The organism is Brevibacterium aurantiacum, from assembly GCF_003932995.1.
GTDB lineage: Bacteria > Actinomycetota > Actinomycetes > Actinomycetales > Brevibacteriaceae > Brevibacterium > Brevibacterium aurantiacum.
Genome location: NZ_CP025333.1, coordinates 1,038,090 through 1,960,835, shown reverse-complemented (window position 1 = coordinate 1,960,835; position 922,746 = coordinate 1,038,090). Strand labels below are relative to the sequence as shown.

At 62.4% G+C, this 922,746-nt stretch carries 856 protein-coding genes, 14 tRNA genes, 3 rRNA genes, 8 pseudogenes, 2 riboswitches and 3 other annotated features (1 of these 886 cut by a window edge); of the genes and pseudogenes, 327 read left to right on the top strand and 554 right to left on the bottom strand.

Annotation, left to right across the window (positions count from 1 at the left end; all coding sequences use genetic code 11):
- The first annotated feature begins 108 nt into the window (after positions 1-108).
- The 4 genes from CXR25_RS09095 (at position 109) to CXR25_RS09080 (ending at position 4,027) form a co-directional block, all read left to right on the top strand.
- Complete coding sequence (locus CXR25_RS09095) at positions 109-999, top strand: TetR family transcriptional regulator C-terminal domain-containing protein (protein WP_009884192.1); 891 nt, start codon at positions 109-111, stop codon at positions 997-999.
- Positions 996-1,907: a beta-keto acid cleavage family enzyme gene (locus CXR25_RS09090; RefSeq protein ID WP_009884191.1), complete on the top strand. Its 912-nt coding sequence runs from the start codon at positions 996-998 to the stop codon at positions 1,905-1,907. The genes CXR25_RS09095 and CXR25_RS09090 overlap by 4 nt, the downstream gene beginning before the upstream one ends.
- Positions 1,904-3,400 carry a 3-hydroxyacyl-CoA dehydrogenase NAD-binding domain-containing protein gene (locus CXR25_RS09085; RefSeq protein WP_069600077.1) on the top strand — a complete coding sequence of 499 codons (1,497 nt, stop codon included), beginning with the start codon at positions 1,904-1,906 and terminating at the stop codon, positions 3,398-3,400. Before CXR25_RS09090 ends, CXR25_RS09085 begins: the two co-directional genes overlap by 4 nt.
- A 75-nt stretch (positions 3,401-3,475) precedes the next feature.
- Positions 3,476-4,027, top strand: coding sequence for a YdeI/OmpD-associated family protein (locus CXR25_RS09080; protein ID WP_069600076.1), 552 nt, complete (start codon positions 3,476-3,478; stop codon positions 4,025-4,027).
- 19 nt (positions 4,028-4,046) lie between these two features.
- Here the strand turns inward: CXR25_RS09080 and CXR25_RS09075 are convergent, their stop codons facing one another.
- From CXR25_RS09075 to CXR25_RS09060, 4 genes are all read right to left on the bottom strand, one after another.
- A complete protein-coding gene (locus tag CXR25_RS09075; RefSeq protein ID WP_029417400.1) occupies positions 4,047-5,315 on the bottom strand; it encodes an MFS transporter in 1,269 nt (422 codons plus the stop codon).
- Entirely contained in the window at positions 5,312-6,676 is a 1,365-nt protein-coding gene (locus CXR25_RS09070) for a GH1 family beta-glucosidase (RefSeq protein WP_180959227.1), read from the bottom strand. Before CXR25_RS09070 ends, CXR25_RS09075 begins: the two co-directional genes overlap by 4 nt.
- 112 nt (positions 6,677-6,788) lie before the next feature.
- Entirely contained in the window at positions 6,789-7,136 is a 348-nt protein-coding gene (locus CXR25_RS09065) for a DoxX family protein (RefSeq protein ID WP_241212407.1), read from the bottom strand.
- A 73-nt stretch (positions 7,137-7,209) separates the two neighbouring features.
- Positions 7,210-7,282 (bottom strand) — tRNA-Ala (locus CXR25_RS09060).
- A gap of 132 nt (positions 7,283-7,414) precedes the next feature.
- On the opposite strand from CXR25_RS09060, the gene CXR25_RS09055 reads away from it, so the two are divergent.
- Together CXR25_RS09055 and CXR25_RS09050 are read left to right on the top strand one after the other, a co-directional pair.
- Positions 7,415-8,623, top strand: coding sequence for an NAD(P)/FAD-dependent oxidoreductase (locus tag CXR25_RS09055; protein ID WP_069600073.1), 1,209 nt, complete (start codon positions 7,415-7,417; stop codon positions 8,621-8,623).
- A 17-nt stretch (positions 8,624-8,640) separates the two neighbouring features.
- Positions 8,641-9,363, top strand: a complete 723-nt coding sequence (locus CXR25_RS09050) for an alpha-ketoglutarate-dependent dioxygenase AlkB family protein (protein WP_009884184.1) — start codon at positions 8,641-8,643, stop codon at positions 9,361-9,363.
- A 40-nt stretch (positions 9,364-9,403) separates the two neighbouring features.
- On the opposite strand, the gene CXR25_RS09045 is transcribed toward CXR25_RS09050, so the two are convergent.
- Genes CXR25_RS09045 through CXR25_RS09020 form a run of 6 tightly spaced genes read right to left on the bottom strand, consistent with a single transcriptional unit; the run spans position 9,404 to position 15,377 of the window.
- A complete protein-coding gene (locus tag CXR25_RS09045; protein ID WP_009884183.1) occupies positions 9,404-9,808 on the bottom strand; it encodes a cation:proton antiporter in 405 nt (134 codons plus the stop codon).
- Positions 9,808-10,068, bottom strand: coding sequence for a monovalent cation/H+ antiporter complex subunit F (locus CXR25_RS09040; protein ID WP_009884182.1), 261 nt, complete (start codon positions 10,066-10,068; stop codon positions 9,808-9,810). Before CXR25_RS09040 ends, CXR25_RS09045 begins: the two co-directional genes overlap by 1 nt.
- Positions 10,065-10,463, bottom strand: a complete 399-nt coding sequence (locus CXR25_RS09035; RefSeq protein WP_371860660.1) for a Na+/H+ antiporter subunit E — start codon at positions 10,461-10,463, stop codon at positions 10,065-10,067. The genes CXR25_RS09040 and CXR25_RS09035 overlap by 4 nt, the downstream gene beginning before the upstream one ends.
- Complete coding sequence (locus CXR25_RS09030; RefSeq protein WP_009884180.1) at positions 10,460-11,977, bottom strand: monovalent cation/H+ antiporter subunit D family protein; 1,518 nt, start codon at positions 11,975-11,977, stop codon at positions 10,460-10,462. Before CXR25_RS09030 ends, CXR25_RS09035 begins: the two co-directional genes overlap by 4 nt.
- Positions 11,974-12,306, bottom strand: a complete 333-nt coding sequence (locus CXR25_RS09025) for a sodium:proton antiporter (protein WP_009884179.1) — start codon at positions 12,304-12,306, stop codon at positions 11,974-11,976. The genes CXR25_RS09030 and CXR25_RS09025 overlap by 4 nt, the downstream gene beginning before the upstream one ends.
- Positions 12,303-15,377, bottom strand: coding sequence for a DUF4040 family protein (locus CXR25_RS09020; protein ID WP_125240526.1), 3,075 nt, complete (start codon positions 15,375-15,377; stop codon positions 12,303-12,305). Before CXR25_RS09020 ends, CXR25_RS09025 begins: the two co-directional genes overlap by 4 nt.
- Before the next feature lie 124 nt (positions 15,378-15,501).
- On the opposite strand from CXR25_RS09020, the gene CXR25_RS09015 reads away from it, so the two are divergent.
- Positions 15,502-16,632 (top strand): glycosyltransferase family 4 protein, encoded by a 1,131-nt coding sequence (locus CXR25_RS09015; RefSeq protein WP_101583659.1) that lies wholly within the window; start codon positions 15,502-15,504, stop codon positions 16,630-16,632.
- An 18-nt stretch (positions 16,633-16,650) separates the two neighbouring features.
- Here the strand turns inward: CXR25_RS09015 and CXR25_RS09010 are convergent, their stop codons facing one another.
- The 12 genes from CXR25_RS09010 to CXR25_RS08960 all read right to left on the bottom strand — a co-directional run bounded on the left by CXR25_RS09010 (position 16,651) and on the right by CXR25_RS08960 (position 26,762).
- Positions 16,651-17,247, bottom strand: a complete 597-nt coding sequence (locus CXR25_RS09010) for a histidine phosphatase family protein (protein ID WP_101583657.1) — start codon at positions 17,245-17,247, stop codon at positions 16,651-16,653.
- Positions 17,244-17,606, bottom strand: a complete 363-nt coding sequence (gene rsfS, locus CXR25_RS09005) for a ribosome silencing factor (protein ID WP_009884175.1) — start codon at positions 17,604-17,606, stop codon at positions 17,244-17,246. The genes CXR25_RS09010 and rsfS overlap by 4 nt, the downstream gene beginning before the upstream one ends.
- A 44-nt stretch (positions 17,607-17,650) precedes the next feature.
- Positions 17,651-19,054 (bottom strand): hypothetical protein, encoded by a 1,404-nt coding sequence (locus CXR25_RS09000; protein WP_096146469.1) that lies wholly within the window; start codon positions 19,052-19,054, stop codon positions 17,651-17,653.
- Positions 19,047-19,652: a nicotinate-nucleotide adenylyltransferase gene (nadD, locus tag CXR25_RS08995; RefSeq protein WP_035279184.1), complete on the bottom strand. Its 606-nt coding sequence runs from the start codon at positions 19,650-19,652 to the stop codon at positions 19,047-19,049. The genes CXR25_RS09000 and nadD overlap by 8 nt, the downstream gene beginning before the upstream one ends.
- A 1-nt stretch (position 19,653) precedes the next feature.
- Positions 19,654-19,818, bottom strand: a complete 165-nt coding sequence (locus CXR25_RS18640) for a hypothetical protein (protein WP_009884172.1) — start codon at positions 19,816-19,818, stop codon at positions 19,654-19,656.
- 151 nt (positions 19,819-19,969) lie between these two features.
- Entirely contained in the window at positions 19,970-21,259 is a 1,290-nt protein-coding gene (locus CXR25_RS08990) for a glutamate-5-semialdehyde dehydrogenase (RefSeq protein ID WP_096146468.1), read from the bottom strand.
- 3 nt (positions 21,260-21,262) lie between these two features.
- Positions 21,263-22,429, bottom strand: a complete 1,167-nt coding sequence (proB, locus tag CXR25_RS08985; protein WP_009884170.1) for a glutamate 5-kinase — start codon at positions 22,427-22,429, stop codon at positions 21,263-21,265.
- Positions 22,426-23,988, bottom strand: a complete 1,563-nt coding sequence (gene obgE, locus CXR25_RS08980) for a GTPase ObgE (protein WP_101638797.1) — start codon at positions 23,986-23,988, stop codon at positions 22,426-22,428. The genes proB and obgE overlap by 4 nt, the downstream gene beginning before the upstream one ends.
- A gap of 82 nt (positions 23,989-24,070) precedes the next feature.
- Positions 24,071-24,322, bottom strand: coding sequence for a 50S ribosomal protein L27 (gene rpmA, locus CXR25_RS08975; protein ID WP_009884168.1), 252 nt, complete (start codon positions 24,320-24,322; stop codon positions 24,071-24,073).
- Positions 24,323-24,335: 13 nt separating this feature from the next.
- Entirely contained in the window at positions 24,336-24,644 is a 309-nt protein-coding gene (gene rplU / locus CXR25_RS08970) for a 50S ribosomal protein L21 (protein ID WP_029417392.1), read from the bottom strand.
- A 175-nt stretch (positions 24,645-24,819) separates the two neighbouring features.
- Positions 24,820-25,134: a chorismate mutase gene (locus tag CXR25_RS08965; protein ID WP_009884166.1), complete on the bottom strand. Its 315-nt coding sequence runs from the start codon at positions 25,132-25,134 to the stop codon at positions 24,820-24,822.
- Between the two features lie 95 nt (positions 25,135-25,229).
- Positions 25,230-26,762 (bottom strand): alanine/glycine:cation symporter family protein, encoded by a 1,533-nt coding sequence (locus tag CXR25_RS08960; RefSeq protein WP_096158687.1) that lies wholly within the window; start codon positions 26,760-26,762, stop codon positions 25,230-25,232.
- Positions 26,763-26,904: 142 nt separating this feature from the next.
- Here CXR25_RS08960 and CXR25_RS08955 point away from each other — a divergent pair, with 142 nt between their 5' ends.
- A complete protein-coding gene (locus tag CXR25_RS08955) occupies positions 26,905-28,008 on the top strand; it encodes an SPFH domain-containing protein (protein WP_226823785.1) in 1,104 nt (367 codons plus the stop codon).
- A gap of 108 nt (positions 28,009-28,116) precedes the next feature.
- Here CXR25_RS08955 and CXR25_RS08950 read toward each other — a convergent pair whose 3' ends face one another.
- On the bottom strand, positions 28,117-31,224 hold the full coding sequence (locus tag CXR25_RS08950) for an Rne/Rng family ribonuclease (protein ID WP_241211595.1): 3,108 nt from the start codon (positions 31,222-31,224) through the stop codon (positions 28,117-28,119).
- Between the two features lie 346 nt (positions 31,225-31,570).
- On the opposite strand from CXR25_RS08950, the gene CXR25_RS08945 reads away from it, so the two are divergent.
- On the top strand, positions 31,571-32,221 hold the full coding sequence (locus tag CXR25_RS08945) for a vitamin K epoxide reductase family protein (RefSeq protein ID WP_009884162.1): 651 nt from the start codon (positions 31,571-31,573) through the stop codon (positions 32,219-32,221).
- A gap of 140 nt (positions 32,222-32,361) precedes the next feature.
- Here the strand turns inward: CXR25_RS08945 and ndk are convergent, their stop codons facing one another.
- The 6 genes from ndk to CXR25_RS08915 all read right to left on the bottom strand — a co-directional run bounded on the left by ndk (position 32,362) and on the right by CXR25_RS08915 (position 40,271).
- The gene (gene ndk, locus CXR25_RS08940) at positions 32,362-32,775 is read right to left on the bottom strand and encodes a nucleoside-diphosphate kinase (RefSeq protein ID WP_009884161.1); all 414 of its coding nucleotides are present in this window, start codon (positions 32,773-32,775) and stop codon (positions 32,362-32,364) included.
- 82 nt (positions 32,776-32,857) lie between these two features.
- On the bottom strand, positions 32,858-33,223 hold the full coding sequence (locus CXR25_RS08935; RefSeq protein WP_009884160.1) for a DUF4233 domain-containing protein: 366 nt from the start codon (positions 33,221-33,223) through the stop codon (positions 32,858-32,860).
- Between the two features lie 4 nt (positions 33,224-33,227).
- The gene (locus CXR25_RS08930; protein WP_101556373.1) at positions 33,228-34,616 is read right to left on the bottom strand and encodes a bifunctional folylpolyglutamate synthase/dihydrofolate synthase; all 1,389 of its coding nucleotides are present in this window, start codon (positions 34,614-34,616) and stop codon (positions 33,228-33,230) included.
- Entirely contained in the window at positions 34,613-37,879 is a 3,267-nt protein-coding gene (gene ileS / locus CXR25_RS08925) for an isoleucine--tRNA ligase (protein ID WP_009884158.1), read from the bottom strand. The genes CXR25_RS08930 and ileS overlap by 4 nt, the downstream gene beginning before the upstream one ends.
- Positions 37,880-38,214: 335 nt before the next feature.
- Positions 38,215-38,970: an SDR family oxidoreductase gene (locus CXR25_RS08920; RefSeq protein WP_009884157.1), complete on the bottom strand. Its 756-nt coding sequence runs from the start codon at positions 38,968-38,970 to the stop codon at positions 38,215-38,217.
- Positions 38,971-39,122: 152 nt separating this feature from the next.
- Positions 39,123-40,271 (bottom strand): acyltransferase, encoded by a 1,149-nt coding sequence (locus CXR25_RS08915; protein ID WP_096146463.1) that lies wholly within the window; start codon positions 40,269-40,271, stop codon positions 39,123-39,125.
- Positions 40,272-40,409: 138 nt separating this feature from the next.
- Between CXR25_RS08915 and valS the strand changes: the two genes are divergently transcribed.
- Positions 40,410-43,055, top strand: a complete 2,646-nt coding sequence (gene valS, locus CXR25_RS08910) for a valine--tRNA ligase (protein WP_009884155.1) — start codon at positions 40,410-40,412, stop codon at positions 43,053-43,055.
- Between the two features lie 124 nt (positions 43,056-43,179).
- Positions 43,180-43,869 (top strand): AIM24 family protein, encoded by a 690-nt coding sequence (locus tag CXR25_RS08905; RefSeq protein WP_009884154.1) that lies wholly within the window; start codon positions 43,180-43,182, stop codon positions 43,867-43,869.
- 117 nt (positions 43,870-43,986) lie between these two features.
- Here the strand turns inward: CXR25_RS08905 and CXR25_RS08900 are convergent, their stop codons facing one another.
- From CXR25_RS08900 to CXR25_RS08875, 6 genes are all read right to left on the bottom strand, one after another.
- Positions 43,987-45,276 carry an MFS transporter gene (locus tag CXR25_RS08900; RefSeq protein ID WP_009884153.1) on the bottom strand — a complete coding sequence of 430 codons (1,290 nt, stop codon included), beginning with the start codon at positions 45,274-45,276 and terminating at the stop codon, positions 43,987-43,989.
- Between the two features lie 13 nt (positions 45,277-45,289).
- Entirely contained in the window at positions 45,290-46,576 is a 1,287-nt protein-coding gene (gene clpX / locus CXR25_RS08895; RefSeq protein WP_069601336.1) for an ATP-dependent Clp protease ATP-binding subunit ClpX, read from the bottom strand.
- 253 nt (positions 46,577-46,829) lie between these two features.
- A complete protein-coding gene (locus tag CXR25_RS08890) occupies positions 46,830-47,471 on the bottom strand; it encodes an ATP-dependent Clp protease proteolytic subunit (protein ID WP_029417364.1) in 642 nt (213 codons plus the stop codon).
- Between the two features lie 26 nt (positions 47,472-47,497).
- A complete protein-coding gene (locus tag CXR25_RS08885) occupies positions 47,498-48,094 on the bottom strand; it encodes an ATP-dependent Clp protease proteolytic subunit (protein WP_009884093.1) in 597 nt (198 codons plus the stop codon).
- 270 nt (positions 48,095-48,364) lie between these two features.
- A complete protein-coding gene (gene tig / locus CXR25_RS08880) occupies positions 48,365-49,735 on the bottom strand; it encodes a trigger factor (protein WP_069600062.1) in 1,371 nt (456 codons plus the stop codon).
- 260 nt (positions 49,736-49,995) lie between these two features.
- Positions 49,996-51,363 carry a hypothetical protein gene (locus tag CXR25_RS08875; RefSeq protein WP_096146480.1) on the bottom strand — a complete coding sequence of 456 codons (1,368 nt, stop codon included), beginning with the start codon at positions 51,361-51,363 and terminating at the stop codon, positions 49,996-49,998.
- Positions 51,364-51,910: 547 nt separating this feature from the next.
- On the opposite strand from CXR25_RS08875, the gene CXR25_RS08870 reads away from it, so the two are divergent.
- Positions 51,911-52,288, top strand: coding sequence for a helix-turn-helix domain-containing protein (locus CXR25_RS08870; protein ID WP_164513811.1), 378 nt, complete (start codon positions 51,911-51,913; stop codon positions 52,286-52,288).
- 306 nt (positions 52,289-52,594) lie between these two features.
- On the opposite strand, the gene CXR25_RS08865 is transcribed toward CXR25_RS08870, so the two are convergent.
- Together CXR25_RS08865 and CXR25_RS08860 are read right to left on the bottom strand one after the other, a co-directional pair.
- Complete coding sequence (locus CXR25_RS08865) at positions 52,595-54,010, bottom strand: purine-cytosine permease family protein (RefSeq protein ID WP_205676980.1); 1,416 nt, start codon at positions 54,008-54,010, stop codon at positions 52,595-52,597.
- Between the two features lie 61 nt (positions 54,011-54,071).
- Entirely contained in the window at positions 54,072-54,947 is an 876-nt protein-coding gene (locus CXR25_RS08860) for a nitrilase-related carbon-nitrogen hydrolase (RefSeq protein ID WP_096160534.1), read from the bottom strand.
- Between the two features lie 168 nt (positions 54,948-55,115).
- On the opposite strand from CXR25_RS08860, the gene CXR25_RS08855 reads away from it, so the two are divergent.
- The gene (locus tag CXR25_RS08855) at positions 55,116-55,526 is read left to right on the top strand and encodes a winged helix-turn-helix transcriptional regulator (RefSeq protein WP_125240525.1); all 411 of its coding nucleotides are present in this window, start codon (positions 55,116-55,118) and stop codon (positions 55,524-55,526) included.
- 41 nt (positions 55,527-55,567) lie between these two features.
- Here CXR25_RS08855 and CXR25_RS08850 read toward each other — a convergent pair whose 3' ends face one another.
- The 6 genes from CXR25_RS08850 to CXR25_RS18635 all read right to left on the bottom strand — a co-directional run bounded on the left by CXR25_RS08850 (position 55,568) and on the right by CXR25_RS18635 (position 60,967).
- On the bottom strand, positions 55,568-56,842 hold the full coding sequence (locus CXR25_RS08850; RefSeq protein ID WP_009882371.1) for an IS256-like element ISBli2 family transposase: 1,275 nt from the start codon (positions 56,840-56,842) through the stop codon (positions 55,568-55,570).
- A 301-nt stretch (positions 56,843-57,143) separates the two neighbouring features.
- Positions 57,144-58,541, bottom strand: coding sequence for a hypothetical protein (locus tag CXR25_RS08845; protein WP_125178129.1), 1,398 nt, complete (start codon positions 58,539-58,541; stop codon positions 57,144-57,146).
- Positions 58,542-58,639: 98 nt separating this feature from the next.
- The gene (locus CXR25_RS08840) at positions 58,640-59,269 is read right to left on the bottom strand and encodes an ABC transporter ATP-binding protein (protein WP_101621248.1); all 630 of its coding nucleotides are present in this window, start codon (positions 59,267-59,269) and stop codon (positions 58,640-58,642) included.
- 120 nt (positions 59,270-59,389) lie between these two features.
- Positions 59,390-59,983: a CypD family RiPP peptide-cysteine decarboxylase gene (locus CXR25_RS08835; protein ID WP_114385253.1), complete on the bottom strand. Its 594-nt coding sequence runs from the start codon at positions 59,981-59,983 to the stop codon at positions 59,390-59,392.
- Positions 59,980-60,537 (bottom strand): DUF5819 family protein, encoded by a 558-nt coding sequence (locus CXR25_RS08830; RefSeq protein ID WP_114385254.1) that lies wholly within the window; start codon positions 60,535-60,537, stop codon positions 59,980-59,982. The genes CXR25_RS08835 and CXR25_RS08830 overlap by 4 nt, the downstream gene beginning before the upstream one ends.
- Positions 60,527-60,967 (bottom strand): hypothetical protein, encoded by a 441-nt coding sequence (locus tag CXR25_RS18635; protein ID WP_127362990.1) that lies wholly within the window; start codon positions 60,965-60,967, stop codon positions 60,527-60,529. The genes CXR25_RS08830 and CXR25_RS18635 overlap by 11 nt, the downstream gene beginning before the upstream one ends.
- On the opposite strand from CXR25_RS18635, the gene CXR25_RS19365 reads away from it, so the two are divergent.
- The 3 genes from CXR25_RS19365 (at position 60,960) to CXR25_RS08810 (ending at position 62,465) form a co-directional block, all read left to right on the top strand.
- Complete coding sequence (locus tag CXR25_RS19365; RefSeq protein ID WP_081448679.1) at positions 60,960-61,220, top strand: helix-turn-helix domain-containing protein; 261 nt, start codon at positions 60,960-60,962, stop codon at positions 61,218-61,220. The two genes, CXR25_RS18635 and CXR25_RS19365, sit on opposite strands and share 8 nt — an antisense overlap.
- A complete protein-coding gene (locus tag CXR25_RS08815; protein WP_009885501.1) occupies positions 61,217-61,549 on the top strand; it encodes a hypothetical protein in 333 nt (110 codons plus the stop codon). The genes CXR25_RS19365 and CXR25_RS08815 overlap by 4 nt, the downstream gene beginning before the upstream one ends.
- Before the next feature lie 568 nt (positions 61,550-62,117).
- Positions 62,118-62,465, top strand: a complete 348-nt coding sequence (locus tag CXR25_RS08810; protein ID WP_125178127.1) for a hypothetical protein — start codon at positions 62,118-62,120, stop codon at positions 62,463-62,465.
- Positions 62,466-62,602: 137 nt separating this feature from the next.
- On the opposite strand, the gene CXR25_RS08805 is transcribed toward CXR25_RS08810, so the two are convergent.
- Positions 62,603-62,905, bottom strand: coding sequence for a Clp protease N-terminal domain-containing protein (locus CXR25_RS08805; RefSeq protein WP_125178126.1), 303 nt, complete (start codon positions 62,903-62,905; stop codon positions 62,603-62,605).
- An 856-nt stretch (positions 62,906-63,761) separates the two neighbouring features.
- On the opposite strand from CXR25_RS08805, the gene CXR25_RS08800 reads away from it, so the two are divergent.
- From CXR25_RS08800 to CXR25_RS08785, 3 genes are all read left to right on the top strand, one after another.
- On the top strand, positions 63,762-64,319 hold the full coding sequence (locus CXR25_RS08800) for a hypothetical protein (protein ID WP_125178125.1): 558 nt from the start codon (positions 63,762-63,764) through the stop codon (positions 64,317-64,319).
- Between the two features lie 458 nt (positions 64,320-64,777).
- Positions 64,778-65,089: a transposase gene (locus CXR25_RS08790; RefSeq protein ID WP_009883477.1), complete on the top strand. Its 312-nt coding sequence runs from the start codon at positions 64,778-64,780 to the stop codon at positions 65,087-65,089.
- On the top strand, positions 65,014-66,009 hold the full coding sequence (locus CXR25_RS08785; RefSeq protein WP_125178124.1) for an IS3 family transposase: 996 nt from the start codon (positions 65,014-65,016) through the stop codon (positions 66,007-66,009). The genes CXR25_RS08790 and CXR25_RS08785 overlap by 76 nt, the downstream gene beginning before the upstream one ends.
- Positions 65,050-65,178, top strand: a sequence feature (AL1L pseudoknot). (Overlaps the previous gene by 129 nt.)
- Here the strand turns inward: CXR25_RS08785 and CXR25_RS08780 are convergent.
- The 3 genes from CXR25_RS08780 to CXR25_RS08770 form a co-directional block, all read right to left on the bottom strand.
- The gene (locus tag CXR25_RS08780; protein ID WP_241212406.1) at positions 65,929-67,173 is read right to left on the bottom strand and encodes a site-specific integrase; all 1,245 of its coding nucleotides are present in this window, start codon (positions 67,171-67,173) and stop codon (positions 65,929-65,931) included. The genes CXR25_RS08785 and CXR25_RS08780 overlap by 81 nt on opposite strands.
- A gap of 11 nt (positions 67,174-67,184) precedes the next feature.
- Complete coding sequence (locus CXR25_RS08775) at positions 67,185-67,433, bottom strand: hypothetical protein (RefSeq protein ID WP_114384728.1); 249 nt, start codon at positions 67,431-67,433, stop codon at positions 67,185-67,187.
- Between the two features lie 123 nt (positions 67,434-67,556).
- A tRNA-Gly gene (locus tag CXR25_RS08770) sits at positions 67,557-67,630 on the bottom strand.
- Positions 67,631-67,808: 178 nt separating this feature from the next.
- Between CXR25_RS08770 and CXR25_RS08765 the strand changes: the two genes are divergently transcribed.
- Both CXR25_RS08765 and CXR25_RS08760 read left to right on the top strand, forming a co-directional pair.
- A tRNA-Pro gene (locus CXR25_RS08765) sits at positions 67,809-67,882 on the top strand.
- A 244-nt stretch (positions 67,883-68,126) separates the two neighbouring features.
- Positions 68,127-69,275, top strand: coding sequence for a PQQ-dependent sugar dehydrogenase (locus CXR25_RS08760; protein WP_069601335.1), 1,149 nt, complete (start codon positions 68,127-68,129; stop codon positions 69,273-69,275).
- Between the two features lie 21 nt (positions 69,276-69,296).
- Here CXR25_RS08760 and CXR25_RS08755 read toward each other — a convergent pair whose 3' ends face one another.
- The 3 genes from CXR25_RS08755 to CXR25_RS08745 form a co-directional block, all read right to left on the bottom strand.
- Positions 69,297-70,409 carry an alcohol dehydrogenase catalytic domain-containing protein gene (locus CXR25_RS08755; protein ID WP_096146453.1) on the bottom strand — a complete coding sequence of 371 codons (1,113 nt, stop codon included), beginning with the start codon at positions 70,407-70,409 and terminating at the stop codon, positions 69,297-69,299.
- On the bottom strand, positions 70,406-70,879 hold the full coding sequence (locus CXR25_RS08750; RefSeq protein WP_069600059.1) for a ribose-5-phosphate isomerase: 474 nt from the start codon (positions 70,877-70,879) through the stop codon (positions 70,406-70,408). Before CXR25_RS08750 ends, CXR25_RS08755 begins: the two co-directional genes overlap by 4 nt.
- A gap of 82 nt (positions 70,880-70,961) precedes the next feature.
- Positions 70,962-71,567, bottom strand: coding sequence for a mycothiol-dependent nitroreductase Rv2466c family protein (locus CXR25_RS08745; RefSeq protein WP_069600058.1), 606 nt, complete (start codon positions 71,565-71,567; stop codon positions 70,962-70,964).
- A 104-nt stretch (positions 71,568-71,671) separates the two neighbouring features.
- Here CXR25_RS08745 and pepN point away from each other — a divergent pair, with 104 nt between their 5' ends.
- From pepN to CXR25_RS08730, 3 genes are read left to right on the top strand one after another with little or no spacing between them, the layout of a single operon-like run.
- Complete coding sequence (pepN, locus tag CXR25_RS08740) at positions 71,672-74,368, top strand: aminopeptidase N (protein WP_114384727.1); 2,697 nt, start codon at positions 71,672-71,674, stop codon at positions 74,366-74,368.
- 12 nt (positions 74,369-74,380) lie between these two features.
- Positions 74,381-75,499 carry a mechanosensitive ion channel family protein gene (locus CXR25_RS08735; protein ID WP_241212405.1) on the top strand — a complete coding sequence of 373 codons (1,119 nt, stop codon included), beginning with the start codon at positions 74,381-74,383 and terminating at the stop codon, positions 75,497-75,499.
- 2 nt (positions 75,500-75,501) lie between these two features.
- Positions 75,502-75,903: a globin gene (locus tag CXR25_RS08730; RefSeq protein WP_009884072.1), complete on the top strand. Its 402-nt coding sequence runs from the start codon at positions 75,502-75,504 to the stop codon at positions 75,901-75,903.
- 78 nt (positions 75,904-75,981) lie between these two features.
- Here CXR25_RS08730 and CXR25_RS08725 read toward each other — a convergent pair whose 3' ends face one another.
- Both CXR25_RS08725 and CXR25_RS08720 read right to left on the bottom strand, forming a co-directional pair.
- Positions 75,982-76,656 (bottom strand): DUF8185 domain-containing protein, encoded by a 675-nt coding sequence (locus CXR25_RS08725; RefSeq protein WP_114384726.1) that lies wholly within the window; start codon positions 76,654-76,656, stop codon positions 75,982-75,984.
- The gene (locus tag CXR25_RS08720; protein WP_338027639.1) at positions 76,653-77,123 is read right to left on the bottom strand and encodes an acyl-CoA thioesterase; all 471 of its coding nucleotides are present in this window, start codon (positions 77,121-77,123) and stop codon (positions 76,653-76,655) included. Before CXR25_RS08720 ends, CXR25_RS08725 begins: the two co-directional genes overlap by 4 nt.
- A gap of 166 nt (positions 77,124-77,289) precedes the next feature.
- Between CXR25_RS08720 and CXR25_RS08715 the strand changes: the two genes are divergently transcribed.
- Both CXR25_RS08715 and CXR25_RS08710 read left to right on the top strand, forming a co-directional pair.
- Positions 77,290-78,198, top strand: a complete 909-nt coding sequence (locus CXR25_RS08715; RefSeq protein WP_114384724.1) for an acyl-CoA thioesterase — start codon at positions 77,290-77,292, stop codon at positions 78,196-78,198.
- A complete protein-coding gene (locus CXR25_RS08710; RefSeq protein ID WP_233429487.1) occupies positions 78,195-78,452 on the top strand; it encodes a hypothetical protein in 258 nt (85 codons plus the stop codon). Before CXR25_RS08715 ends, CXR25_RS08710 begins: the two co-directional genes overlap by 4 nt.
- A 103-nt stretch (positions 78,453-78,555) precedes the next feature.
- Here the strand turns inward: CXR25_RS08710 and ettA are convergent, their stop codons facing one another.
- The 9 genes from ettA to CXR25_RS08665 all read right to left on the bottom strand — a co-directional run bounded on the left by ettA (position 78,556) and on the right by CXR25_RS08665 (position 87,542).
- Positions 78,556-80,238 (bottom strand): energy-dependent translational throttle protein EttA, encoded by a 1,683-nt coding sequence (ettA, locus tag CXR25_RS08705; protein ID WP_069600054.1) that lies wholly within the window; start codon positions 80,236-80,238, stop codon positions 78,556-78,558.
- A gap of 66 nt (positions 80,239-80,304) precedes the next feature.
- Positions 80,305-81,030, bottom strand: a complete 726-nt coding sequence (locus CXR25_RS08700) for a DUF6993 domain-containing protein (RefSeq protein ID WP_096158674.1) — start codon at positions 81,028-81,030, stop codon at positions 80,305-80,307.
- Between the two features lie 143 nt (positions 81,031-81,173).
- Positions 81,174-81,773, bottom strand: a complete 600-nt coding sequence (locus CXR25_RS08695) for a single-stranded DNA-binding protein (RefSeq protein ID WP_009884065.1) — start codon at positions 81,771-81,773, stop codon at positions 81,174-81,176.
- A 208-nt stretch (positions 81,774-81,981) separates the two neighbouring features.
- Positions 81,982-83,562, bottom strand: coding sequence for a GTPase (locus tag CXR25_RS08690; protein WP_009884064.1), 1,581 nt, complete (start codon positions 83,560-83,562; stop codon positions 81,982-81,984).
- Positions 83,559-85,256 (bottom strand): dynamin family protein, encoded by a 1,698-nt coding sequence (locus CXR25_RS08685; RefSeq protein WP_226833682.1) that lies wholly within the window; start codon positions 85,254-85,256, stop codon positions 83,559-83,561. The genes CXR25_RS08690 and CXR25_RS08685 overlap by 4 nt, the downstream gene beginning before the upstream one ends.
- A 118-nt stretch (positions 85,257-85,374) precedes the next feature.
- Positions 85,375-85,448 (bottom strand) — tRNA-Arg (locus tag CXR25_RS08680).
- A 141-nt stretch (positions 85,449-85,589) separates the two neighbouring features.
- A complete protein-coding gene (locus CXR25_RS08675) occupies positions 85,590-85,796 on the bottom strand; it encodes a hypothetical protein (protein WP_009884062.1) in 207 nt (68 codons plus the stop codon).
- Between the two features lie 185 nt (positions 85,797-85,981).
- The gene (locus CXR25_RS08670; protein ID WP_009884061.1) at positions 85,982-86,296 is read right to left on the bottom strand and encodes a thiamine-binding protein; all 315 of its coding nucleotides are present in this window, start codon (positions 86,294-86,296) and stop codon (positions 85,982-85,984) included.
- Positions 86,297-86,351: 55 nt separating this feature from the next.
- A complete protein-coding gene (locus tag CXR25_RS08665) occupies positions 86,352-87,542 on the bottom strand; it encodes an acetyl-CoA C-acetyltransferase (RefSeq protein WP_009884060.1) in 1,191 nt (396 codons plus the stop codon).
- 229 nt (positions 87,543-87,771) lie between these two features.
- Here CXR25_RS08665 and CXR25_RS08660 point away from each other — a divergent pair, with 229 nt between their 5' ends.
- Positions 87,772-89,358, top strand: coding sequence for a coiled-coil domain-containing protein (locus CXR25_RS08660; protein WP_096146448.1), 1,587 nt, complete (start codon positions 87,772-87,774; stop codon positions 89,356-89,358).
- Positions 89,359-89,462: 104 nt separating this feature from the next.
- Here CXR25_RS08660 and CXR25_RS08655 read toward each other — a convergent pair whose 3' ends face one another.
- Entirely contained in the window at positions 89,463-89,759 is a 297-nt protein-coding gene (locus CXR25_RS08655; protein ID WP_226823790.1) for a hypothetical protein, read from the bottom strand.
- 30 nt (positions 89,760-89,789) lie between these two features.
- Between CXR25_RS08655 and nucS the strand changes: the two genes are divergently transcribed.
- On the top strand, positions 89,790-90,485 hold the full coding sequence (gene nucS, locus CXR25_RS08650; RefSeq protein ID WP_009884058.1) for an endonuclease NucS: 696 nt from the start codon (positions 89,790-89,792) through the stop codon (positions 90,483-90,485).
- Positions 90,486-90,510: 25 nt separating this feature from the next.
- Here the strand turns inward: nucS and murA are convergent, their stop codons facing one another.
- The 25 genes from murA to CXR25_RS08525 form a co-directional block, all read right to left on the bottom strand.
- Positions 90,511-91,824, bottom strand: a complete 1,314-nt coding sequence (gene murA / locus CXR25_RS08645) for a UDP-N-acetylglucosamine 1-carboxyvinyltransferase (RefSeq protein WP_096146447.1) — start codon at positions 91,822-91,824, stop codon at positions 90,511-90,513.
- Entirely contained in the window at positions 91,824-92,291 is a 468-nt protein-coding gene (locus tag CXR25_RS08640; protein WP_096146479.1) for a DUF2550 domain-containing protein, read from the bottom strand. The genes murA and CXR25_RS08640 overlap by 1 nt, the downstream gene beginning before the upstream one ends.
- A gap of 22 nt (positions 92,292-92,313) precedes the next feature.
- Positions 92,314-92,574, bottom strand: coding sequence for a F0F1 ATP synthase subunit epsilon (locus CXR25_RS08635; RefSeq protein WP_096146446.1), 261 nt, complete (start codon positions 92,572-92,574; stop codon positions 92,314-92,316).
- A gap of 3 nt (positions 92,575-92,577) precedes the next feature.
- The gene (gene atpD, locus CXR25_RS08630; protein ID WP_096146445.1) at positions 92,578-94,026 is read right to left on the bottom strand and encodes a F0F1 ATP synthase subunit beta; all 1,449 of its coding nucleotides are present in this window, start codon (positions 94,024-94,026) and stop codon (positions 92,578-92,580) included.
- Between the two features lie 27 nt (positions 94,027-94,053).
- On the bottom strand, positions 94,054-94,986 hold the full coding sequence (locus CXR25_RS08625) for a F0F1 ATP synthase subunit gamma (protein ID WP_096146444.1): 933 nt from the start codon (positions 94,984-94,986) through the stop codon (positions 94,054-94,056).
- A 31-nt stretch (positions 94,987-95,017) separates the two neighbouring features.
- Positions 95,018-96,652, bottom strand: a complete 1,635-nt coding sequence (atpA, locus tag CXR25_RS08620; protein ID WP_096146443.1) for a F0F1 ATP synthase subunit alpha — start codon at positions 96,650-96,652, stop codon at positions 95,018-95,020.
- 84 nt (positions 96,653-96,736) lie between these two features.
- A complete protein-coding gene (locus CXR25_RS08615) occupies positions 96,737-97,543 on the bottom strand; it encodes a F0F1 ATP synthase subunit delta (RefSeq protein ID WP_096146478.1) in 807 nt (268 codons plus the stop codon).
- Positions 97,543-98,094 carry a F0F1 ATP synthase subunit B gene (locus CXR25_RS08610; protein WP_009884050.1) on the bottom strand — a complete coding sequence of 184 codons (552 nt, stop codon included), beginning with the start codon at positions 98,092-98,094 and terminating at the stop codon, positions 97,543-97,545. The genes CXR25_RS08615 and CXR25_RS08610 overlap by 1 nt, the downstream gene beginning before the upstream one ends.
- A 19-nt stretch (positions 98,095-98,113) precedes the next feature.
- Positions 98,114-98,338 (bottom strand): F0F1 ATP synthase subunit C, encoded by a 225-nt coding sequence (atpE, locus tag CXR25_RS08605; RefSeq protein ID WP_009884049.1) that lies wholly within the window; start codon positions 98,336-98,338, stop codon positions 98,114-98,116.
- An 81-nt stretch (positions 98,339-98,419) separates the two neighbouring features.
- The gene (gene atpB, locus CXR25_RS08600; protein WP_236850701.1) at positions 98,420-99,232 is read right to left on the bottom strand and encodes a F0F1 ATP synthase subunit A; all 813 of its coding nucleotides are present in this window, start codon (positions 99,230-99,232) and stop codon (positions 98,420-98,422) included.
- Between the two features lie 215 nt (positions 99,233-99,447).
- Complete coding sequence (locus CXR25_RS08595) at positions 99,448-99,894, bottom strand: Cg1360 family ATP-synthase-associated protein (RefSeq protein ID WP_101638804.1); 447 nt, start codon at positions 99,892-99,894, stop codon at positions 99,448-99,450.
- Entirely contained in the window at positions 99,891-101,000 is a 1,110-nt protein-coding gene (locus tag CXR25_RS08590) for an MraY family glycosyltransferase (RefSeq protein ID WP_009884046.1), read from the bottom strand. Before CXR25_RS08590 ends, CXR25_RS08595 begins: the two co-directional genes overlap by 4 nt.
- The gene (locus CXR25_RS08585; protein ID WP_009884045.1) at positions 101,001-101,651 is read right to left on the bottom strand and encodes an L-threonylcarbamoyladenylate synthase; all 651 of its coding nucleotides are present in this window, start codon (positions 101,649-101,651) and stop codon (positions 101,001-101,003) included.
- A 54-nt stretch (positions 101,652-101,705) separates the two neighbouring features.
- Complete coding sequence (gene prmC / locus CXR25_RS08580; RefSeq protein ID WP_009884044.1) at positions 101,706-102,593, bottom strand: peptide chain release factor N(5)-glutamine methyltransferase; 888 nt, start codon at positions 102,591-102,593, stop codon at positions 101,706-101,708.
- 34 nt (positions 102,594-102,627) lie between these two features.
- Positions 102,628-103,707, bottom strand: a complete 1,080-nt coding sequence (gene prfA, locus CXR25_RS08575) for a peptide chain release factor 1 (RefSeq protein ID WP_009884043.1) — start codon at positions 103,705-103,707, stop codon at positions 102,628-102,630.
- Position 103,708: 1 nt separating this feature from the next.
- Positions 103,709-105,793: a transcription termination factor Rho gene (gene rho, locus CXR25_RS08570; protein ID WP_125240523.1), complete on the bottom strand. Its 2,085-nt coding sequence runs from the start codon at positions 105,791-105,793 to the stop codon at positions 103,709-103,711.
- A 225-nt stretch (positions 105,794-106,018) separates the two neighbouring features.
- Complete coding sequence (thrB, locus tag CXR25_RS08565) at positions 106,019-106,921, bottom strand: homoserine kinase (RefSeq protein WP_009884041.1); 903 nt, start codon at positions 106,919-106,921, stop codon at positions 106,019-106,021.
- 2 nt (positions 106,922-106,923) lie between these two features.
- Entirely contained in the window at positions 106,924-108,012 is a 1,089-nt protein-coding gene (gene thrC / locus CXR25_RS08560) for a threonine synthase (protein WP_009884040.1), read from the bottom strand.
- 2 nt (positions 108,013-108,014) lie between these two features.
- Positions 108,015-109,322, bottom strand: a complete 1,308-nt coding sequence (locus CXR25_RS08555; protein ID WP_009884039.1) for a homoserine dehydrogenase — start codon at positions 109,320-109,322, stop codon at positions 108,015-108,017.
- 31 nt (positions 109,323-109,353) lie between these two features.
- On the bottom strand, positions 109,354-110,790 hold the full coding sequence (gene lysA / locus CXR25_RS08550; RefSeq protein ID WP_069600044.1) for a diaminopimelate decarboxylase: 1,437 nt from the start codon (positions 110,788-110,790) through the stop codon (positions 109,354-109,356).
- The gene (locus CXR25_RS08545; RefSeq protein ID WP_009884037.1) at positions 110,790-111,692 is read right to left on the bottom strand and encodes a DALR anticodon-binding domain-containing protein; all 903 of its coding nucleotides are present in this window, start codon (positions 111,690-111,692) and stop codon (positions 110,790-110,792) included. Before CXR25_RS08545 ends, lysA (CXR25_RS08550) begins: the two co-directional genes overlap by 1 nt.
- Positions 111,693-111,777: 85 nt before the next feature.
- The gene (locus CXR25_RS08540; protein WP_029417818.1) at positions 111,778-112,953 is read right to left on the bottom strand and encodes an MFS transporter; all 1,176 of its coding nucleotides are present in this window, start codon (positions 112,951-112,953) and stop codon (positions 111,778-111,780) included.
- 45 nt (positions 112,954-112,998) lie between these two features.
- Positions 112,999-115,548: an FtsX-like permease family protein gene (locus tag CXR25_RS08535; RefSeq protein WP_125240522.1), complete on the bottom strand. Its 2,550-nt coding sequence runs from the start codon at positions 115,546-115,548 to the stop codon at positions 112,999-113,001.
- The gene (locus CXR25_RS08530) at positions 115,545-116,300 is read right to left on the bottom strand and encodes an ABC transporter ATP-binding protein (RefSeq protein WP_164514376.1); all 756 of its coding nucleotides are present in this window, start codon (positions 116,298-116,300) and stop codon (positions 115,545-115,547) included. Before CXR25_RS08530 ends, CXR25_RS08535 begins: the two co-directional genes overlap by 4 nt.
- 263 nt (positions 116,301-116,563) lie before the next feature.
- Positions 116,564-117,814 (bottom strand): site-specific integrase, encoded by a 1,251-nt coding sequence (locus tag CXR25_RS08525; RefSeq protein WP_101598497.1) that lies wholly within the window; start codon positions 117,812-117,814, stop codon positions 116,564-116,566.
- A 313-nt stretch (positions 117,815-118,127) separates the two neighbouring features.
- On the opposite strand from CXR25_RS08525, the gene CXR25_RS08520 reads away from it, so the two are divergent.
- Together CXR25_RS08520 and CXR25_RS08515 are read left to right on the top strand one after the other, a co-directional pair.
- Positions 118,128-118,343 (top strand): helix-turn-helix transcriptional regulator, encoded by a 216-nt coding sequence (locus tag CXR25_RS08520; RefSeq protein ID WP_069600040.1) that lies wholly within the window; start codon positions 118,128-118,130, stop codon positions 118,341-118,343.
- 2 nt (positions 118,344-118,345) lie between these two features.
- Positions 118,346-120,196, top strand: coding sequence for a DNA primase family protein (locus CXR25_RS08515; protein ID WP_162619327.1), 1,851 nt, complete (start codon positions 118,346-118,348; stop codon positions 120,194-120,196).
- Between the two features lie 572 nt (positions 120,197-120,768).
- Here the strand turns inward: CXR25_RS08515 and CXR25_RS08510 are convergent.
- Positions 120,769-121,041, bottom strand: coding sequence for a helix-turn-helix domain-containing protein (locus CXR25_RS08510; protein ID WP_069600038.1), 273 nt, complete (start codon positions 121,039-121,041; stop codon positions 120,769-120,771).
- 64 nt (positions 121,042-121,105) lie between these two features.
- Here CXR25_RS08510 and CXR25_RS08505 point away from each other — a divergent pair, with 64 nt between their 5' ends.
- From CXR25_RS08505 to CXR25_RS08490, 4 genes are all read left to right on the top strand, one after another.
- A complete protein-coding gene (locus CXR25_RS08505) occupies positions 121,106-121,861 on the top strand; it encodes a hypothetical protein (protein WP_069600037.1) in 756 nt (251 codons plus the stop codon).
- Positions 121,862-122,046: 185 nt separating this feature from the next.
- Positions 122,047-122,544 carry a hypothetical protein gene (locus tag CXR25_RS08500; protein ID WP_069600036.1) on the top strand — a complete coding sequence of 166 codons (498 nt, stop codon included), beginning with the start codon at positions 122,047-122,049 and terminating at the stop codon, positions 122,542-122,544.
- A gap of 622 nt (positions 122,545-123,166) precedes the next feature.
- Positions 123,167-123,565, top strand: a complete 399-nt coding sequence (locus CXR25_RS08495; protein ID WP_125240521.1) for a hypothetical protein — start codon at positions 123,167-123,169, stop codon at positions 123,563-123,565.
- A gap of 6 nt (positions 123,566-123,571) precedes the next feature.
- The gene (locus tag CXR25_RS08490; protein ID WP_069600034.1) at positions 123,572-125,740 is read left to right on the top strand and encodes a prolipoprotein diacylglyceryl transferase; all 2,169 of its coding nucleotides are present in this window, start codon (positions 123,572-123,574) and stop codon (positions 125,738-125,740) included.
- Positions 125,741-125,748: 8 nt separating this feature from the next.
- Here the strand turns inward: CXR25_RS08490 and CXR25_RS08485 are convergent, their stop codons facing one another.
- Both CXR25_RS08485 and CXR25_RS08480 read right to left on the bottom strand, forming a co-directional pair.
- Positions 125,749-126,327, bottom strand: a complete 579-nt coding sequence (locus CXR25_RS08485) for a recombinase family protein (RefSeq protein ID WP_069600033.1) — start codon at positions 126,325-126,327, stop codon at positions 125,749-125,751.
- A gap of 416 nt (positions 126,328-126,743) precedes the next feature.
- Positions 126,744-127,529, bottom strand: coding sequence for a (S)-acetoin forming diacetyl reductase (locus tag CXR25_RS08480; RefSeq protein WP_069600032.1), 786 nt, complete (start codon positions 127,527-127,529; stop codon positions 126,744-126,746).
- Positions 127,530-127,970: 441 nt separating this feature from the next.
- Here CXR25_RS08480 and CXR25_RS08475 point away from each other — a divergent pair, with 441 nt between their 5' ends.
- Genes CXR25_RS08475 through CXR25_RS08465 form a run of 3 tightly spaced genes read left to right on the top strand, consistent with a single transcriptional unit; the run spans position 127,971 to position 130,764 of the window.
- Positions 127,971-128,570, top strand: a complete 600-nt coding sequence (locus tag CXR25_RS08475) for a recombinase family protein (protein ID WP_069601332.1) — start codon at positions 127,971-127,973, stop codon at positions 128,568-128,570.
- Between the two features lies 1 nt (position 128,571).
- Positions 128,572-129,957 (top strand): Mu transposase C-terminal domain-containing protein, encoded by a 1,386-nt coding sequence (locus tag CXR25_RS08470; RefSeq protein WP_125240520.1) that lies wholly within the window; start codon positions 128,572-128,574, stop codon positions 129,955-129,957.
- Complete coding sequence (locus CXR25_RS08465) at positions 129,958-130,764, top strand: AAA family ATPase (protein WP_069600031.1); 807 nt, start codon at positions 129,958-129,960, stop codon at positions 130,762-130,764.
- A gap of 103 nt (positions 130,765-130,867) precedes the next feature.
- Here CXR25_RS08465 and CXR25_RS08460 read toward each other — a convergent pair whose 3' ends face one another.
- The 3 genes from CXR25_RS08460 to CXR25_RS08450 all read right to left on the bottom strand — a co-directional run bounded on the left by CXR25_RS08460 (position 130,868) and on the right by CXR25_RS08450 (position 132,781).
- Entirely contained in the window at positions 130,868-131,722 is an 855-nt protein-coding gene (locus CXR25_RS08460; RefSeq protein ID WP_069600030.1) for a hypothetical protein, read from the bottom strand.
- A gap of 90 nt (positions 131,723-131,812) precedes the next feature.
- On the bottom strand, positions 131,813-132,151 hold the full coding sequence (locus tag CXR25_RS08455) for a hypothetical protein (RefSeq protein WP_069600029.1): 339 nt from the start codon (positions 132,149-132,151) through the stop codon (positions 131,813-131,815).
- 84 nt (positions 132,152-132,235) lie between these two features.
- Complete coding sequence (locus CXR25_RS08450; protein WP_069600028.1) at positions 132,236-132,781, bottom strand: antirestriction protein ArdA; 546 nt, start codon at positions 132,779-132,781, stop codon at positions 132,236-132,238.
- Between the two features lie 258 nt (positions 132,782-133,039).
- Between CXR25_RS08450 and CXR25_RS08445 the strand changes: the two genes are divergently transcribed.
- The 5 genes from CXR25_RS08445 to CXR25_RS08425 all read left to right on the top strand — a co-directional run bounded on the left by CXR25_RS08445 (position 133,040) and on the right by CXR25_RS08425 (position 139,190).
- Positions 133,040-133,993, top strand: a complete 954-nt coding sequence (locus CXR25_RS08445; RefSeq protein ID WP_125240519.1) for a DNA methyltransferase — start codon at positions 133,040-133,042, stop codon at positions 133,991-133,993.
- Positions 133,990-134,902 (top strand): IS5 family transposase gene (locus CXR25_RS08440; protein WP_236850497.1). Its coding sequence is split into 2 segments (ribosomal slippage): positions 133,990-134,361 and positions 134,363-134,902, totalling 912 coding nucleotides; the frame shifts between segments, so codons are not numbered across the junction. The genes CXR25_RS08445 and CXR25_RS08440 overlap by 4 nt, the downstream gene beginning before the upstream one ends.
- 294 nt (positions 134,903-135,196) lie before the next feature.
- Positions 135,197-136,114 carry a DNA methyltransferase gene (locus CXR25_RS08435; RefSeq protein WP_241212404.1) on the top strand — a complete coding sequence of 306 codons (918 nt, stop codon included), beginning with the start codon at positions 135,197-135,199 and terminating at the stop codon, positions 136,112-136,114.
- A complete protein-coding gene (locus CXR25_RS08430) occupies positions 136,114-138,672 on the top strand; it encodes a DEAD/DEAH box helicase (protein ID WP_096147180.1) in 2,559 nt (852 codons plus the stop codon). The genes CXR25_RS08435 and CXR25_RS08430 overlap by 1 nt, the downstream gene beginning before the upstream one ends.
- 17 nt (positions 138,673-138,689) lie before the next feature.
- Positions 138,690-139,190, top strand: coding sequence for a hypothetical protein (locus CXR25_RS08425; RefSeq protein WP_069600025.1), 501 nt, complete (start codon positions 138,690-138,692; stop codon positions 139,188-139,190).
- 322 nt (positions 139,191-139,512) lie between these two features.
- Here CXR25_RS08425 and CXR25_RS08420 read toward each other — a convergent pair whose 3' ends face one another.
- The 7 genes from CXR25_RS08420 to guaB1 form a co-directional block, all read right to left on the bottom strand.
- Positions 139,513-139,830, bottom strand: coding sequence for a hypothetical protein (locus CXR25_RS08420; RefSeq protein ID WP_101598850.1), 318 nt, complete (start codon positions 139,828-139,830; stop codon positions 139,513-139,515).
- A 141-nt stretch (positions 139,831-139,971) separates the two neighbouring features.
- Positions 139,972-140,361: a hypothetical protein gene (locus CXR25_RS08415; protein ID WP_096147168.1), complete on the bottom strand. Its 390-nt coding sequence runs from the start codon at positions 140,359-140,361 to the stop codon at positions 139,972-139,974.
- 140 nt (positions 140,362-140,501) lie between these two features.
- Positions 140,502-140,574, bottom strand: a tRNA-Arg gene (locus CXR25_RS08410).
- An 87-nt stretch (positions 140,575-140,661) separates the two neighbouring features.
- Positions 140,662-141,699 carry a M15 family metallopeptidase gene (locus CXR25_RS08405; protein ID WP_101638807.1) on the bottom strand — a complete coding sequence of 346 codons (1,038 nt, stop codon included), beginning with the start codon at positions 141,697-141,699 and terminating at the stop codon, positions 140,662-140,664.
- A 278-nt stretch (positions 141,700-141,977) separates the two neighbouring features.
- Positions 141,978-143,033 (bottom strand): hemolysin family protein, encoded by a 1,056-nt coding sequence (locus CXR25_RS08400; RefSeq protein ID WP_096147166.1) that lies wholly within the window; start codon positions 143,031-143,033, stop codon positions 141,978-141,980.
- Entirely contained in the window at positions 143,033-144,361 is a 1,329-nt protein-coding gene (locus tag CXR25_RS08395; RefSeq protein WP_096147165.1) for a hemolysin family protein, read from the bottom strand. Before CXR25_RS08395 ends, CXR25_RS08400 begins: the two co-directional genes overlap by 1 nt.
- A 131-nt stretch (positions 144,362-144,492) precedes the next feature.
- Positions 144,493-145,950 carry a GMP reductase gene (gene guaB1, locus CXR25_RS08390; RefSeq protein ID WP_009885378.1) on the bottom strand — a complete coding sequence of 486 codons (1,458 nt, stop codon included), beginning with the start codon at positions 145,948-145,950 and terminating at the stop codon, positions 144,493-144,495.
- Positions 145,951-146,051: 101 nt separating this feature from the next.
- Here guaB1 and CXR25_RS08385 point away from each other — a divergent pair, with 101 nt between their 5' ends.
- The 3 genes from CXR25_RS08385 (at position 146,052) to CXR25_RS19360 (ending at position 150,576) form a co-directional block, all read left to right on the top strand.
- Positions 146,052-149,813 carry a multifunctional oxoglutarate decarboxylase/oxoglutarate dehydrogenase thiamine pyrophosphate-binding subunit/dihydrolipoyllysine-residue succinyltransferase subunit gene (locus CXR25_RS08385; RefSeq protein WP_096147164.1) on the top strand — a complete coding sequence of 1,254 codons (3,762 nt, stop codon included), beginning with the start codon at positions 146,052-146,054 and terminating at the stop codon, positions 149,811-149,813.
- Positions 149,810-150,424, top strand: a complete 615-nt coding sequence (locus tag CXR25_RS08380) for a GDSL-type esterase/lipase family protein (protein WP_009885380.1) — start codon at positions 149,810-149,812, stop codon at positions 150,422-150,424. The genes CXR25_RS08385 and CXR25_RS08380 overlap by 4 nt, the downstream gene beginning before the upstream one ends.
- A 77-nt stretch (positions 150,425-150,501) precedes the next feature.
- Positions 150,502-150,576, top strand: a complete 75-nt coding sequence (locus CXR25_RS19360; protein ID WP_373270343.1) for a 50S ribosomal protein bL37 — start codon at positions 150,502-150,504, stop codon at positions 150,574-150,576.
- Between the two features lie 84 nt (positions 150,577-150,660).
- Here the strand turns inward: CXR25_RS19360 and rsrA are convergent, their stop codons facing one another.
- Together rsrA and CXR25_RS08370 are read right to left on the bottom strand one after the other, a co-directional pair.
- A complete protein-coding gene (gene rsrA, locus CXR25_RS08375; RefSeq protein ID WP_009885381.1) occupies positions 150,661-150,933 on the bottom strand; it encodes a mycothiol system anti-sigma-R factor in 273 nt (90 codons plus the stop codon).
- A complete protein-coding gene (locus CXR25_RS08370) occupies positions 150,930-151,568 on the bottom strand; it encodes a sigma-70 family RNA polymerase sigma factor (protein WP_371860661.1) in 639 nt (212 codons plus the stop codon). Before CXR25_RS08370 ends, rsrA begins: the two co-directional genes overlap by 4 nt.
- Before the next feature lie 168 nt (positions 151,569-151,736).
- Between CXR25_RS08370 and CXR25_RS08365 the strand changes: the two genes are divergently transcribed.
- The 5 genes from CXR25_RS08365 to CXR25_RS08345 are packed head-to-tail and all read left to right on the top strand — an operon-like array spanning position 151,737 to position 156,707.
- Complete coding sequence (locus CXR25_RS08365) at positions 151,737-152,234, top strand: DoxX family protein (protein WP_009885383.1); 498 nt, start codon at positions 151,737-151,739, stop codon at positions 152,232-152,234.
- The gene (gene aroA, locus CXR25_RS08360; protein ID WP_009885384.1) at positions 152,227-153,543 is read left to right on the top strand and encodes a 3-phosphoshikimate 1-carboxyvinyltransferase; all 1,317 of its coding nucleotides are present in this window, start codon (positions 152,227-152,229) and stop codon (positions 153,541-153,543) included. Before CXR25_RS08365 ends, aroA begins: the two co-directional genes overlap by 8 nt.
- A gap of 1 nt (position 153,544) precedes the next feature.
- Positions 153,545-154,576 carry a ribosome small subunit-dependent GTPase A gene (rsgA, locus tag CXR25_RS08355; RefSeq protein ID WP_096160657.1) on the top strand — a complete coding sequence of 344 codons (1,032 nt, stop codon included), beginning with the start codon at positions 153,545-153,547 and terminating at the stop codon, positions 154,574-154,576.
- Between the two features lie 9 nt (positions 154,577-154,585).
- Entirely contained in the window at positions 154,586-155,392 is an 807-nt protein-coding gene (hisN, locus tag CXR25_RS08350; RefSeq protein WP_009885386.1) for a histidinol-phosphatase, read from the top strand.
- Between the two features lie 43 nt (positions 155,393-155,435).
- Positions 155,436-156,707, top strand: coding sequence for an aminotransferase class I/II-fold pyridoxal phosphate-dependent enzyme (locus tag CXR25_RS08345; protein ID WP_125240517.1), 1,272 nt, complete (start codon positions 155,436-155,438; stop codon positions 156,705-156,707).
- 160 nt (positions 156,708-156,867) lie between these two features.
- Here CXR25_RS08345 and CXR25_RS08340 read toward each other — a convergent pair whose 3' ends face one another.
- The gene (locus CXR25_RS08340; RefSeq protein WP_009883916.1) at positions 156,868-157,416 is read right to left on the bottom strand and encodes a YceI family protein; all 549 of its coding nucleotides are present in this window, start codon (positions 157,414-157,416) and stop codon (positions 156,868-156,870) included.
- A 188-nt stretch (positions 157,417-157,604) separates the two neighbouring features.
- On the opposite strand from CXR25_RS08340, the gene CXR25_RS08335 reads away from it, so the two are divergent.
- The 3 genes from CXR25_RS08335 (at position 157,605) to CXR25_RS08325 (ending at position 159,127) form a co-directional block, all read left to right on the top strand.
- A tRNA-Met gene (locus CXR25_RS08335) sits at positions 157,605-157,678 on the top strand.
- 215 nt (positions 157,679-157,893) lie between these two features.
- Positions 157,894-157,967: transfer RNA gene (locus tag CXR25_RS08330), tRNA-Met, on the top strand.
- 134 nt (positions 157,968-158,101) lie between these two features.
- Complete coding sequence (locus tag CXR25_RS08325) at positions 158,102-159,127, top strand: ABC transporter substrate-binding protein (RefSeq protein WP_240516298.1); 1,026 nt, start codon at positions 158,102-158,104, stop codon at positions 159,125-159,127.
- 132 nt (positions 159,128-159,259) lie between these two features.
- Here the strand turns inward: CXR25_RS08325 and CXR25_RS08320 are convergent, their stop codons facing one another.
- On the bottom strand, positions 159,260-162,241 hold the full coding sequence (locus CXR25_RS08320; protein WP_241212415.1) for a UPF0182 family membrane protein: 2,982 nt from the start codon (positions 162,239-162,241) through the stop codon (positions 159,260-159,262).
- A gap of 32 nt (positions 162,242-162,273) precedes the next feature.
- Positions 162,274-163,413 (bottom strand): YlbL family protein, encoded by a 1,140-nt coding sequence (locus tag CXR25_RS08315; protein ID WP_009883919.1) that lies wholly within the window; start codon positions 163,411-163,413, stop codon positions 162,274-162,276.
- Positions 163,414-163,584: 171 nt separating this feature from the next.
- Between CXR25_RS08315 and CXR25_RS08310 the strand changes: the two genes are divergently transcribed.
- Positions 163,585-165,030 (top strand): zinc-dependent metalloprotease, encoded by a 1,446-nt coding sequence (locus tag CXR25_RS08310; protein ID WP_009883920.1) that lies wholly within the window; start codon positions 163,585-163,587, stop codon positions 165,028-165,030.
- Positions 165,031-165,600, top strand: a complete 570-nt coding sequence (locus tag CXR25_RS08305) for an NUDIX hydrolase (protein WP_069600014.1) — start codon at positions 165,031-165,033, stop codon at positions 165,598-165,600.
- Here the strand turns inward: CXR25_RS08305 and CXR25_RS08300 are convergent.
- On the bottom strand, positions 165,587-166,135 hold the full coding sequence (locus CXR25_RS08300) for a M48 metallopeptidase family protein (protein WP_009883922.1): 549 nt from the start codon (positions 166,133-166,135) through the stop codon (positions 165,587-165,589). The genes CXR25_RS08305 and CXR25_RS08300 overlap by 14 nt on opposite strands.
- Before the next feature lie 516 nt (positions 166,136-166,651).
- Between CXR25_RS08300 and CXR25_RS08295 the strand changes: the two genes are divergently transcribed.
- Complete coding sequence (locus CXR25_RS08295; protein WP_069600013.1) at positions 166,652-167,554, top strand: hypothetical protein; 903 nt, start codon at positions 166,652-166,654, stop codon at positions 167,552-167,554.
- On the opposite strand, the gene CXR25_RS08290 is transcribed toward CXR25_RS08295, so the two are convergent.
- Together CXR25_RS08290 and nudC are read right to left on the bottom strand one after the other, a co-directional pair.
- Positions 167,531-169,570, bottom strand: a complete 2,040-nt coding sequence (locus CXR25_RS08290) for a UvrD-helicase domain-containing protein (RefSeq protein ID WP_069600012.1) — start codon at positions 169,568-169,570, stop codon at positions 167,531-167,533. The two genes, CXR25_RS08295 and CXR25_RS08290, sit on opposite strands and share 24 nt — an antisense overlap.
- The gene (nudC, locus tag CXR25_RS08285; protein WP_069600011.1) at positions 169,567-170,544 is read right to left on the bottom strand and encodes an NAD(+) diphosphatase; all 978 of its coding nucleotides are present in this window, start codon (positions 170,542-170,544) and stop codon (positions 169,567-169,569) included. The genes CXR25_RS08290 and nudC overlap by 4 nt, the downstream gene beginning before the upstream one ends.
- A 105-nt stretch (positions 170,545-170,649) precedes the next feature.
- On the opposite strand from nudC, the gene CXR25_RS08280 reads away from it, so the two are divergent.
- Positions 170,650-171,708 carry a protein kinase family protein gene (locus tag CXR25_RS08280; protein ID WP_125240516.1) on the top strand — a complete coding sequence of 353 codons (1,059 nt, stop codon included), beginning with the start codon at positions 170,650-170,652 and terminating at the stop codon, positions 171,706-171,708.
- Positions 171,709-171,794: 86 nt separating this feature from the next.
- Here the strand turns inward: CXR25_RS08280 and CXR25_RS08275 are convergent, their stop codons facing one another.
- Together CXR25_RS08275 and CXR25_RS08270 are read right to left on the bottom strand one after the other, a co-directional pair.
- Positions 171,795-174,980: an ATP-dependent helicase gene (locus tag CXR25_RS08275; RefSeq protein ID WP_009881728.1), complete on the bottom strand. Its 3,186-nt coding sequence runs from the start codon at positions 174,978-174,980 to the stop codon at positions 171,795-171,797.
- Entirely contained in the window at positions 174,980-178,240 is a 3,261-nt protein-coding gene (locus tag CXR25_RS08270) for a PD-(D/E)XK nuclease family protein (protein ID WP_125240515.1), read from the bottom strand. Before CXR25_RS08270 ends, CXR25_RS08275 begins: the two co-directional genes overlap by 1 nt.
- 97 nt (positions 178,241-178,337) lie before the next feature.
- Between CXR25_RS08270 and CXR25_RS08265 the strand changes: the two genes are divergently transcribed.
- Together CXR25_RS08265 and CXR25_RS08260 are read left to right on the top strand one after the other, a co-directional pair.
- Positions 178,338-178,931: a TetR/AcrR family transcriptional regulator gene (locus CXR25_RS08265; RefSeq protein WP_029416568.1), complete on the top strand. Its 594-nt coding sequence runs from the start codon at positions 178,338-178,340 to the stop codon at positions 178,929-178,931.
- Between the two features lie 90 nt (positions 178,932-179,021).
- Positions 179,022-179,243 (top strand): DUF3107 domain-containing protein, encoded by a 222-nt coding sequence (locus CXR25_RS08260; RefSeq protein WP_096158658.1) that lies wholly within the window; start codon positions 179,022-179,024, stop codon positions 179,241-179,243.
- A gap of 126 nt (positions 179,244-179,369) precedes the next feature.
- Here the strand turns inward: CXR25_RS08260 and CXR25_RS08255 are convergent, their stop codons facing one another.
- The gene (locus CXR25_RS08255; RefSeq protein ID WP_009881724.1) at positions 179,370-180,002 is read right to left on the bottom strand and encodes a ferritin-like fold-containing protein; all 633 of its coding nucleotides are present in this window, start codon (positions 180,000-180,002) and stop codon (positions 179,370-179,372) included.
- Positions 180,003-180,063: 61 nt separating this feature from the next.
- Between CXR25_RS08255 and CXR25_RS08250 the strand changes: the two genes are divergently transcribed.
- On the top strand, positions 180,064-181,533 hold the full coding sequence (locus tag CXR25_RS08250; RefSeq protein ID WP_096146862.1) for a DEAD/DEAH box helicase: 1,470 nt from the start codon (positions 180,064-180,066) through the stop codon (positions 181,531-181,533).
- 260 nt (positions 181,534-181,793) lie between these two features.
- Here CXR25_RS08250 and CXR25_RS08245 read toward each other — a convergent pair whose 3' ends face one another.
- Positions 181,794-182,651 (bottom strand): PHP domain-containing protein, encoded by an 858-nt coding sequence (locus tag CXR25_RS08245; RefSeq protein ID WP_009881721.1) that lies wholly within the window; start codon positions 182,649-182,651, stop codon positions 181,794-181,796.
- 79 nt (positions 182,652-182,730) lie between these two features.
- On the opposite strand from CXR25_RS08245, the gene CXR25_RS08240 reads away from it, so the two are divergent.
- Positions 182,731-184,245, top strand: coding sequence for an aminopeptidase P family protein (locus CXR25_RS08240; RefSeq protein ID WP_009881720.1), 1,515 nt, complete (start codon positions 182,731-182,733; stop codon positions 184,243-184,245).
- Positions 184,242-185,318, top strand: coding sequence for a P1 family peptidase (locus tag CXR25_RS08235; protein ID WP_009881719.1), 1,077 nt, complete (start codon positions 184,242-184,244; stop codon positions 185,316-185,318). Before CXR25_RS08240 ends, CXR25_RS08235 begins: the two co-directional genes overlap by 4 nt.
- A 153-nt stretch (positions 185,319-185,471) precedes the next feature.
- On the opposite strand, the gene CXR25_RS08230 is transcribed toward CXR25_RS08235, so the two are convergent.
- A complete protein-coding gene (locus tag CXR25_RS08230) occupies positions 185,472-187,400 on the bottom strand; it encodes a calcineurin-like phosphoesterase family protein (RefSeq protein WP_125240514.1) in 1,929 nt (642 codons plus the stop codon).
- Positions 187,401-187,591: 191 nt separating this feature from the next.
- Between CXR25_RS08230 and CXR25_RS08225 the strand changes: the two genes are divergently transcribed.
- The 3 genes from CXR25_RS08225 to CXR25_RS08215 are packed head-to-tail and all read left to right on the top strand — an operon-like array spanning position 187,592 to position 190,570.
- Positions 187,592-188,866: a magnesium transporter MgtE N-terminal domain-containing protein gene (locus CXR25_RS08225; protein ID WP_009881717.1), complete on the top strand. Its 1,275-nt coding sequence runs from the start codon at positions 187,592-187,594 to the stop codon at positions 188,864-188,866.
- 2 nt (positions 188,867-188,868) lie between these two features.
- A complete protein-coding gene (locus CXR25_RS08220; protein WP_009881716.1) occupies positions 188,869-189,402 on the top strand; it encodes a DUF1003 domain-containing protein in 534 nt (177 codons plus the stop codon).
- 43 nt (positions 189,403-189,445) lie between these two features.
- Positions 189,446-190,570, top strand: coding sequence for an Mrp/NBP35 family ATP-binding protein (locus tag CXR25_RS08215; protein WP_009881715.1), 1,125 nt, complete (start codon positions 189,446-189,448; stop codon positions 190,568-190,570).
- Positions 190,571-190,617: 47 nt separating this feature from the next.
- Here CXR25_RS08215 and CXR25_RS08210 read toward each other — a convergent pair whose 3' ends face one another.
- A complete protein-coding gene (locus CXR25_RS08210; protein WP_069600005.1) occupies positions 190,618-191,091 on the bottom strand; it encodes a twin-arginine translocase TatA/TatE family subunit in 474 nt (157 codons plus the stop codon).
- A 66-nt stretch (positions 191,092-191,157) separates the two neighbouring features.
- On the opposite strand from CXR25_RS08210, the gene CXR25_RS08205 reads away from it, so the two are divergent.
- Positions 191,158-191,490 (top strand): MGMT family protein, encoded by a 333-nt coding sequence (locus CXR25_RS08205; protein WP_035278176.1) that lies wholly within the window; start codon positions 191,158-191,160, stop codon positions 191,488-191,490.
- A gap of 36 nt (positions 191,491-191,526) precedes the next feature.
- Positions 191,527-192,165 (top strand): O-methyltransferase, encoded by a 639-nt coding sequence (locus tag CXR25_RS08200; protein WP_009881712.1) that lies wholly within the window; start codon positions 191,527-191,529, stop codon positions 192,163-192,165.
- A gap of 163 nt (positions 192,166-192,328) precedes the next feature.
- Here CXR25_RS08200 and CXR25_RS08195 read toward each other — a convergent pair whose 3' ends face one another.
- The 5 genes from CXR25_RS08195 to dapE all read right to left on the bottom strand — a co-directional run bounded on the left by CXR25_RS08195 (position 192,329) and on the right by dapE (position 196,508).
- On the bottom strand, positions 192,329-192,499 hold the full coding sequence (locus tag CXR25_RS08195) for a DUF3117 domain-containing protein (protein WP_009881711.1): 171 nt from the start codon (positions 192,497-192,499) through the stop codon (positions 192,329-192,331).
- A gap of 131 nt (positions 192,500-192,630) precedes the next feature.
- The gene (locus tag CXR25_RS08190; RefSeq protein ID WP_096146860.1) at positions 192,631-193,866 is read right to left on the bottom strand and encodes a hypothetical protein; all 1,236 of its coding nucleotides are present in this window, start codon (positions 193,864-193,866) and stop codon (positions 192,631-192,633) included.
- Entirely contained in the window at positions 193,863-194,132 is a 270-nt protein-coding gene (locus tag CXR25_RS08185; protein WP_069600003.1) for a DivIVA domain-containing protein, read from the bottom strand. Before CXR25_RS08185 ends, CXR25_RS08190 begins: the two co-directional genes overlap by 4 nt.
- A gap of 31 nt (positions 194,133-194,163) precedes the next feature.
- Complete coding sequence (folP, locus tag CXR25_RS08180; protein ID WP_226833656.1) at positions 194,164-195,336, bottom strand: dihydropteroate synthase; 1,173 nt, start codon at positions 195,334-195,336, stop codon at positions 194,164-194,166.
- Positions 195,337-195,341: 5 nt separating this feature from the next.
- Positions 195,342-196,508, bottom strand: coding sequence for a succinyl-diaminopimelate desuccinylase (dapE, locus tag CXR25_RS08175; RefSeq protein ID WP_125240513.1), 1,167 nt, complete (start codon positions 196,506-196,508; stop codon positions 195,342-195,344).
- Between the two features lie 43 nt (positions 196,509-196,551).
- Between dapE and dapD the strand changes: the two genes are divergently transcribed.
- A complete protein-coding gene (gene dapD, locus CXR25_RS08170; protein WP_009881705.1) occupies positions 196,552-197,496 on the top strand; it encodes a 2,3,4,5-tetrahydropyridine-2,6-dicarboxylate N-succinyltransferase in 945 nt (314 codons plus the stop codon).
- A gap of 329 nt (positions 197,497-197,825) precedes the next feature.
- Here dapD and CXR25_RS08165 read toward each other — a convergent pair whose 3' ends face one another.
- From CXR25_RS08165 to fdxA (CXR25_RS08155), 3 genes are all read right to left on the bottom strand, one after another.
- The gene (locus tag CXR25_RS08165; protein WP_009881704.1) at positions 197,826-199,109 is read right to left on the bottom strand and encodes a citrate synthase; all 1,284 of its coding nucleotides are present in this window, start codon (positions 199,107-199,109) and stop codon (positions 197,826-197,828) included.
- A 205-nt stretch (positions 199,110-199,314) separates the two neighbouring features.
- Positions 199,315-200,451, bottom strand: coding sequence for a succinyldiaminopimelate transaminase (gene dapC / locus CXR25_RS08160; protein WP_125240512.1), 1,137 nt, complete (start codon positions 200,449-200,451; stop codon positions 199,315-199,317).
- A gap of 3 nt (positions 200,452-200,454) precedes the next feature.
- On the bottom strand, positions 200,455-200,778 hold the full coding sequence (fdxA, locus tag CXR25_RS08155; protein ID WP_009881702.1) for a ferredoxin: 324 nt from the start codon (positions 200,776-200,778) through the stop codon (positions 200,455-200,457).
- Positions 200,779-200,979: 201 nt separating this feature from the next.
- Here fdxA (CXR25_RS08155) and CXR25_RS08150 point away from each other — a divergent pair, with 201 nt between their 5' ends.
- On the top strand, positions 200,980-202,053 hold the full coding sequence (locus CXR25_RS08150; RefSeq protein ID WP_125240511.1) for a GNAT family N-acetyltransferase: 1,074 nt from the start codon (positions 200,980-200,982) through the stop codon (positions 202,051-202,053).
- A gap of 29 nt (positions 202,054-202,082) precedes the next feature.
- Here the strand turns inward: CXR25_RS08150 and CXR25_RS08145 are convergent, their stop codons facing one another.
- The 7 genes from CXR25_RS08145 to CXR25_RS08115 form a co-directional block, all read right to left on the bottom strand.
- Entirely contained in the window at positions 202,083-203,840 is a 1,758-nt protein-coding gene (locus tag CXR25_RS08145) for a VanW family protein (RefSeq protein ID WP_125240510.1), read from the bottom strand.
- A gap of 13 nt (positions 203,841-203,853) precedes the next feature.
- The gene (locus CXR25_RS08140; protein WP_226829485.1) at positions 203,854-205,206 is read right to left on the bottom strand and encodes a PIG-L family deacetylase; all 1,353 of its coding nucleotides are present in this window, start codon (positions 205,204-205,206) and stop codon (positions 203,854-203,856) included.
- 16 nt (positions 205,207-205,222) lie between these two features.
- Positions 205,223-207,133: a translational GTPase TypA gene (typA, locus tag CXR25_RS08135; protein WP_009881698.1), complete on the bottom strand. Its 1,911-nt coding sequence runs from the start codon at positions 207,131-207,133 to the stop codon at positions 205,223-205,225.
- A gap of 228 nt (positions 207,134-207,361) precedes the next feature.
- Entirely contained in the window at positions 207,362-209,302 is a 1,941-nt protein-coding gene (locus tag CXR25_RS08130) for an ABC transporter ATP-binding protein (protein ID WP_096167035.1), read from the bottom strand.
- Entirely contained in the window at positions 209,302-210,333 is a 1,032-nt protein-coding gene (locus CXR25_RS08125) for an ABC transporter permease (protein ID WP_096167036.1), read from the bottom strand. The genes CXR25_RS08130 and CXR25_RS08125 overlap by 1 nt, the downstream gene beginning before the upstream one ends.
- On the bottom strand, positions 210,330-211,874 hold the full coding sequence (locus tag CXR25_RS08120) for an ABC transporter permease (protein ID WP_096167039.1): 1,545 nt from the start codon (positions 211,872-211,874) through the stop codon (positions 210,330-210,332). Before CXR25_RS08120 ends, CXR25_RS08125 begins: the two co-directional genes overlap by 4 nt.
- A gap of 104 nt (positions 211,875-211,978) precedes the next feature.
- Positions 211,979-213,784: an ABC transporter family substrate-binding protein gene (locus tag CXR25_RS08115; protein WP_096167041.1), complete on the bottom strand. Its 1,806-nt coding sequence runs from the start codon at positions 213,782-213,784 to the stop codon at positions 211,979-211,981.
- 299 nt (positions 213,785-214,083) lie between these two features.
- On the opposite strand from CXR25_RS08115, the gene CXR25_RS08110 reads away from it, so the two are divergent.
- Complete coding sequence (locus CXR25_RS08110; RefSeq protein ID WP_069599993.1) at positions 214,084-214,623, top strand: hypothetical protein; 540 nt, start codon at positions 214,084-214,086, stop codon at positions 214,621-214,623.
- A gap of 17 nt (positions 214,624-214,640) precedes the next feature.
- On the opposite strand, the gene CXR25_RS08105 is transcribed toward CXR25_RS08110, so the two are convergent.
- The 5 genes from CXR25_RS08105 to CXR25_RS08085 form a co-directional block, all read right to left on the bottom strand.
- A complete protein-coding gene (locus tag CXR25_RS08105) occupies positions 214,641-215,297 on the bottom strand; it encodes an MBL fold metallo-hydrolase (RefSeq protein WP_125240509.1) in 657 nt (218 codons plus the stop codon).
- Between the two features lie 7 nt (positions 215,298-215,304).
- Positions 215,305-216,375, bottom strand: coding sequence for an NADH:flavin oxidoreductase/NADH oxidase (locus CXR25_RS08100; protein WP_096146852.1), 1,071 nt, complete (start codon positions 216,373-216,375; stop codon positions 215,305-215,307).
- 29 nt (positions 216,376-216,404) lie between these two features.
- Positions 216,405-218,024 (bottom strand): SLC13 family permease, encoded by a 1,620-nt coding sequence (locus CXR25_RS08095; RefSeq protein ID WP_096146851.1) that lies wholly within the window; start codon positions 218,022-218,024, stop codon positions 216,405-216,407.
- 42 nt (positions 218,025-218,066) lie between these two features.
- On the bottom strand, positions 218,067-218,834 hold the full coding sequence (locus CXR25_RS08090) for an alpha/beta fold hydrolase (protein ID WP_009885009.1): 768 nt from the start codon (positions 218,832-218,834) through the stop codon (positions 218,067-218,069).
- A 63-nt stretch (positions 218,835-218,897) separates the two neighbouring features.
- Positions 218,898-219,539, bottom strand: coding sequence for a thymidine kinase (locus CXR25_RS08085; RefSeq protein WP_009885010.1), 642 nt, complete (start codon positions 219,537-219,539; stop codon positions 218,898-218,900).
- A gap of 161 nt (positions 219,540-219,700) precedes the next feature.
- Here CXR25_RS08085 and CXR25_RS08080 point away from each other — a divergent pair, with 161 nt between their 5' ends.
- From CXR25_RS08080 to CXR25_RS08070, 3 genes are all read left to right on the top strand, one after another.
- Complete coding sequence (locus CXR25_RS08080; protein ID WP_009885011.1) at positions 219,701-221,929, top strand: NADP-dependent isocitrate dehydrogenase; 2,229 nt, start codon at positions 219,701-219,703, stop codon at positions 221,927-221,929.
- A gap of 101 nt (positions 221,930-222,030) precedes the next feature.
- Positions 222,031-222,519, top strand: a complete 489-nt coding sequence (locus CXR25_RS08075) for a LapA family protein (protein ID WP_114384710.1) — start codon at positions 222,031-222,033, stop codon at positions 222,517-222,519.
- 3 nt (positions 222,520-222,522) lie between these two features.
- Positions 222,523-223,167 (top strand): 4'-phosphopantetheinyl transferase family protein, encoded by a 645-nt coding sequence (locus tag CXR25_RS08070; RefSeq protein WP_009885013.1) that lies wholly within the window; start codon positions 222,523-222,525, stop codon positions 223,165-223,167.
- A 9-nt stretch (positions 223,168-223,176) separates the two neighbouring features.
- Here the strand turns inward: CXR25_RS08070 and CXR25_RS08065 are convergent, their stop codons facing one another.
- Positions 223,177-223,584, bottom strand: coding sequence for a hypothetical protein (locus tag CXR25_RS08065; RefSeq protein WP_009885014.1), 408 nt, complete (start codon positions 223,582-223,584; stop codon positions 223,177-223,179).
- A gap of 34 nt (positions 223,585-223,618) precedes the next feature.
- Positions 223,619-225,049 carry a MocR-like pyridoxine biosynthesis transcription factor PdxR gene (pdxR, locus tag CXR25_RS08060; RefSeq protein WP_114384709.1) on the bottom strand — a complete coding sequence of 477 codons (1,431 nt, stop codon included), beginning with the start codon at positions 225,047-225,049 and terminating at the stop codon, positions 223,619-223,621.
- A gap of 144 nt (positions 225,050-225,193) precedes the next feature.
- On the opposite strand from pdxR, the gene pdxS reads away from it, so the two are divergent.
- From pdxS to CXR25_RS08045, 3 genes are read left to right on the top strand one after another with little or no spacing between them, the layout of a single operon-like run.
- Positions 225,194-226,075, top strand: a complete 882-nt coding sequence (pdxS, locus tag CXR25_RS08055) for a pyridoxal 5'-phosphate synthase lyase subunit PdxS (RefSeq protein ID WP_009885016.1) — start codon at positions 225,194-225,196, stop codon at positions 226,073-226,075.
- Positions 226,072-226,653 (top strand): pyridoxal 5'-phosphate synthase glutaminase subunit PdxT, encoded by a 582-nt coding sequence (gene pdxT / locus CXR25_RS08050; protein WP_069599986.1) that lies wholly within the window; start codon positions 226,072-226,074, stop codon positions 226,651-226,653. The genes pdxS and pdxT overlap by 4 nt, the downstream gene beginning before the upstream one ends.
- A 10-nt stretch (positions 226,654-226,663) precedes the next feature.
- Positions 226,664-228,259, top strand: a complete 1,596-nt coding sequence (locus CXR25_RS08045) for a helicase HerA-like domain-containing protein (RefSeq protein ID WP_125240508.1) — start codon at positions 226,664-226,666, stop codon at positions 228,257-228,259.
- Here CXR25_RS08045 and CXR25_RS08040 read toward each other — a convergent pair.
- The 6 genes from CXR25_RS08040 to CXR25_RS08015 all read right to left on the bottom strand — a co-directional run bounded on the left by CXR25_RS08040 (position 228,256) and on the right by CXR25_RS08015 (position 233,308).
- Positions 228,256-229,206 (bottom strand): diacylglycerol/lipid kinase family protein, encoded by a 951-nt coding sequence (locus tag CXR25_RS08040; protein ID WP_241212414.1) that lies wholly within the window; start codon positions 229,204-229,206, stop codon positions 228,256-228,258. The genes CXR25_RS08045 and CXR25_RS08040 overlap by 4 nt on opposite strands.
- Positions 229,207-229,213: 7 nt before the next feature.
- Positions 229,214-230,296 carry a winged helix DNA-binding domain-containing protein gene (locus CXR25_RS08035; RefSeq protein WP_069599984.1) on the bottom strand — a complete coding sequence of 361 codons (1,083 nt, stop codon included), beginning with the start codon at positions 230,294-230,296 and terminating at the stop codon, positions 229,214-229,216.
- A 97-nt stretch (positions 230,297-230,393) separates the two neighbouring features.
- Positions 230,394-231,698 carry a carboxylesterase family protein gene (locus tag CXR25_RS08030; protein ID WP_069599983.1) on the bottom strand — a complete coding sequence of 435 codons (1,305 nt, stop codon included), beginning with the start codon at positions 231,696-231,698 and terminating at the stop codon, positions 230,394-230,396.
- Between the two features lie 13 nt (positions 231,699-231,711).
- Positions 231,712-232,221 (bottom strand): phosphoribosyltransferase, encoded by a 510-nt coding sequence (locus CXR25_RS08025; RefSeq protein WP_009885022.1) that lies wholly within the window; start codon positions 232,219-232,221, stop codon positions 231,712-231,714.
- Between the two features lie 59 nt (positions 232,222-232,280).
- Entirely contained in the window at positions 232,281-232,739 is a 459-nt protein-coding gene (locus CXR25_RS08020) for a DUF2087 domain-containing protein (RefSeq protein ID WP_069599982.1), read from the bottom strand.
- Between the two features lie 188 nt (positions 232,740-232,927).
- Positions 232,928-233,308: a YchJ family protein gene (locus CXR25_RS08015; RefSeq protein WP_226823797.1), complete on the bottom strand. Its 381-nt coding sequence runs from the start codon at positions 233,306-233,308 to the stop codon at positions 232,928-232,930.
- 55 nt (positions 233,309-233,363) lie between these two features.
- Between CXR25_RS08015 and CXR25_RS08010 the strand changes: the two genes are divergently transcribed.
- The 4 genes from CXR25_RS08010 (at position 233,364) to CXR25_RS07990 (ending at position 236,954) form a co-directional block, all read left to right on the top strand.
- Positions 233,364-233,942 (top strand): HhH-GPD-type base excision DNA repair protein, encoded by a 579-nt coding sequence (locus CXR25_RS08010; RefSeq protein WP_069599980.1) that lies wholly within the window; start codon positions 233,364-233,366, stop codon positions 233,940-233,942.
- Between the two features lie 134 nt (positions 233,943-234,076).
- The gene (locus CXR25_RS08005) at positions 234,077-234,718 is read left to right on the top strand and encodes a hypothetical protein (RefSeq protein WP_125240506.1); all 642 of its coding nucleotides are present in this window, start codon (positions 234,077-234,079) and stop codon (positions 234,716-234,718) included.
- Between the two features lie 284 nt (positions 234,719-235,002).
- Positions 235,003-235,587 (top strand): hypothetical protein, encoded by a 585-nt coding sequence (locus tag CXR25_RS07995; RefSeq protein WP_069599978.1) that lies wholly within the window; start codon positions 235,003-235,005, stop codon positions 235,585-235,587.
- Positions 235,588-235,715: 128 nt separating this feature from the next.
- On the top strand, positions 235,716-236,954 hold the full coding sequence (locus tag CXR25_RS07990; protein WP_069599977.1) for an oleate hydratase: 1,239 nt from the start codon (positions 235,716-235,718) through the stop codon (positions 236,952-236,954).
- Here the strand turns inward: CXR25_RS07990 and CXR25_RS07985 are convergent.
- Positions 236,924-237,592, bottom strand: coding sequence for a hypothetical protein (locus CXR25_RS07985; RefSeq protein ID WP_226823798.1), 669 nt, complete (start codon positions 237,590-237,592; stop codon positions 236,924-236,926). The two genes, CXR25_RS07990 and CXR25_RS07985, sit on opposite strands and share 31 nt — an antisense overlap.
- A 114-nt stretch (positions 237,593-237,706) precedes the next feature.
- Here CXR25_RS07985 and CXR25_RS07980 point away from each other — a divergent pair, with 114 nt between their 5' ends.
- Positions 237,707-238,423, top strand: a complete 717-nt coding sequence (locus tag CXR25_RS07980) for a PIG-L deacetylase family protein (RefSeq protein WP_125240505.1) — start codon at positions 237,707-237,709, stop codon at positions 238,421-238,423.
- Between the two features lie 38 nt (positions 238,424-238,461).
- On the opposite strand, the gene tpx is transcribed toward CXR25_RS07980, so the two are convergent.
- From tpx to CXR25_RS07945, 7 genes are all read right to left on the bottom strand, one after another.
- Positions 238,462-238,962, bottom strand: a complete 501-nt coding sequence (gene tpx / locus CXR25_RS07975; RefSeq protein WP_125240504.1) for a thiol peroxidase — start codon at positions 238,960-238,962, stop codon at positions 238,462-238,464.
- Positions 238,963-239,041: 79 nt separating this feature from the next.
- The gene (locus CXR25_RS07970) at positions 239,042-241,267 is read right to left on the bottom strand and encodes a bifunctional metallophosphatase/5'-nucleotidase (RefSeq protein ID WP_125240503.1); all 2,226 of its coding nucleotides are present in this window, start codon (positions 241,265-241,267) and stop codon (positions 239,042-239,044) included.
- Positions 241,268-241,367: 100 nt separating this feature from the next.
- On the bottom strand, positions 241,368-242,339 hold the full coding sequence (locus CXR25_RS07965; protein WP_096146842.1) for a DUF368 domain-containing protein: 972 nt from the start codon (positions 242,337-242,339) through the stop codon (positions 241,368-241,370).
- A 70-nt stretch (positions 242,340-242,409) separates the two neighbouring features.
- Positions 242,410-242,928, bottom strand: a complete 519-nt coding sequence (locus tag CXR25_RS07960) for a DinB family protein (protein ID WP_101583595.1) — start codon at positions 242,926-242,928, stop codon at positions 242,410-242,412.
- Entirely contained in the window at positions 242,925-243,317 is a 393-nt protein-coding gene (locus CXR25_RS07955; protein ID WP_096146840.1) for a VOC family protein, read from the bottom strand. The genes CXR25_RS07960 and CXR25_RS07955 overlap by 4 nt, the downstream gene beginning before the upstream one ends.
- A 91-nt stretch (positions 243,318-243,408) precedes the next feature.
- Complete coding sequence (locus CXR25_RS07950; RefSeq protein WP_125240502.1) at positions 243,409-244,242, bottom strand: thioesterase family protein; 834 nt, start codon at positions 244,240-244,242, stop codon at positions 243,409-243,411.
- A gap of 36 nt (positions 244,243-244,278) precedes the next feature.
- Complete coding sequence (locus CXR25_RS07945; RefSeq protein WP_241212403.1) at positions 244,279-244,503, bottom strand: hypothetical protein; 225 nt, start codon at positions 244,501-244,503, stop codon at positions 244,279-244,281.
- A gap of 39 nt (positions 244,504-244,542) precedes the next feature.
- On the opposite strand from CXR25_RS07945, the gene CXR25_RS07940 reads away from it, so the two are divergent.
- Entirely contained in the window at positions 244,543-245,088 is a 546-nt protein-coding gene (locus CXR25_RS07940; protein ID WP_096158635.1) for a GNAT family N-acetyltransferase, read from the top strand.
- A gap of 93 nt (positions 245,089-245,181) precedes the next feature.
- On the opposite strand, the gene CXR25_RS07935 is transcribed toward CXR25_RS07940, so the two are convergent.
- Positions 245,182-247,629, bottom strand: coding sequence for an LPXTG cell wall anchor domain-containing protein (locus CXR25_RS07935; protein ID WP_125240501.1), 2,448 nt, complete (start codon positions 247,627-247,629; stop codon positions 245,182-245,184).
- Positions 247,630-247,922: 293 nt separating this feature from the next.
- Here CXR25_RS07935 and CXR25_RS07930 point away from each other — a divergent pair, with 293 nt between their 5' ends.
- The 3 genes from CXR25_RS07930 to CXR25_RS07920 are packed head-to-tail and all read left to right on the top strand — an operon-like array spanning position 247,923 to position 249,817.
- Positions 247,923-248,339: an META domain-containing protein gene (locus tag CXR25_RS07930; protein ID WP_226823845.1), complete on the top strand. Its 417-nt coding sequence runs from the start codon at positions 247,923-247,925 to the stop codon at positions 248,337-248,339.
- Positions 248,336-248,656, top strand: a complete 321-nt coding sequence (locus CXR25_RS07925; protein WP_096158631.1) for an META domain-containing protein — start codon at positions 248,336-248,338, stop codon at positions 248,654-248,656. The genes CXR25_RS07930 and CXR25_RS07925 overlap by 4 nt, the downstream gene beginning before the upstream one ends.
- Entirely contained in the window at positions 248,657-249,817 is a 1,161-nt protein-coding gene (locus tag CXR25_RS07920) for a DUF808 domain-containing protein (RefSeq protein WP_206430650.1), read from the top strand.
- Between the two features lie 3 nt (positions 249,818-249,820).
- On the opposite strand, the gene CXR25_RS07915 is transcribed toward CXR25_RS07920, so the two are convergent.
- From CXR25_RS07915 to CXR25_RS07880, 8 genes are all read right to left on the bottom strand, one after another.
- Positions 249,821-250,648, bottom strand: a complete 828-nt coding sequence (locus tag CXR25_RS07915) for an ABC transporter substrate-binding protein (protein WP_125240500.1) — start codon at positions 250,646-250,648, stop codon at positions 249,821-249,823.
- Positions 250,649-250,801: 153 nt separating this feature from the next.
- Complete coding sequence (locus tag CXR25_RS07910; protein ID WP_241212402.1) at positions 250,802-251,707, bottom strand: ABC transporter ATP-binding protein; 906 nt, start codon at positions 251,705-251,707, stop codon at positions 250,802-250,804.
- Complete coding sequence (locus tag CXR25_RS07905) at positions 251,704-252,810, bottom strand: FecCD family ABC transporter permease (protein ID WP_125240499.1); 1,107 nt, start codon at positions 252,808-252,810, stop codon at positions 251,704-251,706. Before CXR25_RS07905 ends, CXR25_RS07910 begins: the two co-directional genes overlap by 4 nt.
- A complete protein-coding gene (locus CXR25_RS07900) occupies positions 252,807-253,874 on the bottom strand; it encodes an iron chelate uptake ABC transporter family permease subunit (protein ID WP_009883777.1) in 1,068 nt (355 codons plus the stop codon). Before CXR25_RS07900 ends, CXR25_RS07905 begins: the two co-directional genes overlap by 4 nt.
- An 85-nt stretch (positions 253,875-253,959) precedes the next feature.
- Positions 253,960-254,448 carry a SufE family protein gene (locus CXR25_RS07895; RefSeq protein ID WP_009883776.1) on the bottom strand — a complete coding sequence of 163 codons (489 nt, stop codon included), beginning with the start codon at positions 254,446-254,448 and terminating at the stop codon, positions 253,960-253,962.
- On the bottom strand, positions 254,448-255,356 hold the full coding sequence (locus CXR25_RS07890; RefSeq protein WP_009883775.1) for a sulfurtransferase: 909 nt from the start codon (positions 255,354-255,356) through the stop codon (positions 254,448-254,450). Before CXR25_RS07890 ends, CXR25_RS07895 begins: the two co-directional genes overlap by 1 nt.
- A gap of 150 nt (positions 255,357-255,506) precedes the next feature.
- Positions 255,507-256,295, bottom strand: coding sequence for an alpha/beta fold hydrolase (locus tag CXR25_RS07885; RefSeq protein WP_125187922.1), 789 nt, complete (start codon positions 256,293-256,295; stop codon positions 255,507-255,509).
- Positions 256,296-256,326: 31 nt separating this feature from the next.
- On the bottom strand, positions 256,327-256,818 hold the full coding sequence (locus tag CXR25_RS07880) for an SRPBCC domain-containing protein (protein ID WP_101556762.1): 492 nt from the start codon (positions 256,816-256,818) through the stop codon (positions 256,327-256,329).
- A gap of 61 nt (positions 256,819-256,879) precedes the next feature.
- Between CXR25_RS07880 and CXR25_RS07875 the strand changes: the two genes are divergently transcribed.
- On the top strand, positions 256,880-257,338 hold the full coding sequence (locus tag CXR25_RS07875; protein WP_009883772.1) for an NUDIX hydrolase: 459 nt from the start codon (positions 256,880-256,882) through the stop codon (positions 257,336-257,338).
- Between the two features lie 9 nt (positions 257,339-257,347).
- Here CXR25_RS07875 and CXR25_RS07870 read toward each other — a convergent pair whose 3' ends face one another.
- From CXR25_RS07870 to CXR25_RS07860, 3 genes are all read right to left on the bottom strand, one after another.
- Positions 257,348-258,304 (bottom strand): iron-siderophore ABC transporter substrate-binding protein, encoded by a 957-nt coding sequence (locus CXR25_RS07870; RefSeq protein ID WP_096167395.1) that lies wholly within the window; start codon positions 258,302-258,304, stop codon positions 257,348-257,350.
- A gap of 93 nt (positions 258,305-258,397) precedes the next feature.
- A complete protein-coding gene (locus CXR25_RS07865) occupies positions 258,398-259,873 on the bottom strand; it encodes an amino acid permease (protein WP_125187921.1) in 1,476 nt (491 codons plus the stop codon).
- A 61-nt stretch (positions 259,874-259,934) separates the two neighbouring features.
- Entirely contained in the window at positions 259,935-261,173 is a 1,239-nt protein-coding gene (locus CXR25_RS07860) for an alpha-hydroxy acid oxidase (RefSeq protein ID WP_125240498.1), read from the bottom strand.
- A 146-nt stretch (positions 261,174-261,319) separates the two neighbouring features.
- Between CXR25_RS07860 and CXR25_RS07855 the strand changes: the two genes are divergently transcribed.
- Positions 261,320-262,537 carry a Fic family protein gene (locus CXR25_RS07855; RefSeq protein ID WP_101638828.1) on the top strand — a complete coding sequence of 406 codons (1,218 nt, stop codon included), beginning with the start codon at positions 261,320-261,322 and terminating at the stop codon, positions 262,535-262,537.
- A 41-nt stretch (positions 262,538-262,578) separates the two neighbouring features.
- Here CXR25_RS07855 and CXR25_RS07850 read toward each other — a convergent pair whose 3' ends face one another.
- Together CXR25_RS07850 and CXR25_RS07845 are read right to left on the bottom strand one after the other, a co-directional pair.
- Positions 262,579-263,295 carry a response regulator gene (locus CXR25_RS07850; protein WP_125240497.1) on the bottom strand — a complete coding sequence of 239 codons (717 nt, stop codon included), beginning with the start codon at positions 263,293-263,295 and terminating at the stop codon, positions 262,579-262,581.
- Positions 263,288-264,436 (bottom strand): histidine kinase, encoded by a 1,149-nt coding sequence (locus tag CXR25_RS07845; protein ID WP_125240496.1) that lies wholly within the window; start codon positions 264,434-264,436, stop codon positions 263,288-263,290. The genes CXR25_RS07850 and CXR25_RS07845 overlap by 8 nt, the downstream gene beginning before the upstream one ends.
- A 153-nt stretch (positions 264,437-264,589) precedes the next feature.
- On the opposite strand from CXR25_RS07845, the gene CXR25_RS07840 reads away from it, so the two are divergent.
- Both CXR25_RS07840 and CXR25_RS07835 read left to right on the top strand, forming a co-directional pair.
- Positions 264,590-265,255: a DedA family protein gene (locus CXR25_RS07840; RefSeq protein WP_164513957.1), complete on the top strand. Its 666-nt coding sequence runs from the start codon at positions 264,590-264,592 to the stop codon at positions 265,253-265,255.
- Positions 265,256-265,263: 8 nt separating this feature from the next.
- Positions 265,264-265,914, top strand: a complete 651-nt coding sequence (locus CXR25_RS07835; RefSeq protein ID WP_125240494.1) for a histone deacetylase — start codon at positions 265,264-265,266, stop codon at positions 265,912-265,914.
- Here the strand turns inward: CXR25_RS07835 and CXR25_RS07830 are convergent.
- Together CXR25_RS07830 and thiE are read right to left on the bottom strand one after the other, a co-directional pair.
- Complete coding sequence (locus tag CXR25_RS07830) at positions 265,868-266,809, bottom strand: 2-dehydropantoate 2-reductase (RefSeq protein ID WP_009883763.1); 942 nt, start codon at positions 266,807-266,809, stop codon at positions 265,868-265,870. The genes CXR25_RS07835 and CXR25_RS07830 overlap by 47 nt on opposite strands.
- Before the next feature lie 36 nt (positions 266,810-266,845).
- Positions 266,846-267,514: a thiamine phosphate synthase gene (thiE, locus tag CXR25_RS07825; RefSeq protein WP_125240900.1), complete on the bottom strand. Its 669-nt coding sequence runs from the start codon at positions 267,512-267,514 to the stop codon at positions 266,846-266,848.
- 23 nt (positions 267,515-267,537) lie between these two features.
- A riboswitch (TPP riboswitch) is annotated at positions 267,538-267,641 on the top strand.
- Between thiE and thiO the strand changes: the two genes are divergently transcribed.
- The 4 genes from thiO to moeB all read left to right on the top strand — a co-directional run bounded on the left by thiO (position 267,632) and on the right by moeB (position 271,074).
- A complete protein-coding gene (thiO, locus tag CXR25_RS07820; RefSeq protein ID WP_125240493.1) occupies positions 267,632-268,813 on the top strand; it encodes a glycine oxidase ThiO in 1,182 nt (393 codons plus the stop codon). (Overlaps the previous riboswitch by 10 nt.)
- The gene (thiS, locus tag CXR25_RS07815; protein WP_009883760.1) at positions 268,810-269,058 is read left to right on the top strand and encodes a sulfur carrier protein ThiS; all 249 of its coding nucleotides are present in this window, start codon (positions 268,810-268,812) and stop codon (positions 269,056-269,058) included. The genes thiO and thiS overlap by 4 nt, the downstream gene beginning before the upstream one ends.
- 1 nt (position 269,059) lies before the next feature.
- Positions 269,060-269,827: a thiazole synthase gene (locus tag CXR25_RS07810; RefSeq protein ID WP_096146819.1), complete on the top strand. Its 768-nt coding sequence runs from the start codon at positions 269,060-269,062 to the stop codon at positions 269,825-269,827.
- Positions 269,824-271,074 (top strand): molybdopterin-synthase adenylyltransferase MoeB, encoded by a 1,251-nt coding sequence (gene moeB / locus CXR25_RS07805; RefSeq protein WP_125240492.1) that lies wholly within the window; start codon positions 269,824-269,826, stop codon positions 271,072-271,074. The genes CXR25_RS07810 and moeB overlap by 4 nt, the downstream gene beginning before the upstream one ends.
- Here the strand turns inward: moeB and CXR25_RS07800 are convergent.
- A complete protein-coding gene (locus CXR25_RS07800) occupies positions 271,012-271,515 on the bottom strand; it encodes an SRPBCC family protein (protein WP_125240491.1) in 504 nt (167 codons plus the stop codon). The two genes, moeB and CXR25_RS07800, sit on opposite strands and share 63 nt — an antisense overlap.
- Positions 271,516-271,585: 70 nt before the next feature.
- On the opposite strand from CXR25_RS07800, the gene CXR25_RS07795 reads away from it, so the two are divergent.
- Entirely contained in the window at positions 271,586-272,230 is a 645-nt protein-coding gene (locus tag CXR25_RS07795; protein WP_009883756.1) for a mismatch-specific DNA-glycosylase, read from the top strand.
- Between the two features lie 53 nt (positions 272,231-272,283).
- Here the strand turns inward: CXR25_RS07795 and CXR25_RS07790 are convergent, their stop codons facing one another.
- From CXR25_RS07790 to CXR25_RS07770, 5 genes are all read right to left on the bottom strand, one after another.
- The gene (locus CXR25_RS07790) at positions 272,284-272,892 is read right to left on the bottom strand and encodes a thymidine kinase (protein WP_009883755.1); all 609 of its coding nucleotides are present in this window, start codon (positions 272,890-272,892) and stop codon (positions 272,284-272,286) included.
- Positions 272,893-273,006: 114 nt separating this feature from the next.
- A complete protein-coding gene (locus CXR25_RS07785; RefSeq protein ID WP_069599951.1) occupies positions 273,007-273,678 on the bottom strand; it encodes a PepSY domain-containing protein in 672 nt (223 codons plus the stop codon).
- A 73-nt stretch (positions 273,679-273,751) separates the two neighbouring features.
- Positions 273,752-274,213 (bottom strand): VOC family protein, encoded by a 462-nt coding sequence (locus tag CXR25_RS07780; protein ID WP_069599950.1) that lies wholly within the window; start codon positions 274,211-274,213, stop codon positions 273,752-273,754.
- A gap of 53 nt (positions 274,214-274,266) precedes the next feature.
- The gene (locus CXR25_RS07775; RefSeq protein ID WP_164513956.1) at positions 274,267-274,827 is read right to left on the bottom strand and encodes a DinB family protein; all 561 of its coding nucleotides are present in this window, start codon (positions 274,825-274,827) and stop codon (positions 274,267-274,269) included.
- A 106-nt stretch (positions 274,828-274,933) separates the two neighbouring features.
- Positions 274,934-275,725 (bottom strand): hypothetical protein, encoded by a 792-nt coding sequence (locus tag CXR25_RS07770; protein ID WP_125240490.1) that lies wholly within the window; start codon positions 275,723-275,725, stop codon positions 274,934-274,936.
- Positions 275,726-275,877: 152 nt separating this feature from the next.
- Here CXR25_RS07770 and CXR25_RS07765 point away from each other — a divergent pair, with 152 nt between their 5' ends.
- The gene (locus CXR25_RS07765; protein WP_009883750.1) at positions 275,878-276,168 is read left to right on the top strand and encodes a YrhK family protein; all 291 of its coding nucleotides are present in this window, start codon (positions 275,878-275,880) and stop codon (positions 276,166-276,168) included.
- A gap of 21 nt (positions 276,169-276,189) precedes the next feature.
- Here CXR25_RS07765 and CXR25_RS07760 read toward each other — a convergent pair whose 3' ends face one another.
- The 5 genes from CXR25_RS07760 to CXR25_RS07740 are packed head-to-tail and all read right to left on the bottom strand — an operon-like array spanning position 276,190 to position 280,964.
- Positions 276,190-277,641, bottom strand: a complete 1,452-nt coding sequence (locus tag CXR25_RS07760) for an ATP-binding cassette domain-containing protein (RefSeq protein ID WP_125240489.1) — start codon at positions 277,639-277,641, stop codon at positions 276,190-276,192.
- A 4-nt stretch (positions 277,642-277,645) separates the two neighbouring features.
- Positions 277,646-278,461: an energy-coupling factor transporter transmembrane component T family protein gene (locus CXR25_RS07755; protein ID WP_125240488.1), complete on the bottom strand. Its 816-nt coding sequence runs from the start codon at positions 278,459-278,461 to the stop codon at positions 277,646-277,648.
- A complete protein-coding gene (locus tag CXR25_RS07750) occupies positions 278,462-279,325 on the bottom strand; it encodes a histidine kinase (RefSeq protein WP_096146814.1) in 864 nt (287 codons plus the stop codon). It abuts the gene before it with no gap.
- Positions 279,252-280,469 (bottom strand): nucleoside hydrolase, encoded by a 1,218-nt coding sequence (locus CXR25_RS07745; protein ID WP_125240487.1) that lies wholly within the window; start codon positions 280,467-280,469, stop codon positions 279,252-279,254. The genes CXR25_RS07750 and CXR25_RS07745 overlap by 74 nt, the downstream gene beginning before the upstream one ends.
- A gap of 36 nt (positions 280,470-280,505) precedes the next feature.
- Positions 280,506-280,964 (bottom strand): DUF2695 domain-containing protein, encoded by a 459-nt coding sequence (locus tag CXR25_RS07740; RefSeq protein WP_164513955.1) that lies wholly within the window; start codon positions 280,962-280,964, stop codon positions 280,506-280,508.
- A gap of 120 nt (positions 280,965-281,084) precedes the next feature.
- On the opposite strand from CXR25_RS07740, the gene CXR25_RS07735 reads away from it, so the two are divergent.
- On the top strand, positions 281,085-281,972 hold the full coding sequence (locus tag CXR25_RS07735; RefSeq protein WP_101583612.1) for a carbohydrate kinase family protein: 888 nt from the start codon (positions 281,085-281,087) through the stop codon (positions 281,970-281,972).
- Here CXR25_RS07735 and CXR25_RS07730 read toward each other — a convergent pair.
- The 3 genes from CXR25_RS07730 to CXR25_RS07720 form a co-directional block, all read right to left on the bottom strand.
- Complete coding sequence (locus CXR25_RS07730; RefSeq protein WP_101583614.1) at positions 281,901-282,395, bottom strand: SRPBCC domain-containing protein; 495 nt, start codon at positions 282,393-282,395, stop codon at positions 281,901-281,903. The genes CXR25_RS07735 and CXR25_RS07730 overlap by 72 nt on opposite strands.
- Positions 282,396-282,408: 13 nt before the next feature.
- Positions 282,409-282,741: a VOC family protein gene (locus CXR25_RS07725; RefSeq protein WP_125240485.1), complete on the bottom strand. Its 333-nt coding sequence runs from the start codon at positions 282,739-282,741 to the stop codon at positions 282,409-282,411.
- Between the two features lie 177 nt (positions 282,742-282,918).
- Positions 282,919-283,410, bottom strand: coding sequence for a winged helix-turn-helix transcriptional regulator (locus tag CXR25_RS07720; protein ID WP_101583630.1), 492 nt, complete (start codon positions 283,408-283,410; stop codon positions 282,919-282,921).
- 84 nt (positions 283,411-283,494) lie between these two features.
- Here CXR25_RS07720 and CXR25_RS07715 point away from each other — a divergent pair, with 84 nt between their 5' ends.
- On the top strand, positions 283,495-284,139 hold the full coding sequence (locus CXR25_RS07715) for a dihydrofolate reductase family protein (protein ID WP_069599941.1): 645 nt from the start codon (positions 283,495-283,497) through the stop codon (positions 284,137-284,139).
- Positions 284,140-284,226: 87 nt separating this feature from the next.
- Here the strand turns inward: CXR25_RS07715 and CXR25_RS07710 are convergent, their stop codons facing one another.
- Positions 284,227-284,913: an SDR family oxidoreductase gene (locus CXR25_RS07710; RefSeq protein WP_101583617.1), complete on the bottom strand. Its 687-nt coding sequence runs from the start codon at positions 284,911-284,913 to the stop codon at positions 284,227-284,229.
- 92 nt (positions 284,914-285,005) lie between these two features.
- On the opposite strand from CXR25_RS07710, the gene CXR25_RS07705 reads away from it, so the two are divergent.
- Entirely contained in the window at positions 285,006-285,584 is a 579-nt protein-coding gene (locus tag CXR25_RS07705) for a hypothetical protein (RefSeq protein WP_035278964.1), read from the top strand.
- Between the two features lie 85 nt (positions 285,585-285,669).
- Here CXR25_RS07705 and CXR25_RS07700 read toward each other — a convergent pair whose 3' ends face one another.
- Positions 285,670-286,179, bottom strand: a complete 510-nt coding sequence (locus tag CXR25_RS07700; RefSeq protein WP_096158607.1) for a hypothetical protein — start codon at positions 286,177-286,179, stop codon at positions 285,670-285,672.
- Positions 286,180-286,623: 444 nt separating this feature from the next.
- Between CXR25_RS07700 and CXR25_RS07695 the strand changes: the two genes are divergently transcribed.
- The 8 genes from CXR25_RS07695 to CXR25_RS07660 all read left to right on the top strand — a co-directional run bounded on the left by CXR25_RS07695 (position 286,624) and on the right by CXR25_RS07660 (position 293,086).
- Positions 286,624-287,196 carry a 1-acyl-sn-glycerol-3-phosphate acyltransferase gene (locus CXR25_RS07695; RefSeq protein WP_009883736.1) on the top strand — a complete coding sequence of 191 codons (573 nt, stop codon included), beginning with the start codon at positions 286,624-286,626 and terminating at the stop codon, positions 287,194-287,196.
- Between the two features lie 9 nt (positions 287,197-287,205).
- Positions 287,206-287,619 (top strand): PH domain-containing protein, encoded by a 414-nt coding sequence (locus CXR25_RS07690; RefSeq protein WP_069599938.1) that lies wholly within the window; start codon positions 287,206-287,208, stop codon positions 287,617-287,619.
- Positions 287,620-287,643: 24 nt separating this feature from the next.
- A complete protein-coding gene (gene arfB, locus CXR25_RS07685) occupies positions 287,644-288,084 on the top strand; it encodes an alternative ribosome rescue aminoacyl-tRNA hydrolase ArfB (protein ID WP_101583619.1) in 441 nt (146 codons plus the stop codon).
- A 48-nt stretch (positions 288,085-288,132) separates the two neighbouring features.
- On the top strand, positions 288,133-288,636 hold the full coding sequence (locus CXR25_RS07680; RefSeq protein WP_069599936.1) for a mycothiol transferase: 504 nt from the start codon (positions 288,133-288,135) through the stop codon (positions 288,634-288,636).
- Positions 288,637-288,742: 106 nt separating this feature from the next.
- The gene (locus CXR25_RS07675; protein WP_125240484.1) at positions 288,743-290,470 is read left to right on the top strand and encodes a carbon starvation CstA family protein; all 1,728 of its coding nucleotides are present in this window, start codon (positions 288,743-288,745) and stop codon (positions 290,468-290,470) included.
- A gap of 21 nt (positions 290,471-290,491) precedes the next feature.
- Positions 290,492-290,779 (top strand): cory-CC-star protein, encoded by a 288-nt coding sequence (locus CXR25_RS07670; RefSeq protein ID WP_009883731.1) that lies wholly within the window; start codon positions 290,492-290,494, stop codon positions 290,777-290,779.
- Positions 290,770-291,753, top strand: a complete 984-nt coding sequence (locus tag CXR25_RS07665; RefSeq protein ID WP_096146804.1) for an ArsA family ATPase — start codon at positions 290,770-290,772, stop codon at positions 291,751-291,753. Before CXR25_RS07670 ends, CXR25_RS07665 begins: the two co-directional genes overlap by 10 nt.
- Before the next feature lie 112 nt (positions 291,754-291,865).
- The gene (locus CXR25_RS07660; protein ID WP_101583620.1) at positions 291,866-293,086 is read left to right on the top strand and encodes a N(5)-(carboxyethyl)ornithine synthase; all 1,221 of its coding nucleotides are present in this window, start codon (positions 291,866-291,868) and stop codon (positions 293,084-293,086) included.
- Between the two features lie 25 nt (positions 293,087-293,111).
- On the opposite strand, the gene CXR25_RS07655 is transcribed toward CXR25_RS07660, so the two are convergent.
- Both CXR25_RS07655 and CXR25_RS07650 read right to left on the bottom strand, forming a co-directional pair.
- Positions 293,112-294,026, bottom strand: coding sequence for an alpha/beta hydrolase fold domain-containing protein (locus tag CXR25_RS07655; RefSeq protein WP_101583622.1), 915 nt, complete (start codon positions 294,024-294,026; stop codon positions 293,112-293,114).
- A gap of 16 nt (positions 294,027-294,042) precedes the next feature.
- Positions 294,043-294,882, bottom strand: a complete 840-nt coding sequence (locus CXR25_RS07650) for an alpha/beta fold hydrolase (RefSeq protein WP_096160942.1) — start codon at positions 294,880-294,882, stop codon at positions 294,043-294,045.
- A 276-nt stretch (positions 294,883-295,158) separates the two neighbouring features.
- Between CXR25_RS07650 and CXR25_RS07645 the strand changes: the two genes are divergently transcribed.
- Complete coding sequence (locus CXR25_RS07645; protein WP_096160941.1) at positions 295,159-296,046, top strand: bile acid:sodium symporter family protein; 888 nt, start codon at positions 295,159-295,161, stop codon at positions 296,044-296,046.
- On the opposite strand, the gene CXR25_RS07640 is transcribed toward CXR25_RS07645, so the two are convergent.
- Both CXR25_RS07640 and CXR25_RS07635 read right to left on the bottom strand, forming a co-directional pair.
- The gene (locus CXR25_RS07640) at positions 296,043-297,272 is read right to left on the bottom strand and encodes an alpha/beta hydrolase (RefSeq protein WP_096158604.1); all 1,230 of its coding nucleotides are present in this window, start codon (positions 297,270-297,272) and stop codon (positions 296,043-296,045) included. The two genes, CXR25_RS07645 and CXR25_RS07640, sit on opposite strands and share 4 nt — an antisense overlap.
- Before the next feature lie 156 nt (positions 297,273-297,428).
- Positions 297,429-298,370: a LysR family transcriptional regulator gene (locus CXR25_RS07635; RefSeq protein ID WP_029417202.1), complete on the bottom strand. Its 942-nt coding sequence runs from the start codon at positions 298,368-298,370 to the stop codon at positions 297,429-297,431.
- Positions 298,371-298,495: 125 nt separating this feature from the next.
- On the opposite strand from CXR25_RS07635, the gene CXR25_RS07630 reads away from it, so the two are divergent.
- The gene (locus CXR25_RS07630) at positions 298,496-299,488 is read left to right on the top strand and encodes a putative oxygenase MesX (protein WP_101583623.1); all 993 of its coding nucleotides are present in this window, start codon (positions 298,496-298,498) and stop codon (positions 299,486-299,488) included.
- A 17-nt stretch (positions 299,489-299,505) separates the two neighbouring features.
- Positions 299,506-300,546, top strand: coding sequence for a methionine synthase (locus tag CXR25_RS07625; protein ID WP_101583632.1), 1,041 nt, complete (start codon positions 299,506-299,508; stop codon positions 300,544-300,546).
- Positions 300,547-300,622: 76 nt separating this feature from the next.
- Here CXR25_RS07625 and CXR25_RS07620 read toward each other — a convergent pair whose 3' ends face one another.
- From CXR25_RS07620 to CXR25_RS07595, 5 genes are all read right to left on the bottom strand, one after another.
- The gene (locus tag CXR25_RS07620; protein ID WP_009883721.1) at positions 300,623-301,813 is read right to left on the bottom strand and encodes a PD-(D/E)XK nuclease family protein; all 1,191 of its coding nucleotides are present in this window, start codon (positions 301,811-301,813) and stop codon (positions 300,623-300,625) included.
- A gap of 33 nt (positions 301,814-301,846) precedes the next feature.
- Positions 301,847-302,146 carry a HigA family addiction module antitoxin gene (locus CXR25_RS07615; protein WP_009883720.1) on the bottom strand — a complete coding sequence of 100 codons (300 nt, stop codon included), beginning with the start codon at positions 302,144-302,146 and terminating at the stop codon, positions 301,847-301,849.
- A gap of 9 nt (positions 302,147-302,155) precedes the next feature.
- Entirely contained in the window at positions 302,156-302,437 is a 282-nt protein-coding gene (locus tag CXR25_RS07610; RefSeq protein ID WP_009883719.1) for a type II toxin-antitoxin system RelE/ParE family toxin, read from the bottom strand.
- 1,136 nt (positions 302,438-303,573) lie between these two features.
- Positions 303,574-303,939 (bottom strand): zinc ribbon domain-containing protein YjdM, encoded by a 366-nt coding sequence (locus CXR25_RS07600; RefSeq protein ID WP_069599925.1) that lies wholly within the window; start codon positions 303,937-303,939, stop codon positions 303,574-303,576.
- Between the two features lie 113 nt (positions 303,940-304,052).
- A complete protein-coding gene (locus CXR25_RS07595) occupies positions 304,053-305,252 on the bottom strand; it encodes an MFS transporter (RefSeq protein WP_125240483.1) in 1,200 nt (399 codons plus the stop codon).
- A gap of 533 nt (positions 305,253-305,785) precedes the next feature.
- Here CXR25_RS07595 and CXR25_RS07590 point away from each other — a divergent pair.
- A complete protein-coding gene (locus CXR25_RS07590) occupies positions 305,786-306,193 on the top strand; it encodes a VOC family protein (protein ID WP_125240482.1) in 408 nt (135 codons plus the stop codon).
- On the opposite strand, the gene CXR25_RS07585 is transcribed toward CXR25_RS07590, so the two are convergent.
- The 4 genes from CXR25_RS07585 to CXR25_RS07570 form a co-directional block, all read right to left on the bottom strand.
- The gene (locus CXR25_RS07585) at positions 306,181-307,287 is read right to left on the bottom strand and encodes a DNA alkylation repair protein (protein WP_101583139.1); all 1,107 of its coding nucleotides are present in this window, start codon (positions 307,285-307,287) and stop codon (positions 306,181-306,183) included. The two genes, CXR25_RS07590 and CXR25_RS07585, sit on opposite strands and share 13 nt — an antisense overlap.
- A gap of 200 nt (positions 307,288-307,487) precedes the next feature.
- A complete protein-coding gene (locus CXR25_RS07580) occupies positions 307,488-307,973 on the bottom strand; it encodes an NUDIX hydrolase (RefSeq protein ID WP_101583138.1) in 486 nt (161 codons plus the stop codon).
- Positions 307,970-308,290, bottom strand: coding sequence for a HigA family addiction module antitoxin (locus CXR25_RS07575; protein WP_101583136.1), 321 nt, complete (start codon positions 308,288-308,290; stop codon positions 307,970-307,972). The genes CXR25_RS07580 and CXR25_RS07575 overlap by 4 nt, the downstream gene beginning before the upstream one ends.
- Positions 308,265-308,546 (bottom strand): type II toxin-antitoxin system RelE/ParE family toxin, encoded by a 282-nt coding sequence (locus CXR25_RS07570; protein WP_101583135.1) that lies wholly within the window; start codon positions 308,544-308,546, stop codon positions 308,265-308,267. The genes CXR25_RS07575 and CXR25_RS07570 overlap by 26 nt, the downstream gene beginning before the upstream one ends.
- Positions 308,547-309,186: 640 nt before the next feature.
- Between CXR25_RS07570 and CXR25_RS19355 the strand changes: the two genes are divergently transcribed.
- Together CXR25_RS19355 and CXR25_RS07565 are read left to right on the top strand one after the other, a co-directional pair.
- Positions 309,187-309,546 carry a 4-fold beta flower protein gene (locus CXR25_RS19355; protein ID WP_371860655.1) on the top strand — a complete coding sequence of 120 codons (360 nt, stop codon included), beginning with the start codon at positions 309,187-309,189 and terminating at the stop codon, positions 309,544-309,546.
- An 837-nt stretch (positions 309,547-310,383) separates the two neighbouring features.
- The gene (locus CXR25_RS07565; protein WP_164513954.1) at positions 310,384-312,141 is read left to right on the top strand and encodes a DUF262 domain-containing protein; all 1,758 of its coding nucleotides are present in this window, start codon (positions 310,384-310,386) and stop codon (positions 312,139-312,141) included.
- Between the two features lie 180 nt (positions 312,142-312,321).
- Here the strand turns inward: CXR25_RS07565 and ychF are convergent, their stop codons facing one another.
- Positions 312,322-313,407: a redox-regulated ATPase YchF gene (gene ychF / locus CXR25_RS07560; protein WP_009883714.1), complete on the bottom strand. Its 1,086-nt coding sequence runs from the start codon at positions 313,405-313,407 to the stop codon at positions 312,322-312,324.
- 73 nt (positions 313,408-313,480) lie between these two features.
- Here ychF and CXR25_RS07555 point away from each other — a divergent pair, with 73 nt between their 5' ends.
- Entirely contained in the window at positions 313,481-314,665 is a 1,185-nt protein-coding gene (locus CXR25_RS07555) for a DNA recombination protein RmuC (RefSeq protein WP_009883713.1), read from the top strand.
- A gap of 12 nt (positions 314,666-314,677) precedes the next feature.
- On the opposite strand, the gene CXR25_RS07550 is transcribed toward CXR25_RS07555, so the two are convergent.
- Entirely contained in the window at positions 314,678-315,736 is a 1,059-nt protein-coding gene (locus CXR25_RS07550) for a 4-hydroxy-3-methylbut-2-enyl diphosphate reductase (protein WP_009883712.1), read from the bottom strand.
- A 167-nt stretch (positions 315,737-315,903) separates the two neighbouring features.
- Here CXR25_RS07550 and xseA point away from each other — a divergent pair, with 167 nt between their 5' ends.
- Positions 315,904-317,211, top strand: a complete 1,308-nt coding sequence (gene xseA, locus CXR25_RS07545; protein ID WP_009883711.1) for an exodeoxyribonuclease VII large subunit — start codon at positions 315,904-315,906, stop codon at positions 317,209-317,211.
- A 69-nt stretch (positions 317,212-317,280) separates the two neighbouring features.
- Positions 317,281-317,520, top strand: a complete 240-nt coding sequence (locus CXR25_RS07540; protein WP_009883710.1) for an exodeoxyribonuclease VII small subunit — start codon at positions 317,281-317,283, stop codon at positions 317,518-317,520.
- 3 nt (positions 317,521-317,523) lie between these two features.
- Here CXR25_RS07540 and CXR25_RS07535 read toward each other — a convergent pair whose 3' ends face one another.
- Positions 317,524-318,228 (bottom strand): DUF4245 domain-containing protein, encoded by a 705-nt coding sequence (locus CXR25_RS07535; protein WP_241212401.1) that lies wholly within the window; start codon positions 318,226-318,228, stop codon positions 317,524-317,526.
- A 74-nt stretch (positions 318,229-318,302) separates the two neighbouring features.
- Between CXR25_RS07535 and glpX the strand changes: the two genes are divergently transcribed.
- The 3 genes from glpX to CXR25_RS07520 all read left to right on the top strand — a co-directional run bounded on the left by glpX (position 318,303) and on the right by CXR25_RS07520 (position 321,616).
- Complete coding sequence (gene glpX / locus CXR25_RS07530; RefSeq protein ID WP_009883708.1) at positions 318,303-319,427, top strand: class II fructose-bisphosphatase; 1,125 nt, start codon at positions 318,303-318,305, stop codon at positions 319,425-319,427.
- A gap of 91 nt (positions 319,428-319,518) precedes the next feature.
- Complete coding sequence (locus CXR25_RS07525) at positions 319,519-320,145, top strand: carbonic anhydrase (RefSeq protein WP_009883707.1); 627 nt, start codon at positions 319,519-319,521, stop codon at positions 320,143-320,145.
- A gap of 67 nt (positions 320,146-320,212) precedes the next feature.
- Positions 320,213-321,616, top strand: coding sequence for a class II fumarate hydratase (locus tag CXR25_RS07520; RefSeq protein ID WP_009883706.1), 1,404 nt, complete (start codon positions 320,213-320,215; stop codon positions 321,614-321,616).
- A gap of 297 nt (positions 321,617-321,913) precedes the next feature.
- On the opposite strand, the gene CXR25_RS07515 is transcribed toward CXR25_RS07520, so the two are convergent.
- Positions 321,914-323,221 carry a PhoH family protein gene (locus tag CXR25_RS07515; protein WP_069599923.1) on the bottom strand — a complete coding sequence of 436 codons (1,308 nt, stop codon included), beginning with the start codon at positions 323,219-323,221 and terminating at the stop codon, positions 321,914-321,916.
- Positions 323,222-323,398: 177 nt separating this feature from the next.
- Positions 323,399-324,160, bottom strand: coding sequence for an isoprenyl transferase (locus CXR25_RS07510; RefSeq protein WP_009884666.1), 762 nt, complete (start codon positions 324,158-324,160; stop codon positions 323,399-323,401).
- 137 nt (positions 324,161-324,297) lie between these two features.
- Here CXR25_RS07510 and trhA point away from each other — a divergent pair, with 137 nt between their 5' ends.
- Complete coding sequence (gene trhA, locus CXR25_RS07505; protein ID WP_096158596.1) at positions 324,298-325,083, top strand: PAQR family membrane homeostasis protein TrhA; 786 nt, start codon at positions 324,298-324,300, stop codon at positions 325,081-325,083.
- A 55-nt stretch (positions 325,084-325,138) separates the two neighbouring features.
- On the opposite strand, the gene CXR25_RS07500 is transcribed toward trhA, so the two are convergent.
- Together CXR25_RS07500 and mca are read right to left on the bottom strand one after the other, a co-directional pair.
- On the bottom strand, positions 325,139-325,534 hold the full coding sequence (locus CXR25_RS07500; RefSeq protein WP_241212400.1) for a hypothetical protein: 396 nt from the start codon (positions 325,532-325,534) through the stop codon (positions 325,139-325,141).
- Positions 325,531-326,523, bottom strand: coding sequence for a mycothiol conjugate amidase Mca (mca, locus tag CXR25_RS07495; protein WP_069599920.1), 993 nt, complete (start codon positions 326,521-326,523; stop codon positions 325,531-325,533). The genes CXR25_RS07500 and mca overlap by 4 nt, the downstream gene beginning before the upstream one ends.
- A 124-nt stretch (positions 326,524-326,647) precedes the next feature.
- Between mca and CXR25_RS07490 the strand changes: the two genes are divergently transcribed.
- Together CXR25_RS07490 and greA are read left to right on the top strand one after the other, a co-directional pair.
- Positions 326,648-327,073: a DUF4307 domain-containing protein gene (locus CXR25_RS07490; RefSeq protein WP_226829480.1), complete on the top strand. Its 426-nt coding sequence runs from the start codon at positions 326,648-326,650 to the stop codon at positions 327,071-327,073.
- Between the two features lie 192 nt (positions 327,074-327,265).
- On the top strand, positions 327,266-327,760 hold the full coding sequence (gene greA / locus CXR25_RS07485; protein WP_069599918.1) for a transcription elongation factor GreA: 495 nt from the start codon (positions 327,266-327,268) through the stop codon (positions 327,758-327,760).
- A gap of 135 nt (positions 327,761-327,895) precedes the next feature.
- Here the strand turns inward: greA and CXR25_RS07480 are convergent, their stop codons facing one another.
- Positions 327,896-329,251, bottom strand: a complete 1,356-nt coding sequence (locus CXR25_RS07480; RefSeq protein ID WP_096158594.1) for an AI-2E family transporter — start codon at positions 329,249-329,251, stop codon at positions 327,896-327,898.
- Positions 329,252-329,316: 65 nt separating this feature from the next.
- Here CXR25_RS07480 and CXR25_RS07475 point away from each other — a divergent pair, with 65 nt between their 5' ends.
- The 3 genes from CXR25_RS07475 to CXR25_RS07465 all read left to right on the top strand — a co-directional run bounded on the left by CXR25_RS07475 (position 329,317) and on the right by CXR25_RS07465 (position 332,894).
- The gene (locus tag CXR25_RS07475; protein WP_241212399.1) at positions 329,317-330,297 is read left to right on the top strand and encodes an SGNH/GDSL hydrolase family protein; all 981 of its coding nucleotides are present in this window, start codon (positions 329,317-329,319) and stop codon (positions 330,295-330,297) included.
- Complete coding sequence (locus CXR25_RS07470) at positions 330,294-330,962, top strand: Maf family protein (protein WP_009884674.1); 669 nt, start codon at positions 330,294-330,296, stop codon at positions 330,960-330,962. Before CXR25_RS07475 ends, CXR25_RS07470 begins: the two co-directional genes overlap by 4 nt.
- Positions 330,963-331,085: 123 nt before the next feature.
- Entirely contained in the window at positions 331,086-332,894 is a 1,809-nt protein-coding gene (locus CXR25_RS07465) for an acetyl/propionyl/methylcrotonyl-CoA carboxylase subunit alpha (protein ID WP_009884675.1), read from the top strand.
- Positions 332,895-332,919: 25 nt separating this feature from the next.
- Here the strand turns inward: CXR25_RS07465 and CXR25_RS07460 are convergent, their stop codons facing one another.
- From CXR25_RS07460 to CXR25_RS07445, 4 genes are all read right to left on the bottom strand, one after another.
- Positions 332,920-334,209 carry an RNA polymerase sigma factor gene (locus CXR25_RS07460; RefSeq protein ID WP_069599915.1) on the bottom strand — a complete coding sequence of 430 codons (1,290 nt, stop codon included), beginning with the start codon at positions 334,207-334,209 and terminating at the stop codon, positions 332,920-332,922.
- The gene (locus tag CXR25_RS07455) at positions 334,209-334,550 is read right to left on the bottom strand and encodes a YciI family protein (protein WP_125240480.1); all 342 of its coding nucleotides are present in this window, start codon (positions 334,548-334,550) and stop codon (positions 334,209-334,211) included. Before CXR25_RS07455 ends, CXR25_RS07460 begins: the two co-directional genes overlap by 1 nt.
- Positions 334,551-334,669: 119 nt before the next feature.
- Positions 334,670-336,088 (bottom strand): NAD(P)H-quinone dehydrogenase, encoded by a 1,419-nt coding sequence (locus tag CXR25_RS07450; RefSeq protein ID WP_009884678.1) that lies wholly within the window; start codon positions 336,086-336,088, stop codon positions 334,670-334,672.
- A gap of 109 nt (positions 336,089-336,197) precedes the next feature.
- The gene (locus CXR25_RS07445; protein ID WP_009884679.1) at positions 336,198-336,752 is read right to left on the bottom strand and encodes a gamma carbonic anhydrase family protein; all 555 of its coding nucleotides are present in this window, start codon (positions 336,750-336,752) and stop codon (positions 336,198-336,200) included.
- Positions 336,753-337,140: 388 nt separating this feature from the next.
- On the opposite strand from CXR25_RS07445, the gene CXR25_RS07440 reads away from it, so the two are divergent.
- Positions 337,141-337,389 (top strand): WhiB family transcriptional regulator, encoded by a 249-nt coding sequence (locus CXR25_RS07440; RefSeq protein ID WP_009884680.1) that lies wholly within the window; start codon positions 337,141-337,143, stop codon positions 337,387-337,389.
- 274 nt (positions 337,390-337,663) lie between these two features.
- Here CXR25_RS07440 and CXR25_RS07435 read toward each other — a convergent pair whose 3' ends face one another.
- A complete protein-coding gene (locus CXR25_RS07435) occupies positions 337,664-339,178 on the bottom strand; it encodes a sensor histidine kinase (protein ID WP_009884681.1) in 1,515 nt (504 codons plus the stop codon).
- A gap of 138 nt (positions 339,179-339,316) precedes the next feature.
- Positions 339,317-344,206 (bottom strand): NAD-glutamate dehydrogenase, encoded by a 4,890-nt coding sequence (locus tag CXR25_RS07430; protein ID WP_125240479.1) that lies wholly within the window; start codon positions 344,204-344,206, stop codon positions 339,317-339,319.
- A gap of 139 nt (positions 344,207-344,345) precedes the next feature.
- Between CXR25_RS07430 and CXR25_RS07425 the strand changes: the two genes are divergently transcribed.
- Positions 344,346-344,810, top strand: coding sequence for a DUF2505 domain-containing protein (locus tag CXR25_RS07425; RefSeq protein WP_009884683.1), 465 nt, complete (start codon positions 344,346-344,348; stop codon positions 344,808-344,810).
- Between the two features lie 57 nt (positions 344,811-344,867).
- On the opposite strand, the gene CXR25_RS07420 is transcribed toward CXR25_RS07425, so the two are convergent.
- From CXR25_RS07420 to CXR25_RS07410, 3 genes are read right to left on the bottom strand one after another with little or no spacing between them, the layout of a single operon-like run.
- Positions 344,868-345,335 carry a DUF6912 family protein gene (locus CXR25_RS07420; protein ID WP_125240478.1) on the bottom strand — a complete coding sequence of 156 codons (468 nt, stop codon included), beginning with the start codon at positions 345,333-345,335 and terminating at the stop codon, positions 344,868-344,870.
- Between the two features lie 9 nt (positions 345,336-345,344).
- Complete coding sequence (locus tag CXR25_RS07415; RefSeq protein ID WP_069599910.1) at positions 345,345-346,565, bottom strand: CpaE/TadZ family protein; 1,221 nt, start codon at positions 346,563-346,565, stop codon at positions 345,345-345,347.
- Positions 346,562-347,212 (bottom strand): SAF domain-containing protein, encoded by a 651-nt coding sequence (locus tag CXR25_RS07410; protein WP_009884686.1) that lies wholly within the window; start codon positions 347,210-347,212, stop codon positions 346,562-346,564. The genes CXR25_RS07415 and CXR25_RS07410 overlap by 4 nt, the downstream gene beginning before the upstream one ends.
- A gap of 140 nt (positions 347,213-347,352) precedes the next feature.
- Between CXR25_RS07410 and CXR25_RS07405 the strand changes: the two genes are divergently transcribed.
- The gene (locus tag CXR25_RS07405; RefSeq protein WP_009884687.1) at positions 347,353-347,574 is read left to right on the top strand and encodes a helix-turn-helix domain-containing protein; all 222 of its coding nucleotides are present in this window, start codon (positions 347,353-347,355) and stop codon (positions 347,572-347,574) included.
- Between the two features lie 32 nt (positions 347,575-347,606).
- Here the strand turns inward: CXR25_RS07405 and CXR25_RS07400 are convergent, their stop codons facing one another.
- The gene (locus tag CXR25_RS07400) at positions 347,607-348,122 is read right to left on the bottom strand and encodes a hypothetical protein (protein ID WP_009884688.1); all 516 of its coding nucleotides are present in this window, start codon (positions 348,120-348,122) and stop codon (positions 347,607-347,609) included.
- Positions 348,123-348,270: 148 nt separating this feature from the next.
- Here CXR25_RS07400 and CXR25_RS07395 point away from each other — a divergent pair, with 148 nt between their 5' ends.
- Together CXR25_RS07395 and CXR25_RS07390 are read left to right on the top strand one after the other, a co-directional pair.
- A complete protein-coding gene (locus CXR25_RS07395) occupies positions 348,271-349,089 on the top strand; it encodes a LysM peptidoglycan-binding domain-containing protein (RefSeq protein ID WP_069599909.1) in 819 nt (272 codons plus the stop codon).
- Positions 349,086-349,553, top strand: a complete 468-nt coding sequence (locus tag CXR25_RS07390; protein ID WP_069599908.1) for an Rv3235 family protein — start codon at positions 349,086-349,088, stop codon at positions 349,551-349,553. The genes CXR25_RS07395 and CXR25_RS07390 overlap by 4 nt, the downstream gene beginning before the upstream one ends.
- A gap of 22 nt (positions 349,554-349,575) precedes the next feature.
- Here CXR25_RS07390 and secA read toward each other — a convergent pair whose 3' ends face one another.
- Together secA and CXR25_RS07380 are read right to left on the bottom strand one after the other, a co-directional pair.
- A complete protein-coding gene (gene secA, locus CXR25_RS07385) occupies positions 349,576-352,272 on the bottom strand; it encodes a preprotein translocase subunit SecA (protein ID WP_069599907.1) in 2,697 nt (898 codons plus the stop codon).
- Positions 352,273-352,326: 54 nt separating this feature from the next.
- Positions 352,327-353,571 (bottom strand): winged helix-turn-helix domain-containing protein, encoded by a 1,245-nt coding sequence (locus CXR25_RS07380; RefSeq protein WP_069601318.1) that lies wholly within the window; start codon positions 353,569-353,571, stop codon positions 352,327-352,329.
- 161 nt (positions 353,572-353,732) lie between these two features.
- Between CXR25_RS07380 and CXR25_RS07375 the strand changes: the two genes are divergently transcribed.
- The 4 genes from CXR25_RS07375 to CXR25_RS07360 all read left to right on the top strand — a co-directional run bounded on the left by CXR25_RS07375 (position 353,733) and on the right by CXR25_RS07360 (position 357,331).
- On the top strand, positions 353,733-354,311 hold the full coding sequence (locus CXR25_RS07375) for a hypothetical protein (protein ID WP_069599906.1): 579 nt from the start codon (positions 353,733-353,735) through the stop codon (positions 354,309-354,311).
- Between the two features lie 321 nt (positions 354,312-354,632).
- Positions 354,633-355,502, top strand: a complete 870-nt coding sequence (locus CXR25_RS07370; protein WP_164513953.1) for a sensor histidine kinase — start codon at positions 354,633-354,635, stop codon at positions 355,500-355,502.
- 37 nt (positions 355,503-355,539) lie between these two features.
- Positions 355,540-356,181: a response regulator gene (locus CXR25_RS07365; RefSeq protein ID WP_029417570.1), complete on the top strand. Its 642-nt coding sequence runs from the start codon at positions 355,540-355,542 to the stop codon at positions 356,179-356,181.
- 85 nt (positions 356,182-356,266) lie between these two features.
- Positions 356,267-357,331 carry a DUF418 domain-containing protein gene (locus tag CXR25_RS07360; RefSeq protein WP_114384676.1) on the top strand — a complete coding sequence of 355 codons (1,065 nt, stop codon included), beginning with the start codon at positions 356,267-356,269 and terminating at the stop codon, positions 357,329-357,331.
- 128 nt (positions 357,332-357,459) lie between these two features.
- Here CXR25_RS07360 and hpf read toward each other — a convergent pair whose 3' ends face one another.
- The 5 genes from hpf to mtrA all read right to left on the bottom strand — a co-directional run bounded on the left by hpf (position 357,460) and on the right by mtrA (position 363,401).
- A complete protein-coding gene (gene hpf, locus CXR25_RS07355; protein ID WP_069599903.1) occupies positions 357,460-358,119 on the bottom strand; it encodes a ribosome hibernation-promoting factor, HPF/YfiA family in 660 nt (219 codons plus the stop codon).
- A 66-nt stretch (positions 358,120-358,185) separates the two neighbouring features.
- Positions 358,186-358,908 carry a ComF family protein gene (locus tag CXR25_RS07350; RefSeq protein WP_125240477.1) on the bottom strand — a complete coding sequence of 241 codons (723 nt, stop codon included), beginning with the start codon at positions 358,906-358,908 and terminating at the stop codon, positions 358,186-358,188.
- A gap of 31 nt (positions 358,909-358,939) precedes the next feature.
- Positions 358,940-360,661, bottom strand: coding sequence for an LpqB family beta-propeller domain-containing protein (locus CXR25_RS07345; protein WP_096177432.1), 1,722 nt, complete (start codon positions 360,659-360,661; stop codon positions 358,940-358,942).
- Positions 360,658-362,724 carry an MtrAB system histidine kinase MtrB gene (gene mtrB / locus CXR25_RS07340; RefSeq protein ID WP_096177433.1) on the bottom strand — a complete coding sequence of 689 codons (2,067 nt, stop codon included), beginning with the start codon at positions 362,722-362,724 and terminating at the stop codon, positions 360,658-360,660. The genes CXR25_RS07345 and mtrB overlap by 4 nt, the downstream gene beginning before the upstream one ends.
- The gene (gene mtrA / locus CXR25_RS07335; RefSeq protein ID WP_009884702.1) at positions 362,721-363,401 is read right to left on the bottom strand and encodes an MtrAB system response regulator MtrA; all 681 of its coding nucleotides are present in this window, start codon (positions 363,399-363,401) and stop codon (positions 362,721-362,723) included. Before mtrA ends, mtrB begins: the two co-directional genes overlap by 4 nt.
- Before the next feature lie 135 nt (positions 363,402-363,536).
- On the opposite strand from mtrA, the gene CXR25_RS07330 reads away from it, so the two are divergent.
- The 5 genes from CXR25_RS07330 to CXR25_RS07310 are packed head-to-tail and all read left to right on the top strand — an operon-like array spanning position 363,537 to position 368,882.
- Entirely contained in the window at positions 363,537-364,589 is a 1,053-nt protein-coding gene (locus tag CXR25_RS07330) for a DUF7847 domain-containing protein (RefSeq protein WP_009884703.1), read from the top strand.
- Positions 364,586-365,242, top strand: coding sequence for a hypothetical protein (locus CXR25_RS07325; RefSeq protein WP_009884704.1), 657 nt, complete (start codon positions 364,586-364,588; stop codon positions 365,240-365,242). The genes CXR25_RS07330 and CXR25_RS07325 overlap by 4 nt, the downstream gene beginning before the upstream one ends.
- A complete protein-coding gene (locus tag CXR25_RS07320) occupies positions 365,239-366,504 on the top strand; it encodes a DUF4350 domain-containing protein (RefSeq protein WP_125240476.1) in 1,266 nt (421 codons plus the stop codon). Before CXR25_RS07325 ends, CXR25_RS07320 begins: the two co-directional genes overlap by 4 nt.
- On the top strand, positions 366,501-367,595 hold the full coding sequence (locus CXR25_RS07315) for an AAA family ATPase (protein ID WP_009884706.1): 1,095 nt from the start codon (positions 366,501-366,503) through the stop codon (positions 367,593-367,595). The genes CXR25_RS07320 and CXR25_RS07315 overlap by 4 nt, the downstream gene beginning before the upstream one ends.
- A complete protein-coding gene (locus CXR25_RS07310; protein ID WP_009884707.1) occupies positions 367,596-368,882 on the top strand; it encodes a DUF58 domain-containing protein in 1,287 nt (428 codons plus the stop codon).
- Between the two features lie 144 nt (positions 368,883-369,026).
- On the opposite strand, the gene CXR25_RS07305 is transcribed toward CXR25_RS07310, so the two are convergent.
- Both CXR25_RS07305 and CXR25_RS07300 read right to left on the bottom strand, forming a co-directional pair.
- Entirely contained in the window at positions 369,027-370,082 is a 1,056-nt protein-coding gene (locus tag CXR25_RS07305; protein ID WP_009884708.1) for an MFS transporter, read from the bottom strand.
- A 276-nt stretch (positions 370,083-370,358) separates the two neighbouring features.
- On the bottom strand, positions 370,359-371,357 hold the full coding sequence (locus CXR25_RS07300) for a stage II sporulation protein M (RefSeq protein WP_069599895.1): 999 nt from the start codon (positions 371,355-371,357) through the stop codon (positions 370,359-370,361).
- 93 nt (positions 371,358-371,450) lie between these two features.
- Between CXR25_RS07300 and CXR25_RS07295 the strand changes: the two genes are divergently transcribed.
- The gene (locus CXR25_RS07295) at positions 371,451-372,275 is read left to right on the top strand and encodes an RDD family protein (RefSeq protein ID WP_029417523.1); all 825 of its coding nucleotides are present in this window, start codon (positions 371,451-371,453) and stop codon (positions 372,273-372,275) included.
- 115 nt (positions 372,276-372,390) lie between these two features.
- Here the strand turns inward: CXR25_RS07295 and ahcY are convergent, their stop codons facing one another.
- From ahcY to CXR25_RS07280, 3 genes are read right to left on the bottom strand one after another with little or no spacing between them, the layout of a single operon-like run.
- Complete coding sequence (gene ahcY, locus CXR25_RS07290; protein ID WP_101598103.1) at positions 372,391-373,851, bottom strand: adenosylhomocysteinase; 1,461 nt, start codon at positions 373,849-373,851, stop codon at positions 372,391-372,393.
- Positions 373,852-373,896: 45 nt separating this feature from the next.
- Positions 373,897-375,372 (bottom strand): phosphohexomutase domain-containing protein, encoded by a 1,476-nt coding sequence (locus tag CXR25_RS07285; RefSeq protein ID WP_096160908.1) that lies wholly within the window; start codon positions 375,370-375,372, stop codon positions 373,897-373,899.
- A complete protein-coding gene (locus CXR25_RS07280; RefSeq protein WP_081448629.1) occupies positions 375,369-375,875 on the bottom strand; it encodes a DUF3499 domain-containing protein in 507 nt (168 codons plus the stop codon). The genes CXR25_RS07285 and CXR25_RS07280 overlap by 4 nt, the downstream gene beginning before the upstream one ends.
- On the opposite strand from CXR25_RS07280, the gene CXR25_RS07275 reads away from it, so the two are divergent.
- A complete protein-coding gene (locus tag CXR25_RS07275) occupies positions 375,874-376,233 on the top strand; it encodes a metallopeptidase family protein (protein ID WP_009884529.1) in 360 nt (119 codons plus the stop codon). The two genes, CXR25_RS07280 and CXR25_RS07275, sit on opposite strands and share 2 nt — an antisense overlap.
- Positions 376,234-376,253: 20 nt before the next feature.
- Here the strand turns inward: CXR25_RS07275 and CXR25_RS07270 are convergent, their stop codons facing one another.
- The 3 genes from CXR25_RS07270 to CXR25_RS19135 are packed head-to-tail and all read right to left on the bottom strand — an operon-like array spanning position 376,254 to position 381,318.
- Entirely contained in the window at positions 376,254-377,711 is a 1,458-nt protein-coding gene (locus tag CXR25_RS07270) for a DUF5719 family protein (protein ID WP_114384670.1), read from the bottom strand.
- Entirely contained in the window at positions 377,708-380,860 is a 3,153-nt protein-coding gene (locus CXR25_RS07265; RefSeq protein WP_114384669.1) for a glycosyltransferase, read from the bottom strand. The genes CXR25_RS07270 and CXR25_RS07265 overlap by 4 nt, the downstream gene beginning before the upstream one ends.
- Positions 380,857-381,318, bottom strand: coding sequence for a WhiB family transcriptional regulator (locus tag CXR25_RS19135; protein ID WP_271709906.1), 462 nt, complete (start codon positions 381,316-381,318; stop codon positions 380,857-380,859). The genes CXR25_RS07265 and CXR25_RS19135 overlap by 4 nt, the downstream gene beginning before the upstream one ends.
- A 479-nt stretch (positions 381,319-381,797) precedes the next feature.
- On the opposite strand from CXR25_RS19135, the gene CXR25_RS07255 reads away from it, so the two are divergent.
- Genes CXR25_RS07255 through CXR25_RS07240 form a run of 4 tightly spaced genes read left to right on the top strand, consistent with a single transcriptional unit; the run spans position 381,798 to position 385,138 of the window.
- The gene (locus CXR25_RS07255) at positions 381,798-382,925 is read left to right on the top strand and encodes a coenzyme F420-0:L-glutamate ligase (RefSeq protein ID WP_096146729.1); all 1,128 of its coding nucleotides are present in this window, start codon (positions 381,798-381,800) and stop codon (positions 382,923-382,925) included.
- A gap of 45 nt (positions 382,926-382,970) precedes the next feature.
- A complete protein-coding gene (locus CXR25_RS07250) occupies positions 382,971-383,705 on the top strand; it encodes a hypothetical protein (RefSeq protein ID WP_096146730.1) in 735 nt (244 codons plus the stop codon).
- Positions 383,693-384,463, top strand: a complete 771-nt coding sequence (locus CXR25_RS07245) for a CoA transferase subunit A (RefSeq protein ID WP_114384668.1) — start codon at positions 383,693-383,695, stop codon at positions 384,461-384,463. The genes CXR25_RS07250 and CXR25_RS07245 overlap by 13 nt, the downstream gene beginning before the upstream one ends.
- Positions 384,464-384,472: 9 nt before the next feature.
- A complete protein-coding gene (locus tag CXR25_RS07240) occupies positions 384,473-385,138 on the top strand; it encodes a CoA transferase subunit B (protein WP_114384667.1) in 666 nt (221 codons plus the stop codon).
- 502 nt (positions 385,139-385,640) lie between these two features.
- Here CXR25_RS07240 and manA read toward each other — a convergent pair.
- From manA to CXR25_RS07195, 9 genes are all read right to left on the bottom strand, one after another.
- Positions 385,641-386,954 (bottom strand): mannose-6-phosphate isomerase, class I, encoded by a 1,314-nt coding sequence (manA, locus tag CXR25_RS07235; RefSeq protein ID WP_009884538.1) that lies wholly within the window; start codon positions 386,952-386,954, stop codon positions 385,641-385,643.
- 359 nt (positions 386,955-387,313) lie between these two features.
- Positions 387,314-390,235: an NlpC/P60 family protein gene (locus CXR25_RS07230; protein ID WP_241212398.1), complete on the bottom strand. Its 2,922-nt coding sequence runs from the start codon at positions 390,233-390,235 to the stop codon at positions 387,314-387,316.
- A gap of 262 nt (positions 390,236-390,497) precedes the next feature.
- A complete protein-coding gene (locus CXR25_RS07225; protein ID WP_096160904.1) occupies positions 390,498-392,027 on the bottom strand; it encodes an LCP family protein in 1,530 nt (509 codons plus the stop codon).
- Positions 392,028-392,356: 329 nt separating this feature from the next.
- Positions 392,357-393,505, bottom strand: a complete 1,149-nt coding sequence (locus CXR25_RS07220; RefSeq protein ID WP_029417529.1) for an acyl-CoA dehydrogenase family protein — start codon at positions 393,503-393,505, stop codon at positions 392,357-392,359.
- Positions 393,506-393,542: 37 nt separating this feature from the next.
- Positions 393,543-394,097 carry a 5-(carboxyamino)imidazole ribonucleotide mutase gene (purE, locus tag CXR25_RS07215; protein ID WP_009884542.1) on the bottom strand — a complete coding sequence of 185 codons (555 nt, stop codon included), beginning with the start codon at positions 394,095-394,097 and terminating at the stop codon, positions 393,543-393,545.
- A gap of 1 nt (position 394,098) precedes the next feature.
- A complete protein-coding gene (locus tag CXR25_RS07210; protein ID WP_083248704.1) occupies positions 394,099-395,340 on the bottom strand; it encodes a 5-(carboxyamino)imidazole ribonucleotide synthase in 1,242 nt (413 codons plus the stop codon).
- Between the two features lie 121 nt (positions 395,341-395,461).
- Positions 395,462-396,781, bottom strand: coding sequence for a methyltransferase (locus CXR25_RS07205; RefSeq protein WP_338027637.1), 1,320 nt, complete (start codon positions 396,779-396,781; stop codon positions 395,462-395,464).
- A gap of 64 nt (positions 396,782-396,845) precedes the next feature.
- Entirely contained in the window at positions 396,846-398,009 is a 1,164-nt protein-coding gene (locus CXR25_RS07200; RefSeq protein ID WP_009884545.1) for an alkaline phosphatase family protein, read from the bottom strand.
- Positions 398,009-398,596: a DUF5998 family protein gene (locus tag CXR25_RS07195; protein ID WP_009884546.1), complete on the bottom strand. Its 588-nt coding sequence runs from the start codon at positions 398,594-398,596 to the stop codon at positions 398,009-398,011. Before CXR25_RS07195 ends, CXR25_RS07200 begins: the two co-directional genes overlap by 1 nt.
- Positions 398,597-398,718: 122 nt before the next feature.
- Here CXR25_RS07195 and CXR25_RS07190 point away from each other — a divergent pair, with 122 nt between their 5' ends.
- From CXR25_RS07190 to CXR25_RS07180, 3 genes are all read left to right on the top strand, one after another.
- Positions 398,719-401,391, top strand: a complete 2,673-nt coding sequence (locus CXR25_RS07190) for a bifunctional acetate--CoA ligase family protein/GNAT family N-acetyltransferase (protein ID WP_114384663.1) — start codon at positions 398,719-398,721, stop codon at positions 401,389-401,391.
- Positions 401,392-401,759: 368 nt separating this feature from the next.
- The gene (locus CXR25_RS07185) at positions 401,760-402,314 is read left to right on the top strand and encodes a TetR/AcrR family transcriptional regulator (RefSeq protein ID WP_009884548.1); all 555 of its coding nucleotides are present in this window, start codon (positions 401,760-401,762) and stop codon (positions 402,312-402,314) included.
- Between the two features lie 258 nt (positions 402,315-402,572).
- Complete coding sequence (locus CXR25_RS07180; protein ID WP_009884549.1) at positions 402,573-405,320, top strand: DNA gyrase/topoisomerase IV subunit A; 2,748 nt, start codon at positions 402,573-402,575, stop codon at positions 405,318-405,320.
- A 294-nt stretch (positions 405,321-405,614) separates the two neighbouring features.
- On the opposite strand, the gene CXR25_RS07175 is transcribed toward CXR25_RS07180, so the two are convergent.
- Together CXR25_RS07175 and CXR25_RS07170 are read right to left on the bottom strand one after the other, a co-directional pair.
- A complete protein-coding gene (locus CXR25_RS07175; protein WP_069599881.1) occupies positions 405,615-407,198 on the bottom strand; it encodes an adenylate/guanylate cyclase domain-containing protein in 1,584 nt (527 codons plus the stop codon).
- A complete protein-coding gene (locus tag CXR25_RS07170) occupies positions 407,195-408,169 on the bottom strand; it encodes a biotin--[acetyl-CoA-carboxylase] ligase (RefSeq protein WP_096158572.1) in 975 nt (324 codons plus the stop codon). Before CXR25_RS07170 ends, CXR25_RS07175 begins: the two co-directional genes overlap by 4 nt.
- 67 nt (positions 408,170-408,236) lie before the next feature.
- Between CXR25_RS07170 and CXR25_RS07165 the strand changes: the two genes are divergently transcribed.
- A complete protein-coding gene (locus tag CXR25_RS07165; RefSeq protein WP_069599879.1) occupies positions 408,237-409,817 on the top strand; it encodes an acyl-CoA carboxylase subunit beta in 1,581 nt (526 codons plus the stop codon).
- A complete protein-coding gene (locus CXR25_RS07160; protein WP_125240475.1) occupies positions 409,814-410,134 on the top strand; it encodes a hypothetical protein in 321 nt (106 codons plus the stop codon). Before CXR25_RS07165 ends, CXR25_RS07160 begins: the two co-directional genes overlap by 4 nt.
- A gap of 141 nt (positions 410,135-410,275) precedes the next feature.
- Here CXR25_RS07160 and CXR25_RS07155 read toward each other — a convergent pair whose 3' ends face one another.
- The 4 genes from CXR25_RS07155 to CXR25_RS07140 form a co-directional block, all read right to left on the bottom strand.
- Positions 410,276-412,069, bottom strand: coding sequence for an MDR family MFS transporter (locus CXR25_RS07155; protein ID WP_009884554.1), 1,794 nt, complete (start codon positions 412,067-412,069; stop codon positions 410,276-410,278).
- Positions 412,066-412,821, bottom strand: coding sequence for a TetR/AcrR family transcriptional regulator (locus CXR25_RS07150; RefSeq protein ID WP_009884555.1), 756 nt, complete (start codon positions 412,819-412,821; stop codon positions 412,066-412,068). The genes CXR25_RS07155 and CXR25_RS07150 overlap by 4 nt, the downstream gene beginning before the upstream one ends.
- Before the next feature lie 98 nt (positions 412,822-412,919).
- Entirely contained in the window at positions 412,920-413,717 is a 798-nt protein-coding gene (locus CXR25_RS07145) for a carbon-nitrogen hydrolase family protein (protein ID WP_009884556.1), read from the bottom strand.
- A 132-nt stretch (positions 413,718-413,849) separates the two neighbouring features.
- Complete coding sequence (locus CXR25_RS07140) at positions 413,850-415,046, bottom strand: MFS transporter (RefSeq protein ID WP_125240474.1); 1,197 nt, start codon at positions 415,044-415,046, stop codon at positions 413,850-413,852.
- 26 nt (positions 415,047-415,072) lie between these two features.
- Between CXR25_RS07140 and CXR25_RS07135 the strand changes: the two genes are divergently transcribed.
- The 3 genes from CXR25_RS07135 to CXR25_RS07125 are packed head-to-tail and all read left to right on the top strand — an operon-like array spanning position 415,073 to position 417,778.
- Positions 415,073-415,300, top strand: a complete 228-nt coding sequence (locus CXR25_RS07135) for a hypothetical protein (protein ID WP_096146740.1) — start codon at positions 415,073-415,075, stop codon at positions 415,298-415,300.
- A gap of 33 nt (positions 415,301-415,333) precedes the next feature.
- A complete protein-coding gene (locus CXR25_RS07130; protein WP_096160898.1) occupies positions 415,334-417,010 on the top strand; it encodes a DUF885 domain-containing protein in 1,677 nt (558 codons plus the stop codon).
- Positions 417,011-417,043: 33 nt separating this feature from the next.
- Positions 417,044-417,778, top strand: coding sequence for a GntR family transcriptional regulator (locus tag CXR25_RS07125; protein WP_096146742.1), 735 nt, complete (start codon positions 417,044-417,046; stop codon positions 417,776-417,778).
- Positions 417,779-417,796: 18 nt separating this feature from the next.
- Here the strand turns inward: CXR25_RS07125 and CXR25_RS07120 are convergent, their stop codons facing one another.
- The 7 genes from CXR25_RS07120 to CXR25_RS18975 all read right to left on the bottom strand — a co-directional run bounded on the left by CXR25_RS07120 (position 417,797) and on the right by CXR25_RS18975 (position 425,973).
- On the bottom strand, positions 417,797-418,522 hold the full coding sequence (locus CXR25_RS07120) for an aspartate/glutamate racemase family protein (protein ID WP_096146743.1): 726 nt from the start codon (positions 418,520-418,522) through the stop codon (positions 417,797-417,799).
- Positions 418,523-418,536: 14 nt separating this feature from the next.
- On the bottom strand, positions 418,537-420,054 hold the full coding sequence (locus tag CXR25_RS07115; RefSeq protein ID WP_125240473.1) for an NCS1 family nucleobase:cation symporter-1: 1,518 nt from the start codon (positions 420,052-420,054) through the stop codon (positions 418,537-418,539).
- Positions 420,055-420,285: 231 nt separating this feature from the next.
- Positions 420,286-421,839 carry an MFS transporter gene (locus CXR25_RS07110; protein WP_083248703.1) on the bottom strand — a complete coding sequence of 518 codons (1,554 nt, stop codon included), beginning with the start codon at positions 421,837-421,839 and terminating at the stop codon, positions 420,286-420,288.
- A gap of 88 nt (positions 421,840-421,927) precedes the next feature.
- Positions 421,928-423,193 (bottom strand): MFS transporter, encoded by a 1,266-nt coding sequence (locus CXR25_RS07105; RefSeq protein ID WP_096158570.1) that lies wholly within the window; start codon positions 423,191-423,193, stop codon positions 421,928-421,930.
- 137 nt (positions 423,194-423,330) lie between these two features.
- Positions 423,331-424,710: an LLM class flavin-dependent oxidoreductase gene (locus CXR25_RS07100; protein ID WP_009883054.1), complete on the bottom strand. Its 1,380-nt coding sequence runs from the start codon at positions 424,708-424,710 to the stop codon at positions 423,331-423,333.
- Between the two features lie 58 nt (positions 424,711-424,768).
- Positions 424,769-425,377 (bottom strand): MFS transporter, encoded by a 609-nt coding sequence (locus CXR25_RS18980; protein ID WP_240689177.1) that lies wholly within the window; start codon positions 425,375-425,377, stop codon positions 424,769-424,771.
- Positions 425,374-425,973, bottom strand: coding sequence for an MFS transporter (locus tag CXR25_RS18975; RefSeq protein ID WP_050773366.1), 600 nt, complete (start codon positions 425,971-425,973; stop codon positions 425,374-425,376). The genes CXR25_RS18980 and CXR25_RS18975 overlap by 4 nt, the downstream gene beginning before the upstream one ends.
- A 308-nt stretch (positions 425,974-426,281) precedes the next feature.
- Between CXR25_RS18975 and CXR25_RS07090 the strand changes: the two genes are divergently transcribed.
- The 3 genes from CXR25_RS07090 (at position 426,282) to CXR25_RS07080 (ending at position 428,802) form a co-directional block, all read left to right on the top strand.
- A complete protein-coding gene (locus tag CXR25_RS07090; protein WP_009883052.1) occupies positions 426,282-426,818 on the top strand; it encodes a flavin reductase family protein in 537 nt (178 codons plus the stop codon).
- Between the two features lie 63 nt (positions 426,819-426,881).
- Positions 426,882-428,012, top strand: coding sequence for an Rv2578c family radical SAM protein (locus tag CXR25_RS07085; protein WP_125240472.1), 1,131 nt, complete (start codon positions 426,882-426,884; stop codon positions 428,010-428,012).
- Between the two features lie 79 nt (positions 428,013-428,091).
- Positions 428,092-428,802 carry a DsbA family oxidoreductase gene (locus CXR25_RS07080; protein WP_069599867.1) on the top strand — a complete coding sequence of 237 codons (711 nt, stop codon included), beginning with the start codon at positions 428,092-428,094 and terminating at the stop codon, positions 428,800-428,802.
- Between the two features lie 39 nt (positions 428,803-428,841).
- Here CXR25_RS07080 and CXR25_RS07075 read toward each other — a convergent pair whose 3' ends face one another.
- Complete coding sequence (locus tag CXR25_RS07075) at positions 428,842-429,498, bottom strand: TetR/AcrR family transcriptional regulator (RefSeq protein ID WP_069599866.1); 657 nt, start codon at positions 429,496-429,498, stop codon at positions 428,842-428,844.
- 202 nt (positions 429,499-429,700) lie between these two features.
- Here CXR25_RS07075 and CXR25_RS07070 point away from each other — a divergent pair, with 202 nt between their 5' ends.
- Positions 429,701-432,199: an ABC transporter permease gene (locus CXR25_RS07070; RefSeq protein ID WP_125240471.1), complete on the top strand. Its 2,499-nt coding sequence runs from the start codon at positions 429,701-429,703 to the stop codon at positions 432,197-432,199.
- A gap of 203 nt (positions 432,200-432,402) precedes the next feature.
- Entirely contained in the window at positions 432,403-433,140 is a 738-nt protein-coding gene (locus CXR25_RS07065; protein WP_009883044.1) for an MgtC/SapB family protein, read from the top strand.
- A 63-nt stretch (positions 433,141-433,203) separates the two neighbouring features.
- Here CXR25_RS07065 and CXR25_RS07060 read toward each other — a convergent pair whose 3' ends face one another.
- The 3 genes from CXR25_RS07060 to CXR25_RS07050 all read right to left on the bottom strand — a co-directional run bounded on the left by CXR25_RS07060 (position 433,204) and on the right by CXR25_RS07050 (position 436,559).
- The gene (locus CXR25_RS07060) at positions 433,204-434,394 is read right to left on the bottom strand and encodes a M20 metallopeptidase family protein (RefSeq protein ID WP_009883043.1); all 1,191 of its coding nucleotides are present in this window, start codon (positions 434,392-434,394) and stop codon (positions 433,204-433,206) included.
- An 85-nt stretch (positions 434,395-434,479) separates the two neighbouring features.
- On the bottom strand, positions 434,480-435,802 hold the full coding sequence (locus tag CXR25_RS07055) for a metal-dependent hydrolase family protein (protein ID WP_009883042.1): 1,323 nt from the start codon (positions 435,800-435,802) through the stop codon (positions 434,480-434,482).
- A 187-nt stretch (positions 435,803-435,989) separates the two neighbouring features.
- Entirely contained in the window at positions 435,990-436,559 is a 570-nt protein-coding gene (locus CXR25_RS07050; RefSeq protein WP_050773370.1) for a TetR/AcrR family transcriptional regulator, read from the bottom strand.
- Between the two features lie 122 nt (positions 436,560-436,681).
- Here CXR25_RS07050 and CXR25_RS07045 point away from each other — a divergent pair, with 122 nt between their 5' ends.
- Both CXR25_RS07045 and CXR25_RS07040 read left to right on the top strand, forming a co-directional pair.
- Complete coding sequence (locus CXR25_RS07045) at positions 436,682-437,881, top strand: hypothetical protein (RefSeq protein ID WP_009883040.1); 1,200 nt, start codon at positions 436,682-436,684, stop codon at positions 437,879-437,881.
- A 121-nt stretch (positions 437,882-438,002) separates the two neighbouring features.
- A complete protein-coding gene (locus CXR25_RS07040; RefSeq protein ID WP_009883039.1) occupies positions 438,003-438,830 on the top strand; it encodes a hydrolase in 828 nt (275 codons plus the stop codon).
- Positions 438,831-438,965: 135 nt separating this feature from the next.
- Here CXR25_RS07040 and CXR25_RS07035 read toward each other — a convergent pair whose 3' ends face one another.
- The 4 genes from CXR25_RS07035 to CXR25_RS07020 all read right to left on the bottom strand — a co-directional run bounded on the left by CXR25_RS07035 (position 438,966) and on the right by CXR25_RS07020 (position 445,102).
- A complete protein-coding gene (locus tag CXR25_RS07035) occupies positions 438,966-439,979 on the bottom strand; it encodes a fatty acid desaturase family protein (RefSeq protein ID WP_226829476.1) in 1,014 nt (337 codons plus the stop codon).
- 224 nt (positions 439,980-440,203) lie between these two features.
- The gene (locus tag CXR25_RS07030; RefSeq protein ID WP_083248702.1) at positions 440,204-441,004 is read right to left on the bottom strand and encodes a response regulator transcription factor; all 801 of its coding nucleotides are present in this window, start codon (positions 441,002-441,004) and stop codon (positions 440,204-440,206) included.
- Positions 441,001-442,473, bottom strand: coding sequence for a sensor histidine kinase (locus CXR25_RS07025; protein ID WP_009883035.1), 1,473 nt, complete (start codon positions 442,471-442,473; stop codon positions 441,001-441,003). Before CXR25_RS07025 ends, CXR25_RS07030 begins: the two co-directional genes overlap by 4 nt.
- 277 nt (positions 442,474-442,750) lie before the next feature.
- Positions 442,751-445,102 carry an HNH endonuclease signature motif containing protein gene (locus CXR25_RS07020; RefSeq protein ID WP_009883034.1) on the bottom strand — a complete coding sequence of 784 codons (2,352 nt, stop codon included), beginning with the start codon at positions 445,100-445,102 and terminating at the stop codon, positions 442,751-442,753.
- A 459-nt stretch (positions 445,103-445,561) separates the two neighbouring features.
- On the opposite strand from CXR25_RS07020, the gene CXR25_RS07015 reads away from it, so the two are divergent.
- Positions 445,562-446,875: an SLC13 family permease gene (locus CXR25_RS07015; protein WP_069599861.1), complete on the top strand. Its 1,314-nt coding sequence runs from the start codon at positions 445,562-445,564 to the stop codon at positions 446,873-446,875.
- 118 nt (positions 446,876-446,993) lie between these two features.
- On the top strand, positions 446,994-448,265 hold the full coding sequence (locus CXR25_RS07010; RefSeq protein WP_009883032.1) for an ArgE/DapE family deacylase: 1,272 nt from the start codon (positions 446,994-446,996) through the stop codon (positions 448,263-448,265).
- Positions 448,266-448,324: 59 nt separating this feature from the next.
- On the opposite strand, the gene CXR25_RS07005 is transcribed toward CXR25_RS07010, so the two are convergent.
- The 3 genes from CXR25_RS07005 to CXR25_RS06995 are packed head-to-tail and all read right to left on the bottom strand — an operon-like array spanning position 448,325 to position 452,550.
- Entirely contained in the window at positions 448,325-449,830 is a 1,506-nt protein-coding gene (locus CXR25_RS07005; RefSeq protein ID WP_096158564.1) for an acetyl-CoA hydrolase/transferase family protein, read from the bottom strand.
- A 10-nt stretch (positions 449,831-449,840) separates the two neighbouring features.
- Positions 449,841-451,160: an amidohydrolase gene (locus CXR25_RS07000; RefSeq protein ID WP_009883029.1), complete on the bottom strand. Its 1,320-nt coding sequence runs from the start codon at positions 451,158-451,160 to the stop codon at positions 449,841-449,843.
- 31 nt (positions 451,161-451,191) lie between these two features.
- The gene (locus tag CXR25_RS06995) at positions 451,192-452,550 is read right to left on the bottom strand and encodes an MFS transporter (RefSeq protein WP_069599859.1); all 1,359 of its coding nucleotides are present in this window, start codon (positions 452,548-452,550) and stop codon (positions 451,192-451,194) included.
- A 129-nt stretch (positions 452,551-452,679) separates the two neighbouring features.
- Here CXR25_RS06995 and CXR25_RS06990 point away from each other — a divergent pair, with 129 nt between their 5' ends.
- From CXR25_RS06990 to ribA, 3 genes are all read left to right on the top strand, one after another.
- Positions 452,680-453,615 carry a LysR family transcriptional regulator gene (locus CXR25_RS06990; protein WP_009884906.1) on the top strand — a complete coding sequence of 312 codons (936 nt, stop codon included), beginning with the start codon at positions 452,680-452,682 and terminating at the stop codon, positions 453,613-453,615.
- A 116-nt stretch (positions 453,616-453,731) separates the two neighbouring features.
- Complete coding sequence (locus tag CXR25_RS06985) at positions 453,732-454,442, top strand: CDP-alcohol phosphatidyltransferase family protein (protein WP_009884907.1); 711 nt, start codon at positions 453,732-453,734, stop codon at positions 454,440-454,442.
- 101 nt (positions 454,443-454,543) lie between these two features.
- Positions 454,544-455,965 (top strand): GTP cyclohydrolase II RibA, encoded by a 1,422-nt coding sequence (gene ribA, locus CXR25_RS06980; RefSeq protein WP_009884908.1) that lies wholly within the window; start codon positions 454,544-454,546, stop codon positions 455,963-455,965.
- Here ribA and CXR25_RS06975 read toward each other — a convergent pair.
- The 6 genes from CXR25_RS06975 to CXR25_RS06945 form a co-directional block, all read right to left on the bottom strand.
- Positions 455,895-456,758 (bottom strand): lysylphosphatidylglycerol synthase domain-containing protein, encoded by an 864-nt coding sequence (locus CXR25_RS06975; protein WP_029417641.1) that lies wholly within the window; start codon positions 456,756-456,758, stop codon positions 455,895-455,897. The genes ribA and CXR25_RS06975 overlap by 71 nt on opposite strands.
- 5 nt (positions 456,759-456,763) lie before the next feature.
- Positions 456,764-457,759 carry a class I SAM-dependent methyltransferase gene (locus CXR25_RS06970; RefSeq protein WP_069599858.1) on the bottom strand — a complete coding sequence of 332 codons (996 nt, stop codon included), beginning with the start codon at positions 457,757-457,759 and terminating at the stop codon, positions 456,764-456,766.
- Positions 457,756-458,742 (bottom strand): glycosyltransferase family 4 protein, encoded by a 987-nt coding sequence (locus CXR25_RS06965; protein ID WP_009884911.1) that lies wholly within the window; start codon positions 458,740-458,742, stop codon positions 457,756-457,758. Before CXR25_RS06965 ends, CXR25_RS06970 begins: the two co-directional genes overlap by 4 nt.
- Positions 458,739-459,122 (bottom strand): 6-pyruvoyl trahydropterin synthase family protein, encoded by a 384-nt coding sequence (locus CXR25_RS06960; RefSeq protein ID WP_009884912.1) that lies wholly within the window; start codon positions 459,120-459,122, stop codon positions 458,739-458,741. Before CXR25_RS06960 ends, CXR25_RS06965 begins: the two co-directional genes overlap by 4 nt.
- Positions 459,123-460,139 carry a zinc-dependent alcohol dehydrogenase gene (locus CXR25_RS06955; protein WP_125240470.1) on the bottom strand — a complete coding sequence of 339 codons (1,017 nt, stop codon included), beginning with the start codon at positions 460,137-460,139 and terminating at the stop codon, positions 459,123-459,125.
- Between the two features lie 336 nt (positions 460,140-460,475).
- Positions 460,476-461,732, bottom strand: a complete 1,257-nt coding sequence (locus tag CXR25_RS06945; protein ID WP_009884914.1) for a phospholipase D-like domain-containing protein — start codon at positions 461,730-461,732, stop codon at positions 460,476-460,478.
- A 125-nt stretch (positions 461,733-461,857) separates the two neighbouring features.
- Between CXR25_RS06945 and CXR25_RS06940 the strand changes: the two genes are divergently transcribed.
- Positions 461,858-462,385, top strand: a complete 528-nt coding sequence (locus tag CXR25_RS06940) for a Dps family protein (RefSeq protein ID WP_009884915.1) — start codon at positions 461,858-461,860, stop codon at positions 462,383-462,385.
- 111 nt (positions 462,386-462,496) lie between these two features.
- Here the strand turns inward: CXR25_RS06940 and CXR25_RS06935 are convergent, their stop codons facing one another.
- Positions 462,497-463,126 carry an HD domain-containing protein gene (locus CXR25_RS06935; protein WP_009884916.1) on the bottom strand — a complete coding sequence of 210 codons (630 nt, stop codon included), beginning with the start codon at positions 463,124-463,126 and terminating at the stop codon, positions 462,497-462,499.
- A gap of 71 nt (positions 463,127-463,197) precedes the next feature.
- Entirely contained in the window at positions 463,198-463,659 is a 462-nt protein-coding gene (locus CXR25_RS06930) for a nuclear transport factor 2 family protein (RefSeq protein ID WP_009884917.1), read from the bottom strand.
- Positions 463,660-463,851: 192 nt separating this feature from the next.
- On the opposite strand from CXR25_RS06930, the gene CXR25_RS06925 reads away from it, so the two are divergent.
- Positions 463,852-464,178, top strand: coding sequence for a hypothetical protein (locus tag CXR25_RS06925; protein WP_009884918.1), 327 nt, complete (start codon positions 463,852-463,854; stop codon positions 464,176-464,178).
- Positions 464,175-464,282, top strand: a complete 108-nt coding sequence (locus CXR25_RS18965; RefSeq protein ID WP_226829475.1) for an Ltp family lipoprotein — start codon at positions 464,175-464,177, stop codon at positions 464,280-464,282. Before CXR25_RS06925 ends, CXR25_RS18965 begins: the two co-directional genes overlap by 4 nt.
- A gap of 97 nt (positions 464,283-464,379) precedes the next feature.
- Here CXR25_RS18965 and CXR25_RS18630 read toward each other — a convergent pair whose 3' ends face one another.
- Both CXR25_RS18630 and CXR25_RS06920 read right to left on the bottom strand, forming a co-directional pair.
- The gene (locus tag CXR25_RS18630; RefSeq protein ID WP_009884920.1) at positions 464,380-464,523 is read right to left on the bottom strand and encodes a GPGG-motif small membrane protein; all 144 of its coding nucleotides are present in this window, start codon (positions 464,521-464,523) and stop codon (positions 464,380-464,382) included.
- Between the two features lie 94 nt (positions 464,524-464,617).
- Entirely contained in the window at positions 464,618-465,667 is a 1,050-nt protein-coding gene (locus CXR25_RS06920; RefSeq protein WP_125178063.1) for a hypothetical protein, read from the bottom strand.
- 185 nt (positions 465,668-465,852) lie between these two features.
- Between CXR25_RS06920 and CXR25_RS06915 the strand changes: the two genes are divergently transcribed.
- The 5 genes from CXR25_RS06915 (at position 465,853) to CXR25_RS06895 (ending at position 471,319) form a co-directional block, all read left to right on the top strand.
- On the top strand, positions 465,853-466,593 hold the full coding sequence (locus CXR25_RS06915; RefSeq protein WP_009884922.1) for a DUF998 domain-containing protein: 741 nt from the start codon (positions 465,853-465,855) through the stop codon (positions 466,591-466,593).
- A 44-nt stretch (positions 466,594-466,637) separates the two neighbouring features.
- Positions 466,638-467,540 carry a macrolide 2'-phosphotransferase gene (locus CXR25_RS06910; RefSeq protein ID WP_096158560.1) on the top strand — a complete coding sequence of 301 codons (903 nt, stop codon included), beginning with the start codon at positions 466,638-466,640 and terminating at the stop codon, positions 467,538-467,540.
- 15 nt (positions 467,541-467,555) lie between these two features.
- The gene (locus tag CXR25_RS06905; RefSeq protein ID WP_096158559.1) at positions 467,556-469,010 is read left to right on the top strand and encodes a dihydrolipoyl dehydrogenase family protein; all 1,455 of its coding nucleotides are present in this window, start codon (positions 467,556-467,558) and stop codon (positions 469,008-469,010) included.
- 167 nt (positions 469,011-469,177) lie between these two features.
- Complete coding sequence (locus tag CXR25_RS06900; protein WP_096158558.1) at positions 469,178-470,458, top strand: ATP-binding protein; 1,281 nt, start codon at positions 469,178-469,180, stop codon at positions 470,456-470,458.
- A gap of 72 nt (positions 470,459-470,530) precedes the next feature.
- Positions 470,531-471,319 carry a fructosamine kinase family protein gene (locus CXR25_RS06895; RefSeq protein WP_096158557.1) on the top strand — a complete coding sequence of 263 codons (789 nt, stop codon included), beginning with the start codon at positions 470,531-470,533 and terminating at the stop codon, positions 471,317-471,319.
- A 51-nt stretch (positions 471,320-471,370) separates the two neighbouring features.
- Here CXR25_RS06895 and CXR25_RS06890 read toward each other — a convergent pair whose 3' ends face one another.
- Positions 471,371-472,078, bottom strand: coding sequence for an Ltp family lipoprotein (locus CXR25_RS06890; RefSeq protein WP_226829474.1), 708 nt, complete (start codon positions 472,076-472,078; stop codon positions 471,371-471,373).
- A gap of 75 nt (positions 472,079-472,153) precedes the next feature.
- Here CXR25_RS06890 and CXR25_RS06885 point away from each other — a divergent pair, with 75 nt between their 5' ends.
- Both CXR25_RS06885 and CXR25_RS06880 read left to right on the top strand, forming a co-directional pair.
- The gene (locus CXR25_RS06885) at positions 472,154-473,728 is read left to right on the top strand and encodes a sensor histidine kinase (RefSeq protein WP_241212397.1); all 1,575 of its coding nucleotides are present in this window, start codon (positions 472,154-472,156) and stop codon (positions 473,726-473,728) included.
- Positions 473,729-473,775: 47 nt separating this feature from the next.
- Entirely contained in the window at positions 473,776-474,471 is a 696-nt protein-coding gene (locus tag CXR25_RS06880; RefSeq protein ID WP_096167613.1) for a response regulator, read from the top strand.
- Positions 474,472-474,667: 196 nt separating this feature from the next.
- On the opposite strand, the gene CXR25_RS06875 is transcribed toward CXR25_RS06880, so the two are convergent.
- Positions 474,668-476,218, bottom strand: a complete 1,551-nt coding sequence (locus CXR25_RS06875) for a Na+/H+ antiporter NhaC family protein (protein WP_096177465.1) — start codon at positions 476,216-476,218, stop codon at positions 474,668-474,670.
- A 174-nt stretch (positions 476,219-476,392) separates the two neighbouring features.
- Positions 476,393-477,691: a diaminopimelate decarboxylase gene (lysA, locus tag CXR25_RS06870; RefSeq protein WP_241212396.1), complete on the bottom strand. Its 1,299-nt coding sequence runs from the start codon at positions 477,689-477,691 to the stop codon at positions 476,393-476,395.
- 170 nt (positions 477,692-477,861) lie between these two features.
- Here lysA (CXR25_RS06870) and CXR25_RS06865 point away from each other — a divergent pair, with 170 nt between their 5' ends.
- Complete coding sequence (locus CXR25_RS06865; RefSeq protein WP_164513950.1) at positions 477,862-479,409, top strand: PucR family transcriptional regulator; 1,548 nt, start codon at positions 477,862-477,864, stop codon at positions 479,407-479,409.
- 29 nt (positions 479,410-479,438) lie between these two features.
- Here CXR25_RS06865 and CXR25_RS06860 read toward each other — a convergent pair whose 3' ends face one another.
- Complete coding sequence (locus CXR25_RS06860) at positions 479,439-480,473, bottom strand: MFS transporter (protein WP_308298246.1); 1,035 nt, start codon at positions 480,471-480,473, stop codon at positions 479,439-479,441.
- Positions 480,474-480,803: 330 nt separating this feature from the next.
- Here CXR25_RS06860 and istA (CXR25_RS06855) point away from each other — a divergent pair, with 330 nt between their 5' ends.
- From istA (CXR25_RS06855) to CXR25_RS06825, 7 genes are all read left to right on the top strand, one after another.
- On the top strand, positions 480,804-482,354 hold the full coding sequence (istA, locus tag CXR25_RS06855; RefSeq protein WP_125240469.1) for an IS21 family transposase: 1,551 nt from the start codon (positions 480,804-480,806) through the stop codon (positions 482,352-482,354).
- A complete protein-coding gene (locus CXR25_RS06850) occupies positions 482,351-483,097 on the top strand; it encodes an ATP-binding protein (protein WP_125240468.1) in 747 nt (248 codons plus the stop codon). The genes istA (CXR25_RS06855) and CXR25_RS06850 overlap by 4 nt, the downstream gene beginning before the upstream one ends.
- 210 nt (positions 483,098-483,307) lie before the next feature.
- Positions 483,308-484,033, top strand: a complete 726-nt coding sequence (locus CXR25_RS06845) for an ABC transporter substrate-binding protein (RefSeq protein WP_125240467.1) — start codon at positions 483,308-483,310, stop codon at positions 484,031-484,033.
- A gap of 3 nt (positions 484,034-484,036) precedes the next feature.
- A complete protein-coding gene (locus CXR25_RS06840; RefSeq protein ID WP_096177469.1) occupies positions 484,037-484,870 on the top strand; it encodes an amino acid ABC transporter permease in 834 nt (277 codons plus the stop codon).
- Positions 484,870-485,661 (top strand): amino acid ABC transporter ATP-binding protein, encoded by a 792-nt coding sequence (locus tag CXR25_RS06835; protein WP_096177470.1) that lies wholly within the window; start codon positions 484,870-484,872, stop codon positions 485,659-485,661. The genes CXR25_RS06840 and CXR25_RS06835 overlap by 1 nt, the downstream gene beginning before the upstream one ends.
- A 6-nt stretch (positions 485,662-485,667) precedes the next feature.
- Positions 485,668-486,903 (top strand): NAD(P)/FAD-dependent oxidoreductase, encoded by a 1,236-nt coding sequence (locus CXR25_RS06830; RefSeq protein WP_096177471.1) that lies wholly within the window; start codon positions 485,668-485,670, stop codon positions 486,901-486,903.
- 34 nt (positions 486,904-486,937) lie between these two features.
- Complete coding sequence (locus CXR25_RS06825; protein ID WP_096177472.1) at positions 486,938-488,140, top strand: FAD-dependent oxidoreductase; 1,203 nt, start codon at positions 486,938-486,940, stop codon at positions 488,138-488,140.
- A 315-nt stretch (positions 488,141-488,455) separates the two neighbouring features.
- On the opposite strand, the gene CXR25_RS06820 is transcribed toward CXR25_RS06825, so the two are convergent.
- Both CXR25_RS06820 and CXR25_RS06815 read right to left on the bottom strand, forming a co-directional pair.
- Positions 488,456-488,686 carry a BRCT domain-containing protein gene (locus CXR25_RS06820; protein ID WP_096177473.1) on the bottom strand — a complete coding sequence of 77 codons (231 nt, stop codon included), beginning with the start codon at positions 488,684-488,686 and terminating at the stop codon, positions 488,456-488,458.
- Positions 488,687-489,046: 360 nt separating this feature from the next.
- Positions 489,047-489,943, bottom strand: coding sequence for a hypothetical protein (locus CXR25_RS06815; RefSeq protein ID WP_125240466.1), 897 nt, complete (start codon positions 489,941-489,943; stop codon positions 489,047-489,049).
- Between the two features lie 83 nt (positions 489,944-490,026).
- On the opposite strand from CXR25_RS06815, the gene CXR25_RS06810 reads away from it, so the two are divergent.
- Positions 490,027-491,814, top strand: a complete 1,788-nt coding sequence (locus CXR25_RS06810) for a hypothetical protein (protein WP_114385079.1) — start codon at positions 490,027-490,029, stop codon at positions 491,812-491,814.
- A 209-nt stretch (positions 491,815-492,023) separates the two neighbouring features.
- Here CXR25_RS06810 and CXR25_RS06805 read toward each other — a convergent pair whose 3' ends face one another.
- A complete protein-coding gene (locus CXR25_RS06805) occupies positions 492,024-492,983 on the bottom strand; it encodes a DUF4190 domain-containing protein (protein ID WP_226833507.1) in 960 nt (319 codons plus the stop codon).
- 177 nt (positions 492,984-493,160) lie between these two features.
- On the bottom strand, positions 493,161-493,976 hold the full coding sequence (locus CXR25_RS06800; protein WP_069599852.1) for a PaaX family transcriptional regulator: 816 nt from the start codon (positions 493,974-493,976) through the stop codon (positions 493,161-493,163).
- 187 nt (positions 493,977-494,163) lie between these two features.
- Between CXR25_RS06800 and CXR25_RS06795 the strand changes: the two genes are divergently transcribed.
- The 7 genes from CXR25_RS06795 (at position 494,164) to CXR25_RS06765 (ending at position 503,218) form a co-directional block, all read left to right on the top strand.
- Entirely contained in the window at positions 494,164-495,549 is a 1,386-nt protein-coding gene (locus tag CXR25_RS06795; protein WP_009885445.1) for an MFS transporter, read from the top strand.
- A complete protein-coding gene (locus CXR25_RS06790) occupies positions 495,546-497,159 on the top strand; it encodes an acyl-CoA synthetase (RefSeq protein ID WP_205676700.1) in 1,614 nt (537 codons plus the stop codon). Before CXR25_RS06795 ends, CXR25_RS06790 begins: the two co-directional genes overlap by 4 nt.
- Positions 497,156-497,980, top strand: coding sequence for a crotonase/enoyl-CoA hydratase family protein (locus tag CXR25_RS06785; protein ID WP_009884794.1), 825 nt, complete (start codon positions 497,156-497,158; stop codon positions 497,978-497,980). The genes CXR25_RS06790 and CXR25_RS06785 overlap by 4 nt, the downstream gene beginning before the upstream one ends.
- Before the next feature lie 11 nt (positions 497,981-497,991).
- A complete protein-coding gene (locus CXR25_RS06780; protein ID WP_125240465.1) occupies positions 497,992-500,034 on the top strand; it encodes an acetoacetate--CoA ligase in 2,043 nt (680 codons plus the stop codon).
- The gene (locus CXR25_RS06775; RefSeq protein WP_009884792.1) at positions 500,031-500,966 is read left to right on the top strand and encodes a 3-hydroxyacyl-CoA dehydrogenase NAD-binding domain-containing protein; all 936 of its coding nucleotides are present in this window, start codon (positions 500,031-500,033) and stop codon (positions 500,964-500,966) included. The genes CXR25_RS06780 and CXR25_RS06775 overlap by 4 nt, the downstream gene beginning before the upstream one ends.
- An 80-nt stretch (positions 500,967-501,046) precedes the next feature.
- Positions 501,047-501,931 (top strand): 4-hydroxyphenyl-beta-ketoacyl-CoA hydrolase, encoded by an 885-nt coding sequence (locus CXR25_RS06770; RefSeq protein WP_009884791.1) that lies wholly within the window; start codon positions 501,047-501,049, stop codon positions 501,929-501,931.
- A 297-nt stretch (positions 501,932-502,228) separates the two neighbouring features.
- Complete coding sequence (locus CXR25_RS06765; protein WP_114385078.1) at positions 502,229-503,218, top strand: universal stress protein; 990 nt, start codon at positions 502,229-502,231, stop codon at positions 503,216-503,218.
- A 191-nt stretch (positions 503,219-503,409) separates the two neighbouring features.
- Here the strand turns inward: CXR25_RS06765 and CXR25_RS06760 are convergent, their stop codons facing one another.
- On the bottom strand, positions 503,410-504,168 hold the full coding sequence (locus CXR25_RS06760; protein ID WP_096158545.1) for an SDR family NAD(P)-dependent oxidoreductase: 759 nt from the start codon (positions 504,166-504,168) through the stop codon (positions 503,410-503,412).
- A gap of 52 nt (positions 504,169-504,220) precedes the next feature.
- The gene (locus CXR25_RS06755) at positions 504,221-505,363 is read right to left on the bottom strand and encodes an acetamidase/formamidase family protein (RefSeq protein ID WP_009884787.1); all 1,143 of its coding nucleotides are present in this window, start codon (positions 505,361-505,363) and stop codon (positions 504,221-504,223) included.
- 187 nt (positions 505,364-505,550) lie between these two features.
- Here CXR25_RS06755 and CXR25_RS06750 point away from each other — a divergent pair, with 187 nt between their 5' ends.
- Positions 505,551-506,198 carry a phosphatase PAP2 family protein gene (locus CXR25_RS06750; RefSeq protein WP_226829742.1) on the top strand — a complete coding sequence of 216 codons (648 nt, stop codon included), beginning with the start codon at positions 505,551-505,553 and terminating at the stop codon, positions 506,196-506,198.
- Positions 506,199-506,215: 17 nt separating this feature from the next.
- Here the strand turns inward: CXR25_RS06750 and CXR25_RS06745 are convergent, their stop codons facing one another.
- From CXR25_RS06745 to CXR25_RS06735, 3 genes are all read right to left on the bottom strand, one after another.
- On the bottom strand, positions 506,216-506,818 hold the full coding sequence (locus CXR25_RS06745) for a PadR family transcriptional regulator (RefSeq protein WP_009884785.1): 603 nt from the start codon (positions 506,816-506,818) through the stop codon (positions 506,216-506,218).
- Positions 506,819-506,887: 69 nt separating this feature from the next.
- On the bottom strand, positions 506,888-508,291 hold the full coding sequence (gene ligM / locus CXR25_RS06740) for a vanillate/3-O-methylgallate O-demethylase (RefSeq protein WP_009884784.1): 1,404 nt from the start codon (positions 508,289-508,291) through the stop codon (positions 506,888-506,890).
- An 80-nt stretch (positions 508,292-508,371) separates the two neighbouring features.
- Positions 508,372-509,223: a methylenetetrahydrofolate reductase gene (locus CXR25_RS06735; RefSeq protein WP_009884783.1), complete on the bottom strand. Its 852-nt coding sequence runs from the start codon at positions 509,221-509,223 to the stop codon at positions 508,372-508,374.
- Positions 509,224-509,492: 269 nt separating this feature from the next.
- Between CXR25_RS06735 and CXR25_RS06730 the strand changes: the two genes are divergently transcribed.
- Positions 509,493-510,806, top strand: a complete 1,314-nt coding sequence (locus CXR25_RS06730) for an MFS transporter (RefSeq protein WP_206426732.1) — start codon at positions 509,493-509,495, stop codon at positions 510,804-510,806.
- 28 nt (positions 510,807-510,834) lie between these two features.
- Here CXR25_RS06730 and CXR25_RS06725 read toward each other — a convergent pair whose 3' ends face one another.
- The 3 genes from CXR25_RS06725 to CXR25_RS06715 form a co-directional block, all read right to left on the bottom strand.
- Entirely contained in the window at positions 510,835-511,341 is a 507-nt protein-coding gene (locus CXR25_RS06725) for a DUF3237 domain-containing protein (protein WP_009884781.1), read from the bottom strand.
- A 52-nt stretch (positions 511,342-511,393) separates the two neighbouring features.
- Entirely contained in the window at positions 511,394-512,266 is an 873-nt protein-coding gene (locus CXR25_RS06720; RefSeq protein WP_125178057.1) for a hypothetical protein, read from the bottom strand.
- A gap of 192 nt (positions 512,267-512,458) precedes the next feature.
- Positions 512,459-512,641 carry a hypothetical protein gene (locus tag CXR25_RS06715; protein ID WP_009884779.1) on the bottom strand — a complete coding sequence of 61 codons (183 nt, stop codon included), beginning with the start codon at positions 512,639-512,641 and terminating at the stop codon, positions 512,459-512,461.
- 216 nt (positions 512,642-512,857) lie between these two features.
- On the opposite strand from CXR25_RS06715, the gene CXR25_RS06710 reads away from it, so the two are divergent.
- A complete protein-coding gene (locus CXR25_RS06710) occupies positions 512,858-513,106 on the top strand; it encodes a hypothetical protein (RefSeq protein ID WP_009884778.1) in 249 nt (82 codons plus the stop codon).
- Between the two features lie 87 nt (positions 513,107-513,193).
- Here the strand turns inward: CXR25_RS06710 and thpD are convergent, their stop codons facing one another.
- The gene (gene thpD, locus CXR25_RS06705) at positions 513,194-514,102 is read right to left on the bottom strand and encodes an ectoine hydroxylase (protein WP_035279480.1); all 909 of its coding nucleotides are present in this window, start codon (positions 514,100-514,102) and stop codon (positions 513,194-513,196) included.
- Positions 514,103-514,355: 253 nt separating this feature from the next.
- Between thpD and CXR25_RS06700 the strand changes: the two genes are divergently transcribed.
- The 5 genes from CXR25_RS06700 (at position 514,356) to CXR25_RS06680 (ending at position 519,678) form a co-directional block, all read left to right on the top strand.
- Positions 514,356-515,702 (top strand): dicarboxylate/amino acid:cation symporter, encoded by a 1,347-nt coding sequence (locus CXR25_RS06700; RefSeq protein ID WP_206430649.1) that lies wholly within the window; start codon positions 514,356-514,358, stop codon positions 515,700-515,702.
- 257 nt (positions 515,703-515,959) lie between these two features.
- Positions 515,960-516,436, top strand: coding sequence for a hypothetical protein (locus CXR25_RS06695; protein ID WP_101556656.1), 477 nt, complete (start codon positions 515,960-515,962; stop codon positions 516,434-516,436).
- A 67-nt stretch (positions 516,437-516,503) separates the two neighbouring features.
- On the top strand, positions 516,504-517,529 hold the full coding sequence (locus tag CXR25_RS06690; protein WP_096159558.1) for a D-cysteine desulfhydrase family protein: 1,026 nt from the start codon (positions 516,504-516,506) through the stop codon (positions 517,527-517,529).
- A gap of 70 nt (positions 517,530-517,599) precedes the next feature.
- Entirely contained in the window at positions 517,600-518,067 is a 468-nt protein-coding gene (rraA, locus tag CXR25_RS06685) for a ribonuclease E activity regulator RraA (protein WP_096159559.1), read from the top strand.
- 549 nt (positions 518,068-518,616) lie between these two features.
- Positions 518,617-519,678 (top strand): 2,3-butanediol dehydrogenase, encoded by a 1,062-nt coding sequence (locus CXR25_RS06680; protein WP_096158537.1) that lies wholly within the window; start codon positions 518,617-518,619, stop codon positions 519,676-519,678.
- A 78-nt stretch (positions 519,679-519,756) separates the two neighbouring features.
- Here the strand turns inward: CXR25_RS06680 and CXR25_RS06675 are convergent, their stop codons facing one another.
- Entirely contained in the window at positions 519,757-520,254 is a 498-nt protein-coding gene (locus tag CXR25_RS06675; RefSeq protein ID WP_114385076.1) for a hypothetical protein, read from the bottom strand.
- Positions 520,255-520,435: 181 nt separating this feature from the next.
- Between CXR25_RS06675 and CXR25_RS06670 the strand changes: the two genes are divergently transcribed.
- Positions 520,436-520,666 carry a hypothetical protein gene (locus CXR25_RS06670; RefSeq protein ID WP_101556655.1) on the top strand — a complete coding sequence of 77 codons (231 nt, stop codon included), beginning with the start codon at positions 520,436-520,438 and terminating at the stop codon, positions 520,664-520,666.
- Between the two features lie 25 nt (positions 520,667-520,691).
- On the opposite strand, the gene CXR25_RS06665 is transcribed toward CXR25_RS06670, so the two are convergent.
- Positions 520,692-522,338, bottom strand: a complete 1,647-nt coding sequence (locus CXR25_RS06665; RefSeq protein WP_226833506.1) for an acetolactate synthase large subunit — start codon at positions 522,336-522,338, stop codon at positions 520,692-520,694.
- A 169-nt stretch (positions 522,339-522,507) separates the two neighbouring features.
- On the opposite strand from CXR25_RS06665, the gene CXR25_RS06660 reads away from it, so the two are divergent.
- Positions 522,508-523,461, top strand: a complete 954-nt coding sequence (locus CXR25_RS06660; protein WP_096161625.1) for a VOC family protein — start codon at positions 522,508-522,510, stop codon at positions 523,459-523,461.
- 149 nt (positions 523,462-523,610) lie between these two features.
- On the opposite strand, the gene CXR25_RS06655 is transcribed toward CXR25_RS06660, so the two are convergent.
- The gene (locus CXR25_RS06655; protein WP_101598131.1) at positions 523,611-525,752 is read right to left on the bottom strand and encodes a heavy metal translocating P-type ATPase; all 2,142 of its coding nucleotides are present in this window, start codon (positions 525,750-525,752) and stop codon (positions 523,611-523,613) included.
- Between the two features lie 221 nt (positions 525,753-525,973).
- Between CXR25_RS06655 and CXR25_RS06650 the strand changes: the two genes are divergently transcribed.
- The 4 genes from CXR25_RS06650 (at position 525,974) to CXR25_RS06635 (ending at position 530,710) form a co-directional block, all read left to right on the top strand.
- On the top strand, positions 525,974-527,485 hold the full coding sequence (locus tag CXR25_RS06650) for a GntP family permease (RefSeq protein ID WP_096160489.1): 1,512 nt from the start codon (positions 525,974-525,976) through the stop codon (positions 527,483-527,485).
- Positions 527,482-528,810 (top strand): four-carbon acid sugar kinase family protein, encoded by a 1,329-nt coding sequence (locus CXR25_RS06645; protein ID WP_125240464.1) that lies wholly within the window; start codon positions 527,482-527,484, stop codon positions 528,808-528,810. The genes CXR25_RS06650 and CXR25_RS06645 overlap by 4 nt, the downstream gene beginning before the upstream one ends.
- A 76-nt stretch (positions 528,811-528,886) precedes the next feature.
- Complete coding sequence (pdxA, locus tag CXR25_RS06640) at positions 528,887-529,930, top strand: 4-hydroxythreonine-4-phosphate dehydrogenase PdxA (RefSeq protein WP_181871749.1); 1,044 nt, start codon at positions 528,887-528,889, stop codon at positions 529,928-529,930.
- A 48-nt stretch (positions 529,931-529,978) separates the two neighbouring features.
- Entirely contained in the window at positions 529,979-530,710 is a 732-nt protein-coding gene (locus CXR25_RS06635; RefSeq protein ID WP_096160491.1) for a DeoR/GlpR family DNA-binding transcription regulator, read from the top strand.
- Between the two features lie 60 nt (positions 530,711-530,770).
- Here the strand turns inward: CXR25_RS06635 and CXR25_RS06630 are convergent, their stop codons facing one another.
- Positions 530,771-531,745 carry an NADP-dependent oxidoreductase gene (locus CXR25_RS06630; protein WP_206430648.1) on the bottom strand — a complete coding sequence of 325 codons (975 nt, stop codon included), beginning with the start codon at positions 531,743-531,745 and terminating at the stop codon, positions 530,771-530,773.
- 63 nt (positions 531,746-531,808) lie between these two features.
- Here CXR25_RS06630 and CXR25_RS06625 point away from each other — a divergent pair, with 63 nt between their 5' ends.
- Positions 531,809-532,558, top strand: a complete 750-nt coding sequence (locus CXR25_RS06625; protein ID WP_164513949.1) for an AraC family transcriptional regulator — start codon at positions 531,809-531,811, stop codon at positions 532,556-532,558.
- A gap of 448 nt (positions 532,559-533,006) precedes the next feature.
- Positions 533,007-534,392 (top strand): MFS transporter, encoded by a 1,386-nt coding sequence (locus tag CXR25_RS06620; RefSeq protein WP_114385073.1) that lies wholly within the window; start codon positions 533,007-533,009, stop codon positions 534,390-534,392.
- Between the two features lie 92 nt (positions 534,393-534,484).
- On the opposite strand, the gene CXR25_RS06615 is transcribed toward CXR25_RS06620, so the two are convergent.
- The 3 genes and pseudogenes from CXR25_RS06615 to CXR25_RS06610 all read right to left on the bottom strand — a co-directional run bounded on the left by CXR25_RS06615 (position 534,485) and on the right by CXR25_RS06610 (position 536,637).
- On the bottom strand, positions 534,485-535,165 hold the full coding sequence (locus tag CXR25_RS06615) for a LysR family substrate-binding domain-containing protein (RefSeq protein ID WP_241211368.1): 681 nt from the start codon (positions 535,163-535,165) through the stop codon (positions 534,485-534,487).
- A 105-nt stretch (positions 535,166-535,270) separates the two neighbouring features.
- Positions 535,271-535,366 (bottom strand): annotated as a pseudogene (locus tag CXR25_RS19350) (LysR family transcriptional regulator); the annotation flags it as partial.
- 155 nt (positions 535,367-535,521) lie between these two features.
- Positions 535,522-536,637 (bottom strand): TAXI family TRAP transporter solute-binding subunit, encoded by a 1,116-nt coding sequence (locus CXR25_RS06610; protein ID WP_125187874.1) that lies wholly within the window; start codon positions 536,635-536,637, stop codon positions 535,522-535,524.
- Between the two features lie 274 nt (positions 536,638-536,911).
- Here CXR25_RS06610 and CXR25_RS06605 point away from each other — a divergent pair, with 274 nt between their 5' ends.
- Positions 536,912-538,861: a TRAP transporter permease gene (locus CXR25_RS06605; RefSeq protein WP_114385071.1), complete on the top strand. Its 1,950-nt coding sequence runs from the start codon at positions 536,912-536,914 to the stop codon at positions 538,859-538,861.
- A gap of 25 nt (positions 538,862-538,886) precedes the next feature.
- Positions 538,887-540,503, top strand: coding sequence for a nuclease-related domain-containing DEAD/DEAH box helicase (locus tag CXR25_RS06600; protein WP_096158527.1), 1,617 nt, complete (start codon positions 538,887-538,889; stop codon positions 540,501-540,503).
- A 40-nt stretch (positions 540,504-540,543) separates the two neighbouring features.
- Here CXR25_RS06600 and CXR25_RS06595 read toward each other — a convergent pair whose 3' ends face one another.
- On the bottom strand, positions 540,544-541,515 hold the full coding sequence (locus CXR25_RS06595) for an NADPH:quinone oxidoreductase family protein (protein WP_096158526.1): 972 nt from the start codon (positions 541,513-541,515) through the stop codon (positions 540,544-540,546).
- A gap of 216 nt (positions 541,516-541,731) precedes the next feature.
- On the opposite strand from CXR25_RS06595, the gene CXR25_RS06590 reads away from it, so the two are divergent.
- From CXR25_RS06590 to CXR25_RS06575, 4 genes are read left to right on the top strand one after another with little or no spacing between them, the layout of a single operon-like run.
- A complete protein-coding gene (locus tag CXR25_RS06590) occupies positions 541,732-542,766 on the top strand; it encodes a phosphotransferase family protein (RefSeq protein WP_096160494.1) in 1,035 nt (344 codons plus the stop codon).
- The gene (locus CXR25_RS06585) at positions 542,763-543,590 is read left to right on the top strand and encodes an SDR family oxidoreductase (protein WP_125178049.1); all 828 of its coding nucleotides are present in this window, start codon (positions 542,763-542,765) and stop codon (positions 543,588-543,590) included. Before CXR25_RS06590 ends, CXR25_RS06585 begins: the two co-directional genes overlap by 4 nt.
- The gene (locus CXR25_RS06580) at positions 543,574-544,779 is read left to right on the top strand and encodes an acyl-CoA dehydrogenase family protein (protein ID WP_096158523.1); all 1,206 of its coding nucleotides are present in this window, start codon (positions 543,574-543,576) and stop codon (positions 544,777-544,779) included. Before CXR25_RS06585 ends, CXR25_RS06580 begins: the two co-directional genes overlap by 17 nt.
- 55 nt (positions 544,780-544,834) lie before the next feature.
- A complete protein-coding gene (locus CXR25_RS06575) occupies positions 544,835-546,565 on the top strand; it encodes a class I adenylate-forming enzyme family protein (protein ID WP_096177489.1) in 1,731 nt (576 codons plus the stop codon).
- A 25-nt stretch (positions 546,566-546,590) separates the two neighbouring features.
- On the opposite strand, the gene CXR25_RS06570 is transcribed toward CXR25_RS06575, so the two are convergent.
- Together CXR25_RS06570 and CXR25_RS06565 are read right to left on the bottom strand one after the other, a co-directional pair.
- On the bottom strand, positions 546,591-549,203 hold the full coding sequence (locus tag CXR25_RS06570) for an AAA family ATPase (RefSeq protein WP_096160497.1): 2,613 nt from the start codon (positions 549,201-549,203) through the stop codon (positions 546,591-546,593).
- On the bottom strand, positions 549,200-550,333 hold the full coding sequence (locus CXR25_RS06565) for a metallophosphoesterase family protein (RefSeq protein WP_096158520.1): 1,134 nt from the start codon (positions 550,331-550,333) through the stop codon (positions 549,200-549,202). Before CXR25_RS06565 ends, CXR25_RS06570 begins: the two co-directional genes overlap by 4 nt.
- A gap of 192 nt (positions 550,334-550,525) precedes the next feature.
- Between CXR25_RS06565 and CXR25_RS06560 the strand changes: the two genes are divergently transcribed.
- Genes CXR25_RS06560 through CXR25_RS06550 form a run of 3 tightly spaced genes read left to right on the top strand, consistent with a single transcriptional unit; the run spans position 550,526 to position 554,623 of the window.
- A complete protein-coding gene (locus CXR25_RS06560; protein ID WP_226829745.1) occupies positions 550,526-551,368 on the top strand; it encodes an ABC transporter ATP-binding protein in 843 nt (280 codons plus the stop codon).
- Between the two features lie 51 nt (positions 551,369-551,419).
- The gene (locus CXR25_RS06555) at positions 551,420-552,475 is read left to right on the top strand and encodes an ABC transporter substrate-binding protein (RefSeq protein ID WP_241212395.1); all 1,056 of its coding nucleotides are present in this window, start codon (positions 551,420-551,422) and stop codon (positions 552,473-552,475) included.
- A 3-nt stretch (positions 552,476-552,478) separates the two neighbouring features.
- Positions 552,479-554,623, top strand: coding sequence for an iron ABC transporter permease (locus tag CXR25_RS06550; protein WP_125178048.1), 2,145 nt, complete (start codon positions 552,479-552,481; stop codon positions 554,621-554,623).
- A gap of 60 nt (positions 554,624-554,683) precedes the next feature.
- On the opposite strand, the gene CXR25_RS06545 is transcribed toward CXR25_RS06550, so the two are convergent.
- Complete coding sequence (locus tag CXR25_RS06545) at positions 554,684-556,051, bottom strand: SLC13 family permease (RefSeq protein WP_125178047.1); 1,368 nt, start codon at positions 556,049-556,051, stop codon at positions 554,684-554,686.
- Positions 556,052-556,121: 70 nt separating this feature from the next.
- Positions 556,122-557,255: a PrpF domain-containing protein gene (locus tag CXR25_RS06540; RefSeq protein WP_164513801.1), complete on the bottom strand. Its 1,134-nt coding sequence runs from the start codon at positions 557,253-557,255 to the stop codon at positions 556,122-556,124.
- Positions 557,256-557,368: 113 nt separating this feature from the next.
- Here CXR25_RS06540 and CXR25_RS06535 point away from each other — a divergent pair, with 113 nt between their 5' ends.
- The 9 genes from CXR25_RS06535 to nhaC all read left to right on the top strand — a co-directional run bounded on the left by CXR25_RS06535 (position 557,369) and on the right by nhaC (position 566,863).
- Positions 557,369-558,289, top strand: coding sequence for a LysR family transcriptional regulator (locus tag CXR25_RS06535; protein WP_096158515.1), 921 nt, complete (start codon positions 557,369-557,371; stop codon positions 558,287-558,289).
- Positions 558,290-558,404: 115 nt separating this feature from the next.
- Positions 558,405-558,680, top strand: a complete 276-nt coding sequence (locus tag CXR25_RS06530; protein WP_096158514.1) for a malate:quinone oxidoreductase — start codon at positions 558,405-558,407, stop codon at positions 558,678-558,680.
- Positions 558,681-559,033: 353 nt separating this feature from the next.
- Positions 559,034-560,605: an ABC transporter substrate-binding protein gene (locus CXR25_RS06525; protein WP_125178045.1), complete on the top strand. Its 1,572-nt coding sequence runs from the start codon at positions 559,034-559,036 to the stop codon at positions 560,603-560,605.
- Positions 560,606-560,607: 2 nt separating this feature from the next.
- Complete coding sequence (locus tag CXR25_RS06520; protein ID WP_226824009.1) at positions 560,608-561,708, top strand: ABC transporter permease; 1,101 nt, start codon at positions 560,608-560,610, stop codon at positions 561,706-561,708.
- Positions 561,705-562,640 (top strand): ABC transporter permease, encoded by a 936-nt coding sequence (locus CXR25_RS06515; RefSeq protein ID WP_096177491.1) that lies wholly within the window; start codon positions 561,705-561,707, stop codon positions 562,638-562,640. Before CXR25_RS06520 ends, CXR25_RS06515 begins: the two co-directional genes overlap by 4 nt.
- Positions 562,637-563,428 (top strand): ABC transporter ATP-binding protein, encoded by a 792-nt coding sequence (locus tag CXR25_RS06510; protein ID WP_114385068.1) that lies wholly within the window; start codon positions 562,637-562,639, stop codon positions 563,426-563,428. The genes CXR25_RS06515 and CXR25_RS06510 overlap by 4 nt, the downstream gene beginning before the upstream one ends.
- Complete coding sequence (locus CXR25_RS06505) at positions 563,428-564,246, top strand: ABC transporter ATP-binding protein (protein WP_096167560.1); 819 nt, start codon at positions 563,428-563,430, stop codon at positions 564,244-564,246. Before CXR25_RS06510 ends, CXR25_RS06505 begins: the two co-directional genes overlap by 1 nt.
- A gap of 35 nt (positions 564,247-564,281) precedes the next feature.
- Complete coding sequence (gene iadA, locus CXR25_RS06500) at positions 564,282-565,424, top strand: beta-aspartyl-peptidase (protein ID WP_096161612.1); 1,143 nt, start codon at positions 564,282-564,284, stop codon at positions 565,422-565,424.
- Positions 565,421-566,863, top strand: coding sequence for a Na+/H+ antiporter NhaC (gene nhaC, locus CXR25_RS06495; RefSeq protein ID WP_096158508.1), 1,443 nt, complete (start codon positions 565,421-565,423; stop codon positions 566,861-566,863). The genes iadA and nhaC overlap by 4 nt, the downstream gene beginning before the upstream one ends.
- A 52-nt stretch (positions 566,864-566,915) precedes the next feature.
- Here nhaC and CXR25_RS06490 read toward each other — a convergent pair whose 3' ends face one another.
- On the bottom strand, positions 566,916-567,839 hold the full coding sequence (locus CXR25_RS06490; protein WP_069599834.1) for a helix-turn-helix domain-containing protein: 924 nt from the start codon (positions 567,837-567,839) through the stop codon (positions 566,916-566,918).
- An 18-nt stretch (positions 567,840-567,857) separates the two neighbouring features.
- On the opposite strand from CXR25_RS06490, the gene CXR25_RS06485 reads away from it, so the two are divergent.
- A complete protein-coding gene (locus tag CXR25_RS06485) occupies positions 567,858-568,268 on the top strand; it encodes a VOC family protein (protein WP_164513800.1) in 411 nt (136 codons plus the stop codon).
- A gap of 56 nt (positions 568,269-568,324) precedes the next feature.
- Here the strand turns inward: CXR25_RS06485 and CXR25_RS06480 are convergent, their stop codons facing one another.
- The 11 genes from CXR25_RS06480 to CXR25_RS06430 all read right to left on the bottom strand — a co-directional run bounded on the left by CXR25_RS06480 (position 568,325) and on the right by CXR25_RS06430 (position 580,414).
- Entirely contained in the window at positions 568,325-568,999 is a 675-nt protein-coding gene (locus CXR25_RS06480; RefSeq protein WP_096177496.1) for a hypothetical protein, read from the bottom strand.
- A complete protein-coding gene (locus CXR25_RS06475) occupies positions 568,992-570,530 on the bottom strand; it encodes a sodium/proline symporter (RefSeq protein WP_009885277.1) in 1,539 nt (512 codons plus the stop codon). The genes CXR25_RS06480 and CXR25_RS06475 overlap by 8 nt, the downstream gene beginning before the upstream one ends.
- The gene (locus CXR25_RS06470; RefSeq protein WP_009885278.1) at positions 570,527-570,730 is read right to left on the bottom strand and encodes a hypothetical protein; all 204 of its coding nucleotides are present in this window, start codon (positions 570,728-570,730) and stop codon (positions 570,527-570,529) included. Before CXR25_RS06470 ends, CXR25_RS06475 begins: the two co-directional genes overlap by 4 nt.
- A 207-nt stretch (positions 570,731-570,937) precedes the next feature.
- Entirely contained in the window at positions 570,938-572,530 is a 1,593-nt protein-coding gene (locus tag CXR25_RS06465) for a molybdopterin-dependent oxidoreductase (protein ID WP_096161611.1), read from the bottom strand.
- Between the two features lie 127 nt (positions 572,531-572,657).
- Positions 572,658-573,005 (bottom strand): hypothetical protein, encoded by a 348-nt coding sequence (locus tag CXR25_RS06460; protein ID WP_009885280.1) that lies wholly within the window; start codon positions 573,003-573,005, stop codon positions 572,658-572,660.
- Between the two features lie 71 nt (positions 573,006-573,076).
- Positions 573,077-573,472, bottom strand: coding sequence for an aldehyde dehydrogenase family protein (locus CXR25_RS06455; protein ID WP_009885281.1), 396 nt, complete (start codon positions 573,470-573,472; stop codon positions 573,077-573,079).
- Positions 573,465-574,367, bottom strand: coding sequence for a dihydrodipicolinate synthase family protein (locus CXR25_RS06450; protein WP_096158503.1), 903 nt, complete (start codon positions 574,365-574,367; stop codon positions 573,465-573,467). The genes CXR25_RS06455 and CXR25_RS06450 overlap by 8 nt, the downstream gene beginning before the upstream one ends.
- Positions 574,368-574,629: 262 nt before the next feature.
- Positions 574,630-575,424 (bottom strand): Bax inhibitor-1/YccA family protein, encoded by a 795-nt coding sequence (locus tag CXR25_RS06445; protein WP_069599829.1) that lies wholly within the window; start codon positions 575,422-575,424, stop codon positions 574,630-574,632.
- A gap of 235 nt (positions 575,425-575,659) precedes the next feature.
- Entirely contained in the window at positions 575,660-577,243 is a 1,584-nt protein-coding gene (locus CXR25_RS06440) for an AbgT family transporter (RefSeq protein WP_096161609.1), read from the bottom strand.
- A gap of 288 nt (positions 577,244-577,531) precedes the next feature.
- Positions 577,532-578,617, bottom strand: a complete 1,086-nt coding sequence (locus CXR25_RS06435; protein WP_029417319.1) for an inositol-3-phosphate synthase — start codon at positions 578,615-578,617, stop codon at positions 577,532-577,534.
- Positions 578,618-578,821: 204 nt separating this feature from the next.
- Positions 578,822-580,414 (bottom strand): peptide chain release factor 3, encoded by a 1,593-nt coding sequence (locus CXR25_RS06430; protein ID WP_009883977.1) that lies wholly within the window; start codon positions 580,412-580,414, stop codon positions 578,822-578,824.
- A gap of 201 nt (positions 580,415-580,615) precedes the next feature.
- Here CXR25_RS06430 and CXR25_RS06425 point away from each other — a divergent pair, with 201 nt between their 5' ends.
- The gene (locus tag CXR25_RS06425; RefSeq protein WP_114385067.1) at positions 580,616-580,990 is read left to right on the top strand and encodes a hypothetical protein; all 375 of its coding nucleotides are present in this window, start codon (positions 580,616-580,618) and stop codon (positions 580,988-580,990) included.
- 16 nt (positions 580,991-581,006) lie between these two features.
- On the opposite strand, the gene hrpA is transcribed toward CXR25_RS06425, so the two are convergent.
- The 3 genes from hrpA to CXR25_RS06410 form a co-directional block, all read right to left on the bottom strand.
- On the bottom strand, positions 581,007-585,308 hold the full coding sequence (gene hrpA / locus CXR25_RS06420) for an ATP-dependent RNA helicase HrpA (RefSeq protein ID WP_226824007.1): 4,302 nt from the start codon (positions 585,306-585,308) through the stop codon (positions 581,007-581,009).
- A gap of 77 nt (positions 585,309-585,385) precedes the next feature.
- Positions 585,386-585,973 carry a DinB family protein gene (locus CXR25_RS06415; protein ID WP_009883980.1) on the bottom strand — a complete coding sequence of 196 codons (588 nt, stop codon included), beginning with the start codon at positions 585,971-585,973 and terminating at the stop codon, positions 585,386-585,388.
- 85 nt (positions 585,974-586,058) lie between these two features.
- A complete protein-coding gene (locus tag CXR25_RS06410; RefSeq protein ID WP_096158499.1) occupies positions 586,059-587,384 on the bottom strand; it encodes an Nramp family divalent metal transporter in 1,326 nt (441 codons plus the stop codon).
- 132 nt (positions 587,385-587,516) lie between these two features.
- Between CXR25_RS06410 and CXR25_RS06405 the strand changes: the two genes are divergently transcribed.
- From CXR25_RS06405 to CXR25_RS06385, 5 genes are all read left to right on the top strand, one after another.
- Entirely contained in the window at positions 587,517-587,930 is a 414-nt protein-coding gene (locus CXR25_RS06405) for a YidH family protein (protein ID WP_009883982.1), read from the top strand.
- Positions 587,927-588,277, top strand: a complete 351-nt coding sequence (locus tag CXR25_RS06400) for a DUF202 domain-containing protein (RefSeq protein WP_069599824.1) — start codon at positions 587,927-587,929, stop codon at positions 588,275-588,277. The genes CXR25_RS06405 and CXR25_RS06400 overlap by 4 nt, the downstream gene beginning before the upstream one ends.
- A gap of 59 nt (positions 588,278-588,336) precedes the next feature.
- A complete protein-coding gene (locus CXR25_RS06395) occupies positions 588,337-588,654 on the top strand; it encodes a hypothetical protein (protein WP_035279090.1) in 318 nt (105 codons plus the stop codon).
- 28 nt (positions 588,655-588,682) lie between these two features.
- The gene (locus CXR25_RS06390) at positions 588,683-589,609 is read left to right on the top strand and encodes an AEC family transporter (protein WP_101556645.1); all 927 of its coding nucleotides are present in this window, start codon (positions 588,683-588,685) and stop codon (positions 589,607-589,609) included.
- An 85-nt stretch (positions 589,610-589,694) separates the two neighbouring features.
- Positions 589,695-590,744 carry a TIGR01906 family membrane protein gene (locus tag CXR25_RS06385; protein ID WP_101556644.1) on the top strand — a complete coding sequence of 350 codons (1,050 nt, stop codon included), beginning with the start codon at positions 589,695-589,697 and terminating at the stop codon, positions 590,742-590,744.
- 191 nt (positions 590,745-590,935) lie between these two features.
- On the opposite strand, the gene ppk2 is transcribed toward CXR25_RS06385, so the two are convergent.
- Complete coding sequence (ppk2, locus tag CXR25_RS06380) at positions 590,936-591,838, bottom strand: polyphosphate kinase 2 (RefSeq protein ID WP_009883987.1); 903 nt, start codon at positions 591,836-591,838, stop codon at positions 590,936-590,938.
- Positions 591,839-591,942: 104 nt separating this feature from the next.
- Positions 591,943-593,199, bottom strand: coding sequence for an MFS transporter (locus CXR25_RS06375; protein WP_114385065.1), 1,257 nt, complete (start codon positions 593,197-593,199; stop codon positions 591,943-591,945).
- A gap of 162 nt (positions 593,200-593,361) precedes the next feature.
- Here CXR25_RS06375 and CXR25_RS06370 point away from each other — a divergent pair.
- The 4 genes from CXR25_RS06370 (at position 593,362) to CXR25_RS06355 (ending at position 595,810) form a co-directional block, all read left to right on the top strand.
- Positions 593,362-593,435: transfer RNA gene (locus tag CXR25_RS06370), tRNA-Leu, on the top strand.
- Between the two features lie 75 nt (positions 593,436-593,510).
- Complete coding sequence (locus tag CXR25_RS06365; protein WP_009883989.1) at positions 593,511-594,080, top strand: dienelactone hydrolase family protein; 570 nt, start codon at positions 593,511-593,513, stop codon at positions 594,078-594,080.
- 66 nt (positions 594,081-594,146) lie between these two features.
- Positions 594,147-594,605 carry a hypothetical protein gene (locus CXR25_RS06360; RefSeq protein ID WP_009883990.1) on the top strand — a complete coding sequence of 153 codons (459 nt, stop codon included), beginning with the start codon at positions 594,147-594,149 and terminating at the stop codon, positions 594,603-594,605.
- Positions 594,606-594,712: 107 nt separating this feature from the next.
- Positions 594,713-595,810 carry a carcinine hydrolase/isopenicillin-N N-acyltransferase family protein gene (locus CXR25_RS06355; protein WP_096160511.1) on the top strand — a complete coding sequence of 366 codons (1,098 nt, stop codon included), beginning with the start codon at positions 594,713-594,715 and terminating at the stop codon, positions 595,808-595,810.
- Positions 595,811-595,822: 12 nt separating this feature from the next.
- Here the strand turns inward: CXR25_RS06355 and CXR25_RS06350 are convergent, their stop codons facing one another.
- Positions 595,823-596,191: a winged helix-turn-helix transcriptional regulator gene (locus CXR25_RS06350; protein WP_114385064.1), complete on the bottom strand. Its 369-nt coding sequence runs from the start codon at positions 596,189-596,191 to the stop codon at positions 595,823-595,825.
- Positions 596,192-596,271: 80 nt separating this feature from the next.
- Between CXR25_RS06350 and CXR25_RS06345 the strand changes: the two genes are divergently transcribed.
- Positions 596,272-596,877, top strand: coding sequence for an NAD(P)-dependent oxidoreductase (locus tag CXR25_RS06345; RefSeq protein WP_009883993.1), 606 nt, complete (start codon positions 596,272-596,274; stop codon positions 596,875-596,877).
- A 141-nt stretch (positions 596,878-597,018) separates the two neighbouring features.
- Here CXR25_RS06345 and CXR25_RS06340 read toward each other — a convergent pair whose 3' ends face one another.
- From CXR25_RS06340 to CXR25_RS06320, 5 genes are all read right to left on the bottom strand, one after another.
- Positions 597,019-598,392 carry an NAD(P)/FAD-dependent oxidoreductase gene (locus tag CXR25_RS06340; RefSeq protein WP_096158492.1) on the bottom strand — a complete coding sequence of 458 codons (1,374 nt, stop codon included), beginning with the start codon at positions 598,390-598,392 and terminating at the stop codon, positions 597,019-597,021.
- An 80-nt stretch (positions 598,393-598,472) separates the two neighbouring features.
- Positions 598,473-599,768 carry a S8 family peptidase gene (locus CXR25_RS06335; protein WP_096161597.1) on the bottom strand — a complete coding sequence of 432 codons (1,296 nt, stop codon included), beginning with the start codon at positions 599,766-599,768 and terminating at the stop codon, positions 598,473-598,475.
- Positions 599,765-600,712 carry a Ppx/GppA phosphatase family protein gene (locus CXR25_RS06330; protein ID WP_096167573.1) on the bottom strand — a complete coding sequence of 316 codons (948 nt, stop codon included), beginning with the start codon at positions 600,710-600,712 and terminating at the stop codon, positions 599,765-599,767. Before CXR25_RS06330 ends, CXR25_RS06335 begins: the two co-directional genes overlap by 4 nt.
- 8 nt (positions 600,713-600,720) lie before the next feature.
- Positions 600,721-601,251: a DUF501 domain-containing protein gene (locus CXR25_RS06325; protein ID WP_009883997.1), complete on the bottom strand. Its 531-nt coding sequence runs from the start codon at positions 601,249-601,251 to the stop codon at positions 600,721-600,723.
- Positions 601,251-601,742: an FtsB family cell division protein gene (locus CXR25_RS06320; protein ID WP_009883998.1), complete on the bottom strand. Its 492-nt coding sequence runs from the start codon at positions 601,740-601,742 to the stop codon at positions 601,251-601,253. The genes CXR25_RS06325 and CXR25_RS06320 overlap by 1 nt, the downstream gene beginning before the upstream one ends.
- A gap of 898 nt (positions 601,743-602,640) precedes the next feature.
- Between CXR25_RS06320 and CXR25_RS06315 the strand changes: the two genes are divergently transcribed.
- Complete coding sequence (locus CXR25_RS06315; protein WP_241212394.1) at positions 602,641-603,333, top strand: DUF559 domain-containing protein; 693 nt, start codon at positions 602,641-602,643, stop codon at positions 603,331-603,333.
- A gap of 318 nt (positions 603,334-603,651) precedes the next feature.
- Here CXR25_RS06315 and eno read toward each other — a convergent pair whose 3' ends face one another.
- From eno to mfd, 5 genes are all read right to left on the bottom strand, one after another.
- The gene (eno, locus tag CXR25_RS06310; RefSeq protein WP_009884000.1) at positions 603,652-604,932 is read right to left on the bottom strand and encodes a phosphopyruvate hydratase; all 1,281 of its coding nucleotides are present in this window, start codon (positions 604,930-604,932) and stop codon (positions 603,652-603,654) included.
- A gap of 88 nt (positions 604,933-605,020) precedes the next feature.
- Entirely contained in the window at positions 605,021-605,836 is an 816-nt protein-coding gene (locus tag CXR25_RS06305) for a tyrosine-protein phosphatase (protein WP_101583356.1), read from the bottom strand.
- Positions 605,833-606,315 (bottom strand): MazG nucleotide pyrophosphohydrolase domain-containing protein, encoded by a 483-nt coding sequence (locus tag CXR25_RS06300; protein WP_009884002.1) that lies wholly within the window; start codon positions 606,313-606,315, stop codon positions 605,833-605,835. Before CXR25_RS06300 ends, CXR25_RS06305 begins: the two co-directional genes overlap by 4 nt.
- 106 nt (positions 606,316-606,421) lie before the next feature.
- Entirely contained in the window at positions 606,422-606,616 is a 195-nt protein-coding gene (locus CXR25_RS06295; RefSeq protein ID WP_096161593.1) for a CsbD family protein, read from the bottom strand.
- Between the two features lie 145 nt (positions 606,617-606,761).
- Entirely contained in the window at positions 606,762-610,355 is a 3,594-nt protein-coding gene (gene mfd, locus CXR25_RS06290; RefSeq protein ID WP_114385063.1) for a transcription-repair coupling factor, read from the bottom strand.
- An 85-nt stretch (positions 610,356-610,440) separates the two neighbouring features.
- Between mfd and CXR25_RS06285 the strand changes: the two genes are divergently transcribed.
- Both CXR25_RS06285 and CXR25_RS06280 read left to right on the top strand, forming a co-directional pair.
- Positions 610,441-611,901 carry an arylsulfotransferase family protein gene (locus CXR25_RS06285; RefSeq protein ID WP_101556638.1) on the top strand — a complete coding sequence of 487 codons (1,461 nt, stop codon included), beginning with the start codon at positions 610,441-610,443 and terminating at the stop codon, positions 611,899-611,901.
- 106 nt (positions 611,902-612,007) lie between these two features.
- Complete coding sequence (locus CXR25_RS06280; protein WP_009884006.1) at positions 612,008-612,760, top strand: rhomboid family intramembrane serine protease; 753 nt, start codon at positions 612,008-612,010, stop codon at positions 612,758-612,760.
- A 9-nt stretch (positions 612,761-612,769) separates the two neighbouring features.
- On the opposite strand, the gene pth is transcribed toward CXR25_RS06280, so the two are convergent.
- The 6 genes from pth to CXR25_RS06250 form a co-directional block, all read right to left on the bottom strand.
- Positions 612,770-613,369: an aminoacyl-tRNA hydrolase gene (gene pth, locus CXR25_RS06275; RefSeq protein ID WP_096158485.1), complete on the bottom strand. Its 600-nt coding sequence runs from the start codon at positions 613,367-613,369 to the stop codon at positions 612,770-612,772.
- 190 nt (positions 613,370-613,559) lie between these two features.
- A complete protein-coding gene (locus CXR25_RS06270; RefSeq protein ID WP_009884008.1) occupies positions 613,560-614,201 on the bottom strand; it encodes a 50S ribosomal protein L25/general stress protein Ctc in 642 nt (213 codons plus the stop codon).
- 160 nt (positions 614,202-614,361) lie between these two features.
- On the bottom strand, positions 614,362-615,381 hold the full coding sequence (locus CXR25_RS06265) for an alpha/beta fold hydrolase (RefSeq protein ID WP_035279106.1): 1,020 nt from the start codon (positions 615,379-615,381) through the stop codon (positions 614,362-614,364).
- Between the two features lie 121 nt (positions 615,382-615,502).
- Positions 615,503-616,474 (bottom strand): ribose-phosphate diphosphokinase, encoded by a 972-nt coding sequence (locus CXR25_RS06260; RefSeq protein ID WP_009884010.1) that lies wholly within the window; start codon positions 616,472-616,474, stop codon positions 615,503-615,505.
- Positions 616,467-617,924 carry a bifunctional UDP-N-acetylglucosamine diphosphorylase/glucosamine-1-phosphate N-acetyltransferase GlmU gene (gene glmU, locus CXR25_RS06255; RefSeq protein ID WP_009884011.1) on the bottom strand — a complete coding sequence of 486 codons (1,458 nt, stop codon included), beginning with the start codon at positions 617,922-617,924 and terminating at the stop codon, positions 616,467-616,469. Before glmU ends, CXR25_RS06260 begins: the two co-directional genes overlap by 8 nt.
- Before the next feature lie 32 nt (positions 617,925-617,956).
- A tRNA-Gln gene (locus tag CXR25_RS06250) sits at positions 617,957-618,028 on the bottom strand.
- An 87-nt stretch (positions 618,029-618,115) separates the two neighbouring features.
- Here CXR25_RS06250 and CXR25_RS06245 point away from each other — a divergent pair.
- Together CXR25_RS06245 and CXR25_RS06240 are read left to right on the top strand one after the other, a co-directional pair.
- Entirely contained in the window at positions 618,116-618,508 is a 393-nt protein-coding gene (locus CXR25_RS06245) for a hypothetical protein (RefSeq protein WP_241212393.1), read from the top strand.
- A gap of 136 nt (positions 618,509-618,644) precedes the next feature.
- The gene (locus tag CXR25_RS06240; RefSeq protein WP_114385061.1) at positions 618,645-621,197 is read left to right on the top strand and encodes a UvrD-helicase domain-containing protein; all 2,553 of its coding nucleotides are present in this window, start codon (positions 618,645-618,647) and stop codon (positions 621,195-621,197) included.
- 79 nt (positions 621,198-621,276) lie between these two features.
- Here the strand turns inward: CXR25_RS06240 and CXR25_RS06235 are convergent, their stop codons facing one another.
- The 4 genes from CXR25_RS06235 to purN form a co-directional block, all read right to left on the bottom strand.
- Positions 621,277-621,459: an antitoxin gene (locus CXR25_RS06235; RefSeq protein ID WP_009884014.1), complete on the bottom strand. Its 183-nt coding sequence runs from the start codon at positions 621,457-621,459 to the stop codon at positions 621,277-621,279.
- 139 nt (positions 621,460-621,598) lie between these two features.
- Positions 621,599-621,937, bottom strand: a complete 339-nt coding sequence (locus tag CXR25_RS06230) for a hypothetical protein (protein ID WP_009884015.1) — start codon at positions 621,935-621,937, stop codon at positions 621,599-621,601.
- Positions 621,938-621,941: 4 nt separating this feature from the next.
- Positions 621,942-623,525 (bottom strand): bifunctional phosphoribosylaminoimidazolecarboxamide formyltransferase/IMP cyclohydrolase, encoded by a 1,584-nt coding sequence (gene purH / locus CXR25_RS06225; protein WP_114385060.1) that lies wholly within the window; start codon positions 623,523-623,525, stop codon positions 621,942-621,944.
- Between the two features lie 49 nt (positions 623,526-623,574).
- Positions 623,575-624,195: a phosphoribosylglycinamide formyltransferase gene (purN, locus tag CXR25_RS06220; protein WP_009884017.1), complete on the bottom strand. Its 621-nt coding sequence runs from the start codon at positions 624,193-624,195 to the stop codon at positions 623,575-623,577.
- A 105-nt stretch (positions 624,196-624,300) separates the two neighbouring features.
- Between purN and CXR25_RS06215 the strand changes: the two genes are divergently transcribed.
- Positions 624,301-624,747, top strand: coding sequence for a hypothetical protein (locus CXR25_RS06215; protein ID WP_009884018.1), 447 nt, complete (start codon positions 624,301-624,303; stop codon positions 624,745-624,747).
- 36 nt (positions 624,748-624,783) lie between these two features.
- Here the strand turns inward: CXR25_RS06215 and CXR25_RS06210 are convergent, their stop codons facing one another.
- Complete coding sequence (locus CXR25_RS06210; protein WP_009884019.1) at positions 624,784-626,064, bottom strand: cell division protein PerM; 1,281 nt, start codon at positions 626,062-626,064, stop codon at positions 624,784-624,786.
- 116 nt (positions 626,065-626,180) lie between these two features.
- On the opposite strand from CXR25_RS06210, the gene CXR25_RS06205 reads away from it, so the two are divergent.
- Complete coding sequence (locus CXR25_RS06205) at positions 626,181-627,884, top strand: hypothetical protein (RefSeq protein ID WP_096167578.1); 1,704 nt, start codon at positions 626,181-626,183, stop codon at positions 627,882-627,884.
- 119 nt (positions 627,885-628,003) lie between these two features.
- Here the strand turns inward: CXR25_RS06205 and CXR25_RS06200 are convergent, their stop codons facing one another.
- From CXR25_RS06200 to clpS, 10 genes are all read right to left on the bottom strand, one after another.
- On the bottom strand, positions 628,004-629,398 hold the full coding sequence (locus CXR25_RS06200) for an amidase (protein ID WP_101556635.1): 1,395 nt from the start codon (positions 629,396-629,398) through the stop codon (positions 628,004-628,006).
- A gap of 50 nt (positions 629,399-629,448) precedes the next feature.
- Positions 629,449-631,230 carry a dipeptide ABC transporter ATP-binding protein gene (locus CXR25_RS06195; RefSeq protein ID WP_114385059.1) on the bottom strand — a complete coding sequence of 594 codons (1,782 nt, stop codon included), beginning with the start codon at positions 631,228-631,230 and terminating at the stop codon, positions 629,449-629,451.
- Complete coding sequence (locus tag CXR25_RS06190) at positions 631,223-632,125, bottom strand: ABC transporter permease (protein ID WP_069599803.1); 903 nt, start codon at positions 632,123-632,125, stop codon at positions 631,223-631,225. The genes CXR25_RS06195 and CXR25_RS06190 overlap by 8 nt, the downstream gene beginning before the upstream one ends.
- Positions 632,122-633,069, bottom strand: coding sequence for an ABC transporter permease (locus tag CXR25_RS06185; RefSeq protein ID WP_069599802.1), 948 nt, complete (start codon positions 633,067-633,069; stop codon positions 632,122-632,124). The genes CXR25_RS06190 and CXR25_RS06185 overlap by 4 nt, the downstream gene beginning before the upstream one ends.
- A 13-nt stretch (positions 633,070-633,082) precedes the next feature.
- On the bottom strand, positions 633,083-634,585 hold the full coding sequence (locus CXR25_RS06180) for an ABC transporter substrate-binding protein (protein ID WP_114385058.1): 1,503 nt from the start codon (positions 634,583-634,585) through the stop codon (positions 633,083-633,085).
- Positions 634,586-634,767: 182 nt separating this feature from the next.
- Positions 634,768-635,373: an RdgB/HAM1 family non-canonical purine NTP pyrophosphatase gene (gene rdgB / locus CXR25_RS06175; RefSeq protein WP_096161583.1), complete on the bottom strand. Its 606-nt coding sequence runs from the start codon at positions 635,371-635,373 to the stop codon at positions 634,768-634,770.
- Positions 635,370-636,092: a ribonuclease PH gene (gene rph / locus CXR25_RS06170; protein WP_009884027.1), complete on the bottom strand. Its 723-nt coding sequence runs from the start codon at positions 636,090-636,092 to the stop codon at positions 635,370-635,372. Before rph ends, rdgB begins: the two co-directional genes overlap by 4 nt.
- Before the next feature lie 86 nt (positions 636,093-636,178).
- On the bottom strand, positions 636,179-637,000 hold the full coding sequence (locus CXR25_RS06165) for an MBL fold metallo-hydrolase (RefSeq protein WP_096158470.1): 822 nt from the start codon (positions 636,998-637,000) through the stop codon (positions 636,179-636,181).
- Positions 636,997-637,572: a DUF2017 family protein gene (locus tag CXR25_RS06160; protein WP_009884029.1), complete on the bottom strand. Its 576-nt coding sequence runs from the start codon at positions 637,570-637,572 to the stop codon at positions 636,997-636,999. Before CXR25_RS06160 ends, CXR25_RS06165 begins: the two co-directional genes overlap by 4 nt.
- A gap of 3 nt (positions 637,573-637,575) precedes the next feature.
- Positions 637,576-637,881 (bottom strand): ATP-dependent Clp protease adapter ClpS, encoded by a 306-nt coding sequence (gene clpS, locus CXR25_RS06155; RefSeq protein WP_069599797.1) that lies wholly within the window; start codon positions 637,879-637,881, stop codon positions 637,576-637,578.
- 52 nt (positions 637,882-637,933) lie between these two features.
- On the opposite strand from clpS, the gene CXR25_RS06150 reads away from it, so the two are divergent.
- Positions 637,934-639,253, top strand: coding sequence for a nicotinate phosphoribosyltransferase (locus CXR25_RS06150; RefSeq protein ID WP_009884031.1), 1,320 nt, complete (start codon positions 637,934-637,936; stop codon positions 639,251-639,253).
- A gap of 37 nt (positions 639,254-639,290) precedes the next feature.
- Here the strand turns inward: CXR25_RS06150 and CXR25_RS06145 are convergent, their stop codons facing one another.
- Together CXR25_RS06145 and CXR25_RS06140 are read right to left on the bottom strand one after the other, a co-directional pair.
- Positions 639,291-641,075, bottom strand: a complete 1,785-nt coding sequence (locus tag CXR25_RS06145; protein WP_069599796.1) for a DEAD/DEAH box helicase — start codon at positions 641,073-641,075, stop codon at positions 639,291-639,293.
- Positions 641,076-641,330: a DUF3039 domain-containing protein gene (locus CXR25_RS06140; RefSeq protein WP_009884033.1), complete on the bottom strand. Its 255-nt coding sequence runs from the start codon at positions 641,328-641,330 to the stop codon at positions 641,076-641,078. It abuts the gene before it with no gap.
- A gap of 31 nt (positions 641,331-641,361) precedes the next feature.
- Here CXR25_RS06140 and CXR25_RS06135 point away from each other — a divergent pair, with 31 nt between their 5' ends.
- A complete protein-coding gene (locus tag CXR25_RS06135) occupies positions 641,362-641,877 on the top strand; it encodes a flavin reductase family protein (protein WP_009884034.1) in 516 nt (171 codons plus the stop codon).
- A 118-nt stretch (positions 641,878-641,995) separates the two neighbouring features.
- Here CXR25_RS06135 and gdhA read toward each other — a convergent pair whose 3' ends face one another.
- Positions 641,996-643,342, bottom strand: coding sequence for an NADP-specific glutamate dehydrogenase (gdhA, locus tag CXR25_RS06130; RefSeq protein ID WP_101556632.1), 1,347 nt, complete (start codon positions 643,340-643,342; stop codon positions 641,996-641,998).
- A 140-nt stretch (positions 643,343-643,482) separates the two neighbouring features.
- Here gdhA and CXR25_RS06125 point away from each other — a divergent pair, with 140 nt between their 5' ends.
- Entirely contained in the window at positions 643,483-644,136 is a 654-nt protein-coding gene (locus CXR25_RS06125; protein WP_226833503.1) for a GNAT family N-acetyltransferase, read from the top strand.
- A 236-nt stretch (positions 644,137-644,372) separates the two neighbouring features.
- On the opposite strand, the gene rrf is transcribed toward CXR25_RS06125, so the two are convergent.
- The 4 genes from rrf to CXR25_RS06105 all read right to left on the bottom strand — a co-directional run bounded on the left by rrf (position 644,373) and on the right by CXR25_RS06105 (position 650,940).
- A 5S ribosomal RNA gene (gene rrf, locus CXR25_RS06120) occupies positions 644,373-644,491 on the bottom strand.
- Between the two features lie 157 nt (positions 644,492-644,648).
- Positions 644,649-647,763 (bottom strand): 23S ribosomal RNA (locus CXR25_RS06115).
- A 410-nt stretch (positions 647,764-648,173) separates the two neighbouring features.
- Positions 648,174-649,707: ribosomal RNA gene (locus tag CXR25_RS06110) — 16S ribosomal RNA — on the bottom strand.
- The 16S, 23S and 5S rRNA genes sit together here, the layout of an rRNA operon.
- Positions 649,708-650,265: 558 nt before the next feature.
- On the bottom strand, positions 650,266-650,940 hold the full coding sequence (locus CXR25_RS06105) for an SOS response-associated peptidase (protein ID WP_009884933.1): 675 nt from the start codon (positions 650,938-650,940) through the stop codon (positions 650,266-650,268).
- Positions 650,941-650,992: 52 nt separating this feature from the next.
- On the opposite strand from CXR25_RS06105, the gene CXR25_RS06100 reads away from it, so the two are divergent.
- The 5 genes from CXR25_RS06100 to CXR25_RS06080 all read left to right on the top strand — a co-directional run bounded on the left by CXR25_RS06100 (position 650,993) and on the right by CXR25_RS06080 (position 655,813).
- Positions 650,993-651,508 (top strand): MarR family winged helix-turn-helix transcriptional regulator, encoded by a 516-nt coding sequence (locus CXR25_RS06100; RefSeq protein WP_009884934.1) that lies wholly within the window; start codon positions 650,993-650,995, stop codon positions 651,506-651,508.
- Between the two features lie 147 nt (positions 651,509-651,655).
- Complete coding sequence (locus CXR25_RS06095; protein WP_009884935.1) at positions 651,656-652,822, top strand: acyl-CoA dehydrogenase family protein; 1,167 nt, start codon at positions 651,656-651,658, stop codon at positions 652,820-652,822.
- A gap of 1 nt (position 652,823) precedes the next feature.
- Positions 652,824-653,882, top strand: coding sequence for an enoyl-CoA hydratase/isomerase family protein (locus tag CXR25_RS06090; RefSeq protein ID WP_009884936.1), 1,059 nt, complete (start codon positions 652,824-652,826; stop codon positions 653,880-653,882).
- Positions 653,879-654,655, top strand: a complete 777-nt coding sequence (locus CXR25_RS06085) for an enoyl-CoA hydratase (RefSeq protein ID WP_009884937.1) — start codon at positions 653,879-653,881, stop codon at positions 654,653-654,655. The genes CXR25_RS06090 and CXR25_RS06085 overlap by 4 nt, the downstream gene beginning before the upstream one ends.
- 168 nt (positions 654,656-654,823) lie before the next feature.
- Positions 654,824-655,813 carry an NAD(P)H-dependent flavin oxidoreductase gene (locus CXR25_RS06080; RefSeq protein ID WP_069599791.1) on the top strand — a complete coding sequence of 330 codons (990 nt, stop codon included), beginning with the start codon at positions 654,824-654,826 and terminating at the stop codon, positions 655,811-655,813.
- A 14-nt stretch (positions 655,814-655,827) separates the two neighbouring features.
- On the opposite strand, the gene CXR25_RS06075 is transcribed toward CXR25_RS06080, so the two are convergent.
- From CXR25_RS06075 to CXR25_RS06065, 3 genes are all read right to left on the bottom strand, one after another.
- Positions 655,828-656,877, bottom strand: coding sequence for an App1 family protein (locus CXR25_RS06075; RefSeq protein WP_069599790.1), 1,050 nt, complete (start codon positions 656,875-656,877; stop codon positions 655,828-655,830).
- Positions 656,878-656,976: 99 nt separating this feature from the next.
- Complete coding sequence (gene trpS, locus CXR25_RS06070; RefSeq protein WP_069599789.1) at positions 656,977-657,975, bottom strand: tryptophan--tRNA ligase; 999 nt, start codon at positions 657,973-657,975, stop codon at positions 656,977-656,979.
- Positions 657,976-658,147: 172 nt separating this feature from the next.
- A complete protein-coding gene (locus CXR25_RS06065) occupies positions 658,148-658,960 on the bottom strand; it encodes an exodeoxyribonuclease III (RefSeq protein ID WP_050773437.1) in 813 nt (270 codons plus the stop codon).
- An 84-nt stretch (positions 658,961-659,044) separates the two neighbouring features.
- Here CXR25_RS06065 and CXR25_RS06060 point away from each other — a divergent pair, with 84 nt between their 5' ends.
- Entirely contained in the window at positions 659,045-659,533 is a 489-nt protein-coding gene (locus tag CXR25_RS06060; RefSeq protein WP_096158466.1) for a GNAT family N-acetyltransferase, read from the top strand.
- A 98-nt stretch (positions 659,534-659,631) separates the two neighbouring features.
- On the opposite strand, the gene CXR25_RS06055 is transcribed toward CXR25_RS06060, so the two are convergent.
- Together CXR25_RS06055 and glyA are read right to left on the bottom strand one after the other, a co-directional pair.
- Complete coding sequence (locus CXR25_RS06055) at positions 659,632-660,519, bottom strand: bifunctional methylenetetrahydrofolate dehydrogenase/methenyltetrahydrofolate cyclohydrolase (protein ID WP_096158465.1); 888 nt, start codon at positions 660,517-660,519, stop codon at positions 659,632-659,634.
- On the bottom strand, positions 660,519-661,793 hold the full coding sequence (gene glyA, locus CXR25_RS06050) for a serine hydroxymethyltransferase (protein WP_069599786.1): 1,275 nt from the start codon (positions 661,791-661,793) through the stop codon (positions 660,519-660,521). The genes CXR25_RS06055 and glyA overlap by 1 nt, the downstream gene beginning before the upstream one ends.
- A gap of 168 nt (positions 661,794-661,961) precedes the next feature.
- On the opposite strand from glyA, the gene purU reads away from it, so the two are divergent.
- The 7 genes from purU (at position 661,962) to putP (ending at position 668,940) form a co-directional block, all read left to right on the top strand.
- Complete coding sequence (gene purU, locus CXR25_RS06045) at positions 661,962-662,813, top strand: formyltetrahydrofolate deformylase (protein WP_096158464.1); 852 nt, start codon at positions 661,962-661,964, stop codon at positions 662,811-662,813.
- Positions 662,814-662,933: 120 nt separating this feature from the next.
- Positions 662,934-664,532 (top strand): phenylacetate--CoA ligase family protein, encoded by a 1,599-nt coding sequence (locus CXR25_RS06040; protein WP_096168125.1) that lies wholly within the window; start codon positions 662,934-662,936, stop codon positions 664,530-664,532.
- Between the two features lie 38 nt (positions 664,533-664,570).
- Positions 664,571-664,993, top strand: coding sequence for a hypothetical protein (locus CXR25_RS06035; RefSeq protein WP_069599783.1), 423 nt, complete (start codon positions 664,571-664,573; stop codon positions 664,991-664,993).
- Between the two features lie 13 nt (positions 664,994-665,006).
- Complete coding sequence (locus tag CXR25_RS06030; protein WP_114384607.1) at positions 665,007-666,068, top strand: hypothetical protein; 1,062 nt, start codon at positions 665,007-665,009, stop codon at positions 666,066-666,068.
- Positions 666,065-666,208, top strand: coding sequence for a hypothetical protein (locus tag CXR25_RS18625; RefSeq protein ID WP_164513948.1), 144 nt, complete (start codon positions 666,065-666,067; stop codon positions 666,206-666,208). The genes CXR25_RS06030 and CXR25_RS18625 overlap by 4 nt, the downstream gene beginning before the upstream one ends.
- Positions 666,205-667,356: a nitroreductase family protein gene (locus CXR25_RS06020; RefSeq protein WP_096178098.1), complete on the top strand. Its 1,152-nt coding sequence runs from the start codon at positions 666,205-666,207 to the stop codon at positions 667,354-667,356. Before CXR25_RS18625 ends, CXR25_RS06020 begins: the two co-directional genes overlap by 4 nt.
- A 63-nt stretch (positions 667,357-667,419) precedes the next feature.
- Positions 667,420-668,940, top strand: coding sequence for a sodium/proline symporter PutP (gene putP, locus CXR25_RS06015; protein WP_069599780.1), 1,521 nt, complete (start codon positions 667,420-667,422; stop codon positions 668,938-668,940).
- 283 nt (positions 668,941-669,223) lie between these two features.
- Here putP and rplQ read toward each other — a convergent pair whose 3' ends face one another.
- The 7 genes from rplQ to CXR25_RS05980 form a co-directional block, all read right to left on the bottom strand.
- Entirely contained in the window at positions 669,224-669,766 is a 543-nt protein-coding gene (gene rplQ, locus CXR25_RS06010; RefSeq protein WP_096158460.1) for a 50S ribosomal protein L17, read from the bottom strand.
- Between the two features lie 23 nt (positions 669,767-669,789).
- A complete protein-coding gene (locus CXR25_RS06005) occupies positions 669,790-670,788 on the bottom strand; it encodes a DNA-directed RNA polymerase subunit alpha (protein ID WP_009884957.1) in 999 nt (332 codons plus the stop codon).
- Between the two features lie 150 nt (positions 670,789-670,938).
- Complete coding sequence (gene rpsK, locus CXR25_RS06000) at positions 670,939-671,343, bottom strand: 30S ribosomal protein S11 (RefSeq protein WP_009884958.1); 405 nt, start codon at positions 671,341-671,343, stop codon at positions 670,939-670,941.
- 51 nt (positions 671,344-671,394) lie between these two features.
- Complete coding sequence (gene rpsM / locus CXR25_RS05995; RefSeq protein WP_009884959.1) at positions 671,395-671,763, bottom strand: 30S ribosomal protein S13; 369 nt, start codon at positions 671,761-671,763, stop codon at positions 671,395-671,397.
- Between the two features lie 189 nt (positions 671,764-671,952).
- Positions 671,953-672,066, bottom strand: a complete 114-nt coding sequence (gene rpmJ / locus CXR25_RS05990; protein WP_009884960.1) for a 50S ribosomal protein L36 — start codon at positions 672,064-672,066, stop codon at positions 671,953-671,955.
- A gap of 61 nt (positions 672,067-672,127) precedes the next feature.
- A complete protein-coding gene (gene infA, locus CXR25_RS05985) occupies positions 672,128-672,349 on the bottom strand; it encodes a translation initiation factor IF-1 (protein WP_009884961.1) in 222 nt (73 codons plus the stop codon).
- A gap of 274 nt (positions 672,350-672,623) precedes the next feature.
- Positions 672,624-673,847 (bottom strand): MFS transporter, encoded by a 1,224-nt coding sequence (locus CXR25_RS05980; RefSeq protein ID WP_069601307.1) that lies wholly within the window; start codon positions 673,845-673,847, stop codon positions 672,624-672,626.
- Between the two features lie 162 nt (positions 673,848-674,009).
- Here CXR25_RS05980 and CXR25_RS05975 point away from each other — a divergent pair, with 162 nt between their 5' ends.
- Positions 674,010-675,155, top strand: coding sequence for a MalY/PatB family protein (locus CXR25_RS05975; RefSeq protein ID WP_009884963.1), 1,146 nt, complete (start codon positions 674,010-674,012; stop codon positions 675,153-675,155).
- A gap of 30 nt (positions 675,156-675,185) precedes the next feature.
- Here the strand turns inward: CXR25_RS05975 and CXR25_RS05970 are convergent, their stop codons facing one another.
- Positions 675,186-676,070: a PaaX family transcriptional regulator gene (locus CXR25_RS05970; protein ID WP_096178110.1), complete on the bottom strand. Its 885-nt coding sequence runs from the start codon at positions 676,068-676,070 to the stop codon at positions 675,186-675,188.
- Between the two features lie 79 nt (positions 676,071-676,149).
- Between CXR25_RS05970 and CXR25_RS05965 the strand changes: the two genes are divergently transcribed.
- Positions 676,150-676,395 (top strand): hypothetical protein, encoded by a 246-nt coding sequence (locus CXR25_RS05965; RefSeq protein ID WP_009884965.1) that lies wholly within the window; start codon positions 676,150-676,152, stop codon positions 676,393-676,395.
- Positions 676,396-676,434: 39 nt separating this feature from the next.
- On the opposite strand, the gene map (CXR25_RS05960) is transcribed toward CXR25_RS05965, so the two are convergent.
- The 27 genes from map (CXR25_RS05960) to rpsL form a co-directional block, all read right to left on the bottom strand.
- The gene (gene map, locus CXR25_RS05960) at positions 676,435-677,271 is read right to left on the bottom strand and encodes a type I methionyl aminopeptidase (protein ID WP_009884966.1); all 837 of its coding nucleotides are present in this window, start codon (positions 677,269-677,271) and stop codon (positions 676,435-676,437) included.
- A complete protein-coding gene (locus CXR25_RS05955; RefSeq protein ID WP_096161018.1) occupies positions 677,268-677,834 on the bottom strand; it encodes an adenylate kinase in 567 nt (188 codons plus the stop codon). The genes map (CXR25_RS05960) and CXR25_RS05955 overlap by 4 nt, the downstream gene beginning before the upstream one ends.
- Before the next feature lie 43 nt (positions 677,835-677,877).
- The gene (secY, locus tag CXR25_RS05950; protein WP_009884968.1) at positions 677,878-679,179 is read right to left on the bottom strand and encodes a preprotein translocase subunit SecY; all 1,302 of its coding nucleotides are present in this window, start codon (positions 679,177-679,179) and stop codon (positions 677,878-677,880) included.
- A 281-nt stretch (positions 679,180-679,460) separates the two neighbouring features.
- The gene (gene rplO, locus CXR25_RS05945; RefSeq protein ID WP_009884969.1) at positions 679,461-679,913 is read right to left on the bottom strand and encodes a 50S ribosomal protein L15; all 453 of its coding nucleotides are present in this window, start codon (positions 679,911-679,913) and stop codon (positions 679,461-679,463) included.
- A 1-nt stretch (position 679,914) separates the two neighbouring features.
- Positions 679,915-680,097, bottom strand: coding sequence for a 50S ribosomal protein L30 (rpmD, locus tag CXR25_RS05940; protein ID WP_009884970.1), 183 nt, complete (start codon positions 680,095-680,097; stop codon positions 679,915-679,917).
- Entirely contained in the window at positions 680,097-680,789 is a 693-nt protein-coding gene (gene rpsE, locus CXR25_RS05935; protein ID WP_069599776.1) for a 30S ribosomal protein S5, read from the bottom strand. Before rpsE ends, rpmD begins: the two co-directional genes overlap by 1 nt.
- Positions 680,786-681,166, bottom strand: a complete 381-nt coding sequence (gene rplR, locus CXR25_RS05930) for a 50S ribosomal protein L18 (protein WP_009883554.1) — start codon at positions 681,164-681,166, stop codon at positions 680,786-680,788. The genes rpsE and rplR overlap by 4 nt, the downstream gene beginning before the upstream one ends.
- Positions 681,167-681,168: 2 nt before the next feature.
- Positions 681,169-681,705 carry a 50S ribosomal protein L6 gene (gene rplF / locus CXR25_RS05925; RefSeq protein WP_009883555.1) on the bottom strand — a complete coding sequence of 179 codons (537 nt, stop codon included), beginning with the start codon at positions 681,703-681,705 and terminating at the stop codon, positions 681,169-681,171.
- Between the two features lie 16 nt (positions 681,706-681,721).
- Positions 681,722-682,120 (bottom strand): 30S ribosomal protein S8, encoded by a 399-nt coding sequence (rpsH, locus tag CXR25_RS05920; RefSeq protein WP_009883556.1) that lies wholly within the window; start codon positions 682,118-682,120, stop codon positions 681,722-681,724.
- Positions 682,121-682,189: 69 nt separating this feature from the next.
- Positions 682,190-682,759: a 50S ribosomal protein L5 gene (rplE, locus tag CXR25_RS05915; RefSeq protein ID WP_009883557.1), complete on the bottom strand. Its 570-nt coding sequence runs from the start codon at positions 682,757-682,759 to the stop codon at positions 682,190-682,192.
- On the bottom strand, positions 682,759-683,127 hold the full coding sequence (gene rplX / locus CXR25_RS05910; protein ID WP_009883558.1) for a 50S ribosomal protein L24: 369 nt from the start codon (positions 683,125-683,127) through the stop codon (positions 682,759-682,761). Before rplX ends, rplE begins: the two co-directional genes overlap by 1 nt.
- Before the next feature lie 2 nt (positions 683,128-683,129).
- Positions 683,130-683,498 carry a 50S ribosomal protein L14 gene (gene rplN, locus CXR25_RS05905; RefSeq protein ID WP_009883559.1) on the bottom strand — a complete coding sequence of 123 codons (369 nt, stop codon included), beginning with the start codon at positions 683,496-683,498 and terminating at the stop codon, positions 683,130-683,132.
- 144 nt (positions 683,499-683,642) lie between these two features.
- Positions 683,643-683,930 (bottom strand): 30S ribosomal protein S17, encoded by a 288-nt coding sequence (gene rpsQ, locus CXR25_RS05900; protein ID WP_009883560.1) that lies wholly within the window; start codon positions 683,928-683,930, stop codon positions 683,643-683,645.
- Entirely contained in the window at positions 683,930-684,181 is a 252-nt protein-coding gene (gene rpmC / locus CXR25_RS05895; RefSeq protein ID WP_009883561.1) for a 50S ribosomal protein L29, read from the bottom strand. Before rpmC ends, rpsQ begins: the two co-directional genes overlap by 1 nt.
- A 2-nt stretch (positions 684,182-684,183) precedes the next feature.
- Positions 684,184-684,600 (bottom strand): 50S ribosomal protein L16, encoded by a 417-nt coding sequence (gene rplP, locus CXR25_RS05890; protein WP_009883562.1) that lies wholly within the window; start codon positions 684,598-684,600, stop codon positions 684,184-684,186.
- 3 nt (positions 684,601-684,603) lie between these two features.
- The gene (gene rpsC / locus CXR25_RS05885) at positions 684,604-685,425 is read right to left on the bottom strand and encodes a 30S ribosomal protein S3 (protein ID WP_009883563.1); all 822 of its coding nucleotides are present in this window, start codon (positions 685,423-685,425) and stop codon (positions 684,604-684,606) included.
- The gene (gene rplV / locus CXR25_RS05880; protein WP_009883564.1) at positions 685,425-685,811 is read right to left on the bottom strand and encodes a 50S ribosomal protein L22; all 387 of its coding nucleotides are present in this window, start codon (positions 685,809-685,811) and stop codon (positions 685,425-685,427) included. The genes rpsC and rplV overlap by 1 nt, the downstream gene beginning before the upstream one ends.
- A 42-nt stretch (positions 685,812-685,853) precedes the next feature.
- Positions 685,854-686,135 (bottom strand): 30S ribosomal protein S19, encoded by a 282-nt coding sequence (rpsS, locus tag CXR25_RS05875; protein WP_009883565.1) that lies wholly within the window; start codon positions 686,133-686,135, stop codon positions 685,854-685,856.
- Between the two features lie 15 nt (positions 686,136-686,150).
- Positions 686,151-686,987, bottom strand: a complete 837-nt coding sequence (gene rplB / locus CXR25_RS05870; protein WP_009883566.1) for a 50S ribosomal protein L2 — start codon at positions 686,985-686,987, stop codon at positions 686,151-686,153.
- Between the two features lie 30 nt (positions 686,988-687,017).
- Positions 687,018-687,317 carry a 50S ribosomal protein L23 gene (gene rplW / locus CXR25_RS05865; protein WP_009883567.1) on the bottom strand — a complete coding sequence of 100 codons (300 nt, stop codon included), beginning with the start codon at positions 687,315-687,317 and terminating at the stop codon, positions 687,018-687,020.
- Positions 687,314-687,967, bottom strand: coding sequence for a 50S ribosomal protein L4 (gene rplD / locus CXR25_RS05860; RefSeq protein ID WP_009883568.1), 654 nt, complete (start codon positions 687,965-687,967; stop codon positions 687,314-687,316). Before rplD ends, rplW begins: the two co-directional genes overlap by 4 nt.
- A gap of 5 nt (positions 687,968-687,972) precedes the next feature.
- Positions 687,973-688,647 carry a 50S ribosomal protein L3 gene (gene rplC / locus CXR25_RS05855; RefSeq protein WP_069599775.1) on the bottom strand — a complete coding sequence of 225 codons (675 nt, stop codon included), beginning with the start codon at positions 688,645-688,647 and terminating at the stop codon, positions 687,973-687,975.
- Positions 688,648-688,658: 11 nt separating this feature from the next.
- Positions 688,659-688,967, bottom strand: coding sequence for a 30S ribosomal protein S10 (rpsJ, locus tag CXR25_RS05850; RefSeq protein WP_009379191.1), 309 nt, complete (start codon positions 688,965-688,967; stop codon positions 688,659-688,661).
- A 499-nt stretch (positions 688,968-689,466) separates the two neighbouring features.
- Positions 689,467-690,660, bottom strand: a complete 1,194-nt coding sequence (gene tuf, locus CXR25_RS05845; protein ID WP_101639271.1) for an elongation factor Tu — start codon at positions 690,658-690,660, stop codon at positions 689,467-689,469.
- Between the two features lie 115 nt (positions 690,661-690,775).
- Entirely contained in the window at positions 690,776-692,881 is a 2,106-nt protein-coding gene (gene fusA, locus CXR25_RS05840) for an elongation factor G (protein ID WP_009883571.1), read from the bottom strand.
- A 96-nt stretch (positions 692,882-692,977) separates the two neighbouring features.
- Positions 692,978-693,448 carry a 30S ribosomal protein S7 gene (gene rpsG, locus CXR25_RS05835; RefSeq protein ID WP_009883572.1) on the bottom strand — a complete coding sequence of 157 codons (471 nt, stop codon included), beginning with the start codon at positions 693,446-693,448 and terminating at the stop codon, positions 692,978-692,980.
- The gene (gene rpsL, locus CXR25_RS05830) at positions 693,448-693,822 is read right to left on the bottom strand and encodes a 30S ribosomal protein S12 (RefSeq protein ID WP_069599774.1); all 375 of its coding nucleotides are present in this window, start codon (positions 693,820-693,822) and stop codon (positions 693,448-693,450) included. Before rpsL ends, rpsG begins: the two co-directional genes overlap by 1 nt.
- A gap of 467 nt (positions 693,823-694,289) precedes the next feature.
- On the opposite strand from rpsL, the gene CXR25_RS05825 reads away from it, so the two are divergent.
- Together CXR25_RS05825 and katG are read left to right on the top strand one after the other, a co-directional pair.
- The gene (locus tag CXR25_RS05825) at positions 694,290-694,778 is read left to right on the top strand and encodes a Fur family transcriptional regulator (protein WP_009883574.1); all 489 of its coding nucleotides are present in this window, start codon (positions 694,290-694,292) and stop codon (positions 694,776-694,778) included.
- Positions 694,779-694,857: 79 nt separating this feature from the next.
- Positions 694,858-697,062 carry a catalase/peroxidase HPI gene (gene katG, locus CXR25_RS05820; protein ID WP_009883575.1) on the top strand — a complete coding sequence of 735 codons (2,205 nt, stop codon included), beginning with the start codon at positions 694,858-694,860 and terminating at the stop codon, positions 697,060-697,062.
- A 112-nt stretch (positions 697,063-697,174) separates the two neighbouring features.
- Here katG and CXR25_RS05815 read toward each other — a convergent pair whose 3' ends face one another.
- From CXR25_RS05815 to CXR25_RS05795, 5 genes are all read right to left on the bottom strand, one after another.
- Complete coding sequence (locus CXR25_RS05815) at positions 697,175-697,798, bottom strand: hypothetical protein (protein WP_096161004.1); 624 nt, start codon at positions 697,796-697,798, stop codon at positions 697,175-697,177.
- A gap of 110 nt (positions 697,799-697,908) precedes the next feature.
- On the bottom strand, positions 697,909-699,471 hold the full coding sequence (locus tag CXR25_RS05810) for a sensor histidine kinase (protein ID WP_114384605.1): 1,563 nt from the start codon (positions 699,469-699,471) through the stop codon (positions 697,909-697,911).
- A complete protein-coding gene (locus tag CXR25_RS05805; RefSeq protein ID WP_009883578.1) occupies positions 699,468-700,196 on the bottom strand; it encodes a response regulator transcription factor in 729 nt (242 codons plus the stop codon). Before CXR25_RS05805 ends, CXR25_RS05810 begins: the two co-directional genes overlap by 4 nt.
- A gap of 16 nt (positions 700,197-700,212) precedes the next feature.
- Complete coding sequence (locus CXR25_RS05800) at positions 700,213-702,309, bottom strand: ArnT family glycosyltransferase (RefSeq protein ID WP_114384604.1); 2,097 nt, start codon at positions 702,307-702,309, stop codon at positions 700,213-700,215.
- Positions 702,302-703,546 carry a glycosyltransferase gene (locus tag CXR25_RS05795; protein WP_096161001.1) on the bottom strand — a complete coding sequence of 415 codons (1,245 nt, stop codon included), beginning with the start codon at positions 703,544-703,546 and terminating at the stop codon, positions 702,302-702,304. Before CXR25_RS05795 ends, CXR25_RS05800 begins: the two co-directional genes overlap by 8 nt.
- 139 nt (positions 703,547-703,685) lie before the next feature.
- Here CXR25_RS05795 and CXR25_RS05790 point away from each other — a divergent pair, with 139 nt between their 5' ends.
- Positions 703,686-704,372 carry a DUF1707 SHOCT-like domain-containing protein gene (locus CXR25_RS05790; RefSeq protein ID WP_009883581.1) on the top strand — a complete coding sequence of 229 codons (687 nt, stop codon included), beginning with the start codon at positions 703,686-703,688 and terminating at the stop codon, positions 704,370-704,372.
- On the top strand, positions 704,369-705,394 hold the full coding sequence (locus tag CXR25_RS05785; RefSeq protein ID WP_009883582.1) for a 6-phosphofructokinase: 1,026 nt from the start codon (positions 704,369-704,371) through the stop codon (positions 705,392-705,394). The genes CXR25_RS05790 and CXR25_RS05785 overlap by 4 nt, the downstream gene beginning before the upstream one ends.
- Before the next feature lie 124 nt (positions 705,395-705,518).
- Here the strand turns inward: CXR25_RS05785 and CXR25_RS05780 are convergent, their stop codons facing one another.
- The 3 genes from CXR25_RS05780 to CXR25_RS05770 all read right to left on the bottom strand — a co-directional run bounded on the left by CXR25_RS05780 (position 705,519) and on the right by CXR25_RS05770 (position 714,194).
- Positions 705,519-709,391, bottom strand: a complete 3,873-nt coding sequence (locus CXR25_RS05780; RefSeq protein WP_096158451.1) for a DNA-directed RNA polymerase subunit beta' — start codon at positions 709,389-709,391, stop codon at positions 705,519-705,521.
- Positions 709,392-709,459: 68 nt separating this feature from the next.
- Positions 709,460-712,939, bottom strand: a complete 3,480-nt coding sequence (gene rpoB / locus CXR25_RS05775; RefSeq protein ID WP_009883584.1) for a DNA-directed RNA polymerase subunit beta — start codon at positions 712,937-712,939, stop codon at positions 709,460-709,462.
- A gap of 196 nt (positions 712,940-713,135) precedes the next feature.
- On the bottom strand, positions 713,136-714,194 hold the full coding sequence (locus tag CXR25_RS05770; RefSeq protein ID WP_096146790.1) for a GNAT family N-acetyltransferase: 1,059 nt from the start codon (positions 714,192-714,194) through the stop codon (positions 713,136-713,138).
- Between the two features lie 24 nt (positions 714,195-714,218).
- Between CXR25_RS05770 and CXR25_RS05765 the strand changes: the two genes are divergently transcribed.
- Positions 714,219-715,031 (top strand): MBL fold metallo-hydrolase, encoded by an 813-nt coding sequence (locus tag CXR25_RS05765; RefSeq protein ID WP_114384603.1) that lies wholly within the window; start codon positions 714,219-714,221, stop codon positions 715,029-715,031.
- Here CXR25_RS05765 and CXR25_RS05760 read toward each other — a convergent pair.
- From CXR25_RS05760 to CXR25_RS05680, 17 genes are all read right to left on the bottom strand, one after another.
- Complete coding sequence (locus tag CXR25_RS05760; protein WP_096162997.1) at positions 715,003-716,160, bottom strand: hypothetical protein; 1,158 nt, start codon at positions 716,158-716,160, stop codon at positions 715,003-715,005. The two genes, CXR25_RS05765 and CXR25_RS05760, sit on opposite strands and share 29 nt — an antisense overlap.
- Complete coding sequence (locus CXR25_RS05755; RefSeq protein ID WP_125240460.1) at positions 716,157-716,945, bottom strand: hypothetical protein; 789 nt, start codon at positions 716,943-716,945, stop codon at positions 716,157-716,159. Before CXR25_RS05755 ends, CXR25_RS05760 begins: the two co-directional genes overlap by 4 nt.
- A complete protein-coding gene (locus tag CXR25_RS05750) occupies positions 716,942-718,171 on the bottom strand; it encodes a hypothetical protein (protein WP_241212392.1) in 1,230 nt (409 codons plus the stop codon). The genes CXR25_RS05755 and CXR25_RS05750 overlap by 4 nt, the downstream gene beginning before the upstream one ends.
- 172 nt (positions 718,172-718,343) lie before the next feature.
- Complete coding sequence (rplL, locus tag CXR25_RS05745; protein ID WP_009883590.1) at positions 718,344-718,724, bottom strand: 50S ribosomal protein L7/L12; 381 nt, start codon at positions 718,722-718,724, stop codon at positions 718,344-718,346.
- Positions 718,725-718,781: 57 nt separating this feature from the next.
- Entirely contained in the window at positions 718,782-719,315 is a 534-nt protein-coding gene (gene rplJ, locus CXR25_RS05740; RefSeq protein ID WP_009883591.1) for a 50S ribosomal protein L10, read from the bottom strand.
- Between the two features lie 405 nt (positions 719,316-719,720).
- Entirely contained in the window at positions 719,721-720,740 is a 1,020-nt protein-coding gene (adhP, locus tag CXR25_RS05735) for an alcohol dehydrogenase AdhP (RefSeq protein ID WP_009883592.1), read from the bottom strand.
- 85 nt (positions 720,741-720,825) lie between these two features.
- The gene (gene exaC / locus CXR25_RS05730; RefSeq protein WP_096158447.1) at positions 720,826-722,349 is read right to left on the bottom strand and encodes an acetaldehyde dehydrogenase ExaC; all 1,524 of its coding nucleotides are present in this window, start codon (positions 722,347-722,349) and stop codon (positions 720,826-720,828) included.
- A gap of 172 nt (positions 722,350-722,521) precedes the next feature.
- Positions 722,522-723,787, bottom strand: a complete 1,266-nt coding sequence (locus CXR25_RS05725) for a helix-turn-helix domain-containing protein (protein ID WP_101557440.1) — start codon at positions 723,785-723,787, stop codon at positions 722,522-722,524.
- A 178-nt stretch (positions 723,788-723,965) separates the two neighbouring features.
- The gene (gene rplA, locus CXR25_RS05720; protein ID WP_069599771.1) at positions 723,966-724,664 is read right to left on the bottom strand and encodes a 50S ribosomal protein L1; all 699 of its coding nucleotides are present in this window, start codon (positions 724,662-724,664) and stop codon (positions 723,966-723,968) included.
- Between the two features lie 64 nt (positions 724,665-724,728).
- Positions 724,729-725,166 (bottom strand): 50S ribosomal protein L11, encoded by a 438-nt coding sequence (rplK, locus tag CXR25_RS05715; RefSeq protein ID WP_069599770.1) that lies wholly within the window; start codon positions 725,164-725,166, stop codon positions 724,729-724,731.
- 207 nt (positions 725,167-725,373) lie between these two features.
- Positions 725,374-726,282 carry a transcription termination/antitermination protein NusG gene (nusG, locus tag CXR25_RS05710; RefSeq protein ID WP_114384601.1) on the bottom strand — a complete coding sequence of 303 codons (909 nt, stop codon included), beginning with the start codon at positions 726,280-726,282 and terminating at the stop codon, positions 725,374-725,376.
- A gap of 94 nt (positions 726,283-726,376) precedes the next feature.
- Positions 726,377-726,652: a preprotein translocase subunit SecE gene (gene secE, locus CXR25_RS05705; protein WP_009883598.1), complete on the bottom strand. Its 276-nt coding sequence runs from the start codon at positions 726,650-726,652 to the stop codon at positions 726,377-726,379.
- A gap of 98 nt (positions 726,653-726,750) precedes the next feature.
- Positions 726,751-726,823, bottom strand: a tRNA-Trp gene (locus tag CXR25_RS05700).
- A gap of 126 nt (positions 726,824-726,949) precedes the next feature.
- Positions 726,950-728,644, bottom strand: coding sequence for a metallophosphoesterase family protein (locus CXR25_RS05695; protein ID WP_226830370.1), 1,695 nt, complete (start codon positions 728,642-728,644; stop codon positions 726,950-726,952).
- Positions 728,641-729,720 (bottom strand): UDP-N-acetylmuramate dehydrogenase, encoded by a 1,080-nt coding sequence (locus CXR25_RS05690; RefSeq protein ID WP_069599768.1) that lies wholly within the window; start codon positions 729,718-729,720, stop codon positions 728,641-728,643. The genes CXR25_RS05695 and CXR25_RS05690 overlap by 4 nt, the downstream gene beginning before the upstream one ends.
- Complete coding sequence (locus CXR25_RS05685) at positions 729,717-730,160, bottom strand: MaoC family dehydratase (protein ID WP_096160994.1); 444 nt, start codon at positions 730,158-730,160, stop codon at positions 729,717-729,719. Before CXR25_RS05685 ends, CXR25_RS05690 begins: the two co-directional genes overlap by 4 nt.
- Entirely contained in the window at positions 730,157-730,606 is a 450-nt protein-coding gene (locus tag CXR25_RS05680; RefSeq protein WP_069599766.1) for an FAS1-like dehydratase domain-containing protein, read from the bottom strand. Before CXR25_RS05680 ends, CXR25_RS05685 begins: the two co-directional genes overlap by 4 nt.
- A gap of 282 nt (positions 730,607-730,888) precedes the next feature.
- On the opposite strand from CXR25_RS05680, the gene CXR25_RS05675 reads away from it, so the two are divergent.
- Both CXR25_RS05675 and CXR25_RS05670 read left to right on the top strand, forming a co-directional pair.
- On the top strand, positions 730,889-732,640 hold the full coding sequence (locus CXR25_RS05675) for a biotin carboxylase (protein WP_101639278.1): 1,752 nt from the start codon (positions 730,889-730,891) through the stop codon (positions 732,638-732,640).
- Between the two features lie 61 nt (positions 732,641-732,701).
- Complete coding sequence (locus CXR25_RS05670; RefSeq protein WP_096160992.1) at positions 732,702-733,913, top strand: serine hydrolase domain-containing protein; 1,212 nt, start codon at positions 732,702-732,704, stop codon at positions 733,911-733,913.
- A gap of 60 nt (positions 733,914-733,973) precedes the next feature.
- On the opposite strand, the gene CXR25_RS05665 is transcribed toward CXR25_RS05670, so the two are convergent.
- The 11 genes from CXR25_RS05665 to CXR25_RS05615 form a co-directional block, all read right to left on the bottom strand.
- Entirely contained in the window at positions 733,974-735,221 is a 1,248-nt protein-coding gene (locus CXR25_RS05665) for an MFS transporter (RefSeq protein ID WP_241212391.1), read from the bottom strand.
- Between the two features lie 21 nt (positions 735,222-735,242).
- Entirely contained in the window at positions 735,243-736,379 is a 1,137-nt protein-coding gene (locus tag CXR25_RS05660; RefSeq protein WP_164513947.1) for an NAD(P)/FAD-dependent oxidoreductase, read from the bottom strand.
- Between the two features lie 274 nt (positions 736,380-736,653).
- Entirely contained in the window at positions 736,654-738,063 is a 1,410-nt protein-coding gene (locus tag CXR25_RS05655; protein ID WP_069599762.1) for an FAD-dependent oxidoreductase, read from the bottom strand.
- A gap of 17 nt (positions 738,064-738,080) precedes the next feature.
- Entirely contained in the window at positions 738,081-738,407 is a 327-nt protein-coding gene (gene fdxA / locus CXR25_RS05650; RefSeq protein ID WP_069599761.1) for a ferredoxin, read from the bottom strand.
- A complete protein-coding gene (gene cobA, locus CXR25_RS05645) occupies positions 738,404-739,204 on the bottom strand; it encodes a uroporphyrinogen-III C-methyltransferase (protein ID WP_069599760.1) in 801 nt (266 codons plus the stop codon). Before cobA ends, fdxA (CXR25_RS05650) begins: the two co-directional genes overlap by 4 nt.
- Positions 739,201-740,547, bottom strand: coding sequence for a sulfate adenylyltransferase subunit 1 (locus CXR25_RS05640; RefSeq protein ID WP_009883610.1), 1,347 nt, complete (start codon positions 740,545-740,547; stop codon positions 739,201-739,203). Before CXR25_RS05640 ends, cobA begins: the two co-directional genes overlap by 4 nt.
- Positions 740,547-741,473 (bottom strand): sulfate adenylyltransferase subunit CysD, encoded by a 927-nt coding sequence (gene cysD / locus CXR25_RS05635; protein WP_165770330.1) that lies wholly within the window; start codon positions 741,471-741,473, stop codon positions 740,547-740,549. Before cysD ends, CXR25_RS05640 begins: the two co-directional genes overlap by 1 nt.
- Positions 741,470-742,243: a phosphoadenylyl-sulfate reductase gene (locus tag CXR25_RS05630; protein ID WP_009883612.1), complete on the bottom strand. Its 774-nt coding sequence runs from the start codon at positions 742,241-742,243 to the stop codon at positions 741,470-741,472. The genes cysD and CXR25_RS05630 overlap by 4 nt, the downstream gene beginning before the upstream one ends.
- Positions 742,240-743,964 carry a nitrite/sulfite reductase gene (locus CXR25_RS05625; protein WP_371860665.1) on the bottom strand — a complete coding sequence of 575 codons (1,725 nt, stop codon included), beginning with the start codon at positions 743,962-743,964 and terminating at the stop codon, positions 742,240-742,242. Before CXR25_RS05625 ends, CXR25_RS05630 begins: the two co-directional genes overlap by 4 nt.
- 154 nt (positions 743,965-744,118) lie before the next feature.
- Positions 744,119-744,862 carry a sirohydrochlorin chelatase gene (locus CXR25_RS05620; protein ID WP_096146797.1) on the bottom strand — a complete coding sequence of 248 codons (744 nt, stop codon included), beginning with the start codon at positions 744,860-744,862 and terminating at the stop codon, positions 744,119-744,121.
- Complete coding sequence (locus tag CXR25_RS05615; protein ID WP_114384608.1) at positions 744,863-745,690, bottom strand: aldo/keto reductase; 828 nt, start codon at positions 745,688-745,690, stop codon at positions 744,863-744,865. It abuts the gene before it with no gap.
- A 186-nt stretch (positions 745,691-745,876) separates the two neighbouring features.
- On the opposite strand from CXR25_RS05615, the gene CXR25_RS05610 reads away from it, so the two are divergent.
- Positions 745,877-746,455 (top strand): hypothetical protein, encoded by a 579-nt coding sequence (locus CXR25_RS05610; RefSeq protein ID WP_009883616.1) that lies wholly within the window; start codon positions 745,877-745,879, stop codon positions 746,453-746,455.
- Here CXR25_RS05610 and CXR25_RS05605 read toward each other — a convergent pair.
- On the bottom strand, positions 746,452-746,784 hold the full coding sequence (locus CXR25_RS05605) for a Sec-independent protein translocase subunit TatA/TatB (protein WP_009883617.1): 333 nt from the start codon (positions 746,782-746,784) through the stop codon (positions 746,452-746,454). The two genes, CXR25_RS05610 and CXR25_RS05605, sit on opposite strands and share 4 nt — an antisense overlap.
- Before the next feature lie 266 nt (positions 746,785-747,050).
- On the opposite strand from CXR25_RS05605, the gene CXR25_RS05595 reads away from it, so the two are divergent.
- The gene (locus tag CXR25_RS05595) at positions 747,051-748,442 is read left to right on the top strand and encodes an IS1380-like element ISBli4 family transposase (protein ID WP_125240459.1); all 1,392 of its coding nucleotides are present in this window, start codon (positions 747,051-747,053) and stop codon (positions 748,440-748,442) included.
- Between the two features lie 196 nt (positions 748,443-748,638).
- Here CXR25_RS05595 and CXR25_RS05590 read toward each other — a convergent pair whose 3' ends face one another.
- The 6 genes and pseudogenes from CXR25_RS05590 to CXR25_RS18955 form a co-directional block, all read right to left on the bottom strand.
- On the bottom strand, positions 748,639-749,913 hold the full coding sequence (locus CXR25_RS05590) for an IS256-like element ISBli2 family transposase (protein ID WP_009882371.1): 1,275 nt from the start codon (positions 749,911-749,913) through the stop codon (positions 748,639-748,641).
- A 328-nt stretch (positions 749,914-750,241) separates the two neighbouring features.
- A complete protein-coding gene (locus CXR25_RS05585; protein ID WP_069599737.1) occupies positions 750,242-750,559 on the bottom strand; it encodes a hypothetical protein in 318 nt (105 codons plus the stop codon).
- 98 nt (positions 750,560-750,657) lie between these two features.
- Positions 750,658-751,284 carry a maleylpyruvate isomerase family mycothiol-dependent enzyme gene (locus CXR25_RS05580; protein WP_009882337.1) on the bottom strand — a complete coding sequence of 209 codons (627 nt, stop codon included), beginning with the start codon at positions 751,282-751,284 and terminating at the stop codon, positions 750,658-750,660.
- A 71-nt stretch (positions 751,285-751,355) separates the two neighbouring features.
- Positions 751,356-751,934 (bottom strand): recombinase family protein, encoded by a 579-nt coding sequence (locus CXR25_RS05575; RefSeq protein WP_029416759.1) that lies wholly within the window; start codon positions 751,932-751,934, stop codon positions 751,356-751,358.
- A 183-nt stretch (positions 751,935-752,117) separates the two neighbouring features.
- Positions 752,118-753,502 (bottom strand): IS3 family transposase gene (locus tag CXR25_RS05570; protein WP_125240893.1). Its coding sequence is split into 2 segments (ribosomal slippage): positions 752,118-753,184 and positions 753,184-753,502, totalling 1,386 coding nucleotides; the frame shifts between segments, so codons are not numbered across the junction.
- 216 nt (positions 753,503-753,718) lie between these two features.
- Positions 753,719-754,039, bottom strand: a pseudogene (locus CXR25_RS18955) (IS3 family transposase); the annotation flags it as partial.
- 291 nt (positions 754,040-754,330) lie between these two features.
- Between CXR25_RS18955 and CXR25_RS05560 the strand changes: the two are divergent.
- The 3 genes from CXR25_RS05560 to CXR25_RS05550 all read left to right on the top strand — a co-directional run bounded on the left by CXR25_RS05560 (position 754,331) and on the right by CXR25_RS05550 (position 758,444).
- Positions 754,331-755,467: a YibE/F family protein gene (locus CXR25_RS05560; RefSeq protein ID WP_069599736.1), complete on the top strand. Its 1,137-nt coding sequence runs from the start codon at positions 754,331-754,333 to the stop codon at positions 755,465-755,467.
- Positions 755,468-756,141: 674 nt separating this feature from the next.
- Positions 756,142-757,683 carry a peptidoglycan recognition protein family protein gene (locus tag CXR25_RS05555; RefSeq protein ID WP_009882351.1) on the top strand — a complete coding sequence of 514 codons (1,542 nt, stop codon included), beginning with the start codon at positions 756,142-756,144 and terminating at the stop codon, positions 757,681-757,683.
- A 74-nt stretch (positions 757,684-757,757) separates the two neighbouring features.
- Complete coding sequence (locus CXR25_RS05550) at positions 757,758-758,444, top strand: metal-dependent transcriptional regulator (protein WP_029416765.1); 687 nt, start codon at positions 757,758-757,760, stop codon at positions 758,442-758,444.
- 18 nt (positions 758,445-758,462) lie between these two features.
- Here CXR25_RS05550 and CXR25_RS05545 read toward each other — a convergent pair whose 3' ends face one another.
- The 7 genes and pseudogenes from CXR25_RS05545 to CXR25_RS05515 form a co-directional block, all read right to left on the bottom strand.
- On the bottom strand, positions 758,463-759,077 hold the full coding sequence (locus CXR25_RS05545; protein WP_114385228.1) for a metal-dependent transcriptional regulator: 615 nt from the start codon (positions 759,075-759,077) through the stop codon (positions 758,463-758,465).
- A gap of 10 nt (positions 759,078-759,087) precedes the next feature.
- Positions 759,088-759,834, bottom strand: a complete 747-nt coding sequence (locus CXR25_RS05540) for an ATP-binding protein (RefSeq protein WP_125240458.1) — start codon at positions 759,832-759,834, stop codon at positions 759,088-759,090.
- Positions 759,831-761,380, bottom strand: a pseudogene (gene istA / locus CXR25_RS05535) (IS21 family transposase). Before istA (CXR25_RS05535) ends, CXR25_RS05540 begins: the two are co-directional and overlap by 4 nt.
- Positions 761,381-761,538: 158 nt before the next feature.
- Complete coding sequence (locus CXR25_RS19345; protein ID WP_420807964.1) at positions 761,539-761,628, bottom strand: hypothetical protein; 90 nt, start codon at positions 761,626-761,628, stop codon at positions 761,539-761,541.
- Between the two features lie 53 nt (positions 761,629-761,681).
- A complete protein-coding gene (locus tag CXR25_RS05525; RefSeq protein ID WP_009882354.1) occupies positions 761,682-762,575 on the bottom strand; it encodes a metal ABC transporter permease in 894 nt (297 codons plus the stop codon).
- A complete protein-coding gene (locus CXR25_RS05520) occupies positions 762,572-763,312 on the bottom strand; it encodes a metal ABC transporter ATP-binding protein (protein WP_009882356.1) in 741 nt (246 codons plus the stop codon). The genes CXR25_RS05525 and CXR25_RS05520 overlap by 4 nt, the downstream gene beginning before the upstream one ends.
- Positions 763,309-764,232 (bottom strand): metal ABC transporter substrate-binding protein, encoded by a 924-nt coding sequence (locus tag CXR25_RS05515; RefSeq protein ID WP_009882358.1) that lies wholly within the window; start codon positions 764,230-764,232, stop codon positions 763,309-763,311. Before CXR25_RS05515 ends, CXR25_RS05520 begins: the two co-directional genes overlap by 4 nt.
- A gap of 580 nt (positions 764,233-764,812) precedes the next feature.
- Here CXR25_RS05515 and nrdI point away from each other — a divergent pair.
- The 5 genes from nrdI (at position 764,813) to CXR25_RS05490 (ending at position 770,704) form a co-directional block, all read left to right on the top strand.
- Entirely contained in the window at positions 764,813-765,262 is a 450-nt protein-coding gene (nrdI, locus tag CXR25_RS05510; RefSeq protein ID WP_151505493.1) for a class Ib ribonucleoside-diphosphate reductase assembly flavoprotein NrdI, read from the top strand.
- Complete coding sequence (nrdE, locus tag CXR25_RS05505; protein ID WP_069599732.1) at positions 765,259-767,415, top strand: class 1b ribonucleoside-diphosphate reductase subunit alpha; 2,157 nt, start codon at positions 765,259-765,261, stop codon at positions 767,413-767,415. Before nrdI ends, nrdE begins: the two co-directional genes overlap by 4 nt.
- A 30-nt stretch (positions 767,416-767,445) precedes the next feature.
- The gene (gene nrdF, locus CXR25_RS05500; protein ID WP_083248685.1) at positions 767,446-768,471 is read left to right on the top strand and encodes a class 1b ribonucleoside-diphosphate reductase subunit beta; all 1,026 of its coding nucleotides are present in this window, start codon (positions 767,446-767,448) and stop codon (positions 768,469-768,471) included.
- A 43-nt stretch (positions 768,472-768,514) separates the two neighbouring features.
- Positions 768,515-769,087 carry an NADPH-dependent FMN reductase gene (locus tag CXR25_RS05495; protein WP_069599731.1) on the top strand — a complete coding sequence of 191 codons (573 nt, stop codon included), beginning with the start codon at positions 768,515-768,517 and terminating at the stop codon, positions 769,085-769,087.
- Between the two features lie 198 nt (positions 769,088-769,285).
- Positions 769,286-770,704 carry an alanine--tRNA ligase-related protein gene (locus CXR25_RS05490; RefSeq protein ID WP_205676751.1) on the top strand — a complete coding sequence of 473 codons (1,419 nt, stop codon included), beginning with the start codon at positions 769,286-769,288 and terminating at the stop codon, positions 770,702-770,704.
- Positions 770,705-770,777: 73 nt separating this feature from the next.
- On the opposite strand, the gene CXR25_RS19340 is transcribed toward CXR25_RS05490, so the two are convergent.
- Complete coding sequence (locus tag CXR25_RS19340; protein WP_096158426.1) at positions 770,778-771,254, bottom strand: integrase core domain-containing protein; 477 nt, start codon at positions 771,252-771,254, stop codon at positions 770,778-770,780.
- A gap of 163 nt (positions 771,255-771,417) precedes the next feature.
- Here CXR25_RS19340 and CXR25_RS18790 point away from each other — a divergent pair, with 163 nt between their 5' ends.
- The 3 genes from CXR25_RS18790 (at position 771,418) to CXR25_RS05470 (ending at position 773,962) form a co-directional block, all read left to right on the top strand.
- Positions 771,418-772,095, top strand: a complete 678-nt coding sequence (locus CXR25_RS18790) for an ATP-binding cassette domain-containing protein (RefSeq protein ID WP_308298045.1) — start codon at positions 771,418-771,420, stop codon at positions 772,093-772,095.
- Positions 772,096-772,109: 14 nt separating this feature from the next.
- A complete protein-coding gene (locus tag CXR25_RS05475; RefSeq protein ID WP_113717727.1) occupies positions 772,110-772,274 on the top strand; it encodes a helix-turn-helix domain-containing protein in 165 nt (54 codons plus the stop codon).
- 413 nt (positions 772,275-772,687) lie between these two features.
- Positions 772,688-773,962, top strand: a complete 1,275-nt coding sequence (locus tag CXR25_RS05470; protein ID WP_009882371.1) for an IS256-like element ISBli2 family transposase — start codon at positions 772,688-772,690, stop codon at positions 773,960-773,962.
- Positions 773,963-774,254: 292 nt separating this feature from the next.
- On the opposite strand, the gene CXR25_RS05465 is transcribed toward CXR25_RS05470, so the two are convergent.
- From CXR25_RS05465 to CXR25_RS05440, 6 genes and pseudogenes are all read right to left on the bottom strand, one after another.
- Positions 774,255-775,688, bottom strand: coding sequence for a PepSY-associated TM helix domain-containing protein (locus CXR25_RS05465; RefSeq protein WP_069599729.1), 1,434 nt, complete (start codon positions 775,686-775,688; stop codon positions 774,255-774,257).
- A gap of 22 nt (positions 775,689-775,710) precedes the next feature.
- Entirely contained in the window at positions 775,711-776,931 is a 1,221-nt protein-coding gene (locus CXR25_RS05460; protein WP_069599728.1) for a Dyp-type peroxidase, read from the bottom strand.
- Complete coding sequence (locus CXR25_RS05455) at positions 776,928-777,500, bottom strand: copper chaperone PCu(A)C (protein WP_180959285.1); 573 nt, start codon at positions 777,498-777,500, stop codon at positions 776,928-776,930. The genes CXR25_RS05460 and CXR25_RS05455 overlap by 4 nt, the downstream gene beginning before the upstream one ends.
- Positions 777,501-777,570: 70 nt before the next feature.
- Positions 777,571-778,125 (bottom strand): copper resistance CopC family protein, encoded by a 555-nt coding sequence (locus tag CXR25_RS05450; protein ID WP_083248683.1) that lies wholly within the window; start codon positions 778,123-778,125, stop codon positions 777,571-777,573.
- 250 nt (positions 778,126-778,375) lie between these two features.
- Positions 778,376-778,693, bottom strand: coding sequence for a hypothetical protein (locus tag CXR25_RS05445; RefSeq protein ID WP_125178027.1), 318 nt, complete (start codon positions 778,691-778,693; stop codon positions 778,376-778,378).
- Between the two features lie 471 nt (positions 778,694-779,164).
- Positions 779,165-779,545 (bottom strand): annotated as a pseudogene (locus CXR25_RS05440) (transposase); the annotation flags it as partial.
- 151 nt (positions 779,546-779,696) lie between these two features.
- On the opposite strand from CXR25_RS05440, the gene CXR25_RS05435 reads away from it, so the two are divergent.
- Entirely contained in the window at positions 779,697-781,088 is a 1,392-nt protein-coding gene (locus CXR25_RS05435) for an IS1380-like element ISBli4 family transposase (RefSeq protein WP_035279248.1), read from the top strand.
- A gap of 614 nt (positions 781,089-781,702) precedes the next feature.
- Here CXR25_RS05435 and CXR25_RS05425 read toward each other — a convergent pair.
- Positions 781,703-781,909 (bottom strand): hypothetical protein, encoded by a 207-nt coding sequence (locus CXR25_RS05425; protein ID WP_069599747.1) that lies wholly within the window; start codon positions 781,907-781,909, stop codon positions 781,703-781,705.
- 914 nt (positions 781,910-782,823) lie between these two features.
- On the opposite strand from CXR25_RS05425, the gene CXR25_RS05420 reads away from it, so the two are divergent.
- Together CXR25_RS05420 and CXR25_RS05415 are read left to right on the top strand one after the other, a co-directional pair.
- Positions 782,824-783,450 carry a hypothetical protein gene (locus CXR25_RS05420; protein WP_125187843.1) on the top strand — a complete coding sequence of 209 codons (627 nt, stop codon included), beginning with the start codon at positions 782,824-782,826 and terminating at the stop codon, positions 783,448-783,450.
- A 28-nt stretch (positions 783,451-783,478) separates the two neighbouring features.
- A complete protein-coding gene (locus CXR25_RS05415) occupies positions 783,479-783,907 on the top strand; it encodes a hypothetical protein (protein WP_009882346.1) in 429 nt (142 codons plus the stop codon).
- Between the two features lie 55 nt (positions 783,908-783,962).
- Here the strand turns inward: CXR25_RS05415 and CXR25_RS05410 are convergent, their stop codons facing one another.
- From CXR25_RS05410 to CXR25_RS05385, 7 genes and pseudogenes are all read right to left on the bottom strand, one after another.
- Positions 783,963-784,871 carry an IS3 family transposase gene (locus tag CXR25_RS05410; protein ID WP_241212412.1) on the bottom strand — a complete coding sequence of 303 codons (909 nt, stop codon included), beginning with the start codon at positions 784,869-784,871 and terminating at the stop codon, positions 783,963-783,965.
- Positions 784,794-784,922, bottom strand: a sequence feature (AL1L pseudoknot). Its footprint overlaps the gene before it by 78 nt.
- Positions 784,883-785,194, bottom strand: coding sequence for a transposase (locus CXR25_RS05405; protein ID WP_009883477.1), 312 nt, complete (start codon positions 785,192-785,194; stop codon positions 784,883-784,885). It overlaps the preceding feature by 40 nt.
- Before the next feature lie 31 nt (positions 785,195-785,225).
- A pseudogene (istA, locus tag CXR25_RS05400) lies at positions 785,226-785,900 on the bottom strand (IS21 family transposase); the annotation flags it as partial.
- A 338-nt stretch (positions 785,901-786,238) separates the two neighbouring features.
- Positions 786,239-786,415 carry a hypothetical protein gene (locus tag CXR25_RS18620; protein WP_162619321.1) on the bottom strand — a complete coding sequence of 59 codons (177 nt, stop codon included), beginning with the start codon at positions 786,413-786,415 and terminating at the stop codon, positions 786,239-786,241.
- 428 nt (positions 786,416-786,843) lie between these two features.
- Entirely contained in the window at positions 786,844-787,386 is a 543-nt protein-coding gene (locus tag CXR25_RS05395) for a hypothetical protein (RefSeq protein WP_009885516.1), read from the bottom strand.
- Positions 787,364-788,200: an SAR2788 family putative toxin gene (locus tag CXR25_RS05390; protein WP_096161386.1), complete on the bottom strand. Its 837-nt coding sequence runs from the start codon at positions 788,198-788,200 to the stop codon at positions 787,364-787,366. Before CXR25_RS05390 ends, CXR25_RS05395 begins: the two co-directional genes overlap by 23 nt.
- Positions 788,185-788,982, bottom strand: coding sequence for a S8 family serine peptidase (locus tag CXR25_RS05385; protein ID WP_162619320.1), 798 nt, complete (start codon positions 788,980-788,982; stop codon positions 788,185-788,187). Before CXR25_RS05385 ends, CXR25_RS05390 begins: the two co-directional genes overlap by 16 nt.
- Positions 788,983-789,358: 376 nt before the next feature.
- Between CXR25_RS05385 and CXR25_RS05380 the strand changes: the two genes are divergently transcribed.
- The 5 genes and pseudogenes from CXR25_RS05380 (at position 789,359) to CXR25_RS05365 (ending at position 792,256) form a co-directional block, all read left to right on the top strand.
- Positions 789,359-789,970, top strand: a complete 612-nt coding sequence (locus tag CXR25_RS05380; protein ID WP_069599738.1) for a recombinase family protein — start codon at positions 789,359-789,361, stop codon at positions 789,968-789,970.
- A 357-nt stretch (positions 789,971-790,327) separates the two neighbouring features.
- Positions 790,328-790,639, top strand: coding sequence for a transposase (locus CXR25_RS19335; RefSeq protein ID WP_029417909.1), 312 nt, complete (start codon positions 790,328-790,330; stop codon positions 790,637-790,639).
- Positions 790,600-790,728, top strand: a sequence feature (AL1L pseudoknot). (Overlaps the previous gene by 40 nt.)
- Complete coding sequence (locus CXR25_RS05375) at positions 790,636-791,559, top strand: IS3 family transposase (protein WP_009885551.1); 924 nt, start codon at positions 790,636-790,638, stop codon at positions 791,557-791,559. It overlaps the preceding feature by 93 nt. The genes CXR25_RS19335 and CXR25_RS05375 overlap by 4 nt, the downstream gene beginning before the upstream one ends.
- Positions 791,560-791,614: 55 nt before the next feature.
- Positions 791,615-791,884: pseudogene (locus tag CXR25_RS05370) on the top strand (hypothetical protein); the annotation flags it as partial.
- 12 nt (positions 791,885-791,896) lie between these two features.
- Positions 791,897-792,256, top strand: a complete 360-nt coding sequence (locus CXR25_RS05365) for a hypothetical protein (protein WP_125178022.1) — start codon at positions 791,897-791,899, stop codon at positions 792,254-792,256.
- Between the two features lie 705 nt (positions 792,257-792,961).
- On the opposite strand, the pseudogene CXR25_RS05355 reads toward CXR25_RS05365, so the two are convergent.
- The 8 genes and pseudogenes from CXR25_RS05355 to CXR25_RS05320 all read right to left on the bottom strand — a co-directional run.
- Positions 792,962-793,435: pseudogene (locus CXR25_RS05355) on the bottom strand (IS3 family transposase); the annotation flags it as partial.
- Positions 793,436-793,542: 107 nt separating this feature from the next.
- On the bottom strand, positions 793,543-794,976 hold the full coding sequence (gene ltrA, locus CXR25_RS05350) for a group II intron reverse transcriptase/maturase (RefSeq protein ID WP_009883329.1): 1,434 nt from the start codon (positions 794,974-794,976) through the stop codon (positions 793,543-793,545).
- Between the two features lie 545 nt (positions 794,977-795,521).
- On the bottom strand, positions 795,522-796,007 hold the full coding sequence (locus CXR25_RS18785) for a hypothetical protein (protein WP_206430647.1): 486 nt from the start codon (positions 796,005-796,007) through the stop codon (positions 795,522-795,524).
- Entirely contained in the window at positions 796,004-796,312 is a 309-nt protein-coding gene (locus CXR25_RS18780) for an IS3 family transposase (protein WP_069599411.1), read from the bottom strand. Before CXR25_RS18780 ends, CXR25_RS18785 begins: the two co-directional genes overlap by 4 nt.
- 39 nt (positions 796,313-796,351) lie before the next feature.
- Positions 796,352-796,555, bottom strand: coding sequence for a hypothetical protein (locus CXR25_RS05335; RefSeq protein ID WP_096168655.1), 204 nt, complete (start codon positions 796,553-796,555; stop codon positions 796,352-796,354).
- A gap of 11 nt (positions 796,556-796,566) precedes the next feature.
- Positions 796,567-797,049 (bottom strand): hypothetical protein, encoded by a 483-nt coding sequence (locus CXR25_RS05330; RefSeq protein WP_101598885.1) that lies wholly within the window; start codon positions 797,047-797,049, stop codon positions 796,567-796,569.
- 314 nt (positions 797,050-797,363) lie between these two features.
- Positions 797,364-798,224, bottom strand: a complete 861-nt coding sequence (locus tag CXR25_RS05325) for a hypothetical protein (protein ID WP_125178021.1) — start codon at positions 798,222-798,224, stop codon at positions 797,364-797,366.
- Positions 798,221-798,454: a helix-turn-helix domain-containing protein gene (locus tag CXR25_RS05320; protein ID WP_125178020.1), complete on the bottom strand. Its 234-nt coding sequence runs from the start codon at positions 798,452-798,454 to the stop codon at positions 798,221-798,223. The genes CXR25_RS05325 and CXR25_RS05320 overlap by 4 nt, the downstream gene beginning before the upstream one ends.
- A 111-nt stretch (positions 798,455-798,565) precedes the next feature.
- Here CXR25_RS05320 and CXR25_RS19330 point away from each other — a divergent pair, with 111 nt between their 5' ends.
- Entirely contained in the window at positions 798,566-798,895 is a 330-nt protein-coding gene (locus tag CXR25_RS19330; RefSeq protein WP_096168656.1) for a helix-turn-helix domain-containing protein, read from the top strand.
- On the opposite strand, the gene CXR25_RS05310 is transcribed toward CXR25_RS19330, so the two are convergent.
- The 3 genes from CXR25_RS05310 to CXR25_RS05300 all read right to left on the bottom strand — a co-directional run bounded on the left by CXR25_RS05310 (position 798,855) and on the right by CXR25_RS05300 (position 799,906).
- Positions 798,855-798,928 (bottom strand) — tRNA-Met (locus CXR25_RS05310). The two genes, CXR25_RS19330 and CXR25_RS05310, sit on opposite strands and share 41 nt — an antisense overlap.
- Positions 798,929-798,954: 26 nt before the next feature.
- Positions 798,955-799,027, bottom strand: a tRNA-Thr gene (locus CXR25_RS05305).
- 78 nt (positions 799,028-799,105) lie between these two features.
- Positions 799,106-799,906 (bottom strand): glycerophosphodiester phosphodiesterase, encoded by an 801-nt coding sequence (locus CXR25_RS05300; RefSeq protein ID WP_009882871.1) that lies wholly within the window; start codon positions 799,904-799,906, stop codon positions 799,106-799,108.
- 201 nt (positions 799,907-800,107) lie between these two features.
- On the opposite strand from CXR25_RS05300, the gene CXR25_RS05295 reads away from it, so the two are divergent.
- Together CXR25_RS05295 and CXR25_RS05290 are read left to right on the top strand one after the other, a co-directional pair.
- A complete protein-coding gene (locus CXR25_RS05295) occupies positions 800,108-801,280 on the top strand; it encodes a hypothetical protein (protein ID WP_009882873.1) in 1,173 nt (390 codons plus the stop codon).
- Positions 801,277-802,482 (top strand): M20 metallopeptidase family protein, encoded by a 1,206-nt coding sequence (locus CXR25_RS05290; protein ID WP_114384610.1) that lies wholly within the window; start codon positions 801,277-801,279, stop codon positions 802,480-802,482. Before CXR25_RS05295 ends, CXR25_RS05290 begins: the two co-directional genes overlap by 4 nt.
- Here CXR25_RS05290 and CXR25_RS05285 read toward each other — a convergent pair.
- The gene (locus tag CXR25_RS05285; protein WP_114384611.1) at positions 802,479-802,997 is read right to left on the bottom strand and encodes a DnaJ family domain-containing protein; all 519 of its coding nucleotides are present in this window, start codon (positions 802,995-802,997) and stop codon (positions 802,479-802,481) included. The genes CXR25_RS05290 and CXR25_RS05285 overlap by 4 nt on opposite strands.
- 125 nt (positions 802,998-803,122) lie before the next feature.
- A tRNA-Tyr gene (locus CXR25_RS05280) sits at positions 803,123-803,204 on the bottom strand.
- 145 nt (positions 803,205-803,349) lie between these two features.
- Here CXR25_RS05280 and CXR25_RS18615 point away from each other — a divergent pair.
- On the top strand, positions 803,350-803,841 hold the full coding sequence (locus CXR25_RS18615) for a YajQ family cyclic di-GMP-binding protein (protein WP_009882879.1): 492 nt from the start codon (positions 803,350-803,352) through the stop codon (positions 803,839-803,841).
- A gap of 154 nt (positions 803,842-803,995) precedes the next feature.
- Positions 803,996-805,360 (top strand): hypothetical protein, encoded by a 1,365-nt coding sequence (locus CXR25_RS18950; protein WP_114384612.1) that lies wholly within the window; start codon positions 803,996-803,998, stop codon positions 805,358-805,360.
- 177 nt (positions 805,361-805,537) lie between these two features.
- Here CXR25_RS18950 and CXR25_RS18945 read toward each other — a convergent pair.
- From CXR25_RS18945 to CXR25_RS05260, 3 genes and pseudogenes are all read right to left on the bottom strand, one after another.
- Positions 805,538-805,858: pseudogene (locus CXR25_RS18945) on the bottom strand (TetR/AcrR family transcriptional regulator); the annotation flags it as partial.
- Entirely contained in the window at positions 805,788-806,702 is a 915-nt protein-coding gene (locus tag CXR25_RS05265) for a GTP pyrophosphokinase (protein WP_009882882.1), read from the bottom strand. The pseudogene CXR25_RS18945 and the gene CXR25_RS05265, both read right to left, overlap by 71 nt.
- Positions 806,703-806,855: 153 nt before the next feature.
- A complete protein-coding gene (locus CXR25_RS05260) occupies positions 806,856-808,274 on the bottom strand; it encodes an FAD-dependent oxidoreductase (protein WP_009882884.1) in 1,419 nt (472 codons plus the stop codon).
- Between the two features lie 151 nt (positions 808,275-808,425).
- Between CXR25_RS05260 and rarD (CXR25_RS05255) the strand changes: the two genes are divergently transcribed.
- The 5 genes from rarD (CXR25_RS05255) to CXR25_RS05235 all read left to right on the top strand — a co-directional run bounded on the left by rarD (CXR25_RS05255) (position 808,426) and on the right by CXR25_RS05235 (position 812,479).
- Positions 808,426-809,346, top strand: coding sequence for an EamA family transporter RarD (gene rarD / locus CXR25_RS05255; protein WP_180959275.1), 921 nt, complete (start codon positions 808,426-808,428; stop codon positions 809,344-809,346).
- Positions 809,347-809,416: 70 nt separating this feature from the next.
- Positions 809,417-810,331 (top strand): EamA family transporter RarD, encoded by a 915-nt coding sequence (rarD, locus tag CXR25_RS05250; RefSeq protein ID WP_096158413.1) that lies wholly within the window; start codon positions 809,417-809,419, stop codon positions 810,329-810,331.
- An 88-nt stretch (positions 810,332-810,419) separates the two neighbouring features.
- Entirely contained in the window at positions 810,420-810,821 is a 402-nt protein-coding gene (locus tag CXR25_RS05245; protein ID WP_069599708.1) for a GntR family transcriptional regulator, read from the top strand.
- Between the two features lie 3 nt (positions 810,822-810,824).
- Entirely contained in the window at positions 810,825-811,739 is a 915-nt protein-coding gene (locus CXR25_RS05240) for an ABC transporter ATP-binding protein (protein WP_096162129.1), read from the top strand.
- Between the two features lie 80 nt (positions 811,740-811,819).
- Positions 811,820-812,479, top strand: coding sequence for a hypothetical protein (locus CXR25_RS05235; protein WP_226823992.1), 660 nt, complete (start codon positions 811,820-811,822; stop codon positions 812,477-812,479).
- Between the two features lie 27 nt (positions 812,480-812,506).
- Here CXR25_RS05235 and CXR25_RS05230 read toward each other — a convergent pair whose 3' ends face one another.
- The 4 genes from CXR25_RS05230 to CXR25_RS05215 are packed head-to-tail and all read right to left on the bottom strand — an operon-like array spanning position 812,507 to position 816,625.
- A complete protein-coding gene (locus CXR25_RS05230; protein WP_069599705.1) occupies positions 812,507-813,577 on the bottom strand; it encodes a permease in 1,071 nt (356 codons plus the stop codon).
- Positions 813,578-813,579: 2 nt separating this feature from the next.
- Positions 813,580-814,605 carry a polyprenyl synthetase family protein gene (locus CXR25_RS05225; RefSeq protein ID WP_371860640.1) on the bottom strand — a complete coding sequence of 342 codons (1,026 nt, stop codon included), beginning with the start codon at positions 814,603-814,605 and terminating at the stop codon, positions 813,580-813,582.
- A gap of 29 nt (positions 814,606-814,634) precedes the next feature.
- A complete protein-coding gene (locus CXR25_RS05220) occupies positions 814,635-815,936 on the bottom strand; it encodes a geranylgeranyl reductase family protein (RefSeq protein ID WP_009882892.1) in 1,302 nt (433 codons plus the stop codon).
- Complete coding sequence (locus CXR25_RS05215; protein ID WP_009882894.1) at positions 815,933-816,625, bottom strand: demethylmenaquinone methyltransferase; 693 nt, start codon at positions 816,623-816,625, stop codon at positions 815,933-815,935. Before CXR25_RS05215 ends, CXR25_RS05220 begins: the two co-directional genes overlap by 4 nt.
- Positions 816,626-816,773: 148 nt before the next feature.
- Between CXR25_RS05215 and CXR25_RS05210 the strand changes: the two genes are divergently transcribed.
- Positions 816,774-818,138 carry an isochorismate synthase gene (locus CXR25_RS05210; RefSeq protein ID WP_096178899.1) on the top strand — a complete coding sequence of 455 codons (1,365 nt, stop codon included), beginning with the start codon at positions 816,774-816,776 and terminating at the stop codon, positions 818,136-818,138.
- Positions 818,139-818,251: 113 nt separating this feature from the next.
- Positions 818,252-819,670 carry an HNH endonuclease gene (locus CXR25_RS05205; protein WP_101598222.1) on the top strand — a complete coding sequence of 473 codons (1,419 nt, stop codon included), beginning with the start codon at positions 818,252-818,254 and terminating at the stop codon, positions 819,668-819,670.
- Between the two features lie 172 nt (positions 819,671-819,842).
- On the opposite strand, the gene menD is transcribed toward CXR25_RS05205, so the two are convergent.
- Positions 819,843-821,777 (bottom strand): 2-succinyl-5-enolpyruvyl-6-hydroxy-3-cyclohexene-1-carboxylic-acid synthase, encoded by a 1,935-nt coding sequence (gene menD / locus CXR25_RS05200; RefSeq protein WP_226823991.1) that lies wholly within the window; start codon positions 821,775-821,777, stop codon positions 819,843-819,845.
- A gap of 59 nt (positions 821,778-821,836) precedes the next feature.
- Here menD and CXR25_RS05195 point away from each other — a divergent pair, with 59 nt between their 5' ends.
- Complete coding sequence (locus CXR25_RS05195) at positions 821,837-823,483, top strand: alpha/beta hydrolase (protein WP_114384615.1); 1,647 nt, start codon at positions 821,837-821,839, stop codon at positions 823,481-823,483.
- A 23-nt stretch (positions 823,484-823,506) separates the two neighbouring features.
- A complete protein-coding gene (locus CXR25_RS05190; protein WP_096158407.1) occupies positions 823,507-824,211 on the top strand; it encodes a hypothetical protein in 705 nt (234 codons plus the stop codon).
- On the opposite strand, the gene CXR25_RS05185 is transcribed toward CXR25_RS05190, so the two are convergent.
- Positions 824,195-825,277, bottom strand: coding sequence for an o-succinylbenzoate synthase (locus tag CXR25_RS05185; RefSeq protein WP_096158406.1), 1,083 nt, complete (start codon positions 825,275-825,277; stop codon positions 824,195-824,197). The genes CXR25_RS05190 and CXR25_RS05185 overlap by 17 nt on opposite strands.
- 44 nt (positions 825,278-825,321) lie before the next feature.
- Here CXR25_RS05185 and CXR25_RS05180 point away from each other — a divergent pair, with 44 nt between their 5' ends.
- From CXR25_RS05180 to CXR25_RS05170, 3 genes are read left to right on the top strand one after another with little or no spacing between them, the layout of a single operon-like run.
- Positions 825,322-826,239, top strand: a complete 918-nt coding sequence (locus CXR25_RS05180; RefSeq protein WP_069599701.1) for a 1,4-dihydroxy-2-naphthoyl-CoA synthase — start codon at positions 825,322-825,324, stop codon at positions 826,237-826,239.
- 17 nt (positions 826,240-826,256) lie between these two features.
- Positions 826,257-827,516 (top strand): AMP-binding protein, encoded by a 1,260-nt coding sequence (locus CXR25_RS05175; RefSeq protein WP_241211349.1) that lies wholly within the window; start codon positions 826,257-826,259, stop codon positions 827,514-827,516.
- A gap of 60 nt (positions 827,517-827,576) precedes the next feature.
- Positions 827,577-828,509: a 1,4-dihydroxy-2-naphthoate polyprenyltransferase gene (locus tag CXR25_RS05170; protein WP_009882905.1), complete on the top strand. Its 933-nt coding sequence runs from the start codon at positions 827,577-827,579 to the stop codon at positions 828,507-828,509.
- A 26-nt stretch (positions 828,510-828,535) separates the two neighbouring features.
- Here CXR25_RS05170 and CXR25_RS05165 read toward each other — a convergent pair whose 3' ends face one another.
- Positions 828,536-828,802, bottom strand: coding sequence for a DUF4229 domain-containing protein (locus CXR25_RS05165; protein ID WP_009882906.1), 267 nt, complete (start codon positions 828,800-828,802; stop codon positions 828,536-828,538).
- 84 nt (positions 828,803-828,886) lie between these two features.
- Here CXR25_RS05165 and CXR25_RS05160 point away from each other — a divergent pair, with 84 nt between their 5' ends.
- Positions 828,887-829,324, top strand: coding sequence for a PLD nuclease N-terminal domain-containing protein (locus CXR25_RS05160; RefSeq protein ID WP_009882908.1), 438 nt, complete (start codon positions 828,887-828,889; stop codon positions 829,322-829,324).
- Positions 829,325-829,758: 434 nt separating this feature from the next.
- Here CXR25_RS05160 and ccsB read toward each other — a convergent pair whose 3' ends face one another.
- The 14 genes from ccsB to CXR25_RS05090 all read right to left on the bottom strand — a co-directional run bounded on the left by ccsB (position 829,759) and on the right by CXR25_RS05090 (position 844,075).
- The gene (ccsB, locus tag CXR25_RS05155) at positions 829,759-830,766 is read right to left on the bottom strand and encodes a c-type cytochrome biogenesis protein CcsB (RefSeq protein ID WP_009882911.1); all 1,008 of its coding nucleotides are present in this window, start codon (positions 830,764-830,766) and stop codon (positions 829,759-829,761) included.
- 193 nt (positions 830,767-830,959) lie between these two features.
- Positions 830,960-832,603 carry a cytochrome c biogenesis protein ResB gene (gene resB, locus CXR25_RS05150; RefSeq protein WP_009882912.1) on the bottom strand — a complete coding sequence of 548 codons (1,644 nt, stop codon included), beginning with the start codon at positions 832,601-832,603 and terminating at the stop codon, positions 830,960-830,962.
- Positions 832,603-833,358 carry a cytochrome c biogenesis CcdA family protein gene (locus CXR25_RS05145; protein WP_029416945.1) on the bottom strand — a complete coding sequence of 252 codons (756 nt, stop codon included), beginning with the start codon at positions 833,356-833,358 and terminating at the stop codon, positions 832,603-832,605. The genes resB and CXR25_RS05145 overlap by 1 nt, the downstream gene beginning before the upstream one ends.
- A 5-nt stretch (positions 833,359-833,363) precedes the next feature.
- Positions 833,364-833,957 carry a TlpA family protein disulfide reductase gene (locus CXR25_RS05140; RefSeq protein WP_009882915.1) on the bottom strand — a complete coding sequence of 198 codons (594 nt, stop codon included), beginning with the start codon at positions 833,955-833,957 and terminating at the stop codon, positions 833,364-833,366.
- Entirely contained in the window at positions 833,954-834,595 is a 642-nt protein-coding gene (locus CXR25_RS05135) for a histidine phosphatase family protein (protein WP_009882917.1), read from the bottom strand. Before CXR25_RS05135 ends, CXR25_RS05140 begins: the two co-directional genes overlap by 4 nt.
- Positions 834,595-835,932 (bottom strand): glutamate-1-semialdehyde 2,1-aminomutase, encoded by a 1,338-nt coding sequence (gene hemL / locus CXR25_RS05130; protein WP_009882918.1) that lies wholly within the window; start codon positions 835,930-835,932, stop codon positions 834,595-834,597. The genes CXR25_RS05135 and hemL overlap by 1 nt, the downstream gene beginning before the upstream one ends.
- A 62-nt stretch (positions 835,933-835,994) precedes the next feature.
- On the bottom strand, positions 835,995-836,513 hold the full coding sequence (locus CXR25_RS05125) for a MarR family winged helix-turn-helix transcriptional regulator (protein ID WP_226833668.1): 519 nt from the start codon (positions 836,511-836,513) through the stop codon (positions 835,995-835,997).
- Complete coding sequence (hemB, locus tag CXR25_RS05120; RefSeq protein WP_101598218.1) at positions 836,510-837,514, bottom strand: porphobilinogen synthase; 1,005 nt, start codon at positions 837,512-837,514, stop codon at positions 836,510-836,512. Before hemB ends, CXR25_RS05125 begins: the two co-directional genes overlap by 4 nt.
- A gap of 1 nt (position 837,515) precedes the next feature.
- Positions 837,516-839,108 (bottom strand): bifunctional uroporphyrinogen-III C-methyltransferase/uroporphyrinogen-III synthase, encoded by a 1,593-nt coding sequence (locus CXR25_RS05115; RefSeq protein WP_009882921.1) that lies wholly within the window; start codon positions 839,106-839,108, stop codon positions 837,516-837,518.
- A complete protein-coding gene (gene hemA, locus CXR25_RS05110; RefSeq protein ID WP_009882922.1) occupies positions 839,105-841,582 on the bottom strand; it encodes a glutamyl-tRNA reductase in 2,478 nt (825 codons plus the stop codon). Before hemA ends, CXR25_RS05115 begins: the two co-directional genes overlap by 4 nt.
- Complete coding sequence (locus CXR25_RS05105) at positions 841,579-842,274, bottom strand: redox-sensing transcriptional repressor Rex (RefSeq protein ID WP_125187837.1); 696 nt, start codon at positions 842,272-842,274, stop codon at positions 841,579-841,581. Before CXR25_RS05105 ends, hemA begins: the two co-directional genes overlap by 4 nt.
- Before the next feature lie 27 nt (positions 842,275-842,301).
- Complete coding sequence (locus CXR25_RS05100) at positions 842,302-842,547, bottom strand: glutaredoxin family protein (RefSeq protein WP_009882925.1); 246 nt, start codon at positions 842,545-842,547, stop codon at positions 842,302-842,304.
- 73 nt (positions 842,548-842,620) lie between these two features.
- Positions 842,621-842,719 (bottom strand): 30S ribosomal protein bS22, encoded by a 99-nt coding sequence (locus tag CXR25_RS05095; protein ID WP_009882927.1) that lies wholly within the window; start codon positions 842,717-842,719, stop codon positions 842,621-842,623.
- A gap of 150 nt (positions 842,720-842,869) precedes the next feature.
- Positions 842,870-844,075, bottom strand: a complete 1,206-nt coding sequence (locus CXR25_RS05090; RefSeq protein ID WP_069599693.1) for an acetoin utilization protein AcuC — start codon at positions 844,073-844,075, stop codon at positions 842,870-842,872.
- 59 nt (positions 844,076-844,134) lie between these two features.
- Here CXR25_RS05090 and CXR25_RS05085 point away from each other — a divergent pair, with 59 nt between their 5' ends.
- Together CXR25_RS05085 and CXR25_RS05080 are read left to right on the top strand one after the other, a co-directional pair.
- Positions 844,135-845,544 carry a TrkH family potassium uptake protein gene (locus CXR25_RS05085; RefSeq protein WP_029416952.1) on the top strand — a complete coding sequence of 470 codons (1,410 nt, stop codon included), beginning with the start codon at positions 844,135-844,137 and terminating at the stop codon, positions 845,542-845,544.
- The gene (locus tag CXR25_RS05080) at positions 845,537-846,199 is read left to right on the top strand and encodes a potassium channel family protein (protein WP_009882930.1); all 663 of its coding nucleotides are present in this window, start codon (positions 845,537-845,539) and stop codon (positions 846,197-846,199) included. The genes CXR25_RS05085 and CXR25_RS05080 overlap by 8 nt, the downstream gene beginning before the upstream one ends.
- An 83-nt stretch (positions 846,200-846,282) precedes the next feature.
- On the opposite strand, the gene CXR25_RS05075 is transcribed toward CXR25_RS05080, so the two are convergent.
- The 4 genes from CXR25_RS05075 to CXR25_RS05060 form a co-directional block, all read right to left on the bottom strand.
- Positions 846,283-846,975, bottom strand: a complete 693-nt coding sequence (locus CXR25_RS05075; RefSeq protein ID WP_114384619.1) for a hypothetical protein — start codon at positions 846,973-846,975, stop codon at positions 846,283-846,285.
- 215 nt (positions 846,976-847,190) lie between these two features.
- Positions 847,191-847,261 (bottom strand) — tRNA-Gly (locus CXR25_RS05070).
- Between the two features lie 244 nt (positions 847,262-847,505).
- Positions 847,506-849,152, bottom strand: a complete 1,647-nt coding sequence (locus CXR25_RS05065) for a solute symporter family protein (protein ID WP_009882932.1) — start codon at positions 849,150-849,152, stop codon at positions 847,506-847,508.
- Positions 849,149-849,490: a DUF485 domain-containing protein gene (locus tag CXR25_RS05060; RefSeq protein ID WP_009882933.1), complete on the bottom strand. Its 342-nt coding sequence runs from the start codon at positions 849,488-849,490 to the stop codon at positions 849,149-849,151. The genes CXR25_RS05065 and CXR25_RS05060 overlap by 4 nt, the downstream gene beginning before the upstream one ends.
- Positions 849,491-849,601: 111 nt before the next feature.
- Between CXR25_RS05060 and CXR25_RS05055 the strand changes: the two genes are divergently transcribed.
- On the top strand, positions 849,602-850,483 hold the full coding sequence (locus CXR25_RS05055; RefSeq protein WP_125178014.1) for a helix-turn-helix transcriptional regulator: 882 nt from the start codon (positions 849,602-849,604) through the stop codon (positions 850,481-850,483).
- Between the two features lie 42 nt (positions 850,484-850,525).
- Here CXR25_RS05055 and proC read toward each other — a convergent pair whose 3' ends face one another.
- Positions 850,526-851,362, bottom strand: coding sequence for a pyrroline-5-carboxylate reductase (gene proC, locus CXR25_RS05050; protein ID WP_009882936.1), 837 nt, complete (start codon positions 851,360-851,362; stop codon positions 850,526-850,528).
- 50 nt (positions 851,363-851,412) lie between these two features.
- The gene (locus tag CXR25_RS05045) at positions 851,413-852,456 is read right to left on the bottom strand and encodes a sugar phosphate isomerase/epimerase family protein (RefSeq protein WP_096158400.1); all 1,044 of its coding nucleotides are present in this window, start codon (positions 852,454-852,456) and stop codon (positions 851,413-851,415) included.
- 74 nt (positions 852,457-852,530) lie between these two features.
- On the opposite strand from CXR25_RS05045, the gene CXR25_RS05040 reads away from it, so the two are divergent.
- Positions 852,531-853,094, top strand: a complete 564-nt coding sequence (locus tag CXR25_RS05040) for a GNAT family N-acetyltransferase (RefSeq protein WP_096158399.1) — start codon at positions 852,531-852,533, stop codon at positions 853,092-853,094.
- A 35-nt stretch (positions 853,095-853,129) separates the two neighbouring features.
- Here CXR25_RS05040 and glpK read toward each other — a convergent pair whose 3' ends face one another.
- The 9 genes from glpK to CXR25_RS04995 all read right to left on the bottom strand — a co-directional run bounded on the left by glpK (position 853,130) and on the right by CXR25_RS04995 (position 863,293).
- Positions 853,130-854,662 carry a glycerol kinase GlpK gene (gene glpK / locus CXR25_RS05035; RefSeq protein WP_125178013.1) on the bottom strand — a complete coding sequence of 511 codons (1,533 nt, stop codon included), beginning with the start codon at positions 854,660-854,662 and terminating at the stop codon, positions 853,130-853,132.
- Positions 854,663-854,738: 76 nt separating this feature from the next.
- The gene (locus CXR25_RS05030) at positions 854,739-855,461 is read right to left on the bottom strand and encodes an MIP/aquaporin family protein (protein WP_009882940.1); all 723 of its coding nucleotides are present in this window, start codon (positions 855,459-855,461) and stop codon (positions 854,739-854,741) included.
- 37 nt (positions 855,462-855,498) lie between these two features.
- Positions 855,499-857,220, bottom strand: a complete 1,722-nt coding sequence (locus CXR25_RS05025; RefSeq protein WP_009882941.1) for a glycerol-3-phosphate dehydrogenase/oxidase — start codon at positions 857,218-857,220, stop codon at positions 855,499-855,501.
- A gap of 164 nt (positions 857,221-857,384) precedes the next feature.
- A complete protein-coding gene (locus CXR25_RS05020; RefSeq protein ID WP_009882942.1) occupies positions 857,385-858,350 on the bottom strand; it encodes a Ppx/GppA phosphatase family protein in 966 nt (321 codons plus the stop codon).
- Between the two features lie 22 nt (positions 858,351-858,372).
- Positions 858,373-859,182, bottom strand: coding sequence for an enoyl-CoA hydratase/isomerase family protein (locus CXR25_RS05015; protein ID WP_009882943.1), 810 nt, complete (start codon positions 859,180-859,182; stop codon positions 858,373-858,375).
- 26 nt (positions 859,183-859,208) lie between these two features.
- Positions 859,209-860,330, bottom strand: coding sequence for a bifunctional 2-methylcitrate synthase/citrate synthase (locus CXR25_RS05010; protein ID WP_009882944.1), 1,122 nt, complete (start codon positions 860,328-860,330; stop codon positions 859,209-859,211).
- Complete coding sequence (prpB, locus tag CXR25_RS05005; RefSeq protein ID WP_009882945.1) at positions 860,327-861,232, bottom strand: methylisocitrate lyase; 906 nt, start codon at positions 861,230-861,232, stop codon at positions 860,327-860,329. Before prpB ends, CXR25_RS05010 begins: the two co-directional genes overlap by 4 nt.
- Positions 861,232-862,728, bottom strand: a complete 1,497-nt coding sequence (locus CXR25_RS05000; RefSeq protein ID WP_009882946.1) for an MmgE/PrpD family protein — start codon at positions 862,726-862,728, stop codon at positions 861,232-861,234. Before CXR25_RS05000 ends, prpB begins: the two co-directional genes overlap by 1 nt.
- A gap of 262 nt (positions 862,729-862,990) precedes the next feature.
- Positions 862,991-863,293, bottom strand: coding sequence for a putative quinol monooxygenase (locus CXR25_RS04995; RefSeq protein WP_083248918.1), 303 nt, complete (start codon positions 863,291-863,293; stop codon positions 862,991-862,993).
- Between the two features lie 84 nt (positions 863,294-863,377).
- Between CXR25_RS04995 and CXR25_RS04990 the strand changes: the two genes are divergently transcribed.
- Entirely contained in the window at positions 863,378-863,917 is a 540-nt protein-coding gene (locus tag CXR25_RS04990; RefSeq protein WP_009882948.1) for a DUF4916 domain-containing protein, read from the top strand.
- Between the two features lie 115 nt (positions 863,918-864,032).
- Complete coding sequence (locus CXR25_RS04985; RefSeq protein ID WP_009884290.1) at positions 864,033-864,941, top strand: universal stress protein; 909 nt, start codon at positions 864,033-864,035, stop codon at positions 864,939-864,941.
- Between the two features lie 40 nt (positions 864,942-864,981).
- On the opposite strand, the gene CXR25_RS04980 is transcribed toward CXR25_RS04985, so the two are convergent.
- The gene (locus CXR25_RS04980) at positions 864,982-866,904 is read right to left on the bottom strand and encodes a purple acid phosphatase family protein (protein ID WP_069599687.1); all 1,923 of its coding nucleotides are present in this window, start codon (positions 866,902-866,904) and stop codon (positions 864,982-864,984) included.
- A 140-nt stretch (positions 866,905-867,044) separates the two neighbouring features.
- A riboswitch (TPP riboswitch) is annotated at positions 867,045-867,153 on the top strand.
- 32 nt (positions 867,154-867,185) lie between these two features.
- Here CXR25_RS04980 and CXR25_RS04975 point away from each other — a divergent pair.
- Genes CXR25_RS04975 through CXR25_RS04965 form a run of 3 tightly spaced genes read left to right on the top strand, consistent with a single transcriptional unit; the run spans position 867,186 to position 870,161 of the window.
- Positions 867,186-867,806, top strand: coding sequence for an ECF transporter S component (locus CXR25_RS04975; protein WP_069599686.1), 621 nt, complete (start codon positions 867,186-867,188; stop codon positions 867,804-867,806).
- Complete coding sequence (locus tag CXR25_RS04970; protein ID WP_096158396.1) at positions 867,806-869,296, top strand: ABC transporter ATP-binding protein; 1,491 nt, start codon at positions 867,806-867,808, stop codon at positions 869,294-869,296. Before CXR25_RS04975 ends, CXR25_RS04970 begins: the two co-directional genes overlap by 1 nt.
- Positions 869,280-870,161, top strand: coding sequence for an energy-coupling factor transporter transmembrane component T family protein (locus tag CXR25_RS04965; protein WP_009884286.1), 882 nt, complete (start codon positions 869,280-869,282; stop codon positions 870,159-870,161). The genes CXR25_RS04970 and CXR25_RS04965 overlap by 17 nt, the downstream gene beginning before the upstream one ends.
- A 38-nt stretch (positions 870,162-870,199) precedes the next feature.
- On the opposite strand, the gene CXR25_RS04960 is transcribed toward CXR25_RS04965, so the two are convergent.
- The 5 genes from CXR25_RS04960 to CXR25_RS18610 all read right to left on the bottom strand — a co-directional run bounded on the left by CXR25_RS04960 (position 870,200) and on the right by CXR25_RS18610 (position 872,945).
- Entirely contained in the window at positions 870,200-870,745 is a 546-nt protein-coding gene (locus CXR25_RS04960) for a hypothetical protein (RefSeq protein WP_096158395.1), read from the bottom strand.
- Positions 870,746-870,818: 73 nt separating this feature from the next.
- The gene (locus CXR25_RS04955) at positions 870,819-871,139 is read right to left on the bottom strand and encodes a putative quinol monooxygenase (protein ID WP_096158394.1); all 321 of its coding nucleotides are present in this window, start codon (positions 871,137-871,139) and stop codon (positions 870,819-870,821) included.
- 63 nt (positions 871,140-871,202) lie between these two features.
- Positions 871,203-871,805: a class I SAM-dependent methyltransferase gene (locus CXR25_RS04950; protein ID WP_096158393.1), complete on the bottom strand. Its 603-nt coding sequence runs from the start codon at positions 871,803-871,805 to the stop codon at positions 871,203-871,205.
- Positions 871,802-872,692: a LysR family transcriptional regulator gene (locus tag CXR25_RS04945; RefSeq protein ID WP_009884282.1), complete on the bottom strand. Its 891-nt coding sequence runs from the start codon at positions 872,690-872,692 to the stop codon at positions 871,802-871,804. The genes CXR25_RS04950 and CXR25_RS04945 overlap by 4 nt, the downstream gene beginning before the upstream one ends.
- Before the next feature lie 61 nt (positions 872,693-872,753).
- Positions 872,754-872,945: a hypothetical protein gene (locus CXR25_RS18610; RefSeq protein WP_164513763.1), complete on the bottom strand. Its 192-nt coding sequence runs from the start codon at positions 872,943-872,945 to the stop codon at positions 872,754-872,756.
- Here CXR25_RS18610 and CXR25_RS04940 point away from each other — a divergent pair.
- The 3 genes from CXR25_RS04940 (at position 872,944) to CXR25_RS04930 (ending at position 875,974) form a co-directional block, all read left to right on the top strand.
- Positions 872,944-874,074, top strand: a complete 1,131-nt coding sequence (locus CXR25_RS04940) for an NAD(P)/FAD-dependent oxidoreductase (RefSeq protein WP_240516280.1) — start codon at positions 872,944-872,946, stop codon at positions 874,072-874,074. The genes CXR25_RS18610 and CXR25_RS04940 overlap by 2 nt on opposite strands.
- 104 nt (positions 874,075-874,178) lie before the next feature.
- Positions 874,179-875,717 (top strand): L-piperidine-6-carboxylate dehydrogenase, encoded by a 1,539-nt coding sequence (gene amaB, locus CXR25_RS04935; protein ID WP_125240456.1) that lies wholly within the window; start codon positions 874,179-874,181, stop codon positions 875,715-875,717.
- A 32-nt stretch (positions 875,718-875,749) separates the two neighbouring features.
- Positions 875,750-875,974: a PLD nuclease N-terminal domain-containing protein gene (locus CXR25_RS04930; RefSeq protein WP_009884279.1), complete on the top strand. Its 225-nt coding sequence runs from the start codon at positions 875,750-875,752 to the stop codon at positions 875,972-875,974.
- Here CXR25_RS04930 and CXR25_RS04925 read toward each other — a convergent pair whose 3' ends face one another.
- Positions 875,975-876,211 (bottom strand): hypothetical protein, encoded by a 237-nt coding sequence (locus tag CXR25_RS04925; RefSeq protein ID WP_009884278.1) that lies wholly within the window; start codon positions 876,209-876,211, stop codon positions 875,975-875,977.
- A gap of 150 nt (positions 876,212-876,361) precedes the next feature.
- On the opposite strand from CXR25_RS04925, the gene map (CXR25_RS04920) reads away from it, so the two are divergent.
- The 3 genes from map (CXR25_RS04920) (at position 876,362) to CXR25_RS04910 (ending at position 879,027) form a co-directional block, all read left to right on the top strand.
- Positions 876,362-877,129 (top strand): type I methionyl aminopeptidase, encoded by a 768-nt coding sequence (gene map / locus CXR25_RS04920; protein ID WP_009884277.1) that lies wholly within the window; start codon positions 876,362-876,364, stop codon positions 877,127-877,129.
- Between the two features lie 110 nt (positions 877,130-877,239).
- Positions 877,240-878,592 carry a DNA repair protein RadA gene (gene radA, locus CXR25_RS04915; protein WP_009884276.1) on the top strand — a complete coding sequence of 451 codons (1,353 nt, stop codon included), beginning with the start codon at positions 877,240-877,242 and terminating at the stop codon, positions 878,590-878,592.
- A 42-nt stretch (positions 878,593-878,634) separates the two neighbouring features.
- On the top strand, positions 878,635-879,027 hold the full coding sequence (locus tag CXR25_RS04910) for a VOC family protein (RefSeq protein ID WP_226823989.1): 393 nt from the start codon (positions 878,635-878,637) through the stop codon (positions 879,025-879,027).
- Between the two features lie 83 nt (positions 879,028-879,110).
- Here the strand turns inward: CXR25_RS04910 and CXR25_RS04905 are convergent, their stop codons facing one another.
- Entirely contained in the window at positions 879,111-879,887 is a 777-nt protein-coding gene (locus CXR25_RS04905) for a LytR C-terminal domain-containing protein (RefSeq protein ID WP_226823988.1), read from the bottom strand.
- A 36-nt stretch (positions 879,888-879,923) separates the two neighbouring features.
- Between CXR25_RS04905 and CXR25_RS04900 the strand changes: the two genes are divergently transcribed.
- A complete protein-coding gene (locus tag CXR25_RS04900) occupies positions 879,924-880,961 on the top strand; it encodes an HhH-GPD family protein (RefSeq protein WP_069599680.1) in 1,038 nt (345 codons plus the stop codon).
- A 70-nt stretch (positions 880,962-881,031) separates the two neighbouring features.
- Here CXR25_RS04900 and CXR25_RS04895 read toward each other — a convergent pair whose 3' ends face one another.
- The 15 genes from CXR25_RS04895 to CXR25_RS04825 all read right to left on the bottom strand — a co-directional run bounded on the left by CXR25_RS04895 (position 881,032) and on the right by CXR25_RS04825 (position 897,457).
- Positions 881,032-881,616 carry an amino-acid N-acetyltransferase gene (locus tag CXR25_RS04895; protein WP_009884272.1) on the bottom strand — a complete coding sequence of 195 codons (585 nt, stop codon included), beginning with the start codon at positions 881,614-881,616 and terminating at the stop codon, positions 881,032-881,034.
- 94 nt (positions 881,617-881,710) lie between these two features.
- Positions 881,711-884,263: an ATP-dependent Clp protease ATP-binding subunit gene (locus tag CXR25_RS04890; protein ID WP_009884271.1), complete on the bottom strand. Its 2,553-nt coding sequence runs from the start codon at positions 884,261-884,263 to the stop codon at positions 881,711-881,713.
- A 553-nt stretch (positions 884,264-884,816) separates the two neighbouring features.
- Positions 884,817-885,155, bottom strand: coding sequence for a histone-like nucleoid-structuring protein Lsr2 (locus CXR25_RS04885; RefSeq protein WP_029417415.1), 339 nt, complete (start codon positions 885,153-885,155; stop codon positions 884,817-884,819).
- Positions 885,121-885,366 carry a hypothetical protein gene (locus CXR25_RS04880; protein ID WP_101557271.1) on the bottom strand — a complete coding sequence of 82 codons (246 nt, stop codon included), beginning with the start codon at positions 885,364-885,366 and terminating at the stop codon, positions 885,121-885,123. Before CXR25_RS04880 ends, CXR25_RS04885 begins: the two co-directional genes overlap by 35 nt.
- Before the next feature lie 4 nt (positions 885,367-885,370).
- On the bottom strand, positions 885,371-886,930 hold the full coding sequence (gene lysS, locus CXR25_RS04875; RefSeq protein ID WP_009884269.1) for a lysine--tRNA ligase: 1,560 nt from the start codon (positions 886,928-886,930) through the stop codon (positions 885,371-885,373).
- Positions 886,931-887,047: 117 nt separating this feature from the next.
- On the bottom strand, positions 887,048-887,953 hold the full coding sequence (locus CXR25_RS04870) for a Rossmann-like and DUF2520 domain-containing protein (protein ID WP_083248673.1): 906 nt from the start codon (positions 887,951-887,953) through the stop codon (positions 887,048-887,050).
- A complete protein-coding gene (locus CXR25_RS04865; RefSeq protein WP_096146640.1) occupies positions 887,950-889,803 on the bottom strand; it encodes a PH domain-containing protein in 1,854 nt (617 codons plus the stop codon). Before CXR25_RS04865 ends, CXR25_RS04870 begins: the two co-directional genes overlap by 4 nt.
- 2 nt (positions 889,804-889,805) lie before the next feature.
- Positions 889,806-890,306: a PH domain-containing protein gene (locus CXR25_RS04860; RefSeq protein ID WP_009884266.1), complete on the bottom strand. Its 501-nt coding sequence runs from the start codon at positions 890,304-890,306 to the stop codon at positions 889,806-889,808.
- Complete coding sequence (locus CXR25_RS04855; protein ID WP_069599676.1) at positions 890,303-890,764, bottom strand: DUF3180 domain-containing protein; 462 nt, start codon at positions 890,762-890,764, stop codon at positions 890,303-890,305. The genes CXR25_RS04860 and CXR25_RS04855 overlap by 4 nt, the downstream gene beginning before the upstream one ends.
- A gap of 28 nt (positions 890,765-890,792) precedes the next feature.
- Positions 890,793-891,719: a 2-amino-4-hydroxy-6-hydroxymethyldihydropteridine diphosphokinase gene (gene folK / locus CXR25_RS04850; protein ID WP_096167103.1), complete on the bottom strand. Its 927-nt coding sequence runs from the start codon at positions 891,717-891,719 to the stop codon at positions 890,793-890,795.
- Complete coding sequence (gene folP, locus CXR25_RS04845; RefSeq protein WP_069599675.1) at positions 891,716-892,600, bottom strand: dihydropteroate synthase; 885 nt, start codon at positions 892,598-892,600, stop codon at positions 891,716-891,718. Before folP (CXR25_RS04845) ends, folK begins: the two co-directional genes overlap by 4 nt.
- Positions 892,601-892,609: 9 nt before the next feature.
- A complete protein-coding gene (gene folE, locus CXR25_RS04840; protein WP_009883403.1) occupies positions 892,610-893,233 on the bottom strand; it encodes a GTP cyclohydrolase I FolE in 624 nt (207 codons plus the stop codon).
- Entirely contained in the window at positions 893,233-895,407 is a 2,175-nt protein-coding gene (gene ftsH, locus CXR25_RS04835; protein ID WP_009883402.1) for an ATP-dependent zinc metalloprotease FtsH, read from the bottom strand. The genes folE and ftsH overlap by 1 nt, the downstream gene beginning before the upstream one ends.
- 167 nt (positions 895,408-895,574) lie before the next feature.
- Positions 895,575-896,126 (bottom strand): hypoxanthine phosphoribosyltransferase, encoded by a 552-nt coding sequence (hpt, locus tag CXR25_RS04830; RefSeq protein WP_009883401.1) that lies wholly within the window; start codon positions 896,124-896,126, stop codon positions 895,575-895,577.
- Positions 896,127-896,173: 47 nt separating this feature from the next.
- On the bottom strand, positions 896,174-897,457 hold the full coding sequence (locus tag CXR25_RS04825) for an MFS transporter (RefSeq protein ID WP_009883400.1): 1,284 nt from the start codon (positions 897,455-897,457) through the stop codon (positions 896,174-896,176).
- Positions 897,458-897,619: 162 nt separating this feature from the next.
- Between CXR25_RS04825 and CXR25_RS04820 the strand changes: the two genes are divergently transcribed.
- Entirely contained in the window at positions 897,620-898,855 is a 1,236-nt protein-coding gene (locus tag CXR25_RS04820; protein WP_226829761.1) for an amidohydrolase family protein, read from the top strand.
- 43 nt (positions 898,856-898,898) lie between these two features.
- On the opposite strand, the gene tilS is transcribed toward CXR25_RS04820, so the two are convergent.
- Genes tilS through dacB form a run of 3 tightly spaced genes read right to left on the bottom strand, consistent with a single transcriptional unit; the run spans position 898,899 to position 902,396 of the window.
- Positions 898,899-899,930 (bottom strand): tRNA lysidine(34) synthetase TilS, encoded by a 1,032-nt coding sequence (tilS, locus tag CXR25_RS04815; RefSeq protein WP_029417078.1) that lies wholly within the window; start codon positions 899,928-899,930, stop codon positions 898,899-898,901.
- On the bottom strand, positions 899,917-900,933 hold the full coding sequence (locus tag CXR25_RS04810; protein WP_096158953.1) for a zinc-dependent metalloprotease: 1,017 nt from the start codon (positions 900,931-900,933) through the stop codon (positions 899,917-899,919). Before CXR25_RS04810 ends, tilS begins: the two co-directional genes overlap by 14 nt.
- On the bottom strand, positions 900,930-902,396 hold the full coding sequence (gene dacB / locus CXR25_RS04805; RefSeq protein WP_096158390.1) for a D-alanyl-D-alanine carboxypeptidase/D-alanyl-D-alanine endopeptidase: 1,467 nt from the start codon (positions 902,394-902,396) through the stop codon (positions 900,930-900,932). Before dacB ends, CXR25_RS04810 begins: the two co-directional genes overlap by 4 nt.
- 112 nt (positions 902,397-902,508) lie before the next feature.
- On the opposite strand from dacB, the gene CXR25_RS04800 reads away from it, so the two are divergent.
- Positions 902,509-902,994, top strand: coding sequence for an inorganic diphosphatase (locus CXR25_RS04800; RefSeq protein WP_009883395.1), 486 nt, complete (start codon positions 902,509-902,511; stop codon positions 902,992-902,994).
- A gap of 178 nt (positions 902,995-903,172) precedes the next feature.
- Positions 903,173-903,817, top strand: coding sequence for a VOC family protein (locus tag CXR25_RS04795; RefSeq protein WP_009883394.1), 645 nt, complete (start codon positions 903,173-903,175; stop codon positions 903,815-903,817).
- Between the two features lie 283 nt (positions 903,818-904,100).
- On the opposite strand, the gene CXR25_RS04790 is transcribed toward CXR25_RS04795, so the two are convergent.
- From CXR25_RS04790 to CXR25_RS04735, 12 genes are all read right to left on the bottom strand, one after another.
- Entirely contained in the window at positions 904,101-906,641 is a 2,541-nt protein-coding gene (locus CXR25_RS04790; protein WP_069599672.1) for a PhoX family protein, read from the bottom strand.
- Between the two features lie 130 nt (positions 906,642-906,771).
- The gene (locus tag CXR25_RS04785; RefSeq protein ID WP_069601289.1) at positions 906,772-907,533 is read right to left on the bottom strand and encodes a CPBP family intramembrane glutamic endopeptidase; all 762 of its coding nucleotides are present in this window, start codon (positions 907,531-907,533) and stop codon (positions 906,772-906,774) included.
- 25 nt (positions 907,534-907,558) lie between these two features.
- Entirely contained in the window at positions 907,559-911,281 is a 3,723-nt protein-coding gene (locus CXR25_RS04780) for an efflux RND transporter permease subunit (protein WP_236850659.1), read from the bottom strand.
- A gap of 200 nt (positions 911,282-911,481) precedes the next feature.
- Entirely contained in the window at positions 911,482-912,777 is a 1,296-nt protein-coding gene (locus CXR25_RS04775) for an MFS transporter (protein ID WP_009883390.1), read from the bottom strand.
- Positions 912,774-913,592, bottom strand: a complete 819-nt coding sequence (locus CXR25_RS04770; protein ID WP_180959243.1) for a nitroreductase family protein — start codon at positions 913,590-913,592, stop codon at positions 912,774-912,776. Before CXR25_RS04770 ends, CXR25_RS04775 begins: the two co-directional genes overlap by 4 nt.
- Positions 913,593-914,123 carry a peptide-methionine (S)-S-oxide reductase MsrA gene (gene msrA, locus CXR25_RS04765; protein WP_009883388.1) on the bottom strand — a complete coding sequence of 177 codons (531 nt, stop codon included), beginning with the start codon at positions 914,121-914,123 and terminating at the stop codon, positions 913,593-913,595.
- Complete coding sequence (locus CXR25_RS04760; protein WP_125240455.1) at positions 914,116-915,306, bottom strand: hypothetical protein; 1,191 nt, start codon at positions 915,304-915,306, stop codon at positions 914,116-914,118. The genes msrA and CXR25_RS04760 overlap by 8 nt, the downstream gene beginning before the upstream one ends.
- 67 nt (positions 915,307-915,373) lie before the next feature.
- Positions 915,374-916,039 (bottom strand): peptide deformylase, encoded by a 666-nt coding sequence (locus CXR25_RS04755; protein WP_009883386.1) that lies wholly within the window; start codon positions 916,037-916,039, stop codon positions 915,374-915,376.
- Between the two features lie 22 nt (positions 916,040-916,061).
- Complete coding sequence (locus CXR25_RS04750) at positions 916,062-916,865, bottom strand: HpcH/HpaI aldolase/citrate lyase family protein (protein ID WP_125240454.1); 804 nt, start codon at positions 916,863-916,865, stop codon at positions 916,062-916,064.
- Positions 916,866-916,873: 8 nt separating this feature from the next.
- Positions 916,874-917,377 carry a MaoC family dehydratase gene (locus CXR25_RS04745; protein ID WP_009883384.1) on the bottom strand — a complete coding sequence of 168 codons (504 nt, stop codon included), beginning with the start codon at positions 917,375-917,377 and terminating at the stop codon, positions 916,874-916,876.
- Between the two features lie 159 nt (positions 917,378-917,536).
- Complete coding sequence (locus CXR25_RS04740; RefSeq protein ID WP_125240453.1) at positions 917,537-918,022, bottom strand: SRPBCC family protein; 486 nt, start codon at positions 918,020-918,022, stop codon at positions 917,537-917,539.
- Positions 918,023-918,045: 23 nt separating this feature from the next.
- On the bottom strand, positions 918,046-918,357 hold the full coding sequence (locus CXR25_RS04735; RefSeq protein ID WP_009883382.1) for an ArsR/SmtB family transcription factor: 312 nt from the start codon (positions 918,355-918,357) through the stop codon (positions 918,046-918,048).
- A 127-nt stretch (positions 918,358-918,484) separates the two neighbouring features.
- Here CXR25_RS04735 and CXR25_RS04730 point away from each other — a divergent pair, with 127 nt between their 5' ends.
- Positions 918,485-919,306 (top strand): HAD-IIA family hydrolase, encoded by an 822-nt coding sequence (locus CXR25_RS04730; protein WP_009883381.1) that lies wholly within the window; start codon positions 918,485-918,487, stop codon positions 919,304-919,306.
- 45 nt (positions 919,307-919,351) lie between these two features.
- Here the strand turns inward: CXR25_RS04730 and cls are convergent, their stop codons facing one another.
- From cls to CXR25_RS04715, 3 genes are all read right to left on the bottom strand, one after another.
- On the bottom strand, positions 919,352-920,830 hold the full coding sequence (cls, locus tag CXR25_RS04725) for a cardiolipin synthase (protein WP_069599669.1): 1,479 nt from the start codon (positions 920,828-920,830) through the stop codon (positions 919,352-919,354).
- Between the two features lie 144 nt (positions 920,831-920,974).
- Positions 920,975-922,147 carry an acyl-CoA dehydrogenase family protein gene (locus CXR25_RS04720; protein WP_009883379.1) on the bottom strand — a complete coding sequence of 391 codons (1,173 nt, stop codon included), beginning with the start codon at positions 922,145-922,147 and terminating at the stop codon, positions 920,975-920,977.
- A 75-nt stretch (positions 922,148-922,222) separates the two neighbouring features.
- Positions 922,223-922,746, bottom strand: the 3' portion of a protein-coding gene (locus CXR25_RS04715; protein WP_125178009.1) for an acetyl-CoA carboxylase biotin carboxylase subunit. The gene runs 1,567 nt beyond the window's last position; 524 of the gene's 2,091 nt are visible here — the last part of the coding sequence; its start codon lies beyond the right edge, outside the window; its stop codon occupies positions 922,223-922,225.

Here is a 922,746-nt window from a genome sequence, read left to right as displayed (position 1 = left end):
CCTTTAGGTCCGAATCTGGCGGTTCATGCTCAACGTCAACAATCGCAAGTTCTGATTACACATCAGCATTGCTTGCGATTTGCGCATGCAGACGATAGATTGGCGGCCATGACGGATCGCAAAGACGCCGACACCAGCGAAGGCGGGATCACTGCGCAGCGTGCCAAAGAGGCGCTGCGCGCCAGCGAACTGTCTCAGCGACATGTGGCCGCAAGCATCGGAATCGATGAGACCAAACTGTCGAAGTCCCTGTCTGGTCGGCGCAGATTCGGCACCGCAGAGCTCCTCGGTCTTGCCACCGCGACAGGAGTGACTGTCAGGTGGCTGCTCGGTGACGAATCACAGGTGTCCGCGACTCCCCTGCGATTCCAAACCGGTTCTGACCAGGCACCGACACCGCCCCCGGGCTCCTCACCGCGCAGGCTCATCGTCGAGACCGCATGGGACCTCTTCGCCCGCCACGGCTACGACACCGTACGGATCGTCGACATCGCCGAAGCCGCGGGAGTCTCGAACGCGAGCATCCACTACTACTTCAACGGCAAGTCCGATCTCTTCGACGCAGCACTCGACTACTCGGTCAAACTCGCCTTCGATCGACAGGTCGCCTGGCTCGGAGAGATTCCCAGCCCACATCGCCGGCTCGAACGCCTGCTCGAACTGCAGTCTCCCATCGGCCGCACCGCACGCAGCGAGTGGTCCATCTGGCTCCAGACTTGGGCCAGGCTCGGCCTTGAAGACCCCTACAGCTCTGACTATCCGGCGCATTACGAACGCTGGTCCCAGACCGTGCGCTCCACCATCGAAGCAGGTCAGTCAGAGGGTCTCTTCCGCCACGGTGACAGTACCGCCATGACCGATGAGCTGACATCGCTGATCGACGGACTCGGAGTCAAAGTACTCACCGGAATCATGGACCCCGCGACATTCCGGCGCCGTCTGTCCAGCTACCTCAAACGCGCAATCGTCAAACCCAACCCTGATGAGGAGTCATCATGAATCGCAAGGTCATTCTCACCTGCGCCGTCACCGGCGCCGGCGATACAGCGAACAAGAGCGAACACGTTCCAGTCACTCCGCAGGAGATCGCCGACGACGCGATCGCCGCAGCTCGGGCCGGAGCCTCTGTGGTGCACGTCCACGTCCGCGACCTCGACACCAAGCAGGGTTCCCGCGAGGTCGCCCACTACCGAGAGGTCGTCCGCCTCATCCGCGCCTCCGATGTCGACCCGGTCATCAACCTCACCGCAGGCATGGGCGGAGACCTCGTCGTCGACCCTCAGGATCCGACAACACAGATGCCGGGCACCGATCTCGTCAATGCCTTGGAGCGGCTCCCCCATGTCGAGGAGCTTCTGCCTGAGATCTGCACTCTCGACTGCGGTTCGCTGAATTTCGGCGACGGCTCCAACATCTACGTGTCCACGCCCGACATGCTGCGTGAAGGCTCGAAGAAGATCCAGACTCTGGGGGTCCGACCCGAGCTCGAGATCTTCGACACCGGCAACCTGTGGTTCGCCAATGTGCTCGTCGAAGAGGGTCTCATCGACCCGCCGCCGCTGTATCAGCTGTGCATGGGAGTGCCTTACGGCGCACCGGTCGATGCCGGACTGCTGACGGCGATGGTGAACATGCTCCCGACAGGTGCCCAATTCACGTCCTTCGCCATCGGTCGCAATCAGCTGCCGTGGGTGGCCCAATCCGTGCTCGCCGGAGGCCACGCTCGGGTCGGACTCGAGGACAATCTGTACCTGGCCAAAGGGGTCAAGGCCACCAATGCGTCACTGACCGAACGTGCCGTCGACATCATCGAGGGCCTGGGCGCCGACGTCGCCACACCTGACGAGGCTCGCCAGATCCTTGATCTGCGCGTGCAGACGCCGATGGTGACAGGACTCGACCTGTGAGCGCGGCGATCACTGCTCCGTCCTATCCTGACATCGAGTCGATCACCACGGTCACCTGCATCGGAGCCGGCACCATCGGCGGGGGCTGGGCAGCGTATTTCCTCGCTCAGGGCTTCACCGTCAAGGTCTGGGACCCGGCACCTGATGCGGCCGAGAAGCTGACTCGCCTGATCGACGCGGCATGGCCTGCCCTGGCCGAACTCGACATGGTCGCAGGTGCTGACAAGGACGCCTGGACGGTGCACACCGACCTCGCCGAGGCGGTCGCCGGAACCGGATTCGTCCAGGAGTCCGCCCCGGAGAACCTCGAACTCAAACGCAGCCTCCTTTCCAGCATCGATGCGGTGTGTGACGAACATGTGGTCATCGGCTCCTCCACCTCGGGCTACAGCATGACCGAGATGGCACTCGATGCCGAGCATCCCGAGCGCCTGGTTGTCGGGCATCCGTTCAATCCGCCGTACCTCATTCCGCTCGTCGAGGTCGTCGGTGGAGAGTCCACTGCCGTCGAGGCTGTCGACTGGGCGGCCGAGTTCTACACTCGCGTCGGGAAGTCCGTCATCAGAATGGACCACGAGGTCCCCGGCTTCATCGCCAACCGTCTTCAAGAGGCGCAATGGCGAGAGGCCCTGCACATGATCGACCAGGGTGAGGCGACGGTCGAGCAGATCGACCGTTCAATCACCGATGGTCCCGGTCTCCGCTGGCCCTTCCAGGGACCGATGCTGACCTTCCACCTGGCCGGCGGTGAGGGCGGGATGGCGCACATGCTCGACCACTTCGGTCCGTCGCTGAAGTCCCCTTGGACACGGCTCGAGGCCCCGGAGCTCACCCAGAAGCTGCGTGACGATGTCGTGGCCGGTTGTGATGTGGCTGCAGGAGACAGCACCATTCCCGACCTCATCGCCACCCGGGATGCGGGCATCATCGCGTTGCGCAGGCTCACCGCCGACCTAGAGTCCACGCGAGAGACCAAGGCCCGAACCACCTCGGCGACCAATGTCCCGGCAGGATCAGTGCACCCGGATACGGCTTCTCCTGGGAACAGCGAGCCGAGCGAGCTTGATGACTATCAGACCCAGGTCGTCGCTGAGTGGATCGACTACAACGGCCACATGTCCGAGGCCTTCTACGTCCTGGTCTTCGGCTTCGCCACCAACCAGGTCATGGACCAGATCGGCCTCGACCAGGCATACCGGGAGGCGCACTCCACCTCGCTCTACACCGTCGAATCCCACATCCGCTACCTCGACGAGGTCAGCCTCGGCCAGAAGCTGCAGGTCACGCCCACTCTCGTCGCGGCGGGGGCGAAGAAGCTGCACCTGGCCTACGAAATGCGAGTCGAGGGGAAACTCGTGGCCACTGAGGAGATCGTCGCCCTGCATGTGGACCAAGAATCGGGCACGACCGTCCCTTTCCCCACAGAGGTGAGTGAACGCATCGGGCAGATCCGATGTGCCTCGCCCGACTGGGTGGGCTCACAGCTGGGATGATCCGAACACAGGTGGCGCCACAACCGGTCAGGAATCAAGAAGTCACCTGCCGGGTGGGGCGCTATTCTGGTGACCATGAGCACGAAGACGAACACACCCACGGCCATCGAGTTCTCCGCAACGCTGGAGGTCATCAACGAGAGGACCATCCTGCGCCTGCCCGCCGAGGCCAGCGCGGAGCTGCCCTCCCGCGGGCAGGTTGCCGCTCAGGGGACGGCGGGCGGTGTGGACTTCACTACGGTGGTCGAGCCCGACGGCATGCGCGGACATTGGATCAATGTCACCAACGAGCTGTCTGCAGCGCTCAATGCCAAGGTGGACGATGAAGTGGATGTGTCGCTGACTCCTACAAAGGAATGGCCGGAGACCTCGATCCCCGATGACTTCGGGGCAGCCCTCGAAGACGCACCCGAACTCACCGAGGTCTGGGCGAGCCTGACGCCGATGGCGCGGTGGGAATGGGTGAGATGGATCCAGGCGACGAAGAACGCTGAGACTCGTGCCCGCCGCGTCGAGGTTGCGATCTCGAAGTTGGAGTCAGGGAAACGCCGTCCCTGCTGCTTCGATCTGGCGTCCTGCACCGATCCCGAGCTGGCGAAGAGCGGGAAGCTCCTCGGCATCTCCTGACGTCGCCCGGCGAGCAGCCTCAGCGCACCGGAAGGGTCTTCGGGCGTACCGTCAGCGTCATCACCGCACCGAGGATCGAGACACACGCGGCTGCGGCGAAGAGCAGCCAGAAACCTCCGACGAGGGCCACGAGTCCCGCTCCCAGCAGTGGCCCGACAAGCTGTCCGAGAGCGGCGGAATTGTTGACCATGCTCAGATCGCGTGCGTGGTCATCGGGATCGAGCAGCAGGTCGGTGGCGAAGGCCAGACTGACCGCCATGTACGCGCCGTAACCGGTGCCCATGACAGCAGCTGCGATAGCGGTGGTGAGGAATTCCGGGCTGATGAGGATGATGACACCAGAACAGGCCTGCACCAGCGCCGAGGCGATCGTCCAGAAGCGACGATTCCCGGAACGATCCGAGATGGTTCCCAGCACGATCGAGGAGATCACGACGAAGATCGTGTAGATGACGATCAGGACGAGCAGTTTGTCCTCGGCACTGTCTGCGGGGACTCCGATTCCGTAGATGAGGAAGAAGAGCAGCAGCGAGGTGCCGAAGGCGTTGCCCACGTTGACGACGAACCTCGAGACGAGCAGCCACTTGAAGTTGTGGTCGAGCAGCGAAGAGATCCGAGCCCGGGTGATCGGCTCCCGTCCCTCATGCAGGGCGAGGATCCTCGGGTGGTCCGGAGCGGGATCGGGCAGGAGGAACGCGGTGCCCACCCCGACGACGGTGATGATCGCAGCCAGGAGCGCATAGGAGGCACCGAGTCCAAGGCCCAGGAGCACGACCGCCCCGACGCCGACGACGATCCCGACAGCCTGGGCCGAGCTCGCCGATGCCGATGCCGTTCCCCGCTGTGAGTCCAGCTGGTCGGCGATGAGGGCCGTCAGCGCGGCAGAGGCGATGGCCACCGAGACTGAGACGACGACCCAGGCGGCTCCGACGAACAGCGGTCCCTGCGCCCACCCGGTGAGTAGGAGGCCGATGGCGGCCCCCAGCGATCCGCCGATGGCCCAGGGGCGGCGGCGTCCGAGACGCGAGCGTGTGCGGTCGGAGAGACTCCCTGCGATCGGGGCCGCGACGATGCCGGCGAGTCCGCCTGCGGAGAGCACGACTCCGGACCAGACGACTCCGTGGAGCCAGTGCCCGCTCTGCGTATCCAGCTGCAAAGGCAGGAGCAGCTGGATAGGAGTCAGCTGAACCGTCCAGATGGCCAGCCAGGCCAGAGTGAACCACACCATCCACAGGGGCCCGACCCTTTTTCCCGTTCGGTGGCCCGTTCCTGGTAGGTTCGCGCTCATGCCCGAACCGAAGCGATGAGGTCCCGGTACCACTGATATGAGGACTTCGGGGTTCGGTGCCCGGTGTTCATGTCCACATGAACGAGCCCGAAGCGCTGGGTGTATCCGTCCGCCCATTCGAAGTTGTCCAGCAGCGACCACACGGTGTAGCCGACGATGGCAACACCGGCCACGATCGCCTCGGCGACAGCCTCGAGATGTTCGTGTAGGTAGGCGATGCGCTCATCGTCTCTGATCGGTTCGGTGCCCACCTCGGGTTCGGGAAAGGACGCACCGTTTTCAGAGATCACGATGGGTGGCAGCTTGGACCCATAGCGTGTGCGCATATCGATGAGGAAGTCTCTGAGCGTATCCGGTCGGATCGGCCACAGCGGCCCGAATCCGGTGGTCGCAGCACCCGGGGTCGGAACCATCTCGAAGGGCAGTGGCCCTTCGCCGACTCCGCGCACCGTGGTCGGGTTGTAGTAGTTGAACCCGTACACATCGCAGGGTGTGGAGATGAGTTCCATGTCCCCGTCGCGGATCGGCATCTGGGCGCCGAGTGCTTCAAGATCCGGGTACTCCCCCAGCAGCAGCGGATCGGCGAAGAGACGGTTGTAGATGAGATCGAGGGTCGCCGCCGCTTCGTGGTCAGCCTCAGCATCCGTCTCGGGAAGGATGAGACTGTGGTTGATTGCCGGGGCCACCTGCTCGGCGCCGTGCTCACGCAGTATCGTCGTGGCAGTCCCGTGAGCCAGGAGTTGGTGATGGACCGTGGGCAGCGCGTCGAAGAGCATCGTGTGCCCCGGTGCGAGTTCTCCAAGTGCATAGCCCTGAAGCGAGGTCGAGGCCGGTTCGTTGATCGTGTACCAATGGCGGACACGATCGCCGAGGCGGTCCGCCACGGCATCGACATAGTCGCCGAAGCGATGAACAGTGTCCCTGTTCAACCAGCCGCCCGCTGCTTCAAGTGCAGTGGGCAGGTCCCAATGATAGAGAGTGGGTTCCGGTGTGACTCCGACACCCAGAAGCTCGTCGACGACGCGATCGTAATAGTCCAGGCCGGCTGTGTTGGGCTTCGTCCCAGCCATACCATCGGCGATGATACGGACCCAGGAGATGGAGAATCGGTAGCGGTCCACGCCGAGACCGGCCAGCAACGCTGCATCCTCAGCGCTGCGGTGATAGCTGTCGGGTCCCGGGTCTGCGGTGCTGGAGTCGATGACGTTGCCGGGCTCATCAACGAACTCATCCCAGATCGACCGCCCTCGGCCGTCCAGTGTTCGTGCGCCCTCGATCTGGAACGCGGAGGTGGCTGTTGAGAAGCGCAGACCGCTCAATGTCTGCAGTGCCCGTGGGGCAAACTCCGGTGTCCCTGCCATTCTCAGAATATGTCATGGAAGAGGCCCTGCCGCAAGACGGTGGCCAGGGTGAACACTGGAATCACGCGAATCTCAATCCCAAGTTCAGTTCTCCGTGTCAGAGGTGCGGATCTCAGCGCGAGACTTTGGTCCGATCCTTCGCGATGTTCCATGACATCCACACGAGCGGAACCTGCAGCGGCAGACGGGCGAGGGCGATCGCACGTCCACGAGGATTGTGCCAGTGCTTCTTCACCGTATAGATATTGGCAGGGTAGATCGCGACCATGAGTACAGCGGCTGCCATTCCGCCCAGTCGGCGTGTGGGTGGCAGCGCCAGGAGAGTCGCGCATCCGAGTTCGGCGACACCACTGGCGTAGGTGATGAAGCGTGGATCACCCAAACGGGGCGGAACAATCGAATCGAAAGTCTCGGGTCTGAAGAAGTGTGTGAGACCGGCAAGCCCGAGAATTCCGGTCATGGTCGCTGATTGTCGCCGCACTGCCTGTGGCTTCATCTCGCGATCACCTCTGCGCATATGCGAAACCATTCTGTGGAGCTTAGGGGAATCGAACCCCTGACCTTTTCATTGCGAACGAAACGCTCTACCAACTGAGCTAAAGCCCCTTCGTTCTTCACTTTACGCCGAAGGTCCCGTCGTGCACAAAACGGCGTCCTACCAGCGCAGGTCCGGCATCGGTTGACTCGCTGAGGCAGGCGGTACAAGGTGGAAGAAACCCCCTCGAGGAAGGACAGACAATGGCTCAGGAATTCGGAACCGTCATCATCGGTGCAGGAATCGGCGGCGGAACCGCAGTCGAGGCTCTTCGCGACGGTGGCTACACCGGGTCGATCGCTCTCATCGGCGCCGATCCGGCAGCCCCCTACTACCGTCCGGATCTGTCGAAGAATGTCATGCTCGAAGGCTCGGATCCTGCGGAGTCCGCGCTGCGTGGTGAGGACTGGTACCCCGCCCACGATGTTACGACGTTCTTCGGCACCACGGTCACAGGCCTGGATCCCCAGCAGCAGCGCCTCACCCTCGACAACGGCGAGAACCTGGTCTACGGACAGGTGATCCTGGCGACCGGTGCCACCCCGCGCACCCTGGATGTTCCGGGTGCCGATCTGGGCAATATCCATACCCTGCGCGATGCCGGTGATGCCGTGGCCATCCGCTCGCAGCTCAGTCGGGGCAGCAAGGTCGTCATCATCGGAGGCGGCTGGGTCGGCCTCGAAGTCGCTGCGGCTGCCCAGAATGCCGGCAGCGATGTCACCGTCGTCCTGCGTTCGACTCCCCCACTCAAGTCGGCCCTCGGGAAGGAGATCGGCGAGTACTTCGAAGAGCTGCACAAGGCCAACGGCATCAAGTTCGTCACCGAGGCTGAGACCAACGGGTTCTCGGGAACGAAGGCCGTCGAATCCGTCAAGACCAGTGCCGGTGACCTTCCTGCCGACCTGGTCGTCGTGGGAATCGGTGCAGATCCCACCATTGACCTTGCCGTATCTGCTGGTCTGGAGACCGATAACGGCGTCCTCGTCGATGAGCATATGCGCTCCAGCGATGCCAATATCCTGGCCATCGGTGACATCGCGGCGGCGCAGAACACGCTGCTCAACCAGCGTCTGCGCGTTGAGCACTGGGACAACGCGGTTCGTCAGGCCGAAGTCGCAGCAGCGACCATCACCGGTGGAGACAAGGAATACGACTGGGAACCCTACTTCTACACCGACCAGTACGATCTCGGCATGGAGTACGTCGGCCACGGCTCAAGTGACGATGACGTCGTCATCCGCGGCGACAAATCAAGCGGGGAGTTCATTGTCTTCTGGACTCGCGGCGGAGACGTCACCGCCGCAATGAACGTCAACATCTGGGATGTCGGTGACGAACTCCGGGCACTCATCGGCAAGAAGGTGTCCGCCGCACAGCTGCAGGATCAGTCGATCGAGCTCACAGACCTCTGAGTTCGAATCGTCCTGCCATGGAGTCACTCTTCGCCGACGAGGCCTTCGACCGCCGCCCCCGTGTCATCGCACCGGGGGCGGTGTGGGTACCGGGGTTCCTCGATGCCGCTGCTCAGACCTGGATCATCCGGCAGTACGCGAAGTGGCAGTCGGGACCGGTGCCGGCACATGCGACGTCGATCGCCGGGCATCCGATGAGTGTGAGAACCATCGGCCTCGGCTGGCACTGGCAGCCCGGCCGCTATGATCGGCACGCGCGTGACGTCAACGGCCAGCGCGTCCTGTCGTTCCCGGATTGGATGACTCGCCTGGGCCGCCGAGTCGTCTCCCACGCCGCCGAGGTGGTCGCCGATGATCCCGACTCCCCCGCTGATGCACCCAACCTGTGGGGATTTCTGCCCGAGGAATACAGTCCCGATGTGGCGCTCGTCAACTATTACGACGGTCAGGCGAAGATGGGAATGCACCAGGACAAGGACGAGCTCGATCCCGCTCCTGTCGTGTCACTGTCCCTCGGTGACACCTGCATCTTCCGGTTCGGCAACACCGACAACCGCAACAAGCCCTATGAGGACATTCGTCTGGCCTCCGGCGATGCCTTCGTCTTCGGAGGGCCCGCCCGCTTCGCTTTTCACGGGGTGACGAAGATCCTCGACGCTACCGCACCCGAGCACGGACGGCTGGATCACCTCGGCGGGGGCAGGATCAACATCACGATGCGCACCACCGGCAGGAACTAGCCTGTCGGGGTCCCGAACTCAACTGCCAGGACCCACCAGATCAGGCCCCAGCCCTCGGATGATCAGGATAGTCGGGGTCGTCGTCAACGATGCCTGCTGGTGGGCGGGCCAACCGATTCGGCGCTGTCTTGCGGTAGACGGGCTGCCCGGAGAGCACACTGGCTCGCGAAAGCGTGTTGCTGGCCACGGACGAGACGATGATCAGGCACAGCACGGCGATGAGGGCCATGAGCAGCGAGCCCCAGCTGAATCCCTCCGAATGAAGGTCATAGACGTAGGCGGCCGCGACGATCAACGGCATCCCCAGGCCCGTGGCCGGTGAGAACACGTTGATCCGGGACAAAGCGTCACGTACCCGGAACATCGCAATTGCGGAGAACAGCATGAGCAGGGAGCCAGTGATCCCGAGAATACCGACCAGAGTGGTTGCCACAGCATCATTCATCAACGCAACCCCCTCGTGAGGATCCGCGACAGTGCGATGGTGGCAAGAATGCCGACCATGGACGACAGGAAGATCGCGTCGAGGATGATCGAGGAGGAGACGAGAATTCCGAACATGGTGAGCATGCCGATGGCGGAGAAGTACATGAGATCGCTGACGATCGCGCGTGAACCTAGGTCCTTGGCGGTCAGCACGCGGACCAGGCCCACAATGACAGCCGCGGCGAGGATGATGATGCAGATGCTGACGACGATGGTCATGGGCTTCCTTCCTCGTGTTCGACCTCGGTGACGGTGCTTGCGGCAGTCGTTGGAGCCCGGCCTCGCGTCATCGCGAGCAGACGCGACTCCATGTCGTACAGGCCCTCCAATGCGGATTCCTCGGAATCTTCGAACAGGGCATGGACGAAGAGCACCGGCGGCTGTGTGGAGGTACCTGCGGCAATGGCCGTGACCAAGGTTCCGGGGGTGATCGTGATCGACGAGGCGAACATGGTTACCTCAAGGTCGGTGACGCACCTCAACGGGACCTCGACGATCATCGGCTGCGCGTACTGACCGGGCCGGAACAGTCGGGTGACGATGGTCGCCGACCCGGTCACGATGGCCCAGCCGATGTAGGCGAGATAGGCGATGCCGTGGACGAATCGCATCATGGCGTCGTCACCGCCTCGATGTAGGCGCTGTGGTCGAGCAGCCCAGCCGCGGCGCGGGCAGTGATCTCGAACAGCGGCTCGGGGTAGACGAAGATGGCCACGGACACTCCGATCATGATCGTACCCGGGACCAGCAGGCGTGCGGGAATCCGGACGCTGTTCGGAATGGGCTCGGCCGGGGCGCGGCCGGTCTCAGCCGAATCGGGGCGGTACGTCTGCATCGGCGGTCCCCAGAAGGTGTTGCGCCACATGCGCTGGAGAGTGAGCAGACTGATGACCGCTCCGATCACGATCGCCGCGACCAGCCACCAGCCCAGTGCATCTCCGCTGCCGGTGGCGGCCGTGATGAGTCCGACCTTTCCCCAGAGTCCGGAGGTCGGTGGGAGGCCGATAAGTGAGAACAGGCCGAGGACCATCAGGATCGTCGCCCACCTCTCTCTGCCGGCCAGCCCGGTCAGCTTTTTGAACGAGCCGCTGCCGTAGGTCTGTTCGACCGCTCCCATGATCAGCAGAAGGCCCGACATCGTGATCATGTGGTGGACCATGTAGAAGGCTCCTGCGCCCAACGCCGTCGAGGTCAGAAGCACAACACCAAGCAGAATATGTCCGACGCCGCTCGTCATCTGGAAGGCGAGGACATTGCGGACCCTGTTCTGCCCGATTCCGGACAGCGAACCGATGATGATGCTGGCCAAAGCGATGATGACGATGACGTTGACCCAGGCAGCAGGCTCGCCGTACATGGTGGTGTAGATCCGGTAGATCGCGTAGAGGGCGACCTTCGAGTGCAGACCTGAGAACAACGACATCATTCCGGCCGAGGTGTTCGGGTAGCTGCGCACCAGCCAACCGTGGAAGGGTGCGCCCCCGGCTTTGATGATCAGCGCGAAGAGGACGACGCCGATGGCCAGAGCCCCCTGCCCGGTCGGTGCCCCCATCTCGGCGAGGACCGCGATGTTCACGGTGCCCGTGGCTCCGTAGACGAAGCCGACACCGATGAGCAGGATCGTCGAGGTCAGGAGGTTGACCATGACATACATGCGACCCACGCCGAGGCGGCGCCAGGTTCCGGTGACCGCGATGAGTGCGTAGGCCGGCAGCACCATGACCTCGACGAAGACGAAGAAGTTGAAGAGGTCCCCTGTCAGCAGTGCACCGTAGACGCCGGTGAGCATCATCAGGATCAGGGCAGGGACGAAACGGTACTGGTCCTCACCCGTCGTGATCAGGAAGATGCAGCTCGCGATAGCGGTGGCGGACGTCAGTACCAGCATCAGAGCGGTGAATGTATCGGAAACGAACGGGATCGCCAACCCGGGGACGTAGCCGCCCACAGAGTGGGCAAGAACCGGCTCATGTTGGTGGACGAAGAGCAGCACGACGCCGAATATGCCGACGAAGCTCGGAGCCGCCAGCAGCAGGACGCGATCGACGGTGCGTGAGGTGATGAGCACGCTCAGGGCTGATGCCAACAATGGCACGCCGATGAGCAGGAGGAGGAGTGCCGGATTCATGATTCGCGCTCCTCCCCGGTCTCAGGGGCCCGTCTCTGATCATCGTCGTGGCCGAGAACAGCGAGTGCAAGCATGAAGATCGTCACCGCCAGGGTGATGACGATGGCGGTGAGAACGAAGGCCTGCGGCAACGGGTCGGCTGCCACGCTCTGGTCCCCACGATTGCTCAAGGGCTCGACGCGCCAGGCGCTGACCCCTGCGGAGAGCAGGATGAAGTTCGCAGCATGGGAGATGAGTGTCAGTCCGAAGACGCCTCGGACCATGGATCGCTGCATCATCAGATACACGCCGCCTGCGGTGAGCACACCGATCGTGAGGGCAAGGATCATTTCGCACCCTCCTGTGCATCTGTTGGTGGCTGATCCGGTTGAGTGTCGCTCGACCGCTCTATGGGCGCATCGCCGTGCAGGATATGCGTTGACGAGGCCTTGACCTTCGCATCGGGGTTGCCGGCCCTTGATCGACGTTCGTGAGTCGGACGTTCCCCTCTGATCGCGTCCATCGGTCCGCTCAGCTCTCCGTATATCAGTTCGTCGGCACGCTCGCGGGTCAGTTCCACGTCACGATGGATGATGCCATTGGTGAGAACATCGTCGCCAGCGGGCGTGGCCGCAGAGTCCGAGACGCCGAGGATGTTGAACGACAGCAGGATCAGTCCGACCACCGCCAGATATACCCCGAGGTCGAAGATCATCGATGTTGTGAAGTGCTGCCCGAGGAAGTAGCCGTGCATCGGCTCGAGGAACGAGCCGGCGAAGATGAGACCGATGAAACCGGTGGCCACCGCAGTGGCGACACCGAACCCGATCAGGTACAGCGGCGCCTTCGGCGGACCGATCGCTCGGTCCTTGGCCGTCGACATGTACAGCAGTCCGATGACCGCTGAACCGACCAGCGCCGCGATGAAGCCTCCGCCGGGTTCGTTGTGGCCGCGCCAGAAGATCACGAGTGAGGTGATCGCCAGCAGGGGGCCGAGGATCTTGATCGCGAGCTTAGGCGGTATCACGTTGGGCCAGGCCTCATGGACGGCTCGATAGGCGGTTGTGCCGCGGGGTCGGATGGAGACCCAGGCCTGCCGCGGGGGTTCGGGAATGTTCTCGGCGGGCGGGTCGATGAACTTGTCCTTGACCGTCGACATCACCGCAACGATCGCGATCCCGGCCATGCCGAGGACGGTGAGCTCTCCGAGTGTGTCCAGGGCACGGAACTCGACGAGAATGGTATTGACGATGTTGTGTCCGCCGCTGATGTCGGGGGCGTTCTCAATATAGAACTGGCCGAGGTCGGACCGTTCTCGGCGTCCATTCAGAGCCAGAGTCAGTACCGTCGCTGCGAGGCCGACGATGATCGCAAAGATCGCCCGTGTGGCCTGCAGACGCTTGGGATATCTCCAGAACGAACGCGGGAGCTTCTGCAGCACCAGCATGATGACGATGATCGTCATCGCCTCGACCAACAGCTGGGTAAGGGTGACGTCCGGGGCGCCGAGTGCCAGAATCTGCACGGTCGCCAGAATGCCGACTCCGGAGAGGGCCACGACCGTGGTCAGACGCGAATGCGAGGTGCAGACGACGAGGACGGCGATGGTGATAAGGACAAGGAGAACGATGTCGATGGGACGCCACAGACCTTCCTGCAGCGGAGGCAGCTCCGGATAGATGATCGGCACCGCGGTGAAGGCGAGCACGGCGAGACCGCCCAGCGACATTGCCAGGTAGGGACCGGAATTCATCGGCTTGACGAAGACGCCGAGGCTTCGGCCGGCCCTGCGCAGGGCCCAGGTGAGACCGTTGATGACGTCGGCTCCATCGAAGCCGAGGGTGGCGCGGTGGAAGAAGACGAACACGCGGGACCGATTGAGGATGATGATCACACCGATCGCGATGATCAGCAGTGAAGCGATGAGTTCGACGTTCACCCCGTGCCACAATGCCAGATGTACGGAACCCGTTGATTCGTACAGGGCAGCCCTGACCGCCTGGCTGATGGGGTTGTCGAAGACGAACAGTGCGAAACTCAGCGGAAGCGAGGCGAGGATCGGCACCGCGGCGGCAATAAGCATGACCGGAGAACCGTGACCCAGACGCGCTCGCTCCACAGGCTTGCCGTCGATGAACGCACCCCACACGGTCTTCGCGCAGTAGGCGAAAGTGAGCACCGAGGCACCGACGGCCACCAGCAGAGCCGCCCACCCGGTCCAGGCAGAACCGGGAGTATCGCCGAAGGCAGTGAACAGTGCCTCCTTCGACACGAACCCGAGCAGCGGCGGTATGCCCGACATGGAGGCACAGCCGACGATCATGACGATGAACGATGCCGGTGCCGCGCGCATCAGTTGTGGAATTCGGGTCAGTTCGCGGGTTCCGGCGAGGTGATCGACGACGCCGACCATCATGAACAGACCGGATTTGAAGAGGGCGTGGGCGATGACGTGCAACGTCGCGGCGGCGATCGCTGCCTCGGAGCCGATGCCGATCACCGCAGTGATGAGTCCCAGCTGAGAGACCGTGGAATAGGCCATCAGCTTCTTGACGTCGTATTGATTGAGGGCGAACCACCCGCCGATGCAGGCAGTGATCAGACCGGCGACGATGAGCAGAGTGTTCCACGCCGGCGTGGCATGGAATGCCGGGGTGAAACGCAACAGCAGGAAGATGCCGGCCTTGACCACGGCGGCCGCGTGCAGATACGCGGAGACCGGAGTAGCAGCGGCCATCGCATCGGGCAGCCACGAGTGGAACGGGAACTGAGCCGACTTGGTCATCGCTGCAACGGCGATGAGGACTGCGACCAAGCTCGTCACCGGCGATTGGGCTGACCAGACCGGCGAGCTCAGTGCCTCGTGAACGTTCGTGGTGCCGGTCACTGCGATGATCACACCGGTGGCCACCAGGAGGGACAATCCGCCGATGAAGGTGATGAACATGGTGCGCAGCGCCGGCGCTTGACCGGGCGAGCCGGACCTGGCGATGAGGAAGAACGAGGCCAGGGAGGTCAGCTCCCAGCAGACGAAGAGCACCAGAAGGTCGTTGCTGAGGACGAGCATGACCATCGAGAAGGTGAAGATCACCATCAGCCAGTAGAAGCTCGTGTTCCGTCCACGTTCCAGGTATCCGGTCGAATAGACGAAGACGACGGCCCCGATGATCAGCGCGATGTAGGTGAAGATGACGCCGATGCCGTCGGCGCGCAGCGCCAGGTCGACACCGAAGGTGGGAATCCACTGGTAGCTCACTTCCGGGGTGGACCCGGCCATCACCTCGGCGGCGGTGGGGGTGAACAGGCCTGCGATGCCCAGGTAGGCCGCGGCCAGGAGCCAACCACTGGCCCGGCCCAGCACACGCGTGATGAAGGGTGTGACAATGATGAGGGCGGCGAGAGCGACAACCGTTAGGATCATGGTCGAGACCTCAGGGCCCCGGACGCAGGTGATGCTTCCTTCACTCACTGACCCTTCGACAAAAAGAACGCAGACTCTGGCAGACGCAGACTTACAGATGATCAGACTATCGACTCGGAGTTCCATGAGCAAAAGCACAGGCCGCCCTCAGACGAGCGACACGATCCGCGTGTTCTTCGATGCTCGCTTCACCCGCACAACCCATCATGACGGCATCTCCCGTTATGGTTCATGCCTGCTTGAGGCCCTGCTCAACGCCGTTGCCGGAACTGACATCGAGGTTACTGCGATCATCAGTGACGAAGATCAGCTCGCTCTTCTGCCGAAATGCCGGTGGGTCAAGCTCAACTCCCCCACCTCCGCAAAGGAGGTCGTCATCGCCAAGAAGCTCAACGACCTCGGCGCCGACGTCGTCTTCTCCACCATGCAGGTCATGGGGTCCACGGGACGCCGCTACGGGCTCATTCTCACCGTCCACGACCTCATCTACTATTCGCATCCCCTGCCCCCGGCAGATCTCCCGGCAGCTGTGCGACTGCTGTGGCGGGCCTACCACCTCAGCTTTGCCCCGCAGCGACTGCTGCTGGGTCGCGCCGACGCGATCGCAGCGGTGAGCCAGACGACGAAGGGGCTCATCGCCGATCACCGCCTGTCGTCGAAGCCGGTGACCGTGGTCTCCAATGCCGCCGAGGTTGCTGTTGCCGGATCCAGGTCAGTGAACCGACACGATGCACGGTCTTTGGTCTACATGGGTACGTTCCTGCCGTATAAGAACGTCGAAACCCTCATCGGTTCGCTGCAGCACCTGCCGGGGTGGACCCTGCACATTGCCAGCCGCATCGACGGAAGGCGCGAGGCCGCGCTGCGAGCTCTCATCCCTGACCGGGCGAAGGTGATCTTCCACCGAGGTGTCAGCGATGAGGAATACGCTGCGCTGCTCGAGGGTGCGACCGCTCTGGTCACGGCGTCTCAGGAAGAGGGATTCGGACTCCCCGTCATCGAGGCGATGGCCCAGGGTGTGCCGGTGGCGATCTCGGACATTGCGATCTTCCACGAAATCGCCGGGGACGCCGCCGTATACTTCGACCCCGATGATGCCGGTGACGTGGCGGCTGGGATCGCTCGCCTCACCGATGCGAAGCTGTGGTCAGAACTCTCTGCTGCGGGCCAGAAGCAGGCAACGTCTTTCGACTGGAACTCATCGGCTCAGGCGCTGATAGGAATGATCCGCCAGGTGCACGCACTGCGACAGTAGGCCCGGTGGGCGCGCGTGTCAGGAAGGAACAGTGCCCCAGCTGCGCAGGATCCAGTTGGTTCCGGTGAACGCGAATTCCCCGTGTCCGCAGTTGCCGAGGACAGCCAGACGACCGGGCCCGTCCATGCCGAGCAGCAGTTCTGCAGCTGCCCGCAGGACCGCGCCGTGAGCGGCGATGACGATCGTCTGTGCTTGAGTTCCATTGACGATCTCGGTGATCGCCGAGGCGACGCGCTGGCCTGACTCGGATCGTGATTCCCCGCCGGGAGGGTTCATATCGGCTCCGCTGAGCCATTGTTCGAGTGCGTCGGGCCAGGTGGTGCTGAGTTCGTCGCGAGTGTGGCCTTCCCACTGGCCGAAGGCAGTCTCCCGCAGACGGTCATCGCGGGTCACCTGGATGTTCAGACGGGAAGCCAGTTCGTCGGCCGTGTCAGCGGCTCGTGACAGGTCTGAGGAGACGATGAGTTCAGGTGCCAGTTCGCTGAGGTAGCTCGCTGCCTGCGCTGCCTGTCTCCGGCCGAGGTCGTTGAGGGGGATGTCGGACTGCCCCTGGAACCGGCGTTCGACGTTGTAGTCCGTCTGGCCGTGGCGCCAGAAGATGACGGTCTTGGTCATCGAGCGTCGTCAGCGCCGGAATGTTCCGGCAGCTCCAGATCAATGACCGGGCAGTCCTTCCATAGACGTTCGAGCGCGTAGTATTCGCGCTGTTCGGGCGAGAAGACATGGACGACGATGTCGCCGAAGTCGAGCAGCACCCAATCACCGCTCCCCCGGCCTTCACGACGCAGGGGTGTGCGACCATAGGTCGTCTGCACAGCTTCTTCGACAGCGTCGACGATCGATCCGATCTGCCGATCGTTCTCCGCTGAGATGATGAGGAAGGCGTCAGTGATGTAGAGAGTGGCACTCACATCAAGAGCCACCTGATCGGTGCCGAGCTTGTCGTCCGCCGCACGTGCGGCGGTCCTCAGCATTTGGGTTGATTCAACGATCTCGCTCACAAGAGCCTTTCAGATGATTACAGCAACATGACCAGTGCAATGACGATGAGTGCGACTGCGAAGAGCGCAGCGACACCCAGCACTACATAGGGTACTTTGGATGGTTCTTCGCCAACAAGAATGCGACCGTCGTGACCGGTGACCTCGCTGGCGCGGATGCGCGTTCCCGGAGGATTCTCGGTCTCTTCGTCCTCATAGTCAGAGTTGGGCAGTGCCCAGGCCTCTGGCACGGTCTCCATCGGACGTGTTTCCGGATTGGCTGCCAGCGCGCGGGCGGCATCATCGGATGAGGTCGAAGACTCTTCCGCGGACTGTGCCTCGGGAACAGGGGCGAATCCGTTCGCGGTGCTTCCGGTGCCCGGCGTGCCAGGAGCCGAGGAATCGACTTTCGAGTCCCTCGTCTCGTTCGAGTCCCGTGCCTCATTCGAGTCCGAACGGTTCGTATTCGGCCCGCCGGATCCCGGGCGAGCATCGGTACTGGTGTCTGCGTCGTCGACTGCAGGAATCTGGGCCGAGGCAGCCGTGACGACTCGCACTCCCGAGCTGCTCGGCGGCTTCACGATGGGCATCCGTCGTGAACGGCTCGTCTCGCCGGTCTCTTCCTCGGTCTCATCGGTGAGCGCATCGGCGTCGACACGCTCATCGCGGTCCCCGTGTGCGGGCTGCTCGGGCGCCGCTGTCGCAGAGTCGGCTGTCTCAGCTGAAGCGATTTCGGCAGCGGGAACCTCGTGCTGCTTCGGCGCCGAGGTGGCTCCGGGGGCAGGTGTTCCTGCGATAGGTGTTGCCGTTGGCTCTTCGACGTCCAGTTGCTCAATCGGCTGGGACAGTGCGTCCTGTGGGTCATCGTCGAGAGCGGTGGGACGGGGGGCCGAATCGGCGGTGACGGGAGCTTCGAAGTCTCGTGCGGCGACTTCATCAGCCGATCCGCCGAATCCTGCCGCATCAACGGAATCGCTGTCGGTGACAGCTGCGCTGTCCGGACCCTCTGGGGAGGTCTCGTCCTCTGCTGTCTCCTCGGGCCCGGCGATGACCGGAATCGCGCCGGTGGAGACGTCGCCTTCCAGGGACAGCCCGTTGTCGCGCAGGTACTTCTTTCGCGCGGTGCGTGATTCGAAATGAGGCAGTGGGGCTCGTTGCGGGTCGAGGCGGTCCTCGGTGTCGACAGGAGCTTGTGATTCCTGCGGCTGGTCCGTGACCTCACCAGGCTCCGCTTCCGATCCGGTCGGCGTTGGCTCGGGCGTCGTCGTTCGCGGCTCCGGCGCCTGAGCGGGTGCGGGCGGCTGGTTCAGCAGTTCGGCCCGATTGGTCGGTGACGGTTCGCTCGGCTGCTCAGGTGTCTCTCGTGCTTCGAACGCCTGTTCTGCAGCCAGCCGCTCGGCTTCTCGCCTGGCGCGACGTGACGTGAACTGCTCCTCAGCCATTTTCACTCCTGTACAACTCGTATTTCGCGATGTACTGAACGACCCCATCCGGTACGAGATACCAGACAGGCGCCCCATCCATCACCCGTAGTCTGCAATCCGTGGAAGAGATCGACAGTGCAGGAATCTGCACCAAGCTCAATCGATCCACCGGAAGACCTTCACTGCGAAGTTCGTGTCCCGGTCGGCTCACTCCGACGAAGTGAGCCAAGGAAAACAGCTCATCTACATTCTTCCACGTCAGAATCTGAGCCAAAGCGTCCGCGCCGGTGATGAAGAACATCTCTGTGCCGGTTCCGTAGCTTCTGGCCAGGTCACGAAGCGTATCGATCGTGTAGGTCGGCCCCGGGCGATCGACGTCGGCCCGGGAGACGGTGAAGCGCGGGTTGGACGCGGTTGCGATGACTGTCATCAGATACCGATGTTCGGCGCTGGTGACCTCTTCGACGTCCTTCTGATACGGACGGCCGGTGGGCACGAAGACCACCTCGTCGAGATCGAAGGTCGACTGCACCTCGCTGGCGGCGACCAGGTGACCGTGGTGAATGGGGTCGAAGGTGCCGCCCATGACACCGACCCTGCGTGTTTGCTTTGCCATATCAGTGGCGGTTGGAGATGCCCTTCCACGACCGCGTCACTGCTGCCATCGAGAGGAAGATCGCGAGGGTGATGAGTCCGAAGAAGATCGGGTCCATCGGCAATTCGGTGTGGTGGGCTGCCTTCTCCGCGCCTTCGGCGACGGTGGTCAACAGTGCTGCATTCACGTGTTCTCTCCTTATCAGTGATGCTGACGCGGTGTGTCTGCGTCACAGTGCTTATGGCTTCAGTTTCTCATGAACTGTGAGACAAGTGAACATCGACATGAGGTTGAGCGTGATCGGAGTTCGCCGTCGGCGCTCTCTGACCTGGGCCGTGTCAGTTCCGGATCTGTCCATTGCCTATCATGACCCATTTCGTGGTCGTCAGCTGTTCGACGCCCATGGGTCCACGGGCATGGAGCTTCTGGGTTGAGATACCGACCTCGGCGCCGAAGCCGAGCTCTCCCCCATCGGTGAATCGTGTGGAGACGTTGACTCCGACCGCTGCGGCATCGATGGCTGTGACGAATGTCTCGGCGTTGTCGAGGTCCTTGGTCACGATCACCTCGGTATGGCCGGAGGAATAGGCGCGGATATGCTCGATGGCTTCGTCGATTCCCGACACGACCTTCACCGCGAGTTCGAGGTCCAGATATTCCTTCGCCCAGTCGCGTCGAGACACGCGCTTGACCTTCATCGTCTCTGGTGCCAGTGCCGCGACGGTGGTGTCGGCGTGCAGAACGACCCCGGCCTTGTCGAGTCGGTCGAGGATCTTGGGAAGGACGCGCTTGGCTGCCTTCTCATGAACCAGCAGAGTTTCCAACGAGTTGCAGACACTGGGTCGATGCGTCTTCGAGTTGACGACGAGGTCGACCGAGTTCTTCACCGTAGCGGATGAATCGATGAACATATGGACGTTCCCGATTCCGGTTTCGATGACCGGAACCAGCGATTCCTGCACCACAGTGTTGATGAGCTCGGCACCGCCTCGTGGAATGAGGAGGTCGACGTAGTCACGCGCGTTCATGAGCACTGTGGCGCCGTCGCGTCCGTATTGGTCGATTCCGTTGATCGAATCTGCGGGAAGACCTGCCGACTCCACGGCTTTGCGCAGCACAGAGACGATCTCAGTGTTGGTGTTCTGTGCGGCGGAGCCTCCGCGCAGCACAGTGGCGTTGCCGGCCTTGAGTGCCAGGATCGCGATGTCGACGGTGACGTTGGGGCGAGCTTCGTAGATCGCGCCGATCACGCCCATCGGCACACGGTTCTGGGTCAGACGGATGCCGTTGGGCAGGACCCTTCCGACCACGACGTTGCCCACGGGGTCGTCAAGATCGATGATCGTTCCGACCGATGTGGCGATGGCTTCGATGCGATCATGATCGAGTCGAAGTCGGTCGAGGAGACCGGCGTTCATCCCGTTGTCGATACCGGCGGCGATGTCGACTTCATTGGCTTTGACGATTCGGTCTGAATTCTCACTCAGAGCATCTGCGATCGCGCGCAGACCGGCGTCTTTCTCTGCCGTCGACGAGGTGGCCAAGTGAGCTGCGGCGCTCTTGGCGTTGCGGACGACTCTCGTCACACCCCGGACGGTCTTCGGGTGTATCTCGGATACAGCGGTCATGGACTATCTCCCCCCGCTCACGTGAGTGAGTACGAGATCATTGCGATGGATGACCTCTTTACGGTAATCATTTCCCAGTCGGGTGCCAAGTTCGTCCGTGGAGAAGCCGAACATCGCGGGCAGCTCATGGGCTGAGAAGTTGGTCATTCCACGGGCGATGACCGTGCCGTCGAGGCTTCTGATCTCGATGGGGTCACCCGCCTCGAAGTCACCGGTGACACCTGTGACTCCGGCAGCCAGCAGGGAGGTTCCTCTGGAGAGCACTGCCGATTCGGCGCCCTTGTCGATCGTCACCGAGCCGAAGGTGCGAGCCAGATGCCGCAGCCACAGCAGCCGGGTCCCGCGCCGTTTGTGCGTCACGGCGAACCAGGTGCCCACATGTTCACCGCCGAGCACTCCAGAGACCTTCTCCGCGGAGGTCAGTACTGCTGGGATCCCTGAGTCGGCCACCATCAGCGCGGCTTCGACCTTCGTCGCCATGCCCCCGGTTCCCGTGCCGGCCGATCCGGTTCCGCCGATGGCGATGTCCCCGAGGTCGGCGATGCTGGAGACGTGTTCGATGCGCACCGATTCAGGCAGATTCGGCGGCCCGGAGTACAGGGCGTCGACGTCGGACAGGAGCACGAGAGCATCGGCGTGTGAGAGATGTGCGACGAGAGCGGCAAGGCGATCATTGTCGCCGAAACGGATCTCTTCGGTCGCCACAGCGTCGTTCTCATTGACGATCGGCAAGGTCCCGAGCGCAAGCAGCTTGTCGATGGCGCGTTGGGCGTTCTTGTATCTGGTGCGACGGATCAGATCATCGGCGGAGAGCAGGACCTGTCCTGGGACCAGATCGTAGCGACCAAGAGCCCGAGTGTAGGCGGCCATCAGCAGACCTTGGCCGACTCCGGCCGCAGCCTGCTGTGTGGCCAGGTCACGTGGCCGTTTGTACAGCCCCATGGGTTCGAGTCCGGCGGCGATCGCACCGGAGGACACGAGGATGACCTCATGACCTGCGGCACGATGGGCACCGATGACATCGGTCAGTGCAATCAGCTTCGCCTCGTCCAAACCTCCGTCGAGGGTCGTCAGCGACGAGGAGCCGACCTTGATCACGATGCGCCGGGCCGTGGCGATATCCGTGCGCACCGGGTGGTTCTCAGTTACGGAGGACGAACTCTCGATCATTCCTGACCGGACTCCGCATCGGAGACGAACGCGCCCGAGCTTTCCCGGCTGCGGACAGCGCGCTCAGCAAGACGCTCCTGTTCCTGCTCGGCCCGGACTGCGGCCTTGGCATCCATGCGGTCGTGGAATGCCGCCTTGCGCTCCTTGCGTGTCGACCGTGTGTCGTCTTCCAAACGCAGGTCTGTACCGCGGCTGCCCAACAGCTCGGCACCGCCCACACTTGTCGGATCCCAGTCGAAGACGACACCGTCATCTCCGCCGATCACGATCGTGTCGCCGGGCTTGGCACCGGCCTTGAACAGAGATTCTTCGACGCCGAGACGATCGAGCCGGTCGGCGAGATAACCGACAGCCTCATCATTGGCGAAGTCTGTCTGGCGCACCCAGCGTTCGGGCTTGACTCCGCGGATCCGGAAGACAGGACCGTCGTCATCGCTTTCGGCCTGCACCTGGAATCCGCGGTCGTCGACTGCCCGAGGACGAATGACGACGCGCTGCGGCGTGGCTTCGAACTCTGCCCGACGCTCACGTTCAGCGGTGACGAGTTCTGCCATGGCGAATGAGAGTTCCCGCAGACCGGTGTGGCTGACGGCGGAGATCTCGAACACCCGATAGCCAGCGGCTTCGAGGTCCGGGCGGACGATATCGGCTAGGTCATGGCCATCGGGAATGTCGACCTTGTTGAGCGCCACCAGCTTCGGACGTTCGGACAGAGGCAGCAGCCCGCTTCCGTCGTCGAGGTCGACCGCGTAGGCGGCGAGTTCGGATTCGATGATCGTCAGGTCCGAGACTGGATCACGGCCCGGCTCCCACGTCGCCATGTCAACGACGTGGACCAAAGCGGCACAGCGTTCGACGTGGCGCAGGAACTCCAGGCCCAGCCCCTTGCCCTCCGACGCACCCGGGATGAGTCCCGGGACATCGGCGATCGTGTAGCGCACATCCCCGGCCTGGACCACGCCGAGGTTGGGCACGAGTGTCGTGAACGGGTAGTCCGCGATCTTCGGCTTGGCCTCAGACATAGCGGCGATGAGGCTGGATTTGCCGGCTGAGGGGTATCCGACGAGCGCGATGTCCGCAATCGTCTTCAGTTCCAGCACCAAGCTCAGTGCTTCGCCAGGTTCGCCCAACAGGGCGAAGCCCGGAGCCTTGCGCTTCGACGATGCCAGAGCCGCGTTGCCGAGTCCGCCGCGGCCACCTGCGGCAGCAACGTATTCGGTTCCGGGTTCGACGAGGTCAGCGATGATCTCGCCGTCCTGGCTCTTCACAACCGTGCCCTCTGGGACAGCGATGACGAGATCTCCCCCGTCAGCGCCATGACGCAGATCGCCCTTCCCGATTCCGCCGTCGTCTGCGGTCAGGTGCGGACGGTGGTGCAATGGCAGCAGCGTGGTGGTCTGGGTGTCGACGACGAATTTGACGTCACCGCCCTGACCTCCGTTGGCGCCGTCAGGTCCGCCAAGAGGTTTGAACTTCTCGCGCCTGATCGAGGCGCAGCCGTTGCCGCCGTCACCGGCGGAGAGATGGACTGTGACACGGTCTATGAACTCGGTGGCCATAATGTCCTTATATCAGATGAAGGGTGAGTCTCGAGACTCACCCTTCATGGACCCCTAACAGGGGAAAAACAGAACTAGTCGATCAAGCGCCGACGATGTTGACGATCTTACGACCGTTGCGTTTGCCGAATTCCACGGCTCCTGCGGACAGCGCGAAGAGCGTGTCGTCTCCGCCGCGTCCGACGTTGGCGCCTGGGTGGAACTTGGTTCCGCGCTGGCGAACGATGATCTCTCCGGCCTTGACAACCTGTCCACCGAAGCGCTTCACACCGAGGTACTGCGGGTTCGAGTCGCGACCGTTACGGGACGAGCTGACTCCCTTTTTGCTTGACATGTGAAGTCTCCTCTTACTTGATGTTCGTGATCTTCAGACGGGTGAGGTCCTGGCGGTGGCCCTGACGCTTCTTGTAACCGGTCTTGTTCTTGTACTTCTGAATGATGATCTTGGGACCGCGAAGCTCGTTGACGACCTCAGCGCTGACAGCGACCTTCGACAAGGCATCGACGTCGGTCGTGACAGTCTCACCGTCGACGAGGAGGACGGCGTCGAGCTCGACGCTCTCTCCGGCCTTCGCCTTCATTCGGTTAACTGTGATGATGTCGCCGACGCTGACCTTTTCCTGATGGCCACCGGCACGGACAATGGCATAGACCATGTCGAACCCTTTCTGTTCATACACAAACGAACGGCGGTTGATCCCTTGGCTCCCGAAGAAGGATTTCCCCGGGTGTCCCATTGAGAGGAATCACCAGCCGTGGTGCGCAGCACGCACCGACGGTCAAGTCTAATGGATTCGACCATCGTTGGGCAAACCGTACGTCGTGCCGAACTCAAGCCTCACGGGTCTCAGCGATCCGTTCGTGATGACGGATCACCTCGGCGACGATGAAGGTCAGGAACTTCTCTGCGAACTCCGGGTCCAGGTGCGCATCTTCGGCCAGCCTGCGGAGGTGGGCAACCTGCCTGCGCTCCCTCTCGGGATCTGCGGGAGGCAGACCGTGGTCAGCCTTCAGCTCGCCGACTCTCTCTGTGAGCTTGAACCTCTCAGCGAGCAGATGGATGAGCGCTGCGTCGATGTTGTCAATGCTTCCGCGCAGTTCCAACAGTCGCTCCTGGGCATGTGTCTTGTCGTTGATCTGATCCACGTGCTCCAGTCTAACGAGACTCGAAGCAATCCGCCGACGACGCACTGAGGCCGATCTCGCGCCTTCGCGGGATCGGCCTCAGGGGAGAACTGAACTCAGACCATCTCCTCCACAGGAACAGCGTCCTTGGTGTCGGGGTCCATGAGCGTACCGGCCTTGCGGTCGGCCAGGTACTTCTTCATTTCCTTCTTCACCACCGGCATCAGCATGTAGAGGCCAAGGATGTTGATGAAGGCACAGAGGAACAGTGCGGCATCCGCGAACTCCACAATCTTGCTGAAGCTGGCGATGCAGCCGATGACCACGAACACGCAGACGAGGACACGGAAAACTGTGACTGCCCCCTTCGACTTGCCGAAGAGGTAAGCCCAAGCACGCTCACCATAGTAGGCCCAGGTGATTAGCGTGGAGAAGGCAAAGAGCGCGACAGCGATCGCCAGCAGCACCGGATACCAGCCAGCCACTGTGGAAAAGGCGTCCGAGGCCAGGGCCACGCCGCCGATCTCACCCTGTCCAAGGTCGTTGGTGTACGAGGGCTGGTTGGCAACGATGATGGTCAGTGCGGTCATGGTACAGACGATCACGGTGTCCACGAAGGGTTCGAGAAGTGCTACGAAACCTTCCGAAATGGGCCGACGAGTCTTGACTGCCGAGTGTGCGATCGCGGCCGAACCGATGCCTGCTTCGTTGGAGAAGGCTGAACGCTGGAAACCGATGATCATGACGCCGACGATGCCGCCGGCAACTCCCTGCGGTGCGAACGCTCCGTCGAAGATCTGGCCGATGGCCGTTGGGATCTGGCCGAAGTTGATAGCCAGGACCAAGAGGCAGGAAAGAACGTAGAAGATGCCCATGGCGGGGACAAGCTTGTCAGTCACGTGGGCGATCGACCGGATTCCACCGAGGATCACGAGACCAACGAGGCCAGCGAAGATGATGCCGAAGATCAATGACGCCGCAGGGCCAGCGAGGAAGCCGTCTGCGCCGCCGGTAGCGGTGCGAACCTGAACGAAGGTCTGGTTGGCCTGGAACATTCCGCCGCCCACGACGCCGAAGATGAGTATGGAGACTGCGAAGATTCCGGTCAGCAGACCGGCGATGGGCTTGGAGAACTTGCGGAACGCGATTGGCAGGTATTTGAAGGGACCGCCGTAGACGACGCCGTTCTCGTCGATCTCTCGGTATTTGACACCGAGGGTGCACTCGACGAATTTCGTGCACATACCGAGAAGGCCGGCGATGATCATCCAGAAGGTAGCGCCGGGACCGCCGAGGGCGATAGCCACACCGACACCGGCGATGTTGCCGAGGCCGACGGTGCCGGAGAGCGCCGAGGCCAGTGCCTGGAAGTGGGTGATCTCGCCCGGGTCGTTCTTGGACGAATGTTTGCCACGGATGATTTCGAGCGAGAGCTTGAATCCCCGGGCTTGGATGAACCCGAAATAGATGGTGAAGATTAAAGCCGCGCCGATGAGCCATAGCACCACGAAGGGGAAGGAAATCGGTCCGAGCGTAATGGGAAAGAAGATGATGCCACCGAAGAAGGTGGCGATCGGATCGAACCAGGAGTTGATTGCATCATCAACCGGAGATTTGGGGGCATCTGCTGCCCATAACAAAGTGTTCATGGTGCAATAACCTGCCGTACCCCGAGGAAGGTATCAAGCACTATCGCACCGGTAGTGGATACAGTTATCCAACTGTTACCTACATCACACCTGATGGGCTGTTCTGAGATGCACGTCTCATTCTGTGTCCTAGACTGAAATCATGACTCAGAACCCCAATCAGCACAGATATCCCCCGGCCCAGCCACCAGGACCGCAGCAGAACCAGCAGCGTCCTGACCGCGGATCTCGACAGCATCCCGGCAATGGGCCCCATCAATCCCCTCCGGGCGGCCCGCAGGCGCCCCCGGGAGGACCTCCAGGCCGGGGCCGAGGACGTCCTGCACGAATTGCGTCAGCGGAGGGTGAACGTGTCAGGGAAAGCTCGGCCGGAGGCGTGTCGGGCTACTTCGCCATCGTAGGCGGCGTCATCCTGCTGATTCTGGCACTCCTGCTCGCGGTGTTCGGACTCATCATGACAGTGGCACAGGCGGCGCTCGGGGTCATCCTCATCGTGCTCGGTGTCGTCATGTTCATTGCCGCGATGTTCCTGTTCAAGGGATGCACGTCCGTGGCTCCTGGCAATGCTGTCGTCCTGCAGCTCTACGGCAAGTACGTCGGCACAGTGCGCCAATCGGGACTGCGCTTCGTCAACCCCTTCTATTCGAAGATCCAGGTCTCCACGCGCATCCGCAACCACGAGACGTCGACGCTCAAAGTCAATGACCTCGATGGCAATCCGATCGAAATCGGCGCAGTGGTCGTCTGGCAGGTCCAAGACACGGCTCAGGCACTGTTCGAAGTCGATGATTTCGAGGAGTTCGTCGCCATCCAGGCTGAGACCGCTGTACGTCACATCGCGAACTCCTATGCGTATGACTCCTCGGACCCGAACCGTATGTCCCTGCGCGACAATGCTGATGAGATCACGTCGAAACTCTCCAGCGAGGTCGCAGCGCGAGTCGCCGCCGCCGGTGTGACCATCATCGAATCGCGCATCACCCAGCTGGCCTACGCGGCCGAGATCGCCCGCGCCATGCTCCAACGCCAACAGGCGACAGCCGTCGTGGCAGCCCGCCAGCTCATCGTCGAAGGTGCTGTCGGCATGGTCGAGACCGCCATCGAGCAGATCGAAGGACGCGGCATCGTCACGCTCGGTCACCTCGAACGCAGCGATCTCGTATCGAACCTGATGATCGTCCTCTGCGGCGACCAGGCCGCGCAGCCGACGATCAGCACCACAAGAAATCAGGAATCCGGCAAATAAGACGTCCCTCCACCGATCCCGATGATCGGTGGAGGGACGTTTCTGTGCGGCCTGGTCGTCGCAGTCAGACTGCGACAGCCCTGGCGCTCAGCCCGTTGGAGCCGGTGCTCAGTCCTCGCCGATGATGACGAACGAGGTCGGCAACGACGGCTGCGCCGTCTCGCTCTTGGCCTCGGACTTAGCGGCAGGCTTGCGTCGAGGAGCGGCCTTGACCGGTTCAGCCTTGGCCACCTTGGTCGCCGAGTCGGCTCCGATCATCAGCGGCAGCTCGGCTGCGGGAACCTCAGGTTTCTTCGCCCGCGCAGGCTTGGCCTGTGCCGGCTGCTCCTGGGCAGGCTGCTCCGGCGCAGGCGTCTCGTCGACCGTTGTGTCCTGAGCCGACTGGTCCTGTGCGGAGTCGGACGAATCAGCGGACTTCGCCTGCGAGCGTCTCCTGTTGCTGCGGGTCCGGGAACGGCCCGATCCGCCGTTTCCGGCCGAATCGCTGGGCTCGTTGCCCTGCGAGTCCTTAGAGCTGTCGGTGTTCGCCGAGGAAGAAGCGTTATCAGACACCGACGCGTCTTGGGAGCTTCCGGCCTCCTTCGACTCGGCTTCGTCCTTCTTCAGTGTGGCCTTGGCGATGGCGGCAACGGCTGAGCGGGAGGCATCGTTGGCAACGGCATCCGACTGGCCGTCGGAGTCGTTGGACTTCGACGATGATTTGTTGTCGCCGCGCCGCTTACGATCACGCCTGCTGTTGCCACCGTCATTGTTTGAGGACCGGTTGCCATGGTGGGCCTTCGATCCGTCCTCTTCCGAGCCAGGCAGCAGCAGCCCCCGGCCTGAGAGGTCAGCACCAGCACTGACCAGGGACTCGGCGAGCCCCGTGCCGATGCGTTTACGGGTCATCTGCACGAGACCCAGCGAGGTCACCTCGGCGACCTGATGCTTGGTCCTGTCCCGGCCCAGGCATTCAACGAGACGACGCACGACGAGGTCCCGATTCGACTCGAGAACCATGTCGATGAAGTCGACGACGATGATGCCGCCGATGTCACGCAGGCGAACCTGACGGATGACCTCTTCGGCCGCTTCGAGGTTGTTACGGGTCACGGTCTCTTCGAGGTTTCCGCCCGAACCGGTGAATTTGCCGGTGTTGACGTCGATGACCGTCATCGCCTCTGTGCGGTCGATGACAAGGGAACCACCGGAGGGCAGGTTGACCGTGCGCTGGAGCGCCTTCTGAACCTGTTCCTCGACCCGGTAGTGGTCGAAGATGTCTTCGTCTTCGCTGTAGCGGTGGACACGATCAAGCAGGTCCGGCGCGACGGCCTCGACGTATTCGTGGATGGTGTTCCAGGCTCCGTCACCGTCGATGACGAGCGAGGAGAAGTCCTCGTTGAAGACATCGCGAATGATGCGCACGATCATGTCCGGCTCGCTGTAGAGGAGCTGGGGGGCGAGCACCTTCGTCGACTTCGACTTCTTCTCGATGGTCTCCCACCGTTTGGCCAGTCGTTCGACGTCTGTGCTGAGCTCCTTGTCGCTGGCGCCTTCGGCCGCGGTGCGCACGATGACTCCGTTCGAGTCACCGACGAGTTCCTTGAGCAGCTTCTTGAGGCGATTGCGCTCGACATCGGGCAGCTTCCGCGAGATGCCGGTCATCGAGTTCCCGGGAACGTAGACGAGGAAACGTCCGGGCAGAGAGATCTGGCTGGTCAGGCGGGCACCTTTGTGACCGATCGGGTCCTTGGTGACCTGGACGAGAACCGCGTCGCCGGGGCTGAGGGCGACTTCGATGCGACGGGCTTTGCCGTCCATGCCCAGGGCATCCCAGTTGACCTCACCGGCGTAGAGAACGGCGTTGCGGCCCTTGCCGATGTCGATGAATGCTGCTTCCATGCTCGGCAGGACGTTCTGGACCTTGCCCAGGTAGACATTGCCGATGAGGGAGGACTGCTGGCGGTTCTCCTTGAGGTAGTGTTCAACGGTGATCCCGTCCTCGACGACGACCAACTGGGTCTGCTCGCCGCTTTCGCGCACCAGCATCGTCCGGTCGACCGATTCACGACGGGCGAGGAATTCAGCCTCGGTGATGACGGGGCGACGGCGACCGGCCTCGCGGCCTTCCTTGCGGCGCTGCCGTTTGGCCTCCAGGCGCGTGGAGCCCTTCAGCGAAGTCACTTCATCGTTGTCGGTGCTGCGTGTACGTGAGCGACGACGGCGACGGCGACGCGAACCGTTGTCGTCGTCATCATCGTGATCGTCATCGGAGGAGTCGTTGGACTTCTCCGTGGGCTGCTTGGAGGACTCGTCATCGGAGCTCTTCGTCTCCGCGGACTTGTTCGAGTCTGCCTGCTGGCCCTTCTTGTCCGAACGGCTGCCGGACCGGGACTCATTGTTCTTCGTTCCCGAGGCGGAGTCGTCGTCGGAGGAACCCTCGGTTGAGGCTCCGGCAGAGCCCTCGGCGTCGGAATCGCTGCCGTTGTCATCGCGTCCTCGGGAGCGGCGGCCACGGCCACCGCGACGCCGGCGACGGCCGCCGGAATCATTCGAGTCATTGTCCTCGGAGTCGTCATTCTTCACACGGCTGGTGTCGTGGTCTGAAGAGTCGGAATAGTCCGAGTCGTCATAGTCGTCGTCGGAATCGTCGCCGGTGTCCTCCGCCTGAACGGGCTGAGCCAGTTCGGCCTTGGGCACCTGGAAGATCAGGCCGCCATCGTGAGGCACTGCAGGAGCGCTTCGCGGTGTCGGCGCGGGCGTAGGCTCGGCTGTCGGCGCGGCGAAGGGATTGCGAGGATCGAACGCCGGCGCAGGCGATTGGGCGTTTGCAGCGGTGTCATTCGAAGCGTCGTCGGCCTCCGAGGAATCGTTCGCTTCACTCCCCCGGACAGAACTCGCGGCCTCCGGTGAGTCTGCAGAGTCCTGTGAGTCTTCGTTGGAATCGCGGACGAACTGCTCGAAGACCAGTCCTCTGTTCGCCACGGCGTCACGTGCCTTCTTCGGTGCACTGCGTTTCGGCTCGGGGACGACATCGTCGCTGTCATCCGAGTCCTCATCGGGCTCTGGAAGACGCAGGGATTCTGCGGCCTCCGCGATGTGATCGAGCTTCTCCCTGATGCTCTCGTCGACATCTCCGTTCGCGGAGTCTGCCGTATTCACCGACTGCTGCAGGTTGGCGAGATCCGCGAGGATGCCCTCTGTTGCTTCGTTGCCGTCGTTTGACGCGTCATTCATTGTTACTCCCAGACCGAAGGCTCCGTCCACACCCCACGGATCTTCGGATCCTTGCATGGTCCAAATCGGACCGAAACTTGTGGATGGCACTTCCAGCTCGCGCTCAGCGCGTAGGCCTTCCATGCTGCCTCTTCTTGGTGTCGACCTGCGAGGTCGTACCCTCGACTCGGTGGAGGCACTTCTCCTGCTCGGTGTGAGAGCAGGTATCCGTTCGACCATTATGTCACAGATCAACCGAAGTGCTCCTGCTGTTGAGGATCTCCCCTGGTCCCCGTCACTGACGTATTGCGATCATTCACAGGTGTCTGCGTTTGCCGCTCGATGCCCGGGGAGGCATTCTTGGAGTGTGAATACCGCAGACACGCTTCCTGATGACGATATCGACGTAGTCCCGCAGACCCGATCCTGGGTGCTTCGGCCGGCCACCCTTGGCATCTTCCTCGTCGTCACCTCTGTCGTCGGCTTCCTGGCGTCCTTCGCCCTCGCTGTCGAGAAGTACGAGAAGTTGGAGAACCCGAATGCGGTACTCTCCTGCGATCTCAATCCGTTCTTCTCCTGCGGATCGGTCATGGAGTACCCCGAGAGCCAGCTCTTCGGCTTTCCCAATCAGCTGCTGGGAATCGCCGCTTTCATATTCCCGCTGCTGCTGGGCGTGTTGCTTCTTGCCGGAGCGAGGATCCCCGGATGGGTCATGGTCGGGCTCAACGTCGGCTTGGCTCTCGGCACCACTCTGGTGATGTTCCTGTTCTACATTTCGATCTATAAGATCGGCGTCGGCTGCCCGTGGTGCATGGTGGTGTGGACGATGACGATTCCGATGTTCGTCTCCGTCACGGCCCATAACGCCCTGGCCGGAAACTTCGGTGCCGGAATCGCTCGCAATCCGATCGCCAGAGTCCTGGCCAAGGAGAACATCGCGATCTTTGTGCTCTGGTTGCTCGTCATCGCAGCTTGCGTCGTCGTCCAGTTCTGGAATTTCTTCGCGACCCTGTTCTGACGGGGACCGCGCAGTCGGACGGAACAGCGCAGCAGGCAGTCCTACAGAGTGCTCGAGCGCCCTGTCGCAGATCCCTTTTTGAGAGGAACTGCGACAGGGCGCCCGTATTTATGTGCGCAGAACTGCTGCCTTGAGGGGAATCAGGCGGGGAACCAGATTCCGATCTCGCGTTCGGCGGACTCGACGGAGTCGGATCCGTGCACCAGGTTCTTCTGAACCTTCTCTCCCCAGTCGCGACCGAGATCGCCGCGAATCGTACCCGGGGCTGCTGCCGTGGGATCTGTCGCCCCTGCCAATGAGCGGAAGCCGGGGATGACTCCCTGGCCGGAGGCGATGATCGAGACGATCGGGCCCTCTGACATGAAGTCGACGAGAGGCTGGTAGAAGGGCTTGCCTTCGTGCTCTGCGTAGTGGGCGGAGAGTTCATCGGCTGTCGCGGTCCGCAGCGACAGAGCGTCGATGCGGTAGCCCTTGGCCTCGATCCGAGCGAGGATCTGACCGACGAGTCCTCGGGCGACACCATCGGGTTTGATGAGGATGAGAGTGCGTTCCATTCCAGTCCTTTTCGTTTGTGCGGTGATCGGCGGTCACAGTTTAACCGCCGTGAGTTTCATTCCTGTCAATCGCCGAGGCGGTTCAGGCTCGTTCGGCCACTTCCCTGTCGATCCTCGCCGACCAATATACCGACACCGCCCACATGGCGATGAAGATGGCAGCGACGAAGAACATCGAGGTGACGAGGAATCCTGAGGCCACGAGGAGGGCCTGGACGACCCAGCCCAGTGCCACACCCGGTCGTTTCTGGCCGATCTTGCGTGGAAGCAGCAGCACCGACACGATTGCCAGAACCGCAATCACGGAAGCGCCGAGGAGGAGCTGGCCCAACGTCAGGGATCCTGCAGCCTTCACTTCCAGCCCATAGGCGGTGAGCACCGCGAAGTAGACGACGAAGAGCTCACAGATGAGGATCGAACCGCAGAGAACGGGAAACTTCGATTTCACAGTCTCATTCTTCCTTTCCGAGCAGCAGGCGGGCCTCGGCAACGGTGTGCAGTGAGCCGGTGACGACGATCCCTGGGCTCGTCGCCCCGGAACTGTTCGCCAGGTCGATGGCCTTCATCAGGGCGGCGTTGAGGTCCGGCGTCTCGAGCACAGAGTCCTCATCCACCCATTCACGAGCGGCCTCGGCGAGTTCGTGGGCTCCCAGCGCTCGAGAGTCCAGCGCCTCACTGACGACGAACACATCAGCGCTGCGGTGGAGTTCCTCGAGCACGCCGAGGACATCCTTGTCAGCGAACATCGCCAGGACCATCACGGTGTAGTCGAAGTCAAAGGCCTCGGTGATGGTCTCGGCCAGCACATGGGCCGCGTCGGGGTTGTGCGCCCCGTCGACGACCACGGCCGGTCCCGTCCGGACGAGTTCGGCGCGGCCAGGAGACGTCACGTGGGACAGGCCCTCAGCAACGGTGTCGAGAACCAGTGGCTTATCCTCGTCGCTCAGGAAGGCCTCCGCCGCGACCAACGCGACGGCGGCATTGTGCGCCTGATGAATCCCATGCAGCGGCAGGAAGATGTCCGTGTAGACATCACGGATTCCCTGCACGGTGATGAGCTGCCCGTCGACTGCACGGGTGCGGTCCAGGAGCCGGAAGCTGCGTTCCTCGGTCAGCGCGAGAATCTGTCGACGCTCCACCTCGGCGTCCAAAGCCTCCTGGGCTTCGTCGGTCTGCGTGCCGATGACAGCCACCGGATTGGGCGCCGGAGACGGATCGAGGCTGCGGTTGAGGATTCCGGCCTTGGTGGTGGCGATCTCGGTGAGGGTGTCACCGAGGAACGCCTGATGGTCAAGTCCGATCTTCGTGAAGACGCACACCTCGGCATCGGCAACGTTCGTCGAATCCCATTCACCGCCCATACCGACCTCGGTCACGACGACGTCGACGGGGGCGTCTGCGAACACCGCAAAGGCCAGGATCGTCAGCGCTTCGAAGAACGTCAGTCGACCGCGCCCCTCAGCGAGGAGTTCAGCATCGACGAGGTCGAGCACCGGTGCGATCTCGTCATGGATGCGCACGAAGGTCTCAGCCGGCACGGGGCCTCCGTCCACAGAGATCCGCTCAGTCACCGAATGCAGGTGCGGACTGGTGAAACGGCCCACTCTCAGATCGTGGGCTGTCACGATCGCGTCGATCATCCGCGCGGTCGAGGTCTTGCCGTTGGTCCCGGTGACGGTGATGACCGGAGCCGCCTGATGGATATCGCCGAGGAGCTCACAGGCCCGACGGGTCGCGTCGAGACGAACCTCGATCTGGGTCTCACCTGCACGCGCCAGCAGCGACGCATACACCCGGACGAGCTGAGAGTCAGACTGCTCGGCGTCTTCGCCCGCACTCATGCCCGGCTCACGGCCAGTCGTGTTCCCGACGGCAGCTCTTCGGGGGTGAAAACCTGCTCGTGACCGTGGACAGCGGCGAAGTCGAGCGAGGTGGCCAGGGTTTCACCGGCGATGAGGTCCCGGTGAGTGGTCAGCGCGGCGGTCAGTTCGGCTTCTGCCTCGATGACGACCGTGATTCGATCCGAGATGTGCAGGTCCAACTGCTTCCGGATGCCCTGGATGGCGCGCACGGCGTCTCGGGCCACGCCTTCGGCTTCGAGCTCGGGGGTGACACGAGTGTCGAGGGCGAGGAAGCCGGAGTCGAGCGCTGCCAGTTCCATCCCTTCCGTGCCCGATTGGGCCACGGAGTCCAGGGTGTACTCGCCGTCGACCAGGTCGATTCCGCCGCTGGTGACCGTACCGTCGTCGGCAACAGACCAATCCCCGGTCTTCGAAGCCTTGATCACCTGCTGCACCTGCTTGCCCAGACGAGGTCCGGCGGCACGGGCGTTGATCACCAGGTTCTGCGACAGGGAGAATCCTGCCGCTTCGGCTTCGGCGACATCGAGGACCTCGACCTCGCGGACGTTGAGCTCATCGGAGATGATGTCGGTGAACTCGGTGCTCAGATCGGTGTCGTCCGCAACGGTGAGCTTGGCCAGCGGCAGACGCACCCGCAGCCTGTTGGCCTTGCGCACGGACGAGGCAGTCGAGCAGATGTCGCGGGTCAGGTCCATGGCGGAGACGAGTTCGTCATCGGCGGGGAACAGGTCGGCGTCCGGATAGTCGGTCAGGTGCACCGACCGTTCTCCGGTGAGTCCGCGGTAGATCTCTTCGACGGTGAACGGCAGCAGCGGGGCTGCAACCCGGCAGAATGCTTCCAGGCAGGTGTAGAAGACGTCGAAGGACTCGTGGGTGTCTTCGGTTCCGTCCCAGAAGCGGCGACGGGAACGACGCACGTACCAGTTCGTGAGCATGTCGAGGTAGCTGCGCACGAGATCGCAGGCGGCCCAGATGTCGAGGCCCTCCATGGCTTCGGCGAACTCAGCGATCAGGTCATGGGTCTTCGCCAGCAGGTACCGGTCAAGCACCTGGCTCGAGTCGTAGCGGGATTCCGCGCGGTAGCCGGCCTTTGCACCGTCGGCTCCGTCTGCCGTGTTGGAATAGGTGGCGAAGAACTGCCAGGTGTTCCATAGCGGGAGAACGACCTGGCGCACTCCGTCGCGGATGCCCTGCTCTGTCACGACGAGGTTGCCGCCGCGCAGGATGGACGAGGCCATGAGGAACCAGCGCATCGCGTCGGAGCCGTCACGGTCGAAGACCTCGTTGACGTCGGGGTAGTTGCGCAGGGACTTCGACATCTTCTGACCGTCGGAGCCCAAGACGATGCCGTGGGAGATGCAGTTCGTGAACGCCGGACGGTCGAAGATCGCGGTGGAGAGCACGTGCAGAAGATAGAACCATCCGCGCGTCTGACCGACGTACTCGACGATGAAGTCGGCGGGGAAATGGTTGTCGAACCATTCCGAGTTCTCGAACGGATAGTGAACCTGGGCGTAGCTCATGGAGCCCGAGTCGAACCAGACATCGAAGATCTCAGGGATGCGGCGCATCATCGACTGACCGGTCGGATCATCAGGGTTCGGTCGGACCAGGTCGTCAACCCAGGGGCGGTGAAGATCGACCTCTCCTTGGTCATTGATCGGCAGGCGACCGAAGTCGGCCTCGATCTCGGACAGGGAACCGTACACATCGGTGCGTGGATATGAGGGGTCATCGGAGGTCCACACGGGGATCGGTGAACCCCAGAAGCGGTTGCGGGAGATCGACCAGTCCCGAGCGTTCTCCAGCCATTTGCCGAACTGCCCGTGCTTGACGTTGTCGGGCACCCAGTTGATCTGCTCGTTGAGCTCGACCATACGGTCCTTGAACTCGGTCACCCGAACGAACCAGGAGGACACTGCGCGGTAGATCAGCGGATTGCGGCAGCGCCAGCAGTGCGGGTAGGAGTGCTCGTAGGATTCGTGACGGATCAGCAGAGCCGAACGGCCCGTCAGCGGACCTGTGGAGTTGCGCAGATCCTTGATGATCGCCTTGTTGGCCTCGAAGACCTGCTGGCCTGCGTAGTCGGCCACGGTGGAGTCGAAGCAGCCGGCGTCGTCGACTGGGCGTGCTGCGGTGATGCCGTAGGAGTCGGTGAGGTCCTTGTCCTCTTCACCGAAGGCAGGCGACTGGTGGACGATTCCCGTGCCTTCCTCGGTCGTGACGAAGTCGGCTTCGAGGATGGTGTGCATCCGCTCGCCGAACTCGTCCTGGCGACCTTCGAAGTAGGGGAAGGGTGGCTCGTAGGCACGTCCGAGCAGCTCACTGCCGGAGAATGTGCGCAGCACTTCGGGGTTCTCCCCCAGCTCGCGCGCATAGGCGCCGAGGCGAGCCTCGGCGAGGATCAGGGTCTTGCCCTGCAGCTCCTGTGCACCGTCCTCGCCGGCGACGACTGCGACCAACGGGATTTCGGGATTGACCGCGACCGCCTGGTTGGAAGGAACAGTCCACGGGGTCGTGGTCCAGATAAGGACCCACTCGTCGGAATCCTTGAGCTTGTAGCCGACGGTCACGGCCGGATCCTGGCGCGACTTGTAGACATCGTCGTCCATCCGCAGCTCGTGATTCGACAGCGGGGTCTGGTCCTTCCAGCAGTAGGGCAGAACCCGGTAGCCCTCGTAGACGAGGCCCTTGTCCCACAGCTGCTTGAACGCCCAGATCACACTTTCCATGTATTCGACGTTGAGCGTCTTGTAGTCGTTCTCGAAGTCAACCCACCGACCCTGGCGGGTGACGTACTCTTCCCATTCCTTCGTGTACTTCAGCACCGAAGAGCGGCAGGCATCGTTGAAGGCAGCCAAGCCCATGCCGCTGATCTCAGATTTGTCGGTGATGCCCAGCTGACGCTCGGCTTCGAGCTCTGCGGGGAGTCCGTGTGTATCCCACCCGAATCGGCGGTCGACCTTCTTCCCGCGCATCGTCTGGAAGCGGGGAACGACGTCCTTGACGTATCCGGTCAGCAGGTGGCCGTAGTGAGGCAGGCCGTTGGCGAAGGGAGGACCGTCATAGAAGACGAACTCGTTCGAGCCGTTCTCACCTGAATCACGCTGATCGATCGAGGCTTGGAACGTGTCGTCCTGTTTCCAGTACGAGAGTACGGCGTCTTCGATGGCGGGAAAGTCCGGCGAGGCACTGAGGCCGAAGGCCGAGGTCGATACCTTGGGATACAACGGTTGCGTCATGAGCGTCCTTTTGAGTCACTGCGGTCACTGTCACGAGGACGACATGTCTGCCGCGGTACCACCTCGCTTATCCGCCGTGAACGTCTGTCGGATGAGACAGACGATCGGAGGATCGCTCATAGCCGGAGTGATGACGGGTCCAACCGCCCGGTTCTACTGGGCGCCCCTCCCCTGCCGACATTGTCGGTCAGGGTCGAATACGCTGTTCTTCCGGATGCTCCCCGGTGATGGCCGGATCACTGCATCCTCAATCGTATACCTTGGCCGTGGGTGTCGACCACTCCACGTCCGCAGGCGCGCATCGGTCACCGCGCATGGGCCGCCGGCCTCCCTGCTCAGAGTCCTGTGTTGCGTGCGACTTTGTGCTGTGCGGCCTGTGCGATCGGTCTGATCACCATCAGATCGACGTTGAAGTGGTGCGGCCTGGTCAGCGAGTAGACGACGGCGTCTGCGACGTCTTCGGCGGTCAGTGGATTCTCCACCCCTTCGTAGACCTTGTCGGCCTTGTCCTGGCTGCCGCCGACTCGCTTCAGCGTGAACTCCTCGGTGGCGACCATTCCGGGAGCGATTTCGATGACGCGCACGGGTTCACCGGCGAGTTCGAGTCGCAGCGTCGCTGCGATGGAATGTGTCCCGTGCTTTGCGGCAACGTACCCGCCGCCGCCTTCGTAGGCCTGATGCCCGGCGGTCGAGGACATGACGACGATGTCTCCGCGCCCGGATTCGATCAGTGCGGGCAGGAAGGCCTTGACGACCCGGAGGACTCCGAGGACGTTGACGTCGAACATGTCACGCCACCCGTCGACCGAGGCCTCAGCGACCGTGTCGGTGCCGTACGCGGCGCCGGCATTGGCAACGAGGGAGTGCACCGGTCCCCCAGCCAGCACCTCGGCGGTGAGTGCGGCAACCGCATCGTCGTCGGTGAGGTCGGCAACGATATAGCTGGCGCCGGTCTCGTCGGCCAGTGCGCGCAGCTTCTCCTCCCGCCGGGCCACAGCGACGACGTCCCAGCCCTGTTCCCGCAGCTGACGAACCGTTGCGGCGCCGATTCCCGAACTCGCCCCTGTCACGACCGCTCTGAGTGTTTCCATCGCTGTGCTTCTCCGTCCTTCTGGTTGGTGCCCGGTGATCCTTTGGATCCAGCCGCCTCTGTGCGTGCTTCGACCGGGCGATGCCTTGTTCGCCGAGGTCGTGTCTTCAGTCTACGGAGTTCTGCGGCCGGACTGGCGCAGCACGGTGGCCTCTAGGCACTGGTGGTGTCGGTGTCTGTCTTCGGTGCCGACGTGGATTTCCTTGCCCGCGGCACCCGTGGGTTCGGCTTCGCGTGGGGATTGCGTGGACCACCTTCGCCGAACACGGCGCGGACTCCGGGGATCTTGACCGCCAGCCAGGTGATGGCAGCACAGATGATCGTGTAGACGATCGGCATCACGATCGCATGGAGAATGACACCGGGGACGGTCGTGGGCAGGCCCATCTCATTGCGCAATGGGTAGAGCAGGAGCGGGTGGAGCAGGAACACCCCGAAGGAGTACGGGTAGAACCAGTGCAGCAACCGGAAACCGGTGTTCATATGGTGGTGGAGCAGAAGGTAGGCCGCCAAGGAGGCGATGACGACGCCGGGTGAGAGATATTCGTAGGGGAAGATCCATGGTTTCTCCCCCGGGCCGAGTCCGGCCCAGACGATGGTCATCGCAATCGCTCCGGCCAGGGCCAGCCAGGCCAGAACGACCCCGCGAGGGGACAGCACCACGTCCCGCAGCACCCATCCGAGGATATAGAACCCGGCCATGGGCAGGAACCGGGTGGCGATATTGGCCTCGCCCACGTCGAAGACGATGCTCACCCACTGGTCGAGCATTCCAATGCCCAGGAAGATGAGCCCCGTACCCCATTGCAGTCGCCTGGAGCCGTGAACGCTGAGCAGTCGGAAGAACGGCGTCAGCAGCGTCAGACCAGCGAGGACGTAGAGGAAGTAGAGCTGCACGAACGGGGACCCGGTGAGGATGGCGATTCCCGGGTTCCAACCGTCATCGGTCGGGAGGAGATAGAAGCGGCGGAAGACGACGTAGACAGCGGTCCAGAACACGAGGGGAATCCCGATTCTCCAGACCCGTTTGCTGAGGAACTTTCGTGGCTTGTTGCCGCGTGCCGGGTCCAAGGCGAGTGCGCCGGAGATCATGATGAAGACGGGAACCGACCAGCGGGCCGCGGAGTCGAACCCGTTGGCCACCCACCAGTCTGGGCCCATGCCCGCATAGTTCTCTTCGACGACGGTCCCCAGCGAATGGATGGTCACGACTGCCACGATCGCGATCGCACGAGCAGGATTCATCCACGCGGTCGACGTGGGCGGCAGGTTCTCTGATCCGATTCTGTCCAAGGGCGCCATGCTCCAATAATCTCATTTTCAGCGACCGCCGCATCTCACGCCGCGTTCCGTGTGTGTCACACCCTTGAATCGCCGAAACCCGCTCGTACCCAGTCATCGGTTTGGCCCCAGGCCGCCCGGGTGAGAAAATCAACAACTATGAACACACCTGCCTTTTCGGACTCGACGCACGAGTCAGTGAACCTGCCGGATAAGCCGGCTCTCGAAGGACTTCGCGACAAATGGGATGCCGCGTGGAGCGACAACGAGGTCTATGCCTTCGACGTCGATACGGATCGTGAGCAGGTCTATTCGATCGATACTCCCCCGCCCACAGCGTCGGGCTCCCTGCACGTCGGGCACGTCTTCTCCTATACGCAGACCGACATCATCGCCCGGTATCAGCGCATGCAGGGAAAGAACGTGTTCTATCCCTTGGGCTGGGACGACAACGGTCTGCCGACAGAGCGCCGCGTCCAGAACTACTACGGGGTCACCTGCGAGCCCACTCAAAGCTACGATCCTGACTTCGCACCACCGGCAAAGCCTCCGAAGAACTCCCGTGACTTCGTCAAGGTCTCGCGCCAGAACTTCATCGAGCTCTGCGAGAAGCTGTCCGCTGAGGACGAGCACGTCTTCGAGGAACTCTTCCGCTCCACCGGCCTGTCCGTGGATTGGAAGTACACCTACCGAACCATTGACGACACCTCCCGCTCTGTCAGCCAGAAGGCTTTCCTCACCGATCTCGCCAACGGGCATGCCTACTCACAGGACGCCCCCACCATGTGGGACGTCACGTTCGGCACCGCTGTCGCGCAGGCCGAGCTCGAAGATCGAGAGAAGGACGGCGCCTACCACAAGGTGAACTTCTACCCCGAAGGTCCCGACGGTCTCGCGGACACCTCGGCGGATCCGATCATCATCCTCACATCCCGCCCGGAGCTCATCCCCGCAGTCGTGGCACTCGTTGCTCATCCTGAAGACGAGCGCTACACCGCATCCTTCGGCACCAGAGTCGTCTCACCGCTCTTCGGCGTCAGCGTCGAAGTCCGCGCCCATGAACTGGCGAAGTCGGACAAGGGCACGGGAATTGCCATGGTCTGCACCTTCGGCGACCTCACCGACGTCACCTGGTGGCGCGAGCTCAACCTGCCCACGCGTGCCGTCATCAACCGTGGTGGACGACTCAACCTCGAAGTTCCCGAGTGGATCACGGCATCGCCGAAGCCGGATGCTGTGGCAAATTACGAGAAGCTGGCGGGAAAGACGACCTTTACCGCTCGCAAGGACATCGCCGAGATGCTCGCCGAGTCGGGTGACCTCATCGGCGAAATCGAGGCCATCACTCACCCAGTGCCGTTCTACGAAAAGGGCGACAAGCCTCTCGAGGTTGTCACCTCTCGTCAGTGGTACATCCGCAACGGCGGTCGCTCGGCCGAGCTTCGCGATGCCCTCATCGCACGCGGACGCGAGATCGAGTGGCATCCGACGTTCATGCGCTCCCGGTACGAGAACTGGGTGGAGAACCTCAACGGAGACTGGCTCGTTTCGCGCCAACGCTACTTCGGCGTGCCCATCCCGCTGTGGTACCGCTTGGACTCGGACGGGGAACCTGACTACTCGGATCCGATCGTTCCCGAGTCCCTTCCCATCGATCCCATCGCCGAGGTGCCCGCCGGGTTCACAGCCGACCAACGAGATGTGCCCGGCGGGTTCACCGCCGACCCGGATGTGCTCGATACCTGGGCGACCTCGTCGTTGACCCCGCAGCTGCTGGGCGGCTGGAGCCGCGATGACGACTTCTTCTCCAAGGTCTTCCCCTTCGATCTGCGTCCACAGGGTCACGACATCATCCGCACCTGGCTGTTCTCCACCGTGGTCCGCGCGAACTCGCTCAATGACGCCGCACCGTGGAAGCATGCCGGCCTGTCAGGTTGGATCCTCGACCCGGATCGCAAGAAGATGTCGAAGTCGAAGGGCAATGTCGTTGTTCCCACCGACATCCTCGCCGAGACGAAGCCGGGATTCGGCCCCGATGCCGTCCGCTACTGGGCTGCCAGTGCCAAGCTCGGTTCCGACACCGCCTACGACGTCACGCAGATGCAGATCGGGCGGCGTCTGGCCATGAAGCTGCTCAATGCTTCGAAGTTCGCACTCGCACAGGGCGTGCACTCCGGTCTTGTCGGTCAGCTCGGCTCGGTGACCCACGATCTCGATCGGGCGCTGCTGAAGAAACTCGCCGAGGTGGTCGATGCCGCTTCGACGCACATGGCGGCCTACGACTACGCGCATGCACTTCGTGCCGCGGAGAGCTTCTTCTGGGAATTCACCGACGACTACGTCGAGCTCGTCAAAGACCGGTCCTACGGTGCCACCGGGGATGACGATCAGCTCTCTGCCCACGTCACGCTCGCGACTGCGCTCGATGTCCTGCTGCGTCTGTTCGCCCCCTTCATGCCCTTCGTGACCGAAGAGGTGTGGTCCTGGTGGCGGACCGGATCTGTGCACAGGTCACCCTGGCCAGGTGACGAGCAGCTCACACATCCCGAGTCCTCAGTGGACCCGGAACTGTTGGTCTCAGTCGCCTCGGTGCTCACCGAAATTCGGCGAGCGAAGACCGAGGCGAAGGTCTCCCAGAAGACGCAGGTCCGCAGCCTGACCATCCATGCCCCTGCAGCTATCGTCGCCGCCATCGGCAGCGCTCAAGGCGATCTGCAGGCTGCCGGACGCATCCAGGAGCTCGTCACTGAGGAGAAGGGCGAGGAGATCACGGTTGCCGCGATCGACTTCGTCGAACAGGACTGATCTGTCCCCCTGTGTTCCAAGATAAGAACAGGAACTTCCGGGCGTCTGCGGCTTCGGACGCATACGATGGACTCGACAACAGAAGTACTCACGATCTTCTTCATGGACGAAAGGCCCTTGCACAATGAGAAGCGAACTCTTTTCGAAGCGGAATGCGGAGATTCAGAACCAGGAACGCTGGACTCTGCAGTCGAACAAGATGCTGCGCACAGTGATCAACCCCAACGCCCCCATGATCGCCACGAAGGGTGCCATGGTCGCGTATCAGGGCGACGTCCGTTTCACCCACCAGGGATCGAAGTCTGTGGGTCAGTTCATGAAGAAGGCCGCCACCGGCGAGGGTGGGAATGTGATGAAGGTCGAAGGTCACGGTGAAGTCTTCTTCGCTCGTGAGGCCTCGAACATCTTCATGATGGCGCTCGAAGGTCAGCAGGATGCGCTGACCGTCAACACCTCGAATCTGCTGGCATTCGACGATGCTCTCAACTGGGAGATCAAACGAATCAAGGGCGGAATCGGTGCCATGGCCAGCGGTTCGGGACTGTTCAACCTCGAGCTCAACGGTGTGGGTACGGCCGCCATCTGCTGCAAGGGCGAGCCGATGGTCCTCGACTGCTCACAGCAGCCGACCTTCGTCGATCCGCAGGCTGCGGTGTGCTGGTCCTCGTCTTTGGCCCCACAGATCAAGACCGATGTCAGCGTCGGGACGTTCTTCGGTCGTGGTTCGGGTGAATCGGTTCAGCTTGCCTTCCACGGCCCAGGCTTCGTCGTCGTCCAGCCTGCTGAGAACGCCGTGTATACGGCTCAGGCCTAGTCAGACCAAGCCCGAGGCGCCCTGGGACGACAGGGAGCTTCGGATTGCACATATTACGACCCCGAGGTCGCCCGGTATTCACCGGGCTGCCTCGGGGTCGTTGTGTTGGAGAGTTCGTCAGGACACGGGTGTCCGTGAGTGATGGCCTCCTCCGCGCTCGACGCGATAGCGCCGAAACGTCGGGAAGATCAGTGCACAGGCGATGACGAGCACAATCACGAGGAGGCCGCCTCCGGAGGCTGCAATGGTTGTGGTCGTCAGCTCGGCGACGGTGCCGTGGAGGACATCGGCGATGCGGGGCCCGCCGGCGACAACGACGATGAACACGCCCTGCATTCGTCCGCGCATGTCATCGCTGGCAGCCTCCTGCAGCATCGTGGAGCGGAAGGCTGAGGAGATGATGTCGGCACCGCCGCCGATGGCCAGGCCGAACAGTGCGACGATGAGGGCCGCTGTCCAGAAGTGTGAGGCGAACTCGAGCGACAGACCGAATACAGACATGGCGGCGCCCCAGACGAGGATCGCTGTGATCACTGCCAGACCTTGGCGTTCGACACGGGAGACCCAACCGGAGAAGATGCCTGCCAGAGCACTGCCTGCCGCCAACGAGGCGAACAGGAGTGAGAAGACGATGCCGCCGGCGGGTGGACCGCCGAAGGTTTCCGTGGCGATCTGCGGGAACAGTGCTCTGGGCATACCGAAGACCATGGCGATGACGTCGACCAGCAGGGAGACCATGACGACCGTGTTCGTGCCTAAATAGCGGAAGCCGTCGATGACGCCCTTGAAACCGGAGCGAGTGTCGGGCTGCTTCAGCGGCACCAGAACAGGCAGACGCATCACCGCGTAGAGGGTGGTGGCCAGGAACAGCGCATCGATGAGGTAGAGCATCTGGTAGCCCACCACCGGGATCAGTGCTCCCCCGATGATCGGGCCCGCCACGGCGCCCAGTGTCATGACGGTCATATTGAGCGAATTGGCCGACGGCAGAAGATCCAGCGGAACAATGGTGGGCAGCAGCGCACCCTTCGCGGGCTGGTTGAGACCGAAGAAGGCCTGCTGCAGGGAGAACACGCTCAACAGCAGCCACACGTTGTCGACCTGCATGAGCGCGAGCACTGCCAACAGGGTGCTGGCGATGATCAGTCCCGCGGTGGAGACGATGAGCAGTCTGCGTCGGTCGATGACATCGGCGAGTGAACCGCCCCACAGTCCGAACACGATGAGCGGAACCAGGCCGAAGATGCCGCTGAGGCCGACGTACCCGGATGACCCGGTGATGTGATAGATCTGTGCGGGAATGGCCACGACAGTCATCTGGGCGCCGATGACGGTGACGATATTGGCCACCCAGAGGCGGCGGAAGTTGTCGTACCTTAAGGGCCGGGTATCAGCGAACAGCCGCATCTAGCGAGGGACGTCAGGCTGATTTTTTGGATGCCCGAGGCTGCTCGCGAGGAACCAGCGTGGGGGCTGCGTTCTTGTCCACGACTTCTCTGGTCACGACCACCTCGGCGATGTCCTCGCGTGAAGGAACATCGAACATGACGGGCTGCAGGACCTCTTCGAGGATGGACCGCAGGCCGCGTGCACCGGTTCCTCGCAGCAGGGCAAGGTCGGAGATGGCTTCGAGTGCGTCGGTCTCGAAGCGGAGTTCGACATTGTCGAACTCGAACATGCGCTGGTACTGCTTGACCAGAGCATTCTTAGGCTCTGTGAGGATCGAGATCAGTGCGGCGCGGTCAAGTGTGGAGACTGTGGCCAGCACCGGCAGACGTCCGATGAACTCGGGAATGAGTCCGAACTTCAGTAGATCCTCGGGCAGGATGTCGGCGTAGAGGTCCTCTTCGTCGTTCTTCGACTGCAGGAGCGCCCCGAACCCGATGCCGTGTTTGCCCTTGCGCCCGGCGACGATCTCTTCCATGCCTGCGAACGCTCCGGCGACGATGAACAGCACGTTCGTGGTGTCGATCTGGAGGAAGTCCTGATGGGGGTGTTTGCGCCCACCCTGCGGCGGAACTGATGCCTGGGTTCCCTCGAGAATCTTCAGCAGCGCCTGCTGAACGCCTTCACCGGAGACATCGCGAGTGATTGAGGGGTTCTCCGACTTACGGGCGATCTTGTCGATCTCGTCGATGTAGATGATGCCGTGTTCGGCCTTCTGGATATCAAAGTCCGCGGCCTGGATGAGTTTGAGCAGAATGTTCTCGACGTCTTCGCCGACGTAGCCGGCTTCGGTCAGTGCGGTCGCGTCTGCAACGGCGAACGGCACATCGAGCCGCTTGGCCAGCGACTGCGCCAGGTAGGTCTTACCGGATCCGGTGGGGCCGACGAGAAGAATGTTGGACTTCGCGATCTCGACCTCGGTGTCGTCTGAGCCCAGGGTCTTCGTGTCTTCTGCGCCCTGCAGAGAGCGGATGCGCTTGTAATGGTTGTAGACGGCGACGGAGAGAGCCTTCTTCGCGGGCTCCTGACCAACCACGTATTCCTGTAGGAAGTCGAAGATCTCGCGGGGTTTGGGCAGTTCGATCTCGGTGTGCTCGGCGGTGCCTTCGCTGAGCTCTTCTTCGATGATCTCGTTGCACAGCCCGATGCATTCATCGCAGATGTAAACGCCAGGTCCGGCAATGAGCTTCCGAACCTGTTTCTGCGATTTCCCACAGAAATTACATTTGAGCAGGTCTGCTCCGTCCGCACTGCGAGCCACTGTCACAACCTTCCGCCGGGGCACCTGACCCCAACTCTACCGCCCGTGTTTCCTGTACCTCAATAGCTTCCCATACGGGACTGACATGAGCGGCCAGGACCGTCATTCGGTGTGTCGGAGAGCCCGGACCCACCCAAACTGTCGAGAAGGCCCAAACTACTCGGCGCCACACCCTGTGGCAACTCCCGCCGCCACAGACTGCTTTGGGCCCGGACAGACGCCGCCTGTCCGGGCCCAAAGATGTTCGTGTGTCTCAGACTGCCTTGCGCGAGGTCAGCACCTGGTCGACGAGTCCGTAGTCCTTCGCCTGTTCGGCGGTGAGGAAGAGGTCACGTTCGATGTCGTTCGAGACCTGCTCCGGGGACTTGTTCGAGTGGTCGGACAATGTCGTCTCCAGCCACTGGCGCATCCGGAATACCTCTGCGGCCTGGATTTCGATGTCCGAGGCCTGTCCCTGTCCCTGGCCCTCCATAGCGGGCTGGTGGATGAGGACGCGGGCGTTGGGCAGAGCCAGACGCTTGCCGGGGGTGCCGGCGGCGAGAAGAACCGCGGCAGCTGAGGCTGCCTGACCGAGGCAGACGGTCTGGATCTCCGGCTTGATGTACTGCATCGTGTCGTAGATGGCCGTCATCGCAGTGAACGAGCCGCCTGGCGAGTTGATGTAGAGCGTGATGTCACGGTCCGGATCCTGCGATTCGAGGACCAGGAGCTGAGCCATCACATCGTCGGCGCTGGTGTCGTCGACCTGGACGCCCAGGAAGATGACACGATCATCGAACAGCTTCGTGTAGGGATCCTGGCGCTTGAAGCCGTAAGGAGTCCGCTCTTCGAACTGGGGCATGACATAACGGGACTGCGGCATGTTGCCAGCGGTGGACCCAGGCATAAAGTTCATTGAATTCATTCTTCCTTGACTCCCACTCAGTTGTCGGTGACGTCGGACGAACGGGTCACCATCTTGTCGATGAAGCCGTATTCGAGAGCTTCTTCGGCGGTGAACCAGTGGTCGCGGTCGTTGTCCTTGAGGATCTGCTCCAGGGTCTTGCCGGTCTGTTCGGCAGTCAGCTCTGCCATCTGCTTCTTCATGTGCAGAATGAGCTCGGCCTGGATCTTGATGTCGGTGGCGGTGCCTCCGATGCCGCCCAGCGGCTGGTGCATGAGGATGCGAGCGTGTGGCGTGGCATAGCGTTTGCCGGGTGCACCCGAGGACAGCAGGAACTGTCCCATGGATGCGGCCATTCCCATGGCCACGGTGGACACATCGGGCTTGATGTACTGCATGGTGTCGTAGATCGCCATTCCCGCGGTGACCGAACCACCCGGGGAGTTGATGTAGAGCGAGATGTCCGCATCAGGATCCTCTGCCGCCAGCAGCATCATCTGTGCACAGATGGCGTTGGCGTTGGAGTCACGCACCTCCGAGCCGAGCCAGATGATGCGCTCCTTGAGCAGACGGTTGAAGATGTGGTCATCGAGACCCATTGCCCCACCGGCGTCGAGGCCGACGGGCGCTGTCATTTCGTGTGCGCTCACGTTTCACTCCTGTTGGTCTTTGGTTGCTTTGATATGGACTCTAACTGCTCAACGGTCCGTTTTAGTCCGTCGAAGCACCTGTGTTCGCCATCAGCGTGATCGTGCATCGGATTCGGACTCATGGACCGTGAACCGCGGCGCCACGCAAGGGCCGACGTCGCTGTGGTGCCTGGGTGGAACTATGCAAAACGGTGGGCACGGAATAATTCCCGTACCCACCGTTGAAAGCTCAGTCACCGCCGAGGCGGTGCGACGTCACTTCTCGTCGTCGCCTTCGGCCACGACGGTCTCGTCTGAGTCCTCAGCCGTCTCGTCTGAGTCCTCGGCGCCCTCTGGTGCCTCTTCCTCAGGAGGAGTGGTGAACTCTTCCATGTCGACGACGTTGCCTTCGGTGTCCTTGACGACGGCACCGGCGAGGGCGGCGGCCAGGGCCTTGCGACGCGAGACCTCTCCGACCAGTGCGTTGACCTGCCCGGAGCTGTCGAGCATCTGCGCGAACTCGTTCGGGTTCATGCCGTACTGCTGTGAAGCGGAGATGAGGTATTCGATGAGCTCGGGCTGTGTCACCTCGACCTCTTCGGCCTCGGCGATCGCGTCGAGGATGAACTGAGTGCGCAGGTTGCGCTCGGTCTCCTCGGTGACCTCCTTGCGGTGCTCATCGTCGTCCACACGGCTCTCGGACTCGAGGTGGCGCTCGACCTCGTCGGTGACGACCTTCTCGGGAACCGGCACGTTGAGGGTCTCGATGAGAGATTCGAGGACCTTGTCGCGTGCCTGAGCACCCTGGTCGGTCTCCTTCTGCTTGGCAGCCTGCTCACGCAGGTCCGTGCGCAGCTCGTCGATCGTGTCGAACTCGCTGGCCAGCTGAGCGAAGTCATCATCGGCTTCCGGCAGTTCGCGAACCTTGACCGCGCTGAGCGTGATGGAGACTGTACCGGTCTCGCCGGCGTGCTCTCCACCAGCAAAGGTGGTCTCGAAGGTCGTGGTCTCGTCTGCCGACAGTCCGTCGAGTGCTTCGTCCATGCCATCGAGCATGGTTCCGGCACCGACCTGGTAGGAGATGTCGGAGGCGGTGTCGATCTCTTCGCCGTCGATGGTGGCGACGAGGTCGAGGGTCACGAAGTCGTCCTTGGCTGCTGGACGGTCAACGGAGCTCAGGGTCCCGAAACGGGTACGCAGCTGCTCGAGTTCGGCATCGACGTCGTCATCGGTGACCTCGATCGGGTCGACCTCGACGCTGATGGTGTCGTAGGCAGGCAGTTCGATCGCCGGGCGAACGTCAACCTCGACCGTGAAGGTCAGGTCGCCGTCTTCGGTGCCGTCGAGGCCGGGGACCTCTGAGATCTCAACCTCGGGCTGGCCCAGCGGCTTGAGATCGTTCTCTTCGACGGCTTCGCGGTAGAACCCGTCAAGACCGTTGTTGACGGCCTCCTGGATCACTGCAGGTCGACCAACGCGCTGATCGATGATTCGAGCAGGGACCTTGCCCTGGCGGAAGCCGGGGATGGTCACCTGGCCACCGATGGTCTTGTATGCCTCGTCGATGCTCGGCTTGAGTTCGGCGTATGGGACATCCACGCTGATCTTGACCCGCGTGGGGTCGAGTTGCTCGACGGAGCTCTTCACAGTGCGACCTTTCAATTTCGACAGTCATGCATATTCGGTCTTCTGGTGACCGGGAGGGAGCGAAAGTCCACGATGAGATCGCGCACGTCCGCAAGACGCAGTCACCCATATTACGCGAAACCTGGGAGAAAACACGAAACAGGCGGGCCACTGCCGGGCATGAGTTCGCGAGGAGCGCAATCCGCACCGACGGCGGCGGACCGCCGGACCCGTGCCTGCGCCACCGGGTCGGGCACACGCACTTCCACCGAAGGTCAGGATCACCGGGGATGGAGCTCGTCAAGGCCGATGATGACATTGGATGCCGTCCACGACAGAGGAGCCACCGACAGCGCAGCACCTTCTGCGCTCACCTTCTCAGGAAAGGAACCGGCCTGAGTGCGGTACTCACCCAACCAGTCGAGAATCCCTTCGGCCTGCACTCGGGCCCCTATACGGGCGAACCCGAGGCCCATGAGAGACGTTGACGGTGTCCAGCTCGTCTGGTCGAAGATCCACCCGTGGCCGGGTTTGATCCCACCAGCAGGTTGGCTCAGCCTGTCCCACACATGGTCAAGCGTCGATGCATCCAATCCCAGACCCGCACCCGCTGCCGGCAGGTAGGCCACCGCCGAATCGAGTCCCCCCGAGGTTGGGTAGCGCTGCAGTCCGTTGGCGATGAATGTGCGAGCAAACGTCGCCTCGTACGCCGCGCAGCTGTCGCCGAGAGCCTCGACTCCCCCATCGATGTGTGCCCACAGCCCATCGGTGTGCTCGGCGAGATCGACCAGCGCCTGCAGACCCAGCAGAGTGGGACCGGCCGTGCCCAGAGTGACTTGGGATTCGCTGACTTCCCAGTAGTCAGAGGACACCGGTGGCAGCGCGGTGCCGCGTTCGGTCCGGTGGAGCAGACGCGCGGAGGACCGTCGCAGCATCGGGGCCATGGCCTCGAGGTCCACGGTGCCTCCGGCAGCGCCTTCAGCGCGGGTCGACGAGGCATGAACCTCACTCACGCCCCAGAGAAGGAGACCCAGCGCATCGAATTGGGAGGGGCGCGCGTCCGGGGCCTCCCCCGAATCGGGAGTGAAACGCGCGGCGAACGATCCATCGGATGACTGCAGTGATTGCAGATGGAGGAGATGATTCCATGCCAGATCGATCAGGCCGACTCGGGCCAGCGCGACAGCGGCGAAGGCCGCGTCCCGTGGCCAGATATAGCGCCAAGGTTGGGCCCAGCTGGCCACTGTCGCAGGCAATGAGTCGGTGAGAACCCAGAGATCGAGCAGCGCCGAGGTGGCAAGATCGCGACGTTGTTCGGGCAGCCGCGATAGCCACGACGAGCACCGATCGAGGAATTCCCTCTGCCGCTGCTTCGGCCCCGGATCCTCGATTCCGGGCATGACACGGGAATCTGGCTGCAGTTCCAGTCCCGCTTCTGCCCCAACACCCTCCCGAGTGGTCCCCGATGTGAAGGCGACCGTGACCGAGCGAAGATGATCATTCCGGCCCACCTCGGCGAGGATGTCGGTTCCCGACGATGTCACGAAGCCGGCACCGAGCACGCCTGCACCGCTCAGGGCACCGGTGAGGAGCTGACGGCGACTCGGCCGGGACCGGAACGGTCGACGGCGCTGGGGATCGGATGTCATGTGGAAACGGACTTTCTGACGTGGGCTGCCTTCGGCTGTGAATGGAGCCGCCTCGGTCATCCGGCGTGGTGTCATGCAATGTCGTTCGGGCAGAGAGCCTGCGTGGGAACCCGGGCGCACACTTCCGGATCCTCCCGAATTCTACCTCTGTCCGAATGCACGGCACCATGGCAGGAATCGCACCGGGAGGAATGAGCGCAGAACCAAAAAATACCGGCCGGACCATATGGTCCGGCCGGTAAGCGGAGGGGATGACGGGAATCGAACCCGCTTGAAGCCTCTTTTGGCACCATATCGTTCGCTGGATTCTAGGGGTTTAACGATGTTGATGGGTTTGGAATAGCAGTTCGTTCAGCTCCATTGGCCGCATGATGCGGCCACCGTGCGGCACCCCCTTCGGGAGGGTCCCGAGTGAAGATTTTCAAAGAATTTGCGAACTTCTACGAACATGAGCCGAACTGCCGCACGTAGAGAGGGTATGAGCAATAGATCGCACACTTCAGTAGATGCACCCTCACTTGAGCCCACCCACTCTCCCCTGGCCGTCATGCATACCCAAGGGCAGGACATTTACGTTCCCAATGGAATGCCGTGTGTCTATACTCCCGAGCAGGCCGCGGCAATCTTGCAGTGCGGTGTTCACTTTCTTCGCGACGGAACTCGCAATGGTGAACTGCCGCATTTGCGCATCAATCGATCTGCCGTCCGATTCACCTCCGATGACATCAAAGAGATCATGTCGATGTTTGCTGTCAAGCCGATGCCACAGGACGAACCGGAGCAGACAACTCCAGAGACGATGGCCATCCCTGAAACGTATGAAGACGAAGACCTTTCCGAATACCCAGGTGGAAGTCTCAAAACCAGGCGGCGGATGAAGAAGCTCATCGACGAACGCAACGCTGAGCTCGCCGCTAAGAAATAGACGAACCCACAACAAAGGGCCTCGACACTGAAACAAGTCAGTGTCGAGGCCCTTTGTTGTAGATGGGAGAAGAACTCTACGGGCGTATGCCTAAAGCTTCTCGGGCCACGCGCGCAACGTGTTCGACCCGGCCATCAATTAAGCTGCCGCCTGGTTATTCGATCGGCTGACCGCATCCATCGCAGGTCGAACCATCTGACCCGGTGACGAAGCTGGGATGGATGCGATCACGGCTGCCGGGATTTCGCTCATGACTCCTTCTCATGACAGTAGTCGGCATACCGGCCAGCTTGGCTCATATAGTGGTCAGTGCGAGTCGTCGAGGCCGAATTCTTCCGCACTGCGTTTGATCGCTTGTTCTTCCTCCTGCTTCGAAGACTGGCCACGACTGAGAACGAAGTAAATTAGACCCGATACCAGCAGTCCAACGGCGAACGACATATCTGCACCATCGATTCGAGCGGCAATAGGGCCGGTAAAGAACGAGAGCGAAAAGAACGGGATCATTGCAATGAAGCCAGCCGCGTAAGCTGTGAGCCCCTTCCATGCCCAGCGCCCGTAGATACCGTCACCGTGCACGATATCCAAGAGTGCATATCGACCACGGCGAACCAGGTAGAAGTCAACAAGGTTGACGGCTGTCCAGGGGATGAGGAAGTACAGCATGAGCCCAACGAAGCTGTTGAAGCTGTCAAGATAGTCATCGGGAATTGCGAGAGCAATCACGAGGGTGACGATACCGACAAGGATCAACGACACGACTCTCAACCGTACCGTCGGCTTCATCGGTTTGAACCCATCGATTGCGCTTGCTCCGGTGAGCATCGCGCCATACGCATTGACCCCCATGATTGAGACCAACGCGACTGACGAGACGAGTACTGCAATCGTTCCGAAGCCAGGGAAGATCATGTCTCCGACGTCGCGGAGGGTGGAGATCGGATCGGCGTTCGGAATATAGGTCGCCAGCAATGCCCCGAGAGACATCAACCACACCGCCGACAAACCTGCACCAGCGTAGACGGAGCCGATCAGTTTCGGCGCCGATGACTTCGGTGGCAAGTACCGGGTGTAGTCGGAAACGTAGACGGAATAACTGATGTTGTATCCGGCTGAGAGTGAGAACTGGACGAGGAACCCAGATGCCGTCCAGCCAGCCGTGTTCACTGCTGCGTCAGCATCGATGGCCGCATTCGGGAAATGGATGAACGCGAAAACGGTGATCACGACGAACACCGCCATGAGGATATAGGTCATCCAGCGCTGAATCAGATGAAGCAGATCGTGGCCGATCACGGCGATGAGGATCGATGCGGCAATGATGACCGGGTACCAGAACCAAGTTGCCTCGGGGAAAATTCCGATTCCCTGGGTGACGAGAATTGTGTCGAAGACGAGGAATCCGACGTAGACGAAGACTGTCGCAATGAACGGCAGCAGCACTCCGCGGCTGCCAAATTGTGCGCGGGATTGGATCATCTGCGCCAGTCCCATCGTCGGCCCTTGGTTGGCATGGAACGCCATGAAGAAGGTTCCGAATCCGACCCCGAGCACGATCGCCAGGATGGAGAATCCCAGACTCAGCCCCATTGTGGGGCCAGTGAAGCCCACCACAAGAGTTGTCAAGACGAAGTTGCCGGCGAACCAGAACGGGCCTTGGTGCCAGACTTTTCCGTGGCGTTCTGCCAGGGGCACTACGTCGATCGATCTTGACTCAATCATCGAGTCGGGGTTGTCCGGGGATAGTTGTGATGACATCGTCGTCTCCTGTCGGCAGCGCGGTTCAGCGCTGGATTTGTTGGTTGTCTTTGCGAAGAGCTGCTTGGGTTAAATAGTCTGCAGGTGCGAAGTAAAGATCGGTCCGGCGATCAGCAAGGACATCGCTGAAGCAGGACAGCTTCTTGCTACGACTCTCGCTCAGATCGATGTCCGCAATTACGATCTGATTCAGGTTCTGGTCGAGATTGGCCATATCGATCGGCCATCCGTTCGCATCCACGATTACTGATGCAGACGTCCAGTCAATGCCGCGCTCAGCACCCGCGCGGTCGCACGCAGCGATGGCTACACGGTTCATTGAGGCCTGCGCCTGGGTCCGCACAACCTCACCCGGCCTCTCATTCGTGGGCCGCGGTACCCTCGGCCAGTTGACTGGAGCGCAGATCAGTTCCGCCCCGCCTAGTGCTGGAATTCGAATCCACTCTGGGAATTCAAGGTCGTAGCAGATGACGACGGCGATTCGACCGTGTTCCGTATCGATAACCGGGGGCGCGCCATCACCGGGGGTGAAGATAGTTCTCTCGGCGTCCCAGAGGTGGGCCTTGCGGTAGATTACCGGGTCCTGCCCCGGTACGAGCACGGCTGCACTGTTGTAGGGCCTTTCATGTTCGTTTGTCTCGCAGAAGCCAGCCACGATGACTGCGTTGCGCTCGTCGGCCGCCTGTTTCCAGCTGGACACGGCGTATCCGTCAATCTGTTCCGATGCCGCCTGAGCCTCGCCTGAATTGCTAAATGCGTAGCCGGAGCTGGTCAGTTCCGGGAACACGACGATTCGAGCACCCTCATCGACGGCCTTATGGAAATGGTCTTTGCTCTCGTCCACATTCGAACGAACCCGGCCTAGGTGTGGGGCGAATTGGCAGCATGCAATCTTCGTCATGCCAGCGATCGTAGTGTCCAGGACTACACTAAACTACCCGTTCACGAGCTTTGCTCATCTGATCATGCATGAATGTATGCTGAAATGAACATTTGGGTACTTAACATCGATCAGAGTCGACCGATTGTGCAAAACTGAAATTCTGGCGACTTCGACTTTGAGGGACTTATGGTGACGGAAAGCGTTTTTGCGAACTCACGCCAGATGGTGCTTCAGGCACTGCGTGATGATGGGCGAGCGAGCTTTGCCCAAATTGCCAAGAAGATCGGACTTGCGCGGCACCAAGTGGCGGCGATTGTTCAGGCAGCGGTCGCCGAAGACGTACTTCGCCTGACAGTATCGATTAGCCCGGACCTCCTGGGTCTTGAACGGTTCGCATATTTGCAGATCGCTGTCTCTGGCCCCGTACAGCCTGTTCGGGACGCACTCGTGTCGATGACGGAGTCAACATTTGTCGCCGACATCGCCGGTCACTATTCGATCGACGCTGAGGTGAGAGTGGGTCCAGATCCTCACCTACGACGAACCCTCGACGCCATTCTGCAAGGTCAAGTCCCTTTTCGTGGTGTTCTTCGGTAGTTCCTTTAACTTGGTATTAAGCAGCGGGGTCGGGCTACGAATCACGCGGTCAGCGGCATCACCACCCCGACCGGGTCGACCTCGGTCTGCCCATGCAACACCGTCACGAGTTTGCGCATCGAGATCTCCGACAAATAGCGTCTCTCACCGTACTGCCATTCCTCGTGCTGTTCCTGCAACACGGCCCCGATCAACCGAGTCACCGACTCCCGGTTCGGAAAGATCTGAACGACATCAGCACGGCGTTTGATCTCCCTGTTCAACCGCTCGATCGGGTTATTCGACCAGATCTTCTGCCAATGCTGCCTGGGCATGGACACGAACGCCGTCAAATCGACCTCGGCGGACTCGAGCATGTCGGCGATGTCGGGAAACGACGCCCGCAGACTCTCAGCGACTTGCTTGTACTGGGCAATGACGGCCTCGGCTGTGGTCTGGGCGAAGATCGTTGAGATCAACGCGTTGACCGGCTTCGAGTGCGCACTGCCAAGGCGCTGAGTGACGTTACGAGCGAAGTGGACTCGACACCGCTGCCACCCAGCACCGGGCAGGATCGCTTTGACCGCGGCCTTGATCCCCGAATGAGCATCAGAGATCACCAGCGCGACCCCTTCGGGATCAGTCTCGGTGCTCACCTTCAACCCCCGCTCACGCAGCCCACGCAGGACCTGTGTCCAGAAGTCCGTGGACTCGGCATCTCCGACACTCATGGTCAGGATCTCCCGCCTGCCCTGTGATGAGACACCCGTGACCACAGCCACGGCCTGAGACACGACACGACCCCGGTGGCGGACATCGACATAGGTGGCGTCGACGAAGAGGTAGGGAAACCACGTGTGATCGAGTCGACGGGCCAGGAACTCGGCCACTGCCTCGTCGATGTCGGCACAGATCCGCGACACCGTCGACCGAGAGATCCCGGACTCGTTGCCCAAAGCACGCACAAGGTCATCGACCTTCCTCGTCGAGACTCCGTCGATCCAGGCCTGGCAGATGACGGCGTAGAGGGCCTTATCGACCCGCCGACGGGGATTGAGCAGGGACGGGAAGAACGAGCCTTTCCGTAGCTTCGGGATCGCCAGGTCGACTTCTCCCGAGGGAGTTGCCAGGGTCTTCTTCCGCGACCCGTTACGGCGTGTTGAACGGTCTTCGCTGCGTTCGTAGCGGGCGGCACCGATCGTGGCGGTGGCTTCGGCTTCGATGAGGTCCTGGAGGCCAGCTTGGAGCATTTGCCTAAACACGTCGGAGTGGGCGAGGTCAGGGTCGGTCAGGACTTGGTTGATCAGGGTCGACACGGCAGAATTGGGGTCAGCCATCGTGGGATGCCTTTCGTGAGGTTCTTGGCGGAACTACTAGCGGGATCCCACGATGGTTCTTCACATTTTTGGGGGTGAAGTCCCTGGTGGGAATGCCACCACTCTATGGGACTCACCCTCTTCTGGCCGGAAAAGGTTCTCGAGATTCCAAGTGCCAAGGGTGACCATGCACCCCAGCATGACGCTCCGAAATGAATTGCGGACAAACATGCGTTGAGTTTTCCTCGCACGGGTCCACGGCGCATTGAAGTCACGATTTAAGGAGGCCAGCAACCATTCATGCGACGCTAGATCTGGGACATTAACCGCGATAGCGCCATCGACGCAAAATGAGGACCAAGGGAATGCCTGCGACTACGACCGTCAGAGCAGGAGCCGTCGGCAGCGCTGCCACAGCCATACCTGCAGCTATAGCTGTAAGTAAACCGTCGAGGGCCCACATCGCTCTCGTCAGCACCATCGGATCTCCCATCGGCGAAGGAACCGACGTGAGGAATTGGACCGGCATCGGACCTTTCAATGCGCTCATGAGTATGGAAGCAACTGTCAGGACTGACAAACCGACCGATGACACTAATACCTGAAGAATCGATCCGCTAGTCAGCTGCACACCGATCAGACCACCGATCGTGGTGACGACACCACTGACCACGATCGGAAAGATCGCATGAACACTAATGAGAAAACGATCACTGATACCGTACAGAGGAAGATCCGAGACCTGAGCAGCACCATGCCGAAGGCCATCGGCAAGGGGGCCTACGCCCATATAGCTCAACGCCCCGGCACCGAGTCCGAGTAGAGCAGCTAAAGGTCCCAGCGACGACCCCAACCCCACGAGCAAGCCGGCACCTAAGACGCACACAAGGCTGGTCAATAGTCGGATGGGACTTCTCGGTGACGCGTACAAATCACTTCTGGCGATGGTGATCCAGACGTGTCGCGACGGCCGCACCGCTTTCAGTCTCCGAAGCAACCGTGGAGGCTCCCGATAGATTGAGGAAGCCTGGCCAAACTCCATGATAAACACCTGCGCTTGTGCCTGCGCCAAGCGGATAGAGCGTTTGAGCAGATCATCAAATCGCTGAGTCTCAAGCATGCGAGGTAAGCAACATACTCCGGCCACAGCAAGCGCTGCCCAAGTTATCAACGCGGTGACCGTTCCTGGGCGACTGGACAAAATTTCGGCCGGCCATTCCTGCCACAGGCCAGGGACGAACAGAACACAACCGCCCACCACCAGTAATGCAATGGCGGACACAGCGGAAGCTCGCGGAAAAGTTTGGCTCGTGACCCAAAGACAAAAGACGACGGTGGCCGTGCAGATCCAAGACACCACGACCAGCGCCGCGTCCAGGGCAAAGATGATGTCAGTCGTCCACATACTGGCGGCGACCAGAATAGACGCCGCTGTCAACATCCCCAACACCCACGACGCCGCGATTAAAAGCGGACGCCGATACGTTAAGAGTCGAGGAATATCACTACCGGCCAGAGCATATGTGAGAAACGGGGGCAAGGTCGCGGGGCCCTGAAACCGGCCACCCCAAAGAGCTGTCACGCAAACAATCACAGCAACTGCGAACGCCGTTCGTTCTGCCACTGGTGAAGCGAGAACTGAACTGGCAGAAGGTGAAACCAGGAATAAGAATAAAAGGCGAATTATTGGTACTAGACAAATAACAGACAGCAGAATCACAGCGTAGATAATGAACCCCACGTCGCGCCGAGGTTCGGGGTGGTCGCTGTCAACCGTCCTGTTTCTCCAGATCGACATCGCCGCGGAGTACTGCGACCTCACGTCGTTACATCCAGACTGAGGACACGGTCTCCCAGGTCATCAGCCAGATGAGAGCTGTGCGTGGCCACCACAACGGTGACGCCATCGTTTCTCAGTGCCTGAAGAACATGAGACACAATACCCAAGCGCTCATCATCAAGTCGTTGCTCGGGTTCATCGACGATCAGAACGTCGAACGGTCGCGCAAGCACAAGACTCAATCCGAACAATTGGAGTTGTCCGGACGAAAGTTCATGAGGAAAACGCAAGGAGAGTTGTGATAGTCCGAGCTTGTCGAGGACGCTGGATGCAACATCGTCAGCATCTGCAGACCGCGGGAACCACGTGGTCGACACAAGTGCGACATGGTCGCGGACAGTGAGGTCCGAGGACATCGGGGGAAGGCCGATCATGGCAGCGACCGTGCGGCGAAAAGCTCGACTTCTCGTATCCGGCACGCTGCCATTGATCAAAACCTCACCATCTGTAGGAGGCAGGGCTCCTGCGAGTAAACGAAGCAACGTTGACTTACCAGAACCGTTGTGACCACGAATCACCAGAGCCTCTGCTTGTGATACTGAGACTGTGGTGGGTCTCAACAGAGGCACCTCGCCCGCAAACACACTGACGTTATTGAGTTCGATCATAAAGCGACTGTTCCACCATCCTGAATGTTTCGTTGTGACAAAATGTGTCCCACTGGGTACGAACCAACGTGCTGAAGCAAACCATGACTATGAAGATGTGCAAGTAGCCGGACGTTGACTTCATTCACCGCAGTCACCTTCACGTGTTGCGCTAATAAGCTCGTTTGCCATTTCAATGGCACCCGGGAGGTTGAATCCAGTCTCTTGAGAGTCGCGGTCCGTGGCCTTGGTCCCGACGACGGGCGGAGCGGTAGTCACATTCGGCCGTTCAAGTAAAATATTTCGCCAATGCTCGATGACAGAGTTGATCACGGGTAAAGCTTCGCACAGGATGATCGGCAGATGGGTGACCTGCATCATCATCAAAGCTGGCGAGTCGCTGCGTCCCTGTGCCAGTCGCATTACGGTATCTAAGCTGGCAGGGAAGACAACAATACAGTCTGAGTCTCCAGTGCGTCCTTGCCTCCAGTCTTCACTCTTAGCATCGTCCCACTCGTCTTCCCATACCTGTCCGTTGCACAGACCTACGATCGCGTCTTTCGTCACGAAACGCGAGGCACTTCGAGAGATTGAAGCGTTCACCACGACGTTTCTATTGATATGTCTGAACCAGTGAATCCACCAAGGAACGAGCGCGGCTCCGATCGAGCCTGTAATGTGCAGATGCACCTCAGCACCGTCGTAGACGCCATATTCTCCGACATCGGCTGTCATCCTGCCGCCCCCTCAGTATTGATGGCTAGCCACTGCGAGACGAGGATCGGTTGCATACGTTCGCTTTCGGGCGCCGATGGGACATAATTCATCAGTAGGTATTGAAATCGTGGACCAACAGAGTCTTTTATCAGCCCCCGGCAGGTATCTGCGACCAATTCATAGGGGAGACTTTTGAAGATCCAGTCGAGTCCCGCGTAATTGTCTCGCATCACTGTCAACTGTTGCATCGCGTCGAAGAGCGCTTTCGGGCCGCGACTTCGTGGATTGATGAGGACATTAAAAACACTGTGATGGACGGGTGGGGTGACATCTTTCCAATCGCTGACCAGTGTCCCTTCAGCGTCCCGAGTACGCACCAGAAGGTGTACGTTCTGGTTGCCCGGGTTGGGCGCGAAAAACCTCCAGCCTGGCACGGACCACCCACCCACGTAGGGACGCATATCCAGGTTGTAAGAATCTGGTGTATTTTGCAATGTTGTAGCTGCAATGTGGGCCCCGATGGCCCCGATCGCAGCGATGCCAAGCGCAGTGCTCACAATTTTAGATTCCACTGACGACTTCTCTCACGATGGCCGCGACATTCTTCGAATGTGACTGATAGCCGATGATCGACCGATGAGACGAATCCTCGACAAGTTCGTAAGGTGCAGAGAGCTTCTCCGCAAGAGCTCGTTGCTGGTCGGCGTTTTCTGCCGAAGCAATGACAATACGCGATGGTCCACTCACAATCGATTCAATCGCTCCCGTGATATCGGTGTCGAAGTACTCCCGAATTGCCCTGTAGATATTTTTCGGAGCGAACGCAAACTGTACAACCCCACTCTGCTCATCAGGGGCATAAGCAGATTGCCTCGCCACAGTGTGAGGAACAAAGTTGTATATTCCCGTCAGCGCAACAAACATCGATCCCGCATTGCCAGTGGCGAAGCTCGCCGCGCGGCCACCCGCCAGCGCATTATGGAGGCAATCAGCAATGGCCACTCGTGAGCGAATCCCCCGTAATGGGCTGACTATCCGTGAGCTGGCAGAACGTGCTGGTGTGGACCCACGCACGATTAAGAGGTGGACATCGGACCCTCGTGAGGTCTATCTAAGCCGCGCGGAACAGCGGCGATTGCGGATTCGTGAGCTGCGCGAGACAGGTCTGTCGATGCGTACGATCGCCAACGAGGTCGGTTGCTCCGTTGGCACCGTTCACAACGCTCTCAAAGACCAGCCCGAGGACGAATCATGAGCACCTACGGGCAGAAGAAAAAAGCGTGGGCCAGCGAGTGGGCGAAACTGCGGAAAGAGTACCTGTCGGGGAAGCTCATGGACGTTCTCGTTCTCCCCGTCAACGGCGGCACCTCTGTCCGATGGGAGTGCCCGGCCTGCGGCGAGACAGGCACTCCCGTCGCCTCGGAGAAGCTGGCGCTCACCGCTGGTCGTGGGCACATGAACATCCACGTCACGCCCGAGGATATCCAGGCACTCGAAGACATGAAGGTGCGGCGGATGCCGCCCGAACTGCTCTCGCCATTTCAACGGCGTCGACGCGACGAGCTCGAAGCCCACGACCAATGACGACAGCAGGATCGCCGCGACCGTCCTGGAGCGTGCAACAGGCTGCGCGTGAGTGCGGGGTCTCTCCGGCCACGATACGTCGCCGCCTCAAGGACGGGTCTCTGCCCAATGCGGTCCAGGGTGCCCGGGGCGCCTGGACGATTCCGGTCACTGATCTCATTGCGGCCGGTCTCAACCCTGGTCAACCGTCTCCACCTGACCATGGTCAAGGGGTAGTCACCGACCTTACTCACGCCGAGAATGACCATGGTCGTGACTATGGTCAAAGATCATCGTCGCAGGTGAAAGCCCTCCACGACCTTGAGCAAAAGTTACTCACTGAGCAACGTGAGGTTGAGCATCTGCGTACCCATGTGAGTACCCTGCAGAACAATCTTGATGACGTCCGTACGGCCATGCGGATGCTCGAAGCCGGGCCTCGAGACCGGGCTGACCGGTCAGGTTCAGACGTGACCGAGCACGTCGACCACAACGGTATGACCGTGGACAAGCCTGCCCGGTCAGAGTCGGCGGCCGGCGGTTCGTTCTTGCGCCGGCTGTTTCGTAGAAGCAAGTGATCGGAGGACTGTTGGACGAAGACCAGATGGTTCAGTTCTATGAACGCCGAAGGATCTATCCGGAGTGCCAGTCAGGCTGGTACCCGCTCATTCTCGATCTCGATAACAAGATTGGCAGCATCGAACCTGGATACAAAGTCGATCAGATCAAGGAGAAGTTCGGGGGCCTACGGTTCTACTACGACCAGATGAGCGTCAATGACGACAACCGAGAACGTGTGGACAAACTCGTCGATGCAGCCGAAGCGAAGGCCTACACGACCTGCGAGGTGTGTGGCGTCTCTGACTCGACTGTCACTACGAGCGGCCCTTCCTGGGTGAAGACTCTCTGCACAACCCACAGGGGGAAAATTAGGTGAGGCACGGCCCTGGTTAGCCGGGGGTCTTGACCTGAGGCACTCCGGTTCACGGCGTCATGACGAAGTGGTCGGGCTTGAGTCCCGAAGCGTTCGCCCACTCTGCGTTTTGATAGTGGCCGTGGTTTCTCGATTTCGCATTACTCACGTTCAACACTGACATTGATCGAATCGGAAGCTATCTCTGGCTTCGTTGAGGCAATCACCTTGCTCAGTTCGTCGCGCCATTCGCGAACGGTCTCGACAGGAACTACGCGATCAACCAGCGTCGGAGAATCGCCTTGGGCAATAAGAGCAAGCATGACATGCTCCACCCCGAGGTAGTCACCCGGTGACTCATTTGCTAGTTGTACGGCCTCTCGAATCGCGGCCTCTAAGCGTGGAGTTACCCACCCATCGATGCATAGACGACCAACTTGCAGTTCTCCACTTGGCAAGCTCATACGATTATGATCGCTCCATCCCAGCGGCCGCCGAAGCATATACCGTTCAACGGGTACCCGCCTCCATTTCTGCACGTGGCTTCAGTGACCGCAACATAGGGATCTAACGCAACAACTTCCTGCTGCTCATGCGATGGGGAAGCCGAAGCACTAGCCGGGGCAGCTACTCCCAAAACTCCCAGGGCCACGACCGCCACAGCCAGAACGAGATGCTTAGCGCCCATCAGTCGAGTGCTGTCACCTTTGAGCATTTCACTCTCCTATCCTCGTGCCTGGCCAGATCCAAAAGGCAAGGCTAATTGGGCGACTGAGCATACTCCTGCTCTCCGACCGTGACAAGGTTCCATCTGCCGGGGATCTTGACATGAGGCACTCCGCAGAAGTTTTTGGATCGGCACTCTCCAAGCTTATCGACAGTCTGCTCCACACCACCATCGACGAGCATGTCGCCGAGGCGGTATTGCGCGGAGGTTAGGGACTGGTACACGGATAGGTGACACCCGAGCTGGCTCACCGAAGCGAAGGCCTACACGACCTGCGAGGTGTGTGGCGTCTCCAACTCGACCGTCACTACCGCAGGGGACAGATACTCGGTGAAGACACTCTGCGCGGTCCACAGATAATGTCAGCTGATTCAACCCATCGTAATTACCAGTGAAGAAGAACGTCCTATCTCACGTTCCCGAAAAGCCTGACCTGGAACTTGATCGCATCGTAGCTAATATATGCATTTGCTGTAATCATTTATAACCGCCTGTTTTCCTTGTACAGCAAGCCTGGTAGCGTGATGTAAATTACATAGTTTATGCAGGTTTTTCAGCTAGAGGAGACAATCATGTTGGCTATACGACCAAGCATGAAAAGGACGGCCACTGCGGGGGTTGCTGCGATATCAGCAACCCTGCTGGTGACATTGAATCCAGGGATCGCGACAGGCAGCGAAGTAACGAGCACAGAGGCTTCCCAACAGTTCGCAACCAGCCAGTCCCGTGTCGAACTCGCGGGCGTCATCAGCGGAGAGGGACAGAACGATTCCGCTTCGTATACTCTCCCTTTAGAGGCCGGAGATAGACTCGTGGACTCGGGTAAGGGAGACACGATTGTCGACGAATCTGGAGAGACCAAGTTCGCAGTCTCAGCAGCCAGGGCGACAGATGCGAACGGGGAAAAGGTGCAAACTGAGTTCCAGATACACGATGGAACACTGGCGCAAACTATCAGTGAGGAAGAAGCAGGGGAAGTCGACTATCCGGTCTCCGTGGAAACACACGCACTGCCGTATTTCATCGTCAAATGTTTGGTTGGATTGGGTCTGAGCGCACCGGATATCGCCCGAATCGCGTCGATGGGCACCTGGGCTTCGATTGCCGGTGCGTTTGGTCGAGCTGCCGCTGCGTGTGTCTTCGGAAAGTAGGATACGTTGATGTTCAAAAATCCTTCTCAGTCTGATTTGGAGAATCAACTGAAAGATATAGACGAAGAACTGTCTTCCCATCCTTTTTCGAACACGCGAGTCGAAGAAGCTAACTCTTTAGTTGAATCGATGAAGGGAAAGGATAAAGAGGAAATCGACAGGACCCTGAAGGATCGAGATCTACCTGGTCTCGAAGAACTGGGGAAGGTCACGGCCACGGGAACTTACAGCTGGTGGAAGCTACATAGATCCCGAGCGAAAATATTGAAGAAACTAGAACATATTTAAATATCTTCACTTGCGAGCTGTCGAGCAGTCCCTGAGTACACGCCGGGGGAACTCGAACTTGTCGACAGTCCGCTTCACACCGCATGAGCATGTCACCGAGCCGGTACTGCGCAGAGTGAATCGCCCCGGGGATAATAGAGGCAGGGAGATTGGAAGAAGGAGATTCTCTCATGCCAGTGAAGTACACCGACGAGCTCAAGGCTCGTGCCGTCGAGCTCGTCATCCATGCTCAAGCGGATCCGAACACCGCAAACGGAGCGATTGCCCGTGTAGCCAAAGAGCTCGGGGTGAGCAAGGAAGCGCTGCGGGTGTGGGTGCGTAAGCACAAAGACTCGGGCACAGCGACGCCGGCGGACTCCGTTGATCTTGAGGCTGAGAACCGTAGGTTGCGGGCTGAGTTGGCTGAATCGAAACGGGCAAACGAGATTCTTCGCCGTGCCTCGGCTTTCTTCGCGGCGGAGCTCGACCGCCCATCAAAGTAATCGTCACCTTCATCGACGATCATCGCGACGAGTTCGGAGTCGAGCCAATCGTGCGCGCCCTGAAGAGGACGGCGGCACGGATTGCTGTGAGCTCGTATTACGCGTTCAAGAAGCGTCAGCCATCGGCTAGGGCCCGTCGGGATCAGGCGCTGATGGTGGTGATCCAGGACGTCTATGAGGCGAACTACTCCTGCTACGGGGTGCGGAAGATGTGGAAGGCGATCAACCGCGAGTACACCGATCGGTTCGGGCATGTTGCTCGGTGCACGGTGGAGCGGTTGATGCGCCAGTTGGGCATCGACGGGATCCGGCGGAAGCGGAAGCGTCCGAAGACGGCTTCGGCTAGGGCTGAGGAGTGTCCGGATGATCTTGTCGAGCGTGAGTTCGCAGGACCGGCACCCAATTGTCTATGGGTCGCTGACATCACCTATGTTCCGACGTCTGCTGGGTGGGTGTACACGACGTTCATCCTTGATGTGTTCCACCGGGAGATCGTCGGCTGGCAGGTGACGAACCATATGCGGGAGTCTCTGGCCAGGGACGCTCTGACGATGGCTCTGGCGGCGAAATATAGGGGAGGTGAAGATGTCTCCGGGCTTGTCCACCACAGCGACCGCGGCGTTCAATTCCGATCGATTCGCTACGGCGAGACCCTGGCGGAATCCGAGGTCGTGGCGTCGGTGGGGTCACGTGGAGACTCGTACGACAATGCCATGGCCGAGGCTCTGAACTCGGTCTACAAGGCAGAGTTGATTGACCGGAAGGTGTGGTCGGGGTTGATCGAGGTGATGGCGGAGACGTCGAAGTGGGTGGCCTGGTACAACCAGACACGGTTGCATTCAGCGATTGACTACCGCCCGCCGTTCGAGGTCCATTCGGAATGGATCAACCAGTCCGCGATTGAACCCGCGGCTGCTTAGGAAACCAAGAAAAGGAGCCTCTACGAAACCCGGTGCTTGACACAGGTGATGCCAAGCGATATCGGGCCGGTCAATGGCCAGTCGTGCCCGACGCATCACCCCGGACCGGGTAGACGCGGTGACGGGGTTGCCGTGGCCGGTGGTGAACATCAGCGCATCGGGGTCGGTGCCGGTGTGCTGGTCGAGGTGGTCGGCCAGGACCGGCAGGATCGAACGCGGCAGGTTCACGGTGCGTCGGCCAGCGGCGGACTTCGGCGGACCATAGGCGACGGGATCACCTGGAACTTCGACTAGCGTCCGCGATACTGTGACCGTCGCCGCCGATAGGTCGAGATCATCCCGGCGCAGGGCGAATGCTTCGCCGGGGCGCAGTCCCGACCAGGCGGCGATGAGCACGGCGGCACGGTAGCGGTCGGGCATCGCATCGGCCAGGGCCACCACTTGCCCGGCGGTCAGGGGTCGGCGTTCGGGGTGCGGGGCCGTGCCCGCCCCTTTGACGTGGACCGGGTTCGCGGTGATCAGACCATCGCGCATAGCTTGCATGAGCACGGTCCGCAGCAGTCGGTAAGCACCGGCAGCAGCGGTCCGGCCCGGGTACTCCCCCGCCGTGGTCGGCATCGTCGGGGCCGGTGAACCGGCGGCAGTCCATGCGTCGAGGACATCGGTGGGCAGCTTGCCGGTCGGGGCCACGTCGAATCCGTGGCTCACAGCCCAGGCCCGGGCCGGATGCGGGCCGCGTCGGGACGTGCCCGACTGATCGAGAGCAGCAACGCGGGTGCCGTCGAGCAGCGCGACATACCAGGTGCGGACGAATCCCGGGGTCAGGGCTTGGACGGTCACGGTCGAGATATCGACCGGAGTCGTCGTCCCGACCGGGCACAGAATCCACGAATCAGCGGTACGCCGGTACAGATCGAGGGTGCGCGGACGCAGCGTCGCCCGAGCATGGTCGAGGTAGTCGGCCAAGTACTGGCCGACGGTGATTGCCGACGGCTTCGCGATGACGGGGTTGTTGCCCAACACTTCGGCATGGACCCGCACGCGCACAGCTTCGGCCTCTTGCCGGGTGCCGAACGTGCCCGGCACTTTATGGCGGGTGCCGTCGGGAGCGGTATAGCGGACCCGGAACCGCCCCGACGGCAACCGGTCAATCGCCCCGAACACTGCCCGCGCCGTCACAACACACCCCCACAAACGTCGGTGCCGTCTTCGGGGGTGATGACCAGTGTGAGGAATGCCAGGGTGTCGGTGTCGGGCAGGTATCCGGCATCGAGTGCGTCGGTGACGGTTTCGAGCGCATAGGTGGTGCTGTCCGTGGCTTCGGGGAAGAGTGCGGCCAGAGATGGACCGTCGCCGGGAACGTAGGTGAATGAGCGACCGGTGTAGAGGTCGGTGACGTTGAACGCTGTGTGCGCGGTGGACATGGCGTGAACTTTCCGAACCCGGCCAGTCGAGTTAGGTCATTTTAGGTCACGCTGGGGTGATTGAGGGTGGTTGTTTCTTCCCCACAAATGACTGTGTCGCCGCTGTGACCAGCGGCGACACGGTGGAGGGGATGACGGGAATCGAACCCGCACCATCAGTTTGGAAGACTGAGGCTCTACCATTGAGCTACATCCCCGTGTTGCGTTAACGACTATAGTCGACATCCGCACCGGCCGCCAAATCGATTGAAGATGAGCTGGGTCACAGCGCTCGACGCGACCGTGACCGACAGCTGTGAGCTGCATCCCATTCACGCCATCAGGCCGAATCGATGTGCATCTGTCCCCCTGCCTGTGGTTAGATTGTCTTCGTCGCGGGATGTGGCGCAGCTTGGTAGCGCATCTGTTTTGGGAACAGAGGGTCGCAGGTTCAAATCCTGTCATCCCGACGATAGTGAAGCCGCTCGGACTCAAAGTCCGGGTGGCTTTCTTCGTATTCACGCCACGGACCTGCCTGGGAGACACCCCGGATCCGCCGGAAGACACCGTGGGCGCGTGTGGGAGACAATGGGAGAGCAGAGTCGCAGACTGCCGAGGCCGAAAGGTACGCCGCCCATGTCGATCCGAGACCACGACAGCAGTCCCCTGAGTTCGCGTCCTTCACCCCCAGCTCTACGGCGCACCAACCCGCAGGTGGGAACATCTCCGACGACGACTCATCATCGAAGCCGCGCTGCCGGGCTCATTCTGGCGCTGGTTCTCAGCGGCTGCAGCTCCGATCGTCCACCTGCCCCCTCGGCTACCTCGTCGTCGCCCACATCAGCTGCCGGCGACACGACCGGCGAGGAACGCGGGTCCACCGCAGACCCCGAGGAGGTGGCGACGAATCTTCAGGCTCCATGGTCGATCGCCTTCTACAAGGGCACGGCGTTGGTCAGTGAGAGAGACTCCGCTCGCATCCTCGAAGTCGACGACGAACGCCCAGCACAGCCCAGAGAGGTCACGACGGTCGCCGGCGTGTCCGCCTCTGGTGAGGGCGGGCTCTTGGGTCTGAGCGTGCGTGGGGACAGTCTCTTCGCGTACTTCACCGCCGAGTCGGACAACCGGATCCAACGGTTCCCCCTCAGGACAGGCTCGGACGGGGTTGAGCTCGGCTCACCGGAGACGATCGTCGACGGCATCGCGAAGGCCGGCTTCCATAATGGTGGGCGTCTGGCGTTCGGTCCCGACGGAATGCTCTATGCCACGGTCGGTGACGCAGGGAATCAGGACTCCGCGCAGGAACGCGAGTCGCTCTCAGGCTCGATCCTTCGGATGAAGCCCGACGGCACGGTGCCTGAGGACAATCCCTTCCCCGACTCACTCGTCTTCTCCTATGGGCACCGGAACCCTCAGGGGCTGGCCTGGGATGACGATGGCACGATGTATGCCAGCGAGTTCGGTCAGGACACATGGGATGAGCTCAACATCATCGAACCCGGCGGCAACTACGGCTGGCCGGAGGTCGAAGGAATCTCAGAGGATGGGGCCGACGGGGGTGATTTCATCGACCCGGTTCAGCAGTGGCGGCCCGATGAGGCCAGTCCGAGTGGAATCGCCATCAGTGATGACCGCCTGCTCATCGCCAATCTTCGCGGCCAGGTGCTGCGGACCGTGCCCCTCTCGGACCTCGCCGAGGCTGAGGTCGCCTATGCCGGCGAGTTCGGTCGACTGCGCGACGTGGTGTCCGGACCCGAAGGCGAGATCTGGTTACTGACGAACAATACCGACGGACGTGGGGATCCGGCCGCCGACGACGACCGGATCCTGCACATTCCCGCTGACTTCAGCACCGACGACTGAGGGCAGCTGTCACAATCGACTTCAGCGCTGGAAGTCGATGACCTGCCGCACGACAGTTCCCTCGGCGAGGGCGTCGAAGGCCGCGTTGAGGTCCTCGAGTCCGATCGTGTCCGAAACCAGCTCTTCGACCGGCAGCTTGCCCTGACGCCACAGATCCGCGTAGACGGGAATGTCACGACTGGGCACTGCGGAACCCAGATACGAACCGATGACGGTGCGTGCCTCGGCAGTGAGTGTGACAGGGGTGATGTGGGACTGCGCATCGGGGGCGGGCAGTCCCACTGTGACGGTCTTCCCACCCACAGCTGTTGCCGAGAACGCGGTTTCGAAGGCGCGGGCATGACCAACGCATTCGATGACGATCGGTGCCCGCCGCTCCCCCAGCTGCTCGGGCGTGTACACCTCGACCGCGCCCAGCTCCTTGGCTCGAACCAGTTTGTCCGGATTCGCATCGACGCCGATCACACCCGCAGTCTCAATCGACAGCGCCGTGATCAGAGCGGCCATGCCGACTCCGCCCAAACCGACGATCATGATCTCGTCCTCGGGTCCGGGAGATCCCGCGTTGAGGACCGCTCCACCGCCGGTGAGCACCGCGCAGCCGAGCACTGCCGCAATCGACGCGGGAACATCGGAGGCGACCGGAACGACGGAGGCGCGGTTGAGCACGGCATGGGAGGCGAAGACCGATGCACCGAGATGATGGAGCACCTCGGCGCCCGAATCGTCGTGGAGTCGGACCTTGTGTCCGTCGAATGGGAGCGTGCCGGCCCCATTCGTGGCGCTTCCCGGTGTGCACGGGAGTTTGCCGTCGGTGCGGCAGTTCGCACACTCGCCGCAGCGGGGCAGGAACACGGTCACGACCTGCTCACCGATCTCGAGGTCGGTGACGCCTTCGCCGAGTTCTTCGACGATGCCCGCGCCTTCGTGGCCGAGGAGCATCGGCAGGGGCCGTGGACGGTTGCCGTCGACGACGGACAGGTCGGAATGGCAGACGCCGGCAGCGCTCAGTCGGATGAGCACCTCACCGGGGCCGGGCCCATCGAGCTCGAGCTCCTCGATCGACATCGGCTCAGTTCTCGCATAGGGGCGGGCGGCCCCCATCTCGCGAAGCACCGCACCTCGGATCTTCACAGCGCCGAGGGACCTTCGGCCTCGTAGGCGTCCATGATCCGAATCCGACGCTCGTGGCGCTCTTCGCCGGAGAACGGTTCTGCCAAGAACGCGTCGACGATGGCGATGGACTCAGCCTCTGTGTGCTGCCTGGCCCCGACCGAGACGATCTGGGCATTGTTGTGCTCACGAGCGAGCTTGGCGATATCGGTGTTCCACGCGAGAGCCGTCCGCGCCCCCTTGACCTTGTTCGCTGCGATCTGCTCACCGTTGCCCGAACCGCCGATGACGACGCCGAGGGCCTCGACGCCTGCCGCCTGATCATCAACGACGGCCTGGGCCGCAGCGATGCAGAAGGCGGGATAGTCATCGAGTGCGTCGTATTCGTGGGCACCGTGGTCGACGACCTCGAAACCCGAATCGCCGAGGTGGGCTTTGAGGGTCTCTTTGAATTCGAATCCTGCGTGGTCCGTGCCGAGATGAACCTTCATATGGTCACTCCTTCGAGATGTCCCGGACGAGGTGCCGGGGAAAGACTGTGCGTGTGATGGTGCGGTGGTGTCTGAGGGTCAGTCAGTCGAAGACCGGGCCCTGGTTGCGGGTGCGTTTGAGCTCGAAGAACCCTGGAGTCGAGGCGACAGCGAGAACCCCGTCGAAGAGACGACCTGCGTCCTCACCCTTCGGAGCCGGTGTGACGACCGGGCCGAAGAAGGCGGTGCCGGCCACTCGGCAGATGGGTGTGCCCACATCGTCGCCGACGAGAGCCAGCGCTTCATCATGGGACTCCTGCAGCGCCGCATCGTAGTCATCGCGTTCGCCGTATTTCATCAGGTCAGCTGGCAGACCGACCTCATCCAACGCCTCGGCGACGGCCTTGTCGAAGTCCTTCTCTCCACCTGGGTGGATGCGGGTTCCGATCGCCGTGTATAGGGGCTCGGTGATCTCCTCGCCGTGTTCGGCGATGGCCGCGGTGACGATGCGCATGGGTGCCAGAGCACGATCCATGAGCGCTCGATAGTCGGCGGGGATGTCTTTGTCCCGGTTGAGGATGTTCAGGCTCATGACATGGAACTTCACATCGATGTCACGGACCTTGGCGACTTCCAGACCCCAGCGCGACGTCATCCACGCCCACGGGCAGGCCGTGTCGAACCACAGGTCAAGTGTCTCTCTGCTCATTTTCACTCCTCATTAGGCTGGGTGCGGGCAGCAGCGGACCACCCGCGATCTCCGAGGCCAATTTATCAAGCCTTGCCACCGAAGAAGAATGCGTCCATGAAAGAATGGCCAGGTACACCCGGACCCGAAGCGGAGGTCACCTCAAAGTGCCCCAATACAACCTCACCCGCGAGGAAGCTCGCAGACGTTCATCACTCGTCGACGTCTCGAGCTACGAGAACACCCTGATTCTCACGGGAGTGGGTGAGAGCTTCCGAGTTCGCTCCCGCATCCGCTTCACCGCAACGCCGGAGTCCACGACCTTCATCGATGCCATCACAGCCAGCGTCGAACGCATCCGGCTCAACGGACTCGATCTCGAGACCTCCGAGGTCCTCTCCCCCTCACGCATCACTCTGCCTGGCCTTGCCGCAGAGAACGAACTCACCATCGATGCGCACTTCTCCTACATGAACACCGGTGAGGGTCTGCACCGGTTCATCGATCCCATCGACGACGAGGTCTACCTCTACTCACAGTTCGAGGTCCCCGACGCCAGACGTGTCTTCCCCGTGTTCGAACAACCCGACCTCAAAGCGCCGTTCTCCTTCACGGTCGTCGCTCCATCCCGCTGGACGGTCGTCTCGAACTCCCCCACCCCGACTCCCGGCGATCCCAGTGAGGTCTTCACCGAACTCGACGAAGCTCCGGTCGACGACACTGCTGTGTGGCAGTTCGCGCCGACGACTCCGATCTCGTCCTACATCACAGCGATCGTGGCCGGCCCCTACCGTAGCGTGCATTCGGAACTGACCTCCTCCGACGGTTCCCCTGTACCCTTGGGGCTGTACTGCCGTGATTCCCTCTTCGAGCATCTCGACGCAGAGAACCTCTTCGGCATCACCCGCGCCGGCTTCGAATTCTACGAACGCGAATTCGGGGTGTCCTACCCGTTCGAGAAGTACGATCAGCTCTTCGTTCCCGAGTTCAATGCCGGTGCGATGGAGAACGCCGGTGCCGTGACGATCTTGGAGAACTACGTCTTCCGGTCCAGGCCCACCGAGGCCCTCGTCGAGCGCAGGACCGTGACAGTGCTCCACGAACTGGCACATATGTGGTTCGGGGACCTGGTCACCATGAAGTGGTGGAACGACCTGTGGCTCAATGAGTCCTTCGCCGAATTCATGTCCACACTGGCCACCGCTGAGGCCACCGAATACAGCGACGCGTGGACGACCTTCGCCACGATCGAGAAATCGTGGGCCTACCGCCAGGACCAGCTGCCGAGCACACACCCGATCGTCGCGAGCATCGAAGACCTCGCCGATGTCGAGGTCAACTTCGACGGCATCACCTACGCCAAGGGCGCCTCCGTGCTCAAACAGCTCGTCGCATGGGTCGGTCGGGAGGAGTTCTTCGCCGGTCTCAGGCGCTATTTCGACAAGCATGCGTGGTCGAACACAGAACTGCCGGACCTCCTCAGCGAACTTGAGGCCACCAGCGGTCGGGACCTGGCCTCCTGGTCGAAGCTGTGGCTCGAGGAATCCGGGGTCAACCTCATCGAAGCCGAAGTCGACACCGAGACGGACAACGACGCCGAGGTGGTCACCGAGCTTCGTGTGACCCAGAGACCGTGGATCATCGAGGGGCAGCCGGTGCCATCCCTGCGGCCCCACCGTCTGTCCATCGGATTCTATTCCGACAACGGGCAGGGACGCCTTGTCCGCACGCACAGCTTCCCACTCGACATCGATGCCGAGTCGACGACACTCGACGAGGCCCGCGGCCTGCCCAAGCCCGATGTGATCATCGTCAATGACGAGGACCTGACGTATGCGAAGGTGCGCTTCGATCATGAGAGCATGGACGTCGCCGCCGCCCGACTGGGCGACTTCGATGATTCTCTGACCCAGCTGCTCATCCTCGGCACACTCTGGGACGCCGTCCGCGACGGACAGCGCCCGGCACAGGACTACATCGCCACAGTCCTCGACGACTGTGCGGCAGTCACGCACTCCTCGGGTCTGCTCACTCAGATGCGTCAGCTCGAGACCGCGGTCGGGTCCTACCTGCCTCCGGAGTCACGTGCAGAGGCTCATACCGCTGTCGCCGATCGATTCGCAGAGCTTCTCGGGTCGGTACCCGGCGGCACCGATCAGGCGTTCCAGTTCCTGCGCGGCTTCATCAAGCACGCAACGACTCAGGAGCAGCTCGGACAGCTCCAGTCCTGGTTGGACGCGTCCGGGGACTTGGTCCACGGGATCACCATCGACACCGATCTCACCTGGGAGCTCATCATCGCTCTTGCGGCGCACGACGCGATCGATGATTCCGCGATCACGGCCATGACCAAGACCGATCCTTCGGCCACCGGAGCACGCCAGGCAGCGACGGCACGCAGCGCTCGCCCCACCTCGGCGGCGAAGTCGGAGGCCTTCACCCGCATCCTCGATGAGGCTGAGCTTCCGAATTCGGAACTGGCCGCTCTCGCTCTGGGATTCGCCTCCGGTCTGCAGACCGAGACGGGTGAGATCCTCACTTCACAAGCGCCCTTGTGTAACTTCTCCACAGAGTTCTTCCAACGAGTCTCCGGATGGTGGGAGACCCGCACCCTCGAAATGGCACAGACCATGACTCTGCGACTGTTCCCCCCGGTCAGCGAGCACACGGTCAAGGCCACCGAGGGCTGGCTGGCCGATCACCCTGCCGCGCCCAAGGGGCTCGTGCGCCTGATGCGTGAGAATCTTGCCGATGCCCAGCGGGCCCTGAATGCTCAGGAAGTGTCCAGCACTTCCAAGGGCGCATTGACCTTCGGTCGTTAGGCTCGTGGCATCATGACGTTCGATGCTTTGAATACCGACCTGTTGTCCGCACCCAAGATCGATTGGGACTTTCTCCTCGACGCTCCGTTGAGGATCCTCATCATCATCGTCATCGCCATCGTGCTCAACATGGTGATGCGGTACTTCATCCGACGCTTCTCCACTGCCGTGGCCAAAGGCACCGTCGGCAGTCAGAAGGCTGCGGAGAACGGCAAGTTCTCGGCCACGGTCATGGAATCGCAGCGGACGGGCATCGACCCGGCGACGATCCGCGAACGCCGTGCTCAGCGTGCGAAGACTGTCGGTCGGATGCTCTCGTCTGTGGCGACGATCCTCATCAGCGCCGTCGCAGTCCTCATGATCCTCGACCAGCTCAACTTCAACATCGCACCCATTCTGGCCTCGGCAGGTGTTGTCGGTGTGGCATTGGCCTTCGGCGCGCAGGAACTCGTCAGGGACTACCTCTCGGGATTCTTCATGGTCATCGAGGACCAGTACGGCATCGGCGACACCGTGGACCTGGGAGAAGCCGTCGGCGAGGTCGAGGACTTCGGCCTGCGCAAGACAGCAGTCCGTGATCTCACGGGAACACTGTGGCATGTGCGCAACGGCGAGATCATGCGAGTCGGCAACCTGTCGCAGGGCTGGGCGCGTGCCGTGCTCGAGATCCCAGTCAACTACTCCACTTCGATGGACACCTACCGTGAGATCACAGAGACGGTCACCGCTGAAATGGCCAAGGACTCGCAGGTGGCCTCCGCGATGCTCGAAGTCCCCGAAATCGCCGGTGTCCAGTCTCTGTCAGCCGAGTACAGGGTCATCAGGACGATGATCAAGACGAAGCCCAATCTGCAGTGGATGGTCGAACGTGCCTTCCGCGCGGAACTCACGAATGAGTTCGACAGGCGTGGGATCACCATCCCGATCATTCAGGAGACCGTCCTCAGGACGCTTCCTCGAGAGACTGACTCAACGGATTCGACCACGAGCAGCAACTCCGAGGACGAGCCTCGGCCCACCTACACGACACGGCAGACGACCGACAATGGACCCTCACCGCTGCCCGGCGATGACGAGATCCGGTCGACCACTGATGAATCCGGCACCGATGCCGCAGACGGAGAGAGCTGACCATGACTCAGACATCGAACGAGACCATCTTCGAAGCGGTCGGTGGCCATCCCACCTTCACCCGTCTTGTCGATGTCTTCTACGAGCATGTCGACCAAGACGAGGTGCTCATCGCCATGTACCCGGAGGGGCACGACCTCACTGGAGCCAAGCATCGGCTCCAGATGTTCTTAGAACAGTACTTCGGTGGGCCGACGACCTATCAGGAGGAACGGGGTCACCCGCGCCTGCGGATGCGCCATTTCCCCTTCCCTGTCGACTTCGATGCGCGTGACCGGTGGTTAGCCTCGATGCGGGCAGCTCTCGACGATGTGGCACTTGCGCCGCTCTACGACGAAATCTTCTGGGACTATTTCCAGCGTGCGGCCACGGCCATGGTCAACACCAACAGCAACCCGGTCTGAGCAGAACACTCCGCATCTCACATCTGCAGCCTTTATGTCTGCAGTCTTCATGACCTGAGGAGACCTGCTGTGCTGGGTCTACTTCGCTCGGGTCAGCAGATGACCGCCCGGTGTCGAGATCCGCAGCCAGCCGGACGTCTCGAAGACGTCATATTCCTCGGACTCCCCCGGCGAGGCGGTCCCCGTCTCGGGTACGAATCGCAGTGCATTCGCGGCGAACGCGAGCCCGCCGGGCAGCTCGGTGCCATCATGAGCAGCCATCGGCTTCGACCACACACGCGAACGCAGCGCCTTCACAGCATGTGATCCCGCGCCTTCGGGAGCTCCGCTGCTGATCTCTTCCACACCAGCCTCGGCGGTGGACCGAATCTCATTGCCGGAGATCCTGTCGCGAACAGCCCACTGTCCCCTCGGCGGGGCAATGCCGGTCCAGGACACCAGCACCGAGTTCGGGGGCACAGGCAGGCGTGTGGCATTTTCGGCGCGCGCGAACCGGTCCTTGAGGTTGGTCAGGGGAACCACCTCGTCGAGGCCGTCCATCTCCGGTCCGCTCAGGCGCAGCATTCGCATCGCGAGGACCAACGGTGTGGAGTCTCCGATGCCATGCGGATACAGGGACGCAACGGTGACGACGAGCACGGTCGATGACACATGCAAGCGCATAGCCCCGTCAGGGTCGAGCCGGTGTGCCAAGGAGGTGAACGCGGCCAGATCCTTCATCGCCAGCGGATCGGCGATCTCGAGTTCAGTCATCGGTTGCCACCCCGCATCGGTACGGCAGGTCGAATGACGTCTTCCATTGCTGCTGTCTCCTCCTGGGTCAGGCGACGCGGTCGGGAGGTCGTCCTGTCTACAAAGACGATGACCGTCTCTGCCAGCGTATAGCCGACCGAACCATCGGGTTCGGCGATGCTGTAACCGATCGTCACAGAGGCCGGTTTGACCTCGCTGATGACGAGATCGATGGCAATGGGACCTGCACGGTAGGGAATGGGACGACGATATTCGATCGCATGCGAGGCGACGAGCAGCTCGGTGGTCTCCGAAGCCTCGGCGAAGATCGACGGAATTGTGATCCCCGAAACTGTCTCGGCAATTCCCGATTGACCCGGAGTCGTGGGTGCATCGGTGCTGTGCGTCGGTGAGCCCAGAGCGCGGACGCGTGCCTCTTCGAGCAGACGCAGCTGGGTGACATTGTTGACGTGGCCATAGGCATCCATGTCTCCCCATCTCAGTTCCAACAGGACTCGTGTGAATTCGTTCAGATGGGGATTCGTGGTGCGGTTGTGCATATGTCCCATCATGCCACCTTCACCGCTGCAGTGACGGCCGCGATAGGATCGTGAACACACGCAAGAGATTCATTGTCGCAGGCTGGAGGCCCTTATGAGCGATGCAGAACCCACAGCGGCCGAGGCGAATGTCGACACGCTGCGCAAAGTGCTCGAACTCGAAAGTCTGAGCTTCACCTCGGCGTCTCGGGAGAGTGACTACTTCCTCGGACAGAATCAGTACAAACCCGATGGGCGCGTCTACGGCGGTCAGGTCGTGGCGCAATCTGTGGTGGCCGCTGCCGCGACCCTGCCAGATGATCGCCTCATCCACTCACTTCACGGCTACTTCCTGCGCGCTGGGGATGTCAGCGAGCCGATTGAGTTCGGTGTCGAACGACTGCGCGACGGGCGATCTTTCTCCGCTCGACGCGTCCACGCCTATCAGAAGGACGTCCCGATCCTGTCCCTGATCGCCTCCTTCCAGGTTGAGCAGGAGGGTCTCGAACACGCAGAGACCATGCCCATCGGGTTGCCTGGTCCACAGGATTGCCCAGAGCTGCGCGACATCCTGGCTGGGCAGGACACCCCTCAAGTGACCGAATGGCTGAATAAACGTCCCTTCGAGATCCGCCCGGTCGAGGCGTCCCTGTACCTCTCCTCCACCGATGATCGGCAGCGAGAGCAGCAGCATGTGTGGTTCCGTGCCAGTTCCGAGTTCGGCGATGATCCTGTGCTCAATGCCGCGGCCTTGGCCTATGCCAGCGACTTCAACCTGCTCGAGCCGGTACTGCGTCGACAGGGCCTGAGTTGGACGAGCCCCGGGCTCCGGGTGGCCAGCCTCGACCACGCGATGTGGTGGCATCGTCGGGTACGTGTCGATGAGTGGATGCTCTACGTCCAAGAGTCCCCCGCGGCCCAGGGCGGTCGCGGCCTCGGTTACGGGCGCATCTTCGCTCAGACCGGTGAGCTGTTGGCAACAGTGGCTCAAGAGGGCATGGTCCGTGTGAAGGCTCCGCAGTGAGCAAAGACACCGCGATGATCGAGATCCTCGGGACTATACTGTCTCGATTGGTCAATGTCGCACTTTTCATCATCATCACGATCCTTGCCCTGGTCTTCCTTCGCGAGAACGTGGAGATGAACCTTGCCCTGATTGCGCTCATAGCGATGATCATCGGAGTCGTCGGCACACTTGCCCTGCGGTATCTGTTCAAGCTCCTGCAGTGGATCGGCGGCTTGCTCTCTGACGGTCGACCGCCACCGCCAGCGGACTGAATCCACCATGCATTTGCTGATGCCCCGGTCGTTGACCGGGGCATCAGCAAATGCATGAGAACCCTGTGGGCTGCGGTGATTGTCCCCAGCCCACAGAATTCGTTCAGTCGCGAGTGAGGCGGCGGTGTGTCACGCGGTGAGGACGAGCAGCGTCTTCACCGAGTCGTTCGACCTTGTTCTCCTCATAGGACTCGAAGTTGCCTTCGAACCAGTACCACTTGGCGGGCTCTTCTTCTGTGCCTTCCCAGGCAAGGATGTGTGTCGCCACCCGGTCAAGGAACCAACGGTCGTGCGAGACGACTACGGCACAGCCGGGGAACTCGAGGAGCGCGTTTTCCAAGGAGCCGAGTGTTTCGACGTCGAGGTCGTTCGTCGGCTCGTCAAGCAGCAACAGGTTTCCGCCCTGTTTGAGCGTCAGCGCCAGGTTGAGACGGTTGCGCTCACCACCGGAGAGCACACCAGCCTTCTTCTGCTGGTCCGGGCCTTTGAAGCCGAACGCGGAGACATAGGCCCTCGAGGGCATCTCGACATTGCCCACCTGGATGAAGTCGAGTCCGTCGGAGACGACTTCCCACAGGTTCTTATTGGAGTCGATACCGCCGCGGGACTGATCGACATAAGACGTTTTGACGCTGTCGCCGATCTTGAGTTCGCCTCCGTCCAGCTCCTCGTGTCCGACGATGGTCTTGAACAGGGTCGACTTGCCCACACCGTTGGGCCCGATGACTCCGACGATGCCGTTTCGCGGCAACGAGAAGCTGAGACCGTCGATGAGCAGACGGTCGCCGTAGCCCTTCTGCAGGTTGGAAGCCTCGATGACGATGTCGCCGAGACGGGGGCCGGCGGGAATCTGGATCTCTTCGAAGTCGAGCTTCTTGGTCTTCTCGGCTTCTGCTGCCATCTCCTCGTAGCGAGCCAGACGTGCCTTCGACTTCGTCTGCTTGGCCTTCGGATTCGACCGGACCCATTCAAGCTCGTCTTTCAGGCGTTTGGACAGCTTCGCGTCCTTCTTGCCCTGGACCTGGAGGCGTTCCTGCTTCTTCTCAAGGTACGTCGAGTAGTTGCCTTCATACGGGTAGAGGTGTCCGCGGTCGATCTCGGCGATCCATTCGGCCACGTGATCAAGGAAGTACCTATCGTGAGTGATCGCGATGACAGCTCCTGGGTAGGAACGCAGATGCTGCTCAAGCCACAGCACGGACTCGGCATCCAGGTGGTTTGTAGGCTCATCGAGCAGAAGCAGATCCGGCTTCTCAAGCAGCAGCCTGCACAGCGCCACGCGACGGCGCTCGCCACCGGAGAGGACGCTGACTTCGGCGTCCGGCGGTGGGCAGCGCAGAGCATCCATCGCCTGTTCGAGCTGCGAGTCGAGATCCCAGGCATCCGCGGCATCGATAGCTTCTTGCAGCTTGCCCATCTCTTCCATCAGGGCATCGAAGTCGGCATCAGGGCTGGCCATCTCCTCGGAGATGGCGTTGAAGCGGTCCAGCTTTGCCTTGATCTCGCCGACGCCCTCTTGGACGTTGCCGAGGACGGTCTTGTCCTCGTTCAGGGGCGGCTCCTGCAGGAGAATGCCCACGGTGTACCCGGGGCTGAGCCGAGCCTCGCCATTGGACGGCTGCTCGAGCCCGGCCATGATCTTGAGGATCGTAGACTTACCGGCACCGTTGGGACCGACCATGCCGATCTTCGCGCCGGGGTAGAAGGACATCGACACGTCATCGAGGATGACTTTGTCGCCGTGCGCTTTACGCGCCTTGTGAAGGGTGTAAATGAATTCGGCCATAGTAACCTCAGGCTATCGGTTGTCCACGTTCAAGTGCCAATTGGTCCGGTAGCTGATCACCCTTGTTCAGCCGCCGCCGAGTGACGGAGCTTCACCTGACGAGGACCCTTCGGCGGACCCGCCCGTCGATGAGGAGCCCTCCTCCGACGACCCTTCTGACGACGTGGTCCCTTCGGATGAGCTTCCCGATGTACCGCCTTCGGACGATGCACCATCGGATGACGTGCCCTCCGACGTGTCATCGGACCCTTCATCGGGAGACGGACTCTCAGTGGGCCCGTCCGTGCCGTTGATGTCCTCGCCAGGCATGTGCCCGGCGCCGTTGGAATCGCCGTCCTTCTCACGCTTTTCGCCTGTGGGCGCCTTCACGCCCTTCGGACGTTCGACCTCTCCGAACAGGCATGCCCCGGTCGATTCGGTGGGCGGCATCAGCTCTGCGGTGGCCTTTCCCTTTCGTATCTCCCCGATCACGCACCCTTTGTCCGTTTTGACGCCGAACATCTTCGAGGGCACGTCATTGCCCAGCGGGGAGTCATCGATCGTAGCCTCAAGCTGCTCCGGATCGTAGCCGGCATCGATCATCGTTGTGAAGAATTTCTTCGTCGACGGAACCGTGTCTTCGTTGCCGGTCAGAGGTTTCAGTGCGGAAACGACCTTGTCGACCTCTGCAACCGGCTTCGCCGGGGTGCGAGCCGGAGTGGGCGACGAATCATCTCCGCCCAATCCCAGCAGCGAACAACCCGAGAGAGCCAAGGTCAGGGCTCCAAGACCTAGGAGGGGAACGAGACGCATCAACAACCTCAGCAGGTGGGAACGATTAACAGTCTCACCTTAGCCGATCACAGCCGCAAACGGCGTGCACTCCAAGGCGTTCGGCGCCCCATGTTCCCACGAAATCTCTGCGCTGAAGTTGGTCAACTCGATCTGCGGTGCCCTCAGAAGGGCGCCGCTGCCTTCACCGTCTCTCGTGCTATGGCGTCATCGCCGTTGTCGGACCCTCCCCCATCGTCGTCTCTCGCTCCGTCCTCATCGACTCCGTCCGTGTCCTCCAGCGAGTCGAGGGTCGATGTGTCGGAGGCTCCGGTCACACTGGGCGGAACTTCGCCGGCGAGGCTGTCCCACCCCGAATCGCCGCCTGCAGCCGTCTGCTGCTGACCTTCGGTTTGCCGATTCGGGTTACTGGACTTCTGATAGTTGGCGGTGCCGTAGCGAAGATCGGGACCGATGTGTTCTGCAACAACGGTGGGAGCGATTCCCCGCTTCTCATCAGTCGACCATTCCCGAATCTTCAGGGTCCCCTGTACGACGACGGACATACCTTGGTGCAGACTCATCGAGCAGTTGCTGGCCAGAGGCCCGTAGCAGTCGACGCTGAACCACGAGGTCGTGTCGGAGAGATACTCTCCGGTTCCTTTGTCGAGGCGCCAATGGTTGACGGCCAACCGAAAGGAGGCGCAGGCTCTGCCAGACGGCAGGGTGCGGCTCTGCGGATCGGCGGCCACTGTGCCGCTGAGGTTGATCGGGATGATGGACATCGTGTTGCCTCGCTTCTTGGAGTGTTTCGTAATGGCCCCTGCCCGATCACCCATCGGGGGCGATGCAGTGTGAATCGGTCCATCACGTCATTCACCAGTGAGCGCGGCAGACGATGTCGGCGTCCAGACATGAAAAATGCCCTGTGGACGATCGTTGATCGTCCACAGGGCATTGGCACACGAGTCTGAGCTCCTGTGCACAGAAGTATCAGCGCAACGTCTCGTATGCCCGGCGGTGCTCGTCGATGACGGTGTTGACCGGTTCCAGGTACGAACTCTGCGCAACGCTTCCGACTGCGTCGCGAAGCTTTCGGTCTACTTCGCCGGCAGCTTCATCAGCCCCCTTGCTGCGCGCGGACTTGGCGATGACCGATGTCACAACGGAACCGATGATTCCCACCACCAGCAGCCCGATCGTCACGAACCAGCTCCAGCCTGGCAGCGATCCGGGAGCGAAGATGGTGAGAAGCGCTGCAGCGATGACACCCAGGAGTCCCAGGATCGTGGCGATGAAGAAGATGATCTGCAGAACCCTGGCCAATGACCACCAGCCGGGCGTCCGAGGTTTGATATCCACAGCTGTCACGGCCGAGTCGAGGGTCTCAGACAGCTCTGTGGTGCTTGCCTTCTCTGCTTCCGCGACCGCGCTCTGCCATGGTCTGGGCAACGAGGACACGGATTCCGTGATGAGTTCGTGAGCCATCAGGCGTACCTGCGAGCTCTGCGCTCTGCTGGTGGCTGGCACCGATGCGCGGATGAGCTCTTCCCTGCCCTGACCGTGCTTGGCTCCCAGCGGGTCGGGTGCGTTCCTCTGCATCCACGCCAGGACTGGGTAACCCGTCTTGCGGTAGGCCCGACGGATATAGTCGTCATGGACGGTCTGGGCAACCGCCTCGACGCCGGCGGCATCGGACATGGTCTCCACCAGACGCGACGCTCCCGGACGTTCATCCGGCGGGACCACAGGCTCACCGAGTTCGTGCTGCATCCGTTTGGACATGGCCTGCATATCTGAGAGCAGCCGTTCAGAAGCCGCCTGTTTGGAATCGACCGTGTCGGCCAAGATCGACCTGACCTGTGGGATTCCGTCTCGTGTCACAGCCGAGGTCATGTGGACTTTGGTGTCGGTGAGTCCGTCTTCGACAAGCAGCTGCTGCAGATGATCGGCGGCAGCTTTCCGCTCTTCGTCGCTGAGCTTGTCGACCTGGTTGAGAACGACCACCATGTTCGAGCTGTTCTCGGCCAGCTTTGCCAAATACTCGGAGTGGAGCGAGAAGTCGGCGTACTTCTGTGGGTCAACGACCCAGAACACCACATCGACGAGCCCAACCAGACGATCGGACTCAACACGGTGCTTGACCGCGGTCGAATCATGGTCAGGCAGGTCAAGCAGAATCAGGCCGTGCAGCTTGCGCTGATCATCACCGTCGAGCGCTGATTCGCGCCAGGTCCTGCTGCGCTCGGGCACATGGAGCCAATTGAGGATGTCGTTGCCGCCTTCGCCCCACACACATGCAGTGGGACGGGAGGTGGTGGGCCGACGAACGCCGACCCGGGCGATGTCCAGTCCGGCAACGGCATTGAACAGAGAGGACTTTCCCGAACCGGTGGAGCCGGCGAAGGCCACGACGGTGAACTCCTCGCCCAGGCCGAGCCGATCCTCGGCACGGTTGAGCAGGTTCTGCGCGTCCGTACGAACTTCGGCGCTCAATTTGTCGGGTCCCAGGGACAGGGTCTGCCGAATTCCTTCGGCTCGACGCCTGATCTCGGACTGTGCAGGATCGTTCACAATGCCACCTCAAGTCGATCACCGGAGGCGCGCAGGGCGCCTGCTTGCCGCGCCGGTACCGCGGATAGTCGTAGTACGTTGTCAAAGGGAGCCCGGCAGCCGCCGACGATTCCTGCAGCTGTGGTCAGGAAACGATCCCGAATCGATCCGATGAGATTCACGGCTTCCTGCTCCCCGAAGATCGTGCCGGCCAGGCTGAGGGCGACGTTGGCGTCGTTGCGCGACGCCTGGTCGCCGGCGTTCGTGTACTTCGGATCCCAGAATGCCGCGTATTCGACGACGGCGCAGACTCCGCCGACACCGAAGGACAGAATTCTCGCCTTCGACTTCTTGCCCTGGCCGATCTCTCGAACCAGCGCGTTCACCTCATTCGACCATCCGCTGACGGCGGACTTGACGGAATCCTCAAGATCATTGGAACTGTGGCGCAGCTCGGGGTACGCATCGAGCAGGGCCGAGCCAGCCGAGTCCCGAACCCATGTGGTGCCGACCTCTTCGACGACGCCGATAGCCTGTTCCCGCAACGAAATGGCTGCGCTGCGCAGAATGGCAATGTGCAGCGGCGAGGCGGCATCGTGTTTGCCGGTGACTGCGGCGGAGATCCGGTCGCGCATGCGAGCCATCGTAGGCTCCAAACCGCGAAACAGCTGACCTGTTCCCACAAAGTCCTGCCATCTCGCATTGACCTCTCCGTGCAGCACGCGACCGTCGGAGAATACCTGCGCGAGCCCTTCGTCCGCGGATCTGAACGTCTGATCCAGGCTGGCCTGCAGCCGGTCGAACGTCGTCTCCTGGCTCTCTGCGAAGTCAGCCAAAGACTTCATCTGGGCCGGCATCGCACTGATGGAGCCGGTGAGGGTGCGCTGACGAATGCGGTCCTGCGAGCGTCCCTCGGAACTCACTTGGCTGATCCAGGAACGAATCGGATAGATCGCCGAGTGCGGAAGCAGGCCGTCCTCCAGTTCGAGCTCGGCCACAGCGAAGATCGGAGAGTTCGCCAGTCCCGCCTCGGACAGCAGACTGGAAAGATGGTGCCTGACCTCGCGGTTCGCCTGCGGCGGTACCCGGTCGAGCACGATCGCGACCGAGGTGTTGCGGACAGCGGCGTCCTTGAGCAGCGCCCAGGGCGCGGCGTCGGCATAGCGGTTGGCCGTGGTCACGAACATCCACAGGTCGGCACTCATCAGAATGCGGCGGGCCAACTCACGGTTCGACTCGGCGATGGAGTCGATATCCGGGCAGTCGAGCACAGCCGTGCCCGGCTCGACACCGTCATCGGGAATGAGCACGACCGAGGGGGTCTGCGTCGTCGGATCCGTGCTGCGCGGCAGATCAGAGAGAAAGGACTGCGATTCGAAGAATTTGGTGTCAGCAGGGTTGTGCACCACGATCGGGTTGCCCGTCGTCGGACGGCGAACCCCCGCGGGAGTCACCGTGCGTCCGACCAGGGAATTCACCAAGGTGGACTTGCCTGCGCCAGTTGACCCACCGACCGCGATCATGAAGGGCGTCTGCGTCCGATTGATGCGCGGGAGCAGATAGTCCGTCAGCTCCGAGGAGAGCTGTCGGTGCAGTTCGCGACCGTCGGCGAAGTCGTCGGTCTGCAGGGTGAAGCGGGTTTCTGAGACTCGCTTCGCGATATCGCTCAGCGCCCCTCCCACTGGTGGCGTCACGGCACTCTTACTGTCTGTCATCACGCATCCACTCTCTACGTTTTCCCAGCCGTGCACCAATTGCCACGCCGTAGCGCGCGGTAATTGGTCATTGCAGGGAAACGCCGGAAGGGCGAAAGGGCCGTCAGAGCACAAAAAGTACCCCCGGCGGGGCTCGAACCCGCGGCCTACCGCTTAGAAGGCGGTTGCTCTATCCAACTGAGCTACGGAGGCTCAAATATCCTAACCGATTCGTGATCCAGAACAGAAAGCGGCCCTCGTCAAAGCCTCGGAGACGAACTCCGAAACTTCGACAAGGGCCGTTGTCAGCAAGCTGCGTCGCCACTGTGAATCACGCGACGATCGGGCATTGCATCAGTACAGTCGAGCGGCACGCTCCAGTGACTTTCGCACGGTCACGAACGCAACCATCACAAGCCCGGTCAGAGCCAGGATGACGGCCACGGCTTCGATGGCGAAGGCAAAGTCAACGATGACCGGAAAGAAGCCGGCGGCCATGAAACCGAGCAGGGCAACCATCGTCAGTGCGGTGGCTGTAGTGAAATAGGTGGACCCGTTCATTGTTCATCTCCTTCTTTCTTAAGAAAAGAGTAGACCTGAATGAGACCTACGTCACTATGAATTCCCCGAAAATTTCCGCTGCGCCCAACTTACCGCTGGGTACTTCCCGCCCCACACCTCCTGGCTCCGGTGCGGCGATCCATGTGCTGCGACCGGCGAGCCTCGACGGTGACGCCGAGGGTCGATCAGTCGCCGCCGCGGGCGTCGAGGGCCTTTTCCAGACGTTCGAGCTTGCCATCGATCTCCCCCGTGTATCCCGGACGAATATCGGCCTTCAACACCAACGCCACGCGTGGACCGAATTCGCCGACGACGTCGGTGGCCTCCTTGACCACAGCGAACACCTCGTCCCAGTCGCCTTCGATCGTGGTGAACATCGAATCGGTTCGGTGCGGCAGCCCGGAACGTCGGACCACCTCCACAGCAGCGGCTACCGCGTCATGGACCGACGCGTCTGTGTTGTCACCGCCGCTGGGAGCGACGGAGAATGCGACGAGCATCATGCTCTCCTCTTGGATCGTGACCCGTTGTACTCAGGGTCAAATGCGGTTGGGATCAGTTCTGGGCGGGCACAGTGATGATCAGCGAGTCTCCCTGTCCTCCGCCACCGCACAGCGCGGCGACACCGGTTCCGCCACCTCGGCGCTGGAGTTCAAGGGCCAGGGTCAGCACGATGCGTGCCCCGGACGCTCCGATCGGGTGGCCGAGTGCCACTGCGCCACCATTGACGTTGACCCTGTCCGGGTCAACGCCCAGGTCCTTCGAACTGGCCAGGCCCACCGCGGCGAAGGCCTCGTTGATCTCGTAGAGGTCGAAGGAATCGGCGGCAACGCCTTCCTTCTCTGCAGCTGCCTGGATCGCCTGCGAGGGCTGATGCTGCAGAGAGGAGTCGGGACCGGCAGTCCATCCATGGGAGCGGATCTCAGCGAGGATCGGGGCACCAAGCTCCTCGGCCTTCTCCCGGGACATGACGACGACGGCGCATGCTCCATCGGAGATCTGTGACGCGTTTCCGGCGGTGATGGTTCCATCCTTGCGGAAGGCTGGCCGCAGCTTGGCCATCGACTCCGGTGTGGTCTCGGCGCGCACACCTTCGTCGTTGGACACGGTCACATCGCCCTTGCGGCCGGGAATGGTGATGGGTTCGACCTCATCGCCGAAGAGGCCCGACTCCCAGGCGGTTGCCGCGCGCTGATGCGAACGAGCTGCGAAGGCGTCCTGGTCCTCGCGGGAGAACTCGAAGTCTCCGGCGTTGGCGTCTTCGGTCAGTCCGCCCATGGCCTGGTCGGTGAAGGCGTCCCACAGGCCGTCGTAGTCCATGTGATCCTTGACGACCACGTCACCGTATTTGTAGCCCGAACGTGACTTCTCCAGCAGGTGAGGCGCCAGACTCATCGACTCCTGGCCGCCGGCGACGACGACGTCGTACTCTCCTGCCCGCACCAGCTGGGCGGCCTGAGTGATCGCGTTGATGCCTGAGAGGCACAGCTTGTTCACGGTCACGCCGGGCACGTTCATCGGGATGCCCGCTTCGACCGCGGCCTGCCTTGCTGGCCCTTGGCCGAGACCGGCCTGCAGAACCTGGCCCATGATGACGTACTCAACGTCGTCGCCGGTGATGCCGGCACGACCGAGCGCGCCGGCGATGGCCTTACCTCCAAGCTGCACGGCTGTCAGCGATGACAGCCCTCCCTGCAGACGTCCGAACGGCGTGCGCGCACCCGCGACGATCACTGCTTCAGCCATATTTCCTCCTCAGGTTTCCGAACCCCACTCAAGCGCAGGGAAATCGATGAAGTTTCTTTCTGATCCAAGGGTAGTCCAGCTGTCTGTGGCCTCGGTCACGGGGGCTGTGTCACATAGTGACAAGTCCCGTCCGCACTTGAGTATTCGCACCCAACACTCATGGTGCGTCCGTTAGAGTAGGGGGTGGACGATTTGACCACATCCCTTGACACGACAGGAGTCCACTTCAGTGACGCCCACCGAAGAATTCCGCACAGCGATGCGCGGCTACGAAAAAAGTGAAGTTGATTCTCGCCTGCAGCAGCTGCGGACCGAGGTCGAGTCCGTTCGTAAAGCCCTCTCAGATGCACGTAGTCAGGTCATCAACGCTGATCGGGCGAAGCTGCAGATCGCTGGCGAGCTCTCCGAGGCCAAGGCTCAGCTGAAGAAGGCGGCCAATGACAGCGCCGAGGCTGCAGGCCCTCCCGGAAGCCGCATCGACCACCTGCTCAAAATCGCTGAGTCCCAGGCTCGTGAGACGCTCTCCCAGGCGAACTCCGATGCCGAGACCATCCGCAATAAGGCACGCGCCGAAGCTGCGTCTGCACGTGCGCGCATGCACACAGAGAGCAACGACACTCTGTCGAATGCTCGCTCTGAGGCCGATGCGATCATCAGTTCCGCCGAAATGCGCGCCGATGAGACCGTGAAGGCCGCCGAAAAGCGAGCCTCTGAGCTCAAGGCGACTGCCGAGCGTGAGTACAACCAGGCCAAGGAAGCCAACGAGGCAGCCACGAAGGAAGCACGCGAGAGCCTCGAACACGAACTCGCCGAGCTCAAGGCCACCGCGGAGAAGGAGGCTGCGGATCTCCGCGCTGCGGCCAAGACTCAGTCGGATGAGTCGCTCAGCACCGCTCGGGCGCAGGCCGATGAGCTGCTCGCCGCAGCCAAGGCTCGTGATGAGGCGTCAACCAAGGCTGCTGACGAACTCGATGTCGAGCTAGCTGGTAAGCGCCAGGAGGCCGAGTCCGAGCGCAAGAAGCGTTACGACGCCGCTCAGGTTGAGAACAAGAAGCTCATCGATGAGGCACAGGCACGTGCTGCCAAGGCCGATGCTGAGGCCAAGGAAGCCGCGGAACGAGCTGAGACGACACGTGCGGATGCTGTGAAGAAGGCCGATGACATCATCGCCGACGGCAAGACCCGCGCGCAGACCCTCATCGGCGAAGCCCGCGCGACTGCCGAGGCGACGATCGAAGAGTCCGCAGCCGAAGCCAAGCGCAACGTCGCATCGGCTCAGTCTCAGGTCGACCTGCTGACCAAGCAGCGCAAGACGATCACCGCTCAGCTCGATCAGCTCCGTTCGCTGTTCGCCATGCCAGGTGTAATGGGAGGCGATTCGGTCGATCCGGCCAAGGCCGAGTCCGCATCCCACGCCACCGAACAGATCGCCGATGAGCAGGAACTCGCTGACCTCCTCGCAGAGGATTCCGACGCCGAGGCAGATGGAGACGCGTCCAAGGATGCGAAGTCCGACGCCAAGGGCGGACAAGGCACCGGTGGGTCATCGGCTGCGACCACAGCACCACAGGCATCCGGTAAGGACGCTTCTGTCGAGGGCACCGATTCCAAAGCAGCCGATTCGAAGTCCACCGGCGCCGAGTCCGACAAGGCGACCCCGGCAGACACAACCGCAGCGGACAAAGCCGAGGAAGCAGAGGACTCCGACTTGCCGAACGGAGCCACCGACGCCGACACGATCGCCATCGATGCTCAGGTGTCAGGCGGAAAGAACCGTAACAGCAAGGCGTCGCGGTCGCGGAACTCCTTGCGCTGAGGTTCGTCCTCGTCCGTAGCCCGCACTGATGAGAAGGGCCAGTTCATGATGAACTGGCCCTTTTCCATGTCTCGATGTCGCCTCAGTACATACGAGGCGCTTGGTCAACGGAACTTCTGAAAGCACCTCGAATGCCAGTGCCGACGGGATTCCACACCCACCTCGGTACCGTACCGAGCCGATTGCCTCCAGGCAACGATATGGGGCGTCGATGAAGCCAAGTCCTGCCCACAGCCGGGACAGATATAGATCTTGCCCTGAGAATTCCCGGCAACGTTCTGCACGGACCAGGTTCCGTCGGGCAGGTCTCGGCTCGTGCGCAGCCCGCTGACGGAGTCGGAGAGCTCACGTGGGGCCTGCTGCCATTTGTTTTTGCGACGCGAGGAGGTAGATCGTGGCATCTGGCCATTCTCTCACGTAGGGTGAAGCGCGTGCGTCTCGTCATTGCTAAGTGCTCCGTTGATTATGCTGGTCGTCTGACCGCCCACCTGCCCATGGCCACCCGTCTCATCATGCTCAAGGCCGACGGTTCGATCCTCATCCATTCGGATGGCGGATCGTACAAGCCCCTGAACTGGATGACTCCCCCGTGTTCGATCACAGTCGCTGATCCGAGCCAGGAGCAGACGGAGGCCGGCATGACAGAGATATGGACGGTGTCACAGGCCAAGACCGGTGACAAGCTCGTCATCTCCATCGCCGAGGTGATCTCCGATGACCAGCATGAATTCGGTATCGATCCCGGCTTGGTCAAAGACGGCGTCGAAGCCCATCTCCAGGAACTGCTCGCCGAGCACATCGAGACTCTCGGTGACGGCTACAGCCTGGTCAGGCGCGAATACATGACGGCCATCGGACCTATCGACATCCTCGCTCGCGACCAAGGACACAAATCTGTCGCCGTGGAGATCAAGCGTCGTGGCGACATCGATGGTGTTGAGCAGCTGACCAGGTATCTCGAACTGATGAACCGTGACCCGCTGCTGACACCGGTACAGGGCGTCTTCGCAGCTCAGGAGATCAAGCCGCAGGCGCGTACGCTGGCCGAGGATCGCGGTATCCGCTGTGTCGTTCTGGACTATGACGCGCTGCGGGGCATGGACGATCCCGACTCACGCCTGTTCTGAACCCTCTTCGAAGTCGGTCTGAGACCTACTCGAAACTGAGTATGTCGGCTTTCTCGACGCGTTCGATGTTGGCGCCGAGGCTGCGCAGATTGCTCACGAAATTCTCGTAGCCTCGTTCGATATGGTCGATGCCGGAGACCTCGGTGATGCCGGCGGCACGCAGCCCCGCCATCACCAGGCCGGCACCGGCGCGGATGTCTGAGGCTTCCACCTCGGCGCCGGAGAGACTCTCAATCCCGGAGATCAGTGCATGGTTGCCGTCGATGCGGACTTTGGCACCGAGTCGGGCAATCTCCTGAACGAACCTCCAGCGTGCCTCGAACAGGTTCTCCGACAGCAGCCCGACTCCGTCGGAGACGGAATTCAAGGCGATGACGAATGGCTGTAGGTCCGTGGGGAACCCGGGAAACGGCATCGTTGCAACCCGAATGGCGTGGGGCCGTTCTGCGCCGCGGACTCGGAAGCCTCCCCCGCGCGTGCCGTCGCGAAGATCGATCTCGCCGAGGTCGTCGACAGTGGCACCGGAGTCGCGAAGCTTGATAGCGATGTTGGGCATGAGCTCGAGTCCGACGCCCTTGATTGTCACGTCACCACCGGACAGAGCAGCCCCGAAGGCATAGGTCCCGGCCACGATCCGGTCTCCGACCGTGCGATGGTCGACGGGGCGAAGTTCGTCGACGCCGGTGATCGTGATGTCGGCCTTGCCGATACCTTTGATCTGAGCTCCCATGTCGACGAGCATCGTGCAGATATCGACGATCTCCGGCTCCTTGGCCGCGTTGGAAATCGTTGTCACACCGTGGGCCAGGGTCGCCGCCATCACGAGGTTCTCTGTGGCGCCGACGGAGGGGAATTCGAGGACGATGTCAGTTCCGCGAAGTCCTTCTGGGGCCTCCGCGACGAAATAGCCGTGGTCCAGGTGCACCGTCGCACCGAGGGCTTCGAGGCCGGCCTGATGCATGTCGAGACCTCGTGACCCGATCGCGTCTCCGCCGGGCAGTGCCACGTGCGCGGAACGCATCCGAGCGGTCAGGGGTCCGAGCACAGAGATGGAAGCTCGCATTGCACGCACGAGCTCATAGTCAGCCTGGATACCCACCTCGGCGGGAACGTCGATGCTCACGACTCCGCGATCGGCATCGTAGTCGACCGTGCAGCCGAGCCGGATGAGGAGCTGGACCATGATGCGCACGTCGAGGATGGCTGGCACGTTGGAGATCGTCGTACGTCCGACGGCGAGCAGGCTCGCGGCCATAAGTTTGAGAACGCTGTTCTTAGCTCCCCTGATATCGACTTCGCCGAGCAGTCGACTCGGACCGGTCAAGCGAAAGACATCCATCAGGTGAACCTTCCCATCGTCGGGTTGAAGCCAGGAGGCGATGATTCCAGCCAGGAGGCCATTGTGGACAACGATTCGGTGTCCATGGCTAAAGATACGGAGCGTGGTCGGCCGTCGGCCTTCCCATAGGAGCAGTCCACTACCACAGCGTCGGGCAACACGGAATACTGTTCACCGGACGTGGGTTTGCGGCGGACGAGGATATCGAGATCGGCGCGCGGGAGGCTGACTGCGGCGCGACGAGTCAGTGCAAAAACGGGGTACCAGTCCAGTGATGCCACGGCAAACACTGCTACACCCAAACGCCAACGTGGGCGAGAAGAGGATTCCTCGCCCACGTTGATGGAACAGTCAAAAGCACCGGACAGCTTCGAAATCGACCGGCGTCGAATCGTCACGACGACGATCAACGCGAGGGCGAGTCCTACTAACGAGAGCAGAACGATCAGCAGGACAGAAGGGTTCACGGTTGCCAGTTTAATTGACAGATCAGAGAAGTTCGGCCTGATCAGCGGCAATGATGACACGATTATTCTCAACAGAGAGGAATCCACCATCGGCCTTAACCCGGATGGTCTCCTCGGCAGTTGTGAGAATGCGTGCTTCACCGTCCGCTACGACACCCAGGACAGGCTCGTGGCCTGGAAGGATACCGATGTCACCGTCTGAGGTGCGGGTGATGACGCGCTTGGCCTCACCAACCCAGACCTCATGGTCGGCTGCAACGACGTTCACTTCGAGTACGGCCATGGCTTACTTCTGCATCTCTTCGTAGTTGCGCATGACGTCGTCAAGCCCACCCACGTTGTAGAAAGCCTGCTCAGGGATGTGATCGACCTCGCCTGCGCAGAGCTTCGAGAACCCTTCGATGGTGTCGGCCAGCGGAACCGTCGAGCCGGGCACCTGAGTGAACTTCTCGGCGGTGTAGGTGTTCTGTGACAGGAACTGTTCGATGCGACGAGCACGGTGCACAACCAGCTTGTCTTCTTCACCGAGTTCATCGACGCCGAGGATGGCGATGATGTCCTGGAGTTCCTTGTTCTTCTGCAGAATCGCCTTGACCTCGTTGGCCACGCGGTAGTGCTCTTCACCGACGATCAGCGGATCGAGGATGCGCGAGGTCGAAGTCAACGGGTCAATGGCCGGGTACAGACCACGTGAGGCGATGTCACGGTTGAGCTCGGTCGTCGCGTCGAGATGAGCGAACGTCGTTGCCGGAGCCGGGTCGGTGTAGTCATCGGCGGGAACGTAGATCGCCTGCATCGAGGTGATCGAGTGACCACGCGTCGAGGTGATGCGCTCCTGCAGAAGTCCCATCTCGTCAGCCAGGTTGGGCTGGTAGCCCACGGCCGAAGGCATGCGACCAAGAAGAGTCGACACCTCGGAACCGGCCTGCGTGAAACGGAAGATGTTGTCGATGAACAGCAGCACGTCCTGGTTCTGCACATCGCGGAAGTATTCCGCCATGGTCAGTGCCGACAGCGCCACGCGCAGACGGGTGCCTGGTGGCTCATCCATCTGGCCGAAGACTAGGGCGGTGTCCTTGAACACTCCTGCCTCGTCCATTTCCATGATGAGGTCGTTGCCTTCACGGGTGCGCTCACCAACACCGGCGAACACCGAGGTGCCGCTGTGGTTGTGTGCGATGCGGAAGATCATCTCCTGGATGAGGACGGTCTTACCGACGCCCGCACCACCGAAGAGGCCGATCTTTCCACCCTGGACATAAGGGGTGAGGAGGTCGATGCTCTTGATTCCGACCTCGAGCATCTCGGTCTTCGACTCGAGCTGGTCGAAGGCGGGAGCTGGCCGGTGGATCGGCCAGCGCTCGCTGATCTCGAGCTGCTCACCATCCTCGAGGTTGAGGCAGTCACCGGTAACGTTCCACACATGGTTCTTGGTGATGTCGCCGACCGGGACGGAGATCGGGGCGCCGGAGTCGACGACTTCCTGGCCGCGGACCAGACCATCGGTGGGCTGCAGGGACACGGCACGCACGATGCCGTTGCCCAGGTGCAGCGCAGTCTCGAAGGTCAGCTTGCGCGTACCCTCGGACAGTTCCACCGAGGTGGACAGGGAGTTGTAGATGGCGGGCACGGAGTCGAGCGGAAACTCGATGTCGACAACCGGGCCGATGACTCGGGAAATCCGGCCGAGGGCTGTGCCCTGCGCCGGGGAGGTATCCGTAGCTGTGGCAGTCATGGTCTCTTTCTTCTCTGCTCTCGCCGGTCAGTCGCCGGCTGATGATGCCGCGAGGGCATCGGCCCCACCGACGATCTCGGTGAGTTCCTGGGTGATTTCCGCCTGGCGAGCCGTGTTGGCCAACCGGGTATAGGTCTTGATGAGATCGTCCGCGTTTTCGGTCGCGGTGTGCATCGCAGCCTGACGCGAAGCCTGCTCGGATGCCGAAGCGCTCAACAACGCGGACAAGATCCGCGAGTCGATGTAGCGCGGCAGCAGCGAGTCCAGAACGGCCTCGGCACTCGGTTCGAACTCATAGAGAGGGAACGCAGCCGCGTCCTTCGCCGATCCAGACGAGGCACCTGTGGTGACTTCTTCTGCGTCGACGACCTCAAGCGGAAGCAGTCGCCGGTATTCCGGATCGTGCTTGACGCTGGAGACGAACTTCGTGAACACGATGTAGATCTCATCCACACCGCCCTCCGCAGATTCGGCATTGAAGCTTTGCAAAAGAGCCTCGCCGATTTTGCGAGCGTTCTCAGGAGTCGGCATCTCGGAGATGCCGGTCCAGGCCTGGTCGATCGCACGGTCGCGGAAGGTGTAGTAGTTCTCCGCCTTCCCGCCGACGGTGAAGAGCGAGACGTCCTTACCCTCGCTGTGCAGCAGCCGAATGAGTTCCTCGGCTTCGCGCAGCAGGTTCGCGGAGTATGCTCCTGCGAATCCACGATCCGGGCCAACGATGAGAACAGCAGCACGGCTGACGTTCTCAGGCTCGGACGTCAACACGTGGTCAACGTTGGATTCGCTAGCCACTGCAGAGACCGCGCGGGTCAATGCGTTGGCGTAGGGGCTGGCAGCCTGCGATCGTGCAATGGCCTTCTGAATCCGTGAAGCAGCGATGAGCTCCATGGCCTTGAAGATCTTCCTCAAGGACGAAGTAGAGCGGATCTTCTGCTTGAAGACCCTCTGCTGGGCTCCCATCAGTTCTTCCTTTCGCTGTTACGGATCAGATTCAACGCTTCTGCCGAACGATCTTTTCCTGCTCGACCTCATCGGACGAAGCGGTGGCAGTATCTTCACTGCCGGCCTGTGATCCGCTGGAGTCGGAGGTGACGAAGTTCTTGGTGAACTCTGACAAGACGTTGTCCAGCTCTGCCGAAGTGTCATCATCGAGCTTGAGGGTCTCACGAACAGTCGTGAAGATGCCGGTCTTGCGCTCGATGTGGTCATGAAGCTCGGTTTCGAACTTGAGCACATCCGAAACAGGAATCTCATCCAGGTAGCCGTGAGTACCGGCGAAGATCGACACGGTCTGCTTCTCGAAGGGCATCGGCGTGAACTGAGACTGCTTGAGCAGCTCGGTCAGACGTGCACCACGAGCGAGGTCGCGCTTGGTCGTTTCGTCGAGGTCGGAGGCGAACATTGCGAACGCTTCGAGCGAACGATACTGGGCCAAGGAGATCTTCAATGTGCCGGAGACGCTCTTGAGCGCCTTCGTCTGAGCGGCACCGCCGACGCGGGACACCGAGATGCCCACATCGACTGCGGGACGCTGTCCAGCGTTGAAGAGGTCTGACTGCAGGAAGATCTGACCGTCGGTGATAGAGATCACGTTGGTCGGAATGAACGCACCGACATCGTTCGCCTTGGTTTCGATGATCGGCAAACCGGTCATCGACCCTCCGCCGAACTCGTCGGAGAGCTTCGCGCAACGCTCGAGCAGACGCGAGTGCAAGTAGAAGACGTCGCCTGGGAAGGCTTCGCGGCCCGGCGGGCGACGCAGCAGGAGGGATACCGCACGGTATGCCTCTGCCTGCTTCGAGAGATCATCGAAGACGATGAGGACGTGCTTGCCGTCGTACATCCAGTGCTGGCCGATAGCCGAACCTGAGTACGGAGCCAGGTACTTGAAGCCTGCGGGGTCGGAGGCAGGAGAGGACACGATCGTGGTGTATTCCAGGGCGCCCGCTTCTTCGAGCGAACGGCGGACACCGGCGATGGTCGAACCCTTCTGGCCGACTGCGACGTAGATGCAGCGCACCTGCTGCTTCGGGTCGCCGGTGTCCCAGTTGGCCTTCTGGTTGATGATCGTGTCGATCGCAAGAGCAGTCTTGCCCGTCTTGCGGTCGCCGATGACGAGCTGGCGCTGACCACGGCCAACCGGGATCATGGCGTCGATGCTCTTGTAACCGGTCTGCAGAGGCTCGCGCACCTCTTGGCGATCCATCACGCCTGCGGCCTGGAGCTCGAGCTCACGCTGACCGACGGTCTCGATCTCGCCGAGTCCGTCGACTGGCTGGCCCAATGGATCGACCACGCGACCGAGGTAACCGTCACCGACTGGGATGGAGAGAACCTCACCGGTGCGGTAGACGTTCTGCTCCGCAGCGATTCCGGAGAACTCGCCGAGAATGACGACGCCGATTTCGCGCTCGTCGAGGTTCTGTGCCAGGCCCAAGGTGCCGTCGTCGAACCGGAGGAGTTCGTTGGCCATTGTGCCAGGCAGACCCGAGACGTGGGCGATTCCGTCACCTGCGGTGACGACCTTGCCGACCTCGGACTTTACCGAGCTCTCGGGGTTGTACGAGTCAACGAACTTCCCGAGAGCGTCCCGGATCTCTTCCGGGCGAATTGTCAGTTCCGCCATCTGGTTTCCCTGCTTCCTTTACTCAAAACTTGCGTCCGACGACCGGTGGGCCGCCTGTGCTGCCGGACTGGCCGGCCCCTCGATTTAACTTGCGAGCTTGCGCTGAACTTCGGACAGACGATCAGCCACTGTGGAACTCATCATCTCATCTCCGACCTGAACCCGGACTCCCCCGACGACTGCGGGATCGACCTGTACGTTGAGTACAAGGTCACGTCCGTAGCTGGCGGACAGAGCGACCGTCAGCTTCTGGGTCTGAGCTTCGCTCAACGGTTTGGCGACAGTGACATCGGCGACTGAGCGCTGCTGTCGTGCCGCGAGGATATCGCTGTACTGATCCAGAGCCGTCGCCACGCGGAGTCCGCGCGGGAACAGAACAGCCTGCTCGATCAGCGTAATGGTGTCGGCCTGTGCCTTACCTGCCAGCAGATCTGCGATGAGCGCACGCTTGGTCGACGCAGTCGCGTCGGATTCCAAGGCGCGTGTCAGTTCATGTTCGCTTTCGCACAGACGGGCAAAGCGGAAGACTTCTTCTTCCACCTGACCGAGTTGGCCGGATACCTGAGCGGCAGCAGCGATAGCCGTCACTCCGGCAACCTCAAGGCTGGTCACCAAGTCCTGCGTTCTGGCCCAGCGCTGGCTCACAGCCAGTTCGCTCAGACGCAGGACAGGCTCAGTGTTCCGAGTCGAGAACAGAGTCCGCAGCAGCTGCTGCTTCTTCTCAGCTGACTCGGCCGAGTCTGCCAAGGCCTTGCGCAGCGACACGTTCTCAGCGAGAACCGCGACGATACTCAGCATGCCGGTGCCGAATTCGCGCGCGTCGCCGCGGGCGATCTCAGCATTGGCTGTTTCAAGAACGGCCTGCAGGGACAATCTGCTCGACTGGAGCATCACGCCCCCTTGACCGGCTGTGCCGAAGACTGCGACTCGAGATCGGTGATGAAACGATCGACCACATTGGCAGAGCGCTGATCATCGGTGAGTGATTCGCCGACGATGCGTGATGCCAGATCAGTGGCGAGCGTCCCGACTTCCGAACGCAGCTGCACCATGGCGGACTGACGCTCGGCTTCGATCTGCGTCTGAGCCTGAGCGACGATGCGCTCGGACTCTGCATGAGCCTGGGTCTTCATATTGGCGATGATCTGGGCGCCTTCTTCTTGAGCCTCGGCGCGCAGTCGTGCAGCTTCTGCACGGCCGTCGGCGAGCTGCTTCTGATACTCGGCCAGAGCCTCATCGGCTTCGGCCTGCACCTTCTCAGCCTTTTCAATTCCACCCTGAATGCGCTCTGCGCGCTCATCAAGAGTCTTATTGAAGGCTGGGAGGACGTACTTCCAGACAACCAGGAAGACGATCAGCAGACAGATGGCACTCCAGACGATGTCGTACCACGCGGGGAGAAGCGGGTTCTCAGACGCAGCAAGAATGTGTACCGGAGTCATCGTTTAGTCCTCTTCGTGATCAGGGCAGGAAGAACGGGGTGGCGATGCCGATCAGGGCCAGGGCCTCGATCAGCGCAATGCCGAGGAACATGTTTCCGCGCAGTGCACCGGCCATCTCAGGCTGACGTGCGGTTCCCTCGATGGTCTTACCGATGACAATACCGACACCGACGCCGGGGCCGATTGCGGCGAGGCCGTAACCGACGGTGTTGAGGCTGCCGGTGACTTCAGCGAGCATATCCATTGAATGCTTTCCTTTCATAAGTCGGCCGGGTGGTTGGCCCGGCCCTTGTAACGTCTGAGGTTACAGAATGTGGGGTGCTACTCAGTGGTCGTCTGAGATGGCGGCGTTGATGTACACGCAAGACAGAAGAGCGAAGATGTAGGCCTGCAGGACGACGATCAGCATCTCAAGGATGAAGACGAAGAATCCGCCGGCGAAGGTGATGATCGAGAAGAACTGGAAGCCGTTGGCAGCATCGAACAGGAAGAAGCTCGTTGCAGAGAAGCACAGCACCAGGAGAAGGTGGCCGACCATCATGTTGGCAAAGAGTCGAATCGCCAAGGTGAACGGCTGAGTCACGAACTTGGTCAGGAACTCGATGGGGATGAGCAGGATGTGCATCGGCCAAGGGACGCCGGGAAGGATCAGAGAATCCTTGATGTAGCGACCGAAGCCCTTCTCGGAGATGCCGGCCCAGTGGTACGTGACGTAGACCGTCAGTGTGAGGACGATCGGCAGACCGATCACGCCGGTGCCTGGCATGTTGAGGAACGGAATGAGCTTCGTCACGTTCCAGAACAGGATGCCGAAGAAGATGGCAACGATCAGCGGCATGAATTTCTTGGCTTTTTCCTTGCCCAAGGTGTCTTCGGCGATGCCGACCGTGACGAATTCCATGGCCAGCTCCATAGCTGACTGGAAACGGCTGGGGACCAGCTTCATGCGCTTGGCCCACACTGCAAGCAGAACAACGACTGCGACGGTGGCGAGGACGCGGATGAGCATCACGCGGTTCATCTCAAAGGGAGTGCCTTCGAAGAGGAACGCGGCGGGGAAGAACTCCGCCATGGATGGGGCGTGAAAACCACTTTCAGCGGCTTGGATCGTTGTGTTCGCAGCGTTGAGTGTTCCCACGTTTCCTTTACTCTCCCATGGTCAAAAGCCTTGATGGCCTGGCCTTAGCCACGCAGGACCTGCGTGGCAGTAGGTTCAGGAGCGACATGGAGCGACAAATGGCTCCAGCACCGCGACTACTCTACCAATTGTAGAGAGCTGCCGACAAATTCATCACCTTTGACTGTACATCTTCTGGCAGTCCCTGTCGCAATCGCGAAGTGCGTCCGGATTGCCTAGTTCGCCTCAGGATCCACATAGGGCACACGCGCCTTGGCCACCGTCAGAGCCTCGACGAGTGATGACCCGATCACGGCAACGACGATTGTGAAGAATGCCACATTTCCATCCAGCCATGCTGCGTCTTTGAGCCGCCAGATGACGAGCATGAAGATGAAGGCTTTGAAGAGGAATCCGATGCCTAAGAATCCGGCGATCGCGGTCAGCCCCATATTGCGCCCTGCATACATGATGACCAGGGTGATGATGATGAAGACTGCCGCCAGTCCCCCGCCCACTGCACCGCCGTTGAGTCCTTCGGCGCCGGAGACCAGATAGCCGATGCCCATGCCGAGCACGGCGACGGCAACGACGAGGATGATTCCGCGGACCAGCATGGTCCTCCAGACTCTCGTCCATGCGGCCTGCACGGAAGTTTCCTGGCGGGGAGACTCATCGGTCATGAGATTTCCTCTCTGGCTTTCTGTCGGACCCGTAACGGGTAGAAGGTGAAGAGCAGGGTGATGGCGAACAGGCCGCCGACGATGCAGACCACATAGATCCACGGCATCAGCAGCAGCATGACTGAGCCGAATGCGATGAGTGCGGTCCAGGTGTAGAGGATCAGCACGGCCCGAGCGTGCGAATGCCCCAGACTGAGCATTCTGTGATGGAGGTGCTTCGCATCGGCAGAGAATGGCGATTGGCCGGCCAGAAGGCGACGAACGACGGCCAGGCCGAGGTCGAGCAGGGGCAGGAACATCACTGCGACCGGGAGAATGATCGGCAGGAAGGTCGCGAAGACCCTCTCCTCCCCGAGCAGCGCCGGGTCAACCTGCCCCGTCACGCGGATAGTGGATGCCGCAAGCAGAAGTCCGATGAGCATCGACCCGGAGTCGCCCATGAAGATGCGTGCGGGATTGAAGTTATGCGGGAGGAACCCGACACAGGCACCGACGAGTATGGCGGTGATCAGCGAGGCCAGGTTCGCATAGGACTCAGGCGAGGCATCCCGGGCCAGACCATAGGAGTAGATGAAGAATGCGCTGCCGCCGATGGCAACGACTCCCGCGGCCAGTCCGTCGAGGCCGTCGACGAAGTTCACTGCATTGATCGTCACCAGCACCACCAAGATGGTGATGATGATCGACATCCGCGGCGAGCCGATGATCACTCCCCCGAAGGGAATCGACAGCAGGGCCACGCCATTGATGGCCATGAACCCGGCGGCCAGAGCCTGCCCGGCGAGTTTGGTGATCCAGTGGAGATCCCAGATGTCGTCGATGATTCCCAGCACACACAGAACCGTTGCGGCCCCGGCGATGCCGATGATGGGCCCCATGTCCGAGAAGATCCTCTGCAGGAACGGGGTCTGGGAGGCGAAGATGAGGCCCACGATCACTGCCCCGAACATCGCGACTCCGCCCAACCTCGGCGTCGGAACGGAATGCACATCGCGTTCGCGCAGGGGCGAGAAGATCTGCCCTCGCTCGGCCACCCGCTTGACCATCGGGGTCAGCAGGTAGGCCACGAGGGCCGAAATGATGAGGATGAAGAGGTAGGCGCGCACTCAGCCGTCCAGGTCGAGGAGATCGGGGACGATTTCGCGCAGCTCATCGCTGGTGACAGGACCCTCGCGCACGATCTTCGGGACGTCACCGGTGAGGTCGACGATCGTGGAGGAGATTCCCGATTCGCGCACTCCCCCGTCGACGTAGATGTCGACGTCGTCACCGAGCATCTCCATCGCCTCATCCGCCGAGGTGGCCGCGGGCGATCCTGAGACGTTGGCACTCGAGACGGCCAGTGGACCGGTTCGGCCCAGGAGAGCGAGTGCGTATTCGTCGTCGGGCATTCTCACTGCCACGGTCCCGTGGGTGTCACCGAGGTCCCAATCCAATGAGGGCTGGGCGTTGGCGATGATCGTGAGAGGTCCGGGCCAGAAACGGGCGGTCAGAGCCAGGAGTTTTTCATCGACGCCGTCGACCAGACCGAAGACGGTCTCGGCCCGCGGCACGAGGACCGGCGGCGGCATGTCTCGGCCGCGGCCCTTCGCTGCGAGGAGCGCGGAAACCGCTGAGGCGCTGAAGGCGTCGGCGGCGATCCCGTACACGGTGTCGGTGGGAATGACGAGCAGGTTGCCCGTTTCACTGACCCTGGCGCATTCGTCAAGGACCAGGTCACGGATGTCGCTTTGGGTGACGTCGAATCGTCTCGACACGAATTCTCCGTTTCGGATGGTGGTGGTCAGTGGGCAGAACCGGCTGGTTCGTCGTCACCGGTCGACACCGGTGACACGATGAGCCACCGTGTAGCGGTCGCGTCCAGTGTAGTCCGGGTAGGTGGCAGCCTGCCTCAGACTGGCCGTCGACATGATGAGTTCGCGGGCTGCCGGGCCCTGTTCCTCGGAATGTTCCATGATGAAGAACCCACCGGGTCGCAGCAGCTTCTCAGCCTGGATGATGATGAGTCCGGGTATCTCCAACCCCGTCGCTCCTCCGTAGAGAGCGGCCTCCGGATCGTGCTCGCGAACCTCGGCATCGCGGGGCACAGCAGTATCGGGGACGTAGGGAGGATTGGTCACGACGACATCGGCACTGGCCCACAGCTGCGGGCTGTCCTCGGCGAAGGTCGTGGCATCGCCGGACACGAGATCGACGGAGGATTCGCCGAGGTCGACCGCCGCTAAGTTCATCAGCGACCAATTCAGGGCCTGGGTCTCGCGTTCGACGCCGATCGCGCGCAGGCGCCGATGTTCGGTGGCCAGGGACAGTGTGATCGCTCCCGATCCTGAGCACAGGTCGATAATGAAGGGCACGTGTGTGTTCTGCTGCCGTTCCAACTCTTCGAGGACCTCTGTCACGAGGAGCTCGGTCTCCGGTCGTGGCACGAAGACTCCGGGGCCCACCTGCAGTTCAAGGTGTCTGAAGGCTGCGACTCCGATGATGTGCTGCAGCGGTGTGCGCTGTCGTCGTCGGTCGATGAGCTGAGCGAATGTCGCCGTGACTTCAGCGGGAACCGTGTCGCCGAGGAGTCGTCTGCGCGCAACTCCGGAGGCGTCGAGGCCCCAGGCATGAGCAAGGAGTGCCGCGGCGTCGGTATCGGGGTTCGGGACATCGGCGCGAGCCAGCAGCTGCGCGGCCCCACGCAGCACCGTCGACACGTCCCCTTCGGCAGCGGGCGGGCGCGGATCCAGGTCAGTCCCCCAGTGCGTCGAGTCGTGCGGCCTTGTCAGCCTCACGGCAGGAACCGATCACAGGGTCGAGCTCACCGGCAAGGACCTGGTCCAGGTTATAGGCCTTGTACCCTGTCCGATGGTCAGTGATCCGGTTCTCCGGGAAGTTGTATGTGCGGATGCGTTCCGAGCGGTCAACGGTGCGAACCTGAGACCGTCTGATATCAGCGGCCTCGGCTGCGGCCTCTTCGGCCTGCTTGGCCAGGATGCGTGCACGGAGCATGCGCAGTGCCGCTTCCTTGTTCTGCAGCTGTGACTTCTCGTTCTGACAGCTCGCGGTGATGCCGGTGGGCACATGCGTGATGCGCACCGCTGAGTCTGTGGTGTTCACTGACTGACCGCCCGGGCCCGAGGACCGGTAGACGTCGATGCGCAGATCGTTGTCATCGAGTGCGACTTCCTCCGGCTCGTCCACTTCGGGAAATACGAGCACTCCGGCGGCCGAGGTGTGGATGCGTCCCTGGGATTCGGTCACAGGAACGCGTTGGACCCGATGGACTCCACCTTCGAACTTCACCCACCCGTAGGCACCGTCGTCCTTGGCCTTGAGAGCCAAGGTCACATCCTTATAGCCTCCGAGGTCGGAATGCGTGGCATCCAGGATCTGTGAGGACCAGCCGCGTGAGTCGATCCAGCGCTGATACATCCGCAGGAGATCTCCCGCGAACAGCGCCGATTCGTCGCCACCCTCACCAGCTTTGATCTCGATGATCGCATCGCGTGCGTCATCGGGGTCGCTGGGCACCAGGAGGTCTCTGAGCTCAGTCTCCACATCAGCGGCCTCAGCGTGCAGACGTTTTGCCTCAGCGCCGAATTCGGCGTCGTCGTCCGCGAGTTCCTCCGCAGCGGCGGCATCCTCTTCGAGCTGGGCGAAGTGACGTGCGGTGACGGCAACCTTGTCGAGTTCCGCGTAGCGCCTTGTCAGCTTCTTGGCGCGACCAGCGTCAGCGTGGACTGCAGGATCGGAGAGTTCCGACTGCAGTCGTGCATGCTCGTCGAGCAATGCGCTGACGCTGGCCTTGAGGGTGTCATCGTCGGCCATCTCAGTTGTTGTCGGTGGACGACTTTTGCAGAGGAGTCGTCTTCTGCACCTGCATGAGGAACTCGACGTTCGAGCCGGTTTCCTTCAGCTTCGACATCAGCAGCTCAACAGCCTGCTGCTGTTCGAGGCCGGACAGCACGCGACGAAGCTGCCACATGACCTTCATCTCTTCGTTGGTCATCAGCATCTCTTCGCGGCGAGTGCTCGACGCGTTGACGTCGACGGCCGGGAAGATGCGCTTGTCGGCGAGCTGGCGCGACAGGCGCAGCTCCATGTTGCCGGTGCCCTTGAACTCTTCGAAGATGACCTCGTCCATCTTGGATCCGGTCTCGACGAGGGCTGTGGCCAGGATGGTCAGCGAGCCGCCGTTCTCGATGTTGCGGGCAGCACCGAAGAATCGCTTCGGCGGGTAGAGCGCGTTCGCGTCGACACCACCGGAGAGGATGCGGCCTGAAGCTGGCTGCGCAATGTTGTAGGCACGGCCGAGGCGAGTGATGTTGTCGAGGAGCACCACGACGTCCGAACCCATTTCGACGAGCCGCTTGGCGCGCTCGATGGCCAACTCGGCGATCGTCGTGTGATCATCTGCCGGACGGTCGAAGGTCGAAGCGATGACTTCGCCCTTCACTGCGCGCTGCATGTCCGTTACTTCCTCGGGACGTTCGTCGACGAGGACGACCATCAGGTGGACTTCCGGGTTGTTCTCGGTGATCGCATTAGCGACCTGCTGCATGATCATCGTCTTGCCCGCCTTCGGGGGCGCCACGATGAGACCACGCTGGCCCTTGCCGATAGGTGTCACCAGGTCGATGAGTCGGGTCGAGTGCTGCTTCGAGGTGGTCTCGAGGCGCATCCGCTCCTGTGGGTAGAGCGGTGTCAGCTTCGAGAACTCGACACGGCTACGAGCATCATCGACGGTCAGGCCGTTGACGGAGTCCAGTCGCACCAGAGCGTCGAACTTCTCACGCTTGCTGTTGCGATCGTTCTCACGCGGCTGGCGGATGGCGCCGGCGACGGCGTCGCCCTTGCGCAGCTGGTTCTTGCGCACCATCGAGGCCGAGACGTAGACGTCGTTGGGGCCGGGCAGGTAGCCCGAGGTGCGCAGGAATGCGTAGTTGTCGTGCACATCGAGGATGCCGCCGACTGGGATGAGCACGTCATCGTTGCGGATCTCGGGCTCGTCGTTGCCGCGTCCTCCGCGACGCTTGCGATCACGGTCGCGTCCGCGTCCGCGGCGGTTGCCGCGATCGTCGTCATCGTTGTTGTTGCGATTCCGACGGTCGTTGTTGCGGTCGTTTCCGCGGTCGTTGTCATCGCCCTGACGGTTACGGCCGTTGCCGCGATCGTTGTTGCGATCACCGCGGTCGTTGTTGTCGTCGTTCTGACGATTGCGACCGTTGCCGCGATCGTTGTTGCGATCACCGCGGTCGTTGTCATCGCCCTGACGGTTACGGCCGTTGCCGCGATCGTTGTTGCGATCATTGCCGCGATCGTTGCGGTCGTTGTTGTCGTCGTTCTGACGATTGCGACCGTTGCCGCGATCATTGCGGTCCGTACGCTCGTTCGAGTCATCGGAGCTGTGTCCGTTGTCGTCGTTCTGAGCTTCGGCTCCACGTGAGCGGGAACGGCTGCGACGTGAGCGCTGCCTGTCCTGGTCTGCGGTGGAGTCAGATGAATTGTCCTCTGCAGCCGGAGTCTCGACGACAGCGGAGGATTCCGTGGAAGTCACAGAGGCAGCGGCATCCTGAGAGCCGGCGGTGTCCTTGTCAGACGAGGCAGCAGCGCTGCGACGGGACGGACGACGCTTGGGTTCGTCGGTTGCTTCGCTGGAGCCGGGCTTCTCTTCCTGAGCTTCTTTGGCGGAGGCTGCAGAAGCGGCAGGTGCGGTCTTCGGGGCGGCTTGAGCCTGTCCCGAACCGCCCTGAGCGCTGTTGTGGTTGTTGATGGCGTCGATCAGTTCGCCTTTGCGAAGTCGACGGTACCCTTTGATCCCGAGTCCCGCTGCCATTTCCTGGAGCTGGGGCAGACGCAAAGCGGTCAGACTGCCTGTGCGTGGTGCGGAATCTTGAGTAGTGGTTTCAGACACGAAGGTCCTTCTCCCTCTTTCGGCCGTGCGGCAAGAGCCGTTTACTCACGGCGACGGAAACACCATTGACGGTGCATTGTGAAAGATAACCTGCCTAAGAATGAGCAGGAGACGTTCCAGAATTTGTGACATTGACAGTGGATTCGCGATGCATATCGTCAAACCCGATCACTGACGGAACACCACCAGTTTACGTGCTAGACGACGATCACGCTAATCCTGTGCCTAATTCTTTTGCTCCACCCGATATCCGCCGAGGTCAATGGAGGTGTGAATGAGTGTGACAGTGTCGGGAACCAAGGACTCAGGCACCGCACCCGCAAGCACGAGAACAGTCGGCCCCGCCCCTGAGATCACTGCGGGCAGACCATCGGCGCGCAGGGCATCGACGAGTGCCATCGACTCCGGGTAGGCCTCGCGTCGGAATTCCTGGTGCAGACGGTCGTCGGTGGCTTCGAGCAGGACCGATGAATCGGAGACGAAGCCGTGGATGAGCAGCGCAGCCCGTGCAGAGTTCTCCGCGGCGACCTCGTGCTCGATCGACACGGGGATCACACTGCGAGCAATCTCCGTATCCAAACGCACGTCCGGCACCAGCACAGTCACCTCGTTCACGGTGTTAGCCGGAACCTGCCATGACCGTGCAGGGCCGGGCAGTGCGATGGTCAGTCCCCCGTAGACCGCGGGCGCGGCATTGTCGGGGTGGCCCTCGAGATCGGAGGCGAGTTCGAGCACTCGCTGCCTGCTCAGCTGCTGACCACCGACATACGTACCGAGCTCACCGGCCAGTGCGATGGCACCGACGTTCGCGGCGGCGGAGGAACCGAGGCCACGCGAATGCGCTATCCGGTTGACACATTCCAGACTGAGGCGATCACCCAATCCCACGGGTGCCTCCGGGTACTCAGCCGCGAGCACCTCGAGCAGCACGCGCATGATGAGATGGGACCGATCCGTCGGCAGTGTTTCGGCGTTCTCCCCCGTCACCTTCACACAGGTACTGGGATCCACCGGCTCATCGTGGACCGTGAGGGTCAGCGTGTCGAAGATCCCCAGCGCAAGGCCCAGGGCATCGTAACCGGGGCCCAGGTTCGCCGAGGTGGCCGGCACCTCGATCTGGATTCTCACACTCACCTGTCTTCGAGCCCGAGAGCTCGTGCAGCGCTGACTGCGTCGACGGAGACCCGCTTCGGTTCGATGTCGGAACCGTCGGCGGTGTGCAGGGCCCAGGTGGGATCTTTGAGTCCGTGACCGGTCACGGTGACCGCAATCCTCGCACCGGCAGGGACTCTGCCGGCCTCGGACATCTTCAGCAGCCCGGCCACCGAGGCGGCAGAACCGGGTTCGACGAAGATTCCCTCGTCCCGGGACAGGATCTTGTGAGCGCGCAGGATCTCATCATCGGTCACCGAATCGATGACTCCTCCGGAGGAGTCTCGGGCTTCGATGGCCTGCTGCCAGCTGGCCGGATTGCCGATCCGAATGGCCGTGGCGATCGTATCGGGTTCGTCGACTGGGTGGCCGAGGACGATCGGGGCAGAGCCGGCGGCTTGGAAGCCCCACATCTGGGGCAGGCGCGTCGAGGCTCCGATCTCCTTATACTGGCGGTAGCCCTTCCAGTAGGCGGTGATGTTACCGGCGTTGCCGACTGGCATCACGTGGATATCCGGAGCATCGCCCAGTACGTCGACGACCTCGAAGGATGCAGTCTTCTGTCCCTCGATGCGATCGGGATTGACGGAATTGACGAGGTGGACGGGGTAGGACTCAGAGAGCTTCCTGCACAGGGTCAGGCAGTCGTCGAAGTTACCGTCGACCTCCAGGAGCGTGGCCCCATGGGCGATGGCCTGGCTCATCTTCCCCGGGGCGATCTTGCCGGAGGGCACGAGCACGGCACAGGTGAGCCCGGCCTTGGTGGCGTAGGCCGCCGCCGAGGCCGAGGTGTTGCCTGTCGAAGCACAGATGACGGCCTTCGCGCCCTGAGCCAGGGCCTTCGTGATGGCCATCGTCATACCGCGATCTTTGAACGACGCGGTGGGGTTGAGTCCTTCGTACTTCACCCACACGTCTGCGCCGGTGAGTTCGCTGAGCTTCTCCGCCTTGATGAGCGGCGTCCCGCCCTCACCCAGGGTGACAGCCGGTGTGGTCTCCGAGATGTCGAGGAGAGAGCGGTACTCTTCGACGACGCCCTGCCACTGCTTTTTGGGGAATTCAGTCATTGTCACTGTCCTTCTACACGGATCACGGATTTGACGGCGCGCACTACGGAGAGGCCGCCGAGGCGGTCGACCGTTCTCCGCAGGATCGCGTCGGTGTTCGAGTGGGTGGCGAGAACCAGTTTCGCGTGCTGAGTGCCCTGATCATCGACCTCCCCCACGGTCTGGCGCATGAGCTCGATCGAGGCGCCTTCGTCGGAGAAGACCTCGGAGACTGCGGCGAGGACACCTGGACGATCAACCACGTCGAGCGTGATGTGATAGCGGGTGGTGATCGCCGATATCGGCAGAATCCGGGAGTCCTCGTGGAAGGGACGCTCGTACTGGCCTCGGCCGCCGAGGACCTTGCGACGGGCCACAGAGACCACATCGCCGAGGACCGCGGACGCCGTTGGTTCGCCGCCGGCGCCCTGCCCGTAGAACATGAGCGAACCGGCGGCCTCGGCCTCGATGAAGACAGCGTTGAACGCGCCGCGGACCGTTGCCAGCGGGTGGCTGCGTCCCAGCAGCGCCGGGTAGACGCGAGCGGACAGCCCGGATCCTGCCGGTGAGTCGCTGACGCGTTCGCAGACGGCGAGGAGTTTGATGACGAACCCTTGGTCGCGGGCCGTGGCCACCATGTCCGGAGTGATGTCGGCAATGCCTTCGACGTGGACATCGTCGATCGTGACGGGAGCGTGGAAGGCCAGTGACGACAGGATTGCGGCCTTGGCCGCAGCATCGTGCCCACCGACATCGGCGGTCGGGTCCGCCTCGGCGAAGCCCAGCTCCTGCGCAGCCGTGAGCGCTTCATCGAAGCCCCAGCCCTCGGAATCCATCTGGTCGAGGATGTAGTTGGTCGTGCCGTTGACAATGCCCATGATCCGATCGATTCGGTCACCGGCCAGCGAGTCGCCGACGGGCCGGATGATCGGGATCGCGCCCGCGACCGCTGCCTCATGTTCAAGACGGACACCGGCGGTGTCGGCTGCGGACATGAGTTCGCCGTAGTTGGCGGCCAGCAATGCCTTGTTGGCCGTGACGACGGATGATCCGTGGTCGAGGGCCGACCGGATGAGAGTCTTGGCAGGCTCGATGCCGCCCATCAGCTCGATGACGATATCGGCGCCGGCGATGGCGGTCTCCGCATCGGTCGTCAGCAGACCTGGGTCGATTCCCGGGCGCTCCTTCGAGGTGTCGCGGACGACGATTGCGCTCAGTTCCAGGGGCGCACCGATTCGTTCGGCCAGGGCCTCGCTCCGATTCTGGATGCGAGCGGCGACTTCGGTGCCGACGACTCCACATCCGAGCATGGCAACTTTCAAAGCCTGCATTTGTTCACCTTTTCGCTGTCTTCTATGGCACTCACACACGTTCTCCGGCGTTCATTCCCGGATCGCTGCGCAACATCTGAGAGTAGTCCTCGGGGGTCACGATCCACTCAACCTTATCCGTTGTCACGGCAAGGACCCCGGGTTTGGGCAGGTGGTTGTAGTTGTTGGCCAGCGACCGGCAGTAGGCACCGGTGCTCGGCACCGCGACGAGGTCGCCGGAGGACACATCGGATCCCATGTATTCGTCACGGACGATGATGTCACCGGACTCACAGTGTTTGCCCACGACGCGGACGATGACCGGCTCGGAACCGGAGTTCCGATTTGCCAAGGTACACGAATAGTCGGCGTCGTAGAGTGCTGTCCGAATGTTGTCGCTCATCCCTCCGTCGACGGCGACGTAGGTGCGTACACCGTTATCGGTGTCGACCTCTTTGACGGTGCCGACCTGATAGAGGGTGAACATCGACGGGGAGACGATCGCACGCCCGGGCTCGATGGAGATCCGGGGAACGTTCGTGCCCAGTCCACGGCACTCCTTTGCCACCACCTCGGCGAGCTCCTGCGCCATTTCGGCCACCGGGATCGGTGTGTCCTGTGAGGTGTAGCGAATGCCGAAGCCGCCGCCGAGGTCGATATCGGGCAGGTCGACACCGTGCTCTGCCATGATCTCTGCTCGCAGAGCCAGAACACGGGCGGCAGCGACCTGGAATCCGGAGATGTCGAAGATCTGGGATCCGATGTGCGAATGCAGTCCGTCGAAACGCAGGTGCGCGGAGTTCGCCACAGCCTCGGCGGCCTTCGCCGCGGTACCGGCGGAGACGGAGAGTCCGAACTTCTGGTCCTCATGCGCCGTGGCGATGAAGTCGTGGGTGTGGGCCTCTACTCCCACCGTGACGCGCAGCATGACGGGAGCCAGGACTCCACGTGCAGCTGCGATCGATTCGAGGAGGGAGATCTCGTCGAGGCTGTCGACGAAGATCCGTCCCACACCGTAGTCAAGGGCGTATTCGAGCTCGGCAGCGGACTTGTTGTTGCCGTGCAGCCCGACCCTCTCCCCCGGCACACCGGCGGCGCGCGCCACCATCATCTCTCCCAAAGAGCACGTGTCCACGCCCAAGCCGGACTCGTGAACCCACCGTGCTACGGCGGTGCACAGGAAGGCCTTCCCCGCGTAGAAGACGTCGACCCCGGCCAGTCCCTTGTCTTCGGAGAATGCGGCCGAATATGCGCTGACGTAGTTCTCGGCGCGGGCCTTGAAATCGGCGACGTCCATGACGAGCGTCGGGGTGCCGTAGCGTTCGGCCAGATCGGTGACTGCGTGCCCGGCGATGGTGAGGACACCGGCGTCGGACTTCGTCACGTTGTCCGACCACAGGCTGGGCAGGAGCGCGTTGACGTCATCTGGGTAGGGCAGCCACACAGGGGCGGGGGTGGCGTGCATAGTGCCGGCGATGTGGGCAGGCATTACATCCTCTCCGGGGCGGAAACGCCCAGTAGTGAAAGTCCTGTGGCCAGGACGATGATGGCGGCTCGGTCAAGGACCAGCCGGGAAGCGTGAAGGCGTGTGATGTCCTCATCGAGAGTCGGTGTCACCGGGCATGACTGTGTCCAGTCAAGGAACAGCTGGGAGACGGCTTCGAGGAGGAAGGCGATGCGCTGGGGCTCACCGGCGGATGCAGCGCGCGCTGTTGTGGCGATGAAGTCCGCCAATGCCGCAGCCAGTGCCGTCTCGGTGTCATCGCTCAGTGCGGTGGGGTCGAACGCCCAGCCGTCGATGCCCGCCGCGGCTGCACGACGTCGGATTCTGCACGCTGCGGCGTGCGTGACTTGGACGAAGTGCACCGGGTTGTCCGGGTGGGCTCTGCGCCACTGTCGGGCATCGGGAAGATGCGCTGATGCCGGGATCTCGCGTGCGGCCATGTAGCGGCGGATGTCGGTGCCCATCGTCTGCTGCCGGGGCTGGCGCTCTGTGCTGGAGGAGATGCGCTCATCGATGATGGCGTCGATGCGTGCTGCAACACCTTGCTCGGGTCCGAAGTGGTCGTCCGCGGCGACGATGTCCGCGGCGATCACGGCGAGAGCACTGGGGGTGAGCGTGATGTTGAGGAACCCGGGTCCAGCGACTTCGACTTCGGCGATCGAAGCGTCGTCGTGCAGCCTGGACGCGATCTCCACCGCCAGGCTCCGCGAGTCGGTGTGCACTGCGCCGGCGCTGCGCAGTGCGATCGGCGAGACCCAGTGCCCGTGTCGCGGTGTCTGCCCTCGGCGAAGGGTCGGTTCCGGAATGCGGTCGCTGTCGATTCCTCGTGCCGAGGCGATGCTCGCCAGCGCGCGCGCCAGAGCGGTCTGCAGAAGTTCCGGGGTCACTCGATCAGATTACTCGTGTCCCGTTGCCGACGACGAATCAGGTGTCATACTCGCCATCCAGGACTCCCTGTCCACAGTGGTGAACTCAGATCGAACCGGGACGACAGGCAGAGAAGCTGACCGCGAACTTCACCGCGGTGGAGACAAGCACCACGGCGTAGGCAGGCCACATCGAGTCAAAGCTCTGAATCAGAAAAGCGAAGACCAGTGGTCCTGTCGCGGCCATCAGATAGCCGCCGCCTTGGACGAAGCCGGACAATGCGGCAGAGGCTTCGGCACTGCGTGAGCGCAGGGTGATCAGGGTCAGTGCCAGAGGGAACGTCGAGATTCCGATGCCCAGCAGGACCGTCCACAGCACTGGTGCGGCCGCGGGGAAGAGCCACAGCCCCAGATACCCGGCGGCCAGACACCCGCAGAAGACTGCGACGATCGGTGAAGCGGTGTGCATCTTCTGAGCCAGGAACGGCAGGACGAATCCGAGCACAAGTGGAATGGCAGTCACCAACGCCAGCATGGCGCCTGCGAAGGCCGGGTCGAAGCCCGAGCGCGTCAGCAGCGTCGGCAGCCAGGTGAAGAGGATGAAGTTGTTGAACGAGGTCAGCCCCGTCATCGTCATCAGGGCCCAGGCACGGCGGGTCTTGACCAGGCGCAGCAGCTCGTTTCCGCCGGCGACCGCGGCCGAGACCTGCGCACGGGGTGCAGGTCTGAGCACCGCGATCACTACCCACACGGCGACGCCCAGCGCCGCGGCTCCGGCCCACACGAGCAGCGATCCCCGCCATTCCATCTTCGACGCCAGCGGCACAGCCACCAGCGGCGGGATGAATGTCCCCAGCTGCAGCAGTCCCACGTGCACGGTCGACATCAGAGCAACGCGATCAGGGAAATAGGACTTCACTATCGGCGGGATGACGACGTTGCCGATGCCCATGCCCAGCAACGCAAGGACGCTGAGGCCCAAGAAGACGGCAGGAGAGTCGACGACCGCGCGCACGCCCAAGCCCACAGTGATCATGATCATCACTGCCGCAGTGATCGTGAGTCCGGAGAAGCGGTTGTACAGTCTCGGCGTGATGAACCCGCTGATGCCGTAGAGCAGGGGCGGCAGCATGCCGATGACGGCCAGGAACGCCGCGCTGAGATGTATGTCGGAGCCCATGGCCCCCAGCAGCGGAGACAGTCCGGTCACACCGGGGCGGAGATTGAATGCGGCGACAACGATTCCGATGACGATCAGAACGGGGGCCAACGCAGATTTCATGCTTGCATTTCTACCATCTTGCCCATCGGCCCCACCTCGGCGGGGTCAGTTCTCCTGCTTGAGACCTTCGACCGGAGACAGCCGTGCCGCTCGTCTGGCGGGGGCCAGAGCCGACAGGAGGCCGGCGAGGATCGCCACAAACAGAATGCCGAGAGTGGCAGGAAATGACCAGTCGACGATGAGCTGTTCGGAGAAGTCATTCGTGATCAGACGGGTGCCGACGATCCCGAGCCCTCCCCCGAGGCAGAGCCCGATGAGCGCTGACACTGACGAGATGAGAGTTGATTCGAGTGCGAGGAGCGATCTCAGCTGTGAGATGCTCAGCCCCAATGCCCGGAGCAGAGAATTCTCCCGCCGACGTTCGCTCACCGACAGGCTCACGGTGTTCGACACCCCGAGCAGAGCGATGAGGACAGCGACGAACAGCAACGCCACCGCGACGATGAGGAGGACGTCGATGAATTCGGAGTATTCGCCTCGTGCCACAGCCGATCCGCCAACCTCGTCACTGGTGACGTCGAGTTCCTCGGCGATGTCCTGCTGGATCCGGAAGATCTCGGCGACCGAGGCACCCGCATCGACTTTGACCAGGACGGCCGTGGAGGTTGCAGACACGCCCAGATCGTTGCCGACGTCCGGGGTCGTGAAGAACACCTGACTCGACTCGCCGGCTTTGGCAACCGCAATCGTCGCCTCTGTCAGCCCCTTGACGGAGATGCTCTCAGCGTCATAGTCGCTGGGGACGAGAACCTTCCCCGGCACCGGTGCTGCGGCGCCCTCGCTGAGCACGGTCCGTGCGGAATCCGGATCGATGACATAGAGCTCGGGGGTCACGTCCCCCTCATCGCTGAGAACCTCAGCCCGGTGTGCGACGACGACGGCTTCGACACCTGCGATGTCACGCACGCCGTCGACGGTGTCACGGTCCAATGTGGAGTCGAGTGGAACGGCGATATCGACCGGATAGCGCTGGTCGAGGCCGAAGCTCAATGTTGCCTTCGTTGACATTCCACCGATCAGAATCGTCGCCACCAAGGTGACACCGATGACGAGTGCGGTCGCGGTTGCCGCCGTTCGCCGGCGATTGCGCAAGGTATTCAATGTCGCCAGGCGTCCCGGAATTCCGAACGGACCGAAAGCCAGATCACCGATCGCGGCGACGATCGGGGGAATGATCACCACAGAGCAGAGGACGATCCCGAAGACGAGGAGAACACCGCCGAGTGCGCCGCCCAGAATCCACACCGGAGAACTTTCGACCAGAAGGAGCGAGGCGATGAGGGTCACGATGCCGAGTCCGATGCTCGACCACCCGATGATGTGTCGCAGGCTGCTGTGGCGTGAGGGGGCCAGCGCCTCGTCGAAGGGTTGAAGTGCCTCAAGCGGTGTGACTGCGATGGCGCTGCGGGCCGGTCGGATGGTGGCCAGCACCGTCAGCAGGACCCCGACGACGATACCGATGAACAGGGAGGACAGCGGGATGTGCAGGCTCAGGTAGGCGAACTCGTTGGGCCAGATCCGCTGCGCCACCGCGGCTAGGCAGAAGCTGAATCCTGCCCCGACAGCCACCCCGAGGACCGATCCGAAGAGTCCCACAACGGTTCCCTCGGTGACCACAGAACCGTAGAGCTGAAGACGTGAGGCCCCCAGGCAGCGCAGCAGGGCGAGTTCTCGCCTGCGTCCGGCGACGATCACAGAGAACGTGTTGGACACGACGAGTATCGCCACAATGACGGAGATGCCGGCGAAGACCAGCAGCAGTGAGGTGATGACGTCATTGCCGCCGGAGAGGCGTTCGGCTTTGACGTCGATGGCGTCTGCGACCGACAGCGCTTCCAGGCTCCCGCGCAGATCTGAATCGTCGATCGTCGCCTGCAGTCGGGTGAGCACAGCAGCAGGATCGGCACCGTCGTCCAGAGTGACCTGGATTGCGACGACATCTCCTTCCTGGGCGAAGTACTCCTGATAGCTCGCCGAGGTGGTCAGTGCACGATGGGTGCCCGTAGTCGCCGGACCGCTGCCCATCTCAGCCAGTCCGACGACGGTGAACATCGTGTTGCTCTGGCTCGGTCCTCGATAGACGGGCATCGAATCGTCCTCGGGCCCCAGAGAAACGGAATCGACGGAGAATCGGATCTCGTCGCCGATGCTCGCACCCAGTTCCTGGGCTGTCTCCGCGTCCAGGACCAGATCGGTGATCGACTCGGGTCGAGTGCCCTCGGTGATGGTGAAGGTGTCAAGGTCTGGATCTGCAGGTGCTGGTGTCAGAGCGAAGGTGCTCTCGGAGAACGACTGGCCTCGGCCGGTCGTCGTCGTGCGCGCGTTGACAGCCACGGTGTCCACGCCGTCGACCTGCTCCAAGGGCTCCGTCACGGGAGCGACTTCCTGACCGTTGACGAAGTCGTCCTGGCTGGGAATGACCACAAGATCGGACTCGGAGAACGTGTGGCCCACGGAATCTTTGAGGCTTGTCTGCAGGGACGAGCTGATGATCAGCGTCGAGGCGACGAAACCGGCAGCCAGCGCGATGCCGATTCCCACCGCGATGAATCGCGCCCAGTGGATACGGATCTCCGCCAGAGCGACTGAGATCACAGGTCGCTCAGTTCGCCCAGTGCAGAGACCACGGATTCCTTCGTCGGCTGGTGAACCTCTCCGCCTGCACGACCGTCTTTGAGGAGCACGACTCGGTCCGCGTGGGATGCGGCTACGGGATCGTGGGTGACGAGAATGATCGTCTGCCCATAGCGGGTGGTCGCTCCGTGCAGGAGAGCCAGCACTTCTGCTCCCGCCTGCGAATCGAGGTTGCCGGTGGGTTCGTCGGCGAAGATCACGTCGGGACGTGTCAACAGAGCCCGGGCAACGGCCACACGCTGCTGCTGGCCTCCGGAGAGTTCGTGCGGGCGGTGTTTGAGCCGGTCCCCCAGCTCGAGACGGTCGACGACCTCGGCTTTCCACTCGGGGTCGATCCGCTGACGAGCCAGAGACACGGGCAGTTCGATGTTCTGTTCGGCGCTCAGCGTGGGAACCAGATTGAACGCTTGGAAGATGAATCCGACGCGATCGCGGCGCAGCTGTGTGAGTTCCTTGTCATTGAGGCCGGTGATGTCCTGCCCGCCCATTGTGATGGAGCCGGAATCCACCCGGTCAAGTCCCGCCAGGACGTGCATGAAGGTCGACTTCCCCGAACCTGAGGGACCCATGATCGCACTGAACCTACCGGCTTCGAAGTCCACGGAGATATCGTCGAGTGCTGTCACAGCGGTTTCGCCTCGGCCGAAGGTTTTGCGCACGGATTGTGCTCTGAGCACGACATCGGCGCTCTTCGCGTCCGCAGGAATCGTCATCACGGCCTTCATCAGCTGGTTGAGGTTCGTTGGGATCCAGCTTAATCGGTGGTAACAGAAACCGCCCACCTCAGGACATGAGGAGGGCGGCAGATGGTGCCCGCGACAGGATTCGAACCTACGACCTTCTGCGTCGCCGGTAAGTATAGTGGCTAGTGGGAGCTGACATGGGTAAAACCGCAGTTCGAAAGCTCATATCGGCAACTACTCGCCGACATCAGCTGACGTGAGTTGATAGCGATAGACGCGACTCATTGCGTACCTCAGTGCGTACTCTCAGTGCGTCGGCGCTGCGCCTCGAGGAGCATCGGCCCGACCTGCCCGAGATCGGTGTAGTGCTCGCGGCTGACAGCGGCGGTGTGACCGAAGAACGCCGTGCGGGCAACCTCGGGCACGCGATCCAGATACATCGTGTTGAGGGTGGCTCGCCAGACATGCGAGCGCTCGGTCATCAGCTCGGGGATCTCGTACTCGACGGCCCACTCCTTGTAGAGCTCGGCGATGGCCTTCTGGGCGTTGTCCTTGTCCCAGAGCTTCGTGCGGTCAGCAGGACTGCCGATGACGTAGCCGATGCCCTCGCACGCCTGCCGGTGGGCCTCGACGACCTCGATCACCCTCGGGTCCAAGAAGGGCACGACTCGGGAAGTATGGTTCTTCGCGATCTCCGAGGGCACAGCGATCGAGGGGCTCCCCTGCACCTCGAGGACACGATCCCAGGTGAGCGTGCGCACCTCGGTGATGCGCAGGCCCATCGTCATCTGGATCAGGGTCGCGATACGGACGTTCTCTCTGCGGGCCACGCGGGCCTCACGGGTCACAGGGCCGCGTCGGGGCGCTGCTACACCCTCAGCGGTATCCATGGCCAGCAGGCCCACGAGGAGGCGCTCGTGAGCGGCAGCGTCGATGGCGACGCCCCCGCGGGACGCCTTGGCCGAGGTGAGGCTGCGGTCGAGGTCGAGCCGCTCCCCCGCCAGCGGGTTACCACTCAACACCCCCTCGCGGACGAGCGGGCGCAGGATGTACTTGGAGAGGACCGCCCGGGCGTGATCGGCCGTGCCGGTGCCGTGGGTGCGCGCGATGTCCTGCAGGCAGGCGTGGAGCCTTCTATAGGTGCCTGCGGTCACTATGGACATGCCGGCCAGGGCCGCCTTGTGGGGGTGGCGGCCACAGCGCCCGAGGATGAGGTCGAGCGGCTGGAGATACCGCGTCTTGGTGCTATCCCTGAGTGACGGAGACTCAGTGATCATCGGCCGGCTGACCTGCTCGATGAAGGCGCCGATGTCATCCGAGGTCTTCCACGCCGCTCCCTGACCGGTGGCGAGCAGCTCTCGGGCCGCCTCCCGGGCTCTCGCGCGCACCTCCCCCTTGGTCCGCCCCTGGGTTCGCTTACGGACGGTCGTGCCGTCGTAGAGCCTGAGGCTCCAGTCGAGGGCATACCCGCCACGGTGCGGTCGCGGGGGGACACGGTCGATGGACGACTGACCAGGCTGCAGGGGCGCGCGCGAAGTACTCATACATAAAGCGTACCTTATGTAGAGGTAGCTATCGTGAGCACCACGGGTTGACACGGCTTGACACGGGTGGGTAGGATCGCAGGCATGAAGTCGATCCGCAAGGGTTGATGGATAGCTGGCACGTTGGCGTCAGACCTGGGGGTCGCGTCAATAGGGGTCAGGAGGCGGAGGGCGACACAGGATGCCCCCGCTGGACGAGTAGCCGGGCCCTCACTAAGGGTCAGTCGCGGCGGAATCGCCGTAGCGCATTGATGCGCCGCCGGATGTCGGTACCCCGGAGCCCCCGATCATTCTTTGATCGCAGAGGTTCCCCATGTCAGATTCCCCCATGCGCCCCCGCGCGTACTCCACCACCGATGCCGCCAAGTATCTCGGCATCAGCCGCCACACGCTTGAGGCGTGGCGCGTCCAGGGCCGCGGCCCTGCGTACCGTCGCCTGGGCACCGGGCATGCAGCCCGTGCGATGTATCTCGTCGAGGATCTCGATTCATGGATCGACTCGCTCGAGACCGTGGGAGGTGGTCGCTGATCATGACGACGAAGAAGAGCGCCCCCGCCGCTAGGACCGGCGAGGGCGCAGAAGAGCTTGAAACGATTCATGACAAGTCTAGTGCGCCGAGCAGTGAGGGGTCAACGTCTTCGGACGATGGGCTGTCGCACGTGCTGCCGGCCACGCGCACGTTCCTCGGAGCCTCCGACTCTCTGTCTGAGATCGAATCCGAGATCGTCCAGGAGCACTGCGCCCAGGATGACGTCACGTGGGACGACCACCGTGCCAAGGACGTCCGCTTCCGGGCGTCGGCGGTGCGGTCAGCTTGGCGTCGGCTCAACGGCGCCAAGCAGGCTTCCCTCTACGAGCGGCTGCCCGCTCGCCTGGTCGCCGAGATGATCTTGGCCTTGCGGGAGGTGCGCGTGATCGAGTGGTCCGGCACCAGTCGCAGGGCTGACGACGACTCCGGCTTCCTGGCGGTTTATGACGAGGAGACGGGCATCTACGAGTCCCTCTCCGGCAACGACTCTCTGACGCGACTCGTCCACTACCTCGAGCCTACGGTCGACAGCAGGGGCGTGGTTGAGGTGAGGAACAGGCTGCGCACGGGAGCGGAGTGGGTCACGGAGTGCGCGGAGGAGCATCTGATGCCGTTCGAGAATGGCGTCTTGGACTGGAGGACCAAGGAGCTGCTTCCGCACTCACCCGATCGCCCGTTCGTCCGCCGCTTCCCGGTCAGGTGGGTGCCGGACGCCCCGCTGCCGAAGATCACCATGAGCGATGGTGAGGTCTGGGACCCCGAGTCGTGGATGCGGAGCCTCACGGTGGACGGGGACAAGGAACTCGTCGAGATGCTCTGGGAAGTCGTCGGGGGCCTCTTCCGGCCGTCCGTGCTGGGGGGCAGGATCGTCGCGCCCTACGGAAAGGGCCGGAACGGCAAGGGGACGCTCAGCCGGCTGCTGAGCAACCTCTGCGGCGGGCCGGCGTACGCGCCGAACCTGTCGATCTCCGATTTCGAGAAGGAATATCACACGTCGCAGATGATCGGCGCCGTGGCGGTGCTCGGCGACGAGAACGAGGTGGGTGCTTATTACAAGGACCTCTCGGTACTCAAGAGCGTGGCGACCGGCGACACGTTCCCGATCAACGCGAAGTTCAAGGATCCGATCACGTACCTGTTCCGCGGGCTGGTCTTCGAGCCGCTCAACGAACTGCCTCGCTTCAAGGACGGGACGTATTCGATGTTCCGTCGCTGGCTGTTCGTGCCAATGCTCTGTAACTTCACCGAGGGCGAGCGTCCTGAGATCAAGAAGGACTACCTGGGCCGCCAGGAGGTGCTCGAGTACGTCGTGCACCGCGTGCTGACGATGAACTACGAGCGCGTCCGCGAACCGCAGGCGGTGCTGGATCTCAAGGCCGAGGTGATGGTCGAGAACGACCCGGCGCTGGCGTTCTGGGAGGAGTTCGGCGATGTGTTCGTCTGGGACCTGCTGCCGGTCGCGTTCCTCTACGACCTGTTCGCGGCATGGTGGAAGAAGACGAACCCGTCGGGCTCGGCTCTCAGCAAGACGGCCTTCTTGAAGAAGCTCAGCGACGTGATGGCGACGAACGACGACTGGGAGTTCGCCAAGGCCGTCCGGCCCAGTGGTCGGATGGACCGGTCGGAGACGCTCATCGCGAACTACGACCTCAAGGACTGGTTCAACCCGGCGTACGACGGGCCCGACTCGTTCAGGAAGTCGATGCCCGCCCTCGCGTCGACGTACCGGGGCTACGTGCGCACGGCTGCCAGTCCGGCACCTGGGGCCACTGCGACGGCAACGCCGTACCCGCCCCATCTGATCCACCCGGCGCTGGCCGCGATCGACAAGGAGGAGGAGCAGGCGAGCTGATCGTCTACCGAGCAAGGGGCGTCCCGTGGCTGTGGCCATGGGGCGCCCCTCGTCGTGTGGGGCTCGGGGGTAGGAGGACTACCTGTCCGGCCCTGCGGGCCGGCGTGAGGGCACATCACCAAGGGCATGCCACGGGGCTGCCCCATCGCTGGTTCCCCTCCGTGCTGCGTCCCTGGCTCTGTGCCCCCTGTGAGCGGGCATCCCGGCCCGCAGGGCCGGCTACCCAGTGGCCCGGGCCGTCAGGCCCGGTCTCGTGGGGAACCGCGGTCGCCCAGCGATGTTGCGCTCTTGTTGCGCTATGTTGCGCTCATGCGCAACAGGTCTTTGCCCAGGTCAGGCGGTCTTTTTTCCTTCATGTTGCGCTGTTGCGCTAAAAATCCAACCTACGTGTAGAAGTACCCTCCCTGCCCGTCAGGGAGGGGGTAGGTGTACTCCTTAGAGAGGTTGGCGAAATCAGCGCAACAGCGCAACAGCGCAACATCGAGGTCGGAACACCTCTGTGACCTGGGGTTTTATCGTGGTGGTCATGTTGCGCTGTTGAGGCCGGAGCGCAACACGAGCGCAACACACCCCTACTTCTCGACCAGCGGGGTGGGGCGGCCGACGGCCTTCGGGTGCCTGGCGCACACCGGGGCGACGAGGTCTGGCAGGGGCACGCCGAGCGCGTGTGCGATGCCGTGGAGCGTCGAGATCCTGGCGGCGACGCGCCCGGCCTCGATCTCGATGATCGTCTTGCGGTGGACGCCCGTGGCCTCAGCGAGGCGGTCGATGGACCAGCCCCGCTCCTTGCGCTGGTGGGCGACCTCGACGCCGAGGGCGCGGAGGTCGGGAGTGGGAGCAGGCATACCTTTCAGCCTGCGCTCGGCGCTTATTTTGCACAGTCACCTAAACGCGCCTATTCGAGGTAATGTGGGTCGTGACAAATCGTCCCTGGCCGGCACGGTGGGTGTCCGGCTCCCCACCCTCATCGAGGAGATGATCATGTGCACGACCGCTACCCGTACGACCACCCGTCGAGCTGCTCTGGGAGGTGTCGTGGCCGCCGCCCTGCTGCTGACGAGCGCCTGCGGCTCCGACAGTGACGAGGCGGCTCCTCCGGCCTCTGGGGGGCAGCCGGAGCAGACCGAGTCGTCCTCTGCCTCCGACAGCGGTGGCGACGCCGAGGAGGGCGCTGAGACGTACACGGGCGGCGGGGCGATCAGCCCGGTGCGGTTCACCGCGACCTCGCCCGACGGCGAGCAGGTCGAGGTGCAGTTGCTGGGGATGGCCGACATCAAGGCCAAGGGGATGACGGACACTGCGTGGCTCCCGCAGACCCGCTACGACGACGCCCAGGAGTGGCTGGACGAGCTCGTCAACGGCGAGCAGATCACGCTCATCGAGGACCCCGCCTCGCCGGAGGAAACGACCGAGGATGGTGCCCTGCTGCGCTACGTCGACTCGACCGGGACGAGCGCGTACATCGACAGCGACGACGTCGCCGTCGCCCTCATCAACTTCTACGGAGGGGTGGCAGACAACGACGAGAAGTGGTCTGGCCTCGAGCGCTACGACGAGTACGTCGAGGCGTCCCTGACAGCCGAGGAGCGCAACGGCGGACTGCTGGGCGAGAACGAACTTGTCGCGGTCATCGAGGACGGCAGCGGGTACGAGTACAGCAAGTGAGCATCCTCGAAGGACAGCCCCGCATCAGCATCGGTGCGGGGCTTTCGCTTTCCTGATTGGGGTATTCGTTGAGCTACGTGCATGCACTCTCGTTGAGACATTAAAACGTTCTTCGTGTAGCTCTGCACGGGGCCCTCGTGGGACCATAGAAGCACAGAATGTGTCGACGAGATGGAGTGAATGTGATGAGTGGAGAGACCGGCCTCAAGAGTCTTGAAGAGCTGCGTGCGGAGATCGCCAAACAGCAGGCCGAGTTGGAGGCGAAGGAGCGCCAGGCCGCCGAGCTGGAGGCTGAGCGTGAGCGTCGCATCGACGCCTCGTTGAAGTACGCAGGGCGCAACCGTGTGCGGGCAGTTGAGACGCTTGCGGAGCTGCTGGATGTTCCGGCGATGCCTCCGAAGCAGACTCGCGACAAGGACGGCAACCTCGTTCTGAAGAAGGACGGTACGCCCAAGGTGCGGTTCATCGACCGCGACGAGAGCGACCGCATGGCACGTCTCGTCGAACAGGTGAGGCTGCTCAAGAAGGCTGCCGAGGATGCTGGCGTGTGGCCGCCCGAGGGCGCGCTCGGTTCCAGGGACCAGGTGCCTGCGCCCGCCGCTGAAACGCTCAGCGATGGGGCCGACGACTCGATGGTGGACAGCTTGTCGGACGACGACCTCGTCGGGATGCGGAGCGCGTGACGCTGCACCGTAGGGTCGCGTACGGCAGATGCCCGGTATCGCCTCGGCGGTACCGGGCATCGTCATGTCTGGGCGGCTCGAGGGCATCGAGGCTACTGCCGCCCTTGAGACGAGGCGCGCTCGCGCGCCGAGACCGTCACGCGCCGCAGGCGCGGGGGGAGTCCAGATGGGGGCGGAGCCCCCTCTGGCCAGCATCCTCCCGGCCGAGCGAAGCGAGGGAAGTGTATACACGGGAGGATTGCTGGCTATCGTCTGTCGAGGCTTCTATGGCAGCTGCTATAGCAGGGAGCGTCGTCTGCTATAGCAGGGCGTCTGTGTAGCTGCTATAGCAGGGCGCCGTGCGTCGCGGTCATGGGTATCGCGCGCGGTGCATTCGGGTTAGAATAGTGGCGGGTGCGATTGGCACGCGTGTAGAAGCGCACCCGCCCGGCGAGTAGGTACGAGCCGGGTCCGGCATACATAGGCGGCACGCAACGTCAGCGTTGTGTTGCGAGCCGAGAGTGTGATTGCCGTGAGTGCCAAGGCAGACCCCCAGATGAACGTCCGTTTGTCGCCCGAGGATGTGGCGCAGCTTAAGCGCGTGGGGGCGATCGAGCCCGCTGTGCGGGGGCTAGGCGCTGCGATGCGTCGATTGATCCACGCGTCCATGCAGCCGGGCGGCAGTGTCCCTGTCGAGGCGACCCTGGACGTGGTCGCTGATGATGACTCCCGCCGTGCAGCGCGCATCCCCGCCGGCGTCGACGATGCGCGTGCCCTGCGCGATGCCGTGCTGCAGACCCGAGACGATCTGCGTGCATCCGTCGCTGGTCTCGAGAGTCAGGCGCGAGCCCAGGGTCATCTGCTCAACCAGATCGCCCGCGCATGCAACGGCGCTGCTCGCCACGGAGTCCCGACGGGATTCGATGAGCACCAGATCGCCGCGCTGAGCGACGAGCAGGAGCGTCTGTCTCTCGCCGTCGTGGAGCTGGCGTCTGTGGTCGATAAGAAGATGGCGGACCTCAACCGCAAGACGAGGCGGTGATCGGCCATGCAGAGCAAGATCATCCCTACCGATTCGACGACCGCGACAATCCGGTACGTCATGTCGCCGAAGGTCGGCAAAGCACAGCGGGTGGAGGAGCGCGTCGCCCAGGTGTATGCCCAGCACTCTGGCATCTCGACGGCCGCGGCCGACTTCCTCGACCTCCGACAGGAGCACGGCCAGCAGGGCAGGATGCGCAAGAGCAAGGGTCGCTACTACGAGCCTGACGATGCTGCTGAGGCGACGCACCTCAAGGTCGGGAAGAACTGGCGGCCGGCTCGTCCCGGTGAGACGGCGACGCATGTCCGTGTCGCACCGGAGAACAAGTACGAGCTCTGCCACCAGGGCTACCACATGGAGTACTCGTTCGCGCCGCATGAGGTGAACCCGGATGATCCGCAGCAGACGGCCGAGGCGTTCCGGTTCGTCCAGGAGAGCCTGACCGAGATGTATCCGGGCGAGCAGATGCTCATGGTCGGTCAGACCGACGCCGAGGGGTCCGAGGCTGCGCGCGAGCGTGGCGAGGGCGGCAAGTACCACGTCCACGTGGTCATCAACTCCGTGATCGCCAAGGACATGGTGGTCGAGGGTGAGCGCTACCGTGCGGGGCAGCGCCTGCGGGGCACGCTGACCGACATCGACGAGCTGCGTCGTCGTATGGACGAGCGGCTCAATGAGCGCCATGCGGAGTACGGCCTGCCCGCCCAGACTCTTGCCCCGGTCGGCAGCGAGCAGTACGAGCGGGGTAAGAGCGATCCTGCGACGTACTGGGCACGTCTCAAGGGAAAGCTCACCGACAAGGAGAAGGTGCGTGAGGGTGCCGACCTGGCGATCGAGCACATGTCGGTGACCTACGCCGGATCGCTGGCCGGCCTGGATCGCAACGATCGGATGCGCACCTTCAGCGACACGCTCGAGGCAGTCACGGATGGCGATGTGACGACGTCGCTGCGCGAGACGAAGGCTGGCGACGTGAAGCTGCGCAGCTTCAAGGTCGTCGGTCGGAGCAACCCGTTCGCGAAGCGGTCGCTCGGCCCCCGCTTCGGAGATGACGGAGTGCAGGACCAGCTCGAGCAGGTCGCCCAGGGCACCTGGGAGCGTGTGGCCGCCCACCAGGATCTGACGCACCTCCCGCCGCGCGAGGTCGGGCAGCTGCCGGGCGTTGAGCGAAAGCAGCTGCTCAAGGACCTCGAGGCGCTGGCCGTGAATCATGGCCGGACGCCCGTGGCCAAGGCACCGGCGGTCAAGCCGCTCGAACGTGAGGCGCCTGCCGTCTCGGCCCGTGATCGCGCCTCTGCTGCCCTCGATGACCTCTGGGCCGAGCAGCAGGCACTGGACACCCCCGAGAGCCGCGCGGCCCTGGACCGTGACATCCGCGGTGGAGGACCTGATCCTCTCGCTACGCAGGGAGCTGAGAACAAGGACGACGACCTCGAGGTCGCACCGCGCCGTCGGCGTCGGTCGAGGACCGACGAGGACCGTGACCGCGACGAGACGGCCCCGACGGTCACGGAGCCCGTGCAGTCCCCGCAGACGGATCAGGAGCCCCTCGCGGCACCTCCTGCCACCCATGAGGCTGCTGAGCCATCTGAGGCCCGTCAGGATCCGCGGGCGTACACCCGGCCGCGTGAACCGGAGCAGCCGAAGAAGCCGGAGCCCTTCGAGCACAAGAAGATCGACGGTCTCTACGGGATCGACAAGAAGGGCCTCGAGCTCATCGCGCGGCAGAGCGCGAAGCAGCCCTCGATGGTGGACTTCCAGCTGCGGGCAGGCACCGATGCGGCCTACGGCCAGCACGGCCTCAGCCTCCATCAGGCAACGAGTCCGTCGGGCAAGAAGCACGGCTTCATCCAGATCAGTCGACAGAAGGTTGCCGAGCTCGAGCAGGCCGCCGGCGACAACTACGTCGATGTCAAGGGCGATCGTGTCTCCGGTGTGGTCGCAGATGTCACCTACAACGAGAAGCGGGGCCTGTGGCTGCCGAGCCGCTTCGGCAAGTCGGAGCTCGAGCCGGTCACGCAGGACACCATGCGTCAGCAGGTCGAGGCGCAGCGCGAGGCGCGTGAGCAGGGCCTGGTGTCCCTGTCGCGTCGCGCCAAGCTCGACGAGCAGGCCCGTCGTTCGACCATCGAGATCCCCCGTGACCATGACCGTGGCTACGGGCTGGGCGGCTAGGAGACGACTCAGGTGGTCGCGTAGGCCCCGGAGCCGCTCAGGGCGGCGTAGAGGGTCGTGCGGGACACGCCCAGCTCCCTGGCCACCCGAGCATGGGCGACGCCCGCCTCGACCCGCTCACGGGCCTCGGTGATCTGCTCGGGGGTCAGGCGCTTGGTGCGGGCGTACACGCCCTTCTTCTTGGCGATGGCGATGCCCTCGGCCTGGCGCTCCCGGATGGTCGCCCTCTCGAGCTGTGCCATCGCGGCCAGCACGGTGAGCATGAACTCCCCCTGGGGCGTGTCCGTGTTCAGCGCGGGGTTGTCGATGAACTCCACCGAGACATCCTTCTCCCGCAGCTGCTCGATCAGGGCCAGCAGATCAGTGGTCGACCTGGCCAGGCGATCTGGCGACTTGACCAGGACGGTGTCGCCGTCGCGGACGTATTCGAGCATCCGGGAGAGCTCCGGCCGGTCCCGGGTGTTCTTCCCGCTGGCCTTCTCGGTGAAGACCTTGTCGGCCTTGGAGAGCGCCTCGAGCTGCCGATCGAGGTTCTGGTCGGCCGCACTGACCCGCGCGTACCCGATGATCTTGCCCGTGCTGTTCATGATGATCTAGACCCCCTGTGCGTATGTGTCCATAATACTCGGAGTGGACCCTGTTGAACAGTCTCTGAGTGCGCGTGGCCCTGCTGTTCATCGGGTACACCTCGCTGGACAGGTGCTCAGCTGGTAGGTGACCACACCTCCCGATGCCCGGTGTGTGGCTTTCGGCGACAAGTGGCGGTCTTCTGGGATCGCTTGGTGGCGGCGCCGACCATGGGCTCAGGCGTGCCCGCAAGAGGATCCCCCTAACGGCGAGGATCCCTAGAGCAGGCCAGTCGCAGGCTCATCGGTTGGAGAATTGCTTCGAGATACCGGAGCCTCTCCTTTGAGGAACACCTTGCCGCCGTTTCGAGACGGTCTAGTTGCGGGTACGAAATGGCGGGCCAAACCTGAGGTTCGGCCCGCCAGGGTAGGGTGCGTCAGTTGAAGACCATGCCTCCATCGACGACGATCGACTGGCCAGTGATGTAGTCAGAGTCCGAGCCGGCCAGGAACGAAATGACGTTGGCGACGTCCTCGGGCTCCGAGAGCCGGTCCAGGGCGATGTCCTGGGTGAACTGCTCCCATCCCCACTCCTCCGGCTGTCCGGCTGCCTCGGCAACTTCCTTGGCCAGGTTCTCCATCAGCGGGGTACGGACGATGCCCGGGGCGTAGGTGTTGACGGTGATGCCGTACTGGGCCAGGTCCCGTGCCGCCGTCTGGCTCATGCCCCGGACGGCAAATTTGGTCGCCGAGTACAGCGGAATGCCCTTGTTGCCCTTGTGGCCGGCCTGCGAGGCAGCACTGATGATCTTGCCACCGTGGCCCAGTTCCTTCAGCTTGGCGGTAGCTGCCTGGATGCCCCAAAGGACACCCTTGACGTTGAGGTCGAAGATCTTGTCGAAGTCGGCCTCGGTCGCGTCCTCGATCGAGGTCTGCGGGGCGATGCCGGCGTTGTTGATGATGACATCGAAACCGCCGAGCTCGCTGGCGGTGGTCTCGACGGCGGCGAAGACGCTGTCACGGTCGGTCGCATTAACCTCGACGGCGATGGCCCCGTTGCCCTTGCCGCCAAGGCTGTCGGCGACCTCGGTGGCGGTCACGGTGTTGAAGTCACCGACGGCGACCTTGAAACCGTCCCGGTGCAGGCGCTCGATCGCCGCCCGGCCGATGCCCTGACCGCCACCGATGATGAGGGCGACCTTGCCATTCTCCTGACGTGCCATGTGAAATCACTCCTTGATGAAAGAGCACTCTCTGTGCTGTTCAGTACAACAACTTCAGGTTAGCACTATTCCCTGTCATGGGTTCGCTGGAAATGACCTCATGTCCAACGAGCCGCCGGAGCCACCCGCCGAACCGGGACTGCAGTAGCCGGGTTGGCCGGTGAGCCCACTCGTGTTGCCTCGGCAATCGGCGCACCCATCCACCCGCTTCCATAACGCCACTGGGATGCTCACCGTCCATGGTCATCATCCTGCCCCGAGCGCCGGCAGACGCTGCATCGAGTGTCTTATTAATGGACAGCTTTACGAGACACGCGGCCGAGCGGCGGAAGAGCCGTCTCGAGCTGGGCCGTTAGCGGCAAGGAGTGTCTCGTGAAGTCGTCGCACTGCGTTCCGTCTCAGATCTTCCGGGTCGGGTACTTTGTGAGGCATCATGTGGCGATGAGGCTTCTGGGGTACACGCGGGTGTCGACGGCGGGGCAGGACCCGGCGTTGCAACTCGACGCTCTCCTTGTTGCCGGGGTGCAGAAGCGGGATGTGTTCTCGGACGTGACGTCTGGGGCGAAGAGCGCGGCGGAGCGTCCGGGCATGAAGAAGCTCCTGGCTTACGCGGAGCCTGAGGACACGGTGGTGGTCTGGCGGATCGACCGACTGGGCCGGTCGCTGATCGACGTGCTTAACACCGTGAACCTGCTGCGGGACCGCGGCGTGAAGATCCAGTCGGTCTCCGACGGGATCGACCCAGACACTTCGTCGGGCCGGCTCATGCTCGGGATGCTGGCAACGCTGGCGGAGTACGAACGGGAACTGATCACCGAGCGCGTCAACGCTGGAATCGCAGCAGCCCGGTCCCAGGGTACGAAGTTCGGCCGGCCGCCCGTGAACCCGGAGGTCGTGGAGCGCAAGCTGGCGATCGCCGCCGAAGAGAGAGCGAAAGGTCGCACCGCTGAGGAGGCGGCGCGCCTGGTGGGGTGGTCACGGGCGACGCTGTACCGCCACCAGCGGGACGCTGCCGCTCGCGAGAGCATCGCGCAGGCGTGACATGGACGGGTCGCAGAAGTGGAAGATCCTGCGGCTCCACGTCGAAGACGGCATCCCGCTGGCGAGTCTCGCCCGGGAGACCGGGGTGGGAGAGCGAACGCTCTCGCGCTGGCACAGCCTCTACCAGACAGGAGGCATTTCGGCTCTTGAGCGGGCGCAGCGCGCCGATGCCGGCGTGCGTCGGACCGCGCCTGAGCTGGTGGCGTTCGTGGAGCACCTGGCTCTAACCAAGCCTCGCCCGAGCATCGCGACGCTGCACCGCCTGGCCGCGACCGAGGCCGCACGAAGAGGAGTGAGCACGCCGAGCTACGCGACGGTGCGGTCGGTCGTGCGAGCGTTGGATCCAGGGATGGTGACGCTCGCGCTCGAGGGGCCAGCGTCCTACCGGGATCGCCACGAGCTCGTCTTCCGCCACCGCGCAGAGGAGCCCAATGCCCTGTGGCAGGTCGACCACACCGAGCTCGACATCCTCATCAAGGACCCCAGCGGGAAACCATCCAGGCCCTGGCTGACCACGGTCATGGACGACTACTCGCGGGCGATCTGCGGATACATGGTCTTCGAGGGCGCGCCCTCGGCGATGAACACCGCATTGGCGCTGCGCCAGGCGATCTGGCCGAAGAGCGACCCCGCCTGGCCGATGTGCGGCATCCCGGACGTGCTCTACGTCGACCATGGCAGCGACTTCACCAGCCATCATCTCGAGTACACCGCGATCGCCCTGAGGATCCGCATCATCCACTCCGCCGTCGCCCGCCCCCAGGGCAGAGGAAAGATCGAGCGGTTCTTCCACACCGTCAACACCGAACTGCTCGCGACCCTGCCCGGGCGCCTCACCCCTGGACACCCACACCCCGTGCCGGTGCTGGACCTTCCTGGTCTCGACCGAGCCGTCGGGGAGTTCGTCGGCCAGTACAACCAGCGCACGCACACCGCGATCCGCACGAGCCCGAAGGTGGCCTGGATCGCTGAGGGATGGCTGCCGCGACTCCCGGAGAGTCTCGAGGAGCTCGACGGGCTGCTTCTGCGGGTCTCCAAGCATCGCACCGTCCAGCGCGACGGGATCCACTTCCAAGGTCAGCGCTACCTCTCGCCCACGCTCGCCTCGTTCGTCGGGCGCACGGTCACCATCCGCTACGACCCCCGGGACCTGTCCGAGATCCGTGTCCACGACCACGACACCTTCGTGTGCACAGCGATCGATGAAGCCCACCCCAACCAGCGCTACAGCCTGCACGACATCGAATCCGCCCGACGAGCCCGCCGCCGGCAGCTACGCAAAGACATCAACGACCGCATACCCACGACTCCACGACCCCCTGACGACCCGCCCGCTCCCGCGCGACGGCCCACGAAGCGCCTGAAGACCTACGAAGAGGACGAGTAGATGAACCGCGACTTCATCGTCACCAAGGAACACCGCCGCTTCACCGAGTTCGCCGGCGCCATCCGCAAGGACGTCACCATCGGCATCTGCCACGGCGAGGCCGGCGTCGGTAAGACGCAGTCCGCCCGTCGGTACGCCCACTGGGACACCCTCGAACCCTTCATTCAAGCCTGGGGCCCGCGCAGCGAGGCCGACCTGAAGCACTACGCCGCCGCCCACCGCTCCCGCACCGTGTTCTACACCCCAGAGGTCCTCGCCAAGCACCGCGATCTCATGCGCGATATCGAGTTCTACCGCGGCAAGGTCGGAGTCCTGATCTACGAGCATCTCTGCGCGATCGGGAAGATCACGACCACCGACGTTCCCCGCACCATCGACTTCACTGAACTGATCATCATCGACGAGGCCGAACGACTCACACCGACCTCACTCGAACTCCTCCGAGACCTCCACGACCGCCACCACGTCGCCCTCATGTTCATCGGGATGCCCGGCATTGACCAACGGTTCCGCCACTACCCCCAGCTCTACAGCCGCCTTGGGTTCTCCCACCGCTACCGCGCCCTCGCACGCGAGGAACTGCTGTTCGTCCTGACCCGCCACTGGAAGCGCCTCGGCCGCACTCTCGACCCCGAAGACTTCACCGACGCCCAGGCCATCGCCGCGATCGAACGCATCACCCGAGGCAACTTCCGCCTCCTCGAACGCCTCTTCCCCCAGATCGGACGCGTCTTGAAGATCAACCAACTCGACACCATCACCGACGACGTCATCGAAGCAGCCGCCAGCACCCTCATCACCAGCTAACGCCACTCACCCCCACCAGAAGCCCGCCATTCACCGATCCACTTCACAGCCCGGTGATCCGACGCAGGAGGATCGACGGGCGCCCTGGTCTGCGTGGAGGACCTCAGCCGTCCTCGAGTCGACGCAAGATGTTCGCCAACAGAATCACGGCATCCGCGGTGATGCCGGTCGTGGTCCGGTCGGCCTTCGGTGAGTGCTTCATCTTGTGGGCGAGAGCCGACGCCTTCTTGGTCAGCCCCCGCAGCTCCTCATTGGACTTGCCGGGCAGGCGGTGGTCGATGTACGCGCCGATGCGGATGTCGGTCTTGTCGACCGGAGGCTCTGAGAGTTCCGGTGGGCAGTGCACCGCAGGGTCGTAGACGTGGGCGCTGAGCGCCTCGAGGACGCCGACGCAACGGTTGCCCACATCCTTGTAGTCGACAGGCGTGGAGGCTGACCTGAAGCGCTGCCGCAGCTGTGCGATGTGATCGTCGACGTCAGTCCAGCCGAGATCGCCGTGCGGCGAGATGCCTTCGGTCAGTTCGCCCATGAACTGCCGCGCTTCGGCCTCCTCAAGCTGGTTTTGGATCGGCCGAAACACCTTCTCGATGATGTCGCGGCGGGCTTGCCAGCTACCGCTACCCCGGGCACCTTCAGCCATCCAGTGGCTCTGAAACTCGGAGAAGTCACGCCATGGAGGGTCGAAGACGATGCCCCTCCGCTTGAGGAGCATGCGGAGCGCCTTGAGTGCGGCCCTCGCCTCGTCTTCGTCGGTCCGCAGGTGCGACTTCTCGGTGCCGTAGGACTCGTACTCTGCGCGGACGAGCCTGGTGAGCTCAAGCGCTGTCTCCAGTGGGTTCGGGTCGTGGGCGGTGCCCTGTGCGAGCTGGGTGATCAGGTCGGCGTTGAGAACCGGCTCCGATGAATCCCAGGGGTTGCCAGTCCCTGCTGGCTCCTGGAAGAAATCATTAATGCGCATGCCTGATTATCCCCTGACCCCTGCAACCACGGAGATCAAGAAAAAGAACCCCCGAGGAGCGGATGCTCCCCGGGGGTCTCGTGATCGCGCTCAGCTCTCCTGCTTCTGCAGCAGCTTCGAGGTGACGTGGTTCTGGTGCGGGATGGTGATCGAGCCGTCGTCGTTGACCGTGCCGTAGACGTTGTAGCTCATCAGGCCAACGAAGGTCAGCTCGTCGCCGTTGCGGCTCCAGGAGCAATCATCGTCGATCTCAGCCTGCGGGTTCGTCTGTTCCTGGTGGCCGCAGGTGCCATCCTCGCCGAGGACGAGCATGTAGCGCCCCTCCTTGGCGTCGAGGTACGTGCCCTCGAGGTTGTCGCCGCTGCAGCCGGTGAGCATGGCGGTGGCGGCGATAGCGAGCGTGGTGGCGGTGATCAGGTGGCGTCGCATGGTGGGGCTCCTATGAGAGGCAGGGATCTGTTAGACATGCTATAGGCGCGTTTACGTGACAGTGCAGTAAACGCGCCTACAAGTTCAGAGGTTGCGGAAGACGATGACGCCGCCGTCCTCGGCGTACTCGACCGTGTAGTCCATCAGCAGGTCACGTGCCCACTGGTCGTAGTCGATGTAGCGCCGGACCTCATCGGAGACACCCTCGAGCAGGCCGCCCTCCTCGAGCATGTGGTCGGCGTACTCGCGCCATGAGCACCACTCACCCTCGTAGACATCCCCGAAGACCTCGAGCGATGGGAAGTCGCCTTCGCCCTCGGCGACGTAGCTCCCGGAGCGGACCCAGGCGAAGAGGGCCTCGCGCTGGTGCTCGGGCACCGAGGCGAGGACGCGGCCCCACTGGGCCGCGGTCATCGGGTCCATCTCGCCTTGGATCGGGATGCCCTCGTGGTCCATGACCCACAGCTCCTCGTGGTCGGTCGCGTGACCGTGCAGCTGGGCCGGCGTGACCTCGTCGCACTCTTCGGCGTCGTACCACTGACCGACGAGATCGCCTTCGTTATGGCACGCGAGACAACCAAGCCACGCGCGGGGCTCGGCGTGGCGGATGATGCGGGCGCTGGTCGTCATGAGGTCCTCCTTGTTCGTGAGCAGGCAGGTCCCGTGCTCTTCAGGAGATCTCCCGGCCACGCCTAGCGTGGCGGGCCGCGCAGCGCAGAACCGGAGGCAGGGCAGTCGCAGCCTCGGTCCCACTTAAACGCGGCATGCCACGCCCGCCGATGGCAAGTCCGCGTGCGCAATCGGACCCCGAGATAGGATGACAAGGAGGGTCCGAGACGCACTGTGACGTGCAGAGACGGACCCGAGCCATGCGAAGTAAGGATCTAGATGTCTCGGTTGACGGACCTTTTGCGCGCTGCCAAGCAGCTTGACCCGCAGCTTGGTGAGGACCTAGAAGCCGAGATCCGACCGTTCCAGGAGCGTCTGCCCTTCGGGCTCAACTTCGAGCGACATGCTCCCGAAGCAGTGGAGTTAGCAGGTCACAAGATCCGCAAGGGAAGCAAGGTCCGAGTTCTTCCTTCGCGAGGATCCACGGCTCGCGGGGACCAGCGCGTCTGGGTTGTGACTGCAATCAAAGAGGATTCGGTGGACATCACAACCCCCAGCATCGAGGAGACCGAGACTTTAACGGTTGATCTCGACGACCTCGTCCTTGTCGCAGAATTTAGGGATCGCATCTATCCAGGCCTGAGGCCGGACGGTGCGGTCGAAAATGGTGGCGACAAGCCGTCCCACACGGTAATCAACGGTGAGAATTTCCACGTGTTGGAGCAGTTGACGTTCACACACGAGCAGTCGGTCGACGCAATCTACATTGATCCTCCGTACAACTCGGGCGCACGAGACTGGAAGTACAACAACGACTACGTCGAGGGTGATGACCTCTACCGTCACTCGAAATGGCTCGCGTTCATGGAGCGGAGACTCAAACTTGCTAAGCGCCTACTGAAGCCCCATGACTCGATACTCGTCGTGACGATCGACGAAAAAGAGTACCTGCGGTTAGGACTACTGCTGGAGCAGACATTCCCCGATGCCGACATTCAGATGGTTTCCACCGTCATTAATCGAAAGGGGAATGCTCGACGCGGCGAGTTCTCACGCTGCGACGAATACATGTATTTTGTCCGGTTCGGAGAGGCAGCTATCGCCGCTGGGCCCTCCGACATGTTGCATGAGGACACGGGACGACGATCCGATAACGTGCGATGGAAGAGTCTGCTCCGACTAGGGCGTGTCTCCTTTATTGACCATTCCAGGACTGGCACGGTGGAGACGTGACTACACAGCAACGACACCGAGTCTTCACTGATGAGCAGTGGGAGAAGATCGAACCACTCCTGCCCTCAAACGTCGGCAAAAGAGCCCGACCGTTTGAGAACAACCGGCGAATCGTCGAAGGAATCGTCTACCGCTACCGCGCTGGCATCGCCTGGCGTGACCTGCCGCGCGAGCATTTCGGGCCGTGGCAGACAGTATGGAAACGTCACCGCCGCTACGCCGCCGACGGCACCTGGGACCGAGTCTTAGCTCGGGTGCTTTCCGATGCTGATGCTGCCGGTGACATCGATTGGAACATCTCCGTCGATGGCACCATCAATCGTGCTCACCAGCACGCGACGAACACGACACGCCTCGATCAGGACACAGGGGGCTACGTCGAATTACAAAAATCTGCCTGATTCGGAATGTGAACCCGCCGGGCACGGCATCGGTCGCTCACGTGGTGGGCTGACGACGAAGATCCATCATGCCGTCGACGGCAAAGGCCGGCCTTTGGCTGTCGTGGTCACCGGCGGACAGCGCCACGACGGGGTGATCCTGCCGCAGGTGCTGGCTGACATTCGAGTACCGCGGGTCGGCGGTGGTCGTCCTCGCACGTGTCCGGACGCTGTTCTGGCGGATCGAGCGTATGGGTCCAGAGCCAACCGCGACTATCTGCGTTCGCGTGGTATTCGGGCGGTGATCCCGGAGAAGAAAGACCAGATCGCGACTCGTAAGAAGCGCGGTAGCAAAGGTGGGCGGCCGCCGGCGTTCGACGCCGGTGTCTACCGGAACCGCAACGTGGTGGAGCGTTCGTTTGCCTACGTCAAGCAATGGCGGGGGTTAGCGACGAGATACGACAAGCTCGCCATCACCTATCGAGCGGCCGTCGTGATCAGCGCGATCCTGACATGGCTCCGCCAATAAAGGAGACATGTCCTAGCCTCGACCGGGCAGACGAGTGGACGATTCAACCTCTTTTATCCCCTGTACTTCGATAGCAAGACACTGAAGTTCACCGGGTCAGGCGAACCGCTAGGTGAAGGAATCGACATATCTTCGGTGCCAACACCGAGAGGCCAATCCGTACTTTGGCCCATTTCGAAGGATGGCTCGGATGGGCGCTGGTCGCTTAGTCGACCAAAGTTCGAAGAGTACGTTCAACGCGGGTACGTAAAGTTTGGAAAAAAGAATGGTGGAGGGAGAACTCCGTACTATTTGATGTCTGGTCAGGTCGAGGCAATCGATAGCGGCGATCTGGTCGTCACCGGCAGGGATGAGGACGGCGCAGTCCTCCTACGCGCAGAATCTGCACTCAAACAGCCGATGACCATCTGGAACCAGACGTCACACTCGACGTCCGGTCATGGAACCTCTGCTTTGCGATCGATCCTGCCCGATCGATCGTTTCCGTACCCGAAGTCGCTGTATGCCGTAGAAGACGTTCTCCGTTTTTGCGTCGCTAAGAAGCCGAATGCCGTAGTGCTCGACTTTTTCGCCGGCTCCGGGACTACGGCACACGCCGTTATGCGCTTGAACAAGCAGGACGGAGGACGCCGCCAGTGCATTTTGGTAACGAACAACGAGGTCTCTGCCGAGGAGCAGGTCAGACTTCGAAGTGAGGGCCTGCGCCCGGGCGATCCCGAGTGGGAGCGGCTGGGCATCTGCGACTATGTCACGAAGCCGCGCCTCCGTGGTGCGATCACAGGAAAGACCCCGAGCGGGGGGTCAATCAAGGGTGACTACAGGTTCGTAGACGAGTTCCCGATGTCAGATGGCTTCGAGGAGAACGCGGCGTTCTTCACGCTGACCTACGAGTCGCCGTGGAGGGTGAGTACAGACCGGGCTTTCGCTGCCATCGCCCCGATGCTTTGGCTCAGAGCTGGAGCAGTTGGGCGTCGGATCGACGCGATCTCCAACGGGTGGGAAGTCGCTGACAGCTACGGCATCATCAATGATCTGGACCAGTCCTCCGATTTCATTGCGGCTCTTCAAGCAGCAGAAAATATTCGGATCGCCTACATCGTGACTGACGATGAAGGCCGCTATCAACAAATCGCGAATGAGATCCCTGGCATCGAAATGGTACGACTCTACGAGGACTACCTCCGTAACTGCGAAATGACCGGTGATTTCTGATGCGCTTCACGCTCAAGGACTACCAGGCCGATGCCGTCGGTGACACGCTCCGCGAACTCGCATCGGCACGAGACTTCTACCGCAGCGCGAGCAAGCGCGTCAGCTCGGTCGCGCTGGCCTCCGTGACGGGCTCTGGCAAGACGATCATGGCCGCGGCCGTCATCGAGGCGCTGTTCTGGGGCAGCGACGACTTCGACGTCGTCCCGGACCCGAACGCAGTCGTGCTGTGGTTCAGCGACGATCCATCCCTGAATCAGCAGACGAAGCACCGCCTTCAGCAGGCGTCGGACCGGTTGAGAAATCGTCTAGTCACAGTGGAACACCCCTTCCGCCACTCGAAGCTCCAGCCGGGCAACGTCTACTTCATCAACACCTCGAAGCTCTCCAGGAACAGCTTGCTGGTGCGTGGACACGACAGTGCAGACGTGCTGCCGGGGATGGACTCCCATCCGGACACGGTCCCGTTCACCTTCTGGGACACGCTGCGGAACACGATCGAAGACCCCAATCTCACGCTGTACATGGTCCTCGACGAGGCACACCGTGGCATGGGACGTCGGTCGTCGTCGGATACGCCGACCATCGTGAAGCGGCTCATCAACGGCCACAGCGGTGTCCCGCCGATCCCGATCGTATGGGGCATCTCCGCGACCGTTCAGCGGTTTGAGGAGGCGATGGCTGCTGCTCAGGTGAAGGAGAACCGAGTCCACCTGAGCACGATCGAAGTCGACACTGTGCGCATTCAGGAGTCGGGTCTACTCAAGGACGACATCGTCCTGGACTTTCCCGCCGAGTCCGGCATCGATGTGAACACGGTGCTGCTGCGTCGTGGAGTGCGCAAGGTGAAGGCGATGTCGGCTGCGTGGTCCGAGTACGCTGCCGCGCAGAGCGAGCCTGAGCCGGTGAACCCTTTGCTCGTGCTTCAGGTGCCGAATAAGCCGTCGCCCACGGAGATGGCCGCGGCGATCGACGCGATCTACGACGAGTGGCCCGAGCTTGGACACGACGCGATCGCCCACGTGTTCGGTGAGCACAAGGCGCAGACATTCGGTCCGTACAACGTCCCCTACATCTCGCCTGAGCGAGTCCAGGATGCAAGCTACATCAGGGTGCTCTTGGCAAAGGATGCGATCAGCACTGGCTGGGACTGCCCTCGTGCTGAGGTGATGGTCTCGTTCCGTCCAGCGAAGGACGAAACCCACATCACGCAGCTGCTAGGTCGGATGATCCGCACCCCGTTGGCTCGGCGTGTGGAGGGTGATGACCTCTTGAACAGCGTCGAGTGCATCCTGCCAAGGTTCAACCGAGCTACTGCCAGCCTCGTGCTTGAGAAGATCATGGGCAGCGACGTGCTCGACCCTGATGGTGACACTGGCAAGCGTGTCCTGATCGACCCCCTACTCATGACGCCGAACCCCGCGGTGCCTGACGAGGTGTGGGAGCTGTTCTCGGAGCTCCCCACGGAGACGTTGCCGAGGAAGCACGCGAACCCGATCAAGCGTCTGACCGCACTGGCACACGCTCTGGCCGCCGACGGCCTGGTACCGGACGCCGGCCAACTCGCTCATGAGCGTCTGCACGGCGTACTGAACGGTCTTGCCGCTCAGTACCCGAAGGAGCTTGCCAAGGCTCAGGAGGAGGTGCTCACGGTGGCCGGGGGGACCGTTCGCGGTCATCACGGTCTGCGCACTGATGACACATGGACTGAAATCGCAGATGATCGGGCGATCCAGGAGGCATACCGGCACGGAGCCCGGAACATCACCCCGGACGTAGCACGTACCTACATCGACCACCTCGCCGAAGATGCCGACGACGAGGACGTACTGCGAGACGCCCACGTGCGCGTGGCTGCACTGGCGATGCTTCCGCAGACGCGCCCAAAACTGGACGAGGCAGCAGACGCGCTGTCAGCCGAGTGGCTGGGCAAACATCGTGTTTCGATCAAGGGCCTGTCCGAGTCGCGTCAGAGTCTTTATGCCGAGATCACCGCGATGAGCACTGATCCGCAGCTGGTGTCGATGGCACTGCCGAAGAACCGGCAGGAGGAGACCAAGCGCTTCGTCGGTGAGACGGCACAGCTCCTCGACCGCCGGCCGCGTCACCTGCTCTCGGACGAAGAAGGGATGTTCCCCGTCGGGAAGCTCAACCCGGATGAGATCGAGGTGCTCGACACCGAGATTGCACGTGGAGACTTCCTCGCCTGGTATCGCAACCCCACAGGTGGGCGGGACTCAATGAGCCTCGCGTACCAAGACCGGCACGGCGACTGGCGGACGCTCAGACCCGACTTCCTTTTCTTCATCGACAGCAGCGAGGGCGTGCAGGCGAACATCGTCGATCCTCACGGCGCATGGCTGCCGGACGCACTGGCAAAGTTGCGGGGCATGGCACGGTTTGCAGAAATATACAGCGATGATTTCCATCGTATCGAGTCGATTTCGCGCATCGATGGCAAATTACGGGTTCTGGACTTTAAGCTCAAAGAAGTGAGGGCCGCCGTTCTGGACGCGCGCGATGCGGACGATGCCTACCGCGAGTCTTCAGTGGCGTATTGACAGATGGGAACATGTAGATGACCAAGCTGAATGTACAGCAGCTCAACGCTGTCTGGGAGCAGATCAACGAGATAGCCAAGAATTACACTCAGTTTGATGTTCTTCGCAATCACGTTGTCGCGATCACAAGCGAGCTTGTCTCTCGGAAGGCTTTTGTCTTCGAAGACGATCAGTGGGCGCTCTCTGACCGAGAGTGGGCCGACTGGATCGTCTCCGGCGAAGGCAAGAAGTACCTGGACAGTTCCCCCGGGAGAAAGCCCCGGGGCTTCGAAACTCCCAAGTGGCTTGACTACATACTCCTTGTGGCGATCATCGCTCTCGCTGGGTTCGTCTCAAATGCAGTTGCATTGGCACAACTCAATGTCTGGGCCGGTTGGGGGATATTTCTGACGTCACTTGGATTGGTGCTGTCTCTCGCAACACGGAGCTGGGAGAAACTTCGAACTGTTACCTACTACGTTGGACTCGCGCTTGGCGTCGCGGGACTCATTGCCGCGTTGCTTAGCCTTGGTTCGTAACCGAGATCAGCGACCCTCTCGGACACGAGGACGACTCTTACGGAATCTCGTGAGACCAGAATGCTCAGGCCAGTCCTTGATGTGCTTTTCTTCTGACGCGCCTACGAGTCCGAACGCGCCCAGCTAGGTCGAGAGGATCTATTCGTCGCCCGCGGCCTCATCAAGATGCACAAGCAGCCCACTGGCCGTGTCGTAAACGATCTGGCCGGCTATCTCAAACTGGGGACGGTGCACGGTCGCGGCCTCGCTGATGGTTGTCCGGGACTTGGGGACCTCCGGGTAGCTGTATACGGTCAGCACACTTCGCTATCCAAGAGGCTACTTAGCCGTCCTCAAGGCGTCGCAAGATGTTCGCCAGCAGGATCACGGCATCAGCGGTGATACCGGTGGTGGTCCGGTCGGCCTTCGGTGAGTGCTTCATCTTGTGAGAGAGGGCGGATGCCTTCTTGGTGAGGCCCCGCAACTCCTCATTCGACTTCCCCGGCAGCCGCTGGTCGATATACGCACCGATGCGGATGTCCGTCCTGTCGACCGGAGGCACTGTGGCGCCCGGCGGACAGTGGACAGCCGGGTCGTAGACGTGGGCGCTGAGCGCCTCGAGGACCCCGACACAGCGGTTGCCCACGTCCTTGTAGTCCACGGCCGTGGAAGCCGATCGGAAGCGCTGTCGGAGCTGCGCGATGTGATCGTCGACGTCGGTCCAGCCAAGGTCTTTGTGGGGCGAGATCCCCTCGGTCAGCTCGCTGATGAACTGCTGCTCGTCGGCCTCGTCGAGCTCGTCTTACACGGGACGGAACCACTTCTCGAGGATGTCCCGACGAGCCTGCCAGCTGCCGTATGCGCCCTCGGAGAGCCAGTGGCCCTTGAAGGAGGAGAAGTCGCGCCACGGGGGCTTGAACTCGATGCCTTGCCGCTGGAGGACGAGGCGGAGCGTCCTGAGTGCCGCCCTCGCTTCTTCCTCGGAGACGCGCAGGCCCGCCGGCTCGGTGCCGAACGCCTCGAACTCCTCCCTCACGAACCGCGTGAGCGACAGGGCCGTCTCGAGAGGGTTGGAGTCAGGGGCCGTGCCCTGTGCCAGTTGGGTCAGCAGCTCGGCGTTGAGCTCGGTCTCTTGTGAGTCCCAGGGGTTTCCCGTGTCGGGCGACTCCTGGAAGAAGTCGTCGATGCGCATGAGTCCATCATCCCTTGGGCAACCCACATGCAGGCGGTGGCGCGTTGCGTATTGCGTACTTCAGTGCGTACATGGCCACTGGAGTCAGGTATGCAGAAGGCCCCTGGTCTGCGTTTCCGCTGACCAGGGGCCCTTTCTTGTGCCCGCGACAGGATTCGAACCTACGACCTTCTGCTCCGGAGGCAGACGCTCTATCCACTGAGCTACGCGGGCAACGGATGCAATGCTATCACCGACTTGTGGTGCTTCCCAAAACGAAACCGCGTGCAATCGAGACTCGATTGCACGCGGCTATTCGCATCAGGCGCCCTTGAGATCCTTACGACCCGGAACGTATTCCCAATGCCAGAGTTCATAGGAGTTGCGCTGGGCCCAATCGGGATTCTCCCAACCATATTTATCGGCGTTGGCGACGAGCCAGTCGTACTGCACGCCGGTGCCGTTCTGAGTTCCCGCACCGAGATCCAGCGCGATTCCCCAGCCGTGGTTGGAGGTACCGGGACGAGCGGCGAATCCTGGTTTGCGTTCGGCGACGGAGATCTGGGACTCCAGCGAGCGGTAGGAGTCGGTGACGGCCAGTTCCTTGCCCGTGTCCTTCTTGAACGCGGCATTCATCTTCGCGAACGACACAGCAGCGTCGGAACGCAGCTTGTGGTTGCCGACGCCGATCTCGCACAGCCACTCATCGGGGACCTCACCGTTCGAAGCGTCACCCTTGGGTGCTTCGCCTTCGCATCCGGGCAGCACGGTCTTCGTGATGGCACGCGATGCGGCCTCCACTTTGGTCTGCTTGGCGCTGGGTGCGCCGATGGCCATGCTCGTCTTCTCGTCATCTGCCTTGATGTCGGCGGAGACGGATTCGGAGTTGATGGCGCGGGTCTGTGAGTCCGCAGCGGTCTCGTCGACCTTGACTTCCTGGTTGCCGCTCATGTTGCCGGCGACCATCACTGCTGCGATCGCAGTGCCTGTCACAGAGACAGTGGCCAAAGCTGAGAAGGTCGTCACGCGACGGCGACGCACGGAGCGCAGAAGTGATCCGTCGGATCCGCGGCTGCCCATGCGGGCGGCGACGAATGCGGAACCACCGTGATCGGGACGTGATTCGGCTTCCCTGGCCATTGCGGCCCGACGCGGCGAACCGGCGGTCGCTCTGGCCTCAGCTGCCATCGCGGCGCGACGCGGCGACAGTGGTGCTGAGGGGGTCGGATCCGAGTTCTGCGACACCGATGTCGCACCCTGCTTGGAAAAGACGGATGGGACGCGTGAAGAGGTGTGCTGCTTGCGCAGATCGCGCCGGCGGACCGGTTGCGCTTCTGCGGTCGAGGACTCACTCGACATATTACTCCGTACTGTTGTCCGTATTTCGGCCGCCATGTACCCCGGCGAACGAAAACCTTATGTCACAACACTATAACGACATCGTTACAGATTGTCACTTTCCGTTCATACTCGGCGTGTGACCTGCGATTTCATAGGTTTTTCATCACGCCGGGGTGTCATGGAGCAGGCATTTCCGGGGCCTGGACGGCGAGCTACGTAACATATTGTTACAAAGCAACAGCCCATTCAATGACCTGTGTCACGGTCTTTTCTTCCGGCTGTGCCCGACATCATGCTCAGTATTCGTAGCGACCCCGTTGCATGGCGTCCTGAACTTCACCGACGAGTTCCTCCAAGACGTCTTCGAGGAACAGCAGACCCAGCACGCCGCCCTCTGGAGCGAGGACCCTGGCGACGTGGATGCCGGCCTTCTGCATCTGAGACAGAGCCTCTTCCACCTCGTCACTCGCCGTGACGGTGAACAGAGGTCGGAATCGCTTTGCCGGAATCGGCGCGCCGTATTCGAGCCTGCTGTCGGCATAGAGGACGTCCTTGATGTGGAGGTACTCCTGCGGGTAGCCGTCCTCGTCGATGACGAAGTACCGAGAGAAGCCGGTCTTTCCGACCAGGGTGACCAACTCATCTGGAGTCACGCTTGAGGAAATGGTGATCAGCTCGGACATGGGGACCATGATGTCGGCGGCGGTTTTGTCGCTGAATTCCAGCGCCCCCTTGAGCAGCCCCGTGTCGTCGGTGAGCAGGCCTTCGCGCTTGGACTCGGCGACGATCGATTCAACCTGCTCGATCGTGAACGCCTCGTTGACCTCATCTCGGGCCTCAACCTTGAACAGGTGCAGAATCGAGTTGGCCAGGCCGTTCAGCGGTTTGATGACGAAGCCGAACACTCGAGACAGGAACACCAGAGGTGGTGCCAACAGCATCACCGCACGCGCCGAGGTCGCCAGAGCCATGTTCTTCGGCACCATCTCCCCGATCACCACGTGCAGGTAGGTGACGACGCCGAGAGCCAGAATGAACGAGATCGTCGACGACAGCCCCGCCGTGATGCCCAGCCCTTCAAGCGGTCCTGCCAGGAGGTGATGGATCGCAGGCTCCGCGACGTTGCCCAGCAACAGGGAACAGACGGTGATTCCGAGCTGGCAGATCGCCAGCATCACCGAAACGTGCTCCATCGCGTAGAGCGCGGTGCGGGCTGCGGACGAACCCTCCTGAGCTCTGGGTTCGAGCTGTGAGCGTTTGGCTGCGACCACCGCGAATTCGGCAGCCACGAAGAAGGAGTTGCCCAAGAGCAGGACGACGAGCCAGACGAGCCCCATCCAATCAGCGCTCATCAGAAGTCACCACCCTTTTCATAGCCGACCGCGTCGGTCGCACGGAGGAGTATCCGCAGTCTTTCGATTCGGCGCCCGTGCATCCGCTCGACGCGAATGAGTGCGTCATCAGTGCGGACCTGATCACCGGGTTCTGGGATTCGGCCCAATTCTTTGAGAACGAAGCCCGCCAGAGTCTCATAGTCGGAATCCTCGGGGATCTCGAGTCCGACCGTCGACGAGACTTCGTCGGGGCGAAGCTGTCCCGGTACGATCCACGTTCCATCACGGGCCGGTCGTGCTGCCACACGCATTCGGTCGTGCTCATCGGCGACTTCGCCGACGAGTTCTTCGACCACGTCCTCGAGCGTCACCACGCCCGCGGTGCCACCGAATTCGTCAACGACGACGGCCATCTGCAGCCCTTGGGCCCTGAGCTCCATGAGAAGCGGGTCCAGCAGCAGGGTTTCGGGAATCTCGGTGACCTCGGTCATCAGCCCACCGGCGTATGCATCGTCTCGGTTCGCCAGCGGAACGGCGAATGCCTGTTTGACGTGGACGACTCCGACAATATGGTCTTTGTCTTCTCCGGCGACCGGGAATCGCGAGAACCCGGTCTCTCGAGCCTGTTCGATGATCGCACGCGCGGTAGTGTCCTTGACCACCGATGACATTCGGGTCCGCGGGGTCATCACGTCTTCGGCGGTGCGTTCGGAGAAGCTCAGCGTCCGTTCGAGAAGATCGGCCGTCTGCTCATCGAGCATTCCCTCTTCAGCGGAGTGCCGCACCAGAGAGGTGAGTTCCTCCGGCGAACGCCCGACCGAGCCCTCCTCCTGTGGTTCGATGCCGAAGGACAGCAGAATCTTGTTCGCTGTTCCATTGAGCACGCTGATGACAGGTTTGAAGGCGATGGAGAACACGTACTGCATCGGTGCGGCGATGCGCCCAGTCGCCAAGGGCACCGCGATCGCCAGGTTCTTGGGCACAAGTTCACCGAAGATCATCGACAGGAAAGTGGACAAGATCAGTGCGATCGTCAGCGCGATCGGAGCTGCCAGTCCCGGGCTGACTCCGAACGATTCGAAGACCGGTGCCAGCAGCTTGCCCAGGGACGGCTCCATCAGGTAACCGGTCAGCAGGGTGGTGATTGTGATGCCCACCTGAGCCGCTGACAGCTGAGTGGACAGGTGTGTCATCGAACGTCGCAGAGTCTTAGCTCCGACGACACCGTCCTCCACCGCTTTGTCGGCGGTGTGACGGTCGAGCGTGAGGAGAGAGAACTCGGCTGCGACGAAGACGCCGGTGCCGCAGATGAGGATCAGCGCTAACGCGAGGTAGAACCATTCCATCAGTGACGATCCCTGCCGTTCACGGTCAGGAGATCACGGTGAGTGTTGCGATCGAGCCTCAGGGGGTGAGGGTCGTCGTCTGGGGCGCCGGCTTCCCGCCGGCTGGGACTGTCACTGTGCATGTTTTGATCTTACCAACTCCGTGACAAGGGTCGGCCCTCGTCATATCCGGCCGCGCTCTGCACGCCGACCGTGGCGAGGTCCGCGAATTCCGCGAGACTACGGGCTCCTGCATAGGTGAATGAGCTGCGCACGCCCGAAGTGATGCCGTCGAGCAGGTCCTCGACTCCAGGAGATTCTGGGTCAATGTACATCGTCGACGAAGAAATGCCCTCTTCGAACAGGCCCTTGCGCGCCCGGGAGAAGGCAGACTCGGTGCGCGTCCTGTTCGCCACTGCTCGTGCCGAGGCCATGCCGAAGCTCTCTTTGTATCGGCGGCCCTCTCCATCGACGAGAAGGTCTCCCGGGGACTCATGGGTCCCGGCGAACCACGAGCCGACCATGACCTGCGATGCTCCTGCAGCCAGGGCCAGGGCCACATCGCGGGGATAGCGCACTCCCCCATCAGCCCACACATGCGCACCCAGCTCTCGGGCCGCCTCGGCGCATTCGCGAACAGCAGAGAACTGCGGCCGGCCGACTGCTGTCATCATGCGCGTGGTGCACATGGCACCAGGTCCGACTCCGACCTTGATGATCTGGGCACCCGCCGACACGAGGTCGCGAACACCGTCAGCAGTGACGACATTGCCGGCGACGATGGGCACTCCCAGGTCTGCGGCTGCAATCGAGCTCAGAGTATCGAGCATCTTGACCTGGTGCCCGTGCGCGGTGTCGACGACAAGAACATCGGCACCAGCGGCGACCAGCGCCGAGGCGCGTTCGACGGCATTGCCATTGACTCCGACCGCGACTGCGATCTTCAATCTGTTCTGATCATCGAGGTTGGGCGCGTAGATCGACGACCGCAGCAGCGACTTGGGAGTCAGCGACCCCAGCACTCTGTCTTCATCATCGACGACGGCGGCGAACGGTGTCCTGGACTCGTTCATGGTCTCGAACAGCGACTCCAGCTGTGCGTCGTCTGACCAGTCGACTTCTGTGGACCTGATCACATGCGGTGTCGCCTCGAGGAGTTCGGACACCGAGGTGAACCGGTCGACGTCCTTGAGGTTCGCTGAATCGATCACCCCTTCGAGCTTGCCGGCCTCGTCGACGACGACGCCGAAGCCGTGGGCGCGCTTGGCCAGAACGTGCAAGGCGCTCAGCACAGTGTCGTCGCGGGAGAAGCGCAGCGCCGAATCGAAGACGCGATCCCGCCCCTTCACCCATTTGATGGTGTCCTGAGCCGCGCTCAAAGGAATGTCCTGCGGCAATACGGCAAGACCGCCTCGGCGGGCCATCGTCTCTGCCATCCGACGTCCGGAGACGGCGGTCATATTTGCGGCCACGATCGGCGTTGTCGAGCCTGTCGGATCGGTCGTCGACAGGTCGACGTCGAAGCGTGAGGTCAGTGAGGACGAGTTCGGAACCAGGAACACATCCGAGTAGGTCAGATCATTATTCGGGTCATTTGAGATGAAACGCATAACACTATTGTCCCCTATGCGGACATACGTGGGCACATCGCGTTAGGCTGGAGATGTCGTTAAGCAGCAATTCTTGAATCAGGAAGTAGGCGATCAACGCCGTGTCCGTCAATACTCCGAACCGCACCGTCGACGACTTCGGGTCGAATGAGTGGTTGGTCGAGGAATTGTATGAGCAGTACAAGTCCGATAAGAACTCCGTCGACCAGTCATGGTGGCCGTTCTTCGACAAGTACGAAAAGAACGGGGATGGAGCAGCAGCGAAGACTGCCAAGGCCCAACCCGCCGCAGAGTCCAGCGCCAAACCGGCTGCGAAGTCAAACTCCAAAGCAGCGCCCAAGGCCGCCGCGAAATCCGCAGACAAGTCTGCCAATTCGAAGGCAGACACCGTGCCAGATGACAGTCTCCGCGGAGTCTCCCCTTCCTCGGCTCAGACCGAGACCCTGAAGGCAGAGACGAAGTCCGTGCCGAAGGTCGTCGTGAAGGATACCGAGCCCAAGCCGGCTCCCGAAGAGACCGTCACTCCGCTGCGCGGTCCGGCGAAGCTGATCGCCAAGAACATGGACGATTCGATCGAGGTTCCCACGGCCACGTCCGTGCGCGCACTGCCGGCGAAGGCCCTCATCGACAACCGCATCGTCATCAACTCCCATCTCAAGCGGACCCGAGGTGGAAAGGTCTCCTTCACCCACCTCATCGGCTTCGCCGTCATCCGTGCGCTCCAGAACTTCCCCTCGCAGAACGTGTCCTACGACATCCGCGACGGCAAGCCGGTCATGGTCTCCCCCGCGCATATCAACTTCGGCCTCGCGATCGACGTCCCGAAGAAGGACGGGTCGCGCACCCTCCTGGTGCCGAACGTCAAGAAGGCCGAAACCCTGACCTTCCGCCAGTTCGTCGACGCCTACGACGGTCTCGTCGACAAGGCACGGCAGGGAAAGCTCACCGCTGATGACTTCGCGGGCACCACTGTCTCGCTGACCAACCCCGGTGGAATCGGAACCGTGCACTCAGTGCCGCGTCTGACCAAGGGCCAGGGCTGCATCATCGGCGTCGGAGCGCTTGACTACCCGGCAGAGTTCCAGGGTGCCAGCCAGAACACCATCAACAAGCTGGCTGTGTCCAAGGTGCTCACGCTGACCTCCACCTATGATCACCGCGTGATCCAGGGCGCAGGCTCCGGTGAATTCCTCAAGCTCATCCACGGCTACCTCCTCGGTGAGGACGGCTTCTACGACGATGTCTTCGAATCGCTGCGTCTGCCCTACGAGCCCGTGCGCTGGGTCCCTGACGTCTCTGCCGAAGATCAGGACGACGTCAATAAGACCGCGCGCGTCATCGAGCTCATCGATGCCTACCGCACACGCGGCCACCTCATGGCGAACATCGACCCGCTCGTCTACCGACAGCGCTCACACCCTGACCTCGACATCAACCAGCACGGTCTGACCCTGTGGGATCTCGAACGCGAGTTCCCCACCGGTGGTTTCGGCGCCAAGCCGATGATGCCCTTCCGCAGCATCCTCGGCCTCCTGCGTGAGAGCTACTGCCGCACAGTCGGCTTCGAGTACATGCACATCGCCGATCCGCTGCAGCGCCGCTGGTTCCAGGCCAAGATCGAGGTACCCCACCAGGAGCTCACACGCTCCGAACAGGGCCACATCCTGGGCCGTCTGAATGCAGCCGAGGCGTTTGAGACCTTCCTGCAGACGAAGTACATCGGGCAGAAGCGCTTCAGCCTCGAGGGCGGCGAATCAGCCATCGTCCTCCTCGACGAGGTCCTCAACCAATCGGCAGACACCGGCATGGAACAGGTCGCCATCGGCATGGCCCACCGTGGACGTCTCAACGTGCTCACCAACATCGCAGGCAAGTCCTATGCGCAGATGTTCCGGGAGTTCGACGGAACCATGTCTCCGGACAGCGTCCAGGGCTCCGGCGACGTCAAGTACCACTTGGGCACCGAGGGATCCTTCACCTCCCCCGCCGGCAACTCGACCGATGTCTACGTCGCCGCCAACCCCAGCCATCTTGAGACCGTGGATCCGGTCCTTGAGGGCATCGTCCGCGCCAAGCAGGACTTCATCGACCAGGGCGAGGCCGGATTCACCGTCCTCCCCGTCCTCGTCCACGGTGACGCGGCATTCGCCGGCCAGGGAGTCGTGACCGAGACGCTCAACCTCTCGGAGCTGCGCGGCTACCGCACCGGTGGAACGATCCACATCATCATCAACAACCAGGTCGGCTTCACCACGCCTCCGGCCTCAGCTCGCTCGTCGTTCTACTGCACCGACGTCGCGAAGTCGATCAACGCCCCGATCTTCCACGTCAACGGCGATGATCCTGAGGCCGTCGTGCGAGCCGCACGACTTGCGTTCGAGTACCGTCAGGAATTCAACCGCGACGTCATCATCGACCTCGTCTGCTACCGCCGTCGCGGACACAACGAGGGCGACGACCCATCGATGACGCAGCCGCTGATGTACTCCCTCATCGAGAAGAAGGGCTCGGTGCGCAAGCTCTACACCGAGTCGCTCGTGGGCAGAAAGTGCATCACCGACGCCGAGGCGAGCGAAGCCCTCAAGGACTACCAGTCGAAGCTGGAATCCGCATTCGCCGAGACCAAGGAAGCCGAGACCGGATCCTACGACGGCGATGCCTTCAACGCACCGCACGTGCCCAGCGACATCGAGGCATACAACAACGCCGAGACGGCAATCAGCTCGGAGACTCTGCAGCACATCGGCCAGACCTTCGCCGACGTTCCCGAGAACTTCACGATCCACAAGAAGCTGCGCGCCCTCCTGGAGAAGCGCAAGGAGATGTCGCTGTCCGGCGGCATCGACTGGGGCTTCGCGGAGCTCTTGGCCTTCGGGTCGCTGCTCATGGACGGGATTCCTGTTCGCCTCGCCGGTCAGGACTCGCGCCGCGGCACCTTCGTGCAGCGCCATTCGGTGCTCATCGATGCCGTCAACGGCAACGAGTGGACACCGCTGCAGAACCTCAGCGACGAGCAGGCAAGATTCTGGGTCTACGACTCGCTGCTCAGCGAGTACGCAGCGGTCGGCTTCGAGTACGGATACTCGGTCGAGCGCAAGGACGCCCTGGTCGCTTGGGAAGCCCAGTTCGGTGACTTCGCTCAGGGTGCTCAGTCTGTGATCGACGAATTCATCTCGTCCTCAGAGCAGAAGTGGCAGCAGAACTCCGGAGTCGTCATGCTCCTGCCTCACGGATACGAGGGACAGGGACCCGACCACTCCTCGGCTCGAATCGAGCGCTACCTGCAGCTGTGTGCCGAGTCGAACATGACGGTGGCTCTGCCATCGAATGGCGCATCCTACTTCCACCTGCTGCGCCGCCACGCAATGACGACGAACAAGCGTCCGCTCATCGTCTTCACCCCGAAGTCGATGCTGCGGCTCAAGGCCGCTGCGAACTCACCCGAGGACTTCACCTCGGGAACGTTCCAGCCTGTCATCGATGATTCCGTCGTCGATCCCGATCAGGTCGACCGCGTCGTGATGGTCTCCGGCAAGCTCTACTGGGACCTGTTGGCGCAGCGCGACAAGCGCGAAGACAAGAAGACGGCCCTGGTCCGCGTCGAACAGCTCTACCCCCTCGACGAGGACTCCATCAAGGCCCTGCTCGAGCGGTACCCTGCCGGTGCACAGTTGGTCTGGGCCCAGGAAGAACCTGAGAACCAGGGCGCTTGGCCGTTCATGGCACTGAACATGCCGCAGCTCCTGGGCGATCGTGAGATCTCCGTGATCTCACGCCCAGCATCGGCTGCCACTGCTACCGGACTCAAGCATGTCCATGAAGTCCAGCAGCAGGAAGTCATCGACAGGATCTTCCGCCGGTGAGCTCCGTGACTCCGACGACCGTTGCTGTGGTCGGCGGCCCTCTGGTCGCCGGTCACGGTGATGGCCGTGGCCTCGGGTGGGTAGGACGTGTCACCGCCAGGACGCTTCCCAGCCTGCCCGATCTCAGAGTTTTTCCTCTGGCAGTTCCGCACGAGGACTCCTCAGGTCTGCATGCTCGCACCATCGCCGAGGCGTCTCTGAGGTTCACCTCCGACGGCGACAATCGCCTGGTGCTGGCTTTAGGTTCCGGCGATCTCGATTCCGGTCGGTCCGTTGCCCGGGCCCGGCTCGATGTCGCCAACGTGCTCGACGAGGCGTTGGCCCGGAAGGTGTCGGCCTTCGTCATCGGTCCTCCCCCGGAGTACAACTCCGACCGAAACCGCGGGATCGCTGAACTCAACACGAGCTTCTCAGATGTCGCAAAACGACGGGGCATCGCCTATGTCGATACGTTCACCCCGCTGCTGGGTCATCCCGTGTGGCAGCGTGAGATCTCATCCTCGCGAGACCATCTTCCGGCTCAGGAAGGCTACGGTCTCCTCGCGTGGCTGGTGTTGCACCGTGGTTGGTTCCCATGGCTGGGAGTCCAGGACGCCATGGGCGATTCCTGAACACCGTCGAGTAGTGACACTTTGCCCAGGCACAGTGGTCATGAAAGAATGAAGCATCTAGCGAAGGAGTTGTAATTATGAGCAAGCGCAGCCGCAAGCGTCACGACCGTCGTCGTTCCAACGCGAACCATGGTAAGCGTCCGAACGGCTGATTCTTTCGAATCAATCAGGACATGAGAAGAGGGCGGGGAGAATGATCATTCTCCCCGCCCTCTTCTGCTGCCTCTATCAGGCGATCAGGCTCCGGCGCCCGGCCACACCGTCTGTTCGGTGGCGATCCGCTGGCGAATCTTCTCCCGCAGACCCATCGGCGCCTGCTCCCGACTGCAGGACCTGCGCACCAGTTCCTTGAGCAGAGCTTCGATCTCATATTCGTCGTGACACGACGGGCACTGTTCGAGATGCACAGAGATCTCTCGGATCTCTGTCGTCGTCAGCTCACCGTCAAGATAGTGATAGATGCGCATCAGAGATTCAGCGCGCACGTTCTCACAGCATTCATCGCTCATTTTGCACCTCCCACAGGTTTGGAGAAGCCACGATCGGCTGCATAGTCTGCCAGCATGTCTCGCAGCTGACGCCGACCACGGTGCAGACGCGACATCACGGTGCCGATGGGTGTATCCATGATCTCAGCGATCTCCTTGTAGGGCAGACCTTCGACATCGGCATAGTAGACAACCATGCGGAAGTCTTCAGGCAGCTCCGACAACGCATCCTTGACATCAGAGTCCGGAAGATGATCAAGGGCCTCGAGTTCCGCTGAGCGACCTCCCGAGGAGGAATGGCTCGCCGCTTGGGCAATCTGCCAGTCCTCGATATCCTCACCGCCGTGTTCCTGCGGCTGCCGCTGCTTCTTCCGGTAGTTGTTGATGAAGGTGTTCGTGAGAATCCGGTACAGCCATGCCTTGAGGTTGGTTCCCGGCTTGTACTGATGGAACGCCGCATAGGCCTTCGCGTACGCCTCTTGAACGAGGTCTTCGGCATCGGCGGGGTTGCGGGTCATCCGCAGCGCAGCTGCGTAGAGCTGATTGAGATACTCCAGAGCGTCACGCTCGAAACGGGCCGAACGCTCGGCCTTGGTCTCGGGGACTTCTTTGACTGATTCGGTCATCGTAGTCAATGGTACGCCCGTTCTCTCCAGGACGGCAGTGGCGTTCACAGACTTCTCCTTCTGCCTATCGACTCGACACCGGCCAGGCTGACCCTCACCGGTGCGTATTCTCTGATTCAACACCGGGGCGAGCCCCCACTATTCCCGGACAACCGTTATGCTTGCCAGTGATATGCCCGACACGTAGGAAGGACCATAGTGTCTCCAATCAGATTCCTCGCACGGCCCATGCTGGCCGCCGGCTACATCAGCAACGGCGTCGACCGTCTGCGTCGACCAGAAGCTGCGGCCGCATCGATCGGCCCGCTGCTCAATATGGCGCGCAAACGGATCGATGTGCCCATCGATGCTCCTACCCTGGCACGCGCCACCGGAGCGGCTCAGGTCGCTGCGGGATCGCTGTTGGCCATCGGTCGGTTCCCGCGTGTGAGTGCCACGATCCTCGTCGGCACCTACCTCCTCGACACCGTCGGTGAGCGCATCGCAGCGGACAAGACCACGTCGAAGGACGACAAGCGGGCACGCACTGAGCGCACGCTGATTCGCACCTCGATGCTCGGCGGCGCACTGCTGGCCAGCGTCGACACGGCAGGTAAGCCAGGACTCTGGTGGCGAACACAGCATGCTGCTGAAGATCTCTGGTCCTCAGTCGAAGACACCTCCAAGCAAGCGATGAGTGCGCTTGGCGTTGACTGACACACCCGATCTCACCGCACCCGCCACCGGCGATTGGCTTGCGCCGGTCGCCGGTGGCGGCGTCACTGCCACTGTCAGCGTTCCCGGCTCGAAGTCTCTGACCAACCGCTATCTCGTCCTTGCTGCACTGGCTGAGTCGAATTCGGTCATACGAGGATGGCTGCGCAGCCGTGACACACTGCTCATGGTTGAGGCGCTGAAAGCTCTCGGTGCCGACATCGACGAGGTCGACGGCAGCCTACACATCACACCCATCGACTTCTCCGCACAGCGCGAAGGTCCCCCGATCACCATCGACTGCGGCCTGGCTGGAACCGTCATGCGCTTCGTTCCCCCACTCGCTGCCGCCACCGGACGAGAGGTCATCCTCGACGGTGACGCACAGGCCAGAGTCAGGCCGATGTCTGTGATCATCGACGCTCTGACCCACCTCGGCGTCTCCATCACTGCAGAAGACAATCTGCTGCCGATGACGATCCACGCTCAGTCCCACCTGCGCGGTGGACACCTCGAGATCGATGCCAGCGCCTCGAGCCAGTTCGTCTCGGGGATGCTGCTGACTGCTCCGGCCATGCCCCTGGGAATCGAACTCGTCAACCGCGGCGAGACCGTGCCCAGCCGGGCCCACGTCGATATGACGCTGGAAGTCCTCGCCGATGCCGGGGTCGACGTCACAGAACCGCAACCTGAACACTGGATCGTCGAACCGGGACTGCCGCGCGGGCTCGATGTCCAGGTCGAACCCGACCTATCCAATGCTGCGGCCTTCGTCGCTGCCGCTCTGGCCACTGAGGGAGACGTCACCGTCCTCGACTGGCCGGCGCATACAACCCAGGCCGGCGATGGGTTCCGAAGCATCGTCGAAGCATTCGGCGGCACCGTGACCCTGGACAGACACGGTCTCCGGGTCCAAGGACCGAAGGTTCTGCAGGCCGTCGACCTCGACCTCTCCGCCATCGGCGAACTCACACCAGTCGTTGCCGCCCTGGCAGCCATGGCCGAGGGAACCTCAAGGCTGACTGGCATCGGCCACCTCCGCGGACATGAGACTGATCGGCTCTCTGCGCTGCACCGCGAGCTCAGTGCCATCGGCATTCACGTCGTTGAGCAGCCGACGTCTCTGACGATCACCGGCGCAAATCCACACTCCGGGTTGTGGCATACGTACAACGATCACCGAATGGTCATGGCCGGTGCCCTTCTGGGACTCCGCGTTGACGGGCTGGTCATCGAAAACGCCGACACCGTGGCGAAGACATTGCCGGAATTCACCCAGCTGTGGGAAGCCATGCTGAGTCGGCTGGCCTGAGATGTCACGGATCTACCGCGACGAGGACTACCGTCCTCGGCCGAACAGACGCGGTTCCAGACCGCGGACGAAGAACAGACCGAACCACGATGCAGCCATCGAGGGACTCGTCACTGCCGTTGACCGCGGACGCTATCGTGTCGTCGTCGCCGAAGGCAGGGGCACGGATGTCTCCGCGTCGAATGCCGCCACTTCCAGGGTTACGGCAGTAAGGGCTTCCCACCTGCGCAAAGACGCTGTGGTCCCTGGTGACATCGTCAAACTCGTCGGCGACACCTCAGGCAGCAAGGGCTCCCTGGCGCGACTGGTCGAAATCACGAAGCGACGCACTCTGCTGCGCCGCAGCGCCGATGACACCGATCCGACCGAGCGCGTGATCGTCGCCAATGTCGATGTCATGGGCATCGTCACCGCAACAGAAGATCCCGAACCCTCATTCGGGCTCATCGATCGTGCCCTGACAGCGGCCTTCGATGCCGGGATCACTCCCCTGCTCATCGTCACCAAAACCGATCTGAAACCAGCCGATGAGATCATTCGACGGTTCTCGGCGACTGGAATCGAGATCATCTCCTCGGGACTCAGCCCTGACGGAAGACTCACGGATGCAACTGTCTTCGATCGCCTGCACGGGCAGATCAGCGTGTTGATCGGACACTCCGGCGTCGGCAAATCTACCCTGATGAATGCTCTGGTCCCCCGCGCAGACAGAGCTACCGGCCACGTGAATGATGTGACCGGGCGCGGCCGACACACCTCGTCCTCGGCGATCTGCCTCCCACTGGACGGAGGAGGCTGGCTCGTCGACACCCCGGGAGTCCGCAGCTTCGGACTTGCACACGTCGATCGGGACACGCTGATCTCGGCATTCCCAGAGCTCGTCGAGGCCACTGCAGAGTGTCCACGCGGCTGCACCCATCAGGCAGACGCACCGGGCTGTCGACTCGATGCCTGGGTCAGCGACGGCAAGGCGGGCCCTGGTGGAGTCTCACGCTTGGAGTCACTGCGCAGGCTGCTGCCCACGACTGGATAAGGTGGAGCTATGAACGATCTCGACCTGGCAACCGAACTCGCCGACCTCGCGGATTCCATCAGCTACCGTCACTTCGTGGCCCAGGATTTCACCGTCGAGACCAAACCCGACCTGACCCCCGTCACCGAATGCGACCGGGCCGTAGAAGCGGCTATCGTGGACAGGCTCAAGCGTGAGCGTCCGGATGACAGCGTTCTCGGCGAAGAATTCGGATCCCACGGAACCTCGCCGAGGCGGTGGATCATCGATCCGATCGACGGCACGAAGAACTACGTCAGAGGAGTGCCCATCTGGGCGACTCTGATCTCGCTCTACGATGGACAGACGCCGCTCCTCGGCGTAGTCTCAGCGCCCGCTTTGGGCCGCCGCTGGTGGGCCGAGGCTGGTCACGGAGCCTTCACCTCGGCGCTGGGGGAACCGGCTAGACAGATACACGTGTCTGCCGTCGATTCCCTCGAAGACGCATCGATGTCCTATGCCTCACTGTCAGGGTGGAAGCAGCTGGGGGTCCTCGATGAGTTCCTCGACCTCTGTGATTCCCTGTGGCGAACTCGAGGCTACGGCGACTTCTACTCATACATGCTCCTGGCCGAGGGAGCAGTGGACCTCGCCTGCGAGCCGGAGTTGGAACTCTACGATATGGGCGCGCTGGTCCCGATCGTTCTCGAAGCGGGCGGAACCTTCACCAACACCGCCGGAATCGACGGTCCCTTCGGCGGCAACGCTCTCGCCAGCAACTCCCGGCTGCACGAATCTGCCCTTGATCGGCTTGGCCGAGTCGCGCCCGCGACGGTTCGCACCGACGCGCAGGCCTGAGTACGAACAACCGCCCAGAATTCGCTGAAGAAGAGGAAGACAGATGCCCGATGTGATGCGTGCCGATCTGTGGCATTCGATGGCTGATGCAGCCGGCCTGATCAATGCCGACGGAACAATCGGCGAAACGATCTACGGTCAGATGACAGCGTTCGCTGCCCAGACCGGGGCAGTGAATCTGGGACAGGGAGCACCAGGCACCGATGCTCCGCCTGAGCTCATCGACGCCGCTGCCCAGGCTATGCGGGAAGGCTACAACCAGTACGCTCCCGGGCAGGGTTTTCCATCACTGCTTGAGGCCGTGGCCGAACAACGACATCACGATTTCGGCCAAGAGGTGTCTCCAGAGCAGGTGCTCTATACGTGTGGGGCGACAGAGGGCCTCACCGCAGCGATCTTGGCTCTGCTCCCCCGAGGTGGGACCGTTCTCGCTTTCGAGCCGTACTACGACTCCTACCCGGCCGCGATCGCCGCCGCGGGCGGAACACTCGTCACCGTGCCGATCCTGCCGACAGGATTAGGAGGATTCGCACCTGATTGGGCCTGCTTCGAGGACGCTGTGGCCGCACCCGAGTCCGCCTCTTCGATCATCCTCGTCAACACACCCCACAATCCGACCGGCTTCATGTTCAGCAGAGAGGATCTGGCTCGCATCGGCGACGCTGCGGCCAAGGCCGATGCCTGGGTCCTCACCGATGAGGTGTATGAGCAGTTGATTCTCGATGACACACCTCATGTGCCTCCGGCCGTTGCAATTGAGGACAGTGCACGAGTCGTCACAGTCTCCTCAGCCGGGAAATCATGGAACGCGACGGGATGGAAGATCGGGTGGGTCATCGCCGAGCCAGAGGTCAGAGAGGCCATTCAAGCGGTCAAACAGTTCCTCACCTTCACAGCGAGCGGCCCCATGCAGATCGGGCTGGCGCGCACGCTGACCGGGGATTCGACCTTCATTTCCGATAACCGGAAGTCCTTGCAGGAAAGAGCCGAGGTACTAGTGCCGGCTTGCCGAGCCGTCCCCGGAGTCATCGCATCGACTCCGGCCGCAGGATATTTCACTGTCGTCGACTTCTCGGCTCTGACAGATCTGGACGCATTTGCACTCAATGAGCTGCTGGCCCGACGTTATTCGCTCGTCGGAATACCAGTACCTGCGCTGTGCAGGCAGGGCTCACCTGCACACACTGCCTACAGATCATCGATCCGCTATTCGTTCTGCAAGTCGCCTGCCGATGTTGAGCGAGGGGCGCAGCTGTTCAACCAGCTCGCCTCCGAGCTGCGACTCAACCCGAATGCACTGCGCGTCCGCGCCTGAACACCCATTCTGCTCCGTGAGCACGGAACAGAATGCGTTGACGGAAGAACATAGAGCAGGGGGCAGACCGCATTGCTGCGGTCCGCCCCCTGCTCTATTCGTCAGCCCTGCCCGAGAATCGATTTCTCAGCGCCGAGGCGCCTGGACAGTGTCAGAGGATTCAGGCCTTGACGAGTTCGAGTTCCAGTTCGATCTTGATCTTGTTCGACACCAGCAGCTCGCCGCCGCCGAGAACAGCGTTGAACTCCATACCGAAGTCCTTGCGGTCGACCTTGGACGATGCCGAGAGGCCAGCAACCTGGTTTCCGTTAGGGTCGGTGGCGACTCCGCTGAATTCGGTGGAGAAGGTGACTTCCTTGGTCACTCCGCGCATGGTGAGCTCTCCGACGAGGTCGAACTCATCGTTGCTCGTGGCTTTGATCCCGGTGGACTTGAAGGTCAGCTTGGGGTTGTTCTCAGCCTCGAAGAAGTCACCGCTCTTGAGGTGACCGTCGCGCTGAGGATTGCGGGTCGAGATCGATTCGACGTCCGCCTCAGCAGCGACCACGCTGTCCTCGAGGGTCTCACCGACGGTGACGCTGCCGGCGATATCTTCGAAGTGTCCGCGGACCTTCGAGACGCCAGCGTGGCGAGCGGTGAACGTGAACTCGGAGTGCACGGGGTCGATGTTCCAGATTCCTGCGGTGAGTCCCTGTGGAAGAGCAGTCATGATTTCTCCTTTAGTTGAAAATTGAAGTACAGGAATGACTATAGTTTATGTTTCAACCATGTGCAAGTCCGCTGCCGAACTTCTTTCACTTTGGGCACCCGGGGTGAACGGCAGGTGTCCATGTGGCAGACGTCACGCGGCTTCGGTTTGGCCTGCAGGAAACTGCTCGTGTAAAGTAAAGAACACGACGCGGGGTGGAGCAGTTCGGTAGCTCGCCGGGCTCATAACCCGGAGGTCGCAAGTTCAAATCTTGCCCCCGCCACGTTTGCGAAAGTGCCGCGACATCGTTGATTCGATGTCGCGGCACTTTTCTTTTCCGGCCTGACCGCTCACGGTCAGGCCCCTCCCGTCCAAGCCTTCCCCCGATTGAGTCCCCGACGGCCAAGGCTGCACCAATCACGTGCAGCTGCGATCGGATCGCAGGCCGATTATGCTTCTGACTTGCGAGGACGTAGTATTTACCAAGTAATCAAACGCCGCGGGGTGGAGCAGTTCGGTAGCTCGCCGGGCTCATAACCCGGAGGTCGGAGGTTCAAATCCTCCCCCCGCCACGAAAGTGGCAGAACCCCTATCCAGTGGATAGGGGTTCTTCTCATTCAATTGAATCTCAGTGACAGACGACAAGGTCGATCGGTCCTGCTGCGCGCGAATCTCGGGCAGCGCATGGGAAGGTTATGCTTACCTTATGAACTCTTCTTCCCGCCGCGCCCGAGCAATGGCCGCAACGGCGTTGTCCGTCCTCTTCCTCACTACCGCCTGCTCTCCAGGCACCGACAACGACAAGAATGAGGGCACAGGCAAAAAGGATGTCGCCACAGGTGGCAAGGCCTTTGCCACCGCGGATGAGGAGACTGCGAAGCTGGGCAGCGATGCCGACCCCGGAGCCTTCCCGCGTTCGATCGAACATGCCAACGGCACAACCGATATTGCTGAGAAGCCCCAGCGGGTCGTCGTCTTGGATACCGGAGAACTCGACGATGTCCTCTCCCTGGGCATCACACCTGTCGGTATGGTCACGACCGAGGGAGCAAACCCCGTCCCGTCCTATCTGGCCGACCGTGTCAAAGGCGTCGACACGGTGGGAACGATCAACGAACTCGATCTGGAGGCGATTGCCGCGCTCGAACCGGACCTGATCCTCGGCAGTCAGCTGCGCGCCGATCAGCTCTATGACGAACTCGATTCCATCGCACCCACGGTGTTCTCGATTCGCCCGGGCTTCCCTTGGAAAGAGAACTTCATGCTCGTCGGGGAGGCTCTGGGAATGGAGACGGAAGCGACCGACGTGCTCAACGGCTACGCCACGGCCACCGACGAACTCGATGATGGAGTCGAAGGCAACCCGACGATCTCACTGGTGCGTTTCATGCCGCAGCGCCTGCGACTCTACGGCAATAAATCGCTCATCGGAGTCATCCTCGACGACGCAGGACTTGCTCGCCCGAAAGCACAGGACGTCGAAGAGCTCGCAGTCGAGATCTCCCCAGAGAACCTCGATCAGGCCGGTGGCGACTATGTCTTCTACACCAGCTACGGCGACCCTGATGCCACCGGTGAGACTGCGGCGCTTTCCGGCAGCCAGTGGAAGAGTCTCTCGGCCGTAGAGGACGATAGGGCCTTCCGCGTCGACGACGATGTGTGGTTCCTCGGGTTGGGCCCCATCGGAGCCGGCCAGATCGTCGATGACCTCGAAGGCCACTTCGCGAACTGAACACTTCACGGCAGATCGGCCGCTCCCCCGCGCTCAGGCCCGAATACCGCCGTTGAACAGATGACTCAGGCCTCTGGGATCCGATCGGATCCCAGAGGCCTGAGTCTCATTCAGTGTCGACCTTGCCCGGCGTCAGTTGCCTCCGCTTTCATCAGCCGGAGCACTGGCTGGAGCAGACGCCCCATCCTTCGAACCATCCTCGGCGAGTGAAGGATCGGCTGCCACCGCATCTTCAATCGCATTCTTCAGACGGTCCTGGGCCTTACCGTACTCCTCGAAGTCACCCTCCTTGAGGGCTGCATCGGAATCCTCCATTGCCTTCTTGGCTTCCTGCAGCGCCTCATTGAGGTTCTGGTCATCCTTCGGCGCCGCGGCGGAGTCGCCTCCGCTGCTTGACCCACCGGACTCACCTGCAGCACCGCTGTCGTCGGTGCCTGCGTCACCGGCCTTGGCGCCGGAATCGCCGCCGAAGACCTGGTCGAGAGCCTCGTCAAGGGTCGGAGCGAATCCGATGTCCTCACCGAAGGCCACCAGCACGTGCTGAAGCAGCGGGTAGGACGTATCGCCGGCGGACCGGACGTAGACGGGCTGGACGTAGAGCAGACCGCCGCCGACAGGCAGAGTCAGCAGGTTGCCGTTCTGAACCTCAGACTCACCCTGACGCAGCAGGTTGAGGCTGCGCTGCACATCGGGAGCAGTGTTGAAGTTGTTCTGCGCCTGCCCGGGGCCGGGCACCGTCGTGTTACGCGGAAGCTGCAGAAGCCTCAGCTTTCCGTAGCCGTCTGCCACCTCGCCCTTGGAACTGCCGGCGTCAGCATCAGCTGAGAGGAACCCGGTCAGGTTGTTCCGGGCCTGTCCTTCAGAAGACCGTGCCGGAATATAGGAACTTGTCAGGGAGAAGGACGGATTCTTCTGCCCCGGCATCTGCAGGGTCATGTAGAAGGGAGGCTGAGTAAGGCCGCTGTTGGCCTGTTTCGTCGGATCCGTCGGCAGGGTCCAGAAGTCCTGGCCGGTGTAGAACTCACTGGCTGTGGTCACGTGGTACTTCGTGAGCAGATCACGCTGCACCTTGAACAGGTCTTCGGGATACCGTACGTGGCTCATCAGGTCGCCCGACATCTCGGAGGACGGTTTGATGAGGTCTGGGAAGATCTTCATCCACGTTTTGAGGACGGGGTCTTCCTTGTCCCACTGGAACATGTCGACCGAGCCGTCATAGGCGTCGACCGTGATCTTGACCGAGTTCCGGATGTAGTTGACCTCTTCATCCGGAAGTGTGGCCACGGCGTTCGGCGCGGTCGCCGTCACCGAATCCTCGGTAGCCTCCCGCAGAGGCTGAGGGGTCGAATACGGGTAGTCCTTCGCCGTCGTGTAACCGTCGAGGATCCACTTGATCTTGCCGTCGACGACAGCGGGATAGGGGTCGCCGTCGATCTTGAGGAACGGTGCCAGCTTCTGCACGCGCTCACGTGGGTGGCGCTCGTAGAGGATCTGAGAATTCTCGTTGACAGCGTCAGAGAGCAGGATCTGCTCATCCTGATACTTGAGTGCATAGGCCAGTCGGTTGAAGAGGCCTCCCACAGATGGACCGCCGTCGCCGGTGAACGTGTTGTTCACCTGGCCCGAACCGCTGTCCTCATCGGAGGGGTAGTCGAGCTCTCGAGGAGTCGCGTCCTTCGCACCGCCGACGATCGAGTAGTCCGGTGAACTCTCGCCGAAGTACACACGCGGCTCGTATTCGGGGAACTCTCCCTTAGGCGGGATGTCGGATTCCATGAACAGCGGCTCACCATCAGGACTGCGCTGGTTGCCGTTGGCGGCAACGACACCGAACCCGTGAGTGTAGACGATCGCGCGGTTGTACCAGCTTTGGTTGTTCACCGAGTCCGGAGCCAGTTCGCGCACCGCGATCACGGTATCGCGCATATCGCCGTCGATGTTATAGCGATCGACGTCGAGCTGCTCAGGGAAGGAGTAGTAGGGCCTGACCTGCTGCAGCTGGCGGAATGTATCCGAAACCAGGTTCGGATCCAACAGACGAATCGACGCAGCAGTCTCGGCGTCCGCACGCAATGCGCCCTTCTCACCGGTCGTGCTCGGTTCATAGGGGGTCACGTCGATGTCTTCGAAGTCGAAGCCGTCACGAGTCGCATCGATGTTGTGCTGAATGTATTCCGACTCCAGGCTCTGCTGGGACGGGCTGACCTGGAACTGCTGAACCAGCGCGGGGTAGGCGATGATCGAGATGCCGCCGAGGACGATGAGCGTGGCAGTCGCAATGAGCGAGATACGCCAGTTGCCCTTCCACGCCGTGTAGACGAACAGGAACGCTACGAGCACCGCTGCGATTGCGACGATGGCCATGGCTGGCAGTGCCGCCCTGTCGTCGGTGTAGGTCACACCCGGAACGATGCCGGTGGTGCCCGTCAGCCGCTCATAGCGGGCAAGCCACAGTCGACCTGCCTGCACCAGGATCAGAGCCGCAACTGTGATTCCCAACTGCCACTGGGCTGTCTTCGTGAGGATGACGCCCTTCTGCTCGCCTGGCCGAATGCCGCCGAAGAGATAGTGCCCGACGAGAGCAGCGATGAGAGAGAGCAGGATCGCCATCCCCACCTGGTCGCCGATGAGCCGCAGGCCCGGCAGGACGAAGACGAAGAAGGATTTGTCCATCCCGAACTGGGCATCCTTCGAGCCGAAGGACGTGGAATTCATCCACTGCAGGACAGTGTTCCAATGCGCCGAGGCGGTGATTCCGCTGAGCACACCGACCACCGCTGGGATCGCGAATGTCGCAACCTTGCGCAGGGGTTCGATCGCTTCACGGTACCGGTCGAGGTTCTCCTGTCGCGGAGTCGTCGGAGCGTATACCGGGCGGCTGCGGAAGGCCAGATGCAGGCTCAGCCACACGGGAACGGCCATGACGATGAACCCAGCCAAGAAGGTCAGGCCACGAGTGAACCACATAGTGCGGAACACCTGCGAGGCGTCGATCTGCTTGAACCACAGGACTTCGGTGTACACCTGTGTGAACGCGATGAAGGCGACGAGCAGAATCGCCACCGACACGAGAGTGAGCAACAGGGGCGAACGTCTGGGCCGGTTCGTCGGCATTCGTGCGGAGGTGGGTGAGGACGGAGAGCTCACTACTGCCCTTTCTCGTTGTTGTCGGCGCCGCCGGCTGAACACTTCTTGAGGTTCGAGGTGTCTCCGGCTGCGTACTGCTCCACGGCGTTCTGCGCGTCATCGAGCGTGTCGATGCGTGCCACCGTGATTTTGGACTGATCGGCAGCTTCGATGACCTCTGCACAGTTGTCTGCGGGCGAGAGGAAGAGCTTGGCTCCCTTCGCCGTCGAGGCTGCTACCTTCTGTCGGGCACCACCGATGGGCCCCACATTTCCTGCAGGATCGATCTCCCCGGTTCCTGCCACGTGCTTTCCACCGGTCATGGCACCGGGGGTGAGTTCGTCGACGATCGCCAATGCGAACATGGTGCCGGCGGAGGGACCGCCTATGCCTTCGACGTTGAATGCCACGTCGACGGGGAATTCGAAGTCCTGCTTCATGCTGATGCCGATGGCTTTGCGCCCATCGATCGTTGCCGGCTTCAACGCGACATCGACTTCCTTGTCGCCGCGTTCGACGACGAGGTCCACGGAATCGGAGGACTGGACCGTCTCGCTCATGATCTGCGCTGCTGCCGGATCGGAGTCCAGCTTCTTCCCATTGACGGAGATGATGCGATCATCTTTGCGCAGCTCCGCCTCGGCGGGCGAATCGGGAACCACGTCGCCGACGAGGAGATGAACCTTGTACGGCTTGTCGAGCTGTTCCATCGCTGCGGCCACGGCCACATCCTGGCTGGAAGACATCTCCACTGCGTTCGAAGCGGTCACGTCCTCACGCGTCGTGTCCAGAGGATAGTAGGCCTCGGTGGGGATGACGGTCTCCTTGCCGTGGAGCAGAGCGCCCAGTGCCTGAGAAGCGTAGGTGTCACGCCCCGGACCGCCGCTCACGGCCACGGTGAGCATGTCGATACGGCCATCGGTCGGGTAGGTTTTGGCGCCGGAGACATCGATCATGGGCTTACCCTGATAGTCACCGAGAGTGTTGAACACGGGTCCGGGCAGCTGCAACATGTATGGAACTGGCAGTAGAACTGCAAGAGCGATGAGGATATATGTCATGACCCCTGAAGTCGTGGTCAGACGTGGAGCGCGTCGTCGAGTTTCGCCACGCATCGGTGCTGCGGGCACCGGCACGGCCCGAGGGGCATTATCTGTCATGTGTTCCTTTCGCTGCACCGCCCCACCAGTCTAGTTGAAACCTGACCGTGAGTTTCACAGACTCCTTTCGCCTGGTGCGAACATCCTCCGAAACCTCCCGGAATTGGGAAGCTTCCCACATCCGGAACCGTTAACGTAGAAGACAAACCGATTCTTGGGGGCATTGAGAAAATGAGCGACGACAACAACAACGAGCAGAATCCGTTCGAACAGATCTTCGGAATGCTCTTCGGAGCGAATGGTCCCGGCTCCGGTCAGGGCGAGGACAAGTACGGCAATGCAGGTCCGCAGGGCTTTCAGATCGACCCGGCGATGATGTCAACCATCATGAACCAGATGCAGGGTCTCTTCGGGCAGGGTGCCGATCCCCAGGCCCAGGCAACATCGATCGCTCAGAAGTCGGTTCCGAGTCCTGATCCCGCTGTGGGAGACGAAGCGGTGAAAGCCACGACTGATGCCTTCCGTCTGGCTGAGCTGTGGCTGGCCGAAGCGACCGAGTTCTCCGTGTCCAATCGCACGGCCCGCACTGTCACCCGCGCGGAGTGGGTCAGCGAGACGATGCCCGGATGGCAGAAGTTCGTGCTCCCGATCAAGGCGAACATGTCCTCTGCCCTGACAGAGACCCTCGAGACTCAGGTTCCAGCGGAGATGAAGGGCATCCTCGCCGGTGCCTCGTCGATGTTCGGTTCGATGAGTGACTCGATGTTCGCGATGCAGATCGGACAGGCCGTGGGCGCATTGTCGGAGAGCGTTCTCACCGGCACCGAGGTGGGTCTGCCACTTCTGCCTCATGACACAGCGGTCCTCGTGGAGACCAATGTGGAGAAGTTCGCCTCGGAGATCGATGTCGATGCGTCTGAGGTTCGCATCTTCCTCGCAGCCCAAGAGCTTGCGCATCTTGCGCTGTTCGAGCGCGCCCCATGGTTGAGCGCCCAGGTCGAGACTGCACTGACTCGCTATGCACAGGGCCTGAAGGTCGATACTTCTCAGATCGAGGACATGGCGACTCAGATCGACCCGTCCAACATCTCCGACCTCAGTGACAACATCCGTCAGGGGCTGTTCAACCCTCCGACCACTGAAGATCAGAAGAAGGCACTGACGAATCTGGAGAACCTCCTTGCCGTCATCGCAGGATGGGTCGACGTGGTCGTCTATTCCGCATGTGCGCATCTCCCAGGACGCGATCAGATCCGGGAGGCGCTGCGCCGCCGCCGGGCTACTGCAGGTCCGGCCGAGAAGACGTTCTCGACCCTGGTGGGCCTGGAGTTCAACCCCCGGCGTCTGCGCGATGCTGCCGCACTCTTCGGGTATCTCGAAACTCAGGGCGGCACCGAGGCCAGAGACAAGGTGTTCTCACACCCCGACCTTCTGCCGACGACACAGGATCTCGATGATCCCTTGGGCTACTCGGAGCGTCGTCACGCCGAATGGACCAGCGAATCGACACTCGACGAGGCGCTGAGCCGCATTCTCGACGAGGGAATCGAAGGAACTGAGACCTCCGAATCCAGCTCCGACTCGGGCTCCGATTCCAAGTCGGAATCCGGCTCGGAATCCGATGGCGATGAGGGCACAGATGACAGTGATGGTACCGGCGGCCGCGGCGAGAGCTGAATGATTCGTCTCGATACCGCCCGCGCCGAGGTTGGAGCTGCGCCGACTGCAACCGGCTTCACGCGCGACTTCGACCACTTGTTCTCCACTGTCGGCGATGCCGCGCTGCGGCGCGATGCAGGTGGTGAGCATGTCACGGCCAGTTGTCTGGTCATCGATCCCGACACCGAGTCCGTGCTCCTCAACCACCACCGCAAGGCTGATCTTTGGGGCCAATTCGGCGGGCATCTCGAGCCCGAGGATGACAGCCTGTGCTCCGCCGCGCACAGAGAAGCCACGGAGGAAAGCGGACTGAGCAACCTGTCTTGGTTCTCCCCCACCCCGATCGACCTTCATGTCCATGACCTGTCGGCTTCGTTCGGTGCGTGCGAACGCCACTTCGATGTGGTCTTCGCAGCATTCGCCTCCGTGAACCAGGCCCCTACGGTCTCGGCGGAGTCCTTGGCGGTGAAATGGTTCCCGCTGACTTCTCTGCCGGCATCGCTAATGCCTGATCTCGTGGTCCGTCTGCCGAAGCTCTACCGGGCAGCTGTGGAGTCGCGGCAGGTCAGCGACATCAACCGCGGCTGAACTGCTCCCCCGCGCTGAAGCCTTCAAGATAGTGCTTCGCGTCTGCCTGTCTCGGATGTCTGTCGGCCAGTTCATGAAAGGCCTTGGAATGCGGTCCGATCTGCAGGTGAGCGAGCTCATGGACGATGACCGTCTCCAAGACCCAACGAGGCACCGCCTGCAGGCGGTGGGAGACCCGAATATCACCTGACGAGGTCGTTGTGGATGCCCAGCGGCTGATGTTCTGATTCGTCACCCATCTGATCGACTGGGGACGCAGGCGGCCATCGAAGTAGCGTCGGCTCATCTCCTCTGCCAATCCGACGAGGTCCTCCGCCGATGAATGGTCCCTGGCCGCCAGCCGATTGAACAGATTGGTCAACGACCTGATGTTGTGCTCCACGCTGTATCTCACCGGCGTGCTGAGCACATACGTCCCCAATTCCTTTGAGACCGAGATGGTCTTCTTCCGACGTGCCGAACGGCGCACTTCGATCTCCCCACGGGCGATCGCCCGCAGTACGTCCTCTTCGGTCCATCGCTGTTGAGTCACCACACACCCATCATAGGAAATTCGACGCCGGCAGATTCACCGGCCTCTTCTCGTGAGTTTGCTGAGTATCGATATTTCACCTTAATCAACAGGCTGTCCACAGGACGGATTGTGCGTTGCTAGCAGGGGAAGCGGAAGTGACCTACGCTTTCACTCTCCTCTGTGGCCATCGTGCAATCATTCAAGGCACCTTTTCTCCACAACTCATGTCGACATATCCACAGGTTATCCACACGCTGTTGACTTGCCTGTGGAAGAACCGACATTGACGGGGAGGCAAATGAAGAATAGGTTCTATGATTGACCCCGGAAAACCCGGAGATGCGTGCGGAAGGGGAAGCTGCACGAGTCTCCGCGAGCGCCTGGGGCTCAAAGCGGTTGAGGGCACGTCGGAATGCATATTCCGGCCTGCCCTCAACTGTTTTCCACAGGCTTTTCCACAGAATCGCCTCGACTCTGGCGCACGCCTTCGACCTTCACTACTGTGGAAGTCTGAGGCAGCCGATGCGAGGTGGAGACATGTTCCGGATTTTTCCCAGTGTGCCGATCACATGGCGGTCGTCGGCGTGTGTCCAGTTCGGTGTCGATGACCCTGTCCTCATCGATGGCCTTCTGCCGGCAGATGTCGCTCTCATCGAGGAATTGCGAATGGGAGTCGGTTCGGCGCAGTACTACTCTCGTGCACAGGATCTCGGTGCTGATCTGGGTCGCGCGAGCTCCCTGATAACGTTGCTCGACGAGGCGGGCGTCATGGTTCCCGATGATTCCGATGCCGCAATGGTGACGAAGAGCTCATCTCTGCTGGCTACCGCGCAGATATTCGCCCTCTCACCCGATCGTGTGTCGAGGCTCCTCAGTGGTTCACCAGTCGTGGTCATGGGTCCGCTGAGAGCCATCACCGAACAGTATCTGTCGGCCTCCGGCTTCGCCATAGCGCCACACCATCACGTCGACGACCTTGATCTCCTGACCTCACCGCTGGTGATCACGACCTCCTACCTCGTCCCGGATCTCCACACGGCCGCCTGGCTCACGGATCGCGAGGTCCCCCACTGCCAGGTTGTGATCGGAGAATATTCTCTCGAGGTCACCGGTCTCATCCGTCCCGGCGCAACGCCTTGCGTCATGTGTGACTGCCTGCGACAGAAGGATGCCGATGACTCCTGGCTGAACCAGTACTCCCACATCCGGGCTCTCCCGGATCGAGACAACCTCAGCGACCCTCTGTCACGGGCGCTCGGCGGACTCAACGCCGTGCAGATCCTCCGGCGTTCTCTGCTGTGCCCAGACGCTGACCCGGTGTGCAGGAGGGTCTCACTGGCCACAGGGATCGGAACCGAGGAACCGCTGTCGTTCCACCCGCGGTGCCAATGCCGCGTCCCCGTTCCACACTTCGATCTAGTCGACGAGCAGGCTCAGTAACCCTGAACCATAGAGTTCGAGCTTGGTGGCACCTACGCCGGGAATCCGCGCCAATGACGCCATGTCCTGAGGCTTGATTTCTGCGATCGCCGAAATGGAGGTGTCGGTGAGAACAAGATAGGGGGGAAGCCCCTGTTCCAAACCGACACGGGCCCGCCACCGTCGCAGACGGTCAAGGAGTTCGAGGTCGAGGTCGGCAGGACAGTTCGCACACCGCGACAGCGCTCGATCGACTTGGGACACAAGCACCTTGCCGCACGATCGGCAGCGGTTCATCGCCACCGATGTCGCCGTCCGACGACCCTGCCCCACGGTCTGCTCGACACGGCCGAGTTCGCTGAGGAATCGCGACGGTTTGCGTGGCCGTTGCTTGGAGTCGTGGCGCGACAGCGACCAACTCATACTCAGGTCTGTACCTGCACGAGTCAGCGCCACATAGAACAGGCGCCGCTCCTCAGCGATCGCTCGAGGCGTCTGTGCGTAGCTGATCGGCAACAGTCCCTCGCTGAGTCCGACAAGGTGCACGCTGTCCCATTCGAGACCCTTAGCCGAGTGGAACGAGGCCAAGGTGACACCTTCGATATCGGGAGCGAACTGGTGCTCGGCCCGATCGCTGAGATCAGCCAGAAACGTCTCCAACGGCACTGGCAGTTCAGACCCTGCCTGGAGCGTCTCCGCCAAGTCGACCAAAGCCTTCAGAGACTCCCACTTCTGCCGGCTGGCCCCGGCGGCGGGCGGCTTGGTCGAATATCCCAGGGAGATGAGAACTTCGGCGACGACTTCCGGCAGGGGCCGACCGCTCGAGGTGGCACGGGCCGCCTTGAGCATGAGAATCGCTTCTTTGACTTCCTTGCGAGCGAAATACCTCTCTCCACCCCGCAGCACATAGGGAATCCCAGCTGTGGCCAGGGCTTGCTCGTAGGCGGGACTCTGACCATTCGTGCGAAACAGCACAGCGATGCTTCGCGGCCGCCGTCCGGCATTGATCTCGGCGGAGATGGCCTTGACGACACCCGCAGCTTCGGCATCGTCGGTCGGATACTCAGTCATTGCCGGCTGTCGGCCGTCTGGGTTGTCGGTACGCAACGTCAACGCAGTCCGGGAGGTGTGCCGAAGCAGGTTGTTCGCCGTGGACACAATCGCCTTCGACGAACGATAGTTGCGCACCAGTTGGATCGTCGTCGACGTCGGCAGCGAGGAATCGAGCGTTCCCAACAGTGAGGAGTCCGCACCGGCAAACGAATAGATCGTCTGGGCTGGGTCGCCGACGACACACAGATTGTCGCGTGGCCCCAACCAGCGTGAGAGCACATCGTATTGGAGCGGAGACACGTCTTGGAACTCGTCGACGACGAAGTGGCGGTATTGTTCGCGAATGTCCGCTGCGATTGCTGGATACTCCGCCAGCACCCCGTTGAGGACGAGCAGCACGTCTTCGAAATCCATGAGTCGGCCACGTGTCTTCGCTTCGCTGTAGGCCTCGAAGATGCGCACCATATCTTCGACACTCAGTTTGCCGGGCAGATCGCGGCCGGCTGCCTGAGTCGCGTAGTCGTCGACTCCGAGTAGAGACGCGGCAGCGAACTCCAGTTCAGAGGCCACGTCCCGATTCAGCTCCCGACTGGTCTCGATTCCCATTCCCTGCAGCACCGAGCCGAGGATTCCGGCCTTGTTGTCGATGATCCGGGGGAAATCGCCCGTTGCGAATCGATCCCAGAAAAAGCGCAGCTGGCGAAGTGCCGCGGAGTGAAAAGTCCGGGCCTGGACCGCGGGAACTCCGAGGTCGCGCAGACGTGACCGCATCTCACCCGCGGCCTTGGCCGTAAAGGTCAGGGCCAGCACGTGGTTGGGAGGAAACACCTCGGTGGCGATGCCGTAGGCGATGCGGTGGGTCATCGCACGAGTCTTGCCTGTCCCTGCTCCGGCGAGGACGATCACCGGGCTGGAGAAATGTGTGGCGACCTCTCTCTGCTCCTCGTCGAGAGCATTGAGCAGTGCTGCAGCCTGAGCGTTCAAATGTTGTCCAGCCAGCTGTAGAGGAGCTGTCCGGCGATCGATACGAGTCCGGGAGCACGGACCTTGCCGTGCTCGATGGCCGCACGCAGCTCGTCTCGAGTGAACCAGGTCAAGGTAGCGAGCTCCGCTTCGTCGGCGGCGAATTCGAGGCTTGGCGCCTCTGCTGAGAAGCCGAGCATGAGCGAGCAGGGGAAGGGCCAAGGCTGGGATCCGAGATACCTCGGGTTCTCAACTTCGACGTGGGCCTCTTCATAGACCTCACGGATCACTGCGCGTTCCAGGGTCTCACCAGGTTCCACGAACCCAGCCAGCAGGGAGTAACGGTCTGCTTCCCAGGCTGCGTTGTTGCCCAACAGCACTCTTTCGATTCCCTCATCGTCAGTGTTGATGATGAGGACGATGACGGCAGGATCCGTACGCGGGAAGTGTTCGCTTCCGTTGTCTGGGTCTGTTCTGACCCACCCGCCGAGCGTGGGATGTGTCGCTCGTCCGGTGCGGGGCGAGAATTGGTGAGCCCGATGCCAATTGCCCAGTCCCACGATCTCGCACGCCAGGGAGACTTGAACGTCGTCGAGGGATTCAGCCAGCTGACGCAGGGGCAGCCATACGGGTTCGGAACTGTCGATGCCTTCCCCTGGGGCGGTCAGCAGATCGGTGGCATCGCGTGCACGCGATGTCGACAGAGCGGTGTCCAGCTCGCTGCGGCCTGCGTCATCGAGAGAGACCCCGATATATCGGTTGCCGTCGGCATCGCGGCCCAGGTAGATCTCGGTCTGCTTCCCCGGAACCATTCCCGGCTCAGTGCTGAAGAGTCCCCCCGCCGCCACGAGGAGCGAACCACGATGTTCGAAGACGGGACTGGCTCCGCTGGCCCATAGTTCACGCAGGTCACCGTCCTGACCCCGTGAGAGATGGTCACGATCGATTCCATGGCGAGCCAGACTCATCGGCTTCACGGGTGGCAGTGGCTTCATGCCTTCCACGATAACGCAGGGCACTGACGTGGGAAGCGCGGGTGCTGACACGCTCAACAGCCGAATCCTCGGTCTTCGGCCATGTCAGACGGTAGATTGGGGAGGGTGAATACCAAGGCGCTCAAGTTGGCAGCTGTCGCGGCAACGATGCTCGATGACTATTCCCCGACGGAATGGGTTCCCCTGCCGTCGTTGGGACTGGGAATCAGAGTTCTCGTCGACGACGGTCAGCAGCAGTTGGTGGCGACGGCACAGACGGGTCTCGACCGTTCCGCCGACACCGGATCTGCTGCTGAAGCTGGTCGGATCTACGACTCGATATATCCGCATGCCGGTTTCACCTGGCCCCATCTGCGCGCCATCACCGAGGTTGAGGCCGACTACTTCGGCACGTCTGCACCGACGACAGTCACCCTCATCGAGCCTCTGCCCGGTGCCCCCGTAGGCGATCAGGCCATCGCCGACACTGCACGGGCGAGTTCCTTGGCGCAGGCTCTTGCCACGCTGCATTCGGCGGCGCCCGAATCGATCTCCGAGGCGGGATTCCCTGTCGAAGACCCATCGCGTTTCCAATTTCAGATCTTGGAGCGACTCGATCAGGCGGCAGCCACCGGACGAGTGCCTGCGGGCCTGCTCCAACACTGGGAAGAGGAATTCGAGAAGGTCTCGCTTTGGCGCTTCCTCGCCACTCCCATTCACGGTGCAATCGATGAGACGAGCGTCTTCACCGATCAGGAGCGTGTGCTCGCGCTGTCTGGAATCGAGCGCCTGCGAGTCTCCGATCCAGCCATTGATCTGGCCGCAGCCTCAGCGCTCATCGATCCGGCCGCAGTCCCGACCTTCTTCAGTGAGTACACCAATTCACGGCCCCGTGCCGACGAACACGTGATCACACGCGCCGAGTTGCTGGCAGAGTTTGCTGTCCTCGACTGGCTGCTTGAAGCGGTGGACTCTGGTGACGAAGAGGCGATCCAAGACGCTGGCGAGCTGCTGTCCTCGTTCAACGACGTTCTGTTCTCCCACAACGCGGCGGAACCGGAAGCGGTCGAAGACAGTCCCCCATCGACCCCAGACACAGAGCTGACCTCGGAAGCAGAGGACGTCGTCGATGAGGGAACAGCACCGGACGAATCCGGCTCGGCAGACGACACTCATCGCCCCTGACTTTGTCGGCTGATCTGATCAGATGACCTGGTCAGACCCTACGGCTGAGAAGCCGGTTCGTCACCCGGTCATCCCTTTCCAGCACTTCACGCGCGATCGTTGGCCTCTAACCATGCAATGATCTCGGTTTCCTCCGGCAGGTGGGTGAATCTCACTATGTCGTCGCTGCCGACGAAGTAGAACGTTCCGGTCACCTCGGTGATTTCGGGATGCACCCGCTGAATGGCGAAACGGTACAGAGCCAGCTGCCACTTCATCACCTCAAGAGTCTTCTCCTCGGGCAGTTTCGAAGTCTTCCAGTCAACGACTTCTGCATGATCGCCGGTGATGAAGACCGCGTCGATCTTGCCCGGGACCCTGAACCTCCCAAGGACGAGTTCGAACGACATTTCGATGTGGTCGGCATGCCTGCTCGCGAACTCAGAGCCGATGAATGTCTGCTGCAGGCGTTCAATGGTCGCTGTGTCGATGGGCCGGACCTGCTGCTCGTCCTCGATGTCGATGCTCGCCTGGCCGAAGTGCTGCTCGACCCAGGAGTGAAAAGTGGTGCCGATCTCTGCGGCTCGGCTCGGCGGACTGGGCACGGGCCGCAGTGTCTGCTTCATGAAGTCGTTCGGATCGCGACGCCACGACACGAGTGCGGTGGCTGAGAGCCGATCCGGGACTGCTCCGGTGCCCTCACGTTCCGGACGGCTGCTGATTCGCAGGGCTTGACGCGCATACTGCCCCACAGGGGTGGGCTTCTGGGCGAGTTCACTGAGTCCTGTCGGTGCGGCACGACTGACCCATTCGGCGGCACGTCGGGCGGTCGAGACGAGGGCTGTGCGGGGAACGGGCCAGACGCTCGTCTCCACACGATCCTCAGCTGATTCGTCAGCCGGCTCCGGCATGTCGACATCCAGGTTCAGTTCCTCGATCGCTTCCATCAGGAACGGGGATGGTTCGTCGGGGTTGGCTCGCGCGCCCATCAGCTCTGCCCCCAGCCACAGATGGTGTTTGGCGCGGGTGAACGCCACGTACGCGAGGCGTCGCTCCTCTTCCTCATGTGCATCGGCGATAGCGGGTTTGATGAACTCGTTGACCCATTCGTCAAGAGCCTTCTTCGTGTCGAAGTCGGCGGTGCGCAGATCGTAGTCGACGAGATGGGCGCGGTCACCGCGCAGCGGATAGGGCAGAGCCGTCCTCTCCATCCACCCTTCTGGGTCGCGCGGTGAGGTCGGGAAGTCCTTGACCACCAACGATGGAACCGCCACCGCATCGAATTCGAGGCCCTTGGACGCGTGGACGGTCATGATGTCGATGGCCTCGGCCGCAGAGTTCGGCTCGGCCACGCTGAGTGCGTCCTTCTCTTCCATCAGGCTCAGCCATTCGAGGAAGCCGGGCACCGATGGCTGGTCATCAGCCGCCGAATACTGGCTCGCAGCAGAGAGGAACGAATCGATGGCTGAACGATGGAGGTTGCGCAGCGAATCGCTCAGCCCCCAGATATCGGTGTCGACTCCTGTCTCGGTCATCGCGGTACGGATGATCGAGGCGATGGTGCCCGAACCTGACCGCACGTGCCGCAGAGCCTGAGCCAACCTGACGAGACGCTTCAGAGCAAGCTCGCTCAGCCCCGAGTTGCGGAAGTTGCTCACCATCGCCCGCGCACCGGGGAACTTCGCTGAGCCCGACAGTGCTTCGAAGAGATCGACGAGCTCATCGAGGCCCTCGACGATCGTCGCCTGGTCGATGTTCTCCGGAACAACTCCGGAATTCTCGGGATCCTCGCCCAGGAATTCGGTGACTCGCGAATCGTTCTGTCGTCTGGTGAACGATTGCAGCGCTGCGATATCGGTGGCGCCAAGACCCAGCAGTCGACCGCTGATCAAGCGCATGAGACTGTCCCCGGCCATCGGATCGACCGCTGCGGTGAGCACGGCCCGCAGGTCGGCGACGAACGGATCGCTGAGGAGGCCGGAGGAACCATGCACATGCACGGCGTAGCCGGCAGTCTCCAGAGCTGCGGCCACCGGCGCGAAATGTGCCCGTTTGCGGCACAGAACCGCCGTCGACGACCCGTCGGGAAGACTGGCGACCCATTCGGTCAATGAACGCAGTCCCACGGTGAGGAAATCGGGGTCATGTGCACCAGAGCTGATGTCGATGGCCACGTCTCCCTCGCCGGCGCCGGTGCGCGCGGACAGAGGTGTCTCCCGGCTGCCCGCCAATCCGTTCGCGGTGCGGTTGGCGACGGTGAGGATTCTGTGGTCGTTGCGCCAACTTGTGCTCAGAGTCAGTGACTCGACGTCGTGGAAGTCCGAGGAGAAGCGGATCATGTTGTCCGCACTCGCCCCGCGCCAGCCGTAGATGGCCTGTCGCGGGTCGCCCACGGCCGTCACCGCTGTTGAGTGGAACAGGTCGCGCAGAAGCTTCAGCTGTGCAACAGAGGTGTCCTGGAACTCGTCGAGGAGAACGATCTTCCACCGGTGCTGTTCAGCTCGGCGCGCGGCGGGCACCTCGTCGAGGATGCGTTGGGCGAACCTGACCTGGTCTGAGAAATCCATAGCCAGGTTGCGTCGCTTCGCGGCCATGTACTCGTCGGCGAGCTTCGCCGTCTTGATCTTCGCCTCGAGCTTCGCCCGTCGGCCGCTGGGGTCGACGGGTTTGCCTTTGCTCGACACCAGCGCCTGCAGGCACTGGTCGAGGTAGTCCGTGACCTCGTCGACATTGCGCCCGTGATCGTTCATTGCGGCCGCCAGCGCGATGATATCGGCAATCATCGTCTCCCGCGCCTTGTCACCGGGAATGTCCTCTGTGCTCGCTGCGTCGATGATTCCACCGGCGATCGTGTGAGCCGCGGCCTCATCGAGCAGCACGGTCTCAGGTTCGATGCCGATGCTCACACCGTGTTCGCTGACGATCGATGCCGCATATGAGTTATAGGTCGACACCGTAGGATTGTCGAGCCCGGGCAACGTCATCTCACTTCCGAGCCCCAGATTGTGACGCAGCCTGGCCAGCAGCACCCTGATCCTGCCGCCCAGCTCTCCCACGGCCTTGCGGGTGAAGGTGAGACCGAGGATCTCTTCAGGATCGACGAAGCCGTTGGCCACCAGCCATATGACCCGTTGGGAGATGACGGTCGTCTTGCCGGAGCCGGCTCCGGCCGTGACCTTCATCGACTGCTGCGGGTCGGCCTCGATGATGATCCTCTGTTCCTCACTCGGCGGAAAGGCCTGGGCAGGATCGGCAGCGGTGAGACGGGCGAGTTGCTCAGCGGAGAAGCGCATCAGGAATCTTCCAACATCTTGGGCCCGATCGCCGGGCAGGAGGTTCGGACAGGGCAGCTCATACATTTCTGGGGTTCGACTCGTGCCGGGAACTCCGCGGCACGCATCCGTCCGGATACGTCGTTGATGAGGTCTCTGGCCCAGCCTGGATCCTCATCGATCTCGAGAGCGGACTGCTCCCTCTTCTTCTGCTTGGTATATCGGAGGAAGACGAGTTCAGCACCGTAGGCCTTGGCATCGACCACTTGATCGTCGCCGATTGTGATCGAGCCGGAGTTGATCGCCTCCTGGTAGACCCCGAGCTGGGCATGGCGTGGCATCTCCTGGCCTGTAGGTGTGTTCTTGCCGGTTTTGAAGTCAACGATCCGGATACCCTCGGGCGTTCTCTCGATGCGGTCGAGGCGCCCTGTGACCTTCCATTCCTGCCCGTTCTCGTCGACGCCGGTGGCGTACACCTGGGCCTCGACTCCGATGGGTTCGCCCGGTGAGTCCTTGATGTACTCGCCGAGTCGGTCGGCCATCTTCATAGCCAGAACGTGCTCGCGGTCTCGTTCCCATTCGGCGTCGAAGTCCAGCGTCTTGAACTCTTCGTCGACGAATTCTCGGATCGCCGAGGCGGGCCCCTGTGGGTAATTCTCTGCAGCGGCATGGATGATCGTTCCCAGGCTCTGGGCCAGGGAACCGGGCCGGTCTCCGCCGTTGCGGGTGAGGAACCACCGCAGTGAGCAGTCGGTGAAGGATTCGACCTGTGACGGCGAGACCTTCACCAGGTCCTCAGCACCGTAGAGGGGCTGGGCGGAGGTGATGTCTTCGGTCTCACGCCAACGTTCGGGCGGATCGACCGTGGAGCTGGTGGCAGACAGCGCGGCCATCAGCTGTGCCCATTCCTCCACGTCCTCGGCTGCTGTCTCCTGCTCGGAATCTGCGGCGGCTCTCAGCAGCCGTGCCCGCGCGTGTGCGGCCATCTCGGCCAGCGACAGAGGCAGGAGCTCGTCTTCGTGCGTGATGGCGTATCCGTCGGCGTCCTGCGTGCCCTTCGCCGTTCCAGCGGCGAGGACATCGAAGAATGGGGAAGGGTTGCTCTCCGCATCGGAGATCGCAGTGACGATGACGTGCTCTTCGGCACGGGTCAGAGCGGTGTAGAAGAGCTCTCCTTCTTCCCGCAGGTTCGTGCGTTTGGCATGGGAGTGGTAACCGGGGTCGCTCGTGACGGTCTCCCCGGTCAGCAGAACGGCGCTGAGGTCGTCGAGGCCGAGGATGCCGCCGCGGATCTTCGGGTTCGGCCATACGCCTTCATTCACCTCGGCGATGATGACGAGCGGGACCCTCAGGTGGGCCAGGGACGACGGTGTTCCGACCTGCACAAGGTCGTCAGTGCCTGCCTGGGCGGCCAAGGAATCCTGGGCGATGTCCTGTTCGGCCACAATGCCTGCGAAGGACCGTGCGGTGAACCCGCCACGATCGGAGATCTTCTCTGCCAGAGTGAACAGTCGCAGCACGGAGTCCAGGTGCGCATTCGCCACCGACTCGGGATCTTTCAATACCTCGGTCTGCCACTTGTCTGCGATGCCGGCGGCCTCCCAGATACCCCACAGAGCCTCGTGCGGATCAACCGAGCCCACCTCCGCCGCGGCATGGAGCATTCGTGAGATCGTGGCGAGTCCCGGAGGAGATGAGTCGTCGATGTCGCTGCGCAGCGCCTGAGCCAGAGAATTCGAGCTCTTCGCTGCGGGGAACTGCTTCCGCACCACGCGTTTGAAGCGTCTGATCTGCACCGGATCGAGGCGCACGTAGATGCTGCCGGCCAGGGACAGTGCCTGTGCGGCGATGGATTCGTCATCGTCGAAATCCGGGGTGCGGGCGAGCAGCTCGAGAAGCGGAGCCGTGGCGGGGTCGATGCTCAACGGTTGCATGATGTCCGCCGTTGCCACGCCCGAGGCGCTCAGCTCATTGGCGACGACGCGGGCAGTGGACGTGTTCCGGCACAGCACTGCCACGTCTGACCACGCGTGGCCGTCTTCGACGAAGTTCGTCACCCGACGGGCCAGGTACCGGTAGCTCGATGCTGCGCCCTCGAACACATGTGTTTCCACCTTGTCCGGGCTGCTCGCGACCGGCTCAGGCTCGCCTTCCCCCTGCTGCGGCCCGGCGTCCACCGGTTCGATCCCATCGGCCGACTCGCCGGTGCGTGCGGCACCATCGGGGCGCGGCATGTGCTGCAGCCCCCACCTCGTGGTGATCCGGCGGCCGAAGTCATCACCGACGGCAACGAGCTCGTCAGCAGTATTCTTCACCTCCGGCAGAACCACGGTCGTAAACCGCTCGTCGGAGGCGCTGCGATCGATGATCGAGGCATCGGCTCCGTGGAAGCGACCTGTCACGGTCTCCGGGCTGCCGAACAGCGCCAGTGCGCTCCCGCGCTCGCGCAGCTGCTCCAGCAGTCCCCAGCTTGCGGCAGGGAAGTCCTGGACACCGTCGGCCAGGACAACGGTGGGCACCACATCGGGGGCGAACGTCCACGCTCGACCCGCGGTCACCTCGGCGGGTTCACGCAGAATTTCGAACGCGGCCCGCGCAAGAACCGTCGCAGAGTCGGTGCCGCCGTAGCCGGGCATGCTCATAATGTCGAGGTATTCCTCGAGGACCTGTGCCACGGCCTCCCACCGAGGATCGCGATGGTGTTCAAGCACCCGGTCAAGAGCGCTGCGCCCGAAGTCGAACACGAACTCGGGAGTCTGTTCCGGTCCACCGCCGGCGCTCGGGGCCGGAATCCGTACGCCGAAGTCGAACTCCATCACCCTGTTGAGGAAGTCACGGACCTCGGTCCGAAACGCGGAGGTCGACCGCACCTCTGCGGTGATCTCAGCTGGCCAGGCGGGCCCACGGCCATGACCGAGTTCGTGCCCGGCAAGGAGATCAGCGAGGAAAACGTCCTGATCGGCGCCCGAGATGAACTCGAGGTCATCACCGGTCTGGGTCGTGTGCGCGGCACGTGCAATTCCGTAGGCGAACGATGAGATGCTGCGCGCAGGGGCGGATGCCAGCACCGCGTCCCTGGGTACCGCGAGACGGTTGCGCAGCACGTCGGCATGATCGCGGTTGGGGGTGAGGACCAGCACCGATGACGGGCTGACCGATGACATCAGCTGGGCGTAGACGGATTCGAGCATCGTCGTCTTGCCCGTACCGGGACGGCCCACGACCGTCACCGACTCCCCCGCGAGCAGCTTCGCGCCGATCCGCTCTGTCACTTCATCCATACTCGTATTCCATCATGAGGCACGGACATAGGGGCGAAGTGGCCATGATCGAGCGCGTTGCCAGGTCCTCCACTTGGTTTTGGCGTAGCATGATGGAATGTCGAGTCCGCACCAAAGATTGCCCCGTGAACAGCGCCGTGACCAGTTGGTGGGGGTGGCACGCTCTGTCTTCGCGACCCGTGGATATCGGACCACCTCGATGGACACAATCGCCGAGGCGGCTGGAGTGTCGAAGCCGGTCCTCTATCAGCACTTCGCGTCGAAGCAGGATCTCTACCTCGCGCTCATCGACGATTCCGCAGCGCACCTCGATACGACTCTCGATGCCGCAATCGGGTCGACGAACGACCCGCATGAGAAGGTTCGTGCCACGTACCGTTCCTACTTCGAGTTCATCGTGTCCCATCGTGAGGAATTCGTCATCCTCTTCAATTCCGATGTCTACGAACCCGAGGCCCAGAACCGTATCCGCGGTCTGCGCGAACGGACCGCCTCCCGTGTCCTGACCGCGCTGAAGAGCTACACCGACCTCGACGACATCCAGGCTCGGCTGCTGTGCCGGACGCTCATCGGCACCGCCGAGGTCGTCGTCAAACAGCTCGAGACGACTCCGGAGATCGACGTCGACACGGCTGTGAGCCTGCTGACCCAGATGAGCTGGGGCGGACTGCAGTCCTTCACCACGAAGTGACTGCGAACTCTCACCAGATGAGGGAAGAAAACCCGGCCTCGCTGACGTTATGCTGAGGACGAGTCAAACACGATCCGCACAAGGAGCACAATGGAAATCAAGATCGGCGTCAAGCAGTCACCGCGAGAGATCGTCATGGAATCCGACGAGACACCCAAGGATCTCGCCGCGCGCATCGAAGAATCCGTCAAGGCCGATTCGCTGCTGTCCTTCACGGACCTGAAGGGACGCCAGGTATACGTTCCTGCGGCCGCACTCGCCTATGTCGAGATCGGCACCGAGGCTGCCCGCCGCGTCGGCTTCGGAGCCTGAAGGACCGACAGTACGCACCATCGCATGCGGGTGAACACCGAACCTCGGTGATTTACCCGTGAATAGGTTCAGGGTCCGGTACATCACCGGGCCCTGAACCTATTCACGCAACGTTGACGGGCGCTCTCAGGCGACAAGCCCCAGTGCCGACATCCGTTTCGAATGATTGGCCGTCACTGCCGGTATCGAGGCCACCACTCTTTCCTCATCGATGCCGAGGAAGGGGTCGGTGAGGAGGTTGCGTCCGCGACCCAGAGTTTCGGCCACGAGCTTGCGTCCCCACAGCGCCAGACGAGAGGCCAGCTGAGTGTCCGCGGCGACGTCGGCTGTCAGGCGATTGCGCACATAATCGGTCGCACGTGTATCATCAAGAATTGTAATTGCCAGGCTGTATCCGGGCTCGCTGAGCTCATCCACGGCCGTGCGGTAGAAGTCATTCATGATTCCGTCGAAGACGAATCCTTTCATGAGGCTTTCGTGCCAGTCACGAGGACGAGTCCGTTCAGCCAGCACGGTGAAGGTCGGCTCGAAATGCTGACAGAGCTCGACCGCATCCTGGCCCAATCGACTGATGTGCTGCGAGAGCTCTTCGAAGTTCGCAAAGGACAGAGAGGCCAACCGCGCCAAAGTGACTTTATCGTCCATGTGCACAGCGGTGGTCGCGTTGGTGGCCATTCGTTCGAAAGCGGTCAGCTCGCCGAACGCCAGAAGCGCGAGCGTAGCAGCATTATTACCGGCCAATGGGGCAGAATCGGGCATAACTCAAGAGTACCGGTTCACGACCATGACGAGCGCGAAGGCGCTAAAAGGAGTTTGAAACATGGCGGAGACAGAACCTGATTTCGCAGAACTGGGAGTCGCTGGACCGATCGTGGCCTCGCTGGCTGCCAAGGGCATCACCCACCCCTTCCCGATCCAGGCGATGACGCTGCCCGTGGCACTGTCCGGAGCAGACATCATCGGCCAGGCGAAGACCGGAACGGGAAAGACTCTGGGCTTCGGCATTCCCCTCCTGCAGCGTGTCGTGGGCAAGAACGAAGATGGTGCCGCACCGGCTGATCCTGAGAATACTCCGGAGATCGTGTCCGACAGCACCGAGACACGCCTTCCCCAGGCCCTGGTCGTCGTACCGACTCGTGAGCTGGCCAAGCAGGTCGCCGCTGATCTCGTCACCGCCTCCACGCAGCGTGACATCGACATCATGACCATCTACGGCGGCATGGACTTCGACCCGCAGATCAAGAAGCTCAAGTCCGGCGTCGATGTCGTCGTCGGCACTCCGGGTCGCCTCCTCGACCTGTACGGGCGCAAGGTTCTGCGACTGCACAAGGTCCGCACGGTCGTCCTCGATGAGGCCGATGAGATGCTCGACCTCGGGTTCCTGCCCGACGTTGAGAAGATCATCAACGCGGTGCCCGCACACCGTCAGACCATGCTCTTCTCCGCCACCATGCCCGGTGCGGTCATCACCCTGGCTCGCCGTTACATGAGCCGACCCACCCACATCCGTGCCCACGACAACGAAGACCTGTCTCTGTTGGGCAAGAACACGGAACAGTTGGTCTACCGTGCACATTCGATGGACAAGAGCGAACTCGTCGCCCGCATGCTGCAGGCCGAGGGACGCGGGCGCACCATCATCTTCACTCGCACCAAGCGCACCGCAGACAAGCTCGCCGCCGAACTCGGCGATCGCGGCTTCCAGGTCAAACCTCTGCACGGAGACCTCGGTCAGGCGCAGCGGGAGAAGGCCCTGAAGTCCTTCCGCGAGGGCCAGGTCGACGTCCTCGTCGCCACCGACGTTGCCGCACGCGGAATCGACATCGACGATGTCACCCACGTCGTCAACTACCAGTGCCCCGACGACGAGAAGACCTACGTCCACCGCATCGGCCGCACCGGGCGTGCCGGCAACACGGGCATCGCCGTGACGCTCGTGGACTGGGATGACATGCCTCGGTGGCGCCTCATCAACAAGGCTCTCGGTCTTGACCATGATGAGCCCGCGGAGACCTACTCGACCTCACCTCACTTCTTCGCCGATCTCTCCATTCCGAAGGGGACGAAGGGGCGTCTGCGCAGGCAGCAGACCGAGGAGTCGGACGACCATGCGGGTCCGAAGAAATCCGAACAGCGCCGAGGCGGATCCTCGGGCCGCGGCGGGTCATCATCAGGTGATGACGCACCTCGGAAGCCGCGACGCAGCCGGGAACGTCGTCGCACCCGCGGCGGCAAGCCGGTGGGGCGCACCTCGACTGCCCCCAACGACCGCCAGAACTCCGCAGAATAGGGCAACAGCCCACCACCGGACTCAAACGAACGGCCTCGACCACCTCTGGTCGGGGCCGTTCGTTCATCTTGCGTGTGCTGGCCGGGCTCACGGTCATGGTCGGACATTCCGGTGGAGTCCTCATCGGACGCGGTGAACGGGCGGATGCCGATTTCGTGCCGCTCTTCGCCTGGTCGGACATCTTCATCCTCGGCTGAGGCCAAGAGGCTGAGTCCAAAAGACAGCGCCCCGCACCCGTACCCGGGCTCAGCGACCGCGATTCACCCCTGGATGAAGTCGACTCCCCCGGGTCGGGAGTTCGCGCGGTCAAGCAGCTTCGCGAACATGTGACTCGTCGTCACGTGCTCGCCCAGCCGGTTGGGCTTTCCTGTGCCGTGGTAGTCACTCGAACCGGTGATGATCAGATCATGGTCGTGGGCAAGCCTGCGCATGATCTCGCGTTCGCTCTGCGGATTGTCGCGGTGATCGACTTCGAGTCCGTCGAGTCCGGCCGCGATGAAATCCGCCATCGCCGTGTCGGGCACGACAAGTCCGCGCATCGCGGCGCGAGGGTGGGCGAAGACCGAGACTCCCCCGGCTTCGCGGATCAGCGCGATGGCCGTGATCGGATCGATCGTCGGCAGGCTCACATGGTATTTGCCGTGGCTGGACAGGATGGAGCCGAAGGCTTCGGTGCGCGATTCGACGATGCCCGCAGCAACCAGGGCATCAGCGATATGGGGTCGGCCGATCGTCGCATCTTCGCCGGAGACGGCAAGGACCGCGTCCATGTCCACGGGGTAGTCCTCAGCGAGGCGGTCGATGATGAGGTGCGTGCGATCGAGCCGGGCCCGACGAGTCTCTTCGACGACCGCGGCCAAACCGGTGTCATAGGGGTCATGCAGGTAGGACAGCAGGTGCACGCTGATTCCCTCGTGCCGACACGAGATCTCCATCCCCCGGACCAGACCCAGGCCGTAGACCCGTGCGGCTGCTTCCGCTGGGGCCCATCCGGCAGTGGTGTCGTGGTCCGTGACGCCGAGTACGTCGATGCCTTCCATCGACGCTTCGGATAAGAGTTCGGACGGGGTTTGAGTCCCGTCCGAGAACGCAGTGTGCACATGGAGATCTATGACCATGTACCCAGTCTATCCGCAGTCACACAGGATGCTCGTCCTCGTCCCGGCAATCACCGTGAGCAGTGCCTAGAATGGAAACATGACAACCCAGAATGAAGACAGCACCGAGCAGACCCAGGCCCTCGACGATCGAGTCAACAACCGTTCCCATCGCCCCAACTCCCAGGCATTTCGTGATTTCGTCGCCGAGGGATGGGACCGTACACCACTCGATGCCCAGGCTCTGGCCGCAGCCGGATTCACACCAGCACGCCGGGCGCAGGTCTCCGCCGCCTTCCCCGGAGAACGACTCGTCATCCCCGCCGGGGGCCACAAGGTCCGGTCCAACGACACCGACTACCGTTTCCGCGCCCATTCGGCGTTCATCCACCTGACCGGCCTCGAAGCCGATTCCGAGCCGGACGCCGTTCTCGTCTTCGAGCCGGAGGACGATGCTCACACTGTGACTCTGTATTTCCGGCCCCGCGCGGGTTCGGATACCGTCGAGTTCTTCTCCGATTCCAGGTACGGCGAATACTGGGTCGGTCCCCGCGCCGATCTCGAAGCGATGTCGACGATGACCGGCATCACCACCGAAAGCGCCGCGACGGTCGACGACGCGATCACCAAGGACCTCGGCGCGATCTCAGTGCGTCTGGTCCGCCAGGCCGATGTCCGCATCGACTCCCTCATCGATGTCGCCCGCACTCAGGTGCAGGCCGATCTTGAGACCTCGGAGGCCGGAGATGCCGAGCTGGCCCAGCTGCTGTCCGAGCTGCGACTGATCAAGGACGAACACGAGGTCGCCGCCCTGCGCGAAGCCGTCGCCATCACCCGCACCGGCTTCGACAACGTCGTCGCCGCCCTGCCCACCGCAGTGACTCATCGACGCGGTGAACGCATCATCGAGACCGCCTTTGAAACCGCCGCCCGCTCCGAGGGCAACGGCATCGGCTACGACACGATTGCGGCCGCGGGCAACCATGCCTGCACCCTGCACTGGATCCGCAATGACGGTGCGGTGCGCGAGGGCGACCTCGTCCTCGTCGATGCCGGGGCAGAAGCCGATTCGCTCTACACGGCCGATATCACCCGCACACTCCCGGTCTCAGGCACGTTCACCGACGTTCAGGCGAAGATCTATGATGCCGTCCTCGACGCATCGGATGCGGCCTTCGCCGTCGCCGCTGACCATGCCAACCGTGAGGTGAAGTTCCGCGAGGTCCACGAAGCCGCGATGGAGGTCATCGCCGCCCGCCTCGAGGAATTCGGCATCCTGCCGGTCTCTGCAGCCCAGTCGCTGTCACCGGAGGGTCAGCATCACCGGCGCTGGATGGTGCACGGGACCAGTCACCACCTGGGCCTGGACGTCCACGACTGTGCTCAGGCACGTGCCGAGATGTACTTGGATGCGGCGATCGAACCTGGCATGGTCTTCACGATCGAACCTGGCCTGTACTTCAAGACCGACGATCTGCTCCTGCCCGAGGAATTCCGCGGCAACGGTGTGCGCATCGAAGACGACGTCCTCGTCACCGCCGACGGAGTCGAGAACCTTTCGGCAGGATTCCCGCGCACCCGCGCCGAGGTCGAGGCCTGGGTCCAGGGACGATGACCCCTGGGCCGTTCCGGGGCCGGGGCATCCTCGAGATCCCGGGAATCACGCTGGGCCACGCCGGCGAGTTCGGCCCGGACCGGTTGACCGGCGTCACCGCCGTCCTGCCACCACCCGGTGCGCAGGTCGGGGTGGACGTCCGTGGTGGCGGTCCGGCCACTCATGAGACCGATGTCATCGCCCCCGGCACCCATTCCTATGGTGCCGATGCGATCGTCGTCACCGGTGGATCCGCATTGGGTCTGCAGTCGGTCAGCGGTGTGGTGCGCGCCCTCGCCGAGGCGGGGCGCGGTTTCCCTGCTCCTGGACTTGCCGACACCGTCATTCCACTCGTCCCCGCCGCCGCGATCTTCGACCTCGGCCGAGGCGACGGGACCGCGCGTCCTCCTACGGATGTCGACGGTGAGGCCGCGGCACGGGCAGCCCTTCGCTCAGCACACGATAGGGCACAGGCACCCGGCGTCAGGGGCAGCCTCGGCGCGGGTCTGGGTGCACGTTCGGGACAGCAGACCATGCGCAGCTCCACGGGGTCGATCGCGATCCGTCTGCCCGGCGGCTACACCGTTGCCGCTCTGGTGGTGGCCAACCCGCTGGGCACGATCGGGACGCCCGACGGCAACCTGTGGGCGGGCCCGCTCCTGGACTCGTATGGATTCGATCTGCCGCGGATCGGTCATCTGCCGGCCACTCCCGAGTCCACGGCCGAGGCCACCTCGGCGAAGAACACGACCATCGCCATCGTCGCCACGGACGCGGCCCTGAACCCGGCGCAGGTCACGCGTATGGCCTCCGGTGCCCATGCCGGAATCGCGCGGGCGATTCACCCCTCGCATACGCTCTTCGACGGTGACACGGTCTTTGCCGTCGCCACCGGTGATGTGAGCCTGCCGGAGGACTTCGCGGCCTCGACACTCGACCAGGTCGCGATCACCGCAGCTGCTGCCGATGCCCTGAGCCTGGCCGTCATCGATGCTCATGTCGCTGCCGCTCCGGTGGAGGACTCGTGGGGTCAACCACCGACTCTCAGCGATGTCGCGCCCGATTTCGCTGAGGCCTTCGCCGCACTGGAATGAGGCGTACCGGACTGAGGTTCTCTGGCCTCAGCCGGGCGCAGACAGAGACTGGGGCGGGCACCGACATCATTGATGCCGGCGCCCGCCCCTTTCCTGTGCGAATCTGCTTCAACAGCCTCGCTCGGAGTCAGCAGTCTCCCTCAGGGGATTCGATCAGTTCGAGTCCGCCTGGCGAGCCTCTTCCGAGTCGAGTCCCTTACGGTCGTCTGCGTCGGCCTTCTTCTCCTGCTGAGTGCTGAAGCCGTCCTTCGCCAGCTGCTTCTTCGAGGTCTGAGCCGCAGCGGCCTCGTCCTCGACAACGGTGAAGCGGACGGTCTCCGTGAACTCACGGCCGTAGCGGTCCGTGCCGGTGACTTCGGCGCTGTGCGTGCCGAGGTCGAGATCGGACGGCATCTCGGCTCGCCACAGGTGCGAGCTGGACTGTCCGACGCTGCCCGAGGTCCGCAGGTTCTGCGAGGCCGTGTACGGATCGGTGTACTCCCAGCCCTTCGCCAGCGACTCGCCCTTGCCTGGCTGAGTGTGCTCGGCGAGCTTGCTCGACTTCCCGTCGAAGCTGACCTCGACTCGAGCGTCCGATGTGCCTGCGAGGAAGCTCGAGGTCAGCCAGGTGTCGCCCTGTTTGAGGTCATCGCGAGTCACGACGCGCTCAGAGATCGCCTCCGGCTCTTCGCCTGCCTTGTCGGCATCCTGCCAGTCCTGTGCCTCCTGTGCCCAATCGCGCCATTCGGGCGAGTTCACGCCCAGCAGCAGCTGATGGTCATCGGACTCGTTGCGGACCGTGTAGCGTTCGCTGCGGTTGGAACCGTCGAATTCGAGGGTTTGGACGCCTGGTTCGGATGCATCACCGGTGAAGGAGTATGGCAGCCCGTCGGCGTTGAGTCCGCCGGAGTACCAGTCACCGGAGACGGCTCCGGCGACGATCTGGGTGTTGGGGAGCGTGTCGATGCCCTCGTCGGCCCATTCCTTGCGCTGTTCACCGGCCACGAGGTTCTCCTGCGTGTGCGTGTGACCGCCGACGGTCACCGCGTTCGGGTAGTCGGAGATGACGTCGTAGAACTCCTTGGCGTCCTCGGCGACGACCTGTTTGTGAGTGACGATCGGTACGTGGGTCGCGATGACGACGTGGTCGTTCTTCGCCACATTCTTGAGATCGTTCTCAAGCCATTCGAGCTGCTCTTCACCGATCTTCTCCTTGTACTTCTTCGTCGATGCGTTGCCCGAGTACTCGATGCTGTCGAGGACGACGAAGTGAGTCTTGCCGACATCGTAGGAGAAGTGGCCCGGTCCGAAGTCATCACGGAAGGTATCGAGCGCGTGTGCGTCATCCGGGGAGTCGTAGTCCTGGTCGTGGTTGCCGGGAGCGGCCCGAACCGGTCCGTTCATCTGCGAGTAGACGTCGCGGAGCTCGTCGTTGAGGCTGAGGTCATCGCCCACGTTGTCTCCAAGCAGGAGCACGCCGCAGCCATTGTAGTCATTGCGATCGGCGAGGTCGCCGACAGCGCCGTCACGGGCGTAGCCCATTTCGGTCTTGTCATAGGCCTGGGTGTCGGAGGCGATCGCGCAGTCCTGCTTCGCCGAGGCGGTGGCCGAGGATTCGATCATCGGGAAGTTCACGGCCTTCGGGGTGTCCCCTGTCGGCTTGATTCCACCGAACTTGAGCTGTGGTGACCCCTTCGGCAGGTGGTTGTAGCTGAACTGCGCGAAGTTGTCCGAATCCACCGGGACCTGCCAGCCGGAGGGCTGGGTGATGGAGACCGTCATGTTGTCACGAACGGGCAGCTCGTAGGAGCCCTTGCCGTCGGTCTGCACGACGTCGACGCCGTTGGTCACGGCGACGTCGGCAATGCCCGTCTCGTCTCCGTCGAGCTTCGAGTTCTCGTTGACGTCATCGAAGACCTGACCCTTCAGAGTCTCCGGGTCATCGGCCTGTCCACGGTCCACCTGCACGTGGCCCTCATAGAGTTCGGCGGGAGCATCTGCTGCAGCTGCAGAGCTTGCGCCCACCAGCGGCACCATCAGGGCGAGGGCGGCACATGCGCTGAGTCCTGTCACCACGTTCGGACGAAATCGTCGTTCCGACATTGAAGTCTCCTTGTGTTCGGTAGTGGGAAGTTCTGCCGAGAAAAGACCCTAGGGAGCCTGAGAGAATCCTGAATGGATGCGACAAGACAGCTTGGTGAACGGAGAGTGATGGGCTCATGGCGACCGCCGACAGCCGCTCGCACAGCCGCGCTTCGCGCATCCGATAGGGCTGACCCCGTAGGCTTGAGAGCATGAGTGGTCCACCGAAAAGAGTCTTCGTCGCGCGTCTCATCGCCGTCCCCGTCTTCGATCCTCTTGGAGATCAGGTCGGACGTGTGCGAGACGCCGTCATCGTCTACCGCGCGACCATGCGGCAGTTCCCCCGCGTCATCGGCCTCGTCGTCGAGGTTCCGGGCAGACGACGAGTGTTCGTGCCGATGGGACGTGTGACCTCCATCGACTCCGGTCAAGTCATCACCACCGGACTGGTGAACATGCGCCGCTTCGAACAGCGCCACTCGGAGACGCTGGTCGTCAACGACCTCCTCGACCGGCGCCTGCGGCTGCGCGAAGACGACTCCCCCATCCAGATCGAAGACGTCGGCATCGAACAGCAGGTGAACAAGGACTGGGAAGTCACCCGGCTCTTCGTGCGCAGAGTCCAGGAACGCAGCGCCTTCTCCGCCTTCCGCCGGCGCGGTGAGACCATGCAGATCTCCTGGACCGACACCGAGCACCCGGCCGACTCAAACGTCGATCAGGAGGCCACACAGCTCATTGCCGCGTACCAAGACACGAAACCCGCCGACCTCGCCGACGTCCTGTTCGAGATGAAGCCCGAACGTCGACTCCAGGTCGCCCGCGCCCTCGACGACGAACGCCTGGCCGACGTCATCGAGGAGCTGCCCGATGAGACACAGGTCGAGCTCCTCTCCGCCCTCGACACCGAACGTGCGGTGACGGTGCTGGAGGAGATGGAACCCGATGACGCGGCCGACCTCCTCGGCGAGCTCAGCGATGAGCAGGCAGAACGGTTCCTCGCACTCATGGAACCTGACGACGCCGAGGATGTGCGCACCCTGCTGTCCTACGACGACGACACCGCCGGTGGTCTGATGACCACGGAACCCGTCATCCTGACCCCGGAGACGACCGTCGCCGAGGCGCTCGCTCACGTCCGCAGAGAGGATCTTCCCGCGGCGCTGGCGGCTGCGGTCTTCGTCTGTCGGCAGCCGGTCGAGACGCCGACGGGGAAATATCTGGGGATCGTCCACATTCAGGAGATGCTGCGCCATCCCCCGCACGAGGCCGTCGGCATCATGCTCGACACGGAGGTCGAGGCGCTGCCACCGGACTCACCGCTGGGCGAGGTCACGAAGCTGCTCGCGGCGTACAATCTGGTGTCGGTGCCGATCACCGACGAGAACGACCGCCTCATCGGCGTGGTCACCGTCGATGACGTCCTCGATGAGCTGCTGCCCGATGACTGGCGAGTCACCGGGCGCGATGACCATAGGAGGGGATAGCTGTGGCTGCTGACGATTTCGACGTTCCCCGTTCGAGCAGACGCAGACTGCCGAACATTGCGATGTCCCCGGAGACCTTCGGACGCGGAGCCGAAGGCTTCGCCCGGTTCATGGGCACCCCCGCGTTCCTCGTGGGGATGACCGTGTTCTGCGCTGTCTGGTTGATTTGGAACACGCTCCTCCCCGAGGCCTGGCAGTTCGATCCTCGGTCGTTGAACTTCACCTTGCTGACGCTGATCCTGTCGCTGCAGGCCTCCTACGCCGCCCCGCTGATCCTGTTGGCGGAGAACCGCAGCACCGACCGTGACCGTGTCGAGTTCGAACACGACAGGCAGCGGGCCGAGCGCAACCTCGCCGACACCGAATACCTGGCACGCGAGGTCGCGGCGCTGCGCATCGCCATGCGCGAGGTGGCGACCCGAGACTTCATCCGCTCCGAACTCCGAGACCTGCTCAAGGAGCTCGAAGAGGACGCGAAGGAGCCCGTCAGAGACCCGGTCCGAAGTGACCGGTCCGACGACGAACAGGTAGGCTGAAGGTCCCGCGAAGACCGAGCGGGAAGTGAAAGGACGTGAGCACATGAGTGGGCCATCCGAGGACGCAGTCAGGGAAGCTCTGACAGGTGTCATCGATCCGGAGATCCGCCGCAGCATCGTCGAACTCGACATGGTCGAGTCCGTCAGCATCGAGGGCGGGAAAGTCACCGTCACCGTCCTGCTCACCATCTCCGGCTGTCCGCTCAAGGACACGATCACCAAAGACACCACGGCAGCGGTCTCGCAGGTCGACGGTGTCACCGATGTGTCCGTGATCCTCGGGACCATGACTCCAGAGCAGCGCACCGCGATGCGCGAGAAGCTCCAGGGCCCGGGCACCAGCCGCGAGGTTCCGTTCAACAAGCCCGACTCACTGACGAAGGTCTACGCCATCGCCTCGGGCAAGGGCGGAGTCGGCAAGTCATCGATCACCGCGAACCTCGCCGTCTCCCTGGCTCAGAGCGGACTGCGCGTAGGCGTCGTCGACGCGGACATCTACGGCTTCTCGATTCCGGCAATGCTCGGCCTCTCCGGCAAACCGACCCGGGTCGACGACATGATCATCCCGCAGGTCGCTCACAACGTGAAGGTCATGAGCATCGGCATGTTCGTGCCGCCGAACCAGGCTGTCGTCTGGCGGGGACCCATGCTCCACCGCGCCCTCCAGCAGTTCCTCACCGACGTCTTCTGGGGCGACCTCGACGTCCTTCTCCTCGACCTTCCTCCGGGCACCGGTGACATTGCGATCTCCGTAGCGCAGCTGCTCCCAGGGTCAGAGCTTCTCGTCATCACAACACCGCAGCAGGCGGCCGCACAGGTCGCCGAGCGCGCGGGATCGATCGCCACCCAGACAGATCAGCGCCTGGCCGGAGTGATCGAGAACATGTCATGGATGGAGATGCCCGACGGCACTCGGATGGAGGTCTTCGGCTCCGGAGGCGGCGCCCAGGTGGCCGCAAACCTCTCGGAGACGATCGGTTCCGAGGTCAAGCTGCTGGGCCAGGTGCCACTCGACACGCAGGTCCGCGAAGGCTCGGATTCCGGACTGCCGGTGGTGTTGGGCTCCCCCGACTCCCCCGCAGCACGCGAATTCGCCTCGTTGGCGTCGACTCTGTCCCATCGCTCACGCGGCCTGTCGGGACGATCCTTGGGTCTCAGCCCGGTCTGAAGTCTGGTCTGATCCGCCTGTTTGGGATCAGATTCGCCTGCTTGAGATCAGGTGGCTTCGGTGTCGAAGGGTGCAGTGGCTGAACGGTCGCGCAGAGCGGACTGAGCCTGGAATCGCTCGATCGGCGACAGGGTCTTGGTGCGGGGCTCACTCGGCGTGGAATCCGCGTCACCGACGCTGCCTGCGGACGCTGAATCGAGCGACTGAGCGGGTGTGTCACTCGAGGCAGCCGATGATTCCCGAAGCTTGGACTCGCGGATCGCTGAGTCCTCCTCGACGAGAGCCTCGCGCACGATACGCCTGGGGTCGTACTGACGTGGATCCAGCTTCTGCCAATCGACGTCATTGAAGTCATCGCCGAAGTCGCGGCGCACGCTGTCCTTGGCTCCCTCAGCCATCCGACGCATCTGTCGCACGAGGTCACGCAGCTTCTGCGCGTATTCGGGCAGGCGTTTGGGCCCGATGACGACAAGAGCCACTACCACCAGGATCAACATCTCGGTGCCGTTGATACCCAACATGGAAACAAGTCTACCGTGCACAGAAGTATGCTCGACTCACGGTCAGCACAGGATGGAGTGGAGCAGATGGATGAAGTGGTCGTGGAACGAGTCCTGCGCATCGTCGCGCTCGTCCCCGAGGGGCGTGTCGTCGCCTATGGCACCGTCGGACTGGTCGCCTCCTGCTCGGCGCGCTACGTCGGACGTGTGATGAAGGAGTTCGGCTCGAACGTCACCTGGTGGAGGGTGGTCAACGCCGCTGGAGTGCTGCCGGAGGCTCTGCTGCCCACCGCGCGTGAGCACTGGGAGGACGAGGGTACTACGCACACGCATGAGAAGGTCTCCAAGTCGGCCTTCGTTGACATCGATGATCTCGAGGAGCTGTGGCGCACCCACGGAATCGACCCCGCATGCAGTTAGACTGAAGTCCACATGTCAGCCGAAAGGGAGGGTCGATTGTCACGCGAGAATGCAGGTGATCTCACCTTCGCCGAACAGTACAACGGGCCCGACCCCTTGCTGGATGCCGCGCGAGCCCTCTCCCACGAGAACGGTTTGGCCCCGGTGTCGCAGACTACGGCGTCGACGCTGACCCTTCTCGCCCGGCTGCTCACTCCGGTTGCCGCAGTCGAAGTCGGCACCGGTGCCGGCACCTCGACGTTGGCCCTGCTGCGGGGAATGCCCAATGCAGGGATCCTGACCTCGATCGACACGAACTCCACAGCCCAGGCTGCGGCTCGTGATCTCATCGACATGGCAGGCATCAGGCACAGCCGTCTGCGCCTGATGAGCGGGCGTGCCGAGGATGTCCTGCTGCGTCTGGCGCCAGGGGCCTACGACATGGTCTTCCTCGACTCGGAGCCAACGAACCTCGAACGCATGATCGAGCCCGCTCTCCGGCTTCTCGATGCCAACGGACTCCTCGTCATCCACCAGACATTGCTCAAGGGCGGGGTGGCCGATCCCGTTGACCGTTCGCCGCGCACCCAGGCGGCACGTGGCCTGCTCAACCGTCTGGCCGAACAGGATCGCCTCGAACGCGTCCTGCTGCCCATCGGCCAAGGTCTGCTCATGATCCAGAAGACTCGTCGCTGAACAGGCCGACGACACCGTAGAAAACCAGGAAACCCTAGCTGCTGCGTCGACAGCGGCGCTGAATGCAAAGACAGTTGAATGCAAAAACAGCAGAGACTCTGCGAAGTCTCTGCTGTTCGTTCAGCCGCGCTGACTGCTCAGCTGAAGGAGTGTGCCGTGTCGATCACTGGCCCAAAGTCTCGGCCAGGGTGTCATGCAGATCTGTGGCTTCGTCTCTGCTGAGTTCGATCACCAGACGGCCACCGCCCTCGACAGGAAGCCGCATCACCATGCCTCGACCTTCCTTGGTCACTTCCAGAGGTCCGTCGCCGGTGCGGGGTTTCTGGGCTGCCATGTGGGCTCTTCCTTCCGTTGATTATGCAAAGACGGTTCACGCTCGATGGACCGAATGTTATATGGCCGATTATTCCACGATCCGGTCACCCACGGGTAACCCGACCGAATTCTGACATCTGGACCTCATCATCAGGGCGGCAGATCCGCCGGTGGGGTGAAGTGCCACAGGTAGGCGACCCAGACGATCTGGAGCAGGATGAACGCGCACAGAACAGCCGCCCTGTACCCGCGAGAGCGCACGAGAGCCAATGTCAGCGCCATCGGGAACAGCGGCAGGAGCAGCCGCAGGGTCGACGTCTGCGGAGTGAAGAAGATGAGCAGGTACACGCCGTAGGCCAGACAGAAGTACTGCAGAGTTCTGCCCATCTTGGCGCCCGCCGGGGAGAAGATGAGAGCCAGCATTCCTGCGATGACGACGAACAGGAGCACCGGACCCAGCGGACCGATGAGGCTGTTGGCCTGAGCCAACCACTGCACCACATACGTCGACTCACCGGTGTGCCAGGCCGCTTCGGTGTCCGTATACGCGGTCATCGACCCCGTCGACAACCAGGCGTGGATGGGATGGACCAATGCCGCGACGCACGAGAGCACACCCAAGGTCCAGGACCGCACCACCTCGGCGGTGGGATAGGGGTCGTGCCTGCGACGCATGAAGCGGTCGATGAGGTGCAGCAGCATGAAGAAGGCGAAGGCCACGCCGATCGGGCGCGAGAGATCCATGAGGAACACGACGGGAATCGCACTGAGATAGCGGCGTTCGACGACGAGGAGGAGCGCTGTGGCCTGCAGCAGCAGCGTCAGCGACTCCGCGTACCCGGTGGAGAAGATGGCCGCCGGGGGAAAGAACATGACGAGGGCCAGACCGGTCAGGGCCTGGCCGGGGTCGACGTATCTGCGAAACAGCACCAGGATGACAATGGCGGCGAGGCCCGCTGCGAGTGTCGACACGATCGGTGAGATCACTTCGTAGCTCAGTCCGGTCACGCTCGAGAGGTTGCCGACGATCGCCGGATGCAGCGGATAGAACGCCCATTGGTTCTCGGCCACCGCGCCGGTCTCATCGATCGGCAGGATGTTCGGGTAGCCCTCCTTCGCCACCCGGCCGTACCAGCCGCCGTCCCAGAAGTTGAGGAAGTCGTTGAGTGTGGTGGTCACCGGGCTGGAGGACCAGTTCGCCGGATCCTGACGTTTGAGGACGGCGGCGAAGATCGAGATGCTCACGACTCGTGAGACGAAGTAGACCGCGATGGCCTGCACCCACACCGGCAGGGTGAGGAACAGGGTGCTCAGGCGCGACAGCCTGGAGGAGCTGAAGACTTCGGGAGCGAGTGTGATTCCGGGCAGGTCGTGGGCTTTGCTCATTGCTGCTCGCGTGCGGCTTCCAGCTCGGTGATTCGGGTGCGCAGAGCTGTCACCGCGCTGTCGACGTCCTCCATGCGGTAGCCGCGCAGGGCGGGGCGGAACGAGAGCCCCTCGAGATCCTCAGGTGTGAAGTCCTGCGGCAGGGGCTGCCAGTCGGCCTCAGTCTCCTCAGCGGACTCGGCGGAGAAGACGTTGAACGTCGCCGCCAGCACGATCACGAGCACGAAGATCGCTGCGGCCACTCCGATCACAATCCACAATGGCATAACGTCATTTTCTCACAGTGAGCACATCTGCTCAGCGCAGGCCGCGCACGGTGTGTTTGGGAGCTGCGTCACCGGTGATCGCCAGCGTCACCGCGATGGCGTCAGCGGTGGCGCGAACGTCGTGGGTGCGGATCATCGCAGCCCCCTTCGCCACCGCAAGCGCGGTGGCCGCGATCGTTCCGTTGAGACGCTCCCCCGGTGCCACGTCACCGATGGCCTCGCCGACGAAGTCCTTCCGCGAGATCGCCAGCAGCACCCGGAATCCGGTGTCGGTGAAGGTCTCGAGCTCCCGCAGCAGGCGCAGCGACTGGTAGGTGTTCTTTCCGAAGTCCGGTGTCGGATCGATGATGATCTTCTCAGCGGCGACTCCAGCGTCCAGGGCGGCTTCGGCCAGTCCGATCACTCCGTCCAGGGTCCGTTCGACGACCTCGCCGGCGCTCAGCCCGTACCGGTTGCGGTGGGCGTCGGTGCGTGGGGCCAGTCCGCCCGTGTGTGAGCAGACGATGCCCACGTCGTTCTTCGCCGCCACGGAGGCCAGTTCGGGATCGACTCCGGCCCAGGTGTCATTGAGCAGGCCCGCACCCGCGGTGCAGGCGGCCTGGGCGACTTCGTGGCGCCAGGTGTCGACGCTGATGAGCACGTCGGGGTGGCTGTGCGCGACGGCCTCGATGACTGGGCAGACACGGTCGATCTCCTCGGCGCTGGAGATCTCCCGCCCGCGGCCGGCCCTCACGCCTCCGATGTCGACGATGTGCGCCCCGTTCTGCACGGCGCCTTCGACGGCTGCGATGGCTTCCTCGGCAGTGGCCGCCGATTCGTAGAACGAATCCGTGGTCCGGTTGATCACGGCCATGATGGCTGGGCCGCCGGACCGGGCCTGTGCCAGTTGAAAGCCGCCGAGGTGGGGGCTGGGCTCGGCTGTGTCCCTCACTGCTGTTCTCCCTTGATCGCGGGCGGAGCCGAAGATCGACACGGCAGGACCGATCTTCGCCAAGGAGTCGAAGCCTTCGACGAACTCGCCCTGGATCCGCAGCACCCGCCACGGATCTTCGTGTGTCCAGTCCGAGGGTCCGCGAGAATCGAGCAGGCTCTGGTCTGCGGTCGTCTCCGGCACCTGTGATCCGCGCAGGCGCAGCGGACCCTGGCTGTAGACATTGTCCTCAGCCGAAGCTGGAACCTCGGCGGTTGAGTCATGGTCGGTCATCGGTCTCAGCGGCCTTCGAGGTAGGCGTGCAATGTCCGGGTGGCCTCGTCGACCTCGGTGACCGACACATGCTCATCCGACTTGTGGGCGTAGAGAGGATTGCCGGGTCCGAAGTTCACCGCCGGGACACCGAGTGCGCTGAACCTCGAAACATCGGTCCAACCCAGCTTCGGTGCCGGTGAGAGCCCAAGCGTGTCGATGAAGTCCTGAGCGATGGCGCGATCAAGGCCGGGCCGTGCCCCTTCGGCTGCGTCGGTGACGACGACGTCGAAGCCGGTGAAGAACTCGCGGAGGAAGCCCTCGGCCTCGGCGGCGGACTTGCTCGGTGCGAACCGGTAGTTCACGGCCACTGTGCAGGCATCGGGCACGACGTTGCCGGCGACTCCCCCGCTGATCGACACTGCCGACAGCGATTCACGGTAGTCGAGTCCGTCGACGTTCACGGTCCCGGTCTCATGGTCGGCCAGGCGCTGGAGCACCTCTGCTGCGGCGTGGATGGCATTGACTCCCATGAATGCGCGTGCCGAGTGGGCGCGAACTCCGGTCGTCGAGACGTTGACCCTGATGGTGCCGTTGCAGCCGCCCTCGACCGAGGCGTTCGAGGGTTCACCGAGGATCGCGAAGTCCCCTCCCAGCCAGTCGGGGTGGTTGCGGGAAACGCGGCCGAGACCGTTGAGGGAGGCGCCGACCTCCTCGTGGTCGTAGAAGACCCAGCTGACGTCGCGCGTAGGTTCGCGCAGGGCCGCGGCGGTGACCAGTGCCATCGCGACTCCGGCCTTCATATCGCAGGCACCCCTGCCCCAGATGACCTCGTCATCGGTGTAGTTCTCACCATCCATGTGGGTGCGCCGAGGCGGCAGGTTGTCCTCGACTGGAACCGTGTCCAAGTGGCCGGCCACGACGATGCGCTCGGCTCGTCCCAGGTGGGTGCGGGCCACGAGAGTGTCTCCGTCGCGCAGGATCTCCAGGTCCGGGCCAGGGCCTGCCCCGATGCGCTCGAGCACTGTTGCGACGGCGTCGGTGATGGTTGTCTCATTGCCTGAGACGGATTCGACGGCGCACAGGCGACCGGTGAGATCGGCCGGGTCACCGAGGGCCGCAAACAGGTATTCGGACAGGTCACCGGTGGGGGCGAAACGGGATTCGGTCTCAGCAGATGGATCGACAGTCATACCGCTTAGCCTAGTACTGCCGCCACCGACTAGTCTTGGAGGCATGACAGAACGCATAGTTTCCGCACGTGGCCTGGCCACCCTGCACAACGACTCCGTCCTCACCGCCTGGTACCCCACCCTGAGCACGGCCGATTCCTTCGAAGCCGCCGAGGCGGCCGCCGCCTCCCGCGCGGACGCTGACGGGCTCGATGCCCTCGTGTCCGCCGACGAGGCTCGGGGCACCCGGACCGAGGTCGTCACCACCACCATCGACCTCGACGCCGGTCCCGCTTCGGCAGCCGATGCCTACCTGCGCCTGCACGCGCTCTCCCACCGTGTGGTCGTTCCCAACGACGTCAACCTCGACGGCATCTTCGGTCACCTCGCGAATATCGTGTGGACCTCCGCTGGCGCCTGCTCGCCGGAGGATTTTGAAGCCACCCGCGCGAAGCTGATGGCCAAAGGCCCCGTCGCCGTCTACGGACTCGACAAGTTCCCGCGCATGACCGACTTCGTCATCCCCTCCGGTGTGCGTATCGCCGATGCGGACCGTGTTCGCCTCGGCGCACACCTGGCTGCGGGGACGACCGTCATGCATGAGGGCTTCGTCAACTTCAACGCCGGCACATTGGGCTCGGCCATGGTCGAGGGACGCATCTCCCAGGGTGTCGTCGTCGGCGACGGCTCCGACATCGGCGGCGGTGCCTCCATCATGGGCACGCTCTCCGGCGGCGGTACACACCGCATCTCGATCGGCAACGGCAGCCTGCTGGGCGCCAACTCCGGTGTGGGTATCTCCATCGGCGATGACTGCATCGTCGAAGCTGGTCTCTACATCACGGCCGGAACTCGCGTCACCGTTCCCGGTGAAGACGAGTCGGTCGTCAAGGCCTCCGAACTCAGCGGCCAGAACAACATCCTGTTCCGCCGCAACTCCGTCACCGGAGCCGTCGAGGCGATCTCACGCACATCCAAGGGAATCGAGCTCAACCCCGACCTGCACTGAGCAACAGCAACATCAACTCGGGCGCGTCCACGAAAGTGGGTGCGCCCTCGTGCTGTCTCGGCCAGTCTTACGTCGTGCCTCAACCCGTGGTGAGCGTGTGTCGTACGTCAGCCCCGCGCTGTCGTCGTGAGCGTGCGGCTCGAGCAGACATGACAATACGCCCTACACTCGGCTGCAAACCACCTTCTCCCAAAGGGGTGAAGCGGTGCTGAGTGTAGGGCGTATATGACCGGCGGTGCCTATTGCGAACGGCGGTGCCGGTTAAGAGTCGCGGTATGCATTACGAGTCGCGATACTGGTTGAGACCAGCCGCGCGATCGCGGATGCGATCAGCGCTCGTTCATTTCCTTGTAGTCGCGGGAGTAGGCACCCGTGTAGATCTGGCGCGGACGGCCGATCTTGGTCTCGGGATCGTTGATCATCTCGCGCCACTGTGCGATCCAGCCCGGCAGACGGCCGACGGCGAAGAGCACCGTGAACATGTTGGTGGGGAATCCGAGGGCCTTGTAGATCAGACCGGTGTAGAAGTCCACGTTCGGGTAGAGCTTGCGCTCGACGAAGTAGTCATCGGCCAGAGCGATCTCTTCGAGCTTCTGAGCCACCTCAAGCAGCGGGTCACCGCCGGAGCGTGCCAGGACCTCATCAGCGGTCTTCTTGATGATCTTCGCACGCGGGTCGTAGTTCTTGTACACGCGGTGTCCGAAGCCCATGAGACGAACGCCGTCTTCCTTGTTCTTCACGCGTTCCATGAACTTCTCGGGTCCGTCATCAGAAGCCGAGATCTCCTCGAGCATCGTCAGCACAGCAGAGTTGGCGCCACCGTGCAGCGGGCCGGCCAGAGCGTTGACGCCGGCCGAGATCGACTGGAACAGGTTGGCCTGTGACGAGCCGACGAGACGAACCGTCGAGGTCGAGCAGTTCTGCTCGTGGTCGGCGTGGAGGATGAAGAGCTGGTCCATGGCTTTGACGGCCAGCGGATCGGGCTCGTAGTCCTCTGCCGGCACTCCGAAGTTCACGCGCAGGAAGTTCTCCACGAGGCTCAGGGAGTTGTCCGGGTGGATGACCGGCAGACCCATGTTCTTGCGGTGGGCCAGTGCAGCGATCGTCGGCATCTTCGCGAGCAGACGGAACGTCGAGGTGTCGACCTGACCTTCGTCAAAGACATCGAGGTCATCTTGGTAGAAAGTCGACAAAGCGGCGACCGCGGCTGCCACCATGGGCATCGGATGCGCATCGTAGGGGAAGGCGCGGAAGAAGCGACGCAGGTCTTCGTGGACGATGGTGTGTCCGCGCAGTCGACCGTCGAACGCGTCGTACTGTTCCTGTGTCGGAAGTTCACCATGAATGAGGAGGTAGCTGACTTCGACGAAGTTGGAATGCTCGGCGAGCTGTTCGATGGGATAGCCGCGATACTGCAGAACACCTGCGTCACCGTCGATGTAGGTGATCGACGAGGAGCTTGAAGCAGTATTGGCGAAACCTGGATCATAGGTGACCGCGCCAGTGTCTTTCAGCAGCGAACCGATGCGATATCCGTTGTTGCCCGCTGAGGATGCCACCTCGGGCAGCGTCAGCTCCGTGTCCCCGACCTGCAGACTCGCATCCGATGGCATATGTTCTCCTCAGCTTTGACCCACCTCAAGAACTTCCTGAGGTGTCTTGCACAATTCCCTCAAAGACTACCGATAACTGCCAGAATCAGAAAATCCCAGCACTACCCTCAAACTGCTCGGTAACCCGTCTGATCTGGCTCTACTGGGCTTCTTCGAACCAAATTTCGGTAGGCTCAGCGTCCACCCTTTTGGACCTCAGAACCGCTCATTCTGCCGCCGCATGCAACCGTCGTGCGGCCGCCTCGATGCGCTCATCACTTGCCGTCAGGGCAATGCGCACATGGTCCGTAGCCGCCTCACCATAGAATTCGCCGGGACCGGCGATGATGCCGATGTCGGCCAGCCCGGACAGCGAATCCCAGCAGTTGATGTCGGCACTCGACCACAGATAGAGGCCCGCGCTCGAGTGATCGATGCGGAATCCGTAGTCTTCGAGACCGCTGCGCAGCAGGACCCGACGAGCCCGGTAGCGCTCCTTCTGTTCAGTGACGTGAGCAGTGTCTCGCAGACCGGCGATCATCGCCGCCTGGACTGGGAACGGCACGATCATTCCGGCGTGCTTGCGTGACTTGGTGAGGTCGCCGATGAGGTCGCGGTCACCGGTCACGAAGGCCGCGCGGTACCCGGCGAGGTTGGACTGCTTCGACATCGAGTACACGCTGAGAACACCGTGGTGATCTCCGCCGGTGACGTTGAGGATGCTCGGAGCCGGTGATTCGGATTCCCAGTTGAGCAGTCCGTAGCACTCATCGGAGGCAAGGACGACTCCAGATTCACGGATACGGCGGACCACCTCGGCGAGGGTGTCGGTGTCCAGCACCTCACCCGTGGGATTGCCAGGGGTGTTGATCCACAGCAGTCCGATTCCGTCCAGGGAGGCACCGGCGGCAACGTCTGCCGCGTCGAGACGACGACAGCCGACACCGGCGATCGTGGCACCCATCTCATAGGTCGGGTAGGCCGCCGATGGGCAGGCCACTTCCAGACCAGCCTGGCGCAGTCCCAGCAGTGTGGGCAGCCACGCGACAAGCTCCTTCGAACCGACCGTGGGCAGCACCTCGGCGGCGGGATCGAGTGTGACCCCATGCCAATTCTGATACCACCAGGCGATGGCTTCGCGCAGTTCGGTCGTGCCCGCCGTCGTCGGATAGCCATGGGCGTCTCCGGCGGCGGCCAGTGCTGACTGGATCACCTGAGGAGTGGGATCGACCGGTGTGCCGATCGAGAGGTCGCAGACCCCATCAGGGTGCTGTGCGGCCCGATCGCGGAACTCGGTGAGTCGGTCCCACGGGTAGTCGGGCAGATTGAGGCCGAAGCGCGACGAGTCGAAGCGTGAAGACATGGCTCAGTCGTGAGGTTGCAGAGGCAGGGCGGCGATGATCGGGTGATCCAAGCCGGTGTTGCCCAGCTTCGCGGCGCCGCCGGGTGAGCCCAGCTCGTCGAAGAATTCGACGTTGGCCTTGTAGTACTCCGACCATTCCTCCGGTGTGTCGTCTTCGTAGAAGATCGCTTCAACCGGGCAGACCGGTTCGCAGGCGCCACAATCGACACATTCGTCCGGGTGGATGTAGAGGCTGCGCTCACCTTCATAGATGCAGTCGACCGGACATTCGTCGACGCAGGCCTTGTCCTTCAGATCGACACAAGGCTGGGCAATGATGTACGTCACGAGTACGACTCCTATAAAGACTCAACGAGATTGCACGTATACAGCCTAAGACTACGCCTTCCGGTCCGGTCAGGTCCCATCGGGTCGACGTGATCCTTCTTTCACATTCGTGTCCTCGGTCACGTCGGCGGTGGTGGGGATGGGGGCTGGATTAGGCTGGGGTGGCAAGAACTTCAAGGACGTTTCGGCGGAAGGCGATAAGTGGACGATCTGCAGCCCGGCAAAAGAGTGGTCGTGCGGTATTCGCTCGAACCCGGTGATTCGCATTCGACCTCGGATGCCCTCGGCGTCGTCAACAGTGCCGACGAGTCGTTCGTGGAGATCGGGACCAAACGCGGACCGATCCGCATCGCCCGCGAGCAGATCATGCTCGTCCACGAGGTGCCCCCGGCACCGACCAAATCAGGTCGCACCCACGAGATTGTCTCCGCCGTCGATCTGCGTCGGATCTCAGCAGCAGCATGGCTACCTGCTGACATCTCCTGGCTGCATATGGAGAACCTGCGCAATGAGAGTTCCGAATCCGATGCCGACATCGGACTGCTGCAGAAGGGCTGGCTGCTGCGCAGCTCCGACTCGGTGACCAGACGTGCCAACAGCTGCCTGCCCGTCACCGACACCGGAATGGACTGGGAGCAGAGCCTCGACGCCGTCGAAGCCTGGTACTCGGCCCGGGAGAAGCCCAGCTGCGTCCAGATCTATTCTGCCGATGACTCCAGTACTCTGGCGCCGGCATGCGAGGGGCTGGCCCCGCTGCTCTCCGCCCGCGGCTACTCCCCCTGTGAGCCCGTCTTCCTGCTGGCCGGTTCCACCGCCGAGGCGGCCGCTGGGGCCGCTCATCCCGGTGACGCAGCCGCTCCAGGCCTGTCTATCGACGTCAGCGAGGAGCCGAGCCCCATGCACTACGCGGCGTGGACGAGTGAGCGCGACCCCGGTTCGGCCGACGCTTTCCGCAGCCTCATCGAAGCTTCCGATCCGTGTCAGTTCGTCACGGCCTATGCCGATCACCCCGATGGCAGCAGGACCATGGTGGCCAGCGCCCGGATCGTCGAACGCAGCAAATGGGGCGTGCTGACGAACCTCGTCACCCACCCCGACCTGCGCCGGCGAGGAGCAGGTCGGTCGGTGGCCCGCGCCGCGGCGGCACTGCTGTCCCAGCGGGGAGTGCGTTCGTATCTCGTTGATGTGGAGGCGAGCAACGAAGCGTCCCTGAACCTCTTCACATCCCTGGGAGCCACGGTTCGTCACCGGTCCTGGTACGCCAGTCGCGGTTGAGTCGCGTCAACGACTCCGGCTGAAGCGATTCAGTCCTTGCACTCCACCTTGTTCACCGGACGGTAGACGGTGACGAATGAGTCCCTGGTCGTCTTGCCCGAGGCGATGTCCTCCATCGTCCGCGTGATCTTGATCGACCAACCCTGTTTGGGAGTCTGAGGCGTGCATTCAGGTCCCGACTCGGTCACGGACCCGGGTGAACTGTAGTTGTAGCGGTCAGAGGAATCGGACTTTACCTTGAGCTTCTTGTCGCCGAATACCTTTGCGTGGACCTCACCATCGGAGAGGTACATGTCGAGGACCACCGGCTGCTTCGAGGTGTTCGTGAACTTCATGTCGATCGTCGACCAGTCCAGCGTGGCCTCCCGGCCCTCTGGGTAGCGGGAGATGTAACGCGAATGAGCTTGGTGTTCGTCCAGTTCGAAACCGGCGAAGAAGGCGGCGTTGAACAGTGTCGTCGATACCTGCGAGACTCCCCCTCCGAAGTCCTCCTTCATCTGCCCGTCCGAGATGACGCCGGCGGCCTTGTACCCGTTTGCTGCTGTGCGCTGTCCGATGGCCTCGTTGAGGGAGAACTGCTCCCCGGGCTGAACGACCGTCCCGGAGACCTTTTTTGCCGCGACCTTGAGATTGGTGTCGCGGTTGGGTTCGGATGAGTAGCCGGTTGAGTATTCGGACATCACGTCGGAGACATCAGCCTTCTCCGCATCCTTCGTGGTGAAGTCCGGTTCCACCGAGGCGAGGGTGACGGTTGGTTTGTCGGTCTTGCCCGAGATGGCGTCAGTGACGGCTGTGGTCAGCTCGTCCTTTTTGATCCCGATTCCCGTTTCCGACTTCACGACCTGAGGCTTGCCGTCTTTGATCGTGAAGCTTGCATCCTTCGCGGGCTTCCCGACATCCTTGTTGGCCGCCACGACCCGTTTCTGCAGGTCCTCCTCGTCGAAGACGGGAGTGAGCTTCGAGTCCTTGGGCTCGAAGGTCAGTGTCTTCGCGATCGTCGCGGGGCTGATCGTCATATCTCCGGCGTCGACATCCGAGGAGGCGTCTTTCGCGGGTTCGGCTCGCACGGTCAGGTCTCCACTCACTGCATCCTTGGCGAAGCCGTCGGCGACGTCTTTCGCCTCGGCAGTGGTGATGTCGGGTTCGACGTCGGCAGCTGTGACCGGCAGCGGCCCTTCGGTACGCAGCCACGAGTCCTTGATGGCTGTGCGCACCTGTTCGGCGTCGACGCTCTGACCATCGGTGCCGTCCTTGACCTCGGGCTTGGCTTTGACGTAGCTGACTTCGGCGTCGACGGGTTCGAACTTGAGTGATTCCGTGACCTTGCCGGTGGCGTCCTCGAATTTCTCATCGTCGATGCTGATGACCGGTTCGATTTCGTCATCGCCGAAGAGGCGGTCCCAGATGATGACGGGGTTGAGGGTGAAGCCGGTGGCTCGGCTGATGGTCTCCGAGATGTCGAAGCCGACCCCGGCTTTCTCAGGGTCGAGGGCGGCAGTGGGCTTGCCCGCCTTGAGTTCGATCTTCTCCCCCGCTGTCTCACCCAGCTCTTCACGCAGGGTCGATTCCGCGGAGGTGGTGGACTTGCCGCCGATGTCGACGCCGGCGACAGTCGTTCCGGGCGACAGCACGCGTCCGGTGAGGAATCCGATGACCAGGTAGAGGACGGCCAGGACCAGCACGATGAACCCGGCGATGAGCCACGGTCTCCGCTTCGGAGTCTCCGCGGTGCCCTGCGGGCGGCCGCCGGGGTTCGGTGAGGGGTGGGACAGTGTCTGCGTCGGCATAGTTCTCCCGATTCTAACGGGCTGCTGTGGGCCGCCGCACCTTGATGAACGCGAGGATTGCGGCGATGAACATCGGACCGATCAGCCAGGCCGCCGAGCGCAGCGTTCCGGTCACGATGATGTCCGCGCCAGGCAGCCACGTCGGCTGGCCGAGGACATAGGAGAGGATGACGATGACAAGTGCGGCCACAAGCATCGGAGAGGAGCTTAAGTACATGGTCTTGAGGTGCCAGAGTCCGCAGGCGGCCAGCAGCAGGGACAGTACGAGTCCCCAGGGCAGGATGACCGTGGCACCGGCGAGGTCGAACACGCTCACGTTGAGGTGCTGCATGGCCCCGAGGAAGCCGATGAGCACAGCTAAGACAACAGCATGGGCATAGGCGAAGAACCCTGGCTTCTTGGGCTCTCGACGTCGCCGGCGCAGGGGTGCTGCACCGACAGCGCTGGGGGTCTGGGTTTCGCAGGCAGCGATGTCGAGGTCCGTGAGCACATGAGGTGCAGGTCCTGATCGAAGCCTCTGGGCCGAGATGGGTGTTCCGGCACCGATGGAGTAGTACTCATGGTCGACGATCTTCATGCCGATGCCGTTCGACAGTGCGAAGAACCCGCCGGAGACCGCCACCTGGGTGCGGTGAGCGGCCAAGGCGCTGCGTTTGGCGCCGAGAACCGAGGAGATGTCCTGGGCGATGACGATCTCGCTCACGGGCGGTTTGGTGGGGATCGTCTGAGCTGGCGAGAAGCCGGTTTCGGCGAATCCGGGCTGATTCGCGTCGAATGTCTCGTGAGCCACCTCGGCGGGGACATCGACGAACAGCAGCCGTCCGGCTCTCCAAGCTGCGAGGTCGACGGCGGCCACAGTAGCCTCGTGAACGCGCACGTGGTCGGGGTGGCCGTAACCGCCGTTGGCGGCATAGGTGATGACCGCATGGGGGCGGACCTCGTCGATGACGGCGGCGATGTAGCGGGACACGGTCGAAAGTTCGGCAGCGCAGAGTGCGTTGGCGGGCATGGTCGAGGCGGCGACGGCATGACCGTCAGGGCCCCACTCCATCCCGGAGTCTTCGAAGGTGTGGGCGCTGCCGCCCAGGAACAGGTGCTCACGCACGCCCAAGGCAGCCATCGCCTCAGCGACCTCGGCTTCCCGGACGCGGGCGAGTCCGGCACGATTGCCTTCCAAGCCTTTGAGGTCGGCGGGGATGACCTCGCCGTCCTCACCACGAGTGGCACTCAGGACCGTGACCCGCGCTCCCTCGCCGACAAGTGCGGCGATTGTGCCTCCGGTCGTGATCGTCTCATCATCGGGATGAGCGTGCACGAAGAGGATGCGGGGAACGACGGCCATGGGGTCCTGAGTGCTTGTGGTCATGCTGGGTTGGTGGAACTCACGCGTTCTGTTTACGCAGCTTGGCGTAGGTCTTCGCGCGTTCCTTCGGGTCGAGTTCCAGCTTGCGGATGCGCACTGTCCCGGGGGTGACCTCGACGCATTCGTCCTCACGGGCGAATTCGAGGCTTTCCTCAAGCGTCAGCTTGCGCGGCGGGACGAGGTTCTCGAAGGAGTCCGCCGAGGCCGAACGCATGTTCGTCAGCTTCTTCTCCTTCGTGATGTTGACGTCCATGTCGTCTGCGCGGGAGTTCTCGCCGACGATCTGGCCGGTATAGACCTCCGAAGTGGGCTGGACGAAGAAGGTGCCGCGTTCCTGCAGGTTGATCATCGCGTAGGGAGTCACAGAACCTGGGCGGTCGGCCACGAGGGATCCGTTGGTGCGGAACTCGATGTTGCCGGCCCAGGGTCCATAGCCTGCGGAGAAGGAGTTGGCGATGCCGGTTCCGCGGGTCTCGGTGAGGAACCGGGTACGGAAGCCGATGAGCCCGCGTGCGGGGACGGTGAATTCCATGCGGACCCAGCCGGTGCCGTGGTTGGTCATGGTCGACATGACACCCTTGCGGCTGGCCAGGAGCTGCGTGACGGCACCGAGGTAGTCCTCAGGCACGTCGATCTGCAGCTCTTCGAACGGCTCGTGGACCTTGCCGTCGATCTTCTTGGTGACAACCTGAGGCTTGCCGACGGTGAGTTCGAAGCCTTCACGACGCATCTGCTCGACGAGGATGGCCAGCGCGAGCTCGCCGCGTCCCTGGACTTCCCAGGCGTCGGGACGTTCGGTGGGCAGAACCTTGAGCGAGACGTTGCCGACGAGTTCCTGGTCAAGACGATCCTTGACCATGCGTGCGGTGACCTTGGTGCCCTTTTCGCGACCTGCCAGAGGCGAGGTGTTGATGCCGATGGTCATCGAGATCGCAGGATCATCGATTGTGATCGCAGGCAGGGGCTTCGGGTTGTTCAGGTCGGTGAGCGTGTCACCGATCATGATGTCGGGGATGCCTGCCACGGCGACGATATCGCCGGCAGATGCCTCGGTGGCCGGGACACGGTCGAGGCCCTGAGTCTCCAGGAGCTCGGTGATCTTGACCGAGCTGATGTCATCGCCACGAGCCCAGGCGACCTGCTGGCCCTTGCGCAAGGTGCCGCCGAAGATACGCAGCAGAGCAAGACGGCCGAGGAACGGCGAGGCATCCAGGTTGGTCACGTGGGCCTGAAGGATGTCGTCATCGTTGATCTCAGGAGCCGGGATGGTCTCGAGGATCGTCTTGAACAGCGGCTCGAGGTCCGGGTTCGACGGAGCTTCTCCATCAGCGGGCTGCTCGAGCGAAGCGGCGCCGACCTTGGCCGCAGCGAAGACGGTAGGCACGTCGAGGACCGAGTCGACATCGAGGTCGGGAACTTCGTCCGCGAGGTCGGAGGCGAGACCGAGGAGCAGGTCCTGGGCCTCTTCGACGACTCCGTCGATGCGAGCATCGGCACGGTCGGTCTTGTTGATCAAGAGGATGACCGGCAGCTTCGCGGCCAGCGCCTTGCGCAGCACGAAGCGGGTCTGGGGCAGAGGGCCCTCGGATGCGTCGACGAGGAGAACCACGCCGTCGACCATGGACAGGCCGCGCTCGACCTCTCCGCCGAAGTCAGCGTGACCCGGCGTGTCGATGACGTTGATGACGATGGGGTCGTCACCGGCTGACGGTCCGTTGTAGAGAACCGAGGTGTTCTTCGCGAGAATGGTGATGCCCTTCTCGCGTTCGAGGTCGCCGGAGTCCATGACGCGTTCAGCAAAATCACCGTGTTCGCTGAACACACCGGTCTGGCGGAGCATGGCATCGACCAGAGTGGTCTTGCCGTGGTCGACGTGGGCGACGATTGCGACGTTGCGGCGGTTTTCCCGACGCGTGATGGCTTCAGTCATCAAGAACCTTATGAGCTAGAGAGATTGGTCCGGTGCGGACCCAACAGACCATTATACGGCCACACGCTTACCGGAAATGACAGGTGGTGTGCAAAGTCGGGCATGAAGAATGCGAGCGTGAATGCATTCGGTGGTCGCAGCGGCGAGTGAGAATCCGCCCGAAAGCGCATCTGACTCGTCCGCTGCGACCACCGAATTATCACGTAGGCCAGCTGGACTGCCTGAGGATCAGGCGTTGGCCGTGGCCTCCAGAACAGCGTCCCTGGCTTCGCGTCGCTTGCGCTGTTCGCGCGGGTCCGGAACTGGGACCGCGGACAGCAGCCGCTTGGTGTAGGGATGAACCGGGTTGGCGACGACCTGCGAGCTCTTCCCGATCTCGACCAAGTACCCGTGACGCATCACGGCGATACGCGAGGCGATGCGTTCGATGACTGCCAGGTCGTGGCTGATGAACAGGCACGCGAATCCGTATTCCTGCTGCAGACCCTCGAACAGGTCGAGGACCTTGGCCTGCACCGAAACGTCGAGGGCCGATGTCGGCTCATCGGCGATGAGCAGCTTCGGCCTCAGAGTCAGCGCACGGGCGATGCCGATGCGCTGCCGTTGACCGCCGGAGAGCTCGTGCGGATAGCGGTTGCGCATCGATGTGGGCAGCTCGACGGCGGTGAGCAGCTCTTCGACGCGCTTGCTCAGTGCTGGCCCCTTCATCCCCTCGTGGAGGTAGAGAGGTTCCCCGATGGACTCACCGACGGGCAGACGCGGGTTGAGCGAGGAACCAGGGTCCTGGAACACGATCCCGACTTCCTTGCGCAGCGGTCGCATCGCCTTGTTGCTCAGGCCCTTGATGCTCTTGCCGTTGACGACCATATCGCCTTCGACGGTGGGCAGAAGTCCCAAGGCAGCACGACCGATCGTCGTTTTGCCCGAACCGGATTCACCGACCAATCCCACGACCTCGCCGGGAGCGATCATCAGATTGATGTGGTGTGCGGCGCGGAAGGCCTTCTTCCGTCCGATCGCCGGATATTCGATCGCAGCATCGCGCAGCTGCAGTGCAGAAGGCTTCGAGAAGTCAGCCTGAGACCCGGGATGGTAGTAGGTCTCCGTGGAGTCCATCTCGATGTCGTGGGCATGCTTGGACTCCCCGGCTGCCTCCGCGGCCTCGGCCAGGCCCGAGACCCGGTCTGTTCCGCCCTCGGTCACCATCGGGCTGAGAGTCGACTTCGGCGGGTGCGCTCCACCGTCATTGCCGCCCGTCGTGACGTCGTCGGCGGTGCCGTGGGAGGCTTCCGTTTCGTGGACGACGGCCGAGTCCTCGACACCGGCGAGATCGGCACCGAAGGCCTCCCCCTCAATCGCCGTGCCGAGGTGCGGCACAGCTTCGAGGAGCTGCTTCGTGTACGGATGCTGCGGGTTGTAGAAGATCTCTTCCGCATTGCCAGATTCGACGACACGACCAGCCTTCATCACAATCATGCGATCAGCCATATCGGCGACCACACCCATGTCATGGGTGATGAGGATGATGCCGGCATCGAGCTTCGACTTCAGCTCACGCATGAGCTTGAGGATCTCAGCCTGGACGGTGACGTCCAGAGCCGTCGTCGGCTCATCGGCGATGAGCAGCTTGGGCTGGCAGGCCAGAGCCTGAGCGATCATGATGCGCTGACGCTGCCCGCCCGAAAGCTGGTGGGGGAACGAATGGAACCGCTCCTCCGGGTCCGGGATCTCGACGAGACGCATGAGCTCGAGAGCGCGCTCTTTGGCCTCTGTGGGTCCGACGTCGAGGTGGACGCGCAGCGTCTCCACGATCTGGAAGCCCGCAGTGTAGACCGGGTTGAGTGCGGTCATCGGCTCCTGGAAGATGACCGAGATCTCGTTTCCGCGGATCTGCTGCATCTTCTCCGGCGGCATGCCGATGAGTTCGGTCCCGCCCATCTTCGCCGAGCCGGTGGCCCTGCCGTTGCTGGGCAGCAGACCGAGCAGTGACATGCTCGACTGTGATTTGCCGGAACCCGACTCTCCCACGATCGCCAGCACTTCACCAGCGTTAACTGTGTAGTTGAGATCTTCGGCGGCCATCCACCATTCGTCGTTGACCCAGAAGTTCACTCCCAGGTCCTTGACGTCGAGGACCGGTGATTTAGCTGTGTTTGTCTGTTCAGTCATCACTTCGCCTCTTTCTGGGTCATGCGCTCGGCCTTCTTCATCTTCCTCCAGCTCGGAATGGTCTTCATTCGGGGGTCGAACGCATCGCGTAGACCGTCGCCGATGAAGTTCACACACAGAGCAATGACGATGATGAACAGACCTGGCCACCAGAACAGCCACGGACGAGTGGCGAAGGAGGTCTGGTATTCGCTGATGAGCTGGCCCAGGGAGATTCCGGGCGCCTGGATGCCGAAGCCGAGATAGCTCAGCGCCGCTTCAAGCACGATCGCCTGGCTCATCACCAGCGTCGTATTGACGATGATGACCCCCATGGCGTTGGGCAACATGTGTTTGAACATGATGCGGAAGTCGCTGGCTCCGGCCACGCGAGCCGAATCGACGAATTCGCGTTCGCGCAGGGACATGAAGTCACCGCGGACGAGTCGTGCCAGGCCGGTCCACAGGATCGCACCCAAGGCCAGGCCGAGCAGTGGCCCGTTCGCGCCCCCGACCATCTTGCCGAGGATCGAGCCGATGACGATGACGGGCAAGATGATGAAACCATCCGTGATGCGCATCAGCAGGGAATCGATCCACCCGCGATAGTAACCGGCGACTGCACCCACGATTGTGCCGATGACTAGGCAGACCAGGCCGATGATGATCATGACGATGATGGAGATCTGCGTCCCCTTCATCACCCGGGCGAAGTTGTCACGTCCGATCTCGTCCTGCCCGAAGGGATGGTCACCCAGCGAGAAGAAGTTCGAGAAGGACCAGGTCGGCGCGCCTCCGGCGTTGACGATCGGGCCCGAGGCGGTGTGATTGTAGATCCACCATCCCGGGATCGGACCGAAGCCCACCGATGAGAAGGCGAAGAGGGCGACGAAGGCGAAGACTCCGATGCTGATCATCGCGCCCTTGTGGCGGAGGAACTTGCGGAAGACGATCTTGCCCTGAGACAGACCTTCGGTTTCCTTGGCTTCGATCGCATTGTCCCCGACGTCGTCGGAGGCGAGAGCATTCTGATTATCGTTGTTGGTACTCATGCGTTCACTCGGATTCTGGGGTCGAGGACTGCGTAGAGGAAGTCCGCGACGAGGTTGGCGATGATGGCGAGCAGGCCGGTGATGAGGATGTAGGCCATGATCGGATCGAGTTCGGACTGTCTCATCGAATCGATGAAGAGCTTGCCCATACCGTTCCAGCCGAAGATCGTCTCCGTGATGACGGCACCGCCGATCATGGTGATGATGTCGACGGGAATGATCGATGCCAACGGCAGCAGAGCATTGCGCAGTGCGTGGCGCATGACGACCGTACGCTCGTTGAGGCCCTTGGCCCGTGCCGTGCGGATGTAGTCCTGTCCCATGACCTCGAGCATCGAACCGCGTGTGTAGCGGGTGTATGAAGCGAAGGAGATGAGGATCAGGGCGATCGACGGGAGGAGCAGGTGAGTGAACGTGTCAAGGTTCGCTATCCAGAAATCGCCCTCAAGGTTCGGCGTCGATGCGCCGATCGTCGCAATCGGTCGGTTGTTGATCGCAGGCTGGTCGGAGTAGTCCCCCCACCCCTGCAGCACACGGTCGGCGAAGATGAGGACGGCGATGATCAGGCCGGTGAAGAACGTCGTGCGGACCGTGTCCCAGGGATCGGGACCGCGGAAGGCCAGACCCACGCCGACGGCCACACCGATCGTGACGATGAGGAGTCCGAGCATCCACAGCCAGTTCATCTCCTGGTAGTAGAAGAGGTACTGCAGCGGCATATAGAGCAGGGCTCCGATGACGGCCATCGTCAGAGACGCGTAGAGGACTCGCTTGTTCTTCAGGCCCGTCGACAGGAAGGTCATGACAACGGCAGCGCCGAGGCCGATGACGACGATTCCCACGATGCCGATGCTCGGGTGCTGCAGCCAACCGCTGGCCAGAATGTAGTAGATCGTGGCGAAGGTGATCACTGTGGCAGCGAGGAAGGTGATGAGTCTGCGTTTGCCGCTGCCGCCCAGAGCACCCATCCAGAACAGTCCCATCGCAATGCAGACGAGGATGATCGGTACCCAGCTGCTCAGCGTCGGGTCGTTGATGAAGTTGTTGATCTCGATCGCGCCGTACTGCTTGAGCAGAACAGCGACCCAGAATACGGGCAGCGAGTAGAGGAGGAACGAGACGAAGGTGATGAAGTAGTCGAAGCCCGAGTACTGACGAATCGCGGAGACCATTCCCACGGCGATGCCGAGCACGATGGCCACGATCGTCGATGCGGTGATGAGCTTGACCGTGTTGACGATCGCTCCCTGGAGCTGCGAGGTGACCTCTTGGCCAGACTTCCAGGCGATGCCGAAGTCGCATTGTCCGACCACGCAACCGCCCACACCGGCCAGCCACTTGAAGTAGCGCACGATTGCGGGGGTGTCGAGGTCGAGGAGCCTGCGACGGGACTCGTAGAGTGACTCGATGTTGGGAGAGGTGCTCGAGCGCAGGTCCCAGAAGAAGTCGAGGGCGACGTTGAGCAGGAGATAGAGGACGAAGGTCACGACCAAGAGCACGAGTGCTGTTGAAAGGAGTCGTCTGAGGATGAATCTTGTCATTGGGTGGTGTCCGTTTCAATCTTCCGAAAACGCCGCTGTGGGGATCACAGAGTGATCCCCACAGCAGCTAGGGGTGAAGGAGAACCGACCGCGTCAGTCGCGGATCAGTTGGTCTCCCACTCCCAGTAGTTCCAGAACATGGTTGGTGACACGGCCGTGGACTTCACGTTCTTGACCTTGTCGCGGTAGATCGTCAGCTCAGGGAACTGGAAGATCGGTGCACCGAAGGCGTCCTCACTCAGCTGCTTCTCCATGTCGACGAGCAGCTTCTCCTGATCCTCTTCCTTGGATACGAGGAGCTTGTCGAGGATCTTGTCCATCTTCTTGTTGGAGTAGCCGCCGTAGTTGTTCTGAGCGCCGGTGCGGAAGTTCGCATCGTTCTCAGTCACTCCGGTGCCCTCGGACTGCCAGCCGAACAGCGAGACATCGTAGGTGCCATCGCCGAGGCGGGTGCCCCAGTTGACGTCTCCGACGTCTTCGATCTTGAAGCCGGCTTTCTCGGCCGATTCCTTGATCAGCTGGAACTCCTGCTGACGGCGTGAGTTCGTGTTGTCGTACATCACGCGAACCTTGGGCGCATCTGCGCCAGCCTCTTTGAGGAGCTTCTTCGCTGCGTCGATGTCGACATCGGTGGCGGCGGTAACGCCGTTCTCCTTGGTGATCGCGTCGTACATCGGGGAACCTGGGACCTGCGAGTAGGAGTCGCGGGTGACGGCCTTGTCGTTGAGAGGCTTGATGATCTTTTCGACGATGTCCTCACGGGGAACGGTCTTAAGGAACGCCTGGCGAACCTTCTTGGCCTTCTCCTTGTCGCCGCCGTGGGCCTCGGGGTCGAAGGGACCCTTGTTGTCGAAGGTGAAGTCCACGTGCTCATAGGTTGCGCCGTCTGCCGCGTCGACGGTGACGCCGTCGAGGTCTTCAGCTGCGGAGAGGACGTCAGCCGTGGCCTGTGGCTGGGTCATGTCGACCTCACCGTTTTCGATGGCCTGGATCATGGCCATCGGATCGCCGTTGTAGCGAACCGTGACGGTGTCGACCTTCGGCTTGACCGGGCCTGTGTACTTGTCGTCGAGCTCGAGAGTGACGTACTGGCCCTCTTCGAACTTGGTCATCTTGTACGGGCCGTTGTGGACGAGGAGGTCCTTGTCCTTGGGCATCGAGGTGAAGTCGAAGCCGGTGTTCCAGGTGTTCGAGATCTTGGACAGCTTCTTGGTGTCCTTGTCCTTGATCGCCTTGAGGATCGCCTGCTTGCCCTTTTCGGCATCGTCGACGCCGAGAGCCTTCTTCGCCACGATGTGCGCGGGAACACCGACGCCATCGGCACCAGTGCCGAATTCGGTCTGCCAGTCAGCATAGGGCTTGGAGTAGGTGAGGGTGATCTCCTTGCCGTCATCGGAGATCTCCGGGAAGTCCTTGACGAGTGCGGAACCTGCGGTGGACGAGTCGAAGTAGACGGTCTTCGCGTCGTTCTCCTTGACCGATCCGTCGTCAGCGTTGTTCTGCTCGACTGTGTTGAAGTTCGCCGAGGTGCCGGCCCAGGTCAGAGCCAAGTCGGCTGCGTCGACCGGGGTGCCATCGGACCATTTGGCGTCGTCATTGAAGGTGTACTTGACCTTCAGAGGGTCTTCGGAGACCTGCTCGACCTTGCCCAGAGATCCGTCCTGGACCTCGAGCTCGCCGTCGTAGTACCCGAAGTTGTCATTCATCATGTAGGTGAGAATGGCGTTCGATGTGGCGTTGCCGTTAGCCGTCAATGTGTTCATCGAACGGAAGGATTCGTTCCATCCGATATTGACGCTTGATTTCTCTGACGACTTCTCATCGTCTCCGCCGCCGGGGGGTGTGCACGCAGTGAGCACCATTGCTGCTGCGGCAACTGAGGCTCCGGCCGCGAGGAAGCGCTTGTTCACGTTCTCTCCTTGTTGTCATGAGGCTGTTTCGCCCTTGTAGCCACGCCCACAGGTCAGGGCGTGTTGCGCCCGATCAATCCCTGGTCGGGAGTGTGAGCGCGTTCATGTTTTTCACATGGAATGCCTCAAAGTTAATTCACCGGAGAGTGTGACTGAGTCCACATACTGAGCAATTATCACAATCGTTACCGTTTCGAGACCAAGGAAACATGCACGTAACAGCCAGTCTCAGTGGATAGGATGTTGAGGTGCTTAACAGTGAGATAGGTCCCAATTCAGGGAACGGTCAGCCCACCATAGTGCGCACGACGAGTTCGACGGTTCTCTTCTTCGTCATCGCTGCGCTCTGCGTGATCGGAATCGGCTCGATCATCGTCGGAGACTTCACCACACGAGGCCTGGCTGTGGCGGGAATCCCAGTCGCCATCATCACGGCCGTCTATGCCCTTTACCGGTTCCCCCGCGTCGAACTTGGGCACAAGGAGATCTCACTGATCAATCCCCTCAAGTCGGTGCGCATCCCCTGGAACCTCGTCGACGGGTTTGATATCCACTTCGGGCTCGGAGTGCGCACCCATGAGAAGATCTTCTCGTCGTGGCCCTTGGCCAGCCGGGGTAAGAAGATGGAGAAGGACGAGCACGGCATTCGCAGGCTGATGGACAATCCAAATCCCGCTGTCGATACCGTGCTCGACCGCTACTCCGGCCTCAGTGACGAGGAGCTGGCGAACCCTCGCGGCGAACGCACCATCACCACTACGTGGAATTTCGGCATCATCGCCGCACTTGTGGCTGCCATCATCTGGGCAGGCATCGGCTTCGCCGCCCTGCCCAGCTGATCAGCTGTTCCGACTGATCACCAGCCGCGTTCGCGCCATTCGGCCAGCTTCGGACGTTCCTCGCCCAACGCCGTGTCATCACCGTGCCCGGGCAGCACCTTCGTCTCATCGGGCAGCTGGTCGAAGACCCGCTCCTCCAGATCGTCCATCAGGGAGGTGAAGTCCTCTGTGCTCCAGGTCTTGCCGGGTCCACCGGGGAACAGCGAATCTCCTGAGAAGAGGATCGTCTCTCCCCCGTCGCGCAGCAGCAGGGCGATCGATCCCGGCGTGTGACCGCGGAGGACGATCGCCTGCAGGACGAAGCCGCCGAAGTCTCCGACGTCGAGGTGGTCGACCGTTCGCGTGATCTCTACGCCCTCAGCCGCTGTGATCGCCTCCGCATCATCGCTGCCTGCGATCGTCATCGCGTCGGGGAACTCCGCCGAGGTGGCCGGAAGAGCCCGAATATGATCCCAGTGCTGGTGTGTGGTGATGATCGCGTGCAGCTCAGGATCTGCCGAGGTGTCCTCGGTCCCCGAGGCGATGAGATCCTTGATCGCCTCAGCATCGTCGGCTGCGTCGATGAGGACCTGGGACCCTGATTCCTTGGCCGTGATCAGGTAGACGTTGTTCGCCATCTCGGACACTGCGATGCTGCGGATGACGACGTGTTCGGTTTCGATAGTGTTCGTCATTGTCGGTTCACCATGCTCCTCTTGTGTACTGCGGTGGATACGGTCCCGGTTCGACTCCGAGATCGTGGGCTGCTCGCTGCGGCCAGGCCGGTTCGCGCAGTGCCGCCCGGGCCAGGAAGATCGCGTCGGCCTGTTCCGAGGCTAGGATCGTCTCCGCCTGTCCAGGATCGGTGATGAGGCCGACGCTGCCTGTTCTCACACCTTCTGCGCGGATCGCCGCCGACAGCGGCACCTGGTATCCGGGGCCGACGGGAACCTTGACCGGGAAGTTGCCTCCGGAGGAGACATCGATGAGGTCGACACCGCGTTCCTTGAGGTCACGGGAGACCACGACGGCCTCGGCGATGTCGAAGCCGCCTTCACGCCATTCGCTGGCAGAGAGACGGACGAATACGGGCACCTCCTCGCCCACGGCCGCGCGCACGGCCTGGTAGGTCTCGGTCAGCATTCGCGAACGTCCGGCGAGGTCGCCGCCGTACTCATCGCTGCGTTCATTCGACAGCGGAGACAGGAACGAATGGAGCAGGTAGCCGTGGGCGGCGTGGAGTTCGACGAGGTCGAATCCGGCATCGATGGCTCGGACAGCGGCCGCGGCGAAGGCATCGACCACCTCGGCGATGTCGTCCTTCGTCATCTCCTGCGGCGCGTCGTATCCGGGATAGGCGATGGCGCTGGCACCGAGGGTGGGCCAACCGCCCTCGGATTCGGGGACGCTGCCCCGAGGGTTGCCCTCGAAAGGACGGTAGGTGCTGGCCTTGCGGCCCGCGTGTGCCAGCTGCACACCGATGCGACTGCCCTGCGAATGGACGAAATCGGTGATCGAGGACCAGGCTTCTGCCTGATCGTCATTCCAGATGCCGGCATCTTGAGGTGAGATTCGTCCCTCGGGGAGGACAGCAGAGGCCTCGGTGAGGATGAGCCCGAACCCGCCCTGGGCACGCGCGCCCAGGTGAACGAGATGCCAGGTGCTGGGCATCCCATCTTCGGACTCGCAGGAGTACTGGCACATCGGGGCGAGCCAGATGCGGTTGGCGATCTCAGTTCCGCGCATTGTCATGGGTGAGAAGAGTTGAGTCATGCCACCAGTCTGCCAAGATTTCTCGTCGTTCAGAGCACGATGTTGAATACTGGTACGGCCAAGACATACACCGTGACCGTGATGAGGACGATTCCGATGACATTGAGCCACAGTCCGCCTTTGACCATCTGCGCCACCGTCACATATCCCGAACCGTAGGCCACGGCGTTCGGCGGTGTCGCAACGGGAAGCATGAATGCGCATGTCGCGGCCAGAGCCACCGGAATCGTCAGCAGCAACGGATCGAGGTCAAGTCCCAGCGCCACGCCGCCGACAACGGGAACGAAGGTGGCCGCGGTCGCGGTGTTCGAGGTCAGCTCCGTGAGGAACAGGATGATCGTGGCGAAGATCGCGACAACGAAGACCGTCGGCAGTACTCCCAGACCGCTCGTGGATTTGCCGATCCATTCGGTCAGTCCCGAGGAGGAGAACTGTGCAGACAAGGCCAGGCCGCCGCCGAAGAGAAGTAACACACCCCAGGGCAGCTTCTCCGCGGTGTCCCAGTCGAGGAGGCGGACTCCGCGATTGGCTCCTCCGGGAATGAGGAAGAGGAGGAGGCCGATGACCATGGCGATGCCCTCATCGCTGATCGGTGGCTCCTCGAAGATCAGCGGCAGGGAGATCCAGCTGACCGCGGCGAGGACGAACATGCCCAGCACCAGCTTTTCCCCGGTCGACATCGGTCCGAGCTTCTCCAATTCCTCGCGGATGAGCTCGCGACCCCCTGGGATCTCATCGATCTCGGGTTTGAACAGGACTTTGACGAGGAGGAACCAGGCGATGACCATCATCACGATCGCCAGCGGCACACCGACGAGCATCCACTGACCGAAGCCGATGGAGATGTCGTGGTTGTCCTTGAGATAGCCGACGAGGAAGAGATTCGGCGGTGTGCCGATGATGGTGCCGAGAGACCCGATGGAGGCGGAATAGGCGATGCCGAGCATGAGCGCCGTGCCGAAGTTGGACTTCACCACCGCCCCGAGGCCGGAGTCGTCCTCCCCTGTCTCTGGCACCTCGGCGGCCGAATCCGCGGTATCGGAGTCCGCGGTTTCTGCCGCATCGGTGATGGCGCCGCCGACGACTTTGCTCACGATCATCAGCACCGAGATACCGATGGGCAGCATCATCACCGCTGTGGCGGTGTTCGAGACCCACATGGAGACGAATCCGGTGGCGATCATGAAGCCCGCAATCATCGGTCCCGGCTTGTTGCCCATGATGGACAGGGTGATGAGGGCGATTCGCCGGTGCAGGTTCCAACGCTGCATGGCTAAAGCGATGAGGAAACCGCCGAGGAACAGGAAGATGATCGGGTTTCCGTAGGAGGCACCGACAGTGTCCATCTCGACCTCGGTGCCGAATACGGGGAAAGCCACAAGCGGCAGCAGGGAGGTGGCAGGGATCGGCAGTGCCTCGGTCATCCACCACACCGCCATGAGCACAGCAACGGCGGCCGTCAGCTTCGCGCCGTGTTCGACCCCGTCCGGCATGATCGCGTAGACGAGGGTCGACAGGATGAGCCCGAGGAGGAAGCCGGTCCAGCGGATGCGCACCGTCTGTCTGGACAGCCCAGGCGCTCTCTCACCGGGTGACAGTTCGCGGAGGTCGGTCGAGGTCTCGCTTCGTGAGTGCTGTTCCTGAGTCATCTGCGCTCCTCATTGAGCAAGGTCGGATGCTGGGGACTACATCTACACCCTACTCAAAAATGCCTCGATGTGGTCGAAGACGATGTCCGGGTGTTCGGCCATGGGCAGGTGGGCCGCGTCGGGGATGACGACGATCGTGGAGTCAGGCACCTGTGCAGAGAGGTCGGTCATCGCTTCCGGGGTGGAGCCGGGATCCTGTGCTCCGGCGATGAACAGGGTCGGTGTGGTGATCGCCTCGAGTCGGCCGGTCAGGTCGTACTGGGTCAGCGCCCGCGCGCAGGCGAGGTAGGCGGCATCGTCGACCATGGCGAGATCGGTGAGGATCGCGGGTCCCGATGAGATGTCCTCGGTGAGGAAGCCCGCAGCGAACCACCGGTCGGCGGTGTCGTCGAGCTGACCGCGTGTGCCGTCCTCCTCGACGTCCTTGATGCGTTCGGCCCAGGTTTCGGCGGTGCCGAATTTCGCTGCTGTCGAGCAGGCGACGAGGCCGTTCAGAGAGTCGGGGTGATCGAGCGCGAGGGTCAGGCCGATGCCGCCGGAAATCGATACTCCGCAGTAGGTGAATTTCTCCACACCCAGTTCAGCCAGACTGGTGACGAGTCCGGCGGCGAGGTCGGGGACTGTGAAGTCGCCACCGTCATCGGTCCGAGGATGTGTGTGGCCGGGCAGGTCGGAGAGGTAGATCTGATAGTCGTCGGCCAGCCGAGCCGCGACCGCCGCCCACAGGGAGACTCGCGTACCGAGGGCGTTTCCGAAGACGATGGCCGGTGAACCCGGATTGTCGTTGAGGGGGTGGACTGCAATGCGCAAGAGTGCTCCTAGCGAGGTTCGAGATCAGATGAGATGTTCGAGGTCAGGAGTGCTGTCGGAAGGTCAGGAGACCACCGCACTCAGCCTACCGCCCGAGTACTGGAGATAACAGCGTGGGCACAGTGATTCATAGGTCACGGCATTGCCGTCGATAGCCACCTGATCACCGTCGAAGATGAACTGGCCATCGACGAGGCGTCCGTTGAACATGGCCTTGCGGCCGCACCTGCAGATGGTCTTCAGCTCTTCCAGAGTGTGAGCAATCTCAAGCAATCGGGCAGAACCAGGGAATGCCCTGGTGCGGAAGTCGGTGCGGATTCCGTAGCACATCACCGGCACCGAGATAGCAGTGGCGATGCGCATGAGCGAATCGACTTGGAGCGGTTCGAGGAACTGGGCCTCGTCGATGAGCAGGCAGGCCACGCTTGCCTTAGGGGTGTCGATGGATTCCAGCAGAGCATCATGATCGACGTAGTCGGCGTGTTCGCGGTAGATGGTCTCAACGTCAGAGCCGGCGGGGATGAGGAAGTCGACTTCGCGGGTGACACCGAGCCGCGAGACGATCTCGCCAGCACCCTTCGTGTCGATGTGGGGTTTGGCCAGCAGCACTCGCTGGCCGCGCTCCTCGTAGTTGAAGGCGGCCTGCAGCAGAGCGGTCGACTTTCCGGAATTCATCGCCCCGTAACGGAAGTAGAGCTTTGCCACCTTCGTCCTCTCTGAGTCGTTCGTGATGATTTTGCTGTTGTTCGTGATGGGTGTCCTGTGGTGTGTGACGAAACAGAACCCTACCGGGAAGCTGAGCGCATCCGGGTCAACGGTAGGATGGTGAGGTCAAACCCCGAGACGATGTGGAGTAGTCCATCACCATGGCCAAAATCATTTATACGCGCACCGATGAAGCGCCTCTTCTGGCGACATACTCGCTCAAGCCGATCATCGAGGCCTTCGCCACCTCGGCGGGTGTCGAGGTCGAGACCCGAGACATCTCTCTGGCCGCGCGTGTACTGGCACAGTTCACTGATCGCCTCCCCGAAGATCAGCAGGTCGCTGATTCCCTGGCCGAGCTGGGCGAGCTGGCCAAGAAGCCAGAAGCCAACATCATCAAGCTGCCCAATATCTCGGCGTCCGTCCCCCAGCTCAAGGCCACCATCGCCGAGCTCCAGTCACAGGGCTACGAACTGCCCGACTACCCGGACGAGCCATCGACCGATGAGGAACGCGATGCCAAGGCTCGCTACGACAAGGTCAAGGGCTCAGCCGTCAACCCCGTCCTGCGTGAGGGCAACTCCGATCGTCGTGCCCCGCAGGCCGTGAAGAACTTCGCGAAGGCCCACCCGCACTCGATGGGTGACTGGTCCGCTGATTCGAAGACCAATGTGGCCACCATGGCTGCCGGTGACTTCCGCGACAACGAGAAGTCAGTCGTCATCCCGGCCGATGACACCCTGCAGATCCGTCTGCGTCCCGCCTCGGGCGAGACCGTTGTCCTCAAGGAATCTCTGCCTGTCCTCGCCGATGAGGTCATCGACGCCACCAAGATGGACGTCGCAGAACTCCACAAGTTCCTCAAGGCGCAGATCGTACGCGCCAAGGAGGAGGGAATCCTCTTCTCCGTCCACCTCAAGGCGACCATGATGAAGGTCTCCGACCCGATTCTCTTCGGCCACGTCATCGAGGCGTTCTTCCCCGAGGTCTACGCCGAATACGGTGTTGCCCTCGCCGAGGCGGGCCTGACCTCCGACAACGGACTGGCCGCCATCCTCGGCGGACTCGACGCCCTCCCGGCCGATGTGGCCAAGGGTGTCAAGGACGGAATCGAGAAGGGCATCGCCGAGGGCCCCTCCTTGGCCATGGTCAACTCAGATAAGGGAATCACGAACCTGCACGTGCCCTCCGACGTGATCGTTGATGCTTCGATGCCCGCGATGATCCGCGTCGGCGGCAAAATGTGGAACAAGGACGACGCGACCCAGGACGCCCTGGCCGTCATCCCCGACTCCTCCTACGCCGGTGTCTACCAGACCGTGATCGAGGACTGCCGCGCCAACGGTGCCTTCGATCCGACCACGATGGGCACCGTCCCCAACGTCGGACTCATGGCGCAGAAGGCCGAAGAATACGGCAGCCACGACAAGACCTTCGAGATCGCCCAGGACGGCGTCGTCGAGGTCGTCAACTCTGCCGGTGAGGTCATCCTGTCCCACAAGGTCGCTGCCGGTGACATCTGGCGCGCTTGCCAGACCAAGGACATCCCGGTCCGCGACTGGGTCAAGCTGGCCGTCACCCGTGCCCGTCTCTCCGAGACCCCTGCCGTGTTCTGGCTCGATGAGACCCGCGCCCATGACCGCAACCTGCGGGCCAAGGTCGAGGCCTACCTCGGCGATCACGACACCGAAGGTCTCGACATCCGCATCATGAACCCGGTCGAGGCGACTCAGTTCTCGATCGATCGCATTCGTCAGGGCAAGGACACCATCTCGGTGACCGGCAACGTGCTGCGCGACTACAACACCGACCTGTTCCCGATCCTGGAACTGGGCACCTCGGCGAAGATGCTCTCCGTGGTTCCGCTCATCGCCGGTGGCGGTCTGTTCGAAACCGGTGCCGGTGGTTCGGCTCCGAAGCACGTTCAGCAGCTGGTGGAAGAGAACCACCTGCGCTGGGACTCACTCGGTGAGTTCCTCGCCCTGGCCGAATCGTTCCGTCACGAGTTCAACGTCCACGGCAACGCCCGTGCCGGTGTGCTCGCCGATACGCTCGATGCAGCGACCGGCAAGTTCCTCGAAGAGAACAAGTCGCCTTCGCGCAAGGTCGGCGAGATCGACAACCGCGGCAGCCACTTCTTCCTGACCCTCTACTGGGCACAGAACCTGGCCGAGCAGACGACGGACGAACCGCTGTCCGAGGCCATCAAGCCTGTTGCCGAGGCTCTGGAGACCAACGCTGAGAAGATCTCGGCCGAACTCCTCGAAGTCCAGGGCAGCCCGGTCGATCTGGGTGGCTACTACTACCCGGAAGAGGCCAAGCTCGACGCGGCCATGCGCCCCTCGGCCACGCTCAACGAGATCATCTCCACCCTGAGCGCCAAGGTCTGATCTCAGGTCTGATCTGACCAGCACACGTCTCTGATCTCACTTCTTCAGGTCAGAGAATGCAACACCACACTCATGCGCCCATCAGCGACTATGATGGGCGCATGAGTACTCAAGACCCACGTGGCGAATCACAGACGCCCGACGAGCTGCTGGCCGAGACGCAGTCCGTGCTCGGCGACGAGGATCCGGCGACCGGCAACACCCGCGAGGTCGCACCGACTCAGCAAGTGGATCCGACGCAGCGCATCGAGCCCGCACAGCAGACCGAACCTGAGCAACGCCAGGAGCCGACTCCTGCAGGCAAGGATGCCGAACTGGCTCAGCTCAAGGGCGGGTCCGGCATGTCGGCGGGAATGTGGGCGTCGCTCATCCTCGGTGCCGCCATCGTCGTGCTCCTGCTCATCTTCATCCTGCAGAACAACGTCCCCGCCGAATTCCAGTACTTCGGTTGGCAGTTCCAGCTGCCGCTGGGCGTTGCCATGCTCTTCGCCGCAATCGGCGGCATCTTCATCGCCGGCATCATCGGATCCGTGCGCATCTTCGTGCTCAACCGCAAGCTGAAGAAGATTTCGAAGGCTCTGGGCCGCTGATACATGGAGTCCCACCCCGGTTTCACCCTCCTGCCCACCCAGCTCGATTCGACCATCGTCCTCGCCGACACTGACGCCGAGGCCGAATGGGCGCGCATCGATCTCTCCTCGCTGACGAAGCAGGAGATGAACTATGCGACGGAGTTCGAACCCGATGCGGCAGCCACTTGGGCTGCCGGTCGGGTCATTCTCCGCCATGTTCTCGGCACGCATCTGGACCGCGACCCCGCCGGCATCGAGATTCGTCTCGACTCTGCGGGCAAGCCCCGGGTCGAGGAATGCGAATTCTCCGTCACCAGAGCCAGGCGACTGGTCCTGGTCGCCGTTGCCGATGATCCCATAGGGGTCGATCTCGAGGCCGTGCCCGAACACGCGGTTGCCGCCGAGGCGATGTCGCTGCTGCACCCGAAGGAGCGAGCCGAGCTCGAGCAGGTGCCAGCATCTGAGCTGGCGACCGACTTCGTCCGTGTGTGGGCCCGCAAAGAGGCCTTCCTCAAGGCTCTGAGCACAGGCTTGGCCCGCGATCCCGGCATGGACTACATCGGAGCCGGAACCGCACCGAACTCCCCGCACCCCGACGTCGAGATCTTCGACCTGGAATCGGGTCTGCCCGAGGGATACCACGCGGCCATCGCGTTCAACCGCTGACAGCCACTCTCAGTCGCTCGCCGGTGTGGACCCACCGGATGCCTCGTCCTCGGCGAAATCGGGGCCATTGGCCCCGGTGGTGAACACGATGGCGATGGCCAAAGAGCCGAGAGCCGTGTATCCGAACCAGACGAGGCCCGCCGCCGGACTTCCGACAAGGGCGAGGATCACGGCGATGATCGTCGACACCACCCAGAGCGAATCGAATATCGCCAGGTACTTCACATAGCGCTTCTCACCTCTGCGGGCGCCATAGGAGATCTCCGTGGCAGCGCTGAGGAAGAGCAGGACGATTGCCGTGATCGCCAACCACCTGGGTGCCAGCAGAAACGATTCGACCGCGGGAAGAAACGCGCAGAGTGCGACCGCGACGAGCAGTTTGAACACGCCATCGGCGACGAACCCGAATTTCATCATGCTCCGATCCTACTCAACCGACCCTGTACGAAAGTCACCGGTGGTCGGCCTCACTGAGCATTGACTGCACCGTCTCCAGCGCCTGACGCAGCACGGTCGCTTCGACGTTGGAGTGGGCGATGACGATTCCGTGCCGGACATCACTGTCGGCACTCCAACCGGCCGCCAACGATGCCACGAGGATTCCGCGCTCGGCCAGGTCGGTGCGCAGCCGTGCTGCCGTGTGCGCGCTCGTCTCGATGACGAGGGTGCGACCTTCGTGGACAAGACCGGGAACCTCACCGATCTGGGCCAGGACCGCCTCGGCGGCTCTGATCCTGCGTCGACCCCGGGAGATTCTGCGACGCAGCCCTCCCGAGGTGAGATAGGCCGCGATCGCGGACTGCATGACCGGGGAGAACGCCGGCCCCAAGGCGGTGCGCATCCGGCTCAAGCGCTTCCCCAGCTCCCCGTGGGCGATGATGTACCCGGTGGACACGGCCGAGGTCAGCAGAGTCGAAAACGTGCCGATGTGGACCACCTGGGCGGGGGCATCGGTCGATACCGCGAGGTCGTAGAGAGTCGGCACCACGGTGCGGGCGTAGCGGGCCTCGCTGTCGTAGTCGTCCTCGATGACGATGACGCCGGCGGCCTGTGCCCATTCCAGGAGTCTGACCCGCTGGTCGATGGGCATCGTGGTTCCGTGCGGAAACTGATGGTTGGGAGTCACCACGACCGCGCCGAGGTGGGCAGAAGCGGCACCGGAGAGGTGCGCCGTGTCGATGGGGATGAGTTCACGATCGGTCATTGCCTGTCGCAGGCCTGGAAACCCTGGGTTCTCAACGCCGATGGCGCCGTCAACGCCCGTTGTCAGGAGCAGGCGCAGCCCGTCTCTCGATCCGCTGGTGAGGATGATGTCGTCGGGATCGACGCTCATCCCCCGAGTCAGGCGCAGGTGATCAGCGATCGCCCACCTGGCCTGCGGTTGTCCCAGCGCATCGATCGGACCGGGATCGAGGTCGAGGGAATCACGCCAGGCTCTCCGGAAGGCCGGTTCCTGCAATGGGTTGTCACCTCCGAACCCGGGACGCAGGTCGACGAAGCTGCGCAGCCGGCGCCGGGGCACCTGGGGCGGACGGGTCTGTGGCCCGGACGCTCGCGGAGTGCTCGGCAGCTCCGGGTTCACCCGTGTGGCCGAGCGCTCGGCAGTGATGAGAAAACCCTCGACGACGAGCTGGGCGTAGGCGGTCTCGACAGTCCCCCGGGAGACATGAAGATGGGCAGCCAGGCGTCTGCTGGCGGGCACCGGCTCTCCCGGGCGCACGGCCCCGGCAGCGATGAGTCGTCTGATCTCGGCCACCAGCTGATCCGGCAGCGGAGTCGACGTCTCGCGGTCGATCGCGATGGACAGTGCGATCCCGTCGGCCCGCGGCAGGACCACGTCTGGTGGGGCGGCTGCGGGGTGCGTCGGCTGAGCTGGAGACATGACACGATCATACTGGCCTAAAACTTTTCATACTTTCTGGCACTCTTCTTGGGCCACCGGTCGTTCTAGTCTTGTGGTGAACGGCCGTTCTCACCAATCAATTCGCCTCCATCAGGCACACCTCGAACGGAAAGCACCACACCAATGACTCAGACACAGACCCTGCTCAACACCGGCTTGGCACAGATGCTCAAGGGCGGCGTCATCATGGACGTCGTCAACGAGGAGCAGGCCCGCATCGCGGAGGCCGCCGGCGCCTCGGCGGTCATGGCGCTCGAACGCGTCCCCGCGGACATCCGCGCTCAGGGCGGAGTGGCCCGGATGAGCGACCCCGACCTCATCGACGGCATCACGGCCGCCGTGTCGATTCCCGTCATGGCCAAGGCCCGGATCGGACATTTCGTCGAGGCACAGATCCTCGAGACCCTCGGTGTGGACTACATCGACGAATCGGAGGTCCTCTCCCCCGCCGACTACGTCAATCACATCGACAAGTCCGTCTTCAAGGTTCCCTTCGTCTGTGGTGCGACCAACCTCGGCGAGGCCCTGCGCCGCATCACAGAGGGCGCATCGATGATCCGCTCGAAGGGTGAGGCCGGCACCGGCGACGTCTCCGAGGCGATGCGCCATCTGCGGACCATCAACTCCGAGATCAGGGCGCTGGGAGCCAAGAGCGAAGACGAGCTCTATGTTGCTGCGAAGGAGATTGCAGCCCCGTACCAGCTGGTCAAGCAGGTCGCAGGCCTCGGACGTCTGCCCGTCGTGACCTTCGTTGCCGGCGGCATCGCCACTCCCGCCGACGCGGCCATGATGATGCAGCTCGGCGCTGACGGCGTCTTCGTCGGTTCCGGCATCTTCAAGTCCGGCAACCCTGAGGCACGAGCCAAGGCCATCGTCGAGGCGACCACTCACTTCGACGATCCCATCGCCGTTGCGAAGGCCTCACGTGGGCTCGGCGATGCGATGGTCGGCATCAATGTCACCGACGTCGCTGCACCCCACCGCCTGGCAGAGCGCGGCTGGTGAGAGTCGGCGTCCTCAGCCTCCAGGGAGCCTTTCGCGAGCACCTCGGCGTGCTCGACTCCCTGGGGGTCAGCTCCAGCAAGGTCACGAGGCCCGAGCACCTTGATTCCATCGATTCGCTCATCGTGCCCGGAGGCGAGTCATCGGCCATGGTCCGCATTGCCGCCGGAACCGGACTCTTCCCCACACTCAGTGACAAGATCCAGTCCGGTCTGCCGATCTTCGGCACGTGTGCGGGACTCATCCTCCTCGCCGATCGACTCACGGATGATTCGCTGGACGGCTTCGACCGCCTCGGCGGGCTCGATATCACGGTGGCCCGCAACGCCTACGGCAGGCAGCGTGAGTCCTTCAGCACCCCCGTCCATGTGAGCGGGTTCGCCGAAGACTTCGAAGCCACCTTCATCCGTGCTCCGCAGATCATGGAACACGGGGATGATGTCGAGGTCCTCGCGGAGCACGACGGTTCACCGGTGCTGGTGCGGCAGGGCAATATCTGGGGCGGCAGCTTCCACCCGGAACTCGGTGCCGATACCAGGATCCACAGAGAATTCCTGCACAGCCTCAGCGTGACCGTGTAAAGATTGAACCATGACAAACGAGACGCTGCAGAAACTCAAGTCCGGATACACCTTCGATGCTCCGACACTGCAATTGGGGGTGGCGCTGAACGAGGATGAGCCCGACAAGGACACCCCGATCTCGATCCCGCTGTCGATGCTCAACCGGCACGGTCTGGTTGCCGGAGCAACGGGCACCGGCAAGACCGTGACCCTGCAGGTCCTGGCCGAACAGCTCTCCCGCGCCGGTGTTCCGGTCTTCGCCTCCGACATCAAGGGCGACCTCTCGGGCATCGGTGCCGCGGGCAAACCTTCCGACAAGTTGAGCAAGCGTCTCGAGGCCTCGGGGCAGGAGTGGAATGCCTCGGCCAACCCCACCGAGTTCTACACCTTGGGAGATTCGGGACTGGGGACTCCGCTGCGGGCCACGGTCACCTCGTTCGGACCGATCCTGCTGTCGAAGGTCCTCGAGCTCAATGACACGCAGGAATCCGTGCTTTCGCTGGTCTTCCACTACGCCGACACCGCCGGGCTCGCGCTCCTCGATCTCTCCGACCTGCGGGCCGTGCTGAACTTCCTCACCTCTGATGAGGGCAAGGCCGATCTCGAGGACATCGGTGGGGCGTCCAAGGCCACCGTCGGCGTCATCCTGCGCAAGATCTCCGAACTCTCCGCGCAGGGCGGCGACGTCTTCTTCGGCGAACCCGAGTTCGACACCGCGGACCTGTTGCGCCTCGACGACAACGGGGCCGGCATCGTCTCCGTCCTCGAGCTGCAGAAGCTCAATCAGTCACCGGCGCTGTTCTCCACGTTCCTCATGTGGCTGCTGGCCGACCTGTTCCAGGATCTGCCGGAGGTCGGCGATGCCGACAAGCCCTCGCTCGTGTTCTTCTTCGACGAGGCCCATCTCCTCTTCGCCGATGCATCGAAGGCGTTCCTGCAGTCGGTGACGCAGACCGTGCGTCTCATCCGGTCCAAGGGAGTCGGCGTCTTCTTCGTCACGCAGACACCGAAGGACGTCCCCGAAGATGTGCTCGCCCAACTGGGTTCGCGCATTCAGCATCAGCTGCGGGCGCATACTCCCAACGATGCCAAAGCTCTGAAGTCGACCGTGCAGACATTCCCGAAGTCCGACTACGACCTCGAATCGCTGCTGACGACGCTGGGCATCGGCGAGGCAGTCGTGACGGTGATGGACCCCGAGGGTGCACCCACACCCGTGGCGCCCACGAGGATGCGCGCGCCCGAGTCGCAGATGGGTCCGATGTCCGAGGACGAGATCAAATCGGCCGTCGCGGCATCTTCGCAACACGAGAAGTACGGGACCGCCATCGACAATGAGTCGGCGCGTGAGATTCTCACGAAGCGCCTGGAGTCCGGCTCCGAGGCCCACGACGAGGAGCAGGCGGCCGGAAACAAGGTGGCGTTCCCCGAGGACTCGTCGCAGGGATCCCAGTCCGGATCAGGTTCACGGTCGGATTCTCGATCGAGCTCGGGGGCGGGCCAGAAGGAGGAGGACAACATGTTCTCCAAGGTCGTGAAGTCCTCTGCGTTCAAGCAGTTCACTCGCACCGCAGTCCGAGAGATCACACGCGGAATCTTCGGAACCTCACGTCGTCGACGCTAATTCGCTGTGATGATCGTCAGTGCGGTCGTTCCGGCTCGCAGGTCCAGCCGACGGCAGTCCCCGATGAGGTCGCCGTCGAGTTGGACCGGAGCCGGAGCCTCAAGGCGGATGCTGAGTTCAGTTCCTCGCCAGTAGTGCATCGAGGGGTGAGATGCCGGTCGGCAGTTCACACTGGCCCAGCCGATCTGCGCCCATTCGACGAGGAGGTCACCGGGTTGTGTCGACCTCAGCTCTACAGCGAGAAATTCGAACTTACCTGCGCCCACCTCGGCGTGGTCGAATACCGGGATTGGTCCGGCAGGTCGAGAAGTCTTCGCTGCCATCACCGACCACACCTCGGTGACAGTCGTGCCCTCGAACTGTGGGCTGGCCGGGTGTGGGTCCTTGAGTCGGGCCTTGATCAGTGGGGTGAAGAGCGCCCGGCTGGCACCGTAGGCATAGCCGAGAACTCCCAACCTGAGGGCCGCCGGCAATCGCGCGTTCTCGGATATTGCGATCGCATCTCCCCCGATTCCTGCCAATGACACGAAGTGCTCACGGCGTGAACCAGTCGAGGTGAAACAGTCTGCTTCGTTGACGGGAACGTGGCAGACGGGCATCGACCGAGACCCCAAATGCATGTCGGCCAGCTTCAGCGCATACCCCGCCGATCGGATTCCGATGTGCTTGGACAGGACATTCGCAGTTCCGGTCGGAATGATGAGGACAGGAACATTCGCCGACGCCAGCACCGGAGCACTCACACGCAGCGTGCCATCGCCGCCGAGGATGACGATGAGATCGGCACCCCAGTCAAGCAGCTTCGAGGCCTGCTCGACACCTGGCCACTGCTTTGTCGTTGTGGCACTGCGATACCTGGTGTGACTTCGTCTGATGATCTCGACAAGTTCGCTGTAGGCACGCATGGTGTGCCCGTGTTTGGGATTGATGAGGATTCCGACCTTCATCACTGACTCAGACGAAGGCTGGGTGGGTGGCGGCCACAACCTCGGCGCGGGCGACGTCGACGGTTTCGTCGTCGAAGGGTTCGATGATCAGGCGGGGCCCGGTCTTGCGCGGTGAACGCTTCCATGTTGCCCGCGCTCGGGTGCCGTGGATGAGAGTGTTCTTGAACATGCCGTTGCCGCCGGGGACGACGAGCTTCTCGTGTGTCGGGTCGAGGGTGGCGCTGCGGTCTTTGTATCCCAAAATGATCTCGTCGAAGCCGGGCAGCAGCAGGAGTTCGCTGGCCTGCTTGCGGTTCTCGTGCACACGATCGTCCAGATCGGGCGCCTGGTAATAGTTACGGCCGTCGATGCTGATTTCGACGATCTCTGTCTCGGCGACGGCAGCGGCAAGGGCCTGGCGCACCGGGGTCTTGGGCAGCCCGGTCCAGCGTGCGGCGTCGTCGACTGTGACGGGCCCATGGCTGAGGACATAGCGTCGCATCCATTCGTGCAGGGCCGCCTCTGCGTCGAGATCGACAGGGTTCGGGATCCAGTCCGCGGTGAGGACGTACTTCATGTCGTCCTTGTCCTCGACCATTGGACCTTGGGCGATGATGTTGCGCAGGGCCAGGGTGGTGATGAGGTAGCGTTCGTGCCCGTATTCCTTGCCCGCCTGCAGTGGTGCAAAGGCATCGAGCAGTTCCTGACGGGTGACCGGACCGCGCTCACGAATCGTCTCTTCGGCCAGTAGTGCGGCGGAATCGACCATCGCGTCAGTGATGCCGAAGACCTCGCGCCGCTTTGCCACGGCTTTGAGTGTGCGCTGTCCCGTCAGTTGGAGAACCCATCCGAGATCCTCGGCGGCGACCAGATGGATTGTGCCCCGCTGTGTCCACGTCCTGACGATGTCTCCGGCGTTCATGGCCTCACGGACGGCTGTGACCGAGGTGCCGGTGCGCAGAGCGATCGAGACCAGTGCACCTCCCAGAGCCTGAGCCTGGACGCAGCCGAGATGGCTGACCACCGACAGCGTCGTGGCACTCGTGGAGTGCGACGAATCGGTGAGTCCTTGGGCGATCAGTCGGGCAGCCGAGACTTCGTGTGAGTCCATGACTTCACGATAGTCCACGGCACTGACCCCAGTGGGAAACAACTGTCGGGGCTCGGGCTCTTCACCGACCCGGATTTGACCTGGATTCGGCCCGAATTCAGCCCAGAATGTCGATGAGTCCGGGCACGGGAACCCGTGGCAGGGCACCGGAGGTTGCGAAGCGCCCCCAGATGGTGCGCAGTTCCGGGCCGGCGATCTGTGCCGTCTCACCGTAGTCGAGGAAGCTGTCGTGCCAGACGTCGCCGGGGAACAGCAGCGGAAGGTCGCCCGAATGCGCGGCATCGAAGAAGCTGCCATCTCCGCGGGAGACGATGAGGAGGCGTGTGCCTTGGCCTCCCGACATGCGGTGGCGATCGTAGAATTCCTTGGCCGCACGCGTGTACACCGCCGAGGTGATGCCCGAGATCAGCGATTCAAGCATCGGAGAGGTCAGATGCCGGTTGTGCAGACGTCGGAAGGCGGGAACGAAACCGGCGAAGAACGCGATCTCGCGTTCTGTGCGGGTCATGAGCACGTCGTATTTGCGTGCGGCTTCTGACCATGCGGCTCCGGTGTCGGACTTCGCCGGCAACGGGTAGTCCCCGTAGTGGACGCCGAAGCACATGCCTGCGTGCAGTCCACCGACCATGGCGGCCTTGTGCACTTCGTCCTGCGCGGCCAGGATGTCTGCGACGCTGGCGTCGGGGTCAATCTTCTCGGCGACCTTCGCCATGGCCCAGTTCATCGGTTCGGTGCCACCGGCAAGTCCCAGGGGTGCTGATGCCAAGATCACACGGTGGAAGAGACCCTCGGTCGCCTCGGCGATCATGAGGTGTGCACAGGAGTCGGCACCTGCGCTCTGTCCCGCGATTGTGACATTGCTGGGGTCTCCCCCGAAGGCGGAAATGTTGCGCTGAACCCAGCGCAGGGCCGAGATCTGGTCGAGGAGACCGAGATTGGAATGTTCGGGTTTGCCCGTGCCCAAGAACCCCAGCACGCCGAGGCGGTAGGTGACTGAGACGACGATGATGTTCTGTTCTTCGACGAGGGTGTGCGGATCGTAGATATCGGCATCTCCGGCACCGGCGACGTAGGCACCGCCGTGGATCCACACGAGCACGGGGAGTTCGGAGTCGTGTCCACCCGCCTCGGAGGGCATGGTCACACTCACCCGCAGGCAGTCTTCGCTGGTGGGAAGGCCGCCGAGCTGGTCGAAGGTCATTCCCGCGTTCGGATCTCGGCGGTACTGCGGGCTTCCAGGGCCGGGGTCTTTGCCGTCGATGGTCTCGACGGGTGGCTCGTCGACGGGATGGGCGAACCGCTGCGCGCGGGCATAGCGAATGCCCCGTGCACGGATCACTTTGCCGTCGACGTAGGCTCTGACCCGACCGCACGGGGCGTCGACATCCCGCCAATCGTGCATCACCGTCTGCTGCCTATTTGGAGGCGACGACCGGTGGCTCGGCCGACCATGGGAAGACGATCCACTGATCGGTGCGCTTCCACACGAAGTCCGGGTCGATGATGGATGCCGACTTTGCGTAGATGACTGCGGACTGAGCTTCGGCGCCGTGCTTCTTGAGCAGCTCGAGGACGAGTGCGAGCGTGCGGCCCGAATCCGCGACGTCGTCGACGACGAGCAGCTTCTTGCCCTTGATGGCATCGATGTCGAGCATCGGGGCCAGAAGAATCGGGTCGGGCAGAGTCTCGTGGACATCGGTGTAGAACTCGACGTTGATGGCGTCGGAGAGTTTGAGGCCGAGCGCATAGGCCAGTGCCCCGGCTGGCAGCAGGCCGCCACGGGCGATCGCGATGACAATCTCGGGGTCGTAGTCGGAGTCGGCGATGGTCTGTGCCATCTCCCTGGCCGACGTACCGAATGTGTCCCACGTGAGGATCTCTTTGTCGTTGAGATCGGTCGAATCGGCGTGGTATGCCTGGCCCATGGATGCTCCTTGTGTTTGCCCGGTGTTGACCCGAGCTTCAAGGATACGCGGTTGCCGACTCAGCGCAGAAACTCTTCGAAGACGGCTGTCTCCTGGAGCTGGTTGCCTCGGCGCTCGGGCAGCGCCGAGTTCACCCAGTACTGGCCGGTGTGAGCATTGCGTTCCAAGTACCGGTAGTCGATGAGTTCCCGGCGCAGGCGTGCAAAGTCGGGGTGGAAGGTGCTGAGGATCGAGTTGACGTCCTTCTCGCTGTAGGTCCGGTCGGAGTCGAAGGCTGCGAGCAGCTGAAGCAGGATCACGACGAGCGCCTTGCGCTTCGTGGGAATTGATTCCAGTCGGTCCTCGCGCATGAATGTTCTCAGCGTTTTGGCCCGGAATGCCTCCACCTCGGGTGCGGTCGCTGCTGCCCGGTGGCGGCCCTGGTCGTCCAGTAGTGCCGCACGGGCGGAGGTGAAGTTCTCCCCGGTCGCGGCCATACGGTGGCGGACGAGCTGTTTGAAATCTCTGTGCTTGGTCATGGCGTTCGTTCCTCAACGACCAAGTCTCCCCCAGCACGAAACCTGGTCAGGAGATCACCGTGACAGGTTCATCCGAGGATTCTCTCCCCTTCGCCGATTGATCGGTGAGCTGGGATCACGACCGTGGCTGGGCGATGGATGCGCCGCTGCCAACAGTATAGACACAGTTCAGCGGGTGCGAAGCCCGCTCAGTCGAGGGCGTCGAGGTAAACCCACCGACCCGCCCTGCGGACGAATGATGAGTTCTCTTCCAGTGTGTGCTCGCCGAGGTGGTCCCGGTAGGTTGCCCGAAAACGCACTGTTCCTGTTTCGTCGGTTTCCGATCCGCCGGTTGTGTCCACGATCTCCAGGCCCAGCCACACGGTGTCAGCATCCACGCCGATGTCGCTGGGCCGCGTCTTAGCGTGCCAGGTGCGAAAGAGGTGGTCTTCGTGGCCGCGTGCGAATGCGGTGTAGCGGGAGCGCATTAGAGCCTCGGCGGTTGTCGGCCAAGCCTGTCCATCCAAGGCGGGACGGCAGCAGTTGTCGTAGTCGGTGCCGGGTGGCATTCCGGAGCAGGGGCAGATCATATTTCGATGGTATCTCTGAGGTGCTTGCAAGCAGGTTACGTGCCACTATGGACGAATGAGTTCAGTATTCCTCTCCGGCAATGCCGAAGCCGACGCCCTTCTGGCCGATGACCCCTTTGCCCTGCTGATGGGCATGCTGCTTGACCAGCAGGTGCCGATGGAAGTCGCATTCGCCGGCCCGGCGAAGCTTGCTGAACGTCTGGGCAAGCTGGATGTCGTTGACATTGCTGAGATGGAGCCCGACGAGTTCTTGGAGAAGTTCTCAATCAAGCCGGCAGTCCACCGTTTCCCGAAGTCGATGGCAACGCGAGTGCAGAAGCTGGCGACAGAGATCGTTGACGAATATGACGGCGACACAGCTGCGATTTGGACCTCGGGCGATCCGACAGGACCGGAAGTCCTCAAACGCCTGAAGAAACTGCCGGGATTCGGAGAGCAGAAGGCGAAGATCTTCCTAGCTCTCCTCGGCAAACAGTTCGATTTCAACGCCGAGGGGTGGCGAGAGGCTGCTGGCGACTACGGGGCGGAAGACAGCCGTCGCTCCATCGCCGACGTGGTCGATGAGGACACCTTGTTGGAAGTCCGGGCATTCAAGAAGCAGCAGAAGGCAGCCGCGAAAGCAGCCAAGAAGTAGGCCCTTCCACTGACGGGCAGGTTATCCACAGATTCAACTTCGCCTGTTCTCAAAGTCAAGGTTCTCGCATAATGTAGGGATTCCGGGCGTGATTGATACATCGGCGCCGGAGTTATCTACCACAGAGGCGTGGAATGAAAACCGGACTTGGCAGACGTGTCCGCGTTCGAGCTGCAACAGCTCTGACATTGACCGCTGGACTATCAGTGCCCCTATTGCTGTCAGGATGCGAAGACCATTCCCCAGTAGCTGCACCGACCTCAACCCTGCCTGCCAAAGACTCCTCAACGGCGTCACCGGCCGCTGACCCGCAACCCACGATCCCCGCCTACGAAACCGACCTTGATCTGAGTTCAGAGGAGACGGAAGCCGTAGAAGGGGCGCTGGTTGCGTTTGAGGGGTTTTTTCGAACGGTGAATACAGCGTATTCGGGTGACTTTTCCGCCGCGGAAGACTTTCCAAAATTCGCGAATGGTGACGCCTTAGAGTCTATTAAAGGCGATGTCCAAGTCGTCAGTGATGGTTCCTACCAATTCTCAGGCAACATTTCCCCAGACAAAATCGCCATCGACGAGGTCAAAAATACAAGTAACTCGAAAGACATAGATATTGTCTCAGTGAACTTCTGCTTCAACTTGGCTGAATGGTCCCTCCGCCCAAAGGATGAAACTAACCCTCCGTCGGATTCTGACCACGTCACGATGAATCACAAGATCAAGAAGACTTCAGCAGGCTGGCGAGTCACACAACAATCCTTAAAAGAGAAGCGATGCTGAATCTCAGAAACAGCATCGCTATCACCTTCTTCATGGCCCTAATAGCCACGCTATTGATTCCGCTACCTGCCGTCGCCAGTCCGAGCTGCGATATGAGAGACATAAAGAATTGTTCGGTTGATAGTCCTGGCGGTGGCGGCAATCCAGCTCCGCCTCCACCACACCCACCCGGCCCAGGAGGCGGCGGTTCCGGCGGCGGTTCTGGAGGTGGCGGTTCAGGCGGAGGAGGCTCCGGCGGAGGAGGTTCCGGAGGTGGCGGTTCCGGCGGAGGCGGCGGGGCCGATATGCCCGATTGCATTCTCGAGGAAGTCGGACATATCTGTGCAGACCTCCCGGGTCCAGGCCCCGGTCCCGGAGGGGGCGGCGGCAGTGCACCCGTCAGGCCAGAACCACCCACCCGCATTCCAGAGTCCCAGTTCCAGACCTTCGACATACCAGCTCCGACGATCCATGCCTGGCCCAAGGACTGGGCTGTCATCGGCAAACCGGCTGCCTTCTGGACTGATGCAGACACCAGCTACATCGATATGACACTGCTGACATACGCCGTTACGGTCAAGGTCACTCCTGAGAAGTTCTACTGGGATTTCGGCGACGACACCGGCGGGACAACGACGAAGACCGGATCGAAACCACGTCCCGGCGACGAACCGCAGATCGGACACGACTATCAGAAGACAGGAGCGAAGACTGTCGACATGACCGCGACGTTCAGCGGCGAATTCTCCGTGGACGGTGGACCTTGGCTGCCCATCGATGGTTTTGCACACGTAGCAAGCAACGAGATCTCCATCGATGTCTATCGCTACCACCGCTATCTCGTCGACGAGGACTGCTACATGAACCCACAGGGTCCAGACTGCAACTGATCTTCACCTTCAGCTCGGAGCTTCAATCCAGCCCGAAGGTAGAAGCCCTGACCGTCGTTCACATGGGGCGGACCCAACTCCACCATCCTCCCAGGGCAAATACGGCAGGAACCTGAAACAATGGCCACATGGTGTGCCGCATTTCGGAGTTGCTCGTCGATTCCCATTGGCCGATTGTCATCATCGGCGCAGGTCAGGCTGGTCTTTCGGCAGCTCATTATCTGTGGCGTGACGGGTTGGTGCCGGGAAAGGATTTCATCATCCTCGACGCCGGCGCTGGGCCCGGTGGTGCGTGGCGCGAGAGATGGGATTCCCTGACGCTGGGTTCGACGAACCATGTGGCGGATCTACCGGGCTTTCCACTGGGTACGCCAGACCCCTCAGTCCCCGCCTCGTCGGTGGTCTCCGATTACTACTCGCGCTTCGAACGTGAACTCGAACTCTGTGTTGTCCGCCCCGCCGAGGTGGTCACGGTCAAATCCCCCACCCCCGGTTCCGGACCTCTGGAGATCACGGCAGATATCGATGGTGAACGTGTTCACCTCTCAAGCCGGTACCTGATCAACGCGACCGGAACCTGGACCCATCCATACGTGCCGTTCGTCCCGGGCATCGCTGAGTTCGAAGGTCGGCAGCTGCACACGGCGAACTTCCGTAACGTGGAAGACTTCCGAGGACTGAGAACATTGGTGATCGGCGGTGGCATCTCTGCCACACAGTTCCTACTCGAACTGGCGAAGGTCACCGAGACTTTGTGGGCTACCCGCCGTCCCCCGAATTTCACCTCACGGGAGTTCGACGGCAACTGGGGCCTCGAGGTTGAACGAGCCGTGCGGTCTCGCACATTGGCTGGCCTCGCCCCAGCCAGCGTCGTTCGCACCACGGGACTACCTGTCCGCCAGGACTTTCTCGACGGCGTCGAATCCGGGGTGCTCGTCTCACGCGGAATGATCGACGCAATCTTGCCTCACGGAGTCCATTTCCCGGGCCAGGCTGCCAAAGAACAGTCAACCTCGGAAGGGCTTGGCCCCTCAGCAAGCGACCACCTGGCGCTGCCCGAATCCTGGCAGCCTTTCGAAGACGAACGTGTCGAAGAGGTCGATGTCATCTTCTGGAACACCGGTTTCCGGGCCGCTCTTAACCATCTGGCACCGCTGCGTCTGCGCACACCCGACGGTGGAATCTCCATGGAGACCGAGGTCGCGGTCAAAGACGACAGACGGATCTTCCTCGTCGGGTACGGGTCCGCGAGCTCAACCGTCGGTGCTACTCGCGCTGGCAGGATCGCGGCCCGAGAGCTGCTGAAACGGCGCGCACGAGCACAGCACGTACCGGGTCAGGAGAAAGCCGGCGTATCGAGACCCTGATCGGCGAAACGAACGGTCGGCAGCATCTGTGCAAAGAGTTCAGCAGTGGTTTCGTCGCTGGCAAGCGTGACCATTTCGACGCTGACTTTGTAGAGTCGACCGTTGTCGGAGATCCCGGCCACAGCACCGAAGAGCACAGAGTCGGTTTGGTCGATGGCTCGGACCTCCTGGCCTGCGAGCAACCCGTGGACTGTCCAGTATTGACCACCGGTCACCGTCCCGGTCTTCTCTTCTAGAATGCTCGAACCGGACTCACCGAAGGTCTGTTCCTGGGCCGAGGCGACGACGGACTGTGCCGTGTCGTCGCCGGCCTCATAGCAGTTGACGGTGATGATGGCACCGTTGTCGCGGCTGTAGAGCTGATAACTGTCGTAGGCGAGATCATCGTTCCACTGCCCATCCATGGCCAGCTGCACCTTGATCGGGCACTCCGGGCCCAGATCAGCCGTCACCTGAGACATGCCGGACGGGATCGCAGGAGTCTCGGAATCCTGCGACGACTGCGCTTCGGAGCCGTCATCGATACCGACGGCGATCGGCTTCGAATCGCCCTCAGCGGTGCTGATGCGCAGCGCAGAGCATCCGGAGAGGAACAGACCCAGCACCACCACGGATGCCAGGAGGAGACTCCGATACATGGGCCTGCTTTCGAATCAGGGAACGGCACTGCGTCGACAACGCCATACACATAGTACCCACAGGACCCGCCGACTGCTCTGGCACAAGCGCCGCCGGGGCCTTAGCCTGGGACCATGACTGAACTCCCGATCTTCAACGACGATGATGTGACCCGACTCCTGTGCATCGTCGCCCACCCCGATGACATGGAATACGGCGCCTCCGCGGCCGTCGCAAAATGGACAGACCAAGGTAAGCCCGTGTCCTACCTGCTGCTGACCCGTGGCGAGGCGGGAATCAGGGACATGAACCCTGAGAAGGTCGCCCCGCTGCGCGCAGATGAGCAGCGACAGGCGTGCACGATCGTTGGGGTCGAAGACCTTGAGATCCTCGAGTTCCCCGACGGACTCCTCGAACCGAACCTCGAGCTCAGGCATGCGATCGCGAAGAAGATCCGCCAATTCAAACCCGACGCCGTCATGGTCACCAAGTGGGAACTCAACATGCCGTGGGGTCTCAACCATGTCGACCACCGGGCCGCTGGTATTGCCACTGTCGGTGCGATCCGAGACGCCGACAATCCGTGGGTCTTCACCGACCTCAAGGAGGCTGGCCTCGACGCGTGGAAGGCAGACAAGCTGCTGGTCAATGGCGCTTACGCCACCCATGCCGTGGTCCTCGACGATGAACACGTCGACCGGGCAGTGCGTTCACTGGAGGCCCATACCGTCTATCTGGAGGCACTGCCCGACCATCCGGTTCCATCGGAGATGATTCCCGGAATCACCTCGGAAGCCGGAACACGGGCAGGCGTGAAGTACGCGCTGCCCGTGCAGGTGTTTGACATGTAGCTCCCGGCCCACCGATTCGGTGGTCGGGTTCGACGCAATTATGCGCTGAGTGCCGCGACCGCCGAGTCGTAGTCCGGTTCGGTCCCGATCTCGTCGACGAGCTGCTTGTGAATGACAGTGCCCTCTTCGTCGAGGACGACGACAGAGCGGGCCAGCAGCCCGGCAAGAGGACCGTCAACCATGGTCACACCGAATTCCTTGCCGAAGGCGCTGCGGAAACCTGATGCGGCGACGACGTTCTCAATGCCTTCGGCGCCGCAGAAGCGAGCCTGGGCAAAGGGCAGATCGTTAGACACGCACAGAACGGTGGTGTTCTCCAGGCTCGCGGCGAGTTCGTTGAACTTGCGCACCGAGGCGGCACAGACTCCGGTGTCCACGCTGGGGAAGATGTTGAGGACAACACGCTTGCCTGCCGTGTCTGCAGAGCTCACCTCACCGAGGTCGTTGCCCACGAGGCTGAACGCCGGTGCCTGCGCACCCTTCTCCGGGAGGTCTCCAACAGTCTTGACCGGTGTGCCCTGGAATGCCGTGGTGGCCATGCTTGGTTCTCACTTTCTTTCGTGATCATTGCTGTCAGACCCCACCCTACGTGAAGTGACCGACATGAGAATCGGCTGCTCAGATGCGACGGCGGCGCGCGATCCAGACGAGTCCAGCACCCATTGCGATGATGGCTGCCGCAATACCGATCGTGCTTCCAAGTTCCACACCGGTGCGTGGCAGATCTCCACCGGCATTGGCATCCCCGCTGCCGTCGGCAGAGTCAGATCCGCTGGCCGAATCGGTTCCGCCAGCTGAATCGGATCCGTTCGCCGAGGCGGTCCCACCGTCGGCATCGGATGTGGCATTCTCGTCGGCTGTGGAATCGGCACTGTCGTTGGCACCAGCTTCGACATCGGCATTCGCACCGCTGTCGTCACCGTCGGCACTGTCGGTGCCATCGGCAGCGTCAGCGTTTCCGCCATCTGCCGTCGCGTCCGAGTCGGTTTCGGCCGTGGCGTCCGGCTCGGCGGTGTCATCGGAAGATGCCTCGTCCTCATCGCCTGGGTCCTGTGTGGACGTGACGACCTGCCAGTTCTCGTCGTAGAAGTCAGTGGGGTCAACCACCTCGTTGTCCTTCACCCAGTTGATGAGCGCCTGACGAACCTCGACCTGTTCGTTGTAGACCTCTTTCAGGTCACCTACTGGGTAGTCGCCGCCTCCGGACTGACGATAGTTGTTGATCGCGAGAATGAAGGTGTCGTCATCACCAATGGTCTTGCCACTCTTATCGGTGAGGTTCTCGATGCGTTCACCTACTGGTTTGGACACGTTGATGTCGTAGTCGATGCCCGACAGCGCGTCGTAGTTGTAATCGGGAATCGGCCGATCGAGTACGTCGTCGATGGCATTGGTTCCGGTGGCTGGGTCGAAGTCGGCCCCTTCTTCTGTCTGTTTGAAGTAGCGGGCGGAGAACTCCAGGTAGTCACGCAGCTGTGAACCGTTGATCTCTACCCCGCCGAGCGTGTTGTCGAAGACATAGAGTCCGGCGACGTCGCGGATGGTGATGTCACCTGCAGGGAATTCGGCAGTTCGACTGAATGGTGATGCCTGGGAGATGATCGGCACGTCCTCGTATTCGGTGCCTGCCAATGCCGACTCCACCGTCTGAGACTGCACCTTCGAGATGAAGTCGAGGATTGCGGTGTCCTCGTAGTACGAGGTCGAGGCGCTCATGGTCTCGGTCACGGAGCCGATCTTCGTGTTGACGTAGTCGATCGTCTTCTTGTGCTGGGAGTCGATGAGGTCCTTGATCTCGGGGTCCTCGGCGACGTCGCCCTGTGTTGCCAGCGGTGTGGCTTCGGGCTCGGCACTGCCCCAGTCGATGCCCATGTCCTCGAGATCGATGGGCAGGTCTACCTCGGAGACCGACCGTGCCCAGTAGTTGGGCTGAGTGATGAGGGCCTTCGTGCCGTCTTCGCGTGAGACCACCTGGGTGGGCTCGTTCTGATGCGTGTGCCCGGCGACGAGGACGTCGACTCCCGGCACCTTCGCGACTGAGGTGCTCACGTTTTCCTGCAGTTCCGAAGGATCCCAAGCCTGGCCTTCCGGATCCTTACCCGAGTGGGAGAGGACGACGACGATGTCTGCACCGGCCTCTTTCATCTGTGGGACGTACTTCTTCGCAGTCTCGACCGGGTCGTCGAAATGAACTTTGCCGGAGAGATTGTTCTTGTCCCAGATCCGACTGCCGGGGGTCGTGACTCCCAGGACGCCGATGGTGATCTCCTGACCGGAGACGCGCTTCTTCACCATGGTGTAGGGGTCAAGGTGGGACTGCCCATCGTCGTCATTGATGACGTTGGCGCCCAGGACTGGGAAGTCCACCTGTTCCTTGTATTTGGCGAGCAGGTCAAGTCCGTAGTTGAACTCATGGTTGCCCACGACCTGTGCGTCGTAGCCGACGTTGTTGAAGGTCTTGGCCATCGGATGTGTCTCACCGGTTTCGGTGATGCGCTCCTGTTGTGCGTAGAAGTAGGTCAACGGGGTGCCTTGGATCGTGTCACCGTTGTCGACGAGAAGCACCGAGTCCTCACCCTTGGCTTCCTTCACACCCTTGATCAGGGTGGAGGCACGCGACATGCCCAGCTCCTCCCCGGCCGGGTAGGGTGCGTTGGCGAAGTAGTCCCAGTTGAGGACGTGACCGTGGACATCGGTCGTCGCCAGAAGCGTGAGCTCCCCCGCGCTTGCTGCCTGTTCCTCGTCCGGAGGTCCGCTGCCCAGTCCCGACGCCGAGGCGGCTGCCGGTCCCGCAACGATGAGTGTCAGTGCCAATGTGGACGAGGCCAGGGTTCGCAAGCGCATGAGTCTCCAGATGTCGTTGTGATTCAGATCTCCCACTCTATTCCGAAACATCGCGAATCTGAGCAAATCCTGAGCGAAATCTGCACAAACTGTGTTGACACTATTTCTCGCCGAGGTTGCCCTTCCCTGTCTTCGCACCAAGGGTGGATTCGATGATGATGAGGACAACCACAACTGCCGCACCGATGGCGGCGAGGACAATCGGCATCCACACCGGATCGGCCGGCGCGAGCAGACCACCGGTATCGGTGGTGGACTGCCATGGCCACAGCGCACGCAGGGAGCCGAGCATCAGTCCTGCCATCGCCACCAGCGTCCACCACCGGTGATTGTGGAGGAAATAACGCAAGATGTTGACGAAGAGTGCGAGACCGAGAATCGCGCCGAGCCCGAACACAGCGATGTAGACGAGGTCGCGGTCGTTCACCGCACGCAGAGTGGTGGCGTAGAGGCCGACTGCGAGGAGGAAGAACGATCCTGAGACTCCGGGAACGACCAAGGCGCAGATGGCGATGGAGGCGACGAAGAAGACTGCGATGAGTGGTGGATTCTCAACGTCTGAGCCTCCGGCAAGCCCGGTCATCCAAAAGGCAAGGGCAGCAGCGGCGAGGAAGACGAGTATTCCCAGCAGCAGCGGTTGCCCTGTTCGGGCCGGCAGCATGCGCAGTGGGACAGCGATGCTGGCCGCGACGAGGCCGAAGAACAGGCCGCGGGAGAGTTCTGGGTTGCCGGTGACGAAGCTCTCCAACATTCCGGCAATGGTGAAGACCGCTGTCACCATACCCAGCAGAACGGGGATGACGAGGAACCAATCGGTTCGACGCAGCTCGGCAACCGCGCCATGCCACCGGTCTGGGCCGGTGACCACGGTCTTTGCGGCCTTGACGACGTGGGCGGCGGAATCGATGAGTTGGTCGTAGACGCCGGTGACGAGGGCGATCGTTCCGCCTGAGACCCCAGGCACGAGTTCGGCCGACCCGATCAGGAAACCGCGGAGCAGATCGAGGGGAATCAGAGCTTTCGAACGGGTGGATTCCACGTGTGCGGCCACCTCGGGGCTGGGGTTAGTCATAGTGCCTCCACCCTACGAGATTCCGGCTTTCTCATACGAAAAATAGGGCCGAAGTCACCGATTCGACTTCTCAGTCGCCGGTGGCTCCGTCGATGCTCTCACGGATGAGGTCGGCATGGCCGACGTGTCGAGCGTATTCCTCGATCATGTGGATCAGCACCCAGCGCACGTTGAATCGATCGCCGGAGGACGGCTCCCGCGCCACCAGGGTGTCAAGGTCATCGATTCCCGCGAGGATCTGCCTCGACTGCTCACAGGCTTCGGCATGGAGTGTCAGTAGATAGTCCGGCGTATCAGCGGATGCGCTCTCGAAGTCCCAGTCACGATCTCCTTGCCAGTCAACACTCCCCCACGGCTCAGAGAGTTCCTGGCCCAGAATGTCTTCGACGAACCATTGTTCTTCGACCAGACTCAGGTGTTTGATGATCCCGCCTAGGGTCAGGCTCGAGGCGGCCACAGTCTTATTGAGTGCAGTCGAGTCGAGTCCGATGACCTTTCTGCGCATCACTTCTCGGTAGTAGTCGAGGAACTCTTCGAGTCCCTGTCGTTCATTCGGGGCTTCAGTGGGCTCGACCGGTGGCTGGCTCATGCGGGGTCCTCATTCTCATCTGTGGGTACTTTCCTGCCGATGTCGAAGACGTTGCCTTCGGGGTCGGTCAACGTGGTCCATTCGATTCCGTACTCGGCAAATCCCGCCACCTTCTCTGCACCTAGTGCCACGGCACGTTCGACGTCGGCAGGATAGTGCGGATCGTCGAGGTCGATGTGAAGGGGGTTCTTTCCCTCATCGCGGTCTTCGACCTTGAGGAAGAGCATGCCTGGCGTCGTGGATTCACCGTTGTGGACGCCGCCGATGCTGGCGACGAATTCGTTCGCGCCCTCGTCGAGGTCGACCTGGAGAAGTTCAGCCCAGAACAGCGATTGGGTTTCGACGTCTTTGCAGTCGAAGGTGATGCTCAGCGAGGACAAAGACGCCATGGCTGATGGTCCTTTCGTGAAGATGTCTGCGTGGACCACACTCTAGACGCTGGATCTGACACGAGGTGGGCGTCGCGACATACTTCGTTCCTCAGTCTCGTGGCTGTCTGGCCAACTGTCGGGACTGTGCGACCAACCGGCCGGCGGAGTCCCAGAGCTCGCAGTCTTCTTCGAACATGCCGCCGGCGATGTTGCGGGTGTACAGCTTTGCTCGGATCCAGCCCGGTGCCGGCTCAGCACGCAGGTGGGCGGTCAGCTCCATGGTCGGTGCCCAGTTGAAACGGCCGAGGTCGAACATCACCGGCGGGAAGGCATCGAGGAATGCCAACAGGGACAGCGCGTCTGGTGCGGTTCCGTCTGCCAGGCGAATCCAGCCCTGCAACAGGCCGCGGCCGCTGGGTCGACCGGTTGCGAAGCCGGCAGTCTCGGGGTCAAGTCTCATGTCATAGCGTTTCATCAAGGGCGCGGACTCTATGAAGTCTCCGGGCGCCTCGGCGACGTTGATGCATTGATCCGGATCGGGCATCTCAGGTGGAATCGCTGTTGTCGCGACATCGTCGGGCAGGGCAGCAAGGTTGCCCATCGTCGCCAAGGCTGTGATCTTCGGTTCTGTGTTCTGGGACAGGTCGACGGCGAAGGTGGCACTCGACCGACCCTCACGAATCAGGCGCGTGGTGATTTCGGCTCTGCCGCCCTGGCTGGGGCCCAGGTAGTAGGTGGAGAGCACTAATGGGTCGGGTGCTTTCGCGCTGTTGTTGCGCAGTGCCAGTCCGGCAACGCTGAGGAGGTATCCCCCGTTGACCGCGCCGGCGACACTCCAGTCCCCGTCGATGTCGGCAGTGAAGCTCGTATCGGACTGGCGTTCTACGGCGATGGCGGAGGCGAATTCGCTTTCATGCGTTTCGTTGATACTCGTTGGGCTCATGTGACTCACATTACCAAGAGCTGAACAATCGTCCGGTCAGTGCGGGCAATTGACGTGCCGTTCATTGCCGCGGCGGTAGTTGCCGGTTGCCCGGGCGAGCAGCTGTTGGTCAGCATCTTCGCTGACCCCAAGTTTCGGAATCAGTGCGGCGGCCTTCTTACCCCCGATCTCCATCACGGTTCGACCGTTACGCGCAATGATCAGCATTCCTGATTTCGTGATGCGGTAGTCGAACGGGTCGTCTTCGAGGGTCAACGTCATCACTCCCCTGTCCTGACGCAGCCGGTTAGCCTGGTGACCATGAGCATATCCCTGTCACGCCTCGATCCCAATGGTGCCGATCGTTCCGGACTCATCGAATTCTTCACCGGCAATGACTTCCCGTTCCATGTTCGGCCTGCGCCCTGGACGGCCGACAAAGTCGTGGAAATGATCGGCACTGGCGCCTTCTGCAATGATGACAACGACTCCTTCTGGATTTTCGATGACGATTTGGGTGTCGTTGGCTACGTCCGGATAGAAGATCTCAACGATGACACACCCATGTTTGACCTGCGTCTGTCCACCGAGTTTCGCGGTCGAGGACTCGGCGTCGCGTGCCTGAGTGCTGTCACTGACCACGTGTTCGAGACCAAGGACGTCAAACGATTCGAAGGTCATACTCGCGCTGACAATATCGCAATGCGATCTGTGTTCCTTCGTGCCGGTTGGTCGAAAGAGGCTCACTATCGCCGCGCGTGGCCGGTCGCGGGCCATACCCCTCAGGACTCGGTCGCCTATGCCATTCTGCGCGAGGAATGGGAATCTGGGGTCTCGGTCGACGTCAATTGGCACGATTTTCCCTAAGGCCGGAAAAATACACAGAGTGCCCCTGGTCCGAAGACCAGGGGCACTCTGCTGAGCACTCAGGCTATCATTTGCTGATCGTGTGAGCTACCCTCAGTTGTTCTTCTTGCGACGCATGGTCAGAACGACTGCGGCTCCACCGACAACGAGGAGTCCCGCACCGGCTGCGAGGCCGGTCAGTTCAGCACCGGTACGTGGCAGATCAGATCCGCCGTCACCATTGCCGTCATCGTCATTGTTGCCATTGTCGCCGTCGTCGTTTCCGCCGCCGCCGTTGCCGTCTTCGTCAGCAACAACCTCGAATGATCCGGTCAGAGCCGACTCATCCTCAGTGTCATTGGCACCGGTCACCTCAACGTTGTACTTGCCGAGATAGACCGACGGGTCGGATGCGCTTGTTCCGTAGATCGAGAATGCGGCAACACCGTCGGCGTTGGCAGTCTCATCAAGGGTGATGCCCTCAACGTTTTCAGGACCAGCAACGACTTCGAGTGAGACCTTTTCGCCCTCTTCGAAGCCTGCAGCCATGATCTGCACGCCCTTGTCCTGCTTCACGAAGTCAGAAGCAGAAACTTCCTTAGGCTCGATCGAGAGCTTGCGCTCTTCGGGAGCTTCGCCGTCCTTCGAACCATCGGAGTCAGCATTTGACTCTGCGTTCTTAGCATCGGCAGCTGCACCGGCGTCCGAGTCGTTGCCATCGGCATCGGCTTCGGCACCGTCTGCACCAGCGTCTGCTCCGTCCGCGCCAGCGTCGTCTGCAGCGTCGTCTGCAGCATCGTCAGCTTCCACGGTCACTGTGAACTCGGTTGATTCCGAGGTTCCGGCAACGGTGGTCGCGGTAGCGGTGTATGCGTACGTGCCAGTCTCTGAAGGAGCCTCGGCTGTGAAGTTGCCCTCGGCATCCGCAGTGACAGTCACGGAACCTTCAGCTGCGGCCTGAGCCTGAAGCGCTGCCTGTTCGCCGTTTGCAGCAACAGGCTTCCAGTCAAGCTTCACCTTGGCATCGGCCTCAGTCTTGCCAGTGATCTGACCGCCTTCGTCGACCTTCTGGTCCTCGACTACTGGTGCTTCAGGCGCCTCAGGAGCGTCTGCGTCGGAGTCAGCATTTGCGTCCTTGGCATCGGCACCTGCATCGGAGTCAGCGTCCTTGGCATCGGCGCCAGCATCGGAGTCAGCGTTTGCGTCCTTGGCGTCGGCGCCAGCATCGGAGTCAGCGTTTGCGTCCTTGGCGTCGGCGCCAGCATCGGAGTCAGCGTTTGCGTCCTTGGCGTCGGCGCCAGCATCGGAGTCAGCGTTTGCGTCCTTGGCGTCGGCGCCAGCATCGGAGTCAGCGTTTGCGTCCTTGGCGTCGGCGCCAGCATCGGAGTCAGCATCCTTGGCATCGGCGCCAGCGTCAGAGCCGGCATCCTTCGCGTCGGCACCACCGTCAGCGTTTGCATCGTCGTCGCCCGGGGGCTCTTCATTCGGCTTTTCGAGGTTGAAGTCAACGCCCGACTCTGTGATCGAGTGGTCGAGGTCGGCTACCCAACCGAACTGGCTGCCGTCGGCTGCAGGTCCGCCACCGGAGATGACACCAACAGCGGTGTCACCCTGGAACACAGCTCCACCGGAGTCACCCGGCTGCGAGAAGGGCTTGTCGGCCGGGGAGTTCACGGCGAAGCCGTGTACCCAGTATCCACTGATGTTGGCGTACTCGAAGATCTCGTTGTACTCGGCGTCGACTTCACCCTCGGTCAGGCCTGTGGTGCGGCCGGACTTCTGAATCTTACCGTCCGTGTGAGCACCCACCTTGGTGATCTCAGTCGCGAGGCTCTTCGAGAGGTCGTCGTCGCCGGCTGTCGTCCAGTCGGTCACACCGTTCTTCACTCCGTACTTCGACTTGTCAACGTTGATGACTGCGAAGTCGATGTCGCTGCTCTGAGCGTTATTGGGATTCTCCGAGGTGTCGTGCTGCCCGCTCTCACCGAAGCTGGTGAATCCCCACTTACCGAGAACACCGATTCCGGACAGCTCAGACTGCTCTGAACCGGCTGCGGGAGCCGACGACGGCTTCTCGGTGTCGTTGACGATGCTGTCACCGGTGATTACAGCAGCCTTGTCCATGATCTTCGCGCAGTGGCCCGCGGTCAGGACAACAGGATTGCCGTCGCCGTCCCACCCGGAGAACCCGGTCGAGCAGACGCCGCTGGGAGTGCTGCCTTCGCCGACTGCGTAGCCAGCGCCACCGACGACGTCGTTGCCGGCGTATGCATCGAGTTCTTTGATGCCCTCTGTGAAGTTGACGTTGTCAAACTTCTTCTCGAGGTCCTTCATCTCCGCTGTCTTCTTCTCAACACCGAGATTGAGCTCTCCGCCCTTGGCACCGTAGGCGTTGACGCCATCGATGTCGGACAGTGCCTTCTGCACCTGGGCGTCGTTCTGCACATCCAGCTTCTGCGGGGCGTTGTCTGCCATGGCTGGGGATGCGACAAACGCACTGCCGAGACCGAGCGCCGCTGCGGCGGTCAGTGCCAGCGAACTCTGAACGAGTTTCTTCTGCATACTCTTGGGTTCCCTTGATCGTAATCACTGTTGCAATTGTCTGTGTACTCTTCGCCCCGCACCTCAACAACAGTGCGGATGTTTCTGAGAACAGTCTTTCAACCACATGAAAGGTTACGGTTTGGCAACGATGGGAAGCAACCACAATGCGTGTTGGTCGTGAACACAACTTACAAAACCTGAGTTGGCAAGCAATCTTCCGAGTTGTCCATGGACCTGTCAAGGGTGGCCGTTATGATCGGAGCATGCTCAACCTCACTTCAAACAGACCTTCCGCAACGTTACGACGTGCCTTGGGAGTAGCTGTCCTTGGTCTCGCTCTGCCGCTTGCCGCGTGCGGACCAGGTTCCGAACCCAGCGAGCCCACCAGCTCTGCACCCACAGAATCCAACACTCCCTCGGATTCCGCGGATTCCACTGCACTTGACCCGACAGGCAAATGGGCTTCTCCTGAGGCGGGAGAGCCTTTCCTGGAGTTCTCTGCGGACGGACAGGTCAAGGGAACCGATGGTTGCAATCCGATCAAGACAACATGGGAAGTCGATGGTGACAAGGTCATCATCACCTCGTTCACGTCGACTCAGAAAGCCTGTGCGGGAGTCGACACGTGGTTGTCAGGTGCCGTGTCGGCGACGATCGATGGCAACGTCATGAAGGTGATGGACGGTAAAGGCAAGGTCATCGGCGGTTTGGAGAAGGAGGAGAAATGAGCAATTCAGTCAACGGCAAATGGGTCAGCTCCAAAGACGGATCCTCAGCGTTCCTCAAGTTCGACGAAGACGGAACACTGACAGGCAGCGATGGCGGAAACCGAATCGCGACCACCTGGGGGTCGGAAGGTTCGGGAGCGGTCATCAAACCCTTCGCCACCACGCAGCGCGCCGTCATGGGCATGGAGGCCTGGGTGGGCCGAGTTCACCGTGTTGAGGCCGACGGTGACGTACTCACCGTCTTCGACCACGGCGGCAACCACCTCGGCGAGTTGGCCAAAGACACCGGTTCGAACGAACCCGACGAAGGACGATAGATGGCCGGCGGTCTGTTTGCCCTCCTCGACGACGTCGCAGCGCTGGTAAAGCTCTCCGCGGCCAGTCTCGACGACGTTGCCGCCGGAGCCTCACGATCGAGCATCAAGGCTGCGGGAGTCGTCGTCGATGATGCTGCGGTCACGCCGAAGTTCGTCGAAGGCGTCGGTCCGAAGCGAGAGCTGCCCATCATCAAACGCATCGCTCTCGGCTCTCTGGTCAACAAGATCCTCATCATCTTGCCCATCATCCTGCTGCTCAGTCAGTTCCTCCCCTGGCTGCTGACTCCGCTCCTCATGGTGGGCGGCACCTACCTGTGCTTCGAAGGTGCAGAGAAGATCCTCGAGAAGCTCGGGTGGATCAAACACCACGAAGAGCCGAAGAAGGAATCCAAGCACGGCAAGAAAGACGACGGCGACGCGGAAAAGAAGATAGTCCGCTCCGCCATCACCACCGACTTCGTCCTCAGCTGCGAGATCATGGTCATCGCACTCAATGAGGTAGCCGACGAGACGCTGCTCTCACGTGCCATCATCCTCGTCATCGTGGCCCTGGGCATCACAGTCGGCATCTACGGCACTGTCGGCCTCATCGTAAAGATGGACGACATCGGCCTGCACATGGCGAAGAAGGACAAACCGGGCACACAGAAGTTCGGCCGCTTCCTCGTCAAAGCGATGCCCAAACTTCTTGCCGGTCTCTCGGTCATCGGCACGTTCGCCATGCTGTGGGTCGGCGGACACATCATCCTCGTGGGTACCGACGAACTCGGATTCAACGCCCTCTATGATTTCGTCCACCATCTCGAAGAACCCGTGGCCGCGATCGCCGGAGTCGGAGGCTTCCTGGGCTGGCTGGTCAATACGTTCTTCTCGCTCATCCTCGGCGCCATCTGGGGCGGAATCGTGGCTGGCATCGCCATCGGCTTCACTGCTCTGCTGAAGTCGGGGAACAAGGACGACAAGGACCACAAGGACTCCACCGGGCAGGAGGACGACGAGGTACCCGCCGATATGGCTGCTGCAGAAAGCTCTGCCGCCGATGCGTCCTCAACCGCGGACTCGACCTCAACTGCAGATCACGGCGCGGGAAGCGCAGATCACGGTGCGGGACCTAAGCCGAACTACGCCCCGAATCCGGGTAAGGACTCGTCGGGAAGTTGAGTACTACTTCTCCAGCACGTCCTCGATGCCGCTGTCGTTGATGAGCCAGTCAAGGCTGGCCGGACTCGCTCCATTGATCGCGGTCGTGAAGTCGGCGTCGACGAATTTCGCGGTCCCGTTCTTCACCGCGGGCAGGGAGTCGTAGCTGGGATTGTCCTCAACCATCGATTTCGCGTCCTCATCCATAGCCCAGATGAAGAGGTAGTCGGCATCGAGCTGATTGAGCTCCTCCGCTGAGAGGGTGAACCTATTGACCTCTTCCGGAGTCTGATGCTGGCCCGGCTTCAGACCGAGGAGTTCAAGAGGTGCCGCATTTCCGAAGTAGATCCCATCGGATCTCGGTGAGATGACCTGATAGGTCTTCCCCTCCACCTCGAGTTCCTCCCCCAGTGACTTCATGGATTCCTTGGTCGCCGCGATGGCCTCTTCGACCTCGTCCTTCTTACCCAACGCCTCACCAACGACTTGAGCACTGACATCCCAATCGGGATTGGTCGACTCCGACTTCGGCACCACGACCGGGGCAATGTCCGAAAGATGGTCATAGACGGCATCATCGGTGACGTTCCAAGGAGCCGCAAAGATGACGTCAGGCTCATAGGAGGCCACCTTCTCAACGTCGACGTCGTAGCTGTCACTGACCAATGAATCGTCTGCGACCTCGTCGAGGACACCCTGTTGCCACGCATTGAGCTCATCGGCACTGGTGCCGACTGCCACGGGCGTGGTGCCCAATTGCGCGGAAACGTCCGCCGACGGGGTATTGAGAGCGACTACAGTCTCCGGGTTCGCCGGAACTTCGACCGTCCCTTTGAGCGTATCGACGCTCACCGGCCCGCCCGATCCGGCCTAGTAGTCTCCGGAGGAACTGTTGGGTGAGGTACTCGAGCAGCCGCTGAGGGTCATTGCCCCTGCGGTGAGAGCGACAACGACGATGTTGCTTCTCTTCATGATGCACTTTCGGTCAGGGCGGCAGTCTGCTGGTCAGCGGTCTGCGAAGGTCTTCTTCGGCCTGCCGGGAACGATCATGGGTGCACCAGTGACGGGGTCGTCGATGATGGTGCAGTCGATGCCGAAGACCCGGTCCACCAACTCCGATGTGATGATCTGGGCTGGTGGGCCCTGGGCGACGATTGCCCCGTCCTTCATCGCGATGATCTCGTCGGCGTAGCGGCAGGCCTGGTTGAGGTCGTGGAGGACGGCGACGAAGGTGTGGCCGTATTCGTGATTGAGCTGTGCGAACAGATCGAGCAGGTCGATCTGGAAGGCCAGGTCCAAGAACGTGGTGGGTTCGTCAAGCAGCATCAGCGGTGTTTCCTGTGCGAGGACCATCGCCACCCAGACCCGTTGCCGCTGACCGCCGGAGAGTTCGTCGACCTGGCGGCCCGAGAGGTCTTCGGTGTTCGTTGCCCGCAGCGCTGAGAGCACGGCAGTTTCGTCCTGGTCTGTCCACTGTTTGAGGAACGACTGGTGCGGGTGGCGCCCGCGAGCCACGAGCTCGGCCACAGTGATGCCGTCTGGGGCGATCGATGTCTGTGGGAGCAGTCCCAGCCTTTTGGCGATCTGCTTCGTCTTCAGTTTCGCGATATTTCCGCCGTCGAGGAGAACCGTGCCCTTCGCCGGGGTCATCAGTCTGGCCAGTGCCCGCAGCAGCGTCGACTTGCCGCAGGCGTTGGGGCCGACGATGACGGTGAACTTGCCCGGAGCGATCTCTACGTTGAGGTCGGTGATGACCTGGCGATGGTCATAGGCCAGGTCGAGGTTCTGGGCCGCCAACGGCGTCGCGGTCGACGTCGCCGTATCGGTCGCGCCAGCTTTGCCGACATTGCCGGTCGTCCCGGACTTGCCAGTCGTATCAGCGTGATCGGTCATATCGGATGAGATGCTCATTGTGCCTTCCGAGCTTCTTGGATGAGGAGCCAGATCAGGTAGATGCCGCCGATGCACACGGTGACGACTCCGACGGGAAGTTGGGTTTCGCCCAGGGCGTGCTGAGCGATGAGATCGGCAGCGACGAGCAGGAGCGCTCCAACGGCTGCAGCCGACAGCAGGCTGGTGCCTTGGGACTTTGCGATCCTACGTCCGATCTGTGGGGCGGCAAGGGCGACGAAGGCGATGGGTCCGGCGGCGGCCGTGACCACGGCGACAAGCGCCACAGCCACGAGAATGAGGCCCGCCCGCAGAGGTTCGTTGCGCACCCCCAGCGCCTTAGCGGTGTCGTCGCCGAGTTCGAGTGTGCCCAGACCCCGGGAGAAGAGGCCGCATCCCAGCCCCAGGAGCACCGTGCCGACGGCGGCTGGCAGCAGAGTCGACCAGCCCATGCCGTTGAGTGTTCCGGCTCCCCAGGTAGCTGCCGCCATCGCGAGGTCAAGGTCGGCGCGCATGATCAGCCAGGTGTTGAAGGCGTTGAGCATGGCGGTCAGGGCGATGCCGACGATGATGAGGCGGAAACCTTGGACCCCGCCCTTCCACGTCAGAAGATAGACCACGATGGCGGTGAGGAGGCCGCCGATGATCGCACCGAAGGCTGTGGAGACGAAGCTGGAGCCGAAGACGATGATGGTGACGATTCCGCCGGTGTAGGCACCGGTGGAGAAGCCGATGATGTCGGGGCTGCCCAGTGGGTTGCGGGTCAGTGATTGGAAGACTGCACCCGAGATGCCCAGTCCGGCTCCGAGGACGATTCCGGCGATGATGCGTGGTGCCCGCCATTCGCCGACGACGGTGTTGACGATGCGTTTGTCGGCCTGGCCGAACAGCCCTTGGAAGACCTCGCCGGGGGTAAGCGAGAACTCTCCGAGGAGCAGTCCCAGGAATCCGCAGCCCAACGCCAGCACAGCGACGATGGCGCTCGTGACGACGACGCGCAGATCGATGCGGAAGCCGAAGGCTCGCAGCATCGGACGGCCGAAGTCGACCTTCTCCCCCGGCAGGACCCGCTGGCCGGGAACGAATTCGGTGGCGTCTCCGATCGGTGAGTGCGACGATTTCACAGTCCGCTCGCCTTCTTTCTGCGAACGAGGGCGATGAGCACCGGTGCACCGACGAAGGCGGTGACGACGCCGACCTGGAGTTCACCCGGTTTCATCACCACCCGTCCGAGCACATCGGAGACGAGGAGCAGAATGGGCGAGAGGATGACGGAATAGCTTAAGATCCATCTCTGATCGGGGCCGACGATCCAGCGCGCGATGTGGGGAATCATCAGTCCGATGAACCCGATCGGCCCGGCGGCAGCGGTGGCACCGCCGGCCAGGAGGGTGACCGCGAGGATGGTGAGGATGCGGGTGCGGTTGACCGAGGTGCCCAGACTGGCAGCCAGATCGTCGCCGAGTGCCACTGCGTTGAGCGAGTGGGCCAAGAAGAGTGCGAGGACGATGCCGCCGATGATGAATGGAGCCACGGCGTAGACCGTGTCGAAACCACGACCGGCGATGGCTCCGACATCCCAGGCACGGAAGGCGTCGAAGGCTCGTTCATTCGTCAGCAGCACGCCTTTGGTCAATCCAGTCAGCACAGCTGCCACGGCGACTCCAGCCAAGGTCAGCCGGATCGGATCCACGCTGTGGTTTCGACCGGAGGACCCGATGATGTACACGCCTGCCGTGGCGACGAGGGCACCGAGGAAGGCGAACCAGATGTAGCCGTTGATCGAGGTGATTCCGAAGAACCCGATCCCGATGGCGACGGCGAAGGAGGCCCCTGCGTTGACGCCGAGGATGCCCGGGTCGGCCAGCGGGTTGCGCGTCAGCGCCTGGATCAGTCCGCCAGCCAGACCCAGTCCCATACCGACGAGTATGCCCAACACGGTTCGCGGGAAGCGCAGTTCGAGGACGACCAGCTGGTCGTCGCTTCCGCTGGGATCGAAGAATGCGCCCAGTACTTCCGAGACCGGCATGTCACGGGTGCCGATGGCCAGTGAGGCCAGCACCACGAGGACCAAGACGATGACCGCGATGATGAGCCCGAGGGTGCGTCTGACCTTCAGCGCCCGTGTCGCCTTCTGACCGGTGACCTCAGAGGGCTTCGCCGAGGCTGTGGTGGCGAGACCGGTCATCGGAAGGTTCCTTAGTATCGACTAATTAAGGGCAGGCTAACCACAATCTAGTCGAAAACGGCGGCTCATCCAAACGATTTCTCGATCACTGACCTGTGATCTTGCCGATCCTTTCGGACGTCTGACGCTGAATCCGGGAGAGCATCCCGCTCATCCCCCGCAGCCGCAGCGGGCTCACGAGGTCCGTCATCGACAGACGCAACGGCAGGTCAGACGGGATGGACAGGACCACCTCGGCGGTCTGTCCGTTGAGTCCTTCGTGCAGGATTCCCGCGAAACCACGGGTCGTCGGCGCCTCGGGAGGCGCGGAGAAATGCAGCTTCACGATCGCAGCATCCCCCTGCTCGGGGTTCTCCACCTCGGTGACGAGGAAGATCGGAGACTGGCATTCAGGGACCGGTTCGAGCAGCTCGGGGTGCTCGCTGTAACGCGGTGGCAGCTCGGGCAGCTCGGAGGCGAGCTCGAGCAGAAGCTGCAGCCGGTCACTGGAATCGGTCTCCGCGAAATCGGTGACGATCTCGGCCAGGCTCTCCGGCAGGTCCGAGGACTCTGGGGTGTCTGTTGCGGCGCTCATCAGCGGTTGGGCACCTCCCCGGCCTCTGCTCCAGTGACGATGGGAACACCGACGACGTTGCCCCATTCGGTCCAGGACCCGTCGTAGTTGCGGACGTTGGTGTAGCCGAGCAGGTGCTGGAGAACGAACCAGGTGTGGCTGGAGCGTTCGCCGATGCGGCAGTAGGCGATGACCTCGTCGGCGGTGCCGAGTCCGGCCTCATCGGTGTAGATGGCCTTGAGTTCAGCTGCCGACTTGAAGGTGCCGTCCTCGTTTGCGGCCTTTGCCCAGGGCACCGAGGCTGCGGTGGGGATGTGTCCTCCGCGCAGTGCGCCCTCTTCGGGGTAGGCGGGCATGTGTGTGCGTTCGCCGGTGTATTCCTCGGGGCTGCGCACATCGATGAGGGGACGCGTGCCGATGCTGTCTCTGACCTCGGGCAGGAATGCCCGCAAGCTCGTGTCATCACGCTCGATGACCGGGTATTCGGTCGGCTCCGGGCGTGGCTTGTCCGTGGTCAGTTCACGATCTTCGGCCTGCCATTTGGCACGGCCTCCGTCCATGAGGCGGACGTCTTCGTGGCCGAACAGAGAGAAGACCCACAGGGCGTAGGCTGCCCACCAGTTGGATTTGTCGCCGTAGAAGACGATGGTGTCCTCCCGGGAGATGCCCTTGGCGGACATGAGTGCGGCGAATCCTTCGCCGTCGACGTAGTCGCGGGTGACCCTGTCATTGAGTTCGGTGTGCCAATCGACCTTCACCGCGCCGGGGATGTGCCCGGTCTCGTAGAGGAGGACGTCCTCATCGCTTTCGACGATGACCAGTCCGGGTTCACCGGCATGCTCAGCCACCCATTCGGTGCTGACCAGACGTGATCCGTCTGCGTATTCGGCGAATTTGGCCGTGGAATCAGCCGGGATCGCTGTGCTCACTCGTTCCTCCTCATAAGAGTTGTGATGGTGTGGCTCTTCGGGCCTCTGTGCGGGTCAACGCCACCGCCCACCAGCATATTCCTCCACAGGCACGTCCCGATGCAGGGGTATTGCTGGTGAGATGCGGGTGTCACCGACGAGTTCGGGACGCTAGTCGCGTGAGAAGAATGTCTGCAGGGCGGAGATGAACGTCTTCGGCTGCTCCGAGTGGACCCAATGGCCTGAGCCTTTGACGGTGAGCAGTGTGGTCCGGGGAAAGAGGGAGCGCATGAGCGGCAGATCCTCACGGGAGACGTAATCCGAATTCTCGCCGGCCATCCACAGGACGGGACCGTCGAAGCTCGCCTCCCCCATGTCGGGGAAGTCTCCGATAGTCGGCAGGCTTTCATGGAGCAGGGTGAGGTTGGGCTGCCAGGCATATCCCGCCGAGGTGGTGCGCAGGTTCTGGAGCAGGAATCCCCTGATCGTGTCCTCGGGGATCTTCGCCTGCAATGCCTCGTTCGCCCCGGAGCGTGATTCGATCTCGTCGAGATCGACTTCGGCCAGGCTGGAGAGCAGGTGTTCGAAGACTCCGAGAGATCCGCCAGCGGTGGGTGCGATGTCGACGACGACGAGGCGGTCGATGAGCTCTGGGTGGCGCAGGGCCAAGACCATCGCGACCTTGCCGCCCAGGGAATGTCCGACCAGGTGCACGGGCAGATCATCGGGTGCGGTCATCTCGGCGATCATGGCGGCCACGGAGTCGGCCATGTCCACATAGCTGAAGTCCTCGGTCCACTCCGAATCGCCGTGGTTGGGCAGGTCGACGAGCAGGCTCGAATAGTCGGGCTCGAGGGCTTTGGCAATCGACGTGAAGTTCTTGCCGCGGCCGAAGAGTCCGTGGAGGAAGACGATGCGCTTACCGGTGCTGCCGATGAGTTTGCTGGCGATGTCAGTCACGTCACCAGCCTACCCGGGTCCTCTCACCGGGTCATTTGTCGGTGACCGCCTGCTCGAGGGCCTGCAGTGACCGGTCGAGATATTCGGGGCTGACGACGGGGAATCCGCCGAACGCCTCGCGGATCTCCTGCGTCGTGCGTGACCAGTCATAGGTCAGGGTCACCTCGGTGCCGGACTCGGTCTCTTCGAGGTCGTAGCGCCACCGCCAGCCTCCGGGTTCCACGTGTCCGTCCTCATCGGCTTGGCCGGGGTCCCAGGCGATTGCGTGATCGGGTTCGAAGGTGGTCACCGTGTTGTCTATTCGGTAGTCACCGTTCTCGTCATCGAAGTGCATGTTCATGGAGAAGATCTGTCCGGTGGCCGTGATCGGCTGCGCGTCGATGGCATCACGCACCCAGTCTGTAGGTTCGGTGTCACGGTGCCGGGTGGGGTCGGCCAACACCGCGAAGATCGCGTCGGAGGAGGCGTCGATCGTACGTGTGCGGACGATGTGCTCGTTGGGATACTTCGCTGCTTCGGCCATGTGACCAGCCTATTCACCCGACCTCGGCTTGGGAAGTGATACCCACAGGTAGGGTGAGTCCATGCACTTCTCCGATTACGACACACGACTGGCCGGCTATGCGGTGATCGTCAACGACGACAGAGAAATCCTGCTCAGCTGGTTCAACGGCGGCAACGAACCGGCTCATGCACTGTGGACCCTTCCCGGTGGCGGGATCGAGTTCCACGAGAGCATCGAGACCGGAACGATTCGTGAGATCAAGGAGGAGACGGGCTTCGATGCCGAGCTGGTGCGTCCGTTGACGACGCACACCTTCACGGAGAACCGGAGCAGCTCGTCGCGCCGCAGGACGGTCTCACGACCGTTCAAAGGTGTCCGCGTCGTCTATGAGGCTCGGATCACCGGCGGGACACTGGGAACTCTCGAGGTCGATGGGACCACGGACCGGGCCGAATGGCTGGCACTCGATTCGCTGGCCGAGGTGCGCCACGCTCGGATCATCGACATCGGATTGGATGCGTGGCGCACAGCCGTCTGAGCTCGTCGGCTATTTGACCTTATCGGCCACGAGGTCGGGCATCTTCTCTGCCGCGAAGGATGCGGAGAGCACCGAGTTGAGTGAGAATGCCTGGCGCACATCATTGAGGTCCTCGGTCAGTACGAGGCTCCGACCGTCTTCGACCGCCGGGATGCGCTTGAAGGCAGCGTCCTTAGTCACCTCGGTGTCGGGGATGTAGATCGGAAACGCCACGAGCAAATCCGCATCGAGATCGTCGAGCTTCTCCTCGGACACGGTGGCGGTGAAGCCTTCCGGTTTGAGTGCCGCGACTTTCTCCGACTGTTTGAATCCGAGCTGTTCCATGAACTGCACGCGCTCGGACCCTTCGACATAGGCGCCCCAGCCTTCCGAGGTCTTCGCGGCCACGCTCACGGACTTCCCGTCGAACTCCGGATGAGCCTTGCGAGCGGCTTCGTACTTCTTATCGAGCTCTCCGAGGACCTTCTTGCCCTCATCTTCCTTGCCCAGGGCCTGGGAGACCAGGTTGACCTGCTGATCCATCGTGGTCAGGTAATTGTCGCCGCCTTCAGGTGCTCCCACGGTCGGGGCGATCTCTGAGAGTCGGTCGTAGCGCTCCTGTTCACCGGAGCTCTTGGTGTCGAGGATGAGGTCGGGTTCGAGGGCCGCGATCTTCTCGAAATCGGGTTCCATCGTGTCGATGATCTCCGGAGCCTGATCGTAGAGGTCCTCGGCCCAGGAGCCGACACCCTTGCCGCCGAACTCCACCCAGTCGGAGGCGCCGACCGGCTGCACGCCGACTGCCAGCGCGGTCTCCGCGTCGCCCCACCCCAAGGCCACGACCTTCTTCGGGTCCTTCGGGACCTCGACGGAGCCGAATTTGGTGTCGATGCTGATGCCCGAGGCCGCTTCTTCTTCACCACCGCCGCCACCACAGGCAGCGAGCAGGAGAACGGAGGCGAGTACGGGAGCGAGAATTCGGCGCATGAGATCCTTCTTGAGTAGTTAGGCGAGCCTAGCTTAACTCATGAGCGGACTCGCGGCGACTGCCCTCATCCGCTTATCGGCCTCTGAGCCCACTCAGGGTTTGATCTCGAGTCCTTCGACGTCCATCTCGTCAAGGGGCACGGTGCTGGAGCGGCGACCGGTGACCAGGCGGTGGATGAGCCACAGCAGCAGGAATGCCGGCAGCCCGATGTAGGCCGAGGCGACCTCGAGGACTCGTCCGTTGACGACGGCTTCGACGTTCTGGCCGATGATGACGATGACCAACATGACGAGCGCGATGATCGGCCCGATCGGGAACAGCGGGGCACGATACGGCAGGTCTGCGATGTCATGGCCCTGCTTGACGTAGGCCCGCCGGAAGCGGAAGTGACACCACGCGATGCCGACCCAGACGATGAACCCGGAGAGCCCGGAGACGTTGATGAGCCAGGTGTAGGCACCCCCGTCGCCCATCACCTCGGAGAGGAAGCCGAAGAGTCCGATGACGGCGGTGGCCAGCAGCGCCATGACGGGAACGCCGCGTTCATTCAGGCGGGCGAACAGCCTCGGCGCGGTCCCCTCCTTGGCCATCGCGTAGAGCATGCGGGTGGAGGCGTAGAGTCCGGAGTTTCCGGCGGAGAGGATCGCGGTGAGGATGACGGCGTTCATCACCGATGCGGCCACTGCGATTCCGGCACGCTCGAAGACGAGGGTGAAGGGTGAGGCGGTGACGTCCTCATTGTTCGCCGAGGCCAGCAGCGAGGGGTCGGAGTAGGGCAGGAGGAAGCCGATGATGATGATCGCGCCGATGTAGAAGAGCATGATGCGCCAGAACACGGTGCGGATGGCCCGGGGCATGTCGCGGCGCGGGTTGGCCGACTCGCCGGCGGTGACGCCGACGAGCTCCGTGCCTTGGAAGGAGAAGCCGGCGATCATGAACACGCTGATGATCGAGACCCAGCCGCCGACAAACGGTGCTTCGTCTCTCGTCCAGTTGCTCATGCCCGGCGATTCGCCGCCGATGATGCCTGCGATCATGAGCACGCCGAGGACGAGGAACGCAAGCACTGCGGTGACCTTGATGGCGGCGAACCAGAATTCGCCCTCGCCGAAGGCCTTGGCCGAGAGGAAGTTCAGTCCGGTGAGCAGGGCGAGGAAGATCGCCGCCCACACCCAGGACGGGACATCTGGCAGCCAGAAGGACATGATGACCCCGGCGGCAACGAGTTCAGCCGCGAGGGTGATCGCCCAGTTGAACCAGTAGTTCCACCCCATGGCGAAGCCGAACGAGGGGCTGACGTACTTCGATCCGTAGGTGTGGAAGGAGCCGGCGACCGGCAGGTGGGTCGACATCTCCCCCAGCGACTGCATGACGAAGAGAACCATGATTCCGATGACGGCGTAGGCCAACAGTGCGCCGCCGGGGCCCGCCTGCGAGATCGTTCCGCCCGAACCGAGGAAGAGGCCGGTGCCGATGGCACCTCCGATGGCGATCATCTGCAGGTGCCGAGACTTCAGCCCCCGTTTGAGTTCGCGACTCTCCCCCGCCGAGGTGGCTGCTTCGTTCATCGTGTTCCTTGACTGTCGCACCGGCGGGATCCTGTTCGGGCCCCGGCCATTCTTACCACATTCAGGTGTCGGCCTTCGCAATTGCCGCAGTGGGCAGTCCTCTGGCCAGCTGCGGTCCGAGGTCGGCGATGGTCCGGGCACCCATCAGCCCCATGGCGGTCAGTATCTCGGCCTTGATAAGGTCGATGGCTCGCTCCACGCCGCGCTGGCCACCGGCCATGAGTCCGTAGAGGTAGGCCCGGCCGATGAGCACGAAGTCCGCTCCGGCGCACAGAGCTGTCACGACGTCGGTGCCGGACATGATTCCGGAGTCGAGGATGAGTTCCATATCGTCACCGACCGCTGCCCGCACTTCTGCAAGTGCTGTCAGGGAATCGGGTGCGCGGTCGAGTTGGCGGCCTCCGTGATTGGATACGACCAGACCGTCGGCGCCGATGGACCGGGCCCTGTTGGCATCCTCGGCGGTGAGGACGCCTTTGACGAAGAGCTTGCCCTGCCACTGTTCGCGGATCCACTTGAGGTCATCGAGGTCCAACGTCGGATCGAACATGGTCCGGGTCATCTCGGCCAGGGACTGAGACGTGTTGGACAGGGACGCGTATTTCGGCGGCTCGGTGGTGAGGAAGTTGAACCACCAGCCGGGCCGGTAGGAGGCGTCGACGATCGTCTTCAATGTCAGCTTCGGCGGGATGGAGAGCCCGTTGCGGTTGTCGCGCAGTCGCTGACCGGTGATCGGGGTGTCGACGGTGACGAGCAGCGTCTCGTACCCACTCGCCTGGGCTCGTTGGAGCAGGTCGAGGCTGCGTGCGCGGTCCTTCCACAGGTAGAGCTGGAACCAGCGAGTCGAGGACGGTGCGGCCTGTGCGACCTCTTCGATGGAGCGGGTGCCCATCGTCGACAGGGAGAAGGGAATGCCGGCCTTCGTCGCGGCCCTCACTCCTCCGATCTCTCCTTCCGAGTGCATCATCCGCGTATAGCCTGTCGGGGCCATGCCGAATGGAAGCGAAACGTCCTGACCGGCGATAGTCGTCGATGTGTTCGGGGCGTCGACTCCGTGCAGGATGCGTGGGAGGAGTTCGACGTCGGCGAAGACCTGCCGGTTCTTCCGCAGGGTGTGCTCGTCAAGGGCCCCACCGTCGACGTAGTCGAAGGGGGCTGTGGGTGTCACCCGTTTGGCGATCTTGCGCAGATCCCAGATATCGGCTGCGGAGTCGAGTCGCGCACCTACCCGGTCAAGTCTAGGCAGACCGAACTGCAGGAGAGGGGCGAGTTCCTTCACGTCAGGCAGTTGCCGTTTCATCGTTCTCCTCATATTCGACACTGAATCTCATCGGGTTCGAGACGCCTGCGAGTCTAGCGAGGGGGTCGTCGTCACTGGAACTGGGATCACCATGAGAGATATTCCCATTTATTTCCCTATGTGGGCTTATCGTTTAGACTGTTCCCATGTCCGACTCCGCTGGTCCCCTGTCCGATTCTGCAGTTCCTGTGCCCGCAGCGCAGACAGAGACCAGACCGTGGCGCCAGGAGTTTCGCGGCGGAACGATCGACGACAGAAAATTCGCCGAGGTGTCCGTCTCCATTCCAGCCCGCATCGGCTCGGTCGACCTGCGACTGCCCTCCGAGCTCGCCGCACGCTCGGAAACCGCGGTCCGTGCGATCTCCCGGCTCGATGCCGAGCACGGTCGCACCCTGATTCCACTGTCGTACCTGCTGCTGCGCAGCGAATCGATCGCCTCATCGAAGATCGAAGCCGAAGAGGCACCCATCGACGACTTCGTCCGGGCCCTCCACGGTGCGAAGTCCAATTCCTCGGCCACTGCGATGGCTGCCGCAACGGGTGCGCTGGATCTGCTGACATCGGGAGCGATCAGTGCCGATTCGGTTTCTCGCGCCCATCGGCTGCTGCTCAAGGACGATGCCGGCGAGGCTCATCTGGCGGGCCGACATCGTCCGATGCAGAACTGGATCGGCGGCTCGGATCATTCGCCTCGCGGTGCACTCTACGTTCCTCCTCCCCCGGAGCTCGTCCCCGAGCTCATGGACGATCTGCTGACCTTCTCACTGCGCGAGGACATTCCCACGATCGCGCAGGCGGCCGTCGCCCATTCGCAGTTCGAAGCGATCCATCCCTTCACCGACGGGAACGGGCGGATCGGACGAGCCTTGGCGGCTGGGATCCTCCACTCTCGAGGTGTCACGACCGGGATCACTGTTCCCCTGGCTGCTGCCCTGGTCGAGGTTCGAGACCGCTACTTCGCGGCGTTGAATTCCTATCACTCAGGTGATGCCGGACCGGTCATATCGCTGTGGTCTAAGTCTTCGGTGATCGCGGCGGAGGAAGCTCAACTGACCGCACATCGGCTGGCTGGACTGCCTGATGAGTGGGCCGACCTCCTCGGCCATCCGCGTGAGAACAGCGCCGCAGCCAGGATCCTGGCCTACCTTGCATCGGACCCGGTGTTCACCATCGACGATCTTGAGGACTCGTTGAAGCTGTCCAGCTCCTCCGCGAACAGAGCGGTCTCCGCGCTGACGGAAGCCGGGGTCCTGCGCGGCCTGACCAGTCGCAAGCGCAATCAGATCTGGGGTGCTGGCGATGTGCTCGCCGAACTCGAAGACCTCAACCTGCGCATCGGTGCCCGAGCCCGTTCCGAACTCTGAGGGTATGCCGCGCCGGTCAGCGCTGCCGCACCTGACTGCGCTCAGGATTGGTCGAGGTAGTGCAGGACTGCTGCGACTCGCCGGCTGGTGGTCTGTCCGGCATGGAGTCCGAGCTTGTCGAAGATCGAGCTGATGGCCTTCTCCACCGAGCTGATGGACACATAGAGGCGTTCAGCGATGCCGCGATTCGACAACCCCTCGGCCATGGTCTCGAGGACCTCGTTCTCTCGGGGTGTGAGTGCCGACAGTGAGTTCTGCTTCTCGGACAAGCTCAGCAATTGTCGGACCACCTCGGGGTCGATGACAGTTCCGCCTTCAGCAATCCGGTTGACGGAATCGAGGAAACGGTCGATGTCGGTAACCCGGTTCTTCAGCAGGTAGCCCACGCCCACGGTCTCGGTGCTCAGCAGCTCGGTCGCGTATTCGCGCAGCACGTACTGGCTGAGGACAAGCACCCCGATGTCGGGGAAGCGACGTTTGATCGCCAGGGCCGCTTCGAGTCCTTCGGTGGTGTGCGTGGGCGGCATTCGCACATCGACGATCGCCAGGTCTGGACGGGTGTCCGCGACTGCCGCCAGCAGCTGGTGACCGTCGTCGACCGAGGCGACGACGGAGATGCCCTCGTCTTCGAGCAGGCTCCTCACCCCTTCTCGCAGCAGCACGGAGTCATCGGCCAATACCACTCGCATGGGAGCCTCGTTGATGGCCTCGACCGCGGATTCGGACATGCCGGATTCGGTCACGCCGGGTTCAGACATAGGGGATCTCCGCTCTCACAGTGGTTCCGGTTGTTTCCGTGCTCGTCACAGTCAGTGTTCCATCCAACGCTCCGACCCGACGATTCAATCCTCTCAGCCCACCGCCGGTGGGATCGGCACCACCGGAACCGTCATCGACCACCTCGGCGATCAGTGCCTGCTCCTCGTCGATGACGCTGATTCTGATGCTCGTGGCATTCGCGTGTTTGACGACGTTGGTCACCGCCTCTCGGACGACGAAGTATGCAGCAGACTCGGTGGCCTGGGACACTCGCCGAGACGGGACTGCGGTGAGCTCGACCGGTATCGGGCAGTGATCGGCCACCCGGTTGAGGACGGTGCCCAACCCGTGCTCATCCAATGCTGTGGGGTAGACCCGCCAGGCGACCTCGCGCATTTCGTCGATGAGGTCCTGGGATTGGACGAGAGCGTCGTCGAGGAGGGCGCTGGCCTTGTCCTGGTCCTTCGCACGTTGGGCGCGGGCGATGAGCACGGACAGGGAGACGACGTTCTGCTGCACCCCGTCGTGGAGGTCGCGTTCGATGCGGCGCCTCTCCTCGTCGATGGCCATGACCACTCCGTGCCGGGTCATGAGGAGCTGGGTGATACGCGTGTGAGGTGCGTTGGGGCGGCTGACCTGGGTGAACCTGGCGTCGATGATGCCGTGGAGCCAATTGGCCACCTCGGCGAGAATGATGACTCCGATGAGGTTCGCGGCACCGTAGAGCACTCCGACGAACAGCGTCGGCTGGCTGATGGTCCAGAAATCGAAGCCGATGGTGATGCTGCCGCCGATGAACAGGCCCTGGATGAGGGAGCCGATGGTCACAAGCAGGAAACCGGTGAGCAGATTGAGCATGGGCACGGCGATGATCCCGGCGAGGGCGCCGGTGAGGACGAAGAAGCCTCTCCTGACCGGGAGCTGGCCCATGACGATGCCGAAGCACTTCGCCTGCCGGGACCTCTCCCAGCCGAGGACTCGACGGCTCAGCCGAGATGTTGACGAGGGGACGGCTGCAAGCAGAAGCGGAAGGCACAGGGCCACTCCCCAGAGGATGCCCAGCACCGAGGTGGCCCAACGGGTGACGAACATGCGGGATTCTCGGGGAATCCTCGCGGTCAGCGACGTCGGCCAGGGCATGAGTTGATCGTAGCAATGCCTTATACGGTCGCCCAGAGGATCGACCGCAGTCCTTTCTTCCGGTTTTCCGCATCATCTCTTCGGGGCGCCGTCCCGCAGGTGTGCACTGCGCCGCGTTCCGGGTGCGGTCGCGCTTCGATAGCGTCTGTGGACATGGACCTTGCCCTTGATATCCTCCGCACCACCGTCGAATCCCCGTGGGTGTACCTCCTCGTCTTCGTCATCGCGGGCATGGATTCCCTGTTCCCCATCGTGCCCTCGGAGACCGTGCTCATCACGGCCGCCGCCTATGCCGCCGCCGGCATCCCGAGTCCCCTGGGCCTGCTCCTGGCAGCCGTGGTCGGAGCCCTCATCGGCGACTTCGCCGCCCACCTCGTGGGGCGTGGCGGGGGTTCCCTGGTGCAGCGGTGGACCCGGTCTTCGAGGGCCAAGCGATTGCTGGCGCACACCGAGGAGATCTCTGCCCGCCGAGGTGGGGTCGTCCTGATCGCGGGACGTTTCATTCCCGGTGGGCGTACGGCCACAACCCTGAGCTCGGGGATTCTGAAGTATCCGCGCACCCGCTTCCTCATCTTCGACGCTCTCGGCTGTCTGGCCTGGGCGATCTATTCCATCGGGGTCGGTCTGCTCGGCGGTGTGCTGTTTGAGGACCAGCCTCTGCTCGGCGTGGGATTGGGCATCGGCATCGCCCTGGCCATCACCGGTGTAGCGGAACTCACGCGCAGACTGCTGGCCAGGAGGAAAGCCCGTGCAGACCAGGATCGAACGGCGCACCGAGACCCTGCAGATTGGACAGCCTCGGCCATCGACGTGGCATGATGAATGGGATGTCTCAAGCGCTCGTGTGGTATGTCAGCTATGGGTCGAACATGCATCGTGACAGGCTCGCCTGTTACCTGCAGGGCGGCCGTCCTCCAGGTGCACTCGTCACCTATCCCGGCGCGAGGAACACCGATCCGCCTCTAGCGGAAATGGGCATCGAACTTCCCGGATCCATCTACTTCGCCGGCAGCTCCACCGTGTGGGGCGGCGGCGGAATGGCCTTCTATGACCATCAGGTCCCAGGCCCCACACCGGCAAAGGCGTATCTCATCACTGCCGAGCAGTTCGCCGATGTCGCTGATCAGGAGATGAACCGCCCACCGTCATCCGCGAATCCGCTGGAGACTTTGGCCTGCGAACTTCCCGTCGGTTCCGCCCATTCGGTGGGACCGGGCAAGTACGAGACGCTCCTCGTCCTCGACCGCAAGGGCTCGATCCCGCTGGTGACGTTTACGGCCCCGCACGGATCCGAGGCAGTCCCCCACACCGTTCCCAACGAACCGTATCTGACGATGCTGCGCCTCGGCGCAGAGGAGGTCAGGTCCGTGACGACGCTCATTTCAGCCTCGGAGCTCAACTTTGAATCGGAGCTCAGTTCAGCGTCGGAGCTCAGCTCTGCCGCAGCGACTCCCCAGCCCGCAGCTGCACGAGTGTGAGGTCGAGCAGCGGCGTCGCCACAGACAGATCCGCTGCCGTTCTCGCAAGGTGTCCGAGGATGTGCTCGGTTTCGCTGGGCAGGCCCGAAGTCACGTCACGGTAGAGCGATGAGGTGAACGACGAGCCCTCGGCGGTGAGCATGGACAAGGTCATCTCCCTGGCCTTGGCCGAGACCGGGTGTCCGCCCGCAGCCGCGACGGCCTCGAGCTCGTCGACGATCCGAACAATGTGCGCATGCCCTCCGGCCGCCATGATCGCCCCGACGGGTGCCCGGAACAGGCAGGTGACGACCCCGGCTGCGGCGATGAAGATCCACTTCTCCCACAGGGCGTCGGTGATGTTGTCCAGAATCTGCAACTTAAAGCCGGGAACATCGAGGGCCTGGGCGATGGAATCCGGGACGCCCGTTCCGTCGAGATCGCCGATGGTCATAACGGCGAGGTCCGTCATCTGGTGGACGGCACCGTCCATGATCGTCCCGACGATCTTGACCAGACCGCCCAGCACCTGGCCGGGGAACTCCTCGACCAATCGCTCGATCTGAGCCATGCCGTTGAGGAACGGAATGATGAGGGTGTCCTCCCCCACTGCGGGTCTGATGTCGTCGATGATCGACTCCAGACCGTTGGCCTTGACCGCGACGATCACCAGGTCGAAAGACGTCGAACTCGAGCCGTTGGCAGTGGCGAGTTCGGCTGCGGTGAGGACGGGGATGTGGTTCGTCCGGTCCTCCCCGGGTGCAACGAATCGCAGACCGTTGGCCCTCATCGTCTGTGCTCGGGCCTCGCGGACGAAGAATGTGACATCGCGTCCTGCTTCGAACAGGCGGGTGCCGAACGCTCCGCCGGTTGCGCCGGCTCCGGCAATGAGTATCTTCACTGTGTGCTCTCCCATGTCAGATGGATTCCGTGGCGTCTGCGCTGCGCGCTGTCACAATGCCTGTTTGAGTTCCTTAGCTGCCGCCGCGGGGTCATCTGCTGCGGTCACTGCGCGGACGACGACGATGCGCTGTGCTCCCGCGGCCTGGACTTCCGCCAGCCGCTCACCAGCGGAGATCCCACCGATTGCAAACCAGGGTTTGGCTGCGGTGGTGGCGAGCGCACGCAGGGGTTCGACTCCGATGGCGGCCCGGCCGGGTTTGGTGGGGGTCTCCCACACGGGGCCGAGACAGAAATAGTCGATCTCGGGGTCCGCCTCGGCGGCGTGGGCCTGTTCGATGGAGTGTGTCGAGCGGCCCAGGATCACGTCGGGGCCGAGGACCGTGCGTGCCTGTTCGCTGGTGAGGTCGCCCTGGCCGATGTGGAAGACGTCGGCGCCGACGAGGAGGGCCACATCGGCACGGTCGTTGACGGAGAACAGCTTCCCGTGACGATGGGCTGCCTCCCTGAGGACTTCGAGTGCTTCGATCTCAGCGCGGGCTTCGAGGCCCTTGTCGCGCAGCTGGATGATGTCGACGCCACCGGCATAGGCGGCATCAAGGAACTCGGGGAGATCGCCCTGCGCGCTGCGGGAATCGGTGCAGACATAGAGCCTGGACGCGTGAAGCCGGTCCAGTCGTGCGGCTCTGTCTGTGTCGTGGACTGCGGCGTCCATTGTCATATCTGCGGCCATGCTCCTAGAGTAGAGGAGTTCGCGGGAGCCTCATAAAGGGGGCTGAGAGGGCTTTGTGCCGACCGTTCAACCTGATGCGGATCATGCCGCCGGAGGGAGAAGCACGTGCACGTCATTGTTGTGGGGGCCGGGATCATCGGCTTGTCCACTGCCTGGAATCTGCGCCGTCGCGGCGTCAGCGTCACCATCATCGATCCGGCTCCCGCCATGGGTACCTCCCATGCTGCGGCGGGGATGCTGGCTCCGGCCGCCGAGGTGGTGTGGGGGCAGTCTCCCCTGTACCCGCTGATGCGTGCCTCAGCAGACCTGTACCCGGACTTCGCCGCCGAGCTGGCTGCCGCGTCTGGCCATGATCTGGGGTATTCGAGCGCCGAGACCTTTGTGTGTGCCGGTGACCGGGCCGATCTCGCCTCTCTGCGCGAACTCATCGACCTGCAGCGCGCAGCCGGTTTCGACGTCTCCCTCGTTCCCGGGTCAAGAGCCAGGGATCTGGAACCGGCGCTCTCACCCGGGGTATGCGGTGCGGTCACCATTCCCGGGGATCATTCGATCGATCCCCGTCGACTCACTGGTGCACTGCTGGCCGTCCTCGGTGACTCCGTTGTCCGTGCCCGAGTGACCGGTCTGCTCTCTCAGGCGGATCGGACCGTCGGTGTCGAACTCGAGGATGGGACGAGACTGCAGGCCGATCAGGTCGTCGTGGCCGCGGGCGGTTCCTGCAACGACATCTCCGGAGTTCCCGCGCTGCCCCTGCGCCAGGTATGGGGCGAGGTGATCAGACTGCGGGCGCCCGAGACTCTGACCCCGCTTCTCACACGCACGATCCGTGGGCTGGTCAAAGGTCGGCCCGTCTACGTTGTGCCTCGTCCCGACGGTGAACTCGTCCTCGGTGCCACGAGTCGTGAGGACGGTCGGTCCGGGATCAACGCCGGAGGCGTCCACCAGCTGCTGCGCGACGCCGAACGTCTCGTCCCTGCAATCCTCGAGGCCGAGATCACCGACATCACCACCCGCGCCAGGCCGGGCTCACCCGATGACGTGCCGATCATCGGGCGCATCGATCCCGGCTGTGTGGTGTCCACCGGCTTCTTCCGACATGGCATCCTCCTCGCTCCTCTGGGGGCGAACCTCACCGCCGACCTCGCGCGCGAGAGCGGAACCCTGACGAGACCGACGGAGACACTCGCCGCGGTGACGCCCGACCGATTCGCCGAAGCCGCTCATGCTCAGCACCTCCAGACCACACCGACCGAAATGTTTCAGCAACCGACAGGGAGTCAACTGTGACCGACACGATCAGCATCACGCTCAACGGCGAGCGCCATGAACTCGCCCGTCCCACCACGGCCAGGGACCTCGTCTCCGGTCTCGTTGACAAGGACATCACCGTCGATGGCACACCCGTCGACGGCAGTCGTCTGGGCATAGCGCTCGCCGTTGACGGTGAGGTGATCAGGCGCGGGAAGTGGTCCGACTTCACCTTGGCCGAGGGGCACAGTGTCGACATCGTCACCGCTGTGCAGGGAGGCTGACATGAGTTGGAACGTCGACGAGGTGACCCTGAACTCCCGACTGGTCATGGGCACCGGGGGCGCCAGTTCGCTGAGCATCCTCGAACAGGCCCTGGAAGCCTCGGGCACCGAACTGACGACTGTGGCCCTGCGCCGATATGACGGGACGGCCCGGGACTCGGTGTTCGCCATGCTCAACCGTATGGGCATCCGTATTCTGCCCAACACTGCCGGATGCTATACGGCTCGTGATGCTGTGCTGACTGCCCAGCTGGCCCGGGAGGCACTCGAGACGAACTGGGTGAAGCTCGAGGTCATCGCCGATGAGGAGACTCTGCTGCCGGATCCGGTTGAGCTGTTCAGGGCCGCGGAGGAACTCGTCCTCGACGGGTTCACGGTCTTCGCCTATACGAACGATGATCCGGCGTTGGCTAAGAGGCTCGAGGACGCCGGTGTCGCCGTGGTGATGCCGGCCGGTGCTCCGATCGGCAGCGGATTGGGCATCCTCAACCCCCACAACATCGAGACGATCGTCAACCGTGCCCAGGTGCCGGTGATCCTTGATGCCGGCATCGGCACCGCCTCCGATGCGGCCCTCGCGATGGAGCTCGGCTGCACCGCGGTCCTGTTGGCATCGGCTGTGACTCGGGCACATGATGCGACCGCCATGGCCCGAGCGATGTCCCTGGCCGTTGAGTCCGGTCATCTGGCTGCCCACGCTGGCCGGATTCCGAAGCGTCCGTTGGCCCTGGCCTCGTCGACCTTCGAGGGGATGGTGACTCCGGCATGAGCACCGCGAGCAATCCGGGTCCACTGGTCGCACCGACCGATTCTCTGAGCCCACGGGAACTCGAACGCTACGCCAGGCATCTGAGCCTGCCGGGGATCGGCATCGAGGGGCAGCGGCGACTGCGGGCCGCCTCGGTGCTGGTCATCGGTGCGGGCGGACTGGGAGCACCGGTCCTGCACTACCTGGCCGCGGCGGGGATCGGGTCGATGACGATCATCGACGACGATGTGGTCGAGGCCTCGAATCTGCAGCGCCAGGTCCTCCACCGCGATGCCGATATCGGCCGGGCCAAGGTCGATTCCGCCCGTGATGCTCTGCTTCGTCTCGATCCGGAGCTTGCAATCACCGCGATCAGCGAACGGTTGAGTCCTGACAATGCATTTGAGCTGTTTCGCTCCCATGATGTCGTCCTCGACGGAGCCGACAATTTCGCGACCCGCTACCTGTCCAATGATGCCGCCGAGCTCACCGGCACCCCGCTGGTCTGGGGCACGATATTTCGCTTCGCAGGTCAGGTGAGCACGTTCGTCCCCGGGCCTGGGCCGATGCTGCGTGACCTGTTTCCCGATATTCCTGAGGCCGATTCGGTCCCCAACTGCGCTGAGGGAGGGGTGCTCGGGGTTCTGTGCGGCACCGTCGGCTCCGCCATGGCCACAGAGGCCGTGAAACTCATCTGCGGCATCGGCACACCGCTGATCGGTCGTCTGCTGCGCTATGACGCGTTGGAGGCCGACTACTCGACGCTTCGGTTCTCACCGGATCCTGATCGCCCGCCAGTCACCGACCTCGCCGAGGTGGCGGTGGCCTGCGCCGCTGCCGACCAAGGACTAGGGCGCCAGAATGCGAAGGGCTCAGGTGCCGAAGGTCAGTGCGCGCGACGGGACGATGAGGTCAGCATTGAAGAATATCTGGCCGAGTCCTCCCCTGCCATCCTCATCGATGTGCGTGACGGGTGGGAACGGCAGATCTCGGCCATTCCCGGCTCCGTCCACCTGCCGCTGAGCGTGCTGCAGGTCCAGGGATGGAAGGCGGTGGAAGCCGCGACTGCTCTTCCGCCACGCGAGGTCATCTTCCACTGCAAGTCGGGGGCACGGTCTGCTCAGGCCGTGGCGCTGCTCAAGGAGGGTGCGCCGGGGGCCGTGCGTCTGCGTTCGCTGCTGGGTGGCATCGACGCTTGGTGGGCTTCAGGACACGAGACGGTTCAGGCGCCTGGCCAGACCGCAGTGTCCGGCTCTCATCACTCGTGAGTGCATCGACGTCGCCACCGGCCGCAGCAGCCGAATCGACCGCCGACGAGTGGTCACGCACCACACTGAGCTGATCGTGGTGATGGGGCCGGTCTGCTGCAGCGACCAAGCTCCGGTCCCCCTCAGATCACCGGCGGCGGAGAAGATCACGAAGTACGGTGCCTCAGTTTCCTGAAGTTCGATGCTGAAGCTCAACGTCACACCGATCGGGCTGTCGACCTGGATGTCGGCTCGGCTTCCGGTGGCGATCGTGTCATCGATGGGCACAGCCACGGGAAGGCTGGGCCACCATTGCGGCCACGCCTCGATGTCACTGAGCACTGACCACACATCCCGCACAGAGGCATTGACCCTCCACCGATTCTCGAAGTGGAATGGTGCTGACTCATCGGCCTGCGGTCGGACATGGTGGTGGAGTGAGAGCTGGTGATCGTTCGTCATGGATCCCCTGGTGTTCGTGGATCGACGGGCGCTGATAAACCCGTTCTGACTCGACGGTACTGTGGAGACTGTGATTGAGGAAAGTTTCATCAGCTCCCGCCGACCTTCGCCTCTGGGAGGACGTAAGCCGACGAAGGACGACCTCGCAGAGTTCGCCACCGACGATCCCGATGCCATCGATGATGTCCTGCCCGGGCGTCCGGGAGAGCTGTCGATGCTCATCGTGGGAATCAACCCTGGGCTGTGGACCGCTGCGGTCAATGCGCCCTTTGCCAGACCGGGCAACCGCTTCTGGCCCTCACTGCATCAGGCGGGTCTGACCGATCACCTTGTCGATGCCTCACTGGGCCTTGCCGCCGCAGATGAAGCACAGCTCTTGGCCCGGGGCATCGGGATCACCAACCTCGTCGGTCGGGCCACCGCCAGGGCAGATGAACTGGACAATCAGGAGCTGCGCGACGGGGCGGCCCGATTGGTTCACCGACTCGACGACATCCGCCCCAAGGTGGTCGCGATCGCAGGAATCACCTCGTTCCGAATCGGGTACTCACAGCCCAAGGCCCAACTCGGCTTACAGGACTCGTCACTCATCGAGGGGTGGCCCGAGGACATTCCGCTGCACGTCGTCCCCCAGCCCAGCGGCCTCAATGCCCACTACCAGGTGCCTGATCTGGCCCGAATCTGGCGGCAAGTGTGGGAGAGCATCGAAGCCTGACCGGGCTTACAGCCCAAGATTGCCGACCGTGGCACGAACGTGGAGCCTCGCTTCTAGTGTGGTGGAGCGAAATGCTCGCGGCAGCGCGCGACATAGGCTTCGAGGCCGCCGATATGGCTGGCATCGATGTCTGTGGCAGGAGCGTCCGACTCGTCATCTGTGTGCCCGGGTGCGCCCACACGCTGGTGGAAGACCGCGTCTCTGCCGCAGATTGTGCACACTGCTGTCAGCTTGAGAACGTCTTCGGCCACGGCCATGAACGTCGGCATCGGTTCGAAGGGATCACCGTCGAACGTCACACTCAGCCCTTCGACAATGACGGTGGCACCGCGTTCGACAAGTTCGAATACGGTCGCCACGAGGTCCGGGCCGAAGAACTGCGCTTCGTCGATGGCGATCAGATCGTAGTCCTCGGCGTGGGCCACCTCCGCGAGGGACTCGACGTCGCCGACGGGCACGGCGGGGATATTGACACCGGTGTGCGAGGTGATCGCCGACAGCGTCGAACGGGTATCAAGAGAGTGGCTGAGGACGAGGACGTTGACCCCGGCGATCTTTGCCCGCCGGACCCGGCGCATGAGCTCCTCAGACTTTCCGGAGAACATGGGGCCGGCAATGACGTCGAGACGACCTGCCTGCCGTGGCGAAGCAACGGGGTTCATAGGCATGGGGCCAGCCTACGCCGCGATCCCGTCGTACCGATATGGGTCACTCAACTTCGATCAGCTCGCGCATGCACCGTGTCAGCACGTCACCACGGTCAACCGTCACCGCGGTCAGTCGTCGACAGAGACTTTCTTTGATTCGACGTCGACGGAAACCTCGATCTCCTCGTCATCGTCATCGAAATCGAACTGGTATTCGATACGATCGTCGTCCGAGTCGAGCTTCCACCCGTCGAGTCGGCCTGAGGCCTTCTCCTGAGCTAGCTTGAGCGCCTCATCGAAGGCCATCGGATCCTTGAGATCGACCGCCTTCTCCTTGTCATCCGTGGAGTCCTTCTCCACGTCGACGACATCGCCGGTCTCAGCATCGATCTCCACGTCGAATTCAGTTGTGCCGTCGATGATCTTCACCTCGTACTGCCAGGCCTCGTCGCGATCATCGAAGTCGAGTTCGATGGCGTGGACGTCACCGTCCTTGGCTTCTTCCTTCGCTGTGGAGATGGCGTCTTCGGGAGTCACAGATGGCGACTCCTTACTCAGATCAGCGTCCCGGGGCAGCCCGGCGGACGTAGAAGCAGACGAGTCGTCAGGGCTCGGGTTCTCTGTCGCCGACTCTTCAGCACCGTCGTCGGCCGATTCCTGGGCTCCGGCTGTCTCTGCTGTCTGACCCTCACCTCCTGATGCCTGATCGGCGTCCGATTCTCCGCCGGAGCAACCGGCGAGCGCGAAAGCGAGAATCATGGTCCCTGCAGCGGCCCGTGTGGCCAATCTCTGAGTCTTCATACCGCCACCGTAACAACGGGCGAGGCTTTCTGCCCCCTTGCTAAGAGGATTCTCATGCTGGTGAGAGGCCTGGTCAGTCCAGACAGAACTCGTTGCCCTCAGGATCGGCCATGACGATGAACCCGGTCTCCATCGGCGGATTGGGGTCGACCCGTTCGAGTCGTTGAGCGCCCAACTCCAGCAGGCGCTGACATTCGTCTTCCAATGCCTGCATCCGTTCGTGGTTCTGCAGCCCGGGAGCCGCACGGACATCGAGATGGACCCTGTTCTTGACGGTTTTGTCCTCGGGCACGATCTGGAAGAACACGCGGGGGCCGCGTCCGTTTGGGTCTTCGATCGCGGCTCGGAAGTCTTCTGGTTTCATGTCGATGCCCATGCCGGCGATGAAATCCTTCCACGCGGCAAAGGGATCGTCACCGGCTTCAAGTTTGACTCCCGGAGGGCCGGGCGCGACATATCCGAGTACCTCGGCCCAGAAGGTGGCCTGCCCGATCGGGTCATGACAATCGAAGGTGATCTGAACTGCGCGACTCATGGCGTCTCCTCATTGAGATAGTTCGATCAAGGATACCTGCTTTTGCGGTGTGGTCACTGCCCGGTTCTGCCGTCGATGCATTCGCGCAGCAGGTCCGCATGTCCGCAATGCCTGGCGTATTCCTCGATTCGGTGGATCTGGAGCTCCCGTACCGCGATCTGTGATTCACCGAGGCGGGTGCCCAGGTCTTCGTACTTCGCGACCTCGGCATCGGTGGTCGCCTGTTCGGCTGCGCGGTCTGACCAGGTCCTTGCCAGCATGTCCGCATCTGCGCCCGACGTGCTGAAGGCCGCGTCGAGGCCACCGTAAAGTGAAGGTCGTGTCTCGTCCGCAGTGATCCAATTGCACCAGTCACGTTCGACCTCGACCATGTGTCTGAGCAGCCCGAGCAGAGACATCGTTGATGGTGGAACCGACCGCATCGCCAGCTGCTCAGCGTCGAGCCCCTCGCACTTCATCCTCAAGGTGGAGCGGTAGTCACGGATGAACTCGAGCTGCGTCTCGGCCTCACCATCGGGGCTCCTGCCGTCGGTATTGCGCGGATCGTCATCGGGGTCGACCCACATGTCCGGGTAGACGCTGGCCTTGGTCCATCGGTTCGGAGTTGTCGACATATAGGCATTCTGCGCCTCCGAGGAGGCGTTGACCAGGCTTGTACGGAATCCGGCCTGCAGAATTTGCACCGATTGTCGACGCCCGAACTCGGAGCCCGGATGCACTCTACCGAGGTGAGAGTGTCCACTGTTCGGTCAGTGGAAACAGGCTCGGCACATCTTCGCGCACCATCTGCCCGAAGTGCAGCGCTCCACCGAAGAGCTTCTCAATGGCATTCACCGCATGCAGAACACGATCCCTGGACAGTGGGGGCAGCAGCTCGCCGTGTTTGAGATACCCCTTCAACGATCCGGTTGCCGCCATCTTCAGTCCGAGTCGTCCAGCGATCAGCCAGGTGATGCATTCGGCTTCGAAGCGGACCTGGCGTCCGTCGATGTCAGTTTCGCTGGCAGAGATTCCCAGCTTCGGGAATTCTCCACGATGGCCGGCATAGACCAGGGCAAGCTCATAGAGGACATGTCCCAACATCACCGTAGGACTCTGCGTCTTCGGAAGCCCGGGCAGATCCAGACCCTTGCGGTGCAGGACATCCATGACGAGACGATGCCCGTCCCAAGTGGGTGCACCGACTGCCTTGAATGGGCTGATCGAGGAGTCGGGAACTGGTGGGCCGTGGGTGTCTTCGACATCGTAGACGAAGCGCACGGGAGCAAAGGGGTGGAGCACGATCAGCGCCACTGCATCGTCAGTGAGCAGCCTGCCGTACTTCTGCTGCCAGGCGTGTTCGGTTTCGACAAAGATCGCTCCGGCATTCTGCTGTGCGATGAGGGCTGCGTTGAACGCCGCAATCTGCGGAAATCGGCGGACGAAGCCCAGCAGTTCATCCCATGGCATCACGGATCTGTGGCTGCCGGCTTCGGCATACAGTGCATCAAACGAATTCACGTCCTTATCCATGACCTCACGCTACGATGCGGCACTGACACGGCAGACTCAGCGGCACGGGACCTGGTCATGCGACACGGACCGCGCTTAGCATCAGCAATAGGACGCTCCGGGGGCGCTCACCAGCGAGACGATCCCACTCGAGCTCGGCCCAGGAGGACGATATGACAGTTGGCGACAACAACCTGACGATCCGCATCGGACCTGATGAGCTGGTCATCCGCCAGCGATATCAGGTGCTGAGCATCATCAACGATGTCCTCATCGGCATCTGGTTCCTCATCGGAAGCTTCATGTTCTTCTCCGACGAGTGGGTCTTCACCGGCACCTGCCTGTTCGTCCTCGGCAGCGTTGAGATGCTCATCCGTCCTGTCATCCGCCTGATCAGACACCTGCACCTGCAGAAGATCCGCGGACCCGAAACCCCAACTACGGACTCCACATACGACTTCTGAACCGCAGAGGACTCAGCCGGCTCATTCGCACCAGGGCGTGCCACCTGTCTGCCGGTCTTCATAGAGTCGGCCCCTGTCCACGGACAGGATGCGATCGGCGGTTTGCGCAGCCCATCGTCGGTCGTGGGTGGTGGCAAGGACGGACCCACCTCGGCGAACGAAGTCTTGAATGAACTTGTTCAGTCGACCGATGGCCTGGCGGTCCCTGCCTAACGTCGGTTCGTCGAGGAGGAGGATCCGAGAGCCCACGATGAGTGCCGCGGCCATCACCAGATCCTTGCGGAGGTCGATGCTCAGATCGTAGGGATGGGTCTCGCTCACTGCTTCAAGCTGTGCCTGCGCCATCGCCGAAGCCACTGCCTCCTGCCGTTGGGCTCTGATGGCTGTCCTGTTCCGGCGCCTGTGGGTGGGCAACGGGGCCGAGCGTGTGAGTTCCTCACGCACGGTGGCAGCCGAGAGCTGGCTGCCCGGATCCTGCCCCACCCACCCGAGGTGGGCGGCTCGCTGATGTGCTGGGGTGTCGCCGAGGCTGACCGCCCTCCCGTCATCATCGACCGTGATCGCGCCCGTAATGTCGGCGCCACGCTCGAGGAGACCAGCCAGGCTGCGCAGGAGAGTCGACTTTCCCGCACCGTTGGGACCCATGATCGTCACGATCTCACCGGTTGCGACATCGAGGTCCACATGATCGAGGACGGCGGCACCGGCTCGGGAGACCGTCAGGTCGCGCACGGAGAGCGCAACAGCGGTTGGTGCAGATACCTCAGCCTGTTCGACACGATCCTGTTCTCGTGTATCCCAGATTCCTTCGTGGTCGCAGTCCCGGACAGTCAGTCGTCGTTGTCTCGCATGTAGGCGTCCGGATGCCAGAACGCTGAAATCACGGCAGGCGGCAGCAACTTCGTCGAGCTGATGAGCGGTGATGAGCACCGTTCCTCCGGAGGTGCAGTAGTCCTGCAACACGTGGCCAAGGCGACGTCGAGCGTCCGGATCCAAGGACAGTGAGGGCTGGTCGAGGGCCAGCAGCGACGGTCGCTGACTGAGCAGCCCGGACAGAGCCACGAGCTGCCGTTGGCCACCGGACAGGGTCTCGAGTCGTCGTCCCCACAGGTCGCCGATGCCCAGCGAGTCCAAGGTCTCTCGTGCACGCTTGTCGACCTGTGTGGCCTCGTCACCGTGCAGCCGTCCCGACAGCTGCACTTCATCGCCGACGAGGCTCGTCATTCCGCTCAGCTGAGCCTCGGGATCGTCACCGAGCATCACCGCCGTCCCTTCGAGGCGGACCTGCCCGACGCTGGTTCCGCGCTCGCCCAACAGTCCTGTGATCAGTCGAACCAATGTCGAGGCGCCGGCGCCCACTGGCCCGAGGATCGCATGCATCTGCCCCGGCTCCAGACGAAGATCGATGCTCGTCAACGCTGGCCGGATACCTCCGCGGTAGGTGAAGCCTGCCCCGATCAGTTCGAGAACCACCGTTTCAGACACCTCCGATCAGCTGGTCGGCGGTAGGCAGGGGCAGGACACCAGCCACGGAGCACACGACGAGGACGACGGTGATGATGGGGACGCCTCGGCGCAGGAGCCATTGGTCCGGCCCGTCGCTGTGGTCCTGCAGTGATGTCGCTGCTGTCGATTCAGTCATGCCGCGTTGCTCGAGCACTTCGTGGCGCTGTTCGACCTCGATGAGCACGGAGGTGAACAGGCCGGTGACGATGCCCGGGAGCAACGTCGTGCGGACCCTCCAGCTGCTGACATCCCAGCCGTGACTGGCGCGCGCCTCCACGATCTGCTGCGTACGGGCACGGATGAGTGGGACGAGGCCGATCGTCGAGGCGCAGATATAGGCCACGGAGGTCGGCAGCCGAAGTGCCCGCAGCCCGTCGAACAGGCGTGCCGAGTCGGCCCCGAGGCCGAAGAGCGCGCACAGGGACACGAGCGCAGCGACCCGCAGCCAGATCTGGACCGCAATGGCGAGCCCTTCGACTGTGAGCCTGGCCGGTCCCAACTGCCACAGCACGATCACCTCGGCGCCGGGGTAGAACAGGCCTTGGACGACGCAGAGGACGAGCAGCGTAGGCAGGCACACCACACCGACGCCGATCACCCAGGTACGCAGCCTCACTGTCGGTGAGGCCGTCGCGGTGATGAGCGTGGCGCCGATGATGGTGATGGGCACGACCGGGGACGGGATGCCGAAGACGAGCAGCAGAGCGCATGCGAGGACGATGATCTCTGTGGCTGGATGCCAACGGCGGGTGGCCTGCTGTTCCCGGTGGAGAACAGTCGCGGGCATTCAGCCGACCCGCACCGCTGCTCGGGAGCTGCGCGCACGACTGTGGTCGGTGAACGGATAGCGGTCACGGATCCGGCGGGGCAGTGTGCGCACGATGACGTAGGCCAGGGCGAAGATGAGTGCCTTGTCGATGATGTCGGAGAAGAGGCTCTGCGCCAAGGTCGCATTGAGCATCTCCAGGCCCGCGGCCTGCAGGACGGCGACGACGCCGCCGGTGCCCGAGCCGAGTCCGCCGCCGAAGACGTAGGCGGCCACGGGTGCCCCGAGAGCTCCGGCAGGGATTCCTGCCAACGCGCCGGCGATGACGGCGAACCAGGGGGTGCGGAAGGCTCCGAGCCGCGCAGCCCAACCGGCGGCCGCACCGATGAAGGCCGCACCAGAGCTGAAGGCGATGACGCTGGGGCTCAGAGTCACACCCCAGATGAGGTTCGAGATGATGCCGGTGAATGCTCCGGCTGCGGGACCGGCGAGGACGCCGATCATCACGGTCCCGATCGAGTCGAGGTAGAGCGGAATGGGTGTGATAGTGCCGACGACTTGGCCGATGACGATGTTGGCGGCGATGGCCACGGGAATGAGGGCGAGGATGCTGCGTGGGATGAGCGGGAGTGTGCCGGCTGCGAGGAGGACTCCCCCGGCCAGGTAGCCGAGCATGACCCATAGTGTCGTGTGGCCCAGGTCGGTGCCGAGATTGGCCGGCTGCGTCAGAATGACGGCAAGGTAGGTGCCGAGGATGACGATCGTACCGAGAAACGTCAGGGTGAGGGGCAGTGTGTGGCTTTTGAAGCTCTTATCGCTCTGGGTTTGTGCGGGACCGACATTGTGTGTCGGCCCCTGCCCAGACTGCTTGGGCGTCATGGTCATGTTGGGGTCCTTTGCTCAGGGTTTCGCCGAGGTGGTCGAGGAAGGTCTGTGCATCGATCGTGCGGATGATCTCGGCGTTGACGCCCTTCCCCCACCGTCCCAGCCAATCGGCGACGGTTTCGCCACGTGTGAGTTTACCGGTGAGTTCGACGTCGACGGGCGCACAGATCGTGCTCGCCCAGGGCAGTGTGCCTCGGGTTCCGTTCGCAATGGGCTCTTCCCTGCCCGCCGAGGTGGGTCTGCCCTGGTCTCCGCGTGCCCATTCGAGTGCGCAGGCAAGGACGAAGGGGTCATGGATGTGGGCGATGTATCCCAGACCGTCCCATTCGTGGAATTCGAAGTAGAACCGCAGGGCTTCTGCCATCTGGGCCAGCCAGGCATCCCATGTCTCACCGGCAGCTGATGATTCTCCTGCCCTCTCGTGGAGTGACGCAGCTCTGTCGAGGATCGTGCTCAACCGTGCGAGTGTCATCTCAAGCGCCTCGGTAGCTTCGATGGGGGCGATGACCGGCAGCGCTCGAAGAGTGCCCTGGCTGTGGGCGTGGTCGAAGGCGTTGATGACGGTCGCTGTCGCCTCGGGATCGAAGGTGACGTTCCATTCGGTGGTCGGGAGGGTGTTGCCGCGATAGTTGAAGGCTCCGCCCATGATGAAGAGCCGGCCCATCAGGCGGGGAAGTTCAGGCTCGATGGCAAGGGCCAGGGCCAGGTTCGTCGCCGGTCCGATGACGACGCCGATGAGCTCCCCGGGGTGAGCACGTGCCGCGTCGACCCAGGCCTGCGCGGCGCTGGTGGAGCTCGCCGTTGCTGTTGGGGTGGGAAGGTGCGCGTAACCGGCCCCGGTGGGGCCGTGAGTGAGGTCGGCGTATTCAGGCTCTGCCGGGGATCCGTCGACTGGATCTCGGGCGAGGTCGCCGACGGACCAAGCTGTGGGGAACTCGCTTCCCGGGTGGATGGGGATGTCCGTGCGCCCGGCAAGTTCAAGCCAGCCTTGAGCGTTGACGCTGACCTGTGCAGTGGAGACATTACCGCCTGAGGCCGCGATGCCGATGATGTCGACATCGTCTTGGCACAGCAGGTATCCGAGGGCGATGGCGTCGTCGATTCCGGGATCACAGTCGAGGAACAGCGGCAGGTGTGGAGGCATGTGCCCTATTCTGCCGGAACCTCGTCTCGCTGCTTCTCACCACCGACTCATTCGCACCCAGTTCGGGCACGGCTGTGTCGAGCCTCGACGTACGAACTGGCAACACAGATAGAAGATCTTTGCAGGCGGTTCGTTGACGCCGAACTCCTCACGCAGGTCGACCGGCTCGTGGGATTCGAACCCTGTGCCGATGTCTGCACCGAATGCTGCCCCGGTGATCCATGGACGTTCTGAGAAGGTGTAGGCGTTGTTGAATACCTCGCAGTCACAGCAGCAGGCGCCCATGCTTCCCAAGCGTTCCATCAGCGCAGTGGCTCGAGGGGCTGTTCGGTCCCGGAAGGTCTGGGCGAATCGATGTGTTCCGTCGCAGCCGAATTCGCCGAGCTGGCGAAAGACGTAGCAGACCAAGCATTCGCCTGCCCTCGGTGTGAGGATGCGGGCTGAGGCTGCATCGACGATCGTTCTGACTTCTGATTCCATGGTGTCTTTGTCCATGCGGCAACGATTCCAGACGGCACTGACATGAACTGATGGCAAAGTCTGTCTCTGAACTATATGCGTACTATTCGTGCTGATGAGGGACCCGAACGGTCGTGTGCGCATAGAATCGAGCCCATGAGCATTCTTGTCATCGGTGAGGCTCTCATCGACATCGTCAGTTCGGCCGGATCACCGGATCGGTATGCTCCGGGCGGTGCGCCGGCGAATGTCGCTCTCGGCCTGGGGCGCCTCGGTGCCGATGCCGAGCTGCTCACCGATGTCGGAGATGACTTTCACGGTGGGTTCCTTCTGGCTCACCTGCGGGAGTCGCACGTCCGTGTGCATGCACGCCCGACCGGTTCGACCTCGACGGCACGAGCCCTGCTGTCGACGGACGGCTCTGCCGAATACGAGTTCTCACTGCGCTGGGACCCCGATGCGTCACTGGTCGACAGCGGCGAATGGACGGCAATTCATGTCGGCTCGATCGCAGCGTTCCTCTCCCCCGGTGCCGCTGCGGTCGATTCTCTCCTCCAGCGTGGAGGAGACTCCTCAGCACTGCTGAGTTTCGACCCCAATATCCGGCCCTCCATCATCGGAGACCGACAACTGGCGCTGGCTCGGTTCGAGTCACTTGCTACACGTGTCGATGTCGTCAAGCTCAGTGATGTCGACGCGGACTGGCTCTATCCCGGACAGAGTGCCGATGCCCAGATCGATCGGATCCTTCGCCTCGGGGCCAAACTGGTCGCACTCACCTGCGGATCGCAGGACTCGATCCTCTCGACCGCATCGTCGAGGGTGAGAGTTCCGGCAGGAGCAGTGAAGGTGAGGGACACGATCGGTGCCGGAGATACCTTCATGGCTTCTCTTGTGCACGATCTGCAGGGCGCAGGCAGCCATTTCGAGAACGTGGATGAGGTCGTGCTCGCCGACCTCGGCGAGAATGCCTCACGACGGGCGGCCATCACCGTCAGTCGTGCTGGAGCGGACCTCCCCTGGGCCGGCGAAGAAGGCGCCTAACTGCTCGATGGCGATTCGGTGACCGTTCCGGCTGCCGTCGATCATGTCGGCGCCGACGAACGACACCACCTGGTTCACGATCGTCACCAGCGTGCTTGCGGGGACGTCGGTGAAGGACCAGGTGACCACCCCTGTGGCGAGAAGCTCGTCCCCACGCCACACCGTGTCGGTGTGAACGGCAAAGTTCTCCACTTCGACGTGGATATAGTCGATGGCCGCACTGAACTCGAGCCCTTCGGGGCTCCCACAACGATATTCCGCACGGCCTCCGGTCCGGAAGTCATCGCAGTCGTAGAGGACCCTTTCGCCGGCTGGGGCACTCCACTGCTGCCTGGCTTCGGTGTCAGCGAAGGCCTCCCAGACGTCCCCGCGGGGACGTGCGATCTCCGTGCTCAGTCGAATGGTGTCGGTCGTGGGATTCATTGGAGCTCTTGCCTCACTCACCGGAGAAGACGATTCGATTGCCGTCTGGGTCAGCGATCTGCAGAATCCGCTGTCCACCGCCCGGCTCTGGTCCACCGTAGTCGACACCAGCAGCCGTCAGCCGCTCAGCAAGTGCACCGATGTCCGACTCCCCGATCACCGCGGTCGAGTATCCTGCACGCTGCGGCTCGGCCCAGACCTGGACTCCGAACTCGCTTCCGAAATGCCATTCGAGCAGTCCCGGCATCGGCGAGGCATCGGGGTCACGTTCGAAGACCTTCGAGTACCAGTCGTGCGCCTGGTCCTGATAGTTGACGATGATGCTGGCCATCAGTCCGGTGAACATGATCGCTCCTTTGAGATCGATGAGTCGATTCCATACGCAAAGCAATTGCATAGTGCAACTACTCACTCCATAGAAGCACACAGCCCCGGCTCAGACAAGGCCTTCTACGCACTCACATTCCAGATGGCGTCAGTGAGAAGCAGCCCCAGGCGAGGAATGCGAAGGTCAGAAGATTGATCACATCTTTCCGAGCGCAGCCTCATACTCGGCCTGCAGACGCTCCGAAGCCCGTGGCCGAGGTGATTCAGGAAGGACAGCGCCGAGGTGGGCCTCCCGAAGTTCGTCCATGAGATCATCGACCAGCTCGGGCGACTCAGCGAGAATTCGGGATCTCACCGTCAGCTCGGGAGAGGTCGGGCGGTGGTTCATTCCCCAGGTGCCGAGTGCGACCATGACGGGCACGACTTGGATCCCCGCCTCGGTGAGGGAATAGGCGGCCTTTTGACCGCGAACCGTGTCCGCCCGAGTCAGCAGGCCTTCGTCGACCAGCTTCTTCAGACGGCTGGAGAGCATATTCGAGGCGATTGACTCGTCGTTGAGCGTGAGGAGCTCGCGGAAATGACGCCGATTGCCGAAAACGATGTCGCGGAGCACGATGAGGCTCCAGGAATCACCGAGGACTTCGACGGCCGCATTGATCGCACAGCCCGAGCGCGGTTCGCTTCGCAATTCATCCTCCCAAGTGGTTGCAATCAGCAATCACTACATTCTACGCTTGACTCAATCATCGCTGACAATCACATCGGAGTGATCATGGTTCGAGTACGCGTCCACAGTCAATTCGTCTCACTCGACGGCTATTCCGCCGGTGACTATGTGACGTTCGACGAGCCGATCGGCGGTGCCCAAGCTCTCTTCGGCTGGTTCGACGGACAAGGAATCGAAGGGATCGGCGGAGTCGATGGACCCGTGACACTTGATCGTGCGCTGTTCGCGATGTGGGGTCAGGGCATCGGCGCCGAGATCATGGGTCGGAAGAAGTTCGGGCCGCAGGAGGGGCCGTGGCCCGATGATGGGTGGCGCGGCTGGTGGGGCGAGGAACCGCCGTTCAAGACTCCGTGCTTTGTCCTTACTCACCATCCTCGGGAGTCGATGGAATTCCCCAATGGGACGAGCTTTCATTTCGTCGATGCCACCGCCGAGGCGGTCCTGAGTCAGGCGGTCGACGCCGCGAACGGCCTTGACGTGCGCATCGGCGGTGGTCCGTCGACCATTCGCCAATTCCTCGCCGCCGACCTCATCGACTTCATGCATGTGGCGATCGTGCCGATCACGCTGGGCACGGGGGTTTCGCTGTGGGAGGGCATCAGCGGCATCGAAGACCGCTTCACGATCGAGACCATCGGCTCATCCAGCGGGCTGACGCACCAGCTCTGGAACAGGAAAGATCGAGGGTGACAACGTCGTAAGAACGACAATGGGGAGACCGAACGCTGAGTTCGATCTCCCCATCTGTGTGTCGCGAAGTCTATGTGTTGCGAAGCCTTACTTCACAGCCTCGGCGATCGGGGTGTCACCGTCGTAGAAGTTCACGGTCTCTCGCTTCGCGGCATCGTTGGCGATGACATGGGTCATGACATCGGCGACGAGTTCACGTGAGGTCACTCGGGTGTCACTGTCCGGGGTCGTGCCGTCGACGTCACCGGAGTCATCGGCCAGCAGCACGCTGCCCGTCGACGGCTCCGAGGTCAGACCGCCGGGCCCGAGGATCGTGTAATTCAGGGAGCTTGCACGCAGGTGCTCATCTGCTCCGTGCTTCGCTTCAACGTAAGGGTAGAACGAGCTCTCCGGGTCGACCCGGTCGAGGTCGACGCCCGCGCTGGCATAGGACACGATGACGTAGCGATCGACTCCCGCTTGCGCGCTGGCATCGATGGAGCGTTTCGCTGCCTCAAGATCCACAGCACGGGTCCGGTCAGGATTGCCGCCGCCGGCGCCTGCCGAGAAGACCACGGCCTTTGCTCCGGTAAAGAGCTCCGCGAGCTTGTCCGTCTCCGCCGATTCGATGTCGAGGACGACAGCGTTTGCGCCTGCTGCCTCGACTTCGGCGCTCTGATCCGGGTTGCGGATGACGGAATCCACCGAGTATCCGGCTTCTTTGAACTTGGGTGCGGCCATGAGTGCGATCTTTCCGTGGCCTCCGAGAATGACTACGCGGTCTGCATCAGACATGTGTTCCTCCTTCGTCGGTGTGCTGGTGGCACTGTCATTGGGAACAGCCCCGAATGGCGGCGATTTATTCCACACCGGGTATTCTCATAGCCATGTCGAGGCCCCTGAACACTGCTGCTGCCCTGCATGCCATGGATCGTGGGCGAAGTGTCGTCGTGGGAACCTCGTCCCGGAAACTCATCGTCATTCTGTGCTTAGCACTCGTGATTGGCGCGGTACTCGTCGGACTCTCGGTCCTCATCGTCTCGGGCAGTGTGGAACGCAATGTCAGCTGGGTGCTCTTCGCCTTCAATCCGCGGATGTGGGCGTTCGCTATCGGCATCGTCGGCTGTCTTGTCGTGGCTCCGATCGCAGTCGGTTATCGCCTCCGCCGGGCAGATGCGCTCGTGGTGTCCAATGCCGGTCTCGTGGAGTCCCACCGAGGGGCGGTTCTGCCGGCGTCGTTCGTGTCGTGGAATGAGATCGAACGGATCACCCTCGACACGGTCACCCCGAGGCCAGGACCCAAGTACGTCATCTACTACCTGACTCGAGATTCCGTCCAGCGACGTGGCCGCACCGGCCTCTTCGCTCGACGGATCACTCTCCGCAACGGTTTCGAGTTCTCACACAGGCAACTGTTTGAGCTCTTAACTGCAGCGCACGCACGGTATGCGAGGCAGATCCGATGATTCGCCCATAACCAGGGGTCCCCTCAATCGGACTCACGTCCCCATCGCCGAGGTTGCACTGCGATTCCGCTGAATCCTCCGTGGTTCACCGGCCGAAGAGACGTCCGAAGAACCCAGGCCGCTTTGCACTGCCTTCTTCCCCGGTCTCTTCGCCTTCGAGGGCACCGGGGTCTGTCGTTTCTCCCTGCTCCTCAAACGCGTCGTACGCGGCTCCAACTAGAGCGAAGACGTCAAGGTCTGGGGACAGCCCGGCCATCTCTGGAAGTTTCTGGATCAGGATGTCACCGTCGACTTCGATCTCAGCCTCGGCCGGTTCACCAGTTCGGGTCTCATCGTCGCCGTCGTCGGCCGTGATCAGCCAACGCGATTCTCCGGGGACAGGTTCGCCGACGTCAATCGTCGTCTCCCCGTCCTCGTAACACAGGTGACGCACGATTTCGCCGTTGCTCACCACGGTGAATTCGCTGAAGTCGACACTTGAAACGGTGGCGGCGAAGTGGACTGTGCCCGGTATGCCGAGTCTGCCCTCGTCTGCGGCGGTCGTAAGCGACTCGCCGCCGTCAAGAATGATCGTCGATCCACCCTCCCTGACCACGCAGGCACGGGTGTCAGATGGAGTGAGCAGAACAGCCTCGGCGGTGATCTGCCCCCCCCCCTACAGGGACGAGATTGAGCGTTTTCACGGTGTCGTCAGTCAATACGGAATCGGCGATGAGGATGGCTGTATTGAATCCCATGATGCCAACGTACCAATTCTTCCCTGCCTCTCCTGCACGTTGATGCAGCCAGTGGGCTTTATGCTTACGCACCGTGCCGATCGGCTTGTTGGCCTTCGTCGCTGGCGAGGTCGCCGGATGGACGCGAGTTGTTCCCCGGTCAGCTCTTCCCGGAATCGCAGAGAATCGGGCACTCGCACGGCTGCTGGGTGACGCAGCTGACGCCTGGTGGGTCCCAGCCGGCCAATCATGCGGCGGTCCCCACCCGAACATGTGGTCCCTCCTGTGAAGGAACGCCGCCGGCGTCCTCTAACGTAGTCACTATGCTTCGACGCCTTGCCGCCCGCGCCTTCTGGACATTCAGCCGCTGGAAGCTGGTCACCCAGCCTGCCCCGAATCGTCCCACCGTGCTCATCGGCGCCCCTCACACATCCAACTGGGATTTCGTCCTCATGCTCTCGATCGCCTGGACTCAGCGAATCGAGATGCATTGGCTGGGAAAGCACAGTCTGTTCAAAGGCTGGCGTGGACCGATCATGCGCGGGCTCGGCGGCATTCCAGTTGACCGTTCCGATCCCAGCCGTATTGTCACCGAGGTGATCGAACGTGTCCATGCCGGCGAGGTCTTCGGCCTGGTCGTCACCCCTGATGGCACTCGCGGTGGACATACTCATTGGAAGTCCGGTTTCTATCGGATTGCCGAGAAGACCGGCATGCCGGTCACACTCGGCTACGTCGATCGGACCACGATGACCACCGGGCTCGGACCCACGATCGACATCACAGGTGATATCGCTGCCGATATGGATCGCATCCGTGCCTTCTACGCCGATAAGTCAGGTATCAGGCCGGAAAAGCAGGTTGTGCCGCGACTGTGTGAAGAGCTCGAACTCTAAATTGAGATCATGAACGGCTCGTCTCGCACTGCATCCTCCCTGCTTGCAGCACTCAACCGCCACCGGGAGAAGCCGGCTCCGCTCAGTGCATTCAAGGTCGTCGTCGACCGTTTCCTCGACGACGGTGAATTCGTTCATCTCGCGCTCGAAGGAAACGGGTGGACGTGGGTCGATCCTCTGATGCTCGTCACCGATCGACGCGTTCTCCTGCTTCGCAGTGGTGTGCTCGGCTTCTGGCGCAAGCGGGGTGAAGTCGCTGCCCGTGACGTCTCAGGAGCGACGTTGAAGGGGGCCATGTTCTCCGGCAGAATCATCGTCAGCTCTCATCGCGGCACGTTCCTCCGCATGATGTACAACTGGGAGATCAACGCACGGGAGTTCGTCGACTCCCTCAACCAGATGATCTCCGGCGGCCACCGCTGATCGGCACATGAGGAGACCAATTCCGTGGATGACCTGAGAGTCCCTGCCGGCCCCGGCATACCCGTCGGACTCGTGGTCCCAGCAAGAGATCTCGCGGAGCAGTTCTCGCGTTCGTCCGGACCCGGTGGGCAACACGTCAACACCTCAGACTCCCGAGTTCAACTCAGCCTCGACCTCGGCGCGACCACCGCACTGACCGAGACGCAGCGTTCCCGGGTGCTCGAGCGCCTCTCAGCCAGGCTCGCGGGCACCGTGCTGACGGTCAGTTCCGAAGGACAGCGCTCGCAGCTGAGGAATCGCAATGCCGCCAGGCAGCGACTCGCCGAGCTCCTGCGAGAGGCACTCGCCCCACCCGTGGAGCGCCGCGCCACCAAACCATCACGGAACTCGCGCCGCCGCAGAGTCCGGACCGAGCAACGTCGTTCCGAGATCAAGCAGAACCGCAGACGGCCCCGATTCGACTGACATCTTCGCCTGGTGACATGTGCGATCACGAAGAGCACAATGGGCCTTATGAACAGCATTGAGATCCTCACCGATTTCGCCCACCGTCCTGTCGATGCAGCAAATAATCTGCCGGCACTCTCCGCCGATCAGCTCAACGCCCACCCCGGTGGCCATCCCAATTCGATTGCCTGGCTGCTCTGGCACAGCGGGCGTGAGGTCGATGTCCAGCTCTCCGACCTCACTGGTGACGAGCAGGTGTGGATCAAGTTCCGAGATCGCTTCGAACTCGGAGAACCCGGCGATGCGGTCGGTCTCGGGCACACACCCGAGCAGGCGGCTGAGATCAAGGTCGATGATCAGCAGCTGCTCATCGACTATGTGGAAGCCACGCTCAGTGCGCTGGGCCGCTACGTCGGTAAACTTTCGGAGACCGACCTCGGCGAAATCATCGACGAGAACTGGACTCCCCCGGTCACTCGCGGGGTGCGCCTGGCGTCGATCATCGATGACGCTGCCGTTCACGTCGGTCAGGCCGCCTACGCAGCAGGTGCCCTCAACCATTCACACTGAATACTGAGGAAGTTCAAACGAAACGCTGACGTTGATACACTGGAGGACAGCAACGACTGAACTTCAATTTGTCTGCGCAATGACGCAATGACGAAAGGCACACTTGATGAGTCCCGTCCTCCTGATGGTGATCGGTCTCGCGATCCTGGCACTCGGATACCTTGTGTATTCCAAGTACCTCGCGAAACGCGTCTATCGCCTGAATGACGATTTCCGCACACCCTCCCACGAACTTACCGACGGGGTCGACTACGTCCCCACGAACAAATTCATCCTCTGGGGCCACCACTTCACTTCGGTTGCAGGCGCCGCGCCCATCGTCGGGCCAGCCGTCGCGCTGATCTGGGGCTGGGTGCCTGCGTTCCTCTGGGTCACACTCGGCACTGTCTTCTTCGCCGGTATGCACGACTTCGGCGCGCTATGGGCCTCAGTTCGCAACAAGGGCCAGTCAATCGGTGCGCTGTCCGGCCGCTATATCGGCAAACGCGGCGCTGGTCTGTTCCTGATTGTAATCTTCATCCTGCTTCTGATGGTGATCGCAGCATTCGCTGTTGTCATCACGGGACTCCTCATCTCCACTCCGACCGCGGTCATTCCGACGTGGGGCGCGATCGGCGTTGCTCTGCTCGTCGGCGTGGCCGTATACCGTCTGCGTATGCCGTTGGTGGCGGTGACCATCGTCGGCGTCGTCGCGCTCTACGGACTCATCGTCCTCGGCGATGCTGTACCCGTGGTCCTGCCGGAGACCTTCCTCGGCATGACGCCGACTGTATTCTGGATCCTGACGCTGTTCATCTACGGAGCGTTCGCTTCTCTGCTGCCGGTGTGGGTGCTGCTGCAGCCGCGCGATTACATCAATGGCGTGCAGCTGTTCATCGGACTCATCCTCCTCTACGGGGCTGTGGTCATCGGCATGTTCGTCGCCGACGGTGCCCACGACATCGTGACCCCGGCCATCAACATGAATGTCCCGGAGGGCACCCCCAGCATCGTGCCGCTGCTCTTCGTCACAATCGCCTGTGGCGCTATCTCAGGTTTCCACGGCATGGTCTCCTCAGGAACCAGCTCCAAACAGCTGGACAAGGAGACGGACTCCCGCTTCGTCGGTTATTTCGGCGCAGTCGGTGAGGGCCTCCTGGCTCTGGGAACAATCATCGCGATCTCCGCCGGACTTCGCACCGTGGCTGAGTGGGAAGAGCTTTACAGCAAGTTCGGTGAAGCCGGTGTGCAGTCGTTCGTCCAGGGCGGCGGCATGCTCATGGAATCCGGTCTGGGCCTGCCTGCGTCATTGAGCACCACGGTGCTCGCCACGATGGCAGTGCTGTTCGCCGCAACCTCGCTCGACACCGGATTCCGTCTCATGCGATTCGTCGTTCAAGAGATGGGCGAACGCGTCAACTTCAGGATCGGCAAGTACACGGCGACAGGAGTCGTCGTCGTACTCGGCATGGGCCTCACATTCTCACAGGGGCTGGGAGGAGAAGGCGGTCTGCGCATCTGGCCGCTCTTCGGTACGACCAATCAGCTGATGGCATCGTTGACGTTGATGATCCTCGCGGTCATGCTCATCCGAAAGCGGCGCAATCCGTGGCCGGCGCTCATACCGTTGGCCATCGTATTCGTCATGTCGTTCTGGGCCGCGATCGACCAGCTCTTCAGCTTCGCGACCCCGGGAAGCGCGGACTGGCTGCTCTTCGCCATCGACTGCATCATCATCGTCAGCAGCGTGTTCGTAGCGATCGAAGGCATCAGAGCGATCATCCGAGCTCGATCGGACCCGCCGGAGCCCGAGGACGCCGACGAGAAGATCGAAGCCGTACGCGAAGAGGTCTGATCCTTGCCCGATGACAGCGGTATGAACGCGGCCCAGCCCTGGACGAAGGAATTCGCCCAGCGCTGGGCCGCGTTCCGCGACGGCCTGGAGGAGTTCTACAAGGGACCGTACCGTCAGATGTTTGCCCGGGAGAAGCAGAATGAGGACGACTTCTTCACCCTGATCGTTCTGGGCGAGGCACTAGGTGTACCGGATCCTGCCGCCTACTACACTGCGGAGTTCCTCCCCAGCCTCTACCAGGACTTCCATGCCTGGCATCGCCGCATGGGCATGCCCGACTCTCCTCTGGACCACATCGCATGCTGTTGAACTCGATAGACGGTCTTCGCGTAGTCTTCGTCGGCGGAAAGGGCGGTGTCGGCAAGACCACGGTAGCTTCGTCCCTGGCCATCGCGCATGCGCTCAAGGGACACCGCGTCCTCGTCGTCTCCACGGATCCGGCGCACAATCTCGGACATCTCTGGGACCGTGAGGTCGGCGATGCGCCCGAGCGGCTGATTGCCTTCACCGACGGTGATGCTTCCGGCGGCATCGTCGATGGAATGGAGATCGATCCGAAGGCCACGCTCGAACGCCATCTGGCTTCCGTCGAACGCACTATGAGGCGGATGCTGCCCGAACGCATGCGCCCTCATGCGCAGCGTCATCTCGCCCTCGCGCGGGAAGCGCCTGGCAGCTTCGAATCAGCGGTCCTCGAACGGGTGGCCGACGCAGTCGCATTGGGCTTGGAGGAGTACGACCTCGTCGTCTTCGACACAGCTCCGACCGGCCACACGCTCAGGCTCCTCACCCTGCCCGCGCAGCTGACGACCTGGACCGAGTCGCTGCTGAAGAATCGTGATCGCTCAGAACGCTACTCCGCGGCGATGCGCAGCATCGCGGGCACCTCCAGCGCTGATCCCGCCGCCGAGGCGGATGCTGAGCTCCGTCGCACGCTCATTCGCCGCAGAGACCGTTTCGAGAATCTGCGAAAGGTCGTCACTGACCGTTTGCGCACCGGATTCCTCGTCGTATTCACTCCCGAGAGGATGCCGGTTGCGGAGACCTTGGAGCTGGCGGAATCGCTCAAGGACATCAAAGTTCCGTTGGCGGCGCTCGTCGCCAATCGGCGTTCCCCCTCGGACGCGGGGCAACTGCTCAAGGATCGCCGTGACGTCGAAGACTCACAGATTGAACGAGTGCGGCAGATGCTGCCCGACATCCCTCTGTCCGAACTCCCGTTGGTGCCAGGAGAATTGGTTGGACGCCAAGCTCTGACAAACTTCGCACGATCGCTGTCCTGAGCACGATCAAGGCTCAGCAGTGTCGTTGATTGCGCGGAAAGTCGGTTCCGGGCGGGTTCAGCGTATAGTCGAAGGCGGAGCTGACTCTGGTTCCCCAACGATGGGAGGCCGGATGACCGGCACCGCTCACATGACCACTGCCGACTCCACCGCCTCGGCGAATGATGGACCACCCACCAACGGTCTCCTCACCCTCGGCCTGCTCGCCGAGTCCTCGATGGAGAACGAACGCCGACTCCCGATTCACCCTCACCACCTCGATCGCATCGACCCCGAAGTGCGAGCTCGCATGATCGTCGAACGCGGCTACGCTGAGGACTTTCAGCTGGAGCCCGGCTACATCGAGTCTCGGGTCGGACGAGTCGCGGCACGTTCCGAAGTGATTGCGGCCGCTGAGGTCCTCCTCCTGCCGAAACCGCAGGCTGCGGACGTCGAGGCGATTCCCGAAGGCCGCGTTCTGTGGGGCTGGCCGCACTGCGTGCAGGACGTGGCCATGGCGCAGACCGCGATCGACCGCCGGCTCACACTCATCGCATTCGAAGCGATGAACCATTGGACTCGTCAGGGAGACTTCAGCCTGCACGTCTTCCACAAGAACAACGAACTCGCCGGCTACTGTTCTGTTCAGCACGCGTTGAGCCTTCGAGGTTCGACCGGTGACTATGGTCCACGAATGAGTGCGGTCGTCATCGGGTTCGGTGCCACCGCCAGAGGAGCTGTCACTGCGCTGAAGGCCCAGGGAATCTACGACATCCAGGTCCTCACTCAAAGAGGGGCCTCGGCAGTGGGTTCGCCGATTCACAGCGCGCACATCACCCAGCTCAACACCGGCGACGGTCCGACCCACCTGTCAACTGTGGTCACGGACAATGGCGACGTGCTCCTCCCGACCTTCCTCGCCTCACACGACATCGTGCTCAACTGCACGCTCCAAGACGTTTCCGCGCCGATGACCTACCTGCGCACCGAAGATCTGAAGGAGTTCGCTCCCGGCAGTCTCATCATCGATGTCTCCTGCGATGAGGGCATGGGCTTCGAATGGGCAAAGCCCACCGGGTTCGAGAATCCGATGTTCACCGTCGGACAAGGCGTCAACTACTACGCCGTCGATCACACCCCGTCGTACCTGTGGAACTCGGCGACGTGGGAGATCAGCGAAGCGATTCTGCCGTATCTGCGCACAGTTCTGGAGGGGCCGGATGCGTGGTCACAGGTCCCCACCATCTCCCGGGCGATCGAGATCCAGAACGGTGAGATCAAGAATCCGAGCATCCTGAGTTTTCAGAACCGGGAGTCTGAGTACCCCTACGCCCAAATCGCCGAGGTGGGCTGAGTCCACGATCTCGAGCGGGACTGATTCACGTGCTCGGTCTCAGGCTCTCCACGATGGCCTTCGCCCCTTGCTCCCCTGCCTTCGTCGGCAGGAGGGCATAGACGTGCAGCTGGCCTTCGCCTTCGTGCCACTCCACCGGCACTCCGGCGGAGCGAGCTTTGTCCTTGAGCACATGCGCATCCGGGTTGAGCACGTCTCGTGTGCCGGTGATGATCGTCAGCGGCCCGAGTCCGTCCAGGTCGCCGTACAGGGGGCTGACCACCGGGTCGATAAGTTCGTCTTCTCCGCTCCAGTGCTCAGCCAGGATGCGGCCACCGGGACGGCCCAGCCAGGGGTCGGAGGGTTGGACCACATCGATCTGCGGATTCTTCCACGTCAGGTCCAAGGCCGGAGCCAACAGCGTCGTGGCCGGCAGCGTCACGCCCTCGTCACGAAGCCGCAGGGCTGCGGACAGCGAAATCTGGCCGCCGGAGGAGTCTCCGGCCAGCCGCACCTGATGATCGGAGTCGAGTTCGACTCGAATGAGTTCAACGACTCCGTCGCGGACCTCGCGGGCGGTGCCGAAGGGCAGAAGTGGGTAGATCGGGACGATGACGCGCTGGTTCGTCTCACGAGCGATACGGGCGATGAGCGTCCAATGCTGGGGAGCGATCTCGTTGACCCAACCTCCGCCGTGGACGTAGACGACAACAGACTTCGGTGCAGCCCTGTGGCTGGCGGGAGCCGTTGGTTCAACGTCATAGACCGGCCACCCGTTCGGATCGGGCAGGCGACGCTTCACTCGCACACCCTCCAAACGAGAGGGCGGACCGTAGGAGACTGGTCGGAGAAAGCGCTCAGCGATGCGTCGGCGTGCTCCGTCCTCAGTCACGAATGGACGGTTCGCGCCGGTGGCCTTGAGATAGACAGGAATGAGCGATTCGGGAAGCAGTATGCGCACGGGTTTCCTTTCGGGTTCAGAGGCGAAGCATGGCGGTCGCGATACCGTCGGTCGCCCATTCCGGTATCTGCGTTCCCATATCCTCGTAGGTCAACAGCTGTGCTGCTGGGATCGCTGCGGCAAGTGCTTGACCATTGCCGACGGGAAAGAATGGGTCCGCCCTGCCGTGGACGACCAGACTCGGTACTCGCAGGTCACCGAGGCCCTCGCGCCATCGTGGTGAACAGTCTATTCGGGAGAAGACCATACCCAGCTGATTCGCCTGGTGGACCGAGGGGTCCGATGTCGGAGTTCGGTCCCAGATCCGAACAGCGATCTCCTGAGCCTGTGCGGGATCGTTGCCCAGAATAGCGGCGCTCTCGGCTGCGTACTCGGCGACGGCGTGACGGTTCGTCCAATCCGGCTGAGGACGCGAGAATACATCGGACATCACCGACTGATCATGGTCTGGCAGGTCATCATCGACAGGACCGGGCGCAACCGGGCGGGTACTCACCAGCGTCAGTGCTGAAAATGACTCCGGATGATCCAGTGCGGCAACTTGGGCGGCCATGCCTCCGACTCCGTGTCCGCCGAGGTGGGCGGATTCCGCGCCGAGAGCTGTGACGAGCTCCGCTGCATCGGCGGCGAGATCTCGTAGGTCATATGACGGGTTTTCCGGGTCCTTTGTGGTTGAAGCACCGGAATCACGCAGGTCGTAGCGAACGACTCTGCGTCCGCCTTCGGCCAGCATTACGCAGAGCGAGTCCGGCCACGACAACATCGTGGTTCCGCCCGCGAGCAGCACGAGGGGATCTTCTTCGCGCCCGAAACTCTCAACTCCAAGTTCGACGCCGTTCACTGTGATGATGGCCATACGGCACGATAGCACTGCGTTCTCGCATCAACGTTTAGCCGCGAATGTACCGGCGTCGGTCGTCGGGTCGGACGCTGTGCCTACGTGCAAATGGACCTTGTTGGAAAGATCGCGAGCACCTGCAGATCGCGAAAAATTGTCCCGTCAGAAATTTGAGCTGTGACATTTCTCACCTGATACTGGTCATACAACGCAACTACCCGCCAGTAACCCGCATGCGGTGTTCCCGGTGGCCACCTTGAGCGTGACCAACTCGAATTCAAGGACTCCGCATCAATGAATGATTCTGCGCTCATCTCTGTCGGCCTGCCCATTGCCCTGGCCATCATCATGTTCGGCCTCGGCCTCTCTCTGACAGTCAACGACTTCCGCCGAGTCGTCCGATCCCCGCAGGCTGCCGGCATCGCTCTCGTCCTGCAGATCCTCGTCCTGCCGCTGATTGCCTTCGGTCTGGTCGTCGGGTTCAATGTCGATCCGCGCCTGGCGGTCGGGCTGATGCTGCTGGCGGCTTCTCCCGGTGGCCCCACTGCGAACCTTTTCAGCCATCTCTTCCGCGGTGATGTGGCGCTCAACATCACCCTCACAGCAGTCAACTCGGTGCTCGCGGCATTCACCATCCCCGTGATCACCAACCTGGCCATCGGCTACTTCGACGCCGACGGAGAGCTGGGCCTGCAGTTGGGCAAATTGATCCAGGTGATGGTCATCGTGCTGATCCCTGTTGCTCTCGGCATGGTGGTACGTCGTTACGCCCGCAGCTTCGCGGAGCGGGCGGACCGACCGGTGCGGATCTTCTCGATCATCGTCCTCGTCGTGGTCGCCGTCGGCGCCCTGCTCGGCGAGCGGGAGAACCTCGTCGACTACTTCCAGCAGGTCGGCCTGGCCACCGGACTCTTCTGCCTGATCAGCCTCACTCTCGGCTACCTCGGCGCCCGTCTGCTGAAGTTGGGTGCACCGCAGGCAATCGCGACATCGATGGAGATCGGCATCCACAACACGACCATCGCCCTGACCATCGCCCTCAGCGTGCTCAACAGCACCGAGGTGGCTATCCCGGCCGTCATCTATTCGATCCTCATGTACATCCTCGCTACGGCATTCGGCTTCGCAATCAGCCGGGGCACACGCACCGCAGCGGCCAAAGAGCCGCAGCTGCAGGGCTAGCGAAGTCGTTCGGACAGGTAGGCCTCTCCGATGCTGAGGTGTCCCTGGCTGCCGATGGAGTTCTTCGCCTTCTGCGAGTAGGCGTGGTTTGCGAGCGGAATCTGCACCGTCTCGACGTCGACTCCACGGTCTCGGGCCGCGTCGACCCATTCGAACTGGTCAGCAGGAATGATGACGTCATCACGCATCGCAGTCATCACGAGTGTCGGCGGGGCCGCAGCAGTCAGGTGCGTGGCGGAATCCGCCGCGGCGTAGCGTTTCGGGAATTCCTCGGGCGTGCCACCCGTGTAGCTGGTCGCGAATATGCGCGAGCCTGTGCCCGCGCCCGGGCCCGCAGGGGCGTTCTCGTAGAGACCAGTCACGTCGAACGCGGGGTAGTCGGTGACAACGGCAGCTGGAGCGGGAACCTTTCCACCGCACGACGACTCGGCGGTACCGTCCGCCGCGGCGCCCGCGGTGTTGGCGACCAGGTTGCCGCCGGAGCTCTCACCCCAGAACGCGAGACGATCCATATCTGCACCGAGCGTGTCGGCGTGAGACTGAATCCAGCTCGCCGCGCACGCCACCTGCGCAGGTGCCTTATTCCAGGTCGCGTTGTCCTTGGTGGCAAGTTCGTACTCGACCGCTACAACCAAATAGCCGTGGTCAGCCAGGGTGCGAAGCTCTGAGCTCACTGCATCTGGTTCACCCGCGATCCAACCGCCACCGTGGACGACCATAATGGTCGGTGTCGAGCCTTTCGCATTCTTCGGCTCGTAGATCGACAAGGACAGGTCGTCCCCCGAGCTTGTCGTGTCGTACACCTCGTAGCGGTCGGGCGACTCCGAATCCATTGCGGAGAGCCCGAACGTCGCAGTGAGCAAGTTGACCGATCCGCCGGCCGAGGTGATGGCGCCGACGAGAACGATGACCACAGCGATGTTCGCGACCGCACCGATCCCGCCGAGCACCGTCGTGACGGTTCCGGTGCGCCGACGATTTCTGCGCACAGCCATGATTCCGACGAAGACCACGATCAAGCCCACAAGAGCCGCTATCGGCGCCACAGTAGGCGCGAACCGAGCGGCAAACGTACTGAGGGACCCAAGCCCGGGAATCAGCGACGCGAGTCCGAAGATCGCAGCGATTGCGCCCAGTATGAGCCCGAGGACGAGCACCACGACCCAGAACGCCTTTGCGACTCCCCCACTTTTCGAGTGCTGTTGCAAACTCGTGCTGTCGGCCATATTCGGTCCTCAACTTTCGATCTTCCAAGTTGACATTCCACCTGCATCAGATCTCATCGTTGCGATCACATGCTGACGCCAGAGGACACTCTAGCGCAGGGCCTGGCACGGATACGTGAGCAATCACCCGTGCGCGTGAGACTCACCTCGTCAGAGTCAGCCGATCAGCTCGAGTTCGAATCCCGTGACAACGGCACGCACTTCCTCGAGGTAGCGACGGGCCTGTTCGGTGAGCGGAATGCCGGAATGGTCGATCCACCCGATCTCGATGCGTTCGTCGACGTCGAGTGGAATCGCGACGATCTCTGGATCGAGGTCATCGCTGATGATGCCCGTCGAGATCGTATAGCCGTCGAGCCCGATCATGAGATTGAAGATCGTCGCACGGTCGGAGACCCTGATCTCCTGCTTGCTCGACAAAGTGGAGAGAATCTCCTCGGCGAAGTAGAAGGAGTTGTTCGCTCCCTGATCGAAGGTCAGTCGTGGCACCTCGGCCAAGTCGTCAAGGGTGACGCGATCTCGGGCGGCAAGCGGATTCTTCCGGGAGATGAAGATGTGCGGCGTTGCAAGGAAAAGCGGGTGAAAGACAAGCCCGGAATCTCGCAGCAGTTTGTCGATGACCTTCTGGTTGAAGTCGTTCCGATAGAGAATGCCGAGCTCGCTGCGGAGCGTGCGAACATCTTCGATGATGTCCCAAGTGCGAGTCTCTCGAAGCGAGAACTCATACTCGGCCGCATCGCTGGCCTTGACCATCCGCACGAACGCATCAACCACGAATGAGTAGTGCTGCGCCGATACACCGAGCAGGCGTCGCGACGGGGGCCGACCGAGATAGTGCTGCTCAAGGAGCTCCGCCTGCTCAACGACCTGCCGCGCATAGCCGAGGAACTCCGCGCCGTCCACAGTCAGTGTCACGCCGCGGGCTGATCGGAAGAGCAGCGCCCGACCTACGCGGGTCTCAAGATCTTTCATTGCCGCCGACATCGTCGGTTGGGAGACATAGAGCAGATCGGCAGCGGCTGTGATCGACCCTTCCGCCGCAACCTCGATGAAGTAGTGGAGCTGCAGCAGTGTGATGCTTCTCAATCCTCGGGACATAGATAAAGACTATATGAACCCATAGTTCAACCAAGTTACCCGATAACCAGCCGTTGCCTGCAGGATGGATTTCGAAGACCTCCGCAAGGCCGATCCCGGCCGATCAGACACCGAATTGGACGTCCATGACAACCGAATTCACATTCAACATCACCACCACCCGATTCGACGAGCACTACTCCCCGTCGGATAGTTCACGGGCCACGACGAACTTCGCGAACCTCGCCAGGGGCGAACACCGTCAGCAGAACCTCCGCAACACCCTGACGACGATCAATCGCCGGTTCAACGACCTCGCCCATTGGGATAACCCCGCCGGGGACCGCTACGCTGTCGACCTCGAGATCGTCTCTGGACAGCTGCAGTTCACCGCCGCCGGCAACGAACAGGAATTCCCCTTGCTCGAGGTTCTGGATGTCCAGATCCTTGATCGAGCGACTGGTGACCGCCATCCCGGGATCGTGGGAAACAACTTCTCGTCCTATGTTCGCGATTTCGATTTCAGCGTGCGACTTCCGGCTGCCAACGAGTCCGCGAGCGAATTCACGGTCCCTGATGACTTCGGTGAACTGCACGGCAAGCTGTTCCAGCACTTCCTCGATTCCGCAGCGTATCGGGAACGGTTCCAGATGACACCCGTCGTCTGCATCAGTGTGTCGACGAGCAAGACCTACCATCGGACCGCGAATCACCATCCGGTTCTCGGCGTGGAGTACCAGCAAGACGAATATTCGCTGACCGATGACTACTTCGGAAAGATGGGACTGCAGGTGAGATACTTCATGCCGCCAGGCAGCGTCGCGCCCCTCGCCTTCTATTTCCGCGGCGATCTCCTCAACGACTACTCCAATCTGCAGCTCATCGGCACGATCAGCACGATGGAGACCTTCCAGAGGATCTATCGACCGGAGATCTACAACGCGCACGTGGCCGCCGAAGACATCTATCGGCCGACACTGGAACGGGACGACTTCTCGGAGACACCGATCACCTACGATCGCGTCGAACGCAGCCAGCTCGCAGTCAAGCAGGGAAAGTACACCGCAGAGACGTTCGTCAACCCACACCGGGACATGCTCGATCAGTGGGCCGCCAACTATCCCGTTCCAGCCGCATGACCACCGGAGAAGAATCAATGAAGCCGACTCTATTGCCCACTTCGATCGTCGGCAGCATGCCGAAGCCGACGTGGCTCGCCCAGCCTGAGACCCTCTGGTCACCATGGAATCTGCGAGGCGAGGCCTTGTCCGAGGGACGACAGGATGCTCTGCGAATCGCAGTCCACGAACAGACCAACCGCGGCATCGACATCGTCAGTGACGGAGAACAGACCCGCCAGCACTTCGTCACCACGTTCATCGAACACCTCAGCGGAGTCGATTTCGAGAAGCGCGAAACGGTTCGAATCCGTGATCGTTATGACGCGAGCGTGCCCACTGTGGTCGGCGCCGTGAGCCGTGAGAAGCCAGTGTTCGTCGACGACGCCAAGTTCCTCCGTCAGCAGACCGACCAACCGATCAAGTGGGCGCTCCCGGGCCCGATGACAATGATCGACACGCTCTACGACGGCTATTACAAGAGTCGCGAGAAGTTGGCCTGGGAGTTCGCCGCTGTCCTCAATCAGGAGGCGCGGGATTTGGAAGCGGCCGGAGTGGACATCATCCAGTTCGACGAGCCTGCCTTCAACGTCTTCTTCGACGAGATGAAGGACTGGGGAATTGCCACGCTGGAGCGAGCTGCGGAAGGACTGCGCGCGGAGACGGCGGTTCACATCTGCTACGGCTACGGGATCACCGCAAACAACGACTGGAAAGCTACCCTCGGGTCCGAATGGCGCCAGTACGAGGAATCATTCCCGCTCCTGCAGCAGTCGACCATCGACATCGTCTCACTGGAGTGCCACAACTCCCGTGTCCCGTTGGACCTCATCGAGCTCATCCGCGGCAAGAAGGTCATGCTCGGAGCCATCGACGTGGCCAATGAGACCATCGAAACTCCAGAGGAGGTCGCCGACACCCTTCGCCGGGCTCTCAGATTCGTCGACTCGGACAAGCTCGTCCCGAGCACGAACTGCGGCATGGCGCCCTTTTCGCGGGATGTTGCCTTCGAAAAGCTGAGCGCACTGAGCGCGGGAACAAGCATCGTTCGCGAGGAACTCGCCGCGGCTAAGCCCTGACTCCTGGCTGCATAGATACCGCGTGGCTGACGGTCCTCAGGCGGGGGCCGTCAGCGAGAGGTATGCTTTGTACGGGTCAGACTTCTGCCGTCATAGCAAGCACTGCATCCCGCAAGCGCACATCATCTCGAGACAGACCTTCAATGATCTCGCCGAGACTGACTTCCGTCTCTATGATGAGCGCGATACCGTCTCGCCGGGCATCTTGAAGGGTCAAGAAAATACGAGAATAGTCAGGAGCATCCAGGGGGTCAGCTACCCGTCCATTCTCAACTGCGGCGGTAGGCCCGAACTCGAGGAAGATCGTAGGCTGCGCATCTGCGCGCTGCAGTTCAACGCACCACTCCCACTGTCCAACGAATCGGGTCACGACTTTCTGGATGCGCCCGAGTTCGGTGCTCTCATTCACTTGATCGGTCAATACCGTTCGTGCATACCTTCGCAGTCCGTCTTTGACCGCCGCGAGCGTCGAACGGCTGTCATCGAACTGACGGCGCGCATGCTCAGCAACAGATTCAGCAAATTCTTGTGCTGCTCGGTCCCGAGGCCGATATCCGTATCTCGCCGATTCCCCTGTCTCGCACATAGCTTTGATAAAGGAAATCTGATCATCAATGTCCACTGCTGCTGCGCCTTCCACAAAATGCTCCATCATCTGCCGGATGAAGAAGAGCTGCTCGGGATGTCGTCGGGACCAATTCTTGTCTCGATCAATGTAATTCTGAAGGTCACTCAGTATCTCGGCGTATGTGACGACGGTTGCCTGTTCCCAACCCTCTCGCTGCAGGTGCGCCTCATAACGATGGCACAGCAGGACAACCGCAGCTGATCGACCTCCGGCAGCTCCGTGTGCAAGGTATCTGTGAAAGTCATGTCCGTGGCCATCCGAGGTCCCGTAGTTTTCAATGACGACTGCGGCCTCTGGACGGGAAAGGACGATATCCGCAATATCCATACTGCTCTCGTCAGCGATCTCCTGCTGCGCTCTCGTGTCAACTTCCTGCACTACGTGATAACCGGACAACGGCAACTGCGAATCAACCGATCGTGTTGCATTGACCCTCGAAAGGAAGGCGCGTTGAACTTTGTCACCGAACTCGTGAGTCGCATCAGCATCCAGCAGCCATACGAATACGTTGGAAAGCTGCTTCTCGTGCGTGCCATGATGCATCACCCGAAAAATGTTGAATTGTTCGGCCAGGCTCTGCGACAGCGAAGGTAGAAGCGCCGTTACGAAGTTGTTCATGTCCGAGGGTCGTATGGCCATGGGCCAATGCTATCCGTCCGGTCTCGGTTGTAGTTACGCAACCTTAAGCGGCGTGATTGCCGCGACCTGGTCGGACACGCGTTCCTCTGCAAGCTCCAGATCATAACGACTCTGCAGGTTAAGCCAGAATTGCGGCTCCACACCGAAATACCGCCCCAAACGCAAAGCTGTGTCGGCAGTGATGGCACGCTTTCCGTGCACTATTTCATTGATACGCCGAGGTGGCACACCGATCGACACAGCGAGCTTATTCTGCGTGATACCGAACCCCTCGATGAAATCCTCCATGAGGACTTCCCCCGGATGGATCGGCGGGTAAAGCTTCTCGGACATCGCCCCTCCTCAGTGATAGTCCACGATCTCGACTTCTTCTGCACCGGCACCGGTCCACCTAAAGCAGATCCGCCACTGATCGTTGATGCGAATGCTATGCTGACCAGCCCGATCACCTCTGAGTGACTCCAGACGATTACCGGGCGGAACACGCATGGAATCGAGCGACACCGCTGCATCCAGCTGATGCAACTTCCGATTCGCAGTCTTGTGAATACGAGGATCAAGTCGCCTCGCCGGTTCACGACGCCACACACGCTCGGTGTCGCGGTCGGCAAACGATCTGATCACGCCATCCAGTTTATAACGGAACGCGTCAATAACGCCATACGTTAAATCGGTAATTCATCAAGTTCCGGCACATTCCAATGCTTCAGTCCCACTCGACAAAGCGCAGCTTCATCTGTCTCTTCCATGCCCAGTCACTAAAATGGGCAAATGAGCCATCGTTCGAGCTGGGAGACTACCACACACAATTGGGACGCTGACCTTGATATTGAGCATCTCGCTGAAGTCAGGGCACGTCTCGAAAAGCCCTATCTCGCGGGAGGCAGTCGTCACCTCATCCTTGAAATCCTTGCTTATGCCAACGACGAGGCCAAAAGTCAGGGACGGAAAGGGTTCACGACTGTCACCCACCTGCCAAACGGATGGGTCACGGTCGCGGACGATGGACGTGGTACCGATACGAGACGGGACACCGATGGGATTGCGATCCGCAAGCCCGTAATGGCTACTCCAGATGTGCGATTCACGCCAGGATCTCCGCAGCACTTCCTATGCGATGGACTACCAAGAAGAGGCATGTCGACGGTCGCGGCACTGAGCTCCGTACTCGTTCACGAAAACTATCGCGAAAACGGTTCGTGGTCACAGACTTATCGGTTTGGCATTCCCGACCGTGCCTTGGCCTCAGTCGCAGGCAGCAGGGGGTCGGGCACGGTAGTTACCTTCCGCACGGACATTATCGGACCCGCACCACTCACTGAAGCTGATGCGAAAGCTTTCGGGTGGCTGGATGTACAACAGATTCGGAATCCAGAGCCCGGCCTGTAGCCGGGCTCATACGGCATATCTGCGAGACAATTATCAGCTCGGATTTGCTAGGCATGCACTGAGCCTCAAGACGCTCTTTTCAGTGCGAGTCTTCCCGACCGGTGGCGCTGACTGTCATCACTGTCCATCGTGACGCACAGCTCGACTTTAGCCACCGTTGCGACGAATGAATTAGGCCTCGAGTTATCCTCGTTCACGCCATTGATGAGGGAGAACCGAGTCGTGTATGCCGGGTTTGTGCTGACGCAACTAGCCGGACCCCCAACTCAATCGGGTGGAACGACGGCGCAGTCCCCTGCCATGCCGTCAGGCCGCACAATTCGTGGCGTCATCCCCCTCACCGTTGAGGAAGAATGACGGCGAATGTCTCCTCAGGCTTTCTTGACCACCGAGGACTTCAGGTAGATCCGCCCGAGGCTGGGCACAGAGGCGTCGATGTCGTGGCCGTTCACCGGTTGCTCGAGCAGCCGAATGCTTTTGACCTTGGTCCCGACCTTGATGGTACCACCGCCGCTGCCGGCGACCTTCAAACCCTTCACGACTGTCACCGCATCGCCGTCGGCGAGCAGATTGCCGACGGCATCACGGATAACCTCGCCTTCGGCAGACGACGACTCATCATCACTGTCCGAAGCGGGCGTCCATTCGTGGCCGCACATCGGGCACACGAGAAGCGCGCCCTGTTCGTAGGTGTACGACTCCGAGCATTCAGGGCACGAAGGCAGCTGATCAGACATTGAAACGGAACTCCACCACGTCGCCGCAAATAGCAACCTCTGATTGCACCGGTTTCGCAGCCGCGGCAGAGAAGCCTCCGCGCGCTAGACCACACCACGCACAACCATACGGTTCAGTCGGTATCGATGGTCCGGACGACGGCGAGAGCAAAGCCGGCGCAGATCACGAACACCGCACCACCCATCGCCACGGGCAACGCGAGATGCACGCCAGCGAGAAGCCCGCCGATTAATGATCCAAGGGCAAGGCCGATCAACCCAAGGACGCGCGACGCGGCATTGACCCGCCCGAGGAGCGCATCTGGCACGAGACGCTGGCGAAGCGACGTCGCACAGATCCCCCACACCACGGCGTGGAGAATATAGATCGCCAGTAGCACCGAGGCAACCACTGCATTGCCAGTTACAGCGAGGGCCAGCAATGAGGCGGCCCCGGTGAGCAAACTTGCAACGATCGTCCAGCGGTAGCCGATCCGTGAGCGGATACGAGCTGTCGCGAAGGAGCCGACGAGCCCACCGAGCGCGGACACGGCCAGGATGAGCCCGTACCCAACGCCATCGACCCCCAGCTGCTCCTGAGCGAAAATGACGAGGATGGAGAACGGAAGCATGTAGCCGATGCTCGCCAAGGCTCCAATCAATGCCAATCCCCCGACGAGGCGGTGGTGCACGAGCCACGTTGCTCCCGCCACGGCTTCTCGCCATACCGAGGCGCGCGCCCTGGGCGCAACCGCCTCAGATGGTCTGCCCCGATGCACGGGTAGTGCAAGCGCGATCAAGCCCGCAGCTGCCCAAAGCCCGCCCATTGCGTAGACGGGGGCAGCTGCAGCGATCGCGAAGAGGAACCCGCCGAGTGGCGGACCAGCGAATTCGTCGGCTATGAGTTGCGCGGCCGAGATCCGACCATTTGCCGTGTCCAGCTTGCCCTTCTGGACAAGGCCGGGAACGAGAGAGACCGCGGCGTTATCAGCTGCGCTCTCGAGCGTGCCGATGACCGCGTAAGCGGCGTAGAGGAGGACAAGACCTCCGATGCCCAGGTGCACGCAGATCGCAAGGGCGAGAACGGCAACTCCCCGCAGAATATTTGCGACGATCAGGATTAAACGGCGGTCCACACGATCGACCCATACGCCGATCGGCAGAGCCACGAGCAACCGGACGAGCGCGTAGAGCGTCGAAAGCCCGGCGATCCAGCGCGGATCGTCCGTAAGTGAGGTTGCCAGCAGCGGGATCGAGACGAACGCTAAACCGTCAGCCAGGTTCGACGCAGCGTTCGCTCCCCACAGGACACGAAAAGAACGACCAAGGGACACACACCCCAGAATACCTATCGCACCGCCACCAGCGGCTCATGGGAGCGAGCTGCTAGCGGGACGAAATCACTCGCACTCTGGCGGAACGAGACCTGCCCCAGTGAACCAAAGCGTTGTTGGATAACCGACTTATGAGTCAGACAGATTTTTGAGTCAGCGCACCTTCCGCGAGATCGCGGGTCGAACAACTTGAACCCGCCGCAGAACTGCCCAGCCGAAGCCACTCGCCAGAGACGCTACCGCAACGCGACAACGAGAATCGGCCTCTGCGAGAGCTCCGCAGAGACCGATCAAAGTCCCAGGTCAGCGGGACAAACGCTTAGCACCTGATGGTAAAGCGGAACCTGTCCATCGAACCCAACCGGAGGCCGAGAAGATAAAATCCCTGGTCAGAGGCCCTTATTGGACATTAAATCTAAATTCGACCGCATTCCGGCACAGAACAACCTCTGCGGACACTTGGCGACACCACTGAGTCTGTGCCCGGCAGGCGACTCGTTGCGTCACGAGCCGGGCGACCGCAGAATTGACGGCTGGACCTCTTCCGGACGCCACAGATCGTTCTGTTCACGCGTGACATCAACGGCGCTGTCGCGTTCTACAACGCGCTCGGCTTCAAGGAAGTGTTCCACACGCCAAGTAACGGAACACCGATTCACGTCGACCTGGCACTCGACGGATACCGAATCGGTCTCGCAACAGAGACCAGCACCCGCGAAGACCACGGACTTGACCCGACCGCCGACGGCCAGCACGCGGCGGTGATCCTCTGGACCGACGACGTACCTGCAGGCTATGCCCGACTGATCGATCTCGGCGCGAAGCCAATCAAGACACCGGAGACGTGGCTCGATCGGCTTCTCATCGCATGGGTCGAGGACCCATCTGAGATCGTGGCGCTGCCAGTCTGCGAACAGATGCAGCGACCTCAGTGCTCTTGAGGATCAGTGGCAGCCGGGGCGTAGACGTCCACGACAGCTTTGCCGAGCACTCGCCCATTGACCTGAACCTCGATCAGATGCGGTCCGGGATGGATTCGACGGGTGGCGACGGGCGCGAATCGATGACGTCGAACAAAGCTGACGGCCTCTCCAGCAGGCAGGTCACGAACGCTGAGCTTGAAGACCTTGCCGGCCTTGGGACCGTGCGCACCTTGATAGTGGACCACGTAATCGATAGTTGCCTTCGTCTCGGCAGCTGCCCGCAGGGTGAACGCGATCGTCGTCTCGCCGCCGATGGGAATCGAGGGGTGTGAGCATTCCAATCCGGTGATCTCGATCGGAGCTTCGGGATCGAATCCGAGGATGCTCAGCGCTTCGGGATCACCTCGCTTGATCAGAGTTCGAAGACCGTGCCGGACGACGTAGTCGCCTCGAGTGCTTTTCGCTGCCCACCTTCTGGCAGCCTCGAGCACGACGTCCGGATGATCCTTGGCGATGTCGTTGAGGTGATTCGCCACGGAGCGACGGACATACAAGGATTCATCGTTCACGAGCTCCTCGAGGAGCTCGAGTGCCGGCCGAGGATCGGCGATGAACCGCGTGAGGCGTTGACCCCAAGGCAGTCGTGGGCGTGTGCCCTCCGAGACGAGGCGACGAACGTGCTCGTCAGGATCTGCCACCCAGGCGCGGAGGCGCTCCATCGTCGGCTCGTACTGAGCCTCGATGAAATGACGGATCGCGAACTCCGCGGTGTACCGCGGCGTCAGCGCGGCCAGGAGCGGAAGCCCGATGTCGGGTCGTCCCAGCATCGCGACGGCCACGTACTCGTTGACCGGAAGCGAAGCCCAACCCTGCATGCCTCCTCCGGCGAGGACGCGGCGAATCACCTCGTCTGCCACGTCCAGGTCCGCCGGCATGCTCGCGCAGAGAGCATGAGCGATCTGCTGAATGCGTGCTTTCATCTCCAGGCCGACGAGGTTCTCGCCGGCCGTCCGCTCAAACCCTGCCCGATCGAATGCGGCCCAGGCTACGGAGAGATCCTGACCCAGGGCCCGAATCAGCTCCGGCGAGAGCTCGTCCTTGAAATCAGCCACCTATGCGTGTGCCCTCCGATAGATCGTCATTCCACCCAGGCCTCCGTGCGGGGGCGTCCCACGCGGAAGGAAACGGCGATTCCCCCACGCTCTCATGCCAGCGGTGGCTGACCGGGAGCTCGCCTATACATTGAACCTAAATTCAACCACGTCCCCACACGTAGAGACATCAATGGGCATCGCAGTCGTCAGGCTTGAACTCACCAACATTCCGGTAGAAGTCCGTAGGCCCAAGAAGATCCGCGAGCGAACCACGCATCAAGTACGCGCCTCGTCTCAAGCGTGCACGACGTCCCACTGACGTTCTCTGCCGTGACCCACCTGCAGGCGACATGCTCGTCAGAGAGTCGAATTGCTCGACCTGCCAAGGGCACCGAGACTGTGAACTGTCTCGTCGCCTTGCCCGACGAGGAGCGATAATCGAACGTCTCAAGAAAGTCGCCATCAATCGAGCCGGCAGCGAACCCGACCTCTTCGGACAACTCTCGGTTAAGGGCCGTAACCAAGGTCTCGCCAAGCTCAACCCCACCAGAGGGCACCTCGTCGATCCCCGGCAGGAAGTCGTCCAGTTCGCTACGAGTGACGACCAGCGCAGCCCCATCTTGATGTATTACCGCACCGACCACGAACTTCTCCACGCCGTCACGTTGTGCAGAATCGCGGAGCTCTTCCAAGAGGACAGTCATGCAACCTCCAACGGCGTGATCCCCGCAAGCTTGTCCCGCAGAGCCCGGCGCTGGAGCCGCAGCTCGTAGTTTGACTGCAGGTTCATCCACAATTCCTCGGACGTCCCGAAATATCGCGCCAGACGGATCGCGGTATCTGCTGTGATTCCCCGCTTGCCGTGCACGATCTCGTTGATCCGGCGCGGCGGCACCCCGATGGACACGGCCAGCTTATTCTGTGTGATCCCGAAGCCCTCGATGAAATCTTCCAGCAGGATCTCTCCCGGGTGGATCGGCTCGATCAGGTCGCCCTCAGTGGTAGTCGACGAGTTCGACATTGTCCGCACCTCCTTCTCTCCAGACGAAGCAGAGACGCGATTGCGCGTTCACGCGGGTGCTGTGCCGCCCGCGTCGGTCGCCGACCAGACGCTCCAGCCGGTTGACTGGCGGGACCCTGAGATCCTCGACATCCTTCGCCGCATGGATCAGTTCCAGCTTCCGCAAGGTCGCCCGCTGCACCATCCGGTCAACGCGTTTGACGTACTGCTCATGCCAGATGCGCTCGGTGTCCTTGCTGCTGAACGATCTGATCACGAGTCCAGTGTATAACGGACACCGTCATTAACGCTATACGTTAAACCTAAATTCAACCGCATTCCGTACCCGAATAAACTCTGGAAAAATCTCCGTGGATTCGGAAGTCGTGTCGACCTTGGTCTTGACGCTTACGACGTCGAACCGCTCTGCCCCAGGGCTGCAAGATCCTTTCGAATCGGGAGGGCCTTACAGATTGCTTGCTATCTAGTCCTGCGTTTTCGCATGAGTAGCGTCACGTGGATCGCACAGACAACCAGGGCTGCTCCGGCAACATAGAGCGTCAAGTGGTGCAACGGGGCAAGTGCCAATGCATCGATGACTCCCAGGAAGAACACCCAGATCCCAAAACCCACTAGATCCCTAGAAGGGCCCCACCGGCATCGGGTCGACTCTCTTCATTGGCTGGACCATTGGGGGTTACCACTTCCATGATCTGTTGAGCGGCTGGCACTTGTTGGAAGCAGCCGAAGCTGTGGACCAGCTAAAACGGTATCGCAGCTGCGTGGAGTTGGGTGTGTTCGCGAGATGTTCCTCGATACGGTGGAGAACATCTTGGATAGCTGGAGAGGCCCCGCATATACGCTATACGTGCCGAGTACAACGCCGTAGCCCCAAACAACTTGAGGAGAAAAACATCATGGACCCCATATTCAGCAAGAACGGCACTGTCGTCGCTTGGCTTTGCGGTAACGAAGTCTTGGACCTGGGCGGAGCGCACCGAGGCTTTATCAACGGAACTAGTGTGATCAGCTACCAGACGGGCTGCCACCTTGGCTGGTTCGAACAGGGAGCCTTCTGGGACTCCCAAAACCGTGCCATCGGGATGACGCGTGAAGTTTCCGCCTCCATCCCTCGCCCGGGATTCAGCGGTGTACCAGGCAGGCCGGGGATCGGCGGACGTCCCGGACGGCCTGGCATCCCAGGGACCCCGGCTAAGCCCGGGCGATCCGGTGGCTGGTCCCCTCAAGAGTGGAACGACTGGATGCCAAGCAAGTAGCAGTCGCGTCGAGTTGACCCTAGATAGCATTGTTCCGTTTTCAAGGAACCGGGATACATAGGACGACCGGTACGCCTATTTCGCGAAGAAGCGGAACGACTCGGAGAAGACCAGAAAGTAGGTAAACGAGGAGAAGCTGGCTGGCTTCTACGTCCACTTGGATTCCTCGGGCGAGGCCGTACTCTCCCCCGCCGAATTCTTGGCGAGGACGATTACCGACGACTCGCAGACCGCGGCGCAGGTCGGAAAGATGCTACTGATCAGAGAACACTGCCGAATGAAGCTCGAGGCCACGACCACTACGACAGCACGCACGAGCAGTTGCACAGGCTCCTGCCAATCTCGCATCCCGAACTTGGGCGTCGCAGGAGTTCAGGGGCGGCCGGTACATCAAGGATCGGCAGGACTGAGCGGTGCCATCATCGCTACCGCGGGCCCGCACAGCACCAGCCGGATTCATGGGCCACCCAGTCTGTGTAGCCGATGACGGAACAAAGGTACCCGATGTGTACTCCGCTAGCCACGTTCGTGATGACATAGCTTCCGTCAGAGCTTAAAGCGCGAACCCAATTCCAGCACGTGCAGTCACAGAATTGGTCTAGGCTCCCGACTGGACCTTGCCACCGCTAACTAAGACCAAGGTGGTTCGTTGAGCCCCGTATTTCACAGGATCCACCCGAACATTTCGTTGAGGCGACTCTGCGCCCGCAGCATGAGGATTTCATCATATGTCGACTGGTATGGACGGCTGAGACTGATCCGGTGGTCCCAGAGCCACCTTCGGCCATTATGGGTATGCTCAGGGGACTAGCAAGATCACAGATGAGGGGCAGTATTTTGCAGATTGATGCACAGAAACGAAGTCTTGGTGAGGTACTCCAGCAGGGGCAGCATGTTGTGCCCAGATATCAACGTCGATATGCATGGGAGTCGCAGAATATCAAGGATTTTTGGAACGATATCACCAATACTTCCGACCCTCACTTCTTCGGAAGCATGGTGACGAGCGGCGCAGCCGCGGCCCCTCGAGAGGTGATCGATGGCCAACAGCGATTGACCACCGCGATCATCGCGTTGAGCGTATTACGTGATCTATACGCAGAGATCGGGAGTGCGCCACGCGTCACCGGCATCAATGAATATCTCGAATACAACGATCGCGACGGCCATCGCAATCATCGTCTACGAAATAAGGACGTCAGCGCCGCGAGCCGCCTGAATGACAACGTCCTTCTGGAGAAAAAACAACGAGCTACTTCGCCAGGCTACGACTCCGAAGCGCTGGAGTCGCAAGCCTACAAAACATTCGAGACACTGGTACGTGACGAGCTGAGTGGTACAAACGACGCGACCGCGCAGCTAGACAATATTCGTGATGCGATTCTCGAAACCGAGGTCGTCTATATCAATGTCGAAGATCGCAAGAATGCATTCACCATTTTTGAAACCCTCAACGATCGAGGGAAAAGTCTAACGGTGATGGATCTCGTCAAGAACTTGTTGTTCGCGGAGATCGCCTCCAGCGATGAGGACAGCTCCGAGCGTGCATGGTCGGACATCCTCGAAAAGCTCGACGATCTCACGTTCGAGGGGATGACTCCCGACTTCTTCTTGTACTATGCATGGAACTCGCGGCATCATCCCGGGCATGCAAGCACAGACCTAATCGAACAGGCGCGACTGCGACGATCGATAGCCGATCAGATAGCAACATCGACGGACCGAGACGTTTCAGCTCAAGATTTAATCGGTGGACTCAGTATCGATGCGAAAATACTGGCCGGCTTGAATCGGACGCTAACTAGCAACGGCTCAGCCGACACATGGCGAGAACTTGCGACCGCTTGGCGTCGGGATGATTACGAAGATATCTCTAGTCGCTTGTACGGAATCCTAGTAGCAGGATCACTCCAGCCACTTCCGCTGCTTTTATCTCTGATGAGGGCATACCTCCGGGAACGTGCTGGAATTTCTCGAAAGACCCTTCTAAAGTTCCTGACAGTTACAGAGAGTTTCCAATTCCGGTGGAGTATCGCTCAGAAACCTTCAACGTCTACAATTCGCCGCCTGTACCGCCAGGCTGCAGCATCCGTGTCAGCGGGTTCTTCGAAGCCGGACTTCGAAGCCGCTTTGAGTTCATTCGTGGCCGCCGCGGACAGAATCGATGCCTCTAATGCGCAGTTCAGGGACGGGATCAGTCGCCTGGCCTACTCAAAAACTCGGGCAAAAGATACGTTCAAGATCAGGTACATCCTCACCCGAATCGAAGAGTCTTATCAATCTACGACGCTGAATCTGAGTCGCCAATTGTCCTTGGAACATCTTCAGGGTTTGGAGGGACGATCAGAGGCTACAGCGCGGAACTCCTGGATCTTCAAAATAGGAAATCTTGCCCTCCTTCCCCCTGAAGTCAATGCGGACCTTCCAAAGGAATTCGCGGACAAATGCGCCGAGCTTAGCAACTGGGTCAATGCCGAGGATGAGACGTTAATTGACGCGATCTCCAGTAAGGTCTGGAACAGTGAGCAATCGAACGAGCGGCTCTCCGATATTGTCCAACGCGCGCTACAGCTATGGCCCAGAATCCAAGTTTGATTCTCGTTGAAGGGCATCCATGGATGGTTATAACCGAACGTATGCCGCCTGACAGAGTTTCGCACTTCGTGCTCCCGACCTGTTGGCCATTACGGCTAGCAGACAACGCGATATAGGGAGAACCAAGCCATCGAAGACTATGCCCCGGCCTTAGGCCGGGGCATAGTCTTCGATGGCTTTTCACACATTAAATCTAAATTCAACGACGTCCCCATCAACCATAATGTATTCCTTGCCCTCCATCCGCACCTTACCAGCGGACTTGGCTGCGGACATCGAGCCGTTGGCGTCGAGATCGTCGAAGGAGACGACTTCAGCCTTGATGAAGCCCTTCTGGAAGTCGGTGTGGATGACACCAGCCGCCTCGGGTGCCGTTGCACCCTTCGGAATGGTCCAGGCGCGGGATTCCTTGGGGCCGGCTGTCAGGTAGGTCTGCAGGCCCAATGTATCGAAGCCGACGCGTGCCAGCTTGTCCAGTCCTGCTTCCTCCTGGCCGGTGGATTCCAGCATCTCGAGGGCTTCCGCTTCGTCGAGTTCAGCGAGTTCGGACTCGAATTTGGCGTCGAGGAAGATCGCTTCGACAGGTGCCACCAGTGCACGCATCTCTGCCTTCTTCTCTTCATCGGCGAGCACATCGTCATCGACGTTGAAGACGTAGAGGAACGGCTTGACGGTCATCAGCTGAAGTTCGCGCAGCTCGGTGACGTCGAACTTGTCGGACTGCATCGCCTGATAGAGGGTCTTTCCGCTTTCGAGGATCTCGACAGCGGCATCGATGGCGGTCAGCTGTTCTGCCGGTGCCCGTTTGCCTTTGACTTCCTTCTCAATCCTCGGCCGTGCCTTCTCCAAGGTCTGCAGGTCGGCGAGGATGAGTTCGGTGTTGATGGTGTCAATGTCGTCGGCCGGGCTGATCTTGCCCTCGACGTGGATCACATCGTCATCGACGAACCCGCGGATGACCTGGCAGATTGCCTCAGCCTCGCGAATGTTGGCCAGGAACTGGTTGCCCAGCCCTTCGCCCTCGGAAGCGCCACGGACGATTCCGGCGATATCGACGAAGTCGACAGTTGCGTTGAGAATGCGTTCGGATCCGAAGATCTCCGCCAGTCGAGTCAGTCGCGCGTCGGGCAACGGCACCACGCCGACGTTCGGTTCGATCGTCGCGAACGGGTAGTTCGCCGCGAGAACTTGGTTCTTGGTCAATGCATTAAACATGGTCGACTTGCCGACATTGGGCAGTCCCACGATTCCGATAGTTAGAGCCACGGTAGCTAAGTCTATCCCGCCGCCGAGGTGCGGGTCTAAATCTCGTGTCAGTGCCGTCTGTCACGCTTGAGTCATGAATTCTTTCCCCGCCACCGGAGCGATCGTCATCCTCATCCTGGCGATCATCATCAGCGTCGCCCTCGGCTTCCTCCTCGGACGCGCACACACGCGTTCCCGCTATATTGAGCGACTTACGAGAGCGGAGACCACGTCTCGGATTCTCACGAACAGGACGGAGGATTTGGAGGCTGATGCACAGATGGCCGGCGAGATCACTGCGGCCATCGGCCCCCTGGCTGCAAGCGTCAATCACCTGCAGGAGAACCTTCAGTCCCAGGACCGGACGCAGTTGGAACAGATTACGCGACTCAACACGCAGATCGGGCACCTGAGCCAACAGAACCTCAGACTGCAGGAGTCCACCGGTTCACTGGCCAGCGCGCTGAATTCGACGACTCAGCGTGGAGACTGGGGCGAGGTCCAGCTCAAACGCATCGTCGAATATGCCGGCCTCCTCCCCCATGTGGATTTCGAGACCCAAGTCAGCAGCGTGCGTGACGGCAAACGCCATCGCCCTGACATGACCGTGAATCTGCCCGGCGGCGGAACGATCATCATCGATGCCAAGACACCACTGTCAGCACGCATGGGTGACGCTGATGCCAGCGATGAGGATCATGCTCGCGCACTGCTGCGCCACATCGATGCTCTGGCTTCGAAGGAGTATTGGAAGTCCTTCGACACTGCTCCGGACTTCGTCGTCTGCTTCGTCCCCACGGACGGGCTGCTCTCCTCGGCGGCGTCCACATATCCGAAGATGATCGATCATGCTCTCGGGAAGAACGTCGTGCTCGCCTCCCCCGCCACGCTGCTGGTTCTGCTCAAGACCGTGGCACTCAATTGGCGGCAGGCTGACATGAGCACCTCCGCAGCCGAGGTACTCAAGCTCGGCACCGAACTCTACGAACGCATAGGCACTCTGGTCACCCACGTGACACGGATGGGCTCAAGTCTCGACCGGTCGGTTGAGGACTACAACCGATTCGTCTCATCGCTGGAATCGCGGTTCCTCGTCACCGCCCGAAAGTTTCCGAGCACGGGAATCGTCGCCACCGAACTCGATGCAGTTGCTGAACTCGACTCACGCAGCCGTGGAGTCAGCGCTGAAGAACTCACACGGCCACGCATCTCGGGACAGGATCCATTCGCGACACAGGATCCCACTGATCTGAGACGCCGCCATACTGGCACGGACTAGATCAGGCAGCGATCAGATCAGGTCGTGATCCCGGTCGGCGCCATCGCGTTTGTTCGATGTCTTCTTACCGGCGGCCTTGAGGTCCTTGCGCAGTTCGCGCGGCAGGGAGAACATGATGTCCTCCTCCGCCGTGACGATTTCTTCGACCGAGCCGAAGCCGTACTCTGCCAGCAGTTTGAGGAGATCCTGGACCAGTCCCTCCGGGACGCTCGCTCCTGAGGTCACGCCGACAGTTGCGACATCATGGAACCAGGTTTCGTCGACCTCACGAGCGAAATCGATGCGATGCGCGTCCTTGGCCCCGTGCTCCAGCGCAACTTCGACCAGACGCACGGAATTCGACGAGTTGGCTGAGCCGACTACAAGAACCAGATCGGACTGTGGGGCGATCTTCTTCACGGCCACCTGTCGGTTCGACGTGGCATAGCAGATGTCGTCGCTTGGAGGGTCCTGCAGGTGCGGGAACCGTTCCCGCAGGATGTTGACCGTTTCCATCGTCTCGTCGACACTCAACGTCGTCTGTGACAGCCAGACCAGGCTCTCTGCATCGTCGATCTGGACGGTCTTGGCTTCCTCAGGGTTCTGGATCAACGTGATGTCGTCGGGAGCCTCTCCCATCGTGCCTTCGACCTCTTCGTGACCTGCGTGGCCGACTAGCAGAATGCGGTAACCGTCACGGGCGAAACGGACTGCCTCGCGGTGGACCTTCGTCACCAAGGGGCAGGTGGCATCGATCGTCGACAGTTCGCGAGCGGCCGCCTCGGCGTGGACGGCAGGAGAGACACCGTGTGCAGAGAATACGAGGCGGGCGCCTTCGGGAACTTCGTCGGTTTCGTTGACGAATACGGCGCCGCGTTCGGAGAGGGTGTCGACCACATGGCGGTTATGCACAATCTCCTTGCGCACATAGACCGGAGCACCATAGTGCTCGAGTGCGCGCTCGACGGCGATCACTGCGCGGTCAACACCGGCACAGTATCCGCGCGGGGCGGCCAGAAGCACCTTCTGGTCGGCGCCTTCAGGCGTCCGAATGTCTTCCGGAGCGAGGCGTTTGCGCGGAATGGTGGGCATGGGTACAGATACGGCAGTCACAAGCACAGTTTAGGCCGGGGACCTGAACAACGGCTACAAAGGTGAAGCAACCCACAACAAGCCTGCAACCCGGGGTGTTCCTGCGCGGCGCTGGTTCGTCATGTCACCACCGTTCGTTAGGGTGGTGGATTGGAAGGGGAGACAACATGGCGCAACGAATTTCCGGCACTCCCGGGACTCTCGGCGAAACGGTCGACGCTCAGGAGCTGCCTGCGACTGCGGGAGAGACGACGGCGGAGAACCCGTGGCCCTTGAGTCTGCTCTCAAGCAAGATGAAGTCCTATATCGACCGCATGTCCAGCGTGTGGATCGAGGGCCAGGTCGTCGAGCTCAACCACCGCGGCAAGGCCAGTTATCTGACACTGCGTGACACCGACGTCGAGACGTCGCTGCCGGTTCAGATCTGGAAGAACGTCCTCGAACGCACTGGCGCGCCACTGTCCGAAGGCAGCCACGTCGTCGCCAACCTCAAAGCCGATTTCTGGACGAAGACCGGTCGTTTGACGATGCGGGCAAATGACATCCGAGCCGTTGGCCTCGGTGAGCTCCTGGCCCGGCTTGAGCGGCTGAAGAAGCAGCTTGGAGCAGAAGGTCTGTTCGACCCCAACCGGAAGAAACGCCTGCCATTCCTGCCCAACCGGATCGGTCTGATCACCGGCAGGGACTCAGATGCTCAGAAAGACGTCGTTCAAAACGTCCATCTGCGTTGGCCTGCCGCCGAGTTCGAAATTCGCAACTGCGCCGTCCAAGGTCCCGATGCCGTACCCGGCGTGATGAAGAATCTGGCCGAGCTCGACGCTGATCCGCAGATCGACATCATCGTCATCGCACGCGGCGGTGGAAGCATGGAAGATCTGTTGCCGTTCTCCAACGAGGCCCTGGTCCGAGCCGTGTCTGAGGCTAAGACTCCCGTCGTCTCGGCCATCGGCCACGAAGCCGATCGTCCGATCCTCGATGAAGTCGCCGACCTGCGCGCATCGACTCCCACCGATGCCGCCAAACGCATCGTGCCCGATGTGGCCGAGGAAGCGATGAACCTGCTGCGTGCTCGCGCGGAACTCGATGCCGCCGTCAACCGCATCATCGACCGGGAGCAGGAAATGCTCACCGCCGTCCGATCGCGTCCGGTGCTGGCCGAGCCGCAGACTATGGTGACCGCGCACGAAGAGCAGCTGCGACTGGTCCGTCGACGCAGCCTGCAGGCGACGACGACGCGCGTCATGCAGGGGCAGACCGAAATCAACCACCTGCGTTCACAGGCACGCTCGCTCTCCCCGCTGCGGACGCTCGAACGCGGCTACGCCGTCGTTCAAAGCGATGACGGCCAAGCCATCAGAGACTCGAACGAGGTCAAAGCCGGCGACGGCGTCCATGTCCGTGTCGCTCACGGCCGCTTCGATGCCGCGGTCACCGCCGTACAGGAAAGCACCGACAGCAGTCAGGCAACCGAATAGTGAAGGTGCCTGGGCCCATCACCGTCGATCACACGCACCAACACAAACAATCGCACTAAGGACGCAATCATGACAGAGCCAGCAGCCCAGCAGAACCAGTCCGACATCGCCTCGCTCAGCTATGAACAGGCACGTGAGGAACTCGTCGGAATCGTCAAACGACTCGAAGCCGGAAATCTTCCACTAGAAGATTCGCTGAGTCTGTGGGAGCGCGGCGAAGCCCTGGCCGACCGCTGCCAAGGATGGCTCGATGGGGCACGCGAACGCCTCGACAAAGCGCGCGAAGAATCCTCAGACGACGAGGGCTGAGGCTCACTTCAGCTGTTCGGCGACCTGCTGTGCGAAGGCGTTGATGGTGTCGGGGGACGCGATGGCGGTGATGACGACGAACGTGTCGCCCTTGCCTGTGACCCAGTATTCCTTGGCATCCTCAGTCCGATAGATCTGGAAGTCAGAGCCGCCGACGGTCACCGTCTCAGCAGCAATCGCATCGTCGACTTGGTTCTCGGCCCAATTCTCGGTGGCCTTGGCCTGCTCGATGCTCACCCATTGCTGTTCAGTGCCGACGAAGGACAAGTACCAGGAGGTGCGGTCGGATTCGCCCACACGGTCCAAGTTCGCCTCATTCGATGTCCACCCGCTCGGGATTTCAGGCACGATGAGGTCGAAGTCGGCGCTGTCCTGGGACTGCTCCGCAATCGACTGGTAGTCGACCACACGCTGCGAGTCGACCTCCGGCTGAGGTGCGATCAGCAGAACCACTGCGACGACGGCCAGGCAGGCCAAGATCGCAATGATCATATTGACCCAGTTCGAGTTCTTCCGCAGGAAGCGCATCTCTTCCCTGGACCCCGGGAGCATCACTCCGGACTCGTCAGCCATTGGCACTCCCTCGGGACTGGCATCCGTGCGCGTCACGGGCGCCTGCGTTCCCACAGTGTTGGTATCGGATTGGGCATTCACATCGCCATTGTCCTCGGGGATTGCTCCCAGGGCCAATCCTGGGCGAGGTTTCATGATGGGGGCCACAGTCACGGCGCGAAATCGTCCCAATGTCGGCGCCGAACGTGCGGGGTGGCACAATTGGACTTATGAGTGACTCCAATGAATCTGCTGACGTGAAATCTCATCATGACCGAGGCCGTGTGGATGCCGAGGCTCCTCCCGTTGCTGTGACGGATGCCTGGTCCCAGAAAGCACAGGTCGGAGCCGACGCTCCCGACCGCAACCTCGCACTCGAACTCGTCAGAGTCACCGAGGCCGCCGCCATCGCTGCAGCGCCTTGGGTGGGCCGCGGCGACAAGATCGCTGCCGACGGTGCCGCTGTCGCCGCAATGCGCAATGTCATCTCGACTGTGCGCATGGCCGGACGAGTCGTCATCGGCGAAGGTGAGAAGGACGAAGCACCGATGCTCTTCAACGGAGAGCAGGTCGGCGACGGCGGAGGCCCTCACTGCGATGTGGCTGTCGACCCGATCGACGGCACTCGTCTGACCGCGCTGGGTATGCCCAACGCGATTTCGGTCATGGCGGTCACCGAAGACGGTGCCATGTACGACCCATCGGCAGTCTTCTATATGGAAAAGCTCGTCACCGGCCCGGCAGCTGCCGACGCCGTCGACCTGCGCCTGCCTGTGGCAGAGAACATCCGCCGCGTCGCCAAGGGCAAAGGCACAAACGATCCGGCCTCTGTGACCGTAATGATCCTCGACCGTCCGCGCCACCAGACGATGATCGACGAGATCCGTGCCGCAGGTGCACGCATCCAGCTCATCACCGATGGTGATGTCGCCGGCGCCATCGCCGCCTGCCGCCCCGGAACCGGTGTCGACATGCTGATGGGAATCGGCGGCACACCCGAGGGCATCATCACCGCCTGCGCGATCAAGGCACTCGGCGGAGTCATCCAGGGCCGGCTGTGGCCACAGGACGATTCCGAGCGTGAGGCCGCAGCCGCAGCCGGGCTCGACGTCGACAAGGTCCTCAACACCGATGACCTCGTCACCGGTGACAACAGCTACTTCGTGGCCACCGGCATCACCAACGGCGACCTGCTCGACGGCGTGAAGTTCGACGGCGGACACGTCACCACGCACTCGCTGGTCATGCGTTCCAAGTCGGGCACAGTGCGTTCGGTCTTCGCCGAGCATCAGGCAGCGAAGACTCACTCATACGTGGAGGCCGCCGAAGAGGCAGCCCGCCGCGGACTCATCTGAGCCCACCCTCCGATCTCAACCCCGGTCACTGTCGAATACGGACACCGCCGATTCGATCCCTGGCCAGACAACCGGAAGTAGGATCTGACTGATGCCGAACGAGGCATGGAAACGTCTGCTCGAAGGCAATCATCGCTTCGTCGATGACGTCCCGCAGCACCCCAATCAGGACACTGCCCGTCGTGAGGCGCTGTCGAACAACCAGATGCCGTTCGTGACCCTCTTCGGCTGCTCGGATTCCCGAGTCGCAGCCGAGATGATCTTCGATGTCGGCCTCGGCGACATGTTCGTCGTGCGCAATGCAGGTCAGGTCGTCGATCCAGTCACCCTCGGCTCATTGGAGTACGGCGTCGAGATTCTCGGCACTCCCCTGCTCGTCGTGCTCGGGCACGACAGCTGCGGTGCGGTGACAGCGGCATACAACTCCTACGACTCCGGGGAGACTCCTCCCGGGTTCATCTCTGATGTCGTAGCCCGGCTCCTGCCCACTGTGGCCAGGGCCCGCAAACACAATCGCACGACCGTCAATGAGACGGTCGCACAGAACACCATGGACACTGTCGAGAAGATCATGCAGCTCTCGGCGATCATTGCTCGCGCAGTCGAAGAGGGCCGCCTCATCATCGTCGGTCTGACCTACCAGCTGCATGACGGCCGTACGACTGTCGTCGCACAACACGGCGGCGACGAGGACGCGGTCTCAACCCACCTCGCATGACCACGGCCGCTTCTGCGGCCGAGACACAATGACGAACAGCCCAGACATCATGTCGGAAAGGACAACTATGAGCGAAGAATATCGCATCGAACACGACACCATGGGAGAAGTGAAGGTTCCCAAAGATGCTCTGTACAGCGCACAGACACAGCGCGCCGTGCAGAACTTCCCGATCTCGGGCAAGACCCTGGAATCGGCACACATCGCCGCTCTGGCTCAGGTGAAGAAGGCAGCGGCGAAGGCCAACCTCGAGCTCGGAGTCCTCGACGCTGACCGGGCCGAAGCCATCAAGAACGCCGCCGACGCTGTCATCTCCGGCGAATACGATGCCCACTTCCCCATCGACGTGTTCCAGACCGGTTCGGGAACCTCCTCGAACATGAACACCAACGAGGTCCTCGCCTCGCTGGCGACCAAGGCCCTCGAATCCCAGGGCATCGACGTGCACCCCAATGACCACGTCAACGCTTCGCAGTCCTCAAACGACGTGTTCCCGACCTCAGTCCACGTCGCCGTGACCAAGGCTCTGGTCAACACACTGATCCCGGCGATGGAGACACTGGCCTCCTCGCTCGAGAAGAAGGCGAAGGAATTCGCCTCAGTCGTCAAATCGGGCCGCACCCACCTCATGGATGCCACCCCGGTGACCCTGGGACAGGAGTTCGGCGGCTACGCGGCGCAGGTCCGCTACGGCATCGAACGCATCGAGGCCTCACTGCCTCGCGTGGCTGAAGTGCCCCAGGGCGGAACCGCTGTCGGCACCGGCATCAACACCCCGGCCGGATTCTCCGCTCGCGTCGTCGAGATCCTCGCCGAGGAGACCGGCCTTCCCATCACGGAAGCACGCAACCACTTCGAGGCGCAGGCCAACCGCGACGGACTCATCGAAGCATCAGGCCAGCTGCGCACGATCGCCTACGGCTACATGAAGATCTGCAACGATCTTCGGTGGATGGGATCGGGACCGAACACCGGCCTCGGCGAAATCGCCATCCCCGACCTGCAGCCCGGTTCCTCGATCATGCCCGGCAAGGTCAACCCGGTCATCTGCGAAGCCACGATCCAGGTCGCCGCCCAGGTCATCGGCAACGACACCACCGTTGCTCTGTCCTCGACCAACGGTGCCTTCGAGCTCAACGTCGGCATCCCGGTGATGGCGTCGAACCTGCTCGAATCCATCCGTCTGCTCGCGAACTCCTCGACCGTCATGGCCGAGAAGATGATCGACGGGCTCAAGGCCAACGAGGAGCGCGCCCGCTTCCTCGCCGAGGCGAGCCCCTCCATCGTGACTCCGTTGAACAAGGTCATCGGCTACGAATCGGCAGCGAAGATCGCCAAGCACGCCGTGGCCAACAAGATGACCGTGAAGGAAGCCACGATCGACCTCGGCTTCGTCTCCGACGGTTCCATCACCGAGGCTGACCTCGACAAGGCCCTTGACGTCACAACGATGATCGGCGACTACAAGTAAGCCACACAGCTGCACGTAGGTTTTACAGCAGATACATCGCACAGCGAGGGGCCGGTTGCCAGGACATCACATCCTGGCAACCGGCCCCTCGCATTCACCTCATCGGGCGCAGACCGCAGCGTCGAGAACAGACTCCAGGGAGTCGCCCCTCAAGGCCACGGTCGCCTATCGGCGCTGAGGCCGCCCGTCGACGCTGAGGCCACCCCTCGACGCGGAGGCTGCCTGTCGACGACGACGTCTCCTCGCGAGTCCCCCGTGCGAGTCCCCGATGCGCGGTTCGCGGTACTCGTCCCGAGCCTAGCTGCGGAAGGGATCGAACTCCTCGAGCACATCGGTGACCAAGGCTGCGATCTCGGAGCGCTCCGACCTGGTCAGCGTCACGTGAGCGAAGAGATCATGGCCCTTGAGCTTCTCGATCACCGCCGCTACGCCGTCGTGTCGACCCACCCGAAGATTGTCACGCTGAGCCACATCGTGGGTCAGCACCACCTTCGAATTCATGCCGATGCGAGACAGGACAGTCAGGAGCACATTGCGCTCCAACGACTGTGCCTCATCGACGATGACGAACGCATCATGGAGTGAACGTCCGCGGATATGTGTCAGCGGCAGCACGTCGAGCAGATCGCGGTTCATCACCTCTTCGATGACGTTCTTGCTGACCAGAGCGCCAAGCGTGTCGAAGACTGCTTCCGCCCAGGGGTTCATCTTCTCGCCTTCGCTGCCGGGCAGGAAGCCGAGGCTCTGCCCGCCGACGGCGTAGATCGGGCGAAAGACCATGATCTTCGAGTGCTTGTTCTCCTCCAGCACCTTCTGCAGCCCGGCCATGAGAGCGAGTGCGGACTTCCCCGTTCCGGCTCGACCTCCCAAGGACACGATGCCCAGGGCATCATCGAGAAGCATGTCGATGGCCACTCGCTGCTCAGCGGACCGGCCATGGACACCGAAGATGTCGCGATCACCACGCACCAGCGAGACCCGTTTGCCCGACCTGACGCGGCCGAGAGCGGAGCCGCGGGGTGAGGTGATGACGACTCCGGTGTTGACGACCTCATCGGCGACCGCCTCGGTGGTGGCCCATCCGTTCTCGTAGAACTGAGACATCTCGTTCTCGTCCAGCGACAATTCGCTCATTCCGGTGAACCCCGAGTCGGTGGCAAGCTCGGCAAGGTATTCCTCGGCCTGCAGGCCGAGGGCCGATGCCTTCACACGCATCGGCACGTCCTTGGTCACAACCACCACGTCCTGACCTTCGGCAGCCAGGTTCCGGGCGACCGCGAGGATACGGGTGTCGTTCTCCGAGCGGTCGAAGCCGACCGGCATCGTTGTCGCATCGACGTGGTTGAGTTCGACCCGCAGGGTCCCACCGGCGTCACCGACGGGAATGGGTTCATCGAGGCGATCGAACTCGGAGCGGAAGTCATCGAGGATGTGCAGTGCTTTTCGAGCGGTGAAGCCGAGTTCCGGATGATTGCGTTTGGCCTCAAGCTCGGAGACGACGACCAACGGAATGACGAGATGATGTTCTGCGAATCTCAGCAGTGCACCCGGATCGGAGAGCAGCACCGAGGTGTCGAGAACGTATGTGTGGACATGTGCGGTCATGAGGACCCCTGTGGCGTGAGTACCGCCGAGATCCGAGTCCTGACATCCCCCGATCTCGGGTTGGTGTCGACCAACTACTGCCAACCTAACCCCGAATCGGGGCCGTGTGGGCAACGGCACGCGTGTTCGGGAGAGTCGCTGTCGTGAACTTCGGATGAACCAGGGGCGGCCCGAGGCCTATTTGCCGAAACGACGCTGGCGCAGGCCGTAGTCGCGCACTGCACGCAGGAAATCAGTGCGCCGGAAGTCGGGCCAATAGGCCTCGCAGAAATAGAACTCCGAGTACGCGCTCTGCCACATGAGGAACCCGGACAGTCGCTGCTCACCGGAGGAGCGGATGATGAGATCGGGGTCCGGTTGGCCCTTGGTATAGAGATGTTCGCTGATCTGCTGCGGGGAGAGCTCGGAGATGATCGTCTCCAGGTCGGTGCCTTCGTCTGTGCGCAGGCGCAGCAGGGACTTCACCGCGTTGACGATCTCCTGCCGTCCGCCGTATCCGACGGCGACGTTGACGCGCATCTGGCAGTCCCCCTCCGAGGTGGCCGCCTCCAAACGTGCACGCAGGCCAGGTGGCAGGATCTCGAGGTCACCGACCAGCTGCACTCGCACCCCGTTGAGCGCTGCGATCTTCTCGACCAGGTCGGAGATGATCTCGATGAGGACTTCGACCTCCTCGGCGGATCTGGCGAGATTCTCCTTGGACAGAACGTAGAGCGTGACGATGTCGACATCGATCTCATCACACCAGCCGAGGAACTCGACGATCTTCTCGGCTCCGGCCCGGTGTCCGTCGGCGGTGGTGGCACCGAACTCCTTCGCCCAGCGTCGGTTGCCGTCGGTGATCACACCCACGTGCCTCGGCACCGGCACGGACTTGTCCAGCTCGCGCAGGAGCCGCCGCTCGTAGAGTCGGTAGAGCAGGCTCACCGGTCGCGCCACGCTGACCTCTTTCACACTCGATTTCCGGTCGGTTCGACCACAATACACAGTACTATCCCGAACGACCCCACGTCGGCGGCGGCGTCATCGAACATGCCACTGTTCAATCGTTCAGGTGGGGTCGATATCCTAGAACCATGAACACACCAGTCACTGAACCCTCATCATCCGGCTCCGACGGGCAGAGGACAGTCGACTCCACATCCGCTGCCCAGCCGCGTTCCGGCTACCCCGAGCACATTGCCCGCAGGCGCTCGGCTCTGCGCCGTGAGTTGGGCAAACTGGCTGGTCAGGTCAAGCCCAAACTGCGTGGTTGGTTCCACGCAGCCGCCTTTCCCCTGGCGATGCTCGGCGGGCTGGCGCTGGTCATCATCTCCCCCACGATCGAGTCGCGGATCGCTGCCTCGATCTTCGCCATCACCGGAATGCTGCTCTTCGGAACCTCGGCCGTCTACCACCGGGGACGGTGGCGGTCTCGGGCCCGGCTGATCCTGCGCCGTCTCGACCACGCAAACATCTTCCTCATCACCGCGGGGACCTATACGCCCCTGGCGGTGCTGGCCCTCAGGCCGGATCAGACGATTCTGCTCTTGTCCGTCCTCTGGGGCGCAGCGCTGTTGGGTGTCGCCTTCAGAACCATCTTCACCACCGCGCCGAGGTGGCTCTTCGTTCCCATCTACGTGGGCTTCGGGGTCGCCGGGGTCGGCTACATTCCCCAGATCTGGGCGGGCAACCCTGCAGTGGGCATCCTCGTCGTTGCCGGTGGCGTCTGCTATGTGACCGGTGCTGTGATCTACGGAATCAAAAAGCCCAACCCGTCACCGAAATGGCTCGGCTTCCATGAGATCTTCCACATTCTCACGGTCGCAGGCTATGGCTGCCACCTCGCGGCCCTACTCGTTGCCGCGGTGGCCGCTTACTAGACCTCTGACGACACCGGGCAGGTCTGCCGCTCAGTCCAGCGGGCAGTCCTGAAGGTCAGTCCTGTGACCGCGCAGATTCACCCTGCTCCGGCTTTTCCGCATCGGTCGTGGTTGTTGGCGACGCATCGGTCTTGGCCGTTGTCGACGTCTCGTCATCCGCTGTCGACGTCTCGTCATCCGCTGTCGACGTCTCGTCATCCGCAGCCGGTGCGGAATCCCCGGACAGCTTCGACTGGTTGGGCACTGCATACTTGCGCATCGGGATCGGGTAGGCGTCATCGGCTTGAGCGCGTGCGCGCACGCGGCGCACCCGTCGAAGGGCGTCGCGGATCAGGAAGATCACGACGATGACGATCACCAATGTCGACAGGAAGCCGATCGTGCCGGGAGTCACCAGGTCCGGGTCGGGGGCTCCGCTGGGGGTCGCGTCCTGCGCTGCGGCCAGAATCATGCACTCTCACCTGTCGCTTCGTTGTCTTCGTCTTCGTCCGGTGATGCGGGCAGCATGCCCTTGGCGGACACCTTGCGACCATCATCCAAGGTCACAGAGGCGAAAAGATCGGTCTCCTGGAAGTCTACGCCGGGTGTCAGAGGAGTCCGGCCCGTGTTGTCGACGGCAAGCTCGAATTCCTCCGTGGGCCAGTAGGTCCGCGCGGCCTTTCGCGATGCCGAGAAGAACCCACCCTCCGGATCGATCTGGGTGGCGTGGGACAGCAGTGCTCGATCACGCGAGGGGAAGAACTCTGCGCAGTCGATCGTCGTGCTCAGCCAGTTGACCCGCTGAGCATCGCGCTTCTTGAAGTCTTCGATGTGGTCGGCGAAGGGAGACTCGAGTCCCGCTTCAGTCATCTTCTCGTGGATGGTCACCCACTTCTTCGCCGACAGGTCCTGGTTGTAGTAGACCTTCTCAACCTGCCAGGGTTCGCCGAGCTCAGGGTTCTGCTCCGCGTCCGCAGCGGCGGCGACTGCCGCCATCGTCACGGCGTGGTTCTTGATGTGATCGGGGTGAGGGTAGCCGCCGAGTTCGTCGTAGGTCGTGACGACCTGGGGGCGGAAGGTGCGGATGATGTGGACCAGGGGCAGCATGGCCACCTCGTCGGGGACACGGTAGAAGCATCCGGGAGGAGTCTGATTGTCGAAGTCGCCATCGGGCAGGCCCGAGTCGACGTGTCCGACCCACACGTGTTCGGCTCCCAGCGCGGCAGCGGCTGTGGCCATCTCCTCGCGACGCAGACCGGCGATGTCGCGGCTGGCCTTCGGACTCTGCAGCAGGGCCGGGTTGAGGATGTCTCCGGCTTCGCCACCGGTCATGCTGGCGATGAGGACTCGTGCTCCCAACGCGGCGTACTTCGCGCTCGTCGCCGCACCTTTCGAAGATTCGTCGTCAGGGTGGGCATGAACCGTCAGCAGACGCAGTCCATGGTACGGAAGCGAAGTCATGTTTGGAGTGTCCCTTTCGAATCAGCCTGGTGACGTTCCGATTCCTGCGCAATGGCTGAAATGATCACAGGAGACGGATCGACTACTCTAGATTAGTGCGCAATGTTCGTAGATGAGGAATTCAATGACTGAGGTAACAGTGGAAAAACCACTGCAAGATGATCGTTACGGCCGCGTCCGGGAGCCCAAGAGGCGTCTCGGAAGAACGGCCAAGATCATCGCCGCAGTCATCGTCGCCGCCCTGATCGTCGCGATCGCATTCGTGGCGTTTCGTCCACAGACCACTCCCACGACACCCAGGACTCTTGACTATTCAGTTGTCGACTCTGCGTTAACACAGGTCACAGTGGCAATATTTCCCGACCAGGATCGCGATGTGCACTGCATTGTGCAGGCGACGAACGAATACGAGGCCATCGTCGGCTTCACCGAGATCACGGTCCCGGCCGATCCCACCGCTGACCCCAACTCGCCCCGACAGATGGGCATCGATCTGGCCACAACACAGGTCGCCTCCTCTGGCCACGTCGATTCCTGCTGGTTCGAATAGTCCCGCCGGTACCGCTCGAATCTGACTCACTCGCGCCCTCTACAACATCTGTATACGCGCGTGACGGAGATCATCGTTTTCGTCTGCAGATGCGTTAGACTGTAGTTTCACTCAACATCCGGGCGTACCCAACGCCCGGTTTTTCGTTGCCTGACGCGCCTGTCAGTGCACCGAACCGAAGAAGGAGAAGTCATGACCGAGGATGTCACCCAGGAAGAAACATGGTTGACTCAGGAAGCCTTCGACCGCCTGTCGCAGGAACTTGAACACCTCTCCGGACCGGGACGTGCAGAGATTGCTGAAAAGATCGAAGCCGCCCGCGACGAGGGTGACTTGAAGGAGAACGGCGGCTACCACGCGGCGCGCGAGGAGCAGGGCAAGCAGGAGGCACGCATTCGCCAGCTCGAGCTGCTCCTGCAGTCCGCGAAGGTCGGATCGAGCGACAGCGACGGCAAGACCGTATCCCCCGGTTCCGTCGTCACCGCGAAGGTCGCCGGAAACGACATGCGTTTCCTGCTGGGCAGCCGCGAGATCGCTGGCGATTCTGATATCGACGTGTTTTCAGAGAAGTCCCCGCTGGGCGCCGCGGTGCTCGGTGTGGCCATCGGCGGCAAGAGCAGCTACGAGGCCCCCAACGGCAAGGAGATCAAGGTCGAAGTCACGAACATCGAACCTTTCTCCGGCTGATCGAACAGCCTCGATCGGCTTGCAGCCGAGAGCAGCATAGAGCAGTGGGCGGGTGATGATCACCCGCCCACTGCTCTATTCACTTTGCGGCCACACTCACTGTGCGGCTCTGCTCGTTCGGACCCGCGGACCCGATCATTCGCGCCTGCCGGTCCCCTTGGAAGAATCGTTGGCAGATGTCTCCTCTGCAGACTCGTGGATGGCGGTATTCAGCTTGTCCTTGGCGCGTTCCAGTACGACCGCGGCCTCGTCTCCTTCACCGTCTGGATTCTGAGGTTTCTTGGCCCGGACGATGTAGGTCACGACCGTGTTGAGGACGGCGACCAGAGGAACCGCGAACAGTGCGCCGACGATGCCGAACAGGAAGCCGCCAGCGGTCACAGCGAGGATGACTGCCAATGGGTGGACCGACACGGCCTTACCCATGAGGAACGGCTGCAGGATCTGGCTTTCGATCTGCTGCACGGCAAGGACCACGCCCAGCATGATCAGTGCGCTGACCGGTCCGTTTGAGACCAGGGCGACCAGCACGGCCACGACGCCTGAGGCAATCGCACCGACGACGGGGACGAACGAGGCCAGGAACACGAGCACCGTCATCGGAATGACCAGCGGGATCCCAAGGAACGCCGCACCGATGCCGATGCCGATAGCGTCGACGCCGGCCACGAGGACCTGGACACGCACGTACTGGACGAGTGTGGTCCAGCCGCGCTCCGAGGCTCCGGTGGCAATGGGCTGAGCCGGCAGCGGCAGCAGACGCATCACCCAGCGGAAGATCTTCTCTCCGTCGTAGAGGAAGAAGAAGGTCGCGAACAGGCACACGGCGGCGCCGGTGAGGAAGGTGCCCACCGATGACGTCGCCTGCACGGCACCGCCGAGCAGCTGGGAGCTGTTGTTCTGGAAGAAGTTAGTGGCCGCATCGAGTGAATTGTTGATATAGCCCGAGATAGTCGAAGCATCGAGACCGAAGGGTCTGCTGGCCAACCAGTTGCTGATTCCGGAGAACCCGGTGATGACCTGATCGACGAGGTCTGGCATACCCGAGTAGATCTGCTGCCCAACGAGGGTGAAGAGTCCCAAGACGACGACGATGAAACCGATGAAGGCGATGAGTGCGGCGCCGACTCGGGGCAGCCCCTTCCTGACCATCCAATTGGTGAACGGCGCCAGGAGTGCTGTGAGCAGGAGTGCGATGAGCACAGGCAGGACGACACTCGAGATCTTCGCCAGCAGCCAGAGCGCGACTCCGACAGCGGCGAGCACGACGAGTGACCGCCAGGACCACGCGGCGGCGAGCTTGAGACCCGGAGCCACATAGGGGACGGCCTCGGCTTCGATGCGGCTGTGCGCGATCTCCTCTGCGCTGATGTCCTGAACACGCGAGGGCTGCTCGGATGGTTGGGATCGTCCGTTGTCACGGCCCTTGCGGAACGCGTCCCAGGCCCCACGGAACCGATTCGGGGATTGCTTCTTCTCATTGCAAGACATAACTCAACAATAGTTGTTGGGAGCTTGAGGGAAGTGCAATGATGACGGTTAAAGGAGGGAAATTCGTGGGAAAACGCATGTTGTACACCTTGGCCACCATGACAGGCACGGCCGTGGGTGTCGGAGCATCGGCCGTCGGTCTCCTCCGTCATCAGGCGGGTGCGCTCCGCAAAGCCTTCGATGAAGACGCACAGCGCACCTATTCCACCTTCGCCGAGGCGGTCGCTCCCCCACGCAACTACGATGACGAAGATTCCGCCGCGTTGGCGATCATCGGCGATTCCTGGCTCTGCGGAATCGATGTCGACGACCCGGCGCAGGCTCCCCCGAATCTCATCGCCCGTGGCCTGGGCCGCATCCTCGGAACGACTGTCCGAGTCCAATCGGCGGCGCGACCATCGGCCCTGTCCGAGGACCTGCCGCGCCAAGTCGATGAGATCCTGCGCTCCGCCTGGCTCTCACGTCAGCTGTCTGAGTCCTGGACCGCGCAGCGACGATTCGCAATCATCTCCATCGGCACCGGCGACATCATCCACCCGATCCACGGCACCATCGGCATTCCCGTGCTCACCCAGGCGATCAATCGACTCCAGCGAGAGGGCAGGTACACCGTCTTCGTCCTGGTCTGCCCCAACCTCGGCGGTCTTCCAGGTCTGCGCGACCCTCTCAGGACCTCACTGCGGCGAACATCGCGTGTGCTTGCCGGCTCACAGTGGCTGGCGGCTCTCTCAGCTCGCGCCACCCCGCTGCGGGCCACCGGTTCGCTGAGTGGGACCACACGGCGATCGCTGCTCAACGAGTCCGGACGCTTCCCCAGCACCTTGGGATACGCCCAGGTGTCCTCGACCGTCCTCGCGGCGATCGCTGATCGGCTCGATGCTCCCATCGACGTCGACCGCAGTCTCGACATCCCGGAGAAGGGCGAAGGCGCCCGCCGACCCACGCCAGAGACAGAGCCTCAGACTGAACCTGCTGTGCCTGCGGGACACGTCGCAGATTCTGAGTCAGGTGTCGAACGGGACCTCGCGTCGGAGGATGCTTCGTGATCCCTGTCGTTCTGGCCTCGCAGTCACCGTCCCGTCGCCAGATCCTCACCGCATCGGGAATCGACCCCATCGTCATCGTCTCCGAGGTCGATGAGCCCTCCATCGAAGCCACCTTCACGGGCACGGTCGGAGATCTCACCACGGCGCTGTCCGAGGCCAAGGCCCGTGCCGTCGTCGACCGTGTGCTCGCCACCTCGCCTGCCCAACTGGCCACAGCCGATACCGCGGTGATCATCGCCGGGGATTCGCTGCTCGAACATGAGGGTCAGGCGATCGGCAAACCTGGAAATGCTGAGCGCACGCGTGAGGTGTGGGCCGACATCGCCGGAGCCTGGACCGCTCTGCACACAGGACACACCATGGCTGTGCTCAGACGCACCAGCACCTCGGCGGCCGACTTTCAACTCGTCGACCTCCGCTCGAAACGGTCGACGACTTCGGTGCTCATCGGCGAGCCCACGCCCGAGGAACTCGACGCCTACATCGCCACCGAGGAGCCCTTCCATGTGGCCGGCGCTCTGACCATCGACGGCTACGGCGGAGCCTTTGTCGAGAGTCTTGCCGGTGACCACCTCACCGTGCTCGGCCTCAGCCTGCCGGTAGTCCGTGAATTGGTCAGCGACGCGGGCCTGTTCTGGCCCGATCTGTGGTCTCCACGCGGGTAGAATCGCTGAGAGCAGACGGACACGCCCGAGGTCTTTGAAGTTTTCGGCCGAACTTTTTATCTGTGTCCTACAAACGCTTGGTGTCGATCTCTAAATTGTTCTGTGATCGTACAAAGGAGCGTCATGACCACAGTTCTCCCCGAACCGTCGACCGCACAGCTGCACACCGACGTCCCCACTGCTGCAGTGCGCCGCGTCCTCATCGCCAATCGCGGTGAGATCGCCCTGCGCATCATCCGGGCCGCCCATGACCTCGGCGTCAAGGCCATCGCCGTGTACACCCGTGCAGATTCGGATGCTGACTTCGTGCATCTGGCTGACGATGCCTGGCTCCTCGACGGAGCCGGTCCCGGGGAGACCTATCTCGACATCGAGAAGATCCTCGCCCTGGCCAAGCGCTCCGGCGCCGATGCGATCCACCCCGGCTACGGCTATCTGGCCGAGAATGCGATGTTCGCTCAGGCTGTCATCGATGCCGGCCTGACCTGGATCGGCCCTCCCCCGGCAGCGATCGAACTCCTCGGCGACAAGTCCGGTGCCCGCGAGGTCGCCGAGGCTGTCTCTGCTCCCGTCGCGCCCGGCTCCGACGGTGCCGTCGCAGATCTGGAAGAGGCCGCCGAGGTGGCTCAGCGGATCGGTTATCCGATCGTCATCAAGGCCGTCCATGGCGGCGGTGGGCGCGGTTTCCGCGCCTGTGCCACTGCTGCCGACCTCGAAACCGCCTACACCGCAGCCACGCGTGAGGCGCTCAGCGCCTTCGGCCGCGGCGAATGCCTCATCGAGAAGCAGATCGTGCGACCACGACACATCGAAACCCAGTGCCTGGCCGATGCTCACGGAAACGTGCAGGTCCTCTCCACTCGCGACTGCACTCTGCAGCGCCGGAACCAGAAGATCGTCGAGGAGGCCCCAGCACCGTTCCTCGGCTCCGACCAGGAACGTCTCGTCACCGAAGCCTCCATCCGAGTGCTCGCCCACGTCGGCTATGTGGGGGCTGCTACGTGCGAGTTCCTGCTCGGCACCGACGGAACGATCATCTTCATGGAGGCCAACGCACGAATCCAGGTCGAGCACACTGTCACCGAAGAGGTCACAGGTGTCGACCTCGTCGCCTGGCAGCTGCGCATCGCCTCGGGTGAGCACCTGCCGGAGTCGTTCCCGCAGGTCCGCGGTCACTCGATCCAGTTCCGGATCAATGCCGAAGACCCCACGACCTACTTTCCTGCCACCGGCACGGTGAAGAACCACCGGGCCCCGGCCGGGCCGGGCGTTCGCTTGGACTCCGGCATCGGCGAAGGCAGCGTCGTCGGCACGGACTTCGATCCGATGCTGGCAAAGCTCATCATCACAGGAGCCGACAGGAACCAGGCGTTGGCGCGGGCTCGACGGGCCTTGGACGAGTATCGCATCGAAGGTGTGTCCACGCTGCTCCCCCTCCACCGCGTCCTCGTCTCCGACAAAGCCTTCGCCCAGGACTTCGAGGTCTGGACCAATTGGCTCGAGACTGCCTTCGTCAATCCACTCGCCGACCCACAACTAGGAGAACAGATGAGTACAGCAACCGACAGTTTCAGTGTTGTGGTCGAGGTCGACGGGCGACGGATGACCGTCTCGGTTCCCAAGGACGTCATCTCCGACCTCGGGCATGTCCCCAGCCCGAGTGTCCCGCGCCGCAAGCGCAGCCTCAGCCGCAAGGGCGCTCAGTTGGCCGACGATTCGAACTCACTCAACGCACCCATGCAGGGCACGATTGTGTCTGTCTCCGTTGCAGCCGGTGACACCGTCGAGGCCGGCGATACTCTGGCCGTCATCGAAGCGATGAAGATGGAGCAGCCTCTCAAGGCCGGTCATTCCGGCACCGTCTCCGAGGTGCTCGTCGACACAGGCGTCGCGGTGAGGTCGGGCGAGCCGATCATCCGTTTCGCCGCCTGAGACCGTTTCGCGGCTCGGGACCGCTTCAGGCCAGCAGATCCCTGATCTGAACCTCGATGTAGTCCGACTCGGCGTCGTTTCCGGGGCAGTCCAGTGCTGATCTGAAGGCACGTTCGGCCTGTTCGGGCTTGCCCACTTCCCTCAGGGTGAGGGCGTGCGCGATGTGAAAAGGTCGGTAGTCGGCCAGTCCCGGATCCGCTGCCAGCTCTTCGAGCGCGTTGAGCCCGTCCTCGGGTCCCTTCGCCTTGCCCACGGCCACCGCTCGATTGAGCGCCACCACGGGGCCGGGTTCCAGTCTGGAGAGGATGCCGTAGAGGACGAGGATCTGGTTCCAGTCGGTCTCCGAATAGGTGACGGCCTCGGCATGGAGCGCCGCAATCGTTGCCTGCACTGTGTAGGGCCCTGCTTCGGGCTCACCCGCGGCAGTCTGAGCCAGGCTCAGCCCCTCAGCGATGAGCCGCGAATCCCACAACCCGCGATCCTGCTCGGCCAGTGGCACAGGCAATCCGGCTGGGTCCGTTCGCGCCCCGGCTCGTGAACCGGTGAGCAGCAGGAGTGAGAGCAGGCCCCTGGCCTCGGTCTCCTGCGGCAGCAGCCTCACGAGCAGTCTCGCCAGTGTGATTGCCTCCTGCTGCAGATCGGTTCGACTGTGTGTGGTTCCGGTCGTCGGTACAAAGCCTTGGGTGAAGATGAGATAGACAACTCGCAGCACTCCGGGAAGGCGCTCGCGCAGCTGGTCCGCTGTGGGCCTGCCGAAGGGAATTCCTGTAGTGGTGATCCGCTTCTTGGCCCTCACGATCCGCTGCTGCATCGTCGTCGTGTCCACGAGGAACACTGCTGCCACTTCGGCGGTGCTCAGACCGGCCAGAAAACGCAGGATGAGGGCGATCTTCTCCCGTTCCTTCAACGTCGGGTGCGAGCAGGTGAAGAACAGTCCCAGCCGCTCGTCGGGGATATTCGCTGTGCTCAGCTCCTCGTCGAGGTCAGCCGAGTGTGCACGATGATCGCCCTCGTCGACCTCGGATTCGATTCTGAGTGCGGCAAGTCGACGTGCTTTCACCGCATCGGATCGGATGATGTCGAGGGCTCGATTCTTCGCAGCCGTCATCAGCCAGGCCTGCGGATTCTGCGGCACACCTCGTCGGGTCCACGTTTCCAGGGCGCGCACCATCGCCTCTTGCAGAACGTCCTCGGCCAAGTCCAGATCGTGAAAGCGTGTGGCCAACCCTGCCAACAGCCGCCCACGGTCCTCGACACCGATGGTGTGGAGGACCTGGGCGACTGCCGAGGAGTCGGCGTGATCTGCCGAGGCCATCAGTAGTCGACGAGCGGCCGAATTTCGATGTGACCGAGGGAGGATCCTGGGCTCTTCTCTGCCCAGGCAATCGCCTCGTCGATGTCGGCGACCTCGATGATGTAGCTTCCGCCGACGAATTCCCCGCTTTCGGCGAAAGGACCCGACGTCACCACCGTCTCTGCGTCTCGGGTGCTCACGCGCACCCCGGTCTCGGGACCTTCGAGGGCGAATCCGCCGACGACGATCCCCGCCGTATTGATCTCCTCGTCGAAGGCCATGAACTCACTGGGGTCGGGCCCCTCATCGGTACCGCAATCGGCATCGGCGGCATTTCCCATGAGCAGAAGTACGTACTTCATTTCTCTCTCCTTACCTCGAATGTGCGCCAGCGGGAGCTGAGCACGTCAGGCGAAGGTGCCTGACACCATACTGACGGTTGGGGGTTCCCGATATCGACAGTTCGGAGAGAGAAACTTTTCTACAGGTGTCGGTGCAGTTGGCGGGAGGCCTCGGTCAGGGAGCCGCTCACGGACGGATAGACGACGAACGAGGCTGAAAGCTGATCGACTGTCAGACGGTTCTCCACGGCCATGGTGATCGGCAGAATGAGTTCACTGGCACGAGGACCGACGACGACTCCGCCGAGAATCGAACCCGAACCTCGGCGAGCGAAGAGCTTGACGAACCCGTCCTTGATGCCCAGCATCTTCGCACGAGGATTCGTGTCCAGAGGCAGCATCACCGTATCGATGTCGGTCGAATTCTCCCGGTAGTCGGACTGGGTGAAGCCGACGGTCGCAATCTCCGGTGCGGTGAACACGTTCGATGCGACGTGGCGAATCTTCAGCGGCTGCACTGCGTCGCCGAGGGCATGGAACATCGCAATCCGGCCCTGCATGGCCGCGACGGATGCCAGCGGAAGCACACCGGTGCAGTCTCCTGCGGCGTATACCCCGGAGCGGGACGTGCGCGAGACGCCGTCGACCTTGATATGGCCGGACTCGCTGACCTTGACCTTGGCAGCGCTCAGCCCCAGGTCCTCGGTGTTCGGGATCGAACCGACCGCCATCAGGCAGTGCGAGCCTTCCACTCGTCGCCCATCAGACAGTGTCACCTCGACACCGTTGTCTGTGCGCTTGACCGAGTCGGCTCGCGACCGAGACAGGACGTTCATGCCCTTGTTGCGGAAGACGTATTCCAACACGTCGGCAGCGTCCTCGTCCTGGCCAGGCAGTACCTTCTCACGAGAGGAGACCAGTGTGACCTTCGTACCCAGCGCACGGTAGGCCGAGGCGAATTCGGCACCGGTGACACCGGATCCGACGACGATGAGGTGCTCTGGCAGCTCATCGAGGTCGTAGAGCTGGGTCCAGGTGAGGATCCGTTCTGCATCCGGCTTGGCCGAATCGAGTTCACGAGGGTGGGAGCCCACCGACAGCAGGATCGTCGAGGCTTCGAGCGTGTATTCGGTGCCGCCCTCTTCGACGACTGCGACGTGGTCACGATCGGCCAGGGTTGCGGTGCCCTGAATCACCTTGACTCCGGCTCGCACCAGGGCTTGGTAGATGTCGTTAGCCTGCGCGTCGGCCAGGGACAGGATGCGCTTGTTGACGGCTTTGAGGTCCGCGATGACCGTGTCGCCGTCGTCGCCCTCGCTGTCGTAGATGCGGATGCCCAGACTCTCGGACCGGGCGATCTCCTCCATCATCTCCGCTGTGGCGATGAGTGATTTGGAGGGGACGACGTCGGTGAGGACGGCGGCCCCACCACAGCGGTTGCGCTCGATGAGCATCACGTCCGCGCCCAATTGTGCGGCAACCAGTGCGGCTTCATATCCGCCAGGGCCACCGCCGATGATGACGACTCGATCTGCAGTGGGTTCAAATTCAGTGTTCACAGAACAATTCTCTCAAATAGCGGACGGCGGGGCGAATGGACACTTCGGATCGAACGACACCGAGACGAGCCGAACATCGGCGACCGATCGCGGCACCTCGGAGTTCACCTCAGAGTTCGTCGAGAACCTCGGCGGTATCCCGGTGGAGCGCGGACAGGCGCAGGTAGGACTGTGCGTTCTGGCGCACCTTCTCCACACCGTCGTCCGTCATCTCCCGGCGCACCTTGGCCGGGACGCCTGCGACCAAAGAACGAGGCGGGATCTCTGTGCCCTCGAGGACGATTGCCCCCGCGGCGACGAGCGATTCGGTTCCCACGTGGGCGTCGTTGAGAACGGTGGCGTGCATGCCGATGAGGACATCGTCGTCGACGATCGCTCCATGGATGAGGGCCTGGTGGCCGATGGATACTCGGGAGCCGATGACGACCGGTTTGCCCTCATCGGTGTGCATGACGGTGTTGTCCTGGACGTTCGAGTCCTCGCCGATGGTGATCGGAGCGGCCTCGGCACGGAGCACGCAGCCATAGAAGACGCTGGCGCCCTTGAGCACCCTGACGTCCCCGACGAGGGTGGCGCCGGCGGCGATGAAAGCACCCGGATCGACCTGTGGGGTGTGACCGCCGACCGAGATGATGCGTGCGTGGGAAAGGTTGTCCGTTGTCATGAGTCCTCCATTGGTTCACGGTGCGATTCGGTTCTCGTAGGCGACTGAGTCCGACCCCGTACGGATCTTCTGCTCCTTCGGATCCTCTCACCGAGGTGACCAGTCGTTTCATCGTCAGTCTAGCCGCGAACGTGGGCCACTTCAGAGCTGGGTCGCAACAGAATCCGATCGTGTGCTGGTGAGCGCTGGCGGGACAGTTCAGTCGCATATTGGACGAATTTGCGTCCAGAGCCCCATAGCAGGACAATGAACAAAATATTTGTCAGAAATTTCACACTGCATTACCCTTGTGTGCCCAAAACGGTTATGTGAACCTTGGGTAAGAGAGTTGCGCGCCTGGAACTTGGGTGTCGTACACCGCGTTCACTTAATTCGTCGAAAGGTCACCATGGATTGGCGACATCGTGCAGCATGCCTCAATGAGGATCCGGAACTGTTCTTCCCGATTGGAAACACCGGACCCGCCCTGCTCCAGATCGAAGAGGCTAAGACTGTATGCCGCCGCTGTGAAGTAGTCGAGACCTGCCTGCAGTGGGCTCTGGAATCCGGTCAGGATGCCGGTGTCTGGGGCGGTCTCAGTGAAGACGAGCGTCGCGCGCTCAAGCGTCGCGCCGCACGTGCCCGCCGCGCCGGCTGAGTCCCTCGGCGACCGAAGTCGGTCGATTGCAACTTGAGTCCCTTGCTCGGAATACGAGATCTTCGCATTCTGAGCAAGGGACTCAATTGTGTCCGCACACGGGGTCAATCAAATTCGTCGGCACACCAATATTGTCGGCACAATTCGCACTGTCGCTGATTCACCCCGCACCGTGAGTGCCGCATCGCCAGGGTGCACCAAGTTGAATTGTCAGTACGTGTAGGCGATACGCGGATCAGGATCAGCGAAGAATACGCGACCGCAGTCGGCTGCCTCAGTCGTAGGAGTCGGCCCGCAGGGGTACGTCGAGGATGGCCACGGTTCCGCCGCCTTCTCGTTCCTGCCATTGGATCGAGCCTGCAAGGTCGGCAGACACCAGAGTCTTGACGATCTGTGTGCCCAGTCCGTTGCCGGGGCTGTGGTGTTCGCCCAGCCCCACACCGTCATCGGCGATCGTGACGTGCAGATGATCGCCTTCGCGTTCCGGCGTCACCCACACATGACCGGTCAGCGTCTCGCCTGGAGCGAGATTCTCCTGCTCCGCGACAGGGAAGCCGTGTTCGATCGCGTTGGTGATCAGCTCGGTGATCGCCAGGGCCAGCGAGGTGGCATCGGCGGAGGAGATGGTGCCGAAGCTGCCGCAGCGCTTGAGACTGATCTGGACCAATGGACTTGTCAGCTCAGGGGTCAACCGCAATCCCTTGTCGACGACCTCGTCGAAGTCCACCTCGGATTCGACGCCCTGGCTGAGCACATCATGGACGACGGCGATGATCGAGACTCTGCGCATCGCCTCCGTCAGAGCGCCCTTGGCCTCGGGGCTGTCGATCCGACGAGTCTGCAGCCGCAGCAGTGCCGAAACGGTCTGCAGGTTGTTCTTCACCCGGTGGTGCATCTCTTTGATCATCGCATCGCGTGAGAGCAGCTCACGTTTGCGACGTCTGATCTCAGAGACGTCGCGAGCGAGGACGATCGCGCCGGTGCGAGTGCCCTCATCGGTCAGCGGGATCGCTCGCAGCGACACACTCGTGCGGCCGACTTCGAGCTCGGTCCGCCACGGGGCACGGCCGGTGAGCACGAGCGGCAGAGTCTCATCGACCTGACGCAGCTCCGTGCTCAGACTCGACACCACCTCGGCGAGATAATCGCCTTCGACCTCGCCCCGGTGACCGAGGCGGTGCATGAGCGAAACCGCGTTCGGGGACGCGTACTGGACATGGGAGTCACGGTCGAGGATGAAGATGCCGTCTCCGACGCGTGGTTCACCGTGCCGGGCACCACTGGGAGCCTCACGATCGGGGAAGGCACCCTGCGCGATCATGGTCAGCAGCGACATCGCCGACTGTGTGTAGTACTTCTCCAGTCGCGACGAACCTCGACGACGGACTTCCTCGGAATACCGGACCATGATGGCAATCGGCACTCCCCCGCGGACGAGGGGCACCGCCTCGGCGGAGACTTCCGTGTCGTCGGTGCCGGCATTGACGCCCAGGGACTTCGCCTGCGCCACCTTCGTGACCAACTCATTTGTGCTGGTTGCCGTGTCCAGGAGCTCCCGTTCGAGTCCGGTGGCTCGGGCGCCGATGAGATCACGATTGAACAGGGTCGCACCGGTGGTCGGTCGCGCGTGTGCGACCACCGTATATGCCCCACTGGCAGAGGGCACCCACAGGACGAGGTCGGCAAACGACAGATCGGCGATGAGCTGCCAGTCCCCCACCAGCAGGTGGATGTGTTCGACGTCGGTCTCGTCGGTGATGCCTTCGGCAGCCAGGAGTTCGTTGAGCACTGTGTTCTTCTTCCGGATGGGCAACGGCACTAGCCGATGATGGCGGCCCAGACGCCGGCAGACCTACGGACTCGAAGTCCGTGAGTCTGCCGACGTCAGCGATGATCTGACGCTATCACTGATCTCCTGCGCTCAACCTCAGGCGCCGTGCTCCGATTCCCATGCGGAGGAACGGACCACTCCGCGCATCATGCGCAGCAGCACCGACAGCGGAGCCTGGGTCACGGTCTCGAGTCCCAAGATCGTCTCGGTCGTATCCAGCACTCGCGCGGCCACGGTGTCGTTGCGCTCGAGCCACTCGCTCAGACGCTGGTTGGCTCGTTCGTCCGGGGTCCCGGAGATCGGTGAGTCGGTCGCGGCGAGCACTGTTCCGGCCACGGAGAGGATGGCCGAGTAGAAGTCATCACGCAGCGAACCCCGTGCCAGCGCCGACCACCGGTCGCTGCGGTCGAGATCGCCGATGAGAGTGAGGACCTGCGAACCGGAGAACTTGTCGTTGACCGCGTAGTAGAGCTCAGCGACGTCCTCGGCTGATTCACCTGCTCGGGAGGCCAGCTGGGCAATGTCGAGGAGCACGAACTCATCGAGCAGGGCCGCCGCTCGCCATGCGAGTTCACTGGGCACACCCTCGTCGATGAAGCCTTCAGCCGTCGCCTTCATGCTCGCGGCGTCGAACCCGTCAACGAGGTCGGGCACGCGATCCCGCAGTGCTGCGACGACACTGCCATACCGCTCAATGCCGGAATCCACGTCAAGCGTGTCCGGGGCCTGCTGGACCAGCCACCGCGAGGAGCGATCGAGCAGACGCACATAGGCATGCTGCAGCTGGACCTGGACGGCGGTGGGCACCTTGTTGTCGAGCGCGCATACGGCCTCGAAGAAGTCATCGAGTCCGAAGATCTCGGAGACGACGACGAAGACGCGGGCGATCTGCGGCACCGAGGCCGGAGTCTCTTCCAACATGCGGTAGACGTAGGTGAGTCCGCCGCGGTCGATCATCCGGTTGACGAGCTTGGCCGTCGCGATCTCCCGGTGCAGGGGGTGCTCCGGGATCAGCTCTCCGTACTTCTCGACCAGGGAATCGGGGAAGTAGGAACTCAGTTCCCGCTTCATCCACTCTTCATCGGGAACCACGCTGTCGAGGATCTCATCGGCCGCATGCATCTTGGCGTAGGCCAGCAGAACGGCCAACTCTGGAGAGACATAGGAGTTGAACTCACGTTTGGTCAGTTCCTGCGCATCGGGCAGGAACTCGACCTGGCGATCGAGGTCGGCGTTCTTCTCCAGGTAGCTCAGCATCCGGCCGTAGGTGCCCGACATCGATTCGGTCTGTGCCCGTGCCTCGCCGAGGACGACGTTCTGGGCGTAGTTGTTCGACAGCACCCGATCGGCGACATCATCGGTGAAGGACAGGAGCACGCGCTCGCGATCCTCGGCGGCGAAGGCACCCTTGTGGAGCAGGGTGCGCAGGAGCAGCTTGATGTTGACCTCGTGGTCGGAGCTGTCCACACCTGCCGAGTTGTCGACGGCGTCGGTGTTGATCGCCACACCGTTCAATGCCGCTTCGACACGTCCCAGCTGGGTCACACCGAGGTTGCCGCCCTCTCCGACGACCCGGCTGCGCACGTCGCGACCGTCGATGCGGATGGCGTCATTGGCCTTGTCCCCGACATCGGCGTGGCTCTCATCGGAGGACTTGATGTAGGTTCCGATTCCGCCGTTGTAGACGAGGTCGACAGGGGCTTTGAGGATCTGTGACATCAGTTCGGCGGGACTGCGCTTGCCGGGATCGAGTCCCAGAACCGCGGCGGCCTCGTGACTGAGGTCGATCGACTTCGCCGACCGGGGGAAGACTCCGCCCCCGTTGGAGATGAGCTCCCTGTCGTAGTCCTGCCAGCTGGAGCGCGGCAGGTCGAAGAGACGTTTGCGCTCGACGAAGCTGCGTGCGGCATCGGGATTCGGATCGAGGAAGATGTCTCTGTGGTCGAAGGCTGCGACGAGCCTGATGTGCTCGCTGCGGAGCATTCCGTTGCCGAAGACGTCACCGCTCATGTCACCGATTCCCACGACAGTGAAGTCGTCGGCCGCGGTATTGACCCCGAGCTCACGGAAGTGTCGTTCGACGGATTTCCATGCACCGCGGGAGGTGATGGCCATCTTCTTGTGGTCGTAGCCGACTGAGCCGCCGGAGGCGAAGGCGTCGCCGAGCCAGAAGTCGCGGCGTTCGGCAATCGCGTTGGCCACGTCAGAGAAGCGTGCCGTGCCCTTGTCCGCGGCGACGACGAGGTAGTAGTCATCGCCGTCGTGTCGGACCACACGGTCCGGGTGGACGACCTCTTGGGTGCCGTCGGCGCCGTAGACGAGATTGTCGGCAACCTCGAGAAGGCTTTCGATGAAGACCTCGTAGGCGGCTTGACCGGCGGCCATCCACGCATCGCGGTCGCTCATCGGCGGCAGCTGCTTGGGGAAGAATCCGCCCTTGGCGCCGGTCGGAACGATGAGCGCGTTCTTAACCATCTGAGCCTTGACGAGACCGAGGACCTCGGTGCGGAAGTCATCACGACGATCAGACCACCGCAGGCCGCCGCGGGCCACTGTTCCAAAGCGCAGGTGCACGCCCTCAACCTGAGGCGAGTACACCCACATCTCCAGGGCTGGCTTCGGCTTGGGCACGAAGCTGAGGTCGTTGGCGCGGATCTTGAGTACGAGCGCTGTCGGCAGTTCGCCGTCTTCGTCCAGGAAGTAGTTCGTCCGCACTGTGGCGCGCAGCAGTTCGAGAGAGGACCGCAGGACACGGTCCGCGTCGAGGCTGGCGACATCGCTGAGTGCCGACTCGATCGCGGTGTTGAGTTCGGTCATCCTGTCATCGCGTCCGGCATCGTCGGCGGTGGGGTCGAACTTCGCGAAGAAGTAGTCCACCAACAGGCGTGAGATCTCCGGATTGTCGCTGTAGACCTCACCGACGTAGGCGTCGGAGTACGTGAAGCCGGCCTGGCGCAGGTATTTGCCCAAAGCACGGATGATCGTGACATGCTTCCAGTGCATTCCGCACACGACGAGGCGGTCGAAGACTCCAGCTTCCTTCTTGCCTTCCCAGCCGGCGATGAACGCATCAGAGATCCGTTCGCAGTCGCCATCGTCGAGTTCCTCGGGGAAGGTCAACCCGAAGTCGTAGATGTAGCGGTGTTCCCCGCCAGCGAGGTCGAGTTCATGGGGACGTTCGTCGAGAACGGTCGCGCCGAAGGCCGTGAGGAACGGAAGCACTTCCGAGAGTCCGACTCGTTCCTTGCGGTAGAGGGCCAATCGCACAGGTGCATCTGTGGTGTCCTCCGGACGATAGAGGCGAACCGCGGGGCCGTGACCGGCTTCCAGCGCTTCGAACCGGGAGACGTCGGCGATGGCGTCGGCGGGAGAATGATGTTCTTCGTAGCTGGGTGGGAACGCCTTCGACCACCGGTTCGCGCGTGCCACTGAGCTGTCGTTGTCGCCTCGCTCTGTGGGTGCGAGGAAGGCGTGGACGTCTTCGGACCAGGAACGCACTGCGCCGACGATCCGCTTCTCCACGGTCTTGGGATCGATCTGCGGCAGTTCCATGTCACGGCCGACACGGGCCACGAAGTGAATGCGTGCCAATGCGGATTCCGTCAGCAGCACGTCGAAGTCGACGCTCTCGGCGTTGTAGAACTTGCGCAGCACCTCTTGGACCCGCATGCGTGCGGCCGTGTCGTAGAGATCGCGGGGCAGGTAGAGGATGACGGAGACGAATCGCTGGTACGGGTCGCGGCGGACGAAGACGCGTGACTGGCGGCGCTCCTGCATGTCGACGATCTGCATGACGACGTCGAAGATCGTCTCCGTTACGTCGTGCAGGAGGTCATCGCGGGGGTAGGTCTCGAGGACGCCCAGGAGTTCGTTGGCCGAATGGGAGCCGGCGGGGAACCCGCTGGCCGACAGTATCTTGCGCACCTTGCGGTTGATGACCGGGATGTTGAGCACGCTGTCGTTGTAGAACTCAGGCTTGAACACACCGACGAAACGACGTTCACCGACGATCTCACCAGCCGAGTCGAAGGTCTTCACCCCGATGTAGTCCATGAACGAGCCGCGGATGACGCGCGAGCGTGAGTTTGCCTTCGTCAGCACCAGAACGTGCGGCTCGAGGGCCTTGTCTGCCACGGCGCGGCTCAACGGCGACTTCGTCAGCGGCCGCAGGGCGGAGATGCCCAGCGAGGTGTGCTCGATCGGCTCAAGGCTGCTCTGGCTCTCATCGTGAGAGTAGTCGTACTCGCGGTATCCGAGGAAGGTGAAGTGACCGTCGAGCCAGTTGAGCAACTCCGCTGCGGCTTCCGCTTCGGAGGCGAGCTCCGGGCGCGGAGGCTGCGTCTGCAGTTCCTTCGCGATGTCCTTGGCTCGGATCGCCATGGCGCTGGCATCGGTGGCAGCGGCTGTCACGTAGTCGAGGACGCTGCGCAGCTGGTCCTTCAGCCCGGGGAGGTCCTCTTCGGGGAGGCGATCGATCTCGAGACGAATCCACGACTGCTGCTGAGGAAGGTCTGTTGCGGGGGTCTCGTTGGGCTCAGAGATCAGGGGGATGCCGGCGGTGTCGGCGGAGACGGCTGGTGCCTCGGCACGTGAGAGCACCGACAGCCCCGATCCCTGGCCTTCGACGGCGATGATGGGGTGGTGGACCTGCCGGATGGCTCGACCGCTGGTGGCCAGATCGCTGACGATCGAGGACACCAGGTGCGGCATGTCGGTGAGGACCATCGCAATGACAGTGTGATTGTCACGGAATTCGGGAGAGTCGACATCGGGATTGTAGATGGAGATCTGCGGTGATCTGCCGTCGTACTCAAGTCCCAGCGCGTAGTGTGAGGCAGCCGCTGCGGCCAATGCCTCTGTTCCTGCTTCGGAGGTGCCTGGTTCGAAACGCGGATAGTACGCCTCGATGAAGTTCTCCGGGGCACCTTGTCCCCTCTGCTTCCTCCACTCTTCTGCAATGTCCGAATATGAGACCTGAGACACCATGTCACCTCTATGATCAGCGCGCAAAATTTACTGCGATTCGACGTCGAACCGCCATCACCCACACTATGCCGTAATGCCCAGAAAGGCACGCCGACGGCGATGCTGGGTCAGGACGATGAACTACTGGCAAACTGGAGCTATGCGAACTCTGACTCTCAACCATGATTACTCGGAATCTCTGTCCGATTTTCTTCTCAGGCTTGCCGACGCCTCGACGTGGCAGTCACTGGGATATGAAGCCCAGGCAGAACGAATCGATCCCGACACCGAGGTGACGGTGAAGACGCCGCTGCCCAAGGATGAGATGCCCTCGGCCCTGGCCTCCCACCTGCCGGCGGATGCCGAACTCGTTGAGGTCTACATGATTCCCGGCGACGTCATCGGTGACAGCGCGGAGATCAGGATGACCGCCCACGCGGCCGGAGTGCCCGTTGAGATCGATGCGCTCATCACGCTGACCCAGAAGGACGCGGGAACTTCGCTGTCGGTGCGCGCCGAGATCAGCTCCTCGATTCCCCTGTTCGGGTCGATGATCGAACAGGCCGTGGTGCCTATTCTGCAGAACCGTCTCGACGATCGGCTGAACAAGCTCGAACGCGCCTGAGACTGCGGCGCGCCCGGTCTCAGGCGCGTTCAGTCTCAGCTATGTCCGCGTCCGGTCTCAGCTGCGTTCGCGCAGCAGCTCGGGAAGCTCGGTCGCGTCGTACCAGAGCAGATCTGAGTCGCCGAGGTGGTCCTCTGCCGCTTCGCGTCCGCCGTCGGCCCCGATCTTGGCAGCTTCTTCCCAGACCTCGACCTCGTCGATGTGGATGCTCACGATCGAGGTCACGTCGACCTCGGGAAGGCTGAGCAGGTCGAAGCCGTCGACGAGTTCCTCACCGGCAGTTGCATCGGGTGCGTCGTAGGCGACGACGGCGCGTGGCGAGGGCTCTTGGATGTCTGCGGGACCGTCCTCGAATGACTGGGTGGCGGCCAGTGCGGCCGCAATGTAGAGAGCGTCGAACTCTCGCGCCTCAAGTTCATCTCCGCCCAGCCCTCGACCGTGGGCGTCGGGGGCGACCGCATGCACGGAGGCGAGTCCTCGGCGAAGTGCGTCCAGTGTGGTCGGGATGTAGCAGCGAATCGACATGCTCCAATCTTAAAGGGACTTCACCCTGCGCCCCGAACCTGTCTTCCTAGAGCGCTTTCGTGCCGGGAGCAGTTCGGCCACCGCGGCAGCGTACTCCTGGCTGAGCACGGATTTCGGATTCTCCTCGTGGAGCGTGTGTCCGGCCAACATGGCGGCATCGGTCGTCACACGATCTTCGCTGAAGATGAAGTCGGGATCCCGACGGACGAACCTGGACAGCACTTCCCGGATTCGCCCCTCGGCGGGGTGGCCGACGGCTGACGAGCGGACCTTCGTGATGCCGATGCGCATTCTCGAACCCAGCGACTCCACTCTGTCGGTGCCCAGCAGTTTGACGAGCCTCTGCAGTCCGATCGGATCTCCGGCAGCGAGGACGAGCACCGTGTCGGCGGCGTCGAGAGCAGCCCGGGTCGCACAGTGCCGGTCGTAGAACGGATCGGCGAAGTCATCGTCGGGGTCGACTCGGTCGGAGACGTCGACGACCACGAGGTCGAACATCTTCGCCAGGCGAGCCAGCACCGCGGTGAGGACCGAAGCGCGCACTTCCGGCCACCTGTCGGGCCTGGTCAAACCGGTGATGGCATGGAAGTCCTCGCGTATCGCAGCACGCGGAACGCCGGAGACGTCCAGGGGCGGCGCCTTCTCCGCCTCGAGTCGGCAGAGGCTTGCCAAGTGTGCCGACTCCTCCGTCAACCCCAGGGTCGTTGCCACCATCGCGGCTACTGTGTCGGCATCGACGACGACGCTGCGATGCCCTTGTCTGGCCCCATGATCGCCGAGGTTGACCGCCGTGAGCGTGCGACCCGGAGAGGAGCCGGTTCCCCAGACCGTGACGATATGTCCCTGACCGCTCGCCGACCCAGGTGGGGCGATGGGCCGCGGCGGAACAACAGTGGAGTCGCGAGTGTCGTTGAGCGCCTGGGCGACGGTCTCAGCATCGGCATTCGACGGGACGCTGGTGCTGATGCCGAGTGCCGTCAATGCCGCGGTGTCATTGCCGAACCCCAGCACCGCCGTCCCCGTTGCCAGGATCGATGCGATGACCTGCGCGTCGAGGCCCGGAAAATACTGCCCGACGATGACGACGTCGGCGCTGCCGGTCCGACACAATGCGAGCAGTTCGACCTCGTCCGCGGGGCGAGCGACGATGGTGACATCGTCGACCTCACTGAGGAGTTCGAACAGGATGAGATCGAATTCGAAGTCCACAGCCAGGAGGACCTGCGTCATGACTGGCCGCCCTCGGCCTTGACTTCAGCGGGGGCGCCGACAACGGAGAGCACGCTGTTGCCGTCGAGGGCTCCGAGAACATCGGAGAGTTCAGTGCTGGCGACGAAGACCTCGATCCTGGCACCGTCTCCGACACCGAAGCTGCCCACCTCACGGGAGATGTTCGACACCGGTGCCGAGGTCACGATCTGCTCTGGGTCGATGCCCTCATCATCGAGCCCCTTCGACTCCGGCTGCGCCCAGACATCGACCAGGCTGCCGGTGTCCACGACCGTCGGGACAGAGCCCGCGACATCGATGGCCACAATTCTGCCGTCGAGTTCCGCGACGGGCGCCAGCGCCGAGGCTGGCAGCAGCTCACCGGCGGCGATGACCGTGCGCACACTCGAGCGATCCGGGATTCCTGCGTCGGCCGAGAGGTACTTGTCTCCGATGTCTGCCAGGTTCACCTCCGCAATCGTCAGATCGTCCGCACTGACCACCTGACCTGGGACCAGAGGCGAGGCGCTGGCCCACACGCGGGTCGTCGCATTCGCGGCGCTGATGAGCAGATAGGTCGCGACGATGGCCACGACGACGAGGACCGCTCCGACCAGCAGTCTGGCATCGGTCCACTTGGGCCGACGAATTCGTTTTGAGAGCTCCATTGCATCTCCACCTTTGGAAAATTTCCCATGACAGGAACTGTTTCTGAGTGATAGTATTGAACACCAAACGAGGTCAAAGCAATGGTTTTGGCAAAATTAGTCACCAAGCAATCAGTCACCTGGAATGAGAAGGGGCCCTCATGGTCGTCGAAAATCGCTTCCTGCCGCTCACCGATGTGGCCGATCTGCTCAATGTCTCGATCGCTCAGGCGCGGGCCCTGGTCCGCACCGGCGACCTGCGCGCCATCAAAGTCGGCGGACGCGGACAGTGGCGTGTGGAGAAGACCGAGATCGAAGCGTACATCCAGCGGATGTATGAACGCACCGAGCACGAGATCAAGACCGGCTCGCTCGAAGACTGAGCGCACCGCAGCGCTCGAACCGTCAGCACTGCCTAGGCGAATGGGTTGGTCCTGGCACGCACCAGCACGATCGCTCGGTGCGGAATGATCCGACCTGAGATCTCAACATAGTCGGCGGCGACCATGTCGCTGCGCCCACGAATAGTCCCACCATCCCCCGCCAATTCCAGCGAGATCTCCTCGTGATCGGCGGCCAGGCGCCTCAGCGCAGACGCCATCCCCAACCGCTCCAAGGCACCGGGTTCGTATCTGTGCCGTCGGGAACGGGTGCGAATCTCTCGAATCGAGTCGATGGCCACGACCACTGTCTCGACGCCGGCGATGACGAAGATTCCATCGCCCAGGAACACGGCGGTCCCGGATATCTCCCGGTCAGCAACCACTACCTGAACCGGCTGACCGAGCGTTCCACGCATCCGCTCGAGCAGGGTGCGCTGCGCAGCATGGACCGCGAGTTCATCACCGAACTCCCCACGCCTGGCGTGGATCTCCCGAGACGCGTGCATTGCTTCGACATCCGCAAGGAGAGCGTCGATCCGATCGTCCATGATCTGAAGCCTGCCGCAGTGACGAGCGTGAGGCAAGGGATTCCGACCCGTACATGAGAACTACACTACTGTAGTTATATTTGTCTATTGACATCGAACGTTATCTACCGACATCATTGGTGTACGTTTCCAATGAAGGATCGCTTTCATGTATCTGCTGGCAGCTTGCACCATCTCGTGGCTCTGTCTGATCGGTGCGTTCATCACCGCGTGGGTTCAGCTCCCAGAGCCACGCAGCACCACCGATCTCGTCATCCTCATCATCGTCGGCACAGCTGCGGCGCTGTCGTCTCGGCTCGGTGTGGTGTCTCTGCTGACGATGCTGATCAGGCTCCTGCCCCGAGGTCGGGTGAGAACACTGGCCACAGGGACGGTCCTGCGCATCGTGCCCGCCGTGCTGCGTTCGAGTGTTCTCGCTGTGGCCTCGGCGAGCCTGACGCTTCACGCGGCACAGGCCTCTCCCCTGCCGGAGGGCGCACCTCCACGAGACGCTCACTACGCCGCCGCTGCCGCAACGAATGCCGCACCGAGTGCCGCGCCCGATCCGGACGGGCCGAGTGCCGCGCTCGATCCGGGCTGGCCGACTGCAGTCGCCGACGATCCCTCGCTGGACCCCGGCTGGCCGACAGTTCCACCGCCTGCTGACTCCGACTCATCAGGTCCGACGCGTCCTCCCTCCCCTGACCAGGGTGGACCAGCGGCCGACACCGGTGCCCCTGACCCTGATCCAGACAGTCCTGACCCAGCTGCAGACAGCGACGACTCGGCTCCACCAGGTGCCGACGACGAGGTCGGCGTTCATATCGTCGGCGTCGGGGAAAGCCTGTGGTCGATCGCAATCAGCCAGCCCTCATCCGGTGGCACCGCCCAAGACATCGTCGATGACATCTACTCAGCAAACAAGGACGTCATCGGCACGAATCCGAACCTCATCATGCCCGGCCAACGATTGGAGATCCAGCCATGACCGCCCCACTGGTGCTTTCACGCCCACGAGTGGCAAACACGCCACCTGCCAACTCACGACAGAACCGGATCGGCACTGCCCCAGCGGCAAAGACGACCCAGGTCGCAGCGGATCGGGATGACAGCCGCATCGCAGCCACCGCAACCTCATTGGCGGTGGCGTGCTTGGAGATCTTCGCTGGCATACGGCGCAGCGATTCCATCTCCCGTTGGGTCGACCGGGGACTGCTGGAGAAGATCGATCAGCGGGCCCAGCTGCGTGCCGAGGTGGCGCCGGCCAAGCCGGTGGGTGAGCTCGGGCCATCTCGAACGCTGCAGGCTGGCAATGCGCGAGTCTGTCGTGTCACCGGTGACGTCGCCGAAGTCACTGTCATCGTCCGCACCCAGAGTCGCTTCCGGGCGGTGGCAATTCGCTTGGAACTGCTCACCACCCGGTGGACGATGACTGCTCTGCAGACGATGTGAATTCGTTGTCAGAGCCGAAGAATCAGCTCTTCGCCTTCTTCTTCGCACGACGCTCGGCACGGTTGGCCGGCTGCTCGGCTCCGGCCTCGTCACCCTCGGACTCAGACATCGAGGATGAGCCGTCCTCGGACGGAGCGGACAGCTGCATCTTGGGCGTGGTGTGACGCAGCTCTGCCGCATCGACCTCGACCTCGGAGTCATCGTCGGCTGCATCGTCGGCCCGGTTCACGGTCACTTCCAGGGTATTGGTGAGGCGGACGACGTCCTCCTTGATCCCATCCTGCATGGTCTTGAACATGTCGAAGCCTTCGCGCTGGTATTCCACCAGCGGATCCTTCTGCGCCATGGCCCGCAGACCGATGCCGTTCTTCAGGTAGTCCATCTCGTAGAGGTGTTCGCGCCACCGTTTATCGATGACCGAGAGCACGACCCGTCGTTCGAGTTCACGGGTTGCCTCTTCGCCCAGAGCCTCTTCGCGCTGCTCGTAGAACACCTCGATGTCGGACTGGATCTCACGGTTGAGACGGTTCTTCGTCAGGTTTCCGATTGCGCCGACCTCGTCGGCCAGGTCCTCTTCGGTGATTGAGGGCTGATAGATCTTGCCCAGTGCTTCGAAGAGTTCGCCCACCTTCCAGTCCTCGACCGGACCGGTGGTCGCCTCGGCGACATAGGCGTCGATGACCTCCTCGCGGAACTTCGAGACCTGGTCTTCCAGGTCCGCCCCGTCGAGAACGCTGCGACGCTCGTCGTAGATCACTGTGCGCTGGCGGTTGAGCACGTCATCGTATTTGAGGACGTTCTTGCGCTGTTCGGCATTGCGCTGTTCGATCTGCGACTGCGCGGAGAGGATCGCTCTGGAGACCATCTTGGATTCCAGCGGGACGTCGTCGGGAACATTGGCGGTGGCCATGATCCGTTCAGCGGCACCGGAGCCGAAGAGTCGCATCAGATCATCGGTCAGTGAGAGGTAGAAGCGGCTCTCGCCGGGGTCACCCTGACGTCCCGAACGTCCCCGCAGCTGGTTGTCGATGCGCCGGGATTCGTGACGTTCGGTGCCCAGGACGTACAGGCCACCGGCCTCGACGACCTCTTCGGCTTCGCTCTTGACTCGCTTCTCTGCGGCTTTGAGGACGTCCTGCCATTCCGCTTCGTACTGCTCTGCGTCTTCCTGCGGGTCCAAGCCCCGCTTCTCCATCTCGGCCACGGCGATGAACTCGGCGTTGCCGCCGAGCATGATGTCGGTACCGCGGCCGGCCATGTTCGTCGCCACTGTCACGGCGTCTTTCCGACCGGCCATTGCCACGATAGAGGCCTCACCCGCGTGGTTCTTCGCGTTGAGCACCTCATGACGGATGCCGCGCTTCTTCAGGTGCTTGGAGAGGTATTCGCTCTTCTCCACGCTGGTGGTGCCCACTAGCACCGGCTGTCCGGTCTCGTGGCGTTCGGCGATGTCGTCGACGACGGCGTCGAACTTCGCGACCTCGTTCTTGTACACGAGGTCGGACTGGTCGATGCGCTGCATCGGCTTGTTCGTCGGGATCGGGACCACGCCGAGCTTATAGGTCGACATGAACTCAGCAGCTTCGGTCTCGGCTGTACCGGTCATGCCCGAGAGCTTGTCGTAGAGACGGAAGAAGTTCTGCAGGGTGATCGTCGCCAGGGTCTGGTTCTCAGCCTGGACCTTGACGTTCTCCTTGGCCTCGATGGCCTGATGCAGACCCTCGTTGTAGCGACGTCCCTTGAGCACACGACCGGTGTGTTCGTCGACGATGAGCACTTCGCCGTCGAGGATCACATAGTCTTTGTCCTTCTTGAAGAGCTCCTTCGCGCGGATCGCGTTGTTGAGGAAGCTGATCAGCGGGGTGTTCTCCGCATCGTAGAGGTTGCCGATGCCCAGGTAGTCCTCGACTCGTTCGATGCCGGGTTCGAGCACACCCACGGTGCGCTTCTTCTCATCGACTTCGTAGTCACGGTCGGTCTTGAGGCGCTTGACGACCTTGGCGAACTCTTCGTACCAGCGGTTGCCGTCGCCTTCTGCTGGACCGGAGATGATGAGCGGGGTGCGCGCCTCGTCGATGAGGATCGAGTCGACCTCGTCGACGATCGCGAAGGCGTGTCCGCGCTGGACCAGTTCGTCGGCCGACCAGGCCATGTTGTCGCGCAGGTAGTCGAAGCCGAACTCATTGTTCGTCCCGTAGGTGATGTCTGCGGCGTACTGTTTGCGACGGTTGTCCGAGGACATGTTCGCCTGGATGCAGCCTGTCTCCATACCGAGGAACCGGAACACACGGCCCATGAGTTCGGACTGATAGGTCGCCAGGTAGTCGTTGACCGTGATGACGTGCACGGACCCGCCGGTGAGCGCATTGAGATAGGCCGGTGCCGTGGCGACGAGCGTCTTGCCTTCACCGGTCTTCATCTCGGCGATGTTGCCCAAGTGCAGTGCCGCCCCGCCCATGAGCTGGACGTCGAAGTGGCGCATGCCCAGGGTGCGGCCCGAGGCCTCACGCACCGCGGCGAAGGCTTCCGGAAGCAGCGAGTCGAGGGTCTCCCCCTCCTGATAGCGCTTCTTGAAACGATCTGTTTCCTCTCGCAGTTCAGCGTCTGACATCTCGCTGAACTCCTCGGACAGCGCATTGATCGCTTCCGTGTACTGGCGGAGTTTCTTCAGCGTGCGTCCCTCACCGGTGCGCAGAAGCTTCTCGAGGAAATTAGCCACTTTTCTCCTAATCGGCATGAATGCCTGACAACAACTCGAACGACTCTATATTCCCTAGCTTAATGGCAGGTGAGTACCGCTCATATCCACGGCACCCAATCCGAGCCACTTCGCCATTTCGCACAGCTCCAGCGCCAGTTCCTCTTGATGCTCTTCACCGGGCTCCCACGTCACCTTCAGCGCCCGGAGCGTATCGGCTGCCTGGTCCCGGTGCAGGTCGACTCGACCGACGAGGCGTTCGCCGAGGAGGAACGGCAGCACATAGTACCCGTGCACTCGGTCCTTGGCCGGAGTGTAGATCTCGATCCGATAGTGGAAGTCGAAGAGCCATTCGATCCGCGGACGGTAGAAGACCAGGGGGTCGAACGGGACCAGCAGCGCCCGTGCGTCGACTCGGCGCGGGGTCCTCGCTGTGTGCCACTTCAGAGCACGGGTGCCCTCGACGTCGACTTCGATGAGCTCGCCGGTCTCCAGCAGAGTCCTGATCGCCTCGTCCGTGGGTGCGCGCTGCTGGCGGAAGTAGTCCGCCACGCAGCCCGGACGCGCGATGCCCAGGGCTCTCGCGGCGATCCTCGTGAGCTCGAGGACGTTGTTCTCCGTGCCTGAGATGCCCCGTTGACGAGAAGCCGCCGGATCGACGAGGCTCAGCTCCGGTGCCTGGCTCGGCCCATAGGCCAGCGGAGTCTGCGGCAGGACATCGCTGACGTCGCGCGGCAGCGCATAGATGCGTTCGAAGTGATCATTGCGGCCGGTGGCGCTCACTGTTCCCCCGGCGAACAGCGCCTCAAGGGCCATCTTGACCTGGCTGGGATTCCAGCCCCAATGGCCGCGATGCCGTTCGGGGATCTCATGATCGACGACATCGGCGACTCCACGCGCGGTCTTTGGTCCGTCTTCCAAGGCATCGAGGACGGAAGCCTGGAGTTCGCGGAACGCCGCACCCGTCTCCGGATGCCGCTGCCCGTAGTCATTGCGCCACCACTCGGTGCGACTCTGCTCGAAGTGGCGCCAGGTCTCAGGCGGAACGAACGCCGCCGCGTGGGCCCAGTATTCGACGCCCATTCGAGGTGCTGAGTAGAAGAGGCGGTCAAGGGTCTCCCGCGGATACGGTCCCAGCCGCGAATAGTAGGGCAGGTAGTGCGAGCGCACCACGCGTGAGACCGAGTCGATCTGGGTCAGACCCAATCTGGCAAAGGTCGATTTCAGGTGCCGTGCCGTCACCTGGGCCGGGCGCGGCCGGTCGAGGCCCGTTGCAGCGATTGCAGTCCTGCGTGCTGCCGACAGTGTCATCTTCTGCATGGACCCACAGTAGGCCACCGCACTGACACGGCACGGAAATCCGTCCATCCGGCCGATCGGAACCAGCCGTTCGGCCGAAGGCGGCACGACCGTCTGCCGGAAGGATGGTCATTGTCACCACGACACCCACAACTCCCCCACGAAAGGCACCAGGACAGATCATGAAGAAGGCCATCATCGCTCTCGCCGCTGCTATCGGCATCATCGCCATTGCCATCGGAGGACTCTTCGTCTGGGAACACCAGTCGAAGCTCTCACTCGAAAACCAGGTCGAGGACTATCTCGCTGACCAGGGAGTGAACTCCACCGGGATCGACGTCCATGGTCGCCCATACATCCTCTTCGCCATCCAGGACTCCGTGGACCTCACCTACGTCGATCTTGCGCTGCAGGCCGGGACCAACAAGGACCAGCTGCTCGTCAGCCGTCTCAGCCACGGTCGGGCGGACCGTCTCACACGCTTCGTGACCTTCGACCATCCGGCAGGAGACGTCGACCCGAATGAGCGCGCGGACGGATCGTTCACCGACTCCGCGATGGTCAACGGCACAAAGGTCACCTACACATCCGAGGTCAAGGACCGCAGACTGCGACTGTTCGCCGACGGACAGCTGGCCGGCGAGATCGAGGTCGAAGAGGGCGTGAGCGAGCACGGAGCAGCCGTGACCAAGACCGGCGTGGTCGTCGAACTCGAATACCGTTCTTCCCACGACAGCGACCAGTCAACCCCCACGACCTGAAGTTCCCCCGCGCCGCTGCACACCCGCCCCGATTAGACTGGGACGCGATGAAGACTGTGATCACGTGGCTGTGGCTCCTCCCCCTGCCTCTGACCTTCGCTTTAGAGGCGCTCACCGGCTCGGGCTGGCTGGTGATCATCGCCGATCTGTTTGCGCTGGCCACCGCGCTCCCGATCCTCATCCGCACCCAAAGAGCTGCCGCCGGGGTCACGAGGCCTCAGACCTCACTGCTGCCGTTCGCCGCGCTCGCTCTGATCCTCGCGCTCATCCCGGTCCGCAGCAGCGTCGACCCTGAGCCTGACCGTGATGTGGCTGAGCCTGATGACTGTGGTCATGCTCTCCCGCTGGTTCTCCACTGGCCTCCAGCTGCTGCTGCTCATCCTGCTCTCGGTGGGCAACCTCGTCGTCCCCGGTCTCATACCCGACGGGCTCACCTTCGCCTTCGCGGCCTCGACCGTGATCGTAGCGAGTCTGTCCCTGGGGCTCCTGCTGCGCATGGTCGACCGGTCCCTGCTCGAACGTCAGGCCACCGCCGCCGAGGCGGAACGACGTCGGATGGCCACCGAACTCCACGATCTGGTCGCCCACGAGGTGACCGGGATCGTCGTCCTCTCCCAAGCCGCGGCCCGCAGCGAAGACGCCGGGATCCTCAGGACTGCCCTGTCCAAGATCGAAGAGTCAGGCACACGTGCCCTGGAGGAGATCCGGTCGTTGGTCTCAGACACCACGTCCGTCTCCGGCGATTCCGGTGCCCGGTCCCCCATCGTCTCCGGCCTCCAGGGGCTCATCGATCGGGCGAATGGCTTCGCAGAGGCTGAGGACCTCACCCTCGATCTCAACGGCACCGACACCGAGGCGGTCCCCACCACCATCTGGCCCGTCCTCGACCGGGTGCTGGCCGAGGCGCTGACGAACATCCGCCGACATGCCGGGTCCCGCGTCCGGATCACGGTCCGGCTGCTCACCACCACCTCGGCGATGCCCGATGATGGTTCACGTCGTGACGTCATCCTCACTGTGATCAACGGCCCCAGTGCCGGCGGGACCGGTGCTGGTGGGATCGGGGCCGGCAGCGGAACCGGTCTCCACGGGCTGCGCACACGGGTCGACCACCTCGGCGGGGATCTGTTCGCCGGGCCCAGCCACGACGGGGGCTGGGTGCTTGAGACTCGGCTACCCTTGAACCCGTGAGTTCAGGGATGAGTCCGACACGAGCCGACGGAGGACGATCGTGATTACGGTGGCGCTGGTCGATGATCAGGAAATGGTGCGGATGGGGTTCTCCCTCATCCTCGACGCCGATGAGTCGATCACCGTGGTCGGGCAGGCTTCTGACGGGGTCGATGCCGTCGCCTTGGCCAAACGCGAACACCCCGATGTCATCCTCCTCGACATTCGCATGCCCAAGCTCGACGGGCTCGCCGCCCTGCCCCGGCTGACACCGATCTCCAAGGTCATCATGGTCACGACATTCGACGATGACGATTACGTCGATGCGGCTCTGGCCGGTGGTGCCAGCGGATTCCTCCTCAAGGATGCCGGCCCGGACCTGCTGCTGGCCGCAGTCAGGGCCGCCGCGAACGGCGACGCGCTGATCTCACCGTCGCTGACCCTGGATCTGCTCAGCCGCCGCGCCCAGGACACCAGAACGGGCGAGGACCGCCTCGCCGGACTCAGCGAAAGGGAGAACGACGTCGCTCGCCTCGTGGCGCGGGGGCGGACGAACCAGGAGATCTGTGCCGAGCTCTATATCTCGCTGGGGACCGTGAAGTCTCATCTGGGCAGCATCCAGACGCGCCTGGGTGCCCGCAACCGGGTCGAGATCGCTGCACGGATGTGGGAGTCCGGGGCAATGAACGCGGGGCGATGAATCGGCCGAATGGCTGACCCCTGATCGCGGAGTCCGGCCATTGTGCCGATGTCGGCGGCGGGCGGGGTGAACCAGGATGGAACACATGAGTTCAGACACCAGCGACCACCCGTCCACAGCACCGACCGACTCCCCCACACGCACCACGACCGAGCCCCGCAGCTCGCGCATTCCGGCCAGATCCCGCATCGCGGCCCTCGACGTCATACGCGGTATTGCGCTGTGCGGCATCATGATCGTCAATCTGCCGCCGCTGTTCGGCCTTGACGCAGTCACCGAGACCGGCGCTGTCCAGAGCTTCTACAGGTTCGAACAGGACTTCGTGCAGAACAGGTTCTTCCCGATCTTCTCTCTGCTCTTCGGCATCGGCTTCGGCATCATGTGGAACTCGGCCAGGGCCCGCAGTCCCAGACCCAGGCTCGCAATGCTGCGCCGCTTCCTGTTCCTGGCCCTCCTCGGCGTCGGCCACGCGTCCCTGCAGCCCGGTGAGGCTCTGCTGCCCTATGCGATCGTCGCGATCGTCATCCTTCTGCCCGCGACGTGGATTCCAGCCCGCGCGCTGGCCGCGACCACATCGATCGCCGGAGGGGTCCTCCTGGCCGCCGGAGTCTGGTTCGGCGGTGGCCAAGTGATCATCCCCGGACTCTTCCTGCTCGGATTCGCCGCCGGCTACGCAGACACCATCCGCCGCGCACTGCGCCATCCCGGCCGGCTGGCCCTGATCGGGGCCGCAAGCGCCGCCGTCTCCGTCACCGGATTCCTGCTCACCGACTACATCACCCGCCAGGTGCACATGTGGATCACGGCCGGCCTCGGCATCACCATGGCCCTGTGCCTCGTCGTCATCGTCATGCTGCTCATGCTCACCCCCGCCGAGGCGGTTCTGAGGCAGGTCTTCGCACAGCTGGGTCGGATGGCGCTGAGCAACTACATCGGAGCCACACTGCTCATTCTGGGCGTGAAGGCCATTGAGCCCGACCTGACCCAGTTCGATGATCATGGCGGATACCTGGCAGGCGTCCTCATCTGCCTCGGCATCATGATCATCCAGATCATCGTCTCCGCACTATGGCTGCGCTTCGTCGGGCAGGGCCCCTTGGAGAGGCTGTGGCGACTGGTCACCTGGGGACGTGAGGGTACACGAGCCTGAGACACCACCGACATATCCACAGACACAGATCGCCGAGGTGGGCCCTCCCACCTCGGCGATCGTGTTCGTATTCTTATCTGAGTTCGAATCAGTGCCCCTCAGCCTGAGTCAGCACTGTCGATTTCGGCTCAGTCGGCGACTGGCTCGAGCTCCGGGTCAAGGGCGATGACCCCGTAGCTCCAGCCCTTGCGGCGGTAGACGACGGAGGGTTTGCTCGACTCCTCGTCGATGAACAGGTAGAAGTCGTGTCCGACGAGCTCCATCCGGTTGAGTGCCTCCTCGATGCCGATGGGTGAGCCGTTGAACGTCTTCTCACGCAGAACCACCGGCGAATCGCCTTCAGCCTTGATCCGACCGTTCGTCTGATCGTTGTTCGCGGACGCGTTCGCGTCGATCGCCTCGCCCTCCTCGGGGACGAGCGAATCGGCCACGGGCATCTTCGCGAGTGCCTCTGCGGTCGATTCCTTCCGATGGTGGCCGGCTCGAGGAACCTTGTTGCGGTCCCTGGCACGCCGTAATCGTTCGACGAGCTTCGCCCAGGCCAGATCCAATGCCGCATACTTGTCGCTTGCCATGGCTTCGGCGCGAATGGCCGGTCCCTTCGCCACTACAGTGAGTTCGACTCGTTCGCTGGTTTCGGGCTGACGAGAGTTCTTCTCGTGAGCAACGTGCACTTCGACTCGTTGCGCTCGCGGTGCGAGCTGCTCGACCTTGGCGATCTTGTCCTCAATGTGGGCCCGAAAACTGTCGGAGATGGTCAGTTGACGTCCGTTGACAACAATGTCCATGATGCGTCCTTAGCGACTCGTTCTTCGGATTCATCCGATCCCATTCCCTTGGATGGGTAAACACCGTTATACAGTAAAGGGAGAGACAAATCGAGTGCCCCCGCGGCCGAGACCGAGAACGGCTCCTGCAGCGGGTCTGATCTGCACCGATGCTAATACCCTTGCGCTTTCTGCCAAGGTTGCGCCGGTGGTTGAGAAATCATCGATGAGAAGATCCACACCCGATTCCGACTCCGTTTCGCCGCCTGGTCGCCCAATCGCTGAGTCCAGGATCGTCGGGTTGAGATACTGCGATCTGGCCACATTGGCCTCCCTGGCATGGGCTCCCAGACCGACCTGATCATGGTGGCGTCTGGTGAGGAGCACATCGATGACCTCCAGGGACAGTTCGGGAACCAGCTGCGCGGCCCGTCGGGCCAATGCCGCCGTATGGGAACGGCCGCGACGTCGCAGCGCCTGCGGAGAGCTCGGCGCGGGAAACAGTCTGACCCTCCCACCCGAATGATGAGCCAATTCCAAGGCCGCGGTGATGGAGCGTGCAAGTGCCAGGGCTAGCGGGTCGAGAATGTCGCGGCGTCCGTTGTCTTTGAAGTTGACCACCATATGAGAAATCTGGGTACTGTATTCCGAGACGCCGACGACGGGAATCTGACCGTATCGAGGTTCCATGGCGCGCGGGATGCCGCCGAGGAGATGCAGACAGGCCGTACACAATGAGACGTCCTCCCGCCCGCAGCCGGCGCACCGGCGGGGCAGGAAGAGTTCGCCGAATCCGGTGAGCAGGCCCATGGGAGAAATCTACCTCGCCGCGCTGCGCACCTCAGCCCGGATAGGAGGGGTCTTTGGCCGTGATGTCGACGAGCTTCTGCCAGGCGTTGGAATTGTAGGAGTAGATCTCACCTGATGAGCTCGTCACGAGAATCGAACGTCCGTCCTCGCCCGAGGCGATGCGGCTGCCGTCGGGGACCTCTCCCAGTTGCGCCGGAGGTCCGGTGACACCGATGCGGAACGGCTGGACCTCATCGCCTTCCATCGCAGCCAAGGCCACCAGCGACGTCGATCCCGCCCACGAGATGTCCTTGACCTCGTCGAAGTTCGATCCAACCTCGATCGGGGCATCGGACACAGCGCTGGAGGGGTTGCCCGCCTTGTCACGCGGGATGCCGACGACGTCGATGCGTGAGGGTTCGCCCTTGTGCCGGCTCAGCAGCGCGATCCGTGTCCCGTCGCGTGAGACTTCGAGGTCGATGAGATCTCGACCGGAGAGGAAGTCCGTGGCTATCGAGTACTCCTTGCTGTCTTCGCCGATGGCGGTGAGCTTGCCCTTGTTATCGCGTTCTCCGGTCCACACCGTGTTGAACCGGTCGATGCTGGGGCGGACGAGCTTCTTGCCCTTGAAGATCGGAGTCGCATCAACGGTATCGGCCTTGAGCCGCATGAGCTCCTTACCGGAGTTCTGCAGGTAGACGTAGAGCGAATCGTCGAAGGACACGGCTGGATCGCTGGCTTTGGCCTTAGCCAGATTCGGGCTGTTCTCGACCTTGGCCACTGTCGTGCCGGAGATGCGTGAGAGCCGGTCCTGGGACAGCACCACGGGTGGACCGTCGACCTGGACGGAGGAATCGGTCTTCGGCTGCAGACTCTCCGAAACGAGCTGTCCGCCGATGGTCAGCTCGATGCTCGAAATGGAGGGGATGACCTTGAGCGTCGACGCGATCTGCTGTCGGATCAGCCCCTTCTCTCTGTCTGTCGGCGCATCTCCCTGGCTGCCCAAGGCGATATGCGCAACACCGTTCTCAATGGTCACCACGTTGGTGTCGCTGAGTTTCGCACCATCAGGGATTGCGGTCACGACCGCGCGCGAGAGGTACGAGGCCGGTCCGCTGAGGAGTTCGTTGATGAGCGCCGTCGGTGTTGACGAGGACCGGAGGAACCACCGGGAGTCCGGGACTAGGTAGGAGTAGTCGGAGGTGAAGAACTGCAGCGAGTAGTTGAGGAAGATCGTCTGGAACTCTGTCTCGGAGATGAGCAGACCATCGGGCGCCGAGGCGATGCGCCACTCCCCGTTCTCCTGACGCAGCGAGAACTCCATGTTCGACTGAGTTCCCGGCTTGGTGGAATTGTAGATGCCCGAGGAGTTGACGAGCCCGACGACCGGGGCCGACATCGTCAGCGTTTTGTTGTCGGAGGTGACTCCGGCGTTGAGCGAGTCCAGATCGGTGTCGTTGGGCAGTATTGACACCGACTCCTGCGGATTCCATTCCTGGGCCTCGGCCTCGGTGAGGAAGGACTTGGCGACGGAGAAGTTGTTTCCGGTACCCGCACCGGCTGCTAAGAATCCGCGGACGATCTCACCGATGCTGTCACCGGGTTCAGGGCCGTCAGGGATACGGGCGCTGCTGGCTCCGGGGTCACCGGATCCCGCTTCGATGTGACCGACGGGCGAACTGCTCGGGATCGAGGAACAGGCTCCCAGCGCCATGGTGGCGAAGATGGCGAGGATGAGCATCTGCAGACTCTTCCTACGGCGGGGAGTCTTCATGACTTCGATCCTCCTTCGGGAGTGGTGCTGGGGTGCCAAACGGTGTCCATGTCGATGTGAATTTCGGCGTCGCCAGCAGCGTCGGGCTCGGGCTCACTGCTGCCTGCCTCGGCGTCGGAGTCGGGCTCGCCCTCCGAGTCCCTCCCGGTATCCGAGTCGTTGCGAGTCTCAGAACCCTTGCGCGCCTCAGAGTCATTCGCGGCATCCGGGTCGTCACTGACCTCCGTGGCTGTGCCAGCCTCGTCGACATCAAGTGTCTCGTCGTCGGAGTCGGTGTCAATATCGGTGCCGTCGTCGATGATGGCCGAATCACCGCTGATGACCTCAGGCTCATCGACGAAGCCGTCGTGGGCGGGGCCAGTCTGACCGGTCTCGACCACGATGGGAATCGAGCCCGTCTGGATCCGCACGGAACCGTCCGAGGACAGCGGGCCGGCCACCAGGGCGGCACCCTGGATCTGCGCATCTCGTGGCGGCAGAGGCAGAGGTGAGGACGTGATCTCCTGATCTGGACGGCGTGGAATGGTCAGGCGGAAACACGAGCCCTCTCCCAATTTGCCCCAGACCTGCAGCCAGCCGTTGTGCAGGTGAGCGTCCTCGAGCGAGATGGCCAGCCCCAGACCAGAACCGCCCAAGGTGCGTTTGCGGGCGGGATCCGCACGCCAGAAGCGGTCGAAGACGTGCTCGACCTGCTCTTCGTTCATGCCCACCCCGTGGTCACGCACGCTCACGGCCACCGCCTCGGCGTTGGAGGCGACATAGATGTCGATCGGATTGGACTCTCCGTGTTCGATCGCATTGACGACGAGGTTGCGCACGATACGGGTGATGCGCACGCGGTCGACCTCGGCCATCACCGGCGAGGACGGGGCGTGGACGACGATGTTCGTCGACATCTGGTCAGCCACCATCGACACCGTTTCGATGATCGAGGTCACGATGGCCCCAACATCGACGGGCTTGGCCACGAGGGCGGCGGCACCGGCGTCGTAGCGGGAGATCTCGAGCAGGTCCGAGAGGAGATTGTCGAACCTCTCCGCCTGCGAGTTCAGCAGTTCCGCGCTGCGGGAGGTGACCGGATCGAGGTCGTCGCGCCCATCGTAGATGAGGTCTGCGGCGGCCCGGATCGTGGTCAGGGGTGTGCGCAGCTCGTGGGAGACGTCGGAGACGAACTGTCGCTGCAGGACGGAGAGTCGCTCCATCTGCTGAATCTGATGCTGCAGAGTGTCGGCCATGTCGTTGAAGGACTCCCCCAGCACCGCGATCTCGTCATTGCCGTGAACCGGCATGCGCTCGTCCAGGTCACCATCGGCGATCAGACGTGCCACCTCGGCGCCGGTGCGAACCGGAGTCACCACGAGCCGGGTGACGATCCAGGCCACAGCACCGACGAGAACGACGAGGACAAGGGCTGCGACGAGCATCGAACGCTGCACGAAGTCGAGGGTGTCCTGCTGCTCGGACAGGTCACCCAGATAATAGAGCTGGAATTGACCGGCACCTGGGATCTGGAGTTCCTGAGTGATCAGCAGACCGGGACCGGAACCGTCGGGAAGGGCCACGGACTGGTAGAGCATGTCATCGGTCGGGGCCTTGCCGATGGCCTCCTTGAGCTCATCGGTGGCGGGCACCTCGACGGCGGAGCCATCAGACTCCGTCTTCCCCGCACTGACGGTTGAGAACGATGAGTTCGGATCACTGGGCTCCAACGACAGCGAGTACACGGAACCGGTGGAGCGGTTGTAGATCGAAGAGAGCTGAGAGCTCAGGTTCTCCTGAGTCACCGCCTGCCCGTCGACGGGGGCGAGGCTGCGCAGCTCGGAGACGATGGTCCCGGCCTGAGAGGACAGGGACTGGAGCCGGGTGTCGAAGAGGCCACGTGAGATCTGCTGGGACATGTACGTCCCCACTCCGAAGATGGCCACGGAGGTGAGGACGATGGTGAGGACGACGATCCGCAGCTGCAGGGAATGGCTGAACGAACGGAGGAGGAACCTCCAGAACGTCTGGACCGCCGAGGCTGCGGTGCGGATCGCTCCGCCCACAGCCGAGGTGGGACTCACGCCGCTCTGCCTGCCTTATATCCCACGCCGCGAACGGTCACGATGATGTCCGGCTTCTCCGGGTCACGCTCGATCTTCGAACGCAGTCGCTGCACGTGCACGTTCACAAGACGGGTGTCCGCCGCATGCCGGTAGCCCCACACCTCTTCGAGCAGGGTCTCACGGGAGAAGACCTGCCAGGGTTTGCGGGCCAGCGCCACCAGCAGATCGAACTCGAGCGGGGTCAGGGAGATCGGGGAACCGCCCTTGGTCACCGTGTGACCGGCGACGTCGACAACGACATCGCCGACGGTGAGCAGTTCCGGCGCCTGCGGTTCGGAGATGCGCAGGCGGGCCCGCACCCTGGCAATGAGCTCCTTGGGCTTGAACGGTTTGGGAACGTAGTCATCGGCACCGGACTCCAGGCCGAGGACGACGTCCACGGTGTCCGATTTCGCCGTGAGCATTATGATCGGCACGGAGGAGATCTCCCGGATCTCCCGACAGACCTCGAGTCCGTCCTTCCCGGGCAGCATGAGGTCGAGGAGGACGAGGTCCGGATTCACCTTTTGGAATTCGTCGAAAGCCTGATCGCCGGTGGCACAGAAGAAGGGTTCGAAGCCTTCACTTTTGAGCACAATTCCGATCATTTCGGCCAGAGCCGTGTCATCATCAACTACGAGGATACGAGCGTTCATCCTCCCATTGTCGCTTATGAGCGTCCAATCTTTCGACCTCGACACCCCCACCGCTGAATGCAGACGTCGTGAACACAGCTTCGGGGGCGATTCGACTCGGCGTCGGGCCGCGAAACATGGCAGGATTGTTCGGTGATGGGACGATCGAATGCGTGGACCTCAGAGGTCGACTGGCAGACCGGTCAGTGGCAACGACGAGATCAGGGCCCGACGCATCACGAATGGCACCCGCCTTCCCCGCGTGGAATCCTGGCCAAACGACCGCTGACCTTCTTCGAGGTGCTCGATTCCGGTTTCCGGTTGCTGAGGTTCATTCCCGGCCTCACCATCGGTGCCGCTCTCATCGTATTCACGCTCTGGACTCTGATTCTGACCGCGCTGGGAACCTTCGTCGTCCTGCAGTTCCTGCCCTTCCTCAACGACATCGTCAGCAACGACGATGCGATGTCCGGGTTCTTCCTGCTCGCGCAGATGGGATCGTTCGCGATCAGCCTGCTCAGCCTCGGCGTGGCCCATTTCCTCGCCGGGCTGGCCGCCAGCGGTGCCGAGGCCTCGTTCGGGGCACGCAAGACCACCTTGACGCAGTCGTGGAGGTCTCTGCACGGGCGCCGGTGGACGCTCATTCTCGCCGCACTGCTCCTGGGTGCCGTCAACCTCGGCCTGCTGCTTCTGCTCAGTCTTCCCTCAGTTCTGTTCGCCCTGGCCGACAATCCGGTTGTTGCAATCGTCACCGCTCTCGTCGCTCTGGGGCTGTGGGTGTGCGCCCTGATCTGGCTCAACCTGCGGTTCGCCTTCACCGGCTCGGCCATCGCCGTCGAGGGCCTGGGCGTACGTGCGGGACTGCGCCGTTCGTGGACGCTGACCGGGCGAGGATTCTGGCGCACCCTCGGCCAGCTGGGGCTCGGCTACTTCCTGTCCAACCAATTGGTCCAGCTCATCATCACCCCGCTCGTCTCGGTCCTCACCGTCATCGCGACGCTTGCCATCGGGACCGCTGCCGCATCCTCGACGTCGATCACGGTCATCACCGTCGTCGCCGGAGCCGCTCTCCTGATCTTGACGACCGTATCCTCGGCGATCCTCTTCGCCTACTTCTCCTGCCTCGTCTGCGTCTGCTACTTCGACCAGCGCATGCGCTCCGAAGGCTTCGACCTGGTTCTCATCCGCCGCGAGGAGGGCAGTGCATGAGCATCCTCAGCAGCTCCCCCATCGATCGTGAAACCGGCCGCGAATTGGTCGAAGACGAACTATCCAAAGACGAATACTCGAACACCGATCTCACACCCTTGGAACAGCTCGGACAATGGCTCAGCAGCATCTGGGACTCACTCGTCTCCACCGCCTTGGACGGCAACTCACCATGGCTGCTGCTCATCGTCGTCGCAGCCCTCGCGGCCATCATCGCGCTGATCATCTGGCGAGTCAGGCGCGTCGGGCTGAAGAAGACCAGCCTTCCGCTGTCGGCATTCGACCCCGTTGTTGCGTCACCGCAGCCCGGTCCGTGGAGGGACAGCGCCCGGGCCGCTGCCGAACGTGGGGATATGAGGACCGCGGTCATCGATTCCGCCCGTGCCATCTTCGCCGTACTCTCGCAGAAGCAGATCGTGACTCTCGATTCGGCGTCGACGGCCAGCGAACTCAGCCGCACCGCCGGAGAGCACCTGCCCGAGCACAGGCGAGAGCTGGCTCGCGTGGCGAACGTCTTCAACGACCTCCTCTTCGGTGAGGAACGCGACCGAACTTCGAACGATTCGCTGCAGACAACCTATGGCGAATTCCAGGCACTCGATGGCAGGCTCAGCGCCTTGAACCCTCGGCAGCGATCGGCGGTGGCATCATGAGCGCCTTCATCGACGTCGCAACCAGGGGAACCCGTTCCAGTGCGGCCGTGCCGGTGACGGCTCGCCTGAGATCGGCTGGGGTATGGATCGTCGCGGCCGTCGCCATCCTCATCACTGTGATCGCGACGATGCTGATGACATCCGACCGGGGCACCGATGCCCCGCTGCACTACGACTCCACTTCACGCGACGGCACGAAGGCCATGGTCGAGACCCTGCGCGACCAGGGGGTCGACGTCACCACCACCGAGGATTTCGACACAGCCCATAAAGCCGCCGGACAACCCGACACGTCACTGCTGATTCCCACGCAGGCCGAGACGCTCTCCCAGGGCGACATCGATGGCTTCCGGTCCGAACTGGCAGCCGAGGACAACCGTCTCGTGCTCATCGACCCCGGCTATGCCGTCCAGGAATTCACCGACCGCATCACGGTCAATGACAGCCTCAGTCCGCTGGCGTCTCCGGATAAGATCTCACAGCCAGATTGTGCTGTGCCCTCAGCCGAGGCTGCAGGCCCGGTAGAGACCGGTGACTACGAGTATGCCGAAGCCAGGAAGGGCACCGAGGGTCTTCACGCCTGCTACCCATTCGCCGGACCCGGTGTCTCGCAGATCGACGGCGGCGCAGTGACTCCAGGATCGGCTCACGGACAGCTCATCGTCGACCAGGGCGGCGGAGGAAAGGGCGACTTTCCCGTCACCGTCCTCGGCAATTCCACCTGGGCGACCAACGCCGGCATCGACGAAGAGGGCCATGCCTCGCTGGTACTCTCCGAACTCTCACAGACCGACCATCTGGTCGTCTACTATCCCACCGAGTCCGCTGACTCCGAATCGGCACCATCGACGCTGGACTATGTGCCCAGCTGGTTCATCGCCGGAGCCGTATGGCTGGTTCCGTGCATCATCGTCCTCCTCCTCATCATCGGCCGCAGGTTCGGTCCCCTGGCCGTCGAACGACTGCCGGTGATCGTTCCCGCAGTGGAGACGGTGCACGGTCGAGCGGCCTTGGCGGCACGCAGCCATGACCGGACCGGAGCCCTGCACACCCTGCGCACGGGTGCCCTGCTGCGCATTGCGAAGCGGTTGGCGCTGGGAACCGAGGCGGGTCTGACTGACATCATCGTCGGCATCTCGAATTCCACGGGCCGCGATCCGGCCCAAATCGAGTCGGTCTTCGCCTCCGCGGTGCCCCACACCGACTCAGATCTGGCGAACATCGTCCATCTGCTCACCCTCATCGAAAGCGAGGTCTCATGACACAGACTCCGGGAGAGAACTCCGCCCAGCCCCAGCAACCGGCGCAGCCGCAACAGGCCCCGTCACAGGAACAGCCGCAGCAGCCGGCGCAGCCCCAGCAGGCTCAGCCGATGCAGGCCCCACAGCAGCCGGCCCAGGAACGCGACCCGCTGCGCGAGGCATTCGTCGATGTGCGCACGCAGATCGCCAAGGCCGTCGTCGGCCAGGACGAAGCAGTCACCGGCATGCTCATCGCCCTCCTGTGCCAGGGCCACGTCCTGCTCGAAGGTGTGCCCGGCGTCGCCAAGACCCTCTTGGTGCGCAGCTTCGCCACCTCGGTCAGCCTCGACAACACACGCATCCAGTTCACGCCGGACCTCATGCCCAGCGATGTCACCGGCTCGCTGGTCTATGACGCATCCGTGTCGAACTTCGAGTTCCGAGCCGGACCCGTGTTCACCAACATCCTCATCGCCGATGAGATCAACCGCACCCCGCCCAAGACCCAGTCGGCTCTGCTCGAGGCCATGGAGGAACACCAGGTCTCCGTCGGCGGCGGGTCCCGTGCCCTGCCCGAACCGTTCATGGTCGCTGCCACCCAGAACCCGCTGGAGTATGAGGGCACCTACCCCCTGCCCGAGGCTCAGCTCGACCGCTTCCTGTTCAAACTCGTGCTCGGACTGCCCGAACGCGATCTGGAATTCGAGATCCTCAACCGTCACGCCCACGGCTTCGATGCCTCCCACCTCGCCGAGGCGGGACTGACCCCGGTCGTCGACGCGGCCATGATCGCGCAGGCGCGCGAGCGCATCGCCGAGATCTACATCGCCCCACAGGTCATCACCTACATCGTCGACCTCGCCAGAGCCACGAGGCAGGCACCGTCCCTGGCCTTGGGCGTCTCCCCTCGTGGCGCCACCCGAATGCTCGGTGCCGCACGCGCCTATGCCTGGTTGTCAGGTCGCGGCTACGTGACACCCGACGACGTCAAGGCCCTCGCTCATATGACTCTGGGCCACCGTGTGATCCTGCGTCCGGAGGCTCAGATGGACGGGCTCAACGTCGATCAGGTCCTCAACTCGATCATCGCAACCACCGAAGTCCCGCGCTGAATGACCACACGTCTGCTCCTGCTGACCCTGCTTGGGATCATCCCCGTCATGCTCATGCCGGGGTTCACCAGCGCGCTGATCGTCGCCGGCATCATCGTCCTCCTCGCGCTCGTCGACTTCTTCCTCACACCGCCGCCGAGGTTGGCCTCCCTTCAGCGCACACCGGGACCGATGGTCCGGTTGGGAGACCCCACCCATTCCACTCTCACAGTGGTCAACGACTCCCCCAGACGACTTCGCCTAGCCGTCCGGGATGCTTGGTCGCCCAGTGCCGGGGCGAAGAGCACCCGTTCGCGGCTCGACCTTGCGCCGGAGGAGAACACGCAGGTGGTCACTCAGCTCCTGCCGGTGCGTCGTGGTGCCCTGCACGGTGACAAAGTCACCATCCGCAGTCGCAGCGTCGTGGGCCTGATCGCCCGCCAGAAGAGCTTCGACGTTCCTGCGATCGTGCGCGTCCTGCCGCCGTTCATCTCTCGACGTGAACTGCCGTCGAAGACCCAGAAGCTGCGTGAGCTCGACGGTCGCTCGGCGGTGATGATCCGCGGCATGGGCACGGAGTTCGATTCGCTGCGCGATTACGTCGACGGTGATGATGTGCGCTCGATCGATTGGCGGGCCAGTGCCCGGGCCCAGGACCTGGTCGTCAAGACCTGGCGGCCAGAACGTGACCGCCGGGTCGTCATCGTCGTCGATTCGTCCCGGCTGGCAGCACGCCGGTGTGGAGACGGCACGGTCTTCGATGCGGCGTTGGAGTCTGCTCTGCTGCTGACGGCTCTGGCTTCGGGCGCAGGTGACCGCGTCGATGTCGTCGTCGCCGATGCTCGCATTCGTGCCATCGCTTCGAGTCATCGGTCGAAGGACCCTGTCCATGACCTGTCGGTGGCACTGACCACGGTGCATCCGGAACTCTACGATGCCGACTGGGAGCAGATCTCTTCGACCGTTCTGGCCACGTCGCGCCAGCATGCCCTCGTCGTCCTCGTCACAGCGTTGGACGAGGGCAGCGTCTCCGATGAGATCCTGCCGGTCCTGCCGACGCTCCTGGCCCGCCACCGTGTGGTCCTGGCCTCTGTCGAGGATCCCGGACTGCGTGAACTGGCTGCCAGACGTGACGGAACCGACGAGATCTTCACCGCCGCAGCCGCAGAATCGGAGCTGCTGACGTCGAAGTCACTGCAGACTCGTCTGCGCGGTGCCGGTGTCCAGTCCGTCGAGGCGGGCCCCGACGATCTGCCTGGCGCATTGGCCGATCTCTACATCAATCTCAAGGCCACCGGGAAGCTCTAGACCGCAGCCCCAAGCCAGTTTCGGGTGCGCGCTTATCACTTTGGATACTCAGTCCGCCCCTCACCGTTTCAATTGGTGAAGAAACGATCACTGCCCCGCTCGAATGCGGTGGCACAGATGAGGTTTAGTCTGGTGGAGCGATGATCATTTCTGCCCTTCTGATTCGGCAGACGCGTCGGTTGGTTTCGGCACGGATCGCAATAGAAGGTGGACGGGAACGAGACCAATGAGTGCCACGCCTGCGGCAACTCCTATCACCCATCGGACACCGATCATGTCGGCCAGGACTCCGCTGCCCAGCATAGTAATCAGGGTGAAGCACGAATAGACAGCTCCATTCGTACCGACAACGCGGCCCCTCATCGATCGCGGTGCAGTCAGCAGCAGCCACGTCTGACTTCCCACCCACGACACGGTGAAAGGCAACCCTGACAGAAAGAATGCGATGACCGCCATGGGGAAGGAAGGCCAGATCACAAGAACAACGATCAGGCTGTACGCCACGGCGGCTCCGCCCACAACCGTCAGCTGATAACCAAGGCGTTTGATCACCACACCGATCAGCGGGCCGGCCACCACTGCTGACACTGCGAAGGCGCTGTTGGCCAGTCCCATCTCAGTGGACGTCGCACCGACTACTCCCAGCATCAGAACGGGGAACAACGCAGACAGAGGGCCCTCTTTGACGGCGTCGAGCACTTGGAGAAGGACTAACCCGCGTGCCCGGGGGCTCCGGCGTAAGAGCTTCAGATATGTTCCGACTGATTTGGAACCGTCTGGCATTTCCGCATCTTCGCTCGGTGGCGACTGTTGGAACCAGCGGCCCAGCGTGAGACTCAGTATTGCCGAGCAAGCCATAAATGCGGTCATCCCAAGCGCGGTCCAGCCGAACCCTACGACGGCGATGACGAAGCCACCCAACGCCGGAGCAACGAGCCGGGTCGCGTTCGACGCGAACGAATTGAGCCCGTTTGCCTCGGGCAGGTCCTCAGCCGAGACAAAGTCAGCTATCAATACCTGCTCCGCTGGCCGATAGATCTGCTGGACGGCGGCTTGCACAAAGACCAAAATCGCCAACCAACCAGGTGATTCAGCAACCACGAAGAGTCCCAATAGGACGACGACGCGTGCCAGCAAGGTCAGTTGGACTACTCGCAGGGGGGTTCCAGCGATCAGCCACCGTGCCAGCCAGATGGCCAAACACTATTGCCGAGACCGTCGGTGTGGCTGCCAAGATGGCGGTCCACAAGGCTGACCCGGTCAGCTGGTAGATGTGAACGCTGAGGGCAATCCCCATTGACCAACCCACCATAGAGGAGGTGAAGTTGATGGCCCACAGCATGCTGAAGCCCGGATGAGTTCGTAGGAACCTCATGTAGATCCGCCGGACTTGGCCTTCAGCATGCGCGCTACCTATTCGTGGTCTGCTTTTCGCCCGAGGCTAGGCGCCTTGTGTGACTGTGGTTCGACGCGACCCTACCTGTCGGTGGCGAGGATTGAGTAGCCGGCTTGATGCTCATCGAGGTCTGCGCTGAGGCCGGCTTTGGCGGCACGTTTGCCGAAGTACCAGGCATAGGCGATGACTGCGGCCGTATAGGCGACGCCGATGGCGATTTTGAGCGCCGGCGGAATCGGATTCGGGGTGACGAAGCCTTCGATGAGACCCGAGATGAACAGCATGATGACCAGTCCCCCGGCGACTGTCAGCAGTGATCTGGCCTCCGAGGCGAGTTTGTTCCGCCGCAGCTGTGGGCCCGGCACCACCCAGGCGAAGAACAGCCTCAGCCCCGCGGCTGCAGCGAGGATGATGCAGCTGATCTCGGGGATGCCGTGCGGGAGGATGTAGAGGAAGAAGTCCGAACCGCGGTCGAACTCGAACATCATCGCACCGGAGAAGCCGACGTTGACGGCGTTGGAGAACAGTCCTGAGACGACGAAGACTCCGGTGATGCCCAGGAGCACGAACTGCACTGCGATCCACGCGTTGTTCGTCCACACACCTACGGCGAAGAATCCGTTCGGGTTCTCCTTGTAGTACTCGACGAAATCATGTTCGGCGAACTGTTTGCGGAAGGCGTGATCTCCGAAGGTCTCGAGGACCTCCGGATGCATTCCCGCCCAGATCCCAGCGAGGCTCGCGACCGCCAGGAAGAACACTGCGGCGATGAGGAAGTCCCAGCGGAGCCGATAGATCGACAGCGGCAGGCTGATGACGAAGAAGCGGGAGAGACCGCTCAGACCACCGGATGGGACCGCGGATAGATGGTTGCGCGAGCGATGGACTATCGCCGACAGACGTGCGGCTTCCACCGAGTCGGGTGCGACCGTCATGATCCGTGAGAGATCCTTCGACGCATCGCGGTAGAGGTCGAGGAACCTGTGTGTCTGCGCCGGATTCAACGTGTTCTGCTTGGCCAGCATGGACAGTTCTCGCCACTTGTCGCCGTGCAGTTCGGCCAGCAGATTCGGGTCCATGCTTCAACCCTATCTGAGAGTCCCGCCGCTCCGAATGTGGGTGGCAGGCGATCCGCCGTGAAGTGGGGATGGGAATTATGACAGGATGGATTTGTGAGTACTTTGGTGACGGGAGAAGCCGTCGAATTGAGCATTCAGCCTGCTGCCCTGGCGGCACGTGCGCTGAGCTGCCTCATCGACTTCATCGTCTACTCGATCGTCAACATCGGGCTCATCATCGCCATGTTCTGGTTCCTGCTGCAGATTCTTGAGGTCAACGAGCTGCTGCTGACATCGGTCATGACCATCATGAGCATTTCGGTGTTCGTTCTCCTGCCGATGATCGTCGAAGTCCTCACCCACGGACGCTCACTCGGCAAGCTCATCCTCGGCCTGCGAGTCGTCCGCGATGACGGCGGCGCCGTACGAGCCAGGCATTCGTTCATTCGGGCCATCCTCTGGCCCTTCGAGATCCTGTCGACCGGCGGCGGTGTGGCTGCTCTCTCCGGTTTGATCTCCCCACAGTCCAAACGCCTCGGCGACTACATGGCCGGGACGATGGCCGTGAGTGAACGCACCTCCCCACCCCAGCCGATCCGCACGCACGTCTCCCCGCACCTGCACAATTGGCTGGCCGAGACCGACATAGCCACACTTCCGGCCGGACTGCACCGGAGAATCGTACAGTTCCTGTCGATGGCGGAGAATCTGGGGCGCGATTCGCGCTGGGAGCGGGCGAAGGAACTTGCCACCGAGCTCAATCCCTATGTTGCACCCGCGCCACCAGAGGGGACGATGCCCGAACAGTTCCTGTCAGCGGTCATCCACCGGCAACGGTCCGCCGAGTTCGCAAAACAGCAGCGCCGCGCAGAACAGTCTCAAGCCTTCCGCGCCGGCGTCAACACTCTCCCCCACGGACTGAGCCTCCAGAGCCGCTGAGGGCCGCACACCCACCTACACGCTCAGCTCGAATACACCCCACACAAGCAGAACCACAGACAGTTCAGGCCCGACCCCAGTCGATGGGAGCCGGGCCTGAGAACGTCAGGGAACCTCAGTACCGGTAGTGCTCAGGCTTGTAAGGTCCGGCGACGTCGACACCGATGTATTCGGCCTGTTCCTTCGACAGCCCGGACAGCTTGGCTCCGAGCGCCGGCAGGTGGAGACGGGCGACCTTCTCATCGAGTTCCTTCGCCAGGCGATGCACATCGTTGTCGTAATCATCGGCACGGACCCAGAGTTCGATCTGCGCGAGCACCTGGTTGGCAAATGATGCGCTCATGACGAACGAGGGGTGACCGGTCGCGTTGCCCAGGTTGAGCAGGCGACCTTCGGAGAGGACGAGGAAGTCCGTCTGGTCACGATCCAGTCCGAGCTCAGCCGGTACCGGAACGCGCCATTCGTGGACCTGGGGTTTGATCTCAACCTTTGTCACTCCGGAGATCTTGGCCAGTCCGGCCAGATCGATCTCATCGTCGAAGTGGCCCACGTTGCCCACGATCGCTCCGGGCTTGAGACTGGTCAGCACCTCGACCCCGACGACACGCGTGTTGCCGGTGGTCGTGATGATGATGTCCGCCGTCGGTGCCACTGTGGGGAGATTCTCGACCTGGTAGCCGTCCATTGTTGCCTGCAGGGCGCAGATCGGGTCGATCTCGGTGACGATGACCCTGGCACCCTGACCGCGCAGCGCCTCGGCGGCTCCCTTGCCGACGTCACCGTAGCCGACGACGACGGCGATCTTGCCGCCGATGAGGACATCGGTGGCGCGGTTGAGGCCGTCGGGCAGGGAGTGGCGGATGCCGTAGCGGTTGTCGAACTTCGACTTCGTCACCGAGTCGTTGACGTTGATGGCCGGGAACGGGAGGTTTCCTTCCTCGGCCAGACGGTAGAGACGATTGACGCCCGTGGTGGTCTCTTCGCTGACGCCCTTGATGCCGGCGGCAATGCGTCCGAAACGACCGGGCGAGGCCTCGAGTGACTTCTGCACCTGTGCCAGGAGGACCTTGAACTCCTCCGGGTCGTCCTCGCCAGCGGCTGGGACTCCCCCATCGATCTCGGCCTGAGCACCCTTGAGGACGTACATGGTGGCGTCGCCGCCGTCGTCGAGGATGAGGTTGGCGCCCTCGGCGAAGTCGAAGATCTTGTCCGCGGCCCACCAGTACTCTTCCAGAGTCTCGCCCTTCCAGGCGAAGACCGGCACACCGGCGGGGGCGCCGACGCTTCCGGTGCCGACGACGACGGCAGCGGCGGCCTCATCCTGGGTGGAGAAGATGTTGCAGCTGGCCCAGCGCACCTGCGCCCCGAGGGCGACGAGGGTTTCGATGAGCACAGCTGTCTGCACTGTCATGTGCAGGCTTCCGGCGATGCGGGCCCCGGTCAGCGGCTTGCTCTGGCCGAATTCTTCGCGCAGAGCCATGAGTCCCGGCATCTCGCGTTCGGCCAGTCGGATCTGGTGCCGGCCGGCCTCGGCCAGACTCAGATCGGCAACCTTGTAGTCGGTGGAATCGAGCACGGTACCTCCATCGGGAACGGAAACTGTTGTCGTCTGCGTTTGAGTCTATTGCCTGCGGGTCTCGACGAATTCACTGGCCTGTGCAGTCAGTTCGCGCAGACGATCCGGATCGCTGGCTTCGACGTTGAGTCGCACCAGTGGCTCCGTGTTGGACTTGCGCAGGTTGACCCACCAGTCTTCGCCTTGCAGACCGATGCCGTCGAGGTCATCGATGGTGCTGGCTGGGAAGTCTTCGGATTCGGCGGCGAAGGCGGCGAGAACTGCATCGGGGTCTGCCACCGTGAAGTTGATCTCGCCCGATTGGACGTAGAGATCGTAGTCGGCGACGAGCCGTGAGGCAGGTGCCCCGGTATTCGCCAGGGCGGCGATCAGGTGGCAGGCGGCGAGCATGCCGGAGTCGGCGCCGTAGAACTCCTGGAAGTAGAAGTGCGCGGAATGTTCGCAGGCGAAGACCGCCTCTTCGGAGCGCATGAGGGTTTTGATGCCGGAGTGGCCGACCTTCGAACGCACTGCTCGCCCACCCGCGGCGGCGATCGTGGCCGGCACGCTGCGGGAGGTGATGAGGTTGTGGATGACGACTGGTTCAGCCACGCCTGCTGTCTTGGCACGAGCGATCTCGCGTTCGGCGACGAGCGCCCCGACTGCCGAAGGAGACATGGTCGCTCCGGTTTCGTCGATGAAGAAGCAGCGGTCGGCATCGCCGTCGAAGGCCAATCCCAGATCCGCACCCTGGTCGACGACTGCGCGGGAGACATCGAGGAGGTTCTCCGGCTTCAGCGGGTTGGCCTCGTGGTTGGGAAAGGTGCCGTCGAGTTCGGTGAACAGGCCGATGGCCTCGAAGGGCACCTGAGCATAGCCGGCGTCGGTGCCGAAGACCTCGCCGAGGAGTTGGCCCGCCATGCCGTTGCCGCAGTCGACGATGACGCTCAGTCCGCTGACCTCGTCGACGTGGGTCAGGGTGCGGATGCGTTCGACATAGCGGCCGCGCATGTCCGCCGCGGCGGACTCGTCGTCCGCGACTTCAGGAGCGTCGTTGAATGTGGGTGCCTGCGGCGCCAGGTCCTTGATTCGTCCCAAGCCGGAGGCAAGGCTGACTCCGGCGGCACGTGGACCGCAGATCTTGATCCCGTTGTAGTCGGCCGGGTTGTGGCTGGCGGTGATCATCGCACCCGGCAGATCGAAGATGCCTGAGGCGAAGTACAGCTGATCGGTCGAGCACAGTCCCAGCAAGACGGCCCGGAAGCCGGCGGACTCGATGCCGGCGGCGAATGCGTGGGCGAAGCCGGGTGAGCTGGGGCGCATATCGTGGCCGACGACCACCTCGGCGGTGTCATGGAGTTCAGCCATCGCGGTGGCCGTGGCCCAGCCGAGGGCGAAGAGCACATCCGTCTCTAACTGGTCCGGGATGCGCCCCCGGATGTCATAGGCACCGACCGCGGCCTCGAGCGCCCTCGTGCGGGCCGCGACGAGGTCGGGACCGGGTGTGCGGCTGGGATCGGACGTGGCGTGGTGTGTGGTCATGAGTCGCCGATGATGCGCAGGTGACCGTGTTTGCGGCCCTGCACGGAGCCGTCGTTTCGGCTCTCGGAGCCCGCAGGCGAGCCCGTCGACGAGGTAGATGAAGAGTCAGATGACGAGGCAGTTGCACCCCCGCCTGTGCGAGCGCCGTTCCCGGGGCGGCCTGCTGCTTCCCTGACGGCGTCGGCGATGGCCAGAAGATCGTCACGGGTTCGTTCGGGCGGAGCCTGCTCACCCCCGATGCGGATGAGCTGCCAATCCACCGGTGGGGTCAGTTTGGCGGCATGATCGGCGCACAGGTCGTGGGCACCGGGTTCGGAGCGACGCGACAGCGGACCGATGACGACGCAGGCATCAGCGTGCACGTACGTCATGGTGGCTGTGGCACTGCGCGAACAGCTGACTTTTGAACACAATCTCACGGCTGACACAGTCCACCACTTTACACGCGAGCACCGCCTGTCCCCGACAGCCAGGGCCGTATGGTCAGTACAATATTGACTCATGAGTACCAGGCGTCACCGTGATCGGCACGGCCGTGGACTGCGGTCCCCGCTGTTCTTAGCCGACGTGCCCGCCCGTCAGCGCCGATCCGAGAGCTTCGCCCGTGTCGCGGCCGAAGAGTTCGCCCGCCAACGGGCTCAAGAACCGGCACTGCTCGCCGAGGTGGTGCTGGCCATCGATGCCGTCCCACCGGCCAGTTCGACCGAACCTGCCTTCGGGCGGGTGTTTCCCGCCACCGCGCACCGGCTCACGCACATCGTCCTCTACCGTCGGGTGATCGAATATCACAGCAGCGGACAGCGCGATTCCCTCATCGCCGAGGTGGTCGCCGACCAGGTCGAGATCCTCCGGAACTCCTAGCCGAGTTCGCTGTCCCCGCCTCAGCCGAGTCGGATGTCGCGGTAGGCCACGCCGGCCGGTGCCGGTGCCGGCTGGACCGAGGAGATCCCGGAGTCGGTGGTGACCACATAGCTGGCGTGGACACCGTCCGACTGGGATCCTGAGGCGTTCTCACCGCTGATGACGATGGCCCGCACTGCGTCCGGGGACACCTCGGCGGGACTGAATTCGGTGGTGCCGGTGGGGTTGAGGTCGATCGACTGGGGCTGCGTGAGCGAACCGTCGTCGAGCATGCCGCTGACCTGCACCTGCCCCTGGCCCGGTGAGAGGTAGAGCTTTCCGGTGCCCGTACGCGGCAGGGCCATGATCTGGGAGTCGGCGAGGCTCTCGGTGGCGTTGACGCTTCCGAAGTCCGCGCTGCCCTTCTCCCCGTCCTGGCCGATGAATGCGCTGGCCTGAATGCTCTGGTCCGAGTCGAGGACGACGCTGGTGGCCTCCAGATCGCCGAGGTCTGCCTCGGCGACTCCGTGCGCAACCACGGTCATGGATGAACGGGGAATGTCGATCTCACCATCGGGTCCGTAGGCCTTGAGGGAGACCTCCGCGAGGTCATCGCCCGGGTTGGCCACACGCAGTCGTGCATCCTTGCCGTTGAGTCCGGTCACGACCTGCTGCGAATCAGCATCCGCCCCGCTTGTGGCCAAGTCGATGCCCTTGGGGGTCAGACCGTCGAGCACCGTCTCCTGGAGGGAGCCGGAAACGACTCCGCCGTCGACCTTGACGTCGACTGCCAGAGACTCGGCTCCGCCGGCGAGACCGCCCAGGCGGATGGCGCGCTGCTTCCCTGCCTTGATGCTGACTTCTGTCGGCTCCCCGCGCTGTCCCGAGGGTGTCATGAGTGCGACCTCGGCCTGGACGGGAACGTCACCGGGGTTGCTCAGAAGCAGTTGGGAGTTCGATCCTGCGGCACCCGAGCCTGCCAGGATCCGGAAGTTGCTGGCCGCTGCTCCGCAAGTCAGTGTTGCCAGTCCGGTGAGGTCACCTGATGTGCCTTCGACTGTTTCGACGCCGGTCGTCAGCGCCGGTGCTCCGGGGCGGGCGAACCCGGTGATGAGTTTGGTCTGATCGATCGGATCGTCACCGGAGATGAAGCCGTCCGAGCTGGGGTTGTCGAAGTTGGCCGAGCCTCCTAGATCCGCGACCTGGAGACGTGCCGCCGAGACGGAACCGTCGGCGGCGCTGATCGGCGCGGAGGCCGAGACGACTCGGGTGGACACGTTCGAGTCATCGACGAATTCCGCGTCGGTGCCTTCTGCTTCGTCATCGGTCAGCAGCGGGCCGGGGCAGATCACGCGGGTGTCTGCGGTGGGCATCCTCACCTGTTCGGGGCTGCGGTCGAGGGTGCCTGGGGTCAGCGGCGTCAGGAACGATGTGGTGGCGACGAGGACGCCTGGCACGGCGATCGCCGCGAAGGTCACGATGCTGCGCAGGTGTTTCATGGCTTCGTCTCCACTGTCTGCTCGGGTGCTCGCGACTTCGGTGCTGTCTTCGCTCGCTGCGATGTCGTGCGAGCCTTCTTCTCAGATCTCGCACGAGTCGTTCGCGACCAGGCCCTGCTCTGCCGCTGCGATCCGAAGGGGATCGCGACGATGATGGTGAGCAGACCGAGGACCCAACCGAGGATGACTCCCGGTGCATAGAACTCGGAGCCGTAGCTGAGCTCGACGTCTCCCCCGGCTGCGGGCAGTGAGAATTCGGCGGCCCAGTCGTTCGTGGGCTTCTCCGGGGCCGGCAGGTCCTTGCCATCGAGGCTGGCGGTGATGTTGCCGGCGGCGTCGGAGGCGATCAGGGTGCGCCCGTCCTCACCTGCAGCCACCTCGGCGGTGGTTCCGTCCATCGGTGCCGTGCTCAACGTACCGTCGGGCTCGCGGACGAGGAAGCGACCGTTGTAGGGGGTGTCGACCTGCCACAGCCCGCCGGACTCGGTCGGACCGACCTCGACCACACCGTCGGCTGCTGCCACCGAGTTGCGGAGGTTCTTCGCATCCGAGTCGACGAGGACGAAGTCCACGCCCAGCTCGCCGAGGATTGCGCGAACGTCACCGGCATCATCGGCCGACAGTGCTGCGGCGGCCTGCGCAATGAGGGTCTCGTCCTCGCTGATGGGCAGGGGCCTGCGCTCCCACGGCCAGCCGCCGACCGCCTCGGCGGAGTGAATGGTCGAGGTGCCGATGACCGTCCCGTCGGCAGATGAGAGCAGCCGTGCCCGGACCTCGCCGTCGACGACGTCGAGGCGCAGCGTGCGCGCCTGAACATCATCGGCGGCCCGGTCAGCGGCCAAGGCCGGAACAGTGCCGTGCTCCTGCGTAGTAAGTGCGCCGCCCGAAGTGGTGCCCGCCGAGGTGGTGCCGGATCCGACGCTGACGACGATGAGTCCGACGGCTGCGATGGCCACCAACCCGGTCAGGCCGCGCATGGGCAGCCGGCGGGAGTTCGTCGACTTCGTCGTCGTGGCCTGGGCTCCGAGGGTCAGCAGCATGATCGCGCCGAGGCTGAGCAGGGTCAGTCCGGCGGCAGGATAGGAGCCGATGAGATGGAAGGGCCCGGTCTGGGCCGGGATGAGGATCTGTCCGGTGGCCACCAGCAGACCGGTGAGGTAGAGGCCCACGGCCCATGTCAGCCGGGAGAGTTTGAGGTGAGCTTCGATGACCGTGAGGAACGCGAGGATGAGCATCGGCAGCACCAGAACCGGTACCCACAGCTGGAGCAGTCCCGGGCTGACTCCGCTGATGCCGACCGCGGCAAGCAGGTCGGACAGCCACGTCATGTCAATAGTTGAGGGGAAGCCAACCGCGAGGAGGTAGGTCGGCGGGGCTGGTGGGGCCAAGGTCTGTCCGGGCATGACGAAGAGGGCGCCGGGTTCGGTGACGAGGCCGACCACCCAGGGCCAGGCCAGGAACAGGGTCGGAGCCAGCAGCCACAGGTGGCGCAGGCCGCGACCGGTGCACAGGAGGACGACGGTGAGGATGATTGCCAGGGGCAGCATCAGCGGCACGCCGGCGACCATCAGGAACAGCAGGAGTCCGGCACCTGCGGCAGCGGCGATGGACCCGGTGCGCAGGCTGCGGCGGAGGGCGATGACGAAGAGCGGAGCCGCGATCCACACGAAGATGACGCCGAGGCGTCCGTTTGAGAGCGCGGTGACGAAGAGCGGGGCGGCGATCCACAGCAGCCCGGCGAATCCGCGCACCCATTTCCTCTTCACGATCGTGCCCGCCGCGGTGTAGGCGGCGATGACGGCCAGGATCGGGGCGAGGAGGATGAGGGTGCGGACCATGATGTCGACGTGGCCCAGGAACGGCAGGCTGAGGACCGCGATGACCAGCTGATAGGGGTCGCTGGGCACGGCGGCGCCGGTGGAGACGTCGAGATTCGGGCTGAGCAGGCGCCTGACGAGGTCACCGAGGCTGACATCGGTCGAGCCCACGGCACCGCCGACGAGGTGGCCGGTGCCGAAGAGTCGGAAGGAGACGAAGCCGCTCAGTGCCACGGCCGCAATGAGGAGGTAGGTCAGAGGGCTGCGAAAGAGCCCGGCACCGCCGGTGACCTCGAGTCGTGAGAACGAGTCGATGGCCTCTTCCGTATCGCCCACGGGATTGAGTTCTGTTTCATCGCCGTGCCCGGGGCCGGTATCGGCTGCGGATTCGGCCTGGGCCAGACGGGCCTCCTCGGCGGAGTTCATGCTCCGACGTTGGACGGAGAGTTCGTCCGGGTCCGCATACAGCGGGGCCACGTGAGAGTCGGTGGTGCGTTTGGCGAGGCGACTGCGGCGGGCGTTCGAGCGCCTCAGCCGGGCGGTCGTGCCGGCGTCGGCGCCGAGTCCGAGCAGCGCAGAGAAATACCAGGAGGCGGCGCGGACGTTGTTCGACAGCAGACCCGCCAGAGTGTTCTTCAGCTGGGTGAGGACGAGGAGGCAGAAGATGCTGAGGAAGCCGGGGCTGGCGAGGCTGAGTCGGTAGCGCTGTTCCGTGCGGATCTGAGATTTCGACAGAGGTGGCAGCGGGGAGGAACCGAGTTGGGAGGCCAGTGCGGTGGAGACCGTGAGTCTGGCGCTTGGGGCGACGACGACTCTGCGGCCGAGGTCGCGGAGTCGACGCGAGTATTCAAGACCACGGTAGGCAACGCCGAGGACCCTAGAGGGTGCTCCGATCCTCTCCAGCTCCGTGGTGGCGATGAGCATGCCGGGCAGATCGAGACCCAGAGTCTCCGACTGCCCGTCGCGCTGGCCCTGGTCGTACTCCCCGTCTGCGACGGGGTTGACCCTGGCTCCCGCCGAGGTGGTGGTGACGCCTGCGGAGACGATGTGATCTGAGTGCATGATCTTGGGACCGACGGCGGCGATCGATTCTGTCGCGCCGATGGCCTCGAGCAGTTCTTCAAGACATTCGGGCTCGGGGCGTGAGTCTGCGGTGAGGAACCACAGATGGGTGCTGTCGGCGACTTCGGGGAGTGCCATGGCCTCTGTGACGGCAAGACCCCCGAGATCCACGATCGGGATCTCGGGGTAGGACTTGCTCAGAGCTGTTTCGAGCTCGACCCTGCTGCTGTCATCGCCTGAGGCGAGGACAACTGTAACGGCAGGTTTCACACGACCTGTTTCTTGAGTCGGCGGCGTTCACGTTCAGACATACCGCCCCAGATTCCGAAGCGCTCGTCATTCGCCAGCGCGTATTCGAGGCAGTCTGACCGGACATCGCACGAGGCGCAGACACGTTTGGCCTCACGAGTCGATCCGCCCTTTTCGGGGAAGAACGCCTCGGGGTCGGTCTGAGCGCACAGCGCTTGGTCCTGCCAGGAAAGCTCACCGTCCTCAGCTGCCCCGAAGAGCAGTGAAAGCGGTGATACTGCGGAGTTATCCGTGGGAAGCGGTGTCAGATCGTTCGGATCGATCGCCAATGGATCAGGCAGAGTGTCCGGTGTTCGTGCTCCTGGTTCGACGAACCAGTCTTCGGCACTTCGAGAAGTGACTCCGGGCACGACTGTGGAGAAGTCTTCCCTCTCCTGCCTTTTGCTCTGTGCGCTTTGCACGGTTTTCCCCTTTCTCACGCTCAGCTCACCTACCACTGCGAGCTCCGGTTCCGGTACCGTTCGAGGAGTGAAATGGTCTGGGTGCGACCGGCTCCCCGGATGGTTCCGGAGGTGAAGCTCGTGCTGACGGTATCAGCGTGGTGGATGCTCGAATCCGGGGATTCGTGCTAAGTGCGTTCCCCTGTTAAGTATAAATTACACGCGTGTCATTACCGCCCCGTCAAGCCCTCGTGGAGTATTGAAGAGGCCGCCGGAGAGTTATTCGAACACACCTTCACATACACACGCGCCGAGAACACCACATGTAGCGACCACTATCTGGGATGGACACAACCTGTGGTGCGCGCCTGAGCAAATCTGGAGAATTTAGAAATCATTCGCCGTCGGTGGGATTATGGAGTCATGAGAGTCGAATCACTCGCGATCGTCGCCCGATCCCAGCAATCGCACCCAGAAAACGGGCGCCGAGGCTGCCCGACGACGATGCGGACGCGGTGATGAACGACCGACTCCTCACCGTCTATGCACCTCCCGTGGAGGAGGACATTTCGCCCGGTTCCGATCTGGCAGCCATCCTTGTCAACGCTCTGCGTCGCAATCGGATCGACCTCAAGGACGGTGACATCCTCGTCATCGCCTCGAAGGTCGTGTCCAAAGCTGACGGCCGTCTGCTCTCCGTCAACGACCGGGCGGAGTTCGAGGAACTCGTCAAGGAGTCGTCGAACCACCTCGTCGCCGAACGCACCTATGCCTCCGGATCCACCGTCCAGATCGTGCGCACCCATTCGGGCACCGTGCAGGCGGCGGCCGGCCTCGACCAGTCGAACTCCGGCGGAGCCGTTGTCCTTCACCCAGTCGACAGCGACGCCTCGGCCCAGAAGCTGCGGCTGCGGGTCGAAGAGGCGTTCTCAGTGCGCATCGGCGTCGTCATCTCCGACACCATCTCGCGGCCGTGGAGGATCGGAGTCGGCGACTTCGCGCTCGGTCTCTCCGGCTTCTCCGGACTCGATGACCAGCGCGGCAAGCCCGACGGCGACGGTCGTGTGCAATCGGTGACCGTCCGCGCAGTCGCCGACGAGATCGCCGCCGCAGCCGATCTCGTCAAGGGATCATCGCGCGGCCTTCCGATGGCACTCGTCCGGGGCGCCGGTGGTTACCTGGACAATGGTCGGGCCGGGGCGAAGGCGCTCAGCCGCGACCTCGGCGAGGACTGGTTCCGCTACGGCCACGTCGAAGCGATCCATCGCGGGCTCGGAGTCACAGAGCTGCCCGGACGTGCCGCGGCCGGGGACAACAGCGACGACATCCTCGAACGTGTCTCCCGCGCCATCCGCGTCGTCCGAGCCGGGTCATCACGCACCCCCGGGCAGGCCGCCTGGCGGATGCGCATCGAAGGCTCCGGGTCACGGATCACCATGGCCCCCTCCGACTCGCCCGCGACCCCGCAGGCCGGTGGGCCTCCCCTGCTCGAGGCGATGGTCGGCCTCGGTTCACTCGTCGAGCGCATGCACACCGCACTCTTCGCCGAAGACCTCAGCGCGACGACGAAATGGGAGTGGGCCGATGGCGAGCTCGGCGCCTTCCCCCGCGGAGTCCGCATCAACATCGGACTCCTCAACCCCTGACAACACCCCACCCTCTGACGTATATCGAGAAAGCAGGTCTGCCTCGTGGATCTTTCCATCATCAGCCGCACCGGCGGACCCGTCCTGTTCTGGCGCGGGCCCGACTATGACCGACTCGACCTCACCGGTCCCGTCGTGGCGAACTGGGTGAATAAGGGAGTCGGACTCTTCGGAGACTATGGGCTCGGCCCCGACTTCACGCTCTTCGTCCCAATGCCTGCCGGACTGCACTGGCGCGAGCTCGTCGCCATCCTCAGTGTCCTCCTCGCCGATGGTCGCGTCGTCCTCGGAGCTGGATCTCAAGAGGATCAGGCAGACGGCGCGGCCGCCTCGGCGGACACACCCACCGCGCTCGACGGTGACTTCCACGCGCTGGTGCCGTTGGGCCATGAGAACGATGAGCGCCTGGCCGCGGCAGAAGAGGTCTTCGTCTACAACCCGCCCGCGCTGGCGCTGAGCACACCGGTCGATGAGGACTTCATCGATGTGAACTCAGCGATCCGGGCCTACCCGGATGTCACACCTCGGCGACTGCAGGCCACCGGAACGCTCCTCGTCGGTGACGAGGAGATCGCGTGGGCCGACCCGGCCGATGATTCCGGCTCCGGCATCCTGGTGGCGAACTCAACCCCGCAACCGCAGGAGTGGGCGACGTTCCTGGATCACCTCCTGCGCGGGGGTGAATCTGTGTTGGCCAATGGCATGGACGACGCTCGCGTTGCGGACCTGGCGAGCAGCCTCGGCGAGGTCCGTGGCAGACTGGGCTCATGGACAAAGTAGTTGATACGCCCGCCGAGGCGGTAGCCGATATTGCAGATGGATCATCGATCGCCGTGGGCGGTTTCGGTGTCGTCGGTGTCCCAGAGTTCCTGATCCGCGCGATCAAGGAACAGGGCGCCAAGGACCTCGAAGTGATCTCGAACAACGCCGGAGTCGACGGGCGGGGCCTGGGCCTGCTGCTCGCCGACCACCGTCTCCGACGCATCATCGCCTCCTATGTCGGTGAGAACAAGGAATTCGCACGCCAGTACCTCTCCGGCGAGCTCGAGGTCGAACTGACCCCGCAGGGAACCTTGGCAGAGAAGATGCGCGCCGGTGGCGCCGGAATCCCCGCGTTCTACACGATCACCGGAGCCGGCACCCAGGTCGCAGACGGCGGCATGCCGTGGAAGTACGACGCTGAGGGCAATGTGGTCAAGGAATCACCGGCCAAGGACACCCGCGTCTTCGACACCTTCGGCGAAGAGAAGGAATACGTCCTCGAGGAGTCACTGGCACCCGACTACGCGCTCGTCCGCGCCGCCGTCGGAGACCGCCACGGCAACCTCGTCTTCCACTCCTCAGCCAGGAACTTCAATCCCCCAGCCGCCCAGTCGGCTCGAATCACCATCGCCGAGGTCGAGAAGCTCGTCGAACCGGGCGAGATCGATCCTGATGACGTGCACGTGCCCGGCATCTTCGTCCACCGCGTCGTCGAGCTGACCCCGGAACAGGTCGCCGACAAGCCCATCGAAAAACGTACCGTTCGCGAAGCCTGAGGAGCCGATATGTCATTGACAAGAAACCAGATGGCGGCCCGCGCGGCCCAAGAGCTCGAAGCCGGCAGCTACGTCAACTTGGGCATCGGAATGCCGACCCTCGTGCCCAACTACCTGCCCGAGGGCGTGGACCTCGTCCTCCAGTCGGAGAACGGTCTGCTCGGCGTGGGTCCCTACCCGACTGAGGACGAGATCGATCCCGACCTCATCAACGCCGGCAAGGAGATCGTCACGATGGCCCCCGGTGCCTCGTACTTCGATTCCGCAGCCAGCTTCGGCATGATCCGCGGCGGCAAGGTCAATGCCGCGATCCTCGGCGCGATGCAGGTCGCAACGAACGGCGACATCGCGAACTGGATGATCCCCGGCAAGATGGTCAAGGGCATGGGCGGTGCCATGGACCTCGTCCACGGTGCGCAGCGCGTCATCGTCATCATGGACCATGTCGCCAAGGACGGTTCGCACAAGCTGCTGAAGAGCTGCGAGCTGCCTCTGACCGGCAAGGGCGTCGTCAGCCGCATCATCACCGACATCGCCGTGCTCGACGTCAGTGGAGATTCCTTCACCCTCGTCGAACTGGCTCCCGGAGTCACCGTCGAAGAGGTCAAGGAGAAGACCGGCGCCGAGGTGAACGTCCCCGACGACGTCGCCACCATCTCCGTCGACGCAGCCTGAGACGCTGACTCTCGGATGTCGGCCGGATGGTCGGCGCGCCGCGGTCACGCTAGGTGACTAGCGGCGCGGCAGAGGCGCTAGGTCTGATCGTCCCGGCAGTTTGATGAGAGGCCGTCCTGGGCCGATTCCTTCAGAGGAATTCGGCCGAGGACGGCCTCTTCCGTGTGCCACTCTTCCGTATGTCAGGAGCGCTGTGCAGGGAAGGCACAAGGGAGCACTGTGCTGCGGGTATGTTGTGCCGTCTGCAGAGAGCGCTTCGCAGGATGGTCGCAGGCGATCAGCGCAGCGGCGACCAGACTCACCACGCACCGCAAGCCACTCAACACCCTGTTGGTCGCTGAGCACCCCGTTACCATCACAGACAACAGTTCGTTCTGCACCGCCTACACTCCGTGCCAAAAGGCACCTCAGCAAAGGGGTGGTTTGCTGCTCACAGTGCGTGGTGCCGATACGCAGTCGGCTCAGACCAGTTGCGAGTAGTCTCTGACCAGCTGCGGAAAGTTCAGGCGAAGGGCAGCGAGTTGTCGAGGCCGGTGGTGGCCACGAACAGGTCGCCGTGTCCGTCAGCGGTCACTGTGGGCTCGTTCGCCGCGATGAAGACGCTCTGACCACGTGTCAGTGTCACCGTGGACCCGAGCGACGTCAGTGTGATGCTTCCCGAGGTGCACAGCGCAATGCTGGCGCCGCGGCGTTCGATCTGAGTCAGTCGAGGGCACCGCAGCGACTGCAGTGCGAAGTCCTCAGTCGCCCCGAGGAGGATTCCGTCACGGTCGGGTTCGACCATCCGAGGCTTGGCGGAAGTGAACTTTGCGACCTTGCCCAGTTCGGGGATGTCGATGTGTTTGTTCGTCAGTCCCCCGCGCAGAACGTTGTCGCTGGAGGCCATGACCTCAATCCCGGTCCCGCCGAGGTAGGCGTGCAGGACGCCGGATTCCATCGCCAGGGCCTCACCGGGCTGCAGGTGCACGCGGTTGAGCATGAGCGCCACCAGCACACCGGGATCGGACGGGTAGTCAGCAACGAGTTCCTGGAAGGTCTCTGCAGGGTCAACTGCCGTGCCCGAACGGCTGATATGGCCGTCGGGAAGTTCTGCCAGATCCTGTCCGGCAACCTCGTCGACAAATCCTGCGGACCGAGAGTCACCGAGGACGAGCTCGACGGCCCTGGCAAAGGCCTTGGCTTCGGTGACGGACTTCAGCGCCGAGAGCACATCACCCAGAAAGTCCAGTGAGGTCGGCGACAGGGACAGCGACAGCAGGCGTTCGAAGGTGGAGCGCACGGCCTTGCGGGACCGGAAACCGGTCAAGGCGTGGAACTCAGTCAGAGCGTAGATGAGTTCCGGTTTGGCCGAGGGGTCCTTGTAGTTGCGCGTCGGGGAATCGAGGTCGGGACCTTCGGATTCCTCGCGGGCGAACCCGAGGGCCGCCTGCTCGGGGTTCGGGTGAACCTGAATGGAGAGTGCCTTCTGCGCGGAGAGAACCTTGAGAAGGAAGGGCAGACGTGGCCCGAAGACCTGAACAGAGTCGTGGCCCAGCAGTCCGGCAGGATCACCGGCAAGGTATTCGATGAGGTTGGGGCCGACCGTGGTGCTGTTCGTCTTCACATCAACAGATGACGATGAGCCCTGCTGCGCCGACCGGTGAGTCGAGCTCTGCTGATCGAACTGTCCGTTGTCCAACCGCGAGGGGCTGAGGGGATGAGCTCCGAGCCAGAGCTCGGCGCAGGGAGTGCCGTCGGGTGCGGTACCCAGGATTGCCGGGATCGCGTCCGTGCTGCCCCACGCGAAATTCTTGACCGTGTTGTGCAATCGACGCACTGTCTTGGTCCCCTTCGGCTGGAATCATCGGATGTACACACATGCCGTGTGTGCTTCTCCACGTTAGCGCGTTCACCTCGACTAATCACCGATTTCGGAAGTGGCTTCACTGACTGTTCAGGCCAGGACATCTGCAATTCACCGGGTGTTACCAGGGCAAATGCACAGGCCGGTGGGGTTGACCTCATAAGTTCGGATGGCCGGCAGCGGCATCAGTCTCTGGAGATCCGGAGCGGGGCTGTGCTTGAACCCCATAGACGAAACGCCTCGTGGCACGCGAAATGCCTCGTGGCCAGTCCCTTTCGGAACCGGCCACGAGGCATGTGCAGTCTCGCCCGATGAAGGCGATGCTGCTGTCATCAGCCGACGACGCGGATGACCTTTGCTCCACGATCGAGCATCCAGCTGTAGCTGCGCTTCGTCGTGTTCGTCCGGGTCGAGCCAGCGTCGTACATCTGACCCTTCGTCTCCGAGATGATGCCGATATGACCTGGGATCCAGATCATGTCGCCAGCCTTCGCTTCGCTGGCCGGAATGACCGTGCCGGCGTTGCGCTGCTGGCTGGTTGTGCGCGGCAGCTTGATGCCGTGCTTGCCATAGACGTACTGGGTGTACCCCGAGCAGTCCCAGCCCTTCGTCGGCGACGTACCGCCCCAGACGTACTTCACACCGAGGTGGGCTTTCGCCTCCTTGATGATGGAGTCACGCTGAGCCTGGATCTTCTCTGCCTTGGACGGCTTGTCTTTCTTGTCGTCCTTCTTGTCATCGGACTTGTCGTCCTTCGACTTGTCGTCCTTCTTATCGTCCTTGGACTTGTCGTCGTCCTTGGACTTGTCGTCCTTCGACTTGTCGTCACCCTTCGAATCGCCCTTGGGCTCTTCGGTCTTCGACTTATCGTCGTCCTTGGACTTGTCGTCGTCCTTGGACTTGTCGTCCTTGGAATCCTTGTCGTCACCCTTGGCGTCTTTGTCGTCTGTAGAACCTTCCCCGGAGTCTGCAGCCGAACCGCCATCTGTGGCGCTGTCCCCCGGCGGTGCCGACGCATCGGCACCACCGGAAGCATTGGCGTCTTCAGAATCACCCGGACCGTTGTTGTCGACGACACCGCCGTCGATCGTTCCTGTGGGCGAGAACTCTGTGGTTCCGTAGCCCTCGGCCCAGACGAGTCGAGCACCTTCGAAGAGCTGCTCGCCTCGCCCGTCCTTGTAGACCGGGTCCGACTCGGGGTAACCGAGGTGACCCTTGATGGTCCCCTTGTCACCCCAATATTTCAGAAGGGTGCCGGTGGTGTAGTGAGCACCGGTGTCCTTCGACCAGTAGATCTTGCCCTTCTGGAACGACTGTGCCGATCCCCCGTCCTTCAGACCGCCCTTCTCTTGCGAGGTGGGCAGTCCCAACTGGGTGACAACGTCACCCTTGAACGAGTTCTTGATTGCTCCGGTCAGGTGGTACGCACCGGTCTTCTTGGACCAGTAGACGTTGCCCTTCTCGTAAGTCTGAGCACGTGCTCCGGCTACGCCCTTGACATCGTGTTCCTTGCCAGTGGCCTTGCCGAGTTCCTTCTTGTGGTCGGCAGCGTACTTTTCGATCGCGGTCTTGGGCTTCGGCGTTTCCTTCTTGCCGTCGTCCTTCTTACCGTCGTCTTTGTTCTTGCTGTCGTCCTTCTTGTCGTCGTCCTTCTTCTCATCGGACGGCAGATCACCGGAGGTCATGATGTCGGTGACAGTTGAGCGGATTTCGCCCATCTTGGAGTAGAAGGCGTCACCGGGGCAGCTGGTGTTCGCGAGGTCGCGGTGCGCGACGACGGTCGACTTGCTCGGCTTGACACCATCGAGCGAGAGTTTCCAGGCAATCGCCGAGGCGACAGCGTCCCGGGTCTTCTTCGGCGGAGCCGACTTGTCGTAGGAGCCGAGCACTGAGATGCCGAAGGTTCCGGTGTTGTGTCCGGCCACGTGGGCACCGATAACGGCCTTCTTGATGTCGCCGCCGCGTGCGTGCCAGAGACGACCGTACTTATCGGCGATGACGTTGTATCCGACGTCGCTCCAGCCGCGGCCCGACTGGTGGTAGGACTGGATACCGCGCAGGACCGACGGGACGTCTTCAGCCGAGTAGCTGTTGGAGCCGGCTGTGTGGTGGACGACCGCCTGCTTGACGCTGCTGGCGTAGTCCGGGCTGCCCTTGTATGCCTTGGCGCCCCAGGAGCTGCGCGAGCCGATCTTCGGCTTCGGCACCTTGGCGGACTTCGCGACGGTGCTCACGGATGAAGATCCGGGCACGTAGTTCTGATTGGTGACCTCGGCCTGGCCTGAAGCGGCCGCGGTCTCGGTGCTCGCAGAATCCGCACTCGAGTCGGGAGTCGACTCAGCGGTGTCTGCCGCACTGTCGGATGAGGTCGAGTTCTGTGGCTCGAGCTCTACTGGGTCGTTCTCGGCCACAGCAGCAGCATCGTTGGGATTCTGCTTCGGGTCGACGAGGACGAGCTCGGCGTCGCTGGGAGCCTTGTCGCCGAGGATGCGCATCTGCACACCCGAAGCGCGGTTGACGGTGAACGGCTCGGAGCCTTCGTTCTTCGCCTGCTCCTTCTGCTCCTCATCGAGTGACTGCCAGTTGCCCCATTCAGAACCGCTCTTGACGCGGACCTGGATCCGGATGTTCGACTTCGACTGCGAGAAGGTGAAGCCGATGAGGCTCGGGTTGTTCGTCGGCACGTCGAGGACGTCGGAGATCAGCGCGATGTTGACGCCGTCCTCGGTCTTCTGACGCACTGAGCCCGAGATGTCGTCGCTGTCCTTCGAGTCCTCGGACGATTCGGAGTTCTCAGACTTCGCGTCCTCTGACGCGCCGTCTTTCTCCTCCTGCTCCGCAGCCGGTGCCGACGGTTCAGCCGCCGGGGCGGAGTCTTGGGCACCTGCGGATCCGTTGCCGCTCTCTGGGGAAGACAGGCTGGCAGAAACCGGATTGACCGACCCCGTGGATGCAGCGGCCGAAGCACCCGCACTCACGTTGACGATGTCTGGCACATTCGTCGAAGCGACAGCGGTCTGCGACTTGAAGATGTTCGGCAGGTTGCTCGTTGCGCTCTGGTTGGCGGCGGTGGCAGTGGAATCACTGGAATCGCGGGCGCCGGGGACGTTGAGTCCGTCTTCGCTCACGCTCAGCGCCTTCTGGGTCACTTCTGGCTCTGTCGATGCCGCGAAGGCAGTCGGTGCCGTGACCGCTAAGGTGCCGACGAGTGCGACCGAAGCGCAGCCCGCGACTGTGGGCAATAAGTATTTCATCGTTACAGCCTTTTCGAGGAAGTCAGGGAAGTTCAGGCCCTGGAATCATCTCACCGTTGGCAGGACGGTGGGTAATCCCAACATCTCAAAATTGTTACACATATACGGCGTGTCAGACTAGCCAAATAACAAAATAAGCAAATTACACGGGTGTGGTTCCCAGTGTTTACACGGGACACACCGAGAGAAACTTTTTCCGGGAATCTGCTGCAGATTCTCACTGAGGACAGAACCACCGTGCTCCGGGAACGTGATGTCTGCCTCAGGGCACGTAGCAGATTTCTCTCTCCGCGCTCTCTTTGTCCTCGTCAGAGCCGCCTTCGGCACTGCCCTGCGCACTGATCTGCGGATTGGTTCCGCCCACGCTCCCAACAGTCCTAAGACTTGCGTTGACCCCAGCAACGGCTCCGGCAGAGCCGCCGGGGGCCGTCTGAGCGCCTTTGTCCTTCTCAGCGTCTTTGGACGACTCTTCGATGGTGTCCGCAACCAAGGTCCTGGCGGCGTCGAAATCAGGATCAGATGGTGTCACGTTGGGCGGAGTGAGGTCAAGCGACTCGATCTTCTGCGACTTCACCTTCAACGCCAGGTCCACGAAGTCGTCGACCTCGGAGGAGGGAATGTCGGTGGCCAGGGCCCCCGGAGTGGCTTTGGCGATCTCCTGGTATCGGGTCAGCACCGTGGCGGGATCGAGCTGCTTGACCATCGCGGTCTGGACACAGCGCTGCCGGATCATGCGCTCGTAGTCGCTGGAGAACTCACGGGAACGGGCGAACCACAGGGCGTGGAAGCCGTCGAGCTTCTGCTTGCCCGGTTCGATCCAGCCCTTGACCGGTCCGTGTTCGCCCGTGGTCGGATCGACCTTTGAGGAGATCGGCACACGCTTGCCGGAGACGAGCGTGATGCCGCCCAGAGAGTCGATGAGGTTCTCGAATCCCTTGAGATTGACCATGGCGAAGTACTGGACTTCGAGTCCGGTGATCGCCGAGGCGGCATCCATCGTGGCCTGCTCGCCGGCCCGTTTCGGATTCTCGAACTCGTCCTTGTGCTGCTCGCCCTGCTGGAAGACGGCGTTGAGCAGGCATTCATCACCGCAGTTGTACCCCTGCGGGTAGTACTTGTGCAGCGGTGAGTCCTTGGGGAACGGCACGTTCTCCATATTGCGCGGCAGGCCGACGATGACGGTCTTGCCCGTCTTCGCATCGATGGAGACCAAGGACAGCGAATCCGGGCGGATGCCGGTGCGCCCCTTGCCCGCATCAGATCCGAGCAGAAGAATGTTGTAGCGCCCATCGACGGGCTTCGCCGCCTTGCCCGAGGAGAAGAGATCGGCCATCAGCCCACGCTGGGAGTCCAGCAGCGTCGTGCCCCAGGCCAAGGGGCCCACGACGATGAGCACGAGGGCACAGAATGCAGCGAGGAAGCGTTTGCGGGCTCTTGCCGAGAGCGTGACCAGCTTGATCCGGCGCAGCGTGTCGAAGAGGCACACGATCCAATTGATCGCGATGACCGGAAGCCAGATGATGAGGAATGTCAGCAGGATCGGGTTCGTGCCGATCGTGAAGAGGAACTTCTTATCGATGATGATCACCACGAGCGCGATGATCGCGAGGATCCAACTGATCGCGGTGATCGACAGCGAGACCTTTGCCCAGCGGCGAGACCGGAACAGCAGCTGCACACCCCCGGGGATGAGCACGCTGATCAGGAGAAGAATCCACGCCCGCACATCACGCGTCGGCTGTGAGGCATACGACGGGTGATGGATGGGGTCGACGTATCTCGTTTCGGCCACTGACCTACCTTTGCTTCGTGCTCGTTGCTGTGATGGCCACACGCGCGGGTCCGAAGCCCGCAGCGACGCAGTCCACTGTGCCAAACCTTCTGGAGAGTCCACTGTGTTCATCCATTGTGGCGCGTGAGAACCCGGGATTCCGGCACATTTCACCTGCGCATGTCGCGTGGTGACAGGTGGACTTGGTCACACGAACCCCCTCGCAGACCCCGTCACAGACCTGCCCCGCCCTCCCCTGCAGACCCAGGACACAGAGGAAGGCCACCGCCTGCTGGCAGTGGCCTTCCTCCTCGAAGTCCGGATTCTTTCCCGCCGAGGCGGGTGTGGCATCAGGCGATGAGCTTGCGCCCCATCACCATGCGCTGAATCTGATTCGTGCCTTCGTAGATCTGTGTGATCTTCGCATCACGCATCATCCGCTCGACCGGGTGGTCGACGACGTAGCCGGCTCCGCCGAGCAGCTGCACGGCGTCGGTCGTGATCTCCATGGCCGCATCCGAGGCGAAGGCCTTCGCCGCCGCACCGAAGTACGTGAGGTCCTCGTCCATGCGCTGGCTCTTGGCTGCCGCGGTGTAGGTGAGCTGGCGGGCGGCTTCGAGCTTCATGCCCATATCGGCGAGCATGAACTGGATGGCCTGGTTCTCGGCGATGTTCTTGCCGAACTGCTGACGTTCCTTGACGTAGCCGATCGCGTAGTCGAGTGCACCTTGCGCGATGCCCACGGCCTGTGCGGCGATAGTCACGCGCGTGTGGTCGAGGGTTCGCAGGGCGATCTTCAGCCCTTCACCGGGATCACCGATGATGCGATCGCCGGGCAGACGGACATTGTCGAAGAGGAGCTCACGTGTCGGCGAGCCCTTGATGCCGAGCTTGCGCTCCTTCTCACCGAAGGTGAATCCTTCATCGGACTTCTCCACGACGAAGGCGGAGATGTTGCGACCGCGTGCACCGTCGGGGTCGGTCACAGCCATAACCGTGTAGTACTCGGAGACGCCGGCGTTCGTGATCCAGGTCTTCACACCGTTGAGGATCCAATCATCGCCGTCTGCGACGGCACGAGTCTTCATCGAGGCGGTGTCGGAGCCGGCTTCGCGCTCGGAGAGGCCATAGGAGAACCCGGCCTCGCCGCGGGCGACCTGTGGGAAGTACTTCGCCTTGATCTCTTCGCTGCCCCCGAGCTGGACGGGCATGCTGCCGAGTTTGTTCACGGCCGGAATGAGCGAGGACGAGGCACAGCCACGGGCGACCTCTTCGATGATGATGGCCACAGCCAGTGCATCGGCACCCATGCCGCCGTGCTCTTCGGGAATGTGTGCGGCAAAGAAGTCGGTCTCAACCAGTGCGTCGTGGGCTTCCTGCGGGTAGCGGGAGTCGGCGTCGACCTCGGCGGCAAAGGGGGTGATCTTCTTCTCGACGACGTTGCGCACGGCGGCGCGAATCTCTTCGTGTTCTTCGCTGGGCTGGTAGAGGTCGAACATCATTCTCCTATTACTGATCGCTCGTTAAGTAGTTCTATTATCGCCGCAGAGCCTGCCCTTTGTCGAGAGCGACCTGCCGGAGGGACTTCCGATGTTCATCGAGACGGTGCCGGATCTGCGCCGCGGAGTCGGTGTCGCCGGCGCCGAGGATGCGGGCCGCCAGCAGGCCTGCGTTCTTCGCCCCGCCGATCGAGACGGTGGCCACGGGGACCCCGCCGGGCATCTGCACGATGGACAGCAACGAGTCCATTCCGTCGAGGTACTTCAATGGGACCGGCACGCCGATGACCGGCAGTGAGGTCATTGAGGCGATCATCCCGGGCAGGTGGGCCGCTCCCCCGGCGCCGGCGATGATCACGCGCAGGCCGCGGTCGGCTGCGGTCTTGGCCCATTCGACCATGTCTTCGGGCATACGGTGGGCGGAGACGACCTCGGCGGTGGAGTCGATGCCGAGTTCGTCGAGCGCTTCTGCGGCGGCCTTCATCGTCGGCCAGTCCGAGTCCGAGCCCATGACGATTCCGACGACGGCTGAGCCGGAATTTGCAGATTCCTTCGCCGAGGCGGCCCCTGAGTTCCCATCATCTGTCGACATATCAGTCCCTTTCGTCGCGGGTGGCATCGCTGCTGCCGGTGTCGTCGGTCGACGGTCCGGCGTTGGCGTCGAGGTCGGTCGGAGCCGGCATCTGCGGGTGCGGATCGACGTCGACGCCGGCGATGAAGTCCGCCGCATGGCGGGCGCGAGCGAGCACCAGGGCGGCATCGCGTCCGTAGGCATTGACGTGGCCGACCTTTCGGCCCGGGCGCACACCCTTGCCGTAGAGGTGGACCTTGATCGCGGGGTCATGAGCCATCACATGGAGATAGGGATGGTAGAGGTCCTCGTGGTCTGCGCCGAGGATGTTGACCATCACAGACACGTCCTCCCGAGCTGCGGGGCTGCCCAGGGGCAGGTCGAGGACCGCGCGCAGGTGCTGTTCGAACTGGCTTGTCACCGCCCCGTCCTGGGTCCAATGGCCGGTGTTGTGGGGTCGCATGGCGAATTCGTTGATGAGGAAGCCGTCCGCGGTCTCGAACAGCTCCATGGCCATCACACCGGTGACGTCGAGGGCTCCGGCGACCTTGAGGATCGCCTCGGTGATCTCCTTCGACTTCTCGGCTGCCAGTCCCGGTGCCGGTGCGACTGCTTCTTTGCACACCCCGTTCTGCTGCCAGGTCTCCACAACGGGCCATACCGCGGTCTGCCCCATCGGAGAGCGTCCGACCATCACGGCGAGTTCGCGGGTGAAGTCGACCTTTTCTTCAGCCAGCAGCTGCCCGACCTCGTCAAGCCAGGTTGCAGCCTCGTCGAGGCTGTCGATGACTCGCACGCCCTTGCCGTCATAGCCGCCGCGAGGTGTTTTGAGGATGAAGGGGTACCCGACTCGGTCGGCGAAGGCTTCGATGTCACTGCGGGAGGTGATCTCTGCCCAGGCGGGGTTCGGCAGTCCGAGTTCGTCCATGCGTCGGCGCATGAGGATCTTGTCCTGAGCGAAGATGAGAGCCTGCGGTCCCGGGCGGATCGCGTGACCCGCCTCGGCGAGGGCCTGGAGGTGTTCCGGAGGAACATGCTCGTGGTCGAAGGTGACCACGTCCACGGTCTCGGCGAAGGCCTTGAGGGTCGCGAAGTCCGTATAGTCTCCGACGCTCACCTCATTGATGACCTGGGTGGCCGGGGCGTCCGCGGTCTCAGCGAGAACTGAGAAGCGGATGCCGAGGGCTTCTGCGGCAGGGGCAAGCATACGTGCCAATTGGCCGCCGCCAATGACACCAACACGAGGAAAAGTCACGTTCGCCATCCTATCGTCCGCCGCGGACATGGGACGCGCAGGTTCATCATGTGAGTCTCACGCTCGGTGGGAGGAGTGCTCGACCTCAGGTGGCTTGTCCTCAAGTGGCGTGGCCCCAAGTGGCGTGGCCTCAGGTGGCCAGGCGCAGCCGCCACAGCGAGGTGACTTCGGCACCGCGTGCCTTGTGGAGTTCGTCGGTAGTGTCCGAGGCGCGGGGGTGGCGCGGGGTCGTATCGTGTCGATCATGGACGCGCAGGCCCGCAGCGGTGATGCGCTCGAGCAGCGCCTCCCGGGTCCGCAAGCCAAGATGTTCGGCCAGATCGGACAGGATCAGCCAGCCCTCGCCCGCCGGGTTCAGATACGCGGCTAGCCCGTCGATGAAGCGGTGGAGCACATCGGATCCCGGGTCGTAGATGCCGGCTTCGAGGGCCGACGTCGGGCGGGCAGGAAGCCACGGCGGGTTGCACACGATGAGATCGGCCCGACCTGATGGGAAGAGGTCGGCTTCGACCACCTCGGCGGATGAAGCCAATCCCAATCGATCCAGATTTTCTTGGGCACAGGCCACAGCACGCGGGTTGATGTCCGTGGCCACGACCCGTTCGACACCGCGGCGCAGCAGCACGGCGGCGAGCACGCCGGTGCCCGTGCCGAGGTCGAAAGCCGTCTGTGGTGCCGATGGCTCTGGTGCGGACGACTGTGGTGCCGACGCCTCCGGTGCCGACGAAGCATCAGTGGCCGGTTCGGCCCCGGGAAATGGTGTCTGGGCGACCAGATCGACGTATTCTCCGCGGATCGGGGAGAATACCCCGTAGCGCGGGTGGACGTCGGCGCCGAGGGCGGGAATGGACACGCCCTTGAGCTGCCATTGGTAGGCGCTCAGCACCCCGTTCAGCTCGGTCAGCGAGACGCACATCGGTCCCGTCGACGGGCCGTAGGCGGCCTCGCAGGCCAGACTGACATCGGGGGCGCGACGCAGGTTCAGCTGGTGGTCGCCATCGAGTTCGACGATGAGTGTACCGAGCAGACGGGCTCGTTCGGCGATGAAGCGACGCTGCGTTTCGAAGGCTCCCAGTGCGCTGAGGTCACCGCGATTGCCGGTTGCCCCGTGATTGCCGGTTGCCCCGTGATTGCCGGTTGCCCCGTGATTGCCGGCTGTCCCACGCTTGCCGCCGCGGCGACCGTTTCTACCGGTCGCCCCTTGCTGACCGCCGCCAAGGTGCTCACTGTGGCGCTTGAAACGGCGGTCCATCGCCTGCAGCAGTTGACGCCCGTTGTGATAGTCCCCGCGCCACAGCAGCGCGGTCCCCGATCGTGCCAGACGGTAGGCGGCATCGGCGGTGATGTCGTCGCTGATGACCGTCACCTGCGTCGGGGCTGCGGACTGGTTCTCCGAATGCCAGGTCGCCGATCGTCGGGCACCGTCTTCGGTCCACTCGAGCTCGGTCAACGGGGCCTCCTGAGGCATCTGGTCATCGGGGAATCGCGGTGCATCTCGTCCTCGGCCACCCGGCTCAGACCACGAGCAGGGGAATCTGCAGCTCGCGTTCCGTCGTCGAACCGTGGTGTCCGATGAGCGCGATCGCGGAGGCGGATTCGTTGTCCGAGTCGACGATGGCGAATTCGTCGCGGCAGATGATCATGAAGTCCCCGATGCGCTGCCGGAACCGAGGGTCGACGGGGCCGAAGTAGCCTCGCCGGATGGCCTCGTCACGGCTGAGGATGAGTGCCCGCTCCCCCACGGTCTCGGTCCAGGCCGAGTACACGTCAGCCTCGGCGCCGTCCTCGGCATAGAGGTGGACTGCCCGGGGTTCGCCGCCGACGTGCCTGACCCCTGAGCGCAGCGCGGGTGCATCGGCGAGGTCGAGGCGCAGGGTGTGGTCGATGTCGACCATTCCGTGATCAGCGGTGACGACCATCGTCGAATCGGCCGGCAGGCCGTTGGCCAGCTGAGACAGAGCCAGATCGACGTGTTCGAGTTCCTCGGTCCACTGCGAGGAGTTGGAACCGTGAACGTGTCCGGTCTTGTCGAGGTTGCCCCAGTAGAGATAGACGAGCCGCCGGCCGGGAGCCTTCGCCTCTTCGATGGCCTGGGCGCAGCGCTCTTCAAGCGTCTTCGAGGCACGGAACCGTCCGCCGCGCAGGGAGGCCCGGTTGAGTCCGCGTCCGGCGAACTTCGCCTCCCCGAGGCTGACCACATCGACCTCGGCCTCGGTGAGGCGTTCGAACAGGGTCGCGTCGGGCACCCAAGAGACAGGGTCGACATCGAGGTCCCAGGTCAGCTGGTTGAACACAGTATCCTTGGACGGGTCGAGGACGCGATACCCGACGACGCCGTGGCCACCGGGCAGACGTCCCGTAGCCAGTGAGGACAGGGAGTTCGCGGTCGTCGAGGGAAACCCTGTGGACAGGGTTCGCCGCGAGGCCGCCATGGAACGGAAGAAAGGGGTGTAGCCGCTGTACTGGCGCAGCTGGCTCTCCCCCATACCGTCGATGAGGACGACGATCGTCGTCCGCGACTCCCGGTCGAGTCCCAGGGACTGTGCCCTGGCCCGTGCCGTGTCGTCGAAGATCTCACCCGCGCCGAGGCTGAGCGCCGCAGCCGGGACCACGTCGGAGAGGATGGGCCCGGAATAGTCGGGCGGCCCCGTCAGGGGTGAGGTTGTCCCATCTGCCATCAGCGGCGGGACCGAAGCCTGGCGTGGAAGACGGCGGCACGCAGCTTACCGGCGAACTCCGCGATCCGGTCAACGGCAGACTGGCCCTCAGCTTCGGCGGAGACGCGCAGCATGACGTCTTCGGAGAAGATGGATCCGCCGTAGCCGTGGTCGGCTGTGCAGTCCGGGTCCCCACAGGTCTCGGGGAAGGCTTCGATCCGTCGGGAGGCGCCCCAGGACATGGTCAATGACACCTCGACGGGCTTGTCACCGGGGATGTAGGCGGCCGGGTCGGCAAACGTCCGGCCGACCATGACGGTGCCCAGGCGTGAGAGTTCGATGTCTTCGCTGCTCGTCACGGCACGCGGTTTGGAGCCGGGCGCGACGTTGGGATCGTCGTCGACGTGCGCAAGCAGCAGTCGCGTCTCGGTGAGTACGAACGCGGTGACGTGCCGGTGAATCGATTCGATGTCGACATGAGTGTCGATGTGGACGAAGTGCGCGAGAACCGGTTCGTCGAACAGAGAATCAGCCAGAATCCCCTGTGTGAGCTGTGGGTAGTATCCGGCCGACTGCAGATCGTGGACGAGAACTTCGGGTAAAGCCATGACTCCTATTGTGCCGTACTCGCCCGACTCTTCCCACTTCGCACCGTTCCTTCGGCTCCTGTTCGGTGACCTTGCAGTTCATGTACGGTCAGGGACTCTCGCCGTCCGCTTATGCTGGGAGCATGGAAAACTATCCTGCCGGCTGGGAAGCCGATGTCGTCCTGCGCGACGGCGGAACCGCTCATCTGCGCCCCATCGTCCCTGCCGATGCCGATGCCCTGTCGAGGATGCACGAGGCTCAGTCGCCGGAGTCCGTCTACCTGCGCTTCTTCGCCCCGCTGCCCCGCCTGCCCAAACGTGATCTCGAACGGTTCGTCAACGTCGACCATCGGGATCGGGTGGCGATGATCATGCTCGTCGGCTCCGACATCATCGGAGTCGGGCGCTTCGACAAGATCTCCGAGACCTCCGCCGAGGTGGCCTTCAACATCGCCGACGCCCATCAGGGACGCGGCATCGGTTCGATCCTCCTCGAACACCTCGCGGCCGCCGCCCGGGAATCGGGGATCCGCAAGTTCACCGCCGAGGTGCTCCCCCAGAATCGTTCGATGCTCCAGGTCTTCCAGGCCGCCGGCTACGAGGTCACCCGCGGCTTCGACGACGGGGTCGTCGCCGTGAACTTCGACATCGACCCGACCACACGCTCGATCGAGGTGCAGGCCTCGCGGGAGCACCGCGCCGAGGCCCTGAGCGTACGCACGGTCCTCCACCCCACCTCGGTGGTGGTCATCGGCGCCAGCCGCAAACGCAACTCCACCGGCCATCTCCTCATCCGCAACATCACCGCGGCGAAGTTCACGGGCGACCTCTGGGTCGTCCACCCCGAGGCGGACCAGATCGCAGGGGTCCAGGCGTACAGGACCCTCGAAGATCTTCCCGGCACCGCGGATCTCGCCGTGATCGCGGTTCCCGCGGAATCGGCCACCGAGGTGGTCCAGGAGTGCGCGGCCCACGGGGTCAAGGCGGTGCTCGTCATCTCCTCGGGCTTCGCCGAGACCGGCGACGAGGGTGCCGAACTGCAGAGAAGAATGGTCGCCACGTCCCGCGCCTACGGAATGCGCGTGGTGGGCCCGAATTCGTTCGGCCTCGTCAACGAGGCCGCCGATGTCTCCCTCAACGCCTCCCTGGCCCCGTTCCTGCCGGATTCGGGTTCGCTGGGACTCTTCAGCCAGTCGGGCGCGCTCGGGACCGCGCTGCTCTCGGCGGCGAAGAACCGCGGCCTGGGGATCTCGACCTTCGTCTCCGCGGGCAACCGCGCCGATATGTCCGGCAATGACGTCCTCCAGTATTGGGAGGAGGACCCGGACACGAAGACCGTCGGACTCTACCTCGAGTCGATCGGCAACCCGCGCAAGTTCTCCCGCATCGCCCGCCGCGTCTCCCGGGTCAAACCGATCATCGTCATCAAGTCCGATCTCACGGGCAGGGAACTGCCTCCGGGACACATCGTGCGCACCTCCTCCCTGGCCCCGAACACCCTTGACCAGGTGCTCGGACAGGCCGGAGTGATCAGGGCGGACACGATCCACCAGCTCTTCGACCTCGCTCAGGTCTTCTCGACTCAGAGCCTGCCCGCCGGGCGACGGGTCGGCGTCATCGGCAATTCGGCCGCGATGGCCACCCTCCTCGTCCAACGCTCACGCTCGGAGGGACTGCATGTCGAGGCCGAGCCGGTCTCCCTGCACCCCGAGGTCGACGCCGAGCGATTCCGGACCGAGCTCGATGCCATGTATGCCCGCGACGACATCGACTCGGTCATCGTCACGTTCACCCCCTCGGCAGGAGCCGAGGAAGCGGAGATCGCAGCGCACCTCTCAGAGGCCGCGGCCAGATCCCAGAAGACGACCGTCGCCTGCTTCCTCGGAATCCACGGTGTCAAGGACGAACTGACGACCTACCTCACCGATGACGAGGGGGCGCGGGTCTCTCGCACCGTGCCCAGCTACGTGGGCCCGGAGGACGCCGTCTGGGCGCTGGCCAGGGCCACCGACTATTCGCGCTGGCGCGCCGCAGACCACGGCCGGTTCCTCGAGATCGAGGACCTCGACGACAAGGGGGTGCGCTCGATCATCGAGTCCGCCCTCTCCGATGCTCGGCCGGGAACTCCCGTCCGCCTCGAACGCAGCGACACCCGGGCGCTGCTGTCCTGCTACGGCATCGAGGTCCTGCCCTACATCACGGCCGCCTCGGTCGAGGAGGGTCTGGCCGCTGCCGAAGAGATCGGCTATCCCGTGGCGCTCAAGGCAGTGACGAATGTGCTGCGCCATCGCATGGAACTCGGCGGGGTGCGGCTGAACATCGACTCCCCCGAGGAGCTGAGGGAGGACTTCACGGCGATCCAGCGGATCATCCGCCAGGTGATCGGGGACTCGGATCCCCTTGTCGATGTCCAGACCATGGCCCCACACGGAGTCCCCTGCGTCATCCGCGCCGGAGAGGATCCGCTTCTTGGGCCGCTGCTGTCGTTCTCTCTGGCCGGGGACACCACCGAGCTGCTCGGCGATGTCTCACATCGGGTCGCCCCGCTCACCGACAGGGAGGCCGGGGACATGATCAAGTCGATCAAGGCCTCGCCGCGACTCTTCGGGTACCGGGGACTGCCGCCGATGAATATCGACCCGCTGGGCAATGTGCTCGAACGGCTCTCGGTCCTCGTCGAACGCCACCCGCAGATCCGCGAGCTCGTCATCCACCCGATGGTCGCGACGGAGACCGAGGGGCATGTCCTCAGCGCCCGGATCGATCTGCTCCTCGACCCGACGCGCATCGACTCGACGAGGCGCCTGCTCAGCTGATCGGCGGCGGGCGGGCCGACTGGCACAGAGGCGCTGGTCGAATCGGCCGGCAGGTCCCGTGGCCGCTGCCGAGGAGGGTCTGGTGGCCAGACGGTGGCACCTTCGCGCGCATGACACTAAGGTGGAGTCAGAGCCCATGGGACGAAGACATGCCCCGTTTAGTGGGAACCGACTGTCAGTTTGGCGAGTCTTATACCAATTCTTCGCTATTGCAGGTAGTGTCTGTATCCGTTCGACACGAAACGTTATGAATTCGTGTTTTAGTGTGCGGCCAAACATTGGCCATAGTCTGTGGCCAACCGCTGGCCATCCACCATCCAAAAGGCACCTGTACTGCAGGTGCCTCACGAGAGTGAGGCCTGAAAGAAATGATTTCACGAAGAGACGTCGTCACCGACTCCGCGATTGCCGTAGTCGCCGAACAGGGAGTTCGTGGACTCACCCACCGGGCAGTCGATGCCCTCGCCGAGCTGCCTGTCGGCTCCACCTCGAATGTCTACCGCACCCGCGACGCCCTGATCACAGGAATCATGGGGCGCATCGGAGACCTCAACTCGCAGCAGCTCGACCGTCTGCCCGACATGTTCCGGGACAGTGGAAAGCCCGCACAGGAGATCGCCGTCGATTTCTGCATGAACTGGCTGACCACGGACCGCAATCGCTTCTACACGATGATCATGCTCAGCCTCGACCCGGCGTTGCCCGATGAAGCGGTGGTGGCGAAGCAGAGGAACATGCGCAGCATCAATGAGTTCATCATGCGCTTCGGTCAGGTCGACGCCGACCTCGCGCGCCGGATCAACAGCTCGGTGATGGGCATGATGGTCAGTGAGCTCATGGCCGGAACCGCGGACCGCTCGCACATCGAGCAGTACATGAGCGAGTTCCTCAAGTGGAAGCGCGACATCGCAGCGCAGTCTTAAACACACGACCAGCACTCCCCTCCTGTACCGCCTTCGCGTGCGACACTCCTCCATGACCTACGCCTGCGACACGAACCTTCGCCTGCGACACTCTTCTACGGCCTTCGCGTGCGACACGAACCCTCGACCGAGGCCGATTGGGCCATAGAACTCTAATCGAACGCTAGAATCAATGGGTGCTCTCCGTTGCGCCTGCACCGACTCGGCGCTCGGGAGAGCATCCGGAGAACATTCGCGCGTCCCAGTCAAAGGAGTTCCATGACCGAAGGCAGAGTCATCGATGTCGACGTCTCGTCGGAGATGGAGAGTTCGTTCCTCGAATATGCGGTCTCGGTCATCCACTCCCGCGCACTGCCCGACGCACGTGACGGCCTCAAGCCGGTCCAACGCCGCATCGTCTACCAGATGGGCGACATGGGTCTGCGCCCGGAGCGCGGCCATGTGAAGTCCTCCCGCATCGTCGGCGATGTCATGGGCAAGCTCCACCCTCACGGTGACACCGCAATCTACGATGCCCTGGTGCGCCTGAGCCAAAGCTTCATCATGCGCGTTCCGCTCGTCGACGGCCACGGAAACTTCGGTTCCCTCGACGACGGCCCAGCCGCCCCACGTTATACAGAGGCCCGACTGACATCGGCCTCGATGCAGATGATCGCCGGCCTCGACGAAGATGTCGTCGACTTCGTCGGAAACTACGACAACACTCTGACTCAGCCCGAGGTTCTGCCCAGCGCATTCCCGAACCTGCTCATCAACGGCACCTCCGGAATCGCCGTGGGCATGGCCACGAACATGGCCCCGCACAATCCCGGTGAGGTCATCGCCGCCTGCTGCCACCTGATCCGCAATCCGGAGGCCGGCCTTGCCGAGCTCATGCGCTTCATCCCCGGCCCTGATCTGCCCACCGGCGGGCGGATCATCGGACTCGACGGTGTGCGCGAAGCCTATGAGACCGGACGAGGAACGTTCCGCACCAGGGCCACCGTCTCAATCGAGAACATCAACGCCCGGCGCAAGGGCATCGTCGTCACCGAGCTGCCCTACCTCGTCGGCCCCGAAAAGGTCGTGTCCAAGGTCAAGGACGCCGTCGGGGCGAAGAAGCTCACCGGCATCGCCTCGATCGATGACTACTCGGACCGCAAGAACGGCATGCGCCTGGTCATCGGCATCAAGAACGGGTTCAATCCGGAGGCTGTCCTCGCCGAACTCTACCGGCAGACCCCGCTCGAGGAATCGTTCAGCATGAACAATGTCTGCCTCGTCGACGGTCAGCCACGGACGCTGGGTCTGCGCGAACTGCTGACCGTCTACCTCGCCCACCGCATCGACGTCATCCGACGCCGCACGGTGTTCCAGCTGCGCAAGGCCAAGGACCGCCTCCACCTCGTCGAAGGTCTGCTCATTGCGATCCTCGACATCGACGAGGTCATCCAGCTCATCCGCTCCTCCGACGATGCGGCCACGGCACGCACCCGCCTCATGGACGTCTTCGAACTTTCGGAGCTCCAGGCCACCTACATCCTCGACCTGCAGCTGCGCAGGCTGACCAAGTTCTCGCGGATCGAACTCGAGGCCGAACGCGACGAACTGCGCAAGAAGATCGCCTACCTCGAAGACCTGCTCGCCGATGAGGCCAAGCTGCGTGAACTCGTCGCCACCGAACTCGAGGCGACGGCGGAAGCCATCGGCTCACCTCGGCGCACGGTCCTCATCGAAGGCTCGATGAAGGAGCTCTCTGCCAAGGGCAAGAAGGCGCAGGCAGACCTCAAGATCGCCGACGCCCCCTGCCGAGTCCTGCTCTCAACATCGGGCCGGATCGCCCGGACCGCCGATGCCTCACCGCTGCAGAGGGTCGGGAAGCGCTCGAGCCACGACGCGCTGCGTTCGGAGATCGTGTCGACGACTCAGGGCAAGGTCGGTGCGGTGACCTCGACCGGTCGTCTGCACATGGTCGATGTCGTCGACCTGCCAGCCCTGCCCCCGGCCGCAACCCGGCCCAACGTCGCCGGCGGCGTCAAGATCGCCGACTACGTGACGCTGGAGAAGAACGAAACCGTCCTCGGCCTCATCGACCTCGATCGTGAATTCGTCCTCGGCACCGCGGGCGGAGTCGTCAAACGCGTGTCCGTGGCCGCGCGGCCGAACAAGAGCGAATGGGAAGCGATCACGCTCAAGGGCAAGGACTCCGTCATCGGCGTCGCCCAGCCGAAGGACATCGATGAGTCCCTGGCTGTGTTCGTGACCTCGAACGCACAGCTGCTGGCCTTCGACGCCTCCGGGCTGAGAGCCCAAGGCTGGAACGCCTCTGGTGTGGCAGGTATGAAGGTTGCCGCCGATGCGCGCGCCCTCTTCTTCGGAATGACGCCCAAGGCGGCCAAGACCGATGAGGAAGGCGACGCCGACACCAACATCGGCACGTTCGCCGTGGTCACCGTCGCCAGCGGCGAGAACTTCTACGGCGCACCCTCGTCATCGATCAAGGTCAGCGACTTCTCCGAATATCCGACCAAGGGTCGTGCGACCTCGGGTGTGCGTGCCCATAAGTTCCTCAAGGGAGAGACCGAGCTGTCCCTGGCATGGGTCGGCGACTCTCCGCAGGCCGCTGCGCAGGCGGGTGGGGCCAGGACCCTGCCAGCCGAGATGTCGAGGCGCGATGCCACCGGTTCGCCGCTGGAATCCAAGATCGACGTCATCGGGACGGTCCCCCGCCTCGGTGACGCCGAGGCGGCCCTTTCAGGCGGCGGAGCCGGTGCAGGTGACTCAGGCGCGGCAGGTACTGACGCTTCCGGTGACGGGGGTGCGGCCTCCGGCGGGGGCTCATCGTCCTCGGCTGCCACGCGCACTCAGGGCCTGGCGACGAACTTCGGTGAACTCGATCTCGACCTCGACGGCGGGCCGGATCTCGATGAGGCGAAGGAAGAGATCGCCCGCTCGAAGATCGACTCCGACGACGCCGTCATCGTCTCCCATGATGACGACGACGATGACGACACCGCACTGTTCTGAGGAACCTGGCAGGGCTTTCCGAGATATCGGACGAGAAAAGCTGCCCTGTCGTCAGTAGTGATTGTGATCACAGATCACTGCACACGTGGTACCCGTATTCGCACAAACAACCACTGCAACTGTATGCCTTACGGCTAACAGTGCGCAGCGCAGCCAACGGTGCTGTGTAGACCAACCGGTGCGTGATGCGTCGCGGAACCTGGCTCAGTTGGAGCCTCTGGCTCAGTTGGAGTGCCTGGCTCAGTTGGAGTGCCTGGCTCAGTTGGAGTGCCTGGCTCAGTTGGAGTCTCTGACTCAGTTGTCGTCGTCGTCGAGATCCAGCTGCATTTGGGCGGCCGTACCGCGCTTCATCTCGCCGATACCGGTCTCCCCCAGCCCCTGGAGCGACAGAGATTCGCGCCGCTCGAAGACATAGGCATCCGAGGCCGAGAGCACCCGAGCCGTGTCCTCATCGGTGAAGATCGTGCCGGGATCGGCCACGGCGGTGAGCCGGGCAGCCAGATTGACGCTGGAACCGAAGATGTCGCCCAGGCGAGACAGGACCCTGCCCCAGACGAATCCGACGCGGGCCTGCGGCAGATCCTGGGCAGCGGTAACGCGTTCCATCAGGGTCATCGCGATCTCCGCTCCGCCCAAGGGCGTCTCGGCAGCGAAGAACACCTCATCGCCGACAGTCTTGATGACGCGACCGCCACCAGTGGCGACGATGTTGTAGGCCATGCCCTGGAACTCCTGGACCAGATTCGCCAACTGTCTGGGCTCCATCTTCTGCGACAGCCGTGTATAGGAGACGAGGTCGATGAAGCCGACCGCACGTGCCAGCGGCATCGACGAGTCGTACCAACCCTGCCTGTTGTCGATGGCCAGACCATCGGAGACGTTGACGTTGAGGCGACCCATCACCTCGGCGAGGTTGCGCCGCCAGGAATACGTCAGCATCTTCTGCAGAGGATCGACCATGTCCTCGACGAGCTGCAGCGCGTCGCGTCTGGCCTCGGGATCGGTCAGGCCCTCCTCCTCAGTGAGGAAGTCGACGAGAGTCTCCATCTGCCATACGACGAGACGGTCCGTGGTCTGACCGATCGCGCGGGCCAGTGACAGGGCAGTGGACTGATCAATGAGGCCGTCGGCGACAGGCTTGGCCCACATGCGCAGCGCATGGGCGTCGCTGACGGTGTAGGCCTTCTCTATGCCGTCCGTCTGGGACATGCCCAATGCTCGCCACATCTTGCGCGCAGAGACCGTGGAGATGCCCCCGAGTTTCGCCGCTTCACGCCGGTCGAGCACGCGTTTGCCGTCGAGGAGGATCTCCTCGAGGCGTTCGGCCGCGCTGCGCGTTTCGTAGACGGTCTCGTCTTCGTCCTCGTCACCTTCGCCGACGATCTGCAGGGCCGCAGTTCGCGGGTCCTCATGCAGCCCTCCGAAGAAGTCTCCGCGAGCCTTCTCATCCAGCTGTCCCGAGGCCTCGGACGAATCCGTCTCACCGCTGGAACCGTCCTCGTCCCTGGGGACGGAATCCGTCACCGAGGTGGCCGGGAGGTCGTCATCACCGTGCTCGATTCCCGGCATCGAAGGGGATGGGGTGGCCGCGGGAGGTGCGTTGGAGGTGGACGAATCGTCGATCTGGTCCTCCGTGACCACTGGTATCGAGTTCATGCCCGATGACGCTGAGTTGTGAACCTCTTGGACCGAGTCGTGACTCTCCTGGCCGGAGCCGTGGGACTCATCTGCGACACCCTGAGGTTCATCGGCCGAAGCCTGTGGAGCGTCGGCCGAGTTCGGCGACTCATCGACAGGACCTTGCTGCTCGTCGACTGGGTCTTGACCGTCGTCGGAGACGATGTTGAATTCGGCGGTGAAGTCCGAGACACCTGTCATCTGTGGCCCTCGACTTCCGTGTTCGTCACTGTTGGCTCGTTCGACACTGCTGGCTCAGCTTCGTCAGCAGACTCGGCGGCCGGTCGCAGGTGGTGGACGTCGCCGGCGCTGACACTGATGTCGTTGTCGATGATGAGATCGCCGCCGGAGTCGAGTCCGGTGGCTCGGCCGTACAGGTTGCTTCCGTCGGGGCGTTCGACTCTGACCCGGGTCCCGAGGGTCACCATGTTCGCACGCACCTTGGCGCCGGCTGCGCTGCGGCTGAAATCATCATCGTCATATTCGACAAGCTCCCTGTAGGCAGGAATCAGTGTGCTCAGGATTGAGATTAACAAGTCTTCATGAGCAACTTCTGAACCGTCGGTGTCCGTTTCGATGGCAATCGAACTGGCGCTCTCACGTGGCAGATCATCTGACTGCAGGCGGGTGTTGATCCCCATCCCCAAGACGATTCGCGGTCCACTCGGCGCCGGTTCGACCCGGGCCAGGATCCCGCACAGCTTCTTCCCGTCCTCCGTGAGCACATCGTTGGGCCACTTGAGTACGGCCGGCACTCCCGCCTCGGCGATGGCAGATCTGACTGCCTCACCGGCGATCAGGGGAATCCACCCCCAGGAGTCGAAGACGGCACCGGGCTCCAGCAGGATCGAAAACGTCAGCGAACGACGCGGGGGCACGGTCCAGGTCCGGCCCAGGCGCCCGTGTCCGGCGTTCTGATGATCGGTGCCGTAGACGGAGAACTGAGCAGGCACCTCGGCGAGGTCGATGCCGTCGGCGGCTGCGATCCGGCGGGTGCGATCGGTGGGGTGCTCGCGAAGCTGCGACTGCCCGCGGACCAGCGAGGCCAACTCGTCGTTCGTCGACGAACAGATGTCGTCCCAGATGACAGTGGGGAGATCGAAACCACGGTCCGCGGCCTTGCGGCGCAGTGATTCGACATCGACGAGGAAGGGAATGTGTTGGCTGTTCACCAGACCACTTTAGATTCTTTTGGTGAGAGTGCACAATGATCGCACCCTGCGTCGTTATTGTGGAGGCATGACGGATACCCCACGAACAACAGCCGAGCGCATCGACGCTTTCGTCCAGCGCCGGGATGCGGCCCACACCGGCAATGAGAAGTCGGTGGAGAACCAGCACAAGCGCGGCAAGCAGACCGCTCGCGAACGCATCGAGGCACTCCTCGACGAGGATTCGTTCCAGGAGATCGACGAGTTCGCCCGCCACCACAACCACCAGTTCGGCATGGAGAACAATCGCCCCGACGGTGACGGCGTGGTGTGCGGTCTGGGCACGATCGAGGGCCGGACCGTGGCCGTGTTCGCTCACGACTTCACCGTCCTCGGCGGCTCCCTCGCCGAGGCGAACGGCCGTAAGATCGTCAAGGTCCAGAAGCTTGCGATCAAGTTGGGCTGCCCCATCATCGGCATCAACGATTCCGGTGGCGCCCGGATCCAGGAGGGTGTGGGCTCGATCGCCCTGTTCGCGGAGATCTTCCGCCTCAACGTGGCCTCCTCCGGCGTGATCCCGCAGATCTCGCTCATCATGGGGCCCTCGGCCGGTGGTGCCGTGTACTCCCCTGCGCTGACCGACGTCACGATCATGGTCGATCAGACCAGCCACATGTACATCACCGGTCCCGACGTCATCAAGACCGTCACCGGCGAAGAGGTCGGCCACGAGGACCTCGGCGGCGGACGCACGAACAACACCGTCTCCGGCAACGCCCACTACCTGGCCAGCGACGAAGACGATGCGCTGAACTATGTGCGCGACCTGCTCTCATTCCTGCCCCAGAACAACCTCGACCCCGCCGATGCCGACGAGTTCGAATCGGATCTGAGTGTCGCACCTGAGGACGAGGCCCTGGATACGCTGATGCCGGATTCGCCGTCTCAGCCCTACGACATCCTCGACGTCGTCACCACCGTCCTCGACGATGCGGAGTTCCTGCAGGTCTCCGAACTCTTCGCCCCGAACGTCGTCACCGGCTTCGGACGCGTCGAAGGAGTCAGCGTCGGCGTCATCGCGAACCAGCCGATGCAGCTGGCGGGAACATTGGACATCGATGCCTCGGAGAAGGCGGCCCGCTTCGTGCGCCTTTGCGATGCGTTCAACATTCCGATCCTCACCTTCGTCGACGTGCCCGGATTCCTGCCCGGCACCGATCAGGAGTTCAGCGGCATCATCCGCCGCGGCGCCAAGCTCATCTACGCCTACGGTGAGGCCACGGTTCCGCTGATCACGCTCATCACCCGCAAAGCCTACGGCGGAGCATACTGCGTCATGGGCTCGAAGCAGCTCGGCGCCGATCTCAACCTTGCCTGGCCCAGCGCCCAGATCGCGGTCATGGGTGCCCAGGGGGCTGCCAACATCGTCTATCGGCGCAAGCTCAAGGCCGCCGGCGAGGCAGGCGAAGACGTCGATGCTCTGCGTGACGAACTGATCCAGGACTACGAGGATGCCCTCCTCAACCCGTATCTGGCGGCCGAAGAGGGCTACATCGACGCGGTCATCAAACCGAGCGAAACCCGGAACCGGATCGTGCGCGGGCTGCGGGCGCTGAAGAACAAGCATGTTGACGCTCCAGCGCGCAAGCACGGTAACATCCCACTATGAGTGAGGACGTTTCACAGCCCGCCGACGACGCCGCGCCGACCTCGGCCGACGACGCCGCAGCCACCTCCACCTCGGTCGAGGACCGAACACAGGTGCACGCACACGACGGCGAGCCTGTCAGCGACGATATGGCCAGCGCCGCAGCGGTGGCGGCCGTCGTCGCGATCCGCCAGGTGGCTCTTGCCTACGCCGCCAATCAGGCTGCTGCCCTGGATCAGATGGAGACGGCCAAGCACGACCGTGCCGGAGTCAACGCGCCACGTCGCAACGTCCGCAAGCGACTGCCGCAGGCCTGGACACAGACGCTGGGTCGCTGACACCGGGACGCTGAGTCGCTGAGCCGTTGGGACGTTGACAGATCAGCGAGCTCAGCAGCCAGACACACTTTGGGCGCCGACAGATCTTCTGTCGGCGCCCAAATCATGTCACCGGTGCAGCCCGTTCGCTGTGGGGCCTGCTTACCTCAGCCGGTACTGGTCCTTTTCAGGGTCGGCCCCAGGCTCCACTTGGTGGATGGTTCCGGTATCGAGACCAGGACGCGGCGCGTATCCGTCATCGACGGTGACCGTGCTCAGACGCTGAGGACCACGTTCACCGGCCACCGACTCGTCCGAACCCGCCGCTGTGTCTGCAGTCGCCGAGTCGCCCGAAGCGTTGACGACTCCTCGTGTCGGACCGCCCATATCGTCACCGTAGACGGCTTCACCGCGGGCCACCATTCCGGCGACGTCGGAGAGCTTGAGCTGCGGGAGGAACCAGGCGAGGACGAAGGCGACGAGGAACACCGGCACCATGTACCAGAACGAGGGTGCCAGGGCGTCCGCGTAGGCGTTGACAACGAGGTCGTGGATGGGCCCGGGCAGTGAGGCCACGGACTCCGGGGTCAGCGAGTCGGTGGAGGCACCACCGGCTGCCGCACCGCCGGGTGCCTGCGACATCGCTTCGCCGACCTTGTCTGCCAGCCGGGATGTGAATATCGACCCGAACAGTGCCGTGCCCACCGAGGCACCGATCTCGCGGAAGTAGTTATTCGTCGAGGTTGCGGTGCCCACCAGCTCCGGGGCCACGGAGTTCTGAATGACGAGGACGATGATCTGCATGACCAGGCCCAGGCCGAAGCCCATGGTGAAGATCATGCATCCGATGAGCACCATCGAGGTATCGGCCGTCAGCGTGGTCATCCAGGCCAGAGCAATGCCAGCGATGAGGGTGCCTAAGAGCGGGTAGATCTTGTACTTGCCGGTCTTCGACACGATGAAGCCGGAGACGATGGAGGTCAGCATGACACCGGCCATCATCGGCAGCATGAGCAGGCCGGATCCTGTCACATCTGTCCCGGATGCCATCTGCATGAACGTGGGCAGGAACGCCATTGCGGAGAACATGCCCAGGCCCAGCAGCAGGCCGATGACTGTCGAGAGGACGAAGGTCTTGTTCTTGAACAGGAAGATCGGGATGATCGGGTTGCTGACCTTGGATTCGACATAGACGAAGATGGCAGCGGAGACCACAGTGCCGATGATCAGGGAGATGATGGTCGGCGAGTTCCAGTCATAGTCGTGACCGCCCCAGCTGGTGACGAGGATCAGCTGCGAGGTCGCTGCCACCATGAAGATGATGCCGAGGACGTCGACCTTCTTGTCCGACTTGTGGCTCGGCAGCTTGAGTGCGAAGAGCGCGATGACGAAGGCGATGATGCCGATCGGGACATTGATCCAGAAGCACCAGCGCCAGTCCATGTGCTGGGTGAAGAAGCCGCCGAGGACCGGTCCGAGCACGCTGGAGATAGCGAAGAGTCCGCCGAGGGGGCCCATGTACTTGCCGCGCTCACTGGCGGGGATGATGTCGGCGATGATGGCCTGCGAGAGGATCATCAGTCCGCCGCCGCCCAGGCCTTGGAAGCCGCGCCAGGCGATGAGCTCCCAGAAGGTCTGCGCCATGCCGGACCCGAAGGAGCCGACGACGAAGATCGCGATCGCGACGAGGAAGATGACCTTCCTGCCCCACATGTCGCCGAATTTTCCGTACAGCGGCATGACGATGGTCATCGCCAGCAGGTAGATGGTCACCAGCCAGGCCTGATGCTCGACACCGTCGAGTTCACCCACGATCGTCGGCATTGCCGTCGACACGATCGTCTGGTCCAGGGTCGCCAGGAACATGGCGGCCATGAGCGCGGAGAAGATGAGGGCGATCGTCTTCTTGTTCAAGACGATCGGCGCCTTCTCAGCTGTCTGCGTTGCTGAGCTCATGCGGTTTCCTCCTCAAAAATGTCTCGTAGTTCGTCGAACAGTTCTTTGATGACGGGGGCCGGGTCACCCTCGACCTTGCGCAGGCGCAGGAACGTCGCCTTGATCGACATCATCGCCAGGGCGGCCAGAGCCTCGGCGCGGATGGACACCGGCACCCCGTCGCCGTCGTCATGGCAGTGGCCTGAGCCGGAATCGTCAGAAGAGCTATTGGTCGCCGAGGTGGCCCTGCGGTTCACGTTGGACGCTGATTTCTCGTCGGTCGCAGAGGTTCCCGAGTCCGTCGCTCCCCCGTCGAGGCGACGTTGGATCATCTCGCGGAACAGGCGCTCATTGTTGCCCATGCGAGACATCTGAACCTGCATGAGCGAAGGATCCTGCTTCATCAACAGGTGATACTGGTGCATCTCTTCGCGCTTGTTCAAGCGCGTGCGCACGACCGAGGCCAGCAGGTGCTGGAGGTCGGACAGCAGCCGCCCGTCCGGGCCGCCTGCCTCGAACGCTGCGATGTCGGGCTGGTCCTCATCGTCGAAGACGGTGTCGGCGCGGCCCAGCAGTGCCTCTTCCTTGCTGGAGAAGTAGTTGAAGAAGGTCCGCCGTGAGACTCCGCAGCGTTCGCAGATGTCTTCGACGGTGACGTTGGCGTACCCGTTCTCGAGTGCCAGATCGAGGGCGGCTTGACGCAGAGCCTGACCGCGTTCGCGCTTCTTGCGTTCGCGCAGCCCCTCGGGCTCGCTAGAAGATGTGGAATCCATATTCACATTATTGCACTCGGTGCATTTTTGCCTCAAGTGCAACTACTGTGTTTTACGGCACATTCTCAGCCGGACTCAAGCTCTCCCCTGAGTCAGCCTCAGTACCCGAGCTTCGCGTTCGCCAGCACCGGAATCGCCTCGGCGGCCTTGTCAGCTACGGCGAGGTCAACCTCGACGACTTCGAGGGCCTCGTGGCCGTCCAGTGAGGTGATGACGTGACCGAAGGGATCGGAGACGAGACTGTGGCCGACGCCGGTCGGTCCCTTCTGCGGAACTTCGACACCGCTGACCTCGGGATCGGCCTGGCCGATGGCGGCAACGAACATATTGGAGTCCAGTGCCCGGGCACGAGCCAGAGTCTCCCACTGTTCGACTTTGCCCTTCCCCGCGCCCCAGGACGCGGAGACGATGGCGAGTTTGGCACCACGACGGCTGACCTCGGCGTACAGCTTCGGGAAGCGGATGTCGTAGCACAGGGTCAGTCCGACGCTCTCACCGGCGAGGTCGATGACGACCGGGTCTTCGCCGGGGACGACGGTGTCGGATTCTTTGAACCCGAAGGCGTCGTAGAGGTGGATCTTCGCATAGTCTTCGCGCTCACCCTCTGGCGTGTAGACGGCAAGCAGGTTGATCACCTTCTCACCTGAGGTCGCGAACTCGCCGACGATGACGGTGATTCCGGCCTCGGCTGCCAGCTGGGTCATCTCCGACCGCCACGACTCGGTGTTCGCCTCGGCGACATCGCGCAGGCCGGGCCCGAAGGCGGACATCGTGGCCTCGGGGAAGACGACGAACTCGGCTCCAGCCTCGGCGGCCCTGTTGGTGTAGTCCCGGACCTTGTCGAGGTTGTCCGCAACCGTGGTGGTGGAGTTGATCTGCGCGAGTGCGAATTTCATGGCCAGTCCTTGCGATCCAGGGGTGTCATCGGTGGGTTCAGGCTATCGCGATCGCACGAACTGAGAAACCTCAGCCCAGCTGGCAGCGACATCAGCCCGGCCGGCAATGACCAAGCCCAGCCGACACCGTCCTCAGTGCAGGTATTCGCGACCGGGGCGACCACCTCGGCGGCGGCCGTGGACGAAGTAGTAGAGGATCATGGCCAGGATGACGAGACCGCCGCAGAGCATGAACATGCCGCTGCCACCGGTCAGCGGCATGATGGCGCCGAGGATGATCGGCCCGATGCCGGATCCGGCGTCAAGGAGCAGGAAGAACGAGGAGGTGGCGACAGCGACTCGCGACATCGGCACCGATTTCACGGCGATCGCCTGCATGCACGGCATGAGCGAGCCGAATCCCAGTCCGACGAAGACGCCGGCGAGGATGATCCCCGTCATGGTCGGCCACATCGCCAGCAGGATGTTGCCCACGAGGTTGAAGATGAAGACGGGATAGATGACGAAGTTGTCGCCGAGGGTGTCCTGCAGGCGACCGACGAACAGTCGTGCGATCAGAGATGCCACGGCGAAGGCGACGAAGAACAGGGAGGCAGCACTGGCAACCCCGTTGTCCTCGGCATAGCCGGCGAGGAACACGAGGGCCGCGGCGTAGGCGGTGCCGACGACGAGCATGATCGAACCGATCCGCAGCCCTGCCGGATCGACGAGGGTGGAGAGTTTGAGGTTCCATTTGCTGCTTCGCTGATAGTCGCTGAGTTCCTGCTTGGGCAGCTGGATGATGACGCAGAGGATGAAGGCGACGAGTGACATGAACGCCGAGGCGGCGAAGAGCATCGGGAAGTCATAGGCCCGCGGGAGGATGACACCCAGATAGGGCCCTAAAGCCGTCGACAGCGTGGTGGCGGTGCCGAAGTAACCGGTGCCCTCACCTCGGCGGGAGGACGGGATGACGCTTTGGATCGCGGTCATGATGGCGGTGTTGCCGGCGCCGAAGGCGATGCCGTGGATGATGCGGATGACGAGGAGCCAGACCAGGGTGTCGGCGAAGATATAGGCCACGGAGGCGAGGATCGAGATCGCCATCGTGATGATGAGCAGCTTCCGCCGACCGATGAAGTCCAGGTACTTTCCGGTCAGCACACGTGCGACGACGGCACCGACGACGAAGGAGGAGGACGCGAAGCCTGCAGCGGCCTCGCCTGCGGAGAATCTGGCGACGGCGTAGCCGGCCATGGACGTCATGAGGAGGTAGAACACCATCGACATCGACAGGTTGAGACCGATGCCGACGACGAAGTCCTTGGTCCATAGCTGTGCCCGTGCCACTGAAGATCAGTCTCTCTTCCTGTCGAATGATGCGCTGCGTTCCCCAACTGCCCGGTGAGAACAGCCTGCCCAGCGAGAACAGCCTGCCCGGTGAGATCGGTGCCTGCGGTCAGTGTCGATCGGCTGTGATCGGCGAATCGCTGATCGTTGAGATCGGGCTGATTTCTGAGATCGGGCTGGGAACCAATCCATGCTATCCGGTGGTCCCCGTCGGCGGCGGTCCATCTCAGGGTGATCTTGCTCTAGTCGCCTGATTGCTGTGTTCTCAGTCATATAGGGTGAGAATCATGACCCAGAAGAGAACCCCTTCGGCCGTTGATGCCGTTGCTGAAGAATTCGTCGACAGATCACTTGCGCTCTCCCCGTCCCTCGCCCTCTACCTCGGCATTGAGGGCGCGAAGGGCTTCGATGACTTCTCCCCCGCCGGTCTGGCTGCCGCCAACGATCTCACCGTCGAAACGCTGGCCAAGCTCACCGAGGTTGAGAAGACGGCCGAACTCGACGACGTCGACCTCGTGACCATCGATGCAATGCGCGACCGGTTGACCGTTGAACGCGACTACTTCGACGCCGGGCTCAAACATTCGAGCCTCAACGTCATCGAATCTCCCCTGCAGTCCATCCGCGACGCCTTCGACCTCATGCCCACCGACACCACCGCGGACTGGGAGACCATCGCGACAACGATGGAGGCCGTCCCGACCTCTGTGGCCGGCTATCAGGAGTCCTTGGCCCTGGCTAAGAGCCGTGGTCAGGTCGCGGCCCGGATCCAGATCGAGAAGGTCATCGAACAGGCTCGCACGCTGGCCGAACCCGGCAGCAACTTCGACCAGCTCATCGCCGGTGCCACCGACGTCCCGTCGTCGCTGCGCGAACAGCTGAGCACCCACGCCGAGGCGGGCCGTGAGTCCTTTTCCCAGCTCGCCGATTTTCTGGCTGCCGAACTTCTCCCGGCTGCGCCGGAGAATGAGGCCTGCGGTCGTGAGGCCTACGCCCTGTATTCGCGCGACTTCCTCGGCGCCGAGGTCGACTTCGATGAGACCTACGCATGGGGGCTTGAAGAACTGGCCCGCATCGACGCCGAGCAGCGCGAGGTCGCGGAGAAGATCCAGCCCGGGGCCGATCTGTTCGAGGTCATGGAGACGCTCAACAAGGATCCCAAGCGGACCCTGCACGGAGCGGAGGGGCTGCGGGAGTGGATGCAGAAGGTCGCCGACGAGGCCATCACGGAACTCGGCAAGTCCCACTTCGACATTCCCGAGCCGGTGCGCACGATCGAATGCATGATCGCCCCCTCGGCCACCGGAGGCATCTACTACACCGGCCCCACCGACGACTTCTCTCGGCCGGGCCGCATGTGGTGGTCGGTGCCCGAAGGCGTCACCGAGTTCGCCACCTGGCAGGAGAAGACCACCGTCTATCACGAGGGCGTGCCCGGCCACCATCTGCAGGTCGGCCAGGCCACCTATGTCTCTGACACCCTCAACCGCTGGCGCCGACTCATGTGCTGGGTCTCCGGACATGGTGAAGGCTGGGCCCTGTACGCGGAGAAGCTCATGGCCGACCTCGGCTTCCTCGACGATCCCGGCGACTACCTGGGAATGCTCGACTCGCAGCGACTGCGCGCGGCCCGGGTGGTCCTCGACATCGGCTTCCACTTAGGACTCGATGCACCCGAGAGCCTCGGCGGTGGGACCTGGAACCGGGAGAAGGCCTGGCAGTTCCTCACCGACAATGTCGCCATGGACCGGTCCTTCCTCGCCTTCGAACTTGACCGCTACCTCGGCTGGCCGGGACAGGCCCCGAGCTACAAGATCGGGCAGCGCCTGTGGGAGCAGTTCCGCGACGAGGCCAAGGCCGAGGCCGAGGCCGGAGCCGACTTCGATCTCAAGGCCTTCCATACCAAGGCGCTGAACCTGGGATCGGTCGGCCTCGATGCCCTCGGCCGAGCCATGAAGCGCTGACGCTGCGCAGAACACTGGTGGGAGAATGACCTGGTGAAGAACAATGACAGTCCTCGCAGCGATGGCCCGCGCTCTGAGACAGTGCGGGTCACCGAAGTGCTGCGCAACGAGATCATCGACGGAATCCGTCTGCCCGGCAGCAAGCTGGTGGAGCGGAACCTGGCCACCGAGCTCGGGGTCAGTCGTGTGCCGATCCGCGAGGCTCTCAAGCAGCTCGCTGCCGAGGGACTGGTGGCGAATCGACCCAACACCTGGTCGACGGTGCGCGAGTTCTCCCCCAGTGACATCGCCGACCTCAACGAGGTGCGGACGGTCTTCGACATTCTGTCCTTCGAACTCGCCGCACAGCGACACAATCGGGAGGGTTTGGCCAAGCTCGAGGCCACCATGGCCAAGGGCAAGGAACTGTCGAAGGCCGGCGATGTGGTCGGCGCCCACCGTTCGGCCGCGGACTTCCATGCCATCGTCACCGAGCTCTCCGGCAACCGGCTCCTGGCCGAGATCGGTGAGCTCCTCGACTCCCGTATGCGCTGGCAGCTGAGCCAGCACGATGACCTCGACTTCGTCGCCACCGAGCATGCTCAGCTCTACGACGCCATCGCCCATCGCGATCAGACAAAGGTCAGGGATCTGGCCGCCCGGCACCTCGGGACGAGCCAGGAGCAGCACGACAAGCACAAGGAACGCCTCGCCAAGGCTGTCGATGAGGGAACTGAGTCACGCGAGGAAACTGAGTCAGCCGAAGGAACCGAGTCACACGAGGACTGAGTTCACACACTGCTGAGGTCACGCTGCGCTGAAGGGCCAACCGCTCAACTGCTTCGGACGAGCCGGCGCGTAGGTCCTCACCTTCGAGGTCTTCAGTCCCAGGCCGACCAACGATTCGGCCAGCTTCACTGCGGCGGTGACCCCGTCGACGACGGGGACATCGCAGCGTTCGACGATGACCTGCTTAAGATCGGCCATTCCCCCGCACCCGAGGACGATGGCCTCTGCACGGTCACGTTCGACCGCCTCGGCGGCTTGATCAGCGATCGCCTCTACGGCGCGCTCAGGCTGATTCTCCAACTCGAGCACGGCCATCCCGGAGGCACGAACCGAGGTGCAGTGCGTGTTGAGTCCCGCTAAGAGGAGCCGGTCCTCGATCAGGGGAACGGTGCGATCGAGCGTCGTGACGACCGCGTACCTGTGGCCGAGGAACATCGCCAGCGCTGCTCCCGCCTCGGTGATGTCGATGACGGGCACGTCGAGGAGTTCCTGGAGTCCTTCGCGCCCATGTTCTCCGTACCCGGCCTGGATGACGGCGTCGAACTCCCCCGGATATTTCATCACCGCGTCCATGACACCCAGCGCCGCGAGATAGCTCTCGACATTGCCTTCGCAGGATTCGGCTCCGAAGGTGGGGGTCAGTGCAATGATCTCAGTGCCCGCCGAGGCGGCTTCTCGTGCCGCGCGGGCGATGCCCTCAGTCATCGACTCAGTCGTGTTCACGTTGACGATGAGAATTCTCATGGCAGGGCTCTCAATCAGTGTGTGGTGGGGACGGCGATCTCTTCGCCGTCGACCTCGCGGAAGGTGAAGTTCCGGCGGGCGATGATGAAGTAGATGATGGCCGCGATGCCTGCTCCGCTGAACCAGGAGAATTCCGAGAGTCCGGCAAATGCCGGGACCAGAGCGAAGACGAGGGAGATGACGGAGGCGGGGATGAAGGCGCCGATGGCTCGCCAGTTGACTCCGCGGTGGTAGAAGTACTCGCCGTCTCCCGCCTCGGTGTAGAGCTGGGGAACGTTGACCTTCGTCTTCCTGATCACCCAGTAGTCGACCATGATGACGCCGAACAGGGGTCCCAACAGAGCGCCGAGTCCGCCCAGGAAATAGACGATGACGACGGGTGAGTCGTAGAGGTTCCAGGGCAGGATGACGAACCCGATGACCGCGCTGATGATGGCCGCACTGCGGAAGTTGAGATGACGCGGGAACATGTTCGTCAACGCGTAGGTCGGAGCGACGAAGTTCGCCATGAGGTTGACCGCGACGGTGAGGATGAGCAGCGCCAGGGAGGCCAGCGCCAGCAGAATCGGGTTGCCGATGGTCTGCACGATGTCGGCCGGTGAGGTGATGACCGTGCCGTCGATCTTGTACTGAGCTCCGGCCAGGGAGATCACGACGAGGCCGAAGACGAGCATGTTGATCGGGATGCCCCAGAAGTTGCCGACGACGATCGATCCCTTCTTCTTCGCAGCGCGGGTGAAGTCGGAGAAGTTGAGGACGAAGGTGCCGTAGATCGCGACCCACAGGGACCCACCGCCGAGGATGTGCATCCACATCGGCCACCCGGACAGGGCGTCCTCTCTGGCCCAGGAGATGGAGAAGTCGACGCGGGAGAGCATCCAGATGGCCAGTAAGACGAAGGTGACGAGGATGATCGGTCCGGCGATCGCCTCGTATTTTCGGATCATCTCCATGCCGTAGCTGACGATGATGACCTGGACGATCCAGAGCAGCGTGAACGAGAACCAGCCCAGCCCGGAGAGTCCGAGGAACTCGGTGTCGGCCCACGACTGGAGACCGGGAATGAGGGTGATGAGCAGGACGTTGAGGACGCTCGAGGCCAGGTAGGTCTGGATGCCGAACCAGGCGATGGCGACGATTCCGCGCACAGATGCCGCCAGCTGCGCGCCGTGGACGCCGAAGGCGATGCGGCTCATCACCGGGTAGGGCACGCCCGTCTTGTGACCCATGAAGCCGGAGAGCGTGAGCAGGAAGAAGAGCAGTGCGGCACCGACGAGCAGCGCCACGAGGATCTGCCAGGCCCCCAGGCCCAGGGCGAAGAGTCCGAGAGCGAACCCGTAGTTGCCCAGCGAGTGAACGTCGTTGGCCCAGAGAGTGAAGACACTGTAGGCCGTCCAACTGCGCCCTTCTTTGCGACTGGGCGCCAGATCCGAGTTGTAGAACCGGGGACTGATGCGATGCGCCGCCAGCTGTTCGGGGCTCGGCCCCATCCACTTCGGTGCGGAGTCCTGCGTGGCCTCGGTCTTTGACATGGGTGTCACTCAAATCTGCAGGGCACAGAGCTGGGATACCAAATTGAATACCACTGCGCTGCGACGGCGGGTTCTTTCGAACTCAGCGTAACCCCAGTCACAGACTGTGCGCAATGACACATTTGCAACAGAGCCGTCGATACGCTCAACTACAGGGATCGCGCGAGCGGCTCAGCCGCTGGTCACGGGCTTGAACCCGACAGTTCAGCCATCAGATTTTTGGCATACCATTTATTCTTCTTCTACGTCCTTGGCCGTCGGATCCCACTTGACGATGCCCACGGCGATGGCTCCGGCCAGCGGTGCGCAGGCAACAATCCAGAAGACTCCGGTGCCCATCGAACCGGCCAGGATCGGGAACATGATGAGGGAGACGATCGAGAACGCACGCAGCACGGACTGGTTGAATCCGATGCCGATTCCCCGCAGCCTCGTCGGGTAGGACAGGGTGGCGTAGTTCATCAGGTTGGCTCCGGGCCCACCTGCCTGCGCGAAGACGAAGGCCGCGAGCATTGCCACCGATACCAAGACGAGGGCACCGGTCGGGATGCCGACGATGGCCAGCAGGGCCAGTGCGACGGCCTGGATCGCGAAGCCCACGAGCGTGATGCGGCGGGTGCCGAACCGGTTGACGATCGTCATGCCCAAGAGTCCGCCGATGGCCCCGAACCCGAGGTTGATGACGAGTGAGGCGATGATCGTGACCAGCGGAGTCTGGTGGAACAGCGTCGTGATGATCAGCGGGGTGCCGTAGGCGACGGCGTTGTAGCCGAAGGTGGAGAACACGGACACGCAGAGGGCGACGATCGTGCGCACGCGGTACTGCGGGGCGAAGAGTTCTGCGAACCCGCTCCACTTGCCTCCGCGCTTGGGCGCTTGAGGCTGAGATGCTTGGCTCGTGGGTGCTTGCGGAGTGGATGTTTCGTTCGCGATCGTATCAGCCGATTCCACCGTATCCGTCGATTCCGATGGGCTGCGTTTCGCGTCGTCTGCGAGCCTGACATCGAGGTTGTGGTGTGAGCGCATGACGTCCACGGCCGCGCGCAGGTCGCCCTGGTTGGCCAGCCACTCCGGTGATTCGGCGAGGTAGCGGCGGCGGACGAGGAGCACGATGAGGGCGGGAACTGCACCGAAGCCGACGACGATTCGCCACAGGATGGCGTGCTGGTCATAGGGCAGGGTGACGAAGATGATGAGGACGACCAGATACCCGATGCCCGTTGCGATGTACCAGGCAGGTGACCAGGCGTTGACGCGCTGAGAGCGGTTTCCCTTGCCCTTGAGTTTGGAGAACTCGGCGAGGAAGGCCATCGCCACCGGCAGGTCGAGGCCCACACCGATGCCCATGATGAACCGGAAGAAGATGAGGACCCATTCGTTGGGAGCCACGGCACAGCCGATGGCGGCGACGACGAAGAAGACCATGTCGGCCATGAACAGTTTGTAGCGCCCGAAGCGGTCGACGAGGTATCCGCCGAAGAGAGCACCGATGACTGCTCCGACCATGATCGAGGCGTTGACGAGCCCGGTCATGAAACCGGAGAGCCCGAACTGCTCCTTGATCGCAGTGATGCCGAAGGCCAAGGAGGAGAAGTCATAGGCGTCCATGAAGATCCCGCCGAGGGCGAGGATGATGACTGCCTTGGTCTTCGTGCCCTGGGATCCGAATTCGGCGAGGACCGAATGGATGTCGGAGGCGCTGCGGATGATCCGCGAAGACGATCCTCCGGTGCTGGTGGTCTGGGGTGCGTGCGCCGAGGTGCCGGCAGGTTCTGGACTATTCACAATCGCTCAGTATGGTCTGGGCACGTGCCCGCCCACTCCCCCGGCCGTCACAAAATGTCACGGACCGCTGATTGCCGGGGCTGTCGCCCTATTCCAGTTCGACGCCGCGCTTCTCCGGGAGCAGGAACATGGCGAGGAACTGGATGATGTAGATGGTCGGCAGCAGCGCGAGAGCGAAGGCGAAGCCGAAGGAGTCCGCCAGCAGCGCGATGACCACTGGCGCGAGTCCGCCGAGAGCGCGTCCGATGTTGAACACGACGTTCTGGGCCGTGGCTCTCACCTGAGTGGGGTACATCTCTGCCAGCAGGGCACCATGACCGCCGAGCATGCCGTTGGCGAAGGCACCCATGAAGAAGCCGCCGATGAGCAGTGCACTCGGGTCGGTCATCTGGCTGTAGACGAGGATCGAGACGATCGCCCCGGCCTGGAAGATCCAGAAGGCAGGACGCCTGCCCAGTCGGTCGGCGACCTGACCGAAGATGAGGATGCCGGCGAGCATTCCGATCACCGTCACCGCCGTCCACAGTGATCCCTTCGTCACGCCGAGGTCCATCTTCTCCGACAGATAGTTGGGCAGCCAGGCGATGATGCCGAAGTACCCGAAGTTCTGCACCGTCGAGAGGACGATCAACGCGAAGGTGATCTTCACGGTCGCCCTGTCCTTGACCAGCGCACGGATCTTCGCGCCGAATGTCGGCAGCTCCGCTGAGTCTCCCGACTCCCCCGCTGTCTGGCCCCGCTGGGACTGCACGAATTTGTCGGGCTCTTCGACACCTCGGCGAATGACGAAGGCGAAGATGGCGGGGAAGAGACCGATGACGAACAGCGCCCGCCAACCCCACAGGGCGATCACCGGAGCGGAGACGATCGCGGCGGCGAAGACGCCGATCTGGAATCCCACGCCCACCCATGAGGTGGCTCGGGCACGCTGGTTGGCCGGCACCGCCTCGGCGGCCAATGCCATGCCGATGCCGAACTCGCCGCCGATTCCGATGCCGGCGATGAACCGGTAGGCGGCCATGTCCCAGTATCCCTGCGCGATTGAGCTCAGTCCGGTGAACACGGCGAAGATGAGAACGGTCCAGGTCAGAACCCGGACGCGACCGTAGCGGTCGGCCAGTGATCCGAAGATGATGCCGCCGAGGACCGCTCCGAAGAGGGTGATCGTCGACAGTGACCCTGCCTCGACGTCGCTGAGTCCGAAGGTGGCGATGATCCCGCCGAGGGCGAAGCTGAGGATGAGCAGATCGAAGCCGTCGAGCCCGTATCCGACAGCCGCGGCGAAGAGCGCCTTGCGTTTGTAGGCGGGCGCCGAGGTGGCCTCGGCAGTTGTCTTGGGCGTCGCAGCGCTCATGCGGGATCCTCAGGTGATCGGCGGATCGGAAAATGGCCGCAGACCATTATCCACCAGAAGTGGCCGGCAGATGAACTCGCAGGTCAACTGCGAAATGCTCATCTACCGGCCACCTAGTCGAACTTGCCCGCGCAGGCTCACACCAGAGCGTCAGATCCCAGCCGGAATCCTGCACCCTTGTGATCATCGGCCAGCCGGGGTCCCTGTCCCGTGAGCTGCTCACGGACTGTGGCACCTTCGACGGGTTCGGGCAGGAGACCGCGACGACGCAGTTCGGGCGAGACGTACTTCGTGAACCGTTCGGCGTCGGCAGGGCGGACGGCCGCGGCGATGTTGAAACCATCGATGTCGGCCTCGTCCATCCAACGTTCGAACTCGTCGGCGATCGTTGCGGGTGCACCGGTGATGACCGGTCCACGTCCGCCGATGGCGACGAACTCGGCGAGGTCGCGGATGGTCCAGGTCTTATCACCGGCCATCGTGGTGAATGAGGCGAGCGCGGACTGGTTCGCATCGGTGGCCACGTATTCCAGCGGGTCTTCGGGCTTGGCACCTGAGAGGTCGACGCCGGTCCAGCCTCCGAAGAGGGAGAGTGCGGATTCGGTGTCGACGTAGCGCGTGTAGTCGGCGAGCCTGGCCTCTGCGGCTTCGTCGGTGTCGTCGACGACGACGGTGGCGAGCGCGAAGATCTTCACGCTGTCGCGGGCCCGTCCGCGTTCTTCGAGTCCGTCGCGGACCTTGTCGACCCAGGTGCGCAGGATCTCCGGGGTGGGTCCGGAGAAGAAGATCGCCTCGGCGTGGTCGAGGGCGAATTCCTGTCCGCGCTTGGAGGCGCCGGCCTGGAACAGCAGCGGTGTTCCCTGCGGGCCGGGCACGGCGAGCGCCTGCCCGGGGACGGTGAAGAACTTGCCCTCGTGATTGATATCGCGAACCTGGTCGGGGTCGACGAAGACATTGGCCTCGGCGTCGGCGCGAAGTGCCTCTGGCGTGATGGAGCCTTCGAAGAGCTTGTACATGATGTCCATGTACTCGTCGGCCCGGTCGTAGCGCTCATCGTGTGGGATCTGGCCTTCTAGTCCCAGGTTGCGTGCCGCGGAGTCCACGTAGCTGGTGACGATGTTCCACGCCACGCGCCCGTTGGTGAAGTGGTCGAGGGTCGTCAGCGTCCTGGCCAGCAGGTAGGGCTGTTCGTAGGTCACCGAGGCGGTCACACCGAATCCCAGCGTCTTCGTCACCGCTGCCATGGCGGGCACCGCAACGAGCGGGTCGAGGAGGGGGAACTGGACTCCCCCGCGGTTGGTGACGTCGGCATTGCCTCCGTAGACGTCGTAGACGCCGAGGATGTCGGCGAGGAACAGGGAGGAGAATCCTCCTTCCTCGAGGGTCTTGGCCAGATCGGTCCAGAAGTTCAGTTGGGTGAATTCCTCGACTCGTGATTCCGGGTGGCGCCACAGTCCTGGTGACTGGTGGACAGGTGTCATCATGTCGAAGGCGTTGAGAATGATCGGTTTCGTCATCGTGTGTCTCTTTCCTTGTCGGTGTCAGGTGGCAGGTCAGTAGGAGTCAGGTGCGAGCTCAGTCGCCCGCGCGGGCGCTGATCGCCAGCTCCCGGGCGGGGTCCTTCGCCGCCAGTGCTGCGATGAGTGAGAGCAGGCACAGCAGGGTGAGGTAGCCGCAGATCAGCCACGGTGAGTGGCCGCCGATGACGTAGAGCAGTGCCGCGACCATCGGCATGATGCCTCCGCCGATGACGGTGCCCAGCTGGTAGCCCATGTTCACGCCCGAGTAGCGGATCTCGATGGGGAACTGCTCGGCGAACCAGGCTGCCTGGGGTCCGTAGATGGCGTCGTGGGCGAGGTTCATGCCGATGATGACGACGATGGGCAGGAACGCCAGTGGGCCGGCGTCGAGGAAGGCGAAGAAGATCCACCCGAAGGCGGCCACTCCGATGATGCCGCCGATGGTCACGCGTTTGCGACCGACTTTGTCAGAGATCCATCCCCACAGAGGCCCGGTGAACAGGCCGATGGCGGAGGCGATCATCACGGCGGTGACGCCGGCGGTCGAGTCGTCGCGGTTCTCGGCCAGGTAGCTGAGCATGTAGACGGTGATGAGGTAGAAGACGCTGTTCTGTGCCAGGCGCAGGCCGATCGTGACCAGGAGGACGCGTGGGTGCTTGGTCAGGACGTCGCGCAGAGGTGCCTTGGCGACGTTGCCGGAGTCCTTGAGTTCCTGGAACTCTGGGGCATCGGAGACGCCGAGGCGGATCCGATCTGGGTGAAGGATCCGAACAGGCCGCGTTTGCGTGGGGGTGCGTGTTCGACCGAGAGCAGTGCCGATCCTCCCCATTCCGCGCCGGCGGAGAGTCCCTGGACGATGCGCAGGACGACAAGTGCGGCAGCGGCCCACCAGCCGATGGTGTTGAAGTTCGGCACCAGGCCGATGAGCGTCGAGGCGATGCCCATGGACAGCAGGGAGACGACGAGTAAGGCCTTGCGTCCGACTCGGTCGCCCAGGTGTCCGGCGATGATGCCGCCCAACGGTCGGGCGAAGAATCCGACGGCGAGGCTGGCGAATGCGGCAAGGCTGCTGCCGAGTTCGCTGCCGCTGGGGAAGAACTGGACGTTGAAGATGAGTGCGGCGGCGGTGCCGTAGAGGTAGAAGTCATACCACTCGATGGTGGTGCCGGCGAAGGCCGAGGCGAGCACGCGCTTCTTCCCGTCCAGGAATCGCCGAGGTGGGTCCGGGGTGATCGTCTTCACTGCGGAGGTCTGTGACATGGGGTTCTCCCTCATCGACGTGGTCAGGGTGTCTCTTCAGAACCTGGTGCTTTACCGTGGTCAGGTGCTTTATCAGTGTCTGAGTTTCGTTGAGCAATCTAGGGACTCTGTGGCGGTTCGTGTCGCCGCCGCGTCACTGTTGGACTTTGATCGTCATATGGGGACGCACGAAGACTCACTGGTGTCATATCGGGATGCACTTGTCGGCGATATCTGTGATGATCGCTTGAGATCAGTAAGGCTTTGTTGAGCGGAAGATCTCAGCAGTCACAGCCGCTCAACAGCCCAATTCCACCGGAGGCAAGTTCATGACGACGATCGCACGAGCCGCAGCCGTGTCACCGGATGCTCTGCGTGAGACCTTCTCCCACTTCCCCCAGGCCGTCGCACTCATCGGCGCCGAAGTCGACGGCACACCCCTCGGACTGGTCGCCTCAACAGTGACCGCAGGTGTCTCACTCGACCCGCCATTGATCAGCGTTGCGGTGCAGACCACCTCGAGCACGTGGCCGCTGCTGCGGGCAGCACCCGCACTGGGAGTCTCCCTCCTCGGCGCCCATCAGTCGCTCCTGGTCAGGCAGCTGGCTTCGAAGGATCGTGCCTCGCGATTCTCTGGGATCGACCCCGTGATCACCACCGATGGTGCGCTGACCATTCCCGGCAGCCCTGCCCACCTGTGGACGCGTCTTTACAACGAGGTCGAGGCAGGCGACCACACCGTCGCGCTGCTCGAAATCCTCGACACCAACAGCCTGGAGGGCGCAGACGTTCGGGCTGATGACCCACCGAATACCGATGCGCTCGTCTTCCATCGCAGCGAGTTCAAGGGCATGACAGCCCCCTAGAGCGCATCACCTGCCACCCCGAGCACCCTTGACTCACACTCGAACACGTGTTCGAATGTAGTCATGAGGTGGAATCAGCAGAGCACGCTTACACCGACACCTGGCGCACAGACCGGCTCAGCGTCGGCTGGTGCAGAAGCGGGCCCGGTCGAATCAGCCACCACTGCCCCACCCGCCGAACTCTTCGGCCTCAAAGGACTCGTGCGCAGTGTTCGAACCCCGGAGTTCGCCGGCGTCACCTTCCACGAAGTGCTGGCGAAGTCTGCCCTGAACAAGGTGCCCGCGGCCAGTTCGATGCCCTTCACCTGGACGATCAACCCCTACCGCGGCTGCTCCCATGCCTGCGTGTACTGCTTCGCCCGCAGCACTCACCGCTACCTCGACCTGGATTCCGGGCAGGACTTCGACCGGCAGGTCATCGTCAAGGTCAACACCCCAGAGGTCCTCGCCGCCGAGGTGGCCAAACCGAAGTGGGCACGTGAGCTGGTGGCCCTGGGCACGAGCACGGATCCCTACCAGCGAGCCGAGGGCCGCTACTCTCTCATGCCTGGCATCATCACCGCTCTGGCCGAGCACGGCACCCCGATGTCAGTGCTGACGAAGGGCACGCTGCTGCGCCGCGACCTGCCGCTGCTCGCCCGCGCCAGGGAGGACGTCGATGTCGAGATCAGCATGTCGATCGCCGTCTTTGACGACACCCTCCAGCAGACGATCGAACCGGGCACACCGACGACGACAGCACGCCTGGCAACAGTACGAGCGGCCGCGAACCTCGGCTTCAACGTCACGGTCTTCCTCATGCCGGTGATGCCGAAGCTCACCGACTCCATGGACCATCTTGATGCCGCGCTGAGCGCCATCAAGGAGGCCGGCGCGAGCCGCGTGGTCTATGGTGCCCTGCATCTCCGACCGGGTGCTCGCGAGTGGTTCTTCGAATGGCTCGAACGCGAACATCCCGAGCTGCTCCCCCGTTACCGCCGGATGTATGCGAAGTCCTCCTATGCGTCGAAGGAGTACCGCGCCTGGCTGAGCCGGCGCATCAATCCGCTCATCGACGCCTACGACCTGCGCGGCTCCGCCGACGATGATTACCCGATGACGAAGCGCGGAGACCGGACGCGGTCCGGGGCCGCAACGTCGACCGCAGCTCAAGCCGCAAGCCTGACTCCCCCGCCACAGGAAGCACTGTTCTGATTCGAACCCACCAGGCCAGCGCTCGCTCCAGCACCCAAGACCGGGGAATAACCCGTCTCACGCTCGGGTTCTAGCTGTCATGAGGATTGAAATCTGGTCGGACATCGCCTGCCCTTGGTGCTTCATCGGAAAACGTCGCTTCGAGACCGCTTTGGACGGCTTCGCGCACAAGGACGACGTCGAGGTCGAATGGCGCAGCTACCAGCTCGACCCGAGCCTGCCCGAGCACTATGCGGGAACCGAGACCGACTACCTCAGCCAGGCCAAGGGCATGCCCGCCGAGCAGGTTCGACAGATGTTCGATCACGTCACCGCGCAGGCCGCTGGCGAGGGCCTGAACTATGACTTTGATTCCATCGTCGTGGCCAACAGCTTCACTGCTCATCGCTTCCTCCACTTGGCCAAGTCCCACGGGGTTATGAGCCAGGCCAAGGAAGCCCTTCTGTCCGGTCATTTCGAGCAGGGCCGCAACATCGGTGACGTCGAGTATCTCGCCGAGGTGGCCCGCGCCGTTGGCATCGACGCCGACGAGGCCCGTCGCGTCCTCTCCACCGATGAGTACACCGCCGAGGTGAAGGCCGACATCGCCGAGGCTCAGGCACTGGGTGCCAACGGAGTCCCGTTCTTCGTCATCGACCGCAAATACGGAATCTCCGGTGCCCAGCCTCCCGAGGCATTCACACAAGCGCTCGAGACCGCGTGGGGAGAAAGCCAGAAGCTCACAGTGCTTGCCGGCGGAGACGAAGCCTTTCGCGATGGCGCAGTGTGCGGGCCCGAAGGCTGCGACTGATTCAGTCCCGCAAGACATTTATCCTCGCGCAGCCACCCGTTACAGGTACGGAATCGAGGGATAGCGGATCGCACCGTCCGGTGATGTCACGGGGCCTGCGATCATGCCAGCGGCGGCATCGATGAGGAATCGCCCCACCTGCTCCCAGTCACCTTTGTGGGTCCCCTCATTCATCCTCACCTCTTGGTCAGAACACGCGCTGGTGACCATATGGGCCAACAGATAGGCCCGGCCGCGCAGGACCCCTTCGGGAATGCCCTCCATCTCGCCGTGGATGAATCTCAACCCGTCAGGCAGCGAGGACTCAGCCAACACGGACTTCATAATCTCGACGGCTGAGGGCACGATTCCCATCTGCGCGAGAAACTGTGCACGCCAGCTGGGCCGCGGCAGATCGGCGAGAACATCGAACAACGGGCCCATTCTGCTGCGGACGTAATCATGAATGCTCGGAGCTTCCCCCAGGCCAGCGATGTAATCGTCTCGGCGCAGGGACATCGCGGCGACATGACGCTCCATAAGTGCGCGCAGCAGACCGTCTCGCCCTCCGAAGTGGTATGAGATCGCGGAATGATTCGCAGCCCCGGCATAGTCGACGATGCGGCGATTCGACACCGCATCGATGCCGTGGATGGCGAAGAGCTCCTCTGCGGAGTTGAGCAGCACCTCGCGCGCTCTGTCACTCTGGCTTCCCATAGTCCCTATTCTTTCATTCTCAAGTGGCTCACGACGCGGACTCCCTGCCGCGATATCAGCGGCCTGACCACCTCGGCGAGCATCGCCCTCACCTTGGCAAATCTCTGTCGATTTCACAATTCTAAGTCACGCGTCTTAAAGTAGTCGAGTTCAAGGTGGTCAACGGTGATCACTCGACTTCCGATCCATCAGGAGGACGACAGTGGCCACACCACCACCGCCGCTCACCCGCCGCGAGGCCCGTGAGCATGACTCACACGACACCAGGCACGATCACGACTACGACGACAGCCAGGACCACGACCAGGCACCGCAGTCGACGAACGAGCAGCACACCACCGATGCCGATGCAGAGGCTGCAGCCGCCAAACGCGCCAAGGCAGAGCTGATCGGCCGGACGGCAGCGATCTTCATCATGCCGCTCATCATGGTGGGCATGATGATCACGGGCTACCTCGGCACCATGCACTCCCCCTCGGCCAACGACATGCCCGTCGTGGTGGCCGGTTCGGATTCGAAGGCCGCGGACATCAAGTTCGCACTCGACGGTGCCGAACCGGATGCCCTCGACGTCGACACGGTCGAGGATGCTCACACCGCACGTGAGATGGTCTACGATCGCGAAGCCTCGGCGGCGGTTGTCATCGAGGGCGATAAGGCCACGCTCTACACCGCCGGAGGTGCCGGAGTTCAACAGCAGACGACGGTCACCGGTCTCGTCATGCCCGCCCTGCAGGAAGAGGGCCTCGACGTCGCCACCGAGGACATTGCGTCCTTGCCGGACAACGATCCGTCGGGACTCGGGGCAATGTTCCTCATGACAGCCATCGTCATGGCCGGATACCTGCCCTTCAGCGTGCTGCGCTCGAATTCGCCCGAACTGCTGAAGTTCAAACGCATCGTCCCCATCCTCGGAGCCTGGGCCGCGGTGATCGCCGGCTTGGTCTGGACGGTTGTCTGCCCGATTCTCGACATCGTCGATGTCAAGGACACTGTCCCAGTCCTCGGCATAGCCTGGTTGGGCGTGTTCGCGATCTCCTGCATGCAGCTGTTCATCACCCGAATCGTCGGTGCCTTGGGCGTGATCGTCGGCATCTTCTTCCTCATGGTTCTCGGCATGCCGTCGTCGAACCTGTCCTACCCCGTGTACACGATGCCGGCATTCTACCGCTTCACGCACGAGATCCTGCCCATGCCGGCGATCGGCGAAGCACTGCGCTCCGTGCTGTACTTCGACGGCGCGGGAGTCACCGAGCACCTCCTGGTCCTGGCCATCGGAGCCGTCGTCGGTCTGCTGCTGACGAAGGCGTATGACTTCATCTCCCACCGACGCAATCCGGATCCGAAGCCGCTGGATGTCAATATTCCCTCGTTGCACGGTGGTCGGCGCCCGGATTCGAAGGTGTGGCGCTACATCTCACTCATCGTCTTCCCCTTGGCGATGGTCACGATGATGCTCACCTTCATGCTCGGCGCGATGGGCTCCCCCACGCCCAAGGACATGCCCGTGACCGTGGTCGGCTCCTCGACCGAGCAGGCGAAGGACACCATCGCCGACCTCGAGAAGTCAATGGGCAAGAACATGTTCGACTTCACCGCCACGTCGGACAAGGAAGAGGCACGAGCTCAGGTCGAAGACCGTGACGAGGTCGCGGCTCTCGTCCTGCCGACGCAGAAGAACGCCGAGTTCGGTCTCATCGCGAACGAGGCCGGGAACAACAGCGCCTACCAGGTCGTCAACCGGATCTTCGATCAGGTCGCCTCGGCGCAGGACATGGAGCTCGACGTCGACAACGTTGCGCCCCTGCCGGATCGGGACAAGAACGGCGTGGTCGTCATGTACATCGCCATGGGCTGGATCCTGGCTGGTTTTATGGTCGTCATCGTCGGCGCAAATGCAAACCCGTGGAGTCGACCGCTGAAGCGGATGATTCCCCTGACCGCTGTGTACGCACCGTTCATGTCTCTGGTCGTCGCCCTCATCGCCGGCCCGATCACCGGTGCCGTCGACGGTCATTTCGCGCAGCTGTGGGGAGCCGGGATCATCGCGATCTTCTGCATCGCCATGTTTGCAATGGTCTTCGAGAGACTCATCGGCATGCTCGCGATCATTCCGGTCATCGGCACACTGATGTTTGCCGGAATGCCCGCCTCGAACGGGGCGATCTCCGAGTACATGATCCCGTCGTTCTTCACCACGCTGCACGGCTTCCTGCCGATGGCAGCCGCGGTGGAGACCATTCGTTCGATCATCTACTTCGACAGCGATGTGGTCACCGAGCATATGCAGGTCCTCGGACTCTGGGGCCTCGTGTCCCTGGCGCTGGTGTTCCTCATCGACAGCATTAAGCCGCCGCGGACCGAGCAAGACTTCGGCAACCTCCACCTCGAGCGTGAGCGGGAGCAGAAGAAGCAGGCCCGGAAGCAGGCCAAGGCCCTCGAAGGGCCTAAGTCAGCACAGGGTTCTGAATCATCAACGGGTCCTGCACCATCGGAAGGCAGCGAGTCGAGCCAGTTCGGACAGTCGGGCCAGACCGTGCAGTCGACGATCGTCGAAGACGATCCGAACGATTACCACCGGCTCTCCTCCAGGCCCACGATGGCACCGACCGCAGGCGATGGCATGAGCAATCGCCCCGCCGAGGCGGCCGATCGGTCCGAGTCATCCGATCAGCAGGAGTGGATCCCCTCCACTGTGTGATCGCCACTGTGTGATCAACACCGTGTGATCGCCACTGTGTGATCGGTTGATTGCAGTTCCCGCGTGACCCAGACAGGCCAGCGCCGAGGTGGACAACCACCTCGGCGCTGGCCTGTTCTGACGTGTGGTGCGGTGTTCAGTGCCCGGTGTTCAATGCGAAAGGCGACGTCGTGCACAGATGAGGGGCTAAAGTCAGAAGCACTATGGGCTCTCACATCGAATTCTTCGGTCCGACCGGCCTCGTCGAGGCGGAACTGCTCCTGGCCAGCTTCGTCCTGTGCTCGCTGATCGGCTTCGAACGGCAGTTCCGGCAGAAGAGCGCCGGCTATCGCACACACGTTCTCGTGGGCATCGGCACGTGCGCGTTCACGCTGGTCTCCGCCTACGGGTTCGCCGCCGTGCTCGGCGACGAGGCTCGCCTGGATCCGTCGCGGATCGCCGCGCAGATCGTATCGGGCATCGGCTTCCTTGGTGCGGGTGTCATCTTCAAGGGCCGGAACATGGTGCGCGGTCTCACGACGGCCGCCACTGTGTGGGTCACGGCCGCCGTGGGCATGGCCTGCGGCGCGGGAATGCTGTCGTTGGCCATGATGCTCACCGCACTCCACCTGCTGACTCTGTTCGTCATCGCTCCCCTGATCCGCCGTATCCCCGACGACTCGCACCGCAAGCTGCTGCGCATCGCCTATAAGGATGGGTCCGGGATCCTCCGCGATATCCTCGCCGTGGCCGGAAACATGGGGTATTCGAACACGATCCTCGACTCCAAACGCTTCGAATCGGAGGACGGAGTGAAGATGGTCCAGATCGACGTGAAGTTCGAGGGCAGACCTCCCCTGCACCTCCTGATCCCTCCCTTGATGGAACTGTCCGGCGTGGACAAGGTGAGCATGCGCGAGGACCGGGTCCACTCTGTCGACGAGGACGGCGACACCGTCTGACCTGGCCCCTCGCAAGCCAGCGCAGGCCTGTGTACCTCAGGCCTGTGCGCCTCAGGCCAGGACTCAGCCTCGCAGCGTTCGTTGCCAGGCTAGGGTGGCCAGCGCTGCCGCTTGGTCCGGCAGGTGTGCGTCGTCGAAGAGGACCTCAGGCGAGTGGTTCGTCGCTGCGGTTGCAGGATCGACGTCCTCCGGAGAGACGAACATGAAGAGGAACGCCCCAGGTACCTCATTGAGCACGAAGGAGAAGTCCTCGGAACCCATGACCGGGTTCGGGGCGGTCACGTAGCGATGCGCCCCGAAGGCTTCGGTCAGCGTCTCGGCAACGAACTCGATTTCCTGCGCGTCATTGACCGTCACGGGGTACTGCTCGGTCCACACCACCTCGGCGGTGCATTCGTGTGCGGCGGCGATCGACTCTGCCAGGCGAGTCGCGGCTGCAGGGAACTTCTTCGTCGTCTCGGCCGACATGGTACGCACGGAGGCGCCGAGCTTCGCCGTCGCGGGAATGATGTTGACGGCGGTGCCGGCCTCCAGCTGAGTCACCTCGGCGACAATGGGATCGAAGACGCTGAACGATCCGGTGATCATCGAATACAGTGCCTGGCCGAACTCCAGGAGCGGACGAATGGGATCGGTGGCGTCCTCGGGGCGGGAGCTGTGCCCACCTTTGCCGTGCATCGTCACGTGCAGCGTATTGGCTCCGGCCATGACCGTGCCGGGGCGACCGACGAATGTGCCGGGAACTCCCGGGGCGACGTGGATGGCGTAGGCGGAGTCGGGAGTCGATCCGATGGTCTCGAACATCCCTTCGTCGAGCATGCGCTGGGCTCCGCCCGGTCCCTCTTCGCCGGGCTGGAACATGAATGCCACCGTCCCGGCCAGCTCTGCCTGGTGAGCGGACAGGAGCTTGGCCGCTCCCACCAGACCCGTCACGTGCAGGTCGTGACCGCAGGCGTGCATGTTTCCGTTGATCGATGCGTAGTCGAGTCCGGTGGCTTCGGTGACGGGCAGGGCATCCATGTCTCCGCGCAGCAGAACCGTGGGACCGGGCATGCCGCCGCGGAGCACGGCGACGACCGAGCTGAGGCCCTGACCTGTGGTGATCTCGAGTGGCAGGCCCTCGAGCGAGTCGAGGATCTTCTGCTGAGTGAAGGGCAGCTCGAGTCCCAGCTCAGGGTTGCGGTGGAGCACGCGACGCAGGTCACGCAGTTCGGTGGTCAGGGACAGAGCCTCTGTCCGGAAGTCAGTCGTCATTGAGGTACCTCTTCTGTGGTCGAGATGGTGGGTGGAGCTGGTGCGCGGAGGCGGTGCGTAGAAATGGTGAGTGGTGAGGTCAGTATTATCCGAGCGCCGAGGAGACAGGGGCGGAGCCGAACCAGCCGGCAGAGTCCTTGACCAGGGATCCGCCCTGGACGACGGCCTTGACGTTGTCGGGTTCAGCCAACGCAGTGATATCGGCCAGCGGATCGAAGTCGACAACGACGAGGTCGGCGAGTTTGCCTTCCTCGAGAGTGCCGACGTCGGCTGAGAGTCGCAGCAGTTCGGCCGCGTTCTTCGTGCCGGCCACGATCGCCTGCATCGGTGTCAGACTGAGTTCGACGGCGTGCATCTCCTCGCGCAGGTTGAGCCCGTGCGGGCACACCCCAGCGTCGGTTCCCAGTGCGACCTTCACCCCGGCGGCCATGGCAACGGCGACACGTTCGCGTGCGATCGCTGACCACTTGACCTTCTTCTCGTACAGATAGCCGGGCACGTTCTTCGGGTCCGGTATCCGCAGTGCGCTGCTGAGCGTGGGGACGAGGAAGGTGCCGTGTTCGAGCATGAGCTCGATGCCTTCATCGTCGATTCCGTAACCGTGTTCGACGGAGCGCACTCCGCCGCGGATAGCGGCCTTGATGCCCTCGGGCCCCTGGGCGTGGGCGGCGACGGGCTGACCTGCTCGCTTGGCGGTCTCTTCGACGATGAGCCGCACGTGTTCTTCTGGAACGCCGATGTCATCGGGTGTATCGGTTGGGCTCGAGACGCCACCGGTGGTGCAGACCTTGATCACGTCGGCTCCGGAGCGCACGAGGGTGCGAATGGTCCGGCGCACATCGTCGTCGGTGTCGATGATCGGGTCGACGGGCATCGGGGGCATGGTGGGCATGCCGTTGGGCATAGTGAAGTCGGTGTGCCCACCGGTCGGTGACAGCGGGCTGATGGCCAAGTGGATCCGCGGCCCCAGGATCAGTCCCTGCTCGATGCTGTCGCGAATGCCGCGGTCCGTTCCACCCAGGTCACGCGCCGTGGTGACTCCGGCCATGAGCGTGTTCCGGGCGTTGACAACGCTGCGCACGATCCGCTCGGAGGCGAAGCGGGCGAGGTTCGCCGCCGGGTTCTCGACCGTGAGTCCGAAGTGCACGTGGGAGTCGATGAAGCCGGGCATGATCGTCTTGCCCTGCAGCTGGATGACACGAGGGGACGTGTCACCTGCGTCGTTGCCCTCCCTCGCCGAGGTGGTTCCTTCGTCGCGCCGGGACCCGACGTAGACGATGTGTCCGTCCCTGACCTCGATCTCGGAGTCTGTGATCGGGTCACCGCCGTTGCCGTCGATGAGAGTGGCTCCGCGCAGGATGATGTGCTCGGATTCGCGGTTCGTGGCGGGGAGGTAGGCGATCGACATGGGAGGTCGTGGTCCTTTCGACAGACGAGCGTGCGCTTCAGGTGCCATTGTTGACCATTCTTCGCCCTGCGGTGTGCAGTGATCGCATCATGGCCGAAAAGAGTGTCGGCCAGAGAACATCGAGCCCAGGCGCGAGGTTGGAGCCTCAGACGCATACTTCCAGTCTTCGAACTCCGCGGTCAGTGCCTCAGTCCGCGATCTCTGTCAGCAGCGCTTCGATGGCGCTGGCAATGCGCTCACGCGAATCCTCACCGAAGATCGCGTTCTGCACGATGGCGCCTTGCATCAGCGCAAGGACCGCGGGAGCGATCTGCTCAGCTTTCGCCTCCGCCGCATCTGTGCCCAGCCCTGCTCCCCGGTGGAAATACGCGCTCAGATAGGCCGTGAAGCGATCAATCAGGTCTGTATAGATCTTCGCTGCGACTTTCGCGAAGTCGGGCGAGTGCGATGCCTCTGCCCACACCTGCAACAGCAGCGGGGCGAATGGTGAGTCGCGGAGAATCGTGTTCAGCAGATTCGGGAAGACCTGCTGAGGAGGCGGGACCTCGTCTGCCGACCCGAAATCCTGCAGTTCGGCTGCCCGCTGTTCCATGATTCGCCTGCCGGCATCGAGAGTGAGCTCGGCCTTGGACGAGTAGTAGACATAGACGGCACCGGCGGAGAGATCCGCCTCCCTGATGATGTCGGCCATCGACGCCCCGGCAAAGCCCTTGCGAGAGAAGCACGTAAGCGCGGCATCCTGAATCCGCGTGCGCATGGCCTCTCTGTGTTCGTCCGTGACCTTCGGCACCAATCCCCCAAAAACGAATGACCATTCTTGATATATCGTACCCGCAGGAGTAAAAAGAACGAGTATTCGTTTTCAATGATTGGACAGGCATGCAGACGAGAATCCTCGCCACCTCGGACTCAGCCGAGACTGCCCCCGATGCCGAGGCCGAAACCGCCAAGGGTGCACCCAAACCCAGCATCAAGCAGGCTCTGCTCGCAGCCATCTTCGCCGCGGCCATCGTCACCATCATTCTGCTGGCATTCAGCTGGCCGACCGTGACATCCGAACCCAAAGACCTTTCGGTGGCAGCCGTCGGCGATCAGAAGCAGATCGATCAGATCACCGCTAACGCCCCCGACGGAATGCTCGATCTCAAGAAGGTCGATTCCCGCGCCGAGGCGCAACAGCTCATCCGTGAGCGAGAGGTCTACGGAGCATTCATCGTTGGTGACGAACCCGAGATCCTCACCTCAACCGCAGCCTCCCCCGCCGTTGCCCAACAGCTGAATGGGATCGCCTCACAGATGCAGCAGAAGATCGACAAACAGGCGATGTCGGGAATGCAGGATGGAATGAAGGAGATGCAGGACGCATTGGCGAAAGCATCTCAGGGCCCAGCATCTCAAAGCCCTGCATCTCAGGGTCCTGCCGGACCCCAGGAAAACCCCGGTGAGCAAGCACAGGCCCCAACCACCTCGGCGATGGAGGTCCCCCAGGTCACGGTGACCGACGTCGTTCCGCTCAACGACAATGACTCCACCGGTGCCGGCCTCGCGATAGCCGGCCTGCCTCTGACCATCGGCGGAATCGTCGGCGGTGTGCTCACCAGCATGATCGTCCACTCGCGCCGCATGCGTGCCGTCGCGGTACTGGCCTACGGGGCAATCGGCGGACTTGCACTCACTCTCGTTCTGCAGACCTGGTTCGGCATTCTGCAGGGCAACTTCGGGCTCAACGTGCTGGCTGCCGGACTTGCTGTGGCGGCAACGGCGGCACTCATCAACGGCTTCGTCTCGCTGATAGGCCCAGGGGGCATCGCCATCGGCGCGGTGCTCACGATGTTCATCGGCAATCCGATCGCCTCGCTCCAAGCACCGAAGGAATTCCTCGCAGGAGCCTGGGGAGACATCGGTCAGTTCCTGGTCCCGGGTGCCTCTGGAACCTTGTTGCGAGACCTCTCCTACTTCCCGGGTGCGCCCATGACGATGCAGTGGTGGGTGCTCATCGGGTGGTTCGTCCTGGGCATCGCCCTCATCCTCGTCGGTCACCTTCTGGCCCATTCGAAGAAGCGCGCCGCTGTGAGCTGAGCTGCTCTCCGGCTCACCAACGGGGGTGACCCGACAAGGGCCCTTCGCGCCACACCCGACCTCGGGTACCTGGCCCCTCCTGCACCCGAGGACTATCCTCGGGTGCAGGAGGTTTTCCCCGATGACAGCACTGACGAACGTGACGATCTGCCGAACGTGCGGTGTCGAAACGACTACGCCTCCACCGGATGTCTGCCCGATCTGTTCGGATGAGCGCCAGTGGCTGCCGGAGTCAGGCCAGGACTGGACGACGCGTGAAGAGCTCGAATCCGAACACCACAGCGTCTCCATCGTCGAACGCGAACCCGGCCTCTATGCTCTGCGGGTGGAACCGAAGCTGGGCATCGGACAGACATGCTATCTGGCACAGACCGAGCACGGCAATCTGCTCTTCGAAGTCCCGCCCTACATCGACGAGGACGTCATCGCCGCAGTCTCCGACCTCGGCGGTGTTCAGGCCATCGCTGCCAGCCATCCCCACATGTTCGGCCTGCAGCTCGAGTGGAGCGCGGCCTTTGACGATGCCCCGATCTTCGTCTGCCGTGCCGATGCCGACTGGGTTCAGCGCGAGGGCCCCAACATCTGGCGTTACTATCACGTCGCGGAACCCGTTCCCGGCGTCCGACTGCAGCGAACGGGCGGCCATTTCCCGGGCAGCGCTGTGGCTTTGTGGACTGGTCAGGACGGCCGCGGCGTCATGCTCAGCGGAGACACAATCGCACCGGTGGCCCGGTCGGGCTGGGTGACGTTCATGCGCAGCTTCCCCAACTATCTGCCGCTGTCGGCACAGGTCGTCAGACGCGTCGCCGCCTCGGTGGCTGACCTCGACTTCGATCGCATGTACGGCAACTTCGGGCAGATGATCTCGAGCGGAGCCAAAGAGGCGGTGGCGAGCTCGGCCGAGCGCTATGCCGAGTGGGTCTCCGGTGCTCACGACCACCTGACCTGATTCGTGTACCTGGCCTGATTCTCGACGACCTGAGCAACATGCACGAAGCAGAAACCCCCACCGCCGAGGTGGCAGTGGGGGTTTGCGTGGAATCGTCCTGGTCGGCTTGTTCGCCGATGGAGATGTGCGGCTAGCTCAGCGTGAGCGGAACTGTGCGGTGACCGGGCAGTCGAAGGGATCGGCCTGGCCGAGTCCGGCCCGGTTGAGGTAGCGGACGATGATGCCGAACGATTCGAAGAGCGTCGTCTCCGTGTATTTGATGTCCTTCTGAGCGCAGTATTCGCGGACCATCGGCTGAACCTTGTGCAGGTTGACGCTGGGCATACTCGGGAACAGGTGATGTTCGATCTGGTAGTTCAGTCCGCCCATCAGGAAGCCCATCGGACGTCCGCCGGAGATGTTGCGTGACATCAGTGTCTGGCGACGCAGGAAGTCGATCTTCACGTCCTTGGGAACGATCGGCTGTCCCTTGTGGTTGGGAGCGAACGAGCCGCCCATGTGCACACCGAAGACCATGACCTGGACGATCGTGAAGACGATGCCGATGAGTGGTCCGGCGGCCCAGATTGCGATGAGGGGGAATCCGATGATGCGGATGCCGATGAAGATGCCTTCGATCCAACGGCGCTTGATCGAGGACTGGCCGACGAGAATCGCCTTGACCGAGTTCACGTGCAGCTGCACTCCCGCCAAAGTCAGCAGTGGGAAGAAGAACCAACCCTGATGGGCCGCAAGCCACTTGCGCAACCCGGTGAGTCCTTGGGCATCTGCAGGGTCGAAGATCAGTGCACCGGGGGCGATGTCGCCGTCGACGCCGGCCTTGTTCGGATTGGCGTGGTGGAGAGCGTTGTGCTTCTTTAGCCACCAGCCGAAGCTGAGGCCGATGAACAGGTTGCCGATGATGGTCGACACCCACTCGCCGACCTTGCCATTGGTGAAGATCTGACGGTGAGCCGCATCGTGGGCGACATAAGCCGTCTGGGTGAAGAGGATTCCGAAGACGACGGCCGTGGCCATCTGCCACCAGCTTTCGCCGATGAGGAAGAGCATCGCGAAGGCGACGACGTAGGAGATTCCGAGGAGGACGAAGCGCAGCGTGTTCCAGCCGGGTCGTCGAGCCAGCAGACCAGCCTCTTTGACCTGGGCCATCAGCGCACTGAAATCGCTGGTGAACTCCTGCTTCTCGGTACCGCGATTAGCTCGCCTCTTCTCGAGCACCTCCGCCCTTGTTTCTTTCCCAAGAGTGGGTGTCGACAGCGTCCTATTCACGACATCTACTGATTCCATATTACTTACGGTACGAGAGGGACCATTCGTTTGGCATCACCCCACGGCACCGTATTCCACCCCCTACTCCGGTAGGGGGTGGACGATCAGGCTTTTGCTCCAGGCACCACAAGCCCGGATTCGTAGGCGGCGATGACCGCCTGCGCACGGTCTCTGATGTCGAGTTTGTAAAGGATTCGTGAGACGTGAGTCTTCACGGTCTGGACGGCGATGAAGAGCGTGGCAGCGATCTCTGTGTTCGTCTGGCCGCGTGCCACCAGCACCAGGATCTCGCGTTCACGGTCGGTGAGATCAGGCAGTGCCTCCGCGTTCGATGTCTGCGGACCCGCGGCGAAATGCTCGATGACGCGACGGGTGACGCTTGGGGCCAGCAGCCCATCGCCCGAGGCCACCACCCGCACCGCCTCGGCGAGCTCATTGGGCGGGGCATCTTTGAGGAGGAAGCCGCTGGCACCGGCACGGATCGCATCGAAGACATAGTCGTCGATGTCGAAGGTCGTGAGCATGATGATGCGCGGAACGTCATCGCCGATACCGCTTGTCTCCGAGGTGGACACAGCCGATTTCGATATCTCTGCGTTCGCGGGCTGGCCGGCGATCCCAGTCTGGCCGGCGAACCCAGGTTTGCCAGCGTTCACCGACGCAGCAGTGTTCGCGGATTGACGGCTCCGGGCCGAGAGGATCTCGCGGGTGGCTTCGATGCCGTCGAGTTCGGGCATGCGCACGTCCATGAGGACGATGTCGGGCTTCAGCTCGGCGACAAGGCTGACGCATTCGACACCGTCTTGTGCCTGGCCCACCACCTCGATGTCGGGGTGTGCGTCCAACAACGCGGCGAAGCCTGCTCGAACCATTGCCTGATCATCGGCAATCACGATGCGAATCACGCGTTGCTCCTCTCATCACCCTGCGATTGACCCGCTGTGTCGTCTGCCTCGGCGCTTGTGAGCGCGTCTGCCTCTGCGGCAGTGACGTCTTCTGCGCCTGTGTCTGTGCCTGTGTCGGCGTCCGGGTCCGCACCTATGTCCTGGTCGGCGCTGACGTCGCGATCGTCTGTCTCGTCAGCTTCGTCTGTCTCGTCAGCTTCGCGTGAACCGGGCTTATCTGAGCCTGACTTGCGCGCATCGGCCACGGACAGCGGCAGCACCGCCGCCACTTCGAAGCCTCCGCTTCCGGTCCAGCCGGTCCGAAGTTCGCCTCCGACCGAGGACGCGCGTTCCCTCATCCCGATAAGCCCCTGATGACGGTGAACTTCGTTCTTCGCGGCCTCAGAGGGGCCTTTTCCCGCGGTGTTGAAGACATTGATCCACAAAGCGGTGCCGCCGCTGTCGATCTTGATATGGATCTGCGATTCAGTGGCGTGACGGATGGCGTTGCTCAGCGCTTCCTGGACGATGCGATACCCGGCCAGCCCGGTGCTGTCGCGCAGGCTGCGATCTAGCGGTCCCCCGCTGCGTTCCATGGTGACCTTGACTCCAGCCTGCTGTGCCTTCTTCACCAGGCCCTCAACCTCGGAGAACTTGGGTTGAGGTGCCAGCTGCTGGTTCGATTCCTCATTGCGCAGCACCCCTAAAAGTCCTCGCATCTCGGTGAGGGCATTGCGAGCGGAGACGGAGATGTCCTCGAATTCCCTTTCCACATCCGAATCGATATTGGGGTGGCGAAATGGTGCGCTCGAGGCCTGAATGTTGATGATCGACATGCTGTGGGCGACGATGTCGTGGAGTTCGCGGGCAATTCGCGTCTTCTCCTCGACCACGACGCGCTTCGAATGCTCCTCGGCAGTGTTCTCCTGCTCCTGCAGCAGCTGCGAACGGATCAGGTGCCACTGCTGAACGATAATGGCAGCCACGTAGAAGCCGCCGGCGATGCAGGAGAAGATGACGATGTTGACGATCGATGATTCCGACCGACTCTCGGGGTACTGGAAATGTCCGATCACGGCTGCGGCCGCAGAGACGGCGATGCTGGCCAGCAGCGCGGCCAATGCGACGCCCCAGTGGGCGCGGAGCCCGACGATGAGGATGATGAGGATCTGAGTGATCATCATCGGCACCATCCACGGCCATGGATTGCCGGCAAGATACGGGCCGAGCAGCGGTAGGACACCACAGGCGATGGCTGAGACGATCACGCCGAAGAGTGGGCGCAGCATTGACAGCGGCATCGATCCTGCGTGGATGACGGTGATGATGAATGCCAGCGCGACGGGTGCTTCGTGGACTCCCACCGCGATCGAGGATTCGACTGCGAGCATCACGATGGCGGTGAAGATCACCGCTATCCAGGCCAGAGCCTCAGGGTTGAATCTGCGGTCGGCTGGCAGGAATCTGTCGAACAGCTTGCTGAGCAGCACGAATTCCGGTTCTCCTTCTGCGGCTCTGAACCGATCCGAGGGGTCGAATCGCCTGGCACACTTCGTCAGTGTGACATTAGCAAACACAGCTATGCGTCCCGTGAGAGTCCCAAACCTGCCCCTCTACGGTCCGCATGCCTAGACCAGACTGCAGAGGCCAGGGACCACCGAGGTGGTCCCTGGCCTCTGCCAACCGTTCAGCCCGATCCAGTGAAATTCAGATCAGTGAAGCGAGGTTCAAACAAAACAGTTGGGGCTCAGATCAGTGAAGCGAGGATCAGAATGGTGGTGGGTCATTTGCGCTGTCGTGCTCCCACTGCACGCGTGCGGCTTGCCACGCTCTGCTCATTCGCATGTACTCGCTCTTCGAAGACCAACCTTCGGGCCCCTTCTTCGCTCTGGAACGCGGATAGCCTCTGCGACGACCCCGAGGTAGTCGCTTCATGGTCACAGGATCCGACCCGGGCGGCAGGCAGAGCTGGAATACTGCATTGTCCCAATCCTGCATCCGATCGATCATCAGTTGTCGGCGCTTGGCCTTTGCGAGGTCATAGTTCTCCTGCAGACATTGCTGATGGTCTGCCCGTTCTCGTTCGCGCTGCTTTTCCTCGTCACGTTTTCGAATCGTCGTCTCGCCGGGCGTGAGCACAAGAATGTTCGGTGGCGGAGGAACCATTTCTGTTGGGAGCCGCCACCTTTTTGGACTGATCCCCGATAGTGCATAGAGCTCAAGTGCTTGAGCAGCATCGACAGGTTGGTCTGGAGCCGTAACACCGGCGGTCACACCATGGGAGAATTCGTATTCGACAAGGCCAGATTTCGGCATTCGCACCAAGTAGTTTCGCGCAGTCTTCACCGCATGGTGCTTTTTGCACAGCGGATGCAGATTGGTGAATCGAGTGAGGCCGCCCCGGTCAGGGTGATCATGGTCGAAGGGAACGATGTGGTCGATCTCTGACTTCTCTGCTCTTCGACTGCACCCCGGTACTGTGCAGATCGCCCATTTTGCAATGAGCGTCTTCCGCACATCGTTGGGAATCCGGTAAGTCGTAGCTTTCGCGTCGACGGGAGTACCTGTAGCCGGATCCGTCAGGACTCTCGTCATCGTCTTCGAACGAGCGCCGATGCGCCGTGCAGTTTCTGCTGGCACCGGAGAACCGTCTGTCAGTGTGCCTGGAAGCTCCGATTCGCCGCTCAACGTCAGATACGGAACCGTAACCACCACGGCTGCTTGGTTCGCCAACCACCACTGGTCGGTGGGCATGCCGACCGTTATGTCATATTCCGTGACTTCGTCTTGCTGTGGTGTACCAGGAGCAAAGGCTGTTCCACCCTCAGGTGATGCCTCAGCGCCTTTCGCACACTTCGTCAGCCCGACCACACCCTGGTCGTCGAAGTCGAACAGCGGAGTCCCGTTGTCATCGAGAAGTGAGGATTCGGAGGTGGTCTGGATTCCCGTCACCGGGTCGATCCTTTTCACCTTGATACTGAGCTTCGGCTGAGGGCGGATGGCAATGTCGAACATGAGATTGCTGATGGTGCGCTCGTCGATGATTTCCACGCCGGGCGCCAGATTGAACGTATTGGAATTCCCCGCATAAATTGCCCTCGCCATGGCCTGGATGCGCTGGAAGCTCGCATTCACCTCAGCGGCTGGACCTGTCAACGACAAGCATGCGGTTCCGTCTTTGAAAGTGTCGATATCAACTCGGCGCCGACGTGCAGCTGTTTCGGCCCGGTCTGTTGCAGGCTCGAGAAGCTGAATCTTCTTACGCAGAGCAGTTCGGAAATATTCGCTCGTCACGTCTGCCCGCCTGACGGAAAGATACTCGTCCAGTCGAGGCAGGAACCGCATGGCAACCGTTTGACACAAGTCGGCGGCGGCATCGACGTGCGCCTGCGTGAATTCTCCCTCACGAACACGGTCAGCGAATCGCGGGAGTCCGTGAATAGCAGTCATCGCCGCAGTCAGGCGGCGATAGGTGCGCGGAGTAGATGTTCCGAAGATCGCGGAGATCTCAGCGATGTCCTCGGTGAACACCTGGTCGTGGACCCAACGCGAGAAATCGGTGTCCGGTTCGAAGCCAGGAAAGTCTGGAGGTTCAACAGTCTCGGGCTCGGTTTCGACCTTTGGCGAACGCACCTTCTTCGCGAACTCGGCGTCATAGGCCATGACCGCAGACGATGTAGCGGAAACGACCACAAGGTCCGTGCATCTTTGGTCGAAGTCACGATCACCCAACGGTGAAATATTCCAGGCAAGATCGCTCGCAGTCACCAGATATTCGGTTCCCTTACCCTTCTCTGTGCCTGAAGATTCTTTGCATCGATCAACTGAGCTGGCAATCGTGGCGACCGTGTAGGGGTCATCCCCTTCGGGAACGTCTGTGCCGTAGTGCTGGATGACCTGCTCGAGTATGACTCCGGCACTGAGCTCGTAGACCTTCAGCTGCGCTTGGTCATACTCTGCAGATGCACTGCCGAGATTGGTGACACTGGATTCATAGCGAACGCTATAACGGGGTGTTCCGTTTTCACCAGCATTCTCGCCGGCGTCATTGCCAGCGGAGTCGGCCTTTTTACCTTCTTCGCGGTGTTGCTCGTTGGTGGTTGAGGATGCGCTTTTCATCGTGTGTCACCTGCCTCGTACGTCATCGTCGGGAAGAGTGAGTAGAACACTGACTGAATTAAATGATATTTATATTCTATCGTATTCGAATCCTATTTGTATAGACCTATTCTTAAGAAATCTTCCGATCCGGTAGAAGTGTCTTGCCATTCACAAGTTCTGTTCGTTGTTCAATACTCTCAAACGGCACTGACACGAGATCGCCAGCAAGTTTCTGCGGTCCCATCCCAGCTGAGCCGAAGCCACCCCACCACCGCCTACATTGCGAGATAGCGCGGTCAATAAATGAGATTTCGTTTAGGTTGAAGAGCATGTGACGTGCGGTTTCGCCTGCGGCCACGCTGCCACCGCGCCGGGTCGCAGCGATCCACCGCCGCATCAGACACCCGCCACTACCGCAGCGCGCCATAGCAAGACGCCGGCAATCGTAATTGTGAAGATGAAGGAGACACTGCTCCCATGAGTGCTGAACTGATCTGCGTGATCGTCCTCGGACTGATGTTCGTCATCGGCACCTGGCGTGACATCAACATGGGCCTGCTGGGCTTCGTTGCGGCGGCAGGGGTCGGCGGACTCGTCCTCCACCAGGCTCCGGAGGAATTCCTCGCCGGATTCCCCGTCGACTTGTTCCTCGCGCTCGTGGGCCTGACCTATCTGTTCGGGTTTGCTCAGAACAACGGCGTCATCGAGGTCATCGTCCATTGGTGTGTCAGGCTCGTCGGTGGCCGGACTTCGCTCATGCCGTGGATCTTCTTCGCTCTCACCGCGATTCTGATCGCACTGGGCGCGCTCTTCGCCGTGGCCATCATCGCTCCGCTGGCGTTGTCGTTCGCGCGTAAGCATCGGATCAACCAGTTCATGGTCGGTCTCCTCGTCGTCCACGGTGCCTTGGCCGGTGCCTTCTCCCCCATCAGCGTCTATGGCATCTTCATCAACGACTACCTCGCCAAGAACGGCCTGACTCCGACCCCGTTGTCGTTGTTCTTGGCACCGCTGATCTTCAACCTGATCTTCGCACTCGTCGTCTACTTCGTCCTTCACCGTCGACCCGGATTGCGCGCCGAGGCGGACGATGCCCTGTCCGCCGAAACCAAGAGTCCCGATTCCGGGAGTCCCGAAATCCAGAGTCCCGGAACCGGGAACTCCGCGGTCAAAACCGACACCGTCCGCTTGACGCGAAGCCAGGTTCCGACCCTGATCGGACTGATCGCCATGGCTCTGTCCGTGCTGATCTTCAGCTGGGATGTCGGGATCGTGACGATCACGATCGCCATCGTGCTCACCTTCATCAACCCGGCAGCGGGCAAGGCCGCGATGACCAAGGTGTCCTGGTCGGTCGTCATCCTCATCACCGGGGTGCTCACCTACATTTCCGTCCTCCAAGCAGCAGGCACCGTCGAGTGGGTTTCCGCCGGGATCTCGGCGATCGGCATTCCCCTGCTGGCTGCCCTGTTGCTCTTCTACATGTCGGGTCTGATCTCAGCATTGGCGTCATCATTGGCGATCATCGGCGTCGTCATCGCCCTGGCCGTGCCGTTCCTCGAATCAGGCGATGTCCACGTGGGCGGCTTCGTCGCCGCATTGGCGATCGCTGCGACCATCGTCGACATCAGCCCGTTCTCGACCAACGGTGCAATGCTGCTCGCCAATGTGCACTCAACGATCCGCGACCGCTACTACAAGCAGATGATCGGATACGCCGGCCTCATGTGCCTCATCGGTCCCGGACTCGCATGGGTCGTCGCCGCAGTGCCGACGATGCTGACAACATGACACAGAGAATGTGAGACTGCTGCTGCATCCACGGTCGCACTCCCCTAGAGTCGCTGCAGACGGTCAGCACAGGAGCTGAGCCCACCGCGCAGAACGAGCTGCGCTCGAAGGAGAGCCGATGATCACCAACGACGCACAACAACGGATCCTCGCGGCAGTCGACGCCCAATTCGACGAACAACTGGCGGCGACCGCCGAGCTGGTGAACTCGCCGTCCAGACGTGAACATGAGGAACCCGCACAGAATCTCATCGAGTCCCATTTGCACAGGCTTGGCCTCAACATCGATCGGTGGGCCATCGACTCCCCCGAGCTGAGGGCGCATCCAGGCTTCGGCCCCTCCACCGTCGACTATGCGGGGATGACCAATGTCGTCGGCACCTACCAGCCCACCCGGGATGTCGGGAAGTCCCTGATCCTCAACGGCCACATCGATGTAGTACCGCAGGGACCAGAGGAGAAATGGTCTCGTTCTCCGTGGGACGCCGAGGTGGCCGATGGGTGGATGTATGGCCGCGGTGCCGGAGATATGAAGGCAGGTCTCGTCGCGAACCTGTTCGCCTTCGATGCCATCCGTGAAGCCGGCTTCAACCTCACTGGTCGCATCCACCTCCAGTCCGTCGTCGAGGAGGAATGCACCGGAAACGGATCCCTGGCCGCTCTGCTGCGCGGATACACCGCAGACGCGGTCATCATCTCCGAACCCGAGGAAGATGCCCTGGTCAGAGCCAATGTGGGGGTCCTCTGGTTCACGGTCCGGGTCACCGGCAACCCCACTCACCCACGAGAGATGGCCAATGGCTTCAACGCCATCGATGCCGCGTTCGATGTGATGCAGGCTCTGCGCGTGCTCGAACAGACCTGGAATGACTGCAAGGCCGATCATCCGTATTTCGAGGACCTCGACCACCCCATCAACTTCAACTTCGGGGAGATCCGCGGCGGCGACTGGCCCTCGAGCGTGCCTGCCTGGTGCGAACTCCAGGTCCGCGTGGCCACCTACCCCGGAACGAACGCCGATGATGCCTGGGCCGAGGTCGAAAAGTGCGTGTCCGATGCCGGAACGAGTTCACGCCCGACCTTTGAAACTGTTCTGACTCCCAACGGGTTCTACGCCGACGGCTACGTCCTCGGGCCCGGCAGCGATGCCGAAGAGCTGCTCGAACGCACTCACCGGAATGCCTTCGGCAGAGATCTCACCAGCTTCACCACTCCCGGCTATCTCGACGGTCGAGTCTTCATCAACTACGGCCAGATACCGACACTCGTCTACGGCCCCGTCTCGGAGAACATCCACGGATTCGACGAGCGCGTGAGCATCGAATCAGTGCGCAGGTGCACGAAATCCATGGCGCTCTTCATCGCCGAATGGTGCGGCATCGACGAATAGCTGGCGCGGCATCGCCGAATAGTTCGGCACCCTGAATCAGGCAATCTCACAGGCAGACGTCACATACTCCCGTTGGCCTGGAAGTTCCCATGCCAGGACAGGGCCTCGCCCAGCAGGTGCGGGGTGTGCCGCCCGTTCGGGTTCTCAGCGATCGCCCGATCCAGATAGTCGCCGAGGCGGTCCCTGTAGTCCGGGTGCGCGCAGTTGGCGATGATCTTGCGGGCTCGGGCCACCGGAGAGAGTCCACGCAGATCGGCCAGTCCCTGCTCGGTGACGAGGATCTGAGTGTCATGCTCGGTGTGGTCGATGTGGCTGGCGAAGGGCACGATCGACGAGATCGCACCGTCCTTGGCCACCGAGTTCGACACGAAGAAGTTGAGGTAGGCGTTGCGGGCGAAGTCGCCGGATCCGCCGATGCCGTTGATGATGGACGAGCCCATGACGTGGGTGGAGTTCACATTGCCGTAGATGTCGGCCTCGACCATTCCGTTGATCGCAATGACGCCGAGGCGGCGGATGGCTTCCGGATGGTTCGACATCTCCTGCGTGCGCAGGAGGATGCGCCCCTTGTAGGACTCGATGTTCTCGTTGAAGTCCGCTGCCCGCTCGGCCGAGAGTGAGAATGCTGTGGCCGAGACGGAGGCGAGTTTCCCGTTGTCGATGAGGTCGAGCATCCCATCCTGGATGACCTCCGTATAAGCGGTCAGGCCTTCGAACTCGCTGTCGGCCAGATTGCCCATGACGGCGTTGGCGACATTGCCGACGCCCGACTGCAGCGGCAGCAGTTCGGGTGGAAGCCTGTGGGCTGTGATCTCGTGGCGCAGGAAGTCCACGAGGTGGGAGGCAATCGCCTTCGAATCCTCGTCGGCGGCCTTGAACGGCAGGTTCCGGTCGGGGGCGTTCGTCTCCACGACGGCGACGACCTTCGACGGGTCCACGCGCAGGTAGGGGTCGCCGATGCGCTGCATCGGTTCCAGCAGCTGGATGGGCAGACGCTCGGGTGGGCGACGGGTGCCGTAGTAGACGTCGTGGAAGCCTTCATAGGAACGTGGGTGCCAGGAGTTGACCTCGAGAATGACCTTGTCGGCCAAGTCGAGCCAGGTCTTCGAGTTGCCGACCGAACTGCCGGGAACCAGCAGACCGTTGGGCAGGATCGCAGCGACTTCGACGACGGCGACATCGAGGTTGCCGTAGAAGCCGAACCAGGCCTGCTGGGCCGAATGGCTGAGGTGTGTGTCGACGTATTCGGTGTCGCCAGCGTTGATCGATTTCCGCATTGCCGGGTCCGACTGGAAGGGCAGCCGCTTGCTCACGGCTCCCGCCTCGGCGAGCACTCCGTCGAGTTCTGGTGCGGTCGAGGCACCGGTCCACAGTTCGATGCCGAAATCGCGACCTTCATCGTGCTCTCGACGAGCCTGCTCGGCAATCGCCCCGGGCACCGACTTCGGATACCCCGAACCGGTGAACCCGCTCATGGCGACGCGGTCGCCGTGACCGATGTGAACAGCCGCTTTGTCCGCGGTGACGACTCTCGAACTCAGGTCAGGGCACGTAATTCTCGACATTCACATGAGTTTATCGGACACGGTTTTCGTCACCCTCCCCGGCCAGGAACGCCCCCGCCCCCAGCGCAATCTTCGCCTCGGCCACCACGCCGACGGCGAGCATGTCCTCGTCGACGTCGAAGCGTTCGGTGTGATGGCCCCAGGAGGTGTCCATGCCGATCTGGACGTAGGTGGCCAGGCCGCCGCGCTCCTTGACCCGCTTCATCATCGCGGTGGCGTCCTCGGATCCGCCCAGCCCACCGGAGTCATGGATCTCGGCGACTCCGTCGACTCCTTCGAAGCACGTACGGATATACGGTAAGAGCTTCGGGCTCGGCGACTCCTGGTCCGCCTTGCCGACGACCGTGACAGAAGCATCGATGTCATACATCCGGGCGGCACCGGCGATGACGTCCCGAGCTCGATCTTCCACATAGGAATTGATCGAACTCGTCTCACCACGTGTCTCCAACCGCAGCGAGGCTGCCCTGGGCACGACATTGCGCCCCTCACCAGCATGGAAGGTGCCGACATTGATGCGGCTGGCCCCTGCCGAATGCCGGGGTATCGCGTGCAGGTTCAACGTCGCCGAGGCGGCCGCAAGCAGCGCGTTCTTGCCCCTCTCCGGGTCTCCCCCGGCATGGGCTCCGACACCCGAGAAGGTCGCGTCGAGTTTCGTGCTCGCCAGGTACCCATCGGAGCCGGTGAGCACGTTGCCCTTCTCATCGTCGGATTTCAGGTGGGTCGCGACGAACAGGTCCACGTCGTCGAACCAGCCGGCGGCCACGATCGAATGAGCGCCGCGCACACCCTCCTCGGCGGGTTGGAAGATGATCTTCACGGTCCCGGTCAGCTCATCTTGCGCCCTCGTCAGCGAGGTGGCCAGGCCCAGTCCGATGGCGGCGTGACCGTCGTGGCCGCAGCCGTGCATGGCTCCGTCGTTGACCGAGGCGAAGCCTTCGGCGAACGGGCGGTGGCTGTCATCGGCAAGTTCGATCAGGTCGTTCGAGTCGATGTCGAAACGGAAGCACACGACGGGGCCGGGACGGCCGGTCTCCAACACTCCCAGGACTCCGGTGAACCCGTCCCCCATCGCCGCCACCAGCTCGGGGTCGGCTCCCTGCGCAACGGCACGCTCGCGTTCGACTGCGAGCACCTCGGCGCTGGGAACACCCAATCGGGCGTCGGGGTCGTGGAGTTCGGGGCCATACACCGTGTCCCACCCCAGGTCACGAAGGACGGTGATGATCGCCGAGGTGGTCCTGAATTCCGTCCACCCCGTCTCCGCGAACCGATGGAAGTCCCGTCGCCAAGCGGTGAGCTGCGTGGTCAGTTCGGATGTCAGTGTCACGCTGGGGTCCTCTGTCAGGGGTCAGTATTCGTCAGTACGAATGGTAGTCCTGACTCGCTGCGAACCGGTTGGGAGTTTCCCAGGCGGACCGAGTCGCGGTCGTGTCGAGCGCCGCATTCTCCTCGGCTCGCGAGTCGAGAGCCGCGGCTGCCTCGGCGCGGGACCTGCGAATGGTCGTCAGCGCGAGGCTGGGCACCGGGATGAAGACGATGACGGCTAGGAGGAGGACCAGGGTGAAGATCATGATCGCGTCGATGAGCGAGGTGCCGATGGCGATCGCACCGACGACGATGGCCGGCAGCCCCGCCCCGGCGTAGAACGCGAGGTAGAGGGCGGCGGTGATGCCTGCTCGCTGACGGGACGGCGTGAGCAGGTCGGTCTCCCGGTTCGCTCCCCAATAGCTGAGGCCGTGGCCGGCACCTGTGGCGACGGCGGCAGCGGCCATGAGGACGAGTGCGGTCGCGGCGCCCAAACTGGGCAGGTTGGAGCTGAGCAGCAGGGCAGCACCGAGTCCCATGAGCGTCAGGCCGATGGTCTGTGCGGCCCGCGGCTGCAGCCTCGGTGCCACGAGTTGACTGGCAGCGGAGATGACGAGGACGGATCCGACGATGAGTCCCGAAGTCAGTGTGCTCGGTTCCGGCAGCACCGATCCTGTCATCGAGGGAAGCAGTGCGAGGAAGAGTCCGAGCGCGGCCCACCCGAGCAACCCGGTGACGGCGGCGATGTTGAAGCTCGAGCGCATCGGACCGGGCACCGATGGCCACGTCGGACGCCAGCGCTGCCGGGTGATGGGCTTGTGCAGGCGCAGGGTCGCCACGAGCGCGGCGGTGATGATGAGGAGTCCGATCATGACCCAGAATGGAGCCGTCAGCGCACCGGCGGAGATTCCATCGCCGGAGGTCGCCTCGGCCACCGCGCCGGCGATGATCGGACCGGCGCCGGTGCCGAGGACGAAGGACATCGTGGCCACCGTCGAACCGAGCCACGGGCGTGAAGCCGGTGAAGCTTCGACCATGAGTGCGATGCCGGCACCGGTGCCCAGTCCCAGGCCGATTCCGGTGAACACGCGACCAGCGAAGAGTCCGCTGACCCCGATTGAGCCGACGACGAACAGTGCGGTGCCGACACCGACGCAGACGATGGAAGCCAGGAGCACGGGCTTGCGTCCGAAAACGTCCGCAGCGGATCCGAACAGCAGCAGTGAGGGCAGGCAGCTGATGACGTAGGTCGCGTACAGCGCCGTCATCGTCGAATCCGACATCGAGTAGGACTGCTGGAAGAGCGGGTACAAGGGGCTGGCGAGGTTGGCGGCGGCCGCGAGTGTGAACAGCACGGCGGCCCCGATCCACAGCTGGCGCCTCGATCCTCTGATGCGTGCGTACTCGGGCAAGCAGAAACCTCCTTCTGTTCAGATCGGCGCTGTCGGCTGGGTGGCCATGGCCTGATGACTTCATGATGCAATTCTTGAAGTATTGTTGTCTATCGTAAGATCACAAACGCTATCGTTCGATGGAACCGCATGATTGATAACCGACTCACAATGCTGAGCATGATTGAGCGACACGGCACGGTCACCGCTGCCGCTGAGGCTCTGCACTATTCGCCGTCCACGGTCTCCCATCAGGTCAAACAGCTGGCCACAGAACTCGGTGTCGTCCTTCTCGAGCAGCGCGGGCGCAATATCCGACTCACTCCCGCCGCGCATTCGCTGCTGAGCCATGTCGACGTCATGTCCGCCGAGTGGGAGCGGGCGCTGGCCGATCTCGACGCCTATTCGACGACCGTCACCGGCTCGATCACCCTCAGTGCGTTCTCCACCGCTGCAAGCATTCTGCTGCCGCAGACGATGCGGGCGCTCAATGAGGAGTTCCCGCATCTGGCCACGCAGACGATAGAGGCCGAACCCAGCGAATGCTACGACCTGCTGCTGGCCGGCGACGTCGACCTGGGCATTGTCGCCGTGACCACGGATACGCCTGCAGGCTCCGATGATCGCTTCGCCCAGCAGTTCCTCATCGACGACCCGCTCGACCTCATGGTCCCCCTCGACCATCACCTGGCCGACCGCTCCTCGGTCTCCATTGCCGACGCCAGGGAGGAGACGTGGATCCTCGGCCGTCCGGGAACCACGTACCACCAGCTGGTCATCGCCAACTGCGCCAGCGCCGGCTTCACTCCTCGGATCGGCCACTACGCCAATGATTGGAACACCGGCACCGCCCTGGTCCACGACGGGTTCGGAGTCTGCGTCGCCTCCCGCCTCTCGCGTTCACAAGATCTGCACCCGGTGCGGCGCATTCCGCTGACCGGCGAACACGCCCCGACCCGTCACATCGCCGCGGTCACTCGGGCGGGAGCCCAGGACCGGCGGACGATCCGCTTCGCTCTCGACCTCCTGACCCGTGAGACCCAGAACGTCATGGAGCAGCTGGGCAGGGACCTGGGCGATCGTTGACCACGAAGCAGAGGCACCTCCGTCGCAGCAGAATGTCGCCCGGCAGCCCGCCCGGACGATCCCACAGCGGACAATGACTGTCCTGCAGGCAGGTCGCTGTCTGATACAACGGAGGCATGAGCACTTCCCGCCGTCCACCACCGACGCCTGGGCTCCGTCTCTTCGCACCGCTGAGCGTACTCGGCGCCGCGATAGTTCTCGCCCTGGCTGTCCATCCCCAGTGGTCGACGATTCTCATCATGGCCGCCCTCGCAGTCCTCGGCGCTGGACGGAGTCTGTTCCGCGCCGAGAAGTGGCAGCCGGCCGACGACATCACGACCCTTCGCCTCGGACTCATCATGGTCTTCGCCGCCCTCGTCCTCGGCAATGTCGGCTTCTCGTGGCCGGCCGTGACCGTCGGTGCGCTGGCACTCATCCTCGACGCCTGCGACGGGTACGTGGCACGGCGAACCAGGACCACCTCGGCGGGGGCCGACTTCGACGAATCCGTCGATGCGCTCGTCGTTCTCGTCCTCTCCGTCGCTCTCATCCCGGTCTGGGGATGGTGGGTGCTTCTGCCGGGCACCTTCTACTACCTCTTCCGCGGGGCCACCCTCATCCGCCCCGACTGGAGACGGCAGCTGCCGCCGTCGGTCCTGCGCAAGACGATTGCGGCAAGCCAGGGAATCCTCCTGCTCACCGCGGGGTCACCTCTGGCGGTGGAGAACCCGTGGATCGGCATCATGAGTGCGGCGATCGCCCTCGCCGCACTCGTCATCTCCTTCGGCCGCGACGTCCTGTGGCTCGAGCAACACGCCGAAGCCCGGAGACCAACACCTTCGCGCTGATATGCGGCAGGCTCCATCGGGCCCCATTACGGTGCCCAGAAATCGGAAGATTCGGGAAAGCTTGCCTGAATGCAGACCCGGCCCGAACGTAGACTTGGACAATGACTGCCTTGCATGGAAGCACGGACTCAACCGGCCTGGTCGGCGGGCCGCCGAGTAAGCTGCCCACCGTCCACGGGCTCTTCACGCTCCGCACCTTCGCCCACGATGGAACGGCCCATGCGGTGATGTCGATCGGTGACCCGGCGTTGGTGGACGCTCCCCTTGTGCGAGTCCACAGCGAATGTCTCACCGGCGATGCCCTCGGATCGCATCGCTGCGACTGCGGTGACCAGCTCTCAGCTTCGCTCGCGGCTATCGCTCAAGCCGGCGACGGTATTCTCATCTATCTGCGCGGGCATGAGGGTCGCGGCATCGGACTTGAGAACAAACTGCGTGCCTACGCCCTCCAGGACACCGGCCTCGACACCGTCGCCGCGAACCGTGCCCTCGACCTGCCCGACGATGCACGAGACTACACAGGGGCGGCAGCGATCCTCCACGATCTCGACTGCCCGCAGATCACCCTGCTGTCCTCGAACCCGAGCAAGGTCACCGCCCTTGAGGGCATGGGCATCACGGTGGCCGAACGCCGTGATCTGAACGTGCCGGACCGACCAGAGAGTGCCGGGTACCTTGAGGCCAAACGCCGCCTCATGGACCATATTGCCCCTGCCGTTCACCGATACGTCGACAAGACGGAGACGAACGCCGAGGGCACAGCGAGCACAGTCAGCACAGAGGATGCAGGGGACACGCTGGCCGCCTATGACACGATCTCCGACGGAGACGAGGTCGTCGCACAGCTGGCGCAGAGTGAGGACGGTTTCATCGCGACGTCCGATGGAGACGCGCAGTTCGTCTCCGGGCAGATCGACCGTGCCCATCTCCATCGGATCCGGGCGTCGGTCGGTGCCGTCCTCGTCGGCTGCGGCACTGTCATCGCCGACGATCCCCGGCTGACCGTGCGCGCCGTGCCCGGGGAGAACCCCGTCCGCGTCGTCCTCGACCCGCATGGTCGAGTCCCGACCACTGCCACCGTCCTCACCTCACCGGAGTCACCAACGCTGTGGCTCATCGGCGCCGAGGTTGCCCCCAGTTCGGACGTCGGGGACCACGTCAGTGTGGTGCGGCTCCCTGCGGCCGAGGGCGACGACATCCCTCCAGCACGCATCGTCTCGCTCATCCGTGAGTATGTCGCCGGGTCAATCCTCGTTGAGGGCGGCGGACGGACTGTGTCGTCGTTCCTTGCAGCCGGCGTACTCGACCGGCTGTTCCTCACCTCGGCGCCCGTGTTCATCGGCAATGGGGTTCCGGGGATCCGCTTCGAGGGCACTCCGGTCATGGCTGAGGCGCTGCGTCGGCCGTTCCGGCGTTACCAGTTCGGTGAGGACATGTGCACTGAGTACCTGCTCAGCGAGCTTGCGAACGGTGGCTCCGCGGAGGACTCTCACCGCTGTAGTGGCGGCGGCCCACCAGCCTGACAACGAGGGTGATGGCGCCAGGCAACGTTGAGATCGTTGCCAGGAGACCGTAGCCGGTCGACGAGGTGACCGCCCATTCGACGGAGCTTGCGAGGCTGCCGGCCAGAATGCTCACACTGACTTCGCGCACTCCCCAACCGCCGACCCCCAAGGGAATGCTCATCGCTGCGAGGCCGACGACTGCGAGCGCCGGAATGACCGGGCCGCCGAGCGCGGCCATCGCGGTGAGGTAGAGCCCGAGGAACGATCCGATGGTCACCGCTGCCGTCAGCCACACGATCCCGATCGTCGATGCTGCCATCCCCCGCATGCCCAGAATGGAGAGGACGCAGGTTGCTGCCGCGACCGCCGCGGCAATCCATGCGAAGCGCGAGGCCACCGGGAGCAGAGTGAACGTGGCCGTGGCGAAGAGCAGAGTGGTGGCACTCAGACGTTCGGCTCCGACGACGGTCAGCGGGGACAGCCATCGGCGCGGGCCGGAATTGCGATAGGCCGCGACGCGGGCCATGTCTCCGCCCAACCCGCCAGGCAGGATCATGTTGAGCAGACTGGCAGAATAGCAGTCTGCAAGGGCTCGCCGCGGAGTCACATGAGTTCCGGACTGCTTCAGCAGCAGAGAGAACCGCATGGCCTGTCCGGCAGTGGCGAGCAGGCCGAGGCCCAGCGAAGCGAGGATCGTCAAGGGGGTGACCACCCGCCCGCCTTCGAGCAGGGCCTGGATTCCGACGATGCGCACGGTGAGGCCGAGCAGGGCAACGGTGATGAGCAGCATGAGCACCCGCCGCAGCCACATCGTCCTCATCGCTTCGGCTCGCCGCTCGGCTGGGCGGGCCGATCGGCACGACCACGGTGGTCTGTGGCGTCGATGAGCACATCAGTGTGGTCGACGACGACGCGCAGCCCAGCAGCCTGACCCTCCGTGCGACCTGACTGACCGTCTGATCGCGATTCGACATGGTTCAACCGCTCTTTCAGCCACGACCGACCTGCCTCTCGCAGGCCGGGGTCTTCCTCGATGGCGGCATCAACGCGTTCGGTGAGGAACCGGATGAGGAATTCCGAGTCTCGTGGTGCTTCAAGATGCCAGGGGGCGGCCGACGTTTCCACTCGTGCACCGATGTCGCATGCCTCAGCCTCCAGCACCGGCGCCGCCTGCGTGCCGAGCCGTGAATCACGGCGCTGGTGGCGGCCGAATGCCTCGTCGATGACTTCGTCATCTGGGTGCGGTGGGCTGAGATGCCACTGGCCGGCGATGCTGAGCAGGAAGATTCCGATTCCGGAGAAGCGGTGCAGAGTCTCGATGATTGCCGCCGTGTCATCGCGGGTGAGCACGTCGAGCAGAGCACTGCCGGTGATGAGCAGTTCGCATGGATGAGGCGACACGGTGGATGCTGTTCGCGGATCGGCCCCAGAACCGGCGTTCCCCGCCGACGATGCCGCAGCCAGTGCTTCGGCTGCGATGTCCGGCAGGGACGAGATCGGGGCTGCGACCGTGTGCACTGCGGTGCCGAACCTGTCAGCGGCGACCTCGAGTGCGGCTTCATCGGCATCGACGAGCACCCACTGCACCCGACGTCCGCGCAGTCGTTCGGTGAGGCGGGCGTCGAACCACCGCATGGAGTTACCGGTTCCCGCTCCGACGTCGATGACGACCAACGGCCGTTCTGTGTCGACCGTCAGCGCGCGAGTCGCCAGTGACCTGGCCGCCTCGTCGAGGAGCGGGAGCGCATGCTTTCGCGCTGCGTCATCGAAGGACACCCTCAGGTCCAACCATCCCGGCTCTGCCGCAGTCATGAGACTCTCACCTGGCCCTCCAGAACGGCGAGCACGGTGCGCGCCGTGTCATTCCACTCGGGCACAGCGGACTCACGGATTTCACGAGCCGTTGCAGCGAGTTCGGCTCGGTCAGCCTCGTCGCTCAACCACCGCTCCAGCAGGTCTGCCCAGGCTGAGACGTCCAGCGCCAGTGCACGACCAGCGCCCAGCGCCTCTTGCGCCCCGGTGCCTGCGGTGACGAAAGAGGGAATGGCTGCAGCGGCGGCTTCGCGCACGACCATTCCGAAGGTCTCTTCCTTCGAAGGCAGGAGCAGCAGGTCCGCGTGCCGGTAGAGGTCGTCGACGGCATCCTCGTCGAGTTCGCCCACACACTCCACCGAGGTCAGGCCCTCCAGTGCTTCACGAACGCCTTCGGCATAGACGGTGTCGGTGATGGGGCCGGCGAAGGTGCAGCGCCAGGCGGTGGCATCGCGTCGTCGCAGCTCCTGGAGGACGTGGGCGAGGAACAGCTGGTTCTTGTTGTCCTCCATCGCACCCAGGCAGATGAGGTGGGCAGGCGAACCCGGCTGCGCCACGGGGCGCACATGCGTTCCGGGGCGGGCAACCTCGGCGGTGATGTCGTATCTTCGGGCCACCTTGGCGGCGGCGAAGGCACTCGTCGTGACCACGGCAGATGCTGCCTGCAGACAGTCAGCCTCGCGGCGCTGAGCAGAAGGCCCCTGTGCGAGCGAATGTTGGAGCATCACTACCGGGCCAGACAGCGGTGTGGGAAGGCTGCATCCGATGAGTCCGTCGATGAGGACCGGGCGCTGCGACTCACCCGACTGACATTGTGCAACCAGTTGGCGCAGCCTGGCCACATCGTCCTCCGTCGGCTCGGGCCAGGACCCCGGTGCGGTGATGCGCTCGATCCGGCCTCCGGCCGCAGCACTGAGTTCGGAGTTGTAGCGCAGTCCCCCGCTGATGCGTCCGAGGTCCGGTTCGATGAGGGTGAAGGTCACGGCCGATTCGCAACGGTATAGGACACTGCGGCGCGAGGATTCTCGCGGAGGTGGACCGCGATCCCGATGTCGGGACGGTCCGCGAGCGAAACGGAGAGGCGGGTGCCGATGTATTCGGCGATGGTCTCACTCGTCGAGAAGCGGCCCGCGAAATCGGGATGCTCATCGAGGTTCGCATACTGCAGCGGTGTCAGGGCGTCGTCGAGCAGCGCCAGAGCCTCACCGATGTCGAGGACGACGGCATGCTCGTCGAGCTCGGCCCGGGTGAACGTCACCTCGACGGCGAGGGTGGCACCGTGGAGAGACTGCGCGGGCCCGAAGAATTCGTGCGGCAGACTGTGGGCGATCATGACGTGGTCGTTGACGCTGAGGCTGAACATTCAGGACCCTTCTTCGTAGTCGAGCACATGGCACAGGGTGGCTGCCGCGGTCGCCGTCTCGCTGCTGAGTTCGTCCATCAGCCACGGCAGGTCCTGCCACCCGGATACCCCGGTGATGAGGGCGTCGAAACGATCATCGTGGAGCGCAGTCAGTGCCGCACGCAGTCGGTCGCTGCGGGTCCTGCGCGCGCGGTGTCCGGCCGGAACCCGACCCACTTGGCTGGCGACGATCGAAAGGCGCCTGGCGTGGAAGTCGGCACCGAGTGCCACCTTGGGCTCCGTGTCCCCGTACCACGAGGCTTCGACGACGGTCCCGTCATCGCCGGTGATCTCGAGGGCCCGCGCCAGCCCGCCTTCGCCTCCTGAGGTGTGGATGGCGATGTCACAGTCATCACCGGCGTCCTCGGGAGTCAGGGCAGTCAGGCCCAGGCTGGTCAGGAGGGTGCGCCGTTCGGGGTTGGTCTCGATGATTTCGAGGCGATCGAGTGGAAGATGCGAAGCCAGCAGCGCGGTGGCGGTTCCGATCATGCCCGCGCCGATGATCGCCACCCGGTCACCGTAGTGCGGGGGTGACTGCCAGAGGATGTTGAGACCGGTTTCTGCGGCTCCGGCCAGCAGCGCCCGATGGTCGGAGATGCTCTCGGGGATCGGATGGACATCGTCGGGGGTCACCAGGTGATGGCTGTGGTGGGGCAGCAGTCCGAAGACGCGTGTTCCGGTCCATGCTGCCGGGCCTTCGTCGACGACGCCGACAGCGAGATATCCGTAGGAGACCGGATGGGGGAAATCGCCCATTTGGTGCGGGGCGGCCATGAGATCGGCGACTCGTGGTGGCACTCGGCCGGTATGGACGAGGGTTTCGGTCCCCTTCGACACCGCCGAGGAGGTCGTGCGTACCCGCATCATCTGCCCCGCGTCGACACCTGACTCAGTACCTGGGTCGGCACCTGCGTGAGGGGTCGACACCTCCCTCCAACGTCCCTGTCGGTGGGCCTCGGTCCAGTACTGCCAAGCCATACGAGCATCCTAACAGTGCAGGTGAGCCGATCATCGGGTCGAGCTGCACGCCAATGCAGAGCATCGATTCACTCAGGCTTTCGGAGACTGGAGCTGGCACCCCAGCCCAGACGGGCGGATTCACCATTGTCATTGGGGTCATCGAGCGCGACGGCGGCACTCTCTACTGCACCTCGCTCTTCCTCACGGCCGCGGAGCGCTACCTGTGGGGTCGCGGCGACGGACCGACCTTGGACAACGTCGAGACTCGTCCCGCCCTTGGGCGAAGCTGTGGAAGCACACCACCTACGGCCTGTGATCAATCGCGATCGTCCTCGCAAGAGCAGGACCGGTTCGTCACAGGAAAGGGCGCATGGGCCGCAGCGCCCACTCGGCGACCTGGGCCACCGGGTGGCGGTCCAGGAAATCCTGCCCGAGCTCCTGGCTGTGCTCGGCGTCGCTGAGGAACGCCTTCTCCATCTCCGCCGCGAAGTCAGGATCGATGATCTCGACATTGGTCTCGTAGTTGAATGACAGCGAGAGCCGATCGATGTTCGCGGTGCCGATCGTTGACCATGTGCCGTCGACCGTGGCGATCTTCGAGTGGATCATGGCTGCGGTGTAGAGCAGAACGGTGACGTCGGAGCGCAGCATCTGTTCGAAGTAGCCCCGTGAGAGATAGTCGCCGAGGATGTGGTTGGATTCCTGCGGTACCATGATCCGCACGTCCACGCCGCGGGCGGCCGCGTCGATGAGCGCCTTGAGGAGCTGCTGGTCGGGGATGAAGTACGGGGTGGTCAGCCAGATGCGGTTCTGTGCACGTTCGAAAGCGTTGATATACATCGAGCGAATCGGATAGACGAGCTGGATCGGCAGGTTGGCCGAGACGCGCAGCTTCGACTCCCAGATCTGGGGCGCGACCCACGGTATCTGTTCATCGGGTGTGTGGAGTTCGTTCCACACTTGGGCGACGGACTGGCGCAGCCCCCAGGTGCCGGGCCCATCGGCCTTCAAATGGGTGTCTCTCCAGTGGCGGGCGTAGAGGGAGCCGATGTTGAAGCCGCCGACGAAGGCGACGTCGTTGTCGATGATGAGGATCTTGGAGTGGTTGAACCCGGAGTAGCGCAGTGGTCCCTTCCAGAATTTCCGGGCCACTGTCGGCACTCGCAGGACCTTGATGGTCTCATCGAGCTGGTCGTAGAAGGACCTGGGTGTGCTCAGGTTGGCGAATCCGTCGTAGATCAGGTGAATGTCGACACCGCGGTGTGCTGCGGCGTTGAAGGCGTCGATGAACTTCTGGCCCATCTCGTCGTTCTTCCAGATGAAGGTCTCCATCTGAATCGACTCACTTGCGGATCCGATCTCGTCGAGCATGTCGTCATACAGTGTCGCCCCGTCGGTGTAGATGCTCAGCTGGGAGTCTTCGACGTGGGCGTGGAAGGTCCCAGGACGTGGCGCCGTCCGATGTTTGCGACCGCGTTTCTGCACCAGGTCGATCGCCAATGAAGCCCCCACTGTGAGCGGGACCGCGCAGGCGAGCCCGGCGGCGGCCCATGGTGCGATGGCGCGGAGGCGATCGAGGCCCTGACGGAGATTGCGCGGAATGGCTCCCATAACTGTTCAGTATATCGGCCCCCAGACGGCGGCAACGTTGACCTCATACCCAAGATTGAGGTCTATCGTCGGCAGGAGGTGCCCATATACGGCACATCGTTGCACTGCTTTAGGAGGAACGAATCATGGCTGAATCAGTCAAGGTACCCCAGCCGGCCGGAACGAAGACCACGGGCGCGGAGAACGCGGAGCACGGCTTCACTGCGTCCCCTGCTCTGGCCAAGAATATGCAGTCCGTCCTCGTCGATTTCATCGCTCTGCAGTTGGTCGGCAAGCAGGCCCACTGGAACATCGTCGGCCCCAACTTCCGCGATCTGCACCTCAACCTCGACGAGGTCGTGGCCATCGCCCGCACCGGCTCGGACAGCATCGCCGAGCGAATGAGGGCCCTGCACGCCACAGCGGACGGTCGCCCCAGCGTTGTCGCCGAGCAGTCGTCCCTGCCGGAGTTCCCAGCCGGCGAGATCACGACCCATGACGCCATCGATCTCAGCGTGCGCGCCGTCGAAGCCACGGTCGCGACCATGCGCAAGGTCCATGACGAAGTCGATGCCGCCGACCCGACCACGGCCGACATCTTCCATGAGTTCATCTCGCAGCTGGAGCAGCAGGCGTGGTTCCTCAGCGCCGAGACCCGCACCCCGTCGAACTGACCTGAGGAACCGTCCCTGTGACGGTCCTTTGAAAAGCCACCGGTGACCACGTCGTACAGACATGATCCCCGGTGGCTTCTCCGTGTCACGCACCCATTTGAGGCAACCGCACTACTCCGAACGTGCTGCCTCAAACGGGTGCTTGAGCATCTTCTGCTCGAGGCCGCTATCGACAATGCGCTGAGCAGCGGTCGAGGGTTTGCGTTCGGCCTGGGCGCTCACGCAGGCGGTGAACTCGTGGGCAACTGTCAGGCGCGGATATTTCTTGAGGACCTCGTTGACGAAGCTCGAGGGCAGGTCCCCCGATCGGGCGCCGGTGATATCGAGAGCCGTGCCAGCCTCGAGCAGATACCCTTCGAGGTCGGTCGACGGGTCCACGGCTGCCCAGTTGTGCCGGACAATGACATCTTTGGCGCGTACACGCCGATCTCTGGGCCATCCGGCTCCCGTCGTCAGCGCAACGGCGATGTGACCGCCGGCTTCCTCGTACGACAAAGTGTGGTTGTCGAATGGCTCGGCGATTCCGATGTCATGAAGCAGTGCGGCTACATAGAGAAGCTCGTCATCGAAGGTGGATCGACTTTCCATTGCGGCAAAGCCACGCGCCCAGTGCCATGACCGCAACACGTGGTTGAGCAACGCAGGCGAGTGATAGTCAGCCGCCAGTTCGTATGCTGCGATTGACGCCCGGCTGTCAGGGGCTTTGAGATCGCGCAACTGCAGGTGCGAGCTCGTTGTCATCAGTTTCGTCCGTCTCTCTTCTTTCGTTGCACCGCATGACGTTGCTGCACCACCGCCGAGGTGGCCCGCCGTCACCGCAGATCGATGTCCATTCCGTGCTCCTCGGTGGGGCGCGGACCGACGATGCGGCGCTGCGCCTCGGTGATGGTGACGTCATTGATACTCGCCTCCCGACGTGACATGAGACCGTCGGCGGTGAATTCCCACAGCTCGTTGCCGTAGCTGCGCCACCATTGGCCCGCAGCGTCGTGCCATTCGTACTGGAAACGCACAGCGATGCGGTCGTCGCTGAATGACCACAGGGTCTTGCGCAGCGCATAGTCGAGTTCGCGCTCCCACTTCCTGGTCAAGAATGCGATGATCTCCTCACGACCGGAGAGGAACTCGTCGCGATTGCGCCACACCGAATCCGGGGTGTACGCGAGGGAGACCTTCTGCGGATCGCGGGAGTTCCACGCATCCTCAGCACCCTGGACCTTCTGTGCGGCGGTCTCGGCAGTGAACGGCGGGAAAGGCGGGCGCGCCTGGGACATGATGATTCCTCTCGGTTCGGGTGACAACGGGAGTCACTAGCCACCTTAGACCCGCCCTGAGAAGGACGTGGAGCAGGGCAGAAGTCGTTCATCGCAACATGGCTTTTCGCTTGGCTCCTCGGCGGACTCGGCATCCGGGTCCTCGTCGACCTCATCCTCACGCTGTCCGGTGCGCAGAGGGACAAGCAGGGCATGCCGCTCAACGGCTACCAGAAGCACAAGAAACGTGCCTGGATCGTCACCGGTGCCGTCATCGCCCTGGGAATCCTCATCGGTGCACTGTCAACGAAGCCGACGGCCACAACACAGATCGCGGATCCCGCCCCGAGCGTCGAGGCCGAGCCTGCGGCGATCGAAGAGCCCGTCGAAGATGCTGTTGCAGACGAGGCACCGGAGGAGAAGCCCGTGGAGGAGGCTCCCGTCGAAGAAGAAGCTCCTGTCGCTGAGGAAGAGGCTGAGTCCAGTGTTCCCGCTGAATATACCTCCGCGCTACTTCCGCAGAGACCTATTCGGACATGATGCACATGAGCAAGGGCGGCATCTTCGACCAGCTGACGAGCGAATACGGCGGTCAGTTCACAGAAGATGCAGCGCAGTACGCGATCGATCACCTCAATGGCTGACCACGGGCCGCCGGACCACGGCTACGCGTGACGCCAATACAATGCGGCGCCTCAACCCTTCCCGGGGGTTGAGGCGCCGCATTGGTGTCTCAGCAGGTCAGGTGAAGATGCTCACTCCGCCTGGTCCGACAAGGCAACCAATGACGATGAGGATGATGCCCCACACGATCTGCTTACGGAAAATTGCGAAGATGCCCGAAATGACGAGCAGTGCTGCGATGATCCAGAGAATAATAGCCATTGCCCTGACCTTCCTCAGTTGTTTCAAAGTGGGTGTTCCACCGACAGGGTGATGAGCCTGTCGGAGCTTGGGTGCCTTCTTCAGTGCCGCGGCTTCAATGCCGCGGTGAGTCCGGATCCTCGAAGGTTCTCCGTTCGGTGGCTCGAGGATCATAGCTGCGATCAGTAAAGCGGGTGTCGTCTTCAGGAGCACGAGGGTCTCGCACACCGTCGACATCTCCGCGCTGTCCCTGACCGTCGACAAAGCGCGGGTCGCCTTCCGGTGCAGGAGGCGCGCTACGATCGTCGACAACCGGGCGGTCGGCCGGCCTCGAGCGCATTCCGTAATCCGCCTCGTGCGAATCGCGGTCGGCAACCGGACGCTGGTCAGCAACAGGTTGCCTCTCGGCAACGGGCTGGCCGTTGTCGACCGGACGCTGATCGGCAACGGGACGCTGCTGGTCGGCGACTACCGGACGCTGATCGGCAACCGGACGCTGGTCGGCCATGGGACGCTCTGGCTGACCTTCGGCCACGGGGCGCTGCTGGTCAGCGACCGGGCGCGGCTGGTCGGCGATACGGGCATCCTGGCCGGCCTGAGACTCGTCAGGTACCGGTCGACCGTCATCGGCGACGGGCCGACCGTCGTGCGCTGCGTGTGGAGCGTCGGGATGACGTTCGTCTGCGCCCAGGCCGTCTCCGGCAGCTGCTGCTCCGGTGCCTGCAGCGGCTCCGGCACCAGCACCGGCGGCCGCACCGGGTGCGGCTTTCTGGTTGCCGTGGGCGTCCACGTCGGGATCAAGTTCATCGGCCTTCTTGAGCTGATCTTCGTGCTCGAGGCGCTGCTCCCGCGCGAGACGATCGCGTTTGGCGGCATCGGCATCCAGCTTCTCCGCCTCGGCGGCTTTGCGCTTGGCTTCTGCGGCCTGGACCTCGGCGTCGGCATCGGCCTTCTTCGCTTCGGCTTTGCGGCGCTCGGCATCCGCTTCCCGAGCATGAACTTCATGCTCGGACTCGGCGTTTTCCTGGCGGATCCGTGATGCTTCCTTGCGCTGGTGTTCGCGCTTCTTAGCTGCGGCCTTACGACTGACCGCGATAATGATGCCGACGACAATCAGAACTACGACGATCGCAACGACTATCCAGATGATGGTAGTTGTACTCATGCGCTTTCTCCTTGCTGCCTATTCGGTTCTCATTGATCATTTGGATCCGATCAACAGGATGAATTCATAGTTGCACGGCGTATCCCACCTGACAAGGGCATTCAGATTGCGACTTGGGGCGTGTCGGTCGATTCACACTGGCAAAACGGCTTGTGCATCCCAACTCCCCGTCTACCATTGGCGTCATGCGTGAGATCCAATCCGACGCTTCCGCGGTTGCGCGTTCGACCACCATTGCAGCGATCTGCTGGATTCTCGCCGGCATCGTCTATCTCCTTGCCGAGGCCATCACTGCCTCTGCATTCCCTCACTATTCGTATGCGATGAATTACATCAGCGACCTCGGCGTGCCCGACGTCGAGATGTTGGGCGATCGAGCCATTGATTCGCCGCTGCACATGGTCATCAACATCGTCTTCGTGGTCCAGGGTCTGCTGTTCGCCGCAGCGTCCATATGTATGGTCCGCGGCTCACGGTTGCCACTGCGACTGCCGATCATTGTCTTTGCCCTCTTCCATGCCCTGGGAATGGTGCTCATTGCCGTGGTCAACGGCGGTCAGCACAACAACGAGCTCGGCCTCGGCTGGGTCCATCTCCTAGGCGCGCTCTTCGCCTTCCTCGGTGGGCACCTGACCGCGATCTGTGTCGGCATCTCCCTGCTGTTGAGCCGGCGCAGCTCCTTTGGCCGTCCCAGCCGCCTCATCGGTGTCATCAGCGTCGTGATCGGCCTCATCGGGATTCTCGGCATCGTCATGCTCCAGGTCGATGTACGAGCCGTGCCGCGGACTGTCCTTCCCGATGGGGTCTGGGAGCGCATCGGCATGTACGCGATCATCGTGTGGGAAATCGGATATGGAGCCCTCCTTCTCAGCAGACTGCGCACGCACACGCCCCTGTCGGACAGATCGGCCACGGCCTTAAACTGATGTCAGACCCCAACGGAGCGAGTCCGATCCGGAAAGGCAGCCCGATGCCGATCACCAGTACTGATGCCACAGCCATCCGCGAGCTTGCGCAGGACCATGGCCTCGACATCGTCCCCGAGACCATCGCAGTCAATGAGATCGGCCTCGACTTCCAGGTCGCCATCGCCGAGGCGGTCGACGGTCAGTCCTGGGTGCTGAGGATCCCCCGCCGCCCGGATGTCACCGATCGCGCCGCCGTCGAGGGCCGTTTCCTGAGTGCGATTGCGCCCCATCTCAGCGTCGCGGTTCCTGATTGGCGGGTCCACACCGCCGAGCTCATCGCCTATCCCCTCCTGCCCGGTAAGCCGGGTTTGACGATCGATGACCAGGGTCAGCCGCAGTGGCACTTCGATGTCGAAGCCGACGAGTATGCGCAGTCCCTCGGCGATTTCCTCGCCGAGCTCCACACTGTCGATCCCGCGGTTGTTCGCGCCTCGGGCATCACCGAGCACTCCCCCGCCGAGGTGCGGCAGCGCAAGCGCGATGACATCGATCGCGTCGTGGCCGAGTTCGATGTGGCCCGAAGTCTGCGTGATCGGTGGAATGCGTGGCTCGACGATGACGCCTATTGGCCCACGCTCACGGTCGTGACGCACGGTGAGGTGTATCCGGCGCATCAGCTCATGGCAGGGGCGAGGAGTCTCAGCATCCTCGACTGGACGACGGCCGCGATCGGCGACCCGGCCAGGGATTTCATGTTCCACCACGCCAGCGTCTCAGCACGGGCGTTCGATGCGACAGTCAAACGCTATGTGGACAACGGTGGCAGAGTCTGGCCGAAATTCGCTGAGCACTGCGCCGAGCTGTTCTCCACCTCGCCGGTGGAGCTCGGACTCTACGCACTGCAGACCGGCGACAGTGATCACCTTGAGGCTGCGAAAGCGCAGCTGAGCCCCACCGAATCATGAAAGCGCAGGATTGATATGAGTACCGAAGACGTCAACACCGACAACGCTGAAACTCTGACCACCGATGTCATCGTCATCGGTGGCGGCCCGGTCGGTGAGAACGCAGCCCAGTACGCGACCGAAGACTCTGAACTCGAGGCGCTCATCATCGAGGAGGAGCTGCTGGGCGGCGAGTGCTCGTACTATGCGTGCATCCCTTCGAAGACGATGCTGCGCCCCATCGAACTTGCCCACGCGACACAGCATCTGGACGGTCTCGACGGCGCACGCATCGATGCCGATGCGCTGATGCAGCGGCGCGATGAGTGGGTCTCTCATTACGATGACACGGGCCAAATCGACTGGGCCCAAGGCGCCGGTCTGCGAGTCGAACGCGGACAGGCACAGCTGATCGGCGAACGACGAGTCCTGATCAACGAACCCCAGCCGGTCATCGTAGAAGCTCGGCACGCAGTTGTCATTGCCACCGGTTCTCAGCCGACCGTACCGTCGACGTTTGTCGATGTCGCACCGTGGTTGTCCCGCGACGCTACCGGCGTCCGGGAAGTGCCGGAGTCGTTGCTCATCGTCGGTGGCGGCGTCGTTGCGGTGGAGGCCGCGACCTGGATGGCAGCACTCGGTGCGAACGTGCGGATGCTCGTGCGCGGCGACGGCCTACTGTCCGGCCAGGAACCGTTCGCAGGACAGCACCTCGCCCAGGCACTCGAAAAGGCGGGAGTCATCATCGACCGGGAGACCAAGGTGGAGGCCTGCTACCGTCCAAGTGCCAAAGACACCGGGCTGGGCCGGATCCATGGCGGACAGGTCACAGTCCAGACAATCGGCCCCGACGGCGAATCCACCGTCACGGCAGATGAGATCCTGGTCGCGACGGGGCGCCAACCGCGACTCAACGACCTCGGACTCGAAAGCGTGGGACTCACTGACGAGGACATCACCGCCGGACGTTTGCCCGAATGGCTGTATGCCGTCGGGGATGCCAGTGGCGATGCGCCCCTGACTCACTGGGGCAAGTACCAGGCACGAGTGCACGGCGCACAGATCCGGGCCAGCGCCACAGGCGAGGAATCCGAGTCCATCCCGGCGAACGTGCCGGTCCCCCAAGTCGTCTACAGCGATCCGCAGGTCACCTCTGTGGGCATGACCGAGGCCGAGGCCCGCAAGGACGGGCACGAGGTCGAGGTCTCTCAGTTGCCGTTCAACAGCAGCGCCGGAACCTCGCTGCTGCGCGATGACGCCGAGGGAACGGCACAGATCGTGGTCGACGCTCGTTCGGGTCTGCTCCTCGGAGCCACCTTCGTCGGACCCGAGGCGGCCGAACTGATCCATCCGGCGACGGTCGCGATCGTCGGGGGCCTTCCCGTGCATGTGCTGCGCCACGCGGTTCCGAGCTTCCCCGCAGCCTCGGAACTGTGGCTGCCGTTGTTGGAGGGCCTGCCTCGGCGGTTGCGGCTGTCCCTCAGCGAGTGACGACGCCGATCCCCTGAGTCCGTTGCTTCCCTTTGTACAAATCTGATCAACTGCCTATTGATGAAAACGACAGTTCGGCGCAGCAGTTCAATAAGTGACAGCGAAACTGTACGATTCAAAGCTGCGAAACTGTTCAACAAGTGACAGCGAAACTGTAATCTTGGTCCATGGAGTATCAACCACGAATCCTTGACGGAGTCATTTCAGACGCTCTGAAGAGATTCCCCGCCATTGCCTTAGACGGGCCAAAGGCCGTGGGGAAATCGGCGACCGCATCAAGACTGGCGGGGTCTGTCTTCACATTGGATAACCCTGAAGAACTGGCAATCCTTCGCGCTGACCGTGGTCGAACCAGCTCAGCCGATCGTCCAGTCCTTTTAGACGAGTGGCAGTACGATCCGCCGATTTGGGACCACGTCCGCCGAGAGGTTGATCATGACCGTACTCCGGGTCGCTTTCTTCTCACAGGCAGCGCGAACACCAACGACGCACAGATCCACACTGGTGCGGGTCGTATCGTTCGGCTCCGCATGTACCCAATGTCCCTGGCAGAGCGCCGCCTCGACGAACCATCGGTAAGCCTCGGTCAAATCCTTGCCGACGTCAGCGTCGACATCGAAGGAACAACTGATGTGTCTCTCGACTCGTACGTGCGCGAAATTGTGTCTTCGGGTTTTCCTGCCCTCCGACACGGATCCGAAGCAACGGTGGCCGACGAACTCGATGCCTACCTTACTTATGCGCTGCAGCGGGAAGTCCCCGCACTCGGTTCAATGTTCAGGCGACCACAAGCACTGCTCGCGTGGCTCCGTGCTTATGCCGCAGCTGCCTCAACGACTGCAAGTTTCGAATCTATCGCGGCGGCCGTTACAAAGGAGAGTCGCCCAAGTCGCGCGACCATAGGGGATTTCAGGGAAGCCCTCGCCCAGCTGTGGCTGCTGGACGAAATTCCCGCTTGGGCACCCGAAGGCGGAGAACTGAATAGACTGGGAAACAAGCCGAAACATCAGCTCGCAGATCCGGCTCTTGCAGCACGGCTCCTCCGCGCGACTCCGGAGTCTCTTCTCGGAAACCGAACGCGTGCAGACACTAACCGCAACTATCGGAGCCTGAAGAACGGCCCCCTTCTCGGATCGCTCTTCGAGACTCTCGTCACATTGTGCGTTCGTTGCTATGTCCCACCGTTCGGTCACCAGGTAGGTCATCTGAGGACACACTCCGGAGATCACGAAGTAGATCTGATCGTCGAGAGTCCAGATGGTCGTGTCGTAGCAATAGAGATCAAGCTCGCCTCGGAAATCGATGATTCCGACGTTCGTCACCTCAATTGGCTGCACGAGAAGATTGGTGATGAGCTCATCGACAAAATCGTCGTCACATCCGGAAAGTTCGCCTATCGCAGACAGGATGGAGTAGCTGTGGTTCCCCTCGCGCTTCTGGGCTCATAGTTGGAACCAGCACCGCCAAGCGCGATGTGGCATGGCGCGTGAATCGACCGCACCAGCCACTACCCTGGTGCCATGGCGGAATTCATCAAACAGCGCACCAGTGCCCCCCGCGGATTCTTCGCCGCCGAGGCTGCCGGTCTCGAATGGCTGGCCGAGCCCGATGTCGTGCCAGTCGTAAGCGTTATCGATCACGATAAGACCAGTCTGCGTCTCGGTCGTGTCGAAGAGACCGCCCCGGATGCGCATTCGGCCTTCGCTTTCGGCCGTCGGCTCGCCTTGCTCCACGACTCCGGTGCCCCAGCATTCGGCTGGTCACCGGCAGAGCCCGCGTGGTTCGGTCCGCTCGACTCTCCGTTCGAGGTTGAGGTCGCATCATGTGCGTCGTTCACCGAGTTCTGGGTGGAGACCCGGTTGGAGCCTGTGGCGAACGACATCGACGATCAGCTGTCGAAGGACGAGAACCAAACCATCACCTCGGCGATCAACGCCATCGCCGGCGGCACCTTCGACGGGATCGCAGGAAAGGGAACAGAGACTCCCGCCCGAGTCCACGGAGACCTCTGGGCCGGAAACCTCATGTGGACGCCCGACGGCTGCACCCTCATCGACCCTGCCGCCCATGGTGGGCAACGCCTCGAAGACCTCGCGATGCTGGCGCTGTTCGGCACACCGCTCCTCGATGACATCTTCGCCGGCTACGAGGCGGTCCATCCGATGCCCGTCGGCTGGCGTGACGACCTTCCCGTGCACAACTTCTTCGCCCTCCTTGCACACGTCAAGCTATTCGGGGCAGGATTCCTCGGGCAGACGCTTGATGCGGCACAGGCGATCAGCGACCGAGCTCGCGCCCTGGCAGTCTGATGCGGGCTCGGAGCGCTTTCGCCATGCCCCGAGCCCGCGGGTGAGTGCCCTTCAGCTGTTCAGGTTTTCGATCGCGTAGTCCGCCTCCTCTTGAGTGAACTGCCCACCGTATTCGCTGGTCAGCTGGTCGTGGATGGCATCGGGCGACATCGACATGTCGTCCTGGTAGGTCTTGGCCGACTCCAGAGCGTTCTCGTTCCAATCTGCGTCGACGTTGTCCACGGCGTACTGTGCCGCGTCTTCAGAGAATTGGCCACCGTATTCGCTCGTCAGCTGGTCGAAGACCCCTGCCTTGCTCATGTGCATCGTGTTGGCGTAGGTGTCGGCCTGGTTGAGTGCCGAGCTGTGTTCAGCGGGGGCCTCCGGTTCCGGTTCTTCCGCCGGTGCCTGTTCTTCGACAGGAGCTTCCTCCGCCGGGGCGTCATCCGCCGGCTCTTCCGCGACCGGGGCAGCCTCCTCCGCTGGGTCGCCGGCACCATCGTCGCTGGTCGAGGCCGCGTCCGACTGCTCCTGCGACGCCGAGGTCGTCGGTGCGTCGTCTCCGCCACCGTTGATGGCGGAGACGATGATGATGAGCGCGACGATCACGAGCGCCCAGAACCACCATCGTTTGAACAGCGGCTTCTTGACCTTCACCGGCTTCTGTCCCTGTGGCACCTGGGGAAAGTATTGGGGAGCCCTGGGCTCCTGGTTTCCGGTGGGAACCTGCGGCATACGGTAGCTGGGGCCTGCCTGCTGTGGATCCTGATAGTTCGACATTTCACTCCTTGAGGTGATGGGCTCCGAGACCGGGCAGGACTGCGGTCGATGCATCGCTGCTGACCAAGCGGAGCCGTGGATTTCGACTCTCTCAGCCTGTCGAAGTTCTTCAATTGGCGAATCCACCTGTCGGCCAGACTCTGCCAGCCGATCGGTGGACCCGGTCTGGCCGAACGATGGACTACGTATGTCAGCGCCGCAGGATACGATGCTCTCGTGTCAGACCAACCTCTTCCGCCCCAGGGCCAGCAGCGCCTGCGTGATTCACGGTCACGCCGCACGGTGCGCATCGTTGTGCGCATCCTCGTCGGCACCGTCGCGTGGATCCTCGGTGTTCCGCTGTCCTTCTTCGCGCTGCTCGCGTTCCCACCGGCCTTCGATGACACCGGCATGCTCAGCACCCTCGGCGTGCTCCTCGGACTTCTGGCAGCCTTCCTCTGGCTCTCCGTCTTCGCGCGGCATCGATGGCCGTGGATTCCCTTCGTCATCGGCGCGGTGCTCGCCACCGCCTGGGGCGACGGAACCCTCATGCTCATCGGCCTGTTCCATCTCCTCGTCCGCTCTCCGCGCAAACAGGCGCTGACCGCCACGGCCATCGGGGCGTTGCTGATCACCGTCGGGGTGGTCCGCCTGTGCCTGCAGAGTCCGGCGAACAATCCCTTCGGCATTCTCTTCCTCTCGGACCCGAACCAGATTCCCGGGGTCGATGGCTCACTGCCCGCAGAGGAATCCGTGTTCGGGATGAACATGCTCACGGTCATCGCCGGGCTCATGGGGCTGGCGATCAGCCTCGGATTCGGGTTCCTGCTGCGCCGCACGCGTCGCATGCGTGCCGTCGAGTCCTTCGCCCAACGGCAGTCTCGGCGCAGTGAGAACCTTTCCGCCGAACTTGCTCGCACCTCCGAGCGCGAACTTCTCGCCCGCGAACTCCACGACACGCTCTCCCACCGTCTCTCGGTCATCTCCTTGCACAGCGGCGCTCTCGAGGTCGGCGGCAACGATGACCCCGCTATCGCCTCGACCGCCTCGGCGCTGCGTCAGGAGGCCCATGCATCCCTGGAAGACCTGCGGCATCTTGTCGGCGGAGTCCGTGAGGGGACGTTGGCCAATGCCGGTCCGCAGAAGGAGGCGTCGACTCCCCCAAGCCTGACATCGATGCGTTCGATCCCGCAGCTGGTCGCCTCGGTGCAGGCCACCGGCACGATCATCCGGCCATCAATCATCATCCAGGACGTCGAGAGCGCACCCACGGTCCTCGACCGCGCGGTGTATCGAATCGTCCAGGAATCACTGACGAATGCGATGAAGCATGCCCCGGGCGCGCCCGTGACTCTCGGGGTCACGGTCTCGGCCGACCTCGGCGCCCGGATCGTCATCGCCAATCCCGCTGAACCGTCGGCCCAGCGCTTCCACCCACCCCGCACCACCGCCGAGGCGGGTCCCGGCATTCCGCCCTACCCCACCTCGGCGCCCCGCGTAGGTCCAGCCAACCCTGGCGCTCAGCAGTCTCTGTCGTCGACAGGTGCCGGCGCCGGACTCGTCGGAATTCGGGAACGAGTGGCAATGCTCGGCGGAGAGGTCTTCATCGGTGTCCGTGACGGCTCATTCCTCGTCGATGTGACGCTTCCACCGTTCGAACGTCAGGGCTGAAGCCGGACGAACTATCGATGTCATACCCCTCGGGTAGTGTGTCGACCATGAGCCAGAACGCTGCCCCGGTCCGGGTGATCGTCGTCGATGACGACCCGATGGTCGTCACCGGGATCACAGGGATCCTCCATCCTGCCGAAGACATCGAGGTTGTGGGGTCTGCCTCGAGCGGCGAAGAGGCGCTCGACAAGGCGGCACTTCATTTTCCCGATGTCGTGCTCACGGACATTCGGATGCCCGGAATCGGCGGCATCGAAGCTATCGAGCGTCTCGTCAACAGCGTCCGACCACCCCAGGTCGTTGCGTTGACGAGTTTCGACACCGACGATTACCTCTTCCGTGCCCTCGAGGCCGGTGCCGCAGGTTATCTGCTCAAGGACATTGCTCCAGTCGCCCTCGCCGAGGCGATCCGCAAGGTGCACCTCGGCGAGCCGATCCTCTCGCCTCGGTCGATGCAGCAGCTGATCACGAAGGTGACGACCGATCAGGACCAACGTCGGCAACATGAGGCCGAGGAGATGCTGGCCGACCTCACCGAACGTGAGCTCGAGATCGCGATCCTCGTGGCTCAAGGCCTGTCGAACCAGGAGATCGCTGACGCCACATTCATGAGTCAGGCCACGGTGAAGACTCACCTCAACCGCATCAACATCAAGCTGGATACGAGCAATCGGGTTCATATTGCGGTGGCCGTGGAGCGGGCTCGGATGGGGAATGCTGGGGTGGCGGGACAGGGACTCTAGGACAATCGGGGACCATTCCAGAGTCTCTCCAAAGCTGGAATCTCAGGCGGATCATCGATCCGCCGTCCACGGAACGACGATAAGAAGTCGGAAGGAACTGATGCAAGGAGAGGTGGCAATGTGAGCGTGATGCTGCTCAGTGTTTCCGGACCAATGTGCTCCTCTCTCACCCCGTGTCGAACTTCTTATACATCAGTCACGCGAGCGCCTGGCTGCCCTTTGCCTCGAGTTTCCGTTGAGCTCTGTTCCCGAGGAACCATAGTACGAGGAACTGCACGATGATACCGAGTCCGAGAAGTATCCAGGCGTTACCGATCATCGGTGACAAGAGGTAGAGGACTCCGGCGATGCCTGCGGGCACTGCGGCATAGGGAATCTGCGTATTCACGTGGGCGATGTGGTCTGACTCAGCGAAGATCGAGGCCAGCACTGTGGTGTCAGAGATCGGAGACACATGATCTCCGAAGATCGCTCCGGCGAACACAGCGCCGATGATGATTGGCAGCATCTCCGTGCCACCGGTCGAGTAAGCCAGCGGGATCGCCACTGGCGTGACAATCGTCATCGTGCCCCAGGACGTACCAGTCGAGAACGAGATGAACATGCAGATGACGAAGATGAGGAACGGCAGCAGAGCAGGCGTCATCCACCCGCTCGTCACGTCCACCACGAATTCGGCAGTTCCCAACTCATCAGTCACTTTGCCGATCGACCAAGCGAGGACGATGATGACCAGTGCCGGCAGCATGGTGCGGAATCCCCCGAGCAGTGTCTCTTCGATCTCCCGGAACCCCATCTTCTGAATCAGCGCCAGAATTATGCCGGTTACAGTCATCGCGAAGGCCCCCAGGGTCAGGGCGATGGAAACGTCAGTGTCCGCGATTGCCTGCATGAGCGACTTGCCCTCGGCGCCGCCTCCTGTGTACCAGAGCCCCCACACAGCGACTGACACCAGGGCGACAACAGGAAGAATGAAGTTCCAGACGCTGGAGACCTTCTTGAAAGGCTCCCCCAGATCGGCTTCGACCGAGGAGAGAGGGGTCGACCCCGAAGGAACGAGTTCGCCAGTCGTCTCGGCACGGTGCTCCGCCTTGGCCATCGGGCCGAAGTCCTTGCCCAGAATGATCATTGGGACCGCCAGGAGACAGAGCAGTGCGTAGAAGTTCCAAGGGATCGACTGCAGAAACTCAAAATATGGTTCAATCCCGGACAAGCCGAGAGTCGCTATCGCCGCGGCAATGAGCGAGACTTGGAAACCGATCCAGTCGGAGACCGGCCCGATAGTGGCCATGGGGGCCGCGGTCGAGTCCATCAGATACGCCAACTTCTCTCGAGACATGCGGTATTTGGCTGCAATATCCTTGGTGGCGTTGCCCACGATCACCGAGTTGACGTAGTCGTTGAAGAAGATCAGGATTCCGAGCACCCAGGCCAGCATCCCGACTCGCACCTTGGAGGTCAGCCTGCTGGCCAGCAAGCGGATCAGTCCTGCCGAGCCACCGGACTTGAACATGAACGCCGCACCAGCTCCCAGCAGCAGTGTCATGACCAGGAATCGTGCGTTCCAGGGGTCGATCATCACGTCCTTCATCCACGTGAATGTGGTCCCCACGGCCACGGCCGGGTTGCCTCCTGCATGGATCAGCGCCCCGGACAGTACGCTGACGAACAGCGAAATGATCACGCGTTTGGTCACGACAGCAAGCAACACAGCGACGAACGGTGGTATTACGGAGAGAATATCCATCTCAGGAGACCTTTCGATATCAATTGCATGTCATCTTTGAGTGCAGATCGGCCTCCAGTACATCTGAATCGATGACCGATCTCAATATGAAGTGGTCCGCGAACTGGGGCGATGAAGGTTTTCGTGAACCGTCGTCGGCGTTCTTCCAGTCGATTCAGGCCGGGTTCGGCGACGTCACCATTCCTCGATGAGTCCAGGTTGCTGCAGTCGCATCACGTCCTCTTCGGTCTCTCGTCGGGCTCCCAGACGACTTGTTCCATTTCTACAGAAGACGATGGGCGGAGTCAGAGCGCCGTTGTAGTGGTTGGCCATCGTATAGGAGTAAGCTCCGGTGGCTGGCATGATGATGATGTCATCGACCTGCGGATCAACCAGACCAACATCAGCACGCAGCAGGTCCCCGGACTCACATTGGCGTCCGACTAGATCACACGTGGTATCGGGCTGACGATCGAACTTCGTTGCCGAATACGCCTCGTACGTCTGCTGGGTCAAAGCGATGTCGAGGTTGTCGGCCATGCCACCGTCAACGGCGACGAAGGTCTTCGCAGTGCGTTTGACGGTGTTCACTCGATACAAGGTGACCCCGGCGCGGGCGACGATGGCTCGGCCCGGTTCGATGAGAAGTTTCGCGTCTTCTGGAAGCAGGCGACTCGCCGCCGAGACGATGGAGTCCAGGTACTCGTCGACACTTGGTGCAGGCTCATCCGGGGTGTAGGTCACTCCCAGTCCCCCACCGATGTCATAGGCTGCGAACGGTCCGAGGTGGCTGACGGACTCGACGGCTCCGGCGAAGGGTTCGGTCTCGAGGATCTGCGAACCGATGTGCAGATGGACTCCGTCGAGCTGCAGGTACGGATCGTCGCGGATCTCTGCGACGGCCGCTGCGATCTGATCGGCGGGCAGACCGAACTTCGAATCGCTGCCGCCGGTCACCTGAGAGTCATGGGTGGTCGGAGATATCCCCGGGATCATCCGAATGAAGACGGACTGCGGTTTCGCGACCAGAGACTTCAGTCGTCGGATGTCATCGAAGTTGTCGACCATGACCGCGCGGATGCCGGCGTCGACGGCCAGCTTGAGCTCAGCGTCGGATTTTGCGTTGCCGTGCAGGTAGATCCGCTCGGGGTTGACGCCGGCGGCCAGTGCCATGCTCAGCTCGCCGGCACCGGCGACGTCGACGCTCAGACCTTCGGACCGGGCGATGGAGTACATAGCCACAGCTGGAAGGGACTTTGAGGCGAAGAGGACCTCCGAACTCGGCCAGCGGCTCTGCAACCCATCGACAAACCGTCTGATCTGGCGCCGCAGTCCGAGCTCATCGAAGACATAGGCGGGAGTGCCGTAGGTGGCGACCAACTCGGTGACCGGGCAGCCGCCGATGTGCAGTTCTCCGCCGTCGGCGATCGATGCCTCTTCGGGCAGTACCGAAGCAGTGCGGTTCAAGCCGATCGGGGTTTCCTCGATTGTCACATTGACTCCTCTCACTCTGTCAGTCGACATTTCACTCTGGACATGGACGTTGGAAGCGAGAATACCCAGCTTCTCCTCGCCCTTCATTGCCCATATTGATAAGTTTTAGTCCTGCGGGTTGTTGTTTTCGACAAAGGAGAGACGAAGCTATGCCGGATGAGGTGCTGACAGTGAGTCGATTGATCACCACGGTCGGGCCGACGGTGTGCCAGAGCCCTACGACAGCGGACAAGCTACTCGAACGGGTGATATCCACTGCGGTCGTCTTCGACCCATTGGACGATCTTCCGGACCTGCCTGGCGGGGTTCTGTTCTTGGTCGGAGTCGCTTCGGATAATGAGAACATGCCCCAGATCGTCGCCGAGGTGGTCGAGCGCGGCTATTCGGCTGTGGCAATCAAACTTCACGGCCGTTCCGCGGCGAGCCTCGGCTCTCTTCCCTCAACTATCGCGGTGATCGTCGTCAATGATGACATCCCCTGGCGTCACCTCGATGAGATGCTGAGCGCTGTGACCTCGGGACAAAGAACCGATGACGGGATCAATGAGACTGGGCTGTTCGAACTGGCCAATGCCGTGGCAATGGCTGCGGGCGGGTCCGTGGCGATCGAGGATCTTGAGCGCAATGTCCTGGCCTATTCGACCGTCGATGGCCAGGTAGTCGATTCCGTGAGGCAAAACGGCATTCTGGCGCGTCAGGTCCCGGACCTGTCGAAGAACAACGACCAATACCGAGAAGTCATGCAGGCCTCCGGCGTGGTCCATTTTCCCTATGATCCAGCAGATGGAGAACTGGCTCGCTGCTCCGCTGCCATTCGTGCTGGACGTGTGGCTGTGGGGTCGATCTGGGTCATCGAGAAGGACCTACCCGTCGGCGCGAACGCAGAGGCAGCGATTATCGAGGCTTGCCGACTGGCCTCTATTCAGATCCTGAGAGCTCAGAACGCTCGCGATCTGGAACGTCAGGTCCGATCTGAATGGTTGCGTTCCCTGCTGTACGGACATCCCGGGGTACCGGCGACGGCCTCCCGCTTCGGCATATCCTCCGGCCTTGACTCGGTGATCGTCGGTTTCATGATTCGATCGACCGAGGACGGCAGTGCCTCACCGATCCACGAGCTGGCCACAGTGGCGGAACAATATTGCAGCGTCTTCCGCGCGAACGTCTCCAGCGTTCCGATCGGTCAGATCGCCTACGTGCTGCTTCCCGTTGTGAGGGACAAGGCCATGCCCAAACGCCTGGTCGCCGGCACGATCGATGCGATCGAAGCCAGACTCGGATGTGAAGCGATCGCTGCCGTGAGCTCACCGGAATGCGGGATCGAACGGATCACCGCAATGCGGGCCGAAGTCGATGAGGTCCTCGCAGTCATCAACGACAGCGCCGGAAGTCCGGCCATTGCTGCACGGACCGATGTGCACTCACAGATACGTTTACGAGCCCTGAAGAAGACCGACAGGGGCCAACATTCAGAGCATCCGGCAGTCACCTTGCTGCTCGAACACGACAGGAAGAAGCGGACCGAGTATCGCAACTCCCTCATGGCGTACCTTGCCCATCCCGAGGATGTTCAGCGGGCCGCAGAGGACTTGGGGATTCACCCCAATACATTGCGCTACCGTGTGAGACGAGCGAAGGAGCTGTTCGACATTCGACTCGACATTCCGGATGATCGCCTCGTCACCTGGCTCGACCTCCGTCTGACCAGCCGACAATGACCTGCCTGGGATTCGCAGTTCAGGCTCGGCTACTTCCCACCCCGCCAAACCCCACGAGACTGCTCCGCCTCATTCCCCACGGACAGATCAATCCCCTTCCGATCCTTGACCAGGGACACAGCGACCAGCGAGATCACGGACATCCCTACGAGGTAGATCGACACCGACGCCGTCGTACCCGTCGCCTGCAGCAGAGCCTGCGCAATCGTCGGTGCGAACGCCCCGCCGATCACGGCACCTAGCGCATAGGAGATCGCGACACCGCTGAACCGGATCGAGGCCGGGAACAGCTCCACGTAGAGCGCCGCCTGCGGACCGTACGACAGCCCCAGACCGATCGAGAAGATGCCCAGTGCCAGATACATCAAGGCGAGCGAACCTGTGTCGATGAGCCAGAACAGTGGGAACGCCGTGGCAATGAGAATGACGAAGCCACACACGTAGGTACGAACCCGCCCGATCCGGTCGGCCAAATAGCCCGAGACAGCCGTCGACACCAGCCACACGAACGATCCGAAGGTGATCGCCAGCAGCACATCGGTCTGTGAGAATCCCACTCCATCGGTCGTCGCGTACTTCGTGACGAAGCCGCCGGTGGTCATGTACCCGCTGGCGTTGTTGCCGGCAAAGATCAGAGCAGCGACGATCACCAACGGCAGATGCCTCTTGAATAGCACCAGGATCGGGGCCTTGCGTTTCGCGGACTCGACCTGGATCTCCTTGAACACGGGGGTGTCCTCCACCGACCGGCGCACCCAGTAGCCGACGCCGACCAGCACGACCGAGAGCAGGAACGGAACCCTCCAGCCCCACTCCACGAACGCTTCACCTGGCGAGATGACACCGGTCATCAGCGCGATGACGCCTGAGGACAGCAGCATGCCCAGCGGCACTCCCAGCTGCGGATACGATCCGGCCCGCCCGCGCTTATCCGAGTCAGCATGTTCGACGGCGAGCAGTGCCGCACCGCCCCATTCACCGCCGGCGGAGAGCCCTTGGGGGATGCGCGCAGGATGAAGAAGATCGATGCGGTCACGTCGATAGCATCGTGTAATGTGACTCACAGCACACTCAACGAATGAATATTCCATTTGAGAGGCACAGATGAAATCCAAACAACCGCTCTCTAAGCTAAAGCGAACAATCGGAGCATCTTTGGCGGCCGTCGCGTTACTTGCTACAACCGCCTGCGATGCCGACAAAGCCACGAATCCTCAAAGTGGAGGAATCGACTGAATATCCGTCTTGTTGGGGGCCGTCAATCGTGAGCTCGGGGGCCAGTTGCTTGGTCGCGTGATCGTGGGCGTCGGGACCATCTATGGCGTGTGCGGGGGCCACGAACTATAAGCTCCTTTCACCGCGTGTATTGGGCACGCGGCGAAAGGAGATTATCAATGGTACGCAAGATCAGGGCCAAGCTGGTGTTACAGCTTCGAGCCGAGGGGCTCTCGGGCAGAGCGATCGCTGGCTCCCAGGCAATGTCACGCAAATCGGTCACGCAGGTCCTCGAGGCCGCCGACGCTGCGGGACTCGGGTGGGATGATGTCAAGGACCGTGCTGACAGTGAAGTGTATGGCCTCCTGTTTCCGGGCCGCGGGGACCATCACAGCGTGTTCGCCCAACCTGACTGGAAGGCAATCCATAAGGAAATGGCCCGGGTCGGGGTGACGCTGAAGCTCCTCCATGGCGAGTACGCCGATGAGTGCGCTGCGGCTGGTGATCCGGCGATGAGTTATGACCGGTTCTGCCGCACCTATCAGCGCCACGTCCTCGTCACCGGTGCAGCTTCTCGTGTGGGACACAAAGCCGCCCAGACCATCGAGGTCGACTGGTCCGGTCCGACAATGCAACTGCACACGGGGGCAGACAAGCCGAAGACGGTCTATCTGTTCGTCGCGTGTCTGCCCTTCAGCAGGTACGCATTCGTGCACCCGAGCCTGGACATGAGTCAGGACTCGTGGCTCCGGGCGCATGTGGCGATGTTCACCGCTTTCGGCGGTTCAACACCGCGGATCGTGCCCGACAATCTCAAGACCGGAGTCATCACTCATCCTCGCGACGGTGAAATCGTGCTCAACGACGCCTATCGGGAAATGGCTGCCCACTATTCGGCTGCTGTTCTACCGGGCAGAATCAGGGCACCAAAAGACAAGGCGAGTGTTGAGAATACTGTTGGACATGTCGCCACATGGGTGATCGCAGGGCTACGTGACCGGCGGTTCACATCGCTGCCGACGTTGACGGCCGCGATCGAGGAGAGAGTCTGCGCTTATAATGCTGAACCTTTCCAGAAGCGGCCCGGATCCAGGCTCAGTGTCTTCACCACGGAGGAGGAACCGCTGTTGACACCGCTGCCGCAGGTGGCCTACGAGATCAGTCAGTGGATCTATGGGCGGCGTGTGGCCAGGAACGGGCATGTGAGCTGGGCGCGCAACTATTACTCGGTGCCGTTTGAGCACATCGGATCCAAAGTCGATCTGCGCATCACCGACCGCAGCCTCGAAGTCTACCGCGGGGACCAGCGAGTCACGACTCACCTGCTGCTGCCAGAGACTGCGGTCAATGAGTATCGCACGAATGATGCTGACCTTCCTGCTGGGGATAGATACCAGCAGTGGGACGCGGCCCGGATACGCCAATGGGCTGAGAGGATCGGGGCGTCGACGCTGGTCGTCATCAATCGCATCTTCGAGTCTGTAGCCATCGACGAACAAGGACTCAACCCTGCCTTGGCGGTGTTGAGACTCTCCCGCCGCTACTCAGCTGAACGGGTCGAAGCCGCTTGCCGGATTACGCTGGCGGGGCCGGTGCGGTCGCCACGGTATGCGCATGTGCAACCGCTCCTTGCCACCGGTCAGGACCAGACCAGACCCGCCCGGACCGAGCCTGTCGAGCACGGCGGCTACGTCCGCGGTGCCTCCTACTATGCAGGAGGCACTCGGTGACTTCGATCGATACAGAGACCAAGCGCAAACTGCGTGAGATGGGCGCGATGGCCCTGCTGGAGGCACTCGAGTCCCAAGACGAGGATCTGACCATGGGAATGAGCTTCGACGAACGGTTGCGACTGGTCGTCGATGAAGCCCATTCGGTATTCAATCACGCCAAAATCGAGGGACTCATCCGCAGGGCCGGGTTGCGCTACCCGGCAGCCGACCTGCGTCAACTCGATAGGGTCGATGAACGCGGCCTGGATCGGAACGTGATCGCCCAGCTGGGGACCTGCAGTTTCATCGAGCGGGGCCAGAACGTCGTGTTCCAAGGGTTCACCGGTTCCGGGAAATCGTACCTGGGGTGCGCCTTGGCCAAACGGGCCTGCCAGCACCGGATCCGTGCGCACTATATTCGCATGCCTGATCTTGAAGAAGCTTGGGCGCAGGCGTTGGACAAACCGATGGGCACGACGAAGTTCTTGAAGAAGTACGCCGCGTTCAGCGTTCTCGTGATAGACGAATGGTTGCTCGATCATCCGGATGAGTCGATGCGCAGCATGCTGTTGGAACTGCTCGAACGCCGCTACGACTGTGCGTCGACGGTGTTCTGCACCCAGTATGCGAAGAAGGACTGGCATCAACGACTCGGATCCGGAGTCCACGCGGATGCGATCATGGACCGGATCGTGCACAACACGGTCTGGGTCGAGACCGGCAGTCACAACATGAGAGAACATGCTGCTTTGAACCCGTGACGATGAGCTGATGGGCGGCCAGTGGCCCCGAGGTCCACGGCTGCTGGCCCCCACAGGCAATATCGGTGGTCCCCAACCGCACGATCGGGTGGTCCCCAAAGCTTCAAATACTCAATCGACGGGGCACGCGAGGCTATTGAAAAGATTCAAACCGACGATGCATTGGCGGAACGGCTCCCCGACAAATACACAAGTAGCATCAGTGTCGGAATGACTTTCACCTTCCCGCCCATGAGGTATATGGAGGGAGGAGAACAGTATGGGGCGGAATATGACCTCATGGATGCTGTTCTCAAAAAAGTTGGCGTCGAAATGGAAGTGAAAGAAGTTTCGTTCGACGGCCTGATTCCGGCTCTCAAAGCCGACCGAATTGATCTCGCCATGGAATCGTTCGCTGATCTACCCGAACGACGCAAGGAAGTATCGTTCGTTGACTACTACCGATCCGCCACGTCCTTGATGGTCAAAAAGGGTAACCCCTTGGAGCTCGAAGGGCTGCCCGATATGTGTGGGCACAGCATCGCGCTACAGCAGGGCGTGGAATCAGTACAGCGCGCAAAGACCCAGGACGAGCAATGCCAATCTGATGGGAAAGAGTCCGTCAATATCGAACTGTTCGAAAGCAGCAACGACGCCACGCTTGCAGTGGTCAACGGCCGCGCGGACGCAACAGGCAACGATTATCCTGCCGCACTCAACGAAGCCAAGACAGTACAGGACGGAGAGGCACTTGAGCTAGTGGATAAGCCGATCTCTTCTGACTACTTCTACGGAATCGGAACTCGCAAGGAGGACACCGAACTGCAGAAGGTCCTCAAGGATGCGGTTCAGGCGTTGATGGACTCAGGCGAATACACCACGATCCTGGAAGCCTATGGGGTGGAAAAGGGGGCCATCGATAAATCAGGAATCAACGCGGGCCCATCGAAGGGCTAATCAATGACAGCAACACAGCAAACCGATCAGCGCGCAGAGTGGGGCATAGACTATCGTCGGCGCTTCAGCCTCCACAGGACTCTCTTGGGAGTCCTCGGGGTCATCGTATTCGGATACACAGTCTACCTGTTTGCCGCCGGAAATCTGCAATGGTCCAGAACATTCGCTTATATCTTTGACTACCGAATCCTTACCGGAGTTGGCTACACTCTCCTGTATTCATTTCTCGCGATGCTGATCGGAGTCGCGGGAGGAGCACTTCTATCTATCGGCCTGGTATCCAGGAACCCGGTATGGAAGATTCTCGCCAAAGGGTATGTGGCGCTCTTTCGCGCACTTCCACTCATCATCCTGCTGTTAATTTTCTACAATATTGCTATATTTTTGCCGGTCGTAAATCTCGGTTTCATTCAGATTAATGTCAATAGCGTAGTGACCCCGTTTTTGGCAGCAGTATTAGGCCTTGCCCTGCACGAGGCTGCCTATATGGCGGAGATTATTCGTGCTGGCGTCAATGGGGTCGATAGGGGCCAAAGCCAAGCAGCCGAATCGGTCGGTATGACGTATTGGCAATCATTGAGGTGGGTAGTGTTTCCCCAGGCAATGCGTCTGATTATCCCACCAACTGCCAATCAGTTCATTTCAATGCTGAAGAACACATCCTTGGTTGTAGTGATCGCTGGCAACGACTTATTGACTGTTGCCAAGAAGTTGTATTCGAATAATTTCCTGACCATGGAACTGCTATTTGTAGCTGCAATCTGGTACTTAGTGATGGTTTTGATCTTTAGCTGGATATCCGGCATTATCGAACGTCGGTTCAGTAGGGGTATTTAATGACGACTGAAGAAACAGGCGGCGGAAGCTTTCTGAACATTCAACATGTTGACAAGTGGTATGGCGAATTCAACGTCTTGTCAAACGTGTCTTTGCGGGTAGATCGCGGCGATGTTGTTTGTATTATCGGACCGTCAGGTTCGGGAAAATCTACGCTCCTCCGATGTGTGAGCAATTTAGAGCAAATTGACGGAGGACGAATATTTCTGGGCGACGAATTAATCGGTATTGAGCCTCACAAAGACGGATTTGCGCGCCTGACAAGTTCGGACGCGGCTCGGCAAAGACAACGTTTTGGTTTTGTATTTCAGCAGTTCCAGCTGTTCCCTCACATGACAGCGTACGAGAATGTCACCGTCGGCCCGTCCCGCGTCAAACGAGACGCTCCAAAAGATATTTCGAGCCGAGCTGACGAAATACTCGGCAAGGTTGGGCTGAAGGACAAATCCGGCTCATACCCTTCCGAGTTGTCCGGCGGACAACAGCAACGAGTGGGTATTGCCCGAGCTTTAGCCATGAATCCGGATGTTCTCCTGTTCGACGAGCCAACTTCGGCATTGGACCCGGAACTGGTTGGCGAGGTTTTGCGTACTATCAACGATCTTGCGGCAATGAATCACACGATGCTGGTTGTGACACATCAGTTGGAGTTTGCGCGGAAGATCGCAGACACGGTGGTGTTCTTTGACCGGGGCACGATTATAGAGCAAGGGCCCCCCTCGGAGATTCTGGAAGCTCCACATGATCCACGAACACGAAGTTTTCTTGCTGCAGTGCAGACGGAGGGTTGAGAACTGATGCGAGTAGTGATTGTAGGGGCGGGACTTATCGGCCTGACAACTGCGCATGTACTGACTCAAGCCGGCGCAGAGGTCGTGCTGGTGGAACGTTCGGTAGTGGGGTCTGGGGCGGCTCGAGGCAACGCAGGACAAGTTTGCCCGGACCAAGCGACTCCTATGGCGAAGACGTCTTTGATCGTGTCAGCGTTGACCCAGGTATATAGGAAAGACAGTGCGCTCCACGTCAGCGCCGGAACTCTGCCGGGGTACCTGTCGTTTCTTCTGAAAGTCGCCCAGAACTCGGTTCCCAGTAAGTACGCCGCGAACCTAGCTGCTTTGAGACAGGTCGAATCTGTTGCTACGCAAGCGTTTCTCGACTTCGCGGAGGAGATCGGCGTCGACGTATCCAACAAAGGCTATTTACATGTGTACAGCACTCAAGAAGCTGCTCGCGAGGGCCGGAAATCGACTCTGGCTCGACTAGCAGACAGTCAAATGCCTCATCGCGTAGGTGAGGTACTCGATCCCAGCAGTCTAGTCAGCATCGAGCCGACGTTGAATCCGACAGGCTACGGATTTTTAGATGAAGGCAGTTTTTTCACCAATCCCATCCACTATGTGGAAACTCTCCATCAGCGTCTCGTCGATGCAGGAGTGGAAATTCATGAAGGCACTGGAGCAACATCAGTCACAGAGCGGGAAGGACGACAGGTACTGCACACAACTCGAGGTGACTTTGCAGGAGATTCCATCATAATTACGGCTGGTGTCGGAAGTGCTGACGTCGCCGCTGCCTCCGGCTGCCGCTTCCCTCTAAAACCAGGAAAAGGGTATAGCTTTTCCGTCAAGCTCGATCGGGACCCGCTCTACGTGTTCAAGTTCGAATCTGCCCATGTAGCGGGGCTTCCGCTGGGAGAGAAGTCGTTAAGGATCGCCGGCACTATGGAGTTCGACGGAGACCGGGATCGGTTCAATGCCAGCCGCATCAGGCAAATTGTTGCAGCTGTGGGACCGTACCTGCCGTCTGCTGCGCTGGAGAGCCGCAGCGAAGAGTGGGTGGGCGCTCGACCGTTGACTCCAGATGGCATTCCAGTGGTCGACAAGCTGCCGGGCCTTTCAAGCACCTACATAGCGGCTGGACATAATATGTTGGGTCTCATGCACGCACCGTTCACAGCTGAGATCCTCAAAGATATGGTGCTCAGACGGGGCATGCTACGACACAGACAGTTCGCCGCCTCTCGGACGTTTTGACCGACGTGATGTATGAAACAGCGAGGTAGAAGCAATGAACGTATCGGATAAATCCGTCGATGTGGTTGTGGTCGGCCTAGGCGCGTTTGGAAGCTCCATCGCGTGGCGATTAGCTGCCAGGGGAATCTCAGTCTTCGGGGCGGAACAGCATACGATCTCGAATAGTTTTGGGTCGTCACACGGCCTGACGCGGAATTTCCGTTCGATTTCCCAGAACCACACACTGCTCTATCCGCTTGCGTTGCTGTCTCGAGAGTTGTGGTTTGAGCTTGAGGGTAATTCGAGCAATACATTACTTACTCAGACAAATGCTTTAATCATGGGGCAGAAGGACAAAGGTCTGATTGCATCTGCACTCGCGGTTGTTGCCAAATATGGAATCAACCCCCGGGTGTTGGAAGCTGCGGACATTCGCCGACAGTATCCGATTTTCGGCAATATAACCGACGAAGACATCGCCATCGTCGACGAACTCGGCGGAATGTTGTTTCCTGAAAAGTGCGTGACAGCCGCGGCCAACGCAGCGACGCGCCACGGTGCCGACCTGCAGGAGAATGTCGAAGTGTTCGGACACTCACTCGATGGAAGTGGACTAGTGGTCCAAACTTCAAATGGGGACATTCGTGCCAATCAAATTGTGTACGCCACAGGTGCGTGGACGGCCGAATTATTGCCACGCCTGAAACTGAAGTCATTGCGTATCCCACAATGCTGGTTCACATATCAACACGATTCGGACGCCACCCCTTCCCTTGCCGATCTACCACCGTTTCAACGAGATCTGGGTAATGTCGGCAGGCTATGGGGGCACGGTGCGGCACAACTAGGTGGATTGACCAAGCTCGGCACACACGGTGACCCCACCCGCGACCGGAACGTCTATACGAATAATATCGATAGAGCTGTTCATTCTGAGGATGTGGCACACCTATCCAAAAATGTAGCTCACAGCTTTCCAAACGTTAATCCGGTTCCAGCCAAGTCAAAGATCTGTCTGCTCACCGAATCAGTCGATAATCAGTTTGTGCTCGGCCCCGTTGGAGACCCACGAGTATTCGTTGCTAGTGGTGGCTCCGGCCAGGGCTTCAAACACGCCACCGGAGTCGGAGAAATAGTGGCTGATATGTGCCAAGGGATTAAATCCTCCATCGATACCGGTTTCATGCACGCGCAACGGATGATCGAGCCGCCGAATGGCGCTGCGGTGGCCCAGAGACCGACCTCGCCCATATCGTGAGCTTCCTGCTTTCCTCCGAGCCCAGTACGTGACCGGGCAAAAGCTCACGGACGGGGGAGGGACTCAAAAGCTCTACGAATCCTGAGTTGATTTTGGCTTCATTGGAGTCCACAAGTCGTGTGTTCGGGGGCCAGCACTCTGAACTGACGTGCTTGAGAGCCGCCCTGCATGAGCTCCTTCCACCGCGTGTATAAAGCACACGGTGGAACGAGTGGCCAATGATGGTACGCAAGATTCGGCCGAAACTGGTATTACAGTTGGGTGCAAGAAACTGTCAGGGCGCGCGATCGCCTCGTCACAGTCAATATCACGCAGTCACTTCACGCCTCGCACCGCCATACTCCCGGTCCGATTACCGGCCAAGTAGTTCTCCATCTGAACTTCAGACAAGATCGGAATCCCATATTTTCGTGCCTTCCTGGCCTTCCCCGACAAGGAATCCTCGTCCTCAGCAATGACCAGGTCAACCTTCTTGGTGACCGCAGGATGAACAACGAAGCCAACCTGAGTCAATCTTTGGGTCCATGCTTCTCGTGAGGTTCGCATGTCTCCGGCCAGTACCGCCCCTCTGGACTATCGGTTCCAACAAGCGCTACGCGCCACCGAGTTTGCGCTAGGTCCATAAAGTGATGCTATCGGCTCAATACAAGAACTACACACGGGCCTCACCTCCTCCTGGACAGGAATCCGAACCTGTTGCTGGTCCGCCTCGATCTACCGACTTCGACAATAACGAACATTGCTGGGGCAACGGCACCTCAGCGCAACGGCATGCTGAGCTCTCTTCGTTGAGCAGTGGAGTTCGTAGAAGGGCGATCGGGTTGACGGCGACGATTGGTCAAAGAAGCTCGCCGAGCCTTCTCAGGGCGAATTCGACGCGACTGAAGACCATTGCGGATGGCAGATTCAGTTGGAATCGAGCGCCCGCTGATAGCCCCGCAGTCTCTTTCTGCCGTTCGCAGTCAGACCCCGATTGTCCAGCAGTGCAGCGATGCGATCATCTGCCCCTGACGCGTGCAGACGTTCGATGAGTGACTTGTTGAGCGGCTCCAAGGCATCGGTCCGTGCGGAGACCGTGCCGTAGCTCGGTGACTTCTTGCCCGCCACCGTGTCGAGTTCATGAATGAAGTGCTCGGTGAAGCTGCTCCACATGTCGGGGGTCAGCAGGTGACGAGGCAGCACCTCGGCCAACGTCGATTCCTTTTCTGACGTTCGGCCGAATCCGAAACGAGTCCACCCGTATTTGCGTTCCCAGTGAACGATCTGAACGGCCGAGAGTCGGCACAGCTCCTCCGGGCCCAGAGCCCGGCCTATACCAGTCCACAGTTGGTCGACCATCTCTGAGATCACGACCTTCGATGCTTCGATCGGGTCCTCGGAGCGGAAGTAGTCGAACCCTTCAGTTTCGCAGGCCAGAGTGATGAGTGTGCTCACAGCCTCGACGGCAGGGCGAATCTCTTCACCGGTTCCGGCCGACAGAGCCGCGAACGATTGTGCGAAGTGGTCCTTGTAGGTGAACCGCCACCGCGTGCGCTCCTTGGGCGAGACCCGACGATCGCGTGCAAGATATGCTCCGGCACGAGCCAGAGCAGCGAACTCCTTGACGTTTCTGCGAACCACTTCGGCCGATGGCGGCGTAGGGGCCGTGACGGTCACCTGAGACGGGTCGATGAGCTCCTCGACCCGTTCTCGCGTCCGGGCGTCGCCGCGCCAGTAGAGAGTCCAGAGCACCTTCTCCAGGTCGTCACGGTCGAAGCCCGAGGTTGTGCGGAAGAACTGCGTACGATCGAATTTCTTGGCCACCACCCGTTCAGAGTAACAATCACATGCGCGGCGAGCTCATCGAATCCGATGCATGTCAGCCTCTGATGCAATAGCGTGGGATCATGCCTTCACAGCCACCGGAGCCACCGAGCGACGAACCCGACCTTCTCGCCGAGCTCTCGGCTGTCCTTGCCGATCCGAGTCCTGTCCCGCTGCTTCTGGCCGCGAGCTCCATGGGGTACGCCGCCAATGTCGACGAGGACGATGGTTCATCACCATTCTCGATGCCTCCCAAAGTCGAGTCGAGCCCGCTCTCGGAGCAGTTCCTTACCCTCACCTCGGCGATGATGGAATCAGCGGCGCCAGAGACCGACGCGCTCCTGCTCATCTGGGCCGCCATGTTCGACGACCCATTGTTGCGACGACGCATCCACCGTGCCGTCGATTCCAGGTCACAGTCACTACCGGAGTGGCTGCGCAGCCTTGATTCAGTGTCACCTGTCGCCGCTGCTTCACTGCGCCACGAGCTCGGCCACGAAGAGACACTGTTCGTCGAATTCTCGCTCTCGGGGCAGCCTGTCACGATGGCTGTGGCAGTGACCCGGCTGGGCACCCCCTACCTCGAGGACTGCTATCCGATCGACGACACCATCGATTCGATCCAGCGACTGGCCGCGGACAATCCGCAGATGCCCTCCGATCACATCGAACTGACGCTGGCGAATGCGCGCGCCCAGATCGAGGAATTCGTCGATCACGGCGACCACATGATGCCACCCACGGAAACCGACACCTGGCCCTCGGTGCGACTGCTCCTGGCCTGGATGCTGCGGCTCCTGCCTGACGGCGGAGAGGTTGAGGAACCCCACGAATGGACGGAAGACGAGATCGGCTCTCTGGTCACCGATTTCCTCGCTTCGTCCTGGGCACAGGAGATCCGATCCGATGCCGCGATGCACGCTGAACGTCTCTTCGATTTTCAGCTCACCCACGGGTCCGGCGAGCCACTCAAATGGGGCGCGACCGCTGTCAATATGATCATGGGCGATCTCTACCCGCGCAAGGTCCTCGCAGATGACGAGTTCATGCTCAGCATGCCCACAGTCCTTGCCGCAGTGGTTCGATTCGCCAATGAGCGCTCAGGCACCTCGCCGGAGTTCACAACCTCGGCCCTCGAGGCGATTGATGAAGCTCTCCCCGAGTATCGCCGCCGCGTATCCGAGGGTTCCAGCGCATCCGGGGCCCCCGCCTCTGGGCTCGCAGACCTTCTGGGCCTGCCATCGGATGTCGAACTGCCAGAAGGGCTGATCGAACAGCTCAGCACAATGGGGCTCGATCCGAACTCCGGTCGAGGATTCGATCCTCGGGCGATCACTGCGGAGGACGCCAAACTCTGGAGGGAAGAACTTCGACTGCGGGCAGGCGGTGAGGAGAACCTCGCCTCCCTCGATGAGGAGCCGCTGCCCGCCGAGGACTTCAGCACCGGCGGCATCAGCCCGAAGGTGCTCCCTCAAGTTCAGGCGCTGGCCGCCGACCTGGCCCGCTTCGCCGACGCCCATTTCCGAGATCCGGAGATGACGACTGCCGTACTGCGGATCCTGAATCTCACAGCTCGGACGAACCCTGCAGCATTCCGCCGGGGCTTCGCCCACCCGCCGGCGATCGCCGCTCTGTGCTGGATCGCGGGAAAGAACAACCGGTGGTTCATCGCCGAGGTTCGCCAGCGCACGATTCAGACGATGATGTTGGCCGCTGGGGCCACGACACAGCCGACTGCACGGGCTAAGTCGATGCTCAAGAACGTCTCCTACTCGCTGGAGGCCCAGGAGCTCGATCTGGGTGATCCTGCGTTGCTGACATCACTGGCGCGGGCGGACCTCATGGCGATGCGCGACGCCACTATTGAGTGAGGGGCGAAGAGGGCCGGTATGCGGCCAGTGACTCAGGCCTCCTTGCCACGACATCTGTTTGGAGCGCGCACATGCCGTAGACCCCGATGAAACCCCTCCTCATACCGAATGTTGCACGTCAAGTGCAACGAACCGAAGACAGAGGGGCGTCACAACGGGGAATCATATTGCAGGGTAGGTCAACGTCGGCAGACCGCTTCCGGCGGTTCCTATTTCACTGCGACATAGACCTTGTCAGCGAGCATGTCAGGGTTGACTGCCAGCACACCGGCTTCGGCGTCTTCTGATGGAATCTGGATGGCAATGGACCCGGAAGTCGATGCACCGTTGTACATGTTCTCCAACGTGTCGAGCGCGTTCGGCGCTACCACCATGTCGTCGAGGCCATCAAAAGTATTGCCGCCAGCTGAAACGTATTCAAAGGTGGCCATCGGCATTTCCCCGTCGGGTGCGTCGCCTGTATATGTCATTTCGACGTCGATCATCATGTACTGGTTGCCGGAATCTGGCGTCTCGTTGAGCTCGCTCTCTGCAAGGACTTCGTCGGTGGCATCCAAGGTGACGTTCGTAATCGTCATGTCCCAGTTTTCGCTGCTGATCTTGGTTCCGACAGCGTATGGGTTCTCTCGGGTACCTTCTTCGGCTCCAGCTTCCTCTGCATCGCCGGCCTCGTCCACGACTTCTTCAGCCGGGGCCTCCGCTGACACATCATCGCTGAAAGCATCGTCGACCGAGGAAGCAACCACAAAGAAGAACACAAGAATCGCCACGATGGTTCCAACGACCGACAAAATCAATGCCGAAATGGAGAATCCTTTTCCGCCCTTAAGAAAAAACGAAATGATTGCCAAAAGGAACGCAATTGGAAGAAGAATCCATCCCATAATAAGTGCGCCCGGGATGCATCCGAAGATGAACCCGACAATAGCGATTATAAACGCTACGATACCCATCACGTTTTTCTGACGCTTCTTTGGCGGCTGCGCGAAGTTTCCACCAGCCTGCTGTCCGTTGACGCCGTACGCATCGGCACCGCTGTACTGCGGGCCACCGCTGTACTGCGGTTGGCCGTTGGCCTGCATGGCGGGCTCTTGATACTGAGGAGCCTGGGACTGCCCCTGGGCTGGGCTCTGCGACGGACGGCTGTTGGGGTCAAAGTTCTGGCTCATGCTACCTCGGTACTAGAAAGTTCAATTTTCTATCAGAATACCCTCCAGGAAACACAGATATTTTCCAAGGAACCTCAACTACTCCGATGGTTATACAACCGTTACTATCGCTAGCACCTCTCATGAATATTCGGTCACGTGCGTAGTCTTCAATACTCCCTCAACACGTGATTCTTGTCACAAAAATGAATAGAGTTCATTCAGATCTCCCGCGAAAAAACCCGACACTGCATGAACTTCCCGAGTGCCCAACTCAGCATCAAGCTCTCGAAACGAAATACTCTGCGCGGCCCCCGGCCATCCCTTCGGCAACAACGTCGCTGGCAGCTGCGGGTCCGTACGCGCAAGAGCCAGCCAATCCAAGTGGAGCTCGACTCGCTTGACCAGCGCGTCAACCGGCGACAGTGAATCCGGATCAACAGCTCGCCACTTCTCGCCGAACGACTCATAGTCGGCGGCCAACTCCGCCAGGTCGAAAGCGCCTGCCAGCATCTCTTCGGACGTCGGGGGCTGAGGCTCGCCATAGACGACAATCGGAGAGATCACCGACTGCTCCGGCCCCAGTATCGTGGCAACATCATGCGGCCCGGGAGCCACCCAAGGGCCGCCATCCACCTGAGCGAAACCAGCCCACGACAGCCTCGACGCCATCTGGTGGCGCAGTGTCCTCTTCGACTCGGGCACCTGGATGCGCACAAAGGTCCATCGGCCGTCCCAATCCTGGGGCTGCCAGCCGGCGAACATCTTCTCCTGACCCTCGCGCAGAATCGCCCGTCCGCGATCGGAGAGCGTGTAGAAGGTCTTGCGGCCCTCTTTGTGTCGCACGATGAAGTTCTTCGCCGCCATCCGCTGCAGCACGGACCTGGCCGCCGACTCCCCCACACCCAGCCTGCCCATGACGAACACGATCGAGGCCCCGCTCAGCGGCCTGGGGTCATCAAGCATGTGCAGGCCGGCGAGCGCGAAGAAGAGTGACTGCGGGTGAACCGTCATGCCTCTACTTTACGGTCTCTACGTCGCTCCGAACCATCTATTAATCGCATTTCATTGACGTCACAACATAATATTGCATAGTATTGGAAACGGTTCGGTCAGCGGCGATCGGCCCCCTTCCCGGCACAGGACACCGCACAGAACGACGAGCCACCCACAGCCAAGCCACACAATCAGCGAGGATCACATGGCTTCCGCGAAATCCACACAGACCAAATCGACACCGATGCTCAAACGAGCAGCCGCCTCGGCGTACCTGGGCAGTGTCATCGAGTACTACGACTTCTTCGTCTACTCCGTCTGCGCAGCACTCGTCTTCAAGGACGTCTTCTTCTCCAACCTCACCCCGGCCATCGGCACCCTGGCCAGCCTGGCTACCTTCGCCACCGGCTACCTGGCCCGGCCCCTGGGCGGCATCATCTTCGGCCACTTCGGCGACAAGCTGGGCCGCAAGCGCATGCTCATCGTCAGCATGTTCACCATCGGCATCGCGTCGACCGCAATCGGCTTGCTGCCCACCTACGACCAGGCGGGGCTCATCGCCCCCGTCCTTCTCATCCTCATCCGCGTCATCCAAGGCGTGGCCATCGGCGGCGAATGGGGCGGGGCCATGCTCATGTCCGCCGAACACTCCACGTCCAACCGCGGCTTCTGGGCCAGCTTCACCAGCGCCGGGGCACCCACCGGCCAGCTCGTCTCCGCGCTCGTCATCGCCGGTACCCTCGCAGCCATGGGCCCCGACGCCTTCATCGCCTGGGGTTGGCGACTGCCGTTCCTCGCCTCGGTCCTCCTGCTGGTCATCGGCGTCATCGTCCGCTCCGCTGTCGATGAGTCACCAGAGTTCCTCGCAGCGAAGAAGCGCACGCCCAAGGCTGGCATCCCGATCCTCGCCACTCTGCGCAAGCAGCCGCTGACACTGCTGCTCGCAGTGGGCGTGGGCCTGTCCGCCTTCATGTTCCAGGGACTGCTCACCACCTATTCCATCGCCTACGGCGTGCAGATCGGCATCGAACGGCAGACGGTTCTCAACGCTCTGTCCTTCTCCTCCTTCTTCGCGATCTTCGGCATCATCGGCTGGTCCCGCCTCTCCGACACGATCGGACGCAGGCCCCTCGTCATCGCCGGGGCCGTGTTCATCGCCGTCTGGGGCTTCGCCCTCTTCCCCCTGCTGGAGACGAAGAACGGCATCATCATCACCATCGGCATGGTCGTCGGCCAAGGCATCATCCACCCGATGATCTACGGCCCGCTGGCCGGTCTCTACTCGGAGCTCTTCGACACCGAGCACCGCTACACCGGTGCCTCACTCGGCTATCAGATCGCCGGCATCGGCGCGGGCATCTCGCCCGTCCTCTTCGCCGCGATCATGAGCTCCACCGGATCACCGTCGACCATTCCGCTGTCCATCGTTCTCCTCGTCGTGGCCGCCATCAGCATCCTCTGCATCTGGCGACTCGGTGAGACGAAGTCACGGACCTTGTCCGAACAGCGCTTCGCCGAGACACCGGCTGCCACCGGTACTGCACCGACGACCGACACCCCACCAGCAGCAATGGAAGGACCGACTCAGTGACCTTCACCCACCCCAGCCTGGCCAGGCTCTCCGAACGCCAGGCCACCGACTACGGCGAGAAGACTGCGATCACCTTCGCCGGCATCGACTACTCCTACGTCCAGATGCACGAACGCACACTATCCCGGGCCGCCGACCTCCACTCACGTGGCATTGGCCGAGGCGACCGGGTGGCCTACCTCGGCCCCAACCACCCAGCGCTCATTGAAGTCCTCCTCGCCTGCCTGCGCCTGGGAGCGATCTTCATCCCGCTGAACTGGCGGCTGGCCCCGGCCGAACTGGACTATCAGCTCACCCTCGCCGAGGTGGCCCGACTGTACGTCGCCCCCGAGATGTCTGAGACCGCCGAGCAACTCAGCGACGCCGTCGCGCAGAAACCGGTGCGCTGGGAGGACACAGCCACCTCGGCGAGCGTGCCGGTGGTGCCTGCGGCTGAGGTCACCGGTGACGAACCGGCGTTTCTGCTCTTCACGTCCGGAACGACGGGGCGGCCCAAGGGTGCGGTGCTCTCACACGCGAATCTGCTGTGGAATTCCTTCAACCTTCTGCTCAACTCGGACCTCACCGCCAACGACGTCACGCTGGTCACCGCTCCCCTCTTCCACGTCATCGGCCTCGACCAGCAGGTGATGACCAGCTACCTGCGCGGGGCGCACATGCTCATCGAATCCAAGTGGGACGTGAACCGCGCCTTCGACGCCATCGAGCACGAAGGTCTGACGTGGATGGCCGGGGTGACGACCATGTTCTCCGACATGCTCCAATCACCGAGGTGGAACACCGCCGACCTGTCCTCTCTGCGATTCGTCAACTCCGGTGGCGCACCGATCCCCGTCTCACTCATCGAGGCATTCCAGGCCAAGGACATCATGTTCTGCCAGGGCTACGGACTCACCGAAACCTCCCCCGGATGCACGTTCCTGCCTGCTGCGAACGCGTTGGACAAGGCAGGATCGGCAGGCCGGGCCGTGCCCTTCACCGAGGTGCGCGTCCGTGACCTGGCCGGCAACGACTGCGAAGCCGGAGTCAAGGGCGAGATCGTCGTCCGCGGGCCCAATGTCACCAGCGGCTACTGGAACAACCAGGCCGCGACCGATGCGGCGTTCTCGCCCGGCGGTTGGTTCCACACCGGCGACATCGGCTATCTCGACGCCGAGGGGTTCCTCTTCATCGTCGACCGGCTCAAGGACATGTTCATCTCCGGCGGGGAGAACGTCTATCCCGCCGAGGTGGAATCCGCCCTTTTCGACCACCCTGCCGTGGCCGAGGCCGCTGTCGTCGCGGCCGCCGATGAACGGTGGGGCGAGGTGGGCCACGCCTTCGTCATCGTGACTGTACCTGAGACCGGGGCTGGCGCTGATGCCGGAGCCGACTCTGCAGCTTCGCCCCTGACCGGAGAAGAACTGCGCGAGTTCCTGCTCACCCGCCTGGCCAAATACAAGGTGCCGAAGTACTTCGACCTCGTCGACGAACTCCCCCGCACCGGCTCCGGGAAGGTCCACAAGGTCTCTCTGCGCACCACCGGCGGCCTCGGCGCCCACTCCACAGAATCTTCTCCCTCAACCACCGGCAAGCCAGCACCAACCGCACCATCGAAGGACCACGCATGACCAACTCCCCTGCTTCCCACCTCACGGACGTCTCCTCACAGCCGACCACGCTCGAGATCTCCGAGGCTCTGCGCTTCACCACCGAAGGCAGCATCGGCATCCTCACCCTCGATCGCCCGGCCAAACGCAACGCCCTTGACGATGCCACGGTGGCCGCCCTGGGCGAGTTCTTCCGCACCCCGCCAGAGGTCTCGGCGATCGTGCTGACAACCGTCGGCGATCACTTCTGCGCCGGCCTCGACCTGTCCGAAATGGCCGAACGCGACGCCGTGGCCGGCCTCCACCATTCGCGCGGTTGGCACAAGACGATGAGCATGATCACCGAATCCGAAATCCCCGTCGTCGCTGTCCTCCAGGGCGGGGTCATCGGCGGTGGACTCGAACTCGCCACTGCCGCCCACCTGCGCGTGGCCGAAGAGAGCGCCTACTTCGCCCTGCCCGAGGGCAAGCGCGGTCTCTTCGTCGGCGGCGGCGCTTCGGTGCGCGTCCCCCGACTCATCGGACTCAGCCGTGTGCAGGACATGATGCTCACCGGGCGTAAGTTCGATGCCGCCGAGGCCGAAGCGATCGGGCTCGTCAACTACCGTGTACCAGTCGGCGAAGGCCTGGACAAGGCCAAGGAACTCGCGGCCTCGATCGCCTCGAATTCCCCGGTGACGAACTACGCGATCACCCAGACACTGCCGCGCATCGTCGAATCCGGGCGAGATGAGGGCTACATGATGGAGTCCCTCATGGCCTCCGTCGCCCAGTCGAGCACCGAGGCCAAGGACCTCATGCGCGCCTTCCTCGACGGCTCCGGCCCCAAGGTCAACAAGTGAGGAGCTCCGACATGCCAAAAGTCATCCGCGACGTTCCCACCGACGCCATCGAGACCAGCAGCATCGGTGCCTTCCTCACCTGGGTCAATGCCAAGTTCGGCTACTCGTTTGATGGCTGGGACGATCTCTACGCCTGGTCGATCACCGATATCGAAGACTTCTGGGAATCCGTCTGGGAGTACTTTGACGTGAAGTCCCACAGCCCGTACACCTCGGTGCTCGAGGAACGGGTCATGCCGCACGCTCGCTGGTTCACCGGAGCAACGCTCAATTACGCCGAGCACTCCCTGGGTGCGCCCGAACAGGCCGACGAGGTGGCCGTGACCGCGGTGTCCCAGACTCGTGAGGACTTCACACTCACCTACGCCGAGCTCCGCCGCGAGGTCGCCCGAGTCCGCGCCGGTCTCATCGACCTGGGAGTGAAGAAGGGTGACCGAGTCGTCGGCTATCTGCCCAATCAGCCCGAGGCCCTCGTCGCGTTCCTTGCCGCGGCCAGTCTCGGAGCGATCTGGGCCAGCTGCGCACCAGAGTTCGGCACCCAATCCGTCATCGACCGCTTCAGCCAGGTCGAACCCACCGTGCTGCTGGCAATCAGCGGCTACATGTACGGCAACAAGGCCGTCGACCGCACAGGCGAACTCACCGAGGTCCTCGCAGCACTCCCCACACTGACCCACCTCGTCTCCCTCGACTATGGGGACTTCACCCTCGATGACGACACACGCGAACAGTTCACGAACGGTGCCGGCCTCGACCACGCGATCGACGTCGTTGACTATGCGGGGCTCGGGGCAACCTCGGCGGGTACGGCCGGCGGGGCCCCCTCGGCGGAATTGGAGTTCGAACCGGTACCCTTCGACCACCCGCTATTCATCCTCTTCTCCTCCGGAACCACCGGCAGGCCGAAGGCCATCGTGCACAGCCATGGCGGCATCCTGCTCGAGACGTTGAAGAACCACACCCTGCACTTCGACCTGGGGCCCGGCAGCCAGTTCTGCTGGTTCTCCACGACCGCGTGGATGATGTGGAACACCCTCGTCGGCGGGTTGGTCGTCGGGTCCTCGATCGTCATGATCGACGGCAACCCCAACTTTCCGGATCCCAAGGAACTCTGGCGCATCGCTGCGAACACCAAAGCCACACTCATGGGTGTGGCACCTGGAGCGATCATGTCTGCCCGCAAGGCTGGGTTCAACCCCACCGAGGAATTCGACCTGTCCGCGGTCTCCCAGTTCGGCGCCGCCGGTGCACCACTGCCCGCCGAGGGGTACGAATGGGTGTACGAGCAGTTCGGTGACGATGTGCTGCTCAATGTGGGCTGCGGCGGTACCGATGTGTGTACCGGCATCCTCCAGGCTTCCCCACTGACACCGGTGTACTCGGGCGAAATGTCGGGAGTCTCCCTCGGCTTCGCCGCTTCCGCCTTCGACGCCTCCGGAAACGAAGTGGTCGATGATCTGGGCGAACTCGTCATCACCCAGCCCACCCCGTCCATGCCCGTAACCTTCTGGGGCGAGAACGGTGACGCCCGGTATGAGGCAGCGTACTTCGACAAGTACCCCAGCATCTGGCGCCACGGGGACTGGGCGAAGTTCACCACCGGCGGCGGTGTCGTCGTCACCGGCCGCTCCGACGCCACCCTCAACCGCGGCGGGGTGCGCTTGGGCACCGCGGACTTCTACTCGGTGCTCGACACCTTCGCCGAGGTAGCCGATGCCCTGGTCATCCACCTCGAGGATCCCGATGGTGGGATGGGCGAGCTCGTCCTTTTCGTCCAAACCGAGGACGGGATGTCATTCTCTGACGGACTGTCGGATCGGATTAGGACTGAGCTGAAGTCACGGCTGTCCCCCAGGCATACGCCGGACGAGGTCGTGCCGGTCACACGGATTCCACTGGGTCGCACGGGCAAGAAGCTCGAGGTCCCGGTCAAACGCATCGTTCAGGGTGCGACCGCCGAGTCAGTGGCGAGCACCGGGGCCTTGCAGGATCCGTGGTCGCTCGATGAGTACGTGGAGTATGCACAGGCACGAAAGGCGAAGGTGGAGGCATGAGTACAACTCTCAAGGTCGCGATCCTCGGTACCGGTGTCATCGGGGCCGCGTGGGCGACGGGATTCCTCACTGCCGGGCACACGGTCACGGCCTTCGACCCAGCAGACGGTGCCGAAGCGCGATTGCGGTCCCAAGTCGAGGGAAACCTCGAAGTGACCGGAGAAGGTGACATCACCTCGGCGATGGAGCGTCTGCACTTCGCAGGATCATTGGCCGAGTCGGTCGGCGATGCTGATTTCGTGCAGGAGAACGGTCCCGAGCGTCTCGACATCAAGCAGTCCATGCTCGCCGAAACCGACTCCGCAGTGCCCGCTTCCGCGATCATCGCATCGTCGACCTCCGGGTTCGCGCCGAGCGAGCTGGCGACCAAAGCGACCAATCATCCCGAACGGATCGTCGTCGGGCACCCGTTCAACCCGGCTCACCTGGTTCCCCTCGTCGAGCTCGTGCCGACACCGGCGACTCCCGCCGAGGTGGTCAAGCGTGGGCTCGAGATCTACCGGTCGATCGGGAAGAAGCCGATCCTCGTCCGTGCCGAACTGCCCGGTCATGTCACGAACCGCCTGCAGGCGGCCCTGTGGCAGGAAGCGTATTCGCTTGTCGACCGCGGCATGGTCTCTGTCGAGGACATCGATACGGCGATCTCCTATGGGCCCGGTCTGCGCTGGGCGATTCTCGGTCCCCTCGTGCAGCAGGGACTGTCCGGCGGACAGGGCGGGATGCGGCACGTGCTCGAGCACCTGGGACCACCACAGGAAGTGTGGATGCGTGACTTGGGGCAGGTCCACCTCGGCGAGGAGTTGACTGACAAGCTGGTCGCCGGGGTCGACGATGAGCTCGAGGGCAAGGATCCTGTGCTCATCGCCAAGCAACGCGACGAGATGCTGCTTGAACTCATCGCCCTCAAGCGCAAGTACGGGGAGCTTCCCTAGAGCCAGTTCCTGGGCACTGAGGTACAGCGTCCCTCACCCACGGCTACGATGCTGACAATCCCGTTTCCGGAAGGACACTCATGATCTACCAACCCAATATCGACCTCTCGAAGATCACCGCGATCGACGTGCACACACATGTCGAAGCCGATGCCCACCAACACACCTCGCTCGATCGCGAACTCCTCGACGCCTCGGCGGGGTATTTCAAGGCACCGGTCCCCCGCACGCCCACGGTCGACGACCTCGCCGCCTACTACCGGGAGCGGAACATGGCGGCCGTGATCTTCACGGTCGACGCCAGAACGGCGCTGGGAGATCACCCTCCGGTCTCGTCGGAGATGATCGCGGAGAAGGCCGCCGAGCACAACGACGTCCTCATCCCCTTCGGTTCCGTCGATCCCCTCAACACCGCCGAGGCGATTGCCCGGGTCCACGATCTGGCGACGAACTACGGAGTCAGGGGCATGAAGTTTCACCCCAGCCTGCAGGGATTCGATCCCAGCGATCGCACCTACTACCCGATCTACGAAGCCTGCGCCGAACACGGACTGGTCACGCTCTTCCACACCGGACAGACCGGAATCGGAGCAGGACTCCCCGGCGGACGCGGAATCAAACTGCGGTACTCGGACCCGATGCTCCTCGACGACGTGGCAGCGGACTTCCCCACGCTGACGATGATCCTCGCGCACCCGTCCGTGCCGTGGGCCGATGCCTCGATCTCGATCGCCACGCACAAGTCCAACGTGTTCATCGATCTCTCCGGGTGGTCGCCGAAGTACTTCCCACCACAGCTGACCCGCGCCATCGGCTCCATGCTCAAGACCAAGACACTCTTCGGCTCCGACTTCCCGCTCATCACTCCCGAGCGTTGGATCAAGGACTTCGAGGAACTAGGTATCAAGGAGGAAGCCGTGCCGCTGATCATGAAGGACACCGCGGTGCGGGTGCTGGGGTTGTGAGATGACCGAGGCAGTATACGAACTCCGACTCCGCGGCAAGCTGCTGATGTCGATCGGACTTCCTGCCTGAGACGTCAGAGGTGGAGGCCGACCATACAGTTGAGTGCTTCCTCAGACCAGTGACGCGGAGCCGCCCCTCGACCGGTAGTTCGCCCGGATTCTCGCCGCGGAAGATGGGACGACACGTTATTCTACGTTCTGTAGAATTGTTGCTATGGTTGTAGTAGCGAATTCGATCGTCATCAACACGGCTTTCGCGTTCGTCGTGATCAGGGAAACTCCGATGAGAGGATTGCAATGAATAGCAGCGCTGGCACGGCTCCAATCACCACACCCTTCGATTCCGCAGAGCGAGACCTCGATGTCATGGTCGGATTCGATGGCTCCGAACACGCACAATCTGCACTTCACTTCGCAGCTGTGGAGGCTTTGAGCCGCGGTATCGGGCTCACGGTCGTCACCGCATTCAGCGTCCCGCTGATGATCTATCCCAACATGGCATCACTTCCGGCCCAACCCGAGGACCAGTTCAGACGGGAACTCGCCGAGAAGACTCTTAGCGAGGCACGCGAATCCCTCAGGGAATACCCGGGAAAAGCAGAATTCGTGACCACGCAGGGAGACGCCACCGGCGCCCTCGTCAAACTTTCGGCTCGGGCGAAGCTGGTCGTCGTAGGAGCCCGCGGTCGGGGAGGCTTCGTCGGGCGGATTCTGGGATCGGTCGCGGCGGCACTGCCCGCCCATGCCCATTGCCCCACCGTCGTGGTGCCCAGTGGCTATCAGCCGGTCGAGGCCCAAGGCGCCGAGCGCTTCACCCACGGAACGACCGACTCCCCTGTCGTCGCTGCGATCGATGGATCCGAGCAGAGTCGCATGGTCCTGCTCACGTCGGCACAGCAGGCCGAACACCGCAGCGGCAAGTTGCATATCTTCGCCGCCATGCCCCTGATTGATGAATGGGTGTATTGGTACCCTGAGCTCTACGTCGACGAGTCCAGCACCAAAACGCGCCGGAGTGAACTTGAGGAGTCGATCGAGGCCGAACTCTCCTGGCTCCAGGAGCTGCACCCGTCCGTGGACATCACGGCCGAGGTCGCCGTTGGTGAGCCGATCTCCCTGATCGCCGCCAAGACGCGTTCGTCTGCTCTCACGGCCATCGGCACTCGCGGTCGCGGCGCAGTCAAGAGCGCTCTGCTGGGTTCAATATCACGCGGTGTCATCAACAACGCTGAAGGGCCGGTCCTGGTTGTCCCGACTGAGGCGATGCACGACGTCACCGACCGCTGACAAACAGGTCTAGTCCGCTGTGCTGCTCCCGGACCCTGCGGACACTGCGCTGCAGGGTCCGGGGTGGCCCCCCCACTTCGCAGGTCGTACATGCAAATGACCCGGAGCAGAAGGACGCCGAGGATCGCAAGGACGATGAAACCCAAGCCCCACGCGACGAGTCCGATGACGACTGAACGATCACACTGATTTCAGAACTGGATCCCGCGAGTCAATGCTCCGTCGATCAATAGGTTCGCCCCAGACGTCCGGCTCGACAGAGGACTGGATAGGAAGACGACGCTGGCAGCTGTCTCCGCTGGTGTTCCCATACGTCCTGTGGGGTTCAGACCCAGCGCGAACGAGAACAACTCAGGATCGTTCGTCTCGATTCCCGGCCACACTCCATCCTCGTGATATGTATTGCCCGGCGACACCGTATTCACCCTGATGCCCTTGTCAGCCAGGCTGAGAGCCAACCCGGCCATGTAGCCGATGATCGCGGTCTTCATCGTGCCATACGGCCCGGATGCGAAGTCGGCCTCACGCCCCGAGACACTCGAGATGGAGATCAGCGACGCCACATCGCTCATCTCCAAATGGGGAATGACGAGTTTGGACAGGTTGACCGTGCCCATCATGTCGACGTTGAACGACTCGTACCAGTTCTCCTCGGTGTCCGGAATCGCCAAGGCGCTGACACTGCTGACAACCATGTCGATGGTGCCGAACTCTGCGACTGTGGCATCAACCCATGCGGACAGAGACGTGGCATCTCGAACATCGAGGACCGTGCCGAGGGCCCTACCCTTCGAAGCCAAAGACTCTTCCGCCTCGGCGACCTCTGAGGCGCTTCGTGCGCAGAAGGCCACGTTTGCGCCCTCGGCCAGAAAAGCCTCAACGATGGCACGCCCGATACCGCGTGTGCCTCCGGTGACCATTGCTGACTTTCCGCTGATCTTCAAGTCCATGGTGAGACCCTTTCTCTTCGACGTTCGCGGGTTCTGAGTTCGCTGTCTGGGATCAGACCAAAGAGCGAGCACGATCGCGGAGGTCCGCGTGCATCCCGTTGAACGCGCTCCGCTCCGGCAGCAGGGACTTCGCGATCTTCGTCATCACGCTGTAATTGGTGTCGACGACATTGGCGACGGGGACCAGCGAGATCTGGGTGAGCAGCTGATAGGCGTCCATCCTGTCCAGCCCGTAGAGCTCGCCGAGCCACTGGATCATCTGCACTTGGGAGATCCTCCACGAGTCCTCCATCGGTCGGGAGGATCCGACGACCATCCAATGAGCGTCGTCTTCCAGACGCGGCCACGCCGGAGCACCGCCTTTGATGAGATCGACGATGATCGTCGAGTTCATCGCTCCCTCCACTGCAGTACCGCAGGCTTCACCTTCGCCCTGCCGGTAGTGTCCGTCGCCGATGGAGAACATGGCACCTTCAACGTTCACACCGAAGTAGGCAGTCGTCCCGACTCTCATCTCCGGGGTATCCATGTTTCCGCCGAAGCGTTCGGGTGTCAGAGAGGAATGCACCTCTCCGCCGGCCGGGGCCACCCCAACGGTTCCGAGCATGGGTTCGATCGGCAGGGCGACTTCGAAATCGCCCGTGCATGTCTGGAATCCCACGGTCTGCGCGGTGGAGTCGATTTCATAGATCCAGACGCCTTCGGGAAGATGATCGTGGAGCAGGCTCGTCCTGTCAGTGGCGGTCAGCCCGCCGAAGAAGGGAATCATGGCGGAAGCACCCCAACCACGAGCCGGGGTCAGGTCGACGATGTGGAGAGCCAGCGTGTCCCCAGGTTCGGCCCCTTCGACATAGAAAGGGCCGGTCTGTGGATTGAGACGCCGCGGATCGAGCACCGTGCTTGGAATGTCGGTGGCTGAGGTGATTGCATGGTTGAATGCGTCCTCGGACCACAGTCGCAGGGTGGTACCGGGCTTGATCGCGGCTGCCGGCCGGCAGCCGCCGAAGGTGTAGACGAATTGATTGTGTTCAGGAACAAAGTCGACGACGTCCATACTTGATGCTACGTGATCATTGTCACTGGGCCAATGGTTCTGCTGGTCGCCCCAGGGCGCTGATTCGTCACCGTGCACGGGATCTGCACTGAACGCCTCATGAACTTCCTTGGAATGGGCGACGTCTTCGATCTGCAACATGACAGGGCTGAGGCAGTTCCCGAACTACAGCAGTGTCAACAGCAGCACTTGCGACGGACTAGACTTTCCCATGATGGTTGTCGATTCACATACGGCGTCTGATGATCCGGTTGGCATTCCCTCCGATCGTGACAGACTGCGGGCTCAGAGCAAGGGGTGGCTGGATCAGGCGACCTCAATTTGGGTCTTGACGCTGGGTTTCATCGTGCTGACCGTCCTCGCCGCCGGGCCGGTACGAGTACTGGACTACCAACTCAATCGGCGTTGGCTCTATCTCTTCAATCCCGATCTGGTGTGGTTCGCACAGAACGTGTTGGATCGCATCGCCGGGCAAGCAGTCTGTCTGCCTGTGCTGGCGGCCGTGGCGATCACCCTCGCGTATCGACGCCGATCCTGGCGTCCGATCGGATTCGCGCTGGCAACGGAAGCAGCGTTCTACATCGGCGTCGGGGGTCTGAAAGTTCTCCTGGCACGGCCGTCGACGACCTTGCACGATCCGAGGTTCTTCCAAGGTGGTCTGCTCGACTTGGGTGATCGTGGAATCAGCTACCCCTCTGGGCATTCCTCCGAAGCGATCCTCATCTACGGGGCAGCTGTCTACCTGATCGCCCATTACAGCGGCGCCTCCCAAAGAGTCGTGCACGGACTCAGCTGGGTCGTGGCAGCGATCGCCATGAATTCCGTCGTGGTGTCATTCCTCCTCGGGTGGCACTGGATCACCGACCTCGTCGGCGGCCTCATCGCCGGTGGTCTGTTCCTGCGAATCCTGACGACGCTCGACCAGCGGCTCCTGGACCGGGAGCGAAGGAAGACCTTCCTCGCTGCAACTCTGTGAGCGGCTTCGATCTCGCCCTAGTGCGAACTCCCTGCGGCAGTGCGCTCGAGTCTTTTGCTGAGCTTCAGCCCCCGCTGCGCCCATTCGATCTCACTGCGGGCACGAGCGGCCAAACCTTCGTAGGCGAACTTCTTGTAGGCGATGGTGACTTCACGGTCCGCATCGGCGGTGACCGCCAGACGGCGATTGAGCATCGGGGATTCGAGTGCCTCGATCGTAGCGATCTCGTCCTCCCAGACCTGCAGCTCACTCTTCCAGTGAGCGATATGTTCATTGAGGAATGCGTAGACAGCCGCCTGGTCGGCTGATTCCAGATAGGCGGCTCGCAGGTGGGCGGCATCTCGTGTGCGTTGGTACTTCAGTGGGCCGTTCATCCAGTCGGTGAAGGCACGCTCCCCCGCCTCGGTGACATGGTAGACGCGGCGCATTCCGGCGGATCCACGGGTCTGCTCCTCGGCGACGATGAGCTCTTCCGTCGCCATTTTCCGCAGTTCCGGATAGATCTGCGAATCCGGGGCATGCCAGACGTGGCCGACGGACTGGGAGAACTGCTTCTGCAGCTCGTAGCCGGACATCGGGCCGATGCGCAGCAGAGCCAGGAGTGCACTTCGGAGACTCATCGTGGTTCCTATTCTGTGAATCAGCGAGGCGCCCGGGCGCTCTGCCCGGGCCCCTTCAGACTACAACTCTCAGGCGTCTTGGCCGGTGCGCCACCCGCCACGGTAGGTCTGACGTGCAACGGTCGAATACGGAACGGGGCTGACGACGACGCCGACCTCGGTCTGCTCATGGGGCTCGACCGATGCCTTCGAGGTACCACCGTCGGGCTCGCCCCAGACGACCTTGAGCTCAGCACCCTCGGGAACGTCGGGATTGACCGTGGCCAAGGACAGACCTCGGCGCTCATTGGCCGAATAGCCGGTGAACATCGAGAACCCGACGACATTGCCATCGGCGTCGATGACCGAGTCATAGTTCGCCGAACCGTAGTTGGCCAAGGGCAGATCGAAGTACTTGTAATTCGGTCCATCGACGTTGAGCGGGGAGGCCAACACTTCACCCAAGTCGTCGGCGTCCCAGGCCAGCGTCACCTTCTTGCGCTGCGCTGCCGGATCCATGGCCTCCAGCGCGCTGCGGCCGATGAAGTCGTGGTCGAACTTCACGAACGACCCGTAGCCGAGCTCCCACGGGGTCAGGTAGTAGTCCTCGATGTTGTCGGAGACGAACGACCCGGCCAGTGTGCCGGTCGCTTCATAGCTGTCAGCGCCGAGCCATTCGCGGTATCCACGCTCGGCCTCACCGGAGTAGATGGCCGGCAGCGGCGAGGGGATCCAACCCGACTCCAGGGTGTTCGATGGGTAGGCTCGCGCACCGACGGGCAGGAGACCGAACTCGGCGCCCGCCTCGACGATGGCATCCCTGATCTCATCATGGTCCTGGTAAGGTCCCCAGATCTCGAGGCCGGGGGCACCGGCCATGCCGTGGCGCAGGGTGCGGACCTGTTTGCCGGCGATGGTCATGGTCGACATGTTGAAGAAGCGCAGCTTCTCCAGTTCGCCACCATTGAGCTTCTCGATGATCGCCCAGGCATTGGGGCCCTGGATCTGGAAGCGGTAGTAGCGGCGGCTGACGGCGTGGCCGTATGGCCGCGATGGGGACCGGCGATCGACCTCGATGTCGAGGTTCGCATAGCCGCCGGTCTCACCGTGGTAGAGCAGCCAGTTCGATGCCGGCGAGCGCCCCACGTACACGTACTCGTCCTCGGCCTCATGGAAGAGGATGCCGTCGCCGATGACGTGGCCGGATTCGGTGGTGGGCACGTACTGTTTGGCCTTGTTCACGGCGAACTTGGCCACGGAGTTGATCGCGGTGTCAGAGATCAGGTTGATGGCATCGGAGCCCTTGAGGAACACGTTGTCCATGTGGTGTGACTGGTCGTAGAGGACTGCAGTTTCGCGCCAGGCCTTCTGTTCCTTGATCCAGTTGGTGAAGTCGGCGGGGACGACCGGGTAGATGTAGGAGCCGATCTGCGAATTGCGCAGGTGGTCGACGGCATTGGTCGAATCGAGGATCTGCTGGAGATTGTCGGTCATGGTCGATGAACCTCTCTGTTCTTGTCGCTGTGTGGGTGCTGCTGTGGAGTGGCGACTTGCTGGGTCGTCGGGTATCGCTGTTATGCCTGTGTGGTGAAGTCCTGGACCCATTCGGCTGTGGCCGCGAGTCCGCCGAAGGTGTAGAAGTGGGTCTTCACCCCTGATGTCGCCGAGGTGATGGACTCATATGAGGACAGATCGGTGAGGAATCTGTCCGGTCCGGCTGTGCCGAGGAGGTTCGTCAGTGAGAACCCGTACTTCTTCGCGATTCCCGCACTGGTGCCCACTCCGAAGCGGCGAGCATAGCCCAGGAGTCGCTTGATGCCTGCGGGCCCTGGCGTGCCGATGCGGATGTCGGCCTCGACGCCGTGGCCACGCACCTCGTGGACCCACGCCACGACTGCCTCGGCGTCGAAGGCGAACTGGGTGAGCACGACTTGGCCCAGCCCCTGTTCCGTCAGCGATGCGCTTTTGGCCGACATGTGCTCCCACAGGGTTTGGGTGCTGATGTCGGGATGGCCCTCGGGGTAGCCGGCGATCCCCACCTCGGCCACACCGTATTCCTGCAGGATGCCTGTGCGAATGACCGAGAGCGAATCGGGGTAGGGACCTTCAGGGGTCGCGGGGTCTCCCCCGACGACGAAGACACGGTCACTGGCTCCGGCCTGCTGGAGAGCGTCGAGGAACTCGCGCAGCTCGGTCTCAGACTTCAGTCTGCGAGCCGAGATGTGGGGCACGGGGACGAACCCGAGTTCGAGCACTTCCTTCGCCGCCTCGAGGCGCATCTCGAGGTTCTCATTGCCGAGGAACGTGATGTTGACGCGTGTTCCCTGGGGAATCGCGTGGGCGGCCTGCTGGAGGCCGGGGACGTCTTTGCCGGTCATCTCCAGCGAGAAGTCGTCCAAGACGTTGGTTGCGGTCGATGCCTCCACGTGGTGATTCCTTTCATGAACACTGCGGTGGGTTCGTGAAATCACTATACGCATAGGCATTTACCTATGTCCATAGGTAACTTGATTATTGACATCGCTCGCTGGCGCGGAGGCACGGACGACCATTGCCCGAGCATCTCGGCGCTGATAATGTGCCCATCATCACGTTTTACCTATCTTCATAGGCATCTTGCAACGATGCGGATGCTTATCTCACCACAGAATCGGAGTACGCGGTGGACCTGCGCGAACGACTCAACACCTCTCGAATGTCGACCTATCAGTGGCTGATCGTCGGCATCTGCACCTTCCTCAACGCCCTCGACGGTTACGACGTCCTGGCCATCTCGTTTACCTCGAACCAGGTCAGTGAGGAGTTCTCCCTGTCCGGAACGGCTCTCGGTCTCGTGATGAGCGCCGCGCTGCTCGGGATGGCGATCGGTCCCCTGACCCTGGGACCGGTCGCCGACCGGATCGGACGACGGAACATGACGATCATTGCTCTCATCGTCAATATCTGCGGTCTCTTCCTCTCCGCCACCGCCACCTCGGCGACGGAACTGGGCATCTGGCGCATCGTCACGGGCCTGGGCATCGGCGGCATCCTCGTGGGCACCAATGTCATCTGCGCCGAATACGCCTCACGCAAGCGTCGTGGCCTGGTCATCAGCATCTACACCGCCGGCTACGGAATCGGTGCGGCGCTCGGCGGATCGGTGATGGTCTCACTCATCGCCACCTCCGGATGGCGTTCGGTCTTCATCCTCGGTGGATGCCTGGCCACGCTGTCTCTGGTGCTCGTCCTCTTGCTGGTCCCCGGATCGCCGTCCTATCTCTACAACCGGCGACCGGAGAACGCGGTGAAGAAGCTGACGCTGATCGCCCGCCGGCTGGGCCACACCGAGCCTGTTGATCTGAATGCCACGACCGCGGAGCAGGAGAACAAGGCGGACGATTCCGGTGTACTGGCACTATTCAACCGTCGCAATCGCCGTGTCACCTTCGTCGTCTGGGCAACGTTCTTCATCGTCATGTTCGGCTTCTACTTCGTCAACTCCTGGACCCCACGCCTCATGAACGAATCCGGGCTCACCGACACCTTGTCGATGATCGTCACCGTCGGACTGACCTTGGGAGGAGCCATCGGATCCGTGGCCTTCGGACTGTTCACCTCACGCTGGTCAACCCGCTCGGTGCTGATGAGCTTCTCCGTGCTGGCCGCGATCCTCATGGCCGTCTTCATCTTCACCGCGCAGTGGATCGTGCTGGTCATCGTCGTCGGTGTGCTGGTGGGAATGTTCAGCAACGGCTGCATCGCCGGCCTCTACGTCCTCACTCCGCAGTCCTACTCGTCTTCCCTGCGCTCGACCGGCGTGGGCTGGGGAATCGGCATCGGTCGCTTCGGCGCGATCATCGCCCCGACAGCCACGGGTGCGATGCTCGACGGTGGGTGGAGTCCGCAGGCGATCTACGTCTTCGTCGGTGTTGTCCTCCTCCTGGCGGCGGTCGTGCTGCTGGGTATGCGCGGAGTCGACGTCGAGGCGAACCGGAAGCCGGAGATTCGGGAAGGCGCTGCGGTGTGAGGTGTGGACCTCAGAGGAGGATTGAGCGTTACAGCACCTGGGAGATATCGATCCTCACACCGTTGGGGCTGCGAACTCCGGAGCCAATGAACAGGACCTCGCTCATCCAGGCATAGGGACCGGACCGGTCAGCACTCAGGCGGGGTACGCACCGAAAGTAGATTCTCTCGGGATCGACGTGTTCACCGTTCATCAGTTTGTTCAGGTCGCTGGTGCTGCCGGTGCGCAGCGCACGGTTCTCCACGAGAACATGGTGCCCGTCATCGGTTTTCAGCACATAGTCTGCCGCGAGGTAGGCAACGGTGTCGATCGGGTACTGCTGGAAGTCGGCACCGGCGTCGAGGACTGTGCCGTTGAGTTCTGGTCCGGTGACTCGGCCGCCGCGGATCGGGACGATTTTGCGCAGCCCGTCGACCGTATTGCCGATCATGATCGGTGCCTCCACTTCAACGTCGATGGTCGCCAGGTACGCCAGTTCCGGAGGCGTGATTTCGTTTGGGGGCGTGCCGGTCGGCTTCCCGGGCACTGCATTCATCCAGGTCTCTCCTCGTAGTCGCCGGTGGTGGCCCTATTCGTACCTCGAGCGGTCACGCGTCGAAGTTGGAACAGCTTTCGCGTGCCTGGTCGAGCGACGTGGAGAGACCGTCGGTGTCCATCGTCGCCCCGTCACTGATGAGCTCGTAACCAATCTTCTCCAGCTCAGCGTCGACCGGTTCGCTCGTACCGCCTCCCCCACTGCCGAACAGGCCTCCTGCAGCCGCCACCTCATTCCACACAGGGTCGTCGCCGAACTTCGGTTCCTCGGACTCCCACGCCGCCGCATCGGGATACTGTTCAAGCGTCTGCTCGACAATTCGGCACCCGTAGACCGTCTGTCCCGTTTCGGAGGTGTCCGCGGCAGACGGCTGACCTTCGTAGCTCGTCGACAGAAAGTCTCCGCAGACAGAGATCGTCGAATCAACGAGGGGCCCGAATTGGTCCCTCTGCAGCGTATTCACGGCACCGACGAGCTCACGGCCCAGATCTTGCACTTCTTGGTCTACGGGATCACCCATCGGTGCAGCCCCACCGAACAGACTGCCAATGGACATCAGCTCAGAAAGAACCCGATCCTCGCCGAGTTCTGGGGGAGAATCTGTCCATGCCTGGCTGTCTGGAAAGTCGGTCTTCACCTTGTCGGCCAACTGGCATCCATATGCGATCTGGTCGTCCGGAGACATTGTCCCGGCCGCCGAGGAATTGCTCTGGGCGCTGTCTTCAGTGCTGTCACCAGATGACCCACCAACGGCGGATTCGGAACCTGAGCAGCCCGAAAGTCCAATCACCAGCGCGAACATCCCAGCGCCGACAGCTCTCGATACAGTCCGCTGTCCCAAGAGAGACGGCCTCGGCGAATCCACGTCACAGGTCTGCATATTTGTCCTCTTCAGAAGGTGTTCGTCGCTCGTCGCCGGCTTCACTGCGGGCGTAATGGTCTACGGAGCCGATTCTGCCATAAGAACGGCGTGGCACCGTTGACTGACTCCCGAGCTCGGCGTCTCGCTGCCGCCGGCCCTCGGCAGTCAACGCCGGAGATGACAAGGCGCGCTGTCGCAGAGGATCGAACTTCCGATCCTCTGCGACAGCGCTCGTCATTTCAAGTGTGAACCCGGTCAGTAGTGTCCTGGCGGGTCACTGGCGGGGAATGATTCGTCTTCCCATTCGTCGACCATCTTGTCGTCGTGATCGTGTCGGCTCTGCGCGGATTCTGACCTTTCAGCGGAACCTTCGGTCGCCTCGGCGGGGGAGGTTGAGGACTCGTCCTGCCCGTTCTCTGGCTGGTGATTCTCAGACATGGCTGCACCTCCCCTCGGAAATCAGTGCTCGAACCTGGTATCACCATCATGCGCGCTCAATCGCCCCAGCGATACGGCAACGGCGTGATTTTCGTCAACCATTTCGGACACAATCGCCCGGTAGCGACGGCGACAGCATCAGTCCCCTACTGAGCCGGAGCCTCCCGGAGTAGCATGAGAACCAAGTACGATCTGCGCAATGCGAGGTGTTGGGACATGAACGATGATCAGAACCTGCAGACGAAGGCCGATGAGATCAACAGCAGACTCGATGAGGCGGCCTCGAGGGCCAGCGGACCCGACGTCTCGTACGGATCGACTCCCGGATACGTCCAGGACAATGTCGAAGAGGATGCTCAGGCCGCTGCCGAGGACGAAGGTGTGACGCTCTATCGTCACCCGGACGGCTCGCACGAGGCGGTCGACGAAACGAAGATGACTCCCGAGTCCGACTCAGACGGCTGACCCGCCACGCAAGGATGAAGCCCGGCACCTGAACGACCAGGTGCCGGGCTTCTGAGCATGCCTGCTCCATCAGGCGGTCCAGGGACCTCAGGAACCGGCGGGAGTGAAGTCCGTGCTGCCGGCGAACTCGGGCCGCGGCTTCGGTGCGGCGAAGGGTTCGACGCACGTGTTCTCCACCGAGTTGTAGACGATGAAGATGTTCGACCGCGAATACGGTGTGACATTGCCGTTCGAGGCGTGCATGCAGTTGGAGTCGAACATGACCGCACCGCCGGCGGGCCCTTCGAGGACGTCGATGCCGTACTCATCGGCGAAGTCGCTCAGCGTCTGCGGATCAGGGGTGCCCGCACCCTGCATCACCAGCGACTTCTTGTAGTTGTCCTCCGGTGTGCCGCCGACGCAGCTGATGTAGCGCTGATGCGATCCGGGCATGATCATCAGCGGCCCGTTGAACGAGTAATTGTCGGTCAGCGACAACGACAGGCTCACGGCACGCGGCTCGGGCATACCATCCTCGGCGTGCCAGGTTTCGAAGTCTGAATGCCAGGAGAATTCCTTGCCGACGAAACCGGGCTTGTAGTTGATGCGGCTCTGGTGGATATAGACCTCGGACCCCAACAGCTGTTCAGCGCGGGCGATGACCCGCGGATCATTGGCGATCTTGCGGAAGATCTCGTTGCTGCGGTGGATGTCGAAGATCGACCTGACCTCGTTGGACTTCGCCTCGACAATGGTCGCGTCGTCGTCCTTGATCGTCGGATCGTTGGCCAAACGGTGCAGCTCGGCCCGGAACGTCTCGAGCTCATCCGGGGTGATGAGCTCGTCGATGGTGAGATACCCCTTGTCGTCGTAATGCTGCAGCGTCGCCGCGTCGAGGGGGCCCTGTTCGGCCGAACCGAATGCGATCGGACCCCTGCGGTCGAGAATTTCGGTTTTCTCGCCGGATCGAGTGGGGTAGAGATCCTTGGTTGTCGATGGTGAGATTACAGTCATCATTCTCCTTCCTCGGATTGTGCGAATGCCTCGTCGCCCCGGGACAGGATCTGCGGGAACGACAGAAGCATTCCGCTTGTGCCGCCACGCTAACAGGGGGATCGATTCGGTGAAACCCCCGTTCTGGCTCATCCGTCCTGGTGGTCGAACCGCCGCTGAGACAAGCGCACTTCCTGTTCTCGGGCGGACTAGGATCTGCGTAGCCACCCTCATGTCGTGGCACTTCCCATGTCCCTCGTGTTGAAAGGCAGGACAGATGTCGACCCCCGCCGACTCCGAGCTTCAGCCGCCCGCCTCGCCCAGATCCTCGTCGAGACTTCGCAGCATCCTGGCCAGCTACCGCTTCCCGCTATTCATCCTCACCGGCGTCGTCATCGGTGCGATCATCGGACTGATCTTCGGCGAAAAGGCCACGGTCATCAAACCCTTCGGCACACTGTTCATCAACATGATGTTCACCCTCGTCGTGCCGCTGGTCTTCTTCTCCATCTCCTCGGCGGTGGCGGGTATGTCCTCAGCCACCAGGCTGGGCAAGATCCTGGGCAGCATGCTCGGCATCTTCGCCATCACCGGCATCATCGCCTCGATCGTGATGATCGCGGCCCTGTGGATCACCAAAGCCACCGTGGGCGTCAAGGTCGAGATGACCCAACCCGAGGACGTCGAAGAGGTCGGGTCGATCGGTGATCAGCTTGTGTCGACCTTCGTCGTTGACGACTTCTCGAAGATCCTCTCCGCCGAGCACATGCTCGCCCTCATCGTCTTCGCCGTCATCGTCGGCATCGCCACCTCCAAGATCGGCGCAGTCGGCAAACCCTTCGCCCAGTTCCTCCGCTCCGGTTCCGAGGTCTTCCTCAAGTTCACCTCGATCATCATGTACTACGCCCCGATCGGCCTGGGCGCCTACTTCGCAGCTCTGATCGGTGAGCTCGGAGCACAGCTGGTCGGTGACTACGTCCGCGCCTTTCTCGTCTACTACCCCGTGGCCATCGTCTACTTCGTCGTCGCCTTCACCCTCTATGCCTTCCTCGCCGGCGGCCGGCGCGGGATCTTTGCGTTCTGGTCGAACATCATCGAACCGACTGCGATCTCCTTGGGCACGTCCTCCTCGGTGGCGGCGATCCCGGCCAATCTCCGAGCCGGCAAGCGCATCGGCGTGCCCCGCGATATACGGGAGACGATCATTCCGATCGGGGCGACGATCCACATGGAGGGCTCGAGCCTGTCCGCGATCCTAAAGATCGCCTTCCTCTTCGCCGTCTTCGGCCGCGACTTCTTCACCCCGGGCAACATTCTCATCGGCATCGCCGTGGCACTGCTGGCCGGGATGGTCATGGCCGGAATCCCCTCGGGTGGGTTCATCGGCGAGCTGATGATCATCACCCTCTACGGGTTCCCCGCCGCAGCCCTGCCCATCATCCAGATCATCGGCACCGTCATCGATCCCCCGGCCACCACCGTCAACGCGGTCGGCGACCAGGCCAGTTCCATGATGGTTGCCCGCGTCCTGGACGGGAAGGACTGGATGGACAAATCCGATGACGATACGACCGATGAATCGGAGGGCACCCTCGCCGAGGTGGCTTCGACCGAAAAATCTTGATCACGATCCGATTTCGACATCGTCCTTGAAAGCCTCCTTGTCGAAGTCCTGAATCGCCTTTTCCACAAAGATCCATGTGAATATCTCAAAGCTGCGATCTCATCGCAACGTGAAGTTCGCAGAACTGCAACAGTCACTGAGCGTTTTCTCAGGGACCGTTGTTCGTCGCTCACCTGCGATGACGATAATCATCGTGATCGATGACTATCTCTGACAGGCACCAGCACTGTCGGTCACCAGCAGGAGGCAAGGACGCCATGACCACCACCATTCGCAAGCACGCAGCAGCATTGGCCATCGCAGGATTCGCCGGAATCGCCGGAGTCGGGATGACCGGCGCATCCGCGCTGGCTGCAACGAGCTCCCCAGCAGATGCCGCGTCGAGTTCTGAGGTCAGTGTTGCCGTCGGCGCGCACAGTGATGGTCATCCGACGAATGCCTCCGGCTACGCGGATGCGCTTGTGAAGGCGTGGGGTGTCGGCTCCGAGGAGGAAGTCAACGAGTATGCCACGCCCGGCGTGGTCAAAGCACTGTCTGAGCATGGTGACGTGTTTGCGACGCAGTGGGATCGCATCGCCGCCGACGGGGCCGGGGAATCATCCTCCGTGGTCTACCAGAACAAGGTCACCAAAGAATTGCTGACCTTCAGCGTCAACAATGAGGGCGCCACACATGGCCTGCATCCGGCTGTTCACCATGTCCAGTTCAAGGACGCCACCCACCCGTCACTCTGAGCTGTCGTCTCACTGACCGGCTCTCAAAGATCCTGCCGAGAGCCGGTGGCAAGTAGACTCGGGAACCATGGCTGACCTCAACACACTGCCCCGCCGCCGGTACACCAACGGACCCACCGCGCTTGACCATCTCGAGCGTCTGAGCAGGCAGTTGGGCGGGCCGCAGATCTGGATCAAGCGTGATGACCAGCTGGGACTGACCCAAGGCGGGAACAAGACCCGCAAACTCGAGTTCCTCATCGCTGATGCCCTGGCCCAGGGTGCCGACACCCTCGTCACCGCAGGCGGAGTGCAGTCCAACCACTGTCGACTCACCCTCTCTGCCGCCAGGCGTGAAGGGCTCGAGTGCCACCTGGTCCTCGAAGAAGACCTCGGTTCCGATGGTGCGCCGATCCCAGCAGACGCTGGCGGGAATCCTCCGGAGCACACGGGCAATTTCCTGCTCTTCGACCTCCTCGGCGCGGACTCGGTTGAAGTCCATCCCAACGGCAGTGACCTCATTGCTCGCGCCCACGAGTTGGCTGGCGAGCTCAAGGCTCAGGGGCGCAATCCGTATGTCATCCCAGTCGGTGGCTCGAACGTCACCGGTGCCCTGGGCTATGTCGATTGTGCGCAGGAGCTGCTCACCCAGTTCGCCGAGGTGGGCCTGGACGTTTCGTCGATCGTGACCCCGAGTGGGTCTGCTGGGATGCAGGCCGGACTCATCGTCGGCCTGCACAGTGCCGGCAGTCAGATTCCGGTGGTCGGCATCAACGTCAGCCGCTCGCAGGAGGAGCAGGAGCCGAAGATCGTGGGCCTCGTCGACGAGGTGGCCTCATTCCTTGAACTTCCATCAGTCCCCCGCGAACGCAGTCTCGGCCTCGGCGACTACTTCGGTACCGGGTACGCCCTGCCGTCCCCAGAGATGGTCGAAGCCGTGCGGCTCTTTGCCCAGACCGAGGGAATTCTCCTTGACCCGGTCTACACAGGGAAGGCCGCGGCAGGTCTCATCGACCTGGTCCGGCAGGGACGGTTCGGGACCGACGATCACGTGGTCTTCATCCATTCGGGTGGAGTGCCTGGACTCTATGCTCGGGCCGGAGCATTCGCATAGTCTGGAGCCAACGACGAACGTCTTCTCAAACAATCCGCTTGCGTGACTCACCTACCTGGAGGACACCACCATGACAGTCTCGACCGCCGATCTCTGGGACGAACGCGGACCAGAGCTGGAATCTATTGCCCTGAACTTCGGTGACTTCGGCGCCAAGGACTCATTCTCCGGTCCGGCCCGAACCGTTCGCTGCTACCAGGACAACGCACTGGCGAAGTCGACGCTGTCCCAGCCCAGCGATGGTGCCGTACTCATCATCGACGGCGGCGGCTCGATCGCCACTGCCCTGATGGGTGACATGATCGCCGAGCTCGCTGTGAGCAACGGTTGGGCCGGAGTCGTCATCAATGGAGCCGTCCGCGACCGAGTGGCGCTGTCGTCCATGGGCTTGGGCATCAAGGCCCTGGCCAGCAACCCGCGCAAGAGTGCCAAAACCGGCGAGGGAGAACTCGACGTCACCCTCGAGATCGGCGGCGCCACGATTCGCCCCGGCGCCATGGTCTTCGCCGACCCCGATGGTGTAGTGGTGGAGAAGTAGCGGTGGGCAGGAAACTGCGCGAGATCAGGTACTTTCCCGATCATGGGCGGAAGCATCCGCTATGGGAAAGCGGCACCGACCAATATGCAATGGACCCCAGTGACTACGACCTGTCCGATGGACTTTCATCCGGGCTGAGGGAGTTGATGAGGTTCTGGAACGCACACTTCAGGGATTCACACGGTACAAGTTTCGAGTGGGACTCAGCTGAGAACGAGCAGCACTATTGGGAAGAAGGCGATCGGCTCCTTGAGCAGCTCCGCTCTGAGGTCGCAGACATAGCTGTCGTTAGCGATGAGCGGCGCTACTAGGGCCACTTGTGCATCGCAGTGGAGCCTTGCCGAACGTGCCCTCGGTTCGGTTCTGGTGGCAGGAGAGACTCCGACTGCCGCCCGAGCGCAAAGATTCTCACGAGACGATAAGGCGGCAATACAGTTCGGATGTCGCGAAGTAGAGTCTCGGCTAGGAGCCACGGCCCTCGCAAGTCACCGATGATCTCTGCTGTAGGTCAGACCGGCTTCGCTCTCAATGACGAAAGGGCCGACTCATATGAAGGCAGCACGATTCCATGATCGCAATGACATCCGCATCGAAGACATTCCCGAGCCCGAGCTGAAGCCCGGAACTGTCGCAATTGACGTAGCCTGGTGCGGAATCTGCGGAACCGACCTGCACGAATTCCTCGAGGGTCCGATCTTCGTCCCGCCCGAAGGACACCCACATCCGATCTCCGGCGAATCCGCACCGGTGACCATGGGACACGAATTCTCAGGAACGATCACCAGCCTCGGCGAGGGTGTGACTGATCTTGAAGTGGGCCAGAATATCGTCGTCGAGCCCCTCATCATCGGCGACGATGTCGATACGAGCATCGGGCAGGACTATCAGCTGTCGAAGGACATGAACTTCATCGGGCTCGGTGGTGGCGGCGGTGGTCTGTCCGAAAAGATCGTCGTTCAGCGGCGGTGGGTCCATCCGATCGGTGACATCCCACTCGATCAGGCTGCCCTCATCGAACCGCTCTCCGTGGCCCACCATGCGGTCGTCCGATCCGGCGCGAAGCCTGGTCAGGTCGCCATCGTCGGCGGAGCGGGCCCCATCGGACTGCTCACCGCTGCCGTGCTCAAGGCGGAAGGTCTCACCGTCTACATCTCCGAGCTCTCCGAGGCGCGGAAGAAGATGGCGCTGTCGACCGGAGTTGCCGACGAAGTCCTGGATCCACGAGAAGGCGACGTAGCCGAGAAGGTCCGTGAACGCACAAACGGTCAAGGCGCAGACCTCGGCTTCGAGTGTTCATCGGTACCAGTCGTCCTCGACATGCTGCTCGACGCAGTTCGCCCGGGAGCGGTGATCGTCAACGTCTCCATCTGGGGCCACAAGCCAGAAGTCGATATGCCGAAGCTTGTGCTCAAAGAGATCGATCTGAGAGGGACTATCGGCTACTCCGGTGACCACCCGTCCACGATCGAACTCGTGCGCAGCGGAAAGATCGACCTTGCTCCGTTCATCACCAAACGCATCGGGCTTGATGAACTGGTCTCCGGAGGCTTCGACGAACTCATCAACAATAATGAGCATCATGTGAAGATCATCGTCGACCCGCGAGCCTGATCCGCCTAACGATGTACTCCTTGGGCTTCACCTCAACTGAGGTGGAGCCCAAGCAGCGTCAGACCTGCGTGGCCTGCCTCAGCGATGTACCGAATCGAAGTCCTGATCTGCTGAGTCCCACACGGTGTCGGCTTCGACGACCGAGTCCCCTGCTGTCAGCTCATCCACGGTGTCGGTGCTGAACATGTATGACCAAGTGCCAGTGTCGGTGGTGCCGGTGACCATGAGCACGTCATAGTCGAACTCGGCGCTGCCCGCACCTTGAACCGCATCGGCAGTGGCCTTCTGGTCGGTGTGCAACATCCCTGCAGAGGGGAATTCGACGTGCAGACGGTCGGCGTCTCTGTCGTGGTCGAAGTCCGGATTGCTCTCGGACTCTCGGTGCACATGAACCTCGTCGATGGTCTCGCTCAAGAAGTCACCGAGCGCATCGGTGGTGTCGAAATCACTGCCGGGCACCTCGGCACTCTGGCCCGCTTCGATGTCACCAGTATCGGAATCATCGGTGCTGCACCCGCTGAGTGAGAGGGCAAGCGCCACGGTCAACGCCGATACGAGCTGAGGAACGGACTTCATGGCTCCACCCTATCGATATACGGCCGGTTCCCTGCATTCGGGTGCCCCTCGCGGATCTCATCGGCTATCGCTTCATTCACCGGCATCGGCCAGCTCGTTCTGATTAGATTCCTCGGCGCTTTCTCACCCGCCAGAGCTATAACCAGTCCATTGGATCTGCGATGAAGTGGGGCGAATCATCATGACCGCAGAAGTGAAGAGATCACACAATTCCACCAACCCGATCAGCCGCCTGGCCAAACGATTCACCAGCGTGAATATCGGTCAGGGAGAGAAGGTCGGATACACCGAAGACAGCTCGGAAGCCCGCATGCAGTCAACTGCACTGCACGAAGGCGTCAAGCTCTATCGGCACCCGGATGGCTCACACGAAGCCATTGATGAGTCTCGATCAGGAGACACTTTCAGCTGACCGGCTCAGCCTGCCGCGTGCAGAATCAGACGAGGACCTCGATGAGCCGTGGTCCCGAATCGGCCAGGCCTGCACGGAAGTCGCGGTCGAGCTCCTCGATGGTCTCGACCCGACTTGCCGGCACCCCCATGCCGTGGGAGAGGGAGACCCAGTCGATGGCGGGGTTGCCGATGTCGAGCAGTGATTCGGCCTTTGGCCCGAAGTCGGGGACGCCGACGTTGGACATCTCATTGCGCAGAATCTGATACTTCCGATTGGCAAAGATGAGAACGACGACGTCGAGCTGCTCCCGTGCATAGGTCCACAGCGCCTGCGGGTTGTACATGCCCGAACCGTCGGACTCCAAGACGATGACCTTCCTGTCAGGACTGGAGATCGCAGCGCCGACGCCGACGGGAAGTGCCCAGCCGATGGACCCACCGGTGCCGCCGAGGTAGTCATGCGGATGCGATCCAGCGGTCTGATCGTAGAAGTCTCGTCCCGTGGTGATGGATTCGTCGAGGACTATCGCATTCTCTGGGATCGCGCCCGAGAGCCAGGCGGCGAGTTTGCCCACGGTGATGGTTCCGCTGGGCATCTGCGCCGGGGCGAATTCGGCCCGGTGAGTGGATCGGACGAGTTCGAGGTCGGCCGAATGCGCAATATCGGACGAGCCCGACCCACGGCTGCTTGGACCCACACCCACGCATTCGCGCAGGGCTTCGAGAGCCTCTGAGGAATCGGCGCCGATGGGGCTGAGGGTGAAGAAAGTGGTGCCAGGGGCAGTGAGCACGCTTGGCTTGTCGGGGTAGGCGAAGAAAGCCACAGGCGGCTTCGCATCAATGAGGATGAGAGCATCGAAGTCCTTCAGCAGCTCCACCGACGGCTCGACAGGGTAGGGAATCTTCGTCACCGCGGGGCGCCCGGCCCCACGTTCAGTCCGGGCGGCAAAGGTTTCAGCCAGCAGTGTGGCACCGGTGGCCTCGGCGATCTGAGCCGCCGTCTCCAGCTGAGCCGAACGCAGGGCACGCCCGCCGAGGAGGATGGCCGTTCTCCGACCGGAGGCCCGCAGTCGTGCGGCACTGGCGGCAACCTCGGCGGGATCGATGGCTATCGGAGTAGACGCGACCGCGTTCACGGGTTGGGTGTACTCATCGGCGGTGTTCCATGCGGTGTCGGCGGGGAGGATGAGCGAGCTGATCTGCCCGGAGAGGCTGTACCCGATGGCGTCGGCGGCGTCCTTGGCGATCGAGTTCGCCGAGGGCGAGGTGCGCACCCAGTTGCTGAAGGGCCGCACGGCACCTTCGATGTCAGAGGTCAGCGGTGCGTCGAGGCTGCGGTGGTAGCCGGCATGGTCGCCGATGATGTTGACCATCGAAGCCCGGGCACGCAGAGCGTTGTGAAGACTGGAGAGACCGTTGGCGGCCCCTGGCCCCAGATGCAGCAGGGTGGCCGCGGGTTTGTCGAGCATCCTCGAGTAGCCGTCCGCAGCCCCGGTGACGACGCCCTCGAAAAGACCGAGCACGCCACGGACGTGGGGCTGTCGATCCAAGGCTGCGACGAAGTGCATCTCCGAGGTGCCAGGGTTGGCGAAGCAGACCTCGATTCCGTTGTGACCCAGTGTCTCCAGCAGGCTCTCGGCGCCATTCATGCCATCATCTCCCTTGAAGTCGGCCACGGAGGTCTTCAGCATCCGCAGTCAGCCGTTCGTTCTGTCATATCACGCAGTGCCGCTGTAACGCTCGAGCGTCTGAACTGATGGCCGGGAATTTTCGCCTTGTGCTCTCGGTTATACCTCTGTACAGTGGTAGTTGAACGTTAAACTACTTAGATCGCAAGCATTGCTCACCCAGGAGGGCGACATGACCGTCACCGAGAACACCACAGCATCCGCTACCGCGTCGCCTGTCGTCAACGACACCCTGCTCAGCGCAGCCACCGGAATGGACGCCGTCACCCTGCGCGTAGGCGATCTCGAGAAGATGTCGACCTACTACTCCAACGCCCTCGCGATGGAACCTCTCGAAGAGGTGGAGCGCGGCAACGAGATCCACCGCGTGCTCGGCCGCGGCACCACTCCCCTGGTCAAGCTCGTCGCCACACCCAACCTGCCTGGCGTCGACCGCACCCAGGCGGGTCTCTTCCACACTGCCTTCCTGTTCGAGAACCAGGCATCTCTGGCCGCAACTGTTGCTCACGCTGCGCAGAACACAAACAGCCAGTTCGTCGGTTCGAGCGACCACCTCGTCAGCGAGGCCTTCTACTTCACCGACCCAGAGGGCAACGGCATCGAGCTCTACGTCGACCGCGACCGCTCGGAGTGGAAGCACTCTGCCGATGGTGAGGTCCGCATGGATACGATCTACCTCGACCCGAACGCCTTCCTCGCCGAGCACCTCGACGAGCAGACGCTGTCACGGGCCAACACCCTGCCGGGTATCATCGGCCACGTCCACCTGCAGGTCGGCGACGTGCCGACCGCGCGCAAGTTCTACGTCGACGCACTCGGCTTCGAGCCGACGCTGGCCTCGATGCCAGGCGTCCTCTTCGCCTCGGCCGGTGGATACCACCACCACGTTGCGATGAACACCTGGAACAGCCGCGGTGCCGGACCACGGGCAGCAAGCCTCGGCCTCGGCGATGTTGCCATCACCGTGCCGGGTCGTGAGGACCTCGACGCGCTCGTCGCTCGCCTGAAAGCACGGAAGATGGACTTCGCCGACGACGGTCGCTCGGTCCGCCTCTCCGATCCATGGGGCACGCAGGTGACCCTGGGAATCGGAACCAGCACGACAGATCAGACCCTAACGCGGTAATCCCACCGCTCAGACAGAGGCCTTGGCAGGAACTTCGGTTGCTGCCAAGGCCTTTTTCGCGACGGGTGTCTCCCACGAGCTGGCGCCTCCCTCGAACTGGCGTCGCCCCCAATCGGCTTCGAGAGCGTCGCGCCGACTCGACAGTTCGCTCACTGTGCGGCTGACGCCGATGCCTCCGGTCGCAGGTCCAACCGCCGCAGCAGCTGAGCGTTGAGTGCGACCACGATCGTGGAGATCGACATGAGGATCGCCCCGACGCTCATCGGCAGCACGAACCCGATGGGTGCCAGGACGCCGGCGGCGAGTGGGACCGAGATGATGTTGTAGCCGGCGGCCCACCACAGGTTCTGCTTCATCTTCCTGAACGTCGCTCGGGAGAGTTCGATGACTGAGAGCACGGACCTCGGGTCATCCGAGGCCAGGATGACTCCAGCCGAGCCGATGGCCACATCGGTTCCGGCACCGATGGCGATGCCGACATCTGCGGCGGCCAAGGCCGGCGCATCGTTGACTCCGTCGCCGACCATCGCAACCTTGCGACCTTCTCCCTGCAGCTCGGCGACCTTCGCAGCCTTGTCGGCAGGGTGGACTCCGGCAAATACTCGATCGATGCCGAGCTCGGCGGCCACGGACTGCGCAACCGCCTCGGCGTCACCGGTGATCATGACCACCTGTGCACCACGCCTGTGCAGCGCATCGACGGCTTCGCGGGATTCGGGGCGGATCTCATCGGCCAGCCTCAGCGCACCGATGACGCTTCCACCACGAAGGACGTGGAGGATGATGGCACCCTCGCTGCTCCACTGCGCGGCGATCCGAGCTTCCTTCACGCCGTGCTTGCTGAGCAGATAGGGCCCACCCACGGCCACCTCCGCGCCGTTGACCTCAGCATTGACTCCGACCGCTGGTGACGAGGAGAAGTTCGTTGCCGCCGGGATCTCGAGTCCACGGTCTTCTGCGGCGCGGACAATGGCTCGGGCCAGAGGATGCTCGCTGCCTGACTCGCCGGCTGCGGCGAGCGCGAGGATCTCATCCTCTGTGCTGTTCTCAGTCGTGACCTCAACCGCCGTGACGCTCGGTTCGCCCTTGGTCAGGGTGCCGGTCTTGTCGAAGAGCACGGAATCGACTGTGCGCATCGTCTCCAGCGCCAGCCGGTCCTTGATGAGGACACCGCCGCGGGCCGCACGCTCGGTGGCAATGGATACGACGAGCGGGATGGCCAGGCCCAAAGCGTGGGGACAGGCGATGACGAGGACGGTGATCGTGCGCACGACCGCCGAGTCCGGCATTCCCACCAGAGTCCAGACGATCGCGGTGATGACGGCGGCGCCGAGTGCGAACCAGAACAGCCAGGCCGAGGCCCTATCGGCGATGCGCTGTGCTCGCGATGTCGAGTTCTGTGCCTCGGAGACCAGCTTCTGGATGCCAGCCAGCGCAGTGTCATCGCCGGTGGCTGTGATCTCCAGGCGCAGCCCGGAGTCGGTGGCGACGGTGCCTGCCACCACGGTATCGCCGACCCCGCGACGAACGGTCGTCGATTCCCCCGTGACCATGGACTCATCCATGCTGGCCGAACCGTCGATGACGCGGCCATCAGCAGGGACAGCCGCACCGGGGCGGACGATGACAGTGTCGCCGAGCTTGAGGTCGGCGGGGTCGACCATCACAGCTTCACCGTCGACGATCGTCTCTGCCTGATCGGGCAGCAGCGCCGCCAGGCTGTCCAGTGCCGAGGTGGTCTGTGCCAGGGACCGCATCTCCAGCCAGTGCCCGGCGAGCATGATGACGACGAGGAGTGCCAGCTCCCACCAGAAGTCGAGTTGGGCATCGAGGAGTCCGAGGGAGGAACCCCAGGAGGAGAGGAATGCGACGGTGATGGCCAGAGCAATGAGCAGCATCATGCCCGGGTTGCGAGCCTTCAGCTCGCTGAGCCCACCGGTGAGGAACGGCTTGCAGCCCCAGAAGTACATGACCGTGCCAAGGATCGGTGAGAGCCAGCGCAGCCAGCCGAGGATGCCGGTCTCTGGAATCTCGTAGCCGACGAGGTGACCGAACATGGGGCTGAAGGCGATGACCGGGATCGCAATGATGAGCATGATCCAGAACAGCCGCCGGAATTGTGCGACATGGTCGCCGTGGCCCGCGTGGCCATCGTGGCCATCGTGGCCCGTGTGCTCGCCATGACCCTCTTGACTGCCGTGAGGGTCATGGGCGTCGTGGTCCATTTGGCTGGTGTGGCCATCATGTCCCGCGTGACCGGTGTGGTTCTCATGTGCATGCCCTGTATTCATGGCTCCACCTTATACCCATAGGGGGTATAAAGCGAGGGTATGAATCGTCACACGATAGCCCGCCCACGCACCAAACCGTGACACACATTGCATAGTTGCGCATGTATAGGCGATACTTGCTCATGCTGTTCAACTTCGGGTCAGACTCACCGGCTTCGCTGAGAGTCGACTCGGATCAACCCCGGCTCGCTGACTGAGTCGGCCTCACTGCGGAGGATCTCATGGATCTGCAACTCATCTTGGCGCTCATCGCCGGGATCGCGACGATCGTCGTCATCGTCTTAGCGACCCGCCTCGACGCCTTCATCGCACTTCTGGCGGCATCGGTCGTCACCGGCATCGTCGCCGGCCAGGACCTGCTATCAATCGTCGACGCCATCACCACCGGCTTCGGCAACACACTGGCCAGCATCGGCATCGTCATCGGTCTGGGCGTCGGAATCGGCAAGATCCTCGAAGTCTCCGGAGCCGCGGACTCGCTGGCGCGTGCCTTCCTAAGCGCCTTCGGCAAGGGCCGCGAACCCTGGGCCATGGGCACCGTCGGCTCTCTCGTGTCCATCCCGGTCTTCTGCGACTCCGGCTACGTGATCATGAACCCGCTGGCCCGCTCCATCGCCCGCGTCAAGCGCGGCGGCTACGTCACCCTCGCACTGGCGCTGGGCTGCGGCATGACACTGACCCACCACATGGTGCCGCCGACCCCGGGACCCCTGGCTGCCACAGGCATCCTCGGCGCCGACATCGGCTCCGTCATCCTCACCGGTGTCATCTTTACGGTCCTTCTCCTGCCAGTGGTCGTCATCTACGCCCGCTGGATCGGCCCGAAGCTCGAACCCGTACTCAACGCCACCGTCAAGCACGACGTGTACGGCTCGGTCACAACCACCTCGGCGGATGGACATGCCACCGGCGAAGCCCACGAAGGCGGCAGCGACGATGCCGGTCACGGCTCAGTTGCCACCGCGACCGCTGGCAATGCGGACACCGCGAGCTCCGGCGACAATGCGGGCACCGTCAACAACGAAACCGGTGCGACGAAGAATCCGGGAGCCTTCCTCGGGTTCCTCCCTCTCATCGTTCCTCTGCTGCTCATCGTCGCGAACACCGTCTCGACGGCCATCGACAAAAGCGCTCAGGGCGAACTCTCCGGCGACGCCTACGAACCCTCGTCCTGGGTGGCCCCACTGGCGTTCCTCGGCAACCCCGTCATCGCGCTGATGATCGGCCTCATCCTCGCCGTCTACACCCTGCTGCCGCGCGTGACTCCACGCAACAAGGTGCAGAACTGGCTCGCAGACGGCGCAGCCTCGGCCGGACTCATCCTGCTCATCACCGGTGCCGGTGGAGCCTTCGGCAAGGTCCTCACCGAATCGGGCGTCGGCGATGCCCTGGCCGAGGCGATCGCCTCGATCAGCCTCCCAGCCTTCCTCGTGCCGTTCCTCATCGCCACCCTGGTCCGCATCGCACAGGGTTCGGGCACAGTCGCGATGATCACCGCAGCCTCGGTCACGGCCCCGCTCATCGCCCCGCTGGGTCTGAGCCCGCTGGTCGCAGTCATGGCCTGCACCGCCGGATCGATGGTCTTCTCCTACTTCAACGACTCGTACTTCTGGGTTGTCACCCGTTTCACCGGCCTCGACGGCATCAGTGCCATCAAAGGCTGGTCGGGCATCACCACCGCCGTGTGGGCCGGTTCCATTCCGCTGCTGTTCGTGCTCGACTTGATCGTATGAGTCAGAACAGCCCTCGGATCCTCATCGTCGCCGACGACCTCACCGGCGGAAACGCCTGTGGCGCCCTGTTCGCCGAGGCGGGCCTGGCGACGATGACGATCACCGGCACCAGCGGCGGCGGTGAGGTCAGCGTCGCCGCCGCGCTCGATGACTATGACGCCGTCGTCGTCAATGCCAATTCCCGGCATCTGAAGCCGGCTGAGGCTGCGGCTCTGACCGATGCGCTCATCCGTGAGGCGGGACCTGTCGACCTCGTGGCCTGCCGCATCGACACGACCCTGCGCGGCAATGTCGGACCCACCGCCGAGGCTGCTGTTCGTGCCCGACAAGCGTTGGCCTCCGCAGCGGGCTCGGGTCGAGTGGTGGGTCTGTGCATTCCCGCGTTCCCTGCCTCCGGTCGGGTGACCGTGGGCGGCCAGCAGCTGCTGCACGGAAAGCTCCTCGAAGACACCGAGCTGCGCCACGACGTCCGCTCCCCCATGCACACCTCGGTCGTCGCCGATATCCTGCGGGAGAACACCGAACTCAGGTGCCACACCGTGGAATTGTCCACGGTGCTTGCCGGCGCCGAGGCGATCCGCACTGACGTGCTCAAGGCGCTTGCCGCGGGCATCGAGGTCATCGTGGCCGACGCGCTGACGAACGATCACATCGAGCTCATCGCCCGCGCCGTCGCCGACCTCAACAAGGAAGAGAACCTGGAATGGGTGGCCATCGATCCCGGGCCGGGCAGCCTTGCTATCGCTCAAGCACTGCTGCCGAAACGAGAGTCCGGGGTCATCCTCGGTGTCTCCGGCTCCGCGACCGAAATCACCCGCACCCAGCTGGCAAAGCTGGACGAGGATCCCAGCATCACGGTGCTGCGGGTCGCCCTCGACGAAGACAACCTGCCCGATGTGCAGGCCACGGTCGAGCTGATCCGCACGGCCACCTCGGCGAGCAACGAAGCGAACGGAGTGGCGGTCAGGGCGATCATCGTCGCCACCGTCGTCGACGCCACCGATCTGCTCGAACTCACCGACGAACAGTCCGAGCTCATCCCCCGCCGCCTCGCCCAGATCACCGCCGAACTCATCGCCACCACTGCACTGACCGGCCTCTACACCACCGGTGGGGATGTCACCGCGGCCGTGCTCGGCGAACTCGGCGCGCTCGGCATGGAGATCCACACCGAGATCGTGCCCTTGGCCGTGGGCGGGAGCATCGTCGGCGGAAGCGCCGCCGGGCTGCCGATCGTCACAAAGGGCGGTCTCATCGGAGACGCAGGCACGGGAGTCCTGTGCCTGGACCACCTCATGCAGAGCGCAGGAATGGGCCGCGCATGAGCCCCCACAAATTCGCGCATCGGCGCAATGTCGACGCGCGCACCACACCTGAGAACACAACGTTGAGGAGACTGACATGACCGCACCCGTACTCGCCATGACCGTGGGCGACCCGGTGGGCATCGGCCCCGAGATCACCGCGACGGTGCTCGCCGAATTCTCCGGCCGCGATGACCAGCACGGTGTCGCCGTGGCCGACCTGGCCGTGATGAAACGCGCCGTGGACGTCCTCGGACTCGACGTCGAACTGCGAACGATCACCGACTGGTCGACACCTGCCGCCGGGCAGGGCGTCATCGACGTCTTCGACATCGGTGTCCTCGGTGATTCCCTGCCCGAGTGGGGCGTCGTCGATGCCCGTGCCGGTCAGGCCGCCGTCACCGCGATCGAGGTCGCCACGAAGGCGGCGATGAACCAGGAGATCGCCGGCATCGTCACCGGCCCCATCAACAAGGAGGCCGTGTGGAAGTCCGGGTCCAAGCACCTGGGCCACACGGAGATGCTCGGCGAGCTCACCGGCGTGACCAAGCAGGACACCATGTTCGTCGTCGAGAACACGAAGGTACCTGACCACAAACTCCAGATCTTCTTCGCCACCCGCCACATGTCGCTGCGCAAGGCCATCGACGCACTGAGCATCGACACTCAGGTCGACTCGATCGAGCGCGCCCACCGTGCCCTGCAGCTCTACGGTGTGGCCTCGCCGAGGTTGGCCGTCGCCGCGCTCAACCCGCACGGTGGCGAGAATGGTGCCTTCGGTGACGAGGAGATCGAGATCCTGCGACCCGCCGTCGAGCGCGTCGTCGACTCCGGACTCGAAGTCACCGGACCGATTCCCGCGGACTCGGTCTTCCACCAGGGACTGTCGGGTCGCTTCGACGGAATCCTCTCCCAGTATCATGACCAGGGCCACATCGCTTCGAAGACCTTCGACTTCGACGGCACGATCTCCGTGACCGTGGGCCTGCCGATCCTGCGCACCTCGGTCGATCACGGCACCGCCTTCGACATCGCCGGTCAGGGCATCGCCGATGCCGGCACCATGCGTTCGGCCTACACCGCAGCCATCGGCTATGCACCGTTCGTCGACGGCATCCGCGCCGAGTACCTGCCCAAGTAACCAGCACCTGTCCAAGTAACCGGTACCTGCCGAAGTAGGAGTCTCTTCATGGCGATTCGCACGGGCACACAGAAACGCCGCGAGGACATCTTGTCTCTGCTCAAGACCGGTTCGTGGACCATCTCCCGGCTGGCCGACGAATTGGCAACCTCGGAGTCGACGATCCGTCGCGACCTGCGGGAGATGTCAGAGACCGGCGAGGTCATCCGCACGATCGGCGGAGCCACTGCCGCCGGCTACGTCGAGCCTCCGCTGGGACAGCGGATGGAGGCCAACGCCGAGGCCAAGGATGCCATTGCCGCGGCCGCGATGGACCACCTCGGCGAGGGGACTGTGCGCACGGTCTTCCTCGACGCGGGGTCGACTACAGTGCGTTTAGCCGAGCGCATTCGGGATCGTCAAGATCTCACCATCATCACGCGCGGGCTCGAGATTGCGTTGGCTCTGGCCCACCCGATGGGGCCGAAGGTCATCATGGTCGGCGGTGAGGTTTCAACGATGTCCCACGGGACGACGGGGGCGCTGAGTGACCATGCGCTGAGCCGGCTCCACGTCGATGTCGCTTTCCTCGGCGCCGACGCGGTGGATCCTTCCCAAGGACTCGGCGAGCCGACTCTCGACGAGGCTCGGACGAAGGAGCTCATCGCCGAACGTGCCAAGCAGGTCGTGGTGCTCGCCGACCGGTCGAAGGCCAGACGCGATGTGGCTGCGTGGGCGCCCCTGCCGGAGGGATGGATCTGGATCAACGAGCTCGGGGTGCATGGCCACGATCATGGGTGAGCCTCGTCGAACAGTCAGACCGTCGAGCAGCCCACGCCATCCTTCGATCCATGGGCAGGCTTATTCCATGGTCAGCACCAGCTTACCTGTCGTCGCGTTCGTCTCACCTGCTGCATGCGCCTTAGCAGCATCTGTCAGCGGGAACGTGTCTGCGATCGTCGCCCGCAGCTGTCCGCTCTCCACGAGGGCAGCGATCTCGAGCATGCCTGCCTGGTCGGCCTCGACGAGGATGGTCTCGGCCCGAACTCCCAGAGCTTCGGCCTCTTCGAAGAGACCCTCAGCGGGAACTGGAACCGTCGAGACCATGATTCCACCGGGTTTGAGAGTCCGGAGAGAGCGCAGCTGGTAGTCACCGCCGATGGTGTCGAAGGCGATGTCGATGTCGCGAGCCGCTTCGACGAAGTCCTCCGCGCGGTAGTCGATCATCTCGTCCGCACCCAGGCCGCGGACGAAGTCATGCTTGGGTGCACTCGCAGTTCCGATGACATAGGCGCCGCGAGCCTTGGCGATCTGCACCGCCACGTGCCCCACGCCACCGGCTGCGGCATGGACGAGCACCCGGTCACCGGGAGCGATCTTCGCGGTGTCGACGAGGGACTGCCACGCCGTCAGCGCCACGAGTGGGATAGCTCCTGCCTGCACGTGATCGACTACGTCTGGCTTGGGAACAAAGGCTCGTGTCGGGCCGACCACGTATTCGGCGTGCGCGCCGACGCCGAAGGGGTAGGGCAGCATCCCGAAGACCTCGTCGCCCGGCTTGAAGAGCGTCACGCCGACACCCACCTGTTCGACCGTCCCAGACACGTCCCAGCCGAGAACGAAGGGCGGATCGGGGAGGAAGCGGGGGCCGCTGCGGTGCTTCCAATCCGTGGGGTTCACGCCTGAGGCCTTGACCTTGATGAGGAGCTGGCTGGGTCCCGGATTCGGCTTCGGCAGCTCCACCTCATGGAGAACCTCGGGGCCGCCGAACTCGGTCTGGCGCATGGCCTTCATCGTCGCTGCGTCTGCGTGGGCACTGCTGTCTGCTTCAGTCATATCCTCATCATGTCGGATACCGACAATCGACACCAGCGCATCGGAATAATCAGGCCCCTTCGGGTGCAGAGGACTGCGGAAGATGTCGCCACCCACCCAGTGTCGGGAGTCGTCGTCTACATTCCGCTGCAGGGTATGAACGAGTTCAACCACCGCACCGGTTCACTCACCGTCGGGCCCGGACGCGGCCTCATCTGCGACGGTGACACCGCATTCTCCCGCACCTTTCCGCAGGGCGTCAGTGAATTGGTCATCCAACTCCCCCGTGAGACCCTGGCTCAGCTCACCGACGCAGACTCAGTGCGACGGCCGATTCCGCTCGACCTCGACCCCGACAACGCACTCAATCTGGCAGCTCGTGAACTCACCCAATTGGCCGCCGGAGCCCTGGATCGCGGGCTGCGTCACGGGCAGAGGCTCGAGACTCGCCTGCTCGACCTTCTCACCGGGGTGCTCTCACGACCGCTGGCGAATTCCGGGCCGTTGCAGGAGGCGATGGCCGTGATCGCCGAAGCACACTGCGATCCCAGGCTCAACGCCGCTCGTCTCGCCCAGTTCGTCGGCGTCTCCGAACGCCAACTCTCCCGATTATTCTCCACCACTGGCAGCAGCGTCCCGCAGACCATTCTCGAAACTCGCCTGACCACAGTTCGCCGCATGCTCGCCGACCCCATCTGGGCCAACGCACCGATGACCGAGATCGCCTCAGCGTGCGGGTTCGGCTCGCAAGCCCAGCTCTCGCGCGGCTATCGTCAACGCTTCGGAATCGGGCCACTGCGTCACCGAAACCAGCTGCAAGACAAATCGGGGTAGCTGCTGCAGGTATCGAGATGGCTGTGCTGTCAACGCCTGAGCTTCTGAGCAGACTGCCCAATAGTTCACGACCCAATTCTCTCTATCACCCACGTCATAACCCTGGCAGGCTGTGCCCGGAACGAACCCGATGACGGAAGCGATGGAATGCGCACATTACTCTCGGTTCACCGCCGAACGAAGTCAGTCATTGAAGTGATTTTCTGTCAACCATCCGGAAGTAACGATATCTAGAGATTTCTCTGTGAACCTCAACCCGCGATCAGATTTCAGCTTGTTTCTACATACTCGCTGGTCACAGGGTCGCAGAGTTCAAAGGGGTCGGCGGACACGCCGTTGGCTTGACAGCATTTTCGTTTTGATTCGCTGAACAGATGCTCGTAGCGTGCATAGTCGCTTCTCTCACGAGGGCCATCACGATGATGGCCCGACACGATCGGAGGAACACGTGAGTAACTCCAACACGCATCCCGAGGCCAGCATCCCCGCAGCCCCACCCGAGCCGGACCTCAAGACGGTCCGCAAAGCCGTTGCCGCCTCGGCGGTCGGAAACGCCACCGAGTGGTTCGACTACGGCCTGTACGCGGTCTCGATCACCTACATCACCCAGCACTTCTTCCCCGGCAGCCACGGCCAGCTCCTGGCCCTGCTGACCTTCGCCGTCTCCTTCATCTTCCGCCCACTCGGCGGCATCGTCTGGGGTCCGATGGGCGATCGCCTCGGTCGCAAGGCAGTGCTTGCGCTGACGATTCTGCTTATGGCCGGCTCGACATTCTGCATCGCGCTGCTGCCGAGCTACGCCACGATCGGCGTCGCCGCGCCGATCATCCTCGTCCTCCTGCGCGTCATCCAGGGCTTCTCCTCGGGCGGAGAGTACGGCGGTGCCGCCACGTTCATGGCCGAATACGCCCCGGACAAACGTCGCGGCTTCTTCGGCAGCTTCCTCGAGTTCGGCACCCTCGCCGGCATGGCCGCTGGCTCGCTCTTCGTTCTGCTGCTCCAGCTGGGCCTGGGTGAAGAGACCATGATGGATTGGGGCTGGAGGATTCCCTTCGTCTTCGCTGGAGTTCTCGGCGTGGTCGGCCTCTACATGAGGACGAAGCTCGACGAATCCCCTGTCTATGAGGAACTCGACGACAACGACCAGGGCAAGTCGGTCAAGGAAGTCTTCACCATCCTCTTCAGGGACTACTGGAAGCAGCTGCTCATCCTCGGCGGCATGGTCGTCGCCGTCAACGTCGTCAACTACACGCTGCTGTCCTATATGCCCGCCTACCTGCAGGATCCGGTCGGCATGGACTCGAACTCCTCGCTGACGGTGATGTTCCTGGCCCAGGCGTTCATGATGGTCCTCATCCCATTCGGCGGAATGCTCTCGGACAAGGTCGGTCGCAAGCCAGTCTGGTACTTCTCGCTCGTCGGCCTGTTCGTTGCGGCCATTCCGATGTTCATGCTCATGGCCAACGGCTTCATCTGGGCACTCATCGGCCTGGCGGTTCTCGGCGTCCTCTACATTCCGCAGATCTCGACGATCTCTGCGACCTTCCCGGCGATGTTCCCCGGACCGGTGCGCTTCGCGGGATTCGCGATCTCCTACAACGTCTCGACCGCAATCTTCGGCGGCACCGCACCTTCAGCCAATGAAGCGATCATCGGGGCGACAGGGAACACGATCGTGCCCGCCTACTTTGTGATGGGCGCCTGCGTCATCGGCTTCATCGCCACCATCTTCATGAAGGAGACGAAGGGCGCGTCGCTGCGCGGCTCTGGTCTCCCCGAAGCTGGCGCCGACGTCGTCTTCGAAGAACAGGAACTCGTCGACGACAAGAAGTGATCCTCGACTGAACCTGATGAGCTCGGGCCCGCTGGATTTCCAGCGGGCCCCAGCTTAGTTCTTGGCCACGCCAGCAAACTACTCAGTCAAAATCATTCACTGGCGCTGCTCACCGTCGGCAGGACGGTCTCCGCTATTGCCAACACGGCTGACAACGATGCACTTCCATGAGTCCGCAGGTGTGCAAGATAGACCACCGACGACTCGTTCGTAACGTCGAGTGGAACTGTCACTGTGCCGGGCTCACGCATGGTTGCAGCGACCGAGTCAAAGGTGATGGTGATTCCCATGCCCGCTGCGATCAGGGCGGAGATCGTCTGAGCGTCGGGAAGCTCGAGAATTACCCGGGGCGAAAAGCCTGCGTTATGGCACAGTCGGATTGTCGTCTCACGAAGCGTTGAGTTCGGGTTCGCTGGGAGAGAGAGCAGGTCTTCATCTGCCAATTCATCGACGCGAATGAGTTTCCTCCGGGCGAGACGGTGCGAGTCAGGCAGAGTGACGACGGGACGTTCGATCAGCACAGGTCGCCCGGTGATGGTCGGCGGTTGCCGGGTCCACCTCACAAGAGCAATATCAAGACTCCCATCAGCCAACCGGGTCAGTCCTTCGTCGGCGAAGACATTGGACTCAATAGCGAAGGTGATGCCGGGATGGTCTTCGTATGCCGCCGCCACCAACGAGGCGGCCATGCCACGCGAGGACGCCCGCGCAAATCCGAAACCCAATTGCCCGACTTCTCCAGCCGCCGCGCGCTTCACCGAATCGACCGCCACTCGCTGCAGACTGATCATCTGTCGAGCTGGTTCGAAAAGTGCTAACCCTGCCGGTGCCAGGCGCACGTTTCGAGTAGTCCGCTGGAACAGGGTGGCGCCGAGCTCCTCCTCAAGCTGCCGAATCGTCCGACTGAGCAGCGACTGTCCCATCCCCAGACGTTCCGCAGCCCGGCCGAAATGCAACTCTTCTGCGAGCGCCATGAACACACGCGCCTGTTGAACTTCCACTCTTCACCTTCCACGCCGTTCGTACTCACTGCCTCGGACGAAAGCATTTCCCCACAAAGACGGCTGCTGCGGATACGCAGCTGGCCGACTGGTGGTCTCAAATTCTAGACCTTGTTGAATCCCGCTTCTTATAGATCGGACGAGGCCTTCCACTCGCTCCACTTCTTGGGAATGTCATCCTTATCCGGTTTGGTGTCCATGAACTTCTTCCATTCCGCGCGAAGCTTCTCTCCACGCTCGATCAGCTCGTCATTGCGCTTCTGCGCTTCGTCAGTCCACTGACCGTTCTCCTTGAGCCACGCGATAGTGCCCGGGTGGAAGGGAATGACTCGAGGCATGGTCTCCACATCATCGGGCTTCCACCTCGGCGTATTGAGCGTTGACGCTTTGTACTTCGGGAATGTCGATGCCATCGAGCTCACCAGCTTTTTCACTTCGTCGTCCGAAGCATCCGCATACGTGGAAATCGGCAAGGTGTAGACGAAGCCGTGTGTGCTGGTGCCCTCCTCCTGGCCTGGTGCATCTTCGAACGGCAGGATGTTGAGCTGCGGTGCCAGCTCGTGCACCCGTTCGATTCCCTTTTTGTCTTTGGGATCGAGTTCAATCCAACTGACGTCGAACTTCGACTCGAGCTCGAAGAGCGAAGAGCCATAGACCTGCTGATAGAGAGCATCGATCTGCCCGGACTCAAGCGCCGCTGGCTGCTCCGAATAGGCGACGTCGACTAGCTCCACATCGTCCAAGGTCAGCCCCGCATATGCGAGGTAGGCTTCGATCTTTCCGTTCACTGAGGGGTTTGCGGTCACGTTGGGGATCTTTTTGCCCTTGAGATCGGCGGGGGTCTTGATCCCGTCGGACTTGCGTGTCAGCAGGGAGTGCGGCGACAGCGGCGCCCAGACGACCCGCAGGTCCTGTGGCCCCCAGTTCTCGCTGGCGAACTCGTTTTGGCCCTCGAACCCGAAGATGTACTCATCACCGAGCCTGCCCATCTGGGCGATCCCGGCCTTCATCGGTGCCAGTCGGCCGATCGCTGTGTCGGAGGTGATGATGCGCAGTCGCGCGTCGGTATCTGTCGACACCGCATCCGTCACTGCGGCCAAGTCCGCATAGGTCGACGTTCCAGTGCCATACGTGGCGAATACCAATGGGTCGCGGATCCCATTCACCTTCTTTGTCGGCGGGGCGCAGGCACTCAGGGCCAGCGTAAGGGTTAAGAGGATTGCGAGTAATGCGCGAAACTTCATTGTTCGGCCTTCCACATCGGCATGGATCACGGTGTCGTTGTCAGTAGCACGAACGAAGTCTCAGAAATTCAGACACCGACGTTCCGCTGACACATATTGCAGAATATATGAACCTAGATTATTGTCTTTTAAGTAATATATGCAACACACCACACTATTCGTCCGGGCACGTCCGCAACTTTCAAGGAAGAAGTGCAGACATTCGCGCCGACGGATCAGACGCAGCACCACTACACCGCCAGTGCCCCGGCCGCGAATCAGTTGAGGAACGACAATGAACGTCCGAATCACCCCTTTCTGGAAAGCCACCGTCATCACGCTCACTGTGATCGGCGTGCTCATTGCGATGAACCAGGCGTTCTTCTGGAATCCGGGCGGAGTCTCGCTGCTGAAGAACGCGTACATGTACGCCGTGCTCGCCGCGTTCCTTCCCATCGTCTTCATCGTCTTCCCTGCGAAGAAGTCGCAGATTGACAGGCCGATCCCCATCTACGACATCGCTTTGGCCCTCATCACCCTGACCACTTGCGCCTACTTCTGCGTCAATGCAGAGAACATCGTGACCTTGGGATGGGACTACGCACCCGTGCCGACTGCCTCGGCGCTGTCGTTCGTGTTCTGGATCATTGTGCTCGAAGCGCTGCGCCGCACGGCAGGGCTCGTGGTCACGATCATCGCGCTGGTCTTCTCCTTGTATCCGATATTCACGGCCTACATTCCGGTCCCATTCCTGCAGGGAATCCCCTTCGACATCAAGACTGCTGCACAGATCCACGCCATGGGTGTTGATTCCATCCTGGGACTGCCCCTCCAGACCGGTGCAACCATTCTCGTCGGCTTCCTGCTCTTCGGAGTCGCACTTCAGCACTCCGGCGGGGCAACGTTCTTCTACGATCTGGCGATGGGCCTGTTCGGCCGTTTCCGAGGGGGCTCTGCCAAAGTCTCAGTCATCTCCTCGGCTTTCATGGGAATGATGAGTGGGTCAGCCGTCTCCAACGTTCTCACCACTGGTCCGATGACTATCCCAGCGATGAAAAAGGCGGGCTTCACCGGACGCTACGCGGCCGGCATCGAAGCGACGGCCGCCACCGGCGGTACGATTATGCCGCCGATCATGGGCACTGCCGCCTTCCTTATGGTGTCCTTCGTCGGCGTCCCCTACGGGCAGATTGCACTCGCCGCTGTCATCCCAGCTCTTCTCTACTACATCGGAATCTTCGTTCAGGCTGACGCCTATTCCGCCAAGTCCGGACTAAAAGGCGTGGCGAAGAACCTCCTGCCTAATGTCGGCAAAGTCGTCGTACTCGGTTGGGCTTATCTGGCGGCACTCGTCGGCCTCGTCCTCCTCCTGGTGATACAGAAGAATGAGAGTCAGGCTCCCTACTGGATCGTTGGGTTCCTGCTCGTCGTAGCATTCTTCTCCAAGAAGTACCGCATGGGCATCAAGGGATTCGGAGAGTTCCTCTACAGCTCGGGTAAGACAATTGCCGAAATTCTCGGCATCATCGCCGGTGTCGGTCTGATCGTCGGTGGTCTGTCGATGACCGGAGTGAGCTTGTCGCTTGCTCGCGAACTCGTCAACGCATTCTCCGGTAACCTCATCCTTGTCCTCATTGCTGCAGCCATCACATCCTTTGTCCTCGGAATGGGCATGACGGTCTCTGCGGTATATGTCTTCCTCGCCATTGTTATGGCTCCGGCACTCGTGGAGCTGGGAGTCAATCCGATTGCCGGTCACCTCTTCGTCATCTACTGGGCCACGGTTTCCTACATCACTCCCCCGGTTGCCCTCGCATCCTTTGCCGCGGCGAATATCGCGAGAACTCCACCAATGCAGACTTCCCTGGTCGCGATGCGTTTGGGCGCCGTGAAATATGTGGTTCCGTTCGCCTTCGCGCTCAATCCTGCCCTCGTCGCACAAGCGCCTTTGCCCGAAGTCCTCATTACCTTCGTCTTCGCCATTGTCGGGGTCATCTTCCTCGGATGCGCCTTCGAAGGCTGGCTGGTCTTCGTCGGACGTAGGCCCAACTGGGTGATGCGGGCCCTCCTCATCGTGGCTGGATTGTTGACCTTTGCGCCAGAGCTCGCCTTCTCGGTCATTGGCGTTGTCCTCGGAGCCGTCTGCTTCTTCGTCACCCGCTTCTGGAACCTCGGGGGCGAGCATACTCCGCTCGGAATCGACAAAGACGCTCTTTCAGAGGAGTCCGTGCTTGCTGAGAAATAGATACACCCTGGGTTAGTCTCGAGCTATGGTCACACTGATCCCGCAGCAGCCTGATTTCAATGGTTCCACCGCCGAGGCGGCAGTGTGGAATGCTCTGTGCGAGCAGCTTCCTGAGGACGCGACGATGGTACACGGCCAACGCCTGACCGGAGACGACAAGGACGTCGAAATCGACATCCTGGTGCTCTGGCCCGGTTTCGGAATCGCCGTCATCGAGGTCAAGGGCGGTCGAGTCAGCGTCGAGGACGGTCGTTGGATCACTCAGGATGCTCAAGGTCACCGCAATCGACTCAAGGTCTCCCCTCTTGAGCAGGCGATGGTCGCCAAACACACTCTCGTGGACTATCTGCATTCGCGGGTCTCAACCTTGCCCGGGCCCATCAGCCATCTTGCGGTGCTGCCTTACACTCAGCTGCCCCAGGGCTGGGATCAGCCGGACGCGCTCCGAGGCCAGCTCATCGACTCCACTCAGCTCGACTCAATCGCCGGTGCCATCTCAACCCAGCTGAGGTACGACTTCACCCCTGAGCGCGACAACATCTCGATTCCGCACGAGTTCGTCCTCAAGAACCTGCGTCGGACGAACCAAGCGGTGGAGAACGTCAGCCTCAGGGCCACGGAGATCTCCGACCGCGCCGATGAGCTCAGCCGGGAGCAGGCGAAGCTCATCAGCATTCTGCGGCATCAGAACCGGGCCGAGATCAGCGGCGGTGCCGGAACCGGGAAGACCTACCTGGCACTCCTCAAGTCCCAAGCGCTGACTCGCGAGGGCAAACGAGTCGCGCTCATGTGCTATTCCCGCGGCCTGGGCCGGTTCCTTCAGCTCTTCACCGCCCAATGGCCCGAAGAGGATCGCCCCGCCTACGTGGGCCTGTTCCATGACCTGCCGATCTCGTGGGGAGCTGCACCCGGCAGCGACGACGATTCCGAGTACTGGGAGCACCACCTGCCGCGCCAGCTCAAAGACCTCGCCGATGAGCGCCCGCGGAAGAATCTCTTCGACGCGATCGTCATCGACGAGGGTCAGGACTTCAGCCTCCTGTGGTGGGAAGCCGTCCAATCGTGTCTGCGCAATCAAGTCGACGGCACACTCTACGTCTTCACCGATGAACGGCAGCGGATCTTCGGCCGGGAGGGCGCATCACCGATCACGATGAACCCGATCCAGCTCGATGAGAACCTGCGCAACTCCGAGCAGATCGTAGCCGGCTTCGCCGATCTCGCCCTCGACCCGCCGATTCCTCGCAACGGTCCCGGCGAGGAGATCGACTGGGTCGAAACGGACCTCGAGTCAGCGCTGGCCGAGGCAGACGGGCAGGTCGAGTCCCTCATGGATGCCGGCTGGAACCCCGATGACATCGCATTGCTCACCACGGGCAGCAGACATCCCGAGCAGCGATCGATCGTCGAGACCGAGGGCACGTCGGCCTACTGGGACCAGTTCTTCGCCACCGAAGACGTCTTCTACGGCCACGTGCTCGGTTTCAAGGGCCTCGAACGTCCCGTCGTCGTCCTCTGCCTCAACGGTTTCCGTGATCCTGACCGGGCAGTGGACATGCTCTACGTCGGCATGTCGAGAGCGACGACGAAACTCGTGGTCGTCGGCGATATGAGTGCCTTCGACCAGATCTACGAGAACTGAGCACAGCCTCGGCGGACCGACGGCCTATTACCTGCTGCGCCTACTCCCCCTTGAGTTTGAGCAGCACCTTGCCCCGCACGCTGCGGGAGTCGAGTTCGCCGATGGCCTTCGCAGCATCGCTGAGCGGATGGGTGGCGTGGATCGCGGGGTTGAGCTTGCCTGCCGCGACGTATTCGGCGATCGCATCCCACTGTTCCGCGATGTATCCCGGTCGTTCGCGCGTCGCCGCACCCCAAGCCACGCCGTCGACTGAGATGTTCTTCAGCAGCAGACGGTTGACCTTGACCGAGGGAATCTCACCGGCGGTGAATCCGAGGACCAGGAGTCGACCGTAGGGAGCAAGAACACGGGTCGAGTCGGTGAAGCGGTCCCCACCGACCGGGTCGAAGACATAGTCGACCCCCTTCGGGTAGATCTCCTTGGCCGCGTCCTTGAAGCCCTCGGCCATGACCACATGCGTGGCACCGAGCTCTCGCACGGTCTCGGCCTTGGCCTCGGTCGAGACCACGCCGATGACTTCGAGTCCCATGGCCAGCGCCAGTTGGACCGTGGCCGAGCCCAGCCCTCCTGCGGCTCCGTGGACGAGGATGGACTGCCCTGCCTGTGCCTGCGCGCGCAGTCGCAGTGCAAAGTCGGCGGTGAGCACGTTCATCGGCATTCCTGCAGCATGGGCCAGACTCACGTCATCGGGCACGGGAACGGTCTGCTCGTCGCTGACAACCATGTACTCGGCGAAGGATCCTTTTCCAGGGATTGCCGCGACCCGGTCACCGACGGAGAACCGAGAGCCCTCACCGGCTTCGACGACGATGCCGGCTGCTTCGGAGCCGAGGACGAAGGGAAGTTCGTGCTTGGTCTGGTACATGCCACGGGTCTGCAGCAGCTCTGGGAAGGTCACGCCTGCGTAGGCGACCTCGACGAGGACTTCTCCGGGTCCAGGACTCGGACGGTCCACCTCGGCGATCTCGACGTCCTGGGGTCCGGTCAACGCGGCAACGCGAATGGCTCTCATGATTTCCTCACTGTCGGCGAATGCTCTGGGGGTGACCGGTTCATAGCGCTCTCATCGGCAACGATGCTTTCGTCGCAGGGCCAGCGCCATTCCGCGTCACTTATTCATGCCTATCACATCCGACGGTGACCGGCATCACGATTTCAGCTTGACTCGCACGCCCGGGTTGAATACTGTAAATGAAACTGAACGATTGTTCACTTGGGAGGGTCAAAGTTGACCAGTGCACCTGCAGGATTCGACGCCGAAACGATCGGTCGATGGATCAAAGACAAGTTCGGAGTCGAGGACTTCGAGGTCGAAGTCATGTCCATCGGACGCTCGAATCTCACGTTCACGATCATGGTCGACGGGCTTCCCCGGTGGGTTCTTCGGCGCCCGCCGTTGGGCCATACAGGTGGCAGCGCTCATAACGTCGCCCGTGAGGGCCGCATCATGGCAGCGCTGGGCGACAGCAGCGTCCCGGTCCCCCACATCGTCGAGATCGTCGACGATCCAGAGGTCCTTGACGTCCCGTTCGTCTTCATGGACCACTGCCCCGGCTTCGCCATCAACACCCCCGCCGATTGGGCGCGCATCCCCGAGGGACCTGGCCCTGATGACAAGCGGTCTTGTGCATTCGGCATGGTCGATACGCTGGCGGCCATCCATCGCGTCGACATCGACGAGGTGGGCCTTGGCGATCTGCGCCGCGACGGTGGTCTCATCGAACGTCAATTGCGACGCTGGCTCGGTCAGGTCGAGCAGATATCGATGCGTGACACCCCGATCATCCACGAGGTCCACGACGCTCTCGCCGAGCGGATGCCCGACCCGGCAGGCAGTCCTGTCGGTCTGGCCCACGGCGACTACAAACCCAACAACATGATCTTCGCCCCCGAGGGCACGGTCAATGCCGTCGTCGACTGGGAGCTCACGGCAGTAGGCGAGGTGCTCACCGACCTCGGCTACTTCATCGCCATGCTCTCCGTGCCCGAGAAGTACACAAGCATCTGGGTCCCTACCCCGGAGCTGGGATTCCCCGAGCCTGCTGAACTCATCGACCGTTACCAGGAAGTCAGCGGCCATGAGGTCCACGACGTCGGGTACTACGAGGCGTTCGCCATGTGGAAGCTCGCATGCATCCGTGAGGGCGTCTACACCCGGTTGGTCACCGGCAAGATGGGTGACCTCGACCTTGATCCCGAAGCCGCCGGCGCCGGAGTCGAAGACCTCGCCCGCCAGGCGATGACACTGTTGGAGAAGGCATGAGTACCCTCGCAGACGCCAGGGCCATCGTCACCGGAGCCGCCGGCGGGATCGGTGCCGCCCTTGCCGCAGAACTGATCTCCCGCAGTGCCACCGTCGTCCTCGCCGACCTGCCTGAGACCGTGACCGACACTGCTGCCGAGCTCGGCACCGGGGCACATTCGTGGGTCGGGGATGTGTCCGCAGTGGCAGGAATCGACGAGCTCATCGCCTTCGCCGACGACCGCCTCGGCGGAGTGGATATGTACTTCGCCAATGCCGGCATCATCGGACCACCCGATCTGGGCAGTTCTGATGCCGACTGGGACACGGTCATCGACGTCAACTTGCGCGCCCACATCCGCGCCGCCCAGGCCCTCATCCCCCGTTGGAAGGAGGCCGGTGCAGGACATTTCGTCGCCACCGCCTCGGCGGCGGGACTGCTCACTCAGATCGGATCGGCAGCCTACAGCGTGACCAAGCACGCTTCGGTCGGGTTCGCCGAATGGCTGTCCCTGACCTACCGCGACGATGGCATCCGGGCCTCGGTCATCTGCCCGATGGGAGTGGACACGGACCTGCTGCGGGCAGCGGGATCGTCTGGACCGGCCCAGAGCGCAGTCACGGAGGCCGCCACGGTGCTCACACCCGCGGCAGTCGCAACAATCGCCCTCGATGCGGTCGAGGCCGAACAGTTCCTCATCCTCCCCCACCCCGAGGTGCTCGACATGTACCGCATGAAAGGCAGCGACTACGACCGCTGGCTCAAAGGCATGAGCCGCTATCAGAATCGACTCAATGAACAGAACCGACTCAACGAGGAGACCACACATGCTGGAAACGACTGAACGCGGCCGCGACTACCAGGAGCGCCTGAATAAGTTCATGGACGACTTCGTCTACCCCGCGGAGTCCGTCTATGCCGAGCAGATGGCTGCGGCAGACAGCCCGCACTTTCAGCCGCAGATCCTCGAAGACCTCAAAGCCGAGGCCAAGAGCCAGGGACTGTGGAACCTCTTCCACCCCGATCCCGAGTGGGGGCCGGGGCTGACGAACCTCGAGTACGCTCCCCTGGCCGAAATCACCGGTCACAGCATCGAGATCGCACCGGAGGCCATCAACTGCAATGCCCCGGATACCGGCAATATGGAAGTCTTCACTCGATTCGGCACCGACGAGCATAAAGAGAAGTACCTCCAGCCGCTGCTCGACGGGACGATCGCCTCGGCGTTCGCCATGACCGAGCCCGCCGTCGCCAGCTCCGATGCCACCAACGTCGAGATGCGCATGGAGGCAACGGATGCCGGATTCGTCCTCAACGGCCGCAAATGGTTCGCCTCCAATGGCATGCACCCCAACTGCCGTGTCCTCATCGTCATGGGCAAGACCTCCCCCGACGCCGAGGTGCACCGTCAGCAGTCGATGCTCGTCGTCCCCATCGATGCCCCCGGTGTGACCGTGGTGCGCAACCTGCCCGTCTTCGGATACCACGATCGGGAGGGCCACGCCGAGATCACCTTCGACAACGTCCACGTCCCGGCCAAGGACATCCTCAAGGGCGAAGGTGAGGGCTTCGCGATCAGCCAGGCCCGCCTGGGTCCAGGTCGCATCCATCACTGCATGCGCGCGATCGGTGCGGCCGAACGGGCACTGGAGCTCATGGTCAAACGCGCCGAGTCGCGCGTAACCTTCGGTGAGAAGCTGTCCTCGCGGGCGAACATCCAGGACTGGATCGCCGAGGCCAGGATCGAGATCGATCAGGCCCGTCTGCTGACACTGCACGCGGCAGACATGATGGACAAGCACGGCAACAAGGTCGCGAAGAACGAGATCGCCGAGATCAAGGTCGTCGCTCCGGCGATGGCGCTGAAGATCATCGATCGCGCAATCCAGGTCCACGGCGGCGCCGGTGTCACCGAGGACTTCCCACTGGCCAGCATGTGGGCGCACATGCGCACCCTGCGATTGGCCGATGGTCCCGATGAGGTGCATAAGCGCTCCATCGCTCGCAACGAGATGAAGAAGTACCGCAAATAGTCCGGCACCACCACAGCCTGTTCGACATCCATTCAAAGATGAAGGAAGCGAAGCAATGAGCACTTGGTTCGACACCCGCCCGTGGCTGAACACCTGGGGCGACCTGATCACCGAGCCCCGCACCTTGGACACGTCCACGACACTTGCGGACTTGGCGGCGACAGTTGCCGCCCGCGGCGAGGCGGAGGCACTCAACTACTACGGATACACGCTGACCTGGTCAGACTTCGACCGGTACACCACAGCCTTCGCCGCGTACCTGGCCGAACAGGGAATCGTCTCCGGTGATCGGGTCGGCATCTACGACCAGAACACCCCGGCCTTCATGATCGCCACGTACGGCATCTGGAAGGCGGGCGGCACCGTCGTTCCGCTCAATCCGATGTATCGCGGGGAGCTCGAACACATCTTCGCCGACGCCGAGGTGAAGGGGCTGATGGTCTCAAAGGCGGCGTTCCTGGACCGGGTGGCTCCGTACGCCGAGAACATCCCGGTCGTTGTGCTCAGCGATGACCGCAGCTTCCAGGCCGAGGGCCCCGATTCGATCTTCGCGATGTTCGACGCTCTGCCCGGCACCCCGGGTCAGAACCCGGGAGCGGGTGAGGTTCCCGACCGTCCCGACTTCCAAGCTGTCGTCGAATCTCACCTCGATGCGGACTTCACCCCGGCGGCTCCCGCGCCTGAGGACGAGGCGATTGTCGTCTACACCTCGGGCACGTCGGGCAAGGCGAAAGGTGCCTCTGGCACTCACGCCTCCGTGTCGAGCAACTCCCGATACTGCCTGCGGACCCCGACCTTCGAGGCCGGAGACGGGTTCCTCACCCTGGCACCGATCTTCCATATCACCGGCTTCATCTGCCAGTTCATCGCGGGCGTCGCCGGCGGTGCCCGTCTGATCCTCAACTACCGCTTCGAACCGACAGCGTTCCTCGACCTGATCCTCAGGGAGCAGCCGACATACATGGCCGGACCGGCCACGGTCTATACCGCGATGCTTGCTCATCCGGCCGTCACCCCAGCGCACTTTGCGCCGTTCAAACGGATGATGTCGGGCGGCGCACCACTGCCCGAAGGCCTGGTCAATAAGTTCGAAGAGAAGGCCGGCATCTACATCGGACAGGGCTACGGACTGACCGAGACCTGCGCCCAGGCTGCAATCGTGCCCCCGGGGATGAGGGCTCCGGTCGACCCCGACAGCGGCAATCTCTCCTGCGGTCTGCCGCAGCCGGACACGATGATCCGCATCCTCGACGACCTCGGTGAGCCGCTGGGACCCAATGAGATCGGCGAAGTCGCTATCTCGGGTCCGGAGGTCGTCTCCGAATACATCAACAACACCAAGGCCACATCGGAGCAGATTCCCGACGGTGAGCTGCGCACCGGTGACATCGGCTATATGAACGACGAAGGATGGCTATTCATCGTCGATCGGAAGAAGGACATGATCAACGCGTCGGGCTTCAAGGTGTGGCCCCGCGAGGTCGAGGATGTCCTCTACACGCACCCGGCCATCCAGGAAGCCGCCGTCGTCGGCATTCCCGACGACTACCGGGGCGAGAGCGTCGCTGCGTTCGTCACTCTGCAGCCGGGACCTGAAGCGGACACGGTCAGCGAAGACGAGATCGTCGCCTTCTGTCGGGAGAAGCTGGCCTCGTACAAGGCACCACGTCAGGTGACGATCATCGACGAGCTGCCGAAGACGAGTTCCGGCAAGGTCCTGCGCCGCACGATACGCGCCGATGCCGTGGCTGCGGCACAGGAGGCGAAGGCCAGCGCGGGCGACTGATCCGGCAATTCTGCTGCGGGAGTGATTAAGTCAGGCTCACCGTCTTCGCGCCGCCGAGGCGGGCGAAGCGGTCGGGCTGGCAGGTGAGCAGGATGACCTGAGCGCTCTGGCCGACAGTGCCGAGGATGACGTTGAGAGCATTGAGGCGCTCGGCATCGGCGAAGCCGAAGGCATCATCGAGGACGACCGGCGCCCCAGAGTCGGTGTCGACGAGCGTCGCTACTGCGAGTCTGCCGATGAGCGCCAGTTGCTCCTTCGTCCCGCCCGACAGTGATTCGAAGGGAACTGTCCGCTCATTGAGAGTCCGTGAGACGATTTCGAGGTCTTCGGAAACTTCAACCGACAGCCCCTGCCCGAAGACCAGCCTGCCAAGGCGCTCGATCTGCTCTTTGAAGGGAGCCACGTACTTCCGCTGGGATTCTTCCTTGTGCTTGAGGACGGTGGTGCGCAGCAGATTGATTGCCGCCGCCTGACGGCTCAGTCTCGCCTGCTTCTTCTGTGCCGATTCCATTGCCTCTTCGGCGGCCGCGAGCTTTTCGTAGATGCCCTCGCTGGCGCGGTCGTCGATGAGCGCCGACAGTCGGTCGACCTCCTGCCGAACTTCTTCTCGCTGGGTCTCCTTGCTGTCGACGAGCTGGCGTACGTTCTGCAGCTGCATCTCCAAGGTCTCGGGGTCGGCAGCCTGGTAGGCGACTCGTGCCTCTTCGACTCGCGTGCCTACACTCTCCGCTTGTGACTGGGCAGTCTTCACTGCTTCATCCAGGCCGGCATCTGTGGCGATTTTTCGTGCCTCGGTCAGGGTGTATGTCAGGCGCTGATGCTGAGCCTCGGCCTCTTGCAAGCTGGTCTGTGCTCGAACCGTTTCTACTCGTGCGTCATCTCGACTCGTGCGAGTGCGTTCGAGCTCGGCACGTGCGGTATCCACCTCAGACTGAGCAGTCTCGGCGCTCTTCTCGGCCTCGGTGACTGCTGCTTCGAGGTCGTTGAGATTGCTCTCGTCTGCGCGGCTGTCTGGGTCGGTTCCGTCGGCCTCGACGATCTGCTGTGCCCTGGCCAGTGCGGCTTCAAGCGTGTCTCGCTTGTCGTCTCCGAGGAGCACTGTGAGAGTCGAATCGGCCTCTGCCTTGACGGCCTCGGCGTCCGCACGCACATGTGCACTCTGGCGTGCCTGAGCCACGGAGTCGACGTCGAGACGGTGCAGCTCAGCGTCGAAGGCTTGCCGCGCCGAGGTCAGCGCTTTGTCAAGCTCGACAGGTGATGCCCCTGGGCGCACGGTGATGTCGGCAATGCCGTCGATCGTGATTCGCACATCTTTGACCGCGGCGAATTCTCCGGTCGCGCCATCGCCCAGCACGGTCCCATCGACGTCGATGGACTGCGAGCCGAGTTGCTTCGCGACGATCTGTGCCGCGGCGGAGGTCTTTGCGTTCTCCGCAATCCTGACCTCTGTCTCAAGTGAGATCAGCGCCTCAACGTTCTTGGCGGTGACCGCAATCGATGCGATCGTCGCCTGTGCCCGGCTCCTCTTCTCATCATGGTCACGAATGGTGTCGAATCGACGGGTGAGTTCGGTGAGTTCAGTGCGGGCGCGTGCCTTGGTCACGTCTTTGGCTGCAGTCTTCGCCAGGGCGCGTGCCTCGTCGAGTGCGTTCTGCTTCTCTTCGAGGGTCTTCTGTGCGCGATCGAAGTCTGAGTCCTTGTCACTCTGCGTCGTCTCAAGCTCAGTGAACGAGGTTCGCGCAGCGGTCACTGTCTCCTCGGCGGTGGCAACATCCTCGATGAGCTGTGTGCGTCGGTCCAGAGCTTCCCGGGCGATCTGCTCATCACGTTGCGCAGACTTCGCCTGTTCCAGTGCCTGGTCGAGCACTGCTTTGAGTTCGGCCACTGCCTTCGCCGCTTGTTCAGCTTGGTCACGGTCGGTCACGGCCTGTGTCAGTTGGTCACGGACCGATTCGAGACGTGCGGCGGCTCGGGCGTGGTTGTCGACGAGCTCGTCCATCCCGCGGCTGCGTTCACGCAGTTCCTCAAAGGCGGCTTCGGCACTCGGGACTTCGGCATTTGCGGCCTTATAGTCTCCGGTCTCTTTGCCGGACTTGGTGAAGTACTTCGCGTATTCGACCTCGATCCGGTCAAGGAAGTCGTCATGGTCAGCGACTTCGACGCCTGATTCGTTGAGCGCACTGTGCAGTGCTTTGATCTGCGCCAGCGGCGCCTGCGCCAGGCTCTCTCCCTGTGCCACGTCGAGAGCGTCGAGGAGATCGACGTCGACGGTCTCGGCGAGGATCGCCAGGTACCGATCATGAGCATCATCGCTGCTCAGCTGTTCGGGCCTGGGCCTGATGACGCTGAGTTCGGTGAAGGGCTGTTTGATCCACCGCTTTCGGTACTTGAGCTCGTAGTCCCCGGTGCTCAGATGCAGTTCCACCTCGGGTCCGGCATCGACCCCGACGGGTTGGGTCTCTTTGACACTGGCCTTGCGTGAGCTCGCTTTGTCTTCGCGCAGATGGGTGATGGCCTCATGGATTGAGGATTTGCCGACTTCGTTGGGCCCTTCGACTACGGTGACGCCATCACCGAATTCGACGCGGGAGTCCTCGATGCCGCGGTAGTTGCGCAGGTGGATGGAATGGAATTTCATGATCCGCTCCTCGCAAATCGGTACAGCAGCCCCAACGCGTCCTGTGCCGCTTCGGCAGTTGTGTCCTCACCTGTCGCGGATTCCGCCAGTTCGTCGAGCGTTTCCTGCAGGTATCCGCTCAAGCCGAGGCCGGCGAAGTCTTCATCCGCGGCGACCACGGCAATATCCGTGTGTCGTTCCCACAAGGAGACAAGGGCGAACAGGTCTTGGGCGTGGTCGAGGACCTCGTCGAGTCGCGACTTCGCCGCGGTGGACAGGGTGCCCTTGAGGATGAGCCACACTGCGGTGCTGTCCTTGTCAGGAATGTCATTCAGGCGCTGCTCAAGGTGGGTGACGTCCTCATCGGAGTTCACGTCCTCGTCGACGACGAGGTAGGACCAGCGTCCGATGTGTACCTTCTCCACCGAGCTCGCATGAGTCTGCGGGTCGATATCGACGAGCAGAACGTTGCCGGGGTCGTTCTCACGCCGGGACGTTACTTCCGGTGCGCCGGGATACCAGATTCGCTCAGTGACGGAATAGGTCGCGTGCCGGTCACCGAGCGTGACGAACTGGGCTCGGTCTTCTCGCAGCACGGACCTGAGGTTGTCCGTGTCGATCGTAGCCAGAGATTCCCGATCCGGATCCAGGGTGCTCACGGCACCGTGACCGGCGATGATGCGGACCGTACCCGGGGCCACCTCGGCGAGGTTCTGTGTTGCCTGGGCGACCAGGTCACCTTGGGGACGTTTCGAAAACCACGGGGCGCCGACGATCTCGACGCCTGGAAGGACCTCGAACGGTTCGCTGTCGCGCAGCACGTGGACGTGATCGGGCTGACGCGAAGTGAAGGCCGGAGAGTCGTATATGGAAGCGGCATCAAGAGGGTCGTGGTTGCCCGGCAGCAGAACCACGGGAACGGTGAAGGCACTGAGAACTTCGAAGGTGCGGGAGATGATGGCGCGGTCGAGTTGGTTGGACTCGAACACATCACCGCAGACGATGACGAATTCGCATGACTGCTCGGCAGCGATCTCACCGATGCGTTTGACGGCATCGAGGCGGGCACGGTGAAACCGCGGGCGGGCTTCGGCACTGAGATAGTGCGCCGTCATGCCCAACTGCCAGTCTCCGGTGGCGACGAATCTCATGGGTTCCTCCTAGGCTCTCCCCCATCCTATGTATGCACATCCACCCTACGGACGGGCACTGACATGGAACGTGAGGTACGTCATGTTCCGCACGCGCGAAGTCAGCGATTCCGCCGCTCTTGCAGGTTCCTCGGACCGTCACCGCCTCGACGTGAGACCCAGCCCACCCTTACTTAGGTTAGGCTATGCATCATGAACACGACCGGGACGATGAACATCACTGCGCTGCACGCCTCGGGCCTGCATTTGGGCTACGACCGCACACCGGTCGTCCATGACGTGTCCGTCTCAATCACTCCCGGTCGGGTCACGGCACTCATCGGACCCAACGGCAGCGGGAAGTCGACCGTGCTGCGGTCCCTGGCTCGTCTGCATCCGATCAGCTCCGGCGAGGTCACCATCGCCTCGGCGGGGTCGACCACTCCGACGCCCGCGCTGTCGGCACGCGAATTCGCCCGTACGGTCACTCTGCTCTCCCAGTCCCGACCGCATCCTTCCGGGCTGAGTGTGCGTGAGATCGTCGCCTTCGGTCGCCACCCGCACCGGCGCCGCTTCGCTTCCCTCACCGATGCTGACAGGGCCGCGATCGATCAGGCTCTGGAACTGACCGGCACCGACTCGATGGCCGAGCGTGCCGTCGATCAGCTCTCCGGCGGCGAGCTTCAGCGCGTCTGGCTGGCCACCTGCCTGGCACAGGAGACCGGGGTCCTGCTGCTCGACGAACCGACGAACCACCTCGACCTGCGCTATCAGGCCGAGATCCTCGACCTCATGCGCGACCTCGCCGACGATCACGGAACGGCCGTCGGCGTCGTTCTCCACGATCTCAACCATGCAGCCGCGGTCGCCGATGACATCGTCCTGCTCAGCCAGGGCCGAGTCAGATCCACGGGCACCTGCGAAGAGGTATTCACCGCCGAGGTGCTCACCGAGGTCTACGGGCTGCCGATCCGCACGCTCGTCGATGAGGACACCGGGATGGTGCGCATCGAGGCGCTGCCCCGCCGTCGCCGTGCACTCGCAGCAGCTTCCTGAATCCATCACTGACAACACCGTTGCTTCACCTCTGAAGAAAGAGACACCTCTGTGAATACCCTGTCCCCAACACGTCCGCGCAAGCCCGTCATCGCCCTCGCTTCCCTCTCCGCCGTCTGTGCCCTTGCGCTGTCCGCCTGCGGCACTACTGGCACCGAGGCTTCGGCCGAAGACGGAAACTCCGAGTCGACCTCCGAAGCATGCGCGGACGACTCGAGCACCACCTCGGCGGACCCAGTCTCCGTCAAGGACGACACTGGCCACCAGATCAAACTCGACAAGCCCGCATCTACGGTCGTCTCACTCGAATGGCAGTACACCGAAGACCTGCTCTCCCTGTGCGTCGATCCTGCTGCCGTCGCCGATGCGAAGGGCTTCACCACCTGGGATACGGCAGAGAAGCTGCCCGAGAACACGACCGACGTCGGCACCCGGCAGGAGCCGAATGTGGAGTCGATCCTCTCGGCCAACCCTGATCTCGTCATCATCGAGACAACCTCCCGTGACGACAAGATCGTCGGCCAGCTCGAGGACCAGGGCATCCCTGTCATGGCGATGACCGGAGCCGACGGCAAGGACCCGGTCGCCTATATGAAGGACACCTTCTCCACCGTCGCCGAGGTCACCGGCCGCGGCGAGCGCGCCGATACCGTGCTGGCCGAATTCGATGCGAAGGTCGAGGAGTCGAAGAAGGCGCTCGAATCCGCCGACCTCGACACCAAGGAATTCGTCTACTTCGACGGGTGGGTGAACGGCTCGAATGTGGCGCTGCGTCCCTTCGGTCAGGGATCGCTCTTCGGTGAACTCGGCGAGGAACTGGGCCTGAAGAACGCATGGACCGGCGAGGTCGATCCCGCCTACGGACTGGGCCAGACAGACATCGAGGGCATCTCGAAGGTCGGCGACGCGAACTTCTTCTACACCGGCACCGATGATCCCGAGTCCGAGGACTATGTCGAGCTCCTGGAGAAGAACGACATCTGGTCCAACATTCCCGCCGTCAAGGATGATCGCACCTTTGCGTTCCCCTCCGGGATCTGGACCTTCGGCGGACCGAAATCGTCCGAGCAGGCTCTCGACGCCTACGTCGAGGCGCTGACCAAGTAGTCCATGACTCCTCCCGCACCCACGACCATGCCCACGACCACCTCGGCAAGCGATGGCTCGAAGCCGAAGCCTGCCTCACCCGAGCGAAAGGCCGGAGTCTTCAGTCCGCTCTCGGCCACCGGGATCCTGCTCGGCCTGGTCATCGTCCTTGCTCTGCTCTCGGCATGGCACATCACGCAGGGCACCTCAGGGATCGGATTCCGTGACCTGTTCGCGACCCTGACCGGATCCATGTCTTCCCCCGCCGAGGCTGGTCCGAGTCCCCGTGACGTCCTCATCGGGTCCCGGCTTCCGCGCGTGGGTGCGGGGATACTCGTCGGCGTCGCCCTCGGCGTTGCCGGTGCGCTGTTCCAATCGCTGGCGCGCAACCCGCTGGCCTCACCAGACACCCTTGCCGTGACCGGTGGTTCGTACTTCGCAGTCACCGTGGTCACCGCCTTCGGCATCGCGATCCCGGTGTGGGCCTCCGGCGGCGTCGCCTTCATCGGCGGGCTGCTCGCCGCAGCTCTGGTGCTCGGGCTTGCCGGTGGTGCGGCATCGTCGACGACGCGCCTCGTGCTCGCCGGCACTGCGACCGCTATGGCATTGCAAGCCGGCACCTCGGCCCTGCTCATCCTGTTCCAAGAGGAGACGACGAGTCTCTACTCTTGGGGTTCAGGCACCTTGAATCAGCTCGATGGGACCGCCGCGATCCGCAGCATTCCCGTCATCACCATCATCGTCGCTGCCGCAGTCCTGCTGTCGCGACGCCTGGATCTGCTCAGCCTCGGCGATGATGCCTCCTCCGTCCTCGGTGTGCCGATCCGGTCGACTCGCGCGATCGGGATTCTGCTCGCAGTCATCCTCACCGCAACGGCTGTGACTTTGGCCGGGCCGATCGGATTCGTCGGTCTGTGCGCACCGGTCATCGCCCGGCTGCTCGTTCGGCTGGTGCCGGTGCTGGGCCGACATGCAGTGATGATTCCGGCCACGGCGCTCATCGGCGCAATCATCGTCATCCTCGCCGACGCCGTGCTGCGCGCCATCGTCGGAGCCACGGAGGCGATCACCCTGCCCTCGGGTGTGACGACCACGGTGCTCGGTGCGATCGTCCTCGTGCTGCTGGCGAGATCCATGCGCGCTTCGGGGCCTGCCCAGGCGACCTCGGCGGCGCAGTCCCGGATGCACGGTCCGCGTCGGGCTGGGCTCGTCATCGCGTTCGGCGCAGTTCTCCTTGTCGTGGTGACTGTCCTCAGCCTGCTCTCGGGCGAACGGTTCTACCTCCTCGGCGATGTCCTGCTGTGGATCCGTGACCAGGCGGCACCCGTCATCTCCTTCACCTTCGACTCCCGCGCACCACGTGTGGCTGCGGCGCTGGCAGCCGGCGCCGCCTTGGGACTGTCGGGAACATTCGTCCAGGCCAGTGCCCGAAATCCGCTGGCCGAGCCGGGGCTGCTCGGCATCACCGGTGGTGCGGGACTGGGCGCCGTCATCGTCATCACTCTCGTACCTGGCGCCACGGTCGTGCTCATCTCCACCGCGGGCATCGCCGGTGCACTCATCGCATTCGCCATCGTCTACGGGCTCTCCTGGCGCGGCGGGATGAACACCGACCGGCTCGTTCTCATCGGCATCGGCATGTGGTTCGGATTCACCGCTCTGACCACTCTGTTCCTCGTTCGAGCGAATCCGTGGGACACACCTGCGCTCTTCACGTGGCTCTCCGGCTCCACCTACGGTCGGGCCTGGGCCGACGTCGCACCCGTCGCACTCGTACTCCTCATAGCGATTCCCTTGGCCTTCGTCTGGACCCGTGAGCTGGATCTGCTGGCCCTCGATGACGATACGCCGAGGTTGGTCGGAGTTCCGCGTGAACCCGTTCGCCTGGGCGTGCTCATCACGGCAGCAGTCCTTGCCGCCGTCAGCGTCTCGGCTGTCGGCGTGGTCGGGTTCATCGGCCTCGTCGCCCCGCACGCCGCCAGGGCTCTGGTCGGCGCTCAGCACGCCCGGGTGGTCCCGACGGCCATGCTCCTCGGCGCACTCGGCCTTGTCGTCGCCGACGCATTGGGCCGCACGGTCATCGCTCCTGCACAGATTCCTGCCGGTCTCATCATCGCCCTCATCGGCGCCCCCTACTTCGTGTACCTGCTGGCACGTTCGAAGGCGTGAGAGCACGCAACTGGCCGGTGGGCGCTCACCGCGCTCACCGGCCAGTTGGCGAACTGCACATCACATGATGCCGGTGGGGACCAGCAGAGCCCACGACAGCAGCGGCGCGCTGAGTACGACGAAGCCCGCGTAGATCATGAGATCGCGCCAGATGGTCTTAGCCTCTTTGCCCTGTGTATTCGCAATGATCAGTGCTCCATCCGTCGAGAACGGAGAGACATCGACGATGGTGGCTGACACGGCGAGTGCGGCCATCACCGCTGTCGCACTGAGATCGCTCTGTTCGAGAAGTGGAATCGACAACGGGATCAGAGCCGTCAGCAGCGCCGTCGAGGAAGCGAAGGCTGAGCTGATGCCGATCACGTAGCAGAGGACGACGGCAACGAGGAGCGGCGCTCCCATGGCCACTGCCATCGTCGACAGCGAGTCGATGACACCGGCGTGAGTGAGCAGGCTGACGTAGATGATCATTCCCGTCACGAGCAGGACGGTGGACCACGAGATTCCCGAGACCAGACTCTCCGAATTCTTCAATGAGGTGAACGCCAATACCAGCCCGCAGGCCAGCGCGAGGAACCCGATCGGCAGTTCGAAGCCGACGGCGCCGATGACCATGACACAGATGAGGGAGATTGTCAGCCACACGTGCCCGGTCATCTGCGAGCGTACGGTCGGCGCCGGTGCCGGTGCAGCCACGGCCACAGCAGTCCCTTGCCCACTGCCTGAAACAGAGGTGCCGGTCGAACCTGTGTCCCTCGGCATTGAACCGCTTGCCAACGGGCCGGATCCAGCGATGAAGTCCTCTGGCTCAGGTGTTGTGCGCAGCCGATTGAGTGCCTTCATCACGACGACAGTGAGGATAGTGACGATCAGGTTCACGACGTAGGCAGCGACGAAGAGCGCACCGCCATCGATGTGGAAACCGTTGGATTCTGCAATGTCACGAACGATGTTTCCCGAAACCGAGATCGGTGAGAACCCGCCGGCATGAGCACCGTTGATGACCATTGCCGCCATCACGACGCCGCTGTAGCCCGTCGTCGCACAGAAGCCCATGGCTGCCGGTGCCAGCAGCGCTACCGCTGCCGGGGAGAATGTGCCCAAGGCGGTGAGGAGTGAGGAGATCACGAAGAAGATCCAGGGCACGACGTTGATGCGCCCATGCACCGCGCGGATGGCGAGATCGACGAGGATCCTGATGGTCCCATTCTTCTGCGCGATGCTGAAGAAGAAGGTCACCCCGACGATCGTGAGGACGATGCTGGCCGGAAACTCCTCGAGTATCTCCTTGTCATCCATCCCGAACACGAAGGCCACGAAGGCGAATGCGGCGACAAGCCCCATGACTCCGATGTTGATCGGCCACTTCGTCGCGGCGATGAACATCACCACCAGCACCACGAGCATAAGAATTTGAATCATCGTCATTGGTGTTCCTCCAACTTCATTGTCAGCTGATCTTCGTTGAGAAGACTCAGAGTGTCCGGGTACTGGTCGCTTAGCCGACCAGAGGGAGATCGATGTCTGCATTCGCAATTCGTCTGGCCACTCGTCTGACTCCGAGACGAGCAACGTGTCCGAGTTCGTCGAGCTGGACCTGGCAGGAGATGACTCCAACCGGGGTTCCGATGCGGATGGAGATTTCCCGGCTCTCGTCGACGGGTGCGAGCACTGTGTCCGCGATGATCGAATTGACCAGGCTGTCTTCGACGAAGGCGTCCCTGGCCAAAGCGATCGCCGAGGTGATTCCGATCGCTGGATGCGGATCGAACATCGACACCATCCGAGCCGAGATGTCATATGCATTCGCTGGGATCGTCTCCCCGGAGATGCTTGTGTAATCTGCCGGTGCTGCGACGAGCCCAATCTTGGGAACGGCTGGACTCGGCACTTCGTCTTCAGCAGAGAGCCCCATGGCTACGGAGGCAGCAGACCGAATGGCGATGAGCTCGCCCAGCCGCAGACGCGTTTCGGCAACTGATTCGGTTCCGGTCATGCCGAGCTCGGCTGCTTCGACGAAGCAGGCAGGGGCACCGGCATCGATGCAGCTGGCCCCGACGAAGTCGTCGGCGAACGCCAGCTGGGTCATTGCGCCCCCAGTTGGCAGCAGCTCTCCAGTGGACGCACCATCGACGTTTTCGAAGAAGACGTTGACGGGCACGCCGGGCATCGACGAGCCGGGGATGGTCTCAGCACCGTTCGACGGGATCCTCTTGTCCGGCGTTGCCACATCGGCGACGAGGACCGATCGAGTGTTCTCATTGACCATCCGCACTTGGGTGATCTCACCGTGTGGGCGGACCAGTCCGTTCTGAATCGCGTAGAGCGCCACTGCGGAGGCGCAGTTTCCGCAGTTCGAGGTGAGCTCGACGCCAGACGCTCCGATCCCGACCTGTGCGAACAGATAGCTGATGTCGATGCCGGGAATCGCAGACGGCGAGATGACGGCAGCCTTCGATGTCGTCGACGAAGCGCCGCCCACACCGTTGAGCTGACGCTCGTCGCCGGAGCCGAACGCCGCGGCCAGGGCCTGCGCAATGCCGACCCTATCGGCGGGCATCTCGTCATTGGCGAACAGCCAGCACTTGGACGTTCCGCCTCTGTACCACTGACCGTGGAGCTGATGAGCCACTCGTGTCTCCTTGTTCCCTCGCCGCTGTCTGCGACGACAGGAATCAAGTTTCCACATCAGCATATTAAGTTCAATCAAAACTTATTTATATCTCTATAAGCTATGCTTAAACCATGAGTTCAGCGCCCTACAACGTCGATCGGCTCCTCTTGCTGCTTCTCGTCTATCGGACCGGCAGCTTGTCGGCAGCGGCGGACGAACTGACCCTATCCACCTCGGCTGTGTCGCAGCAGATCAGCAAACTCGAACGCGAAGTGGGACTACCGCTCGTGGTCCGACACCCGAAGGGAATGCGGCTCACCGACGCCGGGGTCAAACTCTCCACGTACGCAACGACGATCGACAATGCCCTCATCGCCGCACGCAATGACATGTCGGCGTTCACGAAGCTCGAACGCGGCGAGGTTCGAATCGCGACGTTCCCGACATTCGCAGCCTCGGTGATGCCGAAGGTCCTCCAGCATTTCCACGACCTCCATCCCGAAGTGGACGTGACGGTGAAGAGCTACCGGCTCGGCCGGATCCAGGAGGCACTGGAACGACGCGAAGTCGACTTGGCAACCCTGTGGGACTACCCTTGGACACCGATCGACCAGGAGATCCCTGTCCGGACGACCCTGCTCAAAGAGCCCACGAAGCTGCTCATCCCCACATCACATCCTCTCGCCAGACGCAGAGTCATCAAACTCGAAGAAGTCGCAGACGAACCCTGGATCACCCGCTCCTCCCACCCTGTCGCCTCGGTGCTCGGCCGCATCTGCCACGAGGCCGGATTCGACCCGCGCATCGTCTTCGAAGCCAACGACTATCAGGAGCTGCTGGGAATGGTCTCGGCCGGCCTCGGTGTCGCCATCGCTCCGAGCCTGGCCGTGCGCTCACATGGATCCGACGTCAAGGTGGCCTCGATCAGAGGCAACCCTGCGCCGCGTCGGATCGTGCTGTCACAGCTGCCCGAGCGCGTCCCGTCGCCGGCCGTACTGGCCCTGGTCCGCTCCTTCCGCAGGGTTAGCAGCTCGAAGGAATGGCACAGCTGATGCGACTGCCGGTACCGCGGCTACGGAGCCGCCCACTCCTGGGCACGTTCGTGGATGAAGTCGCGCAGACGAGCGACGACGCGACTGGGTCGGCGCGGACGGGTCGATCGCCAGAATGCTCGGAGCCTCGCCCGGCGCGTCCACGGCCGTGCCGATCATGCTCGACCTGCTCCGTTCGGCCTTCCCCGCCCAGTGGCATCGCGGCTGGAAGGACGTCATGAGCCAAGCAATCCCCGACATCGACAGGACCGACTGGGACGCCGAGGCGGTTGGGGCCAGCTCTGCGGCCACCGACGTCGCACTCGGACTGGGCGCATCCCACGTGGGCGCACCCGACTTGGGTACATCCGACCTGGGAGCATCCGACTTGGGCACATCCATGCGAAACTGAGCAATTCCACGTACCACCGCCCAACCCCATGCAACACTGCGCAGCACGCACGGCATGCGGGCCCGCCTCGGCGAGGTCGAGCCCTTCTCCCGGGCCTGCACGCTGCGACCGCTAGCCAAAGGTGTGGATGTCGAGCACAAGTGACGCACGTATACACCTCTGCCTAGCGGTTGCTGCAGGCACCGCCCCAGCGACGCGACGGCCCCTGGAGTGCCATCGGGCTAAGGCTCCCACCTGGTGAGACATTGGCAGAATGCCACAGCAGAAAACACTCAGCGTTGTGGCATGGCTGATTGAACGGGGGTCGATTCGGACTTAATGTGAGCTACAACATCTAACGTAAGGAATCTCACATGCAGGTCCGACTCCCCCGCCGAGCGCTCGCGATCGGTTCAGCCCTTGCTCTCACCTTCGGTCTGGCTGCCTGCAGCACAGGAGATGAAGGCGGTGCTGAGGCCAGCGATACGATCGTCGCCGAAACCGCCTTCAACCTTAAGACCATCGATCCCCACCGGCAGTTCGAATTCACCGGGTCAACGATCGACAATGCGATCTACCAGACGGCCCTGACGTTCAAGGACGGCGATCTGACGAAGCCGACCGATGGTCTGTGCTCCTTCGAACTCTCCGATAACGACAAGAAGATGACGCTGACATTGAAGGACAAGGACGCGAAGTTCTCCAATGGCGACCCCGTCACCGTCGACGACATCGTCTTCTCCTTCAAACGACTCCAGGGCCTCAAAGGCAACCCTTCGTTCTTCCTCGATGGCGTGACCGTCAAGAAGGTCGACGACGAATCCCTCGAACTGATCAGCAAGAAGCCCAACCCGGCTCTTCCCTATATCCTGCCCAACTCCTCAATCGGCATCGTCAACTCGAAGGTCGTGAAGGAAAACGACGGCTCCACCGATTCCGACGACGGTGCCGAGCAGTTCCTCAACGAGAACTCCCAGGGCTCGGGGCCCTACAAGGTCGACACCTACGATGCTGACAGCAAGGTCGTGCTGACCGCGAATGAGCACTTCAACGGCCCGGAGCCGAAGTTCAAGCGCGTCGTCCTGCGCAATGTTGCGGCTGAGACCCAGTTGACCGACATTCAGTCCGGTCAAGCTCAGGTTGCCTTCGACCTCAACGCCGATCAAGTCAAGTCGATCGATGAGTCCATGGGTGAGATCTCGAGCCTGCCGTCGACGCGCAGCCTCTACATCTTCAACAACACCGATGAGAAGATCGGTGGCCCTGCGGCCGACCCGAACTTCCGCAAGGCAGTCATGTCCGCCATCGACTATGACAAACTCACCGGACTTGCCGGCGAAGGCTCACAGCGGATGGCCAGCCTCGTACCCAATGAGTTCATCGGTGCTGTGGACAAAGACAAAGCCCCGGAACGCGACCTGGAGAAGACGAAGAAGCTGCTGGAGAAGGCCGGTTACGACGGGGAGGAGATTCCCTTCCACTACTCGAGTGACCAGGCCGTCAATGGCGTGGATCTGGCTCAGTTGGCGCAGACTCTGCAGGCTCAGTTGAAGGAAGCAGACATCAACCTTGCTTTGAAGCCGGCACCGAGTTCAACCCAGCTCGATGGTTTCCGTTCGGCCAAGCAGCCCATGGGCATCGGCACCTGGGGTGCTGACTTCCCGGACCCGACGAACTACAACGTCTTCATCCCGGGCGGCAGCGTCGCCGAACGCGTCAACTGGGCCAAGGGTGACGATTCGAAGTTGGAGAAACTGGCCCAGGCGGCCGAGAAGACCAAGGGCGAGGATCGTGACGCCGCCTACGCGAAGCTGTTCAAGGCAACCACGGACACGGCCGTCTGGATCCCATTGGTTCAGCCGGTCAGCACCGTGGCGGTGGGGTCGAGCATCGAGAAGTACGTCTCCAACGCTGACGTCACATTCGACTTCGCAAAAGCTGAGTGAGAATGTCGGTCTCAACCACCGATAGCTCCACCGCCCACCCACCGAGCAACGACGAAGCACAGCGCATCAAGCCACCGCTGTTGCCCCCGCTGCTGCGCTACATCCTCATCCGGATCGGGATCAGCATTCTGCTCATCTGGGGTGTCACAGTCGTGACGTTCCTGATGACCAACCTGGTCCCCACCGACCCGGTCGCCGCCATCCTCGGCGACCGGGCGGCCGCGGATCCGGAGATCGTCGCGGCGACCCGAGAGCGACTCGGCCTCGACCAACCGCTCATCGTTCAGTACTTCACGTATCTGAGCAACCTGCTCCAGGGCGACATGGGAGTCTCCAACCAAACCCGCACACCTGTGCTCGAATCCATCGGTCAGGTCTTCCCTGCATCGATCGAGCTGGGCATCGGAGCCATCCTGATCTCGGTCATCATCGGCCTGCTGCTCGGTTTGGCCAGTGCGCTCAAGCAGAACACGATCCTCGATCACGCCATCCGGACCCTGAGCCTCATCGGCATCTCAGCTCCCACCTTCTGGATTGCCGCGGTCGGCTACTACGTCTTCTTCTTCAAACTCCGCGTCGTTCCCGGCGCCGGGCGCCTTGACCCGTGGATCACACCACCGCCCAGGGTCACCGGCCTCTTCACCGTCGACTCGCTGTTGGCCGGCCAGATGGGTACGTTCGTCAACGCCTTCGGGCATCTGATTCTGCCCTCGAGTGTGCTGGCGCTGTTCACCATCGGTCTGCTCACTCGGTTCAGCCGCTCGAGTGTCCTCGACATCATCCGGCTCGACTACGTGACCGCGGCCAAGGCGAAGGGACTGCCGGCACGCACGGTTGTCTTCAAGTACATCTTCCGCGGTGCTCTCGTCCCGATCATCACGGTCGTCGGCCTGGCCTTCGGTTCCCTGCTGTCCGGCGCGGTGCTGACTGAGACCGTGTTCGCCTGGAACGGCCTGGGCCAGTACGCCTTCCGCGGTGCGACGACACTCGACCTCCCGGTCATCATGGGAGTCGGTCTCGTCATCGGCATCGTCTACATCCTTGTCAATTTCATCGTCGACCTGATCTACGGCTTCGTAGATCCGAGAGTGAGGGTGCAATGAGCATCGGGACTCCCAAACAGCCGCCGACGAACACCACCACCGCCGAGGCGGCAGATCGCAATCCTGTCGACCCCGGTGTCAAACGGTGGCAGCTGCGCTTCCCCAAAGCACTGCGCACCCCACTGGGATTCATCGGAGCCATCATCCTCGCCATCTGGCTGATCGTGGCGCTCTTCGCCCCACTCCTGGCACCGTTCAATCCGCTGACCCAGGACTTCCCTCGACTGTCGCCCCCCGGGGGCGAGAATCTCCTGGGCACCGACACTTTGGGGCGGGATGTGCTCTCTCGACTTATCGTGGCCGCACGCACCACGCTGCCCGCAGCCGTCTTCGTCGTCATCTGCTCGGCTGTGCTCGGATCCGTCCTCGGTGCGATCGCCGGTTACTTCGGTCGCGCCGTCGACGAGATCATCATGCGCATCGCCGACCTTGTCTTCGCTTTCCCGACCATCATCCTCGCCATGGTCATCGCCGCGGCTCTGGGACCGGGTCTGAAGAACGCCATCATCGCGATCCTCCTCGTCTCCTGGCCCTCCTACGCTCGTGTCACCAGGTCGTTGGTGATGTCGGCGCGCAACAGCGAATACGTCGTCGCCGGCAGACTGCTCGGCTTCAGTGCCGGGAAGTCACTGGTCCGAGAGATCTCACCGAATGTGCTCTCCCCGGTTGTCGTGCTTGCCACCCTGGATGTGGGCTCGGCGATCCTCACGATGGCCGGACTCTCATTCCTGTCCCTGGGCGTGGTTCCACCGACACCGGACTGGGGCGCCATGATCAGCGAGGGAGTCTCGCAGTTCGCCGCTTGGTGGATCGCGTTCTTCCCCGGCTTGTGCATTCTTACGATCGTCATGGCCTTCAACTTCATCGGAGACAGTCTGCGCGACTCCCTTGACCCGCATACCGCACAGGAAGTGGGAGAAACCACCTCATGAGCATGATCAGCATCAAAGACCTCAACCTGTCGGTGACGACGGGCAAGGTGGAGAAGCACATCCTGCGCGATGTCTCGTTCGATCTGGAGGCGGGCAAGATCACCGGTGTCGCCGGTGCCTCCGGTTCGGGCAAGACTCAGACAGGTCTGGCGATCATGGGTCTCTCCCCCGCTGGTGCCCAGCTGAGCGGCAGCATCGACTTCGACGGCACCGAGTTGGTGGGGATGCCGCCCAAGGTCCACAACCGTCTGCGCGGCGTGCAGCTGTCGATGGTGTTCCAGGATCCGGCCTCGGCATTCCATCCCATGCTCACCATCGGCGATCAGATGACCGATCACTACCGGCATCATAAGAAGGCTTCGAAGAAGGAGGCCCTCGAACGCGCCGTCCACATCCTCGGACGCACCCGCGTTCCCCACCCTGATGAGGCGATCGGGAAGTACCCGCACCAGTTCTCCGGCGGGCAGCTGCAGCGCATCGCCTTCGCCTCGGCGATCATCTGCGACCCGAACGTGCTCATCGCCGATGAACCCACCACAGCACTCGATGTGACCGTGCAGGCCGGGATTCTGCGCCTGCTGCGCGAACTCTGCGATGACCTCAATCTGGCTGTCCTCCTCGTCACCCACGACTTCGGTGTCCTGTCCTCGGTGGCCGACACCATCGTCGTGATGAAGAACGGGCTCGTCGTCGAAACCGGAGATCGGGAACCGGTGATCACCGCACCGCAGCATGAGTACACCAGATCGCTCATCGAATCATTGCCCGGAGCGGAGGTCTCACGCTGATGACAACCACAACAACGACCGAGGAAACACCTCAGTCAATCAAAGCACCACTGCTCGAACTCGACGACGTCTCCTGCGAGTACAAACTCAACGGCGGCGGACGGTTCCGAGCCGTCAGCGACGTGTCATTGCAGCTGGGGCATTCGGAGGTGTTGGGCCTCGTAGGCGAATCCGGCTGTGGGAAGTCCACGCTGGCCAAGCTCATCTGCGGACTCGAAAAGACTGCCGGCGGCACCATCACCTTCGACTCCCACCCGGTGAAACCCCTAGGACTTGGCCGTCGGCCCAAAAATCTGCTGGGAGTCCAAATGGTCTTCCAGAACCCCTACGCATCATTGAACCCGCGCAGACGCATCAGGGATCAGCTCACCGACGCACTCGCCCTCGACCCGGAACACAACTGGACCGTGGAATCTCTCCTGGAAGCAGTCGATCTGCCCGTCGATGCTGCGCAGAGGTACTCCCACTCGTTCTCCGGTGGGCAACGGCAGCGCATCGCCATCGCCCGTGCGCTCGCCGCCGGACCGAAGGTGCTCGTCGGTGATGAGCCGATCGCCTCCCTGGATGCGTTCCTCCAAGCCAGGATCGCGCGGATGATGAGGGACCTGGCCATCGACTCCGGAGCATCGATGATCTTCATCAGCCACGATCTCTCCGTTGTCCGTGATATCGCGGACCGTGTGGCCGTGATGGAGGCAGGTAAGATTGTCGAGGTCGGTTCGACGGAACAGATCTGGAATGACCCGCAGCATCCCTATACGAAGAAGCTGCTTACGGCCATCCCGAAGGTCGACGGCAAGGGAATCATCCCCGGATAACCGCTGCACGGAAAGCCCCAAGGAGACGACGACATATGGTGACATTGCTGCGTGGGGCCGAGATCTACGCCCCGGAACGGCTCGGGAAGCAGGACATCCTCATCGAGGGACAGCAGATCACCTTCATCGGTGACGTGCCCGCCGAGGCTGTCAGTGCGTTGCCCAACGCGACCGTCATCGATGTGCAGGGACTCACTGCCACACCAGGCTTCATCGACCCACACGTCCACATCGCCGGCGGCGGGGGCGAAGGCGGATATGCCAACCGCACCCCCGAGATCGTGGTCAGCGACATCGTGAGCGCCGGAGTCACCACCGTCATCGGCTGCATGGGCACCGACGGGGTCACCCGCAGCCACGCCGATCTCCTCGCCAAGGCCCGAGCCCTCGAAACCGAAGGCATCACCACCTTCATCTACACGGGCAGCTACCAGGTCCCGGCGCGAACCCTGACCGGTTCCGTCGTCGATGATGTCGTTCTCATCGACAAGGTCATCGGCGTCGGAGAGGTCGCGATCTCGGATCGGCGTTCATTCCAACCCACCGTCGAGGCTCTGGCCGAACTCGTCAGCCAGTCTCATGTCGGTGGGCTGCTTTCCGGCAAGGCCGGCGTCACCCACTTCCACGTCGGACCGTACAAGACCCGCCTGGCCCCGCTGCATCGGCTCCTCGACGAGTATCCGATCGCACCGCAGGCCATCTACGCAACCCACATCACCCGGTCCCCCGAGCTTCTGGCCGACGCGGTGGACCTGGCGGCCAAGGGTGCCACAGTCGATATGACGGCCTCGTCGACAACGACGAAATCGTTGAGACGCTACATCGACCTCGGCGGGGATCTCAGCCGTCTCACCCTCTCTTCCGATGCCAACGGCAGCCTGCCGGACTTCGATTCCGATGGACGACTCATCGGCATGGACGTTGCCAAGCAGACGACCCTGTATGACCAAGTGTGGGCCTGTGCCGATATGCCTGGTGTCGAGCTGTCTGCAGCCGTCTCTCTCGTCACCTCCAATACGGCAGACGCCCTTGGCCTCGAGAACAAGGGACGCTTGCGCCCCGGAACCGATGCCGACATCCTCCTCACCGATGACAGTCACACCATTCAGCTCGCTTTTGCCCGGGGACGAGAGGTCGTCCGCGACGGCACACCACAGATCCAAGGAACTTTCGAATGAGCCACGAGCACGACACGACGACTCTTTCCGACGATGTCGAGGAGAAACGCCCATCCTTGGGCTGGTCGTTGGTGCCCCTGGCCGCGATGCTCGTATTACTGGCGGTGGGCTACGGCGTTCTCGGGCTCGCACCCGAACCGCTGCTGATCCTCTCCGCGATCATCGCCGGTCTGGTGGCGCTGCGGATGGGGCTGAGCTGGGAGGAGATGCTGCTTGGCATCAGGGAGAAGCTCGACGCTGCGATGCCGGCTCTGCTCGTGCTCATCTCCATCGGGATCCTCATCGGCACGTGGATGATCGCGGGAACTATTCCGATGATGATCTACTACGGGCTGGGACTCATCAGCGCTCAGTTCATCGTTCTCATCGCCTTCGTCATCTCCGCGATCGTCTCGGTCATCACCGGCACCTCTTGGGGTTCGGCCGGAACGGTGGGAGTCGCCCTCATGGGAATCGCCGCGGGCTTGGACGCACCGCTGGCGGCCACAGCCGGGGCCATCGTCGCCGGTGCGTACTTCGGTGACAAACTCTCACCGCTGTCGGATACGACGAACCTGGCTCCGATCGCTGCCGGCACGACCTTGTGGGAACACATTCGGCACATGCTCTACACCACGATCCCGGCCACGGTCGTGGCACTGGCACTGTATCTATTCGTCGGCATCAACCAACAGTCCGGTGGGACCGATTCGGACCAGATCACTGCCGTCACAGGAACCTTGGACAGTCTCTTCTCCTTCAACGTCCTCCTGCTCCTGCCGATGCTCATCGTCCTCGGCGGAGCGGTTCTCAAACTGCCCACGCTTCCGACGATCATCGGTTCATCACTGGTCGCCGGCATCCTCGCCGCGATCTTCCAGAAGGTCAACCTCGAATCGATCTTCGCGTCCACCGTCGACGGGTTCACCCCGGACATGCTCGAGGTCGGGTCCTCGACTCTGAAGAATCTGGATCCTCAGGTCGTCGAGTTGGTGTCACAGGGCGGGATGGCGTCGATGACCGGTGTCATCCTCATCGCTTTCAGTGCCTTCGCCTTCGCCGGCATCATGTCCAAGTCCGGTGCTCTCGAGACCATCATCCGGTCTCTGCTGAAGTTCGTGAAGCGCACAGGTGACCTCGTCCTCTCCACGGTGGTCTCATGCCTCACGATGGCCGTCGTGACCGGCAATTCCTACCTTTCGATCATCGTCCCAGGCGAACTGTTCAAGAAGGCCTACGCCGACCGGGGCCTTGACGCGAAGAACCTCTCCCGGACGCTGGAGGATTCCGGCACGGTCGTCGTTCCGCTCATTCCTTGGTCCTCGGCAGGCGTCTACATGGCCGGAGTGCTCGGCGTCTCCGTCCTCGACTACGCCCCGTGGGCAGTGTTCTGCTACGTCGGCTTCGCCTTCGCGATCATTCTCGGATACACCGGAATCGGCATCGCCAAACGCCGCTGACCTGGGATGGTCCCGACTGCGCCTGGCACGGCTCTTTCCGCACCACCCTGATTCACTGCTGTGACTGTCCGCTCCTCTCTTTAGCGCTGAGATATTCGCTCGGCGTGTATCCGGTGACCCGATGGAAGTCCGCGGTGAAGTGAGACTGGTCGAACCACCCGAGTTCCGCGGCCAGATCGCCGAATGCTCCATCCCACCCCCGGTCGAGTGCGGCGATGGCGTCCCTGATCCGGGCACGGACCAGGATCTGCTTGACCCCGACACCACAGTGCTCCTGAAACAGCCGCTGCAGCGACCGTTCGCTGGTGTCGGTGCGAACCGCCAACTCGCCGAGGCTGATGATCGTCGGATCATCGAGCAGACCGAGGATCTGGCGAAACCTGGCATAGCCCTTCGTCATCTGCGGGCGGAATGACAACAGCCAACCCTCGATGACCCCGACAGCTGCAGCCAGGCCATCTGCGACGCCGAGGCCTTCGCCGACTGTTTGCTCATCCATGACAGCCAGGGCCTCATCGATGCCCGGGAACCAGCTCCGCGCAGGCACCGTCGTATCCCGAATCGTCGCGGGCGCTTCGTTCGCGAAGGCCACAGTCCCGCCGAGGTGGAAGTTGACTCCGACGACACCACCGCGACCGAAGAGCCCGACATCGAACCGCTGCCCAGTCACCGGACCAGTCAGCCAGATACCTGGACCGCTCGTATTTGCCCGATGGATGTCACCGTATTCGACGGTGAGATTGATCGTCGGCTCCGAAACCGTCGCCGTCTGATAACGCTCTCCGTCCGACAGATCCCAATTCACCGCCCAATACCGTTTCACCCACGGGCGCAACTCAGCGGCCACCTCGGTGACGGCCGAATAATGAGCGTGCTCGATCATCTGAGCGGGTTTGAGCACCCGCCCGTAGAAGTGGTCGGGAGGCGAGGCTTGCTTGCTGTGTGGCGGGTTTTTCCTATCGACGACGTCGTCCATGGGACCAGAATGGCAGACATGACTGACACAGAGATGAAAACCACCGATTCCACCACTGCGAGCACCCCTGTCGCGAAGCTCGCGATGGTCACCCTCGACGCCCCCGACGCTGCGGCACTCGGCGACTTCTATTCGGCCGTGCTGGGTTGGCCTGTGGCGTATTCCGATGAAAATTACGCAATGCTCACCGGCCCCAGCAATGCCCTGGGTATCGGGACGATCCCGGACCACAAGCGCCCGGACTGGCCCGACGACGGGCACAAGCAGTTCCACTTCGACCTCGCTGCCGATGACATCGAGGCCGCGGCCGCCAGCTGCATCGAACTCGGAGCCACCCGCGCCGATCCGCAGCCCGGAGACACCTGGGTCGTCCTCCTCGATCCCGCCGGCCACCCGTTCTGCCTCACCGACGCGAAGAACTGGGGCTGACGCATCCGTACCGCCACGGTCACTGTTCCATCGAGGCGTCCCCGCGGGGACGCCTGTCAGTCCTGTTCGAGCTTCTCCACCCTCACGATGTAATGGGAGGAATCGAGTCCGTCGACAAGGATCGTCGCCGCGAACTTCTCATTGGCTCCGGTCACTATCCAATTCGGCTTGAGGATCCCCCGAGGTGGCGCCGCCTCATCGAGGGTGATTCCCATGCCCAGCTTCACCGTCTTGAGCACCTTGGTCCGCACCAGTGAACGGGCCGTTCGCGAGACCTCGAAGAGACTCGGTCTCGGACCAGCCTGGTCCGATGCTTCGAGTGCAGCGTCCCACACGGCAGCGTCGACAGGCGTTCCGATTGGTTCGAAGTCGGCGATGAAGCCCTTGCCCGAATACGCGTTGACGAGGACGTTCATCCGCTGCCCGACCCCAGGCCCCGAACCCGCACCGGCACCCGCAGCACCACTGCTCAACGACTTCTTCCGGGAGCGACCGAAGATACCTCGAGTGCGGGCGCTGAGCACCGTCCACCAGAAAGGATGAATGACTTGTCGGACCTCGGCCTGAGCGCCGGGGAGCTTGCGCGCGAACACGGCGAGCGCCTCGGCGTCGGTGATGTGCGGAGTCAGACGCAGTGCAGGCTCAGTGATACCTGCCGGCTGAGCAGCCCCGGTAGTCTGATCGGACGGTTCCTCTCTCCGATCAGCACCGGGTCCCGGCTGTTCACGCATCCTTGGGCACCTGTGCTGCCAGCGCATCGTTCTGCCCGGTGAGCATGTGAGCCGGGATAGCACCGATCTTGTCGGTCTCCTTCAACGCCGCGACAACATGTGCCGGCACCGGGTGGGACTTCTGCGTGGCCAGGGACACGAGGATGAGTGCCAGGGTCGAGCAGACGATGCCGATGCCCATCGGGTCGACGCCGGTGACGTCGACGAGTCCGGTCAGCTGCCAGACGACCGAGGACACGGTGCCCAAGACCATTGAGGAGATGGCCCCGGGAACGTTGGCCTTCTTCCACCAGGCTGCGGCGACGTAGACGGGGACGAATGCGGCACCGAGCACGGTAGTGGAGAAGATGACCACCTCGGCGACGGCCGGTGGATCGTTGACGGCCACGATGTAGCCGATGATGGCGAGGATGAGGACGGTGAAGCGTGAGACCCACACCGACTGGCTGTCGGACATGTCCTTCTTAATGAAGCGCTGGAACAGGTCCTGGCTGGCGATCGTGCCCGACTGCAGCAGCAGCGCGTCCGCGGTGGACATGATGGCCGCCATGATGCCTGCCATGACGATGCCCACGGCGAAGTTTGGCAGCACGGTGTCCGCGACCTGGAAGACCGCGAGCTCCGGGTTGTCGAGGTTGGGCAGGAGGATGAGCGCCATGATGCCCACGATGTAGGGCGCGGGAATGAAGAGCAGGTTGAAGCCGGTGGCGTACATGCTCGCTGTGCGCGCGACCGAGGGCCGTTTCATGGCCATGTGACTGACGTTGACGTGCGGCCAGCCCATGTAGCCGATGGAGAAGACGAGGACTGCACCGATGATGACGCCCCACTGTACGGAGCCGAAGCCGTCGGGTCCCCACATGGTCAGCAGGTTCGGGTTGATCTCGCCGACGGCATTGTTTCCGGCGGTCCATCCGCCCACTGCCTGCATCGTGCCGATGAGGATCCAGACCATGCCGATGAGCATGATGATCGCTTGGACGAAGTCGGTGTAGGCCACGGCCAGGTAGCCGCCGAGGAACGTGTAGAAGACGATGACTCCGACGGCGATGAGCAGCGCCCACGCGTACGGGATGCCGGTGACCATCTCCAGGCCGCGACCGCCGGCGATGAACTGGCTCATGACGTAGAAGAAGATGCAGAACACGGCGACCGGAGCGGCAATCGCGCGGATCCACGGCGATGGGTACCGGTGCTCGAGGTATTCGATCGAGGTCAGCGACCCCAGGATCTGGGAGAGCTTGCGCATTCGCCTGCCCAGGATCGACAGGTTGAGTACGCCGCCGCCGATGTCACCCATCGCGTACCAGAGTGAGAAGTAGCCCTTGGTGTAGGCCAGGGAGCCGGCGCCGAGGAACATGTAGCCCGACATCGATGAGGACTGCAGACGCAGTGCGGTCACTGCCGGACCGAGGCTGCGCCCGCCCAGAAGGTAGCCTTCGCTGTCCTTGTTGCCGATCTTGAGCGTCCACACGCCGATGCCGGCCATGGCGATGAAGTAGATGACGAGGAACCAGGTTTCGAGGTTCATGCCATTCCCCCGTTCTCAGGCTCGGAGCGGTGGCCCGGCGCCGAGGTGGTTGGACCGGATCCGCCCGCTGTGAGCTTGTCCTCGGCGACGTCCTCGGCCTTCCAGCCACGGGAGAGGTAGACGAAGACGAGCGTGTAGATCACCCATATTGCGGGGATGCCGAAGATGATGGCGACGGTTGCCGCCGGGAGACCGAACATTGAGACCACCTCGTTGTGTCGCTGAACAGGGTTGGCGGTGTCGGAACCGTGCCGAGCCACAGGCTGCGCGGGGCGACCTGGGCTTCCACGGCGCTCACCACCATGTTGAGGTGAGAATACAACGTTTTGTCAGATAGTTCTCAAGCTTCTCGGCCCAGCGGTCCGACAGCCTCGGCTTTTGACTGTCCGCAGGTGTGACTCGGCTGCTCAGGCGACGGTGAAGTCCCTGTCGTGGAGACCGGTGGCGCTGCCGGGGATCGCGGGCCTGCGTTCGGAGATCTGGACGTTGCCGTCAGCATCGACCGCTCGCACCGTCACGGTGTGGCTGCCCGACTCAAGGTCATCGAAGGCACACCGCCACTGCCGCCAGGTGTCAGAGTTCAGCTCTTCGCTCAGTTCGGCGGTGTGCCAGTCTCCGCTGTCGATGCGCACTCGTACCTCGGCGATGCCGACGTGTTGGGCCCAGGCCATGCCTGCGGTGACGATCTGGCCGTCTTTGTTCGGGTTGACCTGGGCACCGGCGCGGGGAACGTCGACCCTTGAGGCCACGAGGACGGGCCCGTGGGTGGACCAGCCGCGCGTCGTCCAGTAGGCCTCCTTGTCGGCGAAGCGGGTGACTTCGAGTTCGGTGACCCATTTGGTCGCGGAGACGAAGCCGTAGAGTCCGGGCACGACGAGTCGGGCGGGGAAGCCGTGGTCGCGGGGCAGCGGTTCGCCGTTCATGCCCACGGCCAGCAGCGACGCTCGATCATCGGTGAGCGTTTCAAGTGGTGTGGAGGCGGTGAAGCCGTCATCGGAGGTCGAGAGCACCATGTCTGCCCCGTCCTGAGGTTTGGCACGTTTGAACAGTTCGCGCACCGGGTACCCGAGCCACGTGGCGTTGCCGACGAGGTCACCGCCGACCTCGTTCGAGACACAGGTCAGGCTGACTCGGTGCTCTTCCAGTGGCAGTTCGAGCAGTTCGTCCATCGTGATCGTGACTTCCTCGTCGACCATTCCGTGGATGCGCAGTGACCAGGACGCAGCGTCAACGGACGGCGGGATGAGCGCGGTGTCGATGCGGTAGAAGTCGTCGTTGGGGGTGATGATCGGGGCGAGTCCCTCGATGTTCAGATCTGCTCCTGCCGGGACCTTAGGCGCCGAGGTGGCCGGCCGTGGCAGCACCAGTTTCGTCACCGCTCCTGCCGCATTTCGGGCGAGGACCGCGGCGGACTGTCCGGCCGCGATGGCGGCGATTCCGACCACGCTCAGTCCCGCAGCCAGACCGAAGAAGGCACGCCGGTCGGTGCCGGGGTGTAAGTCTGTGCCGGAATGGGCGTCCGCGTCGAGCTTCACGTCGTTGTCGACTGGGCCACCGGAGAGCTGCTCGGCCCGACCGGCGAAGCGGATGAGCCCCACATAGACGGCACATCCCAGCCCCACCCCTAAGAGTGCCGGAACCGCGTCGAGGAACGATCCTCCTGTGCTCAACAGCAATACGACCGGCAGGATGCCGAGGCCGATGAGGAGCACGAATGACAGCGCCCGCCGGTGCAGGCCGATCCGGCCGATCACGCCGCCGAGGATCGCTCCGACGATGACGAGGGTGATGACGAGGGCGAGCTTGTCGTTCGTCCCGAAGATGCTGATGGCAGTCTTGATCATCGCGGTGGGTACGAGTGGGATGATCGTCTGTCCCAGGATCAGCAGCGGCGCCGAGGTGGCGGAGAAGGCACCGGAGATGAACTCGCCGGCGCCGAAGTACACGAGGGTCGCGACGATGCCTGCGAGGGTGAAGAGCAGTGGACGGCGATCGGTCATCAAGGGTGCACACCTTCTCGGGACAGCGGCTGGTGCTGTTGATTATCCTCGTCTGCGGCTTCCGGAGGGGGCGGAAAACCTTACAGATCGATGACGTCGCCTCGCGGGGCCGCGGTGGAGAAGGGAACTAGGCGAGTTCGCGACGGAGTCGAATCGCTGTTTCGAGCAGCGCTTCCAGTCGTTCCTGCCGAGATTCTTCCGGGAGTGCCTTGGTCGATGCCATTCCGTCTTCGATGAGGACGACGACCTGGTCAGCTAAGCTCTGATCCCCCAGGTCGGGGACGCTACGACCATCAGAGCCGATCGCCGAGAACTGCGCGAGCGCCTCGGTGATGGTGCCTCTCCTGGACATGGTGCCAGCGTCGGTGGCGGGAGAATTCGGACCCGCCTCGGCGAGCTGGCGAGGGTTGAGGCCGATGATGCGGATGCGCAGACGCCGAACCTCGGTCTCAAGATCCGCCTCTGCTGTGCTCATGAGCCCATGATAGTCCGGGTGCACGCGCGTTCCCGAGGTCGGGCCCGTCCCCGCGGTTGGCTTGTAACTTTTCACTCCCCGGGGACGGCGAAGAAGCGCAGATTCGCCACGACGTCCGGGACATCCTCGCTGACGCTGCCGGCGAACACCTTTCCCGCCTCGACGGCATCGAGATGGGCGATGACCTCCGCATCTGCCTCAACAGCCTCGGCGAGGCTGCGCAGAACGCCTGCCCGGTATGCAGCATCGCGGGCCCACGGACCGGAAGCAAACGCCTGGCGGGCATGCCCGACCGCAGCGTCGAGCTGAGCTGTCGAGGCCTCCGCTAGTGACCCCAGCGCGGTTCCTGTCATCGGGGAGATGAGATCGATGTGCGGCCCTTCACCGGGAAGGCTGCGACCATTCATATGCACGCCGAGGTTGCCCTCGAGGATGCGGGTGACGGCGAGTTCGCTCTTCTCAGACATGTGCGGTCTCCTTCTCCATGGCGGTGATCGCTGCCAGCAGCGCGTCGACGGTGTCGGGTGCTGCGGTGGGCAGCGGAGCACGGACGGGGCCCTGCTCAGCCCCGCGCCGGCTCAGCGTCTGTTTGATGAGGGAGATGAAGGCGGGACTGTCTTCGATCTGTCCCAGCGGACCGGCCAGTTGATTCCACAGTGCCACGGCCTCGTCCCACCTGCCCTGGTTCGAAAAATCCCACAGCTGTTGGCACTGTCGCGGCAGGAGCCAGGCGGAGGCCGCGACCCAGCCGCTGGCACCTTGGGTGAATCCTTCGAGCGCGATGCCGTCGGCGCCGACGAACACCTCGACGTCGGTGCCCAGTTCATCGCGCAGCTCACGGATTCTTGTGGCTGCTCCGGAGGTCTCCTTCACGCTCCAGAAGCTGCCGGTGTCGAGCAGTGTCCCGAGGTGCTGGGGCAGAAGGTCGGTCCCCGTCGAGTGCGGGTTGTTGTAGACCATGACCGGCAGCTCGGATGTGGACATGACCGTGTGCAGTGCGGCGACGGCCGTATCGGGTTCGAGCCCACCGTAGAAGGGCGGGGTGATCATCGCCGCGTCGGCGCCCAGCTGCTGTGCCTGTGCAATCTGTGCGCTCACCTCCGTCGGGGTGTAGGCCATGCAGCCGACGACGACGTGGGCGCGGCCGGCTGCAGTGTCGACCACCGTGCGGATCTGGGCATCGCGTTCCTGCCGGCTCAGTGCCAGGGCCTCCCCCGTGGCGCCGAGGCACAGGATTCCAGTGACTCCGGCAGCGAGCACGGATTCGACGCCAGCGGCGGTCTGCTCGGCGCTCTGCGCCCCGCTCGAATCGAAGGGGGTGGTGGGAACGGCGAAGACGCCGCGCATGTTCGGTCCGCTCATGATGGGATCATCCTTCTCTCGGCGCTGCTTCTGCGGTGAAGTTCTGCTGGTTCCGACACTGCGAGCCTATGAAGACAGACGGTGGGCTTCAATGCCCGGAGCTACAGACCGTGGTGCACAAACGCACCAACAACCTCGGCGCTTCAGCTCCGACGCACCGTTTCAGATACGACGAAGGGCGGACTCCCTGTCTGGGAATCCGCCCTTCGCTTCGCTGCTGTCGCCGCCGTTCGGTGGTGTCCGTGAGGCAGGCGATGCGCTCCTAGTTTCTGAAGTAGGAGATGAGGCGCAGGATTTCGATGTAGAGCCACACGAGGGTGACCATGAGGGAGAAGGCGCACATCCAGGAGTACTTCTCCGGGATCCGCTGCTTCACACCCTGTTCGATCATCTGGAAGTCCATGATGAGTGTCATGGCTGCGAGCACGGTGGCGACGATGCCGATGATGACACCCAAGGGGAAGGTCATTCCCATGATGTTGATTTCGACGCTGCGGGCGCCACCGGTGCCGGTGAACATCGCGATGCCGAAGTTGATGAGCGAGAAGATGGCATAACCGCCGACGGCGATGAGCATGAACTTCTTCATCTTCGAGCCGAAGCGCACACCCTGGAACTTGAACAGGGCGAGCATGACGCCGAAGACGCAGAGCGTGGCCAGAACGGCCTGGAGGACGATGCCGGAGAACTGGGCTTCGAAGATCGCGGAGATGCCGCCGAGGAAGACGCCCTCAAAGACCGCATAGCCGATGATCAGGGCCTTGCTCGGTTCCTTCTTGAACGCGTTGACCAGGCCGAGGACCAGGGCGATGAGCATCGCGGGAAGGGCAAGGACTGGAACGAACCAGCCGACGACGGCACCAGCGAGAAGAATGGCGAAGAGCACACCGGTCTTCATCATCACGTCGTCGTAGGTCATCGCGCGTTCGGCGGTCTGCGGACCGGCGTTGCGGTTCTGCGCGGCGGGCTGGTCGAACAGGTTGTTGAGTTCCTGGTCGGACATGACCGGTTCGTTGCGGCCGGCCTGGACTCCCTGGTTGAGGGCCCGGTTCATCATGGGGTTACTCACGGTCGAGATCCTTTCGATCTGAGCAGGTTGCTCGCACAGACGACATGCCGCACGAGAGTTGTTTCATAGTCTCAGTCTAGTCACTTGAGCTGGACAGTCACTGATGGTCCTGCGCTCAAGTCAACGAGCGTTGCACGATCGTAACGCCGGCCGCGGGGTCGATTATTCCCGTTTCCACGGCAGATGTTGTTTTCGTGGCAGGTGTGGTCACTCGACTGAGACCTCAGCCCATGTGGTAGCTCGTGGCCGAACCGGGTCCCCAGGGAATTCCGATGGACCACCAGATGAAGAAGAGCAGTCCCCAGAGGACGAACATTGCGAATGAGAGCGGAATGGTGAAGGACAGCACGGTGCCGATTCCGGCGTCTCGCTTGTACCTCTGGATGAAGCCGAGGACGACGACGAAGTAGGGGCTCATCGGCGAGATGATGTTCGTCGTCGAGTCACCGATGCGGTACAGGGCCTGCGTGGTCTCCGGGGAGATGGACAGGAGCATGAACATCGGCACGAGAACCGGCGCCATGAGTGTCCACAGTCCTGAGCCTGATGTCAGGAACAGTGCGCCGAGGGCGACGAGCAGCCATCCGCCGAGGAGGATGACGAATGTTCCCGTCTCGAGTGAGCCGAAGAACTCGGCTCCCTTGATTGCGAGGATCTCGCCGAGGCTGGACATCTTGAACAGCGCCAGGAACTGGCTGGCTGCGAAGAAGAGGACGATGACCGGGACGAAGGGCAGGAGTCCCTTGCCCATCATGTCGGGAATGTCCGAGGTCTTCTTGATCGATCCGGTGGCGTAGCCGTAGACGATGCCGACGATGAAGAACCCGAAGCCGATGATGGCGGCGATTCCTGCCATGAGCCCCGATTCGGGACCGAATCCACCGGCTTCGTCTCGCAGGAACGATCCCTTCGGCAGTGCGAGGAAGAACAGGATCGCGGCGCAGGCGACGATGGACAGGACTGCGATGACCATGCCGCGCTTCTCTTTGGAGTCCAGCGCCATCTTGACGTCGAAGTTCTCGGGATCGTTCTCGTCGGGTTCGTCGAGTTCGATCTGGTCGGCTCGCTTCGACAGCAGCAGTTCGGTGACGAGGGTGACGGCGGCTGCGACTACGAACATCGAGATGAAGTTGAAGTAGAAGTTCGCGAGCGGGCTGACCACGTAGTCCGGGTCGATGATCTGTGCCGCCGAGGTGGAGAGACCGCCGAGGATCGTATCCATTGAGTTGACCATCGGTGCTGCCGAATACCCACCCGAGGTTGCAGCGTAGGCGACGAGGCAGCCGAGCATCGGATTGCGCCCCACCGCCTTGAACGCGAGTCCGCCGAGGGGAATCATGATCATGTATGAGGCGTCGGAGGCAATCGATGCCGCAGTGCCGGCGAGTGCGACGATGAAGGTGATCCACTTCGGTGAGGCACCGGCGATCGTGCCGCGCAGCATTGCCGGGATCAGTCCGGACTGCTCTGCCACGGCGACACCGATGAGCACGATGAGGACGAGGCCCAGCGGTGGGAACGTGACGAAGTTGTTCGTGGCTCCCGCGACGATCTCGCGTAGGGACTCTGTGCTGAAGAGGTTGGTCACCGTCACCGTCTCTTCGGTGGCCGGGTTGACTGCCTGCAGACCGGTGGCGGAGAAGATCGCCGAGAGCGCCATGACCACTACGGCCAGGGACAGGAACAGCCAGAAGGGGTGCGGCAGCTTGTTTCCGGCCTTCTCGATGACGACCAGCAGACGCATCAGCCAGCTGAGCTCGGCCGGCTTCTTCGGTTTCGTGTCGTTGACAGCGGCATTGCGCGACATCGATGCTCCTCGGTGACTCGTCGAAAAGGGTGTGCAGGTGATCCCGATTAAGCCGCCCACCTCGGCGGTCGATCATGATCATTGTGTGGCAGGGACCACTGTGTGCAAGTTCTCAGTGTTATGGACAACACCGATTGCGGCGAGGCAATCTCATATCCTGGATCGACTGCAGCATTCGCCGAGGTGGTCGAGGAGCATCCGTACGCCCGGTACTGAGAAACGGGGACAGAAAGAATGCCGACCACACGAACGTGTGATCGGCATTCTCAGTATGCTGCGGTACTTAGCTCAGCGCTCGAGGTTTCCTTGGATGAAGGCTTCGACTGCGTCATGGGCTGCGTCGTCGCCCTTCTGCTCAGGGGGTGACTTCATGAAGTACGACGATGCGGAGATGAGGGCACCGCCGACACCGCGGTCGAGGCCGATCTTCGCCGCACGGACGGCATCGATGATGACTCCGGCCGAGTTCGGCGAGTCCCAGACCTCGAGCTTGTACTCAAGAGACACGGGGGCATCGCCGAAGTTGCGGCCCTCGAGGCGGACGAAGGCCCATTTGCGGTCGTCGAGCCACTCAATGTAGTCACTGGGGCCGATGTGGACATTGCGAGGTTCGAGCTCGGCCGAGGTGTTCGAGGTTACGGCCTGAGTCTTCGAGATCTTCTTCGATTCGAGGCGCTTGCGCTCGAGCATGTTCTTGAAGTCCATGTTGCCGCCGACATTGAGCTGGTAGGTGCGGTCGAGGACGACGCCGCGGTCTTCGAACAGTTTGGCCATCACACGGTGGGTGATGGTCGCACCGATCTGGCTCTTGATGTCGTCACCGACGATGGGCACACCGGCGGCGCGGAACTTCTCGTCCCACTCCTTGGTGCCGGCGATGAAGACCGGGAGGGCATTGACGAAGGCGACCTTCGCGTCGATGGCGGCCTGTGCGTAGAACTCCACGGCCTCCTGCGAACCCACGGGCAGGTAGCAGACGAGGACGTCGGCGCGCGCATCACGCAGAGCCTGAGCGACGTCGACGGGTTCGACGTCTGATTCGACGATGGTCTCGCGGTAGTACTCGCCGAGTCCGTCCAGAGTCGGTCCGCGCTGCACCTGGACCCCGGTCGAGGGGACGTCGGCGATTTTGATCGTGTTGTTCTCACTGGCGACGATCGCCTCGGCGATATCGGCACCGACCTTCTTGTCGTCGACATCGAATGCGGCGACGAATTCGATATCACCGACGTGATAGTCCCCGAATTCCACGTGCATGAGTCCCGGTACTTTACTGCCCGGAGCTGCGTCCCGGTAATACTCAACACCTTGGATCAGGGAAGAGGCGCAGTTGCCCAATCCGGCAATCGCGACTCGAATCGATTTCGTTCCCACGTCTGTGATATCTCCTTTGTCATTTCGGGTCTCCCCGAGCGTCAGGTCTCCCCAACTGGGGCCACCTTGAAATGACCCCGACTATTCATCTTAATGTCCTCGTCAAAACGGCGAGGCCTCTCATCGAAACAGCGGACCTCCTCGTCGAATTCCGAGGCATGCGAGCGCTCGTGCTCTTGGCACGGCCGTTCGCGGTGTGTGTACTCAGCTGACGACGAGCGGCTCCAGAACCAGATCCGGATGGTTCTTCTGCACGCCTTGGAGTCGCCATCTGTCCGAGAAGAGGGCGAGCAGCTCACCGTCGGAACGGTGCAGAACCTCCACCGACCGTTCTCTGGCCAAGGTCGGCACACATTCCGGTGTGGTGCGACGGGCCAGGGAGAAGTTGAGGCGCTCAAGTGAGCAGGGTGCGTGGAACTCGTTGTTCATCCGGTCTTCGGCAACCTCGAACTGCATCGGGCCCACGGCGCCGAGGACAGGAGCCTGGTCACCGCGCAGGTCTGAGCGCAGCACCTGAATGACACCCTCGTGATCGAGCTGTTCGATGCCGCGGCGGAACTGCTTGTACTTCGAGGAGTCCTTGGCCCTGATCACCATGAAGTGCTCGGGTGAGAAGGTCGGAATGCCGGGGAATTCGACCTTCTTGTCCAAGTACAGCGAATCGCCCACGCGCAGTGCGCTGGCGTTGACCAAACCGACGACGTCGCCCGGGAAGGCTTCGTCGACGACATCACGGTCACGGCCGAAGACCTGCTGCGCGTACTTCGTGGCGAAGGGTTTCCCGGTCGCGGCGTGGGTGAGCACGGAACCGCGTTCGAAGACGCCCGAGCAGACGCGGATGTAGGCCAGGCGGTCACGGTGGTTGGAGTCCATACCGGCCTGGACCTTGAAGACGAATCCGGAGAACGGGTCGGCCACGTCGCGGGGCTCATCGTCCTTGTCCAGACGTGCCTCTGCAGCAGGTGCCAGGTCGACGAGCATATCGAGGAGTTTGTGAATGCCGAAGTTGAGCACGGCGGAGGCGAACATCACCGGGGTCGATTTGCCGGCGAGGAATGTCTCCTGGTCGTGGTTCTGATCTTCCATGTCGAGGAGATCGGATTCGTCGGCGGCGGTCTGCCAGGCATCGCCTTCGAGCTCGATGGCCTTGTCCGCCGAATAGGTCTCTTCTCCGGCGATGTTGGCACCGGCATCGGTGCGGTCGTACTTCGTGTAGTCGCCGGTGAGTCGGTCGAGGACTCCCCTGAAGTCACCGGACTGTCCGACCGGCCAGGTCAGCGGAGTAGGCAGCAGGCCGGTGCGTTCCTGAACCTCGTCCATGAGCTCCAGAGCGTCGAGACCGGCACGGTCCCATTTGTTGATCACGGTGATGATCGGGATGCCCCGGTGGGCACAGACTTCGAAGAGCTTCATGGTCTGGGCCTCGAGGCCCTTGGCCGCATCGATGAGCATCACTGCGCAGTCGACGGCAGAGAGCACACGGTAGGTGTCCTCGGAGAAGTCAGCGTGTCCCGGGGTGTCGACGAGGTTGAAGACCGCGTCCCGGTACTCGAACTGCAGTGCCGCCGAGGAGATCGAGATTCCGCGGTCCTGCTCCATCTTCATCCAGTCGGAGACGGTGGCGCGGCGACCGGCCTTGCCGTGGGTGGCGCCGGCCTTGCCGATGGCTCGCGCATGCAGGGCGAGCGCCTCGGTGGTCGTCGATTTACCCGCGTCGGGGTGCGAAATGACAGCGAACGTCCGGCGGCGGTCCGCCTGGGTTCGAATGTCCTTGTCAGAATACTGGCCAGAAGTCACCAAAATATCTTATCCCTCTTCTGTCCCCGACCGGGTGTCCGGTCAGTCACAGTTGTCTTTGAACGCCTGTCGGGGAGCTTTGCGTCCGTATCTCCGACGGTGTCGCTGGCAGACCCAGCGTCGCTGGCAGGCCCAGTGTTGCAGTGGGCGCCAGCCAGTCGTCCAGCGTCCTGTCGGATTCCACGTTTATGCTGGATGGCGATGAACGAGGAATTTGTTGAATACGCCGGACGCTCTGAACCGAAGGAACGCCTGCTCAAGGCCCTGCCGCTGATCTTGGCGGCACTCCTCGGCATCCCCTTCCTGGTGCTGGCGATCAAGTTCTCGCTCTCGATGGGGCAGTACACGAAGTACATGTTCGACATCGAAACCTCCGCATGGTTCGCCACCGGCATGGTGATGCTCAGTCTCTCCGGTGCGTTCTGTCTCGTCTTCTATCTCGTGTTCCTCTTCTTCGGCACCCGCAGGCGCACCTGGAAGTGGCGCATCTGGTGGGCCGTCGCGGCTTTCCTCGCCGCGGCGATCCTCCCGATCTGGTGGCTCTTCGCCGGCTACTTCACCACGGCCCCCGCCTAGACTCGACCCCAGCCGCTTACAGCTGAGCGAGTGCCTTGGCGATCCTCTTCTCCGACACCGGGTGGGCGGTACCCAGTGAATTCGCGTAGAGGCTGACGCGCAGCTCCTCGAGCATGACGATCACGTCCCGCCACTCGCTGGGCACCGAGACCACAATGCGTGACCAGTCCGCTTTGGACAGTTCGGGGAATCTGTTGCCGACCTTCTTCATCACGGAGTCGGTGCTGCCGCTGACGCGGTCCATGAGCTGCTTGTCACGCATCGGCGAGTTCTGCATTCCGTCGATGCGGACCACCTCTGCCTGCACCCACCTCGGCAGCTCGCGAACCATCTGCCCGGACATCGCGGCAACCGACGCACCCGTGACTCGCGATCCGCGCCATGCCTGCACATCGGCGAGGTTGGACAGGATCGCCAGGGACGAAGCCTTCGATACGAGTTTGTCGAGTTCGGTGGCCGAGCGCAGTGCCTTCATCAGGTGAGGCAGGAGGCTCGCGCACATGTCGGTCAGTGCCGCGTGCACCTTCGTCTCGAGCGAACCGAACTCTGCGGCATCGGCCACCCAACCGGTCTCTGCTGCCCCCAGTTCGGCTTCGACGACACTGCGGATTCCTGCTCTGACCAGGGCATGCAGCATCTCGTCCGAGGTCTTCTGGTGGCCGGCGAGGACCAGCTTCTCATCGGTAGTGAGTCCGTCTCGCAGGTATTTCAGCGCCTCGTTCGTGCGCAGGCTCAGCAGTGTGATGAGTCCTTCGCGTGAGGACAGTCGCGCCTGTGCCGCGGTGTCGAAGGCGACGAGGTCGACACTGGTTCCGCGGTCCACGAGCCCGGGTACAGCGCCGACTTCCGCCTCATCTGGATTGGTCAGTGCGCCGAAGGACCATGAGGTCATGCCGGTCTGCGCAGTGAACGAAACCTGCTGTGCCCGAGCTTTGCGCACCTGGGGTTTCGCGGTCTTCGTCAGTTTCTTCAGGTCTTCCCCGATGCCCACGGTGGTGGTGCCGTCGATGACGCGGAAGCGGATCCGCAGGTGAGGTGGGATGCGGCCGAGGTCGAAGTCCTCGGCGGTCACTGTGATCGGCACCAGGTCGTTCAGGCCTCCTCCGCCGGCGCGTTCGCTCAGCTGAGCGGCGAGCACTTCGGGCAGAGCCCCGCGATAGGGGGTGAGGACTGGAAGGATGTCGCGGGCGACGTCCGGTGCGGGCACGAAGTAGCGGCGTTTGTTCTTCGGCAGCGAGCGAATGTAGGCGGCGACGAGTTCTTCCCGCAGTCCCGGGACCTGCCAGGAGAATTCGTCGGAGTCCACCAGTGGCACGGCTGCCGCGGGCAGTTCGACGGTCACTCCGTCCTCGGTGCTGCCGGGTTCGAAGGAGTAGCGCAGCTTGGCCGTGGACCCGTCGACGAGTTCCCATTCCATCGGGAAGTCGTCGGCCACCGAGGCGGTCAGTTCCTCACTGTCGTCGCTGAGCAGGATCGAGGTGGACAGATCCAGGATGTGCGAGTCACGACGTTTCTGCTTCTTCCACCAAGCACGGAAATCCGCCGCCGAGGTGATTGTGGCCGGAATCCGCTCATCGTAGAACTCGAAGAGGGCATCGTCCTGGTCAAGGACCCTGCGGTTGCGTGTGCGTGAGGCGAGCGCCTCCGCCTCGTCGATGACGGCAGCGTTGGTTTCGAGGAATCCGAAGCGTTCGTGCCAGTCACCTTCGATGAGGCCCTTGCGGATGAACATGTCACGCGCGGCCTCCCGGTCGAAGGTGCCGTATCCGACGCGACGGTCGGAGACGAGGGTGACGCCGTAGAGGGAGATCTTCTCGTAGACCATCGACCCGCCGGCCTTCTTCGACCAGTGCGGATCCGAATACTGTCTGGTCACCAGGTCACCGGCGGCTTCGACGACCCAGTCGGGTTCGATCGCTGAGACCGTGCGCGCCCACAGTCGTGAGGTTTCGACGAGTTCGGCGGCCATGACGAAATCGGGTTTCTTCTTGAACAGGCCTGACCCGGGGAAGATCGCGAAGCGCGTGCCGCGGGCTCCCTGATAGTCCTTGTTGCGCTCGGACCGGGAGCCGATCATCGACAGCAGTCCCGTCAGCAGCGCCCGATGGATGGCCGCGGCATGCGGGTCGAGGCGGGCACTGGCGGCGCTCTGCCCGGAGTCGTTCGCCCCGTCAGAGCCGCTGCTCTTCTTCGCACTGCGTTTCTGCGCGCTGAGTTCGGCGAAGCCGATCTTGCCGTTGGCGCTCTTCGCTCCGGTCGTCGCTGCGGCAGCGTTCGACCCGGCAGCGTTCGACACGGCCCCCTTCGCCCCCTTCGCGTTCGACGCAGCCCCAGGCCCGACCTCGGCGGCCGATGTTTGCACTGGACGCCACACGGATTTGTTGACGCGGATGCCGGCCGATCCCGACAGGGAGCGCAGCTGGCCGACGAGGTCCTGCCATTCGCGGATGCGCACGAAGTTGAGGAATTCGGCCTTGCACTGGCGCCGGAATTTCGAGCTGGTCAGCGCCGACTGCTGGTCATCCAGGTAGTTCCACAGATTGAGGTAGGACAGGAAGTCGCTGCCCGGGTGAGTGAAGCGAGCGTGCTTCTCATCGGCGGCGGCACGGACCTCGGTAGGGCGTTCGCGGGGGTCCTGGATGGACAGGGCCGCGACGATGATGGTGACCTCTCCCCCGCATCCCGCCTCGGCGCCGGCGATGACCATGCGCGCCAGGCGCGGATCGATCGGGAGCAGGGACAGCTGCCTGCCCGTCGGGGTGACCGTGATCGTTCCCGCCTTATCGCTGGTCAGAGCGCCCAGCTCGGCGAGCATGGTGCGCCCGTCACGGACGGCCTTGGCCTCCGGCGGGGTGAGGAACGGGAAATCGAGGATCTCTTTGTCGCTGGCCGCGAATCCGAGGTCGGTCATCTGCAGGATGACGCTGGCCAGGTTCGTGCGCAGGATCTCCGGGTCGGTGAATTCGGGGCGTGAGTCGAAGTCTGTTTCCGAGTACAGGCGGATGCAGATGCCGTCGCTGGTGCGTCCCGACCGGCCCTTGCGCTGGTTCGCACTCGCCTGGGAGATGCGTTCGATCGGCAGGCGTTGGACGCGGGTGCGGTTGGAGTACCGGGAGATGCGGGCGGTGCCGACGTCGATGACGTATTTGATGCCGGGGACGGTCAGTGAGGTTTCGGCGACGTTCGTGGCCAGGACCAGGCGCGGGCGCGAATGCGGTTTGAAGACCTTTTGCTGTTCACCGGCGGAGAGCCGGGCGAAGAGCGGTACGACTTCCCAATTGCTCAGGCGCGGCCGTTTGCGCAGGTGAGCTTCGAGTGCTTCGGCGGTGTCGCGGATTTCGCGTTCCCCAGAGAGGAAGACGAGGATGTCGCCGGGTGCTTCGGTGCTGAGTTCATCGAAGGCGGCGATGATGCCCTCGGTCTGCTCTTCGGGCCCCGTTTCGTAGCTTCCCGACTCCCCCGGGCCATCGACGTCGTCGTCTTCGTCATCGTCGACGAGTGGACGGTAGCGGACCTCGACCGGATAGGTGCGGCCTGCGACCTCGATGATCGGGGCGTCGTCGAAGTGCGCGGCGAAGGACTGCGGGTCGATTGTCGCCGAGGTGATGATGACCTTGAGTTCGGGCCGCTTCCCCATCACTTCTTTGAGGTAGCCGAGCAGGAAGTCGATGTTGAGGCTGCGTTCGTGGGCCTCGTCGATGATGATGACTTCGTAGTCGCGCAGCAGTTTGTCGCGGGAGAGTTCGGAGAGCAGGATGCCGTCGGTCATGACCTTGACCCGGGTTGAGTCCGCGACCTGAGCGGTGAAGCGCACCTGGTAGCCGATGGTCCCGCCCAGGTCCTCGCCTAGTTCGTCGGCGATGCGCTCGGCCACGGTCCTGGCCGCGATGCGCCGAGGCTGGGTGTGCCCGATGAGTCCGTTGACTCCCAGCCCCAGTTCGAGGCAGATCTTGGGCAGCTGGGTTGTCTTGCCTGAGCCGGTCTCACCGGCGACGATGACGACCTGGTTGTCGCGGATGGCCTCGGCTATCTCGTCCTTGGCGGCACTGACCGGCAGGTTCTCCGGGTAGGTGACGTCCACAGACTGTGACCGGCGAGCCTCCGTCAACCGTGCCCGACGCTCACGATGTCCTGCCCCGGTGTTCTTGTGCCGCTGGTTCCTGCGCCGAGGTGATCGCTTCCCCGACTGCGTACCCTTGGGTGAGGGCTGCAAGTCAGAGCGCGAGGACGGCGCGTCCGGGCGCGACGATTTCGTGTCCTTGCTCGGAGCCGACGGTTCGGTGCGCGGGGTGGAGGATGCTGAGTTCTCATGTGCCATTTCAGTCCCAGCTTATCGTCTGCCCCGCCGAGGTGGGCGCCTCCCATGGATCCACCCGCCCAGTCCCATGGACGGACTCAGGTGTTGTTCGCCAACGACCGCAGTTTGGCGAGGTAGGCATCCCAGTCCTGGTCCTCCGGCATATTCGAATTGCGGGGGTTCAACCCAGCCTGTCCGTCAATGCTCTCGCGGACGATGTCGACCTGGCCCAGATGCCGCGCGAGGTCCACGATGACGTGGACCATGATCTGCTTGAGAGACACCGCAGCTCTCTCAGCGGGCCAATGAGGAACCGTGCCCTGCGCATCGAGTGCGTGCGTGTCGATGGTCTCATCGGCGAAGGCCCACACACGTGTGTAGAAGTCGATGACGGAGCCTGCCGTCTCGCTCTCAGTGGCGTACCAGTCGGCCTGCGGGTCGGTCTCGAACTGCTCAGGCGTGATGGCCTCACCAGGATTCGGCCAGGGCCTGCCGAAGGTGTCGCCGAAGTACCCGATCTCCGTGTTCGCCATATGTTTGACGACACCGGCGAGGTTGAGCCCCGTGGCCGTGTGCGGCAGCCGCAGGTCGCGTTCGCTGAGTCCTTCGAGCTTCCACAGCAGATCGTTGCGGCATGCCTGCAGGTGGTTTTTGAGGATCGTCTTCATCGCATCATCGCGGGCCATGCTTCAAGTCTGCCGCACCCGAGGGAAGAAGGACAGACTTCTTCCCCCAGGTGCAGCAGATGCAGCAGGTACGGCTAGAGACCGATCATCCGCCCCAGAGCGGTGCCAGGCTCGAGTAGAGCTGCTGGACGCCGAGGACGATGAACAGCAGCGCTGTGATGGCCAGCGCAATATTGGTGTGCAGTTTGTTCGCCCACTTCTTCGGGATCTTCTTGCCGTTGAGGAGACCGAGAAGCGTGATCGCCAGGAACGGCATGAACAGCGATCCGAGCACGCCGTAGGCCAGGATCAGACCGATCGGCTTACCCAGGAGGAAGAGCAGCATCGGTGGGAAGGTCAGCCACAGCACGTAGGCTTTGAAGTACTTTCCACCGGTCAGGGTGTCGGGGTGACCGGCCGGCTTCTTGCGCATGTGTCCCCAGAAGTCAGCGAACATCAGCGATACACCGTTCCAGACTCCGATGATCGAGGAGAAGGACGCGGCCCAGAAACCGACGAGGAAGCCGATTCCGACCACATCACCGTATTTGGCTTTGAGCACATCGGAGAGTTCGATGAGTCCCTTGTCATCGGCAGAGATGGCGACACCGGCTGCGCGGACGACTTCGGCACCGACGACGAGCATGGCGATGACGAAGATTCCTGTCAGCACGTAGGCCATGGAGTTGTCGATGCGCATCACGCGCATCCACTTCGGTGTGTGCCAGCCCTTCTCACGCAGCCAGTACCCGTAGGCGGCGAGAGTGATCGTGCCGCCGACACCGCCGGCCAGAGCCAAAGTGTAGATGACACCGCCTTCCGGGATCAGCGGGATGAGTCCGGTGAGCATGTCCGGGATGTTGGGAACGGCGATGATGGCCAAACCGACGACGGTGACGAACATGATTCCGACGAGGGCGGCGGTGATCTTCTCAAAGACGGAATATCGTCCGAACCACACCATGGCAAAGCCCGCGAGTCCCATGATGATCGCCCACACGGTGAGGTTGACTCCGGGGAACAGCGCGGCCAGGGGCAGTGCGGCAGAACTCATCGCGGTGGCTCCGTAGACGAATCCCCAGATGATGATGTAGGGCCCGAAGTACCAGGTCGTCCACCGCCCCAGCGACGTCCAGCCTTCGAAGATCGTCTTTCCTGTGGCCAAGGTGAATCGGCCGGCGCCCTCGACGAGGACGATCTTGAGGATCACACCGACGATCACCGCCCACAGCAGTCCGTATCCGAACTGGCTGCCTGCCACCAGGGTCGCCACCATATCTGCGGCACCCACACCGGTAGCGGCAACGACCAGTCCGGGACCGATCACCTTCCATTTGGCGGGTCCTTGGGCTTCGGCCACGCCGGTATTCGCTGCCGGATCGAATCCGTCACCGGGTCCGGAGTTCAGGGGTCTGTCGTCACTGTCAGTCATGTCGGGTCTACACCTTCGTCATCGGCTGTCACTGCTGCCACCACCGACATCGAACTCACCGTTGCGCTCATTTCGCACTACCGGCGACCTCGCGGCGGAAGCGAACTTCAGCGGAAATCGTCGTACCTTGACATGGTATTCGACGACAACGGCTATCCTCGATACGTGACCCCCGATGACCCACGCAGCAGGATCGCCCGACGGATGTTTCCCGACGGCGAGGACCCTGATCCGCGATTCACCCTCGCCAACGAACGCACATTCCTGTCGTGGATTCGCACGGCTCTGGCATTCATCGGCGGTGGCATCGCGGTCGAAGCCTTCACCTCGGAGATCTTCACCTCCGGGCTGCGGGCGACGCTGTCCATCGTCCTCATGGTCATCGGATTCATCCTGGCCGCCGGTGCGGCATTCAGGTGGCACCGCATCGAATCGGCCATGCGCCACAAGACTTCGCTGCCGCTGCCGCTCATCATTCCGATCGTCTCCCTCGCCTCCGCACTCGGCGCCGGCCTCCTCGTTCTGGTCTTCGCCGGAGTCCTGTGACCACGCCGAGTCCCAGACGGCCACAGCCCCACGCCGATCCGGGGCTGCAGCCGGAGAGGACGACCCAGTCATGGCTGCGCACCAGTCTGACGATGACGGTCGTCAGCCTCCTGTTCGTCCGCTGGATCAACGTGTTCGAAGGGCTGTCCATCGTCATCTTCGTCATCTGCATAGGTTTGGCGATCGCCGCCATCGCCATGCAGGTCAGGCGCTACCGCCTCGGATCGGTATCGATTCGGGCTGAACGGGGACGGCCGACCCCATGGGCGGTTCTCTTCCTCAGCAGCTCGGTCTGCCTCATCGCCGCTCTCGGAATCGCCTCGGTCATCAAGATCTCCCTCGAATGACGTTCCTCGTTGTGAGACCGGCCTCCGGTTCAAATGCGGCGTTGCCTAAACTGGACCTCATGAAGGACGCACGTGAAGTTTCAACCGCACCGCTTGTCGCCGTCGGTCTCGTCGGCGGGTACCTGACCGCCCGCGAGACCGGGATCCGCCCCCTCGGCGGAGTCGTGCTCGCCGCCGCCGGTGCCTACGCGGCCCGCACATGGTTCACCAAGCAGGGCTGGCCCATCGGCACGGCGCTGACCTTGGGCTACCTCGGCGGGTTCGGGGCCTCTCATCCGCTGGCGAAGAAGATCGGTGCTTGGCCCGCGGTGCTCAGCGTCGCTGCCGTCACAGCGACGGCTGCCTATGTGGCCGTCGACTCCGCCGAAGCTGCCTGAACCGGAAAGCGAGGACCACCGGTAGCCCATGCTGGCTGTTTTCGAAGGCTTCGCCGTCATCGCAGGAGTCATCCTGGTCGGTTTCGTGCTGGGCAGATCCGAGGTTCTGGGGCCCAACGGACAGCAGGTCATCGCGAAGCTCGTCTTCTACGCCGGTACACCAACCCTGCTCTACGTCACGGTCGCCGACACCGATCTGGGGCTGATCTTCAACACTGCTCTCCTGGCCACAGGAGGGTCCGCACTCATCGTGGGTGTGCTGCTGTTCGTCCTCACCCGATACATCCGAAAACGCAGCACCGGCGAGGCGATGTTCTCGGCCTGGGCCGTCAGCTACGTCAACATCGGCAACCTCGGCATCCCGATTGCGGCCTACGTCCTCCACGACATCGGATATGTCGCTCCCGTGCTGCTGTTCCAGCTGCTCATCCTCGCACCCATCGGCATGGCCGTCCTCGACGCCGCGGGAAAGAAGAAGCACAATCAGCGCTGGCACTCAGGCGTCCTCCAGATACTCAAGAATCCCATCGTCCTCGGCGCCGCCGCGGGGGTGGCCGCCTCGGCCACCGGCTTCGAACTCCCCCGCTTCATCTTCGAGCCCATCGACATGATCGGAGCCACTGCGGTCCCGGGCGCACTGTTGGCCTTCGGCATCTCGCTCAAGGACGGCTGGGGGCTGCCGGCACCGGGTACCAGGAAGCAGTTGACCTACATCACGGTCGCCAAGCAGGTCATCCAGCCGGTGCTGGCCTGGGTCATCGGCGGTCCCCTGCTCGGGTACTCGGGCATCGCGCTCTTCGCCATCGTCGTCACCTCGGCCCTGCCGACAGCTCAGAACGTCTACATCTATTCCATGCAGTACCGACAGTCCGAGGCACTCATGCGTGATGCGGTCTTCATCACCACGGTGCTGGCCGTGCCGACCCTGGTCATCATCGCAGCCCTGCTGGGCTGACGTTCCGTCCCGGCCTCCTCGGTGATCTGGGGGTCTGTGGCGTGTCGGAGCCCGCTTGCCCACTCGGGTCAATGACAATGGGAACGTGGCTGGAGACAAGAAGAACGAGACCGAAGACCTCCTGAGCAGGCGGATGAGTTCAGGATCCAGTAGTGCTGCCGAAAAGCAGTCGGAGCCTCCGCTGGAGGCCGCGAATGATCCTTCGACCGACACCGAGGCGTTCGACCCCATCAGGGAACCGATCGCCAAGGACGAGCCCAAGCCTTCGACCGGACCGGTGCGCGTTGCGCCCGCTCACTCGTCGAACCCTGCCGAGACCGCCAGGACCCGTGAGGTTCCCGCAAACGCGCGCACCGCGGTGATGAGCGAAGCCGATTGGGCAGCAGTGACTCACGCCGCGACATCGACCGAACCTCATGACTCCGAGGTGCCCGAGCGACGCCGCAGCGTCCTCGATATCATCGGCACCATCTGGATCACCCTGGCCACACCGTTCATCCTGTTGGCCCTGGCCGTGCGGTTCGTGGCCTCAGGCCTGTTCCTCAAGTTCGAGTACTTCCGTCCCGGGTTCCCGGCCGACCAGTTCGGCTTCAGCGCCGCCGACCGAGAGCACTACGGCACCTACGTCATCGACTACCTGGCCAACCTCGACTCCCGGCGTTACCTCGCCGACGTCATCATGCCCAACGGCGAGCCGATCTTCATCTCCGACGAGCTCAACCACATGGCCGACGTCAAGGGTCTCATCTCACTGCTGTACCTGATTGCCCTCATCGGCCTCACCGGTGCCGTGCTCTTCGGCCTCTACATGTCACGCAGGCACGGGATGGGCATCCACGTCGGACTGCGCCTGGGTGCCATCATCAGCGTCGTCGTCATGGCCGCCGCGGCAGTGCTCGCGTTCCTCGGCTGGGATACGTTCTTCCGCGGATTCCACAAGATCTTCTTCTCCGACGGAACCTGGGAGTTCTACAGCGATGACTCCCTCATCCGTCTGTTCCCACCGCAGTTCTGGGTCGACTCGGGCATCGCCGGAGGCGGACTCTTCGTCCTCCTGGCCATCGTCCTCTTCTGGCTCAGCTTCGCAGGTCACAAGAAGCGCCGCGCGCTGAAGAAGGCTCGCCGAGAAGCCTGAGCACCACGGGCCTCATGCCCAACGTGGGCTTTATGCCCAATACGGGTCTCATACCCAAGTGAATGCTGCGGACTCTGTCCGCTCCACGGTTGTCGGCCGGGTGGTCTTTCCCCTTCCACCCGGCCGCAGTATTTCTTATCCCAGCGGCTCGTTCCCCGGCCGCTTCGAAATATCCCCGGCTGCGGCGAACCTCAATCGTCGACGGCATCGCGGCCGCGGCGCACGATGATCGGGTCGGGCTCGTAGACGACCGAGGTGTCCTTGTCCTCGTAGTCGAACTGGTTGAGGAAGTAGCGCAGCGCATTGAGTCGTGCCCGCTTCTTGTCATTGCTCTTGATGGTGATCCAGGGAGCGTGATCGGTGTCCGTGCGGCGGAACATCTCTTCCTTCGCCGCGGTGTAGTCGTCCCAGCGATCCAGAGATTCCAGATCCATGGGAGACAGCTTCCACTGTCGCACCGGATCGATCTGGCGGATGGCGAATCGTGTCCGCTGTTCGCGCTGTGTCACGGAGAACCAGAACTTGGTGACGTGGATGCCGGAGTCGATGAGCATCTTCTCAAACACCGGGGCCTGCCCCATGAAGGTCTCGTACTCGTAGTCGGTGCAGAAGTTCATCACGCGTTCGACGTTGGCCCGGTTGTACCAGGAGCGGTCGAACATGACGAACTCACCGCTGGTCGGCAGGTGACTGATGTAGCGCTGGAAGTACCACTGCCCGGCTTCTTTGTCCGAGGGTTTGTTCAGTGCCACCACACGTGCCGCACGGGGGTTGAGGTGTTCGGTGAACCGTTTGATCGTGCCACCCTTGCCGGCGGCGTCACGGCCTTCGAAGACGATAACGTGCTTCCGGTCGGTGTCCTGCCCCCAGTACTGGAACTTCAGCAGCTCCACCTGCAGCTGGTACTTCTCGAGCTCGTATTCCTCCCGGTCCATGAGCTCCGGGTAGGGGTAACCTTCACGCCAGGTCTCAACCGCACGGCCCATCGGGTCGATGAGGTGCGGGTCCGTGGTGTGTGAGTCCTCGACCGTGTAGCCTTCGATTCGCAGCTTGTCGATGTATTCGCGCAGGTTCTCATTGAGCAGGTTGTTCACGGGCGCTCCTTCTCATCGACAGCTTTCGTCTTCTTCAGCGGCTTGGCCTCGTCATGTCGCGGTCGTCACCAGTCTTCAGGCACAGTACTGAGCAAAGATGAACATCAGGTTATCCGATCAATGTCCTGTTTCGGAATGATTCCCAGGCTGAGCAGGGGTGCGATCGCGACGAACGCGAAGGACAGCGGATAGCCGAAGATCGTGATGAGTGCACCGAAGCCCGGGCCCATGAGCGCGGACATGACGAACTGTCCCGTGTTCTGCGTACCCATGGCCTTGCCCGACCAGTGGGGGCCGGCCGCCTCGGCGACCGAGGCGAAGGCCAGTCCGTTGTCGGCCACCGAGATCGCAGACGCCAGGATGAACACCACTGTGGCCACGATCGGCATCGGCGTCAGCGAGATCAGCGCGATTGCCACCACGAAGACGACCGCTGCGATCGCCACAACCCGCATCAGTCCGACCCTGGAACCGAGTCGGTCGGAGAGGCCGCCGACGATGAGGCGCCCGATCGCTCCCACGATCTGCGAGGCAGCGACGATGCCGCCGGCGATGCCGACGCTGATGTGCTGGTTCGCGATGAGCCAGATGAGGCCGTAGGTGGAGAACGCGAACTGTGGGATCACCAGCAGCGCGGAGACCGCGTGGATTCGCCACAGGAACGAATCCATCCGGTAGGGGTTGTCCGTCGCCGGCGTTGTCGTCGACGCTCCCCTCGCCGAGGTGGGGCCCGGCTGTCCATCATCGGTGGACGTGACTACGGGGCTGGGAACCACCTCGGCGCGGGGAGGATCTTTGACGAGTCCGAAGCAGATGACGGCCATGACGCCGGTGACGATGACGACGAACCACAGGTAAGCACTGAACCCGCCTGAGGCGGCGATGGGTGGGACGGTCACTGCCGCGACGCTCGTGCCCAGGGGCTGCGACATCTGTCTGATGCCCATGGCCAGACCGCGACGGTGGCGGGGGAACCACCCCATGACCACGCGCCCGCTGGCCGAGTTCACGGAGGCTGCGGCAGCGCCGGAGGCAGCGATAATGAGAACCATCCATACCGGTGAGCCGACCAGGGCGACGGCGATTCCGGAGGCCAGAGCGGTCAGGGCGATGCCCAGGGTCATGGCCAGGCGTTCGCCGAATCTGTCGGCGAAGGCACCCCAGGCGATGAGGGTGAGGATGAGGCCGAAGCTCGGGGCCGCGGCGACGGTGCCGGCCTGAGTCAGCGTATAGCCGAGATCCGTGTGCATGTACGGGATCAGGAAGGCCGGACCTGTGATCGCGATGGTGGCTGCCATCTGGGAGAGGACTCCGACGACGAGGATCACCCAGGCCTGTCTGCTGGGCGGATTCTCGGTCATGGGTTTGAGACTAGCCGTCTCACAATCAGGGTGTCGGTGTGTCTCAGATCGCGGCGTCGGCGAGGTCACCGTGTCTCGGATCGCGGCGGGCCCAGGTACGCTATAAAGTGAGTGCTGGCGCTGTGAATGCAGTGTCTGCACAATGGGCGAAGGCCCGCATATCCCCCTATAGCCCAATCGGCAGAGGCAGTCGACTTAAAATCGATCAAGTGTGGGTTCGAGTCCCACTGGGGGGACTTTTTCTTCCCGCCGTTCTCCTCCTGCGTACAATCGGAGCATCTGCCGAAGGCAATCAAAGGAGATTCATCGCCATGGCTGAAATCGCGCTCTTCCATCACATCCAGGGGCTCACCGACGGAGTCGCCGCATTCGCAGAGGAGCTGAGGTCCTCCGGGCACACGGTGCACGTTCCCGACATGTTCGAAGGCCACACGTTCGCGTCCATCGAAGAAGGCTTCGCCTATGCCGGAGAGGTCGGATTCGACACGATTCGCCAGCGTGGACCCGCCTCACTCCCCACACCAGACGGCGGGTTCGTCTATGCAGGAATCTCCTTCGGAGTTGCCACCGCCCAGAATCTCGCCCAGACCAGCCACGATGCTCGGGGCGCGCTTCTCTTCGATGCCTGCCTCCCCGTCTCCGAATTCGGGTCGGCATGGCCTGCGAACGTGCCCGTACAGATCCATGGCAGGGAAGATGATGAGTTCTTCCAGGAGGATCTGCCCTCAGCCCGAGAACTCGCTGATTCGACGGCCTCGGCGGAGCTTTTCGTCTACCCGGGCGATGGACACCTGTTCCTCGACTCATCCCTCGAGGCCTACGATCCGAAAGCCACAGCAGTTCTCCTCGAGCGGGTTCGTGGGTTCCTCGCCGACATCTGAGAACTGCAGAAGCGCAGGGGCGCAGACAAGTTCGCGTCTCTGCTCTGGCCCGGGCAAGATAGTGCCATGACGAAGCTGCTTCTCACTCCACAGGCACCACCCCAGTCAGTCGGCGATCTGGGAGATCCCAGCGTCGCCTCCACCCCGGGGCCTGCCGTTCTCTTCTCAGCCTCATCGACCAATGACGATTCCAGCAACGGCGCAGGCATCGAAGCACCACTGGCTCAGGACAATGCCTCAGCTATGACCAACCGCCCGATCGCCTACCGCGAGCCCGGCGGCGATTGGCACGAGCTCGGTTACGAAGCCTCCGACCACTGGGAGGGCCTGACCTCCGAGCTGCGTGATCGCCTCATCGCTGATCGAACGGCGCAGGTGAGCCGTGAGGAGTATTCCGCCACCACCAAGGGTGCCAGCGCATCGATGATCACCAGCAATTGGACCTACTCCGGTTCCCCTCGCACCTATCGTGTCGCGGGCGAGCTGCGTGAACTCGCCGAGGTGCTCGCGGAGATCGGTCGCTGACCCTGGCTTCGTCCCCTCTGATCGCTGTCCCCGCATAGGAGTAGTATTCACGGCAACCGCAGTGTTGCGCTCACTCGCCGCCGCGGCTCCGTGACTACAGTCCACAGATGGGCAGGTCTATGACGGGACCATCGATGACCACCGCAGGCATCACACGACGAACCCTTCTAGTTGCCGGCACCGCCTCGGCATCGCTTGGTCTAGCCGGGTGCGCATCTGGGGCGGGAGGAAGCGAGCCGGGGAAATCCTCGACGACCTCAGCAGAGACCGGAACACAGCAGCATGCCCAGCCTCTGTCGATCGCCCAGACCGACATGCAGAAGCAGGCTACCCTTGATTCGTGCACACGCCTGGACGGGCACCCCATGTTCCACCTCACTTGGGAGGGTGCACCCGCAACCACCTCGGCGCCCGATGGAGCGAATGCGGCCGCACTGCCGACCGGATACGCCTGTACTCTCTTCGCAGCCGCCGATGCCGACGGAGCGCCGCTGGTCGCTCGCAATTTCGATTGGGACCCAGCGCCCGCCTCGGTGGTGGAATCAAAGTTGAACAACGGTCGCTCGACCTTGGCTGTGACTGACCTTCGCTATGTGGGCATCGAGTCCGAATCAGATCTCGACAACAGGCAGAAAACACAGGACCTGCCACGCTGCGAGGCGTACGCCTTCGATGGGATCAATGATTCCGGCGTCTTCATCGGCCTCGCCGCCGACGCATCGGCACGAGCCGAAGTCGTTGAGGGCCGCGAATGGCTGGGTGGCCTGGGCGTCCAGAGAATGATCCTCGACCACGCCGACACGGTCAAAGACGCCATCGAGGTATTCGACACCTATAACATCGATTTCGCGGGCGGCCCGGGACTGCATTACCTGCTCGCCGACCGTTCGGGCGCCAAGGCAGTCGTCGAGTTCGATGCCGGCAAACTCACTGTCATCCGTCCGCCATCGGGCCAGCCATGGATGTGCCTGGAGAATTTCCACATGTCGTCATTCGCCGAAGAAGATCGCATCACGCACTCCCGTTACAGCACCTGTGCGAAGACTCTCGATTCCTCTCGGGGCAAGGTCTCCGTCGACGACGCAGTCAATCTACTCAATGATGTGCGGCAACCGCATACCCAATGGCAGAGCGTCTACGGTCTCTCAGCAGGCACTCTTCGAGTCGTCGGCAAGAAGCCACACGACTACCGGCTCAGCGCCTGACACCGACATTTCCTAACGCGCCACACGGCTCCTGTTGTCTGAAATCGCCGCCACGTTCAGCTCCGCCCATCGACGCAGTGCAGCTACGGGCTCCTGCAGGGACCGGCCCAGGTCGGTCAGCGTGTATTCGACTCGTGGAGGGACCTCGGCGAAGACCTCTCTGGTCACCAGCCCATCGGCCACCAACGACCGCAGTGTCGAAGTGAGGACCTTCGGTGTGATGCCACCGATCGCCAAACGGATCTCGCTGAAGCGCTTCGGGCCCTCATCAAGGATTCCGATGATGAGGACCGTCCACTTGTCACCGACCCGATCGAGGACGATTCTGGTCGGGCATTCGGGATCGAAGGCATCGCCTTCCCAGGAACTGCTCAATCTCATATCCCAATAGTATCTTTGAGGTACTCGATATTCAAAGGATATCTTTATGGCAGTACTTCACCCCAATGAAAGGACACACCATGAAGATCGCACTGTACGGCGCATCAGGAATGATCGGATCCCGCGTCACCAAGGAAGCCACAGAGCGTGGGCTCGAGATCACCGCCATCACTCGAACCGGTGCTGAGGTGCCAGGAGCTGCGGCAAACCTCAAGGGCGATATGGGCGACGCCGAGTTCGACCGACAGGTCGTCGCCGATCATGACGTCATCGTCTCGACAACCGGCCCCAGCCGCACCGGCGCACCACACGAAGAGTGGCTGCAGGCCCTGGAGACACTGGCTCAGGCCAGCGGAGACAAGCGTGTCTTCGTCGTCGGCGGCGCCGGATCGCTCTTCGTCGGCGACACCATGCTCAAAGACACCGAAGGTTTCCCAGAGGCCTACAAGGCTGAGTCGGAGACCGGCACGAAGGCACTCGAGCTCATGCGTGCCGGCAACTACTCCCCCTGGACTCTGATCTCCCCCGCCCCAGAGATCGGCCCCGGTGAGCGCACAGGCACCTACAAAACCGAACTTGAGACGCCTGCCGGCGATTCGATCTCCGCGGAGGACTTTGCGGTGGCCATGGTCGATGAGATCGTCGACGCGAAGCACATCGACGCTCGCTTCACCGTCGCGAACTGAGCGCTGCAGAGCCTCAGCCGCTCTGATCCAGCCCCTCGTGAATGACAAGAACGCCGGGAGTGCAATCGCACTCCCGGCGTTCTTCAGAACTCATCAGGGTTCACACCGGCAATCGCCTGGGGCGAATCCTGCACTCAGGCATCAGGCCTTGGCAGTTTCCTTCTTCGGAGCCGGCTTCGAGTTGGCTGCCTCCACGAAGTTCTTGCGAGGAACATCGAGATCGGCCAGCGGCATGGCGTCGCGGCCGACGATGGCGTTGAGGATCCAGTTGCCGAAGACCTTGACCTTGCGATCCACTGTTGGGATCGCGTAGCCGTGGTAGGCGCGGTGCATCAGCCAAGCGAGGACGCCGCGGGCTTCGAAGTCGCCCATCTGCGAAACGCCCTTGTACAGGCCGAGACCTGCAACGGTGCCGATGGTCTTGTGGAAGTACTGCTTGAACTCGGTCTCTCCGCGCAGTGCGGCAAGAACGTTGGCAGCCAGCACTGGTGCCTGGCGCACGGCGTGCTGAGCGTTGGGCACGCAGTAGCCGCCCACGCCGCCACCGGAGAGGTCAGGCACAGCAGCGTTGTCGCCGGCGGCCCAAGCGCCTTCGACCACACCGTTGTCGCCCTCGACGCGCAGATCGGCGCGCACGGTCACACGACCGCGCTCATCGAGAGGCAGGTCCGAGTCGACGAGGATCGGGTTGGCCTTGACGCCAGCCGACCAGACGATGGTGTCGGCGTCGAATTCTTCGCCGCTGGAGAGCTTGATGTGCTTGTCGGTGCAGTCCTGGAGGAAGGTCTCGAGGTACACGTCGATGCCGCGTTCGCGCATGTGCTCAACGACCCAGCGAGCCTGAGCTTCGCCGACCTCGGGCATGACACGATCGAGTGCCTCGACGAGGACGAAGCGGACATCGGCTTCGGTCAGCGTCTCGTACTGAGCCACTGCGGAGCGGACAACGTCTTCGAGCTCGGTGAGGAGTTCGATGCCAGCGAATCCGCCGCCGACGAAGACGAAGGTCAGCGCCTTGCGACGCTCATCATCGTCTTCCATCAGCGAGGCATCGGCCAAGCGGCTGAGGAGGTGATCGCGAAGTGCGACAGCTTCCTCGATGCGCTTGAGCGCGATGGCGTTCTCCTTGAGGCCTGGGATCGGCAGAGCACGCGCCACCGAACCGGCGGCCATGATGATGTGGTCGTAGTCGAGCTCGAACGCTTCGTCGTTCTCCGGCTCGACGGTGACGAACTTGTCGCCGTGATTGATCGAGGTGACCTTCGCGGTGATGACTTCAGCACCGGAGAGGTTGCGGCGCAGCGGCACGACAGCGTGACGCGGCTCGATGGACCCGGCAGCCACCTCGGGGAGGAACGGCAGGTAGGTCATGTACGGGTTGGGATCGACCACGGTCACTGTGGCTTCGCCACGACCGAGGTTCTTCAACAGATTCTGAGCGGTAACGAGACCAAGGTAGCCGCCACCAACGACGAGGATTCGAGGACGCAATTTTGAGTTTCTGATGAGTGCCATATGCCCATCCTAGGCCTTTGTGAAAACTTTCACTAATTGAATCTCGACGCCCCAGATGAGAGGTTCAGCACCAGGTTCGATCACCGTCTGCGGCGAATGAAAACCACCGCGGAAAGCACGAAGAGGATCACCGCAATGAGGGCGCCAGCGCCCAGAACCGAGTAGCCCAACATGGGTGTCGACTGTGATGAGACGACGTCCTTCGGCGCGACCGCCTTCGGGTTGTTGTCCTCGGCCGGGACTGCGTTTTCGGTCTCGGACGGATCGGATGCCGCGCGTCGGTGCATCGTCACCCAATCGGCAAGGTCGTCGGCCGCGCTGGGCACGGTCTTCGGAACGCCTGACTTCATCGCGGCCTTCGGATCGAGCCGGCCCCAACCGACGATCGGATCCGGTTTGTCCTTTTTGCTCTGCCCCTTATGTCCGGGGACCGGCTTGGCCGTCAAAGTCAGCTTGGCGGTGACTTCATCGGCGCTGAGGTCGGGATCCTCGGCCCGGATCAGCGCTGCCACGCCGGAGACGATGGGTGAGGCAAAGGAACAGCCCTGCCCCTCGGCATAGCCGCCCGAGTAGTAAGGGATCGGAATGTCTTCCGCCGGCCCCATGAGATCCACGGCCGTTCCGGGCGCTGTGGATTCGGATAGGACGCGGTTCTTCTTACCCAGTCCGCCGACTCCGATGACACCGGGCACTGTCGACGGTGACCACGCCTGCGTGGCTCCCTGGGAGGCATTGCCGACACAGGCGATGACGACGACGTCCTTCTTATAGGCATAGGCGAAGGATTCGTCCCAGCTTGAAGGCCAGGCAGGATCGTCCCAACCCAGAGACATGTTGATGACTTTGGCTCCCGAGTCGACGGCCCACCTGATCGCCTTGTCGGCCTGCTCGCGAGTCGAGCCGGATTCCTTCGGCCGCTCAGGTCCCAACCACATCGACGCAGAGAGAATATCGACGTCGGGGGCGACTCCCGTCGGGCCTGCGCCTTTCCCCTGACCGGCGATGACGCCGGCGACGGCGGTGCCGTGATGGATGGTGGTCTTGCCGCCGATGGGTGTCTTGCCGTCTTTGTCGAGTCCGCTGAAGTCCTTGGACTTGCTGACCACGCCTTTGAGGTCCTCATGTTTGGTGTTGACACCTGAATCGATGACGGCGACCTTCACACCTTTGCCCGTGGACTTCTTCCACATGTCATCGATGCCGTACTTCTTGATGTACCACTGCCCGGGTCCGGGTTCAGGTGCAGCAAGCGCCGGCTGAGTCGTGCCCATGACCAGCCCCAGCACCAGGGAGCCGACGAGTGCGAGCTTCGCGGTGCGCTTTCCAGCGCGGAGACGCTTGGGAGCCGTCAGTTCCCGCGCGGCGACAGGCTTCACGACTGCGTGCGCGCGAGGTCGAGCGCGGTGCCGTCGAGGATGTCCGTCTCCGAGACCATGATGTCGAGCTCGGCTCCGGCATTCTTGACTGCAGAGTCGATGCGGGCTGCGATGCGGGCGAACAGGAGTCCCCCGGCCGCGATGACGTCGACGCGTCCGGGGTGCATGTACGGCAGTGCGGCACGAGCCTCACGCCCCATGCTCAGCAGTTCATCGGCCTCGGCGTCGATGTCTGCCACACGCAGATGGGTGCCGTGGATGCGTTCACGCTGGTAGCTCTCAAGGTCGAGGATTCCCGCGGTCAGTGTGGTGACGGTGCCGGCAACCCCGATCATCGTCCGCGGCGCAGCGAGGTTGACGATCTCTGCCGCCTTGTCCAGGTTGGCGTCGATGTCGTCGATGGCCGCCTGGATCTGCGCCTGGTCGGGGACGTCGACGGACATGTGTCGTTCGGTCAGGCGCACGGATCCGATGTCCATGCTCACCGCCGCGGTGACTCTTTCGATGCCGAGGACCAGTTCGGTTGAGCCCCCACCCAGGTCCATGACGAGGAACGGGCCGCTGTCGGCAGAACGTCCGACGGTGGCGCCGAGGAATGACAGATGGGCCTCTTCATCACCGGTGATGACGTCGGGCACGACGCCGAGGATGCCGAAGATTCCGGCGGAGAACTCATCACGGTTCTTCACATCACGGCTGGCGGAGGTGGCGACGAATCTCAGTTTCTCCGGTGAGTACTCGGCGGCTACCTCGGCGAACTCTCGAGCTGCGGCAAATGTGCGTTCGAGGGCTTCGGGGGCGAACTCACCCGTTGCGTCGACTCCCTGGCCCAGTCGCACGATCCGGGTTTCGCGACGCAGTTCGGTCATCTGACCCTGCTCGTCGACATCGGCGATGAGCAGACGCAGGGAATTGGTCCCACAGTCGAAGGCGGCTACGCGCATGAGCTTTCCTATTCGCTTGCCTCGGTCGAGGCGCCCTCTGCGCCTGCCGGGGTGGGGACGTCGGTCATGAAGGAGATGGCGCGGTCGCCGATCGGGTTGACTCCTGCACCCGCGGCCAGTGAGTGTCCGACGAGAGCGTGCAGGCATTTCACTCGGGTGGGCATGCCACCGGCGGTGTAGTCCTTGATCTCTTCCACCTCGGCGATTCCGGCAGACTGTCCGATCTCCGACCGTGTTGCGAGGTAGGCAGCGTGGGCCTTGGCGTAGGCGGCCGCGAGTTCCTCGTCTTCGGCGATCTCGGCGCTCCATTCGGTCATGATTCCCGAGGCTTCGAGGCGTGAGCATTCAGCGACGAAGGCAGGGTGCGTGAGGTAGAAGGTGGTGGGGAACGGTGTGCCGTCCTCGAGCCGGGGAGCGGTCGCGACGACCAGCGGCTCACCTGAAGTGCTGCGGGCGGCGATCCCGACGACGCCGCGCGGAATCCGCCCGAGCTGTTCCTTCAGTATGGCGAAGTCCGCCTCGGTGCACTCTGTGATCATCAGCCCTTCTCCACGGTATTGCCGACCTCTTGAATCGACTCCAGCAACTCAAGGTACCAGGCTTGCTTGCGCTGCGGACGGTCAGCATCCGGATCGTCACCGTCGATCGCCTCCTGGTTGGTGACGATGACCGCGTTCTTGCCCTCTTCCACGTAGTACTGGTCCTTGCGGGCCTTGCGTTTGATGTACGCGGGGTCCTTGAGATTCTCGTTCTTCTCTTCCAGCCCCTGGACCTCGGACTTCGTCGATTCGATCTCGCTGTTGAGTGCCGCGATCTGCTGTGCCTGCTTGAGTGCGGAGTTGATCGAGGGAAGAAATGTGACGAGCACGATGGCGATGACGAGGAGGAAGACACCTGTCTGCCAGGACAGTTTCCGTTTGCGAGTGCCCTCGGTGGACTGAGCCTCGACGACCGGCGTTGGGCGTCGACGGGGAGCGGCTCGGCCCGGAGCCGATTTGGGGGCGCTGTTTCTGGGTTTGCTCGGAACCATGTCTCTTTCCTCTGCGACCGGGGATGGGGAAGGCAGTCACAACACATCTAAGTCTGCCGTGTCAGCATCCGGACTGCGAGGATTTGGGTGTCGTGGCGTGTTCTATTTTTCGAAAGTCTGAATCCGCCCGGTTCGCTCGCCTCTCTAGCGCGCCCACCCCTGTCGTCTCAGGCCGTCGCTCGGGCCACTCACGCCCCGTCGCCTCAGGCGGCCGTTCTGTCTGACGCCGCCGCGGCTGACACACGCCCTTCGCATTCAGGCTCGCGGCCCTCACCCTCGTCGCAGGCGCATGCCCTCCCCTTACCTTCACGTCCTACAACTAGTTCAGCTCCCGGCACCGCCAGCTCTAAAACCTCGTGTTGCTACTGGGTGATTTAGCGCTCACGGTGCAAGGTACGAAGCCTGTCGCTCGCACCTTGATACTTTGCGACCGTCGCACTCCCCTCCCCAGCCCCCGCGCCAGACGCATGTACCCACAGAGTTATCCACAGGCCTAAGAAACTACATTGTAGTTTGCTATCTTTTGATGCAGTTTAGTTTCATGTACAAAATTATGACCACACAACAGATCATCCGGCTTGGGTTCACTCACGCAGACATTCGGCGGGCTCGAAGCTGCTGCGTTCGTCGGCTGTCTCGCGGCGTCTATTCGGTCAGACACGTCTGCACCGTGGAAGGCCATCGGCGACTGTGGGCCAGCATCATTGAAGGAACTCATTCGGAGTTCACCGAGCACGGAGACCTCCGCGACCAGATCGAAGAGCTCGACGCCGCAGTCATGGCTCGATGCGAAGTCAGGTTCCAGAAGCAGAGTCAGGAGGCACGGCAGGAAGAAACTAACACCGCGAATGGATCAGACACAGCAACCCGAACGTCGCCGGCATCTCCCCCGGCTGAGGTGTTCTCGCACATCTCCGCTGCCCTCATCCACGGCCTGCCTATTGCCTACCCCGTCACTCACCAGGTGGAGGTGGTGCGCCCTGGAGTCAACCGCAGGTTCAAGAGCATCCATGTCAGGGGCGTGACAACCCCGAAGCATCACCGTCAGAGAGTTCGCGGCACCGAGGTGACGACGCTGGAGCGAACACTCATTGACGTGGCGCGCACATACAACTCCGATATCTCGGTGTCGATGCTCGACGATGCCCTGCACCGCGGACTGACGACAAGGGAGAAGATCCTGGCGACTCTGGCGCAATGCCTGGAGACCAGGAACACCAAGAAGGTTCATCTCGCCCTCGAACTGGCCGATGCCCGTCGCGAGTCCCCCGCCGAGTCGATCGCCGCGGTGAGGTTCTTTCAGCACGGATTCGTCGGTTTCGTGCCCCAAGTTGAGTTCGACGCACCCTCGCTGCGAAGAAAGATTCGCGTCGATTTCTGCCATAAAGCAGCTCGGCTGATCGTTGAGATCGATGGACTTGGAAAGCTGTATCTCGGCTCGGGAGTGCCACGGGACGAACTCGAACGCGAACGGCGCAGAGAACAATGGCTGCGTGATCAGGGCTGGCGGGTCATCAGAGTCACGTGGAAAGAGCTCTTCACAGAGGCGAAGTTCGAAGAGATCAGGCGGGCCCTCATGAGCGCCAGGTGACTTTCCATCGATGCGGTCGGCTGCCTCGATAGACCCGTCGCCCGCAGCTTCATGAACAACCTCTGCAAATGTATGAATTGCGCGGTGCGGGTGGAGTTGCTGTATTCCCGGGGTGTTCTGCGAGGGACAGGAGGTTTTGGAGTCGCGAAGAGGTTGTGTGATCGCGAAGCACACCGACCTCAGCAGCAACGACCCACCGATGAATGTCGCCGAGGCGGGGGCCGGGTGACCTTTGATGATCACCTGACCCCCGCCTCGGGGATGAAGCCATTCAGCGCCTCAGCGCTGCAGTCGTTCAGCCGACCGCGCGAAGTTCACTCAGCCGTCGAAGCGCGGGAATGCTCCTCGTCCGGCGTACCGGGCGGCGTCGCCGAGCTGCTCTTCGATGCGCAGCAGCTGGTTGTACTTGGCCACACGCTCGGACCGTGCCGGAGCGCCTGCCTTGATCTGGCCGGCGTTCGTGGCCACGGCCAGGTCGGCGATCGTCGTGTCCTCGGTCTCACCCGAACGGTGGGAGATCATCGTCGTGTAGCCGTTGGTCTGTGCCAGCGACACTGCGTCGAGGGTCTCCGTGAGCGTACCGATCTGGTTGACCTTCACGAGCAGAGAGTTCGCGGTGTTGTTGTCGACACCGCGCTGGAGCCGCTCGGGGTTCGTGACGAAGAGGTCATCGCCGACGAGTTGAACCTTTGAGCCGATGGACTGGGTCAGCGTGGCCCAGCCCTCCCAGTCGTTCTCGTCCAGGGGGTCCTCGATGGACACGAGCGGGTACTTGGCCAGCAGACCCTCGTAGTAGGCAGCCATGTCCTGAGCCGACTTCTTCTCGCCTTCGAACTCGTAGGCTCCGTCTGAGTAGAACTCCGAGGAGGCCACGTCGAGTGCCACAGCGATGTCACGGCCCGGACGGTGTCCGGCGAGCTCGATGGCCTCGAGGATGAGGTCGAGCGCCGCGGCATTGGAGTCGAGGTTCGGCGCGAATCCGCCCTCATCACCGAGTCCGGTGGACAGACCGCGTTCCTTGAGCACGCCTTTGAGCGCGTGGTAGACCTCGACGCTCCACTGCAGTCCCTCGTGGAAGCTGGCCGCACCGATCGGGGCGATCATGAATTCCTGGATGTCGACGTTGGAATCGGCGTGCGATCCACCGTTGAGGATGTTCATCATCGGAACGGGCATGACGTGCGCGTTCGGTCCGCCCAGGTAGCGGTAGAGCGGCAGGTCCGCGGACACTGCGGCTGCACGAGCCACTGCCAGCGAGGTGCCGAGGATGGCGTTGGCACCCAGGCGGGACTTGTTCTCGGTGCCGTCGAGCTCGATCAGAGCCTGGTCGACCAGTCGCTGGTCATCGCTTTCCAGGCCGACGATGACTTCATGGATCTCGTCGACAACTGCGTCAACAGCACTGGTGACGCCTTTGCCCAGGTAACGTTCCGGGTCTCCGTCGCGCAGCTCCACGGCTTCGAACTCACCGGTGGAAGCACCGGAAGGGACACCGGCACGACCGACGGATTCGTCGGCTAACAGCACTTCCACCTCGACGGTGGGATTTCCCCGGGAATCCAGGATTTCACGGGCGTTTGCGGCAACAATCTCAGCCACTGATTACTCCTTCGCAATTGGTTTCACATGGGGAACATGTGCCTGCAGGACAGCTTAATGCACCGCGGCACCGGGCTTGCTCTCCGGCTCAGCCCTGGACGGATTCTTCGCGGTTCACGGGTGCCAGCAGCTGTCGGCGCAGCTTCTCCGGACTCTCCGGGGCCATTCCATGCTCAAGCAGATAGGCCTCGACACCGTTCTCGCCGTACTTGCCCTCGATGGAGTCAAGGATTTTGGCCATGAGTTCCGGCGGTGCCGCTGTTGCGGTCTCGGCGAGGTTGCCGGAGATGCCGGCATCGGCGAAGTTTCTGACGATGTTCTCGAGGAAGCCGCCGGACAGGTGCTGCGAGGTGATTGCGTAGTCCTCGAGGATCTCGTGTCGGCCCACGACGAGGAGGATCTGGATGAATGCGGCGACCACTCCGGTCCGGTCCTTGCCGGCAGAGCAGTGGAAGACCACGGCCACGCCACAGCTTTGTGCAACGACGTCGACGGCCATGGCCAGGCGGGTCCCGAAATGGCCGATCATGAGGTCATAGATCTTGCTCAGCGAGCGATCTGAGAGGTCCATGCCGGTCGCTTCGGCGGCCTTTTTCATCTCCTCGCGGCTGAGCTGCTTCGCGGGGAAGAAATGATCATCGAAGATGGGCAGCTCGATGTGGTTCACACCGAGTCCATCAAGGGCGTCGGGCAGCTTGGACCGCTCCCCCACGTCACGCAGATCCACGACGGTGGTGATGCCGAGTGCTCTGAGGTCGGCACGCGACTTGTCTGTGAGCTGGGCGAGTCCGTCGGCGCGGTAGACCTTGCCTGTGGCGACGGTCGTATCTCCCGCCGAGGTGGGAGATCCTCCGATGTCGCGGAAATTGAATGTGCCTTCGATGTCGATGCGATCCAAGCTCACTGATTATCGTCTTTCTGCTGCTTCTCTTCGGTCTTGATCCGGCGGTACTCGCGTTCGACGTCTTCGAGCTCAGGCATCTCGTCGTCACGACTGTCCTCACCGAAGGCCAAGGGGTGGCGTCGGATGAGCTTTTCCTCGAGTCCGTCGATGATGAGTCCCAGTGTGTGGCCGTAGGGAGCGGACCCGCTCTCATCCAACAGGGCCGAGTGGAAGAGGACCTGGTAGAAGACGTCTCCGAGCTCCTCGACGACGGCCGCCCGGTGCGCAGGACTGGCATCGCTGCGGTAGTCCTCGAGCGCTTCGATGAGCTCTTCGGTTTCTTCGCGCGCATACTTCTCGAGACTTCCGTGGTCCTGCTTGCTCGACCAGGGGCACCGGCGACGCAGAGTCGCCATCGCCTCGATCGCTCCCTGCGTCTGTGCCGGGGTGACGCCGGTGGTCCCGGCTTCGACGACATCAGCGCTTGAGGTGTCGTTCAAGCCCGATACCCTTGACTGCTCCACTGCCGTGCCGCCTTCCGATTCCTCACTGGCCGAACAATAAGAATGACCCCCACCGCGGGTGCGATGGGGGCCGAATTCCTCATTACTTGCTGAACTTGTCCTTGACGTCTTTGCCGAGGTCCTTGACCTTCTCACCGACCTGCTTGGACTTGCCCTTGAGCTGCTCAGCAGACCCTTCGGCCTTGAGCTCGTCGTCGCCGGTCATGTCGCCGACGGTCTCCTTGGCCTTGCCGGAGAATTCTTCAGTCTTGTTGTCGAACTTGTCGTCAAAACCCATGGTGGCTCTCCTTAAGTCGCACGGTACGTCTGTACCTGTATTCGCACTCTACGCTAGCAAGAGCGGTCGAATGTGGACTTTCAGAATACGTGCAGATTACCCTCACGTCGATCATCACAGTTCCGGGCCTGCGACCTCGCCACGATCACACTCCGGCCTCGACGACTTCGGAGGCAACGACCGGCACGATCGCATCGAGGAACTGGTGAGCCCAACGCAGGATGTCGGAATCGGTCATCTCCTTGGCATCGAAGCCGCTGCCGGACATCGGCTTGGGTACGAGCACCGACCTGATCGCCGGCTTGAGCAGAGACTTCGGGTAGAGCCGCTTGAGCCGCACCACCTGCGAATCTTCAAGTTCGAGCGGACCGAAGCGCACGAAGTTGCCTTGGACGACGATGTCGTTGATCCCCGATGCTTTGGCCCTGATCCGCAGCCTGGCGACATCGGCGAGCACTCCCACGGACTCCGGGTAGGGCCCGTATCTGTCGACGAGCTCGTCGAGGACTTCCTGCAGTTCGCTCTCGTTCGTCGCGGCGGCCAGCTTCCGATAGGCCTCAAGCCGCAGCCGTTCGTGGTCGACGTACTCTGCCGGCAGATGTGCGTCGACGGGCAGCTCGATGCGCATATCGGCCTCGGGCTCGGTGTCCTCCCCGCGGAAGTTGGCGACGGCCTCCCCCACGAGCCGCACGTAGAGGTCGAATCCGACCCCCTCGATCTGTCCGGACTGCTGTCCGCCGAGGAGGTTGCCGGCACCGCGGATCTCGAGGTCCTTCATAGCCACCTGCATGCCGGCGCCGAGCTCTGTGTGGGCGGCCAGCGTAGTCAGACGGTCGTGAGCCGTCTCCGTGAGTGTCGTGTCTGCCGGGTAGAGGAAATAGGCGTAGGCCCGTTCCCTGCCACGACCGACCCGACCGCGCAGCTGGTGCAGCTGCGAGAGTCCGAAGCGATCAGCGTGATCGATGATGAGCGTGTTGGCGTTGGAGATGTCGATGCCGGTCTCGACAATCGTCGTGCACACGAGCACATCGAACTTCTTCTCCCAGAAGTCAACGATGACCTGTTCCAGGCGCTGTTCGTTCATCTTTCCGTGGGCAATGGCGATCCTGGCCTCGGGAACGAGTTCGGCGATGTGGCCGGCCACGGATTCGATGTCCTTGACTCTGTTGTGGATGTAGAAGACCTGGCCCTCGCGCATGAGTTCGCGACGGATCGCGGCCTTGATCTGCTTGTCTTCCTTCTTACCCACGTAGGTCAGCACCGGATGGCGCTCCTCGGGCGGGGTGGCCAAGGTCGACATCTCTCGGATGCCGGTCACGGCCATCTCCAGGGTTCTTGGGATCGGAGTTGCCGACATCGCGAGCACGTCCACATTCGTGCGCATCGCCTTGAGCGTCTCCTTGTGTTCGACGCCGAAGCGCTGCTCCTCGTCGATGATGACCAGGCCCAGGCTCTTGAACCTCACCTCGCCGCTGAGCAGGCGGTGTGTGCCGATGACGAGGTCGAGCTTGCCTGCGGCCAGATCTTCGACGACCTTGTCCGACTCCTTCTTCGTCTGGAAGCGAGAGAGCGCCCCGACAGTGACGGGGAAGCCTGAGTAGCGTTCGGCAAACGTTTCGAGGTGCTGCTGCACGAGCAGAGTCGTGGGCACGAGCACGGCGACCTGTTTACCGTCCTGGATCGCCTTAAATGCCGCACGGACTGCGATCTCGGTCTTTCCGTAGCCGACGTCGCCGCAGATCAGACGGTCCATTGGGACTGCCTTCTCCATGTCGCCCTTGACCTCGTCGATGGTCGTGAGCTGATCGGCGGTCTCCACATAGTGGAAGGCGTCTTCGAGTTCACGCTGCCATGGTGTGTCCGGCCCATAGGTGTGGCCGACGGTGGCCTGTCTGGCCGAGTAGAGGCGGACGAGTTCGCCGGCGATCTCCTTGACCGCCTTCCTGGCCTTGGCCTTCGTCGTCGACCAGTCGGAGCCGCCCATCTTGTTCAGGGTCGGACTCTCCCCGCCGACGTAGCGGCTGACCTGGTCGAGGGCATCGCTGGGCACGTACAGACGGTCTCCGGGCTGACCGCGCTTGGCCGGGGCGTATTCGAGGATGAGGTACTCACGAGTGTGCTTGTTCGGGCCCTTGCCCGTCGTCCGCTGCGTCATCTCAACGAATTTGCCGACACCATGCTGGTCGTGGACCACGAAGTCGCCGGGCGCCAGGTTGAGCGGGTCCACCTGGTTGCGTTTGCGCCGAGTGGGCAGGCGACGCATGTCCCTCGTCGAGGTGGCTGCTGCGCGTCCGAGCACATCGGCTTCGGTGAGGACGGCCAGTTTGAGGTCGTCGAAGACGAACCCGCCGAAGGGTGCGGCGGTGGTGACGGTGACCAGGGCCTCGGGGAGGTCCGCCGGGTCGTCGACGAAGGTCGCCGGCACTCCGGCTTCCGAGAACACCTCGACCATGCGCTGGCCCGGCCCCTGGCCTTCGGTGAGGACGAGGATGCGCCACTTGTCGTGGATGAGTCCCTTGACGTCGGTAAGGATCGCTTCGACGTCGCCGGCATATCCTCGAGGTGCGCGAGCCGGTACGGGGAACAGGTTCTCCGTCGGTGAGACGAGTTCTTCATCGGTGGAGAAGCCGCCGAGCTCCCACCAGGCCAGGCCGATGAGGCGAGCGCCCTCCTCCATCTCCTCCATCGTCCGGAAAGTCGCTGCGGACAGATCGATCGGGGATTCTCCGCCGGCTGCGGCCCCTGACCACGCAGCCTCGAGGAATTCGTTCGTCGTCACAACGAGGTCGGCGGCCCTGGCGTGGACGCGTTCGGGTTCGGTGATGATGATCTTCGTGGCCTCAGGCAGCAGAGCGATGATCGGCTCCATGCCATCGGCCAACACGGCAGACAGCGATTCATTACCCTCGACGGCGACACCGCCGGCGATCTTGTCGAGCATGTCCGAGGCGGCCGGCAGCGTCTGGGACAGCGCGGCGGCACGTTCGCGGATGGAGTCGGTGAGCAGGAGCTCACGACAGGGCGGGGCCGAGAGAGTCAATGGCTGAGCATCCGCCTCGGCGGGAATGGACCTCTGGTCGCTGACGGAGAACTCGCGGATCTCGTCGATCTCGTCACCGAAGAATTCGATGCGCAGGGCATGCTCGTCGGTCGGTGGGAAGATGTCGACGATGCCGCCGCGAACCGCGAACTCACCTCGGCGGGAGACCATGTCCACTCGTGAGTAGGCCAGTTCGGTCAGGCGTTGGGAAAGCTGGTCGATCTCGTATTCGTCTCCGACGCCCAGTTCCACCGGCTCGATGTCTCCGAGCCCCTTGACCAAGGGCTGCAGGAAGGCGCGGACCGGGGCGATGATGAAGGCCAGGTGTCGGTCCGGGCTGGGGTGGGCCAGGCGGTGCAGGATCTGCAGGCGCTGCCCGACGGTGTCGGAACGAGGTGAGAGCTTTTCGTGTGGGAGAGTCTCCCAGCTGGGGAAGATCGCGATCGAATCTTCGGCCACCCAGTCCGCCAGCGACCGGGCCAGGTCCTCGGCCTCACGGGTCGTGGCCGTGACGATGAGCTGTGGTGCCGAGGTGGTCGAGCCGGAATCGGCGGACACGAGCGTTCGGCGCAGGATCGATGGCCACAGTCCCCTGATCGCATCGATCGTCCCACCGGTGGTCTCCGGGTCGTTGAACGCTGAGACGAGGTCAGTGATGGTGGGGTTCTGGCGTGTGAGATCGAGTCCATTGAGCACCATGCAATTCTAAGCCACGGGCCGGACACGAGAAACGACAACGCCTGTGCTCCGCACTCTGCGCGCGCGGACGTGTGAAGATGAGAGTATGTCTTACCGCGCTCTGTTCGCATCTGTGGCGGCCGCGACGCTGCTCCTGTCAGGATGTACCGCTGAAGAAGAAATTCCCCAACCCGATCGTTGGGATTTCCACAGCAGACCCGACCTCAACCCGCCGCAGATCGACATCGACGTCACCTCTCCCCCACCGAAGGAAGAGAAGGACCTCACGACGTTTATCGCCCCCAAGGGGCAGACCGCCGCTGATGAGGAGTCATGGGTCGGCGGGCTCATCCTCGACTCGGCCGGAGAGCCGGTCTGGGCGCGGCAGGGTTCGGGACAGATGTGGGACTTACGGGTCCAGGAATACCAGGACGAACCGGTCCTCACCTGGTGGGAAGGTCTGGCGCAGACCCCTGAAACGGCAGGCGAGGTCGTCATGCTCGATGACAGCTACAACGAGATCGCCCGGGTCGGCATGGGTGGGGACCTGGCGCACAAGACCTCGGATCTGCACGAGACGACGATCACCGACGACGACACGATGCTTCTCCTGTCCTACATCAAGACCCAGACGGATCTCAGCTCTGTGGGAGGTGCGAAGGACGGCTGGGTCTGGGAGGGAGTCGTCCAGGAGGTCGACATCGCCACCGGCGAACCCGTGGTCGAATGGCGGACTCTCGATGACGTTCCCGTCGACCAGACGGAGTCGAAGCTCAAGGACGGCGAAGGCACGGAGGAGGAGCCGTTCGACTACATCCACCTGAACTCGGTGTCCGTCGACGACGACGGGAAGTCTCTGCTCGTCTCTGCCCGCAACACGCACGCGATCTATCAGCTCGATCGCAAGGACGCTGACCTGCAGTGGGTGCTGGGCGGATCCGCCAGCGACTTCGAGATGGGCGAAGGCGCGGCCTTCGCCTGGCAGCATGATGCTCAACGCCGCGATGACGGCAAGATCACTCTCTTCGACAATCATGCCGCACCCCGCCTCGGCGATTCCCGGGGGTTGCGCCTTGACGTGGACGAAGAGGCGAAGAGGGCCACGGTCGACACCGAATACCCGGCTCCCGATGATCGTTCCTCGGGAAGTCAGGGCAATTTCCAGGAGTTGGACAATGGCAACGTGTTCATCGGCTGGGGTTCAGAACCGTACTTCTCCGAGTTCACCAACGATGGCAAGCTGCTCTACGACGCGACGTTCACGGGCGGCTCGAACTATCGGGCCTATCGCTTCGATTGGCAGGCGACCCCGTCGGCACCGCCGACTGCGACGAAGTCCGAACCGGGCGAGGGCATCACACGCGTGCATATGAGCTGGAACGGAGCGACCGAGGTCGCGGCCTGGCGCATCCTCAGCGGTGACAGCGAGGAACAGCTGACAGAGACTGCGGTCGTCGACCGAGAAGGCTTCGAGACCGCCGCCGATGTCACCCCCACCGGTTCCCGGATCGTCGTCGAGGCGCTGGATGAGAACAAGGAGGCGATCGGCAGCACAACGGTGGAGTGAAGCCCCCGAGATCTCAAGACTGTAACGGGCCTAACGGATCGGACACGATTGTCTCCGCGCCCCGGTTCTTCGGCGTTCTCCAAGCTTCATCACCCACAATTGAAACATGAGTTCCGACCAGTCCCCTCGCTTCACCTCCGCAGAATCCCAGTTCATCTTCGGCAACGATTCAACCGCCTCCGATTCCCCCAGGTCAGGCGGCCACACACAGGCAGGCTCGCCCAAGGTCGCCAATCTGCGCACAAGCGTCAGCCGCGATCATAGGCTCGCGCGTTTCGTCCCCGTCATCGCCCTTTTGGCGCTCATGTGGGTGATTGAGATCATCGACACCCTCCTGCCTGCTGATCTCGATATGCTCAGCCTGCAGTCCTGGAACCCGCTGTCGCTCTACGGAGTGGTGACCTCTCCCCTGCTGCACTCGGGATTCGGCCATCTCACGGCCAATACGTTCCCGTTCCTCATCCTCGGCCTGTGCATCGCCATTGAGGGCCAACGTCGATTCTGGCTCGTCACCGCCATCACAGCAGTGGTCTCCGGTCTCGGCGCCTGGCTGACGACTCTGCCGGTCGGACAGCACATCGTCGGTGCCTCAGGCATCGTGTTCGGGTTCTTCGGATACCTGGCGGTGCGCACCTGGTTCACCGATGACATTCTCCGCAAGATCGTCTACTTCGCCCTCGGCTTCTTCGTCTTCATCACCTTCGGCGCATCGATGATCTTCGGGATGCTGCCCCAGGACAACGGGATCTCCTGGCAGGGTCATCTCTTCGGCTTCGTCGGCGGCGTCCTCGCCGCCTGGATCATCCACCGCAAGCGTCAGGGTGTCACTTCAGGGAAGGCACCGACTGCCCAGCAGTGACCGTCACTGTCATTTCGAGTGGTATTTGAGTTGGACCTTCTCGAGTCCCTCGACGATGTACATCTCCACAGCATCGGCGAGGTCCGAGATGAAGATCGGCAGTGTTGCGCGTTCGTCCTTGGAGAAGGGCTTGAGCACATAGTCGGCGGTGTCCTGGCGGCCCAGAGGCCGTCCGACGCCGGCGCGGATTCGGGGATAGTTCTTCGTCCCCAGCGCCGAGGTCATTGATCGCAGTCCGTTGTGTCCGCCTTCTCCCCCGCCGACCTTGGCCTTGATGGTGTCGTAGGGGATGTCGACATCATCGTGGACGGCGATGATCCGGTCGGTGTCGATCGAGTAGAAGTCGGCGAGCTGTCTGACCGGCCCGCCCGATTCGTTCATATAGCCCGTCGAGGTGGCCAGGACCACTCGCGGTCCGGGAACGCCGGGGATCGAGCCTGTCGGCAGTCGGGATGTGCCGACGTTGGAGCGCAGCTTCGTGCGGGTGAGATTGACGCCGATGCGGTGTGCGAGTTCGGCGATGACCATCTGCCCGATGTTGTGTCGCGTCGTTTCGTATTTGGGGCCGGGATTGCCCAAGCCGAAGACCAGCCATGCTTCGTTCGTCATCGTCGTCCTTCGCTCGTACTGTGTCCGTGCCCATCGAGGTCGCCTGAATGGTCAGGAGCCCCTGTTTGTTCCGTGTCTGCGAATTCCTTCGTTCCTGCGAAACGAATTCGGTGGGCCGTTTCGTCAACGACCCACCGAATTCACAGCTCAGGCTGCGCCCATCATGCAGGCGCATCCGCAGAAGCCGAGGTCACTCGTCCTCGGTCTTCTCCTCTGCTTCGCCTTCTGCAGCTTCTTCGCCCTCTGCAGCTTCCTCGGTGGTCTCTTCTGCATCAGACTCGGTGTCCATCTCGGCCTCTTCCGAGACGTTGACGACGAGCATCTCAGGATCGGCGGCAAGCTCGATGCCCGAAGCCAGTTCGATCTGTCCGGCCAGAACGTGCTCACCGGCGGCGCGGCCGTCGATGGTGACCTCGATGTACTCAGGCAGCTTGGTGGCGTCGGCCTTGATGAGGATGGTCGACTCTTCCTGCTGAACCATGGTGCCCGGTGCGGATTCGCCGATGAGGTGAACGGGAACGTCGACCTCGACCTTTTCGCCGCGCTTGACGATGATGAGGTCGAGGTGCTCGATCTCACGTGTCACAGCGTCGGTCTGCACGTCGCGGGCGATGGCGAGAACGTTCTTGGCACCGTCGGTGCTTTCGATCTCGAACAGGGCGTTGGCGTGCTTGAGTGCCATCATGGTGGCGTGGCCGTCAATCGAGATGTGCACAGGGTCTCCGCCGTGTCCGTAGACGACTGCGGGGATACGTCCCGCGCGGCGGGTCCGGCGGGCAGCGCCCTTGCCGAATTCGGTGCGGGGTTCGGCGATGAGTTTGAAGTCAGCCATTTTCTCTCCTTCGTGGTGTCCTTATCTTGCAAGCACCACGGCGAAACAGCCTTCAACCGCACTGTCGCTGCTCGATTCGGCCGCGATGGGCCGGTCAGCGCTGTGGGTCAGGACCGCGTCGATAACGGAAACATGTGTTTCCCTCGCCGAGGCAACCCCATCATTCTAGTTCACCGTCACCGATGGCACCAAGTCGGGACACCACCGCCGTCGCGCAGGCATCGATTCCGGTCTCGGTGAGCAGGATGTCGTAATGGTTCGTACCCGGCACGTCGATGACTGCCATCTCCTCCCACCGCTGCCGGTAGGCGGCCACGAGCTCAGGTGGGTAGAGTCCCGGCTCGGATGCGACGAGGTCACGTTCGGCGAAGAGGAACGTCACCTCGGCCTGGCGTCGCTGACTGCTCATCACCGCCGCCAGGGAGTTGTGATAGGCGCCCCCGGAGTACATGTCGGCGAAGTCGGCCTGCATCGCCTCGACTGGGGTGGAGGGTTGGAAGCTGTGATCGTCCTTGGCGGCAAGGTCGTAGACGAAGCTCTCCGTGGCCACGGTGTCGAGCCCGTCGACGAAGGCCGGGTGCGCGGCGAAGAAGGCGAGGTACTCCTCGACCGAGCCGAAGGACATCGACAGCCTCTCGGCGGCCGGACCGAGGACCGGGGCGATGAGATCATCGGTGTCCAGGTCCTGGTCGTAGAGATCATCGAGCGCTTGCGAGCCGCTGCCGCTGCCTGCCTCCGGCACGGACAGCGGGAGTCCCCCGTCGATGAGGACAGGTCCGCGGAAACGGTCGGCCACCTCGGCGTCGGAATCGACCCCAGCGCCCATCCCGGCCAGGGTCATGGCGACGAAGCCGCCCATGGAATGTCCGACCAGTGTGACCGGACCGGGTTCGGCGAAGGTGTCGATGGCGGTGAGGACGTCTTCGGCATGGGCCTTCATCCCGAACGGTGGGCCCAGCAGATGGGAGTCGGCGCGTCCGCGCAGGTCGGGGCCGATGATGCGCACCCCGGGAAGCGCTGAGACCAGACCGGCGAAGAACAGATGGTTCGAGGTGATGCCGTGGATGACGCACACGGTGGGGACGCGGCCGGGCTCGAAGGCCACCGGTTCCCAGACGCCGACGGACAGTTCGCCGCCGGAGACGCTGACTCGGTACCGATTGTAATCGTGGGACGACATCGTCACGGTTCCCTTCACTCTGTTGTCTCCAGTGTAGAGGGAACCTCCCGAGGCAGAACGAACCCCGAGCCGAAAGATCGGCTCGGGGTTCGAATCAGATGAAGCGTCGGCGGAAGGTACCTCAGACCTCGAAGAGGCTGGTGACCGATCCGTCTTCGAAGACCTCGTGCACGGCGCGGGCGATCAGCGGAGCGATCGAGAGCACGGTGAGCTTGTCGAACATCTTGTCCTCGGTCAGCGGCAGCGTGTTCGTCACGATGACTTCCTGCGCCACGGAGTTCGACAGGCGTTCGACTGCCGGGCCGGAGAACACTGCGTGCGTCGAGACCACGATGACTCCGGTGGCACCGGCGGCCATGCAGGCATCGGCGGCTTGGACGATGGTTCCGCCCGTGTCGATCATGTCATCGACGAGGACGCAGGTGCGGCCCTCGACCTCACCGACAACGCGGTTGGCCTTGGTTTCGTTCGGACGTGTGATGTCGCGCGTCTTGTGGATGAATGCCAGGGGCACTCCACCCAGCGAGTTCGACCAGTTCTCGGCGACCTTGATGCGACCGGCGTCGGGTGAGACGACGGCGAGGTCGCCGGGGTACTTGTCCTTGACGTAGCCGGCGAGGATCGGCATTGCGATGAGGTGATCGACCGGTCCGTCGAAGTAGCCCTGGATCTGCGCGGTGTGCAGGTCGACGGTGATGATGCGGTCGGCACCGGCCGTCTTGTACAGGTCGGCCACGAGACGGGCCGAGATGGGCTCACGTCCGCGGTGCTTCTTGTCCTGACGGGCGTAGGGGAAGAACGGTGCGATGACCGTGATCCGCTTCGCTGAGGCGCGCTTGAGAGCGTCGACCATGATGAGCTGTTCCATCAGCCATTCGTTGATGGGCGCACTGTGCGACTGCAGGACGAAGACGTCGCAGCCACGGACCGATTCGGAGAACCGGACGTAGATCTCTCCATTGGCAAAGTTGTAAATGTCGGTGGGGAGGAGCTCCGTCCCCAGGTTCTCAGCGACTTGTTCAGCGAGTTCGGCGTTCGCACGCCCACTGACCAGGACGAGCTTCTTCTCGCCTGCTGTCGTTATTTCATTCACTTGCCGGTTCCCCTTCAGATGCGGCCTCGGCTGCCTGCGCTGCAGGTGTGCCGGGGCGGTTGCTGACGACCCAGCCCTCCAGGTTACGCTGTGGCGCCACGGTTATGGCAAGCGCTCCCGCAGGGACATCTTTGCGCACTGTTGTGCTCGCACCCGAGTAGGCGCCGTCGCCTACCGTGACAGGGGCGACGTACATATTGTCCGAGCCCATGCGTGCGTGCTTTCCGACGACGGTGCGGTGCTTGTTGACACCGTCGTAGTTGACGAAGACCGATGCGGCACCGATGTTGGAGCCCTCACCGATCTCGGCGTCGCCGACGTAGGACAGATGCGGCACCTTCGCGCTCCGTCCGATGTCGGCGTTCTTCGTCTCCACGAAGGTGCCGATCTTCCCATCCTCGCCGAGGTTGGTCCCAGGTCGCAGGTACGCGAACGGTCCGACCTTGGCTCCGGGGCCGACGACGGCCAGTTCCGAATGGGTGCGCACGACCTGTGCCCCGGCACCCACCTCGGTGTCCTTGAGGGTCGAGTCGGGACCGACCACGGCACCGGAGGCGATGTCGGTGGCACCGAGGAGCTGAACACCGGGAAGGATGGTGACGTCCTCACCCAGAGACACGTCCATGTCGATCCAGGTGGTGTCGGGGTCGATGATGGACACACCGGCGCGCATCCACTTCTCGCAGACGCGACGGTTGAGTTCCTTGCCGAGGTTGGCCAGCTGCACACGGTCGTTGGCGCCCTCGACCTGCCACAGATCCTGGGTGGCCGTGGCGGCGACGGAGTGACCGGCGTCGCGGGAGAATCCGATGACGTCGGTGAGGTACTTCTCGCCCTGGGCGTTGTCCGTGGTCAGTGAGGCGAGACCGTCGCGCAGTGCCGCGGCGTCGAAGGCGTAGATGCCGGAGTTGATCTCCCGGATGCTGCGCTGGTCTTCGCTGGCGTCCTTCTGCTCGACGATGCGCAGCAGTGAACCGGAGGCGTCGCGGACGATGCGTCCGTAGCCGTTGGGATCGTCCACCTCGGCGGACAGGACCGTGACGGCATTGTGCGAGGACTCGTGGACCTCGACGAGGCTGTTGATCGTGTCCGCGGTCAGCAGCGGCACATCACCGTAGGTCACGACCACGGTGCCGGAGAGATCCTCGGGCAGCTGGGTCAGTGCGCACTCGGTGGCGCGGCCGGTGCCGGGGACTTCATCCTGATCGGCGATGAGAACGGTCTGCGTCGAATTGATCGACAGTGATTCGAGGTGGGAGACGAGCTGGTCACGCTCGTGCCTGACGACCACGACGAGGTGTTCCGGGGTGGCACCTGCTGCTGCCGAGATGGAGTGGTGGAGCAGGGATCGGCCGCCGATCGGGTGCAGGACCTTCGGCAGGGTCGACTTCATACGGGTGCCTTGGCCAGCGGCCAGAACGATGACGGCGGTAGGTCGGGTCTGCGACATTCTAGAATCCTTCGCAAGTCGGATTGGGCCAGCTCCGCCCATAGGATTCGAACCTATACTGCACGGCTCCAAAGGCCGGCGTGCTGCCATTACACCAGGGCGGAACAGCGTGCGCCAGTAGAGGGCCCGCGCTCACGAGACACCATCATGCCACTACGGTGAACCGTATGGAAATTCTTCGCGAGATTTTAGTGGCCCTGCATCTGATCGGAATGGCGATCATCGTGGGTGGATATTTCAGCCTCATCCGCTCCCCCAAAGTCGCTCCCGGCATGCTGCACGGCTCCTATTTACAGCTGATCACCGGGATTCTCCTGCTCGGCCTCGCCGAGATGGGTGACGGCGAGGTCAATCACATGAAGATGGGCATCAAGCTCGTCATTGCGATTCTCGTCACCGTCTTCGCATTCATCGGCAATAAGAAGCAGAAGGCCTTCGCCTCCGGCACTCTCAATGGTGCTCCCGCGGGAGCCGGCGCCGACGCAGCAGTGGCGACCGGAGTGAAGAATCCTTCGGCGACGATGGCGCATCTGGTCTTCGCCGGAGCGATCATCAACGTCCTGGTGGCCGTCTTCGTCCACTGATCGTCACCTCTCACCATTCGCCGAGGCGGCCTCGTACCGATCACCAGATTTACGGTGATCGGAACGGGGCCGCCTCTGTGTTCGGCCTTCACCTCTTTTCCCTGCGTCAGCGCCGGACGGTATCGTTGATCCGGACATGACTGCTGCAGCTGAAAACATCGAAGAAGCCACGCCGGGAGCCGACTCACGTGCGGCCGAACTCCTCACCGGACTCAACCCACGACAGCGCGAGGCCGTTGCCCACACCGGGTCACCGCTCCTCATCGTGGCGGGTGCCGGTTCAGGGAAGACGACGGTTCTGACCAGGCGTATCGCCTATGCGTTGGCCACCGGTCGGGCACACCCCGGTGAGGTCCTGGCGATCACGTTCACGAACAAGGCCGCCAAGGAGATGGCCGAGCGTGTGCGCTCCATCGTCGGTCCCGCTTCGCGTGCCATGTGGGTCTCGACCTTCCACTCCTCCTGTGTGAGGATCCTCCGCCGGGAGGCGAAGGTGCTGGGCATGAAGTCCAACTTCACGATCTACGATTCCCAGGACGCGCAGCGGCTCGTGTCCCAGATCCTCAAGGAACTGGGCATCGACACGAAGAAGTACACCCCGCGGTCGATGCTGCACCGAATCTCCAATCTCAAGAACGATCTGCAGACACCCGATGACTTCATACCCCGGGCGAACAATCCGGCCGATGAAGTCCTCGCCGATGTGTTCAAGCGCTACACCTCCCGTCTGCGGCTGGCCAATGCCTTCGACTTCGATGACCTCATTTCTGAGACCGTTCACCTGTTCGGAGCCTTCCCCGAGGTGGCCGACTTCTACCGCCGACGGTTCCGGCACATCCTCGTCGACGAGTACCAGGACACGAACCCGGCCCAATATGCCCTGATCAAGGCTCTGGCCGGTGATGGGGCCGGCGGCGCCACCGGTGCTGAGCTGACGGTCGTCGGCGATTCAGACCAGTCGATCTATGCCTTCCGCGGGGCCACGGTGCGCAACATCATGGAGTTCGAGAAGGACTTCCCCAATGCGGAGACGATTCTGCTGGAGCAGAACTATCGCTCCACGCAGAACATCCTCGATGCCGCGAACGCTGTGATTTCGAACAATCAGGATCGCAAGGACAAGAAGCTGTGGACCTCGGAGGGCACGGGCGAAACCATCGTCGGCTGGGTGGCCGAGAACGAACAGGCCGAGGCTCGCTTCATCGTCGACCGGGTCGATGAGCTCATCGACAATGAGAAGTACACCTACGGTGACTTCGCCGTCTTCTATCGCACCAACGCCCAGTCACGTGCCATCGAAGACGCCCTGGTCCGCTCGGGCATCCCCTATAAGGTCGTCGGCGGCACACGGTTCTACGAGCGCAAAGAGATCAAGGACGCCCTCGCGTATCTGCGTGTGGTGGCCAACCCCGATGACGATGTGAATCTGCGACGCATCCTCAACGTCCCCAAACGCTCCATCGGCGATCGCACCGAGGGCATCGTCGCAGACTTCGCCGACCGTGAGGGCATCAGCTTCTACACGGCGCTGGGGCGCCTTGACGAGATCGTCCACCTCTCTGCCCGAGCGAAGACCTCCGTGGCGAAGTTCTATGACCTCATGCGTGACCTGGCGGCCACCGCCGAGGCGGCTCCGCTCTCGCGTGTCATCGAAGCGATCCTCGAGCAGAGCGGCTACCTCGAGTCGCTGCAGAAGAGCACCGACCCGCAGGACGAGTCCCGGGTCGACAACCTCGCCGAGCTGGTGGCCGTGGCCGAAGACTTCGTCGCGACTCGGGCCCTGGCCGATGCCGCAGACGACGAAGACGCCGATGATGCGGACGCAGAATCAGCCGAGACCGACTCAAGCGCTGCGGACGACGAAGGCTCTTCAGCCGACGACGGCGATGCGCGCGACAGCACCGACGACGCAGGCGCAGACGCTGCGGATGAGGGCCTCGATGCTCCTTCCGCCGGCGGTTCATCGATCGAGGCCTTCCTCGAGCAGGTGGCACTGGCCTCCGACACCGACCAGATTCCTGATGCCGAGCTCGGCCAGGTCACGCTCATGACCCTGCACACGGCGAAGGGACTGGAGTTCCCGGTCGTCTTCCTCACCGGACTCGAGGACGGCGGCTTCCCCCATGCCCGATCCTTCGAGAACCCCAATGAGCTCTCCGAGGAGCGGCGTCTGGCCTATGTCGGTCTGACCCGGGCGCGGCAGCGCCTGATTGTGACTCGTGCCGAGACACGCAGCATGTGGGGCCAGCCGCAGTACAACCCGCCCAGCCGGTTCCTGTCCGAGATCCCCGAGAGCCTCATCGAATGGGAGAACACCGGCACCTTCTCATCCAGCATGGGCGGCGGCTTCACCTCCGGCGGCTACGGCGGAGGAAGCCTCGGCGGCGGCTACGCCAGCTCACGCAGCGGCGGATTCGGCTCTTCACGTGGATCGAGCAGGTCCTCTGGCTCACGCTCAGGATCCGCGAACTCCTCGTCACCTGTGGCCGGTTTCCCGAATCGGATCCGACCCAACCGAGAGGTCATCACCGTGTCGGTGGGAGAGAAGGTCTCACACGAGTCCTTCGGGCTGGGAACAGTGACGGAGGTCAACGGCGTCGGTGACAAGACGGTCGCGGTCGTCGACTTCGGCTCCTTGGGCACGAAGCGCCTCCTGCTGCGCTACGCCCCCATCGAGAAACTGGGCTGAGGACATAAAAGAAGCGCCGAGGTGAAATGAAATTCACCTCGGCGCTTTTCCATGCCGGACGCGGCGATGGAATTAAAAGTCACTCATTGCCAAGTTTTCCGTCGACTCCGTCGCGACCCTGGTTGATCTGGTCTTCGAACTTGCCGCCGGTCTTGTCATTGGCGAAGTCAGTAGCCTTATCCAGACCCTGATCGCTGAACTCTTCACCCTTTTCGCTATTCACGGCGTCCTTGGCTTTGTTTGTAAGATCGTCGAGTCCCATACTGTCTCCCTTCAATGGAAAAGGTTCTTGCGAACCTTCTTACACCACTCACCCTGCCACTTATTCCGCTTCGGTGTAACCGAAGATTCCCGTTTCTCAGGGAATGCACAACGCAACCGATTCTGTGAGCTCGGTAGCTTCAGCGCGACTCCGGGACGACGAACGCCAAAGCCACGAGAACCACAGCGAAGATGAGGCCGGTGGCGATGTCGACGGTCTTCGATCGATTGGTCCAGACCTCGGCCCAAGGTTCGGGCATTGCGCGCATCATCGCCAGTCCCGCCGGCACAACTGCCAGCACGATCGCACCGAGATGGAAGTCGATGAGGGTACATGCGGCGGCGATCAAGATTCCCAGCAGGCAGCCCAGAAGAACCCAGTCGCGCAGGACAGGGTTCGCGTAGCGCCGTTTCCAGTAGATCCAGCGCTTGGCGATCGGGCCGCGCCCACGCCTGGCATGGCGTGGGTGGGCCTTCACCTTCTCAGTGGAAGAAATGGCGGCTCCCGGTCAGGTACATGGTGATCCCCGCCTTCTCCGCGGCTGCGACGACCTCTTCATCGCGGATGGAGCCACCTGGCTGCACAACCGCGCTGATGCCGGCATCGAGGAGGATCTGGAGTCCGTCGGCGAAGGGGAAGAACGCGTCCGAGGCGGCCACTGCGCCCGTTGCCCTCTGTTCACCGGCGCGCTCGACGGCCAGCTTCGCGGAGTCGACACGATTGACCTGGCCCATGCCCACGCCCACAGAGGCACCGTCCTTGGCCACGAGGATTGCGTTGGACTTCACTGCCCGGCAGGCCTTCCACGCGAATTCCAGGTCGGCGAGCACCTGTGGTGCAGCGGCCGGGCCTGCGGCCAGCGTCCAGTTCTCCGAAGCATCTCCCTCGGCCTGGAACGCGTCGCGGTCCTGGACGAGGAATCCGCCGGTGATCGGCTTGATCTCAGCAGGTGCGAAGTCGACGTCACCGAGTTCGAGCAGACGCAGATTCTTCTTGCTCGAGAGCAGCTCCAGCGCTTCGGCTGAGAATGAGGGTGCGGCCAGGCACTCGGTGAAGATCGGCTTGATCGAGGCAGCCAGCTCGGCGTCGACCTCGCGGTTGGTGGCGATGACGCCGCCGTAGGCCGAGAGAGGGTCGCATTCGTGGGCTGCCTTGTGGGCGGCGGCAGCGGTGTCGGCCACCGCGATTCCGCAGGGGTTGGCGTGCTTGATGATCGCCACGGCGGGACGGTCGAAATCGAAGGCGGCGCGGATGGCGGCGTCGGTGTCCGTGTAGTTGTTGTAGGACATGGCTTTGCCGCCCAGCAGGTTCGCACCGGCGATTCCGCGAGTTCCGTCGGAGTACACGGCTGCAGCCTGGTGTGGGTTCTCGCCGTAGCGCAGGTCGGTCAGCTTCTCCCCCGTCACCCCGGCGAATGCGGGCTGCCCGGCAGACTGAGTTTCCTCAGCGGATGCGCCGTCGTCAGCACCGGAGGCGATCTCGGCGGCGAACCAGGAGGCCACAGCCGTGTCATAGGCGGCGGTGTGGGCGAAGGCGCGGGCGGCGAAGCTGCACCTGGCCGCGAGATCGAAGCCCTGTCCCTGGGCCGCTTCAATGACCGCGGGGTAGTCGCTGGGGTCGGTGATGACGGAGACGCTTGGGTGGTTCTTCGCCGCTGCCCGCACCATGGACGGCCCGCCGATGTCGATCTGCTCCACGCAGTCGTCGAAGCCGGCGCCGCTGGCCACGGTGTCGGAGAAGGGGTAGAGGTTGACGATGACGAGGTCGAATGGCTCGATCTCGAGCTCTTCGAGCTGGCTCATGTGGTCCGATTTGCGCGAATCGGCCAGAATGCCGGCATGGACCCGCGGGTGCAGGGTCTTGACCCGACCTTCGAGGCATTCGGGGAACCCGGTCAGCTCTTCGACCTTCGTGACCGCAGCACCCGCCTCGGCGATCTTCGCTGCTGTCGAACCGGTGGACACGATCTGCACACCGGCGGTGTGCAGTCCGCGGGCCAGGTCCTCCAATCCCGATTTGTCGTAAACGCTGACGAGCGCTCTTTTGATCGCGCGGGTTCCTGTCACAAGTCCTCCTTGAAGGCTCGATTGCCGTTTCGTGCGGTTGGTGAGTGGGTCAGACTGGGGACGCCGAGGTGGCATATCCGCTGACGTGCCGTCCCTCGATGCTGAGGTCATGGTGGGCAAGATGAGTCAGGAGCCGTACGAGCTCGGCCCGCTCCTGGGTCTTGATGCGTTCGTGCACCGTGTCTTCTGTGTCCACGTCGCTGACGGGGACCGCGAACTGGGTGATGATCGGGCCCGTATCGACTCCTGAGTCGACGAGGTGGATGGTGCCGCCGGTGATGCGCACACCGTGGGCGAGGGCATCTCGCACCCCATGCGCGCCGGGGAATGCCGGCAGCAGAGCCGGGTGCGTGTTGATGATGCGATTGTGGAAGGCCGCGATGAACGTGGGCCCCAGGATCCGCATGAACCCGGCCGAGATCACCCAATCTGGAGTCAGATCTGCGACGGCGTCACGCAGCTGGAGGTTCCAGTCCTCGCGGCTTGCACAGTCCTTGGGCCGGACGACGAAGGTGGGAATCGAGTGGGCATTCGCGCGGTCGAGAACACCTGCCGTCTGCGAGTCCGAACCGACGCCGACGATCTCGACTCCACGCTGCGCATCTGCAAACGCGTCGATGACTGCCTGTGTGAGGGTACCGGAGCCGGATGCCAGAAGAACGATGCGCACAGACCCATTCTAACGTTTGTATCTCCGCCTGTCGGTCAGGGCACCAGAATACGGACTCTCTCTGCCGTCAAGGCTTTTGTCAGTGGACTATGACAAACTATTCGTGTGACGTCACCAAACAATACTGAAGAGAAGAGCGCGCCCACTCCCGAAGAGGAGAAGCAGGCCGCACCCGCTCGACATGGCCTGGTCCTGATCCTCCTGATCCTCGCCTCGGTCCTGACGTTCACGTATCCGCTGCCGTTCAAGGTCGCGGCCATCGGTTTCGCCATCGCCGCTGTCGTCTGGGCGATTCGCTACATCGTCGCTGTCGTCAGGACGAAGCAGAAGCGCAACATGTCCCTGGGCATTCTGGGTGGCCTGCTCGCCCTCTACCTCATCTTCTCGACGATGTCGTCCGTCGTCCTCTGGCCGGTTCAGTCGAAGTATGAGGAATGCGTGCGTGATGCCATCACGCAGCAGGCCCAGCTCTCATGCACAACGGAGTACCAGACCGGACTTGGCGACTGGTTCAAACAGCTCACCGGCCAGGAACTGCCCGGCACGAACTGAGCCATCTCCGGCTGTGGATCAGGCCCCGCCCGTGGTTCAGTCCTCGTCGGAGTAGTCGGTGCGTCGTTCTTCGGCGATGTGGCCGAAGGGTTCCTCGTCATCGTCGAAGTCGTCCCGGTCACCGGAGAACCCCGACGCGGCCTGCATGTCGGAGAGCCTGGTCAGCAACAGCCCGACAGCCATGCCCACCGCCACCCATAGGGTGATGACCAGCGCAGAGGTCAGCGGAGAGGGCCCGAATGCCGACAGCCCCAGTGGCCCCATAGCTCCTCGCGCGAATACGGCAAGGACCTGGAGCACGACGAACAGTTTGACTGCGGCGGTCGCCAGCCCGGCCCACGAGGCTCCCATCACCTGGCGGGCATGATCTCGGCCGAGGATGACGCTGAGGACTCCGAGCAGGACGAGCAGCACCGGTGCCGCAGCCGTCCATGCCGGATAGTCGCCGACGAGCAGCTGGAGCACAGGCACATGTGGGACCGGCCCCGTTGCGGTGTGGAAGACCGAACTTGAACCTCCGACTCCCACGCTCACACCGGCGCCTGCGATCCAGGACAGTGTAGCGAACAGGATGCCAGGGGCGAAGAGGATCTGGATGACGAGCAGGCCCACGCCGGCAGACAGGGGTGAACTGTAGACCTGCAGCGATTCGCTCAGCTCGCTCCACCTCAGCACGATGCCGGCGGCGATGACGAGGACAGCGAGGAACGCCGAACCCCACAGCAGACGCTTGACCAGATGAGCGCCAGCCGCCCAGACCTCGCTGTCGAGATCCCGAAGTCGCGGAATGTCATCGACTCCGCGCACCCAGAGGAACCCGGCCGCCGAGGCAGACAGCAGCAGGAGACCGATGCGGAGGAAGCCCAACGGTGTGGGGCTCCCCTCCCCCAGCAGCAAGGTCAATGAGACCATGGGAACGGCATACGCGAGGACGTACGTCGCCAAGGCGATGCCGACCTGCTTCCACCCCGCGGCGTCCACGATGTCAGCGTCAGCGGATTCCTCTTCGGTGATGCTGGCGACCAGACGCTTGGCGCCTGCGGCGAAGAAGAACCAGACGCCGAGTGTGACCAGGCTCGGGGCCAATGAGAAGTCGAAGCCTATCGTCGACACGCTCAGCCCGTGGGCGACGCCCCACAGGGCGAACGCCCACTCGGGAATGATCGAGTACGGCAGCTGTGATCCGAGTCCGATGATCCAGAAGACTGTGGCGACGACGAACGCCGCGGGGACGGCGATGAGGTCGATTCGCAGGGCCTCCAGCAGTCCCAGCAGGATCGGATGGCGGTGGGTTCGAGGGTGAGGAGAAGTGTGCATCTCTCTCATTTTCGCTGACTCGGAGCCCGCTTCCTGGTATTGACCACGCGATTCTCTGCAGTGGGAAGTACAATTGCGCCAGGACACGCTTGTAGACACGAAGGATGCATCCAACGATGAGCAACGGGAACGACGAACCGAATTTCCCGCCACCTCCCACGAACCCTCCCGAGAATAACAGAACGGGATCCGGTGCGGAGACGTCGGCGGACAAGACCAACAATGATTCGGTGGACACAAGCGGCTCCGGCCCGCAGGCGTCAGCCAGCGGACCTGAACAGGCTCCGTCCTACCGCGACGATCAGGCCCCTCCGTTCGCTGCCAGCGACTCGGCCAACGGCAACCAGCCCCCACAGCCGAACCAGGGCAACCAGTCGGGCCAGTACCAGCCTCCGCGCCCCGAGGTGCAGCAGGCGAGCTCGAACCAGGCCCCGAACTACAACGGCGGCCAACAGCACCCGGGCCAGTACCAGGGCGGTCAGTACCAGGGTGGCCAGCAGCAAGGTGGTCCGCAGCAGGGTGGCCAGTACCAGGGTGGCGCACCCTACCCAGGCGGCCCGTACCAGTCGGGCCCTGCCCAGAATTCGCCGTATCAGTCTGCTCCCGGTCAGTCCGGGCCCTACCAGACCGGTTCCGGTCCCGATGCCAATCGGACAGGGTCAGGTCCTGGCCAGTCCCAGGCAATCCCGCAGCCAGCGCCTGCGCCCGGGTTCGCCGGTTCCGCAGCGACTGCGACACGTGCCGATGCCCGCCCCGAGAAGAAGAAGAGCCGGATGCCTCTCTTCATCGCTTTGGGTTCGGTCGCGCTCGTCATAGTTCTCGTCCTCGTCGGTTTCCTCGTCGTCAACACGGTCAACAAGAACAACTACGGACCCGACCAGGTTGCCAAGGACTACGTGTCAGCGTTGAGCAAGGGCGACTTCGCCGCTGCCGAGAAGATCGCTCCGTCTCCACGCCCAGAGGGAACCAATCTCGACCTCCTGTCCAAGGAGTTCACGGATGCGTCCTCGGCAAAGGTTGAGAACGCGAAGGTCGAATCCTCGAAGGTCGACGGAGACAAGGGCACAGTCGTCGTCTCCTATGACCTCGACGGCTCCAAGTACAACGTCGAGCTGAACGCGAAGAAGGACGGCAAGCAGGATCTGTTCTTCGACAAGTGGACTCTCACGGGTCCCGCGCTCAACGTGATCTCCCTGGACATCCCTGCCGCCGATGGTCTCAGCGTCAACGGCAAGGACTACAAAGCACAGTCGGGCACCACCTCGTTCGCCGTATATCCGGGCAACTACGACTTCACGATCCCCAAGAGCAAATGGGTCGGTGAAGCCAAGGACACGGCTGCGGTGAATTTCCCTCAGGCCTTCGCCCCGGGCGACAAGCCGAACAATGAGGAGGTGTCTCCGACGACGCTCAATCTCGATCTGGCACCCACGAGCGCCTTCCAGAAGGAAGTTCAGAAGCAGGTCGAGAAGGAACTCAAGAAGTGCTTCGACAACAAGGACATCAAGCCCAAGTGCAAGTTCATCAAGTTCGATCCCACTGAGATCCCTGTCGGCGGCTCCGATGACAAACTGGCCGATCTGGCCAAGAGCAACACCGCCAAGTGGGAAATGAAGGACATGCCTGAAGTCGATGCGAGCTTCGGTTCGGGTGACACGAACACCGGTTCGTTCTTCACCAAGAAGCCGGGCAAGTTCGACTTCACCGTGCAGGGCAAGAAGGCCGGTTCGTCCTACTTCTCCAACGGCAACCCACTGTCGGTCTCCGGCAGTGTGAAGATCGACGGGGACAAGCTCTCGGTCGAGTTCTTCGACTTCTGATTCGAGTCATCGGCGACGACAGTCGCTGACCTCGCCGAGGTGGCCCCACCGAAGCGAGACAGTGCAGACAGCGAGGGCCTGGGTTCAATCGAACCCAGGCCCTCGCTGCATGTCGTTCCTCAGCTCATCGCGGCCCGCACGGGTGCCGGCACTCCCGCTGACTGCTCGAACCAGGAGCCGGCGGCCATGACGAGTTCGTCGGCGAAGCGTCGACCCGAGATCTGGGCACCGATAGTCCGACCGTCCTCGGTGTATCCGGCCAGGACCGTGCCAGCAGGCTGTTCGGACATGTTGTAGGGCATTGTGAACCCGATGTGTCCCATGGGTTCGTTGACCTTCGGGTAGGGCATGGGCTGTTCTGCCGGATACGCCGCGTCGGGCGAGACGGGCGAGATGACGAGGTCGTAGGCGGCTGTGGCCGCGACGCTGCGACGCCGGATCTCCTGCACGCTGTGGTAGCACTCCATGAGTCGGAGCCCGGTGACATCGGCACCGCCTTGAGCCCATTGCTGAATGTAGGGCAGAATCAGGGCCTGCTCCTGAACGGGCAGCGCGCGCAGGTCACCCCACGAGCGGACTCGCCAGAACAGGTCCATGTCTCGCAGCAGTTCATCGTCGATGAATGCGTCGATGGTCTCGACCACGGCTCCGGCAGCTGCGAAACGATCGGCCGCCTCGGTGATGGTGGATGCGATCTCAGGGTTGACCGGCTCACCGCATCCGGCATCGAGCTGAAGCCCGATGCGCAGCCCCTTCGGGTCGAAGTTCCAAGGTTCAGGAGTCCCCTGGGCGGGCAGGCTGGAGTAGTCATGGACATCGGGGGCGGAGATGACGTCCATCGCCGCCTTCACGTCTGACATGGTCCTCGCCAGCGGTCCGGCGCATCGCCCCATGTACGGGGCGTCGAGTGGAACGCGACCGAAACTGGGCTTGAGGCCGGCCAGCCCCAACCAGGTGCAGGGCAGCCGGATCGATCCGCCGATGTCGGAGCCGATGTGAATGGGTCCGTAACCGGCTGCGGCGGCGGCACCGGCACCCGCACTGGATCCGCCCGTCGTCAGGCTCGGGTCCAGGGGCGAGCGGGTGATTCCGTGCAGCGAGGAGACACCCGAGGAGAGCATGCCCCAGTCGGGCATCGTCGTCGATCCCACGATGACGGCGCCGGCCTCTTCGAGACGCTGCGTGATCGGGGCGTCGTGCGTTGAGACGGGGACCTCGGACCAGGCGTGTCCGCTGGGCATCGGCACTCCCCTGCGGGCCACGTTCTCTTTGATCGTCACCGGCACCCCGTCGAGGGCTCCCAGCGATCTGCCCTCGCGCCAGCGCTTGGCACTAGCCTTCGCCGCTGCGCTCGAACGCTCATCGTCGCGGTGGTGGAGAGCGTTGATGACGGGTTCGCACTCATCCATCCGGTCCACGACTGCGGCCAGGACCTCGGACGGGTCGAAGTCTCCTGATGCGTAACCGCTGGTCATGGCTTCTGCACTGTGGTCGGCAAGCGTGGTGTGGCTCATCTGCCGTCCTTTCTTCTGTTATTGCTGAGGTCAGTGGCGCCGCATCGGTCTCAGTTCGCTGAGGCGAGCGCACCGGCCAGGCTGGGGGTGGCCGCGATGAGCCTGCGAGTGTAGTCCTCGCGGGGGTTCGCGTAGATGTCCTCGGTCGACCCGGATTCGACGATGTGCCCGTCCTTCATCACGATGACGTCGGAGCACAGATGTTTGACGACGCCGAGGTCGTGAGAGACGAAGAGCAGGGTCAGCGCATAGTCATCGACTAAGTCGGTGAACAGATTGAGGACCTGGGCGCGCACGGACACGTCGAGCGCGGAGACGGGCTCATCGGCGACCAGGATCTGCGGCCGGGTCACCAGCGCTCTGGCGATGGAGATCCGCTGTCGCTGTCCCCCGGAGAACTGGTGTGGGTAGCGTCGCATGACCTTCGTGTCGAGGTCGACCGCCTGCAGCATCTCCTCCACCCTGGCCAATCGCTCCTCCCGGCCCAGGCCGCGGGCGACGAGGGGTTCGGAGACGATGTCTTCGATCCGCATGCGGGGGTCAAGTGAGGCAAAGGGGTCTTGGAAGACGATCTGCAGATTCTCACGCAGGGACCTCAGCGCCGATGAGCTCGCTGACTCCACACGGATGTCACCGACCCGCACATGTCCGGAGCTTGGTCGGTCGAGTCCGGAGAGGATGTTGAGCAGAGTCGATTTGCCCGACCCCGACTCCCCCACGATTCCCAAGCGCTGTCCCGACGCCACGCTGAAGCTGATGTCTTCAAGCGCACGCACCGGGGCTCTGCGGCGCAGCAGCAGTCCACGTGAACGGAAGTGCTTCGAGACCCCGCTGACCTCGATGAGCGGCGCGACTCCGCCGACAGTGGGTGCTTCCCTCGCCGAGGCGGCTCTTGACTCCCGCACAGCAGCTGGCTCCCGCACGTCGGCTGCCCCATCGCCAGCAGACAGCTCGTCCTCGTCGCCCGGGCCGGCTTCGTCCACTGGGCTTGTTTCGTCCACCGGTCCGGCATAGGACAGCGCGGTCTTGAGTGTGTAGAGCTTGCCGTTGCCATCGGTGGCTTCGAGGTCGGAGGAGGCCAGGAGGCCTCGTGTGTATTCGTGCTGTGGATCGGTGAAGATCTGTCGCACGGTGCCGGATTCGACGATGCGTCCGGCATACATGACGATGACTCGCTCACAGACTTCGGCGACGACGGCCAGATCATGGGTGATGAACAGCAGTCCTGCCTGCACCGCGGCAACACGCTCGGCGATGAGTTCGAGCATGTGCTTCTGCACGGTGACGTCGAGAGCGGTCGTCGGCTCATCGCAGATGAGCAGCTGCGGCGAATTCGCCAGCGCGATCGCGAGCATCACTCGCTGTCGTTGGCCACCCGACATCTGGTGCGGGTAGGCAGACCGTGCACTGCCCGGATCGGGCATGTGCACACTGGTGAGCAGGTCGAGAATGTCACCGCGGGCGACCGCACCATGGATGCGCATCGCCTCGGCGATCTGGTCACCGATGCGCATCAGCGGGTTGAGTGCGCTCATGGGCTCCTGGAACACCATGGACACGAGGTTCGAGCGCATCCGGGCCAGGGTCTTCTCCTTGGCTTCAAGGATGTTTCCGGAGAACCCCTGCAGGGACACGCTGCCCTCGGCGCGCAGCTCTTCGGGGAGCAGTCCCATCACAGACTGCGCGGTCAGTGACTTGCCGGACCCGGACTCCCCGATGAGGCCGACTCGCTCGCCTGGGGCCAGACTCAGTGACACATTCTCAAGCACCGGTGCCTGTGCGCCGGCTGGTGTGATGGTGAGGTCACGGACCTCGAGCAGGTTCTCACTCATTGCCGCGGGCCTCCATCTTCGGATCGAATCGGTCACGGAGTCCGTCGCCTAGGAGGTTGAAGCCGAGCACGGCAAGGGCGATGAATAACCCGGGCCACAGTGCCAGTTCGGGTTGGGTGGACAGGAACTGCTGGGACTCCTGCAGCATTCTGCCCCACGAGGGCACCGGGGCCTGTGTGCCCAGGCCCAGGAAGGACAGCCCCGCCTCGGCGAGGACGGAGATCGCGAACGCCACGGACGCCTGCACGATGACCATGCCGGCGATGTTGGGCAGGACGTGGACGATGGCGATCGCCGGGGCACTCCGGTTCGAGGCCTTGGCCGCGCGCACATATTCGGAGCCGAGCACCTGCATCGTTCCGGAGCGGGCGACGCGGGCGAATCCGGGGATCGCGGCGATTCCCACGGCGACCATCGCCGGACCTGTCCCGGGCTGGTAGACGGCGGCGAAGACGATCGCCAGCAGCAGCGCAGGGAAGGCGAGCAGGATGTCGTTGGCGCGCATGATCACCGCACTCAGCCACACACCCCACGGATACTGGGCGAAGACGGCGGCGATGATGCCGATGGGGGTGCCGATGAGCACGGCGATGCCGACGGCCACGACCCCGACCATGAGAGTGATCCGGGCCCCGTACATCACCCAGGTCAGGGTGTCGCGGCCGAATTTGTCCGTGCCGAAGAGGTGTTCGGGGCTTGCCGACTGCAGTCGGGCGGCCGGGTCGACGGTGCTGGGGTCGTAGGGCGTCCACACGAAGGACACGAGTGCGAGGGCGACGATGAGGAAGATGAGGACGGCGCCGATGATCATCGAGGCGTTGAGCCGCAGCTTCGCGCGTCTGCGCCGCTCCACAGGCATTTCCTTCGCCGAGGTTGGGCTCGGGTTCTCGCTCATGATGCGTTCCTGATCCGGGGGTCGACGAGGGGGTAGAGCACGTCGACGATGAGGTTGATGATGAGCACCAGGAGGACGAGGACCATGACGATGCCCTGGACCGTGACGAGGTCGCGGTTGGCCACGGCACGCACGAGTTCGGAGCCGATGCCGGGGATGACGAAGATCTGTTCGATGATCACAGCGCCGACGAGGAGCGTTGCGAGCTGCACCCCGGCCACGGTGATGACTGGGATCGCGGCATTGCGCAGACCGTGGACGAACAGTGCCTTGGTCTGAGTCAGGCCCTTGGCGCGGGCTGTGCGGATGTAGTCCTCGCGCATGACGTCGAGGACGGCTGAGCGCACGTACCTGGTGAGGATCGCGGCCTGGACAAGAGCCAGGGACACGACGGGCAGCACCAGACGGAGGAGGAACCCGCCGAGTCCTTCGACCGGGGCCATCCACCCTTGGGAGGGGAACCAGCCGAGCGTCAGGGAGAAGACGATGACGAGGATGATGGCGGCCAGGAAGTTCGGCACGGCGATGCCGAACTGGCTCAGCGCGGAGATCGTGACTCCGATCCAGTTGCGCTGTTCGAGGGCGGCGAAGGTGCCCAGCGGGACGGCGATGACGATCGCCAGAATGATCGCGGCGACGACGAGGATGCCGGTGACCTGGACGCTGCCGACGATGACGGGGGTGATCGAGGAACCGGTGACATACGAGGTGCCGAAATCGCCGGTGAGCATTCCGCCGACCCAGTCGAAGTAGCGCACGAGCGGTGGCTGGTCGAGTCCGTATTGAGCTTCAAGTGCCGCGACCGCCTCGGGGGTGGCGTTCGTCCCCAAGGCGACCTGTGCGGCATTGCCGGGCAGGATGCTCATGAGTGCGAAGACCACCACGGAGGCGACGATCAGTGCTAAGACGAATTGGACAGCACGGTTGGCCACATAGGTGATCATGGGAGGCGGTACTTCAGTTCCAGCTCAGATCCGCGATCCGGAATGCGTCGTTGACCCTGTTGGCTGGGATTCCGGCGACATCGGATTTCGCGATGACGAGGTTCGGGAAGAGGAACAGGAAGTCCGAGGCTGCGTCCTCGGTGATCGTCTTCGCGATCGTCTTCATCCCTGAGACGTATTCCTCTTCCGTGCCGGTATCGGCCTTTTCTGCGATCTTCTTGATCTTCGAGTCGTCGTAGCCGATGTAGTAGTCGTTGGAGAAGACGGTGAGGATGTCCCGGGGTTCGGCATGGTTGATGACCGACATGTCGAACTTGTGTTCGGTGAAGGTCTTGTCCAACCAGACTGCGGGGAATTCCTGAGTTTCGATATCGGCCTTGAGCCCGACCTCTTCCAACTGCGCGGACACAATTTCGGAGATGGCCTTCGCATACGGCAGGTTCGGCACGGTGAAGGCGAATGTCTCCCCTTCGATGCCGGCGTCTGCGATCAGGTCCTTGGCCTTCTGCGGGTCATAGTCCCAGACCTTCGTCAGGTCCTCGTAGTACGGGTCTGTCGGTGGAACCATGGAGCCGATGAGCTCGCCGTAGCCTGCCCATGCGGTGTCCAGCACGGCCTTGCGGTCGATGGCATGCATGACCGCTTCGCGAGCCTTCTTGTCTTTGAAGATGCCCTTCGCGTTGTTCATCGAGAGCACGACCTCACCGTTCGTGGTGCCGGAGATGATCTGATAGTCATTGCTCTGGAACTCTCCTGCCAGTTCGGGAGCCTGGAGGTTGGAGACGACGTCGATCTCTCCGGACTTCAGGGCGTTCGAAGCTGAGACCGCGTCCTTGAAGTACTTGAACTGCACGTTCTTGACCGCTGGGGTCTCACCCCAGTAGTCGTCTCTGGCAGCGAAGTCGATCGACTGTCCGGGGGTGAATTTCTCAATAGAGAAGGGCCCGGTGCCGATAGCCTCCTTGGCCAGGTTGTCGGTGCCTTCGGTGTCGAAGACGGCTCCGATAAGGGAGGTGAGGTTGAACAGCCATGTGTTGGACGGCTTCTTGAGGGCGATCTCAACGGTGAGGTCATCCGGGGTTTCGATCGACTCGACGACGTCCATCTTGGACTTCAGTGCGTTCTTCCAGTCGTTCTGCACCCGTTCGTAGGAGAACTTCACGTCCTCGCTCGTGAGATCCGCGCCGTTGGAGAACTTCACGCCCTTCTGCAGATGGAAGGTGTAGGTCTTGCGGTCATCGGATACGTCCCAGTCCTCGGCCAGGCCCGGTTGGATCTCGCCCTCACCGTCGACGCGGACGAGGGACTCGTAGACGTTCTCCATCAGTGCCTCAGGGATGGCGATGCCCGAGGTGGAGGTGAAGTCGAGGTTGACCGGTTCGGCGGTGAACGCGATCGCCATCGAATCCTTCTTGGATTCGTCGCCGGAGTCCGATGCTCCTGCCGAACAACCGGTCAGGATCAGGCTCGAGGCAGCCAGGGCTGCCATCCACGTTATGATGCGCGGAGTCTTCATCGCTCTCCCATTTTCACGAACCGACGGTGGTTCATTCGTCTTCTCTGACCAGACTGTGCGCGGGCGCACACCGGCCTCGCCAGTTTAGCGGAAGTTCTCACCAGGCGATGAGTCGTTGTCCAGATTGTGGAGAAGGCTCAATGGGACGGGCCCGGAGCATGTCCGGGCCCATTGGGCAGGAGTCAGAGCCCTGCCTGTGCCGCGAGCACCGCGGCGAGCTTGTCGAAGGCGACTCTTCGGTGCGACCGGGAGTTCTTCTCCTCCGGTGTCATCTGTGCGGCGCTGATGTCAGAACCGTCGGGCACGAAGATCGGGTCGTAGCCGAAACCGTGGTCTCCCGAGGGACTCGTGGCCAGACGCCCGGGCATGACTCCCTCTGCGGAGAATTCTCGACCGTCGGGAGTGACCGCGGCGGCAGCGCAGCGGAACTGCGCCCCGCGATGTTCGCTCGAGATGTCCGACAGCTGGGCAAGAAGCAGCTCGAGGTTGGCTCGATCGTCTCCGTGTCGGCCAGCCCACCGGGCGGAGAAGATTCCCGGTGCCCCGCCGAGGACATCCACGGCGATTCCCGAATCATCGGCAATGGCGGTGTGACCGGTGGCCTGCGCGGCGGCGCGGGCCTTGATCAGTGCATTCTCTGCGAAGGTCACCCCGGTTTCCGGGATATCGCCGAGTCCTGCCTCGGCGGCTGTGAGAACATTCGTGTCCTCCCCCAACGTGGGCAGGAGGATCGCGAGGAGTTCGCGCCTCTTGCCTTCGTTGTGGGTGGCCAGCACGAACGTGGTCATTTGCTCAGGACTTCCGACTGGATGCCGGTGAGGTCGGCACAGCCTTTGGCTGCGAGGTCGAGCAGCGTGCCCAGTTCGTCACGGTCAAACGGTGCGCCTTCGGCGGTGCCCTGGACTTCGACGAACTGTCCGCTGCCGGTCATGACGACGTTCATGTCGGTATCGGCGCGTGAGTCCTCGACATAGGGCAGATCGAGCACGGGCTCACCGTCGATGATGCCGACGCTGATGGCTGCGATCGAGTCCTTGATGGGATTGTTCGCAGCGGGGATGATCCCGGTCGACCGTCCCTTGTCGATCGCGTCGGCCAGTGCCACGTAGGCTCCGGTGATCGATGCGGTTCGGGTGCCGCCGTCAGCCTGGAGGACGTCGCAGTCGAGGACGAGGGTGTTCTCGCCGAGCTTGTCGAGGTCGATGACGGCCCTCAGGCTGCGACCGATGAGTCGGGAGATCTCATGGGTGCGACCGCCGAGTTTGCCCTTGACGGACTCGCGGGTGTTGCGGGAGTCTGTGGCTCGAGGGAGCATCGCGTATTCGGCGGTGACCCATCCGCGGCCTTGGCCCTTGAGCCAGCGTGGCACTCCTGCGGTCAGTGAGGCCGCGACGAGGACACGGGTGTTGCCGAATTCCACCAGAGCGGATCCTTCGGCGGTGTTGATCCAGTTGCGAGTGATGGTCACTTCGCGGAGTTCGTCGGCATTTCGTCCGTCTGCGCGCACTGTGGGCCTCTTTCGGTTGTCGGTGCTGTTCTGTTGCGTCCTGGGTGCTCTGTGTTCTGTGTCGTGGTCTGTGTCGGTGGAGAGTCTCACACGGTCCAGCTGTTGCCTGGTTTGGCCAGTTCGATGGGTCCACGGTATTCGCGGGCGGCCTCTCCACGGACGATGGAGCAGTCCGTCCAGGAGGGAATGTGGGTGAGGACGAGTGACTTGGCGTCTGCCGCCTGTGCCACACGTCCGGCACGTTTGCCGGTGAGGTGGATGCCGCGAGCAGTGTCGCGGTCTTCTTGGAAGGCGGCTTCGCAGAGGAACAGGTCCGCGCCCCGGGCCGCTGCGACGAGGTTGTCGCATTCGTCGCTGTCACCGGAGTAGGTGATGACCGCGCCCTTGGCGTCGGTGATGCGCAGGGCATAGGCCTCAACCGGGTGGTCGACGAGGAAGGATTCGATCGTCAGGCTGCCCACCTGGTGGCTGGTCCCGTGATCGATATCGGTGAAGTCGAAGGCGTGGCTGAGGTCGGAGTCGTGTGCGCTCGCGGCGACTGGGGACTTCCCGGGATCCGTGTAGTAGGCACGTGTCAATCGTTCCTGTGCGCCTGCGGGTGCGAAGACGCTTGTCCTCGTGCGGATCGACCCTGTGTCGGAGATGTTGCCGTTGAAGAACTTCGGGTCATAGCAGTGCTTGACGTACAGACCGGTCATGTCCATGCAGTGGTCGGGGTGAAGATGGCTGAGCACGACCGCGCTCAGCCCGTCTGTGTCGACCGCGCGCTGCAGCGGGCTCAGTGCCCCGGATCCGAGGTCGAGGACGACGCGCGTCGGCTTTTCCTCGTCTGTTTCGATGAGGTAGCAGCTGGCTGCTGAGTTGGGGCCGGGAAAGGAGCCGGCGGTGCCGATGGCAGTGAGTTTCATACGTCGTCGTCCCCCGGCAGATCGCTGAGCAAGGTAGTGGTGAGTCGGTCCTGAATCCAGGTCAGGAAGTCATACAGGGTCAGTGTGAGTTCCTCGGATTCGTCGAGGTCCTCCCGCTGAGCGTATTTCTCTTCTTGGGCTTCCTCGGTGTCGATGCCCATACGAACGGCAAGCACCAGACGCAGATCGTTGAGTCCCTTCATCCACGCTAGAACCTCATCGTGGTTCAAGGTGATCGAGGACCCCTTGGCCAGTCCGTTGAGCACGATGCGCACATTGTGGGCCTTCGCCTGCTGGAGATCGAACTCGGTGAGGCGTCGGAACTCCCGTGATCGTTCCTCGTCGAGGGGGTCGACGTCGGGGAAGAGCCGCAGCAGCGCAGGGTCCTGGGGGCGTGGCCGTTCGACCAGCCCGAGACGTGCCTCCCAGTTCTCAGAATCGGGGCGACCGTCTTCGTTGTCGTCTTCTGCCAGCAGTGCTGCCAGGTCGGTGAAGACGGTGAGCATGAGGGATCGTTCATTGTCCTCGAGTTTGAGGACGACATCGTCCCCACGAGCATCGATTGCAGCCATATCTCAGTCGGATCCTGATTCGGGTTGGCACGCGGCCCACAGACCGTATTCGTGCATGGCTTGGGTGTCCCTCTCCATGGCCTCGCGTCCGCCTGTGGCGACGACGGAGCGACCGTTCTCATGGACTTCAAGCATCAGCGAGTGAGCCTTCTCGGTCGAATATCCGAAGTAGGCCTGGAAGACATAGCTGACGTAGCTCATGAGATTGACGGGGTCGTTGAAGACGACGGTCTTCCATGGCTTTGCCTGTTCTGTCGCCGGTCGAATGTCGACCTCCGGCTCCAGAACTGGAGTCGTTGGATTGCTCACGTTTCCACCTTACGGCAGAACACTGACGCTGTCGTGACGTAGTATCGCGCCTATGAGTGATCTCACACGGACCGGTTCGACGGCTTTCTACACCGATCAGTACGAATTGACGATGGTCCAGGCTGCCCTGGAATCGGGTGCTGCGCACCGCAGGAGCCTGTTCGAAGTCTTCGGTCGCAGTCTGCCTGCCGGTCGCCGCTACGGGGTCGTTGCCGGTACCGGTCGTATCCTCGAGATGCTCAAGGATTTCCGTTTCGGCGACGAAGAGCTCTCGTTCCTCAGCCGCGAGCAGATCGTCGACTCGCGGACCATCGACTGGCTGGCCGACTACTCGTTCTCCGGCAGCATCCGCGGGTATGCCGAGGGCGAGATCTACTTCCCCGGGTCACCTCTGATGACGATCGAGTCCACGTTCGCGGAAGGGGTCATCCTCGAAACCCTCATCCTCTCGGCGATGAACTATGACTGTGCGGTCGCCTCGGCGGCCTCGCGCATGGCGCAGGCCGCAGGAGATCGGCCCTGTGCGGAGATGGGTGGACGCCGCACCAACGAGCATGCAGCGGTCGCGGCCGCCCGTGCCGCTGTCATCGGCGGGTTCGCGTCGACGTCGAATCTCGCCGCCGGACTCCGGTACGGTCTGCGAACCATCGGCACCTCCGCCCACTCCTTCACTCTTCTCCATGATTCCGAGCAGGAGGCCTTCGCCGCTCAGCTCAAATCATTGGGCACCGACACGACTCTGCTCCTGGACACCTATGACGTCGAGGAGGCACTGGCCACGGCTGTGCGCCTGGCCGGTGAGAACCTCGGCGGTGTGCGCATCGACTCCGGCGACCTCGTCGAGCAGGCCAGTGAGGTCCGTGCCGGCCTCGACCGCCTCGGCGCTCACGACACGACCATCACCGTCACCAGCGACCTCGACGAATATGCCATCGCCGCTCTCGCAGCCTCCCCCGTGGATTCCTACGGTGTCGGAACACGGGTGGTCACCGGTTCGGGTGCTCCGGCGGCCGGGCTCGTGTACAAGCTCGTGGCCCGAGCCGACGAATCGGGTGCCTGGACCTCGGTGGCGAAGAACTCGGCAGGCAAGCCCTCCCGGGGAGGGCACAAAGATGCTCTGCGTCTCATCGATGGTGCCATCGCGGTCGAAGAGGCCGTGGGCATCCCGACTCTGCCGGACGACCTCGGCGATGGCCGCTCGCTGACTGTCGACCTCGTCGTCGATGGTGAGATCGATGAGTCCTATATCGGTGCGGCTGGAGTCACGAAGGCCTGCGCCCGCCATGACGAGTCTCTGGCCGAGCTGCCGCGTTCGGCCCGCCGCATGCAGGACGGCGAACCCGCGATCCCCACGGTGTTCTACCCCAAATGATTTCGACCGGAGTCAGCTGAGCTGAGGCTCTCAGGCGCTACTTCTTGCCGACGAACCAGCCCTGCAGCTTTTTGATTCGTGCCTGGATCTGTTCCTGGGTCGCCTGTGCCACAGCCGGTCCCCCGCAGGCCTTGCGCAGTTCGACGTGGACGGTCGCGTGCGGCGTACCCGTGCGACGAGACCAGGCACCGACGAGGCTCTGGAGCTGATTGCGCTCTTCCTTCATCGCCCGGTGGTCGAGTTCGCTGACCTCAGGCTCCGGTGCCGGCGGTGCGGAGGCGGTCTTCCGCTTCGCCTGACGTGCCTGTTGGGTGCGCAGCAGTTCGTGGACCTGGTCCGGTTCGAGGAGGCCGGGAATGCCGATGAAGTCGAGCTCGTCCTCGGAGCCGACCGCACCTCCCGTGCCGAACTCGCCTCCGTCGAAGAGCACGCGGTCGAAGAGCGCTTCGGCGCCGATGGCTTCGAATGAGCCCAGCTGATCGGAGGAGGCACCTTCGCTGCGGTTGGCCTGTTCCATGGCCTGATCGTCGAAGACCACGACGTCGTTCTCGTCTTCGTTCTTCGGCCGGTCGAGGGCGTGGTCGCGTTCGACCTCCATCGTGTTGGCCAGCGCCAGGAGGATCGGCACGGAGGGCAGGAACACCGAGGCTGTCTCTCCGCGTTTGCGGGCACGCACGAAGCGCCCGATCGCCTGGGCGAAGAACAATGGAGTCGCCGAGGAGGTGGCATAGACCCCGACACACAGTCGCGGTACGTCGACACCTTCGGAGACCATGCGCACGGCGACCATCCAGCGGTCCGTGGAGTTCTGGAACTTCTCGATGCGCTCCGAGGCTCCGGCTTCGTCGGAGAGCACGACGGTCGGTGCCTCTCCGGTGAGTTCGCGGAGGATCTTCGCGTAGGCACGCGCAGAGTCCTGGTCGGTGGCGATGACGAGTCCGCCGGCGTCGTGCACGGTGCGACGGACCTCGGTCAGGCGGATATCGGCAGCCTTGAGGACGGCAGGCATCCAGTCACCTGAGGGGTCGAGCGCGGTTCGCCAGGCTTGGGAGTTGATGTCCTTCGTCGTCTCCTCACCGAGGACGTGCGACATCTCGTCCCCGGCCTTCGTCCGCCACGACATGGTGCCGGCGTAGGTGAGGAACAGGACCGGACGCACGACGGAGTCCTTGAGCGCACGGCCGTAGCCGTAGGAATAGTCGGCCACCGAGGTGCGGATGCCGTTTTCGTCTGGAGCGTAGGTGACGAACGGGATCGGCGAGGTATCGGACCGGAAGGGGGTTCCTGTCAGGGAGAGTCTGCGCACTGCCGGGCCGAATGCCTCACGGACTGCATCACCCCAGGACAGTGCGTCACCACCATGGTGGACCTCATCGAGGATGACGAGGGTGCGACCGGCAGCGGTGCGGTTGTGGTGAAGGACCGGCTTCGCCGCGACCTGAGCATAGGTGATGGCCACACCGTGATAGCCCGGCGCGTGCTTGCCCTGGGCATTCTTGAAGTGCGGGTCGAGTTTGATGCCGACGCGTGAGGCCGAGTCAGCCCACTGCACCTTGAGGTGCTCGGTTGGGGCGACGACGGTGACCCTGTTGACGACCCGCTGGGCTAGCAGTTCTGCGGCGACGCGCAGAGCGAAGGTGGTCTTACCGGCACCAGGCGTTGCGACGGCGAGGAAGTCCTTCGGCTGTTCCCGAAAATAGAGTTCGAGAGCCTCTGCCTGCCACGCACGCAACTTTCCGGCCGTTCCCCAAGCAGCACGCTCGGGAAAGGCCGGTGGCAGTTGTTCGGCGGCGGAGGTCCCTGGGAGACGTTCCGCGGCCATTTACTCCTTGGGTCCTTCAGACATCGATGAGTAGATCTCTTTGCAACGCGGGCACACGGGGAATCGTTCGGGGTCGCGGGTGGGCACCCACACCTTTCCGCACAGAGCAATCAGCGGTGTGCCCGTGACCATGGATTCCATGATCTTGTCTTTGGGTGCGTAGTGGCTGAATCGTTCGTGGTCGCCGGGTTCAACAAGCTGCTCGGACTGCTCACGCTCGATTGTTGCTGAACCACCTGATGCTGGATAGGTCATGGCTCCATTGTAGTTCCCTAGAATGAGACCCATGGACAGAACTCACGAGGATTCGCTCACAGAACGCTATCGCGAACTCAGCGACGATATCGCCGCCGCTGTTGCCGTGGTCTCAGTCAAACGCGGGACCGCCCTGCATGCGATCACCGTCGACTCATTCCTCGACGTGTCCTACGATCCGCCGACCATGGCGGTGAGCATCTACGGCGGGTCACGGATGATGGAGTCCCTGGAGATGAGTGATCACTACGCCATCTCCCTGCTCAACTCCTCCCAGCGGGACGTCTCCGAGCGCCTGGGTGCGTCCGGGCAGCCGCTCTACGGTTCACTCAAGGGCATCGATACGTTCCCCGCACCCCATTCGGGCCAGCCGGTGCTCACGGATGCGATCGCATGGTTCGAACTGCGGCAGACGCAGACCCTTGAAATCGCCACGCACTACCTCGTCGTCGGCGAAGTCGTGTCGATGGGAACCGGAGTCAGCAGCAGCAAGAGCAAACCGCTGCTGCGGTGGCGCAAGGGCTACGGAACGATCGGGCCACGCTGACTGCAGGTCATCGTTGAATATCAGCGGCCCTCTGCTCGTCCCTCAGCCTCAAACGAAGCTGGAAGATGAGCAGAGGGCCGCTGTGCACCGGTTCGAGGCCGGCTGCGTGTCGCTCAGATCAGACGACGCCCTGTGCGAGCATCGCCTCGGAGACGCGGATGAAGCCTGCGATGTTGGCGCCGGCCACATAGTCACCGGGCGAGCCGAACTCTGCGGCTGCCTCGGCGCAGCTGTCATGGACGTCGCCCATGATCTCAGCCAGTCGGGCTTCGGTGAAGTCGAAGTCCCAGGTGTCGCGGCTGGCGTTCTGCTGCATTTCCAGGGCACTGGTGGCCACGCCGCCGGCGTTGGCTGCCTTGCCCGGGGCAAAGATCACACCGGCATCGGAGAAGGTCTTCACAGCCTCTGGGGTGCAGGGCATGTTCGCACCTTCGGCGAGGGCGATGACTCCGTTCTTCACGAGAGTCCGCGCCGAATCGGCGTCGAGCTCGTTCTGGGTCGCGCATGGAAGTGCGACGTCGACCTCGATGTCCCAGACGTTGCCGCCCTCGTAGTACTTTGCACGGCCGCCGCGTTCGTCAACGTATTCGGAGATGCGACCGCGCTCTTCGAACTTGATGCGCTTGACGATGTCGGTTTCGATGCCGTCGGGGTCGTGGATGAACCCGCCCGAGTCGGACATGGTGATGACCGTACCGCCGAATGCAGCGACCTTTTCGGCTGCGAAGACCGCAACATTTCCTGATCCGGAGATCGAGACGGTGCGTCCGTCGATGTTCTTCTTCGCTGCTGCGAGCATGTCCTTGAGGAAGTACACGACACCGTAGCCAGTCGCCTCGGTGCGGACCATGGAGCCGCCGTAGGACAGACCTTTACCGGTGAGAACACCAGCTTCGTATTCGTTCTTCATGCGCTTGTACTGGCCGAAGAGGTATCCGATCTCGCGTCCGCCTACGCCGATGTCACCGGCCGGAACATCGCGGTACTCGCCGATGTGGCGGCTGAGCTCTGTCATGAATGACTGGCAGAAGCGCATCACCTCAAGGTCACTGCGCCCCTTGGGGTCGAAGTCGGATCCGCCCTTGCCGCCGCCGATGGGCAGACCTGTGATGGCGTTTTTGAAGATCTGCTCGAAGCCGAGGAACTTCACGATGCCCAAGTTCACTGACGGGTGGAACCGCAGACCGCCCTTGTAGGGGCCGAGTGCGGAGTTGAACTGCACGCGGAACGCGCGGTTGATCTGGACGACCCCCTGATCATCGATCCAGGGGACGCGGAAGATGATCTGGCGTTCGGGTTCGCACAGGCGTTCGAAGGCTGAGAGTTCGAGGTATTCCGGGTGCTTGTCGACGACAGGGCCCAAGGAATAGAGAACTTCCTGTACCGCCTGATGAAACTCCGACTCTCCGGGATTGCGATGAAGCACGGTGTCGAAGATTGGCTGCAGTGATGGATGTAAGCTCATGGGACCAATTTACCGTGACCCGCATAACATGAGCGGATACGACCGAATAATGGACAAACTGGTGTCGCGGCCCAGGTTTGGTATATTGCAAGTTTCAGAGTTTCGCGTTGCCGAAATCCATCCGACGCTAGACTCGGTTTATGGATTTAGAAGACGTTTGGCCGCCCTTTTCTTTAAGAATTCGTTGCGGACACATAGAGTTGTCGCCTGTACGCGAATCGGACTATTCAGAATTGGCCGATATTGCGGCCGGTGGGGTTCGCCGTAACAACATTCCTGCCTTTCTCGTCAACTGGGATTCTGGGACTCCTGAGGAAATCGCACGGTCCATCGCTCAGTACCAATGGGGCACTCGAGCGAACTTCAGAGTCGATGACTGGACCATGGAGTTCACCGTCAGGGTCAACGGCCGAGCTGTCGGCGTGCAGGGCGTGAGTGCAACGGACTTCGTCCGCACCCGGGCGGTCTCTACAGGGTCGTGGTTGGCGCTGCATGAGCAGGGCAAGGGATATGGAAGCCAGATGCGCAGAGCTGCGTTGGTGGCGTTTGCTGATCATTTCGATGCCAGAGAGTTCAACTCTGGCTACTTCGAGGGCAACGCAGCCAGTCGCAGAGTCTCAGAGAAACTGGGGTACACGCCCAATGGAGTCAAGACGCTCGTCGCACAGGATGGACAGGCGCGCGTTGAGCAGCAGGTCATCCTGGCAGCTCAAGAGATCGTCCGCGGTACCGAGCCAGTGGAGGTTGCCGGCGCCGAGGTGGTCCGTCGCTTCCTCGGGCTCAAACAGGCCTGAGAGCCCGATACCGACAGGCCGAGGATCCGATGCAACTGCTGGGGCAGCAACTGTAAGGGTCTGAGCCTCGCATCGGCCAGCTCAGAGTCTCTGAGACATCAGCACAATGTCCGTGAATAGCAGAAAGGGGAGCACCCGCTGAATCACTCCAGCGAACACTCCCCCACCACACCACTCGTGAATACAAGTGAGGGGCCATCCCACCGAAGTGGAATGACCCCTCACCTTAAAGAATATTGCGGCAGTCACCTACTCTCCCACAACCACCAAGTTGCAGTACCATCAGCGCGAATGGGCTTAGCTACCGGGATCGGAACGGTTAACCGGGCGTTTCCCCACCACTATCACCACCGCAAAACCAACAAACCACCACCACCCGAGTAATCACACCTCAAGAGTGTAGTAGCGGTCCAAGAACCGTACAGCGAACGCGAACACCACACATAATGTGACTCGTTAATATCTCGTAAAACCCATAGCGTGAAACACGCACACACCAACCAAACAAATGGGTTGATGAGTGATCGGCGTATTAGTACCAGTCAACTCCACACCTCACAGTGCTTCCATACCCGGCCTATCAAACCCATAATCTATAGGACACCTCACCCCAACTTAATGGGTTGGAAATCTCATCTCGAAGCAGGCTTCCCGCTTAGATGCTTTCAGCGGTTATCCTTCCCGAACGTAGCCAACCAGCCATGCACCTGGCGGTACAACTGGCACACCAGAGGTTCGTCCGTCCCGGTCCTCTCGTACTAAGGACAGGCCTCCACAAATTTCCTACGCACGCAGCGGATAGGGACCGAACTGTCTCACGACGTTCTAAACCCAGCTCGCGTACCGCTTTAATGGGCGAACAGCCCAACCCTTGGGACCGACTACAGCCCCAGGATGCGACGAGCCGACATCGAGGTGCCAAACCATGCCGTCGATATGGACTCTTGGGCAAGATCAGCCTGTTATCCCCGAGGTACCTTTTATCCGTTGAGCGACCACGCTTCCACAAGCCATGGCCGGGTCACTAGTCCCAGCTTTCGCTCCTGCTCGACACGTCCGTCTCACAGTCAAGCTCCCTTGTGCACTTACACTCGACACCTGATTGCCAACCAGGCTGAGGGAACCTTTGGGCGCCTCCGTTACTCTTTAGGAGGCAACCGCCCCAGTTAAACTACCCATCAGGCACTGTCCCTGAACCCGATCAGGGTCCGAAGTTAAGAAATCCAGAATAGTCAGAGTGGTATTTCACTTGACGACTCCACCACCACTAGCGTGATAGTTTCACAGTCTCCCACCTATCCTACACAAACCACACCGAATCCCAATACCAAACTATAGTGAAGGTCTCGGGGTCTTTCCGTCCTGCTGCGCGTAACGAGCATCTTTACTCGTAATGCAATTTCGCCGAGTTCGTGGTTGAGACAGCAGAGAAGTCGTTACGCCATTCGTGCAGGTCGGAACTTACCCGACAAGGAATTTCGCTACCTTAGGATGGTTATAGTTACCACCGCCGTTTACTGGGGCTTAAATTCTCCGCTTCACCCTTACGGGTTAACGAGTCCTCTTAACCTTCCAGCACCGGGCAGGCGTCAGTCCGTATACATCGACTTACATCTTCGCACGGACCTGTGTTTTTAATAAACAGTCGCTTCTCTCTGGCCTCTGCGACCACCACCAGCACATCACCAAGCAAGTTGGCTTCACCGGGATGGTCCCCCTTCTCCCGAAGTTACGGGGGCATTTTGCCGAGTTCCTTAACCACGATTCTCTCGATCACCTTAGTATTCTCTACCTGACCACCTGTGTCGGTTATAGGGTACGGGCAACACACAACCTCACGCCGATGCTTTTCTCGGCAGCATAGGATCACCAGATCACCCCACCACAAGTGGGGCGCCCATCAGCTCTCACACTGTATGTGGGGACGGATTTACCTACCCCCACGTGCTACGACCTTAGACCACGACTACCATCGCGTGGCCTGGCTACCTTCCTGCGTCACACCTCGCGCTTACCGACTCCACACTCAGATCCCACAGAATCCTTCAACCAGACACCCGAAGGCATCACGGAAGAACACCGAGGTTAGTATCGTGTGTTTTGGTATTGACGGTTATGCGTCGGTACCAGAATATCAACTGGTTGTCCATCGACTACGCCTGTCGGCCTCGCCTTAGGTCCCGACTTACCCAGGGCGGATTAGCCTAGCCCTGGAACCCTTGGTCATCCGGTGGACGGGTTTCTCACCCGTCTTTCGCTACTCATGCCTGCATTCTCACTCGTACCGGCTCCACCACTCGTTCACACGGCGACTTCACTGCCAGCACGACGCTCCCCTACCCAACACCCCACCATTACGGCTATACGGGATGCTGCCACAACTTCGGCGGTGTACTTAGCCCCGCTACATTATCGGCGCTCAATCACTTGACCAGTGAGCTATTACGCACTCTTTCAAGGATGGCTGCTTCTAAGCCAACCTCCTGGTTGTCTTCGCAACTGAACATCCTTTCCCACTTAGCACACGCTTAGGGGCCTTAGTTGATGGTCTGGGCTGTTTCCCTCTCGACAATGAAGCTTATCCCCCACTGTCTCACTGCCACGCTGAACCTTACCGGCATTCGGAGTTTAGTTGACGTCAGTAACCCGGTGGGGCCCATCAGCCATCCAGTAGCTCTACCTCCGGCAAGAACCACGCAACGCTGCACCTAAATGCATTTCGGGGAGAACCAGCTATCACAGAGTTTGATTGGCCTTTCACCCCTAACCACAGGTCATCCCCTCCATTTTCAACTGAAGTGGGTGCGGGCCTCCACGCGCTCTTACACACGCTTCACCCTGCCCATGGCTAGATCACTCCGCTTCGGGTCTAGGACACGCGACTCATACGCCCTATTCGGACTCGCTTTCGCTACGACTACCCCTCTCGGGTTAACCTCGCCACGCACCGCTAACTCGCAGGCTCATTCTTCAAAAGGCACGCCATCACCCCAACAAAGGAGGCTCTGACGGATTGTAAGCACATGGTTTCAGGTACTATTTCACTCCCCTCCCGGGGTACTTTTCACCATTCCCTCACGGTACTATCCGCTATCGGTCATCAGGAAGTATTTAGCCTTACCAGGTGGTCCTGGCAGATTCACACGACATTCCACGAGTATCGTGCTACTCGGGCAAACACATATCGTCGGGGCCACATGTTTCGTCTACGGGACTCTCACCCGCTCCGGTACTGTTTCCCACCAGCTTCGACTACACGCAGCACACATCAACGACTCGGTCATGCTGGACCGAACACGCATTCCCCACAACACCGCATACGCAACACCAGCACGTTTGACACGCACACGGTTTAGGCTGATCCAGTTTCGCTCGCCACTACTCCCGGAATCATGTTTTATTTTCTCTTCCTACGGGTACTGAGATGTTTCACTTCCCCGCGTTCCCTCCACACACCCTATATATTCAGATGCGGGTCACCACACTCTCATGTGGCGGGGTTTCCCCATTCGGACATCCTCGGATCACAGCCCGTTTATCGGCTCCCCGAGGCTTATCGCAGATTTCCACGTCCTTCATCGGCTCCTGATGCCAAGGCATCCACCATGCGCTCTTACACACTCATCACACCCAAAAAATTTGGTTGCAAAATGTGTGTGCGAAAATTTCACACTAAGATTTCACAAGAAAAATCACATTACATAACAACCCAAACAAAGTTCGGGCTGTTGATGCTCGCGTCCACTATACGATTCTCAAACCACTACCAAACACCACCCACACCCACACAACCGAAGGCTGCTGGTCTGGACGGGTTGGTCCTGTTGGTTGAAACCACACCCAACCATTGCTGGTTGGTTTGTGATTCCAGGACCCAATAACGTGTTCGTTCTAGCCCACCATCATCACACCGTCGACAAGGCATGTACCTTAACGACGCTGTGCGGGTTGAGCGAAAATAATGATGTTCCACCCTTGAGCTCCCAACCGGCACCACGTACGGGTGACACGTTGGGGTTCTTATGTGTGCTCCTTAGAAAGGAGGTGATCCAGCCGCACCTTCCGGTACGGCTACCTTGTTACGACTTAGTCCCAATCACCAGTCCCACCTTAGACGGCCCCCTCCACAAGGGTTGGGCCACCGGCTTCGGGTGTTACCGACTTTCGTGACTTGACGGGCGGTGTGTACAAGGCCCGGGAACGTATTCACCGCAGCGTTGCTGATCTGCGATTACTAGCGACTCCGACTTCACGTAGTCGAATTGCAGACTACGATCCGAACTGAGACTGGCTTTAAGGGATTCGCTAAAACCTCGCGGTCTCGCATCTCTCTGTACCAGCCATTGTAGCATGCGTGAAGCCCAAGACATAAAGGGCATGATGATTTGACGTCATCCCCACCTTCCTCCGAGTTGACCCCGGCAGTCTCCTATGAGTTCCCACCATCACGTGCTGGCAACATAGAACGAGGGTTGCGCTCGTTGCGGGACTTAACCCAACATCTCACGACACGAGCTGACGACAACCATGCACCACCTGTACACCAACCCCAAAGGGGAGGAACTGTTTCCAGAACGGTCTGGTGTATGTCAAGCCTTGGTAAGGTTCTTCGCGTTGCATCGAATTAATCCGCATGCTCCGCCGCTTGTGCGGGCCCCCGTCAATTCCTTTGAGTTTTAGCCTTGCGACCGTACTCCCCAGGCGGGGCACTTAATGCGTTAGCTACGGCGCGGAGAACGTGGAATGTCCCCCACACCTAGTGCCCAACGTTTACGGCATGGACTACCAGGGTATCTAATCCTGTTCGCTCCCCATGCTTTCGCTCCTCAGTGTCAGTTACAGCCCAGAGTCCCGCCTTCGCCACCGGTGTTCCTCCTGATATCTGCGCATTTCACCGCTACACCAGGAATTCCAGACTCCCCTACTGCACTCTAGTCAGCCCGTACCCACTGCACGCGCAACGTTAAGCGTTGCGTTTCCACAGCAGACGTGACCAACCACCTACGAGCTCTTTACGCCCAATAATTCCGGACAACGCTTGTACCCTACGTATTACCGCGGCTGCTGGCACGTAGTTAGCCGGTACTTCTTCTGCAGGTACCGTCACCCCGAAAGGCTTCTTCCCTGCTGAAAGCGGTTTACAACCCGAAGGCCGTCATCCCGCACGCTGCGTCGCTGCATCAGGGTTTCCCCCATTGTGCAATATTCCCCACTGCTGCCTCCCGTAGGAGTCTGGGCCGTGTCTCAGTCCCAGTGTGGCCGGTCGCCCTCTCAGGCCGGCTACCCGTCGTCGTCTTGGTGAGCCATTACCTCACCAACAAACTGATAGGCCGCGAGCCCATCCCCAACCGAAAAAACTTTCCACCATCACTCATGCGAGTCATGGTCATATCCGGTATTAGACCCAGTTTCCCGGGCTTATCCCGAAGTCGGGGGCAGGTTACTCACGTGTTACTCACCCGTTCGCCACTCATCCACCCCGGTGCAAGCACCAGGGCTTCAGCGTTCGACTTGCATGTGTTAAGCACGCAGCCAGCGTTCGTCCTGAGCCAGGATCAAACTCTCCATAAAAAAATTATGTTACGAATGAATCCCAGCAAGACAGCCAACCAACGATCACGGGGTGACCGATGCTGACCAATTAATCATGTCCACACATGCTGGCGTGACCACCCGGCGAAGGGTAGCCACAAATGTGTGAACATGTGATTGTCTTACCAGAAAAATAATGTTTCTGGCATCACTATTTGTTCAAACAAACACGCTATTGGATTCTCAAACCACAAACACTCACCCATCACCACAGACCCAATTATTGGGGCGTGTTCACTGGGGGTGTCAGTTTCAATTGTGTACTTTCTGCCTTGCGGCCCGCCGTACCAGCGGATATTTACTCTACAGTGTTGTTTCGATCTTCGCAACTTGAAGTTCATCTTCAATTTGCTGCAATCAAACCTGATCAGAGCGACTGTTGCCGTTCCTTGCGGGCTGGCAACTCGGTACACACTACACACTTCCCGACTGCTTCGCAAAACGGGCTTATTCGGTCCCGTCCGGCACCGCTGAGGAAGACCGATTCGGAGGCAGGTCAGTCTGTTCACTCTTGAGTGAGCAGGCCTGAATGAGTAGTCAGGCAACGGGCGCAGTGAGCTCCGGACCGTCGTTGCGAACATTCCCCACGGATTTGCCCACTTTATGACGAGTCACGCTCGCCGGGTCCACCTGCTCCAGGGTCGATTCCAACAACGGAGGAACATCGGCGCTCGGCACTGCTGGGTCGATCCACCCATCAACGGCGCCGCGTTCGAGGAACACCGGCATCCGATGGTGGACGTCCTGCAGATGTCCTGCCGCCTCCATGGTCAGTATCGTCGTCGACACCAACCAGGAATGGTCCGGCTGCTTCCAGAATTCGAAGAGGCCCGCCATGAACAGAGGGTCGGCCCCTGCTGCCGACATCATCCATGGCTGCTTACCGGCTTCGGTGGTCTCCCACTCGTAGTAGCCGGGGATCGGAAGTGCGCAGCGTCGTCTCTTGATGGACTGTCTGAACATCGGCTTCTCGAGAACCGTCTCCGATCTCGCGTTGAAGGCCTTGAACCCGATCTTGGTGTCCTTCGCCCACCCGGGGACCAGCCCCCATGAAGCGGTCTCCAGTCGACGGGTCAGCTGTCCGCTGTCATCGAGCCGTTCGACGACGATCGGCACGAAGGAGCCTGGTGGCACGTTATATCTGGGCGTGTAGTCATAGGAGATCACGTCAAGGCGAAGCTCATCGGCGAGATCTGCCGGATCGAGAGACATATTGAGTCGACCACACATGCGCTTATCTTCTCACTTCACTACACTGTCGACAATGGCGGCCGAAAAGACAGCACCGAGCAGACTCGACCCGATCGATGAATCCAGGAAACAGTGGCTTGCCCACGGTTGGGACGACTCCACCGATGGCATGACCACCGTGATCTCGGTGATGAGGGTCCATCAGCTGTTCTTGGCCAAGGTCGATGCCGCACTCAAACCATTCGCACTGACCTTCTCACGCTATGAGGTCCTCACTCTTCTCTCCTTCACGAAATCAGGGACCCTGCCGATGTCGAAGATCTCGGCCCGCCTCCAGGTCCATGCCACCTCGACGACGAATTCGGTCGACCGGCTGGAGAAGGCCGGACTCGTGAATCGACGCAGCCACCCCGACGATCGTCGCACCACACTCGTCGAGCTGACCGAGATCGGCCGCGAACTCTCCTCCCGCGCAACTGCCGCACTCAACGACGAGGTCTTCAGCTCACCGGCACTGGCCCGGGCCGATCTGAGCGAGCTCATCCCCCATCTCGAATCGCTGCGGTCCGAGCTCGAAGACCACGCCTGAGCCTCCTCCCTTCCTCCTGCTCCAGTCCCCCAGGGAGCTGACTGCCGAGATTTAGTTGGACGTCCAAGTAATTTCTCCGTATCGTGGTGAACATCATCACGTCAGCGATCAGCCTCGGTCGTGAATAGCCCTATCCGTGGAGGAACAATGTCCCGCAGCACAGCAGCTGCCCTGCCGTTCGGTCTCACCGAAGAACAACAGACGATCTCCGGTATGGTGCGCGAATTCGCCGATTCCGAGATCGCTCCGCACGCTCTGGAGTGGGACGCCGAACACCACTTCCCCGTCGACGTCATCAAACGCTCGGCAGATCTGGGAATGGGCGGAATCTACGTCAGCGAAGAGGCCGGCGGAACCGGTATGGGGCGCATGGACGCCGCCCTCATCTTCGAAGCGATGTCGACCGCCTGCCCCTCGGTCGCCGCATACATCTCCATCCACAACATGGTGGCGTGGATGATCGACAAGTACGGTGATGCCGCACAGAAGGAGAAGTACCTGTCTCCCCTGGTCTCGATGGACCACCTCGGCAGCTACTGCCTCACCGAACCCAACGCCGGTTCCGATGCCGCCGCCCTGCGCACCTCGGCGAGAGAGGACGGCGATTCCTATGTCCTCAACGGGGTCAAGCAGTTCATCTCCGGTGCCGGCACCTCCGAGACCTACCTGGTGATGGCACGCTCCGGTCAGGACGGATCGCGCGGAATCTCCGCATTCATCCTCGAAAAGGGCATGGAAGGTCTCTCCTTCGGCCCCAACGAACAGAAGATGGGATGGCGTGCGCAACCGACCCGACAGGTCATCATGGAAAATGTGCGCGTACCGAAGGAGAACCTCCTCGGCGAACCCGGTCAGGGATTCAAGATCGCCATGTCCGGACTCGACGGAGGCCGACTCAACATCGGGGCATGCTCACTCGGCGGTGGGCAGTCCGCGCTGGAGAAGGCCATCGACTACATGGGCGAACGACAGGCCTTCGGCACCGAACTCTCCGCATTCCAGGCCCTGCGATTCGAAGTCGCAGAGATGCAGACCAAACTCGAAGCCGCCCGCTCCCTCCTGTGGCGGGCCGCCAGCGCCTACGACTCAGGCGACCCGAACACCTCGCTGCTCTCGGCAATGGCCAAGCTGACAGCCACAGATTCGGGCTTCGATGTCGCCAATAGGGCACTCCAGTTGCACGGCGGCTACGGCTATCTGACAGAGTATGGAATTGAGAAGCTGGTGCGTGACCTGCGCGTCCACCAGATTCTGGAAGGCACCAACGAAATCATGCGCGTGATCATTTCGCGCAAGAGCACAGGAGTGGGCTGATATGACAACAGAGACCTCGGCACCGCCGACGGAATCTTCGGTGATCACCTCGATCACCAACGGAGTGGGCCGGATCGAGCTCAACAGACCGAAGCTGATCAACGCACTGAGCCAAGAGATGGTGGGCGCCATCGATGACGCCCTCAAGAGCTGGCATGACGACGACTCGATCAACACCGTTCTGGTCACTGGTCGCGGCGAACGCGGACTGTGTGCCGGAGGCGACATCAAAGCCGTCTACAACGACATTGTGGCCGGAACCGATGAGAACGCCCGATTCTGGAATCGCGAATACAAGATGAACCATGCGATCTCCGAATTCCCCAAACCCTATGTGGTGATCATGAACGGCATCACGATGGGCGGCGGCGTGGGAATCTCGGGCCACGGTTCACACCGCATCGTCACCGACTCCACGAAGATCGGGATGCCGGAAACCGGAATCGGCTTGTTCCCCGACGTCGGCGGCACCCACCTGCTGGCCAACGCCCCGGGCGAACTGGGCACCCACCTGGCGCTGACCGGACAGCCTGTCGGCGCCGGAGCAGCGCTGGCCATGGGCCTGGCCGACTACTACGTCCTCGATGCCGATGTCCCAGGACTCATCGCCGAGCTCGAAGCCGGCGGTGATGTCGAAGAGACCATCGCCCGCCACGCCTCCGAGGCTCCAGAGAACGAACTTGCCGAGGCTGCAGGCTGGATCAACGAGTGCTACGCCGCAGATCGCGCCGAAGACATCGTCGCTGCCTTGGCCGCGCATGAGAACCCCGATGCCAATGCCACCGGAAAACTGATCGAAACCAAGGCTCCCACCTCGGTGAAGGTCACCCTGGCCGCAGTCCGCAAGGCCGCAAACATGACCCTGGCCGATGTCCTCGAACAGGACTACCGCGCCGCCGTCGCCCTGACCCGACTGCCGGACCTCAAAGAGGGAATCCGCGCGCAGGTCATCGACAAGGACCGCAACCCACATTGGTCTCCGGCCTCGTTCGCCGAGGTCAGCGACGAAACAGTCAACGACATCCTCACCACCGACCACGAAGAGAAGGTGTTCGCATGAGCGACTACGAAACGATCCTCACGGCCGTCGACCAGGGCGTTGCCACCATCACGATCAACCGTCCGAAGGCTCTCAACGCGCTGAACATGCAGGTGCTCACCGACATCACCGATGCGGCCGCCGGCTTCGACACCGATGACGAGGTCAAGGCGATCATCATCACCGGCAGCGGCAAGGCCTTCGCCGCCGGCGCCGACATCAAGGAGATGTCAGACCTCGACTTCGCCACTGCATACAAGGCCGACTGGTTCGCCGGTTGGACACGCCTCACCGACGTCCGCAAACCGGTCATCACCGCTGTCAACGGCTTCGCCCTCGGCGGCGGCTGCGAGCTGGCGATGATGGGTGACATCCTCATCGCCTCGACGAAGGCGAAGTTCGGCCAGCCGGAGATCAACCTCGGCGTCCTCCCGGGCATGGGCGGCTCCCAGCGACTGACTCGGGCCATCGGCAAGGCCAAGTCCATGGATATGTGCCTGACCGGGCGCATGATGGATGCCGAGGAGGCCGAACGTTCGGGTCTAGTCGCACGCATCGTCGAGCCCGAGGAACTGCTGTCAACGGCCAACGAGATCGCGCAGACGATCGCGTCCAAGTCCCGCATCGCCTCGGCGATGGTCAAGGAAGCGGTCAACACCGCTTTCGAAACGACCCTCGAGCAGGGACTGAAGTACGAACGTCGCCTCTTCCACTCGAGCCTGGCCACGAACGACCAGTCCGAGGGAATGGCCGCATTCGTCGAGAAGCGGGACGCGAACTTCACGGATTCCTGATCCTCAGTGTCTGACCCCGGCAACTCGCCGCAGGCACTGGAAAGCAGTAGATGAACGATGGCGCAGACGAGTCGAACTCGTCTGCGCCATCGTCGTCTCTGTTCCGGAGACCACTTTTAACAATCGTTCAGTTAGAGTAGAAACGTTCATCCACCCAAAGGAGGCACAATGAATTCTTTCGCCAATCTTCTCCCCCAGCTGCGGCTGCCGGTCTTCGGCTCCCCCATGTTCATCGCATCGGGGCCCGAACTGGTCAAGGCCCAGTGCCAGGCCGGCATCATCGGCTCCTTCCCCACCCTCAACGCCCGCCCGGCTGCGATGCTCACCGACTGGCTCGACGAGATCACGGAGTCCAACGCCGCGTTCACCGCAGCGAACCCCGATCGTCCGGCGGCACCGTTCGCCGTGAACCTCATCGTTCACCGCTCGAACAACCGTTTGGAAGAAGACCTCGCCGAGGTGGTTCGCCACCAGGTGCCCATCGTGGTCACTTCCCTGGGTGCGCGTGAAGAGGTCAACGAGGCCGTCCACTCCTACGGCGGCATCGTCCTCCACGACGTCATCAACAACAAGTTCGCGCACAAGGCCGTGGAGAAGGGCGCCGACGGAGTCATCGCCGTGGCCTCCGGTGCCGGCGGACATGCCGGAGCGCTCTCCCCCTTCGCCTTGGTCCAGGAGATCAGGACCTGGTTCGACGGTCCGCTGCTGCTCTCGGGTGCCATCGCCCACGGCCGCTCGGTCCTCGCAGCCCTGGCCGCCGGGGCAGACTGCGCCTATGTGGGCTCGGCCTTCCTGTCCACGACCGAGGCCAACGTCGTCGACGACTACAAGCAGATGATCGTCGACTCCGCAGCCGAAGACGTCGTGTATTCCAACTACTTCACGGGAGTCAAGGGCAACTACCTGCGCGGATCGATCACCGCCTCAGGACTTGACCCCGACAACCTGCCCGAGGCCGATCCGACGAAGATGGACTTCGGCACGAAGGACGGCTCGGACTCCAAGGCGTGGAAGGACATCTGGGGCTCAGGACAGGGCATCGGCGTGCTCAGAGAGAAGAGCTCCACAGCGGAACTCGTCGATAGTCTTGCCACGCAGTTCGAGGCCGCGAAGAAGGAGCTCGACGCTCGTCTGAACACGGCTGTCCGTGTCGGCTGAGTTGTCCTGAACTCTCAGATCGTGGAGATGATGCCCCGTTCGGTCAGGCGCGATGACAGACCTGCGCCGTCCGGGGCATAGATCCACGGCACTCCCTGACCGCGGCCGTGGCGCTTCGAGCGGCCACCGGCCCAGACTGCTTCGCCGACGGTGAGCTGGCGGATGGCGACGGCGGCGACGTTGTCGGGGTGATTGTCCACGAATTCCCCGTAGACCTCTTCGTCCTTCTGCCCGTCGTCGCCGATGAGCAGCCATTTCATCCACGGGAACTCACGCGAGAGCCGCTCCAGAGAGTTGCGTTTGTGCTCCTTGCCCGAGCGGAAGGCCCGAGTCGTCGTCGGCCCCCAGTCGGTCAGCAGCAGCGGCCCCATCGGGTAGAGATTGCGAGACAGGAACCGTTTGATCGTCAGCGCCGAATTCCATGCACCCGTTGAGAGGTAGACCATCGGAGTGTTGGGGCGCATATAGGTGATTCGGTCGTAGAGGACCGCCATTCCTGCCACCGGCGATCTGGCATGTTCGCTGAGGACGAAGGTGTTCCAGGCAGCCAGGAACGGCCGTGGCAATGAGGTGACCATGACGGTGTCGTCGATGTCGGAGATGATGCCGAACGTCGAGTCCTCACCGATGATCCGCACGTTGGCGGAATCGACGAGAGACCCGTCGGTCCACAGTTCGATTTCGGTCTCTCCCGGGTCGAAGTCTCCGGGTATCACTGTGTCGATGATGCCGCCGCGGTCGGCGGTGACCATATGCTCTTCGTCGTTGACGCGCACCCAGGCCGTGTCATTGGGCAGGGGCACACTGACGAAGGACCTCCAGCCGCGAATGCTCGCCTCCACGTCCGCCGCCGGTTGGCCGGTCGGCGTCAGCACCAATCGGCCGAGCACTCTCACCCACCCGGTTCCGCCGTAGGTGTCATAGGCGATGACCGTGCGCTGATAGGTGTGGTCGGTGGCGCGGTTCTGCAGCCAGCCGTTGAAGCGGTCTTCCAGCCGGGCCGCGGTGTGCAGCATGTCCGGACTGAGGTTCAGCGGTCCTTCTTCGGGTTTCTTCTTCGCCACGGTTCTTCCTTCACACTCGTCGCACGTCGGGTCAGGTCTGCTCGGGTCGGGCTGGAATGGGGGCTGGCGGGAACGCGGTCGGATCGGACCGGGACTGCCTCAGATGAAGCCGACCTTGTCATAGACGTCTCGCAGGGTCACCTCGGCGATCTCATTGGCCTTCTCAGCACCGGCGTCGAGGATCGTCTGGAGCTGAGCCCGGTCCTGCAGGAGCTCATTGGTGCGCTCACGTATCGGTGCGAGCGTCTCGACGGCGACCTCGGCCAGGTCGACCTTGAGGTGGCCGTACATCTTCCCTTCGTACTCTGCCACAATGTCGTCGACCGACCGGGAGGTCAGGGAGGAGTAGATCGTGAGCAGGTTCGAGACTCCGGGCTTGGCCTCCGGGTCGTAGGCGATCTCCTTGCCGTCGTCGGTGACAGCAGACTTGATCTTCTTCGTCAGGGACTTCGCCTCATCAAGGAGGTCGATGCGCCCCAGTGGGCTGGGCAGGGACTTCGACATCTTGGCCGAAGGGTTCTGCAGGTCGTAGATCTTCGCGGTGGCTTTGAGGATCTGTGCCTCGGGGACGACGAAGGTCTCACCGAACCGGTAGTTGAAGCGTTCGGCCAAGTTCCTCGTGAGTTCGAGGTGCTGGCGCTGGTCCTCACCCACGGGCACCATCTGCGGGTTGTAGAGGAGGATGTCGGCGGCCATCAGTGCGGGATAGGTGAGCAGGCCCAGGGACACGTGGTCCTGCTTGGCCGACTTGTCCTTGAACTGCGTCATCCGACTGGCCTCGCCCATGGACGTGGTGCATTCGAGGACCCATGACAGCTGCGGGTGTGCGGGGACCTGAGACTGGACGAAGATCGTCGACTTCTCCGGATCGATGCCGGCCGCAATGAACTGCGCCGCCGTGCGCAGGGTCCGTTCGCGCAGATCCGTGGGATCCTGCTCCACGGTGATCGCGTGCATGTTCGCGATGAAGTAGAAGGCATCGTGTGACTCCTGATGCGCCACGAACTGCTGCAGAGCTCCGATGTAGTTACCCAGATGAAGTGAGTCCGAGGTGGCCTGAATACCGGAAACGGTGCGTGGCTGAGAAGAAGTCATCATAGAACCATGATGCCACTTCACACCCGCATCTTCGCAGACCACCCCCGTGCGAGACGCCGATGGCGGCAGTCGCGAGCACACAACGACGACGATCTCGGATTACTCCGGCCGAGCCGACGGTGAGGAAGAGCTTCTCTGCTCCTCACACACCTAGCCGGCCGGCCTGCGAAGACTACTTCGGAGCCGGCAGATCGTAGTCGATGACCAGCGGCGCATGATCGGACCAGCGTTCGGCCCAGCTGTCGGCCTTGTCCACCGTTGCTTTGACTGCCGCCTTCGCGAGTGCCGGTGTCGCCATCTGGTAGTCGATGCGCCACCCGGCATTGTTGTCAAAGGCCTGCCCGCGCATGGACCACCAGGTGTAGGGGCCGTCGACATCTCCGCTGAGGTCGCGGTGCACGTCGACGTAGCCCACGTCGCCGAAGAAACCGTCGAAGTAGGCGCGCTCCTCGGGCAGGAACCCGGCCTTCTTGCGGTTGGCCTTCCAGTTCTTCAGGTCCCGTTCGGTGTGGCAGACGTTGAGGTCACCGGTGATGAGCACGTGATCGGCCTGTTTCGCCAGTTCAGGCAGGCGCAGCGTCATCCGGTCGAGGAAGCGGTACTTGTCCTCCTGTTTGGGAGTGTCGACCTCACCGGAATGGACATAGGCCGAGACGAGAGTCAGCAGCGATCCGTCGCCGAGGCGGTAGTCCGTCTCCAGCCATCGACCGGCCCGATCGAAGTACCCGTCCGTCCCGAGTCCTTCACGGACCTCGACGGGCTCGTTCCGAGCCATGACGGCGACTCCGGCACGTCCCTTCGCCTCGGCGTCATGGCTGATCGTGGTGTACCCGGTGTCCTCGAGCACCTTGAGGGCGATGTCGTTGGCTGCCCGGACTTCCTGCAGCGTGATGAAGTCAGGTTTCGCAGTATCGACCCAGGTGGGCATCCCCTTTCTCCATGCCGCTCGTACTCCGTTGACGTTGACTGATGCAATCCGAATCATGTGTCCTATCATGGCATGAGCGCACTACTCATCCGGGCCTGGGCGTTATACAGTGATGGAAAGAAGCATATTTCAGGAGGCGCAATGGCCGTAGACGAGACTTTCGATTCTGAGCAGCTGAGCATCAGCCCGCTCGACGAAGTAGACGCCCGTGAGATGCGAGAGTTCCTGCTCGGTGCGCAGAAGAACTTTTGGGGAGACAGGGACCTCAGCGGCGACCACGATGCCTATTGGTTCCATCAGTTCGTGACCTCCGGGTTGGTTGCCAGGTATCGTTCGGAGATCGTCGGCTATCTGCTCGGCGTCATCCCCCATGACGGCCCTGCGTACATCCATCTGGTTGCGGCTCGGACAGATTTCCGCCATCAGGGCATCGGTCGGCACCTGTACCAGTACTTCATCGAGCACGCGCGCAAGCTCGGTGTCTCATCGGTGCAGGCGACAACCATGCCGGATTCCTCGGCAGCGATCTCATTCCACTCTTCGCTCGGGTTCAGCGGTGAACTCATCGAAGACTACGCGGGCGCCGGAAATCCGCGTGTGTTCTTCGAACTCAAACTCCTCGAGGAGTGAGCCGAAGAGCGCACACACTGGTCTGACCAGCACAACAAAGACTGACGGCCTCCCACACACAGATGTGGGAGGCCGTCAGTCTCTGACTGTCGTTCGGCTCAGGCGGCCGCCGCAGCGCGTTCGGCCACGTCGACGACGTTCTGGAGAAGCAGTGCCCGAGTCATGGGCCCGACTCCTCCGGGATTCGGGGACACCCAGGCCGCCACCTCGGCGACGGCAGGGTCCACGTCTCCCACGATCTTCGACTTCCCGGTCTCCGGGTCCTCTTCGCGTGAGACTCCGACGTCGAGGACGACGGCACCGTCCTTGACCGCGTCGGCGGTCACGATCCGAGCCGATCCTGCGGCGGCGACGATGATATCGGCCTGAGCCAGCAGCTCGGGCAGATTCCTCGTCCCCGTGTGCGTCAGCGTCACCGTGGCGTTGTACTCACGGCGAGTCAGCAGTGCCCCGATCGACCGGCCGACGGTGACGCCGCGGCCGACGACGACCACATGTTTGCCCGCCAGTTCGATGCCGTTGCGCTGCATGAGTTCGATGACCCCGCGAGGGGTGCACGGAAGCGGCGTAGTGATCTCCCGGTTGACGTTGAGCATGAGCCGACCGAGGTTGGTCGGATGCAGTCCGTCCGCATCCTTGGCCGGGTCTATGCGTTCGAGCACGGTGTCCGTGTCAATGTGTGACGGCAGCGGCAGCTGCACGATGTATCCGGTGCATTCGTCATCGGCGTTGAGCTCGTCGATGACCGACAGGAGCTCGTCCTGGCTCACCGACTCCGGCAGATCACGACGGATGGAATGGATGCCCACCTCGGCGCAGTCACGGTGCTTACCGGCCACGTACCACTTCGAACCGGGATCCTCGCCGACGAGGACCGTGGCCAAGCCGGGGACGATGCCCCGCTCGGCCAGGTTCGCGACGGCAGTCCGCAGCTCGTCCTTGATCTCCTTCGCACAGGCCTTGCCATCAAGGATCTGTGCTGTCATCAGTACTGCTCCAGATCTTCGTAGAGGGGGAAGTTGTCGCTGAGCTTCTTGACCCGAGCGCTGAGGGCCTCGACGTTCGCACCGGGTTTGAGTGCTTCGGCGATGACGTCGGCGACCTCGGTGAATTCGGCATCGCCGAACCCACGGGTGGCCAGAGCAGGGGTGCCGATGCGCAGACCGGAGGTCACCATGGGCGGACGGGGGTCGAACGGAACGGCATTGCGGTTGACCGTGATTCCGACCTCATGCAGCAGATCCTCCGCCTGCTGTCCGTCCAAGGCTGAGTTGCGCAGGTCGACGAGGACCAGGTGAACGTCGGTGCCTCCGGTGAGGACCGTGGCTCCGGCGTTGGCGACGTCGTCGGCCAGGAGACGCTCGGCCAGGATCTGAGCACCGCGCACGGTCCGTTCCTGACGAGCCTTGAACTCTTCAGAGGCGGCCAACTTGAACGCCACTGCCTTCGCGGCGATCACGTGCATCAGAGGTCCACCCTGCTGCCCCGGGAAGACTGCGGAGTTCAGCTTCTTCGCGTACTCCTCCTTGCCGAGGATGAAGCCCGAGCGAGGGCCGCCGATGGTCTTGTGCACCGTCGAGGACACGACGTCGGCGAAGGGCACAGGGTTCGGATGCAGGCCGGCGGCGACGAGACCGGCGAAGTGGGCCATGTCGACCCAGAGCTTCGCTCCGACCTCGTCGGCGATGTCGCGGAAGGCCTGGAAGTCGAGCTGACGCGGGTAGGCGGACCAACCTGCGACGATGACCTCTGGACGGTGTTCGAGCGCCCGCTCGCGCACCTTGTCCATGTCGATGCGGTAAGTGTCGGGATCGACTTCGTAGGAGGCGACGTCGTAGAGGCGGCCCGAGAAGTTGATCTTCATGCCGTGTGTCAGGTGACCACCGTGAGCCAAGGAGAGACCGAGCATCTTGTCACCCTGGCGGGCGAGCGCGTGCATCACGGCAGCGTTGGCGGAGGCACCCGAGTGCGACTGCACGTTGGCGTATTCGGCACCGAAGAGGCTCTTGGCCCGGTCGATGGCCAGGGTCTCAGCGACATCGACGTACTCGCAGCCACCGTAATAGCGCTTGCCCGGGTAGCCCTCGGCGTACTTGTTCGTCAGCACGGAGCCCTGTGCCTGCAGCACGGCGCGCGGCACGAAGTTCTCCGAGGCGATCATCTCCAGAGTCGAACGCTGGCGACCCAGCTCCTGGTCGAGGACTTCCGCAATCTGGGGATCGATGTCTGCAAGCGAGGCCTGCATCGTGTTATCAGTCATGTGTACACTCCTGTGGCATCCAAAGTGATGAGTGGGACGCCGCGATCGGCTCCGCGAGTACCCGAAATCAATGCTAACAGCGAACCAGATCACACCGATGGGCCGTTCGTCATCCGGATGATGGGCCGGTTGCGGGGCAGCGTGGGGCAGGCGATTAGAATCGAGCGCATGAGTCGAGAATGGATCCTGCGAGTCACCTGCCCGGACGCAACCGGAATCGTCCACGCCGTGACCGGGGTTCTGGCCTCACTCGGGGCCAACATCACCGAGTCCCAGCAGTTCTCCTCCCCCGATTCTCTGCAGTTCTTCCTCCGAGTCCAGTTCGTCACGAGCGCGGATGCCGAGGCGGGAACTGTGGAGTCTGCCCTCGCCGAGGCGGCCCACCGTTTCGACATGACGCTCAGTCTCCAACCGGTGGAGAAGAAGACGCGGACCCTCGTCCTCGTGTCCAAGGCCGCCCACTGCCTCAACACCCTGCTGTTCCAGCAGAGCTCAGGGCAGCTGCCCATCGACATCGTCGGAGTGGCCGGCAATCATGATTCGCTGCGCTCACTCGCCGAGTTCCACGGCCACGACTTCCACCACATTCCGATCACCCGGGACACGAAGGAGGCCGCCGAGGCGAGGCTGAGTCACCTCGTCGAGAGCCTCGACGTCGAGCTCATCGTCCTCGCCCGGTACATGCAGATCCTCTCCCCCGATCTGTGTGCTCGGTTGGAGGGGCGGGTCATCAACATCCACCATTCGTTCCTGCCCAGCTTCAAGGGGGCCAAGCCCTATCACCAGGCGCATGCCCGCGGGGTCAAGATCATCGGCGCCACCGCCCACTACGTCACCCCCGATCTCGACGAGGGCCCGATCATCGAACAGGACGTGGCCCGCGTCGATCACAACCGCAATATCGCCGACTTCGTTCAACGTGGTCAGGACGTCGAAGCCGCCGTGCTTGCCCGGGCCGTGGCCTGGCATGCCGAGGGTCGGGTCCTCATGGACGGCCACCGCACGGTCGTCTTCAACTGATCCGACCCCCTCGGCGGGACCACCGGCAGGTCCGGCCACCTCGGCGGGTTGATGATGCGATTCTGACACAAATTCGAAATTTGCCGCCCGGGGATCGGTGACCTGGGCTACGGTCACATTATGAGCCAGCCCCAGACCAGAGTTGCCGCCGATCTCCAACGCCTGCCGATCCCCCGCGGTCCGGTGAATCTAGCCCGCCAGGCCGTCCTGCGCCTGGCCAACGTCGGACTCACAGCAGCCTACGGAGCCTACCGACTCCACCCGGCGATCTGGAGGTTCACGGCCAAGCACTACCATCCGGGCCTCGAACCCTTTGCGAAGCTCAATGCGTGGATGATCTGCCAACAGGCCTCACTCGATGTTCCGGCCTATCAGGACTATCTCGCACGAACCGGCTTCACCTTCAGATGGTGGGACCTCGATGCCTATACGCCGACGTCCAAGGATGATTTCGTGCGCCGGTACAGTGAGGAGCACCGCTGCTGGGACGGACGGATCCAACGAGCCGGCACGGTCGTCGACGAATCGTCCGGCTCCTCCGGCACACCCTTCAACTGGATGCGGTCGAAGAAGGAACTCGACACCGTCCACAAGAACGTCGCCGGCTACGTGACGATGCTCTTCAAAGACAAGGACCTCTTCTGCATCAACGCCTTCTCCATGGGCGCATGGGCCACGGGAACGAATACGGGCCTGGCGATGGCCAAGGTCGCCATGGTGAAGAACACCGGCCCCGACCTCGAGAAGATCCTCGACACGATGGCCCATTTCGGACCGGGCCACACCTACCTCATCAGCGCCTATCCCCCGTTCCTCAAACACCTCGTCGATCGGATGGACTCCGAACCCGGAGTCTGGGACGAGTTCCGGCTCAACGGCTTCGTCGGGGGTGAGGCCATGACCGAGGGCCTGCGCGACTACGTGCAGTCACGCTTCCATCGGGTCTACTCCGGATACGGAGCCAGCGACCTCACGATCGGCATGGCCGGCGAGTCCGATCTCTCCGTCGTCATCCGCCGGGCCCTGGCCCACGACCTCGACTTCCGCGCCGAGGTGCTCGGACCTTCCGAATCCCGAGTGCCGATGGTCTTCCAGTACAACCCTCTCGAGACCTATCTGGAGACGAACGAATCCGGGGAACTCGTCGCGACGATCAACTCCGCTGCGGTGATGAGCCCACGGCTGCGCTACAACATCGGCGACGAGGCGACCCTCATCGACTTCCCCCGCATGGTCGAACTCACCCGCAGGCATCCGCAGCTGGCCGCCGAATGCTCCACGGCGTTCGCCGACAACGGCATGAAGCTGCCGTTCGTGCTCCTCTTCGGCCGCGCCGATTCCACCATCTCGTATATGGGTGCCAACATCTACCCGCTCGACATCGAGAACGGGCTCTACCGCGACAACCCGCAGGCTCATCTCATCGAGTCCTTCCGGATCGAACTGCGTGAGACGCACAACCATGAACAGCGCCCGACTCTGCACATCCAGTTGCGCGAGGACAGCCAGGAGCTGTCGGCACCTGAGCGCGCCGAGATGGCCGAGACCAACCAAGCCGGAGTCCTGGGCCACCTAGCCTCGGTGTCCCGAGACTTCGCACAGAGCATGAAGGAAGATCCGACGACCGCGGAGATCCACATCGAGATCCACGATTTCGCCACCGGTCCGTTCACGGCCGATGTCGCCAAGATCAAGAACGTGTACGTCCAGAGGACCTGAAACGTCAGCACCCATCATCCAGCGAAGGAATGGAACCCATGAGATCGAATGATTTCTCCAAGGCCCCACCCCAGGCCCGCGCCGAGGTGGTTTTCCTCGGCGCAAACAGGTATCGCAATCCCCTGGTGATGGTGGGTCAGCTGCGGCGTTGGCCCAAACTGGCGAAGGGACTCAAACGGGCGCCCGGGTACATGTGGCACCGCAGCTATTACGAATTCCCCGACCGCATCGGCCTCATCGTCGCCTTCGCGACTCGGGATGACCTCATGAAGTATGCCCGCACCCCTGAACACGTCGAGATCATGAAATGGCTTGTCGGCGGCGCAGGCTCGTCCCCGGCGAAGGGCGGATTCATCCGCATCCTCAACGCCGAGGAGTGGGGCTACACGAATGGAGAGTTCCGGGCCGAGGACTCCCGGCTGGGCATGATCGACCAATTCACCAAGCTCAGCTCCGAATGAAGGTCGACACCGAATGAAGGCGAAACGGGTCAGGACTCGTCAGGATCTGGCCGACTTCATTGAGCTGGCACCGCAGTTGGCCGCGCAGCGAGGCGACTCGGAGCACTACGTGCCCCTCTTCACCTCAGACATCAAAGAGTGGTTCGCCCACCGAGGATGGTTCAGTGAACCCGTCGAACTGTGGCTCATCCTCGACACAGCCGGTCGGGCCGTCGCTCGCACCATCTGCCATCGCTCGCCGGAATTGGCCCAGAAGATCGCAGTATCGGATCCTGAACCCTCGGCTGCCGGGCACGCTCCGACAACGCTCTTCTTCGGCGCGATCGAGGCCGCCGACGAGGCTGCACTTGACCACCTCATCGCCTTCCTCACCACACGGGCCAGGGAGCTCGCGGCCGAACGGCTCTTCGGTCCCGTCTCCCCCCTGCCCAATGTCACCGGCGGTCTGCTGCTGTCCGGCACCGAGCATCCAGGCTTCTTCGACTCCGCCTGGAACCCCGCTTTCTTCGCGCCTTCGTTCCACAGCGCGGGATTCGCCGACTGGGGCCGAGCCCACACCTGGGAGGTCGAGGTCGGCTCGATCCCTGCCGCGCGGGCCACCGCCGTCTCCGAGTCCGAATGGGCTCAGCACGGCCTACGCAGGCGCAGGGTCTCCCGCACCGGTCTACGTGCCTTCGCCCGCAGACTGCTGCCGACGCTCAATGCCGCATTCGCACAGCTGCCGTACTACACCCAGATCTCGCGCGCCCAGCTGCAGTCCCAGATGGCAGGGTTGCCTGCGCTCATGGATCCCGCTCTCGTCCTCGACATCGTCGGCAGCGACGAGCCCGAGGCTGCACCTTCCCGGTGTTTCACTCTCGTCATCCCGACCCCGTGCCGATCCTGCGCAGGCACGGCGGTCGGCTCGGACCGCGCGCAATCCTCGAACTCGTCATCAACCGTCGACGCCTGCGCGATGCTGTGCTCATCATTCAGGGCACCGATCCCCGCTTCCAGGGCCAGGGCATCCTCTCTCTGGTCATCCGTGATCTCAACGCCGGCCTTGCCGCCGGAGGCTACCGGCGGCTGCGGGTGACGTTCATCGCCGAGGACAATCCCGCCTCGGCCGCGGTCTTCGAGAGGTCAGGCGGCAGGGTCCTGCACGAACTCACCTTCCTCGACCGGCATCTCACCGCTGCCAGCACTCCCGTCCCGCTCGAGGAGCACGGACGATGATGCCGATCACCGCGACTCTCATCGCTGAGCTCTTCGCACACGCGGCTCGCTCCCCCTCGGCGCACAACACTCAGCCCTGGATTCCTCATTTCGCTCCTGCGACGACACCAGCATCCCCCGCCGAGGTGCACGTGGCCGTGGATCCGGCCCGCACCCTTCCGGTCGGCGACCCGAATTCCCAGGACCTGCATCTGGCCATGGGATGTTGGGTGGAGTCCTTCACCATCGCCGCCGCCGAAGTGGGCATCGACGTCATCATCGGATCGGTGCGAGGCCGCGGACCCGCACTCGAAATCCGTCTGCTCCTCACAGCCCTCCCCGACCAGCCGGGTGCCTCTGACCTCTGGCCGAACTTCACCTCCGCCGACCTGCAGCACCGTCAGGTCGATCGGGGGCCGCTGCGCCGAGCCGAGGAGCCCTTCGCCACAGTATTCGCTGCCGCCGAAAGGGCGCTGGCTGCCTCGGGCATGGCATCGGTGGAGGGCACGGCACTCGTCGAAGTGCCCCATCACCTGTGGGAGACGAGCCTGGCACGTGCGACCCGATATTCGTACTCCCATGCTGACATCTTCACCGAAACCCTCGAGTGGCTGCGGTTCGACCGCCGAGCGACCTCCTACGCCGAAGACGGGTTGAGCGCGGACTGCCTGCAGATCCCAAGACCTCTGGCCGCGGTCGCCGCCCGACTCAACACGGCCACCCTGCGGCCGTGGATAGGTGGGCTCACCTCGGCGGCCTTGGCACCCGTGGAATTCGTGGACAGCCTGCGGGCCACGGTGGTGCGGAGAACATCGAGAGACCGAGGGTCGCCGGCACAGGCGTCCACCGACGGGTCCGCGCCGCTGCATCACCTCGTGCTCGTCAAGGACGCCACCGCCTCTTCCGCAGGTGGCGACTCTCTGGCGAGACAGGATATCGAGCTGGGGCGAAACCTGCTGCGAACGTGGCTTCTGCTCGACCAGCATGACCTGCGCGTTGACGTGCACTCGGAGATCAAGGACTGCCCACAGACACGATCCGCTGTCTCCGACTATCTCCTCAACGACCATGGTCTGCATGCGGTGCCAGTGGCCGCGTTCTCCGTCGGACGCTCGACAACAGCGGTACCCCGCTCCTCCCGTCGCCCTGTGGAGCCAATACACAGTTGATTCACGTCGAGTACTGAAACTGTTGTAGAGTCGCCCCGGTTTACAAAAGGAGACAACTTAAGAATGACGGAAACCACTTTACGCACAATTGCAATCGTCCTGTACTTCGCAGGAATGCTGGCCATCGGCTGGTTCGCGTACCGCAAGACCAAGAACAGCCTCGACGACTACATGCTGGCAGGCCGCGGACTGCGCCCCAGCGTCGCGGCACTCAGCGCCGGAGCATCTGACATGTCGGGCTGGCTGCTCATGGGTCTGCCGGGAGCGATCTACCTCTCTGGACTGGTCGAAGCCTGGATCGCTGTAGGTCTGACCATCGGGGCCTGGGTGAACTGGAAGTTCGTGGCCCCACGTCTGCGTGCCTTCACCGAGAAGGCCGGTGATTCGATCACCATCCCCAGCTTCTTCGAGCAGCGACTCAAGGACAACACACGTCTGCTGCGCATCGTCTGCGGCATCATCATCCTGGTGTTCTTCACCTTCTACGTGTCCTCCGGGATGGTTGCGGCAGGCAAGTTCTTTGAGTCGAGCTTCGGTCTGAACTATATGGCCGGGATGCTCATCGTCGCGGCCATCACCATGGTCTACACCCTGTTCGGCGGGTTCCTCGGTGCCACGCTCACCGACGTGGCCCAGGGGCTGCTGATGTTCGCCGCCCTGATCGCTGTGCCGATCGTTGCCGTCTTCAACGCAGGCGGTCCCTCAACCGTGATGTCCAACGTCAAGGACATCGATCCCAGCCTGCTCAGTCTCTTCGGCAGCGGACCGTTCTGGGCCGGAGGCACCTACCTCGCTGTGATCTCAGCTCTGGCCTGGGGTCTCGGCTACTTCGGTCAGCCGCACATCATCGTCCGGTTCATGGCCCTGCGGACACCGGCAGATGCCAAGGTCGCTCGCCGCATCGGTGTGGGCTGGATGGGAATCTCGGCCCTCGGCGCCATTGCCACTGCGATCGTTGGAATCTCCTACTTCTCCGATCATGCCGACATGAAGCCGACCGACCCGGAGACAGTGTTCCTGGACCTCGCGCAGATCCTGTTCCACCCGTTCATCGCGGGACTCGTGTTGGCCGCGGTGCTGGCAGCGATCATGTCGACGATCTCCTCACAGCTCGTCGTCACCTCCTCGGCGCTCATCGAGGATCTCTACAAGATCGTGGCCCTGCGCACGGGTTCGAAGCGCACGCTGCAGGACAAGACCTATGTCCTGCTCGGACGTCTCGGCATTCTCGTCGTCGCGTTCATCGCGGTGCTCCTGGCGATCTCGCCGTCGAACAGCATCCTCGACCTGGTGGCCTTCGCGTGGGCCGGATTCGGGGCGTCGTTCGGACCGGTTGTCCTGCTGACCCTGTTCTGGAAGAAGCTCAGCAACTGGGGCGCACTCTTCGGACTCATCTCGGGTGCGGCAGTCGCGTTCATCTGGGGACAGTTGGGTACCCCGTTGACCGAGCAGATCTACGAGATCATCCCCGGCTTCGCCGTCAACCTCGTTGTGGCGATCGTGGTCAGCAAGTTCACGTACAAGCCCAATGCGGACACCGACCGGGAATTCGACGAGTCTGTCGAGCTTTCCCGCGTGAAGTGACGATGCGGCAGTTCGCCTGACGAGTACCTGCTCATCGGGCGCACTTGCCCCGTCGCCATCACTACGCCCTACACTCAGCGGCTATTCCTCCACCAGCAACGGGAGGAATAGCCGCTAAGTGGTTCCTGCCCCACTCCGGGTGCGACATGCTGCTGCCGGTAGGTGTTACGCGCTCATTCCTACGGAGGGCGATAGCTCCCCCGCTACGCAACCACTCCCCTGTGAATACACTTCAGGCGGGCACCCATCGGGTGCCCGCCTGAGATGTTGCGACGAAGGAGCCTTACTTGGTCTCTTCGGTGCTTTCCTCGGTTGCCTCTTCAGCGACCTCGTCGGTTGCGGCCGAATCGGCTGCTTCCTCGGTGGTCTCTGCAGGAGCCTCTTCGACGACCTCTGCGGGTTCGTTCTTCGCAGCGGCGGTCTCGGTGGCCTGCTCGGCTTCCTTCACAGTTGCCTGCTTAGGCGAGTAGGGCTCGAGAACGAGTTCGATGACGGCCATGGGCGCGTTGTCACCGGCGCGAGGGCCGATCTTGGTGATACGTGTGTATCCACCGGGACGCTCGGCCATGGTTTCGGCGATCGAGGTGAAGAGCTCGTGCACGATCGATTTGTCGCCGATCTTGCCGAGCACGCGACGACGGGCAGCGAGGTCGCCCTTCTTCGCAGCGGTGATCATGCGCTCCGCAACCGGACGCAGGCGCTTGGCCTTGGTCACGGTCGTGGTGATCTTCTTGTGCTCGAACAGGGCCGCAGCCATGTTGTTGAGCATCATGCGCTCGTGTGTTGGGGAACCTCCGAGACGAGGACCCTTGGTTGGGGTTGGCATAGTGTCTTACTCCTAGGTCTTAATCAGTACTGTTCGTCTTCGACGTAGGACTGGTCCTCATCAACGAGACCGGCTTCGAACCCGGCGGGACTGTCCTTGAGGCTCAGGCCCAGCTCGTTGAGCTTGGCCTTCACTTCGTCGATCGACTTCGAACCAAAGTTGCGGATATCCATCAGATCGGCTTCGCTGCGAGCAACGAGTTCGCCGACCGTGTGGATGCCTTCGCGCTTGAGGCAGTTGTAGGAGCGCACGGTCAGGTCGAGATCTTCGATGGCCAGAGCCAGATCAGCAGCCAGGGCTGCGTCAACCGGCGATGGGCCGATCTCGATGCCTTCGGCTTCGACGTTGAGTTCCCGAGCCAGGCCGAAGAGCTCGACCAGTGTCTTGCCCGCAGATGCGATGGCATCGCGCGGGGTCATCGACGGCTTGGTCTCAATGTCGAGCACCAGGCGGTCAAAGTCGGTGCGCTGCTCAACACGAGTAGCCTCGACCTTGTAGGTGACCTTGAGAACCGGCGAGTAGATCGAGTCAACGGGGACCCGACCGATCTCTGCGTCCGCGTTCTTGTTCTGAGCGCTCGAAACGTAACCGCGTCCACGTTCGATGGTCAGTTCCATGTCCAGACGGCCTTCACCATTCAACGTGGCGATATGCAGATCCGGGTTATGGATCTCGACTCCGGCAGGAGCAGAGACATCGGCGGCAGTCACGGTGCCTGGGCCCTGCTTGCGCAGGTAGGCAACGACAGGTTCGTCGAATTCCGAGGACACGACCAGGGACTTCAAGTTGAGGATGAACTCAGTGACATCCTCCTTGACTCCTGGAACGGTGCTGAATTCGTGGAGCACTCCGTCAATCCGGATGGATGTGACGGCGGCACCTGGAATCGACGACAGCAGGGTACGACGAAGTGAGTTGCCGAGGGTGTAGCCGAATCCTGGCTCAAGTGGTTCGATGGCGAACCGTGAGCGATTCTCGGAGACGACTTCTTCCGTGAGCGTTGGGCGCTGTGCAATGAGCACGTGGGCTTCCTTTCAGCGAACATCCGCTATATGACGTTCGCACTGCACGTCATGGCCTGAAGCCATGAAGAACGGTTCGGTTTATCTTGGAATCCGTTCTGTGATCGATGCCGGGCTGAGCCCGACATCAATCACAGATCCACGGAAGGATCAGCCGCGGCGGCGCTTGGTGGGACGGCAGCCGTTGAAGGGAACCGGAGTGACATCCTGAATGGTGCCCAGTTCCAGACCGGCGGCCTGCAGCGAACGGATCGCGGTTTCGCGTCCCGAGCCTGGTCCCTTGACGAAGACGTCGACCTTCTTGAGGCCGTGCTCCTGTGCGCGACGGGCAGCGGACTCCGCGGCCATCTGCGCGGCGTAAGGGGTCGACTTGCGCGAACCCTTGAAGCCGACCTCACCTGAGGAGGCCCAGGAGATGACAGCACCGGTCGGATCAGTGATCGACACGATGGTGTTGTTGAACGTTGATTTGATGTGTGCCTGGCCGGCAACGATATTCTTCTTGAGCTTACGGCGAGGCTTGCGCACTGTAGCGGCGCGTGACTTGGGAGGCATGTGTTTTACTCCTGATCGAGGTGGTTGATGCTGGTCAACCGGGTGAGCATGTTACTTCTTCTTACCGGCCACGGTGCGCTTCGGTCCCTTACGGGTACGCGCATTCGTCTTGGTCCGCTGTCCGCGAACCGGGAGACCGCGGCGGTGACGCAGGCCTTCGTAGCTTCCGATCTCCACCTTGCGGCGAATGTCGGCAGCAACCTCACGGCGGAGGTCACCCTCAACCTGGAATGTGCCCTCGATATAGTCACGCAGCTGGACGAGCTCGGCATCGCTCAAGTCCTTCACACGGGTATCAGGGCTGATTCCCGTTTCTGTCAGGGTCTGGCTCGCACGGGTGCGGCCCACACCATAGATGTAAGTCAAGGCGACCTCCACGCGCTTTTCACGCGGGATGTCGACTCCGGCAAGTCGTGCCATAGGTACTATCTCCTGTTGTAGTTCCGGAGGTGCTGATGCAGACCTGTCCCTGGTTTCCCAAGGTCCTCGGCCCCCGACCGAAGGTGTCGCCCTGTCACTGCCTCAGAAGGCGGTGGTGCTGGCGAGGTCTGCGCGGGTGTGGTGCTGCTGAAGCCCCTTGCGGGTGCCTCTATCTGCTCGAAGAGCTGCTCAACCCTGGCGCTGTTTGTGACGCGGGTTGGAGCAGATGACGATGACCCGGCCGTGACGGCGGGTAATCTGGCAATTCTCACAGATCTTCTTGACGCTTGGCTTAACCTTCATGGTTTTTCCTTCTTCCGACCCTTACCCCTGCGCAGGGGCGGGTACGAATGATCGAAGATCCTTACTTGTAGCGGTAAACGATTCGTCCACGCGAGAGGTCGTATGGAGACAGCTCCACGATGACCCGGTCCTCGGGCAGGATTCGAATGTAGTGCTGTCGCATCTTCCCTGAGATATGCGCAAGCACCCTGTGTCCGTTGCTCAGCTCGACCCGGAACGATGCGTTCGGGAGGGCTTCGACAACAGAGCCTTCGATCTCAATGACCCCTTCTTTTTTGGCCATATCGTTCGCTAACCTCGTATTCCCGCGAAAACTTCGCGTTCGACGTAATCGTGTATCGTCGATTTACCCCGACGACCCCATGGTCTGCGTTTCACCCCACCACATGAAAAGTTGCGGATGGCAGATGCCGCCCACAACTGAAAAAGGGTGAGTTGAGTGAGAACAGACCAATCAACAACCCTACACTATCGTCGGATATTCTTCCACACGGTGCTGGATTCCCCGCGCGAACTCCCCTACAATCACCGCCACCATCGCCGAGGCTGGCCCGAGCTCACGTCGTATGCGCGGTGCCGTACCCCGCCCGGATGCTCGCAATGACGGCTACGGCAAGCACGACGAAGCCCATCAGGGTGATCGCGGCGAACCCGCCGATTGCCAGCAGTGGCCCCGACAGAGCCGCCAGCGCGGCAGCCCCGAAATTCATTCCCGCATCGGAGAGTCCTTGGACCGACATGCGATGGGTGGGGTCGATCTCCTTCGTCAGCAGGGTGGATCCGGCGATGAGGCACGCGCTCCATCCGAGTCCCAGAACGAAGAGGGCCACCGACAGCCGCAGGAACGAGGACTCCCCCAGCGCATCGATGAGCCCGAGGACCAGCGACAGCGCGAACAGCGCATGCCCACCGAGGATGACTCGTCCGGCGGAGTACTTGTCGGTGAGGTAGCCGAAGACGGGCGAAAGCCCGTACATGCCGAGGATATGACCGCCGATTGTGATGCCGATCAGTTCGAGGCCGAGCCCATGATGGTCCATGTGCAGCGGCGTCATCACCATGGTCGCGACCATGATCATGTGCCCGGTGACGACGCTCAGCAGTCCCATCAGTGCACTCGGGGATCGTCGGATGGCCTGCCAGGTGCCGCCTCGGCGCGGGGAGGTCGAGGAACTGTCCCGGGTGGCGGGGGTGAGCCGGCGCAGGAACAGCACACTGAGTAGAGCGAGGCCGAAGCCGGCGATGGCGATGACGAAGGGCCCGGCCAGAGGATCGAGCCCCAGGGCTCGCCCGATGCCGGCACCAGGGCCGGAGAGGTTGGGTCCGATCACGGAGCCGATGGTCGTGGCCCAGATGACGACGGACATGGCGGAGCCCTTGAGGTGGTCGGGAGCGGCATCGGTGGCCGCATAGCGTCCCTGCAGTCCCGCGGCCGTCGCTGCGCCGAAGCAGCCCATGCCGATGAAGAAGGCGATGTCGATGCCAAGGAGGATGGCCGACACGATGAGAATGGCACCGCAGAGGGCGATCGCGTAGGCGCTGGCCAGTGCCAGTCTGCGGCTTCTGCGCTCGGCCAGCTTCGCCAGGGGAACCGCGAGGAGCCCCGCGCCGAGGATGGACGCAGTCTGCGCGAATCCGGCGAGTTCGGTCCGACCGGTCAGACGCTCGGCGAGGATCCCACCGACGGCGAACCCCGTGGCGATGCCGATGCCGGAGAAGAGCTGTGCCAGACTCAGCGCCCACTGGTTGCGCCGGAAGACAGAGTGCGATTGTGCTGGCATCCCGGCCTCCACATCTTCATGGGCTGTCATCGTGGCAGCGGCTCGTGCCGCCGGTTCCACTGTAGTCCGTGACCGTGCATGTCGGAACGGGCGCCACAACGGCTGCCTGCCCTGCTAGCGTGAAAACCGACAGTCGCACACCGGCCATCGAAGGAGCATCACGTGCAGAACCTGGATTCGATCACAGAAGAATCACTCATCGCCAAGGGCGGCCGGAAGTGGTCGAGCTTTCCGGGCAGCCTCGGCGCATTCATCGCCGAAATGGACTTCGGAGTCGCACCGGGTGTGCGTCAGGCACTGCGCGAAGTCGATGAGCGTGACCTCTACGGCTATGCACCGCAGTCGATCGTCTCCGACCTCAAGTCGGCCACCTCGGCGTTCTGTGCCGAACGCTACGGCTGGCAGTTCCCGACCGATCACGTCGAACTGGCCAGCGACGTCATCGCCAGCTTCCTGGGCATCCTCACACACCTGACCCCGGCAGACACCCCGATCGTCCTTCCGACCCCTGCCTACATGCCCTTCTTCGACGTCGCCAAGGTCACCGGGCGCGAGCTCTTCGAGGTGCCGATGATCCGCTCCGAGACCGGCTGGTCCGTCGACCTCGACGCCCTCGACTCGGCCCTGGTGCCGGGTGCCACTCTGGTGCTGTGCAATCCCCACAACCCGATCGGCAAGGTCTACACAGAAGCTGAGCTCTTGGCCCTCGCCGAGGTGGTCGAGCGCAATGGTGCGCGTGTGTTCTCCGATGAGATCCACGCACCCCTCGTCTATGCGCCGGCCCGTCACATCTCCTATGCGAGCCTGAATGAGACCACCGCGGGGCATACCGCCACCGCGACCGCCGCCTCCAAGGCATTCAACATCCCCGGACTCAAATGCGCGCAGCTCATCCTCAGCAGTGAGAAGGACAGAGAGATCTGGGCCGAGAAGGGAAACTTCGTCTCCGGCGCTGCATCGAATCCAGGCATTCTCGCCACCACGGCCGCCTACACCCAGTCCGGAGACTGGCTTGATGAGATCACTGCCTATCTCAAAGGCAATCGCGAACTGCTGACCGATCTGGTCTCCGCTCATCTGCCCAATGCCACATTCCTCCCGCCTGAGGGGACGTACCTGGCCTGGTTGGATCTGCGCGGATACGGTCTCGAGACCGGTCTGTCTCAGCACTTCAACGAACGTGCCCACGTCGCCATCACGGAAGGCCGACTGTGCGGCGAGGTCGGAGAGGGCCATATCCGCTTCAACTTCGCCCTCCCCCGCCCGCTCCTGACCGGAGCGATCGAACGCATCGCCTCTGCGCTCTGAGCTGAGGTCGCCGGCGTCTGCCAGCTTGTCTTATCTGTTCGGCAGCCATTCGATGAGGTCGAAGGCCGAACTGGCGTCTGCGCGCTCCAACAGCTGCTGATCGAACCTCAGGTAGTACTCCAGATTGCACCGGTCCATCAGCGTGCGAAAACGCAGAGCCGGCTGATCCGGTCCCACCAGCGCGGGCGGAAGTATCGGATGGGACATGACCGCCTGGGCGACCTGAAAGTAGATGTCGAAGAACTTCACCAGCGACATGTCCGGATGTCCGGCTCCCGGCTGTCTGTCGTTCAGGCTCAAGGCGGCAAGAGCATCCTCGAGGCGTGGCAGCTGCAGAGACGCCGCCTCCAGGTCGAAGGCCCGCGAGGTCATTCGTACGGCTGTCTCCTGGCTCTCGGGCCGTATCGTCGCAAATTCGCACCACCCCGGCTCGGCGACCTCGGGCAGCTGCGCGGAGAGCTCATAAGAGAGATCGGCGAAGGACAGCAGGAGGCCCGGGCGCAGCTGCCGATATCCGAGCATCCTGGCCACATATTGGAACCGGTCGCGCAGCATCCGCGAGGTCTCTGGAATCGAGTACAGGGCAGAATGGAAACAGCCATCGAACGTCGGCGCCTCCCGGTCACCCGCGATGTCCATGAATCCGGAGAGAATGCGTTCGCCTAACCGGTAGACCGTCACCCGACCGACCTTTTCACTGGTCAGAATGCTCCGGTGGACCATCCTCACCAGCTGATTGTGCACGCTTGAGGACGAATAGCCGTGTTCATCGAGGATCCCGACGATGACAGGACCCGGAAGTCCCTGCGCGCGGAGACAGCCGAAAGCAGAGATGACGTCAAAGGCGATCCTGGTCAGGCGATACCGATCGCCCACATCTGCCGAACGTTTCGTGTGATCGTGGACACCCGTCATGACCAGATCCTAACGTGAAATCACAACGATAGTGTTGAGACGGCCGCTGAAATCGGCCCCGAACACAAGGAGCAGCGTCATGGACGACGAGGCATACGAAACGAATCTACGAGTATTTCAGAGGGCACGGACCACCGCGGTCCTGACCGCATCGATCACAGCGTTCATCACCTTTGTGGCCTTCATGATCGCAGGTTTCGACATTCAGGTCACTGCAGCGTGGATGTTCGCGCTGAGCCTCATGTCAGGTTCGGCACTGTTCGTCATCATACATATCGTCACGACGAACGATCTCAAACGAACGCAGCGAACTCCACAACCGTGAACCGAACCATCGGCACGGCTGCCTGGTCGTTCTTCGGACTCAGGAGCCTGCCGGAGGGACTGGTGTGATTCCGAACGGTGCCAGTCCCGCCACTCCCCCATCCTCAGCAGTGAGTACCCAGACTCCCCCATCATGCTTGGCGACGCTGTGCTCCCAATGGCTCGCACGCGAACCATCCTCTGTCACGACGGTCCAGTCGTCTGCCAGGGTGATGGTCTCGCTGCTGCCGGCTGTGAGCATCGGCTCGATTGCCAGACACATTCCGGATTTGATCTTCGGTCCGTTCGACTTCGCACGATAGTTCAGCACCTCGGGCGGCATGTGCATGGCAGTGCCGATGCCGTGGCCGGTGAATTCCTCCACCAGCCCGAGTTCAGGAGCCTCGCTTGAGACATGATCGTCGATTGCGTCACCGATGTCGCTGACTTTGTTTCCGGCGGCGAACGCGGCGATGCCGACCCACATCGCCTTCTCCGTCGCCCGCGACAGCGCGATATCGGCGCTCGAGCCGGCGGAGTCGCCGCCGACGATCATGGTGAATGCCGAATCCCCATGGAAACCGTCGACGATGGCTCCGCCGTCGATCGACACGAGATCCCCGGCCTTGAGGACCTTGTCCCCAGGGATGCCGTGCACGATCTCCTCATTGACGGAGATGCACACGACGGCGGGGAAACCCTGGTAACCCTTGAAGTTGGACTGGGCCCCGGCCTCGGTGATGACAGCCTCGGCAGCCGCGTCCACCTCGGCGGTGGTTGCGCCTGGCACAGCCGCCTCACGGGCGGCTTTGAGCACTGCGCTCGTGAGCAGACCGGCCCGGCGCATCGTGACCAGCTGCTCGGGTGACTTCAGCTCGATCCGGGGACCGAAGATCATCGAATGGAGTCGAGGATCCGGTCGGTGATCTCGGCGACTTCGCCGAGGCCGTCCACTTGGCGCAGCAGACCGCGTTCGCGGTAGATGTCGGTCAGCGGCTGCGTCTGCTCGGCGTAGACGTCGAGACGGTGACGGATGACATCCTCGCTGTCGTCACTGCGGCCCTCGGTCTGTGCACGCGCCAGCAGACGAGCGACAACCTCGTCGACGTCTGCAGTGAGTTCGACGACCTGTTCGATCTCGTGGCCCTCAGCAGCGAGGATCCGATCGAGTTCGTCGACCTGTGCGCTGGTACGCGGGTAGCCGTCGAGGAGGAATCCCTCGGCAGCGTCGTCCTGGCCCAGACGATCAGCGACCATGGAGTTCGTCACCTCGTCGGGAACGTACTCTCCGGCGTCCATGTAGCGCTTGGCAAGGTTGCCGAGTTCGGTCTCGCCCTTCACGTTGGCACGGAAGATGTCGCCGGTCGAGATGGCCGGGACGTTCAGCGCCTCAGACAGGCGCGCGGCCTGGGTGCCTTTGCCGGCGCCGGGAGGGCCGATCAGGATGATGCGTGAGCTCATAAGGTGTGTGTCCTTCCAATGGATTTCCGCGGGTCGGGAACGGTCAGCGCAGCAGGCCCTCGTAATGACGCTGCTGCATCTGTGCGTCGATCTGCTTGACGGTCTCGAGGCCGACTCCCACCACAATCAGCAGCGAGGTGCCGCCGAACGGGAAGTTCTGGTTCGCGTTGATGAGCACGAGCGCGATCAGTGGGATCAGCGCGATGAAGGCCAGGTAGAGCGAGCCCGGGAAGTTGATACGACTGAGCACGAAGCTCAGGTAGTCGGCTGTGGGTCGTCCGGCACGAATGCCGGGGACGAAGCCGCCGTACTTCTTCATGTTGTCCGCGACTTCCTCCGGGTTGAAGGTGATCGCGACGTAGAAGTATGCGAAGAAGATCGTCAGCAGTGCGTAGGTGGCGATGTAGATCGGGTGGTCCCCGCGTGTGAAGTAGGTGTTGATCCACTCCACCCACTTGCTCTCCGGATCGAAGAACTGCGAGATCAGGCTGGGCAGGTAGAGAACCGAGGATGCGAAGATCACGGGGATCACGCCGGCCATGTTGACCTTGATCGGGATGTAGGTCGAAGTTCCGCCGAACATCCGGCGTCCGACCATGCGCTTGGCGTACTGGACCGGAATGCGTCGCTGGGACTGCTCGACGAAGACGACGAGTGCCACGAGCACGAGTCCGACTGCGATGACGATGAGGAAGATGTCGACACCCTGCTCGCGGAAGATGGCTCCCAGCGAGGAGGGGAACGCCGATGCCACGGAGGTGAAGATGAGCAGCGACATACCGTTGCCGACACCGTGCTCGGTGATCTGCTCGCCGAGCCACATGATGAGGCCGGTGCCTGCCACCAAAGTGACGACGAGGACGGAGATGCCCCACCAGGTGTCATTGGTGATGAGGTCGGTGCAGCCTTCGATCCGGCCGAAGAGGGCACCGGAGCGCACGGTCGCAACCAGTGTGGTGGCGTTGAGCACGGCGAGACCGATGGTGAGGTAGCGCGTGTACTGAGTGAGCTTGGCCTGACCTGAGGCGCCCTCCTTGTGGAGGGACTCGAAACGCGGAATGACCACGCGCAGGAGCTGGACGATGATGCTGGCGGTGATGTAGGGCATGATGCCCAGAGCGAAGATCGACAGCTGCAGCAGTGCGCCGCCGCTGAACAGGTTGATCATTGCGAACCCGCCCTCATTCAGCTGAGGGGATGCCACGCACTCCTGAACCTGGGTGTAGTCGATTCCCGGCGAGGGAATGAACGAACCGAGGCGGAAGATGACAAGAATGCCCAGGGTGAAGAGGAGTTTGTTCCTCAAGTCGGGCGTTCTGAAGGCCCTCCGAATTGCGCCGATCAAGCGTCCTCCTCATTGGGGGATGAAAAAGTCAGGGTCGCAGATACGACCTGGCGAACGAGTCAAATACCTGCAAAAGACTACCAGGGTATGACCGTCAGGCTGAAACCGACAGGCCCGTTGGGCCGCGGGTAGGGCCCGTTGTCGGCGGGACTGTGTCCTCACCCACTTCTACCGGTTGTGGTGACGGTCCTCAGAGCCGTGAAACAGGGACGACGAAGGGGCGGTCACTTGCGTGACCGCCCCTTCCTGAGAAATCCTCAGACCCGCTGTGCGGGAGTCATTCAGGCTTCGCTGACGCTTCCGCCTGCAGCCTTGATCTTTTCGAGTGCTGAACCCGAGACCTTGTCTGCAGTGATGTTCAGAGCCACGGTGATCTCACCGGTGCCCAGAACCTTCACTGGCTGCTTCGGACGCACGGCGCCCTTGGCCACCAGGTCGGCGACTGTGACGTCGCCGCCCTCTGGGTACAAGGCCGACAGCTTGTCAAGATTGACAACCTGGAACGTCACCTTCGCGGGGTTCTTGAACCCACGCAGCTTAGGCAGACGCATGTGCATCGGAGTCTGTCCACCCTCGAAGCCGTGAGGAACCTGGTAACGGGCACGTGTGCCCTTGGTTCCGCGTCCGGCTGTCTTGCCCTTCGAAGCTTCACCACGACCAACGCGGGTCTTGGAGGTCTTCGCTCCGGGAGCAGGACGGAGATCGTGGACCTTGAGTGAGTCATCGTTCGACATATCAATCCACCTCTTCCACAGTCACGAGGTGACGCACGACGTTGATCATTCCCCGGAGTTCGGGGCGATCTTCGCACACCACCACATCGTCGATCCGCTTCAGTCCAAGCGAACGCAGCGACGCGCGCTGGTTCGGCTTGCCACCGATATCGGACTTGCGCTGGGTTACCTTGAGCTTTGCCATCAGGATTTCCTCTCGCCTTCAGCAGCCGCCCGCAGCAATGCGTGAGGGGCGACCTCGTCCACAGGCAGACCACGGCGTGCCGCAACCTGCTCTGGGCGTTCGAGGCTCTGGAGAGCCTTGATCGCCGCGCGAACGATGTTGATTGCGTTAGCTGATCCCAGCGACTTGGACAGGATGTCCTGAACGCCGGCAGCATCGAGGACCGCACGCACCGGACCACCGGCGATGACGCCGGTACCGGGAGCAGCAGGTCGAAGCATGACGACACCGGCAGCGGTCTCGCCCTGGATCGGGTGCGGAATGGTCTTCTGGATGCGAGGGACGCGGAAGAAGCTCTTCTTCGCCTCCTCGACACCCTTGGCAATGGCTGCAGGAACTTCCTTCGCCTTGCCGTAGCCCATTCCGACCATGCCGTCTCCGTCACCGACGACGACGAGGGCGGTGAAGGAGAACCGACGTCCACCCTTGACGACCTTCGACACGCGGTTGATCGTGACGACGTGCTCGATGAACTGGCTCTTCTCCTCGCGGTCACCGCGACCGCCGCGTCCACGGCCTTCGCCGCGTCCACGACCCTGGCCGCCCTGACCACCCTGACCGCCTTGACCGCGACCACGCGAGGAGCGATCACTGTTGTTATCGGTACGGGTTTCAGCAGCTGGCTGCTGTTCCTTGTTCTCTTCAGTGCTCATAGGGCCAATCCTCCTTCACGTGCACCTTCGGCGATTGCCTGCACACGGCCGTGGTAGGCGTTGCCGCCACGGTCGAATACGACGGCTTCGATGCCGGCTTCCTTGGCGCGCTGGGCTACCAGTTCGCCGACCTTGTGGGCCTTGCCGGTCTTGTCACCTTCGAGTGTGCGAAGGTCGGCTTCCATGGTGGAGGCCGATGCCAAGGTCTTGCCGACGGTGTCGTCGATGACCTGGACAAAGACGTGGCGCGTGGAGCGAGTCACTGACAGGCGAGGACGTTCCGGCGTACCGCTGACATGCTTGCGCAGACGAGCGTGACGACGTTTGCGGGCCGCAGCCCTGCCCTTGCCGTAGCTTTCCTTTTTGCCAAAGGCCATCTCTACTTACCAGCCTTTCCGACCTTGCGACGGACATTTTCTCCGACGTAGCGCACACCCTTGCCCTTGTAAGGCTCAGGCTTGCGCAGCTTACGGATGTTGGCAGCGGTCTCTCCGACCAGCTGCTTGTCGATGCCGTGAACTGCCAGCTTGGTCTGTCCGTCAACCGTGAAGGAGATTCCCTCAGCAGGTTCGACGGTGATCGAGTGGCTGTAGCCCAGAGCGAACTCGAGGTTCGATCCCTTGGCCTGCACGCGGTAACCGGTGCCGACGATCTCGAGAGCCTTCGAGTAGCCATCGGTCACGCCGACGATCATGTTGTTGATCATCGTGCGGGACAGTCCGTGCAGAGAACGCGATTCGCGCTCTTCGTTCGGACGGGCCACTGTCACGACGCCGTCTTCGAGCGATACGGTGATCGGCTCGGCGATGGTGACGGACAGTTCGCCCTTCGGTCCCTTGACGGCGACATCCTGGCCGTCGATCTTGACCTCTACGCCATTCGGGACGGAGATCGGGTTCTTGCCAATACGTGACATATTCTTCTCTCCTTCCTTACCAGACGTAGGCGAGGACTTCCCCACCCACACCCTTCTTGGCGGCCTGGCGATCGGTCAGGAGACCTGACGATGTCGACAGGATGGCGATGCCGAGTCCACCGAGGACCTTGGGCAAGTTGGTCGACTTCGCGTAGACGCGCAGTCCGGGCTTCGACACACGGCGCAGGCCGGCGATCGAACGCTCACGGTTAGGACCGAACTTGAGGTCCATGAGCAGGGTCTTACCGACCTGAGCGTCTTCGACGCTCCAACCGGTGATGTAGCCCTCGCTCTTGAGGATCTCAGCGATGTTGGATTTCAGCTTCGAGAACGGCATGCTGACGTCCTCGTGATAAGCCGAGTTGGCGTTACGCAGACGTGTCAACATGTCTGCGACTGGATCAGTCATTGTCATTTGGGCTCTAGCCCTTCCTCGTCACGGTTTCCGCCCGCGCAGTGCGCGCTTGGACCTGCGACGTAGCGATTATTTGGTCTTGAACGGGAACCCGAGGTGGCGCAGAAGAGCACGTCCCTCGTCGTCGGTGCTCGCTGTAGTCACAACTGTGATATCCATACCTCGGACACGGTCAATCCGGTCCTGGTCGATCTCGTGGAACATGGACTGTTCCGTGAGACCGAAGGTGTAGTTACCGTTCCCGTCGAACTGACGATCCGAGAGGCCGCGGAAGTCGCGGATACGCGGAAGAGCCAGAGAGATGACACGGTCGACGAATTCCCACATACGGGCGCCGCGCATGGTGACGTGGGCTCCAATGGGCTGGCCTTCGCGCAACTTGAACTGGGCGATCGACTTCCTCGCCCGAGTCACGATTGGCTTCTGACCGGTGATCAGAGTCAAATCGTTGATTGCGCCTTCGATCAGCTTCGAATCGCGTGCTGCGTCACCCACACCCATGTTCACGACGACCTTGGTCAGTCCGGGAACCTGCATGGGGTTTGCGTAGTTGAACTCGTCCTGCAGCTTCGCCACGATGTCATCGCGGTAAACCTGCTTGAGGCGTGGCGCTGGACGGCTCGTTGTTGTTTCCGTCATCAGATCTCCTCCCCGGTGCGACGCGAGACGCGGACGCGAACGGTCTTGTTGCGACCATCGCGTTCAACGGTTTCCTCGCGGTATCCGACGCGGGTGGGCTTGTTGTCCTTGGGATCAACGAGCGCCACGTTGGACACGTGGATTGGGGCTTCGTGAGTCTCACGGCCACCGGCAGTGCCGCCGGCCTGAGTCTGCGTTGCCTTCTTGTGCTTGATCACGCGGTTGATGCCCTCAACGAGGACACGGTTGCGTTCCGGGTACACGGCAAGAACCTTGCCCTGCTTCCCACGATCGCCACCCCGTGACTGACGGGCGCCTGCAATCACCTGGACGAGGTCGCCCTTCTTGATCTTGAGCTTGTTCGCCATGCTCACAACACCTCCGGTGCCAGGGAGACGATCTTCATGAACTTCTTGTCGCGCAATTCGCGTCCCACGGGCCCGAAGATACGGGTTCCGCGTGGTTCGCCATCAGTCTTGAGAATGACTGCTGCATTCTCATCGAACTTGATGTACGAACCATCGGGACGACGGCGTTCCTTGGCGGTGCGAACGATGACAGCCTTGACGACGTCACCCTTCTTCACGTTTCCACCAGGAATTGCGTCTTTGACGGTTGCCACGATGGTGTCCCCGATCGAGGCATAACGCCGACCGGAACCACCCAGAATCCTGATTGCCAGGATCTGCTTGGCACCAGTGTTGTCGGCGACCTTGAGTCGCGACTCTTGCTGAATCACTATTTTCTCCTGTCGTCGCGCCGGTTCTCACACGATTGGATGAGCCTTGCGGAACGGATTAATGACATTTCACCCCGTTCCCGGTAGCCGCCCACGATCTGCTGGAGACCGTGGGCGGGACCGGGTGGGAGGGGTGGCGTCGGCTTACTTGGCGCGTTCGATGATCTCGACGAGCCGCCAGCGCTTCGCGGACGAAACCGGCCGCGTTTCGGACACGAGGACGAGGTCGCCGATTCCAGCGGCGTTCTCCTCATCGTGAACCTTGTACTTCACCGACTGGCGGAGGACCTTGCCGTAGAGGCGGTGCGTCTTGCGCTCCTCAACCTCAACGACGATGGTCTTCTCCATCTTGTCGGAAACAACGTAACCACGCGCAGTCTTGCGGGAGTTACGGTCCGCAGGCGTTGCCTCGGGCTTGGTGGTCTCCGCCATCACTTGTCCTCTTCCTTAGCGTCAGCAGGGTTCGGACGAATGTCCAATTCCCGCTCATTGAGCACGGTGTAGATACGAGCGATGTCGCGACGCACGGCCTTGAGACGACCGTGGCTCTCCAGCTGGCCGGTGGCCGACTGGAAGCGCAGGTTGAACAGCTCGGCCTTGGCCTTCTTGAGCTCCTCGAGCAGACGCTCGTTGTCATAACCGTCAAGTGCGTCCATGGAAAGGTTCTTCGAACCGATTGCCATACTCACTCACCACCTTCGCGGGCCACGATACGGGCCTTGAGCGGAAGCTTGTGGATCGCGAGACGCAGCGCCTCGCGAGCAACTTCCTCGGACACACCGGCGAGTTCAAACATGACCCGACCCGGCTTGACATTGGCGACCCACCACTCCGGCGAACCCTTACCGGAACCCATGCGGGTTTCGGCAGGCTTCTTCGTCAGCGGTCGATCTGGGTAGATGTTGATCCACACCTTGCCACCACGCTTGATGTAGCGCGTCATGGCAATACGTGCGGCTTCGATCTGCCGGTTGGTGATGTAGGCAGGCTCAGTGGCCTGGATGCCGTAGTCACCGAAAGACACCTTGGTGCCGCCCTTGGCTGCGCCGCCCCGCTTGGGGTGGTGCTGCTTGCGGTACTTAACCCGACGAGGGATCAGCATGTGTCAGCCCTCCGATCCGGCCTCAGCCGCGGGGGCTTCGGCGTTGTTCTCGGTCTTCGGCGCTGCGTCGTTCCGGCGCGGTGCTGCTGCGCCTTCCTGACCACGACCACGGCCTCCACGGCCGCGCCCACGGCCCTTGGGGCCACGAGCTGCAGGAGCCTTAGCCTGCTCGGCAGCAAGCTCCTTGTCGGTCATATCGCCCTTGTAGATCCACACCTTGACGCCGATGCGCCCGAATGTGGTGTGTGCTTCGTGGAAGCCGTAATCGATGTTCGCGCGGAGGGTGTGCAGAGGCACACGACCTTCACGGTAGAACTCGGAACGGCTCATCTCAGCACCGCCGAGGCGGCCGGAGCACTGCACGCGGATGCCCTTGGCACCTGCGCGCTGGGCGCTCTGGATCGACTTGCGCATAGCGCGGCGGAATGCCACGCGGCTGGCGAGCTGCTCGGCAACTCCCTGAGCCACGAGCTGCGCGTCGATCTCTGCGTTCTTCACCTCAAGGATATTGAGCTGAATCTGCTTGCCGGTGAGCTTTTCGAGCTGGCCGCGGATGCGGTCGGCTTCGGCTCCACGACGTCCAATGACAATGCCCGGGCGGGCAGTGTGGATGTCGACTCGGACACGGTCACGTGTGCGTTCGATGTTCACCTTGGAGATGCCAGCGCGCTCAAGGCCCTTGGTCATCATCTGTCGGATCTTCACATCTTCGAGCACGTAGTCGCTGTAGCGCTGTCCCGGCTTAGTCGAGTCAGCAAACCACTTTGACTTGTGATCCGTGGTGATTCCGAGTCGGAATCCGTTCGGATTGATTTTCTGGCCCATTAACGGTTCCCCTTCCGGCTCTTGCGCTGAGGCAGGTCGTCACCGCTGGCCAGGACCACTGAAACGTGGCTTGTGCGCTTCTCAATGCGAAAAGCGCGACCCTGAGCTCGCGGGCGGAACCGCTTCATGGTTGGTCCCTCGTCCACGAATGCTTCGGAGATGACCAGTTCGTTCTCGTCGAACGCAATGCCCTCCTCGTCGGCCCGGGTACGCGCATTGGCGATACCTGAGGCAACGAGCTTGTAAATCGGATCTGATGCCGACTGTTCTGCAAACTTCAACACTGCAAGTGCTTCGGTCGCCTGCTGACCACGAATGAGGTCGATGACGCGCCGAGCCTTGCGAGGCGTGACGCGCAGGTAACGCGCCTTAGCCTTGGCTTCCATCGCTTCCTTCTCTCTTGTCTAGGATCGTAAGAGTGCCCCGCGTCAGCGGCGGCGACCCTTGCGATCGTCCTTTTCGTGGCCACGGAACGTCCGTGTCTGTGCGAACTCGCCAAGCTTGTGTCCGACCATGGCTTCAGTGATGAAGACAGGAACATGCTTGCGTCCGTCATGTACTGCGATGGTGTGTCCCAGGAAATCCGGGATGATCATCGAGCGACGAGACCATGTCTTAATTACATTTTTAGAGTTCTTCTCGTTCTGACGAGCCACCTTCTGGTACAGGTGTTCATCGACGAAAGGACCCTTTTTGAGGCTACGAGGCATAAGTCAGTACTCCAATCAGCGCTTCTTGCCGGTCCGGCGACGGCGCACGATGTACTTGTCGCTCTCTTTGTTCGGCCGGCGAGTGCGGCCTTCTGACTGACCCCACGGGCTGACTGGGTGACGACCACCCGAAGTACGGCCCTCGCCACCACCATGTGGGTGATCGATCGGGTTCATGACGACACCACGGACGGATGGGCGCTTGCCCTTCCAACGCATGCGGCCTGCTTTACCCCAGCTGATGTTCGACTGCTCGGCATTGCCGACCTCGCCGATCGTCGCACGGCAGCGCGCATCAACGTTGCGGATTTCGCCCGAAGGCATCCGCAGCTGAGCGAACCGGCCGTACTTCGCAACGAGCTGCACGGACGAACCGGCAGAGCGAGCGATCTTGGCACCGCCGCCTGGACGCATTTCAACTGCGTGCAGAACGGTACCGACTGGGATATTGCGCAGGGCAAGGTTGTTGCCCGGCTTGATGTCTGCACCCAGACCGGCTTCCACTTGTGCGCCCTGCTTGAGGTTCTGCGGGGCGAGGATGTAGCGCTTTTCGCCATCTGCATAGTGCAGAAGAGCGATCCGCGCAGTGCGGTTCGGGTCATATTCGATGTGTGCGACCTTCGCCGGTACGCCATCTTTGTCATGGCGGCGGAAGTCGATGACACGGTACTGACGCTTGTGGCCGCCGCCCTGATGGCGAGTGGTCACGCGTCCCTGGCTGTTGCGGCCACCGCGCTTAGGCAGTGGGCGCAGAAGTGACTTCTCCGGTGTAGACCGGGTCACTTCGACGAAGTCGGCGACCGATGAGCCACGGCGGCCCGGGGTCGTCGGCTTGTGCTTACGGATTCCCATGAGTCTTGTCCTTCTTTTACGAAGGATCGCTTAGAGCGATCCACCGAAGATGTCGATCGATCCGTCCTTGAGGGCGACAATGGCACGCTTGGTGTCCTTGCGCTTTCCCCAACCGGTGCGAGTGCGGCGGCGCTTTCCCTGACGGTTCAGGGTGTTGACCTTGGCGACCTGCACATTGAAGATCGATTCAATGGCGTTCTTGATCTCAGTTTTGTTCGACCCCTGGTCGACGATGAAGGTGTACTTACCCTCGTCCATCAGGCTGTAGGTCTTTTCCGAGACGACCGGAGCGACGATGATGTCGCGCGGGTCCTTGAAGTTCAGACTCATGATGCGTCCTCCGATTTGCGGTATCCGCCCAGGAACGTCTCCAGCGCTGACTCGGTGAACACGATGTCATCTGCGATCAGCACATCGTATGTGTTGAGCTGATCGGAGGTGAGCACGTGAACGTGAGGCAGGTTGCGAACGCTGCGCTCGGTGAGCTCATCGTCACGGTCGAGCACCACGAGGGTGTTCTTGCGATCGGAGAGGCCAGCCAAGGCGAGCTTCGCCTGCTTGGTCGACGGTGCTTCGCCGGTGATCAGGTTCTTCACAACGAACACCTGATCGAGACGTGCGCGATCTGAGAGCGCGCCGCGCAGAGCAGCTGCCTTCATCTTCTTGGGGGTCCGCTGCGAGTAATCGCGAGGAACCGGCCCGTGCACGACTCCACCACCGTTGTACTGAGGAGCGCGGATCGAACCCTGACGGGCGTTACCGGTTCCCTTCTGACGGTAGGGCTTGCGACCGCCACCGCGTACTTCGGAGCGGGTCTTTGTCTTGTGTGTACCCTGACGGGCTGCTGCCAGCTGAGCGACAACAACCTGGTGAATCAACGGCACATTGGTCTGCACGCCGAAGATCTCGGCAGGCAGCTCAACGGATCCGGTCTTCGCACCAGCGGCATCGACGACGTCGACTGTCTTGACATCAGTCATTACGTTCAGCCCTCCTTAGCGGCCGAGCGAACGAGAACGACTGCACCCTTGGGACCAGGTACGGCACCCTTGATGAGCAGGAAGTTGTTCTCGGTGTCCACGGCGTGGATCGTGAGGTTCTGGGTGGTGTGCTTGACTGCACCCATACGGCCAGCCATGCGCATACCCTTGAACACGCGACCTGGGGTCGCGGCTCCGCCGATCGAACCCGGCTTGCGGTGGTTGCGGTGCTGTCCGTGGGAGGCGCCGACACCATGGAAGCCATGACGCTTCATGACACCGGCGGTTCCCTTACCCTTGGTCTTTGCGGTCACATCGACCTTGATCCCGGCGTCGAACGTGTCGACTCCGAGCTCCTGGCCCAGTGAGTAGTCAGCAGCGTCTGCAGTGCGCAGCTCGACAAGGTGACGACGTGGGGTCACGCCGGCCTTCTCGAAGTGGCCTGCGGTCGGCTTGTTGACCTTACGCGGATCGATCTCGCCGAACGCGATCTGCACTGCGGGGTAACCATCGGTTTCCTCGTTGCGGACCTGCGTCACGACGTTGCTGCCGGCGGCCACTACGGTCACCGGTACGAGATTGTTCTGCTCATCCCAAACCTGGGTCATGCCCAGCTTGGTTCCCAGAAGGCCCTTGACCTTGCGGGTGGTAGGGAGAGCTGATGAACGATTGTTCGCCATGTTTGCCTCCCTTAGAGCTTGATCTCGATGTTGACGTCGTCAGCGAGGTCGAGACGCATCAGCGAATCGACTGCCTTCGGCGTCGGATCGACGATGTCGATCAGACGCTTGTGCGTGCGCATTTCGAAATGCTCACGGCTGTCCTTGTACTTGTGTGGCGAACGGATGACGCAGTAAACGTTCTTCTCCGTTGGCAACGGCACGGGGCCCACAACAGTCGCACCTGCGCGAGTGACGGTGTCCACGATCTTTCGTGCAGCACTGTCAATCACAGCGTGGTCGTACGACTTGAGCCGAATGCGGATCTTCTGTCCCGCCATGGCGTCGTCTCTTTCTTTAGTTACTTCCGGCCATCAACCGACAGTCGATCGAAATCGTCTGTGGTCTGTGCCGGCTGACCATGACCGACCCCCGAGGTCGGGCGTGTCGGCTAATCCTTGCGGAGGATTTTTCAATCCTCGTTCTGGGCCGACGGCGCTTTTACTCATTGGCTGCTCGGTCCGAACCCGCTTTCACGCAGATTCATCGATCCGATAGTGTTCCGGACTGTTCGCGGTATCTCTACCGCAGTGCAGGGGTCAACGTCCAAAACGCAACTTCACTATCTTGTCACATAGCACTTCATCCGCGCAATTCCAGGCATCTCACTTGTGAGGCATTTCATCATCGGGTGCCGGTGTGAGTCAGACAGGTCACTCGCCGAGGCGGTCCCCCGTTGTGAATGCACGGAACCCCGGCCCAATGGACCGGGGTTCCGAATCGATCGTTCAGAACCGATGTTCCGAACTCAAGGCCGAAGCCTCAATGATCGATGGTGTATCAGGCGGTGATCTTGGTGACTCGACCAGCGCCGACGGTACGTCCACCCTCGCGGATAGCGAAGCGGAGGCCCTCTTCCATAGCGATCGGCTGGATCAGCTCGACCGACATGTCGGTGTTGTCGCCGGGCATAACCATCTCGGTGCCCTCAGGCAGCGTGATGACGCCGGTGACGTCCGTGGTGCGGAAGTAGAACTGAGGACGGTAGTTCGAGTAGAACGGGTTGTGGCGTCCACCCTCGTCCTTGCTCAGGATGTAGACCTGGCCCTCGAAGTTCGTGTGAGGGGTGATCGAACCTGGCTTGACGATAACCTGTCCGCGCTCAACCTCTTCGCGCTTGGTTCCGCGCAGCAGCAGTCCGACGTTCTCACCCGCACGTGCGTCAGGCAGAGTCTTGCGGAACATCTCGATTGCGGTGACAGTCGTCTTGGACGACTTCTCCTTGATGCCGACGATTTCGATGTCATCGTTGGGCAGGAGGACGCCGCGCTCGACACGACCGGTGACGACGGTTCCACGACCGGTGATCGTGAAGACGTCTTCCACGGGCATGAGGAAGGGCTTGTCGATGTCGCGCTCCGGCTCGGGAACGTTGTCATCGACGGCCTGCATGAGGTCTTCGACGCTCTTGACCCACTTCTCGTCGCCTTCCAGCGCCTTGAGAGCGGAGACAGGAATGACGGGAGCGTTGTCGCCGTCGAAGTCCTGGCTGGAGAGCAGATCGCGAACCTCGAAGTCGACGAGCTCGATGAGCTCCTCGTCATCGACCATGTCGGACTTGTTCAGTGCGACAACGATGTAAGGCACGCCAACCTGACGGGCGAGCAGAACGTGCTCGCGAGTCTGCGGCATCGGACCGTCGGTAGCGGCAACCACGAGGATTGCGCCGTCCATCTGAGCAGCACCGGTAATCATGTTCTTGATGTAGTCGGCGTGACCAGGGGCATCGACGTGAGCGTAGTGACGCTTCTCGGTCTGGTATTCAACGTGCGAGACGTTGATGGTGATGCCGCGCTCCTTCTCCTCAGGTGCGTTATCCACCTGGTCGAAGGCGCGAGCCTCATTGAGATCTGGGTACTTGTCCGCCAGCACCTTGGTGATTGCGGCGGTCAAGGTGGTCTTTCCGTGGTCAACGTGGCCGATGGTGCCAATGTTGACGTGCGGCTTAGTCCTATCGAAACTAGCCTTTGCCACTGGGTTCCTCCTCGTGGTTGGCAAAAGATATGCGGTTCATATCTTAGACCTTTGTTGGTTATCTTTCATTTCGGTGAACATGTTCTTGCTCACCGTGGCGACCGGGGACCGGAGATTACTCTCCGCCACGCATCTTCTGGACGATCTCCTCGGCGACTGCCTTGGGGACCTCCGCATAGCTGGAGAAAGTCATCGAGTACACCGCACGGCCCTGGGTCTTCGACCGCAGATCACCGATGTAACCGAACATCTCCGACAACGGGACCACAGCCTTGACGACCTTCACACCGGAAGCATCGTCCATGGACTGGATCTGGCCACGTCGGGAATTGAGGTCGCCGATGACGTCACCCATGTATTCCTCAGGTGTACGCACCTCGACGTCCATGACCGGTTCCAGCAGAACCGGCTTCGCCTTCTGAACGGCCTCCTTGAAGACCATCGAACCGGCGATCTTGAATGCCATCTCCGAAGAGTCGACGTCGTGGTAGGCACCGTCGATCAGTGTCGCTTTGACACCGACCATCGGGTAACCGGCGAGGACACCGAGCTGCATGGCGTCCTGGATACCGGCGTCGACGCTCGGAATGTACTCGCGCGGAATACGTCCGCCCGTGACGGCATTCTCGAACTCGTAGATCGTATCGCCTTCGACCTCGAGAGGCTCGAAGGTGACCTGGACCTTCGCGAACTGTCCCGATCCACCCGTCTGCTTCTTGTGGGTGTAGTCGAACTTCTCGACTGTGCGGCGAATGGTCTCACGATAGGCGACCTGCGGCTTGCCGACATTCGCCTCGACCTTGAACTCGCGACGCATACGGTCGACGAGGATGTCGAGGTGAAGCTCGCCCATTCCGCGGATCACGGTCTGGCCGGTCTCCACGTCCAGTTCGACCCGGTATGTCGGGTCTTCCCTGACGAACTTCTGAATGGCTGCCGACAGCTTCTCCTGGTCGCTCTTGGTCTTGGGCTCGATGGCCACAGAGATGACCGGCTCAGGGAAGGTCATCGACTCGAGAGCGATCGGGTTCGCTGGGTCGCACAGCGTGTCACCGGTGGTTGTCTCTTTGAGACCGATGAACGCGTAGATGTGGCCGGCGATGGCCTCTTCGACAGGGTTCTCCTTGTTGGAGTGCATCTGGAAGAGCTTGCCGACGCGTTCCTTCTTGCCGCTCGTCGAGTTGAGAACGGCCTCGCCCGACTTCACCTGTCCGGAGTACACGCGGACGTAGGTCAGCGTGCCGAAGAACGGGTGGGTCGCGACCTTGAACGCAAGGGCCGAGAAGGGCTCGTCCTTGGAAGGCTTGCGAGTCAGCTTCTCGTCCTCGTCACGAGGGTTCTCACCGATCATGGGAGGAACCTCGAGAGGCGAAGGCAGGTAGTCGATGACGGCATTGAGCATGGGCTGGACGCCCTTGTTCTTGTAAGCCGAACCGCACATGACAGGGAAGGCTGTGGAGTTGACGACGAGAGAGCGGATGCCCTCCTTGATCTCGGCAGTCGAGATCTCTTCGCCTTCAAGGTACTTCTCCATGAGTTCATCAGTGGCTTCAGCAACATCTTCGATGAGCTGAGCACGGTACTCTTCGGCCTTGGCCTGGAGATCCTCAGGGATCTCGATCTCGGTCATGTCCTGACCCTTCTTGGACTCATCAGGCCAGATGTAGGCCTTCATCTCAAGAAGATCGACGACGCCGGCGAAGTCAGACTCGGAACCGATGGGCAGCTGAATGACCAGCGGCTTGGCTCCGAGGCGTTCGCGGATGGTGTCGACGGTGAAGTAGAAGTCAGCACCGAGCTTGTCCATCTTGTTGACGAAGCACACGCGCGGCACGTCGTACTTGTCAGCCTGACGCCACACGGTCTCGGACTGCGGCTCAACGCCTTCCTTGCCGTCGAAGACGGCAACGGCGCCATCGAGGACGCGCAGCGAGCGCTCAACCTCGACGGTGAAGTCGACGTGGCCCGGGGTGTCGATGATGTTGATCTGGTTGTCGTGCCAGTAGCAGGTGGTGGCGGCCGACGTGATCGTGATGCCGCGTTCCTGCTCCTGATCCATCCAGTCCATCGTCGAGGCACCGTCGTGGGTCTCGCCGATCTTGTAGTTCACACCGGTGTAGTACAGGATGCGTTCGGTTGTGGTGGTCTTACCGGCATCGATGTGGGCCATGATGCCGATGTTGCGGACCTTGTTCAGGTCGGTGAGCACGTCAAGTGCCACGGTGTCTCTCTCTCACTCGATGATGTGATCGACTCCCGCTGCCTGGCCGGCAGGCGCCTTATGACGCCGACCGGCCAGGGTTCCAGGGAGGAACGATTACCAGCGGTAGTGGGCGAAGGCCTTGTTGGACTCGGCCATCTTGTGGGTGTCTTCGCGACGCTTCACAGCAGCACCGAGGCCGTTGCTTGCATCGAGAATCTCGTTCATGAGGCGTTCGGTCATCGTCTTCTCACGACGCTGGCGGGAGTAAGCCACGAGCCAGCGCAGTGCCAAAGTCGTCGAACGAACCGGACGAACATCGACCGGAACCTGGTAGGTCGCGCCGCCGACACGGCGGGAGCGAACCTCGAGGGACGGACGGATGTTGTCGAGAGCCTTCTTCAGGTTGACAACTGGGTCATTGCCGTTCTTCTCACGGGTACCTTCGAGAGCACCGTAGACGATGCGCTCAGCGGTCGAACGCTTTCCGTCGAGCAGGATCTTGTTGATCAGCTGCGTGACGATCGGCGAACTGAAGACCGGGTCAATGACGATCGGTCGCTTGGGTGCAGGACCTTTACGTGGCATTACTTCTTCTCCCTCTTCGCACCGTACTTGCTGCGTGCCTGCTGGCGGCCCTTGACACCCTGGGTGTCAAGCGAACCGCGAACGATTCGGTAGCGCACACCTGGCAGGTCCTTGACACGACCACCGCGCACGAGCACGATCGAGTGCTCCTGCAGGTTGTGTCCTTCGCCTGGAATGTAGGCAGTCACTTCGATCTGGCTCGAAAGCTTGACACGAGCGACCTTGCGAAGAGCCGAGTTCGGCTTCTTGGGTGTAGTGGTGTACACACGGGTGCACACCCCACGACGCTGCGGGCTGTTCTTCAGCGCAGGAGCGTCGGATCCTGCGGATTTGACATGTCGTCCCTTGCGGACGAGCTGCTGGATTGTCGGCACTAAGCGTTCTCCGTTTGCTTCTCGATAAACCTAATTCCCACATTGGCCATGGCATCAGCCATGCTTGTGAACCGTGGGACATATCCGACTGAACACCGGGTGAAGCTTCACGCCCGATGCCAGTATTCGCGCGACGCAGTGAACCCTGCACTCGGGTGTGTCGCAATGACACACGACCTATGCAGAATGACACGTCGGCGGCCTGCTTCTGACGAATTCTCACAATGGTCCGGATCTCACAAAACATCCGGTATGGTCATTCGCGAACGCAGATAACACAATCAGTCGCATCCTAGAATATCGCGGCCCCGTGCATCTGGTCAAAACCAGCGCCTGTGCGCTTGGCGACATACCCGCCACTCCCCCGTCAGAGTTGCTCATCTGCCGCTCCTCGCCTACCGCTTCCTCAAAACAACTCTTCGACACGCTTCCTTGACTGATTCAAGAAAAGGCGGCAAGCTGAAGCCGTGGCTGAGAAGAAGCATGGACACGAATCGGAGCCGACCGCAGCACTGCGGAACAGTTCCCTTCGTGTGACGAAACAGAGAGTCGCGGTACTCGAAGCTGTGTGTGAACATCAGCATGCAGACACCGATACCGTCATTCGCGCCGTCCGTGAGCAGCTCCCCGAGGTGTCGCATCAGGCCGTCTACGACTCACTGCACACCCTCACCGAGGTTGGGCTCGTGCGGTGCATTCAGCCGTCCGGGTCCGTGGCACGCTACGAACGGCGCATCGGGGACAACCATCATCACCTCGTGTGCCGATCGTGCAATCTCATCGTCGATGTCGACTGCACGGTCGGGCAGGCTCCATGCCTGACACCTTCGCACGACGCGGGATTCGTCATCGAACAGGCCGAGGTGACCTTCTGGGGACTGTGCCCCGACTGCAACGCATCGCCGTCGGGATCAGCATCTCCTGCTGGAGCCTCCGGGGCCACCTCGGCGGCCTGAGCCGATCCATCCTTCGACAAAGCCTCACCCCTTTTGTCTTCAACCGAGCCCGACGGGGCTCGACCGTGAAAGGTACATAATGACCGAAAGCTCCACAGGCGGCTGCCCAGTCGCACACACCACCTCGGCGTCGCCTGCGCCTGAGGCCGAGTCGCTGGCCGCTCCCAGCCAGGGCGACGCGAACTCGCACTGGTGGCCCAACCGTCTCAATCTCAAGATCTTGGCCAAGAACCAGCCTGCACGCGACCCCATGGACGAGGGCTTCGACTACGATGCCGAATTCGCCAGCCTCGACTACTTCGCGCTCAAGGCCGATATCGAAGAGCTCCAGAAGACGAACGCCGACTGGTGGTCTGCCGACTTCGGGCACTACGGCCCATTCATGATCCGCATGGCCTGGCACTCAGCCGGCACCTACCGTGTCCAGGACGGACGCGGCGGTGGCGGCGAGGGACAGCAGCGCTTCGCCCCACTCAACTCCTGGCCAGACAACGTGGGTCTCGACAAAGCTCGTCGCCTGCTCTGGCCGGTCAAGAAGAAGTACGGCAAGAAGATCTCCTGGGCCGACCTGTTCATCCTCGCCGGCAACGTCGGACTGGAGTCGATGGGCTTCAAGACCTTCGGCTACGCAGGCGGACGTAAGGACGTGTGGGAGCCCGACAACGACGTCTACTGGGGCTCAGAGACCGAATGGCTGGGCACCGACAAGCGCTATGTGGGCAACCGCGAACTGCAGAAGCCCCTGGCCGCAACCACCATGGGTCTCATCTACGTCAACCCGGAAGGCCCGGAAGGCAAGCCCGATCCGCTGGCCGCCGCGCTCGACATCCGCGAAACCTTCGCTCGGATGGCCATGGACGATGAGGAGACCGTCGCCCTCATCGCCGGCGGTCACACGTTCGGCAAGACCCACGGCGCAGCCCCGGAGTCGCACAAGGGCGGCGACCCCGAAGCGGCACCGATCGAAGAGCAGGGACTGGGCTGGAAGTCCGACTTCGGCACCGGACAGGGCAACGACACCGTCGGCAGCGGCATCGAGGTCACCTGGACCTATCACCCGACCCGCTGGGACAACGAGTTCTTCCACATCCTCTTCGCCTACGAATGGGAAGTCTTCGAAAACGAAGGGGGACACCTGCAGTGGCGTCCGGTCGACGGCGGCGGCGATGACATGGTGCCGATGGCACAGGGCGACGGACGTCGTGAGCCCCGCATGCTCACGACCGACCTGTCCCTGCGCTTCGATCCCATCTACGAGAAGATCTCGCGTCGCTTCAAGGACGATCAGAAGGCGTTCGAAGATGCCTTCGCTCGTGCCTGGTTCAAGCTCACTCACCGTGACATGGGCCCGGCCACCCGTTACCTCGGACCCGAGGTTCCGGAAGAAGAGCTGATCTGGCAGGACCCGGTCCCAGAAGGCACCCCGCTTGATGAGGCTGGCCTCGAGGCAGTCAAGGCCGCCATCCGCAACTCAGGCCTGACCGTCTCCCAGCTGGTGTCCACCACTTGGGCCGCGGCCTCCACGCACCGCCGCTCGGACTTCCGCGGCGGCGTCAACGGCGGACGTCTGCGCCTCGAGCCGCAGAAGAGCTGGGACGTCAACGAGCCGGCGAAGCTGGATCAGGTCGTCAGCGTCCTCGAGGGCATCGCAGCTGACAACGGCGCCTCCTTCGCCGATGTTCTGGCTATCGCCGGTGCCGTCGGCGTCGAGACCGCAGCGAAGGCAGCCGGTCATGATGTCAGCGTCCCGGTGACCACGGGCCGCGGAGACGCCACCCAGGAGCAGACCGACGTCAACTCGTTCTCCTTCCTGGAGCCGACTCACGACGGATTCCGCAACTACCTGACAGAGGGCCTTCCGCTCTCGGCCGAGCACCTTCTCCTGGACAGGGCCAGCCTCCTCGGCCTGACCCCGTCTGAACTGACCGTGCTCATCGGCGGACTGCGCGTCCTCGGCGCGAACTACGAAGACTCCGAGCTCGGTGTGTTCACCGATCGCCCGGGCGAGCTGACGAACGACTTCTTCGTCAATCTGCTCGAGCTCGGCAATGTCTGGAAGCCAGTCGGCCCGTCCGAGTCTGCCAACGTCTACGAGTGCTTCTCCCCCACCGGAGAGAAGCTGTGGACCGGCAGCCGCATCGACCTCCTGTTCGGTGCCAACTCAGAGCTGCGTGCCCTCGCCGAGGTGTACGCCTCCGATGATGCCAAGGAGAAGTTCGTCAACGACTTCGTCAAGGCCTGGAGCAAGCTCGTCGAGGCAGACCGTTTCGATCTGCACCGCTGACGGAGGTCTCCTCCGCAGAGTGTTCTGAGCGCTCATGACTGTGCCCCCACCGCAATCGGTGGGGGCACAGTTGTTTCCGAAACAGAATAGGACTCCGTCGCGGCAGAGAGAATCAGGACTCTCGGTTGAGGACCGCCGCTTCCTGCGACACCGAGCTCAGCCCCGTCAGAGCAACGTTCTCTTCGCTGCTGTCGTCCACCGCCGAGGTGTCATCGGCCGTCTGGTCATCCGAACTTTGGGACGACTGTCCGTCCGAACCTTGATTGTTCGAGTCTTGGCCATCCGAGTCCTGGCCGTTCGAGTCTTGGCTGTTCGAACCCTGTCCGTCTCCGGCTTGGCCGCCCGGCGCCATTCCTCCGCCTGGTCCTGCACCACCTTGTTGGCCGCCACCCTGTTGGCCGCCTCCCGGCTGGCCGCCGGGACCACCCGTACCCTGGCTTGTGCCGCTGTCATTCGACATCAGCACTGTCGAGGCGCCTACCGCTCCTCCGGCGAGTCCACCGACGATGAACAGGGCCGCACCTGCAAGGATGGCGGGGATCAGCGGAACGCGCCGCTTCTTCTTCCGATCGTTCGAATCCATGGTTCCGGCAGTGCTGTTCGAAATCATCGTGCCGCTCGTGCCGTTCGAAATCATCGGACCCGTTGTGCTGTTCTGGCCGGCAGGGCTGGGCTGGGCGGCAGCGTCGGATCGGGCGGCAGAGTCGGCAGGGTTCTGATTCTGGTTCTCAGTCATGAAATCTCCTTGGTTGTCAGTGATTCCACTTTCGTGTGCCGTGCTGTCGCCAATCTCAGTCGAGGCTGTGTCCAGCCTGTGCAGTTGAGCGCGGGTGCGACCAGAGACCTTCAGGCAGCTCGGAAGCGGAGTTCGAACACGGTGCCGCCCTCCGAGGTCGTCATCGACACCTCGCCGTGCATAAGTTCGATGAGTCCGGCTGCGATGGAAAGTCCCAGGCCGGATGAGCCTCCGCGCACTCCCTCAGTTCTGGTTCGTGCCGCGTCACCGCGGACGAACCTGTCGAAGACTGTGTCGCGAATGTCTTCGGGGATGCCCGGCCCGTCATCGCTGATGCGAACGGCCACCATCTGCTGAGCCCCAGCCTCCTCAATGTGTTCGGCCTCAACGTGGACTCGCGTGCCCGTTGGCGTGTGCACGCACGCATTGGTGAGTATGACTGCGACCGCCTGGCGCACCTGATCGGCGGCGCCGCGGATCTCCAAGGCATCCGGGGGCAGATCCAGGTGGATCTCATGGTCCGGGCTGAGCACGTGCGCATCTTCGACGAGTTCCAAAAGCAGTGCAGACACATCCACGGTGTCTTCCTTGGTCGGCTGTCGGCCGGCTTCCAATCTGGCGAGGAGGAGCAGGTCATCGACGAGCGAGGACATCCTCATCGCCCCCGAGTCGATCCTGCCCAGCGATGTCTGCACCTGGACAGGAAGCTCGTCCCGATACGGCCGGGTGAGGTCTGCCCATCCTCTGATCGTGGCGATCGGGGTCCGCAGCTCGTGTGAGGCGTCAGCGACGAATCTTCTCATCTGCTCTGTCCCGCGATATCGTTCGTCAAGAGCGGAGCCGACGTGGTCGAGCATCCGATTCACCGACGCGCCGACGTCACCGACCTCGGTGCCGCGCACCGCGAGTTCTGAGGGCACTCGCAGCGCCAGCTCGAGGTCGGTCACTTCTCTGGCTGTGCGTGCAACATCTCTGAGATCGCGCAGCTGCCTGTGGATGATGACGGCCATGAGCAGTGCCGTGGCGAGCACGCCGATGAGCACCGCGAGTGCCGTGGTGTAGGCCGTTCTCTCAAGCGCCGAATCGACGCTGTTCTGCGGCACCCCGTAGACAGTCGTCGTTCCTTCGTCGTCAAAGGCCGCGACACGATAGGTGCCGAAGCCGGGAACGTCGACAGAACGATGCCCCGTTGATGCGCTGCCCTCCCCCGGACCAGCCGCTTCACCGCTGCGATCCCCGTCTGGCTCCTCACCACCGGTGGCTGCGTCGACGTTGAGGAGAGCATCCACCGCATCTGTGGGAAGCGTCTGCGGCTGCTCGCGCCCCGCCTCGGCGATCAGGCCTTCGGCAGAGTCATCGGTGCCGACGACCACGAGAGCACCGTCGCCGACTCCCGGTTGGAAGAGGTAGCGCAATGCCTGGTCAACAGAGGTGGAGGAATCAGTCTCATCCGAGGCTGGAGGGTTCCCCGGTTTCTGTCCGGGCCCGGGATCGACTCGGGCATGATGGGTCATCCCGGCCAACTGACTGTCGAGATCAGACATCAGGGAGGTCCGCACGCTCCACCATGAGGCGGCCCCGATCCCGGCTCCCACCAGGATCAGGACGAGGCTGGCGAGGACGATCAGCCGTGTCTGCAGCCGCCACCGGCGCACAGGAGGAATGGCCTTCACTGATCGGCCCGAAGGATGTAGCCCGCTCCGCGCTTGGTGTGGAAGAGGTTCGGCAGATCCTCGAACGGTGCGTCGATCTTCTTCCGCAGATACGACACGTACAACTCCACGATGTTGCCGTTGCCGCCGAAGTCGTAGTCCCACACGCGGTCGAGGATCTGCGCCTTCGACAGCACGGCCCGTGGGTTGCGCATGAACAGCAGCAGCACCTCGAACTCCCGTGCCGTGAGATCGATCGGGTGACCGGCTCTGCTCACCTCGTGTGAGCGGACATCGAGCTCCAGGTCGCCCACCCGCAGCAGATCTTCATCACCGCTGGGGATGACCGGTGCGCTGCGCCGGAGCCTGGCTTCGACCCGGGCGATGACCTCGTCGAGGTTGAATGGCTTCGTCACGTAGTCATCCCCGCCCAGGCGCAGCCCGGTGAGCCGGTCATCGACCTCGTCGCGAGCTGAGAGGAACACCACGGGAGTGTCGATGCCCTCGCCGCGCACCTTCTCGATGACGGCGAATCCGTCGAGATCGGGCAGCATGACGTCAAGGACGATCGCATCGAAATGCTCATTCCTGGCCCGCGCCACCGCATCCCTGCCGGTGCCCACGCTCGCCGCCTCCCAGCCTTTGACCTGGCAGGCCATGACCAGGAGCTCGGCCAGGTTGGCTTCGTCATCGACGATGAGCACACGTGCCGGTACTGTGTCGGCGCCTGTGAGAGTCGCGTTCATGATTCGATTATCCCCCTCATCCGGCGCTCAGATCGTAGAGCGAAACGGAATCGACGGTCGTTGCCTCGAAATTCGCCTCAACCCATGCGGAGATCTCCGCCGAGGTGGATGACCCGCCTCCGCCTCCGCCGGGTCCTCCGCCCTGGCCATCCGATCCGGAGCCGATGTACCAATGGATCTGCCCCTCGGCGACAAGCTGCTTGAATTCTGCGAGAGTTGGGGAGGGATCGGTGCCGTTGAATCCTCCGATGGCCATCACGGGTTCCTCCACAGCCAGCTGGTAGCCGGCGGCCTGGTTGGCGCCGGTCGCTGCCGCTGCCCACGTGAAGTCGGACGCGTCCTCGCCGAGGAGCTCGGTGAGTTCGGCTGAGGGGGTGGCTCCGCTGAGCAGACCGCCCATCCCGCCGCCTCCGGCGCCACCGTCCTCGCCGTCACGGCCACCGTCGTCGCCTGCGGGTCCGCCCCCACCTGCGGGGCCTCCGCCTCCACCCGCAGGGCCTCCGCCTCCGCCACCCGGGCCGCCCATGCCCGAGTTCGTTCCGGCGATCGTAACGATCGACCCTTCGGTCGAGGCTGCGATCGTGCGCACGCTCAGCTGTGCCGGGATAACCAGGCTGGCGATGACAGCTACCGATGCCACTGCCGACATCAGAGCGCGGTTGCGCCTGAGGCCGTCTTGGCCCGCTCGGAACCTGAGGCCGGTGCCGATCAGTAACAGTGCGCCCAGGATGGAGACCATGAGCACGCCCCAGCGCAGCCAGCCGGGGATTCCACTCATCGAGGCCGTGAGGATGAACTGCCACGCCCCCGTCAGCGCCCAGGCCAGGGCCAGCAGGAGCATGGCGCCGTAACTTGCCGTTGTGAGAAGCAGCGCGACTCCGAGGGCGAGGATCACAGCGATCGCCGGCACCAGAGCCACCGTGTAGTACTCGTGGACGATGCCGTTCATATTGCTGAGCACCAGCCATGTCACCACCAGCCATGCGCCCCACATCATCACGGCAGCCTCCAGACTGCCCGATGTCCGCGCAACCGGCAGGTGTGTGCTGCGGTCACGGCGACGGCGGGCCACCTCGGCGCGGATGAGAAGAACGACGATCACGGCGAGCAGGAGCAGAGCAGTCGGCAGGAGCCAGGCGATCTGGGCACCGAAGCTGCCGGTGAGCAGTCGGGCAATACCGGTCTCTCCCCAACCGCCACCGCCCTGGCCGCCTCCACCACCTCCGACGGAACCGGCCTCGTTGCCCGTCAGTCTTCCGAAGCCGTTGTAGCCGAACGTCAATTCGAGGAAGGAATTGTTCTGTGATCCACCCACATAGGGTCGATCGGCTGCGGGAGTGAGCTCTACGAGGGCGATCCACCAGCCGGCGCTGATGACCATTGATGCGATCGGAACCAGCAGCAGAAGGCACCGGTGCAGCCATGAACGGCGGGCGAAGAGCACCCAGGCCACGGCCAGTCCCGGCACGATGAGCAGCACTTGGAACTGTTTGGTGAGGAAGCCGAAGCCGAGGCAGATGCCGGCGAGGCCAAGCCACAGAATGGCGGCACGCGTCGCAGTCCTTCGTGTGCTGCCCACGGCTTTCAGCGCATGCTGCGTCGCCACGACAGCGGCCGCCATGAGGGTGACCAGCAGAGCGTCCGGGTTGTTGAACCGAAACATCAGCGCCACGATCGGTGAGAGCGCGAGCACGAGGCCTGCGCCCAGCGCGGCGAGCCGCTCGAGTGTGGCACTGGTGTGTCCGTGCAGGGCCAACCTCGTCGAATGGGCCACCAGCAGCACACTCGCTCCGGCCAGCAGCACCTGCGGTAGGAGCATCGAGAACGAGGAGAACCCGAAGACGCGCGCACTCAGCGCCATCACCCACAGGGATGCCGGAGGCTTGTCGACGGTGATGGCATTCGCGGAGTCCAGGGAGCCGAAGAGGAAGGCCTCCCAGTTCTGGGATCCTGCCTGCACGGCTGCCGCATAGAAGGAATTCGCCCACCCGTTGGCGCTGAGATTGGTGAGGAACCCTGCAATCGTGACCAAGGTCAGCAGGGTCAGGGCCGCCGGGTACCAGAACCGGCGCAGCTGCCTGTCCCCGGTGTTCGCAGAAGGGTTCTCATCCATGGTGTGCACTCCTCGAGTTATGGTGTGCGCCGATGGCGAACACCCAGGTCCGCAGCAGCACGAAGCGCACGATCGTGGCCAACAGATTCGCCGACGTCAGCACCGCCAGAGTCCCGACCGACGCCAAGGGCCCGGTGAAGTTCGCAGAAATGGCCAGCCCCGCCGAGGTGAACCCGAGACACAGCGCGAACGACGCCAAACCCTTGATCTGAGCCGCGAGACCATGGTGGGGCGACCGGACTCCGAAGGTATGTCGCCGGTTGAGGCCGGTATTGGCCACAGTTGAGATGAGAAGCGCGCCGAGGTTGGCCACAGTGGGTGAGAACATCTGCACGCCGAAGAGGAAGAGGACCGCATACAACAGGGTGCTGACGATGCCGACATCGATGAAGTGCAGGATCTGGGCACCGGTGTTCGGAGCGGGAACGTCGTCGATGCCCAGCGTTTGTCCCCCGGAACGGAGGATCGTTCTCCGCAGTCGGTGGATGCCCTTCACATCGGCCCATGCGGTGGCGAGGACGTCGACTGAGGAATCGGGGTCATCGACCCAGTCTGTGCCGAATTCGTGGATGCGCAGCCCGGCCCATTCGGCTCGGGTGAGCAGTTCGGTGTCGAAGAACCATGCCGTGTCTTCGACCAGCGGCAGCAGCTTCTTCGCGGCCTCCGCGGACATCGCTTTGAACCCACACTGAGCGTCGCTGTAGCCGACTCCCAGGCTGAGTCTCAGGAGGCGGTTATAGCAGCGTGAGATGACCTCTCGCTTCACCCCGCGGCTGATGTCGAGGCCCGGCAGCAGCCGACTGGCGATGGCGACATCGGCGATACCGGACCGGATGACCTCGACCATCGGATCCAGCGCGCGGATGTCGGTGGCCAGATCCACATCGGTGTATGCCACGACGTCGGCGTCAGAGGCCGACCACACCTTCGACAGGGCGCGGCCGCGGCCCTTCTGCTCCAGGCGCACATACCGCACGTCGGGATGCTTCTCAGCGAGCGCCTCGGCGATGGTGGGGGTGGCGTCGGTGCTGGCATTGTCAGCGATGATGATCGTGACGTGGCTGTCCCCTTCGCTCGTGGCCCTCAGAAGCGTTGCGACGGATGTCGCCAGGCTGGCCTCCTCGTTGTAGACGGGAACGACGAGATCGACGTTCGTGGACGTTGGGGCGTCGTGAGTCGCGGTGAACGGGTGGGCGTGGGGACCTGCCTGGTCCCAAGGGATGCTGTGCTGTCTCATGAGGACAACAGTTCCGCTCGGTCTTAGGCCCAGCATTGGTCGAAGCTGTGGCCAGCCTGTGGGAGTCGGAGAGTCCCTATCGCTGTCGCATAGCCTTTATCGCTCCTGCCGAAGTGTGGTCCCCGCTACACTGGGCGTCATGGCCAAAGAAGATCCCCCGCACTCGCCCGCGCCCCGCATTCGAGCTTCTGACAAGGACCGCGACGCCGTTCTCGGAGTCATCACCGACGCTGTCAGCAACGGTCGGCTCGACCCGGAGGAGACCGCCGAACGTCAGGATGAGGCGATTTCTGCGAAGTACCTAGACGAGCTGCTGCCGCTCATCGTCGATCTGCCCGAAGGACACGAGCTCTACCGCACCCTACAGCGCCAGACCGGTGGTGGAACGACAGCGGGGACATCACTGGCCCGCAGCGCCGGACCCGCCTCACTGGCTCCTATGGCCGAACCGGGCTCAGCGAAGCCGATGAACTCGGTGGCCATCATGTCGGGGCGCGAACTCGATGTGCCCGCCGGCACGGCCGAGGTGACGACCTACTCGCTCATGGGCGGCGACAACATCGACCTGTGCGACGTGATGGGACCGGGAGTCACAGTGTCACTGACCTCGTATTCGATGATGGCCGGCCACGACATCTACGTTCCCCCGGGTGTGCGTGTCCGCGACGACACGATCAACATCATGGCCGGCAATGAGATCCGCGGCTCCGCCAAAGGAGACGGTTCGAACGGGACCCTCGTCCTCAAGGGCGTGTCCTTCATGGCTGGTCATGACGTGCATTTGGCCAAAGGTTACCGAGCAAAGGATCAGGGGCAATTGGAATGAAGATAGGTGTACTGACCTCCGGCGGTGACTGCCCCGGACTCAACGCGGTCATCCGCGGAATCGTCCGCAAGGGCATTCGCTCCCACGAGGATACGTTCGTCGGAATCCGCGACGGGTGGCGCGGCCTGCTCGAAGACGATGTGTTCGACATGTCGATGCTCGACGTTCGTGGACTCTCCGGCCGCGGCGGAACCATCCTCGGCACTTCGCGCACCCACCCCTATGAGGGCGGCGGGCCGGAGCGGATGCGTGAGGTGATGAGCGCCCACGGCATCGACGCGATCGTTGCGATCGGCGGCGAGGGAACTCTGGCCGGTGCCGCCCGACTCGTGCACGAAGAGGGTCTGAACATCATCGGCGTCCCGAAGACCATCGACAACGATCTCAGCGGCACCGACTACACCTTCGGCTTCGACTCGGCCCATGCCATCGCGACCGAGTCCATCGACCGGCTCCGCACAACGGCGGAGTCCCACCACCGGTGCATGGTCATCGAGGTCATGGGCCGCAACGTCGGGTGGATCGCACTGCATGCGGGAATGGCCGGTGGCGCCCACGCGATCCTCATGCCCGAGTTTCCCGTCTCCTTCGACCAGATCGAAGAGTGGGTGACCTCGGCCAGGGACCGTGGTCGTGCCCCGATTGTCGTCGTGGCCGAAGGCTTCATTCCCGAGGGTCTCGACGAACAGGTCGCCGACCGCGGTGTCGACAACAAGGGCCGGACCCGCCTCGGCGGTATTGCGGACTTCCTGGCGCCAAAGATCGAGGAGATCACGGGAATCGAATCCCGTGCCACCATCCTCGGACACCTGCAGCGAGGCGGCTCCCCCACGGCCTATGACCGGGTCCTGTCCACGCGCCTGGGGATGGCTGCGGCAGATCTCGCGCACAACGGCGACTGGGGCAAGATGGCCAGTCTCAAGGGCACCGACATCGTCTCGGTCGACATGGCCTCGGCCGTCGATCGCCTCAAATCAGTTCCGCTCCAGCGCTGGGAAGAGGCTCAGGTCCTCTTCGGCTAGCGGACGCAGGCTCCGTGTGAATAAGCGAAGAGGGGCACCCACCAGTTGGTGGGTGCCCCTCTTGCTGTGCCTGTCGGCTCAGTCCGGAGACTCAGCGACAGGAACGCGACTCAGATGAGGCGCTTCAGCTGAAGGCGCCGTAGTCGTAGTCTTCCAGCGGGATGGCGGATCCGGAATCGGAGCCGATGCCTGCGTAGAAGTCGCCGTAGCTGTTCGTGAACATCTCGGCCTTCGCCTCTTCGGTCGGCTCCACCACGATGTCGCGGTGAGTCTGCAGGCCGGTGCCGGCAGGGATGAGCTTACCGAGGATGACGTTCTCCTTGAGACCCAGCAGCGTGTCCGACTTGCCTTCCATGGCGGCCTCGGTGAGGACGCGTGTCGTCTCCTGGAAGGACGCGGCGGACAGCCACGAATCGGTGGCCAAGGAGGCCTTCGTGATGCCCATGAGCTCGTCACGAGCCGATGCCGGCTGGCCGCCTTCGGCGACCACACGGCGGTTCTCGGCCTGGTAACGGCCACGGTCGACCAGCTCGCCGGGCAGCAGGTTCGTGTCGCCCGACTCGATCACGGTCACGCGACGCAGCATCTGCCGCACGATAACTTCGATGTGCTTGTCGTGGATGCCCACGCCCTGCGAGCGGTACACCTTCTGCACCTGCTCGACGAGGAAGCGCTCGGCCTCACGGCGACCGCGGATGCGCAGCACCTGCTTCGGATCGACAGCGCCGATGACCAGCTGCTCGCCGGCCTTGACGTTCTGTCCGTCCTCGACGAGGAGGCGGGCACGCTTGGAGACTGCGTGCTCGATCTCTTCGCCACCGTCATCGGGGGTGATGACGACGAAGCGAGTCTTGCGGCTGTCGTCGATCTTGGCACGTCCGGTCGCCTCGGCGATGGGAGCGAAGCCCTTCGGTGTGCGAGCTTCGAAGAGCTCGGTCACACGCGGCAGACCCTGGGTGATGTCACCCGTGGACGCCGCCGCACCACCCGTGTGGAAGGTACGCATGGTGAGCTGGGTTCCCGGCTCACCGATCGACTGGGCAGCGACGGTGCCGATTGCTTCGCCGATGTCGACGAGCTTTCCGGTGGCCATCGAACGACCGTAGTGCATGGCCGAGATCTGAGTGTCGGAATCGGCGGTGAGCACGGAGTGAACCTTGAGCTCTTCGATCCCGGCAGCGACCAGCGTATCGATCGTCTCTGCGGTCACGTCGGTCTTCGCCGGCACGATGACATTGCCATCGGCGTCGGAGACGTCTGAGACCGTGAGGCGGCCGTAGAGGCTCGTCTCTGCATACTCGTGCGGCACGAGGTTGCCCTCGTGGTCGCGCTCGGCTGCAGGCAGCGTGATGCCCTTGTTGGTATCGGCTTCAGCGGTGCGGATGATGACGTCCTGCGACACGTCGACGAGTCGACGGGTCAGGTAACCGGAGTCAGCGGTACGCAGAGCGGTATCGGCCAGACCCTTACGAGCACCGTGCGAGGCGATGAAGTACTCGAGGACCGACAGTCCCTCACGGTAGTTCGAGACGATCGGGCGAGGGATGATCTCACCCTTCGGGTTCGTCACCAGTCCACGCATACCGGCCAGCTGACGGACCTGCATCCAGTTACCGGATGCACCGGACTCCACCAGACGCAGAACCGAGTTCTCCTCCGGGAAGTTCGTCCGCATGACCTGGTCGACCTTCTCGGTCGTCTCGGTCCACAGCTTGACCAGTTCGTTGCGGCGTTCGTCGTCGGTGAGTGCACCGAGTTCGTACTGCTGCTGAACCTTCGTGTCGAACGCCTCGGCGTCGTCGATGATCTCGGTCTTGGCCTCGGGTGAGACCACATCGGACATCGAAATCGTGATTCCCGAACGAGTCGCCCAGTAGAAGCCGCCGGCCTTGAAGTTGTCCAGGGTCTGCGCGACCTCGACCTTGGGGTATTCCTCAGCCAGGTAGTTGATGATGCGGCTGAGTGCCTTCTTGTCGATCGTGGAGTTCATGAACGAGTAGTCGGCAGGCAGGTAATCGTTGAACTGTGCGCGGCCCAGTGTGGTCTGCACGTCCAGCGGATCGCCGGCTTCCCAACCTTCGGGAACCTCAAGATCGTCGCCGGGGACGACATTCTCAAGACGGATCGTGATGACCGAACCGAGGTCCAGTTCGCCACGATCGAAGGCCATGATGGCTTCGCCGAGACCGGTGAAGGAGCGTCCCTCGCCGGCCAGGCCCTTGCGCTCGGAGGTCAGGTGGTACAGACCGATGATCATGTCCTGCGAGGGCATGGTCACGGGCTTGCCGTCCGAAGGCTTGAGGATGTTGTTGGCCGAGAGCATCAGCACGCGTGCCTCTGCCTGAGCTTCGGGGCTCAGCGGCAGGTGGACTGCCATCTGGTCACCGTCGAAGTCAGCGTTGAAGGCCGAGCAGACGAGGGGGTGCAGCTGGATGGCCTTACCCTCGATGAGCTGCGGTTCGAACGCCTGGATGCCCAGACGGTGCAGGGTCGGTGCACGGTTGAGCAGCACCGGGTGTTCGGTGATGACCTCTTCGAGGACGTCCCACACCTGAGGGTGCTGACGCTCGACCATGCGCTTGGCCGACTTGATGTTCTGTGCATGGTTGAGATCGACCAGGCGCTTCATCACGAAGGGCTTGAACAACTCCAGAGCCATGGTCTTGGGCAGACCACACTGGTGCAGGTGCAGCTGCGGACCGACCACGATGACCGAACGGCCCGAGTAGTCCACACGCTTGCCCAGGAGGTTCTGACGGAAACGTCCCTGCTTGCCCTTGAGCATGTCCGACAGCGACTTCAGCGGGCGGTTGCCCGGTCCGGTCACCGGACGGCCGCGACGGCCGTTGTCGAACAGTGAGTCGACGGCTTCCTGCAGCATCCGCTTCTCGTTGCTGACGATGATCTCGGGAGCACCGAGGTCCAACAGACGCTTGAGACGGTTGTTGCGGTTGATCACGCGACGGTAGAGGTCGTTGAGGTCAGACGTGGCGAAACGTCCACCGTCGAGCTGCACCATCGGGCGCAGTTCCGGCGGCACCACGGGAACAACGTCGAGGACCATGCCCTCGGGGTTGTTATCAGTGGTCAGGAACGCGTTGACGACCTTGAGACGCTTCAGGGCGCGGGTCTTGCGCTGGCCCTTGCCGGTGGCGATGAGTTCGCGCAGCTTCTCGGATTCGGCTTCGAGGTCGAAGTCGAGCAGACGCTTCTGGATCGCCTCGGCGCCCATGGCACCCGTGAAGTAGAGACCGAAACGGTGGAACATTTCGCGGTACAGGCTCTCGTCGCCTTCGAGGTCGTTGACCTTGAGGCTCTTGAACCGGTCCCACACCTGCTCAAGGCGGTCGACCTCACGGTCGGCGTTCTTGCGCAGCTTCTCCATTTCCTTCTCGGCGACATCGCGCAGCTTCTTCTTGGCCGGGGCGGAGCCGCCGTCGGCCTCGAGAGCTGCGAGATCCTCTTCGAGCTTCTTGGCACGACGATCGATGTCAGCGTCACGGCGAGTGCCGATCTGCTGCTTTTCGACGTCGATCTTGTTCTGCAGGCTGGGCAGATCGCGGTGGCGAGAATCCTCGTCCACCGAGGTGATCATGTAGGCAGCGAAGTAGATGACCTTCTCGAGGTCCTTCGGTGCCAGGTCCAGCAGGTAGCCCAAGCGCGAGGGGACGCCCTTGAAGTACCAGATGTGAGTGACCGGTGCGGCCAGCTCGATGTGTCCCATGCGCTCACGGCGAACCTTGGCGCGGGTGACCTCGACGCCGCAGCGCTCACAGATGATGCCCTTGAAGCGGACACGCTTGTATTTGCCGCAGGCGCACTCCCAGTCGCGGGTCGGACCGAAGATCTTCTCGCAGAAGAGTCCGTCCTTTTCGGGCTTGAGTGTGCGGTAGTTGATGGTCTCAGGCTTTTTCACCTCACCGTGTGACCAGCCGCGGATGGATTCCGCAGTGGCAAGACCGATACGTAGCTCATCAAAGAAATTGACGTCAGGCACGTAAATCCTCTTTCCTGGCGATGAACATCCCGTTCATCGCGAAGTTGTGTCGGTTGAAGTGGAAGTCCTCAGACTTCTTCTACGGTCTGGGCTTCGCGGCGTGACAGGTCGATGCCGAGCTCTTCAGCTGCTCGGTAGACCTCGTCCTCGCCGTCACGCATCTCAACCTCGGCTCCGTCCGAAGACAGAACTTCGACGTTGAGGCACAGGGACTGCATCTCCTTGATGAGGACCTTGAACGACTCCGGGATTCCCGGGTCAGGCAGGTTCTCGCCCTTGACGATGGCTTCGTAGACCTTCACACGGCCTGGGATGTCATCGGACTTGATCGTCAGCAGTTCCTGCAGCGTGTAAGCCGCACCGTAGGCCTCGAGGGCCCACACTTCCATCTCACCGAAGCGCTGGCCGCCGAACTGTGCCTTACCGCCCAGCGGCTGCTGGGTGATCATCGAGTACGGACCGGTCGAACGCGCGTGGATCTTGTCGTCGACGAGGTGGTGGAGCTTGAGCATGTACATGTAGCCGACAGCGATCGGGTACGGGAATGGTTCACCGGAGCGACCGTCGAACAGCTGGGCCTTGCCCGAAGAGTCGATGAGGCGGTCCCCATCGCGGTTCGGGGTCGTTGAGTCCAGCAGTCCACGCAGTTCCTGCTCGTGAGCACCGTCGAAGACCGGGGTGGCCAGGTTCGTGCCGGCCTCGGCTTCGCGAGCGGCTTCCGGCAGCTCTGCAGCCCACTCGGGGTTGCCCTCGATCTTCCAACCCTGCTTCGAGATCCATCCGAGATGGACTTCGAATACCTGGCCGATGTTCATACGACGTGGAACACCGTGCGGGTTGAGGATGATGTCGACGGGGGTTCCGTCGGCCAGGAACGGCATGTCCTCAACAGGCAGGATGGTCGAGATGACACCCTTGTTGCCGTGACGACCGGCCATCTTGTCACCGATGGTGATCTTACGGCGCTGGGCGACGTAGACGCGGACCATCTGGTTGACGCCCGGCGAGAGCTCGTCGTCTTCCTCGCGGTCGAAGACGCGGACACCGATGACGGTGCCGATCTCGCCGTGAGGAACACGCAGAGAGGTGTCGCGGACTTCGCGGGACTTCTCACCGAAGATCGCGCGCAGCAGGCGCTCTTCCGGAGTCAGCTCGGTCTCACCCTTCGGGGTGACCTTGCCGACGAGGATGTCGCCGTCGGTGACCTCGGCGCCGATGCGGATGATTCCGCGATCGTCGAGGTCTGCCAGGGCGTCGGGCGAGATGTTCGGGATGTCGCGGGTGATCTCTTCGGCACCGAGCTTGGTGTCGCGAGCATCGACCTCGTGCTCCTCGATGTGGATCGAGGACAGGACGTCGTCCTGGACGAGACGCTGGGAGAGGATGATCGCATCCTCGAAGTTGTAGCCTTCCCAGGACATGAATGCCACGAGGAGGTTCTTGCCCAGTGCCATCTCACCGTTCTGAGTCGACGGTCCGTCAGCCAGGACGGTGCCTGCCTCGACGCGATCGCCTTCGTCGACGATGATGCGCTGGTTGTACGAGGTTCCATGGTTGGAACGCTTGAACTTCGCGGCGCGGTAAGTCTGCATCGTGCCGTCGTCAGCCAGCACGGTGACGAAGTCAGCCGACACCTCGGTGATGACACCTGGGCGATCGGCGGTGATGACGTCACCGGCGTCGACAGCGGCACGGTATTCCATGCCGGTTCCGACGACTGGTGATTCCGACATCACCAGCGGCACAGCCTGACGCTGCATGTTCGCACCCATGAGGGCGCGGTTCGCATCGTCGTGCTCGAGGAACGGAATCAGCGCAGATGCGACCGACACCATCTGACGTGCGGAGACGTCCATGAAGTCAATCGTGTCGTACTGCACCAGCTCGGCTTCGCCGCCGCCGCCCTTAGGACGTGCGAGAACCTCGACCTCGGCGAAACGCTGCTCTTCGGTCAGCGGCGCGTTGGCCTGTGCGATGTTGAACTCAAGCTCATCATCGGCAGTCAGGTACTCGGTGTCATCCGTGACGACACCGTCGACGACCTTGCGGTACGGCGTTTCGATGAAGCCGAACGGGTTGATGCGGGCGTAGGAGGCCAGCGAACCGATCAGACCGATGTTCGGGCCTTCAGGGGTCTCGATGGGGCACATGCGTCCGTAGTGCGAGGGGTGGACGTCACGGACTTCCATGGCGGCACGGTCACGCGAGAGACCACCAGGTCCCAGAGCCGAGAGGCGACGCTTGTGGGTCAGACCCGCGAGCGGGTTGTTCTGGTCCATGAACTGCGAGAGCTGCGAGGTGCCGAAGAACTCCTTGATCGCAGCCACCACAGGGCGGATGTTGATCAGGGTCTGAGGTGTGATCGCCTCGACGTCCTGGGTCGTCATGCGCTCACGAACGACGCGCTCCATGCGAGACAGACCCGTGCGGACCTGGTTCTCGATGAGTTCGCCGACCGCGCGGATGCGACGGTTGCCGAAGTGGTCGATGTCATCGAGCTTGACGCTGAGTTCGATGTCCTCGCCGTCACGCACACCCTTGGAGGTGTCCACGCCTGCGTGCAGAGACACCAGGTAGCGGATGGTGGCGACAACGTCGTCGGTCGAGAGGACCGAGTCGCTCAGCGGTGCATCGACACCCAGCTTGCGGTTGACCTTGTAGCGGCCGACCTTGGCCAGGTCGTAGCGCTTGGGGTTGAAGTACAGGTTGTTGAGCAGGTTGCGTGCCGCTTCAGCGGTCGCGGGCTCTGCCGGGCGCAGCTTCTTGTAGATGTCGAGCAGCGCTTCGTCCTGCGTGTTGACCGTGTCCTTGGCCATGGTCTCGCGGATGGATTCGAACTCGCCGAACTCCTCGAGGATCTTCGCTTCGGACCAGCCGAGGGCTTTGAGCAGAACGGTCACCGACTGCTTGCGCTTGCGGTCGAGGCGAACGCCGACCTGGTCGCGCTTGTCGACCTCGAACTCCAGCCAAGCACCACGGGAAGGGATGATCTTCGCGGTGAAGATGTCCTTGTCAGTGGTCTTGTCGACGCTGGACTCGAAGTAGGCACCGGGCGAACGCACGAGCTGCGAGACGACGACACGCTCGGTGCCGTTGACGATGAACGTGCCCTTGTCGGTCATGAGGGGGAAGTCACCCATGAAGACGGTCTGGCTCTTGATCTCGCCGGTGTTGTTGTTCATGAATTCGGCGGTCACATACAGTGGCGCCGAGTAGGTCATGTCGCGTTCTTTGCACTCATCGATGGAGTACTTAGCGGCTTCGAACCTGTGCTCCCGGAACGACAGCGACATCGATCCACCGAAGTCCTCGATCGGTGAGATCTCTTCGAAGATGTCTTCGAGTCCCGAGGTGGTTGCTACGGAATCGTCTCCGATTTCAATGGCTTCGGCGACGCGGTCCTGCCACGCTTCCGAGCCGATGAGCCAATCGAAGCTGTCTGTCTGCAGACCGAGCAGATCGGGAACCTCGAGCGGTTCGCGAATCTTCGCGAAGGAGATTCTCTTGGGGGCGTTAGCGGTCCTGGTGTTATCGTTGGCGGCGGCCAATGGGATCCTTCCGAGTGCTTCACCAATTGATAGGTTGACCCTCCACCCGAAGTCACGCAGACGACCGCTGGTGTGTCAGATTTCGACACCGGGCGACAACGTGGTTCACTTGAGTGGAAATGAGGTGCCCCCCGCTATATGAAGGCACGCCACAGGCAGATCAACGCAAATATCAAGCTTATAGCAATCGGTCAAGTCATGCAAGACGCTTCTTCCACAGACCGACCCAGGCCCAGGTTTCGAATCCACCTCGATCGTTGATGGCCAGCATCCAGGAGTTCTCCACCGCATTCCACGTGTAGATTCGCTCCACTCTGCTCGACTCCCCCAGCGCCACATGATTGGCGATCTTCAGGGCTGCGCCGAGTCCGTGCCCTCGATGTTCACGCGCGACCAGCGTCGACCCCTGCCATCCCACTGCGGGGCGTTCGTCGAAGTGGGCGACCTCGGTGAATCCGGCGGCGCTGTCCCCTTTGAGTGCCAGCGCTGTGCCCAGCAGCTCCCGATTCTTCCTGCGCTTCTCATCGAGGGCGCGGACCCGCTCAGCATCCCAGCTCTCCTCTTCGCCGAATTCCTCGGCTCCCGGAGTGTCCGTGGACATCTTCTGGTGCAGCCAGGCGATCTGTTCGAGGCGATGTTCAGGAGTCGGACCGCTCCAGGTCTCGATCGTATAGCCGGGATCGAGTTCGACATGAGGCAAGCTCGCTGCGACTGCGGTCTTCGCCACCGAGCACCTCTCCAGCTGCTTGAAGGCGAATCCATGATGGCTCAGGAACGCGACATCCGGCTGCCCGGCGGGCAGGCTTCCCGCACCGGTTTCCGCTGCCAGGTGGGCACTGCGCACTTCGGACGCACGGACCGACTCGGGATTTTCGCAGTAGCTGGTCAGTTGGGTGCGCCCCTGTGCGACGAGGCTCGTCTCCATCGCAGTCAGCATTTCGGCGCCGAAGCCCTGTCGTCGTTTGTCCGGGTGAACCGCGCACCACACATCGGCGACATCGAGGTTGTCCTGCAAGGTCAGGTAGGCGATGCCTTTGGCCACAATCGCTCCGCCGAGGCGACCGATCCAGGTCTGATGACTCGTGTACTCGTTCGGAGAGAGCAGCTCCTGGCGCACCTCGTCCGCGCGCGGATCGAAATCATCGCCGAGACCCGATGCCCGGTTGATGAGCGCATCGAAGGCGACCACCTCGGCGAGGATCTCCTCGATCTCGTTCGCAGGGCGAGATCCGGCGGGGATGTGAGTGATCTCCATGAACGGACATTCTAGACTTCGAACATGGTCAATGTCAGTGTTCTCTCCCAGAATCCGGCCGCAGTCAACTGCGGAATCATCACCGGCTCGAACGCCAGCCTCATCGTCGACTCGGGCCCCGGGCCCAGCGCCGCGAAGCAGCTGGCGGCCAGGGCACAGCAGCTGAGCCTCGAGGCCACCGGCCGTGTCAATCCTCTTGCGGCCGTCATCACTCACGACCATTGGGATCATTTCTTCGGCAACGCCACCCTGGCCGCAGCAGGGGCTGAGACCTTCCACGGTTCTCAGTCCTTCGCAGGAGATCAGGAGGCGAGCGCGTGGATCGCCCTCGACGCCGTCCGCAATGCACCCGAGACCGCGGAGTTCGCCGCCGAGCTGCCCGAGGATCCCGGCGACCTCCTCGTCGACGTCTCCCCCGTCGATGCGCCCGGAGCAGATTCGGGGATCGATCTCGGTGAATGTCGGGTCGAGTTCCATGTGCTGGGCGGGCATTCCACAGCGGATCTCGTCGTGCGCCTGATCGATCAGGGGATCGTGTTCGCCGGTGACCTGATCGAGGAGGGCGATCCCCCGCAGGCTGGCAATGATGCCTCACTGAGTGAGTGGGTGACCAGCTTGCACACGCTGCTGTCGTTTTCCGAGGCCACCGTCTTCGTGCCCGGTCACGGGGTGCCTGTTGACCGGGAATTCGTCGAACGTCAGCTCGCGGACCTCGAGGGGCTGCGGGTGAATCAGGCCGACGCCGAGGCGGCTCTGCCTGCCCGTGTCATGCCCGGTGACCATGACCGCACACTCCCCCGCGAACGGGTCATCTTCCCTGTCGGTGCAGAGCGGTGACGAGGTCTGAGCCGATGGCACCGAACAGCGTCTGAGCCCACACGCTGTCGCCTTCGACATAGGGACGGTCACCGTCGAAGATCCACTGCAGCTGGTTGGCGGCCTGCCGATCGTTCTGACAGCTGCGGCACACGGGAACCCGGACCCCTGTGCCATCGGCATCGAGGCGGGTCGTCGACTGTGCCTCTCCGTGCAGCGGATTGATCGTGCACAGACTCTGCGGGAGCTTGCTGCGTCCCCGTGTCCCAGCCTTCTTCGTCCTGCCCGCTCCCACCTCGGCGATCTCTCGTCCTGCCTGCCGGAGCAGAACCATCGCTCCGGCCAGGTCGATGCGTTCGGAGTCCTCGTCGTCGACGATCCGGCGTGCGATCTGATAGGCGTCGAGGGATCTCTCCACCTTCTCGGAATCGGGTGCGTCGAGGTTCTGCGTCTGCAGACGATCGATCTCGTCGGCGATCTGAGTGGTGTCGGCATTGATCGTCTCGCGCAGGGACCGACGCTGCAGAGAATCAACCCGTTCGAGCAGCCGGTCCGGCAGTTGATACTTCATCCGCAAACGCTTCTTCGTCGACCTCTGCCGCCATGATCGTGTGAACCAGATTCCTGCGATCACGATCGCCAACACCAGCACGGCGATTCCGAGGAACATCGGAGCGAACGATCCCGAATCGTCGACAGTCTGGACTTCGCTGCCCGAAGCCTCCTGTGCGGTGCCGGCTTCCTCCTCGGTCTTCGTCTGCGGATCCGCATAGAGGTCGAGGAGGGTGTTGAGCTTGGTCGTCGACGGCGTGCCCACATTCCATTCGTCGCGGGCAATCGAGAGCTGTTCCATGACCTGCATCTGCAGCTCGTGCTGGTCCTCGAAATGCTGATCGACGGTGAGAGCGCTGCCCCCGTTGATCATGACGTAGACGCCTTCACCGCCGTTGAAGACCTTGATCTGCTCAAGGAGGTCACTGTCGAGAAAATCCTGGTCTACGGCGATGACGTAGACGTCGTAGTCGACATTGCCCATCGTGGCCTCGGCTTTGTCCATGAGGGCGGGATTGAGGGACCCCGCCAAGGACTCCTCGATGTAGACGGGATCGGTCTGCAGCGCCTTCGCGACCTGCTCTGCGTCGACTGTCACTGTCCTAGTAGCCTCTTTCCGATAGATCGCCAGATCAGAACTCCGATGATGCCGACTCCGCCTCCGACGATGAGTCCCAGGACCATGCCTGCCACGGCTCCTCCGCCCGTGGGGTAGGTCAGGTCGCGCGGATCGCTTGAGTTGTCCACGTCCACGACGATGGGATCGCCGTTGTCATCGATCATCCTCGCATAGGAACACTCGGCATCCTCTGCTTCGGTGGACTTCAGCGCCCGAACATAGTCGAGGGCTCGCCGTGAGACCGTGGCATCATGGTCGAGCTCCAGAGGATCGTCGAGCTGGCGGACGATTCCTTTGTGGCCGAGGTCCTCGTGGACCTCATTGGCGACGAGCACCGTGGCACGATCATCGGAGAGCTCTGTCGCGATCCGGGCGGCGGTGAGCTCGCCATCACCGTCTGCGGCGTCGAGCTGCGAGGTGGTCAGAATCGCCACGTAGATCGGCTCTGTGAGATCACCGACTTCCTTGCGAATTGCTGCCAGCTCGGAGTCCTCGACACCGACCACCTGGTATTCGTCGATGAAGACCGGGTCCGTCTCGAGTGCCTTCGCAATCTGCTGGTAGCGGCTTCTGTCGTAGTCGGGATCGTATCGGCTCGCGACGCGATCCGAGTAGATCGAGTCGACGGAGATCTGATCGCCACTCTCCGCCTCGATCCGCGCAGACTTCGCTTCGTCGAACTTCGCTGAGCTGTACATCGTCGTTCCGACGACCACTGCGGCGAAGACCAGCAGCGCCAGCGTCCATCTCATCCACGTTCTCATCGCTGCCGTCCTCTCGCAGAGACAGCTCCGTGTGCGTCGAGCACGGTATCCTCGAGAGGTTGAAAGCTGCCGAAGCCGGCGACTGCGTACACGTCACTGCGCTGAAAGTACGGCACGGGCTTCGACCGCTTGGCTCCGGGCCGCTGAGGAACCATGAGACATTCGGGATCATGTCCGTCGTTGATCTCGCTGCGGCACTTCGCACACAGATCGACCGTGACCGCGGTTCCGCGCTGCCGCAGGGCGAATCTCTCGATCCCGTGCCGATGGTGGGGAAAGAGGAAGCAGAACCGCGGTGCCTCGGACTTTTTCGAGGCGGTCCCCCGCAGCCGCTTACGCACCCATTCGAGGGTCGTCAGCAGGTTCTGCACACCGAAGCGGTGGGAGAAATCACTGTCGTCCGCCCAGTCCGGATGCTCATCCATGATTGCTGTCAACGCGTCCTGGACTCGTCTGCCGCGGTCGTAGATCCGCCACAGCTCGTCGTCGGACTCAGACGGCTCGGGCAGCGGTTCGAGTGCGCCGTCCACACGTTGGGGCAATCGCTCGTCCTTCACCGGATCGGGGCTCGTCGTCAGGCTCGTCCGCCACGAATATTTGGCGCGGCGCCTCATCAGCCACACACTCAGGCCGAGTGCCGTTACGGCAGCCGCCCCGAATACGAGCGCATCAGGGTTGCCGTTGTCCAGGCCCGTGGCTTCGATGTAGTCCTCATCGCGTTCGCCGACGTCTCGAGTGTCGAAGTCCGGCGGAGGCGGCAGCTCCTCCCCCTGCGCTGTCGCAACGAGGGTACGGAGATGATGGGGAACGGACAGTTCGAGGGGCAGGAAGTCGTCGCTGGCCGATCGAGCAAACATCGCTGAGTCGGGAGGCATCGCGGGTCCGTTGTCGTCAACGACGTAGGCGAACGTCTTCGCTGAGGACTCCGCCATGGTGAACAGGACGATGCTCTGCTCGGCACGACCGGCTTCGTGGACGCGGAAGGCGAGGTTGGCCGTGAATCTGTCCCAGACATCACGACTACGGACGGTATCGCGCATCTTCGGCACGATGGCGATGAAATAGGGAATGCCGGACTTCTCGGTTTCGTCTGCGGCACGTCGCAGTGCGCTCAGCTGGTTCGCTGTCAGTCCCGGTTCGACGATCGGGTCGATGAACAGCGGATCGTCATCCCAAGCTGAGCGGATGCGCGATCGCAGCTTTTCCAACAGTCGACTTTCGGTCACCTGACAAGACTAATATGAGCCACTTGCCGAACCCGCCCTCATTGGTTCCGAGTCTGCAACATTGTCGGCCCAGCACCCATGCCTCGGGCACTGCAGCACAGATAGAAAGAACCCCACAGCATCAGCTGTGGGGTTCTTTCAAGCGGCAGCAGTCAGACTGCTGCCAGCGAAATCACTTGACGGTGACGGTTGCGCCCGCGCCCTCGAGTGTTTCCTTGGCCTTCTCGGCTGCGTCCTTGGACACGCCTTCGAGGACAGCCTTAGGAGCGCCGTCGACGAGGTCCTTGGCTTCCTTCAGTCCGAGGGAGGTGAGCCCACGAACTTCCTTGATGACAGGAACCTTCTTCTCGCCGGCCGATTCGAGGATGACGTCGAATTCGGTCTGCTCTTCGGCAGCCTCAGCAGCGGCAGCAGGTGCAGCGGCAACAGCAGCGGCAGGTGCAGCAGCTTCAACTTCGAAGACCTCTTCGAACTTCTTGACGAAGTCGGAGAGTTCGATCAGTGTGAGCTCTTTGAAGCCTTCGATGAGCTCTTCGGGGGTGAGCTTAGCCATGGTGGCCAGTCCTTCCTTTGGTGGTCACGGTGAGTGACCGGGTTTATGGGGTGTTGCTCAGGCGTCTGAGGCAGGAGCGTTGTCCTGCTTCTCGCGCAGAGCGTCGACAGTGCGCACGGCCTTGACCATCGGAGCGGTGAAGAGGTAAGCCGCCTGGTGGAGGCTTGCCTTCATTGCGCCAGCTGCCTTTGCAAGCAGCACTTCGCGTGGTTCGAGGTCGGCGAGTTTGTTGACATTCTCAGCACTGAGGACGGCACCATCCCAGTAGCCGCCCTTCAATACGAGCTGAGAATTCGCCTTGGCAAAGTTACGCAATGCCTTTGCAGCCTCTGGTGGTTCACCGTTGACGAATGCGATCGCGGTGGGTCCGTTGAGGAACTCATCGAGGTCGTTGATTCCGGCTTCTTTGGCTGCAATAGCAGTGAGCGTATTCTTTACCACGGCGTAGCTGACGTTCTCACCGAGTGAAACGCGCAGATCTTTCATCTGCGCAACGGTGAGACCGCGGTACTCGGTCAGCAACACAGCATCGGAGTTCTCAAACTGCTGTTTGAGCTCCTCTACTGCGGCTGCCTTGTCTGGCCTCGCCATGGTAGTTCCTTTCGTAAGTCGTGCGATCGTGTCCCGACAACAAAAAAGCGCTCCACGCAGGTATGCGTGAAACGCTCCGGATGATGAGTTCATAGGAACTCACCGGAAGAATCTCGTGCTCACCTGCGCGGGTCACTCCATTGGAGTCTTCGTTTCCGGGCAACAGGATCCGATTGCGAATTCTGCAGATTCCGGAAAGACCGACGGTCTTGGGTAGTTGAAGTCTATCGAAGGTGCTCGCGCCAAGTCCAATCGACCGCAGAGATGCTGAACACATCGCTCGCTCAGCCGATCTCGACCTCTACCGATCTCGACCTCTACGACAAGCCTGGCAACATTCCGGGCGCTGAGCAACCTGCAGACAGGTTGCGCAGCGCCCGGAAGGTGGCTGAGCCGGCGAGCGGGTCAGTATTCGATGACGACTCGGCCGTCGATCTTGCCGTGGATCATCTCATCGAGGATCGCGTTGATGTCCTCGAGCGGACGCTTGCTGTAGGTCGGATGGATCTTGCCGGCTGCGTAGAATTCCAAGGCCTCCACCATGTCCTGACGGGTGCCGACGATCGAACCGCGGATCGTCAGTCCTTTGAGGACGATGTCGAAGATGGGAGCCGGGAACTCACCTGGAGGCAACCCGTTGAAGACGATCGTGCCGCCTCGGCGGGTCATCGAGATCGCCTGCCCGAATGCCTTCGGATGCACCGCTGTGACAAGCACTCCGTGTGAGCCTCCGACCTTCTCCTGGATGATGTCGGCCGGCTCCTCAGCAAAGGCATTGACCGTGATCTCCGCTCCGTGCTTCTTCGCCAGCGCCAGCTTGTCATCGGCGACGTCGACGGCGATGACGCGCATCCCCATCGCCACCGCATACTGCACGGCGATGTGGCCGAGCCCGCCGATGCCGGAGATGACGACCCATTGCCCAGGCTTCACCTCGGTGCGCTTGAGTCCCTTGTAGACGGTGACGCCGGCACACAGCACGGGTGCGATCTCGTATGGGTCGGACCCCTCCGGGATGATGGCGGCGAACTTCGTGTCGACGAGCATGTACTCACCGAACGATCCGTCGATTCCGTAACCGCCGTTGACCTGCTGCTCGCAGAGCGTCTCCCACCCTTGACGGCAGTGCTCGCATGTTCCGCAGGCGCTCCACAGCCAGGCGTTTCCGATCATCTGCCCGACCTTGACATCTGTGACGTCGGGCCCGACCTTCTCGACCGTTCCGACACCTTCGTGGCCGGGGATGAGAGGAACCTTCGGTTTGACCGGCCAGTCGCCGTGTGCCGCGTGCAGGTCGGTATGGCAGACCCCCGAGGCGATGAGTTTGACCAATGCCTGGCCGGGTCCGGGCTCGGGGATCTCGTTGTCTCCGACGACGAGATCCTGTCCGAATCCCTCAACTACTGCTGCTTTCATCTCTGACATCATTCGCTCCTTTGTGACGATGTTCTCTATCTCTGTGGTGGTCTCTCTTATCGCAGCACTTCTGGTGCGGTGCAGCGGTTTCTGCTCAGAAGAAGCCCTGGGCGTTCTCCGAGTAGCTGACCAACAGGTTCTTAGTCTGCTGGTAGTGGTCGAGCATCATCAGGTGGTTCTCACGTCCGATGCCAGATGCCTTGTACCCGCCGAAGGCCGCATGCGCCGGGTAGGCGTGGTAGTTGTTGACCCACACACGACCTGCCTGGATGTCGCGGCCCGCGCGGTAGGCGGTGTTGCCATTGCGCGACCAGACTCCGGCACCCAATCCGTAGAGAGTGTCGTTCGCGGTGGAGATGGCGTCGTCGTAGTCACTGAAGGTGGCTACCGAGACGACAGGGCCGAAGATCTCCTCCTGGAAGATTCGCATCTTGTTGTTGCCCCTGAAGATGGTCGGCTGCACGTAATAGCCGCCGGACAAGTCCCCGCCGAGGTCCGCCCGGGCTCCACCGGTGAGCACCTCGGCGCCCTCCTGCCTTCCGATGTCGAGGTAGGACATGATCTTCTCGAACTGGTCGTTCGAGGCTTGCGCACCCATCATCGTGTCGGTGTCGAGAGGGTTGCCCTGCACGATCCTCTTCGCCCGTTCCGCAACCGCCTCGAGGAAGGGATCGGCGATCGATTCCTGGACCAGTGCACGGGACGGGCAGGTGCAGACCTCGCCCTGGTTGAGGGCGAACATGGTGAAGCCTTCCTGGGCTTTGTCCCAGTAGGCGTCATCCTTGGCATTGACGTCATCGAAGAAGATGTTCGGGGACTTACCACCGAGTTCCAGGGTGACCGGGATGATGTTCTGCGAGGCGTACTGCATGATGAGGCGGCCCGTGGTCGTCTCACCGGTGAACGCGATCTTCGAGATCCGCTTGTTCGATGCCAGGGGCTTGCCCGCTTCGAGGCCGAAGCCGTTGACGACGTTGAGGACTCCATCGGGAAGCAGGTCCGAGATGAGTTCCATGAGGACGAGGATCGAGGCCGGAGTCTGTTCGGCAGGCTTGAGGACAATGGCATTGCCTGCTGCCAACGCTGGGGCGATCTTCCACACGCCCATGAGTATCGGGAAGTTCCAGGGAATGATCTGGCCGACCACGCCGAGCGGCTCATGGAAGTGATAGGCCACCGTGTCGTCATCGATCTGCGAGAGGCCGCCCTCTTGCGCCCGGATCGCCCCGGCGAAGTAGCGGAAATGATCGATGGCCAGAGGAATGTCGGCGTTGAGGCATTCGCGGACTGCCTTGCCGTTGTCCCAAGTCTCCGCCACCGCGATCATCTCGAGGTTCTCCTCGATCCGGTCAGCGATCTTGTTCAAGATCACGGCGCGCTCCGCGGGCGAGGTCTTGCCCCAGGCGGGAGCCGCCTTGTGGGCGGCGTCGAGTGCGAGTTCGATGTCTTCTGCGGTGCTGGCGGGCACTTCGCAGAACGCTTTGCCCGTAATCGGTGTCGGGTTCTCGAAATAGTTCCCGTTGACGGGAGCGACCCACTGTCCGCCGATGAAGTTCTCATACCGTGATTTGAAGGTGACGAGCGATCCGTCTTGACCAGGCTGAGCGTAAACAGTCATTGCAACTCCTTTGATGCGTATGCGGCGATCGGATGTCTGTCTCCGATTGCTCCACACGCTACGCAAGGCAACGTTGCAAGTGGGTTGCATCACACATACAGGCCTGTCTGTCTGAGCCCCTATCGCGATGCGTCCGCGGCCCTTCCGAAAGCCTTGTCGAGCACCATCAGCGTCAGTATCCGAGAGCTTCGAGTCGCACGACGGCCGCATTGCGTTCGGGTGCTTCGGGTGGGGCCAGGCGCAGCACCGACATCAGCACTTCCGAATCCTCGCGAGCTTCGGCCAATCCCGCATAGCGCCACAGCTGCTGCCAGGTCCCGTTCTGCAGCAGGCTCTCCCGAATCAGCGCCTGCAGCTCAGCACCGATCTCCCGGATTCCAGGGGCGTTGGAATCGGGCAGCACCTGCCCCTGATAGAAGTTGAGCGCCGTCTCCACGTCGCCTTGAGCCAGGCCCCGATGCGTGCGTTCGACGTCGCTGTCGATGTCTCCTCGCAGCCGGTAGGGGCGGGCATCGAGCCGCAGGTCGCCGAGGTCGTCAATCGTTCTGCGCAGCCGCGCAATCTCCGCCCGGACCGTGACTTCACTTCCGCCGAGCGCCCATAGCCGATCGGCGAGCCCGGCGCTGCTGATGCCGCCGGGGTTGCGCGCCAGGAGCAACAGGATCTCAGCATGTCGTCCCGACAGCGTGATTCGGGTGCCGTCAGGGCTCGAGAGCTGAGGACGGGACCTGGTGACTTCGAGATAGGCACCAGCACCGGCAGGAGACTGCCCGCCGGAGCCCGGGGCGTAGAGCTTCGACAAACCGACTCCCGCGGCCTGTGCCGTGGAATTCAGCAACGGCAGGACAATGGACGATACCGCGTCATCACCGCCGGTGACGTCGATGATCCCCAGGACCTGACCGGTCAGCGGATGGCTCACCGGCACTGCGCTGCAGCTCCACGAGTGCACCTCTGCGGAGAAGTGCTCGGCCTGACTGATCTGCACGGCACTGCCCGAGCGCAGAGCGAGTCCGGGGGCCGAGGTCCCCATAACGTCTTCCGACCAGTCGGTGCCCGGCACGAAGCCCATCGACTCGGCACGATTCCGGACGGCTCGTTCACCCTCGACCCACAGCAGACGCCCTTGCTCATCACCGAGCGCCACGAGCAGCCCTGCCTCCTTGGCTGGTTCGATCAGATGCGACTGCAGCAGGCCCATGATGGAGTGGAACGGATGACGGCGCCTCACCTCGGCGAGCTGATCCGCCTCATAGGCCATGCGCACACGCACTCCGGCCGGATCGCGCAGACGACCGAGCGATCGGTTCCAGGACTCAAGGACGGCCGGGCGGACACCGGGACCCGAGGTCTCCTGTGCGGTCAGTGACGCCAAATTGTCATGGGCGCGGCGAACAATGCGCTGATAGTCATCGCGAAGCAACGGAGTCGAATGCATGGCGGAGCTGTCCACCCCCATCGGCAGTTGTCACACAGTGGTCGTCGGTGATCATAATCTATCCGCGATACCTCATCCGGGCAAGACCGCTCCGGCTCTTCGACAACAGAAAGGGCGGGAAGTGAGAGTCTCACTTCCCGCCCAGTCTCGCTGTGTGCGGTTCAATCCCTCACAGGGATCAGACCACGCGCATCGACGAACCGTCGATCGGAACGGCAGGACCGTTCGATGTGGTCACGGTTGCCTTCGAAATGTAGCGGCCCTTCGAGGAGCTAGGCTTCAGACGCACGATCTCTTCGATGGCAGCATCGAAGTTCGCCTGCAGTGCTTCCTCGGAGAAGGAGACCTTTCCGATGATGAAATGCAGGTTCGAGTGCTTGTCAACGCGGAATTCGATCTTTCCGCCCTTGATCTCGGTCACGGCCTTGGCGACATCCATGGTCACGGTGCCGGTCTTGGGGTTCGGCATCAGGCCACGGGGACCCAGCACCTTACCCAGACGTCCGACCTTGCCCATCATGTCAGGGGTGGCCACAGCCGAGTCGAAGTCGGTGAAGCCATTGGCCACCTTCTCCAGCAGGTCATCGGAACCGACGAAGTCGGCACCTGCTTCACGAGCAGCTTCTGCACGGTCGCCGGCAGCGAACACCAGGACCCGAGCGGTCTTACCGGTACCATGCGGAAGGTTGACGGTGCCGCGCACCATCTGATCCGCCTTACGTGGGTCAACACCCAGGCGGAGGGCGACCTCAACGGTGGCGTCGTACTTCGCCACTGTGGTCTCTTTGGCCAGGGCGATTGCCTGAGCCGGTTCGTATGTCACATCTGCGGCGATCTTCTCTGCCGCGGCCTGGTAGGCCTTTGAACGCTTTGCCATCTGCTTCTCTCCTTGCAGTCGTGGTGCGGGCTGCGCGAGCCCTACCACAGTGAAATGTCTGGTCTCAGACCTCGATGTCGGTGGTCACGCCCATGGAGCGAGCGGTGCCAGCGATGATGCGGTCAGCCTGATCCAGGTCATTGGCGTTGAGGTCGGGCATCTTTGTGGTGGCGATCTCGCGAACCTGGTCGGCGCTCAGGTGAGCAACCTTGTCGGTGTGTGGAGTAGCCGATCCCGACTTCACGCCTGCAGCCTTCTTGATGAGTTCTGCAGCCGGTGGGGTCTTGAGGATGAAGGTGAACGAACGGTCTTCGAACACAGTGATCTCAACGGGAACGATGTTCCCGCGCTGGGACTCTGTAGCGGCGTTGTAAGCCTTGCAGAATTCCATGATGTTGACGCCGTGCTGGGCAAGCGCCGGACCAATCGGAGGAGCCGGGTTAGCGGCACCTGCCTGAATCTGGAGCTTGACGAGGCCGGCTACCTTTTTCTTGGGAGGCATATACGGTCCTTAATCTTGATAGTTTCGATGTGCCAGAGAAATACGGCGCATCGTCTGAAAACAGCTTCCGATGAGAGCCGAGATCAAACCACACCAGTATTCCATGCCTGCAGACCCCGGAGCAAATGTCGGTGACAGGCATCACTGAGTGTGAATGTGCGAAAGGGCCCGGAATTCACCGGGCCCTTTCGCGCTTTGACAATCAGATCAGAGCTTGGACACCTGGTCGAAGCTGAGCTCAACGGGAACGTCACGCTCGAAGATCGACAGCAGCACGGTGAGCTTCTGCGATTCCGGACGGATCTCCTGGATCGTTGCGGGGTGGCCCTCGAACGAACCTTCCTTGACGAGGACGGACTCGCCGACCTCGTATTCCACCTCGGTGATGGGGGCGGACTTCGCTGCCTGCTCAGCCTGCACACCTTCAGCGGCGGCGGCTTCGGCCTGACGCTCTTCGAAGATCGGAGCGAGCATCGTGAAGACCTCATCGATGGACAGAGGCGTCGGGTCGTAGGCGTTGCCCACGAATCCGGTCACACCGGGAGTGTGACGGACCGCGCCCCAGGACTCGTCGGTGAGTTCCATACGTACGAGCACATAGCCCGGGATGCGGACTCGACGGACCTGCTTGCGCTGGCCGTTCTTGATCTCGACGACGTCTTCCATCGGCACCTGGGACTCGAAGATGAACTCTTCGAGGTTGAGGCTGATCGCACGGTTCTCGAGGTTCTGCTTGACGCGGTTCTCGTAGCCTGCGTAGGAGTGGATGACGTACCAGTCACCCTCCTGCATCCGCAGTTCCGACTTGAACTCTTCGGCCGGGTCGACCTCGTCGGCTGCGGCACCGTCTTCGTCGGACTCGGACTCTTCGTCGGAATCCGACTCTGAATCGGTGTCGGCATCGTCTGCGACGACCTCGTCGACTGCGTCCTCAGTGGAGGCAGCCTCGGCGACCGGGGCTTCCTCAGCAGAAGCGTCTTCGACCTGTGCGTCGTCGGCGCTCACAGCGGAGGTTTCGTTGTCCACGTCTTCCACCACTGGTGCAACGCTCGACTCCTCTGGAGTGGCGTTCTGTGTCTCAGGGGTTTCCTGCTCAGGTGAACTGGTATCCGACACCGATCAATTCCTCGCTTCGCGTGTAGTGATTCCCATATGGGAGTGAAGGGTCTGCAACGTGTTTGAAATCCTAGTGATCACCGTTGTTGGTGATTCACCACAATGGCCACAGGGGTGTTCCGCCGAAGACGAATCCGACGAGCTTGCCGAACACGAGGTCGAGGACCACCACGAGAAGCATCATGAAGAGGATGAAGCCCAGCACAACCAGGGTGTAATTGACCAGTTGCTTACGTGTCGGGGTGACGACCTTCTTCAGCTCCGCGATGACTTCGCGGAAGAACTGCAGGATTCGTCCGAAGAACCCGAGCTGCTTACGACTGGCGCCCTTGGGCGTATCTCCAGTCTTCTTTGCCGGTGTGTCGCTCACACATCCTCACTCGGTCGGTTTCCATTGGGACAGCACAATTGTTCAAGCCCGTCGAGGACGGCGTTACGCCGATATGACTCAAGCAGATATCAACTGCGCAGGGGTGACAGGACTCGAACCTGCAACCTACGGTTTTGGAGACCGTTGCGCTACCAATTGCGCCACACCCCTTCGATTCGACACCCTCGATTCGTGTTCCCCGAGTCGTGTCCAACCACGAGAAACGAGCATACCGTCTGTGACCGCCGTTAGTCGAACCGGCCACCGAGAGCTGCCGAAATTCGATCGTCACTGCCCCTATTCCTCGGTTGCGGCGGGCTGTTCCTGCGGCGGCCGAGCGATGAGCGGCACCGGTTCCGGGAAGGTCTTCCAAGGTTCGATCGTGACCGCCTGGTCGGGGCTGACCGTGACGATCTGGACGTCGATGGGCCGTTTGGTCTTGTTGTCCACGCGCACGATGCTCAGCTCCGCGACCATCTTCAGCGGCCCCGGGGTCAGTGCGTTCGCCAGTGCCCCTCCTGTCGTCGAACTCACATATCGGACTCCGCTGCCCAAGGTCTCAGGGCCGACCCGTCGGTGCCAGTGTCCGCTGAGGCTGTAGTGGGCACATCCGGAGCGCAGGGACGGCGCCCCGACCCGTGCATCGTGGATGAGCATGATGTCGAAGTCGCTGGCGCAGGCTTCGTCGTTGAGTTTCTGCGCGTACTGGTCGGCGGTGAGATCCGTCTCGAGCTGCGGGCCGGATCCGAACACGGTGCGTCTGGGGTCGGGGCCGCCGAAGAACGTCACCCCGCTCATCTCCGCGCTCGAATCCTCGAGGACCTTCCAGCCTTTGCTGCGCGCGTGGCTCGTGGTCTCGGTGGAGTCGTGGTTGCCTTTGACGATCATCCGCGGCAGCTTCTCGGGCAGTTCGTCATCGAGCACGTCGAGGCAGTAGTTCTCCGCCGAGGTGCCCGTCATCGTCACATCTCCCCCGTCGATGTACGCGTCCGCGTGGCTCATTCGGGACACAGCGCCGACGACCCGGGCCATGCCGATATTGCAGTGCAGATCAGAGCCGAACACGAACGTGGACACGTCGGCGTTCGTCTCCTGGGCTGTTCCCCGGGCAGGCGGGACCATTCCCTGATCCGACCAATTGCCTGTCAGAGGGCGCGTGCGCCACTGTTCGTTGAGGTTGGCCAGCACCTGATCGTAGAAGGCGTCGTTGTCCTCAGAGAAGTCTTTGACCGCGGTGAACGCGGTATCGATGACCCCGCCGAGGCGGCCCGTGACCTGGGCACCCGCCAGCGGAGTGCCGTCGAAAGCGGGGTCGGCGACGAGGGGCTTGGGTCTGGTGAGGACCGCTGTGCCCACGCTGGCCAGGACGAGGACCGTGACCAGTCCGATGCTGATGAGTTCCTTGCCGACGAAGGCTCTGCCGATTCCGGCCAGTCGAGCGGGGCCGAGGACGAACGCCGTGGCCACGACCACACCGCTGATGATGCACACGGCCAGGGCCCAGCGGGCCAGAATCGCGGTCGTGAGTCCGTTGACGATCTCGTCGACCTGCGCCTGCGGTGCCGAGAACAGGGAGGCGTAGGAGGCGATGTCGCCGCCCAGCGCATCGACTGCCCCTCCCCCGACGCCCGCATCCGGTCCGGCACCGTCTGATCCCTCGGAGGAGCCTCGATCGGATCGCCGCTCAGAGGCACCGGCGTGAGAGTCGTCGTCAGCGGCTCCAGGGACAGGGATCTGTCCGATGTCGACGGTGAGCCCGAGCCCCAGCGGTAGATACTCATCCGCGGGGATGAGCAGCTTGCCAAGGGGCCCGAAGTCTACGGTCAGCCGAGAGTCGGCGGTGATCTGATAACGGGCCTCGTGAGGACCGAAGCTGAGATCTGCTCGCGCAGAGAACAGCGCCCACGGCAGGGTCACGACTGCGACCACAGCCATGAGGATGAGCAGCGCTGCGGTTCTCCGACGAGACGACACGGGAGACAACCGGTTCAAAGAGAGCAGGCGATGAACGTCGGTTCGGGCTCGAGGACGATGCCGAACTTCTCATTGACTCCGTCGACGACGGTCCGCGCCAACTCGAGCACGTCGTTCGTCTCGGCAGCACCGCGGTTCGTCAGCGCCAGGGTGTGCTTGGTCGACAGGCTTGCCCGACCGGCCCCGACGCTGAAGCCCTTGGAGAATCCCGCATGCTCGATCAGCCAGGCGGCCGAGGTCTTCGTCTGCCCCTCGATCGTCGACCCGCTCAGCGGGTCCGTGACCGGGTACCGCGGTGCCTCGGCGGGCAGCGTGGCTGGGTCATCGACGATTGGGTTGGTGAAGAAGGATCCTGCTGACCAGGTGTCATGGTCGCCTGGATCTACGACCATGCCCTTGGACCTGCGCAGGGAGATCACACTGGAGCGGACCTGGGTGGCCGGCACCGTGTCCCCGATCTCGACGTCCAGCGCCGAGGCGAGCTGTGCGTATCGCACGGGCAGGGAGTCCGGGCTGCGGTGGAGGTCGAAGGTCACCGACAGCACCAGGTACTGGGCGCTGCCCGTTCTCTGCTGTGCACGTTTGAGTGCCGAGGTGCGGTAGCCGAACTCGAGTTCGACGGCGCTGAGGTGGCGGACTTGGCCGGCGAGGCGATCGAAGACCTCGACCGAGGTGATGAGCTCGGCGACCTCGGTCCCGTAGGCGCCCACGTTCTGGATCGGGGTTGCCCCGACGGAGCCGGGGATACCTGACAGGGCTTCGAGGCCGGCGAGACCGCGGTCGAGGGTGAAGGCGACGAATTCGTCCCAGTTCTCCCCCGCCTCGGCGGTCACACGGGTCTCCGTCTCCGAGGTCTCGGTCATCGTCACACCTTTGGTGGCGACCACGCACACGTCGGCTGCGAAGCCGTCGTCGGAGATGAGCAGGTTCGACCCGCCGCCGATGAAGAGGACATCGGCGTTCTCACGAGCCGAGAGGCTCAGGGGATGGTCACGAGAGAATTCGACGAGCTCGTCCCGGGTCTCCGCGATATGCAGATTCACTGCAGGGCCGCCGAGGTGGAACGTCGTGAAGTCTGCCAGCTCCGAGGTCACCGTGAGACTCGGATCTGGGTGCGGCTGAGCACATCCTGGTCTCCGGACTTCACCGTGACGTCGATGCGGGCGGTGCCCACTGCGCTGTCGACGGCTCCGACGACTGCGGTCATCGACAGTGTGGCCGTGGGTGTGGCCGGCGTGCCGGATTCGGCGTCGGGGACGAGCACCGGCGCGGAGAAGCGTGTCCGGTAGTCGACGATCGCGCCCGGGTCGCCGACCCATTCGACGACGGGGGCGATGACGACGGCCATCGAGAGCATGCCGTGGGCGATGACTCCGTCAAGGCCCACCTCGGTGGCGAAGCGTTCAGACCAGTGGATCGGGTTGTGATCGCCCGAGGCGCCTGCGTAGTCGACGAGCGAGGCCCGTGACAGGGGGATCTCGGCTTCGACGACGGTGTCTCCGATGGTCAGTTGGGAGAGATCGTTGACGCTCATTCTCCGTCTCCTCTCACGACGATGGTCGAGGTCACGGTCACGACCGGCTGCTGCGCTGCGTCGGTGATCTCGGTGCGGGTGGTGATCATGGCGTTGCTGCCCGCGGCGCGCACGCCGTCGACATGGGTCGTGGCGGTCAGGGAGTCGCCGGCGACGATGGGCCGGGTGATGCTGAACTGCTCCGAACCGTGGACGACCTTGGAGAAGTCGATGCCGGACTCGGGATCGCTGATGTAGGCCGCTTCGGACTTCTGCGCGATGATCACCGCGAACGTCGTCGGTGCCACGACGTCGTGATAGCCCAGGGCGGTCGCCGCCTCGGTCTCGAAGTGGTAGTCGGCCGTGGCATTGGTGGCCAACGCGAATTCCGCGACGGCCTCCCGCGACACCTCGTAGGGGCGGGGCAGGGAGTAGCTGGTCCCCTGCTTATCGGTATTCACCGGCATAGTGGCTCTCTTTCGATAAGACGTCGTGATCCCAGCCTAGCGGCCTGCCCTCATGGGAGGGGAATTCTCCCGGCCGGTGGTTCCCACCACGGAATTGACCACGAATTCGCATCGGGTTCACTCAATTGGTGCACGATCGTCCTCAGCCCCCGAAAACTGGTATAAGTTGTTGTCCACATCACGTTTGACGTTCGGCTTCCGAATCATCACCGCGATGACGCGGACGGACGGCTCAGGTGACTGCGAGCAGTGAGGCCAGATGTATTCACAAGGAGTAGTGCGATGACGAACAACCCTGCAGACTCAACCGCGTCGAAGACAGCTGGGAACAAGGACGTGCCGAGCCCGCAGACCGGTTCAGGAACCAGCACGAACAAGCGCGTGGTCAAGGACGCCGTCGCAGTTCCCAGCACAGGACACGGTCTCAATACGGCCGAAGCTCGCCCTCAGGTCGCGTCTGCGCCTGCCCCGGCTGCCACCTCGGCGCCGGATCCGGCTGATGTCGAGGTCCATGTCGGCACCGATGCCGCCTACGCTGGCGAGGAGGCAGAACGGGTCCAGATCCGCCGCCCCCTGCGCAATATCTCCGAGGTCCGCCACTTCTTCCGCACCAACATCACACCGATCTACTTCATCGGCGCAACCCCGTTCAACCTCCTCGGTCTCGACCGGTGGGTTCGCAACTTCTCCTACATCACGTACTACGACGGCTGGGACGGCGGGCACCCGCGCGTCTTCTCCCCTCGGTACAAGCCGTTCGTCGAATTCGACAGCGGCGAGGCGATCAACAACTGGCTCCTCCTCAACGCCGAGGTGCGTGCCCATATGACGGCGAACGTGCCCCACGGAGAGAGGCCGAAGGTGGCCATGGTCTTCTTCGATGAGGAGACCGAACGCATCTGCCGTGAACTCGGCTACGACCTGATCCTGCCCTCCGCGGATCTGCGCAATCAGCTCGATTCGAAGATCGAGACGACGAAGCTCGGCAACGAAGCCGGTGCCTTCTCCGTGCCCAACGTGCTCACCACAGCCGATACCTATGCACAGCTGAACGCAGAGGCGAAGAAGGAGGATCTGGGCACCGACCTCGTCGTCCAGACCCCGTACGGCGATTCGGGGAAGACGACGTTCTTCATCGCCGCCGAGGCGGATTGGAACCGTCACAAGCACGACATCATCGGCCAGCAGCTGAAGATCATGAAGCGCATCAACAACACCCCGGTGGCGGTGGAAGCCGTGATCACCAGCAGCGGAGTTGTCGTCGGCCCGTTCCTCACCGAGCTGGCAGGCTTCGCCGAGCTCACGCCGTACAAGGGCGGTTGGTGCGGCAACGAGATGACCCCAGATGTGCTCACCGCAGACCAGCGCACACGGGCCAGGGAACTGGTCCGGCGCATGGGTGAGGGGCTGCGCAAGCGCGGCTACCGCGGCTTCTTCGAAGTCGATGTGCTCGTCGACCTCGATACCGACGATGTCTGGCTCGGCGAGCTCAATCCGCGGATCTCCGGCGCCTCGGCGATCACGAACGTCACGGCCGGCGCCTATGCCGACGTCCCGCTGTTCCTGTTCCACCTGCTTGAGTACCTCGACGTCGAATTCGATCTCGACATCGATGAGATCAACGAGCGTTGGGAGGAGCTCTCCGGAGCCGATGAGTGGAGCCAGATGGTCATCAAGGAGACCGCTGACATCACCGAGTACATCACGCACTCGCCGCTGACCGGTCAGTACTATCTCGACCAGTTCGGGACCCTGACATACAAGCGTGCCGCGCTTGACTGGCACCCCCTGCAGAACGGCAACGAGGTGTTCTTCCTGCGCATCTACGGAGCCGGCGAATACCGGTGGAAGGGCGCCGACCTCGGCGTGCTCGTGACCAAGAACCCGCTGCAGACGAAGGCCGGAGGGCCGAACGCCCTGAGCATCAGGGCCAAGCACTTCATCGACTCCGTTCGAGCGATGTACGCAGGTGTTCCCGTCGCGGCTGAGGATCCGTCTCCGGCGCTGGGTGGCCCGGGCGCCAAGGGCGATTGACATCTTCCTGTGGTGATAATCTCATCACGGACTTCCCGAAACGACTGCAAAGAGGTGAAGAGTGACTGAGACGTCGCCGGACCAGACTGTGCCCGACGCCCCTGTCATCGACAAGGACAACTGGCAGGATGCCGACAATGTCCGCTGGTCGTTCCAGCACGTCGATCAGGTGCTGCCCACGACGCCGATCTCGCGTGGGACCGGGCCAGTGGCTCAGCTGCCTGCGGATCTGCAGGATCTGGGCAGCGTCGAGGTCCCGAAGACTGAGTTCTCCGAGGCTCGCAGCGTGCGCAGCGTCATCGAGGCCAGCGACACGGATGCCTGGTTGGTCATGCACAACGGCACGGTCCTGACCGAGGAGTACTTCTCCACGATGGGTCCGGGCACCGAGCATCTGCTGATGTCTGTGAGCAAATCGCTCGTCGGCACCGTGGCCGGGGTGCTTGCCGGGGCCGGCGATCTCGATCCGAGCCGGCTGGTCACCGACTACGTACCCGAACTCGCCGCTTCGGGCTACGCCGGAGCCACCGTGCGTCACATCCTCGACATGCGCTCGGGAATCAAGTTCTCAGAGAACTACCTCGACCCCAAGTCCGAGGTCAGGCAGATCGAAGAGGCGATCGGCTGGTCGGAGACGAAGCCCGCGGGACAGCCCACGGGAATGTATGACTTCCTGACCACGCTCGAGGCGAAATCCGAGCACGGCGGCGTCTACGAATACCGTTCGTGTGAGACCGATGTGCTGGGTTGGGTGTGCGAGAAGATCGCAGGCGAGAGCATGCAGACTCTCATGTCGCGCGTGCTGTGGTCGCGGATCGGAGCCGAACACGATGCGCTCATCGCCACCGACCAGTATGGCGTGGGCATGTTCGACGGCGGCATCAACACCACTCTGCGCGATCTGGCCCGCTTCGGCTACCTGTATGCGAACCGCGGTGCCTCGCTCACAGGCGAACAGGTGGTGCCGACCTCGTGGATCGGCGATACGCTCACCGGCGATGCTGACATCAGAAAGGCCTTCGCCGACGGTCCTGACGACAATCGGATGCCCGGTGGGATGTACCACAACCAGTTCTGGTTCCCGTTCCCCGATTCGCATGCCTTCCTGGCCTTGGGCATCCACGGTCAGATGATCTACATGAACCCGGGAGCCAATTTCGTCGGCGTCAAGCTCTCCAGCTGGGGCCTGCCTCAGGACGCGCGCAAGCTGTTCCCCACGATCCGTGCCTTCGACGCACTGGCGAAGTCGGTCAGCGCACCCGTCGTCGACTGATCAGGCCAGCCCGGTGTGAACCTCAGGTCGGCACCGGACTGGCTCAGGTGCCGGACTGGCTCAGGTGCCGATCCGGGCCGTCCGAAACGGAGAGAACCACAGGCCTATCGCACTCAGTGCGAAGATGATCGCGGCGCTGACCAGCAGGAGCTGCGTGTTCGTGACTGCGGCGAGCATTCCTGCCAGCGGTGAGACGACGACGATGACTGCCCGGTTCATCGCGCGCATCGTCGTGTTCGTCCGTGCTTGGAAGGAATCTGGCGTGATCGATTGTCGGTAGGCCATCTCGTGAGAGTTGCTCAGTCCGATGGCGAATCCGTGCAGCCCTACCCCGGCGAAGAGAACGACCACTGACCCAATGTCGCCGTGTAGTCGGCCCGCGAGCGGTGTGGCCGCAAACAGGATGAGCGCACCAGCGGCCGAGCACAGGTGAGCGAGGATGACGACTCGCCCGCTGCCATGCCACTCCCCCAACCGCGGCGAGAGCAGTGCGCCGACGATGCCGCCCAACCCGCCTCCGGCCATGACGATGCCGAACCAAAAGGCGTCGATGCCGATGACTCTGAGGAAGTAGTCCGCGCTGACTGCGGCGAGGATGGCTTGCGCAGTGAACCAGACGTGGGTCCAGATCGCTAGGTCACGCAGGCTCGGCGTCGAATACACCCACTTCAGTCCCGCCGCGATCTCCTTGCGCAGGTTCGGTTTGCCCACATTCTCTTTGTCGGGAAGTCTCGGCTCTTCAACTCGAATCCGGGAGACGACGAGGGCCGAGAACAGATAGGTCACCACATTGACCAGGACGGCGATCGGCGCCGCGATCACGGCAAGCAGTCCCCCGCCCAGAGCCGGCCCCGCTGTCTGGGCAACCGCGTCCGTGCCGTCGATTCGCGCGTGGGCCGCCTGCAGGCCGCCGCGCGGAACGAGGCGGGGCACGAATGCCTGCGAGGCGCTGTCGTTGACCAGCGTTGCTGTACCCAGCAGGGCCACGATGAGGAGCAGCGGCCCCAGGCTGAGCACTCCGAACGCCCAGAGCGCCGGGATGGCGCACAGCAGCAGAGCGCGGAAGAGGTCGCTGGCGATCATGACGGGTCGACGTCGGACGCGGTCGATGAGTGCACCGAGCACGAGTCCGAACAGCAGGTACGGAAGCCACCTCGCCGCGTTCATCCACCCCAGGCCCACGGTGCCCGCGTGCAGGTGGTCGACGACGATGACCTGCAGGGCCAGGAAGGTGATCCAGGTGCCGAAACCGGAGACGGTTTCGCCCGCCCAGAACCACCGAAAGGCTCGGGGCAGCACCGCACTCATGGACTCAGGCTATCAAGATGGTCACAGCCCCAGGTGGGCGATCTGGGGTGCTTCCTGACCGAGGATCGCTGCGGCCAAGCCATCGCCGATCAGCGGTCCCATGGTCAGTCCCCCGGCGCCGAAGCCCGAGGCCAGCCACAGACCGGGTGCCCCTGGGACTGCTCCGGCATAGGGCAGCCCGCCGGGTCGTGTGGACATGGGCCTGACGCCGACTCGTGTCTCGAGGATCGTGGCCTCGGCCAATCCGGGAGCAATTCTCAGGGCGTCGTCGAGGACCTGTTTCTGCCCGGCCGCCGTGGTGCGCACGTCGAAGCCGACGCCGTCCTCACGGGTGGCTCCGATGACGACTCTGCCGCCGTCGAAGGGCGTGATGTAGTGGTGGTCGAGCGGATGGACCGTCGGCCACGGCGAGGTGTTGGCTCCGCGCAGGCTCAGGTGGATGAGCTGCCCGCGCTGCGGGGTGATCGCCACCGTGTGCCCGAGGTGCTCGAGGATCTCCGAGCTGCGCGCTCCACCGGCGATGACCACGGCGTCGAAGTCCTCCACCGCCGAGGTGGTCCCCACCTTCCATGTGCCGCTTGGATTCGTGGACCTGCCGTGTTCGCTGGTGATGGTTCTCGCCGAATCGTGCACCAGCCTGGCCCCATAGGTCCTCGCTCCGGTGAGGATGGCATCGCGCAGGGTACGCCCATCGACTCGACCGCCCCCGGAGATGAACAGCCCTGTCATATCCGGGGCGATCGGCGGGAAGATCTCGCGCAGATTCGCCGAGTCCATGTCATGGACCTCGCCAGCGACAGCCCCGGCACCCGCGGCACGTTCACGGATGAGTCGGGCCGCCTCGGCGAGCGCTGTGGGGTCCTCGTTGACGACGAGTGCACCGGATCTGCGGTACCCCAGCTCGGGGATGCCGAGCGCACTGAGCCGGTCGAGGAATTCGGGATAGTAGCTGCCTCCGGCGGCATAGGTTTCGTAGTAGGCGCCGGTGCTCGTCGAGACCCAGGGTGCGATGATGCCGGCGCTGGCAGCGGTCGCCTGACCGGCCATGGCCTCGTCGAAGATGGTGACGTTGACGTCTCGTGAGGCCAATCCGAAGGCAACGCAGGCGCCTGCGATTCCACCGCCGATGACGGCAACCCGAGCTGATGTGTCGATCACGGCAGTGCGTCTCCTTTGACGAGTGCGAACCTTGGATTCTGACCAGTGCGCACCTTGGACGGTGGCTGTTGAACACCTCGAGCCTACGCCCTCCCGCCCGTGCCAATACCTCCCGCTAGAGCCGATACCTCCCGCCCGTGCCATACACAACCGTCAGAAACACATCACGCCCCGCCGGTGACTGTTCCTACACGTGCAGCGGGAGGAATAGTGACTGACGGGGCGTGATGGCGGTTCGGCTCAGATGGCGATTCGGCTCAGCGGCTGATTCGGCTCAGGCGCCGGAGTGGGATTCGCTTCTGACATGATCACGGGCCTCACGCAGCATGGCCTCGCGGGTCGCGAGCTTCACGCGCTCTCGGCCTTCGGCTTCGCCCAATGCCTTCTCCGCGGCCTCCAGTCGGTGGTAGCCCTCCCAGTCCCCGAAGTCGACGCCCTTGGACTCAAGCAGCTCGACGATCGAGTCCTCGTCGGGGAACAGCGGTTCGGTGAGTACACCGGCGGCGCGGTCATCGAGGATGTGCCCGATCGTCTCCAGCGCATCACCCTTCGTGTGACCGATCAGGCCGACCGGTCCGCGTTTGATCCACCCGGTCGCGTACACGCCCTGGACCACATCGGCTTCGGCCGCCGAAGCCTGCTGCCCTGTGTCGACGACGCGTCCCTCGTGATTCGGGATCACGCGCTTGGTCTCGTCGAAGGGCAGCTGCGGCAGCGGAGTGCCTGCGTAGCCGACGGCGCGATAGACGGCTGTGACGTCCCAGTCGATGAACTCTCCCGTGCCCTTGACTCCCCCGGTGCCGTCCAATTCCTGGCGCTCCGTGCGCAGTCCTGTGACTGCATCCTCGCCGAGGATGGCCACCGGTGCGTGGAGGAAGTGCAGGTGCAGACGACGCTTGGCACCCACAGGCTCCCTCATCGTGAAGTCGGTCAGAGTCTTCGCGACCTGCTTGGTCTGGTTGCTCGCCTCGATCGCGGCCAGCGAACCCTCATCGAACTCGAAGTCCTCGGGATAGACGATGACATCGACGTCCTTGACCTGGCCGAGCTCACGCAGCTCCAAGGGCGTGAACTTCGCCTGTGCCGGACCACGCCGACCGAACACGTGCACGTCCGTGACCTTCGAGGATTTCAGACCCTCGTAGACATGATCGGGGATCTCGGTCGTGTGCATGTCATCGGCCTGCTTGGCCAGCACGCGTGCCACGTCGAGGGCCACGTTGCCGTTGCCGATGACGGCAACCTTCTCAGCATCCAGCGGCCAGGTCTGGGCCACGTCAGGGTGCGAGTCGTACCAGTTGACGAAGTCAGCGGCACCGTAGGAGCCGGGGAGATCTACTCCGGGCAGATCCAAGGAGGCATCGATGAAGCAGCCGGTGGAGAAGATAACCGCATCGTAGCGATCTGTCAGCTCACCCAAGGCGATGTCGGCACCGTACTCGACGTTCGAGAACAGGCGGATGTCACCACGGTCGAGGACCTTGATGAGGGCATTGATGATGCCCTTGATGCGTGGGTGATCAGGTGCGACTCCGTAGCGGACCAGCCCGAACGGGGTCGGCAGCCGGTCGAAGAGATCGATGCTGATCTCGAAATCACGATCGGCTTTGGTCAGCAGGTCGGCAGCGTAGATGCCTGCGGGGCCCGCGCCCACGATGGCCACGCGGAAGGGATTCGTCGTCATGGTTCTCCTCAGGAGAGTCAGTCGTCAGTGTTCTGGGGCGGCAGTGCCGCGATGAAGGGGTGGTCGCCGTCGATGACTCCGTGCGCGGCGGCGCCTCCCGGGGATCCGATGGTGTCGAAGAAATCGACGTTCGCCGAGTAGTAGGCTTCCCATTCGTCCGGGACGTCGTCTTCGTAGAAGATCGCTTCGACGGGGCAGACTGGTTCGCAGGCCCCGCAGTCGACGCATTCCTCGGGATGGATGTAGAGCGAGCGGCTGCCCTCGTAGATGCAGTCGACGGGGCATTCGTCGATGCAGGCCCGGTCCTTCAAATCGACGCAGGGCTGGGCGATGATGTAGGTCATGGATTCCTCATGAGTTCTGGCTCGGACACCTGCGCTGCGGCGAAGGCTCCGACGGCGTATGGGCTCAGGGTCACGACGTCACCGGCGATGACGACGGCCGGTGAGCGGACACCTCGGCGGGCGGCCTGGAAGGCGATCGTATCGAGTGTGCCCACGGTGACCCGCTGGTTGTCTCCGAACCCGTCTTCGATGATCGCGACGGGGCAGTCTCCCCCGCGTCCACCGCGGGCCAGGATCATCGCCGAATGTGCCAGCGTGCCGATGCCCATGAGCACGACGACCGTGTGGTCGCGTCCTCCGCCGAGCTCGGAGAGCTGATCGTGGCCGGTGATGACCGTGTACGCGGTAGCCAGTCCCCTGTGCGTCAGCGGGATTCCGGCAACGGCGGGAACCGAGTTCGCACTCGTGACTCCCGGCACCACCTGCACATCGACTCCGGCCTCGTGGCAGTGGGCGAGCTCTTCGCCGCCACGGCCGAAGACGAACGGGTCTCCGCCCTTGAGTCGGACCACACGTCGCCCGGCGCGAGCCTGTTCGACGAGGATCTCATTGATGCGCTGCTGCGGAACCGGGTGGTGTCCCGGGGTTTTGCCGACGTCGATGATCTCGGCGTCGAGTGACTCCCCGCGCTCGGTCTCGAGCTGGTCGATGACCGAACGCGCGCCGAGGCGGTCGGCAACGATGACCTCGGCAGATTCCAATGCGCGCAGACCTTTGACGGTCAGCAGGCCGAGATCACCGGGTCCGGCACCGATGAGCAGCACGCTGCCCGGTGCCTGAAGAGTGAAGAGGCTCATGACTGTTCGCCCTCAGGAGTGTGAGCGTCTTCGGGAGTGTGGATTCCCGCGGCCACGGTGGACCCAGTCTGCGGATCGATGATGAGGAATCCACCTGCGCGTCCGTGCTCACGGAAGTCCGCGAGCGGCAGAGCGGTCGCCAACTTCACCTCGGCGGTGCCGATGTCGTTGCCGGCGAGCACCTCGGCGGGTTCGGATCCGGCGGTCAGCAGGTTGTGCTTCGATTCGATCGTCACGATCGCCTTGACCGTCGAGGTGCCGGCCTTGACGAGCACCCGGTCACCGGAGCGCAGTCCCTGCGAGGTGAAGGGGAAGACCTCGGCCCGCAGAGCCTTGCGCGGTTCAGGCAGGCTTCCGGCGGCGGCAAGGACGCTGCCGCGCGCGGTGTCGATGTCATCGGCCAGGCGCAGCGCCACGGACAGCGGGGCACCCGCGGTCTCCAGCGGGCCATCTGCCGTGTCGATGCCGACCACAGTGGTCCGCAGACCGGCCGGATGCACGTCGATCTCATCGCCGAGGCGGATCCGCCCTGACGTGACCTGTCCGGTCACCGCCCGGTAGTCGCGGAACTCATCGGGGTCGAGTCCCGGTGCCAGTCCGCCCTGCGGGCGCAGCACCGACTGCACGTCGAGGCGGAAGGGCTCGAGGTCGGCCGTGTCCTCTTCCTTGCTGGGCAGGTTCTCGAGCAGCTCCAGCAGTGCGGGGCCCTGGTACCAGGGTGTGTTCGCCGAAGCCTCGGCCACATTGTCCCCGGCCAGTGCCGAGACGGGGATCAGATGGGCCGAGTCGAGGCCGATCTCTGCCGTCAGCGCTTCGATCTCGGCCTCCACCTTCGCATACGCTGCCTGATCGTAGTCGAGGAGGTCGATCTTGTTGATCGCGAGGATGACGTGCCTGATGCCCAGACGGTGAACGACCGTGAGGTGGCGACGGGTCTGCTCGGTCGCACCGGTGCGTGCGTCGATGAGGACGACGACGGCATCGGCGGTCGTGGCTCCGGTAACCATGTTTCGCGTGTACTGCACGTGTCCGGGGCAGTCGGCGAGGATGAATGAGCGCTTGTCGGTGGCGAAGTAGCGGTAGGCGACGTCGATCGTGATGCCCTGTTCCCGTTCGGCCCGCAGACCGTCGGTGAGCAGTGCGAAGTCGAACTCGCCGCCGACGAAGCCGCGTTCCTCGCTGGTGCGCGTCACGGCCTCGAGCTGATCGGCGAGGATCGCCTTCGCATCGTGGAGGAGGCGGCCCACGAGCGTCGATTTGCCGTCGTCGACGGAACCGGCCGTGGCGAAGCGCAGAAGTGTCTTCGTCTGTGTGGCAGCGGTGGTGTCTGGTGTTGTGGTCATCAGAAGTATCCGTCCTTCTTGCGGTCTTCCATCGCCGCGGCCGAGATCCGGTCGTCGGCGCGGGTCGCTCCGCGTTCTGTCACAGTGGTCACAGCCACCTCGGCGAGGACCGAGGCGATGTCGTCGGCCTCGGATTCCACGGCACCTGTGCAGCTCATGTCGCCGACGGTGCGGTAGCGCACCGACTTGCGGATGACCGACTCCTCGGGCCGCGGGGCCGAGAACTCACCCGTCGACCACCACATGCCGTCGCGCTGGAAGACCTCGCGCTCATGGGCGTAGTAGAGGTGAGGCAGGGCGATGTTCTCCCGGGCGATGTAGCTCCACACGTCGAGTTCGGTGAAGTTCGAGATCGGGAATACGCGCACGTGCTCGCCATTGACGTGGCGACCGTTGTAGAGGTTCCACAGTTCGGGGCGCTGGTTGCTCGGATCCCACTGGCCGAATCCATCGCGCAGGGAGAAGATGCGCTCCTTGGCTCGGGCCTTGTCCTCGTCACGGCGGGCGCCGCCGAAGACCGCGTCGTATCCTCCCTCGGCGATCGCGTCGATGAGGGGCTGGGTCTGCAGGGTGTTGCGGGTTCCATCGGCGCGCTCGCGCAGACGGCCGTCGTCGATGTAGTCCTGGACCTTCGCCACTTTCAGGTCGATGCCGTAGTGGGCGGCGGTCTCATCGCGGAACTTCAGGATCTCCGGGAAGTTGTGACCGGTGTCGACGTGGAGAAGACCGAACGGGATCTTCGCGGGCCAGAAGGCCTTGGCCGCGAGGTGGAGGACGGTGACGGAGTCCTTGCCGCCGGAGAACAGCAGCACGGGCTTCTCGAATTCGGCGGCGACCTCGCGGATGATGTGGATCGCTTCGGATTCGAGGACGTCGAGGGTGGACAGTGGTTTCTGTGTGGACAGTGGTGTGTGATCGATGCTCATACGTGCAGCCCGCATTCTGTTTTCGAGGTTCCAGCCCAACGGCCGGCACGGGGGTCCTCCCCCTCGGCCACGGGGTTGGTGCAGGGCTGGCACCCGATGGACGGGTACCCCTGCGACAGCAGTGGATTGACCGGCACGTCGAAGGCACCGGCGTAGTCGAGAAGATCGTCGAAGGACCAGGCGGCCAGGGGGTTGACCTTGACCAGCCCGTTCTTCTCATCGAAGGTCACCAGCGGTGTGTTCGCCCGCGTCGGTGCTTCGTCCCGGCGGACTCCGGTGAACCAGAGTTCGTAGCCGGCCAGCGACTTCTTCAGAGGTGCGACCTTGCGCCGGGCACAGCAGAGGCCGGGGTCGCGGTTGAACAGTTCGGCACCGAATTCCGCATCCTGCTGTGCCACGGTCTGCTCCGGGAGGACGTCGACGATGTTGACGTCGACCTTGCTGGCCACCTCGTCGCGGGTCGAATAGGTCTCTTTGAAGTGGTAGCCGGTGTCGAGGAAGAGCACGTCGACGCCCGGCAGGTACTGGGCGACATAGTGCGGCAGGGCCGCATCGGCCATCGAGCAGGCCACCGCGCAGGTGGAGGTGTCGAAGTTTCGTGAGACCCAGCGGATGACGTCGGCCGGGTTGGCCTCGGCCACGCCGTTGTCGGGATCGCCCGCGAGCTGCTTAGCCCCCGCCTCGGCGAGGGACTTGAGCTCGTCAATGTCGCGACGCTGGCGGGTGGGCGTGGGCAGCGGTGCTGCGGTTCGGGATGGTGTCGTACTCATACCAGCTCCTCGTCTTCGACTCGGTGTGCCCATTCGGAGAATGTCTCAGACTCGGACCGTCCGTCGAGGAATCGGCGGACCATCTTCTCGACGTACTCCTCGAGACCGTCGACAGTGACCTTGAGTCCACGCACCGTGCGGCCCAAGCCTGCTTCGTCACGGTCCTTCGATGCCAGACCTCCGCCGACGTGGACCTGGAACCCGGGGACCTGTTCGCCCTCGTCAGTGGTCACGATCTGACCTTTGAGTCCGATGTCAGCCGTCTGGATGCGCGCGCAGGAGTTCGGGCAGCCGTTGAGATGGAGACTGATCGGGTGGGGCAGGTCGATGTCAGCGAGGCGTTCTTCGAGTCGAGTGACGGCGTCGATGGCTGTCTGCTTCGTCTCGACGATAGCCAGCTTGCAGTATTCGATTCCCGTGCACGCCATCACCGAGCGCCGGAACAGGTCCTTGCGGCTGGACAGTCCCAGGGCGTCGAGGCGGGCGACGACATCATCAAGATCAGTCTCGTCGACATCGAGCACGAGGATCTTCTGCATCGGGGTCAATCGGATCCGATCGATCCCGTACTCTTCGATCAGGTCAGCCATCTGGTGGAACAGCGTGCCTGAGGCGCGCCCAGCCACGAGGCTGGTGCCGATGAAGTACTTTCCATCCTTCTGCCGGTGGACGCCGACGTGGTCTCCGGAGACCATGGGCTTCGGTGGGGGCGGACCGTCTGCGAGTCGGTAGCCGAGGTACTCGGTCTCGAGGACATCGCGCAGCTTCTCGGGGCCCCAGTCGGCCAGCAGGAACTTCATGCGGGCTTTGTTGCGCAGGCGGCGATAGCCGTAGTCACGGAAGATCTCCGTGACGCCGAGCCAGACATCGACGACCTGGTCCGGGGCGACCCAGGCACCGAGGCGTTCGGCGAAGCGGGGAACAACTGACAATGCCCCGCCGACCCACAGGTCGTAGCCGATGCCGTGTTCGGGGTGATCAACGGCGACGAACGAGCAGTCGTTGATCTCGTGGACGACGTCCTGACTGGGGTGACCGGTGATCGCAGTCTTGTACTTGCGCGGCAGGTTCGACAGGCTCGGGTCGCCGATATAGCGGCGAGTGATCTCTTCGATCGCTGGGGTGGGATCGATGAGCTCATCCGCGGCGATTCCGGCTACCGGCGAACCGAGGAAGCCACGCGGAACATCTCCGCAGGCCTCCGTCGTCTGCATGCCCACGGCTTCGAGGCGGCGCCAGATCTCGGGCACGTTCTCGATCTCGATCCAGTGCAGCTGGATGTTCTGACGGTCTGTCAGGTCCGCACTGCCACGGGCAAACTCCTCGGCGATCTCTGCGATGGTGCGCAGCTGCTCGAGATTGAGCGCTCCACCGTCGGTGCGAATGCGCATCATGAAGTACTCGTCTTCGAGCTCGTGGGGTTCGAGCTTCGCGGTACGGCCGCCGTCGATACCGGGTTTGCGCTGGGTGTACAGCCCCCACCAGCGGAAACGACCATGCAGGTCATCCGGATCGATTGAGGCGAAACCGCCCTTGGAGTACACCTCTTCGATGCGCGTGCGCACGTTGAGACCGTTATCTGCGGCCTTGTCGATCTCGTTTTTGTTCAACGGTTCCTGACCGTCGACCTTCCACTGACCGTTGGACTTCTTCGGTCGGGCCGGACGCGTGGAAGCCCCGGACCTCGGAACTTGCTTGATTTCGTCTACATGTGCGGACACGATCGTCTCCAAACGCTGCGGTGAACCTTTGGTGAGTCACGCTACAAGAGAAATAGATTGCTCAACAAATTAGGGTGTCCAATCATGTCGTTTCATGACGCACGACGTCATAAGTCAGACGATGACGCTGCGAGTCGAGAAAATTGACGCCCGGTCAGAGTGCTGAGATTATGCGGTCGCGGACGACGTCGAACAGCAATGGCGGGGTTTTCGCGCCGTCATGGAGCAGCGGTGGAGCAAGAATGTCGCTGGAGTCAGAAATGAGAGCCGAAGCGAGGTCCTGGAAGAAGCCCGGGGCCAAAAGGTAGCTCGAGAGCACTACCCGTCCACCAGCCCTTCTTTTCTGCTCAACAATCTCGCCCAAGCGGTCTCCCTCACCGGCATGAAACCCTGCAACGACGGGCCTTGAAAGCTCATGAGACAGAGATTCAGCCATGTCCCGACAGGCATCATTGGCCCGCTCGTCACTTGATCCGGCGGCCGCGAGCACCACGTGGTCCTCGTCACCCAGATGCGGCAGACGCTCGGCCAGAATCTGGGCCAGACGAGGATCCGGTCCCAGCGTCGGCGTCAGTCGGATGTCACGAGTCTCTGTTCCTTGCGCTTTGCTTCCATCGGCACCTCCCGCGGCACGGACGGCTTCAGCCAGGTCGACATGCACGTGATAGCCCGGGGAGAGCAGCAGCGGCACAAGGACAACCGGGGAATCGGACGGAAGGGTCGAAAGCACCTCGGCGACATCGGGATGCTGAACATCGACGTGACCGAGCATCACCTCGGCGGCCAACCCACGGGAGACCAGGTCCTCGGTGACGGCGGCGGCGAGCGCCTCGATGACCCGGCGCCCTTCTGCCGACGAGGTGCCGTGGGAGATGAGACCGATCGATGGCAGGGGCATTCAGATCACTTCCAGTGGCAGCGGCGATGTCGGGGCGGGGAATGCACGATCGATGTCGGCGAGGTCATCACTCGTCAGTGCGATGTCGACTGCCTCGGCATTGGCCTTCACGTGGTCGGGTGTCGAGGCCTTGGGTATCGCAATGACATCACCGGAGCGCATTGCCCAGGCCAACAGGATCTGGGCGGTGCTCACTTCGTGACGGCGGGCCACCTCGGCGAGGGTGGGGTCCTCAAGCAGTCGGCCCTGTTCGATCGGCGAGTAGGCCATCGTCGTGATGTGGGGGCGACGATCGCGGTGGGCGGGCAGGAGATCGTGCTCCGGACCGCGGCGCGACGGGTTGAGCAGAACCTGGTTGACCAGCGGCGCTACCGGAAGCTCCGCGATCTCGGCCGGGTCGAAGTTGCTCACGCCCCAGCCGCCGATGAGGCCCCGGGCACGGAGTGATTCGAAGGCCGCAATCGTCTCTTCGACGGGGTGCGGGCCGGGCCAGTGGAGGAGGTAGAGGTCGATGTGGTCGGTGCCGAGGACGGCCAGGGATCGTTCACAGGCCGCGATGGTCCCGGATTCCGAGGCATTCGTGGGTAGGACCTTGTCGACGAGGTACACCTCATCGCGCACCGGTGCGATCGCCTCTCCGACGAGGTCTTCGGAGCGGCCGGATCCGTACATCTCCGCGGTGTCGACGAGGGTCATTCCGGCTTCGATGCCGTGGCGCAATGCTGCGATCTCGGTTCGACGTCGCCCAGGATCATCACCGATGTGCCACGTGCCCTGTCCCAGAAGTGGAAGTTCCGTGCCATCGGCCAGTGTCGTCGTGGGGATCATTCGGTCATCGTAGTCGAGGCTCTGTGACTCATGTGCCCGGATCGACACATGTGTCTCCGGATGTGCACACGCTCAGCGCCCGGATCGGGGCCCGGTGATGGCAGAATCGACTGTGTACGAACGACGCCCGTGATTGCCAGATGATCGCTCACCGGGCACCAGCGATGTTCCACGAGGAGTATGACGATGAAACCGATGACCAAGGCAGCATTCTCACCCCGGACGATCACCGCCGCGGTCGGTGTCGCTCTCGCCCTGGCGCTGACTGGCTGCGGCGGTGACAAGGACGAGTCCCAGAAGAAGACCGATGAGGCGGCGCAGACCGAGAAGGCCGATGACGGCGGTGGTATGCAGGGCAAGGCGGCCCCAGGCGAGTCGGAGAGTGCATCGGCCCCGGACCCCAGCAAATCTGCCGAGCCTGAGCCGAGCAAGTCGAAAGATCTCTTCGCCGACGCTCCCCGAACCACCTCGTGGGCCAGCGATGACGGGATCAAGGTCAACAAAGAGGGTGACGGAACAGTCCCGAAGGCATCACTTCAGGCCGATATCGACGACCTGTTCAAGAACAAGTTCAAGATGGACGTCGATGCTGTCGAGTGCAGAGACGATATGAAGGTCATGGACTGGTGGGGACTGACCAGCTGTGAAGTTCAGACGAAGAAGAAGACCTACTTCGGAACGGTCAAACTCGTCGACCACAAAGACAACATGATCAAGTATGAGGTCAAGTTCCCCGGTCTCGACAAGAAGGAAGTCGACTTCTAAGCCTTCCTCCTGGGATGACCGGATGAGCCGGTGACGACGGCCCGATCCCCTGCCTCGGCGGGATCGGGCGCAGGCGCGGGATCGGGTGCGGGCTCGTGCAGCGCCTCCCGCACGATTCGCCGTGGGTCGTAGCGTCTGGGATCGAGTGACTCCCAGTCCTCGGCCCCCACCGACTGGGCCGCCCGAGTCTGCGCAGTTGTCAGTTGGGCCCGAAACATGCGGATCAGCTCGCCCAGTTTCTGGGCATAGTGGGGCAGGCGTCGGGGGCCGATGACGATGACGGCGATGAGGCCGGCGATCAGCATCTTCTCAAAGCTGAGACCGAGCATGATCTGTTCCTTTCCGATCGTGGATCCAGGTGATCGCGAGGGCGGTGAGAAAGAGCAGCACCATGGGCGCGGCGACGAAGACCATCGAGAGTACGTCAGCCGCCGGAGTCACTAAGCCTTGATCCACCGATGCGAGTAGCCGGATCAAGCCGCGCGTGAAATGGAAATGCCCCTTCTGAACTGGGAAAATGATGATGTTCGAAGTCAACATTCCCGTTCAAGAAAGGGGCACCTCTCAGGTGCTATTCAACCACACACCCGCGTCTGTGTCTCACTCCTTCGACGATGCGAACCTGACGGCCACTACCGGGCTCGTCCCGATCATGAGCCTCGCCCAGATGGCGGGCCTGCCAGACCTCGCCGAAGACCGTCTGACCGTGACCACCACCGGAGCCGACAAGGGCGCGAACCCGGCACCGAAACTGGCTACCCTGGTCGCGGGAATGGCTGCCGGGGCCGACTCGATCGATGACATGAACATCCTCCGCCACGGCGGCATGCAACACCTCTTCGATCGTGTCTACGCGCCCTCGACCCTGGGGTCGTTCCTGCGCTCGTTCGCCTTCGGCCACGTCCGGCAACTCGACGCGATCTCTTCCCGTTTCCTGACCAACCTCAACGAGCACACACCGCTGCTACCAGCCAGCGAAGACACTGGACAAGCGATGGTGTTCGTCGATGTCGACGACACCGTCATCGATGTCCACTCCGCGTCGAAGCAGGGAGCTGGATTCGGCTACCAAGGCAGTCGTGGCCTCAACGCACTGTTGGCGACCGCATCGACGGGCGACTCCGGCCAGATCATCGTCGGCCAGCGCCTGCGCAAGGGCTCAACCTCGTCAGCCCGGGGTGCTGACAAGTTCGTCGCCGACGCTCTGGCCACCACGACCCGAATCAACTCCGGCCTCCCAGCCCTGGTCAGGGCTGATTCGGCGTACTACTCCTCGACTGTGACCAAAGCCGCCCGGGATGCCGGGGCTGAAGTATCGATCACGGTCCGCATGGACAAGAAGGTCAAAGCAGCGATCGGAACAATCAGCGACGGCGCATGGACTGGCATCGAATACCCCGAAGCGATCTACGACGAAGAGACCAGGGCCTGGATTTCGAAGGCCGAAGTCGCCGAGGTCCCGTTCACCGCATTCACCTCGAAGAAGAAGTCCCTGCACGCCGCCGGCCGCTTGGTGGTCCGCCGCATCCCTGAACTCAACGAGACCAAACGCACTGCCGGGCAGGACCCATTGTTCGACTTGTTCCGCTATCACGCGTTCTTCACCACGGTGGACAAAGACCGTTTCGACACCGTCGCTGCTGATCACATCCACCGCAAGCACGCGATCATCGAGCAGATCAATGCGGAGCTGAAGAACGGTGCCCTGGCACATATGCCCTCTGGGGTGTTCAACGCCAACGCCGCCTGGGTAGCAGTCGCAGCGATCACGCACAACCTGCTGCGGGCTGCTGCCGGACTCATCGGTGGACGGATGAGCAAAGTGCGCGCTCAGACGCTGCGGACACGGATCATCGGCATCCTGGCCCGGATTGCTCACCGGGCCAGGAAGCTGATTGTGCACCTGCCGAGACGGTGGCCGTGGGCGACGGAATTCGCACGACTCTGGCACGCGGCTCTGAGCCCACCTACACGATCATTGTCCTGACCGATTCGCTCCTGCTCGAGCACGACGCCGCAGGGTCTGGAGGAGACCCCGGGGAATCATCTATGTGGAAGAGACCGGTGAGAGACCGGGACACTACTTCCTGCCCTCACGTCATGTTCGCACTCGAATCCGAGTGAGCCCCTTGCCATCAAGCGAATCGGTGGATCAAGGTTAAGCAGCGGGGTCGGGCTACGAATCACGCGGTCAGCGGCATCACCACCCCGACCGGGTCGACCTCGGTCTGCCCATGCAACACCGTCACGAGTTTGCGCATCGAGATCTCCGACAAATAGCGTCTCTCACCGTACTGCCATTCCTCGTGCTGTTCCTGCAACACGGCCCCGATCAACCGAGTCACCGACTCCCGGTTCGGAAAGATCTGAACGACATCAGCACGGCGTTTGATCTCCCTGTTCAACCGCTCGATCGGGTTATTCGACCAGATCTTCTGCCAATGCTGCCTGGGCATGGACACGAACGCCGTCAAATCGACCTCGGCGGACTCGAGCATGTCGGCGATGTCGGGAAACGACGCCCGCAGACTCTCAGCGACTTGCTTGTACTGGGCAATGACGGCCTCGGCTGTGGTCTGGGCGAAGATCGTTGAGATCAACGCGTTGACCGGCTTCGAGTGCGCACTGCCAAGGCGCTGAGTGACGTTACGAGCGAAGTGGACTCGACACCGCTGCCACCCAGCACCGGGCAGGATCGCTTTGACCGCGGCCTTGATCCCCGAATGAGCATCAGAGATCACCAGCGCGACCCCTTCGGGATCAGTCTCGGTGCTCACCTTCAACCCCCGCTCACGCAGCCCACGCAGGACCTGTGTCCAGAAGTCCGTGGACTCGGCATCTCCGACACTCATGGTCAGGATCTCCCGCCTGCCCTGTGATGAGACACCCGTGACCACAGCCACGGCCTGAGACACGACACGACCCCGGTGGCGGACATCGACATAGGTGGCGTCGACGAAGAGGTAGGGAAACCACGTGTGATCGAGTCGACGGGCCAGGAACTCGGCCACTGCCTCGTCGATGTCGGCACAGATCCGCGACACCGTCGACCGAGAGATCCCGGACTCGTTGCCCAAAGCACGCACAAGGTCATCGACCTTCCTCGTCGAGACTCCGTCGATCCAGGCCTGGCAGATGACGGCGTAGAGGGCCTTATCGACCCGCCGACGGGGATTGAGCAGGGACGGGAAGAACGAGCCTTTCCGTAGCTTCGGGATCGCCAGGTCGACTTCTCCCGAGGGAGTTGCCAGGGTCTTCTTCCGCGACCCGTTACGGCGTGTTGAACGGTCTTCGCTGCGTTCGTAGCGGGCGGCACCGATCGTGGCGGTGGCTTCGGCTTCGATGAGGTCCTGGAGGCCAGCTTGGAGCATTTGCCTAAACACGTCGGAGTGGGCGAGGTCAGGGTCGGTCAGGACTTGGTTGATCAGGGTCGACACGGCAGAATTGGGGTCAGCCATCGTGGGATGCCTTTCGTGAGGTTCTTGGCGGAACTACTAGCGGGATCCCACGATGGTTCTTCACATTTTTGGGGGTGAAGTCCCTGGTGGGAATGCCACCACTCTATGGGACTCACCCGGTGCGCACACGATCGATTTTGACCAACAAGCAACTTTGCTTTCATTGCTGTGGGCTTTACCGAAAAGTGGCGGCCATCTTACAGCTCTCCAAGGCGGTCGGGTCAGTCGCTTCCGAGATCAATATTTGATTGTGACAGGGCGGTTTCATTTGGCCTAGCCCCTCCCGCGACTCGCCGATGGTGTTGCGGGGTTTGAGCAACGAAGCCGGCTACTTCTTCGGCGGCAGAGTTTTAGCTTGCTCGACACTGTGAGCGACCAGCTCAACCAGTTCTGTGCTGTCGGCGGTAATGCTGAAAGAGCGCCAGTTTCGCATGGCACGTCCAGGCATCGCGTTACTCGCACGAGGATCTCCGGTGATCCACTCGGCGTCAGGGGCGACCCGTATGAGCAGGCCCTCGTCACCGACCGCAACTGCCATATAACCCGCGATAAGAAACGCCAAACCCCCAAATATGTATTTCTCGCTCGTCGTCTCGTCTCTGAGAAGCGAACGAACTTGTTCGGCGAGATCTTGATCTATAGCCATCTGACTACTCTAAAGCACTCCAATTGCGGCGAACCGGCGATGAATCCACTGGTTAACCGCCCCTGCTTGCGTCGAGTTATAGACCCGTCCGCGACATTTCACGACAGGACCCTATGCTTCAAGAGCTCGACACCGTCGCCACTGAGTGAGCTCACCGCCTCGGCGCGCCCAGTAATGCCAAGAAGCAGTGCCTGAGCGGGTCCAAATACTGCCGGGCCAGAACCGTGCTTCCAATCCATGTCAGTCGCCTCGAATTGGAGCCCGTCGACGACGCCCTTCTTCACCACACTGGCCGGCGCTTTCATCACGGCCGTGAGCGCAACATCGGCCCGTTCTTCGTGAAGTTGGCTAGGGAGGCCGAGGGGCCAGCGAATGTCGAGGCCGTGCACGATGACGTCGGTGAGGGGGGCTTCCGGGCCTTCTCCGGGTGGAGTGAAATGAGAGTCAGCTTTGTCTCTCAAAAGATCAACTACGTCGTTAAAAGGGCGTGCGGCTTGTCGTCGGGTGAGGCGACGGTTCGCTCGATCGAAGTTACCACCTGCCAAGAGCATGGCTAAGGCAAACCGCGGCATACTCACATCGAGTGGCATCGTCAAGTGTGCAAGCACATCGTGGACTGTCCAGGCTACGCACAGGCTTTGAGTCGATTGTTGTTCTGGCGTTAGGTCCGCGAGTTGATCGGCAAGGTGACGGCGCTCATCGGCAATGGCGGCGAAAATGTCCATACACCATGGCCTCAATTACATGTCGTTGCATCTAGATCCTCGCGTAACGTCTTCAAACCGATCGCAGTGTTTCAAGTGTCAGCAGCTTGCCGATGGCGATACAACGTTGCTCTCGACCACCCAACCAAGCGTGCCGCGTCCTTGGCAGTCCGGCCCTTGGCCCTGGCATCTTCGGCGATCGCGAGTTTCGTCGCGATCTCGTCCGCGTCGACTGGTGGCCTGCCGAACTTCGTCCCGTTCTGCTTGGCGGCTGCAATTCCGGCATTGACCCGTTCGGTAACGAGTTCTCGTTCATACTCGGCCAGGGTGGCGAGCATTCCCAGCATCATCCGACCCGAGGATGTCTCGGGGTCGATGTTGTCTGAGACGGATCGGACTTTCACGCCTTGGTCTCGGAGGTGGTTCACGGTCGCCAGAACATCAAGGAGCGAACGGCCAGGGCGGTCGATACGCCATACGACTACCGTATCTCCGTCCTCGGCGTAATCGAGGAGCCGCCTCATTCCCGGTCGCTGTTTCGCCGTCTTACTCCCAGAGGTCACATCTGAGAAAACATCTCGCTTCTGGACTCCCGCACCGACGAGTGCATCGAGTTGGAGCTGCGCACCTTGTCCGGCAGTACTGACTCGCGTGTATCCCAGAAGCCTCATGCTCCAAGAATGACTCACAAAGTCCAAATAGTCACGGTCGTAAGACAGTTTACGGTGAGACAATTTATCGAGACACGCTCTGCCCTGTGAAGTCGGGCAGTGAGAGTTTCCAAAACCGAACGAGCTGCCTGTCTCAGACGGAATTTTTCAAGTCAAGCGGTACCAGGGTGAGTGAGGCAGTGGTTAGGCTGCCTCTGTTTCGGTGCTCTCCTTTGGTTGGTTGATCCATGCCGGTCCGGGTAGGGCCAGGATCTTGGGATCGGTGGCCTTGCTGAACCTTTGGGGGTGTTTGGCCCGCGCGGCAGCCAAGGTCTGTGAGCGTTTCACGGCGACGCTATCGGCGAAGCCATAGTGGACGTTGGCTGGAGTATGGAACCCGATGCCAGAATGCTGATGAGCGTGATTGTACCAATCCACGAATTCACTGATGAAGGCCCGCGCGTCGCCCAGGGACGCGAAGCGATCGGGGAAGGTTGGCCCGTACTTCATGGTTTTGAAGAGACTTTCGCTGTACGGGTTGTCGTTGCTCACCCGGGGCCTGGAATGGGATCGGGTGACCTCCAGATCCGAGAGCAGTCCGGCAACGGTCTTCGACGTCATCGAGGTCCCGCGGTCGGCGTGGACGACTTCGGGGATGCCGTGGATGCCGAAGATCTCCTTCATCATCTCCACCGCCAGGACCCCTGATTCGGTGGCGTGCACGTGCGCGCCGACGATGAACCTCGAATGGATGTCCACCATCAGGTAACAATCGAAGTACTTGCCCTTCACCGGGCCAGCCAGCTTCGTAATATCCCAGCTGAGCACCTGACCAGGTGCGGTAGCGACCAGTTCCGGGATGGCCCGGGCCGGGTGCTTGGCCAGCCGGCGGCGCTCCTTGACCTGCTCGTTCTCCTGCAGGACCCGGTAGAACGTGGAGACCGAGCCCAGGTAGATGCCCTCATCGAGTAGCTTCGCGTAGACCTGCAGGGGCGCCAAGTCCACGAACTCCGGGGAGTTCAGCGCGGCCAGGATCTCGGCCCGCTCCGCGGCACACAGCTTGTTTGGCGGCACCACCGGCTCGTGGTCCACCGGGGCGGCAGGTTGACGGTAGATCGTGGTGCGTGAGAGGCCGAGCAGGGCCGCGGCCTGCCGCGTCGGAACAGCCGCCTCCACCAAATGCCGGTAGGCGCTGGTCATTTCTTTCTGGACTTCGGCTCGTCCGGTGATTCCTTGATGGCGTTCTCGAAGAACGCCGAGAGTTTTTCCATGATTCCCAAGGCAGCCTCGGTTCGTTCCAACCGGCCCTCACTCACCTCCAGCTGGCGGCGCAAACGCGCGATCTCGACCTGTTCTGCAGAGAGCTTGCCAATGGTTTCCCCGGGCTTCTTTCCGGTGAGAGCACCGGCATCACGAAGCTTTCGCCATTCAGCGATCTGCGAGGAATACAAACCCTGTTCCCGCAGAAAAGCACCGCCCTCCTTGCCGGTGCAGGCGTCCTCGTACTGGGTCAACAACTCAAGCTTCTGCGCGGGAGTGAACGACCTTCGACGGGTCGGTCCACCGGCACGCGGTCCGGAACTATTCATGGACCCATTTTGGCCTACTTCGGCCACAACGAGACTCGACATATTGATTGGTTTCCTGGTTCTCGCCCTACGTGGTCGGACTGATTTGCTCTGTCACCGTGGTCCCGCTCCAGCCTGACACGTAGGGCAGAAACCAAAAGGTTTAAGAGATTTGAATCGCTCTGAGTTTGGTGGAGGCTCGTGTTAATTGATTTCCGACAGCCAGTCGGCCGCTGTTTAGTCAGCATGAAGCGCCTCCTCGAATTCCGCAGGCGGCACGTCGCTGAGATACCCGTTGAAGCGCTGAGTGTTGTACCAGTGCACCCACCCGAGGATCACCAGTTCCAAATCCTCGACCGTGCACCAGGTACCGGATCTGGCAGGTTCACGGAAGAGTTCGGTCTTGTGCTAGACCTTGACCGTCTCGGCCAGGGCGTTGTCACTCGAATCCCCGACAGTCATGAGCGAGACAATCGCGCCGACATCCGCGAGGCGTTCACCGTAGCGAATGGAAGTGAATTGAGATCCTGAATCTCTGCGACACCGCAGACCCTCGTTTCCAAAAACCGGAGCTTTCAACGGACCCAGGGCGCTTCAGTCGGGCGCGAACGCACACGTTGCGACACTTCCTTCTTACCCCACTACCTCCGACCTCTTGAACCCATGATCTCGAGAATACGGGTCCTCGGCAGCAGAAAGGCAATTGGACACCGCCAAAACGCTGCCACTAGGGGCTGAGTGACGCATAGTTGAATCTCGACCGTATAGACTCCCCACAGTTACCGAATCTAGAACCGACTTAATCATCAACCGGAAATACTCAACTTTCCACTCTCGAGATACAAACACATGAAGACAGTTGTCACCCACCTCGACTATGGCACTCGCCTCGCAACTGCCGTTGTCTTAGTCGTCGCAGTCGCACTCGTACCCCTGGTCATCGCACTCTGGCCGCACCCGGACAAGTCCATGGCAGGAACCTACACAAGTGCGGTACTCAGCGACGTCACGTATTCAGATTGCGACAATGTCACCGACGACGTCCCCTGCGGCGAAGCAACCGGCACGCTCGACGACGACAAGCAAGTCGAGGTCATGCTCTTCCGCGACGCCTGGCTCTCGCATGTCACCGACAGTGACCGCGCCATTGTCTATGCCTCCGAAAGCCCCGACTCAGGCACCGTTTACACCTTCCATTCCCACGACCGCGGGATCAAACTCATAGCCTCTACCTTCATCATCATCGCACTCGTACTCCTCGTGGTCAGAGGCAAAGGAATCCGCGCGATCGCGTCGCTGCTCGCATCGGCGATCTTCATTTGGGCGTTCCTCATCGGCGGAATCGCTGCAGGTGGCTCTCCTCTGCTCTACACGACCATCAGCATCATCCTCGTTCTCACGGGCGTGCTCTTCTTCACCCACGGCCTGACGACGAAAACGCTCGCCGCATGGGGAGGAACCATGTGCGGAGCCGCCACCGCAATGGCCGCAGGGACACTCTTGTCAACCTGGTTGCGCCTAGGTCCTGCCGATGAATCGGCCTCCGCACTCACGTACACCAACCTCAACATCGACCTTTCGACACTCTCTTTGTCTGCGTTGCTCATCGCATTGATTGGAATCCTCAACGATATCGCTGCGGCGCAAGCCGCGACCGTTTTCTCTCACACCGCCCCAGACACACGGCCCCAATGGAAAGTGATAGTCCCGACTGCCCTTTCCGTTGGAAGGGACCACTCTGCCTCAGCGATCTACACCATCAGCTTCTCAGTCGTCGGAGCGGGCCTCGCCGCGTTCGTGCTCGCCCACACCTACAATCAGCCTTTATCGGCCTTCCTCCAGACCGACACCGTGTCCACGACACTGACCCAGATGCTGGCAGGTGTCATCGGGATTATCATCACCATGCCGGCAACAACAGTGTTCGCGCTTCTCCTATCCCGGATTCCTTCCACAGCTAGTTCGTCTCGGGGTCCGAAGCACTAATCGGCTCGCATTATAACGATCGTTGGCCCAAGAGCCAGCCAAGCTCGAGGCGAAACCCGTGATCGATCGAGCATGTCGCGACAATACCCATGAAGACCATGAACGCGGCCCCCGGCATCTGAAATCATTGAACAACTTCAACTCGGCGGCCCTCTTCAGTCGAGGTCACGCTCCGAGGCCGAAGACCGATCTCCAGTATCAAACTCGATAGCGCCCTCAACGAATCTCGTCGACACCATCCCACCCAGCACTCATGAACGAACCCCTCGGCTATGCGAAGGACACTGCATGATTCACCTCAGGCCGTTGAAGTGAAGATCCAGCGGGATTGAGCCCATCAACTCCATACTCCCCCAACGCAGCACCAGTAAACCTAAATCGCTGAGCTTGTTGATCGACGCATTCGCTTCCCATCTCGTCACTGAGATAGCCACGCACTCACAACTACCTAGGCTGCATGGGTGGAATAGTCGATTCGATCGAACTGCGCTCGGCAGTGCTTGGTCCTTATCTCCTAAATACGTCTGTCGATGTCGTGCGACACTGACGTGACGCTTGACTGCGCACCGTAGCGCACTGTTCCTCGACCGTGTTATCACCTGAACATAGACTTTTGTTCGTCCAGCCGATACCCTGAACATGCCTTTCACGAACTTCCCCCGAGAAGGACATTCATGCATACGAAGCTACTCACACTTTCGGCAGCCGGATCCCTGGCGTTGGCGGTGAACATCGGCCTTCCACCCGCCTCCGCGTCGCTGCACTCCGGCGATCCTGAAGTCTCTGAGTCTCCGCTGTCTGGAATCAGCGCAACCGGGGCACTTTCGGCAGGGGCCAGGGACGCATCGTCGACGACGAGGTCAGTCACGCGGACGAAGACCACATCCCTGCCGCCGTTGCTGCGCGCTCCGCAGAGCCTTCGTGATACTTCGGCTCATTTCACCAGCGCCGTTGTCGCTCATGCACAGGACCAAGCCGTGACGAGCCCATCGTCGACCGAGAGCCCTCATGTGTCCAATGATCGTAAGGATGGGGACCTTGCAGCGCCAACGGGATCAGGTGCCGCTGAAACTACGGACGGAATCACGATTTCGGCATTGTCCGATGTCATCGATCTGCCGTCAGCGTCACCGAATGTCGTAGGAATCGCATTCGACGACGACGTTCGGGTCGAGTTCGAGATCAGAACTCACACGAATGGCCGCTGGTCCGGGTGGCAGCACCTGCATGCTTCGGATGCCGGGGAGGGCTCGCGCGGCACGGACCCCTACTACACCACTGATACAGACAGTATTCAGGTGCGTGTTCTCGGTGACGGCGGCAGTCCAGCCGATGCCAAGGTCGTCAGTGTCGCTTCGAAGAGGCACCCCGGCGATTCAGAACTGGTGGCAGAGAATGCGCCCAAGAGTTCGGAATCGGTTGATCGGGAGGTGTCGCAGCATGCCCACTCAATTGACCACGCCTCGGTACCACCTTGCACACGGACGGGCGGATGCACCTGTCCACTATGCGCAGCATCGGCGGCCAACGTGGCGAAGAACTCTGTTGTCCAGCCCGAAGTCGCTACCCGTAAAGACTGGGGTGCGAGCGAGAAACTGGTACGAAATTCTCCCACGATCGCGGACTCAGTCTCCGCCGCAGTGATCCATCACACCGATGGCAACAACGACTATGCCGCAGAGGATGTGCCTGCGATTCTACGAGGGATCCAGTCGTTTCACATCACGGGTCGAGGGTGGTCGGACATCGGCTACAACATGCTCGTCGACAAATACGGAAGACTCTGGGAGGGGCGCGCAGGCGGGGTAAAGAAGGCCGTAGTCGGCGCTCACGCCGCCGGGTACAACACAGGATCGTTCGGCATTTCCGTGCTCGGCGACTATGACAAGAAGGCACCGCCCCAACGCACTCTTGATGCGGTCGCGGAGGTGGTCGGGTGGAAGCTGTCCTTGAGCGGGGTGAAAGCGGGTGGCTCGACATCACTAGCCGGGGAGGAGATGAAAGCGATTGTCGGACATCGCGACGTTGGCCAAACAAGCTGTCCCGGCGACGGGTTCTACGCCAAATTCGACTCGATCCGTCAGGCCGCCGATGACTACCAAACTGGGAAGAAGGCGGGCGCGGGCGAAGAGGATGAGAACAAGGACGAATCTGACAGACAGCCTGACCTTGTCCCCGGCGTCATCGATAGCAACGCTCGTGATGCACGAACCTGAACGCAAAAACTGTGAAGAACCCAAGCAAACGGGCTGACGATCGGACGGATAGAACAGTTTGGTAATCTTCGACCATGTCCGTCACTGAACTCTCTGACAGCGCCCAAAACTATCTGAAAGCACTTTGGAGTTTGGGCGAGTGGTCTGATGCTCCCGTCACGACCACCGCGCTTGCCCAGAAGGTTGGGGTCAGGCAGTCAACGACATCCGACGCGATTCGCAAACTCTCGGACGAGGGGCTCGTCGCGCACACGCCGTACGGGTCAATTGCTCTGACGGCACAAGGTCGAGTCTATGCCCTTGCGATGGTCCGTCGTCACCGCCTCATCGAGACCTTCCTCGTCGAGGTCCTCGGATACACCTGGGACCAGGTGCATAACGAAGCCGAGACCCTCGAACATGCGGTGTCAGACTTCATGGTCGACCGTATCGCCGAACATCTCGACCACCCCGATCGCGACCCTCACGGAGACCCCATTCCAGCTGCAGACGGAACCATTGATCGCCCGGCTGCGATCCCATTGACACACGTCGGAACGGGAAGCCGAGTCCGTGTCGAGCGGATTTCGGATTCCGATCCCAACCTTTTGCAGTTTCTGGCTGAGTACGGCATTCATGTCGGATCGTATTTCAGCACCGAAGCCGGTCCTCCATTCTCTGATTCTATTGTAATTCACCTTGAGGGAGGCAATGGAGCTGGCGTGACGCTCGGGCGCACGGCCAGCGACGCCATGTGGGTATCCCCGTGCTCTGCTGCGTGAGTTGTCGTAAGAACGGCGCTACTGAATTGTTGAAGTTGCGTAGACATACTCGGAGGCATCGTCGCTGAGGACTACAACGTTATCGTCTGGCTCCAATGTGAGACTGCTCTGGCCATCAGGGTGTTTCTCGAGGGTGATGTGGGTGCCCGGAAGGATGTTCTTCCGCTCCAGTTCGAAGAGTAGATGCTCAGGGGCGCGTCCAATTCTCGAAACTTGAAGTAGGTGAGCAGTCGGGAGAGCGGCGAGAGGTTCGCCGTCTCCCGGTCGCAGATCGTCTACCTTTGTTGGTATTCGGTTGCCATAGGGATCGAGCTCGGGGCTGCAGGCAAGAGCAGCCATCGTCTCCACGACATCGGAGCTCAGTGCCATTGCCATCACCGATGCCTCTTTCAATACGCGGTGCCATGGAACACTGAGAATCGTAAAGAGGTGGCAGCGGCAAATTCTTTCTGCGCGCACAGCCGACAGCGCCCTGCACGCGCCGGCGTCGGTCAATGAAAGTGGCCCATAATGCTCCTGCCTGACCAAATGAGTATTTGAAGCTTTGGGGGCCACCCGATCGTGCGGTTGGGGGCCACCGATATTGCCTGTGGGGGCCAGCAGCCGTGGACGTCGGGGCCACTGGCCGCCCATCAGCTCATCGTCACTGGTTCAAAGCAGCATGTTCTCGCATATTGTGACTGCCGGTCTCGACCCAGACCGTGTTGTGCACGATCCGGTCCATGATCGCATCCGCGTGGACTCCGGACCCGAGTCGTTGATGCCAGTCCTTCTTCGCATACTGGGTGCAGAACACCGTCGACGCACAGTCGTAGCGGCGTTCGAGCAGTTCCAACAGCATGCTGCGCATCGACTCATCCGGATGATCGAGCAACCATTCGTCTATCACGAGAACGCTGAACGCGGCGTACTTCTTCAAGAACTTCGTCGTGCCCATCGGTTTGTCCAACGCCTGCGCCCAAGCTTCTTCAAGATCAGGCATGCGAATATAGTGCGCACGGATCCGGTGCTGGCAGGCCCGTTTGGCCAAGGCGCACCCCAGGTACGATTTCCCGGAACCGGTGAACCCTTGGAACACGACGTTCTGGCCCCGCTCGATGAAACTGCAGGTCCCCAGCTGGGCGATCACGTTCCGATCCAGGCCGCGTTCATCGACCCTATCGAGTTGACGCAGGTCGGCTGCCGGGTAGCGCAACCCGGCCCTGCGGATGAGTCCCTCGATTTTGGCGTGATTGAATACCGAATGGGCTTCATCGACGACCAGTCGCAACCGTTCGTCGAAGCTCATTCCCATGGTCAGATCCTCGTCTTGGGACTCGAGTGCCTCCAGCAGGGCCATCGCGCCCATTTCGCGCAGTTTGCGCTTGGTCTCTGTATCGATCGAGGTCACCGAGTGCCTCCTGCATAGTAGGAGGCACCGCGGACGTAGCCGCCGTGCTCGACAGGTTCGGTCCGGGCTGGTCTGGTCTGGTCCTGACCGGTGGCAAGGATCGGTTGCACATGCGCATACCGTGGCGACCGCACCGGCCCCGCCAGCGTAATCCGGCAAGCGGCTTCGACCCGGTCGGCAGAGTAGCGGCGGGAGAGTCTCAACACCGCCAAGGCAGGGTTGAGTCCTTGCTCGTCGATGGCTACGGACTCGAAGATGCGATTGATGACGACCAGCGTCGACGCCCCGATCCTCTCGGCCCATTGGCGTATCCGGGCCGCGTCCCACGGCTGGTATCTGTCCCCAGCAGGAAGGCCAGCATCATTCGTGCGATACTCATTGACCGCAGTCTCTGGCAGCAGCAGGTGAGTCGTGACTCGCTGGTCCCCGCGGTAGACTTCGAGGCTGCGGTCGGTGATGCGCAGATCGACTTTGGATCCGATGTGCTCAAACGGCACCGAGTAATAGTTGCGCGCCCAGCTCACATGCCCGTTCCTGGCCACACGCCGCCCATAGATCCACTGACTGATCTCGTAGGCCACCTGCGGCAGCGGTGTCAACAGCGGTTCCTCCTCCGTGGTGAAGACACTGAGCCTGGATCCGGGCCGCTTCTGGAAAGGTTCAGCATTATAAGCGCAGACTCTCTCCTCGATCGCGGCCGTCAACGTCGGCAGCGATGTGAACCGCCGGTCACGTAGCCCTGCGATCACCCATGTGGCGACATGTCCGACAGTATTTTCAACACTCGCCTTGTCTTTTGGTGCCCTGATTCTGCCCGGTAGAACAGCAGCCGAATAGTGGGCAGCCATTTCCCGATAGGCGTCGTTGAGCACGATTTCACCGTCGCGAGGATGAGTGATGACTCCGGTCTTGAGATTGTCGGGCACGATCCGCGGTGTTGAACCGCCGAAAGCGGTGAACATCGCCACATGCGCCCGGAGCCACGAGTCCTGACTCATGTCCAGGCTCGGGTGCACGAATGCGTATCTGCTGAAGGGCAGACACGCGACGAACAGATAGACCGTCTTCGGCTTGTCTGCCCCCGTGTGCAGTTGCATTGTCGGACCGGACCAGTCGACCTCGATGGTCTGGGCGGCTTTGTGTCCCACACGAGAAGCTGCACCGGTGACGAGGACGTGGCGCTGATAGGTGCGGCAGAACCGGTCATAACTCATCGCCGGATCACCAGCCGCAGCGCACTCATCGGCGTACTCGCCATGGAGGAGCTTCAGCGTCACCCCGACCCGGGCCATTTCCTTATGGATTGCCTTCCAGTCAGGTTGGGCGAACACGCTGTCATGGTCCCCGCGGCCCGGGAACAGGAGGCCATACACTTCACTGTCAGCACGGTCCTTGACATCATCCCACCCGAGTCCCGCAGCGTCGGCGGCCTCGAGGACCTGCGTGACCGATTTGCGTGACATTGCCTGGGAGCCAGCGATCGCTCTGCCAGAAGTCCCTCGGCTCGAAGCTGTAACACCAGTTTGGCCCTGATCTTGCGTACCATTAATATTCTCCTTTCGCCGCGTGCCCTATACACGCGGTGAAAGGAGCTTATAAGTCGTGGCCCCCACGAACGCCATAGCTGGACCCGAAGTCCACGATCGCGGGATCATGCAACTGGCCCCCGAGCTCACGATTGACGGCCCCCAACAAGACGGATATTCACAAATTGTGACTGGCGAGGACTCGAAGGTACTGAGTCACTGCAGGCCGACTGCGTTGCAGAGTCTCGGCAAGCTGGGCCCGGGTCATGGACTTGTTTTTCGACTCCTCCAGCTCCCAGAGACCGCGGAGGTACTCGTCGATCACGGAACTTGAGCCTCTGCCGAGTGCCGCTTCCACTGGTCGTTGGTCCGGCGATGTTGCCGCGACTTGGCGATCAGCCCGTGGCTGGGGCTGAACAGGTAAACACCGGTGAAGACGACACCTTGGACAAGCACAACTAGACCGCCAGATGAGGCATCCAACCAGTAACTCAGGTAGATCCCTAGCACCGAGGACAACGCCGACATGATGGGCGCGATGAGGAGCATTCGATTGAATCTATCGGTGAGAAGGTGGGCGGTCGCTCCTGGAATGATGAGCATCGCCACGACCAGGATGACACCGACAACCTGAAGTGCTACCACTGTCGTCAGAGCAAGGAGTGCAAGCAGCAGCGCTCCGAGAACCCGCGGCGACAGGCCGATTGCGTAAGCGTGAGTCGGATCAAATGCGTACAGAGTCAGGTCGCGGCGCTTGGCAATCAGGACGGCGAACGCGATGACAGCAAGCAGCGCAATCTGTCGAAGGTCCGAAGTCGAAACGCCGAGGATGTTGCCGAAGATGATGTGATTGAGGTCGGTGTGACTCGGCGTCGTCGAGATCAGCACTAGCCCCAGGGCAAACAGGGTCGTAAAGACGATGCCGATGGCAGCGTCTTCCTTGATCCGACTAGTTCCTCGAAGAATGCCGATCGCTGCGACTGCGATGAATCCGAAAACCAGCGCACCGGCGGCGAAGGGGATCCCTGCGATGTAGGCAATGACGACCCCGGGAAGAACTGCGTGCGAAACAGCGTCACCCATCAGAGACCAGCCGACCAGGATCAGCCAGCACGATAAGAGTGCGCAGACGATTGCAGCGAGCACTGTGGTGGTCAGTGCTCTGATCATGAATTCGTAGTGGAGTGGTTCGATGACGAGACTGTAGAGGTTCATTCGGATTCTTCTGCCCTTCGAATGTCGAGACCAAATGCCAGTGAGAGGTTCTCGGGGCGCAGAGCATCGGCGACAGGACCTTGAAAGAGGATTGACTGCAGCAAAAGGATTGCCTCATCAGCCAGTTGTGGCAGAGCATGCAGATCGTGAGTGGAGATGAGCACGCAGTGCCCCTCATCGGCGAGTTCACGCAGCAGTTGAACGATGGTCGATTCGCTGCTCTTATCTACCCCAGCGAAGGGTTCATCAAGCAATAGCACGTTGGCTCCTTGCGCAAGTCCACGAGCGACAAATGTGCGTTTCTTCTGCCCACCAGACAACTGTCCGATCTGTCGAGAACCGAAGGTCTGGAGCCCGACGCGTTCTAGTGCCTGTTCGACCACTTGACGATCCGCCGACGTGGGCTTTCGAGTGAATCCTTGATACGCGTAGCGGCCCATCATGACGACATCGCGGACGCTGACGGGGAACGTCCAGTCAACATCCTCACTTTGTGGCACGTATCCCAGCAAGCCTTCTTTCCGTGCTTGCGTCGGTGTCCTGCCGTTGATCGATACGGTGCCTTGAACCGGGCGGGTCAGTCCCATGATCGTTTTGAACAGAGTGGACTTCCCCGACCCGTTCATTCCGATCAGACCTGTCACGGAACCGAACTCCACTCCGAGACTGACATCCTCCAGTGCCCTGACGTCGCCGTATTGCACTGTGACACCGTCAGCACGGATTGCTGAAGTCACTTGTTCCCACCCGTCAGAGCTTCAGTGATGGTGTCAGCGTCGTGCTTAATGAGCTCAAGGTATGTTGGCACAGGTCCGTCCGCTTCTGAAAGCGAGTCGACATACAGTGTCCCGCCAAACTCCGCGCCGGTGGCGTCAACGACTTGTCGCATTGGTTTGTCCGAGACGGTGGACTCACAGAATACTGCGGGAACGTCATTGTGCTTGACGAACTCGATAGTGGAGGAAATCTGCTGCGGGGTTGCCTCCTGCTCCGCATTCACAGGCCAGATGTAGCGCTCGTCGAGATCCGCGTCCCGGGCGAGGTAGGAGAAAGCGCCCTCACACGTGACGAGGGCTCGTTCTTTGTCTGGCAGTGTCGACAGCTCACCGACAAGGTCATCCTGAACGGTTTGAAGTTCGTCTTTGTACGACTCTCCATTGGACTGAAAGTCGGCGGCGTGATCTGGATCCAGCTCGCTGAAAGCATCGACCATGTTGTCGACATAGATTTGGACGTTGACAGGGCTCATCCATGCGTGGGGATTCGGCTTGCCCGCATAGGCGTCCTCGGAAATGTCGATTGGTTCGACACCCTCGGAAACGACTTCATGCGGGGCGTCGGTCTGTTCGACGAATTGCTCGAACCATGCCTCCAGATTCAGCCCATTGTCAAGAATCAAGTCGGCTTCTGACGCCTTGGCCACATCCTTGGGAGTGGGTTCATATCCATGGATCTCGGCACCGACTTTGGTGATCGATTCCACCTCCAGGTGTTCGCCGGCTACGTTGTCGGCAATATCGGCAAGGACGGTGAACGTCGTCAACACCTGAGGCTTACCTTCGGTCGACGACGACTCCGCGTTCCCAGCACCGCAACTTGTCAGGGCTAGCGCCGACGCAGAGATCAGAGCGAGTTTCGACTTCAAATTGATTTGCATTCCCATCACTCATTTCTCGATTCATGTTCTCAAAAGCTCAGACTGCGACAGAGTGGGCTTTCAGCGTTTATATGACGGACTTCAAATCGCGCAGTATCGCAACCGGCGCCGGCGGCCCCGTTCATCGATACCTGAGAGTAGGTGGAGGTTCCGCCCGGTGTGCGGCTTCTATGAAGTGGTCGATGTCCTCCGAGCGTGCGCTCCTGAGAAACAGGGACGTCAGACGAAAGAGGTATCCGAGCATCCGCTCGACGTCTGAGCACGTTCTCACTACTTCAAGAGCGCCATCGGTGTTGCCAGCGCGAAGTTCCTCGAACACGGTGATCGCTTCGATCCAGGTGCCCTGCGGTTGTGCACTCTCGTTCATCATCAATCCTTTCGGTTGGGGCGCCGGACACCGAGTCGCGCTTGAAGTTCGGTACGCCGAATCTATAGTATTGGTGTACCGAATTACAAAAAGCACGGCGGGGAAACCTCAGAAGCCTCAACTGAGGTACGCGCAGAAGGCTTGGCAAAAAGAGTTTCTAGTTCTAGGAGGGCTGTAGTGGTGCATGGACCGCGGCCACAGACGACCTATCCGATCCGAGAGCTGCACGAGGGTGAATCGCCGGACCTGGTGTATTTCTCCAGCGTCTCGGAGAACACCCGTCGATTCGTCGATAAGCTCGACCGTCCTGCCGTACGCATACCGTTGCGCCCACGCTTGGAGGGCATGATTCGAGTGGCATGCCCCTTCGTCTTGGTCGTGCCGACTTACGGCGGCGGGGAACAGGCGGGTGCGGTTCCGAAGCAGGTGATCGCCTTCCTGAACGACCCGGACAACCGCGCTCTGCTGCGCGGGGTGATCACCGCGGGGAACACGAACTTCGGCGAGCATTACTGCCTGGCCGGGCCCATCATCTCGCGCAAGTGCCGCGTGCCCGAGCTCTACCGCTTCGAGCTGCTGGGCACACAGCGCGACATCGAAACCGTCAACAACGGCCTGGACCGCTTCTGGGACCAGGCCAACAACGAGAGGACAACCGCATGACCACCATCGCCTCAGAGGTTCCCGTGCGCACCGGCATCGGAGAGCGGAAAGACTACCACGCGCTCAATGCCGAACTGAACCTGTTCGCCCCCGACGGCTCGATCCAGTTCGACAAGGACCGTCAGGCCGCCGCCGAGTACCTCCGCCAGCATGTGGTCCCGAACACCAAGGTCTTCTCCTCGGCGGCCGAGCGCCTGGAGTGGCTAGTGGACCACGATTACTACGAGTCCGAATTCCTGGAAGCCTACACCCCGGAATTTCTATGCGCACTGCACGAGCGCGCCCATTCCGTGGGCCACCAGTTCGCCACTTTCTTGGGAGCCTTCAAATTCTTCACCTCGTATGCTCTGAAAACCTTCGACGGCACCACCTATCTCGAAGGGTTCGAAGAACGGGTGGTCGCTACCGCGCTCTACCTCGGTCAGGGCGACGAGCAACTGGCCACCGGGCTGGTCGACGAGATGCTCTCCGGTCGCTTCCAGCCCGCGACGCCGACGTTCCTCAACGCGGGGAAAGCCCAGCGCGGCGAACTGGTCTCCTGCTTCCTACTGCGCGTGGAAGACAACTTAGAGTCCATCGGTCGCAGCGTAAACTCCGCCTTGCAACTGTCCAAGCGCGGCGGGGGCGTGGCGCTGTTGCTGTCGAACCTGCGTGAGGTCGCTGCTCCGATCAAACGAATCGAGAACCAAGCCTCCGGCGTGGTGCCGGTGATGAAGATCCTCGAGGACTCGTTCTCCTACGCCAACCAGCTTGGCGCTAGGCAGGGCGCAGGCGCGGTCTACCTGCACGCCCACCACCCCGACATTCTTCGCTTCCTCGACACTAAGCGCGAGAACGCCGACGAGAAGATCCGCATCAAGACCCTCTCCCTGGGAGTCGTCATCCCTGATGTGACCTTCCAACTGGCCAAGGATAACCGGGACATGCACCTCTTCAGCCCCTACGACGTGCAGCGCGAATACGGTACGCCGTTGTCAGACCTGTCGGTGAGCGACCACTATGACGAGCTCGTGGCGAACCCGCGGATTCGAAAGAACGCGGTCAGCGCCCGAGAGTTCTTCAAGACCCTCGCCGAGCTCCAATTCGAGTCCGGATACCCCTACGTGCTCTTCGAAGACACCGTCAACCGTGCCAATCCGCTGGCAGGTCACATCAACATGTCCAACCTCTGCTCCGAGATCCTGCAGACCAACACGCCTTCGACCTACGACTCCGCTATCGGGTACCAGGAAATCGGCCAAGACATCTCCTGCAACCTCGGCTCACTCAACATCGCTCAGGCCATGAACTCCTCGAACCTGGGGTCGACCGTGGAAACCGCGGTGCGGGCACTGACCAGTGTCTCCGACCAGACTAACGTCGATGCCGTCCCGTCCGTGGCGAACGGGAACGAGACCAGCCACGCAATCGGACTGGGCCAGATGAACCTGCACGGCTACCTCGCCTCCCAGCGCATCCACTACGGCAGCGAAGAAGGCATTGACTTCACTGACATCTACTTCCTTACCATCACCTATCACGCGATCCGCGCATCGAATCAAATCGCGATTGAGCGCGGTAAGACCTTCGCCGGCTTCGAGGACTCGACCTACGCCGACGGCTCCTACTTCGACAAATACACCCAACATGACTGGCTGCCCGCCACTCAGCGGGTGCGCGAACTATTCGCAGACGCAGGCGTGACCATCCCTTCCCGCGAGGACTGGGTACGGCTGCGCGAGTCGGTGAAACAGCACGGAATCTACAACGCCTACCTGCAGGCCGTCCCGCCCACCGGTTCGATCTCGTATGTGAACAACGCGACCGCTTCGATCCACCCAGTCACGGCGAAGATCGAGATCCGCAAGGAGGGCAAGCTCGGCCGCGTCTACTACCCGGCCCCGCACATGAGTGATGACAACGTCGGCTTCTATCAAGACGCCTACGAGATCGGCTACGAGAAGATCATCGACACCTACGCCGCAGCAACCCGACACGTCGACCAGGGGCTCTCGCTCACCCTGTTCTTCCGCGACACTGCCACGACTCGCGACATCAACCGCGCTCAGATCTACGCGTGGCGCAAAGGCATCAAAACCCTCTACTACATCCGACTGCGCCAACCAGCACTCGAAGGTACCGAGATCGAGAACTGCGTCTCCTGCACACTCTGACCCAATCCAGCCCATACCTAAGGAACCCGCATGACGACCACTAACCCCACCTGCCCGCTCTCCGAGACCTCGGTTACCCCGCCCAAATACCGCCACGACCCATTGGCCAGGCTGCGACCGATCAATTGGAACCGCGTCGGCGACGAGAAAGACCTCGAGGTATGGAACCGGCTCACCGCGAACTTCTGGCTACCCGAGAAGGTGCCACTGTCCAACGACATCCCCGCCTGGCAGAGGCTCACCGAGAAGGAACGAACTCTCACTATGCGTGTCTTCACCGGGCTGACGATGCTTGACACGGTGCAAGCCACAGTCGGGGAGATCTGTCAGATCCAGGATGCTCGCACCGAACACGAAGAGGCCGTCTACACCAACATCGCGTTCATGCAGTCGGTGCACGCCCGGTCCTACTCTTCGGTGTTCTCCACCCTGACGAGCACTCCGGAGATCGACGACGCCTACCGGTGGGCCGTAAACAACGACCTGCTTCAGCAGCGGTGCAAAAAGGTACTGAAACACTACTACGGCAACGACCCGCTCAAACGGAAGGTCTCCTCTACTCTGCTGTCCTCGCTGCTGCTCTACGCAGGATTCTACCTGCCATTGCATTTCTCCGTGCACGCCACACTGACCAACACCGCAGACATGATCCGCCTCATCCTGCGGGATAAGGCCGTGCACGGCTACTACTCCGGCTACAAATATCAGCGAGGCATCGAGAATCAGGCATCTGAACGGCAGAACGAGATGCACGAGTTCACCTACGAGCTGCTTGAAGACCTCTACGAGCTAGAGCTCGCCTACTCAGGTGAACTGTACGAGCCGCTGGGGCTGATGGACGACGTGGCAGTGTTCGTACGCTACAACGCGAACAAGGCACTGATGAACCTCGGCTACCCTGCACGTTTCAGCCCGGGAGAGACCGAAGTCAATCCGGAAATCCTCGCCGCACTGGCACCAGGTGCTGATGAGAACCACGACTTCTTCTCCGGGTCCGGTTCCTCCTACGTCATCGGCAAGGGCGAAGACACCAGCGACGCCGACTGGGACTTCTGACTTTTGTCGCCCGACCATCCTCATCAACTATGAAAGGCCCCTTATGACCAAGAACATCTCCGTGATCATCGGCAGTCTGCGCCGCGGTTCCTACGCTCGCAAGATCGCCCACCAGGTCATCAGGTACTTCCCTGACGGCTACAACGTGCAGATCGTCGAAATCCGCGACCTGCCGCTCTACGACTTCGACTATGACGACCCCGACGTCTCCGACAAACCAACCCCAGAGGCGTACACGCACTTCAGGGAGACTATTAAAGCCTCCGACGGCGTGTTATTCGTAACCGCTGAGAACAACCGCACTATCCCAGCCTGCCTGAAGAACGCAATCGACATCGGCTCTAAGCCCAACAGTGACGTCGCGTGGAAGAACCTCCCGGCCGGGATCATCAGCCATTCCGTGGGCCGCATGGGCGGCTACAGTTCGCAGAAGAACCTCCGCCTGGCCCTGTCCTACTTCGACATGCCTACCCCTGGCCAACCGGAAGTGTTTCTCGGCCAGTCGCCGAGCTTGTTTGATGAGGACGGGGCTATCGCTGCTGAGACGACTGTGGAGTTCCTCCAGAACTACGTGCAACGGTTCACCGAGCTCGTTTACGCCCACCCGCGCGGGTGAAGGTAGATTCTGGCTCTGACGAGCTGGTACTCTCCACCGCCGTTGAAGACCTTTGTAGCCAGGAGGCCGTCGATAGTCCTCGCCACTCGTCGGGCCGGATCTGTCCCGGTAGTGGCGGTCCCGAACTTGATCGCACGGCGGGCAGAACCTTTCGGTCCGAGCAATTGCCTATTCACCTACTTCAGGAAGCGATCACCTATGCCTTTGCGCGCACAGCATATCCGCACTGCTTTCCTTGACTACTACCAGGGACGCGGTCATACCGTCATTCCACGCAGTGGCCTCGTGGCGGAAGAAGATGGCACCACCTTGTTTACCGGCAGCGGCATGCAACCGTTAATGCCATACCTACTGGGTGAGCCGCACCCTTCGGGTCTGCGGCTGGCGAACTGCCAACCAGCAGTACGGGCACAGGACATGGTTGAAGTCGGCGACAATCGACACACTTCGTTCTTCGAAATGCTAGGGAATTGGAGCCTCGGTGACTACTTCAAAGAGCAGCAGATCCGCTGGTTCTTCGATTTCTTGACCCGCATTGTCGGGTTGGATCCCCACCGTTTGTATGTCACCGTGTTCGGCGGCGATGTTTCGGCACGTGTCCCACGTGACGAGGAAGCGGCGCAGATCTGGAAGCAAGTGTTCGCCGACGCCGGAATTGAAGCCCAGGTCGCGGTGATCGGGACCCAATCCGACGGGGACGCCCGTGGCATCAGTCCCGGGGAACGCATCTTCTTCTATGGCGACGAGGAAAACTGGTGGAGCCGAGGTAAGGGGCTGGCTGGCACTCCGGTTGGGGACCCTTGTGGGCCCGACAGTGAAGTATTCTTCGACTTCGGCCCTGAGCACCACGACCCGACCCATGGTCTGCCACATCCGGCTAGCGAAAGTGGTCGATTCATGGAGATCGGGAACCAGGTGTTTATGCAATATCAACGCCAACCCGACGGCACCTTCACCCAGCTGACTCACCGCAATGTCGACTTTGGTGGCGGCTTGGAAAGGATCACTGCGGCTGCGAACGACGACCCGGACATATTCCAAATCAGTGCCCTTCGCCCTATCATCGAACACTTGGAGAAGCTCAGCGGCCGCTCATACCGGGACGCGACAGTTGGCATGCGTGTGATTGCCGACCACCTGCGTGCAGCAGTGTTCATGATCGTGGCCGGGGTGCGGCCGGCGAACAAAGAACGCGGGTATGTGCTGCGCCGACTGGTACGTCGGGCGATCCGGTATGGGCAGGCAATCGGAATTCAAAAGCTCTTTCTGCCCACCACAGTTTCGGTAATCACCGTCCTCTACAATGACAACTATCCGGAACTAGACACGCAGCACAAGACGATCATGACGGTTTTGGAGAAGGAAGAACGCGTGTTCCTGCGCACGCTTCGCAAGGGCTTGGAAGAACTCCACCGACGAGGCCCAACGGGGATGACTGGGAAGGATATCTTCACCTTGTATGACACGTTCGGGTTCCCCACCGAACTCGCGGTGGAGGAAGTACTCCATTCTGGTTACAGCCTCTGTCCGCAATGGAGGGACACCTTTGACCGATATATGCAGCAACAGCGCGCTCGGTCCCGAACAACCGTTTCGCGCAAAGGCCCCGTCCAATGACTGACCTCAGGTTGGCGGTTGAACGATTGACGAAACTTTAGGCTCTCAAGCACCGGGTTTGATGGAGAGTTCTCTAATCATCGGCTCGTGCACGAGCTACGCAGCCCGCGGCAGCGCACTGAAAAAGTCTGATCGGAACGCAGAGGGAGTCGCTACACCAAGTGCTCCGGTGAGGCCGGTACGTGTTGAACCAGTGCACCCGCTCCGCCGCGGCGAGCTCGACATCATCAATGCCTTTCCAGGCACCCTTGTTCCGGATGAGTTCGGCCTTATAGAGTGTGTTCAGCGTTTCGGTGAGGGCATTATCGTATGAATCGACTTTAGACCCGACAGAAGCGACGGCGTCTTGCCCAGCTAGGGCCTCGCCATATCGGATTGCGCGATACTGGGCGGTCCCAATGGTGCACCAGCCCGAACAGGTCGCCACCTGCACGTTTGCGCTGATAGATTCCCATCTGCAAAGCGTCGAGGGCCAACTCGGTTTGTAGCGACCGCGATACCTGCCAGCCGACGATCTCGCGGTTGAACACGTCGGCGACGAACGCGACATGGAATTGCTGACGGTTTAGTTGACTCCGGGGTTTACGCCGCCAGAGCGACAGCCTTGTGGTGAACAAGCGCGTATTCAACCGGAGTCAGTTTACCCAAACGCCGATGACGACCTCGCTCGAGAGGGACTGCACGGGTCGGTCAGCACCGTCAGTCTCCCACGGGTGTCCGCACAGGGGCCAAGCGTCAAGCCAAGAGGCGTAGCATCCCGCGTCGACGAGCCCGACTACGTCGATTGGTCTCTCGTTCTTCAAAGTATTCGCTGCCGTCTCGGTGGTCGAACGGTGCTCGATATCGACCGTGTTACCTTCCCTGCTGGGAGGGTGAGTGCGATCCGAGGCGTCAAAGGTGCCGGAAAATCGACACTGGCCCGAATTATCGCAGGCCTGCAGGCCTGCGGAGGCACTGTGTCAATGGGCGATCGATCACTGAGTCGGAAAAGAAGACTACGGCAGAGCGCGATCGTCATGCAGGACGTTCAACGACAGTTATTCACTGAAAGTGTGATGGCTGAGATCGAACTCGCGGACACTGGCGCAACCAACGCCCCTGATCTTCGCGAAGTACTCAGTGCTCTCGGCCTCACCGACCTCTCCCAACGCCACCCGCTCGCGCTCTCCGGGGGTCAACAACAGCGCCTGGTCGTCGCCGCCTGTGTTGCTGGCCGCCGCATTGTCGTCTTCGGCGAACCCAGCTCCGGCGTCGACCGTCGCCACCTTACTTCCATCGCCGAGGAGATCCGCGCAGTCGCCGCCGGTGCGGTGGTCCTGCTCATCAGCGACGATGAGTACCGGCTCGCCCTGGCCGCTGATGCCGAACTCACGTTATGTGCGCTCGATTGACTGACGATGGTGACATGGATCTGGTGCCGGCCACGAGGATCGATCTTGAGGCCTATCTTGCCGTGGTGAAAAACGGAAGCATCGGGGCCGCTGCGCAGGAGCTTTGCTTTTCCGGAGCTTCGGTGCCGGCGCGGATCGGCGTGCGTGAAGTGGTCAGTCACTATGCCACTTGCCGATAAATTTCGTGAACACGTTGGCCATACCCCGATCGATCGATGCTTTAACCAGTCCCATGGCAGAAACGCGCGGATATCTTGGTCAGATCCTCGTCGGCGCTCTTGCAGCTGTGTTGGGAACAGGGATCGTCGCTGGGGTTGTGGCGCTCAGTAGGGCACTGCTGTGGATCGAATTCCACCATGTTCCGCATTTCTTTGTTTCTGGAACCAGAAACACTGGCGCTCCAGCCTTTAAATCACCCTCAACCTTGTGTGTGGGTCAAAATCGATCGATCTTGACCGACAACGAATCGTACTCGGGTGAGTCCCATAGAGTGGTGGCATTCCCACCAGGGACTTCACCCCCAAAAATGTGAAGAACCATCGTGGGATCCCGCTAGTAGTTCCGCCAAGAACCTCACGAAAGGCATCCCACGATGGCTGACCCCAATTCTGCCGTGTCGACCCTGATCAACCAAGTCCTGACCGACCCTGACCTCGCCCACTCCGACGTGTTTAGGCAAATGCTCCAAGCTGGCCTCCAGGACCTCATCGAAGCCGAAGCCACCGCCACGATCGGTGCCGCCCGCTACGAACGCAGCGAAGACCGTTCAACACGCCGTAACGGGTCGCGGAAGAAGACCCTGGCAACTCCCTCGGGAGAAGTCGACCTGGCGATCCCGAAGCTACGGAAAGGCTCGTTCTTCCCGTCCCTGCTCAATCCCCGTCGGCGGGTCGATAAGGCCCTCTACGCCGTCATCTGCCAGGCCTGGATCGACGGAGTCTCGACGAGGAAGGTCGATGACCTTGTGCGTGCTTTGGGCAACGAGTCCGGGATCTCTCGGTCGACGGTGTCGCGGATCTGTGCCGACATCGACGAGGCAGTGGCCGAGTTCCTGGCCCGTCGACTCGATCACACGTGGTTTCCCTACCTCTTCGTCGACGCCACCTATGTCGATGTCCGCCACCGGGGTCGTGTCGTGTCTCAGGCCGTGGCTGTGGTCACGGGTGTCTCATCACAGGGCAGGCGGGAGATCCTGACCATGAGTGTCGGAGATGCCGAGTCCACGGACTTCTGGACACAGGTCCTGCGTGGGCTGCGTGAGCGGGGGTTGAAGGTGAGCACCGAGACTGATCCCGAAGGGGTCGCGCTGGTGATCTCTGATGCTCATTCGGGGATCAAGGCCGCGGTCAAAGCGATCCTGCCCGGTGCTGGGTGGCAGCGGTGTCGAGTCCACTTCGCTCGTAACGTCACTCAGCGCCTTGGCAGTGCGCACTCGAAGCCGGTCAACGCGTTGATCTCAACGATCTTCGCCCAGACCACAGCCGAGGCCGTCATTGCCCAGTACAAGCAAGTCGCTGAGAGTCTGCGGGCGTCGTTTCCCGACATCGCCGACATGCTCGAGTCCGCCGAGGTCGATTTGACGGCGTTCGTGTCCATGCCCAGGCAGCATTGGCAGAAGATCTGGTCGAATAACCCGATCGAGCGGTTGAACAGGGAGATCAAACGCCGTGCTGATGTCGTTCAGATCTTTCCGAACCGGGAGTCGGTGACTCGGTTGATCGGGGCCGTGTTGCAGGAACAGCACGAGGAATGGCAGTACGGTGAGAGACGCTATTTGTCGGAGATCTCGATGCGCAAACTCGTGACGGTGTTGCATGGGCAGACCGAGGTCGACCCGGTCGGGGTGGTGATGCCGCTGACCGCGTGATTCGTAGCCCGACCCCGCTGCTTAATACCAAGTTAAAGGAACTACCGAAGAACACCACGAAAAGGGACTTGACCTCGTACTCTTATTGCCTGCAAGATGCTTCGATGAGCGGCGGTCTATTGGCAGCGCTCATTCGCGACCATGAACCACCGCGCGCAGAGATTAACTCTCCCGTTTCACCCTCTGTTCGATTTCGCTGTTGTGCATTCGAGTGTGAAACAGTAAACAGTTGTTTGACTCTGATCTTCGCCAGGGCGACAGCAACGCTATCGCCCTGGCGAATACCAGCTTCCTATTTTTTGCTTCGCGCGCGCCACCCTAGGATCAGGTCTACAAGGATGAAGCCGATCAAGCTGACGCCGAGCACGGGCAGGAACCACGCCACGAACCCAGCAACCGCTACCACCGAGACGATTCCCCACCAGGGTGACCGTCGCAGCACGCCACGAGCCGGGGTCACCCCGAACTTGCGGTTGGTGTCGTGTTTGGGCCGGCGCTGCCACCACATCACATAACCCCACACCACCATGCACGCGATCCCTGAAGCCAGGGCAAAGAGAACAAGCTGGTTGGGCAGCCCGAACATGTTGCCCATGTGCGTGTCGATTCCCCACCGGGTGAGTTTCGCCCCGATGTTGAAGTCCTTGAAGTCGGTGCGATCGACAACCTCCATGGTGGTACCGTTGACCGCGACCGAGTCAACCTCGGTGGGGAAGCTGCGCTGAATCTCACTAACGACCCACGCCGAGTTCTCATCCTCGGGTGGCTTGATCTCCACGAGCCCGGTGTTGACATTGACATCCTGCGCGACCGAGAGCACAGAATCGAACGTTGCCGGATTCGGCCCATCCCCAACTGGTTCCGCTGGTGCTCCCCCACCATGATGGTGGGCATGTTCACCACCAGCAGGTGCGGAACCGTCGAGTGATGTGCTCACGGCCGGGGTCGTCCAGTCGATGGCTGTCTGGATCTTATTGACGCTCTCACCGCCGTATTGGGACCAGGTGATACCGGTCGCAGACAGGAACAGCATCCCGATCGCAGCCCACACACCGACAGAGGCATGCCAGGAGAACGTGCGGCGTAGGCCCTTGCGTTTGAAGCTCGGGTGGAGCATCTCCTTCGCCTTTCGCGTTTTCACTGCCCGCATCACCCATAGTCCGAGACCGGCCACGGCGATGATGCCCAACCAGGAAGCGGCGAGCTCACTGTAGAGACGACCCACATCGCCGAGGTGGAGACTGCGATGGAGCTGATCAAGCCACGTTCGCAGTGGCAAGGCTCCACTGGTGCCGTAGACAGTGAGATCTCCTCGGACTTCCGCGGTTGCCGGGTCGATGAAGATCGCTCGGCTCTCGCTTTCTCCAAGGGAGTCATCGGCATACATCACCCGCGTCGTGTCGCCTTCTTTCGGGGCCGGTCTCACTGCGGACAGTGTCGCGCCACCGCCGATGAATGCATTGGCTGCGTCAATCTGCTCGGCCAACGGAAGATACGTGTCGGCCTTCGGGGCGTAGAGTTCGTGTGCGTAAACGGCCTTCTCGATCTGGGGGCTGACCGCGTACAGGGCGCCACTGATCGCAGCGATGAGAATGAACGGTCCAACGAAGATACCGGCGTAGAAGTGCAGTCGTCTGAGGAACTGCCCGAACCACCCCCGGTGAGGTGGCGGTGAGGTCGGTGGAGACGATGGAGATTCAGCTGGTTCTGTGGTCAAGATAGTCATGTAATAGTCCTTTGAAAATCAGTCAGTCGAAGAGGGTGTCGCCGATGAATCCGTTCTCGTCACACCCGGGTGGAATGGCGAAGACGGCGGATCCGATCGGGGTCGTCCATTCGTTGAGAAGGTCGAGTTCGTCGAGGCGTTGCTGGATCGGAACGAACTGTGCAGTGGCATCGGCCTGGTAGGAGACGAACAGAAGCCCCGAGTTCGAGATCTTCCCGGGCTCCGGAGCGTCGTCGTAGTTGTAGGCGCGACGATGGATCCGTTGGGACCGATCCGGGGTTCTCGCCCTGGCCATATGGGAGAACTCGGGAATCACCGGGAAACCAACCGGGGTCAGAGCTGTGAAGTCAGGTTCGTCATGCTCGTTGACTCCCGTCAGCGGGGCACCATTCGCGAGATTGCGCCCTACTGACTGCTCCCGTCCAGGCCGGTCCAAGCGATCCCATTTGTCCAGATTCATCGCGATCCGTCGAATAACCATGCTGGTCCCACCAGTCATCCACCCATCCCGATTCCACACAAGTTCCTTGAAATCAGTGTCATCAGGTTGCGGGTTGACCGTTCCATCGACCTGCCCGAAGAGGTTACGCATCGTCGTCCCCGACTTCTCCGAACCCTGGGCGCGGCGAAACCCTCGTTGCACCCAACGCACGTCCGCACTGGAGCGGGTGTCCTTGAGAAGCATCCGCACAGCATGGGCAATGGTGAAAGGGTCATCAGCGTTGAACTGGAGTAACAAATCACCGTCACACCACCGGTCCTCAAGCTGGTCGATCCCGAATTCCGGTAACGAGCCCAACCATTCCGGCAGGGCCGCATCCCCAGCGACTCGGGCGACGAGATTCGGGCCGAATCCGAAGGTGACCGTCATCCGGGCCGGCACGGTTCCCAGTTCCGGTTCCGAATCGGCTAACGCTGGAACCCCTTGAGTCAGGCGCGCAGCGTCGTCGGTGATGGTCTTGAGCATCCGCGCCAGATCCTTCTTGGCCACGCCCTTCTTCAAGTTCAGTGCCACATACGTAGCATGGGCTTGAGGTTCTACGGTGATGCCGGACTGGTGGGCTCCGTAGAAGGGGATGCGGACCTCACCGTTAAGTGATGGTGATTCGTCTGTTCCGCTTGCTCGTGCCCGCCTGCTGGCGTAGTCGGCGCCGAGGGCGGCCAGACCGCCGGCCCCGGCAACGCCTCCCCCGATGAGGAGGCGTCGCCTAGACCAACCCGCACCCGGTTCAGCAGGAGTCATTTGCTCCCACCACTGTGGTCCATGTCTTCCATATCGTGTCCCTCGTGCTCACCGGCCTCGTCATCACCCGATTCGTAGTTCTCGTTCGCGCCCTCATAGTCCTTCACGGGCGCACTGAACTCGAGTGTCGAATCATCGGAGAACGTCAGGGTGAACTCCACCTCGTCACCTGCTTTAATCGGGTCGGTGAGGTCCATGAGCATGATGTGGTTCCCACCAGGTTCCAGTGCCAATGATTGGCCGGCAGTGATGGTGAATCCGTTCTCCTTTTCCCGCATCACCATCTCGCCGGATTCGTTCTCCACGGTTTCGTGGAGTTCAAGCGCGGTCGAGGCCTGGGATTCGGCCGAGACAACCGTCGCATCCGTCGATCCGGTGTTCTCGATGCTGCCGAAAGCCGCGGACATGCCATCGTCGGCGGCTTTGACCCACGCATCGGTAACCTCGACAGAGTCAGCGACAGGAGCAGACGTCTCCGTCGATTCAGCCTCGGCACCGCCACCGCAAGCGGAGAGGAGAAGGAGAGACGTTGAGACGATAGCGGTAGAAATCAGGGTGTGTTTACGCACGGTAGTGCCTTTCAAAGAGTAAAAGAAGTGGTCACGCAACGGTCAGTCGAGCGTTGCTGAAAACGGCTGATCAGTCGTTATGTCGCTGTTTCCTGGTGCGAGTGACGAAAGCGAAGATCCCGAAGGCCAACCCCATGCCGATGACCGCCACGAGAACGGGCCGCACCCAGGAGGGGAAGCTCGGCGCGTTGTCTGCACCCTCGGAGGCAGGTTGAGCGCTTTGACTCGGGGCCGAAGACTCAGCCGAGGTGTCTTCCGCGGAGGCCTTTGGGGCGTCGCCGACGGTGAATGGCACGACACCACTGATGGGGTGACCATCCGACGACACCACCCGCCAGGCCAGCGAATAGGCTGCGTCGGGCAGGTCCTCACTGATACCAGCGACAACACGAGTTCCCTCGAACTTCGCTTCATCGACCGAGTACTGCTTCCCGGCCGAATCGGTCAGGCGCAACTCAGCACCCATGGTCATCACTTCAGCGGAGTACTCGAGCGTCACCTCATCGGGTGAGGCATCGAGTTCTTCACTAGCGGTTGGGGTGCTGCTGATGAGCTGGTCGTGAGCGGCAGCTGGCCCTGATGGGACCCAGTGGATCGCCATGGCAGCGAAAACGGCAATGAGCAAGCAACCAATCACGGTCGTCGTGAAAATGGTACGAGTAGGACGAATCACGGGAGGACCTTCCAAGACAGAAACGATCTGATCGTGAGAAAGCTCCGAACCCACGTCTATACAACTCACATATACCAGGACGCGCCCCGTCAACCGAGACTCTTGGACACCAACAATCGAGTTTGGTGGCTGCAAGAGCACCGGGATAACGGTGAGGAAGAATCGCCCGCAAAATCAGCGGGAAGAAGTGAAAGTAGTGGGTTCAGAGCGCGAACACGGGCGGACCACGCCTGAGGACAGGTGAACGGTCGACGTTTTGAGAACCAACCACACGGGGCTGTGCGCACGCCCGGTCTACCCGAGCGATACCGGTGAAAACGACAGGGATCGATACTATGGCGACGATCAGTGACCAGATGAGACTGATGAGTTGGTTGATGTTTGCCAGGATTGTTTCGAATCGGTAGATCACGGCGATCGTGAGCATGGCTGCCAGTAGGTGTGAGGCCAGCATCGTCGGTGATGTCAGCGAGTGGTCCATGCCCGCGTGGCCGGATGGCATCATCGCGGAATCAGGCATGGAGTGCATCATATGGTGGCCTGAAGCCAGCGAATCGGCTGCGATCGACGACGGTTCTTGGCGCATATTTGGTCCGTGGCCGAGGACTGAGAACATCCAGTGAAACATTGCCTGGCTGGCTATGACCGACGCTGAAAGTCTCCACAATGAGAGGGACGATCGAGCTAGGAGCACGCACACGAATACGGACAAGGCAATGACGACCGTCATGCCGAAAACGTTTGGTGCCGACCCGCCGGCGATGATGTGGGATGCCAGAGCGGTAAACGATGCGAAGACGGCGGCACCAACACCCCTGAGGGTGCGTGTGCGTCTCGCATTCATCGACATGCCAGTATCTTCCCAGATTCACGGGTCCGCGGCCAGTTGGCGTGATCCGATAATTGTTCAGAAGCAGACCACCCTCCGATCGAGGCGCCGGAAACGAAGGTGCTGCGGCAGCTCGGTCTCGCCCACCCGTTACATTCATTGTCAAGCAGCAACTGGGGTCTTCGCTTCATAGAAGGACCCGGCCTTGACCATAGCGAACATTACATTCAGCCGGCGACGAGCCAGGCACATCACCGCAGCATCATGCCGCTTCCCCTCAGCCCGTTTCCGCTCGTAATACGCCTTCGATAACGGATCATGACACGACGCCACCCACGCTGAGTGGAACAGTGCGTTTGTCAACCGTTTGTTACCCGCCCTTGATGGGAACTCGCCCCGAATCGAAGTCCCCGACCGCCGCGTCACCGGCGCGACCCCGGCATACGCCGCCAAATGCCCGGCAGTCTTGAACGCAGAGAAATCACCGGCTGCCAGGAGGATCTGGGACGCGGTCTTAACGCCGACTCCCGGCATAGACGTTAAGCCTTGATCCACCGATGCGAGTAGCCGGATCAAGCCGCGCGTGAAATGGAAATGCCCCTTCTGAACTGGGAAAATGATGATGTTCGAAGTCAACATTCCCGTTCAAGAAAGGGGCACCTCTCAGGTGCTATTCAACCACACACCCGCGTCTGTGTCTCACTCCTTCGACGATGCGAACCTGACGGCCACTACCGGGCTCGTCCCGATCATGAGCCTCGCCCAGATGGCGGGCCTGCCAGACCTCGCCGAAGACCGTCTGACCGTGACCACCACCGGAGCCGACAAGGGCGCGAACCCGGCACCGAAACTGGCTACCCTGGTCGCGGGAATGGCTGCCGGGGCCGACTCGATCGATGACATGAACATCCTCCGCCACGGCGGCATGCAACACCTCTTCGATCGTGTCTACGCGCCCTCGACCCTGGGGTCGTTCCTGCGCTCGTTCGCCTTCGGCCACGTCCGGCAACTCGACGCGATCTCTTCCCGTTTCCTGACCAACCTCAACGAGCACACACCGCTGCTACCAGCCAGCGAAGACACTGGACAAGCGATGGTGTTCGTCGATGTCGACGACACCGTCATCGATGTCCACTCCGCGTCGAAGCAGGGAGCTGGATTCGGCTACCAAGGCAGTCGTGGCCTCAACGCACTGTTGGCGACCGCATCGACGGGCGACTCCGGCCAGATCATCGTCGGCCAGCGCCTGCGCAAGGGCTCAACCTCGTCAGCCCGGGGTGCTGACAAGTTCGTCGCCGACGCTCTGGCCACCACGACCCGAATCAACTCCGGCCTCCCAGCCCTGGTCAGGGCTGATTCGGCGTACTACTCCTCGACTGTGACCAAAGCCGCCCGGGATGCCGGGGCTGAAGTATCGATCACGGTCCGCATGGACAAGAAGGTCAAAGCAGCGATCGGAACAATCAGCGACGGCGCATGGACTGGCATCGAATACCCCGAAGCGATCTACGACGAAGAGACCAGGGCCTGGATTTCGAAGGCCGAAGTCGCCGAGGTCCCGTTCACCGCATTCACCTCGAAGAAGAAGTCCCTGCACGCCGCCGGCCGCTTGGTGGTCCGCCGCATCCCTGAACTCAACGAGACCAAACGCACTGCCGGGCAGGACCCATTGTTCGACTTGTTCCGCTATCACGCGTTCTTCACCACGGTGGACAAAGACCGTTTCGACACCGTCGCTGCTGATCACATCCACCGCAAGCACGCGATCATCGAGCAGATCAATGCGGAGCTGAAGAACGGTGCCCTGGCACATATGCCCTCTGGGGTGTTCAACGCCAACGCCGCCTGGGTAGCAGTCGCAGCGATCACACACAACCTGCTGCGGGCTGCTGCCGGACTCATCGGTGGACGGATGAGCAAAGTGCGCGCTCAGACGCTGCGGACACGGATCATCGGCATCCCGGCCCGGATTGCTCACCGGGCCAGGAAGCTGATTGTGCACCTGCCGAGACGGTGGCCGTGGGCGACGGAATTCGCACGACTCTGGCACGCGGCTCTGAGCCCACCTACACGATCATTGTCCTGACCGATTCGCTCCTGCTCGAGCACGACGCCGCAGGGTCTGGAGGAGACCCCGGGGAATCATCTATGTGGAAGAGACCGGTGAGAGACCGGGACACTACTTCCTGCCCTCGCGCCGCGTTCGCACTCGAACCCGAACGAACCGCCAAGAATCAACCGAATCGGTGGATCAAGGCTAAGACCTACTACTCGGTGTGCGGATAAAGCGAATGCCGAACTTCACCACCGCGGCGCAGACAAACCCAACTACTCCCAGGACCGCCGCAATGACACCAACCCACACCAATGCATCCTGCGCAGGACTGCTTTGCAGAGTTGTACCATCAACGAGAACGATGAACCCCGAGATAGCGATCCCGACCACAGCGGCACATGTGAGTCCCGCGAGTAGCAGGGCCGTCCCTATGGTGTTCAGCCGGCGCAGCTGGTCACGCCCTCTAGCCTCCCAAGGCCGCTGGTTCAAGACCGAGATAATGAAACTCGTGGCGATGAGTGTGAGAGCGACACCGAAGCCCAGGAGGATCCACATTGTTGAGAAGACTGCAAGGCCAGTGACAAAACCAGCTAGGAGTGCGAACAGGCCCGCAATGATCAGCACGACGGATAAGCGATCGCTACTCACGAATCTTGCTTTCTGGAAACCTGCCTGCGCATGAGATCGAGCATCTCTTTGCGGTCAGCTTCCTGCCGCTTGAGGTACTTGGTGATCCAGACAGTCGCAATTACGATGCCCGCTACGATGACGAGAAAGACAAACACTGGCAGAAGTGTCAGCAGCATGCCAAGGACGCCAAAGCTCGATTCGACGAATCCAAAGCCTTCCATATGCTCGATCCTTTCGGTGCATCTGCGGGCTCTGCCTCATTAGTTGAAAGCGATAAGGCTCATTCTATAGTGTGCGCAAACATCGCATGAGCACGATAGAAGAGGTGCATTGCCGAGATTCAGTGGCGCAACGCCGGGCAGTCAATCCGCTTTCGAAACCGTTGAAAACGGACGCGGGCCCCTTCGGGCACACGTATTTCTTGCCTTCACCTGCACAAAGTGTCCTGCGGGCGGTCACTTTCCGCCGCGAGCGTTCAATCGTGATCGCGACAATTCCCGTCACGGCCCTGACTCTACGACGAGTGTGCCAAGATCGGCATATGAATGGTTCCAAACCAGATTCGCTCTGGTCTTCGCCCACCAGTTAAGCAGCCTCTCAGTTGCTCAGGCCGTGTACTACGACTCGACCGGAATTGGAGGGACGCTTGTGTGGGTGTTCGCCGCGTTCATGTTCCCCCCTGACCGCCGTACTTTTTCTACTGATGGCCCTGATCATCAAGATCCGGTCCCGCCATGGGTGGACCCGCACGAGTTCGGGACATCTCTAAGACGGTATACGAGGACGGGTAAAGGATTGATTCGGGCTCTCTCCCCAGTATCAGGGCTGCAATCTCTGCGATTTTCGAGTGCGGTCTCTCCACCGGTCTGAAACGTTGAGACTCACCCACACAACCACAGCGATGATCGCGACACGCACCCATTCCCGGAAATGCCTGGCTATGTCAACTAGAACTGGCCCCACCCTGACGGCCTGAACTGGCCCCACCCTGTGCCCCCACTCCCTCCAGCGGGTCTGACTGAAACTGCCCAAATTTCATATTTACGGGGGATGCGCTCAAGGCCACAGCCGACATAGTGTCAGTCCGTTCGCTGCTAACAGTGAACGGACTCTACCCACAGCGAAAGGCACCACTATGAGGAGATTCAAACCAGCATTGGCTTGTACGACCCTGACATTCCTCCTTCTCAGCTTCGTAGCCACCCCAGCCACGGCTTCCGAACCAGACGAAGTCAGCGAAGAAGAAATCACATCTTCGCAGGGACCATCTCCCTACGTCGAGGCCGACACCGAAGAAGAAGCGATGCGGAAACTCGACGCCATCGAGAAAGAACACCCGCAGGGCATCTCGGCCCAGGCTGCGTACAAGCGGTACGGACCCACCTTGCACCCTGCCGGATTCCACACCCGAAAATCAGCCGGATACAAATACGGTGGAGTGAAACCGGTCACGGTGTGCACGAAGAAGGTGACCGGAATCAAGATGGCCTCCCAACTGAGAGTGAAGAACGGTCTCATGTGGGTCAAGGCTGGGATCGAAATCCCACAAACCGCTAACGACAAGGACCTGCGTACCGGCGGCAAATACAAGAAGAAGTACTATACGGTGAAATTCACGCAGACGAACATGAAATATAAGTGCAAGGGAACGAAGAAGCACAAATGGTCGGCCAGCTCGATCGGCCGACTGCGGTATCAGGGCCGGACACTTTGGGCGCGGGTGACTTCGCCGATACTCTCAGTACCATGCGGTCCGCACTAGAAGCCGCTGACTTGCAGATGAGGTGATTATGGGTAACCAGAAGGTATTTTTGCTCTTCGCTAAACAGCCTTCGCCGTTCGACTCGGAAGAGATGATCGATCCGTTCATAGGGATTGTGACTGACGAGCGAGATTGTGAGCGGTTCGAGGCCGAACACTCAGAGTACGAAGTCAGCTGGGAAGAACGGTTCATCAATGATTCGGAGGGGCATTGGGTTGAGCCTGGCGACACCGTGTATGGCTACTTTTACATGTCGACGATCAGAGAGTCCCCAGAGGGAGAAGTCCTCGACCTGTTGACTGATGCAGCTATCGAGTCCGTGATCTATCAACAGGCTAACGCCCGCAAAATGCTTGCGATTGGCCATATTCAGGTCATTACCGTCGGTGACATTCGACTGGATGGCAACTTCCCAGTCGTCGATGATCCGGCGGACTGGGAGAAAATCAACAACTAAACGAGGAACACACTGTCAAGCACCGGGTTTCGTAGAGGCTCCTTTTCTTGGTTTCCTAAGCAGCCGCGGGTTCAATCGCGGACTGGTTGATCCATTCCGAATGGACCTCGAACGGCGGGCGGTAGTCAATCGCTGAATGCAACCGTGTCTGGTTGTACCAGGCCACCCACTTCGACGTCTCCGCCATCACCTCGATCAACCCCGACCACACCTTCCGGTCAATCAACTCTGCCTTGTAGACCGAGTTCAGAGCCTCGGCCATGGCATTGTCGTACGAGTCTCCACGTGACCCCACCGACGCCACGACCTCGGATTCCGCCAGGGTCTCGCCGTAGCGAATCGATCGGACTTGAACGCCGCGGTCGCTGTGGTGGACAAGCCCGGAGACATCTTCACCACCCCTATATTTCGCCGCCAGAGCCATCGTCAGAGCGTCCCTGGCCAGAGACTCCCGCATATGGTTCGTCACCTGCCAGCCGACGATCTCCCGGTGGAACACATCAAGGATGAACGTCGTGTACACCCACCCAGCAGACGTCGGAACATAGGTGATGTCAGCGACCCATAGACAATTGGGTGCCGGTGCTGCGAACTCACGCTCGACAAGATCATCCGGACACTCCTCAGCCCTAGCCGAAGCCGTCTTCGGACGCTTCCGCTTCCGCCGGATCCCGTCGATGCCCAACTGGCGCATCAACCGCTCCACCGTGCACCGAGCAACATGCCCGAACCGATCGGTGTACTCGCGGTTGATCGCCTTCCACATCTTCCGCACCCCGTAGCAGGAGTAGTTCGCCTCATAGACGTCCTGGATCACCACCATCAGCGCCTGATCCCGACGGGCCCTAGCCGATGGCTGACGCTTCTTGAACGCGTAATACGAGCTCACAGCAATCCGTGCCGCCGTCCTCTTCAGGGCGCGCACGATTGGCTCGACTCCGAACTCGTCGCGATGATCGTCGATGAAGGTGACGATTACTTTGATGGGCGGTCGAGCTCCGCCGCGAAGAAAGCCGAGGCACGGCGAAGAATCTCGTTTGCCCGTTTCGATTCAGCCAACTCAGCCCGCAACCTACGGTTCTCAGCCTCAAGATCAACGGAGTCCGCCGGCGTCGCTGTGCCCGAGTCTTTGTGCTTACGCACCCACACCCGCAGCGCTTCCTTGCTCACCCCGAGCTCTTTGGCTACACGGGCAATCGCTCCGTTTGCGGTGTTCGGATCCGCTTGAGCATGGATGACGAGCTCGACGGCACGAGCCTTGAGCTCGTCGGTGTACTTCACTGGCATGAGAGAATCTCCTTCTTCCAATCTCCCTGCCTCTATTATCCCCGGGGCGATTCAGATCCTTCCCGTGCAAGACCGTGGTGACGGCGGCGGTGAGGTTGTCGTAGCGGATATGCCTGGTCGGGATACCGCCGAGAGTTTCGAAGGCGTCGATGTGGCCTTCGAGGAAGGCTTCTTGCCCGCAGGTCGGGTAAACACGGTGGATGGCTTTGCCGGAGTGGGAGAGTCGGTAGACGAACATGTGACACTTCGTTCTCACTCCGTCGAGGATGATCCAGACTTCCCCGAAATCGACCTCAGCTTCAGCACCAGGGGCATGGTGTTGGGGGATGAAGACTTCTTTACGCCTGCCGGCCGCGGTATCGATTTCTGCCCGGCGGACGCGCACGTAGTCGCGGACGGTTGAGTATGAGAGTCCCGCGGCTGCGTGTTCGTCGATGAGCCGGTTCAGGATCCGGGTTGCTGTGTGGCGTTGTTTCCTGGGCGCGTCGAGGTCCGAGCGCAGCATGGTATCGATCGCGGGCTTGTAAGGATCAAGCTTCGGCGACGACCTAGCCGGGGGCTTTCTGGCTGGTGGTTCAGCACTGTCGAGGGCTTGGCGGATGGTGCGGCGGTGGACGTTGTGGCGTTTGGCGAGAGCTCGGATCGAGAGTCCTTCGATGCGGGCGTCGCGGCGGATGGTGGCGAAGAGTTCCACTCGTGACTCCAAGGTGGTGGCCCCGTTCTGTTGAACCAGTAGGTTCTTCTAGGTTCGGGTGGGGCCAGTTGTGGCCGTCGCAACACCATCGGCGAGTCGCGGGTGGGGCCAGATGAAACCGTCATGCCGGGGCCACTTCACACTGTCATAACCAAATCCCAGACCGAGTCTGGTGTCAGGATGATCCGGCCGTAAATGAACTTCTCACAGCTCACTGCTACCAAAGCTGCCAGCAGGCATAGGGTGATGCGAAACAGGTGGTGTACCACTACGCTCCCTCGTCTGGTCTTCGGAGTCACGTCGACTTCGATGACAATCAGGCCATCGCCGCGTTCAGGGGCAGCGAGGACTTATTCTGCGGATTGCGGGTTCTCGTTCTTCTGCTCGACCCGTTTGGCCAGTTCGAGGTCGAGCAGGTTGTTGACCTTGAGCAGAACAATCAAACCGAGCACCAGCAATGAGAGCACCAGGCCACCGCTGAGCACATAAACCCCGACGATCACAAAACTAAACACATCCATGGTCATGGGACTATACCGGCTACCTAGCCACAACGGAGGTGAAAATTCATCAGCTCGAGTTCTCGGACAGCCATATCGTGAACGGAGGTTCGACGGAACGTGTCCTTCCTCGGCAAGCAACGACAACGGGCTTGAAGCGTCAGTGATTGTCGCGGTAGTTGGTCACGAATATGTGACCTCCAAGACGAATTCGGTGGAGCCGGTCACGACGGGCGGAAATGTCTACCGGGTATCCCCGCTCACCGAATCCGTCCAAGAACTGGACTAGATTGCGAACGAAACTGTCAAGGACGGCACCACCTAGACGCTGGAAAGTCGCCCTCTCGATCTGCGAAGCCGATTTCGTCAGCTGTCTGCACAAACTCCAACAGCCGCACCCACAAGGGCGGGACCGTAGATTTGCGGCCCCGCCCTTGTGGGTTTAAAGCTAGCTCCTATTCGTCCGACTCGATTTCATCAGCGTTCTGCTGTAGCTTCGCTAGCTGCTGAGCCTGTGAGGTCAAATCGTCAGACATCTGAGCCAACGGACCGTCAGCAAGTTCTGTCACCCGCGCGGCGAAGGCCTCATTGAAACTAGTATCGGGGCCTCCAGCAAGATCCTTCACGTAGGAAAGATGCTTGCTAATTACACGAACGGCATCCGCAGAAGCTTCTAAGAGCCTGGTCGTGAACCGGTCTTCCGCATGTGGCAGAACCACTAAATCGTTGCTGTAAACACCGTCGATGGCGACAAGCGCGGCAAGTACTTCTACTGGGTCGAGCGAAGAAACCCACCGCCAAATGAACCGATCACGGATCTCTTCGAAATTGTGAACGGGGCTCCCAGTATCTTCGAACCCTTCGACAAGGGCATAGGCGACGTCCTTTATCGACATAGCGCCCGCAAGCTGCAACGCACTGTCAAGTGAGCCCTTTTCCGCAGCGACGATCGCCTCAGTCAGTGCCTGTGCGCTATCACGGTTTACCCCACCAGCCATTACTGATCTTCCCACCCTTCTTCGCATATGTGACAACTATGTACTTACCCTTGTAGGGAAGGACAGCCTGCATTCCGTTCGCACCACGTTTCGAGTGCTTGCCGTTAGCCATAGCACGAGACATTAAGTTCGCAATTTTCGATCGCGAGGTGCCGCCAATCTTCCCCCAGTTGTGCTTCTTCGCCCGGATATGCTTCCAGGTGTTCGCGTTGGCCTTCTGAAGAAGGTACTTGGAGGTGGCCTTCTTGATCTTCGACTTCCCTATTTGCTTGATCGCTGCTTTAATCCCGACACGAGCGAGGAGGCCAAGAACCCACAGAATCGGGAATGCCTGCGCATTCACCTGGGCAGAAGAAACCTCAATGGTTTCTCCGGACTGAGCATCTTCGAGAGTTGCGGTGAAGGCTTCATCACCTAAATAGGTGAAATCACGGACGAGTAGTTCGCTTTCAATGTCTTCACCATCGACGACTGCTTCAACCGTCACCGACTGGATCAGCTCATCAAGAGGAGCATCGGAATCCGTGGCGACATCCACACGCGAATCAATACCTTCAGCCTCAACCGAGGTGGAGACTGTGCCACCGACCGCGTCGACGTCTACAGTCGTATCTAGGTTGTCGCCGCCCTCATCAAGCGACTCAACACCTGAGGTCGCCTCATCAGGATCAACAGAGACACTATGTGTGCTGACGCTTGGTACTTCGGTTGGCTCGTCGGCCGCGACGGGTGAAATATTTGCCGTCGACAGCCCCACCGCTAACGCGGTCACCGCTGCAACAGCAGCAACGCTCTTCCTTAAAGAGACTTGCATTCCCTCGGATCCTTTCCTTGTTCTTCAATGGATTCTTCTATCGCTTGATCGACAGGAGTGTTCCTGCGGGTCTGATCAAGAGTGTGTGGAGCAATCAGTGGCCAGCACGCGGCAATCTTTCCCGCAGCAATCGCTGTTGCAGGAGACGTCCCTGAATACGGCTGGGCCCCACCTCCCGGGCTCTCAACGCGGATCTCCTCACCGGAAGCAAGGAGATTCGTTGCTCGAGTATTCGTGAATCTCAGGCGGCGGCCTGATTTGTTCAGTGCCCCCACTGAGATCACTCCCTCATATTGGGCTGGGTATGAGGCGAAATCTCCAATACCGTTCCCGGCAGCGGAAAAGATGGTCACGCCATCGTTTTGAGCTTGACGGACCGCTTCCTTCAGCTCTGGCACGTCCATTTCGGTCCCGAGCGCGGCGACGATCATATCCACATCTTGTTGCGTCGCAGTCGTGATCCCAGTCGCCAAGTCTTCAACTTCCCCGACACCAGAAACATCAAGAGCCGGGACATCGACGATCTCGATCGTCGGAGATCGTGTAGATGGTTTTGCTGACGCGCTTTCAACCATGATCGCGGCCATGGCTGACCCGTGTTCGCTCACTCTCGACGGGGCGCCCGGCACCGAACGAACCTCGATCTTCGCCTTATTCAATGCTGGGTAGGTGGGGTCAATTCCTCCATCGATGATTGCGACCCGAACCTTCGAAACAGTTTCTACTGGCGTGAAAACGATGAAAATGGCGGCCATGGCGAAAACGATGACGACGACTGCCACCAGGGCACGCTGGACCCACCGGCGGGGATGAACGGGGGCCAGGGCCATCCGGGAGTCTTCTCGCATGGTCTCGCAGTCTGTGAAGAAAGGTGGGGACGATCTTTCATGGGGATAAGCCGTCCTTAAACCTAACAATCCCTGAGTTGGCTTCCGGGGTCGCTCGTGTGAAAGCAATCAAACCGTTACCTGCCGCAGGTCCGGTCATACAGTGTGGGCGCCGCGGGCGCCTCGCACGAAAGTATGAAATTTCGAGAAAACTTCGGCCCAGCAGGCCGGATGAGTGCGATCATGTCAATCGGGTATACCCCTTTGACATTCGAGATCTCGGCCGGAAGAATGCTGTCAAACGGGTTGCGATTCCAGTGATTGGACACATATGCCTACCGACTCCGAGAACCCCTCAGATGCCCTGTTCGGACAGACCCTCGGCTACGTGCGCGTCAGTAGCGCCGATCAGAACCCTGGCCGGCAATACGAGACCATCGGTTGGTGCGATAAGACGTTCGAGGACAAGCTCAGCGGGAAATCACGCGCCAACCGCGCAGGCCTGAACAAGCTCATCGACTATGCCCGCGAGGGTGACCATATTCGTGTGGCCTCGTTGGATCGCCTCGGACGAGACACCCGAGATCTCTACTCGCTCGTCGACACACTGACCGGGAAAGGGTGCACGGTCACCTTCGTCTCGGAGAACATCACCGTCTCCAAAGATGGCAGCTCCCCTATGCAGGAACTGTTCCTCACGTTTCTGTCGGGCATGGCGCAGTTCGAGCGCGCGCGGATCCTTGAACGGCAGCGGGAGGGGATTGAGCTGGCGAAGGCTCAGGGGGTCTATCAGCGCAAGCTCACCGACGAGGACGTGCAAGCCTGCCGGGCGATGGTCGACATGGGGATCTCGGTGGCCGGGGTCGCCCGACGCTATGAGGTCTCTCGGCAGACGCTGTACAACGCACTCAAAGGCTCAGGAGCCTACACTCCTGCCGGGTGAAGTCCCTTGTCCATTCTTCTCGTTGCTTCAGCTAGCACGAGGATGGCCCGACTGTGAGCCTTGGTAGTCTCGTCGGCACTGCGGCCCATTGCAGCTTCGGCCGCCTCGGCGTCAATGCCTTCCTGCAAATCGTAAGCGCCAGTTACGACTCAACCTCTTTGAAGCTGAAACCACTCCCCTGAAGGTCAAACCTGGTGGTCCTCTAACTCCCTACGCCAAGAAGCCAGGGAGAGTCACCATCCCCAAGAATTACCGGTATTGCCCGAAGTCTTGCAAACCAAAGAGCTGGCACGACTATTGCACTGAATTGCTCCGGGGATAATAGAGGCAGGGAGATTGGAAGAAGGAGATTCTCTCGTGCCAGTGAAATACACCGACGAACTCAAGGCTCGTGCCGTTGAACTCGTTATGCATGCCCAAGCCGATCCCGATAGCGCGAACGGGGCAATCACCCGCGTCGCGAACGAACTCGGGCTGAGCAAAGAAACCCTGCGAGTCTGGGTGCGTAAGCACAAAGACTCTGGCAACGCTACACCGACGGAGTCAGTTGATCTTGAGGCCGAGAACCGCCGTCTGCGGGCCGAGTTAGCCGAGTCCAGGCGGGCGAACGAGATCCTGAAGAAGGCCTCGGCTTTCTTCGCGGCGGAGCTCGACCGCCCATCAAAGTGATCGTTGACTTCATCGACGAGAACAAACACGAGTTTGGAGTCGAGCCAATCGTGCGCGCCCTGAAAGGGACTGCCGCCCGGATTGCTGTGAGCTCGTACTACGCGTTTAAGAAGCGACAGCCCTCGGTCAGGGCTCTTCGGGATGCTGATCTGATGATCGTGATCAAGGATGTCTATGAGGCCAACTATTCCTGCTACGGAGTACGCAAGATGTGGAAGGCGATCAACCGTGACTACGCAGATCGGTTCGGGAACGTCGCCCGGTGCACCATCGAGCGGTTGATGCGCCAGTTGGGCATTGACGGTGTTCGTCGGAAACGGAAACGTCCGAAGACGGCATCAGCCAAGGCCGAGGAGTGCCCGGACGATCTCGTCGAGCGCGAGTTCGCAGCGGACGGTCCGAATTGTTTATGGGTCGCCGACATCACGTATGTACCGACGCAGTCTGGGTGGGTGTACACGACGTTCATTCTGGATGTGTTTCACCGCGAGATCGTGGGCTGGCAAGTGACGAACCACATGCGCGAATCGTTAGCTCGTGATGCTCTGACCATGGCTTTAGCCGCGAAATTCAGGGCCGGAGAGGACGTTTCCGGACTCGTGCACCACTCAGATCGGGGCGTGCAATTCAGGTCGATTCGCTACGGCGAGACCCTCGCTGAGTCCGAGATCGTGGCGTCTGTGGGGTCCCGTGGGGATTCGTACGATAACGCCATGGCCGAGGCCTTGAATTCAGTTTATAAAGCCGAGTTGATTGATCGGAGAGTGTGGTCGGGACTGATCGAGGTGATGGCTGAGACATCAAAATGGGTGGGCTGGTACAACCAGGAACGGTTGCATTCAGCCATTGATTACCGACCGCCATTCGAGGTTCATGCTGAATGGATCGACCAGGGTCACATCGAGTCAGCAGCTGCCTAGGAAACCAAGAAAAACAGCCTCTACCAAACCCGGGGCTTGACACACCTCCTCTCCAGACCAGCCTGTGGTTGGTAAGTATCGAGTCGATTTCCGTGGACCGTGTGCCCGACACGATATGAACATCCAAGCAATCATGGGGAAGAAAATCTCAAACTCTACTAAAAAGAAGCAGTGGTACAGCGCCAATGGAAAACTCAAAAGGCAGATGAAGCAGCAGTGCCAGCATCAGTTTTCCAAAGGTACGGTCTTCCGCCAGAACTGCTACATCACGGTAGGCGTCTACTATGCAGCAGTGACAGCAAATACTTTCGTCAAGAAGCTGTAGGGGCACTCAGTCGTGAATTCATCAAGAAGTCTTGTCCTCGGAGGGCTTGTTGCTTTTGTCGCTGCGATGGTGCTCTATGTTCTCTCTGTGCCAGCGTTCGTTTCAATCGTGCTCGTTCTGGTCTCTGGTGTACTCGTCGCTCTAGCTATCCACCGGTCACCAATAGCTCCGGTGTCAGCGAGGAAGTGGGTAGCTTCCGGCATGACCCTGACTGTTTTGCTGGCTGCCGGTCTCGTGTGGGCTGGCTACTTCAGTCCGATCACAGCAATTCTCGACGGCCTGATTCCTCTTTTGTTGGGGGTTGCAACAGTCGTCTTCGTTGTCATCGCGGCGGTCAAGATTTACCGGTCAACAGGTCCTAAGCAAATTTGATTGCTCTCCGTATGGGGCCGTCGCAGCTCGAACTTGGAGCAAGTACCTGTGACCCGTAGACCGACTTTCTTTGCTTTATCCGGTGCAGGATGCGTAGTGCTTGGTGCTGTTGCCCTCCTCCTCGATTTCACTTCCCCGGGGTGGCTTGTTGTCCGACAGGTACTGTCAGTGCTCCTGCTCGTTGCCGCCACTCTCGTTCTGCAGCTATCGATTCTGTACTCCGCGTGGGAAGCGACGAAGAAGCGGTGGATGGGCGTTGCCAACCTGGCGCTTGGTGCGCTTATGGTTGCAGAACTGGCCTGGCTGTTCTTGTCTAGCTCAATCGACTACCTACCGGCAATCGTGTTCATCCCTATGGTCTTACTCTATGTTTGCTGGGTGGTCATTGCTGTGGCTTTCGTGGCCAGGGATGGCCGGAAACGTCACGCTCGACCAAAGGCCTAAAAGGGACTGATGCAAAGAAAGGTGACAGTTTGAGTGTCAAGCTGCGAGAGCAGCTGGCTCTATGATTGCTTCGTACTCTACTGGTGTCAATCGACCGGCAAGACTCAGATAAACAGCCCGGATGCCACCCTCGGTGCCTCATATACTTTTGCCCGCGAAATGGTGGACCCTCGGAAGCTATGGGGAGTGAACTGTCGATGGCGACTCGAGCAGAGATCACCACGAAAGGGACTGATGCAAGGAGAGGTGACAATTCAAGTGTCACGCTGCGAGTGCAGGTGACTCAATGATCGCTTCGTACTCAATCGGTGTCAAACGACCCAACCGAGCTTGTCGGCGACGTCGATGATACGTCCGCTCGATCCACGTCACTATCGCGATTCTCAGTTGGTCACGGGTCGCCCATCGGCGGCGGTCGAGAACGTTCTTCTGCAACAGCGCAAAGAAGCTCTCCATCGCTGCGTTGTCGCCAGCCGCGCCGACTCTGCCCATCGACCCGATGATGCCATGACGGGCCAAAGCCCGAGTGAATTTCTTCGACCGGAATTGGCTGCCGCGGTCGCTGTGCGTCTTGCATCCGGCCACATCACCGCGCCTGGCCACAGCCATCTCGAGGGCATCAACAGCCAACCGGGCCTTCATCCTCGAACTGATCGAATATCCGACGATGCGCGAGGAGTAGGCGTCTTTGACGGCGCAGAGGTACAGCTTGCCCTCACCCGTGTGGTGTTCCGAGTAGGGTCGGACCGGGGCGCTCTGCCAGCCTCACGACTGGTAAGTTTCCCCGGCCCGCCCTCCGAACCGGACGTGCCCATTCCTGAGCATCCAGCTCTCCATGCCAGTCAAGCCGCAGCACTGTCCCATGGCGTGGGAATACGAGTTCCCCGGAACCGATAGCGAGTCACTGGAACCCGACAGGCCCGGAAGAACTCGACTCCTTCCGTCCGTATCTCCCATCCAGGGAGGAAACGACGCACCACAGTATGCTTATTCAGCTTGGGGTGACGCTTATTCAACCAATTGACGATCCGCCAGAACGCGTAATGGTCAACGTAACTGAATGTCGCTTTCGACACCCCATGCTGGAAATACGCACACCACCCTCTCAACACCGGGTTCACCCGGCGGAGAAGATCGGCCAGCGTCCGATGTTGCGCTCTGCGAGTCAGACCGCGAATACGCTCCTTGATCGAAGCCAGAGACTTCTTCGACGGATACGTATACACCTGAGCCTGACCGCTGGTTCCCCTCTTCATCCGACGCTGGATGCGCCAGCCCAAGAAGTCGAACCCCTCATCAATGTGAGTCACTTTCGTTTTCTCCACCGATAGGCGCAAACCCATCGGCGCGAGCACTTCAGCCACCTCGTGCCACAGTGCCTCCACGTGCTCGACCGAACCGTGGACAAGGACAACGAAGTCATCCGCGTACCGGATCAGCTTCATCACCGGGATGCCCCTACGGCGCAGTTTCGCTCGCGTCCAGCTCGGACCCAGCGACTCCCACTTCTTTTGGAAGTGATCATCAAGCCCAGACAAGGCGATATTGGCCAGAAGTGGTGAAAGTATCCCTCCTTGCGGGGTGCCGGTGTGAGTGTTCCTATTGACACCATCCTCGCTGAGGATGCCTGCCTTGAGGAACCTTCTGACCAGAGCCAGGACCCTTTTGTCCGTGATTCGTCCACGCAAACGCTGAATCAGACCAGTGTGATCGATCTCGTCGAAACACGCAGTGATATCAGCCTCGAAGACCCACTCATAATTCAAAGGCCTCGACGTGAACTTATGAATCTCAGCAATCGCGTCCTGCGCACGCCGACGCGGCCGAAACCCATACGAGGACGGATAGAAGTCCGCCTCGAAGATCGGTTCCAGCACCAACTTCAGCGACGCCTGCACCACTCTGTCGGCCAGCGTTGGAATCCCCAACGAACGAGTCTTCCCATTCGACTTCGGGATCCTGCGCTCACGCACCGGCAAGGGTCGGAACTCACCAGTCTTCACCTGGCGGCGAATCATAGTGAGCACCTCAACGGCCTGACCATGAAGCAGGGACCGGGGTGCGACCCCATCGACTCCAGCAGTCCGACCGCCCTTGTTACCCCGCACTCGATCCCACCCTGCTACGAGGAAGGCCGGATCGTGGACAAGGTTGAACACATCATCGAAGACACGCCCCGGATCGGTGCGCGCCCATTGGTGCAATTTCGTCTGGATCGTAAGTACTCGATGCCATGCCGAAGTAATATCGACTGGCCCCGACACACCCGTATTCACCGGTGTCCCTCCTTTTCATCCCTACTTTCATTGCGGAATCGGCACTGAGTCCCTTCGCCATGTGGTCGGCTTTCCCGACCTCGGACTACTACGGACTCTCCGCCCCCACACCACTGGTATCAGTCGGCGACGGACCTTCCCTGCCGACCACGCATGGAATCCGTGGTCAGCAGGGACCAGCGGCGGGGTTCCCACGTTCACTATTCAACCGATTGACGGGATCGGTACCCAGCTTTACTCCTGCATCCTCGCCATAGCTACGCCGCAGGCTTTCACTATGGCCTCCCGGACCGGCGACATTCTCCGATCCGGAAGTTCCCTCGACTGGCACACCAGCCTCGGTCTGCGATGCAACCCGACCCCGATCCACCAGATTTCGAGTCGGTGGTCTGACTTGAGGAGCGTTCGGACACTGGTTCCTATGCGTGTACCTCTCCGTCGTGTTAGCCGAGCCCGACCCATCTGGCAGTACTGGAATCGTCTCGGCGTTGTCAGGGCTGCTTCCCGCCCTCGCTCCCATCCCGGAGTTCAGGCTGCCCTCAACTTCACCTGGCTGCTGCGACAGCCAGGCGGTGGTGGTCTCTCACCTCCACTCGGTTCAACAGCGCCTCGTGGCGCACGATGTCGGTTAACCACAGCTGATTCGGGGCATCAGCATGGAACTCGTGTCTGGTCCGTCCGTCGGCATCGACAAACGCGCATAGATCGTCGTGGACCGGTGGTCCCGGCTTCTTCCCGTTCTTGGCCCGGCCCTTGCCGAAGGCGGAGAACCAGGCATTGGACGAACACAACCGCCACGCAGTGCGAACAGCCATAGGCTGGCCTGCCGACTCCGCCTCATCTGCGAGGTACCGGTATCCGAATTCCGGGTCGTCGCGGTGGGCGTCGAAGAGTGCGTTGGCCCGATAGGCTTCGGCGACCTCGGCTTCAGGAACCGGTGCTGCCAGCCACCGGTAGTAGGGCTGGCGTGAGAGCTTCAAGACCCGGCACGACACCGCGACGGGGATCCCGTCGGCGGCGAGCTCTCTCACGAGCGGGTAGAGCCTTTTGACGGCAGGTTCGCCTGTGACAGATACGCGGCAGCACGGCGCAGGACCTCGTTCTCTTGCTCCAGCAGGCGAGTCCGCCGTCGTAGTTCTCGCAGTTCTGCTGATTCGTCGGTGGACTTGCCAGGTTTGTTGCCGGCATCGATCTCGGCCTGGCGGATCCATTTGTTCAGGGTGCCTTCATGGATCCCGAAGTCCTTGGCGATCTGAGCGATCGTCGTCTTCGAGTCCCGGTTCAAAGCGACCTGGATGACGTCGTCGCGGAATTCTTTCGGGTAGGGCTGTGGCATGGTGTCTATCCTTCCAGGCTTGCCTGTCAACAAGCCAGATTAGATGTCACCTAACCCTGCATCAGTCCCTTCTTCGTGGAGCCCTTGCCCGTCGCCACGTTCCTCAACGACGGAGGGGTCATTCGTTTCGTCCGCGCCCTCCGGGGGTTCCTCGACCTTCTTCGGTTCGCATCCAGCCAGGCTGGCGGTGAGGATGATGGTGGCCAGGAGGATGACTGGTTTCTTCACGTGTGTGGTCTTCATGGGTATTCCAATCACTTGGTCTTCGTGGTCGTGAGTTGCTTCATCACGAATGGCTCGAGTTCCGGGATCTCGACCGCACGGTCACCGACGATGGGCTTGAGAGCTTTGAACAGTGCCCGCATCGTCCGGTCCCGGTCATCGTCTGAGGTGTCGGGACGGCGCAGAATCTCTACGAGGTGCGCAGCATCGTCCATCACTCGTTTCAGCACTGGGTCCAGGGACGGTCCGCGACCGAGAATCGTGGCTTTGTGCTCACCGTCACGCAGCGCGTTGTCGAAGGCATCGACCGCGGTCTCGAAGTCGCGAAGAAGAATGTGATCGTTCTGGTCGATTTCCCACCGTTTCCGGGTCATCGCCGCGACTTCTGACCTATCGAGGATCCGCACTGCGAACTCTTCGTGAGCGACATCGTGGATCGCGGGAAATTCGATGAGGAGGTCGAGGTCAGTGTGCCACTGGCCCCAACGGATCTGGATCGCGTCATGACGGGCCACCGTCACCTCTCCCCGATCCCAACCCCACACGTCAATAGTTGAACCGTCAGAGTCCCGGAGCGTGCCTCGCGTTGAGCTCAACCCATGCGCTTCCTCGGCAGCAGCGTAAGCGTAGAGGGATATCAGATCGCTCCCTGTCCCACTCAGACCTGCGCGGGAATTTAGGCGACCGACCATAATGACTCCGAACCCGATCACCGCAAAGACAACGGCAAGCGCCAGACCAACGACCAGAATCGTTGAGAACGGTTGATCGTTTGCCCATGCCTCGATTGAGGGTCCACCAACGGAGGGTCCACGAACTTTGAGTGCCATCATGACCGACTCCGGGCGATGACTTGGAGGTTCGTCATGGTCTTCTTCATCGACCCGACGGTGTCCGAATGAGTCAGCGCGGCCTGAAACGTCGGGGCCGGCTGTGTGGCCATTGCCGAGAGCAGGTCAGAGAGGACCCCGAGTGCGTCGGCGACGTCCCGGCCGAGGTCTTCGACCTTGTCCCCCTCGAGCGTTCCGAGGTCGGAGACTCCCCCACTGAACGCAACCTCGAGCAGCTTGGACTGTTTCTTCACCATCGGCAACGGTGCAGCTGCTCCGTAGTGGAGTTCCCGGATTGCACGGACCACGTGCTCACGGCCAGGAGTGTTACTCGACTCGCTGAGATTCACCGACGCCGGTTCAAGACCGGACGATGAGACAAGGTCGTAGTCGGTGGGGTGGTCATCCTCGACGATTTCCGCGTCAACGATGTTCTCCCTCGCCAGATTTGGCGCGGACGTCGGCTTAGGAGGTCGTTCGCGATCGTATTGTTTCCCGTCCAAACCGATAACTGGCTCATCAGGTTCAGGTGATTCATTTGAATCACGTGGTTCGTTCAATCGTCGGACTACCGTTGGTTGGCTTAGATCTGTGGCTGATGCAATGCCTCGAGTGCTCATCCCTGCAGCCCTCAGTTCTGCGATTACCTGCTCTTCGAGCTCCTTAGGTGGCCGCAAACTTACATCTCGGAATTCTTCATCGAGGTAGTCCTGCCAGGATTCGTAATTCAGAGCAATCCAAATCCTGCCTCGCCACGCGGCCGAGATTTTCACTTGGAGTGCTCCGTAATCGGCTCTTAGTTCGTCGGTGAGCTCCCGTGCCTCATCTGCTGAGAAGTGGCTCACGAGATCGGTGCTCATGCCGTCACCGCCAGCTCAGAATCAATTCCCTCGACCAGCCGGGTGAACGGAACGTCGAGTGCCTTCGCAAGATCGACGAGTTCGTTCATCCTCCACTCCGTGCGGCCGTGGAGTCGAGACGAAAAGGTTGCTGCAGTCAGACCAATAGATTCTGCAGTTTTCTGGCCTAGCCAATCGCGACGCGCCATGGCTGCTTTGATATTGCCCCTCAGGACCACTTGATAGCTCATGGGGACGACGGTAGTCCTCACAGGACTATTCTGCAAGCTAAAAATGTCCCGTGCCGAATATTTTTCTCCCAGAGACTATGTGCAAGTCCACGGAAGAGATAGAATTGCTACATGACTACATCATTCGAACCAGCCATTGACCTGGAGCGAACAGCCAACTTAAAAGTCAGTAGCGAGGTGAGAGCCTGGCTCGCCCGTCGCGGGCTGAAGCAGCTCTGGCTTGCAGAACTGTTGGGGGTTGGCCAGTCAGCAGTGTCGAAGCGGCTCCGCGGAGCCCTACCATTTACAGCCCCAGAGCTGATGATGATCGCGAATGCACTCGACATTTCACTGGCGGAGCTACTGGGTGAACTCGTGAATGAGAAGAACCCCCACCCAATGGATGGAGGTTCTTCAGGCGTAGCGGGAGGGAGGCTCGATCTCCCGACCTCACGATTATGAGTCGTGCGCTCTAACCAGCTGAGCTACCCCGCCCCAGCGCCGCATTTAAGCGGCACGAGAGCCCCGAAAGGGATTCGAACCCTTGACCTTCTCCTTACCATGGAGATGCTCTACCGACTGAGCTATCGGGGCAACAGGTAAGAATTTACACGGCTTCGCGCAGCGAGGGCAAATCGGCGTTCAGTGACGTCACTCACAGATCACGGAAGTTCACTTCACTGGGTCAAAGCGACCCGCCAGAAAACCCTGCAGACGCCCCGGGTGGTTGGTGATGATGCCATCAACCTCGGCGTCGAGGAGTTCGCGCCACTCGTTCATGGAATCGGCCGTCCAGACGAAGACGCCCAGGTCGTTGTCCCGAATCTCGGTGACCACGGACCTGCGCATGGAGAATCCCTTGTATGAAGGATTGATCGCAACGGCGCCCAGTGCCCGTGCGGTCTCGATGTCCTCGGGGCGTGGAACCATGCGCAGAAGGAACCGCGACACCATCGGCAGCATGTCTCTGCAGGCGGCGAGGGTCTCTGTGTTGAACGACTGCACGACCATCCGATCGGCAGTGCCGGTCTCGACGACGAGCTCTGAGATCTGGGCCACCGCTCCGGAGGACCACTCCCCCTTGAGCTCGAGGAGCAGCTCACCACCTCGGTGCTGGATATCTCGCATGACGGCCGCCAGCGTGGGAATCCGAACTCCGGTGAATCCCGGCCCCATCCACGAGCCGGCGTCGACGAAGGACAGCTCCTCCGCGGTCAGATTGGCCACCGGACCCTTGCGATTCGTGGTCCTGTCGAGGTCGGGGTCGTGGAGGATGACCGGAACCCCATCGGCGCTCGTGGAGGTGTCGACTTCGATGAAGTCCACGTCGAGGGCGCGGGCGGCATCCACCGCGGCGAGACTGTTCTCCGGGGCCACCGCGGAATAGCCGCGGTGGGCGATCACCAGGGGGCGCTTGGACGACCCTGGTCGTTCGGTGATTCCTCGTTCGTGCAGGAACTGCAGAAAGCTCATACGTCCAGCCTATGCCCTGCACCAGTTCTCGTCTCAATTCGCCCGCCGTGAAGCATTTTCAATATCTTGAATGCTGAGAAGCACATAGGCACCGGGACAGAACAGGCAATAACGTACTCTCTGTGAGCTACTTCATATCCTCATTGTCGTGGATATGACGACCGCACTCACGCACCACTCACCACCTCTGAAAGGATCGCAATGGAAGGCATCTACGCTGCCGCGATCGTGCTCGGCTTCATCGCCGTCGGCGAATTGGTCTCGATCTGGTCCAAGGCCCGAGTCCCCAGTCTCCTCGTGGCGATGCTGGGCATCTTCATCTTCGCCAAGATCGGCATCGTCCCGGAAACCGTCATCGATGACTCGATGCTGGTCCAGGTCTACACGATTCTCGTCGCTCCGCTGCTCTTCCACATGGGTACGCTCATTCCGCTCCGGGTGATGCTCAAGCAATGGCGTTCAGTGGTCATCGCACTGTCCGGGATGGCGGTCGCCGTCGGCCTCATCTTCCTCATCATCGCGCCCATCTTCGGGTTCGAGACCTCCGTGGCCGGTTCCGGGCCCCTGGCCGGCGGCATCGTCGCCACCAGCCTCACAACCGAGGGCCTGACAGCGTCCGGAGCCGCCTCGGCGATCATCGTTCTCCCGGCTCTCGTGCTCATGCTGCAGTCCCTGCCGTCGATGCCGCTGACGAACTTTCTGCTCCGTCGTTACGCCAAGAACCTGCGCGACAGCGGAGAGCTCCATGAACTCGCTGCCGCTCATCACGAAGACGAGGCAGAGGCCGCCACGAAGAAGAAACTCGTCACACTGCCGGCGTTCCTCGTCGACAATCAGCTGTTCATGCTCTTCCTCATCCTCGTCGGCGGCTCCATAGCGACTCTGCTGGCCGTTCCAACACATATTCCCTCGTCGATCCTCGCGCTCGTCCTCGGTATCGCCGCCACCGCGATCGGCCTCTCGCCCGACAAGGCGATGGAACGGTCGAACTCCTTCGGCGTCGCCATGGCCGGCGTGATCGCAATCGTTATGGCCCCGCTGGTCTCGGCCTCCGTGCAGGACGTCATCGACGCGTTCCTGCCCACAATTTCGATCCTCATCATCGGCATCATCGGCATCGTCGGTGGTGGCTACATCGCCACGAAGCTGCTGAGGTGGAAGGCTCCGCTGGGTATGTCGGTGGCACTGACGGCCATGTACGGCTTCCCCGCCGACTATCTGCTGACCAACGAGGTGGCACGCTCCATCGCCCGCGATGACGACGAGAAGGAAGCCCTCCTCAATGTCATGCTGCCGCCGATGCTTGTCGGCGGCTTCACCTCGGTCAGCTCTGGTTCAGTCATCATCGCCAGCGTCCTCGTGGGAATGCTGTGAGCGCGCTCCTGAGTAAGGCGAACGCTCTGCTGCCGCAGCTGCAGGATCTGCGACGACGGCTGCATGCCGACCCCGAGGTGGGCCTCGACCTGCCGCACACGCAGGCCGCGGTTCTCGCCGCCCTCGAGGGCCTCGATCTGGAGATCAGTACGGGAGTTGAGACCACCTCGGTGGTGGCGGTCCTGCGTGGCACTCATCCGCAGAAGCCCGCGGATGCACCCGCCGTCCTCCTGCGAGGGGACATGGATGCGCTGCCCATTCAGGAGCAGACCGACGAACCGTTCACCTCGGCGAATGCGAACATGCACGCCTGCGGTCACGACCTGCACACCGCAGGACTCGTGGGCGCCGTCGAGCTGCTGCATGCGCACCGCGCGGAACTCGCCGGCGACGTCGTCTTCATGTTCCAGCCCGGTGAGGAGGGATATAACGGCGCCTCGGTGATGATCAAGGAGGGCGTCCTCGACGCCGCCGGGCCTCGAGTGATCGCGGCCTACGGAGCCCACGTCCATATGGGAGCCAAGGGTGTCGTCACGACGAAGGCGGGGACCCTGCAGGCCGGGTCCAACGTCCTCAATGTCACCCTCCACGGGCGCGGGGGTCACGGCTCCCAGCCGCAGTCGGCGATCGATCCGGTCCCGGCCCTGGCCGAACTCGTCACGGCCCTGCAGAACATGGTCAGCCGACGCATCAGCACCTTCGACCCGATCGCCTTGTCCGTGACACAGCTGCAGGCGGGTGATGCTGTCAACGTCATCCCCGCCTCGGCGAGCCTCGGTGCCACCGTGCGCACCCTGTCCCAGGAGTCACTGGACATTGTGCGTGCCCAGTCGAAGCAGCTGGCCAGGGGCATCGCGGAGGCTCACGGATGCACCGCCGAGGTGGATTTCCAGGTTCAGTACCCCGTGACCGTCAACGACGAGGCTGAGACTGCTTGGACCCTTGACCAGGTCCGCGGCCTGCTGGGTGAGGATCGGGTGGAGGTCGCCACACACCCGATCATGCCCAGCGAGGACTTCTCATTCGTCCTGCACGAGGTTCCGGGCACGTATATGATGCTCGGCGCCAAACGCACGGACGTGCCCGAGGAGCGGCAGGGAGACAACCACTCCCCCTTCGTCGTCTTCGACGACTCCGTGCTCGGTGATCAGGCAGCGCTGCTGGCCCACCTGGCGCTCGAACGCCTGCGCACCCAGCGCTAGCTCCGCTTCCGCTGCCACCATCGCCGAGGTGGTTGTTCCCGCTCCTGATCCTGACCATCCGTCGGGGTTGGGGTCGGGTTCGTCGTTAATGCAGTCTTCGCGCTTCGGCGTTGGCGCCAGGCCGCGACCTCGTCCTCGACCTTGCGGGGCGGGGTGAAGACGGGTGGGCCCTCCCGCAGGTCCATGATGGCGGCCCGGACTCGATCGTTGAAGCCGGCGAGATAGGCGCGGACGTCGGCCTCCTTTGAGAACGCATCGAGGGTGTCTTCGAGGACCGCGTTCTCCTTGCGCAGCTGGAAGGCGGCCGGGGCGACGCCGCTCATGTCTTCGCTGTCCATCTTCTGCTTGATCCACCAGTCGGGATCTTCCGAGTTGTGGAGACCGGACAGGGGCTTGCCCAGACCGGGCAGGTCGTCGAAATCGCCGCGTCTGATGGCCTTGTCCAGCGCGGATTCGACGATCGCGTTCCGGTCTTCGAGCGAGCTGATCCGGCGAGGAGCCTCATCCTCAGTCATGGCGGTGCCTCCATTGTCCTGGCCACGTGTCTCCACGCTATAGAGGTGGCCGGGGCTGCGCAATGGGGGTGAATGCGAAGAAGCCCTGTGATCAGGTGATGATCACAGGGCTTCTTCCTTCTGCGTGGCAGATGAAGGATTCGAACCTTCGAAGGCAATGCCGGCTGATTTACAGTCAGCTCCCTTTGGCCGCTCGGGCAATCTGCCGCAGTGTGTGCTCGATGAGCACTTGAAAATACTACAAGCACGCACCCCGAATCACCAACTCGATAGACGCAGGTCACAATTATGCGTCTCGACTACACTCGGTGACCAGATACCCGTCCATCCTCTCACCACACAAGGAGCATTCATGGCCAGCGAATCCTCATTCGACGTCGTCAGCAAGGTCGACCGGCAGGAAGCCGACAATGCCTTGAACCAGGCGGCCAAAGAGATCAATTCCCGCTACGACTTCCGCGGCACCGATGCCTCGATCGCGTGGACCGGTGAAGCGATTCAGATGAAGGCCGTCAGCGAGGACCGGGTGAAGGCGATCCTCGACGTCTTCCAGTCGAAGCTGGTCAAGCGCGGCATCTCCCTGAAGTCCCTCGACGACGGCGAGCCCTACCCATCGGGCAAGGAGTACCGCATCGATGCGAGCCTCAAGGAAGGCATCGACAAGGACAACGCGAAGAAGATCTCGAAGTACATCCGGGATGAGGGCCCCAAGGGCGTGAAATCGCAGATCCAGGGTGAGGAGCTGCGCGTGAGCTCGAAGAAGCGCGATGACCTGCAGGAGGTCATCTCCCTGCTCAAGGGCAAGGACCTCGATCTCGACCTCCAGTTCGTCAACTACCGCTGAGCCGTCGCTGTCGCTGAGTCGTCGCTTCTGCCGTCATGACGCAGCAAGTCACTGGCTGACTGTTCGAGTCGCTGTGTGACCTGGTCATGACGGCAGGTGACAGCGATGGTCACCGGCACCGTCACCGCCCCGAACCCGCCGGCAGGATGGCGGCATGCTCAGCACATTCCCCACAGCCACCATCACCGGCTATTCGCACCTCGGCCCGAACTTTGAGCAGACGAATGCCCTTAAGGACTATTGGGCCGGCCGCCTCGATGCCGAGGCGTTCTCACAGTCCATGCACTCCCTGCGGCTGAACACCTACAGTCGCCTGCGAGAACTTGGTTTGGGCGAGGACTATTCGATCCCCGCCTCCTACACCCACTACGACCATGTCCTCGACACTGCCTTAAGCGTCGGGCTCGTCGCATCAGAGCCGACCGGTACCAACTTCGACGTTGACGAATACTTCGCTGTGGCACGGGGCATGGAGCACCAGGTGCCATTTGTCCCGGAGCTCGAGGACTCCACCCGCTTCAGGGCCCGCCCCCAGCACCTGCTCTCACTCGTAGCGGAGGCCAAAGCCGCCAGTCACACGATCCGACCTGTCCTCATCGGCCCCGTGACCCTGCTGGCACTGGCGAAGACGAGCCCAGGCACAAGCACCTCGGCGTTCGAGCGGCTCGACGAACTCACCACCGCCTACGTCGACGTCATCAGCATTCTTGCTGCGGCCGGGGTCGACTGGGTCCAGTTGGACGAACCCGCCCTTACGACCGATGTCGACGAGCACTCCGACACCGAGCTCGCCGAGGCGGCCTCCCGTGCCTATGCCACCCTGAGCAGGGCAAACACGCGCCCGCAGATCTTCGTCACCGCTCCACACGGAAGCCTGCGAGGAGGATTGCCTGCGCTGGCACATTCGGGCATCGATGCCCTTGGTGTGGATGTCTCCGCGGCTACCCGCGCGATCGATCCGGACTACATCGTCCGCATTACCGCGGAGACTCCGGCGTCGGTCCACCTCGTCGCCGGTGCCATCGACGCTCGCAGCGTTCTGGCAGACGAGCTGCCGACCAGCCTGTCGGTCCTGCAGTGCCTTGGTCGCGAATCGCTCAGCGTCTCCACCTCGACGTCGCTGCTGCTGATTCCCCAACCGGTGTCACCCGATGCCGATCTGCCGGCTGCCGACTCAGCCCGGGCCTGCCCCGCCGAGGAAGATGTCGCCGAGGCGAAGGTCACCGAGGTGAAGGCCCTGGCCAAGGCGCATGCCTCATCTCGAGTAAGTCGACCACATCGCCCGCTGCGCGAAACCGGCGACCCGCAGCAGCTCGTTGCGTCTCACACCGTGTTTCGCCTGGGCGGCCAGACCATGCCAGTTCGCCTGCACAAATCCAGCGACGGCATCAGCGTCGGTTCCTCCCAGGATCTCGCCCTCATCGATCGCCGTGGTGACGCGGTCGCGGAGGAGGCGTTCGTTCTTCGTCAACATGGTGGTGATGCCTCCACGCGTCTTTCGCGTCGCCGGAACCTCTGACATGACTGCGCTGGTGATGAGACAGCCAGGGTGTGAGTCCGGCGGCTGGGTGAACTCGATGACCGAGGACCTCAGCAGCTCATCGACGACGGTTCTGATGGACTGTGCAGCGACGGCCTTTTCGTACAGTTCCGTGTACCGCCGGGCGTAGACCCGAACGGATTCGCCGAACAGTCCGGCCTTGCTGCCGAATGCCGAGTAGAGGCTCGAGGTCGAGATCCCGATCGCCGAGCTCAGGTCCCGGGTCGACGTTCCGCTGTAGCCGAGGCGCCAGAACAGTCGTGCGGCCTCGAGCACGGCCCAGGCTCGATCGAACTCGGGAGGTCGTCCGCGGTTATTCGCTTCCACACTTTCATTGTAGAGCGTCTGCTCCACAATTATTTCTGGAGCAGATGATCCAGAACCTGCCCGATGCCGAAACTGAGCCTCAGGGCAATGCCATCGGGATGTAGTAGAGACCCTTCGAATCCTCTTCGACGGTGGCTCGCAGGCGATCATCGACACTGATGAAGTCATTGACCTTGATCGTGCCCTTGGAGTCACTGAGCTTGCGAACCGCAAATGCAGGAATGAGACCCTGACGACCGTCACCGTCGACCGCCAGAGCATACTTCGGCCCTGTCGCCCTCACCTTGACCTCGATCGTGTCATCGGCAGCCGATGGGACGGTGGTGTCTAGATCCGGGTTCGTCAGGGCGGAGAGCTCAACCGCGAGAGTGTCGGCCATGTCATCGACTGTGGCGAGCATGTTCGCCATTGCGCGGGCAAACTCACCGTGCAGCTCACTGGGCTTCATCGCCGCGCCCGGTTTGTACATATCTTCGTGGGTCAGTTCGCCCCATGCGTCCTGCAACCTGGTCTTGACCTGGATCTCCGCAAAGACAGGCTCCCCCTGATCGGAGGGGATCTGCAGCGTCACGTGGCAGGCCCGGTAGCCGCTTGGCTTCGGTGGGTCGACGTAGTTCTTCTGCTCGATGAGAGCGAAGGCGCCGAGCTGCTGGGGGTCCGTCAGAGAGTCGAACATCATCTTCTGGTCTCGCGGTGATTTGCACAGCACCTTGACTCCGACGATGTCGCGAATGTGATTCTCCACGTCCTGAGGTGTCGAGACCCGCAGATCGGGATCATCGGCCGCCTTCTCGACGAGCTTCGCCAAAGTGCGAGCCGGATCTTTGATTCGATGCCCGTCGACGTCGAGGCGAGAGATGTCCTTGTTCTTCAGCAGACCCTTCTGCTGCTGCTTGAGCCAGTGCTTGATCCGCACGGCGGCAGATTCCCAGGCGTCACGGCGCTGCGCATAGGCCTGCGAGACCACTTCCCTCATCGCCGAATCCGCACTCACCGTTCCTCCTCTGTCACAGGGATCGTCATTGCTCCCATCAAACCACGAGCGCGCCACCGTTACGGTGACGCGCTCGCAGATTTCTGTGTCGAGTGCCTGTCGAACTCAGAGTTTGTCAGAACCAGAGTCTGTCGGAACCAGAGTTCGTCGGAATCAGTGCCCGGAGGCTGGCTGACTGGCGGCTTCCGCCTGCAGATGGCTGCGAGCCTCGGCCAGCATGCCCTCGCGGGTCGCAATCTTCACACGCTCGCGGCCTTCGGCCTCACCGAGAGCCTTCTCGGCGGTCTCCACACGGTGGTAGCCTTCCCAATCCACGTAGTCGACGCCCTTGGATTCGAGCAGTTCGACGATCGCAGAGTCATCCGGGTAGACGGGCTCTGTCAGCGCTCCGGCGGCGCGGTCATCGAGGATGTGGCCGATCGTCTCCAGGGCGTCGCCCTTGGTGTGGCCGATCAGGCCGACGGGTCCGCGCTTGATCCAGCCGGTCGTGTACACGCCCTGCACCACGTCTGCATCGGCAGAGGCTGCTTGCGCTTCTGCATCGACGACGCGGCCCTCATGGTTCGGAATGACTCCCTTGCCCGAGTCGAACGGCAGCTGCGGAAGTGCCGTGCCCGCATACCCGATTGCTCGGTACACGGCGTCGATCTCCCAATCGTGGAAGGTGCCGGTGCCGGCTGCTCCGCCCTTGCCGTCGAGCTCCATCCGTTCCGTGCGCAGCCCCGTGACCTTGTCCTCGCCGAGGATGGCGACCGGGGAATGGAGGAAGTGCAGGTGCAGACGACGCTTGGCACCGACAGGCTCACGCATCGTGAAGTCGGTCAGAGTCTTCGCGACCTGTTTGGTCTGGTTGTTCGACTCGATCGCGGCCAGCGAGCCCTCATCGAACTCGTAGTCCTCGGGGTAGACGATGATGTCGACGTCCTTCACATGCCCCAGCTCACGGAGCTCAAGGGGCGTGAACTTCGCCTGCGCCGGACCACGCCGACCGAACACGTGCACGTCAGTGACCTTCGAGGACTTCAGGCCTTCGTAGACGTGGTCAGGAATCTCGGTGGTGTGCATGTCATCGGCCTGCTTCGCCAGCACCCGGGCCACGTCGAGGGCCACGTTGCCGTTGCCGATGACCGCAACCTTCTCAGCATCCAGCGGCCACGTCTGGCCCACATCAGGATGCGAGTCGTACCAGTTGACGAAATCGGCGGCACCGTAGGAACCGGGGAGATCGACTCCGGGAAGATTCAGCGAGGCATCGATGAAGCAGCCGGTGGAGAAGATCACTGCGTCGTAACGGTCGGTCAGCTCTTCCAGCTTGATGTCGACGCCGTACTCCACGTTGGAGAACAGGCGGATATCACCGCGGTCGAGGACCTTGATGAGAGCGTTGATGATGCCCTTGATCCGCGGATGGTCCGGAGCCACACCGTAGCGGACGAGTCCGAACGGAGTCGGCAGACGTTCGAAGAGGTCGATGCTGACCTCGAAGTCACGCTCAGCCTTGGTCAGCAGATCGGCCGCATAGATCCCGGCAGGACCGGCACCCACAATAGCCACACGGAAGGGACGCGTCATTCTCACACCTCTCTAGTAAGTCATCTCCGATTGTATCGGCAATGAAGGACCTCCTAACAAACACGTGACGAAACTCGCATCCCGGCTCTCAGGCGCATCTCAGACAGCAGTCGCAATCACCAGCGCCCTGTGAGTTGCCTAGACTCGGCCTGTGAACGCCTCTGCACCTGAAGAATCTGCCTTTCGCCGCGTCGGCTTGGGATACGGAACCACTGCCTACATCATCTGGGGTCTCATTCCCCTGCTCTTCGCCGCCGCAGCACCGACCGGCGCGCTCGAAATAGTCGCCCACCGGATCATCTGGTCGCTGATCTTCTGCGCCATCCTCCTCTTCTTCGCCAAGGGCTTCGCCCGTACCTGGCTGGTGATGCGCTCGGGAAAGACCTTCTGGCTGCTTGCCCTGGCATCCGTGCTCATCGCCGTGAACTGGACGACCTACGTCTACGGCATCGAAACGGGCCGCCTCGTCGAGATCTCACTGGGCTACTACCTCAATCCGCTCATTTCGATCGGACTCGGTGTCATCTTCCTCAAGGAGAAGCTGCGCCCGCTGCAGTGGGCCGCGGTCGGATTCGGCGCGGTCGCCGTCATCGTGGTCGGCCTCGGGATCGGACGCTTCCCCTACCTGGCGCTCACCGTGGCCGTCTCCTTCGGTCTCTACGGCCTGGTGAAGAACAAGGTCGGCGGGAAGGTCGGTGCTCTCGAAGGCATGACCGTCGAGACGGCCGTGCTCACCGTTCCCAGTCTTGCCTTCCTCGCCTACCTCGCCGCGCAGGGCGAGGGCACATTCATCGGCTTCGGGCCCTGGCACGTCGTCCTGCTCCTGGCCACAGGACCTCTGACTGCGATTCCGCTCATCCTCTTCGGCGCGGCCGCCAGGCGAATCCCTCTGTCCTGGGTGGGAATGCTGCAGTACATTGCCCCGACGATGCAGTTCATCCTCGGCGTCGCGCTCTTCGGTGAGGCGATGTCAACGACGAGGTGGATCGGATTCCTCATCATCTGGATCGCCGTCATCCTGCTGTGCACGGACATGGTCCGCCAGAGCCGACGACGCCCTTCCTTGGGCTGAAGCCCCTGCTACCGGTGGCCCGACGACACCCGTGGTCGGGCAGGCCGCTCCGGCTCACTAGACTCTGTGTGTGATCGCAAATTCAGCCCCCGATGAGAACGCCTTCCGCCGTGCCGGTCTGATCAACGGCCTCTCCGCCTACCTGCTGTGGGGACTCATCCCTCTGCTGTTCGCCGCCGCGGCGCCGACCGGGGCCCTGGAACTCGTCTCACATCGCGTCGTCTGGTCTCTGCTCTTCTGTGCCGTCCTCCTGGTCTTCACCGGCGGATTCGCACGTACCTGGCAGGTCGTCCGGTCCGGTCGCACCTTCTGGATGCTGACCTTGGCCGCTGTGCTCATCGCCATCAACTGGACGGCGTTCATCTACGGAGTCGAAACCGGCCACCTCGTCGAGGTGTCGCTGGGCTACTACCTCAACCCGCTCATCTCCATCGGGCTGGGTGTCATCTTCCTCGGTGAGAAGCTGCGCCCCCTGCAGTGGACGGCGGCCGGATTCGGACTCATCGCCGTCATCATCGTCGGCCTCGGACTCGGCCGAATGCCGTACCTCTCGTTCACAGTGGCAATCTCCTTCGGACTCTACGGCCTGGTGAAGAACAAGGTCGGCAATCAAGTCGGGGCCTTGGAGGGAATGACGATCGAGTCTGCCGTACTGGCCATCCCCAGCGCCGCCTACCTGCTGATCCTCGGGGCGATGGGGCTCTCGACGTTCACCGGCCTCGGCGCCGGCCATGTCATCATCATCCTCATCACGGGTCCGGCGACGGCGATTCCGCTCATCCTCTTCAGTGCGGCGGCCCGAAGGATTCCACTGTCGTGGGTGGGCATGCTGCAGTACATCACGCCGACGATGCAGTTCATCACCGGTGTCTACATCCTCGGAGAGTCGATGTCGATGACGCGGTGGGTCGGCTTCTTCGTCATCTGGATCGCCGTGCTGCTGCTCTGCACCGACCTGATCCGCCAGAGCCGCCGCAGGCTCTAACCACGCTCCTAGAAGACAAAACTCTTGACGCCGCACCCGGTTCCATGGTTAGTTCGTTGAGTAACTAACCAACACACATGGAGATGATGTGATCGACGAAGCCAAACCACTGTTCGCACAGATCGCCGAACAGGTCGAAGATTCGATCATCAACGGCACCCTGCCCGAATTGTCTCGAGCACCCTCGACCAACGAGCTCTCAAGCTTCTACTCGATCAACCCCGCAACGGCGGCCAAGGGAGTGAACCAGCTCGTAGCCAAGGGCGTCCTCGAAAAGCGTCGCGGCATCGGAATGTTCGTGAAGGAAGGGGCCCGAACGATCCTCATCAACGAATACAGGACCACCTTCTCGGACAATTTCATCGCACCGCTGCTCTCTGAAGCCAGCAGGCTCGGGCTCAACCGCGATGAAATCATCGCCCTCATCGCCGAGCGTTCGCAAGAATCCGGCACGTCACACAGCTTGGACCAGACCACCGCGAAGGGATAGAAGATGGCCTCCGTCATCGACACACGCGACCTCACCAAGAAGTACAAGCAGTCCACCGCCCTCGACAACGTCAATCTTTCGATTGAAGAGGACTCGATCTACGGTCTCCTCGGCCGCAACGGTGCTGGCAAGACAACCTTGATGTCCATCCTCACCGCCCAGAACTTCGCTACCAGCGGCGATGTCGAGATCTTCGGAGAGCATCCTTACGAGAATTCACGCGTTCTCAATCGGATGTGCTTCGTCCGCGAGAGTCAGAAATATCCCGAGGACTCCAATGCACAACACGCTCTTGCCTCTGCCCGCCTCTTCTTCCCCCGCTGGGATCAGCCCCTCGCTGAGGACCTCATCGACGACTTCCGCCTTCCCCTGAAGACACCGATCAAGAAGCTCTCCCGAGGGCAGCAGTCGGCAATCGGCGTGATCATCGGACTGGCATCCCGTGCGGAGATCACCTTCTTCGATGAGCCGTACCTCGGCTTCGACGCCGTCGCCAGGCAGACGTTCTACGACCGCCTCATCAGTGATTATGCGGAGTGCCCGCGAACCATAATCCTGTCGAGTCATCTCATCGACGAAGTGGCGGACCTCATCGAGAATGTCATCGTCATCGACCGCGGTCGGATCATCATGGATGAGTCCACCGACGAGGCACGCAACCGTGCGGTCAACATCGTCGGAGATGCTGAGCAGGTTCAGCGCCTCGTCGCCGGCCGAGAGGTCGTCCACCGTGAGACCTTGGGGCGCGTGACCTCGGCGACCGTCCTCGGTCGCCTTTCCGAAACCGACCGTGCGTTCATCGCCGAGGCAGACTTAGACCTCACTCCTGTCTCATTGCAGCAGCTCATTGTGCGCACGACCCAGGGAGCTGACGAATCCCAGCATGCAGACACAGACATCAGGAGTCTTCAGTCATGACCACGACAGCGCAATCGTTCGACATTCAAACACCAGCTCGACCGAGAAGCCGAACACTCGGGGTCGTCAGGTTCCAGTTCATGAACACTCAGACCTTCGTCTGGATGCCCGTCCTAGTTCTCGGCGGAGTCTGGCTGATCACCCTCCTGATCTATTGGATCATCTCCGCTTCCGGTGTCGAAGGACCGATGTACAGCGGCGGATCGCAAGCACCCCTCTGGTATTTTGCAGTCGTCGGCGCGCAGGCGATGAATCGGACCTTCTACTTCTCACAGGCGATGAGCCTGACTCGACGCGAGTTCTATCTCGGATCGCTGGTTGCAGCGGGCATCAGCGCAGTCGGAATCTCTGTCGTGTTCATGTTCCTCGGTCTCGTCGAACAGGCCACCGACGGCTATGGCATCAACGGATACTTCGCTTATCTGCCGTGGGTCTGGGTCGGGGGTCCGTTGGCGGCGGGACTGACCTATTTCGTCCTCACCATGCTCACGTTCATTCTCGGATTCTGGTTCGCCATTGTCCTCAAGCGCTTCGGCGTACTCATCCTCACGACTGCTCTGCTCGTCATCGCCCTCGCCCTGTTGGGCGGTGCCGCACTCATCAGCCTCAATACGGCATGGCCACAGGTCTGGACGTGGTTCGCTGACATGCAGAGCATGGGGCTGACACTCTGGGCATTGGGAGCCTGTGTTGTCTTCGCCGCTGGTTCGTATCTCACCCTGCGACGACTGACTGTCTGATTTGAGCTGAGCATCTCGGCTCTAACCTCAGCTGCCGAGCACGAGCACCGCACCGGAGAGCACTCCGCCGAGAGCCACCGCCGTTCCCATGGCGGTGGTGGTGCGCCATCCTAGGGACTTTCCGACCATGACCATCGAGGGAATGCTCAGTGCCGGAAGCACGATCAGCAGTGCGCCGGTCACGCCCGCGCCCACTCCGACCGCCGACAATGCAAGGATGATCGGGATCTCGCCGCCGGTCGGGATCACCAGAAGCGTGCCCACGAGTGCGGCGATGAGCACCGCGAATCCACCGACCTGTGCTTCGAGACCGTAGACACCCGAGAGCCACGGACTGATGAGTCCGACGATGAAGACCAGGGCCAGGTGCTCGGGCACGAGGATGAGGGTGAATTTCGACAGCGACCGCAGGTAGCGCACGGGAAGGGCGGAGAACGTGGTCGGTTCAAGACTCTGCTCAGGGACCACCTCGGCGCGCCCCTTGATCCAACGGCCGATGAGGGCACTGGCCCCGACGACGATGAGGAGTCCCACCACGAGGCGGGTGAGGACGAACTGCCAGGGCAGAATGAGCGCGAGGAAGATCAGAACAGCGGGGTTGAGCAGCGGATTGCCCACCCAGTACGCCAAGGCAGCACTGCGCCTGACACCCGAACCGCGCAGGCCGGCAGTCACCGGAGCCGCGCAGCAGGTGCACATCATGGACGGCAGCGACATCGCCGCGCCGACGAGTGACTGACTGGTGTGGCTCCGACGATTCATCAAGCGCCGCAGCCAATCGCGCGGCACCAGCGCGTCGATGGCAGCAGCCACCACGAGCGCCACGAGCAGTGCTTTCCACACGGCGGTGAAGTACACGAGGGTGAAGTCCCAGGCTCCGGCCAGGGAGAACGTCTCCCCCGCGGCTTCGAAGAGCGGACTGCCGTCCCAGACCGATGTCTGGCTCAGTGTCCAGGCCTTGTCCCAGTAAGGCATCCACTTCGACCAGCTCAGGCCCACCACGAGGAAGAGCACGAGGATGCCGAGTCCGACCCAATCGACCGGAGTCAGACGCCGCCGTGTGGCCTCAAGCGGCTGAGCCCGGACCGTATCCGACATGGTCAGGCGCTGCGGGTGACTACAGAATCAGCGAACGTGAACAGTGATTCCTTGACCACTCCGTCGGGCAGCGGTGCCAGAGCGGCCTTCGCATCATCAGCCCAGCGAACCGCCTCGGCGCGGGCTCGAGCCGTCACCGGGTGGGCAGCCAGAGCGGCACGGGCGGATTCGAGGGCCTCATCCGAACTCAGATCCGCATCCAGAAGTTCGACCACCTCGGCGGCGGTCGCGTCACCGTCGGCTGCGGCGGCGCGGACGTAGAGCACCGGCAGTGTGGGAACGCGTTCGCGCAGGTCAGTGCCCGGAGTCTTGCCCGACACCGACGAGGTGGTCGTCAGATCGATGATGTCATCGGCGAGTTGGAAGGCGATGCCGACGCGTTCACCGAAGATCCGCACGGGCTCGGCCAGGGCCTGATCCGCTTGTGAGAACATGACCCCGAACTGCGCCGAGGTGGCGATGAGGGATCCGGTCTTGTCCGCGAGCACCTGAATGTAGTGCTCAATCGCATCCGTGTCCTCCGGCGGACCGGCGAATTCGTTGAGCTGACCGAGGACGAGACGTTCGAAGGTCTCGGCCTGGACCCGCACAGCCTCGGGACCCAGTTTCGCGGTGACACCGGAGGCCTTTGAGAACAGGAGATCGCCGGTGAGGATGGCCACGGAATTGCCCCACACCTCGTGCGCGGCAGGTGCACCACGGCGCACTGGAGCATCGTCCATCACATCGTCGTGGTACAGGGAGGCCAAGTGAATGAGCTCCACGGCAACGGCCGCATCGATGATCGCATCGCGGTTCGCCTCGCCGAGGCGGGCGGTGAGCAGCAGCAGGTTGGGGCGGGCGCGTTTGCCGCCGGCCGCGAGGAGATGTTTGGAGGTGGTGTCCGGCAGCTTCCGTGTCTGCTCGGTCACTTCGTAGAGCCTGCGCTCGACGGCTTCCAACTGTGTGGAGATATCCGCCGCAAGCTGGGCATCGGCACCAATAAAAGTCGCCGGAGAGGCTAGGTGGCTCATGTCCTCGTCATTCATCGTAGTCAGTGTTGTAGTCGCTGCTTGGCTCAGGCATTGCTGGTGGCCGGCACGATTCGGGTGAGAGCTGAAATCACCCGGTCGATGAGATCAGCCTCAGAGACCTTCGGGTCGCGGTAGAGGTTCGCCAACAATTTCACGACGAATTCCATCACAACGTCAACACCCATACCGTACTTGATTCCGAACTGCATGAGTGCAGGGTGGCCGATAATGGCAGAAAAAACGCGTCCCAGAGTGAAGTAGCCGCCCAGGGAGTCACCCACGAGCGCCGGGTATTCCTGCAGTTTCTCCCGCATCACATGCTTCGGGTAGCGGGAATAGGTGGAGATCACCTCGGCGGCCAGACGAGCGGACTCGAGGGCATAGTCGATGCCCTCGCCGTTGAAAGGGTTGACCATCCCACCCGAATCGCCGACGAGCAGGAGCCCCTTGTGGAAGTGCGGGGTGCGGTTGAAGGCCATCGGCAGCGCCGCGGACTTGATCGGCCCCAACGAGGTGGTCTCGTCGATGCCCCACTCGTGTCCCATGTCCGCGATCCACTGCCCCATCATGGTGCGGAAGTCGACGGAACCGAACTGAGGTGAGGAGTCCAGCAGGCCGGCACCGATGTTGATCGTGCCGTCGCCCAGCGGGAAGAGCCAGCCGTAGCCGGGCAGAACCTCGGACTCGCCCGCCGAATTGCGCGAGCGCATCTCGACCCAGCTCTCGATGTAGTCGTCGGCATGCCTCGGTGAGGAATGGTAGGCACGCACCGCCACACCCATCGGTCGGTCGTCGCGCTTCTCCAAGCCCATGGCCACTGCCAGGCGCGAGGAGACTCCGTCGGCGGCGATGACGATCGGGGCGCTGAAGTGCGCCTCGGGACCCACCCTGCGACCACGATGGTCGGTGCCGGAGGCGTGGACGCCCTGAATCCAGCCGTCCTCGCCGATGTCCGGGGACATGGCCTTGACCTGCTCGAACAGCCTGGCACCGCTGCGCTGGGCGTGACGGGCGAATGCCTCGTCCATGCCCATCCGCGGCTTCGTCAGCCCGAAGTTCGGGGTGCCGTCGATATCGGGCCAGTCGATCTCCAAGCGGTGCCCGCCGCCGATGAGGCGCAGTCCTCGGTTCTTGTGCCACCCCTCGGATTCAGGGGTCGCCATGCCCAGGTAGCCGACCTCTTTGACCGCGCGCGGGGTCAGGGCGTCGCCGCAGATCTTGTCGCGGGGAAACCCGGATTTCTCCAGGATGATGACCTCATGGCCGGCCTGCGCGAGGTAGGCGCCGATGGCCGATCCGGCAGGGCCCGCCCCGACGACGATGACCTCGGCGGAGAATTCGTTCACGGCTTGAGGGCGTGGTGGACGGCGACGATTCCGCCTGTGAGGTTGCGATGCTTGACCTGGTCGAAGCCGGCGCCGAGGATCTGCTGAGCGAATTCGTCCTGGTCAGGCCAGGCGCGGATCGATTCTGCGAGGTAGACGTAGGCCTCGGGGTTCGAGGACACGGCCTTCGCCACGGCGGGCAGGGCCCGCATCAGGTATTCCTTGTAGACGAGGCTGAAGGGGTCGAACGTCGGAGTCGAGAACTCGCAGATGATGAGTCGGCCACCGGGCTTGAGCACGCGCAGCATCTCTGCCAACGCGGTGTCCACGTCATTGACGTTGCGGATGCCGAAGGAGATGGTGACGACGTCGAAGCTGGCATCGGAGAACGGCAGGTCCATCGCATCGGCGTAGATGAAGTCGATCTTGGGGTGTCTGCGGCGCCCTTCGGAGAGCATGCCCTGTGAGATGTCGCCGGCGACCACCTCGGCGCCGTGATGGGTGAACGTCATCGATGACGTTCCCGTCCCGGCCGCGAGATCGAGGACACGTTCGCCGGGGCCGGCAGCCACCGAATGTGCGACAGTCCGGCGCCAGGTGCGCGCCAGGCCGAAGGTGAGCACGTCGTTGGTGAGGTCGTAGCGGGAGGCGACGTCATCGAACATCGACGCGACGTCGTCGGGCTGCTTGTCCAGCTGAGCACGGTTCATTCCACCATTGTCTCAACACCTGAACCCGGGGGCGAATTCGCGGGCCGTTTTCCCTGCTGTTCGCCGTGTGGAACTCGCCACAGTCAGTCCACTTCGGCGAATTCGCTGGGGCGGATGCGACGATTTTCTGGACTAGAGTGGGGCTGAAATGACTACGACCTTCAGCACCTCTGACATCTGCACCGCGCCCCCGCGCCTGCACGTGAGCTCTCGCTTCGTCGACGACGTCGAGCCGGGCCCGGGCTTCCCCTTCGAATCCGGGCTTCCCACCTCCGTCGAGGAGACGCTGGAACTCCTGCCCACCTCGGCGTTCTCCTGCTGGGTTCGCGACACCTCGGGTCTCATCGGCTTCGGCCGCACACTGCGCATCCGCGCCCGCGGCCGCGACCGCTTCACCGAGCTCTCCAAGGCATGGAAGGCCATCACGGATGCCGCGAGCATCGAGGACGAGGTCGACCTGCTCGGCTCGGGACTCATGTGCTTCGCCACCGTCGCCTACTCGGGAGAGTCCGAGGTCGATTCCCTCATCCACGTCCCCGAATTCGTCCTCGGACGCCGAGGTGGTCGCGTCTGGATGACATCGATCATCACTGAGGGCGCGACCCCTGTCCCGCCGGTGCTCAAGTCCGAACCGCTGCGCCGAGTCACCTCGGCGACGTCCTCCCCCGGTGATCTCGACAGCTCCTCGTGGGCGGACCTGGTCGCCAAGGTCTCGCAGATGCTCACCCCCGTCGGAGACTCCGCCGAGGTGGACCCCTTCACCGAGGATTCCACGCTGCGCAAGATCGTGCTGGCCCGGGACGAGCTGGTTACCTCCGACGATGACATCGATGTGCGGTCCGTGCTGGGTGAGCTCAACCGCAGCTACCCCAGCTGCTGGACCTTCGATGTCGCAGGTCTCATCGGCTCCACCCCAGAGCTGCTCATCGGGGTGGAGAACGCCCGCGTGACCTCGCGCGTGCTCGCGGGCACGTATCGAGTGGAGAACGACCCGACTTCGGAGATGCCGGCAGCCAGGAAGCTGCTGAGCGCGCACAAAGACAGCACCGAGCACGCCTTCGCGATCGCCTCCCTGCAGCGCAGTCTCAGCTCTGTCGCCGACGATGTCAGCGTCGACGAGCGACCGCACCTGCTGCCCTTGGCCAATGTCATCCATTCGGCCTCCGACGCCTCGGCGCACCTGCCCGAGGACTCCTGCCTCAATGCCCTGGACATCGCCGCGGCCGTGCACCCGACCGCGGCTGTGGGCGGATACCCGCAGGCCAGCGCGATCGCACACGTGGATGAGCTGGAGCCGCTCGATCGCGGTCGGTATTCGGGACCGGTCGGCTGGATGGACGATCGCGGCAACGGACAGTTCGGCATCGCCCTGCGCTGCGGACAGCTCGAGGATCGCAATCGGATCCGCCTGTTCGCCGGTGCGGGCATCATGCCCGATTCGGATCCCCTCGCCGAGGTGGCCGAGACCGAAGCCAAATTCGCTCCGATGCGCCGTGCGCTGGGGTTGGAATAACCCGGCTCTGGGGTTGGAATAACAGTCTGATTGCTTCGCAAGATTGACACTGTGTCAAGGTTTTGGCGGTTCGTGTCAGTGGCTGTGTCAGTGCCTCGGCATACCCTTGTCACATGTTCACGCATCCCGCGAACGACCCGGACCACCCCGAATATCGGGGTCCTGGTTCGTGGGCCCGGACACCGGGCATCACCACCGATATCGATCGGTGGTGTCAGACGCTGCGTGACCTCGAACCAGCAGATGATGCGTGGGAGACTCAGACGCGCATTCGCGCTCTCGAGGAGCTCACGTCTGCCGCGGCAGCTGCTCAAGCGCGTGAGGCTGTGGCTTTTCACCAGCACCGCCAACGCGAAGATGCCGCCAATGATGTGCCCAAGCGAGAGCAGGGAAAATACGCCGGCAATGAGATCGCCTTGGCCAAGAGAGTCTCACCCTCGACAGGACGAAAATTTCTGTCGACCTCGAAGGCTGTGGTCAACGATCTGCCCCGCACATTTGAGGCTCTGGCCAGCGGATCCATCTCCGAAGCCAAAGCTCGCATCATCGCCGATGAGACCGCCTGGCTCACTCCCGAAGAGCGTGAGTTCGTCGACGAGGAACTCAAAGACCGGGCTACGGCAGCCGGCAGTCGCCGGCTGCGTACAGAAGCTCGCGCGCTGGCGGCCAATGTGTCGTCCGACAATGCGCATGAGAGGGCCGAATCAGCGAGGGCGGACCGCCATGTGTCTCTGAAGGCGCTCAACAACGGCATGGCTCAGCTCAGTGCCACGCTGCCTCTGCAGCAGGCTGTCGCCGCCTATGAGAGTTTGGAGGCCACCGCCGCCGAGCGCGGGATGATCGGCCAAGACTTCGACCGTACTCGCAATCAGCTGATGGCAGATATCTTCGTGGAACGTCTTACCGGTCAGGACTCTGCCGACAACGTACCCACCGAGGTCCATGTCGTCATGGAAGCCGAGAGTCTCTTCTCGGACGGTCGGGTTCCTGCGTGGATTCCGAGCTATGGCCCGCTCCCTGCGAAGACGGCACGGAACTTCGTGGCGGCGAATAGAGCCAGAACTTTCATTCGGCGCATGTTCACTTCACCGGACACAGGACAATTGGTCAGCATGGACTCGCGCAAACGCACCTTCCGTGGTCTGTTGCGACGTATGGTCGTCTTCCGTGACGATGTCTGCCGGACTCCGTGGTGCGACGCCCCGATCAAGCACGCCGATCACGTGACTCCGGTCGCCGAGGGCGGAGAAACAGAGTGGTCCAACGCATCCGGACTCTGCGCTGCCTGCAACTACGCCAAGGAACACCCCGGGTGGAAGCACAAGGCAACTGCCGATGATCTCACCGTCTCCACCCCCACCGGCGAAGAATTTGAAACTGCCACTCCCCCATTCGTCACCAAGTTCAGTCACCCACCGCCAGGTCCGAGTTCGTCTTCCACCGAGAATGCGAGAGATGGTGTTGTCGACTTCCCCGCTCCGAGTCCCGTAGAAGAGCTCTTCGACAAGCTGGTCCTCAGGGATACAGGCTGAACCCGCATCGCGGCTGAGAAGCTGCATTATTGGCAACAGCGGGGCTCGATGTTGCGGACGTGAGCACTTCTGCGACTCATACTGCGCAGTCCAGGATCACCCCGACCTCAGATCAGGTCAGGTCAGATCGAGTCAGATCGGGTCAGGCCAGATCAGATCGGGGCGGGTGCAATCAGGTCAGGTCAACTTCGATGATCCGACGGCCGCGACGCATCCGCGTCACCTGGTTTGATTCCAATCCGTCGACACCACGCGCGGCCGTCCCGATCTCTGAAGTGGAATCGACCTCTGAGTTGGAGTCGAACTCCGCGATGAAATCGTCGAGCAGGCTGGACTCTTTGCGGGATCCCACCCGCGAGTACTCCCATCCATAGCCCACAGCAAGATTCTTGAAATCTCGACCGTGAGGAACAGTGAAGTATCTTTCGAGGTACGGCGCCACATGCTCCTGCGAATGTTCGAGCCCGGAGAAGATCGCACCACCATCATCGTTGAGTACGACGATGATCACATCCCCACCCTCTTCTGCGCTCGGCGTCAGCAGACCGCCGACGTCGTGGAGCATTGCGATATCGCCGATGACGAGCACCACCTGCTCACCAAGACCAAGGGATAGCCCAGTCGCTGTGGAGATCAGGCCGTCGATACCAGCCAGCCCGCGCGACGCGTGAACGTGCGCGCGAACATCGGTGGCTTCGCTGAGATAGCGAATCGTGTTTGAACTCGCTGCGAAGAGGTTGATATCCCGGTTGGCCAACTCTTCGGTGATCGCTCGTGCGCTCGACTGCGTCGACTCGACCTCACGTGTCCGACGCGACTCGGCGATGATAGCTTCACCGGCCCTTACCCACTCATCTCGCCAACCCGTGTCCATGCTCGGGTGAAGGGGTGTCCCGCCTGAGACGGTGTTGGGGGCGGCCGCAACGTCGGAGACAGTGCTGTCGCCGCCGCTGCCGGCAACCTCGTCGACCGAAGGTGATTCCGACGACCTGGCCGAGAGTGACACGGCGTCGACGTCATCAGGTAGACGCTGGACCAGTACCTCGGAGTCGGCAAGCAGAGCAGCAACGGGCCTGGTCAAAGTCGGTTTTCCGTGCACGATCACGGTTCTGATCGCTGTGCGCAGATCCTCGCGTTCGCTGAGCACCCTCGCGTGCGCCGGGACCACGACACTCGAGTCTCGCAACTCGGAAGTCAGAGGGCTCGAGGGCTCAGCCAGAACGGGGATCGCGTGTTCCTCGGCCAATGACTTCAACGCGGTGGCCGCGTGACCTCCTGCATCTCCAGCGACGATGACCGTTCCCGGGAGAATTCTCACTGAGATATCTTTGGCTGAGTCCGAGTACGAGACAGCATCTGAGCCTGCGAACGCAGACTTCGAGGCTTCATTCGCGCTCTTCGCCGCTAATGACTGCACTGCTGCCTTCCACTCGGCGAGCTCCGTGACTGTCGGCACTAGGGGCACGTCGAACTGCACGTTGAACTGGACAGGGCCGACCTCCCCCGTACCCGACTCGGACTCCGTGTCCGAAGCTGCGCCCGTGACCAAATCTCTGCCCGAGCCCGGATCCGTGACCAGGCCAAGCGAATGTGCGACCGCCTCGGCGAAGAGTTGACCTGCGTCAGCACTTCCTGCGGGCACATCGATGCGGACACGCACATCGCTGAGCACCTGCGATTGGTCGTCGATCGTCTGGTTGGCTCCGGTCCCTCGCAGTCGGGCCGGACGATCCGCTGTGATTGCAATGAGCGGAAGGTGACCGTACGAGGCTTCAAGCACAGCCGGATGCAGGTTCGCCACCGCCGACCCTGAGGTCGTCACCAAGGCCACTGCTCCGTCTCGGCCCCCCGCGGTACCGGCACGCGTCCGTACCCCACCAGCACGACTCTGCTTCGCGCGCAGACCCCGCGCCAGCCCCAGTGCCAAGAACCCAGCATCACGCTCATCGATGCGCACGTGCGTACGGATCACCCCCGCCTCGGCGAGGGGGGCGAGCGCATAGATCAACGGCGCCGACCGGGAACCAGGCGCGATGACAACCTCGGTGACTCCGGACGAAGCCAACCCACGGGCAATCTGCTGCGCCACTGCGCTCGAATTCAACATCACCTGATATTCAACCACTAACCCACCTGCGGTTCACGTTGACTCTCTACGGTTGTCCCATGCGCCGATCGATTCTCTTCGCGGTTGGGGCGCGTGCAATCCGTTCGCTGACTGCTGCCCGCTCCCACAGAGGACGCTTCCCAACCCTCGACCAGAACAGCTCGTTCCTCGGTCCCGAGCCTCGCGGCAAGGAGGCGAGGAAATGGCACATCCGCGACAAACGCAAGCTGTCGAACCGGCTGCGGGAGTTCTTCATCTACTCCCCAGCGCTGGGCCGGACCGTCGGTGTGCGCGTGCTGCTGCCCGGGATCCCGCAGGAGGTCAGCCCGGTCATCCACCTCTATCACGGCGGCGGCGATGACTTCCGATCTTGGACTGACTTCGGTGCAGCCGAGGAACTCACACTCAACTCGCCCTACCTGGTCGTCATGCCCGATGCAGGAGCAGGAACCTACTCCCGGGTGGCTGTCGGAAGCGAGGTCCACGACTGGCCGACCTTCCACACCAAAGAGATCCCGGAGTTCCTGGCCAAGAACTTCTCGGTGGATTTCGCCCCGGATAACCAGCTCCTGGCTGGACTGTCCATGGGTGGCTACGGGGCGATGAAGTACGCCGCCTGGCATCCGGACCGCTACAGCTGGGCCGCGGCCTTCTCCTCACCGCTCGACCCGCTGTCTGCGGTACCGGCCTTCGACATCATTGCCATGCGGGAGGGTGCGAAGTCGATGACCCTGTTCGGTGATCCCGTCGCCGACCGCAACGAATGGATCGCGAACTCCCCCTACGGTCTGGCGGAGAACCTGCAGGGTCTTCACCTCTGGCTCAGTGCCGGCTCCGGCAGCCTCGAGGAGTCAAAGGACCGTGACCTCCTCGAATCCATGGTCAACCAGCAGGGAGAACGCTTCTCCGCGCGATTGAACTCACTCGGCATCCGCCACTCGTGGTTCCCCCGCACCACCGGCCTGCACAACTGGATCAGCTGGGAACGAGAGTTGGGAGCCTGGCTGAAGACCCTGCGCCGCCAACGCGACTATGCCAGCTCCGACCACCGCAGCGTCGAACGCCGAGGTGGCGATCTCGAACGCCGAGGTGGCAGTCTCGAACCCAGCGGCAGCATCGTCGAGGATCACGATGCGCCTCGTCCCGAGTCCACCACGGTCAACAACTCCGACCGCCGCCGAGGTGGTCCCCGGGTGGCCGATGGTGGTGAGTTCTCGTATCTGACAGGTCATGCGCTCTTCGACATCCACGGGTGGCGAGTCGAGATCTCACGGCGTCGGGCCCAGATCGTGTGCTTCGGCTCGGTCAGCGCAGCCGGCTTCTCCCTGACCGGCACCGGAAGCTTCCGAGTCCGCACGCCGGGCCTGTATGAACCGGGCCGCCGCTACGACATCTCCGTCGTCGGACCCACCGGAACGAACGACTATCCGCAGCGAGCTGACAAGAAGGGGCGTCTGACCTTCACCGGTCGTCTGGCCGCGGCCATGCACGACCCGATCATCCCCGGCAAGCGCACTCAGCACTTCACGACTGTGGGCCAGGCCGAGGTCACGACAGTGCGCATCGCCTCGGCGAAGAACGACGAGCCGGCAGTCAAAACAACAGATGTGTCGGATTCGGCACATGTCGATGCCAAATCCACCGCAACTTCTGTTTATGGTTATAACGGTCACAACATCGTGACCGCCCTTCGTCCTTCTGAATGAACGTTGACTCCGAGAGGTCACCAATGAAACGCGTACTCCCCGCCATCGCTCTCATCGCCGGATTGGCCCTGACAGGCTGTTCGGGATCCGGGCCCGCAAAAGAAGAGGCTGCAGGAGAGCAGAAGTCCGCAGCCGCCGAGACACCCGAAGCAAAGCAGCTCGACGAGGCTCAGCTCAAGAAGATCATCGAATCCACCAATGCCGGCGGCCAGTCCTTCAAGTCGGTCGACATCGGAGATGCCTCAGGCAGCGAAGCCATCAAGGCTCTCGAAAGTGCCGAATACGAGCCTGCCGAATGCAAGGATCTGGCAATGTCTGCGCTCAACGCCAGCGAGTCGAGCAACGGCACCACCCTGGCAGGAGCTTCCGCAGACAACACGTTGAGCGTTGCCCTGATGAGCTTGGCCGATGAGGATGCCGCAGGTTCTCAGCTCAAGAACTCGACCAAGATCGCCGAGAAGTGCAGTGATGTGACCATCAAGTCCCAGGGCATCAAGATGAACATGTCCTACGAGACCTTCGACGCCACCGTTGACGGTGCCGACGAGACCGTGGGCGTGCGTGCCAACATCGAAGCTGGTGGGCAGACCGTCCTCAACACCGACACCGTCACCAGCCGCGTGGGCAACAACATCGTCACCGCCGCCAACATCGCCGACACCGGCGATGAGAATATCGTTCCTGACACCGCGGCGGCCTTCGTCGACGCGGTCAAGAACGCCGGCTGAGCGGAGCAGTCCAGCACTCCTGCAGCCGCTTCTCCCACCAGTCGAATCGTCCCGGATCCACCGCCAGCGTCTCCAGTCGCTGTGGGTCCGGGACGATTCGCGTAACAGGTATCTGCCCGTCGACGGGCCTCAGGCTCTGAGCGGGCTCCACAACATCCTCGGCGAAGAGCCGACCCGTGCCCAGACCGCACGCAGGGTGTTCGCCGAGCAGCTCCCGGCTTCGTTGGGTGCGCGGCAGCGTGGCCGCCAGCTGGGCTCCGGCGGCTAGCCCGACGGAGGATTCCAACGCCGATGACACAACGGCCGGCAGTCCGCAGGCTTCCAGGACTGAGCGTGCGGCAGCGATCCCACCCAGCGGTTGGACCTTGACGATGACAACCTCGGCGGCGCCCAGTTCGGCCACTCTCACCGGATCTTCGGCCTTTCGGATCGACTCGTCTGCGGCCAAGACCACGGGCAGCTCCCGGGCCGAGAGCTGCTCACGCAGTCGCGCCATGTCCTCAACTGCTGCGACCGGCTGCTCGAAGTACTGCAGGTCGAATTCCGCGAATTCCGTGCAGGCCGCAAGCGCTTCGGGCAGCGCATAGCCGGCGTTCGCATCGAGGCGCAGAGTCGTCTCGGGAAACAGCCGACGGAATTCGCGCAACCGGTCCCAGTCCTCCGGCAGCGAGTCGATCCCGTGTTCGGCCACCTTCGCCTTGACTGTGCCGACCGGCCCGTAGCGAGCAAGAATCGGCCCTACCTCCGAGGTCGCACACGCCGGCAGGGTCGCATTGACGGCAACACTCTGGCCGACTGTTTCAGCCGCAGATCCGACGGCGCTGGGCTCAACCTCAGCAGTCGGCAGCAGACCCGCGAACTCGAGGGCTGCCTGCAGCCAGCGGGAGGATTCGACTGAACCGTATTCGGTGAATGGGGAGAACTCCGCCCACCCATCAGGGCCTTCGAAGAGCATGACCTCGCGTTCGGTGATCGACCGAAATCGAGTGACCATGGGGAGTTTGAGAACGTGGAATTTCGGCACGAGCTCGGCGATCGACTCCGGAAACTGCTGCACATCAGCCATGAGGCAACCCTATCGGCCAGTCGACAGGCGATAGGGTTGGGGTCATGACGGTTTCTGAAATCTTTGACCCCTCCCAGTGGCGTGAAGTCTCCGGATTCGACTTCACCGACATCACCTACCACCGCGCGGTCAAACCCGACGGCACCGACCTGGGCTGCGTGCGCATCGCCTTCGACCGTCCCGATATTCGCAACGCCTTCCGCCCTCACACCGTCGACGAGCTCTACCGTGCCCTCGACCATGCCCGCCAGACCTCGGACGTCGGCGCAGTCCTGCTCACCGGCAACGGTCCCAGCTCACGCGACGGCGGCTGGGCCTTCTGCTCCGGCGGCGATCAGCGCATCCGCGGACGTTCCGGCTACCAGTACGCCTCCGGTGAGACCCGCGAATCCGTGGATCCGGCCCGCGCCGGACGCCTCCACATCCTCGAGGTCCAACGACTCATCCGCACCATGCCCAAGATCGTCATCGCCGTCGTTCCCGGCTGGGCAGCAGGCGGCGGCCACAGCCTCCACGTCGTCTGCGACATGACCATCGCCTCTCGCCAGCATGCGAAGTTCAAGCAGACCGATGCCGATGTCGGCTCCTACGACGCCGGCTACGGGTCCGCCTACCTGGCGAAGATGGTCGGCCAGAAGAAGGCCCGCGAGATCTTCTTCCTCGGCCGCACCTACTCGGCCCAGGACATGGCAGACATGGGCGCCGTCAACGAGGTCGTCGACCACGAAGAGCTTGAGACCGCGGCGCTGACCATGGCCAAGGAGATCCTCGGCAAGTCTCCCAACGCCCAGCGGATGCTGAAGTTCGCCTTCAACCTCCTCGACGACGGTCTCATGGGCCAGCAGGTCTTCGCAGGTGAGGCCACCCGCCTGGGATACATGACCGACGAGGCGGTCGAAGGCCGCGACTCCTTCCTGGAGAAACGCGACCCCGACTGGTCTCCCTACCCCTGGTACTACTGAGCACCTCCACTCCATGAATGTTCAGTCCGCATGAACGCACAGTCCGCATGACCGCTCAGACCGTTGAGGATCTGCCGGCAGCCATCGATCGAGCCTTGGCCGGCCGGTCGATCCTTGTCCTGCCCCGCAATCGTGACGATTCCATCACCGAGGTGGCCCCCAGCCAGTGGAGAGGTGCTGGCCGGGCTCCGGCGCTGATCCTCTTCACCTCGGGTTCGACGGGCACGGCCAAGGCCGTCGCCTTGTCCGCAGACGCCCTGACCACCTCGGCGCGGGCAACCGAACGATTCCTCGCCGGCCCCGGAGATTGGCACCTCACCCTGCCGACCAACCACATCGCAGGGTTCCAGGTGGAGCTGCGGGCCCGGCTCGCGGGACGGGAGCCGGTGAGGACCACCTCGGCGTCCTTCACGGCCGAATCCTTCGCCGAGGAGGTCGAGAGTCTGTTCGCACGCGGCGGCAGCCGGCCGAGCTACACCTCACTGGTGCCCACCCAGCTGCACCGGGTCCTGGCCGATGACCGGGCCACGCGTGCGGCGGCGAAGTTCGACACCATACTCCTCGGCGGGTCCGCGATCTCACCGGCCCTACTCGAGCGCGCTGATGAACACGGGCTGAGCATCGTACGCACCTACGGCATGAGCGAAACCGCAGGCGGCTGCGTCTACGACGGCGTTCCCTTCGACGGTGTCGAGATCACGATCACCGATACCTCGACGATCGACCTGCGCGGTCCCGTCGTCGCCGATTCCTACGTCGAATTCAACGCCGACGGTCAGATCAGTCCCGTGGACAATCCCGGACTGACCACCGACGATGACGGTTCACGCACGATGCGCACCAGCGACCTAGGTCGGCTCGACGATGGGGTGCTCTCGGTGCTCGGTCGTTCCGATGACATCATCGTCTCCGGCGGCACGAACGTCTCTCCTCACGAGCTCGAGACCGGGCTGCTGCCCACCTGGCAGCACCATGGAATCGCCGAGGTGCTCGTGACCTGGGTGCCCGATGATGAGTGGGGAAAGCTGCTCGTCGCACTCGTTCGCCTCGAGGACCAGGTGTCGCCCGCCATGAGAGCAGCGTTGGGATCATCGCGTGAGTTGGCGCGGCATCTGGGCGGACTCGATCATGGGATGGGTGGGCAGCCGCTTCCGCGGTTGGCCTTTCCTGTCACCGAGATCCCCAACCGTTCGATCGGTAAACCCGACCGGATGGTTGCGTCCCGGCTAGCGGCCGAATTGGTTGCAGCCGAGAGACGAAGATCCCGAATACCTTAATAAGTGAACACTCGGTAATATGAGACGATCCTAATTTTTGTGAGGAAGGTATCCCGCCCAATGGCAACTGCTGCGCAGTGGATCTCCGGAGCCCGATTACGAACATTGCCGCTGGCAGTTGCCCCTGTCCTGATCGGGACCGGCGCCGCCATCGGCTCCGTCGGCGGCTTCACTTCCTTCATCATCGGGGACTACACGCGCAACGGCCACGACTTTTCGCTGCCGCAGATCTTCTTGCGTGCGGTGCTGGCCCTCCTCGTCTCGCTCTGCCTGCAGATCGGGTCGAACTTCGCCAATGACTATTCCGACGGGGTTCGCGGCACAGATGACGTCCGTGTCGGTCCCGTGCGTCTCACCGCGACGGGCCTGGCCGAGCCGAGCGCAGTCAAACGTGCGGCCTTCCTGTTCTTCGGCATCGCCGGAGTCGCGGGAGTCGTCCTCGTCATCATCGCTCAGGCGTGGTGGTTCCTCATCGTCGGCGCCGCCGCCGTGGCGGCAGCCTGGTTCTACACAGGCGGCAAGAAGCCCTACGGCTACATGGGTCTGGGTGAAGTCTTCGTCTTCGTCTTCTTCGGCCTCGTTGCCACCCTGGGCACGATGTGGATGCAGGTCGGCGGACTCAGCCTCAGCGGCTGGGCCGGTGCTGTGGCCATCGGCTCGCTCGCCTCGGCGGTGCTCATGGTCAACAACCTGCGCGACATCCCGACCGACATCGAGGCGGACAAGATCACTCTGGCCGTCCGCCTCGGCGAGCATCGGGCACGCATCGCCTATGCCAGCCTTGTCCTCGTGCCCTTCGCACTGCTGGTCTTGGCGATCCTCGATGGGCATCCGGCGGTGGCGCTGGCCATCCTCGCACTGGTACCTGCCCTCAATCCGCTGAAGACGGTGCTGCGGGGAACCACCGGTCCCGGGCTCATTCCCCCGATCAAATCAACCGGCCTCACCGCACTGGCCTTCGCCGCGCTGATGGGACTCGGCCTGGCTCTGTAGCGGTGAGCTGGGCCCTGTAGCCAGGATCAGTTTTCGTCGTCGACGATGCGGTCTTCCGCTTCTTCGTCGACGTTCTTGCGCTTGGGGGGTGTGGCGCGCTTGGCCACGCGGGTCTCAATGTCCTCCGCCACCTTGGCTCGCATGCCGCCCAAGAAGATGTAGCTGAGGATGGCTCCGATGATGATCGCGGCCATGGCCATCACGAGGTTGAGTCCGAGGAATGGCTGCAGAATCAGCCCTACGGCGACGATGATGCCCAGGCGAGCCAATGTGTAGATCCAGAAGTTGCGCATTGCACCTATTTTAGTCCGTCCACATCAGTGATTCATCACTGCCCATGTGGGCGGTTGTTCAGGTTAGTGGACTATCCTGGGTGCATGGCTCGAATACTCATTGCCGCGATTGTCCTTGCGGCAGCGGTTACGTTGTACGGACTCTTCGATTGCCTTCTGCGCGATCGTGGTCTGATCCGAGTCCTGCCCAAACCCGTCTGGGCGATCATCATTCTTCTCATCCCCGTCATCGGCTTCGTGCTCTGGTACGCGTTCGGCCGCGGGTCTGAGGACAAGCCCACTGCAGCACCGCGCCGTCAGGGGCCCAGCGCCCCTGATGATGACGAGGATTACCTGCGCAAGGTTGATCGCGACGTCAAGCTCGGCAAGCACGCTCCCGAGGCGCAGAAGCCCGAGGACAAGACTCCCGACGCTGATGACTCCGGAGACAGCTCCTCCCCCGACTCCGATCCTCGTTCCGCCGATACCGATGACCACGGTTCCGGCGGATCCACCGGCGACGGACGCGGCCACTCGAACTGAAGCAGTCGGAAGTCATCTGTCCCTAGTGCTTCATTAGTTGCGCTGGGGCATCCGGATAGACCTTGTAGGCAGCTTTCTACTTCTGGATAGAAGAGCTTCTACGCAGACTTTTGTCCGGTAGTCCGGTAGTCCGGTGCTCGCGGCCGGTTGCGCACGGGCCCTCGTGGGCGGTCGAGCACGGCCCCTTAGATAAGCATCGAGATTGGTAGCGCTACGTCTGTGGGCAGTACAGAGCCCGTGCCGTAGTTCAGCCCCGCGGCGCTGTGCAGCCCGCTCCAGCACTGTCACCCGGTTCTACCCAGTGGCGCGGTTCAGGCCAATCTAGACCCACCGAACATCAATACAGCCACCGCGGCATGCGCGGCATGATCGTACGGGCCACCCCGGCACCACCGCGCGGTGCACGCCTACCGCAGTTCAGCCTCGGCGATGGATCAGCTGAGGCCCGAGTACGAGTGCAGGCCGTTGAAGTACATGTTGACGACGGTGAAGTTGAAGATCACCGTGGCGATGCCGATGAGGTTGAGCACGGCGACCTTCGTCGGTCCCCAACCGCGTGTGGCGCGGGCGTGCAGGTATGCGGCGTAGATGACCCAGACGACGAACGTCCAGATCTCCTTCGAGTCCCAACCCCAGTAACGGCTCCAGGCCACCTCTGCCCAGATGGCGCCGGCGATGAGGGTGAACGTCCAGGTGATGAATCCGACCGCGGCGATCGTGTAGGAGAACCGCTCCAGGTCGATGCTCGCGGGCATCCGGCGCATGAACCGCAGCCACTTCGGGTTCTTGGTCTCCTGAGCGTTCTTGAGGATCTGGAACACGGCGAGGATCGCGGAGATGTAGAGCAGCGAGGTCGACAGGATGGCGATCGGCACGTGGATGGCGATCCAGTAGGAGTCGAGCGCCGGGATGAGCTTCGCAGCTGGTGTGTAGAAGACCGTGATGGCCAGGCCCAAGCACAGGAGCACTCCCCCGGCCACGATGGTGCCCAGGTAGCGGATGTCCTTCTTGATATTGACGATCAGGAAGACGATGACGGTGATCACGGTCGCAGTGAGGACGTATTCCATCATGTTGCCCCACGGCACACGCATCACTGACAGCGCGCGAGTGAGCACAGCGGCCACGTGCAGGAGGGCAGCGAGAACGAGAAGTGCGGTGCCGATCCTCGCCCCGCGGCGAGGCTTGTCCTTGCCCGAACCGGTCGTGGCCTCGGCCGAAACGTCAGTCTGCGGCGGATCGAGGAGGGCCGTGGTGGTCTTCCGGTTCGTCCGTCGCACGTTCGAGGGCTTGGCGGCGCTGCTGGCGCTGGCTTCCGTCTGCTTGAGCTCGCGCCCACCGAAGAGGTCGAAGGCGTAGAAGATCATGGCGACGGCGTAGACGATCATCGCCGAGATGATGAGCTGGTTCGACCACATTGCGAGGTCAGTGTTGACGTCCATACATCCTCCGCACCAGCGGTGCTCTTCCATTGCGTCGTGGCTGTTGCTGCGTTCTCGCAGCGTTGACTAGCTGCGTTGTCTCAGTGCCGTGTTGCTGCGTGTAACTGTGTTCGAGCCGCCTGTTTCAGTGTCGGCCCGCGACAATTCTACTCCGCGTAGTACCTAAAGCTAATCATTTCTCTCCGCCTGCACTTCAACCCTGTCTACTCCGAGCGCCGGGGCCAGAGTCCGGCCCTTCGTCCGAATCGCCTTCGGGATCGTAGGGATCGTCGTCGGGTTCGTCAGCAAGGTCCTTCGCCAGGTCCTTCGCCGCCCGCTCGACCATCTGATCCTCACCGCGAGCCAGAGCCGCGACCTCGGCCTGGCCGTCCTTGATGCGCACCCACATGCGGCGGCGTGGGATGAACAGCGACAGGCCCAGTCCCAGCAGCACGGCGATTGCGCTGACGAGCATCAGACCCTGTGTCGGGTCTTGGGAGATGTCGACGGCGATGTAGCGTTTGACTCCGTCAAAGGTCACGGAGCCGCCGTCCGGCAGCTTCTGGGTCTCGCCCTCTGCCAGTTGGATGAGCAGAGGATTGCCCGAAGCGTCGGTCATCTCAGTCATGTTCTCGGCATCGATCGTGTACACCGACTGCGGAGTTCCGTCATCGAGTCCGAGGTCGCCGGTGTAGCCGCTCATCACCAGGTAGGGGTTGCGCAGTTCGGCGAAGCTCGAGACCAGTTCGCCGTTCTCATTCTGGGTCGCCGTCGGCAGGAACACACCGACGAATCCCATCTGGGTTCCTGCGGAATCGGGAACCTTGACGACGCCCTCCGAGGTGTAGCCCGGGTCTCCACCGTCGGGGATGAAGACCTGCGGGCCGGACTGCACGACCTGTCCCTTGGCATCCTTGACCGTGACCTCCGGAGCGTAGCCGTTGCCGGTCAGATAGACCCCGGTCCCGCCGACGCGTACAGGTTCGTTGACCCGCAGTGTGTGCTTCTCGCTCTTCCCGTCAGCGGTGGCCGTGACCTCCGCATCGAAGGTCCGGGGCTGGCCGAACTGGCTGCCTGGGGCCTGATCGTCGAAGGTGGATTCGAAGCTGTCGAGTTTGAGCCGGAAGTCCGGCAGGTTGTCCGCATCGTAGTAGGAGCCAGGTTCGAACGAGTCGTAGGCGACCAAGGAGTTCGTGAAGGTGTCGCCCTCGACGAGGATCCGCTGCCCCTGATAGCCGAACAGCGAACCGATCGCCATCGTCAGAGTCGCGACGAGGAGTGCGATGTGGAAGACCAGGTTGCCTGTCTCGCGCAGGTAGCCGCGTTCGGCGGCCACATGGTCATCGTGGCGGACTGTGCGGTAGCCGAGCTTCTTCAGGCGCGCCTGGGCGGTGTCGAGGAAGTCCTGATCCGCGCTCTCGCGAGATTCCGCGGATCCCGTCGCCGAGGTGAAGGTTTCGTATCCGGGCATCCGACCCAACCGCCTCGGCGCTTTGGGTGGGGCCGAACGCATGGCCTTCCAGTGCTGGGCCGAACGTGGGATCACGCAGCCGATGAGCGAGATCATCAGGAGGAGGTAGATCGCGGAGAACCAGATCGAGGAGTACACGTCGAACATCTGGATCGTGTCGAGGAACTGGCCCCAGGCGCCGTTGGACTCGAGGAACGTGTTGACCCGGCCCGGATCCTGGATCCGCTGCGGCAGCAGGGAGCCCGGGATCGCGGCCAGAGCCAGGACGAGGAGGAGGATCAGTGCCACTCGCATCGTCGTCAGCTGACGCCACGCCCACCGGCACATGCCGATGAATCCCAGCTGCGGCTGGGTCACAGCGTTCTTGTCGGCGGTCTTCTTCGCCACTAGATCACCACTTCGAAATCAAGGATCAGACCCTGCAGAGAGGTCATCCACGCGTTCCACAGCCCTGTGGCCATGAGTACACCCAACACGATGAGCATGATGCCGCCGGCACGGACGATCGCCGTCTGGTGTCTGCGCACCCAGGTGAGACGTCCGGCGCCCTTGTGGATCGCCACGGCCAGAATGATGAACGGAATGCCCAGTCCCAGGCAGTAGACGAATGCGAGCATTGCCCCGCGCCAGATCGTTCCATCGCCGCCGAAGCCCACGGACATCGACATGACCGCGGCCAGCGTCGGTCCCACGCACGGTGCCCAGCCGAGAGCGAAGGTCGCACCGAGGACCGGTGCACCCCACAGTCCGGCCCTGGGTCGAGCGCGAATCCGGTGCTCTTTCTGGAGGAGACCGAAACCGCCCATGAAGACGAAGCCGGCGATGATGACGACGACGCCGAGGATCCTGATGAGCACGCCCTGCCACTGTGAGAACAGTGCGCCGAGGGCCGAGAACCCGGTTCCCAGCAGAACGAAGACGATCGTGAACCCGAGGACGAACAGGGCGATCCCGACGACGACCCGCCAGGTTTCCTTGTCCTTGAGGGACGAGCCGCTCAGGCCGGTGACATAGCCGACGTATCCGGGGACCAGCGGCAGCACGCAGGGTGAGACGAAGGAGACGAGTCCCGCCAGTGCGGCCGCGCCGGCCGCCAGCAGCAGAGGCCCGTTGAGAACCGTCTGGGCGAAGTCCGCCCCGATTCCACTCACTCCGCCTGCACGTCCTCGATGAGTCCCTTAAGCGTCGACTCGTCGACCTCGCCGACGACGCGGGCCGCGGCACGGCCCTGCGCATCGAGGACGACGGTGGAGGGTGTGGCCTGCGGCGGGAGGACACCCGAGAGCAGCGCCACCATGTCACCGTTGGTGTCGAGCATGTTCGCGTAGGGCACCTGGTAGTTCGAGATGAAGGCGTTGGCCGCTGCCTCTTGGTCACGGACGTTGACACCGAGGAACTGAACCTCGTCCCCGAAGTCCTCGGCCAGGGTCTTCAGCGCCGGCGCTTCCTTCCGGCACGGCGGGCAGGCCGCGTACCAAAGATTGATGACGACCGGGGTGGGCCGGAGGTCAGCCAGCGACATCGACTTGCCGTCGAGTGTTTCGAAGCTCAGCTCCAGAGGTTCCCCGCGCTTGTCCTTGGCCACCTGTGACACAACGCCGGATCCGGAGACGTACCCCTGATCGGATCCGGCCTGATCAGCCAGTTCGTCGTTTTCGCTGCAGGCGCTGAGCACCATGGCGGTGCCGGCGACCAGGCCGGTCAGGAGGGTGCGGCGGTTCAGTGGATTGCGGGCATTCATGCTCCCGACACCGCTTGCTTGGGCTGCAGATCTGCACAGATGCTCTCGTAACTCACGGAAACAAGTGTGGACGATTCGAATGTGAAACTGGTGATAGAAGCCAAGTCACATTCCCGTTTCCGGGGGTCGTGGACCAGGGAGCGCTGCTCCCCTGCCAGACGTGTCATCCAGATCGGAAGCTGATGGGAGACGATGACGCCTTCGGCCTCGGGACCATGTTTGGCCAGCTTGGCACGCAGGCTGGCCATGGCTGCCTGCATGCGCAGCACGATCTGCTTGTAGGGCTCACCCCAGGACGGTGTCAGCGGGTTGTACAGACGCACCAGATTGCGCGGCTCAGCCATTCGTCGGGCGTTGACCTTCTGCCCTTCGAAGGAGTTCGCGGCCTCGATCACACGGTCATCGGTGAAGACGGGCAGCTGCAGCCGCTGGTGCAGCGGGTCGATTGTCTGCTGTGCCCGCAGCAGCGGGGATGCCACCAGCTCGACCGGAGTGACCGCCGCTGCGGCGAAGTGCTCGCCGACGCGTCGGGCCATCTCATGGCCGCGTTCGGTCAGTCCGAAGTTCGGCAGCCGACCGTAGAGGATGCCGTCAGGGTTGTCGACCTCCCCGTGCCTGACCAGATGGATCGTCGTCATCAGTTCCCCTGCGTGTTCGGTACGCTCGCCGCGGCCTTGGCTGCGGCGGGCAGGGCCGTGATGATCCGGTCCAGGATCTCATCGGTGTGGGCGTAGGACAGGAACCAGGCTTCGAAGGCGCTGGGCGGCATGTGGATGCCCTGATCGAGCATGGCGTTGAAGAACGCGGAGTAGCGGTCGACGTTCTGGGTCCTGGCGTCGTCGTAGTTGATGACCTCACGGTCGGTGAAGAAGACGGAGAACATCGAGTTCGCCGATTGGATGGTGTGTTCCACACCTTCGGTCTCCAGCGCCGAGGCGACCGCTGGCCTGAGGATGTCCGCGGCGCGGGCGATGTGTGAGTACACATCGAGTTCGGTTGTCAGCTTCAACGTGGTCAGACCGGCGGCCGTGGCCACAGGGTTTCCGGACAGGGTTCCCGCCTGGTAGACGGGGCCAGTCGGTGCCAGATGCTCCATCACGTCGGCGCGTCCGCCGAAGGCCGCGGCGGGGAAGCCGCCGCCCATGACCTTGCCGAAGGTGAACAGGTCGGCCGGTCCCTCCGGGTAGCCGAGCTGTGCGGATTCGTAGCCGTACCAACCAGCGTCCGAGACACGGAATCCGGTCATCACCTCGTCGCTGATCATCAGCGCGCCGTGGGCCTTGGTCAGGCGGCGGATGGTGTTGGTGAATCCCTCGCGCGGGGGCACTACGCCCATGTTTCCGGGGCTGGCCTCTGTGATGACGCAGGCGATCTCGTCACCATGTTCGGCGAAGACGGCCTCCAGACCGGCTGCATCGTTGTAGTCGACGATGATCGTGTCCGAGGCCTGTGCACCGGTGACGCCAGGGGTGTCGGGCAGGGAGAAGGTCGCCAGGCCGGAACCGGCCTGGGCCAGGAGCGCATCGACGTGTCCGTGGTAGCAGCCGGCGAACTTCACGATCTTCGCCCGGCCGGTGTAGCCGCGAGCCAAGCGGATGGCGCTCATGGTCGCCTCGGTGCCCGAAGACACGAGGCGCACCTGCTCGACGGGATCGACTCGGGCCACGATCTCCTCGGCGAGTTCGACCTCACCTGTCGACGGGGTGCCGAAGGAGAAGCCCTTGACGGCGGCTTCCTGCACGGCCGCGAGCACCTCGGGGCGGGAGTGGCCCATGATCATGGGCCCCCACGAACCGATGAGGTCGATGTAGTCGTTGCCGTCGGCGTCGCGCAGCCAGGCTCCGGTCGCCGAGGTGATGAAGCGCGGGGTGCCTCCGACGGCTTTGAAGGCCCTCACCGGTGAGTTCACTCCACCGGGGATGACGTGTTCGGCGCGCTCGAACAGCGCGGCCGACTTCGCAGTCTCGTGTTTCATGGGTTCTCCTGAAGAAGTCGCCGGATCGGTGGTCGGTTCAGATGATAGTTGAGTGGCTGCGCTCAGTTGGCAGGCGTCGGGGGTTCGGCGTCTGACGGCGGTGTGTCGACCGGGCCCTCGCCGATCGCACGCATATGGGCGGTGACCTTGCCGAAGATGCGACCGAGGGTCTCCATCTCCTCTGGTTCGAGGAGGTCGACGAGATGGTCGCGGACGCCTCCCACATGGGTCGGCGCCATCGACACGAGGAGCTGCCAGCCGGCCTCGGTCATCTGGCAGTTGACTCCGCGCCCGTCTTCGGGGATCGAGAAGCGTTCGAGGAGGCCCTTCTTCTCCATCCGCGCCACGCTGTGCGTCAGACGCGAGCGCGACATCGTCGTATCCATGGCGAGCAGAGCCATGCGCATCGTCCGATCCTCATGTTCGCTCAGCCGGACCAGGATCTCGTACTCGGGCATACCGATGCTGTGGTTCTCCCGCAGCTCTTTGTCCAGCTGCGTGGTCAGCAGCTGTGAACCGGTGAGATAGCTTCTCCAGGCCTGTTGATCGGGGCCGCTGAGCCAGCGTGGTTCACTCATCATCGTGCTCCACCCGGCTGTTCCGAGTTCAGACGCTGAGCGACTTCCGTGGCCCAATAGGTGAGGACGGCGTCGGCGCCGGCGCGCTTGAAGGCGATGAGGGATTCGTCGATCGCGCGTTCGCGGTCGATGGCACCGGCTGCGGCCGCGAATTCGATCATCGCGTACTCCCCAGACACCTGGTAGGCCCACACCGGCACCGGCGACTCACAGGCCACCTCGGCGAGGACATCGAGGTAGGGCAGGCCGGGCTTGACCATGACGACGTCAGCACCTTCGGCCAGGTCGAGGTCGAGTTCGCGCATGGCCTCGCGTCCGTTGGCGGGGTCCTGCTGGTAGGTCTTGCGATCGCCCTGCAGCTCCGAGTCCACGGCTTCGCGGAAGGGGCCGAAGAACGCCGAGGCGTATTTCGCCGAGTAGGCCATGATGACGACGTCGGTGAAGCCTTCGAGGTCCAGCGCCTCGCGGCAGGCGGCGACCTGACCGTCCATCATGCCCGAGAGCCCCAGCACGTGGGCTCCGGCCCGAGCCTGTGCCACGGCCATGGATGCGTAGCGGCTCAGGGTTGCGTCATTGTCGACGCCGCCGGAGGCGTCGAGGACTCCGCAGTGTCCGTGGGAGGTGAATTCGTCGAGGCACAGATCGGCCATGATGACCGTTTCATCGCCGAGGTTGTCCCGCAGCAGCGTCAACGCGCGGTTGAGGATGCCCTCGGGATCATCGGCCTGGGAGCCCTCGTTGTCCTTGTGTTCTGGGATCCCGAACAGCATCAGTCCGCCGACTCCGGCATCGACGGCTTCGTTGGCCGCTTCCAGCAGGGAGTCCAGGGTGTGCTGGACGACTCCGGGCATGCTCGTCAGCGGCGCCGGTTCGCTCAGTGTCTCCTTGACGAACATGGGCAGGATGAGATCGGCCGGGTGCAGGCGCGTCTCGGTGACGAGCCGGCGCAGGGCCGGTGTCGTCCGCAGGCGGCGGGGCCGAACGGTTCCGGGGACCATTGTCATGTCAGGCCTTCTTTCTGCGGCGCTTCTGGCTGGGGCGCGTCGGGGTGGTTCCCGCCGCCAGGTCGTCTTCACGTGCGGACATCGCGAATTCGACCAATCCGTCGATGAGGGAGGTGAGGTTGGCTTCTTCTGCGAGGACGTCGACGCGCAGGCCGTGCTCTGCCGCGGTGTTGGCCGTGGCCGGTCCGATGCAGCAGATCACCGAGGTGGATGCCGGTTTCCCGGCGATCCCGACGAGGTTGCGCACCGTCGACGATGATGTGAAGAGGAAGGCGTCGAAGTCGCCTGCCTTGATGGCTTCGCGAATGGGCGCCGGTGGCGGCGAGGCGCGCACGGTCCGGTAGGCCGTGACGTCGTCAGGGTCCCAGCCCTTCTCAAGGAGGCCGGCCACGAGGACCTCGGTGGCAATATCCGCACGCGGCAGCAGCACCGTGTTCATGGGGTCGATGTCATCGACGTAGTCGGGCCAGGCTGCGGCCAGACCGCGGGCCGAATGCTCGCCGTCGGGCACGAGGTCGGGGGTGATGCCCCAGTCGATGAGGGAGGCGGCGGTGCGTCCGCCGACGGCGGCGACCTTGACGCCCGAGAGCGAACGGGAGTCGAGGCCGAAGTCTTCGAACCACATGCGCACGGCACGGACAGCGTTGACCGAGGTGAAGCCCACCCATTCATAGGAGCCGTCGACGAGACCCCGGATGGCCTTCTCCATCTGAGTCGGCGTGCGCGGGGGCTGAACGGCGATCGTGGGGACAACGGTGCCGACGGCACCCAACTCTCCGAGCGCCTCGGCGGTGGAGGTTCCCTGTTCCTTCGTGCGGGGAATGAGGACCTGCCAGCCGAAGAGCGGTTTGGTCTCGAACCAGCTGAGTTCGCTTCGCGATTCCACGCCCTGTCCCATGATCACCACCATACGATCTCCACCGCTCTGAGCCATCGTCAGGGCCTGGCCCAGGGTGGTCTCCACGCTCGTCTGGTCGGTCGTGGAGATGCCCCAGCCCAGGAGGACCTTCGTGTCGACGTCCCAGCCGTCGTCGAGCAGGGCGCGAATCGCCTGCTCGTGGTCTGCTGCGGTGCCGGTGAACACGTGTGTGGTGTTGCGGTGGCGGGAGACGTCGACGTGAGTCTGGGGTCCGGCCTCGATGAAGCGGACCGAGCGGACGCGGTTCGTCGTCAGGGCGGTGCCGGTGTAGGCGGAGGTGGCCGCGGAGAGTCCGACTCCGGGCACGATCTCGACATCGACGTCGGCCTTGCGGCACACGGCGGCCTCGGCCGTCGTCGTCGTGAAGAGGATGCCGTCGTCGGAGCTCAGTCGCACCACGGTCTTATCGGGTCGAGCCAGCTCCGCGAGCTTACGGCCCCGGGTGGACGCGGTTGCGCCCAGCTGAGCGGCTTCGATGATCTCCGTGGCCTGCGATACGTAGGCGGTGACGATCTCCGAGTGCACATGGGTGTCGTAGACGACGATCTCAGCGTTGGCGAGGATGTCGGCGCCGCGGATCGTCATCAGACCCGATTCACCTGGGCCGCTGCCGATGAAGACGACGCGGGGTGAGACGGGCAGAAGGCGGCGGGGCTGGACCTGACCGGTTGTCATACCTGCTCCTGGACTTTGACAGGGGTGAGGTGATCCGCGGACTGGGCGGGATCGATGCCGAGCTGACCCAGCAGGTCCTCGGCGGCGGCGGTGCCGAGTTCATCGGCGAGCCGAGCGAGTTCCTTACCTGTGATGGACAGCTGGTTCGCGCTGCCGGAGTCCAGATCCACATCCGGAGTCGTGGGCAGCGGGGCGACCTGTCGGGTACGGGCGAGCTTGCCGTCGTCATCGGCCATGACGGCGTCGACGACGAAGTCCGAGCCCTGAATTGTGGCCAGGGCGCCGATGGGGGCCGAACATCCGGCCTCTGCACGGGAGAGGATCGCCCTCTCGCAGGTCACGGCCAGGTCGGTGGTCTCATCGTGGAGGCGCTTGAGCTGAGTGCGGACCTCGGCATCTGCCTCCATCACCTCGTTGTCGAGGGCGAATGGGCTGTCGGCTCCACGTGTCTCAACCGCCAGGGCTCCCTGCCCGGGGGCCGGAAGCATGGTGTCGAAGTCGAGCGAGTCGGTGGCTTCGGCCAGACGTCCGATGCGACGGACTCCAGCCGCGGCCAGCACGACTGCGTCGAGTCGACCGTCGCGGACGTGGGCGATGCGGGTGTCGACGTTTCCGCGCACTCCGCGAACCTCGATGTCGGGGCGGGCGGCACGCAGCTGCACGGCACGCCGTGGCGAACCGGTGCCGACGACGCTGCCTGCGGGCAGCTCGGCGAAGCTCAGTCCGTCCCGGCCGATGAGGACATCGGCAGGATCGACACGGGGTGGGATGGCAGCCATCTGGATGCCCGCCTCGGGGGTGGTGGGCAGGTCCTTGAGCGAGTGCACGGCGATGTCGATCTTGCCCTGGTGCAGGGCCTGCCTGACGGCGGAGACGAAGACTCCGGTGCCGCCGAAGCCGGTCAGGGGCGACATGTTGACGTCACCTTCGGTCACGACCTCGACGATCTCCACGCGCCACCCGGTCAGCGCCGCCAGCTGGTGGGCGATCGCGGTGGACTGGGAGCGAGCGAGCTTCGACCGGCGGGTGCCCAGACGGATCGTGCGACCGGAGAAATGCTCGGGTTCGACCACGTCGAGGGTGTGGTCAGCGACCGGACGCACACCGTCGGCCTCGACGTGATTCGCGCTTGAGGCCGTGGCGACTTTGGTCTCCGGCTTGGCGATCGAATGGGCGACCTTGTTCGTCGGCAGGTCGAAGAGCTGCATGAGCGCCTGCGCGTAGTCGACGTCCGAGTCGGTCACGGCCAACTCCTTGACCTTGACCGTCGGCGTGTGGATCAGCTTCTCCGCGACCCGGTGGAGGGACTTGCGGATCTCGGCGAAGGCCTTGTCGTCGACATCGGCGCCGATCTTCTTCTCCAGGCGCTTCGTCTCCGCAGCGAGAACGTCCTTGGCGTGGCTGCGCAGAGCGGTGACGGTGGGCGCAACGGCGCGTTCCTTGGCTCCGGATTCGAGCTTGGCCAGCTCCTCCGTGATGATTGCGCGCACGGCTTCGACGGTTTCGACGACCGCAGCATCGCGCTGGTTCTCTGAGCTGGTGAGCATGGTTCTGATCTCACCGAGGCCGAACAGTGCCACATGCTCGAACTCGCGCACCGTGGGATCGATGTCGTGAGGCAGGGCGAGGTCGACGAAGGCCTTGTTCGCAGCACCCTTGGGGTTCTGGGACAGACCAGCCTGGATGTCTTCGCGGGTGACGACGACTTCACGGGCACCGGTGCAGGAGATGATGAGGTCGGCGTCGGCGATCTCCTCTGCCAGGATCCGGGAGGTCAGTTCGCGCGCACGACCGCCCACCTCGGCGACGAGGCGTTCTGCTTTGTCCACGGTCCGGTTGAGCACGGTGGTCTGAGCCACGCCCTCCTTGTGCAGTCCAGAGACGACGAGACCCGACATGGCTCCTGCACCGATGACCAGGGCATTCGCAGCTCGCAGGGAGCCGATGTGAGCCTGGGCGGCTTCGAGCGCCGCGCTGAAGAGTGAGCGGGCAACCTCGTCGAGGCCGGTCTCCGAGTGGGCTCTCTTGCCCACCCGCAGGCTCTGCTGCAGGGCGTGGGAGAGGTCGGAGGTCAGTGCTCCGGCCGACAGTGATTCGGTGAAGGTCGAGCGCAGCTGTCCCAAGATCTGGGCCTCACCGATCGCCATCGAGTCGAGACCGCAGGAGACCTTGAGCAGGTGCTCTTGGGCCTGAGTGTCGTAGTGGGCGTAGAAGTGCCCGGCGATGTCCTGCCATTCCTTGTCGATGGAGGACACGAGTGCGTTGCCGAGGTCGGCGAGTCCGCCGTGGAAGGCCGTGACATCGGCGATGAGCTCGAGGCGGTTGCACGTGGACAGGACTGCCAGTCCCTCCACATTGTCACCGGCCAGTGCGTCGTCGCGCAGTGCTCCGACCTCGCCGGTGCCGAATGCCAGAGCGTCCAACATGTCGATCGGCGCCGACTGATGGGAAATGCCGAGAACCAAGAGAGTCAATTCCTGTGCTCCTCAAAACCTGGGTTGAGCGGTGCCGATTCAAGCGCCGAATAGTATGCGAGTACTTGCAGCTCACTGGCCAGATCGACCTGATGCACACGGACGGAGTCCGGGGCGTCGAGCACGGTGGGTGCGAAGTTCAGGATGCCGCGCACGCCGGCTTCGGCGGCGATGTGTGCCGCCGCCGGTGCCGCGGTTGCGGGTACTGCCATGACGACGAGGTCGATGCTCTCGGGCCAGGTGGCAAGTTCGTTGAGGTCGGAGACCGGCAGAGTGCCGATCACGGTTCCGATCTTGGCCTCATCGGTGTCGAAGATTGCGGTGAGTGAAAGTCCGCGGCGTTTGAATCCTGCGTAGTCTGCCAGGGCCGAGCCCAGGCGACCGGCGCCGATGATGGCGATGGTGCGCGCTCGGTCGAGACCGAGGAATGTGCGCAGAGTCGAGGCGAGGTCTTCGCAGGAGTAGCCGACTCCGCGCCGGCCCGAGCGTCCCAGCTGGGACAGGTCCTTGCGCAGAATCGACGACGAAACGCCGCTGCGGGCCGCCAAGGTCTCCGAGGACACCGTTGACTGGCCCGTTGCGGCGATCGTCTCAACCGTCTGCAGGTAGATCGGGAGTCGGGAGATGACGCGTTCGGGCACGTCCTTGCGGACGACACCCCCAATGCTGTTGGCGGACAGAATCTCGCCCACGTAAACGCGTCACTCCTTCAATCGATCTCATGCGCCCAAGGCCGCAAGGGCCTTCGACAGCCGGTCCGTATCGACCCGATGGAAGCTGTGCTGGCGACCGTTGAGCAACACGACTGGGACATCCCAACCGTATTGACCGGAGAGATCGTCATCGGAGTCGATGTCGATCTCGTCCACATTCACGTCTCTGCCAGCCACCGCCTCGGCGATGGCCTTCCTGGCGGTCTCGCACAGGTGGCAGTCGGCGCGTGTCAGGAAGGTCAAAGTGACCACTGCACACTCCTCTTCGGGCGACAACAAACCCCGCCGAAATCAGATTCGAACGGGGCGTAGGACCTGCGCGGTCTTACTTCTTGTTGCGACGCTGGTGACGTGTCTTACGAAGCTGCTTACGGTGCTTCTTCTTCGACATACGCTTTCGGCGCTTCTTGATGACTGAGCCCACGCGGGTACCCCTTGTGATCGTCGGTGGAGGTGAACATCAGGTGCCCACCCATTGAACTAACCGTACGATTCTATCGCCTGGGCCTCTGCTTTCCCAAAACTGTGTCCAGTTCCACAGCACTCGATAGCACGATCCGCGCGGAGGCGGGCCTCAGTCGAAGTAGGGGTCGAGTCCGAAGAATGGGAACAGGTTCTTCCGGGTCCCCATCACGGCGCGGTCGAGCTCGGATTCGGGGTCGAATCCGTTCGACCAGCGATTGTATGAGCCGTCGTAGCCGTCGGTCATCGACAGGGGTGCCTCACGTCCGGTCTTCGTCTGCGCATAGTGCGCCCACCGGCCCGGAATGCGGGTGCCGGGGTCGATGTCGAGTCCCGCGGAGATCGCGAGCACATTGGTCCAGGCGCGGGGCACCACGTCGATGATCGCGTAGCCCCCTCCCCCGGTGGCCAGCCACTTTCCGTCGGTGTGCTCAGCAGCCAGGTCACGCACCCACTCGGTGGCCACCCGCATCGCGTCCACGCTCAGGCGCATGTGCGTCAGCGGGTCGCTGCGGTGTCCGTCGCAGCCGTGCTGGGAGATGATGACCTGCGGCTGAAATCCGTCGATGATCGCGGGGATGGTGGCGTCGAAGGCCCGCAGCCAGTCCGCGTCGAGGGTGCGCGGGGGCAGTGCGATGTTCGCCGCCGAGGCGGCCGCGCGCAGTCCGCCGATGTCGGCCGGGAAGCCGGAGCCGGGGAACAGGAACTTCCCCGATTCGTGCATGGAGATCGTCAGCACCCGTGGATCGTCCCAGAAGAACTTCTCCACACCGTCGCCGTGGTGGGCGTCGAGGTCGATGTAGGCGATGCGCTCGTAGCCCGCACCCAGGAATTCGGTGATGGCTCCGGCGATGTCGTTGTACACGCAGAACCCGCTGGCGTGGTCGGGCATCGCGTGGTGCATCCCGCCGGTGAAGTTCACGGCGTGGGAGTAGTCACCGGAGATGATGGCCCGCGCGGAGTCGACCGAACCCTGGAACAGCATCGCCGAGGCGGCGTGCATGTTCTCGAAGCCGGGAACGTCCTCGGTGCCGATCCCGTATTTCCGCGCGTCCTCGTCGCTGAGCACGGCTCCGTCCCCGATCTGCTTCACCGCGGCGATGAAGTCGGCGTCGTGGAGCTTCGCCAGGGTGTCCTCTTCGACGTCGCTGACGCCGTGAACGTGGACATTGTCGGCGTCGAAGAGGCCGAAGTCCATGGCCAGCTTCGCAGTCAGATCGAGTCTGAGGGGATGCATGGGATGGCTGGGTCCGAAGTTGTATCCGGTCACCGCATCGTCCCAGACGACATACACATCGCTATCGGCCATGAGCACCATGCTATATGGCACAGCTCACCTACGGAGATTCGCAGGCTGCGGGATCTACCATAGAGTCTGTGTCCAAGAATTCCCCACAGCGCTTCGACCGGCTCCTGCGCCCGGGTCGGTGGGTCCGCGACTTCGTCGACGACCTCGCCGTTGCCTCGCCGGCTCGACTGGCGATCGGCTCGTTCGTCGCAGTGGTGGCGTTCTTCGCGATCCTTCTGATGCTGCCGGCGAGCATGCGCGACCCCGGTTCAGTCTCCGAGGCCCAGCACATCGCCAATGCGATCTTCGTGGCCGTGTCCTCAGTCTGCGTGACGGGGCTGACCCCGGTGGTCACGGAGAACTATTGGTCAGATTTCGGGATCTCGGTCATCACCGCCGGCATCCAGGTCGGTGGCTTGGGGATCCTCACCCTCGCCTCGGTGCTGGGCATGGCGGTCTCCCGCCGGCTGGGAGTCCGGCAGCGCCTCATCGCCCAGCAGGCCACCTCGGCGCTCAATCTGGGTCAGGTCGGCACCTTGCTCAAGACCGTCGTCATCACCATCGTCACCGCCGAGGCGATTCTCGCGGTGCTGATGTTCCCCCGGTTCCTCATCCGCGGTGAGAGCATCGGCGATGCCCTCTGGTACTCGGTGTTCTACTCGATCTCGGCGTTCAACAATGCGGGCTTCACGATCCACCCGGGCGGTGGAGCCTATTTCGCCTCTGATCCGTGGATCCTCTCGTTGCTCATGCTCGGCGTCTTCGTCGGCGCTCTGGGCTTCCCTGTCGTGCTCATGATCGCGATGCAGTGGAATCATCCTAAGAAGTGGGACCTGCACACGAAGCTGACCCTGACGACGACGACCGTGGTTCTGGCCGTCGGTCTCCTGTTCCTCCTCATCTTCGAGTCGGCTAACCCGGACACGCTGGGTGACAAGAACGCCGGACACACCTTCGTCGAGGTCCTGTTCATGGCGGTGATGCCGCGTTCGGGAGGGTTCTCGACGATGGAGATCGCGGACATGAGCCAGTCCTCGCACCTGCTCATGGACCTCATGATGTTCATCGGCGGCGGGTCCTCATCGACGGCCGGCGGCATCAAGGTCACGACCGTGGCCGTGCTCGTGCTGGCCGCCTACACCGAAGCTCGCGGTCTGCAGGACGTGCATGTCTTCGGACGGCGCCTGACTTCCTCGACGATCAAACTCGCGATCTCGGTTCTGCTCACGGGCGCCATCATCGTCTTCATCGGCACGCTGACGATGCTTCAGATCTCCGCCGAACCCTTGGACAAGGTGCTGTTCGAGGTGATCTCCGCGTTCGGCACCGTGGGCCTGAGCTCCGGGGTCTCGGCCACCGTCAATGAGGCAGGCCTGTACTGCCTGTCCGTGATCATGCTCATCGGCCGTCTCGGTACGATTACACTGGCGGCAGCCCTGTCCATGCAGGACTCGGTGCGCCTGTACCGCTATCCCGAAGAAAGGCCGGTCGTTGGCTAACGAACACACCTCAATCCTGGTCATCGGACTCGGACGCTTCGGGTCATCGACCGCTGCCACGCTGGCCAAGCTGGGTCGTGAGGTCATGGCGATCGAACACAGCGCCGAACTGGTCAAGGACTGGAGCGGAAAGCTCACTCACGTCGTCGAGGCCGATGCCACGAACATCGATGCCCTGCGCCAGGTGGGTGCCGGTGACTTCTCCACCGCCGTCGTCGGGATCGGAACCTCGATCGAGGACAGCGTGCTGACGACGGCCAACCTCGTGGATCTGGGCGTGGGTCAGGTGTGGGCGAAGGCCATCTCACCCGCCCACGGCAAGATCCTCCACCGCATCGGCGCCCACCACGTCCTCTACCCCGAATCCGATGCAGGCCGACGGGTGGCGCACCTGGTGAGCTCACGGATGATGGAGTACATCGAGTTCGATGAAGGCCACTTCGCCGTGGTGAAGATGCGGCCTCCGCGGGAGATCCAGGGCTTCACGCTCAGCGAATCGGGCGTGCGCGACAAGTACGGTGTCACGATCGTGGGCATCAAGAGCCCCGGCCGTGACTTCACCTACGCCGAGCCCACCACTCGAGTGGGCAAGCAGGATCTGCTCATCGTCGCCGGCCATGTGGAGCTGCTGGGACGCTTCGCCGGTCGACCGTAGAGGGACACTGCCCGTAGGGGGACTCTGCAGCGTAGAGGGTCACTGCAGCGTAGAGGGTCACTGCAGCGTGTCGTGATCGGCTTCTACCATGCAGCCTCCATTTCGACTTCTGTCGGATCGTCATCACCCGCAAGCAGTCGAGTACGAGCTTTCTGCATCATCACAGTCAGTTCGGACTCCAGTTCGGACAGAAACCATTCGAGAGTCTCATGTCTGCTGACCAACGCGATCGATCGTCCTCTGATAACGACCCCGGCGTAGCTGCCCTGCTCGCGCGGTCCCAGCCGTGTGATTGGTGAGTCACCGAGCGGAGTCGTCTGCGTGCTGTCGTTGACCGGCAGGCCCTGCGAAAACTCGGTCAGGACCGAACCCACGTGATTCCAGGTAGCGACCATGTCCTCCAACCGCTGAGCAAAGGACAACGTCACGGTCTCCAGCGTGTCGAAGCAGCGTGCGGGCAGGTCGTTCCAGCCGCCTGCCCCACATTCCGCATCCAGCCGTTCCACCTCGCTGTCGGCCAAATCGAGGAAGTCCGGCCACAATCGATCAACCAGTCCCCTGCGACGCCTGAGCAGTTCCGCTCTGTCTTCGGCCAGTTTCTCGTCCGCAGAGTCAAGGGCCTTCGCATCAGCGTCGTCAATCGGCAGGTGGAGGGCGATCGCACGTATCGCTGCCTGCTCGTTGGAAACACGCCCGATCTTCTGCAGCTCCCGATCGACCGCCATGAGGTCGGCATGCAGCCGTGCCACGCGAAAGAACTGTTCGTTGTTGTTCACTGAGACTCTCTCCGTCGACTCGTCGCGGCTGCGTCCGATCGCATCTGTGCGAGGCCGGCGACGACGTTGATGACAGAGTATGTGGCAGCACTGACATGGCCACAGGACAGCATAGGACAGCGTGGTCAGAAGTTTCTCGGTCGCTTCGCCAGACATCCGTAGAGCGACGACGAAAGCCACGACTAGAGCGACGACGAAAGCCACGACACAATGTGAGCGGGCGACGGGAATCGAACCCGCGTCATCGGCTTGGGAAGCCGAGGCTCTACCATTAAGCTACGCCCGCATATCCTCACATCACCCGTTATCACCAGCGCAGATGCCCTGCTGAGGGAAACCGAGCACCGTCGTACGGCGAACTGAAAACCACGGTGATGCGGTGATCGCGACAACTCCCCCAGTGTATATGCTCGGCTGTGATTCCCCACAGACTTGCCCAACCCTCGCGCACGACTGAGGGGGCGGCCGCAGCCACCCCCTCAGCATCATGTCGCACGAACATCACGTCGTACGAGCAACATTTCTCACACTCAGTGTTCGACAGCCTCCTCGGCGCCGAATCCGGTGTGGGCACGAACGTCCATCTCCGCTGCCAGCTCGGGGCTCTCAACGGTCTTATCGGTGATCGACGCGATCCAGCCGAGGATGAAGCCGAGGGGAATCGAGATGATTCCGGGGTTCGACAGTGGGAAGAGCACGAAGTCTGCTCCCGGGATCATCGCGGTTTCGGAACCGGAGACGACCGGGGAGAAGGCGATCAGCAGAATCGCGGATCCCAGACCGCCGTAGATCGACCACACGGCGCCGCGAGTGGTGAAGCGCTTCCAGAACAGCGAGTAGACGATCGTCGGCAGGTTCGCACTGGCCGCAACGGCGAAGGCGAGTGCCACGAGGAACGCAATGTTCTGTCCCTGCACTCCGATGCCGCCGATGATCGCGACAGCACCGATGACGATGACGGTGCGACGCGCGATCTTGACCTCGGCATCGGGGTCTTCGACCTTGCCCTTCTTGATGACGCTCGCATAGATATCGTGAGCGAAGGACGCGGCTGCGGTGATCGCGAGGCCAGCAACCACGGCCAGGATCGTGGCAAAGGCCACGGCCGAGATGAAGCCCATGAGAATGGGCCCGCCGAGGTGAAGGGCCAGCAGCGGTGCCGCCGAGTTCACTCCGCCGGGTGCGTTCTCGATCGCGTCAGCACCCACAAGTGCTGCCGCACCGTATCCGAGGACGAGGGTGAACAGGTAGAACCCACCGATGAGCCAGATCGCCCAGACGACCGAACGACGAGCCTCCTTCGCCGAGGGCACGGTGTAGAAGCGCATCAGGACGTGAGGCAGACCAGCGGTGCCGAGCACCAGGGCCAGAGCCAGGGAAATGAAGTCGAGCGGGTTCTCACCGTATTTCTGACCTGGTTCCAGGATGGCCTCGCCGACGCCGGAGTTGTTGACTGCTGAGGCCAGCAGGCTCGAGAAGTTGAACCCGTTGAGGGCGAGCACCCAGATGGTCATGGCGAAGGCACCGAGGATGAGCAGGACCGCCTTGACGATCTGGACCCAAGTGGTTCCCTTCATACCGCCGACCAGCACGTAGATGATCATAAGAGCACCCACCACGGCGACGACCAGAGATTGGCCGACCTTGCCGTCGATGCCCATCAGCAGCGACACGAGGCCACCGGCTCCGGCCATCTGCGCCAGGAGGTAGAAGAAGCACACGGCCAGGGTCGACAGGGCTGCTGCCATGCGCACAGGACGCTGCTTGAGGCGGAACGAAAGCACGTCGGCCATCGTGAACTTACCTGTGTTGCGCATCAGCTCTGCCACGATGAGCAGGGCGACGAGCCAGGCGACGAGGAAGCCGATCGAGTACAGAAAGCCGTCGTAGCCGTTGACCGCGATGGCGCCGCAGATACCCAGGAACGAGGCCGCGGACAGGTAGTCACCGGCGATTGCGAAGCCGTTCTGTGGTCCGGTGAAGGACCTGCCGCCCGCGTAGTAGTCGGACGCTGATTTGTTGTTCTTACTGGCCCGCAGAACGATGAACATGGTCACCGCGACGAAGGCGGCGAAGATCGTGATGTTGAGAACCGGATTGTTCTCGACCTCGGTCACGCCCTGAGACACTTTGTCGAGTCCGGAGGCGAACAGGTCTCCTATGGCAAGTGTGCTCATGGGGTGGTTCCTTCCGACTGGTGCTGGAGGCGTTCACGGATCGCCGAAGCCGGCGGATCGAGCTTCTTGTTCGCGAACGAAACATAGAACATCGTGATCGCGAAGGTGGTCACGAACTGCAGGAGGCCGAGGATCAACCCGAGGTTGATCTCACCGATGACCTTCGTGGACATGAAATCGTGCGCGTAGGTGCTCAGGATGACGTAGAGGAAGTACCACGCCATGAATCCGATCGACAGTGGTATCACCACCGAGAACCTTTTGCGCTTGAGCGCTTTGAATTCGGGATTTTCCTCTTCGACGAGGAAATCGACCCGAGTACTGACGGGATCGGTCATTACTTCTCCATTCGAATTGTGCGTCGAGCATCAGTGGTCTAAATCACACAAGTCAAAACTAGCGGTCAGCCTGCACTGTGGAATACCACCGAAAGTTGGTAGCTTGTTCACATGAATGTCAAAGCAAAAGAATCTCGGGCGCTGAAGGCCGAGACTCGCCGACTCTTCGTTGAAGCCATCAACTCTCTGCACCGCAGCGGGACCGGTGATGTGGTCTTCGGCGGAGCGGTCGAGGATGATGAAGTCGCCGTCGAAGCAGTTGCCGGGGGCAGCAAAGATCGCCTGTCCTCACTCATCGTCAGCACAGGACGGGGGCTCGGTGGACGTGCGCTCACCGAGGGTACACCCCAGCTGACCAAGGATTATGGGATCGATCCCTTCATCACTCATCACTATGACGAGGAGGTCCTCGGCGAGGGGATCCAGGTTCTCATCGCTGTGCCGACGCTGCGCGGCGGTGACGTCACGGGGATGATCTACTGCGGTCACCGCAAGAACTACGATGCGGCAGCCCCGCAGACGAGTGACCTCGTCAAACGAGTCAGGCAGCTGTCAGTGGACCTGGGGCGGCTCGGCCGGGCCCGACCGGCCGAGGTACCGGTCGAACCAGAGCGCCTGTACTCCGATCTCGAGTCCTCGAGCCGTGAAGCGCTGCGCCGGACCTATGCGGAGCTGCGTTCGATTCGCTCGGGTGTCGACGAGAACGTAATGCGGCAGCGTCTGACTGCGGTGGAGAACCGACTGGCCGATATCCTCTCAGGCCACAATTCGGAGCTGTTTCCGAACCCGACACCGACCATCAGCCTCTCCCCCAGGGAGACCGACATCCTCTCGCATGTGGCGCTGGGATGGTCGAATGCCAGGATCGCCGAGGGGCTGGGGCTGCGGGAGTCGACCGTGAAGTCCTACCTGAACACGGCCATGGTCAAGCTCTCTGCCGGCACCCGGCACGAGGCGGTGTCCATCGCCAGGTCAGCTGGGGCGCTCCCCTGATCCCGGCGGCGATGGTCTGGGCCGCCGGGTTGGCTCGAACACTCAGCCGTTGATGACCTCGGAGTTCTCCTTCTCCATCTCTAGGGAACGGTTGCCGGCAGCCTGCACTGCCGCCTCGGTGGTGTCGAAGAGTCCCGCATCGATGAAGGTCTGCAGGCCTGCGAGTGTGGTGCCGCCCTTACTGGAGACAGCCTGACGCTGCGCGCTCGGGTCCGGCTTCTCGGTCAGGAGGCGTCCTGCTCCGTCCGCGGTGGCCACGACCATCTGTTTGGCGGTCTCCTCGCTCAGCCCCATCTTCACACCAGCGGCGATCATGGTCTCGGCCAGGAGGAAGAAGTAGGCCACACCGGAGCCTGAGATCCCTGTCATCGCGGGGATCTCGGATTCGTCCAAGGCCACGACGAGTCCGGCTCCCGACAGCAGCGTCCGCAGTGTGTCCACGATGGTGTCGTCCACCTCGGCGGAGGGAGCAAGTGCGATGACGCCGTGCCCGATGGAACTAGGGGTGTTGGGCATGATCCGCACGATCGGGTTCTGCGGTGCCAGGGTGGCCAGATCGGCCATGGCGACACCGGCGGCCATCGAGACGAGGACCGAGTCGGCGTTCAGGCTCGGGGCCAGGTCGCGGACGGTCTCGGCCATCATCCACGGCTTGACGCCGAGAAAGACGAAGTCAGCGCCTTCGGCCGCCTTCCGGTTGGCCTCGGCATCGTCCTCGACGGAGGTGACCGTGGCATTGGGGAGTTCCGCGGCAAGTCGTTTCGCCGAGGCGGCCGAATTCGTCGTCGCTCGAACGTCGAGCTTCTCGTCGGCGCTGAGGATTCCCTTGAGCAGTGCCGTACCCATGTTTCCGGTGCCGATGGAGGCGATGGAGGTCAAATCAGACCTGCCTTTCTGTTGTTCACGTTTTTGTGGTGCGTGTGGTGCGTTCAGGAGTTCGGCTGGCCGTCGTTCGCACGAATCTCGCTCGCGGGGTTCTCGCGCGCGGCGTTTCCATTTGTGCGGACCTCGCTCGTGCGGACATGACTGGAGGCATTGCGGTGGCTGGCCTCAGATGCGAGCCCGAGATGCTCGCGCGCGAAGGCGAGCGAGTCTGCGAGCATCTGCTCTCGCGTGGACTTCTTCGCCACGAAGCGAGTGTTGACTTCGACGACGATGTCGCCGGACCAGTCGTGTTTGGCCAGGTACTGCAGCGTCTCGGCCACAGGCATGGTGCCTGCGCCTGGGATCAGGTGCTCGTCCTTGAGGGATCCGGAGCCGTCGGTGAGGTGGACGTGACGGAGCTTGTCGAAGATCTCTGAGACGGTCTCGAGCGCGTTCATTCCGGCCGTCGAGGCGTGGGAGAAGTCGAAGGTGAGAGCGTCATAGTCCTCGTCGAGAGGGTTCCAGTCGGGATAGTAGACGAGGATCTCGCGCACGCCTGCGCGCCAGGGGTACATGTTCTCGACGGCGAGGACGACTCCGGTCTCCTCCGACACCTGGCGAACACCCTCGACGAAGCCCAGTGCGTACTCCCCCTGCCAGCGGAAAGGCGGGTGCAGGACCACGGTCTTCGCACCGACCGCCTTGGCCAGGTTCGCGGTGATGCGCAGCTTCTCCCAGTGGTCCTTGTGCAGGACGCGGGGCAGGAACAGCAGCGTCGGTGCGTGCAGGGACATGACCTCGAGGCCCGTCTCTGCGGCCAGACCGTTGATGAGGTCGACGTCGCGGGTCTCGGCATTGTGGGTGACCATGATCTCGACGCCGTCATAGCCGTGCTTGGCGGCCTGAGCGAAGGTCTCGGCCACGGTCATCGGCGAGACCGAGGAGCTGGAGAGACCGATCCGGATCGTGTGTTCGGAACTGTGCTGAGTGTCGTGGTCGTAGACCTCGTGCTTGTCGAAGTACTCACGGTGGCGTCGGAAATTGGACCGCGCTGAATTCTTCGCGGTATAGACCTTCCGTGATGACTTCGACCGATTCGCACTGCTCATTCCATCCAGTTTAGTCCCCGAAGATTCCATATTCCCTCAGAAAGCATAAGCCGTGAAATCGTTAAGCTGGATCAATGGCTGATTTTCGAGTTCGCCGGGCCCGCGTCGCTGATGCCGCCCAGATCGCCGACGTCCACATCGCTGCGTGGACGGCCGCCTATCGCGGCATCATGGCTGATGAGATTCTCGACTCCCTGAACATCGACCGCCAGACCGCCGGCTGGGCGAGAAACCTCGGCGAGGAGTCGAATCCGATGTCGACGCTGGTGGCGCTGGAGCCAGTCGAAGACTCGGCCGCGACGGAGCGCATCCTCGGGTTCGGCGGGGTGTGCCCGCCCAGGGATAGCCCCGAGGTGCTCGCTTCGCTTCCCGATGTCTCGGGTCTCGGGCAGCTGGCGTCGATCAATCTGCATCCCGACGCCTTCGGCACCGGCGTCGGCGCCGTCCTCCTCCACGCGTTGGAAGACGAGCTGCGTGGGCAGGGCTTCACCCGTGCCTATCTCATGGTCGCCGAAGGCAATGAGCGGGCGATGCGCTTCTATGCCAAACACGGCTGGCACCGCACGGAGATCACCCACGTCTTCGACGGGGTGTCTCCAGCGGTGCCAGAGCGCATGTTCACGGTCGAACTCGGCTGAGGGCCACCTCGGCGAGTATCGACCTCGACCGAAGGTCAGCCGTAGAGTTCTTCGACGTCCTCGTCGACCCAGGTCTTCGACTTGTCGACGGCCTTGTTCCACAGTCGGTAGACGCGATCGACCTTGTCCTTGTCCATGGACGGCTCCCAGCGCTTGCCCTCGCGCCAGTTGGCCTTCACGTCGTCCTCGCCGTTCCAGAACTTCACGGCGATGCCCGCCGCATAGGCCGCGCCCAGGGCCGTGGTCTCGACGACCTCGGGGCGGATGACGGGCACGCCGAGGAGGTCGGCCTGGAACTGCATGAGCGTTTCGTTGGCGACCATGCCGCCGTCGACCTTGAGCTCGGTGAGTGCGACACCCGAGTCGAGGTCCATGGCGTCGAGGACCTCGCGGGATTGGAATGCAACCGATTCGAGAGCCGCACGGGCGATGTGGTTCTTGTTGACGTAGCGGGTCAGACCCACGATCACGCCGCGGGCATCGGACTCCCAGTGTGGGGCGAAGAGGCCGGAGAAGGCCGGCACGATGTAGCAGCCGCCGTTGTCCTCGACCTGTTTCGCCAGCGTCTCAACCTCGGGAGCATCGGCAATGATTCCGAGGTTGTCACGCAGCCACTGCACGAGGGACCCCGTGACGGCGATGGAACCTTCGAGGGCGTAGACAGCCTCGGCGTCGCCGATCTTGTAGGCCACCGTCGTCAACAGACCGTTCTTGCTGGCCACAGGCTCGTTGCCGGTGTTGATGAGCATGAAGTTGCCGGTGCCGTAGGTGTTCTTGGCCTGGCCCTTCTCGAAGCATGCCTGACCGAAGGTCGCCGCCTGCTGGTCACCGAGGATGCCGCAGATCGGGGTGTCGATGATGAGGCCGTTCTTCGCACCGTACCCATAGACCTCGGAGCAGGATTTGATCTCCGGGAGCATCGAGACGGGGATGCCCATCTCACCGGCGATCTCCTCGTTCCAGTCCAGGGTCTTAACGTTCATCAGCATCGTCCTGGACGCATTCGTGACGTCGGTGACGTGGACTCCGCCGTTGACGCCGCCGGTGAGGTTCCAGAGCACCCAGGTGTCCATGGTGCCGAAGAGCAGGTCTCCGGCTTCAGCGGACTCTTTGACGCCCTCGACGTTGTCGAAGACCCACTTGGCCTTCGGCCCGGCGAAGTAGGTGGCCAGGGGCAGACCGACCCGGTCCTTGTACTTGTCGGGACCTTCGTCTCCGGCGAGTTCGTCGCAGATCTTCTGTGTTCTGGTGTCCTGCCAGACGATCGCGTTGTAGACCGGCTTGCCGGTGTTCTTGTTCCAGATCACCGTGGTCTCACGCTGATTCGTGATGCCGACGCCCTCGAGCTGGTGGCGGTTGATGTCGGCGCGGGTCAGGGCCTGACCGATCGCCTCGTTCGTGTTCCTGATGATCTCCATCGGGTCGTGTTCGACCCAGCCTGCCCGAGGGAAGATCTGCTCGTGCTCGAGCTGACCCGAGGACACGATCTGCCCTGCGTGGTTGAAGACGATGGCCCGCGACGAGGTGGTGCCCTGGTCGACGGCGAGGATGAACTTTTCCTGACTCATACTGACTCCTATGTCGAGGTGGTGCTGTGGATTGCTGGTGACTCAGACGAGGGTCTGATGGGCTCGCCCCACCTGCTCAGATGAAGGCCCGGGAGAGCAGTCCGGCGATGATGGCGCCGACCAGAGGTCCGGCGATCGGGACCCACGAGTACGACCAGTCCGAGCTGCCCTTGTTCGGGATCGGCAGCAGGGCGTGGACGATGCGGGGCCCGAGGTCACGGGCCGGGTTGATCGCATAGCCTGTGGGTCCGCCCAGTGAGGCACCGATGGCGACGACGAGGAGGCCGACTGCCAGGGGTCCGAGCTCGTGTGGGGTTCCGCCGAAGAGGAGGATGACGAACACGAGGACGAAGGTGGCGATGACCTCGGTGACGAAGTTCCAGCCGTAGCTGCGGATCTCAGGACCGGTGGAGAAGGTGCCGAGGATGTTGCCGGCTTCCTTCTCCTCGTCGTAGTGCTTCTTGTACACGGCCCAGGCGAGGAAGGCACCGATCATGGCACCGATCATCTCGGCCGCGAGGTAGGCGATGGTGTTGCCGAAGTTCACGGCGATGCCGGGAGCGTATTCCTCGGCTCCACTGGACAAGATGCCGATGGTCACGGCCGGGTTGAGGTGCGCACCTGTCTTGAAGGCGACGAAGACACCGGCGAAGACCGCGAGGCCCCAGCCGAACGAGATGAGGAGCCAGCCTCCCCCGTTGCCCTTGGTCTTGCCCAGCACCACGTTGGCGACGACGCCGACGCCGAGCAGTATGAGCATCGCCGTTCCGCCGATCTCATAAAGGAAAATAGTACCCATATCTCACAAACTCCTATGTTTGTCCTGCTTAGCGGATTTACGGTTTGAGTGTTTCCTCGACGAGTGCCGCAGCCGCGGCATCGTCGTGGGTGGATTCAGCGGCGATCTGTGCGTCGACGTGAGCGTTGAAGTCAGCGATCTCCTTCGCTTCCCGTTCGTCGTCCCACCCCAGGATCGGGGCGACGATCGCCGCAACCGCCTCGGCGGCGTACTTGCCTCGGTCCCTGACCTCATAGTTCAGCCGCATCCGTCGTTCGAGGATGTCGCCGAGGTGGACGGCACCTTCCGAGGTCGCCGCATAGTGTGCCTCGGCGCGCAGATAGCTTTCGGCACCGGGCAGCGGGCGACCGAGTTCGGGATCCTCGTCGATAAGGTCGAGGATGTCTTCGAGCAGGGTGCCGTAGCGGCGGATGAGTCGCCTGACCCGGTCTTCGTCCCACCCGTGCTTCTCGGCGATGCCGGACTGGCCGCGGCGCACGGCGCCGACGCCCTGAGCACCCAGCAGCGGGATCGATTCGGTCAGGGAGCGGCGGTCCTTCGCGTCATCGCCGAGGACGAAATCGACGGCGTCTTCTGCCATGACGCGATACGTGGTGAACTTGCCGCCGGCAATCGCTGCCAGAGCGGGCTCGATCTCCATCACCGTGTGTTCACGGGAGACCTTCGTCGAGGCCTGACCTTCCTTGACCACGGGCTGGAGCAGAGGTCGGAGACCGGAGTAGACGCCGATGACGTCGTTGCGGCTCAGCTTCTCGGTCAGGATCGCGTTCGCATGCTTGAGCAGGTAGTCGATGTCATCAGAGTTCGCCACCGGTGCGTCGACATCCTGGTCCCACGGGGTGTCCGTGGTGCCGATGACCCAGTAGCCCTCCCACGGGATCACGAAGAGCACGGACTTCTCCGTCTTCGAGATGATGCCCGTGTTCGGGTCTGCCTTGATCTTGTCCTGCTCGACCGTGATGTGCACACCTTTGGAGGCGAGCACCTGGAGGCCGGCGTCGGCCTTGGCCAGGTCCTGCTGCTCCTCGGTCCAGACTCCCCCGGCAAGGATGGTGCGGCGGGCGTGGATGTCGAATTCTCGGCCGGTCATCTCATCACGGGCACGGACTCCGGAGACCCGGTCCCCGTCGTGGAGGTAGTCGATGACGGAGACGTGATTGGCCGCGGCGGCGCCGTAGCCCACAGCAGAGCGGATGAGCGTCATGACGAAACGGGCGTCGTCGACCTTCGCATCATAGTATTCGAGTGCACCGACCGCTGCATCGTCGGCCAGGCCGGGGAAATGGGCGGTGAGTGCCTTCTTTCCCAGGTGGCGGTGCATCGGCACGGCACGTTTGCGTCCGGGACGGGTGGCCATCGTGTCATAGAGCAGAACGCCGGAACCGATGAATGCCCTGTCGATGAGCCGGTGTTCGAAGGGGAAGACGAAGGCAACAGGTTCGACGAGGTGGGGCGCTGTGTGCTGGAGCAGCAGGTCGCGTTCCTTCAGCGCCTCGGCCACAAGCTTGAAGTCGAGCATCTCCAGGTAGCGCAGTCCGCCGTGCATGAGCTTCGAGGACCGTGACGAGGTGCCGGAAGCCCAGTCCTTGGCATCGACGACACCGACCTTCAGCCCGCGGGTGGCCGCATCGAAGGCGGAACCTGCTCCGGTGACGCCTCCGCCGACGACGAAGACGTCGAGCGGATCGTCCGGGCTGGTGTTCTCCAGGGTGTGCAGGGCTTCATCGCGGAACGATGGGGACAGCTCGCCATTTCGCATTGACAGTTCTTTTCCTTCTCAGAGCGTGTGCGTTCCCACCATTATTGCGCACCAGTCCCAACTGGTGGTCCGTGCGCGGCAGTTAGGAAAAATCTAACAGGCAATGCGCAGAAGCGAAACACACCGCACAATTGCGAAAGGGCTCAGACCGATTGCGAAAGGCCTCAGACCAGCTCGACCCGCATCGCCGAGGAGGTCTCTGCCGAGTCCAGAAGGTCGAGTTTGCGCATGATGATGCCTTCACGCAGCGCCCACGGGGAGATGCTCATCACATTGACGTCGAAGATGGCGAAGGCGGCGTCGGCGACGATGGCTCCGGCGAGGACCTGGCCGGCACGAGCCTGGGAGACTCCGGGCAGCGTCGCGCGTTCTTCGGGGGTCCGCGAAGACAGGGTTTCGATGATCCCGGCGAGGTCTCGGCGGAAGAGTTTGCGTGGGGCGTAGATGCCGTCACCGCTGGGTGCCGCACCGGCGATCCGGGCCAGGGAGCGGAATGTCTTCGACGAGCCCACCACCTGGTCGGCTGTGCCCACGCGGTTGATCTTGCCGGCGATACGGCCGATCTGAGACCGGGCGTACTTCTGGAGGCTGTGGATGTCCTCGGCACTGGGCAGCGGATCCGGGATGAAGTCGGAATAGGTCCGACCGGCCCCCAACGGCACCGACACGGCGGCTTCCGGGTATTCGTCCTGCCCAGCCGCGATCTCGAGGGAGCCGCCGCCGATGTCGAGCAGCAGGATCTTCCCCGCCGACCAGCCGAACCAGCGCCTGACGGCCAGGAACGTCACCCGTGCTTCGTCCTTGCCCGACATCACGTTGAGGGTGACCCCGAGCTGAGCGTTGATGGAGTCGATGAGCTCGGCACCATTCGGTGCATCCCTGACCGCCGAGGTGGCGAACGCCAGGATCTGCTCCGATCCTTGGTCCTCGGCGATCTCCACCGCCTCGGCGATGAAGTTGTGCAGTCGCTCCTGACCGGCCGCGTCGATCATGCCGTCGTCGCCGAGGTACTCGGCGAGGCGCAGGACCTCTTTGTGGGAGGTCGCGGGCAAGGGAGGGGCTCCGACATGAGCGTCGACCACGAGGAGGTGGACGCTGTTGGACCCGATATCGAGGACTGCTAGGCGCATTCGATCAGTTTAACCTCAGAATTCATTCCTCGACCCAGTCCGTGCCCCGGAAGCCGAACTCGGGCGGGCGCTTGGCGAAGAACGCCTCCTGTCCGCGGGCGATCTCTGCCTGGTAGGCCTCATCGAGCCACTGCGGTGGGTTGAAGGCGGAATCGGCCGTGGCGCTCTCCGTCAGCTCCCCGCACAGGACTGCTTTGGATCCCAGCTGGGACAGTCGTGAGAGACCGACGATCTTCTCCCCCATCGTCTGTGCCGACGCCAGCGGAGCCTCGGAGACTTCGTGGAAGAAGCCGAGTTCGCGCATCTGGTCGAACTTCACGATCGATGCGGTGACCAGCAGATACCTGGCCCAGGCGTCACCGAGAACGCTCGCCAGACGCCGAGTCGGACCGGGAGGGTAGACGAGCCCGAGCTTCGCAGCCGTGACCCCGAAGATCGAACCGGGGGCGGCGATGCGGATGTCGCAGGCCGCCGCGATCTCGGTCCCTCCACCGACGCAGTTGCCGGTGATGGCCGCGATCGTCGTGGTGCGCGAGTTGGCCACAGCCGCCTCGGCGGTGGAATTGAGCTCCCAGAAATCATCGAGGGGAACATTGAGATCGGCGATGTCGGAGCCGGCGGAGAAGTGCCCGGCGGCACCCGTGATCACGAGTGCACCGATCGAGTCATCGGCGTCGACACCGGCGATGATGTCCGGCAGTGCCCGCCACATCGGGCGGGAGATGGCATTGCGTTTTTCGGGCCGATCGATGACGAGGGTTCCGACTCCACCGGTGACGGTGAAGTCGAAACCCTCGAGATCGACCGGACGGTATGTGCCGTCAACGGTCATGTGCACAGCCTTTCAGCGTGAGCTTCTCAGCCCCGGTCTGCGGGAACTTCGCGCTGCTCGTGACCGTCGTAGGCGCTCAGCGGACGGATCAGAGCGTTGTTGGCCTGCTGTTCCATGATGTGAGCGGTCCAGCCGGTGATGCGGGCCATGACGAAGATCGGTGTGAACTGATCGGTGTCGAAGCCCATCAGGTGGTAAGCCGGGCCTGACGGGTAGTCGAGGTTCGGGTAGATGCCCTTACGACCCACGAAGTCCTCTTCGAAGGCGTTGTAGAGATCGAGGAGATCGGTTGCGCCCTTGGCCTCGACCATGTTCTCGAAGGCCTTGCGCATGGTGGGCACGCGCGAGTCGCCGTTCTTGTAGACACGGTGTCCGAAGCCCATGATCTTGGCCTTCTTCGCCAACGCATCGTCGATCCACGCCGATGCCTTGTCGGCAGTGCCGACCTCTTCGAGCATCGCCATGACGGCCTCATTGGCACCGCCGTGGAGGGGTCCCTTGAGGGCGCCGACGCCGCCGGCGACTGCCGAGTACAGGTCAGCCGTCGTCGAGGTGATGACGCGGGTGGTGAACGTCGAGGCGTTGAACGAGTGCTCCGCGTAGAGGATCATCGAGATGTCGAAGCAGCGCACGACCGCCTCGTCGGGAACCTCGTCGAAGACCATCTTGAAGAAGTTCGCGGCGTAGCCGAGGTCCTTCGTCGGCGCGACCGGGTCGAGGCCGTGGCGGCGACGGTGGTCGATGGCCACGATCGTCGGCAGCTGTGCGTAGAGACGCTCAGCCTTGGCCAGGTTGGCCTCTTCGCCTTCGACATCAGCATCAGGATCGACGGCGCCGAGGTAGGACACCGCGGTCTGCACCACGTGCATCGGGTGGCAGTCCTTGGGCAGATCGAGGATGAGCTGGACGAGCTTGTCGTCGATTCCGCGCTGCCCACGCTCGCGGGCCTGGAATTCCTCGAGCTGAGCCTTGGTCGGCAGTTCGCTGTTCCAGATCAGATAGGCGACTTCCTCGAAGCTGCAGTTGGCTGCGAGCTCCTGCACGGGGTAGCCGCGGTAGGTGAGCGAGTTCGTTTCCTGGACTACCTTCGAAACGGCCGTGGTGTCGACGACGACGCCGGCGAGGCCCTTCTTGATTTCTTCGGTCACTGGTGACCCTCCTGTGAAAAGTTGAATACGGCCGCGTCAAAATCGTTGTACGCAGCGTAGTCGATCGTGTCGTACAGGTCCGCACGGGTCTGCATTCCCTCGAGCAGGTCCACCTGTGTGCCCTGGTCGCGAATGGTCTGCAGGCCCGATTTGATCGCACCCATGGCGAGACGCAGAGTTGTGACCGGGTAGATCACGACTTTGACTCCGACGTTCGCCAACTGCTCGGTCGTGAACAGTTCGCTCTTTCCGAATTCTGTCATGTTCGCCAGAATCGGAACATCCACGCTGCTGGCGAATTTCTCGAATTCGCCGAGGTCCCGCATGGCTTCGGGGAAGATCAGGTCCGCTCCGGCGTCGACGTAGGCCTTCGCGCGGTCGATCGCCGCGTCCAGACCTTCGCCTGCGCGGGAGTCGGTGCGGGCACTGATGACGAAGTTCTCATCCCGACGGCCCTTGACGGCGGCCTTGATGCGCTTGGACATCTCAGCAGCGGTGACAACCTCTTTGCCGTCGAGGTGGCCGCAGCGCTTCGGGTTGACCTGGTCTTCGAGGTGCATCCCCGAAATTCCGGCGTCTTCGAATTCCTGGATGGTGCGGGCCACGTTCATGGCTTCACCCCAGCCGGTGTCGGCGTCGATGAAGGTCGGCAGGTTCGTCACCCGGGCGATGTTGCGTCCGTGATCGGCCACCTCGGTGAGGGTGGTGAGACCGATGTCGGGCAGGCCCATGGCCGCGGAGAAGGCACCTCCGGAGATGTAGACGCCCTCGAATCCGGTCTGCTCGATGATCTGAGCGTTGATCGGATTGATGGCTCCGGGGAACTGGACGATCTGGTCACCGGCGAGGAGCTCACGGAACTTCGCGCGGCGCTCAGCCGGCGTTGTGGTTGCCCCCAACATCAGAAGATGCCCTTCGAGCCGGTGTGCTCGAGGCCGTCAACGGTGAAGCTGAGTTCGGCCACGCCCTTGGCGTCGAGGTTCTCGAGGTTCTCGGCCAGGTCGATGAAGCGAGTCTGCTCGGCACCGGTGAGGATGCCTTCGGACAGGGTCTTGAACTTCTCGATGTAGTTCGCACGGGCGAAGGGACGGGCACCGAAGGGGTGCGCGTCGGCCACGGCGATCTCATCGACCAGGGTCGAGCCGTCTTCGAATTCGATCTCCACGCGGCCACCGAAGGCCTTCTCGTTGGGATCGGTCGAGTGGTAGCGGCGAGTCCATTCCTTGTCTTCGGTGGTCTCGATCTTGTGCCACAGCTTGACTGTCTCGGGACGTCCGGCACGCTCGGGAGCGTAGGAGTGCTCGTGGTGCCAGCCCTGATCCTCCATGGCCACAGCGAAGATGTACATGATCGAGTGATCAAGGGTCTCGCGGCTGGCCTTGGGATCCATCTTCTGCGGATCGTTCGCGCCGGTGCCGATGACGTTGTGCGTGTGGTGCGAGGTGTGGATGACGATGCGCTTGATCTTCGTCAGGTCCTCGATCTCGCCGCCGAGCTTGCGGGCGAGGTCGATGAGCGCCTGCGCCTGGTATTCGGCGGAGTGCTCCTTGGTGTAGGTGTCGAGGATCGCGCGCTTGGCCTCGCCTGCACCGGGCAGAGGGATGGTGTAGCGGGCCTCGGGGCCGGAGAGGATCCAGGCGATGAAGCCGTCTTCACCTTCGTAGATCGGGTTGGGCGCACCCTCGCCGCGCATGGCACGGTCGACGGACTCGACGGCCATCTTGCCGGCGAACGCGGGAGCGTGTGCCTTCCACGAGGAGATCTCGCCCTTGCGGGACTGGCGGGTCGCGGTGGTCACGTGCAGGGCCTGCTGGATGGCCTGGAAGGTGACCTCGGTGTCGAGGCCGAGCATGGCGCCGATGCCGGCTGCTGCCGATGGGCCGAGGTGGGCGACGTGGTCGATCTTGTGCTCGTGCAGGCACATTCCCTTGACCAGGTCGACCTGGATCTCGTAGCCGGTGGCGATGCCGTTGATGAGGTCCTTACCGCTGATGCCCTTGTGCTGGGCGACTGCGAGGACAGGTGGGATGTTGTCGCCGGGGTGTGAGTACTCGGCGGCGAGGAAGGTGTCATGGAAGTCGAGTTCGCGAACGGCGACTCCGTTGGCCCAGGCTGCCCATTCCGGGGAGAAGTGCTCACCAAGTGGCAGACCGAAGACCGTGGCTCCGGGTGAGTAGGGGTGGGTCTGTGCTTGTTCCCGAGCGTGCAGCGGGGCCGAGCGGCGCACCGAGGCTGCGGCTACCGAGGCGTTGTCGATGACGCGGTTGATCACCATTTCGGTGACCTCTGAATCCACTGGAGTCGGGTCTGAGGCGACCTCGGCGATCTTCCAGGCGAGTTGGTCTTCACGAGCCAGGTTCTCTGAGCTCTTGTACGTGCGGACTTCATGATCGATCATGGTTAACCCCTTCAAACGTCCTTGACCGTTCAGGTCTGAGAGTGGCTGACACAACTGTAGGCTACGTCACTTCTCTGTCACGGTCTGGTCAGAATTTTATCTCGACATCAAGATACTTTACCCGAAGGAACCTCGATCCCACCACCCAGTCCCGCCTACCGAAATTCGGTCGGGCAGTCGCGGTGGAAGGCAGTGATTCCAGGAAGTTCCGGCGCGAGGACTCAGTCGTGGAGAACTTGTGGAACGCTCGGTCGTGGAACGCTCAGTCACGGAGTGGGGATCCGACGACGTCGAAGTGGAATCCACCGAACTCTCCCGACAGCATGGGGCGGGCGGCCTCAATCGAGGCCTGCACTTCAGGGAGTTCCAGCGAGGCCCGATGCGCCTCGGCACTCTCCCACAGCTCGACGACGAAGACGGTGTCGGGCTGTTCATCATTGACGCCGACCTCGTAGCTGAGACAGCCGACGCGAGACAGATGATCGCTGCGCGCGGTCAGATGCTCAACCAGGGCGTCACGCTGTCCGGGTCGAACCCCAAGGGCGCCTGCATTCGCGAAGACCATGCTGCCGATAATACCAACAGCAGTGACCTGCGTCACTGTCGCCTGCCAGGCTGGGCCGCCAGTGAACTGTGCCACAATTGACCCATGACGCGCACTGCTCTGGACTTCGACGAGAACTGGTTCGACGATGCCGAGTTCGCCCAGCTGCGACGGCGACTGCCGATCCCCTATGTCAATGCGATCCCCGTGCGAGTGGGCGAATCGGGAGACGTCGAGCGAATCGGCCTCCTGCTGCGCAGCCTGGACGACGGAACGCTCGGGCGAGAGGTCGTCGGCGGGCGAATCCGCTTCCACGAGAGCATCCGCTCGGCGCTGATGCGCCATGCGGAGAATGATCTCGGACCGATGGCGCTGCCGGTCATCCCGCCTGCGATCGCACCGTTCCACATCGCCGAGTACTTTCCCACCGAAGGATCGTCGCTCCTCCACGACCCCCGCCAACATGCGATCTCGATGTGCTTCATCCTCGAAGTCCGCGGCGAGTGCACCCCTCGTGCGGATGCGCTGAGTCTCGATTGGCTGACACCGGAGGAGACTCTGCGCTCCGACATCGTCGGCGAGATGTGCCACGGCCAGGAGCACATCCTCCGCTACGCTCTGGCTCATATGGGCTTCGCGATCTGAAGATTTTTCTACACTCCGTAGAAGAACCTTGGTAGACTGAGTCCACGAGGACGGTTCTGATGACGGGGGCCATCGTCCTCGTCCGGGTACAGTCGGCCCCCACGGGAGGTCTGCCATGACTGCCGAGAACCGCTCCGCTGACCAGACATCGACCAACCTCGGAATCCTCGTCGGCTACGACGGCTCCGAACTCGCCGCGCGCGCCCTCGAATACGGTGCAGCCGAGGCCACGCGTCGCAAAGCCCCTCTCACCGTCGTCGCCGCGTATACCGTTCCCGCGATGATCTATCCGAACATCGCCTCCATGCCGGAGGAGAACGAGGAGGAAGCGGCACTTCGGGCGGTCGAGAAGCGCCTCGGCGAGGCAGCCGGACTCCTGCGAGACCATGCGGGCAAGGTCTCCTACCGGGCAGATCAGGGCGACGCGGCCGGTGTGCTGAGGGACCTGAGCGCCCACGCCCGGACCGTGGTCGTGGGAGCCAGGGGCCGAGGCGGATTCATGGGCCGAATTCTCGGCTCGGTGTCTACGGCACTGCCCGCCCATTCCCACTGCCCGACGATCGTCGTCCCGGACCACCGCACGGAGCCGGACGGTGCTCGCGTGGTCGTCGCAGTCGACGGCTCAGACGCCGGGCGTCTGGCGATGTTCACCGCCGCCGAGGTGGCCAACTCGCGAAGTGCCGCCCTCGACATCGTCTCCGTCCTCCCAGCCGGAGACGAGTGGCTCTACTGGTACCCCGAACTGGAACTGAGCGCCGAGGTCTCCGGACGGAGGAAGAAGCAACTCGAGACAGCGCTCGAGGCCGAAGTCGCGGCAGTGGCCCAGCAGTTCCCCGATCTGCCGGTGAGTGCCGAGGTGCCCATCGGCGACCCTGTCGAGGAACTCCTCGAGGCCACGAAGACCGCACAGCTGACCGTCCTCGGCACTCGCGGGCGAGGAGCAGTCAGAAGTGCACTTCTGGGTTCGGTGTCACGCGGAGTCCTCCATCATGCCGATGGCCCGGTCATGGTCGTTCCGAGCTGAGCCGAGCGCGTCAGCGCAGAGTGGCTCAGCGCCGGCTGCGTCAGCGCAGGCTGCGGCGACGTTTGGACACGAGCAGCAGCACGGCCCCGATGATGACTGCGCCCGCACCGAGGCCGATCGGCAGTCCGAGCTGAGTACCGGTGCGCGGCAGATCGCCGCCGTCCGCAGCTGAATCTGAGTTCGCCGAGGTTGTGCCGGAGTCGGCGGGGGCAGCGGAGGCGGCGTTCGCGTCTGCGCCGTCGGATTCGGTTGTGCCGTCGTTGTCAGTCGCACCTTCAGCCTCAGTCGTGCCGTCGTTGTCAGTCGTGCCGGCAGTCGCAGCGTCAGAATCGGCACGTTCCGAGTCCGAGTCCGAGTCGGACTCAGCTCCGTCCGAGCTGGTGCCCGCATCCGCACTGTTCGAGCCGTCGCTTGAATCAGTGCCGTCGGCCTCCGGTGACGCGCCGTCGGCTTCAGCTGACACGCTGTCCGCTTCGGCTGAAGCACCATCCGCGTCCGCCGAAGCACTGTCGGCGTCTGCCGAGGAACCGTCGGAGCTTGCTGCAGCGTCTTCTGCGTCAGCGTCTGCTCCGGCGTCGGTTCCCGGCTCGGGTGCGTCATCGCCGGAGCGGGTGATCTCGACATCGTCGATCTGCTCGGACGCCGCCTGTGCTTCAGCCTGCTGCGCGCCTTCTGCTGGGACCTCGTAGGTCGTCGCGCGCAGCGCTTCGTCGCTGACCCGCACTCGGGTGAAGGCGGGGATGTCGTTGTGGACGCTCTTGGCCTCCCAATCCAGACCCGGAACATAGTCGTAGAATTTCGATCCCGAGGACGAGGTCAGAGTCAGGTACATCGTCTGCCCTTCCTCCTTCTCCTGCTCGAGACCGGCATCGGAAGACTCGACCTTCTTGCCTTCGGCATCCATGAGGAAGGTCCGGTTGTAGATGTGGTCGTGACCGGACACCACGAGATCGATGTCGTTGCGCGCAGCCACCGGTGGAATCGCCTCACGCAGCCGCTTCACGTCGAGGTCGCTGTTGTGGGTCGCGGTCGAATAGATGGAATGGTGGAACCCGAGGACCGTCCAGCGCGCCTCGTCCCCGTGCTCGGCCACGACCTCATCGATGAACTCCGCATGCTCGTCGGTGTCGGAGTCATTCGAGTTGATATTGATGAACAGAACCCCCGAATCGATGAACCAGTAGTCACCGCCGGACGCAACGAGTCCGCCTTCACCGTGGTCGCTGCTCACGTTCGGGCGGTTGAAGTGCTGCTCATAGGACTTCGAAGCGACATCATGGTTGCCGATCGTCGTCGCCTGCGGAACTTCCTGAGTCGCCTCCGGAGCCAGGTACTGCTCGTACTGCCCCTGGTCACCTGCTGAGTTCACCTGATCGCCCAGTGAGAAGAAGAACCGCGGATCCTGCGCGGTCTCCAGCCCCGAGTTCAAGGTCCTGTCCCAACCAGTCGCGTCATCGGGCTGCCCGCCGCCGGCCCCGACCTGCGGGTCACCGAAGACAAGGAATTCGCTGTCGCCGCCGGAACCACCCGTGTCGAACTGCGCCACGGCTGAGTAGCCATCCTCTTCGCTGCCGACCTGGTAGGAGTATTCGGTGTCCGGCTCCAGACCGGTCATGCTCGCATGATTGTAGTGGCGCTTGAGATCGGTCGACAGGCCCGAGTCGCTGGTCTCGGCGCTATGGGCATCCTCGGGCAGAGCCGAGCCCTCAAGCTCCGAGGTTTTAGCCCAGCGGACCTCGCCGTCACCGGAGTTCTCGCTCATCCATGACAGGTTGCGAGAGCTCTCATCCGCCCCGACCTGCAGCACCACATCGGAGATCGCGGACTCCTCGTCCGCCTCTGGCTGCGTCGAGGGCGAGGTCGAGGGCGATTGCGTGGGCTCGGCAGGTGTGAGCCCGGCATGCGCAGGGACAGGTACTGCGACGAGAGCCGCCAGCAGTGCCGAAACGGACAGAATACTCATCGGAGATCTCAGGTGTTGTGCTTTCACCCGAATATTCTTACCCGTCGGTAATGAAAGCTCCGCCGCCGACGTGCGACCGCCGAGTCAACGGCAGGTGAACTTTCCGTAACGAGCTCTGCGCGTCGACTGGGGTACAGTGGTTCTCACGACAGGGGAGCGCCGAAAGGGGCGCTGAGAGTGCAGATGAAGCTGCAGACCCTCGAACCTGATGCGGCTAGCACCGCCGAAGGAAGTCGAGACTCTTCTACCCCTCCTTGATATGAGGAGGCACTATGCCAGAAATGACTGCGCCGGATTCCGCTGTGAAGACCGCGCCCCACTATTCCCAGGTACCGGCGACGAAGCAGTGGCGGGTCGTCGACTACGTTGTCACCGCCGTGCTGGGAATCGGCGTCGGACTCATCTTCTGGGTCCTGGCCCTGAGCTGGAAGGTCCTCGAACTCGGGTTCCAGGCCTTCCCTCCATCGATCGGCCTCATCGCCGGCCTCTGGGTCCTCGCCGGCCCTCTGGCCGGTGCCATTATCCGCAAACCCGGTGCCGCTCTGCTGTGCGAAATGATCGCCGCCATCGTCGAGGCGGTGCTGGGCTCTCACTTCGGAGCCACCGTTCTGCTCTCCGGACTCGTCCAAGGCCTCGGCGCCGAACTCATCTTCGCGGCCTTCGGCTATCGCAGGTTCACCCTGTGGGTCACGAGCTTGGCCGGGCTGCTGGCCGCCGCGTTCATGTCCGTGAGCGAGAACATCATGTACAACGCCGAATGGCAGTTCGGCTACCAGGCTGCCTATGCCGTGTGCGCGATCATCTCCGGCATCGTCATCTCCGGCATCGGCGCCTGGTTCGCCTACCGGGCGATCGCGAAGACCGGGGCCCTGAGCGCCTTCGCCTCCGGCCGAGCGCGCTGATGGCCCTGCCGATTCGCGCCCGCGGGTTCTCGTGGCGCCATGCCGACCGTGATGAACCCGCGGTCGGTCCCCTCGATCTGGACATCGCAGCAGGTGAGAAGGTGCTTCTGCTCGGCCCGTCCGGGGCAGGTAAGACCACCCTCCTGCATGCGATCGCCGGAGTTCTGCCTGCCGAGTCGGGTGAGGCAGATGGTCAGCTTCTCATCGGTGACCGTCCACCGGATCCGCGCCGAGGTGAGACCGGGCTGGTCCTCCAGGACCCCGATTCGCAGGTGATCTTCTCCCGGGTCGGTGATGATGTCGCCTTCGGCATGGAGAATCTGGGCCTGCCCGCCGACGTCATCGCCGCTCGCATTCCAACTTCCCTTGCGGCAATGGGCCTGGGTCTCCCCCACGACCATCCCACCGCTGCACTGTCCGGAGGACAGAAGCAGCGTCTGGCGCTGGCAGGAATCCACGCGATGGCACCGCAGGTGATCATCCTCGATGAGCCGACGGCCAATATCGATCCGGATTCCGCCGCCTCCGTTCGGGATGCTGTCCTCGAGACCCAGGCGGCTACCTCGGCGACGATGGTCATCGTCGAACACCGGGTCGGACTGTGGCTCGATCACGTGGACACCGTGATCGTCCTCGGCCCAGCGGGCCTGCTTGCCCAGGGTCTGCCGAGGTCGGTCTTCGGTGATCCTGCGCTCGCCGAGGTGCTGGTTGAGTGTGGGATCTGGGTGCCGGAGACGGCCGGACCCTCCAACCCTGCGGTGCAGCCTGGTGCGGAACCGCTCCCCCACCCCGACGGCGAGGTCGTGCTGACGACCGAGTGCCTCAGTGTGGCTCGCCCCGGTGCGAAGGTTCCGGCGGCGACCGGCCTCGATCTGTCCGTTCGGTCCGGTGAGGCCCTGGGCATCGTCGGCGCCAACGGGGCCGGCAAGTCGACCTTGGCGCTGACCCTGGCCGGCCTCATCCGGGAATTCGAGGGAGAGGTGAGAGCTGTCGGTAATCTGCGAGATGGTGCCAAGCATGCCCGACCCTTCCGGTGGCCCTCAGCGTTTCTGGCTCCTCGCATCGGGATGGTGTTCCAGGAACCCGAACATCAGTTCCTGCGCTCGAGTGTGACCGAGGAGCTGGCCTTGGGACCGCGGCTGGCCGGATGGTCGAGTGCCGAGGTCGACGATCGCGTCGCCGAACTCCTCGAGGTGCTGGGACTTGAGAAGCTCGCCGAGGCCCATCCACAGGGCCTCTCGGGCGGTGAGAAGCGTCGCCTGTCGGTGGCTGCCATGATGGCGCCGCGGCCGCAGGTGCTCATCGTCGACGAACCGACGTTCGGCCAGGATGCCCTGACCTGGGCCGGTCTGGTCGAGCAGTTCATCGACGTCCTTGCCCGCGGGTCCGCCGTGGTCGCGGTCAGCCACGACCATGCGTTCCTCGACGCCATCGGGGCCAGGCGGGTCGAGTTGAGTCGGAGGACGAAGGCAGGTGAGCGAATTGCGTGAGCACGCGATCGAACACACCGATCCGGCTGGGCGAGCCACAGTCGCCACGGGCACCGAGGTCGCGGTTCATGATCCCGGCCAGCTCATTCCCTTGGTGCGCACCACGGCACTGGTCACGTGCAATCCGCTGACGAAGATCGCTGTGGCGCTCATCCTCATGGTCGGAACACTGTTGAGCATCGACATGGTCTCGGCGGGAGTCGTCCTGGGGTTCTGCCTGCTCGCACTGCCGACGACGGGGCTGGACCTGATAGCTGCACTCAAGCGTCTGTGGTTCCTGCCTCTCGGCGCACTTCTGGCGGCGTGGGGCACGGCGATTCTGGCAGAGAAGACCGGTGCGGTGGTCATCGACCTCGGTCCGGTCCTGATGACGACGGGTTCTCTCGAGGCAGCGGCCGCGATCTTCCTGCGTGCCTTGGCCTTGGCTATTCCGCTCATCGTCCTGGCCTCCACCATTGATCCTCGTGACCTCGCGGATGTGCTCATCCAGCGGCTGCACCTGCCCGAGGTGGTCGTCGTCTCGGTGCTCGCGGCGAGCCGACTGCTCGGGCTGCTTGTCAGCGAATGGCAGACTTTGGCGATGGCCAGACGGGCCAGGGGCCTCGCCGGGGGTTCGATCGTGCGGCGCACGGGGAGTCTCTTCGCCGGTATCTTCGTGCTGCTGGTGCAGTCGATCCGACGCGGTACCACTTTGGCCATGGCCATGGAGGGCAGGGCGTTCGGTCGTCCCGGACGGACCTGGCGCAGGCGCTCGACCTTCGGCGCCGGGGATGGTGTGGCTGTGACGGTGTCAGTGGCCGTCTGCGTTCTCGCGATCGTGGCCGCGCATGCGTTCGGTACGTGGAATCCGATCGTCGGCGGCTGAGGCACTGAAGGTCCCGCCAGCCACAGGCGATCGCATACTCAGAGCTGCCCGAGGAGCTCCTTGAGCGCGGCTCGCCGCTCCTCGAGGGCCTCGGTGCTGGGCAGCTTCGACGCGGTGAGCACCAGCATCGTCCTGCCTTCGTCCTTCGGTTCGGCCGCGGCCTCGAACTTGGTTCCGTCCTCGAGATTCGCCCGCCAGAAGGAACGCTTCTCAGTCGTCGAGGTGCGCGCCTCACCGTCGAGAGCCACGCCTGCCAGCGTTCCCTCGTCGATGAGGAAGGCGAAGCGGGTGATGACATCATTTCGCGTACCGGTCAAGGTGCGCGAGACCGCGACGTCGAAGGTTCCGTCGGCGCGCTGGCCCGGCACACGTCTGCCGATCTCCTGCTCATAGGCCACGACCGCGCCCTGAACCCACCACCCGTGCTTCTCAACGACCCCGTCGAACTGCGGGTAGAGGGCGTCGGCGAGTTCCTTGTGACTCGCCGACGCTCCCCCAGCCGCCTCGAGGCGGGCCCGAGTGTCAACCCAGGGTTCGCCGAGAGCCTTCTCGATCGCCTGCACATTCATCGCTTTGGTTGCCATGGGAGAAGTCTAGGCAACCCAGACCCATTTCAACAGGGCCGCCGCAATGCAGGCGGTGGGAGGAAGGTGCAGATCAGTCGATCTGGAGTTCGCCCATCTCGTCCCAGCCTTCGCCGTCGATCTTGCGCGAGATGATCTTCGGCGTCGACGCAAGGTGGGGGCGCATGGCTTCGAGTCCGGCGGCGAAGTGATCGCTCTTGACGTGGGGTTCTGCCCCTTCGTCGGTGAATGCTTCGACGAGGACGAACTCGTTGTCCTTCTCCAGGCTCTTGGACCATTCGAACCACAGGTTGCCCGGTTCCGACCGTGTCGCCTCGGTGAAGGTGCGCACCGCTTCGGGGAACTTCTCGACGCTTTCGGGCTTCACGTCATACTTCACAACGATGAAAATCATGCTGACCTCACTTCATCTCGAATTGGCTCTGTCTGTTCCAGCAAATCACATTCGCCGCATCTCTCACACGCGCTCGGCGATGAGGACGAGGAATCCGCTGTCTGGTTCGAAGGGGTGGAGCTCCCACGTGGCCAGCTTGAGGTTGACGATCATGCCGGTCGACTTCACATCGTCGATGAAGTCTGCGAAGTCATAGCCGCGGCCGGCTCCGAAGCCGGCGACGAAGCGTCCACCGGGTTTCAGCGTCGATTTGATATTCGACAGGGTCTGGCGACGTGAGGCCGGATCGAGGAAGGACAGGACGTTGCCGGCGCAGAACGCCACGTCGATGTCATTGATGCCTGCGCCAGCGAAATCGAATTCGGCCAAGTCGCCGGTGTGCCATTCACCGCTCGGGAAGTCCTCCTCGGCGACAGAGATGAGGAACTCGTCGAGATCGACACCGTAGACGGTGTGGCCCTCATTGATGAGCAGACCACCGGCCCGACCGGTTCCGCAGCCGGCGTCGAGGATGCGTGCCCCGCGCGGTGCCATCGCATTGACGAACCGCGCCTCTCCCCCGATGTCGTGACCGGAGGCAGCCAGATTGCGCCACCTCTCGGCGTAGTTCGCGGAGTGGTCGGGGTTGGTCTCACGGATGCGGTTCCACTGATGATCGAAGCTCATGGCCCCATCCTAGGACGAAAGACCTCGGCCACCACCTCGGCGACGGCGGCGACCGGATCTGCCGGGTCCGGGGAGGTCAGCACGATGATCTCCCGGCCGCCCGCCTCGGCGATGGGATGCAGATCGACGTCAGGCCCGCCCAGGGACATCATGATCGGAGTCGCCAGCGTCAGGCCGAGTCCCGTCCCGGCCAGGGCGAGCGCGACCGCGGTGTCGGTGACGATGTGGGTCTCCTTGGCGGCAATGCCCAGCGCCGAGGTGGCCAGTCGCATCGCTCGCCCGAAGAGCTCTTCGGCCGGCGGCAGGATCCAATCCGCTTCGGCCAGGTCCAGCGGTGTGAGCCGCGGTGCACCCGCGGGCACGACGATGCCGAAGTCCTCGCTGGCGACGGTTCTCCAGCTCAGCCCCCGCATGGGCGGCAGGGGCACGGCCGGATAGTTGATACCGATGCCCAGATCGATGGCTCCGTCGATGACGGCCGCCGACATCGTCTCGACGTTGATCTCGCGGGCTCGGACCTCGATGTGTGGGTGCCGCTCGCCGAGTGCTCTGACGATCGACGGTAGCGCCCTGGTCGAGGCGGAGCCGAAGACGCCGAGCGTGACGATGGCCTCGCTGCGGAAATCCCTGCCCAGCATCGCCATCTCGGCCTGCTTCTGAGCGGCGAGGATGCTGCGGGCACGTGGAAGCAGCGTCCGGCCAGCCTCGGCGAGGATCATCCCTCTGCCTCGGCGCAGGAAGAGTTCGGAGCCGACGGCCCGACGCAGGGCACTCATGTGCTGGGAGACCGCGCCGATGCTGTAGCCCAGCTGCTCCGCGGCCCTGGTCATGGACCCGAGTTCGGCCACGGTGACGAATGTGCGCAGCTGTCCCAAGGTCCATCCCATGGCGACAGCATAGCTCTTTTCATGTTTCCTAAAAACAGTTTTCATGAACTCGCTCTTGTCCTTAAACGTGACGGGAACCACAATGGGCAGAGAGCCGCATTCCGCCGACATCGACGTCGGCGCTCCCCACTGCAGCGGCGACCAAGGACGGTCGCTGCGGCAGGAGACGAAAGAGGTGGAAGTTGGAGAGCACATCACCGACAGCAACAGCCCCGGCGAGCGCCGAGGTGGTCATCATCGGCGCCGGAGTCATGGGAGCATCCATCGCTTACCACCTGGCCAAACACGGCGCGAAGGACATCGTTCTCGTCGAGCGCAACGTCCCCGGCTCGGGCTCGACGTCGAAGGCCGCCGGCGGGGTGCGTTGCCAATTCTCCGATGAGGTCAACATCGCCCTGGCCACGCGCAGCCTCGAGGTGCTGCGCAACTTCGAAACCGAGTTCGGTGTCGACATCGATCTGGTGAGCAACGGCTACCTGTTTCTCCTCGACTCCGTCGCCGATGCCGAAACCTTCGCGGCCAACGTCGCACTCCAGCAGCGCATGGGCCTGGATTCCCGGATGCTCACCGTCGCCGAGGTGGCCGAACTGGCCCCGTACATCGACACAGAGGGCATCGTTGCTGGGGCCTTCAACCCCGGCGATGGGCACTGCACGCCCGAGGCCGTGGTCTCCGGATATGTCAGCGCCGCACGCGGCCTGGGCGTGCAGGTGCTCAAGAACTGCGAGGTGACCGAATTCGAATCGACCGAGGGCGCAGACTCCCGCAGGGTCACCGCGGTGACCACGAGCAAGGGCAGGATCGAGTCTGCGCAGATCGTGTGTGCCGCCGGCGCCTGGTCCGGACTCATCGGCGAGGCGGCCGGGGTCGATCTGCCGGTCAGGCCCCTGCGCCGCGAGATCATGGTCAGCGAACCTGTGGATGAGGCGGCTCTGGGCATCGATTTGGCGCGCATGCCTTTCACCATCGACTTCAGCACGAGCTTCTACGTGCATCCAGAGGGTCCCGGCTTGCTTTTCGGCTGCCCGGACGAGGCGGATGTGTGGGACTTCGATGACAAGCGCAACCCGGACTGGCTGCCCACTTTGGCCGAACTCATCGAAACCCGTGCTCCTGCCCTGGGCAATGTCGAGGCCAAACGCGGTTGGGCGGGACTCTATGAAATGACCCCGGATCACAATGCGCTCATCGGTGAGGCCGAGGAGCTCTCCGGTTTCTTCTACGCCTGCGGGTTCTCGGGCCACGGATTCCTCATGGGACCGGCCGTCGGGGAGGTCGTCGCCGACCTCATGACCGGCCATCAGCCCTTCGTCGACGTCTCCGGCCTGGACAAACGTCGGTTTGCCACCTCGGGACTGCGCAAGGAGCTCAACATCGTCTGACGCCCCGCACCCCCTTCCCATCGACCGTTGCTCACTCCCATCGACCGTGACTTACGCACATCATCAGATTCCCGCTCACCAGGAGCACCAGCGAAAGGACTGCAATGACCGCATTGCCCACCGACCAGACCATCACCGACCTGCTCACCGGCGGCCTCAAAGCCTGCGGGGTCGACACCTCCGTGCTCACCGCCGGGTCCTCCGCCGCAGCGAGCCTGCCTGCCCGCTCCCCCATCACCGGGCAGAGCCTGGGCACACTGGCCGCGGACACCAAGGAATCCGCCTCGGAGACGATCGGCGCAGCCGCCGAAGCGTTCGCCGCCTGGCGAGATGTCCCTGCACCCGTGCGCGGTCAGCTGGTCCAGCGCTGGGGACAGCTGCTGGGCGAGCACAAGGAGGACCTCGCGAAGATCATCACGGTCGAGGCGGGCAAGACCCCGTCCGAGGCCGCCGGTGAGGTGCAGGAGATGATCGACATCTGCGAGTTCGCACTCGGCCAGTCCCGTCAGCTGTGGGGCAAGACCATGCCCAGTGAGCGCCCCGGTCACCGACTCATGGAGACCTGGCATCCGCTCGGGGTCGTCGGTGTCATCTCCGCCTTCAACTTCCCCGTCGCCGTGTATTCCTGGAATACGGCCTTGGCCCTGGTCGCCGGGGACGCCGTGGTGTGGAAGCCGTCGGAGAACGCGGTGCTCGCAGCCCTGGGCGCGCAGTCCCTGCTGGCTTGTGCCGCCGCCGAGGTGGGGGCTCCGGAAGGACTCGTCCCTGTCCTCGTCGGCGGCCGGGACATCGGCGATGCCATGGTCCGCGATGAGCGAGTGGCTCTGGTCTCTGCCACCGGTTCGGTGCGCATGGGCCGTGAGGTCGGTCCGGTCGTGGCCGAACGCTTCGGCCGGGTTCTGTTGGAACTCGGCGGCAACAATGGTGCGATCGTGGCCCCGAGTGCCGACATCGACCTGGCGCTGCGGGGCGTAGTCTTCGCGGCTGCGGGTACGGCCGGTCAGCGCTGCACAACCCTGCGCCGCCTCATCGTCCACGAGTCCATCGCCGATGACTTCGTGGACAAGATCGTCGCGGCCTACAAGACGCTGAGCATCGGGTCTCCCACCGAGGACGGCGTGCTGGTGGGACCGCTCATCAATGAGGGCTCCTATGAGGCGATGCAGGCGGCACTCAAGCAGGCCGAGTCCGAGGGCGGCACCGTCCTGACCGGCGGTGCTCGCGTCCTCGACGACGAACGACCCGATGCACACTATGTGGAGCCGGCGGTCGTGCGGATGCCCACCCAAACCTCGGTGATGGAGTCGGAGACCTTCGCTCCGATCCTCTACGTCGTCACCTACTCCGATCTCGACGAAGCACTTGAGATCCACAACGGAGTGCCGCAGGGCCTGTCCTCGGCGATCTTCACCTCGGAGCTTGCCGAGTCCGAGAAGTTCCTGTCCCGCTCCGACTGCGGCATCGCCAACGTCAACATCGGCACCTCAGGTGCAGAGATCGGCGGGGCCTTCGGCGGTGAGAAGGAAACCGGCGGCGGCCGCGAGTCCGGCACCGATTCGTGGAAGGCCTATATGCGCCAGGCGACGAACACGGTCAACTACTCAGGTGAGCTGCCGCTGGCGCAGGGCGTGGAGTTCCTCTGAAGGTCACTTGTCAGATGGGATAGTCTGCTGTCATGTCTGGGAACCCACTGCTGCCTGCCTGGTACGACTTCGCTTGGACTGCGATCGTCATCGTCGTCATCGGTCTGGCTATCTGGTCATTGGTGTCACTGACTCGGTCGAAAGTCGATGCCCCGACCAAATTGGCTTGGGCAGTCTTCATCATCGTCGCGCCAATTCTCGGATCGGTCGTCTGGCTCGTCCATCGCCGCAATCGCCGCGCAGAGTTGGCGCGATAGTCAGCGAGACTGTGCTGGCAGTTGATCAGTGTCGTGAGAATCCGGGCGTCGGCTTTTGGCCGACGCCCGTTTTCTATGCTCCAGCAGCATTGCACCAATTCCAACCAATGCGAAGAGCGGGAAGACGATGAGCTCCAAGATCCACGCCTGCCCACCCTCGCTGAGCGACTCCTCACCCATGAGCAAGGAGTTCGTAAATGCCACGCCCAGGAAGAACGCCATGATGATTTCCCTCATGATGCGGAATCTACCTGCCCACAAGACGCCTTGCAATCATATTCGCTCGCAGCTGTCTGCTTGATCACGGAAGGACAGTGCGACCGCGACGGAAGGGACCAGAACGACTAAAGTTGCGATTGAGACCGTGAATACTGAAGGAGAACACCTGTGATTGAGCTGAAGACACCCGCCGAGATCGACAAGATGGCGGTCACCGGCCGATTCGTCGCGAAGACATTGGCTGAACTGTCTGAGCTCGCAGAACCGGGCATGAACATCATGCAATTGGAGAAGCGGGCACGAAAGCTCATCGAAGAGGCCGGCGCGAAGTCCTGCTACTGGGACTACGCTCCTTCCTTCGGGGAAGGCCCCTTCCGCAACGTCATCTGCCTCTCGGTCAACGACGGAGTCCTCCACGGCAAGCCCCACGACTACGTGATGAAGGACGGCGACCTGCTCACCTTGGACTTTGCTGTGTCCATCGACGGCTGGGTCGCCGATGCCGCACGCTCCGTCATCGTCGGGAACGGCAGCGAAGAGGACCAGCGCCTCATCGACTCCACCTGGTCCGGACTGGAAGCCGGCATCTCCGCTGCGCAGCCAGGCAACCGCCTCGGCGATATCTCGAAGGCCATCGGCGATGTCGCCGATGAACAGCGCATCCCGGTCAACCTCGACTTCGGCGGACACGGCCTGGGCCACACAATGCACGAAGATCCACACGTGGCCAACCGCGGCAAGGGTGGACGCGGCTTGGTGCTCAAGCCCGGTCTGACGCTGGCGATCGAACCGTGGTGGTCATTCACCTCGAAGAAGCTCTCCGTCGACAAGGACGGCTGGACCCTGCGCTTGGCCGACGGTTCGAACGGTGCGCATTCGGAGAACACGATCGCCATCACCGAGGATGGTCCGAGGATCCTCACCACACTGGACTGATGTCTGCGAGCAGTGCAATCGGGCTTCCGGCGAATCGTTCGTCGGAGGCCCGTTTGCGTGTGCGGTGCTGAGTACATAGCTGTGTCAGTGGCCCGTGTCAGAATTGTCCTATGTCTTTCACCTGCACTGAATGCGGCTATTCAACCGTCAAGTGGCTGGGCCGTTGCCCCGAATGCCAGGCCTGGGGAACGCTCGAGGAGAAGGGCGCAGGCAAGTCCTCGGTAAAGACGAAGGTGAAGAAGTCCAGCGGTGCGAAGTCGATCAACCAGATCGATTCCACTCTCGCCCAGGCGAAGACCACCTACGTCAGCGAATTCGACCGTGTCCTCGGCGGCGGCATCGTCCCCGGCGCCGTCGTTCTCCTCTCCGGCGAGCCGGGCGTCGGGAAGTCAACGCTCCTGCTCGATGTCGCCTCCCGTGTCGCGAAGTTCGGAGCCAAGGTTCTCTACGTCACTGGCGAGGAATCAGCCGGGCAGGTGCGGCTGCGGGCCGAACGCATCAATGCCCTTGAAGACACCCTTCTGCTGGCGGCAGAGACCGACCTCGGCGCAGTCCTTGGCATGATCGAGGCAGAAGAGCCTGAAATGCTCATCGTCGACTCCATCCAGACACTCGCCTCTTCCGAGATCGACGGAGTCCCTGGCGGAGTCACCCAGGTCAGAGAGGTGGCTGCGGCCCTGATCCGTGAGGCCAAAGCCCGGTCTCTGCCGACCGTGCTCGTCGGCCATATCACGAAGGACGGCACCATCGCCGGCCCCCGGCTCCTCGAGCACCTCGTCGACGTCGTGTGCAACTTCGAAGGTGAACGGCATTCGCGCCTACGTTTGCTGCGTGCCGTGAAGAACCGATTCGGTCCGACCGATGACGTCGGCTGCTTCGATATGGAGGAAAACGGCATCAAGAGCCTCGAAGACCCATCGGGCCTCTTCCTCTCCCGCAGCGGCAGCAATCCTCCAGGAACCTGTCTGACAGTGACTCAGGAGGGCAAACGTCCGCTTTTGGTCGAGGTGCAGTCGCTGATCACCGAATCCGCTGGCGGACAGTCACGCAGGTCGGTCTCCGGCGTCGATTCCTCCCGCGTGGCCATGATGCTCGCCGTCCTCAGCCAGAAGATCGGGAACATCAGCCTGGCCAAGTCCGATGTCTTCACCGCCACCGTCGGCGGGGCGAAACTGGCGGAACCTGCCAGCGACTTGGCAATCTGTCTCTCGCTGGCCTCAGCCGCGATCGGAAAGCCGATGGCCGCGAAATTCGTAGCGATCGGAGAGATCAGCCTCTCGGGCGAGATTCGCAATGTTCCCAACCTGGGCCAAAGGCTCAATGAGGCCTCTCGTCTGGGAATCACCCATGCGATCGTCGCCCATGGCGCACTGCGCAATGTCTCCACTCCCCAGGGGATGCGAGTCAAAGAATGCGAGCACGTTTCCGAAGCCGTCGAGATCCTTTTGGGAAGCAATCAGTGAAAATTCCGGGACATCTGCGCGAAAATGGCGCATCCTGGAAGCATGACCACGACAGTTTTTCCCGCGATGAGGACCACGGACGCGGCCGCGACGACCGCTCTGCTGGTCACGCTCGGTTTCACCGAGCGGCTCATCATCAGGGACGAGGCTGACCCGGAGATCATCGTCCATGCCGAATACGCTCTGGGCGAGACGGGTGGAATCATGTTGGGCTCCGTCCGCAATGACGGATCGGCCCTCGACAGTGTCGGCGGGAACTCCATCTACGTCGTCGTCGACACCGAACGCGAAGTCGATCGGCTCTACGAAGAGGTCATCGACATGGGCCATGCGATCGTCCGCCCGGTGGCAACACAGCCTCACGGCGGTCGGGAGTTCGACTTCCGCGACCATGACGGCAATTCCTGGGGAGTCGGCTCCTACCGCGGAGCCTGAGAACTCACGAGTTAATCCGCGCGCTGACTTGAGCGTCACGGCGCCGTCAGCAGACCGGCCGTCTCTGGTCAGGCACCAGGCTTCTATTCGTCAGGTGACTTCTCGTCCGAGGGCTTCTCCGTGGGCGCTTCGGACTTCTCGTCTTCTGCCTTCTTGTCCTCGGCTTCTTTCTTCTCTTTGGCCTTAGTGGCAGCGTCCTTCTCAAGTTTGAACTTTGCCGGCTTGCTCTCCTCATCGCCGAGTTTGACGATGAGCTCATAGTCTCCGGCACCGAATTCCTGGTTCGTCCGGTTGCAGTTCTTGTCGACCTGCACCCGGTTCCATTCGAACTGTGCAGTCTTCTCCGATTCGGGCGCGAACTCGGTCGAGACTTCAGCGTTCTCGTCCTCATCGGCGGCGCAGAACTTCGACGACCAGACGACGTCACCGTTCTTCTCGACCAGGAACTCCTGATCCTTGGTGCCCACTTCGATCAGGCAGGTGGCCGTGTGGTTGTTCTCGATGACCATTTCGAACTTGGGTTTGGCGTCTTCTTTGAAGCTCTTCTTGTTGACCTTGGCCTTGAGACCGACCTGCTCCTCGGGGCACTTACCACTTGCGGCCTTCTCATCTGGGACTGGCGCCGCCGTCGTCTCGCTCGCAGACGGAGTCTCCTCGGCAACAGGGTCCTTCTCATCGCCGCCGCCAAGTCCCTTGACGATTCCGACGACCCCGAGCACCAGCAGAGCGATGACCACAAGGCTGGCGACCAGCAGCGCGTAGCGACGCCGACGGTACACGTGCGCTGGCAGCTTCCCGCTAGACTGGCGGGGCTGCCTGGCACCGTTCTTCGGCTGAGAACCACGATTGGAAGGAGTCATCGCTTTGAGCCTAGGCCGAAGCGTTTGAGCATCCAAATGACACACCGAGCCTCTGCCGAATCGAGATCTTCGCGCCCCGATTCCCCGTTCCCCGCAGTTGCGAACACGGACATCCATCGGGTTCGCGAGACGATCATCACCTGGTTCGAATCCGCGGCGCGTCCCCTGCCGTGGAGAGATGCCGACACCACAGCCTGGGCCGTCCTCGTCAGCGAGATCATGTCTCAGCAGACCCCTGTGTCCCGGGTCGAACCCCGTTGGCGGGAGTGGATGCAGAAGTGGCCGACACCCGCAGATCTGGCACAGGCACCCACCGCCGAGGTTCTCCACCGTTGGGACCGTCTCGGTTACCCAAGGAGGGCACTGCGACTCCAGGAAGCCGCACGTGTCATCACTGAGGAGCTCGACGGTCACGTGCCACAGACCGCCAAGGAGCTCGAACGTCTGCCCGGCATCGGCTCCTATACCGCAGCAGCAGTAACATCCTTCGCCCACGGGGAGCGCACCACCGTCCTCGACACGAACGTGCGCCGTGTCCTCATCCGCCTGTTCGCAGGTCGCGATCGCCCCTCCCCTTCACCTGGTCGTGCAGAGACCGAATGGGCCGGCCAGTTCGTTCCGGAGACAGAGCACAAGCAGTGGAACGCCGGGGTCATGGAGTTCGGTGCGCTCGTGTGCACGGCCAGGAACCCTCAGTGCGAGACCTGCCCGCTCAATGACATCTGCGCCTGGCAGAAGGCGGGACGTCCCACCTCGGCGGTGAAGCCGAAGACCCAGAAATGGGCGGGCACAGACAGGCAGCTGCGCGGAGCCATCATGGATGTACTCAAATCCGCGCATGAGAATGCCGACGGTGCTCACACCGGCGGATCGGTTCCCATTGATCTCTTCACTACGACGACTGCCAAGATTGATCCCGACATGCTCGATGAGCTCTCCGGGCACACCGCGACGAAACTCGACCGAGTTCGAGACCTCAGCGCGGATTCACAGAGGATCACACGCCTGATCGATGACCTCGTCTCAGACGGTTTGGCTGCACGAACGAAGAACGTGCTGCAACTCCCCAGCTGATCGTCTCAAGCTGCCTGATCCGCGGCTGCAGGATCCGCGGCTGCAGGATCCGCTGAGCCGCGACGGTGATTCACAGAAACTTGATCATGCGGGCGTTGCCCAAGGTGTTGGGCTTGACTCGGGCCAAGTCCAGGAACTCTGCCACGCCCTCATCGGCGGAGTGCAGAAGCTCGACGTAGACCTCCGGAGAGACGGGGATGCCCTTGATCGGCTCAAATCCGAGCGAACCGAAGAACCCGGTCTCAAAGGTCAGGCAGAAGACCCTGTCGACGCCGATGGCCACAGCATCTGCCAGGAGCTGTCTGATGAGCGCCTTGCCTACTCCGCGGCCCCGATAGGCCGGGGATGTGGCTACCGTGCGTGCTTCTGCAAGATCGGCCCAGATGACGTGCAGTGCCGCGCAACCGGCCAGAATCTCAGTTCCGTCGGGCTGCGGGTCGACCACCAACCAGAACTCCTGCAGAGTTTCGAAGTAGGTGACGGTGTCCTTGGCCAGCAGAATGCGCTCTTCGGCCAGCGGGGCGACCAAGGCCTCGATTCCCTTGACGTCGGATGTGCGAGCCCTGCGCAGGTAGAGCCCACCGGGAAGCGAATGGTTGAAGTGGTGATCCGTGGAGACCTGATCATGGTCGAAGTCGACTGGGGCTGAGCTCATATCCTCATTCAACACCATCGGCCGCAGGCATGAAAAAGCCCGGGGACTCAGCTGCTGCTGTGTCCCCGGGCTCCTTCAGTGCTCCAGGAGAAGATCAGGAAGTAGAGCTTCCCGATCCGCTGCCACCGGACGAACCGGCACCAGCGAGTTCTCCACCGGAACCGGAGTCATCCGGACCGCTGGCGGCAATGCTTTCGGTCTCCACGCCTTCGAACGTGAATTCCGCTTCCTTGCCTTCTCCCTTGACGTCGACCTTGATGGTCTGACCGCTGCCGATCTCCTTGAACAGGATCTTCTCGGACAGGTGGTCTTCGATCTCGAGCTGGATCGTCCGACGCAGCGGACGAGCACCCAAGACCGGATCGTAGCCACGGTCGGCCAGCAGGCTCTTCGCCGCATCGCTGACTTCGACCTTCATGCCCTGATCGGCCAGACGGGCGTCCAGACGTGCCAGGAACTGGTCGACGATCTGCAGAATCTCTTCCTTGTTCAGCTGAGGGAAGACGATCGTGTCATCGACACGGTTGAGGAACTCGGGGCGGAAGTGCTGCTTGAGCTCCTCGTTGACCTTCTGCTTCATGCGCTCGTAATTGTTGTTCGTGTTGCCCTCAACCTGGAAGCCCAGCTGCAGGCCACTCGAGATGTCTCGAGTACCCAGGTTGGTGGTCATGATGATGATGGTGTTCTTGAAGTCCACCTCACGACCCTGCGAGTCGGTCAGACGGCCATCCTCGAGAATCTGCAACAGGGAGTTGAAGATGTCCGAGTGAGCCTTCTCCACCTCGTCGAAGAGGACCACTGAGAACGGTTTGCGACGGACCTTCTCCGTCAGCTGGCCGCCCTCTTCGTAGCCCACATAGCCGGGCGGAGAACCGAAGAGTCGGGACACGGTGTGCTTCTCCGAGTACTCCGACATGTCCAGGCTGATGAGCGAATCCTCGTCACCGAACAGGAACTCCGACAGAGCCTTCGCCAGCTCGGTCTTGCCGACGCCTGTGGGGCCAGCGAAGATGAACGAGCCGGAGGGGCGCTTCGGATCCTTCAGACCCGCACGGGTCCGCCGGATCGCACGGGAGATCGACTTGACTGCGTCGTCCTGACCGATGATGCGCTTGTGCAGTTCGTCTTCCATCCGCAGCAGACGCGAGGACTCTTCCTCGGTGAGCTTGAAGATCGGAATGCCTGTGGCAGCTGCCAGCACCTCGGCGATCAGTTCCGCGTCAACCACGGCAGAGGTGTCCTTGCCGCTCTTGCGCCAAGCCTCCGTCTGTTCGTCCTTGTCCTGCTGCAGCTTCATCTCGGAGTCACGCTCGGACGCTGCGAGCTCGAAGTCCTGAGCATCGATGGCAGCTTCCTTGCGATGCCGAGCCTCGAGAATCTTCTCCTCCAGGTCACGGATCTCCTGCGGCACCGACAGACGCGAGATGCGCAGTTTGGCACCTGCTTCGTCGATGAGGTCGATCGCCTTGTCCGGCAGGTACCTGTCGTTGACGTAGCGGTCGGACATGTTCACAGCGGCCGAAAGTGCACCCTCGGTGATCGTGACCTTGTGGTGCGCTTCGTACTTGTCGCGCAGTCCCTTGAGGATCTCGATCGAGTGTGCCAACGACGGTTCGGGAACCTGAATCGGCTGGAACCGACGCTCGAGGGCGGCATCCTTCTCGATGTGCTTGCGGTACTCGTCAAGAGTCGTCGCACCGATCGTCTGCAGTTCTCCACGAGCCAGCATGGGTTTGAGGATCGAAGCAGCGTCGATGGCGCCCTCTGCAGCGCCGGCACCCACGAGTGTGTGGATCTCGTCGATGAACAGGATGATGTCGCCGCGTGTGCGAATCTCCTTGAGGACCTTCTTCAGACGTTCCTCGAAGTCACCGCGGTAGCGGGAGCCTGCCACCAGTGAACCGAGGTCCAAGGTGTAGAGCTGCTTGTCCTCAAGGATCTCCGGGACCTCGCCGTTGACGATTGCCAGGGCGAGTCCCTCGACGACTGCGGTCTTGCCGACACCGGGTTCACCGATGAGGACAGGGTTGTTCTTAGTCCGTCGGGACAGAATCTGCATCACGCGCTGCATCTGCTCGTGTCGGCCGATGACCGGGTCGAGAGTGCCCTCGCGTGCGGCTGCAGTCAGGTTCGTTCCGAACTGGTCGAGGACCAGCGAACCGGAGGGGGTTCCCTCCTCGCGTCCGCCCGCAGAGACGGGCTCTTTGCCCTGGTAGCCCGACAGAAGCTTGATGACTTCCTGACGGACACGCCCCAGGTCGGCGCCCAGCTTGACGAGCACCTGTGCGGCAACGCCTTCACCCTCGCGGATCAGACCCAGCAGAATGTGCTCGGTGCCGATGTAGCTGTGTCCCAGCTGCAGAGCCTCACGGAGGCTGAGCTCAAGGACCTTCTTCGCACGCGGAGTGAACGGGATGTGCCCGCTCGGTGCCTGCTGCCCCTGTCCGATGATCTCCTGGACTTGGTCGCGCACCTGCTCGAGAGAGATGTCCATTCCCTCGAGTGCTTTGGCTGCCAGGCCTTCACCCTCGTGGATCAGGCCGAGCAGGATGTGCTCGGTTCCGATGTAGTTATGTTTGAGTAGTTTGGCTTCTTCCTGGGCAAGCACTACCACTCGGCGTGCTCGGTCAGTGAACCGCTCGAACATATTCACCCTCCTCGGTCTTGTTATTCTTTAGAGCCTAACGACCATTGGCCACGATCTATTGCACGTTTCGCCATCAGCCGAAACCGTTTGGCTGTGGGCGAAATTCCGGGTTCGTGCCTTCAGTGCTCGTCTGCCCAACTCACCATCGACCAAACCGGAGTCTCTGTGCTCTTTTCGACTGCGTGACGATGAGGTGGCTCGAGTTGCCTCAGTTCCATTGGAGAACTCCCCCGAGAAATCGAGATACTCCTCGAATACCGAGAGTTGAAATTGAGTAATCAGTCCTATCCGGCAGGCTTCACTCTGGCGACGACCTGAATGACTGATCCTCTTTATCAATCAGCTGCGCTGAGAATTCTCTGAGTGAGACTGCATTCCTCCGGAACGATTGGAGTCTGCCTTGAAGTGACTTTCCCGGCAGGCAGGAATTGTCGGCGGAAATGCTGAAGGACCAACGGATGAACCGTTGGCCCTTCAGGAAGCGATTAGTGAATCAATGAAGTTCGATTCGCTGTACCGCCTCGTTTATCGGCTGTAACTGAATCCGATCGGTTCAGCTCTCTGCAGCTTCATATGCCTGAACGATTTCAAGCGGAATACGACCGCGATCACCCAGCTGGTAACCGTTTGCCTGTGCCCATTCGCGAATCTTGGCGGTGTCCCGCTTCGGACCGGCAGCTGAGCTGGATCCTGCGCGACGCCCACGACCACCGGGGTTGGCTACCCGGCGAGCCTTGGCGATGAACGGAGCGAACGTTTCACGGAGCTTTTCGGCATTTTCTGTCGACAGTTCGAGTTCGTAGGTACCCTGGTCGAGGCTGAAACGCACGGTCTCCGACGCCTCCGAGCCATCGAAATCATCCGTGAGAACGAGTCGCATCTCCCTTGCCATGTTCACTCTTTTCATAATCTGATGTATTTGACGAAGTCAGCTTAACATCCGATTCATGATTATCGCCTAATTCGCTAACTTCTTGCTCTGCATAGTATTTATCGATCTGTTCGCGTTCGGTGCGGTCCGCACGCAAGATGTTTCTCATTACGTACCAAAACAGCAATGCTACGCAGATCGACGGCAATAGAGCCTTCAGCAGATCCATCATGTGCTCAACCCTCCTCAGCCATTTCCGTATTACCGGAGGCAATTGGCTTCGTGAATGGGAAGAGAATCGTTTCTCGAATTCCCAGGCCGGTCAAAGCCATGAGCAGGCGATCAAGTCCCATTCCCATACCGCCGGTCGGCGGCATTCCGTGTTCCATGGCTGTGAGGAATTCTTCGTCAAGGCCCATTGCTTCCTCGTCACCCTTGGCCGCGTCGGCTGCCTGTGCTTCGAAGCGTTCACGCTGGATGACCGGATCGACGAGCTCGGAATAGCCGGTGGCCAGTTCGAACCCGCGGACGTAGAGATCCCATTTCTCCACGACGCCCTTCTTGGTCCGGTGCTCGCGGACCAGAGGTGAGGTGTCGACGGGGAAGTCGGTGACGAAGGTCGGTGCCCACAGCTTGTCCTGGTAGAAGTGCTCCCACAGCTCTTCAACGTATTTTCCGTGTGAGCGGAAGACTCCGCCCAGATCGACGTTGTTGTCGGCAGCGATTTTGTCGAGGACGTCGAGTCCGGTCTCCGGAGTGACCTCGACTCCTGATTCTGCCGACAGCGTCTCGTACATGCTGACGACGGGCCAGTCTCCACCGAAGTCGTAGTCCTCACCGTCCTCGAGCTTCACGACGAGGGATCCGGTGGCCTCCTGTGCGGCGTTCTGGACCAGCGTCTTCGTCAGGTCTGCGATCGAGTGGTAGTCGCCGTAGGACTGGTAGGCCTCGAGCATCGCGAACTCAGGTGAGTGAGTGGAGTCGGCACCTTCGTTGCGGAAGTTGCGGTTGATCTCGAAGACGTTCTCGATGCCGCCGACGATTGCACGCTTGAGGAAGAGCTCCGGCGCGATGCGCAGGTACATATCGATGTCGTAGGCGTTCATGTGTGTCTTGAACGGTCGAGCCGCGGCCCCGCCGTGCATGAACTGGAGCATCGGAGTCTCGATCTCGACGAAGTCCTGTCCCGCGAAGGTACGACGCAGGGACGACATGACCTCGGCCCGCGTCAGCATGGTCTTCCGTGCTTCCTCGCGGGTGATCAGATCAAGGTAGCGCTGGCGCACACGAGTGTCCTCGGCGAGCTCGGTGTGCAGGCCCGGCAACGGGCGCAGCGCCTTGCTGGCCATCGACCAGGAATCGGCGAGCACAGAGAGTTCGCCGCGCTTTGACTTGATGACCTTGCCATGGATGAACAGGAAGTCGCCCAGGTCGACGTCGGTCTTGAAGTCGCCGAGGCGCTCCTCCCCCACTTCACGCAGGGACAGCATGCCCTGGAGACGGGTTCCGTCTCCTGCCTGCAGGGTCACGAAGCAGAGCTTGCCGGTGGTCCTCACAAATACGACACGGCCGACGACGCCGACGATGTCCTCGGTTTCGTCCCCGGCTTCCAGCCCGTCGTGGCTGGCATGGACCTCGGCCAGAGTATGCGTGCGCGGAATTCCGACCGGATAGGCTTCGGTGTCGGAGTCCAAGAGCCGCTGGCGCTTTTCCTTTCGGATCCGGATCTGCTCAGGATCGAGATGTTCGGGTGAAAGGTCTGCGTTTTCGGGCGTGTTCGACTCGGTATCTGCCATACCGTCAAGGTTACCGTGAGCGCGGCCCCCGGGGGAATTCGGGCCGAGCACCGACCCCGCCGATGGTCAGTCCGATCCGGCGTTCAGTCCGATCCGGCGTTCTGTCCACTCTGGCAGTCAGTCCAGCCGGGACAGGATCTCCTGCGCCTGTGAGTCCGTGATGCGTCCCAGGCCCAGAGCCTTGGCCGTGGTGGATCTGGCCAGAGCAATGTAGCTGTTGCGCGCGGACGGGTTCGACACGTTGAGACTGAACTCACTCAATGCCGCCAGGTGCGCGCTCACTGTGCCCACGTCGCCGCGGCTGACGGGCCCGGTCAGTGCCTTCGACCCGTTCTGCAGGGTGTTCGTCACGCTCGCATCAACGAGGGCTGTGAGCACACGTGAAGGGTCACTCACCCCCGCCTCGGCGAGCATCTCCATGGCTTCGCTGATGATCGTGATCGTGTGATTCGAGGCGTGGGTGATGGCCGCGTGGTACAGGGGCCTGTCTGCCTCGGCCACATCGATGGGTTCGGCTCCCATCTCGACGACCAGTGCCTGTCCGACCGGGCGGATCGGTGCCGGCGCGGTGACGGCAATCGTCGACTGTCGCAGCCGCGCCAAATCGACGGCGGTGCCGGTGAAGGACAGTGATGGGTGCAGGGCGATCGGCAGGGCGCCGAGGCTGGTCCCGGCTTCGAGGACATCGGTTCCATACCGGCCCGAGCAGTGGACGAGGATCTGTCCGGAATGGATCTTGGAGACCTTCACCAGACCGCTGACGAGGGATTCGATCTCATCGTCGGGGACGGCGAAGAGAAGAAGCTCGGCACGGTCTGCGATGTCGTCCGGGGGCAGGACCGGTACGCCTGGGAGCATCTCCTCTGCTCGCTGCAGGCTCGCCGCCGAGGTGGCACTGACACCGATGATCGCGTGACCGGCATCTCGCCAGGCGGCTCCGATGGTCGCCCCGACCTTTCCGCACCCGATGATGCCGATCCCCAGGCGAGGGGCGTCGTCCTGGTTCATTCCCGGGTGGCTCATAGTCTGCCTTCCTTGGCTGTGCGGGCTTCCTCGTCGTAGCGTTGCCGCGCAAGTCGAGTGCGTTCGGAATGTTCGCTGAAGAACTGCTTCGCCTCATCGACGCTCTGGTGGGTGACTCGGGGGTCGATGGGTCCGGCCGTGGAGTGCACGGCGACCGTGCCCAGACCCAACGAGCGCATGAGCGGGCCCTGGTGGTAGCTCATCGATTGCACCCTCACGTGGGGCACGAAGTCGACGCGACGGTCGAGTACTCCCATGCGCAGCACGAGGAGGGAACCGGTCACCGCGTAGGCTCGCCGCTTCCACACCAATGGATCGATGAGTCGTGAGGAACGCGGTTGGCCGTGGAAGAGTTCTTCTGCCCTCCCCGCCTGTGGGTCCTCGGACTTGCGGTCATACATGGCAGAGCGCACCAGGGTCGCTGCGCTGATGTCGTCCGGCAGCTGCGGCTCGGGCAGTGCGAGGCCGACCATGAGCAGTGCCTGGTCGATGTCACCGACGGGCAGGAGGATGTTGGACTCACCGGAACCGCCGGCGCTGGCGATGTTGAATTCGACCTTCCACCATCCGGCCTTCCGCCACAGCAGAGGCTGGTGGAGGCAGACGGCCTGCAGTCGGTCGAGGGGAATGACCTTGCGGGAGGTGGAGACGAGTCCGTGGTTGACAGCCAGTCCGTTCTCTCCCAGCTTGACCACGAAGTTCGCGTTGTCCAGGTTCTTCCTGAAGGCCGAGAACGCCGTGAAGAGGCCGGGGATGACTGCGACGATCATCGGGATGAATGCCTCGGTCAGGCCCAAGACGAGCAAGGCGATCGACACTCCGATGACGAGGAGGACGACGAGGAGCGAGATGATCGTCTCCGACTTCAGCAATGACGAGACCACGACCCGGTGCACTGGCACCCGGATGATCTCGCCTTCCTCGTTGACGTTGGCAGAGACCTGGTAGGGAGCCAGGAGTTCGTTGATGCTCGACTCTGCCTCGTGTGAAGCGCCATCGGCCAGGGACCCGAGGCGTTTGCTCAGGCGTACGCCGATGCTGTCATCGCGACGTTCGGGCACGGTGCGATCGAGGGCAGGCTCACCGGCGATGCCGGAGACAGCACCCGTCTCACTGGAACCAGCCGAGGGATCTGCCGAGGGATCTACCGCGGGCGCATTGACGATGCCTGGAGCGGACGTTGACGCCACCTCGGCGGACTGTCCCGCGGTTGAGGTTGTCGTACCCTGCTGGGCGCCCTGCTTCTTCGCGCGGACGGCGGAGAGGAGCTCATCGCGCAAGGTTTCCGCACGCTTCTTCGACAGGTACTTCAGGGAGATATTGGAATCGGTTCCACCGGCGACATCGAAGACGAGTTCCGCCATTCCCAGAATCCTGGGCAGAAGCTTCTGCTGCAGGTCGATCGACTGCACCCGGTCGAGTCGGGCCTTACGCAGCTTCTTCGACAGCAGACCGCGCCGATAGTAGATGGCTTCGGAATCGATTCGATAGCCCATGACCTTCCACGCCATCCAGCTGAAGAGCGCGGTGATGAGGAGGATGAGGATGAGTCCACCGACCACGCCGAGGATGACGAGGGGATGGCTGCGCAGCCAACCGGCGAACCCCAGATCCACACCATCGCCCCTGGCCAGGTCCTCGATGGCGGTCTGCATGAAGTTCTGCAGACCGTAGGCGGCGGCGATGAAGATACCCACGAGCACGCCGAGGCTCTCAAGAATCGGCGTCAGCGGATGGACCCGGTGCCACACCTCGGGTGCGGCGGCACCGTGGTCAGCTGTCACACCACCGTGGTCGGGCTCCGCAGCACCGTGGTCAGCTGGTTCGTCGTTCGATCCTTCCTCGGCCATGGTCACAGTCCTGCCAAGTTGGCCTGGCCCAGGCCGGCGAGGCTGTCGCGCAGGCGATCGGCCTCTGCCCGGGGCAGACCCGGAATGGTGGCGTCTGTGGACGCCGAGGCGGTGTGCAGCTTCACGGTGGCCAGGCCGAACATCCGATCGATGGGCCCGGCATCCACGTCGACGAACTGCAGTCGGCCATACGGGACGACCGTGGCTTTGTGGAACATGATTCCTCGCCGGATGAGGAGGTCATCTGCCCTCTCCGCGTAGCCGATGGCCTTGGCCTGGCGGAGGGTGATGACGATGAGGAAGACGGTGAATGCCACGAGCACGGCCCAGATCGCATGCAGCCATGGCACCTCGGAGGTGAAGATGATGGCGAAGACGAGTGCCACGATGATCATCGGAACGAGGATCGTCAGTGTCGCGATCGTCTCCTTTACTCCGTATTTGGGGCTGACCCTGTTGAAGTCGGCATCTGTTCCGGACAGATAGTTGAATTCGCGGCTCATGCTGCTTCAGCTCCTGGTGGGTCTTGAGGGGGCAGTGCGCAGAAGCTCTCGACGATCAGGCCGACGATCATCAACGCTGCGGCTGACACCATAGCGAAAAGCATACCTGCCGCCAAATCATTGCGGATGCCCGGTGCTGACAGGAAATAGTAGGCCGCATTTCCCATATACCATCCGGCTAATCCTGCCCCTGTCAGGGCGCTGGCCTTGGCCATGACAGCTACGCGGGCTGCTTGCAGCGAGTCGATCTCTTTGGTGCGGTCGCCTTCGTTCCACTTCTTGATCGGCCAGCCCAGGACCAGCAGGACCGCAGCGAGAATGAGCATCCCGATGATGGCGAACCAGGGCAGTCCCGGCAGGGAGAACCCTTGGCTTTCGAGCAGAACGTCGACCACCGGCGCCAGCACCGCACCGATGACGGCCCAGATGACGAGAGTGCCCGACGAAGTTCGCTGCATAGCTCCAAGTCTCTCAAACCCTGGGCACTTATGGTGCCGGGATTCGCGTGATTTCCTGGTCTCCCAGCTCGGCGAGGACCGCAGCGATCGGCTGCGGACCGGTGGGCGTGAGAATTTCCACATTCTCGTCGAGTTCGGCCCAGGGGGCGAGGACGAAGGCTCGTTCGTGTGCCCGCGGATGCGGCAGTGTCAGTGCTTCGGTGTCGAGCACGACCTCACCGTTGTCGGTGACGAAGCGAATCAGATCGATGTCGAGGGTCCGCGGCCCCCACCGCAGTTCTCGGGTCCGTCCGCAGGCGACCTCGATTCCCTGCGCCACAGCCAAGAGCTCGGCGGCGGGAAGGCTGGTGGTCACGATGAGTCCCAGGTTGAGGAAGTCGTTCTGTTCGACTCCGCCCCAAGGCGCGGTGCGGTATAGCGACGATCGCCTCCGCACCGCGATCTTGGGGTGCCGGTCGAGCGCGGCAACCGCCTGGTCGAGCGTGTCCGCAGCGTCGCCGAGGTTGGCCCCCAGATTGAGGTATGCCTCGTGCTCGCCCGGTGCGGTTCCACCGACCACTCCCCCTGGTGGGGTGGCACTGACCTCGGCATCGTTGCGGGAGCGGTTGACGGTGACGCTGACGTCGTTGAAGCTGCGTTCAATCGGGGCGCCGGGTTTGTGGACGACGACCTCGACGTATTCGGCAAGGGTCAGACAGTGATCAGCGATCGTCGACCCCAGGGTCTCGATGAGGTCGAAGGTGTTGTCCTCCACGATGTGTGCAACGTCCTCGGCCAGTTCCCCGTAGTGGATCGTGTCCACGATGTCGTCGCTGGCAGCGGCTCGGGACACCGAGGTGTGCAGGGTGACATCGATGACGAAGTCCTGACCCTCACGCTTCTCGAAGTCGAAGACCCCATGGTTGCCGCGCACGGTCAGGCCACGCAGCTCAATTCGATCCCGTTGACCGCTCATGCTCGGCCCTCGTCCAAGGAGGCCTCAGAGGATTCTGAGGCTTCTGAGGCTTCAGTCGAGGCATGTGAGTTCACGGCGTCGAGGACCTTGGCAGCGATCGCCGAGGTGGTGGGTTCGTGAACCCGTACCGCCCATGCTCCAGCTTTGGCCGACAGCGCCGAGATCGCGGCAGTGGCCTGATCCTTCGCCGATTCCTCGGCGAGTTTCGGATCCTCCGGGGAGAGCAGGGTGGAGATGAATCGTTTGCGGCTGGCCGCGACGAGGAGACGGTGATCCAGGTTCGCGAATTCGTCGAGGGCCGCGAGGATCTGCCAGTTGTGTTCGGCGTTCTTCGAAAACCCCAGGCCGGGATCGAGGATGATGTTCTCCAGCTTCACCCCGACGGCCACGGCTTCGTCGATTCTCGTCTTCAGCTCCGCGATCACCTCGGCGACGACATCGTCGTAGTGGAAGGACGCCGATGCGCGATCGAGGTACCCGCGCCAGTGCATGAGCACGACGGGGGCAGCTGTCTCCGAGGCAACGGCCAGCATCGTCGGATCGGAGAGTCCGGCTGAGACGTCGTTGATGATGTGGGCGCCGGCATTCAGTGACGCCTCGGCGACCGTGGCTCGCATGGTGTCGACGCTGATGGTCGCCCCCGCTGCTGCCAGCTCACGGATGACGGGAACGACGCGGCGCAGCTCTTCGGCCTCATCGACGCGAACAGAGCCCGGGCGGGTGGACTCGCCGCCGACGTCGATGATGTCGGCGCCGGAATCCAGCAGTTCGAGGCCGTGGGCGATGGCCGAGTCGTGGTCGAAGTAGCGACCGCCGTCTGAGAAGGAGTCGGGCGTGACATTGAGTACGCCCATGATCTTGGTACGTTCCGGTGTGGGCATGTGAGACCTCTACCTCCGGAGGATCAGACTCATGGCTTCTGCTCGCGATGCCGTCTCGCGCAGCTGCCCGCGCACCGCCGAGGTGATGGTCGAGGCGCCCGGCTTGCGGACTCCTCGCATGGTCATGCACAGATGTTCTGCCTCGACGACGACGATCGCGCCCTGCGGCTCGAGGTGTTCGACGAGCGCATCGGCGATCTGAGTCGTCAGCCGCTCCTGGACCTGGGGCCGACGAGCATAGATCTCAACCAGCCGTGCCAGTTTGGACAGCCCTGTGACCTTGCCGTTCTTGCTCGGGATGTAGCCGATGTGAGCGACTCCGTGGAACGGCACCAGGTGGTGTTCGCACGTCGAGTACAGGTCGATGTCGCGCACGAGGACCATCTCCTCGTGACTGATGTCGAACGTTACGCCCAGCACCTCGGCTGGGTCCCGGTGGAGCCCGGCGAAGACCTCTTCATAGGCACGCGCGACCCTGTCCGGGGTCTCGACCAGACCTTCACGATCTGGATCCTCGCCGACGGCGATGAGGATCTCACGCACTGCGGCGGCGATCCTCGCCTGATCGACCTTGTTGCCGGTACCGGCAGGCGCCTCACCGAGGATCTCCGGTACCCCTTCGAGCTCAGACATCAGTAGCCGCTCTCCCTGCCGCCGTCGGAATTGTTCGGGCCACCTGGATTCGTCGGACCCTCAGGACCGGTGCCGGGTGCGCCGTGTGGACCGGTCGGTCCGGTCGGATCATTGGGGTTGATCGGACCCGTGGGGTTGTGCGGAACGTGAGGTCCGTTCACACCCGTCGGACCGGCGCCCGGTACGTCGGTGGTGTCGACTTCCGAGTTGCCGTGGCCCTTGCCGCTGCGGTCGCCGCTGAGCGGTGCCGGCGGATCGATCGGGCCGCGTTCGGATACCGGACGTTCATCGTTGGCCAGCCACACATCGCGTGTGGGGCGCTTGACGATGGGGGTGAAGATCTCAGCCAAAGCCGCCTGATCGAGGGTCTCTCGCTCGAGCAGCTGGTAGGCGAGGTCGTCGAGAACGTCGCGGTTGTGCGTCAGCGCCCAGTAGGCGTCGGCGTGGGCTGCGTCGATGATCTCTCTTACCTCACGGTCGATCGAGGACAGCGTTGCGTCACCGTACTCGTCTCCCCCGCCGTAGCCGCGTCCGGCAAATGGTTCGCCCTGGTCATCGCCGATCTTGACCATGCCCAGTTTGTCGCTCATGCCGTATTGGGTGACCATCTTGCGGGCGATGTTCGTCGCCTTCTCGATGTCGTTGCTGGCACCGGTGGTGGGGTCGTGGAAGACGACTTCCTCGGCGACTCGGCCGCCCATGGCGTAGGCCAGCTGGTCGAGGAGTTCGTTGCGGGTCGTGGAGTACTTGTCCTCGCTCGGCATGACCATTGTGTAGCCCAGGGCTCGACCGCGAGGCAGGATCGTGACCTTGGTGACCGGGTCGGTCTGGTTCATCGCCGCAGCCACCAGGGCGTGTCCGCCCTCGTGGTAGGCGGTGATGAGGCGTTCTTTGTCGTTCATCAGACGGGTCCGCTTCTGCGGTCCGGCGATGACGCGGTCGATGGCCTCATCGAGGATGCGGTTGTCGATGACCTTCGAGTTCTCACGCGCGGTCAGCAGGGCTGCCTCGTTGAGGACGTTGGCCAGGTCAGCACCGGAGAAGCCGGGAGTGCGTTTGGCGATCTGTCCCAGGTCCACATCGTCCGCGAGCGGTTTGCCTTCGGAGTGGACCTCGAGGATGTGCTCACGGCCCTTCATGTCCGGGGCCTCGACAGGGATCTGACGGTCGAAGCGGCCGGGGCGCAGAAGTGCGGGGTCGAGCACGTCGGGACGGTTGGTCGCGGCGATGAGGATGACGTTGGTCTTGACGTCGAAGCCGTCCATTTCGACCAGAAGCTGGTTGAGTGTCTGCTCGCGCTCGTCGTGGCCGCCGCCCATGCCGGCACCGCGCTGGCGGCCGACGGCGTCGATCTCATCGATGAAGATGATGCAGGGGGCGTTGGTCTTGGCCTGCTCGAACAGGTCGCGCACACGTGAGGCGCCGACACCGACGTACATTTCAACGAAGTCCGAACCAGAGATCGAGTAGAAGGGAACGCCTGCTTCACCGGCCACAGCCTTCGCGAGCAGGGTCTTACCGGTACCGGGCTGACCGTAGAGGAGGACACCCTTGGGGATCTTGGCACCGACGGCTTTGAACTTCTCCGGTTCGGCCAGGAACTCCTTGATCTCTTCGAGCTCTTCGAGAGCCTCGTCGACTCCGGCGACGTCCTTGAAGGTGACGTCCGGATTCTCCTTGTTGACCAGCTTCGCCTTCGATTTGCCGAAGTTCATCATCTTCCCGCCCGACATCTGCGAGATGAGGAACCAGAAGACAACGAAGATGATGACGAAGGGGATCAGAGTTCCCAGCAGGGACATGAGCCAGCTCTGCTTGGGCACCTCGTCGGTGTAGCCCTTGCTGGGCTCGGCCGAGTCCACGGCCTTGACGATCTGCTCTCCACGCTGCTCCACGTAGAAGAACTGGACCTTCTTGCCGAAGTCCTGGTCGTCGATGGTGAGGTCGTCCTTGAGGGTCAGGTCGACGCGCTGATCCTTGTCGACGATCTTCGCCTGTTCGACCTTGTCGTCTTGGAGAAGCTCGAGACCCTTCTGGGTGTCGATCTGGCTGAATCCGACTCGGCTGAAGAGCAGAGCACCAATGGACACTACGAGGAGTGCCAGAACGATCCAGACCAATGGGCCTTTCGTCGCCTTGTTGAGCAGTGGGCGACGCTTATTCGACTCGGCCATAAGTCCTCTCAGGAAAAAGATGTGGGCAACCTGTTCAGGCTACCGAGGCTGCCTGGGAACATCCCCCACAGCCTAATACCTCGCACTGACATAGCTCGAATGCACCCGGTTTTGTTCCCGGGTGCAGCGAGCTCTCAGCCAATGCGCGGAACGCTCATGCGTTGGGTTCAGCTGTAGACGTGCTGAGCCAGAGTGGCGACGAACGGAACGTTGCGGTACTTCTCCGCGTAGTCGAGTCCGTAGCCGATGACGAATTCGTTGGGCACATCGAAGCCGATGTACTTGACGTCGATGTCGACCTTGACGGCTTCTGGTTTCCGCAGCATCGTGCAGATCTCGACGGTCGCTGCTCCACGTGAGCGCAGGTTCTGGACCAGCCAGGACAGGGTCAGGCCTGAGTCGATGATGTCCTCGACGATGAGCACGTGGCGATCCGAGAGATCCGTGTCGAGGTCCTTGAGGATGCGCACGACACCGGAGGATTTGGTTCCCGAACCGTAGGAGGAGACGGCCATCCAGTCCATGGTGACCGGCGAGTGGATCGCACGGGCCAGGTCCGCCATGACCATGACGGCACCTTTGAGGACACCGACGAGGAGAATGTCCTTGCCCTTGTAGTCTTCATCGATGGCGGTTGCCAGTTCAACGAGTCGTGCGGCTATCTGTTCTTCCGAGACAAGCACTTTTTCGATGTCATTGCCGAGATCGTTGATGTCCACTGCAGTCGTTTCTCCTCGCTTGGGGTGGGGTGTGTCTCCATTATGATTCACTTCCGCCTCGGCATGCCACCGCGAGGGTCTGTTGTGACTCCGTGGGTGCCTGTCGGGACCAGCTCGTCGTCGACCGTGCCCGGGGATGCGGCGAGGAACCCGGTGATGCCCATGAGCGTGGAGACACCGACCATGAACCACAGCGGCACCGTCCATCCGGCGCTGAGTCCCAGCAGACCGCCGACGGCCAGGGGGCCGATCGCGGCCAGCACGTAGCCCGAGGACTGCACGAATGCCGAGGTCCGCGCCGTGATCGCCACGTCGTGGGTGCGGCCGGTGATGAGGGCGAGTGCGGCGGGGAAGGCGAATCCGCCGTAGCCCAGGAGGATCGCCCACAGGATGGGCATGGTGGTCGGAATGAGGAGCAGCCCGAGGTAGCCGCACACGGCGCTGAGTGCGAAGCTGACGAGGAAGAAGCGCGGGAGGATGCTGCGCATGATGATCTGCGGGGCGAGGAATCCACCGGGGATCCCGCCGAGGGTGACGACCGTGAGCATGAGTCCGGCCAGCACCGGGTCGAGGCCCGCATCACGGTAGATCTGCGGCAGCCACCCGAATTGGACGTAGGCGTTGACCGACTGGAGACCGAAGAACATCGCCATGTACCTGGCCTTGGAAGAGGTGAAGATGTGCCGCCGAGGTGGGGCCGCCTCAGGTGCGTCTCCACCGGGTCGATCGAGGCTGGGCACAGATCGAGCGGCCCGGAGGATGATCCAGGTGACCAGTGCGCAGGCCGGTACGAGGGCCCAGATGCCGAGTCCCACCCGCCAGTTGTCGAAGTGGCCCGTGATGGGGGCGGTGAGGAAGGCGGGGAACATTGCACCCAGCCCCAGGGAGACGGTGAATGCGGTGGCGCCGAGGTTGGTTCGGTCGGGAAAGCGCGTCTTCACATAGACGGGCAGGATGACGTTTCCGATGGACATTCCGGCCAGTGCGACCACGGTCAGCCCGGCAAAGCTGAGCCAGCCGTCGACGAGAGCCCGGGCTCCCACGCCCACTGTGATGAGCACGCACGTCATCACCAGTGATCCGAACAGTCCGACCTTCTTGAGCACGGGCACGGCGATGAATCCGCAGATCGCGAAGATCAGCCCGGGAAGGGCAGTGAGCAGCCCCGTCTGCCATTCAGCCAGAGCGAAGGCACCTTGGACCTCGGAGAGGACGGGGCCCAACGACGAGGCGGCCGGACGCAGGGAGCAGGCGATGAGAATGAGGGCCGCGAGCGCCAGTACATCGAGGCCCCGCCCCGTACGATGACTGTGTTCCGGCTGAGAGGTCATTGCCTCATCCTTTCAGACGCTCGGGGAACTCGGTCTTCGGGTCCGCTGCCGTACTCGGTGGATCGTCGCCCAAGCAGGGTCGGACCAAACAAGAATACGGTATACCATTTGAAGAGCAAGGTTCCCGCCGACTCCGAGGGTTCCCACCGATATGGAAGGACGATGATGACCATTCTGAGAAATGTGCGGCTCTTCCCCCGCACCGCCGATGCCGAAGCCGTCGATGTCGAGATCAAGGACGGGCGCTTCTCCTCGTTCACCCCGCACAGCTCAGGGACCACCTCGGCGGGAGAGATCGACGGTGCCGGCCGGGCGCTGCTGCCCAGCCTCGGCGACGTCCATGCCCATCTCGATTCGAACCGCATGGGTCAGACCTTCCGCCCCCACACGGCGGACGGCACTCTGCACGGCTACATCATGAACGACCGGGAGAACTGGCGCAGCGGCGAGCGCAGCGTCCGCGACCAGGCCGCCTACGTGATCGCGAAGATCGTCGCCTCCGGAGGCACACGCATCCGTTCGCACACTCAGATCGATGCCGACTGCGGGCTGGAGCGCTTCCTCGGCGTCCGAGATGCTCTGGCCGATCATGCCACGATCCTCGACTCTCAGATCGTGGCCTTCCCGCAGGCGGGCATCGTGGCCGAAAAGGGGGTGCGGGACCTGCTCGACGCGGCTTTGAGCGAAGGCGCCGACCTGGTCGGTGGGCTCGACCCGCTCCAATACGATCGCGATCCGGTCGCCCATCTCGATGTCGTCTTCGCGCTGGCGGAGAAACACGGCAAAGGCATCGACATCCACTTGCATGAGCGCGGCAGCGCAGGTGTGTTCACGGTCGAGGAGATCGCTCACCGCACGAAGACCCTGGGCCTGGAGGGACAGGTGACGATCTCCCACGCCTTCGCCCTGAGCTCGAACCCCGCTTCGGAGGTCGAACGAATCGTCGATCTCCTCGCCGAGGCGGGCATCTCACTGACGACCGTGGCACCGCAGAACGGTGTCCTGCCGCAGCGCGGCCTGCGTGAGAATCGGGTGGCAATGGGCCTCGGTGAGGACGGGCAGCGTGACTACTGGAGTCCCTACGGCGACGGTGACCTTCTGCGCCGGACCTGGCAGCTGGCGTTCACCAACGGCTACCGCCGGGATGAGGACATCGAGGCCTGCCTCGACATCGCCTCACGCGGTGGAGCTCAGGTGATGGCCGGTGCCCGACCGGATGCAACGGCACTGGTCGATGATGCCCGCTTTGGTCTGGGCATCGGTGCGCCGGCGGACTTCATGTTGGTTCCCGCCGACACGGTCACCTCGGCGATCATGGACTGCCCTGCCGATCGTGACGTCTTCAAGGACGGTCGCCTCGTGGCCACCGACGGTCGACTGGTTGGCGCCGAAGCCTGAGGCAGCCAGTCTGTGGCTGGATTCAGGCGGTCTGGAGCTGGGGTCAGTCGGCCTTCGCTTCGCGTCGAAAGCGCAGGACCTGGCCGGTGATGATGACCTCGGTGTCACCGGGCAGCGACAGTCGGGTGTGTGCGCGACCCTGTGATCCGGGATCGCGGATCAGGGCGAGCAGTTCGCTGATGCGGGCGGCACCGAAGCTCTGGGCGGGTACATCGAGGGAGATCAGCCACTCGCGGAGGACGCGGGAGGCCAGCGCATCCTCGAGGTCCGCCACCTCGCTCAACGGCACCTCGGTGCGTCCGCGCACTGCGGCGGCTGAGGGCTCGGCGAGTTCGTCGAGGCAGTCGGCATCGGCGCGGCACAGCTCGGCGGTGCGCGCCAGGTTCGCGGTGATCGGCTGGCCCAGATCGGCCTCCAGGGACTCCAGCAGACTGCGGGCGCGCACCCGGGCGAAGGAGTCATCGACATTCATCGGATCGTGCCAGACCTCGATGTTCTGAGCCCGACACGAGGCGAGGGTGCTCGCTCGGTCGACATCGAGGAGGGGGCGGACCACCCGCCCGGTGCGCAGAGCCATTCCGGCCAGCGACCTCGTGCCCGAACCGCGCATGAGACCCAGCAGCACCGTCTCCGCCTGGTCGCTTCGGGTATGCGCGGTCAGCACCCAATCTGCGCCATCTGCCGACCGTGCGGCCTCAAGAGCGTCGTAGCGGGCCTCCCGGGCGGCAGCCTCGAGACCGTCGACGCCGGCCTCAACGTTCACGCTGGAGACCTCGGCGGGCACACCCCAGGATTCGGCGATCGAGATCACCCGTCGGGCCACCTCGGCGGATGTGGGCTGGAGCCCGTGATCAACGGTCACGGCACGCGCGCGCAGCTCCCCGCGGCGGTGGAGGAAGGCGCAGGCGTGCAGCAGCGCCATCGAGTCAGCTCCCCCGGAGACAGCGACGATGACGCTTGGCTGCTGTGGGGAGTCACCTACTTGGGCCAGGGCCTCACGGACGCAGTTGCGGATTGTGCCGCTGGCCGGATCGAGGCTCGGCCGCCGAGGTGGTCGCCCCTCAGCCGTGGACACGGTCCAGCCACAGGCTCGGGGTGTGGATCTCCTCGCTCTTCGGCAGGTTCTCCGGGCTGTCGTAGATGACGGAGAAGCCGGTCTGTCCGACTTCTTTGCGGATGGCGCGGACGAAGGCGGCACCGTCACGGTACTGGGCGAGTTTGAGGTTCATGCCCAACAGGTTCGACAGGAATCCGCCCTGCCCGGCGTCCCTGCGGGCCTCGAATTTGCGGCGCAGCTTTCGCACGCTGGGGATCACTTCGATGCCGACCTCATCCATGACGACGTCGGCGTGGCCTTCGAGGAGGCTGAGGATCGCCGAGGCCTCGTCGAGGGCGCTGCGCATCCCCTCGTCCTGGATCAGGTCGACCATGCTCGCATCGCCCTTGACGATCTTGCCCACGGTGGAGAACACGTCGGCTAGTCCCCGGATGCCCGGGGCCTTGAGCGGGGTCGCGACGACCTGGGAGAGCAGGGAGCGCATGTGCTCGCGCAGCCAGGGTGCGGTCGCGAACTGCACCTGGTGCGTGGCCTCGTGCAAGGCCACCCACATGCGGAAGTCGCGTGGGTTCACGTTCATGGCCTCTTCGGCAATGAGGACCGCAGGAGCCACGAACATCAGCCTGCCAGTGGACACAGCGAACGGATCGAACTGGCCCAGCACCCGTGTGGACAGGAGCGAGAGCACCCCCGCCAACTCCACGGCGGCGGCCTTCGCCGCTCCCGGGCCGACGGGTGCGGGCAGGGAGTCGACGTCGACCATTCCGTTGAGCGACTGGGCGTTGGCCTTGATCCAGCCGATCTGGTCCAGGACGAGCACGGAGCCGGCGCCCAGGCGTGTGCGCACGTCATCGGCATGGGCCGGGTCGAGGAGGAAGGAGTCGACGACGAGTTCCTGGGCTGTGAGCGCATTGTCTTTGAGCCCGGCGACCAGCTCATCGAGCTCATCGGTGTCGGGCACACGTGCTGCGGGGACGAGTTCGCGGGCTGTGCGGGCGGCGAACCTCTCATCGACGATCATCGGCAGCCGCAATTCGCGAGTGCTGCGACGATGTCGTCCACGGTCTTCCTGGCTTCCAATATTTTGTCCTTGTCCACGTCGTCGATCTGCAGGGTGAAGACGAGATAGCGTCCATCGGCATCAAGCACCCCTCCTGCCAGTGAGGTCACGGTCGACAGTGTTCCCGTCTTCGCGTGCACGGCTCCGGCTGCGTTCCTGTCCTTGGTGAATCTGTCTGTGAGCGTACCGGTCAGCCCGCCCACGGGCATCGCGGCGATGAGGTCTGAGAGCGAATCATCGGCGACGACCGAGGCCTGCAGGATGGTCGTCAGATCATGCGGACTGATCTGGTTGTCATAGGACAGACCCGAGGTGTCCTCGAGGTGCGTCTGGCCCAGGTCCACAGTGTCCGACAGGGCGTCGAGCACAGCCTGCGGGCCGGCTTCGAGGCTGCCCGGTTCGCCCTGAGCGATGGCGACCTCGTTGCCGAGGACCTCGGCGACGACGTTGTCACTGTGCACGAGGGCGTATTCGACGATCTCGGAGATCGTGGCCGACTCCACCTCTGCCAGCTCGGTGAGCTTCGCCTCATCGCCGGTCTGCGCGTCATCGTCGGTGGCATCGGCAGGCTGCGGATCCTTGGAGACCGTGATGCCGGCCGCCTTGAGTTCCTTGGTGAACACGGCGAAGGCGTCCTTGGCCGGATGCTCGCTGCGCCCGCGCCATTCCTTGTCCTTGCTGCCGACGTAGCCGGTGTCGATCATCAGCGGCTGGATGGGGGTGATCACGCCCTTGGCGATGTCGACGCGCTCCCAGCCGGGACTGAAGTCCTTGCCCGAGTACCGGGACGTATCCAGGTCAAGGGCCACCTCGGCGACGTTCTGGCTCTTCAGCGACTCCGCGGTCTGCTGGGCCAGCGTCGCCAGTCCGGCGTGACCGTTCACGGCCCCTGGCTGGGACTCCCTCGCGCCCAGCAGCGAGTCACCACCGCCCTGCAGCGTCACCGTCGACGTCGCCGGGTCGAACTGTGTGGTCGTGGACAGTCGCTTCTCGCCGCCGATCGTCAGCAGTGCTGCGGAACCGGTGAGGACCTTCGTCACCGAGGCAGGGGTGCGCGGTTTGTTCTCGTTCTTCGCGTAGAGGATGTCATCGCTGAGACCGTCGCGGATCTCGATGCCGAAGCCCTTGACCTTGGCGTCGGAGAGGACCTTGTCCACCTCGTCTGGGATCGCCGTGGGCACCGGTGCAGAATCATCGAGCGCCGAGGCGGGTGCGGGCACGTCCTTGCCCTGAGCGTGGGGTGAGGGGACGTCCTGGACCTCGATCGCAGGCTCGGTGGTCAGTATTCCCGGGAGTTCGGGGAAGACGTCGTAGGCGTCGAGTGCCGCGACTCCGGCCAGCAGTACAGCAAGGCTGCCTGCCGTGATTCCGGCGACGGCCTTCTTCGACCGCTTCGACTTCTTCCGCTCCGGGGTCGGGTTCAAGCGCGGGCCCTCATTCTCATTGCTGCCGTCCTCGCCGTAGCCGTTGTGGTTGTCGTTCGTGGGGACTTGTAAGCTCTATTCTAGTGATGCAACCCTAGCTTGAAGGAGCACTATGGAACTCTTGGCCACAATCGAGATCCCGCGCGGATCGCGCAACAAGTACGAGGTCGACCACGAGACCGGTCGGGTCAAGCTCGACCGCTACCTCTACACCTCGATGCAGTACCCCGCTGACTACGGCTTCTTCGAAGACACCCTGGGCAACGACGGTGACCCGCTCGACGTGCTCGTCCTGCTGCCCGAACCGCTGTTCCCCGGCGTCCTCATCGATGTGCGCCCCATCGGCATGTTCAAGATGGAAGACGAAGCAGGCGGCGACGACAAGGTCCTCGGCGTCACCGCTGGCGACCCCCGGTGGGAGAGCTACCAGGACATCGGCGACGTCGACCAGTTCACCCTGGATTCGATCGAGCACTTCTTCACCCGCTACAAGGACCTTGAGCCCGGCAAGTTCGTCAAGGGCTCCAGCTGGGTGGGCCGCGCCGAGGCCGAGGCTGAGGTCGAGGCCTCGATCAAGCGCTTCAAAGAGTCTCACTGAGTTCACCCTCGCCGAGGTGGTGTGAAGCATCCCCTCGTCCCGAGTTCAGAGACCGTCCGGACGTCATCGTCCGGGCGGTCTCTGCATTCACCAGACCCGCGGCTGTCGCACCTGGAGTGACGCACTACTTAGGTGATCCTAATGAGAAGTGTGAGCCAGGTTATGCGATTGTCGAGACATGAAACTCGATCATGTGTCCTTCGCCAGCGAACCAGACGGGTACAAAGCGACTGCCGAGAGAATCTCGGAGAAGCTCGGTGTGGTTCCCTACGACGGTGGCGTGCATCCTCGATTCGGTACCAGAAATCTGATCTTCCCCCTCGCGAACGGTCATTACCTCGAAGTCGTCGAAGCCTTGGAGCACCCGGCCGCGCTGTCAACACCCTTCGGCCAGGCAGTCCGAGCTCGTTCCGAGCTCGGCGGCGGCTGGATGGGCTGGTGCGTCTCGGTCGATGACCTCGCCGGAGTGGAGACCCGTCTCGAACGCAAGGCCGTCGACGGAAACCGCACCCCAGAATCAGGTCTGGAACTCAAGTGGCTGCAGATCGGAATCAAGGGGCTCATCGCCGACCCCCAGCTTCCGTTCTTCATCAAGTGGGCTGCCGACTCGTCCCAGCACCCTTCGTCCTACAAGACCAATGGCGACGTCGCCATCGATACCCTGCAGATCGCCGGGGATCGTGACCGACTGCGCGATTGGCTGGGGACACAGGATCCCAAGCCGATCCCGGAGATCCACATCGACTGGTCGGCGCCGCACGGGACTCCCGGCATCATGTCCATCAGTTTCGAGACCGCCAAGAACGGTCCCGTCATCATCTGAGATGCTGTAGGCCTGACCGTTCGGCACTGTTCGGCATTCGCCGGGCAGCATTCGCGGGACGGAGCCGAACAGCCGCGTCATGACTGACGCCGCACAACGTCGAGGGCAGCGCACCGAATCGGTGTGCTGCCCTCAACGTTTCTGCTTCGCGGCTCCCGAGACAGAGGAGCGGCTCCTAGGGAAGACGAGCGGCTCTCGAGACAGACGAAGAGTGGTCGTTTTGTGCTGAAATCCGAGCTGCTTTCAGCACAAAACGACCACTCAAGCGCCTGGCTTCGTCGGCTCAGACCTCTGCGGACTCCGAGGGGAGGTCGTCCTCGGTGCCCTCAACCGACTTCTTCTTGCGCATATGTGCGGCAGTTGCCATCGCACCACCCGCGGCGAGCAGACCGGCGCCTCCGCCGAGGAGCGGCAGCGTGCTGTCGTTGCCGGTGCGCGGCAGCTCACCGCCACCTCCGGAGCCCGATCCGCCGTTCGCGCCCGAACCGGACCCACCGGATCCTGAACCGCCACCACCGGATCCGCCGGAGCCCGATCCGCCGTTCGAACCGGCATCACTCGCGCCTGCAGCTCCGGCCGCCGCAGCTGCATCCTTGGCACCGTCCTGCGAGCCGCTCTTCGAGCCCTCGGACGAGCCGCCGTCAGACCCGTCGGACGAGCCGTCCTCATTGCCTTCGGCATCCGCGTCCTTGCCCGCGTCCTTCGGATCCTCGGTCGGAGGATCGGTCGGATCCTCGGTCGGAGGATCGGTCGGATCCTCGGTCGGAGGATCGGTGGGCTCCTCACCGCTGCCCTTGATCACCTGGACCACAGTCGGGCGGGGAAGCGCGGCCACGCCCTTGTCGACGTCCGTGGCATCAACGTAGTCGGGGAACTGCGAGTGCTGATCCGACCATTCTCCGTCCTCGCCGGGGTGCTGGACGGCCACGAACGCCGAGTTGTAGGAATCGTGGACAAGTGGTCCGCAGACCTCGCCCTCACGCGGGACGGAGAGGAACTGCTCGACGCGGCCCCGCTGTTCGCCTTCGATGGTGACCTTGAACAGTCCATCGCAGTAGCCGATGCCGTCGGGGGCACCATCGGTGGAGATCCACAGGTTGCCGGCCGAATCGAATGTGACGTTGTCGGGGCAGGAGATCGGAGAGACCTGGTCGGCGGGGAAACCTGAGAAGTAGGTCGTGTCTCCCTGTTTCGGATCACCGCACACCAGCAGCAGCGTCCAGTCGAACTCAGTGCCGGTGTGGTCCCCGCCGCGTTCGGTCAGTTCGACGATGTGTCCGTCGCGGTTCTCGGTGCGCGGGTTCGCCTCGTCGGCCACGGCCTTGCCGTCTACACCCCGGTCCGAGTTGTTCGTGCACGCGACGTAGATCTTCCCGTTGACGGGGTTGGGTTCGACGTCCTCGCAGCGGTCCATCTTCGTGGGCCCGACCTTGTCGGCCGCCAGTCGGGTGTTGACCAGCACCTCTTCGATGGCCATGCCTGAGACCTGTGATTTGCCGTCCTTGATCAGCGGCAGCCACTGCCCGCTGCCATCGAACTCACCATCGGCCGGCACCTCACCGCTGCCGTCGATCTCGCCCTTCGGGGAGTTGCCCGTGAACTTCGCGACGAAGAGATCGCCCTCCGTCAGCAGCGTCATGTTGTGGGACAGGTCGCCCTCAATGTACTTGCCCTTGGACACGAACTTGTAGAGGTAGTCGAACTTCTCGTCATCGCCCATGTACGCGACGGCCTGACCCGAATCGGCGATCGTGATGTTCGCACCCTCGTGTTTGAGGCGTCCCAGACTGGTGTGCTTGAGCGGAGTCGATTCGGGATCCCGGGGGTCGACCTCGACGATCCAGCCGAACCGGTTCGCTTCGTTGGCGTAGCCGGGGTTGTTCGTGTCGAAGCGCTTGACATCGGCTTCCCAGCCGTTGGCTGAGGCCTCGCTGGTCAGGCCGTAGCGTTTGTCGGCCGCCGAGGTGCCCTGCGCTTTGAAGTAGGAGTTGAAGTTCTCCTCGCCGGAGACCAGCGTGCCCCACGGGGTCAGACCACCCGAGCAGTTGCCCAGGGTGCCCTGAGCCTTATCGCCGCCTGGGTAGTCCTTCGTGCGCAGCAGATCGGAGCCGGCCGCCGGCCCGGTGAATGCGTATTCGGTGTCGATGAGGAAGCGGCGATTGTTGGCACCGTTGACGTCGACCTTCCACGGAGACCTCTCATCTGACCGGACCAGTTCCGCGACCGTCAGCCCGTGTGCGTCGCGGCTGATGGCCCTCTGGGTGGCCTTGTCCATGCTGTCGGGGTACATGATCGCATCGTTCGTGTACTCCTGGTTGGAGAATAGGAGAGCCCGGTTGCCGTCGCCGCTCTCGTCGACCTGGATCGCGAGGTAGTCGTTGTTGTACCCGAACTGACGGCGCTGGGATTCGACGCTCTGGTTCTCGGGGTCGAACTTCGGTGCGTCCGGGAACAGCCGGTCGCCCCACCGGACGACGGGGTGCCAGGAGTAGCCCTCGGGGACGATGAACTCGTCGACCTCGTGCTGGACCGGCTCGATCGCGGTGAAGTCGAGGGTACCTCCGGTCCCTGCTGCTGCCGCGGCCGCACGTGACGTCGGGCTCGGTGCACTCGTGACTGCGATGGCCAGTGCTCCTGCCGCCGATGCCCCCAGCGCTGCCCGACGGGACAGCTGCGTCCCGACGATGTCGCGGAAGTAGCTGTTGGACGAAGTGTTGCAGATCGCCTTCGTGCACGCGTTGTCGCATTTGAGCGCACAAGTGACGGGGCTGCGCTTGCCACGGACGTGGTCGGCCATAGGCAGAAGTTCACGTAGGGGTGCCATCGGTTCGGTTGTCTCCTCAGATCGGGTCTGTCGGCCCTGCCTCGCGAAGCGGAGTCGGGCTCACCAGGTCGAGACTTTCAGGGTCAGTTGGACCCAGCACTACTGCTCGATGAACTGCGCATGAACCAGTTCAGCCGATGTCGACGAGGGTGAGGATCCCCGGTGCCAGAAATCCGACGGCATCGATGATGAAGTGTGCCCACACCAGCGGCATCAGCCTGCCTCTGCGCATGAAGTACCACCCGAAGATGATGCCCATGGCGACGTTGCCGATGAATGGTCCGATGCCCTGATACAGGTGGTAGCTGGCGCGGAAGACTGCCAGACTGATGATGATCGGCCATGTCCCGCAGCCCAGGCGCTGGAGACGTTCGGCCCCGAAACCGAAGATGATGACCTCTTCGACGATGCCGTTCTTCGCCGCTGCCAGGATGAGCACGGGAATGGTCCACCAATGATCGCCGAGGTTGGCCGGTTGGATCTCGGCCGTGATCCCCAGTGCCCTGCCGCCCGCGTAGACGGCCAAGGTGCCGAGGCCGATGATGGCGAAGATGAGAGTTCCGCGACCGAGGTCCCTCGCCCTCTGGCCGTTCACGCCCAGCCGAATGCTCAGCGGCGGCGCGTCCGCGTCGCGGGTCAGCAGGTAGAGCGCCAGGAGCACCGGCACGAGGGTGAAGCCGATGTCGAGGATCTGGTAGACGAGGTCGAAGCCCGGGCGTGGCGATATCGAGGTGTTGAGCTTCGCCTGGGCTTCGCTGATCGGGCCACGCGTGGTGATGTCGGCCAGTCGCACAATCGCATAGACCGCTGATTGGCCCAGCGAGAGCGCCGCAACGAGAACGAGCTCGCACCACAGGCGCTTCTTGTCCTGTGGTGCGAGCTCGGTCATCATGGATCCCACTGTAATGGGCGAGGTGTCAGTGCTTCGGCTCCTCGCCCGTGTCGGGGCCCTCATCGTGGTCAGGACGCTCAACCGCGGTGTCCGAAGCCGACGATGACGCCTCGCCCCGCTCATCCTGTTCGCCGCCGGCAGTAGGCTCGGCCGTGGCCACTGACCCCGCCTCGGCTGTGGATTCCCTCTCCTTGCCTGAGTCGGCGCGGTGCGTCGTGTCCGTGCGCTCCCCGGCTCTCGCCTCGGCGACGTCGAGCACCTGGCCACGGGCCATGTTCTTCACGTGCTTCTTCTCCGCTCGTCGTTCCTTGGCTCCTTCGAGCAGGAGGTAGAGGACGGGCACGAGGATGAGCGTGAGCAGGGTCGAGCTGATGAGGCCGCCGATGACGACGATCGCCAGCGGCTTCGAGATGAACACTCCCCCGCCGGTCAGACCCAGCGCCATCGGCACGAGCGCGAAGATCGTGGCTGCCGCGGTCATCAGGATCGGACGATAACGCAACCGGGCACCGTGGACGATCGCCGCCCGCAGATCAACGCCTCGAGCCCTGAAGTGGTTGATCAGGTCGATGAGCACGATCGCGTTGGTGACCACGATGCCGATGAGCATCAGCAGACCGATCATCGAGGTCAGACCCAGCGGAGTGTCAGTCAGCAGCGACAGCGCGATGGAGCCGGTGGCCGCGAACGGAATCGAGACCAGCAGGATCAGCGGCTGCAGCAGCGACTTGAACGTGGCGACCATAATGACGAACACGATGAGGATCGCGGCGAGCATCGCAAGTCCCAGCTGGGAGAACGCTTCGTTCTGCTCCTGCGTGGCACCGCCGGTGTCGACGCTGACCGAGTCGGGGATATCAACGTCGTTGAGTGCCGACTGCACATCGGCCGACACCGTTCCCAGGTCATCGCCTGCAGGGGTCACCGATACCGTGGTCGAACGCTGCGAGTCCGTGTGACGGATCGTCGGTGCGGTCTTGACCTCTTTCACCTCGGCGACGTCACTGAGTTCGATGAACCGAGGCTCAGACGTCAGCGCCGGAGCACCTGCCATGGCGCCCGGATCACCGGCCGCGCCAGCGTCACCACCGGCACCGGCTCCACCGGCACCACCAGCACCGCCGGACGCATCCGCGCCGCCTTCGGCTCCACCGGCACCGCCCGCAGCTCCGGCACCACCGTCTGCTCCACCAGCGGCACCGGCAGCGCCACCAGCGGGCGCCGTCTCCTCCGGTTTGCCGGGGATCTTGAGGTCGCGCAGTTCATCGACTGTGTCGGCGTTGCGGTCGAAGAGGAGCACCGAGTGAGAGACGTTGTCGATGACGACTTCGCCGATGTTCTGGCCGTGCATCGCCCGCTGCACGTACTGACCGATCGAGGCCTCCGTGAGGTTCTCCTCGGCGGCCTTCTCATGATCGACCTTGACCTCGATGACGGGCTGGACGGCTTCGAGGTCGCTGGTCACCGACTGAGTCCCGGGAACGCCTTCGAGCTTGTCGGTGACGGTCTTGGTGGCGTCGTCGAGCTCTTTGACATCCGAGGCCGAAAGGGTGACGTCGATCGTCTGGGCTCCGGGCGTCGAGCTCTGGCTCTGCACCTCGACCTGCCCGACGTCGCTGAGATCGTCGAACTCTTTCTGCAGCTCGTCAGAGATCGACTGCGCCGAGACTCCCGACTTGGAGGTGATGATGTAGGTGCCGGTGATCGACGAGTCGTCAGTGAACCCGAAGGTGCTTCCACCGACGGAGAGCTGATAGGACTCGACGTCGCTGTTGTCCTCGAGGATCTTCTCGACCGGCTCGGCCTGCTGCGAGGCCTCATCGAGATCGGTGCCGGGGTCGAAGGTCTGCGAGACCTGCAGACTGTCCTGACCGGTATCGCCGAAGAGCTCGGTCTTCAGCTGCGGGACCATCGCTCCCGTCCCGATGAGGAGGAGGACGGCGACCAGGATCATCACGACAGGATGTTTGGTGGAGAACGAGATGACCGGCATGTAGGTCTTCTGCAGCCGTGTCACCGGAGAATGCATGCCAGCAAGCTCATCGACCTCGCCTGCTTCCTCATCGGTAGCACCGTAGTGGGGCTCCGCCGAGGCGGTGGCGGCACCGGCAGTGGTCGCCTCGGTGCTCGGCTCATCGTGACGGCCGGCGGTGAGGATGTCCTGCTTCTTGGAGGCCTTCTTTGCGGCCTTCTTCTCGCTGCGCCATTCGGAGAGCATCCCCTTGCGGCTGCGCCGGATCTCCTTCTTCTCCGCGCGGGTGAGCTTGACCTTGGCCTCACGTTGCCGCAGGAACCAGTAGGCGAGGACGGGCACAATGGTCAGTGCCACGAACAGGCTCGAGAGCAGGGCGATGGTCGCGGTCAGGGCGAAGGGGCGGAACATCTCGCCGGTCTGGCCGGAGACGAAGGCCAGCGGCAGGAACACGGCAACGGTCGTCAGGGTCGATGCGGTGATGGCGCCGGAGACTTCGGAGACGGCGGCAAGGATGTTCGCGAACTTCTCACCGCCCGAGGCGTGCCGTCGTCGGATGGCTTCGATGACGACGATCGAGTCGTCGACGACGCGTCCGACCGAGATCGTCAGCGCACCCAGGGTCAGCATGTTCAGGGTCTCCCCGCCCATCCACAGACCGACCATGGCGATGAGCAGAGACAGCGGGATCGAGATCGCTGTGATGATGGTGGCGCGGACCGAGAGCAGGAACACGAGGATGACGAGGACCGCGAAGAACAGTCCCAGTCCGCCTTCGACGAGCAGATCGTGGATCGACTGTTCGATGAATGGTGCCTGATCGAAGGCGGAGACGAACTCGGTGTTGTCCCCCATCGACTTCTCGAGTTCGGGCAGCTTCTCGGACACGGCAGCGGAGACGTCGACGGTGTTGGCGTCGGATTCCTTCATGATCGACACCGACAGCGAGGGCTGGCCGTTGGTGCGCGAAATCGATTCGACGGGCTGGTTCTCGATCTTGACGTCGGCGACGTCGGAGAGCTTGATCGGGTCGTCCTTGCCGCTGATGACGAGATCCTTGATGGCATCGACGGAGCGGATGCGGGTTCCGACCTCGACCGGTGCCGTGCCCTCATCGCTCTTCAGCTCGCCCGCCGAGGTGGGGATGCCGTTGGACTGGAGGATGCCGGCGATCTCGTCGAGGTTGGCTCCCTCGTCTTCGAGGTCGTCACGACGGATCGTGACCTCGACCTGTTTGGTCTTCGCACCGGCGATCATGACCTGTGAGACGCCGTCGACCTTCTTCAGCTCGGGTTCGGCGATGTCCTCGAGGTTGGCGGCGAGCTTGTCCTCATCGGCGTCCGAGGTCACGGACAGCGCGAGGACGGGAATGTCATCGGTTCCGGCCGTATTCACGGTGGGTTCGACACCCTCGGGCAGCGTGGCCTGGACCTGCGAAACCGCGCGTTGGAGGGACTTGACGACGTCGTCGGAGTCCTCGCCGTACTTGGTGCTCACGGTGATCGAGGAACTGCCCGCCGAGGACGTCGAAGTCATGTCCTCGACCTCTGGCAGCGCCGTCAGCGCACCTTCCAGGGGGTCGGTGACCTCTTGTTCGACGGCCTCCGGGGTTGCGCCCTCGTACGAGGAGGTGACCGTGGCTTGGGGGTTTTCGAGGGAGGGGAAGAGCTCCTGTTTGAGAGCTCCCGCCCCGATGATGCCGAAGATGATGGCGACGACGGAAATGAGCGCAATGAGCGCACGATTTCGCAGACTCAAACGGGTCAGAAAACTCACGTGGTGACTCTCTAGTCGGTGTGCACCCGCAGAGATCGACTGCAGGGGGATGGTGCTCCGTGAACCAATACTAGTGATTCACACTATCCAAATCACGTGAGCAGACCCTGAGTGCCTGCGTGCCGACGAGCAGCGTGTACCTGTGCAGACGAACTGATTACCCGCGCGCTGATAAGCAGCGTGTACGCGTGCCGTGAGACTCAGCTCAGATCGTCGTCGATCCGCTCGTTCTGCTCTGCTTTGCGCACCACGCGGGGCCGGGTTTCACGACCTGTGAACCAGTAGGCAGCGGCCAAGATACCGAGGATTCCGGTGAGCATGAACGCCCAGGAGTAGTCGAAGTGATCGACGACGACTCCGGCGATGATGGGTCCGAGGATGGCTCCCGCATCGAGGGCCATCTGATACTTCGCCAGGACACGGCCGCCCTTGCGATCGCGGCCGATGACATCGGCGACCGTGGCCTGCTGAGCGGGGTTGGCCAGCCCCGAACCGATGCCGGCGACGACGGAGAGGATGAAGAACAGCCAGATCGAGTCGGTGAACGCCAGGGCGGAGGTGCTCACACCGAGGACGAGCAGCCCCCATTGGATGAAGGGTTTGCGCCCATAGGTGTCGGCGAATCTGCCGACGACGGTGACTGCTGAGGCGTTGCCGATCGCGAACATGGTCAGCGCCAGACCGGCGACCGCGGTGTCTGCCCGCAGCGCTTGGATGGCGAAGAGCGGGTAGATGGCCACACGGATGCCCATGGCCGACCAGCCCTGGACGAACGCGGAGATCAGAGCAGCGCGGTAGGCAGAGTCGGCCCACGCCTGTTTGAACGTCATCACCTCCATCTGCGTCTCGTCCTTCGTCGCCTCCAGGCGAGCGCGACCGAGTTTGGTCGAGGAGCCTTCCGAGGCAGTGGAGGCGAGGAAGATGCGCACCACGATGGCGGCGATGAGGAGACCGACGGCGTAGATGATGAAGGGGATGCGCATGCCCCACCCGGCCATCGCTCCGCCGAGGACGGGGCCGGCGATATTGCCGACGAGGAAGGCCGTGGCATAGGTGCTCGAGGCCTTGGCTCTCGCGTCGATCGGTGCCAACCGGATGATCAGGGCCATGGCGGAGACGGTGAACATCGTGGACCCGATTCCACCCAGTCCGCGGAAGACGAGCAGCTGCCAGTAGCTTTGGGCGAAGGCGACGGCCGCGGTGGAGGCGGCGACGATGAGGAGGCCGGAGATGTAGATGCGGCGTTCTCCGAAGGCGTCGACGAGGCGACCGGAGGAGGGTGAGAAGACGAACCGGAAGAAGGCGAAGGAGGAGACGACGATCGTGGCGGCGGTGACTCCGAAGTTGAAGCTCGCGGCGAACTGCGGAAGCACAGGGGCGATGATGCCGTAGCCCAACGCCACGATGAAGGCCGCGGCGACGAGGACGTAGATCTCCTTCGGGAGTCTGCGTGAGGAAGCAGTCGGTTCTAACTGCGCGTCATCGTTGTCTGTCACAGGGTATCGAGGAACTGCTCGGGGTCCGGCAGCGGCCGAGTGCTGTTGGGCAGACGCTGTCGGTAGCGTTCGGGGACCGCACCGATGTAGAGCCAGCCCATGAGCAGTTCGCTCTCTTTCAGTCGGTGGAGTCTGCGCACGGCAGGTTCGTTGGTGAGGTTTCCGCTGCGCCACATGACGCCCCAGCCGGCCTGCCACAGGGCAAGCTCGAGCAGGTGACCTGCCCCGGCGGCCGTGGCGTGCTGTTCCCATTCGGGGACCTTCGGGTTGTCCTGTGGGGAGGCGACGAGGGCCAAGAGGAGTTCTGCCCGCAGCGGCTTCTCGTTGATCTCACCGGTCTTGCGCTGGACGTTTCCTGCTTCGTCGAGGGCCTCGCCGAGGCGGTTCCGATCGTGTCCGCGGATGATGATGAACCGCCAGGGCTTGAGCCCTTTGTGGTCGGCGACCGAGGAGACTGCATGGATGAGTTCTCGCAGATCGGCGTCGTTGGGAGTCTCCGGACCGAGCTTCGAGATGGACCGACGAGTGGAGATCGCGTGCAGAACGGGGTCAGCGACGATGTCGATCGAACTCGGCACAGAATAGTCCGGGCCCACCGGACGGGACGCCGCCGACGCCGCTGTCTCTGATGAAGAGGATGCCGAAGCCTCAGCGTCTGTCGATGGCGCAGAGTCCGTCGCCGACGGCTCTGCGCCCAGCTTCCTCGCCCAGGGGCCGGTCTGGCCGTCGAGGAAGTGCGCGCGCACGCGATCCCTCGTCACATCACAGGCGCCGACGTCTTTCTGACGCCTCTTCTTGCCCGCCTTCTTCGACATTCAGCTCACCCATTCCGCAAACGCCTCCCGTGCATGGGACAGCTTCGGATCAATGATGACACGGCAGTACCCGTTGTTGCGGTTCTCGGTGTAGAAGTCCTGGTGGACAGCCTCGGCGGTGTGGAAGACACCCAAAGGCTCAAGGGTCGTGACGATCGGAGCCTCGAAGAGTCCCTGTGCCTCGGCGATGGCGGCTTCGAAGCGCGCCTTCTCCTCCTCGTCGGCGTAGAACATGGCCGACCGGTACTGGGTGCCGACGTCATAGCCCTGAGCGTTGAGGCTCGTGGGGTCGTGCCCGGTGAAGAAGAGGCCCAGGATCACGCTTTCGGGCACGATCTCGGGATCGAACGTCACCTGAAGCGCCTCGGCGTGGCCAGACGTGCCGGAACATACTTCGCGGTAGTGCGGGTTCGGCGTATGGCCTCCGGTGTATCCGGAGATCACCGAGGTGACTCCAGTGGTCCGCTGGTAGACGGCGTCGAGGCACCAGAAGCATCCGGCGCCCAGAGTCAGGGTACGAAGTTCACTCATATTCCGTACAACCATGATGTGTGCCAGTTATTCCCGCTTCCGCACCCGGTGCCTGCTGCTGGTGCTCGTGGTGGCAGTTGGTGCGGTCAGCGACGAAGGTCAGCTGATTGGGCTCAGGCCACTGGGCGAGAGTCAGTGGCCCGTCGTCGAATTCCTCATCCTCGACCTCGAAACTGCTCGAATAGCCGACCCTGTCACCGCCGAGACCGAGCGGATGCAGCGTCCCTGACTTCGCCGCAGTCGACAGTTCGGCGGACGTCCGGGGCGGTGAGTCGGCATCGGTGCCGAAGAGATTGAGACTGCTGAGACGACCATCGACGATGTCGAGCGTGAGCTCCAGTCGCGCCGACGCATCTGCGTCCTGGGTGCCGACGACGGGGTAAGTCTGCTGTGCCGGGACGATCAGTGCGGACGACGCCTCTGGGTAGACGTCGATGTTCGAGACATCCTCGTCGCGCAGCAGTTCGGCGAGCTGCCGCGCATCCAGGGTGATGGGTTCATCGCCCGGATGCTGTGTGCGCGAATAGGTCACCCACACGAAGAATCGTGCGGATTTGAACTGTGCTCGCGCCGTATCGGCGGCTTCGGCAGAGACCGGATGCGGCTGTGCGAGCAGCTGATTGACTGCTCCGCGGATATGCTCCGGCAGTTCGATCTCGACCGGAGCGTACTCCAGGTCCTCGATCTGGTCGTGCTCCTCGAACTTGTCGAGGAGGGCCGCACAAGCGGCGACGAACGTGCCGCTGGCCGCTGCGCCCAGTCCTCGCCCGAAACCGGTAGGAAATTTGGCGTCAATCGTATCGGCGAAGTTCTGGGTCGGGTGCCACAGTGCCCAGCTGAAGGCACCGGAGGCAAACGCGGTGGTGAGATTGCGAAAGGACTGAGCCTTCTCCGCCTGCTCCCTCGGGTCCACCGTCGAGTACCGGACGGCTTGTCCTTCGTCCTCCTCGCCAGGCCCCCACACTGCACCCAAGTCGAACTCACCGTCGAGCGGTCCCGCGAAGGCCTTCGTTCCAACGATCCAGGTCAGCCCCGCATTGGCAACCGCATTGCCCAAGCGTGCCGCACGATCGTGTTCAGGCGCGAAGTCACGGCTGCGCACCAGAGCGAGGGCACTGGTTCCGGCAACGGCGATGGCACGGACAAGACTGCGATGACGAGGCGAGATATCGGGAAGATGCATGCGTCAATCGAAACATGGCTGCTTGTGCCGATCATGGGAATCGCCCCGGAAGGCGAGTTCTCCGGTCTCAGAGGAGCATCGAACTGGGCAGAGTGAATCCGAGCTCGCTGGCCGCCTGCTGGGTCGAGGGTTGGTTCCAGAATTTTGCCACCGAGGTGTTCGTCGACAGGGATCGCATCTCTGCTTTGTCGAGGTACATGATGCCGTCGAGGTGATCGGTCTCGTGGGCGACGATGCGTGCCGACCATCCGGCGACCACCTCGGCGATGGGCGTGCCGTTGAGATCAACGCCGGTGAGCTCGATCGAGCGCGGTCGGGCGACGACCGCCTGGTAGCCGGGGATCGACAGGCAGCCTTCGAAGAAGGCGACGTTCTCCGAGGTGGCGGGGGTGTATTCGGCGTTGAGGACGACGCGCAGGGGCATCGGGGACCGCTGTCGCACCTCGGCGGTCTCCGGGTCGAGGCTGCCGGGATCCTCTGCGACGAACATCGACAGACCGATGCCCACCTGCGGCCCGGCCAACCCCACGCCAGGTGCGGCGAGCATGGTTGCCCGCATCACCTCGGCGAGTTGGGCCAGTTCCGCGTCGTCGACCTGCCCGTCGAAGGGACGGGTGGTCTGCCGCAGGATCGGATCGCCGGCTTCGACGATCGGGGCCACTCCCCCGCCTGCTTCAGCGGCGGCGAGGACGGCGCGGATCTGGGCGGCGACGTGGGCATCGGCATCGTTCATGGGCATGACGCTGTCAGCTCAATCAGACGTCGCGGGCGACGATGAGCTCGGCGTGCTTGAGCAGCGGTGCGTCGATCATCTTGCCCTCGTAGGCAAACGCACCCTTCTCGGACTTCGCGAGTTCGAGCACGGCCTTCGCCCAGGTCAGCTGCTCTTCGCTGGGGCGGAAGGCATCGCGGACGACGGGGACGTGGTTGGGGTGGATGGAGACCTTGCCGCTGAAACCGGACTGGACGGCGTCCTCGGCCTCCTCAGCCAGGCCCTCGAGGTTCGGGATGTCGGCCCAGATCGAGTCGAGGGCGAACTTGCCGTGGGCGCGGGCGGCCAAGAGGGTCGAGTTGCGCACGTGTTTGGCCACGTCGCGGTAGCTGCCATCAGCGGTGCGCGAGGATCCCCCGCCGAGGTCGGCGATGAGGTCTTCGGATCCCCACATCAGTGCGTAGGCGTTGGCAGCGGCGGCGATCTCGGCGACGTTGACGGCACCCAGTGCCGTCTCGATCAGGGCGATGACCTGGTAGTCGGCGAGGACCGTGAGGTCGGAGGCGTGCTCGGCCTTCGGCAGCATGACGGCCGTGTAGTCGGTCTTCGCCAGCATCGCCAGATCCTCGCCGAGGTGGTCCGAATCTCGAGCATTGATGCGCACCACCGTACGGGTGGGGTCCAAGGGGTAGTCGATGATCGACTCGCGGGCAGCGGCTTTGTCACCGTCGTTGACGGCGTCCTCGAGATCGAGGATGACGATGTCGGAGCGTTCGGCGGCCTTTGTGTAGCGGTCGGGGCGATCACCTGGGACGAAGAGCCAGGCCGGTTTGAATTCCAATGTCATCGTGGTGCTCACTTTCCTGTCTCGGGCGCTGTGTCTGCGTGGCTGGAGTCGAACATCATGGTCTGGCGCACGGCCTTGGCCACGAGCGTTCCGTCCTGGTTGTAGCCGCGGTGTTCCAAGGTCACGATGCCCTGGCCGGGACGGGACTTCGACGCGCGTTTGTCGAGGATCGTCGTCTCCGCATACAGGGTGTCGCCATGGAAGAGCGGGGCCGGGAAGGCGACCTCGGAGAAGCCGAGATTGCCGACGATGGTGCCCTGCGTCAGCTGCGTGACCGAGAGGCCGATGAGGGTGGAGAGTGTGAACATCGAGTTGACGAGGCGCTGGCCGAAGGGCTCTGTCGCTGCGAAGGCCGCGTCGAGGTGAAGGGCCTGCGTATTCATGGTCACGGCGGTGAACCAGGTGTTGTCCGCCTCGGTGATGGTCCGGCCCGGTGCATGCTTGTAGATCGCGCCGACTTCCATCTCGTCCAGCCACAGACCTCGTTGTTCGATGACCTTCTGCTCACTCATGCGTCACTCCTCTGTGTCACGTGTGTCTCTGACCACTTGTCGTGATGCGAGCTTATCGTCTGCCGCCCGACGGCAGGCAGTCAGGGTCCCTGCGTGGGATCCTGACTGCCTGCGGCCGGCTTAGCTGCCGATTTCACCCGAGCAGCACGGTTGGCGATCTCAGTTGGCGATCTCGGCCTCGAATACGTTGAAGGCGGAGTTCCAGCCGTCGTAGGCGCTGGCGTCGGAGCCGGAGTCGTTGGGAATGCCGGTCAGAGCGAACGTCATCCGGGTGGTGTTCGCATCGATCTCCTCGAACACGACGCTGACCTGCGGAGCGTCGTCGACATCGTCGGGACTTCCCCAGGTGAAGTCGAGCCGGTGAGGCGCGTCGATTACCAGGCATTTGCCCGCGGTGGGGAATTCCTGTCCTGTCTCCTCGATGCGCATGGTGTAGGTGTAGAGACCGCCGACGCGCAGGTCGACGCTGACGGACTCTCGTGGCGTGACCAATGTTTCCGGATGGAACCAGCGGGCAATGACATCGGGATTGGTCCAGGCTTCCCAGACACGGTCTCGTGGTGCGGCGAAGTCTCTCACGATGGTGAAGCCGGGCTCCTCCGTCGTCGGCTGCGCGGTGTCGGCGGCTGTGCTGTTGTGGTTCATGATGATTCTCCTCCTTGAGTCGATCATTTCTCCTCGGCCAATACCTGGTCGAGGTTGTCGAATCGCTGCTGCCAGTCCTCGTGTGCTGCCATCAGCCACTCGTTTGCGGCCGACAGCGGCCCAGTGTTGAGATGCACGATTCGTCGCTGTGCGCTCTTGACCCGGGTGATCAGCCCCGCGTCCTCGAGCACCTTGAGATGCTGTGAGACCGCCGATCGGCTGATCGGCAGCGGTTCGGCGAGGTCTCCGGCGCTGAGGTCACCGTCGCGCAGACGATCGACCATCGCCCGCCTGGTCGGATCGGCCAGAGCACCGAACAGAGCATTCAAGTTCATTTCAGCACTTCCTTAATTAAGGGATTACTACAATACGCCGGTGTGATGAGCTGTCAAGGGTTTTCGCTCAAACCCGACTAGGCTAGGAGACAGCCGTAAGGGCTCGCCGACTATCTTCAGGAGAGACATGGACCGCGACTCGATCGAATGCTGGTTGACCGACATGGACGGTGTCCTGGTCAAGGAGAACAATCCCCTGCCCGGCGCGGCCGAGCTCCTCGCGCAGTGGCGTCAGGCCGACATTCCCTACCTGGTACTGACGAACAATTCGATCTACACCGCCCGAGACCTCTCTGCTCGGCTCCGCTCGAACGGCCTCGACGTTCCCGAGTCGAAGATCTGGACCTCGGCGATGGCCACCGCAGACTTCCTGTCGAACCAGGTCGAGCACGGCACCGCCTATGTCGTCGGTGAGGCGGGACTGACCACCGCCATCCACGAGGCGGGGTTCATCATGACCGAGAAGGATCCGGACTTCGTCGTCGTCGGCGAAACCCATTCCTACTCCTTCGAGGCGATCACCAAGGCGATCCGCCTCATCCAGGGCGGTTCGCGCTTCATCGTGACCAACCCCGACGCCACCGGCCCCAGCCCTGAAGGTGTCCTCCCTGCCACCGGCGCCATCGCCGCCCTCATCACGAAGGCCACGAACCGTGACCCCTATGTCGTGGGCAAGCCGAACCCGATGATGTTCCGCTCCGCACTCAATCAGATCGGCGCGCACTCGGTGAGCACCGCAATGATCGGCGACCGAATGGACACCGACATCATTGCGGGAATGGAGGCAGGCATGCACACGGTGCTCGTTCTCTCAGGCATCTCCACCGCCGAGGATGTGCGCCATTTCCCCTTCCGCCCCAACGAGATCGTCAACGGAGTCCATGACCTCCTCGACGTCCCCCTCGATCAGCGGGATTCACTGGGACCCGACGCCACCGGCTCCGCCTGAGGCGCCCCGCGGGACACCGAGCCAACTCGCCTCAGCGAACTCGACTCACTGCAGTGACGAAGTCAGGCGCATGACTGACTCCAGGTAGCGGCGGATGTAGGGTCGCTGCTCCCATTCGTCGAGGGAGAGCTCACTGCTCTCGGCCTGGTACTCGGCGACCACCTCGGCGATGTCGTGGACGAGGTCACCGCCTGTCGTGAGCAGGCTGATCTCGTAGTTGAGGCCGAATGAGCGCATGTCCAGGTTCGACGAGCCCATCACCGCGTACTCATCGTCGACGATGAGGCACTTGGTGTGCAGGACCTGCGGCTTCGGGTAGCGGAAGATCCGCACTCCGACTTCCAGCAGCGACCGGTAGTACGAGGCCTGGGCGAAGTCGACCATGAACTGGTCGGCCTGTTCGCTGACGTAGAGTTCGACGTCGACGCCGCGCTCGGCGGCGGTGACGACGGCGGCCAACAGGGACTCGTCGGGCACGAAGTACGGGCTGACGATCGCCAGACGCTTCTGCGCCAGGTATATCAGCGAGGTGAAGACTTTGAGGTTGGGTTCGGTGGTGAAGCCCGGGCCCGAGGGAACGAGCTGCATGGCGCTCGTCTGCCCACCCACGTCCGGTAGGTAGGCATCACGATCATAGGTCCTGATCCCCAAGGCCTCATCGCATTCGGTGTACCAGTCGGTGGCGAACACGGCCTCGACGGCGGCGACGATGGGCCCGGAGAGTTCGACCATGATGTCGTGCCAGGCCCGGCCGATCTTCACGTTCGACTTCTTCAGGTACGAGGAGTCGATCATGTTCTGGGACCCCATCATCGCCTTCTTCCCGTCGACGACGAGGAGCTTGCGGTGGTTGCGCAGGTCAATGCGCCGGGCCTTCCCACACCAAGGGATGAAGGGCAGCATGAGGTGCCAGTCGATTCCGCCCTTGGTCAGACGCTTGCCGAGGCGGTGGAATCCCGGATACTTCCGCGAGCCGATGTGGTCGAAGAGGACCCTGACCTTCACACCCCGGTCAGCGGCACGTTCGAGTGCGCGGAAGAAGACGTCGGTCGTCGAATCCCAGGCCATGATGTAGATCTCGACGTGCACGTATTCGCGCGCCTCATCGACGAGTTCTGACATCCGCTTGATGCTGGCCTCGTAGTCGCTGGTGACACCGTGGCTGTCGCCGGTGACCATCGGCAGAGCCGTGAGCCTGCGCCCCAGCTGAGCGATCGACACGAACCCGGGGGCAGTCTGCAGCGACGGGGGCACGTCGGGCAGGTCGTCGGCACCCTCGTGCATGAGCTCATCGGCCTGCGCCTGAATGCGTGCCCGACGCCGATTGATGTAGGGGCTGCCGAGCATGAGGAACAGCGGGATCCCGACGATGGGGACGAACAGGATGAGCAGCAGCCAGGCCGAGGACGAGGAGGGCCTGCGGTCCTCGGGGACGACGCCGACGGCGATGATCTTCACCACGTATTCGATGACGATCCAGCTCGCGCCCAGGACCGACGCCACGACGCTGTAGTCCACGTACATCCTCTCTGTCCTCGACTGATTCTGTGTTCCACACTAACTGAGCCTGTTCCCAGCAGATGACAGCACCGCCCGCCGAGGTGGACCTGCACTTCCGTACGGAAGCGTGGAACCACCTCGGCGGGCGGTGTGCTGGTCTCGGTGAGCTCAGATCCCGAGTTCGCGGGCGATGAGCATGAGCTGGACCTCGGTGGTGCCCTCCCCGACCTCGAGGATCTTCGAGTCGCGGTAGTGGCGGGCGACGAGGTATTCGTTCATGAAGCCGTAGCCGCCGTGGATCTGTGTGGCGTCGCGGGCGTTGTCCATTGCGGCCTCACCGGCGACCATCTTCGCGATCGCGGCTTCCTTCTTGAACGGCAGCCCGGCGAGCATGCGTGATGCGGCCAGGTAGTAAGCCGAGCGGGCGGCGACCACGCGGGCCTCCATGCGGGCGATCTTGAAGGAGATGCCCTGGAAGTCGGAGATCGGCTGACCGAAGGCCTGACGCTCCTTGGCGTACTTCACGGATTCGTCCACGCAGCCCTGCGCGGCACCGACGGACAGGGCGCCGACGGCGATGCGGCCCTCGTCGAGGATGCGCAGGAAGTTCGCGTAGCCGCGTCCGCGTTCGCCCAGCAGGTTCGCTTCGGGCACCTGCACGTTGTCGAAGGTGAGCGGGTGCGTGTCCGAGGAGTTCCAGCCGACCTTGTCATAGGCCGGTTCGGCGGTGAAGCCAGGGGTGCCGGTGGGGATCATGATCGTCGAGATCTCAGGCACTTCGCGGCCCGACTTCGACGTTCGGGTTCCGGTCACGGCGGTGGCGGTGACCAGGCGGGTGATGTCGGTTCCGGAGTTCGTGATGAAGCACTTGCTGCCGTTGATCGTCCAAGTCCCGCCCTCCAGCGTGGCCTTGGTCCGGGTGCCGCCGGCGTCGGAGCCTGCCTCGGGTTCGGTCAGACCGAAAGCGCCCAGGCCGGAGGCGTCGGTGAGTTTGGGCAGCCATTCCTTCTTCTGCTCTTCGGTGCCGAAGCGGTAGATCGGCATTGCGCCCAGGGAGACGCCGGCTTCGAGTGTGATGGCCAGCGACTGGTTGACGCGGGCGATCTCCTCGATGGCCAGGGTCAGGGCGAAGTAGTCCCCGCCCATGCCGCCGTACTCTTCGTCGAAGGGCAGGCCGAAGAGTCCCATCTCGCCCATCTTCGCAACGAGGTCGTAGGGGAACTCGTGCTTGGCGTCGAGTTCGGCTGAGACGGGTGCGACCTCTTCGTCGGCGAACTTCGCGACGCCGGCTCGCAGGTCTTCGTATTCTTCGGGCAGCATGCCCGGAACGAAAGCTGTCATGATTTCCTCCCCGCTGAATGCGTGGTCAGTGAGTTTCCAGTGGTCAGTTGATTGCGTGATCAGTTGGCTGTTTGCCTAGTTGGCTGTGTCCGCGGCGGCTGAGTCGGCGGCTTCGGCTGCGGCCTCGTCGACGACGGTGGCGAGCACCTCGTCGAGTCCGACCTGGGCGCCTTGGACGGCGGTGACGGTGACGATGCCTGCGGCAGGTGCGGTGAGCACGTGTTCCATCTTCATCGCCTCGACGACGACGATCGGATCACCCTGGTCGACGTGGTCTCCGGACTCGACCCGAACCGCGACGACGGATCCGGGCATCGGGGCGAGCACCTCGGCGCCGTCGAGACCCGGGGTCAGGGACGTATCGGCCTGGGACCGGGTGAAGACAAAGACCCCTCGGTCGCTGCTGACCCAGATGCTGCGATCGCGGGCATCGGAGAACACCCGGGCGGTGGTCTGGACACCGTCGATGGTCAGGTGCCAGAGGCCGTCGTCATCGATTGTGACGGCGCTCGCCCGTGCACTCACGTAGGTTCCGGAGGCGAAGTCGTTCGGAGGGGCAGACGCATATGCAACCTCGTCGCCTTCGCGTACCGCGAGTT

Bases quoted from the DNA above. Each gene is read 5' to 3' on its own strand.
- CXR25_RS06350 (WP_114385064.1), bottom strand. From the start codon at position 596,191: ATGAGATTGAGCAGTTCCTGGGAAGGCGATGCCTTCGATCCCGAATGC.
- CXR25_RS05655 (WP_069599762.1), bottom strand. From the start codon at position 738,063: ATGACGACGAATCCCTTCCGCGTGGCCATCGTGGGCGCGGGCCCCGCA.
- CXR25_RS06915 (WP_009884922.1), top strand. From the start codon at position 465,853: ATGCGTGAGATCCAATCCGACGCTTCCGCGGTTGCGCGTTCGACCACC.
- CXR25_RS06810 (WP_114385079.1), top strand. From the start codon at position 490,027: ATGCCTTCACAGCCACCGGAGCCACCGAGCGACGAACCCGACCTTCTC.
- CXR25_RS06730 (WP_206426732.1), top strand. From the start codon at position 509,493: ATGTCGACCTATCAGTGGCTGATCGTCGGCATCTGCACCTTCCTCAAC.
- CXR25_RS06670 (WP_101556655.1), top strand. From the start codon at position 520,436: ATGACCGCAGAAGTGAAGAGATCACACAATTCCACCAACCCGATCAGC.
- CXR25_RS07520 (WP_009883706.1), top strand. From the start codon at position 320,213: ATGAGCGAAGAATATCGCATCGAACACGACACCATGGGAGAAGTGAAG.
- CXR25_RS07995 (WP_069599978.1), top strand. From the start codon at position 235,003: ATGCCCGATTGCATTCTCGAGGAAGTCGGACATATCTGTGCAGACCTC.
- ileS (WP_009884158.1), bottom strand. From the start codon at position 37,879: ATGACGCAACCGTTGTATCCCAAGGTATCGACCTCGGCCTTCGGCCTC.
- CXR25_RS05495 (WP_069599731.1), top strand. From the start codon at position 768,515: ATGACCAAGAACATCTCCGTGATCATCGGCAGTCTGCGCCGCGGTTCC.
- CXR25_RS07830 (WP_009883763.1), bottom strand. From the start codon at position 266,809: ATGGGAGAGCACACAGTGAAGATACTCATTGCCGGAGCCGGCGCAACC.
- CXR25_RS08450 (WP_069600028.1), bottom strand. From the start codon at position 132,781: ATGACGACCAGCGCCCGCATCATCCGCCACGCCGAGCCCCGCGCGTGG.
- CXR25_RS05585 (WP_069599737.1), bottom strand. From the start codon at position 750,559: ATGGCTATAGATCAAGATCTCGCCGAACAAGTTCGTTCGCTTCTCAGA.
- CXR25_RS06460 (WP_009885280.1), bottom strand. From the start codon at position 573,005: ATGAGCACAGCAGAGGCGGATCTTGAGACCGAGGTTCGGCGTCTGCGC.
- rpsM (WP_009884959.1), bottom strand. From the start codon at position 671,763: ATGGCACGACTTGCCGGAGTCGACATCCCGCGTGAAAAGCGCGTGGAG.
- CXR25_RS07185 (WP_009884548.1), top strand. From the start codon at position 401,760: ATGATTTCACGAAGAGACGTCGTCACCGACTCCGCGATTGCCGTAGTC.
- lysS (WP_009884269.1), bottom strand. From the start codon at position 886,930: ATGGCAGATACCGAGTCGAACACGCCCGAAAACGCAGACCTTTCACCC.
- CXR25_RS18965 (WP_226829475.1), top strand. From the start codon at position 464,175: ATGATGCACATGAGCAAGGGCGGCATCTTCGACCAGCTGACGAGCGAA.
- CXR25_RS05205 (WP_101598222.1), top strand. From the start codon at position 818,252: ATGTTCACGCATCCCGCGAACGACCCGGACCACCCCGAATATCGGGGT.
- CXR25_RS09075 (WP_029417400.1), bottom strand. From the start codon at position 5,315: ATGAGCGCGAACCTACCAGGAACGGGCCACCGAACGGGAAAAAGGGTC.
- CXR25_RS05665 (WP_241212391.1), bottom strand. From the start codon at position 735,221: ATGAGTGCGGTGCTGCCCCGAGCCTTTCGGTGGTTCTGGGCGGGCGAA.
- CXR25_RS04755 (WP_009883386.1), bottom strand. From the start codon at position 916,039: ATGAACGATGCCGATGCCCACGTCGCCGCCCAGATCCGCGCCGTCCTC.
- mca (WP_069599920.1), bottom strand. From the start codon at position 326,523: ATGACTTCGCTTCCGTACCATGGACTGCGTCTGCTGACGGTTCATGCC.
- CXR25_RS07625 (WP_101583632.1), top strand. From the start codon at position 299,506: ATGAAGCCGACTCTATTGCCCACTTCGATCGTCGGCAGCATGCCGAAG.
- CXR25_RS06135 (WP_009884034.1), top strand. From the start codon at position 641,362: ATGGACAGAACTCACGAGGATTCGCTCACAGAACGCTATCGCGAACTC.
- CXR25_RS09070 (WP_180959227.1), bottom strand. From the start codon at position 6,676: ATGGCAGGGACACCGGAGTTTGCCCCACGGGCACTGCAGACATTGAGC.
- CXR25_RS07525 (WP_009883707.1), top strand. From the start codon at position 319,519: ATGCCGAACGAGGCATGGAAACGTCTGCTCGAAGGCAATCATCGCTTC.
- CXR25_RS04930 (WP_009884279.1), top strand. From the start codon at position 875,750: ATGTCTGGGAACCCACTGCTGCCTGCCTGGTACGACTTCGCTTGGACT.
- ligM (WP_009884784.1), bottom strand. From the start codon at position 508,291: ATGACCGACAATCTCCAGCAGATCCTCGATTCGACCAATGCCGTCGAC.
- CXR25_RS05640 (WP_009883610.1), bottom strand. From the start codon at position 740,547: ATGACCACAACACCAGACACCACCGCTGCCACACAGACGAAGACACTT.
- CXR25_RS07945 (WP_241212403.1), bottom strand. From the start codon at position 244,503: ATGACGTTGACCCTCGAAGACGACCCGTTCGACTACCGCATCACGAAA.
- CXR25_RS07515 (WP_069599923.1), bottom strand. From the start codon at position 323,221: ATGACCGCACATGTCCACACATACGTTCTCGACACCTCGGTGCTGCTC.
- CXR25_RS06095 (WP_009884935.1), top strand. From the start codon at position 651,656: ATGTCCCGCAGCACAGCAGCTGCCCTGCCGTTCGGTCTCACCGAAGAA.
- CXR25_RS07740 (WP_164513955.1), bottom strand. From the start codon at position 280,964: ATGGACAAAGACACCATGGAATCAGAAGTCAGAACGATCGTCGATGCA.
- CXR25_RS07935 (WP_125240501.1), bottom strand. From the start codon at position 247,629: ATGCAGAAGAAACTCGTTCAGAGTTCGCTGGCACTGACCGCCGCAGCG.
- CXR25_RS08775 (WP_114384728.1), bottom strand. From the start codon at position 67,433: ATGTCCACCGCGCACACAGCGTTCAACGTCACCGACCTCTACACCGGT.
- rplW (WP_009883567.1), bottom strand. From the start codon at position 687,317: ATGAGTCTGAACTTCAAGGACCCGCGCGACATCATCGTCGCTCCGGTC.
- CXR25_RS07845 (WP_125240496.1), bottom strand. From the start codon at position 264,436: ATGCCCTGGCCGACGTCGCTGACCGCGAGGATTCCCCGAGAATCCCGC.
- CXR25_RS05040 (WP_096158399.1), top strand. From the start codon at position 852,531: ATGGCTGATTTTCGAGTTCGCCGGGCCCGCGTCGCTGATGCCGCCCAG.
- CXR25_RS05125 (WP_226833668.1), bottom strand. From the start codon at position 836,513: ATGATGAGTGAACCACGCTGGCTCAGCGGCCCCGATCAACAGGCCTGG.
- CXR25_RS08070 (WP_009885013.1), top strand. From the start codon at position 222,523: ATGGAGTCCCACCCCGGTTTCACCCTCCTGCCCACCCAGCTCGATTCG.
- CXR25_RS07615 (WP_009883720.1), bottom strand. From the start codon at position 302,146: ATGTCCGAGAAGCTTTACCCGCCGATCCATCCGGGGGAAGTCCTCATG.
- CXR25_RS08205 (WP_035278176.1), top strand. From the start codon at position 191,158: ATGGATGAAGTGGTCGTGGAACGAGTCCTGCGCATCGTCGCGCTCGTC.
- ribA (WP_009884908.1), top strand. From the start codon at position 454,544: ATGACTGCCTTGCATGGAAGCACGGACTCAACCGGCCTGGTCGGCGGG.
- CXR25_RS06935 (WP_009884916.1), bottom strand. From the start codon at position 463,126: ATGACAACGAGCTCGCACCTGCAGTTGCGCGATCTCAAAGCCCCTGAC.
- rpsK (WP_009884958.1), bottom strand. From the start codon at position 671,343: ATGCCTCCCAAGTCACGCGCCGCTACAGTGCGCAAGCCTCGCCGTAAG.
- prpB (WP_009882945.1), bottom strand. From the start codon at position 861,232: ATGTTGGGGGCAACCACAACGCCGGCTGAGCGCCGCGCGAAGTTCCGT.
- CXR25_RS06180 (WP_114385058.1), bottom strand. From the start codon at position 634,585: ATGAAGACTCCGCGCATCATAACGTGGATGGCAGCCCTGGCTGCCTCG.
- rplK (WP_069599770.1), bottom strand. From the start codon at position 725,166: ATGCCTCCCAAGAAAAAGGTAGCCGGCCTCGTCAAGCTCCAGATTCAG.
- CXR25_RS08900 (WP_009884153.1), bottom strand. From the start codon at position 45,276: ATGCGGCTGTTCGCTGATACCCGGCCCTTAAGGTACGACAACTTCCGC.
- CXR25_RS09000 (WP_096146469.1), bottom strand. From the start codon at position 19,054: ATGGCTGAGGAGCAGTTCACGTCACGTCGCGCCAGGCGAGAAGCCGAG.
- CXR25_RS07745 (WP_125240487.1), bottom strand. From the start codon at position 280,469: ATGCCTCCACACCTGCCGCTGTTCCTCGACTGTGATCCCGGAATCGAC.
- CXR25_RS07210 (WP_083248704.1), bottom strand. From the start codon at position 395,340: ATGGCGAACGTGACTTTTCCTCGTGTTGGTGTCATTGGCGGCGGCCAA.
- CXR25_RS08495 (WP_125240521.1), top strand. From the start codon at position 123,167: ATGCGTCGATTGATCCACGCGTCCATGCAGCCGGGCGGCAGTGTCCCT.
- CXR25_RS08475 (WP_069601332.1), top strand. From the start codon at position 127,971: ATGAGGCTTCTGGGGTACACGCGGGTGTCGACGGCGGGGCAGGACCCG.
- ftsH (WP_009883402.1), bottom strand. From the start codon at position 895,407: ATGGCCGAGTCGAATAAGCGTCGCCCACTGCTCAACAAGGCGACGAAA.
- CXR25_RS07640 (WP_096158604.1), bottom strand. From the start codon at position 297,272: ATGGCCGACAGCACGAGTTTGCAACAGCACTCGAAAAGTGGGGGAGTC.
- CXR25_RS05165 (WP_009882906.1), bottom strand. From the start codon at position 828,802: ATGCGCAACTTCTGGATCTACACATTGGCTCGCCTGGGCATCATCGTC.
- CXR25_RS08230 (WP_125240514.1), bottom strand. From the start codon at position 187,400: ATGTCGGAACGACGATTTCGTCCGAACGTGGTGACAGGACTCAGCGCA.
- CXR25_RS07950 (WP_125240502.1), bottom strand. From the start codon at position 244,242: ATGAGCCCAACGAGTATCAACGAAACGCATGAAAGCGAATTCGCCTCC.
- CXR25_RS08525 (WP_101598497.1), bottom strand. From the start codon at position 117,814: ATGAGTACTTCGCGCGCGCCCCTGCAGCCTGGTCAGTCGTCCATCGAC.
- CXR25_RS07345 (WP_096177432.1), bottom strand. From the start codon at position 360,661: ATGAAGACTCCCCGCCGTAGGAAGAGTCTGCAGATGCTCATCCTCGCC.
- CXR25_RS04795 (WP_009883394.1), top strand. From the start codon at position 903,173: ATGAAACTCGATCATGTGTCCTTCGCCAGCGAACCAGACGGGTACAAA.
- CXR25_RS04925 (WP_009884278.1), bottom strand. From the start codon at position 876,211: ATGAGGGAAATCATCATGGCGTTCTTCCTGGGCGTGGCATTTACGAAC.
- CXR25_RS08800 (WP_125178125.1), top strand. From the start codon at position 63,762: ATGAAAAGGACGGCCACTGCGGGGGTTGCTGCGATATCAGCAACCCTG.
- CXR25_RS07085 (WP_125240472.1), top strand. From the start codon at position 426,882: ATGAGGTGGAATCAGCAGAGCACGCTTACACCGACACCTGGCGCACAG.
- CXR25_RS06820 (WP_096177473.1), bottom strand. From the start codon at position 488,686: ATGCGAACCTCACGAGAAGCATGGACCCAAAGATTGACTCAGGTTGGC.
- CXR25_RS04735 (WP_009883382.1), bottom strand. From the start codon at position 918,357: ATGAACTTGAATGCTCTGTTCGGTGCTCTGGCCGATCCGACCAGGCGG.
- CXR25_RS05685 (WP_096160994.1), bottom strand. From the start codon at position 730,160: ATGAGCGTCAACGATCTCTCCCAACTGACCATCGGAGACACCGTCGTC.
- moeB (WP_125240492.1), top strand. From the start codon at position 269,824: ATGAGCACCGCGAGCAATCCGGGTCCACTGGTCGCACCGACCGATTCT.
- CXR25_RS06090 (WP_009884936.1), top strand. From the start codon at position 652,824: ATGACAACAGAGACCTCGGCACCGCCGACGGAATCTTCGGTGATCACC.
- CXR25_RS07715 (WP_069599941.1), top strand. From the start codon at position 283,495: ATGGTTCGAGTACGCGTCCACAGTCAATTCGTCTCACTCGACGGCTAT.
- CXR25_RS06770 (WP_009884791.1), top strand. From the start codon at position 501,047: ATGATCTACCAACCCAATATCGACCTCTCGAAGATCACCGCGATCGAC.
- CXR25_RS05190 (WP_096158407.1), top strand. From the start codon at position 823,507: ATGAAACGCGTACTCCCCGCCATCGCTCTCATCGCCGGATTGGCCCTG.
- CXR25_RS09090 (WP_009884191.1), top strand. From the start codon at position 996: ATGAATCGCAAGGTCATTCTCACCTGCGCCGTCACCGGCGCCGGCGAT.
- CXR25_RS05225 (WP_371860640.1), bottom strand. From the start codon at position 814,605: ATGAATGACGAGGACATGAGCCACCTAGCCTCTCCGGCGACTTTTATT.
- CXR25_RS08295 (WP_069600013.1), top strand. From the start codon at position 166,652: ATGTTCCGGATTTTTCCCAGTGTGCCGATCACATGGCGGTCGTCGGCG.
- xseA (WP_009883711.1), top strand. From the start codon at position 315,904: ATGGCGCAACGAATTTCCGGCACTCCCGGGACTCTCGGCGAAACGGTC.
- CXR25_RS07040 (WP_009883039.1), top strand. From the start codon at position 438,003: ATGACAGCACTGACGAACGTGACGATCTGCCGAACGTGCGGTGTCGAA.
- rplD (WP_009883568.1), bottom strand. From the start codon at position 687,967: ATGACTGATGTCAAGACAGTCGACGTCGTCGATGCCGCTGGTGCGAAG.
- CXR25_RS07910 (WP_241212402.1), bottom strand. From the start codon at position 251,707: ATGAGCATCTCATCCGATATGACCGATCACGCTGATACGACTGGCAAG.
- CXR25_RS08030 (WP_069599983.1), bottom strand. From the start codon at position 231,698: ATGCACGATTGGCGGGATGTCGACGCCCCGTGCGGTCGGGTCAGAGCC.
- CXR25_RS06390 (WP_101556645.1), top strand. From the start codon at position 588,683: ATGCTGGCTGTTTTCGAAGGCTTCGCCGTCATCGCAGGAGTCATCCTG.
- CXR25_RS04855 (WP_069599676.1), bottom strand. From the start codon at position 890,764: ATGCAGCGAACTTCGTCGGGCACTCTCGTCATCTGGGCCGTCATCGGT.
- CXR25_RS07175 (WP_069599881.1), bottom strand. From the start codon at position 407,198: ATGACAGGTGTCTCGGACTTCACCGCCGAATTCAACATCGTCTCCGAC.
- CXR25_RS05000 (WP_009882946.1), bottom strand. From the start codon at position 862,728: ATGATCGATCATGAAGTCCGCACGTACAAGAGCTCAGAGAACCTGGCT.
- CXR25_RS08555 (WP_009884039.1), bottom strand. From the start codon at position 109,322: ATGCAGGCTTTGAAAGTTGCCATGCTCGGATGTGGAGTCGTCGGCACC.
- CXR25_RS05675 (WP_101639278.1), top strand. From the start codon at position 730,889: ATGACGAACAACCCTGCAGACTCAACCGCGTCGAAGACAGCTGGGAAC.
- infA (WP_009884961.1), bottom strand. From the start codon at position 672,349: ATGGCCAAAAAAGAAGGGGTCATTGAGATCGAAGGCTCTGTTGTCGAA.
- CXR25_RS06060 (WP_096158466.1), top strand. From the start codon at position 659,045: ATGGCCGTAGACGAGACTTTCGATTCTGAGCAGCTGAGCATCAGCCCG.
- CXR25_RS19340 (WP_096158426.1), bottom strand. From the start codon at position 771,254: ATGTCGCGTTCGTCGCCGACGTGTTCAACCGCGAGATCGTCGGCTGGC.
- CXR25_RS07320 (WP_125240476.1), top strand. From the start codon at position 365,239: ATGAGCGCCTTCATCGACGTCGCAACCAGGGGAACCCGTTCCAGTGCG.
- CXR25_RS04870 (WP_083248673.1), bottom strand. From the start codon at position 887,953: ATGAGCCACCCGGGAATGAACCAGGACGACGCCCCTCGCCTGGGGATC.
- CXR25_RS09055 (WP_069600073.1), top strand. From the start codon at position 7,415: ATGGCTCAGGAATTCGGAACCGTCATCATCGGTGCAGGAATCGGCGGC.
- CXR25_RS07865 (WP_125187921.1), bottom strand. From the start codon at position 259,873: ATGAACGAAGCAGCCACCTCGGCGGGGGAGAGTCGCGAACTCAAACGG.
- CXR25_RS08685 (WP_226833682.1), bottom strand. From the start codon at position 85,256: ATGACAGACAGTAAGAGTGCCGTGACGCCACCAGTGGGAGGGGCGCTG.
- CXR25_RS05790 (WP_009883581.1), top strand. From the start codon at position 703,686: ATGGCCAAAGAAGATCCCCCGCACTCGCCCGCGCCCCGCATTCGAGCT.
- CXR25_RS04745 (WP_009883384.1), bottom strand. From the start codon at position 917,377: ATGAGTGAGCAGAAGGTCATCGAACAACGAGGTCTGTGGCTGGACGAG.
- CXR25_RS07285 (WP_096160908.1), bottom strand. From the start codon at position 375,372: ATGACCACACACCACGCCACGTCCGATCCCAGCCGCACACCCGGTCCC.
- rpmC (WP_009883561.1), bottom strand. From the start codon at position 684,181: ATGGCAATCGGTTCGAAGAACCTTTCCATGGACGCACTTGACGGTTAT.
- pepN (WP_114384727.1), top strand. From the start codon at position 71,672: ATGGCCAGGTACACCCGGACCCGAAGCGGAGGTCACCTCAAAGTGCCC.
- CXR25_RS05160 (WP_009882908.1), top strand. From the start codon at position 828,887: ATGGCTCGAATACTCATTGCCGCGATTGTCCTTGCGGCAGCGGTTACG.
- CXR25_RS06535 (WP_096158515.1), top strand. From the start codon at position 557,369: ATGAGTTCAGCGCCCTACAACGTCGATCGGCTCCTCTTGCTGCTTCTC.
- CXR25_RS05800 (WP_114384604.1), bottom strand. From the start codon at position 702,309: ATGGATGAGAACCCTTCTGCGAACACCGGGGACAGGCAGCTGCGCCGG.
- CXR25_RS05725 (WP_101557440.1), bottom strand. From the start codon at position 723,787: ATGCATTCGACTCCGTTGCTTCGCGATGACTATCAGCGCATTGTTCGC.
- nrdF (WP_083248685.1), top strand. From the start codon at position 767,446: ATGACGACCACTAACCCCACCTGCCCGCTCTCCGAGACCTCGGTTACC.
- rplJ (WP_009883591.1), bottom strand. From the start codon at position 719,315: ATGGCGAGGCCAGACAAGGCAGCCGCAGTAGAGGAGCTCAAACAGCAG.
- CXR25_RS08670 (WP_009884061.1), bottom strand. From the start codon at position 86,296: ATGCTCGTCGCATTCTCCGTCGCTCCCAGCGGCGGTGACAACACAGAC.
- CXR25_RS08455 (WP_069600029.1), bottom strand. From the start codon at position 132,151: ATGCGACGCCACCTGATCACCGCCACCACGCTCGCTATCGCCGCCACC.
- CXR25_RS07020 (WP_009883034.1), bottom strand. From the start codon at position 445,102: ATGAAAAGCGCATCCTCAACCACCAACGAGCAACACCGCGAAGAAGGT.
- CXR25_RS08655 (WP_226823790.1), bottom strand. From the start codon at position 89,759: ATGCCACGATCTACCTCCTCGCGTCGCAAAAACAAATGGCAGCAGGCC.
- CXR25_RS06445 (WP_069599829.1), bottom strand. From the start codon at position 575,424: ATGATGAACCGGGCCCTCAACCAGGGAGTCCAGGCCGGCCGCAACGAA.
- CXR25_RS08215 (WP_009881715.1), top strand. From the start codon at position 189,446: ATGAGTGGGCCATCCGAGGACGCAGTCAGGGAAGCTCTGACAGGTGTC.
- CXR25_RS06925 (WP_009884918.1), top strand. From the start codon at position 463,852: ATGCCGCTCAACGGCTACCAGAAGCACAAGAAACGTGCCTGGATCGTC.
- CXR25_RS06055 (WP_096158465.1), bottom strand. From the start codon at position 660,519: ATGACAGCACAGATCCTTGATGGCAAGGCCTGTGCGAAGGAGATCAAG.
- CXR25_RS05470 (WP_009882371.1), top strand. From the start codon at position 772,688: ATGGCTGACCCCAATTCTGCCGTGTCGACCCTGATCAACCAAGTCCTG.
- ndk (WP_009884161.1), bottom strand. From the start codon at position 32,775: ATGGAACGCACTCTCATCCTCATCAAACCCGATGGTGTCGCCCGAGGA.
- CXR25_RS04955 (WP_096158394.1), bottom strand. From the start codon at position 871,139: ATGATTTTCATCGTTGTGAAGTATGACGTGAAGCCCGAAAGCGTCGAG.
- CXR25_RS08250 (WP_096146862.1), top strand. From the start codon at position 180,064: ATGGCGGAGACAGAACCTGATTTCGCAGAACTGGGAGTCGCTGGACCG.
- rraA (WP_096159559.1), top strand. From the start codon at position 517,600: ATGACAGTCTCGACCGCCGATCTCTGGGACGAACGCGGACCAGAGCTG.
- CXR25_RS06695 (WP_101556656.1), top strand. From the start codon at position 515,960: ATGACCACCACCATTCGCAAGCACGCAGCAGCATTGGCCATCGCAGGA.
- CXR25_RS07480 (WP_096158594.1), bottom strand. From the start codon at position 329,251: ATGTCTTGCAATGAGAAGAAGCAATCCCCGAATCGGTTCCGTGGGGCC.
- CXR25_RS07315 (WP_009884706.1), top strand. From the start codon at position 366,501: ATGACACAGACTCCGGGAGAGAACTCCGCCCAGCCCCAGCAACCGGCG.
- rplQ (WP_096158460.1), bottom strand. From the start codon at position 669,766: ATGCCAACCCCAACCAAGGGTCCTCGTCTCGGAGGTTCCCCAACACAC.
- folE (WP_009883403.1), bottom strand. From the start codon at position 893,233: ATGTCTGAGCTCGAAGGGGTACCGGAGATCCTCGGTGAGGCGCCTGCC.
- CXR25_RS04990 (WP_009882948.1), top strand. From the start codon at position 863,378: ATGACGCGCACTGCTCTGGACTTCGACGAGAACTGGTTCGACGATGCC.
- CXR25_RS06035 (WP_069599783.1), top strand. From the start codon at position 664,571: ATGAGATCGAATGATTTCTCCAAGGCCCCACCCCAGGCCCGCGCCGAG.
- CXR25_RS07550 (WP_009883712.1), bottom strand. From the start codon at position 315,736: ATGCCCACCATTCCGCGCAAACGCCTCGCTCCGGAAGACATTCGGACG.
- nadD (WP_035279184.1), bottom strand. From the start codon at position 19,652: ATGGCAAAGCAAACACGCAGGGTCGGTGTCATGGGCGGCACCTTCGAC.
- CXR25_RS06755 (WP_009884787.1), bottom strand. From the start codon at position 505,363: ATGTTGCAGATCGAAGACGTCGCCCATTCCAAGGAAGTTCATGAGGCG.
- CXR25_RS06485 (WP_164513800.1), top strand. From the start codon at position 567,858: ATGACTGACACAGAGATGAAAACCACCGATTCCACCACTGCGAGCACC.
- CXR25_RS08405 (WP_101638807.1), bottom strand. From the start codon at position 141,699: ATGTCGAGTGAGTCCTCGACCGCAGAAGCGCAACCGGTCCGCCGGCGC.
- CXR25_RS08635 (WP_096146446.1), bottom strand. From the start codon at position 92,574: ATGGCCGTACTCGAAGTGAACGTCGTTGCAGCCGACCATGAGGTCTGG.
- folP (WP_069599675.1), bottom strand. From the start codon at position 892,600: ATGCCCACACCGGAACGTACCAAGATCATGGGCGTACTCAATGTCACG.
- CXR25_RS07255 (WP_096146729.1), top strand. From the start codon at position 381,798: ATGAACGACCGACTCCTCACCGTCTATGCACCTCCCGTGGAGGAGGAC.
- CXR25_RS07765 (WP_009883750.1), top strand. From the start codon at position 275,878: ATGACAGTTGGCGACAACAACCTGACGATCCGCATCGGACCTGATGAG.
- typA (WP_009881698.1), bottom strand. From the start codon at position 207,133: ATGACTGAAGCCATCACGCGTCGGGAAAACCGCCGCAACGTCGCAATC.
- menD (WP_226823991.1), bottom strand. From the start codon at position 821,777: ATGTTGAATTCGAGCGCAGTGGCGCAGCAGATTGCCCGTGGGTTGGCT.
- CXR25_RS09040 (WP_009884182.1), bottom strand. From the start codon at position 10,068: ATGACCATCGTCGTCAGCATCTGCATCATCATCCTCGCCGCGGCTGTC.
- CXR25_RS04960 (WP_096158395.1), bottom strand. From the start codon at position 870,745: ATGGCAACCAAAGCGATGAATGTGCAGGCGATCGAGAAGGCTCTCGGC.
- CXR25_RS07970 (WP_125240503.1), bottom strand. From the start codon at position 241,267: ATGCGCTTGCGAACCCTGGCCTCGTCCACATTGGCACTGACACTCATC.
- CXR25_RS05965 (WP_009884965.1), top strand. From the start codon at position 676,150: ATGGACGACGAGGCATACGAAACGAATCTACGAGTATTTCAGAGGGCA.
- CXR25_RS08915 (WP_096146463.1), bottom strand. From the start codon at position 40,271: ATGGCGCCCTTGGACAGAATCGGATCAGAGAACCTGCCGCCCACGTCG.
- CXR25_RS05425 (WP_069599747.1), bottom strand. From the start codon at position 781,909: ATGGAAGGCTTTGGATTCGTCGAATCGAGCTTTGGCGTCCTTGGCATG.
- CXR25_RS06690 (WP_096159558.1), top strand. From the start codon at position 516,504: ATGGCTGACCTCAACACACTGCCCCGCCGCCGGTACACCAACGGACCC.
- CXR25_RS08860 (WP_096160534.1), bottom strand. From the start codon at position 54,947: ATGACGAAGATTGCATGCTGCCAATTCGCCCCACACCTAGGCCGGGTT.
- CXR25_RS07835 (WP_125240494.1), top strand. From the start codon at position 265,264: ATGTCTCAAGCGCTCGTGTGGTATGTCAGCTATGGGTCGAACATGCAT.
- rpsQ (WP_009883560.1), bottom strand. From the start codon at position 683,930: ATGGCGGAGACCACCAAGCCCGAGGCAACGCCTGCGGACCGTAACTCC.
- CXR25_RS07755 (WP_125240488.1), bottom strand. From the start codon at position 278,461: ATGCCCGCGACTGTTCTCCACCGGGAACAGCAGGCCACCCGCCGTTGG.
- CXR25_RS06205 (WP_096167578.1), top strand. From the start codon at position 626,181: ATGAGCAACGGGAACGACGAACCGAATTTCCCGCCACCTCCCACGAAC.
- CXR25_RS07680 (WP_069599936.1), top strand. From the start codon at position 288,133: ATGAACAGCATTGAGATCCTCACCGATTTCGCCCACCGTCCTGTCGAT.
- CXR25_RS07065 (WP_009883044.1), top strand. From the start codon at position 432,403: ATGGGCTCTCACATCGAATTCTTCGGTCCGACCGGCCTCGTCGAGGCG.
- CXR25_RS06970 (WP_069599858.1), bottom strand. From the start codon at position 457,759: ATGACTGCGGCAGAGCCGGGATGGTTGGACCTGAGGGTGTCCTTCGAT.
- CXR25_RS06395 (WP_035279090.1), top strand. From the start codon at position 588,337: ATGAAGGACGCACGTGAAGTTTCAACCGCACCGCTTGTCGCCGTCGGT.
- ccsB (WP_009882911.1), bottom strand. From the start codon at position 830,766: ATGGACGTCAACACTGACCTCGCAATGTGGTCGAACCAGCTCATCATC.
- CXR25_RS04895 (WP_009884272.1), bottom strand. From the start codon at position 881,616: ATGAGCTCAGCCCCAGTCGACTTCGACCATGATCAGGTCTCCACGGAT.
- CXR25_RS06515 (WP_096177491.1), top strand. From the start codon at position 561,705: ATGAGCATCGGGACTCCCAAACAGCCGCCGACGAACACCACCACCGCC.
- CXR25_RS05230 (WP_069599705.1), bottom strand. From the start codon at position 813,577: ATGTCGGATACGGTCCGGGCTCAGCCGCTTGAGGCCACACGGCGGCGT.
- CXR25_RS08040 (WP_241212414.1), bottom strand. From the start codon at position 229,206: ATGAAGGTCGGAATCCTCATCAATCCCAAACACGGGCACACCATGCGT.
- purU (WP_096158464.1), top strand. From the start codon at position 661,962: ATGAGTCGAGAATGGATCCTGCGAGTCACCTGCCCGGACGCAACCGGA.
- CXR25_RS04905 (WP_226823988.1), bottom strand. From the start codon at position 879,887: ATGACTCCTTCCAATCGTGGTTCTCAGCCGAAGAACGGTGCCAGGCAG.
- CXR25_RS08005 (WP_125240506.1), top strand. From the start codon at position 234,077: ATGAAAACCGGACTTGGCAGACGTGTCCGCGTTCGAGCTGCAACAGCT.
- CXR25_RS08315 (WP_009883919.1), bottom strand. From the start codon at position 163,413: ATGACAGATAATGCCCCTCGGGCCGTGCCGGTGCCCGCAGCACCGATG.
- CXR25_RS08310 (WP_009883920.1), top strand. From the start codon at position 163,585: ATGAGCGACGACAACAACAACGAGCAGAATCCGTTCGAACAGATCTTC.
- CXR25_RS04810 (WP_096158953.1), bottom strand. From the start codon at position 900,933: ATGATCGTCGATGAGAGGTTCGCCGCCCGCACAGCCCGCGAACTCGTC.
- CXR25_RS07490 (WP_226829480.1), top strand. From the start codon at position 326,648: ATGACTGAGGTAACAGTGGAAAAACCACTGCAAGATGATCGTTACGGC.
- obgE (WP_101638797.1), bottom strand. From the start codon at position 23,988: ATGGCCACCGAGTTCATAGACCGTGTCACAGTCCATCTCTCCGCCGGT.
- CXR25_RS08480 (WP_069600032.1), bottom strand. From the start codon at position 127,529: ATGGCACGTCAGGAGAATGGCAAGGTCGCCCTCATCATCGGTGGCGGT.
- CXR25_RS04970 (WP_096158396.1), top strand. From the start codon at position 867,806: ATGGCCCTGCCGATTCGCGCCCGCGGGTTCTCGTGGCGCCATGCCGAC.
- CXR25_RS06195 (WP_114385059.1), bottom strand. From the start codon at position 631,230: ATGAGTGAGAACCTGCTCGAGGTCCGTGACCTCACCATCACACCAGCC.
- CXR25_RS06700 (WP_206430649.1), top strand. From the start codon at position 514,356: ATGTCGACCCCCGCCGACTCCGAGCTTCAGCCGCCCGCCTCGCCCAGA.
- CXR25_RS07220 (WP_029417529.1), bottom strand. From the start codon at position 393,505: ATGTTCGACCTCTACCAGCCCAGCGAAGAACACGAAGAGATTCGCGCC.
- CXR25_RS06710 (WP_009884778.1), top strand. From the start codon at position 512,858: ATGAACGATGATCAGAACCTGCAGACGAAGGCCGATGAGATCAACAGC.
- CXR25_RS06410 (WP_096158499.1), bottom strand. From the start codon at position 587,384: ATGACTGACAGTGACGACAGACCCCTGAACTCCGGACCCGGTGACGGA.
- CXR25_RS07980 (WP_125240505.1), top strand. From the start codon at position 237,707: ATGACTGAACTCCCGATCTTCAACGACGATGATGTGACCCGACTCCTG.
- CXR25_RS06595 (WP_096158526.1), bottom strand. From the start codon at position 541,515: ATGAGAGCCATTCGCGTTGCCGCGTTGACCGGACCCCAGGACGTCGAG.
- CXR25_RS07375 (WP_069599906.1), top strand. From the start codon at position 353,733: ATGAAGAAGGCCATCATCGCTCTCGCCGCTGCTATCGGCATCATCGCC.
- CXR25_RS05210 (WP_096178899.1), top strand. From the start codon at position 816,774: ATGACTACGACCTTCAGCACCTCTGACATCTGCACCGCGCCCCCGCGC.
- CXR25_RS08695 (WP_009884065.1), bottom strand. From the start codon at position 81,773: ATGTCCATCATCCCGATCAACCTCAGCGGCACAGTGGCCGCCGATCCG.
- CXR25_RS06760 (WP_096158545.1), bottom strand. From the start codon at position 504,168: ATGGACTTGAAGATCAGCGGAAAGTCAGCAATGGTCACCGGAGGCACA.
- CXR25_RS06080 (WP_069599791.1), top strand. From the start codon at position 654,824: ATGAATTCTTTCGCCAATCTTCTCCCCCAGCTGCGGCTGCCGGTCTTC.
- CXR25_RS06085 (WP_009884937.1), top strand. From the start codon at position 653,879: ATGAGCGACTACGAAACGATCCTCACGGCCGTCGACCAGGGCGTTGCC.
- CXR25_RS07420 (WP_125240478.1), bottom strand. From the start codon at position 345,335: ATGTCGATTCGCTGCTACATCCCGACCACACTGGACGCACTTCGCCGA.
- CXR25_RS08065 (WP_009885014.1), bottom strand. From the start codon at position 223,584: ATGATGAAATTCGGGTTCGTCGCCGATGGCGTGTTCAAACTGCTCGTC.
- CXR25_RS08035 (WP_069599984.1), bottom strand. From the start codon at position 230,296: ATGGACTCACACGAAGTCTCGGCTGCCCGACTGATCGCCCAAGGACTC.
- CXR25_RS07630 (WP_101583623.1), top strand. From the start codon at position 298,496: ATGACAACCGAATTCACATTCAACATCACCACCACCCGATTCGACGAG.
- CXR25_RS08145 (WP_125240510.1), bottom strand. From the start codon at position 203,840: ATGCCGACGCAGACACTGTCCCACCCCTCACCGAACCCCGGCGGCCGC.
- CXR25_RS04720 (WP_009883379.1), bottom strand. From the start codon at position 922,147: ATGACAGCTTTCGTTCCGGGCATGCTGCCCGAAGAATACGAAGACCTG.
- CXR25_RS09025 (WP_009884179.1), bottom strand. From the start codon at position 12,306: ATGATCCTTGCCCTCACGATCGGTGTGCTCACCGCAGGCGGCGTGTAT.
- CXR25_RS08340 (WP_009883916.1), bottom strand. From the start codon at position 157,416: ATGACTGCTCTTCCACAGGGACTCACCGCAGGAATCTGGAACATCGAC.
- CXR25_RS05380 (WP_069599738.1), top strand. From the start codon at position 789,359: ATGCCTACCGACTCCGAGAACCCCTCAGATGCCCTGTTCGGACAGACC.
- CXR25_RS06240 (WP_114385061.1), top strand. From the start codon at position 618,645: ATGACTGCTGCAGCTGAAAACATCGAAGAAGCCACGCCGGGAGCCGAC.
- CXR25_RS06020 (WP_096178098.1), top strand. From the start codon at position 666,205: ATGATGCCGATCACCGCGACTCTCATCGCTGAGCTCTTCGCACACGCG.
- CXR25_RS06065 (WP_050773437.1), bottom strand. From the start codon at position 658,960: ATGATTCGGATTGCATCAGTCAACGTCAACGGAGTACGAGCGGCATGG.
- CXR25_RS06825 (WP_096177472.1), top strand. From the start codon at position 486,938: ATGAACGTATCGGATAAATCCGTCGATGTGGTTGTGGTCGGCCTAGGC.
- CXR25_RS18610 (WP_164513763.1), bottom strand. From the start codon at position 872,945: ATGACTCCGGCGCCGATGATGACCACCTCGGCGCTCGCCGGGGCTGTT.
- cysD (WP_165770330.1), bottom strand. From the start codon at position 741,473: ATGAGCATCGATCACACACCACTGTCCACACAGAAACCACTGTCCACC.
- CXR25_RS08125 (WP_096167036.1), bottom strand. From the start codon at position 210,333: ATGAGTACCAACAACGATAATCAGAATGCTCTCGCCTCCGACGACGTC.
- CXR25_RS06190 (WP_069599803.1), bottom strand. From the start codon at position 632,125: ATGAGCGAGAACCCGAGCCCAACCTCGGCGAAGGAAATGCCTGTGGAG.
- CXR25_RS07675 (WP_125240484.1), top strand. From the start codon at position 288,743: ATGAGTCCCGTCCTCCTGATGGTGATCGGTCTCGCGATCCTGGCACTC.
- atpD (WP_096146445.1), bottom strand. From the start codon at position 94,026: ATGACTGCCACAGCTACGGATACCTCCCCGGCGCAGGGCACAGCCCTC.
- CXR25_RS07940 (WP_096158635.1), top strand. From the start codon at position 244,543: ATGAGCATATCCCTGTCACGCCTCGATCCCAATGGTGCCGATCGTTCC.
- CXR25_RS07300 (WP_069599895.1), bottom strand. From the start codon at position 371,357: ATGGACCCGAATCTGCTGGCCGAACTGCACGGCGACAAGTGGCGAGAA.
- CXR25_RS08540 (WP_029417818.1), bottom strand. From the start codon at position 112,953: ATGAAATCTGCGTTGGCCCCCGTTCTGATCGTCATCGGAATCGTTGTC.
- radA (WP_009884276.1), top strand. From the start codon at position 877,240: ATGTCTTTCACCTGCACTGAATGCGGCTATTCAACCGTCAAGTGGCTG.
- CXR25_RS05680 (WP_069599766.1), bottom strand. From the start codon at position 730,606: ATGCCGGTGAATACCGATAAGCAGGGGACCAGCTACTCCCTGCCCCGC.
- folK (WP_096167103.1), bottom strand. From the start codon at position 891,719: ATGAGCGGTCAACGGGATCGAATTGAGCTGCGTGGCCTGACCGTGCGC.
- CXR25_RS04760 (WP_125240455.1), bottom strand. From the start codon at position 915,306: ATGCATCTTCCCGATATCTCGCCTCGTCATCGCAGTCTTGTCCGTGCC.
- hpf (WP_069599903.1), bottom strand. From the start codon at position 358,119: ATGGACATTGTTGTCAACGGACGTCAACTGACCATCTCCGACAGTTTT.
- CXR25_RS07620 (WP_009883721.1), bottom strand. From the start codon at position 301,813: ATGGCCATACGACCCTCGGACATGAACAACTTCGTAACGGCGCTTCTA.
- CXR25_RS08465 (WP_069600031.1), top strand. From the start codon at position 129,958: ATGAACCGCGACTTCATCGTCACCAAGGAACACCGCCGCTTCACCGAG.
- CXR25_RS08665 (WP_009884060.1), bottom strand. From the start codon at position 87,542: ATGGCTGAAGCAGTGATCGTCGCGGGTGCGCGCACGCCGTTCGGACGT.
- CXR25_RS06985 (WP_009884907.1), top strand. From the start codon at position 453,732: ATGAGCACTTCCCGCCGTCCACCACCGACGCCTGGGCTCCGTCTCTTC.
- CXR25_RS06895 (WP_096158557.1), top strand. From the start codon at position 470,531: ATGGCGGAATTCATCAAACAGCGCACCAGTGCCCCCCGCGGATTCTTC.
- hisN (WP_009885386.1), top strand. From the start codon at position 154,586: ATGAACGATCTCGACCTGGCAACCGAACTCGCCGACCTCGCGGATTCC.
- CXR25_RS08080 (WP_009885011.1), top strand. From the start codon at position 219,701: ATGGCCAAAATCATTTATACGCGCACCGATGAAGCGCCTCTTCTGGCG.
- CXR25_RS07660 (WP_101583620.1), top strand. From the start codon at position 291,866: ATGACCGGCACCGCTCACATGACCACTGCCGACTCCACCGCCTCGGCG.
- CXR25_RS06470 (WP_009885278.1), bottom strand. From the start codon at position 570,730: ATGTTCGGTCTCCCGGCGGCAACCGTCGCCATCATCTTCGGCATCCCC.
- CXR25_RS06450 (WP_096158503.1), bottom strand. From the start codon at position 574,367: ATGAGCGGACCGAACATGCGCGGCGTCTTCGCCGTTCCCACCACCCCC.
- CXR25_RS07275 (WP_009884529.1), top strand. From the start codon at position 375,874: ATGAGTACCAGGCGTCACCGTGATCGGCACGGCCGTGGACTGCGGTCC.
- CXR25_RS04985 (WP_009884290.1), top strand. From the start codon at position 864,033: ATGACTGCCGAGAACCGCTCCGCTGACCAGACATCGACCAACCTCGGA.
- CXR25_RS08675 (WP_009884062.1), bottom strand. From the start codon at position 85,796: ATGAACGGGTCCACCTATTTCACTACAGCCACCGCACTGACGATGGTT.
- CXR25_RS07500 (WP_241212400.1), bottom strand. From the start codon at position 325,534: ATGATTCTGGCCGCAGCGCAGGACGCGACCCCCAGCGGAGCCCCCGAC.
- CXR25_RS07240 (WP_114384667.1), top strand. From the start codon at position 384,473: ATGTCATTGACAAGAAACCAGATGGCGGCCCGCGCGGCCCAAGAGCTC.
- CXR25_RS08275 (WP_009881728.1), bottom strand. From the start codon at position 174,980: ATGCGCTTCTCCGCTGAGCAACTCGCCCGTCTCACCGCTGCCGATCCT.
- CXR25_RS07380 (WP_069601318.1), bottom strand. From the start codon at position 353,571: ATGCAGAAGATGACACTGTCGGCAGCACGCAGGACTGCAATCGCTGCA.
- CXR25_RS05015 (WP_009882943.1), bottom strand. From the start codon at position 859,182: ATGACCGTTGACGGCACATACCGTCCGGTCGATCTCGAGGGTTTCGAC.
- CXR25_RS06945 (WP_009884914.1), bottom strand. From the start codon at position 461,732: ATGGGAGCCATTCCGCGCAATCTCCGTCAGGGCCTCGATCGCCTCCGC.
- CXR25_RS05060 (WP_009882933.1), bottom strand. From the start codon at position 849,490: ATGACCGATCCCGTCAGTACTCGGGTCGATTTCCTCGTCGAAGAGGAA.
- CXR25_RS07650 (WP_096160942.1), bottom strand. From the start codon at position 294,882: ATGGCCATCATCACAGTGAACGGCGTCGAACTTGGAGTTGAGAGTTTC.
- CXR25_RS05615 (WP_114384608.1), bottom strand. From the start codon at position 745,690: ATGATCCCCACGACGACACTGGCCGATGGCACGGAACTTCCACTTCTG.
- CXR25_RS06675 (WP_114385076.1), bottom strand. From the start codon at position 520,254: ATGAAGTCCGTTCCTCAGCTCGTATCGGCGTTGACCGTGGCGCTTGCC.
- CXR25_RS08730 (WP_009884072.1), top strand. From the start codon at position 75,502: ATGACTCAGACATCGAACGAGACCATCTTCGAAGCGGTCGGTGGCCAT.
- rpsH (WP_009883556.1), bottom strand. From the start codon at position 682,120: ATGACAATGACTGATCCAGTCGCAGACATGTTGACACGTCTGCGTAAC.
- CXR25_RS05795 (WP_096161001.1), bottom strand. From the start codon at position 703,546: ATGAGACAGCACAGCATCCCTTGGGACCAGGCAGGTCCCCACGCCCAC.
- CXR25_RS06375 (WP_114385065.1), bottom strand. From the start codon at position 593,199: ATGACCGAGAATCCGCCCAGCAGACAGGCCTGGGTGATCCTCGTCGTC.
- nudC (WP_069600011.1), bottom strand. From the start codon at position 170,544: ATGAAGCCACTGCCACCCGTGAAGCCGATGAGTCTGGCTCGCCATGGA.
- CXR25_RS07050 (WP_050773370.1), bottom strand. From the start codon at position 436,559: ATGCGCACGCGGATTCAGGATGCCGCGCTTACGTGCTTCTCTCGCAAG.
- CXR25_RS07145 (WP_009884556.1), bottom strand. From the start codon at position 413,717: ATGAAATTCGCACTCGCGCAGATCAACTCCACCACCACGGTTGCGGAC.
- CXR25_RS06210 (WP_009884019.1), bottom strand. From the start codon at position 626,064: ATGCACACTTCTCCTCACCCTCGAACCCACCGCCATCCGATCCTGCTG.
- CXR25_RS06650 (WP_096160489.1), top strand. From the start codon at position 525,974: ATGGATCTGCAACTCATCTTGGCGCTCATCGCCGGGATCGCGACGATC.
- CXR25_RS08320 (WP_241212415.1), bottom strand. From the start codon at position 162,241: ATGCCGACGAACCGGCCCAGACGTTCGCCCCTGTTGCTCACTCTCGTG.
- CXR25_RS07405 (WP_009884687.1), top strand. From the start codon at position 347,353: ATGGTCGTCGAAAATCGCTTCCTGCCGCTCACCGATGTGGCCGATCTG.
- CXR25_RS07425 (WP_009884683.1), top strand. From the start codon at position 344,346: ATGCGAACTCTGACTCTCAACCATGATTACTCGGAATCTCTGTCCGAT.
- CXR25_RS07370 (WP_164513953.1), top strand. From the start codon at position 354,633: ATGACTGTGGTCATGCTCTCCCGCTGGTTCTCCACTGGCCTCCAGCTG.
- trhA (WP_096158596.1), top strand. From the start codon at position 324,298: ATGAACACACCAGTCACTGAACCCTCATCATCCGGCTCCGACGGGCAG.
- CXR25_RS08400 (WP_096147166.1), bottom strand. From the start codon at position 143,033: ATGAGCGCTGATTGGATGGGGCTCGTCTGGCTCGTCGTCCTGCTCTTG.
- CXR25_RS19365 (WP_081448679.1), top strand. From the start codon at position 60,960: ATGGCCACTCGTGAGCGAATCCCCCGTAATGGGCTGACTATCCGTGAG.
- CXR25_RS06360 (WP_009883990.1), top strand. From the start codon at position 594,147: ATGACGAAGCTGCTTCTCACTCCACAGGCACCACCCCAGTCAGTCGGC.
- CXR25_RS07415 (WP_069599910.1), bottom strand. From the start codon at position 346,565: ATGACGCAGGTCCTCCTGGCTGTGGACTTCGAATTCGATCTCATCCTG.
- mfd (WP_114385063.1), bottom strand. From the start codon at position 610,355: ATGGTGCTCAATGGACTCGATCTCACACGCCAGAACCCCACCATCACT.
- CXR25_RS05465 (WP_069599729.1), bottom strand. From the start codon at position 775,688: ATGACTATCTTGACCACAGAACCAGCTGAATCTCCATCGTCTCCACCG.
- CXR25_RS06680 (WP_096158537.1), top strand. From the start codon at position 518,617: ATGAAGGCAGCACGATTCCATGATCGCAATGACATCCGCATCGAAGAC.
- CXR25_RS06605 (WP_114385071.1), top strand. From the start codon at position 536,912: ATGAACGTCCGAATCACCCCTTTCTGGAAAGCCACCGTCATCACGCTC.
- CXR25_RS07690 (WP_069599938.1), top strand. From the start codon at position 287,206: ATGAACGGCTCGTCTCGCACTGCATCCTCCCTGCTTGCAGCACTCAAC.
- CXR25_RS07895 (WP_009883776.1), bottom strand. From the start codon at position 254,448: ATGAGCGCCGCAACAGACACCCCAGAGTCCTCGGACCTGCCGGAGAGC.
- CXR25_RS06795 (WP_009885445.1), top strand. From the start codon at position 494,164: ATGGCTTCCGCGAAATCCACACAGACCAAATCGACACCGATGCTCAAA.
- CXR25_RS06725 (WP_009884781.1), bottom strand. From the start codon at position 511,341: ATGAATGCAGTGCCCGGGAAGCCGACCGGCACGCCCCCAAACGAAATC.
- CXR25_RS07875 (WP_009883772.1), top strand. From the start codon at position 256,880: ATGCACTTCTCCGATTACGACACACGACTGGCCGGCTATGCGGTGATC.
- CXR25_RS07925 (WP_096158631.1), top strand. From the start codon at position 248,336: ATGAGCAATTCAGTCAACGGCAAATGGGTCAGCTCCAAAGACGGATCC.
- CXR25_RS09045 (WP_009884183.1), bottom strand. From the start codon at position 9,808: ATGAATGATGCTGTGGCAACCACTCTGGTCGGTATTCTCGGGATCACT.
- CXR25_RS05630 (WP_009883612.1), bottom strand. From the start codon at position 742,243: ATGAGTACGACACCATCCCGAACCGCAGCACCGCTGCCCACGCCCACC.
- CXR25_RS09030 (WP_009884180.1), bottom strand. From the start codon at position 11,977: ATGAATCCGGCACTCCTCCTCCTGCTCATCGGCGTGCCATTGTTGGCA.
- CXR25_RS07635 (WP_029417202.1), bottom strand. From the start codon at position 298,370: ATGTCCCGAGGATTGAGAAGCATCACACTGCTGCAGCTCCACTACTTC.
- CXR25_RS08890 (WP_029417364.1), bottom strand. From the start codon at position 47,471: ATGAACTTTATGCCTGGGTCCACCGCTGGCAACATGCCGCAGTCCCGT.
- CXR25_RS06150 (WP_009884031.1), top strand. From the start codon at position 637,934: ATGAGTGATCTCACACGGACCGGTTCGACGGCTTTCTACACCGATCAG.
- CXR25_RS07955 (WP_096146840.1), bottom strand. From the start codon at position 243,317: ATGGCGTCTTTGTCCTCGCTGAGCATCACCTTCGACTGCAAAGACGTC.
- CXR25_RS08265 (WP_029416568.1), top strand. From the start codon at position 178,338: ATGTCGAGTCCGCACCAAAGATTGCCCCGTGAACAGCGCCGTGACCAG.
- CXR25_RS07390 (WP_069599908.1), top strand. From the start codon at position 349,086: ATGACCGCCCCACTGGTGCTTTCACGCCCACGAGTGGCAAACACGCCA.
- CXR25_RS06100 (WP_009884934.1), top strand. From the start codon at position 650,993: ATGGCGGCCGAAAAGACAGCACCGAGCAGACTCGACCCGATCGATGAA.
- CXR25_RS05020 (WP_009882942.1), bottom strand. From the start codon at position 858,350: ATGCGCCTAGCAGTCCTCGATATCGGGTCCAACAGCGTCCACCTCCTC.
- guaB1 (WP_009885378.1), bottom strand. From the start codon at position 145,950: ATGCGTTTCATCTCAAATGACCCGAATAATGATCTGACCTACTCGGAT.
- CXR25_RS06585 (WP_125178049.1), top strand. From the start codon at position 542,763: ATGAGTACCCTCGCAGACGCCAGGGCCATCGTCACCGGAGCCGCCGGC.
- CXR25_RS05785 (WP_009883582.1), top strand. From the start codon at position 704,369: ATGAAGATAGGTGTACTGACCTCCGGCGGTGACTGCCCCGGACTCAAC.
- hemL (WP_009882918.1), bottom strand. From the start codon at position 835,932: ATGAAACACGAGACTGCGAAGTCGGCCGCGCTGTTCGAGCGCGCCGAA.
- CXR25_RS04945 (WP_009884282.1), bottom strand. From the start codon at position 872,692: ATGGGATGGACCTTGGGACAGCTGCGCACATTCGTCACCGTGGCCGAA.
- purE (WP_009884542.1), bottom strand. From the start codon at position 394,097: ATGTCGACAGATGATGGGAACTCAGGGGCCGCCTCGGCGAAGGAATCT.
- CXR25_RS06345 (WP_009883993.1), top strand. From the start codon at position 596,272: ATGAAGATCGCACTGTACGGCGCATCAGGAATGATCGGATCCCGCGTC.
- CXR25_RS05770 (WP_096146790.1), bottom strand. From the start codon at position 714,194: ATGGAGATCACTCACATCCCCGCCGGATCTCGCCCTGCGAACGAGATC.
- CXR25_RS06580 (WP_096158523.1), top strand. From the start codon at position 543,574: ATGCTGGAAACGACTGAACGCGGCCGCGACTACCAGGAGCGCCTGAAT.
- CXR25_RS09010 (WP_101583657.1), bottom strand. From the start codon at position 17,247: ATGACCAAGACCGTCATCTTCTGGCGCCACGGCCAGACGGACTACAAC.
- CXR25_RS08190 (WP_096146860.1), bottom strand. From the start codon at position 193,866: ATGAGCAAAGCCCACGACCTGCCCGGAATCACACTCGCTCCCGAAGTC.
- CXR25_RS04995 (WP_083248918.1), bottom strand. From the start codon at position 863,293: ATGGTCTTCGCGAATGCAGGCGCCCTTGGGGTTCGACCCGGACAGCGT.
- CXR25_RS05575 (WP_029416759.1), bottom strand. From the start codon at position 751,934: ATGAGGCTTCTGGGATACACGCGAGTCAGTACTGCCGGACAAGGTGCG.
- CXR25_RS05185 (WP_096158406.1), bottom strand. From the start codon at position 825,277: ATGGCTGATGTGCAGCAGTTTCCGGAGTCGATCGCCGAGCTCGTGCCG.
- CXR25_RS06960 (WP_009884912.1), bottom strand. From the start codon at position 459,122: ATGTTCAGCCTCAGCGTCAACGACCACGTCATGATCGCCCACAGTCTG.
- CXR25_RS07015 (WP_069599861.1), top strand. From the start codon at position 445,562: ATGAGTGCTGAACTGATCTGCGTGATCGTCCTCGGACTGATGTTCGTC.
- CXR25_RS04865 (WP_096146640.1), bottom strand. From the start codon at position 889,803: ATGGCCGAGGAAGGATCGAACGACGAACCAGCTGACCACGGTGCTGCG.
- CXR25_RS09020 (WP_125240526.1), bottom strand. From the start codon at position 15,377: ATGATCCTAACGGTTGTCGCTCTCGCCGCCCTCATCATTGTCACACCC.
- CXR25_RS05045 (WP_096158400.1), bottom strand. From the start codon at position 852,456: ATGAGCAGTGCGAATCGGTCGAAGTCATCACGGAAGGTCTATACCGCG.
- rplL (WP_009883590.1), bottom strand. From the start codon at position 718,724: ATGGCTAAGCTCACCCCCGAAGAGCTCATCGAAGGCTTCAAAGAGCTC.
- CXR25_RS05620 (WP_096146797.1), bottom strand. From the start codon at position 744,862: ATGCCCCTGCCATCGATCGGTCTCATCTCCCACGGCACCTCGTCGGCA.
- CXR25_RS05765 (WP_114384603.1), top strand. From the start codon at position 714,219: ATGGTCAATGTCAGTGTTCTCTCCCAGAATCCGGCCGCAGTCAACTGC.
- CXR25_RS18630 (WP_009884920.1), bottom strand. From the start codon at position 464,523: ATGGCTATTATTCTCTGGATCATCGCAGCACTGCTCGTCATTTCGGGC.
- CXR25_RS07310 (WP_009884707.1), top strand. From the start codon at position 367,596: ATGACCACACGTCTGCTCCTGCTGACCCTGCTTGGGATCATCCCCGTC.
- CXR25_RS07985 (WP_226823798.1), bottom strand. From the start codon at position 237,592: ATGTATCGGAGTCTCCTCCTGGCATCCGTGGTGGTGCTGGGTCTGTTC.
- atpA (WP_096146443.1), bottom strand. From the start codon at position 96,652: ATGGCGGAACTGACAATTCGCCCGGAAGAGATCCGGGACGCTCTCGGG.
- CXR25_RS06880 (WP_096167613.1), top strand. From the start codon at position 473,776: ATGAGCCAGAACGCTGCCCCGGTCCGGGTGATCGTCGTCGATGACGAC.
- CXR25_RS04890 (WP_009884271.1), bottom strand. From the start codon at position 884,263: ATGTTCGAGCGGTTCACTGACCGAGCACGCCGAGTGGTAGTGCTTGCC.
- CXR25_RS05970 (WP_096178110.1), bottom strand. From the start codon at position 676,070: ATGACGGGTGTCCACGATCACACGAAACGTTCGGCAGATGTGGGCGAT.
- putP (WP_069599780.1), top strand. From the start codon at position 667,420: ATGACGGAAACCACTTTACGCACAATTGCAATCGTCCTGTACTTCGCA.
- CXR25_RS07965 (WP_096146842.1), bottom strand. From the start codon at position 242,339: ATGACTAACCCCAGCCCCGAGGTGGCCGCACACGTGGAATCCACCCGT.
- CXR25_RS06330 (WP_096167573.1), bottom strand. From the start codon at position 600,712: ATGCGCGTAGCCGCCTTCGACTGTGGGACCAATTCCCTGCGTCTGCTC.
- CXR25_RS06185 (WP_069599802.1), bottom strand. From the start codon at position 633,069: ATGATCACCTATGTGGCCAACCGTGCTGTCCAATTCGTCTTAGCACTG.
- CXR25_RS08700 (WP_096158674.1), bottom strand. From the start codon at position 81,030: ATGCGTCTCGTTCCCCTCCTAGGTCTTGGAGCCCTGACCTTGGCTCTC.
- CXR25_RS07120 (WP_096146743.1), bottom strand. From the start codon at position 418,522: ATGAGAATTCTCATCGTCAACGTGAACACGACTGAGTCGATGACTGAG.
- CXR25_RS07245 (WP_114384668.1), top strand. From the start codon at position 383,693: ATGGACAAAGTAGTTGATACGCCCGCCGAGGCGGTAGCCGATATTGCA.
- CXR25_RS06270 (WP_009884008.1), bottom strand. From the start codon at position 614,201: ATGGCTGACTTCAAACTCATCGCCGAACCCCGCACCGAATTCGGCAAG.
- CXR25_RS07870 (WP_096167395.1), bottom strand. From the start codon at position 258,304: ATGCGCCGAATTCTCGCTCCCGTACTCGCCTCCGTTCTCCTGCTCGCT.
- CXR25_RS04880 (WP_101557271.1), bottom strand. From the start codon at position 885,366: ATGATGGATCTGCTGAAGGCTCTATTGCCGTCGATCTGCGTAGCATTG.
- CXR25_RS07535 (WP_241212401.1), bottom strand. From the start codon at position 318,228: ATGAAACCTCGCCCAGGATTGGCCCTGGGAGCAATCCCCGAGGACAAT.
- CXR25_RS07455 (WP_125240480.1), bottom strand. From the start codon at position 334,550: ATGAAGTACGTACTTCTGCTCATGGGAAATGCCGCCGATGCCGATTGC.
- greA (WP_069599918.1), top strand. From the start codon at position 327,266: ATGACCGAGGATGTCACCCAGGAAGAAACATGGTTGACTCAGGAAGCC.
- CXR25_RS07670 (WP_009883731.1), top strand. From the start codon at position 290,492: ATGAACGCGGCCCAGCCCTGGACGAAGGAATTCGCCCAGCGCTGGGCC.
- CXR25_RS08745 (WP_069600058.1), bottom strand. From the start codon at position 71,567: ATGAGCAGAGAGACACTTGACCTGTGGTTCGACACGGCCTGCCCGTGG.
- CXR25_RS04800 (WP_009883395.1), top strand. From the start codon at position 902,509: ATGGAACTCTTGGCCACAATCGAGATCCCGCGCGGATCGCGCAACAAG.
- CXR25_RS06530 (WP_096158514.1), top strand. From the start codon at position 558,405: ATGCTCGGAGCCTCGCCCGGCGCGTCCACGGCCGTGCCGATCATGCTC.
- CXR25_RS08790 (WP_009883477.1), top strand. From the start codon at position 64,778: ATGCCAGTGAAGTACACCGACGAGCTCAAGGCTCGTGCCGTCGAGCTC.
- rplX (WP_009883558.1), bottom strand. From the start codon at position 683,127: ATGGCGAACAAGCTCAAGATCAAGAAGGGCGACCTCGTCCAGGTGATT.
- CXR25_RS04980 (WP_069599687.1), bottom strand. From the start codon at position 866,904: ATGAGTATTCTGTCCGTTTCGGCACTGCTGGCGGCTCTCGTCGCAGTA.
- CXR25_RS05090 (WP_069599693.1), bottom strand. From the start codon at position 844,075: ATGGTGCTCATGGCCGATAGCGATGTGTATGTCGTCTGGGACGATGCG.
- CXR25_RS07360 (WP_114384676.1), top strand. From the start codon at position 356,267: ATGAGTTCAGACACCAGCGACCACCCGTCCACAGCACCGACCGACTCC.
- rplA (WP_069599771.1), bottom strand. From the start codon at position 724,664: ATGGCAAAGCGTTCAAAGGCCTACCAGGCCGCGGCAGAGAAGATCGCC.
- CXR25_RS07920 (WP_206430650.1), top strand. From the start codon at position 248,657: ATGGCCGGCGGTCTGTTTGCCCTCCTCGACGACGTCGCAGCGCTGGTA.
- CXR25_RS05815 (WP_096161004.1), bottom strand. From the start codon at position 697,798: ATGACTGAGAACCAGAATCAGAACCCTGCCGACTCTGCCGCCCGATCC.
- CXR25_RS07735 (WP_101583612.1), top strand. From the start codon at position 281,085: ATGAGCATTCTTGTCATCGGTGAGGCTCTCATCGACATCGTCAGTTCG.
- CXR25_RS08835 (WP_114385253.1), bottom strand. From the start codon at position 59,983: ATGACAGCCGATGTCGGAGAATATGGCGTCTACGACGGTGCTGAGGTG.
- CXR25_RS08515 (WP_162619327.1), top strand. From the start codon at position 118,346: ATGACGACGAAGAAGAGCGCCCCCGCCGCTAGGACCGGCGAGGGCGCA.
- CXR25_RS09065 (WP_241212407.1), bottom strand. From the start codon at position 7,136: ATGACCGGAATTCTCGGGCTTGCCGGTCTCACACACTTCTTCAGACCC.
- CXR25_RS06425 (WP_114385067.1), top strand. From the start codon at position 580,616: ATGAACGAGGAATTTGTTGAATACGCCGGACGCTCTGAACCGAAGGAA.
- CXR25_RS08720 (WP_338027639.1), bottom strand. From the start codon at position 77,123: ATGGATGCCTATGGCCACGTCAACAATGTCACCCAGCTGCGTCTGCTC.
- CXR25_RS05805 (WP_009883578.1), bottom strand. From the start codon at position 700,196: ATGAACGCGACTCTCACAGGCGCCGACACAGTACCGGCACGTGTGCTC.
- rdgB (WP_096161583.1), bottom strand. From the start codon at position 635,373: ATGACCACGTTCGTGCTGGCCACCCACAACGAAGGCAAGAGGCGCGAA.
- CXR25_RS05955 (WP_096161018.1), bottom strand. From the start codon at position 677,834: ATGAGCTCACGCATCATCCTGATCGGCCCTCCCGGCGCCGGCAAAGGC.
- CXR25_RS07780 (WP_069599950.1), bottom strand. From the start codon at position 274,213: ATGAGTCGCGCAGTTCAGATCACCTTCGATTGTCATGACCCGATCGGG.
- gdhA (WP_101556632.1), bottom strand. From the start codon at position 643,342: ATGAGCTTACATCCATCACTGCAGCCAATCTTCGACACCGTGCTTCAT.
- CXR25_RS08075 (WP_114384710.1), top strand. From the start codon at position 222,031: ATGAGTACTCAAGACCCACGTGGCGAATCACAGACGCCCGACGAGCTG.
- CXR25_RS05755 (WP_125240460.1), bottom strand. From the start codon at position 716,945: ATGAGAACGTGGATGAGATGGACGCTGGCGCTGCTGGTCTTCGCCGCA.
- CXR25_RS07725 (WP_125240485.1), bottom strand. From the start codon at position 282,741: ATGTTCACCGGACTGATGGCCAGCATCATCGTCAACTATCAGGACCAG.
- CXR25_RS06840 (WP_096177469.1), top strand. From the start codon at position 484,037: ATGACAGCAACACAGCAAACCGATCAGCGCGCAGAGTGGGGCATAGAC.
- CXR25_RS18975 (WP_050773366.1), bottom strand. From the start codon at position 425,973: ATGTCACAGACCTCCGCAGTGAAGACGATCACCCCGGACCCACCTCGG.
- CXR25_RS06570 (WP_096160497.1), bottom strand. From the start codon at position 549,203: ATGAAATTCCATTCCATCCACCTGCGCAACTACCGCGGCATCGAGGAC.
- CXR25_RS07010 (WP_009883032.1), top strand. From the start codon at position 446,994: ATGATCACCAACGACGCACAACAACGGATCCTCGCGGCAGTCGACGCC.
- dapE (WP_125240513.1), bottom strand. From the start codon at position 196,508: ATGACTGTCGATCCATCTGCTGAGACCGAATCCCGTTTCGCCCCCACC.
- glpX (WP_009883708.1), top strand. From the start codon at position 318,303: ATGAGTGACTCCAATGAATCTGCTGACGTGAAATCTCATCATGACCGA.
- CXR25_RS04820 (WP_226829761.1), top strand. From the start codon at position 897,620: ATGATGACCATTCTGAGAAATGTGCGGCTCTTCCCCCGCACCGCCGAT.
- rpmJ (WP_009884960.1), bottom strand. From the start codon at position 672,066: ATGAAGGTTAAGCCAAGCGTCAAGAAGATCTGTGAGAATTGCCAGATT.
- pdxS (WP_009885016.1), top strand. From the start codon at position 225,194: ATGACTCAGACACAGACCCTGCTCAACACCGGCTTGGCACAGATGCTC.
- CXR25_RS08185 (WP_069600003.1), bottom strand. From the start codon at position 194,132: ATGCCATTGTGGATTGTGATCGGAGTGGCCGCAGCGATCTTCGTGCTC.
- CXR25_RS08735 (WP_241212405.1), top strand. From the start codon at position 74,381: ATGACGTTCGATGCTTTGAATACCGACCTGTTGTCCGCACCCAAGATC.
- CXR25_RS07445 (WP_009884679.1), bottom strand. From the start codon at position 336,752: ATGACAACGGACAACCTTTCCCACGCACGCATCATCTCGGTCGGCGGT.
- CXR25_RS05325 (WP_125178021.1), bottom strand. From the start codon at position 798,224: ATGAGCACCGATCTCGTGAGCCACTTCTCAGCAGATGAGGCACGGGAG.
- CXR25_RS05140 (WP_009882915.1), bottom strand. From the start codon at position 833,957: ATGAATGCCCGCAATCCACTGAACCGCCGCACCCTCCTGACCGGCCTG.
- CXR25_RS06745 (WP_009884785.1), bottom strand. From the start codon at position 506,818: ATGAGTCTCCGAAGTGCACTCCTGGCTCTGCTGCGCATCGGCCCGATG.
- CXR25_RS05460 (WP_069599728.1), bottom strand. From the start codon at position 776,931: ATGACTCCTGCTGAACCGGGTGCGGGTTGGTCTAGGCGACGCCTCCTC.
- CXR25_RS06265 (WP_035279106.1), bottom strand. From the start codon at position 615,381: ATGTCGTCCCACGATTACAATCGGTACCGAGTCAGCGTCTCCGGCGGC.
- rplO (WP_009884969.1), bottom strand. From the start codon at position 679,913: ATGTCGAACGATGACTCACTCAAGGTCCACGATCTCCGTCCTGCTCCC.
- amaB (WP_125240456.1), top strand. From the start codon at position 874,179: ATGACCGCATTGCCCACCGACCAGACCATCACCGACCTGCTCACCGGC.
- CXR25_RS06475 (WP_009885277.1), bottom strand. From the start codon at position 570,530: ATGAACCTCGAAACCTGGTTCCTCGTCATCTACTTCATCGCCATGGCC.
- CXR25_RS06145 (WP_069599796.1), bottom strand. From the start codon at position 641,075: ATGGCCGCGGAACGTCTCCCAGGGACCTCCGCCGCCGAACAACTGCCA.
- rplB (WP_009883566.1), bottom strand. From the start codon at position 686,987: ATGGGAATCCGTAAGCACAAGCCGACGACCCCGGGCCGCCGTGGCTCA.
- CXR25_RS07270 (WP_114384670.1), bottom strand. From the start codon at position 377,711: ATGAAACACCTGCGCAGCATCGTGACCTTCGCGGCGATCGCCGTGCCA.
- CXR25_RS08805 (WP_125178126.1), bottom strand. From the start codon at position 62,905: ATGAGCTTGCCAAGTGGAGAACTGCAAGTTGGTCGTCTATGCATCGAT.
- CXR25_RS06565 (WP_096158520.1), bottom strand. From the start codon at position 550,333: ATGAGATTCGTCGCCACCGGAGACTGGCAGTTGGGCATGACGGCGCAC.
- CXR25_RS04910 (WP_226823989.1), top strand. From the start codon at position 878,635: ATGACCACGACAGTTTTTCCCGCGATGAGGACCACGGACGCGGCCGCG.
- CXR25_RS05555 (WP_009882351.1), top strand. From the start codon at position 756,142: ATGCATACGAAGCTACTCACACTTTCGGCAGCCGGATCCCTGGCGTTG.
- CXR25_RS08885 (WP_009884093.1), bottom strand. From the start codon at position 48,094: ATGACAGCGCCCGTCGGCCTCGACGCCGGTGGGGCAATGGGTCTCGAT.
- CXR25_RS07785 (WP_069599951.1), bottom strand. From the start codon at position 273,678: ATGAAGACTCAGAGATTGGCCACACGGGCCGCTGCAGGGACCATGATT.
- atpE (WP_009884049.1), bottom strand. From the start codon at position 98,338: ATGGATATGCTCGCTGAAGTCACCGGCAGCCTCAACACCGTCGGTTAC.
- CXR25_RS07710 (WP_101583617.1), bottom strand. From the start codon at position 284,913: ATGTCTGATGCAGACCGCGTAGTCATTCTCGGAGGCCACGGAAAGATC.
- pdxA (WP_181871749.1), top strand. From the start codon at position 528,887: ATGACCGCACCCGTACTCGCCATGACCGTGGGCGACCCGGTGGGCATC.
- CXR25_RS06340 (WP_096158492.1), bottom strand. From the start codon at position 598,392: ATGGCACTCATCAGAAACTCAAAATTGCGTCCTCGAATCCTCGTCGTT.
- CXR25_RS06280 (WP_009884006.1), top strand. From the start codon at position 612,008: ATGAGTTCCGACCAGTCCCCTCGCTTCACCTCCGCAGAATCCCAGTTC.
- CXR25_RS08855 (WP_125240525.1), top strand. From the start codon at position 55,116: ATGGTGACGGAAAGCGTTTTTGCGAACTCACGCCAGATGGTGCTTCAG.
- rsrA (WP_009885381.1), bottom strand. From the start codon at position 150,933: ATGAGCGATGAATGCTGTGAGAACGTGCGCGCTGAATCTCTGATGCGC.
- CXR25_RS06160 (WP_009884029.1), bottom strand. From the start codon at position 637,572: ATGGCTGCAATCGATGCTCGTGGGGACGATGTCGTCCTCAAACTCGAG.
- CXR25_RS18950 (WP_114384612.1), top strand. From the start codon at position 803,996: ATGCTCAGCACATTCCCCACAGCCACCATCACCGGCTATTCGCACCTC.
- CXR25_RS07840 (WP_164513957.1), top strand. From the start codon at position 264,590: ATGGACCTTGCCCTTGATATCCTCCGCACCACCGTCGAATCCCCGTGG.
- CXR25_RS08960 (WP_096158687.1), bottom strand. From the start codon at position 26,762: ATGAACACTTTGTTATGGGCAGCAGATGCCCCCAAATCTCCGGTTGAT.
- CXR25_RS08490 (WP_069600034.1), top strand. From the start codon at position 123,572: ATGCAGAGCAAGATCATCCCTACCGATTCGACGACCGCGACAATCCGG.
- CXR25_RS07695 (WP_009883736.1), top strand. From the start codon at position 286,624: ATGCTTCGACGCCTTGCCGCCCGCGCCTTCTGGACATTCAGCCGCTGG.
- CXR25_RS08930 (WP_101556373.1), bottom strand. From the start codon at position 34,616: ATGAGTGCGGGCGAAGACGCCGAGCAGTCTGACTCTCAGCTCGTCCGG.
- CXR25_RS08905 (WP_009884154.1), top strand. From the start codon at position 43,180: ATGAGAAGCGAACTCTTTTCGAAGCGGAATGCGGAGATTCAGAACCAG.
- rpmA (WP_009884168.1), bottom strand. From the start codon at position 24,322: ATGTCAAGCAAAAAGGGAGTCAGCTCGTCCCGTAACGGTCGCGACTCG.
- CXR25_RS07075 (WP_069599866.1), bottom strand. From the start codon at position 429,498: ATGGGAAGCCAGAGTGACAGAGCGCGCGAGGTGCTGCTCAACTCCGCA.
- CXR25_RS04825 (WP_009883400.1), bottom strand. From the start codon at position 897,457: ATGACCTCTCAGCCGGAACACAGTCATCGTACGGGGCGGGGCCTCGAT.
- CXR25_RS06990 (WP_009884906.1), top strand. From the start codon at position 452,680: ATGATTGATAACCGACTCACAATGCTGAGCATGATTGAGCGACACGGC.
- CXR25_RS05395 (WP_009885516.1), bottom strand. From the start codon at position 787,386: ATGGCTGGTGGGGTAAACCGTGATAGCGCACAGGCACTGACTGAGGCG.
- CXR25_RS05545 (WP_114385228.1), bottom strand. From the start codon at position 759,077: ATGGGCGGCCAGTGGCCCCGACGTCCACGGCTGCTGGCCCCCACAGGC.
- CXR25_RS06140 (WP_009884033.1), bottom strand. From the start codon at position 641,330: ATGACCTATCCAGCATCAGGTGGTTCAGCAACAATCGAGCGTGAGCAG.
- tpx (WP_125240504.1), bottom strand. From the start codon at position 238,962: ATGGCCACCACGGCATTCCAGGGCACACCGGTCAAGACTGTTGGAGAC.
- CXR25_RS08325 (WP_240516298.1), top strand. From the start codon at position 158,102: ATGAACTCTTCTTCCCGCCGCGCCCGAGCAATGGCCGCAACGGCGTTG.
- rplF (WP_009883555.1), bottom strand. From the start codon at position 681,705: ATGTCACGTATTGGCAAGAACCCGATCTCCGTCCCGAATGGCGTAGAG.
- CXR25_RS07410 (WP_009884686.1), bottom strand. From the start codon at position 347,212: ATGGAGCTCTCAAAACGAATTCGTCGGCCCAAGTGGACCGATGCCAGA.
- CXR25_RS07105 (WP_096158570.1), bottom strand. From the start codon at position 423,193: ATGAGCGCTGCGACGCCCAAGACAACTGCCGAGGCCACCTCGGCGCCC.
- CXR25_RS08100 (WP_096146852.1), bottom strand. From the start codon at position 216,375: ATGACTCAACTCTTCTCACCCATGACAATGCGCGGAACTGAGATCGCC.
- CXR25_RS06835 (WP_096177470.1), top strand. From the start codon at position 484,870: ATGACGACTGAAGAAACAGGCGGCGGAAGCTTTCTGAACATTCAACAT.
- CXR25_RS07180 (WP_009884549.1), top strand. From the start codon at position 402,573: ATGACCGAAGGCAGAGTCATCGATGTCGACGTCTCGTCGGAGATGGAG.
- CXR25_RS07800 (WP_125240491.1), bottom strand. From the start codon at position 271,515: ATGACGAACGATCACCAGCTCTCACTCCACCACCATGTCCGACCGCAG.
- CXR25_RS07045 (WP_009883040.1), top strand. From the start codon at position 436,682: ATGCAGACGAGAATCCTCGCCACCTCGGACTCAGCCGAGACTGCCCCC.
- CXR25_RS05195 (WP_114384615.1), top strand. From the start codon at position 821,837: ATGCGCCGATCGATTCTCTTCGCGGTTGGGGCGCGTGCAATCCGTTCG.
- CXR25_RS05550 (WP_029416765.1), top strand. From the start codon at position 757,758: ATGTCCGTCACTGAACTCTCTGACAGCGCCCAAAACTATCTGAAAGCA.
- CXR25_RS19345 (WP_420807964.1), bottom strand. From the start codon at position 761,628: ATGACCCGGGCCCAGCTTGCCGAGACTCTGCAACGCAGTCGGCCTGCA.
- CXR25_RS06600 (WP_096158527.1), top strand. From the start codon at position 538,887: ATGGTCACACTGATCCCGCAGCAGCCTGATTTCAATGGTTCCACCGCC.
- rplU (WP_029417392.1), bottom strand. From the start codon at position 24,644: ATGGTCTATGCCATTGTCCGTGCCGGTGGCCATCAGGAAAAGGTCAGC.
- CXR25_RS06890 (WP_226829474.1), bottom strand. From the start codon at position 472,078: ATGTCGAACTATCAGGATCCACAGCAGGCAGGCCCCAGCTACCGTATG.
- CXR25_RS07665 (WP_096146804.1), top strand. From the start codon at position 290,770: ATGCTGTTGAACTCGATAGACGGTCTTCGCGTAGTCTTCGTCGGCGGA.
- CXR25_RS06845 (WP_125240467.1), top strand. From the start codon at position 483,308: ATGACTTTCACCTTCCCGCCCATGAGGTATATGGAGGGAGGAGAACAG.
- CXR25_RS07330 (WP_009884703.1), top strand. From the start codon at position 363,537: ATGGGACGATCGAATGCGTGGACCTCAGAGGTCGACTGGCAGACCGGT.
- CXR25_RS05335 (WP_096168655.1), bottom strand. From the start codon at position 796,555: ATGAAGACCACACACGTGAAGAAACCAGTCATCCTCCTGGCCACCATC.
- CXR25_RS08625 (WP_096146444.1), bottom strand. From the start codon at position 94,986: ATGGGAGCCCAGCAGAGGGTCTTCAAGCAGAAGATCCGCTCTACTTCG.
- CXR25_RS07090 (WP_009883052.1), top strand. From the start codon at position 426,282: ATGACGACGATCGCACGAGCCGCAGCCGTGTCACCGGATGCTCTGCGT.
- CXR25_RS05580 (WP_009882337.1), bottom strand. From the start codon at position 751,284: ATGGACATTTTCGCCGCCATTGCCGATGAGCGCCGTCACCTTGCCGAT.
- CXR25_RS06875 (WP_096177465.1), bottom strand. From the start codon at position 476,218: ATGGATATTCTCTCCGTAATACCACCGTTCGTCGCTGTGTTGCTTGCT.
- CXR25_RS06480 (WP_096177496.1), bottom strand. From the start codon at position 568,999: ATGCGTGAACAGCCGGGACCCGGTGCTGATCGGAGAGAGGAACCGTCC.
- msrA (WP_009883388.1), bottom strand. From the start codon at position 914,123: ATGAGTGAACTTCGTACCCTGACTCTGGGCGCCGGATGCTTCTGGTGC.
- CXR25_RS04730 (WP_009883381.1), top strand. From the start codon at position 918,485: ATGGACCGCGACTCGATCGAATGCTGGTTGACCGACATGGACGGTGTC.
- adhP (WP_009883592.1), bottom strand. From the start codon at position 720,740: ATGTCAGAGATGAAAGCAGCAGTAGTTGAGGGATTCGGACAGGATCTC.
- proB (WP_009884170.1), bottom strand. From the start codon at position 22,429: ATGATCGAGAGTTCGTCCTCCGTAACTGAGAACCACCCGGTGCGCACG.
- CXR25_RS06510 (WP_114385068.1), top strand. From the start codon at position 562,637: ATGAGCATGATCAGCATCAAAGACCTCAACCTGTCGGTGACGACGGGC.
- CXR25_RS05605 (WP_009883617.1), bottom strand. From the start codon at position 746,784: ATGCTCGGTCTCAGCTTTGAGAAGATGCTGATCGCCGGCCTCATCGCC.
- CXR25_RS04950 (WP_096158393.1), bottom strand. From the start codon at position 871,805: ATGAGCTTCGATCATCAGTGGAACCGCATCCGTGAGACCAACCCCGAC.
- rplR (WP_009883554.1), bottom strand. From the start codon at position 681,166: ATGGCCTTTGGCAAAAAGGAAAGCTACGGCAAGGGCAGGGCTGCGGCC.
- CXR25_RS06715 (WP_009884779.1), bottom strand. From the start codon at position 512,641: ATGTCTGAGAATCACCAGCCAGAGAACGGGCAGGACGAGTCCTCAACC.
- CXR25_RS08610 (WP_009884050.1), bottom strand. From the start codon at position 98,094: ATGACTCCGGTACACATTCTTGCTGCGTCTGAGAACCCGCTTCTCCCC.
- CXR25_RS05390 (WP_096161386.1), bottom strand. From the start codon at position 788,200: ATGCAAGTCTCTTTAAGGAAGAGCGTTGCTGCTGTTGCAGCGGTGACC.
- CXR25_RS08015 (WP_226823797.1), bottom strand. From the start codon at position 233,308: ATGATCTGCCCCTGCTCCGGAATGCCACCCGGCACCGACTACGACAAC.
- CXR25_RS07200 (WP_009884545.1), bottom strand. From the start codon at position 398,009: ATGGCAGATGGGACAACCTCACCCCTGACGGGGCCGCCCGACTATTCC.
- CXR25_RS06490 (WP_069599834.1), bottom strand. From the start codon at position 567,839: ATGGACGACGTCGTCGATAGGAAAAACCCGCCACACAGCAAGCAAGCC.
- CXR25_RS07775 (WP_164513956.1), bottom strand. From the start codon at position 274,827: ATGTCGACAACTCCGAACCGATGGACCAAGGCCAGCGTCTACCCGGAC.
- CXR25_RS04740 (WP_125240453.1), bottom strand. From the start codon at position 918,022: ATGAACCACAACAGCACAGCCGCCGACACCGCGCAGCCGACGACGGAG.
- cls (WP_069599669.1), bottom strand. From the start codon at position 920,830: ATGTACGTGGACTACAGCGTCGTGGCGTCGGTCCTGGGCGCGAGCTGG.
- CXR25_RS08470 (WP_125240520.1), top strand. From the start codon at position 128,572: ATGGACGGGTCGCAGAAGTGGAAGATCCTGCGGCTCCACGTCGAAGAC.
- CXR25_RS07150 (WP_009884555.1), bottom strand. From the start codon at position 412,821: ATGGATTCCACATCTTCTAGCGAGCCCGAGGGGCTGCGCGAACGCAAG.
- CXR25_RS05320 (WP_125178020.1), bottom strand. From the start codon at position 798,454: ATGAGCTATCAAGTGGTCCTGAGGGGCAATATCAAAGCAGCCATGGCG.
- CXR25_RS05285 (WP_114384611.1), bottom strand. From the start codon at position 802,997: ATGACTGAGGATGAGGCTCCTCGCCGGATCAGCTCGCTCGAAGACCGG.
- CXR25_RS09095 (WP_009884192.1), top strand. From the start codon at position 109: ATGACGGATCGCAAAGACGCCGACACCAGCGAAGGCGGGATCACTGCG.
- CXR25_RS07350 (WP_125240477.1), bottom strand. From the start codon at position 358,908: ATGGGCCTGCTCACCGGATTCGGCGAACTCTTCCTGCCCCGCCGGTGC.
- CXR25_RS08240 (WP_009881720.1), top strand. From the start codon at position 182,731: ATGACAACCCAGAATGAAGACAGCACCGAGCAGACCCAGGCCCTCGAC.
- CXR25_RS08025 (WP_009885022.1), bottom strand. From the start codon at position 232,221: ATGGGCCAGGCATACCACGCCGATTCGACCGATCTCAACGACAAAGAG.
- CXR25_RS06525 (WP_125178045.1), top strand. From the start codon at position 559,034: ATGCAGGTCCGACTCCCCCGCCGAGCGCTCGCGATCGGTTCAGCCCTT.
- istA (WP_125240469.1), top strand. From the start codon at position 480,804: ATGGTACGCAAGATCAGGGCCAAGCTGGTGTTACAGCTTCGAGCCGAG.
- hrpA (WP_226824007.1), bottom strand. From the start codon at position 585,308: ATGGCACATGAGAACTCAGCATCCTCCACCCCGCGCACCGAACCGTCG.
- fdxA (WP_069599761.1), bottom strand. From the start codon at position 738,407: ATGACCTACATCATCGCCCAGCCCTGCGTCGATTTGAAGGACCGGGCC.
- CXR25_RS07770 (WP_125240490.1), bottom strand. From the start codon at position 275,725: ATGGATAAGGACGTGAATTCGTTTGATGCACTGTATGCCGAAGCCGGC.
- CXR25_RS08445 (WP_125240519.1), top strand. From the start codon at position 133,040: ATGTCTCGGTTGACGGACCTTTTGCGCGCTGCCAAGCAGCTTGACCCG.
- CXR25_RS08045 (WP_125240508.1), top strand. From the start codon at position 226,664: ATGACAAACGAGACGCTGCAGAAACTCAAGTCCGGATACACCTTCGAT.
- CXR25_RS08140 (WP_226829485.1), bottom strand. From the start codon at position 205,206: ATGACCACAAGCACTCAGGACCCCATGGCCGTCGTTCCCCGCATCCTC.
- rplE (WP_009883557.1), bottom strand. From the start codon at position 682,759: ATGACGGAAACAACAACGAGCCGTCCAGCGCCACGCCTCAAGCAGGTT.
- CXR25_RS07060 (WP_009883043.1), bottom strand. From the start codon at position 434,394: ATGACGACTGACTTCCGGACAGAGGCTCTGTCCCTGACCACCGAACTG.
- CXR25_RS05235 (WP_226823992.1), top strand. From the start codon at position 811,820: ATGAACACTCAGACCTTCGTCTGGATGCCCGTCCTAGTTCTCGGCGGA.
- CXR25_RS06660 (WP_096161625.1), top strand. From the start codon at position 522,508: ATGACCGTCACCGAGAACACCACAGCATCCGCTACCGCGTCGCCTGTC.
- CXR25_RS08750 (WP_069600059.1), bottom strand. From the start codon at position 70,879: ATGAAGGTTCATCTCGGCACGGACCACGCAGGATTCGAATTCAAAGAG.
- murA (WP_096146447.1), bottom strand. From the start codon at position 91,824: ATGGATGTCTTTCGCTTGACCGGTCCGAGTCGACTGCTCGGCGAAGTC.
- CXR25_RS06780 (WP_125240465.1), top strand. From the start codon at position 497,992: ATGCCAAAAGTCATCCGCGACGTTCCCACCGACGCCATCGAGACCAGC.
- CXR25_RS07860 (WP_125240498.1), bottom strand. From the start codon at position 261,173: ATGAAACGGCAACTGCCTGACGTGAAGGAACTCGCCCCTCTCCTGCAG.
- CXR25_RS19355 (WP_371860655.1), top strand. From the start codon at position 309,187: ATGGACCCCATATTCAGCAAGAACGGCACTGTCGTCGCTTGGCTTTGC.
- CXR25_RS08165 (WP_009881704.1), bottom strand. From the start codon at position 199,109: ATGCCATCGGATGCGAGTCTGCAGGTCGGGGACACGGAGCTGACGCTG.
- CXR25_RS08485 (WP_069600033.1), bottom strand. From the start codon at position 126,327: ATGAACAGCACGGGCAAGATCATCGGGTACGCGCGGGTCAGTGCGGCC.
- CXR25_RS08920 (WP_009884157.1), bottom strand. From the start codon at position 38,970: ATGGAAACACTCAGAGCGGTCGTGACAGGGGCGAGTTCGGGAATCGGC.
- CXR25_RS06465 (WP_096161611.1), bottom strand. From the start codon at position 572,530: ATGACCGATCGCCGTCCACTGCTCTTCACCCTCGCAGGCATCGTCGCG.
- CXR25_RS04770 (WP_180959243.1), bottom strand. From the start codon at position 913,592: ATGTCGAAGAAGGCGGGCAAGAAGAGGCGTCAGAAAGACGTCGGCGCC.
- CXR25_RS06200 (WP_101556635.1), bottom strand. From the start codon at position 629,398: ATGAGCCACACCACGCTTGCCGACCACAGTGCAGAAGCCATGACCAGC.
- hemB (WP_101598218.1), bottom strand. From the start codon at position 837,514: ATGACAATGGTCCCCGGAACCGTTCGGCCCCGCCGCCTGCGGACGACA.
- glyA (WP_069599786.1), bottom strand. From the start codon at position 661,793: ATGACTGATAACACGATGCAGGCCTCGCTTGCAGACATCGATCCCCAG.
- nrdE (WP_069599732.1), top strand. From the start codon at position 765,259: ATGACCACCATCGCCTCAGAGGTTCCCGTGCGCACCGGCATCGGAGAG.
- CXR25_RS18620 (WP_162619321.1), bottom strand. From the start codon at position 786,415: ATGACCATGGATGTGTTTAGTTTTGTGATCGTCGGGGTTTATGTGCTC.
- CXR25_RS05115 (WP_009882921.1), bottom strand. From the start codon at position 839,108: ATGACAACCGGTCAGGTCCAGCCCCGCCGCCTTCTGCCCGTCTCACCC.
- CXR25_RS07855 (WP_101638828.1), top strand. From the start codon at position 261,320: ATGTCCGACTCCGCTGGTCCCCTGTCCGATTCTGCAGTTCCTGTGCCC.
- CXR25_RS08595 (WP_101638804.1), bottom strand. From the start codon at position 99,894: ATGACCGATGAGTCTCCCCGCCAGGAAACTTCCGTGCAGGCCGCATGG.
- rpsG (WP_009883572.1), bottom strand. From the start codon at position 693,448: ATGCCACGTAAAGGTCCTGCACCCAAGCGACCGATCGTCATTGACCCG.
- CXR25_RS08270 (WP_125240515.1), bottom strand. From the start codon at position 178,240: ATGGATGAAGTGACAGAGCGGATCGGCGCGAAGCTGCTCGCGGGGGAG.
- CXR25_RS07135 (WP_096146740.1), top strand. From the start codon at position 415,073: ATGATGCGCTGCGTTCCCCAACTGCCCGGTGAGAACAGCCTGCCCAGC.
- CXR25_RS05215 (WP_009882894.1), bottom strand. From the start codon at position 816,625: ATGAACCGTGCTCAGCTGGACAAGCAGCCCGACGACGTCGCGTCGATG.
- CXR25_RS07705 (WP_035278964.1), top strand. From the start codon at position 285,006: ATGTCGAGGCCCCTGAACACTGCTGCTGCCCTGCATGCCATGGATCGT.
- CXR25_RS05065 (WP_009882932.1), bottom strand. From the start codon at position 849,152: ATGAGCACACTTGCCATAGGAGACCTGTTCGCCTCCGGACTCGACAAA.
- CXR25_RS08415 (WP_096147168.1), bottom strand. From the start codon at position 140,361: ATGCGCATCGACGACTTCTTCCAGGAGTCGCCCGACACGGGAAACCCC.
- CXR25_RS06325 (WP_009883997.1), bottom strand. From the start codon at position 601,251: ATGATCACAGAGTGCACCGAGGCGGACTTCGCCATACTGAAGGAACAG.
- CXR25_RS07540 (WP_009883710.1), top strand. From the start codon at position 317,281: ATGACAGAGCCAGCAGCCCAGCAGAACCAGTCCGACATCGCCTCGCTC.
- pdxR (WP_114384709.1), bottom strand. From the start codon at position 225,049: ATGTCTCCAGCTCAGCCGACGCACCCCGCAGCCGCCCCACCAGACGTG.
- CXR25_RS08120 (WP_096167039.1), bottom strand. From the start codon at position 211,874: ATGACAAGATTCATCCTCAGACGACTCCTTTCAACAGCACTCGTGCTC.
- CXR25_RS07190 (WP_114384663.1), top strand. From the start codon at position 398,719: ATGGAAAACTATCCTGCCGGCTGGGAAGCCGATGTCGTCCTGCGCGAC.
- CXR25_RS06105 (WP_009884933.1), bottom strand. From the start codon at position 650,940: ATGTCTCTCGATCCGGCAGATCTCGCCGATGAGCTTCGCCTTGACGTG.
- CXR25_RS06805 (WP_226833507.1), bottom strand. From the start codon at position 492,983: ATGAGCCAGAACTTTGACCCCAACAGCCGTCCGTCGCAGAGCCCAGCC.
- CXR25_RS06800 (WP_069599852.1), bottom strand. From the start codon at position 493,976: ATGACGGTTCACCCGCAGTCACTCTTCTTCGCGCTCGCCGGCCTGCAC.
- CXR25_RS07580 (WP_101583138.1), bottom strand. From the start codon at position 307,973: ATGACTGTCCTCTTGGAAGAGCTCCGCGATTCTGCACAACGTGACGGC.
- CXR25_RS08615 (WP_096146478.1), bottom strand. From the start codon at position 97,543: ATGCTCCAGTCGAGCAGATTGTCCCTGCAGGCCGTTCTTGAAACAGCC.
- CXR25_RS08850 (WP_009882371.1), bottom strand. From the start codon at position 56,842: ATGGCTGACCCCAATTCTGCCGTGTCGACCCTGATCAACCAAGTCCTG.
- CXR25_RS07645 (WP_096160941.1), top strand. From the start codon at position 295,159: ATGAATGATTCTGCGCTCATCTCTGTCGGCCTGCCCATTGCCCTGGCC.
- CXR25_RS06405 (WP_009883982.1), top strand. From the start codon at position 587,517: ATGGTATTCGACGACAACGGCTATCCTCGATACGTGACCCCCGATGAC.
- CXR25_RS05560 (WP_069599736.1), top strand. From the start codon at position 754,331: ATGAAGACAGTTGTCACCCACCTCGACTATGGCACTCGCCTCGCAACT.
- lysA (WP_069600044.1), bottom strand. From the start codon at position 110,790: ATGCCTGCCCACATCGCCGGCACTATGCACGCCACCCCCGCCCCTGTG.
- CXR25_RS06775 (WP_009884792.1), top strand. From the start codon at position 500,031: ATGAGTACAACTCTCAAGGTCGCGATCCTCGGTACCGGTGTCATCGGG.
- rplP (WP_009883562.1), bottom strand. From the start codon at position 684,600: ATGCTGATCCCTCGTCGGGTTAAGTACCGCAAGCAGCACCACCCCAAG.
- CXR25_RS07440 (WP_009884680.1), top strand. From the start codon at position 337,141: ATGGATTGGCGACATCGTGCAGCATGCCTCAATGAGGATCCGGAACTG.
- CXR25_RS04785 (WP_069601289.1), bottom strand. From the start codon at position 907,533: ATGATGACCGAGCTCGCACCACAGGACAAGAAGCGCCTGTGGTGCGAG.
- CXR25_RS06645 (WP_125240464.1), top strand. From the start codon at position 527,482: ATGAGTCAGAACAGCCCTCGGATCCTCATCGTCGCCGACGACCTCACC.
- CXR25_RS08260 (WP_096158658.1), top strand. From the start codon at position 179,022: ATGGAAATCAAGATCGGCGTCAAGCAGTCACCGCGAGAGATCGTCATG.
- thpD (WP_035279480.1), bottom strand. From the start codon at position 514,102: ATGATGACTGTAATCTCACCATCGACAACCAAGGATCTCTACCCCACT.
- CXR25_RS06665 (WP_226833506.1), bottom strand. From the start codon at position 522,338: ATGCTGAAGACCTCCGTGGCCGACTTCAAGGGAGATGATGGCATGAAT.
- CXR25_RS05405 (WP_009883477.1), bottom strand. From the start codon at position 785,194: ATGCCAGTGAAGTACACCGACGAGCTCAAGGCTCGTGCCGTCGAGCTC.
- CXR25_RS07465 (WP_009884675.1), top strand. From the start codon at position 331,086: ATGACCACAGTTCTCCCCGAACCGTCGACCGCACAGCTGCACACCGAC.
- CXR25_RS07005 (WP_096158564.1), bottom strand. From the start codon at position 449,830: ATGTCGAGAATTACGTGCCCTGACCTGAGTTCGAGAGTCGTCACCGCG.
- CXR25_RS06235 (WP_009884014.1), bottom strand. From the start codon at position 621,459: ATGGGACTCGACGATCTTACAAACAAAGCCAAGGACGCCGTGAATAGC.
- CXR25_RS07035 (WP_226829476.1), bottom strand. From the start codon at position 439,979: ATGGCCCAGGTCAAAGAGGCTGGTCTGCTGGCTCGACGACCCGGCTGG.
- valS (WP_009884155.1), top strand. From the start codon at position 40,410: ATGAACACACCTGCCTTTTCGGACTCGACGCACGAGTCAGTGAACCTG.
- map (WP_009884966.1), bottom strand. From the start codon at position 677,271: ATGATCTTCGGTCCCCGGATCGAGCTGAAGTCACCCGAGCAGCTGGTC.
- CXR25_RS07730 (WP_101583614.1), bottom strand. From the start codon at position 282,395: ATGAATCCCACGACCGACACCATTCGACTGAGCACGGAGATCGCACGT.
- CXR25_RS05490 (WP_205676751.1), top strand. From the start codon at position 769,286: ATGCCTTTGCGCGCACAGCATATCCGCACTGCTTTCCTTGACTACTAC.
- CXR25_RS04790 (WP_069599672.1), bottom strand. From the start codon at position 906,641: ATGGCACCCCTACGTGAACTTCTGCCTATGGCCGACCACGTCCGTGGC.
- CXR25_RS05135 (WP_009882917.1), bottom strand. From the start codon at position 834,595: ATGACGACGATCCATCTGGTCAGGCACGGGGAGGTCGACAACCCTGAC.
- CXR25_RS06940 (WP_009884915.1), top strand. From the start codon at position 461,858: ATGGCTGAATCAGTCAAGGTACCCCAGCCGGCCGGAACGAAGACCACG.
- CXR25_RS08840 (WP_101621248.1), bottom strand. From the start codon at position 59,269: ATGATCGAACTCAATAACGTCAGTGTGTTTGCGGGCGAGGTGCCTCTG.
- CXR25_RS08305 (WP_069600014.1), top strand. From the start codon at position 165,031: ATGATTCGTCTCGATACCGCCCGCGCCGAGGTTGGAGCTGCGCCGACT.
- CXR25_RS05295 (WP_009882873.1), top strand. From the start codon at position 800,108: ATGGAAGGCATCTACGCTGCCGCGATCGTGCTCGGCTTCATCGCCGTC.
- CXR25_RS08130 (WP_096167035.1), bottom strand. From the start codon at position 209,302: ATGACTGAACAGACAAACACAGCTAAATCACCGGTCCTCGACGTCAAG.
- dapC (WP_125240512.1), bottom strand. From the start codon at position 200,451: ATGTCTTCACGCTTCGACTCGTCGCGCTTCGGCCTCAATCTGCCCGAC.
- rpmD (WP_009884970.1), bottom strand. From the start codon at position 680,097: ATGGCAAAGCTCAAGGTAACCCAGCGCAAGTCCGATATCGGTGGCAAG.
- CXR25_RS19330 (WP_096168656.1), top strand. From the start codon at position 798,566: ATGACTACATCATTCGAACCAGCCATTGACCTGGAGCGAACAGCCAAC.
- CXR25_RS06545 (WP_125178047.1), bottom strand. From the start codon at position 556,051: ATGACGATGATTCAAATTCTTATGCTCGTGGTGCTGGTGGTGATGTTC.
- CXR25_RS08870 (WP_164513811.1), top strand. From the start codon at position 51,911: ATGCATACCCAAGGGCAGGACATTTACGTTCCCAATGGAATGCCGTGT.
- CXR25_RS07325 (WP_009884704.1), top strand. From the start codon at position 364,586: ATGAGCATCCTCAGCAGCTCCCCCATCGATCGTGAAACCGGCCGCGAA.
- CXR25_RS08395 (WP_096147165.1), bottom strand. From the start codon at position 144,361: ATGGAATGGTTCTACCTCGCGTTAGCGCTGATCCTCATCTGCGGCACC.
- CXR25_RS08460 (WP_069600030.1), bottom strand. From the start codon at position 131,722: ATGCGCATTAATGATTTCTTCCAGGAGCCAGCAGGGACTGGCAACCCC.
- CXR25_RS06030 (WP_114384607.1), top strand. From the start codon at position 665,007: ATGAAGGCGAAACGGGTCAGGACTCGTCAGGATCTGGCCGACTTCATT.
- CXR25_RS08815 (WP_009885501.1), top strand. From the start codon at position 61,217: ATGAGCACCTACGGGCAGAAGAAAAAAGCGTGGGCCAGCGAGTGGGCG.
- CXR25_RS05240 (WP_096162129.1), top strand. From the start codon at position 810,825: ATGGCCTCCGTCATCGACACACGCGACCTCACCAAGAAGTACAAGCAG.
- CXR25_RS08500 (WP_069600036.1), top strand. From the start codon at position 122,047: ATGAGTGGAGAGACCGGCCTCAAGAGTCTTGAAGAGCTGCGTGCGGAG.
- CXR25_RS07280 (WP_081448629.1), bottom strand. From the start codon at position 375,875: ATGAGTCAATATTGTACTGACCATACGGCCCTGGCTGTCGGGGACAGG.
- glpK (WP_125178013.1), bottom strand. From the start codon at position 854,662: ATGAGTCAGGAAAAGTTCATCCTCGCCGTCGACCAGGGCACCACCTCG.
- CXR25_RS05525 (WP_009882354.1), bottom strand. From the start codon at position 762,575: ATGAACCTCTACAGTCTCGTCATCGAACCACTCCACTACGAATTCATG.
- CXR25_RS04900 (WP_069599680.1), top strand. From the start codon at position 879,924: ATGACACACCGAGCCTCTGCCGAATCGAGATCTTCGCGCCCCGATTCC.
- CXR25_RS07160 (WP_125240475.1), top strand. From the start codon at position 409,814: ATGAGTGAGGACGTTTCACAGCCCGCCGACGACGCCGCGCCGACCTCG.
- rpsE (WP_069599776.1), bottom strand. From the start codon at position 680,789: ATGAGCACTGAAGAGAACAAGGAACAGCAGCCAGCTGCTGAAACCCGT.
- CXR25_RS06295 (WP_096161593.1), bottom strand. From the start codon at position 606,616: ATGGGTTTTGACGACAAGTTCGACAACAAGACTGAAGAATTCTCCGGC.
- CXR25_RS08095 (WP_096146851.1), bottom strand. From the start codon at position 218,024: ATGACTCAGGAACAGCACTCACGAAGCGAGACCTCGACCGACCTCCGC.
- CXR25_RS06975 (WP_029417641.1), bottom strand. From the start codon at position 456,758: ATGTGGCTGCGGCGGGTGCTCATGCTGCTCATCACCGTTGCCCTGCTC.
- CXR25_RS05590 (WP_009882371.1), bottom strand. From the start codon at position 749,913: ATGGCTGACCCCAATTCTGCCGTGTCGACCCTGATCAACCAAGTCCTG.
- nhaC (WP_096158508.1), top strand. From the start codon at position 565,421: ATGAGCCACGAGCACGACACGACGACTCTTTCCGACGATGTCGAGGAG.
- cobA (WP_069599760.1), bottom strand. From the start codon at position 739,204: ATGAGCCTCTTCACTCTTCAGGCACCGGGCAGCGTGCTGCTCATCGGT.
- CXR25_RS08425 (WP_069600025.1), top strand. From the start codon at position 138,690: ATGACCAAGCTGAATGTACAGCAGCTCAACGCTGTCTGGGAGCAGATC.
- dapD (WP_009881705.1), top strand. From the start codon at position 196,552: ATGACAGAACGCATAGTTTCCGCACGTGGCCTGGCCACCCTGCACAAC.
- CXR25_RS08010 (WP_069599980.1), top strand. From the start codon at position 233,364: ATGAGTTCAGTATTCCTCTCCGGCAATGCCGAAGCCGACGCCCTTCTG.
- CXR25_RS07080 (WP_069599867.1), top strand. From the start codon at position 428,092: ATGAGGATTGAAATCTGGTCGGACATCGCCTGCCCTTGGTGCTTCATC.
- CXR25_RS08245 (WP_009881721.1), bottom strand. From the start codon at position 182,651: ATGGTCATAGATCTCCATGTGCACACTGCGTTCTCGGACGGGACTCAA.
- CXR25_RS06930 (WP_009884917.1), bottom strand. From the start codon at position 463,659: ATGTCCCAGGCGCGCCCGCCTTTCCCGCCGTTCACTGCCGAGACCGCC.
- CXR25_RS05260 (WP_009882884.1), bottom strand. From the start codon at position 808,274: ATGACGCGTCCCTTCCGTGTGGCTATTGTGGGTGCCGGTCCTGCCGGG.
- CXR25_RS09015 (WP_101583659.1), top strand. From the start codon at position 15,502: ATGAGCAAAAGCACAGGCCGCCCTCAGACGAGCGACACGATCCGCGTG.
- CXR25_RS08430 (WP_096147180.1), top strand. From the start codon at position 136,114: ATGCGCTTCACGCTCAAGGACTACCAGGCCGATGCCGTCGGTGACACG.
- CXR25_RS05445 (WP_125178027.1), bottom strand. From the start codon at position 778,693: ATGCCTGATTCCGCGATGATGCCATCCGGCCACGCGGGCATGGACCAC.
- CXR25_RS07165 (WP_069599879.1), top strand. From the start codon at position 408,237: ATGACGGATACCCCACGAACAACAGCCGAGCGCATCGACGCTTTCGTC.
- CXR25_RS06415 (WP_009883980.1), bottom strand. From the start codon at position 585,973: ATGGCCCGCGATGATGCGATGAAGACGATCCTCAAAAACCACCTGCAG.
- CXR25_RS07460 (WP_069599915.1), bottom strand. From the start codon at position 334,209: ATGGCCTCGGCAGATCACGCCGACTCCTCGGCAGTCGCCCAGGTCCTC.
- CXR25_RS07575 (WP_101583136.1), bottom strand. From the start codon at position 308,290: ATGTCGAACTCGTCGACTACCACTGAGGGCGACCTGATCGAGCCGATC.
- CXR25_RS07600 (WP_069599925.1), bottom strand. From the start codon at position 303,939: ATGTCTGATCAGCTGCCTTCGTGCCCTGAATGCTCGGAGTCGTACACC.
- CXR25_RS06285 (WP_101556638.1), top strand. From the start codon at position 610,441: ATGTCTTACCGCGCTCTGTTCGCATCTGTGGCGGCCGCGACGCTGCTC.
- CXR25_RS04975 (WP_069599686.1), top strand. From the start codon at position 867,186: ATGACTGCGCCGGATTCCGCTGTGAAGACCGCGCCCCACTATTCCCAG.
- CXR25_RS08725 (WP_114384726.1), bottom strand. From the start codon at position 76,656: ATGACTGAACTCGAGATCGCCGATCCGCTGGCGATGAAGGATCTGGCC.
- thrC (WP_009884040.1), bottom strand. From the start codon at position 108,012: ATGACTGAATTCCCCAAAAAGCAGTGGCAGGGCGTCGTCGAAGAGTAC.
- CXR25_RS06635 (WP_096160491.1), top strand. From the start codon at position 529,979: ATGGCGATTCGCACGGGCACACAGAAACGCCGCGAGGACATCTTGTCT.
- CXR25_RS04940 (WP_240516280.1), top strand. From the start codon at position 872,944: ATGGGAGCATCCATCGCTTACCACCTGGCCAAACACGGCGCGAAGGAC.
- CXR25_RS06655 (WP_101598131.1), bottom strand. From the start codon at position 525,752: ATGAATACAGGGCATGCACATGAGAACCACACCGGTCACGCGGGACAT.
- CXR25_RS08210 (WP_069600005.1), bottom strand. From the start codon at position 191,091: ATGTTGGGTATCAACGGCACCGAGATGTTGATCCTGGTGGTAGTGGCT.
- CXR25_RS08195 (WP_009881711.1), bottom strand. From the start codon at position 192,499: ATGGCAGCCCAGAAACCCCGCACCGGCGACGGACCTCTGGAAGTGACC.
- CXR25_RS06575 (WP_096177489.1), top strand. From the start codon at position 544,835: ATGAGCACTTGGTTCGACACCCGCCCGTGGCTGAACACCTGGGGCGAC.
- CXR25_RS08435 (WP_241212404.1), top strand. From the start codon at position 135,197: ATGTCTGGTCAGGTCGAGGCAATCGATAGCGGCGATCTGGTCGTCACC.
- CXR25_RS06785 (WP_009884794.1), top strand. From the start codon at position 497,156: ATGACCAACTCCCCTGCTTCCCACCTCACGGACGTCTCCTCACAGCCG.
- CXR25_RS05030 (WP_009882940.1), bottom strand. From the start codon at position 855,461: ATGGGTACTATTTTCCTTTATGAGATCGGCGGAACGGCGATGCTCATA.
- CXR25_RS06910 (WP_096158560.1), top strand. From the start codon at position 466,638: ATGCCGATCACCAGTACTGATGCCACAGCCATCCGCGAGCTTGCGCAG.
- CXR25_RS09035 (WP_371860660.1), bottom strand. From the start codon at position 10,463: ATGATGCGATTCGTCCACGGCATCGCCTATCTCGCCTACATCGGCTGG.
- CXR25_RS04860 (WP_009884266.1), bottom strand. From the start codon at position 890,306: ATGAGCCGCGAATTCAACTATCTGTCCGGAACAGATGCCGACTTCAAC.
- CXR25_RS07430 (WP_125240479.1), bottom strand. From the start codon at position 344,206: ATGGTGTCTCAGGTCTCATATTCGGACATTGCAGAAGAGTGGAGGAAG.
- CXR25_RS06900 (WP_096158558.1), top strand. From the start codon at position 469,178: ATGGAGTATCAACCACGAATCCTTGACGGAGTCATTTCAGACGCTCTG.
- CXR25_RS04750 (WP_125240454.1), bottom strand. From the start codon at position 916,865: ATGACATTGGAATTCAAACCGGCCTGGCTCTTCGTCCCAGGTGATCGC.
- prfA (WP_009884043.1), bottom strand. From the start codon at position 103,707: ATGGCCGACGATGACACCCTCAAGGCCAGCGTCAGCGCATTGCTCGAC.
- katG (WP_009883575.1), top strand. From the start codon at position 694,858: ATGACCGAAAGCTCCACAGGCGGCTGCCCAGTCGCACACACCACCTCG.
- CXR25_RS08510 (WP_069600038.1), bottom strand. From the start codon at position 121,041: ATGCCTGCTCCCACTCCCGACCTCCGCGCCCTCGGCGTCGAGGTCGCC.
- rpsJ (WP_009379191.1), bottom strand. From the start codon at position 688,967: ATGGCGGGACAGAAGATCCGCATTCGGCTCAAGTCGTACGACCACGCT.
- CXR25_RS06505 (WP_096167560.1), top strand. From the start codon at position 563,428: ATGACAACCACAACAACGACCGAGGAAACACCTCAGTCAATCAAAGCA.
- rpsS (WP_009883565.1), bottom strand. From the start codon at position 686,135: ATGCCTCGTAGCCTCAAAAAGGGTCCTTTCGTCGATGAACACCTGTAC.
- CXR25_RS04885 (WP_029417415.1), bottom strand. From the start codon at position 885,155: ATGGCAAGGGAGATGCGACTCGTTCTCACGGATGATTTCGATGGCTCG.
- CXR25_RS07850 (WP_125240497.1), bottom strand. From the start codon at position 263,295: ATGTCTGAACCCGGCGTGACCGAATCCGGCATGTCCGAATCCGCGGTC.
- CXR25_RS18615 (WP_009882879.1), top strand. From the start codon at position 803,350: ATGGCCAGCGAATCCTCATTCGACGTCGTCAGCAAGGTCGACCGGCAG.
- CXR25_RS08715 (WP_114384724.1), top strand. From the start codon at position 77,290: ATGAGCGATGCAGAACCCACAGCGGCCGAGGCGAATGTCGACACGCTG.
- CXR25_RS07195 (WP_009884546.1), bottom strand. From the start codon at position 398,596: ATGGCTTTACCCGAAGTTCTCGTCCACGATCTGCAGTCGGCCGGATAC.
- CXR25_RS07880 (WP_101556762.1), bottom strand. From the start codon at position 256,818: ATGGCCGAAGCAGCGAAGTATCCCAACGAGCACATCGTCCGCACACGT.
- CXR25_RS08865 (WP_205676980.1), bottom strand. From the start codon at position 54,010: ATGATTGAGTCAAGATCGATCGACGTAGTGCCCCTGGCAGAACGCCAC.
- CXR25_RS06765 (WP_114385078.1), top strand. From the start codon at position 502,229: ATGAATAGCAGCGCTGGCACGGCTCCAATCACCACACCCTTCGATTCC.
- CXR25_RS08255 (WP_009881724.1), bottom strand. From the start codon at position 180,002: ATGCCCGATTCTGCCCCATTGGCCGGTAATAATGCTGCTACGCTCGCG.
- CXR25_RS07960 (WP_101583595.1), bottom strand. From the start codon at position 242,928: ATGAGCCAGCCACCGGTCGAGCCCACTGAAGCCCCGAATGAACGACAG.
- CXR25_RS05300 (WP_009882871.1), bottom strand. From the start codon at position 799,906: ATGAGCTTTCTGCAGTTCCTGCACGAACGAGGAATCACCGAACGACCA.
- rpsC (WP_009883563.1), bottom strand. From the start codon at position 685,425: ATGGGCCAGAAAATCAATCCGAACGGATTCCGACTCGGAATCACCACG.
- mtrA (WP_009884702.1), bottom strand. From the start codon at position 363,401: ATGAACGCTCGTATCCTCGTAGTTGATGATGACACGGCTCTGGCCGAA.
- CXR25_RS05610 (WP_009883616.1), top strand. From the start codon at position 745,877: ATGAAACCGATGACCAAGGCAGCATTCTCACCCCGGACGATCACCGCC.
- CXR25_RS06455 (WP_009885281.1), bottom strand. From the start codon at position 573,472: ATGTCTGAGAAGAGCGAACTCGCCGTCACCCGCATCCTCGAGGGCAAC.
- CXR25_RS07395 (WP_069599909.1), top strand. From the start codon at position 348,271: ATGTATCTGCTGGCAGCTTGCACCATCTCGTGGCTCTGTCTGATCGGT.
- CXR25_RS08225 (WP_009881717.1), top strand. From the start codon at position 187,592: ATGAGTGGTCCACCGAAAAGAGTCTTCGTCGCGCGTCTCATCGCCGTC.
- CXR25_RS05055 (WP_125178014.1), top strand. From the start codon at position 849,602: ATGAATGTCAAAGCAAAAGAATCTCGGGCGCTGAAGGCCGAGACTCGC.
- CXR25_RS08520 (WP_069600040.1), top strand. From the start codon at position 118,128: ATGTCAGATTCCCCCATGCGCCCCCGCGCGTACTCCACCACCGATGCC.
- CXR25_RS18780 (WP_069599411.1), bottom strand. From the start codon at position 796,312: ATGCCACAGCCCTACCCGAAAGAATTCCGCGACGACGTCATCCAGGTC.
- CXR25_RS08020 (WP_069599982.1), bottom strand. From the start codon at position 232,739: ATGACCAAGCACAGAGATTTCAAACAGCTCGTCCGCCACCGTATGGCC.
- CXR25_RS05175 (WP_241211349.1), top strand. From the start codon at position 826,257: ATGTTCAGTCCGCATGAACGCACAGTCCGCATGACCGCTCAGACCGTT.
- rplC (WP_069599775.1), bottom strand. From the start codon at position 688,647: ATGGCGAACAATCGTTCATCAGCTCTCCCTACCACCCGCAAGGTCAAG.
- CXR25_RS07790 (WP_009883755.1), bottom strand. From the start codon at position 272,892: ATGAACCCCGTTGCTTCGCCACGGCAGGCAGGTCGTCTCGACGTCATT.
- glmU (WP_009884011.1), bottom strand. From the start codon at position 617,924: ATGTCGCAGACCCGACCTACCGCCGTCATCGTTCTGGCCGCTGGCCAA.
- CXR25_RS05475 (WP_113717727.1), top strand. From the start codon at position 772,110: ATGGATCTGGTGCCGGCCACGAGGATCGATCTTGAGGCCTATCTTGCC.
- CXR25_RS06365 (WP_009883989.1), top strand. From the start codon at position 593,511: ATGGCTGAAATCGCGCTCTTCCATCACATCCAGGGGCTCACCGACGGA.
- CXR25_RS07100 (WP_009883054.1), bottom strand. From the start codon at position 424,710: ATGACGAAACCGATCATTCTCAACGCCTTCGACATGATGACACCTGTC.
- CXR25_RS06955 (WP_125240470.1), bottom strand. From the start codon at position 460,139: ATGGCTTGGCAGTACTGGACCGAGGCCCACCGACAGGGACGTTGGAGG.
- pth (WP_096158485.1), bottom strand. From the start codon at position 613,369: ATGACGAACGAAGCATGGCTGGTCTTCGGCTTGGGCAATCCCGGCCCC.
- CXR25_RS06520 (WP_226824009.1), top strand. From the start codon at position 560,608: ATGTCGGTCTCAACCACCGATAGCTCCACCGCCCACCCACCGAGCAAC.
- CXR25_RS05415 (WP_009882346.1), top strand. From the start codon at position 783,479: ATGGGTAACCAGAAGGTATTTTTGCTCTTCGCTAAACAGCCTTCGCCG.
- rplV (WP_009883564.1), bottom strand. From the start codon at position 685,811: ATGGAAGCCAAGGCTAAGGCGCGTTACCTGCGCGTCACGCCTCGCAAG.
- CXR25_RS07750 (WP_096146814.1), bottom strand. From the start codon at position 279,325: ATGACCATGACGCCCAAGCAGTCTGGGCAGGGGCCGACACACAATGTC.
- CXR25_RS06830 (WP_096177471.1), top strand. From the start codon at position 485,668: ATGCGAGTAGTGATTGTAGGGGCGGGACTTATCGGCCTGACAACTGCG.
- CXR25_RS08235 (WP_009881719.1), top strand. From the start codon at position 184,242: ATGACCCCTGGGCCGTTCCGGGGCCGGGGCATCCTCGAGATCCCGGGA.
- thiE (WP_125240900.1), bottom strand. From the start codon at position 267,514: ATGACAATGGACGCCGCAGTCCACGACACAGACAGAGCCGCACGACTG.
- CXR25_RS07555 (WP_009883713.1), top strand. From the start codon at position 313,481: ATGAATTCTTTCCCCGCCACCGGAGCGATCGTCATCCTCATCCTGGCG.
- CXR25_RS07990 (WP_069599977.1), top strand. From the start codon at position 235,716: ATGGTGTGCCGCATTTCGGAGTTGCTCGTCGATTCCCATTGGCCGATT.
- CXR25_RS08345 (WP_125240517.1), top strand. From the start codon at position 155,436: ATGCCCGATGTGATGCGTGCCGATCTGTGGCATTCGATGGCTGATGCA.
- trpS (WP_069599789.1), bottom strand. From the start codon at position 657,975: ATGATGACTTCTTCTCAGCCACGCACCGTTTCCGGTATTCAGGCCACC.
- iadA (WP_096161612.1), top strand. From the start codon at position 564,282: ATGGTGACATTGCTGCGTGGGGCCGAGATCTACGCCCCGGAACGGCTC.
- rsgA (WP_096160657.1), top strand. From the start codon at position 153,545: ATGTCACGGATCTACCGCGACGAGGACTACCGTCCTCGGCCGAACAGA.
- CXR25_RS08875 (WP_096146480.1), bottom strand. From the start codon at position 51,363: ATGACATCCGATCCCCAGCGCCGTCGACCGTTCCGGTCCCGGCCGAGT.
- CXR25_RS05420 (WP_125187843.1), top strand. From the start codon at position 782,824: ATGAGGAGATTCAAACCAGCATTGGCTTGTACGACCCTGACATTCCTC.
- CXR25_RS05025 (WP_009882941.1), bottom strand. From the start codon at position 857,220: ATGCGAAATGGCGAGCTGTCCCCATCGTTCCGCGATGAAGCCCTGCAC.
- ettA (WP_069600054.1), bottom strand. From the start codon at position 80,238: ATGGCCGAATTCATTTACACCCTTCACAAGGCGCGTAAAGCGCACGGC.
- CXR25_RS08955 (WP_226823785.1), top strand. From the start codon at position 26,905: ATGACTCAGAACCCCAATCAGCACAGATATCCCCCGGCCCAGCCACCA.
- CXR25_RS06040 (WP_096168125.1), top strand. From the start codon at position 662,934: ATGAGCCAGCCCCAGACCAGAGTTGCCGCCGATCTCCAACGCCTGCCG.
- CXR25_RS09080 (WP_069600076.1), top strand. From the start codon at position 3,476: ATGAGCACGAAGACGAACACACCCACGGCCATCGAGTTCTCCGCAACG.
- CXR25_RS07115 (WP_125240473.1), bottom strand. From the start codon at position 420,054: ATGTCAAAGACCGAGGCCACGCAGGACTCCGCACCGAAGTGGATGGGG.
- CXR25_RS05170 (WP_009882905.1), top strand. From the start codon at position 827,577: ATGGCAACTGCTGCGCAGTGGATCTCCGGAGCCCGATTACGAACATTG.
- CXR25_RS06320 (WP_009883998.1), bottom strand. From the start codon at position 601,742: ATGGTTCCGAGCAAACCCAGAAACAGCGCCCCCAAATCGGCTCCGGGC.
- CXR25_RS06920 (WP_125178063.1), bottom strand. From the start codon at position 465,667: ATGAGTACAACTACCATCATCTGGATAGTCGTTGCGATCGTCGTAGTT.
- CXR25_RS09050 (WP_009884184.1), top strand. From the start codon at position 8,641: ATGGAGTCACTCTTCGCCGACGAGGCCTTCGACCGCCGCCCCCGTGTC.
- CXR25_RS06905 (WP_096158559.1), top strand. From the start codon at position 467,556: ATGAGTACCGAAGACGTCAACACCGACAACGCTGAAACTCTGACCACC.
- CXR25_RS07055 (WP_009883042.1), bottom strand. From the start codon at position 435,802: ATGTCGATCGCCTACCTCCCCGCCACGAACCGCGAATCCGAGCACATC.
- CXR25_RS06550 (WP_125178048.1), top strand. From the start codon at position 552,479: ATGACTCCTCCCGCACCCACGACCATGCCCACGACCACCTCGGCAAGC.
- CXR25_RS05180 (WP_069599701.1), top strand. From the start codon at position 825,322: ATGACGGTTTCTGAAATCTTTGACCCCTCCCAGTGGCGTGAAGTCTCC.
- CXR25_RS07230 (WP_241212398.1), bottom strand. From the start codon at position 390,235: ATGAAATACTTATTGCCCACAGTCGCGGGCTGCGCTTCGGTCGCACTC.
- folP (WP_226833656.1), bottom strand. From the start codon at position 195,336: ATGACCGACCATGACTCAACCGCCGAGGTTCCAGCTTCGGCTGAGGAC.
- CXR25_RS07810 (WP_096146819.1), top strand. From the start codon at position 269,060: ATGAGTTGGAACGTCGACGAGGTGACCCTGAACTCCCGACTGGTCATG.
- CXR25_RS06165 (WP_096158470.1), bottom strand. From the start codon at position 637,000: ATGAAACTCACTGCCATCGGCACCGCCGGCTCCTTTCCCGGCCCCAAC.
- CXR25_RS07130 (WP_096160898.1), top strand. From the start codon at position 415,334: ATGACCCAGAAGAGAACCCCTTCGGCCGTTGATGCCGTTGCTGAAGAA.
- CXR25_RS05980 (WP_069601307.1), bottom strand. From the start codon at position 673,847: ATGCCAGCACAATCGCACTCTGTCTTCCGGCGCAACCAGTGGGCGCTG.
- CXR25_RS07155 (WP_009884554.1), bottom strand. From the start codon at position 412,069: ATGAGCTCAGCAACGCAGACAGCTGAGAAGGCGCCGATCGTCTTGAAC.
- CXR25_RS08950 (WP_241211595.1), bottom strand. From the start codon at position 31,224: ATGAATGACGCGTCAAACGACGGCAACGAAGCAACAGAGGGCATCCTC.
- CXR25_RS07400 (WP_009884688.1), bottom strand. From the start codon at position 348,122: ATGGACGATCGGATCGACGCTCTCCTTGCGGATGTCGAAGCAATGCAC.
- CXR25_RS06355 (WP_096160511.1), top strand. From the start codon at position 594,713: ATGGGCAGGTCTATGACGGGACCATCGATGACCACCGCAGGCATCACA.
- CXR25_RS06610 (WP_125187874.1), bottom strand. From the start codon at position 536,637: ATGAAGTTTCGCGCATTACTCGCAATCCTCTTAACCCTTACGCTGGCC.
- exaC (WP_096158447.1), bottom strand. From the start codon at position 722,349: ATGACTGTTTACGCTCAGCCTGGTCAAGACGGATCGCTCGTCACCTTC.
- CXR25_RS06440 (WP_096161609.1), bottom strand. From the start codon at position 577,243: ATGTCGCGCAATGCCGCTGTCAACGACACGAAACCGAAGAAGCCGGCC.
- CXR25_RS08105 (WP_125240509.1), bottom strand. From the start codon at position 215,297: ATGACGAACACTATCGAAACCGAACACGTCGTCATCCGCAGCATCGCA.
- CXR25_RS08530 (WP_164514376.1), bottom strand. From the start codon at position 116,300: ATGACGATTCCTGCGGACGCGAAGAGCGCCGATGTCGTGCTCAGAGCA.
- CXR25_RS07900 (WP_009883777.1), bottom strand. From the start codon at position 253,874: ATGACCGGTCTCGCCACCACAGCCTCGGCGAAGCCCTCTGAGGTCACC.
- CXR25_RS06560 (WP_226829745.1), top strand. From the start codon at position 550,526: ATGAACACGACCGGGACGATGAACATCACTGCGCTGCACGCCTCGGGC.
- CXR25_RS05515 (WP_009882358.1), bottom strand. From the start codon at position 764,232: ATGCAAATCAATTTGAAGTCGAAACTCGCTCTGATCTCTGCGTCGGCG.
- rsfS (WP_009884175.1), bottom strand. From the start codon at position 17,606: ATGCTGAGGACCGCCGCACGTGCGGCGGACGACAAGCTCGGCACCGAT.
- CXR25_RS06125 (WP_226833503.1), top strand. From the start codon at position 643,483: ATGGATTTAGAAGACGTTTGGCCGCCCTTTTCTTTAAGAATTCGTTGC.
- CXR25_RS08990 (WP_096146468.1), bottom strand. From the start codon at position 21,259: ATGACCGCTGTATCCGAGATACACCCGAAGACCGTCCGGGGTGTGACG.
- CXR25_RS06630 (WP_206430648.1), bottom strand. From the start codon at position 531,745: ATGACTGAAGCAGACAGCAGTGCCCACGCAGACGCAGCGACGATGAAG.